Below are 836687 nucleotides of genomic sequence, written 5' to 3'. Positions count from 1 at the left end.
CACCAGGCTGGCTGCTTCCTGTTTGAACTCAGGAGTAAAGGAACGTCGTTTTCTGGTCATCAGACACCTCGTTTATGGTGGCAATATTACCACCTACGTTGGTGTCCGGAATCATTGAACCACTACACCTTGGCATCCACATCGACACTCAAGGCTTCCCGAATGGCTTCTTTGGTCTCGATCTCCGGCTTGAAGTCGTAGTACTCTCCATTGGCTGAAGGCTCTCCATCCCGCTTCACGAACACCGTGGACGCATCGAAGTCTTCCAGAATCTCTTCCCGTATGTACTCGCTTTCCACTTCCCGCACTGGGATGCCACCGTGCAGGATGGCGCGCACGTCGAAGATTTCCGGGGGTGGGCTGGTGTCGGCGTAGCGACGGATATTGAGGTTGTAATCGTTTTCGGCGATTTCCGCGAGGGTGACGACTTTTGAATAACGTTTGATTTCGGCGTAGTCGTCGAAGGTCTGGACGATTTTTACAATGTCCTGCGGGCGGAGTTTATTCTGGTTCTTGCCTTCTTCGTATTCCAGTTCGCTGTTGATGAACAGCACCTTGCCTTTGCGATCCGCCGGTTTGTTCTTGTTGATGATCAACAGACAGGCGGGGATACCGGTGCCATAGAACAGGGCAGCCGGTAATCCAACCACGGCTTCCAGCAGATCATCATTCAGAATGCCTTGGCGAATCGCTTTCTCACTGGAGCCCCGGAACAGGACACCGTGCGGCATCACCACGCCCATCATGCCTTCTGCATTGAGGCTGGCAATCATGTGCTGGACGAATGCTAGGTCACCGGCATCTTTGGGTGGGGTGCCATAGGGGAACCGACCGTAGGAATCACTGTCCGCTTCTTCCTTACCCCATTTCTTCAGGCTGAAGGGCGGGTTGGCAATCACCCTGTCGAAGGTCATCAGTTCCCCGCCTTGGGTGTGCTGCGGGTCACCAAGAGTGTCGCCCTTGCGAATGTCGGCATTGTAGACCCCATGCAGGAACATGTTCATCTTGCAGATTGCCCACGTATTCAGGTTCATCTCCTGACCGAACAGGGACAGGTTGGACGGATTTTCACCGTGGGTTGCCAGATAGTTCCGGGTCTGTACCAACATGCCGCCAGAACCGGCGGTGGGGTCGTAGATACGCATCCCGGCATGGGGTTTCAACAGTGCAACCAGCAGCTGCACCACCTCGGACGGGGTGTAGAACTCACCGCCTTTCTTACCGGCGCTGTCTGCAAACATCTTGATCAGGTATTCGTAAGCGGTGCCCAGTAGGTCCGGGCGCTCAAAGTCTTCATTGCGCAGGCGGTAGCGGCTGAAGTGGCTGAGCAGGTCGCGCAGCTTTTTGTCAGACAGCTTGTTCTTGATGTTGAAGTCGATGGAAACCAGAACCCCTTCTAGAACGGGGTTGAATTCTTCGATGGCTTCGGTGGCGGTGTTCAGCTCCGAGCCAATGTCATGCTTTAGGTCTTTGATTGCGCCCCAGCGGGCAACGGGCGGTATATAGAAGGTCTTGTCGTATTCGTCTTCATCGTCCGCTAGTTCGCGGGCTTGGTCTTCGGTCTTGCCCTTGTTCATGTAGTAACGGACAACGCCTTCCTGTGCTTCTTCAAAGGCATCCGACAGGCGCTTCAGGAACATCATCCCGAAGATGTAGTCCTTGTATTCGGAGGCATCCATGTTGCCGCGCAGAATGTCGGCGGCTTCCCACAGGAAGGATTCAAGTTGCTGAAGGGTGATTTTCTGGTCCATTGAGGAGAGTCCGTTTTACTGCGTGTCAAAGGGGCTAGCTGTTGAGGCCTGATGCTCTACGGTTCAATAGGGGACGAGTGTAGCCTGATCGGGGACATGAACAAAACGGGCTCCTTTGTGCCCCGGTGCCGGAGAGTTCACTGGCTTCAAGAAAGAAAACTGAAGCTAAGCGTTTACTCAAAAGGCCCTGCGAAGAAAATGGCGAGGAATTAGGGCGTTATCGCTCATGAAAGATGCGATAAAGGCTCAAAAATGCCATAGTTCTCATAGCCGAATAGTTACAATAGAATCCGGGGTAGATACGTTTGGAACTGACAAAGGACGTCGCGTACAAGGCAATCGCGGAATTTTTCTCAGTTGAGAAACCTTTCGTTTTATTTGGAACAGGTACTTCTTGTTCGCTGGACCTTTCATTTGGGATGCCTGCCCTGGAAGCGCATTTGCGAACTGAGCTTTCAACAGGTCTGAACAGCGAACAAGCTGCTCAGTGGCAACACGTCACCGATGCCCTTGATGCTCGAACGCACGATTTCGAGTCAGCGATGGATTTCATTCAAGATGATGACCTGACCAACAGAATTGTAGAAACCACAGCGAAATTCGTCGCCCATTACGATTCAAAATATGCTTACCAAATAATCTCTGGAGCTATTGAATGGCCCGCAGGCCGTTTAATTAGAAAGCTCGTTGAAACTTTGCCAGAGACCGATCGCCAACTACATCTGGCTACTCCCAATTACGACCTTCTTGCTGAGTATTCATTCGTCCGAGACTCTATTCCCTATTTGACGGGGTTTTCTGGTGGTTTCTGTCGACAGTTTGATTGGAGTGAAGCAAAAAAAGCGGTCCGGTTCACTGGTAAAAGTCTTGCAAAGACCAGGCAGCCGCCAAGGCTTGTTGAGAAAAAACATATCCGTCTGCACAAGCCCCATGGTTCATTAAACACCTTCGATGTCGATAGTCGGGTGGTCGAGTGTGACGGCTGGATAATCAACAAACCGGATGGTGTAACCAGGGCGATGATTACTCCGGGAACGGCAAAGTATCAGCGGCTACATCAGGATCGCTCAAGGTTGGCAGAGTACGATCGAGCAGTTGCAGATCACTCCAGTTTTTTATTCCTCGGTTTCGGATTCAATGACTCGCAGCTAGTCAACAATACGTTCCGGCACAAACTCGAACAAAATCAGTGCCCGGGGCTTATAATCACAAGAGATTTCAGTCCGCAAATAGGTCGCTGGTTAAACTCTTGCCCCAACATGTGGGTCTTGTGTAAGCAGGAAAAAAGCGACTACACCAGGGTGTTCAATTCAAAGTTCGATGATTGGCTACTCATCAACAACAAGGAACTGTGGCGATTCGATCGCTTCACGCAGGATTTTTTAGGAGGATAATTTATGGCCCTGTTTGAGTTTAATGATGACAGCTACACCCTGGGTAACGTTCGGGAGGTCGATACCAGAAAAATTACCGTGCTTGTGAACAGCGATAAAGATCTCCGGAAGGCACGAGTAGGGCAGCTGATCGCTGTTCAGCTAAGCGGGGCGTCGGAATCCTGGCTAATTGGCATGATCGACAAGGTTATCAAAGCTGTTGTCGCCCAAACACCCGTCCAGGAAACAGAGGAGGGGGAGTTAGAAGATATAGAGCCCCTGGGCGATACAGTGGTTAACACAGTCAAAATCACCCTCATGGGGGCTGCCAAATGGAATGCTCTCGATCAGCGGTTCACTTTTTCCCGCTCGCTTGACCATGTCCCAGAAATCGACTCGGTTTGTTATGTTCTAAAGGATGCGCACTTGGAGGAATTCATGCGCGTCATATCTGAATCCGGTGATGACGAGCACTCTTTGGAGTTGGGTGTCTACAAACTCAATGAGAGCGCCAAAGCTTATGTCGATGGCAACAAACTGTTTCAACGCCATGCGGCTTTGCTTGGCAGCACAGGGTCTGGCAAATCCTGGACCGTTGCCTCCATCCTTGAACGAAGCGCAAAGCTCCCTTCATCCAATCTCGTAGTATTTGACCTCCACGGCGAATACAAAGAGCTTGGCTATGCTCGTCAGTTGCGTATTCCAGGACCTGATGAGGTCGATTCCGACGATGATTCAATACTTTTTTTACCTTACTGGCTTTTGAACTCCGAAGAAATTCAGTCGCTATTCGTTGATCGATCAGAATTTAGCGCTCACAACCAAGTAGTGGTGGTTCAAGACTCAATAACTGAACAGAAAAAAGCCTTCCTAGAGGAAAACGGCCGATCTGATCTACTCAAGTCTTTCACGTTAGATAGTCCCGTTCCTTTTTCATTGGAAAAAGTTATGGCAAAGCTGACGCACCTGAACGAAGAAAAGGTTCAAGGCTCTCGTGGACCCAAAAACGGTCCTTTCAATGGGGAGTTTTCTCGTCTATTGGTCCGTATGGCAAGTCGACTCAATGACCGACGTTACGGCTTTCTGTTCAATGGCCCAGAAAAGTATCACCGGTATGATTCTCTTGCTTCCATAGCTGAGAAGCTAATGGGCTATGGGCAAGAAAAGCCCAGCATCAAAGTTATCGATTTTTCAGAGGTACCAGCCGACATACTGCCTGTAATTGTTGGTCTAGTTGCTCGAATCATATATCAGGTTCAGTTCTGGACAGCCGTCGCCGATAGGAGACCTGTGGCATTTGTCTGCGATGAAGCACATCTTTACCTTCCAAGAAAAGAGGGGAATCCTGTAGAGCGCAGAGCTGTCGAGGCGTTTGAAAAAATTGCGAAAGAAGGACGCAAATATGGCGTTGCACTGATGATTATCAGTCAACGTCCGTCTGACGTTAGCGCAACGATCCTAAGTCAATGCAACAACATCATATCGCTTAGACTGACCAATGCTGACGATCAAGCTACTGTGCGTAAGCTGCTACCAGAGAGCCTTGAGAGCCTTTTGGAAGCGCTCCCGATTATGGATGTCGGTGAGGCTATGGTTGTAGGGGACTCCGTTCTTTTACCCAGTCGTATCAAAATTGAGCCTCCCAAAGAAAAGCCATTGAGTGCAACCATCGATTTTTGGTCCCGCTGGCAAGAGGAGAAGACGAATCCGGATTTTTCGATCGCCGTCGAGAATATGCGCCGACAGAGTAGGGCAAAGCACCAATCTTAAGTCGAATCTTTCCGAGAGCGGAAAATGCAAATGACCCCCGAAGATGATGAGCTTACAGGCGACAATGAGAAATGGGTTTGTTTCCACTGTGTTGAGGAGTCGTGTCTAAGTTCCCAAATTCAAATATGCCCGTCGCGATCTTGTAGTTACTGCGGAAAATTTGCACCTTCATGGACACTTCAAGCGGTTGCAGAAGCGATTTTTGTGGTTGTAGAGGAACACTTTCGTCAAGTCCCGTGGGATCCATCACCATTCAATAAAGAAATAGGCAGCGAGGTTGCCTGGGTCATAGGGTCAACAGCCGAAATATCCGATGACGCCCTGATTGAGGACGTCCGTGAGTTGTGCGAGGAAATGGCAACTTCGAAGATGGAATATTACGAGATTCCTGATCCAGCACCATACTCACAGGAGTCGGAATATGTTGAAATGCCCACTGATACTTATTCTTGGAGTTCAAAATGGCGAGATTTTCAGACCATATTGAAAGAACAGAGTAGGTTTTTCAATCAGGAAGCTAGGAACATACTCGAAGAAATCTTTACCGATATCGATACCTTGGTTTCAGAAGAGGGTGAGCCCGTCCTAACTCTAGCTGGTCCGAATACAGGTATTCCAGAGCTTTTCCGGGCTCGTAATTTCTATGATATCGATGAACTTGCGCGCGCTTTGGGTACTCCTGACGAAGATCTGGGGCCACCCCCATCCAAATATGCTTCTGCGGGTCGAATGAATGCACAAGGTATATCTGCATTCTATGGTTCTGATTCACCAAAAGTTTGCCTTGCTGAAGTACGTCCTCCCGTAGGGAGCTGGGTTGCAATAGCCACCTTTGAATTGATACGACCACTAAAACTATTAAACCTGCCGCTTCTTCAACGACTTGAACATCCAGAAGGAAGCCTTTTCGAGCCAGGTTATTCGAATAAGCTGGCGAGATTCGAGTTTTTGCGCACCTTAACTGACATGATCGCACGACCGGTAATGCCACAGGACGAGAGCACTGACTACCTAACGACACAAGCAGTAGCGGACTTTTTGAGCATGAATGGGAAAACGACCGTAGATGGAATAATTTTTCCTTCGGTTCAGAGTCCTAGCGAAGGGCGCAATATCGTTCTTTTCCACAAATCATCGCTTGTAGAGAAAAGGGAGTTGCCCAAGGGAACAAGCGTGCGTTGCCAGTCCACCAGTTGGGAAGATGAACGATGGGTGCCAGAATTCCATGTTTATGAAGAGTTACCAGAAGAACCCAAAGACGATAGCCCGACCCCAATGCACTTGACCGGGATATTTCCGAGCTATCATGCATTCCCGCCGGATAAAGCCGAAACGCGCGAACCAACTTTACGCGCAAAGATTGAGAAACTGTCAGTCCACCAAATCAAAGCTGCAAGCTTTACTGCACAGAGATTCGATGTGGGACGAACACAAACCACGAAGAATCCAAAGCTCGAATTTTAAAGAGGGCTGTAAAAGTTACAGGTTGAATTGGGCCCGGCTATGCACCAAAGAGGCTCTAGGTCAGGCAGAGTCTCGTGGTGCTTTAAATAATCACAAGTGCCTGAAAAGCGATACTTGCGTAACCAACTGAAAACATGTGCTATTCGATTTCAATCCGTGTAAGACCGAATCTCAGTCTCACGTGAAATTAACAAAAACGACACGCCCCGTTACCCGCTGAATTATCCACAACTGCGCATAATCTATATTATGTTAAATACAGTATCAACTCACATAACGCATCCCCGCAGTAAGTACGAAATCAGAAACACTCCTACACCTCTGGGGCCCGTTTACCCACGTGCTCTCATAACTCCTCCAGCACTGCTTTCAAGACGATGGCATTGTTATGCTCGCGGTCTTTCGCGCTGTAGATTAGCGTGATTCTCTTTTTGCCTGCGTTTTTCACAAGCGCTTTGAGAGTTTCCTGTTGCTCCTCCAGTTCTTTCCGATAGCGTTTGCAGAATGTTTGCCATCGTTCGGGATCGTGCCCAAACCATTTTCGGAGCTCTGTTGACGGTGCAAGATCTTTTATCCAGTCGTCCAGTTTCAGTGCTTCCTTTTTAATTCCTCTCGGCCAGACCCTGTCGACCAATACTCGATAACCGTCATTCTTATTGATGTCGTCATACGCGCGCTTGCATTCGATCGTCATGAAGCACCTCATTTGTGTGTGGATGTATATTGTTTAGTAGTGTTTTACATTTTCTGTATCCTGAACATCAAGTTTCACGGGTTATCGCCGCTATTTGCTTTGTAAACTGGTGAATTGATGTACAGCAGTTAAGGTGAAAAAATCGACTGCTTCCAGTAAAATGCGCTCGCCAAACACCCGCGTGACGCTTTCTTTGTGCGTTTTTTGCGACTTTCTTGTATCGCTTTCGGGATTTTTAGCCGCCCTGCTGACGGTTTTACCTGTGCGGATGGCCTGATGTTTGGCTTGTTTAATGGTTGTGTCCGCCCGGTCCAATGGTTAGTGACCCGGCTTTCCTTTTTTGTTTATTCACGCATGGATCGCCTGAGTAGCAGATGTGGAACTTTTATGTCGGTTAACACGAAGGTGTTCAACGCACAGTTCCACGATGTTTGATCAAGAGGATGTTTCTGCTTTATGCGAAAGACGCCCCGTGTACCGAAGAAAACCCGCCACTTTGTTGTAGCCAGCGTAATAGGCGCTGTGGCTGTTACGGGTTTATGGTTATCCGCTTCTTCCAATGCGGTATTGCTGCCATCTGACAATGCCACTACCACCGCTGATAGCAATGAACATCTTCAGCAAGATGTGGCCAAAGCGACTCAGGAAGCCAAGTCTGAGCCGGAAATGTCAGTCGCCACTCCGCAAGAGCCAATTGAACTGCTACCGGTTAGTTACGAAATTCAGCCTGGCGATACGTTGAGCGAGATTTTTGACGCCAACAACGTTCCGGCGAAAACCCTGCACCGTCTGTTAGAAGCAGATGCGGAGTATCTGTCGCTCGAGACTCTGCGCCCTGGCACTTCCCTCACCTTTGATGTTGATGAACAGAACGCACTAAAAAGTATGTCGCTGCAGGTGGATCCGGCACGAACGGTCACCTTCACGCGGCAGGACGATGGATCCTTCATCCATGAGGAGCAAACCCGCCCCGTGCATTGGGAATCGGCAGCGATTGAAGGCGAGATCAAAGGCAGTTTTTATGGTTCGGGCCTGGCGGCGGGTCTTAGTAAAGCGCAGGTCGTTGAAGTGAGCCAGTTGCTCAAGGGTAAGCTGAATTTTCGTCGATCATTGCGTGCCGGAGACCGGTTTTCAGTGCTTGTTGGCCGTGAAATGATGGCGCTTGAAGCAACCGGTAACGACCGAATTGAAGCCGTCACCATTCATCGTGGCAAGACAACCTATAACGCTTTTCTGTTCAGCGACGGTAACTACTATGACGAAAACGGTGAAAGTGTGACGCCTGCATTCCTGCGCTGGCCGACTGCCAAACACTATCGCGTAACGTCTTCGTTTAATCCTGCAAGACTTCACCCCGTAACCGGTCGGCACGCACCTCACAATGGTGTTGATACAGCCGCGCCGATGAATACGCCCATCATGAGCACCGGCGACGGCATCGTTTCCCGCGTGGGCAATCATCCCTACGCCGGCCGGTACATTGTGATCGACCACAGCGGTACTTTCAAAACCCGGTATTTGCACCTGAACAAAGTACTGGTGAAGCGCGGGCAATCTGTGAAACGTGGTCAGAGAATTGCGCTTTCAGGTAATACCGGGCGGACCACCGGCCCTCACCTGCATTTTGAGTTCCACGTTCGCAATCACCCGGTTAATCCTTTGACCGCAGATATTCCAACGCTTGCCAAAGTACCGAAAGACAAGGTACCTGAATTCGAGAATCAGGTTCGTCAACAGCTAGCCGCCATGCGCGTACCGTTGAGCTTCAAGCATCAGTACGCCCGCGGGGAGCAAATGCCCGAAGCCGGGAGCAGCATTCAAACTGATAGTTGGAAAAAGCAATGCCAGCGCCCTGGCCAATGCCGTTACCACTGAGCGCAGCGAATAAAACGATGCGCTAAAAAAACGCCCCTATTCAGGGGCGTTTTTATTCAACGTGGCTAAAACAGCGCAATCATTCCCAATCGCTCAACACGATTTTACCAATGCTCCCGCCCTTCTCGATTTCTGCATGCACTTTCCGCAGGTTAGCCGCATTGATCGGTTTAACCACTTTATTGCAGGTTGTGACCAGTTCACCGGCATCCACCATTTCACCTATTCGGTTGAGAAGGTGCTGCTGCTCGATCATGTCGTCAGTCTTGAACATGGCGCGGGTGAACATGAATTCCCACACGATACCGGCGCTCTTTGTTTTCAGCGTATCCATCGCCAGCGGCTCCCGATTCTCGACGACACTGCAGATCATCCCCTGAGGGCGAATCAGTTGGGTCATGGCCGCCCAATGTCCGTCAGTATCATTGAGACACAGAATATAATCGACAGTCTCGTAGCCCGCGGCCTTGAGCTCATCCGCTAGAGGTTTTCTGTGATTGACGATGGTATCGGCGCCCAGTTGCTTGCACCAGTCGCTCGTTTCCGGCCGCGACGCTGTAGCAATAACATCAAGCTTCGCCAGTTTTTTCGCTAACTGGATCGCAATAGAACCTACACCACCGGCACCATTTACGATCAGCAGAGATTTACCCTCATCCTGACCGTCTTTGCTAATGCCCAGACGCTCAAACAACCCTTCCCAGGCGGTGATGCCAGTGAGCGGTAACGCCGCCGCCTGCGCAAAATCAAGGGAGGTCGGCATGGTGCCAACAATGCGCTCGTCGACGAGATGGAACTGACTATTGGTCCCCTGCCGGGTAACGTCGCCGGCATAATAAACGGAGTCACCAACGGCATAGCCAGTGACCTGATCGCCTATGGCAGTCACTGTGCCAGCAGCGTCCCAACCCAGTACTTTGGGCTGCTCGGGGACTGCGTCCTTTGGTGCGCGCACCTTGGTATCAACCGGGTTTACGGAAATGGCTTTCACTTCCACCAGAATGTCATGACCTTTCGGTGCTGGTGTATCCAGCTCCAAATCGATCAGGCTATCCGGATCACTTATAGGCAGATAACGAGTCAGGCCAACAGCTTTCATATACGGGTCTCCTGGTTAAATCAGGTGCTATAAAATTGATTTATCGATAAAAGCAGTCTGCGCCGGCAAGATGAACTGAAACAATGACGGGTTTCGCTGATACCGTTCATTAATCAGCGGGACTGGCGAAGCTGCACAATCAGTTGATTAAGGCCCGGGTCTGCGGGTGATCGCAGTAGTGCCCGCTCGGTCACGGCGATAGCTTGAGCCTTTTTCCCGGTGCTGTTCAGCGCTACGGCATAGACATAGCTATAGCGGCTCACATCAGGCGAATACTGCACCGCGAGCGCCAATTCATCCAGCGCTTTGCCGAGCTGCTTTTGACGGACGTGGAGCAAACCCAATGCATGGTGAAGTGCGGCGGCTTTGGGCTGGCGTTCGATGCCTTGCTGCAGCACGTCAAGCCCTTTGTCGTCCTGCTCTGTCGCCCGATAAAAATCCGCAAGATTTGCATAGGCCGGGGCGTAATCCGGATCTGTTTCAATCGCGTTCCGGTAGGCGCGTTCGGCTGCATCCAGTCGTCTCTGCGCCGCTTCGAATCCCCCCAAACTGACATGTGCCTGTGGCGTATCGGCAGCGAAAGCCAGCGTTGCCCGGTAATCGTCTGCGACATTACGCATCTGCCTAGCTTGCTCTGGCGACAGCGATTGAGCGGAAATATCGCGAAGTTGAGTCGCTGCTTCCAGGCGCACCGCTTTTACAGGATCATTTAGAAGTGGCAAGGCAACCTGAACACGTATAGAGGCAGGCAAAGGCGCAATGCCTTCCAGAGCACCCAATCGAACCAACGGATCACTATCGCGGGTAGCGGCTGCCAGACTTTGCAGTGTTCGTGGATTAGGCCAGCCTGACAATGCCTTGGCAGCGGTGGACCTGACGATAGCGGGCTGCGTGACGTCATCCAAGAGTGCACTCAGTCTCGCGCCAGCATCGGTGGCATTGTGGCGTGCTGCGCTGAGAATGTGAGCATAGTCATATTTCCCCTCAGGATCATGGCCGTACCATTCTCTCAGTTGTTTGGCCGCCCAGTTTGCAGACTGGGCGCTGTGACATTGGGTGCACGCGTTGGGCACACCAATATCCACCGAAAGCTGAGGTCGCGGGATCCTGAAGCTGTGGTCTCTGCGGGGATCAACCCCCATGTAGGTTTTGTCAGGCATATGGCAATCCACACACTGCGATCCGCTGTTTGCGCCTGATGTTTCGTGGAAATGATGTTGGGGGCTGTCGTACTCCGGGGTATGGCACTGAAGGCACACGCCGTTGTCGGCTGCTTTCAGTTCGAGGCTATGGGGATTATGGCAATCACTACAGGTAACGCCTGCGTTGTACATGGCGCTCTGGATAAACGAGCCATACACATAGACTTCACCGTCTATCTGCCCGTCTGCGTGATAGAGTCCAGCGTCCAACCGCGCAGGTTGGTAGCTGTCCATGAGCGGCTGACCTTTGCGATCATCCTCGCTGAGCTGGGCACGGCGGGAGTGGCAGGCTGCGCAGACCTGAATTTCAGTCTCAGTCACTCTGGGCGTGCTGCGCTCAGGCAAGCCTGATTTTTGATTCTGGCGCCAGTGAACGCCCTTTCGTTCGTTGAAGAGATGAGTCAGGCCGTAGTTCTTGAGTGAACCAAGCTCCTCTGACGAATCACCGCCCTGCTTTGCCCATTTAATGTGATCCGACCCTGGCCCGTGACAAGCCTCACAGGAAACATCAATTTCCGCCCACTTCGTGTCGTAGGTACGCGTGGTCTGATCGTAATTCTTCTCCAGGCCCGTGGAATGGCATTCTGCGCACATGAAGTTCCAGTTTTGCTGGGGTTTGGTCCAGTGTAGAGGGTCCGTATGAGTTATTTTCTGATCAGGATATAGATGGTACCAACGCTGCCCACCCTGCTTCGCAGGTCGCGAATCCCACGCAATCGTCAGCGCCTGCAAGCGACCACCGGAAAGTTCAATCAGGTATTGCTGAAGTGGATATACACCGAACGTATAGCGGATCTTATAAGTGGCAAGCTTGCCGTCGGGGCCGTCTGTCGAGACCTGAAACTGGTCACCCTTGCGGCTGAACGTTGTGCGGGTGCCGGCATAGTCAAACGTGGCATCGTCGAAATTACCCTCCACGGTCTCCGGCGTCGCAACCTGCATGGCGAGATCGTGGTGGGAGTCTTTCCAATTCTCGGCTTCGGTCTGGTGGCACGCTGCACAGTGGCTACCACCGACAAAAGAGGGTTCCGGTGGAGTGCTTTCGGTAACAGCAAAGGATCCATTCGACGCCAGTAACCCAATCAGTGCGATCAGGAAGGTGGGCATCGCGCGGCCGCCGGACTTCGCTATACGTTTAAGCCCGCGATGCATAAACACTGATGGGAAATGCATTAAGTAATGGGTCCCTGACATCAAGCGTTGAAAGGCGTTGATAATCGCCTCGTATCATTTTCCGTGCTGCTGATTATTACGCTTTCGTGGTTTTTGTTCTGAATTTGCCATGTTTTTTACTGACGCAAACACTCGTAACATGTGGTGGTAAAGCCTTATTTATAGACCATTTTCCATGGAGTGTCCTGCGCTGACTCCTTAAATCGGCAGTATTAACCTACAGGGAACTCCGCCTGAGCATAACGAACATGGGTCTTGCGGCGGACCGTCAGAATATAGCCCAGGGTTAGTGGCCCTACCCGTCCAATGAGCATGACCGCCATAATGATAATCTGGCCCCCGGCACCGAGATCGTCGGTGATACCGCGTGAAAGGCCCACGGTGCCAAAAGCCGATACCACTTCAAATGCGATATCCAGAAACGCGCCCTTCTGAATCACGCTAAGTGCAAGAATAGCGACAAAGATTGTCGCCATTGCAATCGTCGTCAGTGCCAGTGCTTTAATCACAACTTCTCGGGAAAGCGAGCGACGGAAAAGCGTGACGTTGAGGTTGCCGCGCAGGAATGAGCGGGTAGCGGCCATCATCACCACAAACGTGGAAATTTTGATACCACTGGCGGTCGAGTTCGGCGCGCCGCCAACAAACATCAATAGCAGGAACAACACACAGGTGCCCGATGTAAATGTGCCAACATCCAGTGTATTGAACCCTGCTGTGCGCGGCGTTGTGGCCTGAAACCAGGACGCCAGTAATTTATCGCCGAATGAATGCAAACTACCCAGCGTATCCGCGTTACCGTATTCGAAACTGAGAAACGCCAGAGTTGCAACGATATTAAGCACCAGGGTGGTGCTGAGTATCAGCTTTGCGTAGACCGAAAGCCCTCTCAGGCTGCGCTTCTGGATCAATTCCTGCACCACGAGGTAGCCAAGCCCGCCGGTAATCAGCAGCGCAGTAATCGTCAGTGACACCCCGGTGTGGGAGACATAGGCGCTGAGGCTGTCGGCAGACAGCGCAAACCCCGCGTTATTAAAGGCTGATATCGAGTAGAACAAGGCGTGATAGAGGCCGTTGCTCCAGCCCAGTTCCGGCACAAAAAAGCAGGCGAGCACCATCAAGCCAATGGACTCTACGACTATGGCGAATAGCGCTATCGAGGCCCCTGTCTGGGTAGTGGTGCTGAATGAGATCTGGTTGAACGCTTCTTTTGCGGCGAGCTGATGCCCGAGGCCAAGCTTGAAGCCAAGTGCCACTGCGGTGAGCACCGCAAATGTCATTAACCCGATACCCCCGAGCTGGATCAGTGTGAGAATGACAAGCTGGCCGAACAGCGTGAACTCGCTACCGGTATCTACCACGACGAGCCCTGTCACCGTCACGGCAGATGTCGCGGTAAAAGCGGCATCGATCCAGCTGATTGGAGCAATTGTGGCCCAGGGAAGTTTGAGTAGGCACGTACCCAGAATAATAAGTACCAGAAATCCCTCAATCAGCAATCGAGGGGGACTTATTCGCCGGGGGCCCGTTGATCCGGAACGCCGGGTTCGCGGCAGAATGGCGGGTGGCCAAAGCTTCATAGGTGGTCTGCGAATTTCCGGAGTTCGTCGAGTTGACCCACCAACACGACCTGATTGCCTTTGTGGAGCGTCACGTCGCTCGACGGGTTGGTTGACGTTGTTTTGCCCTGCTTCAGGAGTACTAATTCAACTTCGGCATCGGCCTTCTCGATGAGCGCATCCATCTGGCAGCCATCAAGATTATCGGAAACGATCAGCTCAACGATAAACTCTTCTTCACCCAGGCCAATATAATTGTTCACCATCGGGTAATGGAGTTCCTGCGCGACATGCGCCCCCATTTCAAACTCCGGGCCAATGACCCGCGTTGCGCCCAGGCGCTTGAGAATACGGTGGTGCTGGTTGGTGAGCGCCTTGGCCCAGACTTTTTTCACGCCGCGATCACGAAGCTGCATCGTGGCGAGGATAGCGGCCTCAATGTTGCGCCCGATCGCAACGACGCCGACATCGTAGTCGCCCACATTCAATTCATCGAGCACGCTTTCGTCAGTGACATCACCAATGACGGCATGCGTGATGCGCTCAGCCAACCGGTCGACTTTGACCTCGTCGGTATCAATGCCCAGTACGTCGTGCCCCAATCGCGTCAGCTCGGTGGCGATCGTTTCGCCAAAAACACCCAGTCCGATAATGACAAACTGTTGCTTATACATGGTAGGTAAGGTTCCTCCTGTTACCACTTAAACTGCCGCAAATGGATACCAATCTGCCGCTCAAGGCGCATGTTGTAAAAAGGCTGCGCTTGACCATGCGAAGTTGAAAATCCGCTCAGAATGCTCACTTACACTCAGTAAGCAACGCCTGTTCTGGAGTGGCCGCATTAGCTGACCATCGCTCGTGACGCATTGCAACGCCCACTAAAGTATCAGATGCAGCCAGCCGCTCGCATCAATACTCAAATATTACGAACATGACAGCCTTGCGATAACCGCTTCTCGTCGCCTGTCAGAGGCATTAACATACTGCGCGGATAATCCATTCAGTTGTTCGACTTTTATAAAACCGCTCAAGACAGGGACGCAGCAATGACGGAACCCAACTCCACCCTGAAACTCCGGGTCAAAACCTCTGACAGAATAGGTGGACCGCAGGTTGAAGAAACCGTCAGCTATCGCTGGGATCGTATCGTCATCGCGCTGGTCGTCATCCTCGCCCTGGCGAGTGTCGCAATATGGGCCTGGCTTCAATGGCGTGACTCGACCGGTGACTCCCGACATACAGTGGCAACGGGGCCAATTCACTCGCAACCGCTGATCATCGAGGAACATGATACACGGGCTGACGTCGAAGCCTCCGAGGACGATACGCAAGACCCTTCATCGACAGAGCCCCTCTCCCCCGCGCCCGTTACCGAGCGGCCGAACACCGATATCGGCGTTGCTGAGCCCGTTGATATATCACCGGAAGCGCCATCCGAATCGGTCCGGAATAGCAGCACCAATGAGGTTGTAGCGGCTGAGCCGGTCGAACCCGCCGATGATATCAGCGACCCGGAGAAAGAATCGACGGCAGCAGAAGCGATTTCAAGCGACGATGAACTCGACAGCGAACCAACCGCCGCTGATGCGCTGGAGACAGGTAATGAGTCGGGCATCGCAAGGGTATCCATTGATTCCAGTCACCTTCAAGCCGCAGGCCTGACCCGGGGCTTGAAAGATAAAGAACCTGTCGATCAGCTTCCTGCCGATCTTAAAATGAACGACAAGGGCGTGTTCCGCATTTACTTTTTCAACATGATGGCGGATCTGAAAGGGCAAACGGTCTTTCATAACTGGTACCTGAACGACAAGCGCGTTGCCCACGTGCGGATTCAGCCCTATTCTGACCTTATGCGGGCCTCAAGCGCGAAATACATTAATCGCAACATGCTGGGGCAATGGCGAGTTGAAGCCGTAACCGACCAAGGCGAAGTTCTGGGTAGTGGGCGCTTTAGAGTATCCGAATAGACTGCAGAATCATTCTTGATCCAGCATAAAAAAGGGGCCGCTCTATTGAACGGCCCCCTGCATCAGTTATCGCTTATCAAGACAACATTTCGCGATTATCTGACCCACTTATCCCCCCAATGTGTTGGCTCTTTTTTCTGCTGAACTTGCAACGATCTTGCACCGATAGCCGGCTCTGGCGTTTCAGCTGCTGCAATTTCATCGTCGATCACTTTGGTTGAGAGCGATAGCCAGCTGGTTACGAATGCCGCAGCATCCCCGTTTATCTCCAGTGCGAGATCATCCACGTTGGTGATGTCATCACAGGCTGAGTGATAGCAAGGGTCGTACGCGACGCCGGCTTCACCGCCGAACTTCGCAGCCTGCTCTTCGGTTTTGATGCCTTCAGCTCCGGTGAACAGACCGCCGAATGCGATGCCATCCTCAAAGAACTGGGCGTAGTCAGACCGGAAGCTGATTTCGGTGCCTTCAAATGCGATTTCACGCAGGTTGAAGTATTTCTCGAAAAGAGCTTCTGTGGCAGCAGATCCTGGAGGGCCCGCGAGATCGAAGTCAGAGCCGTCGCCATCGTAGATGAAGTTGCCGAAATTCGGCGAGCCGATCATGTCGTAGTTGAGGTAGACCTTGATTTTGGCTTTCTCTTCATCACTCAGGCTGTTGACGTAATAGGTTGAGCCCACAAGACCGGCCTCTTCCGCACCCCACCAGGCGAACCGCACCTTGTTTTTGGGATAAGCACGCTTCATCTGCAGCGCCAGTTCCAGCAACCCTGCACTGCCTGAACCGTTATCGTTGATGCCTGCACCCTCGAATACCGAATCCAGGTGAGCGCCGGTCATCACGACGTTGTCCGGGTCGCCCCGTTTGGTTTGCGCAATCACGTTGAAGGTTTCCGTCTGCTCGCGCACTACATCGGCTACCAGCCTCAATTCAAGCTCCGACTGTGCAACCCAGGCAGCACCGATGTCATAGGTGGTGAATAACGCCGGAATGCCGCCGGCATAATCATCGCCCAGGGTGGCGCTGATAACCCCTTTACGGTCTTCGGTATCGCCCTGATTAAAGATAACCACGCCAGCCGCGCCGGCAGCACCGGCATTCGACGCTTTCTGACCGAAGCTACAGGCACCCCGCTGTACCACGGCTATGGCGCCAGCCGGAAAATCGGCGAAATCTTCAGGCTCACAACCACTTGTGGATGTGTTGCCAGCGCCCAACTGGACATCGACAGGAACTGCCATACCGGTCACATCTCCGGGTTCGGTTTGCGACAGGTAGGTAAAGTCTTCTTCCCATACGTACTCCATCGGGGTTGGCGCTGTTGCCTGAAGCACACCGTCACCGGAAGGATAGAATGCGTTAAACGGGAAAGGCTGAACGGTCACGTCGTAGCCCGCGCTTTCCAGCGTCGACTTTACGTAATCAATAGATGCCTGATAGCCAGCAAGGCCGGCTGCCCGGTTTCCATCATTCGCCTGGGCAATGCCGTAAAGCATGTCGAGGTGATACTTGATGTTCTCCGCCTGCATACAGCGCGGCAACCCGAAGGGGGTGCTATTCAAGATGCCGAACCTGCACTCAAACCGACTGATATGATCCGGGCTCCAAAAATCGTTGAGTAGATCTGCGGTCGATTTGTGGCCGGAGTCGGCCTCGGCCTGTGCAGTAATAGCGAAAAGAAGGGATCCTAAAGCCAGGGTATGGCTTGCGGTGCTTATTTTCATTGATGTTCTCCAGTCCTGGGAGTTTGTTATTGAGCCCGCTTGTGGCGGGCTTTCACCGCGGGCGCCCTGAATGCGAATGCACAGAGCAACCCGGACACCACTGCTTCCTTCGGTGCCAAGGGGAAGATTAGTAGTGCTTCCGGAGGGCTTCCAGCCGAAAAACATTACCAATTGAATTAAACAACGCGTCTGCTGGATAACCTGCTGAATAGGCTGTGTTAAAGTAGTTCCGATATTGTCACGGGAGTCCAGAATGCCATCAAAATTGATCCAGTTTGCCGAGAGCCTGCCCAAAGCGGAACTGCACATGCATCTTGAAGGCAGCCTTGAGCCCGAGCTGATGCTGGAACTGGCACAGCGAAACGGCGTCACCCTGCCCTACAGCAGCGTGGAAGATATTCGAAAGGCCTATCAATTCGCCAACCTTCAGGAGTTTCTGGATCTCTATTATCAGGGAATGTCAGTGCTCCAGACCGAGCAGGATTTCCATGACCTGACGATGGCCTATCTGTCACGAATCAATCAGGACAATGTCATCCACACCGAGATTTTCTTTGATCCCCAGGGTCATCTGGAACGGGGTATTGCGTTCGAAACCCAGTTCAACGGTATTGTCGGGGCGCTCGAGAAAGGCAAAAAAGAGTTTGGAATCAGCTACCGGCTCATCATGTCGTTTTTGCGTCACCTCAGTGAAGAAAGTGCGTTTGAAACGCTGGAGCTCGCCATGCCGTTTCTCGACAGAATTGATGGCGTCGGTCTCGACTCCTCTGAGCAAGGACATCCACCGGAAAAGTTCGCCCGTGTTTTTGCCCGCTGTCGTGACCTGGGGCTCCTCATTACCGCCCATGCCGGCGAGGAAGGGCCGCCGGAGTACGTCTGGCAAGCTCTGAACACGCTTCACACCGATCGTATTGATCATGGCAATCGGGCGCTCGAAGACACCGAACTGGTTAAAACCATCTCAGACCGGGGCCTGACGCTGACCGTATGCCCTCTGTCGAACCTGCGGTTGTGCGTGGTCGATGACATGGCGGATCACCCGCTGCTGACCATGCTCGATTCCGGTTTGCGGGTGACGTTGAACTCCGATGATCCCGCTTACTTCGGTGGTTACGTCAACGATAATTTCCGCGCGATTATCAATCATCTGCCAATCACTGAAGACAATATCATTCAGTTGGCGCGCAACAGCTTTGAAGGAAGCTGGCTCTCCGTAGCCGAAAAAGCGGATTGTCTGGACCGGCTTGATAACACGATCCAGGCACTTCGCGCCGGATAGATTTCGGACTAAAACATAGGTCGGCTCACGCGACCTGGCCGGTGGATTCGCGAACAGGACTGGCCTATACATAAAGACCTCTCAGTCAGGAATTGATTGAGAGGCTTGCGCTAATAATCAGGGAACGAGCGATGCGATACTGGCTTATAGCAAACCCGAAGGCTGGCAATGGTGCTCGTGGCGCAGACTTCTGGCAGAAGCACCTTGAAGAGGCAGGGATAACGGCTATCAACCGTTGCACCCTGGATGATCAGGATTGGGTCAATCAGGTAAATGAAACGGACTGCCTGTTGGCGGCGGGCGGTGACGGCTCAGTTAACGCATCGGCCAGACTTTGCCTGCAAACCGGCGCGACGTTAGGGATCTTACCCTCTGGAACCGCAAATGACTTTGCTCGCAACCTTGGTTTGCCAAGCCAACCCAAGGCCATTTGCAAACTAATTGCCAGCGGCCACAACCAGCTTATCGACGTGGCCAGGTTCAACGATGAAATTTTTCTCAATGTTGCCCATGTAGGCTTGGGCTCCTGGCCTGCGCGCCAAGCGACCGGACAAACCAAGAAAGCCCTTGGCAAATTCAGCTATGGCGTCAGCCTGCTGCAAAAGGCTGTGGCTTATCGTGGCTTTCGCGCGGAAATACAGTGTGAAAACGGGCTGACTTCAGGGCGGTGGCTATCAATTGCGGTTGCAACGGGGGCCTTTTATGGTGGCGGCAATGAAATCCCCGAAGCCTCTGCCAATGACGGACAGCTTGATGTCATGGCTGTGCGCCCCCGCTCCCTCATTCGGCTGTTCGTAACGTTTGTCGCCGTTCGCATTATGCGACGCTCGCCAAAAAGCACTCATACGCTGGTTCAGATCAAAAGTCGCTGGTGCAAGATCGACACCACCAAACACAAAGTCATTACCGCCGATGGCGAAGTCATGGGTCAAACCCCTCTCGACATTCGGTGTCAGCCTGCTTGCCTGCGTGTGATTTGCGAAAAGGTGGTGAGCACTTGAGCCCACTTGAACATGCGCCTTGTCCGCCGAAACCTGTTAAACAACACGCCTCTTCTGGGTTACTCATTCTTGCCTATAGACTGAAAAAAAACGCTCTAACCTGATGTCACTCACGGGTTAGGGTTTTAACTATCCATATTTCAATTTAATATTGTTAATCTCTACACAGCGAAACTCTATTTCAAAAGGATATCAACATGCCTGCTTCAGCCTGCTCTTCACTGGTCCGCATGTTTGCGATTGCAGGCATGGCTGTGGTTTCGACGGCTTGTGCCACCAACGGTGGCATTACCGTGAAAGGAGCGGATGATGCTCTGAGCAAAAAGGTTGAAATCACCTCCAACATGTTTTTCCTGCCGGCCAACGGCTATCCGGATCCTGTTGATTATTATTTTGTAAGTAATATCGTCAAAGCGACCGGTGAAACCAACTATCAGATCAGCTATGCGGTCAATAGTGATAGCTGGAGAAACTGGGATACATTGACGGTTGATACAGGTGGCCAGACGTTCACGTCGAGCATTATCTGGACGGGTGAGGATATGAGCTGTACCGATTACGGCTGCCACTATGCCAAGCTGGGTACGTCGCCACTTTCCAGAGAGCAGCTTCAGGCGATTGCGAGTGCGACTGAACAGCCAGAGGCGTCAATTGGATCACCGAAAACCAGTGAGGCGCTGCCCTTCAAGTTGCTACCCCAGGAAGCACAGGAAGTGCTTGATCGGATCGAGGCAGTCAGTCCAACAAAATAATATCGTTTTCCGGGTGCCCGGTTGAGGCACCCTGCTCTCCCTCCTAACTCAATGCCTTGCCCCATCTTTGCTGCTACCCAGCTCTCGCTGGCAGTGCTTCATCGGCGTTCAGTGACGAGCCGATCGAGACGTAGGCGTTGACGATCATCGAATAAACGATGGCTTCCTGCGACAACTGCCAACACCGTGCCAAAACCTGAGCCAACAGTGACGGTGAGCATGATCAGAATCTGGTACTTCACGGCCAGCAATGGTGAGGTGCCTGCCAGAATCTGCCCCGTCATCATCCCGGGGAGACTCACTATACCGGCTGCAGCCATCGCGTTAATCGCCGGCATCATTCCGCTGCGCATGGCTTCCCTGCGGATATCGCCAATAGCTGAATCAGCCGTTTCTCCAAGCATCAGCCGGCTTTCGATAACGCCACGTTGCTGCCAGGCCGTTTCGGTCAGCCGGTCAAGGCACAAGGCGACACCCGTCATTGTATTGCCCAGCATCATACCGAGCAGAGGAATAGCGTACTGGGGTGAGTACCAGGGCGTCGGCCCAATTACGGCCAACGCAAAAATGGTGACCGAAAACGAGGACACAAACATAACGCCTGTGCCAATGCCGTAGGCCCACCAGCCTGCAAGGCGCCGCTTCTGACGAGCCATCACCTCCCTGCCCGCAAACAGCAACATCACTAGCGCAACGAGCGCGATCCAGAGCGGAGAGGTTGACGCGAAGAGCGACTCAAGAATCAATCCAACAAGGCTGAGCTGCACAAATGTACGCCCGCCCGCGATGATCAGTGATTTGCCAATCCCAAGCCTGAGGCAATGAGATAGCACACCCAGCATAAGCACAAGCGAGGCAACGATCGCCAGCTTCCAGGCTGGAAGTTCTATCGCTCCCATCATGACGCGAGCACCTTTCCATCCCGTATCTTCAGCTGACAATCTGCCACACGCTCAGCCTGCGCCGGGTCGTGTGCAACCCAGACAATAGCGATCGACTGTTCGATAGCAATCGCCCTGAGCCATTGTTCTATATGAATCACATTATCGGGGTCGAGATTCGCAGTCGGCTCGTCCAGCAACAACACCTCCGGCTTTCGTGTGATGGCTCTGAGTAGCGCCAGGCGCTGCTTCTCACCCGACGATAACCTGTCGATCTGCCACTGATCCGTGGCATCCGCGAGCCCCACTGCCCGGTAATCGACCTCTACTCCCTCCGGAAAATGATCAACAACCCGATCAAACCACCAATGGCTTTCAGCGGGTACCATCATCACCCTTTGGCGCCATTCCTGTGGCAGGCACTCAGACTGGTTTGTTCCGCGCCAATATATATCGCCACCGTGAGGTTCCAGGTCTGCAATCGCACGCAGCAGGCGCGACTTACCGGAGCCGGACGGACCTCCAAGTGTGGCGACGGCCCCAGCCGGCACTTCAAAGCTAATCCCTGCAAGCCCCCCAACCGAAACATCACAAAGACGAAGCGTAGCCGGCTGGCCTACATGGCGCGTTTGTTTCATGCTGGGTACCCATCCCATAATAAGACTCGACAACCGCGACGCATTGATCCCGATAATTGAATGCCATCACAATGCCTTAAAAAGTAGGCTAAGATTAGGTTTCTGCTCGCTAATTTACAGCGACGCGGATAAGCTTTCATCTCCAGTTTTCCAGCCTGAAGCGACGTTGCCTGAATGAAGAATCTCGCACCCGTCACATTTATTGTGAGCATTATGCTCGTGCTGCTTAGCATCTTCATGACGGTTCCTGTCCTGGCGCTCGGGGCCGAAGGAAGCCAGAACCCCACCGCATTCTCCTATCCTGCAGCTGCAATTATGGCGGTGGCACTCCTCGGGCTGTTTCTGACGCACGACAAACCACATCGGCTGCAGCCGCGCTTTATGTTCGTGCTGACTGTCAGCAGCTGGTTGCTGATCGCCTTGCTGTGCGCCGTACCGCTTTATCTCAGTAACCTTAACCTTTCCTGGACGGATGCGGTTTTTGAGAGCTTTTCGGGGATTACAACAACCGGTTCGACTGTCCTGAGCGGTCTTGATCTGATGTCCCCGGATATTCTGCTCTGGCGATCAATCATCCAGTGGATTGGCGGTATTGGCATTATCGGGATGTTCGTCGCGGTACTGCCATTCCTCGGCATCGGCGGAATGCGGCTTTTTTCGACTGAATCGTCGGAGTGGACCGACAAAGCACTACCCCGAATGAAAAGCCTGAGCCGTGGCCTTTTGTTTGTGTATACAGGTTTCACCGTGCTCTGCACGCTGGCTTACTGGGCGTCGGGGATGAGTTTTTTCAATGCCGTTAACCACGCGTTTACGACGATTTCGACCGGCGGCTATTCAACATCTGACAGCTCCATGGCGCAATTCGGATCCGAACTTATATTGCTGGAGGCGTCAGTTTTCATGGCCCTCGGTAGCATGCCGTTCTTTCTGTTTGTACGGGAGCTTCACGGCCAGCACGGCGTGCTCTGGCGCGACCAGCAAGTGCGCATGTTTCTGCTCATTCTTGTATCCGCAGCTCTGGTGCTCACGCTTTACCGGTTGTGGAACCACGAAGATCACCCCTTTCGCCTGTTCGTCCACGCGCTGTTCAATGTCACATCCATTGTAACCACGACCGGGTACGCGTCTGAGGATTATCAGCTTTGGGGGCCCTTTGCGGCCGTGGCTTTCTTTTTCCTTACATTTGTCGGCGGTTGTTCGGGATCAACCAGTGGCGGTATGAAGGTATTCAGGTTCCAGCTATCAGTGATGGTATTGCGTGAGCAGTTCAAGCGGCTGCTTCATCCCCGCGCTGTGTTGACCCGGAACTTCAACGGCAGAGCGGTGAGCGACGAAATCATCGCCTCGATGATCGCTTATGTTTTCATGTTTCTGATGAGTCTTGCAGCGATGACGCTGCTGCTGTCACTGATGGGAATTGATCTTACGACCAGTCTGACGGGTTCGTTGACGGCACTCACTAATGTGGGACCCGGTCTGGGCGAAACCATTGGGCCTGCGGGCAATTTCGCTATTCTGCCGGACATGGCCAAATGGGTACTGAGCATCGGGATGATATTGGGACGTCTTGAATTGCTTAGTGTGATTATTCTGTTCTCGCCATCATTCTGGCGTAGCTGAATCCGTTTCGACTGTCGAGTCTGACGGGTTCGGGCGGGCGTCATCGCGGGTCGCTTCTATCCGTTGCCGCCCCGAATCATCGGGTTCCAATGCCGTCATGAACAACACGCTCTTGGCCAAAGCTGATGCCGCGATCAACACAGCCGTGATCAGCAGGATTCTGCCCAACATCTGCTTTGCGGATGGTCGTTTGCTGAACGGCAAAGGTTCTTTCCTCCAGCTCCCCTTCCCGGCACGATCGCCGGGGCAACATCTTGCTTGCCCCCGGTCGTGCCTTGTTGGCTTCAGGCCAGTTTCAGATGCTTCGTTATAAACTGGCCAATATCCAGAATTTCCTCAAGACTCACACTGTGGTCCATTGGATAGGTCTTGTAACTCGCCTCGTACCCCATATCGGTCAGGGTTTGCAGGCTCAGGCGTCCCAGGCTTTCAGGTACAACCGGGTCATGTGTTCCATGATAGATCCGGATTGGTATCTCGCGATTGCACTCCGTCACCTGAATCGTTTTGGCGGTAGCGAAGTAAGTCGATAACCCCAGAATGCCGGCGAGTCGCTTGGAATAAGCCAGTGCAACCTGGTAAGCAACCGCACCACCCTGAGAAAAGCCAGCGACAATGATGCGCTCGCTGGGCACACCGCGGGCAATTTCTTGCTCGATCAATTCGCCGACTGCATCCGCCGAGCGCATCAATTGCGCCTCATCAACGGTGCGATCAATATCCATTGCCTTGATGTCGTACCAGGCCGGCATTCGCATACCGCCATTAATGGTGACCGGCAATTCCGGCGCGTGCGGAAATACAAACCGGACGGCAGCATCAGCCGGGAGCCGGAGCTCAGGTACTACAGGTTCAAAATCGTGCCCGCTGGCACCGAGTCCGTGGAGCCAGATGACCGATGCATTGGGTGATGGACGGGTTTCAATTTCTATCGTCTGGAGTTGGGTCACAGAAGCCTCTTCGCCGGTCATGTTGATAAGTTGAAAGGTCAGGAACCGCGATTGTAGCGAATCCAGTAAGGGGTCTCATCCCGGGGCTTATCCCGGGCAAGTTCTATGTTTCGCGCTTGAACATGGTGAATCAGTTCAGGGAAGAACCTCAGGAAATGAGCTTCGAGCTCATCGTGAAGAGGTTCGATTTCTTTGATAACGCCGCCGAACGCATTTTGGAAACGGATACGCTCTGCCACCCGGTCAAGCGCACTCCCGATATTGTAAAAATCGCTATACGCCGTGAACCAGTCATGACGGATAATCCGGCCAACAACCTGGGCCATGCTCGCAGGCATCAATGATCTGCCTTTATCGAGATCGCTATAGATCAATCGAATGAAATCATCAAAAGGCAGGCTGGAATATGTCGACCAATGCCGGATCAGAAAATGATCGTAGAGCACATCCAGGGCAATCCCGGAGAAGCGTCGGCGTTGTGACGAGAACAGCTCACGGGATTGCGCCACTTCCGGATGCCGGTCAGTAAAGGCATCGACAGCCCGGTGATTGGCCAGGCCCCGCTGTATATCAGGCGCCAGCTGGTCCGTTCTGACGCCCTTGGCAAAATCGCCCAACAGGTTGCCAACACGGGACTCGGTTGTCGGTTGTGCCAGAAACAGATGGGCCAGATGATTCATGACAGCCTCGGAACCTAAGGCTCGTCGGGATCCGGCAGAGTCGCATTGAACGCGCTGGCTACCGGGTTGGCATACATTGCCAGCAAGAACGGATGCAGTGCCTCATCTGCTGCCGCCAGGCGCCGTTCCAGCTCCGTGCGAGCCGCCTCAATCTCAACTTCAGAATAGGCTTCGGCCGTTTCCAGGGATTCCGGTACCTGGGGCGCTGTGAAATGGCTCAGACGGTGCACCTGGCTCAGGTCGTAGGCTGCAATATTGGAGGCATGCAGATGGTAATGCTGATGCATCTCGCGATCGATCCGGGCAGCAAGTGCTTTCGGTGTCTCGGGCGAATCCTTGATGGGCTCGCCAAAATGGACGTGCACATGCCCTTTGTACTCGGTAAGCCCCTGCACAATCTGTTGCGTGTCTTCGTCCGCCTTTTTTTCATAACTGCCGGTGCGCGCTCTCGCTTCAAGCTCGCGTGCTTTTGCGAGATCACAGGGATCATATTCATAGGCAATCGAGACAGGGACGATGCGCAGTGCGTTCATTGACTCGCTGAACGATACGCCGCTTTTCTTCTGGCTCATGTAGAACATCTTGATGATCGCCGGATCCGTGATATCCAGACCATCTTTCGCCCGCCCTTCACGCTGTGCAATCCAGATGCTGTGGTTATCCTCAATCGAGTGGTGGATAAACGCGGACAAGGTCTGGTAGGTATCCCGCATTTCCCGTGGGCTAGACATATTCCGTTTGACCACAAAGCTCTTGTTAAGTCGCATCATTTCGGCAAACAAACGGTTTTTCAGCAAGTTATCGCCAATAGCGATGCGGGTGGTGCCGAATCCGCTTCCGTGCAACAGATAATTCACCACCATCGGATCAAACACGATGTCCCGATGGTTTGAAATGAACAGATATGCACCATCCGGATCGAGCCCATCCAGGCCTGACTGCGACACATGGGAAGTGGTCTTATCAATCAGTTGGCTGACATACCCTGCAAGCTCTTCCTGCAGTGCATCAATCGACTTAACACTGCCAAATTGCCGCGCCATCCAGCGCTTCGTGAGAACACGAGCGACACCCGGGGCCAGTCTGGTGAACGTGGGCGCTTTGAAACGACCAATCAGGTCAAGGAACTCGCGATCATTGATCAAGCGGTCCAATGCGGCCGGAGCTTCGCTGTCTTTGTAGGGCCGAATCGCCTCGAATGCCTGCATGGTGTCCTTAAATAGACGTTTGGAATTGGCGCCATTGTAGCGCGCATTGCCAAGATTCGTAATTTTCGTGTCAGGGCGACACCTTCGCCCTACCTGCACCTAACCTCTTTGGAGGCCCTGCCGAGCCGGCCAAGTGCTCCGCATTGTACATATCTGAGAGGCTTATTGCCCAAATAAGCAGGCTGGTCGGTGCCCCGGATTTCCCAGGCCTGCCTTAAGCTTCCGGGAGGCGAATCTGGTATGATCTGCTGCGGTATTTTGTGGCATTTGTTTCCGGCACCTCCATTGCCTCGTATAGCCATCGACTCTTATTCACCGACACTCAGGTCTACCTATCCATGCCACCACTGGCTGCGCCCACATCGCCCAATCCCGACGCCCTTCGAGCCAAGTCAGCTGACGTACTGCACAAGGTTTTTGGCTTTGAGTCTTTCAGGGCCCTGCAGGGGGATGTCGTTGACGCGATCGTTCAGGGTCGGGACGCACTGGTGCTAATGCCAACCGGGGGCGGTAAATCCCTGTGCTATCAGGTGCCGGCGCTTGTGCGCCCCGGGGTGGGTATTGTGATTTCGCCTCTGATCGCGCTGATGCAGGATCAGGTAGCCGCGCTGAATCAGCTTGGAGTCCGGGCCGCTTTCCTGAACTCAACACTCTGGCCAGACGAAGCGCGGGATATTGAGAATGCCTTGCTCAAGGGCGAACTGGACCTGCTTTATTGTGCGCCCGAGCGGTTATTACAGCCCCGGATGCAACAGCTTCTCCATCAGGCACCTTTGGCCCTGTTTGCGATCGATGAAGCCCACTGCGTTTCCCAGTGGGGTCATGACTTCCGTGAAGATTATCTCGGGCTCGACATTCTGGAACGTGAATTTCCCGCTGTTCCAAGGATCGCGCTCACCGCCACTGCCGATGAGCGCACGCGCAAAGAAATTGCCACGCGACTTCACCTGACCGATGCACAGCATTTCATCAGCAATTTCGATCGTCCCAATATTCAGTACCGTATTGCCCAGAAGGACAATGCCAACAAGCAATTGCTCGACTTTATCAAGCAGGAACATGACGGTGATGCCGGCATTGTCTATTGCCTGTCTCGCAACAAGGTAGAGGCAACAGCGCGCCTGCTGAGCGATAAGGGTTATCGTGCGCTGCCCTATCACGCAGGCCTGCCGGCTGAACAAAGGGCTGCGAACCAGGAGCGTTTCCTGAGGGAAGACGGCATTATTATCGTGGCGACCATTGCCTTTGGCATGGGCATCGACAAACCGGATGTCCGCTTCGTGGCCCATCTTGATTTGCCTAAAAGCATCGAAGCCTATTACCAGGAAACCGGGCGCGCAGGCCGGGACGGCGCCCCTTCGACAGCCTGGATGGTCTATGGCTTGCAGGATGTCATCAAAATCCGCCAGATGCTTGAGGGCTCACCCGGCAACGATCAATTCAAACGGGTTGAACGCGATAAACTCAACGCAATGCTGGGGCTTTGTGAAATCACATCTTGCCGGCGTGAAATGCTGCTGCGTTATTTTGGCGATATTCTGGAAAAGCCTTGCGGCAATTGCGATACCTGCATTGAGCCACCCCAGACCTGGGACGGCACCGTGGCTGTTCAGAAAGCGCTGTCCTGCGTATTCCGAACCGGCCAGCGTTACGGGGTCAGCTATCTGATCGATGTCCTGCGCGGAGCTGATAACGAGCGAATCCGCTCTCAGGGGCATGACAAGGTCAGCACGTTCGGCATAGGTGAAGATCTGTCCTCTAACCAGTGGAAAAGCGTCTTTCGCCAACTTGTTGCCAATGGGTACTTGCAGGCGGATGCCGAAGGTTTTGGCGGCCTCGTGCTGACTGAGCTTTGCCGCCCTCTGCTGCGCGGTGAAACGACCCTGCAGCTGCGAAAAGACCCGGATAAAAAGCGAAGTAAACGTAATGGGTCGGGCAGCCGCAAGTTTGAAGTCAGTGATCCAGATGGATGGGAGGCGTTACGGGCGTGCCGTAAACAACTGGCAGATGATCAGGGCGTACCGCCCTACGTGATTTTTCACGATGCGACTTTACTTGAAATCCTGGAACGCCGGCCGCGGTCTCTGGACGCAATGGCCGATATCAGTGGTGTTGGCCAGGCTAAACTCGATCGTTATGGGCAGGCGTTTCTCGACACACTTGAATCGATTACGCCTGCCTGAACCTGACCTCATTCAAGCCCGGTAAATCCTTTCTTTTTTACGCGATAGTGAGCTGTGGAGCGGGCGACGATCTCGCCTGTTTCATCTCGCAACTCGCCGGTCAGCGTAAAGGCCGCCCTTCCAGTAGCATCCGATTCCTCACGGATTCTCGTTAACTCTGCATCGGTGAGGCTCATTTCAACAATGACGTCAGTGTCTGACGGTTTCAGAAATGCCAGTGTCATTTCTTTCAGGATGGGTACGTATGCCGGCCCAAGATCAAACAGGGTCAGAACCCCACCCGGGATCTCTGCGACCACAAAATAGGCCCCGGCATAGAGGCTGCCAAAATGGTTTTTGTTGCCTTTGATGGCGATTCGCGCCCGCACATAACCGGTCCGCACCTCTTCCACCGCAAACCGGTTTCGGGGCGCAAACGGAATAGCAGAGCCCACCAGCCGATTAACAAACGCATAGCCACCCCGTCGCTTTAGCCAGATAACCGGCTCGCTCAGTCCGTTGTCGGGGCCAAGTTCTGCTAACCAGTTCCCGGTTAAATCAATCATTCGGTCCATTATCTTCATGGATTTACCTTTCTTTACTTATTATGGGTTCAGCTAGCCCATTGCGGCGCTACAATAATACCAACAAGCTCTTGCTGTCACGGGCGCCACACGGTTTGGCAAGTCGCGCACTGAGCCTGGGTTTTCTGATGCATTGCATAGGATATGCTGCTTTGTCGCAAAAGGATCGATACAAACCGCTGTTGCTCGCTCGCTTGCCACAATCGGGCTGTTGGCGCCATTTTTGGCATTGTTCGTCTATGAGCATCCGGAATCGCCCTGCCCGCAATCGTTGGCGGCTCTTTTTGCTAACGGCGCTGGTGCTTTGGCTGCCCGCACACCAACCGCTCGCAGAACAGGTCCGCGCACTGCCGACCACCTCGGTGATCCTCTGGTATCGCAACTATGATAGCCCTGCGATCAAGGCATTGCTGGATCTGGCGCTCAGAAAAACACCCGAGTACGGCCCCTATCGCATCGTCCGCAGCAGCGACATGAACCAGGGCCGGGTCCTCAAAGAGCTTCAAAACGGAAACTCATCAGTCGTTCAACTTGCCAATGTCGCATCAAGCCCTGAACGTGAAGATGCGCTTCTTGCCATTCCCATTCCTATAGATGCTGGCCTGCTGGGCTATCGCGTCTGCGTAACGACCCGCAAGATGCTTGAGCGGTTCAAGGGAATCAATCGACTGGCTGACGTCAGGGAGCGCAATATCCGCTTTGGGCAGGGCCGCCACTGGCCCGATACGCGTATCCTCAGAGCAAATGGGCTGGATGTTGTGACCCACCCGCGCTTTGAAACGCTGTTTGACATGCTCGAAGCCGGCCGCTTCGAGTGCTTTGCACGCGGCGTAAGCGAAGTCGCCTTTGATCTTGAGCTCAAGAACAATCCGGATCTGGTGGTCGAGCCAGATCTTCTGTTCAGCTACATCATGCCGTCCTATTTCTTCGCAGCAAAACACGATCATGTTTTGGCGATGCGAGTGCAGCTCGGGCTGGAACGGGCGATCATGGACGGCAGCTTTGCAGTTTATCTGGATACCTTCTACGCCAAACCTATCGAAGACCTGAGTTTGTCATCCAGAACTGTTTTGCACTTGGGAAACCCATGGTTACCCGCCGAGCCAGGCGAGTTGGGCGACGAAGTCATGCAGCAAATGCGGATGCGGATCCAATTGGGTCAGTAATCAGTTTAACCTAGTAAACGACAAAGGCCCGGACAACGCTGTTCTTTCAGCATCGTCCGGGCCCAGTTGGTTAGGCCCTGGTTGAATACAGCGGCCCGCTATACCTTGAAGCGCGAGACGTTCCGTTGCAGGTTGCGCCCGATATCATCAATTTTACCGCTATAGACATCGTTTTCGCTGGCCGCTGCTGCAGCCTCCTGCCCCTGATCTGCAATCCGGTTGATTGAGGCATTCAGCTCTTCGGAGACCGATGTTTGTTCTTCGGATGCGGTCGCGATCTGAGTCGTCATATTGCTGATCGACGTAATCGCTTCAGCAATGCGGTTCAGAGAGTCCATTGCATCCTGAGCCTTCTCCATGCTGACGTTCGACACAGCTCGTGAAGCCTGCATCACGTTTACCGCGTTGGCTGCTCCTTTCTGCAGCCGGTCGATCATCGCGTTGATTTCTTCTGTGCTGTCATGCGTGCGGCGTGCGAGGTTGCGCACTTCATCGGCAACCACGGCAAAACCGCGCCCAGCATCGCCCGCCCGGGCAGCCTCAATCGCAGCATTCAGCGCCAACAGGTTGGTTTGCTCAGCAACACTCTGGATAACTTCGAGAATACTGTTGATGTCAGTGACATCCTGACCCAGGTGCTCAACCACGTCCGCCGCAGCGCCGATTTCCGATGCAAGACGTTCAACTGCATCACGAGACGCTTTAACAGTCTCCTGCGTCTGCTGAGCATCATGGTCCGCCCTGGTTGAGGCGTCAGCGGTTTGCTGCGCATTCTGGGCGATCTCGTTGGCAGCGGCAGACATCTCGTTGATGGCGGTCGCCACCATATCGATCTCTGTCTGCTGACCTTCGACGCTCTTGCGGCTGGCGCCGGCGGTTTGTTTCAGAGAACCCACAGCATCACTCAGCTCAATCGCACCGCGCTGAACGTCGCTCACCACCGATTGAACGTTCGTAATAAAAGCATTGAAGCTGGCAGCGGTCTGACCAAATTCGTCATTACTTTCCATTGCCAGACGCTGGGACAAATCCGCATCACCACTGGCGATATCAGCCATGGCGTCGCGCAGTGAATGCACCGGTTTCATCAGAATACGGATCGCGATATTCACCAAAACCAGTGTCAGCAATATCCCTACAGCCGCGATGATCACGCCCGTGATCCGCGCACTATGAATGGGCGCCATAATCAGATCGTCATTGGCAATCGCGCCCAGGTACCAGTCAACACCACGGGCGCCTTTGATCTTGTGGAAACTGACTCGCCAGTCGGCGTCTTCAAAACGGTAATTATTCACACTACCGTCAAGGCTGGGCGACTCGCCGATCAAGGTTTTAACCTTTTTCCCAATCAGTTTTCTGTTCGGATGGTAAAGAACGGTGCCATCTTTATTGATCAACATGGCGTAACCGGTTTCTGCGAGGGTTGCTTCGGCAAGAATCCGTTCAACACTCTCAAGCGTGATGTCACCGGCCACCACTCCCCGGTAATCACCTGACTTGACCGGAACGACCGAAGACAAAATCATACTGCCAGTTGAGACATCAACGTAGGGTTCGGTAAACGTCGCCCGGTTTGAGCTCAAGCCAAGCTTGTACCAGGGGCGAGTCCGGGGATCATAGTCATCCGGAAGAGTCGCCGCACTCTCAGCGGACGGCATCAGCGCGAACCCGTCAGCGCGCCCCACGTAGACATCCACGAATCCGCCACCTTTTGTTGATGATTGCAGCAGTGCTTGAGCCTGACGATCACTATCTGCGGATTCCAGCGCAACGGCGGTCGCTTCCGTAATATCCAGCCGACTATTCAGCCAGATGGCTACGCTCGCCGTATTCTGGGCAATAGCATCGTTTATCATCGCCTCGACATAGGTATCAGTGGTACTGACCAACCGCCGATCGCTGATAAAAGCGTAAACAGCAATAATCACAACCAGAAGCGCCGCAACAGCGGTTAGCAGCTTCTGGCCAAAGGTAAAATTGCGCATGAGGAGCATCCTGACGGAGAGTTTCGTTATCTTGGATTCGTTATAAGTGACATTTCGCACTAGCGCAGACAGTAACGGCAGTATTTGTCCTGGCCTTGAATTGGTAAATCGGCCGACGCAGATATAACTTTAGCCCGATCTGTTATCCTGAGAACCACTACATTCGCTGATTTATCGCGGGAGACCTGCCGGAATGGCTCATGAAGAACTTCATTTGAATCTCCGTAACCTCACTCTTGAAGATTACGGTCCGCTCAAGATCCTGATGGATCGAATTTATGATGACATTGGCGGTGCATGGCCCAAGGACACCATCAAAGCACTGGTCGAACAGTTCCCCGATGGACAAATCTGCATAGAAGATAATGGTGAGCTGATCGCCGTTGCGCTCACGGTGAGCGTCCAGTACGAGCGCTTCAGTAACCCGCATACCTATGATGACCTGATCCTCAAAAACGAAAAGATCTGGCACAACGCCAAGGGCGACGCGCTCTATGGGCTGGATGTTTTCATCCACCCGGATTATCGCGGTTACCGTCTTGGGCGCAGGCTTTACGAAGCCCGCAAAGAACTGTGCCGCTCGCGGAACTTCCGTGCGATTCTCGCCGGGGGCCGGATTCCCAACTATCACAAGCATTCAGAGCAATACACGCCGGCGGAATATATTGAGCGGGTCGATCGCAAGGAAATCTACGATCCAATTCTGACGTTCCAGCTATCGAACGATTTCCAGGTCACCCGGTTAATGCATAAATACCTTCCGGAGGACGAAAAATCATTGGGTTATGCCACACTTCTCGAGTGGAATAACATCCTGTTCACGCCCCCTGCGTCGGTGCTCAAAACCCGTAAAACCCAGGTGCGGATGGGCGCAGTGCAGTGGCAGATGCGCGAATTCACATCAGTAGATGAAGTGCTCAAGCAGGTCGAGTATTTCGTTGACGCACTCTCAGACTACAAAAGTGACATCGCGATCTTCCCTGAATTCTTTAACGCCCCACTGATGGGCCTGACGGACCAGATGGATCAGACCCGCGCCATCCGCTTCCTTGCTGGCTTCACCCAGCAGTTCAGGGATCAGATGTCCGAGATGGCCGTCAGCTACAACATCAACATCATCACTGGGTCGATGCCTTTACTGGACAACGACCGCGTCTACAACGTGTCGTATCTATGTCATCGTGATGGCCGGGTTGATGAACAGCGCAAGGTCCATATCACGCCTCACGAACGGCGGGATTGGGTAATTGAAGGCGGCAACAAATTCGAGGTCTTTGAAACCGACGCCGGACGCGTTGCGATCATGATCTGCTATGACATCGAATTCCCTGAGCTGGGTCGTATCGCAGCAAGCCAGGAAGTCGACATCATCTGCGTGCCCTTCTGGACCGACACCAAGAACGGCTACCTGCGCGTTCGACATTGCGCTCAGGCACGGGCGATAGAGAATGAGTGCTATGTGGTGATCACCGGCAGCGTCGGTAACTTGCCGAAGGTGGAGAACCTGGACGTGCAGTACGCGCAGTCTTCGGTGTTTTCACCCTCGGATTTCGCTTTTCCCCACGATGCGGTGATGGCCGAGACGACACCCAATACCGAAATGATCATGTTCTCGGATCTTGATCTGGAGAAGCTCACGTTAGTACGTAACGAAGGGTCGGTCACCAACCTGAAAGACAGACGTACTGATCTGTATTCAATTGAAACGACCTCTAAAGACTGACCCCGCTTTACATCGGGCCAGACTCAAGCCAGGAAATCTGGCCCGATGTGCCACACCTTTGACTTGATGTTCGCAGTCAAATAGTTAATGTACACAGCTGATCATATTGCGAAATTGAATTCGTTTGTCTAAAGTTTAAACGATGACGCGGCGTCACTGATCCGATACCTGATAGCATCGATTCGTGAAACCATGTAAAAATGCAGCCAAGTCCTCTCGTAATCTCCTTTTTCTTCGAAAGCTTTAACGGCCGAGGCCCATGGACCGAATTGACCTGAACGTGCAAGACCCTCTACCTGATCTTCTGGCGCGCTTTCGCCTGAAGCGGGGGTTATTTCGCAAGGAAATGGTTGAATCCCGGTTATTTGGCCTTGATCAGTACGGTTGCGTTCTGAAAACCGATAAAGTCTTTGAACCCGGCGACACCCTTCAGTTTGATCTGGTTATGCAAATGCCCTTCGAGGATATCGAAGCCGAAGCACTTCAGGGTTTGGTCGTCGAAGTCAAAAAACACTGCAGCAATTTCTTCTATTCAATTGATTTTATTCAGTCTTCAGCGCGGCAGAGCTCAGAACTCAGCGAAAAACTCGGGCGTATTCAGGAAGTGCTTGATCGGAAGCAGACCCTGCGTTCCCGACGTGGTCGCCAGGGCGCTGATTTTTCTCCAACGCATTGATTGCAAGACGCGCTCTAAAGATTGGTCGTTTTTTCAGCAACATGCGCTACGCTGAAGACAGCAGGCGTTATTCTTTGACCTGGCACAAGGACGCGTCCCGCGTATTCCGCAACAATGTCATACTTCCACTTTATTAATACCTGACCACTACTGAATGAAATGGGGATTTTGATCATGGCGAAGAAAGAAAAAGCTGGCGTGGACAAGCTGGTAAAGAAAGTGAACAAGGAATTTGAAAAAACCTCCGGTCAACTCGAGAAGGTGATTGGTGACGCTTTGAAGCAGTTCGATTCGCTGCAACACCAGGTGCAGGAACCGATCAGAAAGCTCATCGACGAAGTAGAGAAATTACGTGAGCGCGAAATGAAGCGCTTTAATGAAGAGCTCGACCGGCGGCTGAGTGAATTTCACGAGCTCCAGCAATCCTTGCTTGAGCGTGTAGGCCTTGCCAGCAAGGAAATTGAAAAGACGTCTGAAAAAACAGCCGCTAAAGCGAAGAGCGCTGCCACTTCAGCTAAATCAAAAGCAAAATCAACGGCAAAACCTGCTGCATCCAAAGCAAAAGCAGCGGCCAAACCGGCAGCCAAAAAATCGTCTGCCAAACCTGCTACGGCAACTAAAGCCGCAACGTCAAAGCCAGCAGCGAAAAAAGCGCCGGCCAAAGCGGCTGCTAAGCCAAAAGCACCCGCTAAGCCCAAGGCTGTCGATCTGAGCAACCTCACGCTGGTAAAGGGCGTTGGGCCTGCCACGGCAAAGAAAATGCAAGGTATGGGCATTAGCTCAATCAAGCAAATCGCCAATCCGACAGCGGCTGAGCAAGACAAGCTGAAAGAGTTCTCCAGCATGAAGGGATATGACAGCTGGTCAGCCGAAGCAAAAAAGATTGTAGGCTGATAACAGGGCGAGGCGACCCCCAGCGGGTCGCCTGTCACTTCACAGTCACCTTGCCCACCTCCTGTTTTCCTGATTCCGCCTTTCCGTTTTTCGTTCGATCCTGCAACGCGTATGATAGCCGGGCCTTTTTGCCCGTTTTCGGATAACACATGTCGGAGAATCAATGCTGACGCCTGCTCAACCGGTACTACGTGATATCGTCCTCGTTGGCGGCGGCCACAGTCATGTCGGCGTTCTCCGCTATTTTGCAATGAATCCGCTGCCCGGCGTCAGGCTTACATTGATTTGCAGGGACACCCACACCCCCTACTCCGGCATGCTGCCCGGTTACGTCGCAGGCCATTACAGCTACGATGACGTGCATATCGACCTTAGCCGGCTGGCGCAATTTGCCGGCGCCCGCTTTTATCGTGGCGAAGTCATCGATATTGATCGCGACAGAAAACTCGTTCACTGCAACGGCCGCCCCTCCGTGCCTTATGATCTGCTGTCCATCAACATTGGTTCCGCACCTAAGGTCGATGGCATTTCGGGGGCTCATGAGTTTGCGACCCCGGTAAAGCCGATCCACGGATTCAATCGTCGCTGGCTCGATATCCTCGACCGTATGGATCAGCATTCGGGCCCACTGAGCATCGGTATCGTTGGCGCCGGTGCTGGCGGCGTAGAATTAACACTGGCCATTCAACACCGACTTTCCAACGAGTTCCGCGCACGCAACCGAAGCCTTGAGTCACTGCACTTTCACCTTTTCGATAGCGCTAAATCAATTTTACCGACACACAACGACAAGGTCCGGGACACTTTCCATCGGATTCTGGCTGATCGCGGTGTTCACCTGCATCTGGGCAATGCAGTCGATCGGCTGGAAAAAGGCACCCTGCATACTGCCGACGGACAGACGATCGAACTGAACGAAGTTTTATGGGTAACGCGAGCCGGCGGCCCTGCCTGGCTTAAACGTACCGGTTTCTCGCTCGATGACGACGGCTGCATATTGACTCGGGACACTTTACAGACTGCAGATGACGATACTGTCTTCGCCGCAGGCGATATCGCCCATGTCACGGATCACCCCCGGGAAAAAGCAGGTGTTTTCGCCGTAAGGCAGGCTCAGCCGCTAGCGCTTAATCTGGCCCGCGTTGCCCGGGGAAAATCGCCCAAACCGTTCAAGCCACAGAAGCAATGGCTGGCGCTGATCAGCAGTGGCGATCGTTTTGCAGTTGGCTCTCGGGGTGATCTTGCATTCAAGGGGCGGTGGGTCTGGCTCTGGAAACACTGGATCGACAAGCGTTTTATGGCGCGGTTTAGCAAGTTTCCGACTATGCGTTCAGCCAGCACGGATGCTGATACCAGCGCTGCATTAAATGCCGATGACGCCAATCAGGCGATATCCGCTATGGCGATGCGCTGCGGGGGCTGCGGAGCAAAAGTGTCCAGCTCATCTCTGACGCGCGCGTTGGCAAAACTGCAACCATTGCAACGTGAGGATGTAATCGTTGGCCTTCACTCGCCCGACGATGCCGCCGTACTGAGTGTGCCTCCAGGAAAAGCAGTGGTTCATACCGTCGATTTTTTCCGGTCGTTTATTGATGACCCCTATGTTTTTGGGCGCGTGGCGGCCAACCACAGCCTCGGAGATGTCTTCGCGATGGGCGCTGAAGCTCAAAGTGCCACCGCGATTGCCACCATCCCTCAAGGACTGAACAAAAAAGTTGAGGATGTGCTGTTCCAGATAATGAGCGGTGCTGTTGAAGTCCTCAACGACGCTGGCTGTGCTCTGGTCGGCGGCCATACTGGCGAGGCCCAGGAGCTCGCACTCGGGTTTGCTATTAACGGCTTGATCGACCCTGAGGATGTCATGAGCAAAAAGGGTCTGGCGCCCGGCGACCTGCTGATATTGACCAAACCGCTCGGCACGGGAACCCTGTTCGCCGCCCACCAACAGCTCAAGGCAAAGGGTCGCTGGATCGACAATGCGTTGACGTTTATGCAGCAATCCAGCCAGCAGGCTGCCCTGTGCCTTAGGCGGCACGGCGCTCGAGCCTGCACCGATATCACAGGATTCGGGCTGGTCGGACATCTTGTGGAAATGACCCGGCCCTCAGGCGTCGATGCACTGCTTAGCGTATCCCAACTGCCAGTATTGGACGGTGCGGTCGAGACGCTTGCGGCAGGGATCGTCAGTTCGCTTCAGCAGGGAAATCTGCAGGTTGAATCCGCTATCGCGAACGCCAGTGACTGGCGGGCCGATCCACGCTACCCCTTGCTATTCGATCCCCAAACCGCGGGCGGGCTTCTCGCTGGCATTCCCGAAAACAACGCAGAGCAATGCCTGACTGAGTTAAAGGCCCTTGGCTACGCCGAAGCCTGCGTGATTGGCAAAGTAATCGATACCGGCGACGGTTCCGGCCCGATTATGTTGTCGTCTTCACTGTAACCATCGGCAGCTGTTAGCGAGCGCACTTCAACACGCTGCCGTTTGGCGTTATTCTTGGCGCCACCGAGGCCGAAGGAATATCGGCCGCTATTCATAACATGTGACCATCAGGGACTTATTACATGCTAAAAACCTTAAAACGCGCCCTTCTTCTTTCCCTGGCGCTGATAACGCCTGCAGTCGCCGACACATTTGTGTTCACCGCCATTCCGGATGCTGACGAAACCAAGCTTAGGGAACGGTTTCAGTCCGTTGCGGATTATCTTTCGCAAAAGCTGGACGTTGATGTGCGCTATGTTCCGGTCAAAGATTATGCCGCAGCCGTTTCAGCTTTCCGTAACAATCAGGTACAACTGGCCTGGTTCGGCGGCTTGTCGGGCGTACAGGCGCGCGCTTTGGTGCCAGGCTCCCGGGCGATTGCTCAAGGCAAGGAAGACACTCAGTTTGTGTCCTACTTTATTGCCCATAAGAGCACAGGAATCGAAAAATCCGACAGTCTGCCCGATGCGGTCAAAGGCAAGACCTTCACGTTCGGCTCGAAAGGATCGACCTCTGGCCGGTTGATGCCCGAATACTATATTCGCGAGGCTTTTGGCGAGTCACCGGATGACGTCTTCAGTCGTGTCGGATTCAGTGGCAACCATTCACGCACCATACGCCTCGTTGAAGCCGGTACCTATGAGATCGGCGCATTGAACTATGCGGTCTGGGACAGTGAGATGGAAGCCGGCACCATTGATACCGACAAGGTAAAGGTGATCTGGCAAACGCCTCCCTATCAGGATTACCAGTGGACGATTCGTGGTGACGTAGACGAACGCTATGGCGACGGGTTTATCGAGAAGGTTCAGACCGCGTTGGTAGAAATGAAGGATCCCGAACTACTGGGTAAATTCCCTCGTTCTGAATTTATCCCGGCCAGTAACGACGATTACGACTCCATTCGGAATACTGCCGAAGAAATCGGAATTATCGACTAATGGATGCGCTGCGCCTTAACAACCTGACCGCTGCATATGGCGGTCAGCTGGTTCTGGGGCCTATCACACTCGAAATCCGCGAAGGCGAGCGGATTGGTCTGGTGGGTCGCAGCGGCGCAGGCAAATCGACGCTACTCAGTCTGCTGTATGATCGGGTTCGGGATCAGGCTGCACTCGTGCCTCAGGAACAGGGCTTGGTGCAATCGCTTTCAGTGTTCCACAACGTTTATATGGGGCGCTTGTCGGCTCACTCTCGCTGGTACAACCTCACCAACCTGGTATGGCCTCGCCAGCGGGAACTGCGTGAGATCCGCCCCATCCTCGAAAAGTTATCGATAAGCGACAAGCTCCGAGAACCCGTTGAAGCACTGTCCGGCGGCCAGAAACAACGCACGGCGGTCGCCCGTGCTTTGTACCAGAACGCCAACATCCTGCTGGCAGATGAGCCTGTGTCAGCCCTCGATGGCCCGCTGGCCCATGTGGTGATGGGGATTATGGCAGAGGCCTATAGCACCAGCGTTATCGCGATTCACGATATTGATCTTGCCCTGCGTTATTGCCACCGGATTGTCGGCATACAGGATGGTCAGATCGCCCTCGATGCTGCCAGTGATCGACTTTCGCCCGCCGACATCCTTCCTCTCTACTAAGGCTTGATAATGATGGCATCAGCGTCGGTCAGGATATCGCTGCTTTTTGTCGCTATCGGCCTGCTCAGCCTTTTTTTTGCCGACATTGCCATCACCAGCATTAACCCGTGGAAAGACCTGACAGCCCTTTTCATTGGCATCGTCACGCCTGATTTCCTGTCACTCCAGGGTATGGGCACAGCGTTACTGCGTACGATTGCCTTTGCGTTTACCGGCGTTGCGCTGGGCAGTGTTTCCGGATTTCTGTTGGCGCTGGCCTTTCGCTGGCGTGTCGTTCGCATGTTTTCGGCTTTTATTCGCGCGATACATGAGTTGTTCTGGGCTTTGATCTTTCTTCAGTTTTTCGGATTTCACCCACTTACCGGCGTCCTCGCAATCGCAATTCCCTATGCCGGCATCTTCGCAAAGGTATATTCCGACATACTCGATGAGGTCGATCCCACCCCGGCTCGCGTACTCCCTGCCGGTACCAGCACATTTTCTGCATTTCTGTATGCACGTGTGCCGGATGCTCTGCCTCACCTGGCCACCTACACCGCATACCGGCTCGAGTGCGGGTTACGCTCAAGTGCCGTCCTGGGTTTTGTGGGCCTGCCAACGCTGGGGTTCTATCTCGAATCGTCCTTTTCACAAGGATTCTATTCAGAGGTCGGCGCCCTTCTGATTCTTTTCTACGTCCTGATTGCCACACTTCGTTTCTGGGCACGGCCTCGACTGGTGCCGTTTTATATTATTGCCGCCCCGTTTTTTCTGGGTGACGGGCTCCCCATTGTCTGGGGGAATGTCGTCCGGTTTTTCACCGAGGATATTGTGCCCTCACCGATCAGGAACGGAGACGGTATCGCCGGGCTTGCGACATGGTTGAGCGATCTGACGCTGCATGAGGCCCTTCCCGGGATCTGGAACACGCTGGTACTGACCCAGGTAGCCCTGGTGCTGACAGGCATCTGTACCCTGATTGCGTTCCCGTTAATATCACGCCATTTCGGCGGCCCCAAGAGACGCGGGATCGGCCACATCCTGCTTGTCATCGCCCGATCGACACCAGAGTACATGCTTGCCTATATCCTGCTGCAGCTTTGGGGGCCGTCAATGTTGCCGGCCATCGTTGCCCTTGCCCTGCATAATGGCGGCATTATCGGTCACCTGATTGGCAAGCGAAGTAACGAAATCAGACTGCGGCCGGACGCACCGCAAGGGTGTGATCGCTATCACTACGAGTTACTGCCCCGTCTCTATCGCCCCTTTATCGCCTTCCTGCTTTACCGGTGGGAAATCATCATGAGAGAAACGGCGATACTGGGCATTCTTGGTATCTATACGCTTGGATTCTACGTCGACAGCGCCATCCAGAACATCCAGTTTGACCGTGCCATGGTGCTGATCCTGATCACTGCGTCACTCAACATACTGGTCGACACCATCTCTCGCCGAGTCAGGCAACACCTTAAACTCCGCACATCCGTGACCTGCGAAGGCCATTAAGGCGCAGTCAAGCCAGCGCACTTGTCCACCTTATCAGGACAATTTGCTGTAAAGCGTACTCGCGTCACATCATTGACCCAGGCTCGCTGCTATCAATGCACTGTGTGATGTAACATTTTGTTACTTGATGAAACATTGATAGGGCGAATTGGTCATGACAGGGTTAGTCGTAGGTGCAGTCGAAGTCACACTTGCCGTGCTGTTACTGGTACTGGCATTGCGAATGATGACGCTGGCGAAAGGCCTGAATGCAGTAGCAGCCCACGGCATAAGTGAGCCATTTACACCCGATGTCACGCCAGATAGTGCAGAGCCACTGGCATTTGAAGCGGTATCGGCATCCCGCAATGCTTTCCATCGCGTCACCTCGGAACAGTCTCAACCCGTGGTATCAAGCAGTGATCTGACGGCTCAGCTTCACATCTTTGCCAGCATCCAGCTGCTGGACGTAAGGCGGCGGGAACTTGAGTTGAATGCTGCGAGCCCGGCGCTGAAGGCGCTTGCGGCGGCCTATCTATACGGCGCTGCGTGTGCCCTGGCACCGTTTGGCGGCGATGCCCGGGAAAAAGCTTACATAACTGCGGTTAAAGTCGCGCGAAGGTCACTGCACATTAACGATCTGGAAACCCAACAGATTCTATCAACCCTCACGCAAAGCAGCAGTGCGCTTTACTGCTTCAGAAATGGTTTGGAAGGGGCAGAATTCTGGGGGGAAAGACGCTACGTGCCGGACCAGCATTCGCTTTACGCAGCTTTAACAGCTAACGCGTTGATTTGAAGAAGAGGCACCGCAGGTGCCGTTCCTGAACTGAATCTGAACGTATGGGAATAGCACCAGCGCTCCCCCAATGCCGTCAGCTTTCAACCGGCACTTTGCGGGTTTTGGTATCCTTGATCAGCTCCCAATCGCTGCCCAGCGACACGACTTTGCTTTCCTGGCCCTGCCGGGATTCTGTAACCAATTCGCCTACCAGCGTTGGCTTGCTGAAACGACCGTCATCCTGGCGAACCATGCTATCCACATCAACAGACACAACCTGGTATCGCCTCCCTTCCAGGCTGACCTGAGCGCGATGAGACAAGCCAAAAATAAAACGGCAGTAGTCGAGTTTTAATTGCAGCAAATCCTGCTCTGCTTTACTGATTTTGCGAATCAGAACCTGATGCACACTATCTGCGTAATCCATAACGTCTTCCATGAATTCTATAGGTTTCAATAATATTACGCAGTTTAGCATGCGCCGCTACTGAGCGGGATATGGCGCTTTGGAAGGCAGTTGTCAAAGGTCATCAAGAATTTGAGGTTTGGCCCCTCGGTAGGTCAAGACCCGTAATGTGCGTCGAGAACCGGCATCACAGCGTCTGATGTGACGTTTTCGCCACTGGCTTTCAAGTTGATCTGCCAGCGCATATCCGGGTCAGTCGTACAGACAGGTAAGTTAAACTTGGCTTGGTAGGTACCCTTGGCAGTTTTGGTCAATGGTACCGGGTACTCGCCCATATACATGGACTCACCTGTGAGCACCGCCAAAAGTCTGGCCGGCGTGGCAGAAGTGGTAACCGTAAAGGTCATCTTGCGTGATTCCGCCTCCCTGCTTAGCGATATCTGCCAGTCATTGCCGTTTGCTATCCAGCGACAATCCTGTGAATCAAGCAGGCAGGGTTCTGGAGCAACCTTCTCGTTGCCACTGTTTTGCTCAAGCCAACGCGGCACCAACACAGCAGCACTGGCGACTACAGCAACAAACACAACAACCAGACCTGTTCGCACCGACTTTCTCTCTCCCTTCAAGCAGGGCGCATTATTCCAGTAATAACGCGTGAAAATCCATGCCTGTGTCGATCAGTCCGATCAATCGGGCGCTCTGACTTGAGCAGAGTAAATCAAACCGAGCGCTCGCGCATACGGTCCGTCACTTTTCGGAAGCGGGACAAAACGCTCTCGATACGTCCAAGGGATTCGGTAATCGATGATTTCTGGTTTTCGACAAACTCCATTCCGAAGATCGTCCCTTCATCGCCCACCCTGGAATTCCGAACGATCGCCTCCACCTGCTCTGCGGTAATATCGCCGACTTCGGTGGACAACCGGAGGCTCAATGTAACCGTCTCGCCTTCCTTGAAATCGTGTTCGCCAACCACCGCCAATCCGAGTCGGGTGAAATCACACACATTGACCTCTTCCCAGCTACTGGAAAACAGCTTCTTTTTTACTCTGATGCGCGCATCCATCTGGATCAGGGGTAAACGCTCTCTGCGGCGACGCTCTGGCATGAATCACTCCGTACGGATGATTGGCTTTTGGGAAAGCCTTTGTTTCCGGGACTTTAGCAGAGAATTTATATCAAAAGCCGAGGCAAGTCACATTTTACCAAACGCTACAAAACGGCACGGAACGCGGGCAAAGATCCTGAGACTCACCTCATGGCGCGTCGTCAAAGTCAGCAGCCAGACGCCGATGACGGGTCATTCGGAAGGTGTCGGTGATCTGCCGGCCGTCCCACACATACCGCAAATGGGGCCCCTGCCAGGGAAGCGCCATGGTTCGCGGTCGAAAGGCTGCGATACACTCTCCGGCCGGGTCACGCACACTGCGGTACAGAAGGCCGTGACTCCCGGCTTCCCTGCGCACACGTGCGTAATCCTGACTCAACCCATAGCGATCAGGCGACGGGTCGTAGAGACTTTCAAAGGGCTTCCCTCGAATATCATCCACCGGCAGCACAACCTTGCTGATGTAACAGCGCATGGTCAATTCCATCGGCGGGTCCTGAGTAGCCGCCAGAAACCGCTCCCGGTGGAATACCGTTTCCCGGATAGCCGTTTTCAGGGAGCTCGCAGCGTAGTACACCCCAAAAGTACCATCGGTAAACCGGCTTGGCCCTCCCATGTGGGTAAAAGCAGCCATTATGGGGCTTGAACCAGCCCCAAAGACGCGATCTTCCTCCGCTACTTTTTGAATATCACCGGTAAGATCCCGCAACCGATCGTTGGTCAACCCCTCAATTTCAGCAGCCAACTCGAATTCATCCTGGGACAGGACCGACTCAAATATTTCAATAGGTGGAAAATGCGATGGCACGATCCGATGTGCCTGCCATTCGGGTATGCACCCTTCTGGCTCAGGAAATGAAGCCATTCACCAGCCCCGTGCGGCGTCAAGGTAACGACGGGCTTCCGCAAGATGCATCATGCTACCGCGCGTCATGAAAGCGAGTGCCGTCGATCCGTTAAATGGCAGCGCCGTGTTGGGCGCTTTAATCCAGCGAGCGGCTAGCGATTTTGAGGGGTAAAGGATCTGAAGGGCTTTGTAGATGCCCATGATGTAACTGATCCGCTCAAGCTGGTCACGGTTCAACCGCAGTGCGGGCAACTTTGCGTAGTTATTCAATGTTGATCGGGCAATATCACCCAACAACTTTTGGCGGTCAGCCTGAGTGCAGCCCCACTCAGCTGTGATATTGAAGAACGCTTTAAGTGCCACCTGCCCTTTGCGCTCGTCAATATTGGGAGCCTGAGTCGAATGTGCGATTGGCTGTGTCATGACATCACCTGTTGGAAATACCCTATACCATCATGCTACTGCTCTTAGGACTTAATGTCTATATTTGTCATTAATCGATCTTATCTAACATAAATGTACACTCCATTAAAAACCGGATACTTGAATTGATCGGAACATTTTGAATGAGTGTAGGTGTATTTCCTTTTAAGCATCCCCATCCCGCCTGCTCCAATATTCGTATAGAATGCTCGCTTGCGAACGAACATGCGTCCCAACTTCACCTTTATCCGAACTCATCATTTCCACTGAATGGTGTCGTTCACTCTCTTCGAAACAGGAGCTGTCGTGCATCCGGACATTTCCGTCAAAAATCTCAGCAAGGTCTATGCTTCCGGCCATGAAGCATTAAAAGACATCAGCCTTGATATCCATCGCGGTGAGATCTTCGCGTTACTGGGCCCGAATGGTGCCGGCAAAACCACACTGATCAGTATCATTTGCGGGATCGTCAACCTGAGTTCCGGCACTGTGCTTGCCGATGGTCACGACATCGTTACTGAATATCGGTCTGCCCGCAGCAAAATCGGACTGGTTCCACAGGAACTGAACACCGATGCTTTTGAAACCGTCTGGGATACCGTCAGCTTCAGCCGCGGCCTTTTTGGCAAAGCACCAAACCCGCAGCACATCGAGAAAATTCTCAAACAACTATCGCTTTGGGATAAGAAGGACTCTCGCATCATGGCCCTGTCCGGTGGTATGAAGCGCCGGGTCATGATTGCGAAAGCCCTCTCCCACGAGCCTCAGATCCTGTTTCTTGATGAGCCAACAGCAGGAGTCGATGTAGAGCTCCGGCGGGATATGTGGGAAATGGTCAGAGGGCTTCGGGAAAGCGGTGTCACCATTATTCTGACGACCCACTACATTGAAGAAGCGGAAGAAATGGCGGATCGCATCGGCGTTATCAGTCAGGGACAGCTGATCCTGGTTGAAGAAAAAGACGCACTGATGGCAAAGCTCGGCAAAAAAGAGCTGCGACTGCATCTGCAAAACCCGGTGGAAACGCTACCGGAGGGCCTCTCCGACCTGTCACTGGAACTCTCGGATGACGGTTACGAGTTGGTCTACTCATTCGACGCACAGCAGGAGCAAACCGGCATTGCCATCTTGCTGCGGCGGCTCGGCGATCTGGGTATCGATTTCAAGGATCTGCGTACCCGGGAAAGCTCACTCGAAGATATATTCGTTAACCTGGTCAAGGCCAAGTCATGAATCTCCACGGTATTCGCGCAATCTACAAGTTTGAAATGGCCCGCATGTGGCGCACCCTGATGCAGAGCATCGCATCACCGGTAATCTCGACATCACTTTATTTCGTCGTCTTCGGTTCCGCTATTGGCTCTCGTATGGGGGCAATCGATGGCGTCAGTTATGGGGCGTTCATTATTCCCGGGCTGGTGATGCTGTCATTGCTGATGCAGAGTATATCCAATGCCTCATTCGGCATTTATATGCCCAAATTCTCCGGCACCATTTATGAGGTTCTGTCGGCTCCCGTGTCCTATGTGGAGGTCGTCATTGGTTACGTAGGCGCTGCCGCAACGAAATCGCTGATTCTGGGCGCAATCATCCTTCTCACGGCGCGTTTGTTTGTGGACTACAGCATCGATCATCCGTTCTGGATGGTGTTTTTCCTGACCCTCACCGCCATCACGTTCAGTCTTTTCGGGTTTATTATCGGCATCTGGGCAGACACATTTGAGAAACTTCAAATCGTCCCGCTGATGATCGTGACCCCGCTGGTGTTTCTGGGCGGCACCTTTTACTCCATCAACATGCTGCCCCCACTCTGGCAAACCATCACACTGTTCAATCCGGTGGTTTACCTCATTAGCGGTTTCCGATGGGCCTTCTACGGTATATCCGACGTTAATGTCGTGGTCAGCGCAGGCATGACGTTGTTCTTCCTGCTGCTTTGCATACTGGCGATTGGCTACATCTTCAAAACCGGTTACCGGCTGCGCAGTTGATGACATCTTCGCGTTACTCTATTCGGGCTATCAGCATACTTGCGGCCATGCTGGCCTTGTCGGCATGCCGCGCCCCTGGCTCTACCGAAAACACACCTGAAACTGTTGGCATGTGCATTCAAACCGCAACGACTACTCACAAACTCGTGGTCGAGCGCGCTGTCACATCCACAGAAAGAGCAAAAGGCTTGATGGGGCGTGAAGCGCTTCAGGAAGACCACGGTATGCTGTTCGTCTACGACGAAGAACGCCCGCCAGAAGCCACGTTCTGGATGTACCGTACCTTCATCCCGCTCGACATCGCTTATGCAGATGCCAACGGCACCATAAAAGCCATCAAAAAGATGCTGCCCTGCGCCTCGGATAACAGCAGCCAGTGTGCTCACTATGCGGCCGGTGTCAGCTACCACCTCGCATTGGAAATGCCGCAAGGGTATTTTCGGAAGCGGTCAATAAGCGCAGGCGATCGTTTGGTATCGGAAGGCTCAACGAGCCGATGCCCCAACACCGACGCCTGAGAAATACAGCGAGCGCTCTAGCGGACACAGCCAGAAACTAAGAGGCCCCCGCAAGGAGCTGCTTAACAGAGGTATAAGGGAAAAATTGGTACCCGGAGCCGGACTCGAACCGGCACGACCTAACGGTCAGGGGATTTTAAGTCCCCAGTGTCTACCATTTCACCACCCGGGCACGGACAGCTTTGGAAGGAGGCGGGATTGTATAAGGCGCTGAGCGGTAACGCAATTGTTGAAGCCCAAGATCTGAGTGAGATGGGCGTCCTTATTCCGGTTTTCTCGCCACTCCGAAGTAGATGTAGCCCGCTATTCTAGGGGCATTGCGGATATAGAGATTTTCAAGCGATTCAATTTCAAATCCCTCTCCCCGAATGCAGGTACCAATAGGTCGGTTCAGATGGCATCCACCCGCAATTTTCTTCCAGGCTGGTGTGACGCGGTTCTGCCAGATCGCAACCTTTTGATCCGGCGACTGCCCATGCTCACAAAACAGTAACCGGCCGCCCGGCTTAAGCACACGCGACATCTGCTGTAGCGCTTTACGCCAATCGGGAATGGTGCACAGTGTGAACGTGAGCACGACGGTATCCACGCTGTTATCGTCGAGCGGAATCTGCTCGCCCGGTAAATCAAGCCATTCAACCGGCACCGGTGATGTGCTCAGGTTTTGCTGCGCTTTTCGGCGCATACCTGATGAAGGCTCCAGCCCGAAAACACACCCAACTGCTTCAGGATTGTAGAACTGAAGATTCACTCCCGAGCCCATACCGACCTCAAGCACATTGCCTGACGCCATGGGAATCAGCTTTTGTCGGAGTTTCATGATCGACCCGATGCTACAGGCGTGATCAATGACGTGCGGCAGTATTCTTTCGCTGTAAATTCCCATCCTAATCCTGTTTTCAGAGATGTTCGTAATTAAGGAAAACTTGCAGCTGCATTCTTCGCAAGACTTTTTCAGAGACTCTATAGTTGAACAGGATACCTTAGGTCAGCGCCAGGCAGGACAATCCGTCCAATTGTATTAACTTTATGTCAGGAATACGCTCGTTGAGTGTGTGGTGTCACCACCCTATCCGGCTCCAGGCGTGACAGGCTGATATGTACTGATCTGCCCCGCCCTCTCAATAGCGTTAGACCATGGAGGTTTTTGTGGATCTCGATCCGTTATTGCTATCCCGAATTCAGTTTGCCTTCGTGATATCGTTTCATGCCATTTTCCCCGTGTTCACTATCGGGCTTGCATCCTATATTGCGGTGCTTGAAGGCCTCGCCTTTCGTACACAAAACCCTCAATGGGTCAGGCTATCCGCATTCTGGACCAAAGTGTTTGCGGTTGTGTTCGGGATGGGCGTGGTGTCCGGCATTGTGATGTCGTTCCAGTTTGGCACCAACTGGAGCAATTTCGCCCAGGCCTCTGCCAACTTTCTCGGCCCGATGCTGAGCTATGAAGTGCTCACGGCTTTCTTCCTGGAAGCCGCGTTTCTTGGGGTACTGCTATTCGGTCGAGACAAGGTTCCCGCAGGCGTTCACCTTTTTGCGGCGATTATGGTCGCCACAGGCACGCTCATTTCGACATTCTGGATTCTCTCCGCCAACAGCTGGATGCAAACCCCAGCCGGTGTTGAGTTCAGGGATGGCGCATTCCATGTTATCTCCTGGTTCGACGCTATTTTCAATCCATCGTTCCCATACCGCTTCATGCATATGGTGCTTGCATCTTTCCTTACCGGCAGTTTCGTTGTGGCAGGTGTCAGTGCGTGGTACCTGCTGCACCGCAGAGAGGTCGATTCAAACCGCAAGGCGCTATCGATGTGTCTTTGGCTAATTCTGATTATTGCGCCCCTGCAGGCCGTTGTCGGCGACTTTCATGGCCTTAATACGCTTGAACACCAGCCCATGAAAGTTGCGGCGATGGAAGGTAATTGGGAAACAGAGTCAGGAGTGCCGCTGTTGCTGTTTGCCTGGCCTGATCGTGAGACCCAGAGCAATATCATGGAGATTGGCATCCCTCATATGGCCAGTCTTATTCTTACTCATGAGTGGGATGGCGTCGTTCCCGGACTCAAAGAGGTCTCTCCCGATGAGCAGCCGGTCGTGCCCGTCGTATTCTGGTCATTCAGGGTCATGGTGGCGCTTGGTTTGCTGATGATATTTTTTGGGATTTCAGGCCTCGTATTGAGAATCCGCCGCAAGGTTTACACCTCTCGCTGGTTTCTTCAGTCGATGCGGGCGATGAGCATTACACCGTTTTTGGCGGTATTAGCGGGTTGGTTTGTGACCGAGACGGGGCGATCACCCTGGCTGGTCTACGGCATGATGACCCAGGCTGAAGGCGTCACACCGTCGCTAACGGGCGGAATGGCACTGTTCTCACTGATTGGCTATATCGTCGTATATGCGCTGGTCTTCACCGCTGGCGTTTACTACCTGTTCCGTGTACTCCAAGCCGGCCTTGAAGACGACGATACTGACGAACCGGATGAGCAGTCCGAGCGCCCGATGCGGCCATTCTCAGCGGCACACGTCAAATTCGAATATGAGCCCTATCCCGGCATCGGTGACGATATGGATTCCGACCCCACCCGGAAAGGAGGTAACTGATCATGCAAACCTTTGACCTGGCATTGATCTGGGCTGTGATTATCGGGTTCGGCATCATTATGTATGTATTGATGGACGGGTTCGATTTGGGGCTGGGCATCCTCTTCCCCTTCGCTCCCGACGAAGAAGCCCGGGATGTGATGATGAACTCTGTTGCGCCGGTATGGGACGGGAATGAAACCTGGCTGGTGCTTGGTGGCGCAGGATTGCTGGCCGCATTTCCACTGGTGTATTCGATATTTCTGCCAGCACTTTACATCGGTGTATTCCTGCTGCTTGCTGGCCTGATTTTTCGAGGGGTGGCATTTGAATTTCGCTTCAAAGCCAACACGTCGCGTTATCTCTGGAACTGGGCATTCGCAGGCGGTTCGATGATCGCATCGTTCGCCCAGGGGGCCGTTGTTGGCGCCTATATTCAGGGCTTTAATACCGAAGGACTGGTCTATGTTGGCGGCGCTTTCGACTGGCTGACGCCCTTCACTGTACTCACCGGATTTGGGCTCATGGCCGGTTACGCGCTACTGGGAAGCACCTGGCTGATCCTTAAATCCGAGGGCTACATTCAGGATTGGGCCTATAAAATCGCGATGCCCCTGCTCTTTGTCGTGCTGGCCGTATTTGCCGTTGTCAGTTTCTGGACGCCGTTTGTTGATGACCTGGTACGCGATCGTTGGTTTTCAACCATCCAGGTAATCTGGATATTACCGGCGCTTGCCATGTTCTGTGCCTACCGCATATACCGGTCACTGAAGATGCGGCGTGAAGGCATGCCGTTTGTGGCGACGATGGGTCTGTTTATCTTCAGCTACCTGGGGCTGATTGTCAGTCGTTGGCCCTACGTTGTGCCGCCCAACTTCACGCTTTGGGATGCAGCCTCTGCGCCGGAATCGCAATTGTTCCTCTTGCTCGGGCTTCTGTTCGTTATCCCGATTATTCTGGTTTATACCGCTTGGACCTACTGGGTATTCCGCGGCAAGGTTCGCGCCGATGCCGGCTACCACTGATTCGTTGGCGCCGCAGCTGCAAGAAAACGCGGCTGCGGCGACTGACGACGGGGCTGAGCCTCGCCCCTCCTCTCGCCAGTGGCTTGCAGACTTGGGCACACATGCCCGTCCGCTTGTTTTAGCCGCCATCGCCGCCGGCCTTGTAGCGGCTGTGGCAACGATCGTGCAGCTGGGGTTGATCGCCTGGACCATTGACCAGGCAATCACGCATTCCAGAGCGCTGCCGGATCTGTACCCCGCAATAGCTGGCATTATCGTCGCTATTGCCGTCAGAACCCTGGCGCAAATCGCCAAGGACACCGCAGCCGCAAGTGCAAGCCAGACTGTAAGACAGGAAGTGCGCAAACAGCTCGCGCAATCCTGGCAACACAAAGGTCCGAATGGAATGGATTCTGACAGTCCGGCCACCCATGCCAGCGAATGGCTTGAACAGGTTGAGGCGCTGGACGGCTATTACGCCCGTTTCATGCCGCAGATGCTGCTTTCAGTTCTAGTGCCAGTCATGATTCTGCTAGTGGTCTTTCCGCTGGATTATATTGCCGGCGGCTTTCTTTTACTTTCGGCGCCCTTGATTCCCTTGTTTATGGCGCTGGTCGGTATGGGCGCGGAGCGCCTGAACCAACAGCATTTTGAAACCCTTGGGCGCCTATCAGGCCACTTTCTCGATCAGTTGCGCGGCATACTGACTCTGCAGCTGTTCAACCAGACGGAGCATGCAACTCGAGATGTGCGCGAAGTGTCTGATGCCTACAGACGCACCAATATGAAAACACTACGCATCGCCTTTTTATCATCTGCGGTGTTGGAATTTTTCGCCTCGGTCGCCATCGCAGTGATTGCCATTTATATCGGGTTTGGCCTGCTGGGCTACATCAACTTTGGGCCTTCCGCATCGCTCACACTGTTTACCGGCTTGTTTGTACTCATGCTTGCACCTGAATTTTTTCAGCCACTGCGCCAACTGTCGCAGTATTACCATGACCGGGCCGCCGCACTGGGCGCTGCAGAACAGCTTATATCGCGCCTTCAGCCGGTGACGAATACCCCTTCTCCCACTGCCACTCGGCAAACCGAGGTGCCTGAAGCCCTGAGCAACCAGGTCGCGATTGAGGATGTAACTGTTGCCTTTTCGGGGCGCGGCAATGTTCTGAGCAGCATCAATCTGGCAATCCCCAGAGGCAGTGTCATCGGGCTGGCCGGCCCATCGGGCTCTGGAAAATCAACACTGCTGAATCTCATTGCGGGGTTCCAGCAACCCACGCAAGGTCGAGTGACGGTATTTGGAGCCCAACCTGGCTCTAACCGCTTTGGTTGGCTGGGTCAGGAACCGTACCTCTATCACGGTTCCTGGGCTGAAAACCTGAGACTGGTGGCGCCGGAGGCGAGCGACGCGTCCCTGCTCGCTGCGCTTGACGAAGTTGGCCTGAGAGAACGAGTTGATGCCGCACCGACCGGCTTGCACGCACCACTTTTCGAATCCGGTGCTGCCCTTTCTGGCGGTCAGGCCCGGCGGCTGTCGCTGGCGCGCGTGCTGTTATCGGATTATGACCTTGTGCTACTGGATGAGCCCACGGCCGGGCTGGACGAGCACAGCGAAAAGATGATCATCAATGCGCTGCAAACGTTGGCCGATGGCCAGCGCACACTGATTTTCTCAAGTCACCACGCAGCGATGCTCGCGTTCGCTGATAGGGTCTATCAACTCAATGAAGGACGGCTGGATAATGCGTGAGCTCTGGCCCTGGCTACAACCACTAAAGCCACATACCGGTCGCCTGCTGCTCGGCGCCGTGCTGATGCTGACAACGCTGCTGGCAGGTATTGGCCTGCTGGGCCTGTCGGGCTGGTTTCTAACCTCGGCCGCCGTAACGGGGGCGTTGCTGGCACAAGGCATTCAGGCGACTCTGAACATATACACCCCTGGCGGCGGCATTCGCTTCTTCGCACTAGCGCGCACAGTCGCTCGCTACTTTGAGCGCGTCGTGAACCATGACACCGTGTTGCGACTGCTGGCCGACCTCCGGACCTTGTTGTTTAACGCTATTACACGCTATCCGATCAACGCAGCCGCCCCCCACTCTTCGCGCAGGCTCAGCAGGCTCACTCACGACATCGACGCACTGGACAATCTCTACCTCAGGCTGGCCGCGCCGGCAGCAGTGGCGTTGGTTACCACACTCATCGCTGCCGGGCTTGGTCTGCTGATCAGTACCGCGACTGCCGTTCTGTTGCTGTGTTTGTTCGCTGCGCTTCTGGTCTGCGTCACAGTTCTGTTGGCGCGAATCAACCTGAAATACACACAGCAACGCATTGATAGAATTGAGGAATTGCGTCTCGATATTATCAGCACACTGGACGCGCACAAAGAACTGGCGGCTGCCGGACTGATGACATCCAGAGGCCGGATGCTACTGCGTGACGATGCCGCCATCATGGCACCTCAGCTCCGTGCCGACCGCAACACGGCGGTGGCACAAGGGCTGGTTACCGCAGCTGTGCAGGTCGCGATGATTATCGTACTCATCAACGGCCTGTTTGCAGTTCAAAGTGGTCAACTAAGCGGTCCGGCACTGGTGCTGGTGATCCTGGCTTTACTGGGCGTCGGAGAGGCTTACACGGCCCTGCCCCCCGCATTCGGCGCCTGGGGGGCGACTGTCGGCTCAGCTCGCAGGCTAAACCGGGAATCCGGCCCGCAAGTAGCGCCAGATAAAGTCGATACAACACACGTCCAGGCCGGCACACTAGAACTTACGAACATCGGATTTCACTATCCCGGGCAACCTCCGACGGTTGCCGGTCTTTCTTTTTCTGCTAACGAACAACATTCGATCGGGCTGGTGGGCCGCTCAGGCGCCGGCAAAAGCACGGTCGCCAGGATTGCGGCTGGACTACTTAAACCACAATCGGGAGTTGTCACCTTCCCGGTTACACCAGACCCGGACAACTTGGCTGTGGGGATTAACCTTGGCGTCAGCTACCTGGCCCAGCGGACCCAGCTGTTCAACATGACGTTGCTGGATAACCTGCTGATAGGAGATGCTGGCGCGTCGGCGGAAAAGATCTGGAAGGTATTGGAGGTCGTTGAACTCGCTGCCACCGTTAACCGGTGGTCCAACGGGCTATTGACCTGGATTGGCGGAAACGATCATCAGCTATCGGGCGGAGAGGCCCGACGCGTTGCGCTTGCCCGCGCATTGTTGGCGGACGCACCTGTCATCATTCTTGATGAGCCCTTCACCGGCGTCGACAACAACATGGCAAACCGTATCAAACAGCGTCTTCCCGGCTATCTCGCCCAACGTACCCTGATCGCGCTGGCGCATGATGAGGAGGCATTGCCAAGAGTTGATCAGGTGATCACTCTTGGCACCTGACACGTCAGCCTAACGGCTTTCCATTACCTCAAACCGCAAACCGGCATTTGCTTCCAGCCGTTCAATGATCTTGTGGCCGAACAGCGATGCTGGCGTCCAGAAGCCGCCAGGGGTTGCGGCGTCCAGATCGAACGTAAGGCACATGGCCGCTTCACCCAACATTTTACCGGTAGAACCGTAACCGGGATCACGGTCGCCGGTGACTTTGGTGCGCAGCAACTTGCCGTCAGCCGAGATGCCAACAAAGCGCAGATCATAGAAGCCCTCACGCTGCGCTTTTGGCGTTGGCCCTTCACCTGGCTTGGGTAGTACGAATTTCTCAAGTGCCCAACGTGTTGGCTTGATCACACTGGCAACCAGGAATCCGCCCATACCGGCTGTGACCGCCAATGCTGCAGCACGCCCCTTCAAACCGGTGCCTGTCAGCACGGCTTCGTCATAACCGAATTCTTCGCCGTAAGCGGCGTGTTGAAGGGCGTTGGAGCGGTGAACTACACGGGTATTGATCGCACCCATCACAAACGGCGCTGTCCAGGCATCGAAGTCGGCATCAAACTCAGCTGATTTGACGTTGTGCTGGCGACGGGACGGGCGGAAATCAGTCGGGCATATCGAGTAAGGATTCGCCAGAGACTTGCGCAGTGCCGGATCGGCAGCGGCCTCCTTCGCAACGTTGATCAGACTGGCAGCGGTACCACCTGAAAATCCGCCTTTGGCAGCTTTTACCCGCATTTTGACCGTCGGACAGGCCGCACCGAACTGCTGTGCAGCTTGCTGCTGAAGGAAAAACACACCCAGGTCAGACGGAATCGAGTCAAAGCCACAACAATGAACAATGCGAGCGCCGGAGGCTTTCGCCTGGGCCTCGTATTTGATGATCATTTCCCGGATCCACTGCACTTCACCGGTCAGATCGCAATAATGCGTGCCCTGTTCGCAGCAGGCTTTCACCAGCGGTTCGCCATAGAGCGCATACGGCCCTACTGTGGAGATTACTGTGCGGGTCTGGGCGCACATGGCCGCCAATTGGGCATCATCACTGGCATCGGCGATAATGATATCCAGATCAGCCGCTGGCGCGCCAAGATCCGCTTTCAGACTCACGAGTTTGCCTTCTGACCGTCCGGCTATGGCCCATTTTACGTTGCCATCAAGCCCATATTGTTCGATCAGATACCGGCTCAGTATCTGCCCTACAAAGCTGGTTGCACCAAATACGATGATGTCGAATTGCGGATTACTCATGCCAAAATCCTTTTATAACCGGTTTGAAATACGGATTTCAATTTATTGATTTTTATAGATTTATACCGTCTTTCGTTCGCCCATCAACTTCATGAAGACGGCAAGACCCAAGCCCCAGAAACCATTTAACAACAGCCCGCCAACCCAGGTCTGTGCGGTGACGTCTATTCCCTTGATCGGAAAGACCACCAGCATGGCCACTACAGTCGGGCCGATCGCACCCAGCAGAATTGCGAGAGACCAGAAAGCTGCAGTACCCAGGTGACGGATAATAGCCCAAATTGCGATCCCCCAGAGACCGCCAAAAAATGCGAGCGACAATACCGCAGGCACGCCAATCGGCGGCACCGACGTCATGTTGAACGGTGCAGCTGGCACCATGCCCAGCAGGTAAAACAGGCCAAACAGTCCCTGGTGGAAAATAAGCGTAGCCAACAGACCGGCGATAAAAGCTTTTAACCAGATCATGAACACTCCTTGGTGGAATAAATTGGGCGCAACACTTGAAGCGGCGAACCACGCCATGCAGCCTTGCGAATAGTTGGGAAATGCACCAAAAGATAAGCAAACAAACCTATCAGAACCCGACTGAATACGCACATAATCAGTTCAAAGATCAGTTCATTATTCGATTATCAGTGCAAACAGGAGATGCGCGGCAGTTCGGCCATTCTGCTGATTTCCGCGGTCAATCACACTGACAGCATCCCGGTTTACAACATGACAGGAGTAAAAATGTGACGGTGTTTCTCTCATTCAGCTTCGTGCTGCTTCTGGCCGTGACGATCTGCGTACTGATTTATCTGAAACAGCAACGCCAGACCATCAATGCGGCTCTGGCGAGGCTTGACGCCTTAAACGGTTCTGATTCAGGTGACGCATCTGATCCCTATATGGTGCTTACCGTACGAGTACTCGACCCTATCGGCCTGGCCAAGCGAGAATCACGTTCGGCACGCGTGGTGGCGGACCACATGCCGGCGATGGTCAGCAAGCGGGTCTACCAGCAAGTGATGAAAGAGCTCGGCGAAGAACTGAACGCACGGGGCATTGAAGCGGAAATGGCCGTTGAGTACCGCTAAAACTGCCGCTCAGTCGCTTGAGGCTAATACAGGAGACACCGTCTATGACTGCATTTAACCTGTTGATGCTCGCCGGTATCATCGCGTGCCTGGGCGTTACTGGGCGCCTGGTACTGGAGAACGAAAAGCGGTTGCGGGATGTTTATCGCCGGCTCCCCAGGCTTGAAAACCGGTTAAAGCGCGCTGAATTTGAAGGTAATGAAACGGACGAAAAGCGCGCGCTGCTCGAAAATACCGTAACGGGCGGCACGTTTACGGTAGAGTTTATCCATCGCGCGATATCCACCACGACCTTTGACGTAATCAACCGGCTATCAAGCAACGAGCGAGTGAGAACGGGTAGTGAACAGGCCCGCGCGCTACATGACGACGCGGCAGGCGGCGTGTACCGGTCGATCCGCGTTGCCAACAAACAGATCCATTCGCTGGCCGACATCATTATCCAGCAGAAAAGAAAACGTAAAACCACAAAGTAAATGGCGATTCCTTCCGTTTAATCTTCTTCTGTCTTTCATTTCAGCATAAAATCTGCGGCTTTGCGCCAGCCTCGTCCGGCCCTTTTAACTGAATTCCGGAGCTTTCCTGCGATGCCGCACACCGCCAACGCTCGATCCCTGTTTGAAACGCTGCGCCACATTGAAGCCAGCAAGCTGTTTCAGGCCGCTGTTATCAGCATCATCATTCTTTCTGCGCTTACCATCGGCGCCAAAACCTATGAACTGCCCTATTTTGTGACCCGCAGTCTTGAGGTCCTGGATGCGGGTATCACGGTATTTTTTCTACTGGAAATCATATTCCGCTTTATGGTCTGCGCGGACAAAAAGCGGTTTCTGATGGATGGATGGAACCTGTTCGACACCCTGGTGGTTGTCGGTAGCCTGATCCCGCTCGATAACTCGGAAGCTGTGCTTCTTGGCCGGCTGTTGCGAGTGTTCCGGGTGCTACGTCTGGTGTCGGTCGTGCCGGAACTGCGGTTCCTGATCAATTCGCTGTTGAAAGCGATTCCACGAATGGCCTACATCGCACTGCTGATGTTCATCATCTTCTATATATACGCGGCAATGGGTGCGATGTTCTTCTCACCGATTAACGAGGAGCTGTGGGGCGACGTCGCCGTTGCGATGCTGACCTTGTTCCGCGTGGCCACGTTTGAGGACTGGACTGACGTGATGTATGAAACCATGAGCGTTTATCCGGTCAGCTGGGTCTTCTATATTACTTTTATATTCCTAACCGCTTTTGTGTTTTTAAACATGATGATAGGTGTAATACTTGAAGTAATGAGTGAAGAACAAAACGCCCAGCAAGCGGCCAAGGCCCACCAGGAACGCGATGATATGTCCCGCAAACTGGACGAGGTTCAACAGCAGCTTGCACGGCTGACTGACATGATGACCGAACGCGAACAGTCCCATACACGATCAAATCAGAGGCCGGAATAGTACGATCTATTCCGGCTGAACCAGGGCTTTTTGCAAGCCGGACGTGCGGGTCACACCGCGTACAATTGCGTCCCGGAATACGGATTCATCAGGCATCAACAGGCTGAACCAGTATTTGGCGCGAGTGATGCCGGTGTAAACCAGCTCACGCGTCAGAATAGGATTGGTTCTGTCGGGTAATACCAAGCAGGTATGAGCAAATTCCGAGCCCTGGGATTTATGCACGGTCATCGCGAATACCGTTTCGACCGCATGGAGGCGGCTGGGCAGCACCCACTTTATACGTCCGCTGCCGTCGTTTGACATAAACGCCACCCGGATAACACGTTGTGGCCTTGCGTCACCTTCATTTGCGATCCGGGATGCTTCCGGGACGGGCACCTCCAGTGCAATTCCGATGTCGCCATTCATCAGGCCCACACCATAGTCGTTCCGGGTGACCAGCACCGGGCGACCGGGATACCAGCCTTCAACGGAACGAATCAGCCCCTGATCGCGCAGCGCTTCGGCGATGAGCTGATTAAGGCCTTCTACGCCATAAGGCCCACGGCGAAGCGCGCTCAGCACCTGAAATTCGCCGTGAGCGCTCAGCACACTCGCCGCCCATCGATCAACAGCGTCACCGCAGGCGCCGTCGCCTTCAGCCGGGCCTTTTCGCATTACTGATAGATAGTGGGAATATCCGGATGGTGGAGAGACGGCTCGCCCCCCTACCACTCGGCCTTCGCCGGCAGCCGGATACAACCCCTGACCACCCTGAATACAATGCGATGCGATCTGCTCCGCCATCTGTTGTGGGCGTATAATCAAACGTGCGATATCGGCAAATCCCTCGCCGAACAGAGCGGATACTTTCTCCGGCGATGTATCCTGGTGTTCACCGCCAGCCCCGTTTACAGCCATCGCCAGCCGCCCTATTCCGCTGGCAGCATCAAAGCGGTAACTGTGACGTAACAGCGCAATCGATTGATCCAGCGCACTGCCCTCATCATCCACCAGGGACGAGTCAATCGGGCATCCGGACACAGCTTCAAGCCATTGAACCGTCTCCCGCTGGTAGCGCCCCTGAGCCGCCCGCAGGCACAGATCGCCCAGCACGGCCCCCGCATCCACCGACGCGAGCTGATCTTTGTCGCCGAGCAGTATCAGTTGAGCATGCTCAGGCAATGCGCCCAGGACCTGCGCCATCATTTCCACATCCACCATCGAGGCTTCGTCGATGACCAGTACATCCAGCAGCAGTGGATTATTAGCGTTGTGGCGGAATTGCCGGGAGCCAGGGATGCTCCCCATAAGTCGATGCAAGGTGGTCACTTCGCTGGTAATCGCCGCCTTGAGGCGATCGCCTTCGGAAAAACCGGAGAGATCCAACTTGTCGATAGCGCCTGCAATGGATTCGTTTAGTCGAGCGGCGGCTTTGCCGGTCGGGGCTGCCAACCGGATAATCAGTTCGCCGGGCGTGTCCGCCCCCTGCGTGGCGACATGCTGCAGCGCCGCCAGCAGCCTTACAACAGTGGTGGTCTTGCCGGTGCCAGGCCCACCGGTAATAACACTGAAGCCGCTACGGGCCGCATTAGCGCATGCAACCCGCTGCCAATCGGTAATGCCGGTTGGTGTCCCGGCAACGAACAAACGCTCAAGTGCCTGTCGCAGATGGAGTGCGTCGGTAGAATCTGCCTGTTGAATCGCCCGGCGCTGCTTGAGTCGTCGGGTGAGACTATTTGCAATGGTCTGCTCGTAGCGCCAGTACCGCCGTAAGTACAGTCGCAGCCCGTCCCGCACCAGTGGCGTGTTAGAACTGGCGTCAGCACCGGTGCCGTCAGCGACCAAAAGTGGGTGAACCAGAGCCTCGCGCCACTGTTCAGCGCTAGTCCCTTTCAGCACGTCAGAAGGCAACAAACTGGGTTCAGGCGCATCATCCCGCTCGGGTGGCAATGACAGCAAAGCATCGAACCCCTGTACCGTCATCGCTTGCACATCCAGGCAGACGTGCCCTCGCCCCAGCTGATGTGACGCTAACGCGGTCGCCATCAACAACAGAGGGTTGGCAGGCACGCCAGCAGCTTCTGCTTCGCTGGCGAACAGACGCGTCAACGACACATCAAGCGCGCGCAGCCATTCCAGCTCAACCCAGCGGTTCAGCAACTCGAATAGTTCCGGAATATCATCCACTGGCGTTGGGTCAAATAACATTGACTGTTGTGCGGGTGAAGGCGTGCCCTTCCGTGCCATCAGAGCACCTCCTCAACGGGTTCATTTGCGGAACTGCCATGGCGAAACAGGACGTCGAGCGATTCAATGAAGGCTTTGCTCGGCCGCTCCCGGAACACGCCCCGCGTGTCAGCTCCGTTGCCCCGCAGAAACAGATAAACCGCGCCGCCGATATGGGTGTCATAGTCATAACCCGGCAATCGAGACGCCAATAGCCGATGCAATGCGAGCAGGTAAATGGCGTACTGCATGTCATACCGGTGCTGGGCAATCACATCCGCAATGGCGGATTCGGTGTAATCATCATCATGTACGCCGATGATGTTTGATTTGTAGTCCGCTACGTAATACCGGCCTTCATGCTCAAACACCAGATCGATAAAGCCCTTGAACATGCCGTTGAGCGTCATGGGTTCAGCAAATGGCCGCTGTCTTGCGCCTAGCGTTGAATCCCGAACCAGGCCATCCAGCGCCGGCACATTGAGCTCGGCGCTGGAGAACCAGAACTCCAGTTCCGGGTAAACCGACGAACCAGAATCAGGAAGATCCTTCAAGCTGACGGTAGCAGAAGACCCGTCAGGCTGTTCCGGCAGCACAATGGGCATTGCAATGAAATCCAACACCCAGGACGTCAGCGGCAGGACCCAGTCAGACCAGCCTCGTACCTCGCAGCGACGTTCAATCAGGGCCTGAAGTTCATCCGGATGCTCACTGACATGGCCAAACCCCGTTTCCGCCACCCACTCCAGAATATCGTGCAGAAAAGTGCCAGGCCCGGCGCCGCGATAGAACCGGTGGATACGGCGTTCGCTCGCCTCTGGTAGGCGTAAGGGGGCCGGCAACACCATGGCTTGGCTCTTTCGGGCAGAGGCGGCCAGCTGTTCTTCAGCGAGGCGCTCGGCGACTGCCGATTCAGGTTCTGCAGGCGCACCGGGAACACGGCTTTCGAAACCGGCGTCGATGAGCTGAGCGTGGCTGAACCGGATGGCCGAGTAACTGGATATCCACCAATTCTCGCCTGCCTTGCGCACAGGCGTGCGCGCAGGCCCAGGTACAGGTGCCGGTGGCGACCGGTAGTGCTCATCAGCCGCCGGCGGTAGCGGCTCAACCGCCATTTCCGGTGCGCCAGCGGCCATAGCGGCGAGGCTGCCCTGCCACCCTTCACCTTCCGAGTACCCACAGAGGTAGGCCAACGCGCTTGCAGGTGTCTCTTTGCGGATAAACGCGGCGCCCACCCAGATTGCATAGCGAGCACGCGTGAGCGCTACGTACAGTTTACGGATATCTTCCCCAAGGCGTTCTGATTCAGCCCGCTCAAGAATGGCGCTATCCGGCTTGAAGCTGGTGCGTAGTTGGCCGTCGTCGTCATGCCAACGAATCGGGAGCTGTGCCGGGTTGATCTGCCGCGCAGCAGAGGCAAATGGCAGGAACACCAGCGGATACTCCAGCCCTTTGGATTTATGGACGGTGACGACCTGAACCAGATCCGCATCGCTTTCGAGGCGCACCTGACGGGTTTCAGAATCTGCAGACGGGTCTGCCACCATTTCGGCAAAATGCCGTATCAATGCCTGCTCGCCATCAATATGGAGACTGGCCTTCTGGAGCAACTCGGCAATGTGGAGCAAATCCGTCAGTTCACGTTCACCATGAGTCGTCGCAAGCAGTCTCGATGGCACATTAAAACCGGTGAGCAGATTGCGAATCATCGCCAGCACGCCTTTTTCGCGCCAGATCCGACGGAAATGACGAAATCGTTCGATTTCGCTTTCCCAGGCGAGCTCGTCCTGGTGCAGGTGATCAAGTGTTGGCCAATCAAGATCCAGCGTCCGGGTGGCCAGTGCGGCCCTGACACCCCGCTCACGCTCAGGTTCAGCGCATGCCTGCAGCCACAGCAATACGTCCAGCGCCTTACGGGTTTCCAGAACCGATGCCCGATCCGATAAATACACACTGCGTACACCGCGCTCGGCTAATGCGTCCCTAACGGCTCGCGCTTCGCGCCCATTGTTGACCAGAACCGCGATATCCCCAGAACGCAGGCCAGAGAACTCTCCGTTCTCTTTCTCGAAACCTGCCTGATTGCCGACACCGAGATTCAGTAAACGGGTGATTTCGCTGGCGCAAGCGGTCGCCGCAGAATCTGTGGTGTCGCCTTTGGCAGCATCCTCCTCAGCTACCCAGACCGTAAGCGCTGCGTTTTCGACACCTTCAACCAGCCACCTATCCCGTCGGCCCTGCGCATCGACGGAGTTGAACGGCAACGGGTTATCGCCATCAACACCTTTAAAATGAAAGGCGCCCTGCCGGGCATGCTGCTCACCGAATGAAAAAATCCGGTTACTGGCTGACACCATCGCTTCAGCAGAACGGTAATTTCGGGACAAGGTGTAATGCCGACCGGCCGTTGCGCTGCGGGCTTTAAGGTAGGTATGAATATCCGCGCCCCGAAAAGCATAAATGGCTTGTTTGGGGTCACCAATCATGAAGAAACCGGTACCGGCCTCGTTGTCCGCGACCCGGTACACCGCATCAAAAATACGGTATTGAACCGGATCGGTATCTTGAAACTCATCCACCAGTGCCATCGGAAACTGTTCACGAATTGCCGCTGCCAATCGACCGCTGTTATCACTCTGGAGTGCTGCGTCCAGGCGATTCAGTAGGTCATCGAATCCCATTTCAGCGCGGCTCAGTTTTTCCTGATCAAACCTTTCAGTACACCAGCGGGCAGCATGGCGAATAAGCAACTCCCGGGGAATCTGTTTCTGGCGTTCCTGCTCGAGAATCACCAGTTGCCTGATCAGTGGATCCTCAATTGGCGGCGTGCCCTTCTTCCAGGCTTCGGTAATACCATCTGGTGACAACCGGTGCCAGGCGGCATCGCTCAGTTCCGGCAACTTCAGCGATGTGCTTTGCGCCCATGTGGTGAGCGTTTCGAGCCAGCCCGCCACCCAATTGGCCTTGAGCTTCTGCCCATCAAGTGATTTGGTTGCGCGCGCCTCTTCAAACCGGGCACGGAACAGGTCGATTGCTTCAGGCAATTGCGCGCGCATTTGCTCAAACAGCATCCGCCGCTCTGCCATCACAGGTTCAAGCAAGAGCACAGGCGATTCGAGCGCACCGCTATTCTCGGGTGCGTCAGGTTCGTTAAGCAGCGGGCGAATGGTCGACAGCAGATCATCAGGTGACCGTAAAGCTGCAAGATAGGCTTCGATGCTTTCCCTGCTGAGCGGGTTAACGAACGTGCGCCAATAATCCCGGATAACCTGCGCCATCAACTCGCTATGGTCCGTCTCAAGGCTCTGGTTAAACAGGCCACCGCTGTCGAATGCATGCTCTCGCAGCATCCGGTAACACCAGCTGTGAATGGTATGAACTGCGGCCTCATCCATCGACTCCGCCGCCAATTCCAGGGCTCGGGCATTGGCAGCCCAGTTTTCTGGCGGGTAACTGTTACGAATCTTGCGCAGTGGATCCGTTTCTGAGGCAATCGCGTCTTCCGATAGTGCATCGGCCGATTCCCGAAACACATGACTGGCTTCGGTGAGCCGCGTGCGGATTCGGTCGCGCAACTCTTTGGTGGCAGCCTCGGTAAAGGTCACCACCAGAATGTCCCGGGGCGTCAATAGCCTGTCCGTTGCAGCGACCGGCGAGTGCCCGAGGATCAAACGCACATACAGCAAGGCAATCGTGAAGGTTTTACCGGTGCCAGCGCTCGCTTCAATCAGGCGGCTACCGTTAAGTGGAAAGGCTATCGGGTCCAGCGTCTGGGGGGTTGCCTCGGGCAAATTCGAGTCAGTCGTCATGACTTACCCCCCGAAGACCGGCTACCGCCCGCGTTTGTTCCGGTCTGAAGATAAGCTCTGACCGGCCCGTACAGCGCCTCCGTATACTGTGCGAACTCGCCTTCTTGCCAGAGCGCGTCGAAATCCGGGAATACTCGCTGCAGGTAGGGGTTTTCATCGCCTTCGCCACTGCTCTTGAACTGACTTTCGTAGACCGACCGGGCGGATCGCGTTGCGGCTTCCTCGCCTTTCTCCGCAGCTGACAGCCAGGCAAAAGCCGTTCGCACAGCAACCGGCAGAGGCTTGCTCAACGCATCGAACCAGTATTGCATCAAGGCCTTCAGATGCGTTCTGGCGTCGTCCGGCTCCATCGGCGAAAATGCGACATCCCCGGCCTGACTCAGAACATGAGTCGACACCGGGCCTGCCACGCAGTTGCCTGCCAGATGTGCGATCCAGGGGCGCATCAGATGCTGCCAGCGGTACTTTCTGTCTTTGACAAGGTTGCTACTGCTCAACGTAATAAAGGCGCGCTGCCCGTTGGCGCACCTCAAATCACGCACCCAGTCTTCGAGCATAAGGGTGCGATCACCTGTGTTAATCGAAAGCCTCAGCGGCAGGAGCGGCTCGGACTCCGGGTATTGGGTGGCCAGCTGATGATAGCGCGTATATAAATCGGGCAAAGGCGCAACCGCCTGTTCAATCTGAAATGCAGCAAGACCATCTGACAACGCCAGCTCACCCCGGGCGATGGATCTTTCGGCATCCGCTTGCAAAATTTCGGTCAGGGGCGTCTGCTCGTCATGCAGGCGCACCACGTCCTGTACCAGCCGATTCGTCAGTTTCCAGCGTTCCAGTCCGTCCAGCACAAAGGGTTCGTCGTCATTACTTTCAATCGCGTGATCGTCAAAATAGACACCGAGGCGATTCTGGAAGAAGACATCAACCGGCGCTCTCAACAGCTGTACCAGCGTCGCCAGAGTAAGCGGTTGTGACGGTATATCAGCCGGAACCGCCCCCAATGCCGGTAGCTGATGTTGGGATTCTGATTTTTCGCCGTGGCCACGATAGGCTGCTCGCCACTCTTTGGCATAGGTGTATAAAGATGATGGCGTACCAGCGGACGGGAAATACGCGGTACTGAACGGCTGCAAGGGATGCTCAATCGTCAGTGCAGCGGACAGGGGCATGTCAGCACTGTCTAATGGCGGCCGTATAACATCAATATGATCACGCAGCTGGGATATCAGCACAGAAGGTGGGCGCTCGGTATTGTCATTGATACTGCGACCAACCCAGCTGATATAGAGGGTGTCACGGGCCGAAAGCAAAGCCTCCAGAAACAGGAAGCGGTCATCTTCCCGCCGGGACCTGTCGCCCGGGCGATAATCACCCGCCATCAAATCAAAATCCATGGGCGGCTGAGTACGGGGGTAATCGCCATCATTCATGCCCAGCAGGCAAACACAGCGGAAAGGAATCGCCCGCATCGGCAGCAGCGTAGCAAAGTTGACCTTGCCGGCCAGGAACCGCTGACTCAGGCCGCCCTGCTCCAGTGATTCAAGCCAGACATCCCGCACCACATGCAACGGCAACGCTTCGTCCAGACCGGCTTCGCGGCACGCGTCAAGCCAGACTTCAACGCCGTCTTCCAGTCGGGTAAACACCAGCACATCGTCGCCATCCGGCTCAGCAAACAAGTCGGCTATCAGGTCTTTCAAAACCCCGGCCCAGGCATCTGGTGATTGGGGCTCGGATAACAGCTGCCAGTACTTCTGCAGCGTCTGGATAAATTCATCCAACTGCCCTGCCAGCCGGCTTTCAAGTCCGCCGACTTCAGCATAAGGCTCAATTCCCTGCCAGGCGTCACTGTCGCCGACAGCATACCCCAGCAACATACGCCGCAGGCCGAACAGCCAGCTATTGCGGTACAGATCATCCGGCAGGTCCAGCGCCGCCCGATGGCCCGCATCCAGCCCCCACCGAATGTTGGCACCACTGATCCAGTCATGCAGTCTCGGCAGATCATCTTCATTCAGTCCGAAGCGCTCACGCACCAGCGGCACATCCAACAGATCGAGCACATCACTGACGGCAAGACGGGACTCTGGAAGAGACAATAGCGCCTCAAGCGCAACCAGCGCAGGGCGTTGATGCCGTTGCCCCTGATCTGAAATGGTGTAAGGAATATAGCGGCTATCATCCCGGTCGAGGGCGCCAAACACAGCTTCCACATGCGGCGTGTAGGCGTTGATATCGGGCACCATCACAATGATGTCCTGAGGTTTCAACGTGGGATCTGCACTGAACATGGCCAACAGGCGATCATGCAACACTTCAGTTTCACGCTGAGGGCTGTGAGTACTGTGAAAAACAATCGATGGGTCAACTGAATCCTGCGGCGTTTGGGCGCGCGAGGCTTCGCTCGCTGAGCGCAGTTTAAGAATGTCGTTCTGGATCGCACTCAGCAGCCGATCCCCGTCCGCTTCCCGGAACAGATCAACTCGCTCCAACCAGTTGTCATATCGGGCAGGCTCATCGTATTCATCCAGCAGGCGGATATAGTCCCGCCCCTGCTTACCCCAGGCGGCAAGCAACGGATGGGCATACAGATGGAGATTGCTGTCGTCCAGCACATCGGGCGTACCCGGTCGTTTTGCACGGCGGTAGCGTTCGGCCTTGAGCAGCTCACGGTCTTCAATAATATCAGCCCAATGGAACTCGCAAGGGTTGTGAACACACAGTACTATCTGGCAGCAACGGCCAAGGCGACTCAATACTTCCAGCGTTTGCTGCGGCAGCGATGACAAACCAAACACAATCACTCTGCGGGGAATGCCCTTCGGACGTGTTTGCGGCGTGAGGCCTGCTGACACCGCCATAAACCGGGTATGAACCTCAGCACGACTGGTGTTGGCCCCGCTCTGTTCAATGTCGGCGATGAGCAAACGCCATAACGCCGGCTGCCAAAGCTGCTCGTCCGGCACAGCCCGTACCTGGGCGCCCTTTACCCGTACAACGTCGGCGCCGCCGGCCCAGTCGTCCAGCCAGTCCGCCCGGTAAACCTGGTACTGATCGAAGAGATCGGCGATACGATCCGATAACTGGAATCGTCGTCGCTCGGACTGGGCACCTTCCATAAAACGCTTTAAGGGCGCGAAGACGGGATCTTCGATAATTGCAGGCAACATTCGCATCAAACGCCAGGTCAGGCGACGCTTGTCGAAAGGCGACTCTTCCGGAACAGCATCCTCGCCAAGAACCGCCCGATAAGCCTGCCAAAGAAAACGCGAAGGCAGCGAGAACTGCATAGCCGCTGCAATACCAAGGCCCGGCAGCGCTGCGTCGTCCTGGTCATGGGCTAGCGCCAGCTTGAGCCACTGCGCAATGCCGTTGGAGTGCACCAGAAAAACATCATCTTCCAGCGGCGCTAACGGAAATCCACGAATAAGTTCAACAACGACCTCTCGCAGATCCTCCAGCTTATTGGCGTGGATGACCTGGAAACCTGCAGGGACATCGGCTGAATGCGGCTTTGTGGCCTTTTTCTGCTCTGTCTTCCCTGCGGTCATAACGATTCTCTGGTCAATAGAAATTTTAATGAGGACCCAATGATACTGAGTTACGCGAATGCTGTCTTCGACCGGTGAGCTGGCATCTCGCTAACTCGTGAAATACGCAATATGTGTGTCGCCGTTCACGTCTTACTGAAATCTTAAACATTTATAATCATTTGTTTAAATTGTTAATAATCAATATATTAGGTTCGGTATGGCGCATTTATAAGCACTCAAGTAAACCCATGTTATTGTCGGATTTCAGGTTGTGTGCCACGTTGAATACAGACGTAGCGCAGTAGCGGAAGGGATTGGCGCTATTGCTGAACAGAGTCTGCACCAATCCGCTGACATTCAAGCTCCGGATCCAGCACGAACGGATCCAATCAGGGGCCACAAGGAGGAGATGCTAATGCTTTATTGGGCTTTAGTTTGTTTGGTTGTCGCAATCATTGCCGGTGTACTTGGTTTTGGTGGTATCGCCGGTACCGCTGCGGGCTTTGCCAAAATCCTGTTCTTTATTTTCATTGTATTGCTCGTGATTTCGCTAGTCATGAATGCAATGAAGGGACGTGGACCGAAAGTCTAGCGACAAAAGCTTGCAACGATTGACAAGGATTCTGATGCGTTCAAACACATCAGACGTAATCGACTCCGCACAGCGGCTCAACAACACCGCCGCTCTGGAAGGAAAGAGGAAGACGCTATGAACAACGATATTCTTGAAGGCAACTGGAAACAGCTCAAAGGCAAAGTACGTGAAAACTGGGGCAAGTTGACCGACGATGAGGTCGACGAAATCGCCGGCAAGAAAGAGCACTTTGTTGGCAAGATCCAGGAAAAGTACGGCATGAAAAGAGACGAGGCAGAAAAAGAGTGGGACAAGCTCACTAAGTAATCGCCTTGTTTTTGTTTGATGCCAGGCCGATGGCGGGTTTTACGCCATCGGCCTCAGTTTATCCCCGCCAGAATTATCCCTCCCTAAACGTGAATAAAGCTCTCCAAGCAAATAAAGAAAATCGCAAATGCCAAGACGTCGCCAACACGGCATTGATTCTGCCATAGGGGCTTAAACTATTGGGGGGGGGGAAAGTAATGGAGGCGCGGGTCGGAATCGAACCGGCGTACACGGAGTTGCAGTCCGCTGCATAACCACTCTGCCACCGCGCCGGAAAAGATCGAAGGAATCGAATCTTTGTGCTCTCAGGTGGGCATTGAGAGACTTGAAGTATTTGGAGCGGGAAACGAGATTCGAACTCGCGACCCCAACCTTGGCAAGGTTGTGCTCTACCACTGAGCTATTCCCGCTTATTCCAGTTCAGCGAATGACGTTTGCTGTCGTCGCTGAAGTGGCGCATATATTAATGGATCACGCTGAGGAGTCAACCCCTTTTTTGCCGCGATCAGGTAAAGCTAACTGATTGATTATTCTTTAAACAGCCGACTTCTGTGGGCGCTTCAGGTCTTGGGGAACAAATCCGGCCAGGCGGCGCGTAGATAGATGACCATTGACCATAGCGTCAGTATGGCAGCGCCATAAAGCACTACAGTGCCAGCCAAAGCACCGCCGGTCCCCATGGGAAACGCCAGCAGCATGATGATCGAACCCATTTGGGCCGTTGTTTTGATTTTGCCGATGTAGGACACCGCTACACTTGCGCGCTTGCCCATCTCGGCCATCCATTCACGCAAAGCGGAAATCACGATTTCGCGGCAGATAATGACTGTTGCAGGCAAGGTCAGAAGAAAGCTGTGGTGCTCTTCGATCAGTACGGTTAGCGCTACGGCGACCATCAGCTTGTCTGCGACGGGATCAAGAAAGGCGCCGAAAGGCGTGCTTTGATTGAGGCGGCGGGCGAGATAGCCATCCAGCCAGTCGGTCGCTGCGGCGAGCGCAAATATGGCGGCGCTTACGAGATATCGCCACTCGTAAGGCAGATAGAAAACAACGACAAAGATAGGGATCATGATGATCCGGGACATTGTCAGGATATTGGGTAAATTCATTCTGCCCTACTCGTTATGAAGCGCCGCATAAATGCTTTCGGCCAGATTGCGACTGATGCCTTTAACTTTCGCAATCTCGTCTATCCCTGCCTTGCGAATGCCTTGAATACCACCGAAATAGCGTATGAGCTCGCGACGGCGCTTGGCGCCCACGCCCTCGATTCCCTCAAGCGTAGACTGTCTGCGTTTTTTATCCCGCTGTTTGCGATGACCGGTAATGGCGAACCGGTGAGATTCATCGCGGATGTGCTGTATCAGGTGCAGTGCCGGCGAGTCCGGTGGCGCCCGGAATACAGAATCAGTGACCGCGTCGATCAATTGTTCCATGCCGGCTTTACGGGTGACGCCCTTGGCCACTCCAATCAGGGTGATATCACTGATACCCAGTGTTTCAAATACATCCCGGGCCACGTTGAGCTGGCCTTTACCGCCGTCAATGAAAACCAGGTCCGGGCGTTTGCCATCGCCAGACGCCATTTTAGTATAACGGCGCGTCAGCACCTGGCGCATCGCGCCGTAGTCATCACCGGCGGTAACACCTTCGATGTTATACAGCCGATAATCACCCTTGAGTGGGCCATTGTCGTCAAAAACAACACAGGATGCGACTGTGTTTTCACCATGACTGTGGCTGATGTCAAAACACTCCATTCTCTTGGGTGTTTCTTTAAGCTCCAGCAAATCCCGCAATGCCAGCAAGCGACGATAGACGGTTTCCTTGCTTGCGACATGAGTCAGCAGTGTCTGGTGGGCGTTGGTCGTTGCAAGATCGAGCCAACGACGGCGTTCGCCCCTCACGTTCATGCGCACCCGCACATCACGCCCGGCCGCTTCACTGAGCGCTTGCGCCAATACGTCTGATTCATCCACTTCAGTCGGTACCAGTACTTCCCGGGGAAATTCCCGCTGAGCAGAGCCACCGAAATAGTACTGGCCGAGAAAGGCGCTCAATAATTCACCCTCAGACTGTTCCAGCGAGAAGCGCGGAAAATAGTCCTTGGTGCCCAATACGCGACCGCCCCGGACCACAATCACAACAATACAGACGATGGCCGCATCCTGTGCGATCGCAATGACGTCGGCGTCTCCACCGCTGGACTCAATCGACTGTTGTTCCTGAACGTGCCTCAAATGGCCAATCTGGTCGCGATAGGCGCCGGCTTTCTCGAACTCAAGGTTTTTGCTGGCCTGCTCCATCGCAGCCATCAGATCATTGATGATCGCCGGATTTTTGCCCTCGAGAAACATCGTCGCATGGCGGATGTCGTCGGCATACTCCGCAGGACTGATATTGTCGACACAGGGGGCAGTGCATCGGTCGATCTGGTACTGCAGGCAGGGCCGAGATCTGTTACTGAAATAGCTGTCAGAACAATCTCTTATTTTGAATATCTTCTGTAAAACGTTAAGGCTTTCGCGAACAGCGCCGGAACTCGGAAACGGCCCGTACCAGGTGCCTTTTCCCTTGCGGGTACGCCCACGCCGAAACGTCAGCGAGGGGTAGTTATCATGGGAAGACAGATAAATATAGGGATAGGATTTATCGTCGCGCAGCAGAATATTGTAGGGCGGACGCAGAGATTTAATCAGGTTCTGCTCAAGCAATAGCGCTTCGGTTTCGCTGCCAGTTATGGTGATTTCTATGCCGGCGATGCGGGCAACCAACGCTTCGGTTTTGGTTGAGAGCCCGCTCTTGCGGAAATAACTCGAAACTCGGTTCTTGAGGTTGCGGGCTTTGCCCACATAGAGAATCTGGCCTTCTGTATCAAGCATCCGGTAAACACCCGGACGCTCGGTCAGCCGTTTGAGAAAGGTTTTACTGTCGAATTCAGGTGCCGTGGAATCAGACTTTATCGGCATCAAGCAAACCAAGCCGTACGGCCATCAAGGCCAGTTCAACATCGCTGGAAATATCCAGTTTTTCGAAAATACGGTAACGGTAGCTGTTGACCGTTTTGGGGCTCAGGCACAGCTTGTCAGAGATATCCTGCACTTTCTGGCAATCCACCACCATCATGGCAATTTGAAGCTCCCTTTCCGACAGCTTGTCAAACACGGACAGCTTGTCGTCTTCAGGACCATCGCCGCCCAGCTGTTTGAGTGCCATTTTCTGGGCAATCTCGGGGCTGATATAGCGCTGACCTGAATGCGCCATACGAATAGCACGGACCATTTCTTTCAGATCGGCACTTTTGGTGATATAGGCGGAGGCACCTGCCTGCATGACCCGGGTAGGATAAGGATCATCCGCGCAGGCGGTAACAACGATGACGCGGATGGAATCGTCGATGCGCAGAATTCTGCGGGTGGCTTCCAATCCGCCAATACCCGGCATCCTGATGTCCATCAATACGATATCCGGAACATCGCCTCTAACAAATTCAACGGCCTCTTCGCCTGACGCTGCCTGGGCTACGACTTCAATATCCGTATTATCGGCCAGCATCCGCGTAATACCTGATCGAACCAGCTCGTGGTCGTCAACAACCAAGACCCTGATCAAAATCCACCCCGCACATGAAATATGGTTTGGAAAACGCGTGTCGCTCGGGCAGCGTCAACATCCTGCGAACACTCTGGGTAACCCGAAACCCTTGCAGACTGCAGACAATGAGTCGCTTGCAAAAAGTTTGCAGATTGTATCGCCTTAGGGCTCTCGGGGGTACCCATATTGCAGACAGATTCACTGCAATTCACTGATATCAGGGCTTCTGGCCTAATCCTGCCGTATTCTCGACCGGATCAAACCAGACGACAAGATCACCGCGTTTTACTGCTCCCAGCACCTTGTCGCGCTCGTCAAACGGGGATTCGGTATCATTCAGGCCGTGGTAACGCGTGCAGTACTCTTCGACCAACCCGAGAATCTGATCTTCAGCCAGTAATGCGGTATCCACCACAAACCGCTCTTCTCTTGGATCCGCATCCGGCTGGTTGGCGCTTTCGTCAGCGTTCATTCTGATTCCTGTAAAAGATGGGCTACAGTCCTGATAACCGCCAGCAAGGGCGTCATTGTTTGCGCAAAGCGCGCAGGCGTTTTGACCAGCCTATAACTTCAGCGGGATATAACTCAAGCCACGCCCCCTCACCTGTACCGGCTCTATCTGTACCTTAACGCGAAACAGCGAATACTTTATGATAGCGCGCCCTGATCAACCAACGCAGGCCTTTGTGTGATTAACCGCGTTTCCTTCCAGCAAACATTGCCGATTCTGTTTGGCTATATTCCATTGGGAATGGCCTTTGGTGTTCTGTTTGTAACCCAGCTGGATTATCCCTGGTGGGGAGCGCCCTTGATGGGCATTACCATCTACGCGGGCGCAGGCCAGATTCTGGCGGTCAGTTTGCTGGCGGCTCATACCGGCTTGCTTGAAGTGTTTATTGCAATGTTTGTGCTGAACGCCCGTCATCTCTTCTATGGCTTGTCTTTACTCGGGCGCTTCAAGGGTGCCGGCCTCAGAAAGTTGTACCTGATTTTCGGGCTGACTGATGAAACCTATTCACTACTGACTTCTCGACCGCGCTCCGAAGATGCCGACACCGAACGTCGAATCGATTTAAGGATTACCCTGTTCAATCAGGTGTATTGGGTTATCGGATGCGCAATGGGCGCTCTGCTTGGACGCGCCGTAGCGTTCGACAGCACCGGTATCGAATTCGCACTGGTTGCGCTATTTATTGTGCTGACAATCGAACAGTACAAAGCGCTGAATGCATCCTTCCCGATTTGGGTCGGCGCACTGGCTGCCGGGCTATGTATGGCGGCACTGCCAGCCGAACACCAGTTAATAGGTGCTGTAGTCGTAACGACAGTCACGTTGCTGGTGACCTACCGCCTGAACAAGTCGGCCCAGACCAGTCAGGAGGCCATAAATGGATAATATCAATTATCTGCTGGCCTTCATTGCGGTCGCCACTCTGGCAACCTTTGCCACTCGCGTGATCCCATTCGTGTTTTTTGGAGGACATAGCGAGCATCCATTGATTCGACACCTGGGGCGCCAGTTACCCGCTGCCGTTATGGCGTTGTTGGTGGTGATTTTCCTGTTGCGATCAGGTGAGTGGTCAGCTCCGGTATTCGGAGCCGATGCCTTGCTTCCCAGCCTGCTGGTGGTAGGCCTTCACTTCTGGCGACGCAACGCCCTGCTCTCAATTATCGCTGGCACCGCCTGCTACATGGCGATTCAGCAGATGTAAAAGAGCCCAAAACTGCGATCAGCGATTCCAGAAGGTTTCGTGAATTTTCGCAGCTTCCTCTTCCAACAAAGGGCCGATTACCTCTACCTCACGCTGCCCTGACTCAAACACCTTCCGGCACGGCAGATCCAGTGTGGGATTCTCGGGATGTTTTCCGGTGATGGTTTTGAGCCGATGCTCACTAACCCCGTAAACCAGCCGCCCAAGGCCCGCCCAGTATGCCGACCCGGCACACATTGCACAGGGCTCAGCTGAGACGTACATCGTGCACTTTGCGAGGAAGTCCGGTCGATACGCTTTACTGGCCCGGGTCATCAATACCCGTTCAGCATGCCCCGTCATGTCCAGATCAGGCAGGTAGCCGTTTACCTGCTCCATCAAGACCTCATCTTTATCATTCACAAGAATCGCAGCAAATGGATGTATGCCCTGCTCTGCGGCAGTGGCTGCCAGTTCAATACTGGCTTTGAGAAAACTGATATCGGTTTCGTTGTAATTCACGGCTATACCTTGTGATTCGAAAAATGCTCGCCCCTTTAACGGGACACGTTTTACTTTTTAGGCAGACTCCAGCCGAAGAATATCTGCTGAGTCCACTGTACTGACTTGAATAGCAGCAGGCTGATTGCCGCCAGGAATATCAGACCGGCAAATGCCTGGGGAATCTTGAAGAACGACGTCGAGAACTGGATGAAGTAGCCCAGCCCTTTCTCGGCCGCTACAAACTCCGCTACCACAGCACCGATGATCGCTAACGTGATCGCCACTTTAAGCCCGCTGAAAATATGCGGGATCGCATAAGGTATGCGGATCTGCCATGTTTCCCGGCGCAACGGCGCATCCAGCGATCGACTGAGCTCGATCAGTTCGTCCGGGGTTTCCTGAATGCCGGTTGCGGTTGAAACCACCAACGGAAAGAACGTCAGCAGGCAGGTAATCAGCACTCGGGACGGATCATCAGACCCCATCAACACGATGATCAACGGCGCAACCGCTACGACCGGCGTTGATTGGATGACAACCAGCAACGGATAAAGGGTCCGCTGCAACAGCTCCGATCGCATCATCGCAATAGCCAGCGGAATGCTGATGGCTATGGACAAGCCAAAGCCCATCAAGGCAACGCTCAGGGTCGCCCAAAGGTGCTCCATCCAGCGACTGAACTCGACATCGAAAAAGGCATTTACAATTGCGGTAGGTGACGGCAGTACAAATGCCGGCAGCGCCGCAAGCCTGCAAACGGCTTCCCACAGGACAACCAATCCCACAAAAAACAGGCCCGGCGCAAACTTGAAAAGCTGACGCTGCAGCCTGTTGTCAGACAGCTTCTGGTTCATAGATATGCTTCCTGATCCGGTCCGTCAGCGCACTGAAGCGGGGATGATTGATGGTTTCAGCACTGCGGGGGCGCTCGAGGTCAATATCGATCAGATCGAGTACCGTCCCCGGCCGCTGACTCATGACCAGCACGCGGTCGGAAAGTAGCACGGCCTCGGAAATCGAATGCGTAATAAACAGCACGGTCTTTGGCTGCTCATCCCAGATTTTCAGCAGATCAAAGCCGATCTGCTCTCGGGTCATGGCATCCAGAGCCGAGAAGGGCTCATCCATCAGCAGAATGTCGGGATTGAGCAGCAGCGCACGCACTATCCCGACCCGCTGCTGCATGCCACCGGACAATTCACCGGGCATCTTGTCGCCAAAGGCTTCAAGCCCTGCAATCGCCAACAGCTCATCCGCCCTTTTCTCATCGGCGCGACCATATCGGCCATATTTGTGCTTGAGTGGGAACAGGATGTTCTTGCGAACGCTCAGCCAGGGCAACAGCGTCGGCTTCTGGAACACGATACCCACATCATCCCGTGGGCCGCTGACCTGCTTGCCGAACACACTTACTTCCCCTTCACTGGGAATAAGCAGTCCCGACACCATGCGCAGCAGCGTTGACTTGCCGCAACCCGAAGGCCCTACCACCGCCACGAATTCATGGCGGTTGATCTCAAGATTGATGTCCTTCACCGCCAGTGGCGACTCCGGCCGGGGGTCGTATCGGTGACCGACCCCCTCCATGCGCACGAAGGCGCGCTCTGGGCTATTGCTCATAACGGACTCACTCAGGCATCAGTGAACGGTTAATGATCGATTCCGGGTCCAGCGCGCTGGTTTCAAGCCCGTTCGCCTTGGCCACATAAGTCCAGGTCTGGGCTACCCGCGCCTTGGTAAACACGCCCATGCCATCGGTGTCCGAAATGCTGTTCTTAACCAGCTTCATGGTGTCAGTGATCTGATTGGCCGCCACAATCGGGTCAACCTCTGGCACCATTGTGTGAATATCCTCGCCCGCTTGTTTTGGTTTGTCGGCCGTAAAGGCGACCGCCTTGGCATAAGCCCTCACGAAGCGCTTTGCGACATCCGGCCGTTCCTCAATGAACTTGTCTGCTGCCAGCAAAGACGAGCTGTATAGCTCAAGCCCTGCATCCGACCAGGGCAATACTCTGATTTCCTTTCCGGCGGATTTCGCCTGTTCAGTAAACAGGGCTGTATTGGTCACCCAGGCGATAATGGCATCCGTATTACCAGTCATCAGCATGGGGCCGAGCGCACCCGGATCAGTCTTCGTCAGAGTCACGGCATCCGCAGGCATGCCATTTTCCTCCAGTACCAGCGGTAGGAAAGCGTTGGACGACGTGAACGGTGATGTCGCGACTTTTTTGCCGGGTATATCTTTTATCGATTCGATGTCGCTATCCGCCAGCGTAAAGAAAGCATGAGGCGCCTGGGTAAAAAACGCGTACACGGCGCTGACCGGCACATCGTCCTGTGCCTTTGCCGCCATCAGCGCACCGATGTCAGCCGTGCCTACATCGGATTGTCCTGTCGCCATCTTGGTAACGGCGTCGGTAGACCCGCGGCCGCTCGCTATAGAGACGTCCAGATCTTCTGCCTGGAAATAGCCCTGCTGGATCCCGACATACACCGGCGCCTTGTCGCCTCCCGGTAACCAGTCCAGCTGAAACACTACTTTGTCTGCAGCAGATGCAATGCTGCTGATGGACAGCGATAGCGCAAGCACTGCCATACGCGGAAATCGTGTTCTCATGGGTTATCTCCAATGTCATCGTGAGTATTGCTGGTTTTAAGCGCATGTCAGCGCAATTTTCACTTTTAAATCAGAATTTAAAATGCATAACTTAAAGTGCTGTCAGAGCGTTCGCGCGCGCCATTCGTGCCTGGCGCCTGTCTGCCAGACCTACCACTGCGATGCCCAGCGCAATCAGTACAAAGCCGATAATGTCGTTCATGAGCGGTCGCTCACCCAAAACCCAGAATGACGCCAACATGCCGACCGTCGGCACCGCAGCGGAGCTGAGCGACATGCTGACCGCCGGTAATGAGCGCATCGCACCTACTTGTGCAGCAACGCAAAGCCCGGACGCTATTGCCCCGCTGAAGGTGATATTGAGCACAAACGAGGTATCCCATTGGACCGCTGAGAAATCCTCGGAAAGTAACGCAATCGGAATAAGCGCCATGAGCGAACAGCCGATTTGCCAGGGAATCAATGACCACACATCACCGTGCCAGTGATGGCGCCTGACGTGGACAAGACCCGCCGTCCAGATAAATGTGGCCAGCAAAATCATGCCTGCGCCGATCGCCAGACCACTCTCATCCCAGGCAACGGATAGCGGATTCATGATGGATACAAGACCAGACATGCCGAGCCCGACACCGATAGCTTTCGGCAAGGTGAAGCGTTCCCCCAGAAACAATGCGGCGGCCGGCACAACCCAGATGGGCGAGGTGTAAGCCAAAATCACCGCCCTTCCCGCCGGTAGATACTGAAGCGCCACCGTCACCAGTGTGATGAAGCCGAGGTTTTGCAGTAGACCAACAGAAAGCACAACCGGGATATCCTTGCGATGCGGCAGTCTGAGATTGCCCATAGCCGCCGCCAGTAAAAACATGGTGAGCGTACCGAGTGCGATACGGAGCATGGTGTAGATCAAAGGCGGACTGTGCTCTAACCCCAGCTTTAAAATCGGGAAATTGAACCCCCAACCCAATGCTGTAAAAGCCAGCAGTGAATACCCAAGCCCCCAGGCATATTGCGGGTGGCCGCCGGTGCGGCTTTCAGAAACCCGGAAAGATTCAGGCATAGTCAACGTCCACTACCACTCATAAATGGATCTCAGCCAGTGCTGTTCATACTGTCGGAGCACATACCGGGCCAGTCTTGTGTAGCCCTTCGTAAACTTTCAAGGTTCTCGCGTCTTTCTGTTTCCGGAACTCGCCATCAGGATTCGAAATAGACGTTAAACGGGAGAAAAGCTGTCTCATTGGCCAGACTCTCTCGGCATGCAGCCAGTCATGCGGTATTCTCGGCGCCAATTGAACACCGCATTACCTGACCACTCATTCAACATTTCATTACTAAGCAATCGCAGTGCCAGAAAAGAAGCGTGAAAAGCGACGATTTTGATCCGTTAGGCGCACCTAACCGCACCAATATCGATCAAACAAAAAGGCAGCCGCACCAATACTGCCCTGCAACTGGTGGAGGTATTCGCGATCAAGCATCTGAAGGCCTTAAAAAGTCGCCGAAACCCATACCCCTGATGGCACGTTTTCTGAATAGGTCTCCAACAGCCCACAAGGCTCTCGAACTCTCTTCACTCGACTCAGAGGCAAACCCACGATGACGTCCGCTTTTCAAAGCCCGCTGGAAGATAAACTCCCCATTATCAGCATGATGCCCCTGCAAACATCAGACGCAGATAGCCGTCAATTGCTTGCTGACTCTCTTCGGGATACTTGCCTGAACACCGGCTTTTTCTATATCAGCGATCACGGAATATCTGATGAGTTGATCGGCGAGGTATTCGCCGCTTCCAGGCGGTTCTTTTCGTTGCCTGAGACAGACAAGATGAAGGTAGACAAAGCGCACTCGCCGGCAAACCGGGGCTATGAAAGCCTTCGTGGCCAAACGCTGGAGCCAGGTTCGCCACCGGACCTGAAGGAAGGCTTTTATATAGGGGAGGATATCGCTGAAGATGACCCGAGATTGTCACAGGGGCACTTCAACCAGGGTATGAACCAGTGGCCTGAAGGGCAACCTGAGTTTCGAGAAGTCATGACGCGCTACTACCAGCTGATGACCGCGCTCAGCACCCGGATCATGAATGCGCTTGCCCTGTCCCTGGGACTCAAAGAAGACTATTTCGCTGACTTCTGCCATGAAGCTCAGGCCACATTGCGATTGCTGCACTACCCACCTCAGCCCAGGAAACCTGCACCCGGCGAGAAAGGCTGCGGTGCCCATACTGATTTCGGCGGGATCACCATATTGCTGCTTGATGATAATCCTGGATTACAGGTTTGGGACCGTTCTGCGGAGCGCTGGCTTGACGTAAATCCGATACCCGGCACGTTTGTGGTGAATCTCGGCGACATGATTGCCCGCTGGACCAACGATCGCTATCACTCCACCGTCCACAGGGTGGTCAATATTTCAGGTAAAGAACGCTACTCCGTACCCTTCTTTTTTACCGGTGCCCCTTCCCATGAGGTGCGTTGCCTTCCCTGTTGCCTTGAAGAGGGTGAGTCACCCAAATACCCGCCAACCACGGTTGAAGCTCATATTCGTGAGATGTACCGGAGGACTTATGCCTGACCTTGATCAAAAACCAACGCTGATTCTTATTCACGGCGCCTGGGCCGGTAGTTGGGGATGGCACAAACTTCAACCTTTACTGGCGGCGTCCGCAATACCGTCCATTGCGATCGACCTTCCCGGCAACGGTGTTACAGAGGGTGCGCCCGGTGAAATATGCCTGAAAGGCTATGTTGAGTACGTGATACAAGAAATTGAATCGGTTCAGGGGAAGGTTGTGCTGGTTGGTCACTCCGGCGGCGGTGTAACCGCGACACAGGTGGCTGAAGCCGTACCCGAGCGAGTGGCCGGCATCGTATTTGTCACCGCGATGATGCTGCCGTCAGGCATGGGGTTCGCCCAGTTAACAGCCGCCCTTAAGGCAGCCGATCCGTCCGTGATCGGTATTGGACCGCACCTGGAATGGTCTGACGACCACCTGTTATCTCATGTGCCCGCGCAGGCAGCAAAAGAGCTCTTTCTTCACGACTTGCCAGAAGATGAAGCGGAAGCGGCGGCCGCGAAGCTAACACCGCAACCGGAAGGTGGGCGAGCCATTGTAGCGCGCTGGACGGAGGAAGGGTTTGGGTCCATACCGCGCCTGTACGTTGAGGCATTGAAAGACCGGTCTGTTGTACTCAGCGCCCAGAGGAAAATGCAGGAACTGGTGCCGGGAGCCAAGGTGGTCAGTCTCGATACCGGTCATTTTCCCCAGGCAGTGGCTCCCGAGGCTCTGGCTGCGGAAATTGTCAGATTTACCGATTCGCTTGTGGACTACACCTGAGCAGGTAGATATCCATTATCCAGCCATGTTCAGCGCGCAGTTCTGCCCTGCGGGCGACGATCTGATCGCTGATGTCCGTTAAACGGCCGGACATCAGACATTGTTTCTCCATTCCCAGATAAGCCCCCCACCAGATCTGGATGTCGTCCGGGGCGAGGGACTGGAACGCCCCGCCACTGTCCAGCATTACGGCAACCGTGCCCGCATCAGCCGGCCACCCTGCTTCGCGCAGCTTGCGGCCCGTTGTGATAATGACGGGCTCCGCCAGCGCATTGAGTGGAATCCGATGTTCGGCTGTTAATACCTGCAAACTGGTGATTCCCGGAACCACTGTAATCTCAACTGGCATGCCGGCATGTTCAAGCTTTTCAGCGATACGCAGGCTGCTATCGTAAAGTGATGGATCGCCCCAGATCATGAGCGCCGCCTTGCCGCCTTTTGGCAGATGTCGCTCGATCAGATCGCCCCACACATTGGATATGGCCGAATGCCAGTCGTCGACATCGGCGAGGTAATCCGGCGAGTCCGCCCGGGAAGGCAAATCAAACTCGACAATTCGGGCAGGACTGGCGTCTTTCAGGAGCTTTCGGCACAGCAATCTGCGCAGATCCACGAGGTCGGATTTCTTCTCGCCCTTGCGGGGGATGAGGATAAGATCGGCTCGGTTCATGGCGTTTACGGCAGCCAGTGTCACATGATCCGGATTCCCGGTGCCGATACCGATAAGCGACAACTGAATCATTGCCCATCCCCGCTGTGGTCCGACCCGCTTTCAGCAAACGGCGAGTCAGCTGATTGCGGCCGAAAGCGGCGATCATAACCAACCGCGTACAAACTGCTTTCAGTAAAGGTGTCGGTTGCCAGTGCGGGCCCGACCAGAATCAATGCAGTCCGGTTAATGCTCTCGTCGATCAGCATCTCGATCGTCGCCAATGTTCCTCTTATGACTTTTTCATCGGGCCAACTTGCACGCCAGACAACCGCTACCGGACATTCTGTTCCATAGGCCGGCGAAAGATCCGTAACCACCTGGGCCAGATTGTGGATCGACAGGTGTATCGCCAAAGTAGCGCCTGTAGCAGCGAAGTTGGAAAGGGTTTCGCCCTCTGGCATCGCGCTCGCCCGCCCGGGGGTGCGCGTCAGCACCAGTGATTGCGCAACTTCAGGCAATGTCAGTTCGTTTCCAAGTGTCGCTGCGGCGGCGGCAAATGCCGGCACTCCAGGCGTTACGGTGTAGGGAATAGCCAGCGCACGGAGACGACGCAACTGCTCCCCCATCGCAGACCAGACCGACAGGTCTCCGGAATGAAGACGGACAACATCAAGCCCCTGAGCATGAGCCGACTGAATCTCGCTGATAATGTCATCCAGCGACATGGACGCAGTATTTACGATTCGCGCTTCAGCCGGACAATGCGCGAGAATTTCAATCGGTATCAGCGAACCGGCGTACAAGCAAACCGGGCTGGCGGCAATCAGATCCCTACCCCGCAGGGTCAGTAAATCAGGCGCTCCCGGCCCTGCGCCAACAAAGTGTACAGTCATGAGTGTGTTCCTTTGGCCAACGCACAGGTGGCCATTCGATCCTGCGAAACGGTGCGCAGGCAAAGTAACGATGCATTGTTGCCGGCACCCGCCAAAGCGGAGGCTTCAGCCACGCTTCCTGTGCCCCGATTCTGAATGCTTTTTTCCGACAGGGTTTGCGTGGGCATGGCCGTAAGCTGTTGCGCGTCAACTGCGATTACCGGCACCCCTAACGCCTGCCCAAGCTTGCTTACCAGTGGAATTTTGTCCGTAGGTGCAGCCAATGCATTAATCGCTGCAGGCTGCACGCCGGAGGCAGTCTGCGCACAAGCGGCTTCCAGCGCATCCCGGAGCGATTCTGCTTCGGCTGCTGCTCGATATCCGAATCCGGCTACAATCACAGCGTTACCCGCCATTGCACGATGGGATACTGGGATTTCCATCCCCGGCGACTACCAATGGCACCGGCCGACGACAAGGCGATTCGCTGCAATTCTCCGCCTTTATTGTCCTGCCACTGAACCAACAGTGCTTCAGATTCCAGCGTCACTGCGTTAGCCACCAGTCGGGTGCCTTCAGGTAGCCGCTGCCAGAGCGTTTCCAATAAGGGCTCAGTCAGACCTCCGCCTATGAAAACAGCATCCGGCAAAGGTTGATCGCCGAGCACATCCGGCGCACGCCCCTCAACAATATCCAGCCAGTCTACGCCGAGGTTACGCGCATTGCGTCTGGCGGTCGCGGCGCGATCAGTGGAGGCTTCAAACGAGATTGCCCGATTCTGCGGATGCGCCAGCAGCCATTCAATGGCAACTGAACCCGAACCTGTGCCGATATCCCAGAGCAACTCGCCAGGCATTGGTGACAGCGCTGACAGGGTCAATGCGCGCACCGTCTGCTTGGTGATCTGGCCGTCGTGTTCGAAGAAGGAATCCGGCAGACCTGGGGTCCGGGGCATCGCGGGTCCGCTGCCGGCAACATCAATCGCCACAGCTACCGGGTGGTTGATGTCGTCGGGCGGTTGCTCGCCGGCACTGAATACCCGGATCCTCTGGCGTTCGCCGCCAAGGGCTTCCAGCAGGTGGAGCCTCGATTCCGCGAAGCCCAGGCTCGCGATCAATCCCGCCAATTCCCTCACAGCGGCTCCGTCACGGAGCAGTACGATCAGCTTTTGCCGTGCGTGCAGAAACGGACGGATACGGCTCAACGGTATCGCGTGGAGTCCAAGACAGGTGGCCCGCTCCAACGGCCATCCCAGCGCTGACGCAGCAAGGCTGAATGTTGACTGTGATGGTATCGCCGTCCATTCGTTGGGTTGCAGGTGTTTTGATACCGATGTGCCCGCACCAAACCAGAACGGGTCGCCGGACACCAGCATCACGACACGTTGACCACGCTTCGCTAACAGCAACGGAATACCATCGCTGAACGGCACCGGCCATTCGATCACGTCTGCATTGATATCCGGCAACAGATCGAGGTGGCGACGGGCACCGAAAACGGTTGAGGCCTGCTCGAGCGCAGTTTGGCTTGCCGCCGTTAAACCGGATGTGCCACTCTCCCCCCAGCCAACGAATGTGAGCCACGGAGCGTTATTAACGTCAGCCATGATAAATATCCTGATTCTGGGTGGAACAACCGAAGCCAGCGCGTTGGCGCAGGCTCTGGCAGAACGCAATATTTCCGCCACTTTCAGCTATGCGGGACGGGTCGCGGCCCTTAAACCCCAACCCTTGCCGGTGCGTGTTGGCGGTTTCGGTGGCGTTGAAGGGCTGATCACCTATCTGCAGACTCATCGCATTACCCATCTGATCGACGCGACGCATCCATTTGCCGGACAGATGAGCCAACATGCTGTCGAGGCCAGTCAAGCGACAAGCGTGCCTTTAATTGCGCTGACCCGGCCCGCCTGGGAATCTCAGCCCGGCGATCATTGGCACATCGTGCCGGACATCGACGCCGCCGTTGACGCGCTATCGGGCGATAGTCAACGGGTGATGCTCGCCATTGGCCGCATGCACCTGCCAGCATTCTCCGTCCAACCCCAGCATCACTACCTGTTACGGCTGGTTGATGCACCGTATTCGCCTCCGCCATTGCCCAAGCATAGCGTTGTGGTCGATCGGGGGCCGTTTACCCTTGATGGCGATCTTGCCCTGTTGCGAGAACACGCGATTGATGTCGTGGTCTGCAAGAACGCTGGCGGCACCGGTGCCGCTGCCAAGCTGGTAGCCGCCCGCCAGCTTGGACTGTCTGTGATCATGATCAATCGCCCGCCTTCACCGCAGCGACAGGAGGTTCATTGTGTCGATGCCGTGCTGGACTGGCTGGATCAGACAACCGAGCGCGGCGTATAAACCAGCGGCCCAGCCGGACGATCAATTACCTTTGTCAGACTCGACCCGACAATCACCAGCGTGCGCATATCGGCCATTTCAGGCTCGGCTTCCGCCAGAGTCGTCACTCTCACCTGCTGCTCGTCGGTTGAAACGGCACGAGCAAAGATAATAATACGGTCCGGGCCGCAAGCTTCGCGCAGAACGCTCAATGCTTTGGCGAAGCCTTCCGGACGCGACTTGGAACGCGGGTTATAGAATGCCATCGCGAAGTCCGCTTCAGCCGCAAGCTGCAAACGGCGTTCAATCAACGACCAGGGTTTGAGGTTGTCTGACAGATTGATACAACAAAAATCATGGCCCAATGGCGCACCCGCTGCCGCACTCGCCGCCAGCATTGCCGAGACACCCGGAAGCACCCGAATATCAACTTCTCGCCATTGTTTCAGCCCGGCTTCAAGCGCTTCGAATAGCGCCGATGCCATCGCAAACACACCGGGGTCTCCAGACGACACCACCACGACATTTCTGCCCGCGGCTGCCATTTCCAGGGCATGAGTGGCCCGATCCAGTTCCTGGCGGTTGTCCGTCGCGTGCAATACCAGACCCTCGCGCTCCGGCACCCGTTTGACGTACGGAATATAGCCGACGATATCAGTTGCCTGGGCCAGCACTTCGGAGACTTCCGGAGTGATCATTCCATCCGCACCGGGGCCGAGGCCAGCGACAACGAGCCAGCCGCTCACGGGCGCCTCCCGTTACCGTGAATCAGCAGAATCGAGAAGTAAGGTGCGATCTGGCCGGCCTCGCGGAACGGCGTGACCCGCTCTTCGTCCATGGCCGCGTATTCAATAAACCAGGCCTCGTCTTCCCGGCCAGCCGTAACCAGGGCGCGCCGCACCTTGTCCAGATTGCGCCCGATTTTCATAACGACCAGTGCGTCAGTTTGCGCAATCCGCTCTGCCAGCAGGTCTTCCGGCAAGGTGCCCATCGCAACGGTGAGCACATCATCACCCCAGGTCACTGGCCGACCGGTTGCAGTCCAGGCGGCCGACATGCCGGTGATACCCGGCACCACGGATACCGGCACCCGATCGACCAACCGGGTATACAGGTGCATAAACGAGCCATAAAAAAACGGATCGCCTTCGCAAAGCACCACTACATCGTGACCTGCATCGGCGATTTCGATTAAACGTTCGACGCTGCTTTCATAAAAGCGTGACAGCTGATCCTTGTAACGCGGATCATCAAAAGGAATTTCGGTTGTCACGGGATACGCCATTGACAGCTCAACGACGTTTTCCGGGAGCATGCCCTCGACAATGCGCCGCGCATGGCCGGTTTTGCCCGCCTTGTGGAAATACGCCACATAGCCTGCGTTGCGGATCAGCCGGTCGGAGCGAACGCTCATCAGATCCTGTGCGCCGGGGCCCAGGCCCACGCCATAAATGGTGCCAGTTGTCATTCTTTTCGATCCGCTAATGCATTGATGGCAGCAACAGTGACCGCACTACCGCCCAAACGTCCCCGCACGATACAGCATGGCAGATCCTGACTGTCCCAGAGCGCGTCTTTGGATTCTGCTGCGCCGACGAAACCGACCGGGCAGCCCAGGATGGCAGCCGGACGCGGACATTCCGGGTCTTCCAGCATATTGAGCAGGTGGAACAACGCCGTCGGTGCATTACCAATCGCGACTACCGCCCCGCCAAGATAGGGGCGCCATAGCTCAAGCGCAGTGGCTGATCGGGTATTCGACACGGCCTTTGCCATGGCCGGCACGCGTTCATCGTGCAGGGTACAAATGATCTCGTTATTCGCTGGCAGTCGCGCTCGGGTAATGCCTTCTGACACCATGCGGGCGTCACAGAGTATCGGCGCGCCGGCCTCAAGCGCGGTGCGAGCAATGCGAGCAAAGTCACCAAAAAATTCGATATGAGGCGCCAGCTCGACCATGCCGGTTGCATGAATCATTCGCACGGCAACCGGCTCTTCGTCTGCAGAAAACCGGGCAAGGTCGGCTTCACGCCGGATAGTGGCGAAAGACTCCAGATAAATCGACGGCCCGTCTTTCTCGTAGGCGTGGGGCATTACTTCACTCCAAAATATTCAAGTAGCTGAGATGCGGTCAGGCCGGTGATGTCCGGTTCTCCGTCCGCTCTCCCTTTAAAAATCACGTCGTAACGCCCTTCTCTGCCTGTGACACAAATATCGCTGGCGAGCCGGCGTGCGCAGCCTTTCGAGCAGCCCGATACGTGCAGGTGGCCTTCTACCGCACCGCTCAGCTGACGCGCGAGTTCACGTGTCGCCACCGTAGCCTGCTCACATCCCGGCGCTCCGGCGCAGGCATCCGCATTCAGTTCCGGCGCGCTATTATCCAGAACCAGGCCTGAACACGGAAGCCCGGGTATACCGCCCTCCAGGATCAAGCGACGCCAGGGGGTCACCCGCATGCCTTTCGCGTTGGTTTGCTCTACCGCAGCCCTGAGGTTTCCGGCATCAACCTGACCGAAAATCAGCCCATACAATGTACCTGCCCGATGAATACCCAGAGCCGGCACTCGTGCAGCTTGAGCCGGAGAAATCCTCGGCGCGGCCCACTCCGGCAAATCGGCATCGTGCCGACGCATCCTGCCTGCATCCAGGCCGCCGCTGTCGACAAACCAGTGAGCAAGTGCAATCAGTGCATCGACCGCTGCTTCGGGCGTTGCGACCAAGGCTCCCTTGTCGCGTCCGTCAGCACGGACCAGCAGTTGTCCGGATTCGTTTCTTTCGATCCGGAAATCCGCCGATTCATAACTCAATAGCGGCGCCGGCCCGGCATCAATGGCAAAGCCGACTTTGGCCGGCAGCGACGGCAATGCGTTGAGGCGATTCAATAGCAGGCCGGTGATACGGTGCGTATCGTCGCCGTCGATCCAGTCAGGCGCAACCAACAGGTTCCGCCGCTCTTCAGTTTCGGCATCGTCGTCGACAAGTCCGGCTTCGCCTAGTGCTTCTATCAGTTCCGGCCAGGCCGCTTCGGTTACACCTCTGATCTGCAGATTGGCACGGTTAGTCAGGTCGATTACGCCGGTGCCGAAGCGGCTGGCTGCATCACACAAGGCCAACACCTGATTGCGGGAAAGCGCAGCGAACCGGGGACGCACTCGCACAACCAGACCGTCACCGGAGAGCATCGGCCGCAACGCGCCCGGGCACCAGCCTTTGACAGTGACGTTACCTGCCATGCCCTACCGCTCCCGCTTCGGTCACCCTCGCCGGCTGTGGCGGTGAACCACTACCGGACTCACTTTCTTCATCTAATTCCAGCAGCAAATCCTGAAGAGCCGCCGCGTATTCGCCCGGTTCACGCCACAAGCCCCGCTGGGTTGCTTCCAGCAGGCGCTCTGACATTTCTTCGAGCGCTGCTCGGTTGTGATCCCGCAGGAACTGCTGGTTTTCGGAGTCAAACACCAGTGCGTCCGAAAGCTGCTCATACTGGTAGTCATCAACCAGATCGGTAGTGGCGTCGTAGGCAAACAGGTAATCGACGGTGGCCGCCATTTCGAATGCGCCTTTGTAGCCGTGCTCCTGCATGGCGCCAATCCACTTGGGATTGAGCACGCGTGAACGCATGACGCGGTTCAACTCTTCTTTCAGCGTGCGAATTTTGGGCAACGCAGGATTGGCGTGATCCGCATGGTAGATCGCAGGCGCTGCGCCGGAAAGTGAGCGAGATGCGTTCGCCATGCCGCCCTGGAACTGGTAATAGGTGTTCGAATCCAGAATGTCGTGCTCGCGGTTATCCTGATTCTGGACCACCGCCTCCATGCCATTGAGCTGATGCTCGAAATCATCACGTGCCTCGACACCGTAGGCGGAAGCCTGACCATAAGCGTAACCGCCTGCTGCCAGGTAGGCTTCGGCCAGATCGCCGCGATCTTCCCAGCTACGGCCATCAATCAGACTATTGAGCCCTGTGCCATAGGCGCCCGGTTTGCTGCCGAATACCCGGTAACTGGATTGCCTGAACGCCTCAGCTTCGGAACTGCCCTCAGCGATCAGCTGCGACTGGCGTGCCAGCACGTTGCGGCGAACGGTATTGTCGCTGCCCGGCTCTTCGTAATTCGCCACGGCCTGCACTGCTGCATCAAACAGGCGAATAACGTTGGCGAAGGCATCCCGGAAAAATCCCGACACCCGCAGGGTGACATCAACCCGCGGGCGCTGAAGCAGCATGGTCGGGATCACCTCAATATCGATAACCCGTTGCGATCCCTTTGACCACACCGGTTTGACGCCCATCAGCGCGAAAGCCTGGGCAATATCATCACCGCCGGTGCGCATGGTCGCGGTGCCCCAGATTGAAACGCCCAAACGACGCGGGAAATCGCCATGATCCTGCAAATACCGTTCGACCAGCGCCTGCGCTGACTTCTCGCCTAGAGTCCAGGCCGCCGGCGACGGCACCGAGCGATTATCGACGGTATAGAAGTTTCGTCCTGTTGGCAGTGTATCCAGCCGCCCTCGACTGGGCGCACCACTTGGCCCCGGCGGAACGAAATAACCGCTGAGCCCGTCAATCAGCGACTGGATTTCCATGCCTACGCCACGCCGCATCGCTGCAAACACCACGTCGCGGGCGTAGCGACACTGGGCTGCGGTGGCGGGATAGTCCTGCGTCAGCGCCTCAAGATCGCCATCGCCCACCACATAATCAGCCACCACCTGGTGGGCCAGCAGTTCAAGTCGCTCCCGAGTGTCTGCTCCGGTACGCCAGGATGAATCCGATTGGCTCACGAGTGTTTCAGGGCGCGGGCCAGTCCAGAGTTCCGCACCGGCAGCCAACGGATCAAATTCGCTATCCGCAGCCATTAGCCCGAGATCAGCCGCCAGATTATGCAAAATACCCTGATATTCCGGCTGTGAGCCACGGGGTAAGCGAAGAATGGCGACCAAAGTGCCGGGGAGCTTTTCGGTTGGCGGAAGCTTGCCAAGAATATGCAGGCCGTGGCGAATTTGAGCTTCCTTGATGTCACAGAGGAAGGTATCCAGCTCTGTCAGCAGGGTGTCATCGTCAACGTTAGTGGGATCAGCGATATGACTGAGTTCCTGGTCGATCCCCGTTTCTCTCAGATGGCCCAGAATCGTCTTGCGCAGAAACTTTTCGCGCCGGGGATCAAGCCCGAGCGCCTGGTAGTATTCATCAGTCAGGGATTCCAGTTCCGCCATCGCGCCATAAATTTCAGCCCGGGACAGTGGCGGCATCAGGTGATCGATAATAATGGCGTGGGCGCGTCGCTTCGCCTGCGCGCCCTCACCCGGATCATTGACGATAAAAGGATAAAAATGCGGCAACGGACCCAGTGCGATATCGGGCCAGCAATCCGCTGACAACGCGGTACTTTTACCCGGCAACCATTCGAGACTGCCGTGCTTGCCCACGTGAATCACCGCATCCACCTGATAGTGCAGACGTAGCCAGACATAAAACGCGAGATAGCTGTGGGGCGGCACCAGTTCAGTATCGTGATAAGACTGGGTCAGATCGGCCTGAAAATCGCGCTCCGGTTGAATACCAACGAAGGTTTCGCCGAGGCGGATACCGGCAATCATCAGTCGACCCTGGCGATATTTTGGGTCTTGCTCCGGACTGCCCCACCGATCGTTCACGGCTTGCCTGGATGCCTCGGGCAAGGTCTCGAACCACTGCAGATAATCTTCAACCGCCAGACTCTGCCAGCAAGGTCGCTGGGCAATGGATTGCGGCTGATTGGTGACCGACCCCTGGAGTTCACGGATCAGGTCATCGCCGTTTTCCGGGATGTCCTCAAGCGGGTAGCCGGCACCTTGCAGAGCATTGAGTAACTCCACTGTTGAGGCAGGCGTATCCAACCCGACGCCATTGCCAATCCGACCATCCTGATTCGGATAGTTTGCCAACACCAACGCCAGTCTTTTTTCGCGATTTGGCGTGATACGCAAACGGCAGAAACGGCGCGCCAGTTGCGCGACGAACCCTGCCCGTTCGGGATGCACTTCGTGGCGGATAACCGATAACTGGCAGCGTTCACTGTAATAGCCTTCCGCCTTGAAACCGACAGCGCGGGTGATCACCCGACCGTCCATCTCTGGGAGCACCACCTGCATGGCCACGTCACGGCTGCGCAACCCGCCGGACTCCCGTTCCCAGTCGTCCTCTGTGCTGCTCGACAGGATCAACTGAAGCACGGTGGGTCGGCCAAAGAACAGGCCGCTGTCATCATCATTCGCCAGTGCGTCAATATCGGTCGCGCCGCGGTTTACCGAGAAGCCGGTGGTATTCAGGATCAGAATGGCGCCGGTCTGCTCGATCAGATAATTCACATACGACAGGCACTCATCTTCTTTCAGCGACGACAGCGCCACCGGGAGCACGCTAAGCCCCTGGGATTCCATTGCACCGATAATGCCGTCGAGCACCTGGGTATTCGCGCCCTGCAGGTGGCTGCGATAGAACAGCAGCAAACAGACGGGACTGGCCGGAGCCTGGCGAGCCCGCCATTCGGTCAGCGAGAGCGTGTGTCCGCTGCCCTGATGATCGGGCTGGTAAAGCAAAGCATTCGGAATCGGCTTGGGTTCGCGCCAGGGCATCGGGCGATCAAGCCACTGATCGGCAATAAAACGCAGAAGCTGGTCCGCATTATCAACGCCGCCTTCCCTGAGAAAACGCCACACCCGCCAGGCTGAGGTCATATCCACCGTTGAGGCTTCAAGCAGCGCATCATCCGGCGCATCGCAGCCGGGCACCATGATCAGCTGCCTATCGGAACCCTGTCGGGCCCATTCCAGCAGCCGTTCGTGACCATATTTCCAGTAACCACTGCCGCCCAACAGAGACACAATCACGACCTTCGCCCGATCGAGGATCTTGTGTTCGTACAGATCGAAAGCAGCCGGCTTTACCAGATTCATCCAGTTCGCCAGACGCACATCCGGAAACGTCGAATCCTGTCTTTCTGTCGCCTGCGCCAAAGCCGACAGGCTGCTGTCCGCAGCCGACAGGATGACGATGTCACCCGGCGTCTGCGCCAGATCAACGATACCTTCGTCGTCTACAAAGCCTCCGGGCTTGGCGGCGAACAGATGCATTAGCTTACCCGTTCAACTTCAGCAGCTGACAGTGCTTTGCGGATTTCAGCGGCGTCGAAGCCCTTGCCGATCACTACCAGCTCGGTCTTACGCGCTTCGCTCGAATGCCACATGCGATCGAAATGAGTGTCCAGCCGCTTGCCAACCGCCTGCACCACCTGACGCATGGGTTTGCCCGGCAGTGCGGCAAAGCCTTTGGCGCGATAGATTTCAAAGCGGGTTAGCAGTTCGGTGAGTGCTTTCGTAAGTTTGTCGCCATCGACTTCACCAAGGGACACAACACAGGAATCAAAGTGATCATGGGCGTGATCGTGATGCTCGCCATGGGCATGATACTTGTCGTGATGATTTTCGATTTTGTCGATGTTTTCCTCACTGGCAGAGGCCATTCCCATCAGGGCTTCAAGCTGCATGGGATCGCCAGCAAAGGTTTCCTTGTCCACGAACAGAGTTTTGACTGAAGACGGCACCCGTTGGCGGATGACGTCTTCTACCCGCTTTCTGGCATCAGCATCCAGCAGATCTGTTTTGCTGACAATCACCAGATCGGCGGCATCCAGCTGATCGTCCAGCAGTTCACGCAGGCTGGGATCATGATCCAGGTTTTCATCGGCCCGACGCTGGGCTTCAACACGCTCAACATCATCGGCAAATCGGCCGGAAGCCACTGCAGGGCCGTCAATAACCGTGATAATCGCATCAACCGTGCAGTGCTGACGCACATCCGGCCAGTTGAAAGCCTGAACCAGCGGTTTTGGCAGAGCCAGGCCACTGGTTTCGATCAGGATATGGTCGATATCGTCACGACGCTCGACCAGTTGCTTCATCACTGGCAGAAACTCTTCTTCCACTGTGCAGCAGATACACCCGTTCGCCAGCTCATAGATGCCGCTGTTGTTGGCGCCGACCGGCGTTTCATCTTCACAGCCGATCGCGCAGCCGCGTAGCAGGTTTGAGTCGATGTCCTGTTCGCCAAACTCGTTGACGATCACAGCGATTCGCTTGCCGGTAACCTGCTGGAGAATGTTGGCCAGCAAGGTGGTTTTGCCACTGCCCAGAAAGCCGGTAACGACCGTGGCCGGAATCTTGTTCAACTGCATGACATACACCTCTTGGAAAACTGAAAATTTGAAAATGCGACGGCAGCCGACATGGCTCTATGGCAAAAACAGCCCGGCGACCGCCGCTGGATTATTGGGGAAAAACAGATGGAGATAGGACGCCGACAATCGCTTCTCCCGAAATATGGCTTCACCTGGCGCAGGATGTCGCTGACGCTGGCCAAAAGCGACCGGCTCCGGCGTCCCCTCGCTCACAGAACGATGGTGAGCATGGGCCCGCACCTCTCCTTCCGGGAAACGAGCGATCTGCATGCCCTGGCAGCCGCGCCGTCCACGCATGCTGCCGTGGCCCGGCAACAGACCCAGCATGTCGTGACTTGCTTCATCGTAATCGGTCAGGGTTTCCAGGCAGTAAAGCAGTCCACCGCATTCCGCCAGAATCGGTTTGTCATTGCTGAAGAAGGTCTGAATCGCCTCCCGGATCCCCTGATTGCCCGCCAGCCGGGCGCCGTAGAGTTCCGGGTAGCCACCGGGTAACCACAGCGCATCGCACTCCGGCAGTGCTGAATCATGAATCGGCGAGAAATAGGTAACGCTCGCTCCGAGCGATGTCAGCGCATCCACATTGGCCTGATAGATAAAGCTGAACGCCTCATCCCGCGCGACACCCACGGTCACGCCTGCAAGCAATGGCGGGAACGACGGCGTATCAGAAGGCTCTGGCGCATAAAAAGCAACTGACGGCAGCTGGTCCAGCTTTTCCATCAGCCCTGACGCGAGCAGCACTTTTGCACCTGCATCGAACCGTGCTTCAAGTTCGTCGCGTATTTCCGCCGCCTGCACTAAACCGAGATGACGTTCCGGCAACGCCAGTTCCGGGTCGCGGGCCACCGTGGCCATGAGTTCGATCGATTCTGGCAAAGCGCCCTCAATCAACTCCCGATGACGTGCGGATGCGCAACCATTGGCAATCATGCCCACTACGTCTACATCATCACGAAACTCGGCGATGCCTTTAATGATGGCGGCAGCGGTCTGGGCCATGCCTTTGACGTCCATGACAATTACCATTGGCAAGCCAAAGCGAACGGCCAGATCGGCGCTGGACGGCTCGCCGTCGAAAACTCCCATCGCGCCTTCGATGAGGATGATATCGGCTTCGCACGCGGCTTCGTATAAACGTTGACGGCAATAGGCGTCACCTGCCATCCATAGATCGAGCTGATCAACCGGGTGGCCGGAGGCCTGTTCCAGAATCTGCGGGTCGAGGTAATCCGGCCCGGTTTTGAATACCCTTACCACCTTGCCCTGATTTTTCAGCATCCGCGCTATACCGGCGGTCACGGTGGTTTTGCCCTGACCGGACGCGGGTGCCGCGAAAAACACGGCAGGACACTGGGCAACAGATTCGGCGGTGGTCATCAGTATTCAATCCCTGCCTGGGCTTTTACGCCGAGCCTGAACGCGTGGCGCTCATCCTGAACAACGCTGATGGTGTCGGCGATTTCCTGCAATGGCGTCGCCATGGTGCGGCCGGTGATGATCACGTTCTGGTGTTTCGGACGGTTTTTGAGGGCTTCAACGACTGGCTCCGGATCAAGATAGCCGTATTTGAACATATAACTCATTTCATCAAAGACCAGCAGGTGGTAACGGTCGTCTTGCAGCATTTCACTGGCCACCTTCCAGGCCGCCTGCGCCGCTTCGATATCCTTGCTCTTGTCTTGGGTTTCCCAGGTAAAACCATGCCCCATGATGTGCCAGTCCAGCATCGGATGGGATTTAAAGAAGCGGTGTTCACCGGTTTCCTTGCGGCCCTTGATGAACTGGATCACGCCGCAGCGCTGGTCGTGACCCAGAGCACGAGCCATGGTGCCGAACGCCGAGCTGCTTTTGCCCTTGCCGTTGCCTTTGAGCAGGATCAGTACGCCGCGTTCGATTGAGGCCTTTGCGATCCGTTCGGCCACGATGTCTTTTTTCTTCTGCATACGCTGAAGATGGCTGGTATCTGAATCTGTCACAGGGCCTCCATGGGCGGAAATATCTGGTATGTAGCGCCAAGCTGTTCCGCGAGGCTGCGCGCCCGCCCGCGGCGGACGGGCGACTGCTCGATGTCGATCACCACGCAATCCTTGACCGGACCGATATCGTCCAGCGATTGACGGGTGCGGCCATCGGTAATCAGGTAGGTGCGTACCTGCAATCCGGGTTCGCGCCGCTGCCACTGAACAATCGCCCGCACAGCGGCTTGCATGGCATCACGAATGGGGGTGCCACCGCCGCCGCCCAACTTCTCCAGCTGGTCCAGCATATCGCTGGGTGCCCGGCGCTTGGGCAGAATGGAATCGACACGATCATTGCCAAACCCCAGAATCGCCAACTGTTCCCTGGCGCTATAGGCTTTGGCGGCCAGTTGCTGGACCAACCCTTTAGCCCGGGCGAATAACTGGCTGTCGAGCGTTGAGCCCGAGGTATCCAGCAAAATAAAGTGCAACACCGGTTGCCCTGCCCGCTGACGTTTGAAACGCCATTCTTTTAACGGCCACTGGCCGCAACTGGCGGCAAAGGTGGCGAACCAGTCCGGTTTTCGCGAAAGCTCACCCGTGGCATAACGCCCGAGACTCTGTTTACCTTTTTTTTTACTGCGCGTGGCGAGCAAATCCCGGGTGCCTTGCGTTACCCGGGCAGAGTTGTCCGGCAAATCAACCGGTGGCACTGCGACCATTGATTGCTGCTGCGGCGGCATCGCACCCCATTGGCCGCCCTGGTTGCGGGTTTTCGCATCGGCGCCAGATTCAGGCAACTGCGGGGCGTTTTGCTGCCGGCTGCTGCCCTGGTTCGAACGATCGCCACCGGGTGGTGTCGATCCGCCGGCGGGCGGTTCCCCGGCCGCTTTTCGGCGATGCGCCAGCACCCAGCCTTCAACCGCATCCAGATCTTCAGCCGTGATGCAGTCTGCATTACGCCAGGCAGCATGAGCTTGCGCTGCACGATGCCATGTCACATCGGCCCTCAGGCCTTCCACCGCTGCGGACTGGCAGCGCATGGCAATGTGTTCGTAGACCCAATCTTCAGCTGTAACCGAAGACAGTGCTTCGCGCGCAAGGCGAAGCCGTTCAGTCAGGTTCGCCTGCTCCGGCTGCCAGTCGTGACAATAGCCGTGGGGATCATGCTCAAACGCTTCCCGTTGGCGTACGATCGCAACCCGCTCCGATACCGGAATCGCATCACCGAGTTCAACACAGAGCCCGAAGCGGTCCAGCAGCTGGGGGCGTAATTCGCCCTCATCGGGGTTCATAGTGCCGATCAGCATAAACCGGGCGTCATGGGTGTGGCTGATCCCTTCGCGCTCCACCACGTTGATGCCCCGGGCTGCAGTGTCGAGCAACAGATCAACCAGCGCGTCGGGTAGCAGATTGACCTCGTCCACATACAGCACACCTTGATGCGCCCTTGCGAGAAGACCGGGTTCGAAGACGACCTTCTGCTCCGACAACACTTGCTGCAGGTTCAGAGCACCGGTGAGACGATCTTCGCTGGTGCCCAGCGGGAGGTTAATGAACGGTGGGTGTTTGCCGTCAGCATCCGATGGCAGCACGTCGGCCAGCCCCCGCGCCATGGTCGACTTGGCAATACCACGGGGGCCGCTGATCAGAACGCCGCCAATCCTGGGATTGATCGCATTCAGCAATAGCGCAGTTTTGAGCGATTGCTGACCCACAATCGCCGAAAACGGAAACTCAGGCTGGGGCGTCGGCATGACCATAGCTCTTGCCTGAGAGGCGCTTCACCGCCAGCGCGCACAAAATGCCAGCCAGCAACCAGAACGCAAGATTGGAAAGCCCGGAGGCCCAGATAAACTGCTGATGCAGCTCGGTTAACGCAGAGACAGCGGCCGGGTCCGTGTTGGCAAACCGGGGACCGGCAGGATGCGCTGGAATCCACAAATAAGGCACCACCAGAAATGGCAGACCAAACAACTTGCGCCAGCGCGGCGCGAGGAAAAGGAAACCGAGGCCCACTGCCGCTGCCACTACCGTAAACAGCCACCAATACTGGCGGGATTCCAGTGCTGCGGCATTCATACCCGGAATTTCAGGCGGCAAACCGATCGAAGGTGCAACGAAAATTGCAAGAAAACCAGCAATACCAAAGGTCAGGCCGGTGAGTGGCGTCGGTTTGAGGAGACCGCGCTCGCGCAGCACATTCATCAAGACCAGCAAAATAGCGGCGAAGCCGATACCCGCCAGAACATTCGACAAAGCGGTGAACAACACGCGCTCTGCACCGTCTGCAGGAGACCAAGCGTTTGCATCATGATGATGCCCGCCCGCGTCGTGTGCTTCAGCCACTTCGTGATGACCGGGAGCAGCGGGTTCGTCGTGGTGATGTGCGGACTGAGCGCCATGCTCATGATGATGCGCGTCAGTGGATTCACCTGCGTGATGATTGACAGCAGGTTGTTCTGCCACTTCAAACTGCTCGGCTGATAACAAAATCGGTGTTACACCAAACGACTGGATAGCCGTCAGGGTCAAACCCAGTACCACACCAATCAGGCAGGCACTGAAAATCAATGAGCGGAACATGCGTTTCCCTCCAGTAAATTTTAAAACTGAGCAATATGCCGTCTGAGATTGTCCCGGACAGCAGTCAGATATGACGGGGCGTCATGTGCTCAGTGGCAGGGAAACACGAATGAGTGCCGGGTATCGTGCGCCGCGTTATGAGCAAAGCTCATCGGCAGGAAACCCACGGCAAACAGAATTACGACGCCAAACACCAGCGCAGCGCCATGCTGGACCAGAGAAGAGGCACCGGATAGAGAACGGGAAGCCCGCTCGGTGGAAGAAGTGCTGATCGTAGACATTTTTTTCTCCTCGGTGCCCGCCGCACCGTTATTGGAATGGATAAACTGACAGGCCGGTCTTCGGGCTTGAACAGGGAGAACGCTTTAGACGTTCTCCATCGCTTGCACCTTCCCGGCTTGCGCCAGTGGTCATTCCAAGCTACTCGCTCTTACCGATGCGGGGGCAGCGTTGGCATTGGCACTATGGCCTCACCAAACTTCCCGATTATCCCCCATATTCGGGGCACCTATCGCTCAAGGAGCAATCGTAATCCATATGGTATAGCACAAGCAATCCGGCAAGCCGGTTTTGCCGGCGTTTCCAGGCTCCGCCAGCCGGGTTTCTGTTAACGATTACAACGGCTTCAGCCAGGGAGATAATTCGTCTGATTCGTCTATAAATTTGCCCCAGCCATTTCGATGCACCAGCTCGGCCAGCGGTAACCGGGAACGCCAGCCTTTCGCCTGCAATTCCGGCTGGTCCAGAAACTCGCTGACGTAACCGATGCAAAGATACGCCAGTGGATAGACGTGATCTGGCAGGCCAAGCGCCCGAGCAAGATCTTCCTGATCGAGAATACTGACCCAACCGACGCCGATACCTTCCGCCCGCGCAGCCAGCCAGAGGTTCTGAACCGCCAGGCAGGTGCTGAAAAGATCCGTCTCGACAATAGAGTTACGACCCAAGACATTCGGACCCCCTCGGCTGCGGTCGCAGGTAATGCAAAGATTAATCGGGCTTTCGAGAATGCCCTGCAGCTTCAGGTTTCGATATTGGTCCTGCCGATCGCCACTGTAATTTTCGGCGGCTTTCTCGTTCTCTCGATCAAACAGCGCCAGCACCGATTTCCGCACCTCAACGCTATCGATAACCAGAAAATCCCAGGGCTGCATAAAGCCGACGGATGGCGCGTGGTGGGCGGCAGTCAGCAGCCGCCCCAGCACTTCCGGCGGAACAGGGTCGGGCAGGAACTGTGAGCGGACGTCACGACGTTCAAATATCGCCCGGTACAACCCCTCGCGTTCCTGATCGGTAAAAGGCTGGCTGTGATCATTCATAACGTCTCGTCCGTCATTGTGTCGCTTTAAGAAGTCTTTGATTCAGTCTGTGCGGGTAACCCCAGCAGATCGTAAAGCCAGTCGATATCCAGCTGCTGCTCAATGTGATCTGCAAGCCGATCCAGCTGCGCCATTCGATGGTGCTGATAATCAACGGACCTGGCGCCTTTTCGAAGCCCCCAATTTGCCAGCAAAGCATCGCAGGCTTCGGGGTGATCAAAAATGCCGTGCATATAGGTACCCATGACCTGCCCGTCAGGACTGACAGCCCCATCTGGCCGACCGTCGACGTCAATAATGGCGGCCGATAGCGCTGCGCCTTCACTGACACCATTGTGCATCTCGTAACCGGTAAATGCAGCGGCACCGGCGCCTGGCAACCTCAATTCACCACTTACGGTTTTCAATTGCTTGCCGGCCACCATACGCGTCGACAAATCAAGCAAACCAAGTCCTTCGACACTACCCTGCTCCCCCTCCAAGCCATCGGGATCGTCAACGGAAAAGCCCAACATCTGGAATCCACCGCAGATGCCAAATACTTTGCCGCCGTAGCGCAGGTGACGCTGAATGACCTCAGGCCAGCCGTGCTTTTTCAACCAATCAAGGTCATGACAGGTGCTTTTACTGCCTGGCAGGATAATGACATCGGCAGGCGGAATGGCCTGCCCTTCAGCAATGAACTGCAGGTCAATATCCGGATGGAGCCGCAATGGGTCAAAATCGTTGTGATTGCTGATTCTCGGTAGCCGGGGAACAATAACCCGCAGCGCTTCCGCTTCGTGGCTACCGGTCAGCCCAACGCTGTCTTCCGCATCCAGAATCAGGCCGCCGAGATAGTGCAGCACGCCGACAACCGGCTTGCCTGTGCGCTCCTCCAGCCAGCGCAGTCCGGGGTCAAGCAACCCCTGATCACCGCGAAACCGGTTGATGACAAAGCCCTTGATACGAGCCTGCTCACTCTCGGACACCAGTTCGAGCGTACCCACCAACTGGGCAAATACGCCGCCCCGGTCGACATCACCGACCAGCAACACCGGGCAGTCCGCTGCCTCAGCAAACCCCATATTGGCGATATCGTTCGCCCGCAGATTGATTTCAGCCGGACTGCCGGCGCCCTCAGCGATGATAACGTCGTAGCGTTCGCTCAGCGCCTGCCATGCCGCCATCACCGATTTCGCAGCTTCGGTCTTGAAGTCGTGATACGCAATCGCATCCATATTGCCGTGAACTTGCCCACGCAGGATGATCTGGGCGCCACAATCACTTTGCGGTTTCAGCAACACCGGGTTCATATCGCTGTGCGGCTCCAAACCGCAAGCCAATGCCTGCAAAGCTGTCGAGCGACCGATTTCGCCGCCATCGATTGTCACTGCACTGTTTAACGCCATGTTCTGGGGCTTGAAGGGGGCCACAGCGACACCACGACGTGCGAGTAGGCGGCACAAGGCAGCTACCACCGTGCTTTTGCCAGCGTCGGAGGTTGTGCCCTGAATCATCAGCGTTGTCATATCTGGGAAGTCTCTGCGTTAGTCCGGGCGAGTGTCTTTTGGGCGATTAACAAGGCTTTGGACAGGTGTTGCCATTCTGCTTCAGTGCCCGGCAATCCGAACCGCAGTGCGTTGGGGTCTTCAAAGCGCCGGACCAGAACACCCTCTCGGGCCAGAGCGTCGGCGAAAGCCTCAGCATGTTGGAACGCACAGTACCGGAACAGGCTGGTGCCGGTGACAGTGGAAAGCCCGGCGTCTACCAGTAGCCGTTGTATTCGCTGACTCGCTTCAGCAAGCCTTGCTGTTGTCTCGATTTGCCAACTGCGGTCGGCCAATGCCAGCGCCATGATAGAGCGCGCCGGGCCACTTATGGCCCAAGGTCCAAGTTCGATAGCAAGCCTGTGTGTTATCTCGGGGTCCCCGATTACCTCCCCGGCCCTCAAGCCGGCCAGCCCGAAAAACTTGCCGAGTGAACGCAGCACAACGAGGCCCGGTTTGTCCGCTATCGGCAACAGGCTTTCCCCACTGCCATCCATGAACGCCTCATCGACTACCAGCCAGCCACTATGACTATGGAGCTGCTCGTGCCATGAAAGGAGCCGCTCCCGAGATACTTTTAAACCCGTCGGGTTGTTAGGGTTGATCCAGACAAGCACATCAAGCGATGCGAGCCAGTGCGAATCGTCTTCAGCGTCAGATGCGAGACTATTCAGCGGCACAGGCACAACCTCATGCCCCGCCCTGGACCAACAGTGAGCATGCTCTTGGTAACCAGGGGCAGGAATACCGACGCGACAAGGTTTACGCAATCTTGGCAACATCTGAATGGCCGCCTGGCTTCCGGAAACCGGCAAACATCCAGCTGAAGAGGGTGCGCCACTCCAACGCCTTATCTCTGTCTCAAGATCGTCATCATCTTCGGGCAGCCTCTGCCAGACAGAGGCAGGTATCTCTGGCACCGGCCAGCCAATCGGGTTAATACCGGTCGATAGATCCAGCCAGTCGTGACGCGGTATACCCCACCGGCGAACCGCCTCCCCCAGCCGGCCGCCGTGCTCCAGACGCTTATCTGGACTCATCACCGTTGCACACTTCACTTTCACGCCCCCGCTCCGGCAAGCGCTAGGAGCACCAGCCCGGCGAGCCAGAACCAGACACCCCGACGCACGAGCTGGATTGAGGCTCGAATGCTTTGAGCGTTCGCCAAAGGGCCTTTCCCAAGTAAGGGGCGTTCACGTAATCCTTCGGCGTAAGGTGCCGGCCCGCCCAGTGAAATATTCAAAGCACCTGCGCCTGCAGCCATCACCGGGCCTGCGTTGGGACTCTCCCACGCAGCCCCCTGCTCGCGCCAGCACTGCAAAGCCAAACGCGTATCACCCAGTAAGGCATAGGTTGTCGCAGTGAGGCGCGCGGGAATCCAGTTCATCACATCGTCCAGCCGTGCCGCGAAACGGCCAAAGTATAAAAATCGTTCATTGCGATAACCCCACATGGCATCCAGCGTATTCGCCATACGGTGCAGAAGCACCCCGGGAAGCCCCGCTACCGCAAACCAGAACAGGCTGGCGAATACCGCATCTGCGCCGTTTTCCAGCATTGATTCCGTTGCGGCTGTCGCAACGCCGGTTTCGGTTAACTCAGCCGGATTACGACTAACAATGCGCCCCACAGCCTCCCGCGAGGCCATCAGATCTTTCGAATCCAGCGCATCGGCAACCACCAGACCGTGCTCAGCCAATCCTCTGAGTGACAACATCAACCACAACACAATCACTTCGATCAGCACCAATACAGGCGTCGGCAGTGAAATGGTCACCAGCCAGCTAACAAAAACGACCGGCACCATCAAAATGCATGCCGCGACGGCGCCGCGAATAACGCGCCGGTTTGAATGATTCATCCGCTTTTCCAGCCAAGACGCTGCGGCACCAAAACCAACAACCGGATGCCAGCGGTTCGGCTCCCCAAACAAGCGATCCAGTATTACAGCCAATATGCAGACACCGGCAGTCAACATCACAACAAGCACACCTCATGCGGCAGATACAGCCCTTGAGCGAGATCAAGGAATCCAGTCGGCGCACAGTCTACTCGACCGTATAAGCCTTGACACCATTCGACCCTCATTACACCATCTTGCGCCCGATCACCGACCTGGATCCACTCATGACATTGCCTGCCAGCTGGACATCACCACTACCTTCTCCCGACTCAGAATTCAGCGAGCAGGCACAAGCACGCCAGAACGTGCTGACCAAGCCGCCGGGCTCGCTGGGCAGGCTGGAAAGCGTCGCCATTGCACTTGCAGCACAGCAACGACGGGCATTGCCCGCCGTCGACAAAGTTCATATCACGATATTTGCGGCCGACCATGGAGTTTGCTGCGAAGGGATCTCTGCCTTTCCGCAGGAAGTCACAGCCCAGATGATCATCAACTTTGCCCAGGGCGGCGCGGCCATCAGCGTCATGGCCAAACATTTGGGTGCGTCACTGGAGGTCGTTGATCTTGGCACTGTGGGTGAGACACCCCGTCACATGCCGGGCGTGCTCAGCAGCCCGATTGCACCGGGCACAAAAAATCTTCTGACAGAACCGGCAATGACCGATAGCCAGCTTGAACAGGCGCTCGCGGCGGGCGATCAGGCCGCAGAGCGCGCGTCGCAATCCGGCTCTGAGCTGTATATCAGCGGTGATATGGGTATTGGCAATACCACCAGCGCAGCAGCTGTCGCCTGCGCTCTGCTAGGCGAACCGGCGACGCGACTGGTTGGTGCGGGAACAGGATTATCGGCGGACGCGATATCCCATAAGGCGGACGTAGTGACCCGGGCACTTGAGCGCCACGGGCAGGATCAAACACCGACAGCCCTGCTGGCATCGTTGGGGGGATTCGAAATCGCTGCCATGGCCGGCTCATTTCTCGGCGCGGCTGCCAGAGGCATTCCCGTTCTGGTTGATGGTTTTATCGCGTCAGTCGCGGCATTGGCCGCTGTTCGCCAGCAACCAGCCCTGCTTGAATGGCTCCACTTTGGCCACTGCTCAGCTGAGCAGGGACACCAACGCATTCTGGACGCCCTTCACGCAGCGCCTCTGCTGAATCTCGGTATGCGACTGGGTGAAGCCAGCGGCGCTGCCGTCGCCGTCCCCATCATGCGATCCGCCTGTGCGCTGCATAACCAGATGGCGAGCTTTGCGGATGCCGGAGTCAGCGACGGGAGCTCAGCCTCATGAGAGATAGCGCAACTGCAACCAAAACGACATATATCGATCTGATACGCCATGGCGAACCGGAAGGCGGGGTAAAGTTCCGCGGCAGCCTGGACGATCCGCTCAGTAACCTGGGCTGGTCGCAGATGGAAAGTGCGATCACATCAACGGATCAATGGGATGTTGTTGTGGCATCGCCTCTCAAGCGTTGCCGCGCATTCGCAGAACATGTCGCTTCGACGAACGACCTGCCCTGCCGCATTGAGCCTGAACTGCGTGAAATCAGCTTTGGTGAGTGGGAAGGCAAAACCGCTGACGTGATCGAAAAGGAGTCGGGAGACCTGATCAGGCAGTTCTGGGCCGATCCACTTAATAACACCCCGCCCGGCGCAGAACCGTTGACCAGGTTTCAGACACGCGTCATCAGCGGGTGGAATCGCTGGCTTGATAACCTGGAAGGAAAGCGTGTGTTGATGGTCTGCCATGGCGGCACCATCAGGATGATCCTCGCAGAAGTACTGGGCATTCCACTTGAGAAGTCTTTCGCAGGTGTCGCCATACCCTTTGCCTGTCGTAGCCGAATCCGGATCGATCAGACGGAATATGGCCGGTTTAGCGCCATGGTGAGCCACTCGCCCCTGATAAACACGCCTAACCCTTCAATGTCATAGGCAGGCCGGCAACACTCATCACGACCCGATCACAATGCCGGGCCAGATCCTGATTCAACAGGCCGAGCTCATCGCAGAAGCGGCGCGTTAGCGGATCCATGCCCACCGTTCCGAGGCCCACTTCATTGCTGACGATGATGATCTCGCCGGGATACTGCGCCAGGCCGGCAAAAAACGCGGCCCGCTCCCGCTGGAATATGTCATCCCCAGCAAATAACAAATTGCTCAGCCACAGACTCATGCAATCGACCAACAAACTGGGTGCTGATTCCTTTCGGGACTGCTCATCCAGCACTTCGGCTATGTTCACCGGCTCTTCTGCAAGCCCCCAATCTTCGGGGCGCCGTTGTTGATGCAGCTCGATACGGGAGGCCATTTCACCATCACCAGCCGTCGCTGTAGCGAGATACAGCACCGGCGCAGCGGATTCCGCAGCCATCTGTTCGGCCAGCGCACTTTTGCCCGAACGAATACCGCCCAATACCAGTGTTTTTAATGATGACATTCAAGGACCTCTAAAACGTGCTGCCAGCTTCAAGGGCGATAGAATACCAGTCACGAGGTCTTCAGCGACACTCAGGACGGTTAGCCTACCCGGGCGTTTGCCGGTAACATCCGGCTGACAAGCCCTGGACAGTCCGGTAATTACATTGAAATCGACCAACAGCAATCTCGCCAAAAACTCGGAGTGGCAATCATTCTGGCTTGCCGTCAGCTTTCTGACCCGCATCCCCATGCCATTCAGGATTGATTACTCGCCACGCTTGATGACCAACAGCAGTCTGTATTTCCCTGCGGTCGGCTTATTGCTGGGTGGTATTTATGCGCTGGCCTACTGGCTGTTAGCTCAAGCATTCAGCGAACTGACTTCAGTATTGCTCGTCATGTGCCTTCATTTATGGCTGACCGGCGCCTTTCACGAAGATGGCCTGGCGGATAGCGCAGACGGCCTTGGCGGTGGCTATACCCTGGAAGATCGCCTGCGCATCATGAAAGACAGCCAGATTGGCAGTTACGGCACAGTCGCGCTCGTGATGGCACTGATTCTCAAGGCAGCGTTGCTGGTCGATGCCCGCTCAACCGTTATCGCGCTTTTGATCGCCCCTTGCGTTGCCCGGCTCACTCCGCTGCTGATTATGAGCTACCTCCCCTACATCGCATCAACCGACACCAGTAAAAGCCAGTCCGTCGCCGCCCACTTCTCCCGCAAACGGCTTGCCGTCGCGACCGGTTATACGTTGGTAGTTGTATTGGCAGTAGGATCAATAATCCCCGGACTGCTAATTGCGAGCGTCACCGCGACACTGGGCGTGGCGGTTCTATGGGGCGCCTGCCTGAAATCGAAACTCGGTGGATACACGGGGGATACGATGGGTGCTAGCGTCATCTTTTCAGAATTGGTGCTGCTGTGTGGTTTAGCTGGCTGAAATTTTCGCAGCACAAGACGGCAGTCCATCGAGACATCATCTCGTGGAATAAAACGGTATTTTGATATTTTGAGAGAGGAAGAGAAATCGAGTAGTGCGGGTAAAGATAGACTGGGAAGATTAAGTGGCGGTGGGCCAGGGATTCGAACCCCGGGAGGGCTACAAACCCTCGGCGGTTTTCAAGACCGCTGCATTCGGCCACTCTGCCAGCCCACCGCATTCGCCTTAGCGACACTGCCTTGCGACAGCGGGGAGCATGATACCGCAATCGTTCTCGCTGTCAACGCCTGTAACGCGGATTATTTTCTGGCTGTATGCTTGGTGAACAAATTGCCGAATTCGTGGTCAAATCCGTACAGTGCCAGTAAAAACTCATGACTTAAAACATTGAATCTTCCCCATTTGGCCTTATCATGGGTGTAAGTTCTAACTAATGCGTTTCACCATCTGACTCTGGAGAAAATGATGGACAACAGACGTTTCGACGTTCGTAGCGGTAATGGCGGCGCTTATGCCACCGACACCGGCCGGTCTACCGGTATTAGCGCAGAAGCAACAATGGTTCTGCGTAACACGTATACTCTGCTCGCAATGACACTGCTATTCAGTGCCGTTATGGCAGCTGTTTCAATGTCGATTGGTCTGAGCCAGGGCGCGAGCCTGATTTGCAGCTTGGGTGCACTGGGTCTGGTCTGGCTTGTTCTGCCAAGAACAGCCAACAGCAGCGCAGGCATTGCCGTGGTATTCGCCTTCACCGGCTTGCTCGGCTTGTCGCTCGGGCCTCTGCTCATGCACTACCTTGCATTCCAGGGCGGCAGCCAAATCGTCGTTCAGGCGCTAGGCGGAACAGCCTTCGTATTCCTTGGCCTGTCAGGCTATGTACTGACAACCAAGAAAGACTTCAGCTTCATGCGTGGCTTCCTGGTAGCAGGCATGATGGTTGTTCTGGTCGCACTGGTTGGTTCAATTATCGCCAGCTTCTTTGGTGTTGAAATGAGCGCCTTCAGCCTGGCTATCAGCGGTGCCATTGTATTCCTGATGTCCGGCTTCATTCTTTATGACACCAGCCGCATCGTAAACGGCGGTGAAACCAACTACATCATGGCAACAACATCGTTGTACCTGAGCATTTACAACTTGTTCGTTTCCCTGCTGCATATTCTTGGCGCGCTCAACGACGATTGATCGAAGCCGATTGTGCTGTAACGAAAACCCCGGTCATGCCGGGGTTTTTTAGCTTTCAGGAACTCAAGACTGCGCTATGGATTCCCCACCCCCTCAAAGTTTCGCGCTCGTTATCACAGGCGCGCCCTACTCCAGCCAAGCGCCACAGACCGCGCTAAACTTTGCGGAAGCGGCCATTCGCGCGGGCCACAAGGTAAATCAGGTGTTTCTCTACGGCGACGGGGTCCATCTGGCATCGAATTTTGCCAGCCCGCCCAGCGACGAATCCGACTGGCCTGCACTTTGGCGAGTCTTTATCGAAAGCCATCAGATACCGGCGACCTGCTGTGTTGCGTCAGCACTCAGGCGCGGCTTGCTGGATGAGACTGAATCCCGACGGTACGAAAAAACCGGTGCCAATGTAACAGCACCCTATGCTATTGCCGGGCTTGGTGAATGGCTGGAATCGACGCTGAACAGCAGTCGCACCCTCTATTTCAATCCGGATCATTGATATGACTGACCGACGCTTTCTGTTTGTCATTGATACCGCGCCGTACGGTCACTGGAAAGGCCGCGAAATACTCGACATGGCATTCTCGGCAGCGGCATTTGACCAGCCGGCCGCGCTGCTTTTCACGCATGCGGGCGTCAACTGGCTTCGTTCAGGCCAGCTTCCGGACGCCGTTCAGCAGAAAAGCGTGAGCAAAAACCTGTCGGCCGCCATGCTGTTTGGGCTGGAGGCGATTTACGTCTGCCAGGAAAGTCTGGACCATTTTGGGATTGGCAAGCCTGACCCCGGACTTGAGCTGGTAGTATTGGCTTCAACTTCTGATCTGGAGGCACGTTTTACGGACGTGGTTCGCCTGTAATGCCTCAGCTTCACCTATTGAACAAGGTCGCGGATCACCCCAGGTTTACCCAATGCCTGAACCAGACGCATGCCGGTGACAGCATAGCGCTGACCGAATCCGGCGTTCTGGCGTTGCCGACCGGGATCGACTGGCCCGAGGGCGTCGTCATTTATGCGCTGAGTGCCGACCTTGAAGCGCGTGGGCTGGGCCCCTTAGAGCTGCCGCCCTTTGTTCACGTAATCGGATACGAGCAGCTCGTCGACCTTACTCTGTCAACCGATAAAGTGGTGTGTTGGTAATTCATGCAAACACCTCCCCGTAATAATGAAGGGTTTCTGGAAGACCCGAGCCAGTGGTCACCGGAAGTTGCCGAAACCATCGCGGCCGAATCCGGCACCGAACTTACAGATGCGCACTGGGAAATCATCTATATGCTGCGCAAATTTTATGCTGACCATGACATGGCGCCCCCGGCAGCCCGCTTTTTCGTCAAGGCGGTCAAACAGGCCTTCGGCGAAGAGAAAGGAAACAGCATCTACCTGATGCAGTTGTTTCCAGGGACCAGCGCGGTCAAGGTGTCCTGCAGAATCGCCGGCCTCCCGCGCCCGACAAACTGCTTATGATTTGGCTACGCCGGCAGTTACACTAACTTTTCCCGCCTCGCACTCCATCTGCACGACCAGGGTCGATTTATGGCAACCAACGCAACAACATCTCAAGCATCACCGCTACCCGAACCCAAGCCCGGCGAGCACCCTTTTGCCCCTTATGTGCGCATCCTGGGCCGAGGAAAGCGCGGATCACGGTCGATGAACCGTGATGAAGCGCGACATGCGATGGGTATGATCCTGCGCGGTGAAGTGGATGATGTCCAGATTGGCGCATTTTTGATGCTGATGCGGGTCAAAGAAGAGTCTGCGGAGGAATTGGCAGGGTTTGTCGATGCGGTCCGTGACCATGCAGAACCGCCTTCCGGCTTCACTGTTGATGTTGACTGGTCATCCTATGCCGGTAAACGCCGCCACTCGCCCTGGTTTTTCTTCTCAATATTGCTGCTCGCCGATGCAGGATTGCGAGTGTTTATCCATGGCGCAGAGGGCCACACACCTGAGCGCACCTACCTCACATCGGTCATGGCCGACTTTGGCTTTGATATTGCTTACTCGTGGGACGCCGCTGCCGACCTGATGGAGAAGCAGAACTTTGCGTACATGCCATTACGCGCTTTTGCACCGCGGTTGGCGGAGCTGATCGACCTTCGCCCCATTCTGGGCCTGCGCTCACCTGTGCACTCTCTGTCACGCCTGATTAATCCATTATCTGCACCACTGGTGATTCAGGGCATATTCCACCCGCCCTATGCGGGCCTGCACCAAGCCTCCGGTCAGCTACTCGGCTATGAGCGAGTAGCCGTGATCCGCGGCGAAGGTGGCGAAATCGAGCGAAACCCGGATAACGCAATGAAAGTTTACCGGTCGCGCCGCGATGGTCAGGGCTTTATTACAGAGGAGGAATCCTGGCCCGAGCTCTTCGCTCAACGCCATGTGAAACCGGAGAGTATTGCAACCGAAGATATGCGCGCTGTCTGGAATGGTAGCAGGCAGGATGAGTATGGCGAGGCAGCAGTTATATCCACCACCGCTTTTGCACTAGTGGAGGCAGGAGCCTCAAAGAGCCAGGCTCAGGCGCTGGAACAGGCTGCCGCCCTGTGGGCGAATCGAGAAAAAGATCGATTTGGCAACTCAGCGAGGGCGGGTACCGCCAGCACCTGAAGGCTTTGAGGCTTCAGCACCACCCAGAAAGCTGCTTAGCCCGTTTTCCATCAGGCCAGATCCCATCCGGAGAAATGCCCGCGTCGACTCACGAACGGTATTCTCCGGCGCCTCAGCCAGCCCTTGCATAACACCACTTCTGACACCTTCCCGTATTTTTTCGTCAATCTGGACGCTGATAAGTCGAATTTCATCGACTTTTCGGTTTAGAAACGGCTTCACCACCAGACTAAAAAACAGTGCGATCACCGTCAGCGTTGTCAGAGCAACTGCAATAACCTGAATGATAAGCTCCTGCCAAAATGCCATCGTCTGCTCCTGATACCTGCCGAGATTCAATCCGCAAAACGCGTTACTCACAACGGCCAATAGAACATAAAGCCGGACTGGATCACGCCGGCAATTGCGCCGAACACACCGCCGACAATCATTAGTTTCAGCTCTTCTTCCTTGAAGGCCGGCCGCAGAATATCCTGAAACTCCTCGGGCTTGAGCGCTTTCATTTCTGTTGCAATCACATTGGCAACAACCGGTGCCCGCTCACGATTGAAAGCCGGATCGCAAAACGCATGACCGGTCGCCATCACGGCCTTCTCGTTCATGGCCTTCTTAAGCTCGGTGTACCCACTCATCCCAACGGTTACCTGCGCTGTCACCTTGAGCAGCACGGAATGATCCAGCATCGGCCGCAAATGTTTTTGCAGAATGGCCCGTGTCCGCGTGCCGTGACGCCCGTTCACCATGGCATCAGCAACTTTCTCAACCGTCAGCAGCTCCTCGGCCACCAATCGACTCCAGACCTCGCTGATGTCATCCTGACGCCTCAGAAAAAGGCCTTGAATACGCACACCAAACACATTTACCGGATTGAGTGGCCGGAATATCAGATTGATTGCCAACCAGTTCGTAACGAACCCCACAACAAATCCGACCAGAGGCAAAATCCAGGGCAAAGGATAGGCCGCCCAAACCGGCAGAATCGCAGCGCCGAGCAAGCCACCTATAATCGCACCTTTGTTGATAACCGAGCGCAATTCGACAGCCCCTGCCTCCTTGAATATGCGATTCATCAAGTCAGGGTGCTTTTTAAGCTCCCGACTCAACAACACTTTTAAATCGACGATCTCACTCAGATCATCGCCGAATTCCTCAACCAGAGCCTCTATTCTTTCCGGTAGCTGATCCCGCCCCCATTGGTAGATGCGTTCACGCAAAAAATTCGGCAGGTTGTCCCAAAGCACCGGCTGAACGTCATACATGATTTCATCGATGTATTCATCCAGACGAGGGTTAACCTGACTGATCACCTGCTGGACGATCCGCTGCGCATCCAGTTTTTCGTAAACCAGGCTGAGATCGCCAAAATGATGCAATGTGCGGTCCACACAAATATGCGCCATTTTTTCAGCTTTACGCGGGATAACACCTTGCCAGCCCAGCCAGGAGCCTATTCCGATAAAGCGCACCGGACGAAAAGACATCTGGATAGCCAGCCAGTTGGTAAACCAGCCGACAAAAGCGGCAACTACCGGAATGGTCCACAGCGTCATGTCGCTGAACATCGATACCCCAATAAAAAGTTACCCACACGGAATACGAGGGAGGCCCTGATCAGCAGCATAGTACATGCCAGTTGCGCTACCCGACCACAAATACTGTGTCTTCCCGGCATCCTTTGGAACGCGCTTTTATCACACAGCCTATTGTTTTGCAGGCGTAATACTGAGGCAGAAAATAAAGCAGAACATTGGCCGTTCCGCCGAAAGGCAAAGGACTGGTGTGCCCAGATCAAGAGCCAGAGCCGCCGATCTGAGCCAACACCCGCCCTGCTTGTAACTTACTGGTAGTAAGCGTTTTCAGTCTGGGTGTGATCTGTCACATCCCGCACACCCGTCAATTCAGGCACACGTTCGATCAGCGTTTTTTCAACACCCTGCTTGAGCGTCAGACTGACCGCACTACAGCCCTGACAGCCACCGCCAAAACGAAGTACCGCCACCAATGCATCGTCAATTTCAACCAACGATACTTCACCACCATGGGAAGCAAGCCCCGGATTGATTTCCGATGCGAGAATATAGTTGATGCGGTCCGGCAGCGGCGCATCTGCATCTATATTGGGCACCTTGGCGTTAGGCGCCTTGATCGTCAATTGGCCACCCATCTTGTCCGAAGCGTAATCCACAAACGCCTCTTCAAGAAACGGAACGGAATTGTGATCCAGAAATAACATGAACCGCTCGAGGTCAACCGTCTCATCCGTGGGCACGATTTCGTTCGGTGGGCAGTATGCCAGGCACGTCTCGGCATGCTTGGTGCCGGGCTGAGTGACGAAAATACGCACCCCCATTCCCTCGACGTCCTGCTTTTCGATGAGTTGCGCCAGATAATCACGCGCTGAATCAGTAACGGTAACCAATGCCATTTCTCTAACCTGATTGAGAATTTAAGCGTATTTTAAGCCACTCCAGATCAACATGAAAGACCTAGTATTTTACTCGGTCTTTATTCGTTGACCTGGATTACCTTTTTCAACATGAATCAAGTCACGTCCTATTGTTCGCGCATAGCGACCATCAGTTGTAATTTTGCTATGATTTCGCGCCTTGATGGACCAATTCAACCCGGAAAGCCTCTTTATGAATGATCGCCAGACCCGACTCACTCAACTCCAGAAAGCCCTCAGTGAGCGCATTGTCGTTCTCGATGGCGGTATGGGGACGATGATTCAGAATCTACAGCTGGACGAAGAGGCCTTTCGTGGCGAACGGTTTGCCGATTACGGCACCGAGGTCAGAGGCAACAACGACCTGCTGAACATCACCCAACCGGCCCTGCTCCGCAATATTCACGCAGACTATCTGGACGCCGGCGCAGACATCATTGAAACCAATACATTCAACAGCACCCAGCTTTCGCAAAGCGATTACGGGCTCGAGAGCCTCGCTTACGAATTGAACTATGAAGGTGCAAAGCTGGCACGCCAGATTGCGGACCAGTTCACCGAGAAGAACCCGGACAAGCCCCGGTTTGTCGCTGGCGCAGTGGGCCCAACCTCCCGCACCGCGTCCCTGTCACCTGACGTCAACAACCCGGGCTATCGCAACGCCGACTTCCAGCTGCTCTACGATAACTACTATGAAGCGGTTAAAGCGCTGACTGAAGGCGGCTCGGATATCATCCTGATCGAGACGATTTTCGATACGCTGAATGCTAAAGCGGCAATTTACGCCACGCAGCAATACTTTGAAGACAGCGGCGTCACGCTTCCGATCATGATTTCCGGCACTATCACTGATGCATCCGGTCGCACACTTTCCGGTCAAACCACCGAAGCGTTCTGGAATTCAGTTGCCCACGCCCGGCCGCTTTCCGTTGGTCTCAACTGTGCACTGGGTGCCGATGCATTGCGCCCTTACATTGAAGAGCTTTCAGGTAAGGCCAATACGTTTGTCAGCGCTCACCCGAACGCCGGTTTGCCGAACGAGTTCGGCGAATACGATCAAACGCCGGAAGAAATGGCGGCAATCATTGAAGGGTTTGCAAAAGACGGCTTCCTGAACATTATCGGCGGCTGCTGCGGCTCTCGGCCCGACCACATCGAAGCCATCGCCGATGTGGTCAGCAAGTATCAGCCGCGCAAGATTCCTGAACCAAAACAAGCTCTGCGCCTGTCGGGCCTGGAACCTTTTACCGGTGACGAGAACACCCTGTTCATCAACGTAGGTGAACGCACCAACGTTACTGGCTCCAAGCGGTTTCTTCGCCTGATCAAGGAACAGCAGTACGAAGAAGCCCTGAGCGTTGCCCGTGATCAGGTTGAAAACGGTGCGCAGATTATCGACATCAACATGGATGAAGGCATGTTGGAGTCAAAAGAGGTGATGGTGACCTACCTGAACCTGATCGCCTCCGAGCCGGATATCTGCCGCGTGCCTATCATGATCGACTCATCCAAGTGGGATGTCATCGAAGCAGGCCTGCGCTGCATCCAGGGCAAGGCTGTGGTGAATTCCATCAGCCTCAAGGAGGGTGAAGCGGAGTTCATCGCCAAGGCCCGCACCTGCATGCGTTACGGCGCAGCGGTGGTGGTTATGGCCTTCGATGAAGAGGGTCAGGCCGATACCTTTGAGCGCAAAACCCAGATCTGCAAACGCTCCTACGATGTGCTGATGGGCATCGGCTTTAATCCGAGCGATATCATTTTCGACCCGAACATTTTTGCGATTGCCACCGGTATCGATGAGCACAACAACTACGCCGTCGACTTTATAAACGCCTGCCGCTGGATTCGCGAAAACCTGCCGCACGTCTCTATTTCCGGTGGTGTCAGCAACGTGTCCTTCTCTTTCCGGGGCAATGATGTGGTTCGGGAAGCGATTCATTCCGTGTTCCTTTACCACGCCATCAAAGCCGGCCTTAACATGGGCATCGTCAACCCCGGCCAACTGGTGATTTACGACGAAATAAAGCCGGAACTAAAAGAACTGGTTACCGATGTAGTACTCAACCGCCGGGACGATGCTACCGACCAACTGCTCGAAGAGGCCGAGAAGTACCGCGGCGATGTCGGAAAAACCAGAGAAGAGGATCTTGCATGGCGAGAGCTTCCGGTAGAAAAGCGACTGGAGCATGCGCTTGTCAAAGGCATCACCCACTACATAATTGAAGACACGGAAGCATGCCGCTTACGTGCTGAGCGCCCGATCCATGTGATCGAGGGGCCGTTGATGGACGGCATGAACGTGGTTGGCGACCTGTTTGGTGACGGCAAGATGTTTCTGCCACAGGTCGTCAAAAGCGCCCGCGTCATGAAGCAGGCCGTTGCGCACCTGATCCCCTTTATTGAAGCCGAAAAGTCTGAAGGCCAAAAGGCAAAGGGCAAAATCCTTATGGCCACGGTAAAGGGCGACGTTCACGACATTGGCAAGAACATCGTCGGCGTTGTTCTGCAGTGCAACAACTATGAAGTGCTGGATATGGGCGTCATGGTGCCTTGCGAGAAAATCCTCGAAACAGCCATAGCTGAAAACGTAGACATCATTGGCCTGAGCGGCCTGATTACGCCATCGCTTGACGAGATGGTGCATGTTGCCCGCGAAATGCAGCGCCTCGACTTCCAGATTCCTCTGATGATCGGCGGCGCCACAACATCTAAAGCGCATACCGCAGTCAAGATCGAGCCGCACTACAAGAACGACATCGCACTTTATGTTTCGGATGCATCACGGAGCGTCAACGTTGCCTCTCAGTTGCTGAGTGAAACCGGAAAAGAGGCGCTGGTTCAGGCTGCCCGGGACGAATACACCAAAATCCGCGATCGTCGCAAGAATCGCACGGATCGAATCAAGCTGATTGATCTCAAAGAGGCACGCGCGCGGGATACCGGAATCAGTTTCGATGACTACACTCCAACCAAGCCATCGTTCACAGGGGTCAAATCTTTCGAAAGTTATGATCTGAAAAAGCTCATCGACTATATCGATTGGACGCCGTTTTTTGTGTCATGGGACATTTCAGGCAAGTACCCCGCGATATTCGACGATCCTAAGCGGGGCGAGGCAGCAAAAACGCTGTTTGATGATGCTCAGATAATACTGAATCGAATGATCAATGAGCAACGCGTCAGTGCACGCGCTGTAATCGGCTTCTGGCCCGCCAATCGTCGAGGTGACGATATTGTGGTCTACACCGATGAGACCCGCAGTGAAGAGCTGACCGTACTGCATCATTTGCGTCAACAGGACGAAAAATCACCGGGCAAACCCATGCTCGCGCTATCGGATTACCTTCTGCCAGAATCGTCAGAGCACTGCGACTATGTGGGTGGCTTTGCAGTCACAACCGGCATTGGCGCCGAAGATTTCTCTATGGAATTCAAAGATGCCAACGACGATTACAATGCCATCATGGTCAAGGCACTGGCAGATCGTCTGGCGGAAGCTTTTGCGGAGCATATGCATGAGCGGGTGCGTAAGGAGTTCTGGGGGTATGCCAACGATGAAGCATTGGATAATGCCGAATTGATCAAAGAGCGCTATAAAGGTATACGCCCTGCCCCTGGCTACCCGGCCTGCCCTGATCACACTGAAAAGGAAGCACTTTTCAAAATTCTCAACGCGCCTGAAAACGCAGGTATTGTCATTACCGAAAGTTTCGCCATGATGCCCGCTGCAGCGGTGTCCGGCTGGTATTTTGCTCACCCGGATGCCAAGTATTTCTCAGTGGGTCGTATTGGACTCGATCAGGTTGAAGACTATGCTGAACGCAAAGGCATGAGCAAGCAGGACACAGAACGCTGGCTCGCCCCGAGCCTCGGTTACGATCCCGACGAGTGATCTCGTCGGGTCATTTGCTCTTCTCCGTCTATCAGGCGGTACAGGACATCGCAATGAGCGACAAGCACACTGCCAATTCAGTACCGCCTGTAAATGACGATACCCGTAAGAAAAAACCGGGATTCCTCAAGATAATCCAGACAGTGCTGGCCGGCGCCCTTGGCGTGCAGTCAAACCGCCGGCGGGAAGAGGACTTTTCCAGTAACAGCCCTTTACCTTATATTGTCGCGGGCATTATCTTTGTACTGGGCTTTGTCGTGACCATCGCGCTGGTCGTGCAATGGGTCATCCATGCATACGGAAACCAGGGCTGAAATTACTGTCCACTGACCCAGGTCACCGCTATCGCGACCACCAACAAAATCAACACAACAGCCGCAATAGAATCGACCTGGCTATCAGTACGGGTAGATTTCTTGCTCATTCAGATACTCCTCGCAAAACGTGTTTTTGTTATCATAAGCAGAGGCTCTGCCTAAAGGCTTATTCAGGTGCTGCGTTCAAGCACCCGCCACAGCATAGCTCAAAACTTTTTATACCAATCAAGCCTATGCATTAAACAGCCGCTCTTCCACTTTGTTTTAAGTCCAATAGGCTATTAGCATATTTAGAAATAATCATTTTGCGCATAAGGCAAAGCTGATATCTTAGCCGCCAAATTGCAACACAACCGTCCCCGGGAACAGGTTTATGTACGTTTACGACGAATATGATCGCCAGATTCTGACTGAGCGCGTTGCTCAGTTCAGGAGTCAAACCGATCGTGCATTAGCGGGCGAATTAAGTGAAGAAGAATTTCTTCCGCTGCGCCTGCAAAACGGACTGTATGTGCAGCGTCTCGCACCGATGATGCGAATTGCCGTGCCCTACGGCATGCTGCGGTCTGTTCAGTTGCGTCGTCTTGCCCGCATTACCCGAGACTATGATAAAGGGTACGCGCATTTCACTACCCGGCAGAACGTTCAGCTTAACTGGCCGGCAATCGAGGACGTGCCCGATATTCTGGCGGAGCTTGCCGAAGTCGAAATGCATGCCAACCAGACCAGCGGTAACTGCATCCGGAACACCACCACCGATCAGTTTGCAGCGGTCCAGTCTAACGAGCTGATTGACCCACGCCCGTACTGCGAATTGATTCGTCAATGGTCCACTTACCATCCTGAATTTGCCTTTTTGCCACGCAAATTCAAGGTAGCGGTCAACGCATCCGACAGCACCGACCGCGCAGCCATTCAGGTGCACGATATTGGCATTGAAATGGTACGCAACGATGCCGGCGAACTGGGTTATCGCGTCTATGTCGGTGGCGGCCTTGGCAGAACACCTATGGTAGGCCCGGTTATTCGGGAATTCCTGCCCGAGCTTGATCTGCTGACCTATCTCGAAGCTGTACTGCGCGTTTATAACCGCTACGGGCGCCGGGATAACAAATTCAAGGCACGCATCAAGATTCTGGTGAAAGCGATGACACCCGCCGGCTTCGCTGAAAAGGTTGAAGCCGAGTGGGCATACATCAAGGACAGCCCTACCCGTCTGACCCGGGAAGAAATCGACCGCGTGAAAACTTTCTTCACCGAGCCGGATTATCAGTCTCTTGAAAATGAGCCATCGGCGCTGGTTTCGGCCCGAGGTGAATCAAAAGCTTTTGATAACTGGGTCAAGCGAAACGTCGATAGCCATAAACAGCCTGGCTATAGCATCGTGACACTGACACTGAAGAAAACCGGTGTACCGCCGGGTGATGTCAGCGATAAGCAACTCGAGCAAATCGCCGATCTTGCAGATCAATACAGCTTCGGCGAAGTCCGCGTGACCCACCAGCAGAATGTTGTGCTTGCGGATGTGCGTCAGGACCAGTTGTTCGAACTCTGGAAAACCATCGTCCCGATGGACTTCGGTACCGCCAATCTGAACACCCTGACAGACATTATTTGCTGCCCCGGTGGTGACTACTGCGCACTGGCCAATGCCAAGTCTATTCCGATTGCAGAAGCGATTCAGCGCGAGTTTGACGACCTCGACTATCTTTACGACCTGGGCGACATCGACCTGAATATTTCCGGCTGCATGAACGCTTGTGGCCACCATCACGTCGGTAACATTGGCGTGCTGGGTGTCGACAAGAAGGGCGAGGAATTTTACCAGGTGTCACTTGGCGGCTCATCACAACGTGATGCTGCAATTGGCAAGATTCTCGGCCCCTCTTTCGCCCGGGAAGAGATGCCCCGCGTGGTCTCTAAAATCGTTGATGTCTATGTCGAACGCCGTACCGAGGAAGAAACCTTTCTTGATACCTACCGACGCATTGGAATCGATCCCTTCAAGGAGCGTGTTTATGCCTGATGTTATTCGCAAAGACGGTATCCATAACGACGACCTGTGGACACTGGTCAGCGCTCCTGTCGAAGGTGATTCCCTGCAATTGCCAGACGGCCCCGCACTGCTGCCGGTTACGGTCTGGAACGAGAATCAGGATGCGCTTGCCGGCCGCAACGATATTGGCGTCTGGTTTGATAGTCATGACGAGCCGGAAACTGTCGCCGGTGACCTGAACCAACTGCCGCTTATCGCCGTGAACTTCCCCAAATTTACCGATGGCCGTGGTTACAGCATTGCGCGCCTGCTTAGGGAAAGACACGGCTATACCGGCGAATTACGCGCCGTTGGCGACGTGCTACTGGATCAGCTGTTCTATATGAAGCGTTGCGGCTTTGATAGCTACGTGCTGCGTGCAGACAAGGATATTAACAAGGCAGATGGCTGCCTGAACGTATTCAGCAATGCGTACCAGGCTGCAGTTGACGTTAAAGAACCCCTGTTCCGTCGCCGCACCGCCTGATCAGCAGCCGGTTAAAACAAGCAGAAATAAAAAAGACGGCCTTGGCCGTCTTTTTTATTTTCAGCCCGAAGCTGATGATGATCTGTCAGATAACGTGCGAAAGCACCACACTGCCCGACGACTCCCCTCTCAGAAAGGCCGCCAGCGCATCTCCGAGATCTTCCTTACCTATCTCACAGGCATTTTTTTCGGTTTTTCTGCACGCCCAATCGCCGGATAAACGCGACCAAATGGCCTCTTTGTCGGCCAATGGAATTTCCACCGAGTCGACGCCCAGCAAGTTAACGCCACGCAGGATGAACGGGAATACCGACGTCGGAACGTCCATCCCGGCTACGAGACCACAACAGGCCACAGAGCCTCCGGGAAGCAACTGCTTGAGCACCTCGGCAAGCGGCTCCCCGCCAACGGTATCAACTGCCGCTGCGAACTTCGGCTTCAACATTGGCTTTTTCTGAGACTCAAGCAGGTCACGCCCCACAACCTCAGTTGCACCCAACGTCTTTAGCTGATCAACCATATCCGCTTTACCGGACATCGCTGTGACCTCAAATCCAAGAGTAGACAGTATCTCGACAGCGACGGTCCCAACCGCGCCAGTTGCACCGGTCACCAGAACAGGTCCCTGATCGGGGGAAGCCCCCATGCGCAAAAGCTTGCTAACGCAAAGGCCGGCGGTCAGGCCTGCCGTACCATATACCATAGCCGTGCGGGCGCTCCAGCCATTAGGCATACCCACCACCCATTCGGCAGGAACGCGGATATACTCACCAAACCCGCCGGCAGTTCCCATACCCAGATCATATCCCGTAACCAGCACCTGCTGGCCCACCGAAAATTGCTCACTCACGCTTTCGATTACTTCACCGGCAGCATCAATGCCTGGGGTATGCGGAAAGTGTCGGGTCACCCCTTTGTTGCCAGAAGCCGACAGCGCATCTTTATAGTTGAGCGACGAATGCGTCACACGAATCAACACGTCGCCTTGCGGCAAATCGGCTGTGTCCAGCGTTTCGACAGCGCCAGTGTACTGGCCATCATTTTCATGAACCCGCCAAGCCTGAAAGTTGCTCATGTGGTCTCCTTTGATGTGCTGTGTCTGGAAGTTGCACTGAATGAAAGCCGTCACAGGACAAAAGCTCAAGACCTACGGCAATCAACCAGCCAGGCAGTTTGAGCGATAACAATGCCACGCTGCAACGGCGGCAGACGACTTGTGATCAGAGAATATTCCTGTTCCGGAACATGCTCAGCACTCGCACGGCTGAGTGTTCAAGCGCCGTGCTGGCAGCCAGTCCGAGTTTCTCGGGCAAGGTGCGCTTGCGGCGGAAGTTTACGCCCAGTACATCGGCACGATCACAAGCCTCGATCAGATACTCGTCTGATGTCTTGAGTTCATCAATTAGCTTTACGTCCAACGCCCGACGACCAAACCAGATATCACCAGTCGCAACGGCGTTGATATCAACGGCAGGCCGACGCTCGCTGACATATTCTTTGAAAAGCACATGGGTATCCTGAAGATCTTCAAGGAACTTCTCGCGACCTTTTTCCGTATTCTCACCAAACACCGTCAAAGTACGCTTATGTTCGCCAGCGGTCAGTACTTCAAAATCGACATTATTTTTCTGAAGAAGGCGATGAAAGTTCGGCAGCTGGGCAACGACACCAATCGACCCCAGGATAGCGAACGGAGAAGCAATAATGCGATCTGCAACACAAGCCATCATGTAACCGCCGCTGGCCGCCACTTTATCCACACAAGCGGTCAATGCAACGCCGCGCGCGCGAATACGATCAAGCTGAGCGGACGCCAATCCATAGGAATGAACCAGGCCACCGCCACTTTCAAGACGCACCACCACTTCATCTCTGCCGGGCTCAGCCACGCTAAGCACGGCCGTGATTGATTTACGCAAGCCATCGGTATCGCTGGCCTTGATGTCGCCATCGAAATCCAGCACAAAGACCCGCGATTTAACCGGCTTCTCGACTGGATCGCCTGACTTGGCCTTCGCCTTGAGCGCTTTGTGCTCGGCTTTCTTCTCTTTCTTGCGTGTCTTGTCCCAGGCTTTTCGCTCTTCGTCGGACAGCATCTTTTCTTCCAGACTGTCCTTCAACCGTTTGTAGGATGCGTTCATTTTCTTGAGGTGAAGCTCGCCTTCGCTGTCATCATCACCCTTGTTTCGGTGCGCCGCGGCTACTATCGCGGTAATAACAATCAAAATTGCAGCAACAATAGTGACTGCCTTGGCGAGAAAAAGACCGTAGTCTGTCAAAAATTCCAAATCGGTTCTCCAAAATAGGATCGACTAATCAAGCAGCGGTGACGTATTGGATCATCCGTGCTTCAGACAATGGGGAATGATTGTAACCGAGCCGCGCCCCGGCATGACAGGCCAGCATTCACAAAAGTTCAAACAAGCGTTCGATCGAACTTGACAGAATGTCAGCCTCCCCATAAAGTCGAACAGGTTTCGCCGAAAGCCAGCGCTGACAAAGGCCCCGGAGGCTTTCGGTTCCAACGATATTTGGACGCACACCAATAAGGGTATAACAATGTCTGTAGCTCAGATTTTTGACAAGATGGAACAGAGCTTTAACGCCGACGCGGCACAGGGCCTGGATCTGGTTTTCCAGTTCGATATTGAAGACGACAAGACCTACCACATCGTCATCAAAGACGGCACCTGCGACGTGCAGGAAGGCGCACACGACGACCCATCAGTTACCCTGATCATGAACTCAGAAACACTCGAGGGTATCGTGTCAGGCGAAACTGACGGCATGCAGGCATTCATGGCCGGTCAGCTCCGCGCTGAAGGCGACATGATGCTGGCAACGAAGCTGGGCGAACTGTTCAGCATGGGCGAGTAATCGTCAGCCAGAACCCGGAGCAGGAAGGGTCCCTTCCGCTCCGGATTCAACCCCTTCCCTGCACTATCCGCATAAGCTGATTCAAGCCATTCTCAAACGCCTATCCCTGGCCGTTATCCCTGGCGGGAAACCACTGCTCCATCGCGCTTTGCGCTTCCTTGTTTGCAGGTAATGCAACCAGACCCGTGCTGGACAGACGCACATCGAAGATCGCACCATCCTTCAGCGGCATAAACGTTGCGTTACCGTATACCGCCTCAACAAACGGCAAGCCATAGGACTGATCCATGGTCCAGCTATCAAACCAGGATTCTTGCCCCAGATCATAAACCGTCCGATTACCGGATCGCTCCTGCTCGAGGCTGACATAGCGACCGCTGAGCCGCTCCAGACGATAGGCCGGCTTCACGCCGAGCCAGCTTAGCGGGCCAGCAAAGCGGATAATGCGAGCGTCAATCTGCCATTGATCGCCCCTCACCACGACATCCAGAGGCTTCTGCTCATTGCGCTCAAGGCGTACCCGCCAGACCTGGGGACCGGTTTTGGAAACACCTATGGTTGCGATGGTTTCGAGACTGTCGAGGGATTGGTAGTGACGCAGGTCGAGTGCCAAAACCGCAGCGTAGCCACCTGCGGCAATCAGCAACAAGGCGAAGGTGCCTTTGAACCAGCTCAGCAGCCAACGTGGACGGATAAAAAACGCCAGCCCAAGAAGCATGAGAAGGCCGCCAACGACCGCCAGCGAAATGAGGGCAACATCCTGAGACATAGAACACTCCGTTGTGAAACACCCGGGAAATGCAGTCTACGCCTTCAGGAGCTGACTTTTTAGTCTGAAATGTGCCTAGAGCCCCACATCCTGCAACGAAGCCTGTGCCAGTCGCAGCAGATCCTGATTACGCTCATCACGGGTGCCGATGCTTTCGATGTAGTATTCCAGGGATGTGAGTGCGTCAGCCAGCGCTTCGAGTACAGCGGGTGACGGAGGCTCTCGGGAATCCAGCAATTTACCCTGAATGGAATCTGCAACCCGCGCCAATACAGCAGATCCCTGCTCATCTTCGAGCATCATGAATCCGCCCCAGATGCTATGGAGCGTCGCTGGCAAGTTTGCGAGATGCAGCTTGTCATAATCGGATTCGATAAATGCGGTGATCGCCCGCTTCGCAAGTGTCAGCGCTGCCCGAGCCTCGTCACCGACGACAATATGAGCTTCGCGCAAGTAGGTTGATTCGTCGATACCCTGCTTACCAATTGCCAACGAATCCGTTTCAGTCGTAATGCCTCTTGCTACCATTTGCATGGCGGCATCTTCGATACTGAGCACGGCATTCGCCAGACTGTAAAGCTCATCATCGTCAGGCGACCGGTTGTCTGCATGCCAGGAACGCAGCAACGCCGCTTCCCTGCGTGCAAGATCAGTCAGTTTGTTCAGATCCAGCATCGACAATGTGTTGGCCAGCTGCTCCAGCGATACGGCAATCGACGTAAATTCGCTCAGGTCCGGCTCGATGCCACGCTCGATGATATCAACCTTGTCTTTCAGTTGATTGAGCTCTTCCTGCAAAGCGGTTGACAGAGACTTGAGGACATCGCTCCCCGGTCCATAAAGGCGTTTGCGATGCGCCTCCATAATGTTTTCCGGAAACTCTGTTGGCGTAACACCATAAGCGCTGAGGGTCTGTGTCACCTCGGGATTGGCTGAACCACTGCGATAAAGGATATAAAGCAATTCACGGAACAGTGAATCCGGCGCATCCTTGGCGATTGCAACCTTGCCGATATAGACAATTTCGCGGGTATACTTCTCGATACGCATGAAAAGCCGCTTACGGGATTTACCGAAACCCATGTTGCGATCCTGCATGGTTTCGGCAACCATCGACAGCAGACACCACAACTGCCCCATCGGTGCTCCATTGCACAGTCGTGCCAAGCCTTTGGCGGCACGTGCAATCAATTTACGACTGACCCGCTCGTTTCGCTCCCGCAGCACACCCAGCAGGCCTATCTGATACATCAGCCGCATGCGGCGGGCATGTATCTCAAAATCCGATTCACTGTCACCCAGAGCGGGCAAATTCATACTGGCGCAGAAATCCGGACGTTTGCCCGCAGTAACCTCAAAAAAGCAGGATTCCGGATAGGGTTTTTCGCCACGCGATTCGCGCAGGTCATTGGTAATGGGAAGCAATAATTCAGGATGGTCAGCGCGCTGCTGCTGGTAGTATTCGACATAACGCCGGAGGATAAACAAAGCACCGCTGAGCGCAGTCAGCAGACTATTTTTGTCGTCGTTTGCACCAACGGGTACGTCGTTTGCGACAGCCACTGCTTCCTGGCATAGCAGAGTGCCACCCCGCAGTTCTACCAGAACGAATATACCCCGAAGCTGGTTCAGAAAATCGACACAGTTCTGAAGATCCTCCCCGCTTTCCCGATTCTCCTGAAAGCGCTCGAGGCTGGCCTCCGCCTGTTTGATGGTCTGTTCAATTTCATTTTTGACCAGATCAAACGACTGAGACTTCGTCGCTAAAGACGATTGAACCATAAAATAACGCTTCCCATAGACAATGCGGAGAGCACCGCTTCCTCTGCCGAATAGTCAGGTGACGACTCTGACCGCAAATGCGGCACCACCCGATTCTTTATTATTGAGTATTCATCGCTCCCGATCAGGTTTCGGAATGCTGTGTGCGAAGACAGCATGACCACAACAAACCTGTGCCGGGCAACAAGGCGGCACTCAAAACAAGTACCGAAAGCTCTGCCAATTCGCGCCGGATTGATCAAACCCGAGGTCATCCATGACAGAAAAATTCGCGAACTAACCTTTACTTATAACACAAAATTCAAGTTGCTCAAGAACGGCTCTGTGTACTTATTTTACCGAGTTTAACCGAGGTGGCAGACACGGCGTGCTCAGGCCGTTTCGGGCCCTTTTTGATTCCTGATCCAGATCGCCTCTCCTCCGGCCTTGGCCACAACATCCAGGAATTCATCATGAGCAACCGTTTCTTCCGTGCTCGCCCGCACCACTTTCAACTGCGGACGCTCAGCTGACAAGCGGCGAATCCCTCCCGTATCACCTGATTCGCCACCAGCGTTGGCGTCGAGTGACAATGCCGTTTGGCCACCTGACATCAGCAGGAATACGTCAGCTAATATCTCGGCATCCAGCAATGCCCCGTGAAGCTCACGGTTGCTGTTATCGATACCGTAGCGTTTACACAGTGCATCCAGGTTGTTTTTCTGCCCCGGATGTTTGGCGCGCGCCATGGCCAGGGTATCCAGCACGCCGCAATGATCGTCTACTTTCCAGCCAGTCCCCAGACGACGGAACTCAGCGTCGATAAAGCCAACGTCAAATGCCGCGTTGTGGATGACGAGCTCGGCGCCTTTGATGAACTCGAAGAACTCTGTCGCCACATCCCGGAATAACGGTTTATCAGCCAAATACTCGTTGGTGATGCCGTGGATCGAGATCGCTTCCGCCTCGACTTCCCTCTCAGGGTTAATGTAAACGTGGTAATGGCGCCCCGTAAGCTTTCGCTCCATCATTTCGACACAGCCGATTTCAATGATGCGGTGACCTTGTTCGGGGTCAATACCGGTTGTTTCAGTATCCAGTACAATCTGGCGCATAGATGCTCCGGAGTAAAATCAATAATTTCAACGTGATGACGCTACTTTCTCAACGCCTTTATTAGCAAGACCATCTGCCCTTTCGTTACCGGGATTACCGGCATGGCCTTTGACCCAGTGCCAGCGCACATCGTGACGCCCCACTTCTTCGTCCAGCATCCGCCATAGATCGGCATTTTTTACCGGCTTTCGGGCGGCTGTTTTCCAGCCATTTTTTTTCCAGTTGGTCATCCATTCGGTAATGCCCTTGCGGACATATTGGGAGTCGGTATAGAGATCGATGCTGCAAACACGACTCAACGCCCGCAACCCCTCAATGGCAGCCATCAGCTCCATACGGTTATTGGTGGTATTACGCTCGCCACCAAACAATTCCTTTTCCACTTTGCCATAGCTCAGCAATGCGCCCCACCCGCCTGGCCCGGGGTTCCCCTTGCATGCGCCGTCGGTGTAGAGAATGACCTTGTTTGTCATGAATGCCTTTCCTGTTGAGAATCTTTGGTTGAATGCCGGTGCGGTCTGAGCGCGCTGACCGAACCCGCAACTGGCATTGCCACGGGTTGTTTGGCCTGCTTGCGCCACCGCCGGCGGGTCTCTGTACGCGCCAGCACCCTTTTCTCCGCGCTGATGCAGTAATAAGCGCCTCCTGGCAGAGGAAGCCGATTGAACAGGCGCTCCATAAAGCCGAGCCGGTCAAGGGCGTGAGCCTTACGTATAGGCGGTCGGTGAAAGCCACGACAGACATCACCCAGCTCGCAATCGAGCAGATTGAGCCAGTCCTCTACCCGTCCCGGCGAGACAAAACGCCCACCCCATGGCGCGTGACGCCGGCGTGATATCAGCTTTCGGATACCCCAGAGGCCTATCGGATTGAAACCGATAATAATCAGATGCCCTGAACTACGCAGTACCCGGGTCGCTTCCCGGACAACCTGGTGGGGCTGCTCCGCGAAATCATGAGTATGATGCAGCACCACGAGATCCATTGATTCGGATGGAAACGGAAGCTCTGCAGCATCAGAAACCACGACACCATCCGACAGGTTTGCGGCCCATCGCGGCGTTGTCATCATACGCATGCTGAAATCAGTTGTGGTCGCAATCGGCAAACGATGGCTGACCGACACAAGCAATTGATGAGCACCGGTAAATTCCCGGGTGACCCACTCTACCTTTCGTCGCTGGTCCGCCAACAGCGCACGCCCGAGAGGCGACTGAAACCAGGTTTCAAACTCCTCACGCTGCTCGTTGTAATCGATCGGGGTTCTCGAAGACTTCATGATTCGTTCCCTGGGTGGTGGCAAGATCACGCTTGAGAGGAGGTTCGAAAACGGCCACGCAACGTAAAGCAACAGCCTCTCGGATTTTGGGACCTGCCCATCAATCCATTATGATAACAAGTTCATTCCAACAACCGCAGCCATCGCCATGTTTTCTATTACGCCGATTCCAGCATTCAGTGACAACTACATCTGGTGTATCACCGACACCTCCACTCGAAAGGCACTCATTGTTGACCCGGGACAGTCTGAGCCGGTCGCGGAGCATCTCAAAGCCAACAACCTCGAACTTGATGCAATCCTGATCACGCATCATCACCCGGATCATGTCGGCGGGGTTCCAGCGCTGGCCGAGCAATACCGGCCGGGTGCCGTTTACGGCCCTAAAGAGTCCCCTTTCAAGGGCGCCACAGTACCACTTTCCGAAGGTGATACCCTCAACTGGAGCGGGATCAGCTTTTCAGTGCTGGAAGTACCGGGGCATACACTCGACCATATCGCCTACGTCACGACGTCGACGGCGATTGATGGCGCCCCGGCTGTATTTTGCGGGGATACGCTGTTCGCCTGTGGTTGCGGCCGGCTGTTTGAGGGTACTCCAGCACAAATGCGCCATTCTCTTGAGAAACTGCGCAAACTGTCTGATGAAACCCGGGTCTATTGCGCCCACGAATACACACTGGCCAATCTCCGTTTTTCCCGCGATCTACTGCCATCAGATGCGGGGCTGGAAGAATTTGAGCGTCGCTGCATCACACTACGGGAGAATGACGCGCCCACGCTGCCGACCACGATTGCCGAAGAGCGCAGCCTCAACCTATTCTTACGCTGGGACGACAGCGCCGTTATCGACGCAATTGAGAGCCGATCGCCAAGTATTGACGAGTCACTAGCCGGACATGATCGCGTCTTCGCCTTGATCCGAAAGGCAAAAGATACCTTTTGACACAAATTGGCGCCAAATGGCACGCGGGGCGCAAACCCGCTGCCAGAGCCGGTTTACAGCATCTAGCTGTCGTCTTCGTAATACAGGCTTTCTTGACCCGTTAATTTGGCTGGCCATAGAATCCTTCGTCTTTGCGCTGCACTTGCAGCTTCACGCTATGGCTGCATCCCATCTGCGGCACTTTATTTTCGGTATTTTTATGAACCTGGTACGACCGACATTAACGCTGCTGCTGGCTTTGGCTCTGACCGCTTGTCAATCTTTTTCTACCGACGGCGATCAATCATCTGCCTCAAAATCAATGAGCGAAGGAGAACTCCTCGACTCTCATCGCGTTACCGTTCCAGCAGGCGATGACGAGCTCCAGTCTGCTGTCGAGCAGCGCGACGCTGACGCAAATGACGACACGACACCACTCGACGATGCCATTGAACCTTCCCTGAAGTCTGAAGCGGCCCGCGCGCGGGAAAAGCTTGAAGAGGACAGCGCGGACGCCAGCGTTGCTGAGGCGGACCTGTGGGCGCGTCTTCGCGGCTTGTTTGCGATGGATCTTGATGCCGACAATCCAAGAATTGAGCAACAACTTAATTGGTACGCCAAACACCCCAAATATATCGTCCGGGTCTCCAAGCGCGCCCGCCGTTACCTCTATCACATCGTCAATGAAGTAGAAGAACGCGGCTTGCCAGGCGAATACGCATTGCTTCCTGTCGTTGAAAGCGCCTATGACCCGTTCGCTTACTCTCACGGCCGTGCCGCCGGGCTATGGCAGTTCATCCCCTCTACCGGTCGTGTGTATGGGCTGAACCAGAGTTGGTGGCATGACCAGCGCCGCGATGTGCTGGCTGCAACCAGTGGTGCGCTTCAATACCTTGATGCCCTGGCTGGACGGTTTGACGGTGACTATATGCTCGCCCTCGCATCCTACAACAGCGGAGCGGGAACCGTTCGACGCGCTATACGCCGCAACAATGCCCAGAATAAAGACGTTGACTACTGGTCGTTGAGCCTTCCCCGGGAAACCAGTGCCTACGTGCCCAAGCTGATTGCGATCTCCAGGATCATCCGCAATCCAGAAGCATACGGTGTAACGCTCCCACCTATTCCTGATGAACCCTATTTCGATGTTGTGGATACCGGGTCCCAGATTGACCTGGCGCAGGCCGCAGAACTGGCCGGGGTTGATGTGGAAGAAATCTACCTGCTGAACCCGGCATACAACCGCTGGGCCACCTCCCCGGATGGGCCGCACCGGCTGCTGGTACCTGCCAAGAATGCGGAACAATTCAAAGAAGGGCTGGCATCACTTGCACCGTCCCAACGGGTGTCCTGGAAGAACTACAAGGTACGCAGCGGAGACAGCCTCATTCGCATTGCGCATCAGTTCAACACCACACCGGCGGTGATCAAAGAAGTCAACCACATGCGATCCAATCTGATTCGTGTTGACCAGCGCCTGTTGATTCCCTCATCTGCAAAAGACACATCCTCTTACGTTCTCAGCGCCAACCAACGGCTACAGGACAAGCAGGCCGCCACCGGCAAGCGGGCCAAAGGCACGCGGATCAACTACAAGGTACAGCCCGGCGATACTTTCTGGGATATTGCCCGTGACAACAAGATCACGGTGCGGGAACTGGCTAAGTGGAACGGCATGGCACCAGGCGACCCCTTGATGCCAGGCAAAAATCTGGTGATCTGGTCGAAGACAGCATCCAGCCAGCAAATCGCGATGAATTCCAGGCGCGGCAATTCGGATATGGTGCGCAAAGTTGGCTACCGTGTCCGCAAAGGCGACTCTCTGGCGAGAATTGCCAGCCGTTTCAATGTAAATGTGAAGGACATCGCGAGCTGGAACAGTCTTAATATGGGGAACTATCTCCAGCCCGGTCAAAGTCTGGTACTCTACGTCGATATTCGCCGAAGTCCCTGATCCTGCAGCCTTTGATCTGTGGCGGTCAGTCGCTTAAATAAACAAGAGCGGAATCCATGATCAGAATTTACCAGACCGTCGCAGCACTCTGTTTATCTATTCTTTCTCCCCTTCTTTTAGCTGGTACCCCGGTGCATGGAATTGCCATGCACGGCGCCCCCAAGTACGGCCCTGACTTTTCCCACTTCGACTATGTCAATCCTGATGCGCCCAAAGGCGGCATGCTCAGGCTCGCAGTGGTGGCTAACGGATATGATTCGTTCAACCCTTTTGTTCTGAAAGGAATTGGCGCAGCGGGCATCCAGACCTACGCCTACGACTCTCTGCTCGTGGCTTCAGCGGATGAGCCGTTCTCGATGTACGGCCTCATCGCTGAGTCCATGGAAACACCGGAAGACCGCAGCTACGTTACCTTCAACATCAACCCTGACGCGCGCTTCTCTGATGGTGAGCCGATTACCGCAGAAGACGTGGCCTATACCTTCAAGCTGTTAACGGAAGAAGGTCATCCGTTTTACCGCAGCTATTATTCCGAAGTGAGCAAGGTGACCGTAGAAGACAAGCTCAAGGTCCGGTTTGATTTCGGCGATACCAAAAACCATGAGTTGCCACTGATACTGGGGCAAATGCCGGTACTTCCCAAGCACTACTGGGAGAACCATGACTTTGAAGGCTCGGGCCTTTCGGTTCCGGTTTCCAGCGGCCCCTATACCATTGATAACTTTGAAGCCGGCCGCTCGGTCACTTACAAGCGCAACCCTGACTACTGGGCAAAGGATTTGCCGGTCAATGTCGGTCGCGACAACTTCGATGCCATCCGCTATGACTACTATTCCGACGATACCGTAGCGCTGGAAGCCTTCAAAGCAGGTAACTATGACTTCCGGGTTGAAAGCTCAGCCAAGAACTGGGCGACCGCCTACACCGGAGATGCGCTGAAATCCGGAAAAATCAAAAAAGAGAACATCGAGCACGAGCGGCCCGCAGGTATGCAGGCCTTTGTATTCAACACGCGAAAGGCGCCGTTGAATAACGCAAAGGTCCGCCAGGCGCTCGCCTATGGCTTCGATTTCGACTGGGCCAACCGAAACCTCTTCTATAACCAGTACACGCGCACCCAAAGCTATTTCGAAAACAGCGAACTGGCATCCAGCGGTCTGCCGTCAAAAGCGGAACTCGAACTTCTGGAACCCTACCGGGATCAGATTCCACCAGAGGTGTTCACCAAGGAATACCACCCACCGTCAACGACCGGCGATCACACGTTGCGGGACAATTTGCGGACGGCGATGAAGCTGCTCAAGGAAGCCGGCTACGAAATCCGCGATGGCAAAATGGTGAATGCGAAGACCGGCAAACCTCTTGGCTTTGAGATTTTGATCTGGCAGAAAACCTTTGAACGCGTTGTTCTGCCATTCAAACAGAATCTTGCGAAACTCGGGATCGATGTGGATGTCAGACTGGTGGATACCAACCAGTACATTCAACGGGTTCGTAATTTCGAATTCGATGTGGTTGTTCAGTCGCTGGCGCAATCCAACTCGCCCGGCAACGAGCAACGCGATTACTGGGATTCATCAAATGCGGATCGCGCCGGCTCGCGCAATACCATTGGTGTGAATGATCCAGTCGTAGACGCACTGGTCAGCAAGATCATCCAGGCTCCGGACCGCGAATCACTCATTACCCGGACCCGAGCGCTGGACCGGGTATTGCTATGGGGTCACTACGTTATCCCCCAGTGGTACCTGGGAGTTGACAGGGTTGCCTACTGGCACCAGCTGCAACGCCCCGAGACCACACCCTCGGGCGGTATTGATCCAAGAGACTGGTGGATGACACCGGATACAGGTAAGTAAGCGCTGTCTGGTTAACCGGTTATTCGAACCAAGCGGAACGCTCCAAGCTGAATAAGGAACAACCTGACTGATGGGTGTCTACATCCTCAGGCGCCTGTTGCTGATCATTCCTACGCTGATCGGCATCATGCTCCTCAACTTTGTCATCGTTCAGGCGGCACCCGGTGGGCCAATCGAGCAGTTAATCGCCCAGATGGAAGGCATGGACAGCGGCTCATTGACGCGCGCTACAGGCGGCGGCGGGGCCGAAGTCAGCGAAGGCAACGGGCAATCCCGCGGGGCCAAAGGTATCCCGCCCGAGCTGATTGCCGACATGGAAAAGCTCTACGGCTTTGACAAACCGGCTTACGAACGCTTCTTCATGATGCTTACCGACTATGCGACCTTCGATTTCGGGGACAGCTTTTTCCGCGACCGAACGGTAACGGAGCTGATCATCGACAAGATGCCTGTTTCGATTTCCCTGGGCCTCTGGTCGACATTGATCATCTACCTGATATCCATTCCCCTGGGGATCCGCAAAGCCATTACCGATGGTTCCCGATTCGACGTCTGGACCAGTTCGGCAATCGTTATCGGCTACGCGATACCCGGCTTCCTGTTTGCCATACTCCTGATCGTCCTGTTTGCCGGCGGCAGCTACTGGGACTGGTTTCCGTTACGAGGCCTGACGTCGCCCGGTTTTGACGATATGGTGTGGTACGATCAAATCGCCGATTACTTCTGGCACCTTGTGTTGCCAGTATCAGCTAACGTGATCGGCGGCTTCGCGACGCTCACCCTGCTTACAAAAAATTCGTTTCTGGACGAGATCGGCAAACAGTACGTGGTCACGGCCCGAGCCAAAGGGCTAACCAACAACCGCATTCTCTACGGTCACGTATTCCGCAACGCAATGCTGATCGTTATCGCCAGTCTGCCCGGATTGCTGGTGGCACTGTTTTTTACCGGCTCCCTGCTGATAGAGGTGATTTTCTCTCTCGATGGCCTGGGGCTGCTTGGCTTTGAAGCGACGCTCAATCGCGACTATCCGGTGATGTTCGGTACCTTGTATATATTCACACTGATGGGTCTAGTGCTGAAGCTGATCAGCGACCTCACCTATGTCTTCGTTGATCCCCGCATCGATTTTGAAAGCAGGGAGGGCTGATTCATGAAAACCCTCTCACCCACCCAGAAGCGACGGCTCAAATCTTTCCGCAATAATCGCCGGGGATACTGGGCCTTGTGGATATTTCTGGTGTTGTTTGTGGTCACGCTCTTCGCCGAAATGGTCGCCAATGACAAACCGTTGGTCGTCAGCTATCAGGATCAACTTTACTTCCCGATAGTCGAGTCCGTGACCGAGGAAACATTTGGCGGATTTCTGCCTACCGAAGCCGATTACCGTGATCCCTTCATTGCCGATGAGATCAACAATGACGGGTGGATGCTCTGGCCGCTGATAAGATTCAGCTACGACACGATCAATTATGATCTGGATGTCCCCTCGCCAGCACCACCATCAGCCGTCAACTGGCTGGGCACGGATGACCAGGGCCGCGATGTGGTTGCGCGTTTGATTTACGGGTTTCGAATCTCCGTCCTGTTCGGCCTCACATTGACTTTTTTCAGCTGCATCATGGGGGTTGTGGTTGGTGCGATTCAGGGATTCTACGGTGGTAAGATCGATCTCTTCGGGCAAAGGTTTATCGAGATCTGGTCCGGATTACCCGCTCTCTTCCTGCTGATCATTCTGTCCAGCATCGTGCAACCGAACTTCTGGTGGCTGCTGATCATCATGTTGATGTTCAGCTGGATGGGCCTCGTCGACGTGGTGCGGGCCGAGTTTCTCCGAGCCCGTAACTTTGAATATGTCAGGGCTGCCCGCGCGCTTGGCCTTGGCAATCGCACCATCATGTTCCGCCATATGTTGCCCAATGCCATGGTGGCCACGGTGACCTATGTGCCCTTTATCCTGACCGGCGCCATAACCGGGCTCACATCGCTCGATTTTCTTGGTTTCGGGCTCCCGCCTGGCTCACCTTCGCTGGGTGAGTTGATCGCCCAGGGTAAAGCGAATCTGCATGCGCCCTGGCTCGGGCTATCCGCATTCGTGGTGTTGGCGTTGATGCTGACACTGCTGGTGTTTATCGGTGAAGCGGTGCGTGATGCCTTCGACCCGAGGAAAAACTGATATGACCGGGTTTATCGACATCGACAATCTTTCGATCGCGTTCGAAGACAAGCAGGCCGTCAGCAACTTGTCTTTCTCGATTCCCAAGGGGAAAACAATCGCGCTTGTGGGTGAGAGCGGTTCCGGAAAGTCGGTTACTGCCCTATCGATTCTGCGCCTGCTGGACGAACGCCATGCCCACTATCCGGGCGGCGCCATCAACCTTGAAGGTGAAAACCTGCTGGCAGCGAAAGAGAACCGTTTGCGCCAGATTCGGGGCCAGCGGATCAGCATGATCTTTCAGGAGCCGATGACCTCCCTGAACCCGCTGCACACAGTAGAAAAACAGATTGGCGAAACACTGGAAGTCCATCAGGGCATGCGTTCCAATCAGGCGCGCAAACGCACGCTTGAACTGCTGAACCTGGTGGGCATACCGGATCCCGAGCAGCGATTATCCTATTATCCGCATCAACTTTCGGGCGGGCAAAAGCAGCGCATCATGATCGCCATGGCACTTGCCAACGAACCTGAACTGCTGATCGCCGACGAGCCGACCACCGCGCTCGATGTCACCGTTCAACGTCAGGTACTCGAACTGCTGAAGTCGCTGCAGCAAAAGATGGGCATGGCGATATTATTGATCACCCATGATCTCTCGATCGTGAGGCACTATGCCGATCATGTGGTGGTAATGCGCGATGGCAAAGAAGTCGAAGCCAACAGCACCGATATCATTTTCAATCAGCCCACTGACGATTACACCCGCCAGCTCCTGGACGCGGATCCGGGGCCAGCGCCCGCCCCCTGTGATGCGGATGCCGGAACGCTGCTCGACGTCAAGAATATCAATGTCACTTTCCCGATCACCCGAACGTTTTTCGGCAAGCCCAAAACCTCACTCCGCGCAGTCAAAGATGTCAGCCTGACGCTCCGCGAGGGTGAAACGCTGGGTATTGTCGGCGAAAGCGGTAGCGGCAAAACTACGCTGGGCATGGCGCTGCTCAAACTGACACGAAGCGAAGGTGATATCCGGTTTGGTGGTCGCGCAATTGGCGATCTGGATCAAAAGGCATTCAAGCCGCTGCGCAAGGATATCCAGATCGTGTTTCAGGATCCCTACGGCAGCCTGAGCCCGCGCATGTCGATTGGCGAAATTATTGGTGAAGGGTTGATGATCCACTTCCCGGATCAGAGCGATAAGCATGCGGCGATGATTACCCAGGCCCTGACCGATGTCGGTCTGGACCCCGCCGTTGCCGGGCGCTACCCCCATGAATTTTCCGGTGGCCAGCGCCAGCGTATCGCCATTGCCCGGGCACTGGTGCTGCAGCCTTCGCTGATTGTTCTGGACGAACCCACCTCGGCGCTTGACCGGACGGTACAGAAACAGGTCATCAATTTGTTACTCTCGCTTCAGCAACGTTACGGCCTGAGCTATCTTTTTATCAGCCACGATCTGGCGGTCGTCAGGGCACTCAGTCATCGCGTACTGGTGCTCAAGTCCGGTCAGGTTGTCGAATACGGTGATGCCGAGCAGGTCCTCAGGGCTCCGCAGCAGGCGTACACGCGTCAGTTACTCGACGCCGCTTTTTTCTATCAGGGGCCATCTGCCTTAGACGAATAGCGACTTAAATGACGCCGCAGATTCAGCGACAATGCGTCATCAACGATGAATCAGGAGATCATCCATGGGAATTTTGAAAGGAAAGCGGGCGCTGATTGTGGGCGTTGCCAGCAAACACTCCATCGCACACGGCATCGCGAAAGTCTTCCACGAACAGGGTGCGGAGCTCGCTTTTACCTACCAGAATGACAAACTTAAATCCCGGGTAGTCGAGTTTGCCGAAGGCTGGGGAAGCACACTGACTTTCCCCTGCGATGTCGCAAACGATGACGAAATAGACGCAGTTATCGCCGCTCTGGGCGAGCACTGGGACAGCATCGACATCATCATTCATGCTGTTGGTTTTGCGCCAGGCCACGAACTCAACGGTAACTATGTTGACGTCACAACCCGCGAAGGCTTCCGGATCGCTCATGACATCAGTTCTTTCAGCTTCGTTGCACTGGCGAAAGCTGCCCGCCCGCTTCTGAAAGACAGCAGTTCGCTGCTCACGCTCTCCTATCTGGGCGCTGAGCGCGTTCTGCCGAACTATAACGTCATGGGCCTCGCCAAGGCATCCCTTGAAGCCAATGTGCGCTACATGGCCGCCAGCCTCGGTCAGGATGGCATTCGGGTTAATGGTATTTCTGCCGGCCCCATCAAGACCCTTGCCGCCTCAGGCATCAAGAGTTTCCGTAAAATGCTGACTGAAAATGCCAAGCGTGCGCCCCTGCGTCGCAACGTCACCAAGGAAGAAGTCGGCAACTCCGCAGCCTTCCTGTGCTCCGATATGGCAAGCGGTATTACTGGCGAGATACTGTATGTCGATGCCGGTTTCAACATCACGGGCATGGGTGAGCTAGAAGAGTAATCCCCGCCCTTACGTTGATTCGGGCCTGATCCACAGGCTCGAATCAAAATCACCGCTTTCACTAATTCTGCGCCCTCCTCCTGTTCCTCGAACTGCGTCACTGTTCCTCTGTGTAAACTTAAGTAATCTCCCGCCATCGGAGAGGAGTTCTGTTTATGCGTCTGACGCTACGTTTGATTTGGGTACCGGCCCTTCTGGTACTGGCTTTATCTGGGTGTTCAAGTATCGGTTCGGCAATGAAAGCCAGCCCGTCTCTGGCCAATGCGACCGGTTTTGCCGATATCCCCATGCCCTATCTCGAAGAGCGTTACGTTAACGAGAACTCTCATTTCATGGAGGTTAACGGCTACCGTATCCACTATCAGGATCAAGGCTCAGGTGAGACGATTATCCTGCTACACGGCATCTACTCCTCACTGCAGACCTGGGACGGCTGGACGGCCAAACTGAGCAAGCGCTACCGGGTCATCACGCTCGACATGCCGGGCTTTGGGCTTACCGGGGCACCTGAAAATCCAGATGATTTCGACGAAGACAGCATGGTGAATACCTTCGCCAAGTTTGTTGAACGTCTGGATCTTGAGAACTTTACCCTTGCAGGCAATTCCTACGGCGGTTTCATCGCTGCGCGCTATGCCGCGCAATACGCCAACCGCGTTGATCGGCTCGCACTACTTGACCCTTTCGGGTACCCCCAGGACACATCGTGGCTTGTAGGTTTCGGCACCTCTTTTCCAATCGCCTACCTGGCTCAATGGGTGCAACCGCCGCTGGTTATCACCATGAGTCTGCGAATGGCTTACGGCGACCCCAGAAGGATGACCGATGCCAATATCAGCCGCTACGTCCATATGTCACAACGGGAAGGTGCCAAACCCATCTATGTCAAAACGCTCGAAATGGTAGATGAGCGGGCTGAAAACGAGTCGCCCCTGCCCTTTTACCGGATCAAGGCACCGACACTTTTGATGTGGGGTGATGACGACCCATGGGTGCCGGCATCATTGGCCGAGCGCTGGCTGAATGATGTGCCGCAGGCAAAGCTCGTCACCTACTCAGGGGTCGGGCATATTCCGATGGAAGAAATGCCGGCTGAAACACTGAAGGATTTTGAAACCTTTTTAAGCCAGGGACTGACGCCTTTTTCCGACTCACTGGCAGCAGCCAGAGAAAACGAACCGGACAGAAGTTAAAGGCGCCCTGAACAAGGACTGAAAAGCGCTAAAAGGTTCATGACTCAGAACATGAACGGATAGCTGTTTGGTACGATGAGCCAGGCAGAAGTCTAGTCCTGGTCCTCCATTGCCCGTGCCACCAGGTCCAACCACTCAACCAGGGCTGTGTCATCGGATTCCAGAATTTTGAGACCAACATTCCAGGACGCGCGGCCCTGTGCCCGACACCATACGACTTCCATCATCAACGGAAACCTCTCGCTACCGTCACCCCGAGCCAACTCGATCGTAACCGGCAACAGCGCGCCTAATGGCAGCTCCAGTTTACTGATCAGGCGAACACCCGTTGCCGATAGATCCGTGGTATAGCAACTCAAAATGTCCGGGCCTGGCGTTGCCAGATCAGGTTCAGGCGATTCCAGCTCGATATGCGCCATTGCACGGGCGCTCAAACGAAACTCACTGCGGTGATCCTGGCCCGCGCCCTGTGATGCGTCCAAATCGTAGTCAGGTAACGCCGACTCTGATGATGAAGAATCTGGTGATGGATAATCTGATGATGTCATGTGCGTCCCACCCTGATACGCCCCACTACCCGTGACAGTGTATCTTCAAATTCCGCCTCGCTGCTGAGTGTTTTCGCAGCGCCGGAAACGATCAATTCGATCAACGCGGCCGAGGTATATTCCGTCCGGTTCAACCCAAGCCGGTCAACAAAAACCAACTTGTCAGTTGCGTTGAGTCGCACCGCAAGCTTCAGCTTCAGCGCCTCTATGGGTAATCCGTCTGACGGTTTCGCGGATGCCGCCGTCGGTTCCAATGCTATCCAGCTACCCAGTTTAAGCGCGTCAACTTTCGCGCGCGCCGCCTCATATAACTCCCGCGATAATCGCTCAGCTTCTGCTGCCTCAACGGCCTGTTGTTCCTCGGCTTGCAATTGGAGGGCCTTTTCGGCTTCCGCCGCACGCAAGGCTTCTGCCTCAAGGCGCGCCTGTTCCGCTTTGGCGCGCGCCACACGCAAGGCTTCCGCCTGAGCTTCCGCCTTGGCTTTCGCTTCACGTCGCTTTTCAACTTGCGACCGGAGCACCTGTACCAACGCCGCTATGGTTTGATCGACAACAGCGCCAAAAGGATTCAAATCCGGTAGACGGCGAATGTCGCCCTTTTTCAAACCAGCTTCGAACTCAGGCCAATCCATCAGGCCCAATTTAACACCCTCTCCGTTCGTCATCAGGACGTCCTGGGAATCTTCGAGCAACGTCAGAAAGTAAAGCCGTTGCTCATCTTCATCCGAACCCTTAACAAACCATTGCCCTGTGTACCCAGAGGCAGCACTTGTGTCGGTCGCAGACAGGTTGAGCCAACGTTCGTCAACATGGCGCTGCTCCACCGGCACAAGATCAAGCGATTGGCCCCGCAACCGCGCCACCATCACGGCCTCCAGACCGCTTAGCGAACTCTCCGGCAGAGGATCAGATTGAATACGGCTCCAGACCTCCCGTACCTTGTCGCTGAGGTGCTCACCGACCTGATACAGTTTGTCGCGCTCGTTATCAGAAAGCGCCGGATCTGCTATCCATACGATCCACTCAAGCAGCTTGTTGGCGTGCCTCACATTGTCGCTGGTCAATCCGTCTTTCCAGGCGGCCTGTCGCAACAACGGGGTCCAGATAGTCGATATGAAGTCGATCACGTCTGCCGGTAGCTTTCGGTTTCCAAGGGCCCTTGCTACAAGCGCTCGGGACATCTGGTCCGCGGCGCGCTGGCGGGATGCGCCCTGTTCGGTCTCCAGCAGCCTTGTTCGAAGTTTGCCGATGCGTCCTTCTTTCTGCAGCTGGTCCTGACGCCATTGCGTCGCAAATCGCTCAAATGCCTCCATTGAGCGCTCACCGAAACACTGATCAGCAACCACTACCAACTCATCGAGCTGCGCGAGTAACTGCCGAGCGGCCCGCCCTCCGGAATCGCTCCAACCGCGCAGGCTTTGCAACCCGTCCAGCCACGGGCGAAGCACACTTTCGTCGTTCAGACTCTGCTCGCCGTGTACCTCTATCTGCCAGGCCAGCAAAAAGCGCAGACGCGCGATCCGCTGCACCAGAGACACGTGTAGCCCGGATGTCTTGAGGAATACATCCATCACCCTGTCGGCAAGATAGGCTGCGTTTACCTGGCGAACTGACCAGGTCATCTTCACAGCGTTCAGAACATTAATAACCCGCTCATTGCGCTGTTCTGTCCAGCAGGAGTGCAAAAGCGGCAACCAGTCAGGTATGTCTGCGTCAGCGGGCTTGCCGGCAGGATAGGGAAGTTCGGGTACACGAATATTGATTAGAATGGCGCGAATGACGTCATTACTGTCGTTTCGGGAGGATGCCTCCTGTTTCATCGCCATAAAATCTGAATATCCCGAAAAAATAATGCCACAGTACCGAACTCAAGCTGGGAAATGCGAAGGTCATTGATCACTATTATTCGAGCACGCGCTCGGCGCCACGTCTATACGCTCATTGTGGCAGTGTGTCACAAATGCCTTAAAAGCCCTATTACACCGCGCTCCAATTGCATTGAGAAGAGTATTGTCGCAGTATAATCGACCTTCTAATTATCATGAGATAACAACGACAGTAGAATAGAAATCCAGACGTTTGCAGCGCTTTAATACCCCGCATCGAATCCTGTCTCAGGCTATTCTTTTAATTTGGGTCCACATTAAGTTATCGCAGCAACCTATTGATTTTATACTACTGCTGATTCTGGAGAGAACCGCGCAATGTCTGACAAGCAAATCGAGAATATTAACGTGGCAAGTCAGGAACCCCTGATCACACCCGAGGCCCTGAAACAAGAGATGCCCATGTCTCCCCGCGCAGAAGCGACGGTGACAACTGGCCGGCAGACCATCAATAACATTCTTGATGGCAAAGACCATCGTCTGTTTATCGTCGTCGGCCCCTGCTCTATTCACGATATCAAGGCGGCACGGGAATATGCCGAGCGGCTGAAGAAGCTCAGCGATGAACTCAGCGACACCCTGTACATTGTCATGCGGGTTTATTTTGAGAAGCCGCGTACCACCATCGGCTGGAAAGGTCTGATTAACGACCCGCACCTGAACGACTCGTTCAACATCGAACAGGGTCTCCACATTGGCCGTCGTCTTTTGCTGGACATTGCAGAACTGGGCCTTCCCACCGCCACCGAGGCGCTGGACCCCATTTCTCCCCAGTATCTCCAGGATACAATTTCCTGGTCAGCCATTGGCGCGAGAACCACTGAATCCCAGACGCATCGGGAAATGAGCAGCGGCCTGTCAATGGCCATTGGCTTCAAAAACGGTACCGATGGCAGTCTGGATGTTGCCGTTAACGCCATGAAGTCTGTCTCACATCCACACAGCTTCCTTGGTATCGATCAGAAAGGCCAGGTTTCAATCATTCGCACCCGGGGCAACGCATATGGTCACGTGGTATTGCGCGGCGGTGGAGGCAAACCAAACTACGACTCCGTCAACGTTGCCCTGTGCGAAAAGGAACTCGAGAAGACTGGTCTGCGTAAAGCGCTGATGGTGGACTGCAGCCATGCCAACTCAAGCAAAGATCCGGCTATTCAGCCCCTGGTCATGCAAGATGTTGCCCACCAGATTATCGAAGGCAACAAGTCGATCATGGGCCTGATGGTTGAAAGTCATCTGAACTGGGGCAGCCAATCCATCCCCGCAAACCTGGACGACCTGAAGTACGGGGTCTCGATTACCGACGCCTGTATTGACTGGGAAACCACCGAAAAGGCACTGCGCGAGATGGCAGAGAAGCTCAGAGACGTGCTACCAAAACGGCTTGAGAATAAAGCCTGAACCTTGAAATGCTCAGGTTCCAGTTACTAAAAAGCCCGCATTTGCGGGCTTTTTAGTATGCGATAAAGAAACATGCACTGACCGCATGAGCTTCTCTACCGGTTAAGCCAATCCAGCTTCCCTCTTAGCTTAACCACTTCGCCAACGATAATTAAGGTCGGCGCCCGCACCTCACTGCGCTCAACAACACCGGCAATGGATTCAAGTGAGCCGGTTACAACAGTTTGTTCGGGGGTCGTCCCCTTGGACACAAGGGCAACGGGCATATCGGCTGGCATACCATGCTTGATAAGCTCGCTGGCAATGACCGGCAGGCCCACCAGACCCATGTAAAAGACCAGTGTCTGATTGGACTGGACGAAATCGTTCCAGGGTAAATCGCAGGTGTTGTTTTTGAGGTGGCCCGTCACAAAACGCACGGACTGGGCGTAATCACGGTGTGTCAGCGGGATACCAGCATACGCAGAACACCCCGATGCAGCGGTAATTCCCGGTACCACCTGGAATTTCAGACCGGCTTCAGCCAGCGATTCGATCTCTTCACCCCCGCGGCCGAAAATAAAAGGGTCACCGCCCTTGAGCCGAACCACGGTGCGCCCTTCCTTCGCCAGCTCAACCAGTCGCTGATTGATCTGATCCTGAGGCACAGTATGGTTTGAACGCTGTTTACCCACATGAATCATTTCAGCGTCAGCTCTGACTCGCGCCAGGATTTCTTTCGAAACCAGACGGTCGTAAAGCACGACGTCCGCCTGCGCGATTACTCTCAACGCCTTGACGGTCAGCAAATCCGGATCACCGGGGCCAGCACCAACGAGATACACTTCACCGTCCGAGCGTCCGGCTGCTGCAGCATCAATGCGGGCCTGAATCTCCCCATGGATCTCGTCGTCTGCCATCTGGTGTGCGCGATTCACGAGCGGACCGTCAAGAAGACCGTACCAGAATGTCCGGCGCTGATGAGGCGTGGTCAACTTTGCCTTGAGATCTCCCTGCGAAACCATGGCTTCAAGAGTGGATGCGATTCCCTGTGGCAACAATGTATCGAGCTTTTGTCGAAACCAGTTAGCTACCGTCGGCCATCGACCTGCCGTATCAACCGAAATCCTCAACGGCCCACGATTGATCGTGGCTGGAAACTGAACTCTTGCCATTGGATGCCGGGTTGGAGACCAGACCATCACCCTGGGGCCTGCCCGCTCTATCCATTTGATGTCTTCTTCGGGATCACCGGTTTCAACCAACAACAGACTGACAGGGAACGCATCAGTCAGTGACTCCGGTAGCGCTTCCAGGCGGCCACCGTCAGGGGCGTCCTCAGGCATGGCCTCATGGCCATACCAGATAATATCAGCTCCCTGCTCCGAGCAGATCCGCGCCTTGGCCTGCAGGCGTAGCCCTTCACCGATACAGCCGATAACCGGATCGTCCAGGTTCACGGTCAAAGAAAGACTCACATCATGCTCCTTATACTGCGCTCAGGCCGGGATGCCTCAGGGTTCGATCCGTTCAACACCGCCCATGTAGGGCCTGAGTACTTCAGGAACACGAATGCTGCCGTCCGCCTGTTGATAGTTCTCGAGTACGGCAACCAGCGTGCGACCTACAGCCAGTCCGGAACCGTTAAGCGTATGCACCAGTTCGTTTTTCCCGGTTTCGGGGTTCTTCCAGCGAGCCTGCATGCGACGCGCCTGAAAATCCCGGGTATTGCTGCAAGATGAAATCTCACGATATTTATCCTGGCCTGGCAACCACACTTCCAGATCATAGGTTTTTGCAGCAGAGAAACCGATGTCGCCGCCACACAACGCCACTACCCGATACGGTAGCTCGAGTTTTTGCAGGATCGCCTCGGCGTGACCGGTCAGTGCTTCCAGTGCAGCGTCAGACTGATCAGGCTGAACGATATGAACCATCTCGACTTTATCGAACTGATGCTGCCGTATCATGCCTCGGGTATCACGCCCATAAGATCCAGCTTCACTGCGGAAACAAGGCGTATGACTGACAAATTTAAGCGGGAGTTCATCAGCGGTGAGAATAGTGTCCGCCACCAAGTTGGTAGCAGGCACTTCAGCAGTCGGGATCAGGTAAAGGCCGTTTTCACCTTCCATGCGAAACAGGTCTTCTTCGAACTTGGGAAGCTGGCCTGTGCCAAATAGCGTGTCAGCGTTGACCAGATAAGGCACATAAATCTCCGCATACCCGTGCTCCGCGGTATGCGTATTGATCATGAATTGAGCCAGTGCGCGGTGCAATCGGGCGATCTGCCCCCGCATAACAGTAAAGCGGGACTGAGCCAGTCGTGTGCCTGTTTCAAAATCGAGGCCATTGGCGCCGCCACCCAGGTCAACATGGTCTTTTGGCTCAAAATCAAAAGTCGGGATTGTGCCCCACTGCCGGATCTCGACATTGTCGTCTTCATCTTTACCTGCCGGTACTGACTCATCCGGAGTATTGGGAATACCGGCGAGAAACTGGGTGATCTCCTCCTGCAGAACACGCAATTCCTGCTCCGCATCCGCCTTCTGAGCTTTCAGGTCGTCGACAACGTCCAGCAACGGCTGGATATCTTCGCCAGCGGCCTTGGCTTTGCCAATCGATTTTGATCGTTTGTTCTGCTCGCTCTGAAGCTCTTCGGTTTTGACCTGAAGTGTGCGACGACGTGATTCCAGAGATTGGAAACCTTCTGTATCAAACACGTAATTGCGAACCGCCAGGCGTTTGGCGATGTCCTCAGTCTGGCTTCGAACAAGTTTTGGATCGAGCATGATCGTCCTGTAAAAATCGGGTGGAAAGAATACGGCGCGCTACAACGTCGCAGTGCAGTTGTTGGGCTTGCGCATAGTATACCGTCACGAAATCCCTGTACCACCGATGCAAGCCGTGGAGCGCGGATTTATTGTGTGGTGAGAAGCAAAAAAGCGCAAAAACACTGTTATATGACCAGCGGAACCTGGAGGCAAAACAGCTTCAATCAGGATCATGCGGTGAAGACGGATAGCGCTGCACTGCGCTTTCCCTGTTCCAGCCATCAAGCCGCTCCCGCTTTTCGCTGAGGCGAATCTCAAGGCCTCGACGAACCGGCTCGTAATAGCGGGTATTCGCGATAGGCTCAGGCAGATAGGCCTCTCCTGCAGCGAAAGCTTCAGGCTCGTCATGGGCGTAGCGATATTCTTTGCCATGCCCCATCGTTTTCATCAGCGAGGTCGGTGCATTTCGGATATGAACCGGCACCTCGTAATCGGGTTGCTCGCGAATATCCGCCATGCATCGGTTGAAGGCGCTGTAAACCGCATTGCTCTTGGGCGCGAGCGCGAGATAGGTCACCGCTTGTGCCAGCGCCAACTCGCCCTCAGGTGACCCTAGTCGCTCCTGTATATCCCATGCGTCCAGGCTAAGCCGAAGCGCCCGCGGATCGGCATTGCCGATGTCTTCGCTTGCGATTCTGACCAGGCGGCGGGCAACATAGACAGGGTCGCAACCGCCATCGAGCATTCGGCACATCCAGTACAGCGAAGCATCGGGATCGGAGCCCCGAACAGATTTATGTAAGGCTGAAATCTGATCGTAAAAGACGTCACCGTGTTTATCGAACCGGCGCAAGCTGGACTGCATTACCTGCTGCAATACGTCCTTTGTCAGCTCGGGAACGTCACCTTCTGCAGCGGGCTCCGCCAGATCAGCTGCAATTTCAAGGGTATTCAATGACCGGCGCGCATCGCCGTTGGCGGACGTGGCAATGATATCGAGTAGCTCCGCAGGCACGACAAGTTTGTCTTTCAGCCCCTCGGGGTCGGCCAGTGCTCGCTGCATCAGACCGATAAGATCCGGCTTCTCTAGATTTTTGAGTACATAAACCCGGGTTCGGGAGAGCAAGGCGCTGTTGAGTTCAAAGGAGGGATTTTCTGTCGTAGCGCCAACGAAGATCACGGTGCCGTCTTCGATATGAGGCAGGAACGCATCCTGCTGACTCTTGTTGAATCGATGCACTTCATCGACAAACAGCAGGGTATCGCGCCCCTCGACTTGCTGCCGGTTCCGCGCGCGCTCTACTGCTGCGCGAATATCCTTAACGCCACTGAGCACTGCCGAAAGGCTTTCGAAGGCGGTGTCAGCCGTATCGGCGAGCAGTTTGGCAAACGTGGTTTTGCCTACCCCGGGCGGCCCCCAGAGAATCATTGAGTGTAGCTGACCATCCTCAACCGCTTTTCTCAGCGGTTTGCCCGGGCCCACAAGATGCTGCTGCCCGGCATAGTCAGACAATTGTCTGGGTCGCATGCGAGCCGCCAGCGGCTCATAGCCGCGGCGCTCTTCAAACAGGCCTTCCTGCATTAATTCTTGCTCGAAATAACATCCACTGAATCAGGATATTCGAGTTTGAACACGCTGTCAGCGACCGCTTCATTCACTTTGACGTCCTGAAAACTGAGAATGCTGATCTGCCCCAGCGAATCCCGCAAGCGCATATCGGACAGCGAGCCATCGCGGAAGCGCAGACGCAGCGAAACAAACAAGGAATCAGAGTTCTTGGGCTCAAGCACATACTCGTCATAGCCCTTGTCACTGACTTTCTCAGTGACATTGTAGGCTTCGGCAAGGTTGCTGACTTCGCCGCTAAGCAGCAAGGCCGGTGTTGAGCTCATCTGGGAATCCATCGGCTTTATCGTGACTTGCTCAAGATCCGGATCATAAACCTCGACGTTCTTGCCATCCGCTGCGATAGTCTGAGCAAAGGGTTGCTCGGATTTCCAGTAGAACAGACCGGGGCGTTTCGCTTTCAGGCTGCCACGGGTTTCCTGAACCTTGTCACCACCGCCATCGACAACGACCTGGATAAAATCTGCCTGGAAGGTTCGATAAGTTGCGAGTTTTTCCGCCAGTCTGGCTGTCGCATCCTTTCCGCCTTCGGCTGCTGCGACGCCAGCCCATGACAACATCAGGGAGGACAACATAACCAACCACAGTCTCAGGGAACGTTTCATTCGTGAATCTACTCCTAATCTCGCGGGGGTGGTGACGCCAAAACTTCCCTGGCGCCATTATTGCCGGCCGAACTGACCACACCGGAAGCTTCCATGGCTTCGACGAGGTTAGCGGCGCGGTTATAACCAATCTTGAACTTGCGCTGGACCGAAGAAATCGACACCCGGCGCCCTTCTGTTACGAAAGCCACAGCCTCATCAAACAGCGAGTCACCTTCGCTGTCGCCACCGTCCGACAAACTGGGCACGCCGGGAAGGCTTTCACCTTCAGCCCCATTCAGTACGTCATCGACATATACCGGCTCACCGCGTTCCTTCCAGGCATTAACGACGCGATGCACTTCATCGTCATCGACGAAGGCGCCGTGGACCCGTACCGGCAGTCCTGAGCCGGGCGGCAGATACAGCATGTCACCGTGCCCCAGCAGTTGCTCGGCACCGCCCTGGTCAAGAACCGTCCTCGAATCGATTTTCGACTGCACAGAGAAAGAAATACGGGTCGGAATATTGGCCTTGATCAAGCCGGTAATCACATCCACCGATGGGCGCTGTGTCGCCAGAATAAGGTGGATACCGGCTGCCCGGGCTTTTTGCGCGATGCGGGCAATCAGTTCCTCAACTTTTTTGCCAACAATCATCATCATGTCGGCAAACTCGTCAATCACCACTACGATGAACGGCAAACTTTCCAGCTCTGGTCGGGATTGCTCATCGTTATCCAGATATTCGTCCGGCTTCCATAGCGGATCAAGAATCGGTTCACCGGCAGCTGCGGCGTCTTTAACTTTGCGATTGAAGCCCGCCAGGTTACGAACGCCCAATTGAGCCATCAGACGGTATCGGCGCTCCATCTCGGCAACACACCAGCGCAGCCCGTTTGCGGCCTCTTTCATGTCGGTCACTACCGGCGCCAGCAAATGCGGGATACCGTCATAAATGCTCAACTCCAGCATTTTCGGATCCACCATGATGAATCGCACTTCATCAGGCGTGGCCTTTAACAGAATGCTCAGAATCATGGCGTTAACACCGACCGACTTACCCGAGCCTGTCGTACCGGCTACCAGCAGGTGCGGCATTTTGCCAAGGTTTGCAGTCATCGGATTGCCACCGATGTCATTGCCCAGCGCCAGCGTTAACGGAGATGAAGGTTCCTGGAATGCCTGGGAAGCCAGCACTTCCCGAAGGCGCACAATTTCCCGCTCTTCGTTGGGAATCTCGATCCCTACAACCGACTTGCCCGGAATCACCTCTACAACCCGAACGCTAATAACAGCGAGCGATCGTGCCAGGTCTTTTGCGAGATTGGAGATGCGACTGACCTTGACCCCTGCCGCAGGCTTGATTTCGAATCGGGTAATAACCGGGCCGGGATTTACCTCGACAACTTCCACGCTGACGCCGAAGTCAGACAGCTTCTCCTCAACCAACCGGGACATATGCTCGAGCGCTTCCGTTGAATACCCACTCTTCTTGTTGGTATCCGGCGGATCAAGCAGCGTGATCGGAGGAATGACACACTCCATATCGTCGAACAGCGACGGCTGGCTGTTTTTGTCTTTCGGCTTGCCAGGCTCTTCTTTTCGCTTGAAAGGCGAAATGCGCACAGATTTGGCTTCAGTCTCTGCCGAAGCCGGGCGCGCGGTTTTGGCCTCTGTTTGAGGTGCGCGAGCACGAGGAGCAGGTCGTGCGTCCTCCGGCTCGGTTGCCGAAAATCCTCCGATATTTGATGACTCAAAACTATCGTCAGCAGCAAGCCCGTCAACACTTGGCTCCATGCGAGGCAAGACCGGGTAGGCTCCATCCGTCTTTGGCGAGCGCCGGAACAACGATTTGATCCAGCCAAATCGCTCCCTGCCGCCCTCTTCGTCGTCACTTTCGACCCGGGAGTTGATCAGCGGCGGCTCTGGCCGTGACGGTTTTGCGGGCTCGGGTTTTCGATTGGCTGCGGCGGGTTCATCATAGACTTCATCGTCTGCATTGCCGCTGAAACGCGTTTTAAGCCATTCGGAAAGCCTCAGTGTACTGCCGCCCAACAGGTCCATTACCCGGAACCAGGAGAGCCCCGAAAAGACCGTCAATGCGAAAAGAAAAATCGCAACCAGAATCAGCGTTGCCGCGGGTAAATTGAACGCGCTCACCATCGCTTCAGAGACTTCAGCTCCCAACACTCCACCGGAACTGCTATCAAAACCGAGGATGGAGTAAAGCGACAACAGGCTTGTTGCGCTCAGCAGAATCAGCAAAAAGCCGCCGAAACGCAGCCCGAAAAGCGGCCAGTGCAAATCTAGGGATTCGTTGCGGTGACGGATCAATAAATAGGCGTAGAAGCCAACCATGACAGGAAAAAGGTATCCGACCTGACCGAAGAAATCGATCAGCAAACTGGCAACCCAGGCTCCCGTGCGGCCCGCATAGTTTGCGACGCTGCTAACATCGTGACCAACACTCGCCCAGCCGGGATCGCTGGCGCTATAGGAGGTCAGCGCCATCAAAAGGTAAATGCACAGCACGACCAGGGTGATCAGCGCGCCTTCGCGGCCACCCTGAGCAAGCAGCTTCTGAAACCGTTGCTGCTTGGCCGTTAACTGCTTTTCTTTGGCTTGATTCGTCTTTTTGCGTTCTGACATGGACTCGCTTTGGCTCGATTGCCGAGCAGGCTTGTTATGACTTTACCGTTAAGCCCTTATCGGGCCAGCGCATCCAGACCACGAGCCAGATCGGCCTTGAGGTCATCTATCGCCTCAATACCAACGGAAACCCGGATCAGGTTTTCTGTTATACCTGCGCTCACTTTATCCTCGGCAGAGAGGCGCCCATGCGTGGTCGTCTCCGGATGCGTAATCGTCGTCTTCACATCACCGAGGTTGGCGGTGATCGAGATAATCTGTGTCGCATCAATCACTGACCAGGCAGCTTCGCGCCCTCCCCTCACCTGAAACGCCAGCACCCCGCCAAAACCACTTTGCTGCTTCTTTGCCAGCTCGTGTTGTGGGTGCGATTCAAGACCGGAGTAGTACACACGCTCCACCTCTGGCCGGGCCTCAAGCCAACGGGCCAACTCTAACGCATTCTCGCAGTGAGCACGCATACGGATCGGTAAGGTTTCCAGACCCTTATGGAACACCCAGGCATTAAACGGACTCATTGTTGGCCCTGCTGATCGCAAGAAGCCGTAAACGTCATCCATCAACTTGTTCGGCCCGACGACAACGCCGCCAATGCAACGCCCTTGCCCATCAAGATACTTGGTCGCCGAATGCACCACTATATCTGCACCAAATTCAAAAGGCCGCTGGAGTACGGGCGTGCAGAAACAGTTATCCACTACAAACAATGCGTCATGCTGGTGTGCAAGATCTGCGAGCGCCTGCATATCAGCGACTTCACTGAGCGGATTGGACGGCGTTTCAATAAACAGCAAACGGGTGCTATCGCTCACTGCCGCCTTCCAGGCATCGAGATCGGTCAGCGAGACGAAGGTAGTTTCAACACCGAATTTAGCAAGGAATTTCTGGAACAGCACATTGGTTGTTCCAAAAACCCCTCGGGAACACACGACATGATCCCCTTGCTGCAACAATGCCATACAGGTGCTGAGAATCGCGGCCATACCGGAGGCCGTGGCTACCGCACGTTCGCCACCCTCCATCGCAGCGATACGCGCCTCGAACGCCTGCACTGACGGATTGGTAAAGCGGGAGTAGATGTTACCCGGCTCGTCGCCACCAAAACGCGCAGCGGCCTGCGCCGCGCTGCCATAGACAAAGCTCGACGTCGGGAAAATAGCGTCGCTATGTTCAAGTTGGTCTGTGCGGATCTGACCTGCCCTGACGGCGAGCGTATCAACCGATACACCCTCAAGATCAGATTCGGGAATCAGTACATGCTCGTCGCGAACTCGGGTCATATGCACTCGCTCCCAATATCAGTCGTCGTCATTGTGAAGATCGATAATTCCGTTTTCAGTCGTCGCACCGGGCGATTTCTGCAGCTTTTTGGCATCACTGCGCTGATTCTCAAGATTACTCAGATAAGCAGCATCAATATCGCCGGTGATGTACTTACCATCAAAAACCGAGCACTCCCATCCCTCGATTTCAGGATTCACGTCGTTCACGCAAGCAATAAGGTCTTCAAGATCCTGATAGACAAGCCAGTCAGCGCCAATCAAGGTCCGGATTTCCTCTACCGAACGGTCATGAGCAATCAGCTCATTGGCGGCCGGCATATCAATGCCGTATACGTTGGGATAGCGTACCGGAGGCGCAGCTGACGCGAAGTAAACACGACGGGCGCCCGCATCCCGGGCCATCTGTACGATTTCCTCACAGGTGGTGCCGCGAACGATTGAATCGTCGACCAGCATGACGTTCTTGTCCCGGAACTCGAGATCAATCGGGTTCAGTTTCTGGCGTACCGATTTTTTGCGCAGTGTCTGGCCTGGCATGATAAAGGTACGGCCGATATAGCGATTCTTGATAAACCCTTCCCTGAATTTCACTCCCAGTCGGTGTGCCATCTGCATCGCAGAGGTGCGGCTGGTATCGGGAATCGGTATGACCACGTCAATATCATGATCCGGGCGTTCCCTCAGCACTTTGTCTGCAAGGGTTTCACCCATCCGTAAGCGAGCCTTGTACACCGACACCTTGTCCAGAATGGTGTCCGGGCGCGCAAAATAGACATGCTCGAAAATACAGGGGACCAGGTGTGGTTTTTCAGCGCACTGCTGTGTGTAAATGGTGCCATCGGTTTCGATATAAACCGCTTCGCCCGGTGCTATATCCCGCACGAGACGGAAGCCCGCAGCATTGAGTGCGACACTTTCAGAGGCAATCATGTATTCCGTACCGGCTTCGGTTTCCCTCACACCGTAACAGGCGGGCCGGATACCATTAGGATCCCGGAATCCAACGATGCCGTAACCGGTAATCATCGCGATGGCGGCATAAGCGCCCTTACAACGGTCATGCACGGCACTGACTGCAGCAAAGATCTCGTCTTTGGTCGGGTCCAGCTTGCCCTGTTTCTGAAGCTCGTGCGCGAACACGTTGAGCAGGACTTCGGAATCAGAGTTGGTATTGATATGGCGAAGATCCGTGCGGAACAGATCCCGACTCAGCTCATCCGCATTGGTCAGATTCCCGTTATGGGCCAGCGTAATGCCGTAAGGGCTGTTGACATAAAACGGCTGCGCCTCGGCAGAGCTTGCACTGCCTGCGGTCGGATAGCGCACATGGCCGATGCCGACGTTCCCTACCAGACGACGCATGTGCCGGGTGCGGAAGACATCCCTCACCAGCCCGTTGTCCTTGCGCAGATAAAACCGGTCATCCTGAAAGGTTACGATGCCGGCCGCGTCCTGGCCCCGGTGCTGAAGAACCGTCAATGCATCATACAGCGTCTGATTGACGTTTGAGGTGCTTACGATACCGACAATGCCACACATGCGTGTTTACTTCTCCAGGTCAGAAATAACATTTGCGCCCTTGGAAACCTGCCTGGCAGTCTGCACAGACTCTTCAGCCGGACCAAGAAAACGCTCAAACTCATCCCCGAACGTACGCCGGGACCATTGTTCAACTACTGCAAGCCGGTCAATCATGACCGACTCCTGCCACCAGGTATCGCGTGACAAGGGTGTATACCGGACCAGGGCAATGGCGACCACGACGACAATCAGTCCTCGCAACAGGCCAAAAACCATTCCCAGAACCCGATCCGTGGCTGACAGGCCAGAAGCCTTGATCAGCTGACCAATCAGGTTATTAATAACCGCGCCCACTATAAGAGTACCAAAAAACAGGATCGCAAACGCCGCCACCAAGCGCACCAGTGGTGTTTCAACGGTACTTTCAAGAAGGGACTGCATTTGTGGGTGAAAGGTACGGGCGATAATGAATGCGCCAACCCAGGTCACAAGAGAAAGGGCTTCCCTGACAAACCCTCTTTTCAGGCTAATCAGGGTTGATATGGCAATGATGGTAATAATTACCCAGTCAATCCAGATCAACGCATCCATGGAGCTACTCAGCAGACAAATTCAGAAGCGCGGATTCTATCAGGAAACCGGGACACACTATACCTTGAACACAGACAGATGCTGTGATTAGGCATCACCAATCAAGTCGAGTTGCAATTCAGCAGAAACGGCTCTTCACATCAAAGCGAGTGGCTACTTGCCACTCGACGTCACAAGACTGTTAAGCGAGAACGATTTATCAAGTTTGGCTTTAGCCGAACGGGCGTCATCCTCGCTCGCAAACGGGCCGGAAAAGACGCGGGACAAACTGGCTCCCTCGCGATCAACTGACTGAATATAAGCATCGTACCCCTGCTCTCTGACCTTATCGCGCAGGCGCTTTGCGTTGTCAGCATTACCGAAGCTGCCGAGCTGAACCAACCAGGCGCCCTCGAGCACTTTCGAGTATTGGGGGTCTTTCTCAGGAGCAGGCTCTGGCTTGCTTTCTGCGGCAGGTGCCGGTGATGGCGCCGGGGCTGCGACTGCTGGAGCAGTCTCGGGTTCCGGCTCACTTACTTCAGGCGCTGGCTCAGGAGCGGGCTCAACGTTGCGCGCTCCAGAAGTGCCTTCTTGAAGGGTATAGGCAGGAGCCTCCTGGTCAGGTTCAGGCATCTGGCCCGACATTGTTTCAGGCTCAGTAACTTCAGGGTCTGCCATTTCAGGCGGCGCCTCGTTGTCCATCGAGGGGAACGCGGGCTCTTCCGGCAGATCAATGACCCGGGACTGCCGCTCTGTATGCGGTTCGTCAAAAAGCATGGGAACAAAAATTACGGCCAGGGAAACCAGGACCAAGGCACCAACAATACGCTGCTTCAAACCATCCACAGGAAGCTGTCCTCTGTGTTCGGGGGATTCTGTCGCGATACTACCGCCACAGCGTAAGGAACACAAAGGCGGGCCGACAGAATGACGGAACTTTAAGATACTTATCGCATTTTCCCACACTCAATAGCATAAACTCGCCACTCACTATCAGGGTGCTGCGAGCGCCTTCTGCGCCTCGGCGACGGTATAAAACGAACCGAAAACCAGCACGCAGTCGTCGGCTCCGGCATCTGCGATTGCGGCCCGCAGAGCGGAGGCAACGTTGTCGGCTGTTTGTACGATGCAACCAGCCGGAAGAACCGAGCCCGCCATCTGCTGCAGTTGATCAATCGGCAAACTGCGCGGCACATCCAGTGAGGTGATATACCAACTATCCACTACTTCGGCCATAGCGGCCATGACACCCGCACTGTCCTTGTCGGATAGGCAGGCATACACCGCGTGAACCTTGCCCGAAAGGTTAAGCTCGCAAACCTGGCTACTCAACCACCTGGCCGCATGGGGGTTATGTCCCACATCCAGCACCACGTGGGGTGATGTCCCGCGCTGCTCGAAGCGGCCAGCCAACACCACCTTGCCGATAGATTCGGAAATCAGAGGGGACGGTGTCTCCGGGCTCAGAATACGCATGGCCTGCACCGCAGCTGCTAGACTTTTAACCGGGAGCCGGTTGGTGGGCCAAGTCGCCTGCCAACTGCCTCCTTCGCTCTCAAATCGGGTCGAGCCCCCGAGATTGTCGACGCGGTAATCAATGCCGTAGCGTTTCAGCTGAACACGCTGGGCAGCGGCCTGCTGTAAAACTGATCGTGGCGGATCTTCGTCGGCATATATTGCAGCCTGATCTGGTCGCAGTATCCCTGCCTTTTCAAACCCAATCGTATCTCTGTCATTGCCGAGCCAGGCGACATGATCGATATCAACGGATGTGAGAATGGCAAGATCCGCATCCAGCACGTTCACGGCATCCAGCCGACCACCGAGCCCTACTTCCAGAATCCAGTCTTCTACGCCTGCCTTGGCGAGCGCAACAAATGCCGCCAGTGTGCCAAACTCGAAATAGGTCAGACTGACATTCTTGCGCGCCTGTTCAACTGCTTCAAAGGCGGATACCAGAACCTCATCTGAAACATCGGAACCATTAATCCGGACGCGTTCGTTGTAGCGCAAAAGGTGCGGCGAGGTGTAAGCCCCAACAGACCGACCCGAATCGAGCAGAAGTCGCTCAAGCGCAGCGACAGTACTGCCCTTTCCGTTGGTGCCGCCGATGGTGATGATTCGGGCTTCGGGCCGCCGTGGAAACAGGCGGCGAAGTACCATCAGGACACGATCAAGCCCAAGGTCTATTTCGGTAGGATGAAGTGCTTCGAGATAGCTCAGCCAGAGATCCAGCCCCGCTCCATTCTCAGGACGCTGGGGCATCTGTCGATTCCGGTGCAGGCTGATCAGGTTTGATGCCTTCAAGGTCGATGGCTGCTTCCGCCTCAGGCTGGTCCTGACCGGTAAGCTTGGCAAGTACAGACGCTATTTTGAAGCGCATATCATGCCGGTGGACAATCATGTCAAGCGCGCCATGCTCCAACAGGAATTCACTGCGCTGAAAACCTTCTGGCAGCTTCTCACGCACGGTCTGCTCAATAACACGGGGCCCGGCAAAACCAATCAGCGCGTATGGCTCGGCAATATTGAGATCGCCCAGCATCGCAAGGCTCGCCGAAACACCACCAAAAACAGGGTCCGTCAGCACAGAGATATAAGGGATACCTTCCTGCTTCATCCGCTCCAGTACCGCAGCGGTCTTGGCCATCTGCATCAACGAAAGAATCGCTTCCTGCATGCGGGCTCCGCCACTGGCAGAAAAACAGACCAGCGGTATGCGCTCTTCAAGCGCGATGTTGGCAGCGCGAACAAATTTTTCGCCCACCACCTGACCCATTGAACCGCCGAGGAAGTTAAACTCAAACGACACCGCAACCAATGGGATGCCCAGCGTGCGGCCTTTCATCGCAATCAAGGCGTCTTTTTCGCCCGTCGCTTTCTGGTTTTGGGCCAGGCGCTCTTTGTAGCGCTTACTGTCTTTGAACTTCAGGCGATCCCAGGGCTCCAGCTCTGCCGCAATCTCTTCCCGTCCGTCTTCGTCGAGAAAGATATCAAGACGCCGGCGGGCTGAGACCCGCAAGTGGTGCTCGCACTTCGGACAGACATCAAGGTTCTTGTCCAGCTCGGGTTTGTAGAGAAACGCACCGCACTTCGGGCATTTTTTCCAGAGCCCTTCTGGCACGCTCGTTCTCTGTTTGGAGTCCGAGCGAATCATGCTCGGCATGATCTTATCCAGCCAGTTACTCATGATGTCATCCTGTTATTCAATCCTGTTTAGCGCTACGGCACTTCCCTGTTTCGCTCAGGAAGCAACCTCATCCAGCGCTTCGCGCATAGGCCTCAGCAGATTAGTGAGTGCAGCCTTTAGCGCCTCAATGTTCTCCTGATTATTGGCAATTGTATCGACCAGAACGCTGCCGACAATTACACCATCGGATACCCGCCCTACAGCCGCAGCCGTCGCCGCATCACGAATACCAAACCCAACGCCGACCGGCACCGAGGTCAACGCACGAATGCTGTTAACTTTAGACCCGACGTCGTCGACGTTAATGCTTGATGAGCCAGTGACACCCTTGACTGAAACATAGTAGATATAACCGGAGGCGTGTTCGCTGATTGACCGGATGCGGTCTTCAGTGGTGGTCGGCGCCAACAGGAAGATTGGGTCAAGCCCACTCTCTGCAAAAATCGGCGCAATATCGAGCGCCTCTTCCGGTGGCAGGTCAACCGTCAGCACACCATCAACCCCCGCATCTTTGGCAGCCGTGACAAACGCCTGATAGCCCATTGCTTCCATCGGGTTCAGATATCCCATCAACACAACAGGCGTATCGTTATCCTGAGCACGGAATTGCCGAACCATCTCCAGCACCATCCGCAGCGACGTGTTATGAGCGAGCGCCCGCTCGCAAGCAAGGGCGATAACCGGGCCGTCCGCCATGGGATCCGAAAACGGAACCCCCAACTCGATGATGTCAGCGCCGGCAGCTACCAGGGTATGCATCAGCTCAACAGTGTGATCAGGGTGCGGATCGCCGGCCGTGATATACGGGATCAACGCTTTGCGACCCTGACCTTTCAGTTGCTTTAATCTTGATTCAATACGACTCATGCTCTTCCCCGAAACCGTTACAGGCCAATGCCGTCAATTTCCGCAATGGTGTGAATATCCTTGTCACCGCGGCCGGAGACGTTGATCACGATCATTTTATCCTTGTCCATAGTCGCCGCAAGTTTAACGCCATATGCAACCGCATGCGCCGACTCCAGCGCCGGCATGATGCCCTCGACACGCGTCAGTTGACGGAAACCACCCAGGGCTTCGTCATCAGTTACGGAAACATACTGGGCGCGACCGATATCCTTGAGCCAACTGTGCTCAGGACCAACCCCGGGGTAATCGAGCCCTGCGCTCACCGAATGGGTGGAGGCGATCTGGCCGTTCTCGTCTTCCATCAGGTACGTACGGTTGCCATGAAGTACACCAGGGCGACCCGCTGAAAGAGGTGCAGCATGTTGCCCTCCTTCCAGACCCAGACCGCCTGCCTCAACGCCGTATAGCGCCACAGACTCGTCTGCAAGGAAGGGATGGAACATACCAATTGCATTGGAGCCACCGCCGACACAGGCGACCAGTGCATCCGGCAGCTTGCCGGCCTGTACCATTGACTGACGACGGGTCTCGCGGCCAATCACTGACTGGAAGTCACGCACCAGCACCGGATATGGATGCGGACCCGCTGCGGTGCCAATAATATAAAAAGTATCATCGACGTTGGTAACCCAGTCGCGCATGGCCTCGTTCATGGCATCTTTAAGCGTTCGGGTACCACTGGTGACGGAATGAACCTCCGCCCCCAACAACTTCATGCGATAGACGTTGAGGGATTGGCGCTGAATATCTTCAGCCCCCATAAACACGTGACATTCAAGCCCGAGCCGTGCACATACCGTTGCCGTTGCAACACCATGCTGCCCCGCGCCGGTTTCTGCAATGACCCGCTTTTTGCCAAGAAAACTGGCCAGCAGAGCCTGACCGATCGTATTGTTAACCTTGTGCGCGCCGGTATGGTTCAGATCTTCGCGCTTCAACCAAATTTGTGCACCACCGGTTTCCCGGGTCAGGCGCTCTGCGAAGTACAGCGGGCTGGGCCGCCCCACATATTCCGCAAGATCTTTATCAAAAGCCGCCTGAAAATCCGCATCATCACGGAGTTTGTAGTATTCCCGCTCAAGAACCATCAGGGAATCCATCAGGGTCTCTGATACAAAGCGTCCGCCATAGTCACCAAAGTGACCACGGCTATCGGGAAGTGCTTTCAGCATTTCTTCAGTCAGTTTTACCGACACGGTTCACCTCTTTGAGAAACTCAACTATGCGGGTGGGATCTTTAATCCCCTTTTCGCGCTCAACACCCCCGCTAACGTCGACGGCCCAAGGCCGAACAGCCTCAATAGCGGCCGATACGTTAGCAGAGTTGAGACCACCGGCCAATATGAGAGGCAGCGGGCGACTTTCCGGGATCATTGACCAGTCAAATGTTGCACCGGTTCCCCCATATCGTTTGGGGTCATACGCATCAACAAGCAACCCCGATGACCGGGAATAGGCTTTAAATGCGTCGATGACATCCGACGACTGGCGAACCCGGACGGCTTTGATCCAGCGGCGATCGAATTGATCGCAGAATGCTTCAGGCTCATCGCCATGAAACTGGAGAAGATCTAACGGCACCTCAGCCAGAACCTGATGCACAAATGCGGGCTCAGGATTAACGAACAGGCCAACGGTCGTTACAAAAGGAGGTAAGGCGCTGACAATCTCGGCAGCCTGGGTGACGGTGACAGCGCGAGGGCTGGGGGCATAAAAAACCAGACCAATGGCATCCGCTCCCGCACGGGCTGCCACCAGCGCATCTTCCTTACAGGTAATTCCGCAGATTTTGGTACGAGAAGTCATCACTCGGAAGCCCCAGCGTGTTCATAACGTTGGCCCGGAATGGGCCGTTGCTGGTCGGGCGACATCCAGGGTTCGATAAAAGCCGGCCCAGGCGCCTCACACGGCAGACCGAACGCTTGGGGGTACCCGACATTGACCAGAAAAAGTCCGTTTGGTGGCGCCGTCACCGCCGCTTTACGGCGATCACCAAGAGACAGTATGTCACGAATCCAGTGCTCGGGGTGTTCCCCGCTACCCACAGCCATTAATGCACCCGCGATGTTGCGCACCATGTGATGGAGGAAGGCGTTTGCCTGGATATCAATCACAACATAAGCCGAGTGGCGGGTAACCGTGACGGCGTGAACATTGCGAAACGGCGATTTGGACTGACACCCGGCTGCGCGAAAAGCGCTGAAATCATGTTCGCCCACAAGGTACTGCGCAGCGCGGTTCATTGCGTCACTATCGAGGACCCGATAGGTCCAGGATACACAATCCTGGCCAATTGCAGGGCGCACCGCCTGACTTGCAATGATATAGCGATAACGGCGACTGACGGCTGAAAAGCGTGCGTGAAAAGCATCGTCCATATTACCCGCCCACCGAACACTAATGCCGGGTGGCAGCGCAGTATTGATCCCCATCACCCATGATCGCATGCTGCGGCTAACTGGCGTATCGAAATGCACGACCTGCGCTGATGCATGCACTCCGGCGTCCGTTCGACCGGCGCAAACCAGCTCGACCTCGTGATTCGCGACTTTGGAGCACGCCTGCTGCAAATGACCTTCTACAGAGGGAATGCCGGACTTTTGGTACTGCCAACCGTGAAAGCCCGACCCGTTATACTCAAAAACCAGCGCAACACGCCCTTCCCCCACGGGGGTATCACCGTCGAGCACATGAAAATCGGCTGAGGAAGAAGCACTGGAAGTCAACGTGAGAAAATCCGTTCTGCATCGGCTTGAATGTTATCCGGGGTGTTGGAAAAATCCGGCCCCCAAAACAAAGACGCCGGAAGCGATGACCACTTCCGGCGTCAGATACAGCATTATAACGAATCAGGAGATATTTTTAAGCAACTCCTGCGCTTCAGCCTTTTGACCTTCACTACCCTCAATCGCGACTTCTTCGAGAATGTCCCGAGCGCCATCAGCGTCGCCCATCTCGATGTAAGCGCGCGCCAGATCCAGCTTGGTTGCCGCTTCGTCTGTACCGGCGAGGAAATCAAAGTCATCCTCATCGTCGATTGCGGCTTCATCAAACTCCGTAGTCGCTGGAGTCGCGGGCTTGTCAGCTGCCGCAGATTCTTCAGCAGGCGTCAATTCGGGTACATCAAGATCATCAGCCTCTGCGTCCAGGCTGTCGCCCTCAGCAGACACTTCGTCTTCTGTCAGCGAGTCTTCAAGGCCTAACTCTTTGTCGAGATCCGGAATTTCATCACTCTCATCAAGAGCGTCGTCATCGCCTGTCATCTCGTCCATCAAGGCGAGATCATCATCCGATACATCCAGCTCCAGCTCGTCCAACTCGTCTGCTTCTGAAGACACCGTTTCGTCCTCAGGTTCATTGGCCACTTTATCGAGCTCGGCATCCAGATCATCAAGGAAGGACTCGTCGATCTTGCCTTCGTCGTCCGTCACCAAAGCTGACTCGTCATCTTCAAGCGAAGGCAGTTCGTCGTCTGATGTCGCGTGGTAGGGCGAATCGGTTGCAGGTGCAGGCTCGTCGAGCATGCTTTCATCCAGATCCAGCGACCCGAAATCGTCTTCGGTAAGCTCGGTTGTCTCTTCGCCGGATTCCGGGAGATCGTCTTCCAGCGTAAAGTCGATATCGAGACTTTCTTCTTTGTCCTCGGTCGGAGCATCCGCAGAGTCAGATGCCGACTCCTCGGTCAAATTCAGCTCATCCTTGTCACTTTCATCAGACTCAAGACCAAGATCCGAAATATCGTACTCAATCGGAGAGTCGGATTTGTCTTCCTTGGCAGCGTCATCACCTTCAAGTGAATCAGTACCAAGATCCAGATCTTCATCCAGATCCAAACCGTCCAGTGAATCTGTCTCCAACTCGCTTGTTTCAGCACGATCCTCGCCGCTACCAAAACCAGTACTGTTATCCAGAGAGGCGAAAGTATCGTCGATACCGTCATCCTGCTCGGCAGACGGCGCACTTGCAGGCGTGCTCTCCGAACGCAGCTGTGATTCCAGCTCGTCAATGCTCGGAGTTGACTCAGTCTCGGCCAGACGCTTCTTCAAAACGTCTGCTTCGGCCAGTGCTGCATCGTCTTCCAGCACTTCAAGCTCACCGTATTGACGCTCGAATGCATCCCGGTCACCGCCAACGGCATAAACCGACAACAGCTTCAGGCGAAGGTCTGTTCGGCTCGGCTCTCTGGAGATTGCAGATTCCAGCACCTCAGACGCCTGATCCAGGCGGCCGTATGCGATGTACGCGTTGGCTTCAGCCAATGCGTCCTTCTCTTCTTCTACCGCGGTATCATAATCATCGCTATCGAGATCAATCGTTTCCGACTCATGGTCAGATTCACTATTGAGCTGGTCGTAGAACGCCTTCTCACGGTTCGCATTACGTCGTGCCAGCAATGCCAACAGGAGCAGTACCAGAATACCGATACCACCGGCCACTATCTGATAGAGCGTATTGCTTTTCAGCTGATCAACGAGATCACCAAAGAAACCCTTGCTCTTGGGTGCTTCTTCGACTTCAACCGGGGCGGACTCAACTTCCTGCGCAGGCTCTGACGCTTCTTCCGTCATTGCCGGGGCATTCGAAACGGTCGTATCCGCTGGAGATTCAGATTCCATGGATTCAGCGTCCATATCTTCAGAATCAGCGGAAGGGTCGACCTCACCCGCAGGCGCCATGGCGTCAGCGTTTTCGTCATCAGCACCGACTTCGGCTGTTGATGACTCAGCACCCTCTTCAGCCATCATGCCTGATTCAGCTTCGGCACTGTCATCACTGGTTACAGCATCTTCCTCATCGACTACGCCTTCAGTATTCAGGTCAGAAGACAAGTCATTAGCGCTTTCCGCCGGATTTTCCTGATCACCAGCCACTTCACTGCCGGCGGTTTCAGGCGATACATTTGCGTCAGCGTCATCGGCAGAAGCAACATCGCTCTCGGCTACGTCAGCTGCTTGACCTTGCATCTCTGCGAGCTGGTTATTTTTGAGCTCTACCAGCCGCTGCATGGTTTCAAGCTGCGACTCAAGATCTTGAACCCGGGAATTGAGCTCTTCATTTTCGCGTCGGGTTTTGTCGAGCTGTTCCATGGCAGCAACCGAGCTACCATCAGCACCACCGGCAACCCCTTCATCGCCACCGGCAGAACCGCCTTCGGCAGCACTCAACGTGTCGTCCGAGCTGGCTGAAAGCCTTAACTCGTCTCCACTTTGCTGAGGAGCTGACGCTGTGTTCTCGGGCTGCTGGCCTGTAGCGTCCAGGGACGGCGCAGGCTGGTTGAACGCCTTGTTTTGAGCAACAACTTCTCGGTAGGCCTGTTGATTGGTACGCGATTCAATCTGCTCTGCTGTGGGAATGCGCAGAACCTGGCCACGTTTAAGGCGATTGATATTGCCGTCTATGAAAGCGTCGGGGTTCTGGTCCTGCAGCGCAAGCATGACACGCTGTGGAGTGTAGCTACTGTCAGGCCGAACTTGCAGGGCAATGCCCCACAAGGTGTCTGCCGCTCCGGTAGGACCAAACGTGTCGCCATAACTACCGCCAGTCGACTGGCTGCTTCCAGAAGTCGCGCGTGTCGGCGTCGGGCGAGGAGTGGGTTGCTGGGTCTGCTGCCGAGAAGACTGCGGCGCTGCCGAAGTTCTTGGAGCGGACACGGGCTCACCAGCCGATTGCCGGTCTGCATAGAGTGGCGGATCAAGCAGCATTGAATATTCCCGCAGGAGCTTGCCGCTCGGCCAGGTCACTTCGATCAAGAAGTTCAGGTATGGCTCACGAACCGGCTGCTTGGTAGTGACATGCACGACCAATTGACCATTCGCTGCTGTAGACACTTCGAATTGAAGATTGGTAAGGAAAAAGTCCCGACTAATGCCAACTCTGTTAAAAACATCAGGCGAAGCAAGGTTTACGAAAACCTCCTTCGGACTAACGTCGCCTGTATTGCGCAGAGCAATATCTGCGTCCAGTGGCTCATTCAGATAAGACTGAAGCTCCACTTCTCCCAGACCAAGCGCGTTAGCCATGCCTGAACCCAGCCCTCCCACAAGAGCCAGGGCAACCGCAAGTTTGCGTACCTTCATGCTTTTTCCTTACCAGTCTCCGTTATTCGTTACTGCTGTCTTTTAAAAGACTCGGACGAGATTGGATGACTTTCGTCTTTAATTTTTGTTGTTCAGCAACTTTATGGTTTTGATATCTGCGAAAGTATTGTTGATAAATGCCGTTTTATCAATTGATCAGACCCAATCGTTGTAATTGTAGTTCAGAAGTTGTGCGGAACATCCTGTCAAAACACATTAATTTACAAATATGCGTCTAAAGTGACGGGGTTAGCCTTAAGTTTACACGCCAGAAAAACAACAGGGGCGATAGACCGTTTCAGTCATCGCCCCTGATGGTTTTCTATACAAGCGTCAGGAACAGATCAGCACATCAAGATCTGATCTGTTCTTTTGGCTTATCGTTCCTGCAATATTCTCAGCATTCTGCGCAACGGTTCGGCTGCGCCCCACAGGAGCTGATCCCCTACGGTAAATGCAGAAATGTACTCGGGACCCATCGCAAGCTTGCGAATGCGGCCAATCGGCACACTCAGAGTGCCCGTGACCTTCGCTGGCGTCAGCTCCGCAATGCTGTCGTCTCGATCATTCGGAATGACCTTGACCCAGTCATTACCGCCGGCCAACAAGGCTTCGATTTCCGAAACCGGGAGATCTTTACGAAGCTTGATGGTCATCGCCTGACTGTGGCTACGCATCGCACCGATTCGAACACAGATGCCGTCGATCGGAATGGGAGACTCGCTGCGACCAAGAATCTTGTTGGTTTCGCTTTGCGCTTTCCATTCCTCCTTGCTCTGACCACTCTCGAGCTGCTTGTCGATGTACGGAATCAGGCTGCCCGCCAATGGCGCGCCGAAGTTATCGATTGGGAAGTCAGCGCCGCGCATGGTTTCAGAAACCTGGCGATCGATATCCAGAATCGCCGATGACGGATCTGCCAACTGATCCGCCACTCCGTCACGCAAAGACCCCATTTGCTCAATCAGCTCGCGCATGTTCTGGGCACCGGCGCCAGAGGCTGCCTGGTATGTCATCGGCGAAACCCACTCGATCAGATCTTTCTCGAGCAGACCACCGAGGGCCAGCATCATCAGACTCACGGTGCAGTTACCACCAATGTAATCCTTAACGCCCTTTTCGAGCGCCTCGTCAATCACATTGCGGTTGACCGGATCCAGCACGATGACTGAATGATCGGCCATCCGCAGGGACGACGCAGCGTCAATCCAGTAACCTTCCCAACCGGATTCGCGCAAAGGCCCGAATACCTTGTTGGTGTAGTCGCCACCCTGACACGTCACAATCACGTCAAGCTTGCGCAGCTCGTCGAGATCGAACGCATCTTTCAATGGCGGCACGTCAGCTTTACCCACATCAGGGGCAGGCTGACCAGTTTGAGATGTTGAGAAGAAAACCGGATCGATATCCGCAAAATCGTTTTCTTCGCGCATGCGTTGCATGAGGACTGAACCTACCATGCCACGCCAACCTACAAGTCCAACTCGCTTCATGTGCGACTTTTGAACCTCGTTTTATGCCGGCCCCTGTCCCCTTTCGCCGGGAGCGGACCGGATGAATATTCCTGCGATGACGGCATCATGTCATCGTCAGGCCTCGACACGAATTTAGATTTGTAACCGGCGATCCTTATGCCGTCAACGCTTCCAACACAGCGTCACCCATTTCCCGGGTGCTGACCTGTGTTGCGCCTTCCGACATAATATCAGCGGTACGCAGCCCCTGATCGAGTACGCGACCTACGGCGGCCTCGATGGCAGCGGCGGCTTCCTCTGCTCCCAGGCTGTAGCGGAGCATCATCGCAGCAGACAGAATGGTCGCCAAAGGATTGGCAATACCCTGACCTGCGATATCAGGCGCGGAGCCATGACAGGGCTCGTACATGCCCTGCTTCTCGGCGTTGAGCGAGGCAGATGGCAACATGCCAATCGACCCGGTCAACATAGCCGCTTCATCAGAAAGAATATCACCAAACATGTTCCCGGTCACAATCACGTCAAATTGCTTTGGCGCCTTGACCAGTTGCATCGCCGCATTGTCGACGTACATGTGGGACAGCTCCACATCAGGATAATCAGCGGCAAGTTCATTCATGACGTCGCGCCACAGCACCGTTACTTCCAGCACATTCGCCTTGTCCACGGAGCAGAGTTTGCCATTGCGCTGGCGCGCTGCCTCAAACGCCACTTTACCAATACGGCGGATCTCGGACTCTTTGTAAACGTAGGTGTTGTAGCCCTGACGTTCACCATTCTCGAGCTCACGAATACCGCGTGGCTGACCAAAGTAGATACCGCCGGTCAGCTCACGAACAATCAAGATATCCAGACCCGAGATAACTTCGGGCTTGAGCGCAGAAGCCGAAGCAAGCTGCGGATAGAGAATCGCCGGGCGCAGGTTGCCGAACAACTCGAGATTCGAACGCAGCCCCAGCAACCCTTTTTCAGGGCGAAGCGCCATTTCCATACCATCCCATTTCGGTCCGCCTACGGCGCCCAGCAAAATCGCATCAGCCTTACGGGCCTTGTCCAGCGTATCTGCAGGCAGCGGTTCGCCGGTCGCATCAATCGCATCACCGCCGACTTTGGCCGTATCGAATCTCAGATCAAGACTGAACGCTTCATTTACCTTATGGAGCACACGCTCCGCTTCTGAAACAATTTCAGGCCCGATACCGTCACCGGGCAACAACAGAACTGACTGGCTCATAGAAGAATTTCCTTACTCATCTTCACGAATGGGTGAATGAATCAAACAACCACGGCGACTGTTTGCGGCGCTCGGCCTCATAGCTTTTGATCAGTGCGCTGTCTTCCAGGGTAACCCCGATATCGTCCAGGCCGTTGATCAGGCAGTGCTTTCGAAAAGCATCCACATCAAAACTGAACGTCTCGCCGGAAGGGGTTGTAACCGTTTGCGCCGGCAGATCAATCGACAGTTGGTAACCTTCATTGCTCGCGCATTCGTCAAACAACCTGTCAACAATATTTTCATCTAAAACAATGGGTAACAACCCATTTTTAAAGCAGTTGTTATAGAAAATATCAGCAAAACTTGGCGCAATCACCACTCTGAAGCCGTAATCATCGAGTGCCCAGGGCGCATGCTCACGACTGGAACCACAACCGAAGTTACGGCGCGCGAGCATAACGCTGGCTCCGGCATAGCGCGACTGGTTAAGCACGAAATCCGGGTTGATCGGACGCTGCGAGCTATCCTGATCCGGCTTACCTTCATCAAGGTAACGCAGCTCATCAAACAGATTGGGACCGAAACCGGTTCGCTTGATCGATTTGAGAAACTGCTTTGGAATAATCATGTCGGTATCGACGTTGTTCCGATCAATCGGCGCCGCAATACCTGAATGTTGGTTGAATTTACGCATGGCGCACTCCTTAGTGAATGTCGTTTAGATCGTCACGGATGATCACAGATAGTCGCGAACATCGGTAAAGTGACCGGCAATCGCAGCGGCAGCCGCCATCGCGGGACTAACCAGATGTGTGCGACCACCAAAGCCCTGACGACCCTCAAAATTCCGGTTTGAAGTTGATGCACAATGCTCACCCTGCCCAAGCTTGTCGGCGTTCATTGCGAGACACATGGAACAGCCCGGATCGCGCCACTCAAGGCCCGCTTCAATAAACACCTTGTCCAGACCTTCCTGCTCCGCCTGCGCCTTGACCAGACCGGAACCCGGAACCACCATCGCCTGCTTGAGGGATGCGGCAACCTTGCGCCCCTTAACAACTGCCGCTGCTTCCCTCAGATCCTCGATCCGCGAGTTGGTGCACGATCCGATGAATACGCGATCAAGCTGAATATCCTGAACCGGCGTATTCGCCGCAAGCCCCATGTAACGTAAGGCACGAACAATGCCTTCCCGCTTGATCGGATCCGATTCTTTGTCAGGGTCAGGCACTATGCCGTCAACACCCACGACCATTTCCGGCGAGGTACCCCAGGTCACCTGCGGCAAAATATCAGCGCCTTCAAGCTCCACGACCTTGTCGAACACCGCATCCGCATCACTGTGGAGATCGCGCCATGCAGATACTGCCAAATCCCAGTTCTCACCTTTCGGTGAATAAGGCCGGCCTTTAACGTAATTAATCGTGGTGTCGTCTACGGCCACCATGCCAACCCGGGCACCGGCTTCAATCGACATGTTGCAGATCGTCATTCGACCTTCCATTGACAGACTTTGAATGGCCTCACCACCAAACTCGATGGCGTAGCCCGTTCCGCCTGCAGTGCCGATTTTTCCGATAATTGCCAGCACCACATCTTTACCTGTTACGCCAGGGCGCAGTGCGCCGTTGACCTTCACCAGCATATTTTTCATCTTCTGCTGGACCAGGCACTGGGTCGCAAGCACATGTTCGACTTCAGATGTGCCGATACCGTGCGCAAGCGTGCCAAAAGCGCCGTGCGTTGAGGTGTGCGAGTCGCCGCAAACGATCGTCATGCCTGGCAGCGTAGCGCCCTGCTCCGGCCCGATGACGTGAACAATCCCCTGACGCTGGTCGAGAATCTTGAATTCGAGAATGCCGAACTCATCGCAGTTTTTATCAAGGGTTTCCACCTGAATACGGGAAACCGGATCATCAATGCCGTCGATGCCGCGCACCCGGTCAGTAGTCGGCACGTTGTGGTCAGGCGTCGCCAGGTTGGCGTCCAGGCGCCATGGCTTGCGATCTGCGAGCCGCAGCCCTTCAAAGGCCTGAGGCGAGGTCACTTCGTGAAGCAAGTGACGATCGATATAGATTAATGCCGAACCATCATCGCGCTGTTTGACGAGATGGTCGTCCCACAACTTGTCATATAACGTTTTACCCGCCATTTGGCCTCCTAAAGCTGGGGCTCATGCCCTCGCATCTCATCAACGGTAGTTTTTATCGAACAATGACCGTCATAATAAACTGATCAACTCAATAACCCCAATTCATGTTTCTTATATATTGCATTCCAATCTGGAATACATTAAAACCACTCAGAATTGTTACGGTTACTTGGAGCCTTCCGGGGACATGGACACTCAATCGCTTTCAGCATTCGTCGCGATCGTCGACCACCAATCGTTTTCCGAGGCAGCTGAGGCACTTCACCTGACTCAACCTGCGATTAGCAAACGATTGGCATCGCTCGAGAACCAGTTAGGAACAGCGCTGATTGACCGGCGCCAGCGCGGCATGGCGCTGACCGATGCGGGTAGTCGCTTGCTACCCTACGCTCGCCGTATTCTCGATGAGCTGCACAATGCCCGCCTGGACCTGGAAACAACGACACATCGCATCGCAGGTCGCCTACCGGTTATCGCGAGCCACCACATCGGCCTGCACCACCTCCCGGCGTGGTTGCGGCGCTTTAACCGGGAATTCCCGCAGGTCGAACTGGCGCTTCAGTTCATGGATTCCGAGAGCGCGTTTGAACAAATGCGTCGTCGGGTATGTGAACTTGCCTTCGTGACACTGAATGACGCAATGGATCAGCACTTTAACGTGCACGAACAATGGGCGGATCCTATGGTTTTCGTCTGCGGTAAAACGCATCCACTGGCAGACGTTCGACAGCCCACGCTCGCATCACTCGCACCCTATAGCGCGCTGCTCCCGGACACGGGCACCGCCACCTACCGGGTGGTCAGCCGGCTGTTTCTGAGCGAGGGCCTGACACTCAATCCTCAAATGCCGACCAATTACCTTGAAACGCTCAAGATGATGACAAGCGTCGGACTGGGCTGGAGCGTGCTGCCTTTGAAGATGACCGACGAATCACTGGTCCGGCTAGAAGTACCGCATCAATTGGAACGGATGCTGGGTGCTGTTGGGCTTGCAGGACGAGAACTGAGCCCGGCCGCTCGCGCATTGCTCAGAATTGTGAAGGACATGCACTGACCGAAAACTCACCGAAGCGTCTGGGTTTGGCGCAAAAAGCCTAACGTGGTCTTAGTGACTATGAGTTTCAACTCGCAATATGTTGGTGACAATTTTCTCAGGATGGCCGCGGTTCCGGGGGCGAACGCAGCCAGATAGCCGCCACGATTAGCGCTATAAAAATAGCGGCCGCACTCCCCCAAAATGCAAAGGCAGTGCCTTGCCATTCGACCAGGAATCCCGACAGCCAGGCGCCGACCGCACCACCCGCGCCAAATGTCAGCCCGCTATACAAGGCTTGTCCCTGACCGTGATGCTGATGCCCGAAATAGCTGTGGATATAATTAACAGAAACAGCGTGCAACGCGCCATAGGATGCAGCATGAAGCAATTGCGCGATGATCAGCACCGCCACAATTTGAGAATATTCGGCAATCAGGCACCAGCGCAGCAATGTCAGTACCAGCGCCATCAAGGCGATCATCCGAACGCTGAAGCGCTGAAATACCCGATGCATCAACAGGAACAGTCCGATTTCCGCCAACACACCCAGCGACCAGAGCAACCCGACCTCGAGTTTGTCGTAGCCGATACTGGTCAGGTGGATACTGAAGAACGTGTAATAGGCGCCGTGTGAAACCTGAAGCAAAATATTCATGGCAAAAAACGCCATGACAGAAGACTGGAAAAGCACAGCCTTGAGCTGACCCGGGGATCGCGAAGGTTTAATGCTACCGGATTGCGAAGGTACCCAGAACGCCGCCATCACGATCCCTGCAAACAGGGGCATCAGTATTGCCGGCAACCAGCGCAGTGACACGTATTCAAGCACCAACCCCACCAGCGCAACCGAGGCAATAAACCCAACCGAGCCCCACAGTCTGACCTTGCCGTATCGCTCGCGGTGCTTTCCCAGCCCCTGCAAGGTGATAACTTCATAAAGCGGAAGAACGGCATTCCAGAAGAAGGTAAACGCCAGCATGACGAACATCAGGCCGTAAAAGCCAGGCTCAAAAAACACACCAATGAAACACAGCGCCCCCATGACCGAGCCGAGACGCACCAAACGGACCCTTTGACCCGTGCGGTCACCGAGCCATCCCCAAAGATTGGGCGATATGATTTTGGTGAGTTGGATAGTGGCCATCAGAGTGGCAATCTGAAGATAACCGAAACCGCGATTCTCGAGGTAAAGCGACCAATAAGGCAACATTGCCCCGAGAAGCGCGAAAAACCAGAAGTACAGGCTGGAAAGACGCCAGTAGATAGCGAAAGGAGCTTGGTCAGGGCTGCGCTCAGTCATATGGCACTGGGAACACGCTCAACACGCCATTGCCACAACGTAAACGCCACGTTTTCGCGGATTTCCGCCTTACATGACAGTCGCAGAACAAGTGTTGCAGCACCCTTGCTGTCTCCCTTACTTGCGTCCGGCCTTTTCGATGTCTGGCGTCTCAACCATCACATCGCCATTCTGGGCACGATGTCTCAGGTAGTGGTCCATCAGCACAATCGCCATCATGGCTTCGGCGATAGGTGTAGCCCGAATGCCCACACAAGGGTCGTGACGACCGGTCGTAATCACTTCCACCGGATTTCCCTGTGAATCAATACTACGCCCTGGCAGGCGCAAGCTTGATGTAGGCTTCAGGGCAATACTGGCAAGAATTGGCTGGCCTGACGAAATGCCGCCCAGCACACCACCCGCGTGGTTTGACAGAAAGCCTTCCGGTGTCAGCTCATCGCGATGCTCGGTGCCTTTCTGGGCGATGGCACCGAACCCGGCACCAATCTCAACGCCTTTAACAGCGTTAATGCTCATCAACGCATGGGCCAAATCAGCATCGAGCCGGTCAAATATCGGCTCGCCCAATCCAGGAGGCACATTGTCGGCCACAACGTTAATACGAGCACCTACAGAATCGCCTTCCTTTCGAAGGGCGTCCATATAGTCCTCAAGCTCCTGAACCCGGCTGGCGTCGGGACAGAAAAAGGGATTCTCATGCACCTGGCTCCAGTCGAGTTTGTCGATTTCGATCGGACCAAGCTGAGACAGGTAGCCCCTCACCTTTATCCCAAGACGTTCACTGAGGAATTTCTTGGCAATGGCACCCGCGGCCACCCGCATGGCCGTTTCGCGCGCTGACGAACGACCGCCTCCCCGGTAATCCCGAAAACCATACTTGTGCATATAGGTGTAGTCAGCATGCGCTGGCCGGAACTGGTCCTGAATTTTGGAATAGTCTTTTGAGCGCTGATCGGTATTCTCGATCATCAGGCCGATAGGTGTGCCCGTGGTTTTACCCTCGAAAACACCGGAGAGAATGCGTACCTGATCAGGTTCCCGGCGCTGGGTCGTATGGCGTGATGTTCCCGGCTTGCGAAGATCAAGATCCCGCTGAAGATCAGCTTCTGTTAACGCCATACCCGGCGGGCAGCCATCGACGATGGCCCCGAGCGCAATGCCGTGGCTCTCGCCAAAAGTCGTGACCGTAAAGAGCTTTCCAAAACTATTTCCAGACATAAAACAGATTCTTATGTGAATAAGTAAATGTAATTTGTTAACTCAGTGCTGACGCCATTCGATCAAATCCTGACGGGATAGAAGGAACACACCCTCACCGCCCTGCTCGAAATCCAGCCAGATAAATGGCAGTTCCGGATAGGCTTCCTGCAGAGCCACCCAGCTATTGCCAACTTCGACGACCAGCAAGCCATCAGGCGTTAACATGTCAGCCGCTTTATCCAAAATGCGATGCGCGATATCGAGCCCATCACCACCCGCCGCGAGACCGAGCTCAGGCTCATGGCGAAACTCATCCGGCAAGGCCGCCATATCTTCAGCATCAACGTAAGGCGGATTACTCAGAATGAGATCATATTGTCCTTCAAGCCCGGCAAACAGATCCGATTGAATGGCGCTGACGCGATCCTCCAGGCCGTGCATCACGATATTGGATTGCGCGACTTCCAGTGCATCCTCAGAAATATCGGACAGATCAACGTCCGCTTCTTCAAATACCGTCGCTGCGGCAATACCGATGCAGCCGCTGCCAGTGCACAAATCAAGTATACGATTGACCTCAATGTCGCCTAACCAGGGCTGCAATCCTGACTGGATAAGCTCACCAATCGGCGATCGAGGTACCAGTACCCGCGTGTCCACATTGAACGGGAGTCCCATAAACCAGGCCTCACCCAACAGATATGCCACGGGTTCACGGCTTTCAACGCGGCGCTGGATGCGATCGATAAGCAGGGCTTTCTCGTCTCGTGTCAGCCGTGCATCGAGAAATATGGCATTGTTTTCAAGCGGTAACGCCAGGCTTCGCATCACCAACTGAACGGCTTCGTCCCAGACATTGTCGGTGCCATGACCATAATAAATTTCGGAACGCGCAAATTGCGTGGAAGCAAAACGCAGAAAATCGCGAATGGTCATTAAATCATCAATCGGTTGGAACGACACCCGTCACCTATTCGGTCTGAAAATTAAGATCAGCGATTATACGCCGGTTTGCGATCAATTTGTGGCCTTCAACTCAAGCACTCTGATGGATGCTCGCTCCTGCTCTCTACAACGCCAACAACCCGGAGCTGCTCCCATCTTTCTCGAACAGATCCAGCGCAGCATCCATACGCGCCCGTCCCAGCTGGATCAGTTCCGGCGCCTTGTGGTAGTCGTACGTTCTGCAGGCTTCCTTCGAGATATTGACGAGCATGTCAGGCGGATATCCGGCAATTTTGTACTGGGTCAAAGCGCTCTGCATGGTTTCTATTGTCATGTTCATGATATCGAACTTGCCGATACCCAGCTTTTCCCAGGAGATGGTTTCGGTGCCGTCTTCCAGTGTTTTCGATTTGGCATCGACTTCTTCCGGCTCCGCATCCACCGGATCCGGCTCTGGCGCCGGGTTATCAGCTTCACGGCGTCCGCCAAAGGAGCGTAAGGTATCCCAATCAAACCAGCTTGACGCTTTATCTCTTACCTTTTCGATCCAGTCGTCTTCTTCGTCTTCCACTGTATGGGTATAAGCATCGCGCGGTATCCGCGTCTGGCTCTTGTCTTCGCCGGAAAGATTCACCGCAAAAATATAGTCAGCATGAGCGGAAATCGTCGGGATAATCGGTAACGGATTGAGCAGCGCACCGTCCACCAGAACCCGGCCTTTCATCACAACGGGGGTCACAACGCTTGGAATTGCGATAGAGGCCCTAATAGCCTGATGCAAAAGACCTTCCTGAAACCAGACTTCCTTATGCCCTAACAAATCGGTTGCGACGGCCGTGAACGGAATCGGCAAGTCTTCAATCAGCGTGTCCCCAATGAAATCCCGAACCACCGAAAACACTTTGTCGCCGCGTATCGCACCTGCGGTAGAAAGCGAAATATCCAGCAATTTGAGCACGTCAAACTGACCGAGCCCGGTGACCCAATCCTTGTAATCTTTCATCTTACCCGCGGCATAAACACCGCCGATCAATGCCCCCATTGAGCAGCCGGCAATCGCGACAATCTCGTATCCCCGTTCTTCCAGCACTTCGATAGCGCCAATGTGCGCATACCCACGCGCGCCCCCACTCCCCAGCACCAGCGCCACCGTTGGCCGGTTTACAGGGCGTTTGTCTTCATCTGCCATGACATCTGGGGCGACTGGCGACGGATCAACCTGAGTGTCGTCTTCGATGGATTCGAGTTCGGGATGTTCAGGCATGACTGGCGATCCTGTGATTCGGTTTCAACAAATGAGGGGCGATCCGTGCGCATTCTGGAACTACGGTTAACGCCGATCCGGATTGACTTTCCGTGGCAAATGCCCGGTTTTACTTCGATGGACGCCCCTTTTCGTGATTATTCAATTTTAATCACGGACGACGCGGAACGACTATCAGTTTTTGATCACAATCAGCTCGATGTGATCGGTCCGCATGGAGGGATCTTTGGCAGCGGCCCGGGAAGGCCCCGCGTTAACCAGAAACTGCCTCGATTTCGGAACGCCGAGTTTTTCCAGCAATGCTTGCAATGACGTACCAGCACTTTGCGAGCGTTCAAATGAATCGGCAACCGTTCCGTCATCAGCGGGTGCTGCTGCGTAGCTGGTAATGATCAAGCGCGAATCGGGATCCTGCATCCAGTTGACGACCCGGTTACGGGTATTGGTATCCCAGTTGAAACGGTGAGTCAGTGATCCTGTCCAGCGCATCACAACAGGACCTTTTATCTTTCCGCCTTCGGGCGAGAGAACGGGGATTTCAGCGCTATCGTCGAGTACCAACTCCTCGAGCCATAGATAGTCTCGCAAGTTGCCTCGGGTTACAGCGTAAATCAGAGTCAGATTGACTCGCCCCTGATCATCCCGATAGGAATAAACGGTGTAGGCCTGCCTGTCGTCTGGTCCGTAGAGGGTCGAGACGCCAAAGATTTCATTGGCCCAGGCATTGCTATGGCCGCAATCGCGCCCCTGACAACGAAATAAACGGGTTGCGCCGCGCTGGTTCAGCTGATCTGCATAAAACGACTGGGCGGAATCGAGCGAGGAATCAGGATCTATGCGCAGCAATCGGCCACCACCTGTGACCGGCAGCTTGTACTGCCGGTCGGCCCGGATCTCGCTGCGAACTTCCCGTACCGCACTGAACAACACGCGATGGTTCGGCGCCTCGAAGTCTTTGGTCACTTCGACAGACGACTGTGAGTACACCGGGAGCGATTCAGCTACAGCCGGGACGCTGAAAAGTGCGGCGGCCAGGGCACAAAACAGACCAGGGAAAGCTTGGCGCCCATACTTGAGCCCTGCAACAAGGGTCGGCATCATCAGGCCAGAAATTCCTTTAGCGCGTTAATTACCGGTACAACATCACCATCAAGATGACAGTGATGGCCACCGGGAACCGTGACCTCAGTCAGATCGCGAATCAACCCGGTGCGTTCCAACCAACTGCTGCGACCACCCAAAAGGCCGTCAGCGGCACGAACAAACAAGACGGGTGCCTTAATAGCCCGCAAAAACCCGGTAACCTGAGCCTCATCGAATCGGCTCAGTGACGGGTGCCGCAACCTTGCATCCGTTCTCCAGACCACACCGTCTTGGGTTTCACGAAGATTACGGGGCACCAGCAGGTGCGCGGCCTGGGAAGATAAAGGGCTGAGCCCGCCAGCGCGGATTTTAGCGGCCTCTTCAAGCCCTGGATAAACCGTGGGCTTGCCAGAACCCCGCATTTTTTTGGTGATCCCTTTACGCAACTGATCCGCTGATTTTTCAGGTTCCAGCGTCAACGGCCCCAGACTGTCAATCATCACCAGACACTTTACTTTTTCAGGGAAGCTTGCCGCGTAGAGCGCGCCTACGATCCCACCGAGGGAATGCCCGATGAGCGTAACCGGCTCTCCGCTTTGCGAAAAATGACGGTCGATCAACTCAGCCGTATCGGCGACGTAGTTTACAAGTTCGTATTGCTGCCCGGGCGGGCGATGATCGGAGTGGCCGTGACCGGCGAAGTCGATCCCATGAAAAGGCTGCGCTCTGGCGAGCGTCGGAGCAATCTTTGAAAAAGTAGCCGCGTTATCAAGCCAACCATGAAGCCCGATCACCGGCGAACCCGAAGGCAGCTCAGCTGCGTCACCCCAGCTCAATCCTGTAAGGGTCATGTGCTGCAGTGGCCAGCTCTTCTCCAATGGCGCCGGGCCGTCAAGCGCCACAGGAACCGTTACCGCTGTACCGGCGCAATCAGACATTGGCTTATTCATGATGCATTCCAAATCAGTTGCAAAGCCTGCAATTTAAACAGGCTCAAATCACATGGTGTGAGTCGGACGGTCGGAGCTCAGCGCCCCTGCCAGGTAGGCCTCAATCTTGTTGCGAGCACTGCCATCCTCACCATTGAACTGCACGCCAATACCCGCAGCGCGATTACCTTGAGCGCCTTTCGGCGTGATCCAGACAACCTTGCCGGCAACCGGAATCTTCTCGGGCTCATCCATCAGATTAAGCAGAAGAAAAACCTCATCACCGAGTTGGTATTGTTTCTGGGTGGGAATGAACAGCCCGCCTTCTTTAATAAAAGGCATGTAGGCCGCGTAAAGAACAGCTTTATCTTTAATCGTCAGCGTCAGAATACCACTACGTGCGCCGAAACCCGGTCCCATATGACCACCCTTAAATTATTATGTTTGAACCTGATAATGGATCGTACGGCCGACATTCTCAAAACGCTGCCGCACCCGGACCGGAGACGACTATCAGCCGCATCAGTCCAACGCTTTAAATCAATAATAGCAGTCCAGTCGTCATCAAAGAACAGTAACCCATCGATTGCGCTATGCGACCTTTCCCCGACGGCGCTTTGGCATCAGATCAAGCCACGCCAAAAGTAAACGCTCAACCTCAAGCTCCGGATTAACATTGTAGGTAAGGCCACTTCGAGCCTCCCGGATTTTCTCGACCAGCCCGTGCGCCGCAAGCGGATGGTTATTCGTTGCCAAAAAACTCAGTACATCAGCAGCATTTTCATTGTTTGCAGGTGCACCGGCGGATAACCGTGCCATGTCGCTGGCCCAGCGTTCCATCACGCCAAGACTGGATTCAAGGCCAATTGCAAGAAATGCCTTGGACGCTACCTCAAGGGCTACTTTGGATTTGAGGAATTGGCGAAAGGCATCCAGGCAGGCGTCGGTCGCTGAAACAAAATCGCTCTGTATATAGGATTTCGCCGCCATTGGCGCACCGCCAGCAAGTTGGAGGGCTTTTGATACCACATGGATATCAATCGGTGACTCACCCTTTGCGCTCTTGTCTTCCGCAGTCCGCTTATCAGCACTCTTTTTAGTAGCGCCCTTGCCGTCAGCATTTATGTTGTCCGGTTTTTTTGCAGCGTCACCGTCGCTTTCATCACGCTGTCTTTCAAGCGCCTGGAGAAGCCATTCGGTGGCCACCTCAAGTTCCGGCGTCGGCAGGTTGAGTGACTGACAGCGGGACCGCAGCGTTGGCAGCAGCGGTTTGCCAGCCTCTAGCAGCATAACCAGCGTAACATCCGCGTTTGGCTCTTCCAGCGTTTTCAGCAGCGCGTTCGCCGCGTTGATGTTCAACTGATCAGCACTGTCGACGATAATCACCTTGCGTTTGGCAACCTGCGGCGATGCAACGGCAAATTCACCCAGCGACCGAACCTGATCCACCTTGATATAGCGTGAGTCTTCAGGTCGATAGGTACGGATATCCGGATGAAACCCCGCACCAACAAGCTCGCACTGTTTGCAATGACCGCACGGGTCAAAGCGCCCGCCCGCCTCACTGCACACTAGGCGCTGGGCAAGCAAATCGGCAAATTCATGCTCCCCGATACCGGAGCGCCCCTCCAGAAGCAGCGCGTGCGGCAGCCGGCCTTGCGAGAAGCGGTCGATCAGACTCTCAAAGCTTGCCTGTAACCAGGGCAAGTCAGCGCTACGTTGAATCACTCAATGTCCTTGTGTGCTGGAAGGAGCCTCATTCGCAAGACTCTTAACGTGTCAGACTCGATAACAGTCGCTTTAAGCGAAGCCAGTCTCTCCGGGAAAGCGGAGCCGACCCATAATAGTGGTTGTTCACCGCGCGGGCAAAAACAGCATGTCGACTCCCCTGCGCGGGCATCTGATCAGCTGCCTTGCGTGCCAGTGTAATGGGTGTGTCTGATGACGTGACATCGACCCCCCTGGCTTCGAGTAAGCGGCGCCAGCGCACCATCAGACGCTCAAGCGGGTCATTTGGCACACGCCTGCGCTGGCGCCAGCTAGTCCAAAGCCCTGCAACAAGCAATGAACCACCAAACAGCCCCGCCGACAGGTATCCAAGGTCCCGCAGCGAGAAATTGCCCGGTAACCGAGACATCAGATTCATCTGTGTCTGGCCCTGATAGCCAACAACCCAGCGCTGCCATTCATAATTAATGCTATCGGCCTGCAGGGTAAGCCATCTCACCAAAGCCACGTCACCGTAGCGCGACGGCGATATCCATTCATTTTCCAGGAACGACCCTTCTTCTGCCACCGCGTCGCGTAATCCGGATTCTATTCGCTGAGGCGCAATTGCCGCAGTCGGGTCGAGGCGAACCCATCCACGATCTGGTGACCAAAGCTCCACCCAGGCATGAGCATCGTATTGGCGAATGATCAGGTATTCATCGTTGTTCCCGGGCGACCCGCCCTGATAGCCAATCACAATACGGGACGGAATTCCCGCCGCCCGCAACATAAAAGCGGTCGCACTGGCGTAATGTGCGCAGAACCCCCTTTTGACATCGAACAACAAGGCGTCCACCGAATCCTCAGGCATTGCGGGGGGGCGCAAGGTATAAAAATAGGGTTGGCTTCGGAACCGGGCCATCAACGCCTGCGCGTAATCAAGCGGCTCTTGGTATTCCGTCAACAACTTGCGGGCGTAATCACGCGCACGGGGATTGCCCTCACGCGGTAGTTGAAGGTAGCGGTACTGGTCAGCCTGCGAAAGCGTTTGTTCGTTACTTCGCTGACTCGGGTTTTCCTCCCGTTCCATGCGGTAGCGGATGCTGGTATCGGCAGGACGGTCAAATACAAAGGTGCCATCTGGCTCGCCCGTCACATTCGCCGAAACCGGTGATGAATTGTCGAGTGCGAACGCCCAGCGCTGATAGGTCGGCTCCAGCAACACATCATACTCATCTTCACGAAGGTCACCGATGCCCCCATCCGAACTGATTCGGCCGGGGCGTCCCGCCATGGCCTTGTCTGCCTGCTCCCAACGTTCATTTTCGAAGCGATCAAGGATGAGACCTCGCCAATAACGGTCACGATACTCGGGCAACATCCCGCCAAAGGTCACTCGGAACGCCCTTTCGCTACTTTGAGCCAGGTCCGATATTGATCCCGGCTCCATCGAATCCGAGATGCCAGTGCGCGCCTGCCCGGAAACCAGGGGAACACTCCATAAGGGCGATAACCGCGGGAAGAATATAAACAGCAACACCACCACAGGCAGCGTTTTTAAAAGCAGCCCACCCAATCGGCGCCAACTGGTTGCCACACTGTTCGGGATATCAGGCGCATTCAGAACCTGCAGGCTGATCAACAAAAGAGAGATTCCAATGAAATTGATCAGTGCCCACAGAATTCCCTGTTGAAACAGAAAATTAACAGCTGCGAGGTAACACAGTATGAAAAACAGCACGTACACATCCCGCGTTGTGCGGGTTTCCAGCCACTTCATACCCACCGCAAGCACAAAGAACGAAGACGCTGTCTCAACAGAAAACTGACCGCGAGCGCCTAGCACATAGAACGCGATCAAGGCCACCATGATGGCGATCCGAAGTATTCTGCCAGGCAAACGAATGATGCCGAGCTGAACGAGCCAGCGCCAACCTGCCAACGCCACGCAACTAACGGAGAGCCAAATAGGCAAACGATCGAGCTGAGGGAGCAAAAGCAGCCCAAACGCGATCAGTAGCCACAACAAAGCCGATGTAGGCAATACCGGCGAAATACCATGCCGCTTAGTCATGTTGGTGGCTCATCGAATCCGCTGCTCTATCGAATCTGCCCGATTGGCCAAGCAAGTCTCCAGGCAGGACGCTTTCAGCCGCCGGGCTGCCAAAACCATGCCGACCAAGCGCTCGCAGGCAATGCGCCCGGTGAAGCCTGCTCGCATCAGGTTCAATGCGACTCCCCGGTAAGCGCAATCCGTAAGGTGCGCCAAGCTGATCCCGCTGTTCAACCAATGCCGCGAGGTAGCTCAGCCGCAGTTCCTTGTCGACGCCCGGAAAACTGTCGAAATCCAACCATTCCGGATCAGCTGCATCACCTTCCCAGTCCGCAATCACCATTTCACCGGTTCGCGCAAAGCGCTTCCAAAGCACCCTTTGGGTGAGATCCCCCTGGCGCCAGGGACGAATGTTCATATTGGAAAGATCCGAAGAAGCAGCAGTGCCCGAAGATTGTTCGCCCTCTTCACCTCCTCCTGGTATGTCAGGCGGCGCAATCGCCCGGGGATAACATAAACCTTCCCGGACCGGCCTCATCCATGACCAGGCGGTGAGCAAACCAAACGGAAAACGGGTTTCAACCCGCAGGTCTCCCGCCGAAACCGGCCCCCGGGATGTGCCCTGGGCGCTCAAACAGACTTCGACAAGTTCGCCTTTTTGGACAGTGAATGATTCAACATCGCCGTCCTCGGGTGTGATGTGGATTGCAACAGCATCACTATGATCACTGGTCGCTCTCAAACGGAACTCGATATCTGTGCCAGGAAAGCCTTCACCGGTGTTGATGAGCGTCAGGCGAAGGCCTACCAGATTGCGGTGAGTCTGGTGCATTGCGGCTACAAAAATGGCGCCAAGCAGAAAGGTAAGGAGATAAATCAGGCTATTCTGATAGTTGATCCCCGTCAGCAGCATAACCAGCAACAAAAAACAGAACACGGCACCGGCGCCTGTCGGCAGGATAAAAACATTGCGCTGCGAAAAGGTTTGGCTGTCGGATCTGGGGATTCGCCGGTTAACCCAGCGTCGCCACCGCCGTCTGAAAATACCTGCCATACTAAAATAATCCGTTCATGCCACTGATCTGATCACATTTTCACCAAAAACACCTTGAAAACGATGAGCAATATTCAAATACTTTAACAAAGGACGTTCCGAATCTCTCCGAGAGGCTGCTCAAATGTTTAATAAACGCATACTCGTTATGGCTGTGGCGAGCACAATTGCCGCGTCTGCCAATGCCGGTGTGGAATCGCTGACATCCGATGAAATGGTCGACACCTATATCAAGGACTCCGCCATCATCATTGTGCCTCGCGCACAGCAAAAATCTGAAGAGGAGCGTCAACGGGTTATTCGATCGTTGACCATCTCACCGGGCGAGCCGGCGGTCCAGGAGTCAGAAGAGGAAGCCTACGCGAATATCTTCAGAAAATCCGAGTACGAGAATAATGAAGAAGCGCTTCAGGATGCAGAGGAAGAGTTCATTCGCCGCTCATTGCAGTTGACAGGTGCGGAAGCCGCACTGGCACCGCAAGTGGCAGACCTCTACCCCACACTCCCTCCGCTGATCTACGGCCAGCAAATGGTAATCCCCGATCAACCCTTCACCCAGACATTCCTGAATGATCAACTGGGCATCGGATTCGACGGTCAAAACGTCAACTTTTCAATCGGGAACCTGCCAGGGATTCAGCCAATCAATATTCCACAAGGCATCAACGAAGGGCCGGTTCAGCTGACGCCGCGTCCAGGCGGCGGATTTGATCTTTCGATAGCCGTGCCTGACCAGTAATGGCCTGAAGCAGCCAAGCTGGAGAGCGCACAAAACTCCGCGCAAACCGATACCGATGCACTTCAAATGCATCGGTTTTTTTATGTGCGCACTCATAACAGCAACCAAATCCTTACTCCGCCATCTTTTTGTAGCCGAAGCATCGAGACCAGAACCAGCCCAACATTGGGCACCTGACGATGCATGGTTCATACCCAGCGGGACAAAACCACTTTTTTACAGGCATAAAAAAACGCCCCGCAAGCGGGGCGTTCTTAACAAAGTGCTACGTCTTAGTGACCGTAAACAACCATGTTGGTGTTGCTGATAGTCAGGTTATCCAGCTGGATAGTACCGATTGAAGCGCCACCGATCTCAACTGCAGCTACGTTGATGTCTGTAGTGAAGTCAGAGATACCGATTGCCAGGCCTTCGCCTGAAGTAGAGCCAACACCAGTCGCTTTGCTGACGGTGATCTGTGCAGCTGCGAACAGGCCAGCAGCATCTGTTGGCTGACCACTAGCAGCAACCTGCTCGAAGAACTGACCACCCATAACCTGCATGCCACGAACGTTCACACCCAGGAAGTCGATGTCCATATCCATGTTGGTGATGTTGAACGCAACGTCAGTGATCAGGGTATCAGTAGCAGTGTCAACACGGATGTCGAGCTGCGCCAGGTTACCTACGATACCGATGTTAGATGCCAACAGCGTGCTGTCAGTGTCGCCACGCAGGCTAACTTCGTTGATAGCAACTGCGAAGTCGATTGGCACCTGTCCGTTTACGTTACCAACGTGAATAACGGCATCGCCGTCTGCTTCTACGTCGATGTCGATTTTCAGGTCATCCAGGTTGCCACTGGTAGTCAGGTTGCCGTTACCGTCGTCAACGATATCGCCGCCACCGATGGAGACGCCAGTCATCGCGAAGGTACCTTCGTCAACGTAGCGGAACTCGCCGATGTCAACTTTGGTTTCCAGCTCGATGGTCACACCAGCCTGACCCGTAACGTTGCCCATGGCACCGTCGTCAAGGGCTTTCAGTTCTGCCTGAGCGGCGAACGGAGCGGCTGCGATAGCTGTAGCAAGTGCAATTTTCTTCAGGCCTTTCATATTGTTCTCCATAACGGAATTTGTTGTTGTTCCAATGCGGATTGTTTTGTTTTGTTTCCGCACGATTGAAGATTAGTCCCTGAGCCTGAAACGTTCCGTGACTCCCTTCACAGTCCAAATAATCACATTGTCTGACAATCTCTACTGGTTATTCTGCAGCCTCTTCGTTAATTTTAAATATGACAGGCTTGGACTCAACCACGACTGGCTTGCCATACACTGTTTTGCCGCCTTCAACGGCAAATGGCGTCAATTCTGCCAGCGTAAACCCGAAAATATGCTCCATTTCTGCAACAATCACCTGCTTTGCTTCTGCCTGTGGATTTGGATTGTCTGCGATATAGACCAGACAGGTAGCACCAATATTGCCTTTTTTGACCATGGCCTTAAGGCTACGTCGCATCACTTCCAGCGCCACATAGGCTTTCATCTGCTCGATTTCACCAATGCGAATAAGGCGTACTTTGTTGCCCCTGTCCGCAACAACGGCAAATGGTTTGATTGCCTCGCCTGCTTCAAGCTGCTCAGAGGCGCTCTCCATGGCGCGCTTATACATTGCTTCAAACTGTTGCTGGGCGAATTGTTTCATTTCCTTCTCCGATGGTCCTTTTGCTGCGTTTTCCTGCGCCATCCCAAGCGTAGACAGGCACACCAGCATGACTGCAACCATTAGCTTTGAAGCCCAATCGAAATGAATTACTCGCATTTTTGTCTCCTGAATATTTAACGTCTTTTTGGTATTGCCGTTTCGAGCGTGATGCTCAATCAACGGTAAAATTGCGTTATTATGGGTGCCTGCCGTCATAATTCAGCGCCGAGCTCATCTGAAACAGGACCCGCGTGCAATCATCCCTCAAAGAAATTCCCGTTTCTGCCGAATGTCTGGCACTTTGGCTTGACTATTTGTCCCTGCAGCCCGGTTTCATACTGATGAGCAAGGCCGACGGTGGCTACTTTGTCAGCGCCTGGCCTTCAGAACACTGGCTCCTGGAAGGCTCTTCCGATCAGTGGGCAACCGCAATGTCAGAGATAAAAAGCGCGCACGCAGGGAGACAAGCGCTTTCGCAAGATGTGCAGAAAAACTCAGGCGGGGATTTCCTGTCGGGTATGGCGGGAATTCTGAACTATTCAGCGGGTGCCCGAACTGTCCCGGGGTTCAGTCAACATTTGGATAAGCAAGAATACGGCGGCGCAGGCTGGGTCGGGCAGTTTGATTGGTCACTGCATATTTCGGCTGACTCTCAGCGAGCGGCCATACATATTGATACCGAGTGCAGCCTGCCCACGAGGAATTCACTGAAAGCCCTGATCAACGGTGCTCCTCCACCAGAAAGCCCAACATTTGGCAATACATCAGCTTTCAAGATGGTGCGGGATTTCGAACCACTCCAGCGCCCGGACGCCTATAGGGCTGGCGTTGGAGCCATACTGGAACTGATCGCCGCAGGTGACTGCTATCAGGTTAACCTTGCACAGCAGTTTAAAGGGCAATTTAGAGGCAACCCCTTTGACGCCTTTCTGGCACTTTTAAACGCAGTGCCAGTTCCGCACGCTGGCTACATCAATGCCGGCGACTACCAGGTGCTGAGCATATCGCCCGAGCGCTTGCTCCGCATCCATGATCGCGCCGTCGAAAGCAAACCGATAAAGGGCACCCGGCCGAGAGGCAATACCGCGGGGAAGGATCTTGCTTACAGGGAAGACTTGCTGAATGACCCGAAGGACCGTGCCGAAAACCTGATGATTGTGGACTTGATTCGCAACGACATGTCTCGCTTCTGCGAGCCCTTTTCCGTGAAAGTCCCCCTGCTGTTTGATGTGGAAAGCTACGAAAACGTTCACCAGTTGGTCAGCACTGTCACCGGTACTCTGGCTCCGGGTTGTTCTGCATTTGATGCATTGCTTTCGGCATTTCCGGGTGGTTCTATAACCGGCGCTCCGAAACGTCGCGCAATGGAGATCATTGATGCGCTTGAGCCCACCGGGCGCAGCGCTTACTGCGGCAGTCTGTTCTATTGGGACTTTAACGGTAATCTGGATAGCAATATAGCGATCCGGACAATGATCACTGAGTCAGGCGGCGAGATTTATTGCTGGGGAGGCTGCGGCATTGTGGCGGATTCCGACCCGGAATCGGAATATCAGGAGTCACTGACAAAAGTACAGCGCTTGATGGACACGCTGGAATCGCTCTGATGCCAGCGTGTCATCAATAATCACATCTTGTCATTCAATCAGATGCGGGTGCTCAGCTCTTCAAACTTCTTCTTCAGATCATCGAACGTTTGTACCGCCGGGAACTGGGGAAACTCATCGATCACATTTTGTGGTGCGTGGAACAGAATACCGGCCTCGGCCTGTTTCAGCATGGTGGTGTCGTTATAGGAATCACCAGCCGCGATTACGCGGTAGTTCAATAGCTGGAACGCCCGTACAGATTGGCGTTTCGGATCTTTCTGGCGAATGAGGTAGTCCGTAATTCGCCCGCTCTCGTCTACTTCCAGCTTGTGGCAAAGCAATGCCGGATAACCCAGCTTTTTCATCAGCGGCATCGCGAACTCATAGAAAGTATCGGACAGAATCACCACTTGAAAGCGTTCGCGCAGCCAATCGAGAAACTCCCGGGCGCCTTCCAGAGGATCAAGCGTGCTGATCACTTCCTGAATTTCCGGCAGGCCAAAACCATGCTCATCAAGCAGACGCAGGCGTTGCTGCATCAGCACATCGTAATCGGGAATGTCGCGGGTGGTTGCCTTCAGTTCCTCAATGCCGGTTTTCTCGGCGAAAGCGATCCAGATTTCAGGTATCAGCACCCCTTCAAGGTCAAGGCAGGCAAGTTCCACAACACACTCCTTCAAGTTCGTTTGTAATGACCGTTTGGCAGCTCGACATCTGTCAGCCATCTGAAAACGGCCTGCAAAAAGCGCATCTATCATAAGAAAAACCCGGCCGAATTGCACAGCTGATATAACCTTATGAAAGGAGGTTACTTTTGATTGGCGCCGGGCGGTGATAAATTCACCGCAAACTCCGTGACACGATGGTTACCATGGACACTATAAAAGAACTGAATGAGAGTCTGACCAGCCAATCGCCCCGCTCTATTCTCAAGCATGCGCTTAAAAGCTACGACTCTGTAGCTGTGTCATTTAGCGGTGCCGAAGATGTGGTGTTGATTGAGATGGCCCACAAACTGACCGATAACCTGAAGGTGTTCACACTGGATACCGGCCGGCTTCATCCCGAAACCTATGAATTTTTGGAGAAAGTACGGGAACACTACGGCATCAATATCGAAGTGCTGTTTCCGGACGCTGTCGAAGTCGAAGAGCTGGTGGCCGAAAAGGGCCTGTTCAGTTTTTACCGGGATGGCCATAAGGAATGCTGCGGTATCCGCAAGATCAACCCGATGCGCAAGAAACTCGCAACCGTTGACGCGTGGATTACCGGCCAGCGCAAAGATCAGAGCCCGGGAACGCGGAATGAGGTCCCGGTTGTGCAGCTGGATGAAGCGTTTGCCGGGCCTGGCAGACAACTGGTCAAGTTCAATCCATTGGCAAACTGGACGTCAAAGGATGTGTGGGACTACATTCGCATGACCGAAGCGCCTTACAACTCACTGCATGAAAAAGGCTTTATCAGCATCGGCTGCCAGCCCTGCACCAGACCGGTTCTGCCCGGCCAACATGAACGTGAAGGCCGATGGTGGTGGGAAGAAGCCACTCACAAAGAATGTGGCTTGCATGCGGGCAATCTGATTGCCAAAGAGCAGTAGTCATCATTGCAATAAAAAAGCGGGACCGGATCAATATCCACGTCCCGCTTTTTTTGACTTACCTTCCCGCGCCCTGAAACCCTGCTGAGCGCAATCACCGAAACAGCAACAGACCTGCCCATTCATTCAGGCCATTGAAGCGCCACTCTCCGCTCATCAAAATGTCGGTATTTCGATGTCTTCAAACAATGCTTCCACATCGGCCCGACTGGACTGATGAGTCGCAGCTTCCACCATCTCCTGTGTCAGATGCGGCGCAAAGCGCTGAATGAACTCGAACATATAGCCCCGCAGGAAGGTCCCTTTTCTAAAACCTATTTTGGTAACGCTGGGCGCGAAGAGATCTTTGGCATCAAGTGCGACCAGATCGCTGTCTGTTTTCTCATCAAATGCCATGCTGGCAATAATGCCAACGCCTAATCCCAGCCGAACATAGGTTTTTATGACGTCCGCGTCTGCTGCTGTGAACACCACTTTTGGTGTCAGTCCTTTACTTTGAAACGCTTCGTCAAGTCGAGACCGACCGGTGAAGCCAAACACATAAGTCACCAGAGGAAACTCCGCGACATCCTCTATCGTCAGCGGCTGACAGCGGGTTAGCGGGTGCCCCTTTGGCACAATCACACTGCGATTCCAGCGATAGCACGGCATCATGATGAGGTCATTGAAAAGCTCCAGCGCCTCGGTGGCAATCGCGAAATCTACAGCACCGTTGGCCGCCATCTCAGAGATCTGCATCGGTGTTCCCTGATGCATATGAAGCGAAACGTCGGGGTATTCCTCGATAAAACCACTGATCACTTTCGGCAGCGCGTAGCGGGCCTGAGTATGCGTTGTCGCAATACTGAGATCGCCCTTCCGCTGGTTACTGAACTCCTGAGCGATCTTTTTGATGCCCTCAACCCGACGAAGAATTTCACCAGCTTCGCGAATAATGGTTTCGCCGCCTGGCGTGATGCGCGTCAGGTGCTTGCCGCTGCGAGCGAACACCTCGACGCCAAGTTCGTCTTCGAGCAACCTGATCTGCTTGGAAATGCCGGGCTGTGATGTGAAGAGGCTCTGGGCTGTCGCGGAAACATTCAAATCATGGTGCGCAACTTCCCAGATATAGCGCAGCTGCTGTAATTTCATCGACCGTCTCGCTCCATCTCGTTATTTTTCGTATAAAAATATAAGTAATAATTCTTTTTAAGAATAGATGCAAAGGTCTACAGTTGGAAATCGCTGAGGCGAACGGACCACAAAATTCCGACGTTCCGCAGTTTATGGAAGCGCTGAGCCCATCTCCCGGCGATTCCTTATTATTCACTTCATCCGGGAACGTGATGATCCACGGTTATCAGTGTAGATCATAATTTATGGATATCCTTTTTTATATATTGGCCGGTGCAGGTGTAGGACTAGCGGTTGGTCTTACCGGTGTCGGTGGCGGTTCCCTGATGACCCCCCTGCTTCTGATGTTTGGCTTTCCTCCGCATATCGCAATTGGCACCGATCTGGTTTATGCCTCTGCGACAAAGGCAACCGGGGTTTATGCCCATCATCGCCAACAGTCAATCGAGTGGCCTATCGTATTGCGGTTGCTTGCGGGCTGCATTCCAGCCTCAGCAGCTGCGGTGGTGCTGCTATCGTTCTTCTTCACCAACCCCGAAGACTACAAAGGGATTCTTGTTTCTACTTTGGGGGCTATGCTGATCCTGACCTCGGTCGTCCTTATCTTTCGCCCCTGGATTCTTCGTCACCGAAACATTGAAAACAAAGAGACTTTTCTGGTCCGTCACCAGAAGGGGCTAACGGTTATAGCCGGCGTGTTCCTGGGTTTCGCCGTCACACTGTCCTCCGTCGGTGCCGGTGCATTCGGCACTGCCATTTTGATGATGCTGTATCCCAATCTTTCAGGCATTCGCATCGTGGGCACAGACCTGGCCTATGCTGTACCTTTGACCTTTATGGCAGGTATGGGGCACTGGCATCTGGGCAACATCGACTGGTACCTGTTGGGCTCCTTGTTGATTGGCTCAATTCCAGCCATTCAGCTGGGCACCCGCCTCGCTCGCAGGATACCCAGTCGCGTTCTTCAATCAACGTTGGCGGCTATTCTGCTTCTCATCGGATTGAAATATACGTTCTTCTGATCGCAAAAAACGGCGCTCTGCTGATCGATCTGGCCTGCTGAGCGCCCGTTACCGCTTGACTTCACAGCGCAACAGCCGACAATCAGTTCCTCGGTCTTTCTGACCGCTCAATTGGATTCTGTAGTCCGCCGATCTGACCTGACGCGTTGAACCACATGCTGTTAACAACCAAATTTCTGAGACCCGCTGCTGACTTGCGCGCGATACGCAGAGAACGTCTGCTTGACGTCCTCAGGATGCGGCATGGCAAGCGGCTCAGCCTTGTTATTGGGCCCGCCGGTTTTGGCAAAACAACGCTTGTAAACCACTGGTCAGAAACGCAGACCAGCCCAGTCGCCTGGTTGTCACTCGACGCCAATGACGACGATCCCCGGCGGTTTTGGCAATACGTTAGCGGCGCACTGGTTCACGCTGGCATAGAAGGTCTGGAAAGCGCTCAACAAGCGGTTAATGGTTATGCGCTTCACGAACTGGAAGGCGCCATTACCGAGTTGATTAACGCCCTTATAAAAGCATCACGTGAAGGCGTCAGCCTCGTTATCGATGACTATCACCAGATCCAGTCCCCGGATATACATCGTCAACTGACTTACTTCATTGATTACCTTCCCCCCGGTTTTCACCTGCTGCTGGTATCCCGCACAGAGCCGCAGCTACCGGTCTCACGCTGGCGTGTGCGTGATTGGGTTGATGACATTCACCCGCAGTTACTTGCGTTCTCAGAAGAGGAATGCCGGCGATTCTTCGAAGACTGCATGTCGATTCCACTCTCCAAAGAGCAATCGCGACATATCTGGCAAAAAACAGAAGGCTGGGTCGCAGCCATGCAGCTCAGCGCCCTCTCCGCCAGAAACAACCCGGCTAAAGGCGATTTGCCATCAGCTCAACCGGTACCCGAATCGAACCGCCAGATCAGCGATTACATCCTCAGCGAAATTCTCGATCAGCAATCGGATAGCGTTGCCCGCTTTTTGCTGGATACGTCTTGCTGCCTGAGACTGACGGCGTCTTTATGTGACAGTGTGCGCGAACAGTCAGACAGCCAGGAGATGCTCGAATCGCTCAGTCAGCGAAACCTGTTTCTGATCCCTCTGGATAACCGCGATGAATGGTTCCGTTATCACGATCTGTTCCGGGAGGCCCTGTTCCAACGCTTGCAGCAAACGGCGCCTGAGCGGATCGAGCCGCTTCAGGCCCGGGCGATTCACTGGTTACTGGAGCACGACCACATTCAGGAAGCCATTGCGCAACTGGTGCAACTGGCGGACTGGAACTGGCTTGCGCAAGTGCTTGAACAGCATGGTAACAACCTGATCCATGGTGGCTTTCACTTGCCGGTACTGGATTGGCTTAATCGCCTGCCGCCCGGAACCGTAGAAGACAACACCCGATTATCGATGCTGAGAATCTGGGGCCATTTTTTTGCCAACCGGCTGGACGTTATCGAGCCTCAGCTTGGCAGACTGGAAGACCTGCTTGATAAGCGCGTTGCTGACTCTCATCCGGATGCCGGCGGTGCGCTTGCACTGCATAGCGAGATCGCGCTTATCCGTTCGTATCTGGCGCGTACCCGAAGCGACCTGAAAAGCGCTGCGGACCTGACGCAACAGGTTCTCAGGGACATTGACCATACCCAGATACCGCTCAAGTCCGTTACCTATTACGGCTTGGGTATCGATTATTTTGCCGGGGGCGATCTGGCTGCAGCAGAAGAAGCACTTCAGTCGGCCGTTTCCAATGGCCAGATTGAACGTAAGCCATCGACCGTTCTGTCCAGTGGCGGGTTGCTGGCATGGATTCAGTTCAATCGCGGCCACATGAATCTGGCCCTCGATAGCTGTGTCTCTGTCAGGGAATGGATTGATCGCCACTACACTGATCCCAAACAGCCAAAACTCATTTCCTGCTGGCAGAACTGTGCGCTGATTGAAATATACCGGGAGCGCGACGAACTGGCTCTGGCTGATACCTATCTGGCGCCATTGCTCGATCATCTCGAGAAAGGTACAGAGCCCGGCCAGCATCTGATCATTCAGTATGCCCGGGCACACCTTGCGTTTACCCGAGGCAACTATGATCTGGCCATCAGCGCGCTTGATGATGCCATTTCAGTGCTGGAGCGGCGGGGGGAGCACATTGTTTTCGAGCCCCCGAATCTGGCCGCGCTCAAAGCCCGTTGCCATTTGGCACAAGGTAGGCTCAAGGAGGCATCTGCCTGGCTGGAAACTCGTGGCGATGTCGCTTTTCGCAATCCACTCAATGGCGAACAGAGCGACATTACCGCGGCGCGGATTCTGAACGCTTCAGACCAGCCCTCTGCAGCGATTGAACTGCTGACACCGTTGCGGTTCTCTACCGAGCTGGGGCAACACCACAAACACCTGATCGAGGTCATGGTCGTATTCGCTGAAGCTCAGCTGAAAAACGGCAAGCGTACCGAAGCGATTAACGTACTGACCGAAGCACTCAAGCGGGCGTCTAAAGAAGGTTTCATCCGCCTGTTCGTCGAAGAAAATAGCGTCATCCACCCGCTGATCCTCGCCATTGACGACGCCAGCATCCAACCTGCTTATCTTGATCGTCTCAAATCATTGCTGAGGGATCAGGCGACTGCTGCCAACCCAACATCCGGCAAGGCATCCGCGGGCGGAGATTCGCTCATCGAGCCACTCAGTACGCGCGAAGGCGAAGTGCTTTCGTTAATTAACGAAGGGTTGGCCAATAAAGAAATAGCGGAGCGGATGGATGTCGCGGGTACAACGGTGAAAGCCCATATCCGCAACCTGTACGGGAAGTTACAGGTGAAGAGCCGAACCGAAGCACTAGCCCGCGCGCGCCAACTGGGAATTCTCTAACCGCGACACAAAATGTGACCTAGATCACACTTATTTGTGGTTTTTTTTATCCCACTACGCCCTTTGGACGATCCGGATACGCCCCTACTCCCACTAAACTGTGTTCAACGGTGAGGGAAACCTCATTTCAGAATCTGAAACTTCAGGCCTTTGGATTCTAAAGTTCCGTGTTGCAAAACCCCAGGGTTACCAAGTCAGAGCCCTGCTTCAGAAAGGCGTTATCCATTTTGGATTAACGCCTTTTTTTTTGCTTTATCGCCACGTAATTCAGCAGATAATGCAGAAGAAAGGTCTACGGTTTATCCCCTCGCAGCCCAAGCTGCGAATACAAATAAGTCTGTTCAGTTGGAGACAAGGCGACGGAATGGCGGCAAGGCATCCAATAGCAGGCTTCCATACCGACGTGTGACGATTCGGCGATCGAGAATTGTGACGCGCCCCTTGTCGGATTCAGTTCGCAATAGCCGCCCTACGGCCTGCACCAGTTTAATCGATGCATCTGGGACAGTGATTTCCATAAAGGGATTGCCGCCGCGGGCGGTTACCCATTCGGCAAGACTGGCATCAATGGGATCATCCGGTACCGAAAACGGCAGTCGGGTAATAACGACATGCTGGAGATACTTGCCAGGCAAGTCGATACCTTCTGCAAAACTGGCAACACCAAACAGAATGCTTGGCAGCCCGGCATCAACTCTCTCTTTGTGTTTGCGCAAGACTTCGCCCTTGGCCATGTCATCCTGGGTGATGATGACATCAGGCCACTCAGGTGCCAGACGGTCACGAACAGCATTCATCTGACGCCGGGCGGTAAAGAGCACCAACATGGCCTGACCATCGCTCCAGAGTTTCGGCAGACGCTCAACCAAAGCATCGGTAAAAGACTCAGCTTCAGTGGGCAGGGCTGGCATCGGTGGCACTTCAACGGTTGCCATATCGCCGTAGCGAAAAGCACTGGGCACCACCATAAAGTGGCTTGATGCAGGCAGACCGGCCCGGCTTTTCAATCGGTCAAAGCTACCCAATGCGGTCAACGTGGCACTGGTCAGGATGACGCCAAACGCCCGTGACCAGAGGCGACTGTGCAACAAGCTGTCCGCCAAAACCGGGCTACTGAAAAAGGTAATATCCTCAGCGTGATCGAAGCGCTGGCGAATGGCCCAACGCGCAGGCGGCGGACGCCTCTCTTCCCGTACCTCCCGCCACGCTGTCCAAAGCCGCAACTGGTCTTCGGCGCGACTGTGGAGTGTACCGGCTACCGGAAACCATGACTCGGCGGTCTGGCGATCAATGTCATGATCCTTTCTCTCATCAAATGCCTTCTGGAGTTCGTCTACCAGAACCCCGAGATGCCGGGATAGATTGGCACTGGCGGCACCGGCCTCGACCGTAAGCTCCGCCAGTCGCTCGGATAGCTCACCATCAGGAAAACGCCATTGCGCCGACTGGCGATCATCCTCAAAGGTCCAGGTGATGTTGCTTTCCGCCTCTTCGTATACCTGCGCCAGCACCAGTTCGTAAGCACGCGAGGCTTCGCTGATTCTGTCCAGGGTCTTGGATGCGGTGGACACCGGCGTCAGGTAGGGCTTCATTTTAACGATGACCTGCGCAAGCTGCTTGAGCCAGTTACGCGTGCCATTGATGGAGACGGAGGCCGCAAAGTGGTTCAGTGCCTTTGCAGGCAGGTGATGGGCTTCATCAAAAATGAAGATGGCCTCTTCCGGCCGCGGCAATATAGCCCCGCCACCCAGTGCCAAATCCGCCAGCACCAGGTCGTGATTAGCGACAATCACTTCCGCTTCGTCCAACCCTTTTCGGGCTTCAAAAAACGCGCAGCTGTCGAAATAGCTGCAATGGCGGTTAGTACATTGACGATGATCTGTGGTCACCTGGCGCCAGGTGTCGTCCGGTATCTGCTGGGGCCAGTGGTCGCGGTCCCCGTCCCACTTCCGATTCGCATACTGGGCGAGCATTTCTTCGAAGAACTCTCGGCTTCCCGGCTCTTCGTCCTGTCGTCCCTCCAGCAGAAAAAGAGGCATGGTATCGCTGTCCTGTACACCTTCCTCATGCAGGCGCCCCTCGAGTCGGGACAGGCACAGGTAACGACCGCGCCCCTTTGCCAGGGTCCAGTTGAACTTGAGATTGGTATGTTCGCGCAGCTCCGGTAGGTCTTTCTGAACGATCTGGTCTTGCAGCGCGACAGTGGCGGTTGAGATAACCAGCTTTTTATCCATGGCTTTTGCCATGGGAATGGCTGACATGAGATACGCCAGCGTTTTGCCGGTACCCGTGCCCGCTTCCACCACGCATGCAGATGCGGGAGACGTCCGCTCGCCATCATCGGATGTGATGCCGCCAAGGTAGCGCGCAATTTCCGCGATCATCAGCCGTTGGCCATAACGGGCATTGATACCCTTTGCGCCTAAAAAGTCGCGATACCCCTGCTGTATGGACTGTTTGACATCGTCAGGAATCGGCATCAGCGGGGCGTAACCCAATCCCGCACAACGCCGACCCGGAACTCGGTGCCAATCCGGCTGAGAATCACGCCGTCAGAAGTAATCGCAACCACGCGAATGCCAGAAAAGCTGTCGCCGGCGCGCAAATACTTGTCGTTGATAATCACACGCCGGGCTGCGGGATCCGAGGCATAGATATGACTGTTGAAACGGAGGCTCGGTATCTGTCGCTGGAATGACAGCGGCATTTCGATCAGATGAGGCACGCCGTCATACTCGCGGTCTTGCTGGTACGCAGTATCGGGCAACGCTGAATCATTTGACGCGCTGCTGCGCGTTGGCACTATCAGCGTTGGCTGTTCCGCCAGCACGACGGCTTCCTTCATGGGTGGGTTAGCCGCTTCGCTATTATCTTTTTGCGCAGAGTCCACCGGAACAGTTGGAATCGGTTTGAAGTCCTGGCTGCCAGCGGTCCGTTTGGCTGATGTTGGTTCCTGCTCACTGGCAGGCGCATCAGGGGGGCTGTTTTGCGCCACTGAAGCCCCATCCGGTTGTGCATTCGGAGTGCTTGTTTGCGCAGCGGGCTGAACTTCACCTTCAGCTGAATCAGACTGTAACCCCGCTCCTGGCCAAAACACCAATGCGACGATTGCGCCATTAAAAAACAGTGCCACTGCAAGCCACCAGGCAACAGGAATGCCTTTGCGCCTTGGTTTGTGAACCATCTGGACCGATTGATTCAAGTCAGGCACACGGCCTTGCTGGCGCTCAGATTCGGACTTGCGGAGTGCGTCAAGGATATAGGACATGGACTACCGGACCCCTGCTGTCTGTCGTTGAACCGGGGACAGCGTCGGTATCGATGGATAAAGATCAGAATTCATCTGAATCAGTGTTTTGGCTCCAGCGATACCGTCGGGAATCAGGCCCATCGTCGATTGGTACCAACGGATCTGTTCTTTCAGCGGTGCCGCGATCAGCTTGTCCTGCTCGCTCACGGATGCCTCATGCGTTGAGATCAATTGCATCATTTTTGCACTGAGCCATGCGCCCTCGCTCACGGCCTCGTTGGCGGGTACCAAACCGGATTCATAGGGTGGTACTCGCCATACCAGTGAATAATCGCCGAGCCAGAACTGGTCGATGACATCAACCGGAAAGTCGAGCTGTTCACCGTCCAGCACTAATGTTGCGGTGTTACCTTCAAGCCCTATCAGGGTTGCGAACCTTGGGTTACCGCCGGTGTCATACAAGCTAAGAATGGCCGGGCGATTGATTTGCCGGAGACTGCGCCAGTTTCCCTGGCGGTGAAGGCAACGTAGCCCCACTGTTTCGGCAAACTCACAGGCGTAGGGCCATTCAGTCGAGACATAGTCGAAACTCCAGCGTTCAAACAGCTGACGATAGGCGGCCGTTTGGTTCTTGCCCTCATCCGAAAGCCGATTACCAAGTTCCTGACTTGTCTGCTCGAACGTTGGCTCAAGAGCAAATAATGTCGTGGCCGACTGATCTGCCTCAGGCTTTGTGGTGACCTTGGGCTCAGTCTTGGCCGGCAGCACGACTTCAATCGCCTTGGATGTCGGAGTGGTACTCGCTTCCTTCGACTGACTTTCTGTTTTCTCAGTTGGAGGTGCCGCTTTCCGCGCTTCAGTTTGCGCTACGGCGACCGGCGCGCTGCCCCCAACTTCCCCACGGAATTGCTCAACAGCTACCCATATCATGACCACCGCTGCTGCGACCGCTGCAACCGCCGACGCTATGCGCAGATTCTGCGATGGTGGCGCGCTTCGCAGTGAAAGCCGCCGCTTGCCAAGCACTTCCCGGGCAGCGCCAACAATATGAGCTTTACCGACTTCATGGGAGCCTTCCGAATAGGCCCCCAGCAACGCCCTGTCGCAGACAAGATTGATTACCCGGGGGATGCCACGGCTCACGCGATAGAGCTGGTTCAATGCTTTGGACGTGAAGAATTCGCTTTTCTGTCCTGCAACACTCAGGCGATAGCGCAGGTAAGCCGGCAGTTCATCACGGGCTATAGCGTCGAGATGGTAGCGCGCGGTTATGCGCTGGGAAAGCTGACGCAACTCTTGAGTATCCAGGATGTCCTGCAGTTCCGGCTGACCCAGCAGTACTATCTGAAGCAGCTTTTTCTCGGCCGTTTCCAGATTGGTCAGGAGCCTGAGCTGCTCCAACACGTCGGCAGACAGGTTCTGTGCTTCATCGATAATGAGCACTTTATGGCGACCCGCCGCGTGTGACTCCAGCAGGTGATGGTTGATCAGGTCAATCAGCTTTTTAATGCTGCTGCCACTGGGATGCGCTATGCCAAGTTCATCGCATATGCTGGACAGCAACTCGCGAGCGGACAAACGCGGGTTCAGCACCAGCGCAATATCGACATTGTCGGGCACATTTTCAATAAAGCAGCGGCACACCGTCGTCTTGCCAGTGCCTACCTCACCGGTAATCACGATAAAGCCACCCTGGCCCTGAACGCCATACATCAGGTGCGCCAACGCTTCTTTATGGCGCTCGCTGAGGTATAAATAGCGGGGATCGGGTGCGATCGAGAACGGAGGTTCCCGAAAGCCAAAAAACTCGTAGTACATGAAATTCCAGTTGGCTGACGACGCTGTTTCAGGTCGCGCTATGATAGCGCCCCACTCTTGGCACTGTCACCCATCAAGACACCTAAACCGGCGAAGGATCACGGACTGAACACTACTCCCGAGCGGGCGCTATTTCACCTGATCAGAGGCTGATACCAGTCGAAGATCCCCTTTATGCGACCCCATACTGTCTTTGGTACGCGCGATACAACGTTCCAGCGTCTTGGCAATCTTGGCCTGTGAACGGATCATTGCAATCTTGGGCCAGGTGGCCCGCTCACCTTCAAGAATCATCTGGCGGAAGAACTCTGGCGACGGGTTAGACATCATCTGCGTGTAGTGGCGCCAGGTATAATGCGGCGCAATCGTCACATCACCCGAATAGCGCTGCGCCATAATGGTATAGAGATGACCTGAAATTTGCCGCATTACTTCCGGTCTCACACGCTTGCGCAAGTAATCAAACGCGCCCATTCCGTGAAACCGCATTTCGGCCTTGAGCACATGCAGCGGGATTTTCAGTAGCGACAGTTTCTCTTCCGCACTTTTGCGATTCAGGAATGGCACAACATGTGGGTTTGTCTGGCTGACGATAGTGAAGTCAACATCGTAAAGATGCTTGAGCCTTTCAATCGGTAAATCGCTGACAACCGAGCCATCTACAAATTTCAGTCGCGGTAGATAAGGCAACGCAGCCCCGTTGAGGTCCTTTTTCATCAGTGTAACGGGCGGGTATATGCCAGGAACCGCGGCCGATGCCAAAGCGGCACTCCATACCATCAGGTACGGCGAGGTATAACCACAAAGCAAGCGCGTTTTCTGATTTGTACGAACCGGCGAAACCGAGATGTTGATGGAGCGCCCAGTTCGCTCGAATGCTTCCTCGAACGTGTGATCGCCCATGTTGGCCTGCAGATTGGCTCGCAACTGCTTCTGATCCATGAAACCTTCGCCCCGCAGGCCTTTCAGCAGGCCGTGCCATTTCCATGCATTCAGGTCATGACCTTCAGGCTCGAACAATTCGGGAATCTCGGCGTCAGTATGCGTACCGAGAACACCTGCGACGATCGCCCCAACACTTGAGCCGGCAATTGTTGACGGCAACAGCCCTCTGCCCCACAGGGCTTTGACTACCCCAAGGTGAAACGTACCCAGAGTCGCACCGCCACTCAGCAGCATGGCCGGCCGACCATAGCTGGTCAACGTGTCTCGGAAAAAGCGCAATTTGGCAGCGTTATCAAAACCGGGGATCGGCTTGTCGCAGATAAAGGCGAGGGATTCACAGACCTGATTAATATATTCTTCGATGAGATGCTTCGTGCCAACCCTTGATCGGGTGTAAAGGGCGGGATTACCCATATTGCCCAAATCGTGATGCAAGCCTTCGCGCAGCGCGCGCCGCAGCTTGTCATATTCATGCTTTTCATGAAACTGACGAAGATGCGAGAGACGCTCGTAGATCAACTCGTAGTGATAGAGCTCGGAAGGGGTTTCCTCTTTCCATTCGACATTCCCCTCCAGAAAATCCAGTTCCAGAGCAGCCGCCTTCCACATTTCATACGTCGGCGCCTCACGAAGATGTCGGCGAAACTTTTCCAGACGACTGTTCAACATGGCTCACCTTCCGTTTAGTCCGGCATCTGAATCACACTTTGGCCAGATGCCGTAGAGGAATGATCAGCGACGCACTAAAAATCATCAAGCATAAGATCTTCGTCATCACTGGCAAAGGGATCAGGCTGCACCTCACCATCGTTAATCAGGAACTCTCGGCGTTGGAGATAAGCGTTCCGGACAAAGATGTATTGGTCACCGGAGATAAAATTTTCTGCCGGTATCAAGTCCGCTCGGACGTCAACCAGCTGCAACCCACGCATGTAATATTTGTCCGGTTCTTCAATATAGTCCCAGGTACTGGGCATCACCGTCAGATCAAGCGCTATGCCACCGGCATCCCTGATCGTTGAAGGCCCAAGTAACGGCAGCATAAGATACGGCCCGCTCCCCACCCCCCAGTAACCAAAGGTTTGACCCAGATCTTCAGGCCGTTCCGGAAGATCAAATACTGTCGCGACATCGATCAACCCGCCAAGCCCAAAAGTAGTGTTGTAGGTAAAACGACCTGCCGCTACCAGAGCAGATTCACCTTTAAGCTGTAGCAGGCTGTTAACCAGGTTCTTGAGTTCACCAAGGTTGGAAAAGAAATTGGTGACCCCCTGATCGACGAGCTGTGGCGTCACCGTGCGGTAACCCTGCGCGACGGGTCTAAGGAACCAGTCATCCAGGAACTTGTTGAAACCATAGACTTCACGATTCCAGCCTTCCCAGGGGTCGACCGACTCCTCACGGGGCTGGGAGTCCTGAGCATAGCCGGCGGTAGGTCCGACAACCAGTGAAGAGAGGGCTAGGGCCCCGAATAAGGCCCGGCTGGTTTTCGGTTGAAGATTATTCATCAGGGAGTCCATACGTCTGATGTCTTTGGCGATTCGTTAAAAATGTCGCATCCTATGCGCTTCGCTAACCTGCCACAATAGGTAAAATTCACCGCCAATACTGGAGATGCATCATGTCTGAACCGGGAAACCTGGTCCATACCATTCAAATTCCGCTGCGTTGGGCCGATCAGGATGCCAACGGACACGCAAATAACACTGTGTACTTTCGCCTGTTCGAGGAAGCAAGGGTAACCTGGCTCGCCTCTGAAAATATGGGCAGGAAAACGGGCGATATCGGCCCGATTATCGTCACGACCAGCGCGACATTCCTGAAAGAGCTGAATTACCCGGCAACACTCGAGGTCAAAACATACGCAGGTAAAGTAGGCAATACCAGCCTCGAGACCTGGCATGACGTTGTTGACGCAACGACGGGTGCCAAATATGCGGAAGGATACGCAAAAATCGTCTGGTTCGATTACAGCAAACGCACTTCCGTGCCTGTTCCGGACAAGCTTCGCGCCAAAGGTATTGCCTGATTGGAGTGGGAGCTGCTGCATCCCGCAGCTCCCCAGCCTCCAAACCCCCGGCTCTATCGCTTGCGAATAATCACACAACCGATCGAATAACCGGCGCCAAACGAGCAAATTACCCCTAGATCGCCTGTCGACAGATCACTGTTGTGCAGGTGGAAAGCAATGATAGAGCCTGCAGAACTGGTGTTGGCATATTCATCCAGAATAACCGGCGCTTCCTCAATGGTAGCGTCACGCCCCAACACCCGCCTTGCAATGAGCTGGTTCATATTCAGGTTTGCCTGGTGCAGCCACATCCTCTTGAGATCGCTGGGGGCTAGATCGACGGACGCAAGGTGCGACTGAATAGTTTCAGCCACCATCGGCGACACTTCCTTGAAGACCTTTCTGCCCTGCTGGACAAACAACTTGTCCGGCGCGCCAACGCCCGCATCATCACCGCGGTTCAGGAAACCAAAGTTGTTACGGATGTTGTTGGAGAACTGGGTTTTCAGACGGGTGCCGAGCACATCGTAGCCTTTGCCCGGCGCTACACGGTCTTCCCGTTCGACCAGAATCGCGGTGCAGGCATCACCAAAAATAAAGTGGCTATCGCGATCACGGAAATTCAGGTGGCCGGAACAGATTTCCGGACTGATCACCAGGACCGCATTGGCTGATCCCTGTTCAACTGCGTTCACCGCAGCCTGCAAACCAAAGGTTGCCGAACTGCAGGCAACATTGACGTCATAAGCAAAACCGTCAATACCCAATGCGGCCTGAACTTCTACGGAAATCGCTGGGTAGGGGCGCTGCATATTGGAACAGGCGACAATCACGGCATCAACATCAGCCGCACTCTTGCCCGCCTGATCCAGCGCTTCTCTGGCCGCCGCCACCGACATGTCACATTGAACACTGGGCTCGTCATTCGGACGATCGGGAATAATTGGGCACAGACGCTCCGGATCAAGGATGCCTTCGCGGTCGATCACATGGCGACGCTTGATACCTGATGCTTTTTCAATAAATTCCGGTGCCGAGGGCTGGAGCGCATCTCGTGCGCCGCTGGCGATTTCATCTGCATATTGCCGATTATGGTTGTCGACGTATGCATTGAACGCCTGAACGAGTTCTTCGTTTTCAATTGTTGCTGGTGGCGTATAGAGCCCTGTCCCGCTAATAACGGCTTTAGTCACGTGTAACCCCGCAGTTCAAAGTTGCCCTGTCCAATACTGAAATCCGGCGTGCGTGTTTTGGGCGATACTCACAGTGCCTGCACCAGAATCTGGCACGGGGATAAACCCATCAATTGCCCCGTGATTCCTCTGGTAGCCCCAAAATACTCAATAGCAAGGCGCCGGGAATTCATTGTCTGCCCCAAATAGTAACATAGTACAGATGCGCTGAAGCATCGGACTAAAGGCCTAACGCGCCTCTGATCAAGTCCTTACGTTTTCCCACTGCTTGTTGATGCGTTGAATGGAGACCGGCATTGCTGTCCCGAGTTGTTGTGCAAAGAAGGACACGCGAAACTCTTCAAGCATCCAACGATAGACCACCAACTCAGGATCGGTTCTCCCCTGCTTTCTCAAGGCCTCAAGACGCTGGGCGTAACGCGCCCACAACCCGTCAAACTGATGCAGAAACTCCCGCTCACGACCGCCTTCGCGGGCCATCTTTTCAAGTCGAACCGACACGGCTTCCAGATACCGGGGCACTTCTGTCAGCCACTGCGCAGGGGTTTCCACCAAAAATCCGGGAAACACCAGATTGCTCAGCTGAAATTTTACATCTGCCATGCTATTGGCGAGCGAGAGCGGGATCTTTCCTTTGAGACTTTTCATCAGTTGGTTATAGGTTTTGAGAATCGCGTAAAGCAGGCGGGAGCGTTCCTCAAGAAACGGGATAAAATCCCCCCGGTGCGCGTTAAATACGGCCTGAAACTGATCGGCACTGCGTGGAACATCATCTTCGAGAAAGTGATCAATAACACAGGCAATCAGCAAATCGTCACGCAGCTGACTGGCTTTTCCGACCGGAGCAAACAGCAACGCTGCTGCTTTGAACTCGGGAAGCTTTCGCTCTATACCGTCAAGGGTTGAGCCAAACCGGTTCACGATCAGTCGCGCGACACCGCGGGCACTCGCACTACGACTGGTCAGAGGATCGAGGAATCGTGACAGCTTCACCTCTCCGCCCAGATCCTCGAGCGCCGGGTAAACTCTGACCTGCATCCCGCCGCGCTCGGTCTCGACCGTCTCGGGAATACTGCCAAATGCCCATTCCCGCGAGCGCATGTCACTCAACTGGTCACCCGGAGTTTCCGGGGCGTCACTCAACGCTGCCTCAGCCCTGGCTTCCAGTTTTGCCTGCAGCTCACTTACATCGCGACCTTCAGCCAGCGCCTTGCCGGCATCATCCACCACCCGGATGTTCATTCTCAGGTGGTTCGGCAACGCCTCCTGAGACCAGGCATCCGGATCGATTCGGATACCGGTATCACGCCGCAACTGCTCAGCCAGAATGGCGGTCAACGGCTCATTGGACGGCACCATGTTCGCAAGCGCCCGATCGACGTAATCAGGCACTGGCACAAAGTTTCTGCGAATGGCTTTTGGCAGCCCTTTGATCAGGTGAATACATTTGTCTCGGAGCAAACCGGGAACGACCCAATCGACACGGTTCGCCGGAACCTGCTTTAGCGCCATCAGCGGCACTTGCAGGGTCACGCCGTCGTCGTCACCGGTCGGCTCAAACTGATAACTCAGGGGATAGCGCACACCGTCCCATGCCAGCTCATCCGGATAAGCCTGATGCGTATCGGCTTCGGGCGACCGCTGGTAGATATCATCTTCGGTAAGCTCCAGCGCTTTCACTTCAGACGCTGACAAGGCTTTCCACCAACTCTCGAAGTGCTGCCCACTGACCACGTCGGCTGGAATGCGCCGATCGTAAAAATCGAACAGGGTGTCTTCATCCACCAGCAGATCCCGACGCCGGGTTTTACGCTCCAGATCCTCAACACTTTCCAGCGCTGCCTGGTTGTGACGGATAAACGGTGCTTTGGTGTCGTACTCCCCTTCCACCAGCGCCCGGCGGATGAAAAGCTGCCGCGATTCCACCGGATCAATAGCGGCGTAACCGATTCGGCGTCGAGGGACGATATCCAGCCCGTAAAGACTGACCTTTTCAAACCCGACCACTTGAGCCCGCTTGCGCTCCCAATGCGGCTCGAAGTAATGCCGTTTGAGCACATGAGCAGCCAGGGGCTCGATCCACTCGGGTTCGATCTTTGCAATCATGCGTGCAAATACGCGGCTGGTTTCGACGATTTCTGCCGCCACGATCCATTTGGGAGCAGCCTTGGCGACTTTCGAGCCAGGGAACAGCATGACTTTGCGGTTGCGGGTCGCCAGGTATTCTCGCTTTTCATGTTTGAGTGCGACCTGCCCCAACAAACCGGACAGAATCGCACAGTGGACCTTTTCGTAGTTGGCAGGCCTGGCATTCAACTGCAACGACTGTTCGCGGCATACCAATGCAAGCTGGCGGTGAACATCACGCCATTCACGCATCCGCATGTAAGAAAGGAAGTTTTTCTGGCACACCCGCTTGAGTTGATTTTGGGTCATCTCCTGCCGCTGCTCTTCGTAAAAGCGCCAGATGTTCACCAGTGTCGCAAAATCGGATTCCTTGTCATTAAACGGCGCGTGGGCCTGATCCGCTGCCTGCTGCTTATCCTGTGGTCGTTCGCGCGGATCCTGAATGCTCAGGCCGGCAATAATAATCAGGACTTCATCCAGGCTGCCCTGTTCGGCGCCGGCAACCAGCATGCGCGCGAGCCGGGGGTCCACCGGCAGCTTCGCCATAGTCCGTCCGAGGCGGCTAACTTTGCGTTTGGTGCTAACGGCCCCCAGCTCTTCGAGCAACTTGTAACCGTCGTTAATCAGTCGGCTGTCAGGCGCATCCAGAAACGGGAAATCCTTTATCTCGCCAAGTCCCGACACCGACATTTGGAGAATGACCGATGCAAGGTTGGTTCGCAGGATTTCAGGATCGGTAAACTCCGGTCGGCTAATGAAGTCCGCTTCGTCATAAAGCCGGAAGCAAATGCCAGGCGCGACACGACCGCAACGCCCTTTTCGCTGATTTGCGCTGGCCTGCGATATGGCTTCAACCGGCAGGCGCTGTATTTTTGAGCGCACACTGTAGCGGCTGATGCGCGCTACCCCGGTATCCACCACATAGCGGATCCCGGGCACCGTCAGAGACGTCTCGGCGACGTTGGTCGACAGCACAATCCGCCTGCCGGCATGGGACTGGAATATGCGGTTCTGCTCCTGATTGCTCAGCCGCGAATACAACGGGACAACTTCAGTATGGCGAAGCTCTGCATGGCGTAGCGCCTTGCTCATCTCCCGAATTTCCCGCTCCCCTGGCAGAAACACCAGCACATCACCAGGGCGCTGGCCATTCTGGCGCTCGTGGGCTTCAATTTCGTCCAATGCACTGACCACACCATCCGGCCAGCCCTGATCCTTGTCGTCTTCCTCGCCGACCAAGGGCCGATAACGCACTTCTACCGGATAGGTCCGACCTGATACTTCAATTACAGGGGCGTCGTTGAAAAAACGGCTGAAACGCTCAACTTCAATCGTCGCGGAGGTAATCACCACCTTCAGATCCGGACGACGCGGCAATAGATTGCGCAAATAACCCAGCAGAAAATCAATATTGAGACTGCGCTCGTGCGCCTCATCAATTATCAGCGTGTCATAACGATCCAGAAACCGATCATGCTGGGTTTCGGCCAACAGAATCCCGTCTGTCATCAGCTTGACGAGGGAATCGGACGACGTCGTGTCCGTAAAACGCACCTGATAGCCGACGTGTTCGCCTACCGGCTCGCCCATTTCTTCTGCGATACGTGAGGCCACGGTCCGCGCAGCGAGCCGTCGGGGCTGCGTATGGCCGATAATCCCGCGCGTACCCCGGCCCGCTTCCAGGCATATTTTGGGGATCTGAGTGGTTTTGCCTGACCCGGTTTCGCCTGCAATGATGACGACCTGATGCTGATCAAGCGCTTCGCGGATATCGTCGACTCGCTCGGATACCGGCAAGTCGCCGGGATAACGAATCTTGGGACGGGAACCCAGACGCGCTTCAACTTCCTGCTCTCCGGCAGTCAACCAGCTGTCAATTTTTGCAAGATCGGCGTTGTCCGGCTTGCCTTTTTTTCGCGCCAAGAGCTTTTTGACCTGGGCGACACGGCGCTGGGAAGCCTTCGCAAAACGCGATTCAAAAGCAACCGGGTTACCGCCCGCCGTCGTCTGGGCAGAAGATGCAGGATGAGTGGAGGCTTTTTGCGGCTTTTTCATGAAATGATTGAACAACTCCGGACTATGGACACTAAGAACAATACGGAAAACAGTGCCACGATAACAAACATACAGGCTTGGGAACCTGAGTATCTAATACCAATAAAAAACCCTGTCGCCGGTTTCGCCGGGGACAGGGTTTACTAATCAGCAGAACTGAATCAGGACTTCTTAGGTTCCTCGTCGCGCAATTCGCGACGGAGAATTTTACCCACGTTGGTCTTGGGCAACTCATCACGGAATTCGAAGAACTTCGGCACCTTGTAGGCTGTCAGGCGCTCGCGGCAGAACTCTTTCAGTTCCGATTCTTTAAGATCGGTTGAGTTGCTGACCAGGAATACCTTGACGGCTTCGCCACTCTTCTCATCGTCAACACCAACCGCGGCGCATTCGATAACCTGAGGATGGCTGGACACCACATCTTCAATTTCGTTCGGGAAGACATTGAAGCCAGAGACAATAATCATGTCTTTCTTGCGATCAACAATCCGGATGTAACCGTCTTCCTGAATAACAGCAACATCGCCACTGCAATAGAAACCGTCTTCGGTGAAGGCTTTCTTGGTCTCTTCAGGGCGCTGCCAGTAGCCCTTCATGACCTGCGGCCCCTTGACGCACAACTCACCAGGCTCGCCAACCGGCGTTTCATTACCGTCATCGTCAAGCGTTTTGATCAGAGTGTCGCAGATCGGCAAACCAATCGTACCCAGTTGGATAGCGCTTGGCGGATTAAACGTGACAACCGGCGACGTTTCCGTCATGCCGTAACCTTCGGTGATTTCACAACCTGTCACTTCTTTCCAGAGCTTGGCTGTGCTGCTGGTAAGTGCCATGCCGCCCGAGGACGTCATTTTCAGGCTGCTGAAATCAAGCGCCTTGAAATCCGCGTTGTTGCACAGGGCTACAAACAGGGTATTCAAACCCAGGAACGACGTGAACTTGTGGTTTTTCAGTTCTTTGATGAAACCCGGGATATCGCGCGGGTTGGGAATAAGAACGTTGTGAGCACCGGCTTCCATCATGATGCCGCAGTTCAGCGTAAACGAGTAGATGTGATAAAGCGGCAGCGGCGCAATCACAATCTCCCGACCCTCTACAACGTTATCTTCCATCATCGGACGGGTTTGCAGCAGGTTGGATACCAGGTTGGCCTGGGTCAGCATCGCACCTTTGGCAACGCCGGTTGTGCCACCGGTGTATTGCAGTACGGCAATATCATCACGCTTGACCTGCGCCGGCGTAAACTTGCACTTGGCACCCGCACTCAGAACCTTGGGCAGACTGTGGGCATTTGGCAGGTTGAAATCCGGCACCATCTTTTTGAGGTGCTTCACCGCCATGTTCATCAGCGTGCGCTTTACTGGCGAGTGCATATCGGCAATTTCAGTCACGATAACGTGTTCAATACCGGTATGGGGCAGTACTTTCTCGGCGTTATCCGCCATGTTGGCCAATACCACCAGCGCCTTGGCACCCGAATCGTTAAACTGGTGCTCCATTTCGCGCTGGGTATAAAGAGGGTTGGTATTAACAACAATCAGCCCCGCGCGCATCGCACCAAAAACCACGACTGGATACTGAGTCAGGTTAGGCATCTGGACGGCAATGCGGTCGCCTGCCTTTAGGTTTGTCTTGTTCTGGATCCAGGCGGCAAAGTTACGGCTTTGAACATCCAGGTCCCGGTACGTCAGCGTGACGCCAACAGCACTGAATGCCGGGCGATCCGAGTACTTTTTAACCGCTTGTTCGAAAACATCAACCATGCTTTCGTACTGATTCAGATCGATCTTGTTGTTAACCCCGGGTGGATATTTATCCTGGTAAAACTGCTCAAAATCCATCACACCATCTCCTGTATACAATTATGCTTGTAGTGACCGACAGGTACTGATCAGCTTATGCGCATCGATATCATGAGATATACAACGAGCCTAATGCACTGATTTCTATTCTGTGTCTGTGGCTTCTTTTTTATTGGCTTTCGACTTTTGCGGACCTGAGCATCATTATTCAAGCCTGCATTCGGCTCCGTGACTGGGGTGGTTTGAACTCACCATTACCACGAGCCGACATAAAAAGTGACGTGAGAATACCAGTTTTCACAAGGATGAGGTAGCCACTAACACGCCTTCGGGACCATTGCATTAACCTGAACGTCTAAACGACTAAAGGAGACACTGTTCACATAATTTCCTGCCGGCACTGTCAATCACCTCAATGTCCTTGAATGCGACAGGCAGACCGATAAGATTCCTGTAATCTTTCAAAAACAATCAAGACAGGGTATCCGGTGAATCAATCGACAACAGTGCAACGCCCCCTGCCGGAGGCACAGCACAGGGAACCCTGCACAGCGCATGCGCTGCTACCGTCGGAGGACAGCCACCGGATTCCGGTCTATCTCTGGCAACAGGACATTAATCCCGATAGTGCGCTCGGCGTGATCCATATAAACCACGGGATGGCTGAGCACGGGCTCCGTTACCAGGCACTGGCCACAAACCTGAATGCGGCAGGCTACATAGTGGTTGCCCATGACCATCGAGGCCACGGCCCCCACACTAAAGCTAGCGAGAGGGGCCACTACGCCGATACTGACGGGTGGAAGAAGGTAACCCGCGACGTTGGCGTTGTGCAGCAATGGATAGCCGATAAATTCCCCCAGCTTCGCTGCTATTTGCTCGGCCACAGCATGGGCTCGTTTATCGCGCAGGGCTATCTGGTTGGCGATGGGCCTAAAAGTGCAATCAGCGGTCTGATTCTCTCCGGTTCAAATCGGGATCAGAAGCTCAAACTGGCTGCACTGCGCTCTGTCGCAGCCTCTGCTCGGGGATGGAACGGCCCGCGTAAAACCAGCCGGGTCATTCAAGCCCTTACCTTCGGGGCCTTTGCAAAAACAGTCACTGGCGCAAAAACCGAATTTGACTGGCTGAGTCAAAACGAAAGCTCCGTGTCGGATTACATCAAAGACCCATTTTGCGGGTTTGATTGCACCAACCAGCTCTGGTGCGACCTTGGGCACGGGCTGAATCAACTCCAGAACAAACGTGCACTGACCCGCATTCCCTCTCACTTACCCATATTGATCATCAGCGGTGATGAAGATCCGGTGGGTGAGTTCGGCCGAGGGCCACGTCGGCTGGCAAGCGCCTATCGCGAAACTGGCCACACCGACGTCAGTTGTGTTGTGATGCCGGGCATGCGGCATGAACCATTCAATGAGGCCAGACGCGAAGAGACAATTAAAGCCCTGCTCAACTGGCTTGGCCGGCACACGGCCTGAACCGATCATTAGCAGGTCAGGACAGAACCGACGAATCGATCTCACTACCTATCAAACCGTTCAGGAAGTAACGACTGATGGAAACTCTCGAAAATATCGTTTATGACGATCTGCATGTTGGCGATACCGCGAGCTTTACCCGATCCCTCACCGAAGACGAACTGGTGTTGTTTGCAGCCGTTTCAGGCGACGTCAATCCGGTTCATCTGGACGCAGACTTTGCAGCCGACAGCATGTTCAAAGAGCGTATCGCTCATGGGATGTGGAGTGGCTCGCTGATTTCCGCAGCGCTGGCAACTGTCATGCCTGGCCCCGGCACGATTTATCTCGAGCAAAGCCTGAGTTTCAAACGACCGGTAAAACTCGATGACACTTTGACGGTGAAATTAAGCGTTGTCAGCAAGGAGCGGAAAAACCGGGTCACGATTGCCTGCGACGTCGTGAACCAGCATGATCAAACCGTCGTCTCAGGCGAAGCCAAGGTCATCGCGCCGACCGAGCGCTTGTCGCTGCCCCGCCCCCGACTTCCGCGTATTACAATCGAATCATTCGATTCCGAACAGCACGAAGACTGAACAGCCTGGCCGCCCTGGGGACGGTAGGTATTGCGAGGGCCCCTTGAACCCGTCTCAGGACGGCAGGAAGTCGATCGGGAATCTGACCTGCCGTCGCTCAACTTGAGCCGCGCCGAAATTAAACAAGCGCACCCGGTTCACTATTTTACTCTCCAGCGCTGTATTGCCCAGCTCCGAACTCACGATCTCGCAATGGGACACCTGGCCATTGGGCTCAATCGTAATTTCCAGCATCACTTCACCGGCAAGCATAGGATTCTGCCGCAACTCCCGGTTATACAGAGAAAACAGTGATGATTTCTGCTGATCAAACACCTTTCTTATATTGGCCATAGAGCGCTCACCAGGCCCGCTTTTAGCGGCTGCCTTTGGTTGGGGTTTTGGCGCAGGCTCTGCTTTGGCAACCGCGATTTCGCGAACGTCGTGACTGGCAACGGCTACATTCTCAGTCGGGCCGCGGCTATCTTTGACTGGACCATTACCCTGAAGCACATCAGCTTTAGCTGTCTGGTCAGGTACCGATGTCGCGGACGCATCATCAACATTAGCCGTGATCCTTTGCACTGGCGCAGAAGATGTCATGGATTGCATATCTGAAAGCTGAGTCTGAAGCGCCATTAAGCCGGACTTTGCAGCCACTTCGCGAGCCTGCTGTACCGTCTGATTTTCCTTGGGCGGAGCAGGTTTAACCGGTTTTGGGGTCGGTTCCGGAGCCTTTGCGACATCAGGTTCCGGTACAGGATCCGGCTTTGGCTCAGGGACCGGTTCCGCAACCGGTTCGACTGGAACCGGCTTCGGTTTCTCTGGTTCAGGTTTGGCCTCAATCAAGCGGGCCAGCTGAGCCGGCACTTTCTCCAGCGTTTCACGATCAAGCTCTGGCACGTCAGTAAACGGAATAATTAATGCCAGGGGTGCGGTTAATAACAACACCACGAACAGACAGATGATCAGGCGTCGGCTTTCGCCTGGCTCGCTGCTCCAGGGTAGGCGTGTCGTATTCGCTGGTATCTCAAGCCTGACACTTTCCCGTGCCGAAGGGCTCCTGGCGGGTGGCTTCGCCACTGCACCGTCAACCATTAGCCGCCTCCACTGCGGCACCAGGCTGGTGCTCTACCGCTAATTTGATTCTTCGATAATCGGCATCGACGCAGGTCTGCATAATCTGGCGTAACTGCCTGTACTCGGTGCTTCTGTCGGCCATCACTGTGATTTCGAGGCCGCTTTGCGGAATGTCTGCCTGTCGGGCTTTTCGGTAATTCAACTCTGTCAGCAGGCCTTTGAGGTGCCCATTTTCATCCACTCCATCAGACAAGGATGCCACCTGACGTCCCTGGACCATAACCGCTTTGGTCGTGACTTCAATTGTCAGGGTTTCCTGTCCTGGCTTTTCGGACGAAGACTTTGGCAATGCCACGTCAGAGGATTGCTGCATCACTTTTACATCGGACGAGTTCACCATCAGGAAGAAAACCAGAATGGTAAAGATGTCCATCAACGACACCAGGTTCAGCCCACCCGCACGGTGCATTCGGCCATAGTGGCGCTGCATTCGCTGGGCTCGCCGTGAGGTTTTCATCGTGCGACCTCCACCGTACCGGCTAACCCTGACAGCGCAATGTTTTGGCCACCAGCCCTGCCCTGTAAAACGTCTACCGCCTGTGACAGTTCGGCATTCTCAGGTGCATCACCCAATGCCACGTCTGGAAACAATTCGGCTTGAACCACACTTGCAGCGATGACATCAGGATAGGAACGCACAGCATCCATCACCTTGATCAGTACCTGATAATCAATGTCGGGCGCTACGCGTAAGGTTAAATCGGTTTTTTCAGGCATACGGCTTTTGATGCCTTTAAGCACCGCCTGGAGACCGCTAAAGTCATAGTCACCTCCTGCGCTCACTGGCAACTGCTTGATTAATCCGCGCTCTGAGTCCGCAACCCTCAGCCCGGCTGGCACCAGCAACACCTCAAGCTGAAATGCATCAGGATCAGGCGCTTGCCCGCTCGCCATTCCCGGGAAATCCAGATCAATCATTCGCACTTGGGTGAACACCATGCCCAGCAACAGTACGGGCACCAGCACGATCATCAGATTCATGAACGCGGTGATATCCAGTTCCGGGCTGGTGTGCAGCCGACGGTGTCTGCGTCTCATGCTTTGTGGCTCCGGGTCGTGACCGTCATCAGAGCGGCGTTGATGCCTGACCGGACACGGTGTTGAGCAATTTCACGCCCGCCATCTCGAAACTATCCACCAGTTCATTGGTTCGGGTTTGCAGCAACGCATGAAATATCAGTAGCGGAATCGCGGACATCAGGCCGAAGGCAGTGGTGTTCATCGCCACTGAGATACTCTGGGACAACAACGACGCCTTTTCTGCCGGATCCGCACTGGCTACGGCTGTAAACGCCGCAATAAGCCCGATAATGGTGCCAAGCAACCCCAGAAGTGTTGAGATGTTCGCCAGCGTAGCAAGATACTGAGTGCGCTTTTCCAGTCTTGGCAGCACTTCCATCAGGCCCTCCTCCATCGCGTACTCCACCTCCTCTCGACGGTGATTCCCCAGCAATCGGGCGATACCTGCTCCCAGAATTGAAGCAATTGCGCTGTCAGAGCTATTGGCAGCCTGCATTGCCCGCTTATAGTCATGCTTGCGTAGCAAAGGCAAAATCCCTTGCTCGAAGGCGGCGCGGTTTGAACGGCGTACTTTCCCCAGATAGATAAAGCGCTCCAGTGCAATCGCCAACCCGATCACCAGCACCACCGCGATTGGGTACATAAAGGCGCCGCCGTTCTGGAAAAAGCGGATAAGAGTATCAAGCATGACGTTGCTCCGGGGGTTTGCTGATGTTATCGATTATGGCTGAGACACTGGCTCAGCTAACGGATCCAGTGTTTTTCTGAATTGCTGATGACGTTGCAGAACAACGGGATCAACCGGATCGAGCAGTCCTGACGGCTCCATACTCAACGGATCCCGAGAACGGGTTGAAACCGAGGGTGCCTGCCAGGGCAAAATATTAAGCACCCGGGGATAGTCGTCACTGGCCCGCACCGAAATGCCTTCTACTGTCAGGGCAACCGGCTGGGCAACGGGTGCTCCGGCCGACTCACGCGGCTGCGCGTTAGCGTTTGCTTCCTGGGCCACCGCAGGGGTGCCTGTGACCCAAACTGACAGCAAGCATGCCAGTAACAGCCTGTGAAAAACGCGATCGAGCGCAAGGAAATGGCCCGGGGTTCTGGCACTCCGCTGATTTAACAGAATTTGATTCAAACTCATCAGTTAAGGCGCCTCTGCAAGTCAGCAATCCAACCCTTAACCTGTTCGCTGCCGTTTGGCTCCAGGGTCTGATAACGCTGATAGTGCTGCAAGGCTGACGGCAGATCCAGGAGGTAAAGCTCCGACAGGATAGCCAGGTTGTAGTGCAGTTTTGGTGAATCAGGATGCCAGCTCAGCCCCTGATCCAGGTATTCACGGGCCTGCTTGAACTCTCCCTTCGACTGTAACAACAACGCAAGATTATTGGTCGCCATCTCATTGCCTGGATCCGTGTCCAGCGCCTCTTTATTCAATTCAATAGCCTGTTCAACATTGCCGTGCTGTTGTTGCAGCCAGGCCAGCCGCGCCGACACAGCCGCGAGATCAGGGCGCTCAGCCTGCAATGCAGCCAAAATAACAATGGCTTCTTCCGTTTGACCGGAGGAAGCACGCTGGCGCGCTTCGTCATATTGCTTTTGCTGAACCGGGGTCATTGCTGCCGGCTCCGGACGCACCTTAGCCGCGGTAGCAGCCGCAGTTGCTTCAGTTGTTGCATCACCACTTTGCGGTGAAGGCCCCGCCGCGCAACCGGCGAAAACAAGCACCACAAGGCCCATCGCCGCAGCCTTGAGTGCGTCAGCGCAGTGGCCACCAATAAAGCACTTACGACCCCGAATTTGATGCATGCATCACCTCCTCCGTCATGATGCTATTGGCCGAATGCGCGCTGTCGCCGCTCCATGGCATCCAGTGGGATTCACGGCTGTAACGTGCCGGATAGAGCGCCGCCAGCGCATCCATACTCTTCTGAACCCAGTCGTTATAGACTCCGGATGCAATCTGCTGATGATTGGCTGCATGGAGATCGATTGCTTTTTCTTCAAAAGGATAGGCTTGCTCTTCCAGCAGCACGTCGTATTGCGCCAGCTCCAGCTCGGTCAAGTTAGAGGGGCGTTCTGAGGACATCACGTCCCGCGCCAGAACGCGGTAGAGTTCAGCCCGACCAAACAAAGCCTGCGATTTGACCTCACTCCCACCGAGCGACTCTGCCTGCTGATAACGATCCAGCGCTTTCTGCAGTGCAGCTTTTTTTGCAGCCAGAGTCTGGCTCAGTGGCAGCGTAAGCCGGATATCGGCATAACGACTGGATTCATCGGCTGCAAGCACCAACGCTGCTGCTGCAGCCCAGGTCAGCGTTTTATCTGAGTGCCACTCGCTTGCAAGCTCGGTGTCTACCAAAGACTCCAACCGGGGGCTTGGGATATTGACGCCGTCCGCCTCTATCAGCTTTTGGCGTAATGACTGCTGTCGGGCATGTTCCTCAGCTGAAGCCGGGTCGCTGGCCTGATCGAGGTAATCACCGTAAATCATGTTTGCGCGCCCGTTGCTTCCTGCCTGCTCAAGCAAGCCCGCTGCCATAATGCGGGCCGGCCAGGGATCGGCGCTATCAGCCGAGCGCTCCAGAATTTCGTTGGCCGCGAGATCGTATTGGCCCGATGCTTTATAGGCGTATACAAGTTTTTCATCAACATTGTTGGCTTGGGCTTGTTCTGGATAGCGCGATCGAAAATCCTGAAGCTGGTCGATAGCGGGCTGCCAACGCTCTGCTTTTAGAAGCACAACTGACGCCTCAAGCGCCGCCCCTATCGTGAGCCCCTGCTCGCCGCCAACCCCGGCAACCCGCTGGAAATGCCCAACAGCGGCGTCCACCTCATCCTGTTGGGCTGCAGCTTCACCCTGTCGGTATATACTCAACGCGAGTTGTGAACGGATTTCAGCTTCGCGTTCTGGCTTTACGTTCGAATCTGCTTTTACCGATGCAAGCGCCTGTCGATACGCCTGTTCTGATTTATCGTAATGCGACGCGTCAAACTCCGTCTGTCCTATTACCAGCCAGCCTGCCAGCAGTGTTTTGTAGCTTGCTTTCGGGTGTGCGACTGCAGCCTCGGCAAAGCGCTGTGCCCGCGGATTGTCGCCAGCAGTGAGTAGTTGGTTGGCCAGATCCGCCTCGGCAGCGGGCAAACGGCTATCACCAGGGTAGGCCGTGGCGAACCTGTCGAGGGCTGCCACCATCACATCAAGTGGCTCAACGGAACCTGCTTCCGCAACGGATTGACGCGCCGATGCCTGATAAAGAGCAACTGCCGCCCAAGCGGAATCTGCAGCGCCGTCATATCCAGGCTGTTCGTAGCCCGCCTTTTCAAATGCTTCAATGGCCCTTTGTTCTCTGCCTGCCTGAAGCCAGGCATCACCCGCAAGCCGTCGCTGTTCTCCAATTTTTTGAGGCGCTTCGATTCCGCTACTCACATCCGCCAGACGATCATATATGACACCTGCTGATGCGAAGGTGCTGGTTACCTCAGGGGATGGACTACCTGTCGCCTGGGCCTCAGCATATAGGGATGAGCCGACCTGATCGGCCAGGCTGCGCCACTGAGCCTGCTCAGGTTCTGAAAGCCCGCCATAGGTTGCGGGCTGATCGTAGGCCGCCACAAAATCGGTACGCGCCGCTCTTGCTTCGGCAGCAAACCCACCAGCTTCCCAGACCGAAACAATCTGCGCTCTCATTGCGGGCGCCCGCGGATGGGCAGGATTGTTGTCTATAAAATACTGATTGACCTGAACACTGTCGGTATAGCGCTCATTCGCCAGGTAGTAGTCTCCCAACCGGTCGTACAACAAGTAGTCATAGGGCTTGCCCCCTTCCGCGGCAATCATGCGATCAATTGCAGCCGCACCACCGGTACGAGACGCCATCAGGGCGAGAATCCGGAAAGTATCGTTAACCAGTGCCTCAGCTCCCCCATCCAACGCCGTAAAGCCGTCAGATTGAGCGTAGTAGTCATCAAGCACGGTCAGAAAAGTGTGGCTCGCCTGACCAAGCTTATCCTGCTTGTACTGGCTCCAACCTTTCATGTAGATAGCCTTGCCCTGCAGATCAGCTCGGGCATCTGATCCGATAACCTGGGCGTAGGCTTGCTCGGCCTCACTGAAGTGCTCCTCAGAGAAGGCGGATTCCGCAATCCTGAAACGGGCTTCAGGTGCCAGGTTTGATGTCGGGTACAAGCCCACAAGTTGCTTGAGTCGCTGGACGGACTGCTCGTCGTTGCCAATAAAAGCGTAGGCTTTGGCTGTCTGATACAGCAATTCGTCGAGTCTGCCCTGATAACGCCCTGCCTTTACGATCATCTCGTAGCTTTTGAGTGCTTCGCGATAGATGACCTCCTCCTGCTCCGGCGACAGATCAAGCCCTTCACCACCAATGGAATGCAGATTGGTGAGACGGTGCAAAGCGTCAATTCGAACCTCTGGTTCTTCAGACTCCTCAAACAGCCGTTGGTATCGGCGGGCGACTTCCTTCAAAGAGATCGCAGGAAGCGCCTGCGAGGACATTTCAAGGAATACCGGCCGCATTTCACCGATAGTTTTGCCATCCTCTCCAAGATTAATCTGAAAGTTCCCGCCAGACTCCTGCGCACTGGCGCCAGTGGCTATCAGGGCAATCAGGATGGACCTTGCGATCAGTCGCCTCACTGGCTTGCCTCCTGCTTCTGGCCGGTAGCACTGGAGACCGCGAGGTATTCGTATAGGTGGGCGATTTGCTGTTCACTGCGGTCGAGGTGGGCGGTCATGACACGGCTCTGTTCCTGCAGAAATTCAAGCAATGCCGCATCCAGGACCTCTTCACTACGTTGCTTGACTGTTGCCAGTCGCTCCAGTTTTCGGTCTACGTCTTTTTGAGCTGAGTCAACGCGCCCTAGTAGCGATCTGAACCTGTCAGGTGCCGATCGCCGTTCACTTTCGAATTTGTCGTATCCAGATCTTGCTGCAGCAAGAGAACGGGCAATAACGTCCAGATTTTTTTCGTGCTCGCGACGCGCGAGATCATATTGCTCCTGCGCCTGCCATTTCAGCACACCTTCAAGACGTTCAACCCGTGCTGACTCTTCAGCGGTCAGATTCCCCTTGGCTTTTAGCGCACGCACCTGTGCAAGTTTCTTTGCCGTCTCACCGCTTGCGATGGCTGCCCCATCGCCGCTTTCAGCTGCATTCAGCCGTGTGCGCAATGCGGTCTCCCGGTCGGCGAGCACTTCAATTTTCTGGCCGAGCTGCTCGAGGTCGCCTGCCCCCGAGGCACTACTGACCGTGCGCAGCCGGTTTTCCAGCATGCGGCGAAACACGACAAGGTCAGCACTGCGGGACTGTAATTCATGCTCCATAGCATCAAGTGAGGCCACTCGCCGTACGGCTTTCTGGGCGCTGGCGCCCTCCATGAAATGCATAAGGTATGCAAGTCTGGGCTGGGTCAGGGTTTTGCTATCAGCAAGAAACCACTCGACATCTTCCGAGCGGGCCGAGAGCACCATTGAATGGTATCCGCCCTCTTGCCGGATCTGTTTCATCAAAGTATCAAGCGTGACCACTTCGCCCTGAAAGGCCGCTATCGCTGCGAGATAGGCTTCCCCGGCGAGCCCGAGATAACCCGACTCGTCATAACCGCGCCCCATGCCAAGCCACGCCTCGGCTGCCCCGGGAAAACCAAGCGGAAATTTGCGGGCCCGATGCCACGATTGCATGGCAGCGCGATAGTTTTCCTTTTGGGCTTCTGCGAGGCCGTGGAGATAGAGTGCCTGAGGGGTTCGGTATCCTTTGAGGGCGACCTTGTTGAGAAAGCTGATGGCCTTCTCAGGATCGTCACTGCGCAACGCCAGATAACCGGCGGTGATCTGAATTCGCTGAATCAACTCGGTCAGCCCGGCATCCGGATTGTCGTCGAGCATTGATCTGGCCACCCGCAAGGCGATGAGGCTGCGTGCCGTATCCTTATCCTGCCGGGCATAGGCGGTGGCCAGATTGAGATAGCCCAGCGCTGTCCAGTACCCTCCCGTAGAGGCACCGAGCACTTTGCCAGCAAGATCGAATTCACCCGAGGCAATTGCATTTTCCGCCAGCAGGAAACTTGCCTCCTGACCAACGGCACCCTGCTGAGAGCGGTGCAATTGCTTCAACAGCGCCAGTGCCTCGTCCTGTTTGCCGAGTTGACGCTTTTCCTTCGCTAATGTCAGCCGCGCGCTTGCGTTGGCCGGTGTATCGCCCTTGATCCGGGATTCAAGTTCTGTTTCTGATCGCGCAGGGAGCCCCAAATCAGCGTATGCCTGACCCCGAACAAGTCCTGCCTCATCCGACTGCAGCCCATAAACCCAATGCAGTGCATCAGTGGGTTTACCCACCACCAATGCATACTGAGCCAGGCCCACCCTGATCGACTCCGGTTTGTCGCCGGCCAAGATGCCTGCTGATAGCAGAGAGCCCGCAAGTACAAGAGCGAGACGAAAAACAAAGGGAGTGACACCAGACATCAAAGAAGCGCCTATTCCCATTCCTTGATGCGGAAAGCCGGCTCAAACGCCGGCGCCTTGGCATCGAGGATTAATTCGTACTGGGCCTTCTCACCCGTTTTCTGAACGTTGAAGCTCGCATCCTTGCGATAGTAGTGATCGTTGGCGCCCTGACCGTTGAATACGGCATCGATTTTGTGCTCACCGGCAGAAAGATTGCCCAGATACAACTGCTGCACTCCGCCCTGCTTTAATGCCTGACGTTCGCGCTCCGTATAGAGATGGGAAACAGCCGGATGACCATCAATCGACAGCTCGACGGAATCGAGAACAAAGTATTCGCGGGCAGCAAATGAGAGGTAAACAGCCACTTGAGTATTGGCCGGATGAAGAATGTCTTCCTCGAGTTCAAACAGAGAGTGGTTGAGCGCAGCGACTTCACCTTTCAGTTCCGCTATGTCGCTATTCAGGGAATCTGACATCGCCGGAGCCGACAGCACACTGATCAATAATGCACGGAGAAACAGAGCGGACAAACGCATGAAAAGCCTCTTGGTAACCCATGGGGTATAACAACCGCACCCTTCCTGGATACGGCGCCTACACTGAACTGTTTGGCGACAGTTTCGCCCTTGGTAACCGTGTGCAAAGGGCGTGTAAGCAACTGTAAGGAAGACTACCACTGAGCGAAGTGCTGAAACGGTACCCAGATCACCAAATCGAAATTCGAATACCCGTTCCGTCGAGGGGGTTTACACACGAGCGCGCCGCCATCTGCCAATAGATGCTCATATTAAAATAAAAATACGCTACATGACTGTTATTTCGGTAGTTTATTGATCATGGCCGAGAGTCTGCTTTATCTGATATGCGGTGCACTTCTTCAACGAAGACGAAGCCGTTCGATATGCCGAGCTTCGCCGGCGCGCCTCAACCGCGTCGGCCTTTTTATAGGCACCGCCAGTAAAAGCGATAAAGGAATATCGAGAGGTGGGCGCTTATACGCCATTAAGCATTAGCGAAAGTGTCGGCAAAGGAAGGCTTATTCAACAATAGCAGTGCGGCCCGCCACGATCGACGGGCCGAACAATCAGAACATATTACTTACTGAGGTAACGCATCGCGGATTCGAGACCTTCTACGGTCAGCGGGTACATGTGATCTGACGTCAACTGACGCGTCATACCCACCGATCCCCCGGTGCCCCAATAGCTCTCCGGTAAGGGATTCATCCATACCACCTTTCGGAAGTGATCCTGAATACGCTGGAACCAGACGGCACCGGCTTCTTCATTCCAGTGCTCAATGGAGCCCCCGGGATGGGAAATCTCATACGGCGCCATGCTCGCATCGCCGACAAATATCACCTTATAGTCTGGTGTATATTTATGGAGAATATCGAAGGTGCTGGTCGTTTCGTTCATGCGGCGCACGTTGTTCTTCCAAACGCTTTCATAAACAAAATTATGAAAGTAGAAGTACTCCATGTGCTTGAATTCCATCCTGGCCGCTGAGAACAGCTCTTCGCAGACCCGGACGTGTGGGTCCATTGACCCGCCGACATCAAAGAAAATCAGCACTTTTACCGAATTGTGCCGCTCCGGTACCATTTTCAGATCAAGGTAGCCCGCATTGCGTGCAGTCGACCTTATGGTGTCATCCATGTCGAGCTGATCTGCGGCCCCCTGTCGAGCAAATTTACGGAGTCGTCGCAGCGCTACTTTGACATTACGGATACCCAGCGTGATGCTGTCGTCCAGGTCTTTGAATCCACGCTTTTCCCAGACTTTGACTGCCCGACCATGGCGACCGTCTTTTTGCCCGATCCGGAAGCCCTCGGGATTGTAACCATTGGCGCCAAACGGCGAGGTGCCCCCCGTACCGATCTGACGATTACCGCCCTGATGGCGTTCTTTCTGGTTTTCCAGACGGTCCTTGAAGGCTTCAATCAGCTCTTCGAGCCCGCCCAGTGACTCGATCTTGGCTTTGTCTTCCTCGCTCAACTGCCGCTCGAACTCGGCACGCAACCAATCTTCGGGTATCAACTGACTCATCAGTTCATCAAGATTCTCAATGCCTTTGAAGTAGGCATCGAACGCGCGGTCGAATTTGTCGTAATGTCGCTCATCTTTTACCAGGCATAGCCGGGAGAGATAATAAAACTCCTCCATATCGGCAAATGCCAGACGATGCTCCAGCGCATTTACGAGGTCCAGATACTCACGCAGGCTGGCCGGGATTTTCGCCCGGCGCACCTCCATGAAAAAATCAATCAGCATAGTGCCCTCCTCACCTGAAACGTCGAAATCAACTCCGGCGACGTGCCATAAAGGCGAGTTTCTGCAGCAGATGAACATCCTGTTCGTTTTTAACGAGCGCGCCGTAAAGTGGAGGCAAGGCAGATGCAGAATCACGGTCGTGCAGCATTTTTGCCGACAGATCGTCGGCCATCAACAGCTTCAGCCAGTCGACCAGTTCGGATGTGGAGGGTTTCTTTTTCAGGCCCGGCACTTTGCGCACGTCGAAGAAGACTTCAAGAGCATCACGGACAATGTTCTGCTGCACATTGGGGAAGTGAACATCGACAATGCTCTTCATTGTCTCCGCATCCGGGAAGGTGATGTAGTGGAAGAAGCAACGACGCAGGAAAGCATCCGGTAGCTCCTTCTCGTTGTTACTGGTGATCACCACGATCGGGCGCTTCTCGGCCTTAACTTTCTGCTGCGTCTCGTAAACGTAGAACTCCATGCGGTCGAGTTCCAGCAACAAGTCATTGGGGAACTCGATATCAGCTTTGTCGATCTCGTCGATCAGCAGAACGACCTGATCATCAGCTTCAAACGCTTCCCACAGCTTGCCTTTGACAATGTAGTTACCGATATCCTTGACCTTCTCGTCACCGAGCTGCGAATCTCGCAGGCGCGAAACCGCATCGTACTCATACAGGCCTTGCTGAGCCTTGGTCGTAGACTTGATGTGCCAGGTAATCAGGCGCGCTCCCAGACCTTCTGCAAGCTCCTCGGCCAGCATGGTTTTACCGGTGCCCGGCTCACCTTTGATCAGCAATGGACGCTGCAACGTGATCGCAGCGTTTACCGCCATTTGCAGATCTTCGGTGGCTACATACTTGTCGGTACCTGTGAACTTCATCAGTTTCCTATCCTTCTGATCGGGTTAAGTCAGCGTGACGGTCAACTCAATGGAGCACGCTGTTGAAAACAAGGGGCGCCCAGTATACGTAGGTGCCTATCAAGCGCCAAACGTCCGGACCGGATCACCCGAAATAACCAAGGGTGTTCGGCGTATCCTGAACTGCCGGCACCTTAAGCGCCGCCCTTCCTGTCGGCTTCGTCTTCATCAATGGTGTTGTCGCTGTCGGGCGCCTTGTCAGCCGCATCTTTCTCGGCCTCTCCAGGCGTGTCCAGATCCGGCAAATCATCAATATCGGAGAGATCAAACTCCTCAAGCATGAATTCATCTTCCGGTGGCTCTTCGTCAGTGAGCGGTCCGGCATGATCACTATCGAGTTCGGTATCGGGCGGAAAACCATCTTCCTGACTGATATCGAGTTCAGGAATTTCAGGCTCCGCAACTACTTCAGGAGGCTCGCGTTCCGTTTCAGCCAGTGGCTCTGGCTCTGGCTCTGGCTCTGGCTCTGGCTCTGGCTCTGGCGCAACAGTATCCGCCTCTGGTTCCTGTACTTCGTCTTCAGCGACGGGCAGTTCCGGCTCTTCGGGCTCTGGCTCAGGCATCTCGTCTTGCAGTTCCGGCACCTCGGCGTCACTGATGGTGGACTCATCAAGCACGGGCAAGGGCTCCTCGTCTTCCAGCACCGGCTCTTCTTCGCCTTCAGCGTTTGTCATGGCGGCTTCATCCGACGCGTTACTGTCCTTTTTTCGTGCTCGAATAACTGCAAAAACGAGCAGCAGAACCGCCACAGCGCCGCCTACAGCCACCCATATCCATGAAGGAATTGTGTCCAACCACGATGAGGTATCGTCAGACTCACTGACAGCAGCGCTCTCGGGCTGAGCTGGCGCTGCCTCGCTGATATCAATAGGTGGCGCAATTTCCTCCTGGACCTCTTCAACTGGCGGGGCTGTCGATTCTTCCGCTGGCTCTGCCGTCTCAGGCAATGCACTCTCGGGCTCGACGGCAACCGGAGGGGTTTCTTCGGCTTCTGGCTCAATGCTTTCTTCTTCTCTCGCAGCTGACACCGCGGTTTGTAACTCGTCGGTTATTTCCGCTTCATCACTCGGCGTGGCGCTCATTGAGGCATAAGGCGATGCTGCGGCATCTGAGCGGGGAAAAGTGGCAACATAAGGCTGCGGCACGTAGCTCAGACGAGCACCATTTTCAGTTTCTCCCCGGAACCGCAAAGCCACACTGTAGTCACCCTGTCCGGCATCCGGCGTAACGGTGCCGTACCAGCCACCTCGTTCGGCATTGTATTCCAGTGATTCGAACGGCACCTCCGCACCATCAACTTCACTTTTCAGGCTACGCAGCCCTACTTCGGCATTTTCGATGTTCAGTTCCGGGTGCTCCGGGCGCACCAGGATGTCATAGCTTGAGCTATCGCCCTTGCCCTGCCCCTTGATCTCAATACTGACCGGAGGGCGAAGCGCAATGCGGGTAGAGTATTGACGCGAGAAAGTTTTACCGTCGGCGACCAGACTCAGCTCGTAAGTGCCCGGTTGCTTGAGCTTTTTGATGGTATCCCGATAAACGCCGTCATTAGGTGGTGTTTCCTGAGACAGTGGCTTGGATCCTGAGCGACCATCTTCCGTGGCAAGCGTAAGCGATACATCAATGACATTCAGGAATTCAGGATCGGTGATAACCTCTGTTTTTTCGTAAAATGCCGCTTCCACATGCACTGATTGTCCGGTGTAGTAAAATGCCGGCAAGGGGGCAACTGCCATTCTGAGATCACTAACCACGGTTACGCGGCTCTGTTCACCCAGGTCTCCATCGATCTTCCAGTCACCCGATTTCGGTTTGGTTACCGTGATCAGGTCATAGGGGGCTTCATGAACCCACTTCACATTGTCAGGCTTCGATTCAACTTCCAGTACGTCGCCGTCAGGATCGATCAAGCTAAGACTGGCTCCCGGTTCGCTGTGAAAAATCAGCGCAGTGAACTCATCAATGCCTTTATCAACGCGGAAGCCGTTGTCACGAATCGGTAACTCAGGCTGCGGAACCGCTTTGTTCAGCGCCGCCGCAAAAGCCTGATTCAACTCATCCGCCGTCGTCGCCACCGAAAAGCTACCACCGGTTTCGACCGCCATTCGCTCCAGCAGCGCGCTATCAGCCTGATTTGAAAGCGCAATGGTATGGATAGTGCCGCCCCGGCTTTCAATGCGCTTTTTCACCACATCATTGAGGATACGTTTGCGCTCTTTGTCATTCGCGGCACGGTCAGCGGAAACATCAACCACACCATCGGTGAGCACAATAAAGTGGGTGTTATCGAACCGACGATCGCCGAGGAAATCATCACTCGCTGTTTCCAGCGCTTTGCCGATATTTGTACGCAATGCCACAGAGTTGATCTTGTCCGACTGGCTAATTGCCCGTTCGCGCCACTTGTCGTCCACCGTTTCGATGCCGACAAGCATGTTGACGTACTGACCGAAGGTCCAGACACCACTCCGCGAGCCTGCAGGCAACAATCGGGCAAGCATCCGCACAGCAGGCTGACGGAGGTTCGTCGGGTCGCTGTCTTTCATGCTGCCGGAAATATCAACAACGATTCGGACGTCCTGGGATTGGGGTAATTCGGGTGCCTGGCTCTCTGATTCAGGCGCTGCGACAGCGGGCGCGGACTGAAAAAGGAGCGAGAACAACAGGACAGCGGACAACAGGATGTAGGAAGAAATAATGCGGGGGCTTTGGACAGTTATCATAAGTCTCTTCTTGTTGTGGAGCCGCTAAACGCGCTTTTTGACAGCTCCTTGAGCGCACGACTCCACTTTATCGCACGCGTGACCGGAAATCACTTGCGCCCGAAATGGCGGGCGCACAGCCCGTTACATCGGGCCCGGATTTTGGTTTCAGTCCTTTTTCCGGCGCCAGATTCCGACCCGGACAAGATCAAGAATCCACACGATGCCCACCACAGCACCTGCCAGCGCCATATTGGTAAACGCGCGAGTGGCCTCCCCGGCCTCGCCCAGTATCGACTCGTACCCACCATGCAGCCAGGCCGGAATCCACCAGTCGACGGCCTCCGGAGAGGCGACTGGCGTCAGTAATACCACGACCAACACCGCCTGGATCAGAGTGCGCAGACCATAGATGGGCAGCGGCCTGATCGCGCGGGTGATCAGGATAAAAAAGACAACAAATGCGACCACATAAATCGTCCAGAAGATGCCATAGGCCATCTGAGCATCTGCATTCATGCGTGATTCCTGTTTCGATAGTCTATTTCGGGCTCAAAGAACCCAGTGGATAATATGGTCTTCCCAATCCTGCTCATCGACCTGGCTATTGGGCACCGTGCGGTTCCTGACCGATACCTGAGCATCGTGAACCGTTTGCGGATCACCCGATATGAGCGGATGCCAGTCCGGCAAAGGATGTCCCTCGGACAACAACCGGTAAGCACAGGTCCGGGGCAACCAGCCAAAGTCCTGAACGTTATGCGGTGTTAGCACGATACAATTGGGTTCCCGCTGTTTACGTTCCGGATAAACCGTACATTGGCAGCTTCCGCTGTCCATAAACTGGCAGGCAAGGTCGGTGTAGTAAACATCGCCGGTATCTTCATCTTCCAGCTTGGTCAGGCAGCACTTGCCACAGCCGTCACAGAGAGATTCCCATTCAGCAGTCGACATCTCATCGAAACGCTTACGCTGCCAGAAAGGAATCGCCGCAATCATGACGCGTTCGACTTCAGCTTCTGCTTGAACTCGATGATATAGCTGTCCTGTTCTTTCGGCATTTGCAGAAAAAAACCTTGCTCCGCGATAGATTCCAGCACCTGCTTGCCAGTTTGACGGGCCAGTTTTTTCTCGGGCGTCAGCAACAGGTCCATGCTGTGGTGCGGCTTGCCGAATATGTCCCGCAAGACTTCGGGTAGCTCTGACCAGTCCTGGCCACGACGCACATAGACGTAGGTATCCGTTTTTTTGCTACTTCTGAAAACTGAGACAAACTCTCGGGTAATCATGCCTTCAATACCATTGAAATATCGTTAACAAACGGCTGAATCAGTGCGCCACGCCATCCTTCAAGGAAAAAGCGCGACGCGTCTGTGTTTTCGCCCCAGGCTTTCAGGCAGGCTTCAACGCGCTTGCGGGGCGCCAGCAATTCAACTGGCACGTCATTGTCTTCGGCCGCTTTTCGGAACAATCCTTTGACCTGTTTGAACAGAGCCTGCTCATCACGGGTCAGCGGTGGCTCGATTTTATCAGGCTTTACGTCAGACGACCGTCCCGACTCAACCAGCTCAAGCAACGTATCACCATAGCGGCGGACGACCACCGACGGCATTTCATCAATAGCGCCCAGGGCCCCTTTATTTTGCGGCATGCGCTCGGCGATCCCGATCAACACGTTATCGGCCAGAATCCGGCCCCGAGGCCGGTCACGACCTCTGCATTCGTTCTCGCGCCACAATGACAGGTGATAAAGCACAGACTGCTGCTCCTCAGAGAGCTGCCAGCCGCCCCGCAACCGGTGGAAATACATTGAGGGATCCGACTGCTTGCCCAACTCTTCAGCAAAACGCGCCGTTTCCTCGCGCCACGCGTCTTCGAATCCTCGCTCTTTGAGCGCCGCAAGCAGGTATTCATAGGCCGGTTGAAGATAGCGAATATCATCCAGGGCATACTGACACTGCTTGTCTGAGAGCGGCCGTGAAATCCAGTCGGACCGGGTCGCAGACTTATCGAGCGTTTCGTTGAATAACGTTTCTACCAGGCGGGCGTAGCCGAGCGAAAACCCGAGCCCCGCAAGCGAGGCGGCGATCTGCAGATCAAGCATATGCCGGGGCTCAATTCCAAGCCAGTGCCTGAAAAGCTCCAGATCTTCACTCATGGCATACAGTAATTTGGGCCGTTCGGGATCTGCCATCGCGCTCCGGAACCCTTCAGACGCTTCGGCAACAGATGGCTCAACAAGACGAAGATCATCGCCCTGCCCGAGCTGAACCAACCCGGGAATAGGGAAAAACGTGCTGACCCGTTCGAATTCAGTGTCGAGTGCCAGCGGGCTGCTTCTCCCGGCTGACAACCAATCGTTCAGTTCTGCAGGGGATTCCAGCCAACGAGGACTGGCCGAACCGGCCTTGCTAGTCATGCGCACTATCCGTTAGGGAGATGGCGTTGCGTTTCAGTAATGACGCAACCTGACATTAATCTATGAGCGGCTTGCGACCGCGGAATGCGTGGCTCAGGGTAAAGCCGTCGACATAGCCCAGCTCGCCGCCGACCGGGATGCCATGAGCCAGACGCGTAATCAGCACGTTACGCCCATCCAGTCGATCCGCGATGTAGTGTGCCGTCGCCTCGCCCTCAACGGTCGGGTTAGTGGCCAGAATCAGCTCAGATACATTTTCCTGCGTCACTCGACGAAGCAGTTGCTCGATACCGATTTCCTGCGGGCCGATACCGTCAATGGGAGACAAATGCCCCATCAGCACAAAATAACGGCCCTCGTAATAACCTGCCTGTTCGATTGCCAAAAGGTCTGAGGGGCTTTCAACAACGCACAGGATACCGTTCTGACGGTGGTCATCCTCGCAAATATTACAGGTTTCCGTATCTGCAAAGTTCTGACATGAGGTACAGCGCCTTACACCGCTCATCGCTTCTTGCAGCGCAGAAGCGAGTCGATCACCACCGCTACGGCCCCGCTCAAGCAGATGAAATGCCATGCGCTGAGCCGTCTTCTGACCCACTCCAGGCAGGCAGCGCAACGACTCAACCAACTCGTCAACCAATGGGCTAAATGCCATTTAATAATCTCTGAATTACATAATATTCAATAATTTAGAACGGCATCTTAAAGCCAGGAGGGATGCCTAACCCTGAAGCCATGCCGGACATGCGGTCTTTCTGGGCTTCTTCAATGCGGCGCACCGCATCATTCACGGCAGCGGCCAGCAAATCTTCCAGCACGTCCTTTTCTTCGGTCATCAGGGAAGGATCAATATCCACTTTGCGCACATCATGGCGACCGGTCATCACAACCTTCACCAGCCCCGCGCCGGATTCGCCTGTAACCTCCGCTTTTTCAGCTTCGGATTGCGCTTTCTTGAACTCTTCCTGCATCTTCTGGGCCTGTTTCATCAGGTCGCCCATGCCATTCATCATCACGATCACCTCAATAAGGGGGTTACGTCAGACGGAAGCCGCCATCACGGATCCGCTGTCACCTGTCTTTAAAGATTAGGTGAAAATCCTAAATTTCAACCCGGAGCTGTGAGTCTTAGCCCACAGGCTCAATGCTGCCATCCACAATCTGACCATCAAACTCACTGACGATACGCTGTACATACGGATCGTCTGCGATAGCAGATTCGGCCGCTTTCTGACGCGCAAGGCGGGCTCGCTCTGCGAAGGCTGAAGGAGTTGCCTCTCCCGGTGCCCCCTCAATGATGACCAGTTTCAGTGTTTCGCCAAAATATTCATTCAGTACGTCGCTAATGCGCGAGCGGTGGCGATCATTCAGCAAGCGCGCATGGCCTGAGTCCAGCGTGATGGAGATCGTATCGCCTTCTTTGCTGAACGCACCCTGACCAGCGAGATTACCCGCCATGCCGGTGAGCCCCAATACCCTGAAATCCCGTTGCCACTCAAAATCAGCCGGCGCGACAGCGGCGTCGGTCGCGGTAACAGCGGCAGGCTCAGTTGAGCCAACTGCGCCCGTTTTTTCGCCGGCACCGGATTCAGTTACAGCGTCACGGCTAACCTCTTCAACGACTTCGGTTTCCACAACGGGCGGTTCAGGCAGGTCATCCGGGTCACCCTGTTCACCAATCGGAGTATCCGATGCCTGTCGGTGGGCGTTAACGTCCTCAGTTTCTTCGGTGACAACAGGTACCGGCTGCTCATCATCCACTGAGGTGTCGCCCACCTGAATATCGTCGTAGGCGCTCAGCGGAACTTCATCATACTGTCGGGGCTGTTGATCCTGCTGCGGATCATCCAGGCCAGGTGCCGGCTCGTTGCCCTGCACTTCAGAAACTGCAGGTTGAGGTTCGGCCGCAGATTCAGACGCTGGCGATTCTGGCTCACTAATAATTTCCGGTTCAACTGAAACTGGCGCCGGTGACAGCTCGGCAGCAGGCTGTTGCGAAAGTTCAGCAGCGACGGGTTGTTTTTCGGCAACCGGTTCCACAACGGGTTCAATCGGTTTTGGCTGGACGTCGGGAGACGCGGTTGCAGGGTCGGGTTCGTCTTTCGCCTGCTGCACCGGTGTTGATGACGCGCCGGACTGCCCTGCTGGGGGCGGCTCTCGCCGATCGCTACCGGGGCGAAATGCCAGCATGCGCAGCATGGCCATTTCAAAACCCATCCGGGCGTCCGGAGTGATCGCCAGATCCTTTCGCCCGATCAGTGCCGCCTGATAAAACAGCTGCGCATCTTCGGCACAAAGTCGCTTTGCGAGCTCCTTGACCTGGTCCGCATCGCCGAGCGCATTGTCGGCGCTTCCCGGCACAACCTGCTCCAGGGTAATGCGGTGAAACAACGACAGAAGATCGGACAGGATCATGCTGTAGTCAGGGGAAAAATCGGCGATACGGGCGATCTCAGTCAGCATTGCCGGACCATCACCTTTTACGAGCGCTTCGACGATCTCCTGAATGTCACGTTGATCAATTGTTCCCAGCATCGCACTGACATCACTGGCCGCCAGCTTCTGGTTACCAAAGGCGATCGCCTGATCCGTCAGGCTGAGCGCATCACGCATACTGCCATCGGCAGCGCGCGCCAGCAGCCAAAGTGCCGGGTCTTCAAAGGGGATTGTTTCTTCCTTCAGGACATAGTTCAGGTGACCCACAATGTGCTCTGGCGTCATCCGCTTCAGGTTGAACTGGAGGCAGCGCGAGAGAATGGTCACCGGAAGTTTCTGGGGATCGGTGGTGGCAAACAGGAATTTAACGTGTTCAGGCGGTTCTTCCAGTGTTTTCAACAAGGCGTTGAAACTGGAATTGGACAGCATGTGGACTTCGTCGATCAGGTATATCTTGAATCGCCCACGGGTCGGCGCGTACTGAACATTGTCCAGCAGCTCCCGCATATCCTCTACTTTGGTGCGGGATGCCGCATCGATCTCAATCAGATCAACAAAACGCCCACCCAGAATTTCCTGACAGCTATTACACTCGCCACATGGCGTCGACGTAATGCCGGTTTCGCAGTTGAGGCAGCGTGCCAGCAACCGGCCGATGGTGGTTTTGCCAACCCCGCGTGTGCCGGTAAAAAGATAGGCGTGATGCAGCCGCTGATGGTCGAGTGCGTGAACCAGAGCCTTGAGCACATGCTCCTGGCCGACCATATCCTGAAATGTTTTTGGCCGCCATTTCCGGGCCAGTACCTGATAACTCATCGAATGCGTCGCGTCCCGTTGTTGCTGGCCTTTGGAACCTCTGAAGAAGTCTATCGGCGATATGGCAACCTTAACATGAGCCCGGAATGATAAGAAGAAAAGCAGCAACGATACACCGGCTTTTGAAGCATTGGTGAGTGCCACATAGCAGTCGGGAAATGTTCGGGGTAGAGGTTTTCGAGGGGCAGAAATGGGGGTGGCCCTACCAGCGACACTCCGGCACACGAATCCACCGCTGTGGCTGCTCCCTTCCGGGCCTGACCAGGTTCACGGTTTATCATTGCGGAGGCACCAGCAGAGCCACCATAACGATCCGGTATTAACCGGATGCGGCGCGCATGTTAACAGGCAGTACTCCCTGCTTCAACGGCTTTTTAAATCGATCTCGCACGCCATGTCCTGAAATGCCCTGTCTGAACGACCGGGTCAGACGGCTATTCCCTGAATCGGATCGCACCGGAACCAACAAGCGATGCTGTAACGGGTCCGCTGCGCTCGCAACACTTCGTGGGGCACCTCTTCACTCAGAAAGAAAACCATGCGCCCGGCTTCAGGCAAAACAGTCGCGCAAATCTCGTTCTCGCTTTCCCGATTGAAGATCTGCAACTGGCCGCCATCAGTGGGAAGCCAATCTTCATTGAGATAAAGCACCGCGCTGACAATACGGGAAGAGCGACCCCGGAAGCTGTCCAGATGCCGCCGATAAAAGTCCCCTGGCTCGTAAGTCGCATAATGCGCCTCATAACGACGCAGGCCAAGGAACAACTTGCGATTCAGGCCCTCTTTCAGGGAATCGAGAAAGCTGAATAAACTCGACTGCGCAGCACTCAAACCATTCAGCCATGCAATCTGGTCACGCCGGATCGATCGGTCCTGAGTATGTGCAGCACCTCGTCCGATACCGGCAACCTCAAGCGCGTTGGTTCGGTGCAGCGCCAAGATTTCCGTCCGCAAATCCTGCAACAGACTTGCAGGCACCAGGCCCTCAACCGTCGAGGACAGCCAGCCCAACTCCGCCAGGTTGACCGCAAGCGTTTCCAGCCACGATTCCAGTGCGGCTTCTCCAGACAGTTCAACCGGCAGCGCCGGGGCCGCAGCCGATGCAATAGGCGGTATCGGAAACATAAAAAAGTGCCCTGAGTGATGTGGCGGAATTCTACGCCAGATTGCGCTCGATACCGCCATTAAATCATCACTTCAGTTGCATCAGTTAATACCCTTACGGGCGCGCGACCTCCGTCAGCTTGCCCTTGGAGCCTTCCGCAAGATCGGCAATGGCATCACCGTCAAACGCATCCACCCGTATAACGTCATAGAGCGCCGCAAGCGCCTCAATCAGCAGGTCGCGCTCTTCTGATTTGATCGCGCCTTGCTTGATAGCCCAATCGACAAGCTCTTCACGCTGGTGGGCCATCAGCATGCTGGCATCATGCAGCTCATCACTGTCTGAATTGCGGATGGCATCATGCAAACGGTCGCGCAGTTCGCGGGTTTCGTTGGCAATACGGTAGGCATGCAGAACGCGACCGACCGGGTCGTTGCTGGCCTTGGCAAGATAGACGCCCTGCACTATCCGCTGCCGCACCGGCGTATCCTTGACGATACTCTGGGCCACTTCGGCCCCCAAAGCATCACCCGGGCCTTTGAGCCTTGCGCCAGTCGGGAAAACCAGCAGTTTCAGAGGTATCCGGAGCGAACGCACCGGATATTCTTCAATCAGCTTTTTCAGACTTGCCTGAAGATCGGCAAGCGATTGCTGAAGCGCCCATTCCACCACCGGGCGGTGAGCTTCAGGGTAGCCATCCTCGTGCCATTGCTTGATAACAGCTGAGGCGTAATACAATGCCACCAGGGCGTCGGCCATTCTGCCAGACAGGCGCTGCCGTGCTTTGAGTCCGCCGCCTATGGTGAGCAGCGTCACGTCGGTGAGTACTGAAAATGCAGATGACAGTCTCGCCAATTGACGGTAGTAAGTCTGGAGCTGCCCCTGCGCGGGCACAGGCTCCAACCAACCCTGGCTGACACCCAGCACAAAGGACCGCATAGCATTGCGGGTAGTGTGGGCAATATGCCTATAGAACACCTTGTCGAAAGCTTTCACGCCTTCATTCTGGTCATCCATTCCCGCTGCATCGATTTCATCCACAATAAACGGATGGCACCGAATCGCCCCCTGACCGAATATCATCAGGCTGCGCGTCAGGATGTTGGCACCTTCAACCGTTATCCCGATGGGTACCGCATCGTAAGCACGGGCCATGAAGTTACGCGGGCCTGTTATAACACCCCGCCCGGCTACAACGTCCATGGAATGGTTGATCACTTCCCGCATCAAATCTGTATTACGGAATTTGAGTACCGCAGATGGCACAGACGGGCGAACGCCCCGATCCAGCATACCCGCGGTTAGCAGGCGGGCGGCATCCATCATGTAGGTGTACCCGGCAATAGGTTCAAGCGCCTCCTGAACCCCCTCGAACTGGCTGATGGACCGACCAAATTGCTCTCGCACACAGGCATAGGCACCGGTTGTCAGCGATGCCAGCTTACCGGCACCGGTACCCAGTGCCGGAAGCGAGATGCAGCGGCCGATGGACAGACATTCCAGCAGCATCGTCCAGCCCTTGCCCACCATCTCCGGGCCACCAATAACCTGATCCAGCGGAATGAATACATCCTTGCCCCATGTAGGACCATTCATGAACACTGTATTCATGGGCAGGTGCCGGGCGCCGTGATGCACGCCTTCTGTGTCATGAGGCACCATCACACAGGTCACGCCCCGATCTCGCCCCTCACCTAGCAGGTTGTCAGGATCGAATACTTTGATCGCCAGACCCAGCAGCGTGGCAACCGGCGCCAGCGTGATATAGCGCTTGTTCCAGGTCACTTTAAGACCGAGCACTTCCTCGCCATTCCATTGGCCACGGCATACCACGCCTTTGTCGGGGATCGCGCCGGCATCGGAGCCCGCCACGGGGGACGTCAGCCCGAAACAGGGAATCTCCTCACCAGAGGCCAGGCGTGGAAGGTAATGCTGTTTCTGTTCATCGGTGCCGTAGTGTGCCAGCAACTCGCCTGGCCCCAACGAATTCGGAACCATCACCGTTACCGCAGCTGATACGCTGCGGGTCGATATTTTCATGACGATCTCTGAATGGGCGGTCGCAGAAAACCCCTTACCACCGAATTCCTTGGGTATCACAAGCCCGAAAAAGCCCTCATTCCGGATAAACTCCCACGCCTCTTTGGGCAGATCATAGAGCTCATGGGTAATGCGCCAGTCATCCAGCATTTCGCAAAGCGTTTCGACCGGCCCTTCGAGAAAGGCTTTCTCTTCGTCTGACAAGACTGCATGCGGGGCGTCCAGCAACTTCGACCACTCGGGCCGACCGGAAAAAAGCTGGCCATCCCAATCCACACTGCCGGACTTCAATGCCTCGGACTCGGTATCGGATAATTTGGGCAGACGCTCCTTGACCCAGTCAAGCAACGGTCGGCTCAGCCGTTCGCGACGGAACTGACTGGGAATAACCAAGAGTAGCGATGCCGCCAGCAACAAGCCGCCGATAATGACGCTCGCGAAATGCCAACCGTCCTGAAAGGCACCCAATACTGTCGCAACAACCAGCACCCCGGCAGCGGTAACTCCGCCGATACCGAAATAAAGCAGTACAACAGCACTGAGGATAAGAAACAGCACACTCATGATGGTTTCTCCTTGTCCAACACTGGTCAGTGGCGCAAATGTTCGGGTTCCGACAAGCCCCTTGGTTTTCCGGACCCGTCCATTATGAAACGATGAAAATGTAACTTGCTGAATTCGAGTCTGGTCATACGACTCGTATCGACACTATGATCACAAAACCCAGGGAGACTCAAACCAATTTCTTAAACTGAAGCTTCCAAAGCAAAGGTTAGCGTTAATGTCACGAAGCATTGAAGCATCATCGTTTTGTCGCACGGTTCGCATTGGCGAGCTGGAAGCAATTGAAGTAACTCATCCGTTATTTTTCGCCCGCCTGTTCACTCAAGGCGCGCATTTGACGCACGTTGTCCCAACCGGGCAGGACAACCTGATCTGGATGAGTGATACAGCACAGTTCACCACCGGCAAGGCCATCCGCGGCGGCATCCCCATTTGCTGGCCCTGGTTTGGCGATCCCGACCGCAACCCCGAGCCAGTTGCAACGCGCATCGGTTCGGAAAAGGCGCACGGCTTCGCCCGCACAGCCGACTGGTCATTCCGCAGCGTGGCAGAGTCTGACTCAGCGGTGGAAATTGAGTTATCGCTCGACGCCTCCGCGATCACCGGGTTTGGCGACTGGCCATTAATGGCCGTCATCACGTTTCGTTTTACTGAATCCGGATGCGAGTTGAGCCTGACCACCACCAACATGAGCGAAACCTCGACAGCCTTCACTCAGGCCCTTCACAGCTACTTGCCAACACCGTCCATTGATGCAACATCTGTGAGTGGTTTTGACGGTGTTCAATATGTCGACACCCTCGACGAGTGGCGCGAGTTTCTCCAGGACGACGTCGTGGTGTTCAAGGGCGAAACCGACCGCATATACAAGGCAGGCGGCCAGGCCTCTATACACACGCCAGCAGGTACCATTCGGCTGTCCGCAACCGGAAGCCAGTCAACGGTTATCTGGAATCCAGGACCGGAAAAGGCTGCGCGCTTGTCTGACTTCCCGGACACGGCCTGGCGAACGATGCTCTGCGTAGAATCGGCCAATGCACTGACAGACTATGTTGGTTTAAAACAGGGGCAGTCACACCGATTAAACCTGAGCATTTCCCGGCAATAGGCACCTTTATATTCAGGCGCATTGCCATCGGTCGCTCGCCGTACAGATGACAATGCGGCATATTTCCTGCACGCTCCCAATCATCAATCGGACATTGTCGGCATCAGTCGTAATCAGTTGCTTTGACGAACAGCATATTCAGGAACCGGACATGGGATTAAGAACTTTCCTCAAGAACAAGATCGTCCCACAGGCACTTGAAGATCAGATCAACCGCATCCGAAAACCCATTGGAACCCTGGGCTATGACCCTTGGGGCTACAACAACGAGTCGGTCAAAATCGGCTTCACCCTCACCCGCCAGATCTACGAAAAGTACTTCCGGGTGACGGCCGATGGCGTTGACAACGTGCCTGCCGAAGGCCCGGTACTGATCGTTGCCAACCACAGCGGCCAATTGCCGCTGGACGGCTTGCTCATTGGCTATTCACTGGCAGCACGGGAGCGCCTGCCGCGCATTCCCCGAGCCATGATCGAGCGTTTTTTTCCAACCGTGCCTTATCTTGGCAACATGCTGAATCAGGTCGGCGCCATTCTGGGCGACCCCGTCAACTGCGCAAAGATGCTGGCCAATGACGAAGCCATCATCGTCTTTCCCGAAGGGATTCGCGGATCAGGCAAGCTGTACCGGGACCGTTACAAACTCAAGCGCTTCGGCAACGGTTTCATGCGGCTGGCGATGGACTACAACGCCACGATCGTTCCTGTTGGCGTTGTGGGCTGCGAGGAAACCATTCCAGCCATCGCCAATATTCGCCCCCTTGCTCAGGCGCTTGGTGTTCCCTACGTGCCGGTAGCGTTACCCGTGATACTCCCGGCCAAGGTTATCCTGAAGTTCGGAAAACCGATGCATTTTGATAACGCCGATATCCCCGAAGACAAGGTAACGGAGCGCGTAGACGTGGTGAAAGCAGAGATCAGCAAGCTGATTGACCAGGGGCTGAGTGAAAGGAAAAGGCTGTTCTGATGACCAACAAAGCAAAACCCACCATCCTTGTAACCGGCGCAGCCGGCGCACTGGCCCAACAGGTCATTAATCGCCTGCGTGATGATTACCACCTGGTTGCCGTCGACTTCCGTGAACAGGTCTATCTCGGAGACGACATTCCCAGCTATTGTATCGATTTCAACAAGCGGGTTTTTGAAGACCTGTTTCGCCGTTACGAATTTGAAGGCGTGATCCACCTTGGGCGCATCATGTCCAGCCAGGAAACCCGCATGCGGCGCTACAACGCCAACGTGCTCGGTACCCAGAAACTGCTCGATCTCAGCCATAAGTACGGCATCACCCGGGTAGTCGTGCTTTCGACCTATCACGTATACGGTGCCAACGCCTATAACCCGGCACTGATCGATGAAGAAGCGCCGCTCAAGGGTGCCGGCCTGAGTATGGATCTGATCGATTCAGTCGAGCTGGAAAACCTTGCCAACATCTACCTTTGGCGCTATCCGGATCTGAACATTACGGTACTGCGCCCCTGCAATATCGTCGGTCCCGGCGTGCGCAACTCGATCAGTACCTTGCTTGCGAGCAGGCGCGCGCCGGTGCTGGCAGGCTTTTCACCTATGATGCAGTTCATTCATATCGATGACATGGCCGATGCCATGGTGCTAGCTTACCGAAAAAATCAGCGCGGCGTGTTCAATGTCACGCCAGATGACTGGGTGTCCTACCAGCACGCATTGCAGCTGTGTGGCTGCACACGCATTCCGCTGCCCTCGATTCCTCCGGTATTGCCACGGACGATCGCCAGGCTCCTGAATCTGAGAAGCTTTCCACCCTATCTGATGCTGTTTTTCAAATACCCTGTGATCATCGACGGCCGCTCATTTCGTGACACTTTTGGCTTCAAACCCAAGCGGCCACTGAAAGAAGTCTTCCGCTATTACAGGGAAAACAAACAACCCGTATGAGGCGTCAGATATGGGTGAATGATCAAGCCTGCAAACGTCCCGCTATATCAACGACATATTTCTCACTATAATGACCCTGGAAGCGGTGCGAATGTTCTGGCCTCCGGCCCGGCTTATTGCTTTACTCACTGCGCGGTAAAAGGGAGAGTCTGGTCAGTAGCTCCCCGGCACCCTAACTCACAGGACGAGTTGCTTCATGGTGATCAACTTCAGTCTCGTCAGCCACGCTGCCGCAGCACTCTCGTTTTTACTACTGGCGATACTGATCGGTACCCGCTATCTCAGGCGAAATACTGATCGCGCACTATTGCTGGCCGCACTCGTTTCGGCCATTTGGGCCGGCTCGCTGGTGGCCCAGATCATCTGGAACCAACCCCCGTTCTTTATCCGTTATCTGCTGGAACTGGTCCGCGATGGCGCCTGGATCGCTGTACTCTTTGCGTTACTCAAAGACAGCTCCCGCTCCGGCACACTGGCAACAAAGCTACGACGGATAATCGGAACCTCAAGCGTCATCCTCATCATCACACTGCTCACCTGCGGGACTCTTGAATACGCCCTTGGATGGCAGCTATTTGACGGAAAAACCAAAATTATCGGCCAGATCGCGCTCTCTCTGCTCGGGGTCTGCCTGGTGGAACAAATCTGGCGTAACTCTGTTTCTTTCGGGCGCTCAAGTATCAAGTACCTTTGCATCGGCATCGGTGGCCTCTTCGCCTACGACTTTTTTATGTACTCCGACGCGCTTCTGTTTGGTCAGGTGTCGGACTCATTCTGGACTGCGCGTGGCGCTGCGAATGCCTTCTTCGCGCCGCTCTTTGCGATCAACATGATCAATACCCGCAAGCAGCCGGTTGAATTTCAGCTGTCCCGCAATGCAATCTTCCACGTCGGTGCACTGATCTTTGCCGGCGGCTACCTGTTGTTCGTCGCAGCGGGCGGCTACTACGTGCGCGCGTTGGGCGGAGCCTGGGGCGAAGCACTGCAGATTCTGTTCCTGACAGCCTTTCTCGCCCTGTTCGCCGCACTGCTCAGCTCAACCCGCTTTCGCGCGCGCTTGATGATTTTTATCAGCCAGAACTTCTTCGACTACAAATACGATTACCGTGAAGAATGGCTGAAGATGACCCAGATTTTCGCCAACGTGTCTGAAGATCCGCCTTTACCAGAGCGCGTGGTCCGTATCCTTGCTGATCTAGTGGAAAGCAATTCCGGCGCCTTGTGGATCAAAGATGAGGATCACAATTTCGCGCTCCATACTTCGGTCAATATTCCGCCACCGAAGTACACCACCATTGACGGCGAATCCGATCTGGTGCGTTTTTTCGGCGAAAAAGAGTGGATCATCGACCTCCATGAATACCGGCATGACCCGGTGCGTTATGAGCTACTCGAGATCCCTGATGCAGTACTCAAATTTTCCGATGGCTGGCTGACCATTCCGCTTTACCTGGGTGACGATCTCTACGGCATTTGCCTGGTGGGCAACCCCTACGCCAAAGTAGAACTGAACTGGGAGAACTTCGATCTCATCCGGGTTGTTGCGCGCCAGACCTGTAACGTACTGGCCCAGGCTGATTCCCAGAATCGCTTATCCCGTGCCATGCAGTTCGAAGCGGTCAGCAAAGCGTCTGCCTTTATGGTTCACGACCTGAAAACCATGATCGCCCAGCTATCACTGCTGGTGAAAAATGCTCAGCGCCACCGAAACAACCCTGAATTTATCGACGACATGATCACCACCACAGAGCATGCGGTGAACAAGCTATCCAATCTGGTGGATCACATTCGCAAGCCCGCTACTGATGAGACCCCGGTTCAATCCGTCGATCTCGCCGTGATTATTGATGATCTGGCCAAACACCATGCCCGCAATCAGCCAAAACCGAAGTTCAAGCCACCTGAAGACGCCGTCACCGTTAAAGGTGACCCTGAACAACTGCGCAGCGTGCTCAGCCACCTGATCCAGAATGCTCAGGACGCAACGCCACCAAACGGTGATGTCACGCTGACCATGAAAAAAAGCGTCGATAACGTGGTGCTGTTTATTCAGGACAGCGGCACAGGTATGTCCGAGGACTTCATCAAGATGAAGCTGTTCAAGCCGTTTGAAAGCACCAAAGGCCTTGCCGGCATGGGGATAGGGGCCTATCAGGCTCGGGAGTATGTTCGTCAGATCGGCGGCAACATTGACGTCACCAGTGAACTTCAGGTTGGGTCTTGCTTTTCTGTCCGGCTCCCCCTCGCTCGGGATGATGAACAAAATAATGCCGGTGAGAAGCCAGATCAGAATGAGAGCACGATCAGTCAATTGACGGGCGATGCATGATGCGCTGCTATGGCCTTAGACTACGGATGGTAAACGCAAATGCATCGGATGCGCGTTATGTGTCGACTTAGGGTATGCAAGACACCAAATAAGGGGCAGAATTAGAGTAACAATATGTTAACTTGAATTCTGCAGTTCGTTAGAAGGCTATTGAAGACGGTACGCTCGGGCCAACATGATGTTACCCGTACAGTCTCGCCGTTTCAGTTCAATAAAAGGACTTGGTTCTGTTGTGAGTAAACGTCTTTTAATCGTCGAAGATGATCCGGGCCTGCAAAGCCAGATGCGCTGGTGCTTCAGTGATGACATTGAAGTTGTCATGGCCAGCGATCGGGATTCAGCCATTACTTCCCTCCGCCGCTTTGAGCCTGAAGTCGTCACTCTTGATCTGGGTTTACCACCTGATCCGGGCGGCGCCACCGAAGGGTTTGCGCTACTTGAGGATATCCTTCGCCTTGCGCCGAATACCAAAGTCGTGGTTGTGACCGGCCGTGAAGACAAGGAAAACGCAGTACGCGCAATCGGGATGGGGGCCAGTGATTTTTATCAGAAGCCTCTCGATGCCGATATCCTCACCTTTGTGGTCAACCGGGCGTTTCGGTTATCAGAGCTTGAGCGGGAAAACCGCGAACTGGCCCAAAGCCGCAACGGCACCAATATCAAGGGCATTGTAGCTGCCAGCCCGCAAATGCTTGCGCTTTGCAGAATGGTGGAGAAAGTCGCACCGGCGGATGTCACCACCCTCATTATTGGCGAAACCGGCACTGGCAAAGAACTGTTCGCACGGGCGATCCATGACCTCAGCCCCCGCGCGGGTAATGCATTTGCAGCCATCAACTGCGCCGCCATTCCCGAGAATCTGCTTGAAAGCGAGCTGTTCGGCTTTGAGAAAGGCGCATTTACCGGCGCCACCCAAAGCAAAAAGGGCAAGATCGAGATGGCCAACGGCGGCACGTTGTTTCTGGATGAAATCGGGGATATGCCGATGGCCCTTCAAGCCAAGTTGCTACGATTTCTTCAGGAGCGCGTAGTGGATCGCGTCGGCAGCGTTAATCCTGTCCAGGTTGATGTGCGCGTGGTCTGCGCAACCCACCGCGATGTCAAACAGCTCGTTGCCAATGGTGATTTCCGGGAAGATTTATACTACCGGATTAACGAAATCACACTGGACGTTCCTGCTGTACGAGAACGGGATGGCGACGCCATGGTCATAGCCCAGTCATTGCTCAAGTCGCTGGGCAAACAGATGGAACGCCCTCAGCTATCGTTCGCCGAAGACGCCATCAACGCCATCAAGAGCTATCACTGGCCCGGCAATGTTCGCGAGATGATCAACAAAATCAAGCGCGCAACCATCATGTCCGAAGGCAAGCGCGTTACGGCTGACGACCTTCAACTCATGACCGACGAGGAAGCACACGACGGCAACGTGCTGAACCTTCGTCAGGTACGGGAAGATGCAGAGCGTATCGCCATCAAACATGCACTGCAGACCAGCGGTTTCAATATGGCGCAAGCCGCACGATTACTTGGGGTCACCCGCCCTACTCTTTATAACCTGACTGACAAATACAAAATAGAAACCTCTCCTGTGGCGTCTGACGCATAGGCGCGCGCTGAGCACCAAGGACCGGGAAAACAAGGATCAGATCCATGACGTTCAAGAAAACGCTTCGCATTACTCTGCTTTCAGCGGCCATCAGCTTGGTACTCGTAGGCTGCGGAGACGACAGCAAAGAGATGAGCCAGCAGGAGGTGCAGTACCTCAGCCATCTGGATCAATCCCGCTTCTTCCAGCGCCAGGGTGAACTCAAAGCCAGTACGCTGGAGGCGCGGAGCGCCATTGAACTTAATCCCGGCAGCGCGGAACCCTACTTCATCATTGTCGATAACCTTGTGACAGCCGGCGATGCCGTCAATGCCGAAAAGCAGGTCCAGGAAATTGCAGCGCGACTGGATCAAGACAAGACCACCGATACTGTCCACAACCGCATACTGCTGATCACTGCCCGCACCCAGATGATGCGCAATCAAAGCGTTGAAGCCCTGGCCTCGCTCGACAACCTGCGCTCACCGGATAGCAGCCAACAATTGGAAGCGGCCATTCTCCGGGGCGACGTCAAGCTTCGCGCCGGTGATGCCTCAGCCGCTCGAAAGGCATATCAGGACGCCCTCAGTACCGATGAAAACTCAGCACTCGCATTGATTGGCCTGTCCCGCGCAGCGTACGCCGACAAAAACATATCAGAAGCTAAAAGCTACATAGAAAAAGCCGAAAAGGTCGATGCGAACGATCCGGAGCTCTGGCTCTGGAAAGCGCAGATCGCTCAGGTAGAAGAGCGGTGGCAGGATTCTGAAGACGCGTATATTCGCGCCCTCGAGGATATCGGCCAGTACGACATTATGACGTACAAAAAGTACGCCACCATGTCTGCATTAATTGATGTGCTACGAGCACAGGGCAAATCGGCTGAGGCGTTTGTATACGAAGAGATTCTTGCCAAATCCGCCCCCGGAACAATCAAGAGCAACTTCGCAGCCGCCCAGGACGCCTATCAAAAAGGCAACCTGGAGGAATCGGCCCGCTATCTCCGAGAAATTCTGAACCAGGCTCCCAACCACATCCAAAGTGTGGTGATGCTAGGAATGATTCGTTTCCAGCAGGGACGCGTTGAAGAAGCGGAAAACCTCCTTGCCCCCCTGTCCAAGGAAGATTCTCCGGCGATAAACAAATTGTTGGCGGCTACTCAGCTCCAGCTCCAGCGGCCGGATGAAGCCAAACGACTGCTCGAAAACCTGGATGAGAGCCAGTCTGATCCTTCAATGCTTGCGCTAGTGGGTATCGCATCTCTGGCGACCGGCGATACCGCAGCAGGCCGCAGCTATATTGAGAAGTCGCTCGAACTTAATCCCGAGAACACTGATCTTCGCCTGCGCTATGCGACCTACCTGCTCCAGCAAGAGGAATACGAGGCAGCCATTAACCAGGCTACCACCGCAATGAAGCAGGATGAGTCCAATTCAGACGCCCGGGTACTCATCATCAGGGCGTATATGCAGTCAGGCGATCAAGATGCGGCGAGAGAGTCAGCCAGCGCATGGGTGAAAGAACAACCGGACAACACCACTGCCCTGCTGACACATGGCGACCTATCCTCCGCAATGGGGGATCTGGCAGAAGGTAAACAGTTCTACGCACAGGCCCTTAAACAATCGCCGTCGGATCCACGCGCTAACATTGCACTCGCAACACTGGCTGCACGCCAGAACGACAAATCCGAAGCCGCTAAACAGTTCAAGGAGGCAATTAATAAAGCCCCCAATAGCAGACGCGCACTGCAAGGCCTCGTTCAGGTCTCGGAAGATGACGATATCAAGGCTTATCTTGATAAATTGCTCGCCAAGCAACCTGATGCAGTTGGTCCAAAGTTTGTGCTGCTTGAATACGCACTGATGGAGGACGACAACGCAAAAGCCGACAAGCTCTCAGCGGAGTTGCTAGAGCCTGTTAACGAATTTGAACCCTCCACTCATGCGCCGGTTGTCGCTGGGATTTATCGCGGCACTGCCGCTGCCAGATTAAACCGGGATGACAGCAAAGGCGCAGACAAGATTCTACAGCGTGCCCAGGTCCTGTTTCCGGGCAACGAAGATGTCGCTCTGCAGACCGCCAGCTTCTACTTCACCAGTGACCGCGAGGATGATGCGCGTAAATTGCTCAGGGAAACCCGTCTTGAGCACCCCGAATCCGCGCGCCCTTACGTGCTAGAAGCAAACTACGAAATCAGCAAAAACGATCTCGATAAGGCTGCAGAGCTTTACGAGTTAGCGTTGAACAAAGCGACGAGCCCGGACATCTACTTGCGCCTCGCCGAAACGCTACAGAAACAGGAACAGCGTCAAAAGGCGATTGAGACGCTCGAAAACGGAAAGGGCAAATACCCGAAAAGTAGTCAACTCATGCTGGCACTGGCCCTTTCCTACCAGAACATCGACGACATGCCCAAAGCGATCGATGCTTATAAAGCGGTACTGAATATCAACCCGAAGAATTCGACTGCGCTGAACAACCTTGCCTGGATCTACCACGAGAGCGGAGATGGTCAAGCTCTGGAACTTGCTCAAAAGGCTTACGACATCAACCCTGAATCAGCCGCTATCGCCGATACCTATGGCTGGATCCTGTACAAAAAGGGCGACCATAAAGAGAGCATCCCGGTACTCGAAAAGGCACATCAACTGGCACCGGACTCCAATGAAATAGCGATGCATTTAGCCGATGCCTATAAGGCTGCAGGCGAAGAAGGAAAAGCTAAAGAGGTGCTCAAGAAGCTATAAGCAGAGCGTTTGAACGGTCAAAGCAACTGAAATTAAGCCAGAAGTGAAAAGCGCCCTTGCCTACGCATCGGCGCCTTTTATGTTTTAACGAGGTTCATTTTTTTCGCCAGGCACCGTGGCTCACGCCAAAGTTGGTGCCCATCGACTGAAGCATCAGCCGTGATCGAGTCGCAATATTCCTAATCAGATACCCTCAGGCAGCCTCGCATGCAGCACCAAAGCTGAAGTTTTGGCTACAAAGGCTACAAGGGACGTTTACAGTGAACAGGCAAGCCAGAGATGGGCGGGTCAGTATTTCAAAAATGGCTGCTACAAAGAGAAAACCGGCAATTTAAAACCGGGCAAAAAGAAAGCCGGACATGACGCCATGCCCGGCTTTCTTCAATTCAAGTGCTTATCAGGCTTTGCGACGACGAGCCGCAACACCAGCACCAACCAGGCCAAGGCCGATCAGCGCAAGAGATGAAGGCTCAGGCACGTCAGTAATGCGAAGAACCAGGTCATCGTGGTTGTCGTCATCAGGGTTCGCGCCACCATCATCCAGTGCCAGAATTACAGAACCGCTGTTCAGCGGGTCGTAACCAAGCCAGAAGTCCGGAATACCTGCAGTAGCCGGGTCGTTGTTAGCGCCATTCGCTACACTGCCCGCGCCACCTGTCAAAATATTGAACAGTACGGTGCCGGCAACCACGTCAACGTAAATAGAGTCACCAACAGTGCTGGCAGTCGAAAGCGACTGGCCGCCCAGGGTGAATGTATTCAGCCAACCAGCTTCCTTACCAAGAAACTCAATCTTGAGCTTGGTAGCTGCACTGGTTTTAAGTTCAGCCTGGAACGCACCAGCGATAGGTGATCCAGTGTATGTGTCCAGCACATCGTTTGAAGGTGTAACACCCACATTACCCGCAGTGCCGCCGTCAATAATCAGTGCAGCTGATGCACTACCAGCTCCTACAAAACCCAGAGCCAGCGTTGCTGCCAAAAGTGTCCTTTTCATTGTATAGATCCCCTTAACAATTCAGTTATGTAAGCCATGGATAACAGCCATCACCTAAAGCAAATGCAATTGTCGGGCCACATAATAAAAACGATAAAATTCAATATGTTAATATACCTCAAAAAGTTCAATTCAATAAATCGTAAAATATTTCGACAAATCCAGTGGAGTTCTTTTGGCTGCTCCGTAAGAGAAGCAGTAATGGCCAACTCGATAGTCAGCAAATGGAAAATTAGCTGACATCATTCCGAATAAGACTAAACGTCACGTTTATATTCTTAATCTGTCCAAGCAAAACGCATCTTACTGACCATACTGGTATTACTGGATTTATCACTTCGCACCTATAGGCCTATACCTCATGAAAACCCCGGTCATTATGAAGTACCTAGGCATGTCAGTGACTGTCTCTCTCGCGGGCTGTAGTACCTGGGACACAAACGTTAACGAACTGGAGCCGACAGCGGCCGGCAAAACCAACGTTCAGGGACAGGTGTACCGAGATTACTGGTTGAATATAAAGGGGAATACCGTCGACTCAATACTATCTGCCCCCGGCTACCCCGATACACCTGAGGGGTCCGATTTGTGGAGTCGGCTTCAGGCTCCTACGAATCAAGGGAATAACTTCGGCAGCCGAATTACCGGTCTGATTACGCCACCAACTGACGGCGCCTACACCTTTTATCTTTCCAGTGATGATCAGAGCGCATTTAGCCTTTCCTCATCCACTGACAATGCCGGCCTTCAGCAAATTGCGTTTGTGCCCGCGGCCGTCAAGGATAAGGATTACACCCGGTATGGCAGTCAGGTTAGCGCGCCGGTCAACCTTAAAGGCGGTCAACCCTACCGTTTTGAACTTCTCCATAAGGAGGGAGGGTGGGATGATCACGTTGCAGTTGAATGGGAAGGCCCCTCAATCGCCCGACAGGTCGTTGAAGGTCAATATCTGTCGAGTGGCGTAGGATCTACACCAGTAACGCCGGACGTATCCGAAGACTTCATAAAGGGCTACTCATCGGGCTATCGTATTGGCTATTTCGATGGCGACCAGAATCTTACTTATCAGGGGAGCTACCCGTTTCTTGATGAGGATTCAGACGGCATGTATGACAACTGGGAGGTCGTCAATGGTCTGGATCCTTCCAATTCAAATGATGCCGCCAGTGATGCAGATGGCGACCTTCTAAGTGCCTTCGAAGAGTTCGGGTTGCTTACCTCTCCAAATACTGAAGACACCGATGGAGACGGGGTTCCTGATGGAGCCGAGTTTGCATATGGGCTCAACCCGCTGGATCCGGCCGATGGGGCTGCAGATGCTGACGGGGACGGCTATGACAATGCGACGGAGTACCAGCAAGGCTCCGATGTTCTGGATCCAGAATCTGTGCCTGCCAGTGAAAATGTACAGTCTTATGTTCCGGGCTTTGTAGGGCAGTATTTCCGGGGCACCAATTTTGACGAGTTTGTGGTTTCGGAAGTGAACAGTGATATTAACTTCAACTGGGGCTCAGGTGCACCAAACGCTGATACACCGAAAGACAAGTTTTCAGTACGTTGGACGGGGCAATTCATTCCCCCCCACTCAAGCGGAAACCGTACCTACGCATTCACTACTGATGCCGATGACGGCGTGAGGCTGTGGGTCGGTAACGAACTGGTCGTCGATCACTGGAGCACATCCAAGCCGACAACACATTCAGGCGAAAAGTCCCTACCAGCAGAAGAGCCGGTTCCGATCAGAATGGAGTACTTTGAAAGCGGATGGGATGCAAAGGCCAATCTGAAAATCGTCGACACTTCAAACAATTCAAGCATCGCTATCGCTCAAACCATCAGATCACCGACAATGGAAGTCGAGGGCCAGACGCAAGATCTGGACAGCGACGGCATTCCCGATAGCTGGGAACTTCGTTACGGATTAAATCCATTTATTAACGATTCATCCGCCGCGATGAACAGTGATGGTGTTTCCAACCTCCAGGCCTATCAATCTGGATTGAACCCCTGGACCCTTGAGGATGCGTCGTCTTCGGGCCAAACCGTGCCTCCAGAACCTGTCGTACCCGGCCCCACTAATGGCGTTACCCTCAAATGGGCGCTTCCGCTCACCCGGGTTGACGGCTCTTCGTTAGCCGTTGGAGAAATCGATCATTTCGAACTCAGCTATGGACGTGATGCAGGAAATCTCGATCAATCGGTTTCTGTGCCAGGAACAGACACCACTTATGTGTTCGATTCGCTGGAAAGCGGGACCTGGTACTTCGATATCAAGGCTGTTGATACTGACGGGCTGAGCAGCCCGTCGTCTGAAACGGTGTCAACGACAGTCGAGTAAGTATCAGCGATGTCGCGTGGTGGCTCCCCCTCTCATATATTGGGGGAGCTTTTTTACTGGGGTTTGAACATCCGCGAAACAAAAATCTTTGTCTGCTTCTGGGTGTCTGCCAACACGCTGTTTAACAGATTATCTGAAGCACACGCCTCACAATCCAGAGCCACGAAAACCTGATGGACATCTGGCTGCCCGGCGAAGGCAGCGGAAATCTGGGCAAGCTTTGCTTTAATCGGATCGGCTAACCACCTGCCGCCCACGAGGTAGCTGAAAGCCACTGTGATCGTCTCATTGGTTTGCCGTGACTGTATCGTCAATACCGTCCAGTCGACATGATCGACTGTTTGCTCGCGCGACTGCTTTATTGACCATCGCTCCCGATCGAACGGATGGTTCGAGTCCTGCACCAACTCTTTACCCGGCTTTTGATCAAGGTAGGTATACACTTCGATAGCGGCAATGGCTTTCGGCGCACGGCCTTCGCTTAGCCCTTTTCTCAGGAAATAAGCCTGAACTTCTATATTGTCAGCTCCATGAATAACCGGAACCCAGCGAACGGCGTTACGTTGAAAATAAGGCGCCCAATCAGCATTGGTCATCAGCCTCGGTGCTTTCTGCCCAGCAATTAATTGTGAAGACTGCGTCGATATAACGCCCAAAGCTAAAGCCGGAGCTAACAACATCAACAACGTAAACACGATACCCACTTTTGAAAAACGCGAGAACTCAGCCTGCTCGGCATCCTGAATATCCTCTGGTGCTCTGACACGAGCTTTGGCTGTGGCGTTGTCGCTACGCTCCATCCGGTTTGCCATCCAGAACAGTGGTATCAATGAAAGTGCAAAAACGATCCAGCCAAAAAACTCGTGATTGCCTACAAGAGGAGACTCCATGTTCGTAACATATCCCTGATGGATAATCACAAATACCCGAATCCAGTTTGCAGCCAGCGCAAAGACAACACTTAGTACACAGAGCATGATGCGGTTGCGCCACAGGGTGAAATTCATCTGTCCGTATACAACGCTGAGCGTCAACCCCACCAAAAAATATCTTAATCCCGAACAACCGTGTGCCACTTCAAAGGCACCGACACCAGTCAGAAATACAAACACACCGTCAACGTGAAACTCGATGCCAAGCAGGCCAAGAAGTATTTCGTTAACCTTGGTGGTAATGAGTTGGAGCGGCCACGCCAGGTAGTCCCAAAACGGGATAGCAAAGACGAGCAGACCGACAGGAATGAGGAAGCGAACCAATTCTCGCCACCCCCAGATCACACCGAGAGCACACAAAAGAGCCGGTATAAGAACAAACTGCTGGACCGCTTCAATCATCAACATTGAGCCGCCGATGTAGAGCAGCAAAAAACCCAAAAGCGGTAACAACCAGAACGGCGAAAACAAGGTGACGGCTGGACGCACACGCCACTGCTGAACAACGAGGTAGGCTGAAACAGCCAACAGAAGAAAACCGTGGGAATAGGATTCGTCAACGGCCAACCAACGAGAAACGACGCCGTCAATAGTAGACCAGGCACCCAAAATAAAAGCGAACACAACGGCCAGCGGTACCAGCACCGACCTCGGATGCCCTCCTAGCATAACTACTCCTGAACAACAGATTATCGAGCGTTACGCCATTAAACATTAATTCCGGGGGAGCGACCAGTATCCCGTTCGGCTAATTGTCTGGCTTGAGATTTTCTTCAATCAACAATTTAAAACGACGGCAAAAAGCAGAATGGTTTTCATAAACCCAGGACCGCGCTTTAACCGACATTGCGGTACGCTGCTCGGGACTCAGTGCCAAAATGCGATTCACGGCTTCTGTCATATGATCAACTGAAATTCCATATCCATCCCCGAGCCGCACCTTGGTTTTCCACTCTGCAGGCACCAAAACTCCACGTTCGGCATCTACCAACTCATTCATTGGCGGTGCATCGGTTGATAGGACAATCGCCCCTCTTGCCATACCCTCAAGTAGGGTGTGGCCAAACCCTTCAACTTCAGATGGCGCAAGTACGGCGAGCGCATTCCGCTGTAAATGCCCAACACACTGGTCGTCCGCATCGGTAAGCACTTCAACGTTATCAGGAATAGGCGCAAGCCGGTCTACAGAATCGGTAACGACAACAAGCTTTGGCCACTCCGGCTGCAATCGCCAACACGCCATAAGCAACTGCGAGCCTTTGCGCCGGTTCTTGCCCGCAACGTGAATAAAAAACGGTGAGCTCTGTTCTTCAGGCGCCCCTACCTGAAGCATCCCTGCGGGTTCTACGCTAGTCGCATACTCGCCTGAAAAACCGGTAAACACAGTATTTTTGTGCCACTGCGAAAAAAGCGCGCGAGCCGCCTCCGTTTTGCAGACGACGGCATCATAGAACTTCAAATATATCAGGCGGTCCGCCCTGAACCATTCCTGGTTAGGCACGAGCCACGTGTGTCTCGCGGCTCCGAAATAACGCATGATCGGAGACTGAAGCTGGATAGTCAGCAGCGGCTGGTAGCCGAGCCGCCACCGACGCCACTTTGCAATCAAATTGATAGAGAGTGACAGCAACCAGGGCATCCGCTTGTAACACGTATCGAGATGACCTCTGATACGGAACTGGTAGCCTCTCGTCGGCGGCACCTTGATTATGATGACGTCAAAACCAAGGCTCTCAAGAATGGACCGCAGCATCTCGCCATCAGCAACCAGACCTCGCCCGGTATTTCGGTAAACAATCTCTATCCGTCTATCCATGCAACTCTTCCAATTCCAGGATTAATCCCTAATCCGCGACGTCTTCAGTTCAGAGCCGGATTGTTTTGTTTATGCGCTGGCGCCAGGCCGCAGGTAATTTAGCTTGTTGGGTGTAAATCAACCTGAGCACGGGCTTTCGGACGAGTTGAACCGTTTTAAAACTATAGGCTGTGCCATGCAGGCGATCTTTATAGAACGTATTTTTTCCACCCCCGGCCAATAGGTCGTAGTAATGGATGTCAGGATCCGCAAACGCTTGCTCTATCGCATACCCAAGATGGAGGGTGCCCAATGCAACCTGACGGTCGAACGACTCATCGTATCCGGATTGAATGTTGTAACGCCGGGCCCCAATAACAACATCATAGAGCACTGATACGCACTTTCCGTCTACCAGCATTTTCGATGCTTCAAGCTTACCGCCGCTTTCGGTGAAACGTTGAACAAACGCTTGATGAAACCTTATGCCCTCTCTATCAAATGCTGGACTCCCCCACCGGCCGATATGAAACCGGGAAAGCTCTTCAAGAAACTCCGCAAATTCATAGCTGCTGCCGGCGTGGATAAAGTCTATCTGCGATCGCCTGGATATCCTTTGGCGACGGTTATATACCTTCAAGCGGGTGTTTTTTCCAAGCGCCGCAAGCCACTCTTCAAAACTGTTTGAAACGTTGATGGCAATTCCGCTATCAAACGCCCGGTCCACCTGGGTTAACTGACCAAGATGGGTTCTCATGGCACGCGTAATCAGGTCAACGTTGGCAGGACTGCAATCACACAACACAACTTCATCCCAAGTGAGCTGGCTAACAAACGCCACGATGGCGCTTGATACCTCTTCTGAACAATTGGCGTCGGTAATCAAGTTGGTATATTCAGACCTCACAGATGGGCCAACATGCCAAGCATTTCCGAGCATTTGCACTCGGTTAACCCGCAACCCAAGGGGCATCTGCTGTGCCCTTCGGTAGAATGGTCCTATCCCGATAAGTCGACCACCATCATCGAACACACCAATTAGAAGAAGATCCAGCCCCATTACTTGTGACCACGTCTCCCACCAACTATAGAGCCAACTCCAGCCCATAAAAAGACGATCGGCGCCAGAACGCTCAACCAGATCATCCCAGTCGGGACCGAGCTGGCTGAACTCATATGCACTAAGCAGGCGGGCATTCACCCTGCAACCACTATCGGGCACGCTTACCTCGAATATCCATTACTACCCGCGCTGTTGTCCGCCAAGGACCCAGCCAGAAAGGGTCAAGACCAAATGCCCTGCGTAATGCGCTGAAACATCGCCTGCGCTGCCCCGTTGCAGACAAATATCGTGCCTTTCTGAGATAAAAACGACACAAGCCGGCCCGCTTCTGTTTGCGGGTTAACGCATCAGGAAACTGCTCAAGGAAAGAGTGAATAATTTGTTCATTTGCACTAAAGCGCGCCTCTTTATCAGTGGAAATCTGATCATCCATTACCCGGTAATATCCAAAGTAATGCGGGACGTATAAAAAGCGGAATTGGGTCGACAGACGAAGCCAGAGTTCATAATCCTCAGCTAAACGATCACGCTCGTTAAAGGCCCCAAGCGTGTCAAAACAGTGTTTTCGCACCATGGTGGTATTCATACTGATAAAGTTATCCGCGAGCAGGCGCTCGGTAATCATGCCGGAGTGCCGGGGCATATTTAATCGACTTAATTCAGCGCCGGTTTCAGAAATGGTGACGTTGTTGCCGTAGACAATGTCTACTGACGGATTATCGGCAAACGCCTTCACCGACACCTCAAGCTTGTCAGGAAACCATTTGTTATCAGAATCAAGAAAACAGACAAACTCTCCCCGGGATTCCTGAATCCCTCGGTTTCTTGCAACACTCTGACCCTGATTATGCTGTTTGAAATAGCGTATACGGGAGTCTTCCTGCACATAACGCTGTACCAGCACTTCTGACCCATCAGTCGACCCGTCATCAACAATAATGAGCTCAAAATTCTCATAGGTTTGGTCGATGACACTTTGTATCGCCTCCGCCAGAAACGCTTCGCGATTGTAGGTAGGGGTAACGATACTAATGAGTGGTTGGTTGCCTTTCATTCCCTGCTCCCTAGAGCGCTGAATACTGATCTTGTGCCGCCAATAATAGTTCACCATCGCTGTCGCCAGCCATAATGAACCAGTTGTCCTCCCAGCGAGCCTTGTCTTTCAATCGTGTCCGAACAAAAAAGCGCGGCCGGGACCGTGGTCGAAAAAATCCTTCATCCAGCAAACATTGCCCTAACTCTTCATCAGAAGTTGCCGTTGTGATGTGGCGAGCGTGGCGCCACTGATATCTGCACTTTCTGATCAAAGCTCTTTTTAGATCGACATCCCTTGCCGCGCCAAGATAGTCGACAATTCTCAAGCTTCCGCGGGAATAACGAACAATGAGCATGCCCAACAAAATACCGTCACGCCATGCGCAAACAAAAGCATACTGCGCAAGAGGATGGTTCTGATACTTCCAGTCAAGATATTCATGAGTGCGCGCAATGGTCTTACCAAACCCACCTTTGCTGACAGTCCAGAGGTAGTCGATAGCCTTTTTGCCCGGCAGCTGGCTCCGCACGTCTATGCTGTAGTCGCCACTATGGCTTCTTCTGCACAGCGCACCCCTAATAACATTGGCCCATTGGAGAACCTGGAACGCAAGCATCCGGGGAGAATGCCATTCCCTGATCAACCGAAAATTGTAGACCGATTCGCTTTGATGCCAGCCCATTTTAGCGAGGACATGGGACGCTTGATCGCTTACGCCAAATGACATAATGATATCGGCCTGCTCAATTAGCGTTCGCTTAATCTGCTTTCCCAAGCCCTGCCCCCGCATGTTGGCGCTAACATGGAAGTCACAACTCCAAAGCACATCGATCGGCACACCAAACTCGGTAGCTTCAATGGGCATAATCCCGTTAAAACCCACAACCTTATCAGCGTCATCTACCAGAATGACGGGGTTAAAGCGTTCAGCATAAGGCGTTTCTTCAAACTGCCATTTCCAAAGCAATGGTTTATAAGGCACCGACTCGAGGAGCGCCACAATGGGCTGCTGGTATCGCGCCTCATAGTTGACTGGTCTGATGCTCACGAATCAACCATCTGCTGATCAAGCCAGGACTGGAACATAAGAATGCCCCAAAGCTGAAATGAAAAGTCCTCACGGCCGGTCAAATGCTCTTCCCAATAAGCTCTGATGATACCGGTGTTCCACAAACCCTGTTGATCAAGACGGTGCTCATCCAACAACGTTTCGGCCCAATCACGTAAGCTCGAACGTAACCAAACGCCAATCGGCACTGCAAACCCCGCCTTCGGCCTGTCAATCAATGCTTTGGGCACATGCCTGTACAGCACTTGGCGAAGCACCTGCTTGCCTAATCCATTTTCCATATTCATTGACACCGGGAGACTTAATGCATACCTCACGACTCGCTCATCAAGAAGCGGCACCCTCGTTTCCAGGCTACAAGCCATGGCGGCTCGATCCACTTTGACCAGTATGTCATCAGGAAGGTACCAGTTGAGATCGCGCCACATGAGCGTCTTAAGACTGTCACCTGGAATGCTCTCAGGCAAACCCGCGCTCAACCCATAAACCGGCTCATTGCTGTCTCTCAAAACCACTGAGGGATCCGGCCAATAAGAGATCCGCGAGCGATAGAACGCCGATAGATCTTCTGCCCGGGAGCAGGCTCGGTCTGCAATCAAACGATCTTCGATAGCGGTCAGGGACCGGGTTCTCTGAGCCGGCACAGCACGGCGAATAAGATTAGCCGCTGCCCGCGTCGGTAAACGAGAAACAAAACCGCGGAGCCGTGATGTGGCTGAGTGCCGCTTTTGCCAACCGGCCATCATCGAGTTGTATCGCCCGTAACCGCAGAACAACTCATCTCCACCGTCTCCGGACAACGAAACCGTTACATGCTCGCGGGTCATCCTGCTGACAAGCATCGTTGGCAACTGCGAGGAATCAGCAAATGGCTCGTCATAAGTAGCAGGCAAATCGGGCACAACATTCAGCGCATCCTTTTCGGTCACATACAGCTCATGGTGCTCTGTACCAAGATGCGCAGCTACTGCCGCGGCGTGCTCAGCCTCATTAAACCCGGGTTCATTAAAGCCGATCGTGAACGTTTTTACCGGTCGGCTGGCGCGCGCCTTCATCAGGGCCACTATAGTTGAAGAGTCAATTCCTCCGGAAAGAAAAGCACCCAATGGAACATCCGAAATCATCTGTTCTTGGATGACATTTCCAAGAATATCCTCAAGCTTGTTCGCAGCAGCGTCTCTGCTTTGCGGGGGAGGCTCGCGCTCACTAATGGCTGACATATCCCAAAAAGCTGTATCGCTAGTCACTTCGCCGTGGCCGGCGGCGCCATAGCTAATTTCGACAAGGTGTCCCGGCCTTACCTTAAAAATACCCTTAAAAATGGTATGGGGAGCGGGAATAAAGTTATGGCGAAGCAAAAGAGGCAGCACGTTTTTCTCTAGCTCACCACTGAACGACGGGTGTACACGCAACGCCTTTAGCTCAGAACCAAACAACAGCGACCGGCTTTGCCAGCCATAATAGAGAGGCTTTTCACCCATTCGATCACGGGTCAGATACAGTGCCTTTTTCTCTCGATCGACCAGCGCAAAGGCAAACATGCCATAGAAGCGAGGTATCGCGCTTTCAATGCCCCAGTGTTCAATAGCAGCCAGCATCACTTCGGTATCAGAATGACCTTTAAAGGAATAGCCGTACCCGAGCAACTCCTTCCCCAGTGTTTTGAAGTTATATATTTCGCCGTTGAACACAATGATATAGCGCCCGGAAGGCGAAACCATCGGCTGAGCGCCGGCCGGGGAGAGGTCCTGAATGGCCAACCGCCTGTGTACCAGGCCGAGACCATGCGCACCATCGAACCAGACGCCGTCTGCGTCCGGTCCTCGATGGGCAATGCTCTTGCCCATTTTCCTGAGTAGCCGCTCAGGGCCCTCGATACTATCTGGCGTTAAAAATCCTGCTATGCCACACATCTACTGAGTTCCTTTCAAAATTGGCAAGCGTGCACGAATATATTGCTTTTCCATTGGATTCAGCGCCATTAACCAAAACGCTACTGCCCAGATCATGCCAGACACCAGTACCGCCACAAAAACATCCAGGTAACCTTCCAGTCCCACCCACTGCCGGAAACACCACGCAGAAAGTGCTAGCAATAGTGCCGGGACCACGCACGGCAATACGCTCTCCTTTAGATACCGGGAAACAGCGATGCCCAGTTCATTACAGGTGTACTTCAGATAAATGGGAACAAAAATAAACGCCGGAACGGTTGAAGCAAAAGCGACACCCAGGATGCCAAATTGATGGACCAGAACAAGACTCAGGCCCAGGTTAATACCGGCAGCGATAGGCGTCAGGCGTGCAAAAATGCCGTGCTTGTTTATCGCGGTGAGGTAACGGCTATTAAACGGATCAATTAACGGCAACAACGTAAAAATAACCAAAAATGCGATAATCCATTGACCCTGCGCCTCAAATTCCGGCCCTATCCAGATGCCAAGAAATGGCGCTCCCAAAATCAACATCCCAGCCGCCATCGGCAATATGACGCCAACAACATATTTACTCGCCATCAGATAGACCCTCTGGATACCCTCCTGATCGTTCATTGCACTCATGCCACTGAACAACGGCATAAAGGCATGACTTAGAGTCCAACCAAGGTTACGCAGGTGCTGCACCAAGTTCGCTGGAATACTGTAAAAAGGCACGGCTGCGGGCCCCAGCACGAAACCGATAACTAGCGAATCCGTCATATTTTCAATACGGGTAGCGACCCCCTGAATGAGAGATTTAACCCCGAACGAAATAAGTTCTTTCAATTTTGGAAAGGAAAAATTACCAAGGTTTGCTCGAATAGCGCCGTAGGCGGGTTTGAACAGAATCAAGAAAAATAGAACGTACTTCACAGAGAGTCCTATAGCATTGATCCCTGCGAGTAATAACAGACCATTTTCAGGTGTGATGAAAATATAGAGAATTGTCGATCCGATAACCGAGTTAACGATCGTAATATTGTTCTTCAAATAGTACTTCTGGAACCCTTCAAGATAACTCTCAGCGACCTGACCCGGGAATGCAAACAACAATTGAGCGCCGATGATAATCAGCAGTATGGCGTAACGTTCTGATGGGCTACCTTCAGGTGCCAACACGTTGGGAAACCAAGCAGCCCAAAGAATACAAAACAGGCACAAAAGCATGCCTGTCAGAATCATGAAAAACAAAGCAGATGAAAATACAATCAGCAGTTGAGATTGATCCCCTTCCGCTTTGTACTTTGCCGCATAACGACTGATCGCGGGCTGGATTCCGAGATTCAACATGCCGGCATAACCGATGATCGCTCCGATCATCTCCCAAAGGCCGTAATCGTATTTACCCAGGTTGTATACAAATACAGGGGTCATCACGAACGTAATGATCAGTTTAACGATCATTACCAGAACATTGGATCCGGTGTTCACAAGCAGGCTGCGTATCACGTGTTTTACCTGCTATTGGGTCATTCTGGAGTAAATAGCATGTAAGGACTTAGCTGTGTGGCCGACATCAAAGCGGTCTGCTGCCTCAGGCCTGAATGCCACGCACTCTTCCTTAATAGCGGGCTGGTGCTCCTTGAAGTATTTCAACTGGGCGATAAGATCGTCGACCGAACCCTGAGGAAACATTAATGATGGAGTATCCTCGATTACCTCTTTCAAACCTATACAGTCACTCCCCAATACTGGGGTCCCTGCCACCATCGCTTCCATAGGCAGCAGTGGGCACGCTTCCCAGCGAGAAGGCATGACTACAATATCAACACCTCGCAGTGCTGCGGGCATCTCGTCAGTAGCAGGAAAAAAATGAAAGTATTCAGTCAAGCCTCGAGCTTCAAGTGCGGCCTGCTCTTCGCGAATAAAACCTCCCCAACCGAAACACGCCACATAGATCGGCAGCTGAGAGTCCTTCATCCGCTCAACAGCTTCAACCAGTAAACCAAAGCCTTTCTGCGCCATAAAGCGTCCAAAAAAGCCAGCCAGCAGAGCACTGTCAGGGATACTGGATTCGGCCCGAAGATCTCGAACCTGGTCCGTCATAAAGAATGAAGAATCAATACCATTTCTAATTTCAGCGATTCTATTTCCCTCACCCAGGCGTGGGTATGTCTCTTTCATATTCAACATCGCATCGCGACCAACCGGATTAATCACAGTACAGGTTTTTAATAGCGTACCGATGAGCCACCGCTTAACCCGCCCCTTCATCCCTTTAAACTGATCAGGTAAAAATACGTCATGAGTCGTCGCAACATGCGGAACCCGCAACAACACCGCGGGAATCGAGGTGATTATTGCGGCGGTAAAACCGTGCGAATGCACCAAATCGGGTCGTTGCAGTAGCAGCCGCAGTAAGCCTTTAAACAGCGAAAACAGTGTATTTTTAGATCTACAGACTTTCGCCACGTTCCCGAGTCCTTGGTAGATCGACTCCATAGAATCTGTTTTTGGCGTCAGGAAAGTGATGGAAACATCACTCATAACCTTTTCGCCGTACACATAACGAAAATACGTCCGTATCCCACCTCCAGGATGCCGGGCGACCACCAAAATATTCATCCATTCCCCTTGAACGACATATAACTAGACGCCATCAGCCTCTATTAACCTTCCAACCGAGCCCAACTCTAGCCTGCAAATGGTCGTCAGCTTGTAACGAATCAGTATTTCGGCCGAGTTTGTCCATAACCCTGCCAAAAGCTATGGTTACTCCTCCAAGCAAATACCAATAATATTGCGACAAGCCATAGTAGTTGAGGCTGTACACAACATACATCCAAAAAACTGCTAGTAACGCCTTGTTCAGGTTGGCAAGGAACGGGTTGGCGTCACCTAGCAGCAACAACCGTTTCTGATTTTCTCGGAAGCGTCGGTATATGGCGATAATAAATCTCAGAAAAAATACAAACCCTATCAGACCCAGTTCAATTATTAGCTCGCCATACATGTTGTGGCTTGCTTGTCGGCGCCCCCAGCTATGGTATTTTGATTCAGGCGTTGTACCTAACCCATGACCCACTAAAGGACGCTCAAGGCCCAACTCGAATTCATGAATAATCAGATCAATTCGCCCATCGGTCGTTTTCGCGCCCTTCGCATCTGAAGAAACCAGTGAAAGATACCGGTCTTTCTGGATCGGCGTCATGACACTCCAACTCCCGAATACCAAGGCAACAGCAATAAGTAGCAACAACCACTTTCGGGATGAGGTCTTGAATACCATCCACGCAACAACAAGCAACGCTAAAAATGCGCCTCGCGACATAGTAAGGATTAACGCATATAAGAGTGCAGGCATGAGCCCTAAGTAGATAATTGACGCTATTTTTCCACGTCCAAAAAGCAAGTAATGCAAAAATGGTATGGCTGTCGCTATAACAAATCCAAGGCCATTAGGATTGATAACGTCAGAAGGCGCCCCCGCCAAGCGTCCTGCGAAATCACCGTCTCCGAGATAAGTCCGATCCCCCCAATATCCTTCAGTAATGTGAAGAAATAAAGGTTCCAAAACTCGGAATACTTGGCAACCTATAAATACAAATAGAAATATTTTCAACCGCTTTTCGGAGTCAAGAATTAAAGCTGTGAAGAATAGGAATACAATTGCCTTGACGAACTCAGGTAAATTATTTCGTACAACACTTCCCGGGTATTCAACGAGTATAAGCGTCACCGCAATATAAATCAGAATTGCAAACATCGATTTGAATATAGGATCTTGACCCCGGTCCTTTAAACGGTCCCTTTGTAAATATAAACCTACACTAATCAGGAGCACCAAAAGCAACGTTGGGCGCAGCATTGCATAGACATGAACTCTAGCAGACAGATGAAAAAAGAAATCCACCAAAAAATACATGTACAGCCAAAACAGGCCATTTGAAACCTGTTCGTTTTGCGACACCCCTTTCGCCGGCCCTGACGGTTGGCTAAAGGCAACAGAGCTCCCTATACCAGGCATTACGCCTTCACCCTGATCGTCTTGCGTAGCCGATGCCCCATCAACTCGACTCCCGATACCGATTTAAAGAATTGGAAGGGTTCATCGCTACCAGAGTGTCGACGCAAGGCATATCGATCCTGCATTTCCAAGCTATCTGCAAAAGCCGTGACTGCGCAGGTGAACCCTGCCTGTTCAACAACAGCTTTAAGGGCCGGATTAAAATCCGATGGCTCACCATTGGGGTAACAAAAGGGTCGTGCTCGCGAGCCCAACTTCTCATCCAGCGCGTCTCTGCATCCAACAATTTCATGTGATGCCTGAACCGAATCGACCCGTCCAAGTGAGGGGTGGGTTATTGTATGCCCACCTATCTCTATACCTGACGCCTCCATTTGACCAAGCTGAGCCCATGAGCATGCTTGGAACTCGACCGGCGCTTGGCGGGGCAATACAAGCTTCCAAGCACTGGCCAGTGAGCGAATAAAGTTATGTTTTTCGGGGTCAGGTATGGACAGCAGATGTCCAATCAACCTTTTCCAGACACCTGCATAATCTCTATGGACATCTTCGCTGGACACATACAGGCCCCGCGTCTCAAAGACGATGTCGTGATTCGGCGCGTTTTTGCATAGCCAGGTAACCTGGTCAGGCCACAACCAAAGATCCCCTTCTACGAAGCCTGTCGTAACAAATAGAGTCGCGGGTATATTGTATTCTTCAAGCAGTGGCCAGGCGACGTCATGAAAATCACGGTAGCCATCATCTACTGTAATAACCAACGTATTTTCAGGAACCCGCTTTCCTTCGAACAATAAATGCGAAAGCTCATTCAAATTGGTTGGTCGATAGTATTTATTTATATATATCAGTTGTTTTCTAAAGCTTTTCTCAGAGACAAATCCCGGTCGCGGCTCTTTTGAAAAACGATGATACATAAGTATACGCGGAGAGGTCCGGGTTAAGTAGCGGGCGAACTGGTACATCCCCATACTTCCGGCCAATTGAATACAACGCGAAAAATAATTCACGACGAGGCCCTAATAATTAACTTATAAAATACCGAAAACAACTAACCCCCTCCCTTGGTTCTACAATGAGCGTCATGCCCTGCAACGCCAAGCACCCTACGATAATGTTTAACATGTGCATCAATCATCGCACTCATACCGAATCGACGAGATGATTCAGCGGCTGCATTGCTCCCAATTCGCTCACGCTCGCCGGCATTGTTGGCCAACTTTTGAATACAGTCGGCAAATGCCTCAATATCTCCTGCAGGAAACAGGTAACCTGAGTCCCCATGAATGACGGCTTCCCCGTTGCCACCAACATCACTGCAAACAACAGGTAACCCTGCTTGCATGTATTCAATAATTGCGTTGGAGAAACCTTCGGACTCTGAGCAAAGAACGCCAATATCTAGATATCGGAGGCATGCCCTAACGTCACCTCGAGCCCCCAGGAAATGCACGCGGCCATCAATACCGGCCCTCGCAGCCAACGCATTTAATTCAGCAGGATCTCCCGCCCCAATAATAACAAGATCTAAATCAGGTGTACTTTGCCTCAATAGCTTTAAGGCCTCGATAGCATCACCAATACGCTTAATCGGTCGAATATTCGCAACAAGCCCCATCAACAAGCGACCGTTAGCTTTTAGGGAAACCAGCGCATCTGTTGAGGAGAGGCTCAGAATCTCATCAGCGGAGTCGGAAAGATGATACCCGTTATAGATAACTTCAACTAAGTTTTCAGGCAAACGCTCTGAATTTACCGTAATTCGTTTGACAGCCTCACTATTTACAATTGCACCTGAGGAAAAACGTCCGGTAACTCTTAAAACATTTTTTAAAAAAGGAGTATACCAATACCCCATATCTCTTCGAGAAATTAGCGTTTTAATACCATGCATCCGAAATACAGGAGGGCAAATAACAGAAGGATCATTAAAAAAAACATGGCAAACACTGTAGCCTCCAGAACGAAACTGCCGAGCTTTCGCGTTCAGGGCAAGCCACGTTTTAAAACTCTTCAGTGATCGAGACCCTAGGACGCTATACTCACAGGGAAAACAATTTTCCTTGAGCCATGGCGATTCCTCAAAAACAAGCAAATGAGGCTGGACATACCTGTCAGGAAGACCCTTAATCAACTCAAATAATTGACCTTCTGTGCCGGCATTTGGATCACGAAAATAATCTATTACGTATAAAACTTTCAAACCGTCCAAGCTAGTCTCCATGGGCTTAATAACTTAATTATTTAACTTTTTCTTGACCTGCAATAACCCGCAGCGACCTTGCAGGATCAAGCAGACCAGCCCTTAGAAAATAACAAATCGCATGAAAAAAGTTTCTATCTTCCCAAACAACTAATGCCAAACGAAAATATAAAACTGCCAATCGTTTTCTTACTATATTTTGACGATAAGGATAACGCATCCTTGCACGATTTAAGATTTCAAACCCTATGCGCCACCTCCGCTCCAAACCACGGGCACTAATGGTATCTTCGTGTTTTCGATAAAAAAAAGCCACCTCTGGAAGATAAGCGACCTTCGTGGACTCGAATATACGTAAAGCCATATCGTGATCTTGACCAGCTCTGAACGATTCTACAAAACCTCCAATCTTCTTATAAACCGAAGAACGAACCATCGACCCACCAGGAAGCGCAATATAACAGTTAAGTAACAAATTATTCGGATCACCGCTCTCGACGTGAAAATCACTTAAAGTATTAAAATTCAATGACCTACCTTCTGAATCAACAGCTGCACCCATACCATACACCAAACCACATTCACAATTCTCTGATAAATAGCTGACATGGCGCGCCACTACGCCTGCTGACAAGTAATCATCACTATCCAGTATCACGACAAACTCGCCCGATGCAGCACTCAAACCTAGGTTTATTGAAGCAGACTGACCACGATTAACGCGCCCTTCGTGATAAAGTAGTTTTATTTTTTCGCAACTCTGATAATCGAACAATATATCGAAGGTGCCATCTTTAGACCCATCATCTACAACAATGATTTCGATATCGGAATAATCCTGCCTTAGACATGATTCAATTGCACACTCAATATATTTAGCTCTATTATAGGCTGGTATAATTATTGAAACTCTATCATTTATTAAATTCATTTTATATCTACTTGATTTAAAATCATTCAATCTTTAACTGAATAGCTGAAGGTGGAGAATTACAACTTGCGCAAAGTGGGAAGCCTTGCTCATTTACTTGGCCATCACCAGAAATAACGTAAGCAAATATCTCACCCTTAGGATTTAAAGCTCCTAAATTTGGTATGAACTCAATTTTATTATTAGACCAAGAAATCGGAATCTGAAGCTCATAGGACTCCAACTCAGAGAATGAACTTTTTGCTCCAAGCACGACCCTACTAAACCTATAATCCATATAGATATCATCAATATCAGTTTCTTGGAACTCTTGAAGCTTACCATTAAAACCAATCAATGCTATAGTTGGACTTAGCGCCCCCTTCAAGGCAGGTGTATCACTAGTGCTTATATTAGTCAGCAGCTTTCTATCAACGTATATTGATAAGTCATTTTCATCCGTATCTAAAAAAAACTCCATTAAGTGCCACTTATCGGGAGTTATTGGCGCACTTACCCAATTTTTATGAACCTGTATTTGCGTCCAAGATATTCTCACTCCGTCTTTACCCTGAGGATCCTCCCAAACACGAAGGTATTTATTAGCTCCGGGCGACTCATAACCATTACCCGAACCTCCGGCAAAATTTTCAGGAAAAGTCATTTGAGCGGACGAACTATTGCCCCTGATCACATTGCCAGTTAGCGCATTCGCGTTCTTTTGGCCGTCAAAAACAAAATGGTGCATCCCCTTACCATTACCGACTGTTCCTTTACCTATGTAGGTCCCCTTTATATCACCGACAGACACTTTTTCGCCGGAAATAAATTCACCTTTTTTACCCTGAGCCGAGATCGCCCAATAAAACCTGGGGTCGTATTTCATTTTAAGGTGCCAAGCAACGTAGAGACGCGAGTTATCTGTCGGCGTATCGGAGCCTCCATAAGCTGTAGGCCAGCCTAAAAAGGAGTTCGCTCCTTCAAAAAAATAATGGCCTTTATCATCCTCTGATCTGGCCGTTCTCGAAAGTGAGATAACGGGGGCATGAGGTACGCCACTTGAATCACCAACCGAAGGTTTATCCCAAAGGCTACTAACATCGCCTTCACTACTCCTTAGTATAGGCTGACCGTCAGAAAATGAGGATTGGTGTAGGTTCAGCTTCGCTGAGTCATATGATTCACTGCCAAAGTCCATTAAAACGGGAGCAACATTGGCACCGCGACTGCCAAAGCCGGCTCCTTCAAGAACCACAGTTCCACCTAGGGCAACCGGACTACCTGATACCTTTGTTACGGACGGAGCTGCGCTCAAACTCACACTTACTAAAGAAGTGAAGATACTGCCAAAAAGCATCACACCGATTGTGGTGGATGACCGGTAAGAAGTTTTCATATTATTTCACTCCGGTACCATGAAAGGAAACCCGCTTCAGCTAAACTAAGTTTAGACCATATTGCGAAAAACAAGCGCGACTAAATTAAATTGGCTTCAAAAATAAAACGAAATAAAGCTTACGAACTTTATTTTTATTACCAAAAAGAATAAAGGAATTGTCAGTTATTTTATTTTATCCCTTTTAATATCTTTTCGAGAAAACACACTATAAATCAGCCCGAGCGACCTAGAAAGGAAGTATACGCAATCGAGAAAAAAAACACCCAATAAAGTTGTTACACTTATTCTCTTTGATGAATTGAGTATTCTTTTAAAACTAAAGAGCAAGGGACCCAAAAAAATACCAAAAAAAGAAACTAAAGATAAAACATAACTGTCTAAATATATAAAAAAAACAAACAAACACGATGAGATCAAAAAAACCAGAGAAAAAACAAAAACCAAGTCCGAAATTCCATTAAAAGATCTGATAAAACTAGATCCCTGCCAAAACTGCCTTTTAAAAAAGGAAGTTATTGTGGCAGGGTAACCATAGTGCACAACGTCCGCATCTGTTGAGTAGAGAATCGTTCCACCACTTTTTTTAAGCTCGTAAGATATGCGCGTATCCTCGCCGGCATTTATTGAGTCATCAAAGCCTGACACTTTTTCATAGTCTATACGCCTAAAAAACATGCTCGCACCGCAAAGAGACCGAAGGTTTTCGGGTATATCACCTTGAGGCAACACCCAAGATCGCTCAACCCACGACGCATTTGGTCTAAGAATAGGACGCCCTCCAACCGCCACTACATTTGCATTAGAACAAATTAAGGCGACAGCTCGCTCAATCCAATAAGGAGAGGCCTCGCAGTCTGCATCGATAAAAGCCAAAATTTCACCGGACGAGCATTTCACCCCATAATTTCTCACAGCTCCAACTGGCCCACCTTTGAAGAGAAAGACATTGGCGTCAAATGACCTAGCAATATCTCCAGTTTCATCGTCGGAATCATTATCAACTACTATAATTTCATATCTTTTTTTCGGGTAACTTTGTAAAACTAAAGATTTAATACACTTTTTAATATTTAGCGATTCATTCTTTGCAGGAACGATTACACTAACAAACGGTTGGAACGATCCTACCATGTCAACCCTCCCTTTTTATCACTCTCAATTTACCAGAAGGCTCTCTATCTATCTTATTTACCTTTTCGAATACGACTATACAATCGCTGTCGAATTCACTAATTAAGCGGTCGTAAATATACCTCTTTGCCATGTTAAAAGAATCCATTGAACAGTTTAATTTTATTACCAACCGCTCATTATTCTGAATAATTTGAACACCACTGATAACCGCGCCCTGCTTCTTTACATCTTCCAATATATACAGAAAGAACTCGCCATGAAATTTATGCCCTTTGCTATTGACAAGGATATCGTATTCACGTCCAGATATATTTTCTAATATCTGTAATCCGCGACCACATCGACAAGCCTTTTTTGATAGCATGCCATAGTCTTTTATTCTGTACCTGATTAAAGGCATAGAAAAGTTGACAAGATCAGTGACGACAAGCTCTCCTTCTCCTGAAAAACTAGCCTCGTTTTCCTTTAAAACTTCGACTATCATATTTTCTTGATTAACATGCATATTTCCGTATTCACATTCATGAGCTATCGTTCCTATTTCGCCACATCCATATTCGTTATATACACGTGAACCGAAAGTTCTGCTAATGACTTCCCTATCAATCTCACTTAATACTTCGGAGGTGGTTATGATAGCTTTAACATTAGGCTTAATTGACACCCTATTTGCGACTACATAGTCTGAAATTTGCCTTATCATTGAAACATAACCGTAAAAATAGACCGGCCTTTTTTTATTAATTAAATTAGTATATTCACTTAAATTATAATCTGAAAATGAAAAGGCGGAAAACCGAATCCGGTTCGTAACAAAGTCAATGAGCTTTGCTCGCCACCTATCCTTTCTTTCATTCGGCACCCCCCAAAATCGTGCCTGTTTATCTCCTACTTCTATCCCAGCCCACCCATAGCCTCTCCAGGTCGCAGCTAGCTCCTTTGCCATTCCAGCACTATCTTTCCTTATTGTAACTGGAGCACCTGTAGAGCCTCCCGTCGTTTTACTTCTTGACAACAGGCCTCTTTTTTTTGATAGAAGATTCTTATTTTGATACCTTAAATTGCTTTTTTCTAAAAATGGTAAATCATGGAGTTGTTCGATGGAAGTTATCTTACTATCAGGAAGATCATTGTAATATGGAACGAAAGACTTGGCGTGATAAAGTAGCTTATTGAGTTTTTCTATCTGTATTTTTTCTATATCTTCGGCTGAAAGGAACTGACTTTTATTCAGCTCTCTCGAAAACCTCCAAATCCATTCTCCTCGAATGAAAATAACGGGATAATAAATTAAATATTTAAAAAAAAACTTATTAATTCTCAACCCACTTCCCCTCCCAAAAAATGCTGAATTAATTTTTTTCGTAAACTAATTTATAGGAACCGGCCATTACCACGGACGAAAATCTTGAAGAAAATTGAGATTTTGCTGATATCGACATTTCAGCTAGCCTAGCGCTATCGTTTATAATCGATAACAGCGAACAGTGTAATGCATTTTCTTTATCGGCTTGATAAATAAATCCAGCATTTCCATTGTCCAAAACACTCGGAAGACCTCCAACGTTGCTCGCGATTACTGGCAACCCTTCTCTCATTGCTTCTAAAAGCGTAACCGGCAAACCTTCCGTTAGTGACGGCATTACAAGTAGATCAAATTCGCTCATTATTTCCACTACATCAGAGCGATAACCGAAAAACTGTACTTTTTCCGCTAAACCGCATTCATCTCGCAACATTTTTAATTGGTAAAAAAGTGAGCCATCACCAATTACACTGAGTCCAATATTTCTTTTTTTAAATTCGCCAGAAGCTAGAACTCTAATTATTTCTGCAAAATTTTTTTCTGGCGATAGCCGACCAACCGCTAACAAATTAAAAGAATGTTCGTTAGTAAAATCGCTAATCTCTTTTGGAATTTCCTTTTTAGAATTGCTTATTGAAGCCGGCAAGCCATTCTCAATTACGATTACCTTTTCGGGGGATAGTTTTTTTATAACGCTCAACGATTTCATATGCGGACTTACAAGACAAACCTTATCTATCCGTTTCAGTACAAACCTATCTAAAACCTCGTAAAGCCACATTTTAGTGTAGCGCTTAGCGTTCACGTAGCCGTGCAAAGTGACGACCAAAGGAATGCTACGCATCTTACGAGGTAATAGCCCCATCAAAATATTGAATTTATAGCCGTGAGAATGAATCACGTCGAATTCATTTATCTTAGCCCACTTCAGAATCTTCCATGCTTCCTTAAGATTAAATCCTGGAGTCATCCTCCAAGCTTTAACCGGCAATCCCAGCCGTCGAGCCTCGACTTCAATAGCCTTATCCTCTATTCCTTTTTCGCCAGCGCTTAGTATCACGGACTCCAGCCCTTGCTTGATTTGCTCGGCTACCAGGGTGAGCAGCATCTTCTCCGCGCCGTAAAGGCCACCGGAATCAATAAGGTGAAGGACCTTTATCGTGCCTTTTTCTATGGGGGTGTCCTGTGCCTGCAGGGTCATAGCGCCCCCTCTTTTGCGCTAGGCTTGTGTGACGACAACAGCCTTTTTCCTTTCAAACGCAAAAAGGGCTTCTCAACCAAGTGGTATGACATAGCCGCGAGCAATATCGAAGCTCCTATTCCTGCAACAATTTCCAGTGAGTCGGGCAAAAATCCAAGCTTATGGCCTGCCTGTATTCCCCATACGTGCCACAGATATATTGGATACGAAATCATGCCCAGGTAAACAGATACCGGGTGGTTCAGCCATCCCCACGCCCAGCCTTCACTTAATCGCAGAAACTGAATCAGCAGTATCCCCAGCAATATTGCGTCTATGCTGAACGCTGGGCCGTATCGGTAGTTATCATCAAACGCGCGAAGTGATAGGAAGAGTAAGCTGATCGTTATCAGCGGCATCCAGGCCTTCGATGACAAGGCCTCCAGAATACGACGGACCTTTAGGTTGGCCACAGCGAAGGCCAGCAAACAGCCTACCGCGAGGTTATCGAATCGCGTATCGAATGCGTTATAAACGTACGATGCTCCCCAATCCAGAACAGAAAATGCATAGCTTCTCCAGAGCATCACTCCGATAATTGCTATGCCAAGAAATGCGATAGCGACCTTACGGCCTGATTTCATAGCCAGAACAAAAATCAAAGGCCAGATGAGGTAAAACTGCTCTTCAACTGCAAGCGACCACAGGTGGGTCAATGAGGTAGAAGAGTGGCCAGCCAACGCATTGTGGTAGTTAACCCAGTAGAAAACGCTCGGCAATATCATGGGTTCGACACTGGTGTTTCCGCGATAAAGATCCCAGCTAATCGACACCAACAAAAAAGCGTAATACGCCGGGAATATGCGCAAAGTACGTCGTTTGTAAAAATCCTTAAGGGATATTCGCCCTGACCTGTCAAACTCTTTAAGAAGCAGCCAGGTGATCAGGAATCCGCTGAGCACAAAGAAGCCAGCAACCCCGTGGCGGGCAGAGAAGATTGTTCCAACGCCAGCGTGATAGAGCACAACGGACATGACAGCAATCATTCGAAAGCCATCAAACCCGGGAAGCTTGCTACGTTCGAGCAGAGTGTCCAGTGAGGGTAATGCGCGATCGACTTTGGCGTTGGAAGGTCTCATTTCCCGTTACCCCTTCCTGGGATTCCAGATGACCTTCTTCTCTCCTTTCAGAAAGGAGGCCGTTGCCCGGTAACACGCCGTGTTAAGGAGCATCAGATAATAAGGCGCTGCGTAGTACACCGGAAGGTGATGCCCGCCAGATTCTTTTCGTTTACCGGTCCAAGCCAGCCCATAGAAAATAAACAGACCGGTTAACGTTACCAAGTAGACAGGGCCCTTCCCTGCTAACAGGACAGCTGTAACCGTCAGTAAAGCTTGAGGTATAAATGCGAGGTAGCGTAAAAACTTGTGGGAGATCATTTGAACGGCAAATAAGCCAAAACCGGCTGGGTTCATTAGTTGGGACATATCTTTTAGCGCCCACAGCGCTCTCAGCGTGACACGTACCCGCATGCTGAACTCGCTGGCGCCATCATCCAACGCTTCTTCTTTAAGTAATGCTTCGGGCTCGTACACGACTCGTTTGCCTTGCTCTACGACCTTCAGGGGCTGGACAAAATCAGGGAGCTGGTCGGCGCGTAAGGGTTGGTACAGTGATTTGCGCATGGCATCAATGCCGCCATCGACGCCGACAATCGAACCGATGCGTGTTTCCTTTTCCCGCAGCCAGTTTTCATACTTCATGTAGGCGCTGCAGCCGTCGCCAACCAACGATCCATCGTCGTTGACGTAAACCATCTTTCCACTGACATACCCGATTTCCGGGTCTGCAAAGTTGCTTGTCAGTTTGCGCAGCGCCAGGCTGTCCCAGTGAGAATTGGCATCGGAGAAAGCGAGGATTTCGCCTGTTGCTTCCGGCACTAGCATGTTCAAGCCAGAGGTTTTGCCCTGTCTTGGCACTTGGCGTACCAGGCGAATGCTGTAGTTTGAATTGTCAGCGAGTCTTTCGACGATGGCATCGGTGCCGTCTTCGGATTCGTCAGACACCACCAGGATCTCCAGCTTGTCTGAGGGGTAGTCAAGTGCCAGCTTGTTGAGGATCGTTGCCTCAATATCGGCGGCTTCGTTATAGGCCGCAATCATTATGGAAACACTGGGAAGGTGCTCTGGATTCTTTTTCACCAGGCGCGGCGAGGTAGCCAGCAACGCTACTAGCAGTGGATAGCCAAAATAGATATAAATCAGCAGTACCAGTGAAAGCCAGAAAAGCAGGGTTAGCATTGATCGTCGTCCATGATGCCGGTCCAGTAATTAGTGTGGCGTTTTGTGGAGCACATAACCATCCGACTGGCTTTCGGCTGGTTCCGGTGCTGGTGGCTGAGTCGCATAGGCTTGAGCGGCTTCAGGCGCATCAAGCACTCCCTGGCTTATCAGCACGTCGCTCATGGTCGTAAACTCAAAGCGTTTAATAAGCTTCTCAAGCCGCTGCTCGCAAACATCAAGATTGTTGTAATGCCGAAAGCGCGAAAACCAGCTCACTTCAAGACGCGGTTGGCCAGGGTCGACTTCCCAGGGGTGCAGATAAAAGACAAACGGCTTGCCTTGGCGGTTAATGGAGCCGAGACCCCACTGACTGAACCAGTATGGGAAAAGACGGAAGTAACCACCACCCGCGATGGGCAAGGTATAGCCTGGTAGTTTCAGTGTGCTGAGTGGAAATTCCGCCAGCACATGGCCGTTATCTGTTGTCAGGCGATGCGGCCAGCGCGGCGTGCCCGGCATGCCGTAGCGGTCGTGATGCACGGGAAAAATGGAAGAGTCCCAGGTGAAACCTTCTTCTGCCAAAATATCGAGTGCCCATCGGGACTGAGCCGTAATCGAGTAGCTTGCAGCACGATAGCCGGTAACCGACTCGCCGATAATATCTTCAAGAATCTTCTTGGAACGACGGGTTTCTTCCCGAAAAACTTGCGGGGTCTGATCGTAGATCAGTTGATGACTATAACCATGACTGGCAACTTCATGACCCGCTTGCCTGATGCGCCTAACCAAGGCGGGGGAACGTTCTGCAACCCAACCCAACGTAAAGAAAGTCGCGCGTGTATCGTATCGATCAAACAAGGCCAACAAGCGGTCGGTGTTGGCCTCAACACGGTACTCCATTGAAGACCAGTCGTCCCTGGATACCGCTTCCGCCAGTGCCGCGACTTGAAAGTAGTCTTCTACGTCAACTGTGAGTGCATTTTTCATTTTCATGACCTGTTCCCCGGGAACATCCTTTTCCCTACCAAACCCGATACTCAACACCTACGAGTATCCAGTTTTCGTCATATTCGCGATTTGACACAGTACTGGCACGTTCGTTGTGACCAATGCGTCCGTCAAAACTGAGGTCTTTGGCGGCCTGATAGGTCAGGCCCACATCGAGGCTTAAAATATTGTCCTCTGAATCATCATCACTGTAGGTGAGGTAGGCATATTCAGCGCCCATATTAATATCCACAAATTCGGATACGGGGCGCGAGTAGCCCACAACCAACGCCGCCCGATCTTCGACGATACCGGTCAGTTCATAGTCGGACCGGTCTGCGTTTACACTCACGTTTAGCCTTGAGGTGTTGCTGAACCGCTTGGTCAACCCTGAACGGAGCGCCGTTACCGTAACGGCGGACGAATCGCGCAGGCCGTAGGTAAAGCCGTTGAATTCGACATCATAATCATCGGTTTGGTCAGTCAGCTCCTGGCTGACTTCGATGAATGCGAATGCACTTTCGGTGATTTCGCGGTCTAGCCTGATATTACCTACCCAGCCATCTGACTCTGAATCAAAGCTCTGAAACGTGTTCTCAAGGTGCGTAACGCCCACAGAACCGCTCAATCGCGTGGTGGTGTATTGCTTGTCGAACGTAACCGAGGCGGTCTGCCGTGATATTTCCTGATCGTTATCCAGTTCATTTTTGTCTGCGTAAAGGCTAAGACCGCCACTGAAGGTTTCACTGAACAGATGATTCCAGGATGCAGAACCCAGGATTCGGTTGCCGTCCCGCTCGTCTGGCTCTTTGTATTCGGTGTTTTCATAGCCGGCAGAGAACTGCAACATATCGATTTGACTCAGCCGTATGACGTAACGTGGGCCAGTGGAGAATATGTTGCGACGGGTTGTGTTGTCAGGTGTTGTTGAGTCGCGGGTATCCTGCACGACGTCCCGGGTGTTGTTGCTGACGTCCCAGTAAAAACGCTCAGTTACTTTGCAGCTGCCTAACCAATCAATAGTGGTATAGGTTTGAGGGTCGTAAGTGTCGTTCTGGTATACGCCGTAACCGAGATCTGCAGAAAAGTCAGAGTTGCAATCACTGGGATCCGATTTTTTGCGAATGTAGACCGTTGCCCGGGTTTCAAGATCGCTTTCGGCGTTGGTATTGCTTCTTCTGACGTTGTCGCTGAAACGTGCATCCGCACCGACGGAGACGGTAGCAGGTTCAGCAAACGCAATCAGGCTGAAGAGCGGTAGGGAGACGGTCAGTAGCAGGGATGGAAGATACCGAATCGTCCTTGATTCATAACATCTAGCCATTGATGATCGCTCCAGCAAATTTGTCAGGCTGGAAAGCCCCTGCCGCATGCTCCACCGCAGACGCCGTAACCTTCCCATGTGGAACAACCAATAGTGCGTAATCACAGAGTTCCGCGAGTATACGGGCGTCGGGCGTATCACTGACGGATGCGGTATCCAGAATAATGAATCGGTCGGGATAACGTCGCCGGATAGCTTGAAGGAACTGCTTCATCCGGAAAGAAGTAAAGAACTCTCCCGGTGATTCGCGGCGACTACCCGCCGGGATGAGCCTCAGCCGGGGAATGCCCGTGGGGTAAATAATACGCGCTATGTCGTAATCAGACTCGTCCAGGAAGTCAGTCAGCCCGGTTTCCGGCGCCATGTCGAGCATGGTGTGCAATGTGGGCTCTCTGAGATTGCAGTCAATCAGCAGTGCTGTTTTTGACTGATCAAATGCAAACGCGGCCGCAAGATTCAACGCGGTGAACGATGCCCCGGCCCCTTCACTTGCGCTGGAAACGACCAGGGTGAAATTGTTGCCGCCCGAGATTTCCAGAAGTTTGGTACGCAGGTTTCTGAAGCGGTTAACCAGATCGCGATTGGAAGACTCGGGATAAATGATCCTGCGCTCATCCAGATCATCATTGGTGAGGCGCCGAGGTTCCTGCATCCGCCGAATCTGCTTACTGATAACGTACTTATCAACAGCACCGGCACCTAGCTCGAGTGAGCTTGGCACCAGCAAACGGGAGTCGTCCCACTCGCTGAATGCCGCAGAGTCTGTTTTTGCCGGGGTGCCTTTACCTGCGTAATCGCCCTGGCCCTCAGCACGCGTATCGTCGGCGCGGTCTTCCAGAGTCGGTTCCTCACGGGTTTCATTACGGTTGGAGTTTTCTGTCGAAGAATGGCGGTTATCTGTCATCAAAATACTCCCATGACAGAAGACACAGCAACGGCGATATAAACCACGGCGACGATGGCCGCGCTGATAATCACGGACATCGTGACCCGTCGATCCCTGCGTTTTTCAAATGGTGTGCGTATATTCGGAATTTCAATCAGTACCGGAATGCCCGAATCACCTTCGAGCTGGCTCTTGGCCCGCACTCTTGGATCAACTTGCAATAAGCCGGCAATTGCACCAAATGGCGCTATCAGGCCAAGCAACAACCCTGCTGCTGCAAACTGAAAAAACTGGGGTCCCGAGGGCGCAAGCGGGAACTGTGCCGTTTCGTTAATGCGGTAGTTCAAACCCTGCCCTTCGATATCAAGATGCATGGAGACGCGCGCCCGCTCACGGCGCTTCAGCAAGTCATCATAGATCTGTTTGTTGACTTCCATATCCCGGGTCAATTCGGAGTACTCGGCTTTATTGCTCTGGATTCGTTCCATGCGTACAACTTGCTCGGCGATCAGATCTTCAAGTGACTGGATCCGCGTGTTGACCGTTTCAATGTCGGTTCGTGCCTTGGCAAGATCAGCACTGAGCTCCTGATACAGGGGGTTGACGATTTGCTCGCCCTGAACAGATTGACTTGAACTACCACCAGCAATAGCAGCGGCACGCTGTTTTCTCAGTTCACTTAACTGCTCTTGCAGGATGACAATATCGGGATAGGTGTCGTGATACTTGAGGCGGAGTGCATCGAGCTGCTCCTGCATCGAGCGAATCCGGGTCTGGTAGGCATCCTGGGTTCTTTCCTGACGGAAGGTGGAGCTCACATTGCCCAGTTGGCGCTCAAGGGAGGCCACTCGGGTTCCCAATTCGCGCTTTTCCAGTTTGGCGAGTTCCAGTTTGCCCCGTAGCCCCGCCATCTTCTGGTTTGCTTCCTGCTCGGTGCCATCGACATTCTCAGACAAAAACACTTTCAATCGGCCCTCGACGTCTGATAACTGCCGTTCGTAGCTTCTCACCTGCTTGTCTATGAACTCGTAGGCACTGCGGCTTTCCGCCTTTTTGCGACTGGTTGATGCTTCAATAAACGCCTGACCTAACCGTTGGGCGATCCGGAATGCCTGCATCGGTGATTCCGCTGAATAACCAATACTGAAGAAGCTCTCGCCTCTTGGGCGGACTTTCAGGTTTTTGCGTAGAACTGCGATACGGCCTTCAAGTTTTTCCGGGTCGAGTTCATCAGCGCCGGCGCCATATATGGCGGTATCCGTCGCAACCTCATTCATGACGTTGCGACTCCACAGCAACTCCTTGGCTGCGGAAGCGCGGTCGTTTATTTCCGTTGTAACGGCACTTCCCTCCATCAACGGCCCGATAATGTTCTGGTCGTCGACGAAAATAACCACTTCAGATTCATATTTGTACGGCCACAGAAATCCAAGCGCGAGCACGCCAAAACTGACGAGCGCAAAAACCAGAACCGCATGCCATTTGCGGACTCTTACTTCGCGAAAGATTTCACCTGGCAGGTGAGAAAGCGGAAGTGCCATATCGAAAACCTGACTATCATCTGTCTCTGTGCTGAATCCACCTCAGCACCGCTATCTGGGCGTTGTGCAACCCAACTGCAAGCTGTCATTCATACGGCTGAAAGTTAAAAATTACGCTCCGGCACCGTCATGATGTCGCCCGGCTGTAATCGGTAATTGGTTTTGATATCACCACGTTTGAGGATGTCCTCCAGGTTGACGGGGATGGCCACAACTTCATCCCCCATTGGACGATAAAGCATGGCATCTTCCATTGAGGCAAAAGGAGTTGCACCGCCGGCAGACAGCACCACATCCATCACCGTCATGCCTGCGCGAAACGGCACTGACATGGGCGCCTGCACGGCACCGGTAATACGAACACGGTCGGTAAATTCATGGGAGTTCATGCCGGTAACCACAATGCTGACCTGTGGCTCACGAATGAATTCGGCCAGGCGTGATTCGATGGATGACGAGAGGTCTTCAGGGGTTCTGCCACTGGCCTGGACGTCTCCAACGAGAGGCACGGAAATACGGCCATCAGGACGAATAGGCACCGCGACGCTGAGGTCGGGATTACGCCAAACCGATACCTGGACCACGTCGGTAGGCCCCAGGATGTATTCATCAGCTTCCTGGGTTTGTTTGCTCAGGGCCTGCTGGATTTTATCAGGCGACGAAGCCGGGTTACTGGCACAGCCTGAAAAGATCAATGAAACCAACGCCAATGTAGCAATCAACATCCTTGCCATTTCTATTCCTCTACGTTTTCTGTAAGACGCCCTTCGGCCTGCAATTCCGGGTGGCCAACGGCTTTAGCCCTATCGTGAACCTTTTTTAAACAATATCACTTCTACTGTCTGAATAATAATCAACAAATCCAGCAAAAGACTCTGGTTTTTAATGTAGTACAGATCGTAGCGAAGCTTCTCTCGCGTATCTTCTTCGTTGTCCGCATAGGCGAAGCACAATTGCGCCCAACCGGTAATGCCGGGCTTTACCCGATGCCGTTCATCATAAAGCGGAATATTCTCGGAAAGCTGCTTCACGAAAACCGGGCGCTCAGGACGCGGGCCTACAAATGCCATTGTACCGTTCAATACATTAAAGATTTGCGGCAACTCATCGATACGAACCTTGCGGATAAAATCCCCTACCCGTGTCACTCGCGTATCGTTTTTCTGAGCCCATACGGCACCATTCTTTTCAGCATCCGTTCGCATGGAGCGGAACTTGTGCACGTGAAAGACTTTGCCGTTGAGCCCGACACGCTCCTGACTGTACAGCACTGGCGCTTTCAGTCCTTCCTCAAGCTTTATTGCCAACACTGTCAGCAGCATCAGCGGCGACGCGGCGAGGAACAGCACGCCAGCTGTTAGTAAATCAATTGCCCTCTTCCCAAAACCGGAGACCGAGGACACCGTGAAACCGTCCGAAAACACCAGCCAGCCCTGGGAGATCATTTCCAGCGCCACTTTACGGGATTCACGTTCATAGAAAGTCGCGCCATCGACAATCTTGACGCCTTCCATTTTGCACTCAAGCAGATCTTCCATCGGCAAACCTTTGCGGCGGTCGTCGACCGCGACAACAATTTCGCTAACAGGATGATTCAGTATGTAATGGTAAAGAGACGATGAAGGCTGCAGACAATGTTCAAGTGGGACTTCTCTGGCTTCACTTGGTAAGGGTACGAAGCCGACAAGCGTGAAACCTTTGCGGTTGAATGGTGTTCTGAGATCCTCAAGCAGGCGCGCAGCGCGCACGCCGGCTCCCAATACCAACACCTTGCGCTTGAATGCATCATCGCCCAGCAACGCGAAAAATAGCGTTCGCGACACACCCAGCAAAAAGAAACCCAGCACCGATGCCGCTGCAATCAGGCCACCACCGATATACCAGAGCCACGCGGGTGCTATCAGGTAGGCCGTTAACGATAAGGGAATGCTCAGGATCAAGGCCATGATCGTGCGCAGCATCATGCCTGAGAGCCCTTCCTCAACCCGGGACTGATGTACGCCCAGGGCCATCATCACGAGCAGGTTGATGCTTGAAAAAGCAATTGCCGAGGGAAGTATGAAAAACCAGCTATCGAGAAGAAACTGCAAGTCGCCGAAATAGCGAAAGAATGATGCGATGTAAAATGCAGCCGTGAGGACGCAAAAGTCGATCAGGCCGAGGATCGCAAAAGGGAGGTGAATGTAGTGTCTGAATATCCTGACGTGTGCCACGTCAACTCCTTGAGGAACATCGCATCCATTGCAATCCCATCGCCATTCATTGGCATTGGGCAATAAGTCACCAGCTTACAGTCCGTTAATCGGTGCGAATTGTACGGTAATCTGTCAAATATTCAATTAACTAACTGCTGACAACACCTATTGGGACTCTGCAAAACTCAAGGCGCTTGCCCTGAATCGCCAAAGGACGTGTTCAAGGTTCGCTAATCACTCCATCAGGGTAAAGAAAAATACTGCAAAATCATTCGCCGGAATCCGGGGATCAGCACTGGCAACGCTCAATCAAAGGTACTGAGGGCTGCCAGCTCTACCCTGCTAAATCACAAGCATATCCACAAATCTGTGGACTGGCGTGCCTTCCAGCAACGACTGACTTTTGCACAACTCGAAAATCCGGTCACATTGCTGCGCCGGAAAGCGGGTTGCGAGATGTGTGCGGAACTTGTCTTCCAGCAATGGGATGCCGTTCTTCCTGCGCCGACGGTGGCCAATGGGATACTCGACAGCGACCTTGTCGGTGCTGGATCCATCCTTGAAGAACACCTGAATCGCGTTGGCGATTGAGCGCTTGTCTGACTCCAGGTATTCACGTGTGTAACGTTCGTCCTCAATCACTTCCATTTTGTCCCGAATGACGTCGATGACGGGATTGGCCGCGTGGAAACCGTCTTCATACTGCTCCGCAGTCAAGGTGCCGAAGATCAATGGTACAGCCGTCATATACTGCAGGCAGTGATCCCGGTCAGCGGCATTTGCCAGCTTGCCCACTTTGGAAATGATGCGAATGGCGGATTCGTGAGTGGTGATAACGATTTTGTCGATATCATCCAACCGGTCTTTTACTTGTGGGTGCAGCGTGACGGCGGCTTCGGCTGCAGTTTGCGCATGAAATTCAGCCGGGAAAGAGATCTTGAACAGGATATTTTCCATTACGTAGGAACCAAAATCCTGGGGCAACGAGAAGCGTTGTTTGTCTTCCGGCTTCAGCGCCTGATCTTTGTTGGTTTTGCTAAACAGCACATCATAGAACCCCCATTGAGGGGCCGTTAATGCACCGGGAATCCCCATTTCGCCTCGCATCGCAATATCGACCAGGCGCACGGCTCTGGAGGTGGCATCGCCTGCCGCCCATGATTTGCGAGAGCCTGCGTTAGGGGCATGCCGATACGTGCGTAGCGATTGGCCGTCGACCCAGGCATGAGACAGTGCCGATAGCATCTGCTCACGACTGGCGCCCATCAATTTCGCGGTTACGGCTGTTGATGCCACCTTGACCAGCACCACGTGATCCAGTCCGACCCGGTTAAACGAGTTTTCCAGCGCCAGCACACCCTGAATTTCATGAGCCATGATCATGGCTTCGAGCACATCACGCATGGTCAACGGCAACTCGCCACTGGCAACACGTTTCTGGGATAAGTGGTCAGCGACCGCAAGAATACTGCCCAGGTTATCGGAGGGATGCCCCCACTCTGCAGCAAGCCATGTATCGTTGTAATCAAGCCAGCGCACGATGCAACCGATATCCCAGGCGGCCTTGACCGGATCAAGACGGAATGAGGTACCGGGAACGCGCGCGCCATGTGGCACGGTTGTGCCTTCTACAATGGGACCAAGATGCTTGGTACATTCAGGGAAACGCAAAGCCAGCAGCCCGCAGCCGAGTGTGTCCATCAGACAATTGCGGGCGGTATCCAGTGCTTCGGGACTTTGTACTGTAAAGGTCAGGACGTAATCGGCGATTTTCTGCAGAACGTCGTCATAATCGGGGCGTTCATTGAGATCGTAGGTGGCAGACATGGTGTGCTTCCTCTTTCTCGGGGCGTATTCATATAGCGCGCCGTCGCAGGTCAGCTCGCAACCGGCGCGCTCAGAAACCGGGATCTCTGGTATTAAAAAGCATCCCCCGGTATGCGTACCCAACCTTCCATCAGACTGCGGGCACTGCGACTCATTGAGGCCTTTGTAACGGTCCATTCGCCGTTGACCTGATTAGCTTCACCGCCTACACGCAGAGTGCCGGAGGGATGACCGAACATAACGGCATCACGTTCACCACCTCCAGCTGCAAGGTTGACGAGCGTGCCCGGTATAGATGCCGCCGCACCTATGGCAACGGCTGCCGTGCCCATCATGGCATGATGCAGTTTGCCCATGGACATGGCGCGCACAAGCAGATCCACATCGCTGGCGACAATGCGTTTGCCACTGGATGCAGTATAGTCCGCGGGACCGGCCACAAAGGCGACCTTCGGGGTGTGCTGACGATCAGCGGCTTGCTCGATGTTCTGAATCAGCCCCATACGCACAGCCCCGTGGGCGCGAATCGTCTCGAACATCTCCAGCGCGCGAGCGTCGCTGTTGATTGCGTCTTGCAGTTCAGTGCCGTTGTAGCCGATGGCTTCGGCATTAACAAAGATCGTCGGAATACCGGCATTGATCATCGTCGCCTTCAGCGTTCCCAACCCGGGTACATCAAGATCGTCCACAACGTTACCGGTCGGGAACATCGCGCCTTCGCCGTCCGCCGGGTCCATGAACTCGACCTGCACTTCTGCCGCAGGGAATGTCACCCCGTCCAGCTCGAAGTCGCCGGTTTCCTGCACAGCGCTGTCGGTGATCGGAATATGCGCAACGATGGTTTTGGCAATATTTGCCTGCCAGATTCGCACAATTGCCACGCCATTTTGCGGCACGCGATCGGAATCAATGAGGCCGCTGTTAATCGCGAAAGCACCAACAGCGGCCGTCAGATTGCCACAGTTACCGCTCCAGTCGACAAAGGCCTTGTCGATAGCAACCTGACCGAACAGGTAATCGACGTCATGATCTGGTTGCGTGCTTTTCGAAAGGATAACGGTTTTGCTGGTGCTGGACGTGGCGCCGCCCATTCCATCGGTTTGCTTGCCATAGGGATCGGGACTGCCAATCACTCTAAGCAGCAAGTTGTCGCGGGCTTCTCCCGGAACCTGTGCCGCTTCAGGCAGATCAGCAAGGTTGAAGAACACGCCTTTGCTGGTGCCTCCGCGCATGTAGGTCGCGGGAATTCTGATCTGGGGAACATGACTCATATAACCTGCTCCGAATAAGGCGGGACAACGGGCTGATATATGCCCGCAGCCCCGCTATCTGCTTCGTTAGACGGCAACTTCCGCTTCGGCGATGAAGTCTTTGGCGAAACGCTGCAGCACGCCACCCGCTTCGTAGATCGACACTTCCTCTGCGGTATCCAGGCGGCAAATAACCGGTATCTCGACCTGTTCGCCATTACGGCGTGTCATCACCAGTGTCAGCGTTGCACCCGCAGTGGGCTTGCCGACGACATCAAAGGTTTCGGTACCATCGATCCCCAGGGTCGTACGAGTTGTGCCTGGCTGGAACTCCAGTGGCAGCACACCCATGCCGACAAGGTTGGTGCGGTGAATGCGCTCAAAGCCTTCGGCGGCAATGGCTTCAACACCCGCCAGCCGAACACCTTTGGCAGCCCAGTCACGGGACGATCCCTGGCCGTAATCAGCACCTGCAATGATGATCAGCGGTTGCTTGCGGTCCATATAGGTTTCGATAGCTTCCCACATGCGTGTGACTTTGCCTTCCGGCTCGAGGCGCGCCAGTGAGCCCTGCTTTACCTTGCCGTTTTCCTGAACCATCTCGTTCAACAGCTTGGGATTGGCGAAGGTCGCACGTTGCGCTGTCAGATGATCGCCACGGTGCGTCGCGTAGGAGTTAAAGTCTTCTTCCGGCACGCCCATCTTGTGAAGGTATTCCCCGGCGGCGCTTGCCATCTGGATCGCATTGGAAGGCGACAGGTGGTCCGTGGTGATATTGTCCCCCAACACCGCCAGTGGCCGCATGCCTGTCATCGACCGTTCACCGGCAAGCGCGCCTTCCCAGTAAGGAGGACGACGGATGTAGGTACTTTGTGGGCGCCACTCATACAGCGGCTCGGCCATTTCTCGCGCATCGGAGGTCACATCAAACATGGGGATATAGACTTCGCGATACTGCTCGGGCTTCACGCTCTTTTTGACGATCGCATCGATTTCTTCGTCGCTTGGCCAGATATCTTTCAGCGTGACCGGGTTACCGTCCTTGTCGTTTCCCAGTACATCTTTTTCAATATCAAACCGGATAGTACCGGCGATGGCGTACGCCACAACCAGCGGCGGTGACGCCAGAAATGCCTGTTTGGCATGCGGGTGAATACGGCCATCGAAGTTACGGTTACCGGACAATACTGCGGTAGCGTAAAGGTCGCGATCGACCACTTCTTTCTGGATAACCGGATCGAGCGCACCACTCATACCGTTACACGTAGTGCAGGCGAATGCCACAACGCCAAAGCCAAGATTCTCCAGCTCGGGCAGGAGCTCGGCTTCTTCGAGATACATTTTGACGGTCTTTGATCCCGGCGCCAGTGACGACTTCACCCAGGGCTTACGGGTCAGCCCCAGCTTGTTGGCATTACGTGCAATCAGCCCGGCTGCAATCATATTGCGCGGGTTGCTGGTATTGGTGCAGCTGGTAATCGCCGCAATGATGACTGCGCCATCCGGCATCTTGCCTTCTTCATTTTCGACTTTGCCGGCGATACCGCGTGCCGCCAGATCGGATGTCGGCAGACGGGCATGAGGGTTTGACGGCCCCGCCAAGGTGCGGGTGACGGTCGACAGATCGAACTTCAGAACACGCTCGTACTCGGCCTCTTTCAGGCTATCTGCCCAGAGCCCGGTTTCTTTTGCGAAAGTCTCAACCAGTTTGACCTGCTCATCTTCACGGCCGGTCAGCGTCAGGTAATCGATAGTTTGTTCATCGATATAGAACATTGCGGCTGTGGCGCCGTATTCGGGCGTCATGTTGGATATAGTGGCGCGATCGCCAACGGTCAGGCGTGACGCGCCTTCACCGTAGAATTCCAGATAAGCACCGACAACGCGCTCTTTGCGCAGGAACTCGGTTAACGCCAGCACCAGATCAGTACTGGTGATGCCTGGCTGAAGCTTGCCTGTGAGCTCGACACCCACAATATCCGGCAGGCGCATATAGGATGCGCGGCCCAGCATGACACTCTCGGCTTCCAGGCCGCCTACACCAATGGAGATAACGCCCAGCGCATCCACCATCGGCGTATGGCTATCGGTGCCGACACAGGTGTCCACAAAGGCAACACGATCGCGTACCTGAACCACTGGCGACATTTTCTCCAGATTGATCTGGTGCATGATGCCATTACCCGGAGGAATCACGTCGACGTTCTTGAACGCCGTCTTGGTCCAGTTAATGAAGTGGAAACGGTCATCATTCCGGCGATCTTCAATAGCACGGTTCTTTTCAAACGCGTCTTTTTCGAAGCCCGCATGCTCGACTGCCAGCGAGTGATCCACTATCAGCTGGGTAGGCACAACCGGGTTAACCTGCGCAGGATCGCCGCCCTTCTCGGCAATGGCATCACGAAGACCTGCCAGATCAACCAGCGCTGTCTGACCCAGGATATCGTGGCAGACCACCCGCGCCGGGAACCAGGGGAAGTCCAGATCACGTTTGCGTTCGATCAACTGTTTCAGCGAATCGGTCAGCATGGATGGATCGCAACGGCGCACGAGGTTTTCCGCCAGTACTCGCGAGGTATAGGGCAAACCGGCATATGCGCCAGGCTGAATCGCCTCGACCGCTGCGCGGGTATCGAAATAGTCCAGGTCGGTGCCTGGCAGGGCTTTACGGTATTCAGTATTCATGGGTATCGACTCAATCAGATGATCCGGGAAAACGACGACGGGGAGCCGTGCAATCACACGCTCCCCTGTGCTGACTAACGCAGAATCAGCGCTTGTCGATCGGCAGCCATTCCTGATGCTCAGGCCCGGTGTAGTCGGCGCTCGGACGGATAATCCGGTTATTTTCGCGCTGTTCCTTCACGTGTGCTGTCCAGCCAGAAACCCGGGACATCACGAAGATCGGCGTAAACAGTTCCGTCGGAATGCCCATGAAGTGGTAGGCAGAGGCATGGAAGAAGTCGGCGTTGCAGAACAGCTTCTTCTCGCGCCACATCACCTCTTCACAGCGCACAGAAACGGGATAGAGCACGTCGTCACCCACTTCTTGTGCCAGCTTTTCGGACCACTTCTTGATAATTGCGTTACGCGGATCAGATTCGCGGTAGATCGCGTGGCCGAAGCCCATGATCTTTTCCTTACGCTTCAGCATGCCCATCAGGCCCTTCTCTGCTTCATCAGCAGACGAGAACTTCTGGATCAATGCCATGGCAGCTTCGTTCGCGCCGCCATGCAGGGGGCCTCGCAATGTGCCAATCGCGCCGGTCACACAGCTGTGGATATCGGACAGCGTGGACGCACAAACGCGCGCGGTGAAGGTTGAAGCGTTGAACTCATGCTCAGCGTAAAGAATCAGCGATACGTTCATCACACGCTCGTGCAGCTCGCTCGGCTTCTTGCCGTGCAACAGCTCGAGGAAGTGCCCGCCAATGGAGTCACTCTCACCAGCGGTGTCGATCCTCACGCCGTCATGGGCATAGCGATACCAATAGCAAATGATGCCCGGAAACGCTGCCAGCATGCGGTCGATCTTGTCATCCTGCTCGCTGAAGTCGTTTTCCGTTTCAAGGTTGCCCAGCATTGAACAGCCGGTACGCATTACATCCATCGGATGCGCATCTTTGGGGATCTGTTCCAGGACGGCCTTCAAGGCGTCGGGCAATACACGCAGACTCTGGAGCTTGTCGACATAGGCATCCAGTTCCTGCCGGTTTGGCAGCTTGCCACGCAATAACAGGTAGGCCACTTCCTCAAACTGGGCGTTCTCGGCAAGATCGGTAATCTCATAGCCGCGATAGGTCAAACCCGCGCCGGTTTTACCAACGGTACAAAGTGACGTCTGACCCGCGACCTGGCCACGCAGGCCGGCGCTGTTCTGTGGTTTCTCGCTCATCAGAAAATCTCCTGTTGGTTAGCCTTTTTGCTGGGCAAAAAGCGCGTCCAGTTTTTGTTCAAATTCGTGATAGTTCAGAAAATCGTAGAGTTCCATGCGGGTTTGCATGGTGTCGACCACATCTTTCTGGTCACCCTTGTCGAGGATGTTCTGGTAGACGTTCAGCGCCGCCTTGTTCATCGCCCGGAACGCGCTCAACGGATATAGCACCATTCCGGCACCTGCTTCCGCAAGTTCCTTGCAGTTATAAAGAGGTGTCGCACCAAATTCCGTAATATTTGCCAGAATCGGCACATCAAGCGCGTCTGCAAATGCGCGGTAATGCTCAAGCTCGGTTACGGCTTCGGCAAAAATGCCATCTGCACCCGCTTCAACGCAGGCTTTCGCTCGCTCGATTGCCGCCTCCAGACCTTCCTGCTGGAACGCGTCTGTGCGAGCCATGATGAAGAAATCATCGTCAGTGCGCGCATCGGCACAGGCCTTAATGCGATCGACCATTTCCTGCTGGGACACAATCGCTTTGTTGGGGCGATGACCACAACGCTTCTGCGCCACCTGATCTTCAATATGGACCGCCGCAGCACCGGCCCGTTCCATTTCTTTGATGGTACGGCCAATGTTGAATGCCCCACCCCAGCCGGTATCGATATCAACCAGCAAGGGTGTATCAGTGGCTGCGGTAATCCGGCGAACATCTTCAATGACATCGTTCAGCGTTGTCATGCCCAGGTCAGGCAGGCCATAAGAGGCGTTCGCAACGCCACCGCCTGACAGGTAGATGGCCTGGTGCCCAACACGTGATGCCATCATGGCGCAGTAGGCATTTACTGCCCCGACGATCTGTAGTGGTGCGTTTTCTTTGAGTGCCTTGCGGAAACGGCCTCCGGCGGTCAATGACTGGCTCATAGATCTTCCCCTGTGTTCAGAGAGTTAAACTGCCTGATTGAATTTTGTTTTCGATATTGAGGCGCGCAGCGTTGATATGGCGCTGCATCAGAAACCGGGCCAACTCACCATCTCGCTGGGAAATGGCGTCAGCAATACTGCGGTGTTCGCGGAGCGCTTTGTGGGGGCGACCGGCAGAGGTGCTTAAACGGTAGCGATACATGCGGACCATGTAATAGAGATCGCCCAGCAACATCTGGCTCAGCTTGCGATTACGACTGCCCATCGCGATGCGATAGTGAAAATCATAATCACCTTCATGCTGATAGTAGGCCTGGCCCTGAGCCTGATCCACCATTTCTTCATGACGGTCGAGCAGCGCCAACAAATCGGTAATTTCTTCGTCGGTCATCCGTTCCGCCGCCTGCTGTGCAGCAAGCCCTTCCATGGCTTCCCTTATCCGATAAAGCTCCACCAGTTCATCCCCGCTGATGGACACGACTTTGAACCCGGCATGAGGCCGGCGGATCAACAGGCCTCGGGACTCGAGACGCCCCAAGGCTTCACGCAGAGGACCGCGGGTAAGCGCGAAACGTTCGCAAAGATCAATCTCACCGACCTTCTCACCCGGGGCAAGATCACCTTTTACGATCGCAGTTTGTAGACAATCGAATGCATCGTCTGCTCGCGTGGCGGTCTGGGAACGATTTTCCAGGATAGTAACGGACATATTGTTGACAATATCGGCCTATGTGAGGGCCAAGCTACGCCGCAGACTTGTTTTTGTCAACAATCAAACGTGAGTCGAGCCATTTTCCGCTCGAAATAGGCGAGAAATCTGTAAGAAACGAACTTCGAACGGCGATCTTGTTAACAATCCAGTTAACCTGATCGCCGTTTTCTACAATCACACCAGCGGCGCTCCAGAGCTTAAAACAGCTTCCGCTTGTCAGTTGGAGGTGGGGTGTATTGGTACAACCAGGTTTCAGTGAGCGGCTGATCGCCCAGCTTGAGGTACACCCGCAGATCTATCGGTGTCTCGGTATCATCAGGCACCAGATCGAACATCGCGCGATAGCCATTGATTGAGGCCAACGGACGGGCCGAGGTAATTTCGACTTTCCCGCGACTGGCGACGATAACAGCTTCAATTTCGGCATCGTCTCCAAGCATGCCGAGTACACCGCCCGCAAAATCAATAGCAAAACGCCAGGAGAAATACTCGCGTTTCTGCCCCACGACGCCGCCCAGGCCAGTGCGGGTAGCCCGGGTTGTCGCCAGCTCACGGGGGCTATCCGGAGCGCGTTCCCCCCATGTCAGTTTGTAGGAGAACAAGTGCTCCTTGCCAACCGCGAGCGGCTTTTCCGGCTTCCAGAAAGCCACAATATTATCGAAGGTTTCATCCTCGGTCGGGATTTCGACCAGCATAACTGCGCCCTTGCCCCACTCTTCCGAGGGATTTACCCAGACACTGGGGCGCTTCTCGTAGAACACGCCATCATCCTGATAGTGATCAAAATCGCGATCGCGCTGCAGCAGCCCGAAGCCTTTGGGATTGTTATCACTGAAACTGTTTACCCGCACATAATGCGGATTGACCAACGGTCGCCATAGCCATTCGCCACCGCCGGTCCACATGGCCAACCCATCAGAATCGTGGATTTCCGGCCGCCAATCGTAGGATACGCGATTATGATTCTCGCCCACCTGATACATGCTGGTGAGAGGTGCGATACCGAGCCGTTCAATCTCTTTGCGAGGATATAGCGCAGCGCCGATATTCATCACCATATTGCGCCCCGGGTAGATATCGAACACATAAGCACCGGTGATACTGGGCGAATCGAGCAAGGCGTAGACGGTTAGTTTTCCGGAACCATCTGACGGCTTCTCCAGCCAGAAGGCGGTAAACGTCGGGAACTCCTCGTCATGATCTGTTGCCGTGTCGATCGCAAGCCCGCGGGCGGACATGCCGTATTGCATATCTTTGCCAACGGCGCGGAAGTAACTGGCCCCCAGAAAGGCAGCCAAATCGAGCTTGTAGTTGGTATGGAATTGAACGCGAAAACCCGCATAGCCCAGGTCGTCAGGAAGGTCGCCCAGCGGTTGCTTACCGTCATACTCGAAGTAATCCGGATCATAAGCTAACTCTCGCGCTTCTCCGTCAATTACCTCGAAGATATGCACCGGCGTCTGAAAATACAGGCCAAGATGGAACAACTGGGCACGAAATGCGCTGCCATCGTCCTGCCAGAGCGACTTCTCGGGCCGAAAGCGGATCGCCTGATAGTCATCCCATGACAGCTTCTGCAGCGATTTTGGCAGCTCGCCCTCGTGAGACTTGAATGGCTTTGAAGCCAGATCCCTTGCGTGGCCTTTGAGCCAGGCGTAATCAAAACGTTTTGACTCGCCAATCGGCTTACCCTGCGCCAGACGGCTTGTGAGCAATGCCGGAACCGGCAACCCGTAAGCCGCCAGCGCCGCTGCCGTTTTCAAAACTGATCGTCTGTCCATAGCGTGCTCTGCCTTTCACGTTGGAATTGAAAAGGTTTGACTCAGAAAACCACTGAACGCCCCAATCCGTCATTCAGAGGTTCAGTCAGGTTTGGTTGGACACAAGGGTCAACCGGCGCCCCCAGTAACTTTCAGGTTCTGCCCGCCAGACCGCCCGGTGAAGCCAGCTGAGCGCTTCCCGGTCGCGGCAGATGTGACTTAGCTCACTGCGGGTAAGCGCATCAGGCCCGTCTCTCAGGCATGTTTTACACAACCGCAGCAATATTTCCTGGCGCAAGGTCGCTCTGTGGGGTCGGGCAAAACTTTGATGCATTTTGTTCAAACCAGGCGAAATGATGGCCTCCTCGAAGCGGGTCAACCCCTTGAGGCGAGGCAGCAACTTCCGCTCATCCTCTGTGTCGTTTAGTAGCTTCGAAGGCGCTATCTCCTCCGGAATCAGCAACATACCGTGCCGACGTAGCGCCTGGCCGACACGAACGCGACTCAACAGCACCGACGTCGGCGCCGCCAGCACCAGCGGTATCGCAACCGGCAACGACCACAGGAAAAACATCATATCCAGCGACCAGGCGAAACCGGACCACGCCAGCCCGGCAATCATGCCTGGCAGCTGTGAAACAAAGGCGTCCTTCCAGGTTGTTTCCTCAGTGCGGTTTTGTCCGGCCCAGCTCAATGAGAAGTTCAATAACGCACCCAGAACATAACGGCTATGGGCCAGCATGCGGATGGGTGCCAGCAACATGGAAACGAGAATCTCAAGAAACACGCTGATCAGCATCTTGAAAAAACCGCCGAATTTCGCCGATGTCTTGTTCACCAGCACATCGAAAATCGCCATGAATTTGGGCAAGAAAAGTAACGCAAAAGTGCTCAGTGCCAGCCCAACAGCCCATAGCGGGCGCCACTCCGGCCAGCGCGGAAACAGTCCCTGATGACCTTCCGGAAAATAGTCTATCGGCGTTAACGCCATCTGCGCGGCCTCTACCGTTGTGAGTGCCAGAAACGCAAACCACAGCGGGGATGCCAGGTACGCCATAATGCCGTTGAGAAACGCCATTCGGTGAGCAAAGCGTATTTTTTTGCCAAACAGCATGATCCACAAGTGCTGCAAATTGCCCTTTGACCAGCGCTCGTCCCGCGTTAATTCGTCGGATATGGTAGGCGGCGACTCTTCGTAGCTTTCACCCAGACCGGGCTCAAGCCAGACTTCATAGCCTGCACGACCAATATAGGCAGCCTCTACAAAGTCGTGACTCATAATCGGACCTTTGAACAGACCAAAGCCCGGTAACTTGCGAAGACCACAGTGCGCCATAAAAGCATCGGTTCTGATGATCGCGTTGTGCCCCCAGAATGCGGCATCGCCCATCTGAACGGCCGCCAGCCCGGTTGAGAACAGCGGCGAATACACCCTGTTGGCAAACTGCTGAAGGCGGGCAAACATCGACTGGCCGTTGATGAGTGTGGGGTTGGTCTGAAGAATACCCGTGCGTGGTTCGCGCTCCATCAGTTGCACCATGCGAACCAGGGTATTGCCGCTCAGCAGGCTGTCGGCATCCAGCACAATCATGTACTTGGCGCGTCGCCCCCAGCGGCGAAGGAAATCAGCTACGTTGCCGCTCTTGTAATTCAGGTTCACCGTACGGCGACGATAAAACAGGCGCCCTTTTGCACCCAGCTCATCACACATCGCCTTCCAGGCCGCTTGCTCCTCCAGCCAGACATTGGGGTCGCGACTGTCCGACAGGATATAGAATTCGAAATGCTCGATATTGCCGGTGCGCTCAATGTCCCGATAAACCGCGCGTAGGCCTCTGAGTGTGCGCTGTACCGGCTCGTGATAGATCGGCATGACAACCGCTGTTCGGGCCAGTGGTGTTTGATCAAGCTGATCTGCGGAATGGCGGTTGAGAAGCGAATAACGATCGCCCCTTCCAAGACGAAGTACCAAGCCGAACACAGCCGTCCAGAAGCCGACAGCGATCCACGCATACAGCAATGCAAACAGGGCGATCAGCCCGATTTCCACCAGCGTTCCGCCGTGGTAGGGCAATATCCAAAGCAGGTAATAGCTGGCAACCGCAGTCTGCCCCAGTACAAAGGTAATCAGCAGCATGCGCCGAAAAAAAGCCACCCCCCGCCAACTCACGGTGCTTTCGGGAAGCTCTGGCGTTGGTGCTATATCGGGCACTGCATTCGGAACCGCTTCAGACATAAGGGCGGTATCCTATGCTGCCGCGTTTTAAGGGAGGCCGCTGCTCCGGGAGATCCGGCTCAGGGAGGTCGAAATAATCAGCTATACGGTCGACTGCACGCTCAATCACCTTTTCGTCACTTTCGGCGAACACCGAATCAACTAACTGCAATGCACGCCGGCTGACATCCTGGGTGGGCTCGATATCGTAACCCTGTAGGTAAATCATGACGCGATCGAGCGCCTGCTGACATCGTGTTCTGGCCATAACATTCTCCCTGTTGCCGCAAAGTGCAGCCCGATCGACTTAGCCTTCGCTAACGAGGCGGTTCACTCGGAATCGGCTCGAATATCCGAACCGGGTGGCAATTCATAACTCCAGGTTTCGGTCAGCGGTTTGTTGTCCAGGCTAAGGAAAGCGCGAAGCGACATCACCTGATTCGATGCCGGCTTGACGAGCATCGACAAACGCCAGGTATTCTCCTCCGGATTGCGGACGACAAAGTGCTCCAATACTTCGACACCTTTGCCCCCGGTCACTTTACTCACGACTGCGTTTTTCTCGGTAAGGTCATCCAGTTCGCCGCCAGTAAAGTCGACAATAAGCCGATAGGCGCCGTCTACATCACCACCCCCAACACGGTCACCGTCACCTACAAACGTTCGCACCGCGTGAGCAGTTTCCTGACCCGCCACCGTTTCATCGCCAAAGGTAAGCGAATAATCGAGCCCCATTTGCGCGCCCGCCTTGATCGGCCCTTCCGGTCGCCAGAATGCCACGATATTGTCGTTCACCTCCGAGCGGGTCGGAATTTCAACCAGCACGACCTGCCCTTTGCCCCAGTCACCCTTGGCTTCGACCCAGGCGCTTGGCCTTTTATCGTAACGGGCTTCCAGATCTTCGAACTTGCCGAAATCCGTGTCGCGCTGCATGAAACCAAAGCCGCGCACATCTTCAGTCTGGAGATAACTCATGCGCAGATCGCGTGGGTTAATCAGCGGTCGCCACAGCCATTCTCCCGATTTGCCGTCATGCACAAGCAGGCCATCCGAATCATGAACCTGAGGGCGCCATTCGCCTTTCGGCTTAACGGTGTTTTCGCCGTAGTAGAACATGCTGGTGAGCGGTGCCATGCCCAACAAATCGATATCAGAGCGGAAGAAAAGTTTGGCCGTGACATCAATACGCGTGCTGTCCCCAGGGTGAATCTGGAACTGATAGGCGCCGGTCACACTAGGCCCATCCAACAAGCCGTATACGGTCATTGATTTGGAGTCGCCCGCCGGGTGCTCAAGCCAGAACTCGGTAAACGCAGGTACTTCTTCACCTGAAGGCAGACCGGTATTCAGTGCGATACCACGTGCCGATACTCCAAACTCGTTGTCACGCCCGATACCCTGGAAATAACTGGCCCCGGCAAACATGAGGAATTCATCCCGACTCTTGCCGCTTTTCATCGGAAACGTCAGCTTGAAGCCGGCATAGCCAAGATCAGCAGGAATACGCTTTTCAAATGCCGGGCTGGGATAGTTGAACACCGATTTGTCAAAAACAACGGGCCTCACACCTTCGCTATCAACCTCGTTTATGGTGACAGCGTGGGAGTAGTACATGCCGGGCGGCATCATCTTGACCTGGAAACTGGATTTACTCCCGCGCCAGAGACTCCTCTCAGGTTTGAAGCGTACATCGTGGTATTGGCTATAACTCAGGTCACGCAAGAACTGCGGGGCCTGTTCGGGCGCTTCGTAGGCTTTTTTGGAGAGCGACTGTGCCTTGTCTATCACTGTGTTGAAATCGAATGCGGCAACACCGGATGAGCACACCATCAGGCCCGCGCAGATTACCGGTGTAAAAGCAGAACTCCAGAGGGAGCGAACTGAAAGCATGGACTATCCTTCTCCGACGTTTCAGGATCTACACAGCGATAAATCAAACGCTATGAATGCTTCAGACGACGCCTCTGCACCTCGGTACGCTTAAAAAGAAGGACAGCGGCATTGCCTCGACAGGGTACGCGCACCAAACCGAATCAAGAGATTTGAATGACACATTTCCTTTGCTTGAAGATCCTATGTGAAACAACAATTTAACACCCGGGACGAGCATTGCATCAAGTGAAAACTGTGTAAGGCGAGTAATTCAGGTGATCCGACAACTACCTGCCTCAAGTTACGATAGGCAAAGTCGGCACAAAAAAACAGAGGGGAAGACCTGTCTTCGCAGGCGATGGAAAACGGCCGGATATGGATCCGGCACAGGCGTTGTTTCAGATACCGAGAGAGAAAGACAACTTGACGTCGGGCAACTCAGGGGGTGAGGCCGCATCGCTGGAAGCGCCCAGCATTTTACCCACACTCAGGCCTGCACTCATGCGCTGCCCCGTCAATCTGAGAGAGACTTCGGCCGCACTCGCGCTGCCATAGTTATCGCTTTGGCCCTCGGTATTGGGTGCCCAACCTTTGAGGAGTGAGAGCCGCACATCCGACGTGAGCGTCGAGGTCAACGGGAAAGGCACTGCCGGACTACTGGCATCGAATCGCAGCCATCCACCCTGCCCGGCAACGAGACTCTGGCCGCCAAATCCGCTTACGAGAGATGATCCGGCGATCAACATTTTCTCACTTCCCGGAAGAATGTCCGGCGTGTACTGATAACGTCCACTCAAGCCCCAGGTCCACAACCAGACGGGTTTACTCAGCGAACCATAGAAGGTGTATTTGCTGAACTGAGAGGTGCCATCCGACTCGGGGATATCGTTGTCTCCGGCACCAAATGCATCCAGTCCCTGCTCTGCCGAAAGACTGGTGACCGCCGTCGTATCCAGCCATAGATCCTGACTCAGGCGTCCTTCAAAGCGCATGATCGTGTACTGCCTGCTGGAATTGTCCAGCCGGTAACCGTCCTCAAAGGAATTATTTTCCTTGGTGGACAGCCCCATGAGACTCTCAAGACGCGTGCCGTTGAAATCGAGCAAGGTACGGCGGCCGGAAAAATCGATTACCCGGGTATCACCGCTCACTTCGTAGATGCGATCGCTACCCACGACCGTGTCTTCGTAGTCATAACGCTCGAAGTTGATCGCGAAATCATTGTTCCGCCAGGGAAAGGAGTAATCGAACCCGAACCCTTGGGAACGCGCCTCCAGCCGGTTTGCCGACGCGCGCCGGTATTGGAACTGGAGCGCATCATTGGCACTCGCCAGATCATCGGCGATGACATCAATATGACCGCGGCGCTCGTCCGACATATTCTGACTTTCACCCGCCAGCGAAAACCGTGACCCCAGCCAATGGCGGCGAACCGTATGGATACGGGCACTGGATTGGGGTGCAGCGTCGACAGGGGCGCTGATCGCGCTATCGTTGATGACGATGTCGTGACTATCGTAGTCCGGTGCGTAATCCAGCAGACTCAAACGCTGACCACTGGTTTTGATCTCCGCGTTGCTAATAGCCTCATCCGCGGGGCTTTTCGACGCGCCAAGCTCAACCCGCATGGTGAGCGTGCCATTTCGAAGGGCGTTGTCCGGCACGTAGGCACGGGTTGTTCCCCACCCTTGACTGGCAAAAAGCGAGTTGATTGTTTGCGTGATACCACTTACCCGCTCAGGGTCCACACATTGCCCCGAGTTTGGCTGCACCAGTGACTGCACCTGGGTAACCATCGACGTTGGCAGCAACAGCAGGCCCGGCAGGTTAAAGGATTTGATCGTGACACAGCGCCCCTTGGGCCATTGATCTACCCAGTCGGCGGGCCTGGAATCCGGTTTTGTGGTAGCTGCGAGTGACGCTTCCGTCTCATCGATAGCCGGGAGCACATCGCGGTTATACAACTGCCTGGAGATATCAGTCTGGCGCTGCCACTCAATAGTCTCAGGCGACTGGGCAACCGCGTACAGGTTTGCGCTCAGCAGACTGCCAAGTAGCGTAAACCCGATGCTCACCCACTCCTTGCGGAGGCCTGACTTCAACAACATTAACGGGAACCTGCTAACCGGAAAATGGCGGCATTGATAGCCGTTGGAACCTGGACTTCTCCTGCGAACCCTTGAACCACGAGCACGATGAGCGCGAATCAACACGCCGCTTATCGCGACACAGATCACCCAATCTCTTCAAGGCATCAGCGGAAATCTTTCGTGGTGTGCAATATAGTGGACAAGGAATAGGCAATCCATAGGTAGTTTTCATTTTTTAACAGATTTAATCTTTCATAAAAACAGAAACTTCCGTATAGAACCAAAAGCAAATTCTTGATCCGGGAGAAACTGGTGACGCGGCAATGGCTTAACCCGATCTCCTTAGACCACGCCTGTCAGAACCGCAGCAAAAGCCGCTGCCCGATGCTGTGCACCGTAATGGCACACGGGTAACGCGATGTATCCGGCAACGTACGAACCGATTACACAAACGCATAACTGAAGTCCGCGTTTAAGCAGCCCGCGACGCCACATCAAAATGCTCACAAAAAGGGCAAACGTCAGCAGTCCCCGCTCGCCTGTTCCGCCATTAAAGTAGCCGGTGAAAGAATGGAATCGGCGGCCCACCGGTTACAGTTCTGTCAATTTCCGCCTTCGATCCACATGAGCCGGCGCCGTTTTTCAAAGCTCAGGCTATAATCCCCCACTACTCTGAAAGCACTGCCGTTACTGCATTCAGGCATAAAGGGATGCAGGCTGCGTCAGCGGATTTAACGATTCGACATATTTTTTTGGGCACCGTGACAAAACGATCATGTTGGCCCTGTACGCTCCCTTTGTTCTGCGAGGTTAGATACACTTGGCAGACTTTGTGCAGCGATGACATTGACTGTTCGAAACAGCAGCCGATATTCGCTTTATCCGCTGGAATTGAGATTTTTCAGAAAAAGGACGATACACATGATCAGGAAGTGCTTATTTCCCGTTGCTGGTTACGGTACACGGTTTCTACCGGCGACCAAGGCGATGCCGAAGGAAATTCTGCCCATCGTTAACAAACCTCTGGTTCAGTATGGCGTAGAAGAAGCGGCGGAGGCAGGCATTCACGAATTCGGCTTTGTGACCGGCCGTGGTAAACGCGCCATCGAAGATCACTTCGATATCAGCTATGAGCTGGAAACACAGATTGCCGGATCCGGTAAAGAAGAGCTGCTCGTATCGATCCGCGATTTGATTGACAACAACACCTTTGCCTTTACCCGTCAAAATGAAATGAAAGGCCTGGGTCATGCCATTCTTACCGGCCGCAATCTGGTCGGCGATAATCCGTTTGCGGTTGTATTGGCGGATGACTTCTGTGTTGCGGATACCGATGGCGAAGGCGTACTCGCCCAAATGACGGCACTGTACAATCAGTTCCGCTGCTCTATCGTCGCCATTGAAGAAGTTCCTGCGAATGAAACACACAAATACGGCGTGATCGCCGGCGAAACAATGAAAGACGGCCTCTACCGTATCACTGACATGGTTGAGAAGCCGGCTCCGGAGGATGCGCCGTCGAATCTTGCCATCATCGGTCGCTACATCCTGACGCCGGATATTTTCGATATTCTTGAAAATACCAAGCCTGGCAAAAATGGTGAAGTTCAGATCACCGATGCTCTGCTGGAGCAGGCACGCAAAGGCTGCGTCATTGCGTATCAGTTCAAGGGTAAGCGGTTTGATTGCGGTAGCATTGATGGCTTCGTAGACGCGACCAATTACGTCTACGAGCACATTTACAAAGCAGGCAAAGACAAAGCGCCGAAGGCTGCCAAACCTGCTGCAAAGCTTAAGTCAGCCAAGTAATTGTACGATCATGCGCCGGTTCTCGGCGGTTGCCTTGCGGAACCGGCGCAGCATTTCGACCTCTTCTTCATTTAGCTTCAGGCGGTCCATTTCCCGCTCAAGCGTTTCCAGTGCCTTTGTCAGATCAGTGTCCGTGGTGAACGTGAGCCCCGGCAACTCCATCTGACCAGCATCAGGCGCATCTTCAAAATCCAGCAATGCATCCAGCGGCGTTTCCGTCTTCAGACACAAATCCATCAATTCATCAATATCCGGGTAGCTGCGGTTCTTTGGGGTATCACTTTCCCAACTGGCAACCCGCCGCTCATCAACCTCACATAACTGCGCAACATCAGACACAGACATCTGCCGGGTGTCACGCAAGTGCTTCAATCGTCGATGAAAGGACTTCATATACCGCATCACCGATCACTCCCTGTCTGATTCTTCAAGATTTGTCGCTCTGCCATCGGGCATCACGTTTTTCCAGCACCGCGGCAACACCTTCCAACTGATCCGGCGTGCCCAGAACAGCGCTCAACCAATCCCGCTCTGCCGCAAAACCGGTTTCCAGCGGCCTCATACGCGCATGCTCAATCAATTGCTTGGTCGCATGGGTCGCATCAGGACTGTGGGCAAATGTTCGTTTGGCCCATTCAATCGCTAGTGGGTAAACCGATTCCTGATCAGCTACCTCGTCAACCAGGCCAACGTGCTGGGCCCGCTTTGCATCAATCCGTTCTCCGCACAGCATTAACCGCTTCGCCCAGACTTCCCCGATGAGTCTGGGCAGCAGTTGAGTGGCGCCAGCCAGCGGAGTCAAACCGTAACGGCCTGGTGAAATCGATAATATCGCGTCATGAGCGGCGATCCGGAAATCGCAGCATACGGCACACTCCAGCGCCAAGTCCGACACGTCGCCATTAATAGCGGCAATGCTAACCCCTTTGAACTGACGTAACAGCGAAAAAGTCTTGGCACACTGCCTGGCCAGAACGGCCGCCTCTACCTTGCTGCCAACCGCAAACACGTCAGGCGCAAGCCCATGTGAAAACACACTATCAGCCTCGCCAGTCAGGATTAGTGCCCTAACACCCGAAGCCTTCATTGCTGTGCGTAACGCCACTTCCAGCGTTTCGGTAAAATCCGGTGACCAATGACCGTACTGACCATTGTCCAGGCTGATTGTGGCAATTCGCCCGTCCTCACTGAAGGCGATCATGTCGGGATCTGGCAATGGATACTCCTGCTGATGGTTCTCGATCATTACACCTGATTGTAAATCGCTTTGGCAATGCCAGGATACTGGCAAGCGTCCCCCGCTTCTCTGCGGCAGCTCACGTCGGTTAATCCATCAAACGCTATACCCTAAAGGACTAGTTCGTCACCTAACCATCTCATGCTAGACTTTGCAGCCCTCCGCTTTAAACCCAGGAATACCGCTCCGTATGTCGAGTAGTCAAGCGCGCAAGGCCGATGGCCTTTTGGTCATTGTTACACTTCTGGCAGCCATCAGCTGGATCTTTTCAAAAGAAGCCGTGCTGCTGATGCCGCCGCTGCTCTTCATGGCCGTTCGATTCTTGCTGGCTGGCAGCCTGCTTGCTCTCGCGGGACGCAAGCAATTAATGCGACTCACACCGGAACAGCTCTTTCGGGGCATTCGCGTTGGTCTGGTGTTTGGCGTTGCCATGAGCTGCTGGATAACCGGACTGTTCCTGACCGACAATGTCGGCGAAGGCGCGTTCCTGACGAGTTTAGGCGTGGTCTTCGTGCCGGTAATTGCTCGCATTGTCTTCAAGGAGGCCCAGCCATTGTCCACATGGCTTGCGCTGCCAGTTGCTATCGCCGGGCTGGCATTGCTCTCGCTTAAAAACGGATTTCGCCCGGAGCCAGGTCAGCTGTTCTTCGTCATTGCAGCCGCTATCTTCGCGCTGTACTTCACGCTCAACACCCATGCAGCCAACAGCCGCACCTATGTGCTGTCTGACGGAACCGAGCGTCACCGAGAGAGGCTCCCGGCACTGGCGCTCACTGCGATAGCCCTGTTAACGGTCGGCGGTGTAACGCTACTGGCGTCATCCTTCAGGGAGCCATGGCACCCGACCCTGAGCGGTTTTTCGGCGGTGCTCGCGGGCTGGGTCATTGCCAGCGCCGTTGTCGGCACCGCCGGGCGCTTTCTGCTTCAGACCTACGCTCAGAGCCTCTCAACCAACAGCCACGGGGTGGTAATTCTCGTACTGGAGCCGGTGTGGGTCGCATTGTTTGCGGCCGGCTGGTTCGGTGAGTCCATGTCAGCAACACAGCTGGGAGGCTGCTCACTTATTTTCGGCTCATTGCTGATCAATCGGTGGAGCTCTGTCCGGAAACTGCTCAGAGGGCGCTAGAGGACTTTCTTGAGGGCACAAAAAAAGCCACTCGGCTTACGCTCTAAGTGACTCTTTTAGTTGACGTTAGATTGGTAGGACCAGGCAGATTCGAACTGCCGACCTCTACCATGTCAAGGTAGCGCTCTAACCAACTGAGCTATGGTCCTCCGTCAACGGGGACGAAATATACTGATCCCCGAGGGAGCGGTCAACCAGTTTTTTCCCGAAGATTCAGTTTTCCGGCCCCTGGCCCTTTATACCTCGTAAAACTCGCGATACCAGTCTACAAAACGCGCAATCCCGTCTTCGACCGAAGTGGCGGGTTTATACCCGACATCATCGATCAGCGCATCGACATCGGCGTAGGTTGCGGGCACATCCCCTGCCTGCAGTGGCAGCATGTTCTTTACCGCCTTTTTACCAACACGCTCTTCGATGATCTCGATAAACCGGGACAGTTCCACCGGATTATTGCTGCCGATGTTGTAGATCCGGTAAGGCGCCTTGCTCGTGCCCGGATCCGGACGTTCGCCGGTCCACTCTGTATTCGGTGAGGCGACCTTGTCGAGCGTGCGGATAACCCCCTCAACGATATCATCAATATAGGTGAAGTCGCGTCTGTGCTGGCCGTGGTTGAAAACATCGATCGGTTCGCCCGCCAGGATCTTGCGGGTAAAGATAAACAACGCCATGTCAGGACGGCCCCAAGGGCCGTAAACAGTAAAGAACCGCAAACCGGTTGTCGGTAAATCGTAGAGATGACTGTATGTGTGCGCCATCAGCTCGTTAGCCTTTTTCGAAGCTGCATAAAGGCTCAGCGGATGGTCGACATTGTCGTGGACCGAAAATGGCATGGCTTCATTGGCACCGTAAACCGAACTGCTGGAAGCATAGACCAGGTGCTTCACTTTGTTATGGCGGCAGCCTTCCAGAATATTCATGAAGCCGACCAGGTTGGCATCAACATAGGCGTTCGGGTTTTCAATTGAGTACCGGACACCGGCCTGCGCCGCAAGATGCACGACACGCTCGGGCTTATGCACGCGGAAAACCTCCGCCATGGCCTCTCGGTCAGCCACGTCCTGACGCACTTCTGTGAACCCGGCCTGACAGGTCAAACGCGCCAGACGCGCTTCTTTCAGGTTAACGTCGTAATAGTCGTTGACGTCATCGACACCAATGACTTCGTCGCCGCGGGCCAGCAGGCGCAAAGCAAGTGTAGAACCAATAAAGCCGGCAGTTCCGGTGACCAGAATCTTCAAGTTAAATCTCCCTGTGTCGTGTCAGCGCAACGGTTGTCATCAAACGCTGGGCAACCAGATCCGGTTGCAGATAAAGTCATTTTACAGAAAACATAAAAAAAAGAGCGCACAAAGGCGCTCTTTTATTGATACCGAAACAACCGAATGTCCGGAATTTCCTGTTATCTGCCTCAGAAATCCAGACCGACACTGGCGTAGGGGCCGGCGATATCAACATCCAATGCGTCATCGCCGTCTTCGTAATCAACTGTCATCTGGCGGTAACCTGCCTGAAGGCGCACGATAGAAATATCGAACTGAGCGTACGCTGATACATCAAACAGGGTGTCGTCTGAATAGGTTATACCACTGCCTTCAGCGCCGACCGAAAGTCCTGTCAGCGGAAGATCAAAGCGTGCAGCTGCGTAGAGCAGCGGAAGAATGGCATCCACTTCCGTTTTGCTGGCCGTGAGAGTTCCAGTCCTCTCCTTCACGGTTAGCTTTCCATCAAGACTGCGCACAGTCAGGCCCGCATCCAGGTTGACCCAGTTGTCCAACAACTCGTAATACATTGTCAGGTCGATCTGATCGAGATCCAGTTCCGAACGGACAGGAGCACCGGCGGGCAGGTTGTCATAGCCGGTTGTCAGTTGACCGTTACCACTCTGGGAGATCGACGTGTAATTCAGACGAAAATTTGGAATGATCGGGATTGGATGTTCGAAAATAGCGGTGAGGTTCACATTGCTGTCGCCGCTCAGATCAAGATCATCATCAACATCGACAACCGAATCATTATTGCTTGCTGTACCGGAACTATTAACATCCCAGTAACCGATGTTGGCCCCAAGACCCAGAACATCCGCTGCTGCATAAGGGCTCAGGCAGGTCAGACCACCGAGCATAACAATTGCAATTTTGCGCATGGCTTTCACCTGTTGTTGGCGGGCCAGCCATCACTGACCCTCTCTTTCTTGTGGTGACAGTCTAGTCGAACTTGATACCAAGGCGACTGCCGACTTCCTCATAGGTTTCGATAACGGAACCGAGCCCCTGGCGGAACCGGTCTTTGTCCATCTTCTTGCGCGTTTCCTTGTCCCAGATACGGCAACCATCAGGACTGAACTCATCGCCCAGCACAATCTGACCGTCGGAGAGCCCGAACTCAAGCTTGTAATCCACGAGCAACATTCCCGCATCATCAAACAAGGTTTTAAGTACCTCGTTTACTCTATAGGTGAGGGACTTCATGGTTGCAAGGTCATCTGCGCTGGCCCAGCCAAATGTGACGGCAAGTGATTCGTTGATCATCGGGTCATGCAGTGCATCATCCTTGAGGAACAGTTCGAAGGTTGGCGGGTTGAGAGCTTGGCCCTCTTCAACACCAAGGCGGCGGCACAAACTGCCCGCAGCATAATTCCGGATGACACATTCCACCGGCTTCATATCGAGCTTTTTGACGAGGGATTCAGTCGGCGAGAGCTTCTCAACAAAATGCGTCGGGATTCCGGCCTCTTCCAGCTTGCCCATGATGAATGCGTTAAAGCAGTTATTCACCATGCCCTTGCGAGCCAGCTGCTCCATTTTTTCGCCGTCAAACGCCGATGTATCGTCACGAAAAACCAGCACAAAGCGGTTTGGATCATCGGTACGGTATACGGACTTCGCCTTACCCGCGTAGAGCGCTTCGCGCTTTTCCATTGTTCGTCTCCGGTGGGCAAGTGGCACGCTCAAAGCGCCACCCGCGCTTTGTCAATTAATACAGGTGCTCGAATAGTCGTGCCAGCAAACGGGCCGACCGGTCATCGCCATCATAATCCGGTGAGGTTTGCGTGGTCAGCCAAACGCTGTTGCCCTGCTGGCGAATCGTCACCAGGTAGGTGTATTCAGGCTTTGGCGGATCAGCGAACCAGCTGAACCAACCTGGTTCAAGCTCTTCCTCGGTTCGGAAATCGACGTAGAACTGCCCTGCGCTGCGATCAATATCCACTACTGGAACATCGGCATCTGACAGCGCACGATTCACTTCGGACCACGAACGGTCGAGCGACAGATCCATCTCGATGTGAGGCTCAGCGCTTTGACCCGAAATCAGCTTCACCTTGGGCGCACTGGGGATGCTAAGAGCCGCACGCGAGTATGACTTGGTGTTCTCGCGTTCCTTCAAATACTCTGCGAGATCTCCCAACAGGGCCTTTTCCCGATCGATAACCGAAGTCTGTGACGGCCACTGCAGCATCGCGTCCGGTGTCGAGTCCACCTTACGAAGCCGGAACTGAATCTCGGTTGTTTTGCGACGGACACCAGGCGATACCCTCGCCTGGACAATGGTCTTGCCAACAGTTGGGTCTTCAATCGTGAGATCAAGCAACGTGCGCGCACGCTGGCTGTAGTCTGCAATTTCCGATTGCATCAGGCCAATCTGAGGATTGTCACGCGCGACGCCGAGACCACGGTCTGTCAGATAAGACGATACAACAGGCCAAACGCGACCCGGAACCTCGTTGACCAAGAGCCAGGCCTGCCCGCCCAATTCTTCAATAACATAGTTCTGATCGAGGATTTCGGAGGTCATATCCGGCGGTCTGGGAATTTCGAATTCCCCTGTCGAGACCGCATCACCAGCCTTTGCTTCAGGCACACTGTAGGTGGGCTGAATACGGCTGCTATCCTGAAAGTCCGGCACCTTTACCGTCGTGCCCGTGGGTGCCTTGCGATATTCTTCAGACCGATCATGGACCAGACTACAGCCCGCAAGGACGCCAAGAATCAGCACGCCTGAGACCGAACGCACCCGGTGTTTATTTACTGCCATCAAACGTCTCCGGGGCGAACGAAGCGCCCCCTGGATACCTTGTTGTTGGAAAGCCTTTTGCCGGAAAATCAAAGAGCGCCGGCGCTAACCAACGCTTCTTCTACTTCCCCGTGGAATCGCGCATCAAGCGGTGTGAGCGGCAGCCGTATGCCTTCACCAATCAGGCCCATGCGCTTTAGGGCCCATTTAACGGGTATGGGGTTGGCCTCGAGGAACAGCTTGCGATGAAGCGGCATCAGCTTTTCATTGATTGCCTCGACCCGCTCGCGATCACCAGCAATAGCGGCCTCACACAAATCAGCCATACCGCGCGGTGCAACGTTTGCCGTGACCGACACGTTACCTTTGCCACCCAGCAACATCAGGTCCGCTGCGGTCGCATCATCACCCGAATATACCGCCATCCGACCCTCAACCATGCGAATCAACTCTTCGCCGCGGGGAATATTACCGGTGGCATCCTTGATCCCGATGATATTAGGCACATCTGCCAACCGTTCAACGGTTTCATTCATCATGTCGCAGGCTGTGCGGCCCGGCACATTGTAAAGAATCTGGTCGATAGGAACGGCTTCTGCGATGGTTTTGAAATGCTGATACAGCCCTTCCTGCGTGGGCTTGTTGTAATAGGGAACAACAAGCAATGCGGCATCGGCACCCAGCTTGTGAGCGGCCGTCGTCAGCTCAATCGCTTCACGGGTCGAATTACCGCCGGTACCTGCGATCACCGAAATACGACCACTGACCCGTTTGATAATATGCTCAATAACCCCACAATGCTCTTCCGGATCGAGCGTAGAGGATTCACCTGTGGTGCCTACCGCTACAATGCCGTGAGTTCCATTCTCGATATGGAAATCAATCAGAGTGTCCAATTGCGTCCAGTGGACACTCCCGTCCGGATGCATCGGGGTAACCAGAGCGACAAGACTGCCAGTGATCATAAGAACTCCGTTCGGGTAAAACGGTAATGGTAATTGCGGGTGCGAACCGAAACAACCATTCTGTATGACCTCATGACCGACTTTTAACGGAAACCCAACCAACAAAGAGGATTAGCCATGTCCAGCGTTGCACTAGACAAGCCTGTACCTGAATTCAGTTTGCCGGCTACTGGCGACAAAAATATCAGCCTGTCCGACTTCAAGGGCAAACAAAACGTCGTAATTTATTTCTATCCGAAAGACAGCACACCTGGCTGCACCACTGAAGGTCAGGACTTCAGAGACAATCACGCGGCATTCGAATCAGAAGACACTGTCATCCTCGGCGTCTCTCGTGACGGCATCAAATCTCACGAGAACTTCAAAGCCAAGCAGGCGTTTAACTTTGACCTGCTTTCCGACAAGGAAGAGGAACTCTGCAAGTTGTTTGACGTCATCAAGCTAAAAAAAATGTACGGCAAAGAAAGCCTCGGCGTTGAACGGAGCACCTTCATCATCGACAAGGACGGCATTCTGCGCAAAGAGTGGCGGGGCGTGAAAGTCAAAGGTCACGTAGACGAAGTGCTAGAAGCAGTACGCGCACTGTAAAACTGCCACCAAGCAAGAGCGCGAACTGCGCTCTTGCTTGGTCCGGAATCTAGCCCTGCTCTACGCGAGGCAACTCGGCGTCGTGCCGTACTGGCCACGCTGAAAAAACCGCTTTCAGCATGGTAGCCAGCGGGATCGCAAAGAAAACGCCCCACAACCCCCAGATACCACCAAAAAACAACACCGCAATGATGATCACAACCGGATGAAGGTTGTTCACTTCGGAGAAGAGCAAGGGAACAAGCACGTTCCCATCGAGCGCCTGGATGATGCCGTAAATCACCATCAGCCAGATGTAATGACTGGTCCAGCCAAACGCAAACAACCCGATAATAGCCACAGGCACCGTAACAACCGCTGCGCCAATGTAGGGAATAACAACTGACAGCCCAACCAGCAATGACAGCAGCGCCGCGTATGGCAACCCCATTACCCGAAAACAGATAAAGGTTGCCCCGCCGACAATCAGTATCTCCACAGCCTTACCACGGACATAATTCGCACATTGAAGATTCACCTCATGCCAGATGCGCTGCATCATCGGGCGTTGTTGCGGCAGCGTGGCAGCCAGCGCGCCAATCAGTTTGCGACGATCCTTCAGGAAGAAGAAAACAAGAATCGGCAGCAATACCAGATAAATCAGCAACGCGACGATATCGGGAATACTCGAGAGCGAGAAAGACACCAGCCACTGCGTAAAGTTGGCAACCTCTCCGGTGACCTGGGTGTAAACGCTGTCAATGGACTGGATAGAAATAAGATTCGGATACTCCTGCGGCAACAGTTCAAGGTAAGTCTGCAGTATGCCGAACATGCGGGGCGCTTCGCTCGCAAGCGATGTCAGCTGCACCCAAAGCAAAGGCATCATCCCCAGGATAAAGCCGACCAGAATGCCAATAAACAGAAGGAAAACGAGAATAATCGATGCGCCTTCCGGAACGCCACTATGGGTCAACCGGGTGACCAGCCCCTGAAGAATAAAGGCGATGATGATCGCTGCAATAACCGGCGCCAACATATGACCAAGCCAGATAATGCCCAGGGTTCCCAGAATGAGAAGCAGGAAAAGAATGACGGCTTCATCATCCGAAAAGTATTTATGGGCAAGGCCCCGAATAATTCTGACCATCAACAAACTCCGTTTAGTGCGAATCGCCACAGCGTATCAGAAACCGGAACAGACCCTCGGACTCATCCGCCTGCTCGAGCTCATGCACTGTTAAATTAAGGTATGCAGGAATATCCCGGGCTGATCCCGGATCATCTGACACGACCTCAAGCTGATCACCGGGCTTCATCTCGTTAAGCTGCAATTTGGTTTTCAAAAGAGGCATGGGGCAGCGCATACCGCAGGTATCAATCGTTATTGTGTTCATATTACGGTAATTTTTACCCAATCTTTTCAATGTGTCATCATCCGAAAAGAGCCAGCGTGCGTTACACTGCAACCAGGCTTCATCAGAGAATTCCGGCCTGTCGCCTTGAATTCATCGGCTCTTTAGCCCGCAGGAGTATATCAGGCCCGTTATGCGCCACGCCTCTCCATACCGTAAGAAAACGCGGAAATACATCACCCGGGTTCTGCACTTTTCGGCGAGTCTGCTTTTCGGGCTCGCGACCGCCTTTCCCCTGCAGGCTGCGGATACTGACTTGCCCTCGCTTGGCGGCGTCGGTGGCGGGCTGATTTCCGAGCAGCAGGAAGCGGCTATCGGGCGACAGGTGATGCAGTCGCTGCGCAGATCAACACAGCAAATTGAGGACCCGCTCGTCGTCGATTACCTCGGCAGCATGGTCTACCGCCTGGTGCCCTATGCGCCGTTGCAGAATCGGGACCTGAGCCTTGTTGTTATCGATAGTCCGGAGATCAACGCATTTGCCGTTCCCGGTGGCATTATCGGAGTAAACGGCGGCCTGTTCCTTAACGCCAACACCGAACAGCAGTTTGCGTCGGTACTGGCCCACGAGCTTGCGCACTTGAGCCAGCGACACTTTGCCCGCCGACTGGAGCAACAGCAAACCAGCACACCGATGACCATCGCCGGGATGTTGGCGGGTATTATCCTGTCCGCTGTGACCAAATCCGACGTTGGTATTGCCGCGATCGCGGGTACTCAAGCGCTCGCCATTCAGAACATGCTGCAGTACAGCCGGTCAAACGAGCAGGAAGCCGACCGGGTTGGCATAGATATCATGGCGGACGCGGGCCTGGACCCTCATGGCATGCCCGAAATGTTTGAAATCATGATGCGCCAGAACCGCCTGCAAGGGGGGCAGCCGCCAGAATACCTCTCGACTCACCCACTGACCCAGAGCCGGGTCTCGGACTCCCGTAGCCGGGCCAATCAATATCCGGTGAAAAAAAATGGTGACGAGCTGGAATACCATCTCGTCAGGGCAAGACTTCAGGTTCACTATGCACAATCAGCCGAACAGGCCGCAGAGTCCCTGCAGGCGATGCTGGACAGCAACACCTCCGGCACGCCGGACGCCGCTATCCGCTATGGCGTAGCGGTCGCAAACCTTGAGGCGGGTAAAATCGAGGCAGCCCAGAGCATTATCGAAGCCTTGCTGCGTGAAAACCCCGGACGAATTACCTACCAGGTGACCCTGGCAGACGTGCTGACCAAGCGTAAGCAGTATGATCAGGCCATCGAACTGATGAGCAAGGCGCTGAGCCGCAACCCCCGAAACTATCCGATTACCTATGCCCTGGCGACTGCGCACTACGAAGCGGGCAATGGCCGTCAGGCCGCCGAGCTTTTCGGTCAGCTAACACAGCGCTTCCCGAGTTACGTTAACTTGTGGCTCAACCTCTCGGATGCCGAAGGTCTTGCACGGGATATCGTCGGCGTGCACCGGGCGCGGGCGGAATACGACATTCTGATGGGTGATCTTGAAGCTGCAGGACGGCAACTCAGAGAAGCCTTGAACAAGGTACCGCCGGGCACGCCTGTGCGGGAGATCGTGACCCAGCGGCTCACGCAGGTAACCAAAGCTCTGGAGCAGCAGCGACAACAATAACCCCATTCACACGCGAAGACCTGAGCCCACTCAAATATCCGCCGGTGAAGGGCGCTGAAGAGAAGGTCAGGCGTTGCCGGCGGCCTTGAGGTTCATGTTTGCGGTGAAATCCAGCATTCTGCGCAGCGGCTTAAGCGCCAGTTCCCGCAGCTCAGGCGTAACCAGAATCTCCTGATCACCCTTCTGCAGTACCTGCAACAGATTCTCCAGGCCATTCATCGCCATCCAGGGACAATGAGCGCAGCTGCGACAGGTTGCACCACTGCCTGCCGTTGGTGCTTCGATCAGCGTCTTGTTCGGCGCAAGCTGCTGCATCTTGTAGAAGATGCCGTTGTCGGTCGCCACAATAAAATGCTGATTGGGCATGGTCTGGACAGCGTGAATCAACTGGGAAGTTGATCCCACGACATCCGCAACATCCACGACCGACTCAGGTGACTCGGGGTGAACCAGTACCGCCGCATCCGGATAAAGTGCTTTCAGGTCTTCGACGCCACGGGACTTGAACTCTTCGTGAACGATGCAGGACCCATCCCAGAGCAGCATGTCGGCACCGGTGGTTTTCTCGATGTAGCGCCCGAGGTGCTTATCCGGCGCCCAGAGAATTTTCTCACCCTGCGCATCCAGATGCTCAACAATGGCTTGCGCGCAGCTGGATGTCACAACCCAGTCAGCCCGCGCCTTGACTGCCGCTGAGGTGTTGGCATAGACCACGACAGTGCGATCCGGATGCGTATCACAAAAGGCGGCAAACTCGTCTGGCGGGCAGCCAATGTCGAGCGAACAGGTCGCTTCCAGCGTTGGCATCAGGACGGTTTTTTCAGGATTGAGTATTTTTGCGGTTTCGCCCATAAACTTGACGCCGGCAACTACCACGGTAGTCGCCGGGTGCTGATTACTGAATCGGGCCATTTCAAGCGAGTCAGCCACGCAGCCGCCGGTCTCTTCAGCCAGGCGCTGAATCTCCGGATCGGTATAGTAATGCGCTACCAGCACGGCATCGCGCGCCTTGAGCTCCTGCTTGATCTGGGCTTCCAGATGATCGCGTTCGTCACCGCTCAGTGCGCGCGGCTCCGACTCGTGAGCCAGATGTTCCTGTACCAGAATTCTGTCTTGAGCCTTGGTCATGAGGTTTCATCTCTCCCGGATATCAGGTCACTACCCGCATCGAGCCGCATAAAGGCATGACGACCGACAACTGACCTATAGCTTATATAACGCGTTATAAGGGCGATGACAGGATTTTACCACCCCAAGGATACTGATTTCGCCCTCAGCGCAGCCACAATAACGAGAGTCGCGGCTGTTGATAAGACCTGCACAGACCGCCAACCCCTATCAAATCGCCATCCGGGTGCGGCGCATATACATGCGACCACACCCTATAAAATCGCCAGAAACAAAAAAGGGAGCCTGCTGGCTCCCTTTACTGCAGAACTGCCTCTGAGTGCAGTTCCGACCACCGCGACGGATGGCATATTTGGTGGGTCGTGATGGATTCGAACCATCGACCAATTGGTTAAAAGCCAACTGCTCTACCAACTGAGCTAACGACCCAATGCTGTCGCCGGCTTTCGCCGTATCAGACCAGAATCAACATATCCTGCTCTGTTTTCGTTCGGTGGTGGGTCGTGATGGATTCGAACCATCGACCAATTGGTTAAAAGCCAACTGCTCTACCAACTGAGCTAACGACCCAAACGAGGCGCATATGGTACGGATTTTTTGAGGCTTGGCAAGCCCTTTTTAAAGGCAAAAGTCGAATCAATTCAGCATTGATCACGATTCAACCAAAACACCGGTCTATTGACCAAAATCCGTACTATCGAAAACTGAATCAGAGCTTTGTCAGGTACTCACTTGCCAGCTTAGAAGCGTTACTGTCGCCGTAGCGCTCAGACACGGACTCCAGCGTTTTGCGGGCAGCCGCCTTATCGCCGAGTCGATCTTCCGTCACACCCAGCTTGTAGAGCGCGTCAGGCGCTTTACGATGATCACCGAACCGGGATGCCACAATGGAAAACGCCTGTTTAGCCTGCTCCAGTTGAGGTTTTACCAGGTAGACCTCACCCAGCCAGTAATAAGCATTAACTGTCAGGTCGCCTTCCGGATACTCGGAAATAAAGCTGTAAATTCGATCGATCGCGCCATCATAGTCCTTTTTCTCGCGAATCAGGGTCTGGATTTCATCATATGCAGCCCTTTCTTTGTCTGAAGGTGCACGATATTCGCGAATTTTGGTGGTGCCTTTTGAACCGCCCGACTTTGACGGCTCGGCAGCAGCTCCACTAGCAGATGCGCCAGAACTGTCAGTCGCCGGCTGGTTGCGGGAAAGCTCCAGAATACGCTGATCCAGGTCGATGTAGCGTTCTTTCGATTGTCGGGTCAGTCGATCCAGCTTGTGCTTTTGCTCTTCGACTACACCATTGAGCTTGCGAACTTCCTGTTGCAGTTGCTCAATCATGAAAAACAACTCGGCATTGCCCTGGCCCGAAGCGGACTGCGTTCTGGCCTGAGAGCCGGCGTTCTGGTATGCAGGTACAGTTGATTGCGCCAGGGCGCTACCGCAAAGCGATAGCGCCACAGTCGCCATGAGGATCTGTCTCATGGGGCCTCACATCTTATTGGTAGATCAATTCTACACGACGGTTCTGTGCCCAGACGCTCTCGCCCTGACCCATTACCGCAGGCTTTTCTTCACCGTAGCTGATGGTTTCGATCTGGTCGCGCGACGCGCCATTAACGATCAGGAAACGCTCAACAGCTTTGGCACGACGCTCGCCCAGTGCAAGGTTATATTCCTTGGTACCGCGCTCGTCACCATGACCTTCCAAACGAATTGAACGGTTAGGGTTTTCTGACAGGAACTTGGCGTGTGCAACCAGCACGTCACGTGATTCTGACTTGATTTCAGAGGTATCGAAATCGAAGTAGAACGTTGTGATTTTACGCATGGCGGCTGCTTCAGCCTGAGCCGATTCCTGAGCGCGCTCTTCAGCTGTCATGTCTGAAGACGATACGCCGCTGGATCCGTCGCCACCGTATACTTCACTGCCGCCTTCCTGATCGACTGCAGAGACATCAGAGCCGTAGGCGCCTTCTTCCTGAGTTTCACCCGTTGAACTACAACCTGCCATAACGCCCAGAGCAAACATCAGTGCAATAAGTTTTGGAAAGGTACGAGTCATTTTAATTTCCTTGGTTATGTAGTGACTTACAAATAGTGACTTACAAATATTTCAAGCGCTTAGAGTTACAGGTTTTACGTCAATTGACAAAGGGCGACCATGCAGGCTCCCGCACATCGCCGAAACGTGACGGCAACGTGTAGGTGGAACCCCCATCGGCTGAAACGACTGCCAGCACGCTATTGCTTCCTTGCTGGGTCGCGTAAATCAAAAGACGCCCATTGGGAGCCACGCTGGGTGACTCGTCCAGTTGGGTCCGGGTGAGGATTGACTCATCACCGGAATCGACGTTCATCCGCGCGATATGAAACGCTGAATCGCGCTGATGAACATAGAAGATGTTTTTGCCATCAGCGCTGTAACGCGGACGGGCATTGTAACGGCTGCCAAAGGTCAGTCGCTTGAGATCACCGCCATTTGCATCCATTCGATATACCTGTGGCCCACCGGAGCGATCAGATGTGAAAACGAAACTTTCGCCGTCAGGCGCCCAGCTTGGCTCGGTATCGATAGCCCAGTGATCTGTCATTCGCGTCAGCTTGCGGCTGGCGATATCCATTTTGTAGATTTCTGCGTTGCCGTCCCGCGAGAGCGTCAGCAATAGCGACTTTCCATCTGGCGAGAATGCTGGCGCAGAGTTGAGCCCCGGAAACTGGGCGATTTTGTTGCGCTTGCCTGTCGACAGTTCGTGAATATAGATTGCCGGCCGCCCTGTCTCGAAAGAGACATAAGCCAGTCTCTTGCCATCCGGAGCCCAGGCTGGAGAAAGAATCGGTTCGTCGGTCTTCAGGCGCACTTGCGATCGCTTACCGTCCACATCACTGACGTTCAGACGGTAGATGCGCTTGCCGTCTTCCATATCCAGCGTGATATAGGCAATACGAGTCGAGAAGATGCCTTTGGTGCCGGTGATGGCTTCGTATACCCGATCGCTGATGTGGTGCCCCAGAGTGCGAAGATTTTTCGCCGACACCGTGGCAGTTGCGCCCAGGATGCGCTTTTCCTGATTGACATCAAACAGCTCGAACTGCGCTTTAACGTCCTTTCCGCCGTTCGCCGGACTCAACTGCCCTACCAGCAGGTATTTTTGGCCCAGCAGGCGCCAGTCCCGGTAATAAACATCATCTCCCTTTGAAGGCAGACTCAGCATCTTGTCCGTTGCCAGCGGCGCAAACTCACCACTCATGGCCAGGTCATCACGCACGATCTGGGCGATGTCTTCATCCCCACTGATGCCGCCGGATTCACCAAAGGGTACGACGGCCACCGGAAGCGCATTATCTGCCCCTTCAGTGATTCGAATCAGTAGTTCGGCCTGTGCGGGCATGGCCAGGACACCCGCCAATACCAGGGTCAAAAAAGCACGCATCATTGTTGGCACCTTGTTTTAGTCCGTTGTAGTCCGTTTCAAGCTGATCGAATACTGTCGTCAACAAGTACACCGTGCATCATGCCCGATGTTATTTAAGCGTCTTTGGATCGAACTGAAGCGAGAAGGTTCGAAAATACCGATTAAACACATCCGCGTCATCCGGCACCGGGAATCGGCTGATCCCCCTCACCGCACTCAGTGCAGAGTTATCAAACGCACTGTTGCCACTGCTCTTGGTCACTTTCACCGATACCAGCTCACCTGTCGGTAGAAGCGTGATTTCCAGGGTTGCGACCAGACCCGGCTGAGCAGAGGACGGTATGAACCAGTTTGCCCCGACCTTGTCCCGGATCAGCCCTTCGTATTTTTCACTCTCTGACTGCATCCGCGCATCCCGCGCTTTTGATGCCGCGGCCTGCTCAGCTCTTCGCTGTTCCGCCAACGCCTGATCCTGTTTTGATTGTGAGGCCAGGGCTGCTAGCTGCTCTTCCCGCTTCTTGCGCTCCTGCTCACGACGCTTGGCTTCTTCCTGCTCTTTTCGCTTACGTTCAGCCTCTTCCTGTTTACGCTTCTCTTCAGCCTGCCTCTTTTCTTCTGCTTTCCTTTTTTCTTCCGCTTTACGCTGCTCTTCAGCCTTGCGCCGCTCTTCAGCTTTGCGCTTCTCTTCGGCTGCTGCTTTCTCTTTTTCGGCTTTTCGCTTCGCTGCAGCCGCAGCTTCTGCCTCGGCCTTTATTTTGGCCGCCTCTTTGGCTTTTGCTTCAGCTTCCGCCTTTTTCTCTTTCTCGCGAACAAGCGCCTTTTTACGCTCTTCTTCGCGTTTCTGTTCCGCCTCAGCGGCTTTGCGCTCCTGCTCTTGCCGCTCAAGCTCCTTCTGTTTCTCTTCGTCCGGCTTTTTTTCCGGTTGCGCCTTTTCCGGCTCAGGCTTGGGCTTCACTGCCGGCTCAGGTTGCGTTTTTTCCGGCATGATCAGACGGGCCGATATACTTCTCGGCGGCGGCTCGTGAGTCGGATTGGACCAGCTCCATCCCACCAGTGCGAAGAAAAAGATGGCGGCATGAAGCAGCGCCGACAACACAACTGGCTTGCGCCAGGGGGGCCGGACCTCGTTACTGTTGGACTCGCGTATGTTATCCGTCACAAGCGATTAACCCTGAGGCTCCTCGGTAATCAAACCCACACTTGAAGCACCAGCGGCCTGCAATGTTGCCATCAGGCGCACCACTGTTCCGTAATCGACGTTCGAATCCCCACGCACAAGCACGTCACGCTGGGTTCGGGTCGACAGCACTTTGCCGATCTGCTCGCTCAATTTTGCCAGCGGCAACGGCTTTGAGTCCTTTTCACCGACTTCCATGTAGTACGCGCCATTGGAGTCCACCGATACAATGATCGGCTCGACGTTCTTTTGCGCCGCAATCGGGTCCGATGTTGTTTCAGGCAGATCGACCTTGACGCCCTGTGTCATCATCGGCGCTGTGACCATAAAGATAATCAGCAGTACCAGCATGACGTCGATATAGGGCACCACGTTGATATCAGCCATCGGCTTGCGGCGCGGATGTTGCGATATTCCCATACCTTTCATAACACCTCCGTCAGCCAATCAGGCTGCGCGCCCTTTTTCGCCAGTGTGGACCCTGCGATGCAGGATGCTGGAAAACTCTTCGGCAAAGGTTTCATAGTTTTTCAGCAGGGCGTCTGAACGTGCCGCGAAACGGTTGTACGCAATAACAGCCGGTATCGCAGCAAAAAGACCCATAGCAGTTGCAATCAGTGCTTCCGAGATCCCCGGAGCAACGGTTGCCAGGGTAGCTTGCTGAACCTGTGCCAAGCCACGGAAAGAGTTCATGATGCCCCAGACAGTGCCAAACAGGCCGACATAGGGACTGGTGGACCCAACAGTCGCGAGAAACGGAAGATGGGCTTCCAGCCGCTCCTGCTCTCTAGACAGCGCAACCCGCATTGCCCGCTGGGATCCTTCCATGACCGCATCCGCATCCTGACTTTGCTGACGCAAACGGGAAAACTCGCGGAAGCCGGCACGAAATACCGATTCCATCCCGCTATGGGGAGTTGGATTGCTGGTCACATCGCGATAGAGCTGGCCCAGATCCATCCCCGACCAGAATTGCTCCTCGAATGCCAACTGGGACTTCCGTGCTTTTTTGAAGACCTGCAAACGCTGAAAAATCAGCCCCCAGGACATCACCGATGCCGACACCAGCAACAGCATAACCAGCTGCACCAATAGACTGGCGTTAGCAATGAGACTCCAAACCGACAGTTGTGACTCCACGTTTCACTCCTGATCTATGTATTGAGGGCAACCAACCGGCCCGTTTTTATTCAATGCTCAATTAATGATTGTTCTGTTCCGTTGCTGCCAAAGCGGACATGGCTTGCGGCAACGCTCTCGGACGACCGGTATCAAGCGCAACGCATGCCACTTTTACATCGGCGCTGGCCAATAATTCGTTGTCTGACTGGCGGATAACCTCCTGACGAAATGTCATCCACACCCGGCCAATAGCGGTCAGCTCCGCGGTGACCAACAATTGGTCATCCAGTTTGCCGGCTTTTCGATAGTGAATCCCCAGTTTCTGAACCACGTAACTGATGTTTTCTTCCAGACCGCTACGCAGCGCCACACCCCGTGATCGCACCCATTCAGTGCGGGCCCTTTCCATAAAGTGCAGGTATTTGGCATGAAACACGATGCCGCCAGCGTCTGTGTCTTCGATATAAACCCGCACCGGCAATCTGAAGATACTATCCATCTCGATGCCCATTACGCATCCCCCCCGGATTCAGGCGGAGTCACGCCGAAGTGGAGATAAGCGTGAGAGGTCACCATGCGCCCACGCGGCGTACGGATCATATACCCCTGCTGGATCAGGAAAGGCTCGATCACATCTTCAATTGTGCCTCGCTCTTCACTGATCGCTGCAGCAAGACTTTCGACGCCGACAGGGCCGCCACCGAACTTCTCTATCAGCGCCAACAACAACCGCCGATCCATATGATCAAAACCCTGATTATCTACTTTCAACATATTCAGCGCCTGATCGGCTACTTCAGCAGTAATCACACCATCCGCCTTCACCTCTGCGTAATCCCGCACGCGGCGAAGCAAGCGGTTCGCAATTCGAGGCGTGCCCCGCGAGCGACGCGCAATTTCGACAGCGCCCCCCTCGTGCAGTTGAACAGACAGCAGTTTTGCCGAGCGCTGGACGATGTGGGTAAGGTCCTTGGTGTTATAGAACTCCAGGCGCTGAACAATCCCAAAACGATCCCTTAGCGGCGACGTTAAGAGGCCTGCTCGTGTCGTTGCACCAACCAGAGTAAACGGTGGCAAATCAAGCTTGATAGAGCGCGCTGCCGGACCGTCTCCGATCATGATATCGAGCTGATAGTCCTCCATCGCCGGATAGAGCACTTCCTCAACGACGGCATTCAGGCGGTGGATTTCGTCTATGAAAAGGACATCACCCTCTTCCAGATTGGTGAGCATGGCAGCCAGATCGCCCGCTTTTTCCAGTACCGGCCCTGAGGTCGTTTTGATCGCAACGCCCATTTCATTGGCAACGATATTGGCAAGCGTGGTTTTACCAAGCCCGGGAGGACCGAAGATAAGCACATGATCAAGCGCTTCGTTCCGGCCGCGAGCGGCAGAGATGAAAATCTCCATTTGCTCGCGAACTGTTGGCTGACCCACATACTCACTGAGCAGCGTCGGGCGAATGGCACGATCCTGTACATCTTCATACCCGCTGGTCTGCGGCGAAATCAGGCGGTCAGATTCAATCATGATATGGGTTCGCGGAGATCCTGTTGTTTATCAATCTGTACTCCGTTGCGACGCGTTCGGACTCAATTGACGTTCATTTTACAAACGCAATGCCCACTGTCACGTTACGCTCTGGACAGATTCCATTAAGACATTAATGATAGGCAGGTTCAAACCCGCCCTTTTGGGACATGGGCTTAGGCGGTGAAGATCAACCGGCGGGGATCATGCTTTTCAAGGCAAGCCTGATAATTTCAGTGGAGCTCATGCCGTCTTTAGCGACACGGGAAACCGCCTTGGCCGCCTCCTGGGGCTTGTATCCGAGGGCAATCAGCGCCGCCTCCGCTTCGTCAAGCGGATCATGCCCCGGTGGCACCGAACCGGGAGTCGTAACATGACTCTGAGCGACCCCGTCAATTGACGGCATTCCCTCAAGCTGACCAAGCCGGTCCCCCATTTCAATCAGCAGCCTTTCAGCCGTCTTTTTACCTACTCCGGGCACTTTGACGAGCGCATTCACGTCACGATTATCGACGCAGCGCACAAATTGCTGGGTATCCAGAGCGGACAAAATAGCCAGCGCCAGCTTGGGACCGACACCGTTTACCTTTATCAGCAAACGAAACAGGTCGCGCTCGAGCCTCGCCGAAAAACCAAACAGGCTCTGGGCATCTTCACGCACTGAAAAATGGGTATACAGGAGTGTTTCCTGGCCGGCGTCAGGCAAGTTGAAGAAGGTAGTGTAGGGAATGTCGATTTCGTAACCCAGTCCATTGCAGTCAACGACAACATGGCCTGGCTGCTTTTCAATGAGACGACCCCGTATCTGCCCTATCAAAACCACGACTCCCAAAAGGTTATGACAATGCCGCTCAGCAGCATTGCGTTATTGTTAATTTCGCCCCTGCTAGTCAGCGCAGACGGCCGCCCCGCATGCGACTGCCGGAGGCAATACGCGCGATACTCTGGCTCATGGTGGCGTGACACAAGGCAATCGCGAGTGCGTCGGCAGCATCAGCCTGGGGCTTTCGACTTAATGAGAGGATGCTTTGCACCATATGCTGAACCTGTACCTTGTCAGCGCCGCCTGTGCCAACCACCGCCTGCTTGACCTGTCGGGCCGAGTATTCATGCACCGGCAGGCTGCTGTTGGCTGCTGCGACTATCGCCACACCTCTCGCCTGCCCCAGCTTGAGCGCCGAATCCGGGTTGCGGGCCATAAAGACCTGTTCGATTGCAAATTCCTCCGGCCGGAATTGCTCAATCAGGGTTACGAGACTCTGGTAGATGATCTGCAGACGCTCCGCCATTGGCTTTTCGCCCATGCGAATGCAACCACTGTCGACATACTCGGTAAGACGGCCATCGCTCCGGATCACACCGTAGCCGGTAATACGTGATCCCGGATCAACGCCCAGAATAATAGGCACTAGCGCAACCCTTTGTGGAACAAGCCTGCCATAGTGCACCAACTCGCTATCCAGCGCACGCTGGAAAGGCCGTTGCGATATCTTGTATTGGCCCGCTCACTTTGATCTGCCATGACTTTTTCCACCCTCAAAACGACCATTCCCGTCAGGCCATAGGCACTGACGGGAATGGATACTGCGACCTAAGGAATCTCTGATGAAAAATCAGTCTTCCTTTTTCTCCGCTTCCGGATTTGCGCCCTTCACCGCAGGCGCCTTGCGCAAGCGAATATGCAAATCCTTCAGCTGACGCTCGTCCACCTGGCCTGGGGCCTGAGTCAGCAGACAGGTCGCGCTCTGTGTTTTCGGGAATGCAATCACGTCACGAATCGACGTGGCGCCGGTCATCAGCATGATCAACCGATCAAGACCAAATGCCAGACCACCATGTGGCGGGCAACCGAACTTGAGTGCGTCCAGCAGGAAGCCAAATTTGGCGCGCGCTTCAGTTTCATCGATACCCAGAATTCGGAAAACCGCCTGCTGCATATCTTCGTTATGAATACGAATCGAACCACCACCCAACTCGGTACCGTTCAACACCATATCGTAAGCACGGGAAAGTGCCGTTGCCGGGTTTGCTGCCAACTCTTCCGGCGAGCAGGATGGCGCAGTGAACGGATGGTGAATAGCGGTCAGATTGCCGCTGCTGTCTTCTTCAAACATCGGGAAGTCGACAACCCAAAGCGGTGACCATTCGCAAGTCAGCATATCCAGATCGTGGCCGAGCTTGACTCGCAGCGCTCCCAGAGCCTCATTTACGACAGTTGTCTTGTCGGCACCAAAGAACACGATATCGCCGTCTTCGGCTCCAACGCGCTCCATCATCGCCAGCGCAATATCGTCGCCGAGGAACTTGACGATCGGCGACTGCAGACCAGCGACACCCTGAGACAGATCGTTCACTTTGATGTAAGCCAGCCCCTTGGCACCGTAAATACCAACAAACTTGGTGTACTCATCAATCTGCTTGCGGCTCAGTTCACCACCCTTGGGCACACGCAATGCGGCGACGCGACCTTTTGGATCCTTAGCAGGGCCCGAGAACACCTTGAAATCGACGGATTCAACAAGATCAGCAACGTCAATCAGTTCCAGAGGAATACGCAGATCCGGCTTGTCACTGCCGTAACGCTGCATCGCCTCGGAGTAAGGCATACGCGGGAATTCCGGTAGTTTTACGTCAAGCTGATCGGCGAACAATTCGCGGATCATGCTTTCGGTAATGCCCATCAGGCCCTCTTCATCAATAAATGAAGACTCGATATCGATCTGGGTGAATTCAGGCTGGCGATCCGCACGCAGATCCTCGTCCCGGAAACACTTGGCAATCTGGTAGTAACGATCAACACCGGACACCATCAACAGCTGCTTAAACAGTTGCGGCGACTGCGGTAATGCGAAAAAGGAGCCTTCCTGGGTCCGGCTTGGCACCAGATAATCCCGTGCCCCTTCCGGTGTCGCACGGGTGAGGATCGGCGTTTCAACGTCCATGAAATCATGGCGGTCGAGGAAGTTACGGATATAACTCGTCACTTTCGAGCGGAAACGCAAACGATTCAGCATCTCTGGACGACGCAGGTCAATGTAGCGATAACGGAGTCGCACGTCTTCGCCCACATCTGAGTGCTCATCCAGCGGGAACGGCGGAGTTGCCGCTGCATTGAGGATGGTCAGCGACTTACACAGGACTTCAACCTGGCCTGTCGGCATGTTGGCGTTTTCGGTGCCAGCCGGACGACGACGGACGCGCCCTTTGATCTGGAGAACAAACTCGCTACGCACTTTTTCTGCAAGCGCGAAGCTGTCTTCTGTATCCGGATCCACCACAATCTGGGACATGCCATCACGATCACGCAGGTCCAGAAAGATAACCCCGCCGTGGTCACGGCGACGATGGACCCAGCCGCAGAGGGTGACGTCCTGATCGATGTGTGATTCGTTGATTCCACCGCAATAGTGACTGCGCATACCCTTTCCCGTTAATCAGTGTGCGTTTGTTGGTGTGAGCTCAGCCGGCAGTCGGCCCAGCTTTTCCCGTTGTACTGTTTGCCGAAGCGGCGTTGCCACTGTCAGCGAGATTCTTTTTTGCGCCGGTTTTAAAATCGGTTTCATACCAACCCGTACCTGACAGCCGAAACCCGCCGGCCGAAATACGCTTACGGAACTTGTCGGTCTCGCAGGACGGACAGTGTTTCAGCGCAGGATCGCTCATCTTGTGGATCACGTCTTTCTCAAAACCGCACGCGTCACAGACGTATTCATAAATTGGCATGACCAAACTCCCCATAATATAACCAATACCAGCAAGCTCACTCGCACAGGCTCGGGAAATCACCCTGCCGCCTGTTCTGGAGCACTGATCACATCATCGGAATACTGCCAGGCCCGAAGAACCGGAACCGCATCCGTTAAAAGCGGCACATTATAAACATAACCCGCGCCAAAATCAGGCAGCACAACTGTGCATTTCTCTTAATCCTTTGTGTTTTTTTGCACGCAGGCAAAATGAATCCGGCAAACCGCTATCAGCTGAAGGATGACGCCCCCGCCCACTGACGGTAACATGTGCTCGCCGTATCCTCGTTGCTGGAGATAAAAGTGCCCACTCGCGCAGAACAAAAATTAAAAACACGCCGCTCCCTGATGGATGCCGCCCTGCGACAGCTCAGCGCTGATCGCGGCTTCGGCAGTTTGAGCTTGCGCGAAGTCGCCCGGGAGGCCGGCATTGCCCCCACGTCGTTTTATCGGCATTTCTCTGATCTTGATGAACTGGGGCTGGCGCTGGTTGACGAAGGTGGCGTCGCGCTCCGCCAGCTGATGCGCCAGGCCCGCAAGCGAATTGCCCGCGATGGCGGCGTTATCAGCACATCAGTCGACACCTTCATGGAATACCTGAGCAACAACGCCAATCTGTTTCGGCTGATGCTGCGGGAAAAAACGGGCGTATCCAAAACCTTTCGTACCGCGATACAGGCGGAAATCGATCATTTTGCGACCGAACTCGCCGACGATCTGCGGCGGTTCGCCGAAGAGCAGAAAAAGCCGCTATCCAGCGGTCGACTGGTTGCAGAAGCGATGGTGACGCTGGTCTTTAATCAGGGAGCGGAGGCGCTGGACGCGACACCCCGGGAAAAAGAAGAACTCAAGGAACGACTCAAAGCCGAGTTGCGAATGGTACTGGCTGGGTCGCAGGCAATGGCAGCCGCTTCCCATAAAAAAACCGAATAAACGATAACGCGGATTAATCCAGCAAAGCCGATTGATACGCTGACACCACCGGCACCAGCCTCTCTTTCATGCTTGCCAGAGCCGACTCTGAATACGGCTCTGCCGGTACCACGCCCCAGACCGGTCCGGGCCAGGCCGCATCGCCTTCAAAACGTACAACATGGTGCAGGTGTAGTTGCGGCACCATATTACCCAGAGCCGCCACATTAAGCTTTTGTCCGGAGAATGCCATCATCAGCGCCTCGCCTATAGCGCTGGATTCGTGCAACAGGCCCTGCTGGTCAGCGGGAGATAGCTCATATATCTCCCGCACTCCCGCGCGTCGCGGCACCAGCAAAAGCCAGGGATAGTGCGCATCGTTCATCAACCGCAGTTCGCTAAGCTCACTGGATGCTAACAGAAGCGTGTCGTCTGCCAGCTTATGATGTAACGCGAACCCTTCCCCGGCCATTTCAATCAGCTCCCAACAGCAGAAAACTGATTCTGACCACGACCAATGGCGTAATAGGTCAGCTTGTGGCGCTCCAGCATTTCAGAGGTATAGAGGTTACGCCCATCAAATATGACGGGATAATTCAGCGACTGCGCAATCATGCCGAAGTCCGGCGAGCGGAACTCTTTCCACTCGGTGCAGATCACCAGCGCATCCGCACCTTTGAGTGCCTGCTCTTTGGTGCCGCACAACTGAAGTCCGGGCTCATCGCCGTAGATCCTCTGGGTTTCGTTCATCGCTTCAGGATCAAAGGCCTGCACCTTGGCGCCGGCTTTCCATAGCGCTTCCATCAGCGTCCGCGCGGAGGCTTCACGCATATCGTCGGTATTCGGCTTGAATGCCAGGCCCCAGATCGCAATGGTCTTGCCCGCTACGTCGCCCTGGAAATAATGGCTGACCTTGTCGAACAGCACCTGCTTTTGCGCCTGGTTGACGCCTTCAACTGCATTCAGTAGCTGAGCGTTGTAATCGCAATCCCGCGCTGTTCGCGCCAGAGCCGTCACATCTTTGGGGAAGCAGGATCCACCGTAGCCACAGCCGGGATAGATAAAGTGGTAGCCGATCCGCGGGTCAGAACCAATACCGCGACGTACGGCCTCGATATCAGCCCCCAGTCGCTCCGAAAGGTTGGCCATCTCGTTCATAAAGCTGATTTTGGTAGCCAGCATCGCGTTCGCCGCATACTTGGTCAGCTCGGCGGACCGCAGATCCATAAAAATCATCCGGTCGTGGTTCCGGTTAAACGGATAGTAGACTTCCCGCAGCATATCAGCTGCGCGATCGCTGTCAGTCCCCACGACAATACGATCCGGCTTCATGAAGTCGGTTACCGCAGCGCCTTCTTTCAGAAACTCGGGGTTGGACGCCACATCAAATTCCAGCTCCAGGCCACGGCGATCCAGTTCTGCACGTACCGCCGCTTTTACCTTGTCTCCAGTGCCGACCGGTACGGTCGATTTGTCGATCACAACCTTGTAGCTGTCCATGTACTGGCCGATCGAGCGGGCGACAGCCGTGACATACTGCAAATCCGCGGAGCCATCTTCGTCAGGGGGGGTGCCCACCGCGATAAACTGGATATCGGCGTGCTTGACCGCCACCTCGGTATCGGTCGTGAACTTGAGGCGACCGGCATCGACGTTATGGGTAACGATGGATTCCAGCCCCGGTTCATAAATCGGAATGACACCGCTGGTCAGTTTCTCGATTTTTACAGGGTCAACATCCATGCACAGCACATCGTGCCCTACATCTGCCAGACAGGCGCCTGTAACCAACCCTACGTACCCGGTTCCAAAAATGGTGATCTTCATCTGCTCGTCCTGAGTTAGACAATTAAATTTGAGTGGTTAAATTCAAAGGCGGTAATTTAACCGAAACTTGTTAAACTTTCGTTCATTGTGCCTTACGATCCGTCCACACTTTTTCCCAAGCCAATGCTGTGCCAACAATCGTGTCCAGATCGGCGTAATCAGGCTGCCATCCCAGCACCCTGGTAATTTTGGAATTATCCGCCATCAATGCCACCGGGTCCCCTGCCCGCGGGCCGACTTCTTCGACCGGAAAATCCACACCAGACAAGCGCTTCACCACATCAATCACTTCCTTAACGGTGAAACCGCTGCCGTAACCGCAGTTCATAAGCTGGGACTGGCCTTCCTTCTTCATGTAGTCCAGTGCCATAACATGCGCTTTGGCAAGATCCTCGACGTGAATGTAATCGCGTATACAGGTGCCGTCACGGGTATCGAACTCGGTGCCGAAAATCTGCATTCCTCTGCGCGAGCCTGTCGCACACTCACACGCCACTTTAATAAGATGCGTAGCCTCAGGCGTTGCCTGACCGAGCAAGCCTGCAGGGTTTGCCCCCGCCACGTTGAAATAACGCAGGATCACATAGTTCAGAGACGACGAAGACGCCGCCAAATCCATAATCATCCGCTCGCTCATCATCTTTGATGCGCCGTAAGGATTAATCGGCGCGAGCGGCATATCTTCGGTCAGCACCGTTTCTTCAGGCATGCCATAGACCGCAGCAGTGGACGAGAAGACCATGTACGGCACTTTATGGTGATCAATTGCCTTGAGCAGATTAAGCGTATTGCGGGTGTTGTTGCTGTAGTACTTCAAAGGATTTTCAACAGATTCCGGCACCACAATGTTCGCAGCGAAGTGTAAAACTGCCTCAAAATTGTGCGCTTTGAACACCGCATCAAGTGCAGCTTCATCCGCCAGATCGCCTTCAACGAGCTCACCGCAGGTAACAGCCCAGCGATAGCCGGTGGACAAGTTATCGTAAACCACTACGTCATGCCCCGCTGCGCCAAGCTGACGTACCACATGACTGCCAATATAGCCGGCTCCGCCGGTAACCAGAACTTTCATAACATTCCCTTTATCTGAAGGCACCAGAATGGGTTGTCTGTCGATGAAGCCGCTGCATTGGCGACTGCATCCCGACTGCTTATTTGCTTAAAACCTGTCAGAAACTAACGGCTCGATTCCGTCTTGCGCTGACGAATCTCGGCACGACGCGCCGCGAAAAAAGACGAAATCGCCTCACTGCACTGCTCGGCCAACACGCCCGCAGTCACTGAAATACGCCAGTTCATGGCATCACTTTCAAGTAATCGGGCCGAGGATTCAATAGCGCCGGCCTTGGGCTCAGTTGCGCCATAAACCAGCCGTGAAATCCGGCTGTGTATGAGCGCACCGGCGCACATCGTGCAGGGCTCGATTGTGACGTATAGCGTCGCGCCAGGAAGGCGATAGTTTCCGATGCGTGCTGCCGCGTCCCGCAATGCCCTCACCTCGGCGTGAGCGGTCGGGTCACAACCGGATATGGGCGCATTGAACCCGGTACCGATTTCCTTTCCGTCCAATACTACGACGGCACCCACAGGCACCTCGCCGGCAGCAGCCGCCTGTGCCGAGAGTGAGAGAGCGCGCGCCATCCAGCGTTTGTCTTCGGTCATATTGTTTAAATGCTGTTCATTCGCTCTGGTCACAACCGGACTCCCTAACTCAATCATAGCCAAAGCGCTGTGAACCTTTTTCACCTGTGCACTGCAAAAAAGCCCGGCTCAGCACAAAACGGGCTGAACCGGGCCTTTCGATCACGTTGAAACCCTCGGGATCACGTCAGAGCCTGATGCTCAGCCTATTCCCACTCAATAGTTGCGGGCGGCTTCGAGGAGATATCATAGGTTACTCGTGAAACGCCGGAAATTTCATTGATAATCCGGTTCGAAACCGTTTCCAGCAGCTCATATGGCAAGCGGGCCCAGCGAGCAGTCATGAAATCGACAGTCTCGACCGCGCGCACCGCAATCACGTACTCGTAGCGACGGGCATCGCCGACCACGCCGACGGATTTTACCGGCAGGAAGACAGCGAAGGCCTGGCTGACTTTGTGGTAGTAGTCAGCGCGATGCAGCTCTTCAAGGAAAATCGCGTCAGCGCGACGCAGGATTTCGGCATATTCCTTCTTCACTTCACCCAGAATACGCACACCTAGCCCCGGCCCCGGGAACGGATGGCGGTAGAGCATATCGTACGGCAGACCCAGTTCAAGACCGATGCGACGCACCTCATCCTTGAACAGTTCGCGCAGCGGCTCAACCAGTTTCATCTTCATGGTTTCAGGCAAGCCACCAACATTGTGGTGTGACTTGATAACGTGGGCCTTGCCGGTTTTGGATGCAGCGGATTCGATGACATCAGGATAGATCGTACCCTGAGCCAGCCAGTTCACGTCCTTGATTCGGCTGCCTTCTTCATCGAATACATCGATGAACGTGTTACCGATCACCTTGCGCTTCTGTTCCGGATCGCTGACGCCTTTGAGCTTCGACAGGAAAAGGTCTTCGGAATCGGAGCGAATGACTTTAAGCCCCATATTCCGGGAGAACATCTCCATTACCTGATCGCCCTCGTGAAGTCTCAGGAGGCCGTTATCAACAAACACACAGGTCAACTGATCACCGATCGCCTTGTGTAGCAAAGCGGCTGTTACCGACGAATCGACGCCACCGGAAAGTCCCAGCAATACCTTCTCCGAGCCCACCTGTTCGCGAATCTGACGGACGGCATCATCAACAATCTGCGCCGGCGTCCAGAGCGCTTCACACTGACAGATAGCGAGCACAAAGTGCTCAAGAATCCGCTGCCCCTGCAGGGTATGAGTCACTTCCGGATGGAACTGAACACCGAAAAGGTTGCGCTCAAGATCCTGCATAGCCGCAATGGGTGCACTCTCGGTGGAGGCCAGTAGTTCGAAGCCTTCCGGCATGGTGACGACCTTGTCACCATGACTCATCCACACATCCAGCAGGGACTCGCCGCGCTCTGTCAGGTGGTCTGTTATATCTTTCAGCAGCGGCCCTTCAGCCCGCACCTTCACCTGTGCGTAACCGAACTCGCGCTTCTCAGAACTGGCGACCTTGCCCCCCAGCTGCTCTGCCATGGTTTGCATGCCATAGCAGATACCGAGGATCGGAATGCCACGCTCAAACAATCCTTCCGGCGCACGAGGGCCGCCCAATTCGGTCACCGATTCGGGACCGCCAGCCAGAACTATCCCCTTGGGCCGGAACTCTTCCAGCTCTTCACCGGTGATATCAAATGGCCGAACCTCACAATAAACACCGATCTCCCGAATACGACGGGCGATTAACTGGGTGTATTGGGAACCGAAATCCAGAATCAGAATGCGGTGATCGTGAATATTTTGAGCCATGAATTCCTCAATTCAGAAAATGCGAACGGGGCACAGGATAAATCCCGGGCCCCGGAACAGCGCCGACAGCGAACCCTGGCGGACTCGGCATCGGAACATGCAGACAAGGTTTGCAACCCATCGCGGGATTCACCGACGCGACGGGTTAACCAACACGATAGTTCGGCGCTTCCTTGGTAATGGTCACATCGTGAACATGACTTTCACTCATGCCGGCACTGGTGATGCGGGTGAACTGCGGACGGGTCCGCATCTCGCCCATATCACGGCAGCCGGTATAGCCCATGGAAGCCCTGACGCCCCCCATCAACTGATGCAGGATGGCGCGCATCGGGCCCTTGCAGGCAACCCGGCCTTCGATGCCTTCTGGTACGAGCTTTTCAACACCTTCACTGGCATCCTGGAAGTAACGGTCACTGGACCCCTGACCCATCGCTCCGAGTGAGCCCATACCACGGTATGCCTTGTAACTGCGCCCCTGGAAGAGTTCAACTTCGCCGGGTGCTTCGTCGGTACCCGCCAGCAAACTGCCTACCATCACACTGAACGCACCGGCTGCCAGCGCCTTGGCAAGGTCACCGGAAAAACGTACGCCGCCATCGGCAATCAGAGGAACGCCACGCTCTTTAAGCGCCGCTGCAACATTGGATACGGCCGAAATCTGGGGGACGCCAATACCCGCCACGATGCGGGTCGTGCAGATCGAACCCGGGCCGATACCTACCTTGACTGCGTCAGCACCTGCGTCCGCCAGAGCGATTGCCGCTTCAGCCGTTGCGATGTTGCCGCCGATAACCTGCACTTCAGGGAAACGCTTCTTGGTCCAGCTGACCCGGTCCAGAACACCTTTCGAATGCCCGTGAGCGGTGTCGATAACAATCACATCCACACCCGCTTCAACCAACGCCGATATGCGGGCTTCGGTGTCTCCACCGGTTCCCACTGCAGCGCCAACACGCAACCGACCCTGCTCATCCTTGCAAGCCAACGGATAGTCCTTGGCTTTCTGGATATCTTTTACTGTGATGAGGCCTCTCAGCTCAAACGCATCGTTTACCACCAGCACTTTCTCGATACGATGACGGTGCAGCAGGTTTTTAACCTCGTCGAGGCTCGCGCCCTCAGGGGCTGTCACCAGCTTTTCCTTTGGCGTCATGATCTCGGAAACCAGGGTGTCCAGACGGCCTTCAAAACGAATATCACGACCGGTCACAATGCCAACCAGATCGCGGCCGTCGACAACCGGCAGACCAGAAATATTGTTCGCAGAGGTAATATCCACCAGCTCACGCACCGTAGTGGAAGGCGATACGGTGATCGGATCCTTCACGACGCCGCTCTCGTATTTTTTGACCTTGCGCACCGCAGCGGCCTGCTGCTCGACACTCATGTTCTTGTGGATAATCCCGATGCCGCCTTCCTGTGCCATGGCAATAGCCAGTTCCGCACCGGTAACGGTATCCATCGCTGCTGACACCAGCGGAATGTTAAGGGTGATCCCTTTGGTTAACTGGGTTTCAAGGCTGACATCCTTGGGAAGAACTTCTGAATAACCTGGAACGAGGAGGACGTCATCAAATGTGAGGGCTTCTTCGGCAATACGCAGCATGGGACCCGCCTTTTTTGGAGCTAAGTGTTCGGAGGCAACGACAGAGTTGAAAGCAATTAACAAACCCATCCAGAATGGCGAGAATGTTTAAAGTTTTCAGATAAAACAAACGCCTCGGCCGCCTCAATGCCATCTGTGCATTGTAGATTCAACCAAGGCGTGTTTATCATCGCTTCCTTTAATCGATCTATTATAAAAGGGTGCAGGTAGACAGTAAACCTGCACTACAGAATGATATCGGTGCATGTTTTTGAAATTGCGCCTTTTTTATAGCCCCCGGTTCTCGGAAAACCCCTATATTTTATGGATATACCATCACCCAAACCCCGCGCACGTGCTCTTTCAGTCAGCGAACTGAATCATCAGGTACGGCATCTGCTGGAAGTCAGCTTTCTTCAGGTCTGGGTTGAGGGTGAGATTTCCAGTTTCTCCCGGCCTGCGTCCGGCCACTGGTATTTCACCCTGAAAGACGCCAAAAGCCAGGTTAAATGTGCCATGTTCCGCGGCAATAACCAGCGGGTTCGCACGCCCCCCAAAGAAGGTGATCAGGTTCTTGTGCGGGGCAAGGTGACGCTTTATGAAAACCGCGGGGATTATCAGATTATCGCGGAAGCTATGGAACCTGCGGGGCTGGGCGCCCTTCAGCAGGCATTTGATGCACTCAAGTTGAAACTGCAATCCGAAGGCATGTTCGATGCCGAACGGAAGAAGCCTGTCCCCACATTGCCGAAGCATATCGGCGTTATCACATCGGCCACGGGCGCAGCGATCCACGATATTCTGACTGTCCTGAAACGCCGCTGCCCCGGAATCCCTGTGACACTTTATCCAGCGTCCGTTCAGGGGAATGCCGCTGCAGGGGAAATCGTCAATGCGATTCAGGCAGCAGAGCGTCACGGTGTGGCGGATGTGTTGATTATCGGACGTGGCGGTGGCTCCCTCGAAGATCTCTGGCCATTCAATGAAGAAAAGGTGGCGCGCGCCATCGCTGCATGCTCGCTGCCAACAGTCAGCGCTGTAGGTCACGAGGTTGACTTCAGCATTGCCGATTTCGTCGCGGACTTCCGTGCCCCTACCCCATCCGCCGCTGCCGAGCATCTTGCGCCGGATCAATCCGCATGGATCCGGACGCTGGAGCAACAATCCAGCCGCCTGGAAGGCATCACCCGACGCCTGCTTGCCCGGCTGCAGGAACAGGTTTCAGGTCTTGGCGGCAGACTTCGTGATCCGCGACGGGAGCTTCAAAACCACCATCAGCGGCTCGATGATCTGGAGAGCCGGTTAAAGTCCTCATTCGCTCAGCAACTGCAGGCCCGCTCGCAAACCCTGTCGCAGCAACAGGTCCGACTGGCAAACCAGAGTCCCCGGCGGCAATTGGCTGATAACCGGAATCGGGTATCCCAGTTAAAAGAGCAGTTATTCCGAGAACTTCACTGGCAACTGAACGAGCAACGCGACCGCCTCGGCCATGCTGCACAGTCGCTCCAACTGGTCAGCCCGCTGGCGACACTCGGGCGCGGCTACGCCATTGTCAGCACGCGCCGTCAGCCGGTTATCCGCGATGCCAGCCGGCTCAAACCGGGCGATGAGATCAACGCGCGACTCGGTCACGGCAACATCGATGCAACCGTCACCGCTATCCACTCTTCGCTTCTCCCCTCGGACGACGACATCGAGCCATCATAAAACAGCTCAGGCATTCGCGGGCCTCTGACTATCTCGTTCAGAGGCTCCTTAGCCGTTGGTCTAGTAGCGACACCGTGACAACCCCCTAAAGTGAGAATAGCCATTCTCCCTCATAATCCTGACAACAATAGGGGCGGGTCCATGAGTTACAGTGAGGATTTCCAGCAGTCCGTCAACGCACCCGAGCAGTTCTGGGCCGACAAGGCTCGGATGATTGACTGGTATCACTTCCCGGAAAAAATACTCTCCAAAGATTCGAACGGTTACCATCAGTGGTTCGCCGACGGCAAACTGAACACCTGTGACCTGGCACTGGATACTCATGTGCGCAGCGGTCGCGGCGACCAGCTGGCACTGATTTATGATTCGCCGGTCACCGGCCAGCAGCAACGCTACAGCTACCGTGAACTCACCGATACGGTGGCACAATTCGCAGGCGCACTGGACTCACTCAACGTACGCAAGGGTGATCGCGTCATCATTTACATGCCGATGATTCCCGAGGCGGTTATCGGCATGCTGGCGTGCGCACGTATCGGCGCGGTGCACTCTGTCGTGTTCGGTGGCTTTGCGTCCCATGAACTGGCTGTACGCATTGATGATGCCAAACCGAAAGCCATTCTGACCGCCTCCTGCGGTATCGAGATCCAGAAAGTCATCCCCTATAAACCGCTGGTCGACGCCGCCATTGATGAAGCCCGCCACAAACCGGATGCCTGTGTCGTATTCAGCCGCCCCCAGGCATCAGCAAACCTGTCACCGGGGCGGGACCATGACTGGCAAACGCTCGCTTCCTCAGCCGCTCCGGTTGAACCCATCCCTGTGCTTGCCACTGATCCTCTGTATATTCTCTATACCTCGGGCACTACCGGAAAACCCAAAGGCGTTGTCCGCGACAATGGCGGTCACGCGGTTGCAATGCGCTACAGCATGGAGCTGGTGTACGGTGCCAAGCCCGGCGATGTTTTCTGGGCCGCGTCCGACGTTGGCTGGGTGGTGGGCCATAGCTACATCGTATATGCCCCTCTTATTACCGGCTGCACCACGATTCTTTATGAGGGCAAGCCGGTAAAAACACCGGATGCCGGCGCCTTCTGGCGCGTATGCGATGAACACAAGGTCAATATTCTGTTCACTGCGCCCACAGCTTTTCGGGCGGTCCGAAAGGAAGACCCGGAAGCCGATGCCCTCGGTGATTACGATATCTCATCGTTGAAACGCATCCTGCTGGCCGGCGAACGCCTGGACCCGCCGACTTATGACTGGCTCCGTGAGAAGACCAATCTGCCCATTCTCGATCACTGGTGGCAGACCGAAACGGGCTGGGCAATCTGCTGCAACCCTATCGGCATTGAGAACATGAAACTCAAACCCGGCTCTGCCACATTACCTTCGCCAGGTTTTGATGTCCGCATACTGGATTTCAGCGGCAAGCCGGTGCGACGGGGCGATCAGGGCCAGGTCGCGATCAAGCTACCGCTTCCACCCGGCTGCCTCAGCGGGGTTTGGGAAGACCCTGTGCGCTTTAAAAGCACTTACCTCGAGCCACTTCCCGGTTTTTACAGCTCGGGTGATGGCGGCTATATCGACGAGGATGACTACGTCTTTATCATGGGCCGTACCGACGATGTGATTAACGTGGCCGGCCACCGACTATCGACAGGTGAAATGGAAGAAGTGGTGGCGTCCCATCCTGCTATCGCAGAATGCTGTGTTGTCGGGGTGCAAGACGAGCTTCGAGGACAGGTTCCTGTAGGCCTGGTACTGCTCAAGGATGGCGCCACAATCGAACACGACGAACTCGAAGACGAGCTTGTCGAAATGGTGCGGGAACGGATTGGTGCGGTGGCCTGTTTCCGGCGGGCAATCATGGTGGAGCGCCTGCCCAAGACTCGGTCGGGCAAAATACTGCGGCGCGTTATTCGCAACATCGCCGACGGCGAAGACTATGCCATCCCCTCGACAATTGATGACCCCTCCATTCTCGACGATATTCAGGTGCGCTTCAGGCGATCCTGACCCTCAACTAAAAGCACCGGGAACGCGGTTGAAAGCCGCGCTTCCAGTGCTCCTCGAATATGCCCCTTCTATATGACGAGAGTGTCACCAAAGCTGAAAACTGCTTAATTAACGGGCATATGATTTTTTTTGACGCTTTTTGACCACCGTCTATACTCAAAATTGCTGTGAGGCAGCAGCGGTATTCTGTGAAAGCGTTACGAAAGCCAACCCGATTGGCTCTGCGTTTATCCTTCCCCGGTACTCTCTGATTTCTCAGCACGCAGTTTTTCCGTGAGGAAATCTATAATCCCCAAAGGGAACACCATCAGGAATACAGGAAAGATTCATGTCTGAGATGAAAACCGGCCACGTGAAGTGGTTTAACGAATCCAAGGGCTTTGGCTTTATTGAACAGGAAGGCGGCAGCGACGTGTTCGTTCACTACAGTGCGATCACCTCTTCCGGCTTTCGCACGCTGGCCGAAGGTCAGCAGGTGCAGTTCTCCGTCACGCAGGGGCCCAAAGGCCCTCAGGCCGAGAACGTCACACCTGTCTGAACCGGCACCTCAGTCAACGCTTTCACGATGACTGAACAGCAAAAAGCCGACACCCTCGCGGGTGCCGGCTTTTTTGTTACTTCTGGAGTGGGCTTCAGGCCGGCGACCCTGCCTGTTTCTGGCCCGCATCCTGCCGTGATCCCACATGATGCGCCACTGCCGACAACAAGGCCTGCAAGGTCGCTGAGGTTGTATCCTCCGCCAGCGCAGCCGCGCTGTAGGGCTGACCGCCAACCTGGATGCGGATACAGGCCATGGCATTCGCCTTGGTACCTTCACCCAACGCAAATTCATCGTAGGCCTCAACCGCAAGCGAGAACCCATGATGTGATTCAAGGCCTGCGGCAACCGCCTCGACAGCGCCCAACCCTTCGCCGGAGAGCTTCATCAGCTGATCCTGTCCATATTCAACGGTAGCGGTTACCCCGTCATCCGTGCGGTGCAGATCATACGTCCTCAAACACCACTCCGGCCGCACCGACAGGTAACGATCCTCGAACAGGCGGTGGATAGTATCAGAGTCGACCTCACCGCCTTCAGCCTCAGCCGCCGACTGGACGACTTTGCTGAATTCAATCTGCAACCAACGGGGCAACGAGATGTTGTAGTCACGCTCGAGAACATAAGCGACACCGCCCTTGCCCGACTGGCTGTTAATCCGCACCACCTCTTCATAACGACGGCCAAGATCCCGCGGGTCGATAGGCAGATAGGCAATTTCCCACGAATCGCCCGCACTGTAGGTGGACAAACACTTGCGAATGGCGTCCTGATGACTACCGGAAAATGCTGTAAAGACCAGTTCGCCCGCATAGGGATGGCGCGGATGCGTCTGGATTTCAGTACAGGCCTCCACCACATCGGTAATCTCTGCCATACCGGACAGATCCACCTTGGGGTCGATGCCTTGTGAATACAGGTTCATGGCCATGGTCACCAGGTCCATATTGCCGGTGCGTTCGCCATTACCCATCAACGTGCCCTCAACCCGGTCGGCACCGGCCATTACCGCCAATTCAGCGGCTGCAACACCACAGCCCCGGTCGTTGTGGGTGTGGACGCTGATCCGGATGTGCTCGCGATATCTGACCGTGTCACAGATCCATTCGATCTGATCTGCGAAAACGTTTGGGGTGGCCATTTCGACCGTGGCTGGCAGGTTGATTACCACCGGTTGGCCCTGATCCGGGCGCCAGACATCGTTGACCGCATCAATGACGTCTGCCGCGAAATCCAGCTCGGTCCCGGTGAAACTCTCGGGTGAATACTGGAACGTCCACTGTGTACCCGGCTGCTTCTCCGCATGTGCCTTTACAATCCGTGCACCGTTAACGGCAATCTCGCGAATGCCGGCCCGGTCGAGCCCAAACACTTTTTCACGCTGCACTGTCGATGTGGAGTTGTAGACGTGAACGATGACGGCCTTCGCCCCCTCAACGGCTTCGTAGGTGCGGGCTATCAGTTCGGGACGCGCCTGGGTCAACACCTGAATGTGGACATCATCCGGGATGCGGTTTTCATCAATCAATTTACGACAGAAATCAAAATCAGGCTGGCTGGCCGCCGGGAAGCCGATCTCGATTTCCTTGAATCCCAGTTTGACCAGCAGGTCGAACATTCTTGTTTTCTGCGCAACTGACATGGGCTTGACCAGCGCCTGGTTACCATCACGCAGGTCAACTGCACACCAGTCCGGCGCACTTTCGATAACCTTGTCCGGCCAGCGGCGATCTGTTTTCCGCACCGGTGTGAATGCAACGTATTTGCGATGATCAAATCCCATCTCTCAGGTCCTTATACAAGTCAGGTAAAGGTGCACATCAACGATATCACCAGTGTAAGCAACGCCACGCGCAATGTGTTTGCTAATTTTCTTTATTTTTATATTTTATTGGATGAAACTGCTAATAATTAATAAATAAGCAAAGAATACTGCCATGAAACCAGAAAAATTACTAAAACTCGATCGTGTAGACCGGCAAATCCTCGAGCAACTACAGCGCCACGGCGAGTTGAGTAACCAGGAACTGTCGGAACGAATCGGCCTGTCACCCTCACCCTGTTCCCGGCGTGTGCGGGCGCTGGAAGATGCCGGCATTATCGTTCGAAGAGTGACGATACTGGATCATAAAAAGCTGGGACTGGCGCTGACTGCCATTATTCTGATCGGAATGGATCGCCACACACCCGAGCGGTTCGAAGCATTTGAGCAAGAGGTGGCGGACTATCCGGAAGTGCAGGAGTGCTATCTGATTACGGGCCAGGATGCCGATTACATGCTCAAGGTAGTGGTGCCCGACATGGACCACTACCACGAGTTTCTGCTGAACAAGATCACGCGAATCCAGGGGGTGAGCGGCGTGCACTCCAGTTTTGTGCTGCGACGCGTCATCGACAGCACGGCACTGCCGCTGGGCTACCTGTAAACGGGAAACGTCAGGTCAAGGCGGTGTTCCGCCGCTTTGATCAACCCAGATCAGTTCGTCCAGGGAGTAACCGGCGTCAGCGGCGACCTTCAGCATCTCGTCTTTGACGTCATCCGGCAGTTGTTTTTCCCGGGACAGGAGCCAGAGGTAGTCCTTATCGGGTCCGGTGACCATGGAATATTGATAGTTGTCCTTATCGAGCAGCACGACCACATAGCTGGCATAAAACGGTCCCCAGAATGAGACCTTGAGATGCCCCACTTCCGGACCTTCAACAAATTTGGCCACGCCCTCGGCACGTTCCCACTCCCCCGAATCCGCGTTGTAGCCGGTGTTAACCACGCGAATATCGCCGTCGTCCCGCAACGTATATTCAGCCTGCACCTGCGACAACCCTTCTTCGAAGGAATGCGGCAAACGGGCCACCTCGTACCAGGTGCCAAGATAGCGCTCAGCGTCAAAGTCATTCACCGGCGTTATATTCTCGGGCACCCCGGTACATGCCGTCAGCCAAACACTGGCACCCATGACGATACCCAACCCAAGCCGTTTAAACGGATTCATGCTGCATCCTCCTTGCGTAATCAAGACAGGGAACCACTGCCCTTCTCGTTAACCAGAGAAAACAGATACGCACGCACCATACGCTTCAGTTCATCAACGAGTAGCACGGCCTCGTCATCAGGCATGGTGACCGCCAGACGCAGCATGCTGCCGCAGGTGCGGGGCAGCATCAGGCTTGCAGACCGGCGTTCGGTTTCGCCAAGCTGTGGATACTGGCGCGCAAGAAAGCGATCAATGTCTTCGGCGTTTGAGTACAACTCCCGAAGATCAAGCGCCTGCAATTCGGGCATGGCCTCGACGCCGGACCAGATTGCCTTGTAGGCCGGTTCATCACGATAGAACTGATAATAGATGTCGAGCACCGTGTTGATGATTTCAACGGGCCCATCCTCCGATAACTGTTCGCGCAGGACTTGCTCGAGCTTTTCAACGTGTTGCTCGGCTATCGCGCGGATAATAGAGGATTTGTTGGGGAAATAACGATATAGCGATGCCAACGACATTGATGAGCTGCGGGCAATCGCTGACATACTGGTGGCATCCACGCCATTATCGTTAATGATGTGTGTTGCGTGCGTGAGGATACTGTCTACCCGCTCGCGGCTGCGGGCCTGAACCGGCTTGCGGCGGATTGCAAGATTATCGCTGTCGCTCATTGTTCTACCTGGTCAGGAGATGGAGCCTGTCTTCGCGGTGTTACGCGGGTAGTGCATAGCTGCCCGTCACATGCGCAACAAGCTTTTCATCACTACCGGACAACAACCGCACTTCACAAAAGGCAAGACGGCGCCCCATCCGCAGAACAACAGCCTCGGCAACCAGATCGGCAGCGGCAGGCTTCTGCAAAAAGTTAATATTAAGATTGCTGGTGACGGCCATTTCGACCCGCCCCAGCGAAGCCAGAATGGCAGCATACATACTCGCGTCCGCCAGAGCCATTTGAACCGGCCCGGACAGCGTCCCGCCGGGCCGAACCAGATGACTGGCAAACGGTACCCGCGCTCTGGCAAAACCATCCCTGACGACATCAACCCTGAAATCAATATCAACGGCCATGGGAACACCTTCCCGAATCAGCATTTCTACTTCAATGGCATTGAGGGTCATGATGGTTACTCCTGAGCGCACAATATTCCCCCGGATACCAAACCCGAGGGGTTTTGGCAGCATAAAGGAAACAGCAAAAGTTGCGTGGGTATCGGCTGTACCTGATCCCCTTGGCTCCGTACAATAACCGGCAGATGCGTTCCAGGAAACCTCTTCCGGTTGACCTGCTATGCTCGGCATGTGCGATTCACCGCAAAACGCGGTGGATACACCCGGGATGACCGAAGAACCTTCTCTAAATCCAAAGACTGACTGCACGGACTTAAACGATGCGCGCTAGCCGTTATCTGATTGCCACTCTGAAAGAAACACCTTCCGACGCCGAGATCATCAGCCATCAGCTGATGCTGCGCTCAGGCATGATCCGCAAACTGGCGTCCGGGCTTTATACCTGGCTGCCGATGGGCTTGAGGGTGCTACGCAAAGTTGAGCGTATTGTGCGCGAAGAGATGGACAAGAGTGGCGCCCAGGAAGTGCTGATGCCTGCCGTGCAACCGGCCGAGCTATGGCAGGAATCGGGCCGTTGGGAACAGTACGGTGGAGAACTCTTACGGATGAATGATCGCCACGGTCGCGACTTCTGCTTCGGTCCGACCCATGAGGAAGTGATCACCGATCTGGTTCGTAACGAGCTGAAGAGCTACAAAGAGCTGCCCGCCAATTTCTATCAGATTCAGACAAAGTTCCGCGATGAGCGCCGCCCTCGTTTTGGCATCATGCGCGCCCGGGAATTCCTGATGAAGGACGCTTACTCGTTCCATATCAGCCAGGACTCACTGGACGAAACCTATCAGGTGATGCACCAGACCTACTGCAACATCTTTGATCGTCTCGGTCTTGACTACCGCCCGGTTCAGGCCGATTCAGGCTCAATCGGCGGCAGTTCGTCCCACGAGTTCCATGTGCTGGCCTCTTCAGGCGAAGACGCGATTGCGTTCAGCTCAGGCGGCAAATACGCTGCCAACATCGAGAAGGCAGAAGCCGTCGCACCGGCGGGTGACCGCCCTTCTGCTTCTGCGGAGATGGCGTCAGTCGACACCCCTGATCAGCGTACAATTGCTGATATCTCGAACTTCCTGAAGGTCGATGCAAAGCAGACGGTGAAAACCCTGATCGTTAAAGGCGTGGCGGGTGAAGACGAGAAACAGCCACTGATCGCACTGATTCTTCGGGGTGATCACGAACTGAACGAGATCAAGGCAGAAAACCTGCCCGACATCGCCGAGCCCCTCACGATGGCAACTGATGTTGAGATCGAAGCCGCCGCAGGTTGCAAGCCTGGCTCAATCGGCCCGGTTGATCTGCCGCTTACCGTTATTGTTGATCGCAGCGCGGCCCATCTGGCCGACTTTGTTTGCGGCGCAAACAAGGAAGGCGTTCACCTGACCGGCGTCAACTGGGAGCGTGACCTGCCCCTGGGCCGGGTTGAAGATCTGCGCAACATTGTGGAAGGCGACCCCAGCCCTGACGGCGATGGGCATCTGGAGATCAAGCGCGGTATCGAAGTCGGGCACATCTTCAAGCTGGGCAATAAATACAGCAAAGCGATGAACGCCACCGTACTGGATGAGAATGGCAAATCCGCAATTCTGGAGATGGGTTGTTACGGCATTGGCGTATCGCGCATTGTGGCGTCCGCCATTGAGCAGAACAACGACGACCGCGGCATTCTGTGGCCTGCCTCAATCGCACCATTCGAAGTCGTGATTGTGACGCTGAACGCCCACAAATCGCCGGATGTGATGGCCGCAGCAGAGAAGTTGTATGAAGAACTGGGTCAGGCAGGCTTTGACGTGCTGCTGGATGATCGTAACGAGCGCCCTGGCGTCAAGTTTGCCGACATGGAGTTGATCGGCATTCCGCATCGCTTTGTGGTTTCAGATCGCGGCCTGACCGCCGGGACCCTGGAGTACAAAGGCCGCAGCGATGCCGACAAACAGGATATTGCGATTGCAGATGCGCTCACGGTTCTGAAAAACGCTGCTGATCAGAACCTCTGATCAAACACGGCTTCGGGCGTCAGACTGCTGGCGCCCGAAGTGTTTTGCCATTCCATTTCCAGCAAGAGCACCTGATCAGGTCTTAACCTGCCATCAGGCAACGGCCCTTCTAAGAGCCTCGTCACCGCTGGCTCGCAACAATTCGCACATCCGGTCTGCATCATTCTCGCGCTTCACGGTCTGCCAGCAGGTTTCGGCTTCGGCATACTGCCGACGGGTGTAATTGAGCCATTGCTTGATCCGGCCGGCGGCGTAACGTGACTCGATGATCAGCTGCAGTGCACGACAGTATTCGACCATTAACTCGATCACTTCTGGCCACTGCATGTCCGGGCAATGGGCCTGCTGCTGGCTGGCCTTTATCTGGCGAGCGAGGTCTGGCCGGGCGATCAGCCCTCTGCCGATCATCACGTCGTCACAACCCGAAACGTCGCGGCAGCGCCAGTAGTCCTCTACCGACCAGATATCACCGTTGGCAATGATCGGCGTATTGACGGCTTCCCGCACCTTCGCGATTTCTTCCCAGTAGGCCGGAGGACGGTAGCCGTCGACCTTGCTTCGGGCGTGAATACAGATTTCAGCCGCGCCGGCATCCGCGAGCGCCTGGCCACAGGCCACACCCATCGAACGATCATCAAAACCCAAACGCATTTTCGCGGTGACCAGGATATCCGCGGGGACGGCTTCGCGAACAGCACGCGTAATCGCGAACAGGAGATCGGGTTCTCTCAGAAGAACAGCACCGCCCTTGTGCTTGTTGACGGTTTTGGCGGGGCAACCAAAGTTAATATCAATCTGGGGCGCGCCTAGCTCCACCGCACGCTGCGCATGCAGCGCCATCTGGCCAATATCCGATCCCAGCAGCTGAACAGCCACGGGTACACCGGCCTGCGTCAGGCAATTATTATGTAGTTCAGGCGCATAGCGGTAGTACACCCTGGGTGGCAGAATGCCGCGAGTGACCCGGATAAATTCGGTGACGCAGCGATCAACGCCGCCAACGGCCGACAGAATCTCCCGGATATAGGAATCAACCAGCCCCTCCATAGGGGCGAGAAAAATACGCATGCCACAAACTACCGCTAAAGGAATGGGCGCATTGTAGAGGGATTGCGGACAAAAAAAAGCCGGTGAGCCATTCCCACCGGCTTTTACTTACGTCGTCTGCGGTCTTCCGCGTTTGCAAATGCCGTCAGCCGGTACCCAGACGCTCAACAGAATGAAATTTACCAGTATCATCAAAGTTGATCTGAAATGAGCCATTAACACCATCCCGAAGCGCAAACCGGGACAGGATACGGGCAGGAAAACGGACAGTTCGTCCATCCCGTGAGACCGTACTCACATCGCGGGCAACGCCTTCGTATAGCTTCAGCCACTCTTGTGGCCCGATGGCGATGTCCACGATGATACTTTTCATGTCAGACGACTCTATATTGTCAACGATGAACAGGGATCAGCTGTTGCTCATATCAAGTAGCAGGCGGTTCAGGCGACTGACATATGCGCCCGGATCCTGCAGTTGTTCGCCGCTGGCCAGTGTCGCCTGATCGAACAGTACGGATGCCAGATCACCGAACTGGGTGTCCGATTTTTCCTGTTCAAGACGGCCTACCAGCGGATGATCCACATTGATTTCGAAGATCGGCTTGCTGTCCGGCACTTTCTGCCCGGCCGCTTCCATAATCTTCTTCATCTGTGCACCCATGTCGTAGTCACCGACGACCAGACATGCCGGCGAATCGGTCAAACGGTTGGTCACGCGGACTTCCTGAACACGATCTTCGAGTGATGACTTGATCCGGTCAAGCAAATCCTTGTGCGCCTTGGTCGCTTCTTCCTGGTGCTTCTTCTCTTCCTCTGCTTCCTCATCACCGAGGTCAAGCTCACCGCGCGCCACATCCTGCAGTTGCTTGCCGTCAAACTCGGTCAGGTAACCCATCATCCACTCGTCGATACGGTCAGAAAGGATCAGCACTTCAATCCCTTTCTTGCGGAAGATTTCCAGGTGCGGACTGCTCTTGGCAGCGGTATGGCTGTCTGCAGCAATGAAGTAAATCTTCTGCTGGGCATCTTTCATCCGACCGATGTAGTCCGCCAACGAGACTGTCTGCGCACTATCGCCGGTATGAGTTGAAGCAAAGCGCAACAGGCCGGCGATTTTCTCTTTGTTGCTGAAATCTTCAGCCGGCCCTTCTTTGAGCACTGAACCGAATTCTTTCCAGAATGACTGGTACTGCTCAGGCTCTTTCTTGGCCAGCTTCGACAACATATCCAGCACCCGCTTGGTAAGCGCAGACTTGATGCTTTCAACGGTGCTGTCGTTCTGCAGAATCTCGCGAGATACGTTGAGTGACAGATCATTGCTGTCTACTACACCCTTAACAAAACGCAGGTACAGCGGCAGGAACTGCTCGGCATGGTCCATGATGAATACGCGCTGGACATAGAGCTTCAGGCCACGAGGCGCTTCACGGTTATAGAGATCAAAGGGAGCACGGGCCGGGATATACAGCAGACTGGTGTAGTCCAGCTTACCCTCGACCTTGTTGTGCGACCAGCTCAGTGGATCTTCAAAATCATGCGCAATGTGCTTGTAGAAAGCTTTGTATTCGTCGTCTTTGATCTCGGTGCGCGGCAGGGTCCACAAAGCTGTCGCTTCGTTTACGGTCTCGTCGGCGGCGGCTTCCGTCTCTTTTCCATCTTCGTCAGACACTTCGGCTTTCATTACAACCGGGAACGAGATGTGATCACTGTATTTCTTGACGAGATTACGCAGACGGTAGCCGTCAGCGAACTCTTTGGCTTCGGGTTTGAGGTGCAGCACAATTTGGGTGCCGCGGCTCTCACGATCGACCGGTTCAATCGTAAACTCACCGTCGCCTTTTGATTCCCAATGCACACCTTCGCTCACCGGAGCGCCGGCACGGCGGGTGAAAACATCAACCCGGTCAGCCACGATAAACGCCGAATAGAAGCCCACACCAAACTGGCCGATCAGTTTGCTGTCTTTCTTCTCGTCACCCGTGAGCTGGCCCAGAAACTCAGCAGTGCCGGAACGGGCGATGGTCCCCAGGTTCTGAACCACATCTTCACGGTTCATGCCGATACCGTTGTCCGTCAGGGTGACGGTGTTGGCTTCAGCGTCGAAATCGAGACGGATTTTCAGGTCGGGATCATTCTCGTACAGGCTGTCGTCTTTCAGCGCAGCAAACCGAAGTTTATCTTCCGCATCCGACGCGTTCGAGATCAGCTCGCGCAGGAAAATTTCCTTGTTGGAGTACAGCGAGTGAATCATCAGTTGAAGCAGTTGCTTCACTTCAGTCTGAAAACCGAGGGTCTCTTTTTGGGCTTCGACCGTCATGACGGGGTATCTCCTTGCTCAGTACCATTATTCAATGTGGCGGCCGCCTCCGTGAGCGGCCGTTCAACGTCTGGCAATGAAGATTGGGGCGGCCCCCGGTATTTCAAGAGTTAAATGGGGTCAGTCTTCCATCAGGAAATGGGCGCGGGCGGTCGCAATAGGCTGGGCACGGGACTTCTGCCAAGCGGTGACCATCACGTTCGCTACCCGGTTGCCCTGCCGTGTCAGCCGGCATTCAGCGTAAGTCTCGCGATCGAGCCCCGCACGCAGATAATCCAGAGAGAAATCGACGATGCGTGGCATTCGAAGTGCGTCCTGGGACATCATCAGATAGATCGCTGCCGACAGCTCCATGAAGCCGCCAATCACTCCGCCATGAATCGCCGGTAGAATGGGGTTTCCCAGATTTTCCTGCTTGCGGGGCAGACGAAAAATCAGATCGTCGCCAAACTGTTCGCACATCAGCCCGATGGTGCCGGCGTAGGGAATACTCGCCAACATTTTTGAGAAATCACCGGTCTGCTGTGTGTACTTGAGCACCTCGGGCGTGGTCATTCGACATCTCCGGTAATCAGGTCACGGTAGGCTTTAGGGGTCGCTTCCTTGCCTATGCGCATAAAGGTGGCGACACAGTTGGCTATCGTCTGGCCGTCGGACTCCTGGAAGGCTTCGCAGCGGGTAAAGATGATATTGCGGGTCACCCGGTAGGCTTCAGCTCTCGCAAATACGGGCTGGTCCGGCTCTGCCGGGCGCATGTAATCAACCCGCAGATCAAGCGTTGGGCAAAGCTCAAAATCGGGTAAGGCGCAGATCACGACCGAACCCGAGGCGGTATCCATCAGTGTGGTAATCGCGCCGCCATGAATGACGCGGGTTTCGGGGTTGCCAATAATCTTTTCGCTATAGGGTAAGCGAAGAATCAATCTGTTTTCTCTCGCTTCAGTGACTTCTATACCCAACTCTCCGGCTTGCGCCAGCGTGCTTACAAAGCGGCTGACCCGCCCGAATCGCATCTCATCATTCATTTGGATTTACCTTGGATCACAGGTATCGCTCACTGGTCTGGCGGTGAGGCCACAGACTGCAAATGATACAGAATGGCCCACGTCACCTCTACCAGCCCCCGCTTAATCACCTGCTTCAGGTCGTCGCCACTGTTGTGCTATAACCTGACGCCAGAACCTGATCATTGACCATGGAGTGATACGTGATCCCTTTTTCCTTGTCTCGCCTGACCGTCTTGTGCACCACCTTACTGATGCTGGCTGGCTGCTCAGTCAACCCTGTCACCGGTGAATCCCAGTTATCGCTTATACCCGAGAGCCAGGAAATGGCGATGGGTGCAGAGCAATACCAGCCAACCCAGCAGACTCAGGGCGGGAAATACTATGTCGACCCCGAGCTCACACTCTATGTCAGCGAAGTAGGCAAGAAACTCGCTGCCGTCAGTGATCGCCCGGATCTGCCGTATGAGTTCGTGGTATTGAACAGTGGCGTGCCCAACGCCTGGGCGCTGCCCTCCGGCAAGATTGCGATTAACCGGGGGCTGTTGGTGCAACTGCAGGACGAGGCACAGCTTGCATCGGTTCTGGGCCACGAAATTGTCCATGCCGCAGCCCGCCACAGCGTTCAAAGAATGCAGCAAGGCATGCTGATCAACGCCGGAGTTGCCGGGCTTGGCATCGCACTCAGTGACAACGACTATGCCGGCCTGATTATGGGCGGTGCGGCACTGGGAACACAGCTGACGATGGCGCAATACAGCCAATCCCACGAACTGGAATCCGACCACTACGGCATGCGCTATATGGTCAAGGCAGGCTACGACCCGCAGGCTGCTGTCGAGCTTCAACGAATCTTCCTCAAGCTATCCGAAGGCAGCAATCCCGGCTGGATAGATGGACTACTGGCATCCCATCCGCCGTCGGAAGATCGGGTTGAAGAGAATCAGGCGTCAGTAAAGGAATTGGGAAATCCCGGCGGTTACCGGGGTAAAGATGTCTACGACAAAAAACTCGCCTACCTGCGCAGCAAGCAACCGGCCTACGACGCTCAGGCCGAAGCGCAGAAACTGGCCGAAGCCGGCGATCTGGATGCGGCACTGGGCAAGCTAGATAAGGCAATCAAGATTGAGCCCGATGAAGCGGCCTTTTATGCACTCCGCGGACAAATCCTGAAGGAGCAGAAAAAAGACGCCGCCGCCCAGAAAGATTTCGACAAAGCGGTTTCACTGTATCCGGAAATGTTCAGCTACCGACTTCACCGCGGCTTGGGCTATCTCGATGAGAACAAGCTGGATCAAGCCAAAGAGGATCTGCTGGCAGCGAATCAGACCGTGCCAACCTCCATCGCGTTTCTTCGACTGGGCGATATTGCGGTCAAACAGAATAATCGGGATGAGGCCATCAAGTACTATCAGGTGGCAGCCCAGGCCAGCGGTGACATTGCCGCAGAGGCGCAACAGAAACTCGCTGCATTAACCCAACAGCAGTAATCAGGAATCACTCCCCTTTTTGCCGGCACCACCGCTGAAGGTGGTGCCGGCACGCCCGCCCGCTGCCCCTCCATCCCCTGTGTTCCAACCTGCTTTAATGCCGTATGGCTCAAAATGACAACTCCATTGGTGTTCTTTCGTTGACTTTTAGAGCAAAAGCTCTAAAAATCGATAAATACAATCAACAAGTGGATTGCACAATGCTAGCCAAACGATTGAAACCGATGGCGCTGCAGGCACGACGGCTCTACGTCGAACTGATGTTTCAGGTCATGGGCCGTGCCATGCAGGGATTGAGTGAGGTCGATGCCTCAGCGCGGGAAGAAGCCAAAAGTTTACCGGTAGGCTTTCTGTTCGAAATGAAAGTCATGCCGGCAGGGTCGAATCTGATCGTCGAACACCTGGGCGAGGGGTACCTCAAGTATCTCGGCACAACCGCACCCCGGCCAATTGATCTATCGATCCAGTTCAAGCACATCGCGCACGCCTACATGGTGGTGTCCTTCCAGGAGAAAACCGCGATCGCCTTTGCCAACGACCGCATGTTGGTGGATGGCGATGTCAGTTACGCCATTCGCATGACCCGCATTCTCAACCGTTTGGAAGCGTTTATTCTGCCCAAGTTGGTTGCCAGCAGAGCCGTCAAGGAATACCCCGCAAACCTGGGCCTGCCGGAAAAAGTTGTCAGTGCAGCGCGGATATACCTGAAAGTCGCCAACCTTTTCTTTGATACAGCGAGAGCATCATGAGTCAGCGTTATTACGAGTTTTTTTGCCCTGTCAAAGTGATAGCCGGTAAAGCGGCGCTGGAGCATATTCCCTATGAATTGGCCGGACTGTCCGCCACACGCCCGCTGCTGATTACCGATAAAGGTGTGCGCGCCGCCGGCCTGCTGGAGCCGGTGATTGAAGCATGTGAAGAAGGCGGACAGGAGATCGTCTCGATCTATGATGACGTACCACCGGATTCATCTACCCACGTAGTGAAAGCGATTGCAGCGGTCTATCGCGAGCAAAAGTGCGATTCAATCATTGCAGTCGGTGGTGGCTCAGCAATCGATACGGCGAAAGCCGTTAACATCCTGGTATCAGAAGGCGGCAATGACCTGTCGGCCTACGCCGGAGCGGGCGTTCTGAAACGCGCCCTGAAACCCTTTTTTGTAGTACCGACAACAGCCGGAACAGGATCGGAAGTTACCTCTGTTGCCGTTATAGCAGACCTTGAGAAATCGGTGAAATTGCCTTTCACCTCTTCTTTCCTGCTGCCGAACGCCGCGATTATTGACCCGCGCATGACACTCACGCTGCCACCGCACATCACGGCGGCAACGGCCATGGATGCGCTGACCCACGCCACTGAAGCCTTTACCTGCCTGGCCAAGAATCCGTTGAGCGACGCGTATGCCACCGCCGCTGTGCGAAAGATTACCGATAACCTGCTGCATGTAATGAAGCATCCAAAGGACGCTGACGGTCGGCTGGAACTGGCTCAGGCGTCCACCATGGCGGGTATCGCATTCTCCAATTCCATGGTGGGGCTGGTTCACTCTCTGGGGCATGCGACTGGTGCCATCTGCCACCTGCCCCATGGTCTCTGCATGAGCCTGTACATGCCTTATGTACTGGAATATAACCTGGAGAACATTCGCGACTCTCTGAGCGATCTGCTGATCTATATGGTCGGCCCCGATGTCTATGCCACAACGCCGGCAAACCAGCGCGCCGAGGCATGCATTTCAGCCATTCGAAAACTCCGCGACGAGCTCTACCAGCTTTGCAAATTGCCACGCACACTGCAGGAAACCGGCAAGGTCACCGAAGATCAGCTTGAACGCATCGCCCGCACCGCGCTGGACGATGGCTCCATTATGTTCAACCCTCGAGAAGTGACATTCGAAGATGCCATGGCCGTGCTGAAACGCGCCTGGGGTTGATCCCCACCTTTCGCCGCAGGTCTATCGCCTGCGGCGACTTATTTCTCCAAACAAGTCAAATGTTTACATTTCACTACGCGACATTCAAACCCCCTCTCTGGCAAAATACCGGCCTGTCCATGGAATAAGAACAGCCCTATTTTTTGTCTGTAATACCTCATCGGAAACGGGGTAAATTCAGGCTTTTGTTTGCTGGATTGCGCCTCAATGTTTCACTCGGTTTATCGCGCGCTACTTATCGGGCTCCTCTTCACGCCTGCCGTTTTTCCTGTCGCCTCTGCTTCAGAAGTATCGGGCCCGTCATCTGCCCGAGTACTGAAACTTAATGTCTCGCCTAACGGGTATCCGCCATACACCATCGTCGAAAAAGGCGATCGTTTCAGGGGTATCGTCTGGGATGTCACTACGGTGATCTGTGAACGGCTCGGCTACCAACTTGAAGCTCTCAAAGTTCCACGCAAGCGCGTGGATGGCATGCTGACTGATGGCATGATCGACGCAACACCGAGAGCGAAAGAGTGGACGGAAGAACCCGATAACTTTGTTTTTACAATCCCCATCGTTCAGGTAAGCGAGGTCTTCTTCAGCCGCGCAGAGCGCGCCTTTGAGTACTTCCGCCCGGCTGATCTGGAATCAATGACCGTGCTGACGCATCTGGGTTACAAGTATCCGAATATCCGGGATATGTTTACTTCAGGAAAAGCCAAGCGTTTTGATGTTCCGAAAGATCAGGATATTTTCAGGTTCCTGATGCACGGCGATGATTTCGATGTGGCGGTGTCAGATCGATTGGTTGGCCAGTGGATGATCCGTAAAAATGGCTGGCAAGGCCAGTTTCATATCAGCAAGCAGCCGCTGACTGATGTCGGCCTGCGCCTGATGCTGCGTCCGGACATGGCGGCTTTTGTCAGCCAGTACAACGAAGAGCTGGGGAAGATGAAAGACAGCGGCGAGCTGGAATCCATACTCGCCGCTTATCGCTAAGACGATTATTCGAGGCGCCGCAAAAGCAGCATTGGCGATACTTTCAAAACCGGTTGCAGTTGCCAGTAGCCGAACACCGACAGCACAACCGCACTGATCAGTGGCAGCGTGGCTACGATCCTGAAATGCCATTGGAATTCGCCCTGGAACATCCGGTACTGTAGCGCCCAGACGGCGACTTCCGCCGCCACGACACCCAACAAACCGGCAAAGAAGCCCAGCAATGCAAATTCAAGCATGGTGCTTCTAACCAGTAGCGACTGCCGCCCACCCAGCGTTCTAAGCAATGCCCCTTCTCTTTGACGGTCCTGAAGTGTCGCACTGACCACAGCAGCCATGACGACGACTGCAGCCGCAAGAATCATGATCAGGATCGCCTCAATCGCCTGTGTCACCTGAACAACAATCTCGCGAATGCGATCAATAATGTGATCAACCTCCAGCACCGAGACTGTGGGGAACTCGCGGGTAAAATCGTTCAGCAGCAGCTTCTGGTCTTCACCCAGATAAAAACTGGTAATCCAGGTGGCCGGTAAACCCGTTAAACCGCCACCTTCCGGAAAGGCCAGATAAAAGTTGGGGCGCATACTGTCCCACTGAACCGTGCGAATACTGGTAACGGGCTGTTCGATCTTTTGGGAACCGATGGTGAATCCAAGCACATCCCCAACCTTGACCCCCATGCGATCCGCCAACTGGGATTCAATTGAAACGCCCTCTGTCTGCCCCGGTTCGAACCACTCACCTGACACAATCGTATTGTCGGCCGGCAGGCTGTTCATCCAGGTCAGATTGAGCTCGCGATTCAACGCCCGCACTTCCCGGTCTTTACTGACAGCCTGCTTGACCGGCTCGTGATTCAACTCCGTGAGGCGTCCACGCACCATCGGATAGATGGCTTCTTTGGCAAGATCGTTCTTGGCCAGAAACTGTTCGACATCGTCAACTGCATCGGGCGCGATGTTGATCAGGAAATGATTGGGGGCATCATCTGGCAACTGTGCCTGCCAGTCATCGAGCAGCGATGAACGGATCAGCAGCAGCGTCGCGGCCAGCATTAGCGTCATCGAGAACACTGCAATCTGCGACAAACTCGCCTTGCGATGACGATACAAACCCACAAGCGCCAGACGCCAGGCGTTACCACCGCCAACGACCCGGCGCAGCAACAACACCATCGCCCACCCCAATAGCGCAAGCACAGCCAGCAAAGCCGCAAGCCCGCCGAGCAGCGACAACACGAGCCCCAATTCGCCGGCGTAGAGCCAGATCAAACCAAAGATCGCGATCAGCGCTATCAGGCCGTCGCGGACAATACCGGTACCGGATTCACCGGGCTCACTGCGCAATACGCGCATTGCCGGCACGCTGCGCAAGCGTTGTAACGGCGGGTAAGCAAACGCCATCATCGACACCAGTGCCGTTACCAGCGCTGGCGTGAGAGCGAACCAATCAATGCTGTAATCTACCGGCCGCTCCAACAGCCGCGCGGTCAACGACGCCAACCCCCAAAAAGCTGGCAGAGCAATTACCACACCCGCCAGCGTCCCGGCGATACCCCAGATCATCAATCGGGACAGGTAAAGGCGACCGATACGCTGGCCGCGCACACCCAGCGTTTTCAACAAGGCGACGGTATCCCGCTGGCCGACGGCATATTGCCGGGCCGCAACGGCTACCGCTACCGAAGCCAACAGCACTGCCAGACTGCCGCCCAGCAAGAGAAAGCGGCGCGCACGCTGAAGTGATCCTGAGAGAGCTTCGCCATCGTCAACGCTTTTCCACTCGTGACTTGGCGAAAAGTCAGGCTTCACCTCGGCATAAAAATCATCCAGTGCCGCCTCTTCGCCTGCAAAGAGGTTCACGTACTCCACCCGACTGCCGACCTGCAACACTCCGGTTGCCGCCACGTCAGCCGCATTCATCATGATTTTTGGCGCCAGCGCCGACATGCTGAAGCCACCATCCGGTTCACGGATCAGCAACCCGCTCACAGTAAGCTCGAGATTACCCACCTCAATGCTATCGCCGATCGTTACGTCCAGCAGACGCAGCAACCTGGGGTTGAGCCAGACATCGCCAGGCCCTGGACCGGCGCTGCGCATTTCCCGTGGACTGTCGGCCGCCGCCTGATACTCGATCTCACCCCGCAGCGGATAGCCTTCACTGACAGCCTTGACCGCCACCAGCTGGAAATTGTCGTTGCCGTACACCATGGTGGAAAACTCCACCATGCGCGCTACCTCAAGCCCTCTTTCCGTCGCTTTATCCCGCCAGGCTTGGGGGATGGGTTGCCCGTTTTCGCTTTCGAGCTGACGATCAGCCGCAAGAAAAGCACTGGCTGAAGACACCAGAGTCCGCTGCAGGTGACTGGCAAACAGTGCAATGGTTGCCACCGTTGCGACAGCCACCACCAGCGCGGCGATCAGTACCCGCACATCCCGTTCACGCCAGTCACGTCTGACTGACGACAATCTGCCAGAGGCCTGATTCATAATGCTTCCTGTTGAGCCGTCCGTGGGGGCAGGTTATCGACCGGCTGACTGGCTGGTTCAGTCAGGACGCCGGCCTCTATCGAGAACTGACGCTCACAACGGGCAGCAAGGTGTTCGTCGTGGGTCACCATAATCAGGGTGGTACCCTGTTCGCGATTGAGCGCCATCAGCAAGTCCGACACCGTCTGACCGGTATTGTTATCCAGGTTGCCGGTGGGCTCATCCGCAAACAGAATCTTTGGCCGCGCGGCGAAGGCACGGGCAATGGCAACCCGTTGCTGCTCGCCACCGGACAGCTGTCGGGGCGTATGTGTAAGCCTGTCACCCAGCCCTACCCGCTGAAGCAGCTCAGTCGCCTGGCTGGCTGCTTCCTTCTGGCCGGCCAGTTCCAACGGCAACATGACATTTTCCAGCGCGGTCAGTGCTGGCAGCAGCTGAAACGATTGAAAAACAAACCCCACCCGCTGGGCCCGCAGAGCCGCACGCTGATCTTCGCCCAACTGACTGATGACCTGCCCATCCAGCTCGATCTGCCCGTCCGAAGGTGTGTCCAGCCCGGCAAGCAATCCCAGCAATGTGGTTTTGCCCGAGCCGGAACGCCCGACAATAGCAACTGACTGGCCAGCCATAACGGTTAAATTAACATCGTGCAAAATGGTCAAAGTGTCGTGCCCCAGATCGACCCTGTGGGTAAGATCTGTCACCTTCAGAATATATTCGCCGGTTGCCACGGCACCTCCTCAACGTTTTCATGATCGACTCCTCTGGTATGCTCACTACAGAGAGTCTTGATAAATCCGGTCCGGTGTTTTACGACCGGCAAAAGTACTTAGTCTAAGGATACGGGGTATATGTTCCTGAGATCAGTCGTTTTATTTTTCACACTGGCGTTCGCTGCAATTGCATCTGCTGCTCCGAACACTCTCCTGGTGATGGGTGACAGCCTCAGTGCGGCCTATGGGGTTAACACTGAAACAGCCTGGGTGGCGCTGCTGCGTTCCCGGCTGGATAAAGCGTCGACCGATGATTGGGAGGTCGCCAACGCCAGCATCAGCGGCGAAACCACTGATGGCGGCCTGCGGCGCCTGCCAGAACTACTCGAGCGCCACCAGCCCTCCATCGTGATCATCGAACTCGGTGCCAACGACGGTTTAAGGGGCTTTCCGCCAACGGTGACCCGCAACAATCTCAAGGCCATGATTGAGCAAGCCCAGGCCATCAATAGCCGGGTCCTTCTTGTGGGCATGCAGCTGCCCCCCAATTATGGCAAGCGCTATACCGAGGCCTTTGCTGCGATTTATCCTGACCTTGCAGAAAGCGAAGATACTGCCCTGGTCCCCTTCTTTATGGACAATATTTATAACCAACCCGGCATGATGCAAGGGGATGGATTACATCCAACCGAAAAAGCACAACCCCGGTTGCTGGAAAACGTCTGGCCACATCTTGAGCCACTGCTTGAGGATTGAACTTACAAAAAACCGGCGTCTCAGAGCAACTGATCAAGATATCGCACGGCCCGGCGCTCTGACCAGTAGTAGCCATCCCGCGCCAGTTCAACAAAGCCGACATGACCACCCCACTTCGGGGCCTCGACCTTAACGCAGGGCCCGAGGATCTCGCGCTTTCCGGGAAAGCAGGACGATGACAGGAAGGGGTCGTCCTGCGCATTGACCATCAACGCCGGAACGCGAATATCCTTCAGCCGGTGCAGGCAGGCGCTTTGTTCCCAGTAGTCCTCAGCATCACGAAATCCGTGCAACGGCGCTGTATACCGGTTATCAAACTCTCTGAAATTACGGATCGCCTCGAAGCCTGCCACGTCGATGCGCTCAGGAAATAACACGGCCTTGGTTTTCATTTTCTCGTGCAGGTCATCAAGAAAACGCTTCATGTAAATTCTCCGGCTGGGCAGCGCCAGCATGGCGGCACTGCCCGCCAGATCGCACGGCACTGAAAACGCGACAGCGCCGCGGATACGCGGATCGATGTGCTCGCCCTGCTCTGCCAGATGCAGCAGCGTGAGATTACCTCCCATCGAAAACCCTGAAAGTGCAACGTGCTGGTACCCATCGGAAGCTCCCAATGCATGCTGCACAACGGCTGCCAGGTCAACCGTGGCGCCACTGTGATAAAAGCGAGGCTGCTTATTCATCACGCCACCACAGGATCGGAAGTTCCACGCCAACACATCCCAGCCCTGCGCGATCAATGCTTTGGCCAGCCCCAACACATAAGGTCGCCGACTGTGACCTTCCAGGCCATGACTAATAATCGCCAGACGCCCGCTGCCCTGTCGGTACCAATCCAGATGCAATTCATCCTGATCGTCGGTTTGCAGCGTTTCACTTTGCGGCGCAGCCAACTCAACACGCCGGAAAAGGCTGGGCCAGACCGACTGCAAATGGCCGTTGCGCAGCCAAAGCGGCGGACGGTAAGTACCTGTGGACGAAACCGCTGCCGGCACGGGTTGGGGTTCTGACTGGTATTTTTTCATCGCTTGATCAGGAGAATCCGGAATTTGAGTGAGTTTTACCTTTTAGAGGGTTGACCACCCTGAGCAACTTCCTTAATATGCGCGCCTGCTGTTCCCTGATAGCTCAGTTGGTAGAGCAACGGACTGTTAATCCGTTTGTCGCTGGTTCGAGCCCAGCTCGGGGAGCCACTATTCTAAAAGGCCGCTCAATTGAGCGGCCTTTTTCGTTTCTGGCAATGGTGAAAACCAGACCACGCAGGCGAAGATTATTATCAGCCTACGTGGCACTCCCGCCTACTCAATCAGTTCACCTGATTGAGTAGGCGGGCGTTTGCTACCCTCAGCCTACGGCCTCAAGCCCCAGGAAGGCCTTCAGCACCTTGTACAATACAACACCGTCCCTGAAACCGATCATTTCGCGGATAGAGTGCATGGCAAACTGGGGAACGCCTATATCGAGCGTACGAACCCCCAGATTACCGGCTGTCAAAGGACCGATTGTACTGCCACACCCCATATCGCTGCGCACCACAAAAGTCTGACAAGGCAGCGACAGGGATTCGCTCAGATGGCGGTACAACGCAGCGGTACGGCTATTCGTTGCATAACGCTGATTGTTGTTCACCTTGATCACCGGGCCGGCGTTCAGGAGCGGCCCGTGATTACCATCATGCCGATCCGCAAAGTTTGGATGCACACCGTGTGCATTATCAGCAGAAATCATCATCGATTGGGCAATCGCTCGCGAGCGATCACCAGCACCAATCCAACGATCAAGTACTGACGACAGAAAAGGGCCCTGAGCCCCTTCAGCCGACATACTGCCCACTTCCTCATGGTCATTACAGACCAGCACCGCCGCCTGGGATGAATCAGCATCAATCAAGGCTTTCAGGCCGATGAAACAGCTCAACAGATTATCCAGGCGGGCCGAAGCGATAAATTCCTCTTCGAGTCCGACAAGTGCCGGCTTCTGCGTGTCATACAAACTAAGCTCGTAATCGAGCACCTGACCGACATCCAGCGCCGGCTGCCGCTTGGCCAGTTCGGCAGCCAACAGAGCCTTGAATGGCACGGCATCAGCTTCAGCAGATTGCATCAGCACCGGCGGAAGATCGGTCTGGGCATTCACCGTGCGGCTGTTATTGGCTTCGCGATCCAAGTGAATCGCCAGACTGGGGATCGTCACAACCGGGCGCTTGAAATCAATCAGCGCATCCTGAAGCTTACCCTGACTATCCGCAAAGCTGACTCGGCCGGCAATCGACAAGTCACGGTCAAACCAGGGATTGAGCAGGGCTCCGCCGTAGACTTCGACACCCAACTGGTAAAACCCCTTTTTGTAGATCTCAGGGTTCGGCTTGATCCGAAGACAGGGGCTGTCTGTGTGCGCGCCAATCATTCGGAATCCACTTTCTACCGGGTTGCCTGTACCGGTCTGAAATGCAATCAGGGACGAGTCATTGCGGGTCACGTAATAGCGCTTACCCGCTTCCAACGACCAGCTGGCACGTTCGTCCAGGGGCTCGAAACCGACGGCCTCAAGTCGCTCTGCCATTTGCCCTACCGCGTGATATGGCGTTGGTGAATTGCCGATAAAATCAAACAGCTCTTGATTGAATGCCGCGTAATCCATGAGTACCCATGTGCCCGATTGAAAAGAGAATAAGTCTTGTGATGCCAGTATCGCATGATCAGCGAGCGCGCCGAAATCGCGATTCCTCAGTAATTCTACTGTGTTCACGACTATCACCGAAAATCGCCCATCGGCGTGGCTCTCGGGGTCCGTCAATTCCTGTTATGCTGGCGCCTTCAACCTGACAGGCTTCGGGAACTTCTGAGCAATGAGAATACCCCAGTTTATAGATATCGAATTCGCCGACACTGGCGAAATGTGCTTCCCCACCGCCATGGCATGGTCACTGGAAGATGGCAGCATGAAGACGGTCGTTATCGCGCCTGACGATAACTGGCTTCCCGACGATCCGGAGTCACTCGATGTTGACCTGCGCTACCTTGAAGAACAGGGCGTCCCATTGATTGAACTGGTACGCGACCTGAATGAAGATCTGTCAGACAAGACCGTTTTTGTCGATGGCATCGACCCGGACGAAGGCCTCGTCGACCTGATATTCGATGCACTGGCAATGCCCGTGCCCTTTGAACTCGCAACCATCGACAATCTGGTCAAGCGTCTTACGGCTGCTGAAATTGAAGACTGGCGGCGCGAAGTGCTTTTCACTCATGGACTGGATCCTCAACTCCCGGAAAGCGGCGTTTATGCATTGCTGATGCTTGCGCGGGACGAAGGAATCATCCCCGAGGACTATCAGCCCGACGATTTGTGATCTGAGTCCGCGCAAGTCCCGGCCTCACCCGTCAGAATCGGATGCAGATTTATATGCGTCATCCGCCTGCCCACGCGGCGCCATTGCGGGTGGCGCGTGAATCGCCCCGCTCTGACATTTAGCTGCACCGCCCATCACGTGGTCAGTCTCCAGGCCAGGAATGCCAACAATGACGAAGTACGCCGTACGTTTATCGCTCCTTCTTGTCTGTTTAACTCTGGGAGCCTCACCGCTTCAGGCCCAGGAAAACAAAGAAAAACCGACCAAAAGCCGTGCAGGGCTTGATTACATCAGTATTCTGGGTTCGGCCTTGCAACTCAGAAAAGTAGCCGATACCGACGACGACAGCGAAGGCTGGCTATCCGCCGGAACGCTCGTATTGGGAACGAACATTTCTGATCTTTTTCACGTTGAACTACGAGCCGGCACCGGTATCACCAGCAGTGAAGTCACCAGCGACCTGACGATCGATATCGACTATTTTGCAAGCTGGTACATGGGCATGCACTACAACGTCGCCAGTTTCAGTAACGTCTACGCGCAGCTCGGCTTCTCTCACATAAAAGGCAGTGCAGATCTGGAAAGCGAAGGCCTCAACGCCAACCGGCCATACCGGGATATCGAAGGCGATTTTCCGGGTAGCTCGTTCGCCTTCAGCTATCTCGCAGGCATTGACCTCAACCTTGCCGAAAATACTTACCTGGTACTTGAAGCCGGCCGCTTGTTTGAAGATACCGACTCATCAGCCATGGGCTACCAGTTCAACGGCGGCTTGCGCTACGAATTCTGATATTTCCGAGATAAAAAAACAGGCGCGAAAGCGCCTGTTTTTTTCTAATGGATCAGGTTTACGCCCGTCGCGGCGCCCTGCTTTTCACCCCTTCACATACAGTTAATTACTCGCCTACTGACTTGTGCCGAATTTCCCAGCACTTGTGGATGCGCTGGTTGCGAGCAAAATCCTTGTCGAGCGTTCTCGCCGTAATATCGACAACGTCATAGCTGTCCTCGATCGCCTCAGACAACTTGAACCGCCTGAAATTGTTAGAGAATATCAACACACCATCCTTTTTCAGACGCTTCATCGATTGCTGAATCAGACGTGAATGATCGCGCTGAATATCCAGCACGCCTTCCATGCGAGCCGAGTTGGAGAAGGTCGGTGGGTCCATAAAGATAATGTCGAACCCGGTATCCTGGGGCAGTGGCTTTTCCGCCAGCCACTGCAAGCAATCCTTCTGGAGCAGACGGTGTGACCGATCAGGCATTTTGTTGAGCTGGAGATTTTCCCGGACCCAGTTGAGATAGGTGCGCGACATATCAACGCTCAGCGTTTCTCTCGCCCCACCTACGGCCGCATGCACAGTGGCAACACCGGTATAGCAAAACAGGTTTAGCACTCGCTTGTCTTTCGCATTCGCCTGAATCCACTGGCGCACCAACCGGTGATCAAGAAACAGGCCGGTGTCGAGATAATCTTTGAGATTCACCTTGATCAGACAACCGCCCTCATGCACCGTGAAGAAATCGGCTGAAGATGCCTGCTTTTCATACTGGGCATCGCCACTCTGACGCTGGCGCTGCTTGCAGACCATCGCCTCCGGCTCAATGCCCAGCGCATCCGGTATGACAGCCAAGGCTTCAGCCAGCCTCTCATGGGCCGCCCTCGCATCGACTGTTTTCGGCGCAGCATATTCCTGAACATGTACCCGATCCCGGTACCAGTCTATTGCCAAAGCAAACTCGGGCATGTCCGCATCATAGAGGCGATAGCATTCAATATTGTTCTTGCGCGCCCACTGCCCCAGCTGCTTCAGATTTTTCTTGAGACGATTGGTCAGCATCGCTGCTCGCTCGGGATTGGCAATGCGCGGGGTTACAACGCCTGGCTCTTCCAGGGTTCTGACCCTTGCTTCGCTCTGCCCATCAATGCTGAACAACAATAACTGGGCGGGCAACTGGCCGTTAAACAACCGGTATTGACGGTAACTGCGAAGCCCAAGAGAGTGACAGAGCTCCGGCGTGCCGGTGAATACCCCCAGTCTCCAGCCTTGCGCATCCCGCTTCACAACTTCGCCAAGACTCTCGTACAGCGGCACCAGCGCTTTGCGCTCACTCAGACGTTCACCATAGGGAGGATTGGTCAGAATCAACCCGGTGCTGGCCTGTGACTCGTTTGTGAAGTCGGCGACCGACCGCTTTTCCACATGAATCAGGTCATCAAACCCGGCACGCTCAATGTTGCGCCACGCCGTTGCGATGACGGGCTTGTTCTCGTCATAGCCACGGAATCGAGAACGCAGGTTTTCTCGACCAATCCGAAACCGTTCCTGGGCTTCTGCCACCACCTGCTCCCAGAGAGTCGGTCGATGCCCCAGCCAACGATTAAAACCATACGCCTCCCGCTCGAGGCCTGGCGCCCTGTCACAGGCCATCATCGCGCCTTCTACCAACAACGTCCCCGAGCCACACATCGGATCAGTGAGATCACCGCCCTGGCTGGCTATTTCTGGCCAACCAGCCCGTATCAACAGGGCAGCTGCCAGATTCTCGCGCACCGGTGCGATCCCCTTTTCGGTGCGGTAACCGCGCTTGTGGAGACTCTGGCCGCTAAGATCGATGCCAATCTGCACTTCCCCACGGTGAAGACGAGCAGAAACAGAAAGATCCGGCTCACTGGTATCAACGTTGGGCCTCTCACCTTCGGGGCTGCGCAACCGGTCGACTATGCCGTCTTTTACCCGCTGAATACCGTACAGAGTATTGCGAATAGCGTCGTTCTCGCCGCTGAATGCCACTCGAAACCGGCCAGACACGGCCAGATGCTCTTCCCAGGGGAGCGCCATCACACCGTCATAAAGCCCGTCGCCCGAACGCCCGTCCACTGTTGCCAGGTGGAGGATGACCCGGTTCGCAAGACGAGACCAAAGACAGGCGCGATAGCCTGATTCCAGCGATCCCTGAGCCCAAACGCCTGCTGGCGCATGGCGCAGCACCTCGAGCCCGAGCGCCGTCAACTCATCAGCCAACAGGTATTCAATGCCTTTCGGGCAACTAACAAAAAATTCGAGGTGAGACACGCGGCTCTCCCGGTTAAAGAAAATGGTAACTGACTGATTCCGGCGCTTCGTGTGATTCGTTATGTCACACAACTATAAGACGACCGTCATCTAGATGAAATTAATTGTGTACACGGGCTTTGGTTTCGACTTACCTTGTTCCTGACGCGTCTTTTCAAGTGTCGGCGAGAAAGCTCGCTGGCGCCAGGATCCTGAATGCTGATGACTGCGAAATCCGCGGCCCGGTGGAAACGGCAACCCGGACTTTAACAAGTCATCTGGCATGTGTGCACACTCATGATCTGTAAACCCATGAGGTGAGGAACAGCATGAAAAGACAGAAAAGAGATATGAATGCCCGCGCATTCAAACGGGGTTATCTGGCCGGCGTTTCCGGTAAATCCAAGGATAGCTGCCCTTTAGAGCAAATCGAAATCCGACAGGAATGGCTGAGCGGATGGAGAGAAGGAAGAACGGATAACTGGGAGGGCTACACTGGCGTCTCCGGTATCCATAAACTCCCCAACATCACAGCCTGATACAGATAATCCGCTGTCTCTTAGTAAGGACATGTTGCTAATCCAGTTGCCAGAGACGTCTCTGGCAACTGATCCTGAACACATCGGACAGCTTTCATAAGGCAAATTCAAGCAACCCACAAAGGGTCCACCCGACCCTTACTATTGCAAGAAGTCACGCCACGGGGTTTATCCCCCGCACGGGCCCGCTCTGCGGGCCCACTTTATTTATGCTCCCCACGATTTCGCGACCGGACTCAGCCCTTGTTTAATGCGGCAATGGCATTAACCGCTTCGGCAATCAACGCGGGACCACGATAGATGAATCCGGTGTAGACCTGGACCAGCTTGGCCCCGGCCTGAATCTTCTCAGCAGCACTGGCGCCGTCGCCAATCCCACCCACACCAATGATCGGCATTCGATCGCCCAGCGTGCTATGAAGCCCTTCTATTACACGCACAGATGACGCCCTGACCGGACGACCACTGAGTCCGCCGGCTTCATTCGCAAAGGCGTGGCCCGCAACGTCGTCACGCTCAATCGTGGTATTAGTCGCAATCACGCCATCGAGCCCGCTTTCAAGCAATGCATCTGCAACAAAGCGGATTGCCAGATCGTCCATATCCGGCGCAATTTTCACGGCAATCGGAACATAGTGACCGTAGCGCGCCTGCTGAACGCCCTGCTCGTCCTTGATTGCAAAGAGCAACTGCTTGAGGGAATCACCAAACTGAAGATCCCGTAAACCTGGCGTGTTCGGTGACGAGACATTCACTGTAATATAGGAAGCCAACCCATAGGCACCGGCAATACCTTTACGATAATCGGATTCCGACTCCTCGTTGGGCGTCACCTTGTTTTTGCCCACGTTGATGCCAAGGACCCCACTGAATTTCGCCCGCTTAACATTGGCAACCAGGCTATCCAACCCATCATTATTGAAACCCATGCGGTTAATGATGGCCTCATGTTCAGGCAACCGGAACATTCTGGGCTGAGGATTGCCGGGCTGAGCCAGCGGGGTTACCGTACCCACTTCGATAAAACCAAAACCCAAAGCTGCAAGCGCATCGATATGCTGCGCATTTTTATCCAGCCCCGCCGCGAGCCCAACCGGATTGGGAAACCGGATACCCATCACATCAACCGGCGCAACTGGCACTTGCGGACTTAACTTTTCTAGCAGCCCCAGTTGATTGCTGATATCCATCGCTCGCAAGGCAACGTGATGTGCCTGTTCGGGTGGTAATCGAAAAAGCAGGTTGCGGATCAGGTTGTACATGGTGGGAAAACTCCTGCGCAAAGGTCGGGGCGGAGTATACCGGAATGTGTCGGAGAATGGCGTAAAGAGGTTGCATACCCCGGCATCTGATTCGACATGAAATTGTCATAAATGCGCACTGTGGCTAGCGCCCGAAAAGACCGCATGGGTTTTCCACAGGCGGGGTCAGCACACCAGGATGAACGCTAAATGACTGTATGGTGAAGGTCTTGTGACCTTTTCCACGGAATCTGTGGATAACCCTGTTGAAAATGCCGCTGCAGTTTTACGGATCCCTTGTATTCAGGGCTAATCTACAGATTGGTTAAATTTTGAACAGCTATATTTTTCTTTATTTTTCATGTTGTTATAAATGCATCACGGTAGTGCATGCATAAATTTCCGGACAGATCGCGCTGTTCGGAATATGATCAGTTTGTGCATAAGACAACCAGAAATTTTTAAGCAAAAGGCATCAGAATCCTCAATTATGACGGCACAATCCCGTTTACCAGACCAACTTGAGCGTGAAAAATCCGCCGCATCCCGGGTCACCCTGATCGGCATGCTGCTCGACGCCCTGCTCGGCGGACTCAAGTGCGTTTTCGGGGCAATCTTCCATTCGCAGGCATTAATTGTCGACGGTATCCACTCATTCTCGGATGTGTTGTCCGATCTTGTCGTACTCGCCATCGTGCGTGCCTCCCGGCAGGCGCCTGACCGAAACCACCCTTATGGCCACCAACGCTTTGAAACAATGGGCACCATGTTCCTCGGGAGTATTCTGATAGCGCTCAGCGGCGCATTGATCTGGGACAGCCTCGACAAGCTTGTATTCAGACCTGCCGAATTGATGACGCCGGAATGGCCTGTGCTGGTTATCGCAGCACTGTCGGTTCTCAGCAAGGAATGGATTTACCGTTATACCCGAAAGGTCGGAGAACACATCCAATCGGATCTGATCATCGCCAATGCCTGGCACAGCCGCACTGACGCTTTTTCGTCTGTCATCGTGCTGGTCGCAGTTGCCGGCGCAATGCTGGGTTTTCCCTGGCTCGACTCAGCTGCAGCGATAGTCGTCGCGCTGATTGTCGGCCATGTCGGCTGGCAACTCGCCTGGAGCAGCGTGAAGGAGCTGGTCGATACTGCACTTGATCGGGACACAACTGAGAATGTACTGACCATTGCCCGCAAAACTCCCGGGGTGCGCAACGTCCATGATATGCGCAGCCGGCGCATGGGAAGCGATGTACTGCTGGATCTTCACCTGCAGGTCAGCCCGGTAATCAGTGTTTCGGAAGGCCATGAAATTGGCGTTAATGTGACGAGCCGAATCCGTAGCGAATACCCGCAGATTCACGATGTCACCTTTCATATTGATGCCGAAAACGATGCTGAAGCGGAGCCAACAGCATCCCATTTACCTGCCCGCCATGACGTTATCGGTGCCTTGAGCGATGCCTGGGCCGGACTCGTGGTGCCCGAAACACTGAACAGTATTCGCCTCCATTATCTGGGCGCCCACGTTTCAGTCGAGCTGTTCATTCATAATGACGACAGTGCGTGTGACGGGCTGACAGCGGAAAAACTCAAAGCCAGAGCAGCTGAACTGCCCTGGCTGGGTGATGTTCGGCTCTGGTTCCGGCAGCCCGTAAAGGACCGCCATGACCAGACCTGACGCTAGGCTCGACGCTTCTCTTCCATCCGTGACAAGAATTCCTGCATGACCAGCGTATAAAGCTCGCCTCCCAGGAATTTGTCTTCCACGCCGGCATCAATACTGGGGTTGTCGTTTACTTCAATCACTGCCACGCGATTGCCCGCCTGCTTGATATCCACGCCGTACAGCCCGTTACCAATGAGGCGGGTCGCCCCCAGCGCGGCCTGAATCACATTGCGCGGTACCTCGTAGGTCGGGAGGGTATCAAACTCGCCGCTGTCAAATTGCTGGTTATCGCCGTGGTGGTAGATCTGCCAGTGGCCTTTCACCATATAGTATTTACAGGCGAAGATTGCGCGACCGCCCAGAACACCGATGCGCCAATCATACTCGGTATAGAAATATTCCTGTGCCAGCACCAGCGCCGACTGCTTGAACAGGGTTTTCAGTGCAGCCTTGAGTTGCTGCTCATTCTCCGCACGCAGCACGCCGCGGGAAAAGGCACCATCCGGTATTTTAACCACCATGGGGAAACCCAGGTACTGCACGGCCTGCTCCACAACGTCTTTCTGATCTTTCGACAGAATCAGCGTTTTCGGTGTCGGGATCTTGTTGTTCTTCAACAGATCCGCCAGGAACACCTTGTTAGTGCAGCGCAGAATCGAGACCGGGTCATCAATGGCCACCATGCCCTCAGATTCAGCCTTGCGGGCAAATCGGTAGGTGTGATGATCAATCGCCGTGGTTTCACGGATAAACAAACCGTCGTATTCCGGCAGCCGCATGTAATCCTTGCGGGTAATGGGCTCAACATGAATACCCAGCTTTTTGCCGGCCGTAATGAAATAATCAAGCGCTTCAGGGTCGCTCGGTGGCAATTTTTCATCCGGATCCACCAGCATCGCGAGATCAAAGCGGAACTGGCGCCGAGAGCGTGGCTTGCGCCAGAGTGCGCTACTGAAACGATCAAGCGCGCCGGCAAAAGCATCCTGCTCTGATTCTGCCAGATCCGCCGGAGAGGCAGGCTTCATGGACTCAATCTGCCAGCCTTTGCGGTATCGAAACACGACCTCCAGAACCGGGCACGGAAAGCGCTCGAATAATGCACGCGTCACCGGCTTCAGTGCATCATGTTCCGACTTGCCAAAGAAACTTTTCAGGCGCACCTGTTTTACGGCACCTTTGGCGTCTTTACCTTCGTGAGCATCTTTGCCTTGCTCACTGGCAGGCACAGTTTCTGCTGCATGATCCAGCCATTCCACCACACGGGGATCCAGCTCACCCAGTTGCAGGGAGAACAGATCCTTGCGGCGCAGATCATTCAATGTCATGACCGATGGCACAACATTGTGCCCACGGGCCTCAGCCAGCAACGAGCAGTAATAGCCTCTACTCAGATAACGGGCGCTCTGACAAAGATTAATCACCCGCACACGCTGATTCGGCGTCGCGGTGAACTGGACATACTGGTCGAAAGTGAGCACATCCGAACTGGGGTAATACGGCGCCCAATCCTTGTCACTATCAACAACAATCAGAAGTCGGGTCATGTATCCGGTTTCCTTCCTGAAACGGGGTATAAAACGCGACAATACGCCGGTACCGCGAACCACACAAATCAATTCTTATAGCGGATTTCACGCACCTTTCGCGCTTTGTATTCAGCCCCCATAATGCAGCTTGTGGCCGGCCACTCGACGACTGTCGACCAGTGCCGTTTTTGCCTCACTCTGATGCGGAAAGCCAATACTTGATGAGCTATAACCTACGTCTTGCCATAGCCGACGATCTGAATGCATTGGTCGCTCTGGAAAATCGCTGCTTTTCGGAAGATCGTATTTCCCGGCGCAGTTTCCGACGGTTTATCGATCTGCCCCGGGATCGGGTGATCGTGGCTGAACGCGACAGCACGCTCGTGGGATACAGCCTGGTGCTGATGCACAAGGCGACACGACTGGCGCGCATCTATTCGATTGCAGTATCCGATACAGAACGCGGCAACGGGTTGGGAGAAAAGCTCGTGCGCGAGAGCGAGGCCGTTGCGGTTGAAGCGGACAGAATTATCATGCGGCTGGAAGTGCGGGAAGATAACACCGCAGCTATCAGACTCTACCAGCGACTGGGCTACCGCCAGTTTGGGACCTACCGGGATTACTATGAAGATCACGGCACTGCGCTGAGGTTTGAGCGCCGGATTCTTTATGTTGACGAGTCCGTCGCGATCCGTCCGGTGCCCTACTACTGCCAGACTACGGATTTCACCTGCGGTCCTGCAGCGCTGATGATGGCGATGGCCGCGCAGTCACCGGACCGGCGCATGACGACGCTCGAAGAACTGCAAATCTGGCGCGAGGCAACAACCATTTATATGCTCGCCGGGCACGGTGGATGCGGCCCCCACGGCCTTGCCCTTGCAGGCTGGCATCGAGGCTATGAGGTGGATGTTTACGTAAGCAAACCCGGTGCGCTGTTCAAGGAAACGGTGCGCAGCGCAGAGAAGAAACGGGTGCTGGATCTGGTTCACGAAGGCTTTATTCACGACATTGCCCAAACCGGTATCGCACTGCATCACGAGCCACTACCGCTTGAATTGATCGAGAACGCACTGAAGGCACAACGCGTACCGATTATTCTGGTTAACACCTGGCAACTGAACCGCAGCCGCGTCCCTCACTGGGTGACGGTGTGTGCCATGGACGATCAATTCGTCTACCTGCACGACCCCGAAATCGACGTTGAGGAAGGCGAAACCGTGGCGGATAAACAGTACCTGCCGGTTGACCGCAAAGTGTTCGAGCGAATGGCGCACTGCGATCAGCCGACCCGCTTGCAGGCGGTGGTAATTGTGGGCACCAGCCGGGCAACGTGACACCGGCTGTGGTCAGTGCCGGACCGGCCGTTCAGCCGAGCCGAATAGCCGCCTCTTTCAATTGCGAGATATCGTCCCGCAGGCGTGCTGCTTTCTCGAAATCCAGATCAGCTGCAGCCTTGTACATCTCATCTTCGAGCTGGTCGATTTCCTTGAGCAACTCGGCCGGCGATTTGCCATGGGCCGTAACGCGATACTTCTCGGCTTCTTCCGCCGCCTGCTGACCCGGCCGCTCACCGCCGCGACGACGTCCATTTACGCCCATCACGCGCGCGCCTTCCATCACGTCCCCTACTTTCTTGTTAAGCGCTGTCGGGGTAATGCCGTGAAGCTCATTATGTTCATTCTGCTTTTCCCGCCGCCGTGCGGTTTCATCGATGGCTTTCTGCATGGACCCGGTAATTCGATCGCCATATAGAATCGCTTTACCATTTACATTACGGGCTGCACGGCCAATGGTCTGGATAAGTGACCGCTCCGAACGCAGGAAGCCTTCCTTGTCAGCGTCGAGAATCGCCACCAGAGAGACCTCGGGCATATCCAGACCTTCCCGCAGCAGGTTAATGCCCACCAGTACATCAAATTCGCCCCGGCGCAGATCCTGAATAATCTCAATTCTTTCGACCGTCTCGATATCAGAATGAAGATAACGAACGCGGACCCCGTGTTCCTGCAGAAAATCGGTAAGATCTTCCGCCATGCGCTTTGTCAGCGTGGTAACGAGTACCCGCTCGTTGATGCTCACCCGCTTATGGATTTCTGACAACAGATCATCCACCTGGGTGGACGCTGGGCGCACTTCAATCTCGGGATCAAGCAACCCTGTGGGCCGCACAACCTGTTCGATCACCTGCCCGGAATGCTCTGCCTCATAAGCCGCCGGCGTTGCTGAAACGAATATCATCTGCGGCGCAATCCGCTCCCACTCGTCAAACCGCATCGGTCGGTTGTCCAGTGCCGACGGTAATCGGAAGCCATACTCCACCAAGGTTTCCTTTCGGGAACGGTCGCCCCGGTACATGGCGCCAATTTGCGAAATCGTGACGTGCGATTCGTCCACCACGAGCAATGCGTTGGGAGGCAAGTAATCAAACAGCGTCGGTGGCGCCTCCCCCGGCGCCCGCCCGGACAGATACCGGGAATAGTTTTCGATTCCGTTGCAATACCCGAGCTCCAGCATCATTTCCATGTCGTACCGGGTGCGCTCTTCCAGGCGCTGTGCTTCCACCAGCTTGCTGTTTTCGCGTAGCTGCTCGAGCCTCGGATCAAGCTCCGTCTTGATGTGATCAACCGCATCCAGCACGACTTGCCGGGGAGTAACATAATGGCTTTTCGGATAAATGGTGACGCGCGGCACGCGACGCAGCATCTCGCCGGTCAGCGGATCGAAGAAGCTGAGATTCTCGACTTCATCGTCAAATAATTCGATGCGGACTGCTTCTTTTTCGGATTCTGCGGGAAACACATCAATCACATCGCCCCGAACCCGGTAGTTGGCGCGGTGGAACTCGACATCATTGCGGGTGTATTGCAGCTCGGCCAAACGACGAAGAATAAAGCGCTGGTCAATTTTGTCGCCCCGATCCAGGTGCAACATCATCTTCATGTAGGACTGGGGATCACCCAGACCATAAATTGCCGACACAGTCGCCACAATAATGGCGTCAGGTCTTTCCAGCAGTGCCTTGGTGGCGGAGAGTCGCATCTGTTCTATGTGCTCGTTTATCGAGGCATCTTTCTCGATAAAGGTATCAGAAGATGGCACATAGGCTTCCGGCTGGTAATAGTCGTAATAGGATACAAAGTACTCAACAGCATTGTCCGGAAAGAACTCCTTGAACTCGCCATAGAGCTGGGCCGCCAGTGTCTTGTTGTGGACCATGACAATGGTAGGCCGCTGCACCTTTTCAATTACATTGGCAATGGTAAAGGTCTTGCCGGAGCCGGTAACACCCAGCAACGTCTGATGGGCCAGGCCGGATTCAATACCTTCCACCAGCCCTTCTATGGCCGCTGGCTGGTCGCCCGCAGGCTGGTACGATGATTCAACCCTGAACATATGGCGCTTGTGCCTCTCTTTCCAGAAATTTCCGGTGAACGATGGCCGGAATCGCAATGTTTAGCCGTCAGTCAACTTATCCTGACCAAACCTTCATGGTAACATTTCAACGTTCTATATTTACTTGGCATTCGATGACTTTTCGGCCATTTACCGAGCCGTCAACGATCATGCTTCTACTGACGCATCTCAAGGAGCGCTAGTTTGGACGTTCAACTCTCGAACCGTGTACAAGCGATCAAGCCTTCACCTACTCTGGCGGTTACCAATAAAGCCGCAGAACTGAAAGCCGCAGGGCAGGATATTATTGGCCTGGGGGCTGGCGAACCCGATTTCGATACGCCTGACCATATCAAGGCAGCGGCCATCGAAGCGATTAACGCAGGCCAGACCAAGTACACCGCTGTGGACGGTACGCCGGCACTCAAGAAAGCGATCATCGAGAAGTTCAAGCGCGACAATAACCTCGATTACGAGGCCAACCAGATTCTGGTCTCCAGCGGCGGAAAGCAGAGCTTCTTCAATCTGGCGCTGGCAATCCTGAACCCTGGTGACGAAGTCATCATCCCTGCCCCTTACTGGGTATCCTACCCGGATATGGTACTGGTGGCAGAAGGCTCGCCCGTGGTATTGGAAACCTCGGCAGACACTCGCTTCAAGATCACCCCGGATCAGCTCGAGCAGGCGATCACGGACCGTACCCGGCTGTTTGTTATCAACAGCCCATCCAACCCCAGCGGCATGGCCTACTCAATAGATGAGCTGAAGGCTCTTGGCGATGTGCTTAAGCGCCATCCGCAGGTGATGATAGCCACAGATGACATGTACGAACCGATTCTGTGGACCGGTGCCGCCTTCGCCAATATCGTCAACGCAACGCCCGAACTGTACGACCGCACTTTCGTGCTGAACGGCGTTTCAAAAGCGTACTCCATGACAGGTTGGCGCATTGGCTATGCCGCCGGTCCGGCCAAGGTCATTGGCGCGATGAAAAAGATCCAGTCCCAGAGCACCTCGAACCCCGCGTCTATTTCACAGGCTGCGGCAGTAGCGGCGCTGAACGGGCCACAGGATTGCATCAAGGTGATGGTTGAAGCATTCAAGGAACGTCATGACTACCTGGTAAACGCACTCAACGAGCTGCCCGGCGTTGAATGCCTGCAAGGTGATGGCACTTTCTATGTGTTCCCCAGCTTTAAAGGCGCTATCGAGTCGAAAGAAGGGATCAGCACGGATGTTGAGCTTGCAGAGCATCTGCTCAAGGAGGCTGGCGTGGCATTGGTGCCGGGCTCCGCTTTCGGCGCGCCAGGTCACATGCGACTGAGCTTCGCTACGAGTTTTGATATGCTGAAAGGCGCAATGGAACGACTGAAAAAAGCGCTGGCGTAAACCCTGATCCCGACACCCCTTAATCGTTAAACTGTTACCGATTAAGGGGTTGACGGTAAAGATTCACCGCCGTAATATACGCGCCTCATCACTGATGACGTTCCCCGATAGCTCAGTTGGTAGAGCAACGGACTGTTAATCCGTTTGTCGCTGGTTCGAGCCCAGCTCGGGGAGCCACTATTCAAAAAAGCCGCTAAACCTTTACAGGTTAGCGGCTTTTTTATGCACTACAGATTAACGTTCTGCGCAAATAACACCCCGGCAAAAGCCACATACCTCCCGGAACTTACTTACGCGTGAAGCGCAGCAAAGACTGCCGCACCCCACGTCAAAAATGCTACTCGTTGGTAAGCTGAATCTCTGCCTGAATCTCCTCCAGCACCTCGAGGGGTTTCTCAGCCCGGGTAATCGGACGCCCGATCACCAGGTAGTCGCTACCGGCCTGAATGGCCTCTGATGGCGTCATGATACGCTGCTGATCCCCTTTGGCGGCAAAAGCGGGCCGGATACCGGGCGTAACAAGCCTGAACCGACTACCATGCTCATAACGCAACACAGGCGCTTCCTGCGCCGAGCAGACCACACCATCCAGCCCTGCGTTATAGGTCAACTGGGCAAGCCTTGCGACCTGATCTGCCGGCGCCCCATCAATACCCACGCCCTGCAGATCCGATTCGGACATTGACGTCAGAACCGTCACCGCAATCAGCAAGGGGCGATCATTACCGAAAGACTCCAGCCGCTCGCGACAAGCGGCCATCATGGTCTCGCCGCCAGAAGCGTGCACATTCACCATCCAGACACCCAGATCTGCCGCCGCGGCAACCGCAGCTGAAGCCGTGTTCGGAATATCATGGAATTTCAGATCCAGGAACACATCAAAGCCCCGCTGCTGTATCTGGCGCACGAAATCCGGCCCAAAACGGGTAAACATTTCCTTGCCGACTTTCAGCCGGCACAGCGTCGGATCCAGAGAATCTGCGAGCGCCAGCGCCTGCGCCTGATCGGGAAAATCCAGTGCTACAATAATTCTTGGCCCCAACTCGATGCCATGCTCTGTCATTACGCGTTCACCACTTGATTCTGGTTCATGTTATTCAGCCTCTACTCCCAGGATAGGCTGAACTTTTTCCCACTTCTTACAGCTCGGGCACAACCAATGCATCTGCTTGCCCTCAAAGCCACAACTGATGCAACGATAGACAGGTCGGTTAGCGAGCAACATCTGCCCTATCCGACTGACCAAACGCCCTTCATCGGTTGTCATACCTTTCTCGTAACCGGCCAATTCAACCAACCGAAGCAGCCCTTTTACGCTTGGCCGTATCTCAAGCTCTTCGCGCAACAAATCAATAGCCACGGGACGACCGGAGGCACGCTCTACCGATTCCACCATTGCCAGCAACAGACTGGTGCTGGGCCAGGTTTCATAGAGCTTTTTAAACTTACGCGCGAAACGGGCCACGTCACCCTTTTCCCGAGCCTGCCTCATCAGCCTCTCAACAGCCTCCGGACCAAACGAAGGGTTCTGATCGAAGACCTTCAGCAAAGTCTGGGGAACGTCTCCCAGGTTACCTTGCCGACGCTGAATCTCAGCCTGCAGAAAGGTCGCACGTACACATGTCCGATCCTGCTCCAATGCCTCCCTGATCAGCTTCTGGGCTGACCACCGGTCATCCTTGCGCAAGGCATCTTCCGCCAACTCACATGTCAGATAAGCCAGTTGTTTCTTGAGCTCGTCTTCAGGAAAACCCACGGTAAGCGTACTGGCAACCTGTCGGGCTTTATCCCACTCCCGCTCCTGCTGATAAAGTTCGATCAACTGGTCCGACGCCTGCCGGCTATAATCCTTGGTACCCAATAGTTGGTGAAAGAGTGCTTCCGCCCGATCCAGCAGGCCCGCATTCATATAATCCATGGCCAGCTCAAACGTGACCTGTACCGAGTAGCGGGCGGGAAGTTCAGGACGGGCAAGAAGATTCTGATGGATCAGAATGGCGCGATCGGTTTCGCCCTTGAGACGGAAGTGAGCACCAACAGAGAGGTGTAGGCCAACAGTCTGGCGACTGACTGCAAGAGATTGAACGAAGCTTTCAATGGCCTCGTCAGAATAATTGGTGAACAGAAACTGAAGACGATCTCTGACCGCCTCTTCATCATCGATTCGTTGCCCTGAGGCCGCATTATCACGCCCCCAACGCCCCATAAACCAACCCGCTGCAACTGCGATAACGAGCAGCAGCCAATGAAGCACTGTGTCCATCAGAGTTTCCGGTCAGATTCCAGTCTCAGGCGTTCAAGCTGTTTTTCAGCCTGATCAAGCTTTTTCTGAACATGGCGCTTGGAGACGGAAATCCTGATCATAGCGAGCGAGGTAAGCAACATTCCAATCACACCGCCCGCCACAAATGCCAGAATGAGCCAGAACGCGATGCCGTAGGCTGCCGTTTCAAAAAACAGGAAATTGAGTGAGACAGAAACCTGATTATTTAACGAAAATACCAGAGCGGCCAGGATCAGAAAGATCACCACCAGGCCAATAATTACCTTTTGCAGCCAGGCCATAGCTTAACGGCTCCCAAGCGAGTTGCTTCCTTGTCTATACCGCTGCCATGTTAGCACAGCACTACTGTAAATAGAGCGCCCACCCGTACTCCTTTATTTGAACAGCAACGCCTCCGGAGATCCATAAAGACGCGCCGTCATTTAACAGACTCAGTAGCCGCTTTTCATGCTGTCGTTTACCTGCTCACGCAGCTCTTTTCCCGGCTTGAAATGGGGCACAAATTTCGCCGGCAACTTTACCGAATCACCTGTCTTTGGATTACGCCCTGTGCGCGCAGCCCGATGATGAAGAGAGAAACTGCCAAACCCCCGGATTTCAATCCGGTGCCCTTCAGCAAGGGATTGAGACATATGCTCAATGATGGTTTTAACTGCCAGCTCCACATCTTTCACGGAAAGCTGTGTCTGCTTGGACGCTATCAGCTCGACCAGTTCAGACTTTGTCATGCGATTATTCCTTCTGATTCTTATCGCGAAATCAGCCTTCAGGAGAAGCCTGATCAATTCCACCAAGCGCCTCTGCAAAGCGAATGGAGACAAAAGGCATCGCTCTGGCTTAAACGCTTACCAGACTGAGATACAGCATCAGGTTCAAGAACGCCACACCAGACGCGCTAATCCCAACCATCACAACCGACTATCAAAATCGAGAGAGTGACTCATAAACTGCCTGCGAGCGACAACATGCACACTAAGACCACCAAAGCCAAAATGACAGTCATGCTGACAAAACAACCACCCGAACACAGATACCTTTCGGGATAGTTTAGTCAAACTCAAAAAAAAGACAAAAAAAACGGGCTGTTACAGCCCGTTTTTTTACAATTCAGCATAATTGCCAATTAATCTTTATTGGCGTTCTGCTGCTGCATCTGCTCTTTGATCAGGTCACCGATAGTGGTAGCGCCTGAGGATTCCGCTGACTTCTCGCGAACACCCTGCAGTGCAACCTTGTCATCTTCAACGTCCTTGGACTTGACGGACAGGTTGATGACACGATTCTTACGATCAATACTGATGATCTTGGCTTCAACTTCGTCGCCTTCGTTCAGAACGTTGCGCGCATCTTCTACGCGATCACGACTGATTTCAGACGCCTTCAGTACAGCTTCAACTTCTTCGTTCAGGGAAACAGTTGCTGCTTTCGCGTCGATAGCAGTAACAGTGCCTTTAACGATGGAGCCTTTATCGTTCAGCTGGACAAACTCGGCGAAAGGATCGCTTTCGAGTTGCTTGATACCCAGTGAGATGCGCTCGCGCTCAGGATCAACAGACAGGATAACAGTTTCAACTTCGTCACCCTTCTTGTACTGGCGAACCGCTTCTTCACCGGTTTCATTCCAGCTGATATCAGACAGGTGAACCAGGCCATCAATGCCACCGTCCAGACCAATGAAGATACCGAAATCGGTAATCGACTTGATCTTGCCGGAGATACGATCGCTCTTGTTGAAGTTGCTGGAGAAATCTTCCCATGGGTTGGAAGCACACTGCTTGATACCCAGAGAAATACGACGACGCTCTTCGTCGATATCCAGAATCATGACTTCAACATCGTCACCGACCTGTACAACCTTGGATGGGTGGATGTTCTTGTTGGTCCAGTCCATTTCAGACACGTGAACCAGACCTTCAACGCCTTCTTCCAGCTCGGCGAAACAGCCGTAGTCTGTCAGATTAGTCACACGAGCGGTGACCTTGGCGCCTTCAGGGTAACGACCCTTGATGTCGACCCATGGATCTTCACCCAGCTGCTTCAGACCCAGAGATACGCGGTTACGCTCGCGATCAAACTTCAGGACCTTCACATTGATTTCGTCGCCCACATTCACGATTTCGCTCGGATGCTTGATGCGCTTCCAGGCCATATCAGTGATGTGCAGCAGGCCGTCAACACCGCCCAGATCTACGAACGCGCCGTAGTCGGTCAGGTTCTTGACGATACCCTTGATTTCAAGACCTTCGGTCAGGGTTTCCAGCAGCGCTTCGCGCTCGGCACTGTTTTCAGCTTCCAGAACAGCACGACGTGAAACCACGACGTTGTTACGCTTCTGGTCCAGCTTGATAACCTTGAACTCGAGTTCCTTGTTCTCCAGGTGCGCGGTATCACGCACAGGACGAACGTCTACCAGTGAGCCTGGCAGGAACGCACGAATACCGTTCAGGTCAACAGTAAAGCCACCCTTCACCTTGCCATTGATCACGCCCTTGACAACTTCTTCAGCCTCGAAGCTCTTCTCCAGAACTTTCCAGGCTTCAGCACGCTTGGCTTTTTCACGCGACAGACGGGTTGCACCGAAACCGTCTTCTACTGCGTCAAGCGCAACATCGACAACGTCACCGATCTGAATTTCCAGTTCACCCTTGTCATTCAGGAACTGGCTGGCAGGAATAGCGCCTTCAGATTTCAGGCCCGCGTGAACGGTTACCCAGTCGTTATCAATATCAACTACGGTTCCCTGAACAATGGAACCGGGCTGCATGTCAATTTCTTTTAGGCTTTCTTCAAAAAGATCCGCAAAGCTCTCGCTCATTATGAGTCCTATATGATCAACGCAAGTATTCTCCGTGATGCCAGCAACACGGTCTGTTTAAATTTATCTGAAAACTGCCAAAGACTGGCGAAATACACAGCGTCCAGACTTCCAACGACAAAAGGGTGCTGTCAGGCCTGACCTACTGCGGCCATAACCTTGCCCAACACCTCTTCTATGCCCAACCCTGTCGAATCAATGACTTGCGCATCATCCGCAGGCTTGAGCGGGGCACTTTCCCGGTTCATATCCCGGTGATCCCGTGCCCGTATCTCCTTTAAAAGGGCGTCAATACTAACATCCACGCCAGCATCCATCAACTGGCGATATCGCCGCTCAGCGCGGGCCTCAGCACTGGCAGTCAAAAAAATCTTGAACTCGGCATCAGGGAAAACGACGGTCCCCATATCACGTCCATCAGCGACCAACCCCGGGGCTATACAAAAATCCCGCTGACGCTGCAACAAGGCGTCTCGCACCCGTTGAATCACCGCAACCTTTGATGCATTGTCGCCACAGGTTTCGGTGCGGATTTGCGCCGTCACATCATCTCCGGCCATCAACACCCGCGCCGGCTCGCCGGGAGGTGTTGGCTCAAAGGCCACATCCAGCCTGCCTGCAACGGCAACCAACCCGGACTCGTCATCAAAAGCCACACCTGCACGCTCGGCCGCCAGAGCTGTTAACCGGTAGAGCGCACCGCTATCCAGCAGGTGATAACCGAGCCTCTTCGCCAACATCTGGGTGATTGTCCCCTTCCCGGCACCGCTGGGACCATCAATGGTGATAACGGGCGCCTTGCCGGAAGCAACCATTACGATGACTCCTCAACCGTAATACGCATACCAACCTGCTGTGCCAACTCGACAAAGTTCGGGAATGATGTGGCGACGTTCGCACAGTCAGTCACCTCGATATCACCTTCGGCGCGCAGTGATGCAACGGCAAACGACATGGCAATACGATGATCGCCATGACTGTTAACCTGACCACCTTTCATCTGCTGACCACCCACAATCACGATGCCATCTTCGGTCACCGTCGACTTGATACCAACTGCAGAAAGGCCATCCGCCATCACCTGGATCCGATCGCTCTCTTTGACCCGCAACTCCTCTGCGCCCGCCAAAACGGTTTCGCCCTCGGCGCAAACGGCTGCAATAAACAGCACAGGGAATTCGTCAATGGCGAGCGGCACCTGATCTTCGGGAATACGAATACCCTTGAGTGCTGCATGCTGCACTCGCAAGTCAGCAACAGGTTCCCCTCCCACCTCTTGCTCATTAAACACTTCAATATTCGCGCCCATTAGCTTGAGAATATTGATAATTCCGGTACGAGTTTCGTTAACCCCAACGTGCCTTAACATCAGATCGGCACCCGGCGTGATGGATGCCGCAACCAGAAAGAACGCTGCCGAAGAGATATCCGCCGGCACATCAATTGCCCCACCCGTAAGCCGGCCACCACCGCTCAGACGCGCAGTTGCACCTTTACGCTCCACACTGAAACCAAAGCCGTTCAGCATGCGCTCAGTGTGGTCACGAGTCGGCGCCGGTTCCGTCACGCTGGTTTCGCCATCAGCATAGAGCCCGGCCAGTAACAGACAGGACTTAACCTGGGCGCTCGCCATTGGCATATCATAATGCAGACCTTTCAGCGCCTGACCGCCGCGAATTTTCAATGGCGGGCGACCGCCCTCACCGGTTTCGATCACGGCTCCCATCTGCCGGAGCGGATCAGCCACCCGCCCCATCGGCCGCTTGTTCAGGCTGTCATCACCGGTCAGTTCCGAGTCAAAATCCTGCCCGGCCAGCAGCCCCGCAAACAGGCGCATCGCCGTACCAGAGTTGCCGACGTATAGAGGGCCCCGCGGCGCCTTCAGACCATGAAGTCCGACACCACGGATCCTGACATATCCCTGGTCTGGCCCCTCAATTGTCACCCCCATATCCCTGAATGCCTGCAACGTGGCCAGGCTGTCTTCGCCTTCAAGAAAACCGGTGACCTCGGTAACACCTTCAGCCAGAGCGCCCAGCATAATGGACCGATGCGACATTGACTTGTCACCTGGCACACGAATATCCCCGGCAACGGTGCCGCCGGCTTGTAGCTTGAAGGTTACCTGTTTCTGGTTCATGTTGGTTACGTAGGCCTGTCCTGAAAGCATTTTTGAAAAATGGTCCCGTGCCGCCTTGGCGCGGCCGAACACCTGCAAAAGCATGTCCCCATCACCCGATTCTATGGCACTTCTCAACGCGCCAAGATCATCGGTGAAATGGTCAATGACGCGTAGCACTGCGTCCCGGTTTGACAGAAAAATGTCGTGCCACATCACCGGATCACTGGCAGCGATGCGCGTAAAGTCACGAAATCCGCCTGCTGCATACCGAAAGATATCAAGATTGTCGTCCTCACCCGCCAACGTATCGACCAGAGAGAATGCAATAAGATGAGGCAAATGGCTGGTTGCAGCCAGGACTTCATCGTGGCGATCAACGGTCATTGTCAGAACTGTCGCACCACAACCTTGCCACAACGCTGTCAGGCGTCCCAGCAGATCCTGCCGGCTACCGTCCGCAGGTGTAAGAATGACTTTGTGGTGGGCAAAAAGGTCCGTCCGCGCGGCAGCAATACCACTCTTCTCGGAGCCCGCTATAGGATGGCCAGGAATGACCCAGTCCGGCCAGTGGCCAAACACGTCTTTGACCGCCGCCACAAAGCTTCCTTTGGTGCTGCCGACATCCGTCAGCAACACATCATCTGACAGTTGCGGCCTGATACTTGCCAATACCGACGCCATCGCCTGCACCGGCACCGCAATGACGACCAGATCAGCGCCTGCGACAGCTGACGCAAGTGAATCAGCAGCTTCATCAATAACCCCAAGGGAAACGCCCAGAGCCAACTCATCCTCGCGGCGATCAAACCCTACCACGGTTTCAGCCAAACCCTTTTCACGCACAGTTTTTGCGAGCGAGCCCCCGATCAGCCCAAGACCGATCACGGCCATTCGACGAAACAAGGGAGTGACGGCCCGATCAGCCATGAAGCGACTCCATAACAGCACCCAGAGCATCCAGGCACTGGGCATTCTGATCTTCAAGACCTACCGAGATCCGCAAATGACGCGTCATGCCATACCCGCTCACCGGGCGAACAATTACGCCTCGCTTCAATAGCCCTTCAAACACGGCGGATGCATCATCACCGACTTCGACGGCAATGAAGTTGCCACGCGACGGAATATAAGTCAGGCCCAACGTCTCAAATCCCGCCGCCAACTGCTTCAACCCCTGACGGTTGACCTCTCTTGAACGCTCCAGGTAACCCGCATCATCCAGCACGGCTGTGGCGGCTGCCAAAGCAACTGAATCAACATTAAATGGCTGACGCACACGGTTCAGTACATCGGCGATATCTGCTGATGATACCGCGTAGCCAACCCGCAATGCGGCGAGCCCCCATGCTTTGGAGAAAGTCCGGGTTACAATCAGGTTTGGATAGGCCGAAAGCAATGAGACGCCATCCGGAAACTCGTTGGCTTCAAAGTATTCGCAGTAGGCCTCGTCCAGCACAACCAGTACGTTGGCCGGCACCTTGTCAAGAAATGCGACCAGATCATCTCGGTCGAAAGCAGTCCCTGTAGGGTTGTTCGGGTTAGCAATAAATACAATACGGGTACGATCCGTAATCGCATTCGCCATTGCATCCAGGTCATGCCCCCAGTTTTTACCGGGAACAGCAATACCCTTCGCCCCTACAGCCTGAGTCGAAATGGGGTATACCGCGAACGCATATTGGGAAAACACGATCTCCGACGTGTGATCGGCAAAACCGCGGACAATCAACTCCAGCACATCATTGGAGCCATTACCCAGTGTGATTTGCTCGGCCCCCACGCGCAGGCGCTCAGACAACTTTCGCTTCAGGTTAAAACCATTGCCATCCGGATAGAGGCACATGTCGTCCAGTGCCTGGCGGGCAGCACTCATTGCCAAAGGGCTTGGCCCAAGAGGGTTTTCATTACTGGCAAGCTTGATAATCGCCGTCGGGTCGAGCCCCAGTTCACGGGCGACCTCATCAATTGGCTTACCTGGCTGATAGGGCTGCAACTGCTGGACGCCCAATACCGCCAGCGTTTTGAAATCAATCGACATGGTTTCTCCTGCCACGGTTTATCTCTGCAAAGACATCAGCGGACAACTGACGAGCGCGCTACAAAAGCTTTAAATGCTAGAGCACGCCAATCGGGTAGGAACCCAGCCGCTTCAGCTCAACAGCCTCTGCGTCAATTTCCTTCAGCACCGCCTGCACCTGAGGGTCATCAAAGTGAGCCTCAAAGTCGATATAAAAGACATAGGCCCAGGTACCACTTGGCGAAGGCCGGGTTTCAATTCGGGTCAGGCTAAGACCATGTCGATGGAAGGGCTCAAGCAGCTGATACAGGGCACCCGGTTTGTTGCGCATGGATACCAGAATTGAGGATTTGTCATGGCCACTTGGCGCTACCTGCTCCCGCCCGATAATAAGGAAACGGGTGGTGTTATCCGGACGGTCTTCAATTGTAGCGGCCAGTTTACGCAATCCATAAAGTTCAGCCGCCATATCCCCGGCGATAGCCGCTGTGCCCGGCTCTGCAGCCGCTCGTCGAGCGGCTTCGGCATTACTGCTGACAGCAACTCGTTCAACACCATGCCAGTGGGTATCCAGCCACTGGCGACATTGGGCGAAGGATTGCTGATGGGAATAAATACGGACGATGGAAGCAGGCTCTACATCTTCAGCCGCCAGCAAATGATGGTGAATCCGCAACTGGACTTCACCGCAGATTTTCATCGGCGATGACATAAACATATCCAGCGTATGGTTGATCATTCCTTCCGTAGAGTTTTCAACCGGCACCACGCCGTAGTGCGCAGCACCTGACTCGACTTCACGAAATACCGCATCAATAGCAGGCAATGGCACGCTGACCACCGAGTGGCCAAAGTGCTTGAGCGCGGCCGATTGCGTAAAGGTGCCTTCTGGCCCCAAAAACGCAATATGCATGGGCTTTTCAAGCGCCAGGCAAGCCGACATGATTTCCCGGAACAAGCGCGCCATTTCTTCACCGGACAAGGGCCCGGGGTTCTGCGACTTGATCTTGCGCAGCACCTGCGCCTCACGCTCGGGACGATAGAAGAACACATCCTCATCCGGCCTTGCCGCCATTTTGACGTGTGCTACCTCTTGTGCACATGCTGCTCTGGCACTGATGAGCTCCATGATCTGCTGATCCAGACTATCGATCTCATCACGCAATTCAGCCAGGCGGGTCTGTTCGTCAGTCATGCTCAGGCCCGCTCCTGCTCGAAGGTTTTCATATAATCGATCAGCGCATCCACGCCCTCTTCCGGCATCGCGTTATAAATAGAGGCACGCATGCCGCCAACAGAGCGGTGCCCTTTCAGGTTCAGCAAACCACGCGCATCAGCACCTTTCAGGAAGGCGCTGTTCAGGGCATCGTCTGCCAATGTGAAAGGCACGTTCATCCAGGAACGGAAACGGGGATCAATCGGGTTGGCGTAGAAAGCGCTATCGTCAATGAAGCCATAGAGCTTGCGGGCTTTGCGAAGATTCACCTCACCCATCGCCTCTACACCGCCACGCGCCTTAAGCCACTTGAAGACCAGGCCCGCCAGATACCAGGAATAGGTCGCGGGCGTGTTGTACATTGAGCCGTTATCCGCGATGACCTGATAATTCATCATTGTTGGCGTCTGCGGCTGAGCCTGCCCCAACAAGTCCTTGCGAATCATCAATACGACCAGACCAGAAGGCCCGATATTCTTCTGGGCGCCGGCATAAATCAGCCCGTATCGGGAAACATCCACCGGACGGGACAACATGTTGGATGACATATCCGCCACCAACGGTACATCGCCGGCATCCGGAATAAAGTCATACTCCAGGCCGCCAATCGTTTCGTTGGGGGTATAATGCAGGTAAGCCGCATTGGGATCGGTGCGCCAGCTGGCCTGATCGGGAATTGAGGTAAACCCCTGATCTTCACTGCTGGCCGCCACGTTCACATTGGCAAAACGGCGAGCTTCATCGATCGCCTTTTGAGACCAGATGCCCGTATTGATGTAATCCGCTGACGCTTTACCACGCATCAGGTTCAGCGGCACAGTAGCAAACTGGCTGCTGGCACCGCCCTGCATAAACAGAACGGCGTAGTCATCAGAGACACCTGCCAACTCGCGCAGGTCCTTTTCCGCCGTTTCGGCAATGGCCACAAACTCATCGCTACGATGACTCATTTCCATCACCGACATGCCGGTGCCCTGCCAGTCCAGCATTTCCTCACGGGCTTGCTGAAGCACTTCGACCGGCAAAGTCGCCGGGCCTGCACAGAAGTTAAAAGCTCTGCTCATTGCCGCCTAATCTCTCTGTATGTCCTGACTGTTTTATCCCGAGGGCTGCGATCAGCCCTCATCACCCTCTTCAGACGTATCACCGGTAGATTCAGGTCCTGAGACCTCACCGGATACATCCGGGGCGTCGACTACCAACGACTCGTCATCGCCCACAACTTCGTCTTCGGCCAGACCGGTATCGGCGATGCGCTGCACACCGACCAGACGCTCATCTTCCTGGGACAGACGAATCAGACGCACGCCCTGAGTATTCCGGCTGAGGCACGACACTTCTTCTGTGCTGGAGCGCACCAGCGTGCCCTTGTCGGAGATCAGCATCATTTCGTCGCCCTCAAACACCTGAGTGGCGGCGACAAGATTGCCGTTGCGGTCCGAGCACTGCATGGCAATAACGCCCTGGCTACCGCGACTATAAGCCGGGAACTCTTCAAGCTGGGTCCGTTTGCCGTAGCCGTTTTCACTGGCTGTCAGCACCATGCCGTCTGGCTGGGGAATCATGAGGGAGACCACGGAATGGCCTTCCTTCATGCGGATACCGCGCACACCGCGCGCCGTTCTACCCATCGCCCGCACCTGATCTTCCTGGAAGCGGACGGCCTTGCCAGCTGTCGAGAACAGCATGACTTCGGATTCGCCGGCAGTAATAGCCGCACCAATCAGGGTATCGCCTTCGTCCAGTGACAAGGCAATCAGACCATTGCTACGCGGACGCGAGAAGTTCGGCAGTGGTGTCTTTTTCACAACACCGGCCGACGTCGCCATCAGCACGAAATGATCTTCCGGATAATCACGAACCGGCAGGAACGTGGTCACACGCTCGTCCTCATCCAGCGGCAGGATATTCACCATTGGACGGCCACGCGCTGCGCGACTGGCTTGAGGAATCTCAAACACACGCAACCAGTAAACCTTACCCTTGTTGGTAAAGCACAGGATGGTGTCGTGAGAGTTTGCCACCAGCAACTTCTCGATAAAGTCTTCTTCTTTCATGGTGGTGGATGAACGTCCACGGCCACCACGACGCTGGGCCTGATACGCTTCAACCGGCTGGGTCTTGGCATAACCATTGTGCGAAATGGTGACAACCAGATCTTCTTCATCAATAAGATCAGCGATGGTCAGGTCACGACGCGAGCTGGTAATTTCGGTGCGACGCTTGTCGCCATATTCAGAAACAACGGCTTCCAGTTCTTCCCGAATGACTTCCATCAAACGCTCCGGAGAACTCAGGATCAGCATCAGCTCGGAAATCTTCTCGATAATTTCGCCGTATTCTTTCTGGAGCTTCTCGGTTTCCAGACCCGTCAGGCGGTGCAGGCGCAGATCAAGAATAGCCTGAGCCTGCTCTGGCGACAGATGATACAACCCGTCACGCAGACCATAGATTTCAGGCAGCTCATCCGGGCGGCAGGCGTCTTTACCTGCGCGCTCCAGCATGTCGGCCACCTGACCTGGCTGCCAACCTTTGGCTACCAGTTTTTCTTTCGCTTCAACCGAGCTGGGCGACTGCTTGATCAGCTCGATAATTTCATCGATGTTTGCCAGTGCTACCGACAGACCTTCGAGAATATGGCCACGTTCACGGGCCTTACGCAGTTCGTAGAGCGTTCTGCGCGTCACCACTTCGCGACGATGACGCACAAACGCTTCCAGAATTTCTTTCAGGTTCAGGATTCTTGGCTCGCCGTTAATCAGCGCCACCATATTGATCCCGAAAACATTTTCCAGCTGGGTATGCGCAAACAGGTTGTTAACGACGACTTCCGGGTTCTCACCACGGCGCAGCTCGATAACAACGCGGATACCTTCCTTGTTCGACTCGTCCCGCAGCTCGGAAATGCCTTCAAGGCGCTTTTCCTTCACCAGCTCGGCGATTTTCTCAATCAGGCGAGCCTTGTTCAGCTGGTACGGCAACTCGGTGATGATGACGGCGTCACGACCGGTTTTCTTGTCATGCTCGATTTCGTGACGAGCGCGCATATAAATGCGGCCACGACCGGTGCGGTAAGCTTCAATAATGCCCGCGCGGCCATTGATAATGCCGTCGGTCGGGAAATCCGGTCCCGGGATGTACTCCATCAATTCATCGATGGTCATATCCGGGTTTTCGATCAACGCCAGACAACCACTGACCACTTCTGTCAGGTTGTGTGGCGGGATGTTCGTTGCCATACCCACCGCGATACCGGATGAACCGTTAACCAGCAGGTTGGGCACACGGGTTGGCATGACTTCAGGAATATGCTCGGTGCCGTCATAGTTCGGCACAAAATCGACGGTTTCCTTGTCCAGATCCGCCAGCAGCGAATGGGCAATTTTCTCCATGCGGATTTCGGTGTAACGCATGGCGGCCGCATTGTCGCCGTCGATGGAACCAAAGTTACCCTGGCCGTCTACCAGCGGATAACGTAATGAGAAAGGCTGGGCCATCCGGACAATGGTGTCGTATACGGCAGAGTCACCATGAGGGTGATATTTACCGATAACGTCACCGACCACACGGGCAGATTTTTTGTAGGCCTTGTTCCAGTCGTTGTTCAGCTCGGACATGGCGAACAGAACTCGACGGTGAACGGGCTTCAAGCCGTCCCGTACATCAGGCAAAGCCCGACCAACGATGACGCTCATGGCGTAATCGAGGTAGGACTGTTTCAGCTCATCTTCAATATTTACGGGCAGGATCTCTTTGGCTAATTCACCCATCGAGAAAGGTTCCTTTGCGTTTGCTGGAAGTCGTCGTTGTTTTGAAACCGCTGTAAAGCGATTCCTGAATCATTATGAGACGCTGTTTTTATCCCTGGAAAAGCGGGCAGTGACGATGGCCAAACGGGAAACCCTGCGGCAGACACTACACCCATACTTTCCTGATCTAACGGGGATTGATAAGCCGGCTATCGTACCACACTCAGAGGCACAGGGAGACAGTGAAAAAGACTTTGGAGGGAAGAAATAAGAAGCGGGCATGATCTGCGCAGGGAGAGCTCGCAGCGCCCTCCCTGCCGCGACACTCAATCAGCCGAAAACGACGGTTTTGTTCTCGTGGGTAATGACGCGATCTTCGATATGCGCACGCAACCCACGCGCCAGCACATTTTTTTCGACATCTTTCCCCAGGCGCACCATATCGTCGATAGTGTCACTGTGATTCACCCGGATCACGTCCTGCTCAATGATCGGGCCTTCATCCAGATCCTGGGTCACGTAATGACAGGTCGCGCCGATCAGTTTCACACCGCGACTATAGGCCTGATGATACGGCTTCGCACCGGCAAAAGACGGCAAAAAGCTGTGATGGATATTGATCACTTTGCCGGCATACTTTTCACAAAGCTCAGGCGGCAGAATCTGCATGTAACGCGCAAGCACGATCACTTCGGTGCCGTAAGACGCGAACAGTTGGCCAATTTCTTCAAACGCAGCTGCCTTGTTGTCCCGGGTAACCGGAACATGATGGTAAGGAATGCCGTGCCATTCGACCATGCGGCGCAAATCATCGTGATTGGAGATAACGGCGACGATCTCGGTATTCAGCTCTTTGCTGTGCCAGCGATGCAGAAGATCCGCGATACAGTGCGATTCCTTGCTGCACATCAGGATTACCTTCTTCGGCGCTGCGGAGTCCGCAACATGCCAGGTCATATCAAACTCACGGGCAATCGGCTCAAAGGCAGCACGGAACTGGTCAAGACCAAACGGAATGGAGCTGGCCTTGATCTCATGGCGCATGTAGAACCAGCCCGCCTGATTGTCGGAGTGGTGACTGGCTTCGGTTATCCAGCCGTTGTAGGTGGTCAGAAAATTACTGACCTTGGCCACAATGCCAACCCGGTCAGGACACGAAATAACAAGACGATATGTATGTTCCATGCACCACAGCCTTCATGTTCAGATTTCAGGAGGCACAAATTCAGGACCCTGAAAGCCCTGCCCCCAGCGGGAAACGGTGCATGATAACGGATTGTCAGGGCCGGCGTAAGCCACCGGCCTGACACTGGAGAACACGACTTTAACTGCTGAAAAGATCGTCCGTGCGGGCTGCCATAATAAAGTCATTGCGATGCAGGCCGCCGATTTTGTGGGTCCACCAGTTAACGGTCGTCTTGCCGTATTCGGTAAGAATCGCGGGATGATGATCTTCTGATTCAGCCAGATCCCCGACCTGTTGGGTAAATGCCAGCGCCTGGGCAAAGTCCTTGAACTTGAATGTGCGCTCGAGCTGCTGCTCCCCCGACTTCTCAACCAATGCCCAGTCTGGCACTTCTGACAGCATTTGCTTCAACTCCTCCCCCATTACCTGAGGTGCGTCCGAACGACAGGCTTCACACGCTTGTGTCTTTAGATCGGCCATAGAGCTCTCCTTATGTGACAGATGATGTGACTGACATTGAAATCACACAACCAGCCTGCGCTCACCCCCGACAGCCGGTCAAGACTTTCAAAGTGACCATTGTTTAAATATACTGTATATAAATACAGTACTCGTATAGCACCTACCCGGCAGTTAGCAGACTATGAGCAACATTATTGACACCCTGATCAACGACGCACGCGTCTGGCAGGCCCGCCAGCAAAAGCAGACATCAGCACCGGCAGAAAGCACCGGCTTCGCCCTGCTGGATGAGCACCTGCCCGGTCAGGGCTGGCCACGTGGCGCGCTGATCGAATGCATGCCGGAAGCGCTCGGCATCGGCGAACTGCAACTGCTCCTGCCGGCAATCAAACGCCTCACCGGCACCCGACAGGCAGTGTTCTGGATTGATCCGCCCCATATCCCCTATGCTCCGGCACTGGCTCGGGCCGGGGTGGACCTGAACCGCATTATTCAGGTGTCCACGCAAAGCCGGCAAGATCATCTCTGGACACTGGAAAACTGCCTGCGATCATCCGCAACCGGGCTGGTGATCGCCTGGCCAGACCAGATGAAACGCAGCGATATCCGGCGCATCCAGCTCGCCGCAGAGTCAGGTGACAGCCTCTGCATTCTGTTCCGGGATGCCCGACACGCTGACAACAGCTCACCCGCGGCTCTGCGACTGAAGCTGGCCGCCAGTGATCCGCAACATATCCAGACCGATATCCTCAAACGCCGGGGAGGATGGCCGGTACAGGCATTAAAAATCCCGATTACACCAGTCGTGACCATCCCTGACACGACAACCGCTCAGGTCATTCAGGGTCCCTGGCCAGAACAGCGGCACTGAGGCGCCTATGCTTTGGCTCTACCTTCACTTTCCTTATCTACTGCTGGAACATTTCAGCCAGAGTGATCCTGAACCCCGCCCAATGGCCCTGATTAGCGGAAAACCCGCCAAAGTACTGCAGGCCAACCCTTTGGCAGCAACCAAAGGTGTTGCGCCAGGGCAAAGCGTGCAGACCGCAACGGCACTGATGCCCGACCTTCAGCTGATTCCTGCCGACCTGACCGAGCAGCAACGCATACTCCGGCAACAGGCAGTCTGGTTTTATCGGCATGTTGCCCGCATTACCTTATATGCACCGGATGGCATCCTCACCGAAGCAGGTAGTCTGTGCCGTCTTCACGGTGGCTTGGAAGGATTATGGAAAACGCTGGAATCAGAGCTCGACCGCCGAAACCTGACGGCATGGCTGGCCTGCGGCCACACGCCGAAAGCGGCCCGCTTGCTGGCCCGCACCCGTCAGGGCCAGTGCACTGACGACCGGCAGGTGCTGAAACAGTCGCTACGCTCAATTCCGGTGGAACATGCCGAACTGGACCCCAAGGCAACGGAGCGCCTGCAGCGTATGGGACTGCAGTCGCTGGGCCGTATATTCCAGCTACCTGACCGCGAACTGGCACGACGGCTGGGGCCCGAAACCTGCCTGGGGCTGCAAAAACTGGTGGGCACTGCCGCTGACCCGCAAAAGGAATGGTCGCCTCCGGCCCACTTTCATCGTCGCCTCGACTTCGCTGAAGACGTAGAACATACCAGCGGGTTGCTGTTTCCTCTGCAACGGGCATTACAGGAACTCGAAGAAGAATTGCGGTGGCGGCAGCACAGTACCGACACGCTGGAAATCCAGCTTCATCATCGTGTGGAATCCGCTACCGATCTACCTCTGAGATCAACCGCTCCGGAGCATCGGGCCTCAGCGTTTCTGGCCTTATTGCGCCTGAAACTCGAACGCCTTGAACTTATATCGCCGGTTATCGGCGCCACACTTCAGGTACAGCGCTTCATTTCCCGCCACACCCCTGCCGGCGACGACCTTTTCGGGGAGTCGGATTCCGGCAGGGACGAGGCCTGGCAACATTTACTCAGCCGACTGCAAACCCGGTTAGGTGATGGCGCATTGCGCGCATTATCTGTGCAGGATGACCACAGGCCGGAGCAGGCCTGCCAGTACCAATCCATCGATACCGCCAAGACAGGGGCCGCAATGACCCGGCACGCACTCCCCCGGCGCCCACTCTGGTTTTTAAAGGCCCCTCAACCTTTAGTCCACATGCCACTTGAATGGCTGGCCGGCCCGGAACGCATCAGTGCCGGCTGGTGGGATGGTGAGCGAATACAGCGTGATTACTACATCGCCCGCCTGCACAGCGGACAAACCGGCTGGCTATTCCGCGACGTCACCGGCGGCTGGTTTATTCACGGCTGGTTCGGCTAACGGAGGAGCCATTGTTGTCATACGCTGAGCTGCATTGCCTGAGCAATTTTTCTTTTCTGAGAGGCGCCTCCCACCCCCACGAGCTGGCAGAGGAAGCCGCTCGCCTTGACTATCAAGCCCTCGCCATCACTGATGAGTGCTCAGTAGCAGGCATGCCCCGCGCCTACGCCGCACTAAAAACCCATGCCGAATCCGTAGCCGAAAAAAATCGCATAAACGGTACTGACGACGCCCCCATCCGACTACTGACCGGCAGCGAATTCCGCACCCGGGACGACGCCCTCATGCTGGTACTGCTGGCACAAACCCGGCGCGGCTACGGCCAGCTTTGCCAACTGATCACAACCACCCGCCGGCGGGCAGAAAAAGGTGACTATGATTTTCTAACCGGCGATATTGAAAGCCATGACCTGAGCGAATGCCTGGCGCTCTGGACGCCACTCGCAACACATCAGGATGCACTGCCAGCACAGGGAGAATGGCTGAAGCAACATTTCCCCCAACGGCTATGGATAATGGCCACCCGCACCCTGACCGATCAGGATGACGAACAGCTCATCCGGTTACGGCTGCTTGCCCAGCGATTGGCACTGCCGGTCGTTGCCACTGGCAATGTGCACATGCATCAGCGGCAACGCCAGCCGTTACAGGATGTGCTCACCGCTATTCGCCATAGCTGCACCGTTGCCGCTGCAGGTCATCGACTCTTCGCCAATGGCGAGCATTACCTGCGCCCGCTGAAAACACTGCATCGACTCTTTCCCGCCCAATGGATCAACGCAACCCTTGAGATCGCCCGACGCTGCACCTTTGACCCCGGCGAACTGCGTTACGAATACCCGCCAGAAGTTGTTCCTGCCGGCTACAGTGCCGCCCGCTACCTCCGTGAACTAACGGAAAAAGGCATTGAACAACGCTTCCCTGAAGGCATCACCCTACCGGTGAGAGCACTTATTGAGAAAGAACTGCGGCTGATTGGGGACATGCAATATGAAGCCTACTTCCTGACCATTCAGGACATCGTTCGCTACGCCCGGAGTCAGGGTATTTTGTGCCAGGGCCGAGGCTCCGCTGCTAACTCGGCAGTCTGCTATTGCCTTGGCATCACGGAAGTGAATCCCGAAAAATCCCAACTTCTTTTTGAGCGGTTTATCTCCAAAGACCGTGGCGAACCGCCCGATATTGATGTGGACTTCGAACACGAACGGCGCGAAGAGGTGATCCAGTATATTTACCGGCGCTATGGCCGTGAGCGCGCCGCACTGGCCGCAACGGTCATCCGCTATCGCTCAAAGAGCGCAATCCGGGACGTCGGCAAAGCGCTCGGTCTCGATATAACCCTGCTGGAACAACTGATCAGCCAGATTGACTGGCGGGATCGGGAGCATGACTGGCGCCAGCAATTATTCGACAAGGGGGTGGTCAAAAAGGCCCGAACTGCTGAGCAATTCGTGGCTCTGGTCAACACCCTGCTCGGCTTTCCCCGTCATTTATCCCAGCATGTGGGCGGCTTTGTCATTAGTGCCGGCCCCCTGGCCGAACTGGTGCCGGTAGAAAATGCAGCCATGGCTGATCGCACCGTCATTCAATGGGACAAGGATGATCTGGAAAGTCTGGGACTGATGAAAGTCGACGTGCTGGCCCTGGGCATGCTCACCGCTATTCGCAAAGCTTTCGAGCACATTGGCGATAAACTGGGGAGACGTTTTGGCATGGAAGATGTCACTCCAGATGATGATGATGATGACGTTTATGAAATGCTCTGTAATGGTGACAGCATCGGTGTGTTTCAGGTGGAGTCTCGCGCCCAGATCAACATGCTCCCTCGCCTGCGCCCCCGCAAATTCTACGACTTGGTGATCCAGGTTGCGATCGTTCGCCCGGGGCCGATTCAGGGCGATATGGTTCACCCTTACCTGCGCCGCCGCGATGGCCTGGACGAAGTGGACTACCCCAATGACGCAATACGCGAGGTGCTGGAGCGCACACTGGGAGTGCCTATTTTCCAGGAACAGGTGATCAAACTGGCGATGGTCGCCGCGGGTTTTACTGCCGGTGAAGCGGACCGGTTGCGGCGCGCCATGGCTGCATGGAAATCTACCGGCGACCTGACGCCTTTCCGCGACAAGCTGATTACCGGCATGCTTGCACGAGGCCACGGTCGAAGCTTTGCCGAACGCCTTTATCGGCAGATTTGTGGGTTTGGTGGCTATGGTTTCCCCGAATCTCACTCTGCCAGTTTTGCCCTCTTGGTATATGTCTCCTCCTGGATTAAACACCACCACCCGGAAGCCTTTTACTGCGCCCTGCTGAACAGCCAGCCAATGGGGTTCTACTCACCCTCGCAGCTTGTTCAGGACGCGCGTCGTCATCAGGTGGATATACAGCCCATCGACATCAATTTCAGTCAGTGGGAGCACACCATAGAGAACAACCATACCCGGCTCCGGCTGGGATTCTGCCTGGTAAAAGGCCTGTCCCGTAACGGCGCACAAGAGATCGTGGCACAACGCCCCCCGGGCGGCTACCAGACGATTGAGCAACTGCGCGATCTGGCCACGCCTGATAACCGGGATATGGAGTGCCTCGCCAGCGCCAATGCCCTGCGCAGCCTATCTCAGAATCGCCACCAGGCCCGCTGGGATATACTCGGGCATGACACACCACCTCCCCTGTTCAGCGACACATCGGTGCAGGACACCGCAGCCCATTACATTTGTGATGACCAGCGCGTTGAATTGGCAGCACCCAGCGAAGGTGACGATATTCTGGAAGATTATGCCAGTCAGGGATTAACCCTCAACCGGCATCCTCTGGCTCTTCTACGGGAACAGGGGCATTTGCGGTTTTGCCGGACAGCGGAAGAGCTCAAGACCGACAATCCCGGTCGGCCGGTCCAGGTGGCCGGCTTGGTCACCGGCCGCCAAAGGCCCGGCTCAGCATCCGGCGTCACCTTTGTGACGCTGGAAGACGAAACAGGTAACGTCAATGTGGTGGTCTGGCTTAATACTGCCCGCCAACAACGCCAGCCACTGCTAAAAGCACAACTACTGCATGTCAAAGGCATTATGGAACGCGAGGGCGATATTGTTCATATCATGGCGGGCAAGCTCACGGATCTCAGTCACCTGTTGGGCAACCTGAACGTGCAATCCCGGGATTTTCACTGACCTTTCACTCAAAGGTGATCAACGCGCTAAAGCAGAAACAAAAAAGCCCCGCAATCGCGGGGCTTTTTCATGGGCAGCAAATAATCAGCTCAAGAGCTTGATCATCACACCGGCCGCAACCGCCGAGCCGATAACACCGGCGACGTTGGGACCCATGGCATGCATCAACAGGAAGTTGTGAGGATTTGACTCCAGCCCTACCTTGTTGGATACACGCGCCGCCATGGGGACAGCAGACACACCGGCGGAGCCGATAAGCGGGTTGATCTGCTCTTTCGAGAAGACGTTCAGCAACTTCGCCATCAGTACACCACAAGCCGTACCGACGCAGAACGCCGCCATACCCAGCGCCAGGATTCCCAGCGTCTGGAAATCGAGGAACTTGTCAGCGCCAAGCTTGGAGCCAACCGACAACCCGAGGAAAATCGTGACAATGTTGATCAGTGCATTTTGCGACGTATCGCTCAAGCGCTCGACAACACCGCATTCCCGCATCAGGTTACCAAAGCAGAACATACCCAGCAGCGGCGCTGCGTCAGGCAGGAACAGCACCACCAGCATCAGGACAACAATCGGGAAAACGATCTTTTCCGCCTTGCTGACATGACGCAGCTGGGACATCTTGATAGCCCGCTCCTTCTCGGATGTCAGCGCACGCATGATCGGTGGCTGAATCATCGGCACCAACGCCATGTAGGAGTATGCTGCCACTGCAATCGCACCCAACAGGTGAGGCGCAAGGATGCTCGAAACGTAGATCGAGGTCGGGCCATCTGCACCACCGATGATACCGATCGCTGCCGCTTCAAGAATGGTGAAATCCATGGTACCGGACCAGTCCAGCAGCGCTGCACCAATCACTGTACCAAAGATGCCAAACTGCGCAGCCGCGCCCAACAGCAAGGTTTTCGGATTCGCCAGAAGCGGTCCGAAATCGGTCATTGCGCCTACACCCATGAAGATAATCAGAGGTGCAGCACCGCTATGAATCGCCACGGTATAGAAGTTGTAGAGCATGCCGTTGGCATAGCCCTGGTCTTCAGCAAGCGCGTTCGCTGCGGCAATCATTTGCACGCCACCGGACTTATAAGCCTCTTTGAAGGCTGAGATCACATCAGGTGTAACAGCCTGAGCCGCCTCATAGGGTACGTTCAGCACTGAGGCCAGTGCTGCCAACACTTCCGGCTTGGCAACGTGAATCGCGTTTTCAGCGGCAGATAGCGCAAGCCCCGCTTCGGGGATGTTTGCCAGAATACCGCCAAACCCGATCGGGACCAGCAACAACGGCTCAAAGCCCTTGCGAATCGCAAGGAACAAAAGCAACAGGCCGACGACAATCATTGCCCCCTGACCTATCGAGAGATTGAACAGACCACTACCTGTCCAGAGAGTCATTATCTTATCCATGGAATGCTGGCCCTTATGCGATTGTCAGCATTTCATCACCGACAGCTACGCTGTCGCCAACCTTGACGAAGATCTCGCCAACGGTACCGGCCTTGGGTGCGCGAATTTCAGTTTCCATCTTCATGGCTTCGAGGATGATCAGTATTTCACCATCTTCGACAACGTCGCCTGGTGATACCAACACCTTGAAAATGTTACCGCCCAGTGGCGCCGCCACAGGTTCTCCGTCACCGGCTGCTGGTGTCGGCGCGGATGATGCTGATGCAGCAGGCGCTGCAACTGCCCCGCCCTGAGACTGGATCTGGCTGATCTCGCCACCTTCGGCGACAGCAACGACATACTCCTTGCCATTTACGGCAACGGTATAGGTTTCCGGACCTGATGACTTCGCAAGGGCTGAAGCAGCCGCCGCATCCGCTCCGGTCGGCACAGGCTCAAATGCAGAAGCGTCGCCACGGTTTTCAAGAAACTTGAGGCCAATCTGCGGGAAGAGTGCATAGGTCAACACATCATCTTCGATGTTGTCGGCCAGCTTGATGCCCTTCTCGTCAGCCAGCTTCTTGAGCTCGTCAGTCAGCTTGTCCATCTCCGGCTCGATCAGATCCGCAGGACGGCAGGTGACAGGCTCCTTGCCATCAAGCACGCGAGTCTGAAGCTCTTTATTGAACGCTGATGGTGCAGAACCGTACTCACCTTTGAGAATGGCAGCTGTTTCCTTCGAAATCGACTTGTAACGTTCGCCGGTCAGGATATTGAGCACCGCCTGAGTGCCGACGATCTGCGACGTTGGCGTAACCAGCGGAATGTAACCCAGATCTTCACGGACTCTTGGAATCTCAGCCAGAACCTCATCGAACTTGTCGCTCGCGTTTTGCTCTTTCAGCTGGTTCTCCATGTTAGTCAGCATGCCACCAGGCACCTGAGCAATCAGGATGCGTGAATCAGTACCTCTGAGGCTGCCTTCAAATTTCGCGTACTTCTTGCGAACGTCACGGAAGTAACTGGCAATCTCTTCAAGCAGGTTCAGATCCAGGCCGGTGTCACGCTCGGTACCTTCAAGGATCGCCACAACGGCTTCGGTCGGCGAATGACCGTAGGTCATGCTCATTGAGGAAATGGCCGTATCGACGTTATCAATGCCGGCTTCCGCCGCCTTGATCGCAGTCGCAGTCGACATACCGGTTGTTGCGTGACACTGCATGTGGATCGGGATATCCAGCTCTTTTTTCAGGCGGCTGACCAGATCAAATGCAACGTAAGGCTTGAGAATACCGGCCATGTCCTTGATCGCAATTGAGTCGGCGCCCATATCCGCGACTTCTTTTGCCAACTCGACCCACATTTCAATGGTGTGCACCGGACTGGTGGTATATGAAATGGTGCCCTGAGCGTGTTTGCCGGTTTTGCGAACCGCCTTGATGGCAGTTTCCAGGTTACGGGGATCGTTCATGGCATCGAAAATACGGAAAACATCGACCCCGTTTTCAGCGGCCCGCTCGACAAACCGTGACACAACATCATCAGCGTAGTGGCGATAACCCAGCAGGTTCTGGCCTCGCAGAAGCATTTGCTGTGGAGTATTCGGCATTACCTTCTTGAGTTCCCGAATGCGCTCCCAGGGGTCTTCGCCCAGGTAGCGGATGCAGGAATCAAATGTTGCCCCACCCCAGGATTCAAGAGACCAGAAGCCGACTTTGTCGAGCTTCTCTGCGATAGGCAGCATATCGTCCAACCGCATACGGGTTGCCAGAAGGGATTGATGGGCGTCACGCAGAATGACGTCCGTAATCCCCAATGGTTTTTTTGAATCTGTCATCGTGTCAGCCTTCTACTTAATAGTTCTAATATGTTTGCCAGGCCACTTACTTGTGACGCGACCTGAACTTCGCAATCGCCTGCTTGATAGCCTCTGCTGTGTCAGGGTCAACTGACGCAGGTTCAGGGGCTGCTTTGGCGCGCGGAGAACGTGCGGGCGCTGCCACTTCGGGTGGCGCCAATCTGGACACAACCTTGGACATTATCCCGGTTGCAAACACTAGGATTACAAGGAAGACAAAAACGAATCCCATGCCCGCTACCATCAACTCGATGGCCTTGGTCATCAGGTCAGTCATGGTTTTTTCCCTTAATAAACGGATTTACCCGACTCTGCCTTGAGTGGCATTACCACAGACTTTGTAATATCGGATGGCAAAATCCTGCGTAATTTACCGGTTTATGCACTACTGAGCAACCAGAGCAATCCGTAAAAACCGATGGATCATCCCGAGAAAACGGGTCATTTCAGGCCAGGAGAGTAATGGAGGGCACTTCAAAAAGCGGACGGTTACCAAGAGTACACCAGTCCACCAACAGATGATATCAAAGAGCAACATTTGCAAATCGCACTTAAAACCCACCGAGTGATAGCGACCATCCGCAACAAGCAATCGCACACCCTCAATAACCTACACCCGAAAAACTGCATTCTGCATCTATTTACCCGCAGCGCGCGTATACCTAAGGCAAGCAACACGATAAATCAAAATAAAGGATGGCAAATCATGATCGCAGGAAAACAACTCGCACTGACAGGGCTCGTCTGCGCAGCACTACTGACGCCACTCTCGGCTGTTGCCGGCCACACCAACCCGGTTCTGAAAGCAGAGCTGACCGGCGATGCCATGACTGGCTCAGAGGGCGACGCTGCAGGCAGTGGAACAGCGTATGTCTTCGGCGTAGACGGTGATACCACCACCCTCTGTTACGTGATAGAAGTTAGCGGAATCAAAATGGTGCCGGTAAAAGAAGGCATGGCCGCCCATATTCATGAAGCAGGAAAAGGCAAAAGCGGTAGCGTGGTCGCCAACCTTGCAGGACCGGAGGACGGGAACGCCGGTGACTGCCTGACCGAAGGCGAAAAGGGTAAATTCCCGACTGCAGAGGAAGGCATTGTCCAACGCATCCTGACCAACCCGGATGACTTCTATATCAACATCCACAACCCGGACTACCCTAAAGGCGCCATTCGCGGACAGCTGATGGAAACCCATGATCACGGAATGTAATCAGCAAACCGACAAGAAGAGTGCCTGAAAACAAAGAACCCCGCACGTGGCGGGGTTCTTTGTTTGATATGGCGCGGCTGGGAGGATTCGAACCTCCGACCGCCTGGTTCGTAGCCAGGTACTCTATCCAGCTGAGCTACAGCCGCTTAAAACACGTTGGGTCGGACTTTGCAATTGATGGCGCGGCTGGGAGGATTCGAACCTCCGACCGCCTGGTTCGTAGCCAGGTACTCTATCCAGCTGAGCTACAGCCGCGCAACAAAACCTTCCAAACTTCGTTCTTTTATTCTTTAAAAAAAGAATGGCGGAGAGGGAGGGATTCGAACCCTCGGTACGCGTAATGCGTACGGCTCCTTAGCAGGGAGCTGGTTTCAGCCACTCACCCACCTCTCCTTAAGAACGCGGCACATAGTACCAGAATTTTTCTGTTTTCATAGGGTTGACAGTGATTTTTTCAATTTTCTCTGTCCAGGCTTTGTATAAACCTACTCTCGCCGCACTGACACAAAAAACCCGTCGGTGAAATCAGCGACGGGCTCTTCGATCAGATCAGATGTTGCCTGGCTCCGGCTCACCATCAGGATCTGACTTTTCCCGCTGAATCCGCTGGTAAATTTCTTCGCGGTGAACGGCGACTTCTTTAGGCGCATTAACGCCAATACGTACCTGGTTTCCCTTCACCCCGAGTACGGTGACGGTCACTTCATCACCAACCATCAGGGTCTCGCCAACACGGCGGGTCAAAATCAACATGTCCTTACTCCTTATGTCCAGAGCTACCTGTTCCGACTTTAAAAACTAATTCCTTTATAGCGGGACAACTGACCGCCCGTAACCCGGAATTGTCCGTAGTGGGTTTCCCTGAGCCGGACAGTTCCTATGATCGCTTCTGGTGTTAATCGTTCCCTTATTATTGAGGCACGGACGGAGAAAGACCGCCATTCCGCACTCTATGCCTCTGTCTCGGGCCCCTGCAATCCAAACGCACTATGCAGTGCACGAACCGCAAGTTCCAGATACTTTTCATCGATGACCACCGAAATCTTGATTTCCGACGTGGAGATCATCTGGATATTGATACCTTCATTTGAGAGCGCCTCAAACATCTGGGTGGCAACACCGGCGTGCGAACGCATCCCTACACCCACGATACTGACCTTCGCGATGCGGCCGTCACCACTCACCTGCCTTGCACCCAGATCTGCCTTGACCTGCTCAAGCACCGCCTGGGCACGCTTGTAATCATTGCGATGAATCGTGAAGGTGAAATCAGTGCGGTTATCCGCACCTACGTTCTGGACGATCATGTCCACTTCGATATTGGCTTCGCTCACTGGCTTCAATATACGCAGCGCACTGCCCGGGGTATCAGGTACACCCGAAATCGTCAGTTTTGCTTCATCCCGGTTAAACGCAATCCCGGATACGACCGGTTGTTCCATGTCACCCTCGTCATCAAGCGTAATCAGGGTGCCCTCGCCTTCGCCGAAACTCGACAAAACCCGAAGTGGCACGTTGTACTTACCTGCAAATTCAACCGCCCGGATCTGCAACACTTTGGATCCGAGACTGGCCATTTCAATCATTTCTTCAAATGTAATCTTGTCCAGACGTCGGGCACTGTCGACAACCCGGGGATCTGTTGTATATACGCCATCAACGTCAGTGTAGATCTGGCACTCATCGGCCTTCAATGCAGCCGCCAGTGCTACAGCCGTAGTGTCTGACCCGCCACGCCCCAGCGTTGTAATATTGCCCTTATCGTCGACACCCTGAAAGCCGGCAACCACAATGACACGACCAGCATCGAGATCGCCGCGCATATTCTGCTCATCAATGCTCTGGATGCGCGCCTTGGTATGCGAGCTATCCGTCACAATGCTTACCTGAGCACCTGTGTACGAACGGGCATCGATGCCGCGCTTCTGAAGCGCCATGGACAGCAATGCGATGGTGACCTGCTCTCCGGTAGACAGCAGTACATCCATCTCCCGCGGGGTCGGGTCTTCCATGATAGCGTTTGCCAGCCCCACCAACCTGTTGGTTTCGCCGCTCATAGCGGAGACGACCACCACAACGTCATGCCCGTTCGCCCGGGTGCGACAGACCCTGTCAGCAACCGCTTCGATTCGATCCGTGGTACCTACGGAAGTACCACCGTATTTCTGAACCAGTAGTGCCATTATTGTGTGCTACCTGCCATCTAAGCCTGAATACCTATTCTCGCGCGCGGCGATTATAGTGATAGTAATGAAAACCCGGTACTGTTTTCGGCGCTATTGAGTTGCTTCACTCACCCAGGTTGCCACCTTCGCCAGAGCATCCGGCAACTTATCCGCGTCCGTTCCGCCGCCCTGCGCCATATCAGGTCGTCCACCGCCCTTGCCGCCAACTTCCGCGCAAAGTGACTTCATCAAATCACCCGCCTTGATCCGGGAGGTGGCATCCTTGGTCACACCCGCGACCAGGATAACCTTGCCATCCTCGATGCTGGCCAGCACGACAACGCCAGATCCCAGCTTGTTCTTCAGCTGGTCAGCGGTATCCATCAGCGCTTTGCGATCAGCCCCTTCAAGCACCGAAGCAACCACTTTCAGGCCGTTGACATCAACAGCGGAATCAACCAGATCCGAACCTGCAGAGCTGGCGAGTTTTGATTTCAGCTGCTCAATCTCTTTCTCAAGCTGGCGATTACGCTCAAGTGTCGCCTCAACCTTGTCGATTACGGTCTCACGGGTACCGCGTACCAGTGAGGCAACCTGACGGAGCCGGCCCTCTGTTTCATCGAGCCACGCCAACGCGCCCTTGCCGGTCACCGCTTCGATGCGTCGAACACCGGAGGAGATCCCGCTTTCGGAAACAATCCGGAACAACCCGATGTCGCCCGTGCGAGACACATGGGTACCGCCGCACAATTCCACGGAGAAACGGTCTGACCCCATGCTGAGAACCCGCACCTGATCGCCGTACTTCTCACCGAACAACGCCACAGCACCCTTCGCTTTCGCCTGCTCCATGTCGGTAATTTCAGTGCCGACCGCAGTGTTGTCCAGAATCTGCTCGTTAACCTGTGCTTCAATGGCCGCCAACTGCTCTGGTGTGACAGCTTCAAAATGGGAGAAATCGAACCGCAGACGATCCGGATCAACCAGCGACCCTTTCTGGGTCACATGATCACCCAGCACATTGCGCAACGCAGCGTGCAGCAGATGCGTAGCCGAGTGATTCAACGCAATTGACTGGCGGCGACCATGATCGATACGGGCATCGACTTCCAGCCCGGGAAACAACTCACCTTCGATCACAGTGCCGATATGCAGGTGGTTAGCCCCGTCTTTTCGGGTATCCGACACATGGAAACGACCACCGCTCCAGGTCAGCAAACCGGTATCACCTACCTGGCCGCCAGATTCCGCATAAAAGGGCGTCCGCTCTAGAACAATCACGGCCTCTTCGCCGGTTTGTGCGTTCTTTTCTTCACCATTAACCAGCACGGTACGAATTTTCTCGTGGCCGTCCACGCTTTCGTAACCGGTAAATTCAGTGCTCCCACCCAGATCGGCGGAGGCATTGTAATCAATACCAAATTTCGATGCGGCTCGAGCCCGTTCGCGCTGAGCTTCCATCGCCTTTTCGTAACCCTCGTAATCCAGGGTAAGGCCACGTTCGCGGGCAATATCATTGGTCAGATCGACCGGAAAGCCATAGGTGTCATAGAGGGTAAATACCGTTTCGCCCGGAATTTCATCGCCTTTGAGTTCGGCTATATCCTGTTCGAGAAGACGAAGCCCCTTATCCAGCGTACGGGCAAACTGCTCTTCTTCCTGCAGCAGCACTTTTTCGATCTGGGCCCGGGTGCGGACAAGCTCAGGGAATGCTTCGCCCATCAATTCAACCAATGCGCCCGTCAGCTTATAGAAGAATGCATCCTTGGCTCCCAGCTTGTTGCCGTGGCGGGCCGCACGTCGAATGATACGACGCAGCACAAAGCCGCGACCTTCATTCGATGGCATAACACCATCGGCAATCAGGAAGGAACAGGCCCGGATGTGATCAGCCACAACGCGAAGAGATGCTTCAGTAGTATCAACACCACCCAGAATATCGGAGGCGGCTTTCAACAAATCCTGGAACAGATCAATTTCGTAATTGTTGTGCACGCCTTGCAGCACAGCAGCAATACGCTCAAGCCCCATGCCGGTATCAACTGACGGCTTGGGCAATGGCTGCATTTCGCCATCGGCGGTGCGGTTGAACTGCATGAAAACGACGTTCCAGATTTCAATAAACCGGTCGCCGTCCTCCTCAGGACTGCCCGGCGGGCCACCTGCAATATCGGCACCGTGGTCGTAGAAAATCTCGGTGCACGGACCGCAAGGCCCCGTATCACCCATCTGCCAGAAATTGTCTGATGCGTAAGGTGCGCCCTTGTTATCACCGATGCGGATAATCCGGTCGGCCGGCACGCCCATACCTTTGTTCCAGAGATCGAACGCCTCGTCGTCTGACGCGTAAACTGTAACCAGTAATTTCTCTTTCGGCAGGGCCAGCCACTCATCGCCGGTCAGGAAAGTCCAGGCAAACTCGATGGCTTCCTTTTTGAAATAATCACCAAAACTGAAGTTTCCCAGCATCTCGAAGAAGGTGTGGTGGCGTGCTGTGTAGCCGACATTCTCGAGATCGTTGTGCTTGCCGCCCGCGCGCACGCAGCGTTGTGAGCTGGTCGCTCGGGTATAACCACGATCTTCGCGCCCCAGGAAAGCATCTTTGAACTGGTTCATCCCCGCGTTGGTGAACAGCAAGGTCGGATCATCATGGGGAACCAGAGAACTGCTGGCGACGATTTCGTGCCCGCGCTGCTGGAAGTAGTCAAGAAATGCCTGGCGCAATACTGCGGTTTTCATAGCCGTGTCCTGATCGCCTTGTCAGAGAGTCGAATCATTGGCAGAGCCGCCAGAATCTCCGGCAATATCACGGTGATGGCGCTCTGCGATACCAATACGCAAGGGCGCTACTCTAGCACACGCTGTGGGGGTTAAAAACGAGAAACGCCGCTCAATTGATAGCGGCGTCGGTGTGGATAGGGAGAGTTTATCGCGCTGGGCCCGATAGCAACCAGATGGCCGCCGGACCGACGCCTTTAATCAAACCCGATGGATCATTGGGCGCTATCAGTATCAGCGGGCTTCATGGTGTCGAAAATCGTCTGCCAGAAGTCCCCCATAAGACTGGCCGTGTCCTCAGCCACCGGCCGCGACGCCTGTTCACGCCCATCCTCCAGCATTCGCGTCACAAGGTCATTGAGAGACGTCAGATCAAGCCCATTTTGCTGAGCCTTATCTGCCAACTCCTGCAGACCCTGAGCAAGCGAGCCCAGCGGCTTCAACTGTGTCGCCGGCGAGGAGACCTGCCCGGAGTCAGACTGGGACACAGACTCATAAGCAGCGGCACGGACCGAACGAACAGACGACAGGTTAAGACTGAAAGCGGCTAACTCCTCGCCACCGAGATCCAGAGACTTGGCCGCCTCGAACGCGCCCATAACATCGCCTTCAAAAAACTGAGCCGACACCGCCTCCACGTCCTTGAACAGGTTATTCAGCGCCTCGCGCTCGCCCGCATCCAGATCACCCTCAACGGAAAACGCGTAACGCCCCGAGAACATCGACGTCGAACTGGCTGAACTGAATCGGCCCGTTCCGTCTGATCCACTGACCTGGCTGGCACTGGCATAGCGGAGCTCGTCCATGCGCACCGTAATCCGATCACCATCACTTGTTGTGACCTCAAATGAAAGCTGATCACGGGATGCCGCCTCTACGCTACTTGCCGAGGTTGTCCGTTGAGCCCCATCTACGGCCTGCGATGGTTTTTCCGCGCCATTGTTGGCGACAGCCGCATTATCATTGCCAAGGAAGAGTTTCTCCAGCTTGTCCAGCCCTTCGGTAATGCGATCAAAACTGTCGTCAATACCCGCGCCAAGCTCGTCGTTCATCATACCCAGCGCTTCAATCTGTTCTCTGGCCTCTGCAAAGCCCTGCTCTACACCGGCTCTCGCCTGTTCCAGCAAGCTGGCCAAACGATCCGGGTCGGCGCCTGCCGCCGCCTCTTTCTGCAAGCGATTCTGCACAAAGCCCAACACATTATTGGCGACATCCGCGGCCGAGTAGCCTGCTGATGCCGGCTTGCCCGCGCCAGATGCCGCATCAGTTCCACCCATGCGCTGTTCAAGCCGCTGCTCCAGACGGGCGCGCAATACCGCCATGGCATCATCAACGGTGCGGATGGTTTGTGAGGATCGGGCATCGGATGCTTGAGATGTCTGAGACTGGCGCTGCGAAGCAGCGGCATCATTGCCTGTGCGTTTCGGCAATACCGACGCATCGGACCCTGGACCGGAAACTGACGACACCATCACAAACCTCCATGCACAACATGCAATCGTTGGGACTATTCAAACCCTGGACATTCGCGGCACGCCCTGAAGGGCTCGCATCACGATCGTTATATCTCGTCTAGCGGCCGGAAGGCATCAAACTTTAAGACCTTTTCGGTATACTGTTCGCCGTTCTCAGGCAATCGGCTAGCGAGAGCACGCACGAAACCGGCCGTCACGCACACCGCTAACACATTAAATCGTTTTGACTGGAGAGATCATGGCACGCCAATTTCACCCTGCCGACGAACTACTGGCACCTGCCGGACTCGGGAGACGGTTGCTTGCCATGCTCTATGACGGGCTTATCTGCATTGCCGTACTGATCGTCTGTACCTGGGGTTACACCATGCTGGCTGCGTGGATTATCGGATTCGATGAATACAAGGCTCTTGCGGAATCCGGTGCACTTAACAGTGACCCGCTGCTTACCTCGATCCTGTTTGTATTGCTCTTCATGTTCTTCGGCTATTTCTGGACCCGAACCGGCCAGACACTGGGCATGCAGGTTTGGCGAATTCGTATCGAAAACGCCAATGGCACATCGATTCGCTGGCCACAGGCTCTGTTCCGGTTCCTGAGCGGTTGGGTGAGCTGGTTTGCAGCGGGGTTGGGTTATATCTGGATGCTGTGGGACAGTGACAAAAGAACCTGGACGGATCGCTTCTCAGAAAGCCGGGTCGTGCGGGTCCCCAAAGAACCCTGAAGCCCATCAGATCAGACGTGCTGGCGGGAGCCTAACCCGCCCGCCGCATCAGGACCACACCGACAATGGCGCTCAGCAAGATGGGCGCTGCCACCGCAAGAATCGGATTAAAACCAAATACCACGCTAAGTGGCCCCAGCAAGTCCTGCATGTACTTGAACACCAGACCAACGATAATCCCGGTGAACACCCGAAAGCCCATGGTGACCGAGCGAAGCGGTCCGAATACGAACGAAATAGCCACCAATACCAACACCGAAATCGCGACCGGACTGAGGGTCTTTTTCCAGAATGACAGCCAGTAACTGGACGAATCAAGATTCTGTTCATCCAGGTAGCGCGCGTAGGTATAAAGTCCGCTGATTGACAGATTATCCGGCTTGACTATCAACACACTCAGCACGTCGGGCGAGAGCTCACCTTCCCAGCGCCGTGATTCGGCCTGATCCCGGGTGATCTTGTCTTTCGAGATATGCGTTGTAACCGAGTTCTCCAGCAGCCAGTGGTCACCTGAATAGGTCGCCCGATCTGCGAAAGTGGCCGAATCCAGCCAGCGATTGTCATCAAACTCGAACAGGGACAACCCGCGAATCACACCATCAGGTTGCACTGCATTCATGTGGATGAACGTATTTTTCTCCCGGTGCCACACGCCCTTGACCGAAGCCCCGCCACCCCCTGCGCCCTGAGCAATATTCTTGCTACTCTCTGCGATGCGCTCAAAATGAGGCGCAACGTATTCACCGAGAAACAGCCCCAGCAAAACCACCACAATAGTGGGCTTCATCGCACTCCAGACAATACGGCGAATCGATACACCGGCGGCACGAATGACAACGAGCTCTGATGAGCTGGCCAATGTTCCCAGGCCGATAAGGCAGCCCATGAAGGCACCCAGCGGCAGGTAATCGTAGATGCGGCGCGGCATCGTCATCACCACATAAAGCAGCGCATCAAGAGCCTGGTAATCGTTCGCGGTATCATCCAGCTCGCCAATAAAACCAAAGATAAAATCAAGCGACAAAACCACCAGCATTACGAGCAGCGTGGCACCACCGACCGTTTTGATGATGTAGTTATCAAGCTTGCGCATGGGACTTCCCTTCCTTTACCAGCTGGCGCTTGCGCATCCACGCCGAACCGAATTGCAACCAGAGCCCGAAAGCCAGGAACAGAAGATGCACCCAGGCCATACCCAGCCACTCAGGGACTTTCTCCTTGGCCAGCGCATCCCGCGCAACAATCAGCAGCCCAAGGTAGAGGATGTAGAGCAGCATGGCCGGAAGCAGGTGGAAGAAGCGGCCCTGTCGAGGATTAACCCGACTCAGGCGCACAGCAAGCAAGGTCACTATGGGTACGATGAATGGTAGCGAGAAGCGCCAGTGCAGCAGCGCGCGCATTTCAGGGTCATCAGATGCCATCAGGTCAGCCGTTGAGGTGGCCTCGTCGTTCTTGCGCTCGTTATAGGATTCCGGGCCCGTTATTTTCAGGCCATAGTCGTCAAACGTCATCAGCTTGTAGTCAAGATTACCCGGCCGACCGGAAAAACGCTGGCCGTCGCCAAGCACCAGAAAACGACTTCCTGTCGAGTCATCAACAAACTGGGAACCCTCCTGAGCGGTAATAAGCGCCCAGGATGACGATGCCTTGTCATACTCGGCGATAAAAACGCCCATGAGCTGCTTTTTATCATCAGTGAGCGCCTCGGTGTAGGTCACGCGACTACCCGACGCAATGCTCTGGAAGCGGCCGGGAGACAGCAAATCAAACTCTGTCGCCTGTCGCTGTTCATTGATGATATCAACCACCTTCTGTGCACCCCACGGCGACAGAAAAAGGCTCATGGAGCCCACTATCAACATCACAACAACACTGGTCACCATGGTATGCGCCAGCACCTGCCTGTCACTGACGCCGCAAGCGAAGAGCACCGTCATTTCGCTTTCAAGGTACATGCGGCCGTAGGCGAGCAGGATGCCAATAAACAGCCCCAACGGCAGAATCAGCTCCAGGAATCCGGGAAAGCGGTAACCCATGATGGTGAACAAAACATCTGCAGACAGCTTGCCGGCAGCCGCATCAGCCAGATATTTGATAAAGCGGCCACTCATGAACACAAGCAGCAGAACGCCGGAAACCGCCAGCATGCTGACAATAACCTGACGGGTCAGATAGCGGAAAATGATGAACAAAATGTCCCTACCCAATCAGAACAGATGGAGGTGTACACCCCTGATCTTCGGCTACAAGGGAGACACTGGCGAACCCGCGCTATTCTAGTGAACCTTGTCGACGATTGACAGATCAGACGCCATACCCGAAACAGTATGGTGCAGTTTGTCGTTGTGCACCCTAAAATTGACGTACCCGCGTCAAGTGCAAGGGAAAAAAGCTTCGCGTACACTTGAGCGATCACGGACATTACCCCAGAATCTCACGTCTGACGCAGGCACAGTTCGCCCGACTAATGCACCGTTAAACAGTGCAAGCTCAAGGCGGACAAAGAGAGGCTCACGCGCAGAACTCTCTGTATGCCCAACGCATGAACCAACGGAGCTGCCATGAAATACGCCCTGAACAGCAAACCCCTCGCCGAAGTAAAAGCTGATTGCCTGATCGTATCCGTACCGGAAAAAGGTGACTGGCCTGCCTCAACAGCCGCTGCAGATGCGGCGCTCGACGGTCAGATCAAGGATCTTCAGAAAGCCGGTGACATTTCTGGCAAGGCCGGCTCAAGCCTGCTGCTGCCGCTGTCAGGCCAGCCCTGGAACCGGCTTTTGCTGGTGGGCAGCGGCAATGGTGGTGCCCAATCAGCACTGGCATATCGCAAAATGGTCACCGCCGCGCTGTCGAAGCTGACCAGCTCTGCGTCAAAGAAAGCACTCGTCGCGTTAGCAGACAACGACGTTGAAGATCGCGATGAAAGCTGGAAAGTCAGCCTGATCGCCAGATTGTCTGAAGAGTTGCTATACAGCTTTACCGGTTTCAAAAGCACCAAAGCCAGCGGCAGCGCGCTTGCCAGCTTGACGATCGCAGCCTCAGCCAATAACGCGGCTCTGAAAAAGGCAATGGCCACTGGCGAAGCGATCGGTCACGGCATGAATTTCACCCGGGACCTGGGCAACACGCCTCCCAATGTCTGCAACCCTTCCTGGCTCGCTGATCAGGCGAAACAGCTTGCCAAGACTCACGATGTCATCAAGACCGAAATCCTTGATGAAAAGCAGATGAAAAAACTGGGCATGAACAGCCTGCTGTCCGTATCTGCCGGCAGTGACCAACCTGCGCGCCTGATCGTAATGGAATACCGGGGCGGCAAGGCCAAAGACAAGCCTCACGTGCTGGTCGGCAAAGGCATCACCTTTGATTCAGGTGGCATCAGCCTCAAGCCGGGCGAAGGCATGGATGAAATGAAGTATGACATGGGCGGCGCTGCCAGTGTGTTTGGCACCATGCGCGCCCTGGCAGAAATCAAACCAGCCATCAATGTTGTTGCGATCGTTGCGGCGGCGGAGAACATGCCCGGCGGCGGCGCCACACGCCCAGGCGATATTGTGACCTCAATGTCCGGCCAGACCATTGAGATCCTCAACACCGATGCTGAGGGGCGACTGGTACTGTGCGATGCGCTCACTTATGCCGGCAAATATGACCCCGAATCGGTCGTCGATATCGCGACGCTTACCGGCGCGATCATCGTTGCCCTGGGTAAGGAAGCCAGCGGCCTGTTCAGCAACAATGAAGAACTGGCACTACAGCTGCAACAGGCCGGTCAGCGCACATGCGACCGCGTTTGGCAGCTTCCCATTTGGGAGGAGTATCAGCCACTGCTGGACAGCAACTTTGCTGACATGCAAAACATCGGTGGGCGCATGGCCGGCTCGATCACCGCAGCCTGCTTCCTGTCACGGTTTACCCGCGACTACCGTTGGGCGCACCTGGATATCGCAGGCACAGCCTGGCTCTCTGGCAAAGAAAAAGGCTCAACAGGCCGTCCTGTGCCGCTGTTGGTCGACTACCTGCTGTCCAATGTCTGAACCTAGCCCGCAATCAACCAGTGCAGGTCAACACCGGCACTGGTTTTACCTGATCCCCCAGGATACCGAATCCGCCCGGTTGCTCTACGCCGCCAGGTTGACGGAAAAAGCCTATAAACAGGGGGATCGGGTGTGCCTGATGTGTAATCCGGGTGAGCAGATCCAGGCACTGGACAGGGTGTTGTGGCAGTTCAGCCCGGATAGCTTCATCCCTCATACTCTGATGGATTCAGCGGTTGCACCCGGTTCCCGGCCAGAGAAAGTAGGCCTGGTATCAGGCCAACCCTCTCCTGCCGACTGGGATACTGTGATTGTGCTGGGCGCATCACTGCCAGCAAAAGCGGACAGGTTTGCGAGACTGGCACTGATCGCCAGTAGTGATGCTGCCACTCTGAACCAGGCCCGCGGCCACTTCCGCCAACTGCGCGAGCTAGGCATCCAACCGCAAGTGCATGACGCCAGAAAAAGCCGGTCTTGAGCCCACCCAACAGCCGGACTCTCTCATTATTTGGCATTCAACGCCCTGGCTCATGACGCAGCAGGCATGACCGTTAAATCCGGTCCGGGTTAATCCCGTTTTGCGGTTCGCCCATCCCCGCCCTGCCATGTATAATTCCGATCCCACGTTTAACCAGGCTTTAAGCAGATACCTCCATGGAAAAGACCTACCAGCCAGAGAATATTGAGCGTCAGTGGTACGAAAACTGGGAGAAGCAGGGCTATTTTCGCCCCCGCGGCGAAGGCGACCCGTTCTGCATCATGATCCCGCCGCCCAATGTCACCGGCAGTCTTCACATGGGCCACGCGTTCCAGCACACCATTATGGATACGCTCACACGCTACCGCCGCATGCAGGGCCGCAACGCCCTTTGGCAGATCGGCACTGACCATGCCGGCATCGCGACCCAGATGGTGGTCGAGCGCAAGCTGGCAGTCGAAGAAGATAAAAACCGTCACGACCTCGGGCGTGACGAGTTCATCAAACGTATCTGGGACTGGAAGGGAGAATCCGGTGGCACGATTACCCGCCAGATGCGCCGCCTTGGTAACTCGGTCGACTGGGACCACGAACGTTTCACAATGGACGATGGTTTTTACCGGGCTGTACAGGAAACCTTCATCCGCCTGTATGACGAAGGCCTGATCTATCGCGGCAAGCGTCTGGTCAACTGGGATCCCAAACTTCATACCGCCATTTCGGATCTGGAAGTCGAAAACAAAGAAGAAAAAGGCCATCTGTGGCACCTGCGTTACCCGCTGGCCAATGGAGCGAAGACCAAAGACGGCAGGGATTATGTTGTTGTTGCCACCACGCGCCCTGAAACCATGTTGGGTGATACGGCCGTAGCCGTGCACCCAAGCGATGAGCGCTATCAGGACCTGGTAGGCAAAACGGTTCTGCTGCCGCTGGCCAATCGCGAAATACCGATAGTCGCTGACGAGCACGCAGATCCGGAGAAAGGCAGCGGCTGTGTCAAAATCACACCTGCCCACGACTTCAATGACTACGCCGTCGGCAAACGCAACCAACTGCCAATGCTCAACGTTCTGACCAAAGACGCGAACATTCGTGACCGGGCCGAAACGTTCAACAGCGACGGTACTGAAAACACCGAACTCGACGGCACCATTCCGTCTGCCTACGCCGGTCTTACCCGCGAAGCTGCGCGTAAACAGGTCGTGGCCGATCTCGATGCCGGCGGACTACTCGAAGAAGTCGAAGACCATGTTCTGAGCGTGCCGCGCGGTGACCGCTCGGGGCTGATCATTGAACCGATGTTGACTGACCAATGGTTCGCTGACGCCAAGACCCTGGCCAAACCGGCTATCGAAGCAGTTGAAGACGGGCGTATTGAATTCGTGCCCAAGCAATACGAGAACATGTACTTCTCGTGGATGCGCGATATTCAGGACTGGTGTATTTCCCGGCAGCTCTGGTGGGGGCACCGCATCCCCGCCTGGTACGATGCCGAAGGCAACATCTACGTCGGCAAAGATGAAGCCTCAGTGCGTGAAAAGTACAACCTGAGCGCCGAACTGGATATCCGCCAGGATGACGATGTTCTCGATACCTGGTTCAGCTCTGCCCTCTGGACCTTTGGCACTCTGGGCTGGCCCGAAGACAACGCACGTCTCGCCACCTTCCATCCGACAGATGTACTGGTCACCGGTTTCGACATCATTTTCTTCTGGGTCGCCCGCATGATCATGATGACGATGCATCTGATCAAGGATGATAAAGGCAAGCCACAGGTACCGTTCAAAACCGTGTATGTCACCGGTCTGATCCGTGACGAGCAAGGCAACAAGATGTCGAAGTCAAAGGGCAACGTCCTTGACCCGCTCGACATGATAGATGGCATCAGCCTTGATGATCTGATGGGCAAGCGCACCGGCAACCTGATGCAGCCCCAGCTGGCGCAGAAGATCGGCAAACGCACCCAGAAAGAGTTCCCCGAAGGCATCGCTCCTCACGGCACCGATGCGCTACGCTTCACTCTCGCCTCACTGGCTACAACCGGCCGTGATATCAACTGGGACATGAAGCGACTGGAAGGCTACCGAAACTTCTGCAACAAGCTTTGGAACGCCGCGCGCTACGTGCTCATGAATACGGAAGGCGAAGATTGCGGACTGAACGGCGGCAACATTGAGCTTTCACTGGCTGACCGCTGGATCATCAGCGCATTGCAGAACTGCGAGCGCGATGTCACCCGCCATCTTGACCAGTACCGCTTTGATCTGGCCGCCTATGCGCTGTATGAGTTTATCTGGAACGAATACTGCGACTGGTATCTCGAGCTATCCAAGCCAGTGCTGACCAACGACGATGCCAGTGCAGATGCAAAGCGTGGCACGCGTCGCACGCTGGTGCGGGTACTGGAAGCTGTCCTTCGCCTGGCCCACCCCATCATTCCGTTTATTTCGGAAGAGATCTGGCAGCGTATTGCGCCGCTGGCAGGCAAGCAAGGCGATACCATCATGCTACAGGTCTATCCTGAGCCGGATGACGCCAAAGTCGATCTGCAGGCAGAAGCCGATATCGAATGGCTGAAAGGTATGATCGTCGCTGTGCGAAATATTCGCGGCGAGATGAATATCTCCCCAGCCAAGAAAATCCCTGTATTCCTGCGCGGCCCGGAAATCGATCGCGAGCGAATGGAAGCCAACCGTCAGTTCCTGATTTCACTGGCCAAGCTGGAAACTCTGGAATGGCTCGGCGACAAAGAAGCGCCCATGTCAGCCACCCAGCTTGTAGGCGATCTGGAAGTACGGGTTCCGATGGCAGGCCTGATCGACAAGGATGCGGAGCTGGCACGGCTCGACAAAGAGCTGGAGCGCATTAATAAAGAAATCAAACGCCTGGAAGGAAAACTCGGCAACGCCGGCTTTACCGATAAAGCCCCTGCTGAAGTTGTTGAAAAGGAGCAAGGCAAGCTGGCTGATGCACAGAGCAGCCTGAGCCGCCTCCAGGACCAGAAAGCCCAGATAGAGGCGATGTAAGCCTCAGCACACCTTACGCCGGACGCCGCTGATGTCACAGGAGAACCGTCAGACCATCCTTATCATCGGCGCCGGCGCAATGGGCCGCCTATGGGCTGCGTATCTTTCACCCGCGTTTCACGTGATGTTTGGCAGGCGCCAACCTGGCGCCGCTGAACTCGCCTGTCAGTTTTCTCCCTTCAATCCGGCATCCCGTCAGATCGTCACTGTGCGCATCCCCGTGGCAAAAAACACTGAAATTCAGCCTGACCTGGTGCTGGTCACCACCAAAGCTCCCGATGCACTTGAAGCGCTGCGGCGGTTTTCATCCTGTATCGGTGACAATACGCCCATATTGCTGTTCCAGAACGGAATGGGAAGCCAGCAGGCAATCGCTGAGACCTGGCCGCATATGCCGGTGATTGCCGCCTCGACCACGGAAGGTGCGTATCTGGATGACCAGGGCAAGGTTATTCACGCCGGCAAGGGATCGACGTGGCTAGGCGGGCTCACACCCTCGGGCCAGAGCAAAGCGGCTCTCGGTGCTGACCTGCTGACGCACTCCGGTCTCGATATCCAGATCGACGCGAACATAGAACGCAGGCTCTGGATGAAGCTGGCGATTAACGCAGGTATCAATCCTTTTACAGCGATATTGGATTGCCCCAACGGTGGCATCATTGGTCAGCCATTTTTTGAAACGCGTATTGGTGATGTGTGCACTGAAGTCAGCCGCGTGATGACGCTGCACAACTACCCCTGCACCGCAGAAATGCTCGAGGACGAAGTCCGCACCGTGGCCCAGCGAACCGCTGCAAACAGTTCATCCATGCGCCAGGACGTTAAGGCGGGTCGAAGCACCGAGATCGAGATGATGAATGGCTTTATTGTCAGTGAAAGTGAACGTCAAGGACTGGACGCGCCGGTGAACCGTTTTCTCGCCAATAAAGTAAAGGCTCTGTAACGCACATTCATTCTACTGATATCAGAAAGGATCCACACATGGGGTATCGGCTTTCAAAAATCTACACCAAAACCGGCGACGATGGTTCAACCGGTCTCGCCGATGGCAGCCGCATCAACAAAGATGCCCTGCGTGTCGAAGCCCTGGGTACCGTCGATGAACTCAACTGCCAGATTGGCGTGATGATCGAATACCTGGGCACAGACGATGCGATGATATCGGTGCTTCGGCGCATTCAGCATCATCTCTTCGATCTCGGCGGTGAATTCGCCATTCCCGACAGTGTGTTGATCCAAAGCAGCCTGATTGACTGGCTGGAGGAAACCCTGGACAAGTGGAACGAAGACCTCCCACCCCTGAAAAACTTTATCCTGCCCGGAGGCAATAAAGTCGCCGCCCACAGCCACCTGGCGAGAGCAATCTGCCGCCGGGCGGAACGGGTCGTGGTGGCATTGGGGCACGAGGAAACAATTAATCCGTTCGGGCGTCAGTACCTTAACCGGCTGTCGGACCTGCTGTTTGTTTTTGCCCGAGTGCTCGCCCGGCGCAACGACGGTGAAGAAATTCTGTGGCAGCCCGGCAACAGCCAGTAAGCACATTCTAAAACGATGAGAGATCAACCCCGGCCAACATCAAACCGGGGTTGAAGGAAGGGCCCTGTCAGACCCGGAAGGATTCGACCAGACGACCGAGCTCGGTCGTCAGCCCCGACATTGAGCGAGAAGCTTCAAGTGTTTCACTCGCGTTGTCGGCCGTTGTATGGCCTAACTCGGTAATTTGCTCAACGTTGACGTTAATATTCTTGGCAACGGCTGATTGCTCTTCAGATGCCTGAGCAATCTGATGACTCATATCCACGATGGTTGATATGCCAGCCAGAATCTTCTCCAGCGCGCGGGTCACTTCGGACGACTTCTCAACGGTCGCGTTCGTCACCTCGTGACTATTGTTCATCGCCTTCACGGCATCTTTCACACCGCCCTGAAGCCGGCCGACCATACCTTCGATTTCCTCAGTGGATTTGTGTGTGCGTTGCGACAGCGAGCGCACCTCGTCCGCCACAACCGCAAACCCACGACCCTGCTCGCCCGCCCGGGCAGCCTCGATCGCAGCGTTCAATGCCAGCAAGTTGGTTTGCTCGGCAATTGCTTTAATTTCCACCAACACCTGACTGATGCTGTCACTGTCCTGGCTGACGCGGTTGATCACATCCGCCGCGCTGCGAATTTCGGTTGCCAGGCGGTTAATGGTATCCACGGTTTCGACCACTACCAGACGCCCCTGCTCCGCATCCTTCTCGGCGTGACCTGCCGAATCAGACGCGCGCTGGGCACTCTCCGCCACTTCCTGCACGGTATCGACCATCTGGTGCATGGCGTCTGCAATCTGGGTGGTTTCCGACATCTGACGGGCAACCGCTTCGCTGTTTGCCGATGCTGAATCGTTGACCCGAACAGCCTGTTGCGCCACATCGTCAGTCGTGCGGGAAACAGACTTAACCAGCTCCGAAATTTTCGTCGTCATGTTGTTGAACTCGCTGGTTAACGCACCCAACTCGTCCCGGTTATCCAGATCGATACGCACGGTCATATCGCCGCCAGCCACTTTCCTGGCCGCTTCACCAAAGGTGGTAATCGCCGTTTTGACCGACAGGAAAAAGCCCATATACAAAAACACAATGATAACGAGCAATACGGCAAGCGCGATAAACAACAGCATCCGCTGATCGGTTTCGGCATTCAGGCGATACGCGAGATTATCGGCCACGATATCGAGGATGGTGGACTGAAGCTCAAAGTGGCTGCTGATGGCGTCCGTCGCGAGTGCATCAAACTCTTGCCAGGGCATTTCGAGGCGATAGGGTGTAATAACGTTGGTATCCAGCGCGTCGCGTACCTTGATCGGGCTCTCGGCCACCTTCTTCAGAAGATTGGATGCACGATCCTCAAGCCCGGATGACGCACTGACGGCTACCTGAAATTCCGAATCAATCCGGGTTTTCAAATTGGTGAGCCGGTCAAACATTTCATTCATTGCATCAGCGGTTGCGGAATCCAGCTGCCCCTGCGAAAGACCGTAAATGGCATAAGAGCGGGCCTGACCTTCAGCCCCGGCTGACTCCAGCAACAGATTCGTGCTGATCTGAAGCAGCAACTGGTTTTCCGGCAAGGAATCCTGAGCCAGACCGGACACTTTGAGTGTCGAGGCCAGCAAGGCGCGCACTTTCTGGACAAATTCCTGATAATACTTGTACTGGGGATCGATGTTGCTTTGCAGAATGTCTTCCGACTTCAGGGATTGCCACTCGTCATTCAGGATCGCGACCTGATCTTTCCAGCCACCGGAAGGATCAAACGAACCATCCGCTTCCATCATGGCTGCCAGCGATGTATCGATCAGCTCGCCCGCTTCATCACTTTTGGCAATAAGCTCCTGATCACTACTGACTTTTCCGACCGAGCGATAGTCCCGATAGGCATAAGAGGCTTCCAGCATGCTCGCCGCTTCGTTCAGCTGAACAAGGCCATCGGCCTCACGGGCAACCGCGTCAATGGACTCATTGAGCTGGCTAACCAACAGGTAGGTCAATCCGATAATGGGCAAGAGAAACAGCACGCTGATAAGGCTGAACTTGTAGAACATCGGCAGCCGGTTCATCAACGCAACAGCTGGATATAACAGTTGCTTCACTCGTTCCCCCAAAGCATTCAGTGCCCGGCAGCTGACGCGGCCTTCGTATTATTATTGGTATTCCTCAATCTGCCTGTCGAGCGGCAGTTGAGAAGGTCACATAACGGCCAATCAACTGAATAGCCGTTCAAAAGTTCATATCTATATTGTCGCCTTAGTGGCCAGAATCTTGAGTTTAATTTAATAAAATTTTGTAAATTCTGGTGCTGAACCTGCGTGACAGGCGCCTGCGACAGGATAGTACGCCCGCTCGAGTCGCCAACATACTTTAAATTATTCTTATAATTAGTTGAAAATACCAGCAATTGCCAATAATGCCAGCACACAAATCCATACCAGGAAGCTTCGATTGAGCAGATCGCGGACCGCGCTGAGGCTGCGGGCTCCGAAATCAGGCCAGTCATCAGGATGGGCAGCTTCAAATCTCACCGGATCAAGCGCATAACTCGAAAGCGCGCCATTCGCGCTATCAAAGAGCAAGGCGGGCGCTTTGCCCCGCAATACAAACGTTCGACGCTTCGCCGTTGCCAGCCAGCCGCCGAGATCGCCAGCCAACCCGAAACTGATTGCCAGCAATCGCACCGGAACCCAGGCAACGACTGCAATCAACCGGCCAAAAGCCGGGCGTGCGGGAGCTGATGGCCAGTGGTCACGAAGCGCCAGGCAGAGCCGAATCACCACGGCCCCGGCAGGACCCAGCAATACAAACCAGAACACCACCAGGAAATAACGCTCAAACACCTGAGCCAGCAGACGTGAGGTAACGGCGCGATGCAACCCTTCCGGTTCGAGCCCTTCTGCACGCTGATCGGACGTGAGCAGATGACTGACGTGATGCCACGCTGCCTGCATATCACCCCGGCGCCAGCTTTCGCCATAGGCCTGGAGCGCATCACGCCAGCCCGGAAGCCCCATGGTCAACAACAGCACCACGAAATCCAGCGGCCAGGTCATGGGCGACCAATCGCCTCCCCTCAACCAATAGTCCAGCGCCAGCACGCTAACGAAAACCAGTACCAGCATCAGAAAGCCGATCGTGGCCCTGTGCTCCTTGCCAGGCTTTGCAGCAGGCGCCCTGGAAACAAGGGCGCGAAATAGAGCATCAAGGTCCAGCCGACCCGACGCATCCAGCCGGCGACGAACGAAATAGGCCAACAGCAGAATGATGAAGTTCATGGTGTCAGCCCCCCGCGCTGGGAAGCGTCGATATGATCATCGAGTGTCCGGAGAAACAATGCCCAGTCGAATGCCGGCCCCGGATCAGTTTTCCGCCCGGGCGCGATGTCACTATGCCCGGTTATACGCGACCGGCTGATTGCCGGCCAACGCTGCATAACCGCACGGCAGATAGCCGCCAACGTGCTGTATTGCGCGATTTCAAACGGCACATCATCAGCACCTTCCAGCTCAATACCGATACTGAAATCATTGCATTCCTCCATGCCGTCAAAACAGGAGCGACCGGCATGCCAGGCGCGGTCGAGGAATGACACAAACTGCACGCAATCGCCATTGCGACGGATCAAGGCATGAGCAGAGACTTTCATCTCTGCAATTTCTTCGAAATAAGGGTGCTTTCCGGCGTCGAGCGAATTACAAAAGAACTGTTCGATGTGATCACCGCCAAACTGACCGGGCGGCAGGCTGATGTTATGGACAACCAACAGCGAAATGGCGGAACCAGAAGGCCGCTGGCCAAAATTGGGTGACGGGCAGTGCCGCACTCCCTCAAGCCAGCCGCTGGCATCGATTGGATAGTGTTTCGGAAAAAGCTCAGTGCTCAAGGGAATACCATCGTTTAGCCGCAAAAACTGCAGCGAGTGTACGATGATTGAAGCACAAAGCAAGATGGCAGGCCAACGCGCAGCCCCGGAAGTCAGTCCTTCCGGCTATGGCGCAGGTTATCGATAATGGACTCAAGCGCACGATCGAATATCAGGCCATCATCAAGCATATTCACTTCGCCGGTTTCCAGAGCAGTGGCGACATCCGCCAGGTTGTACTCCGCCACTTTTGCACCGTTTCGGTTTACGAAGATGTACTTGCCTGTTGCCTTGATCACGGCAGCAAGCTTGCAACGGGTTTTCTGGTCGTCCCTGGACAACTCGACCCAAGAGCCAACGCGAAGCTTCTCAGCCATCTCAAGCCAGCGAGTATCGGCCAGAGGCACATCGACCTGCTTTGCCGTCATCGGCTCAACTGCCACCGAAGATGTTGCCTCGACAGCCGCTACAGGCTCTGGGATAACCTCTGCCTCAGGGGCAACCACCTCAACAGCCGGCACAACCGGAGTTGGCTCGACAACAGGTTGTGATGCTTTGGCATCAGCCTGCATTTCGGCAACCGCACTTGCGACTTCAGGCGCCACGGGTTCAGGCTGAACGACCGGTTCAGACTTAACCTCCGGAGCGATCTTCTTCGGTTTTGTCTCAAGCGCCAGTTGCTGAAGGGTATCCACATGGGCGAGCTCGAGATCGTGCACCAGTGCATCGCTGGCAAACGGGTCCCAGGAAACTGAATGTAGCCCCTTGCGAAGATCGTCAACGATTGCCGGAATCCGGCGCAGCAATTCAGACCGGGTCTGATCCGTTACCGGTTGGGGATCCACACTCCACACCAGTCTTTCCGCCAGCGTTACTGCATGATTCCAACCTTCACTACCCTCGCCCTCGCGCAGGTATAGAAACTGCAACACTTTGCTCCAGGGTTCAGCCAGCAATTGCTGCATAACAGATGGGAGTGTTCTGTTTTCAGTAACCCGGGTCAGGACCTCGCTGGCAGCAGCGCGTGCACGCTCCTGTCGCGCACGCCCTTCTTCAGCATCACGCAAGCGCTGCTCAATCAACTCGCGGCGGCGGCGATCCAGATCCATGAAATGGGCGAATTCATTCAGCAGATCCGGGAAAATATCGACGTTATCCGTGAACTCCCGCAACAACCGATCTGACACCGATTCAATTTTTTCTCGCAACGGGTCACGCTGACCTTCCGACTTTTCATTCCAGCCAATACCCGCCATCGCCAACTCATTCAGCAATTTACGTGCGGGGTGACCGCCACGATTGAAAAAGCTGCGATCAAGCAAGGCCACTTTGAGCATGGGGATTTGCAGACGGCTAATGATCGATTTCATTGGCACAGGCAGGTGACGATCTTCGAGGATGAAGTCAAACAACATCGTCACCAGGTTAACCACGTCAGCGTCTACCTGATTGAGCGCCTTGATTCCCTGTGACCGGTCATCCAATACGCTTTCAATTTGCGACGTCAGGCTACCCGGCATTGTGCCAGCAGCATCGTGCTCGTTGGCCGCTGCCGTCTGCTGCAGCTGGGATAACCGGCGCATAAGATCACGGGTATCAAGCGACGCACCAGACCCTGAGCCCTGAGAAGAACCAGCTGACGCCCCTGAGCTCTGCTGCCCACTCTGGTCGCCACTATGCAGCAACGCGGACAGTTCGGAGAAGGTCGCACGGGTTTGCCCGGTCTGGATCGCGCCGTCGCCCTCACCCGAGCTATTACTTTGAGCTGGCGAAGCAGATGAAGGCGGCACAGGCGCACGGTTGGTAACGGTCGGCACTTCGGGCTCGGTGCGGGTGCGCTGAGCTCCCTTTGGGGCACCTACCGGTGCGCGGGTCATATCAGGGAGCACACCGTCTTTTACCAGCAACGCATTGGCATCACGATAAAGACCATCCAGTCGACTGATCAGCAATTTATCGAATAACTTGAGTACCACCAGCTTTGCCCTGATATCGATATCCAGATCATCGCAGGCTTCCTGCAATCCGCCGCAGATCACCTCAGGGCTCAGCGGCATCTGTCGGTCTTCAAGGCTGACGCTGGGTGCAACGTGCTGGAAACGGGTAACCAGCATACGAATGGCATCAAGATGGCGATTTCGAAGCTTGGTTATCAGGTTATCGATGGCGACTTGCTGCTCTAACTCCCCGTGCCCTACCAGGCTGAGATTATCCTGATTCACGTCGGTCAGGCTGCTGTTGGCAGGACGCGGGTCAAATTTACCCAGTTCGTTAAATGCCCGGGCAACCCACTGCAACATGGTGAGCGTCATGGATTTGCGGCGTAGCCGAAGCTCGCGCATGGCATCAAAATAAGCGGCCTGGTCCTGATTTGACCCGGCTTTGTCCGCCATATTGAACAGCGCGTCGTCCGCGCTGTCGAAGAATTCCGTTAGTTCCTTGGTCAGAGACTGCCCCGAAAAATCACGCAAGCGAATCAATGCAGACGGCAGCGTAAACGAACGCTCTCCTCCGGTCTTGTGCAAGTTCACGACACGATTTTCGTTGGTCATTTCGGGTTCCCCTGGAACAGCTTTACTTACCGAATTCGGGATTAATGCAGCTGGCATTTCACAATTATTGACATCACCTATGCATCATAGGCGCTAACCACGTCACCTTCTGTCAGGAATTGTCACCGTTTGTGATCGATGGAACTGGTTCACATTTTCATTTTCAAAACCGCCAAACAACGGTCACTGGCCCCGGCTCCCCAGAACACCGGATTTCGCCGACCATCCCAGGTCGAGTGACAAAAACCGTCAGCTTTTGAGCACTTTCGGTAATGTTCAGTTAACCGTTCGCGCTTGGCCCCATGCCGATGAGCCAGTAAACTTGCGCGGTTTACAGACCACTCCGGAGCACACCATCACCATGCCCACGCTTTCTGCCGATATTCTGCGCCAGTCCCGAATTGATACTGTCAGCCGCAGTCTCGATGAAGATATTGGCACTGGCGACATCACCGCCCAGCTCATTCCTGAGGACAAGCGGGCATCCGGCCGGGTCATCACCCGGGAACATGCCGTCATTGCCGGGCAGGAATGGGTAAATGAAGTATTCAGACAGGTGGATCCGACCATTACGCTCGAGTGGCAATGCAGCGATGGCGATATCGTGAAACCCGACCAGGTGTTGTTCACCTTCCATGGCAGCGCGCGCAGCCTTTTAACCGCCGAGCGTTCGGCCCTGAATTGGCTGCAGACGCTCTCCGGTGTCGCCACATGCTGTCATCACTATGCAAGCAAGGTCGCGCATACCAACGTACAGCTGCTCGATACCCGAAAAACCCTCCCGGGGCTGCGACTGGCCCAAAAATACGCGGTTACCTGCGGTGGCTGCCACAATCATCGGATCGGCCTGTATGACGCGTTCCTGATAAAGGAAAACCACATCGCGGCCAGCGGAGGCATCCTCAACGCCATTACAGCGGCCCATCGAATCGCGCCGGGCAAACCTGTTGAAATTGAAACAGAGAACCTGCAGGAATTCAGAGAAGCGCTGAACGCCGGGGCCGATATCATCATGCTGGATGAGTTCAGTCTTGCAGATATGGCAACCGCCGTACGGGAGAACGCCGGCAGAGCCAAAATTGAAGCCTCTGGGGGTATTAATGAAGACACGCTGGTCCCCATAGCGGAAACCGGAGTGGACTATATATCGCTAGGCACGCTGACCAAGGATATACGTGCAACTGACCTGTCTCTCAGATTGGACAGTCAGGCGGTAAGTGATTAACGCCACGCAGCAGGATTCAGGGTCAATCTGCCGAGTAAGCAGACGCGTCGCTGAATTCGCCTGTCGATTACACGCGGTTACCATACCAAACCCGCTTTACATAAAATTTCGGGTAATCTGAGATTGAGCCCTGTGCGTTTTGCGACCATTTTCAGGCATAACGGTACACGGTCACATTTGGATCAGGGTTAATGTAGCGACACCCGATAATCGCGACTATTTTTACTAAGATCGAAATCCTGTGGCAATCAAATGCAGACGGTCCGCTATCTCACCAAGCCGACATCCGGCAACCACCACAGGGAGTTGCGTTCGCGCATAGCCAGGGATGGGATTTAATTGAACGTTCGTTTCCAACTGCTCTCTCGAGCCAAAACCATACTGTTTCAACTGTTGATCGCAGCTGCGGTAATGGGGCTGGCCGCTACCAGCATTCAATTGCCGGGGCCTGGCGCCTATTATTCTATTGTCTGGCTGCCATCCGGGTTTGCACTGGCATTGCTATTACTGCTCGGACACAGAGTCAGCGTTGGCATTGCTGTCGGCTTGCTGGGAGCCGCCTGGCTACACACCCTGGAACTCAATACCGGCGACAGCCAAACAGCAACGGGCACATTCCTCGCCATTTTGATGTCCTATGGACTGGCGCCCTTCGTTGCTTTCCATGTATTTCGCCAAACACCGGCCGAGCAGTCACCACTTGCGGACTACCAGACCTTTCTCTGGCTGCTTGGTGCCATCACCCTCGCTTCGCTCTGTGCGGCCCTGCCGGTCACCTATCTTATTGACACCCTGGCGCCGGACGCCGGGCCGGGCCACCCCCTTAATGAAATATTCCTGCAAGCATGGTTTGCTCATTTCCTCGCGTCTATAACCATAACGCCGCTTATCCTGTCGCTCGTCCGGGAACCCATGGTGAGCCGTATTTTCCACCGGCCGCTGGAATGGGTGCTCTGGATTGCCGGCTTGCTGTTTATTGTCGGCCTGACCCAGCGTGACGTGCTTCAGGGTCTGTTCCTGTTACTCCCGTTGATGACCTGGGCGGCCACCCGATTTTCACTCAGTGGCAGCATGATCGCGATCGCAGCCGCGACCTTTACCGGGCTGGCCTGTATTTTCTTCGCGACCAGTCCTGAATTTGTTAACGGGATCGACCCGCTGCTCGGCGAATCACTCATCGCCGCAATGGCGGGCACCTCCTACTATGTTCGGGTCATTCTGGCGGACCGGGAGCGCGTCGAGAACAGTCTGGAGTCAACGGTTGAAGAGCGCACCCGCCAGCTGCAGATCACCAACTTTGAACTGAAGGACGAAATTTTTATCCGGGAACAGGCCGAGAAGTCTTTTCGCCGCTCGTCCCGCCACTTCCGTGCCTTGTTTGAAAACACCAGCAACCCGATTATCGTAGTTGATCGGAGCAACGCCATAAGGCAATGGAACAGTGCTGCCGAAGCGCTATTTGGCTACAGCCGTGACGAAGCGCTTGATCGCAACCTGATTGATGCCTTTATTCCGCCAGCCCAGAGAGACGAGCTTGCCTGGAAAATTACCAAGGTGCTCAACACCGGCCTTACCCGGGATCAGATTGAAACTGAAGTGAACAGTTTCGATGGCACGCCGCACACCATCCTGTGGAACCTGAACCGGCTACAGGAGGAAGATGATGATCACCATGTCCAGCTGATCCTGATCGGTCAGGACATTTCCGAAATCCGGGAAACCCAGAACCAGCTTCATTATCTCGCACACTATGACGTGCTGACGGACACGGCCAACCGCCGTTTGTTTGAGGACCGCTGTCGCCAGGCGATTGCCAGTGCCATGCGGCACGGCCACTACTGCGCGCTTATTGCGCTGGACGTCGATCATTTCAAGCGCATAAACGACACATTGGGTCACGACGCCGGCGATGAGTTGCTGCAGGAACTTGCTCGCAGACTGCAAAGCAATGTCCGGGAAGAAGATACAATTGCACGGCTCGGGGGCGACGAATTCGCCATCTTGCTGAACCAGGTAAACGGCGCCGAAGGCTGCGAGAAAGTGGCGAGGAGCATTCTCAACACCATCACCCAGCCAATGCGTGTTCCCAGCGGGGAACTGGTGATCACATCAAGTATCGGGATCACTCTGGCGCCGGTGGATGGCAAGAGTTACGACGAGCTGCTCAAGAATGCGGATATGGCCATGTATCGCGCCAAAAAAGCAGGCCGCAACAACCTGCAGTTTTTCAGCAGCGACATGAACGATGAGATGCAACGCCAGATGTCTCTCGAGCGGGAGCTGCGTGAGGCGCTTCGGGGCAACCAGCTGGATCTTTATTACCAACCTACGATCAATGCCCGCAACGGCCGGGTCGTTGCGCTGGAAGCGCTGCTTCGCTGGCGCCATCCAACGCGCGGGTTACTCTCTCCCGCCGACTTCATGGATATAGCCGAACAGACCGGGCAGTTGCAGCACCTCGGAGAATGGGTGTGCCACAACGCGTGCCTTCAATCACGAGCGATCCAGGCCATGAGCCCATCGCCCGTGTCTGTCAGCATCAACCTTTCATCGCGCCAATATAACCACCCTCAACTTGCAGAGAGCCTGCAGACGATCATCCAGGACACCCACCTGGATCCCAATCTGTTTGCCCTCGAAATTGATGAACGCGTGCTCAGCGACCGGCTTGAAGATACGGCAGCCACCCTGAATCGCCTCAAAGCGCTGGGCATTACATTGGTGCTGGACAGATTTGGCAGTGGACTCTCATCACTACGGTTATTGCGGGAATTGCCTTTCGATCAGGTAAAAATCGACCCGGAACTGCTGGAGCAGGCCCCCAAAGACGAAAACACCGCAGCCATTGTGCACACGCTGATCAACCTGGCGCGACAGCTGTCGTTAACGGTCGCGGCATCCGGCGTCCAAACGGCTGAGGAAGATGCATTCCTGCGGGCTGCGGGCTGCCATCTGCTGCAGGGCAACCGCTTTTGCGAACCGCTACCCAGCTCATCCCTGGGAGAGTTCTTCGAGGAAATCCGGAATGGGCGGGAACTGCTGCCCGCCGATCAGTTTTCGTTGTCACTGCCCCACGGCGGGCCGAGGTCAGACCGATCCTGAGGATCAGGCCTTGTCAGACAGTAGCGAATCAATCCGTGCGAGCTCGTTAACCAGCGCACTTCCGGAAACCGGTTCATTGCGGAAAAACTCTTCTGCCATCGGCGCAATCCCTGAAACTTCAGGTAATGCCAGATCCTGCTCGATGATAATTTTCATCCGTGGCAGAAAAATAAACTGCAGCCACTGATGAAAGCCCAGCGTGTCCATGCAGAACGGTTGAGTGCTGGTCAGCGCCTCCGGTGGAGGCGGCTCACTCTCCCAATAGGCCATGCGGCGCAGCTCGGTTTCAATCGCAAGAAGGCCGTCCGCCACATCGGCGGCCAGCATTGGTTTGGTACTCAATTTATAATCCTCCGTCACTGCCTAAAGCGGCTCAACCTCGACTGATTCACCGTTCAGGAGGCGATACAGATTGACGTACTGGCGCGTCAGATTGTGTTTCGGTGCAAAGTGCACCAATGGCTTTCCGGCCTGGTGGGATTCGCGCATTTTGACAGAACTGGAAAGCCGCACCGATAGAATAGGCAACCCTTCTTCCATAAGTTCACGCACCAGCTGACGCGGCAAAGAAGCCCGGGGCTGAAACTGGTTCGCGACAATCCCTTCCACGACCAGATCCGGGTTGTGATCCTCCTGAAGGTCCTGAATTTCGCCCATCAGGTTGTACAGTGCCTGTCGCGAGAAGTCATCGCAATCAAACGGGATCAGGCAACGCTGGGCTGCAATCAACGCTGATCGGGTATAAAAATTCAGCGCTGGCGCCGTATCCACATAAATCTCGTCGAAGCTCTCTTCCAGCTTTTTCAGTGCTTCGCGTAATTTGTAGATTTTGTGCTTGGCTTCCAGCTTGCGCTCTAGAAAATCAAGTTCAGGACTGGACGGCATCACAAACAGATTGGGATAAGGCGTGGCGTGCACAAATTCGTCAGGACGACGGTTAAACATTGAAAACGAGACCGTCTGCTCGAGCATGTCAGCCACGGTATCTTTTACTTCACCCACCCGTTTGCCCAACAGGTAATGGGTCGAATTACCCTGCGGATCAAGATCCACAACCAATGTTTTCTTGCCTTCAGCGGCTGTAATCGCGGCCAGGTTACAGGTAATACTGGATTTCCCTACGCCGCCTTTCTGATTGAAAACAACGCGTCTCATAATGTCACTATCCTTTTGATTTGAGTCCAGAATTCCAGGTACTGCCAAAATCGTCATTGCCGGCACGAACCCGCACCCTTTGAGTGCGCTTACCGGTCAATAACACGCATAGGAGGCACGCCAGCCATGACGCGCACTACCAGCCCATCACCGATTTAACAAAGGGAATGGTGAGTTTGCGCTGCGCCTTGAGCGAGCTTTCATCAAGCCGGTCCAGAATATCGAGCAGATCCCCGGTATGGCGTGTGGCGCGGCGAAGTATAAAACGCCCCACTTCTTCGGGCAGATCCAGGCCCCGTGCTTCCGCCCGGCTTCCGAGGATCAGCAGGCGATCATCATCCCGCGGCAGTAACAGTTGAATCACGATGCCATGTTGCAAGCGCGATGCCAGATCACGGAGCCCCAGGCCCAGTGATGCGGGGGTCTGACTGGCTGTCACAATGAGTTGGTGACCGTTGTCCAGCATTCGATTGAACAAATGAAACAAGGCTTCTTCCCAGGGCGCATTGCCAATCACAGCCTCGATATCATCCAGGCACACGCGCGGATAGTCAGCCAGCCCCTGCAACACATTCGGTCCCAGTGGCAGAAGCTCCTCAAGGTTGAGGCAAAGCGACGACAACCCCAAGGCCTCGGTGTGATGGCAAACCGCCTGCAGCAAATGACTTTTGCCCGTGCCGCTATCACCACAAACGACAATCACGGGCAAAGTGCTGTCTTCTGATAACAAACGGAGTTTGTGAGCGGCATCGGCGTTACGCTCCCCCAGATAATTTCTGAAGGTTGCGTCATCGCGAATACGCACGCCCAGCGTGAGCTGATCGCCGCCTAGTGTGTCGCCAACCATGCGCGCCTTGCCCAGACAATAATGTAATGAAGCCCACTGACTACAGCCATCACCGCAACCAGCCAGACTCCCCAGGGTAATATCCAGGCTGGCATCGGCAGCGACGCCAGCAGGGTTACAATAGAGAGCACCACTGCAATCTGCACCAATGTGTTGAGCTTGCCGGCAATGCTGGGCTCCATATCAAAGCGTCCAATAAAGTGATGAAAAGCGAGTCCACCCAAAACTATCAACAGATCCCGCCCAAGGATCAGGGCGAACAGCCATACCGGCAGTACACCAGTGAGAGTCAGCATCAGATAGGCGGTAATCAGTAACGCCTTGTCTGCAAGAGGATCCGCGATGGCGCCCAAACGGGTGCGCCAATCGTAACGGCGCGCCAGAAAACCATCGACCCCGTCCGTCACAGCAGCGACAAAAAATACCAACAGTGCCGCCTGATAACGCTCATCGTATAGATAGAACGCAAAAGGCACGATCAGAACCAGCCGCAGAAACGTCAGTGCGTTCGGAATCCATATCCATCGGCTCACCGGAGTCACCTTTAGCAGCCCTGTCGCCGTTATTGAACGGTTGCCCCGCCCTTACCCTGCCAGCGATAACGCAATACCGGGTAAAGCGATTCAAAGGTTTCTTCACTATTGACCGATCCTGACGCTGCACCGTTAACTTCCAGCGGTTGGTACTGCAGTGTCGGAGCGGCTCCGCCCTCATCCACGGTGCTATCATTACGGTTAGAGTCAGTTCCCGCAGCGGCCTGCGAGCCTGCAGGTGGTGCACTCTCTGACGCTCGGCTATCGGAATTACGCTGATCGCCTCCGGACGACTGCCCCTCCTGGTCCGTTGGCATTGATGCGCTGGAGGACCGCGTCGGATTAGCCGGCGTCGCCTTGCTCTCAATGGATGTGAATCGAGTGTCCAGAGCGATGTATTCCTTCAGCACTGATAGCTCACCCGAGAAGGCAACGCGCCAGGTCGAGACCTTATCGCTGACACTGACCGGGCCGGCACTCACAACCGGCGTCATGGACTCCAGAGAGCGTTTCAGAGCACCGTAAGCCTCAACGCTGGCAACATTTTCAATGACCAGGTCAACGCGCTGGGCTTCGGAGATTTTGCCTGCATCAACCGAATAGCGTGCCGCCAACATATCGGCCCAGGCGCCGACAACGGCGTTGGCCAGAGCTTCAGGTGACGCAGCACCGGTCTCGGTGCCAGACTCTGTGAAAGCCGCGCCCTCAAGCTTCCAGGACGCTTCCCATCCGCCGCCCCGGCGCGTCACGTTCACAACTGTCATCAGGTTGTGCGGATAATCAGAGGAAGCCGATTTCAGGCTGTCCATAAAATTACCCCGGATTTCAGACAGCAGGGCCCGATCGTCACCTGAAGTTGAGGGCGGCAGACTCAGCGGCAGCCCTCGATCTGATGACGCAGCGGCAAAAGCTGCGGACCAGCGGGCACGTTCACTATCACCTGCGCCGGCATCCGGCGCTGTCAGAATATGCCGGTCTCTGCCGGAATCCACCGCAATCCATGCCAGCGTCAGTGGGCGGTTAGCTCCCCATACAGGCACTTGCATATTGGCAAGCGCCCGGTTGACACCAACAGAGCCGAAAGTCATCAACAGCTGATCGCTACCGCCGTCAACACGACGATACTGATAGGCCTGCAAAAGTGATTCAGCGTTAGCCAGCAGGCCGTCAATCTGGTCACTGTTCAGAACTTCCCGACTGCCCGAAACGCGCAGCAGAACCCGGCGCAGACCTTCTGCGTACGCAGCTTTCTGTTCACTGTCCGAGGAACCCCCGACAGCAACCTGGGTACGATAAAGACCGTCGACCGTCACGGCATGGGCCGCAAGCGGAATCAACATCAAAAAACCGAGAATCAGCTTTATGACCGGTATCGTTGGCACTGACTTCATGAATCACCCTGCAGTTCGCTGGAATGGCGCATAGGATACACCATGGTCCAGGCACTGAGTAGCAATCGCACGAATGCATTTGGACCACTCTGCCCCACCTGTTAAAATCGCCCATCTTTCATTTTCCATGGCAGCAAAAGACTCATGACCGACCAGAAAACCGGACTGACCTACCGCGATGCAGGCGTCGACATTGACGCAGGCAATGCACTTGTCGAGCGTATTAAAAAGACCGCCGCACGCACCAAGCGCCCGGAAGTACTGGGCGGACTGGGAGGCTTCGGCGCCATGGTCGCGCTGCCTTCGGGCTACAAAGAGCCCATTCTGGTGTCCGGCACAGACGGCGTAGGCACCAAGCTGCGCCTGGCCATGCAGCTGGAACAACATGACACGATTGGCATCGATCTGGTGGCCATGTGTGTCAACGACCTGATTGTGGGCGGTGCGGAACCGCTGATGTTTCTGGACTACTACGCCACCGGCAAGCTCAACGTTGACGTTGCTGCCGACGTGGTAGACGGCATCGGCAAGGGATGCGAACTCGCCGGCTGTTCGCTGGTGGGCGGCGAAACAGCTGAAATGCCCGGCATGTATGAAGGCGATGATTACGACCTCGCCGGTTTCTGTGTCGGCGTTGTTGAACGCAACGACATTATCGATGGCATGAGTGTCCGCTCCGGCGATGTACTGCTTGCGCTGGGTTCCTCCGGCCCGCACTCCAACGGCTACTCACTGATCCGCAAGATTCTGGAAGTCAGCGACGCCGATCTGGCAATGCCGGTAGGCGACACCACGCTGGCAAAAGCGCTGATGGAGCCCACCCGCATCTACGTCAAGAATCTGCTGAAGCTGATTAAAACCATCGACGTTCGCGCCATGGCACACATTACCGGTGGCGGACTGCCCGAGAACATTCCCCGCGTATTGCCCGATGGCGCGGCTGCGATTATTGATACTGAAAGCTGGACCCTGCCTCCCGTCTTCCAGTGGCTGCAACAGGCTGGCAATGTTGAGATCAAGGAAATGTACCGCACCTTTAACTGCGGTATAGGCATGGTTATCTGTGTTCCCGAAGACCAGGCCGAAGCCGCACTGGATACCCTGAAAGCTCTGGGAGAAACAGCCTGGCGCCTGGGCCACATCGAAACCAGTGCAGACGGCGACCGTGTACAGTACCGCCCGGGTGCAGCGAAGGTATGACCGAGCAGACCAGCCCGAGCTACCCGACCAATGCGGACACGATCATTCCGCGCATTGTTGTCCTGATCTCCGGATCAGGCACCAACTTGCAGGCTTTGATTGAGGCGGCGGCATCAACGGACTTTCCCGGCCGCATCGTTGCGGTCGGATCCAACCGTCCTGATGCCGGCGGCCTTGAACGCGCGCAACAGGCAGGTATCGAGACCTTTACACTGGATCACCGGGAGTTCTGTGATCGGGAGACGTTTGACGCCTCCCTGCTCCGCAAGATCGAAACCTATGAGCCGGATCTGGTTGTCCTGGCCGGCTTTATGCGAATTCTGACCGCGGATTTTGTGCGCCGCTATCAGGGACGGCTGCTCAACGTTCACCCTTCCCTGCTACCCAAATACCAGGGGCTCAACACTCACCAGAAAGCCATTGATGCCGGCGACAGTGTGCACGGCACCTCCATCCACTTCGTCACCGAAGAGTTGGACGGCGGACCGGTCATTGCGCAAGCTAAAGTGGAAGTACTGACCAACGATACGGCAGCGACGCTGAGCGCAAGGGTGCAGGCGAGGGAACACATTCTGTATCCGATCATTGTTCGCTGGTTCTGCGAAGGCCGGATCAACCTTGACGACAACGGCGTCCTTTTCGACGGAGCACCACTTCCCGCGGTGCTTGATCTTCCTGCAGACAGCTATCAGTGAGAATGCGCTGACATCCCGCCGGTTTGCCAATTAACCGGACGGGGTGCTGCAGCTAACGGGATTGTCACACGTCCACAGTTGCACGCGGGAGCACCTTGCTCTAGCGTTGTGATTACGATGGCTCAACCGGGCCACCTTCCCCTTAAATGCTTTTGGAGATGCGACCTCACCATGGCCAGTTTTAGCACTCCAGCGGGCCCGTTCAAATGCGCCGTCGCACTTGCTGCAGCGCTCCTGCTCTGCGGTAGCGCTGTAGCCAACGAGCAACCCGACGACCGCACCGAACCGGAATCACTCTACCCGATGACCGCCACCTACCGCGCTAGCCTGGATAAAGGCATACCGGTAAAAGGCTCGGCAACCCGCACGCTGGAAAGCAAAGGAAATGGCCAATGGCTGTATCGCTTTGACGTCGATTCTTTCATTGCCGATATTCGCGAAGCCACCTACTTCCGCTGGGAAGATGATCGCGTTGTTCCGAATATCTATCGCTACTCACTTGAAGGCATGATGATCCCCGACCGCCATCGGTCGATTGACTTTAACCATGCTGACAACAGGGTTAGTGGGGATTATGAGGGTGACGAAGTGAACTATACCGTGCCGGCAGATGCGCTGGACCCCATGGGGTACCAACTTCAATTGCGCCAGGATCTGAAGAACGGCCTCACTGAAATGGAATACGAAGTCGTCGACAAGAGGCACCTGGAGACATCCCGATTTGGTGTCGTCGGCGAAGATGTACTGGAAACCAAGCTGGGCAAGGTCAAGACGCTGAAAGTCGAAAAAATACGCGCACCAAAGAAAAAACGAACGACACTCATGTGGTTCGCGCCCGACTGGGACTACCTGCTCGTCAGGCTTGTGCAGGTCGAGACCGACGGCACGCGGTATGAAATCCACCTTGAAAGCGCAGAAATAAACGGCAAAAACGTCAGTGCTCAGACCAAATTCTGAGCACTTCATCCGCAATAATCGAAAGCCCGCACTCAACCTGATCGTCATCCTGGGAATAAGTCACCCGCAGGCATTCATGCCGATGCCGCCAGTCATCGCCCGGTAAACCGGGGAAGAAGTAATGCCCCGACACCACCAGCACACCCCTCGCCTTGAGTCGTTCGTATAGCTCAAGACTGGATACCGGAAGATCCGGAAACCATAACCAGAGAAACATCGCGCCTTCAGGCTTGTGAACAGACCAGGGGCAGCGTTCACCCAGCCGCTCGTGCAGCACGCCTACCGCTTTTTGCATTTTGCGCTGATAGAACGGACACACGACGTCACGACTGAGAGACAGAATTTCACCAGATCGCACCAGAGGCTCGGCCAGCATGGCGCCAAAACTGCCGGTTGCCAGATTCATGATCGCGTTGATTCCGGAAAGCGCCTTGATGACGGATTCGGCGGCGATCACGATACCTGTACGAGCGGCCGGCAACCCCAGTTTAGATAGGCTGAGACACAGCACAATCCGGTCGTTCCAGCGGGGCGTTGCGTCAACATACAGCAAGCTTGGGAAGGGTGTGCCGTAAGCGCCATCCACGATCAACGGAATATCATGCCGTTCGGCCAGCGCTTCGAGCCGTGCCATCTCGTCGTCGGTCACCACGTTACCGGTTGGGTTCGTCGGCCGGGAAACACAGATTGCACCGGTTTCGTCGCTTATTTCCAGCGCATCAAAATCGACCCGATACTTGAACTCGTGAGGCCCGGTTTCGGTGATTTCGGGCTTCACGGCGCGAAACAGATCATCGCTGAGGCCCGCATCGGCATAGCCGATATATTCCGGCGCCAGCGGTAACAGGATATGCCGTTTGGTGCCCTCGCCGTCATCCCCCGCGAACATATTGAACAGCATGAAAAACGCCGCCTGACTGCCATTGGTCAACGCGACATTGGCTTCCGTCAGATTCCAGTCGTACTCAGCATTCAGCAACTCCACCAGCGCCGAAATAAAACGCTTTTCCCCCTGAGGCGGATCATAAATACCCACCAGACGGCGAAAAGACGTCTCGTCCCCGGTGATATCAGAAAGGATGCCCCGCAAACGCTCCTGAATTTCCGGCACATGCCCGGGGTTACCGCCACCCATCATGATCATGTCATCCCCGGACGCCAGCGCGTTACCGAGATCATCCATCAATGACGTAATACCGGATTGAGCGGTAAATTTTCTTCCAAATGCTGAAAGCTTCATGACACGAAAAATCCTGCTGGAGTTATGGAGCCACTGATCAGGTTATTCCGGCTCTGCATCGTCAATCGCGATGCCAATATTGCTGACGCCGTCATTGGCGGCCATTTCACGAATCGTGGCGATAAACGATGCAACCGGCACGCGCTGGCGCTTCACTTCCAGCAGAACTTCACGCTGGAAGGCCTTGTCCAGTTTCATCAACTCATGACGATCCAGCAGACGCACCAGCTCGTCTTCGTCCAGCTCCTCACCTTCGGACATTTCGATAAACTGTGCCACGGTATCCGTCGCCCAGAGAGCTGCCTCCAAGGCGCGAGAGCGGGTATTGTTCAGCCGATTCAACAGGGCCTGCTCGAACAGCCGGCAAAAATCATGGGCGGGATAGACGCCATACATGTCATAGGCATCAGGATCCGGCGACAAACCCTCAAGGCGGGCAAGCATCTGCGTTACTTGCGCGTCACCGCTGTTTTCCTCAAGCATGGTCCAGGCCTGATCCAGCATCTGGCGAACCTTGGCCCCACCTTTCATGCCCACAGCATCCGCAAACAAGGCATAGTTGGGAAATGCCCGCTCGGCCAGCGCGAGAATAAACGTATACTCCCGCCAGCTTCGCAGTTGCTCCAGTGCTTTCAGAAACTGATTAGCATTCACTGCCTATCTCCCGAGATGTCCGCCGCCTGATGACACGCGCGCGAACAGTGAACAATCATGATGTGAGTCTAGCCACGAATCGTATTGAGCAACGCATTACACAGAGAATCTTGATCAGGCGCCTTTATACAACCAGAACCCAAACAGAAAAGCGCCTGAAAACAGACGCTTTTACGATCCAGGGTCGATTGCCCGATTCAGATAACGATCAGGTGCGAGGCAGAGTAACGCCGCGCTGCCCCTGATATTTACCGCCGCGATCCATATAACTGGTTTCGCAGACTTCATCTGACTCAAAGAACAGCATCTGCGCCACGCCTTCGTTTGCATAGATCTTGGCAGGCAGATTGGTCGTGTTTGAGAATTCCAGCGTCACCTGGCCTTCCCACTCTGGCTCAAGAGGTGTGACATTGACGATAATGCCGCAACGCGCGTAGGTGGATTTTCCGAGACAGATGGTCAACACCGTGCGGGGAATACGGAAATACTCAACCGTGCGAGCCAGCGCAAACGAGTTTGGCGGGATAATGCACACGTCGCTGGTGATATTCACAAAGCTCTGCTCATCAAAGTTCTTCGGATCCACAGTGGCTGAATGCACATTGGTGAAGATCTTGAATTCATTGCTGCAACGGACATCGTAGCCATAGCTGGAAGTGCCGTAGGAAATAACACGCCCTTTTGAAGACTCCCGGACCTGTCCGGCCTCAAATGGCTCAATCATGCCATGGTCCTGCGCCATCCGCCGGATCCACTTGTCTGCTTTAATCGTCATCGGTTCATTCTCGTAAAAACGTGAGAGGGCAGTGTTAAAACACACGCAAGCGCGCTGCATCAAGTGGGCCGTATGGTACCGTTTGCGACGGTTTAAAACAAAGGCAGCATGCCTGAAAAATGCACGCTTCCGCTGCCCCCTTCAGCCACATCCAGGCAGACCACTAATCGTCGCTGATTGAAATACTGGGAATAGGAGACGCCAGATTCCGTTCACGCTTCGAAAGGAGCGCGCCCAGCTTGCGCGCGATATCGCGGTACAGCCTTGCGATTTCAGAATCAGATTCGGCTACAACAGTGGGCGAACCACCATCTGTCTGCTCGCGAATGGTCATATGCAATGGCAGCTGACCAAGCACCTCTGTGTCGTACGCTTCAGCAACACGGTGCCCACCACCCTCGCCAAACAAGGCTTCGTGATGGCCGCAGTTGCTGCAGATGTGCACACTCATGTTCTCGACAATACCGAGAACCGGAATATCCACCTTCCGGAACATCTCGATTCCTTTTTTGCAATCAAGCAAGGCAATATCCTGTGGCGTGGTAACCACAACCGCGCCGGTCACCGGCACTTTTTGCGCGAGCGTGAGCTGAATATCGCCCGTGCCCGGCGGCATATCAACGATCAGATAGTCCAGATCGTTCCACAATGTCTGGGTCAACAACTGCTGCACTGCCCCGCTGACCATCGGCCCGCGCCATACCATGGGCGTTTTGTCGGTCACCAGAAACGCCATCGACATTGCCTGGATGCCATGGGCCTCGACCGGGATAAAGAATTTGTTGTCTTTGGTATCAGGGCGCTTCCCTTCAGGCACGCCCAGCATCATGCCAACACTGGGCCCGTAGATATCGGCATCCAGAATACCCACTCGGCAGCCTTCCTGACTCAACGCCAAGGCGAGATTGACCGCCGTGGTGGATTTGCCCACACCACCTTTGCCTGATGCCACAGCGATGATATTTTTCACACCGGCGATTGACTGCAGCTCCTTCTGAGCCTGGTAAGAGCGGATTTTCTGGTGGGTGTCCACGTTGACGGACTCCACTCCGTCAACATTCTCGATCGCATTGCCAACCAACTGCTTCAGCGCGCCGGCAATACCTTCGGACGGGTAATTGAGTTCCACGCTTACTTCAACCCTGCCTCCGTCAATTTCCAGAGACTTGACCGCATCCAGCTCGTACAGATCCGAGTTCAGATAGGGGTCCCGGTATTCTCTGATCGCATTCTCTACCGCTTCACGGGATATCTGGGTCATTGCGTTCTCCAAACGGAACAATACCTGACTAAATTACTGTGACTCTTCTGAATCGCCATTTAATCACAACGACCTCGAACACTGAACCGCAGCAGTGCTTTACCTCCCACGTTTTGATTCACAATCACCCCTAAAACGGGATGAAAAATAGCCGCAGGAAAGGTATTATTCGGAACCCGTTTTTCCGGCTTCATGGCGAGGTTTCACGGCGCCATCGGAACTCAATCCTTTTCGAACAACGTTTGGTACATCTCATGACGCAAGCGAACGCCCAGTCCCGGCGCGACATTCTGGTTACCAGCGCGCTGCCCTATGCCAATGGTCCTATCCATCTGGGGCATCTGCTGGAATACATTCAGACTGATATCTGGGTGCGTTATCAGAACATGCGAGGCCATAACTGTGTGTACGTCTGCGCTGACGATGCCCACGGCACCGCCATCATGCTGCGTGCCGAGCGCGAAGGCATCACCTCTGAAGCATTGATTGACCGCATCAATGCCGAGCATCGGGAAGATTTCGGTGGGTTCCTGATCCACTTTGACAATTACTACAGCACCCACTCGAGCGAAAACAGGGACTTCTCCAATCATATCTATGAACAGCTGAAGAAGAACGGCCACATCGCGACCCGTCAGATCACGCAGTCTTATGATCCCGAGAAAAAGATGTTCCTGGCAGACCGCTTCATCAAGGGCACCTGCCCCAAGTGCAAGTCGGAAGACCAGTACGGCGATAACTGCGAAGTCTGCGGTGCGACTTACACACCTGCCGAGTTGATTAATCCGCGTTCGGCCGTGTCAGGCGCAACACCGATCGAGAAAGAATCAGAGCACTATTTTTTCCGGTTGCCGGAGTTTGCCGATTTCCTGCAGAAGTGGACCCGCAGCGGCACTCTGCAGCCGCAAGTGGCCAACAAGCTCGCTGAGTGGCTGGATGCCGGCCTGCAGGAGTGGGACATCAGCCGCGACGCGCCCTATTTCGGCTTCGAGATTCCGGATGCGCCGGGCAAATATTTCTACGTGTGGCTCGACGCACCTATCGGCTATCTCGCCAGCTTCAAGAATCTTTGCGACCGTCGTGAAGATCTCGATTTCGATACTTTCTGGAAGCCGGATTCCCAGGCCGAGGTCTATCACTTCATCGGCAAGGACATCATAAACTTCCATGCGCTGTTCTGGCCGTCCATGCTGCACAGTGCAGGCTACCGCACCCCGTCTGCGGTCTACGCTCACGGGTTTATCACGGTTAACGGCAAGAAGATGTCCAAATCCCGCGGCACCTTTATCATGGCCCGCACCTACCTGGACCATCTGAATCCGGAATACCTGCGCTACTACTTCGCCACCAAGCTGACCAGCAACGTGGACGATATGGACCTGAACCTCGAAGATTTCGCCCAGCGCGTGAACTCGGATCTGGTCGGCAAGGTCGTCAACATCGCCAGCCGAACGGCCGGATTCATTACCAAGAAATTCGATGGGCAGCTGGGTCAGATTACTGAAACAGACAAACTGAACACGTTTGTCACCGCGGGCGAAGAAATTGCCGAGCATTATGAAAAGCGCGAGTTTGGCCGCGCCATGCGCCGCATCATGGAACTGGCAGACGTTGCCAACCAATATGTGAACGACATGGAACCCTGGGTGCTGATCAAGGACGAAAGCCGCGCCGCAGAAGTGCAAGCCATTTCGACCAATGCCATCAACATGTTCCGCCTGCTGATGACCTATCTGGCGCCGATTCTGCCTCAAACCGCCCAGGCGTCAGAGGCATTCCTCAATGCGCCGCTGAACTGGAACGAACGTGCCAACCTGCTTGAAGGCCACACGATCAACAAGTTCAAGCCGCTCATGAGCCGTGTTGAAATGAAACAGATTGACCAGATGCTCGAAGCATCAAAAGAAGAGATGCCAGCCGCAACAGGCCAGCCCGCGCCTTCAACGCAAGAAAAGGCCAGTGATCCGATTGCAGATGAAATCGAGTTCAATGACTTTGCTAAAGTGGATTTACGCGTGGTTGAAATCGTCAAGGCTGAGCACGTCGAGGGCGCTGATAAACTGCTGCGCCTGACCCTCAGCCTGGGTGATGGCGAACGTAATGTGTTTGCCGGCATCAAGTCAGCTTACGCACCGGAGGATCTGCAAGGCCGCCTGACGGTAATGGTCGCCAACCTCAAACCGCGCAAAATGAAGTTCGGCATGTCCGAAGGCATGGTGCTGGCGGCAGGCCCGGGTGGCAAGGATATTTTCATCCTGTCACCGGATACGGGCGCAAAACCTGGCCAACGGGTGATGTAAGCACAACTGCATCGGATCGTTTTCAGAAAAGCGTCGGAGAGAGTATCGCCATGTCAGAATATCTGCTGATTCTGGTCAGCACCATTCTGGTGAATAACTTTGTGCTGGTTCAGTTTCTTGGCCTTTGTCCTTTTATGGGCGTGTCCAACAAACTGGAAACCGCCATGGGCATGTCGCTGGCGACCACCTTTGTACTGACGCTGTCCTCAGTGTGCAGTTATCTGGTGTATACCTATCTGCTGGCGCCACTCAATCTGGACTTTCTGAAGACAATCACCTTCATCCTGGTGATTGCTGTTGTCGTCCAGTTCACCGAGATGGTCGTGCGCAAAACAAGCCCGGTACTCTATCGCGTGCTGGGTATCTTTCTGCCGTTAATTACAACCAACTGTGCGGTGCTTGGCGTCGCCCTGCTGAACCTTAATCGCAACAACAATTTCATCGAATCCGTGCTCTACGGGTTCGGTGCCGCCGTTGGTTTTTCTCTGGTGTTGGTTCTGTTCGCCGCCATGCGGGAGCGCATTGCGGTCGCCGACGTCCCGGTTGCGTTTCGGGGGGCCGCTATCGGCATGGTCACCGCCGGACTCATGTCGCTGGCATTCCTGGGCTTTACCGGCCTGGTCAGCGTGTGACGGAGATTACCTGATGTGGACCGGAATTCTGATCGCGGTTGGTGCACTTGTCGCACTATCATTGATATTCGGCGCTCTGCTCGGCTTTGCGGCCGAGCGCTTTCGGGTTGAGGGCAATCCGATTGTCGACCAGATCGACGCACTGCTGCCACAAACCCAGTGCGGCCAGTGCGGCTTCCCCGGTTGCCGCCCTTATGCAGAATCTATCGCCAATGGCGACGCAATCAACCGCTGTCCTCCGGGTGGTGAGACCACAATCCATGCCCTCGCAGATCTACTTGATGTTGAGCCCCAGCCGCTGGATGCCGAACACGGTGTGGACCAGGGTAAACGGGTCGCCATTATCCGGGAAGATGAGTGCATTGGCTGCACCAAGTGTATTCAGGCCTGTCCGGTAGACGCCATTTTAGGCGCCGCTAAACATATGCATACGGTGATCGAAAGCGAATGCACCGGCTGCGACCTCTGTGTCGAGCCCTGTCCTGTGGACTGCATTGACATGGTCTCAGTCGAAACCGATATCCGCCAGTGGCGTTGGGAACGGCCAGACACCCTGCCGAAAGATCAGATCATTGCGTCCGACCGACAACAGGTGGCCTCGTGATGCGCAAGCTTTGGGACTTCCCCGGTGGCATCCACCCCGAAGAGAACAAACACCAGTCAACCGGCAACGGTATACAGGTTCCACCACTGCCAGAGAAACTTTATGTGCCTCTCCAGCAACATATCGGTGCGGCGGCACAGGTCAATGTTGAGCCCGGAGACCGGGTACTGAAAGGCCAGCTTCTCGCTGCTCCCGAGGGACGCCTTAGCGTCGCCGTGCATGCCCCTACCTCCGGCACCATTGACGCGATCACCCCGCATGCCGTGCCTCATCCATCCGGGATGACGGACTGGTGCGTGGTGATTCGGCCGGACGGAACCGATAGCTGGGCAGAGCGCCAACCGGTTGACGATTACCATGAACTCGATGCGCCAGCGCTGCTCAGATTGATCCGCAATGCCGGCATTGCAGGTATGGGAGGTGCCGGCTTCCCGACGGAAATCAAACTGCACCCGCCAGTCGATGACAAGGTGCGAACGCTGATCCTCAACGGCGCCGAATGCGAGCCCTACATCACCGCTGACGATATGCTGATGCGGACCCGGGCCCGGGAAGTGGTCGGCGGCCTCGAGATCATGGCGTACATCCTGGAGCCGGAAGAGTGCATCATCGGCATCGAGGACAACAAGCCCGAGGCGATTGCCGCCTTGCGAGCCGCCGTTGAAGGCACTCGAATTGAAGTGGTCGTCATTCCCACCAAATATCCTTCGGGCGGTGAAAAACAGCTGATCCAGATTCTCACCGGGCTGGAAGTACCCTATCAGGGTATTCCGGCAGATATCGGCGTCATGTGCCAGAACGTCGGCACGGCGGCCGCTGTCTACCGGGCGATCAGACATGGCGAGCCGCTGATTTCCAGAATCACCACCTTGACCGGCGAGGGCCTCGAGCAACAAACCAACATCGAGAGTCTTATCGGCACCCCGATCGGGTTCCTGCTCGACCAGTACGGCTTTGATCCGGCGCGCACCGAGCGCCTTATCCTTGGCGGGCCGATGATGGGCTTTACTCTGGACAACCCGGACGTGCCGGTCATCAAGACCACCAACTGCGTGATCGCGGGTTCTCCCCGGGAGTTCCCGGCGCCACCTCCGGCCCAGCCCTGTATCCGTTGCAGCATGTGCGCGGACAGTTGTCCGATGGAATTGCTGCCACAGCAGTTGTTCTGGTTCTCTCAATCACAGGAATTCGGCAAAGCCGAGCAGCACAATCTTTTTGATTGTATCGAGTGCGGCGCATGCTCCTACGTGTGCCCAAGCTCAATTCCTCTGGTGCAGTACTACCGCTACTCCAAGGGCGAGATTCGCAAGCAGCGGGAGGAACAAGCCAAATCCGATCGAGCCAGAGAACGATTTGAAGCGCGTCAGGCCAGGCTGGAACGCGATCAGGCCGAGAAAGAAGCCAAGCGTAAAGCAAGAGCCGAGGCAGCCGCGCAAGCCCAGGCGGAAAAACGGGCGCAGGCTGCCGACACGCCGAATACAGGCCGGCAGTCTGCCAGCGCGGCAGTGCAGGCCGCGCTGGCGCGAAAAAATGCCAGTGCAACGGAAAGCAAGCCCGAAACAGCTGTCAGCCATGCACCAACTGCGCCTTCATTGGACGAGCTGGAAACCAATCTCACGAAAGCGAAAGCCAAGCTCAACACCATGCAAGGCCTGCTGAAAGATGCCGAAGCGCAAGGTGCTGATACAGAAAAGCTGGCCCGCGCTGTGGCCAAGAACCAGCAACGCGTCGATGCAGCCCAACAGGCGCTGGACGATGCCAGCAAGGCGAATCCGACAGCCAAAACTGTAGCGGAATCGCCAATCGATACCGCTGATGAAGTGCCCCTGGAGACATTGCAGACCAACCTCGAAAAAGCGCGCAATAAACTCGATACCATGCAATCGATGCTCGACGAAGCCCGTCAGCAGGGTGCTGACAATATCGAGAAACTGGAGCGGGCGGTTAGCAAAAACAAGCAACGGGTTGCAGTCGCCGAAGCGGCCCTCTCAGAGAGGGAACTCAACAACGCCTCAGCGCCCGAAGCAAATTCGAAGCAGGAAAGCGTGCCTGCGGTTGAGATGGCCGAACTCGAAGACGCCCTGACGAAAGCTCAGGCGAAACTGGACAATATGCAAGCCATGCTCGACGAAGCAACTGCCAACGGAAACGACAACGTCGACAAGCTGACCCGTGCCGTGGCCAAGAATCATGACCGCGTCGCCCGCGCCCAGGCAGCACTGGATGATGCCCGCAACCCATCATCAACATCAGCCTGACGTGGCTTAAACGAGATATTTTCATGGCTTTTCTCAGACTGTCATCCCCCCACACCCGAGGGCCCAATAAAACATCGCGGGTCATGCTGTGGGTTATCCTGTGCACGCTGCCAGGCCTGCTGATGCAAACCGTTTTCTTCGGCTGGGGGAACCTGATCAACACGGTGTTGTGTGTCGCTATCGCCATTGCCACCGAGGCCGCGATATTAAAGCTGCGGCAGCGGCCGGTCGCCTTCTTCATCAAAGACAACACCGCGGCGGTAACAGGTTTATTATTGGGCCTCGCGCTGCCGCCGCTCGCCCCCTGGTGGGTCTGTGCAGTGGCCGTGGTTGTTGCGATCATTCTCGCCAAACAACTTTATGGCGGGCTCGGGTCTAATCCGTTCAATCCCGCTATGGTGGGCTATGCCCTGGTTTTGATCTCATTCCCGGTCGCCATGACCACCACCTGGTCGAGTCCGACCGGATACGGCAGCGCGACTCCGGGATTCATCGAGACACTGCAGATTATTTTTGGCAATGGTCCGGTGATTGATGGCTACACCATGGCAACCCCGCTTGATGTGTACAAACACGATATCGGCGCTGCATTGTCTAGCGAAGTGTTGCAACACCCGGCATTCGGCGACTTTGTTGCCCGGGGCTGGGAATGGGTCAACCTGGCCTTTCTCGCCGGCGGCATTGTGCTTGTTGTTCGCCGGATTATCAGTTGGCATATCCCGGTCAGTATGCTCGCAGCGCTGAGCGTGATGAGCCTGGCGTTCGGTTGGGACCCGGACCGGTACACGCCCCTATCCGTTCACCTGCTTTCTGGCGCAACAATGCTGGGCGCGTTTTTTATCGCGACGGACCCCGTATCAGCAGCAACCAGCCACAAGGGCAAGCTGGTCTACGGCGCCGGAATTGGTGTGCTGCTGTATATCATTCGAGCATGGGGTAACTACCCTGATGCGGTCGCTTTTGCCGTGCTGTTGATGAACTTTGCCGTTCCATTCATCGACTACTACACACAGCCCCGTACTTACGGACACAAACGTTCGCGACGCATTAAAACCAGCGATTCCTGAAAGGCGTGACTATGGCCCTCATTACGGCTCCCATTGGACAATCCATTGCCCGCAACGCTATCGGGCTGGCACTGTTTGCCGTCATTACGGCCGGCACAATTGCCCTCACCCATGCGATCACCAAAAACCGCATTGCAGACCAGGTCCGTAAAGCCGAAGCCAGTGCCTTACTCGAAATCATCCCAGCCGATCTGCACGACAATGACCTGCTGTCCGATACGGTGGACGTGGGACCGGCGGAAGACCTGGGCCTCAAGTCTGCAGCGGTCGCGCACCTCGCACGGGAAGATGGCGACATTACCGGCATTATCCTTCCAGCAGTCGCGCCAAATGGATACTCCGGCCCCATCCGTTTACTGGTAGGCATCAATAGCCGGGGCGAGGTGCTCGGCGTGCGCGTCACCCAACACAAGGAAACACCAGGCCTTGGCGACAAGGTAGAACTCAAGAAGTCGAATTGGGTTTACAGTTTCGACGGAAAATCACTCAAGAATGTGCAAGACGGACAGTGGGCAGTAGCCAAGGATGGCGGTGAGTTCGACCAGTTTACCGGTGCTACCATCACGCCCAGAGCCGTTGTAAGAGCCGTTCACGGCGCTCTTGTCTACTTCGACGAGCATCGGCGCAAGCTACTCGACACCCCGGCCTCCACACAGCCGGTTGAGGATCACTGATTATGGCCACCAAGACTTCATTGGAAATCATCAAGGACGGGCTTTGGGTCAACAACCCGGCGCTGGTTCAGGTGCTCGGTCTTTGCCCCCTGCTTGCTGTCACCGGCACGGTGGTCAATGCGATCGGTCTGGGTGTGGCAACCTTGCTGGTGCTGGTTGGCTCCAATCTGTCGGTATCACTGATTCGCAATTTCGTGCCCGATTCTGTCCGCTTGCCGGCGTTTGTGATGATTATTGCGTCCTTCGTCACCTGCGCAGAATTACTGATGCAGGCGTTTACTTACGAGCTTTACGAAATCCTTGGCATTTTTATTCCGCTGATCGTCACCAACTGTGCAATTCTCGGGCGTGCTGACGCATTCGCTGCCCGAAACAGCGTACTGCCCTCAGTGCTTGATGGGCTAATGATGGGAATCGGCTTTTTGCTGGTACTGATCGTTCTGGGCGGGATGCGGGAAGTGATCGGTCAAGGCACCCTGTTCACCAATATGAATCTGATCTTCGGTCCGGCGGCGGCTGATTGGACCCTGCATGTGTTCGATAACTACGCAAACGTGCTGTTTATGGTTTTACCACCCGGTGCGTTCGTCGGGCTTGGCTTTATCATCGCACTTAAAAACGCTATTGATGGTCAGATCAAAAAACGCCGTGACGCGCGGATTGTCGAGCCCACGATCGCTGGCAGCAAGCGCGTGCGTGTCACCGGTTCCGTTTCCTGATCACGAATCCCTGACCGTCAGAGAATATTATGAACAAACAAAAACGAACGGCCATCTTTGAACGCCTCAGGGCTGCCAACCCCAACCCCACCACCGAGCTGGTATACAGTTCGCCGTTCGAACTGCTGATCGCCGTTATCCTCTCGGCACAGGCCACTGATGTCGGCGTCAACAAGGCAACCGCCCGGCTTTACCCGGTCGCCAATACGCCAGCTGCGATTCTGGCGCTGGGCGTGGACGGGCTGAAGGAATACATCAAGACCATCGGCCTGTTCAACAGCAAGGCCGAGAACGTGATAAAGACCTGCCGAATACTGGTCGAAGAGCACGACAGTATTGTGCCGGACACGCGGGAAGCACTCGAAGCCCTCCCTGGCGTGGGCCGGAAAACCGCCAATGTGGTCCTGAACACTGCGTTTGGCCAACCCACCATGGCGGTGGATACTCATATCTTTCGCGTATCCAACCGCACAGGTATCGCGCCGGGCAAGAATGTTGTCGAGGTAGAGCAACGACTGGTGCGGCTGGTGCCCAAAGACTACCTGCAGGATGCCCATCATTGGCTGATTCTGCATGGGCGCTATGTCTGCGTGGCGAGAAAGCCAAAGTGCGGCATCTGCCCGATCGAAGATCTGTGCGAATTCAAACAGAAACGAGACTACCTGGAGTAAACCCAGGAACAGGACTGGTCTGAGGACCAATGGGGCCGGATCCCAGACACGAAAAAGGGAGGCGATATTGCCTCCCTTTTTTCGACTTGCCCCCAATAGAGGCAGACGCTTAATCCTTACCGAGCATGGCGGCTTTCAGATCTTCCTGAGCCGGCTCGTCAGACAGCCAGATGCCGAACAGCGCCTTTTTGAATTCGATACCAGAAATCGTATCCCGGGCGTTACCATTCTTGGACACCTTCACACCTTCACCCGGCAGGTAGACCAGATCAAAAACGTCACCTTCCTTGATTTCGTCTTTGAATACGCCCATAAACTCGTCGATCTCGGCCTGAATCGGTGCAGTGTTGCCGTCCGTTGACGCATCAAAGCCCTCCAGTGTGGCGGAGGTCATCTTATCGCTGGTGATCATGCCAGAGATGATATGCAGGCGAATGGCCTGGGGCTCATCAGCAGCAACAATCGCCTTTGGATCAGAGCCCACGTGTGACACGTAGAGGCCGCCAACGTAGAGATCAATAAACCACTTGGAGCGCACACCTGCGCCATTCAGCACCAGTTCAGAGCCGTCTGCCTTCATCTGGTCAGGCATATCCACACCTTCGATGGTTACGGCAGAAACCGGTGCGGCGAGTGTCATTGAAAGCAAAAATGCAGAGGTTAGTTTTTTCATCGTGTCATCGTCCCTAAAGTATTGTTTCTTATTTATTTTATAAAGCGCCATTCGTCAAAACCAGTTGCATTTTAGCAATGTGCCGGGCCGCGCTCTGATGTGTGGTTCTCATTTGCTGGAACAGGCGTCAACGGCGGGGTCACGAGCAATCGCAGCTGCCCCGAACAACAATAAACCACCTCACCGTCACTCCGGACACAAAAAAGGGGCGCCCTAAGCGCCCCTTTTTTTGCCAGACCTGCAATGTTCTGGCCTATGGTTTTGCCTGAAGTTCTCGCTTCAGACCTCTTCGATCCCCAACGACAACAGCGAAGCATTTCCCCCAACAGCTGTGGTGTTGATCGTCCGGGTTCTTTCTGTCGCAAACCGCAGCAGATAGTGCGGGCCACCAGCCTTGGGACCAGTTCCGGACAGCCCACGTCCGCCGAAGGGTTGAACACCCACTACTGCACCAATCTGATTGCGGTTGATGTAGGCGTTGCCCACCTTGACGTTTTTCTCAATATAGGCAGCGGTGGTCTCACTTCGACTGTGGATACCCAACGTGAGGCCGTACCCCGCATCGTTAATCTCGGCTATTACGTCGTCGAGCTTTTCTGCTTCATAGCGCACCACGTGAAGAATGGGGCCAAAGTGCTCTTTCTTGAGTTGTGCGATGCTATCAATGCCGTAGGCAGAAGGTGCTATAAAGAAGCCCCTCTGGCATTCGGCCGGCAGTGGCGCTCGGGCAATGAAACGCGCTGATTTCTCCATCTCATCCACATGCTCCTGCAAGCCTGACTGGGCGCCGGCATCAATGACCGGGCCGACATCCGTACTGTGAAGACGCGGATCGCCAACCACCAGTTCTTCCATAGCGCCCGCCAGCAGCGTTTCCATCCGCTCTGCCACATCACGCTGAACGTAGAGCACACGCAAGGCTGAACACCGTTGCCCGGCGCTGGCAAATGCCGACTGGACAACGTCGCGCACGACCTGCTCTGGCAAAGCGCTGCTGTCGACAATCATGGCGTTCTGGCCACCGGTTTCCGCAATCATCGGCACAATTGAGCCTTCGCGATCGGCTAGCGTGCGATTAATCACATGGGCTGTCTGGGTCGAGCCGGTAAAGGCTACACCGGCAACCCGGTTATCCGGCATCAACGCACCACCAATAGTGGCGCCATCGCCCGGCAACAGTTGCACTGCGCTGCCCGGGAAGCCGGCTTCAAGCATCAGCTCGAAGGCCCGATGAGCCAACAGACTGGTCTGCTCCGCAGGCTTGGCGATCACCGTATTGCCGGCGACCAGCGCCGCCATCATCTGACCGGTGTAGATGGCGAGCGGGAAGTTCCAGGGGCTGATACAGACAAAAACACCACGGCCTTCCAGGTAGAGTTCATTACTTTCACCGGTAGGACCTGGCAGCGTAATGGATTCGGCGAAGCGCAGGCGCCCCTGATTGGCATAGTAACGACAGAAGTCCACCGCTTCCCTGACCTCGTCGATGCCGTCCTGAAGCGACTTGCCTGCTTCACGGGAACAGATCGCCATCAGCTCCTCAAGGTGTTTCTCCATCAGGTCTGCATAGCGTTCGAGGCAACGGGCCCGATCTTCAACCGGTGTTTCATTCCAGCTCTTGAATGCGCCTGACGCAACGTCCAGCGCTTCCCTGGCGTGGGCCTCGGTCGCCCAACAAACACTGCCGACTTTCTGGGACTGATCAAAGGGCGCATGCACTGTTTTGCTCTCGCCATCAGTGCGCTTCTGTCCGTTGATGACCGGGCCCGCCGTCCACTGATGACTGTCCCAGGTTTTTAATGCACGCATGAGCGGGTCCAGATGGGATTCGACGTGTAAGTTGACCCCTTTGGAATTGCGACGATCAGCACCGTATATCTGGGATGGCAGCGGAATACGGTTGTTGGCCAATGTCTTGTGCTTCTGCAGATCCTGAACCGGGTTCTGTACCAGATCCTCTATTGGCGTTCGCGCATCAACCAGACGATGGACGAACGAGGAGTTCGCGCCATTCTCAAGAAGACGCCTTACCAGATAGGGCAGTAGATCTTTGTGTGCGCCGACCGGCGCGTAAATACGCACCGGAATATCATGCTGGTTGAGCACCGTGTTATAGAGCGCATCCCCCATGCCGTGCAGCCGCTGGAATTCAATCTTGCGTCCCTTGTTGCGTGCCATGGCCAGTACCGACGCAACCGTGTGGGCGTTATGGCTCGCCAATTGCGGATAGATCGCGCCCTTGGTGAAATCACTTAACAGGAAGCGCAGGCAGGCCAGGTAGGACGTATCCGTCGCCTCTTTGCGGGTGAACACCGGGTAACTCTCAAGCCCCAGTTGCTGGCAGATTTTGATCTCTGTGTCCCAGTAAGCGCCTTTGACCAAACGGATAGGAATTTCTCTGCCCTGCTCCTTACCCAGCTTCGCTAGCCAGCAAAGAACCGGCAACGCGCGCTTGGAGTATGCCTGGATAACCAAGCCGAAACCGTCCCAGCCTTCGACAACAGAATGTTTGAATACTTTCTCGAACAACAGAAGCGAGAGCTCCAGTCGATCCATCTCTTCGGCATCGATGGTAATCGAGACATTCTTTTCCCGGGCGAAGCGCAGCAACTCAACGACGGTGTCATGAAGCTCGGTAAGCACGCGCTTTTCCTGAGCGACTTCATAGCGTGGGTGTAACGCGGACAGTTTGATCGAGATAGACGGTCTCGGCGCCTTGCTCTCGGGATAGGGATCGTTGCCAACGGCTTCAATCGCATTGCGGTAATCGGCCAGATAGCGGCCTGCATCTTCTGTGGTCAGCGCCGCTTCACCCAGCATATCGAACGAGTAGGTGTAGCCCTGGTCCCGATAACTACGGGCGTTCGACAGCGCTTCATTGATATCACGACCAAGCACAAACTGCTTACCCATGATGGCCATGGCCTGATACATCGCGCTGCGGATAACCGGTTCACCGGAACGCTTGACCAGACGCTTCCAGATATTGGAAGGCGAGCCATCAAGCCGCTTGTCCATCTTCACAACACGCCCGGTCAGCATCAGCCCCCATGTGGAGGCATTGACCAGCGTTGATTCACTCCGGCCAACATGCTTCTTCCAGTCTGCATCGGACATCTTGTCGTGAATCAGTGCGTCAGCCGTGTACTTGTCGGGGATCCGCATCAGCGCTTCAGCGAGGCACATCAGCAAAATACCTTCCTGGGTATCGAGGCTGTACTCCTGCAACAGGGCATCAATCATATGGATGGAGTCATCCTGAGCCCGCACCTTTTTGATCAGATCTGTCGCAGTCTCGGTGACGTCACGATATTCCTCGGCATCACTCTGTGCCAGCGGAATCAGTTCCTGCAGGTATTCCGCCTCATCAACAGCGTAGTTCTCGGTGATACCCTTCCAAAAATATTCCCTGGGGTTCTTCTGAAAATCAGCATCCAGAATTTTGCTCGCGCTGAACATTACCGAACTCTCCAATGCAGAAAATGGTTCACCCAGTATGGTTCACATGAGCCGTACCGTATGACCAATTGTGAAATTTCAACCGTCATGCCGCTAATCTAGTGGCGCAACCGACGACAGGCTTGCAAAAATCTACGATTGTTTTACAAAAATGTCTTTTTTCACACCATAACAGACTGACTGTCACGCTTGCGCAATGCAGATGGCGTTACACCGCGGTGCTTTTTCATCGCATTGGTGAGCGCACCCTGGCTGGAAAAACCGGTTCGGAAACTGATATCGGCGAGTGAACTGCGAGACTGCACCATCAGATCGGTGGCCCGCTCGAGTCGAGCCTGGATAATGTATTGGTGAGGGCTGATACCGGTCATTTCCCGGAATATTTCGTGGAAGCGACTGACACTGAGACAGGATTCTGCCGCCAGCTCGCGTATGGTGATCTTTCTGTGGAGGTTTTTGCGGACGTAATGTCGAATGGTTTCAACATTAAAACAATGGCGTTTTTTCCGCGATGCCTGGTCGCCGACCAGACGTGAGGACAGACAATGCATGATGCCGGCGGCAAAATGATTATGGAGAGAAAGGTTGTCAGGAGCCTGATTCAGCTCTGAGGCACACAAATGAATCAGGCACTGCAGCCTTTCATCCATGTCCAGATGAAGTGGCCGGTCAAATAATGGTGCCAGCCGATCATATTCACTGTGAAGCGGGTTGGATAATGCCGGAGCCCGGGCATCCAGATCAATCACCAGGACATGGTTGGCATCGTTGCCAAAGAAGTCGTGCCGGGTTGCGGTCGGCACCAGACAGGCACGCCGGGTACCCAGATCGACACCCCAGCCATCACCCGCAAGGCCAGAGTGACCCTGCAAACCGATCACAACCTGATGATGCTCGTGTTCGTGCTGGTGCGCGTTTTCCGGCAATTTGACTACTTTGGCATTCAGCATAGAGGGCTTTTGGCCAACTTTAATGACTGAATGTTCATTAAACCATACTGAGCACCCAGATTCATCCCGACCAAAGCCTCACAACCTCTTATGCGCACTATCGGCATGATGACGCCATCGAAACCGTCTCCGTCAGGCCGCAAATTCAACTCCGACTTCACTACCGGTGCACCATTTTACTTTCGCAGTACGATCGCCAATGCGCGGGTGTCGCAACCTGACATCGCCACCGGTGCTAACCGAGCCGTTGCCGCTATAGTAAAGTCGTGCTCCGGATTCCGACATATCGAGCAACGTACATACCTCTCCGACATCCGGCATATCGGCAACCGAAAGTGACTCCGGCAACGTGAGCCTTAAATGGCGACGCTCGTGAAACACCTGACAACCCTGACTCAGGGCCTGGCGAAGATTGGCGCCATTGTGAAAATTGCCGCCGGCTTCAAGGCGATCCAGCGCAGCAATGTGAATTTTTTCGGTAACGGCCGGCTCCATTGACTTCGCTTCTCTTTGCACCTCACCAATAACACGTTGATGTGGGCGCATCAGGCGATAGGGCAAGCGATAGCTATCGTGCAACGTCCCCTTGAACCGCTCGTTGGGATCCGAGCTGAACACACTGCCGATTTGCCACTCCAGCCCCTGTTGATTGGCCTGGCCAATCATGAACTGAAGCGCAATATCGGCCAGTGCCGCATCCGGGTAACCACCGCCAATATCCCCATGCACGCCAGGCAACCAAACCTGTAACGTCCGCCGGGAAGTGGAATCCCGCGCCACCCTGGTTGCATCCGGAGAGTGTGTCCAAAGATCTGGCTTGAACGGCCCTCGCAATTCGTCAATCGCCAGTGCCTGAACGGCATAGGACACCGAGTCAGAAAGCTGCGTGTCGTGAAACCCTATCCAAGGCCGGGACAGGCGCCGCAGCCCCGGAACCGGCAGCCCCAATGCACCCACCGTATCGAAAACACCGAGAAACCGTATTGGAATACGGCGACTGGACTGACGCAGTTCCTCGACCAACGCAGCATTCGGCACATTATCCCGGTCCTCCCCGGGTGAGGCTCGATACCAGCGGTAAGCGTCCGGCAGGTGCTTCATCTCGGCCTTGCCAATAAGCCCGACCATATGAATAAAGCCCGCCAGGCTGCGCACTGTGTATGCACCACGACTGAAACCCAGCAGGTAAATATCATCACCAGGCGCCCAGTTATGGGCGATAAAACGGTAAGCCTGAATCAGGTTTGCGGACAGCCCAACGCCCAGCAGTCCACCGAGCCATCGGTCGACCCCACCACGGTTACCGATGCCTTCATCGTAAAAAACCACTTGATCGCGGCGGCCTGAATGGGCCTTTAGTGCACGCACACACTTGAGGATATTGGACGGGACCGTAGATTTTGATTCAGTTTCTGGCTGATTCCAGGTGCCGTCGCAGCAAATAACAATTGCCTTGGACATCGATTCACCTCCACGCTCGGCTTACACCTGACAACAGGTGACCGACTGCATGCAGGGTCCACCGGGAAAACCGGGCTCCGGCTCGCACCTCCATCGGATACTCGAGGCACATATAGAATAGGACGTTTTTTGACCAACACTTGTAGACTAGCAGACAACGCTCAATAGAGTTAGCACAGTCTCACGCTGAAACGGAGCGAGCCAGAATGCCATCCAGCGCTTGCCCGAGAGAATGACTGACAGCATCCAGTGCTTGAGTGGCGTCAATCACGTGATAGCGTTCAGGCCATTGGGCTGCCCGCTCAAGATAGGTTTGGCGAATGCGATCGAAAAATGCCACTGTCTCTCGCTCGAAGCGATCCAACTCACCTCGCTTTCGTGCCCGCGACATGCCAACTTCGACGGGCGCGTCCAGCAGTACCACATGATCGGGCCTCAATACCCCCTGCACCAGATTTTCAAGCAGACTGATATTGGCCTGGGACACACCACGCCCGCCCCCCTGGTAGGCATAAGTTGCATCGGTAAAACGATCGCACAGCACCCATTTTCCGGCTTCGAGATGCGGTTTGATTAGGGTTTCAAGATGTTGAGAGCGTGCCGCGAACATCAACAGCAACTCAGTCATATCCGCCACCTTCTCTTCCCTGGGTTGCAACAGCAACTCGCGAATGGACTCCGCCAAGGGCGTTCCACCCGGCTCCCGCGTGACAATAAAATCGATATCACGGGCTTTCAGCCAACTGGCTGCGTACTCAAGCTGGGTGGATTTTCCAACGCCCTCGGTGCCTTCGAAGGTAATAAAGAAACCTGATTTCATGGTGTGGCCTGTCTCTCTATTGCGTTGCTGGCGATGAACGGTAATCCGAACGACGACGAAGCTGAAATTCACGCACCGCACGCTGATGTTCTTTAAACGTTCTGGAAAAAGTATGAGAGCCATCGCCACGCGCAACAAAGTACAGTGTATCTCCTGGCGCAGGATGCAGTGCTGCATGTATCGCTTCTCTGCCCGGCAAGGCGATGGGGGTCGGCGGTAAACCGGATATGCGATAGGTGTTGTACGGAGTCGCCGTGCGCAGGTGCTTGCGAGTGATGTTGCCCTCGTAGCTCTCTCCCAGACCATAGATGACAGTGGGGTCTGTCTGAAGCCGCATACCTTTCTGCAGGCGCCGGACAAATACACCGGCAATCTGGCCACGCTCTTCCGGCACACCGGTTTCTTTCTCTACAATGGACGCCATGGTCAACGCGTCATAGGCCGTTTCATACGGCAGGCCGTCTGCCCGACCGGCCCATTCCTCCGCTAATAGCGACGCCATGCGATCATAAGCGCGTTGCAGGATGTCGAGATCGCTATCGCTGCTTGAAAAGACATAGGTATCCGGGAAAAAACGGCCTTCAGGGAACTCTTCGGGCTTTCCAAGTTTTGCCATGATCTGCTCGTCTGTCAGATCGGCAATCGTCTGGTCTAACTTCGGATGTTCGGTGAGCGCCTTGCGCAACTCACTAAAACGCCAGCCTTCAATAAACCGAACGGTCCAGGTTTTGGTATCCCCGCGCACCATCTTGCCAATCATGTCGTGCGCATCTGCGCCGGGACCAAACTCGTACTCACCAGCCTTGATCAGCGTTTCATCAGGATTGATTCGACCCCAGACCTTGAGCCAGAAAGCACTACTGACCAGGCCTCGCTGTTCCAGAGCCTGAGCCACAGAAGTGAACGAACTGCCCTGCTCAACTTTAAACAGAACAGGCTGTTCGAGAGATGCCGGCGTTTCCAGCCCCTTCAACCCCTGCCAGATCCAAAGACCTGTTCCGCTGGCGACCAGAACAGCACCAAGCAGCGCAACTAATATAATTCGTTTGAGCAAAGTCAGGACCCAACAGCGTCAGAAAGAAAGGAAACGATTGTGGCAAGGCGGTCAGAGATAGGCAACTGAAAGCGATCAATCCGTTTCACTGGTAACGCGCCCATCACGCTGTTCGTGAGTATCAACCCTCCGAAATCACGGCGATAAAGCATCGCCATTGAAAGAGGGTACTCCTCCACAGGTGCGTTTTGCGTATTCAGGTGGTCAATCAAAGCCGCTCGCGCCACCCCCGCAACCGCCAGCGATGATACTGGAGGTGTCACCCAGGTATTACCCAGCAAGCAAAAAAGATTGGTACGCGTACCCTCGATAAGGCAGCCTGCGCTGTCACACATCAGCACGTCGAACCATCCAGGCTGTATCTCGCGACTGGCCTGTACCTGAGCGAGACGATTTAAGGATTTCACGCCTGCAATAGCCGGATCCACTACCAGCGCCGATCTGGCAATGCCTACCTCGACGCCACTGCGATCAGGCGGCGCCGGTAACGGATGCGCACTGATAATAAGGCGGGACGTAGGATTTTCAGGCGGCAGATACCCACGGCCTCCTGAGCCACGGGTCAGCATCATTTTCAGGATCCATCCCTCGCTATCCTGCGGGAACTCAGACTGAAAATGCACCAAGGCAGAATCGACTGCACCTGTCAGCTGATCACGCGTGAGCGGAATAGCGAGGCGGTTTGCCCCATCGAGCATCCGTCGCAGGTGATAGTCCAAAAGGGAGGGTTTTCCGTGCGCGATGCGCAAGGTTTCAAAGAGGCCATCGCCATAGGCCAGCCCGCGATCACTCGCGGGTACGCCCTGCTCGTCAGCCCATACCGTTTCAAGCACGTGCCGCACTAATCCTCGAAACGCTTGAAGATCAAAGTCCCGTTAGTGCCGCCAAAACCGAAGGAATTCGACAGGGTAACGTTGACGTTGGATTTGCGGGCTTTATGCGCCACAAAGTCCAGATCACACCCTTCATCAGGATTATCAAGATTGATGGTCGGCGGCAGCATATTGTCGCGAATAGCCAGCAGCGAAAAAATGGCTTCGACGGCACCGGCGGCACCCAGCAGGTGACCGGTCATCGATTTGGTACTGGAAATTGCCAGTTTGTTGGCGTGGTCCCCAAACACGGCCTTTACCGCTGCAACTTCTGCTACATCCCCTACCAGCGTGGAGGTACCGTGAGCATTGATATAATCAACGCCTGTAACATCAAGCCCGGCGTCTTTGAGCGCATTGCGCATCGACCGTTGGGCACCTTCACCATTTTCTGGCGGCGATGTGATGTGGTGGGCATCATCGCTCATACCAAAACCGACGACTTCACCATAAATGGTCGCGCCACGGCGACGGGCATGCTCAAGCTCTTCAAGCACCACTACACCGGCGCCATCGCTCAGTACAAATCCGTTCCGGTCTGTGTCCCAGGGACGGCTGGCCTTCTCGGGTTCGTCGTTGCGGGTCGACAAGGCTCTGGCGGCGCCGAACGCCGCGATTCCAGTTGGCGTGGTCGCCATTTCTGAACCGCCGGCAAGCATCACATCGGCATCGCCGTATTTAATTGTGCGTGCAGCATAACCGATGTTGTGCGTGCCAGTGGTGCAGGCAGTCGTAATCGCGATATTAGGCCCCTGGAAGCCGTATTTGATTGCGACATTACCGCCAATCATATTGATCACTGAGGCTGGAACAAAAAATGGCGAAACCTTGCGCGGACCGCCTGCTTCCAACGCTTTGACGTTACGCTCGATAAACTCGAGACCGCCAATACCCGAACCGATCGCAACACCAATACGTTCGGGGTCACAGGCGCCTTCGGCATCCAGCCCTGCACTTTCCACAGCCTGGCTCGCAGCAGCGACACCGTAGTGGAGAAACGCGTCCATTTTCCGGGCATCTTTGGCGCTGAGATAGCGCTCGAGGTCAAGGCCTTTGATGGCGCCACCGATACGGGTGTTGAAACCCTCAGCGTCAAACCGTTCGATCGGTCCAATGCCGCTTCGGCCAGCCAGTATGCCCTCCCAGGACGAGGCAACATCGTTGCCCAATGGAGACAGCATCCCAAGACCAGTGACTACCACACGTCGTCCAGACATTATTCATCCACCTATTGCATCATCAGATATCGGCGTTGCTGAATTATCCTGCACTATATGTTGCAGCAACCAACACCCCTTTCAGCGGGCTGATCAAAACCCACCCGGAAAACCAGGTAAACGCGGGAGCGTTTATCTCAAACGCCCATGACGGTTCCATGACAATAGCAAAATGCCATGAAACTATCGTTTACGAAATCTGCCGCTGATCAAATCTGCGGAAATCTTTATCAGCCGACAGGAAAAGACCTGCCCGTCGCACATTGGCCCGGACAAGCGGCAGACTGTCGGCCTGAAAGCCAAATAAAAAAGCCGTCCTTTACTTCAAAATAAGGACGGCCTCTGCTTGGCTTTCAATACTTACTGAGTATCAGGTATGTGCGACGATGTAATCGATCGCATCCTGTACACTCGCGAGCTTTTCCGCTTCTTCATCAGGAATCTCGGTCTCGAACTCTTCTTCGAGGGCCATGACCAGCTCAACGGTGTCCAGTGAATCCGCGCCCAGATCCTCTACGAAAGAAGACGTGTTCTGAACTTCAGAATCCTTAACGCCCAGTTGTTCACAAACAATCTTCTTAACGCGCTCTTCGACTGTACTCATATTTTCCTCACTTAATTACCAACCAAGCACTGATTTGCGTGCAGTTTAGTTTAATCCCCACCCGCAAACAAGCAGGGTTTGAAGCTAAAGGCTTGTCGTTCAATGGCTTACGACAAACCCGCTTATCCCATGAACATACCACCGTTCACGTTGATGGATTCTCCGGTAATGTAGGCCGCTTCTGTTGATGCCAGAAAAGCGACAACCGCAGCAACCTCTTCAGGCTCACCAAGACGCCCCGCAGGAATGACTCCCATCATAGCGTCCCGTTGTGCCGCGTCCAGTTTCTTCGTCATATCGGTATCGATAAAACCCGGTGCAACACAATTTACGGTAATGCCCCGATTTGCCATTTCTTTTGCCAGGCTGCGACTCATACCTTCAACGCCAGCCTTGGCGGCACAGTAGTTGACCTGACCGGGATTACCCATGCCTGCAACCACTGAGCTGATGTTTATAATACGGCCCCAACGCGCCTTTGCCATTCCACGCAATACGGCTTTGCTGGTGCGGAAGATCGCGCTGAGATTGGTCGCGATGACGTCATCCCAGTCGCCTTCTTTCATTCTCATCAACAGGTTATCACGGGTAATGCCGGCGTTGTTGACCAAAATCAAAGGAGCGCCAGATTTTTCTGCAATGGCTTTCAGCCCTGAATCGACGCTATCCGCATCCGCCACATTCATGACAAGACCGTAACAACCCTGAGCATCGATTGACCGGAAATCTTCTGAAATCGACTCCGCGCCCTGCTCGGTTGTGGCTGTGCCGATAACAACAGCGCCCTTGGCGGCCAGAGCCCGGGCAATTTCACGGCCGATACCACGAGAAGCGCCGGTTACCAGCGCTACTTTGCCTTCCAAAGATGACATATCAAATCCTTTAATTTCGCGTTACCCGGCAAAGCCGTCCAGCGCCTTTTGCAATGCCGCCTTGTTCTCAATACTGAAGACCGACATGTCCCGCTCAATACGTTTCACCAGTCCGGCCAGCACCTTGCCCGCGCCACACTCCACTGCTGTGCCGACACCTTCTTCGCTCAGGTAGCGCACAGAGTCTGTCCACTGTACGGGTGAGTATAGCTGGCGCACCAGGTTCGCCTTCAGAGCGTCGCGATCCTGCTCAGGCGCCGCGTCTACATTCTGCACCACGGGTATGACCGCATCATTGAACTGAACGTCATCCAGCGCTTGCGCCAATTCATCGGCGGCGGGCTTCATCAGATCACAATGCGACGGCACGCTGACAGGCAAAGCCATCGCGCGCTTGGCACCTTTCGCCTTGCAGATATCAATTGCGCGATCGACCGCAGCGCTGTCGCCCGCAATGACCACCTGCCCCGGAGCATTGAAGTTCACGGCAGCCACGACGTCTCCATTGGCAGCCTCGCTACACGCTTCGATCACAGCGTTGTCGTCCAGCCCCAGAATGGCAGCCATTTTGCCCTGCCCTGCCGGAACGGCACTTTGCATTAGCTCGCCACGCAAGCGAACCAGCTTAACCGCGTCAAAAAAGTTCAGGCTCTCCGCCGCAACCAGCGCGCTATACTCGCCAAGGCTATGACCTGCCACAAAGTCCGGCCGGGGGCCGTCAGCGACAAACCACTGACGCCAGAGCGCGACACTTGCGGTCAACAGCAACGGTTGCGTAATAGCGGTAGCATTCAGCTCTTCCTCAGGCCCTTTCTGACAGATGGCCCACAAATCAAAGCCCAGCACCTGGGACGCTTCGGAGAATGTTTTTGCAACGATAGGCCAAGTTTCTTCGGCTTCGGCAAGCATGCCGATAGATTGGGAACCCTGCCCTGGGAAAAGAAATGCTGATTTCATGATGATCAGTCTACTCCTGTTTGGTATCTGAGAAGATTAGCCAATGGTACAAGCCTTTGCCTCCCAAAACACGAGGGGTTAGATCATCAATTCGTCCAGTTGCTCATTGATTCGTCGCGGCACTTCGAGCTGGATCTCTCGATGGGCTTGGCGGATTGCGGCCAACATCGCCCTTTCATTCGCGTTGCCGTGACTTTTAATCACAACGCCCTGAAGCCCGAGAAGGCTGGCACCATTGTGACGGGAAGGATCGATCGTTCTGAGCAGGCGCGCTATTGTAGGACGGGCCAGCCAGCCAACAAAACGGCCATACAAGGTTTTGCTGAAGGCCTGGTCCAGCAGCTCCATTAACATGGTGGCGACGCCCTCGCCTGTTTTCAGTGCAATGTTGCCGACAAACCCGTCGCACACCACCACATCCGCAACATCCCTGAACAAGTCACTACCTTCCACGTAGCCGATGTAGTTGAGCGATTCACACTGGGCCAGCATATGGGAAGCGAGCCTGACCTGCTCGTTACCCTTGATCTCTTCTTCACCCACGTTGAGAAGAGCGACCCGAGGCTCCTGCAGGTTGTTGATCGCCGCCGCCATCAACGACCCCATCAACGCAAACTGATAGAGGTTTTCGGCTCCGGCATCGACATTGGCGCCAAGATCCAGCACGTGGCAGCGTCCGCGCAAGGAAGGAATTTGCTTGACGATCGCTGGACGCTCGATACCGGGATACATTCGCAGCAGCGAACGACCAAACGCCATTAACGCACCGGTATTGCCGGCACTGACGCACCCTTGGGCCTCGCCATCTCGCACAAGACGAAGCGCCACCGCCATTGACGAATGCTGCTTATGTCGTAAGGCGTGCGATGGGCGCTCGTTCATCCGGACAACTTCAACCGCCTCGACAATGCGAATGCGGGGATGCTGCGGCTCAACCAAAAAAGCCTCGAGCTCACTCTGTTGACCTACCAGAATGATGCTCAAGGCCTCATTTTCGCGCACAGCGTCCAGCGCCGCAGCGACAGCAACGGCGGGACCGCGGTCACCGCTCATCGCGTCAATGGCAATGGTGAAAGATTTCACCGGTTACCCTTCACACGCACAGGAACAACCCGGAATACCGCGCCATTCCATAACGATTACTCGTCGCGCGCTTCAACCACTTGCTTTCCACGGTAAAAACCGTCTGGAGAAACGTGGTGACGACGATGCACTTCACCTGTTGTTGAATCAACAGACAGGGTTGCTGCAGACAGCGCATCGTGTGAACGACGCATACCGCGCTTGGAGCGGGTCTTACGATTCTTTTGTACAGCCATGGTGTTACTCCTGAGCTAAAAATGACAAAGTCCCAAAGCCACCGTTTAAAGGCTGTGGGTCAATTCTGAGACGCACCTGAATCAGTGCTGGTCTTTTTTCTTGAGCTCCGCCAGCACGCTGAACGGATTCTCTCGTTTTTCCGGTTCCTCGGATCCGACTACTTCATCCGTACGCTCAAATTCCTCAAGCGCTTCGGACGCCGGGCACTCCTCCCGCTCATGCAACGGAAAAGGCGGAACAGCAAGCAGTAGCTCGTCTTCAACCATCTGCCAGAGATCAGCCTCAAAATCCTTCATCAGGAAAGGCTCATACTCTCGCGGCAGCTGACGCGCCTGGTCATCGCTGATCACAAGACCCAACACGAAATCGGACGACAGAGTTGTCCGAAGCGCAGACATACAACGCTGACACTCCAGTACCACTGACGTATTCAGGCGACCTTCGATAATTCGCCGCTTTTCCGGGTCGCGCCCGAACTGCAATACCACACTGACTTCACCTTCCGGATCATGCAAAACTTCAGCAAATCGGGTCAGTGAACGCAAAGGGACTACACCTTCAAGACTGACGCTCTGTTCCGCCAGCTTGCTGGGATCCACTAATCTGGGCAGTTCGGTATTTGACATAGGCGCGCAATTTTAGGGCTCTGCCCGCCCGCTGTCAAAGAGTTATGTACCTGATCGTGGGAACTACCGAGAGAACCAAGCGATTTGGTTCAGAACCCAGACATTTTCCGCTATGCTCAAGCGCCAAAGCCACAGCGCATTCGGAGCTTTTCGTGAATACCCGGCCTCTTCTGCTTGCCTCATCCTCCCCTTACCGGAAAGCACTACTGGAGCGGCTGAGACTACCGTTCACCTGCGCAAGCCCGGATATCGACGAGACCGCCCTGCCCTCGGAATCCGCCGAAACGCTAACACTGCGGCTAGCCGAACAAAAAGCCCGAGCCCTCGCCAACGAATACCCGCGCCATCTGATTATCGGATCGGATCAGGTCGCACTGCTACCGAACGGGCAAATCCTGACCAAGCCCGGGCACTATGACGCCGCCTTCCAACAACTTCAGGCCAGTAGCGGCCAAGCCGTCACGTTTCTCACCGGCCTGGCTGTGCTGGATGCGGAAAGCGGCAAAGTGCAACGGACATGCGAAACTTTCAAGGTCCACTTCCGACCACTCTCGGCAACTGATATCGAGCACTACCTGCTCACCGAAGAACCCTATGACTGCGCTGGCAGCTTTAAAATGGAGGGGCTTGGCATCAACCTGTTCAGCCGCTTTGAAGGGAGAGATCCGAATAGCCTGATCGGCCTCCCCCTGATCGCGCTGATCGACCTGCTACATGCGCTTGATGTCGATCCACTGGCGATGGCCTATCGCAACTCCACCCGCGACTGAAGCAGCTCACTGGCCACACCGCTTCCCAGCGACACACCCAGCTGATCAATAAGCTGCTTGAGCTGGGATGGTCGACGACTGTAATCAACCAACTCTTCGGCGCCAACCACTTCCCGGGCAACATAGCTTGAACTACCCAGGCCGTCGATCAACCCCAGATCCAGCGCCTGCTCGCCTGTCCAGACCAACCCACTGAAGAGCCTGCTATCATCTTTCAGCCGATCACCACGCCCTTCTTTTACCTGCTCGATAAACTGCTGGTGCGTGGTATCCAATACGTCTTGCCAGAATGCAACTTCCTTGTCGTTCTCCGGAGTAAAGGGGTCAAGAAACGCCTTGTTTTCGCCAGAAGTGTATAGCCGCCGCTCCACACCCAGCTTATCCATCAAACCGGTAAAACCGAAGCCACCGGCGACAACACCAATAGAACCGACAAGACTCGCCTTGTCGGCATAAATCTCATCTGCTGCTGCAGCGATGTAATACGCACCCGAAGCACCAATATCGGAGATCACCGCATAGACCTTTTTGTCCGGGTGTTCGGCTCGCAAGCGCTCAATCTCATCATTGATATAACCGGACTGGACCGGACTTCCCCCCGGACTATTGATGCGCAGTACAACCGCCTTGGCTTCCGGCTCATCAAAGGCTTCGCGAAGCGCCGTCACCACACTGTCGGCATTTGCCTCCTCATCGGCGGCAATCGGGCCGTTGATCTGGATCAACGCGGTATGTTCACCACCTACTTTTTCGAACCCGGACTGCACGGGGGCATACAGAAGAAAAAGAATCACAAACAAATAGATAAAAGTCAGGGATTTGAAAAAAATGCCCCAACGACGACTTTTTCGTTGCTCTGCCTGCGATGACAGCACCAGCTTCTCGATCAACCTCCAGTCGCGACCGCTCTCAGACTGCTGAGCCACTGAAGATGAAGGTACACTCTGATCGCCCCAGCCAGGGTTTTTATCACGATCCCAATCCGACATTTATCCATCCCTTTTAACTACGTTAACTGCAATTACTCAGACAAGCTTCAGTGCATCCCGCAAAGCAGGCACCGAATCCACGACTGCAAACGGCGCAAACGCGGATAAACGATCCCGCTTGTGCACCCCCCATTCAACACCGATCGCCGGCATCCCCATACGCTGCGCCATGTCGAGGTCGTAAACCGTGTCACCAATCATCACCGCCTCTTCGGGCGCAATTCCAAAATGCTGCACAATTTCCTTGAGCATCGTAGGGTCAGGCTTTGATCGTGTTTCATCAGCACAGCGCGTGATCGCGAAATGAGCGCCAAGCCCGCTACTCTCGAGTGCCAACGATAATCCCCGACGGCTCTTTCCTGTCGCAACCGCCAACCCCGATGAACGACCACCAAGATCCACGAGCACATCTTTCATGCCGGCGAATACATTCTGCGGCGTCGTCTTTTTGCTGAAAAAATAATGGCCATAACCTTCCCGGATCGATTTCATCTCGTCACGACTCAATCCCGGATACAGCTTTTCCAGCGCCTCGACCATTCCCAGGCCGATGATATCCCGATAGGCCTCGCGCTCCCGCGCAGGATAGCCGAGCTCTGTTGCGGCCTGCTGCAGGCTATCGGCGATGTGCTCAACCGAATCCACCAGCGTTCCATCCCAATCAAAAATAACAACCTTCGGGTTCATGGTACGACTGACTCCGTGTAATAAATGACTTTAACTGGACGCTTTACCGGTTCGACGCTCCCGCAGCCGACGCACCGTTGTGTCAAAAACAGCATCGTAGGGTGCCTCAAAACGCTCCTGCCGGCCATCAGGTAATACCAGACTCAATGCGAATGCATGCAACATCAGCCGCTGGCCACCCTGGGTCCTGAACGCGCGCAAACTGACATCATCCATATACTTGTCATCACCCGCGATCGGATGACCGCCGTAGGCACTGTGCACCCGAATTTGATGCGTGCGACCGGTAACAGGGTATGCCTGGACGAGGCTGTAGCCATCAAACAATTCGAGCAACTGGTACCGCGTTAGCGCGCTCTTGCCGACCTCGGAGACTTTTACCATCCGCTCACCCGACTTTAATTCGTAACGCTCCAGCGGCACATTCACTTCTGTGCAACTGGCCGGCCAGTGACCCGCAACGAGCGCATGATAGTGCTTCACCACTCTTCGCTGGCGAATCTCTTCCTGCAAGTGGCGCAGCGCTGCTCGCTTCTTCGCCACCATGATCAGCCCCGAGGTATCGCGATCGAGGCGGTGAACCAGCTCAAGGAAGCGTGCATCCGGCCTCGAAGCCCGCAACGCCTCGATCAGACCAAAACTCAATCCGCTCCCCCCATGCACCGCGATCCCCTGGGGCTTGTTCACCACGAGCATTTGCTCGTCCTCGTAAATGACCGCAGCCTCCATCACCTTCTGCACGCGGGATCCCGGCATCGGGCCGACAGGCTTCTCTTTCTGAACAACAGGCGGAATGCGCACCTGATCCCCCGCCTCCAGACGCGTATCGGGCTTCGCCCGCTTCTTGTTTATACGGACCTCCCCTTTGCGAACGATCCGGTAAACCACACTTTTGGGCACACCCTTGAGCTTGGTCAGCAGAAAATTATCCAGCCGCTGGCCGGCACCGTCCTCATCAATATCAACCCAGCGCACCTCGCTTTTGACTGCCTCGCCGGCGCCCTGTTGCGGCGACATACTGCTGGCAGGCGTACCCACCGAGGCAGATTGCGGTATTGATGACGGTGCCGATTTACGCTTCCCCCGGTTCGCAGCAGGGGACTTTTTCATGCTTGCTTTTCGAGAGTCTTTTTTCCGGGGTGGTTTGGCCATGGGTTGGCGGCGTCCTGGGTGGTGACTTTGCAGGATTGACGGCTCTGGGTATTACTGTTATGTTCCGGCCTGCTTTTATGCTCAAAATCTCAGCGCTCTCTCGACAATCCTGAGCGAGCCGCCTGAGTCAGATGAGCCCGAAGTATACCGACACTATTCGAGACTTTGAAAGCCAACGGTTGGTTATCTCGACGACCGTTTTGCTATGTAAAAGGCTCCATCCCGGCAACCGTCGATCCGTTTTAAGATCCAGAGTTCGGGATGGATATTTGATCAATCCGCACGGAAAGCCGGCGGGTGACATCGCGAAGAATCATTGCAATCACGCCGGGTCGGGCCGTCCAGCTTACGAATATGACGTGAGACCTAGACACCGGAGTGAACTTGAACTGGATAACATGCGCCAACTGACACTGAATCGTTACGGTATATTCCTGCTTTTGCTGGAAGAACTGGCCGCTAGCCTTTTGAACCGCGCGGAACGGATGACCGTTACCGCCTGATTGTGTCTGGCTGCTTGTTATTTTGCAGCCCGCTGTATCCTGCCTCGCCGATGAACGCCATTCAGGCCGGTTTCCGTCGTTAACCGACAGGAAACTCGTTCTTCATGAAAAGAATGCTCATCAATGCAACCCATCCGGAAGAGTTGCGCGTAGCCCTCGTAGACGGACAGCGTCTGTTTGACCTGGACATTGAAGCCAGCAACCGAGAGCAGAAAAAATCAAACATTTACAAGGGCAAGATCACCCGCATTGAGCCCAGCCTTGAAGCCGCTTTTGTCGATTTCGGCGCCGACCGCCACGGCTTCCTCCCACTGAAAGAAATTTCCAAGGAATACTTCAACAAGTCTCCGAAGGAAATTGAAGGCAAAATCAATATCAAAGACGTCCTGAACGAAGGTCAGGAAGTCATTATCCAGGTCGACAAGGAAGAGCGCGGCAACAAAGGCGCAGCTCTCACTACCTTTATCTCCCTAGCGGGCCGTTACCTGGTCCTGATGCCCAACAATGCCCGCGCTGGCGGCATCTCACGCCGCATTGAAGGCGAAGAACGCGCCCAACTGAAAGAAGCCATGAACGGTGTTGATGTCCCCCGTGACATGGGCGTGATCGTGCGCACAGCCGGCATTGGCCGCAGCTCCCAGGAACTCCAGTGGGATCTCAATTACCTGACCCAGATCTGGCAAGCCATCACTGAAGCTGCCGGCGGACGCAAAGCGCCCTTCCTGATCCACCAGGAAAGCAATGTCATCATCCGTGCCGTACGCGACTACCTTCGCCAGGACATCGGCGAAGTACTGATCGACTCCTCAGTCGTGCATGAAGATGTCCTGAACTTTGTTCAGGCCGTCATGCCGTCATTTGAGAACAAGATCAAGCTCTACAAAGATGATATCCCTCTGTTCAGCCGCTATCAGATAGAAGGCCAGATCGAAACGGCATTCCAGCGCGAGGTCAAACTCCCGTCTGGCGGTTCAATCGTTATCGATCCCACCGAAGCGCTGGTCTCAATTGACATCAACTCTTCGCGCGCGACCAAGGGTCACGACATCGAAGAGACGGCGCTACAGACCAACTTAGAGGCGGCAGAAGAGATCGCACGCCAGCTGCGCCTGCGTGATATCGGCGGCCTGATTGTCATCGACTTCATCGACATGACACCCGCCAAGCACCAACGCGAAGTAGAGCAGAAAGTCCGCGAAGCACTGGAAATCGATCGTGCACGCGTACAGGTTGGCAAAATCTCGCGCTTTGGCCTGCTCGAAATGTCCCGTCAGCGCCTGCGCCCATCACTCGGCGAAACCCGCAGTGAAGTCTGCCCACGTTGTGACGGCCAGGGCTCGATCCGCGGTATCGAATCACTCGCACTGAGCATCATGCGACTGATCTACGAAGAGTCGTCCAAGGACAAGACAGGCGAAGTCCGCGCGATTGTTCCGGTATCAGTCGCTACCTTCCTGCTAAATGAAAAGCGCAAGCAGCTGGCTGATATTGAGGCACGCCAGGAAGTCACCGTATTGGTTGTACCCAACCCGCACATGGATACGCCTCATTTTGAAATTCTGCGTGTGCGCGATGATGAAGTCGGCTCGGTAGAGCGTGCGTCAAGCTATGAAATCGCCGATGAATTCAAAGAAGACGACACACCGGAAACCCAGGTTGCACGTGAGCAGCCTCAGCGCGAAGAAGCTGCGGTTAAAGGGATTCGCCGCACAGCGCCCGCACCGGCTGCCAACGCTCCTGCAAAAGCAGCAACCGCACCAGCAGCCGCCGACCAGGAAGAAGGCCTGTTCAAGCGTCTGGGGCGCAAGCTTTCTGCCTTTTTCGGTGAAGAGTCATCAGAAGAGCGCAAGACCACAAGCACCGGTAATGCCCGCAATCAAAACCAGCGTCGCGATAATAGCGGTGGCCGCCAGGATCGCCGTAAGACCCGTGTCGCAAGGGATGACAACCGCAGCGAAAACAGCCGTGATGGCAACAAGCGTTCTGACAACAACCGTCGTCAGAACGACAGTGAAGGCGGCAACCGTCGCAACAACCGGAATCGCAAGCCGAACGAGCAACAGAACCGCGGTGACCGCAATGAGCGGCCTAACCAGAGATCGTCTGCGAAATCCGGTGGTGACCGCAACAACAACCGCAAAGAGTCCCGTAACGACGACAAGCGCGGTAATCGCGATCAGGATAACAACACTGCAGCACCGCAGCAGGATCAGAACACTCAGAGCAGCCCCAACCAGGGAGGCGAAGAGAAGCGCCGTCGTCCGCGCCGCCAGCGCAACCGCGATGGCTCTCCTGTAGATCCGGCGAACCGCCGTAGCGAAGAGCGCAAGCAAAACACTGCCGGGCCCCAAACAGATGCAGCAGCCAGCAAATCGGCTGAAAAGGCACCTGCGGCCTCTTCGAAAGTAGCCGATGCAAAACCTGCTGAGCAGTCAAAAACGGCTCAACCGCAAACTGCCGAAGCCAAACCGGCAGAACAGGCACCTGTTAAGGAGTACCGGACAACGGACGGTCGTACCGTGACCACTCCCCCTCCGGAATATCAAGCGCCGGAAAGAACTGCCAGCAAGCCCGAAACCGCAACAGCGGAAACAGCGCCGAAGGCAGACAAAGCGGAGACTCCGAAGATCGCCGAGAAGCCAGTTGAGAAAGTTGCAGAGAAAACCGCGGAGAAGCCGGCCGAGAAAGTAACACCAACGCCGGAAAACACACCTGCGGCGGACACACCAACCAAGCCTGAAAAAGCAGCAGCGCCTGCGCAAGCTAGCGAAGCGGCGCCGAAAGAAGCGGTCGCCAAACCCGCTCCAGAGAAGCCTGCTGAAAAGGCCTCGGAAGCCACTAAGCCAGCCGCTCCGGCCAAGCCTGAGAAACAGGAACAGGAAGCAACTGCTGATGCACCAAAGGCGGCGCCAGCTCCTTCTACTGAAAACGCAACGCCCGCGGCGAAGCCGGCTGAGCAACCAAAAACGGAAGCACCTGCACCCGCACCGGCGAAAAAGCCGGAGCCTGTAGCCGAAACGCCAGCGAAACCCGAAAAGCCTGCTGGCGAGCCAGCCCTCGCGGAATCGGGCCGGGCTTACAATGACCCTCGGGAAGTGCGCAAACGCCAGCGTGAGGCCGCACAGAAGGCCAAAGCGGCGGAAAATTCGGCGAAGGCAGAAGCTCCAGCCAAGGCTGAAAAGCCTGCTGAAGCGAACGCAGCTGAAAAGTCAGCGCCAACCAATGAAAACTCTGCCGCCTCCGATCCAGCCAAAGACTGATCGGTCACTACGCCCTGACAGCGCTGCTTAAAGCAGCCTGTTCAGCAGCGAAACGGATAGAGTTATTCAGTATGGACAGGCGGGATCAGGGTGTTATGCCCTGCCCGCCTTTTTTGATGTTCCGGACTAACCGACGGAATATTAAGCGGCGGTCACACCTCTCGCCCTTTTAAACGCTATACTCACCAGCGATGCATCTCAGGAGTCCCAACATGCTGTCCCCTCAAGAGATCGAAGCAGTCGAAGATATTTTGTTTGCAGAACCATGGGGCGAAGACGCGCTCGACTTTTTTGGTCTGCACGGTGTCGTGAGCGCCAGCGTTGTCGGCCCGACATTGCTTGACGCCAAGGCGATTTTCCTGATCTCAACCGGTCTCGACGAACTGCCTGAGGGCGGCGTGCCGGATGCCTTCGACAATGCCGTGAGCAAACTGGCTGACGACATGACACAGCTATTGAATATGGGGGAGGCTATCGAACTGCCCGAACCGGAAGACGGCGACCCGATGAATGCGCTGGAAAACTGGTGCGCAGGCTTTGTCGACACCTTCCTTCAGAATGAGGACGCCTGGCTGGAATCAGATGAAAAAGAAGCAGCAGATCTGCTCGTCCCCATGTTGGCGCTGTCAGGCCTGTTCGAAGACGAAGATTTTGAGAAGGTACGGAACAGCGAAACTCTGAGCCAGCAAATGGCTGACGCCATCCCCGACTCGCTGACAGATCTCTATCTGCTGTTTCACGTTCCCGGCTGAAACGCGCTAAACCCTTGCCATACAGGCTCAAGCCCGTCTGGCAAGGCAGGCAATCGTCCCAGCTCGCACCAAGGCGCACCGGGGAAGTGAAAGTCGCTTCCTCTGGACGCAAGATACCCTTCACGCCGACACAATTCAGTAAGAAAACCCAGATCACCGCTGGATTGGCCTGACGTCAGTACCTCCATCCCCTGCCCACCTGCTGACTGAAAATCTTTCATCAGGGATCTCAGCTTGGTTGCCGTCATTTTGTACTTACGGGGATGAGCCACAACAGCCACACCTCCTGCATCACATATCCACTGCACAACCTCAGCCAGTTCGGGCCAGCACGCTTTCACATCGCCGGGTTTACCTGCCCCCAGATGACGTTTGAATGCCTGCGCGGAATTGCCAACAACCCCTTCCTCGACCAGCACAGAAGCAAAGTGCGGGCGCCCGGGGACATCGCCATCGGCTTTGGCAATGGCCTTGTCCAGTAACGCCTCCACTCGCAAATGGCTTAGTTTATGATCAATCAGTCGGGCGCGCTGCCAACGGTTATCTTCCTGGCGGGCCAGTGCGGATCGCCATGCCGGCTGGTCGTCATCAAAGTCCAGCCCCACCACATGAATGGTTTGCGAACGCCAGATGCAGGACAACTCGATGCCGTTAATCAAGACCAGCCCCAGCCTGGCGGCTGCTGCACGGGCCTCATCCAAACCGGCCGTTGTGTCATGATCGGTCAACGCCAGGTGCGTCACCCCTTTTTCCACTGCGCGCTCCACCAGCGCAGAAGGGCTCAGTGCACCATCTGACGCCAGGCTGTGACAGTGGAGATCGACATTCTGCAAGCCGCCCGATGGGAGCGAACGCGCATCATGGTCAGGTTCTGCAGATGCGGCCGCAGGGCTGGTAGAGATGGAATCAGCAATTGTGGATGTGGTCATGAACGCTACAAACCTATAATGTACTGCACAGCATACGCGTGCCGGCCAACACAGACCAGTTACGCAATGAGATGACCATGACACCAGGAGGGTTAGATGTACTACGCCATTATCAGTCAGGATGTACCCAACAGTCTGCCGCTTCGCAAACAGGCTCGTCCGGCACACATCGGCCGATTGGAGCAACTCAAGTCCGAAGGCCGCCTCCTGCTTGCCGGCCCTTGCCCTGCCGCGGATACCCCGGATCCGGGTGAAGCGGGCTTTACCGGCAGTGTTGTCATCGCCGAATTCGATTCACTTGAAGCCGCCAACCTCTGGGCTGAGGCCGATCCGTATGTCGATGCGGGCGTCTACGACAGCGTTGTAGTCAAGCCATTCAAGCCGGTTCTACCCTGAAACGGGGCGGCTTCCGCCGCAATCATTGACGGATCGTAATACCTGGTCGCTTGATCGCTTCGTCGACTGTGCCAAAATCCCGGGTTTATAATGATCCCAATCAGGGTAGCGTTACTGCTCAGCATCGCTACCTATTTTAATAAGCAGAATAGTCAGGGATGGCACTGCCACCATTTTTCCTGGGCTTATTCAGTAAATTGCAGGAAACAGACGTTGTGATCCATACGAAAACCTCCCCACTCAGACTGTTATGCGCGGCCCTCCTGACTGTACTTGCGGTACCAGCATTCGCCCAGACGATGTATATCGATGACATGCTACTTGCACCGCTACGCAGCGGCGAAGGCCTGCAGTACCGCATAGTTAACAAGGGTCTGCCGTCGGGCACTCGAATTGAACTAATCGAAACAAGCGACTCAGGCTACAGCCGGGTACGAACATCAGAGGGCCAGGAGGGTTGGCTTCCCACCCGATTCCTGACCCCGCAGCCTGTCGCAAAAGACCGTCTAGCTGCCGCAACCCGGAAAATGGAAGACGCTCAGAACCAACTGAAAGAAACTCAGGAAGAGCTCGAAAACGTTCGCAACGAACGCGATCAGCTGGCCTCATCAGAGTCCGACCTCGAGACCCGATCAGGGAAGCTGAGCCAGGAGCTGGAGCGTATCAAAGCGGTTTCCGACAACGCCCTCAACCTCGATAGACGCAACCGTGAGCTTCAGCAGAGCAACCAGGAGCTGAAAAAGGAAGTCGAGGTGCTCACTGCCGAAAATGAGCGACTGGAAGCCAACAAGGAATCCGATTTTATGCTGCTTGGCGCCGCGCTTGTGGCACTTGGGGTGTTCATTGCGGTCGTACTCCCATGGCTTAAACCTTCCCGCAAAGCGGATAACTGGGCATAGACATTAAGCCCGGGCAGCCCCGTCAATCTGCCCGGGCCCATCACACCCTCTCCTCCTATTGACAGAACTGTGTTTACCGCGCCGCACACCCCATATCTTGTGTCTCATAGAACCAAAAACCACAAAATAGTTGGATTTTTGAGTTTTTTATAAACGATCAATCTTTGACTGTGCCCTCTCATCTCTTTATAACAGGTAAAACAACAGGCAAAGAGGTACGCGCATGGCCATGACAATGAGAGACTATTCTGAAAAGCGGGATTTCCACCGTATGCAGGTCAATTCAGAGGTCATCATTACCGATAGTCTGGGCAAGGAACATCACGGTATTTGCAAGGACCTGAGTGGTACCGGGATGCAGATTCAGGTGGACACAGATTTCCCTGAAGGCTCGGAGCTCCAGACACTGTTACCATCAAACAATGATCAGTTTCCGCCATTCGAAGCGACGGTTGAAGTGCTCCGATGCCATCAGCATGGTGATGGTTTTTTACTCGGGGTCGCAATAAAAGAAGTGAAGCGCTGAAGACGCTCTTTTGAGATAGCAAACCGGGCGACATAGTGGCCGCCCGGTTTGAAGCAAAAACGGCCGACAACCCGTTTAGGCAGGCAGTTCGAGCGCCTTCTCTGACACGATAATACCGTTGTTGTCAGCGTAAACGTAGTGACCGGGCTTGAACGTCACACCGTGAAAGGTAACCTCGACATTCAGATCGCCGATACCACGCTTATCTGTCTTGCGCGGATTGGTAGCAAGCGCCTGCACACCCAGTGACGTTTCGCCAATGACATCAACATCACGAATGCAGCCGTAAATAATGATGCCGGCCCAGCCATTGCTGGCCGCCTTCTCCGCAAGCATGTCACCCAGCAGCGCCGCTCTTTTCGAGCCACCGCCATCGACAACCATCACGCGGCCTTCGCCTGGCAAACCAACCTGCTCTTTGACAACCGAATTGTCTTCAAAGCACTTTACCGTCACGATCTCGCCACCAAAGGCCTTGATGCCGCCATAGTTGTTGAAGCCAGGATCAACCACGAGGACTTCCGGGTAATCATCACAAAGATCAGGGGTCACAATAGTCATGGAACGCTCCTTTCAGAGTTTCGTATTTAACAACAGACAAAAAAAAGCCGGTGGTCTGGAAGAGATCACCGGCTTTTATGGATAAATCAGGCTCCGGGCAACTCTTCTTCCGCGAGGAAGAACCAGGTATCCAGCACCGAATCCGGGTTCAGCGAGACACTGTCAATGCCCTGATCCATCAGCCACTTGGCCAGATCCGGATGATCCGACGGGCCCTGGCCGCAGATGCCAATGTACTTACCGGCTCTCTTGCATGCCTGAATGGCATTTTCCAGCAGTGCCTTCACCGCTTCGTTACGCTCATCAAACAGGTGAGCCACGATTCCGGAATCCCGATCAAGCCCCAATGTCAACTGGGTCAGGTCGTTTGAACCAATTGAGAAGCCGTCAAAGTGCTCCAGGAACTGATCTGCAAGCAATGCGTTAGCAGGTAGCTCGCACATCATAATGACGCGCAAGCCATTCTCACCGCGCTTGAGGCCATTCTCAGCAAGCAGTTCAATCACCTGACTGGCTTCGCCCACAGTACGCACGAATGGCACCATGATTTCGACGTTTTCAAAGCCCATGTCTTCGCGTACACGCTTGAGCGCGCGGCATTCGAGCTCAAAGCAGTCGCGGAAGGTTTCCGAGATATAACGCGACGCGCCGCGGAAGCCCAGCATCGGGTTTTCTTCGTCTGGCTCGTAAAGTGTACCGCCGATCAGGTTGGCGTATTCGTTGGACTTGAAGTCCGACAGGCGCACAATGACTTTCTTGTCGGCAAAAGCAGCCGCAAGCGTCGAAATCCCCTCAACCAGCTTGTCGACGTAAAAGTCGACTGGTGAGCTGTAGCCGGAAATCCGCTTTTCAACGGTTTCCTTGATATCCCGCGGCAGGCCGTCAAAGTTCAACAGCGCTTTGGGGTGCACACCGATCATGCGATTGATAATGAACTCGAGCCGCGCAAGGCCAACGCCTTCATTCGGCAACGACTGGAAATCAAACGCGCGATCCGGGTTCCCGACGTTCATCATGATTTTGAACGGAATATCAGGCATTGATTCGACGGTGTTCTCACGCAGCTCAAAATCGAGACTGCCTTCATAGATCAGACCGGTGTCGCCCTCGGCGCAGGATACGGTTACTTCCTGACCCTCTTTGAGCACATCGGTCGCATCCCCACAGCCCACTACCGCTGGAATGCCCAGCTCGCGCGCGATAATCGCGGCGTGACAAGTACGCCCACCGCGGTCTGTCACGATTGCAGAGGAGCGCTTCATGACCGGCTCCCAGTCAGGGTCCGTCATATCGGTGACCAGAACATCACCTGGCTGCACCCGATCCATCTCCTGAATGCTGGTGACGACACGTACCGGGCCTTTGCCGATACGATGGCCGATACTGCGACCTTCCGCGATCACCGTGCCCTGCTCTTTCAGCAGGTAACGCTCCATAACATTGGCAGAAACCCGGCTCTTGACCGTTTCCGGACGTGCCTGAACGATATAGATGCGACCATCATCGCCGTCTTTTGCCCACTCAATGTCCATCGGACGCTTGTAGTGCTTCTCGATAATCAACGCCTGCTTGGCCAGTTCTTCCACCTCGGCATCGTTGATACAGAAACGGTTACGCTCTTCCATATCCACCTTGACGGTTTCTACCGATTTGCCGGCTTCCGCGCTGTCACCATAGACCATCTTGATAGCCTTGCTGCCAAGATTGCGGCGCAGCACCGCAGGCCGACCAGCCTCGTAGGTGGGCTTGTGTACGTAAAACTCGTCAGGGTTTACGGCACCCTGCACGACAGTCTCGCCCAGACCGTAGGATGCGGTGATGAAAACCACATCCTGGAAGCCGGATTCGGTGTCCAGCGTAAACATAACACCACTGGACGCCGTTTCACTGCGGACCATTTTCTGGATGCCGGCAGAAAGCGCCACCAGTTTGTGGTCAAAACCGTGGTGTACCCGGTAGGAAATCGCACGGTCGTTGAAAAGTGAAGCAAATACCTCACGCACCGCGTGCTTGACGTGGTCTATGCCAACGATGTTGAGGAAGGTTTCCTGCTGACCGGCGAAAGACGCGTCAGGCAGATCTTCGGCCGTTGCCGAAGAGCGAACCGCAACGGCCATGTTCGTGTTACCGTTCTGAAGTTGCTCGTAAGCCGCCTCCAGAGCGTTATCCAGTGATTCGGGGAACGGTGTCTCCGAAACCCACTGGCGAATCCGGGATCCGACACGGGCGAGTTCGTTAACGTCATTGATATCCAATGCGTCGAGCTCTGAATCAATACGGTCCTTGAGTCCATCCTTGGCGAGAAACTCGCGATACGCATGAGCAGTTGTGGCAAAACCACCCGGAACCGTTACACCTGCATTGGCAAGGTTGCTGATCATTTCTCCCAGTGAGGAGTTCTTGCCGCCAACCCGGTCAACATCTGACATTCCCAGGTTTTCAAACCAGATGATGTAATCTTCCAAAGCGCATCTCCCTAAAGTCTGTGAAGCCTAAATGACTGCTAATGTCTCGTCTGGCTAATTCGCCGAACTACTGAGCCCTGTGGGCGAGCCGCTAACGCCTCTACCCTTGCGTTGCCAGCCTTTGACGGAGAGCCACCCCGCCTGCAGACTGACGTTTTGTTCAGAATCACCAGCGACTCGAAGCAGGTCAACGAATTAACCGAACGGGGCACTAGCCACTCGAATATCGCCCGTATCATACTGTAACCTGCGACGATAACCTAGAAAACAGCCTCTAACCCGCCCGCAACGGGGGTTTCAGAGTGCCTCTACGCTACTGGCAGTCACAATCTGTCAGTTTTATTGCGACCCACACGGAGCCTTACAGATCAATATGAAACGGTCTGCTTTTTTTATATCCGACGGCACTGGCATTACCGCTGAAGCATTGGGCAACAGTCTACTTGCCCAATTCGAAAAAATTCATTTCGAGCGAATTACGATTCCGTACATTGATGATCTCGAAAAGGCGGCCAAAGTCGTCACACGGATCAACAAGGCGGCCGAACTGGACGGCGACAAGCCCATCATCTTCGACACCATTGTCGACAACGCCATTCGTGAAGCCGTGTCCAAGGCTGACGGCTTCATGGTTGATATTTTCGGCACCTTCCTGCAGCCGCTCGAGCATGAGTTGGCTGCATCGTCTTCATACTCCGTCGGCCGATCGCACTCAATTTCCAATGAGAGCAACTATGAGCGCAGAATTCATGCTGTAAACTTCGCTCTTGATAATGATGATGGCGCCCGAACACGACATTACGATGAAGCGGACATCATTCTTGTGGGCGCTTCGCGTAGCGGAAAAACGCCTACCTGCCTGTATCTTGCGCTGCACTATGGCCTGAAAGCTGCCAATTACCCCATCACCGAAGACGACATTGATGACCAGCGCTTGCCGAGCGTGCTGCGTGCTCATCGCGAGAAAATTTTCGGCCTGACGATCGATCCCGAACGACTCGCGACCATACGTCACGAGCGACGCCCCAACTCACGCTACTCGTCTGAACGGCAATGCCGCTTCGAAGTAGAGGAAATCGAGTTGATGTACCGCCGGGAACGCGTGCCCTTCCTCAACACTACTGCCTATTCCGTTGAGGAAATTTCGACGCGGATCATGGTGACGTCGGGTATCGAGCGCATTCGCTAGCACCCGACACCCTTTTACAAGCAGCTTAAAGTTCCCGGATCGCCAGGCCTGCCTGCTCCAGAGTTTCACGATGTTGTGAACTGGAAATTACCGCAGTGCTTGCGCGCTCCGGTGCCAGCCACTCTGCTGTCACTCGCTTCAGATCCGCTATGGTAACGGCAAGTACCCGTTCACGGAAACGCTGTTGCTGCTCCCGGGTCCGGCCAAACAGACGACTATGGAAGGCGTGCTTGGCTTCACCCGCGGGCGAACGGGGCTTGTCGAGTTGGCTGATCACGCCCAGCACCGCTTCTTCCAGTGATTGAGCATCATGATCTGTGTCAATCAGCCAGCTCAATGCGGCGTCAAAATCATCCAGTGTATCCAGCAGGCGAGGATCCCGGTACGAGAAGAACCGGAACACGCCATTGACGCTATCCTGCGCTGCGCCGCCGCCGTATGCCCCGCCTTGCTCGCGGATTGCGCGGTGCAAATAACCATTGCGCAGGAAGCCGCCCAGTACGCTGAGCGCAGCGGCGTCCGGATGATCGATGGCCACGGTACTGAACGCCTTGGCGCAGAAGTTGACCTGGGTTGATGTCAGCCAGGCTTCTTTCACGGTTTCATTGATACCGGGAACTTCCCAATGATCGTTGCTGTCCGTTGTTACCGCCGGCCATGATGACGTCAGCCCGGCAACCATTGCATCCAGATGCTCCTGTTCGGCCACCACCAAAAACTGACGCGCTTGCTTCTGAACACGGGCATGAATGCCTGCAAGATGATCGCAGAGTGCCTTGAGCGCTTCAGCATCATCGAGGGAATCATCCAGCGCCTTTATGCCTTTGATCGCGGCCATGCCTCCAAGCCTGAATGCGAGTTGTGCACCGGGGCTCAGCCCCTGCGATGCGGCACCCATCGCCAGGGCATGCCCGCTGCCAGTAACAGCCTGCTCACGACGGGCCCGAATCTGTGCAACGGTTTCGCGAATACGGGTGGTTTCATCGAACCGGGCGCCGTTAAGGATATCCCGCAGCAAATCAGTCAGCTTGTGCTGGTTCCGCGCCAGCGCCTTACCGCTCAGCACCAGATAACCGGTCAGTTGCTGCACATCATCCACACGCCCTTTGGCCACCGAGAAGGCACTGACTCCGCCAGATTCAGCCGACATGCGATCCTGCATCTGCAGATAATCGAGATCGCCACACCCGACTTCTGTCAGGCATGTTGTGTACAACGGGAGCAATAGCTGCTCTTCCTCACTCAGCGAGGGCAGCGGTAATACCACTTGCTCGTAAACCAGTCCGTTTGTGCCTTGAGCATATAAGGTCGCGGGGAATCCCGTTGCCTCAATCGCCTCAGGCTCCGGCAGCTGCAAAGGCACATCGCCAAGATCAACTTTCGGGAGAATGGAATCATCGTCGCGGCGCTGCTGACGGGCTTCCAACGCGGCCGCCCGATCGATAATGAGCTGACGCTCATCCTCGGACAGGGCCTCTTTGCGGCGAGCCAGCGCGTCCGCTACAAACTTCTGCTGGTTGATTTCCATCTGGTCATCCGGACGCAAGGTCAAGGTGACGCGATGGGGGTTATCCAGCAGCATTCGACGCACCAGACCCGGCACAAAGTCTTTGTCTTTGATTTTTTCGCGCAAGCTGACCAGTACCGGCTCGAGATCCAGAAGATCAACCGGGTCGCCGCCATGAACCATGGGTGAGATGGCAGACATGATCAGCTGCAGACCATAAGGGAACTGGTCACCGGCTATTTCGCGCTGATGCAGTTCAAGTTGGTGCAGGATCGCTTCCAGACGCTCTTCCAGCACACCCTCATCGGCCACTTTTTTCAGCACGCCTTCGATCAGTGCTTCGACGTCACTTGCACGCTGGGGCTCAGTGCCTTCGATACCGCATACGAACGTCATTTCGCGATTGGAGTCTTCGAGCCCACACATTGGCGACGGCGCATGTCCGATGTCGGTGGTTTCCAATGCGCGCAACAATGGCGAGGCACTGTTCTCGAGCAACACATTGGCCAGCAGATGAGCTTCAAGATTTTCCTGCAGATCAAAACTGTGACCAAGCAACCACCCCATCACCACATGGGTTTTACCCTCGGTATCCTCACCTTCACTGACGGCATAGGCCTGATCGACGCGTATCGGGGAGAAGAAGCGCTTTTCATCGCGGACCGGCAGTTTGACTTCCTGATGCTCGAAGCGGGACAGCGCCAGCGTCTCGAAGCGTTCGTGATGCTCGTGGGCCGGAATATTGCCGAAGGTTGCGAAAATGGCGTTGCTGGGATGGTAGTGGTGCCGGTAAAACGAGAGGAGGTCGTCGTATTTCAGGTCGGTGATGTGATCAGGCTCACCGCCACTGTTGTAGTGATAGGTGGTGGTCTGAAACAGATGGCTGCTGAGAATCTGCCAGAGTTGCGAGGTCGGCGCACTCATCGCGCCTTTCATCTCGTTGTAGACGACACCTTTGTAAACCAGTGGCGACGACGGATCAGACGGGCTCTCGAATTCAACCCTGTGACCTTCCTGAGCAAAATCCATTTCGTCCAGCTTGGAGAAGAACACCGAGTCCATATAAACCGACAGCAGATTATCGAAATCCTTACGGTTTTTGGTAGCAAACGGATACGCCGTCCAGTCACTGCTGGTAAAGGCGTTCATAAAGGTGTTCAGCGAACGCCGGATCATCATGAAGAACGGATCGCGTACCGGATAGCGTTCACTGCCGCAGAGCGCTGTATGCTCGAGAATATGCGCCACCCCGGTCGAATCCATCGGGAAAGTGCGAAGCGCCACGAAGAACACATTCTCGTCGTTCTCCGATGCAAGATGCAGATGTGTCGCCCCTGTTTTCTTGTGGCGATATTCTTCCACATTGATGTTCAGCGTTTCGATCCGATGGCTACGCACCTTTTCGAAGGCCGGGTGTACAGCGTGTTCAGTGGCTAGGGTCATTGCATAATCCTGATCAGAATTCGGAACTGAATGGGTCTCAGGCGACGGTGGCAACCGAGCGGCTCTGATAGACGGAAAAATCTGGCTGCCGACGCTGATAACTGCTGAAGCAAGGAGAACTGACAATAAAATCGGCCGAGCTCTCATTACAGGCTATGGGAATATTCCAGAGCGTCGCAATACGCAGTAAGGCTTTGATATCGGGGTCATGTGACATGGGTTCAAGGGGATCCCAGAAAAAGATAAGTAAATCGACCCGCCCTTCTGAAATCCGGGCACCGATTTGCTGATCGCCTCCAAGCGGGCCACTCTGCAAACGTTCGACCTCCAGCCCGGCCTCCTGGGCGACAAGCTTTCCGGTTGTACCCGTCGTAATCAGGCTGCACCTGGACAGAGCGTCGCGATTGCGACTGACCCATGCAATCAGCTCAGACTTTTTGTTGTCATGAGCCACCAGTGCCACATGCCGGATCGCTTCAGTCATGATCGATTATCCCCTGTTATTATTGATAAACACCTCTTACGGCGAGGTTACCTGCCAAATAGGGTAACATGCACTATGAAACATGAAGCAGCCGTATAGGAAGAGCTACCCGGTTAATGGTTCAATTAGAAAATACCTATCGGGCCTGCGAGTGCATCTGACATCGTGCGTCTACAATTTGTATGGTTACAATCTAAAAACCAATTAAATCGATATCGGCAGGATAACAACGCTACCGAGTGTAATCGTTTGAACTTCAGGACAACCTTACCCGCATGACAACCTCTTCTGACCTTCAAAGCGATAACCTGACTGTCGAGACACCCTCACCCGCAGCATTGGCCCCGGCAGCGGCCGCTGACACCTTGCGCTCAAAGGCCAAGCCCGAGCCGGGCAGTGCAGAACTGGCGCCCTACTGGGTTGAACGCAAGCGCTACGTAAAACAGATCCGCAAGGTCCCCGAGTTGCGCCGGCGGTTCTGGACCTCCGCAATGGTCTACCTGCTGAGACGCCTGCTCTGGTCATTTGGCTTCTTTCCGGTATTCATCGCATTCTGGGTGCCATTGGTGATGGCCAGCTTCAATCCTGTCGTTATGGTCACTAACATCTTGCCCGACCTGCAGGCATTCGTCGCTTCAAACCCTGAAATGCAGGCAAACACCGCTCAGACTCTGGTAGTGGCGTGGTTGTCAGTAGGCTTCTTTTTCCTGATTTTTGACTTTGTTCTGACTCCCTTTCGCTCGCCCTACGAATACGAAGCTGACGTCTATATGCGTGCTTGGGAATACCGTGAAACCGGTACCACGCCCCACACAGAAACCAGCGCTCAGAGCGAGACGCAACGCAAGGGTGATTCCATTCCGGACAAAGTGTGAAGCATCCTGCAAACTCGGCAACTCCGTTCACTTTCTGTTACATAACAACGATCCGAAACGCTAGTATGAAAGTCCGGATCGCGGCCTGCCAGAAGGGTTCTGGTAAGCCGGAATTGTCGAAACGCGTTATTGCGAGGTAGTTCATGGTCGATTTCAGACCATTACTGTTTATCAACGCGCTAGCACTGATGTTATTGGTGACAGCAGGCTTTGCTTCCATTCAGCGCGAGACTGGCCATTTCCCCGGGGTTGCGGCTGAAGCCAATCACACGCCCGCTCAAACAGAGCCAGCAGCCAAAATAGCCAGCGCAGACAAGCCACCTGAACCGGCCTCCCCTGCACCAGCCCAAAAGCCTGACTCGGTATTTGTCGATAAGGCTCAACAAATCCCGGCATCACCTCCTGCTGACACGGCAACCGTTGCCACCGCGACCGATAAAGCGCCCGAGATATTCAGCGTCGATCCTCCTGATACTCGCGAGCCCGAAACAACAACACCCGCGACCGCAGCCGTCACTATCGCGACCATTGACGCCAGCAAAGCGACAACCTCCAGTGCCCCAGCAGTAGCGGAAACAAAGCCCGAGAGGAAGGACGCACCCGAACCGAAACCGGTAACAGCGCAACTCACGCTTCGTTCAAACGTTGAAAATGACAGCGTTGAAATCAACGGAAAAGCCTACGGCCCGACCCGCCTTGATCTTGAATTTGCTCCTGGCAACTATGACATCGTGATCAACAAGGAAGGCTACAAATCCTGGTCGCAAACCGTTCGCCTGAGCGCTGGTGATGACCTCACCCTGCGCGGCAAACTCGAAGCCTACACCCGGGTCGACTACCAGAATGGCACCTGGACCGGCGGAGTCAAAACCGGCGATGGCACCTATATCGATGGTGACGGCCTTCAGTACACCGGTCACTTCATCAACGGCAAATTCGAGGGACAGGGCATCGCCCGCTATCCAAACGGCGACCGATACGAAGGCAACTGGTCCGCCGGTGAATGGTCTGGTGAAGGCACACTCCGCAAAGCCGGGGGCGCCAGCTACTCAGGAAGCTTCGCCAACGGCGTCTTCAATGGCCAGGGCACGCTTACAAAAGCGGACGGCGATATATTGACCGGACACTGGCAAGACGGACAGCTCGACGGCCACGGTTCCCTGACGGGAGACGATGGTAAACTCTACGTCGGCGGATTCAGGAAAGGCGAGTTTCACGGCGAAGGCACCCTCACCTATGCTGACGGCCGCCACTACGAAGGCGGGTTTTCCAATGGCGCTTATAATGGAGAGGGCAGCGAAATTTTTGCTGATGGTAAAAAATACGTTGGCAACTACATGGAAGGCGAGTTTCACGGTAAAGGCACGTTGCTGAATCCGAACGGGAGTTCTATCGAATCCACGTTTCGCTATGGCAAGCCATACGGTCAGGCTAAACTGACCACTCCGGAAGGCGAAGTCTTCAACGCCCGTTCGAACGAACCGGGTGTTTGCTACCGGGAAAAAAGTTACCGGGCAACACAGTGCCCACCTCTGGAAGGCTGGTAATCCGGGAAGGAATCCTACCGCGCGGCCAGTTTAACGAATTCGAGTTTTATTTGATTGAGGTTGTATCATGGCGATCAAGAACGCACTTCTGGTGGATGACTCCAAGGTAGCCCGGTTCGCGCTCAGCAAACTGCTGGAAAACCGGGACATGGACGTCAACATGGCAGGCTCCGCCGAAGAGGCGCTGGATTTTCTCAGCAACAACGGCCGACCTGACGTGATCTTCATGGATCACCTGATGCCCGGTATGAACGGTGTTGAGGCGACCAAAGCGATCAAGGGAAACCCGGACACGGCCGGAATCCCGATTATCATGTGCACCTCGAAGAAATCATCCTCGTTCATGGACGAAGCACGCAACTTTGGCGTGTATAACATCCTCACCAAACCCCCTCACAACGACGGCCTGAATTCACTACTGGATCAGCTCGCAGCGGATGTTGCCAACGACAGCCTTCCGCAAGCACCCGCTTCAGACGAACTGGCCGCGTTTAATCTTGAGATGGAAGAGGACGACCTGCTGGATCTGCCCGACAACGCATCACTACAGGTGTCGCTGAAAGAGGAAGTGCAGACCCTGACCGAAGATGACAGCCAGGATCGTGAGCGCGCCGCCAGCAACCCGCAAGTGGTTCCGCTGACCAGCGACCTGATTGAACAGATCGCCCGCTCCGCCGTGAAAACCCATATCAATAACCGTCTGCACGAACTGCTCAGCAGCCTGTTCGACGAGCAGTATGACCACCTTAAGCGAGTGCTGGACGACAGCGAGCGTAAGCAGCATGACGAATTGTCGGTGCAGCTCACCTCCATTCGCGAACACTTTGAAACCCGGACACAAAGCCTGAAAGACGAAATTGCTGCAGAAGTAAATCTCAGCATGTCACGGGAACTGTCAGACCTGCAGAAAGCCGTAAACACCGGTAGCGGCTTTTCTGCCGATGATATGGCCGAACTGAAAGACCACATAACCAGCGTCCAGACGATCGATACCGAGTTCTGGCAGACGCTTCAGTCCGAAGCCATTCAGCAGGCTCACGATATTTCACGGGAAACCGCTGAAGACATCGCCCAACGCACTATCGACCTCTACGTGCGCCAGCAACGGGCCAGCGCATCACGCACCTACACGATAGGCCTCGCGGTCAGCCTGAGTATTTTTGCAGTCGGCATCGCATGGCTATCAGGCGTATTTGAACTCTTCTAATACTTCACGTTACAAGGCAGGTCGGTAAGCCGGCCTGCCTGCATTCCGATCAATGCTACAGATAAATCCTCGCACGATTTCAACAAAATCGCCGATTCATGCTGACAACGCATTGCCCCACTCCGTAAGGAGTTTCCACAGTACGCCCGCATCCCTTCGATGACGGGAACCGAGCCAAGCCCCGCCAGAATGCCGCCACCGCGCAACATTCAGATCCGGGTCCTATTTTATCCCCACTCCCAAACATTCACGTCCAGAGCAGGATTTTTGCTAGAATCGCTCTCATTCACAACCCGTCTCCGCCCAATAGAGAATCGCATCGCTCATGAACCAGCTTTTTGTCGACAACCTGACAGTCATTGACTTCGCCTATCTTGATCACCAGCGCGGGTTGGTTGGCGAAAGCTGGATCGTTGATGTTGTGCTGGCAGGCGAACTCGATGAGCAAGGCATGGTCTTCGATTTTGGCTCCGTCAAACGGACCATCAAACAGGTCATTGACGAGCGCGTTGACCATCGCCTGGTAATCCCCACCGGTCAGCCCGGCATCCAGATTCAGCAACAGGGAGATGTGTCGGTCGTGGAATGGCCATTGGCCGATGGCAGCAGCATCACCCATCGCTCGCCAGCCGAAGCTATCCTGGCCCTTGATGGCAGCCAAGTCGTGCCCTCGACTGTGTCCGCACTGCTGGAGCGCGAGTTGCGCGCCGTACTGCCAGCCAATGTAATCGGTATCGACGTTATTCTGCGCGAAGAGGAAATTGACGGCCCTTACTATCACTATGTCCATGGCCTCAAAAAACATCTGGGAAACTGTCAGCGTATCGCCCACGGCCACCGTTCGCGCATCCAGATCACCCGCGACAACACCCGCGATCACGATCTCGAGAAACACTGGGCCAGAGAGTGGCAGGACATCTATATCGGAACAGAGGATGATATTACCGCGCGGTTCGTTGAAGAGGAGATCCGCTACCTCACGTTCTCCTACGAAGCCAATCAGGGTGAGTTCAGCCTGACCATGCCCCAACAGCGCGTCTATCTGATGGATACCGATACGACCGTCGAGTTGATTGCTGCTCACCTGGCAAACCAGTGCAAGCAACAACACCCCGATGATGAGATCCGCGTGAAGGCATTTGAGGGCGTCGGCAAGGGTGCTATTGCTGCACGCTGATAGCGAAGCTTGGCCGGGCGCTTTCTGCGCGCCCGCACGCCCCTGAGCCGACCCTTTCCTGAAGACATAAAAAAACCGCCCGAATGGGCGGTTTTTTGTGACTGATCCGCAGGACTAGTACGGTTCAGTCAGGAACCTTGCCGATACTGCCGGCACGATTCCGAAGTGGCGTCCCCTAGGGGGTTCGAACCCCTGTTGCCGCCGTGAAAGGGCGGAGTCCTAGGCCACTAGACGAAGGGGACTAGAAAAATTGGTGGAGCCAAGGAGGATCGAACTCCTGACCTCAACGCTGCCAGCGTTGCGCTCTCCCAGCTGAGCTATGGCCCCGTCAACGGAGGCGTATATTAGTGACCCCCCCCTATGTCGTCAACCCCTTGCCCTGACTTTTTTCAAGGGAATGACGACATTGCCTTCAAATACCTATGCGCCTGCCTGATTTTCACTCAACGCAGCGTATTCTTTTTCTACTCGCTTGGTCTCTTTTTTAGAGAACCCACCCAGCAACTGTAATGCGTGGCGCAAACGGGCACGGGTCATATCCGGACCAAGCTGCGCCATTGAATCCATAACCGACCAGGAATTAGGCGTACCCGCAATGGCAACAAAAACCGGGAACATGAAATCCCCCATTTTAAGCTCCATCGCCTTTGCCAGACCTTTTACGTCGGCAAAGATGTTGTCCTTCGTCCAGTGCCGTTGCGCTTCCAGGCGCCAGAGCGTGAACTGCAGCACTCGCAGCACCTGCCCCTCTTCGAGCTTGTTGTGCCTGAAGCTTTCAGCGGTCAGGTCCAGCATGCCGGCAAACATGAAATTCGCCATCGGGGCGACATCACTGAACACTTCTGCCCTGCCCTTGATGTGTGGCACCAGACCAGCCAACGACTCGCGATTGAACCACCACTGCTGCAGACGATCCATAAAAGCGGCATCGTCCAGATTTTCACGTAACCACAAACCGTTCAGCCAACGCAGCTTTTCAACATCAAATACCGGCCCGCCGAGGGAAACACGCTGGATATCGAAATGATCGATCATTTCCTGCAGCGTGAACTTTTCGCGCTCATCCGGCATCGACCAGCCCATGCGACCCAGATAGTTGAGCACCGCTTCGGGCAGGAAGCCCATACGCTCATAAAAATTGATGCTGGTCGGGTTCTTGCGCTTCGACAGCTTGCTCTTGTCCGGGTTACGCAGCAACGGCAAGTGGCACAGCACCGGCATATCCCAACCGAAATACTTGTACAGCAGCTGGTGCTTGGGAGCAGAGTTAATCCATTCCTCACCACGCAGCACGTGAGTGATCTCCATCAGGTGATCATCGACAACATTAGCCAGGTGGTAAGTTGGCATACCATCGGATTTAAGCAGAATCTGGCAATCGACTTGTGACCACTCGATCTCCACCTTGCCGCGCAGCATATCGTCAATGACGCATACGCCCTCATCCGGCACCTTCATACGGATCACGTGTGCTTCGCCGGCCGCCAACCGCGCTTTCACTTCTTCGGCAGGCAATTCGAGATCACCTTTAATACCGGGATTCAGGCCCTGCGCCTTGCGGTCTTCGCGAATCTGATCCAACTCTTGCGGCGTGCGAAAACAATAGAACGCGTGCCCACTCTCGATTAACTGCTCGGCGTAAGCCCGGTAGTCATCCTTGCGCTCCGACTGGCGGTAAGGACCGTGCGGACCGCCAACATCCGGACCTTCATCCCACTCCAGCCCAAGCCAGCGCAGCGCATCCAGAATATCCTTCTCGGATTCACCGGTACTCCGCGCCTGATCGGTATCTTCGATCCGTAGAATGAATTGCCCACCATGCTGACGTGCAAAGCACTGGTTAAACAAGGCAACATAAGCTGTGCCAACGTGCGGATCACCGGTAGGAGATGGTGCAATGCGGGTACGAACGGTCATGAGGATATCCTGTTATGGGAACCGGCCAGAGCTTAGAAAAGGTATTCAGTCACCGGTCGCAAGAAATTCGAAGCGCGCATTATAACGTCATGAAAAAGGAATCGCATGACATCAGCACGACAAATACTCCGGATTGAAATGGCCCCGCCTTCCTCCCGTTATAGAAAAACATCACACCATCGGTTTACTCTAATATTGATACATTATAACATTTCTAAAAATGACAGCGAACAGGACGCATCATGAACCGCTTTTCAGGCTCGGCACTTGCCATTCTTTTAACTCTTGCACTTCTACCCCTACATGCGGTCGCGGCACCGCTCAAGATCGTGACTTCCATCAAACCGATTACGCTGATGGTTCGCGCCATAGCGCCGGAATCGGCACTGGTGACCACCCTGATCCCTGCCGGAGCAAGCCCTCATACTTATCAGCTACGCCCGTCCGACCGTCAGGCTTTAGCCGATGCTGACCTCATTTTCTGGGTAGGCCCTGATATGGAGCTCTTTCTGGACCGCATACTCAGCAGCACTGAGCTGGCACCCAAATCCCACCAACTGATGAGTGAAATGGTCATAGCCGATGATCAAGAGCATAGGCACCATGATGAACATGAGAATCACGACAGTCATGGTAGCGAAGACGGTCATCATCACAACGGTGTAGACCCGCACATCTGGCTGGATCCTGAGGCTGCATTGGGCATGACGACCATTATCGAGCAGGCTCTGGTCGGCGTCGCCGATGATGCACCCAGCAGCGAAGCGGATGGCATCGCCCAGCGACTGCAGCAGTTTGAAGCTCAGTTGAATGAAAAAGAGACAAAAATCCGCAAGCAACTCACTCAACTGGACGCTGTTGATATCTTTACCTATCACGATGCTTTCCGTCGCTTTGCCGAACATTACGGCATGACGATAGCAGGCGCACTGACCATTACTCCGGAAAAGACCCCTGGGGCTAAACACATGCAGGACATTCAGAACAGGCTCCACGCGGCGCACCATCCCTGCCTGATGACCGAGCCACAGTTCAACCGGGACTGGTGGCAAAGCCTGTCCGAAGGAATTGATATCACGATCGTTACCTGGGATCCGCTGGCATCGGATATCGCCGACTCGCGCAATGGCTATGTGGAGTTTCAGCAATCGCTGGCCGATGCGGCGCTGAAGTGCCTACCAAAGTAGGCTTAGCATCACCGGCATCGTGAACATAGCCAGCAGTGTCTGTCCGCTGATTATCCCGGCCATTAGTGACGCATCACCCCCCAGTTGCCGGGCCAGAATATACGCAGATGATGCTGTTGGCAGCGCTGCCAGCAGAATAACCACTTTTACAATCAGGCCTTCGAGACCGAAAAGCGACGCCAGAGCAGCAGCCAAAACAGGGAACACACACAGCTTGAGCACTGATGAAACCGCAATCGGCATAGAGGCGCCCCGCAGTGCTTTCAATTGCAATCCCGCCCCTACTGTCAACAGCCCCAGGGGCAACGCCATACTGCTAAGCGGGGCAAGGAAACCAACGAGCAATGGGTGAAAGCCCAGCCCAACAAAGCCCCATACAGCACCGGCCAGCGAGCCAATGATCAGAGGGTTGCGGATAATTGTCCCGAAAACAGACCGCCATTGAACCGGCCCCTGCCCTATTACCAGCGCGAACATCAGAATACAGAGCAGGTTAAGCAACGGGATCATGAGCGCGATTGCCACAGCAAACAGGGACAATGCCTCGTCACCCAGCAACAAACCGGCGGCCGCCAACCCGACAAAAGTGTTGAACCTCAGACTCCCCTGGAACACCGAACTGAAAACTGTGCCCGGCCATTTCCAGGACAGTTGAATCACCACAACCAGCAACGTCATCACACCCACTAGCGCAAAGACCACAAACAGTAGCTGACCGTAGGCAGATGGCGGTATTGAAGCCGAACCCAGCTTGAACACCAGCATCGCAGGAAAAAGCACGTAGTAGGTAAAGCGCTCCGCCAGCGGCCAGAAACCATCTCCGGGAAAATGCATCCGCCGAAGAAACTGCCCCAGCAGTATCAACGCGAAGACCGGCACCAGTGCCTGAAGAACCACATCCACCCGATTTTTCTCCTGCAATCAATCGTTAAACATCACATAGCCGGAACCGTTACGGTGACCCGAAGTTGCCCAGTGTATCAGGTGGCCGCTATTGCCGGGGGCGCAGCAGGCTGACACTTTTCGCTCATTTTTTATTCACAGAACAACGCGCTATAATGCCGCCCCTGAAATCGACCCGGGTCGATCAACGCCGTGTTCACCAACCGATACCTGAAGGCAAACGTAATGGCAGTGCCGGATACACAGAATGCTACCCCCATAGCCTCCGCAGATACGGCACCTTTGAGTCGCCGCTTTTCTGTGGCGCCGATGATGGACTGGACTACCCCGGCCTACCGTTACTTTGCCCGCCTGATCTCACGTCACACATTGCTCTACACTGAAATGGTGACAACCGGCGCGCTGATTCATGGCGATACCGGCCGATTCCTGCGCCACAGCGCAGCAGAGTATCCGCTGGCGCTGCAACTGGGCGGCAGCAAGCCTGATGAGCTGGCGCACTGCGCCGGGCTGGCCGAAGCCTATGGCTTCAGCGAAGTAAACCTCAATGTCGGCTGCCCCAGTGACCGGGTGCAGAACAACATGATTGGCGCCTGCCTGATGGCCCATCCGGACCTTGTTGCGGAAGGCGTCAGCGCCATGCGCCAGGCGACTTCACTGCCCGTCACGGTCAAGCATCGCATTGGCATCGATGGCAGGGAATCATTCGACCAGCTCTGTGAGTTCGTGGAAAAAGTCGCAGCGGCAGGTTGCGAAACTTTCATCGTGCATGCCCGCATTGCCGTGCTGGAAGGTCTGAGCCCAAAGGAAAACCGGGACATACCGCCGCTTAAGTACGACTGGGTTTACGCGCTCAAACAACGGTATCCGCAGCTTGAAATCATCATCAACGGCGGCATTCAATCGATGGAAGACACAACCCGGCATCTTGAACAGGTTGATGGCGTAATGGTGGGTCGCGAGGCCTATCACAACCCCTGGATGCTGGCTCAGGTTGACCCGATGCTGTTTGGCACTAACGCACCGCTTGCCAGCAGACACGATGTACTGCGAAGCATGCTCCCCTACATCCGTTCTGAGCTTGAGCGCGGCGTGATGCTGGGCCACATTACCCGGCACATTCTGGGCCTGTTCCACGGCTGTGCTGGCGGTAAACAATTCCGCCGCTACATTAGCGAAAACGCCCACAAAAAAGGCGCCGGGATAGAGGTGGTCGAGAATGCCATGCTCAAAGTTCCCGAAGAAAATGAGCCCGCATCACTGGCCTGCGCGGCAATCTGAGCAGATGGCGGCAAGGTTTTATTACGCCGCTGACCCGAACCTGAAAAAAGCGTCATCCTGCTGATCACCTCCGTCAATTCCCCGCCCTGTCGCTCTTGTTCAGGCGCGGGCAGATCGCTATTGTAGTCCCAAGGAGCCACATGATGCTGGCACCAAGTAATCTACTGTCAGGACGATAGCCGATATGAGCAATAAACTGGAACAGCTGAAAGCCATGACCACCGTGGTTGCCGATACCGGCGATCTTGAAGCCATTGCCCAGTGGCGCCCGGTCGATGCAACAACCAACCCCTCGTTGCTACTGAAAGCGGCTGACCTGCCAACCTATCGCCCCATGCTTGATGCGGCCATCAATTATGCTCAACAACAGTCCGGCTCGGACATCGAGACCCTGGCTCATGCCACTGATTATCTCGCCGTTCAGGCAGGGCAGAAAATTCTGGAATTGATCCCCGGCGTGGTCTCAACAGAAGTGGACGCACGGCTGTCATTCGACACCCAGGCCACCGTCGACAAAGCGCGCCACCTGATTGCGCTATATGACCAGATTGGCGTCGACACCAGCCGGGTGCTGATCAAAATAGCGGCTACTTGGGAAGGTATTCGCGCCGCAGAAATTCTTGAGAAGGAAGGCATTCGCTGCAATCTTACCCTGCTGTTTTCTTTTACCCAGGCAGTCGCCTGCGCCGAAGCGGGGGCCTTCCTGATTTCACCCTTTGTTGGCAGGATTCTGGATTGGCACCTGAAGCAGTCCGGCAAAACCGCCTACCCGGCAGCAGAAGACCCGGGCGTGCTGTCCGTCACCCGCATATACAACTACCTGAAAACCCACAACTACAACACCGTTGTAATGGGCGCCAGCTTCAGGAACACGGGTGAAATCGAAGAGTTGGCCGGTTGCGATCGCCTGACAATAAGCCCTGCACTGCTGGAGGAACTCCAGAACGATAAGGGTGACCTGGCGCGCCAGCTGTCTCCTGAGACAGCCGCTTCTGCTGAATCAAAGCTGATGTTGCCCGAGCGGGATTTCCGCTGGGGTATGAATGAAGATGCGATGGCTACCGAAAAGCTGGCTGAGGGCATTCGCAAGTTTGCCGCTGACCAGGTTGAACTGGAGCTGCGCGTACAAAAAATTGCCAAGGTCGCCTGATAATGTTTGATGTATTGAAGAAGATGTTTGGATCGGATAACGGGTCACCCCCCGCAAAACCCGATGCCAACCAATTGGCTGTTGCTGCGACGGCACTCATGGTGCAACTTGCCCGGGTTGACTCATCCGAAGATGACATTGAACTGGACACCATTGCCGAGTGCGCAACGCGATCCAAACAGGTTTCCGATACAGAAGCACAAGCGATTGTGGCCGATGCCCGTGCTATCGCTGACGACGCCACCTCCCTCTACGAATTTACCGAGCTGCTGAATGATAACCTTGATCAGCAGGGCAAAGCCGAGATTCTCGAAAGTATCTGGCGAGTTGCTTTTGCCGACGGGCGTATCGATAAGTACGAGGAGCAGTTGATTCGCCGGATTGCGGATCTGCTCCACCTCAACCACCGTGAATACATGGAGTGCCGGCACCGCGCTGAGCAGTCCACTTCCTCCTGAAGGAGACCGACATGCTCGCCATTCTGCACCCTGACACCCAGCTCGATAGCCCTGAGTACAAACATACGCTTGAGTTCCTGAAAAACCTGCCGGGTGTCACCCTGCGCGTTCATGAAATCCAGGGTGCGCAAAAAAAGCTGACTGAGATCTACCTGTTGGGCGATACAAAGTCGCTCAGCAAGGAAGAAATCGCTGCGTTGCCGGCGGTTGAACGGGTCATCCGCATCTCTGACGACTACCGGATTCTCGGGCGCCATCATGACGAACAACGCCAGACCGGTTTCACCTACAATGGCGTGCACTTCGATCAGGATAACCTGCACGTATTTGCGGGCCTGTGTGCCGTCGACAATGCCGAGCATGTCGATATCATGATGCGGGCACTGGCCGAACACGGTCAGGTATGCACCCGGATGGGGGCCTACAAACCCCGCACCAATCCTTACTCCTTTCAGGGGCACGGCAAGGCCTGCCTGCCTTATGTGTTCGAAAATGCCGGCAAACACGGCATCAAAGTGGTCGCCATGGAAATCACCCATGAGAGCCACATCGAAGAAATTGACACCTGCCTCGAAAAGCTCGGACGCCCCACCGGCGTTATGCTGCAGGTTGGCACCCGCAACACGCAGAACTTCGAGTTACTGAAAGCTATCGGTCGCCAGCGGGAGTACCCGGTGCTCCTGAAACGCGGCTTTGGCATCACCCTGAACGAGTCTCTGAACGCGGCGGAATATCTGGCCAGCGAAGGCAATGCCAACGTTATATTCTGCCTTCGGGGCATGAAAACCGAAGCCGGACTACCCCATCGCAACATGGTCGACTTTGCCCATGTACCGACGGTCAAACGCCTGACCCGGATGCCCGTTTGTGTAGATCCTTCGCATTCAGTCGGTAACCGTGATCTCGCGCCCGATGGCATATCAGACGTCATGCACGCAACGGCTCAAGGCGTTATCGCAGGTGCCAACATGGTATTGGTGGATTTCCACCCGAAGCCGGAGAAAGCGCTTGTGGATGGCCCACAGGCACTGCTGATGGATGAACTTCCCTACTTCCTGGAAGATATTTCGCTGTGTCATGATACCTGGCGCAAACGCGAACAGATTTACCAGCGCGCCAAAGGCTGAGTTCCGCAGGAAACGCTCAGGGGCTTCTGCGAAATGACACCAGCAACCACCAGATCACTTTTCCCGTCAGGGCGACAGGTTTAACAGGCAATGATTATATACGGACACCGAGGTGCCAGAGGCGAAGCTCCCGAGAATACCCTCCCAGGCTTCAAGGCTGCCTACAGCAATGGCATCCGACATTTCGAACTGGACATACTGCTATCAGGCGATGGCATCCCTGTCGTTAATCATGACACCACAACTGATCGCACGACCGGCGTCAGCGGCAAAGTTGGCAATATGACCGCCAAGGCGCTTTCGGAACTGGATGCCCGCAAGAACACGACGCCATGGTCGCGCCCCTGCGGCATACCGACGTTGCAGGAAGTGTTCGACGTGTGCCCTGATTTCCAGCATCTTCAGCTGGAAGTCAAACCGGATCAGCAGCAGCGGATGAACATCCTCTGCAACCGCCTTGTGGAGCTTATCCAGCGCAACCACTGGCATGAGCGGGTTACCATCACGTCGTCAGACAGCTGGTTCCTGAGGGAAGCCAAACGACGTGACCGTCACTTGAAAACCGGCCTTGTGTTCGACAAGCGCTTTCCGAACCCGGTAAAAAGCGCCATCAAACTGGGCTGCGACTACCTTTGCCTCAACTCCCGACTATGCTCAACCGCTGTCGTCGAAGCTGCCCACAAGGCATCTTTACATGTGTCTGTCTGGACGGTAAACCGCATACACGACATGCTCGAACTGGAAAAAATGGGCGTGGACAGCATCATCACCGACTACCCCACCAGCACCCTCATGTACTTTGACAACCGTCCGGGCATCGCCGGCTCACGCATGCCCAAGCGCGTTGAGAAAGACCCTGAGAGCATCACAGGAACAACCACAACGAGCTAACCGTTAGCCCTGTCAGTTAGCCAGAAGCAACAATGCCCCGGCACACTGAGTGTGCCGGGGCATTGTTTATTGCAGGTAAGCGATTGCCATAGCTCTGGCGAAATCCAGAGGATCAGAAAATACGGTTAAGACCATTCAACGCCGCTACCCGATATGCTTCAGCCATCGTTGGGTAGTTGAACGTCGTGTTGATGAAATAGTTCAGTGAATTCGCTTCACCTTCCTGGTTCATAATAGCCTGACCGATGTGAACAATTTCTGCCGCCTGGTCACCGAAGCAGTGAATACCCAGAATCTGGCGGGTTTCGCGATGAAATAGTATCTTCAACATTCCTACCGCTTCACCGGTAATCTGAGCTCGAGCCAGATCCTTGAAAAAAGCCTGCCCCACTTCATAAGGCACTTTTGCTTCCGTCAGCTCGCGCTCTGTTTTACCTACCGAGCTTATCTCCGGAATCGTATAGATCCCGGTAGGCACATCCGACACATAGCGGAAATAATCATCTCCCACCAGATCAGACGACGCTGACCGCCCCTGATCATAGGCTGCACTGGCCAGACTCGGCCAACCAATGACATCACCAACAGCGTAGATGCCGTCAACCGAGGTCTGATAGTGCTCATTCACAGCCAGCTGACCGCGCCCGTTAGGCTCCAGACCCACACTTTCAAGGTTCAGCTTGTCAGTGTTACCGCTACGCCCGTTGCACCACAGAAATGCATCGGCACGGATTTTCTTACCAGACTGAAGACTCAGAATCACACCGTTATCGTCACCCTCAACGGATTCGTACTGCTCGTTATGACGAACCAGAACACCGTTATTGCGCAGGTGATAACTCAGTGCATCAGAGATTTCGTCGTCCAGGAATGACAGCAAACGGTTACCGGGGTTAATCAAATCAACCTTGACGCCCAGACCGGCAAATATCGAAGCATACTCACTGCCGATGACACCCGCGCCGTATATGATCAGCGTGCGAGGCGTGTGGGACAGTTTGAGGATCGAATCGCTGTTATAAATCCGGTGATGTCGAAAGTTAACATCAGGCGGCAAATAAGGGCGAGAGCCAGTGGCAATCACCACTGTTCGGGCATGAAGTACGTCATCACCTTTACCGCCTTTTACCTCTACCCTGTTGGCATCGAGAAAAGAGGCGCGTCCGCCGTACAGGTCCACCCGGTTGCGGGCGTAAAACTGGGTGCGAAGCTTGACCTGCTTGCCCATGACCTTTTCAGCGTTCTGCAATACACGGGGGAAAGAGAACCAACGCGGCTCGCCGATATCCCGGAACATCACATTGGTGTTAAAGGTAATAATCTGTTTGACGGAATGTCTGAGCGCCTTGGACGGAATGGTTCCCCAGTGTGTGCAGTTACCGCCAACAGTGGGTTTGTCTTCAACGACCGCCACCCGCTTGCCATGCTTGGCCGCGTTCATTGCCGCGCCCTCGCCTGCAGGGCCGGCGCCGATGACGACAACGTCGTAATGATGTTCTGCCATACGCGCAGTGACTCCTTATCTCCGTCACAAATTGACTATCGTGTAATTACCAGGCGGGGACGCTACCGGCGATGCAGTTGGCCACAACTCCCTGGCGAGAGTGGACGGGGTCAGCTCGCGTCTTTATCGGCGTTATAGGCCAGCGACTCAGCATTCTCAGTCTTCGCGGCCAACGCTGCCACGCGCTCATTCTCTTCTTCGCACTTCTTGTCATCACCCCCGCAAATATCGCAGGCGCCAACCATTCCCAGCGCTCCGATACCGCCACAGGTACCACTGATCGGCTTACGGCCCATCAGTACGCCAATGGACATACCGGCAAGCAGAATACCGACTATCAGGAAAACCAGAAGAAACGTACCCATAACGTACCTCCGTTTATTGCATCAGATAAGAGGAAAAGGCCGGCGTATAGCGCGTTTCAAAGCCTTTATCACTCCTGTAAACAAAGTATGCGGCGATATCGTGCCTGACTGCAAACTCGTAGCCGCGTTTTTCACCCTTCACATTCAAAGCCGTCGCCATGGCATCAGCCGTCATGCAATCGTCGCTAATTACGGAAACCGACGCCAACTTGTGAGTAATCGGGCGACCGGTCGACGGATCAATGGTATGGGAATAGCGCTTGCCGTTCGATTCGTAATAGTTCCGATAGTCGCCGGACGTCGCCATGGATTTATTCTCCAATGCGACAATGCTTTGTACCGTTTCAGCCTCGGATACAGGCTTCTCGATCGCAAGCCGCCAGACTTCGCCTGATGGCTTCTTGCCGCGAGAGCGAACTTCGCCCCCGATCTCAACCAGATACGACTCGATGCCCTGAGCCTCAAGGTAGTGGCCAACCGCATCAACGCCAAACCCCTTGGCAATGGCTGACATATCGAGATAAAGCTTCTCACGGGAGCGGATAGCATGAGGCGACGTCTGCAACTCAAGCTTCTGGTAGCCGGTTTCAGCCAATCTCCTGGCTAGCAAATCCGGGTCAGGCACCTTGTCCGGACGCGCTTCCGGGCCAAAACCCCAGAGATTCACAACCGGACCAATCGTGATATCAAAGGCGCCGTCACTGAGTTCACTGATCCGCCGGGACTCTTTCAATACCGTGTAGAAAGAGTCGGAAACAGGGAACCAACGGTCACCATCGGCGTGCTGATTAAAACGGGAAAGTTCCGAATCATCACGCCAGGTCGACATTGATGCATCTACGTCTTCCAGCTCATCGATAATCCCGCCGGCGATCGCCTCCATTCGCTCCTTGTCGTCAGACATCACCACCTTTACGTGGTATTGAGTACCGAATACCGGACCACTGATTTCCCAGATTTCTTCATCAGGCTGAAACGAACAGCCCGCCAGGGCGGCGATGCTGAACAGCATCACTACCAAGGCGGGCCGGATCATGCAGGATTTCATGCGGTTAAATTAGCCCCCGAAGTCATCCAGCATAATGTTTTCGTCTTCCACACCCATGTCTTTCAGCATCTTGATAACAGATGCGTTCATGATCGGTGGCCCGCACATGTAGAACTCGCAATCTTCAGGTGCAGGATGGTCCTTGAGATACTGATCGTACAGGACATTGTGGATAAACCCTGTCGGGCCTTCCCAATTGTCATTCGGCTGTGGATCAGAGAGGGCAACATGCCACTCGAAGTTCTCATTATCCTTCGCCAGGTCATCAAAATCTTCGACGTAGAACATCTCGCGCACGCTACGGGCGCCGTACCAGAAGCTGATTTTCCGGCTCGAGTTCAGACGCTTGAGCTGATCAAAGATGTGCGAGCGCATCGGCGCCATACCGGCACCACCACCCACAAACACCATTTCCGCTTCGGTCTTCTTGGCGAAGAATTCACCAAACGGACCGAATACAGTGATCTTGTCACCTGGCTTGAGGTTAAAGACGTAGGAGGACATCAGCCCTGGCGGGTGATCAGTTCCCGGCGGCGGTGTCGCCACACGAATATTGAACTTGAGAACGCCTTTCTCTTCCGGGTAGTTGGCCATGGAGTAGGCACGAATGACCTCCTCCTTGTTGACGGCCTTGAAACGCCAGAGATCGTGCTTGTCCCAATCTTCGCGGAACTCCTCTTCGATATCGAAGTTCTTGTAATCGATATCGTATTCGGGACATTCCAGCTGGACATAACCGCCTGCGCGGAAGTCAACTTCTTCACCCTCAGGAAGCTCAAGTACCAGCTCCTTGATGAAGGTCGCGACGTTATGGTTGGACTTGACAGTGCATTCCCATTTCTTGACGCCGAAGAACTCTTCCGGCACTTCGATTTTCATGTCCTGTTTAACCGGCACCTGACATGACAAGCGCCAGCCTTCCCGCTCTTCACGGTTGGTGAAGTGGGTTTTTTCAGTCGCCAGCATTGAGCCGCCGCCATCAAGCACTTTGCACTTGCACTGGGCGCAGGTACCGCCGCCACCGCAGGCCGACGACAGGAAGATGCCGTTGCCCGCCAATGTATTGAGCAATTTGCCGCCCGCTTCAGTGGACACCGTATGCTCAGGATCGTCATTGATCTCAATCGTTACTGCGCCGGTACTTACCAGCCGTGAACGCGCTGCCAGAATCACCGCCACGAGCGCAAGCACGATGACGGTAAACATGACCACGCCGAGAATAATTTCTGTATTCATGGTCTCGCCTTAATCGTTAATTACCGTGGTCCGGTTGATTTACAGTGAAATTCCGGAGAAAGACATAAAGCCCAGCGACATCAGGCCAACCGTGATAAAGGTAATACCCAGGCCACGCAGGCCTTCAGGCACATCGCTGTACTTCAGCTTTTCCCGGATACCCGCCAGCGCGACAATTGCCAGCGCCCAGCCAAGACCAGCACCAAAACCATAAACAAGACTTTCACCAAAAGTGTAGTCCCGCTCAACCATGAACAGTGACGCACCCATGATCGCGCAGTTAACCGTGATCAGTGGCAGAAACACGCCCAAAGCGGCATAGAGCGCAGGGATATACTTGTCCAGTACCATTTCCATGATCTGAACGATCGCCGCGATTACGCCGATATAGGTCAGCAGGCCAAGGAAGCTGAGATCAACTTCAGGCAAACCAGCCCAGGCCAGCGCACCTTCGCGCAGCAGGCCGTTATAGATCAGGTTGTTCACCGGCACAGTGACTGTCAGTACCACGACTACCGCGATACCCAGACCAATAGCGGCTTCAATCTTCTTGGAAATCGCCAGGAAGGTACACATCCCCAGGAAGAACGCCAGCGCCATGTTTTCAACAAACACGGCCTTCAGGATCAGACTGATATAGTGTTCCATCAGAACGCCTCCCGGGTCTTGTGGCGGGACATTTTGTAATCAGCCTCTTCAACCTGATCGCCTTTCCAGGCCCGCAGGCCCCAGATCGACAAACCGATGATGAAGAAGGCACTCGGTGGAAGCAGCATCAAGCCATTTGGCTGGTACCAACCGCCGTCATTGACGACCGGCATCAGGGTAATGCCGAATAGCGAACCCGAGCCCAGCAATTCACGGAAAAAGGCAATGACGATCAACATGATCGAGTAGCCCAGCCCGTTACCCACACCGTCAAGGAAACTGAGCACCGGTCCGTTCTGCATTGCAAAGCCTTCTGCACGGCCCATTACAATACAGTTGGTGATGATCAGGCCAACAAATACCGAAAGCTGCTTACTGATTTCGTAGGCAAACGCTTTCAGAATCTGGTCCACCACGATAACCAGTGACGCGATAATCGTCATCTGAACGATGATCCGGATGCTGTTCGGGATCTGGGATCGCACCACCGAGACAAACATACTGGAGAAAGCGGTTACCGCAATGACCGACGCACACATAACCAGTGTGACGTTCAGGCTGCTGGTTACCGCCAGCGCCGAACAGATACCGAGGATCTGCAGGGCGATAGGGTTATTATTGAAAATCGGTTCGAAAAGAACCTGCTTGGCAGTCACTTCAGCCACGATCAGACCTCCCCTTCACGAAGTTTATTGAGGTACGGTGCGAAGCCACGCTCACCCATCCAGAAGTTAACCAGATGCTGTACACCGCGACTGGTCAGCGTCGCGCCCGAAAGCGCATCAACCTTGTGCTCACTGTTGGGGGCGCTGGCATCTACGCCACCCTTGACCAGCTGAATCATCGGTTCGCTCTTGTCTTCACCATAGACCTTTTTATCAGGCCACTGGCTTTTCCACTTTGGATTATCGACTTCACCACCGAGCCCCGGTGTTTCGGCGTGAGAGTAAAAGCCCAGACCTTCAATGGTATTGGCATCTCCCTTAAGCGAAACGAACCCGTACAACGTGGACCAGAGGCCATATCCGTGGATCGGTAGCACAACGCGCTGAAGCTCGCCGTCCTTTTCCAGCACGAACACCTTGGCCACATCGGCCTGGCGCTTGATACCCGCAGGATCATTCGAGGAGTTCAATTTCTCCGATAGCGCCGGATCCGCAGCAGCACGACGTTGATCGTAGCTCATCGCGTCCTTTGCCTGAACGCTTGCAGGATCGACATATTCGCCGGTCTTCAGATCAACCAGCTTTACTTCAAAACGCTGGAATTCATGTTCAATATCATCTGCCGTAGCACCCGGCTCAAGCATTCCGGCTGCCGCAAGGATGTTGGTTTTCATGTCCAGGTTGCGGTTCGTGACCTGGGCCGGCTTGAGAATAACGGCGGCCGCAGACACCACCACTGAACAGACGATGCACAATGCAAGCGCGACAGTAAGTGTTCTAAGAGCAGTCTCTTTGCGTTTAGCCACGAGCGAGCCTCCGTTTGATATTGGCCTGCACGACGAAATGATCCATCAGCGGCGCAAACAGGTTGCCGAACAGAATCGCCAGCATGATCCCTTCCGGGAAGGCCGGGTTAACCACACGGATAAGTACCGTCATAAGGCCAACAAGGATACCGAACGTCCACTTGCCGGTGTTGGTCATGGCCGACGATACGGGATCTGTCGCCATGAACATCATGCCGAACGCGAAGCCACCCAGAACCAAATGCCAGTGCGGAGGCACAGCAAACATGGGGTTGGACTCAGAGCCGATTGCGTTCATCAGCAACGATGTCGCAATCATGCCAATCATCACACCACCCACGATTCGGTAGGAGGCGATCTTCATCATCAGCAGCACACCCCCGCCGATCAGAATGGCCAGCGTTGAGGTTTCACCAATAGAGCCCTGAATCGTACCCAGGAATGCCGACGTCCAGCTGACTGACTGCTGAACAACATCCAGACCCGCAACAGCCGCTTCACCCAGAGGGGTCGCTCCACTGAAGCCATCGATAGCTGTCCAGACTGTGTCGCCTGACATCTGCGCAGGATAAGCAAAATAAAGAAACGCACGACCACTCAGTGCCGGGTTCAGGAAGTTCTTGCCAGTACCGCCGAATACTTCCTTGCCAATCACCACACCAAAGGTAATACCCAGAGCCACCTGCCACAGTGGAATGGTCGGTGGGCAGATAAGAGCAAACAGGATGGATGTGACGAAGAAACCCTCGTTAACCTCATGACGACGCACCGTGGCAAACAGGACTTCCCAGAAGCCCCCCACGATGAATGTCACCGCATAGACCGGAACGAAGTAGGCTGCACCGTAAATCATATTGTCCCAGATGCTACCGGGATCATTACCTGCCAGTGCAGAAATAAAGGCAGTGCGCAGACCACCGTCGCCCATCAGGGCATCCGGATTGCTGAGCAGGAAGTTATTGGCCTGATAGCCAATATTCCACATACCAAAGAACATCGCCGGCCAAACGCAAAGCCAGACTGTGATCATAATGCGCTTCAGGTCTACACCATCGCGCACATGAGCAGTCGTGGACGTTACCTTGCCTGGTGTGTAGAAAATTGTATCGACCGCTTCGTACAACGCATACCAGCGCTCGTACTTGCCACCTTTTTCAAAGTGGTGCTCGATACCATGGAGGAACTCTTTCAATGCCATGCGATTAGCCCTCGATCTCAATGCGGGTCAGGTTCTGACGGAGAATGGGGCCGTACTCGTACTTACCAGGGCAAACAAAGGTGCACAATGCCAGATCTTCTTCGTCCAGCTCCATGCAACCCAGCTTCTGCGCCATTTCGGTATCGCCCACGATCAGCGAACGCAGCAATTGAGTCGGCAGGATATCCAGCGGCATCACTTCTTCATAGGACCCTACTGGCACCATCGCCCGCTCACTACCGTTGGTGGTTGTTGTGAAATCAAACAACTTACCGGCAGCCAGCTTTGACAGGTAGATATTCAGCTTGGAGAACTTGCGGGTACCCGGCGACAGCCAACCCATAAATTCGCGCTCATTACCCTCTTCGAGCAGACTGATCTGGTTGGCAAAACGCCCCAGATACGCGCACGGCCCGCGGCCAGTCCGGCCACCGAAGACGGAGCCCGAAATCGCTCTGACATCGGTTGCAGAATCAAACTCGCCTTTGAGCAGCTCGTCCAGATTCGCACCCACACGAGTGCGGACCAGGCGAGGCTTGGTCGCTTTCGGGCCTGCAATGGCAACAATGCGCTCAGCCGGCACTTCACCAGTGACAAACAGGCGCCCAATTGCCATCACATCCTGATAGCCAATAGACCAGACAACCTTGTCACCTCCAACCGGATCAAGGTAGTGGATATGAGTGCCCGTGTTACCGGCAGGATGAACGCCATCGAACTGTTGCACTTCGATCTGTTCAACCTTGGGTACTGAAACGCCCGACTCCGGCTTGCCGCAGACAAACACCTTGCCATTGGTCAATTTGGCGATAACAGCGAGGCCGTTCTCGAACGACGCAGGATCATCTTTGATGATAACGGTGGGATCAGCGGCCAGCGGGTTTGTATCCATAACCGATACAAATATTGAGTGAGGCGCAGTGTCGATCGCAGGGACTTTGCTGTAAGGGCGCGTTTTGAACAGCGTCCACAGACCAGACTCGACCAGGTTATCCACCACCTGCTGGCGTTCCAGCGACGCAAGCTGTGAGGCCTCGTAGCGGGCGAAAGTTTCGGCGTCATCCTGATCGTCCATCTCGATCACGACAGACTGAAACACACGGCGCTCACCGCGGTTAATGACTTTAACAACACCGGCGGCCGGTGAGGTATAGCGTACACCCTCGGTCTTCTTATCCGTAAACAGCAGCGAGCCGCGCTTGACGCGCTCTCCTTCCTGAACCGCCATGGTCGGCTTCATACCGTTATAGTCAAATCCGATGAGCGCTACTTTGCGCACAGGGTTGGCTTCGGTAATCTTTTGCTCAGGAGCGCCGCTGATGGGAAGATCCAGGCCTTTTTTGATCTTGATCATTAGCCTCATCCAATCATCAGAAACTTTCAGTCGGTTTTTTACGTCTGACGTATTACTTCAACCATTACCGAAATCAAAAGAAAATAACCTCAAGACCGGCGTTATCAGGCAACTGATGGAAATCCGGACGTAATGGCAAGTTAAAATATTGGCAATCAGACGCACCTAAAATCGCGCCAATTATAGAGAGTCAGGCGTTTTATTTCCACCAGCACAACGGATACTTTATGCGTAGACGCCTGAGGATGACGATAGCGGCTATCCTTCGAAAACACCAAAAAAAACGCCCCGCAAGCACTCAGGCCAGCGGGGCGTTTTTTGAATCGACCAGACCGGAACATGGCCCAGGTCGGTATTTTAGCGAACTCGTGCCGGATAGATCGGGTAGTTCACGCCAGCCATCTGGTTGACCACGCGAATAACCTGGGCGCTGTATCCTGCTTCGTTGTCGTACCAAACATAGAGGATCAGGCGCTTGCCGTTTGCGATCGTCGCCTGCGCATCAACGATGCCAGCATGTCGGGAGCCCACGAAGTCGGTAGACACCACCTCCGGTGAGTTCACGAAATCGATCTGCTTCTGCAACTCGGAGTGCAGCGCCATCTCGCGCAGGTAATCGTTAACAGCCTCGACATTGACATCCTTTTCCAGGTTCAGGTTCAGGATTGCCATGGAGACGTTCGGGGTCGGAACCCGAATCGCGTTACCGCTCAACTTACCCTTCAGTTCAGGCAGCGCTTTGGCGACGGCTTTCGCAGCACCTGTCTCGGTAATTACCATGTTCAGTGGCGCACTGCGTCCGCGACGCTGCCCCTTGTGGTAGTTGTCGATCAGGTTCTGGTCATTGGTGTAGGAGTGAACCGTTTCTACGTGACCGTCGATAATGCTGAATTCATCATGGATAGCTTTCAACACTGGGGTGATAGCATTAGTCGTACAAGAGGCCGCTGACAGGATACGGTCGTCATTGGTGATTTCACCGTTGTTGATCCCGTAAACGATGTTCTTGATATTGCCCTTGCCCGGCGCCGTCAACAGAACCCGTGACACACCTTTGGACTTCAGATGAAGGCCAAGACCCTCTTCGTCACGCCACTTACCGGTGTTGTCGATCACGATCGCATTGTTGATACCGTAATCGTTGTAGTTAACCTTGTCCGGCCCATCGGAGTAGATCACCTTGATAAAGTTACCATTGGCAATCAGAGCGCAGTTTTCCTCGTCAACCGTGATGGAACCATTGAAAGGACCATGAACGGAATCGCGACGCAGCAAACTGGCACGCTTTTCCAGATCATTGTCTGCGCCACCCTGGCGCACAACGATGGCACGCAGGCGCAGGTTGTTTCCGCCGCCGGCTTTCTCAACCAGGATACGCGCCAGCAAGCGGCCGATACGACCAAAACCGTAAAGCACGATATCCTTGGTGCCGTTTTCTGCGTCTTCCTGAGATTCTTCAGAATGCTTGCCAATCACATCAGGGATTTCATCACGCAGGAATTGCTCGACAGTGCGGTCGCCACCCTGCTCCATGAAACGGACGGTCAGCTTGCCGATGTCGATATGAGCGCGCCCCAGATCCAACCGGTCCAACGCCTCCAGCAGCGGCAATGTATCGCACACTGACAATTCACTGTTCTCGACCTGGCGCACAAACCGGTGAGCGCGGAGGATACCGATCACAGACTGGTTAATGATCGCCCGGCCGTACACTGAAGTAACCACGTTGTTCTTCCGGTACAGGCGGCCGATCAGGGGAATCATTGCCTCGGCAATTGATTCTCGCTTGGTCCAGTCGGACAGGTGCTCGTTCATCTGTTCGTGACTCACGCGTAAACCTCTAAAGTTAGCTCTGGATTGGCGGACGCCAGATACTCGGCCGCCCCGATAAAATGGGCGCTTATTATCCAATTTAAAAAACGCCGGAACAAGCCCATTGCGTGGACTTAACGTGAACGCGTCATGACAGCGCATAACACGACCGTTAGAATGACCGACCATTTAGCTTAACGAAGCCAGTCGGCACACCGCCCCGCGGGACGTGAAAGCCGGCACACTTAATCGACTCAGGATTGCGTATACGTCATGACCCAGGCCGCTGCAGACCGCTTTCTTATCGCTCCGGCAATGCCCGAACGCCCTTCAGACCACAACATCTGGAGTGGCCTGCATGGCAGCAGCCAGGCGTTGGCGATCTGTGAAGCCGCGCAGACACACGCCGGCCTGACCCTGATTATCACCACCTCCACGGATGAAGCGATCCGCCTGGAACAGGCGCTGCGCTTCTTTCTCGGCCTGCCACCGGACGACGATCTGGCAGCGACCGCTTCGCAGGGGCTGGAACTGCTATCGCTGCCGGACTGGGAAACCCTGCCGTACGATATGTTCTCGCCCCACCAGGACATTATTTCCCGACGCATCAGGACACTTCATCGGCTACCACGCACGCAACGCGGCCTGCTCGTCGTGCCCGCCAGAACTCTATTGCACCGCCTGGCACCACCATCGTTCCTGCAAGGCAATACGCTGCTACTGGAAATCGGTCAAACCCTGGACATTGCAACCTGGCGCCACCAGCTGGAATCCGCCGGTTATCGCCATGCCGAGAACGTCTATGAGCATGGCGAGTACGCCGTTCGCGGGGCGATTCTCGATATCTTCCCGATGGGCGCCACTCTGCCTTATCGCATCGACCTGTTTGACAATGAAATCGAGACACTGAGAACTTTCGATCCCGAATCCCAGCGCTCGATTGATCGTATTGAGCGGATCGAACTCCTGCCTGCCAACGAATTCCCCTGGCATAAAGAAGCGCGTTCAGCCTTTCGTAACCACTGGTTCGAGCACTTCCCTCGGGCCGACAAGGATGCCCCTATCTACAGCGATGTCAGCCAGGGAATAACACCGCCGGGCATTGAGTATTACCTGCCGCTGTTTTTCGACGATACAGCGACCCTGTTTGACTACCTCCCTGCACAAACCCGCGTCTTCACTTCCGCGGGCCTGGAAGATGCCATTGATCATGCTCGCGAGGAAGCCGAGCTGCGTTACGAGGATCGACGCCACGACCTGATGCGCCCCATCCTGGAGCCGCGCCTGTTGTTTATGGCGAAGGAAGAGTGCTTCGGCCAGATCAAGCAGTTTCCGCGGGTAACCGTTCACGCCGATCCGGTCGGCGCCGGAGCGCGAGAAACAACGTGCGATACCCAGCCACTGCCCGCAATTGCGATTGACGGTAAAGCCAGCGATCCGGCAAGAAGCCTGAAAGCGTTTGTCTCGGACTTCGGCGGCCGGATATTGCTGTGCGTCGAGTCCGCAGGCCGGCGCGAGGCGCTGATTGATAATCTGACCGAGTTCGGTGTCCGGCCGACGCCAACGGAAAGCTGGGAAGCGTTTGTGGCGAGCGACACCCCTCTGGCGATTACTGTGGCACCGCTGGAAGCCGGGCTTCAAATGAACGCGCACAGGATCGCGCTGATCACCGAAACGGAGCTCTACGGCGAGCGGGTGCTGCAGCAGCGTCGAAGGGAGAAGCCTACCGAACTCAATGACGCGGGCTACCGTGATCTTTCCGAACTGCGTATTGGCTCGCCAGTGGTTCACATCGATCACGGTGTCGGGCGCTATCAGGGCCTCCAGACCATTGCCGTTGATAACGACAATGCCGAGGAGTTTCTGACTCTCGAATACGCCAACAATGCAAAGCTATACGTCCCGGTTGCCAGCCTCCACCTGATCTCACGTTATGCAGGTACCGACAATGAGCTGGCGCCGCTGCACAAGCTGGGCACCGATCGTTGGAGCCAGGCGAAGCAGAAAGCGCTAGAGAAAATCCGCGACACCGCAGCAGAACTGCTCGACGTATACGCACGCAGGGAAGCCCGCAAAGGGTTTGTGTTTGAACATCCCGGCGAGGCCTACCGTGCATTCTCCGCTGGTTTCCCTTTCGAGGAAACACCGGATCAACAGGTCGCCATTGAAGCGGTCCTCGAGGACATGACCAGCGAACAACCGATGGACCGACTGGTGTGTGGCGACGTTGGCTTTGGCAAAACCGAAGTCGCCATGCGGGCTGCGTTTATCGCGACTTTTTCCGGCAAGCAGGTTGCCGTATTGGTCCCTACAACCCTGCTAGCCCAGCAACATTATGAATCCTTCCGGGACCGCTTTGCTGATACCGCCGTTAACGTCGAGTTGCTGAGCCGCTTCAGAAGCAGCAAGCAAACCAGCCAAACACTCGAAAACGCGAACGCCGGAAAAGCCGATATCGTGATTGGCACTCACAAACTGATTCAGAGCGATGTCCGGTTCAAAAACCTGGGGCTGGTCATCATTGATGAGGAACACCGGTTTGGCGTCCAGCAAAAGGAAAAGCTAAAGGCCTTGCGGGCCGAGGTCGATATGCTGACGCTGACGGCCACCCCCATCCCCCGAACACTCAACATGGCAATGGGGCATCTGCGTGACCTGTCGATTATCGCCACCCCGCCGGCTCGCCGGCTCTCGGTCAAGACATTTGTCCGTCAGCGAGAGGACGCGATGGTGAAGGAAGCGGTCCTGCGTGAGATTCTGCGGGGCGGTCAGGTGTACTTTCTGCACAATGAGGTCAGTTCTATTGAAAAAGCTGCGGCAGATCTGCGGGAGCTCATCCCGGAAGCACGGGTAGGTGTAGCGCACGGTCAAATGCGCGAACGTGAGCTGGAACAGATCATGTCGGACTTCTACCACAAACGCTTCAATGTATTGGTATGCTCCACCATCATCGAGACCGGCATCGACATCCCGAGCGCCAATACCATTATTATCGAACGGGCGGACAAGTTCGGCCTCGCCCAACTACACCAGCTGCGAGGCCGTGTCGGCCGCTCTCACCATCAGGCATATGCCTATCTGCTAACCCCGCCACCCAAAAGCATTAGCAAGGATGCCGAGAAGCGGCTGGAAGCCATTTCGGGCGCGCAGGATCTGGGTGCAGGCTTTATGCTGGCCACCCAGGACATGGAAATTCGCGGCGCCGGTGAATTGCTCGGTGAAGAGCAAAGCGGCCAGATTGAGAGTATCGGCTTTACCCTCTACATGGATCTACTGGACGAAGCGGTCAAAGCCATCCGCGATGGCCGCACACCCAACGCTGAACTGCCGTTGAGTCACGGCACCGAGATCAACCTGCGCATTCCCGCGCTGATTCCGGACGATTATCTGCCGGACGTCCACAATCGCCTGATGCTGTACAAGCGCATTGCCAGCGCCAAAAATCAGGATGAACTGAAAGAACTCCAGGTCGAGATGATCGACCGCTTCGGTCTGCTGCCTGATCAGGCCAAAAACCTCATCAGGCAAACGCAGTTACGCATTCGCGCTGATCTGTTGGGTATCCAGAAAATCGATGCCGGCAATGAATGGGGCCGACTGGAATTCGGCAATACCACATCCGTTGACCCGTTAATTCTTGTCCAGAAAGTTCAGCAAGCGCCCCAATCCTATAAACTCGAGGGTGCAAATACCTTCCGCTTCAAGCTGAAGGACACCACGACCGATGGTAAACTGGCCGGCGTTGCCGACATGCTGAGCGAACTGGAGCAGAAAAAGTCCGCTTGAGTGAAGGCCATCTGAATGCCGCCTTTGGCCCGCTACGCAGGCCTACAAACGGGAGTACAAAGTGTTAAATAAAGTGTGGAATCGATGGTTGGCCCTGGCTGTTCTGGGCATTTCATTCAGCGCCGCCGCCCCTCAGGCCTGGGCAGCCGACTTATACCGTGCCGAGTTTGTATTGTTCGAGCGTCTCGCTGCGGATTCGGGCATTGATGAGCAAATGGAAACCCGCCAACCCGAATCTCCGGTAAATGCAGACAAGATGCTGTGGGTTGTGGACGGTAACGGCCAAGCCAATACCAGCATGCAACTGGTCCCCCGTAGCGGTCTGTACCTGCGGAGCTCGGCTGCTCGACTGGAAAATAGCGGTCGCTTCAAGGTATTGATGGCGAAGGGCTGGGTTCAGTCATTCCCCCCCAACTACAAGGGCCAGCCTTTACGCGTTTCGGTAGGCGATCTGATACCGGGCAGCGACAAGCGCCAGATAGAGGGGTATATCAATGTCGACCGGTTGCGCTACCTGCACGTCACCGCACACCTGAACAACTGGCAAGCGGCCACCGCGTCCAAGCCGCCTGCAGATACCAACCAAACAGGCAGCGACGCGAGCAACAGCCCGTACACGGCCGCCCAGACTGGCGCTGCAGATGCTCCGCTAACAACGGCAACGGCGAGCGACAAGGCCCAGCTGCTGACCTGGTTACACGAAACCCGTCGCATGCGCAGCGGCGAGATCCATTATCTGGACTCCCCGACAATCGGTTTGCTGGTTTACTTTCAGCCACTCAAAAGCAACTGATTCCTGCGCCGGCATCGCAAGTGCAGGCCTTTACGATGCAATGAACCGGGCCAGCATGGCCCGGACACCCGACATCCCTTCGTCAATTGCCGCCTGAATTTCATCCATCGTAATGATGTGATCCGACTTACCTGCCGCCCAGTTCACCACCAGTGCCAGACAGGCATAATCAATGTCAAGTTCCGCCGCCAGTGCGGCCTCCGGCATACCGGTCATGCCGATCAGATGGCAGCCGTCGCGCTCCATGCGTGCCACCTCGGCCGCCGTTTCGAGTCGGGGCCCCTGCGTCGCGGCGTACACACCAAAATCGACGCAAGACACCCCTTCATCTTGAGCGGCCGCTTTCAGGGCGCTGCGAAGCGTCTCGGTATAGGGATGGGTAAAATCAATATGGGTAACATGCTCCAGTTCGGCATCCACAACGGACTCGAAGAACGTATGCCCTCTGCCCCAGGTGTAATCGATTAGCTGATCCGGTATTACGATCTGGGCAGGCCCCATGGCTGCGTGAATACCCCCAACAGCATTCACCCCGACAATGGCAGTAGCACCTGCGTGCTTGAGTGCCCAGATATTGGCGCGGTAGTTCACCTGATGCGGCGGATACCGGTGGGGATTACCATGGCGAGCAAGGAACACAACAGGTACACCGCCCAACTTACCGCTAACCAACGGGGCTGACGGCATCCCCCACGGCGTTTCAACAACCTGCTCGCCCGTAATTTCCAGCCCTTCGAGTTCGGTCAGGCCGGTACCACCAATAATGCCAATCAGGGTCGTGTTAACCGGGGTGTCGTGCGCCATCAGTCGGCATCTCCGTATGTAGTCCGATTTGCCTTGGTTTTTGCCTTGTAATCGGAAAGCTTGTCGCCGTCGTCATGATAGTTGGGGCGCTCTTCGCCATCCTGATTATCACTCTCGTCACCGCCCTTTTCTGTACGGGCTTCCTGCTGCCTTTCGTTGTTATCTTCGCTGTCGCGACTATCGTCTTCGCCACTGTCGTTTTCAGCGCTCTCCTGGGCATCGTTCGAGGCACTATTCTTCTCCAGCCGAACGGCATCCGCCAAATGCAGAGTGCGGGTCGGGAAGGCGATCTCAGCACCGTAACTCGCGATAATTTCACTGATCTGCAGCAGCACGTCCTGCTTTATCGCATGGTATTTCACCCACTCGACAGTCTTGGTGAATGAGTAAATCATGATCTCCAGGGACGACTCATGAAACCCCAGGAAATTGACGATAAGCGTTTGCTGGGCATCAATTTCCTCATGATTTTCCAGCATTTCCCGAATGTCATGAACAATCGACCCCATGTCGCCGACATCCACGTAACGGATCCCGATGGTTTCGCTGATTCGGCGATTGGTCATGCGTGAGGGGTTTTCAACAGAGATACTGGTAAACACCGCATTCGGGACATATAACGGGCGTTTGTCGAACGTTCGAATGGTAGTCAGACGCCAGCCAATATGCTCAACCGTGCCTTCAATTTCCTGATCAGGCGAGCGCACCCAATCACCCACTTTGAACGGCCGGTCCAGATAGACCATCAAGCCGCCAAAGAAGTTGGCCAGCAAGTCCTTGGCAGCAAAACCGATGGCAATACCACCGATACCACCAAAAGCCAGAACGCCGGAAATACTGTAGCCAAGCGTCTGCATGACGATGAGCGCAGCGGTAATGACCACAGCCGACCGTGCCAGCTTGCTCACTGCCAGCACCGTTGTGTAATCCATCGGCTGCTTCATTTTGGCAGGCGATGCCAGTATGCCTTCAGCCTGCTTCACAAAGCGCAGGAGCACCCAGACCAGAATCCAGATTAGCCCGAGTTTCAGGATGGTATCGTTCGCCTTGAACACCTCGGCTTCAGAATATTTGTAAGCAATTTCGGCAGCCCAGTAGACGCCCTGCAACCAGACAAATCCGACTGCGGGTTTGCGAAGTGCGTGCAGGAAGGCGTCATCCCAGAGGTTGTTAGTGCGATTAAACTTGCGTTCCAGCGCGTAAACGATCCGACTGACGATGAAGGCCACCAGTGCGGTGAGCAGGACCATCGCAAAGATCGCAAGCGCCACTCTCCATTCCAGAGACAAGAGATTGAAATTCTGGATCCAGCTATCGATCTTATCTGGTGTTTGCTCCAAACCATTTCTCCTGAAACAACGACTGTTTAACTCGCCACAAGCGATGGCACATGGCATCTAAAGAATTGGACCTGCAAATCGGCATCTCGCCGAATTGAATCCTCTGCTAACCGGGGGTATTTCTATCGATTGATGTCTACGGAGACGCCCGCTCCCACACTATCAAAGAGAACAATCACCTCATCCATGCGCATCCGGATGCATCCGTGGGACAGCGGCACACCCATTGGCTCCGAATCCGGCGTCCCGTGAATGTAGATATAACGTCGCATTGAATCCACATCCCCGCCGCGGTTTACACCCGGCTCCAAACCACAGAGCCAGAGAATGCGAGACAGAATCCAGTCCCTGTTCGGGGAGGACTTACCCAGTTCCGGAGTGTAGATCTCGCCCGTTGGACGACGGCCGATAAAGACCGCCCCGGGCATCTCACCTTCGCCAATTCTGGCGCGGATGTAATGGCGCCCCAGTGGCGTGCAGCCCGACCCGTTTTGTTCGCCCGCGCCATTAAGCGCTGTTGATATGGCAAACGTCGTTTCCGAACCGTCAGCAGCATAAGCAATCAACTGCTGGCGATCGAGACTGATGTCTATATGTTCCGTTGGTAGCACTTGGGAAACCCCGGGCGGTATCTGCAAAGACCGCCAATCATACGTTAGCGGGGCACAGATTACCCGAGTCAACAACAGGCAGGCAAACACAGAAGCAGGGGTCGTCCCGGGGAAAATCCCGGGGTTACATAAGGGTTATCGGTGGCCGGCCGTTAACCACGGCGAGGACAAGCCCTGGACAGCTCAGGCCGTCCGGGACATGGCGACAGGATCAGGTGCCTGAAGCCCCGCTGCCAGGAACGGTACCAGACGTGCCGCAATTTCCTGAACAGTGGTATCCACACCCAACTTGTTTTCGAGTATTTCTCTCAGGGCGTCACTACTGGACATCGTAAACGCGGTCGCTCCCAGCATGAACTGAATGCGCCAGTATCGATCCACTGCCGTCATGTGGGGTGAGGCATCTTTCAGCAAGCGCATAAAACGGCCAAATGGCTCGCTGTACTCCTGCTCCAGAAACTTGCGCAAATGCCCTTGTGACTGGGTATAGGCAAGGCCAAGCAGACGCATGAAAATGGAAATGCCCTTTTCATTACGATGCGGCATACGCACCGCGCTCTCGGTCAGCGCCCACAACGTCTGATCCAGTGTCGCAGGTTTACCGGCACACTTGAGCTCAAGTTCATCAAAGGCTTTCTCGAGCGTTGCTGAAAAAGGCGTCAGGAAGCGAGCAAACACTGCGTGAATCAACGCGTTCTTTGAGCCAAAATGGTAATTGACTGCCGCGAGATTCACGTTAGCCTTGCTTGTGATCATGCGCAGTGACGTCTCGGAAAAGCCCCGCTCTGCGAAAAGCTCTTCAGCCGCATCAAGAATGCGATCTACGGTATCGGATTGGGCCATAACAGTACGCCAGTGACAATTGAGCAAACATTTGTTTAAAACATACGTTTGACTATCAGGCTTGTCAAGAAATCCGCTCCCCTACCTGTTTAATCCGATATTTCAACAGGCGCGACATCTGCACATTTTCTGCGCGCCCGCATCAAAATCATGTTCAATATTCCATAAAAAAAGCGCCCGAGGTATCCCCGGGCGCTTTTCCAACGCAGCCTTATCTTTCAGTACCGAAACACGAACTACTTATCCATAGATGTTGACGCGATGCGATGGATGCTGAGGTCTGCACCCTCAAACTCATCTTCTTCAGTCATTCGAATCGCGCTGATGACATTGACCAGTCCGTAAACAATCAGACCGCCCACAAACGCAATCACCACGCCCGCCAGCGAACCCGCAACCTGAGCACCAAAACTGACACCACCGAGCCCGCCCAATGCGCTTTGACCGAAAATACCAGCCGCAATACCACCCCAGACGCCGCAAATACCGTGCAAAGGCCAAACACCGAGAACATCGTCCAGTCGGGTAACCCGATTCTGGGCCCATTCGAACAGGTACACGAACAGAGCACCCGCGACACCGCCGGTCACCAGAGCGCCAATTGGATGCATCAGATCTGATCCTGCGCACACCGCGACAAGACCGGCAAGCGGACCGTTGTGAATAAACCCGGGATCCTTTCTGCCCACCAGCATAGAGACCACAATACCGCCCACCATCGCCATGAGGCTGTTGACCGCCACCAGACCACTGATGCCGTCGAGCGTTTGTGCTGACATCACGTTAAAACCAAACCAGCCAACCGTGAGAATCCAGGCACCCAGCGCCAGAAACGGAATATTGGAAGGCGCAAACGCGACCACTCGCCCGTTGCGGTAACGGCCGCGACGCGCACCCAGCACCAGTACTGCCGCCAGCGCAATCCAGCCGCCGACCGCATGAACCACAACGGAGCCCGCAAAATCATGAAAACCGAAACCGAATACAGCTTCAAGCCACGACTGAAAGCCGTAGTTGCCGTTCCACACAATGCCCTCGAAAAACGGATACACAAACGCGACGATCAGCGAAGAGGCCGCCAGCATGGGGTAAAACCGCGCACGTTCGGCGATACCGCCCGACACTATCGCGGGAATGGCTGCAGCAAACGTGAGCAAAAAGAAAAACTTGACCAGTTCGTAGCCGTTTGTCTCTGTGAGCACCGTTGCGCTGGCAAAGAAATTGGATTGGTACGCCACTGTGTAACCAACAAAGAAATACGCCAGCGTTGATACGCCAAAGTCCGTCATGATTTTCACCAGCGCATTCACCTGGTTTTTATGACGAACAGTTCCCACCTCCAGGAACGCAAAGCCGGCGTGCATCGCCAGCACCATGATCGCGCCCAGCAACAGGAAAAAGGTATTCGTGCTGCTCAACAGCGTCTCAACTGCACTGGTCATTGCTACTGCATCTTCCACGGTTATCAGGCTCCCGTCTGTTTTATTCATTAGAAGCGCCCCGCCCGAAAACCGACTCAGGTCGGCATCGTTTATGTGCATTCAACGGGACGCTCCATGCATCAACAATGCACATATATACAAAAAATGTTCCATGCTGGAACACTTTTAGTTCGCTCAGTCAGTTATGAGTTATAAGCAGGAAGCTTGAATAGCAGATAGGTATTACGGGGCATCAAAAGGCACTAACTTAGTGCGTTATCGCAGGAATAATGGTCTGACGCACAATTATGGAACAGGCTCGAAAGGTAAAGCAGCGGTTTAAAACAAACGAGGTTTCAGGCGTCAGGTTTCGGTTCAGGCACGGTCATCGACGCAACATCAGCTGTATCATCCTTTAGCTCAGGCTCTATCCAGCCTTTGTCGACAGACAGCTGGTGGCCCTGGAAATAGGCATTCTGAAGACGCTCATAGGCCTTCTCGGCCTCAAGCATGTAAATCAGATACAACCGGATGTGTTTGCGGTGACGTAACTGGCGAGCCAGCACACGTTGCTCCGAGAGACGTATCAGCGTGTTGAAGCGCTGGGATTTCAGAGCCGGGTTTTGCTCACTCATCATGGCGCACTGCCAGGCCAGTCCTTCGTTGCCCTCGAGATGCTGAATATGGCTGCGCGCTTCTTTTAGCCTGCGTTGGCGCTGGATAACCAGGTCCAAATGACTCGGTTTGTCACTGAATAGCCGGCGCACGGCGGGTATCCCTGCAAGCAACACCAGCACCAGAGCACCGAAGCCCGTACCCGCTATCCACGCAGGCACCAGGCCCGGCACTCCCGCCAGAAACACAATCGCAGTAAGCGTCGCCGAGAATAGCCACAGATCCCGACGGCGCCGGGCTGCAGCCATCGCGAAGTCATCGGGCCAATCAGGCATCGCCAAAGTATTGAATTCAAGCAGCAGCACTCGCTCACATTGGCGAATGAGCCGACGATTGTTGTGCTGGCGAGACATTACCGTGGTTTTTTCGTCCACTTCGTGGTCGGTACCGCCATCCGCAGTGACAGCAGACTGGTCATCTATCTGAAGCGGGTCAGTTGATGATTCAACTGGGACCTTGGCAGCCGCATTGTTGTTGGCATCCGCCACGGGAGGGGCCGGTGGCACTGGATCAGCCGGGCGCCCAGGCTGCAATACCGGCGAGCGCTTTGCCTGCGTACCCGTGCCTGCCATATCAGCCTCCAGTGCTTCAGCCATTTTGAATGCCATTTTTTACCTTGAATTACTTCGCGTCAGTCAACAATACCCATTTCGGGAATTACTAAACAGGTTATCGGTAAAGGCCGGGATTTCTTGAGTAAAAGCACGACGGTTATGCGTAGGTCGCTTGGCAGCACTGAGCCACACCGCTATTCTACAGCCTTTAAATTTACCCGCTGGAGCCGTCATGTTTACCGGTATTGTTCAGGGCAAAGCCCGCGTTGACTCGATTATCAGCCGTCCAGGACTGAACACTTTGGTGATCGAACTGCCGGCAGCCTACACCGACCACGTGGCTATTGGCGCGTCCGTGGCAATCAACGGCACCTGCCTCACGGTCACCCGCCAGGAAGGCAACCGGCTCTGGTTTGACGCCATGCAGGAAACCCTTCAACTCACTACGCTGGGCGATCTTGCGGACAACGCCACCGTTAATTTTGAGCGGGCCGCGCGCATTGGCGACGAAATCGGCGGGCACCTCCTGTCCGGCCATATTCACACCACCGCCGAGGTGGTGAAAATCGAGCGTCCGGAGAATAATTGCACGCTGTATTTCAAGGTGCCGCAGGCGTGGATGAAGTATGTGTTTGCAAAAGGTTATATAGCAGTGAATGGCGCCAGCCTCACCATCGGCGCGGTAACGGAGGACACCTTTAACGTACACCTGATTCCAGAAACATTGCGGATGACCACCTTCGGAGAGTTCAAAGAGGGGGATCAGGTCAATCTCGAGATCGATAGTCAGACCCAAACTATCGTGGATACGCTAGCCCGCATGGGTTACACCGGCCCGGCTGCGGTTTAGGAAACCGCTGGTAGCGTCTATTGGCGAGCGACTAGCTTTCGCGCCTCCAACACCACAAATTTAGGATCGGAGGCGCGCTGTTCAACCCGGACAAAGTCCTTCTTCAGCTTGGCGTGATAGCCAAGATGGCGATTACCGACAACCAGCAACGCCCCGCCCGAATTCAACGCCTTTGATGCCTGCCTGAACATTCTCAGCGCGATATGATCTCCGACTGTTCCGCCTTCGTGAAAAGGCGGATTGCACAGAATCAGGTCGTAATGCTCACCCTGCGGCACGCCATCGGTATGATAAAATCTGGCACACGCTTCAACAGCGAGCCGTTCCAAGTTTCCTCGGGCACTGGCAATGGCCTGACTCGATACATCCGCAAAATCCACAGCGAGATCTGGCCGCTGAATCAACGCAGACAGGCCCAAAACGCCATTTCCGCACCCGAGATCCAGAATACGGGCGCCTGGCGTAAGCCGCGCAACCGCTCCGGCTACCTGAGGCAGAAACACCCGTGTGCCAATATCCAACCGCTCGCGCGCAAACACCGCCGGCATGCCCAGCAAAGAAGCCTCTTCTGATGCCGCGGCATTCCCTGTAAATGACGGCAGCACATAGCCTTTGTTCAAGTTCGCCCAACCTTCCAGGCCCGCTTCACCGCGAGCAGCGACAATCACTCTCGCCTTACGTTTGGCCCGCTGAGGCTCGTTTGACCCCATCAGCTTCGCAAACAGATCAGCACAGCGATCCGGCAAATGTTTGATCATGCCGCCCGCCACCACACGGCCCTGCGGGCTCAATATCGTATTACTCCATCGCAGGAGATATTCCAGATAATCCAGCTGGCGCGGAATTTTCAGCAAGATCAGGTCAAATGGCCCTTCCGGTGGCGCCTGCCAATTCAGGGCGGCGGGTACCGGCAATTGATTAGGGCCGGCATTTTTACGCAATGCCTGAGGTAAAAGCGCACTGTCTGCAATACTTGCAGGTGCCATGTCGTTCAATGCCAGCGTCAGGGCACCAAAAGCATCGTCGATAATCGCAAGCGCGCCCGGAGCGATGTGATGGGTCGTAATATGAGCGTCAGTATATTCAAGCAACAACTCATCGGCAGCATCCCACGCCCGCAAATCCCGGCCCCCGCGCCCCGGGCGCTCGAGCTCAAGCAGGTGTTCGCCACATTCAAACCGGTTGTCAGACGCCAACATACCCTCCCCAGGACTTCACGCCATCGCCCGAGAGACACCGCTCGATGTCGCACTAGGCTGAATATTCTAAAAATGATCGCTATCTTACCTTTAAATTCAGTCTGTGCCGCGATCCAGTTGATTATCAAAGTCACGATCGACAACCAATCAACGCCTGGATCAAAGCAAACAGAGACTGGCAGATCCCCATCAGTGCAGGCCACAAAACCGCCCACTGATCCGAAACGCAGAGGCAAGACGATCATGTTGCAGGATTCATTTAAATCAGGGCTCGAGAGCTTCAATGCCGCACGCGACAAGGTGACCAACACGTTGCGTCCGCAGCTTGATAGCGCCAGCATTGAGCTCAAAAAAGTGCTGCGAGAACTGGGCGTTGAATCCAGCGAACCCCAGTCACTGAGAGACATCGTCAGCCAGATTCGCGGTCACAATCCCTCTTTACGCAAACTGTCGCTGAGATTGGACCTGGCAACATACGATCTCCGCAAAAAACTGTGGTGGAACGCCAACATGATGTCCGCCTACATCATGGATCATGCCGAGCGCACCTATGAGCTGGAGCTCAAACCAAAGTTCTCACACTATCGCTCCACCGCTGAATCCCGCGCCAAATCACTGATCGACCAGATCCGGGACTTCCGTCCAGCAGCCAAACCTGCGGACAGTCAATCCGACTGAGGCGCAACGAAAGCCATGATGATTACAGGTTGCGCTCCTGACATATCGGAAGCAGACCTCTTCGCCCCTCCACCCCAGGGGCTTTTTTTTATCTTTATGAAAAGCCTCCGATCTGCGCCACAGATGACCTTGCAGCTTAACTCTGAGAAACTGGTACTCACGCATACCCAACGTTAAGCGTGGGCTTTAGTCACGCCAACTTCCGCAAAAGGCACCTCGATGACCCAACACCCGAAAACCGTTTCCGCTTCAGCAATCGACGGCTATGTGTACAAGGTTTTCCCTAACGATCTAAACGCCCACCAGACGGCTTTCGGCGGTATGATTATGGCGCACTGTGACCGGCTTTCACTGGTGGTTGCGGAGCGGCATTCCGGAAGAGTCTGCGTAACGGCGGCTGTCGATTCGCTGCAATTCAGAGCGCCGGCAAAAGGCAATGACACGCTGCTTTTCAAGGCGTCAGTCAACCGCAGCTGGCACTCATCGATGGAGATAGGGGTGCGGGTGATTGCCGAGAACAGCTACACCGGGGAGGAACGGCATATTGTCTCCGCCTACTCCACATTTGTTGCACTCGATGAAGACGGCAAAACGATTGAGGTGCCCGAGGTGCTGCCCGAAACCGAGGCCCAGAAACGCCGGTTCTCGGAAGCCGACATGCGCCGCACCGGCCGCTTGGAGATGCGCAAACAGCTGAAGCGCTCTCGGGACCAGCAACGTTAATCTGACTTCCAAATCTATACGCGGCTTGCGGGTTGGCTGGATGAGCGGTTCGTGCCGGCCAGCGAAGCGATGCCACCTGACGCTTGCGTGGGCTGCCTGTCAGGCGTTCGTGCCGGTTCGCACTCGACCACATGTGGCCGCTCCGACCAGTGCAGAATCTCCAGGCTACCATCAAAGCTCTCGGTCAGCGCGGTGCAATGCTCAACCCAGTCGCCGTCGTTGCAGTAAAGTCCGCTACTACCCTGCCTGAAGCCCGCCGAATGGATGTGACCACAAATGAAACCATCGTACTGACCGCGCTCTGCTGCCATGAGCGCCGCCGTCTCGAATCGCTGGATAAAGTCCTTGGCTTTACCTATCCGTGACTTCATCCAGGCAGCGAGAGACCAGTAGGGTTTGTTTCGCATCCGCCGCCAAACGTTGAACCAGCGATTGAGCCTGAGCAAAAGACCGTGGGCCCGGTCCCCTACCAGTAGCATTAACGGACTGCAGCGCATAACCTGATCGAACTGATCACCGTGACACACCACAAATCGCCGACCATCCGCTGTGGTGTGTACCGCTTTTTGCTGTAATGAAATACCGGCCAGTGTCTGCCCGCAAAAATTACGCAGGAACTCATCGTGATTTCCCGGCACATAAATGACCCGCGTACCTTCTGCCGCAAGCCTGACAAGACATCGAATCACAGCTTGGTGTGATCTGGGAAAATGGACCCGCTTCTGCATAGCGATCAGATCGATGATATCGCCGACCAGGTAAAGCGTTTCACACTGTACGTTATCCAGAAAGTCCAGCAGGTATTCCGCCTGACAATCGGGTGATCCCAGGTGTACATCCGAAATAAAAACGCTGCGGTACTGGTGCATCGGCCCTTTCCCCGTCTCAGATGCCCTGACCGGCGGAGGCATGCCCCGCACAGGCCTTGCGTAAAACCCTGATCAACACGACAGGTTTAGCGTCGCGTGATCCGGTGACAGGGAAATGACATTTCGCAGACAATTACATGACCGTCACTCACGCAGCCGCGCCTCCGGGTGACGCCTGAGCTCCACAGGCCTATGCTGTATGGAGAAGCGAAAAGATACTTCTGAAGGCCATTCATCTGACGACACGACCTAGCGTATCCGCGCAGACGGAGGTTCCATGCTACTGAAGCATATAAGCACCCACCATCTTGTAGAAGTGGACGATCTGACAGCCCTGACCAATCCATTTACACAGGACGTCACCGGGCAGTTTTTATGGGGCGAGGAAATTCAGGAACCAGAGAAATTCAACAAGCAGTCACTCAGCTTTCCCTCTGGAGAACAGCTGCCGCACTGCTGGTGGGACGCACACTATCAGGAGGAAGCCCGCATTCTGCACCGGCCAACAGCGACAGAGCGCACGCCAGGATACTACGGCGCCTGACAATACGTTTTTTTCAACAGGACGATTGAAGTGCCGGAGTCCTGGCTAACATCGGATTCAGGGCGCTGGCTCTGAGCCAGCGCCGGCGACATCAAACCGGTCGCGGAATAGTCAGCACCTCACCGAAGGTCACGTACTCCCCCCCACCGAGACGCCCGATCGGATCAGCGCCCTTGGCATCAATACGGAACCGGCCTTTCTCATCCTGTTTACCAACCGCATCATCAACATACAGCTTGCTGACTTGCGCAAAGATGACGGATTGCCGCTTATTCCCCATCTCCTGAAGTTGATATAGCTCACAGGCCAGCGCAATACGGCAGTCCGCCAGACGCGGAAGCTCAAAACCATCAAACGGTACGGTTGCCAAGCGGTTTTCCGACACCTCAGACACCCCGAAAGGCGAGGTGCGGGACGTCTCGGTCATGGCTTTGGCCATATCCTCGTGGGCGATATGAACCACGAATTTCTTGCGCTCTTCGATATTGACCCGGGTATCCTTGAAATCACCATCAGGCTTACGCCCTACCGACAGCATGATAATCGGGGGATCCGCAGTGATCGCCGTGAAAAACGAAAAGGGCGCGAGGTTGTAATCACCATCGGGATTTTCGGACAGCACCCACGCCACCGGGCGCGGAATCAAAGACTGCGTCATGCAGTGATATGCGCTGTCGGCGGACAAGTTTTCAAAATCAATAATCATCCGGCATTCCTTCCGTCATCAGACCGCAATTAGCGGCGGTATGCTCGATATACGTTAAAGCGACGATCTTCGGCCAGTATCTCACAAGGCCCGACGTAACGCCGGATCCAGTCAAGATAAGGCAGGAACCGGTTGGCTACCAGCCTCAGCTCGCCCCCTTTTTCCAAGTGTTGAGCAGCAGAGCGGATAAAGGATTCGGTCATGGTTGTATCTGTTCTGATGCCAGCATGGAATGGCGGATTACTCACCAGCAGCTGATACCGGCCCTCAACGTCGCTCAATCCGTCAGAAGCCCATGCCCGCGCTTCAACACCGTCGTCCAGACGCGCGAAGGTGGCTTCGGCACAGGCGACGGCCTGGCTTTGCACATCCACCGCATCCACTCTTAAATTGGGCACCTGGCTGGCCAGCCAGGCGCCGATAACGCCAGCGCCGCAGGCAAAATCGAGAACCGGGCCCACGGGTAACTTGTCAAAGGTGGATAGTAGCAGCGCCGTGCCATCATCCAGCCGGCCGTCACTGAAGATACCCGGCAGCCCGGCCACATCCACAGACGTACCACTGGCTTCAATGGTGTGCCACTGCTGCCAGTCATCAAGCCGGAAAGCCTGTGCCCCTTCGGGTGCGGCGCCTTCCCAAACCTGACAATGCCGGGCACTGTCCGTTTTGAAAGCCTGTGGCAAGGCGGTCTTGAAAATCTTGGCGCCGCCACTGATTCCTTCCTTTTTCTCACCAATCAACATCAGCGTGCCACCGGCTTTCGCAAGATGCTGTGCAAGTGCAAGCCGCATTTCCAGCTCCGGGCGTGACTTCGGCATGAACACCACCACGCAATCAAATGCGCTTTCCGCCAACGCTTCGCTGCTGGAACCAAACACCGGCTGCCAGCGGCTCAGCGCGCTCCAGCCGCCATAGATGCCAAAGTGATCAGTCTGCACCAGACCACCATCACACGGCAGGCTTGCCAGTACCGCCGCATCGGACAAACCAAGCAACGCCACCTGACCGGACAGAGAATCACGGTTGCGGAGCAAAGCCTCATGGGTGTTCAGCATGAAATTGGTAACTCTTTTAAGTGGTGAAAGATGAGCAGAGGTTCTGACGCAGGCGCGCCGGAGCTGTATTGTGCGGTACTTCAGAGGGTGTTGCAAAAACGTCGCGACGACATTCTGCAACACCGATTTTGCGACCGGGCAACCTGATTCTCCGACAGGGTTCACCGAGCCCAGGCCGCGCAAGATTACGCTCGTGGTGCACCGCACCTCTACTCGCCGTTGTACTGGAACGTCAAATTCCGGTAATAGCGGGCGACGATCATCGGTGAATCCGGCACGTCAAACCGCGGCACCGACCTGATCGCCTGCAGAGCACTGGCATCGAGCAATACATTGCCGCTGGAGCGCTGGATTTTGGCCGACAACAGGTAGCCTTCAAGATCTATCGTAAAGACAATGATGCCCTCCTGATAGCTTTGGGCACCCAACGGCCTTCTGAAGCGCTGATTCACCTGGGCCAGCATGCGCCGAAGGAAACGGTTTTTCATTTCGATCCTTCGACTCTCAACATCGCTTTCCGGCGAACCCGCGTTAATTCCCGCCAGCTTCTCATCCGAGAGTTGATCCATCCCCTTGGGTGTTTCGGATTCGGTATCAGCGGGCTTGGGCCGGGAACCCTCTTTAGTCGACGTCACCGGTGGCGCCTGGGCTGATTTTCTGTCGGGTTTGCCCTCTGCAAACCGGGTCGGGTCAGATTCCTTTTCGGCCAGCTTTGGCGCAGGCTTGTCCTGTTTGCCCTTCACAGGCTCCTTCTGCACCGGCGCCTTGAAATCGGTGCCCTGGAGATCGTTCTTGTCGGCATTGTCCCTCGGCAAGTGAGCCTGCTGCGTTTCCGGCTTTGGTTTGGGTTTCTGACTGGGCTTGGGCTGCTTTGGCGCTGGAGGCTCGGGCGGTGGCGGCTGAATCAACTGGACCGCGACAGTATGATGCATCGATTCAGCTTCAGACGAAGGCTCCCAGAGGCGATCCTGAAACACTAAAAACAGCGCAATATGAACCACAACGCTTAGTGCGAGAATATAGCCAAAGGGCGCTCGTTTTTTCGGGCGGGGATCATCGCTTGAAGCAAGCAGAGGCGGTACCGTCATCATCAAAACGCTGAAAAGATAAGTCGAACGGGCCGCCTAATGATTTTCAGACGCCCGGTATCCTGCCAAACAAGACATCATCTTTTCATACTGCACAGCATCTTTCCACGCTACTGAGGCAGCGCCGGAGATGTAAGGTCAGGCGTTATAGAAAGCCGAAATACAGAATTCCAGCGAAGGATAAACCGGGAACAACAAAAAGAAACGGAGTTGGGAAATCAGCCGCCACTGGCGACTGCTATTTGTAGCGCGCGACTATCCCGACCTGCAGCGCATCCTGTGGTGACATATCCCAGTCATCTGGAAGCGTTTCATTGTTGGCAGCCACCGCCGATTTTGGTGTTACGGCTCCAGGCGCCATTGGGCGAGATGTTGACTGTGCAGACTTTCTCTCTTTCAGCTTGCTCATTACTTGCTGTAGTTTTTCTTTCATTGCACTGACCTCTTGCGCCATCAACCAACCAATAGGGCGGTGACTGCATCCGATGGCGACGATGCTCATGTAACCCGTTGCCACATCATTATCCCTACTTGAGCGGGACTTTTTAGTGAACTGTTTCACGCGATTTTACACTTTGCAATTCAATGCAATAGGTAACATCAAGTTACACTTAAGGTAAGATACTGATTTAATTTATTTATTATTGGCATTCGGAATAAAAGCCACGGATCCCGGCGGCCAATTGTAAAATCCACAGCCTGAACCGGACGCACCAACCACTCCCCGGTTATCACACCATCAAACCCGCAATCAGCGCGTAATAGGCAGGTTGAAGGCGGGAAAGTCGCCACTCCTCAGGGCTACGCTGGTCAGGCAAGTTTTTCAGCAAAGCGACAAGATGGCGTGCAGCCCCCTGCCCTTCTGCCAAGGGATCTGTTGAAATCGCCGGATAGCGACAGGCGTCGGGAATGTATTCAGGATAAGAAAGCCGGTCAGGGGCCAGCGGAAGGCAGCCCGCTGCCATCGCCTCAAGCATCGATAGCCCCTGAAAATCGTGTGTTGCGGTCGATATAACGATATCTGCGGTCGTCAACAACCGATCATAACTCGCCCGGTCTGGCAAAAATCCCCAGTGTGTAATCCGTTCCGCAAAGCGCTGCTGGATGTCATTAAATTCAGCGGGCTCGCGACGGAATTGTTCGCCCACCACGCTTAGTGTGAACGGCTGCCCCATTGCCTCCAATTCTGCCAACAGAGCCAGCAGCCGGTCAGGTCCTTTGTCGTATTCCCGACGGTGATTCCACAACAGATGTGGACACGCCGAATTGATCCGCCTTGGCGCACCAAACAGCGCGTCATCAATCGGCACCGGCAGCACAGTGGATTTCGCATCAATGCGGTCAGCCACACCGTGTGGAACGGCATCCGGCAGTTTGCCGAGCAAACGATTGATACCGTCCAGAAAACTGCGTCGATTCCAGTCACTGTTAAACGCCACACGCTCGGCTGACAAGGCGCTGTATAGATTGACCATAAGAGGATCCACACTACTGTGCTGATCCCCCGAATCCGGGTAGGCAAACTGGTTTTCGTGCATGTAAAGAAGAACCGGCACGTCACGCAGTGCGGGATGCAACGCGCGAATGCCCGCAACGTCTACCATCGACGTTGCCACCACGAGATCCCACCGCTCCTGCATTGCGGGTTCATCAAGCCAGCTCAAAGCGTTTCCGCGAATACGCCAGCGAAAATAGCGCGGCGGCAAAGTCAGCGCTGTCCAGTCAAACGCCGGCTGCGTGGCAACCAACTGTTCTCGCCAGCGCCGATGGCTACCGGCGTCGTAACCGGACAACAACAAGATACGGGGACGCGCTTGCGTAGACGCAGCTGCAGGCGTTTGCTCAGACGAAGGTGGGTGAGGCTCAGGCATTGGCAGAGTGTACCGAATGCTCGTGCGGAACGCTTGGGCTGTTGTAAAGAGCCAGTGCCAGGTGCCCGGGTTCTGCATCGGTACGAAGGTCATTTTGAAAAACTTGTCTTCACCCGCAGGCGTCCTTCACCATGAGGATTACACCGCGAAAAGCACATTCGAATGCCCGGGTACATTGCAAGCACATTGAAAGTGATCAGGATTGGGCTGACTTTCCTCAGCCGAATTCCACCAACCATCAGGTGACGCCCCTGTACGATCTCAAGATCAGTAATCGTTTTATCCAGCTACCGGCCCATTTTTACAGCCGGGTTGACCCCATGCCGCTGCGCCAGCCAACGCTTGTCTGCTTCAATGATGAGCTGGCGCAGGATATGGGCATTGACCCAACGGCCAAAGACACCTGGACCGAGATTGGAGCTGGTCAGGTATTGCTGGAGGGTATGGAGCCACTGGCCATGAAATACACCGGCCATCAGTTCGGCATGTACAACCCTGACCTGGGGGACGGTCGTGGATTGCTTTTGTGGGAGAGCATTGGCCCTGATGGTCGCCATTGGGACTGGCACCTCAAGGGCGCCGGGAAAACGCCCTACTCCCGCTTTGGCGACGGTCGCGCCGTCTTGCGCTCGACCCTTCGGGAATACCTGTGCAGTGAAGCCATGCACTACCTTGGCATCCCCACGACCCGCGCCCTGTTTATGGTAAGCGCCAAAGACCCTGTCATGCGGGAATCCATCGAATCCGCTGCGACACTGATGCGGGTAGCCCAAAGCCACATCCGCTTCGGGCATTTCGAGTACGCGGCTTACCATCAGGGGCCGGACGCCGTTCGCACACTACTTGATCACACGATTGACATGCACTTCCCTGAGCTGCTCGACCTGCCCCAGCCAGACCGCTATGTAAGATGGCTGGGGGACGTTGCAGCCCGCACCGCCCGCCTGATTGCCCGCTGGCAGGCCGTCGGTTTCTGTCATGGCGTGATGAACTCGGACAACATGTCGGTTATCGGTGACACTTTTGATTATGGGCCTTTCGCCTTCCTTGATGATTTTGACGCAGGTTACATCTGCAACCATACCGATCAGGGTGGCCGCTACGCCTACAACCGCCAACCTCAAATCGGCTTTATCAATTGCCAATTGCTGGCCCAGTCGCTCAACGGTGTCATCAATGAAGACGATCTGCGACGCGCGCTGCGCCGATATGAAACCACTTACAATGCCGAATTCGAATCACTGATGACGCAGAAGCTGGGCCTCTATCGCAGCGCAGAGGAAGATGGCCAGGACATGGCGCTGGTGATGGAAATGTTCAGCATGCTGCATGAGCACCATATCGACTTCACCCTGTTTTTCCGGGGGTTGTCGACTCGTCACAGCCTCGGAGACGCCCCTGTGCGGGACTTGTTTGTGGACCGCAGCGTCGCCGATAAATGGCTTGGCCACTATGACGAGCGCCTTGCATTTGAAACCCTGCCGGCTGCCGAGCGTGAGAAAGCGATGCGTGCTGTGAACCCCCGATTCATCCTGCGCAACTATCTGGCGCAGGAAGCGATACAGGACGCTCAGCAAGGGGACTACAGCACCGCGCACAAGCTGATTGAAGTACTCAAGCACCCCTATGACGAACAACCGGATAATAGCCGCTACGCCGTGCAACCACCCGACTGGGGCCAGCACATGGAAATCAGCTGCTCATCCTGACACTGATCAGATGAAAGGAACGTCATCGAAGGTACCTTGAAAAACACCCTGATTGACAAGAGGTCCGTTTCAGGACATCCCGGTTTTACGTTTCACGGGATAGCCAGAACGCACGATTGTCCTCACCAACGGGATACAGGAGACACATCATGACGGCTCAATATATTGAACATCCCGATATCAAAACCGTTGAAATTGTAGTGGATGGCAAATTCACCGCAGATGATCTGAACACGATGGTGCCAAAGATGAAGGCCTTTATAGAGCAGCACGGTAAGGTCAAGGTACTGGAAATCGTCCGCGACTTCGGCGGATTCGATTTCGCTGCCCTCAAAGACGGCATCAAGTTTGATATGGAGCACCTGAAAGACTATAGCCATTGCGCCGTCGTCTCAGACAGCGGCTGGGTCGGCCCCGTCGCCCGGGTGATGTCAAAGTTTCTTGATCTGGAAGTGCGCGTTTTCAAGGCCAGCGAAGAACCTGACGCTCGCGCGTGGATTGCACAGGTATAAACAGAACATTCAGAAGCAAATAAAAACGGGGCTCGAAAGCCCCGTTTTTATCGCAATCCACCGATACTAAACGTTCGGATCAGACAGCTTTGGCTGCGATAATTTTATCGTGCCATTCGACCGGACCGGTCTGGTGCACTGACGTACCGCGAGAGTCAACGGCAACCGTCACCGGCATGTCCTCTACTTCAAACTCGTAGATCGCTTCCATTCCCAGCTCTTCAAAGGCCACCACATTGGCCGCCTTGATCGCTTTGGATACAAGGTAAGCTGATCCGCCGACCGCCATCAGGTAAACCGCGCCAAATTCCTTGATCGCATCTATCGCTACCTGGCCGCGCTCCGCCTTGCCGATCATACCGGTCAAGCCGGTTTTCTCGAGCATAGTGCGGGTGAACTTGTCCATCCGTGTTGCGGTAGTCGGACCTGCAGGACCCACCACTTCTTCACGTACCGGATCAACCGGGCCTACGTAGTAGATAAAGCGGCCTTTGAGATCAACCGGCAGCTCTTCGCCGCGCTCAATCATATCGACCATTTTCTTGTGGGCCGCATCACGACCGGTAAGCATCTTGCCTGAAAGCAGAACGGTTTCGCCCGGCTGCCAGTCTTTGACGTCTTCCGGCGTTACGGTATCGAGGTTCACGCGACGTACGCTATCGCCAACTTCCCAGGTGATTTCCGGCCAGTCATCCAGGCTCGGCGGGGTTTGCAGCGAAGGGCCGGAGCCATCCAGCACAAAGTGCGCATGCCGGGTTGCAGCGCAGTTCGGGATAATGGCCACCGGTTTGTTGGCCGCGTGAGTCGGATAGTCCTTCACCTTTACATCCAGTACGGTCGTCAGACCGCCAAGACCCTGTGCGCCAATACCCAGATCATTAACCTTTTCGAACAATTCCAGACGTAACTCTTCAGCACGATTGGAAGCACCGCGCGCCTGCAGATCATGAATATCGATCGGATCGAGCAGTGATTCCTTGGCCATCTCCATCGCTTTCTCGGCGGTACCGCCGATACCAATCCCCAGCATGCCTGGCGGACACCAACCGGCTCCCATCTGCGGCACCATTTTAAGCACCCAGTCAACGACCGAGTCAGACGGATTCAGCATGGCGAACTTGGATTTTGCTTCAGACCCACCGCCCTTGGCCGCGACGTGAACATCCACCGTATTACCTGGAACCAGCTTGTAATGGATGATCGCAGGTGTGTTGTCCTTGGTGTTCTCACGCTTGCCGTCGGGATCGGCCAGAATAGAAGCGCGCAGTACGTTATCCGGATTCATGTAAGCACGGCGAACACCTTCATTGATGATGTCATCGAGCGCCATATCGGCATCCCACTGAACATCCATACCCACGGTGACAAACACCGTCACAATTCCGGTGTCCTGACACAGCGGTCGCTTGCCCTGTGCGCACATTCTGGAATTGATCAGGATCTGGGCCATCGCGTCCTTGGCAGCCTGCGACTCTTCCTTTTTATAGGCTTCATACACACCCTGGATAAAATCCTTCGGGTGGTAATAGGAGATAAACTGCAGTGCATCAGCAACGCTTTCGATCAGGTCGTCCTGGCGAATCACTGTGGTCATATCGGCTCTCATCAGTTTTTTGGGTCTATCTGCGGTCACCAGCGATGCGACAGCCATTGCCGCCCGATGATCCGGAAAAGTGCGCCATAGTTTACCCGAATCAGTGAATGGAATCAGCGGTGATCTGAATCCCAAAGCCTCGCCCTGGGCAAGAACGATTACCCTCAGGTCCCGAATAGCACAAAACCGGCATCCACGGTTTGTATTGGGCAGCGTGACGGCGGCCACAGAATACGTCGATGTACTCGACAAACCACCGCCCGGCTTCTATTTTTCAGGGAGGTCAAACCTTCTGTTGCCAAATGGCATAGGAGCAGAATCACACTTTAGAGCGATCAACAGGTTTATCTTTCTTTCGCTATAGTCAGAATCACAGAAACCTTTAATAAGTGCGTGCTGGGGAATGTCGCTGCTTCCCTGAGGTTTTCAGACAAGACAGGTGACTGACAGAAGGCTTGCGGAAAATACCGTACCGGTCAGCACCGACAATAACGATACAACAACAGAGAAAGGTTCCATCCATGTTCAAAAAAACGCTATTGGCCCTCGCCGTGGCTTCTTCCGTTGGTCTGACTGGCTGCCTTGATGACGGCTCAAGCGGGAAGAATGCGAATCCGGATTATAAGATCGATGACACTACGATTGATCGCAGCATTGTTCGCCCCTTGTACAACCCGAACCCACTTGCCGCAGACGAAGGTGATAACGCAGCCGCGTTCCCGATCAACTCCGATTTGATTTTGTTGCTTGGCGCGACCCAAAGCGCAAACTATGACTTCACGGGTCTGTCCACAGGTAGCACACCAGCCGATGACGCAGTCAACCGACTGTCAGGTTTTTCTACCAGCGGCGCATTTAATATTCCTTTCGACGGTGAGCTGAACCCGGCGACAGTAGCAGCGAATCAGACTGTTTTCTTACTTCCGCTAAACGTAAAAGATGCTATCGACGGCCTACCTGGTGCTTTACCAAACACAAATCCATCTTCTATCGATGCAACCGCCCCTTTCCTGCCACCGACATCTGATGCCCAGGCAAGCTTTCGCGCAGAAGTCATCAGTCAAGATGGTGGAAAAAACAATGCGATTCGCGTAGTACCACTTGAACCTCTTGCGGAATATCAAAAATATCTCGTTGTCGTAACGAACAGCGTCAAAGGTGCAAATGGCAAGCCTATCGAGCGGTCAACGGCAGACGTCAACCTTGCGAACGGCGTGCTCGGCAATGCTGCACTGGCCAATGTTAAAACTATTCTGGCAACGTCTGACAAACTCGCTAATGGCTTCTTGCAGCAAAGCAGCATTCCGGGCGCTTCGGCACTGGCTTACACCTTTACCACGAACCGCGATGCTGACGTGCTTCGTGCTATGACTGGCCCTGGGCCCTCGACCTATCTTGGCGACCTGGGACAGAAAATTGGATTTACTGCCCAACTCAAAGCAGTAAGGGACAACTACCCGACACTGAATTTTTCCCAGCTAACCGCCAAACTTCAGGATCTCGGCGCCAAAGCCGCCCAGATTCAGGCTGATCCCAGCTTTGCAAGTCAATTGACTGCACAGGAACTTGCAGCCATAACGGCACTTGGGCAAGCACAAGCACAAACGCAGCCCGCTGCGATCCAAGCTGCTATCGCGAGTCAAGTCGGAAAAACAATCCATATCCCGCAACCGCGACCAGCATTTTTCTATCCCTCTACGTCCGCGGCAAGCTTAGCTACAATTGCCGGCATTGGTGCAGCTGATAACACCAACCCTATTTTCATGGCATCCCAGCAGGTTCGGGTATCGCAGGGCGCTATCGCTCTGCCGTACTTCCAACAACTGCCCGGTGACGGCGGTCAAGGCATCGTAACCGGCAGCTGGAAAGGCAGCACCAGCCTTGAAACAGCGCTAAACGATGAGTTAGCGGGGGCAGGCAATACCGTATTCCAGTTCCTCCGCGACATTGATGGTCAACTGAACGTCAATGGTTACTTCCCGTTCCCGCAGCAAAATGCAACGGTTGCAGTGCCTGTCGTGGTTTACCACCCAGCTCCCGGAACGATAGGTGTGGAGCGCCCAGCAAGCTGTAATAGCACTACTCAACCAAACGGCATCACCATCTTCCAGCACGGCATTACTGTTGATCGTAGCGTCTCAATGCTGCCGGGCATACTGCTAGCAAACCAAGCCTGCCAGGCGGTTGTGGCAATTGACCAACCCTTGCATGGTTTGGCAGGAGCCGCACCTGGCACAGTCGCCGGCCTAACTGAGCTGGATGAGACCACGCTGAAAGCAACCATCGCGTCGCTTTCGCAACCGGTGCAAGATGCGTTGGCCCCAATCGTCAACGCTGACTATATTGGAGAGCGGCACTTTAACTACACTGCAAACGCGTCGCTTCAGCCTGTAGCTGCCGACACCGCTAACGTGTCGTCAGGCAGCCTGTTCATCAACCCGCTAAACATGATGAACAGCAACGACAACTTACGTCAGGGTGTTGTTGATTTATTGAACCTGAGCATTTCTGCACAAATTTTCACACTTGACGGAACTCCGAACACCCTTGCCGGATTGCCTACGCACTTTGTCGGCCACTCTCTCGGCGGCATTTCGGGTACTACGTTCTCAGCACTAGCAGATAACGCAGTACTGAATGGCACACTAAACGGCTTGCTTGACCAAGCAATGTCACCAGTAGACTTCCCATCACTGAACACTGTTGCACTGCACAACACTGGCGGCCAGGTAACCCGGCTGATCGAAAACTCACCAGCCTTCTCCGGCCAGATTCTTGGCGGGCTTGCGCAGGCTGGGGTTAATCAGGGCACAGCGAACTTCGAAAGCTTCTTCTACGTATTCCAGTCAGTTGTTGATTCAACCGACCCGGTATCCTTTGCAAAGGACTTCGGCGATAGCACCACCAGCGTCGCACCGACAAACATCTTGCTGAGCGAAGTTGTGGGCGACACCACCGTGCCTAACGAAGCCAACGTGAACCCATTGGGTAACGCACTATCCGCGCCACTCACCGGCACCGAGCCGTTGATGGCACTGATTGATCTCGGCGCAGAAGATCCAGACGGCAAACTGTCGGACGGCAACGGCGTATCGCTTGTGGAAATGGGCTCAATAGCAGGCGAAGGCGCTTTGCCAGCGGCCTCTTTCTTTGTGGGCACCAACCCTTGTACCGACGCCAATCACGGCACTTTCGTCGCACCCCTGACACCTGCGAATCCTGACGATGCAAGGTGCCCAGCGGGATCAAACACAACTCGCGCGTTCGCCGAAATGGTTCGGCAAACCGTGCTGGCGATCAATGGCGCGCCTGTGCTGACAACCCTTCCGAGCGGTGCTGCCGACACAGCCGTTCTTGGGGAAAGCAACACGGTTGAAAGTGCTCTAGATCAAGATAAATAAAAGCATCATAAGCACCAGCTAGATAGTCTAAAGCTGAACAACCAAGCCCTTTAACGAAAGTTAAAGGGCTTTTTTAATCTCATTTAAAAGCCCCAAAATAGTGCAACGCTTAACACAAAAAACGAACTATGCTTCGCATATAATCTGTAAAGACCCCATTCAATAATAAAAACGGCTGTCTAATGCCCCCAGATCCAGATTTCCCGAACTCAACAACTGAATCCGAAGTATTGTCGTCACATCGCGTCGCAGAAGAGCAACGTCTCAGACTTCGCCGCCTGGGTATGTCGTTTTTGTCATACCAGGTGACGTTTGCTGTGGTTGTCATGTTCTGGTTCCAATCACTATTACCGTTTTCAGTCGTCGTTCAGTTTTTTATCGCGTCACTGCTGATCAACGGTGCCTTTTTTACTCTGATCAAAACCAATTTCAATCTTCGACTGAAAGATCCCGCCCTGACTGCCTTGCAAATTGTGGCATCTGCCATGCCACCGCTATGGGTGATGTACTTTCTGGAAGCGGCCCAGGCGCGTACGATATTTCTGCTGATTGCGGTAGTGCCGGCGCTATACGGTATTCTCGCACTCAAAACCCGTGATTTTTTCGTTGTTGCGGGCTGCTTTGTTCTGGCATATGCCGGGCTTGTCTTTGCACTGTGGATGACAAAGCCGGAAATTCTGGACGTGTCTCTGGAGTTGGTTCAGATATTCGCCTACTTCCTTGTTATGGCGCAGATCGCCATGATCGGAGGCTTCATCAGCGGCCTGCGCGGTAAGCTCAGGAAGAAGAACCAGGAGCTCAAACATGCCGTGGCCCGCATCAATGAATTGGTGAACATCGATGAACTGACCGGGGTCTGCAACCGTCGTAAACTGTTCGCGGTATTAACCGAAGAGGCCAACAGGTTCAGTCGCACCCATGGCCCTTTCAGTGTGTGCATTCTGGATATTGATTTCTTCAAGCAGGTAAACGACACCTTCGGGCATCAGGCCGGCGATCAGATTCTCAAAGAAGTCGCACAAACTGTTCACAAGGGCCTCAGGCAAATTGACTGTTTTGGCCGGTACGGCGGGGAGGAATTCCTGATGATTTTGCCCCAGACCATACTGGAAGGCGCCGAGATAAAAGCGGAACGGGTGCGCGCCGATATCGCCGCGCTGCGCTTCAACGGCATTGAGCCTGAATTCTCGGTCACGATATCCATTGGCGTTGCTCAATGCCGAGAGGGCGAAGACACTGAAGATACCATTGCCCGGGCCGATCAGGCGCTCTACAGCGCAAAGCAGAACGGTCGCAACAGGGTCGCCCGCGAAACACCGGCATCAACCGAGTCGGTACTTACGCAACAAAGCACTAATGGATAGCGCTAGAACGCTAACGACACCTGGCATATAGCGCTGCAGAGTGCCTGCTTCCAACTAAAAAGCCGGCTACCCAAGGGCAGCCGGCTTTCTCATTTCACATCAGTATTACAGCCCGCTATCAGTCGCTGGTAATCGTAGTTTCACCTTGCGGTAGCAGATTCGCCATAATCTCCGATTCAGAGAACAACAGTTTGCGGTAATTCTTGTCAGAATAGCGCTGACTCTGGTCCTCAAAGTACGGTGACATTTCATCACTCGACTGAGAATAGCTCACCAGTCCATAGGCTTCGGGCCCCTGGTCAGTAAATTCCAGACCAAAATGCCAACTAGTGCCGCGCGCAATATTCCATCCTTCCCCTGAGTTACTGGAAAGGCCCGCCGCAAAGCGGCTACCCGACGCGCTGTTGTACTCCGGCGTGTTGATGCGCGGAATGATCGTATCCTCAGCAAAATCTGAGTCGACAACACCAATCGCGTTGAACGCACCGTCTACATTGCCATCACCACCGTGCCAGGGAATTTTTGCCCCCTGAGTCATGGCGCTGGCAAGCGGACTGCCTGGCGGCACGCTGCCTGAAGGCTGGTAATACTGCACATCACCAAGTTTCGCATCGTATGCAATGCCGGCTTCATCCAGCACTGTCAGCCCCGCAGCCAGCGCCTGGAGCATCTGGTCATCCCCTGTTCCTTTGTTGTCTGCAGAAGGGTCAGCGGGGGTATTAACCGGGTCAGCCGAATTGAAGGCGGTTTGCAGATCGTCCGGAAAGCTACGCCTGTATATGTCAATAAAGGCACGGAACGTATGAGCGCCAGTGCTATCAAGCCCGTATGTTCCATTCCAGTTTTTCAAAGCGTCACAGCCTGCAGTCACTGCGCGAGATCCTCCACCCGGCGGCGCAACAACCGGGTCTGCTGGCAGTAACGCCGTGGGTACGGTGACATTCGTGCCACCAATCAAGTCGCACCGTTGCAGAAGCTCACCCAGAAATTGCTCCGAATACCAGGCGCGGTCGTTCCAGATAGCGCCAATGAGATCTTTCGCGCCAAACTTGCCATCCTGCCCCGCCGGTGCCGGCGTATTCACATCCAGGCCGTGATCCATTGGGTTTTGCAGCATTTTGATGCCAAGGCGAGTACGTGGATTAATTTCGGTTTTCTCGGAACCAAACATCGGAGAGTAGCCGGTCAGGAATGCTGCCGGGTTGGTTGACCAGTAACTGCTGTTCGAGTTCTGGACAAAATCCGAACGCAGCAGTTTGGGCTTGGCGTCGTATGGCGCTAGGCCATTACACTCTCCTTCGACCCAGTCATCAAACCCACGAGAACCATCCAGCAAGGTCAGCCCGTTATCGAACAACTGAGCGTAAGCTGCACTGGCACTGCGTTTGAAGTTGATCAACGCGATCGACTTTTCAGACAGGTTGGGCACCGAACTGCTATCGATATAGAAAGCATTACCTTGGTCATCGGCATAGGTTGAGTTGGTCCAAAGCGTGGAGCCACAGTTTCTGAAGACATCCTGGAATTCTTGCAGGTTGGATGCGCGACTCATTTGCAGCCAGGTATCCAGCAGACCACTGGTATTGGCGTTAGCATCGCGATAGGTGTATGCCACCGTTGTGCCTTGGGAATTGACGCCACCCCAGGCCGGCAACCCGCCGCCGGTTACAGCATCAGCTGCCAACATTGGGCCGTACTCGGAAAAATAGAATTTCCGCTCCAGAACCGTTGGGGTTGCAGTACCATTGGCCACCTCAATCTGGAAGGTTTTGCTGGTGATCGGCTTTTCTTCCCCGTCTTTGATATAGGTCATCTCGTCGCCGGACTTGAGCGTCAACTCATACATCGTAAAACGGCGACTGGTGGTAACAGTATGCGACCAGGCCAGGTTTTCGTTGAAATTGATCAGCGGAATGGCAGTACCCAGCAAGCCCGCGCCGTTGATATTCAGATAGCCGGGAACGGTCATCTGCACCTGATACAACCGACGATGGCCCGTATATGGGAAGTGGGGGTTGGCAAGAAGTGCACCCCGGCCCTGCTCTGTCATATCGCCGCCGATACCCCAGGCATTACTGGCAAGACCCGTCTCGTTGTAATTAGTGCGACTTGAGGCATAGCGCTTGGCTTTCTCGGCCACGCCAACTGGATCAAAGTCTTTTTCTGTCATCGACTTTGCAATCACCGGCGTGGGAGCTGGCGACCCACTTGGCGGAACCGCGACAAAAACAGCACCGGTGGCAAAGAGTGCGCCACTCGCGTACTGCCCGACAATGCGATAGTGCGCCAGAAGATCCGTTGGTTCGATTTCCTTGACCCACGGCTGATTGCGGCATTCCGCCGGCAAGTCGGTCGCCGGAGTATCGGCAATATATTTGTTATAGCCCGCGGTAAAGCCATCAATCATTGCGCGGCTTTCCGGTGACAGATTGGCGTAGTCACGTTGGGCACCGCCCAAAATATCCTGTGCTTTATAGGAGAAATCGTTGATGACGTTCATGAAGTCACCGGAGCCCAGTACAGCGTCGGGCCCAAAGTATTTTGATCGCTCACTGCGAGCCTTAACGATAGCTTCCGCCAAAAGACAGACGTTGTCCTGCGCCTGAGCGTAGCCCGAACCGAAGGCAGCTGAAGACAAATCGTCAGCCTTGATATGGGGGACGCCATTTGTCGTGCGCCGTATTGTGGCCTTTAACTGACCGTTCTCAGGCGTTAAAGGATCAACGCTCGCCGAACCCCCACCTGAGGAGCTGTCATCACCACACCCACTCAACAATAAACTGCCTGCAACCGCCAGCCCCAGAACACGAAGGTGCCCCCGAGAGGAGCCACCAAGCCCCAACCTTTTGTATTTCATTGTTATCTTCCATTTTTTGATTGTTGATCTTTAGAAGAGGTCGTCATAGACCAAAGTTCAGGCTAGCAGAAGTCATCAACGGCTCACACAAAAACGTGAGCAATTGTTCAGTCTTTACTGTTTCAGACTGTAACAAGATGATTTATATAATATTTAGGATAGAAAACCATTTAAGCAAGGCTCAGCTTTTTACTATGGGGCGCAAGCTTGAAATGGAGAAAGATAGAAAGATAGAGAGCAAAAGACGTGTTGTGAGCGCAGAGAAGTGACGAGGTTGTCAAAAACCTGGGGAATCTGACGCGCCGCCAGATTCCCCAATCGAACTTTAGCCCGGCTTACGACCTTTGCCGGCCGCAATACGCAGGCGCAGCGCGTTCAGCTTGATAAAGCCGGCCGCATCTTTCTGGTCATAGGCGCCTTGATCTTCTTCGAAGGTGGCAATTTTTTCGTCGAACAGTGAGTCGTCGGATTTACGACCCACGACGTCTACGTTGCCTTTATAGAGTTTCAGGCGAACAACACCATTCACGTGAATCTGGGTCTGGTCGATCAGTGCCTGCATCGCTTCACGCTCTGGCGACCACCAATAACCGTTGTAGATCACTTCGGCGTAGCGTGGCATCAGGCTATCTTTGAGATGCGCGACTTCGCGGTCCAGAGTGATGGACTCGATACCGCGGTGAGCACGCAACATGATAGTGCCGCCCGGGGTTTCGTAGCAGCCACGCGACTTCATGCCAACATAACGGTTCTCAACAATGTCGAGACGACCGATACCATTATCGCCGCCGACCTTGTTCAGTTTCGCCAACACCTCGTGGGGCTTCAACGCTTCACCGTCGATAGCGACGATGTCGCCTTTTTCGTAGGTCAGCTCAATGTAGGTTGGCGTATCCGGGGCTTTTTCCGGTGATACGCTCCAACGCCACATATCTTCTTCGGCTTCGGCCCAAGGGTCTTCCAGCACCATGCCTTCATAGGAAATATGCAGCAGGTTGGCATCCATGGAGTAAGGCGATTTGCCCTTCTTCATCTCAACCGGGATATCGCGCTCGGCACAGTATGCCAGCAGCTTCTCACGGGAATTCAGATCCCATTCACGCCATGGCGCAATAACGTGCACACCAGGCTTCAGTGCATAGGCGCCCAGTTCGAAACGTACCTGATCGTTCCCCTTGCCAGTCGCACCATGAGAGATAGCGTCTGCGCCGGTTTCGTTGGCAATGTCGATCAGATACTTGGAGATCAGCGGGCGGGCGATGGAGGTACCCAGCAGGTACTCGCCTTCATAGACGGTATTCGCACGGAACATGGGGAACACGAAGTCGCGCACGAATTCTTCTCGCAGGTCTTCGATGTAGATTTCTTTGACACCCAATGCCTCTGCCTTGGCGCGGGCAGGTTCAACTTCTTCGCCCTGGCCCAAATCCGCAGTGAAGGTCACTACTTCGCAGTTATAGGTATCTTGCAGCCAGCGTACGATTACCGAGGTATCAAGCCCTCCGGAATACGCCAGTACAACCTTTTTGATGTCTGACATGCCCATGCTCCGCGTCGATCAGAAATGAGTGAATAACGCCAAACAACGCAACAAACTGCCGCTTTTGACGCCTTCATTACTTTAGAAAGGGCGCTATTGTACGGCAGCTCAGCGCTGCATCCAATTGGCAGAAGGAATTAGCGCCCTTTTCAGAGCGCTTTCAGACGTATTCGGGCGTTTTATTGCGGTGGTTCAGCGGTGCTTGGGGCCAGTATCACCCATTTTTTCGGGGATCGGCATCCGCTTCAGCCCTTTGCAGTCCGCGCCGCTCACCTTCCCGCTCAAGCCGGACGGTAGTGCGACGGTTCTCCGCCGGGCGAGACGACGCCGGGTAACGTTCGCCATGGTAACGAGTGATGATCTTCTCGCTGTCGATACCGCCCTGCTGGACGAGGTATTCAGTTACTGCATTGGCCCGCTCTTCTGACAGGCTGCGGTTATGAATGCGGGATCCACTGCTATCTGTGTGGCCGTCGACATAAATTTTGCTGATGCTGGGGTCAGCTTGGATAAACAGGATAATCATATCCAAACGATTGTAATCGGCGTCATTGAGGACAGCGCTATCCAGCGAGAAGTGAATTTTTGAGCGCTGGATCTGATCGTAATTGACCGGCAACAGGCTGGCGACGCAGGTCTGGTAGTCACCGTAGTTTGCGGCGAAATTAATATTGGAAACCCTCACCCGCACCGGATCGCTGCTGTACCAGGCTGTGCGCGTTACCGTTGGCGACATGCCGGACATCAAGCCTTGCACCATCGCCATGCTGCGCAGTGGATCAACCGTTACCGCCCGACGCTCACGGGAAACCGCAACTTTGCCCAGTGGCTGAGGATCAACTCCGGGGCGCCAACTGGGTGCCTCCACCACAAGTTCGCCGTTGCCCGGTTTCATTAATTTGCCGTCGGACTCCAGATAGAATGTCAGCCGTTCCCCGGCCCGGTGCTGGAACACCGCGCGACCATAGCCCGGAACCTGATGCGTCAAGGTGCAACTGAACACCGATGAACTCAGGTACCACTCACTGTTTTCAATGCCGGCACCGTATGTCTGCGCAATGCTACCGGATGCAGGTGCCAGCATTAAAGCGCTGACAACAATAGGGCGAATGATTGATTTCATGCGATATGCCAGGGTTCGCAGGTGTATTGGGATACCTGCTTAACGACCCGGCTCCGGATATCTTTAGTGAGGAGAACAAAAAGTAACACGGTAATCGGATCGTCATCAGACCAGCGCGATCAGGGCCAGGCCTTCCGGGTATCAAGACAGGGCAATTCGTCCCCGGTGTCTGATATACTGCGCAGCACCAGACTGTGACCAAGGAACCCTGCGCTAACGATGTCCACTACGCTGACGATTACCCGACCTGACGACTGGCACCTTCACGTGCGCGATGGTGACGCACTTGCCGACACCGTGCCGGCTTCCGCCCGCTGTTTTCGTCGCGCGATCATCATGCCTAACCTGGTGCCGCCGGTTCTCAATGCTGAGCAGGCCATCGGGTATCGCAACCGCATTCTCGCGGCTCTGCCGCAGGGAGCCGATTTTGATCCGCTGGTCACGCTGTATCTCACAGAGCAAACCACTGCCGCTGATATACACGCCGCAAAAACGGCAGGTGTTGTAGCAGCCAAACTCTACCCGGCCGGCGCAACTACCAACTCGGCCTCGGGCGTCACCGATATTCGCAACATTGACGCCGCACTACAGGCCATGAGCGATAGCGGCATGTTGTTGCTGGTACACGGCGAAGTAACCGATGCCGACATCGATATTTTTGATCGGGAAAAGGTGTTTCTGGAACGCGTCCTCGCCCCGACTCTTGAGCGCTTTCCCGACCTTAAGGTGGTGCTCGAGCACATCACCACTGCGGACTCCGCCGAATTTGTGACCAACAGCACAAGCAATCTGGCCGCCACCATTACGCCCCAGCACCTGCTGTACAACCGCAACCACATGCTGGTCGGAGGCATTCGCCCACACCTCTACTGCCTGCCTATTCTCAAGCGCCAGCGCCATCAGCAGGCCCTGCAGGATGCCGTTGTAAGCGGCGACCGCCGCTTCTTTCTCGGTACGGATTCAGCCCCGCACGACACCAGTAAGAAGGAAACAAGCTGTGGTTGCGCCGGCTGTTTCTCCGCCAGCAGCGCCATTGAGTTATACGCAGAGGCATTTGAAGATTTGGGCGTGCTGGACAAGCTTGAAGCCTTTGCCAGTTTCAACGGCCCTGATTTCTACGGCCTGCCACGCAATACCGATACCATTACGCTGGTGCGTGAGCCCTGGACAGTGCCGGCTACCCTGCCGCTGGGTTCGGGCACAATTACACCATTGCGTGCCGGCGAGTCTGTTCGCTGGCGCCTTGCCTAAAATTCGCTAACAGTAAGGGTCTTCAGTGACTGAGGAAGAGAATCTGACCTCCCCCATGGCCGCACGTTTTCGCGGGTTCCTGCCGGTAGTCGTAGACGTCGAAACCGGCGGTTTCAACTCACAGACCGATGCCCTGCTGGAAGTGGCCGCCGTTCTGATCGAGATGGATGACGACGGTATGCTGCGTCGCGGCGACACCATCGCTTACCAGGTTCATCCTTTTGACAATGCTAATCTCGAGCAGTCTGCACTCGACTTTACCGGCATTGACCCCTGGGATCCCGAGCGGGACGCCGTACATGAAATGGATGCGCTGAATGACCTGTTTGGCCCGATCCGCAAGGCCATCAAGCATCAGGGTTGTAAACGCGCGGTACTGGTCGGCCACAACGCAACCTTCGACCATAACTTCCTGTTTGCTGCGTCTGATCGTTGTGGCATCAAGCGCAACCCATTCCACCCGTTCTCCACCTTTGACACCGCAACTCTGGCGGGCCTGGCGTACGGCCACACGGTCCTGGCACGCGCGTGTAAACTTGCAGGCATTCCTTTCAGTAGTCGTGAAGCACACTCAGCGGCGTACGATGCAGAGAAAACAGCTGATCTGTTCTGCGGCATCGTGAATCGCTGGAAGGAGCTGGGTGGTTTTCCGCCACCGCCAGTTGAAGAAGCGCCCGTTGACGAAGAAAGCGCTGACGCTGATAAAGCCTGAATCAGACTTCTGCAAACAAACAATCCCGCCAACGCGGGATTTTTTATTAGCCCAGATACGCTGATGCCATGTCTTTGAATGCAAAAAGGCCGGTGCATATGCACCGGCCTTTTGGGTTTTCAACGATAAATCAAAGCTTACCAGTAGATGCCGCGCATAATTGCAGCGAACGCCACCTGCTCGGATGAAACCTTCGGCTTTTCGCCAGACTTGGAGCCCGACGCTGCTGCAGTATCCGGGAACATCCGGTAACCGGAGTTCATCACAATCTCACCCAGCTTCGGCGCAATGGCGTGCAGCACCTGCGCAAAAGTGCCCAGACGAGTCGCAATGCGCTTGGGCCGGTAGATGATTGCCTCAGCCACCATGTCGGCCGCTTCCTCCGGGGTCAACGTCGGCACCGAGTCATAGATCTTGGTCGGCGCGATCATCGGAGTTTTGACCAGTGGCATGTTAATGGTGGTAAAGGTCACGTTGCGATCAGACCACTCCGCCGCCGCACAACGGCTGAATGCATCAAGTGCAGACTTGGATGCGACATACGCCGAGAAGCGCGGTGCGTTGGTGAGCACGCCAATAGATGAAATATTCACCACATGACCACGACGGCGCTCTAGCATAGCCGGCGCAAAACCCATGATCAGACGAACAGAACCGAAGTAGTTCAGTTGCATTGTGCGTTCAAAATCGTGGAAACGGTCGAAGGCAAGATCAAGTGAACGACGAATCGAACGACCTGCGTTATTGACCAGAACATCGACGTGACCGTGGTTATCCAACACGGTGTGCACGAAGCGATCGCACTCTTCCATATCGGAAAAGTCGCACTGATACGGATGCACGCTGGCGCCACGGGATTCCAGCTCGGCTGCCACTTCGTGCAGACGCTCCGGCTTGCGGGCGCCAATGACCAGAATGGCACCGGCATCTGCCAGTTTCTGAGCGGTTGCCAAACCGATACCGGATGTTGCCCCTGTGACAACGCAAACCCGACCTTCAACCGTGCCACGCAGGGTACGATCCTTGAACAGATCGGGGTCGAGGTGACGCTCCCAGTAATCCCAGATCACCGGCGAATAGTCCGGCAAACGGGGCACTTCGATGCCGGTGCCCTGGAGCACGCGCTCCGTCTCACGGGCATCGAATCGGGTCGGATAGTTAATAAATGACATCACCGACGGCGGAATGCCCATATCGTCCAGAACTGCGCTGGTCAGACGCTTGACCGGTGGCAGGTTCTTCAGGCTCTGGCGAATAAATGGCGGAATAAAACCGAACATGCGGTTATCAATTCGCATCGCCATGCGGGGGGCGTGGCCCGCTTCGCTGAAGATATTGAGGATTTCACCCACCTTGTACGGGTCAGAATCAACCAGATGGAAGCAGTTACCGTCTTCGCCTTCAACGTGGGCGATATGATCCAGCGCGTTCACCACGAAATCGACCGGCACAATATTCAGGCGGCCACCTTCAATACCGATTGTTGGCATCCACTGCGGCAGAGCGCCACGGATTTTCTGGATCATCTTGAAGAAATAGTAAGGGCCATCGACCTTATCCATTTCACCCGTTTTCGAGTGGCCAATGACCATACCCGGGCGATAAATGCGGAACGGGACTTTGCAGGCATCGCGGACCAGCTTTTCCGAATCGTGTTTGGTGCGCAGGTATGGATGATTGAGCTTTTCCGCTTCCTCGAACATGTCTTCGCGGAAGGTGCCTTTGAACATACCCGCCGCAGCAATAGACGACACATGATGAAAACAACCGGCTGACATGGCTTCAGCCGCATTCAGCGCCTGCTGCGTGCCATCGATATTGGTTGCGATCTGTGAGGCCTCATCAGCCCCCATGTCATATACAGCAGCCAGATGGAAAAAGTGATCCACCTTGCCCTTCAAACCGCCAAGAACGGCCGAATCAATCCCCAGATTGGGCTGAGTAAGATCACCAACGACGGCTTTGACCCGGCTTTCGTTGTCACCCCAGCGTTCGCGCAAAACATTCAGCTTCTCAACGGACTCTTTACGCACCAGCACGTGAACCGTGCCACCCCGCTTCAACAGTTTGTCGATCAGAAAGCGACCAATAAAGCCGGTTCCACCCGTCAGGAAATAATCCATACTTTGCCCATCCGTTATTACTATTGTTCAATTTATTAGGGTTCCGCGCGCCCTCTGCCGGGTCGCGTACACCATCCCTGAAGTCGGTGGAATTCTACTCCAACAGATTCCCCAAGTACCGGAATTTATTAGAGCAATTACTCACCAGACCCCTGTTTTTATTAGAGTATTTATTCAAATAACCTGAATTCACTAAACCGGACAAACGTCGAACAGCGTTCAATAATCGCGGGCGCCGGCCACTGAAAAGCCTAGCACAGGGTTGAGCTGCCGTGAGATCGATTCTGGCACACTGGCGGCATCCGCCAATAGCAGCCAATTCAAGCAGATTGCAACGACGTCACGATCAGCATAACCGTATGCATTGAAGCGACGACGATGCCATAATTCGCAGCCTGTGAACTTTTAAGGAGCACACCATGTCTGAGAAAGACGCCAATTCCGAGCGTTACATCAAGATTGCCCGCGCCTGCCTGCGCGCAATCAACAACTCAGGACCGAGTGAGCAAAGCCGTGAAGAGAAAGTTCAACTGGTGTATGACGCAATTGATGATGCGTTCCAACACGAGTTTGAAGACTATCGCCAATCGCTCGCCGTCATGAGCACGGTGCTTGAACGCATTGCATCAGGTCAGCTGGATGCAGAAGCCGCTGCCGATCTTGCGCGCAAAACGCTGGGCAAATCCGGCTATAACGCAATCAACAAACCGGTTCACTGACCCCGTTGGCTTAACCGTTGTGCTAAAGAGCACTGCAATCTCATTGAAGACAGCGCCGGCCCACACCTGAGCCGGCGCGCCATTCAAAACAAACTGCCGCAAGAGGATTTCCGTGTTGATCAGCCGCGTCCATGCCGCCCGCTTCTCTGTCCGCTCAACCCTCACTCAATGCTTGTTAACCCTGTTTTTTGTCGCATTCAGCAGCAGCCTCTGGGCCGCCGTCGACCCGGTCAAAAGCCCCAACGACAGCAACAGTTACCGGTTTATTGAGTTGGACAATGGCCTGAAAGCATTGCTGATATCCGATCCTGATGCAGACAAGGCCGCCGCGGCGCTTAACGTTGCAGTGGGCAGCGGCGATGACCCGGTGGGACGCGAAGGCATTGCGCACTTCCTGGAACACATGCTGTTCCTCGGCACCAAGAAATATCCCAAGCCGGGCGAGTACCAGCAGTTTATTGCGAGCCACGGTGGCAATCACAATGCATTTACCGCATTCCAGGACACCAACTATTTCTTCGATATTCAGGCTGATTCATTGGAGCCTGCGCTGGACCGGTTTGCCCAACAGTTCTCAGCACCGCTATTCACGGCCGATCTGGTAGACAGGGAAAAGAATGCCGTCAACTCGGAGTACTCCTCCAAGCTGAAGGACGATGGCCGCCGCTTTTACTCAGCAGAGAAAGCCACCTTCAACCCTGAGCATCCTCTTAGCCATTTTGCCGTTGGCAGTCTGGATACACTGGCGGACCGGCCTGACTCGCCTGTTCGGGATGACCTGGTCGCTTTCTGGAAGGCCCACTATTCAGCCAACCTGATGACGCTCGTGGTTTACGGCAAGCAATCTCTTGGCGATCTGGAGAAAATGGTTCGTCCCCGATTCTCGGCGATTGAGAACCGCCAGCTGTCTGCCACCGAACATACGCAGCCAATGTATGCCCCCGGATTCTTGCCAGCCCTGTTGCAGGTGCAATCGCTGAAAGAAGTCCGGCAGCTCGAGCTAAGCTTCCCGTTGCCATCTCAGCGTGATGATTATGCAGACAAGCCAACCGGTTATATTGCCAACCTGTTGGGCCACGAAGGCCAGGGCAGCCTGCTCAATGTATTAAAAAATGCGGGCCTGGCCGAGCGCCTCTCAGCGGGCCAGGGGCAAGACACCGGCCACGAGGCAACACTTAACATCCAGATGTCCCTCACACCGAAAGGTTTGGAGCGCTGGCAGTCTGTAGTTGACCTGACGTTCGACTACATCGAGATGATTCGCAACGAGGGCATCAAACAACAGTATTTCGATGAAATCAGCCAACTCTCGGAAACCGCTTTCCGTTTTCAGGAAGCCTCCTCGCCAATTGGCAAGGTCAGTGGGCTGGCAATGCAAATGCAGGATGTCGCGCCAAAAGACATCTTGCAGGCACCTTACATGATGGAATCGTATGCGCCGCAAAAGTACGCGAAAGTGCTCGACCGACTGAACCGGAACAATGTGCGGATCTCTATCCTGTCGCAGCAGCCTTTAGCTGACGACGCGCCCCATACCGAACGATACGATACCGTCTATCAGGTCAAATCCCTGAAAGACACTGAGCTGGCAAAAGCCCCTGAGGAGCTGGTCAGCGAGCTAAAATCACCCGAGCCCAACCCGTTTATTCCAGAGAATTTCGACATGGTGACAGGCGACACCATGGATAAGCCGATGCTACTGAAAGGCTCGGGCGAGCCAACGCTCTGGTATGCCCGCGACAAGCAATTCAATACCCCTAAAGCTAACGTGTACATGAGCCTTCGCTCGCCACTTACCCACGATTCAGCACGAGGCCAGGTACTGACGCAACTTCTGGTGGACAGCATTCAGGACAATCTCAATGCCTACGCCTACCCGGCTCAACTTGCCGGCCTTGATTACGCGGTCTACTCGCACTTGCGCGGCATCACCCTAAGGGTCGGCGGCTATAATGACAAACTGCATGTACTGATGCGCCGGATTATGGGCCAGGTCGCTCACCCGGAAATCGCCGAAGACCGCTTTGAGATCAATCGCGACCGTCTGCTGGAGAGTCTGCGTAACGAGAAAAAGCAGAAGCCGGTGCAACAGGCTACCTCCGAACTCCAGTCAGCGCTGATCGAAGGCGCCTGGTCCGCCGAGGATCAACTAGCCGAGGCAAAGACCGTCACGCTTGAGGAGTTACGTGCCTTCGCAGACAAGTTCCTTGACCAGATCGATCCGGTCATGCTCGCCCACGGCAACCTCACCGAAGCGGCCGCGATTAATCTCCAGCAACAGGCCCATGCGCTGCTGCTGGAAGACAGCACCATCGCCAAGGTGCCCCGTAGCGGTGTGCGCCAACTACCTGAAGAACTGACGGACATCGCTCTGCAAGTTGATCATCCGGACACCGGCTACGCGCTTTATATTCAGGGGAACTCCACCCGTTTCGCAGAACGCGCCCGCTACCAGTTGCTGGCCCAGATCATCGGCACACCTTTCTACGAAAGCATCCGCACACAGCAGCAGCTGGGCTACATTGTCTCCGGCTCTTCCTTCGAAATGCTTGAAGTACCTGCTCTGGGCTTTATGGTGCAATCACCATCGGCCGATATGAAGGCTATTGATAGCGCCGTCGATAAGTTTCTGAACGATTTTGAAGCGCAGCTCACCGGCCTCAGCGAGAAAGATCTGGATCGGGAGAAACAGGCCGTAATCAGCCAGTTACTGGAGCGGGACCGCCAGCTTGGCGAGATTTCAGAACGCTACTGGCGCGAGATTGATCGCGGCGCGACCGGGTTCGACAGTCGCGAGAAGCTGGCTGATGCGATTCGTGGCACCGAACTGGACGATCTGATCACGCTCTATAAAAAGACCATCAAGCCCAGGCAACACGCATTGCGGGTATTCACCGCCACCGAAGCGCCGGATACTGAAGAACAAAGTGACGCCTTGCGTAGCGCGCCTTTCGTTTATTGATAAGAATTAGTGGGGAGAAACTCGCCCGTGTAGCCGAAGCTTCGGCTACACGGGCGCACTGTGACTATTCGCTCAACCAAACACCTGCTTCATTTTATCGGCAGTTGGCTGTTCGATAACCCCCTTCTCGGTGACAATTGCATCAATCAGGCTGGCTGGCGTCACATCAAAAACCGGGTTGAACACCTCAACGTGCTCCGGTGCAATAGCAACGCCCCTCACCGATCGTACTTCGGTGCCGTCCCGTTCCTCAATCGGAATAGCCTCACCTGACGCCAGCGCCATATCCACAGTGCTGGAGGGCGCTACGACCATGAACTTCACATTGTGATGACGGGCCAGAATCGACAGCGAATAGGTGCCGATCTTGTTCGCCACATCACCGTTGGCTGTAATCCGGTCGGCACCGACAATCACCCAGCGCACTTCCCCCTGACGCAAGATCTGGGCTGCGGCGCTGTCGGCATTCAGGATCACCGGAATACCTTCCTGCTGAAGCTCCCACGCCGTCAGCCGACTGCCCTGTAACCAGGGGCGTGTTTCGTCGGCGTACACATGGGTCAAGCGCCCTGCCCGCCACAGACTGCGCACCACGCCCAATGCAGTGCCGTAGCCTCCGGTCGCCAGCGCGCCGGTATTGCAGTGGGTAAGCACGGCAAATTTGCCTTCCCCCATGATATCCAATGCATGGCGCCCCATCAGTCGGTTGGCAGCGACATCTTCAGCATGAATCGCTTCTGCTTCTCCTGTCAGGCCGGCAATAGCATCGGCACAGCTGGCGCAGCTTTGAAGGCGCGAGCGCATGCGATCAAGCGCCCAGAACAGATTGACTGCGGTAGGACGGGACGCCGCCAGCACGTCGATTGCATCGACGATACTCTGCTTCCAGACGGGACTCTGGACTGCCCCTCTCGCCGCCAGGACGACACCATAAGCGGCACTGATACCGATAGCCGGCGCACCGCGAACCACCATGTCCCGAATCGCGTCAGCGACGATGCGGGGATCGCTGTATGTCAGCCAGACTTCCTGCTCGGGCAACAGACGCTGATCCAGCAGGGCAAGGTGATCGCCATGCCAGAGAATTGCGAGGGTACCGAGATCGTTGTCTGAGATAGAAGGCGTATCAACGGGGTTCATGGGTAATTGCAGTCCTGCCAGAAAGGTCGTCCGGAAATGGAGCGTTGAATCGATTATAACGAGAAGGGCGCAGCCTAAGGAACCTCTGCGGCTGGTTCATACCTGACGTGATCGCTATACTGGCGAGCATATTCGGGCGTCGTAGCTGAGTGCGCCCTCCAACGCATTTTAGCGCGCAGCAAGCGCTGCGTCGCGCCATCAGGAAACGCATGACTGCTGACACCATCACCGCCGTCGATACCCGCATCAACGCTCGCTGGCTCATTCCTGTTGTGCCGGCAGGCGTGGTACTCGAGCATCAGGCCCTGCTGATCCAGGGCGACAGGATTGAAGCCATCGCTCCACAGGCCGAAGCCGATCAACGCTATCGTGCCCGGGAAACGGTAGATCTGCCGCTTCATGCCATCATGCCGGGATTGGTCAACGCCCACGGCCACGCCGCCATGTCGCTGTTCCGGGGTATGGCCGATGACCTGCCCCTGATGACCTGGCTGAACGAGCACATCTGGCCAGCAGAAGGCAAGTTCATCAGCAGCGAGTTCATTGCTGACGGCACTCGGTTGGCGATCGCTGAAATGCTACGCACCGGCACTACCTGTTTTTCGGATATGTACTTCTTCCCCGAAGTAGCGGCCCAAGTCGCATCCGACATCGGCATTCGTGGCCAGATCTGTTTCCCTGTGCTCGACTTCCCAACGCCTTGGGGCAGCGGACCGGATGAATACCTGAGCAAAGGCGCAGCGCTTGCCGAACAGTGGGCGGGCGATCCTTACATCCGCATCGCAATCGGGCCTCATGCGCCCTATACCGTCTCGGATGAACCGCTCAAGGCCATTGTAAAACTGGCAAAGCAAAAGCAGATTGCCATCCAGATTCACTTGCATGAAACCGCATTTGAGGTCGCCGAGGCCCTCGAGAAAACCGGCCTGCGGCCGAGTCAGCGCCTGGCCGATATAGGCCTGCTGTCGCCGGCGACCCAGTGTGTTCATATGACGCAGGTTGATGATACAGACCTCGATCTGATCAAGAACAGCGGTGCTCACATCATTCATTGTCCGGAATCCAATCTGAAGCTCGCCAGCGGGTTCTGCCCGGTTGATCGTATTCAGAAAGCCGGCATCAATGTTGCGATCGGTACCGATGGCGCGGCCAGCAACAACGATCACAACCTCTTCGGTGAACTCAATACCGCAGCCTTGATTGCCAAGGCCGTTGCCGATGATGCAGCAGCCCTGTCGGCTCACGAAGCGCTGGCCATGGCCACGATAAATGGTGCAAAAGCACTGGGCCGTGAAAATGAAATCGGCTCGCTGGAAGCCGGCAAACTGGCCGATGTCATTGCGCTCGATCTGAGCGACCCCTTTTGCCAACCAATCTACGACCCCGTCTCCCATCTGGTGTACAGCCAGTACGGCCGTGAACTCAGCCATAGCTGGATCGGGGGTATTCCTCAGGTTCAGGATGGCAAGCTGACCCGTATTGATGTGCCCGATCTGATGCTGAAAGTCGATCAGTGGGCCTGTAAAATAAAGAACAGCTGAATTTATCTGATACTGAGCCAGTCCTCATAGGAAAGCAGAGAATGACCGAGCAAAACGTAGACCGGAACGAGATTGCCAAGTTTGAGGCGCTGGCCAGCCGCTGGTGGGATCCCGGCAGCGAGTTCAAACCGCTTCACGAAATCAACCCGCTGCGACTGAACTATATTGACGAGCGAGCACCTCTGCCCGGCCGGAAAGTGCTGGATGTCGGCTGCGGCGGCGGCTTGCTGAGTGAAGGCATGGCGTTGCGAGGCGCCCATGTGACCGGAATCGATATGGGCGAAGCACCGCTTTCAGTGGCCCGCCTGCACGGCCTGGAATCCGGCATCAAAGTCGATTATCGGCAGATCACCATTGAAGAACTGGCCGCTGATCCGGAACACGCCGGACAATACGATGCCATAACCTGCCTGGAAATGCTGGAGCATGTCCCCGAGCCCGCCTCCATTATCCAGGCATGCGCCAAACTCCTGCGCCCCGGTGGAGACCTGTTTGTGTCGACCATCAATCGCAACCCGAAATCCTTCCTGTTTGCGATTGTCGGAGCAGAGTATGTGCTCAACATGCTCCCCAAGGGCACCCACGAATGGCGCAAGTTTATCCGGCCATCCGAAATGTCCGAGTTTCTGCGCAAAGCAGAATTCGATGTGCAGGATCTCACCGGTATGACCTACAACCCGGTCACCCGGATCTATAAGCTCGGGCGCGACGTGGATGTAAACTATCTGATGCACGCCAAGCTGGACGCCATTGCCGGCAATACAGCATCCGAGACAGCATCAGCGTGACCCGCCCAAGCTCGGTATTGTTTGATCTCGACGGCACGCTGATCGATACCGCACCGGATTTTGTGCGCTGTCTCAATGTGATTCGCAAGCGCTACGGGCTCCGTGCCCTGCCGGAGCACCAGATCCGTGAAGTGGTGTCTGAGGGCGCGCGGGCTATGATTCTGCTGGGCTTTGATCTGTCGCCAGATGATGAAGACTACTTCGATCGCCACAGTGAGTTCCTCGACCTTTACGAGGATGAAGTGGCCGTCGACACGCGTCTTTTCCCCGGCATGGACGCGGTGCTTGATACCCTGGAAGACAATGGCATCCCCTGGGGCATCGTGACCAACAAACCACGGCGTTTCAGCGTGCCGCTGCTGCACGCTTTGCACCTGCACGACCGCTGCGACGCGCTGGTTTGCCCGGATGATGTTGAACATCGCAAACCTCACCCTGAATCACTGCAGCTGGCCTGCCACCTGATGGGCGTGAGCACTGAAGGTGGCATCTACGTGGGCGATCATATCCGTGACATCGAAGCAGGCAGGCGAGCGGGCATGAAAACCATTGCAGCGCGTTACGGCTATATTCAGCACCCGGGCGTCATTGCAGAGTGGAACGCGGATATCATTATCGACTCAGCCAGAGAACTGGAAGCATTGCTCACGGCGTCCTGACATCGCGACGCCGCTGACAACACCTAAACAATTTGATGACGTATCACTGACTGGTAATCTGATCGTTACCGCACGATTTTCTGGTCACTATTTTCGGGACGATTCAACATGCAAGACTACAGCGCACCTGCAGACCTACTGAAAAATCGCATCATTCTGGTGACCGGTGCTGGCGACGGTATCGGCCGTTGTGCTGCCAAAACCTATGCTGCACATGGCGCAACCGTGATTCTGCTGGGTCGGACCATCAGCAAACTTGAAGCTATCTACGATGAAATTGAAGCCGCAGGTTACCCGCAGCCGGCGATTGTGCCGCTTAATCTGGACGGCGCCGTAGCAAAAGACTACGAAGATGTTGCCATGACCATTGAGGAATCCTTCGGTCGTCTCGACGGCATCCTGCACAATGCGGCTCTGCTGGGGCAGCGCACGCCTGTGGAAATGTATGACCCGGCCACCTGGGATCAGATCATGCGGGTCAACGTTACGGCGCCTTTCCTGCTGACCCGGGCACTGATTCCCGCTTTGCGACAGTCAAGTGACGCCTCAATCGTCTTCACTTCATCCAGTGTGGGCCGCAAAGCCAAAGCCTATTGGGGTGCCTATTCGGTGTCCAAGTTCGCGCTGGAAGGTCTGAGCCAGTTGCTCGCCAATGAACTTGATGACGAGCGCCACAATGTGCGCGTCAACAGCCTGAACCCCGGCGCAACCCGCACCAACATGCGCGCCCACGCATACCCGGCTGAGAATCCAGCCAGCAATCCGACGCCTGAAGACATTATGCCCGCGTACCTTTACCTCATGGGCCCAGACAGTGCCGGTGTCACAGGCCAACAACTGGATGCACGATAACAATGGAACTGGTTTTCTACACCACTGAAAAGTGCCACCTCTGTGAACTCGCTGAAGAACTGATGGTGCAAACGCCGATGGATCCGCCCATACCGGTGGATGTGGTCGACATAGCCCAATCCCCTGCGCTGGTTGAGCGCTACGGCACCCGAATTCCCGTGCTGCAGCGCACTGACACCCAACAGGAGCTCGACTGGCCATTTACCCAGGCCGAGTTAATGGCCTTTCTGGGTTCTATGCACTGAGACACTCACTAATCACACTATAGTGATTCACAATTACCCAGCTTTTTTACGTTAGTTTAAGCTATAGCATCTTTCAGGAATTCAAAGAGGATATCCCGCCATGCTGATGGTGATTTCACCAGCAAAGAATCTCGACTTTGAAAGCCCTCTGGCCACCGGTACATACACTCAGCCGGCCTTTCTTGATGATGCCTGCGAGTTGATCGACCAACTCAAACCGCTGGAGCCACATCAGGTCAGCAACCTGATGCATATCAGCGAAAAACTGGGCCAATTAAATGCCGACCGCTTCAGTCAGTGGCATACACCATTCACACCTGATAACGCCCGGCCCGCCATACTGGCATTTAATGGTGATGTGTATACCGGCCTGAACGCTCCGGACTTTTCCGAAGACGATTTTGCCTTCGCCCAGAACCACCTGCGGATACTGTCCGGTCTTTACGGACTTCTCAAACCACTCGATTTAATGCAGCCTTACCGCCTTGAAATGGGGACCCGGTTTGAGAACACGCGTGGCAAGGATCTGTATGCCTTCTGGGGTGACACCATCACCAACGCGCTGAATGATGCGAATGATAGCGGCGTACTGATTAACCTGGCGTCCAACGAATATTTCAAAAGCGTCAGGAAAAAATCGCTCAATGCCCGTATCATCACGCCTCAGTTCAAAGACTGGAAAAACGGCCAGTACAAGATGATCAGCTTTTATGCCAAAAAGGCCCGCGGCCTGATGTGCGCCTACGCCATCAAAAACCGTATCACCGCGCCGGACGACCTGAAGCAGTTCGATTACGACGGCTATCGCTTCAGTGACGAACAATCCAGCGGCGACAACTGGGTATTCCTCCGCGACGCCCAGGCCTGATCACAAGCACGGCTCCCTTAATATCCCGGCAATACCGGACGACAAACACTGTTCGGGCGCCCTCCTTCTGCGCCCGGAAACACGGAGTATTTGATGAACGAAGCGCTTTTTTCTGAAATTTCGATGTACGTGTTACTGACAGCACTGATCGCGTTTATGGGATTTATCGTTTTTGATCTCGCCAAAAAATCCAAAGCCGGCCGCTTTGGCACTTTCATTCTGTTCACTGCGCTGGGCGCCGGGGTGGTGGGCTTCATTATCAAAACCGTGATGGTCGAGGTGGTACAGATATAAGGCGCCGCCCTTCGCCGACCGTCAAACCTTTTACTTTAATTGCCAACAACAGGACACGATGTCATGTGGTTCCGTAACGCCCGAATTTACCGTTTTACCAAGCCTTTCTCAGTCGATATCGCAGACCTTGAAGCCAAGCTCGAAGCCGATGCCTTTACCCCCTGTGGTTCGCAAGACACTTTCAAACAAGGCTGGGTCTCGCCACTGGGTCGCCATGGTCAGCTAAAGGTACACAGCGCCAACGGCTACCATCTAATTGCTCTGCGCAAGGAAGAAAAAGTACTGCCGGCTGCTGTCATAAAAGAAGCCGTCACCGAGCAGGTCGAACAGATCGAAGCCGAACAGATGCGTAAAGTGGCTCGCAAAGAAAAAGAGGAAATCAAAGAGCAGGTGACCCAGGAGATGCTGCCGCGGGCCTTTACCAAATCCCGCCGCACCTTTGCCTATCTGGCGCCTCAGGACGGCTTCATGATCGTCGATACGGCTTCCGACAAGCAGGCAGAAGAAATCGCGACAACATTGCGCAAGGCGATTGGATCATTGCCCATTCGCCCACCTGCACTTGAGCAAGCCCCCGCATTTACCTTTTCAGGCTGGCTAAGCGAGACCATCGACATCCCTTCTGCCGTTACGCTGGGCGATGAATGCGAACTCAAGGATACCGGTGAAGAAGGCGGCGTCGTGCGCTCCAAAGGCATTGACCTGCTGGGCGATGAAATCCGCAATCACCTGAACGCCGGCATGCAGGTCACCAAGCTGTCTCTGACCTGGGACGACAACCTGTCGTTCGTACTGGACGAAGAGCTGACCCTGCGCCGCCTCAAGTTCGGCGAAACGCTCCAGGAAAAGCTGGACGATATCGACGCGGACGATGCTGCGGCGAAGTTTGATGCGTCATTCACACTGATGACGCTGGAGCTGGCCCAGATGATCCCGGCGTTGCTTGAGGCACTCGGCGGCGAAGACCGCTCGGCCATTATCGACGAAGCCTGAGGGCCGTCATCGGTCGTGAAGGTTAATAACGTGAAGGGAGCCAAACGGCTCCCTTTTTTGCGTCATCTCCAATCGGCATTATCGCCCTTTCAGGCGCTCTCGCTGCCAGTCTTTCTGTGGTTCGTTGAGCTGAAGACGCAAATCAATGACGTCTTCTTCGATATTGTACTTGGCCTCAAATCCCAGTCGTTTCGCCAATGCCAGCATTGGCCGGTTATCCGGTAATACATTACCGATCATCTCAACCGTACCCCGGTTGCGGCAGTAATCAATCAATTTTTGCATCAGGCTGAAACCCAGCCCTTCGCCCGCCAGCTTATCCTGCACCATGACAGCAAACTCGCATTGAAGGTTGTCAGCGTCCGTCCAGCCTCGCACGGTACCCAACGTTTCCTCGCCAACCCCCTCTTCCCGTTGGGCGTTGGCGATAAAGACCATTTCCCGGTCGTAGTCGATCTGAACCATCTGAGCGACATCTTCATGGGAGAAGTGCTTTCGGTACTGGAAAAAACGGTAGCGGATAGACTCAGGTGACTGTTGGTGATGGAAGTCTCTGTGTGTGGGCTCGTCTTCTGCCAGCACGGGCCGGACAATCACCTTGCGGCCGGATTTGGGCAGGACCAGCCACTCCTCCAGCTCTCGCGGATACGGCTGAATAATCGGCCGGCCCGGCTTGTCTGCCAGGTCAATCGCAACATCAACTGCCACGGCCCCGTCGCGACTGAACAAGAGCGGCAAAATTTCCAGCCCACGAATATGAGGAATATCGATAACGATCTGCGACAGCGTCACCAGGGTTTCGCACACGGCACGAATATCTTCTTCAGGCTGCAGGCTGTATTCCCGAAGCAGACGGTACATGTAAGTGCGGCGCAGCAACTCTTTCGCCAGCACCATATTCAATGGCGGCAAGGCGATCTGTCGATCGGTACGCACATTGACGCTGGCGCCGGCGGCACCACAGACCACCAGCGGTCCGAAGACCGGGTCGCGCGTGATCCCCACGCTGAACGCAATGCCCCCCAGATGTTGATAAGTCCGCTGCACTGCGAATCCCAGAAATCCGCTGCTGGGGTAATGCGCCCGATACTCTTCCAGTAGCACCCGACAGGAATCGATGATGGCGTTTTCGCTATTGAGCCCCTGGATCGTCGCTTTATACCGGCCCCGACCTGACTGCTCCTCCATAAAGGGATGGCAACCGCGTTCATGGATCAGCGTAATGTCGATTGGCCGGCGCTCAACCTGGAATGTCTCAAGCACGCCATCCACGTCATCGCAGTAGAGTGTGTTGACTGTGCGCAAGCCGTAATCCTGAATCACCGCCCGCGCTTCACTGTTCGACAAGTGATTGCGACCGGAGCGATGCGCTTTCATAACGATTTTGCGGGCTGTTGAACGGTCCAGATAATGATCGGTAAATGATTCCGGCGTTTCGCGCAGCAAGCGCTGAACCCGCTGGTGATTCACGTGCTGCATAAACGCCGTCACAGCTTTCTCGGGAGAGAAAAACGACGGAATGCCCACTCGATAGAACTCGTCCCGGGCATCCAGCACCGTGCTTTGCCCCAGCCAGCAGGTAAAGATGTTCAGTCGCGTGCCTTTGCTGGCCTGCACTACAGAGTCAGCAATATGAAGGCTGTCTTCGGTCAGGCTCGGGGCATACATCACCAGCACGTTGGACACATTCGAGTCTTTAGCCAATACCCTCAGCGTATCCGCGTACAGCGTCGGTGAAGCATCGTAGCCCAGATCGATCGGGTTCTTGCGGGTCCAGTACGAGGGCATCAATTTGGCCAACGCCTCAATGGTATCGTTTGAGAGACTGGCCAGCTCCCCCCCCAAAGCCGACAGGCGATCAACTGACAGCACCCCCGGGCCCACGCCGTTTGCCATAATCACCAACTCTTCCCTGCGCACCGGGCGCATTCGGGTGAGTGACTCAAGCGCATCGAACATTTGGCCGAGGCCATCCACTCGCAAGACGCCCGCCCGTCGCAGAACGGCATCGTAGATCGGATCTGTTCGCGAGATACCCATCGGCAGCTGTACCGGCATCCATTCGGATTCCGGTACACGTCCGCTTTTGACGGCAATAACCGGCTTGGTTCGGGAGGCCACTCGCACCGCCGACACGAACCGGCGAGGGTCCGGAATATTCTCGATATGCAGCAAGATGGCCCGACAACTGGGGTCCTGGGCCAGATAATCGATCAGATCATCGTGACCGATATCCATCCCATCGCCCAGAGTCAGAAAGTGAGAAAAGCCGACGCCACGAGCGAAAGCCCAGTCGATAATTGAGCTGGCGATCGTGCCGGACTGCCCCACAAACGCAACCTTTCCGGGCAGAGCGCCCATATGGGCATAGGTGGCGTTCATGCTGCGCGACGGCACCATCAACCCGATCGTGTTGGGCCCCAGAATACGAATGCCATATTCCCGCCCGGCATCGCGCACGGAATACATCAGCGGCTGGCCGGTTTTACTGTGTGCACGGGACATACCACCGGTCATGACTATCGCCGTTTTGACACCGGCTTCGCCGAGCTGACGCACCATGCGGGGTACGGTTTCAGGAGGGGTACAGATAATCGCCAGATCCGGTGAAATTGGCATCTTTGAGACTTTATGGAAGCACTTAACCCCGTGCACTGTCTCGTAGTCATTGCGGTTAATAACCATAAGATCACCGGGAAAACCGCCGGACATCAGGTTTCGCAGCACCATCCCGCCCAGGTTGGTGGCGCGCTCGGAAGCCCCCACAATCACAATGGACCCGGGATTAAACAGGCTTTCCAGATAACGTGTGCCCACAACGTGCTCCCTATAAACCAAATATCATCTTGATGACTCTGATCGTAAAGGGAAAGTCGGACAAATCAATGTCGTTCTGATAAATATACCGGCAATCAACGAATTTAATGCGCGTATGAGCTAGCTTAAAGAAGCGCAGCGCAATAGCGACAAGACTGATACCATGGCCTTAAACGGCATGGGGCTTGAACGGCCGCCCGGATTGGACCTGCATTTTATGACAACCGCTTTTTTTTCCCACGATGACTTCCAGAAACACAATATGGGGGCTGAACACCCCGAGTCACCGGAGCGTCTTATCGCGATTATCAGCTATCTGGCTGATATGAACCTGGGCAGTGAACTGGACTGGGTGCGACCGGAAGAAATCACTCGGGATCAGCTCCTTAAAGTACACCCGGAAACCTATTTACGGCAGCTCGATATGATGCAGCCAACCCAGGGCCGGGTTTTCACTGATCCTGACACCGCGATGATGCCCCATACCCTGCGTGCTGCGCGGCTCGCTGCCGGCGCCAATGTGCAAGCCGTTGATATGGTGCTGTCAGGCCAGGCAACCAACGCCTTCATCGCGGCGCGACCACCGGGTCATCACGCTGAGCGCGGCAAATCGATGGGGTTCTGTTTTTACAACAACATCGCGCTGGCAGCGTACCATGCCCTCACCTTTCATGGACTTGAGCGGGTTGCGATAGTGGATTTTGATGTGCACCAGGGCAACGGTACCGTCGATATCGTTCAGGGAGATGAGCGAATCCTGATGTGCTCCAGCTTCCAGCACCCTTTCTACCCACACTCCCACGTGTACCGTCAGCCCGAGAACATTATCAATAGCCCTATCATGGCGGGCACATCAGCCAGCGATTACCGCAAGAAAGTGGAAGCCGACTGGTTGCATAAACTTCAGGATTTCAAACCGCAACTGGTGCTGGTCTCGGCCGGTTTCGACTCTCACAAGCTCGACCCGATGGCGAATCTTGAACTGGAATCGGCGGATTATCGCTGGTTGACCGATATGCTCACCAGCGTCGCTCATGACACGGCGAATGACCGAATCGTCTCAACACTCGAAGGTGGCTATCATCTAAAAGCACTGGCAGAGGGTACCGGTGCGCATCTGGAAGGATTGGTTGCGGCGGGTTAGGCACAAAAGCGGAAGTTCCCTATCAGGAGCTTCCGCTTTCAAACAGACCTGCCAGTGCTTTGAACTCAGACAGCAGCCTGCTGCTGATTCCCCGCTGCCTGCTCACGAATGCCATCCCAGCCATCTTTAACCTGGCGCAGCAACCGGCCTACTTCATCCAGCTTACCCGCATCGTTGTGACGATTGGCTTCGAAAAGGGTCCGCTCCATATAGTCATACAGCCCTTCAAGATTAGCAGCCAGTTCCCCGCCCTTTTCGAAATCAAGAAAACTGCGCAGACCGCCGATAATCTCGATTGCCTTGCTGATCAGGCGACCTTTGCCTTCGTAGTCATTTGCCTGCATGCGGGCCTTGGCCATATTGATTCGCTCCAGGGCACCGTTATACAAAAGCTGAATCAGCTTGTGCGGGTCCGCATCGGTGATGCTGGTCTGTGTGTTAACGCTCTGGTAAGCCTGCAAACCGTTCATAAGTAACCTCTGCTACGATCCTGTGCGCGGATCAATTGCTGTTGTTCTGTGGTGCCAGCGCTTCAAGCTGCTGGGTAACGTAATCCCGAGTGCTGTTGAGCTTGGCAATCAATGAATCGGCCGCCGAGAACTGGGCAACCAGCCGCTCCCGGTAGGACTCAATACGTTCATTCAACTGAACGCGATCTTCAGCGATGCTCGCCAGTTCGTCCTGCAGCGTGTCTGTGCGCGTTTCAATAGCGCCATCCGCACCAACAATGCTGGTGACCAGATCGACAGCCCTGCCACCGACACCCTCTATAAATGTGAAACTGCCACGTGGACCTGTTGAACCACCGGTAATCTTGATCTCGAGTCCCGCTGCCGAGCCGTTGCCATCAACGAAAAGGTTTTGCCCTTCGCCGGTGGCTTGCTGTCCGCCGACAGTACCGGCCACATCTTTACCCGGAGTACCGGTCTGGACGCTCAGGCCAAGATCAGCCGCGCTATTGGTATCAACGGCCGTAAGGCTGACGTTTGAATTGCTGCCATAAGAACCGGATGAGAATGACAACGCCCCTGTTGCCGCATCCACACCAACCGTGATGGACTTCCCCGATGCACTTAAAGCGCTGCTGTTATCAAGCTGAGACTGAATCTGTGTAGCAAGTTCTTCACGGGTATAGGTACCGGCTGCCAACTTGATACTTACCGAGGTTTCACCATCAACCTTGAATGAGAGCGCATCATTGTCATCATTGATCGTAACGTTACCAGTGCCAGCACTCGCGCCCTGAAGCGAACCTTGTGTCGCGATCTGGGTAATGTTGACAGCGAAATCGCCGGCTTCTGTGTTAATTCCGCTACGGACAAATTCGATCTGCTCATCCGATGCGCGGCCCTGCTCTGCGAACAATGCGGTCACATCGTCTGGATTCTGTTTCAGCTGCGTCTCAAATTTCTCGCGATCAAACGTCAGTGCACCGGTTTTGTAGTCGGTGGTAATGCCGACATCGGCCAGCGTGCGTACCGAGGCATTTTCGAGGCCAGGCACCACACGGGTTAACACCTCACGCATCTGGCTCTGAATGGTTCGAATCGTCGCATCGCCGGATAACAACCCACCCTGCTGGGTTTCCGAGTTGTAACCCGACAGCGCCTTGACGGTGTCCTGCAGTGTGTTGAACTTCTCAACGAAGGTAGCCACGCGATCTGCAACTGCAGACGTGTCCTGTGCAACTTTGACTGTTGAGGTAACCCCTTCAGCCTTCACTTCAAAGGACAAGCCGTCGATGACGTTTTCGATGGTGTTGGTCGGCCGGGAAATCGTGATGCCATTCACCTGAACCACGGCATCCTGAGCAGCAACGGTTTCGGTCAGATTGCTGGTAGTGGCGTTAAACGCAAACTGGGACAGGCCCGAGGCGTCCGTGTTGTCGCTATCTGAATCATTAACAGTGATTTCGATGGCGTTGTCGATGCCGGTCTCTTCAGACGACAGCACCAGGCGGAAACCGTTACCGGTATCAACAACACCTGCGGTCGCACCCACGCCGGCGTCATTGATCGCGTTCGCCAGACCTTGCAGCGTATTGTTGGAACCGTCGACTGTGATGGTTTTGGATTCGCCACCGACATTCAAAGTGATCGATCCGGTGCCAATCGATGTCGCATCTTTGTCGGCAAACGTACCGGAAGCAAGCGACTGGGACTGAGCCAGACTGTCGACCTTGACCGTGTAATTGCCGCGGCTCGCTTTCGAACTGTCCAGCGTCACTGTGACGTCATCATTTGAAGACGAAGCAGAAAAAGATTTGAGATTGTCAGGCGAACTCAGCTGACGCATGGGCAGGCGCAGTTCTGTGACGGCACTCTTCAGTGTGCCGTAGGCTGAAATAAGAGCCTCCGCGCGCTGCTGATTAAAGTCCAACCGGTTATCTGACGTCTGACGCTCAGCCGCAACCAGCTGATCAATCAAATCTGACGTCAAAACCCCTGAACCAATACCGACTGAAGAAATACCTGCCATAACGAATGCCTCCTCAAGAAGGCGTGCTACCCATTTAATTACGTATCGGCGGCTAACGGCAAAACTTTGCCTCCGACCACCGCATTTTTGTAACAAACTGTGCCGGCCAATAAAAATATAGTACGCCTGACCCGCTTGAGCCGCCACGTCGCGATCAACACAAAGGTTATTTGCGCCTCTGCTATATAAAACCGGCCAGAGGCCTATGACCTTAGCCCGTTTAAAAACAAAACACCGCCGGCTTCTCACGAAGGCGGCGGTGCTGAAATACCGTCATTTAATACCGGAATGCAACCGGCAAGGCTTCACACTTCGATATTAAATAACGTCAGCGGTTCATCCTGCTGCAATTTTTCTGCCAACCTCAAAGCCACATCATCAGGAATCTGGCGAATAACTTTGTCCGTCTGCTGATCAACAACCCGGACAATGGTCTTGCCTGAGCCGTTATCGACCTCAAAATGAAGATCGCGCTGAACGGTTTGCACAAAGTCATTAAGCTGGGATACCGCCTGATTGAGCGATTCCCCCTGCACCTTCTGCTTATCCTCCTGCGCTGATGCCGATGTTGTCGGCGGCGCCAGGGACATCACAGTCGATGCGGCTGACTCCTGGACTCGAGCGGAAGGCTTGACTCCTTCTGCCTGAGGTGACGTGGACGCCCGAGCCGGTACCTTGGTCGAAACCAGGGTCAGATCCGTGCTGTTCAGGTTTACGTCATTCATAGCTCACCTCACTCTCCAGAAACGGCGGAAGCCGGCTCCCCTCTATTTAGAGTGGAAGCCGGCCGGTGCCGCTATGCCCCTGTTACTGCAGGAGAGACAGAACCTGCTGTGGACGGGCGTTAGCCTGTGCCAGTACCGAGATACCTGCTTGCTGCAGTACCTGAGACTTGGCCAGCTTGGCGGTCTCTGAAGCGAAGTCCGCATCCAGAATCCGGCTCTGTGCTGCTGACAGGTTCTCAGAAGTAGTCGCAATCGCATCGATAGTCGATGTGAAGCGGTTCTGGATCGCACCCAAATCAGCTCGCTGGCTGTTGATAGTGCTCAGAGCTGCGTCGATAGTGTCGATTGCAGCGTTAGCGCCCTCGGTAGTGGTGATGTCGATGGCCGCTACCGATTGCAACTGCCCGCCTTTAGCCGCACTGATAACTTCGGCACTAGCACCGGAAACGCTAAATGCACTAGATGAGCTGTATTCAACCGCACCAGTGATCAGCGTATTGTTTGCAGCGCCATCCAAATCCGTTGTAGAACCAACAGTGGTGCCGTCAGGGTCAAGGACATTTACGGTTACACTTGTATCTGCTGAATCGGTCGTGAAGTTCTGAATCGCGACATTTGAACCAGTAGAATTTTCAAGTTTTATCGTATCGTTTTCTACAACTGCAGTAACACCAGTTGTCGCGGATGCATCGTTGATGGCTGCAGCCAAGGTGCCCAAATCTCCGCCACCTACAGTTGCCGCGATGCTAACACTTTTCCCTTCATCACCAATCAAGTCAAAACTAACCGTTCCGTCACCGATACTGCTCAAAGTAGCTGAAGTGCTCGCTTTCGCTTCTACGCCAGTACTAGCCGTCTTCGCATTTACTGCTGTCGCGATGTCGGCTGCAGAAGCACCAGCTCCGATCGCAACTGTTTCGGAAGCACCGTTGCCTGAGATGGTGAGATTTTCTCCCGTTACACCGTTAGTGGTGGGCGCAGTTGCGTTGGCCGCTGTCGCATTTCTCAGAAGCGTCCCTTCAGAGTCAGCAGTGTAGTTACCGATATCAGTACCGCGAGCACTGCTCAAAGATACGTTGATAGTCTGGTTAGCGTTAGCGCCAACCTGGAACTGGGCGTTAGCGAAATCACCGTTCAGCAGCGTTTGGCCGTTGAAGTTGGTGGTGTCCGCAACACGGTTCAGCTCAGCCTGCAGCTGGGTAACCTCAGCCTGCAGTGATTTACGGTCTGAAGCAGAGTTGGTGTCGTTAGCTGACTGTACTGACAGTTCACGGATACGCTGAAGCAGATCGCCTGCCTGACCCAGAGCGCCTTCAGCAGTCTGTGCCAGCGAGATGCCGTCGTTCGCGTTACGCTGAGCAACACCCAGGCCACGAACCTGTGTATCAAAGCGTGAAGAGATAGCCAGACCAGCCGCATCGTCTTTGGCTGAGTTGATACGCAGACCTGAAGACAGACGCTCAAGAGCCTGATCAGACAGTGACTGAGATTTGCTCAAGTTGTTCTGAGCGGAAAGTGATGCAACGTTAGTGTTGATACCGAGAGCCATGATGCTTCTCCTAAACCTGTTTAGTTTCTCTTGAAAGAGGTCAGGCGCCCGGTCATTTGGTTTGGTACGCCGCCCTGCTGAAATGCTTAACGGCCCTGATTAAGAATCCTTTAGGTGGGTTTAGCGATTATATTGTTAAAGAATGTAATTCCCTCTCAACATCCTCTAAAAGCGGGGAATAAAGCGGCAATGCTCTGCCGAATTTCCGTCGCCCCGTCGCTCAAACCCGCTTCATTAAAAACCTGAAAATCAATATTTTTCAATATATTAAAAACAAAAAACAAAAACTGGCACGATTTAAGCTTTAAGCCCTGCAAACGGTAATTCCATGAATTCAGGCCGGTAGGGCGTCCTTTTGATCGGGCACTTGGCTTCCGGCTTCTCTTTTAGAGTAAGGAGAACACCATGCCTCAGATCATCAATACTAATACGGCGTCGCTGAATGCTCAGCGCAACCTGAACAGCACCCAGCGTGATTCGGATACAGCATTGCAGCGCCTTTCTTCAGGTCTGCGTATCAACTCAGCCAAAGACGATGCGGCTGGTCTGGCGATCTCCGAGCGCTTCACGTCGCAAATAGATGGCCTCAACCAGGCTATCCGTAATGCCAATGACGGCATCTCGCTGGCACAGACCGCAGAGGGCGCGCTGGGCGAATCAGGCAATATTCTGCAGCGAATCCGTGAACTGGCTGTTCAGTCGGCCAACGCCACAAACTCGGCCTCTGACCGTCGTGCTTTGCAGTCCGAGGTCAACCAGCTCAAGCAGGAACTCGAGCGCGTTGCGACGACAACCGAGTTTAACGGGCTGAAGCTGCTGGATGGCTCGTTCCAGGCGCAGAAATTCCAGGCTGGCGCCAACGAGAATCAGACAATTTCAGTATCGATTGCGGGCGCCAAAACCACCGATCTGGCAAACAATACCGCTGATGCCGCCAACACAACGGCTCGCGTGGGCACCGGCTCCTCGCTGGCAGCTGCGGCTGATGCCACTGCAGCAAACGGCATCGGCGGGCAAGACCTGACGATATCCAGCTCGCTAGGCAATGCCACGGTGACAATTGCCGCCGGCGATACGGCGGCCGAGATCGCAGCCAACATCAACAGCAAGATCGAGACAACAGGCGTCGAAGCCAAGGCGCGGACAACTGCTGAACTCTTCAATCTCGGCGGCACTGGCACCGTCTCCATGACAATTTCCAGTGGCGGCGAGAAAGCCACTGTCTCTGCACAGATTGATGACGTCACTGACCTGAGCCCTCTGGCACGAGAAATCAATTCGGCTGCGGGTAAAACGGGCATCACCGCCGAAGTACAAGATGGTCGCCTGATATTCACTCAGGAAGAAGGTAAAGACATTCTGGTTGAAGATTTTTCAACCAATGCCGGTACCGCAACCGCAAGCTTCAAAGGTGAGGCAGAAGCCGATGGCGACGCGATAACACTGAGTGGCGCACCTGCCTCGACCACCGACAGCACCCGTGTCTCAGGTCAGATCACCTTTGACTCGTCATCCAGCTTTGCAGTGTCATCAAGTATTACAGCTGCAGCTGGCAGCATTCTCGATACCGCTGCGGCGAATACAGCAGTTGGTTCCACAACTGAAGACGTGAGCGGTATCGATATCAGCACCTTCCAGGGTGCTACGGATGCACTCGCAATTGTAGACGCAGCACTCGAATCCATCAGTGGCATTCGAGCTGATCTCGGTGCGGCACAGAACCGGCTGGAATCCACTATCGCGAATCTGAGCACCACGTCCGAGAATCTCTCGTCCGCCCGCTCCCGTATCCGCGATGCGGACTTTGCTGCCGAAACCGCAGAGCTTGCCCGTACCCAGGTACTGCAATCTGCCGGCCTGTCGGTACTGGCCCAGGCAAATGCCCGGCCACAGCAGGTATTGCAGTTGCTGCAGGGCTAATTCCGCAGGCAACAGGCACCCACAAAACGGTCAGCACTTGCTGGCCGTTTTTTTGTTTCAAGCCCCGCCAACTTCAGACAATCCCATTAATTATTAAATAGTTAAAAGCATTCCTCTCAGACCAATAACTGGCACACCTTTCGCTACACCCTCATTAACCACTGCATAAAACATTCAACACTGCAGATTATTGCCGCTTCAGATAAACGCGGCGCGGAACAGACGAGGTGATCCATGCACGCTCAGCATCAAACTCAACAGTCAGTACAGAACAAGGCCGAGATTGCCCGCCTGTTGCTTCAGGCCAATGACGCCTATGGCGAATCCAACAACCCTCGCCAGCGTTACGCGCGTCGTCTTGAGGCCCGGCAGGAGAGCCGCGAGCTGCTTGAGAAGATTGCGACCATGGCGCCTGATAATGCGGCAGTCTACGGCCTGCTGGGCCGGATCGAAATGGACGAGGGACGGCTGGATCGCGCACAGCTGCTATTTAACCAGAGCCTGTCGATTAATCCGGACCAGGCCCAGCAATACACCAACCTGGGCTACTGGGCGCTGACATCTGACCGCCCTGCTCTGGCTGAGCAGTATTTTCAGGAAGCCCTGAACCGTGACCGGCAATCCGCCGCCGCCTTCTGCGGCATTGCCCATGCCAAGCGCCAGCAGGGCCAGTTTGATGTAGCCTATCTGCACTACCGCAAACTGGTTCAGCTTGATCTGAACTGGCCGTCGGTTTTCAGCGGCATGGCCACCTGCGCCAGCCATCTGTCAGTTGATCGTGCCGATACGGAACTGGCTCAGGATGCCATCCGGTTGCTGCAGCGTTCAGATTTGCCGCATCAGGTCCTGGGGGGCTTCGTCGCGGGGATCATCCGCCAGCAATACGATCTGGACAACCCCGCTGCCCGCATCATTCTTGATGCCGCCAGTGATGATGAACTGTTGCTGCTGGCTCTGGAAAAGACCCTGATGCCGGATGTCGCGGTTGAAGACCTGATTACACTGCTGCGTCACGCCATTCTTGTTGAAGTTGCCCAAACAGCAGACTTGCGTGAAGAATTGCATCGCCTTGTCATGGCACTTGCGCTTTACGCCGATCGCACTGGCTACGCACTGCTGACCGGCGAGCAGGAATCCGCGCTGGTGGATACGATCAACAACAGCATCGCCGCCCAGTTTGCGCTGGGAGAATCCATGAACGCGATCGCAGGATCACTGATGATCAGTGCCATGTACGGCGCTCTTTTTCATCAGTCATTCGCGCCGTCAGTCGGCCAGTGGAATCTGACCGAGTGGCCCGTCGGCCTGCAATCATTGATGGCCGCCAGCTACTATCACCGGGCGACTGAAGAATCCATCAAGCAGCAATTCGACGAGAAAGCAGGCGAACTTGCACTGGCCCGCGCCGATGTGCCACAAGCCTGGCCAAGCTGGACCCGACTGACGACTCACCCTGAGACCAGCCTCAAATCACTGATGAAAGTGCGACTGGGCCTGGACGACATCGCCATGCCGGAGACCGCTCGCATCATGATTTGCGGTGCAGATTCCGGTCAGCGCGCGCTGGAACTGGCCACTTGCCTCAACGATGTCGAAATCATCGCCGTGGATGAGTCACTGTCCAACATCGCCCGAGCCGGTCGCCAGGCTCAGGATCGGGGGCTCGAGAACATCGTGTTCTGGCCCTGGTCACTGGCTCAGCGCTTTATCGCCGACGGCCACAAAGTGCAGTGGATCGAGATTGGCCGCCTGCCATCGACAGCAATGACCGAGACATCCCTGGCCGCCATTATTCAGGACGCAGCCGCACAGGATACCGTGGTGCACCTGCATACCTGCCCGACCGGACAGCTGCCCGTCGACAGACACCTGCGGGAACTGATTGAACAGCATGATCTGCCTGCAACGAGCGCATCACTGCGTCGGTTACGCCGAATGGTATTGAATAATGCGCAGGATCCGGTTTGGGCCGATCTGCTTAAAGAGGAAGACTTCTTCGGACTGGGCGGCTGCCATAGCCGATGGTTCCGGCCGCAGGATAGCCGTCAGCTCGAGACTGTGATGGCCATGCTCTGCAACGAAGTGGACTGGAAACTGGTGCGTGCCCAGGACAATGATGGGCACACGCTGTCACTGGGCCCGGTTCAGAAACAACTGCATGCAGAAGCCTCGGGCAACAGCGTGCAGAGCGTTGTGGGTCAGCCGCTGACGCTGTACTTCACGAAGCGGCGCTAAACGCTACCTGCCGATTCAGCTGGGCGCGGTTTTCTCCTCAAGAAACCGCGCCCAATCTTCAGGCTCATCCACATCCCATCTTGGCTCAGCCAGCGCGACTGAATAGCCGGCAGTCTTCAGCTTTTCCACTGTTTGCTCCAACGCCATCGGCGTCCCCCACGCCACATCAGCCAACGTTTGCGGCAACGGCCTGCGAGCGCCTATCAGCACAAACCCACCGTCATCGGACGGCCCAAGCACAACATCAACGTTAGCCAGCAACTCAAACGCAGTTTGAATATGCGCAGGATCAACCGACGGACAATCGCTGCCAACAATCATGACTTCGCGGGCAGAGGCCAGACTTTCTTCGATCGCGCGGCGCATACGCTCACCCAGCGAGTGGCCATTCTGAATGTACTCGGGAACTTCGGCGTTTCTCAGGCGATCAAGTATCGGCCCGGCAGGCTCTGTTGAGGCAGGTGCGGCACGGTCCCACCAAAAGCTGACGGGAATACCTGTCGCTGCAAGATTCGCAAGCACCGCACACGTCAGTTCGATATGCGCCTGCATGGCACCGCCATCACCCAGTGCGACTGCCAGGCGGGTTTTTACCCGACCCGGTTCTGGCCACTTGGCGAACTGGATCAGCAATCGGTTGGGATCAGCCGCGGTCTTTGGGGTAAGCATCAGGATAATAGGCCCTGGCAAGTGAGTGTGGGTCATCTCCCCGCCAATAGCGCCAGCGAAGGCGCCACATCAGAAAGATTGTGCGCCACGGCCCATGCTTCTCCCAGCGTCGGCTGTCGGTAACCACCGGATCACTGATACAAAATGGCCGTGACAGGGCAAGCAATTGCCGGCTCAATGCGACATCTTCCATTAGCGGCATGGGAGCATAACCGCCCGCGTCGTGAAATGCCGCTCGCCGTGCAAAAATCGCCTGATCGCCCGTGGCAATACCGGTGAGGCGGGAGCGACGGTTCATAAACCAGCTAATCACCCGAAAGAGCGTGCGCTGGCCGGAAAGCCGCACATCGAAACGGCCCCAGAGTGAATCACTCTGAACAAAACGGGAAAGGTGCTCAAGCGCAACCTCCGGCAGGCGGGTATCCGCATGAAGAAATAGCAGCACCTCACCACCTGCGATGCTGGCGCCGGCATTCATTTGCGATGCGCGTCCAGCCGGGGCTTTCACCAGCCGGTCGCATAGCGGTTCTGCGAGCGCAGCCGTCTGGTCCGTACTGCCGCCATCCGCCACAATAATCTGATGGCCCAGCGCCCGGATATCCTGAAGCCGATCAAGCGCGGCAACCACGCCTTCGGCTTCATTGAGAACCGGCATAACAATAGTGAGGTGTAATGGCAGGGACACCGGTGACGTACTCCGACAGGTAACAGCAAAGCCAATAAGGTATCAGGGAAGCCGGGTTTCAACCACTGATGTAAACCCCACGGTTGAGCGAAAAGCGCCGCATGGGTATGATACCGGCCTCTTGCCCCAGTAGCTCAGCTGGATAGAGCAGCCCCCTCCTAAGGGGCAGGTCAGAGGTTCGAATCCTCTCTGGGGCACCATTTCAAGCGATATCCCGTTTCCCGCCCTTTGCTCATCGCCAGTTAAAGAAAAACATCGATTTCTGATAGTGCGCCCGTGTAGCTGAAGCTTCAGCTTTCGAGCAGCACGAAGGGCTGCCAGATGTTGCGTGCGATTCAGGAGCCTAACGGATCCACCAAAGCTGAAGCTTCGGCTACAAAAACTTGTCGGCACTCAGCTCTGGCGGACAAACCTTATCAGCCCGCTTTACCATCCGCCCTCGGGCTACTCAAAATGAGTGTGTAGCGCAGCAGAAAAATGACGAACGCGATTTCCCACAACAGCGCAGACAAGCCTATCCCCGGCGACCAGGGCAGTCCTCCCAGAGCGGTGATCACCCGAACAACTGCCGCCAGCTGAATCGCGATAAAAGCGAGCACCATGCCGCCGGGCAACTGAAGTGGCCGGCCCGTGTGGCCCAACGAAACCCGCGCAATAACACCCAAAATCAAACTGCCGATCACACCTACACCTGCGGCGTGGCTCCAGGCGGTCGGCGCCCAGCCGAATACCAGATGCCCTGCCATCAGTATCAGCGCAACCGGTATCCACAGCAGTGAGAGGTGCAGAATCCAGAGCAACGGTTCACTCCGCGCGGCCCAGCCGTGCCACCCCGTCAATCGCTCCAGCATCAGTATCGCGGACGTTAAAGCAAACAGCACTTCACCCCAGCGCCATCCAATAACGAGCATGGCCAGCAACAGCAGCAGGCTTACAAGAGTTGCGAGATCAGTTCGGGGCGACACCTTGACTAGATCCGCATTACCACCATTCTGACGCAACCAGCCGGCGGTAAAGGCCGGCGTGATACGCCCGCCGATAATTCCGGCCAGCGCCATAGCAAGCACCAATGCGCCATCGACATAATTGATATGCAGGGTATTCACGAACGCAATCTGCATGACCCAGAGCAGGCCCAGCACCACCAGAATGACGTTATGTCGTTTCTGCCCGGAACGCAGGATCCGCCAGCCAGCATCCAGCATTATCAGCGGCAGAAACAGTAGGTTTACGGCCTGCACCAGCCAAAACGGCAAATCGCCGCCGAATGCGAGGAGCAAGCGGCCAGCCAGCCATACCAACCAGAACAACATGAGCGGTACACCTTGCATGCGCTCTGTTTTTGTCCAGACGCACACCGCTGTCAGCAGGAACCCGGCGATCGCCGCCGTCAAAAAGCCGAACAGCATTTCATGCAGATGCCAGTAGAGTCCCGGTAGCGCGGTTGGCAATATCCACTTGCCGGTCACCACCATGACCCATACCGGCACAACAACAATCGCCAACACAGCCAGCGAGAGAAAGAAGATTCTGAAGGGATAGGCAAACAACAAGGTCAGTCGAGGATCAGCGTTTTCTCCGGAAGGCATTGCACGGATACTCCAGGTGAAAAATAATGAGTGGCCAAACGGCATGATGGCGGCTTACAACGGCGAGCCCAAAGGGGCTAAAGCACTGGCCGCATCACTGCCGATCAATCAAGAGAACCGGTAAATGCATTGGTACTCCGTTCTGAAAACGATCCACGTTTCCGCAGCGTTTCTCACCGCAAGCCTTTTCGTGCTGAGACTCGGGCTTGATGCGACAGGCAAAACCGGCTGGCGGAGAACGGCTTTACGCTGGATTCCCCACCTGAACGACACCCTATTGTTAGGCGCCGCTATTGGTTTGTTGCTGGTTAGCGGCTGGTCGCCACTGGTCCATTATTGGCTCTCCGCAAAGATCATCGTTCTTATCGGCTATATTGTAGCTGGCAGAATGGCCATGAGCGCAGATCGTCCGCGTCGCGCCCGCATGATCGCGGCGCTGGCAGCGATACTGCAGCTCGCACTCATTTTTGCGCTGGCAATTACCAAACCGGCTCTGCATACCTGACTGAACATGCCGCTCTCAGCACGGCGCCACTGCGCCCTTGCGAGCCTAGTACCACCAGGTCAAAAGCACACAGCTGACATAAAACACGACGAACCCTATCAATGCGCCGTTGACGCTGCCGGTCAGATCAATCGACGAACCGTATGCGACAACATCCACTGACAATGATGGTTGAGTCTATCCGGCCCGGTAATTCAGGCAACGACCTGCCGAACGACCGGGGCGATGAATTGGTGCATCTAACCCTCTGAGAGAACAACATTCCCCAAAGACCCGCGTCGGATATCCGGTTAAACTACTGTCTTTGAAGTCCATAACTGCAGAGATCCATGAACAGGCCAGCCGTTCAACTATGTTATCGCGCACTGGCGTACATTAGCGTTGCGCTTGCTGCGGCCGGCGTTGTCCTCCCCTTGCTCCCTACAACCCCTTTTGTCCTGCTTGCAGCCTGGGCGGCCAGCAAAGGTTCACCTGAATTTGAGCTGTGGCTGCACAACCACCGAATTTACGGGCCGATTATCCAAAACTGGCGCGATCATCGTGCAGTGCCACGCAAAGCCAAATGGCTGGCCTTTATAATGCTGCTATTCAGTTGGAGCATTCTTTACTGGACGGGCGCTCCGACGCCCCTGCTCGTTGCTTCTGGTCTATTCTTTACCGGCCTGACACTGTTTCTGGCCTCCAGGCCTTCGGTGTAAGGCAACCGGCCCTCCTGCCCATAAACAGGTTGCCAATATGTAGTGAGGCTGGAAGCGGAGGTTTGAGGTAGGCTAGTGTCCAGTCTGATGAATACGTCAGAAACCAGAGCCACGAAGACATCATTTTGCTCCCGAGGTTGTCGGATGATAGAAAGGAAGCGCGCCACCGGTGGAAGTCCCCACGCTTTGCAACAATTGCCACGCCTGTTTACTCCGCTTCTGCTTGTTTTACTGGTGTTGCTGGCCCCGTTTTTTGCAGCGCCGGTAGCCGCTCAATCAAATGAGAAAAGCCTGTCGACGGGCGAAGACACGCCGGTGGTCGCCGACACATCGATCAGCCAGCTCAAGGCCAGCATTGAATCCGTAAAGCAGCGACGGGAAACCCTGTCCCGGAACTACGAGAAACTGGCAGACGATTACGAATCCCTCAAATCACACCTAGACGCCCTCCACGACGACGTGCCACCGGAGCTCGGGGAACTGTTGCGACACCGCCGCGACCGACTGACCGAAATCATCAGTGACAATCAGTTCAATCCCTCACTCAATCGGGAAATTACCCAAGCACGACTGACACTGCTCGAGCTGGAAGACATGACCGGTCCGGTGCAGGTGGAGGAGAAGGCCAACGAGCCCAGCGAAGCCGTTATAAAACAAAAAATAGCGCTCGTTGAAGAGCAGATTAAAGAACTGGAAGCGCTACGAAAGGTGTTTAACGAGGCAACGGCGAAAAGCCAACAGTACCTTGAGTTACTGGATGAACACCTGTTCTGGCTACCCAATGTAGAGCCCTTCAGTTGGGATACATTCACTGAACTCGCCGATGCATGGGTCTGGCTGCTTAAGAAGGTGTCTACCACTCGGCTGATTGATCCCAACACCCTATCGTTCACTGAAAAAGCAAAGGCGATTGGCGGCACTGTAATCGTCATACTGCTCTTTTCCCTTCGTCGCCGCTGGAAACGGGTTCTTAAGGTACTGGCGCCCCGTATCGGTAACGTCGGTAACGACAACTTCGGACTGACACTCAGGGCCTTGCTGGCAACCTTGGGGCTGTCACTCTCCTGGGCACTTCTGGTCGCAGCGCTATCTATTGTTATCAATGACGACACCGCCTTTACCAAAGCGTTGTCATTGGGAACCCGGCAGGCCGCCTACGTCATATTCCTGCTGTCACTACTTTCCAATATTTGCCGGCCCAACGGGCTGGGCGAAGTCCATTTCCGCTGGCGTCCGGAAACGCTAAAGGCCGTCCGTATAGGCGTTCCCTTGCTATTGGTCGTGCTGGTGCCCGCCACAGTTCTGACCGCTTTGGCGGAAAGCGCAGTCGCTGAAAACTACAGGGGCAGCCTTGGACGCATCGCTTTTATCATGGCATCGATCCAACTGGCTTACTTCGCGCATATCGTCCTGCGCACCAAACGCAAAGCCACCGATCAACACCCACCACCGAAATGGATCAAGGTTGTGCATCCTGCCGCCGTGACGCTGCCAATTCTTATATTGGCACTGTCTCTTGCCGGCTATCACTACAGCGCTCTTACGCTGGAAGGCACACTGTTTATCTCGGTGTGCTGGATTTTGCTGGTGGTGTTGGTCTACTACATTGCCCTGAGGGCCGTGGCGGTAAACGAACGGCGAATGACACTAGCGCGCCTGCGGGCCGAGCGAGCCGCGGCCAAGGCACAGGATGAATCCCGGGAAGCCGCAGAAAACGCGGGCGAAGGTGTACCGGAATCCCTTGATATTCCGCAGATGGATCTTGACGACATCAGTGATCAGGCTCACGCCCTGTTGGGCATGTTCGCCCTGTTCGCAGCCGTTATTGGTCTGTGGATGCTCTGGTCTAACGTTTTCCCGGCGTTCAATGCGCTTGAGGACATCACCCTGTGGACCGTGGCTGCGGTCGATGGCAACCCCGATAACGCTACCGTCATCACAATGCAGGGCGTCGCCTTCGCGCTCGGAATTGCATTTGCTACTTTCTTTGCCGCTCGTAACCTGCCCGGCATGCTTGAAGTGGCCTTTCTCAGCCGGATCGAGATGTCACCCGGTACCGGCTATGCGATCACAACCATTTGCCGCTACATCATTGTGATGGTTGGCGTTACGGTTGCTCTGGGGCTGCTGGGAGCAGAGTGGTCCAAGCTACAGTGGCTGGTCGCAGCTCTGGGCGTTGGGCTGGGCTTTGGTCTGCAGGAAATTGTGGCCAACTTTATATCGGGCATCATGATCCTGTTTGAGCGCCCTATCCGCGTTGGCGACACCGTTACCGTCGGGGATCAGACCGGCACGGTGTCGCGGATCCGCATCCGCGCAACCACCATTACCGGGTGGGACCGCAAGGAACAGATCATCCCCAACAAGACGTTCGTCACCGAACAGCTGACAAACTGGACCCTGTCAGATCCTATCACCCGGGTGATCGTGAAAGTCGGTGTCGCCTACGCGTCGGATATAGATCAGGTTCAGCAGATTCTTGAAGAGGTCGTGCTGGCAAATGAGCGGGTGATCAACGATCCACCTCCGGCTGTTTTCTGTGTGTCATTCAATAGCAGCAATATCCAGTTTGAAGTCCGGGCCTTCGTTAAGAGCATGATGGATATTCTGCCGCTGACCCACGAACTGCATTCGTCAACGCACCAGGCCCTCAATGCTGCAGGTGTGGCGATAGCTTATCCACAGCTCGACATGCATGTGCGCTCAATACCAGAAGATTTAAAGGGGCTTACCGGGCCTAAAGTCGACGGCAACAAAGATAACGATAGTGATGGAAACGCCACTACCAAAGACAACCGCAAGGACGAAGACGTCTGATCCCCCATCAGGCAGACGTCAAGTTGGCCCGAAACCTGCTGTGACATGATAAAGACCCCATTATGTTCCGCTTCGGAACCGCAGGATCAGCATCATGTCATTGCTCGCATCACTGGCCAAAGCCAGCGCCAGCTTCCAACAAGCCACCGAAAATCGCGCCAGCCGTCAGGCTGCTGCGACCAGTAGTAGCAAGGCTGCGGCCGCTACCGAGACGGCTTCGAATGACGACAGCGTGACCCTCAATGGTGGCCAGGAACGCAAGCCCTCTGCCCGCTTGACGGTTAACCAGTACAAACAGAACGTGGGGCAGGATCATGCCTTCGTACGGGAAACACTGCGGCACAAACTTGCCGAGTACAGTTTGAATCCGGCAACGCGGATCAGCGTCGAAAAGCACACAACCGGCGAGGTTAAGCTACAAGCCTTGATGCCGGAAAACACACGTACCCAGATCGAGAAAGACCTCAATAACAACAAGGCTTTCCGCGAGGCGTTTAACCGGTTGAGCGTGAATGAGCCTACAGTCGCGTTTGTGGATACCGCGCTACGACTGAATCAGGCTTATGGGGTCAGTAACTCTTTGCTTGATCAGATGGTGAGCGAGAATCAGCAATTCAATGGCCTTCAGGATCTGGTTCACCGCTATGACAGCCTGCGTCAGACTGTCAACGCGGAACAGATGGCAGCTGCCGGCATGAGCCCACAGTACGCTTTTAATCTGAACGCCCGGGCGTAAGCGCCCACCAACGCGAGTTTACGCTGCATCACTGAAACGGCGCAGGATCACCCTTACCTACTCGGGTCACTTCGGGTGCATCACCGCAGAAATTGACCACGGTTGTTGCCTCAAGTCCGCAGAAACCGCCATCAATAATCAAGTCCAGCTCGTGCTCAAGGGTCTCGCGGATATCGTAGGGATCCGTCATCGGCTCGTCATCGCCCGGCAAAATCAGCGTACTGCTCATGATCGGCTCACCCAATTCCGCCAGCAACGCCTGAACGATCGCGTTATCAGGAACCCGCAAACCGATGGTCCGGCGCTTCGGATGAAGCAGCCGCCGCGGCACTTCCGTGGTGGCATCCAAAATGAAGGTGTAAGCACCGGGAGTGAAATTCTTGAGCAAACGGTACTGGGTGTTATCGACCTTGGCATACTGGCCGATGTCCGAAAGATCCCGACACATCAGTGTAAAATTGTGCTTGTCATCCAGGCGGCGAATACGCTTGATGCGATCAGTTGCCTGTTTGTCTTCCAACTGACAGCCAATCGCGTAGGCCGAATCAGTGGGGTAAACGATAACCCCGCCTTTGCGCAGAATATCGACCGCCTGTTTGATCAGCCTCAATTGCGGCGTCTCGGGGTGAATCTGGAAAAACTGACTCATAGATAATCCCTACTGAAATGGGTCAATGAAAACGGGATCCGCGTTAAGCTCAGGCGTGGTCGTGTTTCGAACCACCCATACAGTTGGGTGACGACGGCGCAACAGCCTGGCGCGCTTGCCATTCATCCGGCGTATAGAGGTGCAGCGCAAGGGCATGAACGCCCCCCTGTATCTCGTCATTCAGTACTTTGTAGATCGCCTGATGACGCTTAACCTTGTTTTCACCCTCAAACTGGCCCGATACGAGCGTCACCTTGAAGTGAGTCTCGGAATTGGGCGGCACGCTGTGCTTGTGGCTTTCGTTTTCTACCGCAAGCAGTTCGCTCTGATAAGCAGCACCCAACTTGGATTCGATAGCCGCTTTTACGGGCATCTGTACCTCAGACATTATAGATCTCCCATCCCGGTTTGTTTCGGCATTGTGTTTATTATACAGCATTAACAGAGAGTTCCATCACGGAGCTACATCAGTGCGCGCGCGGGGTTTCATCGCCCCCCTTGACAGTCTGCCGCCCCTTCGCCATCTTCCAACGCCTGCTGTTGTGGAACCATTTTGATCATGCGTTTGTTTATCGCCGAAAAACCCAGCCTCGGCCGCGCCATCGCCGCCGCACTACCCGGCCCTGTAACCAAGGGTTCCGGCTGGCTGCAATGTGGCGACGCTGTCTACGTGAGTTGGTGCATTGGCCACCTGCTCGAGCCTGCCGAACCTGCGCATTACAACCCCGGCTGGCAACAATGGCGGCTGGCTGATCTACCCATGGTTCCCGCACCCTGGGCCCTGACCCCCAAGGACAGCGTCAAAACTCAACTCGACGTACTGGGATCGCTTCTGGGCAAGGCCGAGAGCATCGTGCATGCCGGCGACCCTGACCGAGAAGGCCAACTGCTTGTCGATGAAGTCTTGCGCTACTTCAAGGTAAAGCTTCCGGTGGAACGATTGCTGATCAACGACCTGACGCCTGCGGCCGTTGCCCGATCACTCTCCCAACTGCAGGATAACCGCGCCTTCCGGCAACTATCCCATTCGGCGCTCGCCCGCCAGCGGGCCGACTGGCTCTACGGCATCAACCTGACCCGTGCCTATACCCTCCGCTACCGTCAGCTCGGCGGGCAAGGCGTTTACTCTGTTGGCAGGGTGCAGACACCGGTGCTCGGCCTGGTGGTCGAGCGCGATAAAACCATAGCGGAATTCACTCCCAAACCGTTTTACAGCCTGACGATCACCTGCGCCGGAGTGGATGGTGAAACCACCGAATTCACTGCACGTTGGCGGCCTGACGATCGTTTCAGCGACAAAATGGATGATGAAAGCCGGGTACTGGATCGCGCGACAGCAGAGTCAGTCGCCGATGCGGTCAAAAACCAGCAGGGCGCCATTACCGACGCCCGTTTCCGGGAGCGGGACGAAGCAGCGCCTCTGCCGCTGTCCCTGTCCGCTCTGCAAATTGAAGCAGGCCGGCTACACGGGCTCAGCGCCAAACAGGTACTGGATATCGCCCAGAACCTGTACGAGAAACACCAGTTAATCACCTACCCGCGTTCCGATTGCCGCTACCTGCCGGTAGAGCACTTTGCCCAGCGCAAAGAGGTGGTCGCTGCACTGGCAACCGTCGCCCCAACGCTGGCGCCTGCTGCCGCACAGGCCGACTTTCAGCGCCACTCCCGTGCCTGGGACGACAGCAAAGTGGATGCGCACCATGCCATTATTCCCACTGCGCGTCGGCGTCCGTCCGGGAACCTGTCAAGGGCCGAGCACCAGATCTACGAGCTGATCAGCCGTTACTACCTGATGCAGTTCTATGACGATGCCATCCATCGTGAAGGTCGGCTGGACCTGACCATCGCCAGCCATGCCTTCAGAGCCAGTGAAACCGGGGTGGTGAGGCAGGGCTGGAAAGTACTCGAGCCACGCAAAAAAGAAACTCAGGAAAAATCGGCCCGTCCGCTGCCTCGCCTTGAGAGCGGCGCCGCCGTTACATGTAAGCATACTGCCATCAAAGACCGGCAGACCCAGCCACCCAGCCATTTCACCGACGGCACACTGTTGTCCGCCATGACCAACATTGCGCGCTTTGTAGCAGATGCGGAATTGCGCAAGACGCTGCGCGAGACCGACGGACTGGGCACCGAAGCCACGCGAGCCAGTATTCTGGAAACCCTGTTCCGCCGGGAGTTTCTGGTTCGGGAAGGGCGGCACATCAAAGCGACAGCTAAAGGCCATGATCTGATCGAGGCATTGCCTGCGAACGTCGCCCAGCCGGATATGACCGCCATCTGGGAAGCCACACTGGAAGGTATCCGCCGTGGCGAAGCCGACCCCCGTGCCTTTCTGGCATCCGTGCAATCACAGATCACCGATCTCATAGCTTCAGTCAACGCTGCACAGCCATTGCGCAGTCAAGAGACGCAAGATCCGGCAACAAACAACACAACGCCGTCCCAGCCGTTTACAGCCAGCCCGGACAGCAACGGTATTCACTGCCCCCGTTGCCGTGCGCCGATGCGCAGCCGGGAAGGTCCTTACGGCGCATTCTGGGCCTGCACGCGCTACCCTGACTGCAAGGGTACCCGGGCCATCGAAAACGACAACAAGCAAGGTGACGGAGCCGAGCAAGCGCCGGTCCCCTGCCCCGCCTGCTATTCTCCGCTTGTGCGCAGAAACGGCAAAAAAGGCTGGTTCTGGGGCTGCAGTAATTATCCTGGCTGCCGACAAACAGTAAGTGACGATAACGGCAAGCCTGGCCGGCCGCACTGAGCGCCCAGGCCCAATGCTCACCGACATTGTGTCGAACGCAGTGCTTCGTTAACCATACGCAACATAATGACACTGAACAGGCTGCGTCATTTTGTCAGAATGTCGGCTAGACTGGCGCCTTGCCTACCCGCAGGAGAAACTTGAATGCGAATTGCGTTACTGGAAGATGAGCCGGAACAGGCCCGGAATATTGTCACTCTGCTAAGCGACAACCAGCATAGCTGCGAGAGCTTTCAAACCGGTCAGTCGTTCCTCAGTGCCGTCACCCACCGCAGTTATGATTTGCTGATCCTTGACTGGCAGATTCCGGATTCATCCGGCATTGAAGTGCTGCGCCACGTACGCGCCCAATTGAACTGGCCCATCCCGGTGATCTTTCTCACCCAACGGGACAGCGAACAGGACATCGTCCAGGCACTCGATGCCGGTGCCGACGACTACCTGTCAAAACCGGCCCGACCGGCTGAACTGCTCGCCCGCATCAGCGCGCTGGCCCGTCGCACTCAGCCTGATGTTGATCGGCCGGTGCTCGAATACGGCCATTTCAGAATCGATACCAAATCGCGCACGATCCACCTGCGGAACGAGCTGCTAACGCTGACGGACAAGGATTTTGACCTCACGCTTTTCCTGTTTCAGAACCAGGGCCGTCTGCTGACCCGCGAAATGTTGCTCGAGCGTGTTTGGGGCGTCACCCGGGATATTAATACCCGCACGGTCGACACGCACATGAGCCGCCTGAGACGGCGCCTCGGCGTTAAACCGGAAAACGGTTTCCGGATCAAAACCATTTATCAACGCGGATACCGGCTTGAAACCATGGATGAGCAGCCTTCAGAAGACGCGGTATCTGACGATATTACGCACTCAGATTAATCATGCTCATCAGTTCGGACTCAACCGGTATATGTTAAAGGTATTGTATTCACTGCCATTGCACGCAGTTTTAGCTCTGGCTTTGTGCCTCCCTGCTGCACTTCATGCAGAGTTACCTGTCGCCCAGGGATCATCAACCGGATCCTATCTGCAGGCTACCGGGACCCGCACAGCCGACTGGACTTATACCCTGAGACCGGATGAAACTCTCGGCCAGATTTCAAAGCGACTGCTGGGCAACGGGCACACTCTCGCCTCGCTCACCCGGTACAACAGCATTGGTGACCCTTCAGCTGTAATGCCAGGCGAGTCGATCCGCATTCCTCTTAATTGGCTGGAAAAGCAGCCAGAACCCGCTGTCGCACTTGCTGTGACCGGTTCAGCGCAGCACCTTGAAGGCGTCAGCGGCAAGCGCCGAACACTCAAGCCACAAATGCAAATCAGGGCCGGCGACGAAGTGTCCACCCAATCCGGCAGTGCGGTGATTCAATTGGCCAATGGCTCACTGATCCGCATGGGGCAGGATAGCCACCTCATCTTCAATCGCCTGACCCGATACGGCAAAACGGGCATGGTCGATACTCTGATGCGCCTCGAGCGCGGTAGCCTTGAAGCCGATGTCGAAGCACTGACTGAAAATGGTTCCCGCTTTGAAATCGATACGCCCTCTGCCATTGCAGCCGTTCGGGGAACCGCTTTCAAGCTCCAGACCGGAAAAGGCATAACACAACTGCAGGTGACCGAGGGCAAAGTGGCTTTTGGCCCACCAGGCCGCACTTTGCCAGTACCTGCCGGTTACAGCGCCACCGCGGGCAAGGGTACGCAAAGCGCTGTGGATATCCGCAAGCTTCCTGCTGCGCCTGAAATGGCACCCTTGCCGGCGAACGCCAGCCGCCTGCCGCTCGACATTAAATGGCAGCCCGTTGCCGGGGCCAGCCGCTATCAGCTCGATATATATGACAGCGCTTCCGGGCGCTGGGTGGCCCGCGAACAGTCCGTGAACCCCGAACTGACACTCAAGCATCTGGACAACGGCAAATACGACATCAAACTCGCCGCGATCGGCGCCAGCGGTATCTCTGGCATGCCCAGTGAACAGACAATCAAGCTGCAGCAACAGGCTAAAGCTGCCAACTTGGTTGCACCGGCGGCAGATGACAAGATTGACGACGATGTCCCCGACTTTAGCTGGGCATACACCGGCGACAACGAACTGGGCCGTGTTGAAATTTCAGACTCTGATGATTTTTCCAACCTCGTCGCATCCAGCGAATGGGCCCCCGATAGCAACGCCATTCTTACCCGCGCGCTATCCCCGGGCGAATATTTCTGGCGTGTCGTAACACTTGCCGGAGGTGACTCGAAAGCCACCTCAACCGCCAGAAAACTCATTATTAACGGTACGTTGGAGCCTGCGAAGATCATTAACGTAAACTACGTGGATAGCCAGGTGCGCATCTTCTGGCAACGTGTCGCCAAGGCAGACAAATATCAATTACAACTCTCTGAAGACCCTGCTTTTCAAAACATCATCAAGGAAGCAAACGTCACCGATACCACAGCGGCCTTGCGCCTCATTCCCGGAAGACGGTATTTTGTGCGCTTAAAAGCGCTTTCTGATGGGCCCATTAATGGTCGTTGGGGATCTGGCAGGGAGCTTTTTGTTAACTGATCCGCCTCTGTTTGCGGACTGCTATAAGCGATATTCATGTTCAGGGAATGGCTTCGAGTCACGCAAACAGCCTGGAAACTGGCCCTCCCCCTTATTCTGATTATTTTTGCGCTGAATGCCGCCGGCATTCCCCAGCGCGTTGATCTATGGATTTACGACACCCTGACACTGGGCTCCCCAGCCTCTCCGTCTCCTGACCTTGAGCTTGTGGCTGTTGACGAAAAAAGCCTGCGAGAGCTGGGACGCTGGCCGTGGCCTCGAAAGCTGCACGCCGAGTTGATCGACAAGCTTACCGATGCCAGGGCCCGAGTCGTCGTGTTTGATGTACTGTTCAGCGAACAAAGTGACGACGACAGCCTCCTGGCCAACGCCATGCAGCGAAATGGCAAGGTCGTCTTGCCCGTGCATATCTTTCCTTCGTCAGCCAATCAGCCGCTTTCAGAGCAATTACCGACACCACCTCTGACACGATCAGCCGGCGCGCTGGGCCACGCCCACGTCGAGCTCGATAATGATGGGATCGCTCGCGGCCTCTATCTATACAGCGGTCTTGGTGATGCCTTGTGGCCCGCCATCTCCCTGGCCGCAGCGCGGCTCGCCGGTGACAGCGTGCCCACTCCTTTAATTCCGGACGGCAACACCTCGGCTTTTGTGAACGTACGCAGCCAGTACGTTTTTGTGCCGCTTTCCGGCAGGGCCGGCGCTCTGCCGACCACTTCCTACAGCGACATACTGAACGGACAGGCCGACATGTCCCGCTTCAAGGATAAAGTGGTTTTTATAGGCGCGACCGCGCCCGGGTTCGGTGATGTGCTACCGACACCACTGTCCGGGCTGGCAACGCCCATGTCGGGAGTTGAGTTTCACGCCAATACCTATTCAGCCATTGCCCAGCAGCGACTGATTCAGCGTCTGCCGCCGTACCAGACGCTGCTGCTTGTCATTATTACGATTGTATTCATCAGCTTCGCCTTGCCACGCTTAAAGCCTGCCCACACTCTATGGGTGTGCCTGATGTCCAGCGCGTTACTGCTGTTATTCTCGAACCTCCTATATCGTCACCTGAACATATGGGTACCGATATCCGAGGCGTTACTGGTTCCGCTGATCGCCTATCCGCTGTGGAGCACTCGGCGCCTGACACTGCTGAATACTTTTCTGAACCGGCAACTGGACTTGTTGGGGCGGGATCCCGGACTCGGGCTCCGCGAACCTCAAAACCAGCAACCCCAGAGAATCCTGGCGGATCTATACCAACTCCTCAATGCAGAAGGATGCTGGCTATCCCAGGGCGACGTCATTATCCGGCAGGAAGTGCTGAGTGCAGCTGATATTCCCCGGTTCTCCGATACCGGGCGCTGGTTTCATTCAGGGGATCAAAGCTGGATCCGGATTTCCCGGGGCAACCGCATATTTGAGCTTGGCCTGATACTGCCTCAGAGCCTGACCCGTGAAGCCAGCCGACGCTATCTTCAGCGCCTAAATCTGGATCATCCCGTGTCATTGAGTCATTCCGAAAAAGACCATACCACCGAGATGATCGGCGCCCGGATCGAGCGTGTACGCGGGGCCATTGAGACACTCACAGACATGCGCGAGTTTATCGGCCGGGGTTTTGAACGGATGCCGGATGGCGTCATCGTTACTGATGCTCTGGCGACCATTCAGTTCGTGAACGGCCATATTGAGGAATGGTTTGGCGAACCCAGGCCGAGCCTTATCGGCATGTCGCTGACCAGCCTCCTTAACGCCCACGACCCACGCGAGTCATCACCCTGGCAGGATACTATCGCCGATACCCTGACGCTGCGCCAAACCCGCACCGTCGATCTGCGTGTCAAAAACCTCGATCTGCTGATTCACCTGGCGCCGTTCAGTATGTCCGACAGCGACCAGCACGGCATCATCGCCAACATCTCCAACATCTCGGAACTGCGCGAACAACAACGCCAGCACCGGGAAGCCATCGACTTCATCTCCCACGATGTCCGTTCGCCACTGGTGTCACAGCTCGCACTTATTGCCCAACTCAAACGCAGCCCCGAATCCATTGGTCCGGACCAGCTGGAACAGCTCGGCAACCTCGCCCGCCGCAGTTACCAGTTAGCGGAAGAATTTGTGCAGCTGGCGCGAGCCGAGCAGCTCACCGAAACCCGTTTTTACGACTGCGAGTTCTTATCCGTCGTGGAAAACGCCCGGGACAGTGTCAGCGAGCAAGCTTTGTCGAAAGGGATTCACCTTGAATTAAATGACTCTGAGGATTTCTGGCTCAGGGGCAATGCCGAGCTTCTTGAGCGCGCGATCATCAATCTACTCACCAACGCCGTTCAATACAGCCCTTCAGGTTCTACGGTTAATATTCAGGTATTCAGGGCGGGGCATCAGGTCTGCCTGACCGTGACCGACGAAGGCAGTGGTATCGCGAAACACGAACTACCTCATCTGTTTGACCGTTACCGCAGACAAAAAAGCAGTGAACTGTCGGGCAACCGCGGTGCCGGACTGGGGCTGTCATTTGTAAAGGTTGTAGTTGACAAACATCGGGGCGAGATTGAAATTGTATCCGCCGAGGGAGAAGGGTCCGCCTTTACGCTAAGACTGCCCATTGCAGACCCTCTCGCAATGTCAGAGCCCACGCCTTCATCAAGCCTGGGCGATAGCGAATAACACGTCCCTAGATAGACTTGCTGACGACAGCTGATAACGGGCTTGATAGATTTTCGGTATCCAGCACGCGAATAGCAAAATACCAGTCTCCCTCACTCAGCCCATCAACGGTATAGCTCATTACGCTGGCATCATTGATGACGACGCGTTGATTCAACTCATTGGCATTGCGACCGTACACGATCTCGTAGCCCTTAAGCTCGCCCATAGACAAGCTTTCGCCATTGATCCGGGTCAGCGGAGCCGTCCAGCTCAAACGCGCCACAGCGGCTTCTGGTGCTGCCTCATGAAGCGAGGCATAGAACTGCTGTGTGCGCTCGGAGACATCAGCCAAAGCCGACAAGGCGCCGGGATCGATAACACTCTCTTTAAGACCTTCAGACAGCACCGCCGCCTCAAGAACCAGATCATCAACCGACGGCCCACTGGCTTCACCAGACAGCTGGCCATTTACCTGAATCGCCTGCTCACTGGCACTCAGCACCTCTTCAATGGACTGCCACCTGTCACCGTCAACCATCGCCAGAAAAGCAGCATTAATTACCGCCAACTGAATAGCATCTGTACTGCCGGAGAAGCCATTCAAACGAACAAGATCCGGCGGCGGCAACTGCAGCGTACCCGGACGCAAGCCGAATGACGATTCCATCTCTTGATAAGCACGAACCAGCTGACCAGCGCTGAGCCCTTCTGCCGAGTGCTCTGCCAGCGCTACCGCAAGCGTTGATAATGGTGTGATATAGACATCGCGGGACTGGTCCACATTGATGGCCGCCCGCAAACGGAAGTCGGACTGCAACGGGAAAGTCTCCCCAAATGCCACAGCGTCCGGCGTACCGGCCATGCAGGTGGGCACCACATCGCACGTCATTCGGGTTTGATTCGTGGCAGCCAACTCAATCAGCACCCAACCTGAAGCAGATTCACTGATAGGTAGTTGAAACTGTCCCTGCTGATCAGTCAGTACCGCGCCACCCAACTGCGCTCCAGCCACAAACCGGTTAGTGTCGTCATCTTTTTCAAGACGCCATGCTGTGACCTGGCCATCACGAATAACACCTTTGATCGCACCACCATTCAGTACAATGCCTTGAGCGCCACCGGATTCGACATCTGATCCGGCATTGCCAGCGACCGCTACAGTGTCGGAAGAACCCCCGCCGCCACACCCTGCGAGCAGCAGAGAGAATAAGGCGCCAACGACAACTGCTTTTGACGATTTTATGGTGCTAAATGACATAATAAGTGACCGATTTACTGACGTTTCAAGGTCACTTTAGAGGATCAAGATGTTAAATGGTGTGTTTTACGTCATTTTATAGGCTACTTTTTCGCCATTTTTTTGACTAACAACTGAAAAGAAAGAGCCAGCAGCATGCCCAACCTGCCCGACAAACCAGCCCCTGGACAACGCAAAAGCACCAGCATCACCGTCACCCGTTTTATCGCCGAAAAGCACACTGACGAGGTGGCTAGCTTATATATTGAGTCAGTTAAAAAACTGGGCGCGTCCCACTATAGCCAGCGGGAAATTGACACCTGGCAAACCTGGGCGCACAACAAATCAATTGTCACGAGTACGCTTCGGGAAGGCGAAACCCTACTAGCCTGGGACAGCGGAATCATTGCAGGGTTTGCCCAGCGCTCACCCGCCAACCGGATTAACATGCTCTACACTCATCCTGCCTATGCCCGCCAGGGCATCGCCTCGAAACTCCTGCATTGTTTAACAAATCACGCCATTTACGACGGAGTGCCAGAGCTGCTCGCCCACGCAAGCCGAGTGTCCCGGGCAATCTTTGAACAACAAGGGTTCACTTGCGGCGGAGAGGAATGGGTAGAGCGAAGGGACGTGCGTATACAGCGGTTTTTGATGTTAAAACAGCTCTAAAAGCCCAGCAGGGAAATACATAGAAACCTAAAGGGCGAACGGAAACCGGCTCAGCAATGGGAACAGGAACACCACAAGAGGCACTGATTTTACGTATTCCACAAAGCAAAAAAGCCCGATCAATTGACCGGGCTTTTTCAATAATGGTAGCGGGGGCTGGATTCGAACCAACGACCTTCGGGTTATGAGCCCGACGAGCTACCAGACTGCTCCACCCCGCATCAAAACTTTTACCTTTCAGCCTGAAAGACTCTGGCTTTCTATCAGACTTTCACGCTTGCGCATGACTATATGGTAGCGGGGGCTGGATTCGAACCAACGACCTTCGGGTTATGAGCCCGACGAGCTACCAGACTGCTCCACCCCGCATCAAAACTAGTTACTGATAACTACCAGAGCAAATGTTTGCGTCGCCGCCCTGATCTCAGTGGCGCGAACTATACGGAGTTGGACGAGAGCTGTCAATTGATTCGCCAAAAAACCCTGTAGATTTCGGCGACTACGTACTCTTAGGCCTCCCGGACTTGCGCAATACCGGGTAACACGCTATTCAGGTAGCGCGATACTTTTTTACAGCAACTGGAAAGATGATGGCGCAGCCCGATAACAAGAACGATATCCAGAACCTTGAGCACCTGATCCAGCAGGCGCGACGAAACGAAGCGATTGCACTCAAGCTTTTCGAAATTGAGCTTGGCATGCTGAAAGCATCGGAACTCTCAGAATTTACAGACAGACTCACCGAACAGGTCCGTGATCGATTTCAACTTGATGATGCCTGGTTTGCTTTTATCGACATTGAAGAAAACAGACGCATCATGGCACTAATGAGTGATCAGGGCGCACTTTCAGAGCGACTTTTATGCCCCTCAGGTGAGCTAAAAGCCCTTACTGCGACCAACCATTCGCCGATACTCAGCAGCACCATGGGCCATCTGCAAAAGCTGACGCCTGGCCACTTGCGGGACACTATAAAATCAACTGCACTACTGCCTCTGGAAATGGAAAACCGGATCATTGGCGCCCTGATCCTGGGCTCATCCGACCCGCAGCGTTACACCGCTGATATGGCATCGTTTTTCCTGGAGCAACTCGCTGTAAAAACATCAGCGGGTCTCACCAGCATCTGGGCGCGCGAACAACTCCGCCAGCTCGCAACACGCGATCCGCTTACCGGCCTCAGAAACCGGCGCGATATGGAAGCAGCGCTTGAGCAGGAACTGGGGCGATCAAAACGTTACGGCCTGCCGATGGCGCTTATGTTTTTTGATCTGGATGATTTCAAACAGATTAACGACAACTGGGGCCATGAGACCGGAGACGCCTGCCTGGTCCACGTGGCGCAACGACTTGAATCTTTCTTGCGCAGAGATGACAGCCTTTTCCGCTTTGCAGGTGACGAATTTGTTGCCCTGCTACCCGGGCAATCGGAAGCCAGCGCAGAGCAGATCGCACAGAGGATGCAGGAAGCCCTGAGCAGCACGCCGCTGCATACTCAGAATGCTGCAATCGTTATTTCATTCAGTTACGGCGTTGCCTGCATCAAGCCCGAAGACAATGTTAAGCCTGATGAACTGATCAGAACGGCCGACCAACGCCTGTACGAGATGAAACGTAATCCGGACCGAGCAAATACCGCGCAGAACTCATCTTTATAACTCGAATAGATCTTCAGGAAATGCGCCCTCTTCAACACGCGCAATACCGACGGATGCCAGTGCCTCACTGACAGGTCGAAACGATCGTCGATGTATAGGCGTGACGCCCAAGGTGTTCAGAGCGTCCACGTGAGCCGGTGTAGGATAGCCTTTGTGCCCCGCAAGACCATACCCAGGGTACAACGCATCCATTGCCTGCATTTCCCGATCCCGGGTCACTTTCGCCAGGATCGATGCGGCGCTTATTGCAGCAACGCGACTATCCCCTTTGACGACCGGTTCGCTTGGCCATTGCCATCGGGGGCAACGATTGCCGTCAACCAGCACGTATTCGGGCTCCCGGTGCAGCCCGTTCACAGCCCGCTCCATTGCCAGCATCGTTGCCTGATAGATATTAAGCGCGTCAATTTCATCCACTTCACAACGCCCCAGGCTCCAGGACAGGGCCTGATCCACGATCAGCTCAAACAGCCGTTCACGCCGCTTCTCAGTAAGCTTTTTGGAATCCATTAACCCGTCAATGGGACGCTCTGGATCGAGAATCACCGCGGCGGTAACCACTGGTCCGGCCAATGGGCCACGCCCCACCTCGTCAACACCAGCCAGCAACGGGCCATTGTATGCGCACTCAAAAGCTGCACCTGTCAGGTCAAGCGCCATGATTCGCTGCCTCGATCAGTGGCACCAGCGCCTCAGCGGCACGTTCATTGGCGTTTTGACGCAGCTGGTCGTGTATTTCGCAGAAGGCCTGATGGAGCGAATCAACACCTCCATCTGGCTGAAGCCAGTCCAACACAGCCTGCCCGAGCGCTTCAGGCGTCGCGTTATCCTGTAGTAACTCCGGCACCAACTCACGCTGAGCCAGCAGATTGGGCAAGGAAACATAAGGCACTTTCACCAGTTTGGTGGCGATATAGTAGGTCAGCCCACTCAGGCGGTACCCGACAACCATCGGCTTTTTAAGCAGCATCGCCTCTAATGTTGCCGTACCAGAGGCCAGCAACACCACATCCGCCGCTGCCATCACCTCTCGGGAGCGCCCAAGAACCAACGTTACAGGCAGCTTCACCTCGAGCTCTTCAAGCATCTCGTTCAGCTGCTTCTGTCGGGCGCGATTCACGCAAGGGATCACCAACTGGAGATCTGGTTGCCGCTCCTGCAACCACCTCGCCGCTGACAGGAACAACATGCCAAGCCGGGAAACTTCACCGGCTCGGCTACCAGGTAAAACCGCCAGTACCGTGCGATTCCGGTCGAGCCCAAGCGCATCACGTGCAGCATCGGTATCCGGCTGCATGGGTACGGCATCCGCCAGAGGGTGCCCGACAAAGGCAACGGGAACATCGTGCTCTTGATAAAAGCGCGCTTCGAATGGGAACAGCGTCAGCATCTTGTCGACAGCGCGGGCGATCTTGAAAATACGCTTGCGCCGCCAGGCCCATACCGAAGGGCTGACATAGTGTGCTGTTTTTATCCCGGCTTCCCGTAGCTGGAGCTCCAGCCCAATGGTGAAGTCGGGAGAGTCAATACCAATGAAGACATCGGGGCGGGTCGTTAGAAAAAAAGAACGAACGCGTTTGCGGATAGCCACAAGCTCGCGGATACGGCCGAGCACTTCCACCAGCCCCATAACCGACAAGCGGTCCATCGGCACTAGCGAGTGAAAGCCGGCCGCTTCCATTTCCTCACCACCAATGCCGATAAAACGGGCATTGGGGTAACGCTTGCGCAGCGAGCGAACCAGGCCGGCTCCCAGTATATCCCCGGAAGCTTCACCGGCAACGATGCCGATGGTCAGTACCCTGTCACTCACTGGCGATACCACACCGGCGGGTTCAAGTGTCGCCGTTATGTCCGCCAATGCGGTGTTGGTTAAAAGACTCACTGCCCAGTCACTATCTGACGATACCCCGATGGGCATTTCGAAGAGAGGCTATCAGGGGTGCGACTTCTTTTACGTCCGCGTAGTCTCTTTCAAGCGCCTCAATCGCCTGGACCAGAGTCAGACCCTGACGGTAGATAACCTTGTAGGCGCGACGTAATTCGGAAATAACGTCTTTGGAATAACCTCGACGCTTCAGGCCTTCAACATTCAACCCATGCGCCGATGCCGACTGGCCACTGGCCATGACATAGGTGGGAATATCCTTCAGCACGATGCTGCCGCCGGCACTCATACTATAGGCGCCCACATGGCAGAACTGATGCACCATTGTGCCACCGCCCAGAATCGCCCAATCACCCACTGAAACATGGCCCGCCAGCGTCGCGCAATTTGCAAGAATGGTGTTGTTGCCAATGACACAGTCGTGGGCCACATGCACATAAGCCATCAACAGATTGTCGTTGCCTATGCGTGTCTCACCCTGATCCTGAACAGTACCGCGATGGATCGTGCAGTTTTCCCGAATAACGTTATTGTCGCCAATGACGAGCGTCGTTGGCTCACCAGCGTATTTCTTGTCCTGGCACTCCTCACCCACGCTGGAAAACTGAAAAATGCGGTTGCCACGACCGATCACCGTCGGCCCCTTGATCACAACATGAGACAGTATTTCAGTGTCATCGCCAATCTCAACGCCTGGCCCCACATAACTCCAGGGTCCGACAGTGACGTTCCGACCCAACTTGGCAGCAGGATCAACAATTGCCTGAGGATGGACTCCCGACCATACCTGTGATGCCATCAAACTTCTCTCTCAGCGGTCATGATTTCAGCAACGCAAGCCACTTCAGAGCCTACCAGTGCCCGGCACTCAAACTTCCAGATACCGTGTTTATCAGTCACGAAACGTGACTCCAGTCGCAACTGATCTCCCGGCACAACCGGGCGCTTGAAGCGCACTTTGCTAGAGCCTGCCAGGTAATGCACGACCCCGTCTGAAGGTTTCTTGCCCGCAGTGACAAAACCAAGAATACCGGACAACTGCGCCATGGCTTCAATAATCAAAACGCCCGGCATGATCGGCTTGCCGGGGAAATGCCCCAGAAAAAACTCCTCATTTATCGAGACATTCTTGTAGCCTACAATCGTCTCTCCCTTGACCACCTCATCAACCCTGTCGACTAACAGGAATGGGTAGCGGTGGGGCAAAAACTCCATGATTTCTTCGATGTACATCATCAGGTACCGGCCTCAGGCTCGTTTAAGCATTTTTATCCAACTTGCGCAGTCGCTTCGCCAAATCATCCAACTGACGGAATCGCACTGCATTTTTTTGCCACCTTCGGTTTGTATCCACTGGTACGCCGGACGAATAGACCCCTGGCTCAGGCAAATCACGGGTGACCATAGTCATGCCGGTCAGGTGGACCTGGTCACCAACCTTGAGATGGCCGGAGATTCCGCTCGCTCCCCCGAATACACAGTGTCGCCCGATCGTTGTGCTGCCTGCCACACCAACAAACGCCGCCATCGCCGTATGATCGCCAACGGACACGTTGTGTGCAATCTGAACCAGATTATCAAGCTTCACGCCATTGCCAATGACCGTATCATCCAGCGCGCCGCGATCGATTGTCGTATTGGCACCAACTTCAACGTCATCGCCAAGTATGACCCGGCCGATTTGCGCAATCCGGTGCCAGACGCCTTTCTCGTTGGCAAACCCGAACCCCAGCGAGCCAATTACAGCACCACTCAGGATCAGACAGCGCTTGCCCAGCTCAACCCCGTGATAAAGCGTTACTCGCGCATCCAGGGTAGAGCCATCACCAATGCGACAACCGGACCCAATAACGCTGCCAGCGCCAATTGTCACATTCTCTCCAATCAACGCTTCCGCCTCGATCACCACGTTAGGGCCGACAGAGGCAGTCGGTGCAACTTTTGCGGATGCATCGATAACTGCAGAAGGGTGAATGCCCGCTGGCGCTCGGGGCGCAGGATCAAACCAGTGACTCAGCTGAGCATAGCCGAGATAGGGATTATCAAGTAACAGGACATTGGTCGGACACTGCTCAGCGGCGGACGGAGCAACAATAACCGCCGACGCCTTCGTTGTCTGCAGGTAGCGCGCATAGGACGGATTTGCGAGGAAACTAACATCCCCCTCCTGCGCCGACTGCAGGGTGGCAATACCGCGAATTTCCGTCGCAGCATCGCCCCTAAGTGTTGCACCAAGCGCCTGAGCAATATCGCCCAGCGAATGGGATATTCTTTTCATGGAGTTCTCCGCCCTGCCTGAATCGGGCTGGCGCACAGTTACAGAACGATTACTTGTTCAGCTTTTTGATCAGCTCTTCTGTCAGATCCATATCTGGCTTGGAATAAACCACCGCTTCGCTAGGCAGTACCAGATCCAGATCATGTTCTTTCAGCAGCGCTTTAACAGCCTCGTCTACTTTTGGGCGTGCCTCTTCAAGGAAGGCCTGCTTACGGCCATTAACAGACGAATCCAGGCGCTGCTTCAGGTAATTGAATTCCTGAACCTTTTCTTTGAACTTGCTACCCAGTTCATTGCGCTCGGTTTCATTCATCATAGCACCGTCTTTTTCAAGGCGTTCTTTCAGCTTGCGTGCTTCTTCCTGAGCATCACGAACCTTGGCCTCGTCATCAGAAAACTCGGACTGGAGCTTCTTACTGAACACCTGGGCGCTATCTGAGGAAAACAGCGCACGACGCAGATCAACCACGCCAATATTAGTATCCGCCAGAGCGGGTGCGGCGATGACAATTGCCATAACGGCCAGTATCAGTTTTTTCATCATGTTGTGAGCTCCTGCTTACTTTCGTCTTATAGTTAATAATGCACTTAAATCTCGCCAGCCGCCGAGTGATCAGAAACTCTGACCAAGTGAGAACTGGAAGACCTGCGTTTCATCGCCGGATTTATCGTTCAGCGGTTTCGCCAAACTGAATGCCAGCGGCCCGATTGCGGTGATCCATTGGAAACCGACACCTGCTGACAACCTGATTTCATCCAATGCCGGATCGTAACCGCGATCCACGTCAAAGACCTGACCACCGTCGATGAAGAACGCCGTTCTCATAGAGCGAGAGTCACCGGCGAACGGTGTAGGGAAGATCAGCTCAAGGCTGCCCTCAGTGAGCAGATTGCCGCCGAATGGATCCGGTTCTGTCACGTCATTCACGTTGTTGGTGGCAAGAGGCCCAAGAGAGTTCGCCTCGTAACCACGCACCGAGCCATAACCACCAGCAAAGAAATGCTCGTAAAACGGCATCACCGTCGCATCGCCATACCCGTCACCGTACCCTATATCGGTTCTCGCTCTGAAAACCCAGGTCTCAGCATTGTTAATCGGCTGGAAGAAATTGGTGCGATGATTGATTTTGTAGTACGTCAGGTCACTGCCGGGAACAGCCAGATCAACTGAGAGCGAATGACTAAAGCCCCGCGTCGGCAACACGCCCCTGTTCAGGGTGTTCCGGCTCCATGAGCCTGTCAGGAAGTAACTGTTGAAGCGATTGCCCTCTTCGTTAACGAAGTCTTCAACCTCTACAGCAGGAAATTGATTCGTTTTGACCTTGGTGTGGGTATAGCCCACTCCAAAATTCAGGCGGGTCACGCTATCGATCGGATAACCGAATGTCATGCGTCCGCCATACTCATCAAGCAGGAAGGATGAAATATCCTGCTCCTCGAAGTCTGTCTGGCGGGCAAACAGGCTGAAACCACGGCTCACACCGTCAACCGTGTAGTACGGATTGGTATAAGAGAAGTTCGCGCTTTTGATTGAATCACTGAAGTTTGCGCCAACCGATACCCGCTTGCCTGAGCCAAAGAAATTATTCTCTGACACACTCGCACCCAGAATAATCCCCGACACCTGTGAGAAACCAACAGAGGCAGAGAGACTGCCCGTTGGCTGCTCTTCTACGGTGTAATTAACGTCAATCTGGTCTTCTTCACCGGGTACGCGAACAGTTTCAACGTCGACGGTTTTGAAGAAACCAAGCCGCTCCAGTTTGGTCTTGGAGTATTCAATCAGATCTGTTGAGGCAACGCCCCCTTCCATCTGGACCATTTCCTGACGAAGCACTTCGTCGCGCGAGGATACGTTGCCACGGAAGTTGATCCGGCGTACGTATGCCCTTTTGCCTGGCTCAACATAAAAAGTGATGGACGCCGTATTGTCGTCTGCGGTTTCGGGAACCGCGTTTACATTGGCAAATGTGTAACCTTCACGCCCGAGGCGCCGGGACAGCGCTTCCGATGTAGCGGTCAATTGTTGCTGTGAAAACACATCACCCGGGCCCATTTTGATCAGCTTGCGCAGGTCTTCTTCCGGCAGGATCAGCTCGCCGCGCAGCTTAATATCGGAAATGGTGTAGCGGGGACCTTCGTTTACGGAGAGGGTGATGAAAACATCTTTCTTGTCTGGTGAGATCGAAACCTGGCTGGATTCTACGTTGAAATCAATGTAGCCCCGATCCAGATACCAGGATCGCAGGCTTTCAAGATCGCCGCTAAGTCGCTCGCGCGCATATTTATCCGCGCTGGTAATGGACGTCCACCAATCAGATGTTTCCAGTTCAAACAGGTTGAGAAGTTCTTCGTCGCCGAACGCGTCGTTGCCAATAATATTAATGTGACGAATGGAGGCGACTTCGCCTTCCTTGATATCGAGCTTTATCGCGACCCGGTTACGGGGCAGCGTCTCAGCCGTAGCTTTAACCCTTGCGCTATAGCGCCCCTGCGCGACATAGGACCGAAGAATCTCGAGCTCCAGTCGTTCCAGCGTGGCACGCTTAAAAACCTGACCTTCCTTCAGTCCGGCACTGTCCAGCGCCTCTTTCAGCATGTCCGTCTCGATGGCTTTGTTGCCCTCGATGTCGATCGAGCTGATGGCAGGGCGCTCCTTTACAGACAGAACCAGCACGTCATCGTCACGACTGGCACTCAAATCTGTAAACAACCCGGTTCGGAACAGGCTTTTTATCGCGCTGGCCAGCGACACATCGTCAACAGGCTGACCTATATCGATGGAAAATGCACCGAAGACCGTGCCGGCGGAAACCCGCTGCAGTCCTTCCACTTCAATATCGGACACGACAAATTCGTCGGCCAGAGCCGTTGGCAGAACCCCAGCAGTCGAGATGAGGCCCAACGCCAAACTCAGAAGAGAACGTCTCATTCAGTTAATTCGCCTGTTTATGCGCGTACGGAAGGTGGCAATTCTCACAACCGCATCAGGTCGTTGTAAAGAGCAAACACCATCAATGTAAGAATCATTGCCATACCAATTCGTAATCCAACGGCCTGAACCTGTTCCGACAGCGGCTTGCGACGTATCGCCTCGAGGCTGTAAAACAGGATATGACCACCATCAAGTACGGGTACTGGCAACAGGTTAAGTACCCCAAGGCTAACGCTCAGGTAGGCCAGAAAACGAACAAAGCCCTCGAATCCTGACCGTACACTCGCTTCAGCTACGCGGGCAATGGTAATCGGGCCGCTAAGATTATTCAAAGACAGCAGCCCGGTAATCATCTTCTTGATCGCGACAAGTGTCAGGCGGGTATCAGCCCACGTCTCGCCCACAGCTTCCGGAATGGCCTCAAAAACGCCGTAACGGTTTTTTCTGACCAAACCTTCAGGCCACTCGATTGGCGCTGCGCCAGCCCCGATCAATCCAATAACTTCTCCGTTATCAGCCTCGTGCCGTTTCGGCGTCACAGTAATCGTGCGTGGCTGACCCTCACGCATGATATCAAGCGTAAGGGATACGCCTGGCGATGCCTGCACTGTCTTGACCAAGGCAAACCAGCCATCCACCGGCTCGCCGTTGATCCGCAACACTTCGTCGCCCGACTGCAGGCCGGCGCTCTCTGCCCGGCCTCCGGGCAAAATCTCGCCAAGCACTGACGGCACATCCGGCCGGTAAGGCTGTATGCCAAACAGTGAAATGGGATTGGGTTCATCGGTGTCCAGCCGCCAGCCGTTCAACTCGGCCTGCCGCTCGACAACATTATTATCTTTTCTGAGAGACATGTTGATCGGGCCGAACTCACCGGCCCGCTCAAGCAACAAGCCTCCGATATCGCGCCAATCCGTCACTTTCTCACCATCAATGGCGAGAATTTCCATACCGGACTCTAACCCCATCCGCTCGGCAATACTGTCTGACTCGATATCCCCAACCACCGGAGCAAGCGTGCTGAAGCCGACAACACTCAAAACCCAGTAGGCAAATATCGCAAAGATAAAGTTGGCAGCAGGCCCAGCGGCGGCAATCGCAATGCGTTTGCCTGGGGATTTCTGAGTGAATGCTTCGGAAAGCTGGTCCTCGGGAACCGGACCTTCCCGCTCATCGAGCATTTTGACGTAGCCGCCCAGCGGAATGGCAGCGATAGCAAATTCAGTCCCCTTCCGGTCATACCAGGAGAACATCGGCTTGCCGAAGCCAACAGAAAAGCGTAACACACGCACACCGCACTTTCTGGCCACCCAAAAATGACCGTACTCATGAATGGTGACGAGAATGCCCAGCGTAACAATGAGTGCGAGAGCCGATTCTATGAACTGCATGACACTCCAGAATAATAAAAAGTCAGGACGACCCAGGACAGCAACTTGATCAGACCGCCATGCGGCCAATCCGTTCCAGTGCAAATGCCCGGGATTCACGATCCTTGTCAAAGATCACGTCAAAATCCGTGGCAGACGTTGAAGGCAAAGCCGATAATGCTTCTTCAATAATTACAGGGATGTCGGTAAAACGCAGCCGCCCTTTCAGAAAAGCGGCCACAGCCACTTCATTTGCCGCGTTCAACACGGCCGGGCTGGTCCCGCCCTGATCAAAGGCTTCTGCCGCCAGCCTCAAGCAGGGAAACCGCTCAAGATCAGGCCGCTCGAAATGGAAACGCCCCAAAGCGAACAAATCGAGCGAGGCAACGCCGGCATCGATTCGTTCCGGCCATGCCAACCCATTGGCTATCGGCGTCCGCATATCGGGGCTTCCCAACTGGGCAAGCACCGAACCGTCCACATACTCTACCATTGAATGAATAATACTTTCGGGATGAACATGGACCTCGATCTGGCTGGGTGATGTATTGAACAGCCAGCAGGCTTCTATGAGCTCAAGCCCTTTATTCATAAGGGTTGCTGAATCGACAGATATTTTCTGCCCCATGCTCCAGTTGGGATGAGCACAGGCCTGCTCAGGGGTTACGCCAGCCAAGCTGCTCAAGCCTGTGTTTCTGAAGGGACCGCCCGATGCGGTCAGGAGGATGCGGCGCACGCCGGCACCGGTCATATCGCGCGCCAGAGCAGGCGGCAAACACTGGAATATCGCATTGTGCTCGCTGTCAATCGGCAGCAGCTCCGCTCCGGATTGCGCCACAGCGTCCATAAACAAGGCGCCTGACATCACCAGTGCTTCTTTGTTTGCGAGCAACACCCGCTTGCCTGCACGCACAGCCGCCAGAGTAGGTTCAAGTCCCGCTGCCCCGACAATTGCCGCCATCACGGTATCGGCCTCCGCCGACTGAGCAACAGCAACGAGACCTTCTCGCCCCGCGAGTACCTCGACACCCAGATCAGCTGGCAGTCGTGAACGCAGCGTGACCGCGGCCTCTGCGTCGGCCATAACGGCCACCTTGGGGCGATGTTGGCGGCATAGCGCCACCATCTCATCGACTCGACTGCTGGCCGTCAATGCAAATATCTCAAAACGATCCGGGTGCCGCTGAATCACATCCAGCGTGCTCAAACCTATGGAGCCTGTGGCGCCAAGAATGGCAACTGATCGCCGGCCTGAACCGGCGTATTGGTTCGCGCTGGAGCTTGGACCCGTCATGCCAATGCGCTCGCCTGCAGCCATCCCAGTAGCGTGATACCAAGGGCAAATACCGGAATAGCGGCCGTGAGACTGTCAATACGATCCATAATACCGCCATGCCCGGGCAGCAACTGACTGCTGTCTTTTATCCCCCTGAAACGCTTCAGCATGCTTTCCAGAAGATCGCCCAACACAGACACCGCACCTGTCACGACGCTTATTACCACCAGCAGGGCTCCGGACTGCAGATCACAGCCAATCACCAGTCCCACAATGACAGCCAGGGCGATGACAGCAGCCAAACCGCCCCAGACACCTGCCCAGGATTTGCCCGGACTGACCCGTGGCGCCAGCTTGGCCTTACCAAAGGCGCGACCCGCAAAATAGGCGCCAATATCAGCCACCCATACGATGCAAAATACATAGAGCAAAAGCAGCAGATTATTATCAAGACTGGCTAACTGGAATTGACCGGAGCGCAAATGATTAAGCCCCACCCAGGCGGGTACCAGCACCAGCAACCCCATTACCAGTCGCACAACGATCGGTGACCAGAGCGCGCTTCCAGCCGGATAAGAACGAACCAGCAGCAAGGCAACACACCACCATACGGCCGATCCAATCAACACTGAATTCGCAGTGGCGTGGAGCAGCCAGAAAAGAATCAACGCGGTCACGGCAGCGTAAGCTACCCGGGCAACCTGCTGGGTCAAACCGGCCATATTGGCCCACTCCCAGGCACCTATCGAAATGATAATGCCGGTAAACAGGGCGAAGCCAAGCGGAGGCAGGAAGAAAATGCAGCCGATCGCAATCGGGGCAAGAATTAATGCGGTAATTACACGGGTCTTGAGCACAAGGGGGCTCGCTCTTTTATCGTTGTCAGTTCGTGGAGCCTATTGCAGCGCGCTGTTCCAGCTGATCATCAGTCTGGCCAAACCGGCGCTTACGACCGGCATACGCTTCAAGCGCGGCAAGCATTTCATTTTCATTGAAGTCAGGCCAGTACACTTCTGAAAAATAGAATTCGGTATAGGCAAGATGCCAGAGCATGAAATTGCTGATGCGCTGCTCTCCAGCTGTCCGGATCATCAGATCAGGCATCGGCAACTCGCCGATGCACAGCTGCGCCTGCAGCCTTTCTTCAGTGATGTCTTCAGGCTGCAACTGCCCATCTTTTACCTGTTGCGCCAACACCCGGCTAGCTTGGGCGATATCCCATTGCCCACCGTAATTTGCTGCAATCACCAGCGTCATGCGGGTGTTGCTTTCGGTCAAGGTCTCGGCTCGCTGCATATGTTCCTGCAGTTTGGGGCTGAAAGCACTGCGATCACCGATTATCCGCAGCCGGATATTGTTCCGGTGCAGCTTTTTGACCTCACGCTCCAGCGCCAACAGAAACAAACGCATCAAGGCGGATACTTCATCTTTCGGACGGCGCCAGTTTTCGCTACTGAATGCGAACAGGGTCAGTACCTCCACCCCTTGTCGAGCGCAGGTTTCAACTGCCGCCTTAACGGCATTAACACCCGCCTTGTGGCCCGCGACACCGGCCAGCAAGTGCTGCTTCGCCCAGCGGTTATTCCCATCCATTATGATAGCGACATGACGAGGCCGAGCACTCGCAGCTACCGGAATCTTGGCGGATATACTTTCCGTCATGCCTTCCCCTAATACGTCTCGGGGGCTTCAGCGTGCTTATTTGCCCACACCCTGACAGCCCCCGCTTTAAAAATTCAACCTATATCGATAATGGCCGAACTCAGACTTCCATCAAATCGTCTTCTTTGCTCTTGAGCATCGTTTCGATTTCAGCGATGAAGCGGTCAGTCAGTTTCTGTACTTCTTCCTGACCTTTGCGCTCTTCATCTTCGGTAATCTCTTTTTCCTTGAGCAGCTCTTTCAGGTCGGCGTTAGCATCGCGACGGGCATTCCGGACCGATACACGGCCATGCTCAGCATCCGCTTTGGCCTGCTTGACCATTTCACGACGGGTTTCCTGTGTCAGCATTGGCATCGGAACCCGAATGACATCGCCGTTGCTGGACGGATTAAGCCCCAGATCCGACATCATGATCGCCTTTTCGATGGCGGGCGCCAGATTCTTCTCCCAAGGCGCAACAGCCAAAGTACGCGAATCTTCAACATTGACCGCCGCAACCTGCTTTAGCGGCGTGTCCTGGCCGTAGTAATTGACCATCACGCTGTCGAGGATCGCTGGGTGAGCGCGCCCTGTCCGAATTTTGTTAAATGCAGCGTGCAGAGATTCCAGGCTTTTCTTCATGCGCTGTTCAGCATCTGACTTAATTTCGTTGATCACGGTTTATTCCTCAATTCAGTCCGTTTGCCGGTCAGCCTGGTTCAGATCAAACCGGCCATTTCCGGCATTCTATCAGTATTCGCTTTATTCGATGAGAGTGCCTTCAGGCTCACCCACCACAATGCGTGTCAGCGCGCCGGGCTTATTCATATTGAAAACCCTTACCGGCATCCCCTGGTCACGACACAGACAGATAGCAGTCAGATCCATCACACCCAACTTTTTATCCAATACCTCATCGTAGGTCAGACGTTCGTATTTTTCTGCTGTTGGATCCTTGACCGGATCAGCAGAGTAAACGCCATCAACCTTCGTGGCTTTCAACACCACGTCCGCCTCAATCTCGATACCACGCAGGCAAGCGGCAGAGTCAGTGGTGAAAAACGGGTTACCGGTACCGGCACAGAATATCACGACGTCACCATCCTTGAGGTCCCGGAATGCCCGACGGCGGTCATAATGCTCCACAATACCGCTCATCGGAATCGCAGACATGACCCGCGTGCGGATATTCGAGCGCTCGAGCGCGTCCCGCATGGCCAGACCATTCATCATTGTGGCCAGCATGCCCATGTGATCGCCGGTAACACGATCCATACCAACGGCGCTCAGCGCTGCACCCCGAAATAGATTACCACCACCGATAACCAGGCCAACCTGTACACCAATACCGATTAACGCGCCGATCTCCAGCGCCATACGATCAAGTACCTTGGGGTCAATTCCGAAATCCTGCTCGCCCATCAGTGCTTCACCACTGAGCTTGAGAAGAACGCGTTTGTATTTGGGCTGGGTCTGAGAATTCTTTGGCATTGCGAGGGATCCCCTTACTGGCGTCCGTGCGGACGGTGACAAAGCGGATGCATCAGAGCAGATTAGCCAATCCTTGTTGCAGGACAACTGGCATCACCTGGATCAGGGTTGCATGCGAGATATCCCGAAGCACGGAGCATCTCGCATGCAACCCATGCGCACCGGGTGGCGCACACGGGTTACAACAACGGTCAGGCCTTGCCTGTACCCGCTGCTGCCGCAACTTCAGCAGCAAAATCAACTTCTTCTTTCTCGATACCTTCACCAACTTCAAGGCGAATAAAACCGGAAAGTTCGGCACCTTCTGCTTTCAACAGCGCACCAACGGTCTGATCAGGGTTTTTAACGAACGGCTGATCAACCAGGCTGTTTTCTTTCAGGAACTTCTGGATGCGGCCAGTCATCATTTTCTCAACGATTTCTGACGGCTTGCCTTCCATGTCAGGCTGGGCACGAATAATGTCTTTTTCGCGCTCGACTTCTTCCTGAGGCATATCTTCTGCCTTGCCCACACGTGGGTTAACGGCAGCGACGTGCATCGCAACATCACGAGCAGTGTCAGCAGAACCGGCAGTCACTGCGACAACAGACGCGATTTTGTTTGTGCTATGAACATAACCTGCAACCACAGCGCCTTCGATTCTGACGATACGACGTACGGTAATGTTTTCACCAATCTTCTGAACCAGCGCTTCACGCTTGGCTTCAAGATCACCTTCCATCAGCTTGGCAACGTCGGTTTCGCCGTTCTTAACAGCAACTGCCAGTACGTCATTCGCAAAGTTGAGGAAGTTATCATCACGTGCAACGAAGTCAGTTTCCGAATTCACTTCCAGGATAGTGGCGCTCTTGTTGTCATCGGCAACACTCAGCACAGCCACGCCTTCAGCAGCGGTACGACCTGCTTTCTTGGCCGCTTTCAGGCCAGATGATTTACGCAGCTCGTCGATCGCCTGCTCAACACTACCACCCGCCTCAACGAGTGCCTTTTTGCACTCCATCATGCCAAGACCGGTACGCTCACGCAGTTCTTTGACCATTGCAGCAGTAATAGCAGCCATGTTCAGTCCTCTCGTTTCAATATCAGAAGAAGGCCCCGGCATTACCGGAGCACTCTATTAAAATTCAACGCAGAGCAAAAAACGTTGCCTTTTTGGCAATTCGCCCTGCCTGTTTGCCGTCTGCAGCGAGGATTAAGCATTCAACCCCCCTGACCACAGATCCCTTTAACCAATTGCGGTATTACGCTTACAAAAAAGGGGGACTCAGCCCCCCTTTTCGATGCTGAATCTGAATCAGCTCAACCACAGCGATTATTCAGCTGCAGGTGCGTCCTTCTCTTCTTCGCTCACTTCAACAAACTCATCCGCACCAGTGCCGGCGGTTGCACCTTCCAGGCAGGTATCAGCAATCGCTTTCACGTAGATCTGAACCGCACGGATCGCGTCATCGTTACCTGGAATCACGTAATCGATGCCGTCTGGATCACTGTTGGTATCAACAACACCAATAACAGGAATGCCCAGCTTGTTGGCTTCTTTGATAGCAATCCGCTCGTGGTCAACGTCGATAACAAACAGTGCGTCAGGAAGACCACCCATATCCTTGATACCGCCGATGCTGCGCTCAAGCTTTTCCATTTCACGCGTGCGTTCGAGCGCTTCTTTCTTGGTCAGCTTGTCGAATGTACCGTCCTGGCTCTGGGACTCAAGATCACGGTAGCGACGGATAGACTGACGGATCGTCTTGTAGTTGGTCAGCATGCCACCCAACCAGCGATGGTTGACGTAGGGCTGACCTGCGCGCAGTGCTTCTTCTTTAATGATCTTCGCAGCGGCGCGTTTGGTACCAACAAAGAGAACCTTGTTCTTGCTTTCAGAAAGCTGACGAACAAAAGTCAGCGCTTCTTCCATTGCAGGAACAGTCTGCTCCAGGTTGATGATATGAATCTTGTTGCGGGCGCCGAAGATGAACTTCGACATTTTCGGGTTCCAGTAACGTGTCTGGTGACCGAAGTGTGCGCCTGCCTTCAGCAGGTCACGCATGCTTACTTGTGCCATTTTAAATACCTATATACGAACTTTGGGTTAGTCCTCCACGCGTCCAATTGCCCAACCCTGCTGCCATAAGACTTGGCAGGGCACCCTGGGTCAACGTGTCGACGCATGTGCGATTTAGCTGAGCAGCGCTCTGGAAAAGCCTGTTTCGAAGACTGATCTCAGAGTCGTTGCGGGAGCCATTACGGCTTCAGCGGGCGCGTTTATACCATAAAAAGCCAGAAAAGCGCCACCAGTTTATTAAGCACTTCCCGAAATTCAGACACTTGAGCGGAGCACCTCAAGCCCTCTGAAGCAGCCGCCGGGCGCCATCCTTTATGGGCAATCGGGCGCAGGCCAGGCAGCCAACCTCACGCGTATAAATAGATAGCGTCCAACTCAAATCAAAGAGCCACCTTGTACCCGCGCACCCACCTCCCTAAAATGTGAACTTGACTCAGACGAATTGGAACCCCGGAAAATGCAGGTATCGATTAAAACTCCCGAAGAAATCGAAAAAATGCGCGTAGCCGGCCGACTGGCTGCCGATGTTCTTGAAATGATCGGCGAACACGTCAAACCGGGTGTGACCACGGAAGAGCTGGACCGGATCTGCCACGACTATATTGTTAACGAGCAGAAGGCTATACCGGCCCCCCTGAACTACAAGGGGTTTCCGAAATCCGTCTGCACCTCTGTCAACCACGTGGTGTGCCACGGCATTCCCAGCAGTAAAAAAGTGCTTAAAAACGGTGATATCATCAATATTGATGTCACTGTCATCAAAGATGAGTATCACGGCGACACCAGTAAGATGTTTTTTGTCGGCGAACCCAAAATCGCTGCCGAGCGCCTGGTCAGAATCACCCAGGAGTGCCTCTATAAAGGTATGGAACTGGTCAAGCCGGGTGCACGCCTGGGAGACATCGGTCACGTTATTCAGCAACACGCCGAGAAAAACCGTTTCTCCGTGGTGCGTGACTACTGCGGACACGGCATTGGCCGCGTATTTCATGAAGAGCCTCAGGTAATGCATTACGGTCGCCCCGGCACCGGCCTGGAGCTCAAAGAAGGCATGACGTTTACGATTGAGCCCATGATCAATCAGGGCAAATACCAGTGCAAACTGCTGCCCGATGACTGGACTGTTGTCACCAAGGATCACAAGCTCTCAGCACAGTGGGAACATACGATTCTGGTAACGGCTGATGGCTATGAAGTGCTGACCAAGCGACCGGATGAACCATTCTGAACGCCATCTGACTAACGCCTGCGTATGCCCATGACCCTTGCCGGCATTCAGTGCCGGCCTTCTATCAGCCTTTGAGGCAACGAACACGATGGCAATAGCCGACGCTCTGGACACCGAAAGCCTGGAAGCTCAAATTGCCGCGGCGCCTTCCCCAATTGGCCCTGCCCGCAAGGCTTTGAAAGCTGCATACGAAGAGCATGCCAAGGCGTTTACCAACGGGGCCGACGTCAGAGAGCTGGTTTTGGCCCGAGCCCTCACCGTTGACCGCATTCTGAGCCTGCTATGGCAACGCTACCCGTTCAGCGAATCCAGTGACATTGCCCTGATAGCTGTTGGCGGCTACGGGCGTTGCGAACTGCACCCACATTCCGACATCGACTTGCTCATCCTCACACGTCGCGATGTCAGTGAAGAATGGCAGGAAGACCTCTCCACCTTTATCACCCTGCTCTGGGACCTGAAGCTCGATATCGGCCATAGTGTACGCAGCATTGACGAATGCCTGACTGCCGCCAGAGGCGATGTCACCATTCTCACCAACCTGCTCGAAACCCGCACGATCGCGGGACCGGACAACCTGCGCTCCGCGCTGAGCCACCAGATATACTCTGATAACGTCAGCGAAGACCGGGCATATTTTATTGCCAAACGGGAAGAACAGCGCAGGCGCCACGAAAAATACGGCGACACCGAGTACAACCTGGAGCCCAACATCAAGGGTTCTCCTGGCGGGCTAAGAGACATCCAGACCATCGGCTGGATCACCAAACGCCACTTCGGACTTGAATCAACTGCCGATTTGACCCGATTCAGCATCCTCACAGAAGAGGAATACCAGATCCTGCTGGGCGGTGAAAATTTCCTCTGGCGCCTTCGATACGGCCTGCAACTGATCTCGGACCGCAATGAAAACCGCCTGCTCTTTGATCACCAGCGGGCACTCGCGCAAATGCTGGGCTATCACGACGAAGACAAGCGGCTTGGCGTCGAAATCATGATGCAGGAGTACTACCGTACCGTCCTCGCACTAGCCGAGCTCACAGACGTCATTCTTCAGTACTACGACGAGGCTATCCTGGAATCCGCCGAGGCGGATGACATTCGCCCGATCAACAAGCGCTTCCAGATCCGCAACCGCTATATCGAGGCTGTCAACAATCAGGTTTTTGCGTACGCGCCCTATGCCTTGATGGAAATCTTTGTCCTCATGGCGCAAAACCCCGATATCCGGGGCATCCGGGCCACAACAATCCGCTCACTAAGGGCCCACCGGCACCTGATTGACGACGCCTTTCGCTCCGACCTTGCGGTCACCACGCTGTTTATGGAGCTACTCAGAACCCCTCATGCGCTTGACCAGACCCTGTCGGCCATGAAGAAGTACAATGTATTGGGGCGATATCTGCCGGAGTTTGGCAATATTATCGGCCAGATGCAGTACGACCTGTTCCATATCTTTACCGTTGATGCCCACACCATGCGGGTAATCCGGAATATGGTCCAGATGAGCAGCGAGGACGCGCTCACCCATTACCCATTAGCTTCCCGCCTGCTCCACCGGCTCCCCAAACTCGAAAACCTCTATATTGCCGGCCTTTATCACGATATTGCGAAAGGGCGCGGCGGCGATCATTCAGAGCTGGGTGCAGAAGACGCGGAGCTGTTCTGCGAACGCCACCATCTCAGCCAAAGGGACACGCAACTCATTGCCTGGCTGGTGGAAAACCACCTGCTGATGTCGATGACGGCCCAGCGCAAAGATATTTCGGACCCGGATATCATTCACGCCTTTGCGCGCGCCGTGCCATCGCAAATCCACCTCGATTATCTCTACGTGTTAACGGTCTGCGACATCAGCGCAACCAATCCGAAGCTCTGGAATACCTGGCGAGCGTCACTTCTGCGCCAGCTCTACATTGAAACCAAGCGCGCACTGCGACGCGGCACTGAAACGCCAATCGACCGCAGCGAGTGGGTTCAGGCCACGCAATCTGAAGCCCGGGAAATCCTCCTCGCCCAAAACATCAGCGACGACCAGATTGATGCCGTCTGGAATGTCATGGATGAGGACTATTTCCTTCAGGATTCCACCGTCGATATCGCCTGGCAGACAGCCGCCATCATTCGCCACGGCGGCAACCCCGACCCGCTGGTGATGATTCGTGACACCCGCGGCGGCCCAACTGATGGCTACTCGCAAATCGTCATTTATATGAATGACCGGGCCGCCCTTTTTGCAGCGACGACTGCGGTACTGGAGCAACTCAACCTCAACATTGTTGATGCCAGAATCAGCAGCAGTGAAGGGCCGTATTCGGTCAGCGCCTACATCGTTCTCGACGACAAAGGTCAGCCGCTGGGCAAAGACCAGGCCCGCAAGGAGCGCGTCCGCCAGCGCCTGATTGAAGAATTGGACGATCCGGACGATTACCCGGACATCATCCATCGCCGCACACCTCGGCAGCTCAAACATTTCTCGTTTCCGACCCAGGTGACCTTCTCCAATGATACGGTCAATCAGCGCACCGTCATGGAGCTCATCACCCCGGACCGCCCCGGCCTGCTCGCGAGAGTCGGCAGCATTCTGTTCGAAAACAATGTGCGGCTGACAAACGCCAAAATCGCTACGCTGGGCGAAAGGGTCGAGGACGTTTTCTTCATTACCGACGACGCGGGTGATCCGATCAGCGATCCGGCGACTTGCCAGGCGCTACAGGATGACCTCTGCAGCCAGCTGGACGATCACGTCGGAATATAATTTTTTTCAGAGATACAGGCGCCATGAATCCGAATCTAGACCGACTGCACCCCTATCCGTTTGAGAAACTGGCGGAGCTCAAGGCCGGCATTGTGCCACCGGCTAATCTGCCACCGATCGCACTCTCGATCGGCGAGCCCAAGCACCCGGCGCCGGATTTCGTCAAACAGGTTGTCAGCGACAACCTGGGTAAACTGGCGAACTACCCCACCACCAAAGGCACCGAGGCGCTACGCGAAGCCATCGCAAACTGGGCAACCCGGCGCTTCAATCTAAAGCCCGGCTCGCTGTCCGCTGCGAGCCATGTCATTCCCGTTAATGGCACGCGCGAAGCCATCTTCTCTTTGGTTCAGGCCACCATCAATCCTGTCGCGAATGCGACTGTCGTCAGCCCGAACCCGTTCTACCAGGTCTATGAAGGCGCCGCATTTCTCGCAGGCGCAACTCCACACTATCTGCCCTGCGCGGCTGACAATCATTTCATTCCGGACTTTGAAGCCGTTGAGGACAAGGTCTGGCAGCAATGCCAGATACTTTTTCTGTGCTCTCCCGGCAACCCGAGTGGCGCGGTTATCCCCAGAGCCACGCTCAAACGTCTGATTGAACTTGCCGACCGTTTTGATTTTATTATCGCCTCGGATGAGTGCTATTCAGAGCTCTACCCTGATGAAAACAATCCACCGGAAGGGCTGCTCGAAACCTGCGCCGCCATTGGCCGCGACGACTACGCCCGTTGTATTGTTTTTCACAGCCTGTCCAAACGCAGCAATTTACCCGGGCTGAGATCCGGCTTCGTCGCCGGCGATGCACGGATTCTGGCAGATTACCTTCGCTACCGAACCTATCACGGCTCGGCGATGCCTATTCAGCACCAGTTGGCGAGTATCGCCGCATGGGACGATGAAGCCCACGTTGCTGAAAACCGGGCCGCTTACCGTGCCAAGTTTGACGCCGTAGTCCCCATTCTGTCCGAGGTCATGCGGGTCGCAGCGCCGGATGCCGGTTTTTACCTCTGGCCAGAAACACCCTATGCGGACGATCGCTTTGCCCGGGATCTTGCTGAACAGCAAAATGTGCATGTTCTCCCCGGTCGCTACCTTTCCCGGGAAACTGACGGCCATAACCCGGGTGAGAATCGTATCCGCATGGCACTTGTGGCACCGCTTGAGGAATGCGTGGAGGCGGCAAAGCGGATCCGGAACTTCATACTGAATTCAACGACATAAGCCTGGAACAGACCGACAGATGACTGACAGCATCAATATTTACGGCATCAAGAACTGCGACACCGTCAAAAAAGCGCTGAAATGGCTCGACGCCAACGAGAAACCGTACACCTTCCACGACTTCAAAAAGGAACCACCAACGGCGACCCAACTTGCAACCTGGGAAAAGCAGGTTGGCTGGGAAACCCTGCTTAACCGTCGCGGAACCACCTGGCGTAAATTGCCGGACGCCATTCGTGATAACATTGCCCGCGATTCTGCGCTCGTCGTCATGGAAGAGAACCCTTCGGCCATCAAGCGCCCAGTGGTCGAGAGCCATGATTCCGTTATGGTCGGGTTTGACGATCAGCAGTGGCGGACACAGCTTTAAGTAACAGATACAAGCGGGGCGGCATTTCAATGCGCACGGCCATGAGCCTCGCGTGGCGCCGGATTCAGCAGCAACTTCTCGAGGCAGGCCCGCACGATAAAGCAGGCACCTAACGACACGTTTACTGACACAGGAGCAGTTTCAACATGAGCTTTGCATTTGGCATTGGCATCGGCACACAAAACCACAAGGGCGAATGGCTGGAGACTTACTACCAGCAACCGCTGTATATGCCCGATGCCATCATCGTTGAAATTGCCAGCAATACATTAGGCTATAGTGGCGGCAATCAGGCTATCGAACCCAGCACTGAGCAGCTGACGGCTTTCGCTGAAGGCCTGAAAGGCGCGGGCCGGGATGATCTGGCCAAACTGGCACACAAGGCCGCCACCAGCGCAAGCCCGGCTGTTGTCACACTATTGGACAGCGACGACAGTGCGTCCAGCACACCGGAAGTCTATCTGAAGCTGCATTTGATATCGCACCGTTTGGTCAAACCCCATGGCCTCAAGCTAGACGGTATTTTCGGACTGCTACCTAACATCGCCTGGACCAACGAAGGCCCGATTGATCTGGATGAACTACCAGAACACCAACTGGATGCACGTATCGCAGGCCGCACTCTGGAAGTAAAATCGGTCGACAAGTTCCCCCAAATGACTGACTACGTTGTTCCCCGTGGCGTGCGCATCGCCGATACCGCTCGTGTGCGCCTTGGCGCCTACGTGGGAGAAGGCACGACTGTCATGCATGAAGGCTTTATCAACTTCAATGCGGGCACCGAAGGTACCAGCATGATTGAGGGTCGTATCTCCGCTGGAGTTATGGTCGGGAAAGGCTCGGATCTGGGCGGCGGCTGCTCCACCATGGGGACACTTTCTGGCGGCGGCAATATAATTATTGCGGTGGGTGAAAACTGCCTGATCGGCGCAAATGCAGGCATTGGCATCCCGCTGGGTGACCGCAATACGGTCGAGGCAGGTCTTTACATCACCGCCGGCACCAAGATTGCTCTGCTTGATGAAAACAACGCGCTGGTTCAGACCGTCAAGGCCCGTGACCTGGCCAACAAGCCAGATCTGCTATTCCGTCGCAACTCACAGAATGGCGCAGTTGAATGCAAAACCAACAAAACGGCTATCGAGTTGAATGAGGCGTTACACGCCAACAACTGATTAATGAGCCACCCGAGTTATCCGGACAGAACCCTTACCTTTCTGTTCGGGTGACGTCCTCGCCAGCCTCAAAACCGGATTTCTGGATGCCTGACTCTCCTACCCTTCAGCTTACAATCGACCTGATCCGCCGCCAATCCGTCACCCCCAGCGATGCGGGCTGTCAGGATCAGCTCATGTCTCGCCTTTCCAGGCTGGGCTTTGTCGACGAGCGACTGCATTTCGGTGACGTTGAAAACCTGTGGGCCCGAAAAGGCAGTGACGGCCCGCTTCTGGCCTTCGCCGGCCACACAGACGTCGTCCCCACCGGCCCCGAGAAAAACTGGTCCGTACCGCCGTTTGAACCCGCCATTCGTGACGGCTACCTATACGGTCGCGGCGCTGCGGATATGAAGGGAAGTCTTGCCGCCTTTGTCACTGCCTGCGAACGCTTTGTCGCCCGCTGCCCAGACCATAAAGGCTCTATCGCATTGCTGATTACCAGCGACGAAGAAGGACCAGCACACGACGGCACCGTTAAAGTCATTGAGGCACTGGAAGCAAGAAACGAAAAAATCGACTGGTGCCTCATAGGCGAACCCTCCAGCACCCATGAGGTCGGGGACATTATCAAAAACGGTCGCCGGGGCTCACTCCATGGCTACCTTACCGTACAAGGCATTCAGGGCCACGTTGCTTATCCGCACCTTGCAGAAAATCCGGTTCACAGGGCAGCGCCAGCACTTGACGAGCTAGCTCAGACCGAATGGGACCAAGGCAACGAGTTCTTCCCGGCGACAACGTTCCAGATTACCAAAATAGAGGCCGGCACCGGCAGTAACGTCATACCGGGTGAGATGCTGGTGCACTTCAACTTCCGTTACTGCACTGAAAACACGTCAGAAAGCCTCCAACAAAAGGTTGCTGAAGTACTGGAGCGGCACAATCTGAAATATGACCTGCTGTGGCACCTTAGCGGCGAACCCTTCCTGACAGAAAAAGGCGCACTCGTTAACGCCGCCTCTGCAGCTATCAAACATGTCACCGGCCGGGACACTCAGCTGTCGACTTCAGGAGGGACTTCTGACGGACGCTTTATTGCACCGACCGGTGCCCAGGTTGTTGAGCTAGGCCCAGTCAATGCCACCATCCACAAAATCGATGAGTGCGTAAAAGCGGACGATCTGGACACGCTGTCGGAAATATACGAACGTTTGCTAGAAGAACTTCTGAGCTGACAGCCAACCCAAATGATCGCTGTCGCCGCCCTTGAAGCTCTGACTTCAATAATGGGGCGGCGGCGTTTCATCTTCCTCGCTGCGGATATTGGAAGGCGAGAGATCAGACACCTGCTTGTTGAGCCGCTTCTTGGCTTCCCATAACAGCCGGATATCCAGTTCCTGCTGGGCGACCTGATCATTCAGCGTCGCGATCATATCGTCCTGGAACGCCACCCGCGTCTCCAAATCATTCATTCGGGCTTCAAGTTGTTCCAATGTCATGTGACCCATTACGCTTCTTACCTGTATACGGGGTGGGTAGGTTGCTGACTTATCTGGTATCATGCGGCGCTTGCAGGGAAGGCAACACAGTCACCCGCCACCCTGCTTTTCCACGCCTGAGCGTTTATTTTACGTGAAATCAGGCTGTTATTGTTTATTGATTGATGGAGATTTAGTCGTCAAATGCGTAATCCAAAAAAAGCGATTCTCGTTGCTCTGCTAATCGCGATTCCCGCTCCTCTTATTCTGGCGTTTTGCCTGCTGAGTTTCACACCGGAGCTTTTCCAGATCCTTTCAACAAACGGTTCCAATGACGTTGCAGACAACCCTGCATTCGTGCTGGGAAGCGATCAAGGCATCCTGGCTTATATCATCGCTCTGGTGCTCTTTGGCCTGACAGGCTTCCTGACGGTGCTGTTCGCCCAGAAAGGTCGTCAGCAAGCAGCTCGCCGTCCGGCACAATCATCCTCCTCGCAATACAGCGATGACGAAGAAGACAGTGACTACGGCCCTGAAGGTGATGAAGAGGGTTCCGTTAAATGGTTCAACGTGAAGAAGGGCTTTGGCTTTATTGTGCGTGATAGTGGCGACGAAGTCTTCGTTCACTTCCGTGCCATTCGTGGTCGCGGCCGTCGCGTGCTCCGCCAGGGGCAACTGGTACGTTTCAACGTTGTTGACGCGGACAAAGGCCTTCAGGCAGACAACGTCAGCATTCTGGAAGACTAAGAGCCCGCTATTGGCTTTTTGAATGCTCTGTTCGGGGGATGCGTTACAACAACGCCTCCCCCGAATTTCGTTTAGCCTGTTGCTTTACTGTTCTAAATTGAGCCTAAACGCTATCAAAGGATGACTGGCCAAACCTTCGGGGTATTCTCTTTAATTCCAAACGACTTTCTGTTCACCTCGCTCGTCGATCCGCCACCATTTTTCCTCCTCAACCGGATCCCCTTCTTTCCAGTCACCGGGACTGCAGCGGACCTCAACTGCCATAGCACCCCACGCACTGCGGGCGCACTCAATATCCGTATCCCACGGAAGCACCTCGCCCTCAAGTACGACACTGGAAAAGTGTTTGGAAAACGCCTCCGGGTAGACACTGATGCGAACAGGCACACCTTGAAGACGCCCCTTCCCTTTGAGCACACCTTTGACGCCAATCGACTCCAACTCAATTTGGTCAAGCTCCTGAGCCAGCCAAACTTTTAAGCCACTCTCGGTTAAGCCGCGAATATAGATTTCGAGATCGACCATCACTACCTTCTTCCATTGGAACAACAACTACAGCAAGATCCTGCGAACCTCACCCATCGACCCACATCATGCCCCAGGGTGCTCTCATCAGCAATCCAGGGTGTCTATGAGACGCCTGGACCGGCATCACATCTCAGAAAGGGAACGGAGTCGCTCACGCTCAATGGAATCGCCGGTTAGCTGATTAAAATACCCTGCCCGATGCTGTTCTCGCCAATCCACTTCATAAGCCGCTTTTGCTAAATCCAATTCAGCAATCGTTCGCTGCATATCCGCAGTATCATAACCTCTAGCCTGAGCAACAATCAGTTCCCGATGCGCATCACGCAATTGCTGATTTAGCGCCCGGAGCACCTCCGGCCCCTGCTTTGCCAGAATAGTTTTTCTAGCTGCTGCCGCTTCCAAAAGCCGTAATGATGCGCCCGGCGTCAGATTATCATTCCGGGCATGACCCAAGGCTGCAAGCTCAAGGGCGCAGGGCGTCATTTCGATATTCCATCGACGCTCGATACCAGGCTGATGCTCCCGGAGAATGGCCAGACGTTCTGATGCACTGTTCTGAGGCATCCGAACGGGAAGCAATTGCCGCCCTGTGTGCGCCGCCAACTGTTCGTCAAACGCACCTTCGGTAAAAGGGCTTGCCAATAGAATTGCCCCTTCGAATCCCGGAATCAGTGTGCTTGCGAGGTTCCCGGGATCGGATAACAGTATCATCAGATCCCGCGGCGATACGTTGTCGAGAATCAGCACCGGGGATGAGTCGTCATTCCGAGTCACCTTGTTCGGTAACACCGCAGCCTGTGACGACATCACCTCAAGCTCACGTCGCAAGTCGATCCAAATACACTGCAATGGCCAGCGGTCCAGATGACGCTTTAAAAATGTAGTTTTTCCACTGCCGGGCAATCCGTGGAGCCAGACAATAGCGCTCGGATCACTCGTAAGTAAAACCGCGAGATCATCTGCGAAACGGGAATACGTAGGGGGGATCGGCGCAAACATCAGGTCGCCATTTTCTTTCTTGTCGCCGCTCGACACCACAGGTTTCCGGGCGGAGCAGCTTTGTGGCGCGCCCAACAGCAATCGACTCTTTTGCCAGTCCATAATAGATGAAGTCCTTTTCCTGCAACACATACTATCCGTAGAGGGAACAGCACATCCTGTGCGTACATTACCTCTCCGGAACACATTTACCCATCAGACTTGATGTGAGGGCTGCTGACCGCAACGGGCATCACACCCGATTATAGGTGTCCGCAAACCGGACGATATCATCCTCACCTAAATAACTACCGGTCTGAACCTCGATCAACTCCAACGGAATCACGCCCGGGTTAGAGAGCCGGTGCTGAAATCCAAGCGGAATATAAGTCGATTGGTCTTCCGTTAACATGATGTGTTCTTCACCCCGAACCACGTTGGCAGTGCCTTTGACGACAATCCAGTGTTCTGCCCGGTGATGATGCTTCTGAAGCGACAAGGACGCGCCGGGATTAACCGTGATGCGCTTTACCTGAAAGCGCTCACCCATCGCTATCCCTTCATAGGTACCCCAGGGGCGATGCACTTTCTTGTGAAAGCGATGCTCGTCCCGCCCTTGGGCTTTCACCTGGGCAACCAATCGCTTGACGTCCTGAACGCGATTGCGATCAGCTACCAGAACCACATCGTCGGTCTCAACAATCACGTGGTCGGTCACGCCCAACGCTGCAATCAATCGCCCTTCGGAGTGGATATAGGATCCGGAAACATCCTCGATAATGACATCACCGCGGCATACATTCCCCTGCTCATCCTGAGGCTGAATTTCCCATAGCGCAGACCAGGAACCGACATCACTCCATCCCGCATCCAAAGGCACGACAACAGCATCGTCGGTCTTTTCCATCACCGCATAATCAATTGAGTTATCAGGGCAAATTTCAAACGCAGCCTTGTCAACGCGAATAAAATCGAGATCGCCTTCACGGCCAGCAAAGGCACGCTCGCATGCATCGAGGATATCAGGCTGGTACTTGCCGAGCTCTTCCAGATAACGGTCTGCGCGAAACATGAACATGCCGCTATTCCAGAAATACCCCCCTTCATCAAGATACTGTTGCGCGGTCGCTTCATCGGGCTTTTCCACAAATCCAGAGACTTCAAGAAAGCCACCGGACTCTTCGCCCGCACGAATATAGCCGTAGCCGGTATGCGCAGATGTCGGGACGACACCAAAGGTCACCAATTTACCATCACGCGCCGCTTTCGACCCGATAGCCACGGAAGCCTTGAAAGCCTCCAGGTCTTTCAGGACGTGATCTGACGGCATAACCAGCAATAACTCATCCGGCGCCCCACTTTGTGCAGCTAATGCAGCCAACGCGATCGCAGGTGCCGTGTTGCGGCCTGCCGGCTCAAGCACAATCGAATCCGCCCTGTCTCCGGCCAACCTCTGCATATGCGCCGCGACAACGAACCGATGCTCTTCGTTGGTAACTGCCATTACCCGCGCAGACTCATCGACTGAAAGTCCACGCAACAGGGTTTCGGAGAGCAGCGTCTCGTCTGAGACAACGGGCAGAAACTGCTTGGGATAGGTTTCGCGGGAAAGAGGCCACAGCCGGGTACCGGAGCCGCCGGAAAGGATGACAGCAAGCATAGTGCGTCCTTGTCTGAAGTAATCCCTGAATTCTAACGCAAAGCGGGAGGCAAATGCTCACATCCAATGCGCACTACCCCGGCACAGACGGCCGGGGCAGTTTCTTGCAGACTCAGTTCTGTTGCCAGCCCTGAACCGCTTCCTTACCGTACTTCTCGCGCCACTCGTTCAGCGTTTTGTGGTTGCCACCACGAGTCTGAACGGTTTCGCCGGAGTGAGGGTTTTTATATGTCTTCAACGGACGCTTGGGCCGAGAAGAGGCGCCCTCTGCTTTGACAGATGATACTGAAGGGTCAATTGCACCCAGGACCTGCAATACATCTTTTGCGGACTTGTTATATTCATCCATCAAGCCACGAATCTTTTCTTCAAACTCGAGTTCGTGCTTAAGCGAACTATCATCTTCGAGCCGGCGCAGTTCCTCTGCGAGCTTATCCATAAGCTGCTTTTTCTGGTAGTAGTCGTTAATCTTTGCCATGGATATTACCTTCTACGTCAAAAGACATGGATCTTGATACTCAACATTTGAAATCGAATAAAATCGATACCGGAAACTGAGTCCGCAAATGATAAGTCAAGGCACCAAATAGATCAAACTTAATCACAATAATAGCCAAGGGTATTATTTACCGTTATTTAATCATAAAAAATGAAACACGCACAAAAAAGCGAGCCCCTAAGCTCGCTCTTTTAAACCTAACAATAACATCAATTTTTCTGGATCAAATAGTCATCACAACCTTAGATCAGAATCCGCTTTGTTCAGCACCCCTTTCAGATCATAAAGCACACCACGGGGCTTCAGGTAAGAGCGGAGCGCTGCAGCGCCCATTTCAGAATAATCCCGATGCGGAACAGCCAATATAACAGCATCATAGTCACCGGATTGGGGATCAAAACAAAGCGAAAGACCGTATTCGTGTTCAGCCTCTTCATTGTTCGCCCAAGGATCTGCGACATCTATCTTGCAACCGAAATCTTCAAGTTCACGGATTACATCAATTACTTTGGTATTGCGCAAATCCGGACAGTTTTCCTTGAACGTCAGCCCTAACACCAAGACCCGCGAATCCGCAATTGTCTGGCCAGACCGAATCATAGCCTTAATCAGAGACGATGCAGCATAAGCCCCCATCCCGTCGTTTACCCGACGACCGGCCAATATCATCTCAGGGTGATAACCCACAGCTTGTGCTTTATGGGTTAAATAATAAGGATCGACACCGATACAATGACCACCGACCAAACCAGGCTTGAATGGTAAAAAATTCCACTTGGTGCCAGCCGCAGCCAGCACTTCATGCGTGTCGATTCCCATGCGCGAAAATATCATCGACAACTCATTCATTAACGCAATATTGACATCGCGTTGAGTGTTTTCAATAACTTTAGCCGCTTCAGCCACCCTTATAGACGTTGCTTTATAGGTCCCAGCGGTAATCACGCTCGCATAAAGTGCATCAATCTCATCTGCAATATCGGGCGTTGATCCGGAAGTGACTTTTTTGATGGATGTAACCCGATGCTCCTTATCCCCGGGATTAATGCGCTCAGGACTATAGCCAGCATAGAAATCCTTGTTAAATACAAGTTCGGATACTCGCTCAAGAATCGGCACACAAACCTCTTCCGTTGCTCCAGGATAAACGGTGGACTCGTATATGACGATGTCGCCCGATTTCAACACCTTCCCGATGGTCTCGCTGGCCTTCACCAACGGTGTCAAATCCGGCGATTTGAATTCATCAATCGGCGTAGGCACTGTCACGATAAAAATCTGGCAATCGCTGATCTCCTCAATAACCGAAGTAAACGTTAAGCCATCTGCAGCATTGAGCTCTTCTCGCGATACTTCCAGAGTAGCGTCAACGCCTTCATTCAACTCAGCGATACGTTTTGAATTAATATCAAAACCTTTAACAGTGTGCTTTTCGCCAAAGGCCGCCGCCAACGGCAACCCGACGTAGCCCAATCCAATAACGGCTAACTTTTTCATCTAGATTCCATTCCTTTTCAATTTAGCCTTCACGATGAGCTCATTCATTACGCAGCGCACCAAATCTTTTAGGTGCTTACTGAAATAGCCACACCGGGGATGTTTTTTGACTTTTTTACCACCAAAAATTCAAACAGTTCCGCGTTCATGCACAATAAATAAATCATTATTTATTAAAGGTCAGGCGACTCACTTTCGCACTGACCGGCACTTCGGAGGCTGCAGCGTCATCCACACGACACCACACCAGATCTGAGACATCGCTATTAGGCTGATAACCCGTCGGCGCTGTTTTAAGAACATCAATTACCGTACCGCAGTCAAATGCCTGGCTTGCAGCTGTCAACTGTGCCAGCAGTTGCTCAACCTCAGCCCACGGCAAGGACACCTCTCGCGCCATCATAATACGCGGGTGCGCCGTGCCTTGCGGGTTATCCCCAATGAGCAGCTCTTCGAAAAGTTTCTCTCCGGGACGCAATCCACTGAAGACTATCTCAATATCACCTTCAGGTTTCTTTTCCGTCTTTTCTACCAGCCCCATCAGGCTCACCATCTTGCGCGCGAGATCGGCAATTCTAACAGGCTCTCCCATATCCAGGACGAACACCTCGCCGCCCTGCCCCATGCTGCCGGCCTGCAACACCAACTGACTTGCTTCAGGAATCGTCATGAAATAACGGATGATATCGGGATGGGTTACGGTGACAGGCCCCCCATCACGAATCTGGTCTCTAAACAAAGGCACGACCGATCCAGATGAGCCCAACACATTCCCGAAGCGAACCATTGAAAAATGAGTATTCGTTTGTCGCTGGGCCAATCCTTGCAAAACAAGCTCCGCAAGCCGCTTGGTAGCACCCATAACATTGGTCGGTCTCACCGCCTTATCCGTTGATATCAGTACAAACCGCTCAACTCCGGCTGCGATTGCCGCCTCCGCCGTGTGCCAGGTACCAAACGTATTATTCTGCACCCCTTCAATGATGTTCTGCTCAACCAGCGGAACATGTTTGTAAGCCGCTGCGTGATAAACAATCTGTGTACCAAAGGCGCGCATGGCGGATTCGCATCGACGCCGATGCACGACCGATCCGAGCACTGGGTGAATCTCGACCGCCAAACCCTCTATCGAATTGATAGACTCTAATTCCTTTTCAATCGAATAGAGCGCAAATTCTGAGCGCTCAAACAACACAAGCACTTTGGGTTTGTGGCGAAGAATCTGTCGACAGAGTTCGGAGCCAATCGACCCACCAGCGCCTGTCACCATAACGGATTTACCAAACAAGCTCCGCGCCACAATCGCAGCATCAGGCTGGACCGGCTCACGCCCTAATAGATCTTCGATTTCAAGGTCTCGAATATCGTTTATGCGCGCTTGCCCCGCTACCAACTCAGACATTGAGGGCACAGTTTGAACGGGGATAGACAAAGGCTCTAATTGTTTCAAGAGCGCCTTGCGGTCAACCTTGGTATTGACATCCAGTGCAAGCAGAAGGCGCTGCACCCTGTAACGCGTCATGTTTTTTTCAATGTGTTCAATACTGACAACTGGCAAACCATTAACCATCGATTTATGGTTCGACGGTTCAAACGTCACAAAAACAACTGGTCTAAACTCGGTGCCTTGCGATAGGGCTGAAGCCAGCTGCATGCCCGTTTCACCTGCGCCAATAATCGCTACAGATTCCTTGGAGCGCTGAAGAGGACGATTCACCAGTGCACGCACGCCGAGCCGTGTCCCAGCGACAAACACAAAAGCCAACGCGCCGTAGATAATTGGCACTGAACGCGGCACGAAAACCTGAAACAGATACCCCAGAACAATCAGCGAAAGGCTTGACCACACCACACCATAGGTAATCGTCAATAACGCCTGATCACCCATATAGCGAATTACTGCACGGTAGAGGCCGAGGCGAATGAAGACCACGATGGTGAATGCAACGGAGACAGTTGAAACTATAAATTGGTCGGCACTGGGAAGCCAAAGTTGGTGCTCCAGTCGAAGAGCGTATGCAGCCCAAATTGCGAAAAACAAGAAAAACACATCAGAGGCTACAGAGATGATTCGCTTATAGACACGCGGGAACCCTAAAAAATATTGAAGCATAATCAGCCCTTTATTCGATCACCAGCACCCTTGCCCAGCACCGTCATCGCTATGTATTTAAAATAGGCGCCCAAGGTGAGGGTTGCGAGCATCTTCGCGTCTGTTTCAGCAAGTAAGACTGGGGTAGACATATCGATATTATTAACTTGCGCCAGACCGGTGATGCCGGGTCGAGCTTTCAACACACCACGACGCTCGCGCTCTACTATCAACTCCTCTTGATTGAACAAGCAGGGGCGCGGTCCTACCAAGCTCATATCTCCTTTAATAACATTCCATAACTGAGGCAACTCATCCAACTTGGTTCGACGTAAAAAATGACCAAATTTGGTGATAGATGAACTGTTTGCCAAGTGACTGGCAACAGAAGAAGTATCAACAGCCATCGTGCGGAATTTGACCAGAGTGAAGGGATATCTATCCCGCCCCACACGCTCCTGCTTAAAAATGGGGAAACCGGTATCGAATAGACCAATAATATAAAGTGAAAGCAAAACTGGGAACCCGAGAACTAAGCCCGCCAAGGAAAGTGAAAAATCAAAAAAACGCTGCACAAATTAATCCCGTTTCGGTTCAAAACAACGCTCAAGGCTTTGCTGAAGCGTCAGCGGTGGCATCCAACCCAAGCGTTCTCTAGTATAACTAATATCCACTTGAAGAGAACCGAGTAGTTGTTGCGCCACGTTTTTCTTCCCCAATAAAGTAGCGCCCCACTTTAGCAACACTGAAGGAACAGGAACCAAGCATGTGTGCCTACCCATAGCATTCGCAACCGATCGTAGCAATTCTGTAGTTGATAAATCCTCTCCATCGCTTACGAGAAAGGTTTGGTTAGCAGCGGCGGGATGATCTATGCAGGTAACAATAAGACTCACTAGATTATCGATACCAACAAGTGAACGTTTATTACGAACAGCACCCAGCGGCAACGGCACCCCTTTTTTTACCCAGCGGACTAGCGACGCAAAACTACCTCGAGCGTAAAACCCATACACTAACGGTGGCCGTATAATAACAACCTCCATCCCGGTAGCATTAGCAATCTTCATTAATCCAACCTCTGCTTCATATTTCGACTTGGTGTAGCCATTATGGGGATCAGCATCATCGCACACTTTAAATGGTTTTTTACTCTCTACACCTAAGACCCCAACACTACTAATAAATATAAAGCGTTGAACTCCATTATCGAACGCTTGTTGGGCTAAGTTTAATGTACCTTTAACATTCACCTCGCTATAAAGATAAAGCAAATCATCACTCGCCCCCCCCCCTTGATGAGCTACTGCTGCCGTATGTATTACAACTTCCTGTCCGGTCAAAGCATCACTCCAGTCGGTGCAACCATCAATTACATTAATATTTGAATGACTGCCACCAACATCCTTCCTTCCAACAGTACTAAATAGATGGGAACATTCACTTCTAATGACAGCTTGAGCTATAAATCCAGACGCCCCGCTTACCAAGCATTTCAATGCAGCCTCCCCTCTATTGCATTTTTAAAAATATCTTCTAAAGAATCAAATATACGTTCTCTTGAGAAATTATTGTTAGCATATAAAGTCCCGTTTCCTCCAATTTTTTCTAAAGTATTTTTATCAAACTCAGATAAACTCACAATACACATTGCAAGGGAAGTAAAGTCACCAGAATCACACGAAAACCCGCAATTTGAAACTTCTATTAACTTTGCCCCCTCCCCATCTAGCATAGCCAATACTGGCAACCCTGCCATCATATATGATTGAATTTTTCCAGGAATAGTTCTTGATGATATATAATCTTTATTTAGTGTGACCAATGCCATATCTACTTTTGAGTAATATTCAGGCATCAAGCTAAGTGGCTGCCTACCATAAAAATTAAAAAATGCACAAAGGTCATTTTTTATAACCTCACCTTCAAACCAAGCCCTCTTACTACCATCTCCAACGATATCAAAAACTACATTACATTTTTTTGACTTCAATATCTTTGCGCACTCAACTAACGACGCCAAATCCTGGGCTTCACCGAGATTTCCAGCAAATATTATTCTGAAGCAATCATTATTTCTGTCAGACACCTCTACATTGTCGAAAAGCCTTTCCGCCCAATTAGGAAAAAGCTTTAAAAAAGCCGAGCCCTTGTTATATTTATCAACAGACTTTAAATAAGATTCAGTTTGCCCCAATATAACATCGCAGCGCTGATAAATATATGAAACGAGACGCCCTAAAACATTTAAAGCAAAAGATCCTTTCACCTTATTTACTGCAATCAATGATTCCGGCCAAAGATCAAGAGACCACATCACTAGTGGAATTTTGCGTTTTTTCTTAAATACTATTGCTGGTAACGCTACTGTTATTGGTGAAAGCTGACAACAAAAAACAATATCGAAATCAATTTTTTTTAACTTTAAAGAACCTAAAAAAATTGCGGAAATAGCGTAAGAAATATAGTTAAGTACTAATGAAAAAGAGTTTTTTCCTCTCGAAATTAGAGGAACACGAACGATATTTATGTCCCCAATACTCTTATATGAACTCGGATCCCTTTTGTATTCGGTATATACTTTTCCTTCAGGATAATTAGGGTGCCCTGTAAGAACGGTGACTTTATGCCCCCGCTCCGAAAGTCCCTCACACAGATCATTTATTCGAAAATTCTCTGGCCAAAAATATTGCGTCACTACCAAAATATTCATATCAATATTTTTTCCAAATTATACGATTCACGTAATCGGTATAGCTGTGAATAATACGAACCACTTTCTCGGATACATTAGGCATGCTGTAATCAGCCACCAATCGTAGCGTGCGATCAGTATCACCATGAGCCTGAGTCTCCAGAATTCCCAGTCCCTGCCGAACCCTCTCAGAATCAAGGCCCACCATCATTACTGCCGCCTCTTCCATACCCTCAGGACGCTCATGAGCCTCACGGAGATTCAGCGCAGGGAAGTTCAGAATCGAAGACTCCTCATTGATAGTACCGCTGTCCGACAAAACTGCTCTTGCAGAAAGCTGAAGTTTTATATAATCGTGAAAACCTAACGGCTTTAACAACTGCACCTGGGAGTGAAATACTGAACCAGTGTTATTGATGCGATTCTGAGTGCGCGGATGAGTAGATACAATCACCGGAACGTCATAATCTTCCGCAACGCTGTTCAGCGTTTCAACGAGCTTATTGAACGAGCGCTCAGACTCTATATTTTCTTCACGGTGCGCACTTACAACAAAATACTCGCGCGCCCTTAAACCCAGCCGCTGGAGCACATCCGAAGCATCTATTTGTACCCGGTAGTGGCTCAACACCTCAAACATTGGGCTGCCGGTTTTAATGACCTGATCCGGGGGTACCCCTTCGCGCAACAGGTAATCGCGCGCAATCGCGCTGTAGGTTAGATTAATATCCGCAGTATGATCAACGATGCGACGATTTGTCTCTTCTGGTACTCGCTGATCAAAGCAGCGGTTACCAGCCTCCATGTGAAAGATAGGCACTTTACGGCGTTTTGCCGGAATAACCGACAAACAGCTATTGGTATCACCAAGCACTAACAAGGCCTCTGGATTCACGTCCTCCAGGACCTCATCCACTGCAGAGATAAGGTTACCAATAGTGTTAGCTGCACTCTTACTACCATCGGCACTGTTAAGAAAATAGTCCGGCTTACGTATATTTAGATCGTCGAAAAACACCTGATTCAGTTCATAATCGTAATTCTGACCAGTATGGACCAAAGTATGTTCGCAAAACTGATCCAGCTGGGCAAAGACGCGGGAAAGGCGAATTATTTCAGGGCGCGTACCCACAACCGTCATTACTTTAAGTTTCTTCATAGCAAGAGCTGCACTCAATTATTTTTTGACCAAATTCCAGATACACATGCGGGAAACTAAAGCGGACAAGCAAAAGTATCCGGATTGTCCCTATTAAAAATCTCGTTGGCCCAAAGCATGACTACCAATTCATCATCACCGATGTTCGTAATGTCATGGGTCCAGCCCGGCACCGTTTCCACAATCTCCGCCTGCTCGCCCTCAGTGGTCAGCTCATACTCTTCGCCCGTCTGAACTTGGCGAAATTTGAAGCGGGCCTTACCCTTAATGACCAAGAATTTCTCAGTTTTGGAGTGATGATAATGCCCGCCGCGTGTAACTCCGGGGTGAGCGGTAAAATAGGAAAACTGGCCACAGTCCGGTGTTTTGAGCATCTCAACAAAAACACCACGGGCGTCGCCATGCCGGGGAACAATATAGGAAAAGCTTTCCGGCGGTAGAAAACTGAGGTAGGTCGAGTGCAACGCCCTCACCAAACCTTGCCCTACCCGTTCCGTAATCAACGATTCTCGGCTACATTTAAATGCACGTATGGTTTCAGCTAGAGTGCCAACAGTGATCGTATATTGAGGCTGAACCTGCTCAAAACCTTCAAAGTCTGGGTTCGGACGAGCACCATCCAGTAGTTGCAGAAAACGATTAATCACGTCGTCTACATAAACCAACGAAACCTCCGCATTAGCATTATTAACCTGAACGGGCCGGTCGCGAGCTATGTTATGACAAAAGGTTGCAACAGCAGAGTTGTAGTTCGGGCGCGACCACTTACCGAAAACATTTGGTAAGCGGAAAATGTATAGCGGAAACTCCCCTTCATCTGCGGAATTCTTCGCTTCAATTTCGCCATTCCGCTTACTAATACCATAGTCGTTATCAATAGCAGCCTGAGTAGACGACGTAATAAGCAGGGGTATTTTCTCTCCTGTTTTTTTTGCCCTCAACATCAACATCCGGCCGATTTTGGCAGTCAGGTCTGTATTGCCTTCCGTGAACTCGCTTACATTTTGAGGGCGATTCACTCCGGCTAAATGAAATACAAAATCTGATTTTAGAAGCGCTTCACAAAGATCATCATCGGAAGACTCGCGAGTAATGAGAGAAACCCCAACATCTCGCCTTTCTGACAAATGCTGTCGCAGATTTCTGCCGATAAAACCGTTTGCTCCCGTAATTACCACCCGCATAAAATCAGTCCTGAGGTTCCGCGTCTTCGCCTTTAGCAATAGCTTGAATAAAACCCAGCTTCATCAGTAATTGCTGCATGCCAGCTTTATCCAGCCTGACGGTATTGTGGGAATTATAGTCAACCGCTTCAGAGATCCCCTTTTCTCCCTGTTCGACATATTTTCCATAGTTTAAGTCTCGCAGGTCTGGGGGAAGACGGTAATAACCTTCAAGCTCTTCCGCTGATACCATTTCCTCACGACTGAGTAAAGCTTCAAATAATTTCTCTCCGTGACGAGTCCCGATTACGCGTACTTCATGCTTCGGAACACCTAGCAGCTCCGTGAGTGCATAGGCCAAAGTTTCAATAGTTGCAGCCGGAGCTTTCTGAACAAAAATTTCGCCGGAATTTCCATGTTCAAAAGCAAACAAAACCAGATCGACTGCGTCATCAAGCGTCATCATGAACCGGGTCATATGCGGATCTGTAATCGTGATAGGTATACCCGCCTTAATCTGATCAACGAACAATGGAATAACGGAGCCCCTGGAAGCCATCACGTTTCCGTAACGAGTGCAACAGATCACCGTTTGATCGCTGGATCGAGACTTAGCAACGACTACTTTTTCCATCATTGCCTTCGAAATACCCATAGCATTAATTGGATAAACCGCTTTATCTGTACTAAGGCACACTACCCGCTTGACACCGCACGCGATGGCAGCTTCAAGAACATTCTCCGTGCCAAGCACATTGGTCTTTACCGCCTCCATAGGATGGAATTCGCAAGAAGGCACCTGTTTGAGCGCGGCAGCGTGATATATAAAGTCAGCGCCCCGAACGGCGTTCAAAACAGACTGGTAATCACGTACATCGCCGATATAAAATTTTAACTTAGGGTTATTATACCGTTTACGCATGTCGTCTTGCTTCTTTTCGTCCCGACTGAGAATTCGAATTTCGGCAAGGTCAGATTTCAGGAAGCGGCGGAGCACAGCATTGCCAAAGGAGCCAGTACCGCCGGTAATTAGTAAAATTCGGTTATTAAACATAGCACCTTACTTTATTTTAGAATGCATTAACCTCAAAAACACTACCATTAACTACAATAATTTTTGATGCTTGCCTTGATACTTTCAACTTCTTTGCAATCAAAAAACTGATTTTCAAATTCTGAAAACCATCTATCTAAAAAGGTGATTTTTCTAAAAAACCGATCAACATGATATTTTTTTGAGAACACATATAAAGCGAAAACACCAAAGGCTCCAAATGAGATCAATTTTGCCTTTAAAACACTAATTTTAGATACATCAAATCTTGCAACCGGTTCGGCACCTAAAAGTGAAGAAGCAAATCCAACCAATTTATCCGATGCAATATCGCCACTTATATTATCGTAATAGGCTAAAACATCCGAACTTTTCAAAGGAAAGTTCTTCTCAGAATTAAATTTAAAAGATTTAAGGAATTCTTCTTTCGTTGTGATGAATTTCGCCTTTTTTAGCAAAACACTATCAAAGTTATCTGGCAAAGTACACGGGCGTAAAATCTGATACATCTTATTTAAATAGTGCGACTCTACTACTGTAGTTGAGTACCAAGACAGTATTATATCAGACGCCATTATCCATTGCTTCGCAGAGCCGTACGACACGACTCGGAAATTTCGATACTCATCCTCTAATTGATTAACAACAGCTAAGCTAAGCTCATCAGGATGAGGCCTGTAGATAAAATTCTTGTTTGGATTGGCGAGCAAAGCTGCCTCTAACCAGGAAATTATATGGTTCCTTGATTCCGTATGAATATAAACAAAATCACTAAGATTTGACCCAGAAACCGTTTCATTCATGCGTAATCGATAAGGGGAAATATCCGCATATGTAAAGCTGGAAAGAAATAAAACCCAATCCGAATCAAAACCTATTGAGAATCTTTCACCTAACTCCTTCTTTATATTCAGACAAACGTCATGACTGGCTCGACTCATCAAATCCAAATGAGGTGCACCGATCATCAGTAGGCGGTCCTCTGGAACTCCGAAATTTACCAGTCGAGTAGCCGTCTCACTACCCCAGCACACATGAAACCCATTTTTTGCGCTGGCCGATGGATTGTGGTGCCCGAGCTTTTCCCATTTATCCGAAAGAACTTGCTCATACTGAAGATTGATTATGGCCTTTGGCCTTCCATATCTTGCAATAAGTCGAGCGACACTAAGATCATTATATAAATGAGGTACTACTAAAATATCCGGAGCACCCTTAAAAAGATTAAAGTCAAAGCCCCAATAGAACTGAGTGATTCGGCAATCTATACCCGCTTCAAGAAATTTACTCTGCAGCAGAATAGCCGTTTCAAGCTCGCGATTTTTTCGCTCATAAATTACAAGTATATTAGGAGAATTAATTTTTGATTTCATATCAACCGATATCTCTTACCAAAAAACAATCTATTTATAAAACCCAAAACAAAAAAAGAAAAAACAATAAAATTCAAATAAGAAAAACCATAAGCAGGTATTACCGGCGATAGAAAAACAACAAATAATAAGTAGATAGAAAAGCCCAAGGCCCAGCCTCGAACTCTTGAACGACTTTTAAAAAAAAGAAGGCAAAAGCCAAACAGAATGCCAATTATAGTGGATAAAAAAGCCAACCCTAAAAACCCAAAATCATAATATATAGCAGCGGGCAACGAAACAAAGGCTCCCACGTCGGAGAAAGCGCCTTGCTCAAGCGGGCTTTCAATTATTTTCAACCTTGCCAATATCACGCTGAATGGATATAAAAAGTAACTTCCTGGCATGTAAACCAAATCCGGAATTGCCTGCGCAGTCCATTGCCCGTGCACAAGATAGGAGGAGATATAAAGGAACAATAGCTCTATGTCCGAAGAGCTTTGAACTGCATATCCTTCCACAAATTTTCCCTGTAAACCATCAACAGCCCTAACCAGCAACACACTAAGATCCACATGCCCCATTGATGCGCTTGACTTTATGATTTTTGCAACATAGAAAAAAGCAACAAAAGATAGGCAAACACATAGAAAGCTCACTTTAATCCATGTTTTTACATTTATACGATCATTCCTTAAAGCTAATGCGATAACAACGATAACAATAACTAGCAGTATATTACTTCGCCCACCATTTAAAGCAGCATGAAAAAAGACAACAGAGAGAAATAGAGCAAAATATAGAAAGAAAGAAGCAGCTTTAAAAAACCTCGAATTTACGATCAGAAAAAAGATTCCAACAAAACAAAAAGGAACTAAAATATTACCAAAAACACTGAAAAAAGACCCGCCATCAGATGCTAACCATTCGTAACGTGCGGCTCGAAGTCCCTTCGAATAGTCTATGCCTCTGACGAAAACCCTGTCATATCCGACTAATGCACCGCCAACAATAGACGCGACACAGCAGTACATTACGTTTTTCTTTGCACACCTGATTTGGAATTCCGTGAACTCTGAGCAATGTTCTATAGCTCTTGATTTGAAAATCAAAAAGCTAACAATGGACACTACGCTGAAAAAAATAAGATTTATGAAAAACAAAAAAACGTAATTAGAATTTTTTGCCTCTACAGGCAACAAAACAACAGCTAAAAAAACAATAACATTAATTATAATAAAAATTAGGTAAATTCTCCTAGATTCAGGAGTGAAAACTCTACCTTCTTTTAAAACAGAAGAACTAAACAGTGAACGCATCGTCAACTATTAAATTTTGACTGCAGATGAATTGAGAAAGATCAGACAGTAGAAAACTAACGGCCCCCACAATACTACTTTTATCTAGCATTCCCTTTGATCGACAATAGGAATTGTAAGCACTTACGAAAATCTCATCTTGCTTGTCCAACAATCCACCGGGGCTCACAGCATTAACCCTAAATTCCGTACCTTTCATAAAAGCAGTGAAGTAAGAGTTAAGATGTAAAAGTGCGGATTTGATAGCGGCATATTCGACTGGCATAGTCATATCTGTTTTATTATATATGTCAAATCTTGGAGCTATAACACCATATATAGATGAGAGGTTGACAAGTGAAAAAGGCTCTCCGCTTTCTTTTGCATAACAGGCACACTGTTGCATAAATAAAAAATAGCCACCCAGATGCAACCCTACGTTCTCACAAAAGTCCTCATACGTAACATCTAATGCCTTTCGTCCATAATTCTCATTGCGCGGGTAAGCTGTGTTGACTGCACCGTCAATACGCTTCCACTTCTGTTCGGCGATAGTAAATACTTCTCCAACCGCATCCTTATCGGTAATATCAATCTCTAGTGGAAGAACTTGGTCTTGCCCAAGTTCCTGCGCCAAAGGATCAACCAAATGTTGCTTGATATCGGCAGCAATCACTCTCGCCCCCTCACGCACCACAGACCGAACAATTTCACGACCAAGCAATCCGCCTGCACCAACGATCAAAATAACTTTATTTTCCAGTAACATTGCAAGCCTCTGTATAGAGCAATTCCGCAAACTTAAAGTCCAGGTTGTCATCTATATCAACTGCCCGCTGCTTTGGCACGATAACCGATCTAACCTTACCATCGAAAAGTGAACTCTTTTCAGCGATGAACGTTTTAGTAAGAACATAAGCCACTGTTGTTATATCGAAAGCTTCTGGGGCGTCCTGGCGCCTGAAAATCCCGCCATCTGGCATCAGGATTTTAGATATCCCATCAGGTGCCCTCGATACCATATTAAAGAACGGGCTCCGGGATGCGGGTGTCACCGTTATAACCGCGTCCGTATCAGTTGTTAGAGCATTTAGAGCAGCCAGCACGTCGTCGCTGGAACGTAAGGGGCTCGTTGCTGGCAGACTAAGAAAAACATCAAATTCTTCTCCGGCATCTTCAACATGACGGATCGCATGCCGCCACGCTTCCCACTCCGGTGATGTATCCCCCGCCAACTCTTCGGGGCGGTTGATCACCTCAGCACCGTAGATCTCCGCCACTTTCTTAATCTCTGCATCATCAGTTGATACAAATATCTTTGATACCTGAGGTAGTTTTTTTGCTATATTTATCGAATGACCAATTAATGGCACGCCACCAATTGGCAATAAATTCTTTCCGGGCAGCCCTTTGGACCCTCCTCTGGCGAATACAAACGCAAATATCTTTTTCACGACACACTCTCCACGTCAACCCAGGCGGACTGTTCGCTGGACGCCCTAATAGATTCAACAAGACTCATTACTCTCATGGCAGAATTCAGCGTCGACTCAAAAGTTGCTTTGCCGTGAACAAAGTCGACAAATGCATTCACCTGATCAATGTACATTTGATTCCTATCATACGACGGCTCTGCACAAACCTGTTCAATAACCCCGTTCGGCCGCAGAAGCTTTACATCATTGTACATCAGGTCCCAAACAATGGTCCCTAGCTCCCCGACCGCCTTGAAACTTCTGCTAGCTTGCCGCTGAAGAAAATCCAAATGAATATGAGCTATTAGACCATCTCGCCGCTCTAGCAAAGCCTCCACAGTGTCTTCAACATCGGTCTCCAAGGCTCCAGTGCTACGCATGACCCCTAACGACCGAGAAAATGGCCCAAAAAACCAATTGATATAATCGAGTTCGTGGCTCAACTCAAGCAACGCTCCGCCACCCAAATCCTTTCTCGCAGACACGCCGGTACGGTAATCGCTTTCCGGCCGCCAATCTGGAAGGTATTGACCAACTTCAACAAAGACCGTGCTGACTTTGCCAATAGCTTCTTCGTCCAAAAGCCTTTTTACTATTCTAGCGGCGGGCATAAACCTAAGATTATAGGCAACCCCGATACAGGAACTGAATTGCGTCAGTCTGAAGGCCTCAAGCTCAGTGCGCAATACACACAAGGGCTTCTCAATAAGCACCGGTATATTTGCGGCCAGTAGCTGATTTGCGTGGTTGAGATGGTAAGATGCCGGTGACGCTACGATGGCAAAATCCGGTGCCATGCTTATAGCAATATCCAAATTGGCTGCCACGCTTGAAGCACCAACTTCTGAGGCGTTTACCTTTCTGCCAGTAGAACTCACACAGACTACCGATGAATCAGGGAACTGCTGACGCAGGTTTTTGATATGTCTTTTGGCTATACTTCCGCTGCCAACCACTAGGGCGGTCTTCAGGTGCGCACTGGTCATAAGAGATCGACTTCTTTTTGTGCTTTTTTGAAGTCGTCCATCTTACCAATATCTAGCCAGTACTCATGTACAGGAAACATCGATATTTTTTGATTTGTAGCCATCTGTTGTTCAAGTAACGTGGGCATATCCACCCGCCGACCTTTTTCAACCGCATGCACTAACTCTGGCGATACGACATAGATTCCGGCATTGATGAAGCACTTCTGAACTGGTTTTTCCTCCATGCTGCAGATGTAGGTACCGTCTGTCTGGACAACCCCGTATGGAATCTGGTGTTCGTACTCGCGAACGCACATTGTCGCCACGCTGCCTTGGTCCACATGGAAATCAAGCAACCCTCGATAGTTCACCGTGGTGAGCAAGTCTCCGTTCATCATAATTAACGGCAGATCAATACTGCTTTTTGGCAGCAAGCCTAGAGCACCACCAGTTCCAAGCGGCTCATCTTCGTGTACGTATTCAATTGATACCCCCCATTGAGAGCCATCACCAAAGTGCTCGTGAATCATTTCCGGAAGATAGTGAGTAGAAATAAAGAACCGGGAGAAACCTGCATTAGCTAGGCTCTCGAGAATCAATTCCAAAATGGGCTTGTCCCCTACTTTAAGTAGCGGTTTTGGGCATTCATTGGTCAGTGGTCGTAGGCGTGTACCGAAACCACCCGCCATCAGGAATACCGGGTTTCGGACAGTCCGCCGCTCCACCAAGCCATGGAGAGTTTCCAGACCTACCACGCGACCTCTAGCATCAACGATCGGGATCTGCAGCAATTCCAGGTTTTCCATGACAGAAAGCATTTTATCCCTAGACCAATCAGCGTCTGCAACGTGCGGAGTTCGGCACATCACTTCCTTTACGGGTGCGTCCAAGGGAATATGTTTTAATAGGGCACGACGAATGTCACCGTCGGTCAGTGTTCCTATTAACCTTTGATCATTTGTTACAATCAGGGCAATTCGTAACCCGCCTTTATCGAGCACCGAAATGGCTTGTTCCAGCGCGATATCCGGTCGAATCAGAATGTTTTGCCACTTTTTCATGTGTCAGGTATTCCGTTTATGAAATGAAAATCATCTATAAGATACTCAGAGAACATCTCTGGTCACGAGCGCCCCAGCTTTGACCATTTTGCTCGCCGCTACATTCACGGCCTGTATTATCGTAGCACCAGCGCCTATAAAACTGCCGTCACCAACTCGCAGATCACCACACAGTGTTGCCCCTGGGGCCAAGTGGCAATGGGAGCCTACCTGTGAATCATGATCAACAGAACTGCAGGTATTAACAATTGTATTAATACCAATGTTCGCACCCGGCTGAATCACTGCTCCTGCCATTATCTGCGCCCCCTGATCCACTAAAGCATGGGAAGAAACCCAGGCAGCGGGATGAATCAGCGGGGGGAAAAAGAAACCCATTGCGGCAAACCGGTTGAATACATCTCGACGGAGCCCGCTCCCGGGAAGCATACCGATACCATTGAGCAAAAAGACGCTCTCCGAATCCTGGTAAGATAGGTGCTCGTCCCCCCCCAAAACCTTGAGTCCGTTCCAGTGTTGTTCGCCTTTCGCCTCAAACTTTGGGTCACAGACTCCCAGTATGGTGGCACCACAAACCTCTGCGAGCTCCTGCACGACTTTCGCGTGCCCGCCGGCTCCGATCAAAATACAGTGTTTTCCTTGGAGATCAGCCATTGGCTTGACATTCACTCTGGCACATCTCCCTTTTGATAGGATTCTGGCGCAGCCTTACCTACCATACCCCAAAGCGATACTGGAGTAAGGCCTCTCCCGCAACGCGCAGTCGTTAAAGACCTTCGCTTAATTCTTGTGCCTCTTTCTACTGGTTCACTAAAGATTACCTGTTGCCGAGCAGCCTGACGGGTATCCCACTCGCTAGGTTGTGGTTTTTTAACGCCGCTGCCCATGGCCAACTCAATGTCTCGAACATTGCTGACCAATTCCGTGAGCTCACCCGGCTCCAGAGATGCCTTGTGATCCGGCCCTGGTAAAGTGCGGTCCAGTGTAAAGTGCTTTTCTATGACACTTGCCCCCAACGCTACCGCTGCGATTGGTATAACGAGACCTTGAGTATGGTCAGAGTAACCGACAGGCAAACCGAAAGCGTTCTTGAGGGTACCAATAGCCGATAGATTTACTTCTTTCATCGGCGTGGGATACTGGGAAGTACAATGGAGCAACGACACTCGACTATTCAAACATACGTGCGCATCCGGCGTACTCCAAAAATGCCAGACCTGCTCCATACTTTCCGGTTCCCCATCGTGAGCGTAGCCGTATGCGACAATCGCGAGCGCCTGCTCAACTTCACTCAGCGTTGCCATCCCCGTCGAAATAATTAGCTCCTTGCCAGTTTGTGCAAATGCCAGCAGCAAGGGACCATTCGTAATTTCCCCAGACGGGACTTTGTAAAACGGTAAGTCCAATGTCTGTAGGAATGCGAGACTTTGTAAATCGAAGGCAGTTGATATAAACGTAATACCAAGCTCATCTGCATAACGTTGCAGATCAGCATGCCATTCGGCCGGCAACTCGAGTTTCTTTAACATTGCTAACTGGCTTTCCAAAACATCGGTAGTGGCCTGCTGATACTTGGCCTTTGGAGCCGTCAGTGCTGCTAGCCGCTCCGCGTTGAATGTTTGGAACTTTACCGCGTCAGCGCCGGACTCCGCCGCTACTTTAATTAACTGGAAAGCCATGTGACGATTGCCGTTATGGTTGACTCCAGCCTCTGCTATCACTCGTACCATTGGATTTTATTCCTCAAGAGGCGCAGGGATATCGTAGAACACCTTGGGTCGAAAGGGCTGTTGTTCCCGCAAAACATCAACAATTTTCGTCGATGTTTCACCGTTACCGTAAGGATTCTCACAGGTCTCAGAAATACGTTGCGCCTGGGGTGACAGCGCCTTATTAATCGCCATCCGGATATTTTCAAGACTGGTTCCCGCATGCAGGACTGAATCTGCCGCCAGACGCCCCTTTTGGCGGACACCAATATTAACTGTGGGCGTCCCGAGCGAAGGTACCTCGATGATTCCACTGGACGAGTTACCGATGACAGCATCACTCAGGTCTACCGCACTCAGGTAACACTGCATACCCAGCGACTGCACAGCATACACTCTACTCGCGCGCTCGCGTGCGTAGCGCTCGATAGCCTTAATCAAGCGGTAGCCCCCGTTGTCGGAATTCGGATAGGTAAGAATCACTTGGTGTGCGGGAAACTCATCAAGCGCTTTCAGGAGGTTATCTAAGGTTTGGTCGCTGTTTTCGTCCCCGGCGGTGACGGGATGGAAGGTAACCAGAAGAAACGGTTGCTTGAGGGTGATATTAAACTTCTGGTTTATTTCGGAAAGCGTGACCCGAGGCACTGTCCGAATATTTTCTAAACCCAAAGCGCCTACGTTCCAGACAAGTTCCGGAAATTCTCCCATCTGAATCACACGTTTACGATAATCCTCGCATGCAACAAAATGGTAGTGCGACAACTTAGTAATTGCGTGACGTATCGGGTCGTCATATGCCCCTTCAGTGAGTTCCCCCCCGTGCAGGTGAGCGATTGGAATACGCATCACTACAGCCACCTGGGCAATCGCCAAAGCCTCATAACGATCCCCCAAAATTACCAGGCAGTCAGGGCGTAAACGCTCCAAAGCATCAGCAAAACCTATCGCGCCGACACCCATAGACTTGGCAACGCCGCAGCTTGAATCAGAGGCCAGAAGCATTTCAACCTTCGCATCGATAACAAACCCATCCGCTTCGATGGCCCGCCAAGTTTCTCCAAATTGCGGCGAAAGGTGCATACCGCTAACAATAAGCTGCAATTCGAGTTCTGGATGGCCCTTCAACTTCAAAAGTAGAGGATACAGCAGCCCATAGTCTGCGCGCGTTCCTGTAAATATCGCAATTTTTTTCATAGCTTATCTGGCTTCACACCGCTGGGAAGATTGACAAGACGCTGAGCTATGCTCCGTGAGGTATTGAGTTTTCCCCGCGTGCAATTCTCGTACATTGGAAGATCACACATTAATTGCCATACAGGCCGCGTCATTACGCTGTTGGCATTGGTCAGTTCGATTAAATGATCTCTTGATTCGTGATCTGGACATAGCACAGCGTTTAACCAAAAATTGCTCGTACAGTCTTCAGGTTCGTCAACGAACTGAAGCTCAGTCCCTTTAAGAAGCTGCCTGTATTCGGCTGCCAAAGCACGCTTTTCAGCAAGAAACCCGGGCAGCTGCTCCATTTGCGCGACACCTAGAGCTGAGTTGATATTAGGCAATCGGTAGTTGAAACCAACTTCATCGTGAACGTACTCAAAGGAGTGAGGCTTCTTTGCCGTCGTCGTCAAATGCTTTGCGCGCTCCGCAGTTTTACTATCGCAAAGAATCATGCCACCACCACCTGTAGTGATAATTTTGTTCCCGTTAAAACTCACAGCAGCCAACTTTCCGAATGTACCTGTGTGCCTGCCCTTATAGAAACTCCCCAGCGATTCAGCAGCGTCTTCGACAAGCGTGATATTCCAACGACCACAAACCCGAACAAGTCCAGCCAGATTTGACGGATGTCCGAAAGTATGCATCGGCAAACAAGCAGAAATTAGGCGCCCAGTCTCCCGCTCAACGCAATTTCCTGATGAATCTAAATCCGCGTGCACTTGCAGCCACTCATCTAAAGCAGTCGGGCAAAGGCCAAGATTGGTTTCATCAACATCAACGAACACTGGCTCGGCGCCGCAATACTTGATGGCATTGCAGGTTGCAACGAACGTGAGGGCCTGGGTAATGACCAAATCACCGGGAGACACCCCCGCCAGTTTAAGGCAAACGTGAAGAGCGGCCGTGCCATTCACAGTAGCTACGGCTGACTCGCTACCAGTATATGCTGCGAGATCTTGTTCAAAGCGACTCACGTACGCACCAACACTAGAGACAAACGTCGAAGCAATTGTATTTGCCACGTAGGCCTGTTCGTTACCCTTGAATACAGGTGCATGCAACGGTATAAATTCGTTGGTTCCGTAATAGTTCTTTACAAATTCAACCAGCCGATTTACCGACACTTCAGACATTGTAGATACCAGCTTTGTAGTGCTTAAGGTTGCCTGCCTTGGCAAACCAATCAATTGTTTTTTGAAGTCCGTCTTCGATGGAATGCTCCGGCAAAAAACCAGTCAACGTTTGAATCTTTGAGTTGTCCCCCCACAACCGGAACACTTCCGACTTGCCAGGACGGAGGCGCTGGTCTTCCGTAATAAATTCAACATCGCTATTCATTAGTTTCTTAATAAGATTCAATGTGTCGCCAACAGAAATTTCATAATTAGATGCAATATTAACCGTTTCCCCCACAGTTTTCTCCGAATTGGCTAGCGCCAAGAACCCTCGGCAGGTGTCTTCTACGTAATTAAAGTCTCTGGTTGGAGATACGTCTCCAAGTTTGATAGATTTCTCTCCAGCAGCGATCTGGGTAATAATGGTGGGAATTACTGCTCGAGCGGATTGGCGGGGGCCATAGGTATTAAACGGGCGAGCTACGGTAACCGGCAGGTCAAATGCGTTGTAAAAGCTCATTGCCATGGCATCAGCAGCAATTTTGGAGGCACTATAAGGAGATTGCGGCTGAACCGGGTGTTTTTCGTCGATCGGCACGTATTGAGCTGTTCCGTAGACCTCACTGGTGGAGGTATGAATTACTCGTTTCACACCATTGTCCAAGGCAGCTTGGCAGATATTCAAGGTGCCTTTAACGTTAGTATCCACATAGCTGTCTGGTGCTACATAGGAATATGGAATCGCAATCAACGCTGCCAGATGATAGACAATGTCTATGCCCTTAGTAATATGTTTGCAGTAATGGGGATCACGCACATCGCCGTTAAGAACCTCGACCTGCCCTAGGCAATCGATGTTTTCAAGCCATCCCCAGTAATTGAAAGAGTTGTACTGTGATAGCGCTTTTACCTTGTAGCCCTCACGCACCAAAAGTTCAGTGAGATGAGAACCGATAAAGCCATCCGCCCCGGTGATCAAAACCGTTTCATTATTCATAGTGTTCTTCCAATTCTGCCATTTTCAAGTAACTGACTGTGACTCAAGCTGAAGCTCGCGTCGTACATTCATCCACTTACAGTATTTTAATCCGCTGGCAACCACACTTCCTACAATCATCGAAGCGGTGACAGCCCAATAAGAAGAGTGTTGAGCTAACAAAAATAGTGAAACTCCAGCCGAAACTAATCCCGTCAAGTTTGCTGTCACAATATCCCGATCCCTAGCAGTAGCATACAAGCCAAATTGAAACACATACCCAACTATAAACAAGGCTACCGCAACAATAATCGTCAGAAAAAGCATTATGTTTTCAGCATACACAGGCTCATCAATGTAAGGAAAAATTACGACTCCGGCAGTCGACGCACCTAGTACTAAAATAGAAAGCCATAGCACTGACTGTTTCCGCAAATCTTGATAAGCGCGCTCAAATTCCTCAAAGTTATTCTGTTTGTATGACTTCATCATTTTCGGGTAGTAGAAAACAAATACGCCTGACTCCATGAATGAAAGCATTGCCGAGGCAACCCCCATATACACGCTATAAGCACCTAATAATGCCAGGTTATTCAAACCTTCAAATGCATATCGATCAAATGTAAAAAGTGATTTCACTGCTACCGAAGAAATCAGAAGAGGTACCGCAACCAAAATTCCATGCCGAAGCCACTTCAAGTCAATCCGTTTAAGTACCCCCGACCAATTCAAGCGTAGCAGCGGAACCACTCCGATTGCCGTGGCCACTGAGGCGCCAAGCATCCAAAACACCATTAGCGCATTGATATTTCTAAGTTCTGGATCAAGCCACATAGAAAATGTGAACAACACGGCCCAGAGCGCCTGCTTGGTAAAAATAACTACCGTCGCTAACAAAGGGCGCCCAATGACAACTAAAAGGCGTGTTAACTCCGTAGATAAATGTTCAAGAACAACTAACAGCAGAAAATAGACAAAAATTTCCCAAGGGAGCATCTCTAACCAGAAGAAAACACTGAATGCAGGGAGAACCAAAACGTACATTAATACGAAAAAAAAAGCCTGACTCATGAGCAACCCAGACCACTCACTCTTAGGACGAGCTACTATATCCCGGGTACTGAAGGTGTAAAATTCAATCCCAACGAAATAAATGGAGTAAGCTACAGTTACCGCAACTAAACCATAGAGCCCTACCGTTTCCGGAGGCAAAAACACAGCTAAAGAAAGAATAAATATAAACTTTATGCCAAGAGTCAAACCTCTAAGGCCAAAATTGAGGAGTCGAGCTGTCATTTATTGTAAGGCTCCCAGCCCGAGTCTTCGTTTATACTCCACAAATGACATTCCTTTTTCTCGAAACTCTTCCCTTTCTAGCACATCACAATGCCCTGGTATTAAAGCAGCTGATGACTACCGATCCTGAGTAACGTCAAACACGCTGCCCTACGACTGCGTACCGAACTCGCCCAAAAAACTCAGCCATAAATACAAAAAAAACGCCGGCTATTAGCGCTAGCAATATCGACATCGCAACGATGAGAGCTCGCTTCGGACCTATTGGCTCACTGCCCTCTCTCGCGACGGTCAAGTTCGAGGTGTCAGTCAAAGAATCTAGTTTGCCCTGAAGGCTTATCTGCCGCTCGTATGCTGCGGCCAGCGCGTTTCCGCCATTGTCGCTGGACATCAACTGTTCGATTACGCGGTGCGTGGCCGTCAGGCTTTGTTCGAGTGACGCCTTTTTCTGCTTAATCTTAGTCTGGAGGCTTTCCTGTATACTATCCAACAAAAACTGGTGCAGCGCAGTGACTGGATCTTTTGCATCGCTCGTAGCTTCTGATTCAAGCCTGATCAAACCGGTCCCTTCAGGGTTAGTAAGCACTACATCAATGCCTAGCGCCTGCCCATGTTTCTTGTAGTAGGTTGCTTTTGCTTCCGGCAGCCACTGGGACTTGATCACCGCAATGGTGGTCGCAGGTAACTCAAGGTATTCGTTTGAAGATAACTTAGCGGTCTGAAAAAGGCTCACATACTGATATTGAGCTGGCGCTAGTAGCGCCCACACCATGCCAACGCCAAAAACCAACACGAATACGATATAAAAGTATCGGCGACGACGAACGAGCACCGCAGCTAACTCCACAAGACTAATCTCATCATCATGTAAGGCTGTGTGATCAGAGCGAGCGTTCATTCAACTACCTAAGTAAAGAGGGGCTAAATCGAAAATCCGGTGGAGTTTACGCTATGCATGGGAAGTTTGCAGTTACCAGTCGTTTAGACTCTTCTGACCGCTATTATGCGGGCAGGCATCAGGGATTTTTAACGAATGCGCGGATGAACACAGCGAAAACGCCGAGCATTCCACCCAAAATAATTGACAGTAAAACACCCAGCACCCGCTTCGGTCCGCTGCTTTCCTGGGGCACAACTGCAGGATCAATTGTTCTAAACACATATTCCGGCTGCGCATTTGCCAACATGACCGTGCGAGTCTCACTCTCAATCAACTGATAGAAAACCTGCTGCATGCCCGCAACACTGGTCTGCTCGAGCTGGGTTTCAAGGTAATCGATACGGGCGTTTGCAGCAGCAATGTCCTGCACACGGAGGCGCACATTCAGATCGGCGACTAGCCAGTCAACCCACTGTTTAGCGACCGGCGGCGATTGACTTTTTATTGTAACAGTCACCATTCCCGAGTCTTTACTTTCACTAACCGACATGATCTCACGGAAACGTTTGACGAGATCCCAATCTGTGGGCTGGAAACTCCGTCCGTCAGGTCCCTCATTCCATTGGCCGGCCGAAGTATTATAGATCTCGGCATCGTACTGCCACTTTCCAGCCTCCCGATCCCACCCATCGGTCGCCATTAGAGGTACTGCCAGATGGTGCCGATGAACAAACTCCGTCAAAAACAATCGTGATTTAAGCACTTCAAGTGCAATTGCCGTTTTATCAGCCCCTCCCCCGGCACCAATATTGATACCTGCCAAGCTTGCCAGCCCGCCAAACTGACCTGCCAGTTTGCTCAGGCTACCGCCATCATCACCTGAAACTGGTGCCAGCGTGGCCTGCGCTGTATAAATATCCGGCTTTGTTAACGCCAGGGATATGCCGCCCAAGGCAAACAGGCAAGTTGTTACAATGATTAACCACTTACCAGCCCAAACAGTCTTAATGAGCTCTCTGAGATCAATTTCATCGTCAATATCGCGATACTGGACGGAAGTCACTTGCTGATTCATAGAACTAAAGATTCCCTACTGCCGCTGCACCCAGACCAATCTGGTAGAAGATTTGGCTGACATCAGTCCACAATTCGAGCTGATTCAGGCGATCAACATCAATCGGAACAATAACGGTATCGCCAGCCTCCATCTCCTGGCTGCGACCACCAAACCATTGACTACTCTCCGGCAACATCACTGAGCCATCGGCTTTGACGACATAAACCCGGTCAACATCGGCCTGGCGCGTGAACCCACCACTACGCTCGAGATAATCGTCAACGGTTAGCCCATCCAGCTGGAGGTGACTGGTCGGAAACTGTACTTCGCCAAAAACGCTAACAGACTGCGGAATTGTAGGAACGGTAAGTCTATCACCATCCTGTAACTGGATCGGGGTGTAAGCTTCATTACCAATAACCTGCGCAAGATCGATCACCATTCGACCAACAGGTCGGGCACTCTGAACATCCTTGAGAAGCCCCTCTACCTGCTCGATCTTCTCAGACCCGCCCCTACGTCCGCCTTCAAGCTGGACACCAAGAAGATCACCCTGAAGTCGATCCTCAGCCTCTTCAAGCCGCTGCAGCTCAAGCAATCTCAACTTTGCGCGAGTGAACACAGCACCTCGAGGGAATGCATTCCCTGTTACGCCCCCGGCTCGTACTAAAACGTCTCTTAGAGTTTCCCCCAACCCGAAGGTATAACTACCGGGATATACAACTTCCCCTGCCAGGATAATAGAGCGCGTTTTATCAAAATCAGGTATTGGCTTGATCAGAATACTGTCACGACCTTGGAGCTCAGGCGCAGGCTCACCCCTGAGAACCGCCGCCAGATCCAGCTCCTGAATCTGTGTCCGCGCAACGCCATCGTTGCCTATGCTATTTCGCGCCAGCTCTGCGGTATAGAGGGAAGCGGTATCGTTTAGCCCACCTGCAAGCAGAATGGCATCCTGCAACGAATGGGTTTGCGGGAGCGGATATTCTCCCGGGTAATTTACAGGGCCACTAATACTGAACGTCTGCTGCTGCTCTTCAGGCGTGGCCTGCGCTTTGATTTGCCGAAGCACAGGTTTGAAGAGCACCTCTCGATTACCTGCCTCGGTATCGGTAAGCTTGCCTGCATCAGTAAATACCAACACCTGGTCCCGCTCTTCAAGAGCGATGTTGGCTGCGCTTTCTGGATTAGTGAGCGCTTCTCTCAATCTGACACTACTGACCGAAATCCGGCCGGTGGCCTTATCTGTACGTACGACGGCCGCCACCTGACGGTCGGCACTTTCTTTTAAATCAGCTCCAAGGTTTCTGATGAGCTCATTTAAGCGCATGCCCGGCACCCAGGCGTAGCTGCCCGGACGCACCGCGGCACCTTTGAGTGCCACATACATTCCCACCATATCCGATACCGACGCTACATCAACATGGTCGCCGGAACGCATCAGCATCTGCCTGCCCTTGGAGCTTGTTAGATCCGCACTTTTGACGACGCGTACGTAGTCACTGCCTGTTCTCTCAATTCTGATTTTTTGACGATAGGCTTTTGGTGTCATTCCTCCAGCAAGCTCGATAACAGACTGGAGAGCCGCCCGCTCGTTGAGCTCATAGAGCGCCGGACGATAGACCTCCCCTTCAACCGCTATTCTGGGTCCAACAGGGGGAATGAAAACCACATCACCAGCTTGTAGCCGATCATCACCAGATGTATCACCTTTCAGCAGCAAGTCGTAGAGATCGAGCGTGCTGACAAGTTTGCCGTTACGTTTATGGGCGATTTTACGAAGCGATCCTGAAGTGCGAACACCACCGGAAACAAACAGCGCATTGGTGACTGTCGACAGTGAACTGACTGTGTATGCCCCCGGGTGACGGGCCTCACCAAGTATAAACACGCGAATACTTCGCAACTCACCCAGCCCCACACTGGCGCGCACGCCAATGTACTGCTCTGATACCAAATTTTCGATTCGGGCGCGCGCATCATCAAACGACTGACCTGCCAGAGACAAGGGACCATGCTGAGGAAATTCGATAGTGCCGCTCCGGGAGATCGGAAGCGCGAACGTCTTGTTCTCTTTGCCCCACAACTGGACGGTAATGACATCGCCCGGCCCCAAAACATAGTTATTGGGGATGGGGATCTCAGTAACCGGCGCAAAGGTGCTGGGACTGCCTGCGAACAAATCATAGCCATAGGGCTTAAGATTGTTTTCTGCCCCCTTTTCAGGGCCATTCTCGTCAGACTCTGATTCTTCAATGTGGCGAGGCATTGCGTCCTGATCGCCAAAATTTTCATTCAGTGGCGTCACCACATTGATATGCTTGGGGGCCTTATTTGATCCCTGCCGACCGCGAAGCTCGTCCAGATCAATGCCATACCGGCGCGCTAACGATTCCTGCTGCGCTTCAGGCAGTGACTGAAATTGCTCAATCTGGGATGCCGTAATCGACTGCGCTATCGCAGTCGAAGGCATTACAAGAACCATTGAAATAATAATGCGTTGCCAAAAAGTCACGTATTTACAGCCTGCGATAGTCTATAAGTCAAAAAAAGGGGTTAAAACCGGTACCGCCACGAAGCAGCGAGCGACCAACGGTCCTTTTCGCCCCCCATCAGCTGAATATTGTTATCAGCAATCTGTCCAGACAGATCTAGCCATCCGTTCAACACCTCAGTGCCGAAGCTAATCTTTGCCAACGCGACTCTCTGATTTGATACCGGCACAGCGTAATAGATGCTGTCATCTGGACTCACTGCGCGGTAGGCACCATCTATGTTCAGATCTGCCCAGGTTAGCGTTAACCCGAGGTTGCTACCCCCGGCAAAAAACTGATAGCCGCCCAACGTAAGGGCTTTGGCGTCGCCATCGAAGCTCGACCCCGTGCTGCGACCGTAATATCGGTAACCGCTCTGATAGATCGAGTGGTCATAGGTGATGTTGGGCATCGCTTCGCCAATAAAGTCGTCCGCGAGGGTATTGGCGTACTCAATAAACCATTGCTGTTCATGACGGCCCAGCTGCGACGTCAAGTCAGTGCCCAGCAACCACGACTTCCTTGCCGGGAAGGCGCCCGCTTCATCCTCGCCCATCAGTTGCAGGTATACGCCCGCCGTTTGACGCCCAATGCCGAAGCCATACCGCGCATCAATACTGCCCAACTGATTGCCGGGATCGTTCGCCTGCCCGTCCTGGCCGTTGTCCCTGCCAATCAAAGCATGTCCAAGAGAGCGCAGGGTTTCGGGTCGCCCCTCACCGCCCCACTGAATCATTCTGGAGAAACCAATATCCAGACCGTCAATAGGCCTGAAAGTCAGCCGCATACCAATCAGCCGGGCATCAGGAATAGCCCGCTCCTCTTCAAGCTGACCCGCCAATACCGTTAATTGCCAAGGTCCAATCCAGCTAAGCCAGCGTGACTCGGGTGCCGTAGCTTCTTTCCTGTTAAGCCATACAGCAGGAACCGGACGCGCGTTGCTGGAAAGCACAAGACTCGATTGCCAACCCGGCCCCCACCAACGGTCTATGGCACCCACACCAAAGACCCAGTTCGCCGCGGTACCGGCGAGATAAGAGCCGTCAAAACGAAGTGACTTGCCGTCCTCAGGATTGAGAACCCCGGCACTACTAATGCCGGCAGCCCAGGCATCGCCCTGCCATTGCACGTCCGCATCCAGCGTAGCGTTATCTCTCGGCGCACTCTGAAAATCTCTTACGAAGCCTGGATCCGTCGTGCCTGACAAACGAACCTCTCCCCTGAACCCTACCGCCGACTGCGCATGACGCTCAAAGCCCAAATATGCTTTACCCGCCCCAATCGACGGTATATCGCTATCCACCGATTCTGAATCAAGAGCCGAGCCAGCATCCGCCCACATCATCGGCCAGGTTGATACTGTGCGATTCAGATGCCCCCGGTCTGCCAGTTTCTGCAATGCATAGCGCGCCCGTATATCGCCAGGCGACAACCAGGGAGCAGCAGATATTTGCTGAACAAACAAACAACCGAAAATACAGCCCGCAAAAAACGAAATCCGTGCTTTCATATCAATCCTGAACGCGGGCCGAACGAAAACATCACACCGCTTTCACACTATGTGCAGCACTGCGACATGAAGCTAAAGATAGGGAGCTATTCTAAAGACTTGGTAAGGATCAACAAGGGTATGAAAGGACAATTCAGGCATGGGACTGTAATATCTAGTAAAACGCGTAGTTCAGCGCATAATGGTTAAATGTAGAGACTAGAAGTCATCGTCAAAGCGAACAGCCACTCGGCAAATAGGCAGATTTCCATGTGCTTACATTGGCCGCGTTGTCAATTACGCAACTCCAGACACCGTTAGCCGTCCTTTCCAGGCGAATAGCCGTGCCTGCCAAATAAGGATGCACATCGCCCCCCAATGTCACTTCGATGTGACCCGTCCCGTCATCGTTCAGGGTAACGATATCGGTTGCAGCATTGCCGGCCATTAAGTTTGATGGCACAAAGCCAATTTCCGAATTAACAATAGCGTCATCACCTAAAGCCAGCCGCTCCTCGACGGGCACCCTATATATACTCACCTCTCCGTACGCGAGCTTAATCTGAGTGGTGACTATATAGTCTTGGTACGACGGGATTGCGATGACAGCAAGTATGCCGATAATCGCAACCACGATCATCAATTCAATCAGCGTAAACCCGGAGTAGGACTTCATATTTTGTTCTCGAATGTTTTATTCAGAAAACAAAGCAATATTAGGGCCGATACAGAGAAGTACAGGTTGTGAAAAAGACCAAAATAGCTCAAATCCAATCAGACTTCACATAACCGAATTTAATAAACCACGATGCTTCTCTTTCTAGGAATTTTGGTTTCACGTAACGGGTGGAGCACCGTCACTGATCTTGATAACGTTCATGCCATCCAGGACAGTGATCATGCCCGTCAGCCCAGAAACGAGGGCCATAGCTAAGATTAACAACGCCTTCTGGCGATACCAGAAGCTCTCGCTGAAGGATGAGATCTGCCTTAACTCCCCATAGTGTTATCGTCAGAAACAAAATCAGAGCAGTTACATATATGCTCTGACGCCACCGCAATGCTTGGCCATTCAGCGGAATAAAGCTTCCCTGAGAAAATGCATGCAAAGCCCAGCCAAACATCCATATAATCAGCAGTTGCTGCAACGGACCAATAATCATGCCCTCCATCATGCTGGCTGAAACGGCGACCACAAGCGTTGCAAACAAAGAAAACTGGAGCGGGCTCGCATACCCGCTAGTACGCAGGTGGCGCACTAGGGCGACAAACATTAATAAAGCTAGTGCCAAACTTAGCAGGGTCATGAATATACCCCACTCGGAGAGAAGCTGAAGTAACAAGTTGTGAGGAGTCGCTACCAACTCATCGGTGAAGCAAGCAAACGCCCCGGGGCCATTCCCCAACCAAGGGTGTTGAATAAAATGCTGCCAAGCACCCGACCATAACTCTAACCGCCCACTACTAGAGGCACGAACGAAGCTCATACTGCCACCGCCCCAAAAGGGAGCATTCAAATACCAGGCAACACCGCCCCTCAGAAATAAAAACACCAACACACCACCAGCAAACTGCTTAGCTAACACCTTGAACCAACCCAAAGTGCCCCGCCCACCTACAAACCCGAGCACCAGCAAGGCAAAAGGTAACACTACCAATGCCGAGCGCGTTCCGGTAAACAGCAGCAACCCCCACCAGAGCATGGCCGTCAGCCCAATAAAACGTCGCCACCCGGTAGAGCTCATCTGCAACCAGGCTCCCGGCAGAATAAGCAGGGTCAGAAGCTGCAATTCAGCGAAAATACGCACATTTACGAAAGCACCGAAAACCACGCGAGGGTCTACGCCGCTGATTGAAAGGCTAAGCAGCAACCCTTCCAGCACAATCAAAGAACAACCAAAACAAAACAGCACTAAACCGATATAAGCCGCTCGGTCAAAACTTACGGCACCGGCATACTGTCTGGTCTTTGCTACCACAAAAATAGCCATCAAAAGCGCTGAATACTGCAAACCTTCCCGCACTGCCAACCAAGAATTATCGGCTTGCCAAATCACCAATAGCATGATCAACAACAATCCCAGAGCCAGCTTTGACCAAATCCGCCCCCAACGGAAGCGAATCGGCAAAGCTACACCCGCACACAACAGGCAGCCCAAAAGAACAATCTCGAAATACCGCTGAGCGTTATAGGCAAAGCCAGGCTTCCAGCCCAGATAACCAAAACAAGCCACCAGCCAAATGCACAGCAGTACAGGCAGCAATAATTTAGAGAAGCGCAGCTTGAAGTTGTTAACACTCATTTGATAATTTCAGCTTGATTTTTTATCTGCATCGACAAAATAGTTTCACCCCGAGGGGCCAACCCTTTCTCAATGCAATTCGCAATCTCGGTAATTTCGCCGGGAGAGAGAACTTCAGCCAGCAAACTGTGGTCGAGCATAATCGGCCCGGAAGAGGGGTAGCGATAGGCCGCTTGCTCTGCCACCTTGCAAGCTTCACGCATATCTTGCTTTAGAATCAGTAAGGAAAATTCGCGCAGCACCACAAGGTCCCGCGGTTGCCAAGCTTTCATTCTGCGCACTTCTTGCAATTGCCAGTCAATATTGGCGGCCTCTGGAGCAAAGTCCCGGTACTTTCTGAGAACGGCATAAGGTCCCATCAGGCTATCGTTTGCCAGAAAAGCCAAAGCTTGGTAATCCTGCTTGTCGCGCTGAGAATTCAGGGCGACATCCACAATGCGACTGTATTGATAACCTACATTGACCAGAAGCGCTAGCACCATCAACAATCCACAAATACCCGCCACCGGCTTAAGCCACTTCGAATCCCCTTTGAGCTCTTTGACGTCAAAAAGATTGGTCATCAACAGGCAAAGCAACACCAAAAACCAGAGGTTCCACAACGGGAATTCAAGGTTGCTGTGAATAAATAGAAGACCAATCGCCCCTATGGAGAAAAATCGGCGTAAATTCATGGGCGCTTTCAATGCTGCCAACGCAATGCTTACAACAAAGGCAACTAAGACAACCAACCCCACCAAGCCAAACTCTACAAATATCATGCTGAAAAGATTGTGAGAATGCAGCCACGTACCTGCAATCAGACCTTCCGGTGGCAGCAACATATCAGCATGATAGGAAAACGCCGGATAATGGCCCGGACCTACTCCGAAAAACCATTGGGACACTGAAAAGGTATCCATTACGGAAAACAGTTTAACTAGCTCTGTTAGCCTTGCACCGTCGTGAAAGACATCCCTGCCTGCCAGCGACACTACTGAACTTCCATCCAACAGACCGAAAGAAACCAGCGCTTCACGAAGGGGCTGATTGAGCAAAGGAGCCACAAACAACAAAATAACAACCAGGACAACACCCCGTAACAGCATTCTGCTAGCACCGAGCGTGTCTTCAGCCCGGTAACGCGACAAGTAGCTGACAAAAATCAATGCCAGAAGCCCTGTCACCATCAGCCACGACATACGCGAAGCAGCAGAGGCTAATGTCCAACCAAATATCAAGATACTGGCATACCACCAGCCTTTCCGCTCCTTTCTGGAAAACACCACGGCACCGGCCAACAAACCTAGCCAGCATGTCGTTGTGGTTAAATTAGACTGCCCCCAAACGCCGGATAGCCGTCCGCCGCCAGGTTCCACCCACGAGAATACCAGCGTTAGTAATCCATAGTATTTCAGCAGACTCATGGCCGCATAAATAAAGCAGCCAGCCCATAAAAAATGACTTAGGGTGTTATAAAATTTTTGCGGGTCATAAGCTTTGAGTTCACTTGCAGCCACCAGCGCCATAACGCAAACGATGAAGGCAATCAGATACCAGCGCCACGCAGTCTCATAGGCGTAACTATTCAGCGCTACAGACACAGCCAAAACAGCCAACAGCCCAAGAAAGAGAAAAACTGCAGTATTGAAGCGAAAAGTGGAATCGCGTCTGGTCAGCAACATGATCCCGAAAAAAAGACCAACACAAAACAAGGTTAAGCCAGCAGACATCGCGGACGGCAGAGGCCAGACCTTAAACACCCCGAAGGCAGGGGTCAGCATAAAAACCAACAAGACTGGCACTAGAAGAAACGTGGAACGGGCGGTTTTTGCTTTGAATTGGACCATTTATTCTTACCAAAAACGTAGTGAAAAAACTCTACTAACCAAGGGGTTGCCCGACAACGAAAAAGGCCCGGTAATCGCAACCGGGCCTTTTTACGTCATGTCAGTATTAAATCAACATCTGACATTCTTAGTTACTCGCTGGGCATCCTGATGGAGCATAGGAGTTGCTCCAACCACCAGTATTATCAGTTTTGCCGGTAACCGCACATGTCCACTGCCCCTCATCAGATCGTGAGAGAACCACGTTTGCATCTGCAACCGCAGCACTAGCATTTTTACCCATGATACCAGTGATTGTACCCTGGCCTTTATTGGCAGCCGCGAAGTCCAGCTTAAACCCGGTGTTGTCATCACCGCCGTTCTTAAGCAAATCTGAACCAGTGAAGCCAACGGCATCCTTGGTACCAGAAGGGTATTCGCCTCGCATCAACTGCTCTTCTACAGAGGTTTTCAGCGCAGAAATCTCACCTACAACACGAGTAACCTGTGAACGGGCGATGTAATCCTGATACTGCGGAATAGCGATCGCAGCAAGAATACCGATGATCGCAACAACGATCATCAATTCGATAAGGGTGAAACCCTTTTGAGCGTGGTTCATCTGAATGCTTTTCATTGGCAACCTCAATTATTCGTTTGGTTTTCAGTTGGACCCGGCTACCGGTTCGCATTTCCCGTAACCGCGACGAGCCTGAAATTGTTAAAGCAGAATGCATGCCAACCATTAAAAACAGCTGATATGTACTTATTTTCAACAAGTTAACGCTTACACGAGCTGTTATAATTTCACGATATTTGACAATACTGCCGAATCTGGTCGGTAGGTGACGCGTTTTGTCACCTTGATTTGGGCGCTTGCTTTTGCCGCTTTCAAAATAGTCCCGCCCCATCTAGACTTGAGCGTATTCACTTTCCAGCAACTTATAGAAAGTACGCCCTTTATGCCCCCAAACAATCAGAACGTTACGCTTACCGGCCTTGCTCGTCGCTTTGTTGAAGACGGCCTCATTGAAGAATCTGTTGCACGTGATGCATTTATTCAGGCGTCTAACAACAAAATTCCGCTAATAACCTATCTGGTGCAGAACAACCTGGCCGACAGTCGGGGCCTCGCTTTTTCTGCGGCAATGGAGTTCGGTGTTTCTGTTTTGGATATGTCGTCCTTTTCGCCAGACATGCTTCCTGAGAAAATTGTCGACGAAAAACTGATCCGCAAACACAACGCTTTGCCACTATTCAAGCGAGGCAAACGACTTTTCATCGCGGTATCAGACCCAACCAACATCCAGGCCCTTGACGAGATAAAGTTCAATACAGGCCTCAGCACAGATGCCGTGCTCGTCGACGATGCAAAACTCAGGGAAGCAATCGAGCGTTTTCTTGCATCCAGCGAGTCGTCAATGGGCGACCTTGACGATAGTGATCTTGAAGATATCGATATTGATGGTGGCGAAGAAGACAAAGACGACGGCGCAACAGTGGCAGCCGAAGTTGATGACGCGCCCATCGTAAAATATGTCAATAAGATTCTGCTGGATGCTATTCGTGGCGGCGCTTCAGATATTCACTTTGAACCCTACGAAAAAGCATATCGAGTGCGTTACCGGACGGATGGCATCCTGAAAGAAATGTCGAAGCCCTCTATAAAGCTGGCGCCCAAAATTTCTGCCCGCGTCAAGATCATGGCTCAACTGGACATTTCAGAGCGCCGCGTCCCCCAGGATGGCCGGATCAAGATGAAGCTATCCAAAACCAAGGCGATTGATTTCCGGGTCAACACCCTCCCCACGCTGTGGGGCGAAAAGATCGTTTTACGAATCCTCGATCCCAGCCAGGCAAAACTGGGCATCGACGTTCTTGGCTACGAGGATGACCAAAAGCAACTATACATGGATGCGCTGGCGCAACCTCAGGGAATGATACTGGTTACCGGCCCTACCGGTTCCGGTAAAACCGTATCGCTCTATACCGGCTTGAACATCCTGAACACCGAAGAGCGCAACATCTCAACGGCGGAAGATCCTGCGGAAATCAACCTCGAGGGCGTCAATCAGGTAAACGTAAACACCAAAGTAGGCCTCGGCTTTGCCGAAGCGTTGAGAGCATTCCTTCGTCAGGATCCCGACATCATCATGGTGGGCGAGATTCGGGATCTGGAGACAGCCAACATTGCAATTAAAGCGGCGCAAACCGGTCACCTTGTCCTCTCGACTCTTCACACCAACAGTGCGGCAGAAACCCTGACCCGAATGATGAACATGGGTGTACCCGCGTTCAACATCGCAACGTCTGTAACGCTGATTATTGCTCAGCGGCTGGGTCGACGGCTTTGTAGCTGTAAGGAAACGGCGGACATTCCAAAAGACGTTCTTTTGGCCGAAGGCTTCACAGAGCAACAAATTGAAACAGGCTTTACTTTGTACCGCCCCAAAGGCTGTGATAAATGCACTGGAGGCTATAAAGGCCGCGTGGGTATTTATGAGGTTGTGAAGATCACCGAGACACTGGCAAACATGATTATGGAAGAAGCCAGTTCGATCAAGATCGCAAAGCAGGCACAGGCGGAAGGTTTCGCTAGCTTGAGACAATCAGCCCTCGAAAAGGTCATCCAGGGCGTTACCAGTCTGGAAGAAGCGAATCGCGTCACGAAGGATTAAACATGGCAGAGAAAGCGCAAAAATTATCTACCTTTATCTGGGAAGGTAAAGACCGAAAAGGCAACAAAACCAAGGGAGAGGTGTCGGGCACCAACTTGGCTATTGTAAAAGCCCAGCTCCGCAAGCAAGGGATCATGCCGGGCAAGGTCAAGAAGAAACCAAAACCATTGTTTGGGGGCAGTAAAAAGGTCTCGCCTTTTGATATCGCTATGTTGACGCGTCAATTGGCAACGATGATGAAAGCGGGCGTGCCGCTGGTTCAGAGTTTCGACATCGTCGCGGACGGTTTGGATCACAAAGGACTGCAAGAGCTAGTCATCGCTATTCGCAATGACGTCGCGGCAGGCACTAGTTTCGCCGGAGCACTGCGCAAGCACCCTAAACACTTCGACGACCTCTACTGCAACCTGGTTGATTCCGGTGAGCGCGCGGGTGCCCTTGAGCAAATGCTGGATCGCGTCGCAGCATATCTCGAAAAAACCGAAGGCCTTAAGAAGAAAGTCAAAAAGGCTATGACCTATCCTATCGCAGTTGTGGTTGTCGCATTAATCGTGACAGCCATTCTTTTGGTCAAAGTCGTTCCACAATTTGAGAGCCTTTTCCAAGGCTTTGGTGCTGACCTTCCCGTCTTCACTCAGATGGTCGTGCATTTATCTGAATGGATGCAATCCTACTGGTTTATCGTGCTCTTAGGCATTGTTAGCGTTGTCTTCCTGTTTAAAGAGTCCGTGAGACGCTCACAAAAGTTTTCAGACATGGTTGATAAAATCATTCTAAAAATTCCGGTAATGGGTGAAATTATCGACAAATCAGCGGTAGCCAAATTCGGACGGGTGCTCTCCACTACCTTTGCCGCAGGTGTTCCTCTTGTCGACGCTCTTGATTCTGTTGCCGGTGCTACAGGTAATGCGGTTTACCGGGATGCCGTCAACCAAGTTAAAAACGAAGTTTCCAGCGGCACTCAATTACAAGCCGCAATGCGCCAGACCGATGTTTTCCCGGTAATGGCTGTACAACTGACAGCTATCGGTGAAGAGTCCGGTAACCTGGATGAAATGCTGTCTAAAGTTGCTGACCATTACGAAGGCGTCGTAGATGACATGGTGGACAATCTGACTGCATTGATGGAACCAATGATCATGTCAGTGCTTGGCGTACTCGTAGGTGGTCTTATCATCGCGATGTACCTGCCTATTTTCCAGATGGGTCAGGTTGTAGGCGGCTAGTTTTCGTCAATCAAGTATTTGGGCTTGCGTGTGTGCAATTCTTGCAAGCACGTAAGCCCAGCCCCACCAAACTCGCAAACACTCTGAGATTCCATGGCTGAACTTTCTGCTTTCCTGAACCTCCCCTGGCTGCTCTACCCCCTCCTGGCCATCTTTTCTCTGTGCGTCGGCAGCTTCCTGAACGTCGTCATTCTGCGCTTGCCGAAAATGATGCAACAGGACTGGCGCTGCCAGTGCGAAGAATTTTTGGAGTTGCCGGAATCGCAGCGCTCAGCACCAAAGAAAATAACGCTGTCGTCACCGAATTCCTCCTGCCCTGGCTGTGGCCACGAAATCAAGCCGTGGGAAAATATTCCGGTTATCAGCTACCTGCTGCTGCGAGGCAAATGCGCGTCCTGCAAGGCCCCTATATCTATCCGCTATCCGATTATCGAGGCGGTGACAGCTGTGCTGTCGATGTTCACTGTATGCGTGCTTGGCGCTGATCTGAACAGCTTTTGGGCCCTGTTACTGCTTTGGTCGCTGATCGCCCTGACGGTCATCGATTTCGACACTCAGCTGTTGCCAGACAGCATCACGTTGCCGTTACTCTGGCTCGGGCTAATACTGAACTACTTTGGCATATTCACCGACTTTGAGAGCGCCTTTTGGGGCGCAATAGCCGGCTATCTGTCCTTGTGGTCCGTTTACTGGCTGTTCAAGCTGATTACTGGTAAGGAAGGTATGGGGCATGGTGATTTCAAGCTGTTGGGTGCGCTTGGTGCCTGGCTTGGCTGGCAACTGCTGCCCGCGATCATATTGCTCTCGTCGCTGGTCGGTGCGGTCATTGGCATCAGCCTGATACTGTTCAAGGGCCACGGTCGTGAAGTGCCGATTCCCTTTGGCCCCTACCTTGCCATCGCCGGCGCAATTGCCCTTTGGTTTGGGCCGGAGATACAGCAGATCTGGTTCACCTATCTTGGTGCCTGACCCACCCCTGATCGCATTATTTTGAAGGTTTCACCGAATTTTAAAGGCTTCGCAGATTTATGAAAGTTGTCGGCTTAACCGGTGGTATTGGCAGCGGCAAATCCACGATCGCCGCACGCTTCAAGCAGCTTGGGGTTCATGCTGTGGATGCCGATGATGTCGCTCGTGAGGTTGTGGAACCTGGCAGGCCGGCACTCGCCGCCATTGCAGCGCATTTTGGGGATGCTATTCTACTTCCTGACGGTGCGTTAAATCGCGCAGCGTTGCGCCAGATCGTGTTTGAAACGCCAGAAGAACGAGACTGGTTGGAGAAGCTGCTGCATCCGATCATCCGTGACGAATTGCTACGCCAGCTCTGGATAACCCCCGACCGCTCGCCCCCCGCCGAATACCAACACCAATACGTGCTGCTGGTTTCGCCTCTGCTTCTGGAGACGGATCAGCACAACATAGTGGAAAGCGTTATCGTGATAGACGTCCCGGTCGAGGTTCAGATTGCACGAACAATGCAACGGGATAAGAATGATCGCGCCCAGGTAGAACGCATTATCAACGCCCAGATCTCGCGGGAAGAACGACTAAAAAGAGCGGACTTCATTATTGATAATGCGCAGCCAGCTTCATTGGCAATCGATGCGGTTGACGACCTGCATTACCGCCTGAACTCCCGAGCGAAAACCTGACGTGATGCGATGGCACGTATTTCGGAACCATTTCCATCCAAAACGTCTCGACTGGATCTGCCTACTATGCGCAGCAGGCTTTACTGCGCCGGTATCAGCCTTAACACCTGACGAAGAAGAGCCCCTGACAGCGCCGCTGAAAGTTGAATCTCTGCCCGACAACTTCTACACGTTCGAGCCTGATGAAACCACATACACTGATCAAAGCTCCTGGTGGCTAAACTTTTCAGAGTGGATCATCGCGCAACGGGAAATGCGCTCAGTACAAGTGCAATCAGTCGGCGCATGGGCGGACAGGACGCTGTCGGGCGACACCCGCGCCCTCCCCCTTAACGAAAGCTACCTTCGGCTCGGGATAGCCACTACCTCTGAAACCGGAGATTTGGCTCAAATCGAGCCAGAAGCCCGATTCAGACTGGATCTACCGACAGCAAAGGAAAAGCTCAGGCTCGTCGTAGAAAGCGACAGCGAAGAAACCACATCGCTGGGCGAACGGGATCGCGACCGGCAACTTGTCGACAGTGAGCGATCTGACAATGAGGCTACAGGTGCTCTTCGCTACCTGACAGACATCACAGACACACTCAATATCAGCAACGATGTGGGTGCCCGGCTGCACTTCCCACCCGATGCATTCTGGCGCTTACGCTCCACCGCAACATTTGATCTTGATGCAAACTGGCAGCTCGGCGTCGATCAACGGATCTACTATTTCCATCAGGACGGCTGGGGCGAAAGCACCTATCTCGGATTCAGTCGCGGTATCGGGCCATGGGACTTCATCAGCTCATCCGAACTACGCTGGATACACAGCGACAGGCAGTTTGAATTTTCACAGATTTTCAGTTTGTATCAGCGGCTCAATAACCGAGCCGAGCTGAACCCACGGGTTGGCATTCTCGGAGAAAGCCAACCCGGGTGGCGCACGACCGAGTACTTTGGCGATCTGACTTATCGCTATCGCCTGTTCAGCACCTGGTTATACGCAGAGGCAATACCCGCCATCAACTTCACTCGGGAAGAGAGCTTCGACAGCATTACATCTCTGACCCTTCGGATTGAAATGTTCTTCTCAGGTGATATCAAGTGAGCAGGCACCCATCCATGCCTGCGTCAGCCGCGCTGACGCTGACCCCTATCGCAGTCACACGATCCTGCTTCAAAGACAAGTTTGGTGTTCCTCGCCAACCGGGTTTGACCCGACACGCCTGGGCAGATCTGGTGATTCAGCCGCCCTTTGACCGAGAGGATGCGTTTCGTGGACTGGAAGACTGCAGCCATATATGGCTCACGTTCCAGTTTCATGCAGCGGTTAGAGCCGAGTGGCGACCAACCATCAGGCCACCTCGACTGGGTGGCAACAAGAAGGTTGGCGTGTTTGCCAGTCGCTCTCCATTCCGCCCCAACAGCCTTGGACTATCCGTTGTCCGCAACGAAGGGCTACGGCGGGAAAAGGGTCAGTTAATATTACGTATCCGGGAACACGATCTCATTGAGGGAACGCCGATCCTCGATATCAAACCTTACCTGCCTTTCGCCGACGCCCTGCCCGATGCTCATCTGGCCTGGGCCGCCGAACCACCGACCACGCGTCTACCCGTTGAATTCGCGGAAACGGCGGAAGCCGAACTGAGGGCAATCGATGAAAAGCAATGTCCGGATTTCAGATCGCTGATTGAAGACGTGGTGTCATACGACCCCCGCCCTTCATTTCGCAGGGGGCGCGATGAACAGCGGATCTACGGAGCCCATCTATACGGCTACAATGTTCGGTTCCGATTTGACGATATTGCCGTCACCGTTCTGACTGTAACTTTGTTAGACTAAGTAGTATCAATAGGGAAACCCGTCACGCTAATAAAGCGGGTTCACATGCTGATTTTGATTGCGTCGCAATAATAGTATCCATCACAGGGAAGCGGTCACGTGGCATTAAAATCATTTCTCAGTCAATTTGGCGTGCGCCCGCTGGCAGCGCGACTGCTGGGTTATGTTCTCCTGTTCAGCTTCGTGCTTTCGCTTATCGCCAGTGCGGCGCAGATGACGGGTGAGTTTGAGCGACGCAAAACCGAGGTGTCCGAGCTACAGAACAGGGCGGCGGAAATGCTCAGCCCGATCCTTGGCAATGACCTTTGGATGCTGGACAACCGGGCCATCAAGACCAGTCTGGATGGTTTACTCGCATTCCCTTCAATCCAGTTCGCTGAAGTGATCACCGAAACCGGGGAGCGCTACACCGCAGGGCGCCCCGTTGAAGGCGATGACATCACACAGCGTTACGATATCGCACTCAAGACCTCACAGCGTGCCCCCAACACGCCGCTTGGCACCCTGACCATTTCGTCTTCCCTGAACCGGATGCATCAGGATGTCATCGCCAGAGGCCTGATTCTGCTGCTGTTTCAGAGCATCATTGTGATGTTCGGCACGCTGGGTCTCCTGCTGATCGTGCGGCAGACATTGACGCGCCACCTCGAAGCTATCGCCGCTTACATCAAACGACTCAACTTTGATGCTCTGATCGCGCCCTTGAAACTTCGCCGCAAACCACCTGCAAGAGCTGACGAATTAAGCGAAGTGGAGCAGGCCCTGAACATCATGCGAATGCAGATGCTCGAAGAGGCACAAACCCTGCGCCAATCCAGCATTCGTTCACAGGGTGAGCGGGACGAGGCGGTGCGGGCCAACCATGCCAAAAACCTGTTTCTGGCGAACGTCAGTCACGAATTACGCACCCCCCTGCAGTCAGTACTGGGTTACGCCAGCCTGCTGGAGGATACAACGCTGGATCAGGAGCAACAGGACTACGTTCAGACTCTGCAAACGTCAGCCGAAAACCTGTCTGCAATCATCAACGACTTGCTTGATATATCGAGCATGGAAGCCGGCAAGATGGTGCTCGAAAACATTCCATTCGATCTCAGGGATACGCTCAACGATCTGGTGGTCATGCTGGGCGCCCGAGCTAGAGAAAAAGGGCTGGCGTTCGAGCTCAGGATTGATGAAAACCTCCCGGAAAACCTTCGGGGAGACCCGATACGCTTGCGCCAGATTCTGCTTAACCTGACATCCAACGCGATCAAGTTTACGGATTCAGGACACGTACTGATCAGCCTTGAAGTGCTTGGCCGAGAGGGCGATGCAATCCAGGTGCGCGTCGCCGTAGAAGATACCGGTATCGGTATACCCAGCGACGACCTACCCCTTGTTTATGAGCCGTATGTGCAGCTGGGCCAGCGTGTTCGCAGGCAACTTCCTGGCGCAGGCCTTGGCCTGACGATCTGCCGACAGCTCATAAACCTGATGGGCGGAAAACTCGATGTCGAAAGCCGGCCCGGGGAAGGATCAACGTTCTGGATTGAGCTTGATCTCGCCGTTGCCCCGGCAGGCACCACCCGTGTGCGCCAGGATACCCGGATGATTCGGGGCAAGCGCGTGCTGGTCGTTGATTCTTATGCCCTGTCACGCAAAATCACGCTGGAAATGCTGTCACGGTTCGAGGTTGATATCGATGCAGTGAAGTCTGCCGCCGAAGCCATCGTCGCGTTGCGCCAGAGCAGTGAAAATGACTCCCCGTTCGACGCCGTCCTGCTTGATGGTTTTGTGCCGGACATGGACAGCGATCTGCTGTGCCAGCAGATTCGCGAGAACCCCCAATGGAAAGCTACCCGCATACTCGTGCTTTCATCCAACCCGCAACGGGGCGACGCCGAGCACTTCCGGCAAGCGGGCGCCGACGGGTTTCTCAGTAAATCACTGCGCGAATCCTGTCTCAGCCCTATTCTCCATCAGTTGTTTGTTGATCAACGCAACGGCGAACGGTCATTCCTCACCCGATTTTCGCTCCAGCCTGGCCCCGAGCAACGCTCACGGCGGCCTCAACCCGCACAACGCATGAAGGTGCTGCTGGTAGAGGATAATCCAGTCAACCGCACGCTGACCCGGCGCCTGCTCGAAAAGCTGGGTTGTGACGTCACCACCGCCAACGACGGAGAAGCCGCACTTGGCCTGCTGCAATGGCATCGTTTTGACATGATCTTTATGGATTGCGTGATGCCCAAGGTGGATGGTTTCGAAGCCACCCGACGTTTACGCAAGTTGGAAAACGAGCGCGAACTCAGCCATGTACCCGTGGTTGCGCTAACCGCAAGCGCTATGGAACAGGACGAAGAAAAATGCCGGCATGCCGGCATGGATGCTTTTGTGGCGAAACCTGTCAATATGGAGATGCTGCGAGCAATCCTTGATCAGTTCTGCCAGAGTGCAATTGACGTCTGAGCTGTTAACATTAGGGCTCAATATCGGAACCGGAGCCAGAACAGAACGTCATGTTAGCCACCTGCCCTACCTGCAAAAAAGAAGTTGAATGGGATACCAGCAATCCCCACCGGCCTTTCTGCTGTGAGCGATGCAAGCTGATCGACCTTGGTGCCTGGGCCAACGAAGATTTTCGAATACCAGCGGAGCCCGCCGACCCGGAAGACCTGCGATCAGGCGATGATCAACCAGACGACTTTACCCACTAACTAATAAGCCTGGCCTGAGAACGGCAAGTGCACAGCATGGCTTGTTTGCACCATGGCGACCCTATGCTCGCTCGCCAACGCAATAGCCGAGCTTTCCTAACTGTAACCAAACCCTTATTGAGCAGCCTGTCAACGGCAGATACCATGATCCGCTGACTCGCCAAGAATGTACTAAAAACGTATCACAAGAGGTAAACCCATGAATTACAGCCGCCTTTCAGTACTGGCGCTTTCACTGGCAGTAACACCAGTTATGGCCGCTGACTTTGACCTCAGCCTCACCAATGACTCGGCCAAAGGCCAGGTCAACTTCCTGCCGATTAACGCCGACATGCAGGCGGGCGCTGGCTATACCTACCACGAAGGTAGCCGGCATATCGTAAATCTGGACTTGCATGCTCAGGGCCGAACTGCACTGGGTAACTTGCCTACAACCGCTGGCATCGGTGTCAAAGCGCTGGGCTGGGACGATGACGACCTGGATGGCGGTGCCGTGGGTATCGGCGGGTTCGCTACCGTTAACATCCCCAACGTGCCTGGCCTGTCGGTTAACGGCGCGCTGCACTACGCCCCCAACATCCTGTCTTTCGGCGACTCCGAAGACATGACCAGCCTCGAAGCCCGGGTCAGCTACCGCGTAATCCGCAATGCTGAGGTTTTCGGTGGCTACCGTTACCTGAACACAGATCTGGATCCGCACGGCGACATCAACCTCGATGAAGGCGTCATGGCCGGTATCAAACTGTACTTCTAAGCGATTAATCGCCCCTTAGAGAGTGCAGCAAAACCTCGCGAACACCGACGTTTTGCTGCACTCACTTTGCCATCGGCGCCTTTACCGATGGCAATTCTGTGCCCCGCCTCACTGTCCTGCTCCCCCGCCACTGCTAGACTTTTCGAAAACCCATAAAAAGGTCTTCCGGCTGTGATTTCAGCGCTTGCACGTTCTTTTTCAGTGATTACTATCGCCATCGTTCTTACCGCCTGCAGCAGTGCCGGCGATGATGCCGTCAAAGAGGCCGGCAGTCGCGAGAACAGCTTTCCCGGAGCCAAGAATCCGGGCAGCGACTTCTCTGAGACAAGCACCGGCGACACCAGCAACGCCAACGGCCTCGCCAGAAATGAAGTCAGGATCACCGTTGAAGTGCCGGAGCATATGGCGCCAGAAGGACCGCTCTCACGGCGAAACCTGCACCTGGTTCAGCCTGACAGTGTGCGCGTTTACAAAACAGATCAGAATCTGAGAGCGCTATCCTCCGTAGACGTCACGACGCGCACAGATGATGACGGATTCAACATCATCGGCTTTCCCAATGGCCAGCCACTGGGACCCGATGTGCTGATTGAGGTCAGCTACCAGGGGCAAACCATTCGTGCCTTTGCTACCGACAATGATCGTGACATCAAGGTCAATCCGTTTTCCGAGTACCTGGTGATCGAGGGGCTTGGCGGCTACACCGAGCTGCAATTTGAACAAGCGATGGCGTGTGTCAACAGCACAGACTCAACGAACCTCTGCATCAATAAATATATCTGGTCAACGCTGGCTGATCAGGTCCAGGATTTTGAAATCGACATCCCCGACAATACCGGTTTCAACAGCGCAGTTGCCCTACTCGGCCAGCGAGCCGATTTCGCCCGTTATGTGAGCGAGATGGCTAAAATTATCCTGATTACACCCGCCGATACGAGCACAATTTCAGGCGATTCCGTTAACATGAACACCGTCTTTCATGGCTTGGAGCTCGGCATAACCGGCACGGGAACCTCCGGCCCCGGGCGCTGGGGCATTCGCCGAAGCGCCGAAGAACGGGTTGAAGTCAACGGCGTAGGGTATGTCTATCCCGGTCTATCGATGTCATCCCTTGGCGCTTTCGGCATAACCGCCACCTTCCTGGCCAGCGATATCCCCTACCAGCGTGCGACCCTGACACAATTTTCGGCGGCAAATTCAGTCTACCTCGGTCCAGACAACTGGGATATCAACAGCCACGCGACTACCGCAGTGCCCGGTAGCATCAAAAATGATACACAGCTGCTTGCGGGGCTGTCCGTACTTCAGACCATCACTAACAAAAACAGCGCCAAAATTATTGGCTGGACGCGCAACCCCTACCGACTCGACGCTTTGGTTGTCGGAGGAAAAGACGATCCGCAAGCTTTGGTCTCGGGTTACTTTTCGGCGGGCAGATCACTTGAACTGAAAGCGGACAATGGTGGCTACCAGCGCGGTGATCAACTTGAGGAATATTTCGTTTCCATTTTCGATTTATCGTTCACCAAAAGTGACGATTTCCAGATCAGCACTCTGAGTTCAAATTACAACGTGATCAGTTTCTCGACCCAACTTGGTGACCCGGTCACACCGTTCAGAACAGAATCCATGCTCGGAACCTGGTCCGGCTCCGGTGGCAGCTTTACGCAAACCGCCAGTGCCGAGGAAATCAACCGCAGCGCCAATGGCACGGTCACGTCCGCATCACCAAACCGAGACGGGCCGGCAAACGTCAGCAACCAGACATCACAGCTATCAGATGGCGACAAAAATACCGGCCGCCTGTCACTTGATTCATCCGCTATCGGTCAAGTTGGCGCAAGTCAGCCCGATGGTAGCCTTCTTGCCTTCAACCTCGATAATCCGGTTAACGGAGACGGGGTATTGATAGCACTCAAAGCCGGCAACCAGCCACCGGAGGCGGACAGAAACTATCGCCTGCAGGGAACAATCGTTGGGCTTAATGATGACAAGCAGATCCTCCAACACATCGACGGTGGGCAACTCTCAATCGGCACCGCAGGTGACGCCACAGTCTCGCTGGCCGGTTTTGAGGTGACCCAGACCGTCAGCACTCAGATGCTCGAGCGCCCCCATGCCCTGACCACGACGACAGACGCAGACCTGACATTCACCTTTACCAGTGGGGCGACGCCTCAACTTGTAATGACCAAAACCGGAGGCGCCTCGCCCTATCTCCAGGGATTTGTCTCCGAAGACGGATCGCTCCTGATGTTGCAAATCAGGGAAAGGCTCCCCTCCGGTGACGAGTATCTCGGACTGCTGATTGGCGTGCTTGAAGCGCCATAATGCGCAGTCCAAGGTTTTCAGGAGCGATTCAACTGGCACTGCTGCGGTTACAAGCGCTAACCGGCTTTTTAACCAGTACCTGTTACAATTAGCGTCATACTGACAGTAACGGGAGAGCGGGATGACGGCAGGCACTAAACTGACAGCCATGGTGGCTTCGTTCGCAATAGCCTTTATCTGGGGAACGATTCACGAGCCGTTTCCAGACATCCCCATGGATCAGGAAGATGTTGTACTGGATGCTCTCCCGCCGCTACCGAACTGGGCGCGTGCAGAATTGCCAGACTTTACAAACACCGCCAATACAGCTGAAAAAAAGGCCGCATTTTTCTCGTTTCTTTACCCGAGAATCGCTCTGGCCAACACCCGTGTCTTGATGCAACGGGATATGTTGGAAGCGCTGGAGCGAAAGGACGAACTCTCGACCGAGGATAAAGCCTGGCTTCAGCGTCAGGCAAAACGACTTCGTATCGACAGTGCGCCGGGATCAGCCGAGATGTTTGAAATGCTTGATCGCCGAATGGATGTCATTTCACCCTCTCTGATTATGGCCCAGGCTGCTAATGAATCGGCCTGGGGTACCTCGCGCTTTGCCCGCAAAGGCAATAACCTGTTCGGTCAATGGTGCTTCTCGGAAGGTTGTGGGCTGGTGCCGCTTCATCGGATTGAAGGGGCCAGTCACGAAGTGGCGAGCTTCGACTCACCCTATGAATCTATCCGCGCCTATATTACCAATATCAATCGTCATCCGAGCTACCGCGCATTGCGTAATACACGCGAACAGGCGCGAAGCAAGGACAAGTTCCCCAGCGGAGATGTACTGGCGCAGGGGTTGATTGGTTATTCCGAGCGAGGATCTGACTATGTCAGGGAAATCCAGCAGATGATCCATCACAACAACCTCGGTTATTATGACAAGCAATACCAGAAACTGGTGGGCCGGGATGCGTCCGTTACCGGCTTGTTGCAACTGGCCACCGGTGACGAAAGCACTCTGACGCCAGGCGGTATCGCCAAAAACGAAGGTTAATTGTGAAAACACCCGAACCTGACCAGTTGGTGCCTTGGGCATCACATTATTCGGAAACCGGTTTCTGGGGCAAACTGGCCCATCGCACCAAGCAGCTTGGGCGGCGCCCGGCGGAACTCGGTCTGACGCTGTTCTACACGCTACGCGAGCCAGGCACTCCTACCTGGTGCAAGGCGGTGATATCCGGCAGCCTTGGCTATTTTATCAGCCTGATAGATGCGGTCCCCGACCTCACGCCTGTACTGGGTTACACCGATGACGTGTCAGTGATGATCGCCTCTCTCGCAATACTTGGCGCTCATGTCACGCCGGATATACGGCATCGCGCCCGCCATCGCGCCGACACCATTTTTGGCAAACAAGATAGCGCCTCGACTTCCGATAACACTGCCTAGCCGGAGATATCCGACAGATGCTTAAGTCCCTTCCCGCGACGCTCAAAGGTTGTCTCGCGGTGACACTGATAATTCTCGTCACACTGACACTGCTACCAATCCTGTTGCTCTTTGCCTTTATCAAATTACTTGTGCCGGTGACGGTTATCCGAAAATACTGCACTGTCATTGTGAACTGGATCGCCTATATCTGGCTTGGCTTCAACAATCTTCTCGCCGACACGCTCCACCATATTGAATGGCAGATTGAGGGTCACGAATCACTATCCCGCTCCAACTGGTATCTTGTGACCTGCAACCATCAGTCCTGGGCAGATATTCCGGCCATACAGCACGCTCTGAACAGCCGTATTCCACTGATGAAGTTCTTCCTCAAGCAACAGTTGATCTGGGTGCCTTTGTTAGGTGTTGCCTGGTGGGCTCTCGATTTTCCGTTCATGCGCCGCTTTACCCGTGAGCAAGTTGCAAAGAACCCTGCACTAAAAGGCAAAGACCTCGAAACCACGCGTCGGGCCTGCGAGAAGTTTGAGCACACTCCGGTTACCGTATTCAACTTTATGGAAGGCACCCGGTTCACACCTGCCAAACACAAACAGCAGAACTCACCTTATCGACACCTGCTCAAGCCAAGGGCCGGTGGAACGGCATTTGTATTGAGCGCAATGGGTGACATCCTGCATCAACTGCTGGACGTCACCATTGTCTATCCGAAAAAAAAGCACAGTTTCTGGGATTATCTGTGTGGGCGCATCCATCGCATCGTGATTCATATCCGCACGATCGATATCCCCCCCAGGTTTTTAGGAATGGATTACCAGAATGACGTGAACATAAGAGAGGAATTTCAGCAGTGGATCAGTGATATCTGGTCCCAAAAGGACCAGCGTATTATGCAAATCATGCAGTCAGAGAACATGCCTGACGCCTGACCCTTTGCACGTAGCTGGCTTGTTGTTGACAACCGGGGCACTTGGGGCCCCGGATTAGCCGCACACTTTCGTTAGAGAACGGCTAGAGGACGCCCAGCTCTCGAGCCCTTACGATAGCCTGAGTACGTGAGCGTACATTCAACTTCGCATTGATCCGACGGGCGTGGGTTTTGACCGTATGCAGCGATATGTGGAGCCGGTCCGCAATATCCTGGTTCGACAACCCTGTGGCGATCAACTCAAGCACGCCGCGTTCCCGATCACTGATGGGTTCAGCCAGCTCGGCTGAATGGCCATGCTCTGGTGTCTCCTCAACACTAAACAGAGTGCGTAGCGCATCATAGAACCCGGATTCTGTGCCGCTTGCCAGAACCTTTGGCAACAACGTGCGCAACTCACGCCCCAACTCGATAAACGGGCTCAGGTAATGCTCACGCGCCGCTTCCTGCATGGCAATACGCAAGGTGACCAGCGCTTTGTCAGGTTTGCCGGACCGGTCGTAAATCAGTGCCTGGAGAATGCCCGCGTAAATCACATGCCCCAATGGCGCAGACCCGCCTTCAACACCATCAATCGCGTCACCATTACGAAATGCCGTTAGCTTTGTCTGAGCCTCAGCCAGCTCTTTGCGGGCAATACACAGCCGAATCTCCATCGCATCCAAAAGCCCCGGCAACATGGGAAACAATTCCGGCACCCACTCATCCCTGTTGTTACGCTTCAAGTTTCGCAACGCAACATCAACGTGCTCCTTCTGGTCACTGTGCAACCAACAGGATACTTTCAGCGCTTCCAGCGCAGGACGATAAGCGGGCTCATCAACCTGCCACAGTTGCATTGTACGTTCCGCCTGACCAATCCAGCTGAAGGCCTGCTCCAGCTCACCGCGGGATTTCGCCAGCATGGCACGCAACCCCATATTCAGCAGCAAGCCCAAATCACGACACTGTTCGGCCTGCCGGGCAGATCGCTTCAACCAGGATTCCGCCTCGTCCCTGCGCCCTTGATGCCAGAGCACCAGCGCCAGACAAAGCTGCAGACGACTCTCGCCCACCCTGGGCGGCTGATACGGTGCGTTCACCGCCACTTCCAGGCCATGCCTCAACAGGGTCTCGGCTCGCTTGAGATAGCCCTTGCCCAACTCGATCCTGGCATGATCATACACAGCCAGCATCTCGCAACCTGCATCGCCGGACTCCCTCGCCAACCGTGTGGCGATACGATTGGCCGTGCGCGCTTCACCAAACTGCAATGTTGCGGTCAAGGCGCTTGAGCGCACCATTAATGACATCAACCGCGTATGGTCAGAAATGGTGTCATCCGCCAACGCACGATCAGCCCAGCTTATCGAATTCGCAACATCCCCCTTTCCGCGAAGAATGAAGGCCCGAAGCGTGGCCAGACGCCCTGCGAGCGCATCGGCATCGTGCTCCGGTATGCCTTCCAACAGCTTTTCCGCCTGGGAAAACTGACCGCCAATAGCATGAACCCAACCGTACACCAGACGAAGGCGTGGACTGCGTTCAAGTAAATTAAGGGGTAGTTGCCGGCGCCAACTCAGTAACGCGCCGGTGTCCTGGCCCGCCAGCAATGCTTCAGATCCTGATGCGGCGATTTCAAGTGCGCGCTCTGCATTCTGGGCCCGAAGTGCATAGGTTAATGCTTCCGAGCGATCCCCTTGGGACTCGAACCACTCGCTGGCCCTCAGCGCCCGCTGGCTTCGCCCTGCAACACCTTTGGTCAGAAGCCAGTCGCGAAACAAAGGATTAAATTTATACCAGTGGCCCTTACCCGTGACCGGCCAAAGCGGCAATCCACTAGCTGAAAATGCCGATGGCGAATGCGTCGTCGAGACGTCATCGGTCATCGCATGGTACAAGGCGTCGCTGATGAGATCGGGTTCGGCCATGTGATAGAGCGCGGTGTGATCTCTCTTTTCCGAAGGGCTCAACAGCGCGTCATTAAAAAAGCGGCGAACGCTCGGGCTATCGGAAATGGAGTGCGCCATCTGCGTAACGTTGCTCAATTCCAGCCTGTAGAGCTGGAGCGGCGTCAGCCAACCTTCGGTTAAATGGCAGATGTGCTCAAGCGCTGTGGAGGTCATCAGCCCCTGATTTTTCTCATTCTCAAATAAAGCATCGGTCTCACTTACACTCAACGCCAGTTCATCAACCCCCAGTCTTTTCAGGCGGCCATCAAGTGAGAGTGTGTGGGTAGCAAATGAAACCTGCTCATTTGAAATCAGCACAAGTGCGAGAGTTGACGGCAACTCGGCGATCAACTGCTCGACCAGTGCCCGAGTAATCGGATGCCCCAACAGATGCACGTCATCAAGCACGAGACTGGCTGGCAAGCCATCACGCTGAGCGGCGCGATCCCGCTGGTATCCCTGAAGAATCAGCGAAACGAGGTCAGAGTACCCTCCGCTCCCAACGGATTGGCGACCAAAAGAACTATCCTGACGCAAGGAAATGGCCAGCAGGCTGAGCAGGCGCATGGGATCATCATCCCTCGGCTCAAGCGTCAGCCAAGCGACGTCAGATGTTGCTTCAGTATCGATTGCGGCAAGAACGGCCTGGGTTTTGCCAAAGCCACAAGGTGCCTCCAGCAGCAGAACCTGGCCGGACTGTATACCTTGTTTAATGTGGTGGGTTAGTTGATGGCGCTCGAGTCTATTGCGCAGTATTGCCGGGAAACGGATTCGACTCGCAAGAATATCCCATATTAAATCACCGGACTGCGCACCCCGTGCCAGCCCCGAAAAATCGTCGTTGGCCGCGCGTACGTCGTGGATACTTTTCAAGACATGCCCCAATTGAAATCGTGCGATTCAGGCCAATCACACAAAAGTGATGTCGTAACATTCGTTATCCTTATTATTTTTATGGTCGGTTATATGTTGGCATTCAGTATTCTGCGATACCTTCGTGGCAACCCGACTCTACTTTAGTCGCACTAGGTTAATACAAAGCAAGCGCTCGGCGCAAAGAGGATAGCTCAGGGGCTTCGTTAAACAATGTGAAACATCGTAAGTATCTTTTTCAAAACACAAAAAAAGCCCTCGCGGTTAAGCGAGGGCCTTGATGCACAGCAGTAAAAGCAGACTGCTATTTACCGCGTACCTGCACGGCGCAGTGCCGCAGGTGTGTACTCGCGAGAGTTCCGCTCAACACCGAACTGGTACGGGTTCTCTTCTTCGTTGGTCAGACCCAGCGCGATGTAGCGTCCGGACAACGTGTCGTACAGCACTTCGATTGCATACCATGGAATGTTGTGATCATAGAACTGCATCGCATGGGCTTCAGCCACTCGCCAGAGCTCACCACGACCATCGTAATGATCGATCACAGACGCCTGCCATGTGTCCTCATCGACATAGAAGTCACGCGTGGCATAGATATGACGCTCTCCACTCTTAAGCGTTGCGCGTACGTGCCATACACGATGCAGCTCATAACGGGTCAGCTCCTGATTGATGTGACCGGCCTTCACGATCTGGTCATATTTCAGGTTACGGTCAACCAGCTCGTAGGAGTTGTATGGGATATACATCTCCTTCTTGCCCACCAGCTCCCAGTCGTAACGGTCAGGCGAGCCGTTGTACATGTCGAAGTTGTCTGAGGTCCGCAAACCGTCAGCCGCAGTACCTGGTCCGTCATAAGCAACCTGAGGTGCCCGGCGAACACGACGCTGGCCCGCGTTATAGACCCACGCACGACGTGGCTCCTTGACCTGGTTGATGGTCTCGTGAACCAGCAGGACGTTACCCGCCAGACGCGCTGGACCGGTGATAGCCTGCTTGAAGTAGAACAGTACGTTCTGGTCTTCATCTGGGTTGTAGTCAGCCAGTGCCACACGCCAGGTCAGCTCATCCTGGAAACGCACGACGCTGTAGTTACCATCAGCCGTTGGCGTTACCTGGCCCACGTTTCGGGTTACCGAACCACCACGATAGCGGGTGATATGGTTCCAGATAACTTCCAGACCGTTTTGCGGAACCGGGAACGGAATGCCATCAGCATAATTTTCCATGCCGTTGCCGCTCGGAATCAGGTTTGTCTTGGTCGAGTTTTCCTTCGCAAGATCATAAACCGACTGCGGATAGGCAGCTGTTCGACGTGTCTTGTAGACGGGAATGAAGTAATCATCGTACTTCTTGATCATCTTCACCTGGCCCGGCGACAGCTTGTCAGCGTATTGATCAACATTGCTCTGATCGATACGGAAAAGCTCTTTGTCATCAGGGAATGGGTTGATGTAGATACCATCATTCTTGTACCCGGAAGGGCTGGATGTCATCCCGCCATCCCAAGCCGGAATGGTATCGCCATTTCCCGCTTTCTCGGCACCAATCGGTGTCAGGGAATTTCCCAGCTTATCAGCTTCCTGCTGGGACACAGCGGCATAGGCGCTGCCACTTGCAAGTGTCGCCGCGAGAATACCGCTGATAAATAACGTCTTGTTTAATTTCATTTAAATTACCTCGTTATACGAATTCAGGCCGATCAGAAGGACATTGACACACTGGCACTGACGTTATCGCGATCGGTTAACTCGTTATACGGTTTGCCGCCGAAATAGTTCGTATATCCAATATTTGCACTGTAACGATTCTGGTAGACACCGGTAACCGACAGACCCACAGCCTTCTGGCCTTCGCTAAAGTTACCGCCAGGCGATGGCGCGTAACCCTGAACATCGTGCGACAACGCGAGCTGCGGGCTCAGGTTGATGCCTGCAAATACGTTCGGGTAATCCCATACAAACCGGGCGCGGTAACCCCAGGAGAAGGATGTAGTAAAGCCATCGTTATTACAGTATTTGGTGTTGATGTTGAGCGCTGTGCCGGTAGAGCCACTGCCATCACAAGCGCCACCAGGCAACTCGCCAATACCGAAAGTGCCGGAGCGACCGTAACGCGCTTCGTCGTAATCAGGCAGACCGTGAACATAGGTACCGCCCACTTCACCGACAAATGTCAGACGGCTTGCACCCATCACTTGATCGAAGAACTTGATCAGAGTCATCTGTGCCTGGGATACCTTGAAGCGGTCGTAGCCGTCGTTATCCTTGCCAGACGGATCAGCACCACCGGATTCCTCCAGACGCTGCTGCTCGAGCAAACTCGCAGGCTCGCCGGTTTCAGGGTTAGTCAGCTGCAGACCACCGTAAATCAGCTCAAACGCGCTCCACTGCAGCGGCATGTTGTCGCGGAAGCTATATTCCGCACCCAGCGACCAGCCACCCGGAATCGTGGTATTGATACTGATACCGTAGAGGTTAATCGCTTCAGGATACTCAACGTAGTAAGTCGGGAACTGCTGACCATTCGCGGGATCATTCACCTTACCGCTAATGTAAGGCAAACGGCTGTGGTAACGGATGTAGTAGAAGCCCAATTCAGAATCATTCAGCTCCGGCACATACCAGCGCATTGCTGCACCGAACTGGTCCGTATCATCCGGCTCGCGATCACCTTCACGGTTGGAGATAAAGCCCTGTGCATACGCCTGTGAATCAGGGAGCTGACCGGCCAGTAACACCGGGCCACAGCCATCTGCCGCAAAATCGTTGGTCGAGAAGAACGTGCCGCAATCATCCGGGCGAACCTTTTCCCATGATGTTTGCAGGAATGCTTCCAGGGTGATGTTTTCGGTGAGACCAAGTGAGGTGTAAAGCATCTCAACTGGAAGCAGCGCATCCTTCAGTTCAGCACCTGGCGCCCGGATTGCGTTAACGTCAACCGGGTTAATTGTGTTGATACCGCCCTGGATGAAGGTACTTTCGCCCCAGCTGACGACCTGCTTACCGTAGCGAACGCTCAATGGCATGTCGCCTACGTACCAGTCGGTAAAGATATAGGCGTCGAGGAACTCGGCACCAGACGCATTGTCATCCGCGGCTTCGTTCAGCTGACGCTGCTGCCCGACCGGATCAACTGCCATGTCGCCATCTTTAAGTTTGAAGTCGTAGTAGTAACGGCCACGAACAAAACCACCCACACGCGTCAGTACGTCACTGTCGGTGTAGTAGTTGAGATAGAGCTCGGTGGTACCTTTGGCAATCTGGCTGTAGGTATCACCCTTGTCGAAGTTCAGGTTGCCGTCGTCAAAGTTGTTACTGGACGAACCGATATTGGCGTTCGCTCCACCCGGCGCATATGACGGCCCCAGGTTACCCTGTGCAATCAGACGCTTGTCCTGTTCCTCGACACGCCAACCGGCACCAACAGTCAAAGTGGTATCGAGGGAAGCTTCAACGTCGCCCAAATAAAACTGGAAAGCGGCGACCGGGGTAGACAGGGTCGCAGTTATGGCTGCAGCCAGAGGCAACTTTGCCCATTGCTGCCGCTGATGTGTTTTTCTTGTCATTGGAAGGCTACTCCATTGTTGTTCTGAGTCGCTGCTCTATTTATTGGTCTTCACGATGTCGGAGACTCCACGCACAGTGCTCGTGATGGTGGCACTATAGCTAAGGCGGCGGGACGCTTTGATCAGTCAAAAGTATGATTTTACTGACAACCCCCGCCAGGAGGCTTCGAAAACAGGCATTGTCGACTTGAAACCCTTATAAACAGGGGATCCCGATTTCAAAATCACTATAGTCGCTAATTTGAAGGGCAACCAGTTGGCCGGCAAAGGATTAAGCGGAACCAGGTAGCAAAAATCAAATCGGAATATTTAACTAACCTCAGATCAGCCCTATTGGCAGTCTGGCCACTAAACGGGCGGTACCTTGAATGTACCGCCGCGAGGATTGCACGCGCGCCCTTTAGAGCAAACGCAAAAGGCGCGCAAACAGCACTATCAGATCACTTCAATCGCCATAGCGGTTGCTTCGCCGCCACCAATACACAGGGCCGCAACGCCACGTTTTTTACCCTGGCGCTTGAGCGCATGCATCAATGTCACAATCAGCCGGGAGCCGGTCGATCCCACAGGATGCCCCTGGGCACAGGCCCCGCCATAAATGTTGACCTTGGCAGGGTCCAGTTCCAGTTCACGAATAGGCATCATCGCGACCATCGCAAATGCTTCGTTGATTTCAAACAGGTCCACGTCATCTTTGGCCCACCCTGTCTTCTCGAACAAGGTTTTGATCGCACCCACTGGCGCGCAGGTAAACTCCGAAGGATGCTGAGAGTGGGTAGAATGCGCCACAATCCGTGCCATTGGCGTCAGCCCACGTCTTGCTGCTTCGGACTCCGTCATCAGGACAAGCGCAGACGCGCCATCGGAAATAGAGGATGCGTTTGCCGCCGTCACAGTGCCGTCTTTCTTGAAGGCCGGACGCAGCGTCGGAATCTTTTCCAGATTGGCGTTCAGTGGCTGCTCATCATCCTCAACAACCGTTTCACCCTTCCGGGTCTTAACGGTAACGGAAATAATTTCCTCTTTTAACACGCCATCCTTGATCGCTTGCTGCGCACGTTTGAGGGACGATATGGCGTAGTCATCCATCTCTTCGCGGGTATACCCTTTCTGGTCAGCAACATCCTGGGCAAAGGACCCCATCAGGCGGCCGGTTTCTGCATCTTCCAGACCATCGAGGAACATGTGGTCCTGCGGCGCAGCGCCCGGCCCCATGCGATAGCCCTGCCGCACGTTCTGCAGGATATACGGCGCGTTTGACATACTTTCCATACCGCCGGCAACCATAATGTTGTTAGTGCCGGCCTTGATCAGATCGTGTGCCAGCATGGTCGCCTTCATCCCGGAACCGCACAGCTTGTTGATGGTTGTGGCGCCGGTACTGTCAGGTAGTCCGGCCTGACGCATGGCCTGACGAGCTGGCCCCTGCTTGAGCCCTGCCGGGAGCACGTTACCAAAAATCACTTCCTGAACATCTTCCGGCTGAAGCGAAGCCCGCCGCACAGCTTCGGCGATACTGACTGCACCCAATTCGATCGCACTGACAGTGCTCAGACTGCCCTGAAAACCACCCATTGGCGTACGCACACCGCTTACAATAACGACATTTTCCTGACTCATCTGCATGCTCTCTTCGTCTGATTTAGATGTCCCGGACCTGCGCGTACGATTCTTCGCCGTTTTCGCAGATGGACCTGCTTCGTGTTATTGCACCAATCGCATCCTCACGCCCGGTGCGGTGCTTCCAAATACTCCCTGGATTGCATTTCAAGCAATCGGGATTCTGTCCTCTCAAACTCAAAGCCCAGACGCCCCCCGGCGTACAACTCATGAATAGGGGCTTCCGCCGATATAATGACTTTGACGTTACGGTCGTAAAACTCATCAATCATGTTGATAAAACGACGGGCCTGATCATCTTTCTCATTGCCCAGTACCGGAACATTGCTGATCAGAATGGCATGAAACTCCCGGGCCAACTCAATGTAATCGTTCTGACTACGTGGCCCATCACACAGCGCCGAAAATTCAAACCAGGCCACATCGTCCGCGTGAGCCAGCGCCTTGATGGCACGGCCATTCACATCGAGATTCAACGAATGTGAGCAGCCGTCCAGTGCAAGCCCTTTGAAGCTTCGCTCCAGGCTCTCTTTAGCGGCAGCATCCAGCGGCGAATGAAAAAGTTCAGCTTGCTCCAAGGTGCGCAACCGGTAATCAACACCCCCATCGACATTGACGACGTCGGTATACTTTTTGACCAAATCAATTGCCGGCAAAAACCGCGCACGCTGCAAACCATTCTTGTACAACCCGTCGGGCTCAATATTCGAGGTGCAGACGAGCGAAACGCCCTGCTCGAACAACGTATCAAGTAAGGTGGCCAAAATCATGGCATCGCCAATATCCGACACAAAAAATTCGTCAAAACAAATAACGGCGGCCTCATCCGCAAATCGCTTGCCTACGGTTTCCAGAGGATTCTTGGTGCCTTTAAGCGATTTCAGCTCGTTGTGAACCCGTTGCATAAAGCGATGGAAATGTACGCGCATCTTGCGCTCAAACGGCAACGACTCGAAAAAGGTGTCCATCAGGTAGGTTTTACCACGCCCCACACCACCCCAAAAATAGAGGCCTGTGACAGGTTCAACCTTGCCCCCACGCAGTTTGCGCACGAGGCGAGACTTGGTCTTTTTGCGCTGGCTTTCAGAAAGGACAAGTTTGTCGTAAAGTGCCTGCAGGCGTTTGACTGCATCGGCCTGTGCGGCGTCTTTCTCAAAGCCTTCTTTCTGGAGGTCTTGCTGATAGCGTTCCCATGGGGTCATGCTGCGCGCTCTTGTCTCGCTCAATGGATGAGATCGGTAAATATGGCGGCGTATTATCGCCGATTTTGATTTTTTTCTCCATTGCGACATTTATACCGGTTACCGACGCCACCCAGCACCAAGGGTCTATTCGACGATTGGAGGGGGAATGGGGCATGTGCGATGTCCCGGGCAAACGGTATACTTGAACACTATACAAATTTGAACTCAGGGCCATGGAACGTATGACGACATTAATCCTGATTGCTTCAGCGACCCTTATTGTCGGGCTCGTCATTGGCTTGCTCGTAGGGCGCTCAGGGCAAAGCACCAGTCTGCGCCAGCGCCGACTGGAGCAGCAGATTGACGAGCTACGCAGCGAATACACCCGCTACCAGGCACAAGTCAACGAACACTTTATGGAGTCTGCGCACATGATGCGCCGGTTGAATGATGTCTATCGCGACATCAATCAACACATGGCCCGTGGCGCCAACCGTTTGTGTCACGACGAAGACTGGCTCGACGAACTCGAAAAACAGAACGACACGGCGCGCCTGGCCGGGCACAAGAATGATGACGGGTTTGAGCCTCCACGGGACTACGCACCGCGCAGCGACCCGAAAGAAAAAGGTACGCTCGCCGAGGACTTCGGTCTCAAGGAGCGTCAGGCAGAAAAAGAAAAGAACTGAATAGCGACTGGCGTTGACCCCGTTTAAACCAGCCGGTTAAACGGGGTTATCAATATCGATAAACCGGTGCTCAATGCCGGTCACATCTGCAATTTTCTGCCCTAGTGCCTGTACGCCATAACGCTCGGTCGCGTGGTGACCGGCCGCGTAGTAATGCACACCGCACTCTTGCGCTGTATGAAACGTGGGTTCCGATATTTCCCCGCTTATGAACGCATCAGCACCGGACGCGATAGCATCGCCCAAAAAGCCTTGCGCGGCACCGGTACACCAGGCCACACGACGAATCTCCGACTTACCCTTTCCAACCCGCAGCGATTGACGCTCAAGCCGATGGGAAAGATGTTCAGAGAAGGCATCTGGCGACATCGGCGAAGGCAGATCACCAAGCCAGAGCAAGCCGCGGTCTGAGCTGACGGCAGCCGGATTCGTGATACCCAACACATCCGCAAGCTGACGATTGTTACCGAGCTCCGGGTGCGCATCCAAAGGCAGGTGGTAGGCCAAAAGGCTGATATCGTGACCAAGAAGAGCCTGTAGCCGGCGCTTCTTCATGCCCTGAATTCGCTGGTCTTCACCTTTCCAGAAGTAGCCGTGATGCACCAGAATCATGTCCGCCTGTTCGGCAATGGCGGCATCGATCAATGCCTGGGAGGCTGTGACGCCGGTAATAATCCGGCGCACCTGCTCTTTGCCTTCAACCTGCAAGCCATTCGGGCAGTAGTCCTGAAAGCGTTCAGGTTCCAGCCACGACTCAACCAGCGATACGATGTCATTCCGATGAGCAGTTGTGGTCATCTTTATGTCTCCTTAACGTGGTCGGATTAAAGGCATGCGCATTCAGGTGATCAATCAATGCTGGCCTTCAGACAATGTCGGGAAGCGCATCCAGCAAGGCGGCATTTTGCGCTTCAGAACCAATCGTAATACGCAGAAAATCACCAATTCGCGGCTTCTGGAAGTGGCGCACAATGATGCTGCGCTGACGCAGAGCGGCGGCCAGATCGGCACCCTTGTGATCAGGATGACGCGCCAACACGAAATTGGCGGCCGAGGGTATGACGTCAAACCCCAGCGACTCCAACCCTGTGGCCACACGCTCTCGCTCAGCGATAACATAGTCGCAAGCAGACTTGAACCAGGCCTCGTCCTCAAAGGCCGCCACTGCGCCCGCCAGCGCCAGACGATCAACAGGGTAGGAATTAAAGCTGTTCTTCACGCGCTCAAGCGCATCAATCAGATCCGCATGACCGACTGCAAACCCGACTCGCAGACCAGCCAAAGAGCGCGACTTGGATAGCGTCTGCGTCACCAGCAAATTGGGATAGCGATCGATAAGCTTGATAGCCGTCTCGCCACCAAAATCAATGTAGGCTTCATCCACCACAACCACCGAATCTGTGTTGTGCTGCAGCAGTGTTTCAATATCAGACAGCGGCAACAGGCGCCCGGTGGGCGCGTTGGGATTGGGGAATATCACGCCGCCATTGGGTTGACGATAATCCTCAACCCTCAACACAAAATCATCATCCAGCGGCACCGCTTGACCTTCAATCTGGTAGAGCCCGCAGTACACAGGATAAAAACTGTAAGTCACATCGGGATACAGCAAGGGTTGTCCGTGTTGGAACAAACCAAAGAAGATATGGGCCAGCACTTCGTCTGAGCCATTGCCCACGAACACCTGAGACGGCGTCACTTTGTGGTAGTCAGCAATGACGCTCTTGAGAGCATCGCTGTTCGGATCAGGATACAGACGCAATGAATCATTCAGCTCCGCTTTAATCGCACCAATCACCTTTGGCGACGGTCCGAGCGGATGCTCGTTGGTATTGAGCTTGATCAGATCCTTTATCTTCGGCTGTTCGCCGGGTACGTATGGCACCAGCTCTCTGACAATAGGGCTCCAGTAACGACTCATCAGATCACCTCAGCGCTTGTCATCGTTGATACGGTATTCAGCGGAACGCGCATGGGCGGTTAACCCCTCGCCACGCGCAAGCACTGACGCCACCCGCCCCATCCGGTCGGCGCCCTGAGCCGAAAATCCGATGATGGAAGAGCGTTTCTGGAAATCATACACCCCCAGCGGCGACGAGAATCGGGCTGTGCCAGAGGTGGGAAGCACGTGATTGGGACCGGCGCAGTAGTCACCCAAAGCTTCTGCAGTATAGCGTCCCATAAAGATTGCCCCGGCGTGACGAATTGAAGGCAGCAGCGCTTCAGGATCTGCAACCGACAATTCGAGGTGCTCAGGCGCGATCCTGTTGCTCACCTCTGCCGCTTGGGCGAGGTCTTTAACATGAATCAGCGCCGCTCGATCCGAAATCGAAGTGGCGATGATTGCAGCCCGCTCCATGGTCGGCAGCAACCGACGAATGCTTTCTTCCACCTTGTCGAGAAACGCGCTGTCCGGGCTGATCAGAATGGACTGGGCCTGTTCGTCGTGCTCGGCCTGAGAGAACAGATCCATTGCAATCCAGTCGGGATCAGTTTCACCGTCGCAGATCACCAGAATTTCGGACGGGCCGGCGATCATATCGATACCCACAGTGCCGAACACCTCTCGCTTTGCCGTAGCAACAAAGATATTGCCGGGACCGACAATTTTATCTACCCGCGGCACCGTCTGGGTACCATACGCCAACGCGGCCACAGCCTGGGCACCCCCGACAGTAAACACCCGGTCAACGTTTGCGATACAGGCCGCCGCCAACACCAGATCATTCACCACACCGCCGGGAGTCGGTACAACCATGATCACTTCGGCAACACCCGCCACCTTGGCTGGAATCGCATTCATCAGCACCGACGACGGATAGGCGGCCTTACCGCCAGGAACGTACAAACCCGCGCGATCAAGGGGTGTTACTTTTTGACCGAGCACCGTGCCGTCTTCATCCTGATACTGCCAGGACGGCGCATTCTGGTGCTCATGGTATTCGCGCACCCGACGGGCTGCGGATTCAAGCGCCGCTCGCTGATCCTGCGGAATGATATCCAAAGCCTGCTCGAGCCTGCTGCGGGGTATTTCCAGCTCGGCTACGGAATCCACCTGCAACTGATCAAACTTGGCCGTGAACTCCAGCAGCGCTTCATCGCCCCGGGTTTTGACCTCTTCAAGAATATGTCGAACTGACGCATTAACCTGATGATCCACACTGTCTTCCCAGGCCAGCAGCCTGGATAGCGCAGTATCAAAATCAGCCTGTCCGGCCGAAAGCCGCGTAAGGGTAACGTCAGTCATAACAGATCCTCTCGGGATACAAACAAAAGCGATGCAAGGCGGCGCTTGTGGCACCGCCCGTGTTCAATCAGCGCGACGGCGGTTAACCGCCTCGCCCAGCTGCTCAATGATAGGATGGAGCTTTTGGTGCTTCATTTTCATGGAGGCACGGTTTGCCACCAGGCGGGTACTGATATGAGCGATGTGCTCGCGAGGCTCAAGCCCGTTTGCTTTCAGGGTATTACCGGTATCAACAATATCCACAATCTCGTCGGCCAGATTCAGGATAGGTGCCAGTTCCATCGCACCGTACAGCTTGATGATATCTGCCTGTCTACCCTGCGATGCATAGTACTGACGCGCCAGATTGACGAACTTGGTCGCAACCCGCAGTCGCCCGGCAGGTGATACTTTCCCAACCGGCCCGGCGGTCATCAAACGGCAGCGTGCGATATTCAGATCCAGAGGCTCGTACAGGCCAGCACCGCCGTGCTCCATCAAAACGTCCTTGCCGGTTACGCCCAGGTCTGCGCCACCATACTGAACATAGGTCGGCACATCAGTAGCGCGGATAATCAGCAACCGGACGCTCGGATCGGTTGTTGGAAAGACCAGCTTTCTGGACTTCTCGATATCATCAACAGGCTCAATGCCTGCCTCAGACAGCAGCGGCAGCGTTTCTTTCAGGATGCGGCCCTTGGAAAGCGCAATGGTAATACTGTCAGTCATAATTCTTCCAAATCAGAATATCAGGCGGGCAGCCGTCGAATCGTTCCACCCAGAAGCTGAAGTTTCTCTTCGATGCACTCATAACCGCGGTCAATATGGTAAATGCGGTCAACAATTGTATCGCCATCGGCCACAAGCCCCGCAATGACCAGGCTCGCTGAGGCGCGCAGGTCCGTTGCCATAACCGGCGCGCCTGTCAGATGGTCAACACCCTTGATAATAACGGTATTGCCTTCAACGGTGATGTCAGCGCCCATCCGGATCAGCTCCTGAATATGCATGAACCGGTTTTCAAACACCGTCTCGGTAATCATACCAGTGCCTTCTGCAACCGCATTCATAGCGGCAAACTGGGCCTGCATATCGGTCGGGAACGCCGGATAAGGCGCTGTCTTGACGCTCACAGCACGCGGACGATTGCCTTTCATGTCCAACTCGATCCAGTCTTTGCCGGTCGAAATGTGAGCCCCTGCCTCGTGCAGCTTGATTAACACGGATTCAAGCAAGTCTTCGCGGGTGTCTTTGAGCTTGACCCGACCACCGGTGGCCGCAGCTGCCACAAGATAGGTACCCGTCTCGACCCGGTCAGGCAGTACGTTATAGGTGCAGCCGTGCAAACGCTCAACGCCATTGATTTCAATCGTGGCCGTGCCCTGCCCTTTGATATCTGCACCCATCGCGATCAGACATTCGGCCAGATCAACAACCTCCGGCTCGCGCGCGGCATTCTCAAGGATGGTTTTGCCGTCAGCCAGGGCCGCAGCCATCATCAGGTTTTCGGTGCCGGTGACGGTCACCATATCAAGGAAAATATGGGCACCTTTCAAGCGACCATTCGTACGGGCCTTGATATAGCCATTCTCAACCTTGATCTCCGCGCCCATCTGTTCCAGGCCGTGGATATGCAAATTGACCGGACGGCTGCCGATGGCACAACCACCGGGCAACGAGACTTCTGCCTCACCGAAATGCGCCAGCATGGGTCCGAGCACCAGAATCGATGCGCGCATGGTTTTAACCAGCTCATACGGCGCGTGAAATTCCTTGATGGTGTTGGCGTGAATTTCAACGCTCATTTTCTCGTCGATCAGCAACTCAACACCCATGCGCCCCAACAACTCGATCATCGTTGTGACATCATTCAGGTGGGGTAAGTTGCCAACGGTCACTGGCTCGTCCGCGAGCAAGGTCGCGGCCAGAATCGGCAATGCGGAGTTCTTCGCACCGGAAATCCGGATTTCACCGTCCAGAGGCTTACGTCCGCGGATGAGTAGTTTGTCCACTGTTATGATCCTGTATGAATGACATCAACTGATTGAGTGTTCAGGCCAGATGGCCTGACGATATGCATGGCACTGAAGCTTGGCAACGAGCTTAAGCTCAACCCTCGCGAGCTGCCCACTGAGCCGGAGTAAACGCCTTGATTGTCAGGGCGTGAATCGTGCCCTCTGCCAACTGTTCATTGAGAGCGCCGTAGATCAGCTGTTGCTTTTTGACCGGTGACATACCTTCAAATCGATCGCCAACAGCAACAACCAGATAATGATTGCCATCATTTTGCACCTGGATCTCACAGTCTGGCAGTTCTTTGCGAACCAATGCTGCTACTTCATCAGCCTGCATGTTATGACCTTAAATTGGTGATGGATGGGAGCCACCACTCGACAATACGCATCCGAAGTCGTGGCTCTAGATAGATTCAGAAGCGGAATTGTATCTAATTCCAGAGGCAGGCTAAACAAGAGATAACGAAAGGGCCCTGATTCATCACCAGGGCTTCGAGTCAGAGCGAAGCCAGACCCGGCAAATGCCCGGCCACACGGCTCATTGTTGCAAGCGCCACCAGGCGCTCATTCGCACCGGAAAAGCGTAAGTCTACTCCCTTCTCAGCAGCAAACCGCTGCCAGCAAAGCAAAAGCGACAACAGCATACTGTTGGCATTTTCAACTCCGGCAAGATCTATCTCGCAACGGCGCTCCTGACACCGGGCCAGCGCCTTCTCGCCATCAGCCCGGAGCTGAACCACCTCCGGGCCGATAACCTTGCCGGAGAAGCGAAGCACACCACTCTCATCTGCGGCCAGCGAGGCAAGCCCTCTTTCCGGCGACGATGCGCTCACTTTTTCTCGACCTCTTCATCAAGCTTCAACTCTTTAACCGCTTCGGTCCAATCGTCAATCACGGCCTGGACGTTGTTCCGCTTCTCTTCCATCTCCTGGGCAAACCGGTCGCGGAATGCCAGGCCAATATTGACACCCTCGACAATCACGTTTTCCATCATCCAGTCACCACTGTCTGCGACATACATGGAGTAAGTCACCGGATAACGATTACCGGATGCCGTCCGGACTTCAAGCTGCACGGAGGCGCGCTGATCATTGCCGGGGTTAACTTCAGCCGATTTCACGTCAATCGTGAAATTGTCCGCCTCAACCAACGCTTTTGCGTAACTATCGAAGAGGCTGCGCTTAAAGGTTTCAACGAATTCGTCCCGCTGTTCTTTCGAGGCCTGACGCGCGTAACGCCCCATAACCCGGGCCGCTATTCGGCGGAAATCAACAAAATCACCCAGGGCCTCATCCATGCTCCGATAGAAAGCTTCCGGATCTTTGCTATACAGAGAACGCTCCTTGTGGAGCTTATTCACCAGCTTCTGGGTGCTGTCATCAACATACTGGCGCAGCTCTTCGCTGGCCGAAGCCGGCAACGCCGTCATGACACCCATCGCCAGCGTCAGCAATATCGCCCACACCCGTGTGATCATTCTCATATCCTGCTCCTTCGATTCATTCCGGCCGTTTCATGGCGATGCATTTGCCGCCAGCAAAGACTACTTGCCTGACGCGAAATTACTGATCAGCCGCTCTATATTGAGCGCAGACTGAGTTCCGTAAAAAGTATCGCCCTGTTTCATGTACGTTTCATCGGCGCCAACCGATACATCGATATACTTCTCACCCAGCAGTCCTGCCGTCCGGATAATCGCAGAACTGTCGCTCGGAATGATGTCAACCGACTCATTGATCGCCATCTCCACACGCGCCTGATAGGTTTCAGGATCGAGCTGGATATCCGTTATGCGACCGATTGTCACGCCCGCCAAAGACACCTGTCCCCGAACCGACAACCCTCCGATATCATTAAAGTTGGCATACACCCGGTAGCTGGACTCTGCCGATTTTGGTGACAACCCGCTGACCTGCAAAGCCAGAACCAGCAAGGCTCCCAACCCAACCAGCACAAAACCACCGACTACAATTTCAACTGTTCTCTGACGCATCAGATATCTCCGAACATGACTGCGGTAAGAATAAAGTCCAGGCCCAACACCGCCAGCGACGAGTAAACGACGGTCTTGGTTGTCGCCGAACTGATGCCTTCCGAAGTAGGTACGCTGTCATATCCCTGATAGACAGCAATCCAGGTACATACAAATCCGAAGACAATGCTTTTGATGATGCCGTTGACGACATCTTCACCAAAATCCACTGACGACTGCATGTTAGCCCAGTAAGACCCTTCAAAGACCCCCAGCCAGTCAACGCCAACCAACATACCGCCCCAGATACCGACGACCGAAAAGATCATCGCCAGCAGAGGCATACTGATAAAACCTGCCCAGAAACGGGGAGCGATTACCCGGCGCAATGGGTCCACGCCCATCATTTCCATGCTGGAGAGCTGCTCTGTCGCTTTCATCAGGCCAATTTCAGCTGTCAGAGCCGAACCGGCCCGGCCCGCAAACAGCAGTGCAGTCACCACTGGCCCCAGTTCGCGCACCAGTGTCAGCGCCACCATCTGGCCAATCGCCTGCTCCGAGCCGTAGTCTGAAAGAATATTAAACCCCTGCAGCCCCAGCACCATGCCAATAAACAGACCTGAGACCACAATAATGGCCAAGGACAGCACGCCAACGGCGTAGAGTTGCTTGACCAGCAGCGGAAATCCCGTCGCAATCTGAGGCACCGCGAACAGACTGCGAAACAGGAACTCTGTAGCACGCCCAAGGGATGCCAGTGTGTCGAGGGCGCCCCGGCCGAACAATGCAATTCGGTTAATCATGATCGCTCTCCACTGCGAGCAGCGACATTAAGGTCATCGCCAATATCCGCTGCTGCGTAATGGAATGGCACCGGCCCGTCAGGCAGACCCTGCAAAAATTGCTGCACCCGCTCGGACGGATTGTCACGCAACTCATCCGCCGTCCCTGATCCGATCACCTTGCCATTGGATACGATGCAAGCGTAATGACAGATGCTCAAAGACTCCGGCACATCATGGGAAACAAGCACGCTCGTGAGCCCCATGGTTACATTCAGCTGGCGAATCATTTCCACCAGCACGCCTTTAGCGATCGGATCCTGGCCGGTAAAAGGCTCGTCGTACATGATCAGCTCGGGATCCAGCACAATACTTCTGGCAAGCGCCACCCGGCGCGTCATACCGCCGGAAAGCTCGGACGGCATCAGATCACGCGCGCCACGCAGGCCGACGGCTTCGAGCTTCATCAGCACCACATCGCGAATCATGTCTTCCGGTAAATCCGTATGAACGCGCAGCGGAAAGGCAACGTTTTCAAACGCACTCAGATCAGAAAACAGGGCGCCACTCTGAAACAGCATGCCCATCCGCTTGCGCAGCGTATAGAGCGCAGCACGACTGATCTTGTGAACCGGATGACCATCAACAAGAATAGAACCGCTGTCGGGCTTCAGCTGACCGCCAATAAGTTTGAGGAGGGTTGTTTTACCGGTGCCGCTCGGACCCATGATGGCGGTCACCTTACCTCGAGGGATATCCAGCGAGAGCCCGTCAAAGATGCGACGGTTGCCTCGACTGAAAACGAGATCGCGGATTTCAATGTAAGCAGACTGTGCTGTCATCCAAGACTATCCTGTTGGGCAGGCGCACCCCGTAAATGCGGCGGCAGTTTACCAGATTCTTCCCTAACGCGATGCTGATGCGGGACAACGTGAAATACCCGTTAAATTCTCGATATTTCCCGTATACAAACCCATCAACGCTATCACCCGGGCACGCATCCCGAGAGAGACGTGCGGTACATTATGCCAACTTGGCTACAAGCTCAAACCGAAAATCCTGAGCATTTCGACCAGTATGACTAATCAACTGTGGCAACAGCAAAATTTGCAAAGGCCAAAACCAGACGCGCCGCTGTTGCGACTCGCGGAGATCTGCCGCACAATTCCGCCCTTTCCTGAAGCGACACGGGCACACTGCTAAGTCGGTGATCGCAGCCAAAACTACGGGACCACTCAATGTCACTACTCCCTTACATCGGCGCCATCATTGCCGGCCTGCTGCTGCTTGTCTGGAGTGCCGATCGTTTTGTTGAAGGCGCTGTGGCTCTGGCGCGAAATTCCGGCATGTCACCCATGTTGATCGGCCTGACCATCGTCGCATTCGGCACTTCCGCCCCGGAGATGCTGGTCTCCGCAACAGCGGCGTTGACCGACGCCCCCGCTCTGGCTGTCGGCAACGCGCTGGGATCGAACATCGCCAATATCGGCCTGGTATTGGGAATCACAACCCTGGTTGCGCCAATACCCCTGAACAAGACGGTGCTGACGCGTGAGCTCCCGATTCTGCTCGCCGTCACGGTACTGGCTTTGATTTTACTGTTGGACCAGAGCCTGACGCCGCTTGACGGCATCCTTTTCCTTGCCATGCTCGCTGCGGCCCTGTTTCTCATGAGCCGAAAAGGCAAAGAGGGTGAAGCGAAAGAAGTCATTGAAGAGGTGGAGGGTGTGCCTGCCATGTCGGCCGGCAAGGCCTCCCTGCTGTTTGGCATCGGCCTGGGCGCGTTAATTGTCAGCTCCCGCATACTCGTTTGGGGTGCGACCGAACTGGCATTAACGATGGGCGTCAGTGAGCTGATTATCGGCCTGACCATTGTCGCCATCGGCACCAGCCTGCCAGAGCTGGCGGCGTCTGTCGCCAGTGCTCTCAAGGGGCATCATGATGTCGCACTGGGCAACATCATTGGCTCCAACCTCTTCAATCTGCTTGCAGTGCTTGCGATGCCAGCCCTGCTGAATCCGCTGCACATTGATCTGGACGTGCTCTACCGCGATTACGGCACCATGGCCGGGCTCACCGTCCTGCTTGCCCTGTTCGCCTATGGCATGCGCAAAAAGGGCAAACTGGCGCGGTTTGAAGGTGGTATACTGTTGGCCTGCTATATTGCCTACACGGTCGTGCTCTACAACGTCGCTCGATAAGGATTGCCTTTGTTATGACAACCTCTTTTATCGACTCTGCCCTGCAATCGATTGCCATTCAGCGAGAAGCGATCGAAGCACTCTCTGACCAGATTGATGACACCTTTACCAAAGCGTGCGAAGTCATCATGGCATGCAAGGGACGCGTTGTCGTAACCGGGATGGGAAAGTCCGGCCATATTGGCAACAAGATTGCCGCAACCCTGGCCAGCACCGGCACGCCCTCTTTTTTTGTCCACCCCGGCGAAGCCAGTCATGGGGATCTGGGCATGATCACAAGCCAGGATGTCGTGATCGCAATTTCAAATTCCGGCAAAACGGCGGAAGTACTGACGATTCTGCCACTCATCAAACGCATGGGCGCGCCACTGATCAGCATGACGGGCGATCCCGATTCTGTGCTGGCACGGGAGGCGATCGCCAACCTGGACGTGAGCGTACCCAAGGAAGCCTGCCCGCTCGGCCTCGCGCCCACCAGCAGCACGACAGCTACACTGGTCATGGGAGATGCACTGGCCGTATCTCTGCTGGAAGCACGAGGCTTCAGCGCCGAAGACTTTGCGTTTTCCCATCCCGGCGGCAGCCTGGGCAGGCGCCTGCTGCTTCGCGTTTCCGATATTATGCATACGGGCGATCGCATTCCGCGAGTCAAACCCGATACGCTACTGGGTCGCGCCTTGCTCGAAATATCGCAAAAAGGCCTCGGCATGACCACCGTGGTTGATGACAGCGGCATGCTGGTCGGCATATATACCGACGGCGACTTGCGGCGGACACTTGATCGCAATCTGGACATTCACCATACCGCCATCCATGACGTCATGACGGTAAACGGCAAAACGATCCATGACGATCAGCTCGCGGCCGAAGCGCTGAATTTGATGGAGGAGCTGAAGATTAACGCCCTGCCCGTAATCAGTCGCTCCGGTGAACTGGTTGGCGCTATCAACATGCACGACCTGCTCCGTGCAGGCGTCATCTGATCAACATACTGATAAGATCATAAACACCCCGATCCCGCCATCGGGTACAGTTCAGCTATTAAGGATCCAGTTAATGGAGCGTCCACTGCCTGACGACCTGATTTCAAAAGCGGCACAAATCCGTCTGCTCGCGCTCGATGTCGATGGCGTCATGACCGATGGCCGGCTGTTTTTCTCAGCTCAGGGCGACGAGCTCAAAGCGTTCCACAGCCTGGACGGGCACGGGATCAAACAGCTCAAAAAGGCGGGCATCGACGTGGCGATCATTACCGGCCGCAACTCCCCCCTCACGGCTCGCCGGGCAGCGGATCTGGGAATCACACTGCTGCAGCAAGGACGGGAGGATAAAGCCAAGGCTCTGATCGAACTGCTCGCAGAACTGGGCCTTCAGCCAGAAGCCGCGGCCTACATGGGAGACGATTTACCTGACCTCGGCGCTATCCAGATTGCAGGTCTGGGCGTTTCGGTCCCTAACGGTCACTGGTACGTCCGCGAGCATGCCGACTATTGTACCGAGTTGGCCGGAGGTGAAGGCGCCGTCCGCGAACTGTGCGACCTGATCCTGCAGGCTCAGAACAAGTTGGCCGACATGCACCTGCACTATCATGAGCCTGAGGCCTGACCATGATCTTCGGCCCCCTGAGCAGGGTACGACTGCGGAACACGGCTATCGGTATCGTCGCCGTGGCACTGGTCGCGCTGGTATGGAAAAGCGGTGACCACAGCAATATCGCCCCGACGTCCGATCTGCGTGGGCCGAAAGAACCCGACAGTTTTATCGTCAACGGCGAATACCGCTCATTCGATCAGACAGGCCATACATCGGCAGTAATCACCAGCCCCCGCATTGAGCAGTTTGAAGCGCAGAATACGGCGCACATGCAGGAGCCCCGTGCCCGCATGATTGATACCCAGTCAGGCCAACCCTGGACACTGCGCGCTGACGAAGGCGATTATCAGCTCAACGAGGATGTAGTCGATCTATCCGGAAACGTTGTCATCACCCGCACCGTCGGCGGCAGCACTGAAAGCCAGCTTAAGACCGAGAGCCTGACACTGGATAACAAACAACGCATTGTGCACACTGATGCACCGGTCGTGATGACTGACCCTAGCGGCGTCACCCGTGCGACCGGCATGAAAGCATGGATTGATGAGCGGATCGTAGAGCTCAATTCACAAGTGGAAGGACAGTATGAGTCGTCATCACCGCGCTAAGCGCCTGGCAGCCTGCACTCTCACCGCACTGACCATCGCAGCAGCGAACACCCCGGTCTTTGCCTTTGACCTCAACTCTGACAGCCCGATCAAAGTGAGCGCTGACAAGGCAAGACTGGACGACGGCCAGGGCCGCGCCGTGTATACGGGCGATGTCGTCGTCCGTCAGGATGCCACTGAATTGACTGCAGACAAGGTCGTTCTGATCCGAACTGACGGCCTGCTTGACCAGATCGAGGCCTTTGGCAAGCCGGCTCACTACACCCAGCCAAAAGCCGGAGAAACGGCCGCAACGGATGCCGAGGCGGAAAAGATTACCTACATGGCGGGCGAAAACCGTATTCTGTTCGAAGACAAAGCCGTAATTCGCCAGGCCGGCAACGTATTCAAGGGTGAACGCATTGATTACGATACGGCGAAGCGCATCGTCACGGCCGAAGGTAGTCGAAACGGCGAGAGCAATGGCCGGGTCGAGATGGTCATTCAGCCCAACAAGGTTAAATCAGATGGCAAGGGGGACGGCAATTAATGGCTATTCTCCGCGCCAGCAATCTCGCCAAGAGCTACAAACACGTCAATGTTGTCAAAGATGTGTCACTGGAAATTCGCAGCGGGGAAATCGTCGGTTTGCTGGGCCCTAATGGCGCGGGCAAGACCACCTGCTTTTACATGATTGTCGGCCTCGTCAATGCAGACAAAGGCCGCATCAACATTGACGACAGGGATATCACCCCGCTACCGATGCACGGTCGCGCTCGCGCAGGTATCGGATACCTGCCCCAGGAAGCATCGGTTTTTCGCAAGCTCACCGTGCACGACAACATCATGGCGATTCTTGAAACCCGCAGCGCACTCAGCCGCGCTGAACGGGAGTCGCAACTGGAAACCCTGCTTGAAGAGTTCCATATCACCCATATTCGCGACAGCCTCGGCATGGCCCTGTCCGGCGGTGAGCGACGGCGAGTCGAAATTGCCCGGGCACTGGCCATGGAGCCTGCATTTATTCTGCTTGACGAGCCTTTCGCCGGCGTTGACCCCATCTCCGTCAGCGACATCAAACAAATCATTCGCCATTTACGGGACAAAGGCATCGGTGTACTGATTACCGATCATAACGTGCGGGAAACGCTCGATATTTGTGAGAATGCCTACATCGTGAGCGGTGGGCACATTATTGCCTCCGGCCATTCCGACGACATCCTCTCCAATCAGCAAGTTAAAGAGGTCTACCTTGGCGATGAGTTCAGGCTCTGAGCCACAGGGTTCACAGCAGATGAATAGCATGTCAGGCTGTCGCATAATGCTGCAGGGCGGGTAAACTCAACAGGGGATGCAAAACGTCGCACGCGACGGTCAGGCGGAACCTGAATTTTCGAAAAAGCGGAACCGTTTCAGCTCAGGCATTGTCATTGGCATATCCATAGCAGTAAACTTCGGCAAAGAATTTGCTTGTTCTGCCAAGTCGCCACTTTGCAACACTTTTTTCCTGGCCCCGCATGATGTCGGGTGCGACCTGGCCCGAACACACCAAGTAGCCAAGGGTGACGGGAATAAATCGATGGTAATGAAAGCTTCGCTTCAGCTGAAGCTCGGTCAACAACTCACGATGACCCCGCAACTGCAACAAGCCATACGCTTGCTGCAGCTTTCGACGTTAGATCTCCAGCAGGAAATCCAGCAAGCACTGGAATCCAATCCTATGCTGGAAACCTCGGAAGACGATGACAACTCCCCTGAACACAACCAGGACGACGAGCGCGGTGAAAATAACACCGACTCCGATCACAGCGCCGATGACAGCACGCCCGATCAACCTGAGCCCACGATGCCGGAAGATCCTGAATGGGAAGCACCCTCGGACGAACCGGACTGGCTGAAGGAAACACAGGCTGATATCCCCGAAGATCTGCCCGTCGACACGGCATGGGACGATATTTACCAGTCTGCTCCGGCCCCCGCATCGCGTGGCGATGACGATGACGACTCCGATTTCGAATCCCGCAACTCCCCTGCGGAGACACTGCAGGATCACCTGCTCTGGCAATTGAATCTGACCCCCATGAGCGAGCGGGACCAGGCTATTGCCCATGCCCTGATGGATTCGGTTGATTCCCGCGGCTACCTGACTACCTCTCTGGATGACATCCACTCCGGCCTGTCCGACGACGCTGACGAAGACCCACTCGAGCTTGATGAGGTCGAGGCTGTGCTGCGCCGCCTCCAGCACTTTGATCCCCCGGGCGTGTTTGCTCGCGATTTGCAGGAATGCCTGCTGATCCAGCTTGGTCAACTCCCTCCGGATACCCCGTGGCTTCCACAGGCACGCCTTGTAATCAGTCACTACATCAACCTGCTCGGCAATCGGGATTATGCCCAACTGCTGCGCAGGAGCCGGTTGACGGAGGAGCAGCTCAAAGCGGTGCTGGCGCTGATCCAGACCCTTACACCACGTCCGGGCGATGCATTGGACAGCGTAGAGCCTGACTATGTGGTGCCGGATGTCGTGGTCACCAAGGTCAAGGATCGCTGGCGAGTTGAGCTGAATCCTGAAATTGCACCACGCATTCGTGTCAATGCGGGCTATGCTGCATTAATAAAGCGAGCAGATTCCAGCGCCGACAACACCTATATGCGGGATCAATTGCAGGAGGCGAAGTGGTTCATAAAGAGTCTTCAAAGTCGCAACGAGACGCTATTGAAGGTGGCAACGCGCATTGTTGAACATCAGCAGGGCTTTCTGGATATCGGCGAGGAGGCCATGAAGCCTCTGATTCTGTCGGATATTGCCCAGGCAGTGGGCATGCATGAGTCCACAATATCCCGTGTAACGACACAGAAATACATGCACACTCCGCGGGGAATATTTGAGCTGAAGTACTTTTTCTCCAGCCATGTCAGTACCAATGAAGGTGGAGAGTGTTCGTCTACTGCAATCCGTGCCATGATCAAGAAACTGGTAGCGGCAGAGACACCAAAAAAGCCGCTCAGCGACAGTAAAATTGCCACATTGCTCGGCGAGCAAGGCATACAGGTCGCGCGCCGCACAGTCGCCAAGTATCGGGAAGCGATGCATATACCGCCGTCCAACGAGCGGAAGCGGCTGGTCTGAAATTGACGCCTGCCCCGGGTGAGACTGGGCAGCAAAGGATTCAAAGCGTTCGTCACACGACGAGCACCGTTTGCCAGGCGGACAACCCGCTCTGGCACTCTCGACAACAGGAGAAGCCTATGCAACTCAACATCTCAGGTCACCATGTCGAACTCTCACCCGCTCTGAAAGATTATGTCGATGGCAAGTTCGAAAAACTCGAACGTCATTGCGATGACATCACAAATTGCCAGGTCACTTTATCCGTTGAGAAGCTTCGCCAGACCGCAGAGGCCACTCTTCACGTCGTCGGTGGCGAGATTCACGCAAAAGCCGAAGACGAAGACATGTACGCAGCGATCGATTCGCTGGTAGACAAACTTGATCGACAGCTCCTGAAACACAAGGAAAAGACTGTCGCCCGAATGCACGGCGCCGGTCACCGGTAGTCGTTTTATAACAGGAAAGCATTCCATCCATGACGGAAACAGCACTGACAATCACCTCAATCCTGGCTCCCGAGCTCACCCTTTGTGGTGTGCCGGGAACCAGTAAGAAGCGAATTCTTGAGCTGATAGCGGAACAGGTCACCCGCCAGCATCCCGAGCTCGAGGAACCCCAGATTTTTAATAACCTGGTGTCTCGCGAGCGACTGGGAAGCACCGGAATCGGCCAGGGCATTGCTATCCCTCATTGCCGGCTTGAAGGCTGTCAGGGCGTTATCGGTGCATTGATAACACTTGAAGAAGGTGTTGCCTTTGACGCCATCGACAATCAGCCCGTCGACTTGTTGTTCGCACTGATTGTTCCCAAGGAAGCCACCAGCGAACACCTGGAATTATTGAGCCAGCTTGCCGAAAAATTCAATGACCGCTCCTTCTGCGAGAAGCTACGGCGCTGCGAAACATCAGCGGCGCTGTTCGATGCGATGACTCAAACGGCCTGACATCGCCTTCAGCCCAAAACAGAGACCAATCTTCAGTGATTGAGGGTCACAGACTCAATAAAGGCTCCCTATGAAACTCATCATCGTCAGCGGGCGTTCCGGCTCCGGCAAAAGCACCGCTCTTCATGTGCTGGAGGATCTCGGCTTTTACTGTATCGACAACCTTCCTATTGGCCTCCTTTTTCCTTTGACCGAAGAGGCAGAAGGCACCGAACTCAAAAAGGTGCGTAATATTGCCGTCAGCATTGATGCCCGGAACCTGTCTGCAGAAATCGCCAATTTCGAAGCCATCCATGAACGCCTGAACAAGGCCGCCATGAAAGTCGAGCTGGTCTTCCTGGACGCCACGGACCAATCGCTGCTGCAGCGTTTTCACGCGACACGACGCAAGCACCCGCTGAGTGATGGCAGCACCTCGCTGCGCGAAGCCATCGCCGATGAGAAGCGTTTACTGGAGCCATTGGCCCGTCTCGCCGACCTGCACATTGATACCACCGAGCTCTCGATGTACGAGCTCAGAGACATGATCAAACAGCGCGTTGTCGGGCGGCGTGAACAGGATCTAGCCCTGCTGTTCCAGTCTTTCGGCTTCAAACACGGCGTACCGGTAGACTCAGATTATGTGTTCGATGTTCGCTGTCTACCCAACCCCTACTGGGACACCAGCCTGCGGAAATTCACCGGCGCCGACGCCGAAGTTCAGACCTTTCTCGAGGCACAACCCGCCACGATAAAGATGCTGGACGACCTGACGCGCTTTCTTGAAAACTGGCTACCCGCATTTCGCAGCAGCAATCGCAGCTACATGACCATCTCTATCGGCTGCACCGGTGGCCAACACCGATCGGTGTATATCTGCGAAAAGCTGAGCGCCTATTTTCGTGAAGACTACGCCAACATTCAGGTGCGCCATACCGAACTACCTCACCTGAACGCAACGTCACCCCAGGACCCCGCATGATCCGCTCCACCATCACGATCATCAACAAGCTGGGCCTTCACGCCAGAGCCGCAGCAAAACTGGTCACTACCGCTTCCGCCTATGAAAGCTCAGTACACATCCTCAAGGGTGACCGTGAAGTTGACGGCAAAAGTATTATGTCGGTGATGATGCTGGCCGCCAGCCGCGGCACCGATATCACGCTGATAATTGATGGTCCTGACGAGCAGCAGGCACTTGAGGCTCTAACAGCTCTGATAAACGACTATTTCGGGGAAGGCGAGTAGTCCAAACGGCCTGAATAAGGAATCTGGCGGGTTTCACCTATACTGAATTCTCACGTCTGCAACGTAAGTCCGCTATAATAAATAAATTTCCGGAGCGGCTCCGCCCGATTCTCCAACCGCCGTCACGGCCTTACGGCCCGTAATCATGGGTGATTCATGTCAGATGCACTCGAAAACAGCCAAGCCAGGCAGCGCCTCCGTTCGCTCGGAGAAGCGCTGGATAGCGGTGCCTTGCAGCAGGTCGCGCGCATCCTCAATGGTGGACTGAGCCCGAGTGACATTGCCCACCTGCTTGAATCTTCGCCTCCACGCCAAAGGGCACTGCTGTGGAATCTGGTAGACAAAAGCCTTGAAGGTGAAGTTCTCCAGTACCTGAACGATGACATTCGAGGCTACTTCCTGAGCAAGTTGAACGCTCAGGAACTGGCCACGATCATCGAAGATTTTGAATCAGACGATCTCGCTGACTTACTTCAGCAGCTACCGGATACGGTCATCCAGGAAGTCCTCGACACAATGGACGACCAGGATCGGCAGCGGGTAGAGGAAGTACTGTCCTACCCGGAGGACACGGCCGGCGGCCTGATGAACACGGACACCATCACGGTGCGCCCTGATCTCAGCATTGATGTTGTTCTGCGCTATCTTCGCAGACACCGATCCTTGCCGCCCATGACCGACAGCCTGATTGTCGTCAGTCGACGTGATGAATTTGTCGGCGTGCTGCCGATAACCAAAATGCTGGTCTCCAGCCCGAGCGCCACCGTCCGCGAAGTCATGGACACCGATATCGAACCTATCCCGGTTTTGATGGCCGACACTCAGGTGGCAACCCTGTTCGAACGGTATGACCTGATATCAGCGCCAGTGGTTGGCGACAACGGCAAGCTGCTCGGCCGGATCACTATCGATGACGTGGTCGACGTTATCCGCGAGGATGCCGACCACTCGCTGATGAGCATGGCCGGTTTGGACGAAGATGAAGATACCTTTGCCCCAGTGATAAAGACCACTCGGCGGCGCGCCGTCTGGCTCGGCATCAATCTCATCACCGCCTTTATTGCCTCGTCGGTCATCGGCCTGTTTGAAGGCACTATCGAAAAAGTGGTGGCCCTCGCCGTCTTGATGCCGATTGTGGCAAGCATGGGCGGCATCGCTGGCAGCCAGACATTGACGCTGGTTATTCGAGGCATGGCTGTCGGCCAGATCAGTGGCGCGAACGTGGCCTGGCTGCTCCACCGGGAATTTTGGGTTGGCGCGCTTAATGGCCTGCTCTGGGCCGTGGTCGTTTCGGTCGCCGCAACACTCTGGTTTGGTGACCCCATGATTGGCCTGGTCATCGCCGCTGCGCTGATCATTAACCTTATTGCAGCAGCGCTGGTTGGCACCATGCTGCCGCTGTTCCTGAAATCACGTAATATTGACCCAGCGCTTGCTGGTGGCGTCATCCTGACCACCGTTACCGACGTCGTCGGGTTTATGGCCTTCCTCGGCCTCGCAACGCTGCTATACGCCTAAGGAATCAGAGTAGACAGCATGACTACAGACAGCAATGAACATGACGGCGATGAGCTGTACAAGAGTAAAAGTGAACTCAAACGGGAAATGCATGCTCTGCAGGATTTCGGTAAGCGGCTCATGGAACTGAAGCCGGAGCAGCTGGCGCCGTTGAAGATGAGCGACACCTTGCGTACAGCGATCGAAGAATCCCGCCGTATACGCCAGAACGAAGCCCGACGTCGACACCTCCAATATGTTGGCAAGGTTGTACGCCAGGAAAACGATCTCGATGAGCTCATGCGCTCTGTAGAAGCCTACGATTCAGGCAGCGCCGAACATACACGTCGCCAGCATCTTGCTGAGCGCTGGCGCGACCGTCTGATCAGCGAAGGCGACTCGATTGTCGGTGAGTTTCTAACCTACTGCCCTTCTGCCGATATTCAGCACCTGCGCAACCTGTCACGCAATGCCAGAATGGACGCCAAAAAAGGCAAGAACACCGGCCACAGCACCAAGCTGTTCCGTTATCTGCGCGAGTGTATAGACGAGCACGACGCCTGACGCATGCGGACTTCACTCCCACACCGCCGGTCAAAGCCGACGGTGTGACCATACCGGCATGCGTTCACGGGTATGGGCTGTGCGCTCCTGATCCAGCTCAGCAACCGCTGCCGTGGCACCCTCACTGACTTCGGCAACCATTGCCCCCCAGGCGTCGACAATCATCGAGTGTCCGTAAGTACGGCGTTTGGCGTCATGCTCACCGCCTTGTCCGGCCGCGACCATCCAGACCTGATTTTCAATTGCCCTGGCCCGGATCAGTGGATGCCAATGCGCCAACCCGGTCTGGTAGGTGAAGGCACTTGGCAAGGTCACCCACTCCGCGCCGCGCGCCCTCAGTGCCCGAAAAAGTTCCGGGAACCGCAGGTCATAACAAATCGCGAGGCCCAGTTTCCCCAAAGGTGTATCGACCGTGACCACGTCCTCACCAGGCTCGAAGGTATCGGACTCCCGATAGTTGCCTTGCGCATCATTTACTTGCGCATCGAACAGATGGATCTTGTCGTAGCGGGCAACTTCCTCCCCGGATTCGTTGTAAACAAGGCAGGCCGCTCGCACCCGATGATCCAGAACATCGCCGTTTGGGCGCGCAGCGATGGGGATAGAGCCGCCCACAATCCAGAGTTTAAGTCGTCTCGCCTCTTCCGCAAGAAAACGGCGAATCCGTCCCTCCGGCGTGCGCTCGCCCTGCCCTACAATGAGCATCTGGCTGGTATTCAAAACCGCGAAATTCTCCGGCAGCACCGCGACGACCGCACCTTTTTGACGGGCCGATTCCAATAGCTCGCGAGCTTTTTCCAGATTCACATCCAGGTCATACCCGCTCACCATTTGCAGCACTGCAACCTGTCTGGTCGTCATCATCCACACTCCTGAATTAGCGGAAAAGCTCGGTTGTTACTCGCCTTTGACCTTCAATATTCGCCGGCCCAATCCGGGTTCAGGTTCGAAATTCAGTTGCCTGTATCGAACACATTCCGAAGATTAACTTCAGGCTGATCCCAGGTACCACCTACAGAATAAGTTGCACTGGTCAGTTTACTCAACGGATCGCCCAACACCTTGTCCAATACGAACAACGCACCGCCAATCGGTGCTGAGGCACCCATCAGGATAGCGGCTAGCGGCAGGTTCTGGGTCAACGGCAGTACCACGACCAGACGCATATCCAGACCTTCTGATGCCAGATCCGTGGTCCCCGTGAGTTTGAAAGCACCGGAGGGGCCCACTATCTGAAGCTCCGGATCCCATTTCAGAACGCCTGACTCCAATAACGCCTTGCCTGAAATGGCATCAAATGCCACGCCGGCTTCGTATAGATCAGAGAAATCCAGCTTGAGCCGTCGCCAAAGTGTATCGGAATTCAGAATGCCAAAAACCCGGAATATCTGCGCCGTATTATTGCCTTCCAGGATGACGCCGTCGTCAATCCGAAAGCTGAGATCACCATTGGTATTGGTGGCGGCGGCATCACCCGGCGCTCCCAGCCACTGCAGATTGGCATCAACACGTGCCTTTTCACTTTTAAGCGGTACAGAGCCATTCAGCCAGGGGCTAATGTCCGCCAGGTTCTCACCGGCGATTTCGCCTTTCACCTCTGTCGTTTCTAGACCACTGCGTATACCCCAGTTCAGGGAGCCTTTCACCACAAGCGTGCCGACACTGCCCTGAATATCCCGAATACTCAGGTTGTCATCACTGGGCCTGACCAGCAATGACCAGGCGCCGAAATCACGCTGGTTGAGGGTAAGCGAATTGACGGATAAGTTAACGTCTGGCCAATCTCCAACGCCTCTCTCCTCGAAAATCACCACCGGCTCTTCAGCCGTATCCGCTTCCGTGGACGCCTGCTTTACCAGTGCTATCTTCTCGAGATTGACACTAATAGGCTTTCTGTCAGCTGGAAGACGTACCTGACCGGCCACATCGGGCCCCTGGAGATCAAGCGCCCACCCTTCCGTATCCGGAGTCGCGGTCAGAGAAACATCACTGAAGGACTGCCCCATGCCCATTATCTTGCCGAAGGTCAGCGCAATCTTGTGCAGCCAGGTATAGTCGCCAGCAGCCAGGTCGCCCTTGACCGGTTCAGGGCTGTACTTCTCGATTGCCGCCTGCCACTGCTCCAGATCCAGCCTTTCAACAGGGCCTACAATATCCAGGCCTCGCGTTTCAGGTAACACGGTCGGATCCGCACCAAACTCGACTCTACCGCGATCAAACTGTTCGCCTTGCCAACGCAGGCGATAAGCTAAACGATTACTCCAGCGGCCCGAGACCTCAATGGCGTCGTCGTCAGTCCACTTGAGAAGGGCATTCAGTGGCGCCTGCTCACCGACCGACTTGCCTACCGGCATGGGCCAGTCAATCGCGACGTTCGATAGCGACGACTCCACGGTGAATGAACGGGCGCTATCGGGCGTCACGTCGAGACGCGCACTGTAATGCGCTCGTCCGCTGATACCCGGCAGGGCAGGAAAATCCAGCTCGGGAGGCAGGTTGGCCAGGTCAATACGGCCTTTCTGGATAATCCTCAGCGCCTCCGAATCCTTCAGGCGCGACAGGTTAATGTCTACTGATGAACCAAGAAAGCGTGCTTTGACCGGCTCGGCCCCAAAACCGGTAGCAGAAGTGTAATCCACTTTGCCTTCGATCCCCGTCCAGGCCAATATCGAATCGCCATAGGCGACGCGGCCATCGCGCACACCAACGGACAAGTCGAGGTCGGTATCCACATTGTCGCCAAGAGTCAGCCCCAGATCGAGGTCAAGATGAAACTGACCCGCTATCGCCAACTTCTGCATTGCGCTTCCCGCAGACTCGCCAAGTGGTGAGTGCGCAAGCCAGTACTGCAGCCCTTCCTCATTGAAATCAGCAGCAGCCTTAATTTTCAGCGATACCGGGTCGGCATCACCATCGACGAATACCTCTGCATCCGATAATGGCAAGGTGCCCACATCTGCCTTATCAAGCCTGATATGGGCCAAACCGTTGTGGACCACCACCACACCAGCCGCTCCTTCTACTTCAGGCCAGGCCTCATCATATTTCAAACGGGTATCATTGAAGCTAAAGCGCATTGAGGTGGTAAAGCTGCCAGGGGGAGAACCCTCGTTCACCTGACCGTGTCCGTAAAATACCCCGTCTTCAACATTGGCCTGGGATATTGCGGTGCTGATCCAATTGTAGAATTCCCGGTTCACTTCTTTGGCGGGGATAAAATCCGCAACCATTCCAGCTGTACCATTGCGAGTCCCGACGCGAAGAGAGAGCGTGTCGTCACCCTGCTGATTCAACTCCAATTCAAAGGCACCTTCGAGCGACGTCTTTTCCTGATAAGTCATTGCTATGTCGTCGGCCCAAACCCGCGTTTGCTGCCCATCCATTTGCCAGTTGACCTGAGTGCGCACAGTATCCAGCGTCCATCCATCAAGGTATAACTCGGGAAAATCCAGTGTCATATTCCGAGTATCAACACTGACCTGCCCACCAGACTGATCAAGCGTCAGGGTGCCGTTTACACCCGATGCAGCCGGCGCGCCGTCATAGGCCGCAACGGACACATCGCTCAGGGTTCCGGACAAGTGGTACTGCCCAAATTCAGAATCACTATCCAGAGTGACATCCGCAAGCGTCCCGGCCGGCCGGTAATTACCCAGCGCCTGCCTGACCGCATCCACCGGCGCCATGGCCGCGGCCATATCGGATAAAACGCCAAGTGGCAGGGCTTCAACCTTTACCATCCAATCGTCGTTGCGGATGACTTGCAGATCCAGCGGGGCAACATGCCGACCGGTCCAACGCCAGGTCAGGTCTTCAATATCCAACTGCCAGCGCTCCCCCTCTTGCCGTCGCCAGCCTACCCGGGCGCTGACCGACTCCAGCGGGGCCTGTGTTTGATTCTGGGCTCTGACCTGCAAATGCGGTATCAACACTTTGGCATTAACGGCTTCCAGCTCTCCCTCACTGAAGTGCAGCCACGCCTCCCCGCCCACATCGAACCCCATGATGGCCATTTCGCGCCAGTTATAGCGCTGTATCAGCGAATCAAACAAGCGTCCGGAATCAACGCTGACGTAGAGTCGGCCGTCAAAATCACCGCGGAAAAAATGAGCCCCCTCGAGGTAAAAACGGGCCAATTGTGTGGTCGCACCAGGCTGCATTGCCCGACCGTAAGCGCTGAATGTACCGCCAATGTAATGCAGATTCACTTGTGGAATGAAGAACGTCTGGGGCTCCTGACCTGGCACGTTCAGGCCCAGACGCACCTGATTCAGACGGATCGACGGGTCAGAAAGAATATCACCAAGGAGATTGATCCATTGCCGGGGCCCGCCTGAACTCGACTCACCGTCCAGCAATGAAGCGCGGGCTAATGGGATACCATCAATGGAAATCGCGCCGGAGGGAAGCTGTTCAATTGCGATATCAAGGCTGCTGGCCGTCAAATCACCAAAGACAAGTCGACCACGAAGCAGCGAAATCAGGCTATCCAGTCGCACGTGGACGTCGCCGACGCGGGCCACCACACGTTCATTCTGGACAGGATCATGAACTTCCAGATCCCTTAGCCGAAGCACGGGGTCCAGTATTTGCCATTGCCCCTCAAGGGAGCCGATAGTCACCGGCTGCCCCAGGCGCTCGGAAAGCAGCGCTTCTACATCACTGCGGTAGTCGTCCACCGAGCCCAGCAACTGGCGACCGATACCGACGTAAAGCGCCAGCACCACGAGTATGACCATCACCAGCAGCCAAACCGTATTGGCCACCAGGAGCAGCCCGCGGGTGAGCAGCGAATGCCGACTTTCCTGTGTCTGAGGTGTTGATCCCATGAATAAGCTCAATCGCCGGCGGCGTTACCTGCCCTCAGCAAGCCAGTGAAAGCGTGCCGTCAGATGCCTCACAGCAACACCACATCATACTGTTCCTGACTGTAAAACGGCTCGACCTGAAACTTGATGGACTTACCGATAAAGGTTTCCAGATCTGCGACGTTATCGGATTCTTCATCCAGCAACCGGTCAACGACCGACTGGGATGCCATCACCAGATAGCTTTCCGCTTCGTAAGCCCGGTTTACCCTCAGAATTTCCCGGAAAATTTCAAAGCACACCGTTTCACTGGTTTTCAGGAAGCCTCGGCCGTCACAGATCGGGCAGGGCTCACACAATACCTGCCCCAGGCTCTCGGTCGTCCGCTTGCGGGTCATTTCAACCAGCCCGAGCTCTGACACACCGGTGATTTTGGTTTTAGCGTGATCCCGCTCGAGCATCTTTTCCAGCATTCTGTGGACCTGACGCTGGTGCTCAAGATCTTCCATGTCGATGAAATCAATAATAATGATGCCGCCAAGATTGCGCAGCCTCAACTGACGACTGATCGCTCTTGCCGCTTCCAGGTTCGTCTTGAAGATCGTCTCTTCAAGATTACGATGCCCGACAAAGGCCCCGGTATTGATATCGATCGTCGTCATGGCTTCGGTTTGGTCGATAATGACATAACCGCCAGATTTGAGCTGCACTTTGCGACTCAGTGCCTTCTGGATTTCATCTTCGACGCTATATAGATCAAAAATCGGGCGTTCGCCGGGATAGTATTCAACCTTGTCCGCAAACTCGGTGACAAACTCCTCTACGAACGCGATCACCCGCTGATGACTCTCACGGGAATCAATTCTGACTTTTTCGGTCTGGGGGCGGATGAGATCGCGTATAGTGCGAATAAACAACGGCAGGTCTTGGTAGATCACCGAGGGTACTGACCCGGTCGAGGTGCGATCCACCACAGACTGATACAGGCGGTGCAGATATTTCATATCGCCCAGCAAATCAGCTTCTGCCGCACCCTCTGCAGCGGTCCGGATGATGTAACCTCCGGACATCTCGCCAAAGGCCTCCGCGCCCTGCTCGACAAGCGACTTCAGCCTCGCACGCTCTGCGTCGTCCTCGATACGCTGGGAAATGCCGACGTGCTTCACTTCAGGCATGAAAACCAGGTAGCGCGAAGGGATCGACAGCTGCGTGGTCAACCGGGCACCTTTGGTGCCAATAGGATCTTTAGTAACCTGTACAACCAGCGACTGGCCTTCGCGTAGCAAGGTACGGATGTCGGGCACTGATCGGGAGACGTCTGCAGATGAATCATCGCCATTACTGACCGGCATCACATCAGATGCGTGAATGAACGCCGCCCGTTCCAGTCCGATATCGACGAACGCGGCTTCCATTCCCGGCAATACCCTTACCACTTTACCCTTGTAGATATTGCCAACAATGCCTTTACGACTGGCTCGCTCGATATAGGCTTCCTGCAGCATCCCGTTTTCAACCAGGGCCACACGCGTCTCAACCGGCGTCACATTGATCAGGATCTCTTCGCTCATACCGACGTCCCCGTCTCTGCATTTAACGCCGTTGGCTTCCAGTAATGCCATACCGGCTGGCCCGCTTCTTCAAATAGTTCTGCTGTTTCCTGCAACGGAAGACCAACCACTGCGCTATAGCTTCCCCACAGACCATCAACAAATACACCGCCTCTGCCCTGGATGCCGTAACCGCCGGCTTTGTCCAGAGGCTCCCCAGTCTGCCAGTAGGCCGCTATCTCAGCGGGTGTTATTTCGCGAAAGCGCACCTCGGTGACGACTACCCGGGCGTAACAGCCGTGGACACCGGCCAGGGCGACCGCTGTCATTACCCGGTGGGTGTGGCCCGATAAGCGCGCCAACATTGCGCTGGCATCGGCTTCGGTTACGGGCTTGCCCATAATCTCGTCATCGAGCACCACCGTGGTATCAGAACCGATGACCAGGCTGTCAGAGTCTGTTGCCAGCGCCAGGCCGGCTTCCGCTTTCTGGCGCGCAAGCCGCTCAACATAATGGTCTGCGCGCTCGTCTTGCAGAGGGGTTTCGTCAATATTGACCGGCAACACCGAGAACGAGAGCCCGATTTGCTCCAGTAACTCCCGGCGACGCGGGGAGGCGGATGCGAGTACAACGGGTCGCATAATATTATTGTCCTGTTATCACGTCGGTTAGCGATTTAGTCGATCAAGAATGCCACAGACAAATGGCCAGACCAGAGCACTGGTGACGGCGGGAAAAAGATAAGTGAAGCCAGGGTCATCTGCCCCCAGCACCTGATTAACGAAATGCACAAACATCTGATTAATACTCAGCAGCAAGAACACCATCATGCATTGCTGAGGCAAGGGAAACATCCGAAGACGCTGGTGGGTTGTGAGCACAAGAAAGGCAACCAGGCTCATTGCAAACGCGTTTATACCCATCGGGCCTGATTCAAGCACGTCCAGGAACAAACCAAGACACCATGCGACCAGCACCCCAAAACGGTTGGGCGCGCGGAATGTCCAGTAGAACACAATCAGGCCAAGCCACTCAGGCCTCAGGATCAACCAGTCGACGGGAAAGAGGGAAATACTCAGAACCAGCGCAAGCAGTGTACTGACGAAAAACACAGGGTAACTGATCACAGCAAGACTCATTGAACTCCCCCTGACTGCGTTTCGTCGCCATCTGGCATGCTGTCTTCCTGGCTATCATCCGACCGAAAGCCCTTGTGCTGGAAGACCACCAGCACCAGCTCGCTTCGATTGAGTTTTGCCGAAGGCTTCGCCTGTATTTCAGCGAACGGCTCACCCGGCTCGCTGCGAATAAGCGTCACCTGCGCCACCGGATAGCCTTTCGGGAAGCGCCCACCGAGCCCCGAACTCACGAGGGTGTCGCCTTCTCTGATATCGGCTGTATCAGGCACGTGAACCAACTCCAAACGGTCAACACTACCGGTACCTAACAGGATCGCCCGCACGCCACTGCGCAATACTTCCACAGGCACTGCGTGGCTGCTATCCGAGACCAGCAATACACGGGAATTGAAACGATTTGTCTGAATCACCTGCCCCATCAAGCCGTTGGCATCGAGAATGGCCTGACCTTCCGTAACCCCGTCTCGAGTTCCCTTGTTGATGATCACCTCGTGGGAGAACGGGTCAGGCGAAACTCCGATGATATCGGCCACCACCACCGTTTCATCCAACTGTTCCGAGGCGCTTTTCAGACTCCTCAGCTCAATATTGTCGGCTGCAAGGGAGGCGTACTTGATCGACCGACGCTCCAGAATCAGCAACTTGGCCTTCAGTGATTCGTTCTCTTCGACCAGCTCATCACGGCTGGTAAACACCTCATCGTTCCAGCGCGAGAGACTGTCCGGCACATGCCCCAGCCACACCACGGGCGTCAACGCAGTGCCAATCCAGCTGCGCATGTCATCCACACGATGAAAGCGGGCATCGAGAATAATCAGGGCAAGGGAAAGCACAGCCGCCAGAAACAGCCTGAAGCTGGGGATCGGCCCCCTGACAAAGATGGTCTTAATAGTTCAAATCTCCCCACTCAAAACGACAACCGCCGCTGCGACGAATCGACAGCGGCGGCTCAATACTGCAGCTTCCCTCGGGTGACTGCATATGATCTGTGCCAGAAGGCGCTATCAGCCTTCGTGGGAATACATGCCGATTCCACCGCGGTCGATCACGTCAAGCGCTTTGCCGCCGCCCCGGGCCACGCAGGTGAGCGGATCTTCAGCAACAATAACGGGCAGGCCGGTTTCTTCGCTCAGTAACTTATCCAGACCGCGAAGCAAGGCGCCGCCACCGGTCAAAACAATGCCGCGCTCGGCAATGTCAGATGCCAGCTCAGGTGGCGACTGCTCCAAAGCACTTTTCACTGTTTGTACAATCTGCGCCAGAGATTCCTGCAACGCTTCGAGAATTTCTTCGCTGTTCAGGGTAAAGGCTCGCGGCACACCCTCTGCCAGATTGCGACCACGCACATCAATTTCACGAATCTCTACGCCCTCGTAGGCACAACCGATTTCGTGCTTGATGCGCTCAGCGGTCGATTCACCAATCAGGCTGCCATAATTGCGACGGACATACGTCACAATGGCTTCATCGAACTTGTCGCCACCCACGCGGACCGATTCGGCGTAGACGATGCCGTTGAGTGAAATGATCGCGATCTCAGTAGTGCCGCCCCCGATATCCACAATCATCGAGCCGCTGGCCTCCTCAACCGGCAGCCCGGCACCAATGGCTGCCGCCATGGGCTCTTCAATCAGAAACACCTCGCGCGCGCCGGCGCCCATCGCCGATTCACGAATGGCCTTGCGCTCGACCTGGGTTGATTTGCTGGGCACACACACCAGAACACGGGGGCTTGGTGTGATAAAGCTGTTTTCATGCACCTTGTGAATAAAGTGCTGCAACATTTTCTCTGTCACGACGAAATCGGCGATCACACCGTCTTTCAGCGGGCGGATGGCGGTGATATTACCCGGCGTGCGACCCAGCATGCGCTTGGCTTCACCACCCACTGCAGCCACCATCTTCTGGGCATTATTGGTGCGGATAGCAACAACCGAAGGCTCATTGAGCACAATGCCCCGGTCACGGACGTAAATCAGCGTATTGGCTGTCCCCAGATCGATAGAGAGATCACTGGAAAAAAGACCACGGATTTTCTTGATGAGCATTAGCGTATTTTCAACCTGAGAAAGCTGTCGCGAAATGAATGCGGCAACTTTAGCAGCGGGCAGGTACTCAGGCAAGGTGCAGACAGGCCCGAAGCGGCGTCATGTCTGCCAAATGACGATAATGACACCCTTTCGCCACCTGGATAATGAAATATCGTCATGACGGCCCGACTGAGGGGCCACTAAAATTTCAACGGCACGCTCTGTTAATGGCACTCCCGATTAAAGCGCAATCTGTTAACATACTGCGCGACTGGTTGAACCTGTTACTGGAGACGTTACGTGTCAATATCCCGCGAGGACATCGAAAAAGTCGCCGTGCTTGCACGCATCCGGCTTGAAGACAATCAGGTTGAAGCGCTTGAAAAAGACCTTGGCAACATCCTGAATCTTGTGGATCAGCTGCAAGCGGCCGATACCGCCGACGTAGAACCACTGGCACATCCCCTGGACGCCGTTCAGCGCCTGCGCGCCGATCAGGTCACCGAAATTGACCAGCGCGAAGCCTTCCAGAAGATTGCCCCGGCGACCGAAGATGGTCTCTATCTGGTACCGCGCGTTATCGAATGACCTTTTGACTCCCCGATTCATAGCTGATCGACGCACTCCGACTGTCATGGACACGCATTATGCATAACAAGACTGTTGCCGAACTGGCCCGCGACCTGTCGCAAGGCACCTACTCAAGTGTTGAGTTGACGCAACACTTCCTGAATCGCATCAAGCAGGAAGACACCCGCTACAACAGCTTTATTACGGTTACCGAAGATGACGCCCTGCGCGATGCCAAAGCGGCAGACGAACGCCGAAGCAAAGGCGAAGCCACGCCCTGGACCGGTATTCCGTTCGCGCACAAAGACATTTTCTGCACCAACGGTGTTCGCACCACCTGCGCATCGAAAATGCTCGAAAACTTTGTGCCGCCCTATGACGCGACCGTAACTGCACGCTTTCGTGATGCGGGGGCGGTATGCCTGGGTAAAACCAACATGGATGAGTTCGCCATGGGCTCATCAACCGAAAACAGTCACTTCGGGGCGACCACCAACCCCTGGGGCGAAAAACTCGTCCCCGGCGGTTCTTCCGGCGGCTCCGCTGCTGCAGTCGCAGCGCGCCTGACGCCAGCAGCAACAGCGACCGATACGGGTGGCTCCATTCGCCAGCCTGCTGCTTTCTGTGGCATCACTGGCCTCAAGCCAACCTACGGCCGCGTCTCGCGCTACGGCATGATCGCCTTCGCCTCCAGCCTGGATCAGGGCGGCACCATGAGCCGCACGGCAGAAGATAGCGCTATGATGCTCAATGTGATGGCCGGCTTTGACCCCAAAGACTCAACCTCTGTCGATCAGCCCGTGCCTGATTACACTGCAAACCTGAACGCCCCGCTCAAGGGATTGCGGGTGGGCCTGCCCAAAGAGTACTTCTCGGACCAGCTCGACCCCGTTATGGCCCAGACCGTGCGCGACGCCGTGCGCGAATACGAAGCTCTAGGCGCGACAGTTAAAGAGATCTCGCTACCCAATACTCATCTTGCGATCGCTGCTTACTACGTGATTGCACCGGCCGAGGCGTCCGCCAACCTGTCCCGCTTTGACGGGGTGCGTTATGGCTACCGCTGCGACAATCCGAAAGATCTGATGGATCTGTATACCCGCACCCGGGCTGAAGGCTTTGGATCAGAGGTCAAACGTCGGATACTGGTGGGCAGCTACGCCCTGTCTGCCGGTTTCTTTGATGCCTATTACCTCAAGGCCCAGAAAGTTCGGCGCCTGATTCAGCAAGACTTTGTCGAAGCCTTCAAATCCGTCGACATCATCATGAGCCCTTCTACCCCGAGTCCGGCCTTTGCTCTTGGCTCGAATACCGACGATCCGGTCAAAATGTACCTTGAAGACATTTTCACCATCGCCATTAACCTGGCGGGCGTGCCGGCAATGTCGATTCCAGCTGGCCAGATCAAGGGCCTGCCGGTCGGGCTTCAGCTGATTGGCAATTATTTTGACGAAGCTCGCCTGCTCAATGCAGCCCATCAATTCCAGCAAGCTACCGACTGGCATCAACAGTCGCCGGCTGGCTGAATCACGACGTCAAATCCTGCAGTCTGGCGGCTGCAGGACAGGAGGATGACATACCATGCAATGGGAAGTTGTGATCGGGCTGGAAATTCATGTTCAGCTCGCAACCCAAACCAAGATCTTCTCCGGCAGCAGCACCGCCTACGGTGCTGAACCGAATACCCAGGCCAGCGCTGTCGATCTCGCGATGCCGGGCACCCTGCCGGTCGCCAATGAGCAGGCATTCCGTTACGCCACCATGTTCGGCCTTGCAATTGATGCCGAGATAAACCGCCGTTCTGTTTTCGAGCGCAAGAACTACTTTTACCCGGATCTGCCCAAGGGCTACCAGACTACGCAACTGGCAGAGCCGATTGTCGGCTCCGGCCATGTGGATGTTCAGCTGGCAGACGGCACCGAAAAGCGGGTTCGCATTCATCATGCTCATCTCGAAGAAGATGCCGGCAAGTCTCTCCATGAGGACTACCACGGCATGTCAGGCATCGACCTGAACCGGGCCGGAACACCACTGATCGAAATCGTGACCGAACCGGACATGCGCAGCGCCGAGGAAGCCGTCGCCTTCGCCCGTAAACTTCACGGACTGGTGACATCACTGGGCATCTGTGACGGCGATATGTCTCAGGGGTCACTGCGCTTTGACGTCAACATTTCAGTGCGCCCCGAAGGTGAAGAAAAGCTCGGCACCCGCACGGAAACCAAGAACCTGAACTCTTTCCGCTTTATGGAAAGCGCCATCCACCACGAAGTGGAGCGCCAGATCGACATCCTTGAAGATGGCGGCACGATTGTGCAGGAAACCCGTCTTTACAACGGTGATCGCAACGAAAGCAAATCCATGCGCAGCAAGGAAGAAGCTAACGACTACCGCTACTTCCCATGCCCTGATTTGCTGCCGGTGGTGATCGATGATGCGTTTATCGACAGTCTGCGCGCGCAAATGCCCGAACTGCCGGACGCCAAGAAGACGCGCTTCCAGGTTGAATACGCTCTATCCGATTACGACGCCAATCTTGTCAGCAGTAATTCGGCTATAGCGGATTATTTTGAGCAAACGGCAAAGGTAGGCGGTGACGCCAAGCTGGCAGCCAACTGGATTCTTGGCGAACTCAGCGCGCGCCTCAACGCGGAAGACCGCAGCTTCAGAAACTGCCCGGTACCCGCCGAGCGACTGGGGCAACTGGTGCAGCGCATCAGCGACAACACGCTGTCATCATCTGGCGCGAAGAAAGTATTTGAACTGCTATGGAATGGCGAAAGCGCAGATGTAGATGAGCTGATTGAGCGCGAAGGCCTCAAACAGGTATCTGATACAGGAGAACTGGAAAAGCTGGTCGACTCTGTTCTGGCTGACATGCCGGAGCAAATTGAACAGTATCAGTCCGCAGATCCTGGCAAGCGCAAAAAACTGATGGGTGGCTTTATGGGCCCTCTGATGAAAGCCTCAAAAGGTCAGGGCAACCCCAAAGTTCTTACCGAAATCCTCAAGAAAAAACTGGGCGACTAACGCTGCCAACTCACTGTCGGGTGCGCATAAAATGCACCTGACAGTGAGACCCTTGCCACAAACTGACACCCCTTACGCCGACATAAGCGACACACCGCTTGCGCTTTCGCTGTAAACAATTATGCTTTCAATGTGTTATCGAATTCTTTTCTGAGCCACTCGAGAGCAAGCGGTTAACTTTGGCTCAGATTGCAAACGTACTGACAACAAAATAAAAGTTTTAATGCGCATGGGTACAATGAACGCTCCGGCATCAACCACATTCAGCGGCATCAAAAGCATGGCCGGTAAAAACAACCTTCGTCAGCAACAGCGCGTCTCTACCAACATCGAGGTCACTGTTTGCAACCCGAATGGCAACCAACTGGTTTGCCACACGGCCAATCTGTCTCGCGCGGGAATGCTGGTTGAATGCGACAGCGACCATGTTCGCGACATTCTCCCCGGCAACTCGCCCATTGCCCCCAAAAAGACCGTGGCGCTGGATGTGAAATTTGCCGTACCCGTGGTGAGTGTTCAGTCAGTCAACATCGAAGCAAGCTGCGAAATCATTCATGTCCGCAGGGTATCGAAAAACCGCTTCCAACTCGGCTTGCAGTTCACCGGATTTAACGGCAACGGCCATGACTATGTGGATCAATACGTCAGCCGCCAGCTCCTGAGGAGCTAAACATACGTCAAGCGAGAAACACTCAAGCACTCCCCAAGCTCGCCCGCTATTGACCATCACCCGCCCGCCCACTTTGGCATATTGTTATGCCTCTAAACTCTAGCAGAGCGGCTTCTTATGCCCTCTCACTCTCTGGTATAGTTTCGCACCATCATATAAGGGTTCCTCCCGAGTAAGTTCGGGCATTCCCGGTCGGACACGTGTCCGAGTTAACCGTATTCATTTGCACACCCTGCAACCGGTATCTGGATAATGACCACCTATAATCTGACGCACCTCAAGCAGCTCGAAGCCGAAAGCATCCATATTATTCGGGAAGTGGCAGCGGAGTTCGACAACCCTGTCATGCTCTACTCCGTCGGCAAGGATTCCTCTGTCATGCTCCACCTGGCGAGGAAGGCGTTCTATCCGGGCAAACTTCCTTTCCCGCTGCTGCATGTGGATACCACCTGGAAGTTTCGGGAAATGATTGAGTTCCGTGACAAACAGGCGAAAAAGTTTGATCTGGACCTGATTGTCCATATCAATCAGGACGGCGTCGACGCCGGCATTGGCCCGTTCACTCACGGCAGCGCCAAACACACCGACGTCATGAAAACCCAGAGCCTCAAGCAGGCATTGAACAAGTACAAGTTCGATGCCGCCTTCGGCGGGGCCCGTCGCGACGAAGAGAAGTCGCGCGCTAAAGAGCGTGTTTACTCGTTTCGCGACAAGTACCATCGCTGGGATCCGAAAAACCAGCGGCCAGAGCTTTGGAACACGTATAACGGCAAAATAAACAAGGGCGAAAGCATTCGTGTTTTCCCGCTGTCCAACTGGACCGAGCTGGATATTTGGCAGTACATCTACCTGGAAAACATTGAGATCGTCCCGCTGTACTACTCGGCCGAGCGCCCTGTGGTTAACCGTGACGGAACGCTGATCATGGTTGACGACGATCGTATGCCAATGGAACCCGGTGAAAAGCCGATGATGAAATCAGTCCGCTTCCGCACATTGGGCTGCTACCCGCTAACCGGCGCCATTGAGTCCGAAGCTGACAAGCTCACCGATATCATCCAGGAAATGCTGTTGGCGAAGAGCTCCGAACGCGAGGGGCGGGTCATCGACCATGATTCCGCGGGCTCCATGGAGCAGAAGAAACGCGAAGGGTATTTCTGAGGCTGGCTGTATCCGTGCCAAAGCGGACGCCGCGCAAACACTGCTATTTTGATTAGCCGACAGTATTTACGGGATCTGAACCACCATGTCACATCAGTCTGAACTCATCGCTGAAGATATTCATGCCTACCTCAAGCAGCATGAAGAAAAGGAGCTGCTGCGCCTGTTGACCTGCGGCAGCGTTGACGATGGCAAGAGCACGCTGATCGGCCGCCTGCTCCACGACACCAAGATGATCTATGAAGATCACATGGCCAGCTTGAAAACCGACAGTGCCAAGATGGGCACAACCGGTGAAAAGCTCGATCTGGCCCTGCTGGTTGACGGCCTGCAAGCGGAGCGTGAGCAAGGCATTACTATCGATGTCGCTTATCGTTACTTCTCTACCGACAAGCGCAAGTTCATTATCGCGGACACCCCGGGCCACGAGCAGTACACCCGCAACATGGCGACAGGCGCATCAACTGCGCAACTGGCGATCATGATGATTGATGCCCGCCACGGTATTTTGACCCAGACACGTCGCCACTCTTTTATCGCGTCGCTGCTGGGCATCAAGCACATCGTGGTGGCCGTCAACAAGATGGACCTGGTGGATTACAGCGAAGCCCGTTTTGAAGAAATCAAACAAGACTACCTGGCGTTTGCCGACAAGCTTGGCCTTCGGGACGTGCGCTTTGTACCGATTTCAGCACTGGAAGGCGACAATGTCGTCAACCGCAGCAACAACACGCCCTGGTTCACTGGCCAGCCAATGATGGAGATTCTGGAAACCGTTGAAGTCGGCCGGGACAAGAACCTGGAGCACTTCCGCTTTCCGGTTCAGTACGTCAACCGCCCCAACCTTGATTTCCGCGGCTTCTGCGGCACGATTGCCTCAGGCGTTATTCGCCCCGGCGACAGCATCATGGCACTGCCCTCCCGGCGCACCAGCACTGTCAAAGAGATCGTGACATTCGATGGCAACGTTGAAAGTGCTTACATCGATCAGGCGGTCACGCTCACGCTGGAAGACGAAATCGACGTCAGCCGTGGTGACATGTTGGTCAAGCCCGAGGATGAGCCCCTGGTCAGCAACCGGTTCAACGCACACCTCGTGTGGATGACAGATACGCCGATGGCGACCGGACGCCTGTATGACATCAAACTCGGGCCGACTTTCACATCCGGAACCGTTACTGCGGTCAACCACCAGATCGACGTCAACTCACTGGAGACAAACGATCAGCGCGATACCCTGGAGCTGAACGAGATCGGCCAATGCGAGATCACACTGAGCCAGCCCGTTGCCTTTGATGCATACCCCCGCAACCGGGCGACCGGCGCATTCATTGTAATTGACCGCCTGACAAACGTGACCATCGGTGCCGGCATGATCAGCGGTCTTGCCAACGATAGCGACAACGGTCTTCAACCCGTCAGCAGCGAAGAGCGCGCCCGGCGCCTGGCCCAGCAACCGCTGATTATTGGTTGCGCGGGCGCTCAGGCTATCGAACTGGCCACCGCCATCGAGCGCAAACTGTTTGAACTTGGACGCACCAGCGTCGTTCTGACTCAGGAGAACGCGGGGGACGCTGATGATCGACGCCGCACCGCACAGTTGCTGACCGTGCACGGTTTGATTGCCGTCGCCGTCAACATCGGCGACGACATTGCGGGTATAGTGGCGACGGCAGACGCCGACAGCGACCTTGTCGCCACCGCAGATAGCGTGACCCGGGAGCTGATCAGCAAAAAACGGATCTGATCCCACATTCGCGTCTGAAAAGAGTAAAATAGAAAGTAGAATCCCGACGGCCATGAGCATCCGAACGCATTGCGTTACGAGCTGCTCATGGCCGCTCGCGTTTTAACGACCTGAATCAGAGATCCCCCGAAGGGCAGAGAGAACTCATGGCCATCAAACACCTACGCACGACCTTTGCCAGCCAGATGCAACCCGGGCAACCCGCTCAAGTAAGACCCGGCAAAGCACTTAGCGAACCCGGCGGCGATTACGAAGGCCTGCACAAGCAACTCAAGCGACTGTTTAATGCCAAGCCCGGCAAAAAATACGGCCGCTTCAGTGATGACATTGGCGAGAATCCGGTGAGCGCATGGCTCCGCGACTACCTCGAAGGCAAACAGGGTTTTGAAGCCCTGACCGATCGCCTGTTCGGCCAGTGGCAGGAGCTTCTCACCAACAGCCAGGAAGAATACATCGGCCACCTTTTATTTGTGCACGAGGCGCTGGCTGATGGAGAAGTCATCTACCTGTTTGCACTGGAGAGCGACAGCGCCCTGCGCCTGGACCACGAGCAGTCACTGGATGTGACGGATGTACTCAGCCTGTCCCGGCTCAATCTGGCCCTGCGGCTTGAAGTCGACAACTGGATCGGTGACCACCCGTCAGAGAACTGCCTGACAATGATCCATACCCGTGGCACTGGCGAACCCGGCGAGCTGTTTATCAAGCTGTGCGGTTTCACCAATCAGGTCGATGTGGAAAAAGAAACCCTGACGTTCCTGGATGCTGTAGAAGCCTTCGCCAGTCAGACCGAAGAGCCCGAGAAAGCGGGCAAGGTAAGATCGCGCGCCTATGAATTCTGCAAGGAGCAGCATGCACTGGGCGAACCGGTGGCGATTGAAGCATTGTCAGGCTACCTGGACGAAGACCAGCCAGAGCGTTTCAAACAGTTCGCGTCAGAGAAACAGGACCTGCCTCAGGATACGGTGCTGCATCCGGATCACCGCAAAGTGAAAAAGCTGGTGCGTATTTCCGGTTCCGGCGGTGGCATGAGCGTTTCCTTCTCGTCAGACCTCGTTAACCAGGCGGTTTACTACGACAAGAATACCGATGCGTTGACCATCACCCGATTGCCAAAAGCCTTGCGGGAACAGCTACAACGCTACCTGGATGGACGTGAAAGCAGCTCCGAATAATACGGCAGTAACAGGGCGGCTCACCTTGGCCGCCCTGTTACCCCTATCGACAACTACATCGCCCTGAACGAAAACTCACTCCCCGGTCACCAAGCCCGGATCGGGAAAATCTGCCGCGGATTTTCGCTGCCGGTTTTTTCGAATCTCACGCACCCCTGCCATCCAGTTCACACCATCAACAAGGTCTCCGGTATCCGGATCGAAAGGTGGATACGGTAGTCGCCTGTCGTCGCAATAGCGGGTAATCTGCGGCTGACACCAGCGAAACAGCAATCGATTGTACTCTTCAGGCGGCATCCGGCTGACCTCGAACATGCCAGCCTCAGAACGCTGGCGCTGTGCCTCGGCCAGAATAATGGCGCAGGCGGCCGAAACATTGAGGGATTCGACCATTCCCATCATCGGCACGACAACATGCTCATCAGCAGCGTCCGCTGCGGACTGACTGACACCGCCAACCTCGTTACCCAATACCAACACGCAGGGTCGGGTGAAATCCACGTCACGATAATCGACCGCACGATCAGAAAACTGGGCGGCATAGATCGCATGCCCGGATTGGCGCAAGTCACCAATTGCCGACATCATATCCGGGTGGGTGTACGTCGTGACCCAATGATGGCTGCCACCGGTCGTCTTACGAAAGGCGCGATAGCCCTCCCTGGGCCAAACCGCATGCATATTCGCGACACCAAAGGCGTCACAGGAGCGAATAATCGCCGATACATTACGCGGCTTGTGTATCTGGTCTGTGAGCACCCGCAAATCCGGCTGGCGACGATCGAGTGTGCCCTTGATGCGGGCAAGTCTTTCTGGCGTCATGAGATTGTTCGTTAATCTTTTGAGCGGTTACGGTGCACAGAACCGGGAAACGGGGTGACGGCATTTTTGACACGACCCAGCGACTGACTTTTATCAGCCAACTCGACCTCATCAATACGCACGACGGCATTCATCGGGATGTAGGTTCGCTCGACACCATCAAACTCGGTGCGTAGTTTTTCCTGTGACGGATCAACGAGCACCTGACTGCGCTCGCCGAACGTCAGCTCTTCTACTTCGAGAAAACCGAACATTTCGCTGGGAAATACATGCCCGGCGTAAATTTCGTACACATCGTCCTGATTATAAAAAATAATCTTGTAGCACTTTTTCACAGCCATCCAACACTCCGGTAACAATCGATAGCCCGCTGCGCGGACTTCCCGCGGCCGCAGAACCCAAAACGGTTACGGATAATACCACGTGAGACCGGAACGCCGAATCGTGATAATACCTGCCGGCACTGGTTGCCGTTTGATCAGACCGTTATAATGCCGAGTTCTCCGGGAATCCTTACACCCACCGACCTGATTGAGTTACATGACCAAAAAGCTGTTTATTAAAACCCATGGCTGCCAGATGAATGAATACGACTCATCTCGGATGGCTGATCTGCTGAAATCAGGAGAAGAGGTCGAGATGACCGATAATCCTGACGATGCCGACATTCTCCTGCTTAATACCTGTTCCATTCGTGAAAAAGCGCAGGACAAGGTGTTTCATCAGCTGGGCCGCTGGAAAAAACTCAAAAAGCGCAAACCGGAACTGGTCATCGGTGTGGGGGGATGCGTGGCCAGTCAGGAAGGTCAGGCGATTATCGACCGCGCGCCTTACGTTGATCTGGTATTCGGCCCTCAGACCCTGCACCGCCTTCCGGAGATGATCGTTGAATCCCGTAATGGAGGCGTCGGTGTCGTGGATATCTCCTTCCCCGAGATCGAGAAATTCGACAACCTGCCCTCACCCGGGGCTGACGGCCCGTCAGCATTCGTATCGATCATGGAAGGCTGCAGCAAATATTGTACGTTCTGTGTCGTACCCTATACCCGTGGCGAAGAAGTCAGTCGTCCGCTGGACGATGTCATCGCCGAGGTTGCCCACCTCGCCAGCCAGAATGTGCGCGAGATCAACCTGTTGGGCCAGAACGTCAATGCATACCAGGGTGAGACGCACGACGGCGATACTGTCGACCTGGCCGAACTCATTGCCATGGTCGCCACTATCGACGGCATTGATCGCATCCGGTTCACTACGTCGCATCCGGTTGAATTCTCGGATTCCCTGATTGAGTGTTTCGCTCAGGTACCGGAACTGGTCAGCCACCTGCACTTGCCGGTGCAGAGCGGCTCGGACCGCATTCTGGCAGCGATGAAGCGTGGCCACACCGCGCTGGAATACAAATCAAAGCTGCGCCGTATAAAAGCCATACGGCCGGACATCAGCTTCTCGTCTGATTTCATTATCGGCTTTCCGGGTGAAACCGATAAGGACTTCGAAGCCACAATGAAGCTGATCAGCGATATCGGCTTTGATGCCTCATTCAGCTTCGTATACAGCCAGCGGCCAGGCACGCCTGCGTCGGACTTGCCTGACGATACGCCGATGGACGTAAAGAAAGAGCGGCTGAGCATTCTCCAGCAACGTATCAACCAGCATGTCTTCGAGATCAGTCGCCGCATGGTGGGGTCGACCCAGCGGATTCTGGTGACCGGTCTGTCCAAGAAAGACCCTGGCGAATACTCCGGACGCACCGAGAACAACCGTATCGTCAACTTCCGTACGGATAATCCCGATGTCGTCGGCCACTTTATCGACGTTGAAATTGTCGAAGCCTTCCCCAATTCTTTAAGGGGTAATCCTGTTGATGATCTGCTGCACTGAATCGCCGATCATCCACACCGATACCTGCGCCTTTAACGGGCGCAGCCATTTCCTGTTATGCGTGAGGAATGCTTGAACAGCGACAACGCCAAACAATTTGATCTCAAACCCGCCGACACCCGCCGCCTCGCGGCCGTATGCGGACAATTTGATGAACACCTGAAGCACATTGAACGCCGGATGAGCGTACGCATCGGCTATCGGGGCCAGCATTTCCGCATTGAAGGCGAAACCGAGCGGGCCAACGCCGCGGCAGAAATCATCCGCCACCTTTATCGGGAAACCGAAGCACTGACTGATATTTCGCCGGACATGGTGCATCTGTTCATCCGCGAATCAGGCTTTGAACGCCTGCCGGATGCGCGCCCCTATGACGGCTCGCAGATCATCATTAAAACACCCAAGTTGCAGGCCCGCCCGCGAGGCGAGAATCAACAGCGCTACGTGCACAGCGTGCGCACTCATGACGTCAATTTTGGTATTGGCCCTGCTGGCACCGGCAAGACATGGCTGGCCGTTGCTTGCGCTGTGGAAGCGCTGAAAGACGAGCAGGTCAAGCGCATCATGCTGGTTCGCCCGGCTGTGGAAGCAGGCGAAAAGCTAGGCTTTCTTCCTGGTGATCTGGCACAGAAGGTCGATCCCTATCTCCGCCCCCTTTACGACGCACTGTATGAGATGCTGGGATTCGAACAGGTCACCAAGCTGATCGAGAAAAGCGTGATCGAAATTGCGCCGCTTGCCTTCATGCGCGGCCGCACACTGAATAATGCGTTTATTATTCTCGATGAAAGCCAGAACACCACCCGCGAGCAGATGAAGATGTTTCTGACCCGGATCGGTTTTGGTTCTACCGCAGTCATCACCGGCGATACCACTCAGGTCGATCTACCCAAGGGACAACAGTCCGGGCTGGTTCAGGCCACGGCAATACTGGAAAATGTCCCCGGTATCGGATTTACCCACTTCGGTGCCAAAGACGTGGTTCGCCATCCGCTGGTTCAGCGCATTGTTGAAGCCTACGATGGTCATGATGCCAGCCTCTCAAGTGGCGGGCGCGATCAGTGAGTGACCTTGCAGTTGATCTCCAGATCGCGTCCGAGGCAACTGATTTACCCGGCGAAGCAGAACTGTCCAGATGGGCTTCCCTGGCCTGGCTGGGCGAAGCCCCGTCCGAAGTCACCATCCGGATTGTCGATGAATCGGAAAGCACCGAGTTGAACGGCCAGTACCGTCAAAAACACCGCCCGACCAATGTACTGTCCTTTCCCTTTGAGCAGCCGGAAGGTATAACAGTGCCCCTGGCAGGCGATCTGGTGATTTGTGCCAGCGTTGTCGCCCGGGAAGCCGGTGAACAACATAAAAGCCGCGACGCCCACTGGGCACACATGGTTATTCATGGCATGCTCCATTTGCAGGGGTATGATCATATCGACGACAGGGATGCCGACATCATGGAAGCCACGGAAATCAGGCTTTTACATGAACTCGGCTTTAGCAATCCCTACATTACAGAGGAAACGGATCAGGACTCATGAGCGACGATCACTCGAGTCGCAGTCAGGGCAACAAGTCCTGGCTGGAGCGCATATCTCAGGCTTTTTCCAACGAGCCAGAATCCATCACCGATATCCTTGAGATTCTCAGGGATGCAGAAGATCACAACATCATCGATGCTGATGCCATGAGCATTATCGAGGGGGCCATGCAGGTCACCGATATGCGCGCCGATGAAATCATGATTCCCCGGTCCCAGATGGTCACCGTCAAGGCCAGCACCGATCCGAAATCATTCCTGACGGAAATCATGGACTCGGCGCACAGCCGCTTCCCGGTTATCGGAGACAGCCAGGACGACGTGATTGGCGTGCTCCTGGCCAAGGATCTGCTGCCACTCGCACTGAACAATGACCTCAGCTGGAGCAAAATCCGCGAGGTGCTGCGTCCGCCGACCTTCGTACCGGAAAGCAAACGCCTGAACCAACTGTTAAAAGAGTTCAAGGAAACCCGCAACCACATGGCGATCGTCGTAGACGAGTACGGCGGCACCGCGGGACTGATCACCATTGAAGATGTGTTGGAGCAAATCGTCGGCGAGATAGAAGATGAACACGACTTCGACGAAGAAACCCACATCAAGGCACGTGCCGACGGCAATTACGCGGTCAAGGCAGTGACCTCGGTTGAGGACTTTAACGAGTTCTTTGACTGCAAGCTTGACGAAGAAGACTTCGACACGATCGGAGGCCTGGTACTCAAAGAGTTCGGGCACCTGCCTCGTCGCGGCGAAGAAACCAGCTTTGGCGGATTTCAGTTCACGATTCTGAACGCGGATAATCGCGTTATCCGGCTGATTCAGGTCCGCCGTCATGAATCATGACCACAATACGCCGCTGAACCTCTGGCGTGCCATTGCCCTGATCGTTGCGGGGGCACTTCAGACCCTCACATTTTCACCGTTTGACCTGACGGTAATCGGCCCTCTGTCGATCCTGTTGGCGCTGTTTGCAGTCATACCGGTTACCGGTCAGCACCTGTTTCGCGCCGGCTGGCTGCTGGGCGTGGGCCTGTTTGGCAGTGGCGCCTCCTGGGTCTACATCAGCATCAGCCAATACGGCAACACCTCGGTTCTGGTGTCGGTCATCCTGACGGCGCTATTCGTGGCCGGCCTTGGGCTGTTCCACGGCCTGACTTTCTGGGCCTGGGGCAAGGTTGCCCGCGACCGCAAAATCCATCGGCTCATTCTGTTCCCCGCTTTCTGGGTTCTGGGCGACTGGCTGCGAAGCTGGTTCCTGACCGGATTCCCGTGGTTGTACCTGGGCACCGCGCAGGTTGATGGGCCGCTGGCAAACCTGGCCCCTGTTGTTGGTGTCTATGGCGTGACGATGGTGATTGTCGCAACTGGCGTGGTGCTCTATGCACTAATCCCGGCGATCCGACAGAAGCGGCGCGGCGCCATTTTGCTGCTGTCGCTTTCCCTCATTGTTCCCTGGGCTCTTACGCCGGCGCTGAAAGACACCAGCTGGACCGATCGGGCAGACAAACCGCTATCGGTCGCTGCCATGCAAGGCAATATTCCCCAGCTCATCAAATGGGACCCCGAATTCATGCAGCACCAGATGGAAACCTATCTGGCGCTGACGTCCCCCCATTGGGAACGTGACCTGATTCTCTGGCCGGAAACCGCCATACCCATCACCCAGAATCAGGCCGGCCCATTGATTGACATGATTGCGAAGCGACTGGGGCCGGACTCAACCCTGATCACCGGCATCCCCTGGTATGGGTTCAGCGATGAGCTGGAAGACTTCACGTACCGCAACAGCATTATGGCCATTGGCGCCGGTGAAGGCATGTACTTCAAGCAGCGACTGGTGCCGTTTGGTGAATATGTGCCTTTGCAGAATTGGCTCCGCGGCCTGATCGGCTTCTTTGACCTGCCCATGTCGAGTTTCTCGCGGGGGCCAGAAAACCAGTCGCCGCTGACTGCCGGTGACGACAAGGTGATGCCCTTTATCTGTTACGAAATCGCCTATCCCGATTTCGTCGCCCGTAACGCCTGGAATACCGACCTGTTGATTACCATCAGCAACGATGGCTGGTTCGGACATTCGATCGGCCCCCTGCAGCATTTACAGATGGCGCGCATGCGGGCGTTGGAAACAGGCCGTTTTGTGCTGCGAGGCACCAACAACGGGGTCACAGCCATTATCGATGATCACGGCCAGATCACGGCTCAGATCCCGCAGTTCGAAAAAGGCGTCATGCTGGGAGAGGTGTACACAGTGACAGGCAAAACGCCGTACATGGCAACCGGCTCCTGGCCGGTACTGACGCTGGCGATGATCCTGATCGTATTTGCCAGACCACGGGCGCTGCCGAAGCCCTCCCGCCAGACACACGCGGGCTGAGCGCGGCGCTCAGCCTTTTGGCAAATACGCATTACGGCCAACCAGACTGCAGAACTGAACCGTTCAGCGCTGCTATTCCGGTGAAACCTTCCCGCTCACTTCGGGATCATGAGGCCAGCGCGCCGTGATGCGTTCAAAGTAATGTGAACTGCAGGCGTCACAGGGGTTGAGATGACTGGTCTCCACCAGGCACACCATATGCCCGCAGGCAAGGCAGCGCAGCACACCGGCGGTGGCAATCTCGCCACTGATGTACTGTCCCGGGTCATGGTGTAGCTTGTGATCAAGCTCAAGCGTCTCAAGCCGGGTCTTGTCCGCGATAGAAAACAGCAAATCGGCCAACTGGCGTTCTATCAGCGCCAGATCGAGTCGCAACCACTCACTGACGCCATCCCCGGTTTCCTCTACGAAGTTCATCAGGTGGGCGATATCCCGCTTGACGTAGGCGCCCAGCAGATCAATTTCCTCGCGGGTCATCTCTTCAAGTTCAAGCTCGAACTCGACTGCTTCGTCGATACTGTCACGCAGGGTATCCCAGCTTTTTCGCTCCACTGAATTGAGCCGTGTTTCGACCCTCTCCAGCATCCGGTTGTATGCTCGCAGAGCCTGTCCTGAAAACTCGTGTTTTTGCTGTTCACTCATGACAATCGCCTCGTGTTGCCCCGGCTACTCCGGAAAGCGACAGTGCAGAATCGCACGGGAAGCTCTCCTGACCCTTCAAGTTTGACACAAACCCGGGCACCCTGCCGGCGAAGTGAGTTACGATCCTGTAGGCGTTTGCTGCAACAGGCTACCTGTCCGCTGCTGTGTGCGGTAAAATACGCCATCTTCCGCTGACAGATCGTTTGCCGCACTGCAAACCTTCAGGGACAACTCCACATCGACAGATTGACACAGGGTAACCTCAGTAATGGCTGGAATGGACGAGCAATATCGCCCGCAGGATATCGAGAAAAAAGCCCAACAGTTCTGGGAAACCAATCAGACCTTCTCGGTTAAAGATGAGCCGGGCAAACCCAAATACTACTGCCTGTCGATGTTCCCCTACCCCAGCGGCAAGCTGCACATGGGCCACGTCCGCAACTACACCATCGGCGATGTCGTCAGCCGCTATCAGCGCATGCTGGGCAAAAATGTCATGCAGCCCATGGGTTGGGATGCTTTTGGTTTGCCCGCAGAAAATGCGGCCGTCAAGAACAAGTCAGCGCCGGCCAAGTGGACCTACTCCAATATCGAATACATGAAAAACCAGCTACGCCAGCTCGGTTTTGGTTATGACTGGAAGCGTGAATTCGCCACCTGCCGACCCGAATATTACAAGTGGGAACAGTGGTTCTTCACCAAGCTGTACGAGAAAGGCCTGGTCTACAAGAAGATGGCGACCGTCAACTGGGACCCGATTGACCAGACTGTGCTGGCGAACGAGCAGGTCGTCGATGGCCGCGGCTGGCGCTCAGGTGCACTGGTCGAGCAGAAAAAGATCCCCCAGTGGTTTATCAAAATCACCGACTACGCCGAAGAGCTGCTGAACGATCTGGATCAGCTTGAAGAGTGGCCTGACCAGGTGCGTACCATGCAGCGTAACTGGATCGGCAAATCCACCGGCGTCGAGCTGACGTTTGCCCTCAAGGACCGGGACGATGCGCTGGAGGTTTACACCACCCGCCCCGACACGCTGATGGGCGTGACCTACATGGCGGTGTCTGCTGAGCATCCTCTGGCGCAAGCCGCAGCGGAGCGCAACAAGGAAGTCGCCGCCTTCGCCGAAAGCTGCCGCAACAACAAGGTGGCAGAGGCGGATCTTGCGACCATGGAGAAGCTGGGCATCGATACCGGCTTTAAAGCCATTCATCCGCTGACTCACGATCTGGTGCCGGTATTCATCGCCAACTTCGTGTTGACCGACTATGGCACTGGCGCTTTGATGGCTGTTCCTGCTCATGATGAGCGCGACCACGAATTTGCCGTCAAATACCAGCTACCGATTCGTCAGGTTGTGTCGCCCAACGATCACCGTGAAATCGACACCCAGGAAGCCGCTTTCCCGGAGAAAGGCTTCCTTGTTAATTCAGGTACATACAACGGCCTGACCAGCGAAGAAGCCTTTGATGCCATTGCTGACTATCTTGAGCAGAACGGCATAGGTGCACGCAAGGTCAATTATCGCCTGCGCGACTGGGGCGTATCCCGTCAGCGTTACTGGGGCGCACCGATCCCCATGATGACTCTCGACGACGGTACCGAAATGCCCGTGCCAGAAGATCAGCTGCCGGTGCGGTTGCCTGAAGATGTGGAGATGGACGGCGTAAAATCGCCAATCAAGGCCGATCCCGAGTGGGCCAGAACCACCTATAACGGCCAGCCCGCAACCCTGGAAACCGATACCTTTGACACCTTCATGGAGTCATCCTGGTACTATGCCCGCTTCTGCAGCCCCGACTACGACAAGGGTATGCTCGACCCTGCCGCTGCCAACTACTGGCTGCCGGTTGATCAGTATATCGGCGGCATCGAACACGCGATTCTGCACCTGCTTTACGCACGCTTCTTCCACAAGCTGCTCCGCGACGTAGGGCTGGTTGAAAGCTCGGAACCCTTCAAGCGCCTGCTTTGTCAGGGCATGGTACTGGCCGAAACCTATTTCCGTGAAGACGATAGCGGCGGCAAGGAATGGATCTCGCCGGCAGACGTTACCGTCGAACGCAATGACAAGGGACAGGTAACCAGCGCCAGCCATATTGGCGATGGCCAGCCGGTCCAGTCTGGCGGCATCTCCAAGATGTCGAAGTCGAAGAACAACGGCATAGATCCGCAATCCATCATTGATCAGCACGGCGCCGACACGGTGCGCCTGTTCATGATGTTCGCCGCGCCACCGGAGCAATCGCTGGAATGGTCTGACAGCGGCGTAGAAGGTGCTCACCGCTTCCTCAAGCGTCTCTGGCGCATGGTCACTGAACATTCGGCTAACAGCGGTACAACAGCTATAGATCCAGCTTCACTGACAGACCATCAGCGGGATATTCGCCGCAAGACGCACGAGACCATTGACCGGGTCAGCAAAGATGTCAGCCAGCGACTGGTATTCAACACGGCTATTGCCGCAGTCATGGAGCTTTTGAACGAAGTCAGCAAACTGAACGATGGCAGCGCCGAAGACTACCCGGTTGTTCAGGAAGCACTGGATACCGCGGTATTGTTGCTCTCGCCGATTACGCCCCATATCTGCCACACACTATGGGAAATGCTGGGCCATGAGACCGCAGTAGTGGACGCATCCTGGCCAGAAGCGGACGCAGACGCGATGGTCCGCTCCACCCTGCAGGTGGTCTTCCAGGTGAACGGTAAAGTGCGCTCAAAAGCTGATGTGCCTGCTGATATCCAGAAAGACGCCCTTGAATCGCTGGCGCTGGCTGACGAGAACGTCAAACGATTCACCGACGACAAAACCGTGCGCAAGGTTATTGTGGTGCCCGGCAAGCTCGTCAATATCGTCGCCAACTGATCGATGGCGCCGGGTGTTTGGCATCCGGCGCCGTTTCCACATTGCACGTTACCGGCAGGGAGCAGCGTACATGCCTCACAACCGCCACCACCTCAATCCGTTGTTGAACTCCGCAACAATCGCAGCGATGTGCGCGGTGCTCGCAGGATGTGGCTTTCAGCTGCGCGGCGCACCACCCGTATCAGAAGCCATGCAGCCGCTCAGTGTTGAATGCGACAGCTCGATCCCGTTCGACCTGTGTGATGCGATCAAAACCCAGTTTAATGAGGGTGAGATCGCGCTGGTGCCTGCTGACGAGGCAAAGTATCAGATCAAACTCAAGAATTTCTCGGAAGTGCGCCGCGCCAGCGCCATTCAGCTAGACGCTTCGGCGGCGGAGTATGATGTTCGCCAGAAGGTATTGATGGATGTCATCAGCGCTGATGACATCCCGGCACTGGCGAATGCCGAGGTGCGCTCCAGTGATATCTACAAATATGACGACACCAACGTGCTGGCCAAGCGTCGCGAGGAAGAAGACCTTCGCGAGAAGCTCTATCAGCGCATTGCCCAGCAGGTTATATTCCGGCTCGCTCCGCTAACCCCCCAGCGGCTGGAAGCTATCCGCAGTGAATATGAAGCCAATCAAAAGCAGTCGGAAAACGGCACCAGCGCGCCTGACGACACCGCGCCGGAAACCCAATGAAAACAACGCCGGCTCAGCTCGATCAGGCCTTGTCCAGAGGGCTCGCGCCAGTCTATCTGGTGTCGGGAGACGAGCCCCTGCTGGTTGACGAGTGCTGCGACCGCATTCGCAAAGCTGCACGGAATGCCGGCTTTAATGACCGCCTCACCTTTCATGCTGATCGAGGTCTCAACTGGAATCAGGTCAACGAGGAGCTCAATGCCCTGTCGTTGTTTGCCGAACAGCGACGTATCGAGATACACCTCCCCACCGGTAAGCTGGGCGACGGGCGCCCGGTTGTGGAGCAGATGCTGCAGTCTCCACCCGACGATATTATTCTGATCCTGATCAGCACCAAGCTCGATGCGGCTGAAATCCGCCGTAAATGGTATAAACAGCTCGTCGACAAAGGCGTGCATGTTCCGGTCTGGCCAGTCGAGCCGGACAAGTTCCCAGGCTGGCTACAGCAGCGCGCACGGGCACAGGGGCTGACGCTGACACAAGGCGCTCTCGATGAGTTGTCGGAACGACTGGAAGGCAACCTCCTCGCCGCCAATCAGGAAATGGCCAGGCTGGCGCTGTTATCCCCTGACAAAACCATCGACGAAAACATTGTCAGCCAGGCGGTAGAGGATAGCGCCCGCTTCAACGTATTCGAACTGGTGGCCGACATCATGCTGGGCAAAGCCGCCCAAGCCCAACGGATCATCGGGGCTTTGCAACAGGAAGCTGACAGCCCTCTCGGACTGCTTGCCATTCTCAGCCGGGATCTCCGCATGGCCGCACGCCTGCAGCAGGCCATGGCACAGGGTGAACAGTCCAGACAGTTCTTCCGCTCACAGAACGTGCGGCAACCACAGCGCATGAAACAACTCGAGCAAGCTGCTCGCAGGCTGCATCCGGAACAACTGCGCCGTGCCATTCTCCGCTGCAGTGACATTGACCGAAGCGCCAAAGGGTTTGACCCACTTTCACCCTGGCATCATCTCCGCTCACTGACTCAGGAACTGTCAGTTCGCCGCTGACGCTCCACTACCCTCTTGGTTGATACCTCAAGTCCCCGGGCGCATCGTTAAAAGGATCGGGCCATATGGGGGCTATCGCTCATGAGGTGGAAAGAAAAACTGAAAAGACTCGCCCGCGCGACTCGACACCAGCGGGACGCAATACACCTGCAGCTTCATCTCGCTCACCAGAATCCAAGAGATGAATGGGAAGATCTTGAGCGGGACTGGGAACGTTTTCGCCACAAGCTCAGGCAGATCCTGCACAACGCCGCACAGGCAATGGATAAGACCCTCCGTGTGACACACAAAGGCGGCAGGAATTTACGGCAAGTATACGAAAATTGGCACCGGCGACTATTGTAAACTGATTCGGAAAGCGACATATTCAGGATCAAGCCACCGAACACAGGCTGGCTTAAAACACCAGAAAGGCATCAGGTAACAACACCTGGCGCCTTGAACACTGGCAGGGTTTGTTGCGGGTATGACTGTCGGAAGGCCCGATCTGCTATGCCATTTGCGCTGTACAGAGGTTACAACGTAACCATGAGATGCATACTCAAGAGTTGTTCAAGTTTCCTGATTGCGTTCTGCCTGGCGGGCACTGCTTATGGGCAAGACGGCCAAACCACATTCAGTGACCCGGAAAAAACCGTTCAGGACGTGTTCTGGAAGCAACTCTACGCGGAGGGAGGGAAAACCTTTTTCTGCGGGAAGACATTTTCAAACAAAGGTTTTTTGATCACCCAGGGCTATATCTACCCTCTTGCCCACATCCGAAGCACACTTAAATGCGGCACCCTGTCGCAATGCGAGAAAGACGAACACTACCGCTATATCGCATCAGACCTCCACAACATGATCCCGGTACAAAGCAGTGTCGAACTGTGGCGCCGCAATGCGAGCTATGCCCAGCTGACTGAAAATCAGCCCACCGAAAAATGCGACATTCGCGCCACTCTGCGTGAAATAGAGCCACCGAATGCAGTAAAAGGTGATGTCGCCCGCGCGGTTGCCTACATGGCAAAAACCTACCATCTACCGCTGACAACTGCGCCGCAGATTCTGATCCAGTGGAGCAACGATGACCCACCTGACGAGCATGAACTGCAAATCAATACGCTGATTGAAAACCTGCAGGGCAACAGTAACCCGTTTGTCACTGACCCTGCCCAGATAACCCGCATTTCAGACCTGGTACTTTAATCCCTGGCGCGTTGAATTACTGCCGCAGTCCTGCCAAACATAAAAAAGCCGCATACCAGAACAGTATGCGGCTTTTTTGTCAGACTGATCCTGAGATCAGAACTCTTCTGCGGTCAGATCCATCATGGCATCACTTCCGCTACGAATACCTTCCGCCAGTGATACTGTTTTCGGCAACAGACGGTTAAAGTAGAAACGTGCGGTTTTCAGCTTGCCGGTATAGAAACCTGAGCTGTCGGCTTCTGCCTTCGGAGCAGCTGCTTTGACTATCCGGGCCCACATATAGGCCAACGCGGTGAGACCAAACAGGTCAAGATAATCGACAGATGCCGCACCCACTTCATTCGGGTCCTCAGCTGACGCATTGATGACATGCTCGGTGACATCCGACAGACGCTCCAGCGCAGCCGCCAAAGGCTCAAGGTATGGACGCAGCGTTGCATCCCCGCTGTTCGCCTCAATGAACTCCGCCACATCCTGCGCGAACAGTTCGTAGAAGCGCCCCTGGTTCGCCACTACCTTACGGCCCATCAGATCCAGCGCCTGAATACCGTTAGTTCCCTCGTAAATCTGGGTGATCCGCACGTCGCGAACCAATTGCTCCTGACCCCATTCACGAATGAAGCCATGGCCGCCAAACACCTGCTGACCGATGATGCAGGCTTCCAGACCGCGGTCTGTCAGAAACGCCTTGGCCACAGGCGTCAGCAACGCCACCATACCCTCAGCATGCTCGCGACGGGCATCATCCTCGGCATACTTGGCGATATCGAGCCATTGCGCCACGTAGGTTGAGAACGCTCGACCGCCTTCTACATAGCCTTTCATGGTCAACAGCATGCGGCGTACGTCCGGATGCACAATGATCGGATCAGCTGCCTTGTCAGCATTCTGCGCACCAGTCGGGGCACGACTCTGTATCCGGTCAAGCGCGTAGGCCCGAGCACTCTGCAGTGATGCTTCGGCTGCACCAACGCCCTGAATCCCCACGCCCAAACGCTCGTAGTTCATCATGGTGAACATGGCGTTCAAACCCTTGTTCGGCTCGCCGATCAACCAGCCGGTGGCTTCGTCGAAGTTCATCACGCAGGTTGCCGAACCCTTGATTCCCATTTTCTTTTCAATCGAACCACAGGACAGGCTGTTGTGCTCGCCCAAGGAACCATCGTCGTTCACCAGCAGCTTGGGCACCAGGAACAACGAAATACCCTTCGGCCCTTTGGGAGCATCCGGCAGCTTCGCCAGTACGAGATGGATGATGTTCTCAGCCATATCGTGCTCGCCCCAAGTAATAAAGATCTTGGTGCCAGTGATCTTGTATGAACCATCGTCATTGGGAACTGCTTTTGAACGGATAATGCCTAGATCAGTACCGGCATGAGGCTCGGTCAGATCCATCGCCCCGGACCAGACGCCCGAATACATGTTTGGCAGGTACTTTTCTTTAAGTGCCTCGCTACCATGGGCATTCAGCGCCAGGCAGGCGCCGGCCGTCAGCATTGGCGCAAGTCCGAAAGCGATGTTTGCACCCTGCAGCATTTCTTCAAACTGGGCCACCAGCGTCTTGGGCATCCCCATACCACCAAAATCGGGGTTGCCACCCAGGCAGTTCCAGCCACCTTCAACGATTGTCTGGTAGGCCTCGCGGAACCCTTCTGGCGAGGTTACGACGCCATCATTCCACTGGCAGCCTTGCTCATCACCTTCGCGATTCAGTGGCGCGATAACGCCGCTTGTGATCTTGCCCGCCTCTTCGATGATGGCGTCAGCCGTTTCCGGATCAACGTTCTCGGCAACCTTCGGGAGCGATGCCCAGAGTGACGGGGCATCAAACACTTCGTTCAGTACAAATCGGATATCGCGCAATGGCGCCTGATAATCAGCCATTTAATAATCCTCTGTCAGTGTGCGTGGGCGATCTAGCAGTCTAATAATTGGGGATGATTTTACCGCAATTCAGGCGGTAACTCATTTCGCATTACCCCGAGTACCGAGATAAGGCAATATTAAAAAAAAAGGCCCGCCTCAATTGAGTACGGGCCCGTTCTGCCTTACAGAGACATCACATCAGAATGCGAATGCGTCTTCCGGCATATCCATCAAAGTGTCAGAACCGGCCAGCATGGTTTCGGCATGCCCCTTGGTGCGTGGCAGCAGACGCTTGAAGTAGAAGCGTGCAGTCAACACCTTGGCGTTGTAGAAAGCTTCTTCCTGAGTGCCTTCAGCCATCTTGTCCAGCGCCACCTTGGCCATCTGGGCCCACAGGTAAGCGAAGACCGCATAGCCCGAGTACATCAGGTAGTCGACGGAAGCCGAACCCACCTCATCACGGTTCTTCATAGCGTTCATGCCCACTTTCATGGTCAGATCGCCCCACTCCTTGTTGAGTGCCTGCAGCGGCTCAACAAACTCCTTCAACTGTTCGTTGTCAGCATTTTCCTTGCAGAAAACGTGGACCTTTTTGGTGAAGACTTTCAGCGCTTCGCCTTGGGTCATCAGTACTTTACGGCCCAGCAGATCCAGTGCCTGGATACCAGTAGTGCCTTCATAAATCATACCGATGCGGGAATCACGAACGTTCTGCTCCATGCCCCACTCAGCGATGTAACCGTGACCACCAAATACCTGCATCCCCAGGTTGGCAGACTCATAACCGATCTCGGTCAAGAATGCCTTGGCAATTGGTGTCAGGAAACCAAGCAGCTCGTCGGCTTCTTTGCGCTCTTCTTCAGTCTTGCCGCTGTGAACGATGTCCACCTGCTGGGCCGCCAGATAAATCAGGGCGCGGGCACCTTCCGCCACGCTCTTCTGGGTCAGCAGCATACGGCGCACGTCAGGGTGCACAATAATCGGATCAGCCGGGCCGTCGGTGTTCTTGGGACCGGTCAATGAACGCATCGCCAGACGGTCTTTGGAGTATGCCAGTGAGCCCTGGAAGCCCAGCTCAGCGGAACCCAGCCCCTGGATAGCAGTACCGATACGAGCAGTGTTCATGAAGGTGAACATGCAGTTGAGGCCTTTGTTCTCAGGCCCGATCAGCCAGCCTTTAGCGCCGTCAAAGTTCATCACGCAGGTCGCGTTACCGTGAATACCCATCTTGTGCTCAAGGGAGCCACAGCTTACGGCGTTACGCTCACCCACGCTGCCATCTTCATTAGGCAGGAACTTGGGAACGATAAACAGTGAGATACCCTTGGTACCTTCAGGCGCGCCCGGCAGACGTGCCAGAACGATATGAACAATGTTCTCCGCCATGTCGTGCTCACCGGCAGAGATGAAAATTTTGGTGCCGGAGATGCTGTAGCTTCCATCGGCGTTAGGCTCAGCCTTGGAACGCAGAATACCGAGGTCGGAACCACAGTGAGGCTCGGTCAGACACATAGTGCCTGTCCACTCACCACTGATAAGACGCGTCAGGTAAGTTTGCTTCTGCTTTTCGGAACCGTGCGCTTCAATCGTGTTAGTCGCACCGTGGCTCAGACCCGGATACATGCCCCAGGACCAGTTAGACGTACCAACCATCTCGCTGATAACGATCCCGATAGAGTTAGGCAGCCCCTGGCCACCGTAATTCGGGTCAGCGGTCATTGAAGCCCAGCCACCTTCAACATACTGCTGATAGGCCTCTTTAAAGCCAGTCGGCGTTTTAACGCCTTCTGCGCTCCAGGTACATCCTTCGTTATCGCCCACGGCATTCAGTGGTGAAAGTACCTGCTCACAAAACTTGGCACCTTCCTGAATGATGGCATCAACCATATCCGGAGTCGCGTCTTCAGCGCCTTCCAGGCCAGCATAGTGCTGCTCGCTGTTCAGCAGCTCGTTCATTACAAACTTGATTTCACGCAGGGGCGCTTTGTATTCAGGCATGGAATTCACCTCAGTTCTCGGTTGTGTCTGTCTCCAATACGACAGAGCACCAGCCTTGGTTTTACTCGTAGGTAATCGCAGTTGCGCTACCTGTTAATTAAACGGTTGTTTGAAACATACGTTTGCAGCCATTCTATTGTCAAGAGGCTAACCACTAATTTGTGTTGCTTTAGGCAACCGAATTAGTGGTTAATTATAGGAATCAATGAGTTGAGAAAAGTCAGGCGGTGGCCTGAAAAGAGGGGCTATCAGGGACAGGGTCCGTATTACCGAGGTCAGAAATACGCTGATAGGTCGAAGTCCGGCTTTCATCTGCGCCGTTCAGCGCGCTTTTTTCACCGTCCTCGTCGGCACTGTCTAGCGCCGTTTTATCTTCGCTTTTTTCAGCCGCCAGCTCGAGCTGCGCCTTTAACATAATCTGCATCGCCTTTGCAGCGACCTGCCGATCCTGCGATGAAGGCTCGGCTGGCGCCAGTGCAGCAGCCTGCACCACACGCATTTTATCAATAGTCGCTTGCGGATTATTGGCAACGGCGGCGATATCGATGGGCACCTCTCCACCAACCGCGTACTGGGCACCATCCGGACCGCGCTCGTAACTGTAGCTTGCCGCACCAGCATGCTGGCCACCCACACTTTGATGGGCGGCCTCATGGGCTCGAACCTCACGATCACGTGCTTTCAGGGCTTGCAGTTGCTGAAGTTCGGCTTCCTCAAGCTCCCGCCGCACACCTTTAGCCTGATCCGTTTCGCTTTTGTCACCGGGGCGCTCAGCATCCGATTTGGCAGATACCGGCCTGGCGGTCTGGAGCTCATCTTTTTGAGTGACGACAGCTGAATTGGAAGCGACAGCAGAAGGACCGCCGTAGTGCGTTACGCCAGGATAAAGAGAAGATGAAGTGGAAAAAGCGACAGACATGGCTCGCAAGTCCGAATTAAGTGTCAAGCCATGATGTCGAGAAGAGAACCGAGTGTTTCATCGGCTGTTTTCACAACCTGAGCAGAAGCTTCGACACTTCTGGAGTATAACTTCAAATCGACGATGGGCTCAGCCAAACCACCGCTTCCGGCAATGGCGCTTTCACCGCCGGTACCCTGCGGGCCATCAACACCTGATCGGGCGATACGCTTGGCAGCATTTTCCGCGCCGGCAATACCGTCCTGAATACCTTTCACGCCAATCGCGAAACTGTTATTGATGTTACTGCTGATCATATGGCCACCGCTGATTAAACCATTACCTCAAGTTGACCAGATTTCTGTTCAAAAATCAATCAGCGGTCGAATATCCAGATTCAGTGCCAGCGCGGCAGGGTCCGGCTCAGCCTGCCAGGGTAAATCACCCAGAAAGGGCGCCCGCAGGTGGCTTTTCAGATAGTCAAGATTCTCGGCCTCACGCGCCATAGGCTCTCTGGTTGGCCGGTTACCAACCCAGCCCGCCAGCACCAGACCGTCATTTCGAATAGCTTCGGCCGTTAACAAAGCGTGGTTAATACACCCCAACTGAAGCGGCACAACCATAACCACGGGCAACTGCATTTCCTGAGCAACCCGGGAATAGGTTTCACGGTCATTCAGTGGTACTCGCCAGCCCCCAGCTCCTTCAACCAGAAACAGCTCGGCCGGGCGCATCTGAAACCCGCGACACAGGCCAACCAACCGCTGAGAGGAAAGCTGCCGACCCGCTTCCTGCGCTGCAATATGGGGCGCAATCGCAGGCAACATGGCAATCGGGTTAATCTGCTCGTAGGGCACGCGCTCTGACATGGCCGCCTGCAACATCAGAGCATCATCGTTGCGAAGCCCCTCAGGCGTCTCTTCGCAACCTGAAGCAACGGGTTTCATTGCCAGTGTTCTCAACCCCCGACTGTTAGCCGCATGCAATAAGGCCGCGGTAACCAGGGTTTTACCGACACCTGTATCAGTGCCGGTGATAAAATAACTGCGTTTACCCATGACTACTGTTCACTCTTATGCGCTCTTTCACTTATATGTCAGGCGGCTGATTCAGGCGATAACTGCCGGCACGCTGCCAGTGCATTCAGCAATCTATCGAGATGCGCCTCGTTGTGTGAGGCACTGAATGTTACCCGCAACCGCGACTCCCCTTCCGGCACTGTTGGCGGCCTGATGGCAGTAACCCAGATGCCGCGTGCCTCCAGAGCCTTGCTCAACGCAAGCGCCGACCACGCATCACCGACCAGGATTGGCTGAATAGGCGTCGCTGAAGGCATTAAAGTGAAACCGAGGCGGCTCGCCTCTGAGCGGAAGCGGTCAATCAAATGCTTCAGATGGACGCGGCGATCATTTGCCTGCTCCAGCAATGCCACACTGGTACAGCTTGCATAAGCGACAGCCGGCGGCATCGCCGTCGTGTATATATAGGTGCGCGCTTTTTGTACCAGATAATCGGTCAGTAGCGAAGAGCCGGCCACGAAAGCACCACTTGTACCAAACGCTTTGCCCAATGTTCCGATGACAAGCGGAACATCCGCCTCATCCAATCCGAAATGCGCTACCGTGCCGCGCCCTTCCGGGCCGAGACAGCCAAAACCGTGCGCATCGTCTACGATCAGCAGCGCATCGTGTGCCCGGCACACTGCCGCCAACTCTGGCAAAGGCGCCAGGTCGCCATCCATACTGAACACACCATCCGTAACCACCAGCTTGTGGCCCTCGGTTTCCGCCAACTGGCGCTCCAGATCACCAACATCCGCATGGGCGTACTGACGGATTGTGGCCCGGCTCAGCTTGCACCCATCAATAATTGAAGCGTGGTTGAGCCGGTCCGAGAAAACGGTATCCCCCCGACCAGCCAATGCACTGATTACGCCCATGTTGGCCATGTAGCCCGTGGAAAAAAACAGGGCAGACTCGCGCTGCGAAAAAGTGGCCAGCGCCTCTTCCAGTTGATGATGAGCCGCGTGATGACCACAGATCAGGTGCGATGCAGCGCCACCCAGCCCTGCAGTGCCAAGCGACTCTCGCAACGTCTTGATAGTGGCAGGGTGGTTGGCCAGCCCCAGGTAGTCATTGCTACAGAAGGACAACACCGGCCGGCCCTCAACCACCATTTCCGGCTGCTGAGGGCTCTCTACCTGACGGCGCCAGCGATACAGCCCCTGCTCCCGCCGTTTATCCAGCTCCGCTTTAAAGTCGCGCACAGCCAGCCTCAGGCGGTTTCGCGACGATCGGCGTCGGCATCGTAGAACAGGTGACGGTTGCGCTCGTCTTCGATCGCGGTAACAAGCCCTGCCGCTTGCTCCTCTTCGGTATGGGCCTGTTCACGCTGCTCGGGACGGATCCCCAGACGCTTGAAAAGCTGACGATCGTGGTCTGCTTCAGGGTTCGATGTGGTCAGCAACTTCTCACCGTAGAAGATGGAGTTGGCGCCGGCCAGGAAACACAGTGCCTGCATCTGGTCATTCATTTGCTCACGTCCCGCCGATAGCCGGACGTGAGATTCCGGCATCAGGATACGTGCGACGGCGATGGTGCGGATGAATTCAAACGGGTCCAGATCGTCAACGTTTTCCAGCGGCGTGCCCGCCACTTTAACCAGCATATTGATCGGCACACTCTCAGGGTGATGAGGCAAGTTGGCAAGCTGCATCAGCAGTCCTGCACGATCATCAAGATCTTCGCCCATACCCATGATGCCGCCGCAACATACCTTCATCCCCGCCTTGCGCACGTTATCGAGCGTGTGCAGGCGATCGGCATAGGTGCGGGTGGTAATGATGTGGTTGTAGTACTTCTCGGAAGTGTCGAGATTGTGATTGTAATAATCCAGTCCGGCACCAGCCAGTTCGCCTGCCTGGTCTTCATTGAGCATGCCAAGCGTCATGCAGGTTTCGAGCCCCAGGGATTTAACCTGGCGCACCATATCAAGCACGTAGGGCATGTCCTTTTTCGTTGGGCTCCGCCAGGCCGCTCCCATGCAGAAGCGTGACGCCCCTTTGCTTTTGGCTGCACGGGCTTCCTCTATCACCTTTTCAATTTCCAGCAGCCGCTCCTTTTCCAGGCCCGTGTTGTAATGGCCGCTCTGGGGACAGTATTTGCAATCTTCCGGGCAGGCTCCGGTCTTGATCGACAACAGTGTGCTCACCTGCACCTCGTTTGGATCAAAATGTTCGCGATGAACGCTCTGAGCCCTGAAAACAAGATCATTGAACGGTAAAGCAAACAGATCGCGAATATCGGACAGTGACCAGTCGTGACGAAGGTGAGTAGCAGTCATGGGATTTTCCTGTTGGTTCCTGACCTTCGAGCCACTAACCTGTGCAGCCGGACTCTGGTCATTTCTGTTCATGGATTGAACGCATGATAAATTGCCTGACCCATCTGTCAACCTTGGTTAACGGATTGGTTAACAACTTTCTCCAGGTTAACAGCCCGTGTATTGGCTGTCTCACAACAACATCCGCCTCCGGACTGTGCCCGGCTTGCACCGCGTCACTGCCGGCCAACAGTTCGCCATGCGGGCAGTGCGGGCTGCCACTGCCCTCTATCGAATCCAGCCAGGGCACGGCTCTCTGCGGCCCCTGCATTGCCAGTCCTCCTGCTTTTGACCGAGTCGTCGCCCCCTGGATTTACGGTTTTCCGGTCAATGCTGCTATCAGCCGCTTCAAGTACAACAGCCAACGGGCACTGGGTCGGCCGTTAGCCATTGCACTCGCCAGCACGATTCGCCAACAGGGCAAGCGTCTGCCCGACGCCTTGGTGCCGGTTCCCATGCATTCGGGGAAGTTGCGCAAACGGGGATTTAATCAGGCTGAGGAAATAGCCATCTGGCTGTCAGAACAACTGGACGTGCCCGTGATTGAAGGGGTACTTAAAAGAACCCGGCGCAGCGATGCTCAATCGGGCCTGAACCGTCAGCGCCGGCTCACCAATCTGAAGGGCGCGTTTGCAGTGAAGCAGTCGGTGCCGGAATACATTGCTCTGGTTGACGATGTTATGACCACTGGCGCCACTGTTGAGGAATTATCTCGGCTTCTGCGGCGCCATGGCGTGAAACGCATCGACATTTGGGTGATCGCCAGAACGCCGCGTGAACCGCACGAACAGTGACCGCCACCTTGAGTCTTCAGGTATCAATCAACTGTGCAACATGACGGGCAATCGCCAAGCTGGCCGTCAGACCGGGGGACTCAATACCCAGCAGCTGCACTGCACCTTTTAGCCCATGGACTTGCGGCCCCTGGATCAGAAAATCATGAAAACCGGAATCCGCCGGTCCCAGTTTTGGCCTCACTCCCGCATAAGCGGGCTGCAAGCGGGTTTCATCCAACCCGGGCCACCAACGGGCAATACTGTTTGCAAAGGCTGTTCTGCGATCGCTATCTACTGCATATTCCGGTTTCTCTATCCACTCGACATCCGGGCCAAATCGCGCCTGCCCCGCGATATCCAGTGTCAGGTGAACACCCAGCCCACCCGGTTCGGGTACCGGGTACACCAGCGTACTGAAGGGATGGCGGCCGACATAGCTGAAGTAATTCCCCTTGGCAAAATGCGCCTCAGGACGCCCGCCTTCAGGGTAGCCCTGCCAGTGATCCAGCAAATCAATGGCTTCGAGCCCTGCGGCATTCACGATCTGGCCCGCTTCCAGAATGCAGGGCGCCTGCCCACCTACCAACACCTCGTGAAGTACATCGCCGGACGACACTTTGCTGGTCACTGCGCTGACCGGCGCATGGCAAATCACCAGCCCGCCGGCCGCCTCCAGATCAGTCAGCAATGCCAGCATCAGTCCGTGGCTATCCACTATGCCGGTCGTGGGCGAATACAGACCCGCAACCGCACGCACATCCGGCAAAGCATTCCTTAATACCCGACCGTCATCCAGCGATACCGGCACACCACAGGCTTGCGCCCTCCCTGCAATGGTCTCCAGCGCCGCAAGCTGCCGGGTATCAGACGCAATAATCCACTTTCCGGTCTGACGACAGGGAATATTCCGCGCCTCGGCATAGCGATACAGCAGATCACGACCTTCAACGCAAAAACGAGCTTTCAATGAATCCGGTGGATAATAGAGCCCCGCATGAATCACTTCACTGTTACGCGAGGAAGTCCCTTCGCCCCAATGAGCACCTGCTTCAAGCACGAACACACTGCGGCCCGAAAGCGCGATCTCCCGGGCACACGCCAGCCCGATGACGCCGGCGCCAATGATTACGGTGTCTGTCGAATAACGTTCCAGTGCCATATGGGGTACCTGACTGCAGTTGATTCAGATCATGGTGAACTCATACCAATGGCCACCAAAGTCCATCGGAGTCATTGCCTCTGTAATGCTATCATTACGCGCCGAAGATCAAGAGAGCCAACAAAAGAGTCACCGAATCACCACAGGAGGTATTCGTGCGGGAAGCCTTGAACGCTCGCCATCTGGCCATGGCCGGCCTGGTGCTCACGACCCTTTTCTGGGCAGGCAATGCGCTGGTTGCCAGAGCAACACACGAATCCATCCCGCCTTTTGCGCTATCGTTCTGGCGCTGGTTTATACCAACAATCTACCTTCTGCCCTTCACCCTGAAAGCCATCAGCCGCTACAGGGATGAACTGAAAAAACATTGGATTGAAGTAATCGCCCTCGCCTTCTTCAGCGTCGGCGCATACAACACCATCCTGTATCTCGCAGCCCAAAGCACGGGCGCCATCAACATTGCGCTGGTCAGCTCGACCATGCCGCTGATGATTGTTCTGTTTTCAGCCTTGATACTCCGGGAGCTCCCAGGGCGGATGCAACTGATCGGTCTGATTGCGGCATTTTGTGGCGTCATCGTTATCCTCACTCGGGCAAACCCTGAACGCCTGACGAACGTCGCGTTTAATCGCGGTGATCTTTTGATGGTCCTCTCAATCTCCAGCTGGGCGCTCTACTCTGTTCTGATCAAGCGTTGGCCGCTGAATATCCCGCTGTTCCCGCTTTTATGCATACTGATTACGCTGGGAACGCCCATGATATTCCCGTTCTATTTGTGGGAGCTCAATACTGAAGGCGGGTTCGATCTGACATCTGGCAACGTGGCCGCACTGCTGTACGTTGGCACGTTGCCCAGTGTGGCGGCCTATTTCCTCTGGAACAACGGAATAAAGACGCTGGGCCCTGGCACGACAGGCCTGTTTGCTTACCTGATCCCCGTATTCTCAGCACTGATCGCAGTCCCGGCGCTGGGGGAAACCATAGAGCCCTATCACGCTATCGGCGGCGCTTTCGTATTGGTCGGCCTCATTGCGTCGTCGTGGCAGAATCGGACCCGAAAGCCGACGTGCAGAACAGGCCCCTGACACCGACAACCCGGCTGCATTCAAGGGAGCTGCGCATCCGTATCCAAAGACGGTATACTGCACCTTTATATCTTGCCGGCAAGGAGTGCTCTGGGAGATGTCCGACAGAAAGCAATTCATGATCGTCATGCTGGTGGCTGCCATCTTTGTGGGCTGGCTTGGCTGGCGCGGCGTTGAAGTTATTACCCTGAACGACCGGTTGCAGGAAGACGCCGCACTTAAAGAATACCCCTACCTGTTCCGGGTGCTGCGTGTTGATGGCGACACTGCCATCATGAGTTCACCCCGCTCGTTCGATATCAGCACCCGTGAAGCACTGAAAACCCTTTTTCCTGGCATGCGCTCACTCAGCGACAACCATCGGGACTGGCAACGCGCAGAGCGACAATTTGCCCACCTGCAAGCCCGCGCCGGCACATTAATTACGCTGGACAGCCGGATTGACCGGGTGCGCTGGGAACTCGACGAGAACTGGTATCATCTTGCCGAAATGAAAGAACGACTGGCAAAGCGGCATTAGGCAAGCGCCTGATTGCTGAGAGACACCCCTCGCCTGTGGTATATTTCGCCACCAGAACTCACGTGGCGACGCTTTATGTCTGACTTACCCCAATCACGTCATCCCTATGACGCGCTTACCCCCGACACCCTGCTCGACGCCATGGAAGCAGCGGGCTTCGTGATCAACGGACGCCTGTTCGCACTTAACAGCTATGAGAACCGCGTGTATCAGGTCGGCATCGAAGACGGACCGTCAGTGATCGCCAAGTTTTACCGACCGGGGCGCTGGTCACTGGAGCAGATTCAGGAAGAGCACAGCTTTTCGCTGGAACTGGTGGATGCCGATATCCCGGTCGTTGCGCCTTCAGTAATGAACAACGGCCGCACGCTCGGAGAGCATGCCGGATTTCAGTTCGCGGTATTTCCACAACGAGGCGGGCAAGCCCCGGATACCAGCGAACCGGATATGCTCTGGCGCCTGGGCCAGTGGCTTGGGCAACTGCATAACGTTGGCGCGCAACGTCCATTTGCGGAGCGCCCCACGCTTGATCTGATCCCGGCCCTGCGGCGCGAAGCCACCTTTCTGACCGATAGCGACCTGATCCCGAGCGACCTTCGACCTGCCTGGGATTCGCTGATCCCTGATCTGATTGATAATTGTGAAAAGCGGGTTGCCGATGCGGGACCTGTCGATTCGATTCGCCTGCACGGCGATTGCCACGCGGGTAACATCCTCGTCCGGGATGAGCAGATGCTGTTTGTAGACCTTGATGACTGCCGCCAGGGCCCTGCTATCCAGGATCTCTGGTTGCTACTCAACGGTGATGATGCCAGCCGATCTGCACAGTTTGCTGAACTGCTGGAAGGCTATGAAACCTTTCGGGACTTCAATCGCCGCGAGCGCTTTCTGATTGAACCCTTGCGTTGCTACCGACAAATCGCCCACGCCGCGTGGCTTGCCCGACGCTGGGACGATCCGGCATTCCCCAGGTTCTTCCCCTGGTTTGTTCAGCCACGCTTCTGGTCCGACCAGATTCTGGCACTGAGGGAGCAGCTTGGCGCATTACAGGCACCACCAATTAATCTGATGGGACAATATTAGTAATGAGTGAAAGTGAACGTCGCTACAGCGCCCGTGCCCTTCTGGTCACCGGCTTTATTTGCATCGTCGGCACCATCGTCGCACTTGAAAGTACCGGGCGGCTGGCCCACACCGATGACAAGGCGGAAGTCCCGGTCGGCGAGTTCAAAGCCATTTACGTGGGTCCACGGGAAGAATACAGCATGTCCCCCAAGCCTTCTGAACTGCATGCCGACTGTTATCAAGGCTACCTTGCCGTGGGCTCGGATACCGACAGCACCCTGACCGGCGTGCTGGTGGATTACAAAAACAGGGGCATTCGCTGCGCACCCCGCCCCACGATACCCGAGATTATACCACCGGGGTCCGAAGCCATCGCGCATCCCCCAGTCAGTCAACCGGGAAAGAAAAATGACCCGTCACAGTAAAGACGACAACCCGCGACCATTATTTGAAACCGACCGTATCTATACCGACACCCAGTCAAAAGGTGGCGACTTCCGGTTTGACTCGGCCGTAGCGCGGGTCTTTCCTGACATGATCAGGCGTTCTGTTCCTGGCTATACCACCATCATCCCAATGATTGGTGTGATCACCGAACGCTACGTTCAGGATGGCAGCAATTGCTACGATCTTGGCTGCTCACTGGGCGCTTCCACACTGGCCATGCGCCATGGTGTCGCCAACCGGAACAGCAAGGTCATCGGGGTCGATAACTCCGCGGACATGATTGAGCGCTGCCGTCACTTCATCGCACTGGACGATGACACGGCTGAAGTCGAACTGCGTTGTGATGACGTGCTCGATACGCCAATCGAGAATACGTCGGTCACCACACTGAACTTCACCCTTCAGTTTATCGATCCGGACCGCCGACAAGACCTGTTACAGCGGATAGCCAGCGCAACACGGCCCGGCGGGGCCCTGATTCTCTCCGAGAAGATCCGGTTCGAAGACGAGAGCGAGCAAACCGCACAAACCAACCTGCATCACGACTTCAAACGTGCGAACGGCTACTCCGACCTCGAAATCAGCCAGAAACGGTCTGCCCTTGAACAGGTGCTGATCCCGGAAACAATTGATGCGCTAAAGCATCGACTGACAGACGCCGGCTTTGATCAAGTGATGCTCTGGTATCAGTGTTTTAATTTCGTCTCTTTACTGGCCGTCAAACGCGCCTGATACTTGGAAACGTCTGATCAGGTCCATTGTCGACACTGCACATCGGACACGCCACTTAACCACTATTTCCTGAACGAGCTCTTACCGTGTTTGACTGGAAACAACGCTACCAACCGCTGCTGACAGATCTGGAAAGTGAAGGCAAAGCTGACTGGGCCAACCAGATCAGTGATCAGCTCTATCGCCGCTTCGAGAGCAATCCTCATGGCGATATCACGCGCTGGCATAGTGCATTGAAACAATTGCCGGTGCTGCACAACGTTGATGCAGACATGAACAGCGCGGCGATCACGCTATCGACGGAAGGGGGGCTCAGCGATCAGCAACGTGCTGACCTCGAAACCGGCTTGCGCGGGCTGATGCCCTGGCGAAAAGGGCCTTTCTCGTTCTTTGGCCTGGATATCGACACTGAATGGCGCTCGGACTGGAAATGGGATCGCGTCGCGCCTTATTTGAGTGATCTGGAGGGACGCCGCATCCTGGATGTTGGCTGCGGTTCAGGCTACCACTGCTGGCGCATGGCCGGTGCGGGTGCACGTCAGGTAATTGGCGTCGATCCCGGACTTCTGTTCCTGATGCAGTTCTTCAGCGTCAAAGACTACCTGAACGCTCCCCACGTGCACATGCTTCCCTGTCGACTGGAAGATCTTCCACCGGCGCTCAACTATTTCGACACGACCTTTTCCATGGGCGTGCTCTACCACCGCCGCTCGCCGCTTGATCACCTCCTGGAATTGCGCGACACCCTGAAAGACGGCGGAGAGCTGGTTCTAGAGACCCTGGTTGTGGATGGGCCGGAAGGCTACAGCCTGATGCCCGAGGATCGGTATGGCATGATGCGTAACGTCTGGTTTCTGCCCAGTTGCGACACGTTGATGCGTTGGCTGGAGCGCACAGGATTCCGCAATGCACGAGTGGTCGATGTTACCGCCACCAGCACCGAAGAGCAGCGCTCGACCGACTGGATGCGGTTTCAATCTCTGGAAGACTTCCTGGATCCGATTGACCCGACCAAAACCGTTGAGGGATATCCGGGACCACTCAGAGCCACCATCGTGGCCGAGAAATAAACAAACAGGCACAAAAAAGGCGGCATCGAAATTTATCGTTGCCGCCTTTTTTATTGGCTCAATGCGATGCCAGAGCTACCAACTCTGGCTATTGAGCTCAGTTTTCGCCGAAAGGATGACGCAAAACAATCGTTTCAACCCGATCCGGGCCGGTCGAAATGATATCGATCGGCGCTTCGATCTGCTGCTCGATGAAGCGAATGTAGGCCAACGCATTAGCCGGAAGCTGATCCATGCTGGTCAGGCCCACAGTGCTCTCGCTCCAGCCGGGGATCTCTTCGTATACCGGCTCGATATCGGCGTAATCGTCACAGCCGATAGGCGGACGATGAAGCTCGCCGTTCGGGGTGCGGTAGCCAACACACACCTTAACCGTGTCCATGCCGTCGAGCACGTCCAGCTTGGTCAGACAGATACCGGATACACTGTTGATCTGGATAGCATGGCGCAGTGCCACAGCATCGAACCAGCCACAACGACGGGCACGGCCAGTGGTGGTGCCGAATTCACGACCTTTCTCAGCCAGATGCTTGCCGCAGTCGTCAAACAGCTCGGTCGGGAATGGGCCGGAACCGACACGGGTTGTGTATGCCTTGGTGATCCCCAGGACATAATCCAGGAACAGCGGGCCAAAGCCGCTACCCGTAGCTGTGCCGCCCGCCGTGGTATTGGAGGAAGTAACGTACGGATAGGTACCGAGATCAATATCCAGCAACGAACCCTGAGCACCCTCGAACAGGATATGCTCGCCGCGCTTGCGCAGATCGTGCAGGATATCGGTGACATCCGCCGCCATAGGCACGATTTCCTTACCCATTTCGCGAAGGTCTGCCAGCGCCTGATCAACATCTACGGCGTCTTCTCCGTAGTATTCTGTCAACACGAAGTTATGGAACTTCATGATTTCGCGAAGGCGTTCTTCAAAGACAGCGTCGTTACACAGATCGCCAACACGTAACCCTCGACGGGAAACCTTGTCTTCATAGGCGGGGCCGATACCACGACCGGTCGTCCCGATCTTGTCGTTTCCGCGCGCCTTTTCACGGGCGACGTCAATGCGCACGTGAGTTGGCAGCAACAGCGGACAGGCCAGGCTGATGCGCAGGCGATCGCGAACCGCAACACCGGCCGCTTCCAGCTCACGCACTTCCTTCAGCAATGCTTCGGGCGACAGGACCACACCATTACCAATCAGGCAGGAGACATGCTCACGCAGAATACCTGACGGAATCAGATGCAGTGCCGTCTTCTTGCCTTCGATAACCAATGTATGACCGGCGTTATGGCCACCCTGAAAGCGTGCTACCGCAGAAACCTGATCAGTGAGCAGGTCAACAATCTTACCCTTGCCTTCATCACCCCATTGGGTGCCGAGTACCACTACATTCTTACCCATGATTCTCTCTCAATCCTGCCCGCATGTTGGCCGGACACGGTTATCCATTCAAAGACTCAACGACCCATTGGCCGTCCCGTTTAATCAACTGCCGGTCACAACCACGCGTTTCCGGAGACACATCACCGTCATCAGGCAGCGCCTGCAAAACTGTTTCTGTACGTCGTAATTCGGTTATTGCCGCTTGCAACCCGGCCTCTGCAACTGCAGGCGCCCAGATCTTGCCCTGGCTGCTTTTCTGTGAGCGCTGCCCCAGCGCGACCAAGGCTCGAATATCTGCGCTGAAACCGGTCGCAGGGCGTGCGCGCCCGAAGTCTTCGCCGATAGCGTCATAACGACCACCTTGTGCCACCGCCTGACCGTGGTCTGGCGAATAGGCACCAAACACCAGCCCGGTGTGATAGTTGTAGCCGCGCAATTCACAAAAGTCGAAACCCAGACTGACTTCCGGATAAGCTTCCGCGATCGCCTCGGATGCCACTGTCAACTCGTCAAGCGCCTTTAGCGCCTGCTCCGGCGCACCAGCCAGTACTTTGCGCGCCTGAGCCAGCACCTCCGGGCCACCGCTGAGGCGAGCTAATTCCCGAAGGCGGGCTGCGGGCGTACCAGCCGTATAATCACCCAGCAACTCGTCGAGCTCGGGCACAGATTTACGGCGCATGGCATCAAAAATGGCCAGCTCGGTATCGCGGTCGAGATTAGCGGCTGAGATCAGTTGCTGATAGATCGCAACATGAGCCAGGTCCAGATGCACTCTGGGAAGTCCCGCAATCCGCATCGTCTCCAGCATCAACCGGATCACTTCCAGATCGGCCTCAGCAGAGGCGCTGCCAAACAGCTCACAGCCCGCCTGTATCGGCGTCCGACCGGTTAGCATATGCTGGGGACGGGTATGCAGCACATGGCCGGCATAACACAGTCGCGTGACCCCATCCTGCCGCAAGGTATGCGCATCAATGCGAGCAGCTTGTGGGGTCATATCCGCCCGCACTCCCATCATGCGGCCGGTCAGTTGATCGGTCAGCTTGAAGGTTTGGAGTGCCAGGTCGTTCCCCGTCCCGGTTAACAGGGATTCGAGGTACTCAATCAGAGGAGGAATTACCAGCTGATAGCCCCAGCGCTGATAGTTATCCATGATTTCGCGGCGCAGGGATTCTATCTGGCCGGCTAGTGGCGGAAGAATATCTTCCACACCATCAGGCAGTAACCAGCGATCGGATGCAGTCATTGGTCTCGCAACGTCAGTTCTTCACCCGCCGGCGGCAGGTCGCAGAATTTAGGATTCAAAGCAGAAAAGGAAACACAAAACCCGGCAATTCTACACATTTGAGCGACACAAAAAAACCGGAGTGCGGCGACACACTCCGGTTTATTTTGGCTGACGGAACGATTTAACCGTTCCGTACCTTGTCAGGGCTGGCTAACCTCGCCGTTCTGGTCGCCAAGGTAACGCATGAAATCGCTCTTCGAATCGATCACCATGATATCGCCCTGGCCCGAGAAGGTCTCGGAATACGCCGTCAAGCTGCGGTAGAAACGATAAAACTCTTCATCGTTCTGGTAGGCCTTCGCGTAAATCGCAGCCGCCTCACCGTCACCTTCACCACGGGTTTCCTCTGCCTTGGCAAAGGCTTCCGCTAGCACAACGGTATGCTGACGATCGGCATCTGCACGGATACCTTCAGCCAACTCACGCCCGCGGGAACGAAATTCCTGAGCGAGCTTCTGGCGCTCAGTCTGCATCCGGCGGTAAACCGCCTCACTGACTGACTGCGGCAGTTCGATTGCCTTAACCCGGATATCGAGCACCTTGACGCCCAACTCGTCCACGACCGTTTCGTCGATACGTGCCACCAGCTTTTGCATCAACTCATCACGCTGGCCTGAAACCACCTCGTGCATGGTGCGAACACCAAATTCATCACGCAGGCCGTTATCAACCCGTGAGGACAGCAGCGATACCGCCCGCAACTCGTCACCACCCGTTGTACGATAGAACTCGTCCACATCCTCAATCTTCCACGCGATGTAGGAGTCAACGTCCAGCGGCTTCTTCTCGATGGTCAGATACTGGCGCGATGGCAGGTCATTGGTCATAACCCGGACATCAAACTCACGCACCTGATCGATCACGGGCACCTTGAAATGCAGGCCGGCCGTGATGTTGGTTTCAATCAACTCACCAAAGCGCAATAGAACGCCACGGTGGGTTTCAGGAATAATGTAAACACTTGAGGACACGATCAGCACAACAATCAGTGCGCCGGCTAGCCCCAGAACTGCTTTAGGACTCATAATTAACGCCCCTTCCGCGAACTTGAGTTGTTGTTGCGCATCCGGATTTCCTGAACCACCTGATCCGTCAACTGCTGGATATCAGCGCCAGAATCGGACGAGGCGCCATCAGACGACCCTGATGAACCGCTGGTCTTGTTGCGCGTGCGAGTCAGCTGATCAAGCGGCAGATACATCATATTGTTGCCGCCTTCGGCATCAACCAGAACCTTGCTGGTACTGGAGAACACGTTCTGCATGGTATCCAGATACATCCGGTCACGGGTGACCTGCGGCGCGTCTTTATACACATTCAGGAGTGCCAGGAAACGAGCGGTTTCACCCCGCGCCCTCTCGGTCACTTCCTGCTTGTACGCCATCGCTTCTTCAAGTCGACGCTGTGCACGGCCGCGGGCTTCCGGCACGACCTTGTTGCGGTAAGTTTCAGCTTCTTCCACCAGGCGCTGCTCGTCTTCCTTCGCGCGCTGCACTTCCCTGAACGACTCCTGAACCTGTGACGGCGGCGACGTATCCTCGACGTTAACCTTGACGATCTGCAGACCGGTTCCGTACTTCACAAGGAACGACTGCAAGCGCTGCTCAACGTTGATTGCCAGCGCCGCGCGACCTTCAGTCAGCACCTGATCAAGCTCGGAGCTGCCGACTTCATGGCGCAGCGCACTATCAGTTGCAAACGCAAGCGCCTGGTTCGAGTCGCGAACATTGAGCACGTAATCACGTGCATTTTCGACGCGATACTGAACCTGCAAATCGATGGACACCAGATTTTCATCCTGTGTCAGCATCTGGCCCTGGGACTCGGCATTCCGGACGCTGGTCACCCGTACCTTGGTGACATTGTCGATAATGGGCACTTTGAACCGAAGGCCCGGATTTTCAGTGGTGTGATACTTGCCGAAGCGAAGTACAACCGCCCTCTCCTGCTCATCAACGGTATAGAACGACTGGAACAGGATGAAGCCAACAAACACGATAGCAACGATCGCCAGTATAGCCCCGAAGCCAGTGCTGCCGGAGCCGCCGCCGTTCGCGCCGCCACCGGAATCACCACGTCCTTTCTTGCCACCCAGCAGCTTGTTCAGCTTATCGAGACCCTTTTTCAGCGCCTCATCAAGGTCCGGCGGCCCCTGATCATTGCCACGACGTCCCCCATTTCCCCAGGGATCATTGTCGTTTCGGTTACCACCCGGTTCATTCCAGGCCATAGTTCTCTCCGTTCGCAAACTCATCGAATGGGTGCAAATACTAGGGATTAATACGACGTCCGGCAATACCGAAACGTCTTTTGTACCCGGCGCACGCTCATCAGTGCCCGTATATCTGCAAATGCTAGCTGTTATCTGCAAACCGGATATTTTCGGCCTGCATCTTGGCTTTACTTAATATCTGGTACCAATCGCGGGATTGCAGACGCACCTCTACAACCGTGTCGCCATCATCCCGGTACTCTTCACCTATCACCGCGCCGGCCTCATGCAGCAAAGCCCGTAGCTTGCCATCTTGCGGCCCAAGCAGGACATCGAGATGAATAACATCCTCCGCCAACCGTTCGACGATCGCATCGAACAATTGCGGGATGCCTTCGCCAGTGATGGCTGACACCCACACCCGCACAGGAACACCTTCATCGTTCCTGTCCACGCGCGACTGGAAGCCTTCCAGCAAATCGACTTTGTTGTAAACCTGAAGCATCGGCACTTCATCAGCCCCGATTTCCAGCAACACATCCTCGACCTGCTCGATATTCTCATCCCGGCGTTCGTCGGCACAGTCAATGATATGCAACAGCAACGAGGCTTCAGTGGTTTCCTCAAGCGTCGCCCGGAATGCTTCGACCAGTTTGTGCGGCAAATGCCGGATAAAGCCGACCGTATCCGCCATCACTACCGGGCCGATATCCGGCAAGTCCAGTCTCCGCAGCGTTGGATCGAGTGTCGCGAACAATTGGTCAGCCGCATACACCGATGCAGTCGTAACATGATTAAACAGCGTCGATTTGCCGGCATTGGTATAGCCTACCAGCGATACTGTCGGGATATCCGCCCGCTTGCGAGCCCGTCGCCCCTGATCCCGTTGTCGGCGGACTTTCTCAAGCCGGCGGTGTATCGATTTGATACGCGCGCGTAGGAGACGGCGATCCGTTTCAAGCTGCGTTTCACCCGGACCCCGCATCCCGATACCGCCTTTCTGGCGCTCAAGATGCGTCCACCCCCGGATCAGGCGGGTCGCCATATGATCCAGCTGTGCGAGCTCCACCTGAAGCTTGCCCTCATGCGTGCGGGCTCGCTGGGCAAAAATGTCGAGAATCACGCCCGTGCGATCAAGCACCCGGCACTTCAGCTCGCGCTCAAGATTTCGTTCCTGGCTGGGGCTCAGAGCATGATTAAACAATACGACATCAGCCTCCGCGACTTCGCGGGCTGCGCGGATCTCATCGAGCTTCCCCTGCCCGACAAACAGGCGGGAACTCGGCTGGTTCCGGGATCCTGTCACTGTATCGACGGTTTCAACACCGGCCGAACGGACAAGCTCAATGAACTCACCAAGGTCTTCGGATTCGCTTTGGGAAGATGAAAACTCGATGTGAACGATAACCGCTCGTTCACCAACGTCTGGACGCTCAAACAAGGAGCAGAGTCTCCAAATAAAACAGAGGATGGGTACCGCAAGGCGCGTTCTGTACACTCTGCGTGACAGCTAACCGCGCATCTGAAAAACCAACCGGCATCATGACTGATACCGGCAGTTTACAGCAACACCAGACCGCCATCAGGCTTCGATTTCACCATCAGCGTTCTGTTGCGGGATACGGACATTACGGGCCGGCACGACAGTTGAGATTGCGTGCTTATAGACCATCTGGCTCACAGTATTTTTGAGCAGAATAACAAATTGATCAAATGACTCAATTTGTCCCTGCAGCTTGATACCGTTTACCAGGAATATGGAAACCGGGATGCGCTCCTTGCGTAATGCATTGAGGTAAGGGTCTTGTAACGAGTGCCCTTTTGACATGTTATCTTCTCCTGTTTTTAATATCAGATCGTCAATAAATCATAAGCGGATGATAGCACCGACAACGGCATCTGCACTTAACATCCATCGTAAGTCCAAGAAAAAGAACACGTTGCGCCGGACTCAAGAACACTTCGCCTCACTATTGCAGTATAGGGGCGCTTGGGCACTCGAGTCACCTTAACTCGCAATGCCTAACTCAATGTGGTGCGGGATTGAAGGATTTTCAAGGCGCTGGATGCAGATCCTGTGCTTTCACTGTCAAGCCAATGCACATCAGACCACTTCCTTAACCACGTCAACTGCCGCTTTGCCAGCTGTCGCGTCGCCGCAATCCCTTTGGCCACAAAGGTTTCGTAATCTGTCTCTCCGTCGAGCCAGGACCAGGCCTGTCGATAACCGACACACCGAATAGACGGCAGATCCGGATGGAGATCGTTTCGGTTATAAAGTGCTCTGACCTCATCAACGAAGCCAAGTTCCAACATTTTTTCAAATCGCTGCTGAATACGGTGATGCAAGACAGCGCGATCAGTCGGCGCAATCGCGTACTGCACAACAGTATACGGAAGCCCACCGGGTGCGTCTGCCTGCCAACGGGTCCTATAAGGGAAATCCCCTGCTTCGGCAGTACTACCTTCCTGATCGCCGGTTGCCGACCAAGCTTCAGATATCGGTTTACCTGAAATATAGACCACCTCAAGCGCCCGCAACAGCCGCTGCCGGTTATTGGGGTGGATCGCTGCTGCAGCCACTGGGTCCCGCTGCTTCAGCTCTTCATGCAGCGCCGACCACCCTTCGTCACGCGCCCGCGCCTCAAGCCTGGCGCGCAACTCCGGATCCGCCGAAGGCAAGTCCGCCATGCCATGCAGCAATGCTTTGTAGTACATCATGGTGCCACCCACCAGGAGTGGAATGCGCCCGCGCGAAGTAATATCGCCCATTTCAACCAATGCATCCCGTCGAAAATCCGCAGCGGAGTAGGTTTCAGCAGGATCACAGATATCGATCAGGCGATGTGGCGCTCGCGCAAGCTCATCGGCAGAAGGTTTGGCAGTGCCAATGTCCATCCGGCGGTAGATCATGGCCGAATCAACACTGATGATATCGCACGGCAAGCGTTCACAGAGCTCGATGGCAAGATCCGTTTTACCGGCGGCCGTAGGGCCCATCAGAAAGATAGCCGGAGGTAGCGCATGAGCATCGCCCATTGCCTCAACGCCCACGCAGGAACAGTTTATCGAGTTCGCCCATGGTCACCAGCGTCCAGGTCGGCCGGCCGTGGTTACACTGGCCGCTGCGCTCGGTGGCTTCCATATCCCGCAACAAGGCGTTCATTTCCGGGATAGTAAGCTGACGATTAGCCCGCACCGAGCCGTGACAGGCCATAGTGCCCAGCAATTCGTTGGTGACGGCTTTAACGCGGTCTGACTGGCCATTCTCGACCAGATCGGACACCACATCCCGGACCAGTTGCTCGGTATCCGCGCCGCGTAACAGCGCGGGGATCTGGCGTACCACCAGCGTTTCCGGCCCCATACGTTCAATCTGCAATCCCAGCAGTTGTAATTCAGCCGCATGAGCCTCGGCAACACTTGCTTCGCGCTGACTCACCGCCAGTGTCAGAGGCACCAACAAAGGCTGGCTTTTGAGGTCTTGAGCATCGAGCGCGATTTTCATCCGCTCATAGGTGATCCGCTCATGGGCCGCGTGCATATCCACCACAATCATCCCCTGGCGGGACTGAGCCAGAATATAAATGCCGTGCAGCTGCGCAATCGCATAGCCGAGAGTTGGCTCATGATCGCTGTCGTGGGCTGGCGTAATATCGCCTGCCACATACGGGGATGGCGCCGCCATCGACCCGAAACCACCCTGGGCGCCGTAGGATGATGCCTCCGCTGTGGCGGCCGTTTCAGTGGTGCCGCCACCGTTCAGCGACTGGTAAAACCCCATCTGATCCTGCGCCTGCCAGGCAATGGGCTGACTCGGCTGATAGCCTCCACCGGAAGAGGCTGGATAGGGCGTTCCCTGCGAGCCAGTCGTGTGTGACTGATGCCCCACTTCGCGACTCATCGATTGTGCTACCGCGCCGTGCATATGATCTTCCGGCTTCACATCACCCAGCGCGCGGTGCAGCGTCCGGAAAATAAAATCGTGAACCAGCCGGCCATCTCGGAACCTGACTTCATGCTTGGTTGGATGCACGTTAACGTCGACGTTGGCAGGGTCCACTTCCAGGTACAGCACGAACGCGGGCTGACGATTGTTATAGAGCACGTCACGATAGGCCTGACGAACAGCATGCGCCACCAACCGGTCCTTGATGACCCGATGGTTCACGAAGAAATATTGCAGGTCGGCCTGACTGCGGGAGAAGGTTGGCAGTGCCACCCACCCCCAAAGCCGAAGCCCCGAGGCTTCGGCATCAATCACCACTGCGTTGTCGATGAACTGCTGTCCGCAGAGCGCACCAACGCGGCGCTCCCGGTCGAGCTGACTTTCAGCCGGACGCAGGCTCTGAACAGTGCGCTGGTTATGACGCAGAGTAAACCCGGTTTCGAAACGGGCCAACGCCTGGCGTTTGATACATTCCTCGACATGACCGAATTCGGTTTTTTCAGTTCGCAGAAACTTTCGGCGGGCAGGTGTATTAAAGAAAAGATCCCGGACTTCAACTGTTGTCCCTACCGGATGCGCCGCAGGTGACACCTTCGCGTCCATATCGCGACCTTCAACCTCGACCCGCGACGCCGCTTCCGCACCTTCAGTTTTCGAGGTCAACGCCAGCCGGGAAACCGAACTGATACTGGCAAGCGCCTCACCACGAAACCCAAGCGACGCTACCGCTTCGAGATCTTCCAGGTCGACAATTTTACTGGTGGCATGACGACTCAACGCTAACGGCAAGTCGTTCTCTGCGATGCCGGAGCCGGTATCCCGCACTCTAATCAGCTTCACACCACCTTGTTCAACCTCAACATCAACCCGGTCAGCGCCTGCGTCCAGCGCGTTTTCAACGAGTTCTTTCACTACAGAGGCAGGTCGTTCAACGACCTCGCCAGCAGCAATCTGGTTGGCGAGGCGGGGGCTGAGCAATCGAATGGCGGGCATACAGGAAACACCAGGCTTCAGTAAGTCGGATTTGCCAGCAATGATAACAGACGCTTGCGATCGAATGCGCTAGCAGTAGCCGGTGATTCACGGGAAAACCAGAATTTCGTTACTTCAGGAATCATGCAGAATCAGCGATACCGAAACGGCAAATGCCGCAAGGTCGCTGATTCCGGAAGAGAAAACACCAGCCCATCAGGTGGTGGGGATTTTGATCGTTTGCCCGATCACAACCTGATCGCCCTTCAAGCCGTTAAGCTGTTTGATGCGACTGACTGTTGTGGCGTTGCGCCGGGCAAGATCCGACAGGGTGTCACCGCGCTGAACCCGATAGGAGGACAGCCCTCCGGCCGATTTCCCCTGACGTTTCTGCCAGGCCAGATAGGTGCCTGGCGGCGGGGTATCGTTGAAATACGATTGCACACCACGGGAGATCGCATGGGCAAGCTTGCTCCGGTAGCTGGCCGACAGCAGCTTACGTTCTTCCTGCGGGTTAGAAATAAATCCGGCCTCAACCAGAATCGATGGTATATCAGGCGATTTCAGCACCACGAATGCTGCCTGCTCAACACCGGGCTTGTGCAGCGTCGCGACACTGCCGAGGTTGCGCAAAACGTAGCTGCCAACACCCACGCTGGCGTTAATACTGGCTGTCATGGACAGATCCAGCAACACGCCAGCCAATACCTCGTTCTTGTCGCCCAGTGACACGCCACCAACGCCGCCAATCAAATCAGAGCGATTTTCATTACGCGCCAGCCAGCGCGCGGTCTCACTGGTTGCGCCCCGCTGAGACAAAGCAAAAACGGAAGCGCCACGAGGCTGTGATGTTCTGAACGCATCAGCGTGAACCGAAATAAACAGGTCGGCATTTTCCTTTCGTGCCAACAAGGTACGGCTGCGCAAATCGATGTAGTAGTCCCCGTCGCGGGTCAGCTTCGCTGTGTAGCCCGGGATAGATGATATGGCGTCTTTAAGCTGGTGCGCCAATTTCAGCACCACGTCTTTTTCCCGCGTGCCGCCAGGGCCGGATGCGCCAGGATCCTCGCCGCCGTGGCCGGCGTCGATCATGACGATAATATCCCGCTTGCTGTCATTGCTCTCAGAAAGCACCGGTTTGCTGGACGGCTTTTGAGCAGGCGCGTTTTCGTTGATCAGATCGACTACCAGCCGATGACCATATTCCTGATTTGGCGCCAATTGGAAGCTACGGGGCTTCACATCGGATGCCAGATCAAGGACGACCCGCAAATCGTTGCCATTCCGACGCGCACTTCGAATACGCTTGATCGGACTGCCGTCCAGATCGAGGCGGTCCAAAGCTACCTTCAGCGAGGTGTCCTTGATATCGATAACCAGACGGGACGGGTTTTCCAGCGCGAATACTGAATGTTCAACGCTGCTCCCCAGATCCAGCACCAGACGCGTATGGTCCGGCGCAGGCCAGACTCTGGCGCTGTTGACAGCCGTCTGGGCATGGGCAAGCGATGCTGCGCCCAACAGTAATGTCAGTTGCACGGCCATTATCTTTCTAAGAATGTGATTCATACCTCGACTCACTTTCTGATCATCCGTTCATGTGCGGAGTACCGCAGGTCGTTGGCAGAAAAACACCAACATGTCGCGTTCCAGCTAAAGCATTCTGCAGAGGCGGTGACACAAGCGTTCAGTCGATCAGTCAACTGTCCAGCCATGACTCAACGCCTCCCTGAATTCGTTCATAAGCGCCTGCCCCTGCACTGACGCCGCGGTCAGTGTCATCCGGCGGCCGGCGGCCTCTACTTTTAATTCGATCTGGCAATCCGCAGGCGGCAATACGCCCTGCCCCCGCTCAGGCCACTCAATCAGGCACAGAGCGTCACCAAACAGGTAATCCCGTATGCCCATATACTCCAACTCTTCCGGATCGCCCAGCCGATAGAGGTCAAAATGGAAAACCGGCGGCTGCAGGTCTTCGTAGGGCTCAACCAGCGTGTAGGTCGGGCTTTTTACGGCCCCTTCATGGCCGAGCGCACGAATGAAACCTCGGCTGAGTGTGGTCTTGCCCGCTCCCAAATCGCCTACAAGATGAATCACCATGCCTGTTTCCAGCGTTCTTACCGCTTGAACCAGCAAGGCACCGACCTGTTCGGTTGCTACCGAGTCAGGCAGGTGAACAGACAGTGTTTCAATCCTCATTGTTGAATCCGCCATCTCTACTGAAACCCCAACGGAATCAACACGCCTTCGGCTTCGCCCAACACACGGGGGATGCGATCAATTAAATCCATCGGCAGCATCCCCATAAATCCGGTTTCCAGCGCAGCGCGATCGGCCGCCTCGCCATGCAGGCTTGCGCCAGTGATTGTGGCGTCAGATACCGACATCCCCTGCACGACAAGCGCGCCGATAATGCCGGAGAGCACGTCACCCATACCTGCTGTTGCCATTCCGGGATTTCCCCCCTGCACCAGCGCAGGCACGGCAAGCGTGTCGGCATACACCAGGGTGCCGGCGCCCTTCAGCAACACCACACCGCCGTACTGTTTCTGTAACCGCACCACAGCGCTTAATCGGTCCTGCATCACCGCTGAAGTGTCTTCACCCAACATGCGCGCTGCTTCGCCTGGGTGTGGCGTCAGGATCCAGTTCTGCTTGCGCCCGGGCGCTCTGGCAGAGAGCATATTAAGCGCATCAGCATCCATCAGCACCGGACCATTGAATTGCATGATTCGCTGGAGCATTTGCTGCCCCCATGCCCCTTGCCCCGCACCGGGCCCGAACACCACGCCGTCTGCACTGTTGAGCAGCGCGTCAAGATCATTGCCATGCGTCAGGCCATGCACCATAAGGGAGGGGCATCGCGCCAACGCAGCACTGACATGCTCTGGCCTCGTCGCAAGCGTTACCAGCCCTGCACCCGAGCGTGCCGCTGCTTCGGCTGCCAACAGCCCTGCGCCACCAAAACCTCTCTCGCCGGCCACCACCAGCAAGTGACCGCAATCTCCTTTGTGGGCACCACGACGGCGCACCGGCAGATCTGCAGCCATACCAGACCAGTCGACACGTCGGGCAACCGGCTCAACAGTGGCATAAGCTTTGTCCGGCACCCCCAGATCGTCGAACAACACATCGCCGACGTAATCCGGCCCCAAACCGGTCAACAGGCCGGCCTTGAGCCCGATAAAGGTCACCGTGACCTTGGCTCGAACCGCATCGCCGGCTACAGAGCCCGTACTGGCATCCAGCCCGGACGGCACGTCCACCGCAAGCACAGGGCGGGCTGCAGCATTAACCGTGGGCACCAACTGGTCGAATGGTGCCCTCAAGGGGCCACTGATACCGGTTCCGAGCATAGCGTCAACAATCGCATCAGCAGTCGACAGTTGAGACGCCAGGCCTGACAGATCATTCTCATCCACAGCCTGCACAACAACACCGGTTTCCACTGCTTCATGATGAGCAGCCAGCGCATCGCCCGTCAGCCTGGTAACGGGTGATACAGCAAAACACAACACTGTCATTCCCTGACGCACAGCCGAAGCAGCGATCAGGTAGCCGTCTCCACCATTATTTCCGGCGCCACAAAGTACCGCTACGGTCGACGCATCCGGCCAGTGCCTGCACAGTTGACGAAACGCGGAACGGGCCGCCTGATGCATCAGATCGAACCCCGGAATTCCATACTTTTCAATCGCATAGCGATCAAGCAGGCGAACGCCATCTGCAGCGTACAGGCTCTCTGGTAAACTATGAGTTCCAACAGCGCACATGGGTCTGAGAACACCTCGGGCCACACTTAAAACAGAATCCGGTTGAACTACACCGGCCAGATGCCTGTTAAGCATAGCAAAATGATGGAAAAGGTCATAACTTAATCAATGTTAACCAAAACGCTCGAATCATTACCGGCAAAAATTCGCCTGTGGGCTGAGGAACTTGGCTTCCAACAAGTCGGCATTACCTATGCCGAAACAGGCAAGCATGGCGCTCATTTACAGGACTGGCTGGCTGCGGGAAAACACGGCGAAATGGGTTACATGGCCGATCATGGTGACAAGCGACATCGCCCGGAACAGCTACTGCCGGGCACAGAGCGGGTCATTTCTCTGCGAATGGATTATCTGCCGTCGCCCGACAATCCGGCGAAAACACTGGCCAATCGGGACAAAGCCTACATCTCCCGCTACACGCTGGGCCGGGACTATCACAAACTGGTGCGAAAGCGACTTGCCCAACTCGCCAAGCGTATTGACGAGGCCCTCGAGGGGCATCAGCATCGCGCATTTGTCGACAGCGCGCCGGTGCTCGAACGCGCGCTGGCCCAGAGAGCCGGCCTCGGCTGGTTCGGCAAGAACACCATGCTGATCAACCCCAAAGCCGGGTCTTTCTTTTTTCTCGGCGAAATTTTTACCAGCGCCCCACTTCCGGTAGACGAGCCGTTTGAAAAGGAACATTGCGGCAGCTGTGCCGCATGCCTTGATATCTGCCCGACGGATGCCTTCGACGGCGCCCACCAACTGGATGCGCGGCGCTGCATCAGCTACCTGACGATTGAGCTCAAGGGTTCGATCCCGGTGGAGTTGCGCAGCAAGATGGGAAATCGGGTGTTTGGCTGTGACGACTGCCAGCTCATCTGCCCCTGGAACAAATTCAGCACTCCAACCGACGAGGAGGACTTTCAACCCCGGCACGAGCTGGACAACAGCGAACTGGCGACGCTGTTTCTGTGGTCCGAGGAAGAATTCCTCAAGCGAACGGAAGGTTCCGCGATCAGGCGCACAGGCTATGAAGGCTGGTTGCGTAACCTCGCGGTAGGGCTGGGCAACGCGCCGACGACCATACCTGTCGTTGAAGCGCTGCGCCAGCGAGCTGATCACCCGTCAGAACTGGTCAGAGAGCATGTGCACTGGGCGTTGGAACGCCACGGCATAGCGGCCTGAGCCCAGCAGATCACAACTTGAAAAAGGTCTCGCGATAATGCCGGAGTTCGTTGATCGAATCACGAATATCATCCAGTGCAAGATGCGATCCTTTCTTGGTCACGCCCTCCAGTACATCTGGCCGCCAGCGACGCGCCAGCTCCTTGATTGAGCTGACATCCAGGTTGCGGTAATGGAAGAACGCCTCCAGCGCCGGCATGTAACGCACAAGAAAGCGCCGATCCTGACCGATACTGTTGCCGCAGAGCGGCGACTGTCCGGCCTCAAGATGCTCTTTGAGAAACGCAATCGTCTGCTGCTCCGCATCCGCTTCTGAAATTCGGCTTTCCCGAACCCGACGTGTCAGACCGCTGTCGCCGTGGGTGCGGGTGCACCACTCGTCCATGCCGCTCAGCACCTCGTCAGACTGATGAATCGCAAGCACCGGACCTTCTGCGACCAGATTCAGATCGGAATCCGTAACAATCGTGGCTATTTCAATAACCCGTTCTTTCTCCGGATCCAGTCCGGTCATTTCCAGATCAATCCACACCAGACGGTCTGATGACGCCATTCGTTCTCTCCCGCAAAAAATTCGATGCCGGTCGCCCCGGCCTGAATATTGATTATTCCGACACCTCGACTAAACGGTGTTTCAGGACGCATCTCAAACAGATGCGCCTTATTCACAGCTTCGTCGGTAACAGGTGGTATGATGGCACAATTGATCGATTATGCTGAACAGGAGTAGTGAAACGGTGGTTGTGGTGAATGGCTAAACGACGCCTTAACAGACAGCAGAAATGGCGGATTGAGAAGGTTCAGGGCGAGCGGGCTGCCCGGGCCACGCGCACCGAGCGCAACATTGACCGCCAGCTTCAGTCAGGGGAACTGGGCGACGAGCAGACTGGTCTTATCATCGCTCACTTTGGCAAGCAGATCGATGTGGAGGCGCTGGAAGGTGAGCGACACGGCGAGATCATGCGCTGTCATGTGCGCACCAACCTTGAGGCGCTGGTTACCGGCGACCGCGTAATCTGGCGCCCGGGAGCTTCAGATCTTGGGGTTATTGTCGCACTTCAGAAGCGTAGCAGCCTGTTACAACGCCCCGACAAATTCGGTCAGCTCAAGCCGGTAGCGGCGAATATCAATCGCGTCATTCTGGTGATCGCGCCAGAGCCGGAACCTCATGACAACCTCATCGACCGTTATCTGGTCGCCGCTGAAAACTGCGACATTGAGCCCGTCATCCTGCTTAACAAAGCCGACTTGCTGACAGACGCCAACCGCCTCCAGATCGACGCCTTGCTGGAACGCTACACGTCACTTGGCTACACGGTCGCGATCACGTCGACCAAATCCAAAACCGAGATTGACGCCAGCATCGAAGCACTGCTGACTGACCGCACGAGCATTTTCGTCGGGCAATCCGGGGTGGGTAAATCGTCGATTATCAACCAACTGTTACCGGACGCCGCACTGAAAGTCGGGGAAGTCTCGCAGAGCACCGGCAAAGGCGTGCACACCACAACCACTGCCCGACTGTTTCACCTGAGCTGCGACGGCACACTGATTGATTCACCGGGCATCCGCGAATTCGGTCTTTGGCACATGTCAGTCGAGCAGCTTCAATTCGGCTTTCGGGAAATTCGGCCGCTGATTGGCCACTGCAAGTTCAGAAACTGCCGGCACCAGTCAGAGCCCGGCTGTGCGATTACCGAAGCTGCCGAAAACGGCACCATCAGCATCCAGCGGATGCAGAGTTTCAAGCGGATCTATGCGGAAATGGAGCAGTCTGACTGGCAGGCGTCAACCACGGACACTACCAGCTGACGTCATTTGGATCTGTGTCTGGCTCACCCTTGAACCAGGCACCGGATTCGAGCTTCTTGCGGGCTTCTTCTGATTCAGCTTCGCTCGGCAGCGTGAGATCGATCAGTGGCTGGGCATCAGCCCCCGAATCGGCCTGAATACCATCGGCTGTTTTCTTGTTGAGCACGATAATGGCAATACGGCGATTCACTGGTGCCCGGGAATTGTCTTTATCAAACAGAACCGAATCACTTAACCCCACCACTCGACCAATCTGCTCCGCCCGAACGCCACCCGCTACCAAAGCACGCCGGGCAGTGTTCGCCCGCTCAGAGGACAATTCCCAGTTGGTATAGCCTGGACGGCCCACGAAAGGCGAAGAATCGGTGTGGCCGGTGATGCTGAGCTTGTTGGTCACAGCACCCAGCGGCTTGGCAAGTTCAAACAGGATATCCTGGGAATAGTACTTCAGGCGGGCACTGCCGCTGTCGAACATCGGTCGCTGGGAACGATCGACAATCTGGATACGGAGCCCCTCATCGGTGATGTCAATTAACAGCTGATCCTTGAACTTCTGGAGGGTCTCGCTGCTCTCGATCTGGTCTTTGAGATCCTGAAACAACGTCTGCATCTGCCGCTGCTCGAGTGAATCCGCCAGCTCCTCAATTTTCTGGTCTTCCAGCCGAATTTCGTTGTCCGCCACATCAGCACTGGTCGAATCGACAACCGATGCACTGCCCCCGAGATCAATCGGATTCCGACTGGCTGCCTCCATGAACCCGACGGGATCCTTGAAATAGCCCTCAATAGCCTGCTTCTCGGCGTCCGAGGCTGAGCTGGTCAACCAGAGCACCAAAAAAAACGCCATCATCGCTGTCGCAAAATCGGCAAACGCAACTTTCCAGGCACCGCCGTGATGGCCGCCGGAAACTTTTTTGACGCGCTTGACGATAATCGGCTGTTCTTCCACCGCTAACCTCTACTTAACATGATGGTGGAACGACTACTTGGAGCGCACGTGATCATTCAGCTCCTGAAACCCCGGTCGTTTGTCACTAGGCAAGGCCTTGCGCCCAAACTCAATCGCCATTTGCGGTGCCTGGCCGGACACCGTCGCGATAATGGCAGCCTTGGCACATGCGTAGGCCCGGAGTTCGTACTGCGCCTGATGTTCCATCGCGGTCGACGCTGGCCCAACAAAGCCGTAGGCCGCCCAGATACCCATGAAAGTACCCACCAGCGCTGCCGCCACGTGCAGGCCGATCAATTCAGGTGGCCCGCCCAGGGATCCCATGGTAATGACGATCCCCAATACAGCCGCCACAATACCCAGGCCCGGCAGGGCGTCAGAGACTTTTGACAGGGCATGGGAAGGCTCAAGCAATTCGTGCTCGCGGTTATCCAGCTCGGTGTCCATCAAGCCTTCCAGCTCATGGGGCGCCATGTTGCCGGAGCTGATAATACGCAGGTAATCAGTCACAAACGCGAGCAAATGCTCGGATTTCATCACCGCCGGATAGCGCGTAAATATCTGACTCTCACCCGGGTTATCAATATCCTCCTCAATCGCCATAACCCCCTGTTTACGGGATTTGTCAAAAACGTCATACAGCAGACTGAGAAGATCCATATAGAAGGCTTTATTGAACGGCGACCCCGTTAACAGCCGCATGACCCCACCGAAGGTTTCCTTGATGGTGTGCATTGGGTTGGAAATGATGAAGGCGCCGAGGGCCGCACCAAAAATAATCAGCATCTCCAGCGGTTGCCAGAGCGCCATGATTTCACCATGGGCCAACACATACCCGCCTAATACACAGGCAATAACAATGATCGAACCGAGGATTAATGCCATATCGGTTTAGAGCGCCCCCACCACAAGGATTCGCGGCCCCTGTAAGGTACCGTTTAAATTATTGTCTGTTTTCAGACTACTCGACAGCACAGTAAATCATAATGGCGCCTTCTGATCTGTAGCGATCTGTAGTCTTCTGTTTTGATCCGTAGCGATCAAAAGCGCCCGCTGATAACCCGATAGCTGTTTTGCAGATTTGCCGGAATCATAGCAAGTGCCGGAAACTATCGCTAAAAAATAGCCATCGCCACCCACCGTTCACAACCATTATTCTATTACTATAGTCCGTCATGTGGCTGGCAAACTCATCTGACCCGCCTTCGGGCGTTCTGTTAGACTATGCCGGCAATTTCAGCCCACATTAACACTGGCCCGCCCGGCTCCCGTGTTCTGTACAAGCAGCGCGAGAATCATCATGCACGATCTGCCACTGGTAATCGAACCAGACCAGCTTGAACCTTTACTGACCGAGCCCGACATCCTGCTTGTCGATCTTTGTCACCCCGAGCGCTATGCCAGCGGGCACATCCCCGGCGCGGTGTATGTTCACCCCCATGAAACCCAGCTTGGCCTCCCACCAGCTCCCGGTGCACTGCCCTCGTTAGCCGCACTGAAAGAGCTGACAAGCCGCCTGGGTATGACACCTGACACCCATGTGGTCGTTTACGACGACGAAGGCGGTGGCTGGGCCGGTCGCTTTATCTGGCTGCTCGACTGTATCGGCCATCAACACTACAGCTACCTCAACGGTGGCTGGCTGGCCTGGCAAGCAGAAGAGCTGGAGCTGACGACCGACGCGCCCGATCCGAAGCCTACAGACTATACGTTCGAACTCCAGAAACAGCCTGATGCGAGCCTGCAGGACATCATCTCGGGACTGGATTCCGGCACGCAGATCATCTGGGATGCGCGATCCCCGGCTGAATACCATGGCCAGCGCATTGCGGCCGCCAAATCCGGTCATATTCCCGGCGCCCGCAATCTTGAATGGACCCAGGCGATGGACCCGGCTCGCGAATTCCGGCTCCGACCCGAAGCAGAGCTCCGTTCAATGCTGCACGCCGTCGGCATTGAGCCGACCAAAACAGTGATAACCCATTGCCAGACCCATCACCGCTCCGGCCTCACGTATCTGGTCGGCAAAGTGTTGGGCTACCCCAACATCCGCGCCTACGCCGGGTCCTGGGCGGAATGGGGCAATCATCCTGACACTCCCGTGGAGAAGTAAACCTGATGCGAGACCAGCTCTTTGTAATGAGCCAGTACCTGACACCCCAACTGGGGTTGTCGCGTCTGGCCGGACGACTGGCCGATAATGATCGTATGCCTGAAATGAAAAACCGCGTCATCCGCTGGTTCATCAAGCGCTATGGCGTCGATATGAGTGAAGCCCTCAACCCCGATCCTGAGTCTTACGCCACTTTCAACGACTTTTTCACCCGCGCCCTGAAGCCGGGTGTACGGACGATTGATAGCGATGCACAGACGATGGCCAGCCCTGTCGATGGCGCTATCAGCCAACTCGGAACGATTGAGGATGGCCGGATATTCCAGGCCAAAGGACAGTCGTTCAATCTGATAGAACTGCTGGGGGGGGATAGCCAGCGCGCCAAGCCTTTCGAGAATGGCGAGTTTGCCACCATCTATCTTGCTCCAAAGGATTATCACCGCATTCACATGCCGCTGGCGGGCACCTTGCGTGAGATGGTTTACGTTCCCGGCCGCTTATTTTCGGTCAACCCTGTCACGGCAGCGAATGTCCCCAATCTGTTTGCCCGCAACGAAAGGGTGGTGACCACCTTTGATACCGAGTGGGGCCCGATGGCCATGGTGCACGTCGGCGCGATGATCGTAGGCAGCGTGGAAACCACATGGGCCGGCATTGTGGCACCCAACGGCGCTCAGGCGGGCGAGTTATCAGCTGTAGACTATTCCGGCGAAGCACCGATTGCCTTTGAGAAAGGTGACGAAATGGGTCGATTCAGGCTTGGCTCAACCGTGGTGCTACTGATGCCCAAAGGCACCATGCAATGGTCCGAACAACTGAAAGCAGAAACCGTGTTGCGAATGGGTGAGGCAATTGCCCGTAAGGGCGACTGAGGCTGAGCGCAGCAGGTTTGCAACAACCTTTCACGCCCGCTCTATTGGAAAGGCCATCACGTCACTGATGGCCTTTTTCTTGAGCCCACACATGAGCAGGCGATCCAGTCCGAGCGCGACACCGGCGCAATCCGGCAGCCCAGAGTCCAGCGCAGCCATCAGATTCTCATCAATAGGCATCTCAACCTTTCCAGCCAATCGACGCGCCCGGTTGTCAGCGACAAACCGCCGCCGCTGCTCGGCGACGTCTGTCAGTTCCCAATAGCCATTACAGAGTTCGACGCCACTCAGATATAGCTCAAAGCGATGCGCAACAGGGAATCCATCAACAATTCGGGTTCGAGCCAATGCCGCCTGACTTGCCGGATAATCATGGACAAATACCGCAGGCCGTGACCGCAAGGCAGGCTCGATACAATGGGTCATCAGAATATCGAGGCACGCATCGCGGTCCAGATCGGCCGCAAAACCGGCATCTCCTGCTGCCTCTCCCGCCAAGCGACGCAGGCTTTTCACATCCGCCAGCATTGGATCGACGTCCAGGATTTCCAGAAACAACTGACGATAGGGCACGCGCTCGGGCACGGCAATCCCAAGCCAACCTGAGACAAGCTCGCCGACCTCATCCATCAGTGCATGATCGTTAAATCCGGGGCGGTACCATTCAAGCAATGAAAATTCGGGATTGTGGCGGGGGCCACGCTCGCCATCACGAAAACCACGAAACACCTGATAAATCGCACCACTGCCACAGGCCAGCAAGCGCTTCATATGATATTCAGGGGATGTCTGGAGAAAGCACTGGCCACCGGAAAAACAAGGCGCAGGGCGGGTATCGACAGAGACACTGTCAATATGGATATCAGATACCCCGTGGCGCGCCATCACTGGCGTTTCCACCTCCAGCACATCACGGGCATCAAAGAACTGACGGACGAAGCTCAGTAGCTTCGCCCGCTCGCGCAGCGCATCCAGGGAAGCTATTGACTGCCAGCTGTCATCAGGACACATACGCGCTCCGGATCCGGATCAATCAGCTCTTCACGCGGCTGACGTATTCACCGGAACGGGTATCCACTTTCAGCATTTCGCCGATCACGATGAACAGCGGCACGCTTACCACAGCGCCAGTCGACAACGTTGCCGGCTTGGTGCCGCCCTGCGCGGTGTCGCCTTTCATACCTGGATCGGTATCCACGACTTCAAGCTCAACAAAGTTAGGCGGTGACACAGACAAAGGCGCGCCGTTATACAGGGTCACAGTGTAGACGTCCTGCTCTTTGAGCCACTTTAGTGAATCACTGACAGCCTTCTCATCGGCCGGGTACTGCTCGAACGAACCGTCCGTGACCATGAAATGCCAGAACTCGCCATCGGTATACAGATATTCCATCTCCTGCTCGACAACATCCGCGCCTTCCAGCGTTTCACCGGACTTGAATGTGCGATCCCACACCCGGTTGTTGTTCAGGTTACGCAACCGCACCCGGTTAAATGCCTGACCTTTGCCGGGCTTTACAAACTCGTTCTCGAGAATGGTACAAGGATCGCCGTCGAGCAAAACCTTAAGACCGCTGCGGAATTCATTGGTAGAATACGAAGCCATGAAAATCTCACCTGAAATATCGCTGTTAGAAAATCAAAGGGGCTCATGATACAGCGAACCGCTGCTTCTGTAGAAGCCCGTCACGCCCCAGATTCCGGTTTAACCTGGCAGCAGGCTCTGGCCACGGCCATTAATCGCCCGGAAACACTGCTCGCGGAACTCGGCTTGAGCCCGTCATTACTGACCGGCGCTCAGGATGGCCATCGCCTGTTCAATATTCGGGTACCCCGGCCTTATCTGGACAGAATCACCCCTGGCGATCCCAACGACCCTCTCCTGCGACAGGTATTGCCGCTGGATCAGGAGTCCGAAACACCTGCCGGCTATATCACCGACCCGCTGCAGGAAGCGAATCACACGCCCCAACAGGGATTGATACGCAAATACCGGAGCCGCGCTTTGCTGATGGTCACCGGCACCTGCGCAATAAACTGCCGCTATTGTTTCCGTCGACACTTTCCCTACGGGGAACACCGGATGTCGCCTGACGGGCGAGAGCAGGCACTGGACACGCTGCGCAACAGCCCGGAAATCAACGAAGTGATCTTTAGTGGCGGCGACCCGCTGGCAGTCAATGATCAACTGCTGGCCCAATGGGTGTCAGCAATCGAGGCCATTCCGCATATCCGACGCCTTCGAATACACTCCCGCTTACCCGTGGTTATTCCCCAGCGTGTGGATGACCAATTGATCACTTGGCTTGGCGGCAGTCGTCTGCAGAAGGTAGTGGTTTTACACATCAACCACGCCCGGGAAATCGATGATGCCGTCAAACAGGCTGCACAGAGGTTACAGACTGCCGGCGCCACCCTGCTGAATCAGAGTGTTATCCTGCGCGGCGTAAACGATTCTGCCGGTACACTGGCCGAGCTGAGCGAAGCACTTTTTGATGCCGGCATACTCCCGTATTACCTCCACGCTTTCGATCCCGTTGCCGGCGCAGCCCATTTTGACGTACCTGACGATGAAGCCCGAGCCATTGTGGCGGAACTGACGGCACAACTTCCCGGCTTTCTGGTGCCGAAACTGGTTCGGGAAATCCCCGGAAAGCCCAGCAAGACGCCACTGAATTTTTGAAGCGCACTGACCTGCCCTTGCGTCAGCTGCGCGCCACAGAGTAAAAAAGAGCAGAAAACTGCCAAGCACACCAAAAATTTCGTAATTTTTTGTTAAACAATGTCAAGTCAGCAGATTCTGGCTTTCTGAAATGCCTTTGCTATTTTAAAGTCAGTAGGTGGGTATTCATAACGACATGTAATTCCGGTCTTTTCTTTTCGCGTTAACAGCCACCGGTAAACCGCGCGATCAGGGCAACATATTACAAAAGCAAACATCTGCCCAAGCCAGGGAGCCGTAAGAAAGGTATGACACTGAAACCTGATCTGACACTACCGGAACAGAAGATCGCCAGCCTTTCCTTCTGCGACGCGACACCGAAAGCCTTTGCAAAATGGATTGGCGCACTGCCGATCGCAAATATTGGCGAGACCTCCCGACGCCTTTATCACGCCATTATTGAGCTGAATCAACTGATGATTGCGCCACAGCAGCGACTGGCGCTGCTGGAACTGGTTCGGCCTCGCATTACCTTCGTTTGCCGCGAGCTCTCCCGTCACTACCTCGGACTCGCAATCGCTCTGCCCGAAAAGCAGCGCAAAATCGCCAACCTGTCCCAGGCCCTGCAACTGCACTTGGCAAATGGATATAAAACCAGTCTGATCGAATTGCTTGATGCCGGCTCCATCGACAAAAACCGGAAATCGATTGCGATGGCCAGCCATCGCGTGATCAGTGATCTCGGCCAGACCATCTTGCGAGCTCAGCAACTCTACTGCCCAAGCCCCTCCAAAAGCTGGCTCGAGTGTCACCGGGTTTACCGCTTTGCCACGAGAAACAAGCTCGCCGATATTGCGATTGAAGACGAAGACCTGATGCACCGCAAAGCCAGTACCATCAGCGACGCCTACAAGCGCATCGTGCTGCTGGGCTGCTGTCGCCCCAATCAGCTGCGCCAGAACGAACTGGTGAACGCTTACGAGCTGTTTGAAAACTGGACAGATCGCGTGGATTGCAGCGTCGAGAGTCTGGGCAGCGCCTTGTTCGTCATCAACCTGGAACGCGATGCCGCCCCCATCTATCGCAGCCTGCTACAAGACGATGCCGGCGGCGACTGCATCGGATTTGACACCGTCGCGCTCTCAACCGAAATTGCCGAGCATCTGCATGCCAAACAGAACCGTCACGGTGGTAACAGCGATTTTGAAGTACCGCTCAATGTTTCCGACAACCTGCTCACCCACCTGAGCCAGGCACTTGGCATCCTTACCAAGCGCAATTTCAAACGCATTCACAGCCAGGGCGCGCTGCAGGTCTGTGTCGGTCTGTCAGCAGCGCACTATTACATTGCGGGCGAGAAAACCTTCAAGCAGTTTGTGGCCAGTGGCGAGACAAAGCCAACAGAAGATGACGAAGAAGAGAACCAGTTTCTCAGCCGCGCACGTCGCCGAAACGATGCCTGGGCAAACGCCCCCGATGCCACCCCGATTGACGACGTACTCTCGACTTCGGCCGACACACCCATTACCTTCCGCGGCGCGGGCGGTTCGGTGGAAACCGAGGGGCACCGGGTCACTCAGCACAAGATTTACCGCACGCCTCTGGTTAACACCAGCCCTGGCGGTTATTGCGTCAGCTGGGAAAGCGAGATGCCACCATCGCTGCAAACCGGCGAAGTGCTCGCAGTTCGTGAGCAGGATTCGCACCCCTGGAGTGTCGCGGTAGTGCGCTGGATTCGCCAGCTTCGGTCTCAGGGCACCCAGATCGGTATCGAATTACTGGCTCCCAACGCATCACCCTGTGGCGTACGACTGATCCAAAAAGTCGGCAACAGCAGTGAGTACCTCCGCGGGCTCCTGCTACCGGAAGTCAGCGCTATCGACCAACCACCGACATTGATTACGCCTCGCCTTCCCTTCCAGCAGGGTAGCCGCATCATGCTGCTGCAGAGCGGCCGGGAAGATAGCGGTCAATTATCCAAGCGAACAGCTGCAACCGGCAGCATTAGCCAGTTCGAACTACGCCTTCAGAACCGCAGCACCACACCGGACATTGATCCCACCAATCGCAGTGGTAATACGACCGAAGACGAGTTCGACTCTCTTTGGCCATCCCTGTAAGATTTTTAGGCTAGGCTAAGGAGTGTTCTGTTCGCAAAAACACGAGCAGAACACTTACTTACGTCCTGAAGTCACCAAGTGAAACACTACGCAACACTGATTTCAGGCATACTACGACCAAGTCCATAAGAATTTAATCACCCGCGTGCCGCTGACAACGACCGGCAACGGGTCTGCGCGAGATGGTTTACGAATGCAGAAGAAGAATACGACTGTTCATCTGCTGATCCTTGATCCTTCCCAAAATGATGCTGAAGTTCTGGTCAGCCTGCTCCGAAACTCAGGCAGGGCGGCCCGCGCCCATCGCGTCACGTCCGAGGAAGATCTCGAAGAAGCTCTGCGAACCAGTAACTGGGATCTGATGCTGGCCCGGGATATCGAGCAGGATGTGTCACCAGACTCTGCCCTGAATCTGATCAAGCGGCTCGACAAGGACATTCCCGTCATACTGCTGACACCTGATTTTGATCGCGAGCGCACCGTCGCTGTCATGAAGATGGGCGCCAAAGCGACTGTACCGGCGGATTACTCCGATCTGATCATGCTGACGGTTAACCGCGAATTGGCAAGCCTGAGCGAACGCCATCAACGCCGCACGCTTGAATCCCACCTGCGGGAATCCGAACAGCGCTGCCAGCTTCTACTTGAAAGTTCGAAAGATGCCATCGCCTATATCAATGACGGCATGCATATCTATGCCAACCAGTCCTATATGGACTTCTTCGGCTATGACGACATTGATGAGCTGATGTGCATTCCGTTGCTGGACACACTGAACTCCGGCAGCCACAGCGCCTACAAGGAGTTCATGAAGGCGTTTGCCGAGCACAAAGAGGACGGCATGTCGCTCAAGTGCACGGCGAAACGCAGCGATGACACCGAGTTGGACATCATCATCAAGGTCTCCGCTGCAACCTATGACGGCGAGCCCTGCACTCAAGTCGTTGTGCTGCCGGAGCAAAACAACGCCGAACTGGAAGAAAAACTCAAACAAATCAGCAGCCAGGACCTCCTGACCGGCCTTTATAACCGTCAGCATCTGATGGACGTGCTAGGCAAGGTTATTGTAACGGCCGGTGAGAACAACCAGACCGGCGGACTCGCCTACATTGCGCTGGATGACTTTATGCAGGTCAAAAGCCAGCTCGGCATTGCCGGGGCGGATCTGCTGCTGGGCGACATTGCCAACATCCTGCGTGACAAGGTCGGCGATGATATGACGCTTGCGCGCCTCAGCGATGATGCATTCGGGCTGCTGTCCCTGCCCTGCCAGGAAACCAAGCTGGCTGAAATCAGTGAATCAGTCCGCAAAGCGGTTGAAGATCATCTGTTTGAAATCTCCGGCAAGACAATCCAGCTCACCGTCAGTATCGGCATTGCTGCCATCACAGAGAATTCCCCCAAGGCAGCCGATCTTCTCGGTCGTGCCCATACCGCGTCGTCCGAAGTATGCAAAATGGAAGGCCACGAAAAAGGCAACGGCGTTCTGGTCTATAACCCTGCCGCATACGAAGCGCTCGATGAAAGCAATTCAATCGAGGCGATCCAGAAGGCACTCGACGAAGACCGCTTCCGTCTTCTGTACCAACCCATTATCAACCTGCGTGGTGAGGGTGAAGAGCATTACGAAGCATTCGTCAGGATGCTCAACAAGGACAACGAGGAAGTGTCTCCGTACGACTTCCTGCCACCTGCAGGCCCCAGTGATACCGCGATCAAAATTGATCGCTGGGTGGTGCTTAAAACTATCAAGCACCTGGCCAGCCATCGGGCAAAAGGCCACGACACCCGTCTGTTCCTCAACGTCACCGGCGAAACCATTCAGGACAAGACTTTCAGCGCCTGGCTGAGTGTCGCCCTCAAGGCAGCGAGACTGCCCGGCGATGCACTGGTCTTCCAGCTTCGTGAGGGTGATACCAACAACTACATGAAGCAGGCAAAGGAGTTCGCCAAGTCATTACACGAACTGCACTGCAAAGTATCAATATCCCAGTTTGGCTGTGCCCTGAACCCGTTCAACACACTCAAGCACGTTGATGTGGACTACGTGAAAATCGACGGATCCTTTACTGAAGAGATTCAGAAGAGTGAAGAAGTCAAAGATGAAATCAAGGAGATGGTCAAATCGCTGCAGAGTTCTGGCAAGCTCACGATCATCCCGCTGGTTGAAAACGCGGCCGTTCTGGCCACCTTATGGCAGGCTGGCGTGAACTATATTCAGGGTTACTACCTGCAAGCGCCGGTTCCTGAGATGGACTACGACTTTGGCGATCAATAAGTAGACCTGATGCTTCAACGTTAAGTGGCTGACCGGAACAACCCGGTCAGCCACTTTCATGTCGTCCACACCGCTTTAGCTTTTCAGAGCCTGTCCGGTTTCACTTTCGCGGAAACCAATCAGATACAGAATCGCATCGAGACCCAACGTCGAAATCGAGTGGCGTGCGGATTCCTTCACGAGCGGTTTCGCCCGGAAGGCGATTCCCAGACCGGCCTGACTCAGCATCGGCAAATCGTTGGCTCCATCACCCACTGCGATAACCTGCTCAGGCGATACGCCTTCCTTTTCTGCAATTTCCCGCAGCAATTCCGCCTTGCGCCGACCATCAACAATAGTTCCGGACACGCGACCGGTCACCTTGCCGTCTTCAATTTCCAGATGGTTGGCATAGACATAGTCAATGCCCAGCTTCGCCTGCAGGTGTTGTGCGAAGTAGGTGAAGCCACCTGACAAAATCGCCGTGCGGTACCCCAGAGCTTTAAGGCTTCGAATCAGGTGTTCGGCCCCCTCTGTCAGCTTGAGGCGGGCGGCAATCGCTACCAACACACTCTCATCAAGCCCTTTTAAAAGTGCCAGACGCTCGGCAAAGCTCGCACTGAAATCAAGCTCGCCCTGCATGGCACGCTCGGTGATCTCTGCAACCTGAGGACCGACGCCTGCTTCCAGCGCCAACTCGTCGATGACTTCAGCCTCAATGAGCGTTGAGTCCATATCAAACACAACCAGACGGCGGTTGCGCCGGAATATCGTGTCTTCCTGGAAGGCGATATCGACATTCATCTCGCCGGCAATCCGCAGAAAATCCGAACGCAGAGACTCCAGGTTACCCGGCGTACCACGTACCGAAAACTCCACACAGGCAATGCGATTATCCGCCGGATTCAGGGAGGGCCGCGCAGACAAGCGGCTGATATTGTCGATATTCAGGCCGTGCTCAACGGTGATGGCCGATACCCGGGCGATCTGCTCAGCTTTGATATCCCGGGACAGCAACGTCACGATGTAACATGCACGGTTGCGCCCTGCAGCCCACTGCAGATACTCGTCTTCGCTAACCGGAGCGAAATGCACCTGCAGATCCAGTGAATGCAGACGAAACAGCAGATCACGAATCACCTGCGGTGCATCTTTTTCGTTCGGGATTTCGACCAGAATGCCCCAGGTCAGATGGTCGTGGATAACAGCCTGCCCGATATCCAGAATACGGACATCGTATTGACCCATAATGCCCGTGATTTCAGACGTCAGACCCGGCTTGTCCCTGCCCGATACGTTGATCAGTACAAGCTCACTCACTGTCGTTGTTTCCTTCTTCTGAGGTCACAAGGTCGGCTGCAGCGGCCACCACTTCGAGCGAGTCAACGCGCTGCAAGCCTCGAGGCAACTTGTGCCCCCGACGACCGCGCTCACCCAGATAATGCTCAAGATCGCTGAACTGGAGTGACATCTTGCGTTTGCCCGCCTGAATCACAAGCTGGTCCACCGGACGGAACACGGCAAACGCCACGACAAACTCCTCACGGGACTGGACTCGTGCGGAAGGAATACTGATGATCTTGTTACCCTTGCCTTTGGCCAATTCGGGCAACTCTGCCAGCGGGAAGACCAGCATGCGGCCCTCATTGGTGATCGCTACAAGGTACTGGTCTTCACCTGCACTCACCGGCATCGGCGGCATGATTCGCGCGCCCTTGGGCACTGACACCACCGCTTTGCCATTCCGGTTCTTACTGATCATGCTTTCCAGCGTGGACACAAAGCCGTAACCGCCATCTGTAACCAGCAATACCTGTTGTGCCGGCTCTCCCATCAAAACACCTGAAAAAGTGGCGCCGGGCGGCGGATTAATGCGACCTGACAAGGGCTCACCCTGTCCGCGAGCGGAGGGCAGGCTGTGGGCCATCAAAGAGTAGGCCCGACCGGTGGAGTCGAGGAAAATCGCCTGCTGGTTATTGCGCCCTTTTGCCTGAAGCGCGTAGCGATCACCGGATTTGTAACTCAGACCGGCAGGATCAATATCGTGCCCCTTGGCCGCTCGCACCCAGGCCTTCTCGGAAAGGACGACGGTCACCGGATCGTTGGAGACAAGATCAATTTCACTGAACGCACGAGCCTCACCACGCTCAACCAGCGGCGAACGGCGGTCATCACCAAAGGTCTCTGCGTCCGCAAGCAATTCAGTCTTGATCAGTTTCCGCAACTTCGATTCAGAACCGAGCGTGCCTTGCAGATAATCACGCTCAATCGCCAACTCGTCCTGCTCTCCCCTGATCTTCATTTCCTCGAGCTTGGCCAGGTGGCGCAATTTAAGCTCGAGAATCGCTTCAGCCTGATCTTCCGACAGTCCAAAACGGCGAATCAACTCGGCCTTGGGCTTGTCCTCATAGCGGATAATTTCGATCACTTCGTCGATATTCAGGTAGGCGATCAACAGACCTTCCAGAATATGCAAACGCGCCAGTACCTTATCCAGACGGAATTGCAGTCGACGACGAACGGTCGTTGTGCGGTAGCTCAGCCACTCTGCAAGCATGGTGCGCAGGTCTTTCACCTGCGGACGGCCGTCTATACCGATCATGTTGAGGTTGACCCGGTAACTCTTCTCGAGATCGGTGCTGGCAAACAGGTGCGCCATCAGGCCTTCAAAATCGACCCGACTGGAACGCGGCACGATCACCAGCCGTGTCGGGTTTTCGTGATCGGATTCATCTCGCAGATCTGCCACCATCGGCAGTTTTTTGGCCTGCATCTGATGGGCTATCTGCTCAAGCACACGGGCGCCGGAAACCTGATGCGGCAGCTCATTGACAATAATTTCGCCGTTTTCCTTGATCCAGCGCGCCCGCATCCGCAGCGAACCGCGGCCGGTCTTGTACATCTGGAGCAGGTCTTTGCGCGGCGTGATGATTTCAGCGTAGGTTGGAAAATCCGGTCCCTTTACGTGCTCGCACAATTGCTCAACCGTCGCTTCCGGCTCATCCAGCAGCCGCACGCAGGCAGCGGTGACTTCACGCACGTTGTGGGGCGGGATATCGGTGGCCATGCCCACGGCGATACCCGTGGTGCCGTTGAGCAGCACATGGGGTAGCCGTGCAGGCAGAGTTGAGGGCTCGTCCATCGTACCATCGAAATTGGGCACCCAATCGACTGTGCCCTGCCCCAACTCACTCAGCAGGGCCTCGGCAAACGGCGCAAGACGAGACTCGGTGTAACGCATCGCAGCGAAAGACTTGGGATCATCAGGCGAGCCCCAGTTACCCTGCCCATCCACCAGTGGATAGCGATACGAGAACGGCTGGGCCATCAGCACCATTGCCTCATAGCAAGCGCTGTCACCATGGGGGTGGAACTTACCCAGCACGTCACCGACCGTACGTGCAGATTTTTTGTATTTGGCTGTCGCCTTCAGACCCAGCTCGGACATCGCATAAATAATCCGCCGCTGAACCGGCTTCAGACCATCGCCGACATGGGGCAACGCCCGGTCGAGAATGACGTACATGGAATAATCGAGATACGCCTTCTCGGTATAATCCCGTAATGAAACGCGCTCAAAACCTTCGTCGGTCGTCTGAAACTCTGGCATAGAAGCCTCTTTGCTGCCCGGTTGTCTTTCAAATTCGGCCTGTGCGCCGATCGCCCAAATTCCGGCGAGCGGCCATTATAGGAACCCCAGACCGATCACACCAACCCTTGCGGTCGGTTGATTGCTATTTTCTGACTATAAATAGCGGAATCCACGAATGGAGCCGGAATCTTAGTCTCTCTATTCTTTCCCGACTGGTGCGCTGATCAACAAACCACCAGTTGCTGCATATCCCATCCGTATAAGCTTGACCGGGGTGGGGTATCCGGAACTCATGCAGGTATCGTTTTCTATCGGGGTCATTCAGTACTTTTATGCGAACAGATACACTGAAACTCTTATTAAAGGCCTGCGGCCGGGCGTTCATGACCGCCTGCATCAATGCAGCACTGGCGCTGGGGCTGATGTTCCTCGTTGAATTTGCTATCAGCGGCACCTGGAACCCCGCCCCCATCTACGTTTATGCCGGTCTTCTGATCTGGGTCGTGGTATTCAGCGGCCAGATTTTCCGCCAATACCGTCTCTGCCAGTGTGACCACGCCCAGCATTAGACCATGCCCCGGTAAACATCTGCCCTCTCATCACCATCAGGCTCCCCACCAAATCCTGAATATCACGCAAGTCTTGCGATGGTTGCTATTCTGACAATACAGATAACAATAACCTGTATCGGAGAGCACGTATGTCGCTCATTAGTAAACTGGGTTTCAAGACCAAGATCGTTCTTCCGTTTGCTTTAACAGCGCTGGCCATTGTCGGGCTTGGCGTAATGAACCTTGTGACCACACAGGTTTTTGTCAACGACACGGCACGTCTCACCGAGAACTACCAGCCTGCTGTCAGCGCTGCCTTGAACGCCGATCGCGACCTCTACCAGGCCTACACCGCCCAACAAAATCTCATTTTTGCCGCGCAATCCGGCAACCCGACTGACAGCCTTCTTAAAGACTTCGAGGAAAATGCCCAGCAGGCGCTAGACCGCATGTCGACAGTCAAAAACCTGCTGGCTGCCAATAACATCAAAGCAGAACTCAATGGCTTCGAGCAGGATTACAAGCGCTGGAAAACAGCAGCCGATCAGGTTAACGCCATGGCCACCAATGGCCAGGCGCAAGCGGCCCGGGACACGCTTCAGGCAACGGCGCTGCCCCTATTCTCGTCTTTGAGACAGCACTACGATGTCGCTGGTGCATTTGCCGATGAGCAAGCGCTGATAACGGCACAAGCGGCCACTGCCCAGGGGAATCGCAGCATGATGATCACGGTGGTGATCACAGTGCTCGTGCTGGCTGTCAGCGGCATAATATTCCTGATCAGTATACGGCTGATTGGCGGCGCCATGAACGAACTGCGCCGTCGACTGAACGATATTGCCGAAGGCGAAGGCGATCTGAGCCACCGGGTTCCGGTAGAACTGGACGACGATCTCGGTCGCCTGTCCGCAAGCGTCAATGCGGTACTCGGCAACCTGCAAGCCATGGTCCGTGAAATAAAGACACTGTCGACAGAACTGAGCCAGGGTGCCGGGCAACTTGAAACGGCCGCCAGCGAGAACAGCGAGGGCATTACCCAGCAGACCGATGCAATCACCCAGGTCGCAACCGCCATCAACGAAATGCAAAGTGCCATCGAAGAAGTCGCCGGCAACGCATCAACTGCTGCAGAAGTCACTCACAGCGCGCAGCAAAACGCCGAGTCAGGCGCACGCATCATTCAGAATTCATCCCAGGAAGTCCATCGTCTGTCAGAGCAGATCAAAACAGCGGTCGATGTCATCCGCAAACTATCTGAAGATTCGAGCAACATCACATCAGTACTCGATGTGATACGGGGTGTTGCCGAACAAACCAACCTGCTGGCGCTCAATGCGGCTATTGAAGCAGCGCGGGCCGGCGAACAGGGGCGCGGTTTTGCTGTTGTGGCCGACGAAGTGCGAACGCTGGCCCAACGCACCCAGGAATCAACTGCTGATATCCAGTCGATGATCACCACACTGCAAACCGGCGTATCGAATATCGTGTCCGTCATGGAACAGGGCAACGAACAGGCCACTCAAACGGTCAAGCTGTCCAGCGAAGCTGAGCGGGAACTGGGCGCCATTCTGGGCGCGATGAACAGCATCAGCGACGTTAATGCCAGCGTGGCATCTGCCACAGAAGAGCAGACTCAAGTGGTGGACGAGATCAATCGCAGCATTGTTCGCATCAACGATCTCGCCCAAAGCAGCGATGAACGGTCAACGGAAATCAATCAGATCAGCCAATTGCTGGCCGGCTATGCCACAACTCTCGACACCCAGGTCGGTCGCTGTCGGGTGTAACATATAGCGCCACAACGAAAAACACCGCCATATGGCGGTGTTTTTTATCAGCGGCTCTTTCGATTTACTGACGAACGCCTTCAATCGAAATAATCATTTCCAGTGTCTTGGATGACGGGCCGAGGTCCTTGTCGATACCGAAATCAGCCAGACGCAGCTCGGTTTCAGCTTCAAAGCCCATGCGGTAGCCACCCCAGGGATCCTTGCCATGACCGATCATCTCCGCTTCTAGGGTAATTTCCTTTGTGACGCCGTGAAGGGTCAGGTCGCCGATGATATCGGCTTCATCACCGTCGTCATCCATCACGATGCGCTTGCTTTTGAATGTCGCTTCCGGAAACTCGCCAGTCGCAAGGAAATCGTCGCTGCGGATATGCTTGTCCCGCTCAGCGTGGTTGGTATCGACACTTTCGGTGTCGATGGAGACCTCTACCGAGCTGTTGCCAGGGTTCTCGGCATCGTATTTGAACTGGCCGTCAAACTCGTTAAAGCGGCCGTAAAGCCAGCTGTACCCCAAGTGCGAAATCTTGAACATCACAAACTGGTGATTACCTTTCTTGTCGAACGCATAAGTACCGCTTGCTTCATCAGCAGCCTGAACGCCACCAACCATGGCCAACGATACCGCCGACGATAACGCGAGTTGCTTCAACATAGTCCTTCTCCTAAACGCTTTTGGGTTACGTGAATATCGAGTTGTCTGACGTTGTCAGTTATCTTCTGCGGGATATTCCCAGCATACGCCGCAAGGTATCGTCCCGATCAATAATGTGATGTTTCAGTGCCCCCGCACCATGAATGACAGCTAGCACGAGCAGCCCCCAGGTTGCCCAGTAATGCACCAGGCCTGCCGTATCTTCCAGCCCTTTCTGTCGACCAGTCAGTGACGGCACAGTAAACCAGTTAAATACGTCAATACCTGAGTTATCAGCTGTTGAAATCAGATAACCACTTACCATGGCCACCAGAATCAGTAGGTAAAGCACGCCGTGAGCAACCTTTGCACTGACCTTCTCCCAGCGTTTGTGGTTGGACAATGAATGCGGCACTGGTGAAACAAGACGCCAAAGCAGCCTGAGTAGCACCATAGCAAACAGTAAGAGGCCAATGCTCTTATGGATATGCGGCGCCGAACGATACCAGCTGTCGTAATAGGTCAAATCAACCATATAAGTTCCCAGCGCGAACAGCCCGAAGACAGCCAGCGCTACCACCCAGTGCAGAACAATACTGACCCAGCCGTATCGGTCAGCAGTATTTACGACGGGTGCAGACATAGTGCGCTTCCTTTGCATCAATGGAGGATCCGGGGCGTTGGCGCCGCTGGCGAGTGCCTTAAGCATAGTAAAAAGCATACACCGCAATGCCAAGGTGAATATTTTGGATACCTCAATCAGAAAAACTGACCAATACCACCACACCAATACTGGACAGATGTACTCTTAACCAACACTAAACCATAGTCTTATAGGGATATTACGGATTGTGATCGAGCGACTAAACTCCGATTATTGCAACCATAGACGACGCTGTTGGAGTGCACGCAAACACTTACCAGCAGCCGGTTTTCAAACAAGTCATTAATGAACAATAAAGGAGTGAAAGCAATGGAAATCGAATTTGACGAAAACGTCGTAATCCCAAGCAATAACTGATATCCCGCGGTAAAGTTGTGGGCCGAAACGGTGTATTGTCTCATCGCCGTAGGGCCCGCCGCCCCCTCAGAACAACCTTTCCAGCTACCAAGTTACTGAAAGCGTTTTAATTTTTACGTATTTTTACCGGGTTTTACTGGTGCCACCTCCCCTTATTTGGCATTCTCCAGTGGCTGAGTGGCTTCAAAGCGACCACATTTTCAGCGTACACCTGTCACTTACTTCGCTTTCTACATCGATTATCGATAAGCAACCGTCGTAGCCATAATGTCGAAGCAGGCCTCAAACAGCAGTATGGGACAAGAGCTGGAGTTACTGACTCCTATGCTCGACCATCATCCTTATGGGTGGTCGGCCAGCTTTCAGGGCCTGACTCTACGTACTGCACTCCAGCCCATATTCAGCATTTCCCATAAGCGCATCGTAGGCTATGAAGCACTCATCCGCGCTTTCGATAACGACAATGTCAGCGTCTTGCCGATGCACCTTTTCCAGCTACCGGCGTCTGACCCTGAAAACGTCTTGCTGGACAGGCTTTGCCGTTACCTGCATGTGCAGAACTTTGCTTCGCTGACCGACGAAGTAAACTGGTTGTTCCTCAACGTTTCACCCCGAGTAGTCGCCACCGGCAAACAACGCGACTCCTTCTTTGGCCAGCTGCTCCAGCGCACCGGTTTTCCACCCCACCGCATCGTCGTCGAAATTGTAGAACAGCCGACAGATGACGCCGAGCTGTTGCGCGAAACCGTCAATTACTACAAGGAGCTCGGCTGCCTGACGGCCATTGATGATTTTGGAGCCGGACACTCCAATTTCGAGCGGATATGGAACCTGGCGCCCGATATCGTCAAACTTGATCGCCAGATTCTGACCCGCGCCACCGACGACAAGCGGGCGCGACAGATTCTCAACGGTATTGTGTCACTGCTCCACCAATCCGGCTGTCTGGTGCTGCTTGAGGGCGTTGAAACCCGAGAACAGGCCATGATCGCTATTGATGGCGGGGTAGATTTTGTGCAGGGATTTTTCTTCCAACGCCCGGGACTGGAGCTGGAAGAAGTCATCAAAACAGTGTCGGATTTCGACTCTTTACTGAGTGACTACAAGATCAGCAACCAGGCCCAGCTTGATCCGACTCACGAAATAACCAGCTTCTTTGGTCGCCTGTTCATGAGTTCCGTGTCGTCACTTCGGGAGGGTATGTACTTCGATGCCGCGTGTCATGACCTGTCGAACCATCCAACGGTGTCACGCTGCTATCTGATCAACGAGCTTGGCGTGCAAATAGAAGATACGCTGACATCAGAAAAACTGGTCGATGCCTTTGACCCCCGCTTCCGGCCACTGGAAAACACCTCCAACGCCGACTGGTTCCGCCAGCATTATCTCCGCCAGGCACTAAACCAGCCGGAGCAACTGCAAGTGACACCGCCGTACCTTTCGGTCACTGGCGCCTATATGTGCGTCACGCTCTCGTTTGCGTTTCATCTCAATGACGAGATCAAAGTACTCTGCTGCGACATCCTCGCCCGCTGACACTGATTGCATGAGCCCAAAAACGGGGCTCATGGCTTGAACACTATAGAGCCAAGCAAGCCGGAGCTGCTGATCAATGTAACGGAATACAGCAGAATCGATCAGCCCCCACTAAACCGGGACGTCTGCCATATTGCCGTAGGCTTCCAGCCACACCTTGCGATCAGACGCCCGCTTTTTACCCAGCAGCATATCCATGCGCTCGTCCGTGCCGTCATCATCTTCAAGCGTAAGCATCACCAGCCTGCGGGTATCCGGCGCCATGGTGGTTTCACGCAGTTGCAGGGGGTTCATTTCACCCAGGCCCTTGAAGCGTGTAACCGAAATCTTGCCACGGCGTTTTTCCGCTTCAATTCGATCCAGAATGCCCTGCTTCTCGTGTTCGTCCAGGGCATAGAATGTCTCTTTCCCCAAATCGACCCGGTACAGCGGCGGCATAGCGACAAATACATGACCGGCCGCGACCAGAGGCCTGAAATGCTTAACAAACAAGGCACATAGCAGCGTCGCGATATGCAGGCCGTCTGAGTCCGCATCGGCAAGAATGCAGATCTTGTTATAGCGCAGGCCGTCAATCTGATCCGAGGCCGGGTCTACACCAATCGCAACCGCGATATCATGAACTTCCTGGGAGGCCAGTATTTCACCCGAATCCACTTCCCAGGTATTCAGAATTTTGCCCCGCAGCGGCATAACCGCCTGAAACTCGCGGTCACGGGCCTGCTTGGCAGAACCACCTGCAGAATCCCCTTCCACCAGAAACAGTTCAGAGCGCTGAGCGTCAACGCCGGAACAGTCCGCAAGTTTGCCGGGCAGCGCTGGCCCCTGGGTGATTTTCTTGCGGGCCACTTTGCGGCTCGCTTTGAGACGACGCTGGGCGTTGTTGATAAACAGCTCCGCCAGCGCCTCGGCAATATCAGTGTGCTGGTTCAGCCACAGGCTGAAAGCATCTTTGACTACGCCGGAGACAAACGCGGCGGCTTCCCGGGATGACAGACGCTCTTTGGTCTGACCGGAGAACTGCGGCTCCTGCATTTTGAAAGACAGCACATAGCTGCACCGGTCCCAGATATCTTCCGGCGACAATCGCACGCCCCGGGGCAACAGATTGCGGAACTCACAGAATTCGCGCATAGCTTCCAGCAAACCGGTCCGCAAACCGTTCACATGGGTGCCACCTTGAGCCGTCGGGATAAGGTTGACGTAACTCTCCATCAGCGCTTCGCCATCTTCCGGTAGCCACTGAATGGCCCAGTCCACTTCTTCCTTGTTGCCCGCCATCGAGCCGGTAAAAGGCTCCGCTGGAATCAGTTCAATATCCGCCAGTGCGCTGCGCAGGTAATCCCGCAGGCCGTCTTCGTAGCACCATTCATCCTTTTCGCCGGACGATTGCTGCAAAAATGTCACCGTCAATCCCGGACACAAAACCGCTTTGGCGCGCAAGTTGTGACGCAAGCGGCTCACCGAGAACTTCGGGCTATCGAAATAGGATACATCCGGCGTAAAGGTCAGGCGGGTGCCGGTGTTGCGTTTGCCTACGGTATCGACCACCGCCAAATCAGTCAGTTTATGTCCGTTGGCAAAAGTCATGCTATGGAGCTGACCATCGCGCTTGATGGCCACTTCCAGATGACTGGACAGCGCATTCACGACCGATACGCCAACCCCGTGGAGGCCACCGGAAAAATTGTAGTTTCCTTCAGAGAACTTGCCGCCGGCATGCAGCCGGGTAAGGATCAGCTCGACACCAGGCACGCCGTGTTCACGGTGCATATCAACCGGCATCCCCCGGCCGTCATCTTCAACTGACAGCGAGCCGTCACTGTGCAGAGTGACATCAATACGCTTGGCGTGACCTGCAAGGGCTTCGTCGACACTGTTGTCGATCACTTCCTGAGCCAGATGATTGGGCCGTGAGGTATCGGTATACATACCCGGGCGTTTGCGTACCGGGTCAAGACCACTGAGGACTTCAATCGCGTCGGCGTTGTACTGCTTCTGGCTCATAGGGTATCTCTGGATCGATCTGTTCACGAAGCTTGGGAAAACAATGTGCGGGCACAAGGACCGCTGCCCGGCCATACCGCAGACACTAGCTTAGGGATTCAACGGCAAAGATCAACGGTTGTTTTGTAGGTGACGGGTGAATCCGTTGATTGGCAGCGCAGACTACTGCGGGTGCGACCGCCGTACCGGGAAAGGTGGCTCGCCGGTCACCACCAACTCACGCCATCCCTGGGCCGGAATTTCAAGCACCACGCAGGGTGTTGTCAGGGCCTGGGTGACCATCGCATCCGGCGCAGGTCGACGCTGGCTGACCGCAATCGAGAGTTGCTGATCGTTCAGCTCGGCATTATTAAACGTGATGCTATAGCCACCGGTATTGCGCTTACCCATACTCGCCACCAGCAACCAGCGATCGGGCTGATCTGGCCATGCGGGCAACCGGGCCCCCAGCGAGTCCGAGAAGCGCGCCCAATCAGAAGCCGATGTCGCCAACACCAGCCCGGGAGCCGTAAACCCGCAATGCGCCATTGAGGCCACGGCTTTTACAGGCGAAGTTGCCCCCCCTGCATTCCCATGAGTTCCAGAATCGCCAGAGGCCACGCAAGCCACTAACCCCAAAGCAGACACGACCAACATCATGGCGGTTTTCAGGTTGTCCGGTATCACCGTAATCTCCTTTCTGAACGCTGGGTGTCAGCGTCAGACAGGTCTTCAGGGCTCATCAGCCGATAACCTTTGAAATCAACACGCGGCAACATCGGATTCCCTTTCGCCTGGTCATCCAGGGCCTGACTTTCCAGCTCAGGGCGACGGTAACTGGTAGTCAACACCAGCCCCTGCAACTTGTCTCCCCCAACACTGATGGGCTGCGGCAACCCATTGGTAGGGTACTCCGCACAGGCTTCACCCGATTCGCAGATAAAGCCATTGTTATCCGTATCTGCCCCTGCCACCAGAATGTAGTCGCCGTCAGGCACCTCATCAAAACTGAAATTGTATCGGCCTTTGACGACATCAGCCACGCGCTGATCTTCGACAATACCTGAATTGTCAGCTCTGACGAGCAACACAAAATGCCGACCGGCATCGCGGGCCTCAGCGGGATCTCCCAACTGCACGTTGACGGGCAGATCCAGGGTTTGCCGGCCTGTTTCATTTTGATACGAGACGGTGACAACCGCTTGCTTGGCCTGTGAGGCGTCCAACACCCGGGCATTCAGCACAGCATCACCGGTGGTGGTCGAACGGGTAACCTCAAGCCAATCGGGCGACGCATCAATCGACAGGGTATCCAACACATTCTGGCTACTGTCCTGGGGTACCACGCGCAATGTCAGACTGGCGTCCGTGACCGAACCATCAAACTGGAACCCGTTCGGGTAGGCCGACAGGAAGGTGCCCAACCCTCCGCCTGAGGCAGCATCGACGGCCTTGAGCGCATTGATGAGACCATAGCCGTACTCGGCTCGGCTGCCCACCGTGTCTGTGATAGCGCCCTGCCGCAGGTATTCGCGAAACTCTGCCAATGACAGCGTCGGCAATCGCTCTTTCATTAAAGCCAGAACGCCAGCCACATGAGGTGTTGCCATCGAGGTGCCCTGCAAACCGGCATAGCCCGGACTGAACTGATTTTCAGACTGCTGCCCCCAGGCACTGACGACCACATCAGCCACCCCATCGCTGTTGCCGTCCCGGGATGAATCCCCACCCGGAGCAACCAGGTCAATCCAGTTGCCAAAGTTGGAGTAGCCTGCACGCACCCGCCCCCCGTCAACGGCGCCGACTCCGATAACATTGTCGAACGCCGCCGGATAGACCGGGATGCTGTTGCCATCGTTACCGGCCGCGGCCACTATCAGAATTCCCGCATTGGCCGCACGGTTAATCGCCGCTTCAAGCTGACTGCTGCGGCCGGTGCTGCCCAGGCTGAGGTTCATGATCTGGGGGCGCTGCGATGCAGGCAAAGCCGCAAGTGAATCAATGGCGGCGATGAGATCTGAGCTGGAGCCTTCACTATTTTTACCCAGCACCCGGATCGGCATCACCTTGGCAAACGGCGCGACACCGAGACCTCCTTCCGTGTTATCAAGCGCCGCGATAGTGCCGGCAACATGGGTGCCGTGGAAACTGGGCAGCGTAAACCGGTCTTCAGTTCCGGGATTCGCCGGGTTGCCATCGCGGCCCGCTGTGCCGTCATTATCCAGCTCGCCCGACACAAAATCGGAGGCGCTGAGAATCAGAAGATTTGACTTGTCACCGTCATCCAGATCCGGGTGCCAATTGCCACCGCTCAACGGCGTGCGGCTGAACAAGCCCGTATCAAGCACCGCGACCCGTACATTATCCCCCGGCCTTGGCACAGCCTGCCAGGCCGTGGGCAAACTGATCAGGGAGTAGTGCCACTGACGATTGAACAAAGGATCGTCGATCGAGTTGACCGCCAGCGCCCGGTACAGATAGTTGGGTTCAGCGCTGATCACTCCCGGCATGCCGCGCAGTGAGCGAATCCAGTCAAGCGTCTCCCGCTTTTCTGCTGCGGTGTTGGCCGCTGACGTGAAGGTGCGCACCTGTGCTTGCCCTGTGCCAGAACGCCGTATGCGCCAGACATCATGGCCAAGGTAATCCTTCTCAGCAGACGGGGACAGCGCATCAAGCGATGCCGTGGTTTGAGCTGGCGCCGCCATTGTCACCAGCGCCTCACCAGGCACCCAATCGGGTGACGCATAACTGAGACTTGATGACGTCGCATCGATAGATGACGACACGGAGATGACATACCGGAACGGAATACCGGACAACGCCCTCAAGCGCAGCTCATAGATTGCAGGGTCAGAGCCGGCATCTGGCGACACGGTAACTGGCAGGTTGCTTGAAACAGGCCGCTGTGGGCGCGACTCGCCACTGGGAGCAAGTTCCACCGAAGCGCTCACGGGAAAGCCCAGCGACGCGTCTTCAACGTCAAAGATCTGAACCGTTACGACCTGATCTTCAGTCAGCGTCAATCGGTAGCTGTCTAGTTGATCGCGGTAATAATCCAGCCCCGATTGCGGATAGACGCCATTGGTGGCGCTGAGGTATCCACCAACAACCGTTGGGCTGGGCAGGCTTTGAGGCGTGGTCGCGTTATCAACGGCATTGCCACTGAAAATATCGTCAGCCGTATCACTGTCGACGCGGGTACGCGCCTCAATCGCAATACTGCCACTGATGTCAGGACCGGTCTCATCGCTTGACGAGCCCCCCCCGCAACCGCCGATCAGCGACGCACCAAGTGCGACGCCAATGAACCACAGTGTGGCTCGCGTAAACTTGCCATCCCTATTCATGCAGGGCTGTCTCCCGGTATTGTGCGTGCCTGAAGCATAGCAATTCCATCCAGCCCTCTCCGTCAGTCTTTGTAGGGAAACCGTCAAGAAATACGACACCGTGCTGGTAACAGATGCAAAAAAACCGCTACCCGGGCATCCGGATAGCGGTTTTTACAACGCCGGCTTCATGTCAGCTATAGAAGAACATCGGCACAAAGGCCACGATAAGCAGCGTGGTTCCCATTACCAGCAATGGTAACAACAGCCGTTCATAACGGTGCCAGAACGAGCCGGTACTCTCTGCGGCCAAGACTTCAGTCTCCCCCACCACCTGCCGGGTAAGCAGGTGATTGAGTGCCACCGGCGGGCTTAAATACCCCAGCTCAAACGCCACCAGACACACCAGCCAGAAGTGGAGCGGATCGATACCGAGATCCATCGCCGCCTGGGCAATGGTCGCCGACACCAGAATAACCGCGCCAAAGGGATCCATAATCATGCCGATAAAAGTCAGCATGAACACAATCACCAGCATGACCAGCCATGGGTTGGTGAGGGATTCCGGGAAAATCATGTGGACCACGCCGGAACGCTCCAGAATGCCGCCCAGACAAACGGAACACCCCATCAGTGCCAGCAAGGCGCCGATATGAACAGCCGAATCGCTCGCAGCTGCCGTGCTGCGACTCCAGAACGCCCGCGAGCGGGTGACTTCTGAAGGGCGATTGTCGGTGCTGGCATCAAGAAAAACCAACGCCAGCATGACAATTGGCAGAATCATCGGTGCACTGTATTCGTTGAAGCTCAGCCCCAGCACAACCCGGATCAGGCCGATCACAAACGCAGCTGTCAGTACGTAAGGCAACAACGGCAACAGTCGGCGGCCGGCTTCAGCGAATGCGCCTTCCTGAGGCCGTGGTTTCCAGTTGCCCTGGGTCTTGCAGACGATCAACGAGAACAATGACGCCGACCCCATGAAAACCCAGAAGCCCCAGCCGTACATTTCACTGGTGGTGACCTCCTTGTTGAGCGCGGCGACCACCACAATCAGCAAACAGGGATTCAGCACCACCCCCATACTGCCGGACATGGCCGTTGTCGCCAGCGAAAGCTGCCGGCCTGCACCGGCCTTGCGAAGTTCGTCGTAGATGACGCCGCCAACAGCGAGGATGAAGATACCGGACGCACCGGTAAACGCAGTCGGGAAAGCCGTTGCGAAGATGATCAGCGATGCCAGCGCCGGTGCCGGCAGGCGGAAGGGCTGAATCACATTGAGTAGCAGATCCGGCAGCCGGGTCTGCTTGAGCATCATCCCGACAAGCACGTACAGACCGATGTTAATGAACATCGACGCCAGGTTCGTCATCTGGCCGAAATAGATCGCCAGCCCCGAGCTGTAACCATCCACGAAGTAGAAGTACACCATGGCAATAATGCCCATCTGGCTGTACAACGGCACCACGAGGAAAGAAGAAGGCGTCAGACCGCCGGCACGCACTCGCTCGGGAATCTTGAACAGCCGGTAGATATTAATTGCCATGAACAGCGCGAACACCCCCGCCCACGCGTACTGCAACTCCAGCATCGTGCCCGAGGCATGGCCGGCCCCCAGTCTTCCGGCGTAGGAAGTCAGTGAATAGACCATCAAGCTATTCACGACCAATTGCGCAGCCTGGGACAGCTTCCATTCAGCCCGGTTTTTGGGCAATCTCAGGGCAATATGATCGGCATCAAACGCTGACACCATCGCGGCCAGCGCGAACAGCCCGAGAAACAGGAACTTGGTGAGATCGATATTATCCAGTAACCAGTCAGCAATGCCCTGCTCGACGGTTTTGAACACCGTCAATGCAGGCGTAATGTTGTCCTGATTCTCAGCGAACATGGCGTGCTTTTTCTGGCACAGCTCCAGGTTCTTTCGATAACTCTCACGCAGCTTGTCGGCATCGGGAGGGGATGAAAACAGCTCGTCCGGATCCGGCGTGTACTCGCTCATCCTTTTCTGGACGGCGGCCTCAACATCCATATCGACATTGCAGTCTGGCTCGGAAGCCCAGGGGTTAAGCAAGTAATAGTTGGGCCAGGTCTGCTCGCCCACCCACAGCATCCGGGAATGCAGCGAACTACCCATACCCAGCAACAGGGTAAATACCAGGAGTGCCAGCAGGATCACCCCGTGCATGCGATGCACGGGGTACAACGTTTTGATCCCACTGGACGACATCGCGCGCCAGTTCATGATGAGTACCCGCCCTTATTCGCGATTGGAAGCGGTGCACTCTGACGAGCCAGGATTGCTCGCACAGCGTACCTTACTCAGTAACCCCATCATTTTCGGATCATACACTTCGGGCGCACCGTTTTTGCCGTCCCTCAGTTCAAGACGGTTCTCGCGGAACATTTCCTGGTAGCCCTGAACATCAGCATCGGAAATATGCACCCACTGTTCATCAGGAATCGCAGCTTCACTACGCTTCACCAGCCCCATCGCCTGGCCGTACATACCCCAAACCACCTCGCGGGAGGCTTGAGCGGTTTTTTCGTCAAACACGCCGTCCTTTGCCACCAATTGAACAGTAAGCTGGGCCAGCGGGTAATCCACAACGCCACCCTTGTCGCCAACGCCCTTGTAGAGCTCCAGCGCCTCGTAGGCGAACGCCGGAGCATAGGCGGTATCAACCGAGCCGTTGTTGAACTTGCCGGCAAAATTGGTGATATCCGATGGCACCACGGTCGCCTTGACGAAGTTCACCATGTGAATCGCGTCTTTCTGGTAATCCAGCGTGGCCATGCGCTTGCCGGCAAGATCACCCGCGCTGTCAATCGAGCGGTCGTTAACGAACAGGTAGCCGGCACCAGCGGGCGCGATACCCACGATTTCGTATTCTCCCTGCTTCATCAGCTTGGCAGCCTTGGGCTGAGCCAGCGTGGCCAACACAGTATGCAGGTCATCGTATGTCGGGATAGCGCCAACAGCGCTGATTGAGCCGGTAAACCGGTTGAATTGACGGGTCCGCAAATCTGTGGCGGCCAGTACATCACATTGCCCGGACTGGAAATCACCCAGTGCCACACCCTCATCGGTATAGGGTTTGAGTTTCAGATCAACACCATGCCCTTTCATTTCAAGGGCGTAGTCTTTCAGCAGATTGTAGATATCACCGTTGGCGCCAATGACGTCAAACACACACATGCTTTTCGTGTCAGCCTGCGCCACGGGCGCACTCAACGCCATGGTGGCAGCAACGGCCGATGTGCCCAGTGCTTGTTTAAGAGTCGTTTTATTCAGGAACATCATGGAATCTCCAAATGACTTGTTGTGATTATTAACGTGTCAGGATTGTGTGAGCGCCGCCCCTGCTCCCCTTGCCGGGGTCGCAACAACGGACGCACGCCCAATGCATCAGTCAGAGTAAGTCGTCCAAATCCATCACATCGGCATCCGACGCGCTGTCCGGACTCATCTTTCCGAAATGGGTGCGCGGTGTGCGATAGCCATATTCGGCGGACCAGTACTTGTCAGACACATGCAGGATCACAGCGCTGCCAATTTCATCGACCAGGCGATAGTCTTCGCTCTTCTTGATTGTTTTTTCAGACGCCGCAAAGCGGGCAATCACATCCTTGATGACATCCTGTCGCCCCTGGGTTTCTGCCGCGACCGCTTCGAGCGCCATTGAAGCCCGGAAACCCGCTTTTACGCCGAGTTCTGAACTGTTCTCAAGCAACTCCCAGGGATCCGGCGACATGGCCGGGCGGGTATCCGGGATCAGCAGCCAGACATTGGCGCGAATGGCGTTGGGGATGCCACCCCATTTCTCGTTATCAACGCACTGGGCCGCACGCTCAGCCTGTGGCGCAATATCTTTGGGAACACCCGCTTGCCCGCCGGAACCCGTGTCATTGGTGATCGCCTGGAGGCCTGTCAAAACGCCCAGAAGGAATGTCAGCTCATCCTGATCTTCGTAAAGGAACGGGCACTCTGCATTCGCATCCGAAGGATCATATTCATAGGCCCGCATCGCCCGATGGAAGGCTTCCAGCCGGCGGCTGGCTGTCAGCCCATACCAGCGCTTGGCCTGGATACGTGCGTCTTTTGCTTCTGGCACATCACCCTGAAAGTTGGCTCTCAGGTAACGGAGCTCCTGCTCCCAGGCCTCCTGTTCTGAACAGTTTGCTGCCAACAGTTGCAGCAGTGAGCCGGTGGTATCAGGCGCATCCGTGACCCGGTTAAATGAGTACACCAGTGGGTCCAGTCCTTCGCCCAGTCGGCAGGCCATGTCGGCATCCGACATCTGCATCACGTAGGGTGTCGCCTCTGATTCCGAATAGCCTGTCAGCACGACACCGGTAGTCTGATAAACCGGGTTGTATCCACAGCCACCGAGAATGGCGAGACATGCGACCAGAAAGAGACCTTTTCCGGCACGGCCGACCGCCGCTTTTCCGAGGGAATTTGGAGAGTGCATTCGCGATCCTTTCACTGTTTGTTATTGTCGATCAGGAGTCGGTCAACCTTCTGTTTCGGGCTAAACGCGCCCCGGTAACAAAAGGTAACTCCACAAGCTGATTGCAGGATGCGACGCATTTCATCGTGAGTGAATGACCTGATTGCCGGTAAATCAGGCCAATCAGGCCAATCAGGCCAACACGAAAGCGACATACCCAAGGGGTAACCTGCCTGAAAGGAAACGGCGGGAAGCAGTAAAAAGATTCAGGAAAGAACGGAAAAACCGATAGATCACGCCGGATTCCGCTGAAGTGTGGAGCCAGGAAAAACCTTGCATAACGCCTGGCTGCTTTTCCAAAAACATCACTGAAGAGCCCGCAAATCATGACGCGCCTATCAGGCTAACTGGAGCATTGCCATCACTTGATCGGCCAATTGATCCAGGGTGATGGGGCCATCCTGGCGATACCAGGTCACGGTCCAACTCAGCGCCCCCGTGAGCATTCGGCGAACAATGAACGGATCAGCGTTTACCCCACCGGACTGTTTCAACTCACCCAGCACATCAAGCCAGATTTTCTCGTAGACGTCCCGCAACTTGAGAATATCGCTTTGGGCATCGACCGACAGGCTCCGCCACTCAAACACCAGCACGGCCATCGCCTCACCGGTCTGCCCGTTGATCGATTCCAGTTCACAGCGCACCAGTGCCCTTAGCCGGTCAACAGGCGCCTGAGCCTCCGCCACCGCGTGGCGCATCAGTGCCGTGTTCAGCAGTATTGTCTCGACCATCACCGCCTTAAGAATCTCTTCTTTGGTGCGAAAGTGATGAAACAGACTGCCGGACTGGATACCGATTGCAGCCGCCAGATCACGCACGGTTGTGCGCTCATAGCCCTTGTCGCGGAACAGCCTTGCCGCTTCTCTGAGTAACCGACCCCGCGCGCCATTCGGATCTGAAATGACATTATCGGCAACCAACTGGGCGAAGATTGATTTAGGGGTCACTGAGTAAATTCCGTTCAAAGGTGAATAGGGACGCAAGCAGGCATGGCAGCGCCTGCTGACGATTGTAACCCGAAGCCGGCTATTTACAAACCAAGCGCTTGCTTGGTATTGTCATTTGCACGCTGTCCCATGTTGGCTCAACCCTTCGAGGAACCCATGACTGACACCACCAAAACCCTGCGAATCGGCTGCTCTGCTGCCTTCTGGGGAGATACCGAAACCGCCGCCAGACAACTGGTTGAAAAGGGCAATCTCGACTACCTCGTATCGGATTATCTGGCCGAAATCACCCTGTCGATCATGGCCGGCCAGCGCATGAAGGACCCCAAAGCAGGCTACGCCCGGGATTTTGTGCAGACGGTTATGGGACCGCTATTAAGCGACATCCAGTCCCGGGGCATCAAAGTCATCAGCAACGCCGGCGGTGTTAATCCCAAAGCCTGCCGCGATGCATTGCAGGCACTGTGCGAAGCACAGGGCATTGATCTGAAGATCGCTCTGGTGCTGGGCGACGACCTGCTCCCTGCCAAGAAGCAACTCGCTGATCAGGATATTCGCGAGATGACCACAGGCGACGCGATGCCGCCGATGATGGTCAGCCTCAATGCTTATCTGGGGGCACCTGGGCTGGTGGCCGCACTGGATGCAGGGGCCGACATTATTATTACCGGGCGTATTGCCGACAGTGCGTTGGTGTTGGCGCCGCTGGTTCATGAATTCGGCTGGGCCTGGGATGATTACGACAAACTGGCCCAGGGCAGCCTCGCCGGACATCTGGTCGAGTGCGGTGCGCAAGCCACCGGCGGCAACTTTACCGACTGGGAAGACGTTGCCGACGGCTACGCTGATATGGGCTTCCCGATTGTTGAAGTCAGTGCCAAAGGTGACTTCATAATTACCAAGCCGGACGACACCGGCGGCAAGGTCAGCCGCGGAACCGTGGCGGAACAGCTCGTATACGAGATCGGCGACCCGCGCGCCTACCTGTTGCCAGATGTGACCTGCGATTTCACCGGCGTCACCCTTACCGAAACCGGGCCGGACCAGGTTAAAGTCGTCGGCGCCAAAGGACTCGCGCCGACAGATACCTACAAAGCCTCCGGCACCTGGCCTGACGGCCACAAGTGCACCGTCACCTTCCTGATCGGCGGCATTGACGCCCGACGCAAAGCCGACGCTGTAGCAAAAGCCATTCTCGCCAAGACATCCGCTCTCTTTGAAGCACGCGGCCTGGCACCCTACTCTGAAACCTGTGTTGAACTGCTAGGTACCGAAGCCACTTACGGCGACCACTCAAGTGCAGGAGCCTGCCGGGAAGTGGTGGTCAAAATCAGCGTGGCACACCCCAAGAAAGAAGCGCTTGTGCTCTTCTCGCGGGAGATCGCCCAGGCCGCGACCGGCATGGCGCCCGGCCTGACAGGCATCGTCGGTGGCCGGCCAACCGTGTGGCCAAAGATTCGCCTTTATTCCTGTCTGGTGCCGAAAGATCAGCTCAACGTCAGTATCGAGATCAACGGCGAGACATCACCTGTCAGCATTCGCACCGAAGGCGCGCCGTTATCCGATCTGCCTGCCGCACCGTCTTCAGGACACGCACCTGCCACTGACACCCGCGTTCGCCTGATCGATCTGGCCTGGGCTCGCAGTGGTGACAAGGGCGATCACAGCAACATCGGTGTAGTCGCGCGGCACCCCGACTACGCGCCCTTCATAGAAGCCGCACTCACTCCCGAAGCCGTCGCCGAGTGGATGCGCCATGTCTTGCATCCCGATAACGGACGCGTGGCCCGCTGGGCCCTGCCCGGCATCAACGGCTTCAACTTTTTGCTGGAGCACAGTCTGGGCGGCGGCGGTGTCGCCAGCCTGAGGATCGATCCGCAGGGCAAGGCGTTTGCCCAACAACTTCTGGAGATGCCAGTGCCGATTGCAAAAGCGGCATTACGTTCAGAAACAGCACACTCAGGGACTGCATCATGAGCTATCAATCCATTCTTCGGGCCGGACTGTTTGAAGGCCAAACCATCATCGTCACTGGCGGTGGCTCGGGTATCGGGCGCTGCACAGCCCACGAGCTGGCGTCACTGGGCGCCCATGTTGTGCTGGTCGGACGCAAGCAGGACAAGCTGGACACCGTACTGGCCGAAATCATAGAGGATGGCGGCAACGCCTCGGCCTACGCCTGCGATATCCGCGAAGAGGAAAAGGTTGCGGCCACCGTGCGTGAAATCGTCAAACAGCGAGGCCAGATCCACGGACTGGTCAACAATGCGGGCGGGCAGTTTCCATCGCCGCTGGCCTCCATCAATCAGAAAGGCTGGGAAACCGTGGTCCGGACCAATCTGACCGGTGGCTTTCTGATGGCGCGCGAAGCCTATAACCAGAGCATGTCCAAAAACGGCGGCGCCATTGTCAACATCGTCGCCGACATGTGGGGCGGCATGCCCGGCATGGGGCATTCCGGTGCAGCACGTTCCGGCATGGTCAACTTCACCCAGACCGCGTCGGTGGAATGGGGCACCTCGGGCGTGCGCGTGAATGCCGTCGCTCCCGGCTGGATTGCCTCCAGCGGCATGGATACCTATCCCGAACAGATGAAACAGTGGATCCGCGGACTGGCGGACGCCGTGCCCCTCAAACGCATCGGCACAGAAGCGGAAGTCAGCGCCGCCATCTGTTTCCTGCTCTGTCCCGGCGCGGCCTTTATCAATGGTGACACCTTGCGAATTGATGGCGGAGGCTCGCAGGGCGGGCGCGTCTGGCCGCTACCGAAAGCAAAAAACAACGCGCCCTTTAACGGCTTTCATCGCGCTACAGCGCCCAAAGTACTGAGCGACGACTGAGGACGGACCGCATGCAGATTCTGGAATCCGCGATAGATCCCCAATCGGCCGAGTTTGCCGAAAACACAGCTGCCACCCAAGCTCATATCGACCTGTTTCGGGAAGTGGAGCACAAGGTTCTGGCGCTGGCCGAAGCTGCTCGGGAGAAGTTCACCAAAAAAGACAAGCTGCTGCCAAGAGAGCGGATTAACCGCTTGCTGGATCGCGGGACCCCCTTTCTCGAACTCTGCTCGCTCGCCGGCTATAAGATGTACGACGACAAAGACGGCAGCATGGCCGGCGGCGGCATCATCGCAGGTATCGGTTCGGTCAGTGGCATTCGCTGCCTCGTAGTCGCCAGCAACAGCGCAATTAAGGGGGGCACCATTACGCCGGCCGGGCTCGACAAAACCCTGCGCCTGCAGCAGATCGCGATGGAGAACAAACTGCCGGTGGTGTCCTTGTCCGAAAGCGGCGGCGCCAACCTGAATTATGCCACCGATATCTTTGTGCTTGGCGCTAGAGGCTTTGCCAATCAGGCGCGCATGTCGGCTACGGGTATTCCGCAAGTGACGGTAGTACACGGCAACGCCACCGCCGGCGGGGCCTATCAGCCAGGCTTGTCCGACTATGTGATTGTGGTGCGCAACAAGGCCAAGATGTTTCTCGCAGGCCCGCCGCTGCTGAAAGCGGCCACCGGCGAAATCGCCACCGATGAGGAACTCGGCGGCGCTGAAATGCATGCCGAAATTGCGGGCACGGCCGAATACCTGGCCGAGAACGATGCCGACGCTATCCGCGAGGCCCGGGATGTAATGGATGCGCTGGCATGGAATGAAACACTGGCGCCAGCCAGAGAGGTTGAGTGGGAAGAGCCACGCTACTCTCCCGACGAACTGCCCGGCGTGATCCCGGCCGATCCCAAAAAACCGTATGACGTGCGGGAAATCGTCGCCCGGATTGCCGATGGCTCCCGTTTTCAGGATTTCAAAGCAGCCTACGACGATCAGACCGTTTGCGGCACGATCCGGTTGTGCGGTCACCGGGTTGGCATTATCGGCAACAACGGGCCAATCACGCCCGCCGGTGCAACCAAGGCCAGTCAGTTTATCCAACTGTGTGATCAGGCCGGCACGCCGTTGCTGTTCTTGCACAACACCACCGGTTTCATGGTCGGCACTCACGCCGAGCAGAATGGCATCATCAAACATGGTTCGAAGATGATTCAGGCTGTCGCCAATTGTCGCGTGCCCAAGCTGGCCGTGGTGGTCGGCGGCTCATATGGCGCCGGTAACTATGCCATGTGCGGGCGCGGTCTGGACCCGCGTTTTATTTTCGCCTGGCCTAACAGCCGCACCGCCGTGATGGGTCCGGCTCAGGCCGGCAAGGTCATGCGTATCGTTGCGGAAGACAAGCAACGCCGCGCCGGTATCGAGCCGGAGGCCAAGACGCTGGATTTCCTTGAACAAGCCACTGCCAAGAAACTTGAAGACGGCTCCACCGCGTTATTCGGCACCGCCCGCCTCTGGGATGACGGTCTGATCGACCCGCGCGACACCCGCAAGGTGCTGGCGATGGCGCTATCTGTCATAAGAGAAGCAGAACGACGGGAATTGCGGCCAAACAGCTACGGCGTCGCACGATTTTAATTTTGAGCCTTCAAATAAAAAACGCCACCACAGGCACACAGAATCAGGGTGAGATCACATGCTATTTACTGAAGAACATAACGCCTTACGTAAAACCGTCCGCGACTTCGTAGAAAAGGAAATCAACCCGCACTGCGACGAATGGGAAAAGGCCGGCGAATTCCCGATCCACGACGTTTTCAAAAAACTCGGCAACCTCGGGCTGCTGGGCATTCACAAACCCGAAGCCTATGGCGGAATGGGGCTGGACTACAGCTACAACCTGGTGGTCGCCGAAGAGCTCGGCATGGCCCACTGCGGCGGCGTTCCTCTGGCCATTGGCGTACAGACCGACATGTGCACCCCAGCCCTCAGTCGTTTTGGTTCGGATGCCCTGAAGCAGGAATTCCTGACACCTGCCATCGCAGGTGACAGCGTGGGCTGCATCGGCGTCAGTGAAGTGGGCGCAGGGTCTGACGTCGCCGGCCTCAAGACCACCGCACGCAAAGACGGCGACGACTACATCATCAACGGCGCCAAGATGTGGATCACCAACTCCCCGAGTGCAGACTTTATCTGCCTACTGGCAAACACCTCTGACGACAAGCCCCACAAAAACAAATCGCTAATTATCGTGCCGATGAACAGCCCGGGCATTTCGCTCTCGACCAAACTGGACAAACTGGGTATGCGCTCGTCGGAAACCGCTCAGGTGTTCTTCGATGATGTGCGGGTGCCGCAACGCAACAGAATCGGCGCCGAAGGCACCGGCTTTATGATGCAGATGGTGCAGTTCCAGGAAGAGCGCATGTGGGGCGCGGCCAACGTGATCAAGGCGCTCGAGCTTTGCATCGAGAAAACCATTGAATACTGCCGCGAGCGGGAAACCTTCGGCCAGCCACTGATCAACAACCAGTACATCCATTTCCGTCTGGCCGAGCTGCAAACCGAAGTGGAAGCCCTGCGCGCCCTCACCTATCAGGCCTGCGAGCTCCACATCCAGGGCAAGGACGTGACCAAGCTGGCATCAATGGCCAAGCTCAAGGCCGGCCGTCTGGGCCGTGAAGTCACCGACAGCTGCCTGCAATACTGGGGCGGCATGGGCTTCATGTGGGACAACCCGCTGTCCCGCTCCTACAGGGACGTGCGTCTGGTCTCCATTGGCGGCGGTGCTGACGAAATCATGCTCGGCATCATCTGCAAGCTTATGGGCATTCTGCCCGGCAAGCGCAAAGATTGAATGGAGCCCCGTCATGATTCAGCTACCGGAATGCGAAACCCTCAGCTTGCGGCACGATGGCCCTGCACTGCATGTCACGCTGAACCGGCCCGACAGCCGCAACGCCATGAGCCTGATCATGGTGCGGGAACTGACAGCGGTATTTGACCAGATCGCGAATGAACCGGCGATACGCGCTGTATTGCTGCGCGGCGCCGGCGGTCATTTCTGTGCAGGTGGCGACATACGCGACATGGCCGCCGCCCGAGCCGCCAAAGCCGAACCGGGCCAGGATTCGTTTCGGGACCTGAACCGGGCGTTTGGCGAGATGATTCAGCAAGTCAACGAGGCGCCACAGCTGGTTATTGCGGTGTTGGAAGGCGCGGTGATGGGTGGCGGCTTCGGTTTGGCCTGTGTATCAGACATCGCCATTGCCCGCGACAGTGCCCGCTTTGCCATGCCCGAAACCAGTCTGGGCATCATCCCGGCGCAAATTGCGCCTTTTGTGGTTGAACGCATTGGTTTAACACAAGCGCGCCGGCTGGCGTTGCTCGGATTGCGTATTGAGGGTGCAGAAGCCCAACAGCTGGGAATCGTTCATCACGTGGAAGGCAGCGATAGCGCGATAGAGGAACGGGTTGCGGACACCTTGAAACAGATCACCCGTTGCGCGCCCCACGCCACTGCCGCAACCAAAGCGCTACTGCACCGGGTTGGCAAAGAATCCATGACCGGCTTGCTCGACAGCGCCGCCGATCAGTTCGCCTGTGCCGTTCGCAGTAACGAAGGCGCGGAAGGCACGATGGCTTTTATGCAAAAGCGCTCACCGGCCTGGGCGCAACCGGTCGATGACCAATGACACAGTTTCACCCGCCAGCAGGAGCCGGCTCATGATCCGAAAAATTCTGATTGCCAATCGCGGTGAAATCGCAGTGCGGGTGATGAAAACCGCAAAGGCGCTGGGCTACCGGACGGTTGCCGTATACAGCGATGCTGATCGCGACGCGCTGCATGTCCAAACAGCAGATGAAGCTGTTCATATCGGCCCGTCGTCGGTCGGCGAATCCTACCTGCGCCAGGATGCCATCCTTGAAGCCGCCCGCAAAACCGGTGCCGATGCCATTCATCCCGGCTACGGATTCCTTTCCGAGAACGCGGACTTTGCAACAGCTTGCGAACAGGCAGGCCTGGTCTTTATCGGCCCACCCGCTGCGGCTATTGAACTTATGGGCAGCAAGCGCCGGTCGAAAATCGCCATGCAAGAGGCAGGTGTGCCTGTCGTGCCGGGCTTCGAAGCTGCTAATGCCAGCGACGATCAGCTTATTGAAGCGGCCGCTTCTGTTGGTCTGCCGGTGATGATCAAAGCCTCTGCCGGCGGTGGCGGTCGCGGTATGCGGCTGGTGCACGAAGCCAGCCACCTGGCCGATCAGATTCAGCGCGCCCGCTCCGAAGCAAAAAACGCGTTCGGCGATGACGAACTGATTCTGGAAAAAGCCGTCATCGAACCTCGCCATATCGAAATCCAGGTCTTCGCCGACACCCAGGGTAATGCGGTGTATCTGGGCGAACGGGATTGCTCCATTCAGCGCCGCCACCAGAAAGTCGTCGAGGAAGCACCCTCCCCGTTTATGACACCGGAGCTCCGCGCTGCCATGGGGGAAGCGGCCGTTCAGGCGGCCAAAGCCTGCCAGTATGTGGGTGCCGGCACCGTTGAATTTCTGGTGGATAGCGAACGTAATTTTTACTTCCTGGAGATGAATACCCGCCTGCAGGTGGAGCATCCGGTTACCGAACTGATTACCGGACAGGATCTGGTGGCCTGGCAGCTGCGGGTTGCCGAAGGTCGGCCACTGCCGCTGACGCAGGATCAGATTAGCCTCACCGGACACGCCATTGAAGTCCGGCTCTATGCCGAAGATCCGGCGGACAATTTCATGCCCCAGACCGGCATGCTTGAACGCTATGCACTCGCCGCAGTTGATGGCGTGCGTTATGACAGTGGCGTCCAGCAGGGCGATACTGTGTCACCCTTCTATGATCCGATGCTGGCGAAAGTGATCGCCTACGGCGAGGACCGCGCCGATGCCCAGCGCCGCTTGCTGCGCGCACTTGAGGACTCGCAAATCTTCGGCGTGACTACCAACCGGCATTTCCTGAGCCGCGTCGTTGCGCATCCGGTATTTACCGCAGGAGACGCGACAACCGCATTTCTTGAGCAGGATTTTGCAGAAGACGAGTCACTGCAATCACCCGCACCCACACCGCGTGAGCTGGCGCTCGCATCGCTGCTTCTGGCACGGACGGATACAGTGGATTCAGACACACCGCACTGGAGCAATAGCCCGGCAACGCCAATGCCATTGACGCTGGAAATCAACGACGTGCCCTACACCGTCACACTGCTTCAGCAAGGTGACCAGGTAACCCTCAAGCACGGTGACGACGCGACAGCACTGACCGTCGTATCCCTGAGCGACACCCGGCTGGACTTTATCGACAATGGGGTTCGTCAACATTGCCAATATCAGCGCCGGGACGATCACCTATATTTGCAGCAGCTCAGCCGCTCCCTGTGTGTTCGGGATACCACACACGCGCCGGTTTCCGGCATCGCGGGCGCCGCGTCGGATCAGGTTCTGGCCAGTATGGACGGGGCAATCATTGACGTGCGGGCTGCCGAAGGTGCTCAGATCAGCAAAGGCGACACACTGGTTATCCTCGAGGCAATGAAAATGGAGCATCCGTTGATTGCCGATCGGGATGGCATTGTCGCCAAGGTACACGTGAGTACCGGCACACAAGTCAAACGCCGACAGTTACTGGTTGAACTGGCAAGCGAAAACACTGACACGGCAGCGGACACCGCAAAGGAAGCAACATCATGAGCACTCTGGCAGGAAGAACAGTTTTTATTACCGGCGGTAGCCGGGGTATCGGACGCGCGATTGCGCTGGCCTGCGCGCGCGAAGGTGCCAACATTGTGATCGCAGCCAAAACCGACACGCAGCACCCGAAACTACCCGGCACCATTCATACTGTCGCCGAAGAAGTAGAAGCCGCGGGCGGGCGGGCCCTGGCGCTGGTACTTGATGTACGGGACGAAGACGCTGTTAAAGCCAGAATCGATGAGGCCGGAGCGCATTTTGGCGGCATCGACGCACTGGTCAACAATGCCGGCGCCATCCAGTTACAGGGCGTAGAGCAGCTATCAGTCAAACGCTACGACCTGATGCATCAGGTCAATGCACGAGCCGTATTCAACTGCAGTCAGGCTGCTTTGCCCTGGCTCAAGAAATCGGCACAGGGCCACATTTTGAGCCTGTCGCCACCGCTAAACCTGGCGCCGAAGTGGTTTGCGCAATACGGTGCCTATACGACAACCAAATACGCCATGACAATGCTCACACTTGGCATGGCAGAAGAATTCAAACGTTACGGCATCGCGGTCAACGCGCTCTGGCCGAAAACACTGATCTCTACCGCTGCAATTGAACATGGCATTGGTGGCGCTGCAATGATGGCCCAGGGCCGCAAGCCGGAGATCATGGCTGATGCCGCAGTCGCGATACTGAACCGGACCCAGGAAACCCTGACCGGCCAGACACTGATAGATGAAGACATGTTACGCCAGGACGGCGTGACTGATTTCGAGGGATACCGCTACGCCGCTGGCGACAAACCGCTGCTGCCGGATCTCTTTCTCGACTAGCGCACTGGCTGTCCATAAGTGCCTGGTCTAAGCAGAGGTTCCCGAACCCATAACAACACCATGGACCGCACATGAGCCAAGACACTATTTCAGCACGTGACATTGTTCGTCAGATACCCGGCGTGATGCGCCGGGCGCCTAATATCGTCAAAGGGTTGTATTACTACTCCCTCAAGAACAATAAAAAAGAGCTGACGCTTGGCTCACTAATTGAACGCAACGCCGAAAAATACGGCGCTCGACCGGCCATTCTCTACGAAGACCGGCGCCTCTCGTATACCGAATTCAATGCCTGGGCCAACAGGATAGCCCACTACCTTCGCTCTCAGGGGCTTGGACGGGGTGACAGCATCGCCCTGTTTCTGGAGAACCGGCCGGAGCTGTTAGCCATTGTCGCCGGCGCCGCCAAGCTGGGTGTTGCCTGCGCCATGCTTAACACCTCCCAAAAGGGCAAAGTGCTGGAGCACAGCATCAATCTGATTGCCCCCCAAATGATTGTTGTGGGCGAGGAATTACAGGCCCCGTTTGAAAGCATCCGCGACAAGATCACCTTCGGTCACAGCCAGCCCTATCTGTTCCTGGCCGATACCGACACCTTAAAAGATGTGGGCCAGACTCCCGACGGCTATATCAACCTGGCCGAAAAAGTCAGCCAATATACGGGCACCAATCCCACCGTTACCGATCGCCCTACCATGGGCGACACGGCAATTTACCTGTTCACATCCGGCACGACTGGCTTGCCCAAAGCCGCTCCGGGTTCGCATCGGAAATTCGTCAAAGCCTACGGCGGCTTTGGCCTGATGTCGCTCAACATGGGCCCCAGCGATGTACTTTACTGCACCCTGCCCCTCTACCACGGCACCGGGCTGCTGGTATGCTGGGGTTCTGTCCTGGCCGGTGGCTCAGCCATCGCCATGCGCCGAAAGTTCTCAGCCAGCGCATTCTGGGATGATGTGCGCAAATACGGCGCCACCACCTTCGGCTATGTTGGCGAGCTTTGCCGGTACCTGTTGAACCAGCCACCGAGCGACAATGATCGGCACCATTCCCTGCAGAAGATGATCGGTAATGGCTTGCGCCCCTCCATCTGGAAGCCGTTCAAGGATCGCTTCGGCATCGAAACCGTCGCCGAACTGTATGCCTCCAGTGAAGGCAACATCGGATTCAGCAACTTCTTCAACATGGAAAATACGGTCGGCTTCTCCACCGCCCCCTACGCCCTGGTAAAATTCCACGACGGCACCCGCGATCCGGTGCGCAATGCCAAAGGCTATGTGGAGAAGGTCAAAACCGGCGAGCCAGGTCTGCTACTGGGTGAAATCACAGCAAAATGGTCATTCGAGGGCTACACCCAAAAAGAAGCCACCGAAAAATCCATCCTTCGAGACGCGTTCAAGAAAGGCGACCAGTGGTTTAACACCGGCGACGTGTTGCGTGAGATCGGGTGCGGCCACCTGCAGTTTGTCGACCGCATGGGCGATACCTATCGCTGGAAAGGCGAAAACGTCTCCACCACCGAAGTCGAAAACATTATCGATGCCTCCGGCCTGACAGAAGAAGCCATCGTTTACGGCGTTGAAATCCCCGGCACCAACGGCAAAGCCGGCATGGTGACACTGGTGCCTCAGATGCAGGATAACCAGACCGGTATCCACGACTTCGATGCGGATAAGCTGTTCAGCTACCTGCAAGAAAACCTGCCCGCCTACGCCATCCCCGTGTTTGTGCGTGTTACCCGCGGCATCGAAAAAACCGGCACGTTCAAATACAAGAAAGTGGACCTGAAAAATGCCGGCTACAGCCTCGATAAGGATGACGATGATGTTTATGTCTGGCTGCCGCGCACAGAGAGCTATACGCGGCTGGACAATGAGCTATTGAAGAAAATAGATGGGGGTGGCGTCAGTTTTTGATGCAAGTGCGTACCGGGCGGCTCTGGAAACCGCCCGGTACGCGTTGATCAGAGGAAAGGGGTATAAGCGCCTGATAGACGTTTAGAGCCCATCAACTCTCTCCACCTACCCTCGCAGCACGCGCGGCATGCAGTTTCTTATAGCTTTCGATCAGACGCTGGTGTTTCTCCAGGCCTTCCAACTGCATGTTGGTTGGCGTGAGGCCGTGGAAGCGTACGCTGCCGTTTACTGAGCCAATAACAGATTCCATCGTCTTTTCACCGAACATGCGGCTGAAGTTGACCTGGTAGTCGCTTAACGCCATTTCGTCGTCGAGGGTAACTTCCAGTACGGCGTTGACCCCGCGGTAGAACAGGTTGCGTTCAACAGTGTTGTCATTGAACTGGAGGAAGGCTTCGACCCGTTCGAGGGCTTCTTCATGCTGCTGCAGCGCAAGATTGATCAGGAGCTTCAGCTCGAGAATGGTGAGCTGGCCCCAAACGGTATTTTCATCAAACTCGATGCCGATTAGGGTGATGATGTCGGCATAGTCATCCATCTGGCTTTCTTCCAGACGTTCCAGCAGATCGCCCAGTTGCTCATCACTCAGCGAATGCAGGTTGAGGATATCTTCACGGTAGTCCAGCGCTTTGTTGGTGTTGTCCCAAACCAGATCATCGGCGGGATACACTTCGGAATAGCCGGGCACCAGAATGCGACAGACCGGAGCACCCAGGTCTTCATAAACAGCGGTGTAGACCTCTTTACCCATATCTTTGAGGATATTGAACAGGCAGGCCGCTTCCTCCTCGTTGGTGCCCGAGAAATCCCATTCAGTGAAAGCGTAATCCTCTTTGGCACTGAAGAAACGCCAGGACACCACACCAGTCGAATCAATAAAGTGTTCAACAAAGTTGTTCGGCTCAGACACAGCAAGGCTGTTAAACGTCGGCGGCGGCACGTCGTTGAGGCCTTCAAAACTGCGGCCCTGCAGCAATTCGGTGAGGCTTCGCTCCAACGCCACTTCCATACTCGGGTGCGCTCCGAAAGACGCGAAAACACCGCCGGTTCTCGGGTTCATCAGGGTCACACAGGCTACCGGGAACTGGCCGCCAAGGGAGGCATCTTTAACCAGCACAGGATAGCCTTGCGCCTCAAGCGCCTTAACGCCTTCCAGAATATTCGGATACTTGGCCAGCACTTGCTCGGGAACATCGGGCAGCGCCAGTTCCTCTTCAATGATCTGTTTTTTGACTGCCCGCTCAAAAATCTCTGACAGGCACTGCACCTGTGCTTCGTACAAGGTGTTACCGGCACTCATCCCGTTGCTGAGAAAAAGGTTTTCGATCAGGTTTGAGGGGAAATAGACCACCTCGCCGTCTGACTGCCGCACAAAGGGCAGCGAGCAGATACCGCGCTCGACTTTACCGGAGTTGGTATCGATCAGGTTGGAGCCGACCAGCTCGTCGTCGGGGTTGTAGATCGCCAGGCAATGGTCATCCAGAATGCCCTCGGGCAGCGCATCATCCGGCCCCGGCTTGAACCACCGTTCGTTCGGATAGTGAACGAACTCACTGTTGGCAATTTCCTCACCAAAGAACTGGTCGTTGTAGAAGAAGTTGCAATTGAGGCGCTCAATAAATTCGCCCAACGCAGAGCAGAGCGCACTTTCCTTGGTGGCACCTTTGCCATTGGTAAAGCACGCAGGAGAAGCCGCATCACGAATATGCAGCGACCACACATGAGGCACGATATTGCGCCAGGAGGCAATCTCGATCTTCATGCCCAGATCCGCCAGAATGGCGGTCATATTGGCGATAGTCTGCTCGAGGGGAAGATCCTTGCCTTCAATATAAGTGCTCGTATCACCCTCAGGCTTGGTCATGAGCAATGCCTGGGCATCTGAACCCAGACTTTCTACGGTTTCAATCTGAAATTCCGGGCCGGTTTGCACCACCTTCTTGACCGTACAGCGATCAATCGACCGCAATATGCCCTGCCGGTCTTTATCGGAGATGTCTTCCGGTAACTCGACCTCGATCCTGAAAATCTGGTTATAGCGGTTTTCAGGGTCCACGATGTTGTTCTGGGACAGGCGAATGTTCTCGGTCGGAATATCCCGCGCCAGGCAATAAACCCGAACGAAATAGGCCGCACAAAGCGCTGAGGATGCCAGAAAGTAATCAAACGGGCTGGGCGCGGAACCATCACCCTTGTAGCGGATAGGCTGGTCAGTAACGACGGTGAAGTCATCAAACTTGGCTTCAAGTCTGAGGTTGTCGAGAAAGTTGACGTTGATTTCCATTACGAGGGTACCCGGGTTTGAAGAATTTGGCGCGCCTTAGCGTTAACGGGGACATTATCCAGTTTTTGCGGGCATTCGTCTTGGGTAGTCGTTCAGGGAATGACACCAACCCGCTGATGCTGCATTCGCACCCTGTCGCAATCCTTGGCCCCAACACTGTATTGTGGAGCAGGCGGGCCCTGCAGACCGGCTTTCTTTATTCAGAGATACCCGTGAGCCAACCGGGACTCGTTTCCCATTTGAACTTCAACCCTCGGATACAATGCTGTGAGCACACCTCATCGAAACACCAGGCGCCAAGCCAAGCCGATTCGCAAACAACTGCACCCTCGGAACCGGCATAATCAAGGCTATGATTTTCCAATACTCGCTAAAAGCTATCCGCCACTAGCCCGACATGTAAAAGAAAACGCCCACGGCAACCTTTCAATCGAATTTGCGGATCCACTGGCGGTAAAGGCTCTGAATGCCGCAATACTGGAACACGACTACAGCATCACTGGCTGGGACATCCCGGAAGGCGCGCTTTGTCCACCCATCCCCGGCAGAGTCGACTACATCCACTACATCGCTGAGTTGCTCGGGGTTGATGCGCCGACTGCCAAGCACCGTCATTCCCAACCCGGCATCACCCTCCTCGATATTGGAACCGGCGCCAGCGGTATTTATCCGCTATTGGCCTGCCAGATATACGGCTGGCATTGTGTGGGGAGTGATATCAATGCCCAGTCGCTTGAAAACGTAGCCGCGATTATCGGGCTGAACCCCACACTAAAAGACCGCTTCACATTGCGTATGCAACAGGATAAACACCGGATTTTTGACGGGATTATTCAAGCAGGAGAATGGTTTGATGTCAGCGTTTGCAACCCACCTTTCCACGCTTCGCAAGATGAAGCGCTCAAAAGCAGCCAACTTAAACTCGGCAACCTTGCCCGCAATCGTGGTGCCGCGACCTCGGCCTCAACCACTCTGAATTTTGGCGGCCTGGGGGCTGAGCTTTGGTGCAACGGCGGTGAAAACCTGTTTCTTAAAAAGCTGATCAAAGAAAGCCAGATGTTTGCAGCTCAATGCCGGTGGTTTACTAGCCTCGTGTCAAAAATTGACAACGTGAAGCCTGCCAGAAAGCTGATTCACAAGCTTGGCGCGACCGATATACGGGAAATCGAAATGAAACAGGGAAACAAAGTGACGAGAATACTGGCCTGGACGTTTATCTGAATCCTGGTTGGCACTGAAGCAGCCCTGACTTTCAGGTTACGAGAGTAAGGATTCATAAATGGCAAGATCAGCCGCTGAGAAACAGCAGAACACCACAGACTCGATCTCGCCACGGTCGGACAGAAAACCCCTTACAGCGGAAACCGCCACTTCTGACGCCGCTTCTATTGGATAGCCATAGACGCCGGTACTGATACATGGAAATGCGATAGAGCGAGCGCCAGCCGCTGCCGCGACTTCCAGGGATCGCCTGTAGCAAGAGGTCAGCCGTTCCGGCTCACCCTGTCGTCCACCCTGCCAAACGGGGCCGACAGTATGGATGATGAATGTGGCTGGCAAGCGATAGCCCTGCGTCAGCTTGGCATCTCCTACCTTGCAGCCACCAAGCAAACGGCACTGTGCCAGCAGTTCCGGGCCCGCGGCTCTATGAATTGCGCCATCAACGCCACCACCCCCGAGAAGTGATGAGTTCGCGGCATTAACAATGGCATCAACCTGCAGTCTGGTGATATCGCCTTGCGTCGCGCTCAGGTTCATCGGTTGGCCTGCCTGCTTTACCTTTGTGCCAGCGTATAGTCGATCGCCGCACATACCGCAGCAACCTGCGCGGCATTGCATTGCTCGGTGGTCACACGGGGGCTGTCGGGATAGACCTCGGTGGTGGTCCTGCACGGCGCTTTAGTGATACTTGCGCACAGCCCCAGCTTCTTTAGCGGGTAATGAATGACACCCCGGGACACGACCGGTGAACCAAAGATCTCGCCGCTGTCATCAGCCGGAGCAATATGGGTCACCTGCTCCACGGCCTCGATTATTGCCTTCTGGAATTCGGGCTGCGGGTTTTCGCTATCATCAACCAGATAAAAACCGTCGGGAATTCCACCAGGCTCGAACACCTTGCCATCTCGGGCGGCCAGCGCGGGGCGGAACTCGGATTCGTCGGTATCGGTGGTCTCGTGCAAGTCGATATGCAGTATTGCCCGATCGCGGATGGGACCCACCAATCGCGTAAGTGCCGCCGACTCCTCAGCTTTGCCGTCATCGCGGAATGAGCGGTTAGGATCAACTGCGTTCCGGTTCCAGCGATGGATGCGCTCGTAAGCCCAGGGGCTGACACAGGGCGCGACCAGCAAATTGACGCGGCCTGCATAATCCGCCGCATGTTGATCAACGAACTGAAGCGCACCGTGTACACCGCTGGTTTCATAGCCGTGTACCCCGCCCGTTATCAAGACGACCGGCAGATCATCACGCCAGTCGCGGCTCCGCATCGCCATCAACGGATAACGCTCGGGGCCATAGTCCAGGCAACCATACTGTTCCACGTCAAAGCGTGAGCGCAGGCGCTCGATCACCGCCAACACCTCGGACTCATAACTGCGCTTCCGGGTCTGACGCGACAACCACTCAGCGCGTTCCGCATCGCCCCAAGGCGTTCCGGGCGTGCCGATTGGATAGGGTGCGGGAGCCGTGCTCATATCGATTTTTCTCCAGTGATGGCCAATGCAGGCGGGCATTCTAGCATCCGCGCCCAAGCTGGCAATCGGGGCTGATGTTGTTTCAGGGCAGATCCCCTAGCAGCAGCAACTCATCCTCAACCGAACGTTTTCATAACTTTGCAACGCTCTTCTCACCCGCCGCCTCGAAGCTGCGAAGCGGCGAAAAACCACTCGCTGTGTAGCCGATGGTCAGGCATCTCCCCATTCATACCAGGGAACATGCCAGCCATGAACTTCTCTCACTTGCAGTAGTTTAGAACAGCCCTGGCAGCGAGCTGTAAAGTGACGTTCATACAGGCTGACTTTGACCTCTGACTTTACAATGTAGAGGAAGCCACAAACCGCCTCCTTCTCCGGGTCAAAGAAGTTCTGCCCGATATAAAGCCTGCACCGGCAGACCCCATTGCAGGTATCTTCAATATACCCAAAGGCCAATTCCGTATCTTTAGCATTTCGATGGAGCATGCCTCCCATGTCCACCGATGCCAGAATCTCGCGGAATTTCGGCAAGTAATCCTTTAGCTCTGCAAATACTTCACGATTGTTCGACCGAAGAATCTCCCAAGTGGCTTCCCTTATTGCACCAGAATCCTTGGTCTGGAACTTATCGATGATCTTACGTGCCTGCATTTTCTCGCCTGACGCTGTTGTTTAGCGACACCCCGACTGGGCGCTCGGTGGAGGCCGCAGACCGAAACGCCCTATGACAATCGGTTAGAAATCTATGCTCTGGTCGCCAGTGTAGATTATTGGATCTTGCGGACAGCTACCGTCTCCAGTCATCGAATCGTACTGAGTAATGATCTCAGACCAGAAGATGTTAGCCTCCATCGCGCTTTCGATTTCTGCTAAACCGTGCTCTTGAACAGCTTGCTCAATAACACAACCGCACAGCTTGTAGAGTTGGGGCAGAAAACTTCCGAATATTTCTTCTTTTTCTAGATTCAGATACCCACTCTCCCCATCGTTGAGCTCTTGATCGTAAAGCATTAAATAGTTGTGCTGCGCAATGTCTTTGAGACATGCCATTTTTAAATCGAACGTTTTAATGGCGACCTTGTGATCCTTTACTTGCGCCACGACAGGAGCCATTGGAATAGACGTCAGAATGGTAACGATAGCGAGGTAACGCAAAATTGAACTCCTTTTCCAAGGCCCGGCTTGCCCCCCCTGGTTTGAAGCGCCAACGAGAAAGCGGGCGACTGGGGCGCAGAGCAGGCCCCCTCGTCCTAAGGGAAACGACATGTATTTCTATGTACTTACCACTGAACCAAAACGTCTTGTATTTTAGATGTATCTAAATCAAAACCTATTGCCCAAAACGCCTTGAAATTACTTTTACTGTATTTGACTTTCCAGAGTGTAAATTTTGAGTCAGCCCTCATTAGAGTATCTATGGACTCGATACTCTCTATATCACCCATTTCCTTCTCTATGTCATCGCACATTTTCATGTACATACTTTCTGTTATCTTTCCTTCATCATCAGGATCTTTCGGCGGCATAGACATTTCCTGAAGAGCACGATAGTTCTTTCCATCATGCAGTTTGATTAGTCGCTCAGCCAATTCAGCTTCCTGGTTAGTGATCATGTGACTACACTCTCCCTGATTGCACATCACGGTCTGAAATCGCGGCTACGAGTGGATCCGGCTCATCAATTAAGCAGTCATCACAGCCCCTACATTTGTTTACCTTAAAACATTGACGTTTTTTCAATCTCGGTACCGCAATAAAGGCAACTGAAGTGCCTTGGCGAAACCGTCCGCGAGCAAGATTTACACTTGTTTGACGGGGCAAACTTTCCATTTGCCTTCCCATCGCGAAGATCAATTTCCTCAATCTTGTCGAGTAGCATCTTTTTACTGAAACCGACTTCTTCAAGTAACTCACCCATTGCCATACATACCAATGACAAATGATCGATCTTGGCTTCAAGATGTCTGATATTTAGCTGATTATCTGTAGACTTTCTCTTGGCTTGGAGAATCCCTTGTTTTGCTTCCAGGCTCCCCTGTTGAATTCGATACTGTTGAAATATGTCGAAAAGATCCATGAAATCCTCAGGCTGTTAAAGCGGGTAAAAGTGCGACGACACCATCGTAGTGGCGTCCAGCGGACATCGGCCGCGTGCTGATAGGTTGAGTTATATCTAGCTGGTATCCACTTCAGACTCGCGCTCACCGCGTAGCACCCAATATAGCAGTGGGCCTGCAGACACAAAAACCGCTGTCAGAATGAAAAACGGGACGAGATAGACCATGAAATGGAGCCAAAAGCGCAATGGAATGGGCGTCGCCGTGCCTGCATTGGTTATGCATTTTCGGCAACACCGAAGTACCGATATGCCTTGAATCCAAACAGATATACACAAAAAATTAGAGCCCAAACACCTGAAAACAGAAAATGCAGCTGAAGGTGTCTTTGCTACGGAATTCCGGTCTCCAAGTACAGAACACCATACTGAATAACTGGAAAAATAATGATGGCCGGGACAGCCCATACCATTTTTCTGAAAATAGCCCAGGCCAGTGCCAGATGTATTAATCCCATCGCCGCTGCCAAGATCGGCGACTTTATAGCGACGCCACCTATACTGGGCGAGACAGCCGGGAAAACTATTGCAACGATCTGCAACAGTCCCAATGCCCCAGCTGCCAAACAAGCAACTCTCAAGACAAGAGGAATGGAGCCCACCCGGTTGAAAATAGTAACCGTACTCACCCAGTTAGACCTCTATAGTGCACAACGCTAAGCGCACCGGTGACTTTGACGTAGCGAAGCGGAGACAAAGGCATCCGAGTGACGCGCCTGGTTAGCTGCTTCCAAGCATGTACGCACGAAGCTGCCGCTCCTCTCGCATGACATAGAGGACGAAAACCCGCTTCTGATCCCCTCGATAGAAAATACGACACGGTGGGGCCACTACCTCCCTGTATACCGAATTTGGGAGCTCTGGGGGAATTCGTCCGGATTGGGGAAAATCATCTAAACGCTCAGTCTTATTGAAAACCTCTTGCACCAGGTTGCTTGCAGCTGCAGGATTATCCAGATCAATGTACTCAGCGATGGCATCCAGTGCTTGCAGGGCGGGCTCTGTCCAGATTACTTCAGCCACTTACTCATTTTCTCCCTAGCCTCACCTTGACTGTACGTTCTTCCCTCAAGTACAGCACGCTCTCCCCGAGAGAGCCCCTCAAGCAGCTCAAGTCGACGCTGCATAAACTCATAATCCTGCACATCGATAAGATAGGCGGATGGCTGACCATGCTCCGTGATCAGTATCGGTTCTTTAGACAAGTGCAGATCAGCCAGAATTTTTGTGGCTTGGCGTTTGAGGTTCGTAACAAGCTCAACTTTCATGGGGTTCACCCTGAATCAGACTTATAGTGACACTATAGTATCACTTCTCAAATGAAGAAATCACAGCTAACGCCTTGGGTAAGCCGCCGGGACGGAGCGCAGCGTAGTACCGGTCGGCTTCACCAACTGGTTAAATTTCAATGGTACTCGTCCATTTCTGAGGTCGCCTCTATGGCTTTGCCAATTATCCCGCCGGCTTCTTCGATCATATTGTCATACCAAACCAAAACGTCAGCCGGGCCTTTATGCACAGCGGGCTCAGTTTTGAGCTTGGATAATTCCGAGACAAGCTCTTTTTGAAGGAACGCTAGGGCGTTCAGAGCAGAATCAAAACTAGGTATATCGATTTGCTGTAGAGAAGTGTCGGTATGAGCGACAACCTTGTTTCTGAATGAGAGCAATTGCTTGTTGTATTTTTTAAACTCACGCTTTTCGAGGCTCAGTTCTTTGCAGAGCCTAGTGCGGAACGAACATGGATCGTTGACTATTTTCTTCCAGTGCAGATCTTCACTCTGTGCGCCAAAACATTTCGACCATGCAGTAACAAAGTGTTCGATATGAACTGACTTGGTAGATTTCCAAAACAGGTTCGGCCGGTCATCTGTAATTCCGCTAGAGATAATTCGGAAGTATGCGAGGGATCGGATGGCTCCATGAATATTATGCAGTTGTCTGTCGATTAACCTGAGCTTTTCGCCCTCTGACATTACCTTTTCCTGTTTCTTTGTCATGTTCTCATCATCCTGACCGAGAGCAGATTTAACGCCCGCCATCACCGGTGGCAAAACCGCAGCGAAGCGGAGGTTTTGGCATCCGGTGCATGGCTTGGTTATGTGATTTCATGTTGCTTAAGGACTCTGAATTCTTTGATGGTCGACGGCCACAGAATGACTTTGTAAAAGTCATCAGCGTCTTCCCACTCTGTATCTATCGAATCCAGGCCTTTTGCCAATGACAGGGCGGCATATTGGCCTTTAGGTAGCTCAATTCGCTTGGCATCAGGTAGATAATCTGTGCACCCGAATACTGCGCATTTGCCTGATGGAAAATTTACGTGACCAAGTGAGGCATGATCCCAGTCTTCGAGATTGATGGTTGGTTCGTGGGTTACGACCTCCACAGCCAAACTGACGTCAACGTTCCGAAAGGTGCCAATTGCGAGAGTTCTTTCCGAAACTCCGAGCTTTGCATCCAAGGCCTGATCCGTCCAAATTTCCGACGTATCATCCTCCGCATTCTCATCCATTAAATACAACTGGAAGTAGTCTGCAAAAAGTTCAAACTGGTGAACGGTCATGATTCTCTCATTTTACACATAACAGTGGTTAGATAGAGCGCTTCCTTATTGCATATCCATGACTGCTTCATGATTACGGAAAAAGATAGAACGCGTTACCTACCTAAAAGTTGATAAAACAAAAGCTTAGCCGGTCACCTCACGCTTCGCCATGTAATCATCTGACTTCTATGATTCGCTCACACAATCGTACTGTATAAACATGCGGATTCTAAGGCGATACATTTATCGCAGGTAGTGTGATTAGGGAATTGGCAATACCGGCTCTGGCTTCAGAAATGCTGCCGGATCAACCGGGCCGCCGGAGTAGATGCCGAAGTGGAGGTGTGGGGGTGTGGTTCTGGCGTTGCCGGTGTTGCCGACGTAGCCGATGATGTCGCCTTTTTCGATTTTTTCGCCGGATTCAATCGCGAATGAGTCCAGGTGGGCATAGTAGTAGCGTGCACTTCCAAAGCCGAAAATGCCGCCTGATAACCACACGTGGTTGCCGCCGATACCGCTGGTACCGGTTCGAACGCTACCATCGATTACCGCTATCACGGGCGTCCCTCTTTTGGCAAAGATGTCCACGCCGTGGTGCTCCCGGGCACCGCCATCGCGCGGTGCGCCAAAGCTGCTGCCTATATCACGCTGTGAAGCGCCTTCAACAGGGAATGGTAGAGAGCCACCGCTGGCGATAGCCAACGAATACTCTACCCTGCCAAAAAGCTCCGGTTGGAGGACAATGCGATAGTCACCGGCACGGGACACCACACGGTTGTGGGTTGCGCCACTGGCATCCAGTTCCGAGATGGTTGACCAGGCATCGTCACCTTTGCGCTTTTCAAGGCTGGCATAAAGCCGGCTGCCTGAAGTATCGGTGCGGGTGAGTTGCCAAGTCAGTTTTTCGCCACGCTTAAGCGTCGTCTGGTAGACGTGCGCTTCAACCTTATCGTCGGCAAAGGTTTCAGACGTACGGTACTGATCACCAATTCGAAAAGGCTGTTCGCCCGCCCGGGCAACCGCCCCGGCCCATTGTTGGCCCAGCGGGCTGTCTGAGAGGCCAGCGAGGCGCAAGCGCCAGACAAACAGGTCCCGCGGTGACCAGCCGAGCATATCGAATGCGACATAATGAGCGGCGCTGACGCTGCTTTCTGTTGCGTTCTGCCGCAGGTCTTCCCGACTCACCAGAAGAACAACAAGCGAGACCAACACGCCAAACAAGAGCCAGGGCCGTTTTGCGCGTCTGGCAGGCTTCGCCGGGGACGGGCCAACGTACGCGGCATCCTTCTGAGCGCCGTCAGGCGCCGGCGTTGATTCGTCGTCGTGTGTTTTTGATGGATCACTCATACCAACACACGCTGTATTGCCGTCGTGGATTGTTAGTCATGACTGAATCTACGATGAAATTGAAAAACTGGTGCTATGGGTACAGCAACTTACTGCTCGTACAGTTCCAGCGGCAGATCATCAGGATCGCTAAAGAAGGTGTACCGCTTGCCGGTGTACTCATCAATACGAACAGGTTCAACCTCGACGCCGGTGGCAGTCAACTGAGCCACCACATCGTCAATTGACGAGACCGAAAAGGCCAGATGGCGGAGGCCCTGTGCTTCAGGGTAGCTGGGTCTTGGCGGACGATCGGGGAAAGAAAAGAGCTCCACCTGGCTGCCATCTGGCAGCTTTAAATCCAGCTTGTAGGAATCACGCGCCTGCCGGTAGTTCTCGGCGATCACTTCAAGGCCGAGTACGGATACATAGAAGTGCTTCGACTTTTCGTAATCGGAACAAATAATGGCGGCGTGGTGAATGCCGTTTAACATCAGCGGCCTCTTCTTTGGTGGTATGGATCATTCAGCTTAATTTTAAGCCTAACGCGAGTGAGGCGGGGGCGTCAGTTTAATTCGGCGAAATGCGCGTGAACCTGCCGATTTCAGCAAACTCCAGAACCCAAAAGCCGCCGGGCAGTTTCCTGCCGCGGCGGCTTTTGGGTAGGCCGGCGCATTACCGGCCACATCAGCAATACGATCAACCCACTTTCAAAACGATCTTGCCCTTGGCACGACGTTCAGTCAGTGCATTGAGTGCACCGACGTAATCCTCAAACTCAAACACTTCGCTTATGGCGGGTTTGATCTTGCCTTCGCTGTAGAGCTTCAGCAGGTCCATCATGTTCTGGTTGCTGACTTCCGGTTCCTGGCGGGTGAAAGTGCCCCAGAAGACCCCAACAACAGAGCACCCTTTGAGCAGCGTCAGGTTGGCCGGGATTTTGGGAATCTCACCGGCAGCAAAGCCGATAATCAGGTGCCGCCCGTTCCAGGCCATGGCCCGCAGCGCCTGTTCGGTAAAGTCACCGCCGACGGGGTCGTAGACCACGTCAACGCCCTTGTTTTTGGTCAGTTTCTTGATGGTGTCTTTCAGCGGCTCTTCGGTGTAGTTAATGAGTTCGTCTGCACCGGCCTGTTTCGCCACCTCCAGCTTTTCCGCTGTGCTGGCTGCCGCAATAACGTGCGCGCCCATTGCCTTGCCCAGCTCAACTGTTGCCAGCCCGACACCGCCACTGGCGCCCAGCACCAACAGGGTTTCACCCGGCTGGATGTTGGCCCGTTGTTTGAGTGCGTGGTATGAGGTGCCGTATACCATGGTGAATGCGGCCGCTTCTTCGTCGCTCATGCCGTCAGGAATGGGCAGCAGGTTGGCTTCAGCAGCCACGATTTCTTCCGAAAAAGCGCCAAAGCCGGTGAGGCCCATTACTCGGTCGCCTTTTTTGAAGCGGGTGACTTTCTCGCCTACTTCCAGCACTTCGCCGGCCATTTCACCACCGGGAGAGAAAGGCATGGAAGGTTTGATCTGGTACTTGCCTTCAATGATGAGGGTGTCCGGAAAGTTAAGGCCAGCCGCCTTCACCCGGATTTTAACGCCACTGCCCTTGGCGACGGGTGATGCAATGTCTTCAATCACCAGCGTATCCGCCGGGCCGTATTCCTTACACAGAATCGCGCGCATGATTCCCCTCTCTGATTGATTCACAATGTTGGACAGGTCAAGCTAATGCTGTTTTTAAAATGAAGCAAATGAATAAGAGTTATTGAGCCCGATTAGCCATATTAATATCTTTTCCCCCGCCAAGATGGAGAACGCAGATTGAACAAATGGTCGATTGCATGGATTGTCGTATTTGCGGCGGTATTGATCTGGTCTGGCATCGCGCCTTTTGATCGCATCACCTGGATATTGGAAGTGTTGCCTGCGGTGCTTGGGTTTATTGCGCTTGGGCTCACCCGCAACCGTTTCCCGCTGACGCCCCTGCTCTATGGTTTGATTCTTTTCCATTGCGTGGTCTTGATGGTGGGTGGCCACTACACCTACGCCGAGGTGCCGTTTTTCGACTGGCTGTCTGAAGTATTTGGCTGGGACCGGAATAACTATGACAAGCTGGGGCACTTTACCCAGGGCTTTGTGCCGGTGCTGATTGCCCGGGAAATCGTGCTGCGCAAGAATGTCATCCGCGGCCGGGCATGGACCCACTTTTTCGTGGTCTGTTTTGCACTGGCGTTCAGCGCCTTCTACGAGCTGATCGAATGGTGGGTCGCGTTGGCCAGCGGTGAGGACGCCGAGGCCTTTCTTGGCACCCAGGGTTATATCTGGGACACCCAATCCGATATGTTGTGGTGCCTGAGTGGCGCCATTATTGCGGTGGCCCTGCTATCACGGCTGCAGGATCGTCAGATCGCGCGTATCAGGGGGCTGGAAACGCCATAAAACGGTTACATCCAACGGGGTGATCGGCGGTCAGTTTTACGGTATCCTGCGCGCCTGAAATCGGGGCTGACCGCCCCGGCGATCCTTCATCAAACACCCCGAAGACACCCGTGCCCGATATTATTTACATCCTCGAAATGGTTGGTATTGTCGCCTTTGCCGTCTCCGGCATGATTGCCGCCCGCAATACCAACATGGATCCGGTTGGGATCTTCACCATCGCCTTCGTTACCGCTCTTGGTGGCGGCACCCTGCGCGATCTGATCATGGACAATCATCCGCTGTACTGGATCAAGCATCAGGAGCAGCCGATCCTGATTCTGGCGATGGCCATTATTTTCAGTTTTTGCCGACCGCTCAGACGCCTCCGTGAATCCAACATCGTGTTGCCCGACGCAGTGGGGCTGGGCGTTTTTTCGATCCTCGGCGCCCAGTTGGCGCTTGATCTCGGTCATTCCTGGTTCATCGCCTCGCTGCTGGGTGTCATGACCGGCACTTTCGGTGGCGCACTGCGGGATACCCTGTGCAACGAGGTGCCGTTTATATTCCGCAAGGACCAGATATACGCATCGATTTCGTTTGCCGGTTGCTGGCTCTATTTCGTCTGCCAATGGGCGCTGCACAGCGATACGCTGGCGCTGGTAATTGGCCTGTCGTTTATCGTCATTGTCCGTTTACTGGCCGTACGATTTGATATTCGCCTGCAGAGGGATGCGCAGGCGCACTAAGGGAAACGCCCGGCAATGGAACGCCAGCCAGGATAGAATCCGGACGGTCGATTGGCCAAATCCGGTACGAAAGCTAAAGTTTCTTCCACAACGCATTCACATTGCTCAAGGCTGACCCATGTTCGAAAAACTGTTCAAGCTGCAGGCACACGGCACCAATGTGCGCCGAGAAGTCATTGCCGGTTTTACCACTTTCCTGACCATGGCCTACATTATTGTGGTCAACCCCAGCATCCTGTCGGCTACCGGCATGGACTATGGTGCTGTGTTTGTCGCGACGTGTCTGGCGGCCACTATCGGCACCATGATCATGGGGTTGTGGGCCAATTACCCGATCGCACTGGCGCCGGGCATGGGGCTGAACGCCTTCTTCTCGTTCACCGTGGTCGGCAGTATGGGCTACAGCTGGCAGGTGGCGCTGGGCGCTGTGTTCCTGTCGGGTCTGATCTTCTTCCTGCTGAGCATTTTCCGCATCCGTGAATGGATTATCGACAGCATCCCCCTGTCATTGCGGTTCGGTATCTCGGCGGGTATCGGTTTCTTTCTGGCGCTGATTGCCTTCAAGAACGCCGGCGTGGTTGTCGACAACCCGGCCACGCTGGTCGGTCTGGGCGATCTCAAAACACCGGAAAGCCTGTTGTTTCTGGGCGGTTTCATCCTGATCTGTGCACTGTCTTATCGTCGCGTTACCGGCGCGGTGATGATTGGCATTATTGCCGTTACCGTCATCGCCATGATGATGGGGCTGGTTGAATACAAAGGCTTCTTTTCGGCGCCGCCAAGCCTGGCTCCCACATTTATGCAGCTGGATATCGCCGGCGCGCTGAATGTGGGCCTGCTCAGTATCGTGTTTGCATTTCTGTTTGTGGATCTGTTTGATACGTCCGGCACGCTTATCGGCGCTGCTCAACGCGGCGGTCTGCTGGATAAAGACGGCAAACTGCCACGGCTGGGCAGGGCCCTGATGTCGGATTCGGTCGCGACCATGTCCGGCGCGGCACTCGGTACCTCCACCACCACCAGCTATATCGAATCAACTGCCGGTATTTCTGCCGGTGGCCGGACCGGTTTGACGTCCGTCGTTGTGGCCCTGCTGTTTCTGGCCTGCTTGCTGCTATCCCCTATCGCCAGCATTATTCCGGCCTATGCAACGGCTCCGGCGCTGCTTTACGTGGCGGTACTGATGACCAGCGGCCTGAAACTGATTGACTGGGACGACATCACCGATGCCGCCCCTGCGGTCGTGACGGCGCTGATGATGCCGCTGACCTTCTCCATCGCCAACGGCATCGCGCTGGGCTTTATCACCTATGCCGTGCTCAAGGCGCTCAGCGGTCGCTGGTCTCACCTGAACGCCAGCATTGTAATTATCGCGGTCATCTTCATTCTGAAATTCATTTTCCTGGGCGAATGACAGCAACTGGTCACCACGTTATCACCGTCGTGACCGCCTCTTCCCCGTGATTCAAGCAGGCAAGACCATGGATTACTTCTCCGAAAGCATCAAAAAAGCCATTCGTACCGTGCCGGACTGGCCCAAGCCCGGCGTGCAGTTCCGTGATATCACCACGGTATTGCAGGATCGCACCGCGTTCCGGAAACTGATTGATGCCTTTGTGCACCGCTACCACGGCCACGAAATTGACGCCGTCGCGGCGGTTGACGCCCGGGGCTTCATCATTGGCTCGGCGCTGGCTTACGAGCTGAACGCCAGCCTCGTGCTGGTACGCAAGAAGGGCAAATTGCCCTTTGATACGCTGGTTGAAGACTACGAACTGGAATACGGCACAGCCTCGGTCGAACTGCATAAAGACGCTTTCAAGCCGGGTGACCGGGTTGTGCTGATCGATGATCTGATTGCCACTGGCGGCACCATGCTGGCGGCAACCCGGTTGATTCGTCGTATTGGTGCGGACATTATTGAAGTCGCGGCGATGATCGACCTGCCCGATCTGGGCGGCTCCGAAAAACTCAAAGCCGAGGGGCTGGAAGTCTATACTGTATGTTCGTTTGACGGCGATTAGACACGTGCCATCGCGCGTCCAGCCGTTTCTCACACATCCATTAAGGCAGGTGTAGCATGCTCCTCTACCATCATTGCTGGCACACCGGAAATGCGATTGATCTCCCGCTCGGCAAGATTGTATGTGTCGGGCGCAACTATGCAGCTCATGCCCGCGAGCTCAACAACCCGATTCCTGATGAGCCGCTGCTCTTCATTAAGCCGGCAACGGCGGCAGTGGCTTTCGAAGCACCGATCAAACTTCCTGAAAAGCTGGGGTCGGTGCATTTCGAAACCGAACTGGCGATACTGATCGATAAACCCCTTACCCATGCAACAGAAGCGAAGGTTCGCGAGGCCATCGCGGGCTACGGGCTGGCGCTGGACCTCACCCTGAGAGACGTCCAGAGCAAGCTCAAAGAAAAAGGCCAGCCATGGGAGCGGGCCAAGGGGTTTGATGGTTCCTGCCCGCTGACGCCCTTTGTGCCGGCGGAGAACTTTGATGACCACGACGACATCACCTTCTCTCTCGATATCGACGATGAACGCCAGCAGACAGGCACGACGCACGACATGCTGTTTCCGATGATAAGGCTGATCGCCCACATGAGCGAAAGCTTCACGCTGCTCCCCGGCGATGTCATTCTCACCGGCACACCCGAAGGTGTGGGCCCACTGGCATCCGGGCAGACGTTATTGCTGAAACTTGCCGATGAGCTTACTGTCGAAACCACGGTAGTCTGAATACCCGGCCTGGTCTGGGCCGGCGGTATATTCTGAATACAAAGCAATCAAAGCCCTTTTAGTCAGACCGGCTTTGTGGGCATAGTTGGCTTTCAGCGCCGCACATTCAAACCCGGCGCACCTTTTTCAGAACCAACGAGTTCAGAACCAACGAGCGCTTCATGGCTAAAAAACCAGTGACATCCCGCAGCGGCCGCTTTTTCAAGCTGGCCGGCATGACCGCATCCGTGGCCGGGCAATACGCCGGCCAGCGGGCCAGACGCCTGGTCGGGCGCCCCCAGGATGAAGCAGCAAAAAGCGAGAACTACACGCGCATGGCCGGCCAGATTGCCGACACCCTCGGGGAACTGAAAGGCGCGGTGATGAAGGTCGGTCAGATCGCATCACAAACCCAGGATTTTCTGCCCAAAGAGTTTTCTGATGCGCTTCAGAAACTTCAAAAAGAAGCGCCTCCAATGCCATTTGAGGTGATCGTCGGGCAAATTGAAGAGGAACTCGGCAAACCCCTGGGTGAGAGTTTCGAATACCTTCAGGAACAACCCTACGCTGCGGCGTCTATCGGCCAAGTCCACCGGGCACGGCTTCACACTGGCCAGGATGTGATCGTCAAAGTCCAGTACCCCGGCGTGGACAAGTCCTGCGATTCCGACCTGCGCCAATTACGCACAGCGCTGAGGCTCGGCGGATTGCTGAAGATGCCGAAAGAAAGCGTCGACCAACTGTTCGGCGAGATCCGTGAGCGCCTCCATGAGGAGCTGGACTACGAAAACGAAGCCCGTAACATCGTTCTGTTCCGGGACTTTCACGCCGACGACCCCTACGTTGTTATCCCCGACGTGATCGCCAGCCACTCGACACGGCGGGTGCTGACCATGGAACTGGTCGAAGGTGACCACATCAGCGAAGTGACTGCCGAGGCGTATGATCAGGCCACCGTCAATGCGATCGGCCACCGTATTTTCACCACCATGGCGGATCAGTTGTTCCGCTTCCAGTGTATCCACGGGGACCCACACGCCGGCAACTTTGCATTTCGCCCGGACGGTTCTCTGGTCATGTACGACTTCGGCTGCGTCAAAAAGCTGAAGCCCGGGATCGTCGATGCCTACCGTAAAGCGCTTATGGCGGCACTGGATGAAGACTACGAGGCACTCGACAAACACCTGATCGACCTTGGCGCACGGGTCGAGTCAAAACCCGCTATCGAAGAGGCTTATTACGCCATGTGGCGGGACATTCTGATCACGCCCTTTGTGACCGATCAGCCTTATGATTTCATGGCATCCGATATCCACAAGGATGTGGCGGCCAAAACCCCCACGGTGTTCAAATATCTGGATTCCTTCAAACCACCGGTGGAAAGTATTTTCATCGACCGGATGATCGCCGGGCATTACTGGATGATGAAACGGCTCGGGGTTCAGGCTGCATTCCGTGATGAACTGGTGCAATACCTCGGCGAGTCGCATCGCACCAGCCAAAATCAAAGCGGATAGAAGGGCCAATAATTATTCTGCTGCCCTCATCATTTGCTATTCATTTGCAATCATTGCCCTTAAACCGTTTCATAGGGGGAACACTCGGCACAGAGACCTATTCTCTGTGACAGATGCCCGCTTACTGTTGCGGCACTCACAACAGCGCTGATGGAGATCTGCCATGACAAACGCATCCCCCGGCACACCCGGGCAGCCCGAAAACCAGATGGACGAAGATGCCATCGCCTTTGCTCAAGGTATTTTTGAGCTGGCGCGTAATGGCGGGACCAAACTGCTGGACCCCCTGCTCACCGCAGGTGTGCCCATCAATATGCGCACCAGTAAAGGTGACACGCTGCTGATGCTGGCCTGCTACAACGGCCATGAAGAAACCGCCAGAATGCTTCTCGAACGCGGCGCCGATCCGGATATTGAAAACGACAACATGCAAACCCCACTGGCGGGTGTTGTGTACAAAGGCGAGATGGGAATTGTTGATCTGTTGCTGGATCATGATGCGAAAGTGGATGGCCGCCCGGAAGGCGCCAAAACACCACTAATGTACGCTGCAATGTTCAACCGCCCCGAGATGGTAAAAAAGCTGCTTGAATGCGGGGCTGATATCAACGCTCAGGATGCCGACGGCAACACCGCTTTGTCGCTCGCAACGGCGATGGGGTCCACTGAGGTGCTCGAACTGATTCAGCAATAGCGTCCGGGCGTTCATCGCTATTCATTTATTATCAAGAGTGAGAGTTGAGGTTCATTGTGATCCTCCTTTCACTCGGCCTGCCAAACCGTCCGATATTCTGGCGGCAGTTCACCCGGGAAGATTGATACAGCCTATTTTTCTGCCTCCGAACCCGGAGGTGAAACGTACTCGGTAACAGACGTCGTACGCCAGAACGGAACAGATCAAAAACAACGACCCGGAAGGTCATAAAGCGGATGGGTGGGAAAAGCGTGGCAATGGAAACCGATACGTTTGATTACGAAGCCTGCATACGTGCCTGTGCTTCCAGAAATAAAAAGGCTTTGCGCGATTTGTACCTTGAGGAAGGCAATCGCCTCATGGGCGTTGTTTTCAATATTGTGAAAAACCGCTCCACCGCCGAAGATCTGATCCACGATCTGTTTCTGAAGATCTGGCAGAAGGCCCATACCTTCGATCCATCCAGGGGCAATGGGCGAAGCTGGATCTACTCTATCGCCCGACATCTCGCGCTTGATTCGATCCGGTTCTCGAAACGCCAGGTGACTCAGGATTTTCCTATCGACGATATCCCTGACACCCGCGATAGTGGCTGGTACGAGAGAGTCAACTCAACACACTGGGGCATGGGAAATCACCGGATACAGGACTGCATCATGGCACTGGAGCCCGAGCGTCGATCCTGTATTTACCACGCCTATGTCAACGGCTACTCACAGAGCGAAATCAGTGATCTGCTAGGTGCTCCGCTGGGCAGTGTGAAGTCATGGATCAAGCGTAGTCTGCTGGCTTTACGGGAGTGCCTCGGATGACTGACAGAATCAATGATGTGCCGCCGTTTGAGCTGGCCGGCGAGTATGTGCTGGGCACGCTGGCTGAAGCTGAACGCAGAGCGGTTATTGAGCGTCTGGAATCCGACCCGGAACTGGCGGAACTGGTCGTCTATTGGGAAAACAGACTGGTGCCTTTATGCGACACCGTCGATCCTCTGCCGCTTCCGGATACAGTATGGAACCGCATAGATGACAGTGTGACCTCCGAACAGACGTCAGCTCGCCCTGCAACCGAAGCCAAACCACAGCGCCAACAGGCAAGCTGGTGGCACAACCTGGCCTTGTGGCGCGGCCTGACGGCTGCGGGCTTTGCAATGGCGCTGATGTTCGGCGTCGCACTTGTCATCCAGCAGCCGCAAACAAGCTACATGGTGGTGCTGGCAACGCCTGACGGCCACGCGCCCGGATGGGTTGTAAAGGCCAGCAATCGCCGCTCACTGAAGCTCCAGGCGTTGGGCAGCTTTGAAGTGCCCGAAGGCAAGGCTCTGGAATTCTGGACCAAGGCGGATGACTGGAAGGGGCCTGTGTCGCTCGGGCTTGTAAAACCCGGACAGACGCTGGAGATCAATCTGGATCAGTTGCCGCCGCTTGAAGACAACCAGCTGTTCGAAATTACATTGGAAGATGAAGCCGGCTCCCCCATCGGTCGCCCCACCGGGCCAATCGAATATATCGGGCGCGCCGTGCCCTTCTGATCGACAACACGCTGAACGAAGAACGCCCGGACATCTGCCGGGCGTTCTTCGTTTCGGTGAGGGATTTATTCAGGCATCAGCACGATGGACTCCGGAGCCGTCGCCGCTACGCTATCACTAGGCGCAACGTTGCCAATCATGGCCGCATCGGTGAGGAAGTTCTTCCACACCTGGATCTGACCATTGATCTTCTCGGCCACGTACAGGTCCTGGCCATCAAACGCGATATCGACCGGATTACCCAGCCCTGTCAGGTCGGAGCCGTCACCCGGGTTGGCAATTCGCTTGCCAACATTGGTCACGCCATTGGCCGTCGATGCCGCGGGAATAGTCTCAAGCGCCCCGTCGTTATCCACACCACCTGCGCCAACATCCGCCAGAATCAACGTGTCAGACGACTGGTCGTAACGGATGCCGTGAAGGTTCGTAGGCGCCGCGAAAGGCGTTCCTCCTGAAGCCGGCGTAATCGTACGATCGATACCCCCTGCCCCCATGTCCTGGGAGAAATCATCATAGACTGCCACGGTGCCATTGGTCAGCGCCACGTACAGCGTATCGCCTGACGGGTCATAGTCAGAATCCCAGGGCGCCACACCACCGGTGCTGACAGTAACAGGTGCCGCGTTGCCGCTGGCACAGGCGCTGAACACCAGAACCTCCGCGCCACCATTTTCCGCCACTATCATCAGGCCAAGATCATCCGCCAACTCAATACCCTTGGGCGACATCAAGCGGGTAGCCGCGCCAGTGATGATGCGATCACGGTTTGCGTCAAAATTATCACGTGCACCGAGCGCACCAATCACCGCGATACCGCTGTTGGCTGTGGTGCCGTCATCGAAGGTGATATAAGCGTTGCCGTCGCGATCAAGCGTGACGTTTTCAGCACTCGCGAGGTTTGAATCGAACGCCAGTGCAGGGGCCGAGGCCAGTGTGCGGGCGTTGGTGAACAGCTGGCCAGATGTGGCCGAGCCGGTTGCGGGATTGCTCGTAGTCAACACCTTGTACACAGTGGCCGGATCGACAATATCCGTAACGCCTGGAGCTGGGTCAGCTTCCGGCACAACAGCCAGTGACTCGGGCGCTGGCGTATCCAGGATCAGATCCGCCGCAACATCGCCGCCGCTCCGGCTGAAGATATTCTGGTAAACGAGTACAGCGCCACCGCCGTTGGCTTTTTCGGCAACCCGAAGATCAGTGCCGTCCAACTGCAGGTCAACCGGATTGCCAAGGCGTGTGTTGGGGCCCTTGAAAGTGGTCGCTGCAGTAATCTGGCCATCCGCGGAGCTGGCGTTGTCGATAACATAGAGTTTGCCGTCGTCAGCAGAACCGGCCGCGCCAACATCGCCAATGACCAGACGATCACCCTGGGCGTCATAATCAATACCGTGCAGGTTCACCGAGGCCTCGCCATCGCCATCAACCACCGTGAAGGTACGGTTCGCTCCACCGACACCACGGTTTGCGGCAAAGGCATCAAACACTGCAACGGATCCGTCAACCTGAGCGACGAAAAGGCGATCTGACGCATCATCGTAAACCAGATCCCAGGCATTGGCCGCGAGTGCCACGGTCGCCACCGGTGCAACATTTCCCGAGGCCGAAGCGCCCATCAAGAGCAAGGTACTGGCACCATTATTGGCGACTACGACAAGGCCTTCGCTGGCAATGGTCGCGATGCCTTTAGGACTGGCGAAGGTGGTGTTGGCGCCGGCAATTTCGTAGCTGGCGTCTCCTGTCATACGCGTGGCCGCATTACAGGCGGTCACCAGATTACCGGTGCTGCCAAGATCTCCGGCCTGTACAAGACCACCCGCTTTATTTACCAACAGTCCCTCGTTAGCGCCGGTGGTATAGGTATTCAGCAGACCAAGATCCTCATCCCGTACCCGCACATTGGTATCAGTCGAACTGTTGCTGGCTACAAAGACAGTCGCCGGGGTGAAGTCAGGCGCGCCGCCCGTTACCGGGCCATCATTATCGTTATCATCGTCCGAACCACAGCCGGAAAGCCCCACAATCAAGCCGGAAACCGACAGTGCGAGCAGTGTCTTCTTCGGCCATTTTCCCTGTTCTGAAAGGTGGTTAGGTTTCATAGCGTCATCCTCGAAATATTGTTATGGATCCGAGCTGGCGATATCCCGCCAGCTCGGGCTCTCGAGGGGACTACTCAGAAGTACTCAAATCGGAGGCAGTTATTTTAAATAAAGTAAAAACATCACATGGCAGAAAACAAGTTTTCGCGCCCACTCGGGTTTACCGGTGAGCACACGGCGCTACCGTTTCAGCCTTTCAGCGTGAACTGTTTGATATCAGGCCGACCCGCCAGCAAGCCCTTGAGACCGGCGCCCAGTTCCTTCAGGTGCTCGCGATGCTCGGCAAGGGCATCCTCATCTGTGTATTGCTCGTAGATCAGTACCGTGTCCGCATCATCAACAGACTGGTGCACCAGATAGCAATGGTTGCCCGCTTCCTTCTCTACTTCCACGGCGATTTTTGTCATCGCGTCAGCTAACGCGTCACCATTGCCTGGCGTTGCGGTCATCATTGCGGTAATCACGATCATGGACGGTCTCCGGTTACTGGATTTAAGGGAACAACATCGTCGCACAGGCTATTAACACGCGCCAGGAAGACCTGATCGTCTCCTGCCCAACTACTGCGATCCCTTGCGCCGCAAGCCTTGCAGGTACATACCCTTAGGTTGTTAACAACGTTATCCACTGGATTTGTGGACAACCTGTGGTCACAGAAACAGCAACCTGCTGAACAAGTAACCGATTTCGGTTCGATGTACGTATGTTTCCCAGCCTTGCTAATCGTAATCAACACCCTACCTTGTACAGAGGCCAATGAAATTGGCAACATGATTGTTTCATCACAACCGGAGCCTGACGATGACCGACGACACCTACACGCCACCAAAAGTCTGGAAATGGGATTCTGAAAGCGGCGGCAAGTTTGCAAGCATCAACCGCCCGATAGCCGGCCCGACCCACGACAAGGCGCTCTCGGTAGGTAAACATCCGCTGCAGCTTTATTCTCTGGCAACACCCAATGGCGTCAAGGTCACGGTCATGCTGGAAGAGCTGCTGGAAAGCGGCATCAGCGATGCAGAATATGATGCATATCTGGTGAACATTTCAGACGGTGAGCAGTTTGGCAGCGGGTTTGTTGAAGTGAACCCGAACTCCAAAATCCCGGCAATGGTCGATTACAGCCAGAATCCGCCGCAACGTATCTTCGAGTCCGGTTCGATTCTGCTTTATCTGGCGGAAAAGTTCGGGGCATTTATCCCCAAGGATATCGCCGGGCGAACAGAGTGTCTGTCATGGCTGTTCTGGCAGATGGGTAGCGCCCCCATGCTGGGCGGTGGCTTCGGTCATTTCTATGCCTACGCACCGGAAAAATACGAGTACCCGATTAACCGCTACGCCATGGAAGTGAAGCGACAGCTTGATGTGCTTGACCGCCAACTGGCAAACAACCAGTACATTGCCGGGGACGAATACACGATTGCCGACATGGCGATCTGGCCCTGGTACGGCGCACTGGTGCTCAACCGCGTGTATGACGCAGCCGAGTTCCTCGAAGCTCACACCTACACTCACGTGGTGCGCTGGGCCAAAGCCATTGATGAGCGGCCGGCCGTTCAACGCGGACGCATGGTCAACCGGGCCTGGGGCGAGCCTAATGAACAACTTCGCGAACGCCACGATGCCAGTGACTTCGAGCTGAAAACCCAGGACAAGATCGATCCGGAAGGCTGATCTTCGACTTCGGATCGTCAAACTAAAAAGGGCCGCATAAGCGGCCCTTTTTTACAGTGCGTCCAGATTACGCTGAAGCCGCTGTCTGTACCTCTTCCTCCGCCTGCTTGCGCAGCAGAAACCGCTGAATCTTGCCGCTGGACGTTTTCGGTAGCTCGTCCACAAACTCAATCTCACGCGGATAGGAGTGCGTCGATAAGCGTGTGCGCACATGCTGCCGCAACTGCTCTGCCAGATCATCCACACCATCGTAATCCGGATGGGTGACAACAAACGCTTTGACGATGGTGCCGCGCTTTTCGTCCGGTTTACCTACTACGGCGCTCTCAATCACCGACGGGTGTTCCAACAATGAACTTTCCACTTCGGCAGGGCCAATCCGGTAGCCGGCTGAGGCAATGATGTCGTCATCCCGACCGGTGTACGAATGCGAGCCGTCGCCATTGCTGACCACCATGTCGCCTGTCAGGTAGTACCTGCCGTGGAATGGCATCTTTTCATTCCAGGTGTAGCCCTGGAAAAAGTGAAGCGGTGAATTCTCCATATCAACCGCCAGCTCACCGGTTTCACCCGCCGCGACTTCGTTGAACTCGGCATCCAGCGCCACCAGCCGGTAACCGGGAATCTGGTAACCCATGCTGGCATCGCGATGCGGATGTCCCAGCTCGTGGAAATTGGCGGAGGTCATGCCGGTTTCGGTCTGGCCGTAGTGATCGCAGACACGGCATTCAAAGGCTCGCTGCACCCAGCTGATCACTTCCGGATTAAGCGGTTCACCGGCACTGCTGGCGACGCGGAGGCTGATCCCGGGATAGTTGGCAATCAGTTTTTCATTGGCCTTGAGCAAGCGATAGGCCGTGGGTGCCGCTGCCAGGTTGGTGATATTGAATTTACGCAGAAATTCCAGCGTATTGTCTGCGGTAAATCCCGCTTCGTTGAAATGCGTTGTGCACCCAAGCAACAGCGGGCCGACAATGGCGTAATACAGTCCATAGGCCCAACCGGGATCAGCCACGTTCCAGAAGTTATCCGTCTGGCGCAGCCCCACGGCGTAGCGCATATACATCCAGAAGGCAGGCAGTGCCTTCGCGGGTACCGCAACACCTTTTGCCTTGCCGGTAGTGCCTGAAGTGAACATTTGCAGGAACGGGTCCGCTGCACCGATTTTTACCGGTTCAAATTCGCTCGACTGAGCCGCCAGCGTGGATTCGAACAGATGATCTGCCTGAGCGCCCAGTGGATCATCAGCCTCGGCCACCAGCATGGTCGCCGGCACGTTCGTTACATCTGCCAGCTTGGCCCACTGTTCGGTATTGGTCACCACCAGGCGTGTGTTGGCTTTGCCAAACCGGTACTCAATGGCACCAGAGCCAAAAGCCGTGAACAACGGCTGATAAACCGCACCGGCACGGAGTGTGCCCAGAACGCAAATCAGCAATTCCGGGGTGCGGGGCAACAGGCACGCTACCCGATCGCCCTTGCCGATGCCCTGCGACGACAGGAAATTGGCAAACTGGGCTGACCGGCGTTTCAGTTCGGCGAAAGTCATCTCACCGGTACGCCCATCTGCCCGGGCGTAGCGCAAACCCACCCACTCGGGATCGGCCGCATGACGGTCACAGATCTCTTCGCAGACATTGAGGCCTTCGTTAAAATCACCGGTGAAATTCTGTAAGATCGAATCCACCGAAAAGTTTTTCACAAAGTCGTCGTAGCTTGTCTCGTTCGAAGACGAATTGGTTTCGTTCATAGATCAGCCTGTTGAATTTGTTTTAATGACGTATTGGCGAAGCTCTCTCGCCGTCACCTTTGAAACGGCGTTTGAATCAGGTTAAGCAAACGGCTTATAGAACAGAATGACCGTAATCGGCAGATAACTTGACAAGTTTTGCAACCGGCAGCGCACATGAAAAACCTGACGTTCTCCTCGCACTACGCCCGCTCCATTCTCCATGGCCTGGAGAAAAACGGCTGCGCTGCCGACGACCTGCTGATTCGCCGGGGTATTGATCCCGACGTGATACGTCAGCCCAAGGCGCGGGTGCCGACAGACCAGTTCATTCGACTGTTCCGGCTGGCCTGGAAGGAGTTGGACGACGAGTTTATGGGGCGCACCACCCTGCCGTGCCGGGTCGGCCACTTTCATCTGATGGGGTCGCTGGTGATTCATTGCGACAACCTGGAGCAGGTGATTCGCCAGAGCATCCGCTGCTACACGCTGTTTTCGGACGATATCCGGATTGAACTGGACACCACCGGCGATGAGGCGGAACTCAGCCTGACCCATCGACGCCCGGAACTGGACCCGGACAATTTTCTGGTGGAATGGCTACTGCTCGTCTGGCATCGGCTCGTGGGCTGGCTGATTGGCCGGAAAATCGTGCTGAGTCACGCCACCTTTACCCATTCCCTGCCGCAGCATTTTGACGAATACCGGTTCGTCTTTCCCTGCCAGTGCCATTTTGACGAGCAGCGCAACAGCCTTTTTTTCAGCAAGAACTACCTGACCATGCCGGTCACCCGAAGCGAAGCGGAACTGGATGAGTTTATCGAAAGCTCACCGCGCGACCTGTTGATCTGGACCGACGAGGACAACAGCACCACCACTCAGGTAAGGCAGCTGCTGGAAAATTCGGAAGAGAGCAAGTTGCCCAATCTGGACTGGATATCCGAGCAGCTTCACATGACCTCCTACACCCTGTGCCGGAAGCTGAAAGCGGAAGGTAGCTCGTACCAGAAGATCAAAGACAATCTGCGGCGGGATCAGGCAGTGATTATGCTGACCCGGCAGAATCTGACAGTGGCGGAAATTTCAACACACCTCGGTTTTGCCGAGCCCGGCGCCTTCTCCCGTGCGTTTAAACACTGGACCGGGCTTAGCCCGCTGGCGTATCGCCAGCAGGATCATTGAGCGTTACAGAAGCTCAACGGCAACCGCAGTGCCTTCACCGCCACCAATACACAGTGACGCCACACCTCGCTTGAGGCCCCGTTCCTGCAGTGCGTTGATCAGCGTGACCAGAATACGTGAACCGGATGAGCCAATCGGATGCCCCAGTGCACAGGCGCCGCCGTAGACATTGACCTTCTCTTCATCCAGTCCCAGTTGCTGAATCGCCAATAGCGAAACCACAGCAAAGGCCTCGTTGATCTCGAACAGGTCCACATCATCTTTCGACCAACCGGCCCTGTTGAGCACTTTCTCGATCGCGCCAATCGGTGCCAGGGTGAACTCCGCAGGCAGACGGGCATGGGTTGCGTGAGCCACGATGCGTGCCAGAGGCTTCAACCCGCGCTCTCCGGCTTCCGCTTCCGTTGTCAGCACCAGCGCCGAGGCACCGTCGCTGATGGAACTGGCGTTGGCCGCCGTCACCGTGCCGTCTTTGCTGAAGGCCGGCTTGAGAGTCGGAATTTTATCGGGGCGGGCATTGCCCGGTTGTTCGTCTGTATCGACAACGGTATCGCCACCGCGCCCGGGAACAGTGACCGGAACAATCTCTTTGGCGAACCAGCCGTTTTTGATCGCTTCAAGTGAGCGATTGAGCGATTGGATGGCAAAAGCATCCATGGTTTCCCGATCAATCTTGTACTCATCAGCACTGCGCTGGGCAAACACGCCCATCAGGCCACCTTCATAGGCATCTTCCAGGCCGTCGAGGAACATTGAGTCCATCACCTGCCCGTGCCCCATGCGCATACCGCCGCGCGCCTTGGGCAGCAGGTACGGAGCCTGGCTCATGTTCTCCATGCCGCCGGCGATCATGATCTTGTTAGTGCCTGCCTTGATCTGGTCGTGGGCCATGATCACCGCCTGCATGCCGGAGCCGCACATCTTGTTCACAGTGGTGCAGCCAGATGCGTCCGGAATACCTGCGGCTCTCGACGCCTGACGTGCAGGCGCCTGCCCCAGACCGGCGGGCAATACGCAGCCCATGACCACTTCATTGATATCAGCCGGCTTCAACCCTGAACGCTCGATCGCAGCCTTGATGGAAACCGCGCCCAGCTCAGGGGAACGCACTGAACTCAATGACCCGAGCATACCGCCCATGGGTGTACGGGCCGCGCCCGCGATAACAACAGCATTGTCAGACATAATCTGTTCTCCCCGGATAGTCGCGCGACAAACGCGCTATCCTCTGTTCAGTAAAAATAATCGCGTTACCGGCCCAGCAATGAGCGAGCGATCACCTCTTTCATGACTTCTGATGTGCCGCCGTATATCCGCTGCACCCGGGCATCGGTGAACGCGCGGGAAATCGGATATTCCGTGGTGTAGCCGTAGCCACCGAACAGTTGCAGGCAGCCGTCAGCCACTCTGCACTGCATTTCAGTGGCGCTGTATTTGGCCATTGAGGCGGTGGCTGCATCCAGCTCGCCGCGCTCGTATTCAGCGATGCACTGATCCACGAAGGCCTTGTTGATGCGGTAGTCGGTTTCCATCTCGGCGATGCGGAAGCGGGTGTTCTGGAGCTGCTTCAGTTTCTGGCCGAACAACTCGCGCTCATCCACATAACTGAACGTCAGATCCAGCGCTCCGCGCGCGGCTGCGACGCCAATGGCGCCTATCACCAATCGCTCCCGCGGCAATTCCTGCATCAGGTAGGCAAAGCCTTTACCTTCTTCTCCCAACAATGCAGATTTGGGAATGCGCATGTCGGAGAAAAACAGTTCGGATGTGTCGCCACAGTGCTGGCCTATCTTGTCGAGGTTACGGCCGACGCTGAAGCCTTCCAGCGAAGTGTCCACCAGAAACAGGCTGATACCACGGGCACCGGCACTGGGATCGGTCTTGGCCGCGACAATCACCATATCGGCATGCTGGCCGTTGGTAATAAAAGTCTTGGACCCATTAAGGATATAGTCATCGCCGTCGGCTACTGCACTGGTGCGCATGGCCTGCAGGTCACTGCCGGCGCCGGGTTCGGTCATGGCGATGGCACCTACTGCTTCGCCGGACACCATCTTCGGCAGCCACTGCTGCTTCTGCTCGTCATTACCCAAGTGGCTCAGATAGGGCGCAACGATATCCGAGTGAACCATTACATTGGTGGCCAGTGCACCAAAGCCCATCCGCGCCAGCTCGGCGCCAACAACGACCGAATAGTTGAACGGCGCATCGCAACCGCCGTTCTCTTCGGCAACGTCAACACACAACATGCCCGCATCACCCAGGGTGTTCCACAATTTGCGGGGCACAATGCCGTCCTCGTCCCATTGCTCGTAATGGGGGCGCACTTCAGCTTCCAGGGCCTTGACGACCATGTCGCGGAATAGTGCCAGCTCTTCAGAATCACGGTTACTCATAGTCTGTCTCCCGGTGACCGGCCTTATTTCGGCGCCATGCGTAATGCGCAATCCAGACGGATCACTTCGCCATTCAGAATCGGGTTCTTCACCATCTGCTCAACCAACATGCCGAACTCCGCCGGCTTGCCCAGCCGCTGCGGGAATGGCAATGTCGCCGCCAGACTGTCCTGAACGTTCTGGGGCATGCCTTCCATCATCGGCGTCATAAACAGACCCGGCGCAATAGTGTTGACGCGGATGCCCTGACGGGCCAGTTCACGAGCGGCCTGCAGCGTCATCGCCACAACCCCGCCTTTGGAGGCACTGTACGCCACCTGGCCGATCTGGCCTTCGTAAGCCGCAACGGATGCAGTAGAAACAATTATCCCACGCTCGCCATCAGCATTGGGCTCGCGCTCAGCCATGTCTGCCGCAGCCAGACGCATGATGTTGAAGGTGCCGATCAGGTTGACCTGAATCACCTTGCTGAAACTATCCAGCGGCATCGGGCCTTCCTTGCCAAGGATCTTGGCGGCAGGCGCAATACCCGCACAGTTCACCGCGATTCCGCAGGGGCCGTGGGCTTCCCGCGCGGCAGCAAGCGCCGCTTCTGCGCTTTCGGCAGAGGACACATCGCAGCGCACGAAGATGCCGCCAATGTCAGCAGCAACCTGTTGGCCGCGCTCTTCGTTCAAATCGAGAATCGCAACCTTGCAACCTTCAGCCGCCAGCGCCCGGGCCGCGCCCTCACCCAGACCAGAGGCACCGCCGGTAACAATTGCGGGGACATTTTTGAATTCCATTGTTCACTCCTGTTATGGGCATATATCGACGTGCGTGCCGCAATGGCAGCACGCGAAAAAGACATAACCAGAGTGTGTCGCAGTCACGGCGGGGTAGCCATGACATATTCAGGCAGGATATTTGTTAAAAAATGCGGCGATTGATCAATTCGTCACAACGGCCGGTTGCCGAAGCGAGCGCAACATGAGGATCACACTCACCGCTGAGCATGCCGCCATTGCCAGCACGACCGCCAGCAAGGTATGCGGCAGGAATGCGGACAGCGCGCTGAGCGTGCCGGCGATACCGAACTGGGCAGCTCCCAGCAGAGCGGCTGCGGTGCCACCATTGGTAGGGAAATACTCCATAAAGCAGGCCTGAATATTGGGAGTGATAGCCCCCATCGCGCCGATGGCCATCATCATCGCAGCCAGGAAACCATACATCCCCCAATCCATTACCGTCGCCAGAATCAACAACAGCACACCCACGCCCTGGAGAGCCGTTGCCAGGCGCAACACCTGCAAAGACGTCAGCCGCGACAGCAGCGCCCGGTTGGTGAGATTCAGGCAGAACATGGCGACGATATTGGCGCCGAACAACAGGGCAAAGGCGTCTTCCGTTTGCTCAAAGTGGATCTGGTAGATAAAAGAGGCATAGGTGATAAACAGCATCATCATCGAGAAGGACCCCGCCTGCCACGCGATAAACGGCAAGGCCGGTTTGGTCCGCAGCACATTCAGATACCGCTGAAGCAAAGGGATGGGAGGCTGGGGTGCACCGCTTGATGCAGGCTTTTCGCGAAACACGGTCCGCATCAGCAGCGGCACGAGTGCAACAGCGTATACCGCCAGAAAGATGAAAATGATGCCCCAATGCCCCAGCTTGAGCAGCGCACTGCCAATACTGGGCGCAATACCGGGCGCTACCACCATAATCAGCCCGATCAACGAAAACAGCTTGGCTGCTTGCTGGCCGTGCACCCTGTCACGCACCAACGCCGGTACCGATACCAGCACCCAACCCGCGCCGATAGCCTGCAGTGCGCGCCCTCCGAGCAACACACTGAGGGTTTGAGTCTGGGACAGGATCAGACTCGCCACAACAAACACTCCCAGCCCGGCGAACAGGATGGGTTTACGGCCAAAACGGTCTGACAAGGCCCCACCGATCAACTGACCAAAAGCCAGAGCAAAGATGTACACCGACACACTCAGGGAGACCGACTGCATGTCGACACCCAAGGTCTGGGCGATTGCCGGAAACGCCGGCAGGTAGGTATCAACAGAGAAAGGCCCGAGCATAATGGTCGCGGCCAGCGCAAACACGAGACTCAGGGGAACTTGCGCACGATCACTCATCAGTATCAGCTTCCTGAGACAAAAATTAGCCAGCTAATATATCGGTGACCACCCATCGCTTCAATCGCGGATAGCACAGACTTGCCCGAGGCGATGATCTTTGTACAAAGTAAAATTCAGGCAGCAATATCCCCTGATTTGGCCGCCAATCACCGCAATTATTGCAAAATGGAAATCCAACAACCCGTCCAAAGGTTAGTCGACTCCGCCGCTCCCCGTTAACATCGTCTGGTTAATACACTGAACGATGCAGCTAACTATCTGAAAACAAGGTAGTTGCGCACTGAATCACACCCCATTCACAAGAAGGTAAGTGTTTTGGTCTACAGGGAAGAGATTGACGGACTAAGGGCCCTGGCAGTGTTGCCGGTTATCCTCTTTCACGCTGGTATCAGTGGTTTCAGCGGTGGTTACGTCGGGGTGGACATCTTTTTTGTGATCAGTGGCTATCTGATCACATCGATCATTCTTGAAGAACTCAAAAATGACAAATTTTCCATAGTCAGTTTTTACGAACGCAGGGCCCGCCGAATACTCCCTGCTCTCTCTGCGGTGCTACTGTTAACCACCATTGCCGCCTATATTCTGATGCCTGCGCCACTGCTGAAATCCTACGGCCAAAGCCTGGTATCGGTGGTGACATTTTCATCCAATGTTTTTTTCTATCTGACCAACGGCTACTTCTCGACAGCCTCGGATGAAAAGCCGCTGCTGCACACCTGGAGTCTCGCCGTGGAAGAGCAGTACTACCTGTTTTTCCCGGTGATGGTGTCGCTGCTGTGGGCCTGGGGCAAAAAATGGCTGATGGCGGTCATCGTCTTTATCGCCGCTGCGTCTCTTGGACTATCCCAGTACCTTGCATCCAAACAGGCAGTGGACGCCAACTTCTACCTGATCTTCAGCCGCGCCTGGGAGTTGTTCTTCGGTTCAATTATCGCCTTTTTGCCCTCACAGCGGGATGACGACAACAAAGCCGTTCTCAACAATGTGATGGGTTTGCTGGGGCTGGCTTTCATCGCCTATGCCATCGTGATGTTTGATCACAGCACGCCCTTCCCCAGCGTCTATACGCTACTTCCGGTGCTGGGTGCCTGCATGATCATCCAGTTCTGCAACGGTCGCAGCCTCGTGGGCAAACTGCTTTCAATACGCGTGTTCGTCTTTATCGGGCTGTTGTCATACTCCATGTATCTCTGGCACCAGCCGATCTTTGCCTTTATCCGCCTGAAAACCATTGGCGAACCGGGGCTTATGGTATTTGCCCTCGCCATCGCGGCCACTATCGTGCTGGCCTATATCAGCTGGAAGTACATTGAAGCGCCGTTCCGCAATAAACGGGCAATCCCACGAGCTGCGATCTTCCGCTATTCAGCTGTCGCGCTATCGCTGTTTATGGCGGCGGGCCTGGTGGGGCATTTCGACAACGGCATCAGCGAAAGGTTTGATCGACCGATTGATACGGCCTCGGCCGCCTTCAGCCCCAAGCGGGAGAAATGTCACACCAGCGGCGCGGATTATAAAGGGCCTGATGATGCCTGCCGGTACTTCAACGACAACGTAACCTGGGCCACGCTAGGCGACAGCCACACCGTGGAACCCGCTTATGCTCTCGCCAGGCGTTTGGATGAAACCGGTGAAGGGTTGGTGCAGATGAGTTTCAGCCACTGTCCGCCCGCACTCGATTTCGAGATCAAGGAGCCGGGTTGCACCCGGTGGCTGAATGATTCCGTGCAGTACCTCGAGCAACATGATGACATCAGGAATGTCGTCGTGGGATTCCGCCATAGCGCCTATCTTTTCGGCGATCAGCTCGACAGCTATCCGGAAGTGCCTGACGGAGATCCGATATTTGAAGTGGCCGGTCAGACAACGCTCGTCACGAACGCGGAAGCACGAAAACTGTATTGGCAAAGCTTTTCACAGCTGATTCACCGCCTGCTGGAAGCGGGCAAGAATGTATATGTTGTCTACCCGACACCTGAGTTACCGACTCATGTAGTGAAGGCGATGACGCCAGCGACGATTTTCGATGATGAGCCGACGCTGGATACGCGAAAAACCACAACGGAAAACTGGTATAAGGCACGCAACAGCGAAGCCTTGCGCCAACTGGCGACACTCCCGTATGGCACCAGGCTTCACGCTATCAAGCCTGAATCCATATTTTGCGAGCAGGGGTACTGCCCCGCCACAAAAGATGGCAAGGCCCTGTATTTTGACGATGACCATCTCAGCGTAACCGGTGGCGGTCTGGTGGCAGATGCCATCATCAGCGCCCAAGAACGCCTTGGCGACGGCCCTGATTTCAGTGGCCCCTTCCCGATTGTCGTGGATACCTCCCGCAAGGCGCGCAGCACAGCCAGTTTACTTTGACACTCACTGGCCCAATTTTTTATAGGGCCGCAGCTTGCAACCATGCGGGTCAGACGCTTCGAGATCCGCATGGCTGAGCAATTTTGTTCAATACCCATACCCGCCGACACCGTCAGACTGTCGCCTTTAACCAGACCCAAGGCTACTCAATGACCCTGTCGCTACTGCTTCCCATGTCGACCTTCGCCCTGGCGGCATCAATATCCCCCGGCCCGGTCAATCTGATCTGCCTGAGCAGCGGCGCGCGTTATCGTCCGGCTACTGGCCTTGTTTTTGTGAGTGGCGCGACCGTCGGTTTTATCGCGCTTTTTATCTCCGTTGGGCTTGGGCTTCACTCGCTACTGGCCGTGATCCCCGGCTTTAATCAGACGCTGGAACTGGCCGGCATTGGCTTCCTGCTCTACCTCAGCTACCGCCTGTTTTCGGATAACGGTCGCATTCCCGATAACCCGGACCACAAAGCGCCGGGTTTTATGACCGGTGCGCTGATGCAGTGGCTTAATCCCAAAGCCTGGCTCGCGTCGGCATCCGGCATCAGCGCCTACACAGCGGGCGCTGACATCCCGCAGATACTGGCGTTTGCTGCGATTTACGCTCCCATCTGCTGGTTGTCACTGGGAAGCTGGGTATTTGCGGGGGCATTTCTGAAGCGCTATGTCGAGCGCCCGGTTATTCTGCGCACGATCAACCGGCTACTGGCGATTCTGCTTGCTGCCAGTTGTCTGTGGCTGCTATTTGATCTCTGACGCCTGCCCTGTCAAAGGTGAGCGGTATTGGTGAGGCGTTGCGGCCACCAATCGTTTGAATACCCGCTGAAAATGCGGCTGATCAGCGAATCCGGCATTAAGTGCCGCCTCGGCGATGGGCGTGCCTCGTTTCAACTCTCGTTGTCCGACTTGCACTCTGCGGTTAATCAGATAGGCGTGGGGCGTAAGCCCGAAATACTGTTTGAATGCGCGGATCAGGTAGCCGGCGGAATACCCCGTACGCTGGCACAAATCATCCAGTGACAGGTCTTCAGTGCAGTGGGCATCAAGGTAGGTCGCCAGTTGCTGAAGCTTTTCGGGTGTATTGCCATCGGCCGGCGGGCGCCGGTCGGAGGCGCCGGAGATAGCAGGCAGCAAACCCGAGAGAAAACGAATCAGGCGGGACTGTTTGTCGATCAGCTCAGCGTTCGGGTTAAGCAAGCAGGCCGCCAGTTCACAAAAGCCGTTGAAGTATTGGGGAGTGGTCAGCAAGTCGCAGGGGATGTCTTGCCAGATCGCCTCACCGGTCAACCCCAGATCATATCGCAACTGCGCCAGCCATCCGGCATCCAGATACAGCATCAGATAAGCCCAGGGCTGATTGTCGATGGGGTTACAAGCATGCACGCATTCCGGGTTCATAAATACCAGCGTGCCGGTACTCACCTGATAACGACGATCACCGCAGACAAATGTGCTCTGCCCCCCAGTAATAGCCCCCATCGACCACTGGATATGGGTGTGCGGCTCATAGCACACCATCCGACCGTCCTCGACGCTTCGCAACTCAGCGTAAGGCATGCGCGGATCACGCCAGAAAACAGGTTTGGTAACTGGGGGCATTGAATCTCCAGGGCGTTGACGCAGTGACAACAGACCTCATATCAGTTATTTATGCGCAGATCGACAGCTGCCATCGAAACCCCGACACTGCGATCAGTTGCTCACCAGCGCATAATCCAGTTCGGTCGCCCGCTGATAAGCCTCGCGTGCACGGATGCGTTCCGCATACGCCTGGAATACCGGGCGTTTCTTGACAGTACCGAACTCAATAGTCTCTCGCCGGGTTTTCCGGAGGCGAATAGGTATTGTGCTTAAAATAATCCTCATTCAGCACCGTCACAACCTCCTCATAGAGCCCCGCAAACCGGCTTTCGGCGTCTGCAAGCACAGCTTTCAGTGCCGGATCCGGCTCTTCTTCCGACATAATCTGCGCCTGAAACTTCAACTGATCAAGCAAACCTGAGAGGGACAGCAACAATCGACGCTCAAACACATGCCCTGTTTTGCCGATCACCGGCGCCAGGTCCTTAAGATTCGCGCTGCTCTGCAGCTCACGCTTCTTGGCTTCCAGGTCAGGCAAGGGTTTCAGGTCGATTTTAATTGCGGGGAATTCTTCGGTAATGCGTTCCAGATCACGTGTTAACTTGGTGGCATAGTCCGAGATGTCGGTGACGGTCTTCTCTACCCGATCACTTTCGACCTTGGCATAGAGCAGTTTATCCATGTTCTGGATGCCGGATACGGCGTCGTACAGGAGGCTGTATCCCTCATTAAGCTCTTTGCGCTGAGCGGCAGTCGCCTGTTCATCCGCGTGCGACGTATCCGGGGTGGCGCACCCCTGCAACATTAACGCCGCCAAGAGGCAGACCATCACGCACCTTAAAGACGTGCTTCTGGACAGCAAGGTTAAATTCACGCTCCATACGCTGCTCATTGGGCCGTCTCCTTTTCGCCAGATGTTTGCCGGCGATTATCACTTTGCGACGCGTCGGCATAGGCATCGACTTTGAAAAAGCGCCGGTTAAGCACCCTGAACGTCTCCTCGTAGAGCGATTCCAGATGAGCATGGGCGTCATTCATAAACGCTGCCCGTTGCTCGCTATAGGGTTCCTCCGCCTCGGCAATGACCTGAGTCAGATGGCGCAGCGAGTTCAGTCCACCGGAAAGTGTCAGCAATAAGGTACGCTCAAAGTCGGGGCCGGTGCGCCCTACCAGCGGCGCAAAACTTTTGATCCGGGCCTTGGTTGCAGCAGTGACTGTTTTGCGTTCGATCGCCGGCAAAGGCTCCAGGTCCAGCCGAATTGCGGGATAGTCCTGGGCCAGTTGTTGTAGTCCTTGCGCCAGATAGCCCAGGTAGTCGGCAATGTCGTCCACTACCTGCTGAGTGTCATCACTTTCCAGCTTCACATCGAGCAACAAATCGGCATGACTCAGCGCGGACACATCGCCATAAAGCAGGCTGTAGCCTTCATTGAGGGCTTTCTGCTCAGCATTGGTCTGAGCCTGTGAAGACAAACTGATTAGCAGCATGCCAATCGCTAGCAAAGCGCTCCAGGCGACGCGCTTTGTTCCGGGTTTTAACATGAGATGGGCCTTGGTTGCACAAGCGTCACTCCGCGCTGTTTCAGGGGAGGCTTAAAGATCCAAACATTGTTTTCAGCCGCACAACCGCATCTGCGGCTTGTTAGCTGATAACAGGTTGGACAAAAATAGCAGAGATCACGCCATTCAGGATGCCTCTATGTTTATCGTTTTCAGCGCAATCCATAATTGGCTGCAGATGATTGCCAAGGTAGGTCGCATTTCCTCAAGCCAGATCTCTTTGTTTGTCCGCTATTCCTGAAATTCCTTAATCTACTGAGCCCTTGAGGGCATTGAAAGCAACCGAACCCACTCCAACACCCCTTCACTCGCTCCCTTACGAATCACCCGTGCACGGGACACATTTGCTTCACCGGGATCAATCACAGTAATGGGGACATGGCTTTCTACGAAGTCGACAAGCCCTGCGGCGGGATAAACCTGCAGCGAGGTGCCGACAATCAGCACGTGGTCGGCAGTGGCGACAGCTTCGGCGGCGGTTTCAATCATGGGGACGGCTTCGCCGAACCAGACGATATTGGGGCGGAGCTGGCTGCCATGTTCACACAGATCGCCCATTTCGATTTTGCCGTAGCCGATATCGTAGATGGCGTGTTCCAGCTTGGAGCTGCGGGCTTGTTTCAGTTGGCCGTGGAGGTGCACAACATGCGTCGAGCCCGCACGTTCGTGCAGATCGTCCACGTTCTGGGTGACGATGGTGATGCGGTAGTCTTTTTCCAGATCAGCCAGGGCCTTGTGGGCCGCGTTGGGCTGAGCACTTTCCAGTTGGCTGCGACGCTCGTTGTAGAAACGCAGAACGAGTTCCGGGTTGCGCTGGAAGGCCTCCGGTGTTGCAACATCGTAGACGTCGTGATTTTCCCAGAGTCCGCCGTTGTCACGGAAGGTTTTGAGGCCGCTTTCGGCACTCATACCCGCGCCGGTCAGTACCACAATATGATCGCGCATCTAAGGAACCTCTGATTAAGTCTGTGCTGAGCATGATCGTGCTTTTGGTCGACTTTAGCATTCTGAAGGCGCGCGGGGGGAACTGCTTGAGGCGAAAAAACGGTGAGCGGGGGATACGGAGCGAGATTCAAATAGCAGCCGGGCTGGTACCCGGCTGCCGTCAGGCAATACCCGGATGTCAGTCGAAAATCTTGCCGGGATTGATGATGCCGCTGGGATCAAACACCTGCTTGATGCCCCTGAGATAGGCGATCTCGGTTTCACTGCGAGTGTAGTGCAAATACGGCTTTTTGGTCATGCCAACGCCATGCTCTGCAGACACACTGCCCTGATAACGTTCGACAATCTCGAATACCCATTTATTGACCTGCTGACACTTCTCGAAGAAGTCTTCGTTGGCCATGCCTTCCGGCTTGAGTATGTTGAGGTGCAGGTTGCCGTCGCCGATGTGACCGAACCAGATAATCTCGAAATCCGGGTAGTGTTCATTCACCACCGCGTCGATTTCCTGCAGGAAGCCCGGCACTTTGGACACTACCACCGAAATATCATTCTTGTAGGGCGTGCGCGGTGCAATGGATTCGGAAATCCGCTCGCGAAGCTGCCACAGGTTGTTGGCCTGGGTCTCGCTCTGGCTGATAACACCATCCAATACCCATCCGCTCTCTACGCATTGCTCGAACAAGGTCATGGCGTCATCCATCACCTGATCGGATACCGCTTCAAATTCCAGCAGCGCATAGTAAGGCGCTTCGGTTTCAAATGGTGCCTGTACCTGACCGTGAGCGAGCACGTGTTGCATTGCTTCGTGAGAGAAGAATTCGTAAGCCGTCAGGTCAATCTGCTTCTGGAAGGTCTGCAGCACGTCCATGGTGTTTGTCAGATCGCCAAGACCCAGCACCAGAACGGTCAGGTTATCGGGCTTGCGGGTCAGCTTCATTGTGGCTTCAGTGATAAAACCCAACGTGCCCTCGGCGCCGATAAACAGGTGGCGCAGATCATAGCCGGTGTTGTTCTTTTCCAGATCTTTGTTCAGCTCCAGAATATCGCCCTTGCCGGTGACGACAGTTAAACCGGCCACCCAGTCGCGGCTCATGCCGTAGCGAATAACCTTGATGCCGCCGGCATTGGTGGACAGGTTGCCACCGAGTTGGCTGGAGCCCGCAGATGCGAAGTCGACCGGATAATATAGGTCGTTGTCTTCAGCAAAGGTTTGCAGCTGTTCGGTGATAACACCCGCCTGGCAGCGCACAGTGCGGTCGCTGGCGCTGAAATCAACGATTTGGTTCATGTAATCAAATGCCACCACCACTTCGCCATTTGCGGCCACAGCGCCCGCGCTCAAGCCGGTACGCCCGCCTGACGGCACCAGCGCCACCTGATTTTCATTGGCAAATTGAACCAGTGCCTGCACCTGTGCTGTGGTCTTGGGAAAAACAATTGCCACCGGGCTGGGCGCGTAGATCTTGGTCCAGTCCTTGCCGTAGTTATTGAGGTCGTCAGGGTCGGTCAGGACCTTGCCTTGATCCACAAGGGTCTTGAGTGCGGCAACAATCTGGTCGGCAGTCATGGAAATCACGGTCTCACAAATAGGTAGAGGGCGGCGTTTTTACTGAATGCATTGTTGAATGATTCAGATCACCGAACACAATGTTAAACAGGGGGATTATGGTATCATACCCGCCCTATTCTGCGAGCCCGCCCGCCTGGTGTCGGGTGCGAACACTTTAGAGGGTGTTGCAAAACGCAGCGAGCGAAGGTCAGGCAAGACGGATATTCATAAGAAACCGCGAAAAAGCGCAGTTTACGCATGGTAAATGAGCATTTTGAGCGGATATCCAGCGCCGCATGACCGAGCGCAGTAGTTTTGCAACACCCTCTTCACTTTACGCGACGAAAGGTCTGGAAACCCATGGCAAATACGTCTCTCGACAAAAGCAAGATCAAGATCCTGCTATTGGAAGGTGTGCATCAGTCCGCTCTGGATACACTGCACGAAGCGGGCTATACCAACATCGATTATCTGACTCACTCGCTGGGTGACGCAGAACTAAAAGAAAGAATCGCTGACGCGCATTTCGTCGGTATCCGTTCACGGACCCAGCTGACCGAAGAAGTGTTCGAAGCGGCCAGCAAGCTGGTTGCGGTCGGTTGCTTCTGCATCGGCACCAACCAGGTCAACCTGAAAGCCGCCACCCGTCGCGGCGTTGCCGTATTTAACGCGCCTTTCTCGAACACCCGCAGCGTAGCTGAACTGGTTCTGGCTCAGGCTATATTGCTGCTGCGTGGCATTCCTGAAAAGAACGCCAGCGCGCATCGTGGCGGCTGGATCAAGTCAGCCAAAGACAGCTACGAAATCCGCGGCAAGAAGCTGGGCATTATCGGTTACGGCAACATCGGCACCCAGTTCAGCGTGCTGGCCGAATCACTGGGCATGCAGGTTTACTTCTACGATGTAGTATCCAAGCTGTCCATCGGTAACGCGACTCAGGTGGGTTCACTGAAAGAACTACTGAACATCAGTGATGTTGTCAGCTTGCACGTGCCTGAAACGCCCGCCACCAAATACATGTTCGGTGCAGAGCAGCTGGCGCAGATGAAACCCGGCAGCATCCTGATGAACGCTTCGCGCGGCACCGTAGTTGATATCGAAGCGCTGGCGGAAACACTGAAAAGCGGCAAGTTGCTAGGCGCGGCAATTGACGTCTTCCCAGTTGAGCCCAAGTCCAACGATGAGGAATTCGTTTCACCTCTGCGTGAATTCGACAATGTCATCCTGACACCGCATATCGGTGGTTCTACCATCGAAGCGCAGGAAAATATCGGGCGTGAAGTGGCCGAGAAACTGGCGATGTACAGCGATAACGGAACCACCGTATCGTCTGTCAACTTCCCTGAAGTGGCACTGCCATCGCATCCGAACCAGCACCGTCTGCTGCACGTTCACGAGAACATTCCGGGCGTCATGTCCGAAATCAACAGCGTGTTCTCCGACAACGGCATCAACATCTGTGGTCAGTACCTGCGTACCCAGGAAGACATTGGCTACGTGGTTATGGATGTTGATAAGGCCTACGGCGAGCTGGCACTTGAGAAGCTCAAGTCGGTCAAGGGCACGATTCGCTGCCGCGTATTGTTCTGATTCTTCTGGCAAGTGCGCAATATACTTGCGCACTTGCTGCCTGATCAGACAGTTACGGCACGATTTGTTCCGAACGAACAAAAAAAGGGCGGCACCTGCAGTTAACAGGGCCGCCCTTTTTTTAATCTGGAATCAATCGACTTACTGTGTCGGCACCAGATTCAGCTCAACCCGACGGTTTTGTTCACGCCCGGACGCCGTCTCGTTTGATGCGATAGGGTTACGCTCGCCATAACCGGTGGCGCGGGTGCGTGACGACTGAATACCCTGATTCAGCAGGAAGTCACGAACCGAACCGGCACGCTGCTCGCTTAACAACTGGTTGTAGGACGCAGAACCGCTGCTATCTGTGTGCCCTTCAATGTTGATGATGGTTTCATCAAACTCTTCAAGCACCAATGCCACAGAATCCAGAACACCGGTAAACGACGACTTGATCGTCGACTTGTTCACGTCAAACGTGATGTTGCCTGGCATGATCAGATCGATCTGATTGCCGTTGCGCACAACGCGAACGCCGGTGCCTTCCAGCTGCTGGCGTAACTTGGATTCCTGACGGTCCATGTAGTAGCCAATACCGCCACCTGCCGCGCCACCGGCAGCAGCGCCAATCAGCGCACCTTTACCCCGGTCGCTTTTACTGGAGGTTGCAGCACCAATGGCGGCACCGGAGAGAGCGCCAATCACACTACCTTTGGTCGCATTGGATACTTTTTCTTCCCCGCTGTAAGGGTCGTAGGTCATGCAGCCACTCAGGGTGACACCCGCGACCATAATCGCCGTCATTGTTTTTTTCATTCAACTTCTCCTTACTTGGCTATCGATCAGTGTGATGCTGGCGCAAACTAGCTTGCTTTCGAGTAGGCATCACAATGCTTTCTGAATGCATCGATCGTCACATTGAACACGCTTGCCTGAAGATCGGGCGCCTCGTTGACGAGGTGATGCCGACCGTCAGGCAAACGGCGTTCGGTTACTTCTGAAAACTTGTTTTTGATAATCCGCAGGTTGTGCTGCCAATCGACCGTCATGTCCTTTTCACCCTGAATGACCGTCACCGGGAAGTTAACCGGTTGCGCCTGCTCAATCTGCGGTACCCACTCCCTCAGCGCCGACACCCAGTCCACATGTACAGACCGGGCCTGAAGCGGGTCTTTCTCTCGCAAAAAGCGGAGGAAGCGGCCACTGCCGCTATTTTCCGAAAACATTCGGCGCCAGCGCGTCACAAACGGCCTCGCCACACTGTGTAATAACTTGGCACCAATCCATCCTACCGGCCGAACCAGCGGCGCCAGGAGCACAACGTGCCGAAACACCGCCCTGTCATGCGGTACTTCCGACAACAGGTAGTCAATCAGGATGCCGCCACCGGTGCTTTGACCCACGCCAAACCAGGGCTCTGGCACTTTACCCCGTGCGACGTTGATTACATCCCGCAAAACCGCCTGATATTCACCAAAGCTGCCGATCGCTGCAGGTGTGCCGCTGGACAACCCATGTCCCGGCTGATCGTAGGCCAATACGCTGAAGCCTGCCGCGAGGCAACGATCAATCAACTGGCTGTAGAGGCCAACATGATCAAAATAACCATGGAGGATAAAGACAGTGCCGCGTGATTTCGGCAACTTGAAGTAATGAATCGCCACCCGGTGCTCGTCGCTTTGCAAAATGCCAAGCGCATATTTAACCTCAGGATGCTCCACCCACAGATCCAGTCCATAGAAGCGACAATAGGATGCCGCTTCTTCATTGAGCTCATCAGCACGGGTGCCGTCTATGCCTTCGAGTGAGAACTCAGTCAGCGACTTGATAACAGACGCGCGCTCCCACTCCGGCATTTCAGGACTATCGGATTTCCAATACACAGTTATCAGCCATATGAATCTGATTTTAGGGAACCGCGTTCCCGTGTGCAGTTACAACTCTGTCATATCCCTCGATCAGAGCCTTGCGAAGGTGCCTAGATTAGCACAATTCAGCCCGTTTCCAGCTATGATCGCCGTCATGAATCACCTCAAAAAGAACACATCAGCCAGACCAAATAGCGCTTAATTTCAGGGCAGTGTTAGGCCACTATAGGTATTCGTTTCTCACGGAAGCCGCAGTTACGGGAGCCCGAAATGCAGCAGACTATCTTACAGGCGGCACTACGCACCACGATGCAGGCGTTGGTCAAGCCAGTTCTGACACCCGCTATACCCGTGTCCTTGCAGCGCACACTCATTCGTCAGGCCTACCGCGCCTCAATACCGCCACGAAGAACGGCATTCTCTTCAGGCAGTATCAAGGGCATTCCCTATCAGCAGGTAACCTGCAATCCGAATGGACGCCGTGCGATCCTGTACCTTCATGGCGGCGCCTATATCATTGGTTCTTCTGAAACCCATCGCGGAATAACGGGGCACATCGCAAAAGCGACCGGTTGTGCGCTATTTGTGCCTGATTATCGACTGGCACCGGAGCACCCTTACCCTGCTGCTGTAGATGATGCACTATTGATGTACCAGCATTTGCTGGCACTGGATTACAGCCCTGAGGATATTTCTGTTGTCGGCGACTCTGCAGGTGGCGGACTCGCGATTGCACTCGCTCTGCGCCTCAAGGCTGAGCAACTGCCCTTACCGTCATCGCTGGTGGTGATGTCCCCCTGGGTCGATCTGACCCACCAGCAATTACACGTGCCAGATGCCGAACCCGTGCTACAGGTGCGCTGGATCAAAAACGCCGCCACGTTGTATAGCAACGGCATGCCGCTGAGCGAGCCCATGATTTCGCCGGTTTATGGTGACCTCTCCGGTTTGCCGCCACTGCTAATCCAGGTCGGCAGTCAGGAAATTCTGCTTAATGATGCCAAGCGCCTTGCCGAAAAAGCGAAAGTCGACGGCGTAAAGGTAACACTGACGGAACATGCCAAACTCTGGCATGTGTTTCAGATCCATGCGGGTGTGCTAGCCGAAGCCACCCATGCTATTAACGCCCTTGCCAGGCATATCGAGGAGCATTCCCCATCATGAAGTTCATGTTGATCACCGGCGCAGGCGCCGGCATAGGCGCTGCCACCGCGCGACTGTTTGCGAACCAGGGCTGGACACTGGGCCTGACCGACATTGACGCCGGCGCTATTGCAACAATGGCCGACGAACTGGGAAGCAGGCACTGGTATAGCACGCTGGACGTGACCGACAGCGCGGCGGTGAGTGAAGCCGTCAACGCCTTTGGAGACTTCTCCAGCGGCAGATTGAATGTGCTGTTCAACTGCGCGGGCATTCTCCGGGTGGGGAATTTCGAGTCTATTCCGGCTGACGAGCATAAGCGGGTTATTGATATCAATGTGATGGGCACGATCAACATGTGCCAGCAGGCGTTTTCATTGCTCAGAAACACCCCGTCAGCGCGGGTAATCAACATGAGCTCGGCTTCGGCCCTTTATGGCACGCCTCATTTTGCCAGCTACTCGGCTTCCAAGTTTGCAGTGCGTGGCCTGACCGAAGCGCTGAACCTGGAATGGAAGGCTCACGACATCCTGGTGCAGGATATGATGCCGCCATTTGTTAAGACCCACATGGTGTCGAGCCAGACATTTGAAGCGCCGATTATTCAGCGGCTCGGCGTCAACCTGAACGCGGAGGATATCGCCACCGCCGTCTGGTCTGCCTGTCAGGGCAACGACGTCCACAATCCTGTAAGCCTGCAATTCAAGTCACTGATGTTCAGCAACAAATGGCTACCTACAGGATTTACCCGCCAGTTGCTCGGACTGCTCAGCAAACCCTGAGCACTAGAGCGCTATATCCGACAGTTTGAGTTGCCCTGTGACCAGTGCATCTTTGCGGTTGCGGGGCCAGCGTTTCACAGCATATTCAAGCCGCGAGGCGCGCGAACGATCTCCCACCGCCTCGTGAAACACTAGCTCCAACGGCCCTTTGCCCCACAAGCTGCGGGCCCCTTTCGGCCGGCCGGCCTGATGCTCCGCAAAGCGCCGGTCAACATCGGTTGAAATACCGGTGTAAAGCGCACCCGTGCGCGTGCGCACCAGATACAGATACCAGCGTGTCATGGCTGCGCAGCCTTCAGGGAGCGGCGTCGGCCGCCCTGCTGCACCCACAACCCGGCCACGATCAGTACCAGGCCGATATAGGTGGACGACAGAATCTGCTCACCCAGAATGAAGTGGATGAATATCAGTGACAGAAAGGGCGAAATAAAGATCAGGTTGCTGACCTGGGACGTGTTCTCTGCTTTTTTCATAGCGTACATCCACAACACGAACGCTATCCCCATCTCAAAGACACCAACATAAACCGATGCAGCAAAAGCAGTGCCTGAAGCTGTGGGTAAACCATCCGTCATCAGACAGAAGATCACAATAAACGGAAGACCGAACAGAAAGTTCAGGAACAAACCAACCATCGGATCCCGAGTGTCCCTGGTATTGATGATCCAGTAGGATGCCCAAACCAACGTACTGGCCAGCGCCATGGCCACGCCCACGGGATCGGAAAACTGCAGCCCGAGAACATCGCCCCGGGTCGCGATCACGACCACACCGCTATAGCAAATCAACCCCGCCACAATATCCGACAGTGCCAGGCGCTGCCCCAAAAAGGGTACCGATAGATAGGCCAATGCCAGCGCCCAAGTGTAGTTCAATGGCTGGGCTTCCTGGGCAGGTAAGCGATCAAAAGCACCGAACAACACAAAATAGTAGAGACAGGGGTTGAGTAACCCCATCAGTACTGAACCGGCATATTGACGACGGGTCAGCGAGAACACATATTTGAGTCGCCCCTGCAGCGTCAGCACAACAGCGAGCACCAGAACCGACGTTGTACAGGCGATTACCATTAACTGGGCCGGGCTCATTTCCCGCAGGGAAAGCTTGAAAGCAGTCGCGACAGTCGACCACAACAACACTGTGGCGCCACCGAACAGCAAGGCCTGCTTCTGATTTTTCATAACGCTCCCGGATCAATCGTGGGTCATCTGCCTAAACACCCGACAGATTCTGTTCAATGCATGACGCGGTGAAGTTTGCATATCGCAGACAGGGAAGCCAAGTTGAAATTCACCTGGGGCGCTGCAACCCGCATAAACAGAGAGCTGGCGCCAATTCTTTCCTGGATATGTGTAATTCTTAATTTGTAGGTTTTTGGCAGCATGGCAAAGTGACTTCCAAGCCGATTCGGATGGGCCGTCGCTGAAGGATACTGTGCCATCCGGATAGTTGCTTAAACCAACTCCATGAAGGAGATTTTCCATGAAAACGCTTATGACTTCAGTAGCCCTTTCCGCCGCTCTGCTTGTGGGTGGCCCGGCAATCGCCCAGGAAACACAGAACCAGGGTAATCAAACCCCTGCAGCGACAGGCACCCAGAAGAAGAACTACTCCGATCAGGAACTGAAAAAGTTCGTTGAAGTTCAGGAAAACATCGGTTCAATCCGGGACGAGTTCATTCCCAAGATTGAGGAAGCAGAATCCCAGGCCGCTGCTCAAGAACTCCAGATGAAGGCGAATGACAAGATGGTCGCCGCGATTCAGGAAGAAGGCATGGATATCCCTACCTATAATGCCATCGCAACAGCGTATAACAGCGAACCGCAGGTTCGGAACCGGGTTGACGCGCTGATGTAATCGCGTCGCACTCAGGCCAGACCTGACACAAAAAACCCCGCCTTGAGCGGGGTTTTTTGTGTCTTCGTCACTTCTATCAAGGTGCTTGTGACTACTGCATCAGACCCGGCAGGAACAACGCAATCTGCGGGAAGACGATCAGCAGTACTGTCGACAGTAGCAGCAGACAGATAAACGGCGGCGTCCCTCGTATCACTTCCAGATAGGGTCGCCTGAATATGGCCACCGCCGTAAATATATCGCAGCCGAATGGCGGCGTTGCCGAACCAATCGCAGCCTGCAGTGTGACGAGCGTACCGACCAACACCGGGTCAATGCCCGCCGCAGCCACTGCGGGTGCAAAGATAGGCGTCAGAATCAGGATGACCACAATCGGGTCGACAAACATGCAACCCACAAAGTACGACACCGAGATCAGCGCCAGAATCATGTAGGGACTGTCTGCCGCGTTCGCGACGACATCACCCAACAACAGATCCGGGATCTTGGCGAACGAAATAACCCATGAAAACGCCGTGCCTGCCGCAACCAGTATAAAGACCACCGCCGTGATCAGGCCGGTAGACAAGGCCACCTGAGGCAAATCGCTCATGCGTACCTGGCGGAAAATCACCATTTCAAGGATCAGGGCATAGGCAACCGACATTGCCGCGGCTTCGGTCGGGCTGAAAGTACCGGAGTAGATACCGCCGATAATAATGACCGGGAAACCCATCGGCAGTATGGCCTTTTTAAGCGCAGTTAATCGTTCCGCACGCGTTGCCTTGGGCAAGACCGGAATTTTCAGCTTGATCGAAAGGTAATAACAGTAAACGGAGAACAACAGAAGAATCAGCAGCCCGGGACCAATACCGGCAATAAACAGATCCCCCACCGATGTTCCGGACACCACGCCGTAAATAATCATGCCGATCGAGGGAGGAATCAGCAGGGCAATATCACTGGCGTTGATGATCAGCGCCATCGTGAACTTGTCAGAATAGCCGGCCTCGAGCAGCTTCGGCCTCAAGGGCTGACCCATTGCCACAACCGTTGCCTGGGTTGAACCTGACACCGCACCGAACAGCGTGCAGGATACCGCCGTCGTCATCGGCAAACCGCCACGCAAATGACCAACAAACTTGGAAACCAGATCAAGCAGACGATCCGCTGTGTGCCCCTTGATCATGATATCCGCAGCCAGGATGAACATGGGCACCGCAACCAGAACGCTCTGGGAAATGCCGCCGATCATCTGCTGGATCATGACGGACCCTTCGAGGAAAGGAAACTGGGTAAACAAAAGCAGCATGGAGCCCACTAGCAGAGGCACCATCATCGGGTAGCCCATCAACAGGAACACCACCATTACGACGGCAACAACGACCGACATCGATGCAGTGGATAGCCCGCCCAGGCCGATAAATTCCATCAGCTTATCCATTGGGTTTCTCCTTGTCGGCGGACTTGTGATCATCCTCGTCGAAATGCGCCATATCGCTGGGCATGCCCGTTTCGGCGGCTATCTCGTCAAGCTCGTCTTCATATTCGTCCGGGTTGTGCCACGATAACCATGCGCCCGGACTGATCAGGTTGCGGATACCGGCCAGCAAAAACTGCGCAGCGCCAACGATCAGACCAACGGGGACAATCAGATAGGGAATCCATAACGGGAACTGCAGGGAGGGCATGACGCGCCCAGAGGTTTTCAGGTTGCTGACGTAGTCGATAGCGTAAACAGCAAGCAGAGCAAGCAAGGCGCTGGACGTGAAACTCACGATCGTCAGCAACACTTTCTGGCCTGTTTCCGGAAGCAGGTCGTGCAGGGCGGACACTCGAATATGTCGCGCATTTCTGACCCCGTGCCCGACCCCGACAAAGGTCACGATAACAACGAGAATCTGAGCCAACTCATCCGCGAAAGAAAGACTCTGCCCCAAATTCCGGAAAATGACATTGGCGATGGTGACCGCTGCCATTAAAAGAATACCGACTATCAAAACACCCTGTTCCACGACGTTAAGACCGGTATCAAGCCAACTGAAGACGCCTTTTCGGGCAGTCTTTTCAGGCTTCGGTCCGTCGGACGCGCCCCTGGTTTCAGCCATGGTTTCGCTCCATTTTATTTTCAGGTGAATACAGTATACGTTGTAATAGATGGCAGAATTCAAGAAATATGTCTATTTGATAGTGTGTTAAGGTTTAAAAGTTGGATTGAACCCAAAGGAGAAAAAAAGATGACAAAGCTCACCCGCTGGCTGGGAAGCCTGACCGTTCTGATGGCATTCGGACTTGCCGGATGCTCAGATTCAGGCGACAGCGCCAACAACGAAGCAACTAATCAACAGGAGTCCTCGAGCTCTTCGGAAACCGCCGATGCGAAAAGCGAACCGGTGACCTGGCGCTTTGCGCTGGAAGAAATCGAAGGCAGTGTTCAGGACGCTTACGCCAAAGAATTCAAGCGCGAAGTTGAAGAAGAATCTGACGGTCAGATCAAAATCGAGATCTACCCTTACGGTTCACTGGGTACCTCATCGCAGCTGACCGAACTGGTTCAGCAAGGGGCGGTTGAACTCGCATTCGCCTCTCCGGGCCACCTCGCATCCGTCATCCCTGAAGTCGGTATTTTCACACTGCACTTCGTGCTTTCCGATGACAACGACGTCAACAAGAAAGTACTGTCGAGCGACAAGGTGCACGATCTGTTTGCCGACCGTTATGCGTCACAGGGCCTTGAGCTGCTGAGCATTGTGCCTGAGGGCTGGATGGTCTGGACCGGCTCCAAGCCACTGCGCACCCCTGCCGATTTTGCAGACTTCAAGATGCGCACCATGACCTCGCCGATTCTGACTGAATCGTATAAGGCCTACGGTGCAAACCCGACTCCAATGCCTTATTCCGAGGTATACAGCGGCCTGCAGCTGAAGCAGATCGACGGTCAGGTGAACCCGATTTTTGCAATCGAAGAAATGAGCTTCTACGAAGTTCAGGATTCCATGACCATCGCAAAGCACGCGCAGTTCATCGCAACAGTGATTTCAAACAAGAAGTGGTATGACGCCCTGCCTGAAGAGCAGCGCAAGGCACTCGATGCAGCTCGGGACAACCTGGTGGATTACATCTACGACAAGCAGGCCGAGTTCAACGAGACCCGTCTTGAGAAAATCAAGGAAAACAGCGATATCAATATCATCGAGCTGACTGACGAGGAGCGTGATGCGTTCCGTAAAGCCAGCATGGGTGTTCGCGATATCTATCTGGAAGCTGCCGGCGATCGCGGCAAGGAAGTGCTGGACACCATCACTTCAATGGTAAAAGAAGAGGAAGGTAAAGCCGGAGAGTAATTCACTGACCGGTTTTGCAACTCAAAAGGCGTGACCTTCGGGTCACGCCTTTTTTGTGCTCGCTCGAGGCAGCCAAGCGCTTCATTAAACGCCTGTGTCAGTTGATTTCGCGAGCCTTGAATGTCACCAGTGTGTGGCCTTCATCGTCCATCAGGTATAACCGGTCCCCTTCAATCGCAAAACGACGCGTTTCATCAAGTGCTTTGAAATACTCGGCCTCAATCTCGGATCGAGCCGGACACATCATCCGTGTCGATGCCAGAGGCCCCAGGGCCAGATGATCGCCGCGGCGATCGTAATCACCATTGAACCGGTTGCAACCCGCAAAGCCTGACGCCTTGCCCTCACGGTTCAATTGAAGCTCCAACTCCCGCTGCCCCTGCTCCGGCGCCACTGTCATTTCACCCAACCGGGTTGCCGACCAGTATGTACCCGGCAATGCCGTGCCCGGACACCGTGACTTCAGCCCGGCAGCCGCTCCTTCTACAGACGCCACTTTGAGGTGAAGCGTGTCGTCACCGCCATCCGGAGCATCGTCCATGACCCAATGCCCCTGTACGCGAACCGCGGCGCTCTCGGGCGGCTGCTTGCCTGTTTCACGGTAAAATGCTTCCAGCGCGGGGTATGCCTCTTCCATTGCGACAGGCAGATGCCGCCGAATTCGCGAATCATATGCCAGAGGTGCATCAGCCATGGTCATGAAGCAGACGTCCATTGGCCGATCCTGTTCGATGGGATCGGTATCATCATCGTACTCCAGAGCTACGGCACCGCCCCGGCCACTCAGCATTAGCGTGTTGTCCCGTGTCAGACCCAGTTCCGAGTGACGATTGCCATCGTCCACCAGAACCACCTGACCCGTACCGGGCACAAATTGCCATAGCCCGCGCGTCACCTGCGGTTGATCGCCAGAAAGCCCGGTTCCACGCTCATACACATGGTTCGGGTGAAGCACCCAGACCCTATCGCCATCCGGTGTCGAGTAGGTGCCCGGCTGCAGCTGGGGCGGGGACACAGCGGCATCCGACTCATTCTGTCCGGCGGACGTCGCGCAGCCACTCAGGACTGAAACCGCAAAACCCAGTGTCAGACTGCACAATAGGATTTTCATGTGGTCTCCTCATCACGATAAAAGATTCTGTTGCTGATATACCAACCCGTGGTTACGTCTCGCCCGCCATCACGGGTGCCGTTACCTGCCGAACATTCATTTGTCTCAGCACCGCCTTGCCCCTGATCGTAAGGTCGGAAATAAACTGAAACTGATCACGAGGATCAACCGGGTAGGCCTTCAGCCGGTAACAGGTGCCCCAGGGCCGCTCCGACAACACCACGATGACGGGCTGGTAGGTTTTCGTCCAGGGGCTGGTAAAGGCAACATCCCGCAGCCGCGCCTTGACCTCGGCAGCATCATGCTCCGGGTCGAGGTAAAACTCGGCAACGCACATCAGGTTGCCGGTACCGTCGTTACCGTTAGCTATCAGGGACGACCACAACTTGCCATGCGGAATCACAACCGCGGTGTCGTCAGGCGTTACGATGACGGCCGCGCGAGTGCCGATCGAACGCACTTCGCCATACTGGCCATCCACTTCAATCCAGTCACCCGGACGGTAAGGCATTTCGTAAAGTGTCACGATCCCGGCAATCAGGCTGTTGGCGTAATCCTTGAACGCGAAACCTAACGCCAGGGCCAACGCGCCGAACACCGCGACCAGATTTTCAAAGGTCGGCTCCAGCAGAATCGGCACAATAAGAATGATCACGCCAAGAATGATCACCAGGCGCAAAAGCGGGACAGCCGCCAGAATATAAAGGCGAGGCTTGCCGGAAAAGCGCGAGGCAATGCCCGGCAGGATTTTCTGAACGCCCAGAATGAATAACCAGGCCACCGCAATCAGAATAGCCGCGTCGACAATTGCCCCCGACGTGATGGCATCCAGTGCGTCTTTGAGTCCTAAATCACCCATGTCGGTATACGCCTTTTGACTGAGTGTGTGCGTTAAAAGCCATCAACCATAAACCCTTCAGAAAGCAGATAGCGCCGTATCGCCGGATAACCTTTAGGGGTCACAAACCAGCCACGGGCATGGGAAGTGACCAGTTCGGCACGCCTCAATGAGTGCAGGCAGATGCCGACATCGTCGGCACTCAGGCCAGTGGTAATCTCCAGCCGCTCGTTATCCAGCCCTCCATGCAACAACATTGAGTGGAGCAGGAAAGCCAGCGGCCGGGATTCTCCCGGCGGCAGACTGGGCAGGCTCACCTGAGACCAGGGAATTACCCAGCCATGCTGGTAACCGTTAACGACTGCCTTTGGCTTCTCAGATGTCCGGTCACCCTCGCAGTCACTGCCGTCCTGAAGCACCGCTTCGTCCAGATCGTCTTCCGGTTCCGTACGCAACGAATCCCGCCAGACAGCCCAGGCCACTTCCGGAATACCCCGCGACCAACTCGCCAGATCTCTGAGGAAAGTACTGACCTTTTGCGCCCGCTTGTTACTGCCGTTTTTATGCGCGTCATCCAGCGGCGTCACAACCCAGCTGCCGTTGGTTGTGAGCCGGAAATGGACCTCAGTCTGCGATTGATACTGGCTGAGATCACGAAACCACTGCCCTAGCCGGGCGTGGTCGTAAGCCTGAGGGGTCAGTACCGCAAAACGCAGCTCGGGCATCAGATGTGACCAGTATTTCCAGGTCCAGCTTGAGCTGCCCACTATGCCTTTACCCAACTCTCCTGAAGCCGCCGCGCCAAGCAATCGGCGAATCAGCCGAAGGCCGGTTGGCGTTCTTAGCCAGCAATGGGCCAGTTCCGGCAACACCCACGGTGTATCCCCTTCGAACTGGGACCACCATTTTTGTGCGTCCTCTGCCCGATGGATACTGTAGCTCTCCGGCGGCTCAATCAGTTTCCAGCCGCGATCGCGGCACAGAGTCTCAAGAGATGTCTGAACGCCGGTGAATGGCGGGGCCACCAGAAAACTCACCGGTTGAGTATCGGCCCAGCGTTGCTGCCAGCTATCTATGGCATCGGCAAAGCCGGCCAGTTCCCGATTCCATTCTGGCGGTGGCGTCCAGCGCGCGAGACGGCGCTTCGACAGAG

General features: G+C 54.5%; 719 protein-coding genes, 17 tRNA genes, 1 other RNA gene, 3 pseudogenes and 1 riboswitch (1 of these 741 running past the window's edge). Of the genes and pseudogenes, 269 read left to right on the top strand and 471 right to left on the bottom strand.

Going from position 1 to position 836687, the window contains the following annotated elements; genetic code table 11:
* Positions 1–122: 122 nt before the first annotated feature.
* Positions 123–1751, bottom strand: a complete 1629-nt coding sequence (locus tag ACUN9X_RS11620) for a type I restriction-modification system subunit M (protein ID WP_445473155.1) — start codon at positions 1749–1751, stop codon at positions 123–125.
* A gap of 305 nt (positions 1752–2056) precedes the next feature.
* On the opposite strand from ACUN9X_RS11620, the gene ACUN9X_RS11615 reads away from it, so the two are divergent.
* The 3 genes from ACUN9X_RS11615 to ACUN9X_RS11605 are packed head-to-tail and all read left to right on the top strand — an operon-like array spanning position 2057 to position 6358.
* Positions 2057–3145, top strand: coding sequence for an SIR2 family protein (locus tag ACUN9X_RS11615; protein WP_445473154.1), 1089 nt, complete (start codon positions 2057–2059; stop codon positions 3143–3145).
* A gap of 3 nt (positions 3146–3148) precedes the next feature.
* Positions 3149–4894: an ATP-binding protein gene (locus ACUN9X_RS11610; protein WP_445473153.1), complete on the top strand. Its 1746-nt coding sequence runs from the start codon at positions 3149–3151 to the stop codon at positions 4892–4894.
* Positions 4895–4924: 30 nt separating this feature from the next.
* A complete protein-coding gene (locus ACUN9X_RS11605; RefSeq protein ID WP_445473152.1) occupies positions 4925–6358 on the top strand; it encodes an RES domain-containing protein in 1434 nt (477 codons plus the stop codon).
* A gap of 346 nt (positions 6359–6704) precedes the next feature.
* On the opposite strand, the gene ACUN9X_RS11600 is transcribed toward ACUN9X_RS11605, so the two are convergent.
* Both ACUN9X_RS11600 and ACUN9X_RS11595 read right to left on the bottom strand, forming a co-directional pair.
* Positions 6705–7052: a DUF488 domain-containing protein gene (locus ACUN9X_RS11600; RefSeq protein ID WP_445473151.1), complete on the bottom strand. Its 348-nt coding sequence runs from the start codon at positions 7050–7052 to the stop codon at positions 6705–6707.
* Between the two features lie 90 nt (positions 7053–7142).
* Complete coding sequence (locus ACUN9X_RS11595) at positions 7143–7367, bottom strand: hypothetical protein (RefSeq protein ID WP_445473150.1); 225 nt, start codon at positions 7365–7367, stop codon at positions 7143–7145.
* 141 nt (positions 7368–7508) lie between these two features.
* On the opposite strand from ACUN9X_RS11595, the gene ACUN9X_RS11590 reads away from it, so the two are divergent.
* Complete coding sequence (locus tag ACUN9X_RS11590; protein ID WP_445473149.1) at positions 7509–8927, top strand: peptidoglycan DD-metalloendopeptidase family protein; 1419 nt, start codon at positions 7509–7511, stop codon at positions 8925–8927.
* Between the two features lie 79 nt (positions 8928–9006).
* On the opposite strand, the gene ACUN9X_RS11585 is transcribed toward ACUN9X_RS11590, so the two are convergent.
* From ACUN9X_RS11585 to ACUN9X_RS11570, 4 genes are all read right to left on the bottom strand, one after another.
* Positions 9007–10026 (bottom strand): zinc-binding alcohol dehydrogenase family protein, encoded by a 1020-nt coding sequence (locus ACUN9X_RS11585; RefSeq protein ID WP_445473148.1) that lies wholly within the window; start codon positions 10024–10026, stop codon positions 9007–9009.
* 113 nt (positions 10027–10139) lie between these two features.
* Positions 10140–12401, bottom strand: coding sequence for a multiheme c-type cytochrome (locus ACUN9X_RS11580; protein ID WP_445473147.1), 2262 nt, complete (start codon positions 12399–12401; stop codon positions 10140–10142).
* A 212-nt stretch (positions 12402–12613) separates the two neighbouring features.
* Positions 12614–13981, bottom strand: a complete 1368-nt coding sequence (locus tag ACUN9X_RS11575; RefSeq protein WP_260039288.1) for a TrkH family potassium uptake protein — start codon at positions 13979–13981, stop codon at positions 12614–12616.
* Complete coding sequence (locus ACUN9X_RS11570; RefSeq protein ID WP_445473146.1) at positions 13978–14634, bottom strand: potassium channel family protein; 657 nt, start codon at positions 14632–14634, stop codon at positions 13978–13980. The genes ACUN9X_RS11575 and ACUN9X_RS11570 overlap by 4 nt, the downstream gene beginning before the upstream one ends.
* Positions 14635–15006: 372 nt before the next feature.
* Between ACUN9X_RS11570 and ACUN9X_RS11565 the strand changes: the two genes are divergently transcribed.
* Positions 15007–15927 carry a DUF2914 domain-containing protein gene (locus tag ACUN9X_RS11565; protein WP_445473145.1) on the top strand — a complete coding sequence of 307 codons (921 nt, stop codon included), beginning with the start codon at positions 15007–15009 and terminating at the stop codon, positions 15925–15927.
* A gap of 95 nt (positions 15928–16022) precedes the next feature.
* On the opposite strand, the gene ACUN9X_RS11560 is transcribed toward ACUN9X_RS11565, so the two are convergent.
* Positions 16023–17651 carry a M28 family metallopeptidase gene (locus ACUN9X_RS11560; RefSeq protein ID WP_445473144.1) on the bottom strand — a complete coding sequence of 543 codons (1629 nt, stop codon included), beginning with the start codon at positions 17649–17651 and terminating at the stop codon, positions 16023–16025.
* A gap of 265 nt (positions 17652–17916) precedes the next feature.
* On the opposite strand from ACUN9X_RS11560, the gene ACUN9X_RS11555 reads away from it, so the two are divergent.
* From ACUN9X_RS11555 to ACUN9X_RS11545, 3 genes are all read left to right on the top strand, one after another.
* Positions 17917–18930 (top strand): adenosine deaminase, encoded by a 1014-nt coding sequence (locus ACUN9X_RS11555; RefSeq protein ID WP_445473214.1) that lies wholly within the window; start codon positions 17917–17919, stop codon positions 18928–18930.
* A 131-nt stretch (positions 18931–19061) separates the two neighbouring features.
* Complete coding sequence (locus ACUN9X_RS11550) at positions 19062–19931, top strand: diacylglycerol/lipid kinase family protein (RefSeq protein WP_260039301.1); 870 nt, start codon at positions 19062–19064, stop codon at positions 19929–19931.
* A gap of 197 nt (positions 19932–20128) precedes the next feature.
* Positions 20129–20683: a hypothetical protein gene (locus ACUN9X_RS11545; RefSeq protein ID WP_260039303.1), complete on the top strand. Its 555-nt coding sequence runs from the start codon at positions 20129–20131 to the stop codon at positions 20681–20683.
* Positions 20684–20781: 98 nt separating this feature from the next.
* Here the strand turns inward: ACUN9X_RS11545 and ACUN9X_RS11540 are convergent, their stop codons facing one another.
* Complete coding sequence (locus ACUN9X_RS11540; protein ID WP_260039305.1) at positions 20782–21585, bottom strand: ABC transporter permease; 804 nt, start codon at positions 21583–21585, stop codon at positions 20782–20784.
* Complete coding sequence (locus ACUN9X_RS11535) at positions 21582–22202, bottom strand: ABC transporter ATP-binding protein (RefSeq protein WP_445473143.1); 621 nt, start codon at positions 22200–22202, stop codon at positions 21582–21584. The genes ACUN9X_RS11540 and ACUN9X_RS11535 overlap by 4 nt, the downstream gene beginning before the upstream one ends.
* Positions 22203–22415: 213 nt before the next feature.
* On the opposite strand from ACUN9X_RS11535, the gene ACUN9X_RS11530 reads away from it, so the two are divergent.
* Entirely contained in the window at positions 22416–23825 is a 1410-nt protein-coding gene (locus ACUN9X_RS11530; protein WP_260039358.1) for a TrkH family potassium uptake protein, read from the top strand.
* On the opposite strand, the gene ACUN9X_RS11525 is transcribed toward ACUN9X_RS11530, so the two are convergent.
* The 4 genes from ACUN9X_RS11525 to ACUN9X_RS11510 form a co-directional block, all read right to left on the bottom strand.
* Positions 23808–24029, bottom strand: a complete 222-nt coding sequence (locus ACUN9X_RS11525) for a hypothetical protein (RefSeq protein WP_445473142.1) — start codon at positions 24027–24029, stop codon at positions 23808–23810. The genes ACUN9X_RS11530 and ACUN9X_RS11525 overlap by 18 nt on opposite strands.
* A gap of 80 nt (positions 24030–24109) precedes the next feature.
* The gene (locus ACUN9X_RS11520) at positions 24110–24775 is read right to left on the bottom strand and encodes an alpha/beta hydrolase (RefSeq protein ID WP_445473141.1); all 666 of its coding nucleotides are present in this window, start codon (positions 24773–24775) and stop codon (positions 24110–24112) included.
* Positions 24776–24813: 38 nt separating this feature from the next.
* On the bottom strand, positions 24814–25455 hold the full coding sequence (locus tag ACUN9X_RS11515; RefSeq protein ID WP_260039311.1) for an acyl carrier protein phosphodiesterase: 642 nt from the start codon (positions 25453–25455) through the stop codon (positions 24814–24816).
* Between the two features lie 14 nt (positions 25456–25469).
* Complete coding sequence (locus ACUN9X_RS11510; protein ID WP_260039315.1) at positions 25470–26663, bottom strand: 1-acyl-sn-glycerol-3-phosphate acyltransferase; 1194 nt, start codon at positions 26661–26663, stop codon at positions 25470–25472.
* Positions 26664–27001: 338 nt separating this feature from the next.
* Between ACUN9X_RS11510 and recQ the strand changes: the two genes are divergently transcribed.
* Positions 27002–28846, top strand: coding sequence for a DNA helicase RecQ (gene recQ, locus ACUN9X_RS11505; RefSeq protein WP_260039317.1), 1845 nt, complete (start codon positions 27002–27004; stop codon positions 28844–28846).
* An 8-nt stretch (positions 28847–28854) separates the two neighbouring features.
* Here the strand turns inward: recQ and ACUN9X_RS11500 are convergent, their stop codons facing one another.
* Entirely contained in the window at positions 28855–29409 is a 555-nt protein-coding gene (locus tag ACUN9X_RS11500) for a PaaI family thioesterase (protein WP_445473140.1), read from the bottom strand.
* Positions 29410–29648: 239 nt separating this feature from the next.
* Between ACUN9X_RS11500 and ACUN9X_RS11495 the strand changes: the two genes are divergently transcribed.
* Positions 29649–30575 carry a hypothetical protein gene (locus ACUN9X_RS11495; RefSeq protein ID WP_445473139.1) on the top strand — a complete coding sequence of 309 codons (927 nt, stop codon included), beginning with the start codon at positions 29649–29651 and terminating at the stop codon, positions 30573–30575.
* Positions 30576–30673: 98 nt separating this feature from the next.
* Here the strand turns inward: ACUN9X_RS11495 and ACUN9X_RS11490 are convergent, their stop codons facing one another.
* Complete coding sequence (locus tag ACUN9X_RS11490; protein ID WP_445473138.1) at positions 30674–32563, bottom strand: methyl-accepting chemotaxis protein; 1890 nt, start codon at positions 32561–32563, stop codon at positions 30674–30676.
* A 193-nt stretch (positions 32564–32756) separates the two neighbouring features.
* Between ACUN9X_RS11490 and ACUN9X_RS11485 the strand changes: the two genes are divergently transcribed.
* From ACUN9X_RS11485 to ACUN9X_RS11450, 8 genes are all read left to right on the top strand, one after another.
* Positions 32757–34286: a bifunctional GNAT family N-acetyltransferase/carbon-nitrogen hydrolase family protein gene (locus tag ACUN9X_RS11485; RefSeq protein ID WP_260039325.1), complete on the top strand. Its 1530-nt coding sequence runs from the start codon at positions 32757–32759 to the stop codon at positions 34284–34286.
* 259 nt (positions 34287–34545) lie between these two features.
* A complete protein-coding gene (locus tag ACUN9X_RS11480) occupies positions 34546–34962 on the top strand; it encodes a hypothetical protein (protein WP_260039328.1) in 417 nt (138 codons plus the stop codon).
* Positions 34963–35136: 174 nt separating this feature from the next.
* Positions 35137–35856, top strand: a complete 720-nt coding sequence (locus tag ACUN9X_RS11475; protein ID WP_260039330.1) for a hypothetical protein — start codon at positions 35137–35139, stop codon at positions 35854–35856.
* Positions 35857–36019: 163 nt separating this feature from the next.
* A complete protein-coding gene (gene selD / locus ACUN9X_RS11470) occupies positions 36020–38296 on the top strand; it encodes a selenide, water dikinase SelD (protein ID WP_445473137.1) in 2277 nt (758 codons plus the stop codon).
* A gap of 122 nt (positions 38297–38418) precedes the next feature.
* On the top strand, positions 38419–39276 hold the full coding sequence (locus ACUN9X_RS11465; RefSeq protein WP_445473136.1) for a putative selenate ABC transporter substrate-binding protein: 858 nt from the start codon (positions 38419–38421) through the stop codon (positions 39274–39276).
* Positions 39276–39926: an ATP-binding cassette domain-containing protein gene (locus ACUN9X_RS11460; protein ID WP_445473135.1), complete on the top strand. Its 651-nt coding sequence runs from the start codon at positions 39276–39278 to the stop codon at positions 39924–39926. Before ACUN9X_RS11465 ends, ACUN9X_RS11460 begins: the two co-directional genes overlap by 1 nt.
* Positions 39927–39935: 9 nt before the next feature.
* Positions 39936–41411 carry a PhnE/PtxC family ABC transporter permease gene (locus ACUN9X_RS11455; protein ID WP_445473134.1) on the top strand — a complete coding sequence of 492 codons (1476 nt, stop codon included), beginning with the start codon at positions 39936–39938 and terminating at the stop codon, positions 41409–41411.
* Between the two features lie 154 nt (positions 41412–41565).
* Positions 41566–42189, top strand: a complete 624-nt coding sequence (locus ACUN9X_RS11450) for a hypothetical protein (RefSeq protein WP_260039340.1) — start codon at positions 41566–41568, stop codon at positions 42187–42189.
* Positions 42190–42265: 76 nt separating this feature from the next.
* On the opposite strand, the gene ACUN9X_RS11445 is transcribed toward ACUN9X_RS11450, so the two are convergent.
* The 5 genes from ACUN9X_RS11445 to ACUN9X_RS11425 form a co-directional block, all read right to left on the bottom strand.
* Positions 42266–42598 (bottom strand): hypothetical protein, encoded by a 333-nt coding sequence (locus ACUN9X_RS11445; RefSeq protein WP_260039342.1) that lies wholly within the window; start codon positions 42596–42598, stop codon positions 42266–42268.
* Between the two features lie 134 nt (positions 42599–42732).
* Positions 42733–43182: a hypothetical protein gene (locus tag ACUN9X_RS11440; protein WP_260039343.1), complete on the bottom strand. Its 450-nt coding sequence runs from the start codon at positions 43180–43182 to the stop codon at positions 42733–42735.
* Between the two features lie 113 nt (positions 43183–43295).
* On the bottom strand, positions 43296–43685 hold the full coding sequence (locus tag ACUN9X_RS11435) for a PilZ domain-containing protein (protein ID WP_260039345.1): 390 nt from the start codon (positions 43683–43685) through the stop codon (positions 43296–43298).
* Between the two features lie 148 nt (positions 43686–43833).
* The gene (locus ACUN9X_RS11430) at positions 43834–44550 is read right to left on the bottom strand and encodes an RES family NAD+ phosphorylase (protein ID WP_445473133.1); all 717 of its coding nucleotides are present in this window, start codon (positions 44548–44550) and stop codon (positions 43834–43836) included.
* Positions 44551–44955, bottom strand: a complete 405-nt coding sequence (locus ACUN9X_RS11425; protein WP_260039350.1) for an MbcA/ParS/Xre antitoxin family protein — start codon at positions 44953–44955, stop codon at positions 44551–44553. It abuts the gene before it with no gap.
* Positions 44956–45261: 306 nt separating this feature from the next.
* On the opposite strand from ACUN9X_RS11425, the gene ACUN9X_RS11420 reads away from it, so the two are divergent.
* The 3 genes from ACUN9X_RS11420 to ACUN9X_RS11410 are packed head-to-tail and all read left to right on the top strand — an operon-like array spanning position 45262 to position 47464.
* Positions 45262–46188, top strand: coding sequence for an ABC transporter ATP-binding protein (locus ACUN9X_RS11420; RefSeq protein WP_260039352.1), 927 nt, complete (start codon positions 45262–45264; stop codon positions 46186–46188).
* On the top strand, positions 46185–46946 hold the full coding sequence (locus tag ACUN9X_RS11415; protein WP_260039354.1) for an ABC transporter permease: 762 nt from the start codon (positions 46185–46187) through the stop codon (positions 46944–46946). The genes ACUN9X_RS11420 and ACUN9X_RS11415 overlap by 4 nt, the downstream gene beginning before the upstream one ends.
* Entirely contained in the window at positions 46946–47464 is a 519-nt protein-coding gene (locus ACUN9X_RS11410) for a DUF192 domain-containing protein (RefSeq protein WP_445473132.1), read from the top strand. The genes ACUN9X_RS11415 and ACUN9X_RS11410 overlap by 1 nt, the downstream gene beginning before the upstream one ends.
* A gap of 86 nt (positions 47465–47550) precedes the next feature.
* Here the strand turns inward: ACUN9X_RS11410 and ACUN9X_RS11405 are convergent.
* Positions 47551–47636, bottom strand: a tRNA-Leu gene (locus tag ACUN9X_RS11405).
* A 90-nt stretch (positions 47637–47726) separates the two neighbouring features.
* Positions 47727–48350, bottom strand: coding sequence for a class I SAM-dependent methyltransferase (locus ACUN9X_RS11400; protein WP_445473131.1), 624 nt, complete (start codon positions 48348–48350; stop codon positions 47727–47729).
* 263 nt (positions 48351–48613) lie between these two features.
* Here ACUN9X_RS11400 and ACUN9X_RS11395 point away from each other — a divergent pair, with 263 nt between their 5' ends.
* The 4 genes from ACUN9X_RS11395 to cydC are packed head-to-tail and all read left to right on the top strand — an operon-like array spanning position 48614 to position 54443.
* On the top strand, positions 48614–50065 hold the full coding sequence (locus tag ACUN9X_RS11395) for a cytochrome ubiquinol oxidase subunit I (RefSeq protein ID WP_445473130.1): 1452 nt from the start codon (positions 48614–48616) through the stop codon (positions 50063–50065).
* Between the two features lie 2 nt (positions 50066–50067).
* The gene (gene cydB, locus ACUN9X_RS11390; protein ID WP_445473129.1) at positions 50068–51069 is read left to right on the top strand and encodes a cytochrome d ubiquinol oxidase subunit II; all 1002 of its coding nucleotides are present in this window, start codon (positions 50068–50070) and stop codon (positions 51067–51069) included.
* Entirely contained in the window at positions 51053–52801 is a 1749-nt protein-coding gene (cydD, locus tag ACUN9X_RS11385) for a thiol reductant ABC exporter subunit CydD (protein WP_445473128.1), read from the top strand. Before cydB ends, cydD begins: the two co-directional genes overlap by 17 nt.
* Complete coding sequence (gene cydC / locus ACUN9X_RS11380) at positions 52794–54443, top strand: thiol reductant ABC exporter subunit CydC (RefSeq protein WP_445473127.1); 1650 nt, start codon at positions 52794–52796, stop codon at positions 54441–54443. Before cydD ends, cydC begins: the two co-directional genes overlap by 8 nt.
* A gap of 9 nt (positions 54444–54452) precedes the next feature.
* On the opposite strand, the gene ACUN9X_RS11375 is transcribed toward cydC, so the two are convergent.
* Positions 54453–55688 (bottom strand): saccharopine dehydrogenase family protein, encoded by a 1236-nt coding sequence (locus ACUN9X_RS11375; protein ID WP_445473126.1) that lies wholly within the window; start codon positions 55686–55688, stop codon positions 54453–54455.
* Between the two features lie 60 nt (positions 55689–55748).
* Entirely contained in the window at positions 55749–56156 is a 408-nt protein-coding gene (locus ACUN9X_RS11370) for a hypothetical protein (protein ID WP_445473125.1), read from the bottom strand.
* Positions 56157–56425: 269 nt separating this feature from the next.
* Between ACUN9X_RS11370 and ACUN9X_RS11365 the strand changes: the two genes are divergently transcribed.
* The 3 genes from ACUN9X_RS11365 (at position 56426) to ACUN9X_RS11355 (ending at position 58212) form a co-directional block, all read left to right on the top strand.
* Positions 56426–56770 (top strand): hypothetical protein, encoded by a 345-nt coding sequence (locus tag ACUN9X_RS11365; RefSeq protein WP_260035717.1) that lies wholly within the window; start codon positions 56426–56428, stop codon positions 56768–56770.
* A gap of 44 nt (positions 56771–56814) precedes the next feature.
* The gene (locus ACUN9X_RS11360; protein ID WP_445473124.1) at positions 56815–57246 is read left to right on the top strand and encodes a hypothetical protein; all 432 of its coding nucleotides are present in this window, start codon (positions 56815–56817) and stop codon (positions 57244–57246) included.
* 111 nt (positions 57247–57357) lie between these two features.
* The gene (locus tag ACUN9X_RS11355; protein ID WP_445473123.1) at positions 57358–58212 is read left to right on the top strand and encodes an ion transporter; all 855 of its coding nucleotides are present in this window, start codon (positions 57358–57360) and stop codon (positions 58210–58212) included.
* Positions 58213–58218: 6 nt separating this feature from the next.
* On the opposite strand, the gene recD is transcribed toward ACUN9X_RS11355, so the two are convergent.
* Genes recD through recC form a run of 3 tightly spaced genes read right to left on the bottom strand, consistent with a single transcriptional unit; the run spans position 58219 to position 67783 of the window.
* Complete coding sequence (gene recD, locus ACUN9X_RS11350; RefSeq protein ID WP_445473122.1) at positions 58219–60444, bottom strand: exodeoxyribonuclease V subunit alpha; 2226 nt, start codon at positions 60442–60444, stop codon at positions 58219–58221.
* On the bottom strand, positions 60444–64232 hold the full coding sequence (recB, locus tag ACUN9X_RS11345) for an exodeoxyribonuclease V subunit beta (RefSeq protein WP_445473121.1): 3789 nt from the start codon (positions 64230–64232) through the stop codon (positions 60444–60446). Before recB ends, recD begins: the two co-directional genes overlap by 1 nt.
* The gene (recC, locus tag ACUN9X_RS11340) at positions 64229–67783 is read right to left on the bottom strand and encodes an exodeoxyribonuclease V subunit gamma (protein WP_445473120.1); all 3555 of its coding nucleotides are present in this window, start codon (positions 67781–67783) and stop codon (positions 64229–64231) included. Before recC ends, recB begins: the two co-directional genes overlap by 4 nt.
* Positions 67784–68180: 397 nt before the next feature.
* Between recC and ACUN9X_RS11335 the strand changes: the two genes are divergently transcribed.
* Together ACUN9X_RS11335 and ACUN9X_RS11330 are read left to right on the top strand one after the other, a co-directional pair.
* Positions 68181–68357, top strand: a complete 177-nt coding sequence (locus tag ACUN9X_RS11335; protein WP_260035707.1) for a DUF1328 domain-containing protein — start codon at positions 68181–68183, stop codon at positions 68355–68357.
* 117 nt (positions 68358–68474) lie between these two features.
* Positions 68475–68666, top strand: a complete 192-nt coding sequence (locus ACUN9X_RS11330; protein WP_260035705.1) for a CsbD family protein — start codon at positions 68475–68477, stop codon at positions 68664–68666.
* Between the two features lie 198 nt (positions 68667–68864).
* On the opposite strand, the gene ACUN9X_RS11325 is transcribed toward ACUN9X_RS11330, so the two are convergent.
* The 6 genes from ACUN9X_RS11325 to ACUN9X_RS11300 form a co-directional block, all read right to left on the bottom strand.
* A tRNA-Cys gene (locus tag ACUN9X_RS11325) sits at positions 68865–68938 on the bottom strand.
* Between the two features lie 63 nt (positions 68939–69001).
* Positions 69002–69076, bottom strand: a tRNA-Gly gene (locus ACUN9X_RS11320).
* Positions 69077–69226: 150 nt separating this feature from the next.
* On the bottom strand, positions 69227–69775 hold the full coding sequence (pgsA, locus tag ACUN9X_RS11315) for a CDP-diacylglycerol--glycerol-3-phosphate 3-phosphatidyltransferase (RefSeq protein WP_445473119.1): 549 nt from the start codon (positions 69773–69775) through the stop codon (positions 69227–69229).
* 6 nt (positions 69776–69781) lie between these two features.
* Complete coding sequence (gene uvrC / locus ACUN9X_RS11310; protein WP_445473118.1) at positions 69782–71635, bottom strand: excinuclease ABC subunit UvrC; 1854 nt, start codon at positions 71633–71635, stop codon at positions 69782–69784.
* Positions 71619–72278 (bottom strand): UvrY/SirA/GacA family response regulator transcription factor, encoded by a 660-nt coding sequence (gene uvrY / locus ACUN9X_RS11305; protein WP_260035678.1) that lies wholly within the window; start codon positions 72276–72278, stop codon positions 71619–71621. The genes uvrC and uvrY overlap by 17 nt, the downstream gene beginning before the upstream one ends.
* Before the next feature lie 199 nt (positions 72279–72477).
* Positions 72478–72732, bottom strand: a complete 255-nt coding sequence (locus tag ACUN9X_RS11300; protein ID WP_260035677.1) for a hypothetical protein — start codon at positions 72730–72732, stop codon at positions 72478–72480.
* A gap of 219 nt (positions 72733–72951) precedes the next feature.
* On the opposite strand from ACUN9X_RS11300, the gene ACUN9X_RS11295 reads away from it, so the two are divergent.
* Positions 72952–73656 (top strand): AzlC family ABC transporter permease, encoded by a 705-nt coding sequence (locus tag ACUN9X_RS11295; protein ID WP_445473213.1) that lies wholly within the window; start codon positions 72952–72954, stop codon positions 73654–73656.
* The gene (locus ACUN9X_RS11290; protein ID WP_260035675.1) at positions 73649–73972 is read left to right on the top strand and encodes a branched-chain amino acid transporter permease; all 324 of its coding nucleotides are present in this window, start codon (positions 73649–73651) and stop codon (positions 73970–73972) included. Before ACUN9X_RS11295 ends, ACUN9X_RS11290 begins: the two co-directional genes overlap by 8 nt.
* Before the next feature lie 18 nt (positions 73973–73990).
* Here ACUN9X_RS11290 and ACUN9X_RS11285 read toward each other — a convergent pair whose 3' ends face one another.
* The 5 genes from ACUN9X_RS11285 to ACUN9X_RS11265 form a co-directional block, all read right to left on the bottom strand.
* Entirely contained in the window at positions 73991–74473 is a 483-nt protein-coding gene (locus tag ACUN9X_RS11285; protein WP_445473117.1) for a nucleoside deaminase, read from the bottom strand.
* 50 nt (positions 74474–74523) lie between these two features.
* The gene (locus tag ACUN9X_RS11280; protein WP_445473116.1) at positions 74524–75309 is read right to left on the bottom strand and encodes an ABC transporter permease; all 786 of its coding nucleotides are present in this window, start codon (positions 75307–75309) and stop codon (positions 74524–74526) included.
* Positions 75290–76075: an ABC transporter ATP-binding protein gene (locus ACUN9X_RS11275; protein WP_445473115.1), complete on the bottom strand. Its 786-nt coding sequence runs from the start codon at positions 76073–76075 to the stop codon at positions 75290–75292. Before ACUN9X_RS11275 ends, ACUN9X_RS11280 begins: the two co-directional genes overlap by 20 nt.
* Positions 76076–76082: 7 nt before the next feature.
* Positions 76083–77072 (bottom strand): ABC transporter substrate-binding protein, encoded by a 990-nt coding sequence (locus tag ACUN9X_RS11270; RefSeq protein WP_445473114.1) that lies wholly within the window; start codon positions 77070–77072, stop codon positions 76083–76085.
* 91 nt (positions 77073–77163) lie between these two features.
* Positions 77164–78132, bottom strand: a complete 969-nt coding sequence (locus ACUN9X_RS11265; protein ID WP_445473113.1) for a DMT family transporter — start codon at positions 78130–78132, stop codon at positions 77164–77166.
* 539 nt (positions 78133–78671) lie between these two features.
* Here ACUN9X_RS11265 and ACUN9X_RS11260 point away from each other — a divergent pair.
* Complete coding sequence (locus ACUN9X_RS11260) at positions 78672–79646, top strand: isopenicillin N synthase family dioxygenase (RefSeq protein ID WP_445473112.1); 975 nt, start codon at positions 78672–78674, stop codon at positions 79644–79646.
* Complete coding sequence (locus tag ACUN9X_RS11255) at positions 79639–80409, top strand: alpha/beta fold hydrolase (RefSeq protein WP_445473111.1); 771 nt, start codon at positions 79639–79641, stop codon at positions 80407–80409. The genes ACUN9X_RS11260 and ACUN9X_RS11255 overlap by 8 nt, the downstream gene beginning before the upstream one ends.
* Here ACUN9X_RS11255 and cobF read toward each other — a convergent pair.
* The 4 genes from cobF to cbiE are packed head-to-tail and all read right to left on the bottom strand — an operon-like array spanning position 80381 to position 83539.
* A complete protein-coding gene (gene cobF / locus ACUN9X_RS11250; RefSeq protein ID WP_445473110.1) occupies positions 80381–81151 on the bottom strand; it encodes a precorrin-6A synthase (deacetylating) in 771 nt (256 codons plus the stop codon). The two genes, ACUN9X_RS11255 and cobF, sit on opposite strands and share 29 nt — an antisense overlap.
* Positions 81148–81954, bottom strand: coding sequence for a precorrin-4 C(11)-methyltransferase (cobM, locus tag ACUN9X_RS11245; protein ID WP_445473109.1), 807 nt, complete (start codon positions 81952–81954; stop codon positions 81148–81150). The genes cobF and cobM overlap by 4 nt, the downstream gene beginning before the upstream one ends.
* The gene (locus tag ACUN9X_RS11240) at positions 81951–82349 is read right to left on the bottom strand and encodes a cobalamin biosynthesis protein (RefSeq protein ID WP_445473108.1); all 399 of its coding nucleotides are present in this window, start codon (positions 82347–82349) and stop codon (positions 81951–81953) included. The genes cobM and ACUN9X_RS11240 overlap by 4 nt, the downstream gene beginning before the upstream one ends.
* The gene (cbiE, locus tag ACUN9X_RS11235) at positions 82331–83539 is read right to left on the bottom strand and encodes a precorrin-6y C5,15-methyltransferase (decarboxylating) subunit CbiE (protein ID WP_445473107.1); all 1209 of its coding nucleotides are present in this window, start codon (positions 83537–83539) and stop codon (positions 82331–82333) included. Before cbiE ends, ACUN9X_RS11240 begins: the two co-directional genes overlap by 19 nt.
* Between cbiE and ACUN9X_RS11230 the strand changes: the two genes are divergently transcribed.
* Entirely contained in the window at positions 83538–84287 is a 750-nt protein-coding gene (locus tag ACUN9X_RS11230) for a cobalt-precorrin-6A reductase (RefSeq protein WP_445473106.1), read from the top strand. The genes cbiE and ACUN9X_RS11230 overlap by 2 nt on opposite strands.
* Here ACUN9X_RS11230 and cobJ read toward each other — a convergent pair.
* The 15 genes and pseudogenes from cobJ to cbiB form a co-directional block, all read right to left on the bottom strand.
* Positions 84263–85012 (bottom strand): precorrin-3B C(17)-methyltransferase, encoded by a 750-nt coding sequence (cobJ, locus tag ACUN9X_RS11225; protein ID WP_445473105.1) that lies wholly within the window; start codon positions 85010–85012, stop codon positions 84263–84265. The genes ACUN9X_RS11230 and cobJ overlap by 25 nt on opposite strands.
* A complete protein-coding gene (cobI, locus tag ACUN9X_RS11220) occupies positions 85009–85734 on the bottom strand; it encodes a precorrin-2 C(20)-methyltransferase (protein ID WP_445473104.1) in 726 nt (241 codons plus the stop codon). Before cobI ends, cobJ begins: the two co-directional genes overlap by 4 nt.
* On the bottom strand, positions 85731–86360 hold the full coding sequence (locus tag ACUN9X_RS11215) for a precorrin-8X methylmutase (RefSeq protein ID WP_260035655.1): 630 nt from the start codon (positions 86358–86360) through the stop codon (positions 85731–85733). Before ACUN9X_RS11215 ends, cobI begins: the two co-directional genes overlap by 4 nt.
* Positions 86360–87499 (bottom strand): cobalamin biosynthesis protein CobG, encoded by a 1140-nt coding sequence (locus ACUN9X_RS11210; RefSeq protein WP_445473103.1) that lies wholly within the window; start codon positions 87497–87499, stop codon positions 86360–86362. The genes ACUN9X_RS11215 and ACUN9X_RS11210 overlap by 1 nt, the downstream gene beginning before the upstream one ends.
* Positions 87489–91382 (bottom strand): cobaltochelatase subunit CobN, encoded by a 3894-nt coding sequence (gene cobN / locus ACUN9X_RS11205; protein WP_445473102.1) that lies wholly within the window; start codon positions 91380–91382, stop codon positions 87489–87491. The genes ACUN9X_RS11210 and cobN overlap by 11 nt, the downstream gene beginning before the upstream one ends.
* Positions 91382–92482, bottom strand: coding sequence for a cobalamin biosynthesis protein CobW (cobW, locus tag ACUN9X_RS11200; protein WP_445473101.1), 1101 nt, complete (start codon positions 92480–92482; stop codon positions 91382–91384). Before cobW ends, cobN begins: the two co-directional genes overlap by 1 nt.
* Before the next feature lie 57 nt (positions 92483–92539).
* Positions 92540–93865 carry a cobyrinate a,c-diamide synthase gene (locus ACUN9X_RS11195; RefSeq protein WP_445473100.1) on the bottom strand — a complete coding sequence of 442 codons (1326 nt, stop codon included), beginning with the start codon at positions 93863–93865 and terminating at the stop codon, positions 92540–92542.
* A complete protein-coding gene (gene cobO, locus ACUN9X_RS11190; protein WP_260035646.1) occupies positions 93865–94464 on the bottom strand; it encodes a cob(I)yrinic acid a,c-diamide adenosyltransferase in 600 nt (199 codons plus the stop codon). The genes ACUN9X_RS11195 and cobO overlap by 1 nt, the downstream gene beginning before the upstream one ends.
* Before the next feature lie 713 nt (positions 94465–95177).
* Positions 95178–96203, bottom strand: a pseudogene (locus tag ACUN9X_RS11185) (ATP-binding protein); the annotation flags it as partial.
* Positions 96184–97032: a CbtA family protein gene (locus ACUN9X_RS11180; protein ID WP_445473099.1), complete on the bottom strand. Its 849-nt coding sequence runs from the start codon at positions 97030–97032 to the stop codon at positions 96184–96186. The pseudogene ACUN9X_RS11185 and the gene ACUN9X_RS11180, both read right to left, overlap by 20 nt.
* An 89-nt stretch (positions 97033–97121) precedes the next feature.
* Positions 97122–97313, bottom strand: coding sequence for a CbtB domain-containing protein (locus ACUN9X_RS11175; RefSeq protein WP_445473098.1), 192 nt, complete (start codon positions 97311–97313; stop codon positions 97122–97124).
* Between the two features lie 34 nt (positions 97314–97347).
* Positions 97348–97559, bottom strand: a riboswitch (cobalamin riboswitch).
* 87 nt (positions 97560–97646) lie between these two features.
* Positions 97647–98351: a 5,6-dimethylbenzimidazole synthase gene (bluB, locus tag ACUN9X_RS11170; RefSeq protein WP_260035641.1), complete on the bottom strand. Its 705-nt coding sequence runs from the start codon at positions 98349–98351 to the stop codon at positions 97647–97649.
* Positions 98352–98377: 26 nt separating this feature from the next.
* On the bottom strand, positions 98378–99862 hold the full coding sequence (locus ACUN9X_RS11165) for a cobyric acid synthase (RefSeq protein ID WP_445473097.1): 1485 nt from the start codon (positions 99860–99862) through the stop codon (positions 98378–98380).
* Entirely contained in the window at positions 99859–100944 is a 1086-nt protein-coding gene (cobD, locus tag ACUN9X_RS11160) for a threonine-phosphate decarboxylase CobD (protein ID WP_445473096.1), read from the bottom strand. The genes ACUN9X_RS11165 and cobD overlap by 4 nt, the downstream gene beginning before the upstream one ends.
* Positions 100941–101858: an adenosylcobinamide-phosphate synthase CbiB gene (gene cbiB, locus ACUN9X_RS11155; RefSeq protein WP_445473212.1), complete on the bottom strand. Its 918-nt coding sequence runs from the start codon at positions 101856–101858 to the stop codon at positions 100941–100943. The genes cobD and cbiB overlap by 4 nt, the downstream gene beginning before the upstream one ends.
* A gap of 149 nt (positions 101859–102007) precedes the next feature.
* On the opposite strand from cbiB, the gene cobT reads away from it, so the two are divergent.
* Both cobT and ACUN9X_RS11145 read left to right on the top strand, forming a co-directional pair.
* Positions 102008–103072, top strand: a complete 1065-nt coding sequence (gene cobT / locus ACUN9X_RS11150) for a nicotinate-nucleotide--dimethylbenzimidazole phosphoribosyltransferase (protein ID WP_445473095.1) — start codon at positions 102008–102010, stop codon at positions 103070–103072.
* The gene (locus tag ACUN9X_RS11145) at positions 103069–103719 is read left to right on the top strand and encodes a histidine phosphatase family protein (RefSeq protein ID WP_445473094.1); all 651 of its coding nucleotides are present in this window, start codon (positions 103069–103071) and stop codon (positions 103717–103719) included. The genes cobT and ACUN9X_RS11145 overlap by 4 nt, the downstream gene beginning before the upstream one ends.
* Here the strand turns inward: ACUN9X_RS11145 and cobU are convergent.
* Positions 103700–104224 (bottom strand): bifunctional adenosylcobinamide kinase/adenosylcobinamide-phosphate guanylyltransferase, encoded by a 525-nt coding sequence (cobU, locus tag ACUN9X_RS11140; protein WP_445473093.1) that lies wholly within the window; start codon positions 104222–104224, stop codon positions 103700–103702. The two genes, ACUN9X_RS11145 and cobU, sit on opposite strands and share 20 nt — an antisense overlap.
* A gap of 145 nt (positions 104225–104369) precedes the next feature.
* On the opposite strand from cobU, the gene cobS reads away from it, so the two are divergent.
* A complete protein-coding gene (gene cobS / locus ACUN9X_RS11135) occupies positions 104370–105146 on the top strand; it encodes an adenosylcobinamide-GDP ribazoletransferase (RefSeq protein ID WP_260035636.1) in 777 nt (258 codons plus the stop codon).
* 125 nt (positions 105147–105271) lie between these two features.
* Here cobS and ACUN9X_RS11130 read toward each other — a convergent pair.
* Positions 105272–105362, bottom strand: a tRNA-Ser gene (locus tag ACUN9X_RS11130).
* A gap of 249 nt (positions 105363–105611) precedes the next feature.
* On the opposite strand from ACUN9X_RS11130, the gene ACUN9X_RS11125 reads away from it, so the two are divergent.
* From ACUN9X_RS11125 to ACUN9X_RS11100, 6 genes are all read left to right on the top strand, one after another.
* Positions 105612–106331, top strand: coding sequence for a Bax inhibitor-1/YccA family protein (locus ACUN9X_RS11125; RefSeq protein ID WP_445473092.1), 720 nt, complete (start codon positions 105612–105614; stop codon positions 106329–106331).
* Between the two features lie 76 nt (positions 106332–106407).
* Positions 106408–106824, top strand: coding sequence for a sulfurtransferase complex subunit TusD (gene tusD / locus ACUN9X_RS11120; protein ID WP_260035634.1), 417 nt, complete (start codon positions 106408–106410; stop codon positions 106822–106824).
* A 1-nt stretch (position 106825) separates the two neighbouring features.
* On the top strand, positions 106826–107182 hold the full coding sequence (locus tag ACUN9X_RS11115) for a DsrE family protein (RefSeq protein WP_260035633.1): 357 nt from the start codon (positions 106826–106828) through the stop codon (positions 107180–107182).
* Positions 107182–107463, top strand: a complete 282-nt coding sequence (gene tusB, locus ACUN9X_RS11110; protein WP_260035632.1) for a sulfurtransferase complex subunit TusB — start codon at positions 107182–107184, stop codon at positions 107461–107463. Before ACUN9X_RS11115 ends, tusB begins: the two co-directional genes overlap by 1 nt.
* A gap of 3 nt (positions 107464–107466) precedes the next feature.
* Complete coding sequence (locus ACUN9X_RS11105; RefSeq protein WP_445473091.1) at positions 107467–107787, top strand: TusE/DsrC/DsvC family sulfur relay protein; 321 nt, start codon at positions 107467–107469, stop codon at positions 107785–107787.
* Between the two features lie 69 nt (positions 107788–107856).
* Positions 107857–108936, top strand: a complete 1080-nt coding sequence (locus ACUN9X_RS11100) for a glycosyl transferase family protein (RefSeq protein WP_445473090.1) — start codon at positions 107857–107859, stop codon at positions 108934–108936.
* Here ACUN9X_RS11100 and ACUN9X_RS11095 read toward each other — a convergent pair.
* The 3 genes from ACUN9X_RS11095 to nfuA form a co-directional block, all read right to left on the bottom strand.
* Positions 108907–109245, bottom strand: a complete 339-nt coding sequence (locus ACUN9X_RS11095) for a hypothetical protein (RefSeq protein WP_445473089.1) — start codon at positions 109243–109245, stop codon at positions 108907–108909. The genes ACUN9X_RS11100 and ACUN9X_RS11095 overlap by 30 nt on opposite strands.
* Before the next feature lie 47 nt (positions 109246–109292).
* The gene (locus ACUN9X_RS11090; protein ID WP_445473088.1) at positions 109293–110498 is read right to left on the bottom strand and encodes a DUF445 domain-containing protein; all 1206 of its coding nucleotides are present in this window, start codon (positions 110496–110498) and stop codon (positions 109293–109295) included.
* 275 nt (positions 110499–110773) lie between these two features.
* The gene (gene nfuA / locus ACUN9X_RS11085) at positions 110774–111361 is read right to left on the bottom strand and encodes a Fe-S biogenesis protein NfuA (protein ID WP_445473087.1); all 588 of its coding nucleotides are present in this window, start codon (positions 111359–111361) and stop codon (positions 110774–110776) included.
* Positions 111362–111575: 214 nt separating this feature from the next.
* On the opposite strand from nfuA, the gene metH reads away from it, so the two are divergent.
* The 4 genes from metH (at position 111576) to ACUN9X_RS11065 (ending at position 118113) form a co-directional block, all read left to right on the top strand.
* Entirely contained in the window at positions 111576–115274 is a 3699-nt protein-coding gene (gene metH / locus ACUN9X_RS11080) for a methionine synthase (protein ID WP_445473086.1), read from the top strand.
* Between the two features lie 53 nt (positions 115275–115327).
* Entirely contained in the window at positions 115328–115588 is a 261-nt protein-coding gene (locus tag ACUN9X_RS11075; protein ID WP_445473085.1) for a DUF2970 domain-containing protein, read from the top strand.
* A 376-nt stretch (positions 115589–115964) separates the two neighbouring features.
* Complete coding sequence (locus ACUN9X_RS11070) at positions 115965–117617, top strand: nitrite/sulfite reductase (RefSeq protein WP_445473084.1); 1653 nt, start codon at positions 115965–115967, stop codon at positions 117615–117617.
* Positions 117610–118113, top strand: coding sequence for a DUF934 domain-containing protein (locus tag ACUN9X_RS11065; protein ID WP_445473083.1), 504 nt, complete (start codon positions 117610–117612; stop codon positions 118111–118113). Before ACUN9X_RS11070 ends, ACUN9X_RS11065 begins: the two co-directional genes overlap by 8 nt.
* 85 nt (positions 118114–118198) lie before the next feature.
* Here the strand turns inward: ACUN9X_RS11065 and ACUN9X_RS11060 are convergent, their stop codons facing one another.
* Both ACUN9X_RS11060 and sohB read right to left on the bottom strand, forming a co-directional pair.
* Positions 118199–119188: an oxidoreductase gene (locus ACUN9X_RS11060; protein ID WP_445473082.1), complete on the bottom strand. Its 990-nt coding sequence runs from the start codon at positions 119186–119188 to the stop codon at positions 118199–118201.
* Between the two features lie 145 nt (positions 119189–119333).
* Positions 119334–120401, bottom strand: a complete 1068-nt coding sequence (sohB, locus tag ACUN9X_RS11055; protein WP_445473081.1) for a protease SohB — start codon at positions 120399–120401, stop codon at positions 119334–119336.
* A gap of 271 nt (positions 120402–120672) precedes the next feature.
* On the opposite strand from sohB, the gene ACUN9X_RS11050 reads away from it, so the two are divergent.
* A complete protein-coding gene (locus ACUN9X_RS11050; protein ID WP_260035618.1) occupies positions 120673–120990 on the top strand; it encodes an SCP2 sterol-binding domain-containing protein in 318 nt (105 codons plus the stop codon).
* Positions 120991–121090: 100 nt separating this feature from the next.
* Here the strand turns inward: ACUN9X_RS11050 and ACUN9X_RS11045 are convergent, their stop codons facing one another.
* The 5 genes from ACUN9X_RS11045 to ACUN9X_RS11025 all read right to left on the bottom strand — a co-directional run bounded on the left by ACUN9X_RS11045 (position 121091) and on the right by ACUN9X_RS11025 (position 125915).
* The gene (locus ACUN9X_RS11045; protein WP_445473080.1) at positions 121091–121759 is read right to left on the bottom strand and encodes a multidrug transporter; all 669 of its coding nucleotides are present in this window, start codon (positions 121757–121759) and stop codon (positions 121091–121093) included.
* 75 nt (positions 121760–121834) lie between these two features.
* The gene (locus tag ACUN9X_RS11040; RefSeq protein WP_260035615.1) at positions 121835–123541 is read right to left on the bottom strand and encodes a chemotaxis protein; all 1707 of its coding nucleotides are present in this window, start codon (positions 123539–123541) and stop codon (positions 121835–121837) included.
* 371 nt (positions 123542–123912) lie between these two features.
* Positions 123913–124635 carry a DNA polymerase III subunit epsilon gene (gene dnaQ, locus ACUN9X_RS11035; RefSeq protein WP_260035614.1) on the bottom strand — a complete coding sequence of 241 codons (723 nt, stop codon included), beginning with the start codon at positions 124633–124635 and terminating at the stop codon, positions 123913–123915.
* A 27-nt stretch (positions 124636–124662) separates the two neighbouring features.
* The gene (rnhA, locus tag ACUN9X_RS11030) at positions 124663–125109 is read right to left on the bottom strand and encodes a ribonuclease HI (RefSeq protein ID WP_445473079.1); all 447 of its coding nucleotides are present in this window, start codon (positions 125107–125109) and stop codon (positions 124663–124665) included.
* A complete protein-coding gene (locus ACUN9X_RS11025; protein ID WP_445473078.1) occupies positions 125106–125915 on the bottom strand; it encodes a class I SAM-dependent methyltransferase in 810 nt (269 codons plus the stop codon). The genes rnhA and ACUN9X_RS11025 overlap by 4 nt, the downstream gene beginning before the upstream one ends.
* A 148-nt stretch (positions 125916–126063) precedes the next feature.
* Between ACUN9X_RS11025 and gloB the strand changes: the two genes are divergently transcribed.
* From gloB to ACUN9X_RS10985, 8 genes are all read left to right on the top strand, one after another.
* Positions 126064–126861: a hydroxyacylglutathione hydrolase gene (gene gloB / locus ACUN9X_RS11020; protein WP_445473077.1), complete on the top strand. Its 798-nt coding sequence runs from the start codon at positions 126064–126066 to the stop codon at positions 126859–126861.
* A gap of 199 nt (positions 126862–127060) precedes the next feature.
* Entirely contained in the window at positions 127061–128794 is a 1734-nt protein-coding gene (locus tag ACUN9X_RS11015) for a LysM peptidoglycan-binding domain-containing protein (protein ID WP_445473211.1), read from the top strand.
* Positions 128795–128940: 146 nt separating this feature from the next.
* A complete protein-coding gene (locus ACUN9X_RS11010) occupies positions 128941–130653 on the top strand; it encodes an extracellular solute-binding protein (protein WP_445473076.1) in 1713 nt (570 codons plus the stop codon).
* 70 nt (positions 130654–130723) lie between these two features.
* A complete protein-coding gene (locus ACUN9X_RS11005) occupies positions 130724–131803 on the top strand; it encodes a microcin C ABC transporter permease YejB (RefSeq protein ID WP_260035604.1) in 1080 nt (359 codons plus the stop codon).
* A gap of 3 nt (positions 131804–131806) precedes the next feature.
* The gene (locus ACUN9X_RS11000; RefSeq protein ID WP_260035603.1) at positions 131807–132829 is read left to right on the top strand and encodes an ABC transporter permease; all 1023 of its coding nucleotides are present in this window, start codon (positions 131807–131809) and stop codon (positions 132827–132829) included.
* A 1-nt stretch (position 132830) separates the two neighbouring features.
* Complete coding sequence (locus ACUN9X_RS10995; RefSeq protein ID WP_445473075.1) at positions 132831–134435, top strand: ABC transporter ATP-binding protein; 1605 nt, start codon at positions 132831–132833, stop codon at positions 134433–134435.
* A 64-nt stretch (positions 134436–134499) separates the two neighbouring features.
* Positions 134500–135285: an enoyl-ACP reductase FabI gene (locus tag ACUN9X_RS10990; protein ID WP_260035601.1), complete on the top strand. Its 786-nt coding sequence runs from the start codon at positions 134500–134502 to the stop codon at positions 135283–135285.
* A 155-nt stretch (positions 135286–135440) separates the two neighbouring features.
* Positions 135441–136478, top strand: a complete 1038-nt coding sequence (locus ACUN9X_RS10985; RefSeq protein WP_445473074.1) for an alpha/beta fold hydrolase — start codon at positions 135441–135443, stop codon at positions 136476–136478.
* Between the two features lie 92 nt (positions 136479–136570).
* Here the strand turns inward: ACUN9X_RS10985 and ACUN9X_RS10980 are convergent, their stop codons facing one another.
* Together ACUN9X_RS10980 and ACUN9X_RS10975 are read right to left on the bottom strand one after the other, a co-directional pair.
* Positions 136571–137026, bottom strand: coding sequence for a PilZ domain-containing protein (locus ACUN9X_RS10980; RefSeq protein WP_445473073.1), 456 nt, complete (start codon positions 137024–137026; stop codon positions 136571–136573).
* Complete coding sequence (locus tag ACUN9X_RS10975) at positions 137023–138852, bottom strand: DUF1631 family protein (protein ID WP_445473072.1); 1830 nt, start codon at positions 138850–138852, stop codon at positions 137023–137025. The genes ACUN9X_RS10980 and ACUN9X_RS10975 overlap by 4 nt, the downstream gene beginning before the upstream one ends.
* 378 nt (positions 138853–139230) lie before the next feature.
* Between ACUN9X_RS10975 and ACUN9X_RS10970 the strand changes: the two genes are divergently transcribed.
* Entirely contained in the window at positions 139231–140313 is a 1083-nt protein-coding gene (locus ACUN9X_RS10970) for a 3-deoxy-7-phosphoheptulonate synthase (RefSeq protein ID WP_260035594.1), read from the top strand.
* Between the two features lie 95 nt (positions 140314–140408).
* On the opposite strand, the gene cysG is transcribed toward ACUN9X_RS10970, so the two are convergent.
* From cysG to leuC, 21 genes and pseudogenes are all read right to left on the bottom strand, one after another.
* The gene (gene cysG / locus ACUN9X_RS10965) at positions 140409–141770 is read right to left on the bottom strand and encodes a siroheme synthase CysG (protein WP_260035593.1); all 1362 of its coding nucleotides are present in this window, start codon (positions 141768–141770) and stop codon (positions 140409–140411) included.
* A 36-nt stretch (positions 141771–141806) separates the two neighbouring features.
* Positions 141807–143084, bottom strand: coding sequence for a serine--tRNA ligase (gene serS, locus ACUN9X_RS10960; RefSeq protein ID WP_260035592.1), 1278 nt, complete (start codon positions 143082–143084; stop codon positions 141807–141809).
* Between the two features lie 202 nt (positions 143085–143286).
* The gene (locus tag ACUN9X_RS10955) at positions 143287–144648 is read right to left on the bottom strand and encodes a replication-associated recombination protein A (protein WP_445473071.1); all 1362 of its coding nucleotides are present in this window, start codon (positions 144646–144648) and stop codon (positions 143287–143289) included.
* Positions 144648–145298 (bottom strand): outer membrane lipoprotein chaperone LolA, encoded by a 651-nt coding sequence (lolA, locus tag ACUN9X_RS10950; protein ID WP_445473070.1) that lies wholly within the window; start codon positions 145296–145298, stop codon positions 144648–144650. The genes ACUN9X_RS10955 and lolA overlap by 1 nt, the downstream gene beginning before the upstream one ends.
* Before the next feature lie 14 nt (positions 145299–145312).
* Positions 145313–146893: pseudogene (locus ACUN9X_RS10945) on the bottom strand (DNA translocase FtsK); the annotation flags it as partial.
* Between the two features lie 498 nt (positions 146894–147391).
* Positions 147392–147790: pseudogene (locus tag ACUN9X_RS10940) on the bottom strand (DNA translocase FtsK 4TM domain-containing protein); the annotation flags it as partial.
* A 194-nt stretch (positions 147791–147984) separates the two neighbouring features.
* Positions 147985–149208, bottom strand: a complete 1224-nt coding sequence (locus ACUN9X_RS10935; protein WP_445473069.1) for an O-succinylhomoserine sulfhydrylase — start codon at positions 149206–149208, stop codon at positions 147985–147987.
* An 18-nt stretch (positions 149209–149226) separates the two neighbouring features.
* On the bottom strand, positions 149227–150750 hold the full coding sequence (gene purF, locus ACUN9X_RS10930; RefSeq protein WP_445473068.1) for an amidophosphoribosyltransferase: 1524 nt from the start codon (positions 150748–150750) through the stop codon (positions 149227–149229).
* Between the two features lie 6 nt (positions 150751–150756).
* Positions 150757–151323, bottom strand: coding sequence for a CvpA family protein (locus ACUN9X_RS10925; protein WP_260035582.1), 567 nt, complete (start codon positions 151321–151323; stop codon positions 150757–150759).
* A 153-nt stretch (positions 151324–151476) separates the two neighbouring features.
* Positions 151477–152148 carry an SPOR domain-containing protein gene (locus ACUN9X_RS10920; RefSeq protein WP_445473067.1) on the bottom strand — a complete coding sequence of 224 codons (672 nt, stop codon included), beginning with the start codon at positions 152146–152148 and terminating at the stop codon, positions 151477–151479.
* Positions 152149–152295: 147 nt separating this feature from the next.
* Positions 152296–153567 carry a bifunctional tetrahydrofolate synthase/dihydrofolate synthase gene (folC, locus tag ACUN9X_RS10915; RefSeq protein ID WP_445473066.1) on the bottom strand — a complete coding sequence of 424 codons (1272 nt, stop codon included), beginning with the start codon at positions 153565–153567 and terminating at the stop codon, positions 152296–152298.
* The gene (accD, locus tag ACUN9X_RS10910; protein ID WP_445473065.1) at positions 153551–154492 is read right to left on the bottom strand and encodes an acetyl-CoA carboxylase, carboxyltransferase subunit beta; all 942 of its coding nucleotides are present in this window, start codon (positions 154490–154492) and stop codon (positions 153551–153553) included. Before accD ends, folC begins: the two co-directional genes overlap by 17 nt.
* Before the next feature lie 54 nt (positions 154493–154546).
* Complete coding sequence (gene trpA, locus ACUN9X_RS10905) at positions 154547–155359, bottom strand: tryptophan synthase subunit alpha (RefSeq protein ID WP_445473064.1); 813 nt, start codon at positions 155357–155359, stop codon at positions 154547–154549.
* Positions 155360–155376: 17 nt separating this feature from the next.
* On the bottom strand, positions 155377–156585 hold the full coding sequence (trpB, locus tag ACUN9X_RS10900) for a tryptophan synthase subunit beta (protein WP_260035772.1): 1209 nt from the start codon (positions 156583–156585) through the stop codon (positions 155377–155379).
* Complete coding sequence (locus ACUN9X_RS10895; RefSeq protein WP_445473063.1) at positions 156578–157207, bottom strand: phosphoribosylanthranilate isomerase; 630 nt, start codon at positions 157205–157207, stop codon at positions 156578–156580. The genes trpB and ACUN9X_RS10895 overlap by 8 nt, the downstream gene beginning before the upstream one ends.
* On the bottom strand, positions 157207–158127 hold the full coding sequence (gene truA / locus ACUN9X_RS10890; RefSeq protein ID WP_445473062.1) for a tRNA pseudouridine(38-40) synthase TruA: 921 nt from the start codon (positions 158125–158127) through the stop codon (positions 157207–157209). Before truA ends, ACUN9X_RS10895 begins: the two co-directional genes overlap by 1 nt.
* Positions 158128–158250: 123 nt before the next feature.
* The gene (locus ACUN9X_RS10885; protein WP_445473061.1) at positions 158251–161478 is read right to left on the bottom strand and encodes a FimV/HubP family polar landmark protein; all 3228 of its coding nucleotides are present in this window, start codon (positions 161476–161478) and stop codon (positions 158251–158253) included.
* 377 nt (positions 161479–161855) lie between these two features.
* Positions 161856–162971 carry an aspartate-semialdehyde dehydrogenase gene (asd, locus tag ACUN9X_RS10880; protein ID WP_445473060.1) on the bottom strand — a complete coding sequence of 372 codons (1116 nt, stop codon included), beginning with the start codon at positions 162969–162971 and terminating at the stop codon, positions 161856–161858.
* Between the two features lie 136 nt (positions 162972–163107).
* Positions 163108–164187 (bottom strand): 3-isopropylmalate dehydrogenase, encoded by a 1080-nt coding sequence (gene leuB, locus ACUN9X_RS10875; RefSeq protein ID WP_445473059.1) that lies wholly within the window; start codon positions 164185–164187, stop codon positions 163108–163110.
* A gap of 22 nt (positions 164188–164209) precedes the next feature.
* Complete coding sequence (gene leuD / locus ACUN9X_RS10870) at positions 164210–164863, bottom strand: 3-isopropylmalate dehydratase small subunit (protein ID WP_260035566.1); 654 nt, start codon at positions 164861–164863, stop codon at positions 164210–164212.
* 42 nt (positions 164864–164905) lie between these two features.
* Positions 164906–166321, bottom strand: coding sequence for a 3-isopropylmalate dehydratase large subunit (leuC, locus tag ACUN9X_RS10865; protein ID WP_445473058.1), 1416 nt, complete (start codon positions 166319–166321; stop codon positions 164906–164908).
* 187 nt (positions 166322–166508) lie between these two features.
* Between leuC and ACUN9X_RS10860 the strand changes: the two genes are divergently transcribed.
* On the top strand, positions 166509–167375 hold the full coding sequence (locus ACUN9X_RS10860; RefSeq protein WP_445473057.1) for a LysR family transcriptional regulator: 867 nt from the start codon (positions 166509–166511) through the stop codon (positions 167373–167375).
* A 97-nt stretch (positions 167376–167472) separates the two neighbouring features.
* On the opposite strand, the gene ACUN9X_RS10855 is transcribed toward ACUN9X_RS10860, so the two are convergent.
* The 10 genes from ACUN9X_RS10855 to ACUN9X_RS10810 form a co-directional block, all read right to left on the bottom strand.
* Positions 167473–168657: an MFS transporter gene (locus ACUN9X_RS10855; RefSeq protein ID WP_445473056.1), complete on the bottom strand. Its 1185-nt coding sequence runs from the start codon at positions 168655–168657 to the stop codon at positions 167473–167475.
* A gap of 117 nt (positions 168658–168774) precedes the next feature.
* The gene (gene aroC / locus ACUN9X_RS10850; RefSeq protein WP_445473055.1) at positions 168775–169878 is read right to left on the bottom strand and encodes a chorismate synthase; all 1104 of its coding nucleotides are present in this window, start codon (positions 169876–169878) and stop codon (positions 168775–168777) included.
* Between the two features lie 42 nt (positions 169879–169920).
* Entirely contained in the window at positions 169921–170796 is an 876-nt protein-coding gene (gene prmB, locus ACUN9X_RS10845; protein ID WP_445473054.1) for a 50S ribosomal protein L3 N(5)-glutamine methyltransferase, read from the bottom strand.
* A gap of 133 nt (positions 170797–170929) precedes the next feature.
* Complete coding sequence (locus ACUN9X_RS10840; RefSeq protein ID WP_445473210.1) at positions 170930–171994, bottom strand: patatin-like phospholipase family protein; 1065 nt, start codon at positions 171992–171994, stop codon at positions 170930–170932.
* A 249-nt stretch (positions 171995–172243) separates the two neighbouring features.
* The gene (locus ACUN9X_RS10835) at positions 172244–173170 is read right to left on the bottom strand and encodes a DUF4892 domain-containing protein (RefSeq protein ID WP_445473053.1); all 927 of its coding nucleotides are present in this window, start codon (positions 173168–173170) and stop codon (positions 172244–172246) included.
* Positions 173170–174102 carry an alpha/beta fold hydrolase gene (locus ACUN9X_RS10830; RefSeq protein ID WP_445473052.1) on the bottom strand — a complete coding sequence of 311 codons (933 nt, stop codon included), beginning with the start codon at positions 174100–174102 and terminating at the stop codon, positions 173170–173172. The genes ACUN9X_RS10835 and ACUN9X_RS10830 overlap by 1 nt, the downstream gene beginning before the upstream one ends.
* Before the next feature lie 48 nt (positions 174103–174150).
* Positions 174151–174501, bottom strand: coding sequence for a PilZ domain-containing protein (locus tag ACUN9X_RS10825; RefSeq protein WP_260035555.1), 351 nt, complete (start codon positions 174499–174501; stop codon positions 174151–174153).
* Positions 174502–174672: 171 nt separating this feature from the next.
* Positions 174673–175809: a DNA polymerase III subunit delta' C-terminal domain-containing protein gene (locus ACUN9X_RS10820; protein ID WP_445473051.1), complete on the bottom strand. Its 1137-nt coding sequence runs from the start codon at positions 175807–175809 to the stop codon at positions 174673–174675.
* A 43-nt stretch (positions 175810–175852) separates the two neighbouring features.
* Complete coding sequence (locus ACUN9X_RS10815; protein WP_445473050.1) at positions 175853–177865, bottom strand: transglutaminase family protein; 2013 nt, start codon at positions 177863–177865, stop codon at positions 175853–175855.
* The gene (locus ACUN9X_RS10810; RefSeq protein WP_260035551.1) at positions 177858–178898 is read right to left on the bottom strand and encodes a DUF58 domain-containing protein; all 1041 of its coding nucleotides are present in this window, start codon (positions 178896–178898) and stop codon (positions 177858–177860) included. The genes ACUN9X_RS10815 and ACUN9X_RS10810 overlap by 8 nt, the downstream gene beginning before the upstream one ends.
* A 124-nt stretch (positions 178899–179022) precedes the next feature.
* On the opposite strand from ACUN9X_RS10810, the gene ACUN9X_RS10805 reads away from it, so the two are divergent.
* Positions 179023–179637: a hypothetical protein gene (locus tag ACUN9X_RS10805; protein WP_260035550.1), complete on the top strand. Its 615-nt coding sequence runs from the start codon at positions 179023–179025 to the stop codon at positions 179635–179637.
* 272 nt (positions 179638–179909) lie between these two features.
* On the opposite strand, the gene ACUN9X_RS10800 is transcribed toward ACUN9X_RS10805, so the two are convergent.
* Both ACUN9X_RS10800 and ACUN9X_RS10795 read right to left on the bottom strand, forming a co-directional pair.
* Positions 179910–180731, bottom strand: coding sequence for a DUF6160 family protein (locus ACUN9X_RS10800; protein ID WP_260035549.1), 822 nt, complete (start codon positions 180729–180731; stop codon positions 179910–179912).
* Between the two features lie 148 nt (positions 180732–180879).
* On the bottom strand, positions 180880–181536 hold the full coding sequence (locus ACUN9X_RS10795; RefSeq protein WP_445473049.1) for a hypothetical protein: 657 nt from the start codon (positions 181534–181536) through the stop codon (positions 180880–180882).
* Between the two features lie 35 nt (positions 181537–181571).
* Here ACUN9X_RS10795 and ACUN9X_RS10790 point away from each other — a divergent pair, with 35 nt between their 5' ends.
* Complete coding sequence (locus tag ACUN9X_RS10790) at positions 181572–182927, top strand: anthranilate synthase component I family protein (RefSeq protein ID WP_445473048.1); 1356 nt, start codon at positions 181572–181574, stop codon at positions 182925–182927.
* A 38-nt stretch (positions 182928–182965) separates the two neighbouring features.
* Here the strand turns inward: ACUN9X_RS10790 and thrH are convergent, their stop codons facing one another.
* Positions 182966–183574, bottom strand: coding sequence for a bifunctional phosphoserine phosphatase/homoserine phosphotransferase ThrH (gene thrH, locus ACUN9X_RS10785; protein WP_347710185.1), 609 nt, complete (start codon positions 183572–183574; stop codon positions 182966–182968).
* Between the two features lie 206 nt (positions 183575–183780).
* Here thrH and ACUN9X_RS10780 point away from each other — a divergent pair, with 206 nt between their 5' ends.
* Entirely contained in the window at positions 183781–184506 is a 726-nt protein-coding gene (locus ACUN9X_RS10780) for a phosphoadenylyl-sulfate reductase (protein WP_260035543.1), read from the top strand.
* A gap of 156 nt (positions 184507–184662) precedes the next feature.
* On the opposite strand, the gene cysB is transcribed toward ACUN9X_RS10780, so the two are convergent.
* Positions 184663–185637, bottom strand: a complete 975-nt coding sequence (cysB, locus tag ACUN9X_RS10775) for an HTH-type transcriptional regulator CysB (RefSeq protein ID WP_445473047.1) — start codon at positions 185635–185637, stop codon at positions 184663–184665.
* Between the two features lie 227 nt (positions 185638–185864).
* Between cysB and ACUN9X_RS10770 the strand changes: the two genes are divergently transcribed.
* Together ACUN9X_RS10770 and ACUN9X_RS10765 are read left to right on the top strand one after the other, a co-directional pair.
* Entirely contained in the window at positions 185865–186641 is a 777-nt protein-coding gene (locus tag ACUN9X_RS10770; RefSeq protein ID WP_260035539.1) for a sulfite exporter TauE/SafE family protein, read from the top strand.
* Positions 186642–186796: 155 nt separating this feature from the next.
* Entirely contained in the window at positions 186797–189496 is a 2700-nt protein-coding gene (locus ACUN9X_RS10765) for a LuxR C-terminal-related transcriptional regulator (protein ID WP_260035537.1), read from the top strand.
* Between the two features lie 341 nt (positions 189497–189837).
* On the opposite strand, the gene dinG is transcribed toward ACUN9X_RS10765, so the two are convergent.
* From dinG to ACUN9X_RS10740, 5 genes are all read right to left on the bottom strand, one after another.
* Complete coding sequence (gene dinG, locus ACUN9X_RS10760) at positions 189838–191976, bottom strand: ATP-dependent DNA helicase DinG (protein ID WP_445473046.1); 2139 nt, start codon at positions 191974–191976, stop codon at positions 189838–189840.
* Positions 191976–192764: a general secretion pathway protein GspB gene (locus tag ACUN9X_RS10755; protein ID WP_260035533.1), complete on the bottom strand. Its 789-nt coding sequence runs from the start codon at positions 192762–192764 to the stop codon at positions 191976–191978. Before ACUN9X_RS10755 ends, dinG begins: the two co-directional genes overlap by 1 nt.
* A gap of 3 nt (positions 192765–192767) precedes the next feature.
* Positions 192768–194564, bottom strand: coding sequence for an ExeA family protein (locus ACUN9X_RS10750; protein WP_445473045.1), 1797 nt, complete (start codon positions 194562–194564; stop codon positions 192768–192770).
* 129 nt (positions 194565–194693) lie between these two features.
* The gene (locus ACUN9X_RS10745; RefSeq protein WP_445473044.1) at positions 194694–196178 is read right to left on the bottom strand and encodes a DUF3336 domain-containing protein; all 1485 of its coding nucleotides are present in this window, start codon (positions 196176–196178) and stop codon (positions 194694–194696) included.
* 74 nt (positions 196179–196252) lie between these two features.
* The gene (locus tag ACUN9X_RS10740) at positions 196253–197017 is read right to left on the bottom strand and encodes an MlaA family lipoprotein (RefSeq protein ID WP_445473043.1); all 765 of its coding nucleotides are present in this window, start codon (positions 197015–197017) and stop codon (positions 196253–196255) included.
* Positions 197018–197130: 113 nt separating this feature from the next.
* On the opposite strand from ACUN9X_RS10740, the gene ACUN9X_RS10735 reads away from it, so the two are divergent.
* Complete coding sequence (locus tag ACUN9X_RS10735; protein WP_260035526.1) at positions 197131–197538, top strand: acyl-CoA thioesterase; 408 nt, start codon at positions 197131–197133, stop codon at positions 197536–197538.
* Between the two features lie 53 nt (positions 197539–197591).
* Here ACUN9X_RS10735 and ACUN9X_RS10730 read toward each other — a convergent pair whose 3' ends face one another.
* From ACUN9X_RS10730 to ACUN9X_RS10720, 3 genes are all read right to left on the bottom strand, one after another.
* Positions 197592–198713, bottom strand: a complete 1122-nt coding sequence (locus ACUN9X_RS10730; RefSeq protein ID WP_445473042.1) for a beta-ketoacyl-ACP synthase III — start codon at positions 198711–198713, stop codon at positions 197592–197594.
* Between the two features lie 243 nt (positions 198714–198956).
* The gene (gene hrpA, locus ACUN9X_RS10725; RefSeq protein ID WP_445473041.1) at positions 198957–202895 is read right to left on the bottom strand and encodes an ATP-dependent RNA helicase HrpA; all 3939 of its coding nucleotides are present in this window, start codon (positions 202893–202895) and stop codon (positions 198957–198959) included.
* Positions 202896–203056: 161 nt separating this feature from the next.
* Positions 203057–204736, bottom strand: a complete 1680-nt coding sequence (locus tag ACUN9X_RS10720) for an AMP-binding protein (protein ID WP_445473040.1) — start codon at positions 204734–204736, stop codon at positions 203057–203059.
* A gap of 449 nt (positions 204737–205185) precedes the next feature.
* Between ACUN9X_RS10720 and ACUN9X_RS10715 the strand changes: the two genes are divergently transcribed.
* Both ACUN9X_RS10715 and ACUN9X_RS10710 read left to right on the top strand, forming a co-directional pair.
* The gene (locus tag ACUN9X_RS10715; RefSeq protein ID WP_445473039.1) at positions 205186–206178 is read left to right on the top strand and encodes an alpha/beta fold hydrolase; all 993 of its coding nucleotides are present in this window, start codon (positions 205186–205188) and stop codon (positions 206176–206178) included.
* Positions 206179–206255: 77 nt separating this feature from the next.
* Positions 206256–206753 carry a MaoC/PaaZ C-terminal domain-containing protein gene (locus ACUN9X_RS10710; RefSeq protein ID WP_260035518.1) on the top strand — a complete coding sequence of 166 codons (498 nt, stop codon included), beginning with the start codon at positions 206256–206258 and terminating at the stop codon, positions 206751–206753.
* Between the two features lie 54 nt (positions 206754–206807).
* Here ACUN9X_RS10710 and ACUN9X_RS10705 read toward each other — a convergent pair whose 3' ends face one another.
* From ACUN9X_RS10705 to ACUN9X_RS10600, 22 genes are all read right to left on the bottom strand, one after another.
* Positions 206808–207830, bottom strand: coding sequence for a TonB family protein (locus ACUN9X_RS10705; RefSeq protein ID WP_260035516.1), 1023 nt, complete (start codon positions 207828–207830; stop codon positions 206808–206810).
* Positions 207823–208329, bottom strand: coding sequence for an ExbD/TolR family protein (locus tag ACUN9X_RS10700; protein ID WP_260035514.1), 507 nt, complete (start codon positions 208327–208329; stop codon positions 207823–207825). The genes ACUN9X_RS10705 and ACUN9X_RS10700 overlap by 8 nt, the downstream gene beginning before the upstream one ends.
* Positions 208326–208910, bottom strand: a complete 585-nt coding sequence (locus ACUN9X_RS10695; protein WP_445473038.1) for an ExbD/TolR family protein — start codon at positions 208908–208910, stop codon at positions 208326–208328. Before ACUN9X_RS10695 ends, ACUN9X_RS10700 begins: the two co-directional genes overlap by 4 nt.
* Positions 208911–208938: 28 nt before the next feature.
* A complete protein-coding gene (locus ACUN9X_RS10690; protein WP_445473037.1) occupies positions 208939–209580 on the bottom strand; it encodes a MotA/TolQ/ExbB proton channel family protein in 642 nt (213 codons plus the stop codon).
* Between the two features lie 33 nt (positions 209581–209613).
* The gene (locus ACUN9X_RS10685) at positions 209614–210036 is read right to left on the bottom strand and encodes a hypothetical protein (protein ID WP_445473036.1); all 423 of its coding nucleotides are present in this window, start codon (positions 210034–210036) and stop codon (positions 209614–209616) included.
* Complete coding sequence (locus ACUN9X_RS10680; RefSeq protein WP_445473035.1) at positions 210036–210701, bottom strand: tetratricopeptide repeat protein; 666 nt, start codon at positions 210699–210701, stop codon at positions 210036–210038. The genes ACUN9X_RS10685 and ACUN9X_RS10680 overlap by 1 nt, the downstream gene beginning before the upstream one ends.
* Positions 210679–213549, bottom strand: a complete 2871-nt coding sequence (locus ACUN9X_RS10675; protein ID WP_445473034.1) for a tetratricopeptide repeat protein — start codon at positions 213547–213549, stop codon at positions 210679–210681. The genes ACUN9X_RS10680 and ACUN9X_RS10675 overlap by 23 nt, the downstream gene beginning before the upstream one ends.
* Positions 213546–215375 (bottom strand): hypothetical protein, encoded by a 1830-nt coding sequence (locus tag ACUN9X_RS10670; RefSeq protein WP_445473033.1) that lies wholly within the window; start codon positions 215373–215375, stop codon positions 213546–213548. Before ACUN9X_RS10670 ends, ACUN9X_RS10675 begins: the two co-directional genes overlap by 4 nt.
* Positions 215376–215386: 11 nt before the next feature.
* Positions 215387–215896 carry an AraC family transcriptional regulator gene (locus tag ACUN9X_RS10665; RefSeq protein ID WP_445473032.1) on the bottom strand — a complete coding sequence of 170 codons (510 nt, stop codon included), beginning with the start codon at positions 215894–215896 and terminating at the stop codon, positions 215387–215389.
* 558 nt (positions 215897–216454) lie between these two features.
* Entirely contained in the window at positions 216455–217633 is a 1179-nt protein-coding gene (locus ACUN9X_RS10660) for a vWA domain-containing protein (RefSeq protein ID WP_260035500.1), read from the bottom strand.
* 28 nt (positions 217634–217661) lie between these two features.
* Positions 217662–218504, bottom strand: a complete 843-nt coding sequence (locus ACUN9X_RS10655; RefSeq protein WP_260035498.1) for an AAA family ATPase — start codon at positions 218502–218504, stop codon at positions 217662–217664.
* A 173-nt stretch (positions 218505–218677) separates the two neighbouring features.
* On the bottom strand, positions 218678–221266 hold the full coding sequence (locus ACUN9X_RS10650) for a VWA domain-containing protein (RefSeq protein ID WP_445473031.1): 2589 nt from the start codon (positions 221264–221266) through the stop codon (positions 218678–218680).
* 147 nt (positions 221267–221413) lie between these two features.
* Entirely contained in the window at positions 221414–221764 is a 351-nt protein-coding gene (locus ACUN9X_RS10645; RefSeq protein ID WP_445473030.1) for a hypothetical protein, read from the bottom strand.
* Between the two features lie 33 nt (positions 221765–221797).
* Entirely contained in the window at positions 221798–222244 is a 447-nt protein-coding gene (locus tag ACUN9X_RS10640; protein ID WP_260035493.1) for a YcgN family cysteine cluster protein, read from the bottom strand.
* Positions 222241–222534, bottom strand: coding sequence for a YcgL domain-containing protein (locus tag ACUN9X_RS10635; protein ID WP_445473029.1), 294 nt, complete (start codon positions 222532–222534; stop codon positions 222241–222243). Before ACUN9X_RS10635 ends, ACUN9X_RS10640 begins: the two co-directional genes overlap by 4 nt.
* Complete coding sequence (locus tag ACUN9X_RS10630; RefSeq protein ID WP_445473028.1) at positions 222531–223664, bottom strand: ribonuclease D; 1134 nt, start codon at positions 223662–223664, stop codon at positions 222531–222533. The genes ACUN9X_RS10635 and ACUN9X_RS10630 overlap by 4 nt, the downstream gene beginning before the upstream one ends.
* A 55-nt stretch (positions 223665–223719) precedes the next feature.
* Positions 223720–224322 (bottom strand): recombination mediator RecR, encoded by a 603-nt coding sequence (recR, locus tag ACUN9X_RS10625; protein WP_445473027.1) that lies wholly within the window; start codon positions 224320–224322, stop codon positions 223720–223722.
* A gap of 34 nt (positions 224323–224356) precedes the next feature.
* On the bottom strand, positions 224357–224680 hold the full coding sequence (locus tag ACUN9X_RS10620; RefSeq protein ID WP_260035485.1) for a YbaB/EbfC family nucleoid-associated protein: 324 nt from the start codon (positions 224678–224680) through the stop codon (positions 224357–224359).
* Positions 224681–224795: 115 nt separating this feature from the next.
* Positions 224796–226919, bottom strand: coding sequence for a DNA polymerase III subunit gamma/tau (gene dnaX / locus ACUN9X_RS10615; RefSeq protein ID WP_445473026.1), 2124 nt, complete (start codon positions 226917–226919; stop codon positions 224796–224798).
* Positions 226920–227119: 200 nt separating this feature from the next.
* Positions 227120–227216, bottom strand: an RNA gene (gene ffs / locus ACUN9X_RS10610) — signal recognition particle sRNA small type.
* 129 nt (positions 227217–227345) lie between these two features.
* Positions 227346–228044 (bottom strand): 2OG-Fe(II) oxygenase, encoded by a 699-nt coding sequence (locus ACUN9X_RS10605; protein ID WP_445473025.1) that lies wholly within the window; start codon positions 228042–228044, stop codon positions 227346–227348.
* 94 nt (positions 228045–228138) lie between these two features.
* The gene (locus ACUN9X_RS10600; protein WP_260035481.1) at positions 228139–230628 is read right to left on the bottom strand and encodes an acyl-CoA dehydrogenase; all 2490 of its coding nucleotides are present in this window, start codon (positions 230626–230628) and stop codon (positions 228139–228141) included.
* A 217-nt stretch (positions 230629–230845) separates the two neighbouring features.
* Here ACUN9X_RS10600 and ACUN9X_RS10595 point away from each other — a divergent pair, with 217 nt between their 5' ends.
* The 6 genes from ACUN9X_RS10595 to ACUN9X_RS10570 all read left to right on the top strand — a co-directional run bounded on the left by ACUN9X_RS10595 (position 230846) and on the right by ACUN9X_RS10570 (position 240317).
* Complete coding sequence (locus ACUN9X_RS10595; RefSeq protein ID WP_445473024.1) at positions 230846–231736, top strand: D-hexose-6-phosphate mutarotase; 891 nt, start codon at positions 230846–230848, stop codon at positions 231734–231736.
* A gap of 151 nt (positions 231737–231887) precedes the next feature.
* Positions 231888–232703: a lysophospholipid acyltransferase family protein gene (locus tag ACUN9X_RS10590; RefSeq protein ID WP_445473023.1), complete on the top strand. Its 816-nt coding sequence runs from the start codon at positions 231888–231890 to the stop codon at positions 232701–232703.
* Positions 232703–233650 carry an SDR family oxidoreductase gene (locus tag ACUN9X_RS10585; RefSeq protein ID WP_445473022.1) on the top strand — a complete coding sequence of 316 codons (948 nt, stop codon included), beginning with the start codon at positions 232703–232705 and terminating at the stop codon, positions 233648–233650. The genes ACUN9X_RS10590 and ACUN9X_RS10585 overlap by 1 nt, the downstream gene beginning before the upstream one ends.
* Before the next feature lie 196 nt (positions 233651–233846).
* Positions 233847–235979 carry an XrtA/PEP-CTERM system histidine kinase PrsK gene (prsK, locus tag ACUN9X_RS10580; RefSeq protein WP_260035474.1) on the top strand — a complete coding sequence of 711 codons (2133 nt, stop codon included), beginning with the start codon at positions 233847–233849 and terminating at the stop codon, positions 235977–235979.
* Between the two features lie 232 nt (positions 235980–236211).
* Positions 236212–237588, top strand: coding sequence for a PEP-CTERM-box response regulator transcription factor (gene prsR, locus ACUN9X_RS10575; RefSeq protein WP_260035472.1), 1377 nt, complete (start codon positions 236212–236214; stop codon positions 237586–237588).
* 44 nt (positions 237589–237632) lie between these two features.
* Positions 237633–240317: a tetratricopeptide repeat protein gene (locus ACUN9X_RS10570; RefSeq protein ID WP_445473021.1), complete on the top strand. Its 2685-nt coding sequence runs from the start codon at positions 237633–237635 to the stop codon at positions 240315–240317.
* 397 nt (positions 240318–240714) lie between these two features.
* Here the strand turns inward: ACUN9X_RS10570 and ACUN9X_RS10565 are convergent, their stop codons facing one another.
* Positions 240715–241314 carry a PEP-CTERM sorting domain-containing protein gene (locus ACUN9X_RS10565; RefSeq protein ID WP_260035468.1) on the bottom strand — a complete coding sequence of 200 codons (600 nt, stop codon included), beginning with the start codon at positions 241312–241314 and terminating at the stop codon, positions 240715–240717.
* A 394-nt stretch (positions 241315–241708) separates the two neighbouring features.
* On the opposite strand from ACUN9X_RS10565, the gene ACUN9X_RS10560 reads away from it, so the two are divergent.
* Entirely contained in the window at positions 241709–243652 is a 1944-nt protein-coding gene (locus ACUN9X_RS10560) for a PA14 domain-containing protein (protein ID WP_445473020.1), read from the top strand.
* A 53-nt stretch (positions 243653–243705) separates the two neighbouring features.
* On the opposite strand, the gene xrt is transcribed toward ACUN9X_RS10560, so the two are convergent.
* The 35 genes from xrt to ACUN9X_RS10385 all read right to left on the bottom strand — a co-directional run bounded on the left by xrt (position 243706) and on the right by ACUN9X_RS10385 (position 289385).
* Positions 243706–245253 carry an exosortase gene (xrt, locus tag ACUN9X_RS10555; RefSeq protein WP_445473019.1) on the bottom strand — a complete coding sequence of 516 codons (1548 nt, stop codon included), beginning with the start codon at positions 245251–245253 and terminating at the stop codon, positions 243706–243708.
* Positions 245254–245332: 79 nt separating this feature from the next.
* Positions 245333–246223: a glycosyltransferase gene (locus ACUN9X_RS10550; protein WP_445473018.1), complete on the bottom strand. Its 891-nt coding sequence runs from the start codon at positions 246221–246223 to the stop codon at positions 245333–245335.
* Between the two features lie 226 nt (positions 246224–246449).
* On the bottom strand, positions 246450–247580 hold the full coding sequence (locus tag ACUN9X_RS10545) for a GNAT family N-acetyltransferase (RefSeq protein ID WP_260035464.1): 1131 nt from the start codon (positions 247578–247580) through the stop codon (positions 246450–246452).
* A 10-nt stretch (positions 247581–247590) separates the two neighbouring features.
* Positions 247591–248496: a glycosyltransferase family 2 protein gene (locus ACUN9X_RS10540; protein WP_260035463.1), complete on the bottom strand. Its 906-nt coding sequence runs from the start codon at positions 248494–248496 to the stop codon at positions 247591–247593.
* Positions 248497–248506: 10 nt separating this feature from the next.
* A complete protein-coding gene (locus tag ACUN9X_RS10535) occupies positions 248507–249526 on the bottom strand; it encodes a GNAT family N-acetyltransferase (protein WP_445473017.1) in 1020 nt (339 codons plus the stop codon).
* Positions 249523–251460, bottom strand: a complete 1938-nt coding sequence (asnB, locus tag ACUN9X_RS10530; RefSeq protein ID WP_445473016.1) for an asparagine synthase (glutamine-hydrolyzing) — start codon at positions 251458–251460, stop codon at positions 249523–249525. The genes ACUN9X_RS10535 and asnB overlap by 4 nt, the downstream gene beginning before the upstream one ends.
* Positions 251461–252975: an oligosaccharide flippase family protein gene (locus tag ACUN9X_RS10525; protein ID WP_445473015.1), complete on the bottom strand. Its 1515-nt coding sequence runs from the start codon at positions 252973–252975 to the stop codon at positions 251461–251463. It abuts the gene before it with no gap.
* Positions 252976–252987: 12 nt separating this feature from the next.
* Entirely contained in the window at positions 252988–254091 is a 1104-nt protein-coding gene (locus ACUN9X_RS10520; protein ID WP_445473014.1) for a glycosyltransferase family 4 protein, read from the bottom strand.
* 34 nt (positions 254092–254125) lie between these two features.
* Positions 254126–255493, bottom strand: coding sequence for an O-antigen ligase family protein (locus tag ACUN9X_RS10515; RefSeq protein WP_445473013.1), 1368 nt, complete (start codon positions 255491–255493; stop codon positions 254126–254128).
* Complete coding sequence (locus ACUN9X_RS10510; RefSeq protein ID WP_445473012.1) at positions 255493–256458, bottom strand: polysaccharide deacetylase family protein; 966 nt, start codon at positions 256456–256458, stop codon at positions 255493–255495. Before ACUN9X_RS10510 ends, ACUN9X_RS10515 begins: the two co-directional genes overlap by 1 nt.
* An 86-nt stretch (positions 256459–256544) precedes the next feature.
* Complete coding sequence (locus ACUN9X_RS10505) at positions 256545–257705, bottom strand: glycosyltransferase (RefSeq protein ID WP_445473011.1); 1161 nt, start codon at positions 257703–257705, stop codon at positions 256545–256547.
* A 28-nt stretch (positions 257706–257733) separates the two neighbouring features.
* Positions 257734–258627: a glycosyltransferase family 2 protein gene (locus ACUN9X_RS10500; protein ID WP_445473010.1), complete on the bottom strand. Its 894-nt coding sequence runs from the start codon at positions 258625–258627 to the stop codon at positions 257734–257736.
* Positions 258628–258649: 22 nt separating this feature from the next.
* Complete coding sequence (locus ACUN9X_RS10495; RefSeq protein WP_445473009.1) at positions 258650–260002, bottom strand: hypothetical protein; 1353 nt, start codon at positions 260000–260002, stop codon at positions 258650–258652.
* A 165-nt stretch (positions 260003–260167) separates the two neighbouring features.
* Positions 260168–261136 (bottom strand): glycosyltransferase, encoded by a 969-nt coding sequence (locus ACUN9X_RS10490; RefSeq protein ID WP_445473008.1) that lies wholly within the window; start codon positions 261134–261136, stop codon positions 260168–260170.
* 1 nt (position 261137) lies between these two features.
* Positions 261138–262463 (bottom strand): phenylacetate--CoA ligase family protein, encoded by a 1326-nt coding sequence (locus tag ACUN9X_RS10485; RefSeq protein ID WP_445473007.1) that lies wholly within the window; start codon positions 262461–262463, stop codon positions 261138–261140.
* A gap of 28 nt (positions 262464–262491) precedes the next feature.
* Entirely contained in the window at positions 262492–263646 is a 1155-nt protein-coding gene (locus tag ACUN9X_RS10480; protein WP_445473006.1) for a glycosyltransferase, read from the bottom strand.
* Entirely contained in the window at positions 263643–264764 is a 1122-nt protein-coding gene (locus ACUN9X_RS10475) for an acyltransferase family protein (RefSeq protein WP_445473005.1), read from the bottom strand. Before ACUN9X_RS10475 ends, ACUN9X_RS10480 begins: the two co-directional genes overlap by 4 nt.
* Positions 264765–264770: 6 nt before the next feature.
* A complete protein-coding gene (locus tag ACUN9X_RS10470; protein WP_445473004.1) occupies positions 264771–265925 on the bottom strand; it encodes a glycosyltransferase family 2 protein in 1155 nt (384 codons plus the stop codon).
* A 30-nt stretch (positions 265926–265955) separates the two neighbouring features.
* On the bottom strand, positions 265956–266900 hold the full coding sequence (locus tag ACUN9X_RS10465) for an XrtA system polysaccharide deacetylase (RefSeq protein ID WP_445473003.1): 945 nt from the start codon (positions 266898–266900) through the stop codon (positions 265956–265958).
* Between the two features lie 28 nt (positions 266901–266928).
* Positions 266929–268218 carry an outer membrane beta-barrel protein gene (locus ACUN9X_RS10460; protein WP_445473002.1) on the bottom strand — a complete coding sequence of 430 codons (1290 nt, stop codon included), beginning with the start codon at positions 268216–268218 and terminating at the stop codon, positions 266929–266931.
* On the bottom strand, positions 268211–269122 hold the full coding sequence (locus tag ACUN9X_RS10455; protein ID WP_445473001.1) for a polysaccharide biosynthesis protein: 912 nt from the start codon (positions 269120–269122) through the stop codon (positions 268211–268213). Before ACUN9X_RS10455 ends, ACUN9X_RS10460 begins: the two co-directional genes overlap by 8 nt.
* Positions 269122–270645, bottom strand: coding sequence for an XrtA system polysaccharide chain length determinant (locus ACUN9X_RS10450; protein WP_260035441.1), 1524 nt, complete (start codon positions 270643–270645; stop codon positions 269122–269124). Before ACUN9X_RS10450 ends, ACUN9X_RS10455 begins: the two co-directional genes overlap by 1 nt.
* A gap of 104 nt (positions 270646–270749) precedes the next feature.
* A complete protein-coding gene (locus ACUN9X_RS10445) occupies positions 270750–271379 on the bottom strand; it encodes an XrtA/PEP-CTERM system exopolysaccharide export protein (protein WP_445473000.1) in 630 nt (209 codons plus the stop codon).
* Positions 271380–271448: 69 nt separating this feature from the next.
* Entirely contained in the window at positions 271449–272858 is a 1410-nt protein-coding gene (locus tag ACUN9X_RS10440; protein WP_445472999.1) for a TIGR03013 family XrtA/PEP-CTERM system glycosyltransferase, read from the bottom strand.
* Between the two features lie 324 nt (positions 272859–273182).
* Positions 273183–274667, bottom strand: a complete 1485-nt coding sequence (gene prpD / locus ACUN9X_RS10435) for a 2-methylcitrate dehydratase (protein ID WP_445472998.1) — start codon at positions 274665–274667, stop codon at positions 273183–273185.
* 92 nt (positions 274668–274759) lie between these two features.
* Positions 274760–275938: a 2-methylaconitate cis-trans isomerase PrpF gene (gene prpF / locus ACUN9X_RS10430; protein WP_445472997.1), complete on the bottom strand. Its 1179-nt coding sequence runs from the start codon at positions 275936–275938 to the stop codon at positions 274760–274762.
* Positions 275939–276004: 66 nt separating this feature from the next.
* A complete protein-coding gene (gene acnD, locus ACUN9X_RS10425) occupies positions 276005–278602 on the bottom strand; it encodes a Fe/S-dependent 2-methylisocitrate dehydratase AcnD (protein WP_445473209.1) in 2598 nt (865 codons plus the stop codon).
* A gap of 85 nt (positions 278603–278687) precedes the next feature.
* Complete coding sequence (gene prpC / locus ACUN9X_RS10420) at positions 278688–279815, bottom strand: bifunctional 2-methylcitrate synthase/citrate synthase (RefSeq protein WP_445473208.1); 1128 nt, start codon at positions 279813–279815, stop codon at positions 278688–278690.
* A gap of 15 nt (positions 279816–279830) precedes the next feature.
* The gene (gene prpB / locus ACUN9X_RS10415) at positions 279831–280718 is read right to left on the bottom strand and encodes a methylisocitrate lyase (protein WP_445472996.1); all 888 of its coding nucleotides are present in this window, start codon (positions 280716–280718) and stop codon (positions 279831–279833) included.
* A gap of 16 nt (positions 280719–280734) precedes the next feature.
* Positions 280735–281427, bottom strand: coding sequence for a GntR family transcriptional regulator (locus tag ACUN9X_RS10410; RefSeq protein ID WP_445472995.1), 693 nt, complete (start codon positions 281425–281427; stop codon positions 280735–280737).
* Positions 281428–281627: 200 nt separating this feature from the next.
* Entirely contained in the window at positions 281628–283211 is a 1584-nt protein-coding gene (locus ACUN9X_RS10405; protein WP_260035431.1) for a glucan biosynthesis protein, read from the bottom strand.
* 85 nt (positions 283212–283296) lie between these two features.
* A complete protein-coding gene (gene mdoH / locus ACUN9X_RS10400; protein WP_445472994.1) occupies positions 283297–285426 on the bottom strand; it encodes a glucans biosynthesis glucosyltransferase MdoH in 2130 nt (709 codons plus the stop codon).
* Positions 285419–285673 carry a hypothetical protein gene (locus tag ACUN9X_RS10395; RefSeq protein WP_260035428.1) on the bottom strand — a complete coding sequence of 85 codons (255 nt, stop codon included), beginning with the start codon at positions 285671–285673 and terminating at the stop codon, positions 285419–285421. Before ACUN9X_RS10395 ends, mdoH begins: the two co-directional genes overlap by 8 nt.
* 62 nt (positions 285674–285735) lie before the next feature.
* Positions 285736–287295 carry a glucan biosynthesis protein G gene (locus ACUN9X_RS10390; protein WP_445472993.1) on the bottom strand — a complete coding sequence of 520 codons (1560 nt, stop codon included), beginning with the start codon at positions 287293–287295 and terminating at the stop codon, positions 285736–285738.
* A 380-nt stretch (positions 287296–287675) separates the two neighbouring features.
* Positions 287676–289385, bottom strand: coding sequence for a ShlB/FhaC/HecB family hemolysin secretion/activation protein (locus ACUN9X_RS10385; protein ID WP_445472992.1), 1710 nt, complete (start codon positions 289383–289385; stop codon positions 287676–287678).
* 903 nt (positions 289386–290288) lie between these two features.
* Here ACUN9X_RS10385 and galU point away from each other — a divergent pair.
* Positions 290289–291176 (top strand): UTP--glucose-1-phosphate uridylyltransferase GalU, encoded by an 888-nt coding sequence (gene galU / locus ACUN9X_RS10380; protein ID WP_260035425.1) that lies wholly within the window; start codon positions 290289–290291, stop codon positions 291174–291176.
* Here galU and ACUN9X_RS10375 read toward each other — a convergent pair.
* Positions 291165–291578: a helix-turn-helix domain-containing protein gene (locus tag ACUN9X_RS10375; RefSeq protein WP_260035424.1), complete on the bottom strand. Its 414-nt coding sequence runs from the start codon at positions 291576–291578 to the stop codon at positions 291165–291167. The genes galU and ACUN9X_RS10375 overlap by 12 nt on opposite strands.
* 25 nt (positions 291579–291603) lie before the next feature.
* Complete coding sequence (locus ACUN9X_RS10370; RefSeq protein WP_445472991.1) at positions 291604–292392, bottom strand: enoyl-CoA hydratase-related protein; 789 nt, start codon at positions 292390–292392, stop codon at positions 291604–291606.
* Between the two features lie 211 nt (positions 292393–292603).
* Here ACUN9X_RS10370 and ACUN9X_RS10365 point away from each other — a divergent pair, with 211 nt between their 5' ends.
* Complete coding sequence (locus ACUN9X_RS10365; RefSeq protein WP_445472990.1) at positions 292604–293539, top strand: DMT family transporter; 936 nt, start codon at positions 292604–292606, stop codon at positions 293537–293539.
* A 72-nt stretch (positions 293540–293611) separates the two neighbouring features.
* Here ACUN9X_RS10365 and ACUN9X_RS10360 read toward each other — a convergent pair.
* The 6 genes from ACUN9X_RS10360 to dapA all read right to left on the bottom strand — a co-directional run bounded on the left by ACUN9X_RS10360 (position 293612) and on the right by dapA (position 298521).
* Positions 293612–293688: transfer RNA gene (locus ACUN9X_RS10360), tRNA-Val, on the bottom strand.
* A gap of 87 nt (positions 293689–293775) precedes the next feature.
* On the bottom strand, positions 293776–294783 hold the full coding sequence (locus tag ACUN9X_RS10355) for an NAD-dependent epimerase (protein ID WP_260035321.1): 1008 nt from the start codon (positions 294781–294783) through the stop codon (positions 293776–293778).
* A 170-nt stretch (positions 294784–294953) separates the two neighbouring features.
* Positions 294954–295688, bottom strand: a complete 735-nt coding sequence (locus ACUN9X_RS10350; RefSeq protein WP_260035320.1) for a TIGR04219 family outer membrane beta-barrel protein — start codon at positions 295686–295688, stop codon at positions 294954–294956.
* A 61-nt stretch (positions 295689–295749) separates the two neighbouring features.
* A complete protein-coding gene (gene purC / locus ACUN9X_RS10345) occupies positions 295750–296463 on the bottom strand; it encodes a phosphoribosylaminoimidazolesuccinocarboxamide synthase (RefSeq protein ID WP_445472989.1) in 714 nt (237 codons plus the stop codon).
* A gap of 55 nt (positions 296464–296518) precedes the next feature.
* On the bottom strand, positions 296519–297577 hold the full coding sequence (bamC, locus tag ACUN9X_RS10340) for an outer membrane protein assembly factor BamC (protein ID WP_260035316.1): 1059 nt from the start codon (positions 297575–297577) through the stop codon (positions 296519–296521).
* A 68-nt stretch (positions 297578–297645) separates the two neighbouring features.
* A complete protein-coding gene (dapA, locus tag ACUN9X_RS10335) occupies positions 297646–298521 on the bottom strand; it encodes a 4-hydroxy-tetrahydrodipicolinate synthase (RefSeq protein ID WP_260035315.1) in 876 nt (291 codons plus the stop codon).
* Positions 298522–298638: 117 nt separating this feature from the next.
* Between dapA and ACUN9X_RS10330 the strand changes: the two genes are divergently transcribed.
* Positions 298639–299109, top strand: coding sequence for a peroxiredoxin (locus tag ACUN9X_RS10330; RefSeq protein WP_260035313.1), 471 nt, complete (start codon positions 298639–298641; stop codon positions 299107–299109).
* A 49-nt stretch (positions 299110–299158) separates the two neighbouring features.
* Here the strand turns inward: ACUN9X_RS10330 and ACUN9X_RS10325 are convergent, their stop codons facing one another.
* Together ACUN9X_RS10325 and ACUN9X_RS10320 are read right to left on the bottom strand one after the other, a co-directional pair.
* Positions 299159–300238 carry an AI-2E family transporter gene (locus tag ACUN9X_RS10325; protein WP_445472988.1) on the bottom strand — a complete coding sequence of 360 codons (1080 nt, stop codon included), beginning with the start codon at positions 300236–300238 and terminating at the stop codon, positions 299159–299161.
* Positions 300239–300251: 13 nt separating this feature from the next.
* Positions 300252–300485 carry a sulfurtransferase TusA family protein gene (locus ACUN9X_RS10320; protein WP_260035311.1) on the bottom strand — a complete coding sequence of 78 codons (234 nt, stop codon included), beginning with the start codon at positions 300483–300485 and terminating at the stop codon, positions 300252–300254.
* Positions 300486–300636: 151 nt separating this feature from the next.
* On the opposite strand from ACUN9X_RS10320, the gene ACUN9X_RS10315 reads away from it, so the two are divergent.
* Positions 300637–302130: a beta-barrel assembly-enhancing protease gene (locus tag ACUN9X_RS10315; RefSeq protein ID WP_445472987.1), complete on the top strand. Its 1494-nt coding sequence runs from the start codon at positions 300637–300639 to the stop codon at positions 302128–302130.
* A 66-nt stretch (positions 302131–302196) separates the two neighbouring features.
* On the opposite strand, the gene nadA is transcribed toward ACUN9X_RS10315, so the two are convergent.
* From nadA to ACUN9X_RS10240, 15 genes are all read right to left on the bottom strand, one after another.
* Positions 302197–303258: a quinolinate synthase NadA gene (gene nadA, locus ACUN9X_RS10310; RefSeq protein WP_445472986.1), complete on the bottom strand. Its 1062-nt coding sequence runs from the start codon at positions 303256–303258 to the stop codon at positions 302197–302199.
* A 353-nt stretch (positions 303259–303611) separates the two neighbouring features.
* A tRNA-Lys gene (locus ACUN9X_RS10305) sits at positions 303612–303687 on the bottom strand.
* Positions 303688–303752: 65 nt separating this feature from the next.
* Positions 303753–303828 (bottom strand) — tRNA-Lys (locus ACUN9X_RS10300).
* Between the two features lie 139 nt (positions 303829–303967).
* A complete protein-coding gene (ybgF, locus tag ACUN9X_RS10295; RefSeq protein ID WP_260035306.1) occupies positions 303968–304738 on the bottom strand; it encodes a tol-pal system protein YbgF in 771 nt (256 codons plus the stop codon).
* Between the two features lie 13 nt (positions 304739–304751).
* A complete protein-coding gene (gene pal, locus ACUN9X_RS10290; RefSeq protein WP_260035305.1) occupies positions 304752–305318 on the bottom strand; it encodes a peptidoglycan-associated lipoprotein Pal in 567 nt (188 codons plus the stop codon).
* A 79-nt stretch (positions 305319–305397) separates the two neighbouring features.
* The gene (gene tolB, locus ACUN9X_RS10285) at positions 305398–306690 is read right to left on the bottom strand and encodes a Tol-Pal system beta propeller repeat protein TolB (protein ID WP_260035304.1); all 1293 of its coding nucleotides are present in this window, start codon (positions 306688–306690) and stop codon (positions 305398–305400) included.
* A gap of 88 nt (positions 306691–306778) precedes the next feature.
* Positions 306779–307828: a cell envelope integrity protein TolA gene (gene tolA / locus ACUN9X_RS10280; protein WP_445472985.1), complete on the bottom strand. Its 1050-nt coding sequence runs from the start codon at positions 307826–307828 to the stop codon at positions 306779–306781.
* Positions 307829–307834: 6 nt separating this feature from the next.
* Entirely contained in the window at positions 307835–308275 is a 441-nt protein-coding gene (gene tolR, locus ACUN9X_RS10275; RefSeq protein WP_260035301.1) for a protein TolR, read from the bottom strand.
* Between the two features lie 18 nt (positions 308276–308293).
* Complete coding sequence (gene tolQ / locus ACUN9X_RS10270) at positions 308294–308986, bottom strand: protein TolQ (protein ID WP_260035299.1); 693 nt, start codon at positions 308984–308986, stop codon at positions 308294–308296.
* Positions 308987–309047: 61 nt separating this feature from the next.
* Positions 309048–309479 carry a tol-pal system-associated acyl-CoA thioesterase gene (ybgC, locus tag ACUN9X_RS10265; RefSeq protein WP_445472984.1) on the bottom strand — a complete coding sequence of 144 codons (432 nt, stop codon included), beginning with the start codon at positions 309477–309479 and terminating at the stop codon, positions 309048–309050.
* Positions 309479–310498, bottom strand: a complete 1020-nt coding sequence (gene ruvB / locus ACUN9X_RS10260; RefSeq protein ID WP_260035296.1) for a Holliday junction branch migration DNA helicase RuvB — start codon at positions 310496–310498, stop codon at positions 309479–309481. Before ruvB ends, ybgC begins: the two co-directional genes overlap by 1 nt.
* A 190-nt stretch (positions 310499–310688) precedes the next feature.
* A complete protein-coding gene (gene ruvA / locus ACUN9X_RS10255) occupies positions 310689–311315 on the bottom strand; it encodes a Holliday junction branch migration protein RuvA (RefSeq protein ID WP_445472983.1) in 627 nt (208 codons plus the stop codon).
* Positions 311316–311388: 73 nt separating this feature from the next.
* On the bottom strand, positions 311389–311907 hold the full coding sequence (ruvC, locus tag ACUN9X_RS10250) for a crossover junction endodeoxyribonuclease RuvC (protein ID WP_260035292.1): 519 nt from the start codon (positions 311905–311907) through the stop codon (positions 311389–311391).
* 204 nt (positions 311908–312111) lie between these two features.
* Positions 312112–313917, bottom strand: a complete 1806-nt coding sequence (gene aspS / locus ACUN9X_RS10245; RefSeq protein ID WP_260035290.1) for an aspartate--tRNA ligase — start codon at positions 313915–313917, stop codon at positions 312112–312114.
* A 40-nt stretch (positions 313918–313957) separates the two neighbouring features.
* Positions 313958–314221: an FmdB family zinc ribbon protein gene (locus tag ACUN9X_RS10240; RefSeq protein WP_260035760.1), complete on the bottom strand. Its 264-nt coding sequence runs from the start codon at positions 314219–314221 to the stop codon at positions 313958–313960.
* Between the two features lie 326 nt (positions 314222–314547).
* On the opposite strand from ACUN9X_RS10240, the gene fabR reads away from it, so the two are divergent.
* Positions 314548–315177, top strand: a complete 630-nt coding sequence (fabR, locus tag ACUN9X_RS10235) for an HTH-type transcriptional repressor FabR (RefSeq protein ID WP_260035288.1) — start codon at positions 314548–314550, stop codon at positions 315175–315177.
* Positions 315178–315190: 13 nt separating this feature from the next.
* Here fabR and ACUN9X_RS10230 read toward each other — a convergent pair whose 3' ends face one another.
* The 6 genes from ACUN9X_RS10230 to guaB all read right to left on the bottom strand — a co-directional run bounded on the left by ACUN9X_RS10230 (position 315191) and on the right by guaB (position 322017).
* Positions 315191–315628, bottom strand: coding sequence for an HIT domain-containing protein (locus ACUN9X_RS10230; RefSeq protein ID WP_445472982.1), 438 nt, complete (start codon positions 315626–315628; stop codon positions 315191–315193).
* A 5-nt stretch (positions 315629–315633) separates the two neighbouring features.
* Entirely contained in the window at positions 315634–316983 is a 1350-nt protein-coding gene (locus ACUN9X_RS10225) for a UDP-glucose dehydrogenase family protein (protein WP_260035285.1), read from the bottom strand.
* Positions 316984–317065: 82 nt separating this feature from the next.
* Positions 317066–318055 carry a UDP-glucose 4-epimerase GalE gene (gene galE, locus ACUN9X_RS10220; protein ID WP_260035283.1) on the bottom strand — a complete coding sequence of 330 codons (990 nt, stop codon included), beginning with the start codon at positions 318053–318055 and terminating at the stop codon, positions 317066–317068.
* Between the two features lie 104 nt (positions 318056–318159).
* Entirely contained in the window at positions 318160–318645 is a 486-nt protein-coding gene (tadA, locus tag ACUN9X_RS10215) for a tRNA adenosine(34) deaminase TadA (protein ID WP_445473207.1), read from the bottom strand.
* Between the two features lie 185 nt (positions 318646–318830).
* Complete coding sequence (gene guaA / locus ACUN9X_RS10210; protein WP_445472981.1) at positions 318831–320408, bottom strand: glutamine-hydrolyzing GMP synthase; 1578 nt, start codon at positions 320406–320408, stop codon at positions 318831–318833.
* A gap of 145 nt (positions 320409–320553) precedes the next feature.
* A complete protein-coding gene (guaB, locus tag ACUN9X_RS10205; protein ID WP_260035280.1) occupies positions 320554–322017 on the bottom strand; it encodes an IMP dehydrogenase in 1464 nt (487 codons plus the stop codon).
* A gap of 303 nt (positions 322018–322320) precedes the next feature.
* Between guaB and xseA the strand changes: the two genes are divergently transcribed.
* From xseA to ACUN9X_RS10190, 3 genes are all read left to right on the top strand, one after another.
* Entirely contained in the window at positions 322321–323703 is a 1383-nt protein-coding gene (xseA, locus tag ACUN9X_RS10200; RefSeq protein ID WP_445472980.1) for an exodeoxyribonuclease VII large subunit, read from the top strand.
* 141 nt (positions 323704–323844) lie between these two features.
* Positions 323845–325722, top strand: a complete 1878-nt coding sequence (locus ACUN9X_RS10195; RefSeq protein ID WP_445472979.1) for a propionyl-CoA synthetase — start codon at positions 323845–323847, stop codon at positions 325720–325722.
* Between the two features lie 328 nt (positions 325723–326050).
* On the top strand, positions 326051–326260 hold the full coding sequence (locus ACUN9X_RS10190) for a cold-shock protein (protein WP_279306986.1): 210 nt from the start codon (positions 326051–326053) through the stop codon (positions 326258–326260).
* A gap of 94 nt (positions 326261–326354) precedes the next feature.
* Here the strand turns inward: ACUN9X_RS10190 and ACUN9X_RS10185 are convergent, their stop codons facing one another.
* Positions 326355–328043, bottom strand: coding sequence for a 2-isopropylmalate synthase (locus ACUN9X_RS10185; RefSeq protein ID WP_445472978.1), 1689 nt, complete (start codon positions 328041–328043; stop codon positions 326355–326357).
* Between the two features lie 154 nt (positions 328044–328197).
* Here ACUN9X_RS10185 and ACUN9X_RS10180 point away from each other — a divergent pair, with 154 nt between their 5' ends.
* Positions 328198–328686: an Lrp/AsnC family transcriptional regulator gene (locus ACUN9X_RS10180; RefSeq protein ID WP_260035276.1), complete on the top strand. Its 489-nt coding sequence runs from the start codon at positions 328198–328200 to the stop codon at positions 328684–328686.
* A 15-nt stretch (positions 328687–328701) separates the two neighbouring features.
* On the opposite strand, the gene ACUN9X_RS10175 is transcribed toward ACUN9X_RS10180, so the two are convergent.
* From ACUN9X_RS10175 to ACUN9X_RS10165, 3 genes are read right to left on the bottom strand one after another with little or no spacing between them, the layout of a single operon-like run.
* Entirely contained in the window at positions 328702–329250 is a 549-nt protein-coding gene (locus tag ACUN9X_RS10175) for a lipocalin family protein (protein WP_445472977.1), read from the bottom strand.
* Positions 329251–329270: 20 nt separating this feature from the next.
* On the bottom strand, positions 329271–329906 hold the full coding sequence (locus tag ACUN9X_RS10170; protein WP_445472976.1) for a TetR family transcriptional regulator: 636 nt from the start codon (positions 329904–329906) through the stop codon (positions 329271–329273).
* 40 nt (positions 329907–329946) lie between these two features.
* On the bottom strand, positions 329947–330357 hold the full coding sequence (locus ACUN9X_RS10165; RefSeq protein WP_260035273.1) for a PaaI family thioesterase: 411 nt from the start codon (positions 330355–330357) through the stop codon (positions 329947–329949).
* A gap of 269 nt (positions 330358–330626) precedes the next feature.
* Here ACUN9X_RS10165 and ACUN9X_RS10160 point away from each other — a divergent pair, with 269 nt between their 5' ends.
* Positions 330627–332357: a proline--tRNA ligase gene (locus tag ACUN9X_RS10160; RefSeq protein WP_445472975.1), complete on the top strand. Its 1731-nt coding sequence runs from the start codon at positions 330627–330629 to the stop codon at positions 332355–332357.
* A 93-nt stretch (positions 332358–332450) separates the two neighbouring features.
* Here the strand turns inward: ACUN9X_RS10160 and ACUN9X_RS10155 are convergent, their stop codons facing one another.
* From ACUN9X_RS10155 to ACUN9X_RS10135, 5 genes are all read right to left on the bottom strand, one after another.
* Complete coding sequence (locus ACUN9X_RS10155) at positions 332451–333425, bottom strand: tRNA dihydrouridine synthase (RefSeq protein ID WP_445472974.1); 975 nt, start codon at positions 333423–333425, stop codon at positions 332451–332453.
* A gap of 124 nt (positions 333426–333549) precedes the next feature.
* Positions 333550–333777 (bottom strand): DUF2835 domain-containing protein, encoded by a 228-nt coding sequence (locus ACUN9X_RS10150; protein WP_445472973.1) that lies wholly within the window; start codon positions 333775–333777, stop codon positions 333550–333552.
* A gap of 36 nt (positions 333778–333813) precedes the next feature.
* A complete protein-coding gene (gene htpG / locus ACUN9X_RS10145; protein ID WP_260035268.1) occupies positions 333814–335721 on the bottom strand; it encodes a molecular chaperone HtpG in 1908 nt (635 codons plus the stop codon).
* 120 nt (positions 335722–335841) lie between these two features.
* Positions 335842–336276 carry a PaaI family thioesterase gene (locus ACUN9X_RS10140; protein WP_260035267.1) on the bottom strand — a complete coding sequence of 145 codons (435 nt, stop codon included), beginning with the start codon at positions 336274–336276 and terminating at the stop codon, positions 335842–335844.
* Positions 336273–336746 (bottom strand): PaaI family thioesterase, encoded by a 474-nt coding sequence (locus ACUN9X_RS10135; RefSeq protein ID WP_260035266.1) that lies wholly within the window; start codon positions 336744–336746, stop codon positions 336273–336275. Before ACUN9X_RS10135 ends, ACUN9X_RS10140 begins: the two co-directional genes overlap by 4 nt.
* 233 nt (positions 336747–336979) lie before the next feature.
* Between ACUN9X_RS10135 and ACUN9X_RS10130 the strand changes: the two genes are divergently transcribed.
* From ACUN9X_RS10130 to ACUN9X_RS10115, 4 genes are all read left to right on the top strand, one after another.
* On the top strand, positions 336980–338215 hold the full coding sequence (locus ACUN9X_RS10130) for a M48 family metalloprotease (protein WP_260035754.1): 1236 nt from the start codon (positions 336980–336982) through the stop codon (positions 338213–338215).
* 200 nt (positions 338216–338415) lie between these two features.
* Positions 338416–338964 (top strand): hypothetical protein, encoded by a 549-nt coding sequence (locus tag ACUN9X_RS10125; RefSeq protein WP_260035265.1) that lies wholly within the window; start codon positions 338416–338418, stop codon positions 338962–338964.
* Positions 338961–340148, top strand: coding sequence for an iron-containing alcohol dehydrogenase (locus ACUN9X_RS10120; protein WP_260035263.1), 1188 nt, complete (start codon positions 338961–338963; stop codon positions 340146–340148). The genes ACUN9X_RS10125 and ACUN9X_RS10120 overlap by 4 nt, the downstream gene beginning before the upstream one ends.
* 207 nt (positions 340149–340355) lie before the next feature.
* Positions 340356–341132 (top strand): substrate-binding periplasmic protein, encoded by a 777-nt coding sequence (locus ACUN9X_RS10115; protein WP_445472972.1) that lies wholly within the window; start codon positions 340356–340358, stop codon positions 341130–341132.
* Between the two features lie 5 nt (positions 341133–341137).
* Here the strand turns inward: ACUN9X_RS10115 and ACUN9X_RS10110 are convergent, their stop codons facing one another.
* Positions 341138–343627, bottom strand: coding sequence for an ABC transporter permease (locus ACUN9X_RS10110; RefSeq protein WP_445472971.1), 2490 nt, complete (start codon positions 343625–343627; stop codon positions 341138–341140).
* Complete coding sequence (locus ACUN9X_RS10105; RefSeq protein WP_445472970.1) at positions 343624–344358, bottom strand: ABC transporter ATP-binding protein; 735 nt, start codon at positions 344356–344358, stop codon at positions 343624–343626. Before ACUN9X_RS10105 ends, ACUN9X_RS10110 begins: the two co-directional genes overlap by 4 nt.
* Before the next feature lie 120 nt (positions 344359–344478).
* Here ACUN9X_RS10105 and ACUN9X_RS10100 point away from each other — a divergent pair, with 120 nt between their 5' ends.
* The gene (locus ACUN9X_RS10100; RefSeq protein ID WP_445472969.1) at positions 344479–345096 is read left to right on the top strand and encodes an arylesterase; all 618 of its coding nucleotides are present in this window, start codon (positions 344479–344481) and stop codon (positions 345094–345096) included.
* A gap of 20 nt (positions 345097–345116) precedes the next feature.
* Here the strand turns inward: ACUN9X_RS10100 and ACUN9X_RS10095 are convergent, their stop codons facing one another.
* Positions 345117–346124 carry a YheT family hydrolase gene (locus tag ACUN9X_RS10095; protein WP_445472968.1) on the bottom strand — a complete coding sequence of 336 codons (1008 nt, stop codon included), beginning with the start codon at positions 346122–346124 and terminating at the stop codon, positions 345117–345119.
* Between the two features lie 92 nt (positions 346125–346216).
* On the opposite strand from ACUN9X_RS10095, the gene ACUN9X_RS10090 reads away from it, so the two are divergent.
* Positions 346217–346292 (top strand) — tRNA-Asn (locus ACUN9X_RS10090).
* A gap of 151 nt (positions 346293–346443) precedes the next feature.
* Here the strand turns inward: ACUN9X_RS10090 and ACUN9X_RS10085 are convergent.
* The gene (locus ACUN9X_RS10085; protein WP_445472967.1) at positions 346444–347739 is read right to left on the bottom strand and encodes a M18 family aminopeptidase; all 1296 of its coding nucleotides are present in this window, start codon (positions 347737–347739) and stop codon (positions 346444–346446) included.
* A 208-nt stretch (positions 347740–347947) separates the two neighbouring features.
* Here ACUN9X_RS10085 and ACUN9X_RS10080 point away from each other — a divergent pair, with 208 nt between their 5' ends.
* Together ACUN9X_RS10080 and ACUN9X_RS10075 are read left to right on the top strand one after the other, a co-directional pair.
* Positions 347948–348451, top strand: coding sequence for a hypothetical protein (locus tag ACUN9X_RS10080; RefSeq protein WP_445472966.1), 504 nt, complete (start codon positions 347948–347950; stop codon positions 348449–348451).
* Positions 348452–348620: 169 nt separating this feature from the next.
* The gene (locus ACUN9X_RS10075) at positions 348621–349241 is read left to right on the top strand and encodes an outer membrane beta-barrel protein (RefSeq protein WP_445472965.1); all 621 of its coding nucleotides are present in this window, start codon (positions 348621–348623) and stop codon (positions 349239–349241) included.
* 106 nt (positions 349242–349347) lie between these two features.
* Here ACUN9X_RS10075 and rlmKL read toward each other — a convergent pair whose 3' ends face one another.
* A complete protein-coding gene (gene rlmKL / locus ACUN9X_RS10070; RefSeq protein ID WP_445472964.1) occupies positions 349348–351531 on the bottom strand; it encodes a bifunctional 23S rRNA (guanine(2069)-N(7))-methyltransferase RlmK/23S rRNA (guanine(2445)-N(2))-methyltransferase RlmL in 2184 nt (727 codons plus the stop codon).
* Positions 351532–351839: 308 nt separating this feature from the next.
* Here rlmKL and rmf point away from each other — a divergent pair, with 308 nt between their 5' ends.
* The gene (gene rmf, locus ACUN9X_RS10065; RefSeq protein ID WP_260035253.1) at positions 351840–352049 is read left to right on the top strand and encodes a ribosome modulation factor; all 210 of its coding nucleotides are present in this window, start codon (positions 351840–351842) and stop codon (positions 352047–352049) included.
* Positions 352050–352285: 236 nt separating this feature from the next.
* Here the strand turns inward: rmf and ACUN9X_RS10060 are convergent, their stop codons facing one another.
* A complete protein-coding gene (locus ACUN9X_RS10060) occupies positions 352286–353311 on the bottom strand; it encodes a quinone-dependent dihydroorotate dehydrogenase (protein WP_445472963.1) in 1026 nt (341 codons plus the stop codon).
* 469 nt (positions 353312–353780) lie between these two features.
* Here ACUN9X_RS10060 and ACUN9X_RS10055 point away from each other — a divergent pair, with 469 nt between their 5' ends.
* Entirely contained in the window at positions 353781–354968 is a 1188-nt protein-coding gene (locus ACUN9X_RS10055) for a cation diffusion facilitator family transporter (protein WP_445472962.1), read from the top strand.
* Positions 354969–354970: 2 nt separating this feature from the next.
* Here the strand turns inward: ACUN9X_RS10055 and ACUN9X_RS10050 are convergent, their stop codons facing one another.
* Entirely contained in the window at positions 354971–356500 is a 1530-nt protein-coding gene (locus tag ACUN9X_RS10050; RefSeq protein ID WP_445472961.1) for a RimK family protein, read from the bottom strand.
* Positions 356501–356703: 203 nt separating this feature from the next.
* Between ACUN9X_RS10050 and ACUN9X_RS10045 the strand changes: the two genes are divergently transcribed.
* On the top strand, positions 356704–357819 hold the full coding sequence (locus ACUN9X_RS10045; RefSeq protein ID WP_445472960.1) for a GNAT family N-acetyltransferase/peptidase C39 family protein: 1116 nt from the start codon (positions 356704–356706) through the stop codon (positions 357817–357819).
* Between the two features lie 31 nt (positions 357820–357850).
* Here the strand turns inward: ACUN9X_RS10045 and uvrB are convergent, their stop codons facing one another.
* Positions 357851–359878 (bottom strand): excinuclease ABC subunit UvrB, encoded by a 2028-nt coding sequence (gene uvrB, locus ACUN9X_RS10040; protein WP_445472959.1) that lies wholly within the window; start codon positions 359876–359878, stop codon positions 357851–357853.
* A gap of 204 nt (positions 359879–360082) precedes the next feature.
* Between uvrB and ACUN9X_RS10035 the strand changes: the two genes are divergently transcribed.
* Both ACUN9X_RS10035 and ACUN9X_RS10030 read left to right on the top strand, forming a co-directional pair.
* The gene (locus ACUN9X_RS10035) at positions 360083–361267 is read left to right on the top strand and encodes a pyridoxal phosphate-dependent aminotransferase (RefSeq protein WP_260035245.1); all 1185 of its coding nucleotides are present in this window, start codon (positions 360083–360085) and stop codon (positions 361265–361267) included.
* Positions 361268–361368: 101 nt separating this feature from the next.
* Positions 361369–361444, top strand: a tRNA-Asn gene (locus ACUN9X_RS10030).
* A gap of 160 nt (positions 361445–361604) precedes the next feature.
* Here the strand turns inward: ACUN9X_RS10030 and pyrF are convergent.
* From pyrF to gyrA, 11 genes are all read right to left on the bottom strand, one after another.
* Positions 361605–362330 carry an orotidine-5'-phosphate decarboxylase gene (gene pyrF, locus ACUN9X_RS10025; protein ID WP_260035244.1) on the bottom strand — a complete coding sequence of 242 codons (726 nt, stop codon included), beginning with the start codon at positions 362328–362330 and terminating at the stop codon, positions 361605–361607.
* A 30-nt stretch (positions 362331–362360) separates the two neighbouring features.
* A complete protein-coding gene (gene lapB / locus ACUN9X_RS10020; RefSeq protein ID WP_260035242.1) occupies positions 362361–363530 on the bottom strand; it encodes a lipopolysaccharide assembly protein LapB in 1170 nt (389 codons plus the stop codon).
* Positions 363530–363832, bottom strand: a complete 303-nt coding sequence (locus ACUN9X_RS10015; protein WP_260035241.1) for a LapA family protein — start codon at positions 363830–363832, stop codon at positions 363530–363532. Before ACUN9X_RS10015 ends, lapB begins: the two co-directional genes overlap by 1 nt.
* Positions 363833–363982: 150 nt before the next feature.
* The gene (locus ACUN9X_RS10010; protein WP_260035751.1) at positions 363983–364303 is read right to left on the bottom strand and encodes an integration host factor subunit beta; all 321 of its coding nucleotides are present in this window, start codon (positions 364301–364303) and stop codon (positions 363983–363985) included.
* A 371-nt stretch (positions 364304–364674) separates the two neighbouring features.
* The gene (rpsA, locus tag ACUN9X_RS10005; RefSeq protein WP_260035239.1) at positions 364675–366366 is read right to left on the bottom strand and encodes a 30S ribosomal protein S1; all 1692 of its coding nucleotides are present in this window, start codon (positions 366364–366366) and stop codon (positions 364675–364677) included.
* A gap of 131 nt (positions 366367–366497) precedes the next feature.
* Positions 366498–367181, bottom strand: coding sequence for a (d)CMP kinase (gene cmk / locus ACUN9X_RS10000; protein WP_445472958.1), 684 nt, complete (start codon positions 367179–367181; stop codon positions 366498–366500).
* A complete protein-coding gene (locus tag ACUN9X_RS09995) occupies positions 367181–369415 on the bottom strand; it encodes a bifunctional prephenate dehydrogenase/3-phosphoshikimate 1-carboxyvinyltransferase (RefSeq protein ID WP_445472957.1) in 2235 nt (744 codons plus the stop codon). Before ACUN9X_RS09995 ends, cmk begins: the two co-directional genes overlap by 1 nt.
* A complete protein-coding gene (gene hisC, locus ACUN9X_RS09990) occupies positions 369408–370526 on the bottom strand; it encodes a histidinol-phosphate transaminase (RefSeq protein WP_445472956.1) in 1119 nt (372 codons plus the stop codon). The genes ACUN9X_RS09995 and hisC (ACUN9X_RS09990) overlap by 8 nt, the downstream gene beginning before the upstream one ends.
* A gap of 76 nt (positions 370527–370602) precedes the next feature.
* A complete protein-coding gene (gene pheA / locus ACUN9X_RS09985; protein WP_260035234.1) occupies positions 370603–371700 on the bottom strand; it encodes a prephenate dehydratase in 1098 nt (365 codons plus the stop codon).
* A gap of 2 nt (positions 371701–371702) precedes the next feature.
* Complete coding sequence (gene serC, locus ACUN9X_RS09980) at positions 371703–372785, bottom strand: 3-phosphoserine/phosphohydroxythreonine transaminase (protein WP_260035233.1); 1083 nt, start codon at positions 372783–372785, stop codon at positions 371703–371705.
* A gap of 51 nt (positions 372786–372836) precedes the next feature.
* Positions 372837–375491, bottom strand: coding sequence for a DNA gyrase subunit A (gene gyrA, locus ACUN9X_RS09975; protein ID WP_260035231.1), 2655 nt, complete (start codon positions 375489–375491; stop codon positions 372837–372839).
* On the opposite strand from gyrA, the gene ACUN9X_RS09970 reads away from it, so the two are divergent.
* A complete protein-coding gene (locus tag ACUN9X_RS09970) occupies positions 375475–375741 on the top strand; it encodes a hypothetical protein (protein WP_445472955.1) in 267 nt (88 codons plus the stop codon). The genes gyrA and ACUN9X_RS09970 overlap by 17 nt on opposite strands.
* A gap of 59 nt (positions 375742–375800) precedes the next feature.
* On the opposite strand, the gene purU is transcribed toward ACUN9X_RS09970, so the two are convergent.
* Both purU and ACUN9X_RS09960 read right to left on the bottom strand, forming a co-directional pair.
* Positions 375801–376655 carry a formyltetrahydrofolate deformylase gene (gene purU / locus ACUN9X_RS09965; protein WP_260035230.1) on the bottom strand — a complete coding sequence of 285 codons (855 nt, stop codon included), beginning with the start codon at positions 376653–376655 and terminating at the stop codon, positions 375801–375803.
* A gap of 139 nt (positions 376656–376794) precedes the next feature.
* Entirely contained in the window at positions 376795–377136 is a 342-nt protein-coding gene (locus ACUN9X_RS09960) for a 4a-hydroxytetrahydrobiopterin dehydratase (RefSeq protein WP_445472954.1), read from the bottom strand.
* Between the two features lie 163 nt (positions 377137–377299).
* On the opposite strand from ACUN9X_RS09960, the gene imuA reads away from it, so the two are divergent.
* The 3 genes from imuA to ACUN9X_RS09945 are packed head-to-tail and all read left to right on the top strand — an operon-like array spanning position 377300 to position 382588.
* Complete coding sequence (gene imuA / locus ACUN9X_RS09955) at positions 377300–377989, top strand: translesion DNA synthesis-associated protein ImuA (protein ID WP_260035228.1); 690 nt, start codon at positions 377300–377302, stop codon at positions 377987–377989.
* A gap of 7 nt (positions 377990–377996) precedes the next feature.
* Positions 377997–379418, top strand: a complete 1422-nt coding sequence (locus ACUN9X_RS09950) for a Y-family DNA polymerase (protein WP_445472953.1) — start codon at positions 377997–377999, stop codon at positions 379416–379418.
* Positions 379419–379432: 14 nt separating this feature from the next.
* Entirely contained in the window at positions 379433–382588 is a 3156-nt protein-coding gene (locus ACUN9X_RS09945; RefSeq protein ID WP_445472952.1) for an error-prone DNA polymerase, read from the top strand.
* Between the two features lie 84 nt (positions 382589–382672).
* Here the strand turns inward: ACUN9X_RS09945 and ACUN9X_RS09940 are convergent, their stop codons facing one another.
* Genes ACUN9X_RS09940 through ACUN9X_RS09930 form a run of 3 tightly spaced genes read right to left on the bottom strand, consistent with a single transcriptional unit; the run spans position 382673 to position 386109 of the window.
* Positions 382673–383995, bottom strand: a complete 1323-nt coding sequence (locus tag ACUN9X_RS09940) for a sodium ion-translocating decarboxylase subunit beta (protein ID WP_260035223.1) — start codon at positions 383993–383995, stop codon at positions 382673–382675.
* Positions 383996–384008: 13 nt separating this feature from the next.
* Positions 384009–385811 (bottom strand): sodium-extruding oxaloacetate decarboxylase subunit alpha, encoded by a 1803-nt coding sequence (gene oadA, locus ACUN9X_RS09935; protein ID WP_445472951.1) that lies wholly within the window; start codon positions 385809–385811, stop codon positions 384009–384011.
* Positions 385812–385857: 46 nt separating this feature from the next.
* Positions 385858–386109 (bottom strand): OadG family protein, encoded by a 252-nt coding sequence (locus ACUN9X_RS09930; RefSeq protein WP_260035220.1) that lies wholly within the window; start codon positions 386107–386109, stop codon positions 385858–385860.
* Positions 386110–386538: 429 nt separating this feature from the next.
* On the opposite strand from ACUN9X_RS09930, the gene ACUN9X_RS09925 reads away from it, so the two are divergent.
* On the top strand, positions 386539–387042 hold the full coding sequence (locus tag ACUN9X_RS09925; protein WP_445472950.1) for a CHRD domain-containing protein: 504 nt from the start codon (positions 386539–386541) through the stop codon (positions 387040–387042).
* Positions 387043–387111: 69 nt separating this feature from the next.
* Here ACUN9X_RS09925 and ACUN9X_RS09920 read toward each other — a convergent pair.
* From ACUN9X_RS09920 to ACUN9X_RS09890, 7 genes are all read right to left on the bottom strand, one after another.
* Positions 387112–387188: transfer RNA gene (locus ACUN9X_RS09920), tRNA-Arg, on the bottom strand.
* Positions 387189–387220: 32 nt separating this feature from the next.
* Positions 387221–387297, bottom strand: a tRNA-Arg gene (locus ACUN9X_RS09915).
* A gap of 47 nt (positions 387298–387344) precedes the next feature.
* Positions 387345–387435, bottom strand: a tRNA-Ser gene (locus tag ACUN9X_RS09910).
* Between the two features lie 156 nt (positions 387436–387591).
* Positions 387592–387795, bottom strand: a complete 204-nt coding sequence (gene csrA, locus ACUN9X_RS09905; protein WP_260035217.1) for a carbon storage regulator CsrA — start codon at positions 387793–387795, stop codon at positions 387592–387594.
* 197 nt (positions 387796–387992) lie between these two features.
* A complete protein-coding gene (locus tag ACUN9X_RS09900) occupies positions 387993–389225 on the bottom strand; it encodes an aspartate kinase (protein ID WP_260035215.1) in 1233 nt (410 codons plus the stop codon).
* 93 nt (positions 389226–389318) lie between these two features.
* Entirely contained in the window at positions 389319–391946 is a 2628-nt protein-coding gene (alaS, locus tag ACUN9X_RS09895; protein WP_445472949.1) for an alanine--tRNA ligase, read from the bottom strand.
* A 254-nt stretch (positions 391947–392200) separates the two neighbouring features.
* On the bottom strand, positions 392201–393457 hold the full coding sequence (locus ACUN9X_RS09890; protein WP_445472948.1) for a DUF5610 domain-containing protein: 1257 nt from the start codon (positions 393455–393457) through the stop codon (positions 392201–392203).
* 241 nt (positions 393458–393698) lie between these two features.
* Between ACUN9X_RS09890 and ACUN9X_RS09885 the strand changes: the two genes are divergently transcribed.
* On the top strand, positions 393699–394184 hold the full coding sequence (locus tag ACUN9X_RS09885; protein WP_445472947.1) for an RDD family protein: 486 nt from the start codon (positions 393699–393701) through the stop codon (positions 394182–394184).
* A 31-nt stretch (positions 394185–394215) separates the two neighbouring features.
* Here ACUN9X_RS09885 and lptG read toward each other — a convergent pair whose 3' ends face one another.
* On the bottom strand, positions 394216–395277 hold the full coding sequence (gene lptG, locus ACUN9X_RS09880; RefSeq protein ID WP_445472946.1) for an LPS export ABC transporter permease LptG: 1062 nt from the start codon (positions 395275–395277) through the stop codon (positions 394216–394218).
* Positions 395264–396376, bottom strand: coding sequence for an LPS export ABC transporter permease LptF (gene lptF / locus ACUN9X_RS09875; protein ID WP_445472945.1), 1113 nt, complete (start codon positions 396374–396376; stop codon positions 395264–395266). The genes lptG and lptF overlap by 14 nt, the downstream gene beginning before the upstream one ends.
* A gap of 369 nt (positions 396377–396745) precedes the next feature.
* Between lptF and ACUN9X_RS09870 the strand changes: the two genes are divergently transcribed.
* From ACUN9X_RS09870 to ACUN9X_RS09850, 5 genes are all read left to right on the top strand, one after another.
* The gene (locus tag ACUN9X_RS09870; RefSeq protein ID WP_260035206.1) at positions 396746–398221 is read left to right on the top strand and encodes a leucyl aminopeptidase; all 1476 of its coding nucleotides are present in this window, start codon (positions 396746–396748) and stop codon (positions 398219–398221) included.
* Positions 398214–398699 carry a DNA polymerase III subunit chi gene (locus ACUN9X_RS09865; protein ID WP_445472944.1) on the top strand — a complete coding sequence of 162 codons (486 nt, stop codon included), beginning with the start codon at positions 398214–398216 and terminating at the stop codon, positions 398697–398699. The genes ACUN9X_RS09870 and ACUN9X_RS09865 overlap by 8 nt, the downstream gene beginning before the upstream one ends.
* Before the next feature lie 176 nt (positions 398700–398875).
* Positions 398876–401725, top strand: coding sequence for a valine--tRNA ligase (locus tag ACUN9X_RS09860; protein ID WP_445472943.1), 2850 nt, complete (start codon positions 398876–398878; stop codon positions 401723–401725).
* Positions 401726–401756: 31 nt separating this feature from the next.
* Positions 401757–402668 carry a ketopantoate reductase family protein gene (locus tag ACUN9X_RS09855; protein ID WP_445472942.1) on the top strand — a complete coding sequence of 304 codons (912 nt, stop codon included), beginning with the start codon at positions 401757–401759 and terminating at the stop codon, positions 402666–402668.
* A gap of 38 nt (positions 402669–402706) precedes the next feature.
* Positions 402707–403261, top strand: coding sequence for a cob(I)yrinic acid a,c-diamide adenosyltransferase (locus ACUN9X_RS09850; RefSeq protein ID WP_445472941.1), 555 nt, complete (start codon positions 402707–402709; stop codon positions 403259–403261).
* A 67-nt stretch (positions 403262–403328) separates the two neighbouring features.
* Here ACUN9X_RS09850 and ACUN9X_RS09845 read toward each other — a convergent pair whose 3' ends face one another.
* The 4 genes from ACUN9X_RS09845 to ACUN9X_RS09830 form a co-directional block, all read right to left on the bottom strand.
* Entirely contained in the window at positions 403329–405359 is a 2031-nt protein-coding gene (locus ACUN9X_RS09845; RefSeq protein ID WP_260035199.1) for a methyl-accepting chemotaxis protein, read from the bottom strand.
* Positions 405360–405644: 285 nt separating this feature from the next.
* Positions 405645–406535, bottom strand: coding sequence for a regulatory signaling modulator protein AmpE (ampE, locus tag ACUN9X_RS09840; protein ID WP_260035198.1), 891 nt, complete (start codon positions 406533–406535; stop codon positions 405645–405647).
* Positions 406532–407143, bottom strand: coding sequence for a 1,6-anhydro-N-acetylmuramyl-L-alanine amidase AmpD (ampD, locus tag ACUN9X_RS09835; protein WP_445472940.1), 612 nt, complete (start codon positions 407141–407143; stop codon positions 406532–406534). The genes ampE and ampD overlap by 4 nt, the downstream gene beginning before the upstream one ends.
* 92 nt (positions 407144–407235) lie before the next feature.
* Positions 407236–409674, bottom strand: coding sequence for a DUF1631 domain-containing protein (locus ACUN9X_RS09830; protein WP_445472939.1), 2439 nt, complete (start codon positions 409672–409674; stop codon positions 407236–407238).
* Between the two features lie 361 nt (positions 409675–410035).
* On the opposite strand from ACUN9X_RS09830, the gene nadC reads away from it, so the two are divergent.
* On the top strand, positions 410036–410899 hold the full coding sequence (gene nadC / locus ACUN9X_RS09825; protein ID WP_445472938.1) for a carboxylating nicotinate-nucleotide diphosphorylase: 864 nt from the start codon (positions 410036–410038) through the stop codon (positions 410897–410899).
* A 339-nt stretch (positions 410900–411238) separates the two neighbouring features.
* On the top strand, positions 411239–414001 hold the full coding sequence (locus ACUN9X_RS09820) for an EAL domain-containing protein (RefSeq protein WP_445472937.1): 2763 nt from the start codon (positions 411239–411241) through the stop codon (positions 413999–414001).
* A 3-nt stretch (positions 414002–414004) separates the two neighbouring features.
* Here ACUN9X_RS09820 and ACUN9X_RS09815 read toward each other — a convergent pair whose 3' ends face one another.
* The 5 genes from ACUN9X_RS09815 to ACUN9X_RS09795 all read right to left on the bottom strand — a co-directional run bounded on the left by ACUN9X_RS09815 (position 414005) and on the right by ACUN9X_RS09795 (position 417927).
* Positions 414005–414328, bottom strand: coding sequence for a YqcC family protein (locus ACUN9X_RS09815; RefSeq protein WP_260035749.1), 324 nt, complete (start codon positions 414326–414328; stop codon positions 414005–414007).
* Positions 414329–414364: 36 nt separating this feature from the next.
* On the bottom strand, positions 414365–415156 hold the full coding sequence (locus tag ACUN9X_RS09810) for a ParA family protein (protein ID WP_260035192.1): 792 nt from the start codon (positions 415154–415156) through the stop codon (positions 414365–414367).
* 136 nt (positions 415157–415292) lie between these two features.
* On the bottom strand, positions 415293–416003 hold the full coding sequence (gene hda / locus ACUN9X_RS09805; protein ID WP_445472936.1) for a DnaA regulatory inactivator Hda: 711 nt from the start codon (positions 416001–416003) through the stop codon (positions 415293–415295).
* On the bottom strand, positions 415985–416536 hold the full coding sequence (locus ACUN9X_RS09800) for a CDP-alcohol phosphatidyltransferase family protein (RefSeq protein ID WP_260035188.1): 552 nt from the start codon (positions 416534–416536) through the stop codon (positions 415985–415987). Before ACUN9X_RS09800 ends, hda begins: the two co-directional genes overlap by 19 nt.
* A 29-nt stretch (positions 416537–416565) precedes the next feature.
* Entirely contained in the window at positions 416566–417927 is a 1362-nt protein-coding gene (locus tag ACUN9X_RS09795) for a DUF2066 domain-containing protein (RefSeq protein ID WP_260035187.1), read from the bottom strand.
* Positions 417928–418071: 144 nt separating this feature from the next.
* On the opposite strand from ACUN9X_RS09795, the gene purM reads away from it, so the two are divergent.
* The 3 genes from purM (at position 418072) to ACUN9X_RS09780 (ending at position 420779) form a co-directional block, all read left to right on the top strand.
* Positions 418072–419127 (top strand): phosphoribosylformylglycinamidine cyclo-ligase, encoded by a 1056-nt coding sequence (gene purM, locus ACUN9X_RS09790; protein WP_260035186.1) that lies wholly within the window; start codon positions 418072–418074, stop codon positions 419125–419127.
* The gene (gene purN, locus ACUN9X_RS09785) at positions 419124–419822 is read left to right on the top strand and encodes a phosphoribosylglycinamide formyltransferase (RefSeq protein ID WP_445472935.1); all 699 of its coding nucleotides are present in this window, start codon (positions 419124–419126) and stop codon (positions 419820–419822) included. Before purM ends, purN begins: the two co-directional genes overlap by 4 nt.
* A 171-nt stretch (positions 419823–419993) precedes the next feature.
* Positions 419994–420779: a DUF3108 domain-containing protein gene (locus tag ACUN9X_RS09780; protein ID WP_260035183.1), complete on the top strand. Its 786-nt coding sequence runs from the start codon at positions 419994–419996 to the stop codon at positions 420777–420779.
* Here the strand turns inward: ACUN9X_RS09780 and ACUN9X_RS09775 are convergent.
* The 4 genes from ACUN9X_RS09775 to apbC all read right to left on the bottom strand — a co-directional run bounded on the left by ACUN9X_RS09775 (position 420757) and on the right by apbC (position 424709).
* On the bottom strand, positions 420757–422019 hold the full coding sequence (locus ACUN9X_RS09775; protein WP_260035182.1) for a valine--pyruvate transaminase: 1263 nt from the start codon (positions 422017–422019) through the stop codon (positions 420757–420759). The two genes, ACUN9X_RS09780 and ACUN9X_RS09775, sit on opposite strands and share 23 nt — an antisense overlap.
* Before the next feature lie 42 nt (positions 422020–422061).
* Positions 422062–422673: a YjaG family protein gene (locus tag ACUN9X_RS09770; RefSeq protein ID WP_260035181.1), complete on the bottom strand. Its 612-nt coding sequence runs from the start codon at positions 422671–422673 to the stop codon at positions 422062–422064.
* Positions 422674–422881: 208 nt separating this feature from the next.
* Entirely contained in the window at positions 422882–423448 is a 567-nt protein-coding gene (gene dcd, locus ACUN9X_RS09765; RefSeq protein ID WP_260035179.1) for a dCTP deaminase, read from the bottom strand.
* A gap of 163 nt (positions 423449–423611) precedes the next feature.
* The gene (gene apbC, locus ACUN9X_RS09760) at positions 423612–424709 is read right to left on the bottom strand and encodes an iron-sulfur cluster carrier protein ApbC (protein WP_445472934.1); all 1098 of its coding nucleotides are present in this window, start codon (positions 424707–424709) and stop codon (positions 423612–423614) included.
* 254 nt (positions 424710–424963) lie between these two features.
* On the opposite strand from apbC, the gene metG reads away from it, so the two are divergent.
* The 8 genes from metG to nth are packed head-to-tail and all read left to right on the top strand — an operon-like array spanning position 424964 to position 433634.
* Positions 424964–427009: a methionine--tRNA ligase gene (gene metG / locus ACUN9X_RS09755; protein WP_445472933.1), complete on the top strand. Its 2046-nt coding sequence runs from the start codon at positions 424964–424966 to the stop codon at positions 427007–427009.
* 50 nt (positions 427010–427059) lie between these two features.
* Positions 427060–427641 (top strand): electron transport complex subunit RsxA, encoded by a 582-nt coding sequence (rsxA, locus tag ACUN9X_RS09750; protein ID WP_260035176.1) that lies wholly within the window; start codon positions 427060–427062, stop codon positions 427639–427641.
* 13 nt (positions 427642–427654) lie between these two features.
* The gene (gene rsxB / locus ACUN9X_RS09745; RefSeq protein ID WP_260035175.1) at positions 427655–428245 is read left to right on the top strand and encodes an electron transport complex subunit RsxB; all 591 of its coding nucleotides are present in this window, start codon (positions 427655–427657) and stop codon (positions 428243–428245) included.
* Positions 428245–430503 carry an electron transport complex subunit RsxC gene (gene rsxC / locus ACUN9X_RS09740; RefSeq protein WP_445472932.1) on the top strand — a complete coding sequence of 753 codons (2259 nt, stop codon included), beginning with the start codon at positions 428245–428247 and terminating at the stop codon, positions 430501–430503. The genes rsxB and rsxC overlap by 1 nt, the downstream gene beginning before the upstream one ends.
* Positions 430504–430526: 23 nt before the next feature.
* Positions 430527–431570, top strand: a complete 1044-nt coding sequence (gene rsxD, locus ACUN9X_RS09735; RefSeq protein WP_445472931.1) for an electron transport complex subunit RsxD — start codon at positions 430527–430529, stop codon at positions 431568–431570.
* 11 nt (positions 431571–431581) lie between these two features.
* Positions 431582–432244, top strand: a complete 663-nt coding sequence (gene rsxG, locus ACUN9X_RS09730) for an electron transport complex subunit RsxG (RefSeq protein WP_445472930.1) — start codon at positions 431582–431584, stop codon at positions 432242–432244.
* Positions 432245–432246: 2 nt separating this feature from the next.
* Entirely contained in the window at positions 432247–432963 is a 717-nt protein-coding gene (locus ACUN9X_RS09725; protein WP_445472929.1) for an electron transport complex subunit E, read from the top strand.
* 29 nt (positions 432964–432992) lie between these two features.
* Positions 432993–433634 carry an endonuclease III gene (gene nth / locus ACUN9X_RS09720; RefSeq protein ID WP_445472928.1) on the top strand — a complete coding sequence of 214 codons (642 nt, stop codon included), beginning with the start codon at positions 432993–432995 and terminating at the stop codon, positions 433632–433634.
* Between the two features lie 109 nt (positions 433635–433743).
* Here nth and ACUN9X_RS09715 read toward each other — a convergent pair whose 3' ends face one another.
* The 14 genes from ACUN9X_RS09715 to ACUN9X_RS09650 form a co-directional block, all read right to left on the bottom strand.
* Entirely contained in the window at positions 433744–434307 is a 564-nt protein-coding gene (locus tag ACUN9X_RS09715; protein WP_445472927.1) for a chalcone isomerase family protein, read from the bottom strand.
* 279 nt (positions 434308–434586) lie between these two features.
* A complete protein-coding gene (gene putA / locus ACUN9X_RS09710; protein ID WP_445472926.1) occupies positions 434587–437766 on the bottom strand; it encodes a bifunctional proline dehydrogenase/L-glutamate gamma-semialdehyde dehydrogenase PutA in 3180 nt (1059 codons plus the stop codon).
* Between the two features lie 161 nt (positions 437767–437927).
* Complete coding sequence (locus ACUN9X_RS09705; RefSeq protein ID WP_260035168.1) at positions 437928–438716, bottom strand: helix-turn-helix transcriptional regulator; 789 nt, start codon at positions 438714–438716, stop codon at positions 437928–437930.
* 132 nt (positions 438717–438848) lie between these two features.
* Positions 438849–440177: a phospholipase effector Tle1 domain-containing protein gene (locus ACUN9X_RS09700; protein WP_260035167.1), complete on the bottom strand. Its 1329-nt coding sequence runs from the start codon at positions 440175–440177 to the stop codon at positions 438849–438851.
* Positions 440178–440358: 181 nt separating this feature from the next.
* Positions 440359–440997, bottom strand: a complete 639-nt coding sequence (tmk, locus tag ACUN9X_RS09695; protein WP_260035166.1) for a dTMP kinase — start codon at positions 440995–440997, stop codon at positions 440359–440361.
* A 16-nt stretch (positions 440998–441013) separates the two neighbouring features.
* The gene (gene mltG, locus ACUN9X_RS09690) at positions 441014–442051 is read right to left on the bottom strand and encodes an endolytic transglycosylase MltG (protein ID WP_260035165.1); all 1038 of its coding nucleotides are present in this window, start codon (positions 442049–442051) and stop codon (positions 441014–441016) included.
* 2 nt (positions 442052–442053) lie between these two features.
* Complete coding sequence (gene pabC / locus ACUN9X_RS09685) at positions 442054–442884, bottom strand: aminodeoxychorismate lyase (protein WP_260035164.1); 831 nt, start codon at positions 442882–442884, stop codon at positions 442054–442056.
* 8 nt (positions 442885–442892) lie between these two features.
* Positions 442893–444140: a beta-ketoacyl-ACP synthase II gene (gene fabF, locus ACUN9X_RS09680; RefSeq protein ID WP_445472925.1), complete on the bottom strand. Its 1248-nt coding sequence runs from the start codon at positions 444138–444140 to the stop codon at positions 442893–442895.
* A 370-nt stretch (positions 444141–444510) separates the two neighbouring features.
* On the bottom strand, positions 444511–444744 hold the full coding sequence (gene acpP / locus ACUN9X_RS09675; RefSeq protein WP_260035161.1) for an acyl carrier protein: 234 nt from the start codon (positions 444742–444744) through the stop codon (positions 444511–444513).
* Positions 444745–444866: 122 nt separating this feature from the next.
* Positions 444867–445616: a 3-oxoacyl-ACP reductase FabG gene (fabG, locus tag ACUN9X_RS09670; RefSeq protein ID WP_445472924.1), complete on the bottom strand. Its 750-nt coding sequence runs from the start codon at positions 445614–445616 to the stop codon at positions 444867–444869.
* A gap of 21 nt (positions 445617–445637) precedes the next feature.
* Positions 445638–446573, bottom strand: coding sequence for an ACP S-malonyltransferase (gene fabD, locus ACUN9X_RS09665; protein ID WP_445472923.1), 936 nt, complete (start codon positions 446571–446573; stop codon positions 445638–445640).
* Positions 446574–446651: 78 nt separating this feature from the next.
* Entirely contained in the window at positions 446652–447656 is a 1005-nt protein-coding gene (gene plsX, locus ACUN9X_RS09660; protein ID WP_260035159.1) for a phosphate acyltransferase PlsX, read from the bottom strand.
* A gap of 56 nt (positions 447657–447712) precedes the next feature.
* Positions 447713–447892, bottom strand: coding sequence for a 50S ribosomal protein L32 (rpmF, locus tag ACUN9X_RS09655; protein WP_260035158.1), 180 nt, complete (start codon positions 447890–447892; stop codon positions 447713–447715).
* An 81-nt stretch (positions 447893–447973) separates the two neighbouring features.
* Positions 447974–448519 (bottom strand): YceD family protein, encoded by a 546-nt coding sequence (locus tag ACUN9X_RS09650; protein WP_445472922.1) that lies wholly within the window; start codon positions 448517–448519, stop codon positions 447974–447976.
* A 152-nt stretch (positions 448520–448671) separates the two neighbouring features.
* On the opposite strand from ACUN9X_RS09650, the gene ACUN9X_RS09645 reads away from it, so the two are divergent.
* A complete protein-coding gene (locus tag ACUN9X_RS09645) occupies positions 448672–449289 on the top strand; it encodes a Maf family protein (protein ID WP_445472921.1) in 618 nt (205 codons plus the stop codon).
* Here ACUN9X_RS09645 and ACUN9X_RS09640 read toward each other — a convergent pair.
* Genes ACUN9X_RS09640 through rluC form a run of 3 tightly spaced genes read right to left on the bottom strand, consistent with a single transcriptional unit; the run spans position 449265 to position 451982 of the window.
* A complete protein-coding gene (locus tag ACUN9X_RS09640) occupies positions 449265–450278 on the bottom strand; it encodes a S49 family peptidase (protein ID WP_445472920.1) in 1014 nt (337 codons plus the stop codon). The genes ACUN9X_RS09645 and ACUN9X_RS09640 overlap by 25 nt on opposite strands.
* Positions 450279–450314: 36 nt before the next feature.
* Positions 450315–450965 (bottom strand): HAD family hydrolase, encoded by a 651-nt coding sequence (locus tag ACUN9X_RS09635; RefSeq protein ID WP_260035152.1) that lies wholly within the window; start codon positions 450963–450965, stop codon positions 450315–450317.
* A gap of 30 nt (positions 450966–450995) precedes the next feature.
* Complete coding sequence (rluC, locus tag ACUN9X_RS09630; RefSeq protein ID WP_445473206.1) at positions 450996–451982, bottom strand: 23S rRNA pseudouridine(955/2504/2580) synthase RluC; 987 nt, start codon at positions 451980–451982, stop codon at positions 450996–450998.
* A gap of 742 nt (positions 451983–452724) precedes the next feature.
* Between rluC and rne the strand changes: the two genes are divergently transcribed.
* Positions 452725–455880, top strand: a complete 3156-nt coding sequence (rne, locus tag ACUN9X_RS09625; RefSeq protein WP_260035149.1) for a ribonuclease E — start codon at positions 452725–452727, stop codon at positions 455878–455880.
* A gap of 212 nt (positions 455881–456092) precedes the next feature.
* Entirely contained in the window at positions 456093–456632 is a 540-nt protein-coding gene (locus ACUN9X_RS09620; RefSeq protein WP_260035148.1) for a YecA/YgfB family protein, read from the top strand.
* On the opposite strand, the gene ACUN9X_RS09615 is transcribed toward ACUN9X_RS09620, so the two are convergent.
* Positions 456617–457561: a PHP domain-containing protein gene (locus ACUN9X_RS09615; RefSeq protein WP_260035146.1), complete on the bottom strand. Its 945-nt coding sequence runs from the start codon at positions 457559–457561 to the stop codon at positions 456617–456619. The genes ACUN9X_RS09620 and ACUN9X_RS09615 overlap by 16 nt on opposite strands.
* A 96-nt stretch (positions 457562–457657) precedes the next feature.
* On the opposite strand from ACUN9X_RS09615, the gene ACUN9X_RS09610 reads away from it, so the two are divergent.
* The 3 genes from ACUN9X_RS09610 to ACUN9X_RS09600 all read left to right on the top strand — a co-directional run bounded on the left by ACUN9X_RS09610 (position 457658) and on the right by ACUN9X_RS09600 (position 459382).
* Positions 457658–457957 (top strand): YciI family protein, encoded by a 300-nt coding sequence (locus tag ACUN9X_RS09610; RefSeq protein WP_260035144.1) that lies wholly within the window; start codon positions 457658–457660, stop codon positions 457955–457957.
* A gap of 215 nt (positions 457958–458172) precedes the next feature.
* Positions 458173–458856: a TIGR04211 family SH3 domain-containing protein gene (locus tag ACUN9X_RS09605; protein ID WP_260035143.1), complete on the top strand. Its 684-nt coding sequence runs from the start codon at positions 458173–458175 to the stop codon at positions 458854–458856.
* Between the two features lie 223 nt (positions 458857–459079).
* Positions 459080–459382: a PilZ domain-containing protein gene (locus ACUN9X_RS09600; protein ID WP_260035142.1), complete on the top strand. Its 303-nt coding sequence runs from the start codon at positions 459080–459082 to the stop codon at positions 459380–459382.
* A gap of 75 nt (positions 459383–459457) precedes the next feature.
* Here the strand turns inward: ACUN9X_RS09600 and rraA are convergent, their stop codons facing one another.
* Positions 459458–459943 (bottom strand): ribonuclease E activity regulator RraA, encoded by a 486-nt coding sequence (rraA, locus tag ACUN9X_RS09595; protein WP_260035141.1) that lies wholly within the window; start codon positions 459941–459943, stop codon positions 459458–459460.
* An 86-nt stretch (positions 459944–460029) separates the two neighbouring features.
* Entirely contained in the window at positions 460030–462408 is a 2379-nt protein-coding gene (ppsA, locus tag ACUN9X_RS09590; RefSeq protein ID WP_445472919.1) for a phosphoenolpyruvate synthase, read from the bottom strand.
* A 373-nt stretch (positions 462409–462781) separates the two neighbouring features.
* Between ppsA and ppsR the strand changes: the two genes are divergently transcribed.
* A complete protein-coding gene (ppsR, locus tag ACUN9X_RS09585; RefSeq protein ID WP_260035138.1) occupies positions 462782–463597 on the top strand; it encodes a posphoenolpyruvate synthetase regulatory kinase/phosphorylase PpsR in 816 nt (271 codons plus the stop codon).
* A gap of 25 nt (positions 463598–463622) precedes the next feature.
* Here ppsR and ACUN9X_RS09580 read toward each other — a convergent pair whose 3' ends face one another.
* The gene (locus ACUN9X_RS09580) at positions 463623–466547 is read right to left on the bottom strand and encodes an insulinase family protein (protein WP_445472918.1); all 2925 of its coding nucleotides are present in this window, start codon (positions 466545–466547) and stop codon (positions 463623–463625) included.
* 37 nt (positions 466548–466584) lie between these two features.
* Positions 466585–467031 carry a methylglyoxal synthase gene (locus ACUN9X_RS09575; RefSeq protein ID WP_445472917.1) on the bottom strand — a complete coding sequence of 149 codons (447 nt, stop codon included), beginning with the start codon at positions 467029–467031 and terminating at the stop codon, positions 466585–466587.
* A gap of 275 nt (positions 467032–467306) precedes the next feature.
* Between ACUN9X_RS09575 and ACUN9X_RS09570 the strand changes: the two genes are divergently transcribed.
* The 4 genes from ACUN9X_RS09570 to ACUN9X_RS09555 all read left to right on the top strand — a co-directional run bounded on the left by ACUN9X_RS09570 (position 467307) and on the right by ACUN9X_RS09555 (position 471837).
* Positions 467307–467906, top strand: coding sequence for a hypothetical protein (locus ACUN9X_RS09570; RefSeq protein WP_260035135.1), 600 nt, complete (start codon positions 467307–467309; stop codon positions 467904–467906).
* Positions 467907–468049: 143 nt separating this feature from the next.
* Positions 468050–469453 (top strand): MORN repeat-containing protein, encoded by a 1404-nt coding sequence (locus ACUN9X_RS09565; RefSeq protein ID WP_445472916.1) that lies wholly within the window; start codon positions 468050–468052, stop codon positions 469451–469453.
* 67 nt (positions 469454–469520) lie between these two features.
* Positions 469521–470660, top strand: coding sequence for a response regulator (locus ACUN9X_RS09560; RefSeq protein WP_260035133.1), 1140 nt, complete (start codon positions 469521–469523; stop codon positions 470658–470660).
* Positions 470661–470985: 325 nt separating this feature from the next.
* A complete protein-coding gene (locus ACUN9X_RS09555; RefSeq protein WP_445472915.1) occupies positions 470986–471837 on the top strand; it encodes a 6-pyruvoyl trahydropterin synthase family protein in 852 nt (283 codons plus the stop codon).
* Positions 471838–472003: 166 nt separating this feature from the next.
* On the opposite strand, the gene ACUN9X_RS09550 is transcribed toward ACUN9X_RS09555, so the two are convergent.
* The 3 genes from ACUN9X_RS09550 to gltX all read right to left on the bottom strand — a co-directional run bounded on the left by ACUN9X_RS09550 (position 472004) and on the right by gltX (position 473754).
* Positions 472004–472079 (bottom strand) — tRNA-Glu (locus ACUN9X_RS09550).
* A 9-nt stretch (positions 472080–472088) separates the two neighbouring features.
* Positions 472089–472164: transfer RNA gene (locus ACUN9X_RS09545), tRNA-Ala, on the bottom strand.
* Between the two features lie 93 nt (positions 472165–472257).
* On the bottom strand, positions 472258–473754 hold the full coding sequence (gene gltX / locus ACUN9X_RS09540; protein ID WP_445472914.1) for a glutamate--tRNA ligase: 1497 nt from the start codon (positions 473752–473754) through the stop codon (positions 472258–472260).
* 242 nt (positions 473755–473996) lie between these two features.
* On the opposite strand from gltX, the gene ACUN9X_RS09535 reads away from it, so the two are divergent.
* Complete coding sequence (locus ACUN9X_RS09535; protein WP_445472913.1) at positions 473997–474941, top strand: zinc ABC transporter substrate-binding protein; 945 nt, start codon at positions 473997–473999, stop codon at positions 474939–474941.
* Here the strand turns inward: ACUN9X_RS09535 and ACUN9X_RS09530 are convergent.
* Positions 474930–475844: an AEC family transporter gene (locus ACUN9X_RS09530; protein WP_445472912.1), complete on the bottom strand. Its 915-nt coding sequence runs from the start codon at positions 475842–475844 to the stop codon at positions 474930–474932. The genes ACUN9X_RS09535 and ACUN9X_RS09530 overlap by 12 nt on opposite strands.
* A 225-nt stretch (positions 475845–476069) precedes the next feature.
* On the opposite strand from ACUN9X_RS09530, the gene dusA reads away from it, so the two are divergent.
* From dusA to ACUN9X_RS09505, 5 genes are all read left to right on the top strand, one after another.
* Complete coding sequence (gene dusA / locus ACUN9X_RS09525; protein ID WP_445472911.1) at positions 476070–477125, top strand: tRNA dihydrouridine(20/20a) synthase DusA; 1056 nt, start codon at positions 476070–476072, stop codon at positions 477123–477125.
* Between the two features lie 184 nt (positions 477126–477309).
* Entirely contained in the window at positions 477310–478275 is a 966-nt protein-coding gene (tal, locus tag ACUN9X_RS09520) for a transaldolase (protein WP_445472910.1), read from the top strand.
* 2 nt (positions 478276–478277) lie between these two features.
* Positions 478278–478733, top strand: a complete 456-nt coding sequence (locus tag ACUN9X_RS09515; protein WP_445472909.1) for a tellurite resistance TerB family protein — start codon at positions 478278–478280, stop codon at positions 478731–478733.
* Positions 478734–478744: 11 nt separating this feature from the next.
* Complete coding sequence (locus ACUN9X_RS09510; RefSeq protein WP_445472908.1) at positions 478745–479860, top strand: 3-deoxy-7-phosphoheptulonate synthase; 1116 nt, start codon at positions 478745–478747, stop codon at positions 479858–479860.
* A gap of 90 nt (positions 479861–479950) precedes the next feature.
* Positions 479951–480751: a glycerophosphodiester phosphodiesterase gene (locus ACUN9X_RS09505; protein WP_445472907.1), complete on the top strand. Its 801-nt coding sequence runs from the start codon at positions 479951–479953 to the stop codon at positions 480749–480751.
* Between the two features lie 112 nt (positions 480752–480863).
* Here ACUN9X_RS09505 and sthA read toward each other — a convergent pair whose 3' ends face one another.
* The 10 genes from sthA to ACUN9X_RS09455 all read right to left on the bottom strand — a co-directional run bounded on the left by sthA (position 480864) and on the right by ACUN9X_RS09455 (position 491390).
* Positions 480864–482255, bottom strand: a complete 1392-nt coding sequence (gene sthA, locus ACUN9X_RS09500; RefSeq protein ID WP_260035120.1) for a Si-specific NAD(P)(+) transhydrogenase — start codon at positions 482253–482255, stop codon at positions 480864–480866.
* A 110-nt stretch (positions 482256–482365) separates the two neighbouring features.
* Positions 482366–482620, bottom strand: a complete 255-nt coding sequence (nqrM, locus tag ACUN9X_RS09495; RefSeq protein ID WP_260035118.1) for a (Na+)-NQR maturation NqrM — start codon at positions 482618–482620, stop codon at positions 482366–482368.
* Between the two features lie 13 nt (positions 482621–482633).
* Positions 482634–483656, bottom strand: a complete 1023-nt coding sequence (locus ACUN9X_RS09490) for an FAD:protein FMN transferase (protein ID WP_260035117.1) — start codon at positions 483654–483656, stop codon at positions 482634–482636.
* Positions 483657–483677: 21 nt separating this feature from the next.
* The gene (gene nqrF / locus ACUN9X_RS09485; protein ID WP_260035116.1) at positions 483678–484904 is read right to left on the bottom strand and encodes an NADH:ubiquinone reductase (Na(+)-transporting) subunit F; all 1227 of its coding nucleotides are present in this window, start codon (positions 484902–484904) and stop codon (positions 483678–483680) included.
* A 39-nt stretch (positions 484905–484943) separates the two neighbouring features.
* Entirely contained in the window at positions 484944–485552 is a 609-nt protein-coding gene (gene nqrE, locus ACUN9X_RS09480; RefSeq protein WP_260035115.1) for an NADH:ubiquinone reductase (Na(+)-transporting) subunit E, read from the bottom strand.
* A complete protein-coding gene (locus tag ACUN9X_RS09475; protein WP_260035114.1) occupies positions 485552–486217 on the bottom strand; it encodes an NADH:ubiquinone reductase (Na(+)-transporting) subunit D in 666 nt (221 codons plus the stop codon). The genes nqrE and ACUN9X_RS09475 overlap by 1 nt, the downstream gene beginning before the upstream one ends.
* A 2-nt stretch (positions 486218–486219) precedes the next feature.
* Positions 486220–487023, bottom strand: coding sequence for a Na(+)-translocating NADH-quinone reductase subunit C (locus ACUN9X_RS09470; protein WP_445472906.1), 804 nt, complete (start codon positions 487021–487023; stop codon positions 486220–486222).
* Positions 487016–488221 (bottom strand): NADH:ubiquinone reductase (Na(+)-transporting) subunit B, encoded by a 1206-nt coding sequence (locus ACUN9X_RS09465; RefSeq protein ID WP_445472905.1) that lies wholly within the window; start codon positions 488219–488221, stop codon positions 487016–487018. Before ACUN9X_RS09465 ends, ACUN9X_RS09470 begins: the two co-directional genes overlap by 8 nt.
* 4 nt (positions 488222–488225) lie before the next feature.
* The gene (locus ACUN9X_RS09460; RefSeq protein WP_445472904.1) at positions 488226–489575 is read right to left on the bottom strand and encodes a Na(+)-translocating NADH-quinone reductase subunit A; all 1350 of its coding nucleotides are present in this window, start codon (positions 489573–489575) and stop codon (positions 488226–488228) included.
* Positions 489576–489932: 357 nt separating this feature from the next.
* Positions 489933–491390 (bottom strand): glyceraldehyde-3-phosphate dehydrogenase, encoded by a 1458-nt coding sequence (locus tag ACUN9X_RS09455; protein ID WP_260035745.1) that lies wholly within the window; start codon positions 491388–491390, stop codon positions 489933–489935.
* 270 nt (positions 491391–491660) lie between these two features.
* Here ACUN9X_RS09455 and mfd point away from each other — a divergent pair, with 270 nt between their 5' ends.
* Complete coding sequence (mfd, locus tag ACUN9X_RS09450; protein WP_445472903.1) at positions 491661–495173, top strand: transcription-repair coupling factor; 3513 nt, start codon at positions 491661–491663, stop codon at positions 495171–495173.
* Positions 495174–495234: 61 nt separating this feature from the next.
* The gene (locus ACUN9X_RS09445) at positions 495235–495966 is read left to right on the top strand and encodes a CsiV family protein (protein WP_445472902.1); all 732 of its coding nucleotides are present in this window, start codon (positions 495235–495237) and stop codon (positions 495964–495966) included.
* Between the two features lie 30 nt (positions 495967–495996).
* Here ACUN9X_RS09445 and ACUN9X_RS09440 read toward each other — a convergent pair whose 3' ends face one another.
* The 6 genes from ACUN9X_RS09440 to ACUN9X_RS09415 form a co-directional block, all read right to left on the bottom strand.
* A complete protein-coding gene (locus ACUN9X_RS09440) occupies positions 495997–496770 on the bottom strand; it encodes an S-methyl-5'-thioinosine phosphorylase (protein WP_445472901.1) in 774 nt (257 codons plus the stop codon).
* Positions 496770–498110: a mechanosensitive ion channel family protein gene (locus ACUN9X_RS09435; RefSeq protein ID WP_445472900.1), complete on the bottom strand. Its 1341-nt coding sequence runs from the start codon at positions 498108–498110 to the stop codon at positions 496770–496772. Before ACUN9X_RS09435 ends, ACUN9X_RS09440 begins: the two co-directional genes overlap by 1 nt.
* A gap of 122 nt (positions 498111–498232) precedes the next feature.
* Entirely contained in the window at positions 498233–498721 is a 489-nt protein-coding gene (locus ACUN9X_RS09430; protein WP_445472899.1) for a L,D-transpeptidase family protein, read from the bottom strand.
* 183 nt (positions 498722–498904) lie between these two features.
* Positions 498905–499564: a TetR/AcrR family transcriptional regulator gene (locus ACUN9X_RS09425; RefSeq protein ID WP_260035101.1), complete on the bottom strand. Its 660-nt coding sequence runs from the start codon at positions 499562–499564 to the stop codon at positions 498905–498907.
* A 236-nt stretch (positions 499565–499800) separates the two neighbouring features.
* The gene (locus tag ACUN9X_RS09420; protein ID WP_445473205.1) at positions 499801–501006 is read right to left on the bottom strand and encodes an ammonium transporter; all 1206 of its coding nucleotides are present in this window, start codon (positions 501004–501006) and stop codon (positions 499801–499803) included.
* A gap of 335 nt (positions 501007–501341) precedes the next feature.
* Positions 501342–502268 (bottom strand): hypothetical protein, encoded by a 927-nt coding sequence (locus ACUN9X_RS09415; RefSeq protein WP_445472898.1) that lies wholly within the window; start codon positions 502266–502268, stop codon positions 501342–501344.
* Positions 502269–502446: 178 nt separating this feature from the next.
* Here ACUN9X_RS09415 and ACUN9X_RS09410 point away from each other — a divergent pair, with 178 nt between their 5' ends.
* Positions 502447–503064 (top strand): riboflavin synthase subunit alpha, encoded by a 618-nt coding sequence (locus ACUN9X_RS09410; protein ID WP_260035098.1) that lies wholly within the window; start codon positions 502447–502449, stop codon positions 503062–503064.
* Between the two features lie 17 nt (positions 503065–503081).
* On the opposite strand, the gene ACUN9X_RS09405 is transcribed toward ACUN9X_RS09410, so the two are convergent.
* Complete coding sequence (locus tag ACUN9X_RS09405; RefSeq protein ID WP_260035097.1) at positions 503082–504263, bottom strand: class I SAM-dependent methyltransferase; 1182 nt, start codon at positions 504261–504263, stop codon at positions 503082–503084.
* A 243-nt stretch (positions 504264–504506) separates the two neighbouring features.
* Between ACUN9X_RS09405 and ACUN9X_RS09400 the strand changes: the two genes are divergently transcribed.
* Together ACUN9X_RS09400 and ACUN9X_RS09395 are read left to right on the top strand one after the other, a co-directional pair.
* On the top strand, positions 504507–504941 hold the full coding sequence (locus ACUN9X_RS09400; RefSeq protein ID WP_260035095.1) for a hypothetical protein: 435 nt from the start codon (positions 504507–504509) through the stop codon (positions 504939–504941).
* Positions 504942–505160: 219 nt separating this feature from the next.
* A complete protein-coding gene (locus tag ACUN9X_RS09395; RefSeq protein WP_260035093.1) occupies positions 505161–505664 on the top strand; it encodes an acyl-CoA thioesterase in 504 nt (167 codons plus the stop codon).
* Between the two features lie 14 nt (positions 505665–505678).
* On the opposite strand, the gene ACUN9X_RS09390 is transcribed toward ACUN9X_RS09395, so the two are convergent.
* Positions 505679–506533 carry a UDP-2,3-diacylglucosamine diphosphatase gene (locus ACUN9X_RS09390; protein ID WP_260035092.1) on the bottom strand — a complete coding sequence of 285 codons (855 nt, stop codon included), beginning with the start codon at positions 506531–506533 and terminating at the stop codon, positions 505679–505681.
* A 277-nt stretch (positions 506534–506810) separates the two neighbouring features.
* Between ACUN9X_RS09390 and ACUN9X_RS09385 the strand changes: the two genes are divergently transcribed.
* On the top strand, positions 506811–507077 hold the full coding sequence (locus ACUN9X_RS09385; protein ID WP_260035090.1) for an acetyltransferase: 267 nt from the start codon (positions 506811–506813) through the stop codon (positions 507075–507077).
* Between the two features lie 91 nt (positions 507078–507168).
* On the opposite strand, the gene ACUN9X_RS09380 is transcribed toward ACUN9X_RS09385, so the two are convergent.
* From ACUN9X_RS09380 to ACUN9X_RS09360, 5 genes are all read right to left on the bottom strand, one after another.
* Positions 507169–507783, bottom strand: a complete 615-nt coding sequence (locus ACUN9X_RS09380; RefSeq protein ID WP_445472897.1) for a flavin reductase family protein — start codon at positions 507781–507783, stop codon at positions 507169–507171.
* 29 nt (positions 507784–507812) lie between these two features.
* The gene (locus ACUN9X_RS09375) at positions 507813–508838 is read right to left on the bottom strand and encodes a methyltransferase (protein WP_445472896.1); all 1026 of its coding nucleotides are present in this window, start codon (positions 508836–508838) and stop codon (positions 507813–507815) included.
* A 209-nt stretch (positions 508839–509047) separates the two neighbouring features.
* Positions 509048–509929, bottom strand: a complete 882-nt coding sequence (locus ACUN9X_RS09370; RefSeq protein WP_445472895.1) for a TonB family protein — start codon at positions 509927–509929, stop codon at positions 509048–509050.
* Positions 509930–510164: 235 nt separating this feature from the next.
* Entirely contained in the window at positions 510165–510488 is a 324-nt protein-coding gene (locus tag ACUN9X_RS09365; RefSeq protein ID WP_260035084.1) for a hypothetical protein, read from the bottom strand.
* A gap of 169 nt (positions 510489–510657) precedes the next feature.
* Complete coding sequence (locus ACUN9X_RS09360; protein ID WP_445472894.1) at positions 510658–511890, bottom strand: tRNA-queuosine alpha-mannosyltransferase domain-containing protein; 1233 nt, start codon at positions 511888–511890, stop codon at positions 510658–510660.
* Between the two features lie 149 nt (positions 511891–512039).
* Between ACUN9X_RS09360 and ACUN9X_RS09355 the strand changes: the two genes are divergently transcribed.
* Together ACUN9X_RS09355 and ACUN9X_RS09350 are read left to right on the top strand one after the other, a co-directional pair.
* Positions 512040–513506 (top strand): protein adenylyltransferase SelO, encoded by a 1467-nt coding sequence (locus tag ACUN9X_RS09355; protein WP_260035081.1) that lies wholly within the window; start codon positions 512040–512042, stop codon positions 513504–513506.
* Between the two features lie 149 nt (positions 513507–513655).
* Positions 513656–514018, top strand: a complete 363-nt coding sequence (locus tag ACUN9X_RS09350) for a SpoIIAA family protein (RefSeq protein ID WP_260035080.1) — start codon at positions 513656–513658, stop codon at positions 514016–514018.
* A 79-nt stretch (positions 514019–514097) separates the two neighbouring features.
* Here ACUN9X_RS09350 and ACUN9X_RS09345 read toward each other — a convergent pair whose 3' ends face one another.
* Positions 514098–515612, bottom strand: a complete 1515-nt coding sequence (locus ACUN9X_RS09345; protein ID WP_260035079.1) for a fumarate hydratase — start codon at positions 515610–515612, stop codon at positions 514098–514100.
* Positions 515613–516133: 521 nt separating this feature from the next.
* Here ACUN9X_RS09345 and ACUN9X_RS09340 point away from each other — a divergent pair.
* Together ACUN9X_RS09340 and ACUN9X_RS09335 are read left to right on the top strand one after the other, a co-directional pair.
* On the top strand, positions 516134–519013 hold the full coding sequence (locus ACUN9X_RS09340) for an MECDP-synthase (RefSeq protein WP_445472893.1): 2880 nt from the start codon (positions 516134–516136) through the stop codon (positions 519011–519013).
* Between the two features lie 182 nt (positions 519014–519195).
* Positions 519196–520377: a GGDEF domain-containing protein gene (locus tag ACUN9X_RS09335; RefSeq protein ID WP_445472892.1), complete on the top strand. Its 1182-nt coding sequence runs from the start codon at positions 519196–519198 to the stop codon at positions 520375–520377.
* A gap of 118 nt (positions 520378–520495) precedes the next feature.
* Here ACUN9X_RS09335 and ACUN9X_RS09330 read toward each other — a convergent pair whose 3' ends face one another.
* The 3 genes from ACUN9X_RS09330 to ACUN9X_RS09320 all read right to left on the bottom strand — a co-directional run bounded on the left by ACUN9X_RS09330 (position 520496) and on the right by ACUN9X_RS09320 (position 525897).
* Positions 520496–523234 carry a penicillin acylase family protein gene (locus tag ACUN9X_RS09330; RefSeq protein WP_445472891.1) on the bottom strand — a complete coding sequence of 913 codons (2739 nt, stop codon included), beginning with the start codon at positions 523232–523234 and terminating at the stop codon, positions 520496–520498.
* 325 nt (positions 523235–523559) lie between these two features.
* Positions 523560–524774 carry an argininosuccinate synthase gene (locus ACUN9X_RS09325; protein WP_260035075.1) on the bottom strand — a complete coding sequence of 405 codons (1215 nt, stop codon included), beginning with the start codon at positions 524772–524774 and terminating at the stop codon, positions 523560–523562.
* 214 nt (positions 524775–524988) lie between these two features.
* Positions 524989–525897 carry a flagellar protein MotY gene (locus tag ACUN9X_RS09320; protein WP_445472890.1) on the bottom strand — a complete coding sequence of 303 codons (909 nt, stop codon included), beginning with the start codon at positions 525895–525897 and terminating at the stop codon, positions 524989–524991.
* 219 nt (positions 525898–526116) lie between these two features.
* Between ACUN9X_RS09320 and pyrC the strand changes: the two genes are divergently transcribed.
* Positions 526117–527148 carry a dihydroorotase gene (gene pyrC, locus ACUN9X_RS09315; RefSeq protein ID WP_260035072.1) on the top strand — a complete coding sequence of 344 codons (1032 nt, stop codon included), beginning with the start codon at positions 526117–526119 and terminating at the stop codon, positions 527146–527148.
* A gap of 55 nt (positions 527149–527203) precedes the next feature.
* Positions 527204–527860, top strand: coding sequence for a ribonuclease T (gene rnt / locus ACUN9X_RS09310; protein ID WP_260035742.1), 657 nt, complete (start codon positions 527204–527206; stop codon positions 527858–527860).
* A 137-nt stretch (positions 527861–527997) separates the two neighbouring features.
* On the opposite strand, the gene ACUN9X_RS09305 is transcribed toward rnt, so the two are convergent.
* Complete coding sequence (locus ACUN9X_RS09305; protein ID WP_445472889.1) at positions 527998–529983, bottom strand: SDR family oxidoreductase; 1986 nt, start codon at positions 529981–529983, stop codon at positions 527998–528000.
* 419 nt (positions 529984–530402) lie between these two features.
* Between ACUN9X_RS09305 and ACUN9X_RS09300 the strand changes: the two genes are divergently transcribed.
* Positions 530403–530702, top strand: coding sequence for a hypothetical protein (locus tag ACUN9X_RS09300; RefSeq protein ID WP_445472888.1), 300 nt, complete (start codon positions 530403–530405; stop codon positions 530700–530702).
* A 112-nt stretch (positions 530703–530814) separates the two neighbouring features.
* On the top strand, positions 530815–533664 hold the full coding sequence (locus ACUN9X_RS09295) for an insulinase family protein (protein ID WP_445472887.1): 2850 nt from the start codon (positions 530815–530817) through the stop codon (positions 533662–533664).
* A 72-nt stretch (positions 533665–533736) separates the two neighbouring features.
* Here ACUN9X_RS09295 and mtnA read toward each other — a convergent pair whose 3' ends face one another.
* On the bottom strand, positions 533737–534804 hold the full coding sequence (gene mtnA / locus ACUN9X_RS09290) for an S-methyl-5-thioribose-1-phosphate isomerase (RefSeq protein WP_260035066.1): 1068 nt from the start codon (positions 534802–534804) through the stop codon (positions 533737–533739).
* A gap of 209 nt (positions 534805–535013) precedes the next feature.
* On the opposite strand from mtnA, the gene ACUN9X_RS09285 reads away from it, so the two are divergent.
* The 8 genes from ACUN9X_RS09285 to rdgC all read left to right on the top strand — a co-directional run bounded on the left by ACUN9X_RS09285 (position 535014) and on the right by rdgC (position 541044).
* Complete coding sequence (locus tag ACUN9X_RS09285) at positions 535014–536345, top strand: TRZ/ATZ family hydrolase (protein WP_445472886.1); 1332 nt, start codon at positions 535014–535016, stop codon at positions 536343–536345.
* Positions 536346–536386: 41 nt separating this feature from the next.
* Positions 536387–537133, top strand: coding sequence for a bifunctional 2-polyprenyl-6-hydroxyphenol methylase/3-demethylubiquinol 3-O-methyltransferase UbiG (gene ubiG / locus ACUN9X_RS09280; RefSeq protein ID WP_445472885.1), 747 nt, complete (start codon positions 536387–536389; stop codon positions 537131–537133).
* On the top strand, positions 537130–537792 hold the full coding sequence (locus tag ACUN9X_RS09275) for an HAD family hydrolase (protein WP_260035061.1): 663 nt from the start codon (positions 537130–537132) through the stop codon (positions 537790–537792). Before ubiG ends, ACUN9X_RS09275 begins: the two co-directional genes overlap by 4 nt.
* A 108-nt stretch (positions 537793–537900) precedes the next feature.
* Entirely contained in the window at positions 537901–538644 is a 744-nt protein-coding gene (locus tag ACUN9X_RS09270) for a YciK family oxidoreductase (protein ID WP_445472884.1), read from the top strand.
* 2 nt (positions 538645–538646) lie between these two features.
* Positions 538647–538889 carry a glutaredoxin family protein gene (locus tag ACUN9X_RS09265; protein WP_260035058.1) on the top strand — a complete coding sequence of 81 codons (243 nt, stop codon included), beginning with the start codon at positions 538647–538649 and terminating at the stop codon, positions 538887–538889.
* Positions 538890–538989: 100 nt separating this feature from the next.
* Positions 538990–539757 (top strand): peroxide stress protein YaaA, encoded by a 768-nt coding sequence (gene yaaA / locus ACUN9X_RS09260; RefSeq protein ID WP_445472883.1) that lies wholly within the window; start codon positions 538990–538992, stop codon positions 539755–539757.
* Between the two features lie 93 nt (positions 539758–539850).
* A complete protein-coding gene (locus ACUN9X_RS09255) occupies positions 539851–540051 on the top strand; it encodes a DUF2788 domain-containing protein (RefSeq protein ID WP_260035056.1) in 201 nt (66 codons plus the stop codon).
* A 63-nt stretch (positions 540052–540114) separates the two neighbouring features.
* Entirely contained in the window at positions 540115–541044 is a 930-nt protein-coding gene (gene rdgC, locus ACUN9X_RS09250; protein WP_445472882.1) for a recombination-associated protein RdgC, read from the top strand.
* Between the two features lie 78 nt (positions 541045–541122).
* On the opposite strand, the gene ACUN9X_RS09245 is transcribed toward rdgC, so the two are convergent.
* Complete coding sequence (locus ACUN9X_RS09245) at positions 541123–543861, bottom strand: bifunctional acetate--CoA ligase family protein/GNAT family N-acetyltransferase (protein WP_445472881.1); 2739 nt, start codon at positions 543859–543861, stop codon at positions 541123–541125.
* Between the two features lie 217 nt (positions 543862–544078).
* Here ACUN9X_RS09245 and ACUN9X_RS09240 point away from each other — a divergent pair, with 217 nt between their 5' ends.
* Positions 544079–545005 carry a histone deacetylase family protein gene (locus tag ACUN9X_RS09240; protein ID WP_445472880.1) on the top strand — a complete coding sequence of 309 codons (927 nt, stop codon included), beginning with the start codon at positions 544079–544081 and terminating at the stop codon, positions 545003–545005.
* 65 nt (positions 545006–545070) lie between these two features.
* On the opposite strand, the gene fliS is transcribed toward ACUN9X_RS09240, so the two are convergent.
* The 4 genes from fliS to ACUN9X_RS09220 form a co-directional block, all read right to left on the bottom strand.
* Positions 545071–545475: a flagellar export chaperone FliS gene (gene fliS, locus ACUN9X_RS09235; RefSeq protein ID WP_445472879.1), complete on the bottom strand. Its 405-nt coding sequence runs from the start codon at positions 545473–545475 to the stop codon at positions 545071–545073.
* 31 nt (positions 545476–545506) lie between these two features.
* On the bottom strand, positions 545507–547483 hold the full coding sequence (gene fliD, locus ACUN9X_RS09230) for a flagellar filament capping protein FliD (protein WP_445472878.1): 1977 nt from the start codon (positions 547481–547483) through the stop codon (positions 545507–545509).
* A gap of 305 nt (positions 547484–547788) precedes the next feature.
* Positions 547789–548208 (bottom strand): flagellar protein FlaG, encoded by a 420-nt coding sequence (locus ACUN9X_RS09225; protein WP_445472877.1) that lies wholly within the window; start codon positions 548206–548208, stop codon positions 547789–547791.
* 82 nt (positions 548209–548290) lie between these two features.
* The gene (locus ACUN9X_RS09220; protein ID WP_445472876.1) at positions 548291–549757 is read right to left on the bottom strand and encodes a flagellin N-terminal helical domain-containing protein; all 1467 of its coding nucleotides are present in this window, start codon (positions 549755–549757) and stop codon (positions 548291–548293) included.
* 405 nt (positions 549758–550162) lie between these two features.
* On the opposite strand from ACUN9X_RS09220, the gene ACUN9X_RS09215 reads away from it, so the two are divergent.
* Both ACUN9X_RS09215 and ACUN9X_RS09210 read left to right on the top strand, forming a co-directional pair.
* Positions 550163–551677, top strand: coding sequence for a flagellin N-terminal helical domain-containing protein (locus ACUN9X_RS09215; protein WP_445472875.1), 1515 nt, complete (start codon positions 550163–550165; stop codon positions 551675–551677).
* A gap of 234 nt (positions 551678–551911) precedes the next feature.
* Positions 551912–553912 carry a tetratricopeptide repeat protein gene (locus tag ACUN9X_RS09210; protein WP_445472874.1) on the top strand — a complete coding sequence of 667 codons (2001 nt, stop codon included), beginning with the start codon at positions 551912–551914 and terminating at the stop codon, positions 553910–553912.
* 15 nt (positions 553913–553927) lie between these two features.
* Here the strand turns inward: ACUN9X_RS09210 and ACUN9X_RS09205 are convergent, their stop codons facing one another.
* Together ACUN9X_RS09205 and ACUN9X_RS09200 are read right to left on the bottom strand one after the other, a co-directional pair.
* Positions 553928–554581, bottom strand: a complete 654-nt coding sequence (locus ACUN9X_RS09205; protein ID WP_445472873.1) for a TIGR04282 family arsenosugar biosynthesis glycosyltransferase — start codon at positions 554579–554581, stop codon at positions 553928–553930.
* Positions 554556–555266, bottom strand: coding sequence for a TIGR04283 family arsenosugar biosynthesis glycosyltransferase (locus ACUN9X_RS09200; RefSeq protein WP_445472872.1), 711 nt, complete (start codon positions 555264–555266; stop codon positions 554556–554558). Before ACUN9X_RS09200 ends, ACUN9X_RS09205 begins: the two co-directional genes overlap by 26 nt.
* Before the next feature lie 123 nt (positions 555267–555389).
* Here ACUN9X_RS09200 and ACUN9X_RS09195 point away from each other — a divergent pair.
* Positions 555390–555466 (top strand) — tRNA-Arg (locus tag ACUN9X_RS09195).
* Positions 555467–555682: 216 nt separating this feature from the next.
* On the opposite strand, the gene ACUN9X_RS09190 is transcribed toward ACUN9X_RS09195, so the two are convergent.
* A complete protein-coding gene (locus tag ACUN9X_RS09190; RefSeq protein ID WP_445473204.1) occupies positions 555683–556864 on the bottom strand; it encodes an NnrS family protein in 1182 nt (393 codons plus the stop codon).
* Positions 556865–556979: 115 nt separating this feature from the next.
* Between ACUN9X_RS09190 and ACUN9X_RS09185 the strand changes: the two genes are divergently transcribed.
* The 4 genes from ACUN9X_RS09185 (at position 556980) to ACUN9X_RS09170 (ending at position 561611) form a co-directional block, all read left to right on the top strand.
* Entirely contained in the window at positions 556980–557360 is a 381-nt protein-coding gene (locus ACUN9X_RS09185) for a SirB2 family protein (RefSeq protein WP_445472871.1), read from the top strand.
* Positions 557361–557689: 329 nt separating this feature from the next.
* On the top strand, positions 557690–558058 hold the full coding sequence (locus tag ACUN9X_RS09180) for a YbaN family protein (protein WP_445472870.1): 369 nt from the start codon (positions 557690–557692) through the stop codon (positions 558056–558058).
* 144 nt (positions 558059–558202) lie between these two features.
* On the top strand, positions 558203–560875 hold the full coding sequence (locus ACUN9X_RS09175) for a mechanosensitive ion channel domain-containing protein (RefSeq protein ID WP_445472869.1): 2673 nt from the start codon (positions 558203–558205) through the stop codon (positions 560873–560875).
* Between the two features lie 94 nt (positions 560876–560969).
* A complete protein-coding gene (locus ACUN9X_RS09170; RefSeq protein ID WP_445472868.1) occupies positions 560970–561611 on the top strand; it encodes a hypothetical protein in 642 nt (213 codons plus the stop codon).
* Between the two features lie 28 nt (positions 561612–561639).
* On the opposite strand, the gene ACUN9X_RS09165 is transcribed toward ACUN9X_RS09170, so the two are convergent.
* On the bottom strand, positions 561640–562260 hold the full coding sequence (locus tag ACUN9X_RS09165) for an L-threonylcarbamoyladenylate synthase (protein ID WP_445472867.1): 621 nt from the start codon (positions 562258–562260) through the stop codon (positions 561640–561642).
* Positions 562261–562309: 49 nt separating this feature from the next.
* On the bottom strand, positions 562310–562648 hold the full coding sequence (locus ACUN9X_RS09160) for a BolA family protein (RefSeq protein ID WP_445472866.1): 339 nt from the start codon (positions 562646–562648) through the stop codon (positions 562310–562312).
* Between the two features lie 171 nt (positions 562649–562819).
* Here ACUN9X_RS09160 and ACUN9X_RS09155 point away from each other — a divergent pair, with 171 nt between their 5' ends.
* From ACUN9X_RS09155 to ACUN9X_RS09140, 4 genes are all read left to right on the top strand, one after another.
* Positions 562820–565018 carry a DNA topoisomerase III gene (locus ACUN9X_RS09155; protein WP_445472865.1) on the top strand — a complete coding sequence of 733 codons (2199 nt, stop codon included), beginning with the start codon at positions 562820–562822 and terminating at the stop codon, positions 565016–565018.
* A gap of 144 nt (positions 565019–565162) precedes the next feature.
* Complete coding sequence (locus tag ACUN9X_RS09150; RefSeq protein ID WP_260035036.1) at positions 565163–565894, top strand: response regulator transcription factor; 732 nt, start codon at positions 565163–565165, stop codon at positions 565892–565894.
* 31 nt (positions 565895–565925) lie between these two features.
* Positions 565926–567566: a FecR domain-containing protein gene (locus ACUN9X_RS09145; protein ID WP_445472864.1), complete on the top strand. Its 1641-nt coding sequence runs from the start codon at positions 565926–565928 to the stop codon at positions 567564–567566.
* Positions 567567–567602: 36 nt separating this feature from the next.
* Positions 567603–570233, top strand: a complete 2631-nt coding sequence (locus tag ACUN9X_RS09140) for a CHASE2 domain-containing protein (RefSeq protein ID WP_445472863.1) — start codon at positions 567603–567605, stop codon at positions 570231–570233.
* A gap of 7 nt (positions 570234–570240) precedes the next feature.
* Here ACUN9X_RS09140 and ACUN9X_RS09135 read toward each other — a convergent pair whose 3' ends face one another.
* A complete protein-coding gene (locus ACUN9X_RS09135) occupies positions 570241–571473 on the bottom strand; it encodes a fibronectin type III domain-containing protein (protein WP_445472862.1) in 1233 nt (410 codons plus the stop codon).
* A gap of 135 nt (positions 571474–571608) precedes the next feature.
* Between ACUN9X_RS09135 and ACUN9X_RS09130 the strand changes: the two genes are divergently transcribed.
* Entirely contained in the window at positions 571609–572124 is a 516-nt protein-coding gene (locus tag ACUN9X_RS09130; RefSeq protein ID WP_445472861.1) for a GNAT family N-acetyltransferase, read from the top strand.
* Between the two features lie 144 nt (positions 572125–572268).
* Here ACUN9X_RS09130 and ACUN9X_RS09125 read toward each other — a convergent pair.
* Positions 572269–572345: transfer RNA gene (locus ACUN9X_RS09125), tRNA-Met, on the bottom strand.
* 71 nt (positions 572346–572416) lie between these two features.
* Positions 572417–572493: transfer RNA gene (locus tag ACUN9X_RS09120), tRNA-Met, on the bottom strand.
* Positions 572494–572714: 221 nt separating this feature from the next.
* Between ACUN9X_RS09120 and ACUN9X_RS09115 the strand changes: the two genes are divergently transcribed.
* Positions 572715–573782, top strand: coding sequence for a DUF484 family protein (locus tag ACUN9X_RS09115; RefSeq protein ID WP_445472860.1), 1068 nt, complete (start codon positions 572715–572717; stop codon positions 573780–573782).
* Here the strand turns inward: ACUN9X_RS09115 and rnhB are convergent.
* The 15 genes from rnhB to rpsB form a co-directional block, all read right to left on the bottom strand.
* A complete protein-coding gene (gene rnhB, locus ACUN9X_RS09110) occupies positions 573777–574442 on the bottom strand; it encodes a ribonuclease HII (RefSeq protein WP_445472859.1) in 666 nt (221 codons plus the stop codon). The two genes, ACUN9X_RS09115 and rnhB, sit on opposite strands and share 6 nt — an antisense overlap.
* Positions 574432–575595: a lipid-A-disaccharide synthase gene (lpxB, locus tag ACUN9X_RS09105; protein ID WP_445473203.1), complete on the bottom strand. Its 1164-nt coding sequence runs from the start codon at positions 575593–575595 to the stop codon at positions 574432–574434. Before lpxB ends, rnhB begins: the two co-directional genes overlap by 11 nt.
* Before the next feature lie 82 nt (positions 575596–575677).
* The gene (lpxA, locus tag ACUN9X_RS09100) at positions 575678–576469 is read right to left on the bottom strand and encodes an acyl-ACP--UDP-N-acetylglucosamine O-acyltransferase (protein WP_445472858.1); all 792 of its coding nucleotides are present in this window, start codon (positions 576467–576469) and stop codon (positions 575678–575680) included.
* Positions 576469–576906 (bottom strand): 3-hydroxyacyl-ACP dehydratase FabZ, encoded by a 438-nt coding sequence (gene fabZ / locus ACUN9X_RS09095; protein ID WP_260035022.1) that lies wholly within the window; start codon positions 576904–576906, stop codon positions 576469–576471. Before fabZ ends, lpxA begins: the two co-directional genes overlap by 1 nt.
* A 22-nt stretch (positions 576907–576928) precedes the next feature.
* Positions 576929–577948 (bottom strand): UDP-3-O-(3-hydroxymyristoyl)glucosamine N-acyltransferase, encoded by a 1020-nt coding sequence (gene lpxD, locus ACUN9X_RS09090; protein WP_445472857.1) that lies wholly within the window; start codon positions 577946–577948, stop codon positions 576929–576931.
* 49 nt (positions 577949–577997) lie between these two features.
* Positions 577998–578492: an OmpH family outer membrane protein gene (locus ACUN9X_RS09085; RefSeq protein ID WP_445472856.1), complete on the bottom strand. Its 495-nt coding sequence runs from the start codon at positions 578490–578492 to the stop codon at positions 577998–578000.
* 69 nt (positions 578493–578561) lie between these two features.
* Positions 578562–580880 carry an outer membrane protein assembly factor BamA gene (gene bamA / locus ACUN9X_RS09080; protein ID WP_445472855.1) on the bottom strand — a complete coding sequence of 773 codons (2319 nt, stop codon included), beginning with the start codon at positions 580878–580880 and terminating at the stop codon, positions 578562–578564.
* A gap of 44 nt (positions 580881–580924) precedes the next feature.
* Complete coding sequence (rseP, locus tag ACUN9X_RS09075; protein ID WP_445472854.1) at positions 580925–582274, bottom strand: RIP metalloprotease RseP; 1350 nt, start codon at positions 582272–582274, stop codon at positions 580925–580927.
* Positions 582275–582323: 49 nt separating this feature from the next.
* A complete protein-coding gene (gene ispC / locus ACUN9X_RS09070; protein ID WP_445472853.1) occupies positions 582324–583547 on the bottom strand; it encodes a 1-deoxy-D-xylulose-5-phosphate reductoisomerase in 1224 nt (407 codons plus the stop codon).
* Positions 583544–584386 (bottom strand): phosphatidate cytidylyltransferase, encoded by an 843-nt coding sequence (locus tag ACUN9X_RS09065; RefSeq protein ID WP_445472852.1) that lies wholly within the window; start codon positions 584384–584386, stop codon positions 583544–583546. The genes ispC and ACUN9X_RS09065 overlap by 4 nt, the downstream gene beginning before the upstream one ends.
* Positions 584387–584411: 25 nt before the next feature.
* Positions 584412–585191: a polyprenyl diphosphate synthase gene (gene uppS, locus ACUN9X_RS09060; protein WP_260035015.1), complete on the bottom strand. Its 780-nt coding sequence runs from the start codon at positions 585189–585191 to the stop codon at positions 584412–584414.
* A 100-nt stretch (positions 585192–585291) separates the two neighbouring features.
* Entirely contained in the window at positions 585292–585849 is a 558-nt protein-coding gene (frr, locus tag ACUN9X_RS09055) for a ribosome recycling factor (protein WP_445472851.1), read from the bottom strand.
* A gap of 84 nt (positions 585850–585933) precedes the next feature.
* The gene (gene pyrH, locus ACUN9X_RS09050) at positions 585934–586662 is read right to left on the bottom strand and encodes a UMP kinase (RefSeq protein WP_260035012.1); all 729 of its coding nucleotides are present in this window, start codon (positions 586660–586662) and stop codon (positions 585934–585936) included.
* A 191-nt stretch (positions 586663–586853) separates the two neighbouring features.
* Positions 586854–587723 carry a translation elongation factor Ts gene (gene tsf, locus ACUN9X_RS09045; protein WP_260035011.1) on the bottom strand — a complete coding sequence of 290 codons (870 nt, stop codon included), beginning with the start codon at positions 587721–587723 and terminating at the stop codon, positions 586854–586856.
* Between the two features lie 252 nt (positions 587724–587975).
* Positions 587976–588722: a 30S ribosomal protein S2 gene (rpsB, locus tag ACUN9X_RS09040; protein ID WP_260035009.1), complete on the bottom strand. Its 747-nt coding sequence runs from the start codon at positions 588720–588722 to the stop codon at positions 587976–587978.
* Positions 588723–589179: 457 nt separating this feature from the next.
* Between rpsB and map the strand changes: the two genes are divergently transcribed.
* The 6 genes from map (at position 589180) to dapE (ending at position 596696) form a co-directional block, all read left to right on the top strand.
* Positions 589180–589950 carry a type I methionyl aminopeptidase gene (map, locus tag ACUN9X_RS09035; RefSeq protein WP_445472850.1) on the top strand — a complete coding sequence of 257 codons (771 nt, stop codon included), beginning with the start codon at positions 589180–589182 and terminating at the stop codon, positions 589948–589950.
* A gap of 88 nt (positions 589951–590038) precedes the next feature.
* Positions 590039–592708 (top strand): [protein-PII] uridylyltransferase, encoded by a 2670-nt coding sequence (locus ACUN9X_RS09030; RefSeq protein WP_445472849.1) that lies wholly within the window; start codon positions 590039–590041, stop codon positions 592706–592708.
* 23 nt (positions 592709–592731) lie between these two features.
* Positions 592732–593934 (top strand): succinyldiaminopimelate transaminase, encoded by a 1203-nt coding sequence (dapC, locus tag ACUN9X_RS09025; RefSeq protein WP_445472848.1) that lies wholly within the window; start codon positions 592732–592734, stop codon positions 593932–593934.
* A 31-nt stretch (positions 593935–593965) separates the two neighbouring features.
* Positions 593966–594304: an arsenate reductase gene (locus ACUN9X_RS09020; protein WP_260035729.1), complete on the top strand. Its 339-nt coding sequence runs from the start codon at positions 593966–593968 to the stop codon at positions 594302–594304.
* 146 nt (positions 594305–594450) lie between these two features.
* A complete protein-coding gene (dapD, locus tag ACUN9X_RS09015; protein WP_445472847.1) occupies positions 594451–595479 on the top strand; it encodes a 2,3,4,5-tetrahydropyridine-2,6-dicarboxylate N-succinyltransferase in 1029 nt (342 codons plus the stop codon).
* 86 nt (positions 595480–595565) lie between these two features.
* Positions 595566–596696: a succinyl-diaminopimelate desuccinylase gene (gene dapE, locus ACUN9X_RS09010; RefSeq protein WP_260035004.1), complete on the top strand. Its 1131-nt coding sequence runs from the start codon at positions 595566–595568 to the stop codon at positions 596694–596696.
* Positions 596697–596741: 45 nt separating this feature from the next.
* On the opposite strand, the gene ACUN9X_RS09005 is transcribed toward dapE, so the two are convergent.
* Entirely contained in the window at positions 596742–596960 is a 219-nt protein-coding gene (locus tag ACUN9X_RS09005) for a SlyX family protein (protein ID WP_260035002.1), read from the bottom strand.
* A gap of 183 nt (positions 596961–597143) precedes the next feature.
* On the opposite strand from ACUN9X_RS09005, the gene ACUN9X_RS09000 reads away from it, so the two are divergent.
* Complete coding sequence (locus ACUN9X_RS09000) at positions 597144–597686, top strand: cold-shock protein (RefSeq protein ID WP_445472846.1); 543 nt, start codon at positions 597144–597146, stop codon at positions 597684–597686.
* A gap of 150 nt (positions 597687–597836) precedes the next feature.
* Here the strand turns inward: ACUN9X_RS09000 and ACUN9X_RS08995 are convergent, their stop codons facing one another.
* The 32 genes from ACUN9X_RS08995 to ACUN9X_RS08840 all read right to left on the bottom strand — a co-directional run bounded on the left by ACUN9X_RS08995 (position 597837) and on the right by ACUN9X_RS08840 (position 634187).
* Complete coding sequence (locus ACUN9X_RS08995; protein WP_347710180.1) at positions 597837–598238, bottom strand: hypothetical protein; 402 nt, start codon at positions 598236–598238, stop codon at positions 597837–597839.
* A 99-nt stretch (positions 598239–598337) separates the two neighbouring features.
* Positions 598338–599315, bottom strand: coding sequence for a hypothetical protein (locus ACUN9X_RS08990; protein WP_445472845.1), 978 nt, complete (start codon positions 599313–599315; stop codon positions 598338–598340).
* A gap of 130 nt (positions 599316–599445) precedes the next feature.
* Positions 599446–600852: a mannose-1-phosphate guanylyltransferase/mannose-6-phosphate isomerase gene (locus tag ACUN9X_RS08985; protein ID WP_445472844.1), complete on the bottom strand. Its 1407-nt coding sequence runs from the start codon at positions 600850–600852 to the stop codon at positions 599446–599448.
* Between the two features lie 112 nt (positions 600853–600964).
* A complete protein-coding gene (locus tag ACUN9X_RS08980; protein ID WP_260035784.1) occupies positions 600965–601330 on the bottom strand; it encodes a histone-like nucleoid-structuring protein, MvaT/MvaU family in 366 nt (121 codons plus the stop codon).
* Positions 601331–601585: 255 nt separating this feature from the next.
* Complete coding sequence (gene tviB, locus ACUN9X_RS08975; RefSeq protein ID WP_445472843.1) at positions 601586–602848, bottom strand: Vi polysaccharide biosynthesis UDP-N-acetylglucosamine C-6 dehydrogenase TviB; 1263 nt, start codon at positions 602846–602848, stop codon at positions 601586–601588.
* A 166-nt stretch (positions 602849–603014) separates the two neighbouring features.
* On the bottom strand, positions 603015–604961 hold the full coding sequence (locus ACUN9X_RS08970; protein WP_445472842.1) for a polysaccharide biosynthesis protein: 1947 nt from the start codon (positions 604959–604961) through the stop codon (positions 603015–603017).
* Positions 604962–604963: 2 nt separating this feature from the next.
* The gene (locus ACUN9X_RS08965; protein ID WP_445472841.1) at positions 604964–605515 is read right to left on the bottom strand and encodes a sugar transferase; all 552 of its coding nucleotides are present in this window, start codon (positions 605513–605515) and stop codon (positions 604964–604966) included.
* A 3-nt stretch (positions 605516–605518) separates the two neighbouring features.
* A complete protein-coding gene (locus ACUN9X_RS08960) occupies positions 605519–606439 on the bottom strand; it encodes an NAD-dependent epimerase/dehydratase family protein (protein WP_445472840.1) in 921 nt (306 codons plus the stop codon).
* Positions 606436–607653 carry a glycosyltransferase family 4 protein gene (locus ACUN9X_RS08955; RefSeq protein ID WP_445472839.1) on the bottom strand — a complete coding sequence of 406 codons (1218 nt, stop codon included), beginning with the start codon at positions 607651–607653 and terminating at the stop codon, positions 606436–606438. The genes ACUN9X_RS08960 and ACUN9X_RS08955 overlap by 4 nt, the downstream gene beginning before the upstream one ends.
* Position 607654: 1 nt before the next feature.
* The gene (gene wecB / locus ACUN9X_RS08950; protein WP_445472838.1) at positions 607655–608794 is read right to left on the bottom strand and encodes a non-hydrolyzing UDP-N-acetylglucosamine 2-epimerase; all 1140 of its coding nucleotides are present in this window, start codon (positions 608792–608794) and stop codon (positions 607655–607657) included.
* Positions 608795–608850: 56 nt separating this feature from the next.
* Complete coding sequence (gene wbjC / locus ACUN9X_RS08945) at positions 608851–609978, bottom strand: UDP-2-acetamido-2,6-beta-L-arabino-hexul-4-ose reductase (protein WP_445472837.1); 1128 nt, start codon at positions 609976–609978, stop codon at positions 608851–608853.
* 4 nt (positions 609979–609982) lie between these two features.
* Positions 609983–611011, bottom strand: a complete 1029-nt coding sequence (locus ACUN9X_RS08940) for a polysaccharide biosynthesis protein (RefSeq protein WP_445472836.1) — start codon at positions 611009–611011, stop codon at positions 609983–609985.
* Positions 611012–611058: 47 nt separating this feature from the next.
* A complete protein-coding gene (locus ACUN9X_RS08935; protein ID WP_445472835.1) occupies positions 611059–612384 on the bottom strand; it encodes a surface carbohydrate biosynthesis protein in 1326 nt (441 codons plus the stop codon).
* Positions 612381–613682: a hypothetical protein gene (locus ACUN9X_RS08930; RefSeq protein ID WP_445472834.1), complete on the bottom strand. Its 1302-nt coding sequence runs from the start codon at positions 613680–613682 to the stop codon at positions 612381–612383. The genes ACUN9X_RS08935 and ACUN9X_RS08930 overlap by 4 nt, the downstream gene beginning before the upstream one ends.
* The gene (locus ACUN9X_RS08925; protein WP_445472833.1) at positions 613666–614430 is read right to left on the bottom strand and encodes an oxidoreductase; all 765 of its coding nucleotides are present in this window, start codon (positions 614428–614430) and stop codon (positions 613666–613668) included. The genes ACUN9X_RS08930 and ACUN9X_RS08925 overlap by 17 nt, the downstream gene beginning before the upstream one ends.
* Positions 614414–615115, bottom strand: a complete 702-nt coding sequence (locus tag ACUN9X_RS08920) for an acylneuraminate cytidylyltransferase family protein (protein WP_445472832.1) — start codon at positions 615113–615115, stop codon at positions 614414–614416. Before ACUN9X_RS08920 ends, ACUN9X_RS08925 begins: the two co-directional genes overlap by 17 nt.
* Positions 615112–616122, bottom strand: a complete 1011-nt coding sequence (locus ACUN9X_RS08915; RefSeq protein ID WP_445472831.1) for a Gfo/Idh/MocA family protein — start codon at positions 616120–616122, stop codon at positions 615112–615114. Before ACUN9X_RS08915 ends, ACUN9X_RS08920 begins: the two co-directional genes overlap by 4 nt.
* On the bottom strand, positions 616119–617165 hold the full coding sequence (locus ACUN9X_RS08910) for a nucleotidyltransferase family protein (protein WP_445472830.1): 1047 nt from the start codon (positions 617163–617165) through the stop codon (positions 616119–616121). Before ACUN9X_RS08910 ends, ACUN9X_RS08915 begins: the two co-directional genes overlap by 4 nt.
* Before the next feature lie 45 nt (positions 617166–617210).
* The gene (locus tag ACUN9X_RS08905; RefSeq protein ID WP_445472829.1) at positions 617211–617834 is read right to left on the bottom strand and encodes an acetyltransferase; all 624 of its coding nucleotides are present in this window, start codon (positions 617832–617834) and stop codon (positions 617211–617213) included.
* A complete protein-coding gene (gene neuB / locus ACUN9X_RS08900) occupies positions 617831–618895 on the bottom strand; it encodes an N-acetylneuraminate synthase (protein ID WP_445472828.1) in 1065 nt (354 codons plus the stop codon). The genes ACUN9X_RS08905 and neuB overlap by 4 nt, the downstream gene beginning before the upstream one ends.
* Before the next feature lie 6 nt (positions 618896–618901).
* The gene (gene neuC / locus ACUN9X_RS08895; protein WP_445472827.1) at positions 618902–620068 is read right to left on the bottom strand and encodes a UDP-N-acetylglucosamine 2-epimerase; all 1167 of its coding nucleotides are present in this window, start codon (positions 620066–620068) and stop codon (positions 618902–618904) included.
* Positions 620065–621225, bottom strand: coding sequence for a LegC family aminotransferase (locus tag ACUN9X_RS08890; protein ID WP_445472826.1), 1161 nt, complete (start codon positions 621223–621225; stop codon positions 620065–620067). Before ACUN9X_RS08890 ends, neuC begins: the two co-directional genes overlap by 4 nt.
* On the bottom strand, positions 621218–622204 hold the full coding sequence (locus tag ACUN9X_RS08885) for an NAD-dependent 4,6-dehydratase LegB (protein ID WP_445472825.1): 987 nt from the start codon (positions 622202–622204) through the stop codon (positions 621218–621220). Before ACUN9X_RS08885 ends, ACUN9X_RS08890 begins: the two co-directional genes overlap by 8 nt.
* A gap of 24 nt (positions 622205–622228) precedes the next feature.
* A complete protein-coding gene (locus ACUN9X_RS08880) occupies positions 622229–623479 on the bottom strand; it encodes a lipopolysaccharide biosynthesis protein (protein WP_445472824.1) in 1251 nt (416 codons plus the stop codon).
* A gap of 136 nt (positions 623480–623615) precedes the next feature.
* A complete protein-coding gene (locus tag ACUN9X_RS08875) occupies positions 623616–624377 on the bottom strand; it encodes a lipopolysaccharide biosynthesis protein (RefSeq protein WP_445472823.1) in 762 nt (253 codons plus the stop codon).
* Between the two features lie 118 nt (positions 624378–624495).
* Entirely contained in the window at positions 624496–625434 is a 939-nt protein-coding gene (locus tag ACUN9X_RS08870) for a Wzz/FepE/Etk N-terminal domain-containing protein (protein ID WP_445472822.1), read from the bottom strand.
* Between the two features lie 4 nt (positions 625435–625438).
* The gene (locus ACUN9X_RS08865) at positions 625439–627889 is read right to left on the bottom strand and encodes an SLBB domain-containing protein (protein WP_445472821.1); all 2451 of its coding nucleotides are present in this window, start codon (positions 627887–627889) and stop codon (positions 625439–625441) included.
* An 83-nt stretch (positions 627890–627972) separates the two neighbouring features.
* Positions 627973–629460 carry a capsule assembly Wzi family protein gene (locus ACUN9X_RS08860; protein ID WP_445472820.1) on the bottom strand — a complete coding sequence of 496 codons (1488 nt, stop codon included), beginning with the start codon at positions 629458–629460 and terminating at the stop codon, positions 627973–627975.
* A 211-nt stretch (positions 629461–629671) separates the two neighbouring features.
* A complete protein-coding gene (locus ACUN9X_RS08855) occupies positions 629672–630115 on the bottom strand; it encodes a pilin (protein ID WP_445472819.1) in 444 nt (147 codons plus the stop codon).
* A 181-nt stretch (positions 630116–630296) separates the two neighbouring features.
* A complete protein-coding gene (locus ACUN9X_RS08850) occupies positions 630297–631742 on the bottom strand; it encodes an O-antigen ligase family protein (protein ID WP_445472818.1) in 1446 nt (481 codons plus the stop codon).
* Positions 631739–633571, bottom strand: coding sequence for an O-antigen ligase family protein (locus ACUN9X_RS08845; protein WP_445472817.1), 1833 nt, complete (start codon positions 633569–633571; stop codon positions 631739–631741). Before ACUN9X_RS08845 ends, ACUN9X_RS08850 begins: the two co-directional genes overlap by 4 nt.
* Before the next feature lie 127 nt (positions 633572–633698).
* Positions 633699–634187 (bottom strand): pilin, encoded by a 489-nt coding sequence (locus tag ACUN9X_RS08840; RefSeq protein WP_445472816.1) that lies wholly within the window; start codon positions 634185–634187, stop codon positions 633699–633701.
* 325 nt (positions 634188–634512) lie between these two features.
* Here ACUN9X_RS08840 and pilB point away from each other — a divergent pair, with 325 nt between their 5' ends.
* From pilB to ACUN9X_RS08775, 13 genes are all read left to right on the top strand, one after another.
* Positions 634513–636228, top strand: coding sequence for a type IV-A pilus assembly ATPase PilB (gene pilB, locus ACUN9X_RS08835; RefSeq protein ID WP_445472815.1), 1716 nt, complete (start codon positions 634513–634515; stop codon positions 636226–636228).
* 2 nt (positions 636229–636230) lie between these two features.
* Entirely contained in the window at positions 636231–637454 is a 1224-nt protein-coding gene (locus tag ACUN9X_RS08830) for a type II secretion system F family protein (protein ID WP_445472814.1), read from the top strand.
* Positions 637455–637547: 93 nt separating this feature from the next.
* Positions 637548–638423, top strand: a complete 876-nt coding sequence (locus ACUN9X_RS08825) for a prepilin peptidase (protein WP_445472813.1) — start codon at positions 637548–637550, stop codon at positions 638421–638423.
* A 59-nt stretch (positions 638424–638482) separates the two neighbouring features.
* A complete protein-coding gene (gene coaE, locus ACUN9X_RS08820; RefSeq protein WP_445472812.1) occupies positions 638483–639106 on the top strand; it encodes a dephospho-CoA kinase in 624 nt (207 codons plus the stop codon).
* A 4-nt stretch (positions 639107–639110) separates the two neighbouring features.
* Entirely contained in the window at positions 639111–640196 is a 1086-nt protein-coding gene (locus ACUN9X_RS08815) for a hypothetical protein (protein ID WP_445473202.1), read from the top strand.
* Between the two features lie 14 nt (positions 640197–640210).
* A complete protein-coding gene (gene tsaA / locus ACUN9X_RS08810) occupies positions 640211–640933 on the top strand; it encodes a tRNA (N6-threonylcarbamoyladenosine(37)-N6)-methyltransferase TrmO (protein WP_445472811.1) in 723 nt (240 codons plus the stop codon).
* Between the two features lie 99 nt (positions 640934–641032).
* Positions 641033–643384, top strand: a complete 2352-nt coding sequence (locus ACUN9X_RS08805; protein WP_445472810.1) for a response regulator — start codon at positions 641033–641035, stop codon at positions 643382–643384.
* Between the two features lie 50 nt (positions 643385–643434).
* Entirely contained in the window at positions 643435–643632 is a 198-nt protein-coding gene (yacG, locus tag ACUN9X_RS08800) for a DNA gyrase inhibitor YacG (protein ID WP_260035819.1), read from the top strand.
* 199 nt (positions 643633–643831) lie between these two features.
* Positions 643832–644386 (top strand): YfaZ family protein, encoded by a 555-nt coding sequence (locus ACUN9X_RS08795; RefSeq protein ID WP_260035820.1) that lies wholly within the window; start codon positions 643832–643834, stop codon positions 644384–644386.
* A gap of 171 nt (positions 644387–644557) precedes the next feature.
* Entirely contained in the window at positions 644558–646717 is a 2160-nt protein-coding gene (locus ACUN9X_RS08790) for a hypothetical protein (protein WP_445472809.1), read from the top strand.
* A gap of 121 nt (positions 646718–646838) precedes the next feature.
* On the top strand, positions 646839–647747 hold the full coding sequence (locus tag ACUN9X_RS08785; protein WP_445472808.1) for a glucosaminidase domain-containing protein: 909 nt from the start codon (positions 646839–646841) through the stop codon (positions 647745–647747).
* 2 nt (positions 647748–647749) lie between these two features.
* Complete coding sequence (locus tag ACUN9X_RS08780) at positions 647750–648142, top strand: YkvA family protein (protein ID WP_445472807.1); 393 nt, start codon at positions 647750–647752, stop codon at positions 648140–648142.
* A 17-nt stretch (positions 648143–648159) separates the two neighbouring features.
* Positions 648160–649071 carry an acyltransferase gene (locus tag ACUN9X_RS08775; RefSeq protein ID WP_445472806.1) on the top strand — a complete coding sequence of 304 codons (912 nt, stop codon included), beginning with the start codon at positions 648160–648162 and terminating at the stop codon, positions 649069–649071.
* 82 nt (positions 649072–649153) lie between these two features.
* On the opposite strand, the gene ACUN9X_RS08770 is transcribed toward ACUN9X_RS08775, so the two are convergent.
* From ACUN9X_RS08770 to zapE, 5 genes are all read right to left on the bottom strand, one after another.
* Positions 649154–651874, bottom strand: a complete 2721-nt coding sequence (locus ACUN9X_RS08770) for a LuxR C-terminal-related transcriptional regulator (RefSeq protein WP_445472805.1) — start codon at positions 651872–651874, stop codon at positions 649154–649156.
* 308 nt (positions 651875–652182) lie between these two features.
* Complete coding sequence (locus tag ACUN9X_RS08765) at positions 652183–653544, bottom strand: DUF1329 domain-containing protein (protein ID WP_445472804.1); 1362 nt, start codon at positions 653542–653544, stop codon at positions 652183–652185.
* Between the two features lie 32 nt (positions 653545–653576).
* Positions 653577–655442, bottom strand: coding sequence for a DUF1302 domain-containing protein (locus tag ACUN9X_RS08760; protein WP_445472803.1), 1866 nt, complete (start codon positions 655440–655442; stop codon positions 653577–653579).
* Between the two features lie 435 nt (positions 655443–655877).
* Positions 655878–657062, bottom strand: a complete 1185-nt coding sequence (locus tag ACUN9X_RS08755; RefSeq protein WP_445472802.1) for a thiolase family protein — start codon at positions 657060–657062, stop codon at positions 655878–655880.
* Between the two features lie 104 nt (positions 657063–657166).
* Complete coding sequence (gene zapE / locus ACUN9X_RS08750; protein ID WP_260035831.1) at positions 657167–658264, bottom strand: cell division protein ZapE; 1098 nt, start codon at positions 658262–658264, stop codon at positions 657167–657169.
* Between the two features lie 224 nt (positions 658265–658488).
* Here zapE and ACUN9X_RS08745 point away from each other — a divergent pair, with 224 nt between their 5' ends.
* Positions 658489–658935: a YhcB family protein gene (locus ACUN9X_RS08745; RefSeq protein WP_260035832.1), complete on the top strand. Its 447-nt coding sequence runs from the start codon at positions 658489–658491 to the stop codon at positions 658933–658935.
* Between the two features lie 36 nt (positions 658936–658971).
* Here ACUN9X_RS08745 and ACUN9X_RS08740 read toward each other — a convergent pair whose 3' ends face one another.
* The 11 genes from ACUN9X_RS08740 to ACUN9X_RS08690 all read right to left on the bottom strand — a co-directional run bounded on the left by ACUN9X_RS08740 (position 658972) and on the right by ACUN9X_RS08690 (position 667772).
* The gene (locus ACUN9X_RS08740) at positions 658972–659733 is read right to left on the bottom strand and encodes a Nif3-like dinuclear metal center hexameric protein (RefSeq protein WP_445472801.1); all 762 of its coding nucleotides are present in this window, start codon (positions 659731–659733) and stop codon (positions 658972–658974) included.
* 67 nt (positions 659734–659800) lie between these two features.
* Positions 659801–660856, bottom strand: coding sequence for a histidinol-phosphate transaminase (gene hisC, locus ACUN9X_RS08735; RefSeq protein WP_445472800.1), 1056 nt, complete (start codon positions 660854–660856; stop codon positions 659801–659803).
* Positions 660857–660865: 9 nt separating this feature from the next.
* Positions 660866–662182, bottom strand: a complete 1317-nt coding sequence (gene hisD / locus ACUN9X_RS08730) for a histidinol dehydrogenase (protein WP_445472799.1) — start codon at positions 662180–662182, stop codon at positions 660866–660868.
* A gap of 63 nt (positions 662183–662245) precedes the next feature.
* Positions 662246–662890, bottom strand: a complete 645-nt coding sequence (gene hisG, locus ACUN9X_RS08725) for an ATP phosphoribosyltransferase (protein WP_260035838.1) — start codon at positions 662888–662890, stop codon at positions 662246–662248.
* A gap of 20 nt (positions 662891–662910) precedes the next feature.
* On the bottom strand, positions 662911–664173 hold the full coding sequence (murA, locus tag ACUN9X_RS08720; RefSeq protein WP_260035840.1) for a UDP-N-acetylglucosamine 1-carboxyvinyltransferase: 1263 nt from the start codon (positions 664171–664173) through the stop codon (positions 662911–662913).
* A gap of 97 nt (positions 664174–664270) precedes the next feature.
* On the bottom strand, positions 664271–664513 hold the full coding sequence (locus tag ACUN9X_RS08715) for a BolA family protein (protein ID WP_260035842.1): 243 nt from the start codon (positions 664511–664513) through the stop codon (positions 664271–664273).
* Positions 664514–664673: 160 nt separating this feature from the next.
* Positions 664674–665009 carry an STAS domain-containing protein gene (locus ACUN9X_RS08710; RefSeq protein ID WP_445472798.1) on the bottom strand — a complete coding sequence of 112 codons (336 nt, stop codon included), beginning with the start codon at positions 665007–665009 and terminating at the stop codon, positions 664674–664676.
* Positions 665006–665614, bottom strand: coding sequence for an MlaC/ttg2D family ABC transporter substrate-binding protein (locus ACUN9X_RS08705; protein ID WP_260036583.1), 609 nt, complete (start codon positions 665612–665614; stop codon positions 665006–665008). The genes ACUN9X_RS08710 and ACUN9X_RS08705 overlap by 4 nt, the downstream gene beginning before the upstream one ends.
* 105 nt (positions 665615–665719) lie before the next feature.
* The gene (mlaD, locus tag ACUN9X_RS08700; protein WP_260035846.1) at positions 665720–666169 is read right to left on the bottom strand and encodes an outer membrane lipid asymmetry maintenance protein MlaD; all 450 of its coding nucleotides are present in this window, start codon (positions 666167–666169) and stop codon (positions 665720–665722) included.
* Positions 666169–666951, bottom strand: a complete 783-nt coding sequence (gene mlaE, locus ACUN9X_RS08695; protein ID WP_260035847.1) for a lipid asymmetry maintenance ABC transporter permease subunit MlaE — start codon at positions 666949–666951, stop codon at positions 666169–666171. The genes mlaD and mlaE overlap by 1 nt, the downstream gene beginning before the upstream one ends.
* Positions 666948–667772 (bottom strand): ABC transporter ATP-binding protein, encoded by an 825-nt coding sequence (locus tag ACUN9X_RS08690; protein WP_445472797.1) that lies wholly within the window; start codon positions 667770–667772, stop codon positions 666948–666950. The genes mlaE and ACUN9X_RS08690 overlap by 4 nt, the downstream gene beginning before the upstream one ends.
* 396 nt (positions 667773–668168) lie before the next feature.
* Between ACUN9X_RS08690 and ACUN9X_RS08685 the strand changes: the two genes are divergently transcribed.
* From ACUN9X_RS08685 to yjgA, 13 genes are all read left to right on the top strand, one after another.
* Entirely contained in the window at positions 668169–669131 is a 963-nt protein-coding gene (locus ACUN9X_RS08685; protein ID WP_445472796.1) for a calcium/sodium antiporter, read from the top strand.
* Positions 669132–669145: 14 nt separating this feature from the next.
* Complete coding sequence (locus tag ACUN9X_RS08680) at positions 669146–670114, top strand: KpsF/GutQ family sugar-phosphate isomerase (RefSeq protein WP_445472795.1); 969 nt, start codon at positions 669146–669148, stop codon at positions 670112–670114.
* 73 nt (positions 670115–670187) lie between these two features.
* Positions 670188–670736 carry a KdsC family phosphatase gene (locus tag ACUN9X_RS08675; protein WP_260035854.1) on the top strand — a complete coding sequence of 183 codons (549 nt, stop codon included), beginning with the start codon at positions 670188–670190 and terminating at the stop codon, positions 670734–670736.
* Positions 670737–670738: 2 nt separating this feature from the next.
* Positions 670739–671332 (top strand): LPS export ABC transporter periplasmic protein LptC, encoded by a 594-nt coding sequence (lptC, locus tag ACUN9X_RS08670; RefSeq protein ID WP_445472794.1) that lies wholly within the window; start codon positions 670739–670741, stop codon positions 671330–671332.
* A complete protein-coding gene (lptA, locus tag ACUN9X_RS08665) occupies positions 671310–671861 on the top strand; it encodes a lipopolysaccharide transport periplasmic protein LptA (protein ID WP_260035858.1) in 552 nt (183 codons plus the stop codon). The genes lptC and lptA overlap by 23 nt, the downstream gene beginning before the upstream one ends.
* Positions 671861–672586 carry an LPS export ABC transporter ATP-binding protein gene (gene lptB / locus ACUN9X_RS08660; protein WP_260035860.1) on the top strand — a complete coding sequence of 242 codons (726 nt, stop codon included), beginning with the start codon at positions 671861–671863 and terminating at the stop codon, positions 672584–672586. The genes lptA and lptB overlap by 1 nt, the downstream gene beginning before the upstream one ends.
* A 304-nt stretch (positions 672587–672890) precedes the next feature.
* On the top strand, positions 672891–674441 hold the full coding sequence (locus tag ACUN9X_RS08655) for an RNA polymerase factor sigma-54 (protein ID WP_445472793.1): 1551 nt from the start codon (positions 672891–672893) through the stop codon (positions 674439–674441).
* 119 nt (positions 674442–674560) lie between these two features.
* Complete coding sequence (gene hpf / locus ACUN9X_RS08650) at positions 674561–674869, top strand: ribosome hibernation promoting factor (RefSeq protein ID WP_260035863.1); 309 nt, start codon at positions 674561–674563, stop codon at positions 674867–674869.
* 29 nt (positions 674870–674898) lie between these two features.
* Positions 674899–675366 carry a PTS IIA-like nitrogen regulatory protein PtsN gene (gene ptsN / locus ACUN9X_RS08645; protein WP_260035864.1) on the top strand — a complete coding sequence of 156 codons (468 nt, stop codon included), beginning with the start codon at positions 674899–674901 and terminating at the stop codon, positions 675364–675366.
* 70 nt (positions 675367–675436) lie between these two features.
* The gene (gene rapZ, locus ACUN9X_RS08640) at positions 675437–676327 is read left to right on the top strand and encodes an RNase adapter RapZ (RefSeq protein ID WP_260035865.1); all 891 of its coding nucleotides are present in this window, start codon (positions 675437–675439) and stop codon (positions 676325–676327) included.
* A complete protein-coding gene (locus ACUN9X_RS08635) occupies positions 676324–676593 on the top strand; it encodes an HPr family phosphocarrier protein (RefSeq protein ID WP_260035867.1) in 270 nt (89 codons plus the stop codon). The genes rapZ and ACUN9X_RS08635 overlap by 4 nt, the downstream gene beginning before the upstream one ends.
* Before the next feature lie 156 nt (positions 676594–676749).
* Positions 676750–678111 carry a magnesium transporter gene (gene mgtE, locus ACUN9X_RS08630; protein ID WP_260035868.1) on the top strand — a complete coding sequence of 454 codons (1362 nt, stop codon included), beginning with the start codon at positions 676750–676752 and terminating at the stop codon, positions 678109–678111.
* An 18-nt stretch (positions 678112–678129) separates the two neighbouring features.
* A complete protein-coding gene (yjgA, locus tag ACUN9X_RS08625) occupies positions 678130–678654 on the top strand; it encodes a ribosome biogenesis factor YjgA (protein WP_445472792.1) in 525 nt (174 codons plus the stop codon).
* Between the two features lie 30 nt (positions 678655–678684).
* On the opposite strand, the gene ACUN9X_RS08620 is transcribed toward yjgA, so the two are convergent.
* From ACUN9X_RS08620 to ACUN9X_RS08590, 7 genes are all read right to left on the bottom strand, one after another.
* A complete protein-coding gene (locus ACUN9X_RS08620; RefSeq protein ID WP_445473201.1) occupies positions 678685–679515 on the bottom strand; it encodes a carbon-nitrogen hydrolase family protein in 831 nt (276 codons plus the stop codon).
* Between the two features lie 92 nt (positions 679516–679607).
* Positions 679608–683483: a YhdP family protein gene (locus tag ACUN9X_RS08615; protein WP_445472791.1), complete on the bottom strand. Its 3876-nt coding sequence runs from the start codon at positions 683481–683483 to the stop codon at positions 679608–679610.
* A 68-nt stretch (positions 683484–683551) separates the two neighbouring features.
* A complete protein-coding gene (gene rng, locus ACUN9X_RS08610) occupies positions 683552–685033 on the bottom strand; it encodes a ribonuclease G (RefSeq protein ID WP_445473200.1) in 1482 nt (493 codons plus the stop codon).
* Positions 685030–685653 carry a Maf family protein gene (locus ACUN9X_RS08605; protein WP_260035874.1) on the bottom strand — a complete coding sequence of 208 codons (624 nt, stop codon included), beginning with the start codon at positions 685651–685653 and terminating at the stop codon, positions 685030–685032. Before ACUN9X_RS08605 ends, rng begins: the two co-directional genes overlap by 4 nt.
* A 27-nt stretch (positions 685654–685680) precedes the next feature.
* Positions 685681–686151: a rod shape-determining protein MreD gene (mreD, locus tag ACUN9X_RS08600; protein ID WP_260035876.1), complete on the bottom strand. Its 471-nt coding sequence runs from the start codon at positions 686149–686151 to the stop codon at positions 685681–685683.
* Positions 686148–686984: a rod shape-determining protein MreC gene (gene mreC, locus ACUN9X_RS08595; RefSeq protein ID WP_445472790.1), complete on the bottom strand. Its 837-nt coding sequence runs from the start codon at positions 686982–686984 to the stop codon at positions 686148–686150. The genes mreD and mreC overlap by 4 nt, the downstream gene beginning before the upstream one ends.
* Before the next feature lie 171 nt (positions 686985–687155).
* Positions 687156–688199, bottom strand: a complete 1044-nt coding sequence (locus tag ACUN9X_RS08590) for a rod shape-determining protein (protein WP_260035877.1) — start codon at positions 688197–688199, stop codon at positions 687156–687158.
* A gap of 282 nt (positions 688200–688481) precedes the next feature.
* Here ACUN9X_RS08590 and gatC point away from each other — a divergent pair, with 282 nt between their 5' ends.
* From gatC to ACUN9X_RS08555, 7 genes are all read left to right on the top strand, one after another.
* Positions 688482–688769 carry an Asp-tRNA(Asn)/Glu-tRNA(Gln) amidotransferase subunit GatC gene (gatC, locus tag ACUN9X_RS08585; protein WP_445472789.1) on the top strand — a complete coding sequence of 96 codons (288 nt, stop codon included), beginning with the start codon at positions 688482–688484 and terminating at the stop codon, positions 688767–688769.
* Between the two features lie 59 nt (positions 688770–688828).
* Complete coding sequence (gene gatA / locus ACUN9X_RS08580) at positions 688829–690277, top strand: Asp-tRNA(Asn)/Glu-tRNA(Gln) amidotransferase subunit GatA (RefSeq protein WP_445472788.1); 1449 nt, start codon at positions 688829–688831, stop codon at positions 690275–690277.
* Positions 690278–690332: 55 nt separating this feature from the next.
* Complete coding sequence (gene gatB, locus ACUN9X_RS08575) at positions 690333–691781, top strand: Asp-tRNA(Asn)/Glu-tRNA(Gln) amidotransferase subunit GatB (protein WP_445472787.1); 1449 nt, start codon at positions 690333–690335, stop codon at positions 691779–691781.
* 229 nt (positions 691782–692010) lie between these two features.
* Positions 692011–692451: a PilZ domain-containing protein gene (locus ACUN9X_RS08570; protein WP_445472786.1), complete on the top strand. Its 441-nt coding sequence runs from the start codon at positions 692011–692013 to the stop codon at positions 692449–692451.
* A gap of 252 nt (positions 692452–692703) precedes the next feature.
* Positions 692704–693612, top strand: a complete 909-nt coding sequence (gene cysD / locus ACUN9X_RS08565; RefSeq protein WP_445472785.1) for a sulfate adenylyltransferase subunit CysD — start codon at positions 692704–692706, stop codon at positions 693610–693612.
* Between the two features lie 85 nt (positions 693613–693697).
* Positions 693698–695359 (top strand): sulfate adenylyltransferase subunit CysN, encoded by a 1662-nt coding sequence (cysN, locus tag ACUN9X_RS08560; protein WP_445472784.1) that lies wholly within the window; start codon positions 693698–693700, stop codon positions 695357–695359.
* A gap of 146 nt (positions 695360–695505) precedes the next feature.
* The gene (locus ACUN9X_RS08555) at positions 695506–696534 is read left to right on the top strand and encodes a nucleoid-associated protein (RefSeq protein WP_260035886.1); all 1029 of its coding nucleotides are present in this window, start codon (positions 695506–695508) and stop codon (positions 696532–696534) included.
* Between the two features lie 75 nt (positions 696535–696609).
* Here ACUN9X_RS08555 and trmH read toward each other — a convergent pair whose 3' ends face one another.
* Positions 696610–697356, bottom strand: coding sequence for a tRNA (guanosine(18)-2'-O)-methyltransferase TrmH (gene trmH, locus ACUN9X_RS08550; RefSeq protein WP_445472783.1), 747 nt, complete (start codon positions 697354–697356; stop codon positions 696610–696612).
* Between the two features lie 11 nt (positions 697357–697367).
* Complete coding sequence (locus ACUN9X_RS08545; RefSeq protein WP_260035890.1) at positions 697368–697697, bottom strand: DUF1820 family protein; 330 nt, start codon at positions 697695–697697, stop codon at positions 697368–697370.
* Between the two features lie 199 nt (positions 697698–697896).
* Between ACUN9X_RS08545 and miaB the strand changes: the two genes are divergently transcribed.
* From miaB to lnt, 5 genes are all read left to right on the top strand, one after another.
* On the top strand, positions 697897–699237 hold the full coding sequence (gene miaB / locus ACUN9X_RS08540) for a tRNA (N6-isopentenyl adenosine(37)-C2)-methylthiotransferase MiaB (protein WP_445472782.1): 1341 nt from the start codon (positions 697897–697899) through the stop codon (positions 699235–699237).
* A gap of 72 nt (positions 699238–699309) precedes the next feature.
* Positions 699310–700302, top strand: coding sequence for a PhoH family protein (locus tag ACUN9X_RS08535; RefSeq protein ID WP_445472781.1), 993 nt, complete (start codon positions 699310–699312; stop codon positions 700300–700302).
* Positions 700299–700772: an rRNA maturation RNase YbeY gene (ybeY, locus tag ACUN9X_RS08530; protein WP_260035896.1), complete on the top strand. Its 474-nt coding sequence runs from the start codon at positions 700299–700301 to the stop codon at positions 700770–700772. Before ACUN9X_RS08535 ends, ybeY begins: the two co-directional genes overlap by 4 nt.
* Positions 700769–701614, top strand: coding sequence for an HlyC/CorC family transporter (locus ACUN9X_RS08525; RefSeq protein WP_260035897.1), 846 nt, complete (start codon positions 700769–700771; stop codon positions 701612–701614). The genes ybeY and ACUN9X_RS08525 overlap by 4 nt, the downstream gene beginning before the upstream one ends.
* Positions 701604–703145, top strand: a complete 1542-nt coding sequence (lnt, locus tag ACUN9X_RS08520) for an apolipoprotein N-acyltransferase (protein ID WP_445472780.1) — start codon at positions 701604–701606, stop codon at positions 703143–703145. The genes ACUN9X_RS08525 and lnt overlap by 11 nt, the downstream gene beginning before the upstream one ends.
* A gap of 72 nt (positions 703146–703217) precedes the next feature.
* On the opposite strand, the gene ACUN9X_RS08515 is transcribed toward lnt, so the two are convergent.
* Complete coding sequence (locus ACUN9X_RS08515) at positions 703218–703787, bottom strand: zinc ribbon-containing protein (protein WP_445472779.1); 570 nt, start codon at positions 703785–703787, stop codon at positions 703218–703220.
* A gap of 277 nt (positions 703788–704064) precedes the next feature.
* On the opposite strand from ACUN9X_RS08515, the gene leuS reads away from it, so the two are divergent.
* The 4 genes from leuS to ACUN9X_RS08495 all read left to right on the top strand — a co-directional run bounded on the left by leuS (position 704065) and on the right by ACUN9X_RS08495 (position 709527).
* Positions 704065–706650 carry a leucine--tRNA ligase gene (leuS, locus tag ACUN9X_RS08510; protein WP_445473199.1) on the top strand — a complete coding sequence of 862 codons (2586 nt, stop codon included), beginning with the start codon at positions 704065–704067 and terminating at the stop codon, positions 706648–706650.
* A 70-nt stretch (positions 706651–706720) separates the two neighbouring features.
* The gene (locus ACUN9X_RS08505; protein WP_260035903.1) at positions 706721–707335 is read left to right on the top strand and encodes an LPS-assembly lipoprotein LptE; all 615 of its coding nucleotides are present in this window, start codon (positions 706721–706723) and stop codon (positions 707333–707335) included.
* Complete coding sequence (gene holA, locus ACUN9X_RS08500; RefSeq protein WP_260035905.1) at positions 707332–708339, top strand: DNA polymerase III subunit delta; 1008 nt, start codon at positions 707332–707334, stop codon at positions 708337–708339. Before ACUN9X_RS08505 ends, holA begins: the two co-directional genes overlap by 4 nt.
* A 528-nt stretch (positions 708340–708867) precedes the next feature.
* Positions 708868–709527 carry an endonuclease gene (locus ACUN9X_RS08495; RefSeq protein WP_445472778.1) on the top strand — a complete coding sequence of 220 codons (660 nt, stop codon included), beginning with the start codon at positions 708868–708870 and terminating at the stop codon, positions 709525–709527.
* 96 nt (positions 709528–709623) lie between these two features.
* Here ACUN9X_RS08495 and ACUN9X_RS08490 read toward each other — a convergent pair whose 3' ends face one another.
* The 7 genes from ACUN9X_RS08490 to bioB form a co-directional block, all read right to left on the bottom strand.
* Positions 709624–711414, bottom strand: a complete 1791-nt coding sequence (locus ACUN9X_RS08490; RefSeq protein WP_260035907.1) for an acyl-CoA dehydrogenase C-terminal domain-containing protein — start codon at positions 711412–711414, stop codon at positions 709624–709626.
* 180 nt (positions 711415–711594) lie between these two features.
* Positions 711595–713394, bottom strand: coding sequence for an acyl-CoA dehydrogenase C-terminal domain-containing protein (locus tag ACUN9X_RS08485; RefSeq protein WP_445472777.1), 1800 nt, complete (start codon positions 713392–713394; stop codon positions 711595–711597).
* Between the two features lie 220 nt (positions 713395–713614).
* Positions 713615–714313, bottom strand: coding sequence for a putative metalloprotease CJM1_0395 family protein (locus tag ACUN9X_RS08480; RefSeq protein ID WP_445472776.1), 699 nt, complete (start codon positions 714311–714313; stop codon positions 713615–713617).
* A gap of 23 nt (positions 714314–714336) precedes the next feature.
* The gene (locus tag ACUN9X_RS08475) at positions 714337–714609 is read right to left on the bottom strand and encodes a flagellar biosynthesis protein FlgE (RefSeq protein ID WP_260035911.1); all 273 of its coding nucleotides are present in this window, start codon (positions 714607–714609) and stop codon (positions 714337–714339) included.
* 48 nt (positions 714610–714657) lie between these two features.
* Complete coding sequence (gene bioD / locus ACUN9X_RS08470; protein WP_445472775.1) at positions 714658–715350, bottom strand: dethiobiotin synthase; 693 nt, start codon at positions 715348–715350, stop codon at positions 714658–714660.
* Between the two features lie 38 nt (positions 715351–715388).
* Complete coding sequence (gene bioF / locus ACUN9X_RS08465; RefSeq protein ID WP_445472774.1) at positions 715389–716558, bottom strand: 8-amino-7-oxononanoate synthase; 1170 nt, start codon at positions 716556–716558, stop codon at positions 715389–715391.
* 8 nt (positions 716559–716566) lie between these two features.
* A complete protein-coding gene (gene bioB / locus ACUN9X_RS08460) occupies positions 716567–717634 on the bottom strand; it encodes a biotin synthase BioB (protein ID WP_260035917.1) in 1068 nt (355 codons plus the stop codon).
* 83 nt (positions 717635–717717) lie between these two features.
* On the opposite strand from bioB, the gene ACUN9X_RS08455 reads away from it, so the two are divergent.
* Positions 717718–718467 (top strand): phosphoribosyltransferase family protein, encoded by a 750-nt coding sequence (locus ACUN9X_RS08455; RefSeq protein ID WP_445472773.1) that lies wholly within the window; start codon positions 717718–717720, stop codon positions 718465–718467.
* Between the two features lie 16 nt (positions 718468–718483).
* On the opposite strand, the gene ACUN9X_RS08450 is transcribed toward ACUN9X_RS08455, so the two are convergent.
* Entirely contained in the window at positions 718484–719608 is a 1125-nt protein-coding gene (locus ACUN9X_RS08450; RefSeq protein WP_445472772.1) for an NAD(P)/FAD-dependent oxidoreductase, read from the bottom strand.
* A gap of 155 nt (positions 719609–719763) precedes the next feature.
* Between ACUN9X_RS08450 and ACUN9X_RS08445 the strand changes: the two genes are divergently transcribed.
* From ACUN9X_RS08445 to cmoB, 6 genes are all read left to right on the top strand, one after another.
* Positions 719764–720693 carry a DMT family transporter gene (locus ACUN9X_RS08445; protein WP_445472771.1) on the top strand — a complete coding sequence of 310 codons (930 nt, stop codon included), beginning with the start codon at positions 719764–719766 and terminating at the stop codon, positions 720691–720693.
* A gap of 97 nt (positions 720694–720790) precedes the next feature.
* Positions 720791–721213: a hypothetical protein gene (locus ACUN9X_RS08440; protein WP_260035924.1), complete on the top strand. Its 423-nt coding sequence runs from the start codon at positions 720791–720793 to the stop codon at positions 721211–721213.
* A gap of 75 nt (positions 721214–721288) precedes the next feature.
* The gene (locus tag ACUN9X_RS08435; protein ID WP_445472770.1) at positions 721289–722296 is read left to right on the top strand and encodes a serine/threonine protein kinase; all 1008 of its coding nucleotides are present in this window, start codon (positions 721289–721291) and stop codon (positions 722294–722296) included.
* A gap of 2 nt (positions 722297–722298) precedes the next feature.
* The gene (locus ACUN9X_RS08430; protein WP_445472769.1) at positions 722299–722703 is read left to right on the top strand and encodes a kinase; all 405 of its coding nucleotides are present in this window, start codon (positions 722299–722301) and stop codon (positions 722701–722703) included.
* Positions 722687–723457 carry a carboxy-S-adenosyl-L-methionine synthase CmoA gene (cmoA, locus tag ACUN9X_RS08425; protein ID WP_445472768.1) on the top strand — a complete coding sequence of 257 codons (771 nt, stop codon included), beginning with the start codon at positions 722687–722689 and terminating at the stop codon, positions 723455–723457. The genes ACUN9X_RS08430 and cmoA overlap by 17 nt, the downstream gene beginning before the upstream one ends.
* Before the next feature lie 116 nt (positions 723458–723573).
* Positions 723574–724527 carry a tRNA 5-methoxyuridine(34)/uridine 5-oxyacetic acid(34) synthase CmoB gene (gene cmoB / locus ACUN9X_RS08420; protein ID WP_445473198.1) on the top strand — a complete coding sequence of 318 codons (954 nt, stop codon included), beginning with the start codon at positions 723574–723576 and terminating at the stop codon, positions 724525–724527.
* A gap of 97 nt (positions 724528–724624) precedes the next feature.
* On the opposite strand, the gene ACUN9X_RS08415 is transcribed toward cmoB, so the two are convergent.
* The 11 genes from ACUN9X_RS08415 to ACUN9X_RS08365 form a co-directional block, all read right to left on the bottom strand.
* Positions 724625–725923 carry an adenylosuccinate synthase gene (locus ACUN9X_RS08415; protein WP_260035932.1) on the bottom strand — a complete coding sequence of 433 codons (1299 nt, stop codon included), beginning with the start codon at positions 725921–725923 and terminating at the stop codon, positions 724625–724627.
* Positions 725924–725963: 40 nt separating this feature from the next.
* A complete protein-coding gene (locus ACUN9X_RS08410) occupies positions 725964–727151 on the bottom strand; it encodes an ATP phosphoribosyltransferase regulatory subunit (protein ID WP_260035934.1) in 1188 nt (395 codons plus the stop codon).
* Between the two features lie 182 nt (positions 727152–727333).
* The gene (hflC, locus tag ACUN9X_RS08405) at positions 727334–728218 is read right to left on the bottom strand and encodes a protease modulator HflC (RefSeq protein WP_260035935.1); all 885 of its coding nucleotides are present in this window, start codon (positions 728216–728218) and stop codon (positions 727334–727336) included.
* Positions 728219–728220: 2 nt separating this feature from the next.
* A complete protein-coding gene (gene hflK, locus ACUN9X_RS08400) occupies positions 728221–729423 on the bottom strand; it encodes an FtsH protease activity modulator HflK (protein ID WP_260035936.1) in 1203 nt (400 codons plus the stop codon).
* A gap of 124 nt (positions 729424–729547) precedes the next feature.
* Positions 729548–730846, bottom strand: coding sequence for a ribosome rescue GTPase HflX (gene hflX, locus ACUN9X_RS08395; protein WP_445472767.1), 1299 nt, complete (start codon positions 730844–730846; stop codon positions 729548–729550).
* A 141-nt stretch (positions 730847–730987) separates the two neighbouring features.
* On the bottom strand, positions 730988–731233 hold the full coding sequence (gene hfq / locus ACUN9X_RS08390) for an RNA chaperone Hfq (RefSeq protein WP_260035940.1): 246 nt from the start codon (positions 731231–731233) through the stop codon (positions 730988–730990).
* A 194-nt stretch (positions 731234–731427) separates the two neighbouring features.
* A complete protein-coding gene (miaA, locus tag ACUN9X_RS08385) occupies positions 731428–732444 on the bottom strand; it encodes a tRNA (adenosine(37)-N6)-dimethylallyltransferase MiaA (RefSeq protein WP_445472766.1) in 1017 nt (338 codons plus the stop codon).
* 4 nt (positions 732445–732448) lie between these two features.
* On the bottom strand, positions 732449–734347 hold the full coding sequence (gene mutL, locus ACUN9X_RS08380; RefSeq protein ID WP_445472765.1) for a DNA mismatch repair endonuclease MutL: 1899 nt from the start codon (positions 734345–734347) through the stop codon (positions 732449–732451).
* A 195-nt stretch (positions 734348–734542) separates the two neighbouring features.
* Complete coding sequence (locus ACUN9X_RS08375; RefSeq protein WP_445473197.1) at positions 734543–735871, bottom strand: N-acetylmuramoyl-L-alanine amidase; 1329 nt, start codon at positions 735869–735871, stop codon at positions 734543–734545.
* Between the two features lie 150 nt (positions 735872–736021).
* Positions 736022–736525, bottom strand: coding sequence for a tRNA (adenosine(37)-N6)-threonylcarbamoyltransferase complex ATPase subunit type 1 TsaE (gene tsaE / locus ACUN9X_RS08370; RefSeq protein WP_445472764.1), 504 nt, complete (start codon positions 736523–736525; stop codon positions 736022–736024).
* A gap of 17 nt (positions 736526–736542) precedes the next feature.
* Positions 736543–738099: an NAD(P)H-hydrate dehydratase gene (locus tag ACUN9X_RS08365; RefSeq protein ID WP_445472763.1), complete on the bottom strand. Its 1557-nt coding sequence runs from the start codon at positions 738097–738099 to the stop codon at positions 736543–736545.
* 108 nt (positions 738100–738207) lie between these two features.
* Between ACUN9X_RS08365 and queG the strand changes: the two genes are divergently transcribed.
* Positions 738208–739269, top strand: coding sequence for a tRNA epoxyqueuosine(34) reductase QueG (gene queG / locus ACUN9X_RS08360; RefSeq protein WP_260035949.1), 1062 nt, complete (start codon positions 738208–738210; stop codon positions 739267–739269).
* Positions 739270–739279: 10 nt separating this feature from the next.
* Here the strand turns inward: queG and orn are convergent, their stop codons facing one another.
* Positions 739280–739822 (bottom strand): oligoribonuclease, encoded by a 543-nt coding sequence (gene orn / locus ACUN9X_RS08355; protein WP_445472762.1) that lies wholly within the window; start codon positions 739820–739822, stop codon positions 739280–739282.
* A 197-nt stretch (positions 739823–740019) separates the two neighbouring features.
* On the opposite strand from orn, the gene rsgA reads away from it, so the two are divergent.
* Positions 740020–741081, top strand: a complete 1062-nt coding sequence (gene rsgA / locus ACUN9X_RS08350) for a small ribosomal subunit biogenesis GTPase RsgA (RefSeq protein WP_445472761.1) — start codon at positions 740020–740022, stop codon at positions 741079–741081.
* Here the strand turns inward: rsgA and motB are convergent.
* Together motB and motA are read right to left on the bottom strand one after the other, a co-directional pair.
* Positions 741071–742030, bottom strand: a complete 960-nt coding sequence (motB, locus tag ACUN9X_RS08345) for a flagellar motor protein MotB (protein ID WP_260035955.1) — start codon at positions 742028–742030, stop codon at positions 741071–741073. The genes rsgA and motB overlap by 11 nt on opposite strands.
* A gap of 33 nt (positions 742031–742063) precedes the next feature.
* The gene (gene motA / locus ACUN9X_RS08340) at positions 742064–742915 is read right to left on the bottom strand and encodes a flagellar motor stator protein MotA (protein WP_260035956.1); all 852 of its coding nucleotides are present in this window, start codon (positions 742913–742915) and stop codon (positions 742064–742066) included.
* A gap of 415 nt (positions 742916–743330) precedes the next feature.
* Between motA and ACUN9X_RS08335 the strand changes: the two genes are divergently transcribed.
* On the top strand, positions 743331–744143 hold the full coding sequence (locus ACUN9X_RS08335; protein WP_445472760.1) for a sulfurtransferase: 813 nt from the start codon (positions 743331–743333) through the stop codon (positions 744141–744143).
* A gap of 5 nt (positions 744144–744148) precedes the next feature.
* Positions 744149–745015 carry an archaetidylserine decarboxylase gene (gene asd / locus ACUN9X_RS08330; protein WP_445472759.1) on the top strand — a complete coding sequence of 289 codons (867 nt, stop codon included), beginning with the start codon at positions 744149–744151 and terminating at the stop codon, positions 745013–745015.
* Positions 745016–745045: 30 nt separating this feature from the next.
* Here the strand turns inward: asd (ACUN9X_RS08330) and epmA are convergent, their stop codons facing one another.
* Together epmA and efp are read right to left on the bottom strand one after the other, a co-directional pair.
* A complete protein-coding gene (gene epmA / locus ACUN9X_RS08325) occupies positions 745046–746026 on the bottom strand; it encodes an EF-P lysine aminoacylase EpmA (RefSeq protein WP_445472758.1) in 981 nt (326 codons plus the stop codon).
* Between the two features lie 22 nt (positions 746027–746048).
* Positions 746049–746621, bottom strand: a complete 573-nt coding sequence (gene efp, locus ACUN9X_RS08320; RefSeq protein ID WP_260035961.1) for an elongation factor P — start codon at positions 746619–746621, stop codon at positions 746049–746051.
* Positions 746622–746666: 45 nt separating this feature from the next.
* Here efp and epmB point away from each other — a divergent pair, with 45 nt between their 5' ends.
* The 3 genes from epmB to ACUN9X_RS08305 all read left to right on the top strand — a co-directional run bounded on the left by epmB (position 746667) and on the right by ACUN9X_RS08305 (position 752075).
* Entirely contained in the window at positions 746667–747698 is a 1032-nt protein-coding gene (gene epmB, locus ACUN9X_RS08315; protein WP_445472757.1) for an EF-P beta-lysylation protein EpmB, read from the top strand.
* Positions 747699–747985: 287 nt separating this feature from the next.
* Positions 747986–749797, top strand: a complete 1812-nt coding sequence (locus tag ACUN9X_RS08310; protein ID WP_445472756.1) for a GTPase — start codon at positions 747986–747988, stop codon at positions 749795–749797.
* Between the two features lie 193 nt (positions 749798–749990).
* A complete protein-coding gene (locus tag ACUN9X_RS08305) occupies positions 749991–752075 on the top strand; it encodes an EAL domain-containing response regulator (protein WP_260035965.1) in 2085 nt (694 codons plus the stop codon).
* Between the two features lie 75 nt (positions 752076–752150).
* Here the strand turns inward: ACUN9X_RS08305 and serB are convergent, their stop codons facing one another.
* Positions 752151–753374 carry a phosphoserine phosphatase SerB gene (gene serB, locus ACUN9X_RS08300; protein WP_445472755.1) on the bottom strand — a complete coding sequence of 408 codons (1224 nt, stop codon included), beginning with the start codon at positions 753372–753374 and terminating at the stop codon, positions 752151–752153.
* Positions 753367–755664 (bottom strand): DNA topoisomerase IV subunit A, encoded by a 2298-nt coding sequence (parC, locus tag ACUN9X_RS08295; protein WP_445472754.1) that lies wholly within the window; start codon positions 755662–755664, stop codon positions 753367–753369. The genes serB and parC overlap by 8 nt, the downstream gene beginning before the upstream one ends.
* A gap of 365 nt (positions 755665–756029) precedes the next feature.
* Here parC and ACUN9X_RS08290 point away from each other — a divergent pair, with 365 nt between their 5' ends.
* Together ACUN9X_RS08290 and ACUN9X_RS08285 are read left to right on the top strand one after the other, a co-directional pair.
* Positions 756030–756215 carry a hypothetical protein gene (locus ACUN9X_RS08290; protein ID WP_260035969.1) on the top strand — a complete coding sequence of 62 codons (186 nt, stop codon included), beginning with the start codon at positions 756030–756032 and terminating at the stop codon, positions 756213–756215.
* Positions 756216–756346: 131 nt separating this feature from the next.
* Positions 756347–757984, top strand: coding sequence for a methyl-accepting chemotaxis protein (locus ACUN9X_RS08285; RefSeq protein ID WP_445472753.1), 1638 nt, complete (start codon positions 756347–756349; stop codon positions 757982–757984).
* Positions 757985–758048: 64 nt separating this feature from the next.
* Here ACUN9X_RS08285 and ACUN9X_RS08280 read toward each other — a convergent pair whose 3' ends face one another.
* Together ACUN9X_RS08280 and ACUN9X_RS08275 are read right to left on the bottom strand one after the other, a co-directional pair.
* Entirely contained in the window at positions 758049–758639 is a 591-nt protein-coding gene (locus ACUN9X_RS08280) for a YceI family protein (RefSeq protein WP_445472752.1), read from the bottom strand.
* Positions 758640–758697: 58 nt separating this feature from the next.
* Positions 758698–759261, bottom strand: coding sequence for a cytochrome b (locus ACUN9X_RS08275; RefSeq protein WP_445472751.1), 564 nt, complete (start codon positions 759259–759261; stop codon positions 758698–758700).
* 702 nt (positions 759262–759963) lie between these two features.
* On the opposite strand from ACUN9X_RS08275, the gene ACUN9X_RS08270 reads away from it, so the two are divergent.
* Positions 759964–761175 carry an EAL domain-containing protein gene (locus tag ACUN9X_RS08270; RefSeq protein WP_445472750.1) on the top strand — a complete coding sequence of 404 codons (1212 nt, stop codon included), beginning with the start codon at positions 759964–759966 and terminating at the stop codon, positions 761173–761175.
* Between the two features lie 111 nt (positions 761176–761286).
* Here the strand turns inward: ACUN9X_RS08270 and parE are convergent, their stop codons facing one another.
* From parE to ACUN9X_RS08235, 7 genes are all read right to left on the bottom strand, one after another.
* Entirely contained in the window at positions 761287–763182 is a 1896-nt protein-coding gene (gene parE, locus ACUN9X_RS08265) for a DNA topoisomerase IV subunit B (RefSeq protein ID WP_260035978.1), read from the bottom strand.
* A 162-nt stretch (positions 763183–763344) separates the two neighbouring features.
* Positions 763345–763848: a protease complex subunit PrcB family protein gene (locus ACUN9X_RS08260; protein ID WP_260035979.1), complete on the bottom strand. Its 504-nt coding sequence runs from the start codon at positions 763846–763848 to the stop codon at positions 763345–763347.
* On the bottom strand, positions 763845–766508 hold the full coding sequence (locus ACUN9X_RS08255) for a S8 family peptidase (RefSeq protein WP_260035981.1): 2664 nt from the start codon (positions 766506–766508) through the stop codon (positions 763845–763847). Before ACUN9X_RS08255 ends, ACUN9X_RS08260 begins: the two co-directional genes overlap by 4 nt.
* Before the next feature lie 172 nt (positions 766509–766680).
* On the bottom strand, positions 766681–768729 hold the full coding sequence (locus tag ACUN9X_RS08250; RefSeq protein WP_445472749.1) for a TRAP transporter large permease subunit: 2049 nt from the start codon (positions 768727–768729) through the stop codon (positions 766681–766683).
* Positions 768730–768744: 15 nt separating this feature from the next.
* Positions 768745–769725 (bottom strand): putative solute-binding protein, encoded by a 981-nt coding sequence (locus ACUN9X_RS08245; protein WP_260036589.1) that lies wholly within the window; start codon positions 769723–769725, stop codon positions 768745–768747.
* Between the two features lie 172 nt (positions 769726–769897).
* Positions 769898–770959 (bottom strand): hypothetical protein, encoded by a 1062-nt coding sequence (locus tag ACUN9X_RS08240; RefSeq protein ID WP_445472748.1) that lies wholly within the window; start codon positions 770957–770959, stop codon positions 769898–769900.
* A 377-nt stretch (positions 770960–771336) separates the two neighbouring features.
* Complete coding sequence (locus ACUN9X_RS08235; RefSeq protein WP_445473196.1) at positions 771337–771957, bottom strand: TetR/AcrR family transcriptional regulator; 621 nt, start codon at positions 771955–771957, stop codon at positions 771337–771339.
* Positions 771958–772104: 147 nt separating this feature from the next.
* On the opposite strand from ACUN9X_RS08235, the gene ACUN9X_RS08230 reads away from it, so the two are divergent.
* The 8 genes from ACUN9X_RS08230 to ACUN9X_RS08195 all read left to right on the top strand — a co-directional run bounded on the left by ACUN9X_RS08230 (position 772105) and on the right by ACUN9X_RS08195 (position 783239).
* Entirely contained in the window at positions 772105–773925 is a 1821-nt protein-coding gene (locus tag ACUN9X_RS08230; RefSeq protein WP_445472747.1) for an acyclic terpene utilization AtuA family protein, read from the top strand.
* The gene (locus tag ACUN9X_RS08225) at positions 773922–774788 is read left to right on the top strand and encodes an SDR family oxidoreductase (protein WP_445472746.1); all 867 of its coding nucleotides are present in this window, start codon (positions 773922–773924) and stop codon (positions 774786–774788) included. The genes ACUN9X_RS08230 and ACUN9X_RS08225 overlap by 4 nt, the downstream gene beginning before the upstream one ends.
* Positions 774789–774799: 11 nt before the next feature.
* Positions 774800–776416, top strand: coding sequence for an acyl-CoA carboxylase subunit beta (locus ACUN9X_RS08220; RefSeq protein WP_445472745.1), 1617 nt, complete (start codon positions 774800–774802; stop codon positions 776414–776416).
* A gap of 58 nt (positions 776417–776474) precedes the next feature.
* Positions 776475–777635, top strand: coding sequence for a citronellyl-CoA dehydrogenase (atuD, locus tag ACUN9X_RS08215; RefSeq protein WP_260035991.1), 1161 nt, complete (start codon positions 776475–776477; stop codon positions 777633–777635).
* A gap of 13 nt (positions 777636–777648) precedes the next feature.
* The gene (locus ACUN9X_RS08210; protein ID WP_445472744.1) at positions 777649–778473 is read left to right on the top strand and encodes an enoyl-CoA hydratase/isomerase family protein; all 825 of its coding nucleotides are present in this window, start codon (positions 777649–777651) and stop codon (positions 778471–778473) included.
* A 31-nt stretch (positions 778474–778504) separates the two neighbouring features.
* Positions 778505–780499 carry an acetyl/propionyl/methylcrotonyl-CoA carboxylase subunit alpha gene (locus ACUN9X_RS08205; protein WP_445472743.1) on the top strand — a complete coding sequence of 665 codons (1995 nt, stop codon included), beginning with the start codon at positions 778505–778507 and terminating at the stop codon, positions 780497–780499.
* The gene (locus ACUN9X_RS08200; RefSeq protein ID WP_260035994.1) at positions 780496–781323 is read left to right on the top strand and encodes an SDR family oxidoreductase; all 828 of its coding nucleotides are present in this window, start codon (positions 780496–780498) and stop codon (positions 781321–781323) included. The genes ACUN9X_RS08205 and ACUN9X_RS08200 overlap by 4 nt, the downstream gene beginning before the upstream one ends.
* Positions 781324–781394: 71 nt before the next feature.
* On the top strand, positions 781395–783239 hold the full coding sequence (locus ACUN9X_RS08195; RefSeq protein ID WP_445472742.1) for a long-chain-acyl-CoA synthetase: 1845 nt from the start codon (positions 781395–781397) through the stop codon (positions 783237–783239).
* Between the two features lie 91 nt (positions 783240–783330).
* Here ACUN9X_RS08195 and ACUN9X_RS08190 read toward each other — a convergent pair whose 3' ends face one another.
* On the bottom strand, positions 783331–785523 hold the full coding sequence (locus ACUN9X_RS08190; RefSeq protein WP_445472741.1) for an OsmC domain/YcaO domain-containing protein: 2193 nt from the start codon (positions 785521–785523) through the stop codon (positions 783331–783333).
* 267 nt (positions 785524–785790) lie between these two features.
* Here ACUN9X_RS08190 and rlmF point away from each other — a divergent pair, with 267 nt between their 5' ends.
* Complete coding sequence (rlmF, locus tag ACUN9X_RS08185) at positions 785791–786744, top strand: 23S rRNA (adenine(1618)-N(6))-methyltransferase RlmF (RefSeq protein WP_445472740.1); 954 nt, start codon at positions 785791–785793, stop codon at positions 786742–786744.
* A 36-nt stretch (positions 786745–786780) separates the two neighbouring features.
* Here the strand turns inward: rlmF and ACUN9X_RS08180 are convergent, their stop codons facing one another.
* The 13 genes from ACUN9X_RS08180 to ACUN9X_RS08120 all read right to left on the bottom strand — a co-directional run bounded on the left by ACUN9X_RS08180 (position 786781) and on the right by ACUN9X_RS08120 (position 795888).
* A complete protein-coding gene (locus ACUN9X_RS08180) occupies positions 786781–787281 on the bottom strand; it encodes an O-acetyl-ADP-ribose deacetylase (RefSeq protein ID WP_445472739.1) in 501 nt (166 codons plus the stop codon).
* Between the two features lie 17 nt (positions 787282–787298).
* Positions 787299–788222 carry a M14 family metallopeptidase gene (locus ACUN9X_RS08175; protein WP_445472738.1) on the bottom strand — a complete coding sequence of 308 codons (924 nt, stop codon included), beginning with the start codon at positions 788220–788222 and terminating at the stop codon, positions 787299–787301.
* Between the two features lie 210 nt (positions 788223–788432).
* Positions 788433–788873 carry a hypothetical protein gene (locus ACUN9X_RS08170; RefSeq protein ID WP_260036003.1) on the bottom strand — a complete coding sequence of 147 codons (441 nt, stop codon included), beginning with the start codon at positions 788871–788873 and terminating at the stop codon, positions 788433–788435.
* A gap of 84 nt (positions 788874–788957) precedes the next feature.
* A complete protein-coding gene (locus ACUN9X_RS08165) occupies positions 788958–789377 on the bottom strand; it encodes a hypothetical protein (RefSeq protein ID WP_260036004.1) in 420 nt (139 codons plus the stop codon).
* A gap of 125 nt (positions 789378–789502) precedes the next feature.
* Positions 789503–789835, bottom strand: a complete 333-nt coding sequence (locus ACUN9X_RS08160; RefSeq protein ID WP_260036006.1) for a hypothetical protein — start codon at positions 789833–789835, stop codon at positions 789503–789505.
* A gap of 104 nt (positions 789836–789939) precedes the next feature.
* Positions 789940–790299, bottom strand: a complete 360-nt coding sequence (locus ACUN9X_RS08155; protein ID WP_260036008.1) for a hypothetical protein — start codon at positions 790297–790299, stop codon at positions 789940–789942.
* A gap of 759 nt (positions 790300–791058) precedes the next feature.
* Positions 791059–791361, bottom strand: coding sequence for a type II toxin-antitoxin system RelE/ParE family toxin (locus ACUN9X_RS08150; protein WP_445472737.1), 303 nt, complete (start codon positions 791359–791361; stop codon positions 791059–791061).
* On the bottom strand, positions 791349–791606 hold the full coding sequence (locus ACUN9X_RS08145) for a type II toxin-antitoxin system Phd/YefM family antitoxin (protein WP_260036011.1): 258 nt from the start codon (positions 791604–791606) through the stop codon (positions 791349–791351). Before ACUN9X_RS08145 ends, ACUN9X_RS08150 begins: the two co-directional genes overlap by 13 nt.
* 137 nt (positions 791607–791743) lie before the next feature.
* Entirely contained in the window at positions 791744–792337 is a 594-nt protein-coding gene (locus ACUN9X_RS08140; RefSeq protein ID WP_445472736.1) for a hypothetical protein, read from the bottom strand.
* Between the two features lie 98 nt (positions 792338–792435).
* Positions 792436–792903 carry a hypothetical protein gene (locus ACUN9X_RS08135; RefSeq protein WP_445472735.1) on the bottom strand — a complete coding sequence of 156 codons (468 nt, stop codon included), beginning with the start codon at positions 792901–792903 and terminating at the stop codon, positions 792436–792438.
* A gap of 243 nt (positions 792904–793146) precedes the next feature.
* Positions 793147–794232 (bottom strand): M23 family metallopeptidase, encoded by a 1086-nt coding sequence (locus ACUN9X_RS08130; protein ID WP_445472734.1) that lies wholly within the window; start codon positions 794230–794232, stop codon positions 793147–793149.
* Positions 794233–794321: 89 nt separating this feature from the next.
* Complete coding sequence (gene gloA2 / locus ACUN9X_RS08125; protein WP_260036018.1) at positions 794322–794705, bottom strand: SMU1112c/YaeR family gloxylase I-like metalloprotein; 384 nt, start codon at positions 794703–794705, stop codon at positions 794322–794324.
* 205 nt (positions 794706–794910) lie between these two features.
* A complete protein-coding gene (locus ACUN9X_RS08120; RefSeq protein ID WP_445472733.1) occupies positions 794911–795888 on the bottom strand; it encodes an NADPH:quinone oxidoreductase family protein in 978 nt (325 codons plus the stop codon).
* 138 nt (positions 795889–796026) lie between these two features.
* Between ACUN9X_RS08120 and ACUN9X_RS08115 the strand changes: the two genes are divergently transcribed.
* From ACUN9X_RS08115 to ACUN9X_RS08075, 9 genes are all read left to right on the top strand, one after another.
* Positions 796027–796644: a DUF2238 domain-containing protein gene (locus ACUN9X_RS08115; RefSeq protein WP_445472732.1), complete on the top strand. Its 618-nt coding sequence runs from the start codon at positions 796027–796029 to the stop codon at positions 796642–796644.
* 110 nt (positions 796645–796754) lie between these two features.
* Positions 796755–797372 carry a trimeric intracellular cation channel family protein gene (locus tag ACUN9X_RS08110; RefSeq protein ID WP_260036023.1) on the top strand — a complete coding sequence of 206 codons (618 nt, stop codon included), beginning with the start codon at positions 796755–796757 and terminating at the stop codon, positions 797370–797372.
* A gap of 118 nt (positions 797373–797490) precedes the next feature.
* Positions 797491–798786 carry an NCS2 family permease gene (locus tag ACUN9X_RS08105; protein ID WP_260036024.1) on the top strand — a complete coding sequence of 432 codons (1296 nt, stop codon included), beginning with the start codon at positions 797491–797493 and terminating at the stop codon, positions 798784–798786.
* 67 nt (positions 798787–798853) lie between these two features.
* Positions 798854–799396, top strand: coding sequence for an adenine phosphoribosyltransferase (locus ACUN9X_RS08100; RefSeq protein ID WP_260036025.1), 543 nt, complete (start codon positions 798854–798856; stop codon positions 799394–799396).
* Between the two features lie 56 nt (positions 799397–799452).
* On the top strand, positions 799453–800118 hold the full coding sequence (locus ACUN9X_RS08095) for a fumarylacetoacetate hydrolase family protein (protein ID WP_260036026.1): 666 nt from the start codon (positions 799453–799455) through the stop codon (positions 800116–800118).
* Between the two features lie 161 nt (positions 800119–800279).
* The gene (locus ACUN9X_RS08090; RefSeq protein ID WP_260036027.1) at positions 800280–801614 is read left to right on the top strand and encodes an ABC1 kinase family protein; all 1335 of its coding nucleotides are present in this window, start codon (positions 800280–800282) and stop codon (positions 801612–801614) included.
* Positions 801615–801777: 163 nt separating this feature from the next.
* Positions 801778–802308, top strand: coding sequence for an ankyrin repeat domain-containing protein (locus ACUN9X_RS08085; protein WP_445472731.1), 531 nt, complete (start codon positions 801778–801780; stop codon positions 802306–802308).
* Between the two features lie 236 nt (positions 802309–802544).
* Positions 802545–803120: a sigma-70 family RNA polymerase sigma factor gene (locus ACUN9X_RS08080; protein ID WP_260036029.1), complete on the top strand. Its 576-nt coding sequence runs from the start codon at positions 802545–802547 to the stop codon at positions 803118–803120.
* The gene (locus tag ACUN9X_RS08075; RefSeq protein ID WP_445472730.1) at positions 803117–803836 is read left to right on the top strand and encodes an anti-sigma factor; all 720 of its coding nucleotides are present in this window, start codon (positions 803117–803119) and stop codon (positions 803834–803836) included. The genes ACUN9X_RS08080 and ACUN9X_RS08075 overlap by 4 nt, the downstream gene beginning before the upstream one ends.
* Positions 803837–803901: 65 nt before the next feature.
* Here the strand turns inward: ACUN9X_RS08075 and ACUN9X_RS08070 are convergent, their stop codons facing one another.
* Together ACUN9X_RS08070 and ACUN9X_RS08065 are read right to left on the bottom strand one after the other, a co-directional pair.
* A complete protein-coding gene (locus ACUN9X_RS08070; protein WP_445472729.1) occupies positions 803902–805932 on the bottom strand; it encodes a hypothetical protein in 2031 nt (676 codons plus the stop codon).
* 188 nt (positions 805933–806120) lie between these two features.
* Positions 806121–806402, bottom strand: a complete 282-nt coding sequence (locus ACUN9X_RS08065; protein WP_445472728.1) for a putative quinol monooxygenase — start codon at positions 806400–806402, stop codon at positions 806121–806123.
* Between the two features lie 331 nt (positions 806403–806733).
* Between ACUN9X_RS08065 and yghU the strand changes: the two genes are divergently transcribed.
* Entirely contained in the window at positions 806734–807606 is an 873-nt protein-coding gene (gene yghU / locus ACUN9X_RS08060; RefSeq protein WP_445472727.1) for a glutathione-dependent disulfide-bond oxidoreductase, read from the top strand.
* 67 nt (positions 807607–807673) lie between these two features.
* Here yghU and ACUN9X_RS08055 read toward each other — a convergent pair whose 3' ends face one another.
* Entirely contained in the window at positions 807674–809356 is a 1683-nt protein-coding gene (locus ACUN9X_RS08055) for an AMP-binding protein (protein ID WP_445472726.1), read from the bottom strand.
* Positions 809357–809512: 156 nt separating this feature from the next.
* Between ACUN9X_RS08055 and ACUN9X_RS08050 the strand changes: the two genes are divergently transcribed.
* Positions 809513–810517, top strand: coding sequence for an AraC family transcriptional regulator (locus tag ACUN9X_RS08050; protein ID WP_260036035.1), 1005 nt, complete (start codon positions 809513–809515; stop codon positions 810515–810517).
* A 3-nt stretch (positions 810518–810520) separates the two neighbouring features.
* On the opposite strand, the gene ACUN9X_RS08045 is transcribed toward ACUN9X_RS08050, so the two are convergent.
* The 4 genes from ACUN9X_RS08045 to ACUN9X_RS08030 form a co-directional block, all read right to left on the bottom strand.
* Positions 810521–811702: a thiolase family protein gene (locus tag ACUN9X_RS08045; protein ID WP_445472725.1), complete on the bottom strand. Its 1182-nt coding sequence runs from the start codon at positions 811700–811702 to the stop codon at positions 810521–810523.
* A 65-nt stretch (positions 811703–811767) separates the two neighbouring features.
* Positions 811768–812913, bottom strand: coding sequence for an acyl-CoA dehydrogenase family protein (locus ACUN9X_RS08040; protein WP_260036038.1), 1146 nt, complete (start codon positions 812911–812913; stop codon positions 811768–811770).
* 23 nt (positions 812914–812936) lie between these two features.
* Positions 812937–813698 (bottom strand): SDR family NAD(P)-dependent oxidoreductase, encoded by a 762-nt coding sequence (locus ACUN9X_RS08035; RefSeq protein ID WP_260036039.1) that lies wholly within the window; start codon positions 813696–813698, stop codon positions 812937–812939.
* 144 nt (positions 813699–813842) lie between these two features.
* Positions 813843–815039: a Bcr/CflA family efflux MFS transporter gene (locus ACUN9X_RS08030; protein ID WP_260036041.1), complete on the bottom strand. Its 1197-nt coding sequence runs from the start codon at positions 815037–815039 to the stop codon at positions 813843–813845.
* 318 nt (positions 815040–815357) lie between these two features.
* Between ACUN9X_RS08030 and ACUN9X_RS08025 the strand changes: the two genes are divergently transcribed.
* Together ACUN9X_RS08025 and ACUN9X_RS08020 are read left to right on the top strand one after the other, a co-directional pair.
* The gene (locus ACUN9X_RS08025; RefSeq protein ID WP_445472724.1) at positions 815358–817412 is read left to right on the top strand and encodes an acyltransferase family protein; all 2055 of its coding nucleotides are present in this window, start codon (positions 815358–815360) and stop codon (positions 817410–817412) included.
* Between the two features lie 83 nt (positions 817413–817495).
* Entirely contained in the window at positions 817496–818158 is a 663-nt protein-coding gene (locus ACUN9X_RS08020) for a LysE family translocator (protein WP_445472723.1), read from the top strand.
* On the opposite strand, the gene ACUN9X_RS08015 is transcribed toward ACUN9X_RS08020, so the two are convergent.
* The 5 genes from ACUN9X_RS08015 to ACUN9X_RS07995 form a co-directional block, all read right to left on the bottom strand.
* Entirely contained in the window at positions 818144–819001 is an 858-nt protein-coding gene (locus ACUN9X_RS08015) for an AraC family transcriptional regulator (RefSeq protein ID WP_445472722.1), read from the bottom strand. The two genes, ACUN9X_RS08020 and ACUN9X_RS08015, sit on opposite strands and share 15 nt — an antisense overlap.
* 205 nt (positions 819002–819206) lie before the next feature.
* A complete protein-coding gene (locus ACUN9X_RS08010) occupies positions 819207–819812 on the bottom strand; it encodes a hypothetical protein (protein ID WP_445472721.1) in 606 nt (201 codons plus the stop codon).
* Between the two features lie 59 nt (positions 819813–819871).
* Entirely contained in the window at positions 819872–820525 is a 654-nt protein-coding gene (locus ACUN9X_RS08005) for a hypothetical protein (protein WP_445472720.1), read from the bottom strand.
* A 270-nt stretch (positions 820526–820795) separates the two neighbouring features.
* A complete protein-coding gene (locus ACUN9X_RS08000; protein ID WP_445472719.1) occupies positions 820796–821488 on the bottom strand; it encodes an SIR2 family NAD-dependent protein deacylase in 693 nt (230 codons plus the stop codon).
* Between the two features lie 178 nt (positions 821489–821666).
* The gene (locus tag ACUN9X_RS07995; protein ID WP_445472718.1) at positions 821667–823058 is read right to left on the bottom strand and encodes an FAD-binding oxidoreductase; all 1392 of its coding nucleotides are present in this window, start codon (positions 823056–823058) and stop codon (positions 821667–821669) included.
* Positions 823059–823400: 342 nt separating this feature from the next.
* On the opposite strand from ACUN9X_RS07995, the gene serA reads away from it, so the two are divergent.
* Complete coding sequence (gene serA / locus ACUN9X_RS07990) at positions 823401–824630, top strand: phosphoglycerate dehydrogenase (RefSeq protein ID WP_260036056.1); 1230 nt, start codon at positions 823401–823403, stop codon at positions 824628–824630.
* Between the two features lie 141 nt (positions 824631–824771).
* On the opposite strand, the gene ACUN9X_RS07985 is transcribed toward serA, so the two are convergent.
* Together ACUN9X_RS07985 and ACUN9X_RS07980 are read right to left on the bottom strand one after the other, a co-directional pair.
* The gene (locus ACUN9X_RS07985; protein WP_260036057.1) at positions 824772–825428 is read right to left on the bottom strand and encodes an OmpA family protein; all 657 of its coding nucleotides are present in this window, start codon (positions 825426–825428) and stop codon (positions 824772–824774) included.
* A gap of 47 nt (positions 825429–825475) precedes the next feature.
* A complete protein-coding gene (locus ACUN9X_RS07980; protein WP_260036058.1) occupies positions 825476–826495 on the bottom strand; it encodes an alpha/beta hydrolase in 1020 nt (339 codons plus the stop codon).
* A 255-nt stretch (positions 826496–826750) separates the two neighbouring features.
* Between ACUN9X_RS07980 and ACUN9X_RS07975 the strand changes: the two genes are divergently transcribed.
* On the top strand, positions 826751–827644 hold the full coding sequence (locus ACUN9X_RS07975; RefSeq protein WP_260036060.1) for an alpha/beta hydrolase: 894 nt from the start codon (positions 826751–826753) through the stop codon (positions 827642–827644).
* The gene (locus ACUN9X_RS07970) at positions 827641–828405 is read left to right on the top strand and encodes an SDR family oxidoreductase (protein WP_260036061.1); all 765 of its coding nucleotides are present in this window, start codon (positions 827641–827643) and stop codon (positions 828403–828405) included. Before ACUN9X_RS07975 ends, ACUN9X_RS07970 begins: the two co-directional genes overlap by 4 nt.
* Before the next feature lie 3 nt (positions 828406–828408).
* On the opposite strand, the gene ACUN9X_RS07965 is transcribed toward ACUN9X_RS07970, so the two are convergent.
* Both ACUN9X_RS07965 and ACUN9X_RS07960 read right to left on the bottom strand, forming a co-directional pair.
* On the bottom strand, positions 828409–828687 hold the full coding sequence (locus tag ACUN9X_RS07965) for a GIY-YIG nuclease family protein (RefSeq protein ID WP_260036062.1): 279 nt from the start codon (positions 828685–828687) through the stop codon (positions 828409–828411).
* Positions 828684–829586 carry a DMT family transporter gene (locus tag ACUN9X_RS07960; RefSeq protein ID WP_445472717.1) on the bottom strand — a complete coding sequence of 301 codons (903 nt, stop codon included), beginning with the start codon at positions 829584–829586 and terminating at the stop codon, positions 828684–828686. Before ACUN9X_RS07960 ends, ACUN9X_RS07965 begins: the two co-directional genes overlap by 4 nt.
* A gap of 301 nt (positions 829587–829887) precedes the next feature.
* Here ACUN9X_RS07960 and ACUN9X_RS07955 point away from each other — a divergent pair, with 301 nt between their 5' ends.
* Positions 829888–830262, top strand: a complete 375-nt coding sequence (locus tag ACUN9X_RS07955; protein ID WP_445472716.1) for a DUF4168 domain-containing protein — start codon at positions 829888–829890, stop codon at positions 830260–830262.
* Positions 830263–830353: 91 nt separating this feature from the next.
* Here ACUN9X_RS07955 and ACUN9X_RS07950 read toward each other — a convergent pair whose 3' ends face one another.
* A complete protein-coding gene (locus ACUN9X_RS07950) occupies positions 830354–831634 on the bottom strand; it encodes a TRAP transporter large permease (RefSeq protein ID WP_260036593.1) in 1281 nt (426 codons plus the stop codon).
* Positions 831635–831677: 43 nt separating this feature from the next.
* A complete protein-coding gene (locus ACUN9X_RS07945; RefSeq protein WP_260036067.1) occupies positions 831678–832349 on the bottom strand; it encodes a TRAP transporter small permease in 672 nt (223 codons plus the stop codon).
* Positions 832350–832478: 129 nt separating this feature from the next.
* Between ACUN9X_RS07945 and ACUN9X_RS07940 the strand changes: the two genes are divergently transcribed.
* Entirely contained in the window at positions 832479–833585 is a 1107-nt protein-coding gene (locus ACUN9X_RS07940; RefSeq protein WP_445472715.1) for a TRAP transporter substrate-binding protein, read from the top strand.
* 97 nt (positions 833586–833682) lie between these two features.
* Here ACUN9X_RS07940 and ACUN9X_RS07935 read toward each other — a convergent pair whose 3' ends face one another.
* The 3 genes in view from ACUN9X_RS07935 to ACUN9X_RS07925 are tightly spaced (at most 52 nt apart) and all read right to left on the bottom strand, a layout consistent with a single transcriptional unit that may run on beyond the window.
* Positions 833683–834696: an META domain-containing protein gene (locus ACUN9X_RS07935; RefSeq protein WP_445472714.1), complete on the bottom strand. Its 1014-nt coding sequence runs from the start codon at positions 834694–834696 to the stop codon at positions 833683–833685.
* Positions 834697–834748: 52 nt separating this feature from the next.
* The gene (locus ACUN9X_RS07930) at positions 834749–835555 is read right to left on the bottom strand and encodes a mechanosensitive ion channel family protein (RefSeq protein WP_260036072.1); all 807 of its coding nucleotides are present in this window, start codon (positions 835553–835555) and stop codon (positions 834749–834751) included.
* A gap of 32 nt (positions 835556–835587) precedes the next feature.
* On the bottom strand, positions 835588–836687 hold the 3' portion of the coding sequence (locus tag ACUN9X_RS07925; RefSeq protein ID WP_445472713.1) for a hypothetical protein. Its footprint extends 178 nt past the window's final position; 1100 of the gene's 1278 nt are visible here — the last part of the coding sequence; its start codon lies off the right edge, out of view; its stop codon occupies positions 835588–835590.

It is taken from the genome of Marinobacter sp. V032, assembly GCF_052645435.1.
The sequence above is the reverse complement of the archived record's forward strand: the minus strand, read 5'-3'. Positions and strand labels throughout refer to the sequence as shown.

Bases quoted from the DNA above. Each gene is read 5' to 3' on its own strand.
- ACUN9X_RS11620 (WP_445473155.1), bottom strand. From the start codon at position 1,751: ATGGACCAGAAAATCACCCTTCAGCAACTTGAATCCTTCCTGTGGGAA.
- ACUN9X_RS11610 (WP_445473153.1), top strand. From the start codon at position 3,149: ATGGCCCTGTTTGAGTTTAATGATGACAGCTACACCCTGGGTAACGTT.
- ACUN9X_RS11605 (WP_445473152.1), top strand. From the start codon at position 4,925: ATGACCCCCGAAGATGATGAGCTTACAGGCGACAATGAGAAATGGGTT.
- ACUN9X_RS11600 (WP_445473151.1), bottom strand. From the start codon at position 7,052: ATGACGATCGAATGCAAGCGCGCGTATGACGACATCAATAAGAATGAC.
- ACUN9X_RS11590 (WP_445473149.1), top strand. From the start codon at position 7,509: ATGCGAAAGACGCCCCGTGTACCGAAGAAAACCCGCCACTTTGTTGTA.
- ACUN9X_RS11585 (WP_445473148.1), bottom strand. From the start codon at position 10,026: ATGAAAGCTGTTGGCCTGACTCGTTATCTGCCTATAAGTGATCCGGAT.
- ACUN9X_RS11580 (WP_445473147.1), bottom strand. From the start codon at position 12,401: ATGCATTTCCCATCAGTGTTTATGCATCGCGGGCTTAAACGTATAGCG.
- ACUN9X_RS11575 (WP_260039288.1), bottom strand. From the start codon at position 13,981: ATGAAGCTTTGGCCACCCGCCATTCTGCCGCGAACCCGGCGTTCCGGA.
- ACUN9X_RS11570 (WP_445473146.1), bottom strand. From the start codon at position 14,634: ATGTATAAGCAACAGTTTGTCATTATCGGACTGGGTGTTTTTGGCGAA.
- ACUN9X_RS11565 (WP_445473145.1), top strand. From the start codon at position 15,007: ATGACGGAACCCAACTCCACCCTGAAACTCCGGGTCAAAACCTCTGAC.
- ACUN9X_RS11560 (WP_445473144.1), bottom strand. From the start codon at position 17,651: ATGAAAATAAGCACCGCAAGCCATACCCTGGCTTTAGGATCCCTTCTT.
- ACUN9X_RS11550 (WP_260039301.1), top strand. From the start codon at position 19,062: ATGCGATACTGGCTTATAGCAAACCCGAAGGCTGGCAATGGTGCTCGT.
- ACUN9X_RS11545 (WP_260039303.1), top strand. From the start codon at position 20,129: ATGCCTGCTTCAGCCTGCTCTTCACTGGTCCGCATGTTTGCGATTGCA.
- ACUN9X_RS11540 (WP_260039305.1), bottom strand. From the start codon at position 21,585: ATGATGGGAGCGATAGAACTTCCAGCCTGGAAGCTGGCGATCGTTGCC.
- ACUN9X_RS11535 (WP_445473143.1), bottom strand. From the start codon at position 22,202: ATGAAACAAACGCGCCATGTAGGCCAGCCGGCTACGCTTCGTCTTTGT.
- ACUN9X_RS11530 (WP_260039358.1), top strand. From the start codon at position 22,416: ATGCTCGTGCTGCTTAGCATCTTCATGACGGTTCCTGTCCTGGCGCTC.
- ACUN9X_RS11515 (WP_260039311.1), bottom strand. From the start codon at position 25,455: ATGAATCATCTGGCCCATCTGTTTCTGGCACAACCGACAACCGAGTCC.
- ACUN9X_RS11510 (WP_260039315.1), bottom strand. From the start codon at position 26,663: ATGCAGGCATTCGAGGCGATTCGGCCCTACAAAGACAGCGAAGCTCCG.
- recQ (WP_260039317.1), top strand. From the start codon at position 27,002: ATGCCACCACTGGCTGCGCCCACATCGCCCAATCCCGACGCCCTTCGA.
- ACUN9X_RS11500 (WP_445473140.1), bottom strand. From the start codon at position 29,409: ATGAAGATAATGGACCGAATGATTGATTTAACCGGGAACTGGTTAGCA.
- ACUN9X_RS11495 (WP_445473139.1), top strand. From the start codon at position 29,649: ATGAGCATCCGGAATCGCCCTGCCCGCAATCGTTGGCGGCTCTTTTTG.
- ACUN9X_RS11490 (WP_445473138.1), bottom strand. From the start codon at position 32,563: ATGCGCAATTTTACCTTTGGCCAGAAGCTGCTAACCGCTGTTGCGGCG.
- ACUN9X_RS11485 (WP_260039325.1), top strand. From the start codon at position 32,757: ATGGCTCATGAAGAACTTCATTTGAATCTCCGTAACCTCACTCTTGAA.
- ACUN9X_RS11480 (WP_260039328.1), top strand. From the start codon at position 34,546: ATGGACCGAATTGACCTGAACGTGCAAGACCCTCTACCTGATCTTCTG.
- ACUN9X_RS11475 (WP_260039330.1), top strand. From the start codon at position 35,137: ATGGCGAAGAAAGAAAAAGCTGGCGTGGACAAGCTGGTAAAGAAAGTG.
- selD (WP_445473137.1), top strand. From the start codon at position 36,020: ATGCTGACGCCTGCTCAACCGGTACTACGTGATATCGTCCTCGTTGGC.
- ACUN9X_RS11465 (WP_445473136.1), top strand. From the start codon at position 38,419: ATGCTAAAAACCTTAAAACGCGCCCTTCTTCTTTCCCTGGCGCTGATA.
- ACUN9X_RS11460 (WP_445473135.1), top strand. From the start codon at position 39,276: ATGGATGCGCTGCGCCTTAACAACCTGACCGCTGCATATGGCGGTCAG.
- ACUN9X_RS11455 (WP_445473134.1), top strand. From the start codon at position 39,936: ATGATGGCATCAGCGTCGGTCAGGATATCGCTGCTTTTTGTCGCTATC.
- ACUN9X_RS11450 (WP_260039340.1), top strand. From the start codon at position 41,566: ATGACAGGGTTAGTCGTAGGTGCAGTCGAAGTCACACTTGCCGTGCTG.
- ACUN9X_RS11445 (WP_260039342.1), bottom strand. From the start codon at position 42,598: ATGGATTACGCAGATAGTGTGCATCAGGTTCTGATTCGCAAAATCAGT.
- ACUN9X_RS11435 (WP_260039345.1), bottom strand. From the start codon at position 43,685: ATGCCAGAGCGTCGCCGCAGAGAGCGTTTACCCCTGATCCAGATGGAT.
- ACUN9X_RS11430 (WP_445473133.1), bottom strand. From the start codon at position 44,550: ATGGCTTCATTTCCTGAGCCAGAAGGGTGCATACCCGAATGGCAGGCA.
- ACUN9X_RS11425 (WP_260039350.1), bottom strand. From the start codon at position 44,955: ATGACACAGCCAATCGCACATTCGACTCAGGCTCCCAATATTGACGAG.
- ACUN9X_RS11415 (WP_260039354.1), top strand. From the start codon at position 46,185: ATGAATCTCCACGGTATTCGCGCAATCTACAAGTTTGAAATGGCCCGC.
- ACUN9X_RS11410 (WP_445473132.1), top strand. From the start codon at position 46,946: ATGACATCTTCGCGTTACTCTATTCGGGCTATCAGCATACTTGCGGCC.
- ACUN9X_RS11400 (WP_445473131.1), bottom strand. From the start codon at position 48,350: ATGGGAATTTACAGCGAAAGAATACTGCCGCACGTCATTGATCACGCC.
- cydB (WP_445473129.1), top strand. From the start codon at position 50,068: ATGCAAACCTTTGACCTGGCATTGATCTGGGCTGTGATTATCGGGTTC.
- cydD (WP_445473128.1), top strand. From the start codon at position 51,053: ATGCCGGCTACCACTGATTCGTTGGCGCCGCAGCTGCAAGAAAACGCG.
- cydC (WP_445473127.1), top strand. From the start codon at position 52,794: ATGCGTGAGCTCTGGCCCTGGCTACAACCACTAAAGCCACATACCGGT.
- ACUN9X_RS11375 (WP_445473126.1), bottom strand. From the start codon at position 55,688: ATGAGTAATCCGCAATTCGACATCATCGTATTTGGTGCAACCAGCTTT.
- ACUN9X_RS11370 (WP_445473125.1), bottom strand. From the start codon at position 56,156: ATGATCTGGTTAAAAGCTTTTATCGCCGGTCTGTTGGCTACGCTTATT.
- ACUN9X_RS11360 (WP_445473124.1), top strand. From the start codon at position 56,815: ATGACTGCATTTAACCTGTTGATGCTCGCCGGTATCATCGCGTGCCTG.
- ACUN9X_RS11355 (WP_445473123.1), top strand. From the start codon at position 57,358: ATGCCGCACACCGCCAACGCTCGATCCCTGTTTGAAACGCTGCGCCAC.
- recD (WP_445473122.1), bottom strand. From the start codon at position 60,444: ATGGCACGGAAGGGCACGCCTTCACCCGCACAACAGTCAATGTTATTT.
- recB (WP_445473121.1), bottom strand. From the start codon at position 64,232: ATGACGACTGACTCGAATTTGCCCGAGGCAACCCCCCAGACGCTGGAC.
- recC (WP_445473120.1), bottom strand. From the start codon at position 67,783: ATGACCGCAGGGAAGACAGAGCAGAAAAAGGCCACAAAGCCGCATTCA.
- ACUN9X_RS11335 (WP_260035707.1), top strand. From the start codon at position 68,181: ATGCTTTATTGGGCTTTAGTTTGTTTGGTTGTCGCAATCATTGCCGGT.
- ACUN9X_RS11330 (WP_260035705.1), top strand. From the start codon at position 68,475: ATGAACAACGATATTCTTGAAGGCAACTGGAAACAGCTCAAAGGCAAA.
- pgsA (WP_445473119.1), bottom strand. From the start codon at position 69,775: ATGAATTTACCCAATATCCTGACAATGTCCCGGATCATCATGATCCCT.
- uvrC (WP_445473118.1), bottom strand. From the start codon at position 71,635: ATGCCGATAAAGTCTGATTCCACGGCACCTGAATTCGACAGTAAAACC.
- ACUN9X_RS11300 (WP_260035677.1), bottom strand. From the start codon at position 72,732: ATGAACGCTGACGAAAGCGCCAACCAGCCGGATGCGGATCCAAGAGAA.
- ACUN9X_RS11290 (WP_260035675.1), top strand. From the start codon at position 73,649: ATGGATAATATCAATTATCTGCTGGCCTTCATTGCGGTCGCCACTCTG.
- ACUN9X_RS11280 (WP_445473116.1), bottom strand. From the start codon at position 75,309: ATGAACCAGAAGCTGTCTGACAACAGGCTGCAGCGTCAGCTTTTCAAG.
- ACUN9X_RS11275 (WP_445473115.1), bottom strand. From the start codon at position 76,075: ATGAGCAATAGCCCAGAGCGCGCCTTCGTGCGCATGGAGGGGGTCGGT.
- ACUN9X_RS11270 (WP_445473114.1), bottom strand. From the start codon at position 77,072: ATGAGAACACGATTTCCGCGTATGGCAGTGCTTGCGCTATCGCTGTCC.
- ACUN9X_RS11265 (WP_445473113.1), bottom strand. From the start codon at position 78,132: ATGCCTGAATCTTTCCGGGTTTCTGAAAGCCGCACCGGCGGCCACCCG.
- ACUN9X_RS11260 (WP_445473112.1), top strand. From the start codon at position 78,672: ATGACGTCCGCTTTTCAAAGCCCGCTGGAAGATAAACTCCCCATTATC.
- ACUN9X_RS11255 (WP_445473111.1), top strand. From the start codon at position 79,639: ATGCCTGACCTTGATCAAAAACCAACGCTGATTCTTATTCACGGCGCC.
- cobF (WP_445473110.1), bottom strand. From the start codon at position 81,151: ATGATTCAGTTGTCGCTTATCGGTATCGGCACCGGGAATCCGGATCAT.
- cobM (WP_445473109.1), bottom strand. From the start codon at position 81,954: ATGACTGTACACTTTGTTGGCGCAGGGCCGGGAGCGCCTGATTTACTG.
- ACUN9X_RS11240 (WP_445473108.1), bottom strand. From the start codon at position 82,349: ATGGCGGGTAACGCTGTGATTGTAGCCGGATTCGGATATCGAGCAGCA.
- ACUN9X_RS11230 (WP_445473106.1), top strand. From the start codon at position 83,538: ATGATAAATATCCTGATTCTGGGTGGAACAACCGAAGCCAGCGCGTTG.
- cbiE (WP_445473107.1), bottom strand. From the start codon at position 83,539: ATGGCTGACGTTAATAACGCTCCGTGGCTCACATTCGTTGGCTGGGGG.
- cobI (WP_445473104.1), bottom strand. From the start codon at position 85,734: ATGACAACTGGCACCATTTATGGCGTGGGCCTGGGCCCCGGCGCACAG.
- ACUN9X_RS11215 (WP_260035655.1), bottom strand. From the start codon at position 86,360: ATGCCCCACGCCTACGAGAAAGACGGGCCGTCGATTTATCTGGAGTCT.
- ACUN9X_RS11210 (WP_445473103.1), bottom strand. From the start codon at position 87,499: ATGGCAGGTAACGTCACTGTCAAAGGCTGGTGCCCGGGCGCGTTGCGG.
- cobN (WP_445473102.1), bottom strand. From the start codon at position 91,382: ATGCATCTGTTCGCCGCCAAGCCCGGAGGCTTTGTAGACGACGAAGGT.
- cobW (WP_445473101.1), bottom strand. From the start codon at position 92,482: ATGCAGTTGAACAAGATTCCGGCCACGGTCGTTACCGGCTTTCTGGGC.
- ACUN9X_RS11195 (WP_445473100.1), bottom strand. From the start codon at position 93,865: ATGACCACCGCCGAATCTGTTGCCCAGTGTCCTGCCGTGTTTTTCGCG.
- ACUN9X_RS11180 (WP_445473099.1), bottom strand. From the start codon at position 97,032: ATGTTCCGCTCATTGATTTTCAGTGCCTGCCTGATTGGTGTGGTACTG.
- ACUN9X_RS11175 (WP_445473098.1), bottom strand. From the start codon at position 97,313: ATGTCTACGATCAGCACTTCTTCCACCGAGCGGGCTTCCCGTTCTCTA.
- bluB (WP_260035641.1), bottom strand. From the start codon at position 98,351: ATGAATGATCACAGCCAGCCTTTTACCGATCAGGAACGCGAGGGGTTG.
- ACUN9X_RS11165 (WP_445473097.1), bottom strand. From the start codon at position 99,862: ATGACAACGCTGATGATTCAGGGCACAACCTCCGACGCTGGCAAAAGC.
- cbiB (WP_445473212.1), bottom strand. From the start codon at position 101,858: ATGTTGACTGCCGGTGTCTGCATATTGGCTGTAATACTGGATCGCTTG.
- cobT (WP_445473095.1), top strand. From the start codon at position 102,008: ATGACATTGCCTGCCAGCTGGACATCACCACTACCTTCTCCCGACTCA.
- ACUN9X_RS11145 (WP_445473094.1), top strand. From the start codon at position 103,069: ATGAGAGATAGCGCAACTGCAACCAAAACGACATATATCGATCTGATA.
- cobU (WP_445473093.1), bottom strand. From the start codon at position 104,224: ATGTCATCATTAAAAACACTGGTATTGGGCGGTATTCGTTCGGGCAAA.
- ACUN9X_RS11125 (WP_445473092.1), top strand. From the start codon at position 105,612: ATGGACAACAGACGTTTCGACGTTCGTAGCGGTAATGGCGGCGCTTAT.
- tusD (WP_260035634.1), top strand. From the start codon at position 106,408: ATGGATTCCCCACCCCCTCAAAGTTTCGCGCTCGTTATCACAGGCGCG.
- ACUN9X_RS11115 (WP_260035633.1), top strand. From the start codon at position 106,826: ATGACTGACCGACGCTTTCTGTTTGTCATTGATACCGCGCCGTACGGT.
- tusB (WP_260035632.1), top strand. From the start codon at position 107,182: ATGCCTCAGCTTCACCTATTGAACAAGGTCGCGGATCACCCCAGGTTT.
- ACUN9X_RS11105 (WP_445473091.1), top strand. From the start codon at position 107,467: ATGCAAACACCTCCCCGTAATAATGAAGGGTTTCTGGAAGACCCGAGC.
- ACUN9X_RS11100 (WP_445473090.1), top strand. From the start codon at position 107,857: ATGGCAACCAACGCAACAACATCTCAAGCATCACCGCTACCCGAACCC.
- ACUN9X_RS11095 (WP_445473089.1), bottom strand. From the start codon at position 109,245: ATGGCATTTTGGCAGGAGCTTATCATTCAGGTTATTGCAGTTGCTCTG.
- ACUN9X_RS11090 (WP_445473088.1), bottom strand. From the start codon at position 110,498: ATGTTCAGCGACATGACGCTGTGGACCATTCCGGTAGTTGCCGCTTTT.
- nfuA (WP_445473087.1), bottom strand. From the start codon at position 111,361: ATGGCATTGGTTACCGTTACTGATTCAGCGCGTGATTATCTGGCGCAA.
- metH (WP_445473086.1), top strand. From the start codon at position 111,576: ATGAATGATCGCCAGACCCGACTCACTCAACTCCAGAAAGCCCTCAGT.
- ACUN9X_RS11075 (WP_445473085.1), top strand. From the start codon at position 115,328: ATGAGCGACAAGCACACTGCCAATTCAGTACCGCCTGTAAATGACGAT.
- ACUN9X_RS11070 (WP_445473084.1), top strand. From the start codon at position 115,965: ATGTACGTTTACGACGAATATGATCGCCAGATTCTGACTGAGCGCGTT.
- ACUN9X_RS11065 (WP_445473083.1), top strand. From the start codon at position 117,610: ATGCCTGATGTTATTCGCAAAGACGGTATCCATAACGACGACCTGTGG.
- ACUN9X_RS11060 (WP_445473082.1), bottom strand. From the start codon at position 119,188: ATGAGCAACTTTCAGGCTTGGCGGGTTCATGAAAATGATGGCCAGTAC.
- ACUN9X_RS11050 (WP_260035618.1), top strand. From the start codon at position 120,673: ATGTCTGTAGCTCAGATTTTTGACAAGATGGAACAGAGCTTTAACGCC.
- ACUN9X_RS11045 (WP_445473080.1), bottom strand. From the start codon at position 121,759: ATGTCTCAGGATGTTGCCCTCATTTCGCTGGCGGTCGTTGGCGGCCTT.
- ACUN9X_RS11040 (WP_260035615.1), bottom strand. From the start codon at position 123,541: ATGGTTCAATCGTCTTTAGCGACGAAGTCTCAGTCGTTTGATCTGGTC.
- dnaQ (WP_260035614.1), bottom strand. From the start codon at position 124,635: ATGCGCCAGATTGTACTGGATACTGAAACAACCGGTATTGACCCCGAA.
- rnhA (WP_445473079.1), bottom strand. From the start codon at position 125,109: ATGACAAACAAGGTCATTCTCTACACCGACGGCGCATGCAAGGGGAAC.
- ACUN9X_RS11025 (WP_445473078.1), bottom strand. From the start codon at position 125,915: ATGAAGTCTTCGAGAACCCCGATCGATTACAACGAGCAGCGTGAGGAG.
- gloB (WP_445473077.1), top strand. From the start codon at position 126,064: ATGTTTTCTATTACGCCGATTCCAGCATTCAGTGACAACTACATCTGG.
- ACUN9X_RS11015 (WP_445473211.1), top strand. From the start codon at position 127,061: ATGAACCTGGTACGACCGACATTAACGCTGCTGCTGGCTTTGGCTCTG.
- ACUN9X_RS11010 (WP_445473076.1), top strand. From the start codon at position 128,941: ATGCACGGCGCCCCCAAGTACGGCCCTGACTTTTCCCACTTCGACTAT.
- ACUN9X_RS11005 (WP_260035604.1), top strand. From the start codon at position 130,724: ATGGGTGTCTACATCCTCAGGCGCCTGTTGCTGATCATTCCTACGCTG.
- ACUN9X_RS11000 (WP_260035603.1), top strand. From the start codon at position 131,807: ATGAAAACCCTCTCACCCACCCAGAAGCGACGGCTCAAATCTTTCCGC.
- ACUN9X_RS10995 (WP_445473075.1), top strand. From the start codon at position 132,831: ATGACCGGGTTTATCGACATCGACAATCTTTCGATCGCGTTCGAAGAC.
- ACUN9X_RS10990 (WP_260035601.1), top strand. From the start codon at position 134,500: ATGGGAATTTTGAAAGGAAAGCGGGCGCTGATTGTGGGCGTTGCCAGC.
- ACUN9X_RS10985 (WP_445473074.1), top strand. From the start codon at position 135,441: ATGCGTCTGACGCTACGTTTGATTTGGGTACCGGCCCTTCTGGTACTG.
- ACUN9X_RS10980 (WP_445473073.1), bottom strand. From the start codon at position 137,026: ATGACATCATCAGATTATCCATCACCAGATTCTTCATCATCAGAGTCG.
- ACUN9X_RS10975 (WP_445473072.1), bottom strand. From the start codon at position 138,852: ATGGCGATGAAACAGGAGGCATCCTCCCGAAACGACAGTAATGACGTC.
- ACUN9X_RS10970 (WP_260035594.1), top strand. From the start codon at position 139,231: ATGTCTGACAAGCAAATCGAGAATATTAACGTGGCAAGTCAGGAACCC.
- serS (WP_260035592.1), bottom strand. From the start codon at position 143,084: ATGCTCGATCCAAAACTTGTTCGAAGCCAGACTGAGGACATCGCCAAA.
- ACUN9X_RS10955 (WP_445473071.1), bottom strand. From the start codon at position 144,648: ATGCAGGAAGGCCTGTTTGAAGAGCGCCGCGGCTATGAGCCGCTGGCG.
- lolA (WP_445473070.1), bottom strand. From the start codon at position 145,298: ATGAAACGTTCCCTGAGACTGTGGTTGGTTATGTTGTCCTCCCTGATG.
- ACUN9X_RS10935 (WP_445473069.1), bottom strand. From the start codon at position 149,208: ATGACCCGAGTTCGCGACGAGCATGTACTGATTCCCGAATCTGATCTT.
- purF (WP_445473068.1), bottom strand. From the start codon at position 150,750: ATGTGTGGCATTGTCGGTATCGTAAGCACCTCAAACGTCAATCAGACG.
- ACUN9X_RS10925 (WP_260035582.1), bottom strand. From the start codon at position 151,323: ATGGATGCGTTGATCTGGATTGACTGGGTAATTATTACCATCATTGCC.
- folC (WP_445473066.1), bottom strand. From the start codon at position 153,567: ATGCCCCAGCGTCCTGAGAATGGAGCGGGGCTGGATCTCTGGCTGAGC.
- accD (WP_445473065.1), bottom strand. From the start codon at position 154,492: ATGAGTAACTGGCTGGATAAGATCATGCCGAGCATGATTCGCTCGGAC.
- trpA (WP_445473064.1), bottom strand. From the start codon at position 155,359: ATGAGTCGTATTGAATCAAGATTAAAGCAACTGAAAGGTCAGGGTCGC.
- ACUN9X_RS10895 (WP_445473063.1), bottom strand. From the start codon at position 157,207: ATGACTTCTCGTACCAAAATCTGCGGAATTACCTGTAAGGAAGATGCG.
- ACUN9X_RS10885 (WP_445473061.1), bottom strand. From the start codon at position 161,478: ATGAAGGTACGCAAACTTGCGGTTGCCCTGGCTCTTGTGGGAGGGCTG.
- asd (WP_445473060.1), bottom strand. From the start codon at position 162,971: ATGAAGCGAGTTGGACTTGTAGGTTGGCGTGGCATGGTAGGTTCAGTC.
- leuB (WP_445473059.1), bottom strand. From the start codon at position 164,187: ATGAGCCAGTCAGTTCTGTTGTTGCCCGGTGACGGTATCGGGCCTGAA.
- leuD (WP_260035566.1), bottom strand. From the start codon at position 164,863: ATGCGTAAATTCAACCAACATTCAGGTATTGCGGCGCCGATTGATCGG.
- leuC (WP_445473058.1), bottom strand. From the start codon at position 166,321: ATGGCGGGTAAAACGTTATATGACAAGTTGTGGGACGACCATCTCGTC.
- ACUN9X_RS10860 (WP_445473057.1), top strand. From the start codon at position 166,509: ATGGACACTCAATCGCTTTCAGCATTCGTCGCGATCGTCGACCACCAA.
- ACUN9X_RS10855 (WP_445473056.1), bottom strand. From the start codon at position 168,657: ATGACTGAGCGCAGCCCTGACCAAGCTCCTTTCGCTATCTACTGGCGT.
- aroC (WP_445473055.1), bottom strand. From the start codon at position 169,878: ATGTCTGGAAATAGTTTTGGAAAGCTCTTTACGGTCACGACTTTTGGC.
- prmB (WP_445473054.1), bottom strand. From the start codon at position 170,796: ATGACCATTCGCGATTTTCTGCGTTTTGCTTCCACGCAATTTGCGCGT.
- ACUN9X_RS10840 (WP_445473210.1), bottom strand. From the start codon at position 171,994: ATGGCAGATGAAGACAAACGCCCTGTAAACCGGCCAACGGTGGCGCTG.
- ACUN9X_RS10835 (WP_445473053.1), bottom strand. From the start codon at position 173,170: ATGATGCCGACCCTTGTTGCAGGGCTCAAGTATGGGCGCCAAGCTTTC.
- ACUN9X_RS10830 (WP_445473052.1), bottom strand. From the start codon at position 174,102: ATGAATAAGCCAATGTCTGATTGCGCCGGTACAGCGGTAACGGTTCCT.
- ACUN9X_RS10825 (WP_260035555.1), bottom strand. From the start codon at position 174,501: ATGGGACCGGGTTTCGGCGCACGTAGTGGTATTCTGACGCTGACGATT.
- ACUN9X_RS10815 (WP_445473050.1), bottom strand. From the start codon at position 177,865: ATGACTAAGCGGCATGGTATTTCGCCGGTATTGCCTACATCGGCTTTG.
- ACUN9X_RS10810 (WP_260035551.1), bottom strand. From the start codon at position 178,898: ATGGCAGGTATTTTCAGACGGCGGTGGCGACGCTGGGTTAACCGGCGA.
- ACUN9X_RS10805 (WP_260035550.1), top strand. From the start codon at position 179,023: ATGTTTAATAAACGCATACTCGTTATGGCTGTGGCGAGCACAATTGCC.
- ACUN9X_RS10800 (WP_260035549.1), bottom strand. From the start codon at position 180,731: ATGAAAGGCCTGAAGAAAATTGCACTTGCTACAGCTATCGCAGCCGCT.
- ACUN9X_RS10795 (WP_445473049.1), bottom strand. From the start codon at position 181,536: ATGACGGCAGGCACCCATAATAACGCAATTTTACCGTTGATTGAGCAT.
- ACUN9X_RS10780 (WP_260035543.1), top strand. From the start codon at position 183,781: ATGGACACTATAAAAGAACTGAATGAGAGTCTGACCAGCCAATCGCCC.
- cysB (WP_445473047.1), bottom strand. From the start codon at position 185,637: ATGAAATTACAGCAGCTGCGCTATATCTGGGAAGTTGCGCACCATGAT.
- ACUN9X_RS10770 (WP_260035539.1), top strand. From the start codon at position 185,865: ATGGATATCCTTTTTTATATATTGGCCGGTGCAGGTGTAGGACTAGCG.
- ACUN9X_RS10765 (WP_260035537.1), top strand. From the start codon at position 186,797: ATGCTGTTAACAACCAAATTTCTGAGACCCGCTGCTGACTTGCGCGCG.
- dinG (WP_445473046.1), bottom strand. From the start codon at position 191,976: ATGCCGATTCCTGACGATGTCAAACAGTCCATACAGCAGGGGTATCGC.
- ACUN9X_RS10755 (WP_260035533.1), bottom strand. From the start codon at position 192,764: ATGTCCTATATCCTTGACGCACTCCGCAAGTCCGAATCTGAGCGCCAG.
- ACUN9X_RS10750 (WP_445473045.1), bottom strand. From the start codon at position 194,564: ATGTACTACGAGTTTTTTGGCTTTCGGGAACCTCCGTTCTCGATCGCA.
- ACUN9X_RS10745 (WP_445473044.1), bottom strand. From the start codon at position 196,178: ATGTTGAACAGTCGTCTGGAAAAGTTTCGCCGACATCTTCGTGAGGCG.
- ACUN9X_RS10740 (WP_445473043.1), bottom strand. From the start codon at position 197,017: ATGAATAATCTTCAACCGAAAACCAGCCGGGCCTTATTCGGGGCCCTA.
- ACUN9X_RS10735 (WP_260035526.1), top strand. From the start codon at position 197,131: ATGTCTGAACCGGGAAACCTGGTCCATACCATTCAAATTCCGCTGCGT.
- hrpA (WP_445473041.1), bottom strand. From the start codon at position 202,895: ATGAAAAAGCCGCAAAAAGCCTCCACTCATCCTGCATCTTCTGCCCAG.
- ACUN9X_RS10720 (WP_445473040.1), bottom strand. From the start codon at position 204,736: ATGGATTTTGAGCAGTTTTACCAGGATAAATATCCACCCGGGGTTAAC.
- ACUN9X_RS10710 (WP_260035518.1), top strand. From the start codon at position 206,256: ATGGAAACTCTCGAAAATATCGTTTATGACGATCTGCATGTTGGCGAT.
- ACUN9X_RS10705 (WP_260035516.1), bottom strand. From the start codon at position 207,830: ATGGTTGACGGTGCAGTGGCGAAGCCACCCGCCAGGAGCCCTTCGGCA.
- ACUN9X_RS10700 (WP_260035514.1), bottom strand. From the start codon at position 208,329: ATGAAAACCTCACGGCGAGCCCAGCGAATGCAGCGCCACTATGGCCGA.
- ACUN9X_RS10695 (WP_445473038.1), bottom strand. From the start codon at position 208,910: ATGAGACGCAGACACCGTCGGCTGCACACCAGCCCGGAACTGGATATC.
- ACUN9X_RS10690 (WP_445473037.1), bottom strand. From the start codon at position 209,580: ATGCTTGATACTCTTATCCGCTTTTTCCAGAACGGCGGCGCCTTTATG.
- ACUN9X_RS10685 (WP_445473036.1), bottom strand. From the start codon at position 210,036: ATGAGTTTGAATCAAATTCTGTTAAATCAGCGGAGTGCCAGAACCCCG.
- ACUN9X_RS10680 (WP_445473035.1), bottom strand. From the start codon at position 210,701: ATGCATCAAATTCGGGGTCGTAAGTGCTTTATTGGTGGCCACTGCGCT.
- ACUN9X_RS10670 (WP_445473033.1), bottom strand. From the start codon at position 215,375: ATGTCTGGTGTCACTCCCTTTGTTTTTCGTCTCGCTCTTGTACTTGCG.
- ACUN9X_RS10665 (WP_445473032.1), bottom strand. From the start codon at position 215,896: ATGCGTTTGTCCGCTCTGTTTCTCCGTGCATTATTGATCAGTGTGCTG.
- ACUN9X_RS10660 (WP_260035500.1), bottom strand. From the start codon at position 217,633: ATGCTGATTGATTTTTTCATGGAGGTGCGCCGGGCGAAAATCCCGGCC.
- ACUN9X_RS10655 (WP_260035498.1), bottom strand. From the start codon at position 218,504: ATGAAGTTCACAGGTACCGACAAGTATGTAGCCACCGAAGATCTGCAA.
- ACUN9X_RS10650 (WP_445473031.1), bottom strand. From the start codon at position 221,266: ATGATAACTGTCCAAAGCCCCCGCATTATTTCTTCCTACATCCTGTTG.
- ACUN9X_RS10645 (WP_445473030.1), bottom strand. From the start codon at position 221,764: ATGAATGCAGATGCTCAGATGGCCTATGGCATCTTCTGGACGATTTAT.
- ACUN9X_RS10640 (WP_260035493.1), bottom strand. From the start codon at position 222,244: ATGATTGCGGCGATTCCTTTCTGGCAGCGTAAGCGTTTCGATGAGATG.
- ACUN9X_RS10635 (WP_445473029.1), bottom strand. From the start codon at position 222,534: ATGATTACCCGAGAGTTTGTCTCAGTTTTCAGAAGTAGCAAAAAAACG.
- ACUN9X_RS10630 (WP_445473028.1), bottom strand. From the start codon at position 223,664: ATGACTAGCAAGGCCGGTTCGGCCAGTCCTCGTTGGCTGGAATCCCCT.
- recR (WP_445473027.1), bottom strand. From the start codon at position 224,322: ATGGCATTTAGCCCATTGGTTGACGAGTTGGTTGAGTCGTTGCGCTGC.
- ACUN9X_RS10620 (WP_260035485.1), bottom strand. From the start codon at position 224,680: ATGATGAATGGCATGGGCGACCTGATGAAACAGGCCCAGAAGATGCAG.
- dnaX (WP_445473026.1), bottom strand. From the start codon at position 226,919: ATGAGTTATCAGGTACTGGCCCGGAAATGGCGGCCAAAAACATTTCAG.
- ACUN9X_RS10605 (WP_445473025.1), bottom strand. From the start codon at position 228,044: ATGTTTCCGATACCGCCTATTGCATCGGCTGCGGCCCCGGCGCTGCCG.
- ACUN9X_RS10600 (WP_260035481.1), bottom strand. From the start codon at position 230,628: ATGAGTGTGCTGTTTCTTATCCTCAGTGCTGTTGTACTGCTTTATTTC.
- ACUN9X_RS10595 (WP_445473024.1), top strand. From the start codon at position 230,846: ATGTCACGAAGCATTGAAGCATCATCGTTTTGTCGCACGGTTCGCATT.
- ACUN9X_RS10590 (WP_445473023.1), top strand. From the start codon at position 231,888: ATGGGATTAAGAACTTTCCTCAAGAACAAGATCGTCCCACAGGCACTT.
- ACUN9X_RS10585 (WP_445473022.1), top strand. From the start codon at position 232,703: ATGACCAACAAAGCAAAACCCACCATCCTTGTAACCGGCGCAGCCGGC.
- prsK (WP_260035474.1), top strand. From the start codon at position 233,847: ATGGTGATCAACTTCAGTCTCGTCAGCCACGCTGCCGCAGCACTCTCG.
- ACUN9X_RS10570 (WP_445473021.1), top strand. From the start codon at position 237,633: ATGACGTTCAAGAAAACGCTTCGCATTACTCTGCTTTCAGCGGCCATC.
- ACUN9X_RS10565 (WP_260035468.1), bottom strand. From the start codon at position 241,314: ATGAAAAGGACACTTTTGGCAGCAACGCTGGCTCTGGGTTTTGTAGGA.
- ACUN9X_RS10560 (WP_445473020.1), top strand. From the start codon at position 241,709: ATGTCAGTGACTGTCTCTCTCGCGGGCTGTAGTACCTGGGACACAAAC.
- xrt (WP_445473019.1), bottom strand. From the start codon at position 245,253: ATGCTAGGAGGGCATCCGAGGTCGGTGCTGGTACCGCTGGCCGTTGTG.
- ACUN9X_RS10550 (WP_445473018.1), bottom strand. From the start codon at position 246,223: ATGCCCTGGTTGCTGTCACTCTCTATCAATTTGATTGCAAAGTGGCGT.
- ACUN9X_RS10540 (WP_260035463.1), bottom strand. From the start codon at position 248,496: ATGAAAGGCAACCAACCACTCATTAGTATCGTTACCCCTACCTACAAT.
- asnB (WP_445473016.1), bottom strand. From the start codon at position 251,460: ATGTGTGGCATAGCAGGATTTTTAACGCCAGATAGTATCGAGGGCCCT.
- ACUN9X_RS10520 (WP_445473014.1), bottom strand. From the start codon at position 254,091: ATGAATATTTTGGTGGTCGCCCGGCATCCTGGAGGTGGGATACGGACG.
- ACUN9X_RS10515 (WP_445473013.1), bottom strand. From the start codon at position 255,493: ATGCCTGGTATAGGGAGCTCTGTTGCCTTTAGCCAACCGTCAGGGCCG.
- ACUN9X_RS10510 (WP_445473012.1), bottom strand. From the start codon at position 256,458: ATGTACCAGTTCGCCCGCTACTTAACCCGGACCTCTCCGCGTATACTT.
- ACUN9X_RS10500 (WP_445473010.1), bottom strand. From the start codon at position 258,627: ATGAATTTAATAAATGATAGAGTTTCAATAATTATACCAGCCTATAAT.
- ACUN9X_RS10495 (WP_445473009.1), bottom strand. From the start codon at position 260,002: ATGAAAACTTCTTACCGGTCATCCACCACAATCGGTGTGATGCTTTTT.
- ACUN9X_RS10490 (WP_445473008.1), bottom strand. From the start codon at position 261,136: ATGGTAGGATCGTTCCAACCGTTTGTTAGTGTAATCGTTCCTGCAAAG.
- ACUN9X_RS10480 (WP_445473006.1), bottom strand. From the start codon at position 263,646: ATGACCCTGCAGGCACAGGACACCCCCATAGAAAAAGGCACGATAAAG.
- ACUN9X_RS10475 (WP_445473005.1), bottom strand. From the start codon at position 264,764: ATGAGACCTTCCAACGCCAAAGTCGATCGCGCATTACCCTCACTGGAC.
- ACUN9X_RS10470 (WP_445473004.1), bottom strand. From the start codon at position 265,925: ATGCTAACCCTGCTTTTCTGGCTTTCACTGGTACTGCTGATTTATATC.
- ACUN9X_RS10465 (WP_445473003.1), bottom strand. From the start codon at position 266,900: ATGAAAATGAAAAATGCACTCACAGTTGACGTAGAAGACTACTTTCAA.
- ACUN9X_RS10460 (WP_445473002.1), bottom strand. From the start codon at position 268,218: ATGGCTAGATGTTATGAATCAAGGACGATTCGGTATCTTCCATCCCTG.
- ACUN9X_RS10455 (WP_445473001.1), bottom strand. From the start codon at position 269,122: ATGACAGATAACCGCCATTCTTCGACAGAAAACTCCAACCGTAATGAA.
- ACUN9X_RS10450 (WP_260035441.1), bottom strand. From the start codon at position 270,645: ATGGCACTTCCGCTTTCTCACCTGCCAGGTGAAATCTTTCGCGAAGTA.
- ACUN9X_RS10445 (WP_445473000.1), bottom strand. From the start codon at position 271,379: ATGGCAAGGATGTTGATTGCTACATTGGCGTTGGTTTCATTGATCTTT.
- prpD (WP_445472998.1), bottom strand. From the start codon at position 274,667: ATGTCTGCCACCTACGATCTCAATGAACGCCCCGATTATGACGACGTT.
- prpF (WP_445472997.1), bottom strand. From the start codon at position 275,938: ATGAGTCATGTTCCCCAGATCAGAATTCCCGCGACCTACATGCGCGGA.
- acnD (WP_445473209.1), bottom strand. From the start codon at position 278,602: ATGAATACTGAATACCGTAAAGCCCTGCCAGGCACCGACCTGGACTAT.
- prpB (WP_445472996.1), bottom strand. From the start codon at position 280,718: ATGAGCCAGTCATTGACCGCCGGAGGCCGTTTCCGCAAGGCACTCAAA.
- ACUN9X_RS10410 (WP_445472995.1), bottom strand. From the start codon at position 281,427: ATGTCCGTTACTATCCTGGAAAATCGTTCCCAGACCGCCACGCGAGCA.
- ACUN9X_RS10405 (WP_260035431.1), bottom strand. From the start codon at position 283,211: ATGGACAGACGATCAGTTTTGAAAACGGCAGCGGCGCTGGCGGCTTAC.
- mdoH (WP_445472994.1), bottom strand. From the start codon at position 285,426: ATGTCTGAAGCGGTTCCGAATGCAGTGCCCGATATAGCACCAACGCCA.
- ACUN9X_RS10395 (WP_260035428.1), bottom strand. From the start codon at position 285,673: ATGGCCAGAACACGATGTCAGCAGGCGCTCGATCGCGTCATGATTTAC.
- ACUN9X_RS10390 (WP_445472993.1), bottom strand. From the start codon at position 287,295: ATGCTTTCAGTTCGCTCCCTCTGGAGTTCTGCTTTTACACCGGTAATC.
- ACUN9X_RS10385 (WP_445472992.1), bottom strand. From the start codon at position 289,385: ATGTTGTTGAAGTCAGGCCTCCGCAAGGAGTGGGTGAGCATCGGGTTT.
- galU (WP_260035425.1), top strand. From the start codon at position 290,289: ATGATCAGGAAGTGCTTATTTCCCGTTGCTGGTTACGGTACACGGTTT.
- ACUN9X_RS10375 (WP_260035424.1), bottom strand. From the start codon at position 291,578: ATGCGGTATATGAAGTCCTTTCATCGACGATTGAAGCACTTGCGTGAC.
- ACUN9X_RS10365 (WP_445472990.1), top strand. From the start codon at position 292,604: ATGTCGAGTAGTCAAGCGCGCAAGGCCGATGGCCTTTTGGTCATTGTT.
- ACUN9X_RS10350 (WP_260035320.1), bottom strand. From the start codon at position 295,688: ATGCGCAAAATTGCAATTGTTATGCTCGGTGGTCTGACCTGCCTGAGC.
- purC (WP_445472989.1), bottom strand. From the start codon at position 296,463: ATGGAAAAGCGCGAAGCGCTCTACGCGGGTAAGGCGAAGTCCGTATAC.
- bamC (WP_260035316.1), bottom strand. From the start codon at position 297,577: ATGGCAGTAAATAAACACCGGGTGCGTTCGGTCTCAGGCGTGCTGATT.
- dapA (WP_260035315.1), bottom strand. From the start codon at position 298,521: ATGATCACTGGCAGTCTTGTCGCTCTGGTTACCCCGATGCATCCGGAC.
- ACUN9X_RS10330 (WP_260035313.1), top strand. From the start codon at position 298,639: ATGTCCAGCGTTGCACTAGACAAGCCTGTACCTGAATTCAGTTTGCCG.
- ACUN9X_RS10325 (WP_445472988.1), bottom strand. From the start codon at position 300,238: ATGGTCAGAATTATTCGGGGCCTTGCCCATAAATACTTTTCGGATGAT.
- ACUN9X_RS10320 (WP_260035311.1), bottom strand. From the start codon at position 300,485: ATGAACACAATAACGATTGATACCTGCGGTATGCGCTGCCCCATGCCT.
- ACUN9X_RS10315 (WP_445472987.1), top strand. From the start codon at position 300,637: ATGCGCCACGCCTCTCCATACCGTAAGAAAACGCGGAAATACATCACC.
- nadA (WP_445472986.1), bottom strand. From the start codon at position 303,258: ATGACCAAGGCTCAAGACAGAATTCTGGTACAGGAACATCTGGCTCAC.
- ybgF (WP_260035306.1), bottom strand. From the start codon at position 304,738: ATGAGACAGATCCTCATGGCGACTGTGGCGCTATCGCTTTGCGGTAGC.
- pal (WP_260035305.1), bottom strand. From the start codon at position 305,318: ATGACTCGTACCTTTCCAAAACTTATTGCACTGATGTTTGCTCTGGGC.
- tolB (WP_260035304.1), bottom strand. From the start codon at position 306,690: ATGATGCGTGCTTTTTTGACCCTGGTATTGGCGGGTGTCCTGGCCATG.
- tolR (WP_260035301.1), bottom strand. From the start codon at position 308,275: ATGAAAGGTATGGGAATATCGCAACATCCGCGCCGCAAGCCGATGGCT.
- ybgC (WP_445472984.1), bottom strand. From the start codon at position 309,479: ATGGGCATCGAGATGGATAGTATCTTCAGATTGCCGGTGCGGGTTTAT.
- ruvB (WP_260035296.1), bottom strand. From the start codon at position 310,498: ATGATTGAATCTGACCGCCTGATTTCGCCGCAGACCAGCGGGTATGAA.
- aspS (WP_260035290.1), bottom strand. From the start codon at position 313,917: ATGCGCAGTCACTATTGCGGTGGAATCAACGAATCACACATCGATCAG.
- ACUN9X_RS10240 (WP_260035760.1), bottom strand. From the start codon at position 314,221: ATGCCAATTTATGAATACGTCTGTGACGCGTGCGGTTTTGAGAAAGAC.
- ACUN9X_RS10230 (WP_445472982.1), bottom strand. From the start codon at position 315,628: ATGGCCGGGGAAGGGTTCGCGTTACATCATAAGCTGGCAGACGACACG.
- ACUN9X_RS10225 (WP_260035285.1), bottom strand. From the start codon at position 316,983: ATGAAGATCACCATTTTTGGAACCGGGTACGTAGGGTTGGTTACAGGC.
- galE (WP_260035283.1), bottom strand. From the start codon at position 318,055: ATGAAAGTTCTGGTTACCGGCGGAGCCGGCTATATTGGCAGTCATGTG.
- tadA (WP_445473207.1), bottom strand. From the start codon at position 318,645: ATGACCGAAGACAAACGCTGGATGGCGCGCGCTCTCTCACTCTCGGCA.
- guaA (WP_445472981.1), bottom strand. From the start codon at position 320,408: ATGGCTCAAAATATTCACGATCACCGCATTCTGATTCTGGATTTCGGT.
- guaB (WP_260035280.1), bottom strand. From the start codon at position 322,017: ATGCTGCGTATTGCCGAAGAAGCCCTCACATTTGATGACGTCCTCCTC.
- xseA (WP_445472980.1), top strand. From the start codon at position 322,321: ATGGATATACCATCACCCAAACCCCGCGCACGTGCTCTTTCAGTCAGC.
- ACUN9X_RS10195 (WP_445472979.1), top strand. From the start codon at position 323,845: ATGAGTTACAGTGAGGATTTCCAGCAGTCCGTCAACGCACCCGAGCAG.
- ACUN9X_RS10190 (WP_279306986.1), top strand. From the start codon at position 326,051: ATGTCTGAGATGAAAACCGGCCACGTGAAGTGGTTTAACGAATCCAAG.
- ACUN9X_RS10185 (WP_445472978.1), bottom strand. From the start codon at position 328,043: ATGGGATTTGATCATCGCAAATACGTTGCATTCACACCGGTGCGGAAA.
- ACUN9X_RS10180 (WP_260035276.1), top strand. From the start codon at position 328,198: ATGAAACCAGAAAAATTACTAAAACTCGATCGTGTAGACCGGCAAATC.
- ACUN9X_RS10175 (WP_445472977.1), bottom strand. From the start codon at position 329,250: ATGAATCCGTTTAAACGGCTTGGGTTGGGTATCGTCATGGGTGCCAGT.
- ACUN9X_RS10170 (WP_445472976.1), bottom strand. From the start codon at position 329,906: ATGAGCGACAGCGATAATCTTGCAATCCGCCGCAAGCCGGTTCAGGCC.
- ACUN9X_RS10165 (WP_260035273.1), bottom strand. From the start codon at position 330,357: ATGACCCTCAATGCCATTGAAGTAGAAATGCTGATTCGGGAAGGTGTT.
- ACUN9X_RS10160 (WP_445472975.1), top strand. From the start codon at position 330,627: ATGCGCGCTAGCCGTTATCTGATTGCCACTCTGAAAGAAACACCTTCC.
- ACUN9X_RS10155 (WP_445472974.1), bottom strand. From the start codon at position 333,425: ATGCGTATTTTTCTCGCCCCTATGGAGGGGCTGGTTGATTCCTATATC.
- ACUN9X_RS10150 (WP_445472973.1), bottom strand. From the start codon at position 333,777: ATGAAAAGTATCATCGTGGACATCGCCATCGGGCCACAAGAGTGGCTG.
- htpG (WP_260035268.1), bottom strand. From the start codon at position 335,721: ATGACGGTCGAAGCCCAAAAAGAGACCCTCGGTTTTCAGACTGAAGTG.
- ACUN9X_RS10140 (WP_260035267.1), bottom strand. From the start codon at position 336,276: ATGACCACGCCCGAGGTGCTCAAGTACACACAGCAGACCGGTGATTTC.
- ACUN9X_RS10135 (WP_260035266.1), bottom strand. From the start codon at position 336,746: ATGAATGATGAGATGCGATTCGGGCGGGTCAGCCGCTTTGTAAGCACG.
- ACUN9X_RS10130 (WP_260035754.1), top strand. From the start codon at position 336,980: ATGCTGGCTGGCTGCTCAGTCAACCCTGTCACCGGTGAATCCCAGTTA.
- ACUN9X_RS10125 (WP_260035265.1), top strand. From the start codon at position 338,416: ATGCTAGCCAAACGATTGAAACCGATGGCGCTGCAGGCACGACGGCTC.
- ACUN9X_RS10120 (WP_260035263.1), top strand. From the start codon at position 338,961: ATGAGTCAGCGTTATTACGAGTTTTTTTGCCCTGTCAAAGTGATAGCC.
- ACUN9X_RS10115 (WP_445472972.1), top strand. From the start codon at position 340,356: ATGTTTCACTCGGTTTATCGCGCGCTACTTATCGGGCTCCTCTTCACG.
- ACUN9X_RS10110 (WP_445472971.1), bottom strand. From the start codon at position 343,627: ATGAATCAGGCCTCTGGCAGATTGTCGTCAGTCAGACGTGACTGGCGT.
- ACUN9X_RS10100 (WP_445472969.1), top strand. From the start codon at position 344,479: ATGTTCCTGAGATCAGTCGTTTTATTTTTCACACTGGCGTTCGCTGCA.
- ACUN9X_RS10095 (WP_445472968.1), bottom strand. From the start codon at position 346,124: ATGAAAAAATACCAGTCAGAACCCCAACCCGTGCCGGCAGCGGTTTCG.
- ACUN9X_RS10085 (WP_445472967.1), bottom strand. From the start codon at position 347,739: ATGGATTACGCGGCATTCAATCAAGAGCTGTTTGATTTTATCGGCAAT.
- ACUN9X_RS10080 (WP_445472966.1), top strand. From the start codon at position 347,948: ATGAGAATACCCCAGTTTATAGATATCGAATTCGCCGACACTGGCGAA.
- ACUN9X_RS10075 (WP_445472965.1), top strand. From the start codon at position 348,621: ATGACGAAGTACGCCGTACGTTTATCGCTCCTTCTTGTCTGTTTAACT.
- rmf (WP_260035253.1), top strand. From the start codon at position 351,840: ATGAAAAGACAGAAAAGAGATATGAATGCCCGCGCATTCAAACGGGGT.
- ACUN9X_RS10060 (WP_445472963.1), bottom strand. From the start codon at position 353,311: ATGTACAACCTGATCCGCAACCTGCTTTTTCGATTACCACCCGAACAG.
- ACUN9X_RS10055 (WP_445472962.1), top strand. From the start codon at position 353,781: ATGACGGCACAATCCCGTTTACCAGACCAACTTGAGCGTGAAAAATCC.
- ACUN9X_RS10050 (WP_445472961.1), bottom strand. From the start codon at position 356,500: ATGACCCGACTTCTGATTGTTGTTGATAGTGACAAGGATTGGGCGCCG.
- ACUN9X_RS10045 (WP_445472960.1), top strand. From the start codon at position 356,704: ATGAGCTATAACCTACGTCTTGCCATAGCCGACGATCTGAATGCATTG.
- uvrB (WP_445472959.1), bottom strand. From the start codon at position 359,878: ATGTTCAGGGTTGAATCATCGTACCAGCCTGCGGGCGACCAGCCAGCG.
- pyrF (WP_260035244.1), bottom strand. From the start codon at position 362,330: ATGACAGAGCATGGCATCGAGTTGGGGCCAAGAATTATTGTAGCACTG.
- lapB (WP_260035242.1), bottom strand. From the start codon at position 363,530: ATGGACACAGTGCTTCATTGGCTGCTGCTCGTTATCGCAGTTGCAGCG.
- ACUN9X_RS10015 (WP_260035241.1), bottom strand. From the start codon at position 363,832: ATGGCCTGGCTGCAAAAGGTAATTATTGGCCTGGTGGTGATCTTTCTG.
- rpsA (WP_260035239.1), bottom strand. From the start codon at position 366,366: ATGAGCGAGAGCTTTGCGGATCTTTTTGAAGAAAGCCTAAAAGAAATT.
- cmk (WP_445472958.1), bottom strand. From the start codon at position 367,181: ATGGTTGCTTCCGGCAAGGCGCCCGTTATCACCATTGATGGTCCCAGC.
- ACUN9X_RS09995 (WP_445472957.1), bottom strand. From the start codon at position 369,415: ATGGCTGATCGGGCCGTCACTCCCTTGTTTCGTCGAATGGCCGTGATC.
- hisC (WP_445472956.1), bottom strand. From the start codon at position 370,526: ATGTCGATTGATTTCAAAACGCTGGCGGTATTGGGCGTCCAGCAGTTG.
- pheA (WP_260035234.1), bottom strand. From the start codon at position 371,700: ATGACTGACGAACAGACCCGCCTGGCTGAATTGCGTGATGAGATCGAT.
- serC (WP_260035233.1), bottom strand. From the start codon at position 372,785: ATGAGCAGAGCTTTTAACTTCTGTGCAGGCCCGGCGACTTTGCCGGTC.
- gyrA (WP_260035231.1), bottom strand. From the start codon at position 375,491: ATGGGTGAATTAGCCAAAGAGATCCTGCCCGTAAATATTGAAGATGAG.
- purU (WP_260035230.1), bottom strand. From the start codon at position 376,655: ATGGAACATACATATCGTCTTGTTATTTCGTGTCCTGACCGGGTTGGC.
- ACUN9X_RS09960 (WP_445472954.1), bottom strand. From the start codon at position 377,136: ATGGCCGATCTAAAGACACAAGCGTGTGAAGCCTGTCGTTCGGACGCA.
- imuA (WP_260035228.1), top strand. From the start codon at position 377,300: ATGAGCAACATTATTGACACCCTGATCAACGACGCACGCGTCTGGCAG.
- ACUN9X_RS09950 (WP_445472953.1), top strand. From the start codon at position 377,997: ATGCTTTGGCTCTACCTTCACTTTCCTTATCTACTGCTGGAACATTTC.
- ACUN9X_RS09940 (WP_260035223.1), bottom strand. From the start codon at position 383,995: ATGGATAAGATAATGACTCTCTGGACAGGTAGTGGTCTGTTCAATCTC.
- oadA (WP_445472951.1), bottom strand. From the start codon at position 385,811: ATGACAGATTCAAAAAAACCATTGGGGATTACGGACGTCATTCTGCGT.
- ACUN9X_RS09930 (WP_260035220.1), bottom strand. From the start codon at position 386,109: ATGACTGACCTGATGACCAAGGCCATCGAGTTGATGGTAGCGGGCATG.
- ACUN9X_RS09925 (WP_445472950.1), top strand. From the start codon at position 386,539: ATGATCGCAGGAAAACAACTCGCACTGACAGGGCTCGTCTGCGCAGCA.
- csrA (WP_260035217.1), bottom strand. From the start codon at position 387,795: ATGTTGATTTTGACCCGCCGTGTTGGCGAGACCCTGATGGTTGGTGAT.
- ACUN9X_RS09900 (WP_260035215.1), bottom strand. From the start codon at position 389,225: ATGGCACTACTGGTTCAGAAATACGGTGGTACTTCCGTAGGTACCACG.
- alaS (WP_445472949.1), bottom strand. From the start codon at position 391,946: ATGAAAACCGCAGTATTGCGCCAGGCATTTCTTGACTACTTCCAGCAG.
- ACUN9X_RS09890 (WP_445472948.1), bottom strand. From the start codon at position 393,457: ATGGTGTCGTCAGTTTCCGGTCCAGGGTCCGATGCGTCGGTATTGCCG.
- ACUN9X_RS09885 (WP_445472947.1), top strand. From the start codon at position 393,699: ATGGCACGCCAATTTCACCCTGCCGACGAACTACTGGCACCTGCCGGA.
- lptG (WP_445472946.1), bottom strand. From the start codon at position 395,277: ATGCGCAAGCTTGATAACTACATCATCAAAACGGTCGGTGGTGCCACG.
- ACUN9X_RS09870 (WP_260035206.1), top strand. From the start codon at position 396,746: ATGAAATACGCCCTGAACAGCAAACCCCTCGCCGAAGTAAAAGCTGAT.
- ACUN9X_RS09865 (WP_445472944.1), top strand. From the start codon at position 398,214: ATGTCTGAACCTAGCCCGCAATCAACCAGTGCAGGTCAACACCGGCAC.
- ACUN9X_RS09860 (WP_445472943.1), top strand. From the start codon at position 398,876: ATGGAAAAGACCTACCAGCCAGAGAATATTGAGCGTCAGTGGTACGAA.
- ACUN9X_RS09855 (WP_445472942.1), top strand. From the start codon at position 401,757: ATGTCACAGGAGAACCGTCAGACCATCCTTATCATCGGCGCCGGCGCA.
- ACUN9X_RS09850 (WP_445472941.1), top strand. From the start codon at position 402,707: ATGGGGTATCGGCTTTCAAAAATCTACACCAAAACCGGCGACGATGGT.
- ampE (WP_260035198.1), bottom strand. From the start codon at position 406,535: ATGAACTTCATCATTCTGCTGTTGGCCTATTTCGTTCGTCGCCGGCTG.
- ACUN9X_RS09830 (WP_445472939.1), bottom strand. From the start codon at position 409,674: ATGACCAACGAAAATCGTGTCGTGAACTTGCACAAGACCGGAGGAGAG.
- nadC (WP_445472938.1), top strand. From the start codon at position 410,036: ATGCCCACGCTTTCTGCCGATATTCTGCGCCAGTCCCGAATTGATACT.
- ACUN9X_RS09815 (WP_260035749.1), bottom strand. From the start codon at position 414,328: ATGCTGGCCGCCGATGTGGCGGACGGCCTTCTTGCGATTGAAACCGAG.
- ACUN9X_RS09810 (WP_260035192.1), bottom strand. From the start codon at position 415,156: ATGAGACGCGTTGTTTTCAATCAGAAAGGCGGCGTAGGGAAATCCAGT.
- hda (WP_445472936.1), bottom strand. From the start codon at position 416,003: ATGGTTGGCGACACACTAGGCGGCGATCAGCTCACGCTGGGCGTGCGT.
- ACUN9X_RS09795 (WP_260035187.1), bottom strand. From the start codon at position 417,927: ATGAAGTCAGTGCCAACGATACCGGTCATAAAGCTGATTCTCGGTTTT.
- purM (WP_260035186.1), top strand. From the start codon at position 418,072: ATGACCGACCAGAAAACCGGACTGACCTACCGCGATGCAGGCGTCGAC.
- purN (WP_445472935.1), top strand. From the start codon at position 419,124: ATGACCGAGCAGACCAGCCCGAGCTACCCGACCAATGCGGACACGATC.
- ACUN9X_RS09780 (WP_260035183.1), top strand. From the start codon at position 419,994: ATGGCCAGTTTTAGCACTCCAGCGGGCCCGTTCAAATGCGCCGTCGCA.
- ACUN9X_RS09775 (WP_260035182.1), bottom strand. From the start codon at position 422,019: ATGAAGCTTTCAGCATTTGGAAGAAAATTTACCGCTCAATCCGGTATT.
- dcd (WP_260035179.1), bottom strand. From the start codon at position 423,448: ATGACGATTAAAGCAGACAAGTGGATCCGGCGGATGGCGCAGGACCAT.
- apbC (WP_445472934.1), bottom strand. From the start codon at position 424,709: ATGACCCAGATATCCCGTGAAGCGGTAGAGAATGCGATCAGAGAATAC.
- metG (WP_445472933.1), top strand. From the start codon at position 424,964: ATGACGCAAGCGAACGCCCAGTCCCGGCGCGACATTCTGGTTACCAGC.
- rsxA (WP_260035176.1), top strand. From the start codon at position 427,060: ATGTCAGAATATCTGCTGATTCTGGTCAGCACCATTCTGGTGAATAAC.
- rsxB (WP_260035175.1), top strand. From the start codon at position 427,655: ATGTGGACCGGAATTCTGATCGCGGTTGGTGCACTTGTCGCACTATCA.
- rsxC (WP_445472932.1), top strand. From the start codon at position 428,245: ATGCGCAAGCTTTGGGACTTCCCCGGTGGCATCCACCCCGAAGAGAAC.
- rsxD (WP_445472931.1), top strand. From the start codon at position 430,527: ATGGCTTTTCTCAGACTGTCATCCCCCCACACCCGAGGGCCCAATAAA.
- rsxG (WP_445472930.1), top strand. From the start codon at position 431,582: ATGGCCCTCATTACGGCTCCCATTGGACAATCCATTGCCCGCAACGCT.
- ACUN9X_RS09725 (WP_445472929.1), top strand. From the start codon at position 432,247: ATGGCCACCAAGACTTCATTGGAAATCATCAAGGACGGGCTTTGGGTC.
- nth (WP_445472928.1), top strand. From the start codon at position 432,993: ATGAACAAACAAAAACGAACGGCCATCTTTGAACGCCTCAGGGCTGCC.
- ACUN9X_RS09715 (WP_445472927.1), bottom strand. From the start codon at position 434,307: ATGAAAAAACTAACCTCTGCATTTTTGCTTTCAATGACACTCGCCGCA.
- putA (WP_445472926.1), bottom strand. From the start codon at position 437,766: ATGTTCAGCGCGAGCAAAATTCTGGATGCTGATTTTCAGAAGAACCCC.
- ACUN9X_RS09705 (WP_260035168.1), bottom strand. From the start codon at position 438,716: ATGCTGAATGCCAAAGTAGTCAAATTGCCGGAAAACGCGCACCAGCAC.
- ACUN9X_RS09700 (WP_260035167.1), bottom strand. From the start codon at position 440,177: ATGTCCAAGGCAATTGTTATTTGCTGCGACGGCACCTGGAATCAGCCA.
- tmk (WP_260035166.1), bottom strand. From the start codon at position 440,997: ATGAAATCAGGTTTCTTTATTACCTTCGAAGGCACCGAGGGCGTTGGA.
- fabF (WP_445472925.1), bottom strand. From the start codon at position 444,140: ATGTCTGGACGACGTGTGGTAGTCACTGGTCTTGGGATGCTGTCTCCA.
- acpP (WP_260035161.1), bottom strand. From the start codon at position 444,744: ATGAGTACAGTCGAAGAGCGCGTTAAGAAGATTGTTTGTGAACAACTG.
- fabG (WP_445472924.1), bottom strand. From the start codon at position 445,616: ATGTCATCTTTGGAAGGCAAAGTAGCGCTGGTAACCGGCGCTTCTCGT.
- fabD (WP_445472923.1), bottom strand. From the start codon at position 446,573: ATGAAATCAGCATTTCTTTTCCCAGGGCAGGGTTCCCAATCTATCGGC.
- rpmF (WP_260035158.1), bottom strand. From the start codon at position 447,892: ATGGCTGTACAAAAGAATCGTAAGACCCGCTCCAAGCGCGGTATGCGT.
- ACUN9X_RS09650 (WP_445472922.1), bottom strand. From the start codon at position 448,519: ATGTCAAATACCGAACTGCCCAGATTAGTGGATCCCAGCAAGCTGGCG.
- ACUN9X_RS09640 (WP_445472920.1), bottom strand. From the start codon at position 450,278: ATGTCGGATTGGGATCGTGATAAAAACCCTGGCTGGGGCGATCAGAGT.
- ACUN9X_RS09635 (WP_260035152.1), bottom strand. From the start codon at position 450,965: ATGAACCCGAAGGTTGTTATTTTTGATTGGGATGGAACGCTGGTGGAT.
- rluC (WP_445473206.1), bottom strand. From the start codon at position 451,982: ATGTCGCCGCAACAGGGCGCCGGCGAGGCAGTCAAAAGCGAGGTGCGC.
- rne (WP_260035149.1), top strand. From the start codon at position 452,725: ATGAAAAGAATGCTCATCAATGCAACCCATCCGGAAGAGTTGCGCGTA.
- ACUN9X_RS09620 (WP_260035148.1), top strand. From the start codon at position 456,093: ATGCTGTCCCCTCAAGAGATCGAAGCAGTCGAAGATATTTTGTTTGCA.
- ACUN9X_RS09615 (WP_260035146.1), bottom strand. From the start codon at position 457,561: ATGACCACATCCACAATTGCTGATTCCATCTCTACCAGCCCTGCGGCC.
- ACUN9X_RS09610 (WP_260035144.1), top strand. From the start codon at position 457,658: ATGTACTACGCCATTATCAGTCAGGATGTACCCAACAGTCTGCCGCTT.
- ACUN9X_RS09600 (WP_260035142.1), top strand. From the start codon at position 459,080: ATGGCCATGACAATGAGAGACTATTCTGAAAAGCGGGATTTCCACCGT.
- rraA (WP_260035141.1), bottom strand. From the start codon at position 459,943: ATGACTATTGTGACCCCTGATCTTTGTGATGATTACCCGGAAGTCCTC.
- ppsR (WP_260035138.1), top strand. From the start codon at position 462,782: ATGAAACGGTCTGCTTTTTTTATATCCGACGGCACTGGCATTACCGCT.
- ACUN9X_RS09580 (WP_445472918.1), bottom strand. From the start codon at position 466,547: ATGACCCTAGCCACTGAACACGCTGTACACCCGGCCTTCGAAAAGGTG.
- ACUN9X_RS09575 (WP_445472917.1), bottom strand. From the start codon at position 467,031: ATGACTGAAGCGATCCGGCATGTGGCACTGGTGGCTCATGACAACAAA.
- ACUN9X_RS09570 (WP_260035135.1), top strand. From the start codon at position 467,307: ATGACAACCTCTTCTGACCTTCAAAGCGATAACCTGACTGTCGAGACA.
- ACUN9X_RS09565 (WP_445472916.1), top strand. From the start codon at position 468,050: ATGGTCGATTTCAGACCATTACTGTTTATCAACGCGCTAGCACTGATG.
- ACUN9X_RS09560 (WP_260035133.1), top strand. From the start codon at position 469,521: ATGGCGATCAAGAACGCACTTCTGGTGGATGACTCCAAGGTAGCCCGG.
- ACUN9X_RS09555 (WP_445472915.1), top strand. From the start codon at position 470,986: ATGAACCAGCTTTTTGTCGACAACCTGACAGTCATTGACTTCGCCTAT.
- gltX (WP_445472914.1), bottom strand. From the start codon at position 473,754: ATGACCGTTCGTACCCGCATTGCACCATCTCCTACCGGTGATCCGCAC.
- ACUN9X_RS09535 (WP_445472913.1), top strand. From the start codon at position 473,997: ATGAACCGCTTTTCAGGCTCGGCACTTGCCATTCTTTTAACTCTTGCA.
- dusA (WP_445472911.1), top strand. From the start codon at position 476,070: ATGGCAGTGCCGGATACACAGAATGCTACCCCCATAGCCTCCGCAGAT.
- tal (WP_445472910.1), top strand. From the start codon at position 477,310: ATGAGCAATAAACTGGAACAGCTGAAAGCCATGACCACCGTGGTTGCC.
- ACUN9X_RS09515 (WP_445472909.1), top strand. From the start codon at position 478,278: ATGTTTGATGTATTGAAGAAGATGTTTGGATCGGATAACGGGTCACCC.
- ACUN9X_RS09510 (WP_445472908.1), top strand. From the start codon at position 478,745: ATGCTCGCCATTCTGCACCCTGACACCCAGCTCGATAGCCCTGAGTAC.
- ACUN9X_RS09505 (WP_445472907.1), top strand. From the start codon at position 479,951: ATGATTATATACGGACACCGAGGTGCCAGAGGCGAAGCTCCCGAGAAT.
- sthA (WP_260035120.1), bottom strand. From the start codon at position 482,255: ATGGCAGAACATCATTACGACGTTGTCGTCATCGGCGCCGGCCCTGCA.
- nqrM (WP_260035118.1), bottom strand. From the start codon at position 482,620: ATGGGTACGTTTCTTCTGGTTTTCCTGATAGTCGGTATTCTGCTTGCC.
- ACUN9X_RS09490 (WP_260035117.1), bottom strand. From the start codon at position 483,656: ATGATCCGGCCCGCCTTGGTAGTGATGCTGTTCAGCATCGCCGCCCTG.
- nqrF (WP_260035116.1), bottom strand. From the start codon at position 484,904: ATGAATACAGAAATTATTCTCGGCGTGGTCATGTTTACCGTCATCGTG.
- nqrE (WP_260035115.1), bottom strand. From the start codon at position 485,552: ATGGAACACTATATCAGTCTGATCCTGAAGGCCGTGTTTGTTGAAAAC.
- ACUN9X_RS09465 (WP_445472905.1), bottom strand. From the start codon at position 488,221: ATGGCATTGAAAGAGTTCCTCCATGGTATCGAGCACCACTTTGAAAAA.
- ACUN9X_RS09460 (WP_445472904.1), bottom strand. From the start codon at position 489,575: ATGATCAAGATCAAAAAAGGCCTGGATCTTCCCATCAGCGGCGCTCCT.
- ACUN9X_RS09455 (WP_260035745.1), bottom strand. From the start codon at position 491,390: ATGAACGAGCACCTGTCCGACTGGACCAAGCGAGAATCAATTGCCGAG.
- mfd (WP_445472903.1), top strand. From the start codon at position 491,661: ATGACCCAGGCCGCTGCAGACCGCTTTCTTATCGCTCCGGCAATGCCC.
- ACUN9X_RS09440 (WP_445472901.1), bottom strand. From the start codon at position 496,770: ATGGCGCACGACACCCCGGTTAACACGACCCTGATTGGCATTATTGGT.
- ACUN9X_RS09425 (WP_260035101.1), bottom strand. From the start codon at position 499,564: ATGGCCCAATCCGATACCGTAGATCGCATTCTTGATGCGGCTGAAGAG.
- ACUN9X_RS09420 (WP_445473205.1), bottom strand. From the start codon at position 501,006: ATGACCAGTGCAGTTGAGACGCTGTTGAGCAGCACGAATACCTTTTTC.
- ACUN9X_RS09415 (WP_445472898.1), bottom strand. From the start codon at position 502,268: ATGGCATTCAAAATGGCTGAAGCACTGGAGGCTGATATGGCAGGCACG.
- ACUN9X_RS09410 (WP_260035098.1), top strand. From the start codon at position 502,447: ATGTTTACCGGTATTGTTCAGGGCAAAGCCCGCGTTGACTCGATTATC.
- ACUN9X_RS09405 (WP_260035097.1), bottom strand. From the start codon at position 504,263: ATGTTGGCGTCTGACAACCGGTTTGAATGTGGCGAACACCTGCTTGAG.
- ACUN9X_RS09400 (WP_260035095.1), top strand. From the start codon at position 504,507: ATGTTGCAGGATTCATTTAAATCAGGGCTCGAGAGCTTCAATGCCGCA.
- ACUN9X_RS09395 (WP_260035093.1), top strand. From the start codon at position 505,161: ATGACCCAACACCCGAAAACCGTTTCCGCTTCAGCAATCGACGGCTAT.
- ACUN9X_RS09390 (WP_260035092.1), bottom strand. From the start codon at position 506,533: ATGCACCAGTACCGCAGCGTTTTTATTTCGGATGTACACCTGGGATCA.
- ACUN9X_RS09385 (WP_260035090.1), top strand. From the start codon at position 506,811: ATGCTACTGAAGCATATAAGCACCCACCATCTTGTAGAAGTGGACGAT.
- ACUN9X_RS09380 (WP_445472897.1), bottom strand. From the start codon at position 507,783: ATGATTATTGATTTTGAAAACTTGTCCGCCGACAGCGCATATCACTGC.
- ACUN9X_RS09375 (WP_445472896.1), bottom strand. From the start codon at position 508,838: ATGCTGAACACCCATGAGGCTTTGCTCCGCAACCGTGATTCTCTGTCC.
- ACUN9X_RS09370 (WP_445472895.1), bottom strand. From the start codon at position 509,929: ATGATGACGGTACCGCCTCTGCTTGCTTCAAGCGATGATCCCCGCCCG.
- ACUN9X_RS09360 (WP_445472894.1), bottom strand. From the start codon at position 511,890: ATGACCTTCGTACCGATGCAGAACCCGGGCACCTGGCACTGGCTCTTT.
- ACUN9X_RS09350 (WP_260035080.1), top strand. From the start codon at position 513,656: ATGACGGCTCAATATATTGAACATCCCGATATCAAAACCGTTGAAATT.
- ACUN9X_RS09345 (WP_260035079.1), bottom strand. From the start codon at position 515,612: ATGACCACAGTGATTCGCCAGGACGACCTGATCGAAAGCGTTGCTGAT.
- ACUN9X_RS09340 (WP_445472893.1), top strand. From the start codon at position 516,134: ATGTTCAAAAAAACGCTATTGGCCCTCGCCGTGGCTTCTTCCGTTGGT.
- ACUN9X_RS09335 (WP_445472892.1), top strand. From the start codon at position 519,196: ATGCCCCCAGATCCAGATTTCCCGAACTCAACAACTGAATCCGAAGTA.
- ACUN9X_RS09330 (WP_445472891.1), bottom strand. From the start codon at position 523,234: ATGAAATACAAAAGGTTGGGGCTTGGTGGCTCCTCTCGGGGGCACCTT.
- ACUN9X_RS09325 (WP_260035075.1), bottom strand. From the start codon at position 524,774: ATGTCAGACATCAAAAAGGTTGTACTGGCGTATTCCGGAGGGCTTGAT.
- ACUN9X_RS09320 (WP_445472890.1), bottom strand. From the start codon at position 525,897: ATGAAATCAATCATTCGCCCTATTGTTGTCAGCGCTTTAATGCTGGCA.
- pyrC (WP_260035072.1), top strand. From the start codon at position 526,117: ATGTCCACTACGCTGACGATTACCCGACCTGACGACTGGCACCTTCAC.
- rnt (WP_260035742.1), top strand. From the start codon at position 527,204: ATGGCCGCACGTTTTCGCGGGTTCCTGCCGGTAGTCGTAGACGTCGAA.
- ACUN9X_RS09305 (WP_445472889.1), bottom strand. From the start codon at position 529,983: ATGGATTATTTCCTGACGGGTGGAACCGGCTTTATTGGTCGCTTTCTG.
- ACUN9X_RS09300 (WP_445472888.1), top strand. From the start codon at position 530,403: ATGTCTGAGAAAGACGCCAATTCCGAGCGTTACATCAAGATTGCCCGC.
- mtnA (WP_260035066.1), bottom strand. From the start codon at position 534,804: ATGAACCCCGTTGATACGCCTTCTATCTCAGACAACGATCTCGGTACC.
- ACUN9X_RS09285 (WP_445472886.1), top strand. From the start codon at position 535,014: ATGACTGCTGACACCATCACCGCCGTCGATACCCGCATCAACGCTCGC.
- ubiG (WP_445472885.1), top strand. From the start codon at position 536,387: ATGACCGAGCAAAACGTAGACCGGAACGAGATTGCCAAGTTTGAGGCG.
- ACUN9X_RS09270 (WP_445472884.1), top strand. From the start codon at position 537,901: ATGCAAGACTACAGCGCACCTGCAGACCTACTGAAAAATCGCATCATT.
- ACUN9X_RS09265 (WP_260035058.1), top strand. From the start codon at position 538,647: ATGGAACTGGTTTTCTACACCACTGAAAAGTGCCACCTCTGTGAACTC.
- yaaA (WP_445472883.1), top strand. From the start codon at position 538,990: ATGCTGATGGTGATTTCACCAGCAAAGAATCTCGACTTTGAAAGCCCT.
- ACUN9X_RS09255 (WP_260035056.1), top strand. From the start codon at position 539,851: ATGAACGAAGCGCTTTTTTCTGAAATTTCGATGTACGTGTTACTGACA.
- rdgC (WP_445472882.1), top strand. From the start codon at position 540,115: ATGTGGTTCCGTAACGCCCGAATTTACCGTTTTACCAAGCCTTTCTCA.
- ACUN9X_RS09240 (WP_445472880.1), top strand. From the start codon at position 544,079: ATGACAACCGCTTTTTTTTCCCACGATGACTTCCAGAAACACAATATG.
- fliS (WP_445472879.1), bottom strand. From the start codon at position 545,475: ATGAACGGTTTGCAGGCTTACCAGAGCGTTAACACACAGACCAGCATC.
- fliD (WP_445472878.1), bottom strand. From the start codon at position 547,483: ATGGCAGGTATTTCTTCAGTCGGTATTGGTTCAGGGGTTTTGACGTCA.
- ACUN9X_RS09225 (WP_445472877.1), bottom strand. From the start codon at position 548,208: ATGAATGACGTAAACCTGAACAGCACGGATCTGACCCTGGTTTCGACC.
- ACUN9X_RS09220 (WP_445472876.1), bottom strand. From the start codon at position 549,757: ATGGCTCTCGGTATCAACACTAACGTTGCATCACTTTCCGCTCAGAAC.
- ACUN9X_RS09215 (WP_445472875.1), top strand. From the start codon at position 550,163: ATGCCTCAGATCATCAATACTAATACGGCGTCGCTGAATGCTCAGCGC.
- ACUN9X_RS09210 (WP_445472874.1), top strand. From the start codon at position 551,912: ATGCACGCTCAGCATCAAACTCAACAGTCAGTACAGAACAAGGCCGAG.
- ACUN9X_RS09205 (WP_445472873.1), bottom strand. From the start codon at position 554,581: ATGCTTACCCCAAAGACCGCGGCTGATCCCAACCGATTGCTGATCCAG.
- ACUN9X_RS09185 (WP_445472871.1), top strand. From the start codon at position 556,980: ATGCATTGGTACTCCGTTCTGAAAACGATCCACGTTTCCGCAGCGTTT.
- ACUN9X_RS09180 (WP_445472870.1), top strand. From the start codon at position 557,690: ATGAACAGGCCAGCCGTTCAACTATGTTATCGCGCACTGGCGTACATT.
- ACUN9X_RS09175 (WP_445472869.1), top strand. From the start codon at position 558,203: ATGATAGAAAGGAAGCGCGCCACCGGTGGAAGTCCCCACGCTTTGCAA.
- ACUN9X_RS09170 (WP_445472868.1), top strand. From the start codon at position 560,970: ATGTCATTGCTCGCATCACTGGCCAAAGCCAGCGCCAGCTTCCAACAA.
- ACUN9X_RS09165 (WP_445472867.1), bottom strand. From the start codon at position 562,260: ATGAGTCAGTTTTTCCAGATTCACCCCGAGACGCCGCAATTGAGGCTG.
- ACUN9X_RS09160 (WP_445472866.1), bottom strand. From the start codon at position 562,648: ATGTCTGAGGTACAGATGCCCGTAAAAGCGGCTATCGAATCCAAGTTG.
- ACUN9X_RS09155 (WP_445472865.1), top strand. From the start codon at position 562,820: ATGCGTTTGTTTATCGCCGAAAAACCCAGCCTCGGCCGCGCCATCGCC.
- ACUN9X_RS09150 (WP_260035036.1), top strand. From the start codon at position 565,163: ATGCGAATTGCGTTACTGGAAGATGAGCCGGAACAGGCCCGGAATATT.
- ACUN9X_RS09145 (WP_445472864.1), top strand. From the start codon at position 565,926: ATGTTAAAGGTATTGTATTCACTGCCATTGCACGCAGTTTTAGCTCTG.
- ACUN9X_RS09140 (WP_445472863.1), top strand. From the start codon at position 567,603: ATGTTCAGGGAATGGCTTCGAGTCACGCAAACAGCCTGGAAACTGGCC.
- ACUN9X_RS09135 (WP_445472862.1), bottom strand. From the start codon at position 571,473: ATGTCATTTAGCACCATAAAATCGTCAAAAGCAGTTGTCGTTGGCGCC.
- ACUN9X_RS09130 (WP_445472861.1), top strand. From the start codon at position 571,609: ATGCCCAACCTGCCCGACAAACCAGCCCCTGGACAACGCAAAAGCACC.
- ACUN9X_RS09115 (WP_445472860.1), top strand. From the start codon at position 572,715: ATGGCGCAGCCCGATAACAAGAACGATATCCAGAACCTTGAGCACCTG.
- rnhB (WP_445472859.1), bottom strand. From the start codon at position 574,442: ATGGCGCTTGACCTGACAGGTGCAGCTTTTGAGTGCGCATACAATGGC.
- lpxA (WP_445472858.1), bottom strand. From the start codon at position 576,469: ATGGCATCACAGGTATGGTCGGGAGTCCATCCTCAGGCAATTGTTGAT.
- fabZ (WP_260035022.1), bottom strand. From the start codon at position 576,906: ATGATGTACATCGAAGAAATCATGGAGTTTTTGCCCCACCGCTACCCA.
- lpxD (WP_445472857.1), bottom strand. From the start codon at position 577,948: ATGAAAAGAATATCCCATTCGCTGGGCGATATTGCTCAGGCGCTTGGT.
- ACUN9X_RS09085 (WP_445472856.1), bottom strand. From the start codon at position 578,492: ATGATGAAAAAACTGATACTGGCCGTTATGGCAATTGTCATCGCCGCA.
- bamA (WP_445472855.1), bottom strand. From the start codon at position 580,880: ATGAGACGTTCTCTTCTGAGTTTGGCGTTGGGCCTCATCTCGACTGCT.
- rseP (WP_445472854.1), bottom strand. From the start codon at position 582,274: ATGCAGTTCATAGAATCGGCTCTCGCACTCATTGTTACGCTGGGCATT.
- ispC (WP_445472853.1), bottom strand. From the start codon at position 583,547: ATGACGGGTCCAAGCTCCAGCGCGAACCAATACGCCGGTTCAGGCCGG.
- uppS (WP_260035015.1), bottom strand. From the start codon at position 585,191: ATGACGGAAAGTATATCCGCCAAGATTCCGGTAGCTGCGAGTGCTCGG.
- pyrH (WP_260035012.1), bottom strand. From the start codon at position 586,662: ATGCCAAAGAATTCTCAGACCCAGCCCAAATACAAACGCGTTCTTCTC.
- tsf (WP_260035011.1), bottom strand. From the start codon at position 587,723: ATGGCTGCTATTACTGCTGCAATGGTCAAAGAACTGCGTGAGCGTACC.
- rpsB (WP_260035009.1), bottom strand. From the start codon at position 588,722: ATGGCACAAGTAAGCATGCGTGACCTGCTGAAGGCAGGCGCACACTTC.
- map (WP_445472850.1), top strand. From the start codon at position 589,180: ATGCAGGTATCGATTAAAACTCCCGAAGAAATCGAAAAAATGCGCGTA.
- ACUN9X_RS09030 (WP_445472849.1), top strand. From the start codon at position 590,039: ATGGCAATAGCCGACGCTCTGGACACCGAAAGCCTGGAAGCTCAAATT.
- dapC (WP_445472848.1), top strand. From the start codon at position 592,732: ATGAATCCGAATCTAGACCGACTGCACCCCTATCCGTTTGAGAAACTG.
- dapD (WP_445472847.1), top strand. From the start codon at position 594,451: ATGAGCTTTGCATTTGGCATTGGCATCGGCACACAAAACCACAAGGGC.
- dapE (WP_260035004.1), top strand. From the start codon at position 595,566: ATGCCTGACTCTCCTACCCTTCAGCTTACAATCGACCTGATCCGCCGC.
- ACUN9X_RS09005 (WP_260035002.1), bottom strand. From the start codon at position 596,960: ATGACATTGGAACAACTTGAAGCCCGAATGAATGATTTGGAGACGCGG.
- ACUN9X_RS09000 (WP_445472846.1), top strand. From the start codon at position 597,144: ATGCGTAATCCAAAAAAAGCGATTCTCGTTGCTCTGCTAATCGCGATT.
- ACUN9X_RS08990 (WP_445472845.1), bottom strand. From the start codon at position 599,315: ATGGACTGGCAAAAGAGTCGATTGCTGTTGGGCGCGCCACAAAGCTGC.
- ACUN9X_RS08985 (WP_445472844.1), bottom strand. From the start codon at position 600,852: ATGCTTGCTGTCATCCTTTCCGGCGGCTCCGGTACCCGGCTGTGGCCT.
- ACUN9X_RS08980 (WP_260035784.1), bottom strand. From the start codon at position 601,330: ATGGCAAAGATTAACGACTACTACCAGAAAAAGCAGCTTATGGATAAG.
- tviB (WP_445472843.1), bottom strand. From the start codon at position 602,848: ATGAAAAAGTTAGCCGTTATTGGATTGGGCTACGTCGGGTTGCCGTTG.
- ACUN9X_RS08970 (WP_445472842.1), bottom strand. From the start codon at position 604,961: ATGCTTCAATATTTTTTAGGGTTCCCGCGTGTCTATAAGCGAATCATC.
- ACUN9X_RS08955 (WP_445472839.1), bottom strand. From the start codon at position 607,653: ATGAATATTTTGGTAGTGACGCAATATTTTTGGCCAGAGAATTTTCGA.
- wecB (WP_445472838.1), bottom strand. From the start codon at position 608,794: ATGAAGAAACTTAAAGTAATGACGGTTGTGGGTACGCGCCCTGAAATA.
- wbjC (WP_445472837.1), bottom strand. From the start codon at position 609,978: ATGCGGGTGGTAATTACGGGAGCAAACGGTTTTATCGGCAGAAATCTG.
- ACUN9X_RS08940 (WP_445472836.1), bottom strand. From the start codon at position 611,011: ATGTTTAATAACCGAATTTTACTAATTACCGGCGGTACTGGCTCCTTT.
- ACUN9X_RS08935 (WP_445472835.1), bottom strand. From the start codon at position 612,384: ATGAAATCAAAAATTAATTCTCCTAATATACTTGTAATTTATGAGCGA.
- ACUN9X_RS08930 (WP_445472834.1), bottom strand. From the start codon at position 613,682: ATGCGTTCACTGTTTAGTTCTTCTGTTTTAAAAGAAGGTAGAGTTTTC.
- ACUN9X_RS08925 (WP_445472833.1), bottom strand. From the start codon at position 614,430: ATGTTACTGGAAAATAAAGTTATTTTGATCGTTGGTGCAGGCGGATTG.
- ACUN9X_RS08915 (WP_445472831.1), bottom strand. From the start codon at position 616,122: ATGACCAGTGCGCACCTGAAGACCGCCCTAGTGGTTGGCAGCGGAAGT.
- ACUN9X_RS08910 (WP_445472830.1), bottom strand. From the start codon at position 617,165: ATGAAAAAGTGGCAAAACATTCTGATTCGACCGGATATCGCGCTGGAA.
- neuB (WP_445472828.1), bottom strand. From the start codon at position 618,895: ATGGTACGAGTGATAGCAGAGGCTGGAGTCAACCATAACGGCAATCGT.
- neuC (WP_445472827.1), bottom strand. From the start codon at position 620,068: ATGAAAAAAATTGCGATATTTACAGGAACGCGCGCAGACTATGGGCTG.
- ACUN9X_RS08890 (WP_445472826.1), bottom strand. From the start codon at position 621,225: ATGTCTGAAGTGTCGGTAAATCGGCTGGTTGAATTTGTAAAGAACTAT.
- ACUN9X_RS08885 (WP_445472825.1), bottom strand. From the start codon at position 622,204: ATGAATAATGAAACGGTTTTGATCACCGGGGCGGATGGCTTTATCGGT.
- ACUN9X_RS08880 (WP_445472824.1), bottom strand. From the start codon at position 623,479: ATGACAGCTCGACTCCTCAATTTTGGCCTTAGAGGTTTGACTCTTGGC.
- ACUN9X_RS08875 (WP_445472823.1), bottom strand. From the start codon at position 624,377: ATGAACGCTCGCTCTGATCACACAGCCTTACATGATGATGAGATTAGT.
- ACUN9X_RS08870 (WP_445472822.1), bottom strand. From the start codon at position 625,434: ATGAATCAGCAAGTGACTTCCGTCCAGTATCGCGATATTGACGATGAA.
- ACUN9X_RS08865 (WP_445472821.1), bottom strand. From the start codon at position 627,889: ATGCCTTCGACTGCGATAGCGCAGTCGATTACGGCATCCCAGATTGAG.
- ACUN9X_RS08860 (WP_445472820.1), bottom strand. From the start codon at position 629,460: ATGAAAGCACGGATTTCGTTTTTTGCGGGCTGTATTTTCGGTTGTTTG.
- ACUN9X_RS08855 (WP_445472819.1), bottom strand. From the start codon at position 630,115: ATGAAGTCCTACTCCGGGTTTACGCTGATTGAATTGATGATCGTGGTT.
- ACUN9X_RS08850 (WP_445472818.1), bottom strand. From the start codon at position 631,742: ATGAGTGTTAACAACTTCAAGCTGCGCTTCTCTAAATTATTGCTGCCT.
- ACUN9X_RS08845 (WP_445472817.1), bottom strand. From the start codon at position 633,571: ATGGTCCAATTCAAAGCAAAAACCGCCCGTTCCACGTTTCTTCTAGTG.
- ACUN9X_RS08840 (WP_445472816.1), bottom strand. From the start codon at position 634,187: ATGAAAAGCATTCAGATGAACCACGCTCAAAAGGGTTTCACCCTTATC.
- pilB (WP_445472815.1), top strand. From the start codon at position 634,513: ATGCCCCCAAACAATCAGAACGTTACGCTTACCGGCCTTGCTCGTCGC.
- ACUN9X_RS08830 (WP_445472814.1), top strand. From the start codon at position 636,231: ATGGCAGAGAAAGCGCAAAAATTATCTACCTTTATCTGGGAAGGTAAA.
- ACUN9X_RS08825 (WP_445472813.1), top strand. From the start codon at position 637,548: ATGGCTGAACTTTCTGCTTTCCTGAACCTCCCCTGGCTGCTCTACCCC.
- coaE (WP_445472812.1), top strand. From the start codon at position 638,483: ATGAAAGTTGTCGGCTTAACCGGTGGTATTGGCAGCGGCAAATCCACG.
- ACUN9X_RS08815 (WP_445473202.1), top strand. From the start codon at position 639,111: ATGCGATGGCACGTATTTCGGAACCATTTCCATCCAAAACGTCTCGAC.
- tsaA (WP_445472811.1), top strand. From the start codon at position 640,211: ATGCCTGCGTCAGCCGCGCTGACGCTGACCCCTATCGCAGTCACACGA.
- yacG (WP_260035819.1), top strand. From the start codon at position 643,435: ATGTTAGCCACCTGCCCTACCTGCAAAAAAGAAGTTGAATGGGATACC.
- ACUN9X_RS08795 (WP_260035820.1), top strand. From the start codon at position 643,832: ATGAATTACAGCCGCCTTTCAGTACTGGCGCTTTCACTGGCAGTAACA.
- ACUN9X_RS08785 (WP_445472808.1), top strand. From the start codon at position 646,839: ATGACGGCAGGCACTAAACTGACAGCCATGGTGGCTTCGTTCGCAATA.
- ACUN9X_RS08775 (WP_445472806.1), top strand. From the start codon at position 648,160: ATGCTTAAGTCCCTTCCCGCGACGCTCAAAGGTTGTCTCGCGGTGACA.
- ACUN9X_RS08765 (WP_445472804.1), bottom strand. From the start codon at position 653,544: ATGAAATTAAACAAGACGTTATTTATCAGCGGTATTCTCGCGGCGACA.
- ACUN9X_RS08760 (WP_445472803.1), bottom strand. From the start codon at position 655,442: ATGACAAGAAAAACACATCAGCGGCAGCAATGGGCAAAGTTGCCTCTG.
- ACUN9X_RS08755 (WP_445472802.1), bottom strand. From the start codon at position 657,062: ATGAGTCAGGAAAATGTCGTTATTGTAAGCGGTGTGCGTACGCCAATG.
- zapE (WP_260035831.1), bottom strand. From the start codon at position 658,264: ATGACCCCATGGGAACGCTATCAGCAAGACCTCCAGAAAGAAGGCTTT.
- ACUN9X_RS08745 (WP_260035832.1), top strand. From the start codon at position 658,489: ATGACGACATTAATCCTGATTGCTTCAGCGACCCTTATTGTCGGGCTC.
- ACUN9X_RS08740 (WP_445472801.1), bottom strand. From the start codon at position 659,733: ATGACCACAACTGCTCATCGGAATGACATCGTATCGCTGGTTGAGTCG.
- hisC (WP_445472800.1), bottom strand. From the start codon at position 660,856: ATGAGTCGTTACTGGAGCCCTATTGTCAGAGAGCTGGTGCCATACGTA.
- hisD (WP_445472799.1), bottom strand. From the start codon at position 662,182: ATGACTGACGTTACCCTTACGCGGCTTTCGGCCGGACAGGCTGATTTT.
- hisG (WP_260035838.1), bottom strand. From the start codon at position 662,890: ATGACTGACAGTATTACCATTGCGCTTTCCAAGGGCCGCATCCTGAAA.
- ACUN9X_RS08715 (WP_260035842.1), bottom strand. From the start codon at position 664,513: ATGCAGGCTGATGAAGTAGCAGCATTGGTTCGCAAAGAACTGCCAGAC.
- ACUN9X_RS08705 (WP_260036583.1), bottom strand. From the start codon at position 665,614: ATGGGTGTCATGACGGCGTTGCCGGCTTCGGCCAGCGAAGAGCTGCGC.
- mlaD (WP_260035846.1), bottom strand. From the start codon at position 666,169: ATGCGTCAGAGAACAGTTGAAATTGTAGTCGGTGGTTTTGTGCTGGTT.
- mlaE (WP_260035847.1), bottom strand. From the start codon at position 666,951: ATGATTAACCGAATTGCATTGTTCGGCCGGGGCGCCCTCGACACACTG.
- ACUN9X_RS08690 (WP_445472797.1), bottom strand. From the start codon at position 667,772: ATGACAGCACAGTCTGCTTACATTGAAATCCGCGATCTCGTTTTCAGT.
- ACUN9X_RS08685 (WP_445472796.1), top strand. From the start codon at position 668,169: ATGTCACTACTCCCTTACATCGGCGCCATCATTGCCGGCCTGCTGCTG.
- ACUN9X_RS08680 (WP_445472795.1), top strand. From the start codon at position 669,146: ATGACAACCTCTTTTATCGACTCTGCCCTGCAATCGATTGCCATTCAG.
- ACUN9X_RS08675 (WP_260035854.1), top strand. From the start codon at position 670,188: ATGGAGCGTCCACTGCCTGACGACCTGATTTCAAAAGCGGCACAAATC.
- lptC (WP_445472794.1), top strand. From the start codon at position 670,739: ATGATCTTCGGCCCCCTGAGCAGGGTACGACTGCGGAACACGGCTATC.
- lptA (WP_260035858.1), top strand. From the start codon at position 671,310: ATGAGTCGTCATCACCGCGCTAAGCGCCTGGCAGCCTGCACTCTCACC.
- lptB (WP_260035860.1), top strand. From the start codon at position 671,861: ATGGCTATTCTCCGCGCCAGCAATCTCGCCAAGAGCTACAAACACGTC.
- ACUN9X_RS08655 (WP_445472793.1), top strand. From the start codon at position 672,891: ATGGTAATGAAAGCTTCGCTTCAGCTGAAGCTCGGTCAACAACTCACG.
- hpf (WP_260035863.1), top strand. From the start codon at position 674,561: ATGCAACTCAACATCTCAGGTCACCATGTCGAACTCTCACCCGCTCTG.
- ptsN (WP_260035864.1), top strand. From the start codon at position 674,899: ATGACGGAAACAGCACTGACAATCACCTCAATCCTGGCTCCCGAGCTC.
- rapZ (WP_260035865.1), top strand. From the start codon at position 675,437: ATGAAACTCATCATCGTCAGCGGGCGTTCCGGCTCCGGCAAAAGCACC.
- ACUN9X_RS08635 (WP_260035867.1), top strand. From the start codon at position 676,324: ATGATCCGCTCCACCATCACGATCATCAACAAGCTGGGCCTTCACGCC.
- mgtE (WP_260035868.1), top strand. From the start codon at position 676,750: ATGTCAGATGCACTCGAAAACAGCCAAGCCAGGCAGCGCCTCCGTTCG.
- yjgA (WP_445472792.1), top strand. From the start codon at position 678,130: ATGACTACAGACAGCAATGAACATGACGGCGATGAGCTGTACAAGAGT.
- ACUN9X_RS08620 (WP_445473201.1), bottom strand. From the start codon at position 679,515: ATGACGACCAGACAGGTTGCAGTGCTGCAAATGGTGAGCGGGTATGAC.
- ACUN9X_RS08615 (WP_445472791.1), bottom strand. From the start codon at position 683,483: ATGGGATCAACACCTCAGACACAGGAAAGTCGGCATTCGCTGCTCACC.
- rng (WP_445473200.1), bottom strand. From the start codon at position 685,033: ATGAGCGAAGAGATCCTGATCAATGTGACGCCGGTTGAGACGCGTGTG.
- ACUN9X_RS08605 (WP_260035874.1), bottom strand. From the start codon at position 685,653: ATGCGACCCGTTGTACTCGCATCCGCCTCCCCGCGTCGCCGGGAGTTA.
- mreD (WP_260035876.1), bottom strand. From the start codon at position 686,151: ATGAGTCTTGCTGTGATCAGTTACCCTGTGTTTTTCGTCAGTACACTG.
- ACUN9X_RS08590 (WP_260035877.1), bottom strand. From the start codon at position 688,199: ATGCTCATCAAGAAAATCCGTGGTCTTTTTTCCAGTGATCTCTCTATC.
- gatA (WP_445472788.1), top strand. From the start codon at position 688,829: ATGCATAACAAGACTGTTGCCGAACTGGCCCGCGACCTGTCGCAAGGC.
- gatB (WP_445472787.1), top strand. From the start codon at position 690,333: ATGCAATGGGAAGTTGTGATCGGGCTGGAAATTCATGTTCAGCTCGCA.
- ACUN9X_RS08570 (WP_445472786.1), top strand. From the start codon at position 692,011: ATGGGTACAATGAACGCTCCGGCATCAACCACATTCAGCGGCATCAAA.
- cysD (WP_445472785.1), top strand. From the start codon at position 692,704: ATGACCACCTATAATCTGACGCACCTCAAGCAGCTCGAAGCCGAAAGC.
- cysN (WP_445472784.1), top strand. From the start codon at position 693,698: ATGTCACATCAGTCTGAACTCATCGCTGAAGATATTCATGCCTACCTC.
- ACUN9X_RS08555 (WP_260035886.1), top strand. From the start codon at position 695,506: ATGGCCATCAAACACCTACGCACGACCTTTGCCAGCCAGATGCAACCC.
- trmH (WP_445472783.1), bottom strand. From the start codon at position 697,356: ATGACGCCAGAAAGACTTGCCCGCATCAAGGGCACACTCGATCGTCGC.
- ACUN9X_RS08545 (WP_260035890.1), bottom strand. From the start codon at position 697,697: ATGGCTGTGAAAAAGTGCTACAAGATTATTTTTTATAATCAGGACGAT.
- miaB (WP_445472782.1), top strand. From the start codon at position 697,897: ATGACCAAAAAGCTGTTTATTAAAACCCATGGCTGCCAGATGAATGAA.
- ACUN9X_RS08525 (WP_260035897.1), top strand. From the start codon at position 700,769: ATGAGCGACGATCACTCGAGTCGCAGTCAGGGCAACAAGTCCTGGCTG.
- lnt (WP_445472780.1), top strand. From the start codon at position 701,604: ATGAATCATGACCACAATACGCCGCTGAACCTCTGGCGTGCCATTGCC.
- ACUN9X_RS08515 (WP_445472779.1), bottom strand. From the start codon at position 703,787: ATGAGTGAACAGCAAAAACACGAGTTTTCAGGACAGGCTCTGCGAGCA.
- leuS (WP_445473199.1), top strand. From the start codon at position 704,065: ATGGACGAGCAATATCGCCCGCAGGATATCGAGAAAAAAGCCCAACAG.
- ACUN9X_RS08505 (WP_260035903.1), top strand. From the start codon at position 706,721: ATGCCTCACAACCGCCACCACCTCAATCCGTTGTTGAACTCCGCAACA.
- holA (WP_260035905.1), top strand. From the start codon at position 707,332: ATGAAAACAACGCCGGCTCAGCTCGATCAGGCCTTGTCCAGAGGGCTC.
- ACUN9X_RS08495 (WP_445472778.1), top strand. From the start codon at position 708,868: ATGAGATGCATACTCAAGAGTTGTTCAAGTTTCCTGATTGCGTTCTGC.
- ACUN9X_RS08490 (WP_260035907.1), bottom strand. From the start codon at position 711,414: ATGGCTGATTATCAGGCGCCATTGCGCGATATCCGATTTGTACTGAAC.
- ACUN9X_RS08485 (WP_445472777.1), bottom strand. From the start codon at position 713,394: ATGCCTGAATACAAAGCGCCCCTGCGTGAAATCAAGTTTGTAATGAAC.
- ACUN9X_RS08480 (WP_445472776.1), bottom strand. From the start codon at position 714,313: ATGTCTGTCGCTTTTTCCACTTCATCTTCTCTTTATCCTGGCGTAACG.
- ACUN9X_RS08475 (WP_260035911.1), bottom strand. From the start codon at position 714,609: ATGATCAGCAGTAACATCAATAACAGTTTCGCGATTGGCGTGAAAGGT.
- bioD (WP_445472775.1), bottom strand. From the start codon at position 715,350: ATGGGTAAACGCAGTTATTTTATCACCGGCACTGATACAGGTGTCGGT.
- bioB (WP_260035917.1), bottom strand. From the start codon at position 717,634: ATGACTGCTACTCACCTTCGTCACGACTGGTCACTGTCCGATATTCGC.
- ACUN9X_RS08455 (WP_445472773.1), top strand. From the start codon at position 717,718: ATGATAAATTGCCTGACCCATCTGTCAACCTTGGTTAACGGATTGGTT.
- ACUN9X_RS08450 (WP_445472772.1), bottom strand. From the start codon at position 719,608: ATGGCACTGGAACGTTATTCGACAGACACCGTAATCATTGGCGCCGGC.
- ACUN9X_RS08440 (WP_260035924.1), top strand. From the start codon at position 720,791: ATGTCCGACAGAAAGCAATTCATGATCGTCATGCTGGTGGCTGCCATC.
- ACUN9X_RS08435 (WP_445472770.1), top strand. From the start codon at position 721,289: ATGTCTGACTTACCCCAATCACGTCATCCCTATGACGCGCTTACCCCC.
- ACUN9X_RS08430 (WP_445472769.1), top strand. From the start codon at position 722,299: ATGAGTGAAAGTGAACGTCGCTACAGCGCCCGTGCCCTTCTGGTCACC.
- cmoA (WP_445472768.1), top strand. From the start codon at position 722,687: ATGACCCGTCACAGTAAAGACGACAACCCGCGACCATTATTTGAAACC.
- ACUN9X_RS08415 (WP_260035932.1), bottom strand. From the start codon at position 725,923: ATGGGTAAGAATGTAGTGGTACTCGGCACCCAATGGGGTGATGAAGGC.
- ACUN9X_RS08410 (WP_260035934.1), bottom strand. From the start codon at position 727,151: ATGACTGCATCCGATCGCTGGTTACTGCCTGATGGTGTGGAAGATATT.
- hflC (WP_260035935.1), bottom strand. From the start codon at position 728,218: ATGAGTCCTAAAGCAGTTCTGGGGCTAGCCGGCGCACTGATTGTTGTG.
- hflK (WP_260035936.1), bottom strand. From the start codon at position 729,423: ATGGCCTGGAATGAACCGGGTGGTAACCGAAACGACAATGATCCCTGG.
- hfq (WP_260035940.1), bottom strand. From the start codon at position 731,233: ATGTCAAAAGGGCACTCGTTACAAGACCCTTACCTCAATGCATTACGC.
- miaA (WP_445472766.1), bottom strand. From the start codon at position 732,444: ATGGGCGATGCTCATGCGCTACCTCCGGCTATCTTTCTGATGGGCCCT.
- mutL (WP_445472765.1), bottom strand. From the start codon at position 734,347: ATGCCCGCCATTCGATTGCTCAGCCCCCGCCTCGCCAACCAGATTGCT.
- ACUN9X_RS08375 (WP_445473197.1), bottom strand. From the start codon at position 735,871: ATGGCCGTGCAACTGACATTACTGTTGGGCGCAGCATCGCTTGCCCAT.
- tsaE (WP_445472764.1), bottom strand. From the start codon at position 736,525: ATGAGGATTGAAACACTGTCTGTTCACCTGCCTGACTCGGTAGCAACC.
- ACUN9X_RS08365 (WP_445472763.1), bottom strand. From the start codon at position 738,099: ATGTGCGCTGTTGGAACTCATAGTTTACCAGAGAGCCTGTACGCTGCA.
- queG (WP_260035949.1), top strand. From the start codon at position 738,208: ATGTTAACCAAAACGCTCGAATCATTACCGGCAAAAATTCGCCTGTGG.
- orn (WP_445472762.1), bottom strand. From the start codon at position 739,822: ATGGCGTCATCAGACCGTCTGGTGTGGATTGATCTGGAAATGACCGGA.
- rsgA (WP_445472761.1), top strand. From the start codon at position 740,020: ATGGCTAAACGACGCCTTAACAGACAGCAGAAATGGCGGATTGAGAAG.
- motA (WP_260035956.1), bottom strand. From the start codon at position 742,915: ATGGCATTAATCCTCGGTTCGATCATTGTTATTGCCTGTGTATTAGGC.
- ACUN9X_RS08335 (WP_445472760.1), top strand. From the start codon at position 743,331: ATGCACGATCTGCCACTGGTAATCGAACCAGACCAGCTTGAACCTTTA.
- asd (WP_445472759.1), top strand. From the start codon at position 744,149: ATGCGAGACCAGCTCTTTGTAATGAGCCAGTACCTGACACCCCAACTG.
- epmA (WP_445472758.1), bottom strand. From the start codon at position 746,026: ATGTGTCCTGATGACAGCTGGCAGTCAATAGCTTCCCTGGATGCGCTG.
- efp (WP_260035961.1), bottom strand. From the start codon at position 746,621: ATGGCTTCGTATTCTACCAATGAATTCCGCAGCGGTCTTAAGGTTTTG.
- epmB (WP_445472757.1), top strand. From the start codon at position 746,667: ATGATACAGCGAACCGCTGCTTCTGTAGAAGCCCGTCACGCCCCAGAT.
- ACUN9X_RS08310 (WP_445472756.1), top strand. From the start codon at position 747,986: ATGACACTGAAACCTGATCTGACACTACCGGAACAGAAGATCGCCAGC.
- ACUN9X_RS08305 (WP_260035965.1), top strand. From the start codon at position 749,991: ATGCAGAAGAAGAATACGACTGTTCATCTGCTGATCCTTGATCCTTCC.
- parC (WP_445472754.1), bottom strand. From the start codon at position 755,664: ATGCCAGAGTTTCAGACGACCGACGAAGGTTTTGAGCGCGTTTCATTA.
- ACUN9X_RS08290 (WP_260035969.1), top strand. From the start codon at position 756,030: ATGACCGCCTGCATCAATGCAGCACTGGCGCTGGGGCTGATGTTCCTC.
- ACUN9X_RS08285 (WP_445472753.1), top strand. From the start codon at position 756,347: ATGTCGCTCATTAGTAAACTGGGTTTCAAGACCAAGATCGTTCTTCCG.
- ACUN9X_RS08280 (WP_445472752.1), bottom strand. From the start codon at position 758,639: ATGTTGAAGCAACTCGCGTTATCGTCGGCGGTATCGTTGGCCATGGTT.
- ACUN9X_RS08275 (WP_445472751.1), bottom strand. From the start codon at position 759,261: ATGTCTGCACCCGTCGTAAATACTGCTGACCGATACGGCTGGGTCAGT.
- ACUN9X_RS08270 (WP_445472750.1), top strand. From the start codon at position 759,964: ATGCTCGACCATCATCCTTATGGGTGGTCGGCCAGCTTTCAGGGCCTG.
- parE (WP_260035978.1), bottom strand. From the start codon at position 763,182: ATGAGCCAGAAGCAGTACAACGCCGACGCGATTGAAGTCCTCAGTGGT.
- ACUN9X_RS08255 (WP_260035981.1), bottom strand. From the start codon at position 766,508: ATGAATAGGGATGGCAAGTTTACGCGAGCCACACTGTGGTTCATTGGC.
- ACUN9X_RS08250 (WP_445472749.1), bottom strand. From the start codon at position 768,729: ATGAACTGGCGCGCGATGTCGTCCAGTGGGATCAAAACGTTGTACCCC.
- ACUN9X_RS08245 (WP_260036589.1), bottom strand. From the start codon at position 769,725: ATGGCGTTGAGTGCGCCCGTGGCGCAGGCTGACACGAAAAGCATGTGT.
- ACUN9X_RS08240 (WP_445472748.1), bottom strand. From the start codon at position 770,959: ATGCACTCTCCAAATTCCCTCGGAAAAGCGGCGGTCGGCCGTGCCGGA.
- ACUN9X_RS08230 (WP_445472747.1), top strand. From the start codon at position 772,105: ATGACTGACACCACCAAAACCCTGCGAATCGGCTGCTCTGCTGCCTTC.
- ACUN9X_RS08225 (WP_445472746.1), top strand. From the start codon at position 773,922: ATGAGCTATCAATCCATTCTTCGGGCCGGACTGTTTGAAGGCCAAACC.
- ACUN9X_RS08220 (WP_445472745.1), top strand. From the start codon at position 774,800: ATGCAGATTCTGGAATCCGCGATAGATCCCCAATCGGCCGAGTTTGCC.
- atuD (WP_260035991.1), top strand. From the start codon at position 776,475: ATGCTATTTACTGAAGAACATAACGCCTTACGTAAAACCGTCCGCGAC.
- ACUN9X_RS08210 (WP_445472744.1), top strand. From the start codon at position 777,649: ATGATTCAGCTACCGGAATGCGAAACCCTCAGCTTGCGGCACGATGGC.
- ACUN9X_RS08205 (WP_445472743.1), top strand. From the start codon at position 778,505: ATGATCCGAAAAATTCTGATTGCCAATCGCGGTGAAATCGCAGTGCGG.
- ACUN9X_RS08200 (WP_260035994.1), top strand. From the start codon at position 780,496: ATGAGCACTCTGGCAGGAAGAACAGTTTTTATTACCGGCGGTAGCCGG.
- ACUN9X_RS08195 (WP_445472742.1), top strand. From the start codon at position 781,395: ATGAGCCAAGACACTATTTCAGCACGTGACATTGTTCGTCAGATACCC.
- ACUN9X_RS08190 (WP_445472741.1), bottom strand. From the start codon at position 785,523: ATGGAAATCAACGTCAACTTTCTCGACAACCTCAGACTTGAAGCCAAG.
- ACUN9X_RS08180 (WP_445472739.1), bottom strand. From the start codon at position 787,281: ATGAACCTGAGCGCGACGCAAGGCGATATCACCAGACTGCAGGTTGAT.
- ACUN9X_RS08175 (WP_445472738.1), bottom strand. From the start codon at position 788,222: ATGAGCACGGCTCCCGCACCCTATCCAATCGGCACGCCCGGAACGCCT.
- ACUN9X_RS08170 (WP_260036003.1), bottom strand. From the start codon at position 788,873: ATGCAGGCACGTAAGATCATCGATAAGTTCCAGACCAAGGATTCTGGT.
- ACUN9X_RS08160 (WP_260036006.1), bottom strand. From the start codon at position 789,835: ATGATCACTAACCAGGAAGCTGAATTGGCTGAGCGACTAATCAAACTG.
- ACUN9X_RS08155 (WP_260036008.1), bottom strand. From the start codon at position 790,299: ATGGATCTTTTCGACATATTTCAACAGTATCGAATTCAACAGGGGAGC.
- ACUN9X_RS08145 (WP_260036011.1), bottom strand. From the start codon at position 791,606: ATGAAAGTTGAGCTTGTTACGAACCTCAAACGCCAAGCCACAAAAATT.
- ACUN9X_RS08140 (WP_445472736.1), bottom strand. From the start codon at position 792,337: ATGACAAAGAAACAGGAAAAGGTAATGTCAGAGGGCGAAAAGCTCAGG.
- ACUN9X_RS08135 (WP_445472735.1), bottom strand. From the start codon at position 792,903: ATGACCGTTCACCAGTTTGAACTTTTTGCAGACTACTTCCAGTTGTAT.
- ACUN9X_RS08130 (WP_445472734.1), bottom strand. From the start codon at position 794,232: ATGAGTGATCCATCAAAAACACACGACGACGAATCAACGCCGGCGCCT.
- gloA2 (WP_260036018.1), bottom strand. From the start codon at position 794,705: ATGTTAAACGGCATTCACCACGCCGCCATTATTTGTTCCGATTACGAA.
- ACUN9X_RS08120 (WP_445472733.1), bottom strand. From the start codon at position 795,888: ATGCGCGCGATTCTGTGTAAGGAATACGGCCCGGCGGATACGCTGGTG.
- ACUN9X_RS08105 (WP_260036024.1), top strand. From the start codon at position 797,491: ATGTTCGAAAAACTGTTCAAGCTGCAGGCACACGGCACCAATGTGCGC.
- ACUN9X_RS08100 (WP_260036025.1), top strand. From the start codon at position 798,854: ATGGATTACTTCTCCGAAAGCATCAAAAAAGCCATTCGTACCGTGCCG.
- ACUN9X_RS08095 (WP_260036026.1), top strand. From the start codon at position 799,453: ATGCTCCTCTACCATCATTGCTGGCACACCGGAAATGCGATTGATCTC.
- ACUN9X_RS08090 (WP_260036027.1), top strand. From the start codon at position 800,280: ATGGCTAAAAAACCAGTGACATCCCGCAGCGGCCGCTTTTTCAAGCTG.
- ACUN9X_RS08085 (WP_445472731.1), top strand. From the start codon at position 801,778: ATGACAAACGCATCCCCCGGCACACCCGGGCAGCCCGAAAACCAGATG.
- ACUN9X_RS08080 (WP_260036029.1), top strand. From the start codon at position 802,545: ATGGGTGGGAAAAGCGTGGCAATGGAAACCGATACGTTTGATTACGAA.
- ACUN9X_RS08075 (WP_445472730.1), top strand. From the start codon at position 803,117: ATGACTGACAGAATCAATGATGTGCCGCCGTTTGAGCTGGCCGGCGAG.
- ACUN9X_RS08070 (WP_445472729.1), bottom strand. From the start codon at position 805,932: ATGAAACCTAACCACCTTTCAGAACAGGGAAAATGGCCGAAGAAGACA.
- ACUN9X_RS08065 (WP_445472728.1), bottom strand. From the start codon at position 806,402: ATGATCGTGATTACCGCAATGATGACCGCAACGCCAGGCAATGGTGAC.
- yghU (WP_445472727.1), top strand. From the start codon at position 806,734: ATGACCGACGACACCTACACGCCACCAAAAGTCTGGAAATGGGATTCT.
- ACUN9X_RS08055 (WP_445472726.1), bottom strand. From the start codon at position 809,356: ATGAACGAAACCAATTCGTCTTCGAACGAGACAAGCTACGACGACTTT.
- ACUN9X_RS08050 (WP_260036035.1), top strand. From the start codon at position 809,513: ATGAAAAACCTGACGTTCTCCTCGCACTACGCCCGCTCCATTCTCCAT.
- ACUN9X_RS08045 (WP_445472725.1), bottom strand. From the start codon at position 811,702: ATGTCTGACAATGCTGTTGTTATCGCGGGCGCGGCCCGTACACCCATG.
- ACUN9X_RS08040 (WP_260036038.1), bottom strand. From the start codon at position 812,913: ATGAGTAACCGTGATTCTGAAGAGCTGGCACTATTCCGCGACATGGTC.
- ACUN9X_RS08035 (WP_260036039.1), bottom strand. From the start codon at position 813,698: ATGGAATTCAAAAATGTCCCCGCAATTGTTACCGGCGGTGCCTCTGGT.
- ACUN9X_RS08030 (WP_260036041.1), bottom strand. From the start codon at position 815,039: ATGAGTGATCGTGCGCAAGTTCCCCTGAGTCTCGTGTTTGCGCTGGCC.
- ACUN9X_RS08015 (WP_445472722.1), bottom strand. From the start codon at position 819,001: ATGCCCCCAGTTACCAAACCTGTTTTCTGGCGTGATCCGCGCATGCCT.
- ACUN9X_RS08010 (WP_445472721.1), bottom strand. From the start codon at position 819,812: ATGGTCTGCCTCTTGGCGGCGTTAATGTTGCAGGGGTGCGCCACCCCG.
- ACUN9X_RS08005 (WP_445472720.1), bottom strand. From the start codon at position 820,525: ATGTTAAAACCCGGAACAAAGCGCGTCGCCTGGAGCGCTTTGCTAGCG.
- ACUN9X_RS08000 (WP_445472719.1), bottom strand. From the start codon at position 821,488: ATGCGCGATCATATTGTGGTACTGACCGGCGCGGGTATGAGTGCCGAA.
- ACUN9X_RS07995 (WP_445472718.1), bottom strand. From the start codon at position 823,058: ATGACTGCCGACCAGATTGTTGCCGCACTCAAGACCCTTGTGGATCAA.
- serA (WP_260036056.1), top strand. From the start codon at position 823,401: ATGGCAAATACGTCTCTCGACAAAAGCAAGATCAAGATCCTGCTATTG.
- ACUN9X_RS07985 (WP_260036057.1), bottom strand. From the start codon at position 825,428: ATGAAAAAAACAATGACGGCGATTATGGTCGCGGGTGTCACCCTGAGT.
- ACUN9X_RS07975 (WP_260036060.1), top strand. From the start codon at position 826,751: ATGCAGCAGACTATCTTACAGGCGGCACTACGCACCACGATGCAGGCG.
- ACUN9X_RS07970 (WP_260036061.1), top strand. From the start codon at position 827,641: ATGAAGTTCATGTTGATCACCGGCGCAGGCGCCGGCATAGGCGCTGCC.
- ACUN9X_RS07965 (WP_260036062.1), bottom strand. From the start codon at position 828,687: ATGACACGCTGGTATCTGTATCTGGTGCGCACGCGCACGGGTGCGCTT.
- ACUN9X_RS07960 (WP_445472717.1), bottom strand. From the start codon at position 829,586: ATGAAAAATCAGAAGCAGGCCTTGCTGTTCGGTGGCGCCACAGTGTTG.
- ACUN9X_RS07955 (WP_445472716.1), top strand. From the start codon at position 829,888: ATGAAAACGCTTATGACTTCAGTAGCCCTTTCCGCCGCTCTGCTTGTG.
- ACUN9X_RS07950 (WP_260036593.1), bottom strand. From the start codon at position 831,634: ATGTCGGTCGTTGTTGCCGTCGTAATGGTGGTGTTCCTGTTGATGGGC.
- ACUN9X_RS07945 (WP_260036067.1), bottom strand. From the start codon at position 832,349: ATGGCTGAAACCAGGGGCGCGTCCGACGGACCGAAGCCTGAAAAGACT.
- ACUN9X_RS07940 (WP_445472715.1), top strand. From the start codon at position 832,479: ATGACAAAGCTCACCCGCTGGCTGGGAAGCCTGACCGTTCTGATGGCA.
- ACUN9X_RS07935 (WP_445472714.1), bottom strand. From the start codon at position 834,696: ATGAAAATCCTATTGTGCAGTCTGACACTGGGTTTTGCGGTTTCAGTC.
- ACUN9X_RS07930 (WP_260036072.1), bottom strand. From the start codon at position 835,555: ATGGGTGATTTAGGACTCAAAGACGCACTGGATGCCATCACGTCGGGG.